Origin of the sequence: Sulfurospirillum diekertiae, assembly GCF_002162315.1 — a bacterium.
Lineage (GTDB): Bacteria > Campylobacterota > Campylobacteria > Campylobacterales > Sulfurospirillaceae > Sulfurospirillum.
Genome location: NZ_CP021416.1, coordinates 56,890 through 979,635 on the forward strand (window position 1 = coordinate 56,890; position 922,746 = coordinate 979,635).

At 38.3% G+C, this 922,746-nt stretch carries 904 protein-coding genes, 21 tRNA genes, 1 other RNA gene, 25 pseudogenes and 1 riboswitch (2 of these 952 cut by a window edge); of the genes and pseudogenes, 644 read left to right on the top strand and 307 right to left on the bottom strand.

Annotation, left to right across the window (positions count from 1 at the left end):
• From Sdiek1_RS00315 to Sdiek1_RS00345, 7 genes are all read left to right on the top strand, one after another.
• Window positions 1–1,481: the 3' portion of a hypothetical protein gene (locus Sdiek1_RS00315; protein WP_087437374.1), read on the top strand. The gene continues 754 nt to the left of window position 1, outside the view; 1,481 of the gene's 2,235 nt are visible here — the last part of the coding sequence; the start codon falls outside the window, past its left edge; the stop codon is at window positions 1,479–1,481.
• Between the two features lie 17 nt (window positions 1,482–1,498).
• On the top strand, window positions 1,499–1,843 hold the full coding sequence (locus tag Sdiek1_RS00320; RefSeq protein WP_087437375.1) for a hypothetical protein: 345 nt from the start codon (window positions 1,499–1,501) through the stop codon (window positions 1,841–1,843).
• Window positions 1,844–1,853: 10 nt separating this feature from the next.
• Window positions 1,854–2,255 (top strand): hypothetical protein, encoded by a 402-nt coding sequence (locus tag Sdiek1_RS00325; protein WP_087437376.1) that lies wholly within the window; start codon window positions 1,854–1,856, stop codon window positions 2,253–2,255.
• A 10-nt stretch (window positions 2,256–2,265) separates the two neighbouring features.
• The gene (locus tag Sdiek1_RS00330) at window positions 2,266–3,045 is read left to right on the top strand and encodes a nucleotide-binding protein (protein ID WP_087437377.1); all 780 of its coding nucleotides are present in this window, start codon (window positions 2,266–2,268) and stop codon (window positions 3,043–3,045) included.
• Entirely contained in the window at window positions 3,042–3,296 is a 255-nt protein-coding gene (locus Sdiek1_RS00335) for a hypothetical protein (protein WP_087437378.1), read from the top strand. The genes Sdiek1_RS00330 and Sdiek1_RS00335 overlap by 4 nt, the downstream gene beginning before the upstream one ends.
• A gap of 117 nt (window positions 3,297–3,413) precedes the next feature.
• Window positions 3,414–6,368 carry a MobF family relaxase gene (gene mobF, locus Sdiek1_RS00340; protein ID WP_087437379.1) on the top strand — a complete coding sequence of 985 codons (2,955 nt, stop codon included), beginning with the start codon at window positions 3,414–3,416 and terminating at the stop codon, window positions 6,366–6,368.
• Between the two features lie 2 nt (window positions 6,369–6,370).
• The gene (locus tag Sdiek1_RS00345) at window positions 6,371–7,942 is read left to right on the top strand and encodes a type IV secretory system conjugative DNA transfer family protein (RefSeq protein WP_087437380.1); all 1,572 of its coding nucleotides are present in this window, start codon (window positions 6,371–6,373) and stop codon (window positions 7,940–7,942) included.
• 45 nt (window positions 7,943–7,987) lie between these two features.
• Here the strand turns inward: Sdiek1_RS00345 and Sdiek1_RS00350 are convergent, their stop codons facing one another.
• The 6 genes from Sdiek1_RS00350 to Sdiek1_RS00375 all read right to left on the bottom strand — a co-directional run bounded on the left by Sdiek1_RS00350 (window position 7,988) and on the right by Sdiek1_RS00375 (window position 9,788).
• Window positions 7,988–8,686 (bottom strand): nucleotidyl transferase AbiEii/AbiGii toxin family protein, encoded by a 699-nt coding sequence (locus Sdiek1_RS00350; protein WP_087437381.1) that lies wholly within the window; start codon window positions 8,684–8,686, stop codon window positions 7,988–7,990.
• Entirely contained in the window at window positions 8,676–9,059 is a 384-nt protein-coding gene (locus Sdiek1_RS00355; protein ID WP_087437382.1) for a hypothetical protein, read from the bottom strand. Before Sdiek1_RS00355 ends, Sdiek1_RS00350 begins: the two co-directional genes overlap by 11 nt.
• A 321-nt stretch (window positions 9,060–9,380) precedes the next feature.
• A tRNA-Ser gene (locus Sdiek1_RS00360) sits at window positions 9,381–9,468 on the bottom strand.
• 34 nt (window positions 9,469–9,502) lie between these two features.
• Window positions 9,503–9,576: transfer RNA gene (locus tag Sdiek1_RS00365), tRNA-Cys, on the bottom strand.
• A 22-nt stretch (window positions 9,577–9,598) separates the two neighbouring features.
• Window positions 9,599–9,685, bottom strand: a tRNA-Leu gene (locus Sdiek1_RS00370).
• A 28-nt stretch (window positions 9,686–9,713) separates the two neighbouring features.
• Window positions 9,714–9,788, bottom strand: a tRNA-Gly gene (locus Sdiek1_RS00375).
• Between the two features lie 129 nt (window positions 9,789–9,917).
• On the opposite strand from Sdiek1_RS00375, the pseudogene ilvD reads away from it, so the two are divergent.
• From ilvD to recJ, 6 genes and pseudogenes are all read left to right on the top strand, one after another.
• A pseudogene (gene ilvD / locus Sdiek1_RS00380) lies at window positions 9,918–11,601 on the top strand (dihydroxy-acid dehydratase).
• Window positions 11,601–12,239 (top strand): MarC family protein, encoded by a 639-nt coding sequence (locus Sdiek1_RS00385; protein ID WP_087437383.1) that lies wholly within the window; start codon window positions 11,601–11,603, stop codon window positions 12,237–12,239. Before ilvD ends, Sdiek1_RS00385 begins: the two are co-directional and overlap by 1 nt.
• A gap of 9 nt (window positions 12,240–12,248) precedes the next feature.
• Window positions 12,249–12,449, top strand: a complete 201-nt coding sequence (locus Sdiek1_RS00390) for a hypothetical protein (RefSeq protein ID WP_087437384.1) — start codon at window positions 12,249–12,251, stop codon at window positions 12,447–12,449.
• A 570-nt stretch (window positions 12,450–13,019) separates the two neighbouring features.
• Window positions 13,020–13,889 (top strand): UTP--glucose-1-phosphate uridylyltransferase GalU, encoded by an 870-nt coding sequence (gene galU, locus Sdiek1_RS00395; RefSeq protein ID WP_191342061.1) that lies wholly within the window; start codon window positions 13,020–13,022, stop codon window positions 13,887–13,889.
• Window positions 13,890–14,038: 149 nt separating this feature from the next.
• Window positions 14,039–15,679, top strand: a complete 1,641-nt coding sequence (pyrG, locus tag Sdiek1_RS00400) for a CTP synthase (protein WP_087437385.1) — start codon at window positions 14,039–14,041, stop codon at window positions 15,677–15,679.
• Window positions 15,672–17,255 carry a single-stranded-DNA-specific exonuclease RecJ gene (recJ, locus tag Sdiek1_RS00405; protein ID WP_087437386.1) on the top strand — a complete coding sequence of 528 codons (1,584 nt, stop codon included), beginning with the start codon at window positions 15,672–15,674 and terminating at the stop codon, window positions 17,253–17,255. The genes pyrG and recJ overlap by 8 nt, the downstream gene beginning before the upstream one ends.
• Here recJ and Sdiek1_RS00410 read toward each other — a convergent pair.
• From Sdiek1_RS00410 to purB, 9 genes are all read right to left on the bottom strand, one after another.
• Window positions 17,252–17,911 (bottom strand): protein-L-isoaspartate(D-aspartate) O-methyltransferase, encoded by a 660-nt coding sequence (locus tag Sdiek1_RS00410; RefSeq protein ID WP_087437387.1) that lies wholly within the window; start codon window positions 17,909–17,911, stop codon window positions 17,252–17,254. The two genes, recJ and Sdiek1_RS00410, sit on opposite strands and share 4 nt — an antisense overlap.
• A gap of 17 nt (window positions 17,912–17,928) precedes the next feature.
• A complete protein-coding gene (locus Sdiek1_RS00415; RefSeq protein ID WP_238099065.1) occupies window positions 17,929–18,645 on the bottom strand; it encodes a carbon-nitrogen hydrolase family protein in 717 nt (238 codons plus the stop codon).
• Entirely contained in the window at window positions 18,635–19,657 is a 1,023-nt protein-coding gene (locus tag Sdiek1_RS00420; protein ID WP_087437388.1) for a ribonucleotide-diphosphate reductase subunit beta, read from the bottom strand. The genes Sdiek1_RS00415 and Sdiek1_RS00420 overlap by 11 nt, the downstream gene beginning before the upstream one ends.
• A gap of 37 nt (window positions 19,658–19,694) precedes the next feature.
• A complete protein-coding gene (locus Sdiek1_RS00425) occupies window positions 19,695–20,390 on the bottom strand; it encodes an anaerobic ribonucleoside-triphosphate reductase activating protein (RefSeq protein WP_087437389.1) in 696 nt (231 codons plus the stop codon).
• Complete coding sequence (gene nrdD, locus Sdiek1_RS14720; protein ID WP_121494809.1) at window positions 20,365–20,529, bottom strand: anaerobic ribonucleoside-triphosphate reductase; 165 nt, start codon at window positions 20,527–20,529, stop codon at window positions 20,365–20,367. The genes Sdiek1_RS00425 and nrdD overlap by 26 nt, the downstream gene beginning before the upstream one ends.
• Window positions 20,526–22,631: a ribonucleoside triphosphate reductase gene (locus tag Sdiek1_RS00430; RefSeq protein ID WP_087437390.1), complete on the bottom strand. Its 2,106-nt coding sequence runs from the start codon at window positions 22,629–22,631 to the stop codon at window positions 20,526–20,528. The genes nrdD and Sdiek1_RS00430 overlap by 4 nt, the downstream gene beginning before the upstream one ends.
• Window positions 22,632–22,837: 206 nt before the next feature.
• Window positions 22,838–23,539: an aspartate/glutamate racemase family protein gene (locus Sdiek1_RS00435; RefSeq protein ID WP_087437391.1), complete on the bottom strand. Its 702-nt coding sequence runs from the start codon at window positions 23,537–23,539 to the stop codon at window positions 22,838–22,840.
• A 28-nt stretch (window positions 23,540–23,567) separates the two neighbouring features.
• Complete coding sequence (locus Sdiek1_RS00440) at window positions 23,568–25,934, bottom strand: ribonucleoside-diphosphate reductase subunit alpha (RefSeq protein WP_087437392.1); 2,367 nt, start codon at window positions 25,932–25,934, stop codon at window positions 23,568–23,570.
• A complete protein-coding gene (purB, locus tag Sdiek1_RS00445) occupies window positions 25,934–27,262 on the bottom strand; it encodes an adenylosuccinate lyase (protein ID WP_087437393.1) in 1,329 nt (442 codons plus the stop codon). The genes Sdiek1_RS00440 and purB overlap by 1 nt, the downstream gene beginning before the upstream one ends.
• Before the next feature lie 117 nt (window positions 27,263–27,379).
• On the opposite strand from purB, the gene Sdiek1_RS00450 reads away from it, so the two are divergent.
• Together Sdiek1_RS00450 and Sdiek1_RS00455 are read left to right on the top strand one after the other, a co-directional pair.
• On the top strand, window positions 27,380–28,288 hold the full coding sequence (locus Sdiek1_RS00450) for an RluA family pseudouridine synthase (RefSeq protein WP_087437394.1): 909 nt from the start codon (window positions 27,380–27,382) through the stop codon (window positions 28,286–28,288).
• A gap of 2 nt (window positions 28,289–28,290) precedes the next feature.
• Entirely contained in the window at window positions 28,291–28,905 is a 615-nt protein-coding gene (locus tag Sdiek1_RS00455; RefSeq protein ID WP_087437395.1) for a fumarylacetoacetate hydrolase family protein, read from the top strand.
• A 112-nt stretch (window positions 28,906–29,017) separates the two neighbouring features.
• Here Sdiek1_RS00455 and rlmN read toward each other — a convergent pair whose 3' ends face one another.
• The 3 genes from rlmN to hisF are packed head-to-tail and all read right to left on the bottom strand — an operon-like array spanning window position 29,018 to window position 31,404.
• Window positions 29,018–30,094: a dual-specificity RNA methyltransferase RlmN gene (gene rlmN / locus Sdiek1_RS00460; protein ID WP_087437396.1), complete on the bottom strand. Its 1,077-nt coding sequence runs from the start codon at window positions 30,092–30,094 to the stop codon at window positions 29,018–29,020.
• Between the two features lie 6 nt (window positions 30,095–30,100).
• Window positions 30,101–30,649, bottom strand: a complete 549-nt coding sequence (locus tag Sdiek1_RS00465) for a nucleoside phosphorylase-I family protein (protein ID WP_087437397.1) — start codon at window positions 30,647–30,649, stop codon at window positions 30,101–30,103.
• Window positions 30,646–31,404, bottom strand: a complete 759-nt coding sequence (hisF, locus tag Sdiek1_RS00470; protein WP_087437398.1) for an imidazole glycerol phosphate synthase subunit HisF — start codon at window positions 31,402–31,404, stop codon at window positions 30,646–30,648. The genes Sdiek1_RS00465 and hisF overlap by 4 nt, the downstream gene beginning before the upstream one ends.
• Window positions 31,405–31,553: 149 nt before the next feature.
• Between hisF and rsmA the strand changes: the two genes are divergently transcribed.
• The 8 genes from rsmA to Sdiek1_RS00510 are packed head-to-tail and all read left to right on the top strand — an operon-like array spanning window position 31,554 to window position 39,853.
• Window positions 31,554–32,402: a 16S rRNA (adenine(1518)-N(6)/adenine(1519)-N(6))-dimethyltransferase RsmA gene (rsmA, locus tag Sdiek1_RS00475; protein WP_087437399.1), complete on the top strand. Its 849-nt coding sequence runs from the start codon at window positions 31,554–31,556 to the stop codon at window positions 32,400–32,402.
• Entirely contained in the window at window positions 32,365–34,359 is a 1,995-nt protein-coding gene (locus tag Sdiek1_RS00480) for a ribonuclease J (RefSeq protein ID WP_087437400.1), read from the top strand. Before rsmA ends, Sdiek1_RS00480 begins: the two co-directional genes overlap by 38 nt.
• 8 nt (window positions 34,360–34,367) lie before the next feature.
• The gene (locus Sdiek1_RS00485; RefSeq protein ID WP_087437401.1) at window positions 34,368–35,333 is read left to right on the top strand and encodes a KpsF/GutQ family sugar-phosphate isomerase; all 966 of its coding nucleotides are present in this window, start codon (window positions 34,368–34,370) and stop codon (window positions 35,331–35,333) included.
• A gap of 9 nt (window positions 35,334–35,342) precedes the next feature.
• A complete protein-coding gene (locus Sdiek1_RS00490; protein ID WP_238099239.1) occupies window positions 35,343–36,152 on the top strand; it encodes a pseudouridine synthase in 810 nt (269 codons plus the stop codon).
• Window positions 36,142–37,344 carry a replication-associated recombination protein A gene (locus Sdiek1_RS00495; protein ID WP_087437403.1) on the top strand — a complete coding sequence of 401 codons (1,203 nt, stop codon included), beginning with the start codon at window positions 36,142–36,144 and terminating at the stop codon, window positions 37,342–37,344. The genes Sdiek1_RS00490 and Sdiek1_RS00495 overlap by 11 nt, the downstream gene beginning before the upstream one ends.
• Before the next feature lie 30 nt (window positions 37,345–37,374).
• Window positions 37,375–39,261 carry a flagellar hook-length control protein FliK gene (fliK, locus tag Sdiek1_RS00500; RefSeq protein WP_087437404.1) on the top strand — a complete coding sequence of 629 codons (1,887 nt, stop codon included), beginning with the start codon at window positions 37,375–37,377 and terminating at the stop codon, window positions 39,259–39,261.
• Entirely contained in the window at window positions 39,258–39,536 is a 279-nt protein-coding gene (locus Sdiek1_RS00505) for an EscU/YscU/HrcU family type III secretion system export apparatus switch protein (protein ID WP_087437405.1), read from the top strand. Before fliK ends, Sdiek1_RS00505 begins: the two co-directional genes overlap by 4 nt.
• 29 nt (window positions 39,537–39,565) lie before the next feature.
• Window positions 39,566–39,853: an antibiotic biosynthesis monooxygenase family protein gene (locus tag Sdiek1_RS00510; protein ID WP_087437406.1), complete on the top strand. Its 288-nt coding sequence runs from the start codon at window positions 39,566–39,568 to the stop codon at window positions 39,851–39,853.
• On the opposite strand, the gene Sdiek1_RS00515 is transcribed toward Sdiek1_RS00510, so the two are convergent.
• Together Sdiek1_RS00515 and purM are read right to left on the bottom strand one after the other, a co-directional pair.
• Window positions 39,850–40,638: a YdcF family protein gene (locus Sdiek1_RS00515; RefSeq protein WP_087437407.1), complete on the bottom strand. Its 789-nt coding sequence runs from the start codon at window positions 40,636–40,638 to the stop codon at window positions 39,850–39,852. The genes Sdiek1_RS00510 and Sdiek1_RS00515 overlap by 4 nt on opposite strands.
• Window positions 40,638–41,633 carry a phosphoribosylformylglycinamidine cyclo-ligase gene (gene purM / locus Sdiek1_RS00520; protein WP_087437408.1) on the bottom strand — a complete coding sequence of 332 codons (996 nt, stop codon included), beginning with the start codon at window positions 41,631–41,633 and terminating at the stop codon, window positions 40,638–40,640. Before purM ends, Sdiek1_RS00515 begins: the two co-directional genes overlap by 1 nt.
• A gap of 90 nt (window positions 41,634–41,723) precedes the next feature.
• Here purM and coaE point away from each other — a divergent pair, with 90 nt between their 5' ends.
• Genes coaE through Sdiek1_RS00535 form a run of 3 tightly spaced genes read left to right on the top strand, consistent with a single transcriptional unit; the run spans window position 41,724 to window position 43,777 of the window.
• Entirely contained in the window at window positions 41,724–42,329 is a 606-nt protein-coding gene (gene coaE / locus Sdiek1_RS00525; RefSeq protein ID WP_087437409.1) for a dephospho-CoA kinase, read from the top strand.
• A complete protein-coding gene (dapF, locus tag Sdiek1_RS00530; RefSeq protein WP_087437410.1) occupies window positions 42,310–43,053 on the top strand; it encodes a diaminopimelate epimerase in 744 nt (247 codons plus the stop codon). The genes coaE and dapF overlap by 20 nt, the downstream gene beginning before the upstream one ends.
• 4 nt (window positions 43,054–43,057) lie before the next feature.
• A complete protein-coding gene (locus tag Sdiek1_RS00535; RefSeq protein WP_087437411.1) occupies window positions 43,058–43,777 on the top strand; it encodes a glucosaminidase domain-containing protein in 720 nt (239 codons plus the stop codon).
• Between the two features lie 7 nt (window positions 43,778–43,784).
• Here Sdiek1_RS00535 and prfA read toward each other — a convergent pair whose 3' ends face one another.
• Both prfA and rpsT read right to left on the bottom strand, forming a co-directional pair.
• Entirely contained in the window at window positions 43,785–44,852 is a 1,068-nt protein-coding gene (prfA, locus tag Sdiek1_RS00540) for a peptide chain release factor 1 (protein WP_087437412.1), read from the bottom strand.
• A gap of 36 nt (window positions 44,853–44,888) precedes the next feature.
• Window positions 44,889–45,164 (bottom strand): 30S ribosomal protein S20, encoded by a 276-nt coding sequence (gene rpsT, locus Sdiek1_RS00545; protein WP_025343336.1) that lies wholly within the window; start codon window positions 45,162–45,164, stop codon window positions 44,889–44,891.
• Between the two features lie 329 nt (window positions 45,165–45,493).
• On the opposite strand from rpsT, the gene glmM reads away from it, so the two are divergent.
• From glmM to rplT, 7 genes and pseudogenes are all read left to right on the top strand, one after another.
• Window positions 45,494–46,816 (top strand): phosphoglucosamine mutase, encoded by a 1,323-nt coding sequence (gene glmM / locus Sdiek1_RS00550; protein WP_087437413.1) that lies wholly within the window; start codon window positions 45,494–45,496, stop codon window positions 46,814–46,816.
• A gap of 36 nt (window positions 46,817–46,852) precedes the next feature.
• A pseudogene (gene lspA / locus Sdiek1_RS15645) lies at window positions 46,853–47,277 on the top strand (signal peptidase II).
• Window positions 47,278–47,359: 82 nt separating this feature from the next.
• A tRNA-Val gene (locus Sdiek1_RS00560) sits at window positions 47,360–47,435 on the top strand.
• A 53-nt stretch (window positions 47,436–47,488) separates the two neighbouring features.
• Window positions 47,489–49,306 carry a threonine--tRNA ligase gene (gene thrS, locus Sdiek1_RS00565; RefSeq protein WP_192866755.1) on the top strand — a complete coding sequence of 606 codons (1,818 nt, stop codon included), beginning with the start codon at window positions 47,489–47,491 and terminating at the stop codon, window positions 49,304–49,306.
• Window positions 49,303–49,819, top strand: a pseudogene (infC, locus tag Sdiek1_RS00570) (translation initiation factor IF-3). Before thrS ends, infC begins: the two are co-directional and overlap by 4 nt.
• A 128-nt stretch (window positions 49,820–49,947) precedes the next feature.
• Window positions 49,948–50,142 (top strand): 50S ribosomal protein L35, encoded by a 195-nt coding sequence (gene rpmI / locus Sdiek1_RS00575; protein WP_087437414.1) that lies wholly within the window; start codon window positions 49,948–49,950, stop codon window positions 50,140–50,142.
• A gap of 115 nt (window positions 50,143–50,257) precedes the next feature.
• Window positions 50,258–50,611 (top strand): 50S ribosomal protein L20, encoded by a 354-nt coding sequence (gene rplT, locus Sdiek1_RS00580; protein ID WP_087437415.1) that lies wholly within the window; start codon window positions 50,258–50,260, stop codon window positions 50,609–50,611.
• A gap of 167 nt (window positions 50,612–50,778) precedes the next feature.
• Here the strand turns inward: rplT and ccoG are convergent, their stop codons facing one another.
• Both ccoG and Sdiek1_RS00590 read right to left on the bottom strand, forming a co-directional pair.
• Entirely contained in the window at window positions 50,779–52,146 is a 1,368-nt protein-coding gene (gene ccoG / locus Sdiek1_RS00585) for a cytochrome c oxidase accessory protein CcoG (protein WP_087437416.1), read from the bottom strand.
• Window positions 52,136–52,831, bottom strand: coding sequence for a helix-turn-helix domain-containing protein (locus Sdiek1_RS00590; protein ID WP_087437417.1), 696 nt, complete (start codon window positions 52,829–52,831; stop codon window positions 52,136–52,138). Before Sdiek1_RS00590 ends, ccoG begins: the two co-directional genes overlap by 11 nt.
• A 200-nt stretch (window positions 52,832–53,031) precedes the next feature.
• On the opposite strand from Sdiek1_RS00590, the gene rpsU reads away from it, so the two are divergent.
• From rpsU to Sdiek1_RS00635, 8 genes and pseudogenes are all read left to right on the top strand, one after another.
• Complete coding sequence (rpsU, locus tag Sdiek1_RS00595) at window positions 53,032–53,244, top strand: 30S ribosomal protein S21 (protein ID WP_025343347.1); 213 nt, start codon at window positions 53,032–53,034, stop codon at window positions 53,242–53,244.
• A 133-nt stretch (window positions 53,245–53,377) separates the two neighbouring features.
• The gene (locus tag Sdiek1_RS00600) at window positions 53,378–54,091 is read left to right on the top strand and encodes a helix-turn-helix domain-containing protein (protein WP_087437418.1); all 714 of its coding nucleotides are present in this window, start codon (window positions 53,378–53,380) and stop codon (window positions 54,089–54,091) included.
• Window positions 54,092–54,126: 35 nt separating this feature from the next.
• A pseudogene (locus Sdiek1_RS00605) lies at window positions 54,127–54,727 on the top strand (UPF0323 family lipoprotein).
• Window positions 54,728–54,729: 2 nt separating this feature from the next.
• Window positions 54,730–55,911, top strand: a complete 1,182-nt coding sequence (locus Sdiek1_RS00610) for a glutathionylspermidine synthase family protein (RefSeq protein WP_087439797.1) — start codon at window positions 54,730–54,732, stop codon at window positions 55,909–55,911.
• Between the two features lie 3 nt (window positions 55,912–55,914).
• A complete protein-coding gene (locus tag Sdiek1_RS00615) occupies window positions 55,915–56,847 on the top strand; it encodes a D-2-hydroxyacid dehydrogenase (RefSeq protein ID WP_087437419.1) in 933 nt (310 codons plus the stop codon).
• Between the two features lie 9 nt (window positions 56,848–56,856).
• Complete coding sequence (locus Sdiek1_RS00620; RefSeq protein ID WP_087437420.1) at window positions 56,857–57,357, top strand: YajQ family cyclic di-GMP-binding protein; 501 nt, start codon at window positions 56,857–56,859, stop codon at window positions 57,355–57,357.
• Window positions 57,358–57,707: 350 nt separating this feature from the next.
• Entirely contained in the window at window positions 57,708–59,297 is a 1,590-nt protein-coding gene (locus Sdiek1_RS00630) for a phosphoethanolamine transferase (RefSeq protein WP_087437422.1), read from the top strand.
• Window positions 59,298–59,306: 9 nt separating this feature from the next.
• The gene (locus tag Sdiek1_RS00635) at window positions 59,307–59,669 is read left to right on the top strand and encodes a diacylglycerol kinase (RefSeq protein ID WP_087437423.1); all 363 of its coding nucleotides are present in this window, start codon (window positions 59,307–59,309) and stop codon (window positions 59,667–59,669) included.
• 47 nt (window positions 59,670–59,716) lie between these two features.
• Here Sdiek1_RS00635 and Sdiek1_RS00640 read toward each other — a convergent pair whose 3' ends face one another.
• The 11 genes from Sdiek1_RS00640 to Sdiek1_RS00690 all read right to left on the bottom strand — a co-directional run bounded on the left by Sdiek1_RS00640 (window position 59,717) and on the right by Sdiek1_RS00690 (window position 68,870).
• Complete coding sequence (locus Sdiek1_RS00640) at window positions 59,717–60,907, bottom strand: hypothetical protein (RefSeq protein ID WP_087437424.1); 1,191 nt, start codon at window positions 60,905–60,907, stop codon at window positions 59,717–59,719.
• 10 nt (window positions 60,908–60,917) lie between these two features.
• Window positions 60,918–62,255, bottom strand: a complete 1,338-nt coding sequence (locus Sdiek1_RS00645; RefSeq protein ID WP_087437425.1) for a c-type cytochrome — start codon at window positions 62,253–62,255, stop codon at window positions 60,918–60,920.
• 451 nt (window positions 62,256–62,706) lie between these two features.
• Complete coding sequence (locus Sdiek1_RS00650; RefSeq protein ID WP_087437426.1) at window positions 62,707–63,003, bottom strand: c-type cytochrome; 297 nt, start codon at window positions 63,001–63,003, stop codon at window positions 62,707–62,709.
• A gap of 72 nt (window positions 63,004–63,075) precedes the next feature.
• Window positions 63,076–63,411 (bottom strand): hypothetical protein, encoded by a 336-nt coding sequence (locus Sdiek1_RS00655; protein WP_087437427.1) that lies wholly within the window; start codon window positions 63,409–63,411, stop codon window positions 63,076–63,078.
• Window positions 63,405–64,592 carry a sensor histidine kinase gene (locus Sdiek1_RS00660; RefSeq protein ID WP_087437428.1) on the bottom strand — a complete coding sequence of 396 codons (1,188 nt, stop codon included), beginning with the start codon at window positions 64,590–64,592 and terminating at the stop codon, window positions 63,405–63,407. The genes Sdiek1_RS00655 and Sdiek1_RS00660 overlap by 7 nt, the downstream gene beginning before the upstream one ends.
• Window positions 64,549–65,223 (bottom strand): response regulator transcription factor, encoded by a 675-nt coding sequence (locus tag Sdiek1_RS00665; protein ID WP_238099068.1) that lies wholly within the window; start codon window positions 65,221–65,223, stop codon window positions 64,549–64,551. The genes Sdiek1_RS00660 and Sdiek1_RS00665 overlap by 44 nt, the downstream gene beginning before the upstream one ends.
• Window positions 65,210–65,437: a DUF1104 domain-containing protein gene (locus tag Sdiek1_RS00670; protein ID WP_087437430.1), complete on the bottom strand. Its 228-nt coding sequence runs from the start codon at window positions 65,435–65,437 to the stop codon at window positions 65,210–65,212. Before Sdiek1_RS00670 ends, Sdiek1_RS00665 begins: the two co-directional genes overlap by 14 nt.
• 3 nt (window positions 65,438–65,440) lie before the next feature.
• Window positions 65,441–66,037 carry an ABC-type transport auxiliary lipoprotein family protein gene (locus Sdiek1_RS00675; RefSeq protein ID WP_087437431.1) on the bottom strand — a complete coding sequence of 199 codons (597 nt, stop codon included), beginning with the start codon at window positions 66,035–66,037 and terminating at the stop codon, window positions 65,441–65,443.
• 10 nt (window positions 66,038–66,047) lie between these two features.
• Window positions 66,048–67,001: an MlaD family protein gene (locus tag Sdiek1_RS00680; RefSeq protein WP_087437432.1), complete on the bottom strand. Its 954-nt coding sequence runs from the start codon at window positions 66,999–67,001 to the stop codon at window positions 66,048–66,050.
• Between the two features lie 7 nt (window positions 67,002–67,008).
• A complete protein-coding gene (locus tag Sdiek1_RS00685; protein WP_238099241.1) occupies window positions 67,009–67,731 on the bottom strand; it encodes an ABC transporter ATP-binding protein in 723 nt (240 codons plus the stop codon).
• An 8-nt stretch (window positions 67,732–67,739) separates the two neighbouring features.
• On the bottom strand, window positions 67,740–68,870 hold the full coding sequence (locus tag Sdiek1_RS00690) for an MlaE family ABC transporter permease (protein WP_087437434.1): 1,131 nt from the start codon (window positions 68,868–68,870) through the stop codon (window positions 67,740–67,742).
• 181 nt (window positions 68,871–69,051) lie between these two features.
• On the opposite strand from Sdiek1_RS00690, the gene msrA reads away from it, so the two are divergent.
• Complete coding sequence (gene msrA, locus Sdiek1_RS00695; protein ID WP_087437435.1) at window positions 69,052–69,579, top strand: peptide-methionine (S)-S-oxide reductase MsrA; 528 nt, start codon at window positions 69,052–69,054, stop codon at window positions 69,577–69,579.
• 87 nt (window positions 69,580–69,666) lie between these two features.
• Window positions 69,667–70,065, top strand: coding sequence for a PaaI family thioesterase (locus tag Sdiek1_RS00700; RefSeq protein WP_087437436.1), 399 nt, complete (start codon window positions 69,667–69,669; stop codon window positions 70,063–70,065).
• 15 nt (window positions 70,066–70,080) lie between these two features.
• On the opposite strand, the gene Sdiek1_RS00705 is transcribed toward Sdiek1_RS00700, so the two are convergent.
• The 3 genes from Sdiek1_RS00705 to Sdiek1_RS00710 are packed head-to-tail and all read right to left on the bottom strand — an operon-like array spanning window position 70,081 to window position 72,392.
• Window positions 70,081–70,512 (bottom strand): MarC family protein, encoded by a 432-nt coding sequence (locus Sdiek1_RS00705; protein WP_202819572.1) that lies wholly within the window; start codon window positions 70,510–70,512, stop codon window positions 70,081–70,083.
• Window positions 70,421–70,687, bottom strand: a complete 267-nt coding sequence (locus Sdiek1_RS15530) for a MarC family protein (RefSeq protein WP_202819573.1) — start codon at window positions 70,685–70,687, stop codon at window positions 70,421–70,423. The genes Sdiek1_RS00705 and Sdiek1_RS15530 overlap by 92 nt, the downstream gene beginning before the upstream one ends.
• 13 nt (window positions 70,688–70,700) lie before the next feature.
• Window positions 70,701–72,392, bottom strand: a complete 1,692-nt coding sequence (locus tag Sdiek1_RS00710; RefSeq protein ID WP_087437437.1) for a methyl-accepting chemotaxis protein — start codon at window positions 72,390–72,392, stop codon at window positions 70,701–70,703.
• A 110-nt stretch (window positions 72,393–72,502) separates the two neighbouring features.
• Between Sdiek1_RS00710 and Sdiek1_RS00715 the strand changes: the two genes are divergently transcribed.
• The 3 genes from Sdiek1_RS00715 to Sdiek1_RS00725 all read left to right on the top strand — a co-directional run bounded on the left by Sdiek1_RS00715 (window position 72,503) and on the right by Sdiek1_RS00725 (window position 75,673).
• Window positions 72,503–73,687: an MFS transporter gene (locus Sdiek1_RS00715; protein ID WP_087437438.1), complete on the top strand. Its 1,185-nt coding sequence runs from the start codon at window positions 72,503–72,505 to the stop codon at window positions 73,685–73,687.
• A 32-nt stretch (window positions 73,688–73,719) separates the two neighbouring features.
• A complete protein-coding gene (locus tag Sdiek1_RS00720) occupies window positions 73,720–75,309 on the top strand; it encodes an HD-GYP domain-containing protein (protein ID WP_087437439.1) in 1,590 nt (529 codons plus the stop codon).
• 61 nt (window positions 75,310–75,370) lie between these two features.
• Entirely contained in the window at window positions 75,371–75,673 is a 303-nt protein-coding gene (locus tag Sdiek1_RS00725; RefSeq protein WP_087437440.1) for a hypothetical protein, read from the top strand.
• A gap of 39 nt (window positions 75,674–75,712) precedes the next feature.
• Here the strand turns inward: Sdiek1_RS00725 and Sdiek1_RS00730 are convergent, their stop codons facing one another.
• Window positions 75,713–76,165: a class I SAM-dependent methyltransferase gene (locus tag Sdiek1_RS00730; RefSeq protein ID WP_238099070.1), complete on the bottom strand. Its 453-nt coding sequence runs from the start codon at window positions 76,163–76,165 to the stop codon at window positions 75,713–75,715.
• Between the two features lie 316 nt (window positions 76,166–76,481).
• On the opposite strand from Sdiek1_RS00730, the gene Sdiek1_RS00735 reads away from it, so the two are divergent.
• The 6 genes from Sdiek1_RS00735 to Sdiek1_RS00760 all read left to right on the top strand — a co-directional run bounded on the left by Sdiek1_RS00735 (window position 76,482) and on the right by Sdiek1_RS00760 (window position 82,094).
• Window positions 76,482–77,645, top strand: a complete 1,164-nt coding sequence (locus tag Sdiek1_RS00735) for an ABC transporter substrate-binding protein (RefSeq protein ID WP_087437442.1) — start codon at window positions 76,482–76,484, stop codon at window positions 77,643–77,645.
• Window positions 77,635–79,251 (top strand): sensor histidine kinase, encoded by a 1,617-nt coding sequence (locus tag Sdiek1_RS00740; protein WP_087437443.1) that lies wholly within the window; start codon window positions 77,635–77,637, stop codon window positions 79,249–79,251. The genes Sdiek1_RS00735 and Sdiek1_RS00740 overlap by 11 nt, the downstream gene beginning before the upstream one ends.
• 1 nt (window position 79,252) lies before the next feature.
• On the top strand, window positions 79,253–79,912 hold the full coding sequence (locus Sdiek1_RS00745; RefSeq protein ID WP_087437444.1) for a response regulator: 660 nt from the start codon (window positions 79,253–79,255) through the stop codon (window positions 79,910–79,912).
• The gene (locus Sdiek1_RS00750) at window positions 79,913–80,431 is read left to right on the top strand and encodes a peptidylprolyl isomerase (RefSeq protein ID WP_087437445.1); all 519 of its coding nucleotides are present in this window, start codon (window positions 79,913–79,915) and stop codon (window positions 80,429–80,431) included.
• A gap of 47 nt (window positions 80,432–80,478) precedes the next feature.
• Window positions 80,479–80,817 (top strand): P-II family nitrogen regulator, encoded by a 339-nt coding sequence (locus Sdiek1_RS00755; RefSeq protein WP_087437446.1) that lies wholly within the window; start codon window positions 80,479–80,481, stop codon window positions 80,815–80,817.
• A 95-nt stretch (window positions 80,818–80,912) separates the two neighbouring features.
• Complete coding sequence (locus Sdiek1_RS00760) at window positions 80,913–82,094, top strand: ammonium transporter family protein (protein WP_087437447.1); 1,182 nt, start codon at window positions 80,913–80,915, stop codon at window positions 82,092–82,094.
• Window positions 82,095–82,144: 50 nt separating this feature from the next.
• Here Sdiek1_RS00760 and Sdiek1_RS00765 read toward each other — a convergent pair whose 3' ends face one another.
• Window positions 82,145–83,164 carry an aldo/keto reductase gene (locus Sdiek1_RS00765; RefSeq protein WP_087437448.1) on the bottom strand — a complete coding sequence of 340 codons (1,020 nt, stop codon included), beginning with the start codon at window positions 83,162–83,164 and terminating at the stop codon, window positions 82,145–82,147.
• 92 nt (window positions 83,165–83,256) lie between these two features.
• On the opposite strand from Sdiek1_RS00765, the pseudogene pyrC reads away from it, so the two are divergent.
• The 4 genes and pseudogenes from pyrC (at window position 83,257) to Sdiek1_RS00785 (ending at window position 86,944) form a co-directional block, all read left to right on the top strand.
• A pseudogene (pyrC, locus tag Sdiek1_RS00770) lies at window positions 83,257–84,265 on the top strand (dihydroorotase).
• On the top strand, window positions 84,255–84,920 hold the full coding sequence (locus tag Sdiek1_RS00775; RefSeq protein WP_087437449.1) for a response regulator transcription factor: 666 nt from the start codon (window positions 84,255–84,257) through the stop codon (window positions 84,918–84,920). Before pyrC ends, Sdiek1_RS00775 begins: the two are co-directional and overlap by 11 nt.
• On the top strand, window positions 84,898–85,752 hold the full coding sequence (locus Sdiek1_RS00780; RefSeq protein ID WP_238099072.1) for a sensor histidine kinase: 855 nt from the start codon (window positions 84,898–84,900) through the stop codon (window positions 85,750–85,752). Before Sdiek1_RS00775 ends, Sdiek1_RS00780 begins: the two co-directional genes overlap by 23 nt.
• Before the next feature lie 40 nt (window positions 85,753–85,792).
• Complete coding sequence (locus Sdiek1_RS00785; protein WP_087437450.1) at window positions 85,793–86,944, top strand: PilZ domain-containing protein; 1,152 nt, start codon at window positions 85,793–85,795, stop codon at window positions 86,942–86,944.
• 29 nt (window positions 86,945–86,973) lie between these two features.
• On the opposite strand, the gene Sdiek1_RS00790 is transcribed toward Sdiek1_RS00785, so the two are convergent.
• From Sdiek1_RS00790 to Sdiek1_RS00810, 5 genes are all read right to left on the bottom strand, one after another.
• Entirely contained in the window at window positions 86,974–87,939 is a 966-nt protein-coding gene (locus Sdiek1_RS00790; RefSeq protein WP_087437451.1) for an amino acid ABC transporter permease, read from the bottom strand.
• Window positions 87,940–87,942: 3 nt separating this feature from the next.
• Window positions 87,943–88,746: a transporter substrate-binding domain-containing protein gene (locus Sdiek1_RS00795; RefSeq protein ID WP_087437452.1), complete on the bottom strand. Its 804-nt coding sequence runs from the start codon at window positions 88,744–88,746 to the stop codon at window positions 87,943–87,945.
• A gap of 26 nt (window positions 88,747–88,772) precedes the next feature.
• The gene (locus Sdiek1_RS00800; protein WP_087437453.1) at window positions 88,773–89,513 is read right to left on the bottom strand and encodes an amino acid ABC transporter ATP-binding protein; all 741 of its coding nucleotides are present in this window, start codon (window positions 89,511–89,513) and stop codon (window positions 88,773–88,775) included.
• Between the two features lie 98 nt (window positions 89,514–89,611).
• Window positions 89,612–89,926, bottom strand: a complete 315-nt coding sequence (locus Sdiek1_RS00805; RefSeq protein WP_087437454.1) for a hypothetical protein — start codon at window positions 89,924–89,926, stop codon at window positions 89,612–89,614.
• 16 nt (window positions 89,927–89,942) lie between these two features.
• Window positions 89,943–90,257: a c-type cytochrome gene (locus Sdiek1_RS00810; protein ID WP_087437455.1), complete on the bottom strand. Its 315-nt coding sequence runs from the start codon at window positions 90,255–90,257 to the stop codon at window positions 89,943–89,945.
• 176 nt (window positions 90,258–90,433) lie between these two features.
• Between Sdiek1_RS00810 and Sdiek1_RS00815 the strand changes: the two genes are divergently transcribed.
• The 22 genes and pseudogenes from Sdiek1_RS00815 (at window position 90,434) to Sdiek1_RS00920 (ending at window position 114,296) form a co-directional block, all read left to right on the top strand.
• Complete coding sequence (locus Sdiek1_RS00815; RefSeq protein WP_087437456.1) at window positions 90,434–91,339, top strand: DMT family transporter; 906 nt, start codon at window positions 90,434–90,436, stop codon at window positions 91,337–91,339.
• Between the two features lie 138 nt (window positions 91,340–91,477).
• Window positions 91,478–91,849 (top strand): Fur family transcriptional regulator, encoded by a 372-nt coding sequence (locus tag Sdiek1_RS00820; protein WP_087437457.1) that lies wholly within the window; start codon window positions 91,478–91,480, stop codon window positions 91,847–91,849.
• Between the two features lie 49 nt (window positions 91,850–91,898).
• Window positions 91,899–92,330, top strand: a complete 432-nt coding sequence (locus Sdiek1_RS00825) for a hypothetical protein (protein WP_238099074.1) — start codon at window positions 91,899–91,901, stop codon at window positions 92,328–92,330.
• A 9-nt stretch (window positions 92,331–92,339) separates the two neighbouring features.
• A complete protein-coding gene (gene nfo / locus Sdiek1_RS00830) occupies window positions 92,340–93,182 on the top strand; it encodes a deoxyribonuclease IV (protein ID WP_087437458.1) in 843 nt (280 codons plus the stop codon).
• 19 nt (window positions 93,183–93,201) lie between these two features.
• The gene (locus tag Sdiek1_RS00835) at window positions 93,202–94,425 is read left to right on the top strand and encodes an OmpP1/FadL family transporter (RefSeq protein WP_087437459.1); all 1,224 of its coding nucleotides are present in this window, start codon (window positions 93,202–93,204) and stop codon (window positions 94,423–94,425) included.
• Window positions 94,426–94,427: 2 nt separating this feature from the next.
• A pseudogene (locus tag Sdiek1_RS00840) lies at window positions 94,428–95,995 on the top strand (fatty acid--CoA ligase).
• A gap of 91 nt (window positions 95,996–96,086) precedes the next feature.
• Window positions 96,087–97,820, top strand: coding sequence for an ATP-binding protein (locus Sdiek1_RS00845; RefSeq protein ID WP_087437460.1), 1,734 nt, complete (start codon window positions 96,087–96,089; stop codon window positions 97,818–97,820).
• A 195-nt stretch (window positions 97,821–98,015) separates the two neighbouring features.
• On the top strand, window positions 98,016–98,414 hold the full coding sequence (locus Sdiek1_RS00850) for an NAD(P)H-quinone oxidoreductase subunit 3 (protein WP_439951323.1): 399 nt from the start codon (window positions 98,016–98,018) through the stop codon (window positions 98,412–98,414).
• The gene (locus Sdiek1_RS00855) at window positions 98,396–98,905 is read left to right on the top strand and encodes a NuoB/complex I 20 kDa subunit family protein (RefSeq protein WP_087437461.1); all 510 of its coding nucleotides are present in this window, start codon (window positions 98,396–98,398) and stop codon (window positions 98,903–98,905) included. Before Sdiek1_RS00850 ends, Sdiek1_RS00855 begins: the two co-directional genes overlap by 19 nt.
• On the top strand, window positions 98,902–99,702 hold the full coding sequence (locus Sdiek1_RS00860; protein ID WP_087437462.1) for an NADH-quinone oxidoreductase subunit C: 801 nt from the start codon (window positions 98,902–98,904) through the stop codon (window positions 99,700–99,702). The genes Sdiek1_RS00855 and Sdiek1_RS00860 overlap by 4 nt, the downstream gene beginning before the upstream one ends.
• 2 nt (window positions 99,703–99,704) lie before the next feature.
• Entirely contained in the window at window positions 99,705–100,931 is a 1,227-nt protein-coding gene (gene nuoD / locus Sdiek1_RS00865; RefSeq protein WP_087437463.1) for an NADH dehydrogenase (quinone) subunit D, read from the top strand.
• Between the two features lie 8 nt (window positions 100,932–100,939).
• Window positions 100,940–101,179 (top strand): NADH-ubiquinone oxidoreductase subunit E family protein, encoded by a 240-nt coding sequence (locus tag Sdiek1_RS00870; RefSeq protein WP_087437464.1) that lies wholly within the window; start codon window positions 100,940–100,942, stop codon window positions 101,177–101,179.
• Window positions 101,179–102,024: a hypothetical protein gene (locus tag Sdiek1_RS00875; protein ID WP_087437465.1), complete on the top strand. Its 846-nt coding sequence runs from the start codon at window positions 101,179–101,181 to the stop codon at window positions 102,022–102,024. The genes Sdiek1_RS00870 and Sdiek1_RS00875 overlap by 1 nt, the downstream gene beginning before the upstream one ends.
• Complete coding sequence (locus Sdiek1_RS00880; protein WP_087437466.1) at window positions 102,021–104,498, top strand: NADH-quinone oxidoreductase subunit G; 2,478 nt, start codon at window positions 102,021–102,023, stop codon at window positions 104,496–104,498. Before Sdiek1_RS00875 ends, Sdiek1_RS00880 begins: the two co-directional genes overlap by 4 nt.
• The gene (gene nuoH / locus Sdiek1_RS00885) at window positions 104,491–105,483 is read left to right on the top strand and encodes an NADH-quinone oxidoreductase subunit NuoH (protein WP_087437467.1); all 993 of its coding nucleotides are present in this window, start codon (window positions 104,491–104,493) and stop codon (window positions 105,481–105,483) included. Before Sdiek1_RS00880 ends, nuoH begins: the two co-directional genes overlap by 8 nt.
• A gap of 9 nt (window positions 105,484–105,492) precedes the next feature.
• Window positions 105,493–106,107 carry an NADH-quinone oxidoreductase subunit NuoI gene (gene nuoI, locus Sdiek1_RS00890; protein ID WP_087437468.1) on the top strand — a complete coding sequence of 205 codons (615 nt, stop codon included), beginning with the start codon at window positions 105,493–105,495 and terminating at the stop codon, window positions 106,105–106,107.
• A gap of 7 nt (window positions 106,108–106,114) precedes the next feature.
• Window positions 106,115–106,669, top strand: coding sequence for an NADH-quinone oxidoreductase subunit J (locus Sdiek1_RS00895; protein WP_087437469.1), 555 nt, complete (start codon window positions 106,115–106,117; stop codon window positions 106,667–106,669).
• Window positions 106,666–106,968: an NADH-quinone oxidoreductase subunit NuoK gene (gene nuoK, locus Sdiek1_RS00900; RefSeq protein ID WP_087437470.1), complete on the top strand. Its 303-nt coding sequence runs from the start codon at window positions 106,666–106,668 to the stop codon at window positions 106,966–106,968. The genes Sdiek1_RS00895 and nuoK (Sdiek1_RS00900) overlap by 4 nt, the downstream gene beginning before the upstream one ends.
• Window positions 106,969–107,025: 57 nt before the next feature.
• Window positions 107,026–108,816 (top strand): NADH-quinone oxidoreductase subunit L, encoded by a 1,791-nt coding sequence (gene nuoL / locus Sdiek1_RS00905; RefSeq protein WP_238099244.1) that lies wholly within the window; start codon window positions 107,026–107,028, stop codon window positions 108,814–108,816.
• Between the two features lie 23 nt (window positions 108,817–108,839).
• A complete protein-coding gene (locus Sdiek1_RS00910; RefSeq protein WP_087437472.1) occupies window positions 108,840–110,366 on the top strand; it encodes an NADH-quinone oxidoreductase subunit M in 1,527 nt (508 codons plus the stop codon).
• Window positions 110,366–111,859: an NADH-quinone oxidoreductase subunit NuoN gene (gene nuoN, locus Sdiek1_RS00915; protein ID WP_087437473.1), complete on the top strand. Its 1,494-nt coding sequence runs from the start codon at window positions 110,366–110,368 to the stop codon at window positions 111,857–111,859. The genes Sdiek1_RS00910 and nuoN overlap by 1 nt, the downstream gene beginning before the upstream one ends.
• A gap of 40 nt (window positions 111,860–111,899) precedes the next feature.
• Window positions 111,900–114,296, top strand: a complete 2,397-nt coding sequence (locus tag Sdiek1_RS00920) for a DUF7494 domain-containing protein (protein WP_087437474.1) — start codon at window positions 111,900–111,902, stop codon at window positions 114,294–114,296.
• A 9-nt stretch (window positions 114,297–114,305) separates the two neighbouring features.
• Here the strand turns inward: Sdiek1_RS00920 and Sdiek1_RS00925 are convergent, their stop codons facing one another.
• Window positions 114,306–115,724 (bottom strand): aldehyde dehydrogenase family protein, encoded by a 1,419-nt coding sequence (locus Sdiek1_RS00925; protein WP_087437475.1) that lies wholly within the window; start codon window positions 115,722–115,724, stop codon window positions 114,306–114,308.
• Between the two features lie 17 nt (window positions 115,725–115,741).
• Complete coding sequence (gene miaA, locus Sdiek1_RS00930; RefSeq protein WP_087437476.1) at window positions 115,742–116,638, bottom strand: tRNA (adenosine(37)-N6)-dimethylallyltransferase MiaA; 897 nt, start codon at window positions 116,636–116,638, stop codon at window positions 115,742–115,744.
• Window positions 116,639–116,769: 131 nt separating this feature from the next.
• Here miaA and mqnP point away from each other — a divergent pair.
• The 3 genes and pseudogenes from mqnP to Sdiek1_RS00945 all read left to right on the top strand — a co-directional run bounded on the left by mqnP (window position 116,770) and on the right by Sdiek1_RS00945 (window position 118,677).
• Window positions 116,770–117,628 (top strand): annotated as a pseudogene (gene mqnP / locus Sdiek1_RS00935) (menaquinone biosynthesis prenyltransferase MqnP).
• A gap of 12 nt (window positions 117,629–117,640) precedes the next feature.
• Window positions 117,641–118,171, top strand: coding sequence for a hypothetical protein (locus Sdiek1_RS00940; RefSeq protein ID WP_087437478.1), 531 nt, complete (start codon window positions 117,641–117,643; stop codon window positions 118,169–118,171).
• Between the two features lie 116 nt (window positions 118,172–118,287).
• Window positions 118,288–118,677: a DUF6115 domain-containing protein gene (locus Sdiek1_RS00945; protein WP_238099076.1), complete on the top strand. Its 390-nt coding sequence runs from the start codon at window positions 118,288–118,290 to the stop codon at window positions 118,675–118,677.
• A 48-nt stretch (window positions 118,678–118,725) separates the two neighbouring features.
• Here Sdiek1_RS00945 and Sdiek1_RS00950 read toward each other — a convergent pair whose 3' ends face one another.
• Together Sdiek1_RS00950 and Sdiek1_RS00955 are read right to left on the bottom strand one after the other, a co-directional pair.
• Window positions 118,726–120,174, bottom strand: coding sequence for a methyl-accepting chemotaxis protein (locus Sdiek1_RS00950; RefSeq protein ID WP_087437479.1), 1,449 nt, complete (start codon window positions 120,172–120,174; stop codon window positions 118,726–118,728).
• Complete coding sequence (locus Sdiek1_RS00955; protein ID WP_192866756.1) at window positions 120,140–120,652, bottom strand: PAS domain-containing protein; 513 nt, start codon at window positions 120,650–120,652, stop codon at window positions 120,140–120,142. Before Sdiek1_RS00955 ends, Sdiek1_RS00950 begins: the two co-directional genes overlap by 35 nt.
• A gap of 128 nt (window positions 120,653–120,780) precedes the next feature.
• Between Sdiek1_RS00955 and moaA the strand changes: the two genes are divergently transcribed.
• Window positions 120,781–121,749 carry a GTP 3',8-cyclase MoaA gene (gene moaA, locus Sdiek1_RS00960; RefSeq protein ID WP_087437480.1) on the top strand — a complete coding sequence of 323 codons (969 nt, stop codon included), beginning with the start codon at window positions 120,781–120,783 and terminating at the stop codon, window positions 121,747–121,749.
• Here the strand turns inward: moaA and Sdiek1_RS00965 are convergent.
• Window positions 121,731–122,885 carry a molybdopterin molybdotransferase MoeA gene (locus Sdiek1_RS00965; RefSeq protein ID WP_087437481.1) on the bottom strand — a complete coding sequence of 385 codons (1,155 nt, stop codon included), beginning with the start codon at window positions 122,883–122,885 and terminating at the stop codon, window positions 121,731–121,733. The two genes, moaA and Sdiek1_RS00965, sit on opposite strands and share 19 nt — an antisense overlap.
• 80 nt (window positions 122,886–122,965) lie before the next feature.
• On the opposite strand from Sdiek1_RS00965, the gene Sdiek1_RS00970 reads away from it, so the two are divergent.
• From Sdiek1_RS00970 to mnmL (Sdiek1_RS01040), 15 genes are all read left to right on the top strand, one after another.
• Window positions 122,966–123,376, top strand: a complete 411-nt coding sequence (locus Sdiek1_RS00970; RefSeq protein ID WP_087437482.1) for a hypothetical protein — start codon at window positions 122,966–122,968, stop codon at window positions 123,374–123,376.
• A gap of 1 nt (window position 123,377) precedes the next feature.
• Window positions 123,378–124,046: a 16S rRNA (uracil(1498)-N(3))-methyltransferase gene (locus Sdiek1_RS00975; RefSeq protein WP_087437483.1), complete on the top strand. Its 669-nt coding sequence runs from the start codon at window positions 123,378–123,380 to the stop codon at window positions 124,044–124,046.
• A gap of 97 nt (window positions 124,047–124,143) precedes the next feature.
• Window positions 124,144–124,344 (top strand): 50S ribosomal protein L31, encoded by a 201-nt coding sequence (gene rpmE, locus Sdiek1_RS00980; protein ID WP_025343427.1) that lies wholly within the window; start codon window positions 124,144–124,146, stop codon window positions 124,342–124,344.
• Window positions 124,345–124,356: 12 nt separating this feature from the next.
• Window positions 124,357–125,169, top strand: a complete 813-nt coding sequence (gene rsmI / locus Sdiek1_RS00985; RefSeq protein ID WP_087437484.1) for a 16S rRNA (cytidine(1402)-2'-O)-methyltransferase — start codon at window positions 124,357–124,359, stop codon at window positions 125,167–125,169.
• Between the two features lie 91 nt (window positions 125,170–125,260).
• The gene (rlmB, locus tag Sdiek1_RS00990; protein WP_087437485.1) at window positions 125,261–125,944 is read left to right on the top strand and encodes a 23S rRNA (guanosine(2251)-2'-O)-methyltransferase RlmB; all 684 of its coding nucleotides are present in this window, start codon (window positions 125,261–125,263) and stop codon (window positions 125,942–125,944) included.
• Window positions 125,937–126,863 (top strand): hypothetical protein, encoded by a 927-nt coding sequence (locus Sdiek1_RS00995; protein ID WP_087437486.1) that lies wholly within the window; start codon window positions 125,937–125,939, stop codon window positions 126,861–126,863. The genes rlmB and Sdiek1_RS00995 overlap by 8 nt, the downstream gene beginning before the upstream one ends.
• Window positions 126,860–127,675: a hypothetical protein gene (locus Sdiek1_RS01000; RefSeq protein WP_087437487.1), complete on the top strand. Its 816-nt coding sequence runs from the start codon at window positions 126,860–126,862 to the stop codon at window positions 127,673–127,675. Before Sdiek1_RS00995 ends, Sdiek1_RS01000 begins: the two co-directional genes overlap by 4 nt.
• A gap of 13 nt (window positions 127,676–127,688) precedes the next feature.
• Window positions 127,689–128,900, top strand: a complete 1,212-nt coding sequence (locus Sdiek1_RS01005) for an LL-diaminopimelate aminotransferase (RefSeq protein ID WP_087437488.1) — start codon at window positions 127,689–127,691, stop codon at window positions 128,898–128,900.
• 3 nt (window positions 128,901–128,903) lie between these two features.
• On the top strand, window positions 128,904–130,175 hold the full coding sequence (locus Sdiek1_RS01010) for a homoserine dehydrogenase (protein WP_087437489.1): 1,272 nt from the start codon (window positions 128,904–128,906) through the stop codon (window positions 130,173–130,175).
• Entirely contained in the window at window positions 130,175–130,501 is a 327-nt protein-coding gene (locus Sdiek1_RS01015; protein WP_087437490.1) for a YraN family protein, read from the top strand. The genes Sdiek1_RS01010 and Sdiek1_RS01015 overlap by 1 nt, the downstream gene beginning before the upstream one ends.
• Before the next feature lie 85 nt (window positions 130,502–130,586).
• Entirely contained in the window at window positions 130,587–130,907 is a 321-nt protein-coding gene (gene trxA, locus Sdiek1_RS01020; RefSeq protein ID WP_087437491.1) for a thioredoxin, read from the top strand.
• Window positions 130,908–131,030: 123 nt separating this feature from the next.
• Window positions 131,031–131,963: a thioredoxin-disulfide reductase gene (gene trxB / locus Sdiek1_RS01025; RefSeq protein ID WP_087437492.1), complete on the top strand. Its 933-nt coding sequence runs from the start codon at window positions 131,031–131,033 to the stop codon at window positions 131,961–131,963.
• An 18-nt stretch (window positions 131,964–131,981) separates the two neighbouring features.
• The gene (dapB, locus tag Sdiek1_RS01030; RefSeq protein WP_087437493.1) at window positions 131,982–132,749 is read left to right on the top strand and encodes a 4-hydroxy-tetrahydrodipicolinate reductase; all 768 of its coding nucleotides are present in this window, start codon (window positions 131,982–131,984) and stop codon (window positions 132,747–132,749) included.
• A gap of 19 nt (window positions 132,750–132,768) precedes the next feature.
• The gene (gene purF / locus Sdiek1_RS01035; RefSeq protein ID WP_087437494.1) at window positions 132,769–134,106 is read left to right on the top strand and encodes an amidophosphoribosyltransferase; all 1,338 of its coding nucleotides are present in this window, start codon (window positions 132,769–132,771) and stop codon (window positions 134,104–134,106) included.
• Window positions 134,106–135,059, top strand: coding sequence for a tRNA modification radical SAM protein MnmL/YtqA (mnmL, locus tag Sdiek1_RS01040; RefSeq protein ID WP_087437495.1), 954 nt, complete (start codon window positions 134,106–134,108; stop codon window positions 135,057–135,059). Before purF ends, mnmL (Sdiek1_RS01040) begins: the two co-directional genes overlap by 1 nt.
• A gap of 17 nt (window positions 135,060–135,076) precedes the next feature.
• Here mnmL (Sdiek1_RS01040) and Sdiek1_RS01045 read toward each other — a convergent pair whose 3' ends face one another.
• The 5 genes from Sdiek1_RS01045 to Sdiek1_RS01065 are packed head-to-tail and all read right to left on the bottom strand — an operon-like array spanning window position 135,077 to window position 138,858.
• Entirely contained in the window at window positions 135,077–135,616 is a 540-nt protein-coding gene (locus Sdiek1_RS01045; RefSeq protein ID WP_087437496.1) for a DUF2393 family protein, read from the bottom strand.
• A gap of 10 nt (window positions 135,617–135,626) precedes the next feature.
• Complete coding sequence (locus Sdiek1_RS01050; RefSeq protein ID WP_087437497.1) at window positions 135,627–136,163, bottom strand: DUF2393 family protein; 537 nt, start codon at window positions 136,161–136,163, stop codon at window positions 135,627–135,629.
• Entirely contained in the window at window positions 136,153–136,836 is a 684-nt protein-coding gene (gene hisIE, locus Sdiek1_RS01055) for a bifunctional phosphoribosyl-AMP cyclohydrolase/phosphoribosyl-ATP diphosphatase HisIE (RefSeq protein ID WP_087437498.1), read from the bottom strand. The genes Sdiek1_RS01050 and hisIE overlap by 11 nt, the downstream gene beginning before the upstream one ends.
• Complete coding sequence (locus tag Sdiek1_RS01060; protein WP_087437499.1) at window positions 136,833–137,930, bottom strand: SPFH domain-containing protein; 1,098 nt, start codon at window positions 137,928–137,930, stop codon at window positions 136,833–136,835. Before Sdiek1_RS01060 ends, hisIE begins: the two co-directional genes overlap by 4 nt.
• Before the next feature lie 13 nt (window positions 137,931–137,943).
• Window positions 137,944–138,858 carry a branched-chain amino acid transaminase gene (locus Sdiek1_RS01065; protein ID WP_087437500.1) on the bottom strand — a complete coding sequence of 305 codons (915 nt, stop codon included), beginning with the start codon at window positions 138,856–138,858 and terminating at the stop codon, window positions 137,944–137,946.
• Between the two features lie 211 nt (window positions 138,859–139,069).
• Between Sdiek1_RS01065 and Sdiek1_RS01070 the strand changes: the two genes are divergently transcribed.
• Window positions 139,070–140,488: an aldehyde dehydrogenase family protein gene (locus tag Sdiek1_RS01070; protein WP_087437501.1), complete on the top strand. Its 1,419-nt coding sequence runs from the start codon at window positions 139,070–139,072 to the stop codon at window positions 140,486–140,488.
• A gap of 23 nt (window positions 140,489–140,511) precedes the next feature.
• Window positions 140,512–140,976, top strand: a complete 465-nt coding sequence (bcp, locus tag Sdiek1_RS01075; protein WP_087437502.1) for a thioredoxin-dependent thiol peroxidase — start codon at window positions 140,512–140,514, stop codon at window positions 140,974–140,976.
• Window positions 140,977–141,011: 35 nt separating this feature from the next.
• Here bcp and Sdiek1_RS01080 read toward each other — a convergent pair whose 3' ends face one another.
• Window positions 141,012–143,891: a DUF748 domain-containing protein gene (locus Sdiek1_RS01080; RefSeq protein ID WP_087437503.1), complete on the bottom strand. Its 2,880-nt coding sequence runs from the start codon at window positions 143,889–143,891 to the stop codon at window positions 141,012–141,014.
• A 186-nt stretch (window positions 143,892–144,077) separates the two neighbouring features.
• Between Sdiek1_RS01080 and Sdiek1_RS01085 the strand changes: the two genes are divergently transcribed.
• The 9 genes from Sdiek1_RS01085 to Sdiek1_RS01125 all read left to right on the top strand — a co-directional run bounded on the left by Sdiek1_RS01085 (window position 144,078) and on the right by Sdiek1_RS01125 (window position 153,803).
• On the top strand, window positions 144,078–145,124 hold the full coding sequence (locus tag Sdiek1_RS01085; protein WP_369688476.1) for an epoxyqueuosine reductase QueH: 1,047 nt from the start codon (window positions 144,078–144,080) through the stop codon (window positions 145,122–145,124).
• A gap of 31 nt (window positions 145,125–145,155) precedes the next feature.
• Window positions 145,156–145,605, top strand: coding sequence for a 3-hydroxyacyl-ACP dehydratase FabZ (gene fabZ / locus Sdiek1_RS01090; RefSeq protein WP_087437504.1), 450 nt, complete (start codon window positions 145,156–145,158; stop codon window positions 145,603–145,605).
• 1 nt (window position 145,606) lies between these two features.
• On the top strand, window positions 145,607–146,401 hold the full coding sequence (lpxA, locus tag Sdiek1_RS01095; RefSeq protein WP_087437505.1) for an acyl-ACP--UDP-N-acetylglucosamine O-acyltransferase: 795 nt from the start codon (window positions 145,607–145,609) through the stop codon (window positions 146,399–146,401).
• The gene (gene clpX / locus Sdiek1_RS01100; protein WP_087437506.1) at window positions 146,391–147,611 is read left to right on the top strand and encodes an ATP-dependent protease ATP-binding subunit ClpX; all 1,221 of its coding nucleotides are present in this window, start codon (window positions 146,391–146,393) and stop codon (window positions 147,609–147,611) included. The genes lpxA and clpX overlap by 11 nt, the downstream gene beginning before the upstream one ends.
• A 29-nt stretch (window positions 147,612–147,640) precedes the next feature.
• Entirely contained in the window at window positions 147,641–148,675 is a 1,035-nt protein-coding gene (locus tag Sdiek1_RS01105; RefSeq protein WP_087437507.1) for a rod shape-determining protein, read from the top strand.
• A complete protein-coding gene (gene mreC / locus Sdiek1_RS01110) occupies window positions 148,668–149,414 on the top strand; it encodes a rod shape-determining protein MreC (protein WP_087437508.1) in 747 nt (248 codons plus the stop codon). The genes Sdiek1_RS01105 and mreC overlap by 8 nt, the downstream gene beginning before the upstream one ends.
• 61 nt (window positions 149,415–149,475) lie before the next feature.
• On the top strand, window positions 149,476–152,733 hold the full coding sequence (gene carB, locus Sdiek1_RS01115) for a carbamoyl-phosphate synthase large subunit (RefSeq protein ID WP_087437509.1): 3,258 nt from the start codon (window positions 149,476–149,478) through the stop codon (window positions 152,731–152,733).
• 6 nt (window positions 152,734–152,739) lie between these two features.
• On the top strand, window positions 152,740–153,180 hold the full coding sequence (locus Sdiek1_RS01120; RefSeq protein WP_087437510.1) for a Sua5/YciO/YrdC/YwlC family protein: 441 nt from the start codon (window positions 152,740–152,742) through the stop codon (window positions 153,178–153,180).
• Complete coding sequence (locus tag Sdiek1_RS01125; RefSeq protein ID WP_087437511.1) at window positions 153,180–153,803, top strand: hypothetical protein; 624 nt, start codon at window positions 153,180–153,182, stop codon at window positions 153,801–153,803. The genes Sdiek1_RS01120 and Sdiek1_RS01125 overlap by 1 nt, the downstream gene beginning before the upstream one ends.
• Before the next feature lie 306 nt (window positions 153,804–154,109).
• Here Sdiek1_RS01125 and Sdiek1_RS01130 read toward each other — a convergent pair whose 3' ends face one another.
• The 3 genes from Sdiek1_RS01130 to surE all read right to left on the bottom strand — a co-directional run bounded on the left by Sdiek1_RS01130 (window position 154,110) and on the right by surE (window position 156,091).
• Entirely contained in the window at window positions 154,110–154,475 is a 366-nt protein-coding gene (locus tag Sdiek1_RS01130; RefSeq protein WP_087437512.1) for a hypothetical protein, read from the bottom strand.
• A 186-nt stretch (window positions 154,476–154,661) separates the two neighbouring features.
• Window positions 154,662–155,306, bottom strand: coding sequence for a tRNA threonylcarbamoyladenosine dehydratase (locus Sdiek1_RS01135; RefSeq protein ID WP_087437513.1), 645 nt, complete (start codon window positions 155,304–155,306; stop codon window positions 154,662–154,664).
• On the bottom strand, window positions 155,306–156,091 hold the full coding sequence (gene surE, locus Sdiek1_RS01140) for a 5'/3'-nucleotidase SurE (RefSeq protein WP_087437514.1): 786 nt from the start codon (window positions 156,089–156,091) through the stop codon (window positions 155,306–155,308). The genes Sdiek1_RS01135 and surE overlap by 1 nt, the downstream gene beginning before the upstream one ends.
• 120 nt (window positions 156,092–156,211) lie before the next feature.
• Between surE and lpxB the strand changes: the two genes are divergently transcribed.
• The 7 genes and pseudogenes from lpxB to Sdiek1_RS01175 all read left to right on the top strand — a co-directional run bounded on the left by lpxB (window position 156,212) and on the right by Sdiek1_RS01175 (window position 163,297).
• Window positions 156,212–157,210, top strand: a complete 999-nt coding sequence (gene lpxB, locus Sdiek1_RS01145; protein WP_121495797.1) for a lipid-A-disaccharide synthase — start codon at window positions 156,212–156,214, stop codon at window positions 157,208–157,210.
• Between the two features lie 57 nt (window positions 157,211–157,267).
• Window positions 157,268–157,763 (top strand): annotated as a pseudogene (gene greA, locus Sdiek1_RS01150) (transcription elongation factor GreA).
• A 3-nt stretch (window positions 157,764–157,766) separates the two neighbouring features.
• Window positions 157,767–158,780, top strand: coding sequence for an N-acetyl-gamma-glutamyl-phosphate reductase (argC, locus tag Sdiek1_RS01155; protein ID WP_192866757.1), 1,014 nt, complete (start codon window positions 157,767–157,769; stop codon window positions 158,778–158,780).
• Window positions 158,737–159,504 carry a UDP-2,3-diacylglucosamine diphosphatase gene (locus Sdiek1_RS01160; RefSeq protein ID WP_238099078.1) on the top strand — a complete coding sequence of 256 codons (768 nt, stop codon included), beginning with the start codon at window positions 158,737–158,739 and terminating at the stop codon, window positions 159,502–159,504. Before argC ends, Sdiek1_RS01160 begins: the two co-directional genes overlap by 44 nt.
• Complete coding sequence (locus Sdiek1_RS01165) at window positions 159,497–160,447, top strand: chemotaxis protein (protein WP_087437516.1); 951 nt, start codon at window positions 159,497–159,499, stop codon at window positions 160,445–160,447. Before Sdiek1_RS01160 ends, Sdiek1_RS01165 begins: the two co-directional genes overlap by 8 nt.
• Window positions 160,448–160,457: 10 nt before the next feature.
• Window positions 160,458–162,788: a hybrid sensor histidine kinase/response regulator gene (locus Sdiek1_RS01170; protein ID WP_087437517.1), complete on the top strand. Its 2,331-nt coding sequence runs from the start codon at window positions 160,458–160,460 to the stop codon at window positions 162,786–162,788.
• Window positions 162,789–162,802: 14 nt separating this feature from the next.
• The gene (locus tag Sdiek1_RS01175) at window positions 162,803–163,297 is read left to right on the top strand and encodes a chemotaxis protein CheW (RefSeq protein WP_087437518.1); all 495 of its coding nucleotides are present in this window, start codon (window positions 162,803–162,805) and stop codon (window positions 163,295–163,297) included.
• 49 nt (window positions 163,298–163,346) lie between these two features.
• On the opposite strand, the gene Sdiek1_RS01180 is transcribed toward Sdiek1_RS01175, so the two are convergent.
• Window positions 163,347–164,261 (bottom strand): methylenetetrahydrofolate reductase, encoded by a 915-nt coding sequence (locus tag Sdiek1_RS01180; RefSeq protein ID WP_087437519.1) that lies wholly within the window; start codon window positions 164,259–164,261, stop codon window positions 163,347–163,349.
• 166 nt (window positions 164,262–164,427) lie between these two features.
• Here Sdiek1_RS01180 and Sdiek1_RS01185 point away from each other — a divergent pair, with 166 nt between their 5' ends.
• From Sdiek1_RS01185 to Sdiek1_RS01255, 15 genes are all read left to right on the top strand, one after another.
• Window positions 164,428–164,730: a hypothetical protein gene (locus Sdiek1_RS01185; RefSeq protein WP_087437520.1), complete on the top strand. Its 303-nt coding sequence runs from the start codon at window positions 164,428–164,430 to the stop codon at window positions 164,728–164,730.
• 120 nt (window positions 164,731–164,850) lie between these two features.
• On the top strand, window positions 164,851–165,471 hold the full coding sequence (gene serB, locus Sdiek1_RS01190; protein ID WP_087437521.1) for a phosphoserine phosphatase SerB: 621 nt from the start codon (window positions 164,851–164,853) through the stop codon (window positions 165,469–165,471).
• 12 nt (window positions 165,472–165,483) lie between these two features.
• Window positions 165,484–166,482, top strand: a complete 999-nt coding sequence (locus tag Sdiek1_RS01195; protein WP_087437522.1) for a transaldolase — start codon at window positions 165,484–165,486, stop codon at window positions 166,480–166,482.
• A gap of 12 nt (window positions 166,483–166,494) precedes the next feature.
• Window positions 166,495–167,694, top strand: coding sequence for a type IV pilus twitching motility protein PilT (locus Sdiek1_RS01200; protein ID WP_087437523.1), 1,200 nt, complete (start codon window positions 166,495–166,497; stop codon window positions 167,692–167,694).
• Window positions 167,695–167,760: 66 nt separating this feature from the next.
• Window positions 167,761–168,297 (top strand): 50S ribosomal protein L25/general stress protein Ctc, encoded by a 537-nt coding sequence (locus tag Sdiek1_RS01205; protein ID WP_087437524.1) that lies wholly within the window; start codon window positions 167,761–167,763, stop codon window positions 168,295–168,297.
• A 9-nt stretch (window positions 168,298–168,306) separates the two neighbouring features.
• A complete protein-coding gene (gene pth, locus Sdiek1_RS01210) occupies window positions 168,307–168,882 on the top strand; it encodes an aminoacyl-tRNA hydrolase (RefSeq protein WP_087437525.1) in 576 nt (191 codons plus the stop codon).
• Window positions 168,879–169,940 (top strand): LptF/LptG family permease, encoded by a 1,062-nt coding sequence (locus Sdiek1_RS01215; protein ID WP_087437526.1) that lies wholly within the window; start codon window positions 168,879–168,881, stop codon window positions 169,938–169,940. The genes pth and Sdiek1_RS01215 overlap by 4 nt, the downstream gene beginning before the upstream one ends.
• 97 nt (window positions 169,941–170,037) lie before the next feature.
• Entirely contained in the window at window positions 170,038–171,243 is a 1,206-nt protein-coding gene (gene lysA, locus Sdiek1_RS01220; RefSeq protein WP_087437527.1) for a diaminopimelate decarboxylase, read from the top strand.
• 127 nt (window positions 171,244–171,370) lie between these two features.
• Entirely contained in the window at window positions 171,371–172,438 is a 1,068-nt protein-coding gene (gene pheA / locus Sdiek1_RS01225) for a prephenate dehydratase (RefSeq protein ID WP_087437528.1), read from the top strand.
• Between the two features lie 3 nt (window positions 172,439–172,441).
• The gene (gene hisC / locus Sdiek1_RS01230; protein ID WP_087437529.1) at window positions 172,442–173,542 is read left to right on the top strand and encodes a histidinol-phosphate transaminase; all 1,101 of its coding nucleotides are present in this window, start codon (window positions 172,442–172,444) and stop codon (window positions 173,540–173,542) included.
• A 10-nt stretch (window positions 173,543–173,552) separates the two neighbouring features.
• A complete protein-coding gene (gene fliF / locus Sdiek1_RS01235) occupies window positions 173,553–175,283 on the top strand; it encodes a flagellar basal-body MS-ring/collar protein FliF (RefSeq protein ID WP_087437530.1) in 1,731 nt (576 codons plus the stop codon).
• A complete protein-coding gene (gene fliG / locus Sdiek1_RS01240; protein ID WP_226372275.1) occupies window positions 175,280–176,308 on the top strand; it encodes a flagellar motor switch protein FliG in 1,029 nt (342 codons plus the stop codon). Before fliF ends, fliG begins: the two co-directional genes overlap by 4 nt.
• Before the next feature lies 1 nt (window position 176,309).
• Window positions 176,310–177,116, top strand: a complete 807-nt coding sequence (gene fliH / locus Sdiek1_RS01245) for a flagellar assembly protein FliH (protein WP_087437532.1) — start codon at window positions 176,310–176,312, stop codon at window positions 177,114–177,116.
• Between the two features lie 15 nt (window positions 177,117–177,131).
• A complete protein-coding gene (gene dxs, locus Sdiek1_RS01250; RefSeq protein ID WP_087437533.1) occupies window positions 177,132–178,964 on the top strand; it encodes a 1-deoxy-D-xylulose-5-phosphate synthase in 1,833 nt (610 codons plus the stop codon).
• Window positions 178,965–179,059: 95 nt separating this feature from the next.
• Window positions 179,060–179,476 (top strand): Fur family transcriptional regulator, encoded by a 417-nt coding sequence (locus tag Sdiek1_RS01255; RefSeq protein ID WP_087437534.1) that lies wholly within the window; start codon window positions 179,060–179,062, stop codon window positions 179,474–179,476.
• 50 nt (window positions 179,477–179,526) lie between these two features.
• On the opposite strand, the gene Sdiek1_RS01260 is transcribed toward Sdiek1_RS01255, so the two are convergent.
• The 3 genes from Sdiek1_RS01260 to Sdiek1_RS14895 form a co-directional block, all read right to left on the bottom strand.
• The gene (locus tag Sdiek1_RS01260) at window positions 179,527–180,123 is read right to left on the bottom strand and encodes a peroxiredoxin (RefSeq protein ID WP_087437535.1); all 597 of its coding nucleotides are present in this window, start codon (window positions 180,121–180,123) and stop codon (window positions 179,527–179,529) included.
• 108 nt (window positions 180,124–180,231) lie between these two features.
• The gene (locus tag Sdiek1_RS01265) at window positions 180,232–181,578 is read right to left on the bottom strand and encodes a methyl-accepting chemotaxis protein (RefSeq protein ID WP_238099080.1); all 1,347 of its coding nucleotides are present in this window, start codon (window positions 181,576–181,578) and stop codon (window positions 180,232–180,234) included.
• Window positions 181,575–182,201 (bottom strand): Cache 3/Cache 2 fusion domain-containing protein, encoded by a 627-nt coding sequence (locus Sdiek1_RS14895; protein WP_192866758.1) that lies wholly within the window; start codon window positions 182,199–182,201, stop codon window positions 181,575–181,577. The genes Sdiek1_RS01265 and Sdiek1_RS14895 overlap by 4 nt, the downstream gene beginning before the upstream one ends.
• A gap of 394 nt (window positions 182,202–182,595) precedes the next feature.
• Between Sdiek1_RS14895 and Sdiek1_RS01270 the strand changes: the two genes are divergently transcribed.
• The 12 genes from Sdiek1_RS01270 to Sdiek1_RS01325 all read left to right on the top strand — a co-directional run bounded on the left by Sdiek1_RS01270 (window position 182,596) and on the right by Sdiek1_RS01325 (window position 192,037).
• A complete protein-coding gene (locus Sdiek1_RS01270; RefSeq protein WP_041956163.1) occupies window positions 182,596–182,880 on the top strand; it encodes a DUF362 domain-containing protein in 285 nt (94 codons plus the stop codon).
• 142 nt (window positions 182,881–183,022) lie between these two features.
• The gene (ndk, locus tag Sdiek1_RS01275; protein WP_087437536.1) at window positions 183,023–183,436 is read left to right on the top strand and encodes a nucleoside-diphosphate kinase; all 414 of its coding nucleotides are present in this window, start codon (window positions 183,023–183,025) and stop codon (window positions 183,434–183,436) included.
• Between the two features lie 5 nt (window positions 183,437–183,441).
• Complete coding sequence (locus Sdiek1_RS01280) at window positions 183,442–183,810, top strand: DUF177 domain-containing protein (RefSeq protein ID WP_087437537.1); 369 nt, start codon at window positions 183,442–183,444, stop codon at window positions 183,808–183,810.
• A gap of 1 nt (window position 183,811) precedes the next feature.
• Window positions 183,812–183,964 carry a 50S ribosomal protein L32 gene (gene rpmF / locus Sdiek1_RS01285; RefSeq protein ID WP_041956166.1) on the top strand — a complete coding sequence of 51 codons (153 nt, stop codon included), beginning with the start codon at window positions 183,812–183,814 and terminating at the stop codon, window positions 183,962–183,964.
• Window positions 183,965–184,957 (top strand): phosphate acyltransferase PlsX, encoded by a 993-nt coding sequence (plsX, locus tag Sdiek1_RS01290; protein ID WP_087437538.1) that lies wholly within the window; start codon window positions 183,965–183,967, stop codon window positions 184,955–184,957.
• Between the two features lie 9 nt (window positions 184,958–184,966).
• Window positions 184,967–185,959, top strand: a complete 993-nt coding sequence (locus Sdiek1_RS01295; protein WP_087437539.1) for a beta-ketoacyl-ACP synthase III — start codon at window positions 184,967–184,969, stop codon at window positions 185,957–185,959.
• 30 nt (window positions 185,960–185,989) lie between these two features.
• Complete coding sequence (locus tag Sdiek1_RS01300) at window positions 185,990–186,937, top strand: AAA family ATPase (protein WP_087437540.1); 948 nt, start codon at window positions 185,990–185,992, stop codon at window positions 186,935–186,937.
• 3 nt (window positions 186,938–186,940) lie between these two features.
• Window positions 186,941–187,777 carry a DUF58 domain-containing protein gene (locus tag Sdiek1_RS01305; RefSeq protein ID WP_087437541.1) on the top strand — a complete coding sequence of 279 codons (837 nt, stop codon included), beginning with the start codon at window positions 186,941–186,943 and terminating at the stop codon, window positions 187,775–187,777.
• Window positions 187,777–188,154: a hypothetical protein gene (locus Sdiek1_RS01310; protein ID WP_087437542.1), complete on the top strand. Its 378-nt coding sequence runs from the start codon at window positions 187,777–187,779 to the stop codon at window positions 188,152–188,154. The genes Sdiek1_RS01305 and Sdiek1_RS01310 overlap by 1 nt, the downstream gene beginning before the upstream one ends.
• Window positions 188,141–189,049 carry a VWA domain-containing protein gene (locus Sdiek1_RS01315; protein WP_161491964.1) on the top strand — a complete coding sequence of 303 codons (909 nt, stop codon included), beginning with the start codon at window positions 188,141–188,143 and terminating at the stop codon, window positions 189,047–189,049. Before Sdiek1_RS01310 ends, Sdiek1_RS01315 begins: the two co-directional genes overlap by 14 nt.
• Window positions 189,040–190,632, top strand: coding sequence for a VWA domain-containing protein (locus Sdiek1_RS01320; RefSeq protein ID WP_087437544.1), 1,593 nt, complete (start codon window positions 189,040–189,042; stop codon window positions 190,630–190,632). Before Sdiek1_RS01315 ends, Sdiek1_RS01320 begins: the two co-directional genes overlap by 10 nt.
• Complete coding sequence (locus Sdiek1_RS01325; protein ID WP_087437545.1) at window positions 190,616–192,037, top strand: BatD family protein; 1,422 nt, start codon at window positions 190,616–190,618, stop codon at window positions 192,035–192,037. Before Sdiek1_RS01320 ends, Sdiek1_RS01325 begins: the two co-directional genes overlap by 17 nt.
• Here the strand turns inward: Sdiek1_RS01325 and Sdiek1_RS01330 are convergent.
• The gene (locus Sdiek1_RS01330; RefSeq protein WP_087437546.1) at window positions 192,020–192,847 is read right to left on the bottom strand and encodes a prephenate dehydrogenase; all 828 of its coding nucleotides are present in this window, start codon (window positions 192,845–192,847) and stop codon (window positions 192,020–192,022) included. The genes Sdiek1_RS01325 and Sdiek1_RS01330 overlap by 18 nt on opposite strands.
• A gap of 148 nt (window positions 192,848–192,995) precedes the next feature.
• Here Sdiek1_RS01330 and bamA point away from each other — a divergent pair, with 148 nt between their 5' ends.
• Window positions 192,996–195,215 (top strand): outer membrane protein assembly factor BamA, encoded by a 2,220-nt coding sequence (bamA, locus tag Sdiek1_RS01335; RefSeq protein WP_192866759.1) that lies wholly within the window; start codon window positions 192,996–192,998, stop codon window positions 195,213–195,215.
• 114 nt (window positions 195,216–195,329) lie between these two features.
• Here the strand turns inward: bamA and Sdiek1_RS01340 are convergent, their stop codons facing one another.
• The 6 genes from Sdiek1_RS01340 to plsY all read right to left on the bottom strand — a co-directional run bounded on the left by Sdiek1_RS01340 (window position 195,330) and on the right by plsY (window position 200,066).
• Entirely contained in the window at window positions 195,330–196,697 is a 1,368-nt protein-coding gene (locus Sdiek1_RS01340; RefSeq protein ID WP_238099082.1) for a Ppx/GppA phosphatase family protein, read from the bottom strand.
• A 47-nt stretch (window positions 196,698–196,744) separates the two neighbouring features.
• Window positions 196,745–196,996: a YfhL family 4Fe-4S dicluster ferredoxin gene (locus Sdiek1_RS01345; RefSeq protein WP_087437548.1), complete on the bottom strand. Its 252-nt coding sequence runs from the start codon at window positions 196,994–196,996 to the stop codon at window positions 196,745–196,747.
• Window positions 196,997–197,064: 68 nt separating this feature from the next.
• Window positions 197,065–198,375: a sensor histidine kinase gene (locus Sdiek1_RS01350; RefSeq protein WP_087437549.1), complete on the bottom strand. Its 1,311-nt coding sequence runs from the start codon at window positions 198,373–198,375 to the stop codon at window positions 197,065–197,067.
• A complete protein-coding gene (gene hsrA, locus Sdiek1_RS01355; RefSeq protein ID WP_012856039.1) occupies window positions 198,354–199,025 on the bottom strand; it encodes a homeostatic response regulator transcription factor HsrA in 672 nt (223 codons plus the stop codon). Before hsrA ends, Sdiek1_RS01350 begins: the two co-directional genes overlap by 22 nt.
• Before the next feature lie 79 nt (window positions 199,026–199,104).
• Window positions 199,105–199,440 (bottom strand): dihydroneopterin aldolase, encoded by a 336-nt coding sequence (locus tag Sdiek1_RS01360; protein WP_087437550.1) that lies wholly within the window; start codon window positions 199,438–199,440, stop codon window positions 199,105–199,107.
• On the bottom strand, window positions 199,440–200,066 hold the full coding sequence (gene plsY / locus Sdiek1_RS01365) for a glycerol-3-phosphate 1-O-acyltransferase PlsY (RefSeq protein ID WP_087437551.1): 627 nt from the start codon (window positions 200,064–200,066) through the stop codon (window positions 199,440–199,442). The genes Sdiek1_RS01360 and plsY overlap by 1 nt, the downstream gene beginning before the upstream one ends.
• 94 nt (window positions 200,067–200,160) lie before the next feature.
• Between plsY and nadA the strand changes: the two genes are divergently transcribed.
• The 14 genes and pseudogenes from nadA to Sdiek1_RS01440 all read left to right on the top strand — a co-directional run bounded on the left by nadA (window position 200,161) and on the right by Sdiek1_RS01440 (window position 213,750).
• Complete coding sequence (gene nadA / locus Sdiek1_RS01370) at window positions 200,161–201,159, top strand: quinolinate synthase NadA (protein ID WP_439951327.1); 999 nt, start codon at window positions 200,161–200,163, stop codon at window positions 201,157–201,159.
• Complete coding sequence (gene nadC / locus Sdiek1_RS01375; RefSeq protein ID WP_087437553.1) at window positions 201,156–201,986, top strand: carboxylating nicotinate-nucleotide diphosphorylase; 831 nt, start codon at window positions 201,156–201,158, stop codon at window positions 201,984–201,986. The genes nadA and nadC overlap by 4 nt, the downstream gene beginning before the upstream one ends.
• 16 nt (window positions 201,987–202,002) lie before the next feature.
• Window positions 202,003–203,061: a flagellar biosynthesis protein FlhB gene (flhB, locus tag Sdiek1_RS01380; RefSeq protein WP_087437554.1), complete on the top strand. Its 1,059-nt coding sequence runs from the start codon at window positions 202,003–202,005 to the stop codon at window positions 203,059–203,061.
• Window positions 203,062–203,127: 66 nt separating this feature from the next.
• The gene (locus tag Sdiek1_RS01385) at window positions 203,128–204,072 is read left to right on the top strand and encodes a DHH family phosphoesterase (RefSeq protein ID WP_087437555.1); all 945 of its coding nucleotides are present in this window, start codon (window positions 203,128–203,130) and stop codon (window positions 204,070–204,072) included.
• Entirely contained in the window at window positions 204,069–205,439 is a 1,371-nt protein-coding gene (gene pgp6 / locus Sdiek1_RS01390; RefSeq protein WP_087437556.1) for a peptidoglycan metallopeptidase Pgp6, read from the top strand. Before Sdiek1_RS01385 ends, pgp6 begins: the two co-directional genes overlap by 4 nt.
• Window positions 205,436–206,032: a septum site-determining protein MinC gene (gene minC / locus Sdiek1_RS01395; RefSeq protein WP_087437557.1), complete on the top strand. Its 597-nt coding sequence runs from the start codon at window positions 205,436–205,438 to the stop codon at window positions 206,030–206,032. Before pgp6 ends, minC begins: the two co-directional genes overlap by 4 nt.
• The gene (lpxC, locus tag Sdiek1_RS01400) at window positions 206,029–206,913 is read left to right on the top strand and encodes a UDP-3-O-acyl-N-acetylglucosamine deacetylase (RefSeq protein ID WP_087437558.1); all 885 of its coding nucleotides are present in this window, start codon (window positions 206,029–206,031) and stop codon (window positions 206,911–206,913) included. The genes minC and lpxC overlap by 4 nt, the downstream gene beginning before the upstream one ends.
• A gap of 71 nt (window positions 206,914–206,984) precedes the next feature.
• Window positions 206,985–207,371 (top strand): hypothetical protein, encoded by a 387-nt coding sequence (locus Sdiek1_RS01405; RefSeq protein ID WP_238099086.1) that lies wholly within the window; start codon window positions 206,985–206,987, stop codon window positions 207,369–207,371.
• A 9-nt stretch (window positions 207,372–207,380) separates the two neighbouring features.
• On the top strand, window positions 207,381–208,265 hold the full coding sequence (gene thrB / locus Sdiek1_RS01410) for a homoserine kinase (protein ID WP_087437559.1): 885 nt from the start codon (window positions 207,381–207,383) through the stop codon (window positions 208,263–208,265).
• A 279-nt stretch (window positions 208,266–208,544) separates the two neighbouring features.
• Window positions 208,545–211,209: pseudogene (gene infB / locus Sdiek1_RS01420) on the top strand (translation initiation factor IF-2).
• Window positions 211,206–211,583, top strand: a complete 378-nt coding sequence (gene rbfA, locus Sdiek1_RS01425; RefSeq protein ID WP_087437561.1) for a 30S ribosome-binding factor RbfA — start codon at window positions 211,206–211,208, stop codon at window positions 211,581–211,583. Before infB ends, rbfA begins: the two are co-directional and overlap by 4 nt.
• On the top strand, window positions 211,576–212,004 hold the full coding sequence (locus tag Sdiek1_RS01430) for an LSm family protein (protein WP_087437562.1): 429 nt from the start codon (window positions 211,576–211,578) through the stop codon (window positions 212,002–212,004). Before rbfA ends, Sdiek1_RS01430 begins: the two co-directional genes overlap by 8 nt.
• Window positions 211,998–213,014 (top strand): bifunctional diaminohydroxyphosphoribosylaminopyrimidine deaminase/5-amino-6-(5-phosphoribosylamino)uracil reductase RibD, encoded by a 1,017-nt coding sequence (gene ribD / locus Sdiek1_RS01435; protein ID WP_087437563.1) that lies wholly within the window; start codon window positions 211,998–212,000, stop codon window positions 213,012–213,014. The genes Sdiek1_RS01430 and ribD overlap by 7 nt, the downstream gene beginning before the upstream one ends.
• The gene (locus tag Sdiek1_RS01440; protein WP_087437564.1) at window positions 213,004–213,750 is read left to right on the top strand and encodes a sulfite exporter TauE/SafE family protein; all 747 of its coding nucleotides are present in this window, start codon (window positions 213,004–213,006) and stop codon (window positions 213,748–213,750) included. The genes ribD and Sdiek1_RS01440 overlap by 11 nt, the downstream gene beginning before the upstream one ends.
• On the opposite strand, the gene Sdiek1_RS01445 is transcribed toward Sdiek1_RS01440, so the two are convergent.
• Window positions 213,741–214,055 carry a DUF309 domain-containing protein gene (locus Sdiek1_RS01445; RefSeq protein ID WP_087437565.1) on the bottom strand — a complete coding sequence of 105 codons (315 nt, stop codon included), beginning with the start codon at window positions 214,053–214,055 and terminating at the stop codon, window positions 213,741–213,743. The genes Sdiek1_RS01440 and Sdiek1_RS01445 overlap by 10 nt on opposite strands.
• A gap of 1 nt (window position 214,056) precedes the next feature.
• Window positions 214,057–216,564 (bottom strand): EAL domain-containing protein, encoded by a 2,508-nt coding sequence (locus Sdiek1_RS01450; protein ID WP_087437566.1) that lies wholly within the window; start codon window positions 216,562–216,564, stop codon window positions 214,057–214,059.
• 184 nt (window positions 216,565–216,748) lie between these two features.
• Between Sdiek1_RS01450 and Sdiek1_RS01455 the strand changes: the two genes are divergently transcribed.
• Window positions 216,749–216,967, top strand: a complete 219-nt coding sequence (locus Sdiek1_RS01455) for a cold-shock protein (RefSeq protein ID WP_192866760.1) — start codon at window positions 216,749–216,751, stop codon at window positions 216,965–216,967.
• Here Sdiek1_RS01455 and Sdiek1_RS01460 read toward each other — a convergent pair.
• Genes Sdiek1_RS01460 through Sdiek1_RS01470 form a run of 3 tightly spaced genes read right to left on the bottom strand, consistent with a single transcriptional unit; the run spans window position 216,962 to window position 219,757 of the window.
• On the bottom strand, window positions 216,962–218,137 hold the full coding sequence (locus Sdiek1_RS01460) for a sensor histidine kinase (protein WP_087437567.1): 1,176 nt from the start codon (window positions 218,135–218,137) through the stop codon (window positions 216,962–216,964). The two genes, Sdiek1_RS01455 and Sdiek1_RS01460, sit on opposite strands and share 6 nt — an antisense overlap.
• A complete protein-coding gene (locus Sdiek1_RS01465; protein WP_087437568.1) occupies window positions 218,127–218,786 on the bottom strand; it encodes a response regulator transcription factor in 660 nt (219 codons plus the stop codon). Before Sdiek1_RS01465 ends, Sdiek1_RS01460 begins: the two co-directional genes overlap by 11 nt.
• A complete protein-coding gene (locus Sdiek1_RS01470; RefSeq protein ID WP_238099245.1) occupies window positions 218,783–219,757 on the bottom strand; it encodes a cache domain-containing protein in 975 nt (324 codons plus the stop codon). Before Sdiek1_RS01470 ends, Sdiek1_RS01465 begins: the two co-directional genes overlap by 4 nt.
• Before the next feature lie 97 nt (window positions 219,758–219,854).
• On the opposite strand from Sdiek1_RS01470, the gene Sdiek1_RS01475 reads away from it, so the two are divergent.
• The 13 genes from Sdiek1_RS01475 to Sdiek1_RS01535 all read left to right on the top strand — a co-directional run bounded on the left by Sdiek1_RS01475 (window position 219,855) and on the right by Sdiek1_RS01535 (window position 236,567).
• Window positions 219,855–220,859, top strand: a complete 1,005-nt coding sequence (locus Sdiek1_RS01475) for a c-type cytochrome (protein WP_087437570.1) — start codon at window positions 219,855–219,857, stop codon at window positions 220,857–220,859.
• Between the two features lie 171 nt (window positions 220,860–221,030).
• The gene (locus tag Sdiek1_RS01480) at window positions 221,031–221,342 is read left to right on the top strand and encodes a nitrous oxide-stimulated promoter family protein (protein ID WP_238099088.1); all 312 of its coding nucleotides are present in this window, start codon (window positions 221,031–221,033) and stop codon (window positions 221,340–221,342) included.
• A gap of 29 nt (window positions 221,343–221,371) precedes the next feature.
• Window positions 221,372–223,012 (top strand): tRNA modification radical SAM protein MnmL/YtqA, encoded by a 1,641-nt coding sequence (gene mnmL / locus Sdiek1_RS01485; protein ID WP_238099090.1) that lies wholly within the window; start codon window positions 221,372–221,374, stop codon window positions 223,010–223,012.
• 85 nt (window positions 223,013–223,097) lie between these two features.
• Window positions 223,098–225,389: a thiosulfate reductase PhsA gene (gene phsA / locus Sdiek1_RS01490; RefSeq protein WP_087437573.1), complete on the top strand. Its 2,292-nt coding sequence runs from the start codon at window positions 223,098–223,100 to the stop codon at window positions 225,387–225,389.
• 15 nt (window positions 225,390–225,404) lie between these two features.
• The gene (locus Sdiek1_RS01495) at window positions 225,405–225,977 is read left to right on the top strand and encodes a 4Fe-4S dicluster domain-containing protein (protein ID WP_087437574.1); all 573 of its coding nucleotides are present in this window, start codon (window positions 225,405–225,407) and stop codon (window positions 225,975–225,977) included.
• On the top strand, window positions 225,974–226,927 hold the full coding sequence (gene nrfD / locus Sdiek1_RS01500) for an NrfD/PsrC family molybdoenzyme membrane anchor subunit (RefSeq protein WP_087437575.1): 954 nt from the start codon (window positions 225,974–225,976) through the stop codon (window positions 226,925–226,927). Before Sdiek1_RS01495 ends, nrfD (Sdiek1_RS01500) begins: the two co-directional genes overlap by 4 nt.
• 178 nt (window positions 226,928–227,105) lie before the next feature.
• Entirely contained in the window at window positions 227,106–229,871 is a 2,766-nt protein-coding gene (locus tag Sdiek1_RS01505) for a bifunctional diguanylate cyclase/phosphodiesterase (RefSeq protein ID WP_238099246.1), read from the top strand.
• A gap of 178 nt (window positions 229,872–230,049) precedes the next feature.
• On the top strand, window positions 230,050–232,335 hold the full coding sequence (gene phsA, locus Sdiek1_RS01510; RefSeq protein ID WP_087437576.1) for a thiosulfate reductase PhsA: 2,286 nt from the start codon (window positions 230,050–230,052) through the stop codon (window positions 232,333–232,335).
• 9 nt (window positions 232,336–232,344) lie between these two features.
• Complete coding sequence (locus Sdiek1_RS01515) at window positions 232,345–232,911, top strand: 4Fe-4S dicluster domain-containing protein (RefSeq protein ID WP_087437577.1); 567 nt, start codon at window positions 232,345–232,347, stop codon at window positions 232,909–232,911.
• Window positions 232,908–233,876, top strand: coding sequence for an NrfD/PsrC family molybdoenzyme membrane anchor subunit (gene nrfD / locus Sdiek1_RS01520; protein ID WP_087437578.1), 969 nt, complete (start codon window positions 232,908–232,910; stop codon window positions 233,874–233,876). Before Sdiek1_RS01515 ends, nrfD (Sdiek1_RS01520) begins: the two co-directional genes overlap by 4 nt.
• A gap of 9 nt (window positions 233,877–233,885) precedes the next feature.
• Complete coding sequence (locus Sdiek1_RS01525) at window positions 233,886–234,554, top strand: response regulator transcription factor (protein ID WP_087437579.1); 669 nt, start codon at window positions 233,886–233,888, stop codon at window positions 234,552–234,554.
• On the top strand, window positions 234,541–235,722 hold the full coding sequence (locus tag Sdiek1_RS01530) for a sensor histidine kinase (RefSeq protein ID WP_087437580.1): 1,182 nt from the start codon (window positions 234,541–234,543) through the stop codon (window positions 235,720–235,722). The genes Sdiek1_RS01525 and Sdiek1_RS01530 overlap by 14 nt, the downstream gene beginning before the upstream one ends.
• Window positions 235,719–236,567, top strand: coding sequence for a cache domain-containing protein (locus tag Sdiek1_RS01535; protein ID WP_087437581.1), 849 nt, complete (start codon window positions 235,719–235,721; stop codon window positions 236,565–236,567). The genes Sdiek1_RS01530 and Sdiek1_RS01535 overlap by 4 nt, the downstream gene beginning before the upstream one ends.
• Here the strand turns inward: Sdiek1_RS01535 and Sdiek1_RS01540 are convergent.
• Both Sdiek1_RS01540 and Sdiek1_RS14800 read right to left on the bottom strand, forming a co-directional pair.
• Complete coding sequence (locus tag Sdiek1_RS01540) at window positions 236,557–237,822, bottom strand: coproporphyrinogen III oxidase family protein (protein WP_087437582.1); 1,266 nt, start codon at window positions 237,820–237,822, stop codon at window positions 236,557–236,559. The genes Sdiek1_RS01535 and Sdiek1_RS01540 overlap by 11 nt on opposite strands.
• An 8-nt stretch (window positions 237,823–237,830) precedes the next feature.
• On the bottom strand, window positions 237,831–237,968 hold the full coding sequence (locus tag Sdiek1_RS14800; protein ID WP_161491965.1) for a hypothetical protein: 138 nt from the start codon (window positions 237,966–237,968) through the stop codon (window positions 237,831–237,833).
• 202 nt (window positions 237,969–238,170) lie between these two features.
• Between Sdiek1_RS14800 and Sdiek1_RS01545 the strand changes: the two genes are divergently transcribed.
• Both Sdiek1_RS01545 and Sdiek1_RS01550 read left to right on the top strand, forming a co-directional pair.
• Entirely contained in the window at window positions 238,171–238,734 is a 564-nt protein-coding gene (locus Sdiek1_RS01545; RefSeq protein ID WP_087437583.1) for a hypothetical protein, read from the top strand.
• A gap of 20 nt (window positions 238,735–238,754) precedes the next feature.
• Complete coding sequence (locus Sdiek1_RS01550) at window positions 238,755–239,219, top strand: hypothetical protein (protein WP_087437584.1); 465 nt, start codon at window positions 238,755–238,757, stop codon at window positions 239,217–239,219.
• Between the two features lie 11 nt (window positions 239,220–239,230).
• On the opposite strand, the gene Sdiek1_RS01555 is transcribed toward Sdiek1_RS01550, so the two are convergent.
• The 6 genes and pseudogenes from Sdiek1_RS01555 to Sdiek1_RS15050 form a co-directional block, all read right to left on the bottom strand.
• On the bottom strand, window positions 239,231–239,905 hold the full coding sequence (locus Sdiek1_RS01555) for an energy transducer TonB (RefSeq protein WP_087437585.1): 675 nt from the start codon (window positions 239,903–239,905) through the stop codon (window positions 239,231–239,233).
• Window positions 239,902–240,279 (bottom strand): ExbD/TolR family protein, encoded by a 378-nt coding sequence (locus tag Sdiek1_RS01560; protein WP_087437586.1) that lies wholly within the window; start codon window positions 240,277–240,279, stop codon window positions 239,902–239,904. The genes Sdiek1_RS01555 and Sdiek1_RS01560 overlap by 4 nt, the downstream gene beginning before the upstream one ends.
• The gene (gene exbB / locus Sdiek1_RS01565; protein ID WP_087437587.1) at window positions 240,260–240,718 is read right to left on the bottom strand and encodes a TonB-system energizer ExbB; all 459 of its coding nucleotides are present in this window, start codon (window positions 240,716–240,718) and stop codon (window positions 240,260–240,262) included. Before exbB ends, Sdiek1_RS01560 begins: the two co-directional genes overlap by 20 nt.
• A complete protein-coding gene (locus tag Sdiek1_RS01570; protein WP_087437588.1) occupies window positions 240,715–242,163 on the bottom strand; it encodes a 4Fe-4S binding protein in 1,449 nt (482 codons plus the stop codon). Before Sdiek1_RS01570 ends, exbB begins: the two co-directional genes overlap by 4 nt.
• A 10-nt stretch (window positions 242,164–242,173) precedes the next feature.
• Window positions 242,174–242,929, bottom strand: coding sequence for a TonB-dependent receptor (locus Sdiek1_RS15045; protein ID WP_369688497.1), 756 nt, complete (start codon window positions 242,927–242,929; stop codon window positions 242,174–242,176).
• Window positions 242,930–243,870: 941 nt separating this feature from the next.
• A pseudogene (locus tag Sdiek1_RS15050) lies at window positions 243,871–244,254 on the bottom strand (TonB-dependent receptor plug domain-containing protein); the annotation flags it as partial.
• A gap of 153 nt (window positions 244,255–244,407) precedes the next feature.
• Here Sdiek1_RS15050 and Sdiek1_RS01580 point away from each other — a divergent pair.
• From Sdiek1_RS01580 to Sdiek1_RS14805, 7 genes are all read left to right on the top strand, one after another.
• Window positions 244,408–245,325, top strand: coding sequence for a manganese-dependent inorganic pyrophosphatase (locus Sdiek1_RS01580; protein WP_087437589.1), 918 nt, complete (start codon window positions 244,408–244,410; stop codon window positions 245,323–245,325).
• A 10-nt stretch (window positions 245,326–245,335) separates the two neighbouring features.
• Window positions 245,336–246,112 carry a hypothetical protein gene (locus Sdiek1_RS01585; protein WP_087437590.1) on the top strand — a complete coding sequence of 259 codons (777 nt, stop codon included), beginning with the start codon at window positions 245,336–245,338 and terminating at the stop codon, window positions 246,110–246,112.
• 146 nt (window positions 246,113–246,258) lie between these two features.
• Window positions 246,259–246,978 carry a complement resistance protein TraT gene (gene traT, locus Sdiek1_RS01590; RefSeq protein WP_087437591.1) on the top strand — a complete coding sequence of 240 codons (720 nt, stop codon included), beginning with the start codon at window positions 246,259–246,261 and terminating at the stop codon, window positions 246,976–246,978.
• 198 nt (window positions 246,979–247,176) lie between these two features.
• Window positions 247,177–247,857: a bifunctional demethylmenaquinone methyltransferase/2-methoxy-6-polyprenyl-1,4-benzoquinol methylase UbiE gene (gene ubiE, locus Sdiek1_RS01595; protein WP_238099249.1), complete on the top strand. Its 681-nt coding sequence runs from the start codon at window positions 247,177–247,179 to the stop codon at window positions 247,855–247,857.
• The gene (gene xseA, locus Sdiek1_RS01600) at window positions 247,857–249,122 is read left to right on the top strand and encodes an exodeoxyribonuclease VII large subunit (RefSeq protein ID WP_087437592.1); all 1,266 of its coding nucleotides are present in this window, start codon (window positions 247,857–247,859) and stop codon (window positions 249,120–249,122) included. The genes ubiE and xseA overlap by 1 nt, the downstream gene beginning before the upstream one ends.
• Window positions 249,123–249,710 carry an alpha/beta hydrolase gene (locus tag Sdiek1_RS01605; protein WP_087437593.1) on the top strand — a complete coding sequence of 196 codons (588 nt, stop codon included), beginning with the start codon at window positions 249,123–249,125 and terminating at the stop codon, window positions 249,708–249,710. It abuts the gene before it with no gap.
• 11 nt (window positions 249,711–249,721) lie between these two features.
• The gene (locus Sdiek1_RS14805; RefSeq protein ID WP_161491966.1) at window positions 249,722–249,877 is read left to right on the top strand and encodes a hypothetical protein; all 156 of its coding nucleotides are present in this window, start codon (window positions 249,722–249,724) and stop codon (window positions 249,875–249,877) included.
• Here Sdiek1_RS14805 and Sdiek1_RS01610 read toward each other — a convergent pair.
• Complete coding sequence (locus Sdiek1_RS01610) at window positions 249,874–250,062, bottom strand: CCE_0567 family metalloprotein (RefSeq protein WP_087437594.1); 189 nt, start codon at window positions 250,060–250,062, stop codon at window positions 249,874–249,876. The two genes, Sdiek1_RS14805 and Sdiek1_RS01610, sit on opposite strands and share 4 nt — an antisense overlap.
• Window positions 250,063–250,379: 317 nt before the next feature.
• On the opposite strand from Sdiek1_RS01610, the gene Sdiek1_RS01615 reads away from it, so the two are divergent.
• Window positions 250,380–252,668: a diguanylate cyclase domain-containing protein gene (locus Sdiek1_RS01615; protein WP_161491967.1), complete on the top strand. Its 2,289-nt coding sequence runs from the start codon at window positions 250,380–250,382 to the stop codon at window positions 252,666–252,668.
• Window positions 252,669–252,672: 4 nt separating this feature from the next.
• Here the strand turns inward: Sdiek1_RS01615 and Sdiek1_RS01620 are convergent, their stop codons facing one another.
• Window positions 252,673–253,665, bottom strand: coding sequence for an adenosine deaminase (locus Sdiek1_RS01620; protein ID WP_087437596.1), 993 nt, complete (start codon window positions 253,663–253,665; stop codon window positions 252,673–252,675).
• 134 nt (window positions 253,666–253,799) lie between these two features.
• On the opposite strand from Sdiek1_RS01620, the gene Sdiek1_RS01625 reads away from it, so the two are divergent.
• From Sdiek1_RS01625 to ribB, 3 genes are all read left to right on the top strand, one after another.
• On the top strand, window positions 253,800–254,552 hold the full coding sequence (locus Sdiek1_RS01625) for an SDR family NAD(P)-dependent oxidoreductase (RefSeq protein ID WP_087437597.1): 753 nt from the start codon (window positions 253,800–253,802) through the stop codon (window positions 254,550–254,552).
• A gap of 35 nt (window positions 254,553–254,587) precedes the next feature.
• Entirely contained in the window at window positions 254,588–255,484 is an 897-nt protein-coding gene (locus Sdiek1_RS01630; protein WP_087437598.1) for an AraC family transcriptional regulator, read from the top strand.
• Between the two features lie 38 nt (window positions 255,485–255,522).
• Window positions 255,523–255,675, top strand: a riboswitch (FMN riboswitch).
• Window positions 255,676–255,767: 92 nt separating this feature from the next.
• Window positions 255,768–256,403, top strand: coding sequence for a 3,4-dihydroxy-2-butanone-4-phosphate synthase (gene ribB / locus Sdiek1_RS01635; protein ID WP_087437599.1), 636 nt, complete (start codon window positions 255,768–255,770; stop codon window positions 256,401–256,403).
• Between the two features lie 10 nt (window positions 256,404–256,413).
• On the opposite strand, the gene Sdiek1_RS01640 is transcribed toward ribB, so the two are convergent.
• Window positions 256,414–257,313, bottom strand: coding sequence for a LysR substrate-binding domain-containing protein (locus tag Sdiek1_RS01640; protein WP_087437600.1), 900 nt, complete (start codon window positions 257,311–257,313; stop codon window positions 256,414–256,416).
• Between the two features lie 102 nt (window positions 257,314–257,415).
• On the opposite strand from Sdiek1_RS01640, the gene Sdiek1_RS01645 reads away from it, so the two are divergent.
• Window positions 257,416–258,444, top strand: a complete 1,029-nt coding sequence (locus tag Sdiek1_RS01645; protein ID WP_087437601.1) for a YeiH family protein — start codon at window positions 257,416–257,418, stop codon at window positions 258,442–258,444.
• Here Sdiek1_RS01645 and Sdiek1_RS01650 read toward each other — a convergent pair.
• Genes Sdiek1_RS01650 through mqnF form a run of 4 tightly spaced genes read right to left on the bottom strand, consistent with a single transcriptional unit; the run spans window position 258,439 to window position 261,907 of the window.
• Window positions 258,439–258,915 (bottom strand): glutathione peroxidase, encoded by a 477-nt coding sequence (locus Sdiek1_RS01650; protein ID WP_087437602.1) that lies wholly within the window; start codon window positions 258,913–258,915, stop codon window positions 258,439–258,441. The two genes, Sdiek1_RS01645 and Sdiek1_RS01650, sit on opposite strands and share 6 nt — an antisense overlap.
• A gap of 57 nt (window positions 258,916–258,972) precedes the next feature.
• Window positions 258,973–259,824, bottom strand: coding sequence for a YitT family protein (locus Sdiek1_RS01655; protein WP_087437603.1), 852 nt, complete (start codon window positions 259,822–259,824; stop codon window positions 258,973–258,975).
• Complete coding sequence (gene sppA / locus Sdiek1_RS01660) at window positions 259,824–260,684, bottom strand: signal peptide peptidase SppA (protein WP_087437604.1); 861 nt, start codon at window positions 260,682–260,684, stop codon at window positions 259,824–259,826. Before sppA ends, Sdiek1_RS01655 begins: the two co-directional genes overlap by 1 nt.
• Complete coding sequence (gene mqnF, locus Sdiek1_RS01665) at window positions 260,678–261,907, bottom strand: aminofutalosine deaminase family hydrolase (RefSeq protein WP_087437605.1); 1,230 nt, start codon at window positions 261,905–261,907, stop codon at window positions 260,678–260,680. The genes sppA and mqnF overlap by 7 nt, the downstream gene beginning before the upstream one ends.
• 250 nt (window positions 261,908–262,157) lie before the next feature.
• Between mqnF and aroQ the strand changes: the two genes are divergently transcribed.
• The 15 genes and pseudogenes from aroQ (at window position 262,158) to Sdiek1_RS01740 (ending at window position 274,872) form a co-directional block, all read left to right on the top strand.
• Window positions 262,158–262,643 (top strand): type II 3-dehydroquinate dehydratase, encoded by a 486-nt coding sequence (gene aroQ, locus Sdiek1_RS01670; RefSeq protein WP_087437606.1) that lies wholly within the window; start codon window positions 262,158–262,160, stop codon window positions 262,641–262,643.
• A 2-nt stretch (window positions 262,644–262,645) separates the two neighbouring features.
• Entirely contained in the window at window positions 262,646–263,674 is a 1,029-nt protein-coding gene (locus tag Sdiek1_RS01675) for a M24 family metallopeptidase (protein ID WP_087437607.1), read from the top strand.
• Window positions 263,671–264,138 (top strand): 2-amino-4-hydroxy-6-hydroxymethyldihydropteridine diphosphokinase, encoded by a 468-nt coding sequence (gene folK / locus Sdiek1_RS01680; protein ID WP_087437608.1) that lies wholly within the window; start codon window positions 263,671–263,673, stop codon window positions 264,136–264,138. The genes Sdiek1_RS01675 and folK overlap by 4 nt, the downstream gene beginning before the upstream one ends.
• Window positions 264,135–265,421, top strand: coding sequence for a flagellar biosynthesis GTPase FlhF (flhF, locus tag Sdiek1_RS01685; RefSeq protein ID WP_087437609.1), 1,287 nt, complete (start codon window positions 264,135–264,137; stop codon window positions 265,419–265,421). The genes folK and flhF overlap by 4 nt, the downstream gene beginning before the upstream one ends.
• Window positions 265,402–266,274 carry a MinD/ParA family protein gene (locus Sdiek1_RS01690; RefSeq protein ID WP_087437610.1) on the top strand — a complete coding sequence of 291 codons (873 nt, stop codon included), beginning with the start codon at window positions 265,402–265,404 and terminating at the stop codon, window positions 266,272–266,274. The genes flhF and Sdiek1_RS01690 overlap by 20 nt, the downstream gene beginning before the upstream one ends.
• Window positions 266,275–266,296: 22 nt before the next feature.
• Entirely contained in the window at window positions 266,297–266,665 is a 369-nt protein-coding gene (locus tag Sdiek1_RS01695; protein ID WP_087437611.1) for a hypothetical protein, read from the top strand.
• Window positions 266,637–267,350, top strand: a complete 714-nt coding sequence (locus tag Sdiek1_RS01700) for an RNA polymerase sigma factor FliA (RefSeq protein ID WP_087437612.1) — start codon at window positions 266,637–266,639, stop codon at window positions 267,348–267,350. The genes Sdiek1_RS01695 and Sdiek1_RS01700 overlap by 29 nt, the downstream gene beginning before the upstream one ends.
• The gene (gene fliM, locus Sdiek1_RS01705) at window positions 267,343–268,404 is read left to right on the top strand and encodes a flagellar motor switch protein FliM (RefSeq protein WP_087437613.1); all 1,062 of its coding nucleotides are present in this window, start codon (window positions 267,343–267,345) and stop codon (window positions 268,402–268,404) included. Before Sdiek1_RS01700 ends, fliM begins: the two co-directional genes overlap by 8 nt.
• A gap of 3 nt (window positions 268,405–268,407) precedes the next feature.
• Window positions 268,408–269,267 (top strand): annotated as a pseudogene (gene fliY / locus Sdiek1_RS14900) (flagellar motor switch protein FliY); the annotation flags it as partial.
• Between the two features lie 78 nt (window positions 269,268–269,345).
• The gene (locus tag Sdiek1_RS14905) at window positions 269,346–270,017 is read left to right on the top strand and encodes an LOG family protein (protein ID WP_439951339.1); all 672 of its coding nucleotides are present in this window, start codon (window positions 269,346–269,348) and stop codon (window positions 270,015–270,017) included.
• 2 nt (window positions 270,018–270,019) lie between these two features.
• A complete protein-coding gene (locus Sdiek1_RS01720; protein WP_087437616.1) occupies window positions 270,020–271,705 on the top strand; it encodes a hypothetical protein in 1,686 nt (561 codons plus the stop codon).
• A 20-nt stretch (window positions 271,706–271,725) separates the two neighbouring features.
• Window positions 271,726–272,655, top strand: a complete 930-nt coding sequence (locus Sdiek1_RS01725) for a glycosyltransferase family 2 protein (RefSeq protein ID WP_087437617.1) — start codon at window positions 271,726–271,728, stop codon at window positions 272,653–272,655.
• A complete protein-coding gene (locus Sdiek1_RS01730) occupies window positions 272,652–273,344 on the top strand; it encodes a WbqC family protein (RefSeq protein WP_087437618.1) in 693 nt (230 codons plus the stop codon). Before Sdiek1_RS01725 ends, Sdiek1_RS01730 begins: the two co-directional genes overlap by 4 nt.
• Window positions 273,341–274,474: a dTDP-4-amino-4,6-dideoxygalactose transaminase gene (rffA, locus tag Sdiek1_RS01735; RefSeq protein WP_087437619.1), complete on the top strand. Its 1,134-nt coding sequence runs from the start codon at window positions 273,341–273,343 to the stop codon at window positions 274,472–274,474. Before Sdiek1_RS01730 ends, rffA begins: the two co-directional genes overlap by 4 nt.
• Window positions 274,474–274,872: a hypothetical protein gene (locus Sdiek1_RS01740; protein ID WP_238099094.1), complete on the top strand. Its 399-nt coding sequence runs from the start codon at window positions 274,474–274,476 to the stop codon at window positions 274,870–274,872. The genes rffA and Sdiek1_RS01740 overlap by 1 nt, the downstream gene beginning before the upstream one ends.
• Before the next feature lie 39 nt (window positions 274,873–274,911).
• On the opposite strand, the gene Sdiek1_RS01745 is transcribed toward Sdiek1_RS01740, so the two are convergent.
• Together Sdiek1_RS01745 and Sdiek1_RS01750 are read right to left on the bottom strand one after the other, a co-directional pair.
• On the bottom strand, window positions 274,912–275,214 hold the full coding sequence (locus Sdiek1_RS01745) for an EF-hand domain-containing protein (RefSeq protein ID WP_087437620.1): 303 nt from the start codon (window positions 275,212–275,214) through the stop codon (window positions 274,912–274,914).
• Complete coding sequence (locus Sdiek1_RS01750; protein WP_087437621.1) at window positions 275,211–276,035, bottom strand: DUF4405 domain-containing protein; 825 nt, start codon at window positions 276,033–276,035, stop codon at window positions 275,211–275,213. Before Sdiek1_RS01750 ends, Sdiek1_RS01745 begins: the two co-directional genes overlap by 4 nt.
• Window positions 276,036–276,170: 135 nt before the next feature.
• On the opposite strand from Sdiek1_RS01750, the gene Sdiek1_RS01755 reads away from it, so the two are divergent.
• Genes Sdiek1_RS01755 through Sdiek1_RS01765 form a run of 3 tightly spaced genes read left to right on the top strand, consistent with a single transcriptional unit; the run spans window position 276,171 to window position 279,478 of the window.
• On the top strand, window positions 276,171–277,100 hold the full coding sequence (locus Sdiek1_RS01755) for a ribose-phosphate pyrophosphokinase (RefSeq protein WP_087437622.1): 930 nt from the start codon (window positions 276,171–276,173) through the stop codon (window positions 277,098–277,100).
• Complete coding sequence (lepA, locus tag Sdiek1_RS01760; RefSeq protein WP_087437623.1) at window positions 277,100–278,893, top strand: translation elongation factor 4; 1,794 nt, start codon at window positions 277,100–277,102, stop codon at window positions 278,891–278,893. The genes Sdiek1_RS01755 and lepA overlap by 1 nt, the downstream gene beginning before the upstream one ends.
• Window positions 278,894–278,905: 12 nt before the next feature.
• The gene (locus Sdiek1_RS01765) at window positions 278,906–279,478 is read left to right on the top strand and encodes a ComF family protein (RefSeq protein ID WP_087437624.1); all 573 of its coding nucleotides are present in this window, start codon (window positions 278,906–278,908) and stop codon (window positions 279,476–279,478) included.
• Between the two features lie 34 nt (window positions 279,479–279,512).
• On the opposite strand, the gene Sdiek1_RS01770 is transcribed toward Sdiek1_RS01765, so the two are convergent.
• Entirely contained in the window at window positions 279,513–280,826 is a 1,314-nt protein-coding gene (locus Sdiek1_RS01770) for an MFS transporter (RefSeq protein ID WP_238099096.1), read from the bottom strand.
• Between the two features lie 141 nt (window positions 280,827–280,967).
• A complete protein-coding gene (locus Sdiek1_RS01775) occupies window positions 280,968–281,486 on the bottom strand; it encodes a hypothetical protein (RefSeq protein WP_087437625.1) in 519 nt (172 codons plus the stop codon).
• Window positions 281,487–281,570: 84 nt separating this feature from the next.
• Here Sdiek1_RS01775 and Sdiek1_RS01780 point away from each other — a divergent pair, with 84 nt between their 5' ends.
• The 9 genes from Sdiek1_RS01780 (at window position 281,571) to Sdiek1_RS01820 (ending at window position 290,597) form a co-directional block, all read left to right on the top strand.
• Complete coding sequence (locus Sdiek1_RS01780; protein WP_238099098.1) at window positions 281,571–282,251, top strand: transposase; 681 nt, start codon at window positions 281,571–281,573, stop codon at window positions 282,249–282,251.
• Window positions 282,252–282,409: 158 nt separating this feature from the next.
• On the top strand, window positions 282,410–284,938 hold the full coding sequence (gyrA, locus tag Sdiek1_RS01785; protein ID WP_087437626.1) for a DNA gyrase subunit A: 2,529 nt from the start codon (window positions 282,410–282,412) through the stop codon (window positions 284,936–284,938).
• A 48-nt stretch (window positions 284,939–284,986) separates the two neighbouring features.
• Window positions 284,987–285,427 (top strand): LPP20 family lipoprotein, encoded by a 441-nt coding sequence (locus Sdiek1_RS01790; protein ID WP_087437627.1) that lies wholly within the window; start codon window positions 284,987–284,989, stop codon window positions 285,425–285,427.
• Entirely contained in the window at window positions 285,403–285,792 is a 390-nt protein-coding gene (locus Sdiek1_RS01795; RefSeq protein ID WP_087437628.1) for a hypothetical protein, read from the top strand. The genes Sdiek1_RS01790 and Sdiek1_RS01795 overlap by 25 nt, the downstream gene beginning before the upstream one ends.
• A gap of 27 nt (window positions 285,793–285,819) precedes the next feature.
• A complete protein-coding gene (locus Sdiek1_RS01800) occupies window positions 285,820–286,983 on the top strand; it encodes a sigma-54-dependent transcriptional regulator (protein ID WP_087437629.1) in 1,164 nt (387 codons plus the stop codon).
• Window positions 286,984–287,071: 88 nt separating this feature from the next.
• Window positions 287,072–288,100 carry an aspartate-semialdehyde dehydrogenase gene (locus tag Sdiek1_RS01805; protein WP_087437630.1) on the top strand — a complete coding sequence of 343 codons (1,029 nt, stop codon included), beginning with the start codon at window positions 287,072–287,074 and terminating at the stop codon, window positions 288,098–288,100.
• Window positions 288,100–288,615, top strand: a complete 516-nt coding sequence (locus tag Sdiek1_RS01810; protein WP_087437631.1) for a YqhA family protein — start codon at window positions 288,100–288,102, stop codon at window positions 288,613–288,615. Before Sdiek1_RS01805 ends, Sdiek1_RS01810 begins: the two co-directional genes overlap by 1 nt.
• Window positions 288,612–289,634, top strand: a complete 1,023-nt coding sequence (gene hemE / locus Sdiek1_RS01815) for a uroporphyrinogen decarboxylase (RefSeq protein ID WP_087437632.1) — start codon at window positions 288,612–288,614, stop codon at window positions 289,632–289,634. The genes Sdiek1_RS01810 and hemE overlap by 4 nt, the downstream gene beginning before the upstream one ends.
• A gap of 126 nt (window positions 289,635–289,760) precedes the next feature.
• A complete protein-coding gene (locus tag Sdiek1_RS01820) occupies window positions 289,761–290,597 on the top strand; it encodes a radical SAM protein (RefSeq protein WP_439951340.1) in 837 nt (278 codons plus the stop codon).
• A gap of 23 nt (window positions 290,598–290,620) precedes the next feature.
• Here Sdiek1_RS01820 and Sdiek1_RS01825 read toward each other — a convergent pair whose 3' ends face one another.
• Window positions 290,621–292,696 (bottom strand): TRAP transporter permease, encoded by a 2,076-nt coding sequence (locus Sdiek1_RS01825; protein WP_087437634.1) that lies wholly within the window; start codon window positions 292,694–292,696, stop codon window positions 290,621–290,623.
• A 66-nt stretch (window positions 292,697–292,762) separates the two neighbouring features.
• Entirely contained in the window at window positions 292,763–293,716 is a 954-nt protein-coding gene (locus Sdiek1_RS01830; protein ID WP_087437635.1) for a TAXI family TRAP transporter solute-binding subunit, read from the bottom strand.
• 201 nt (window positions 293,717–293,917) lie between these two features.
• On the opposite strand from Sdiek1_RS01830, the gene Sdiek1_RS01835 reads away from it, so the two are divergent.
• The 9 genes from Sdiek1_RS01835 (at window position 293,918) to Sdiek1_RS01870 (ending at window position 306,876) form a co-directional block, all read left to right on the top strand.
• Window positions 293,918–293,992: transfer RNA gene (locus tag Sdiek1_RS01835), tRNA-Asn, on the top strand.
• A gap of 172 nt (window positions 293,993–294,164) precedes the next feature.
• A complete protein-coding gene (locus Sdiek1_RS01840) occupies window positions 294,165–295,376 on the top strand; it encodes a tyrosine-type recombinase/integrase (RefSeq protein ID WP_161491968.1) in 1,212 nt (403 codons plus the stop codon).
• 204 nt (window positions 295,377–295,580) lie between these two features.
• Window positions 295,581–298,181, top strand: a complete 2,601-nt coding sequence (locus Sdiek1_RS01845) for a DNA methyltransferase (protein ID WP_202819575.1) — start codon at window positions 295,581–295,583, stop codon at window positions 298,179–298,181.
• Window positions 298,141–298,239, top strand: a complete 99-nt coding sequence (locus Sdiek1_RS15535) for a type IIL restriction-modification enzyme MmeI (protein WP_369688499.1) — start codon at window positions 298,141–298,143, stop codon at window positions 298,237–298,239. Before Sdiek1_RS01845 ends, Sdiek1_RS15535 begins: the two co-directional genes overlap by 41 nt.
• A complete protein-coding gene (locus Sdiek1_RS01850; RefSeq protein WP_087437637.1) occupies window positions 298,236–302,015 on the top strand; it encodes an NACHT domain-containing protein in 3,780 nt (1,259 codons plus the stop codon). Before Sdiek1_RS15535 ends, Sdiek1_RS01850 begins: the two co-directional genes overlap by 4 nt.
• A 39-nt stretch (window positions 302,016–302,054) precedes the next feature.
• A complete protein-coding gene (locus Sdiek1_RS01855; protein WP_087437638.1) occupies window positions 302,055–302,555 on the top strand; it encodes a protein-tyrosine phosphatase family protein in 501 nt (166 codons plus the stop codon).
• Window positions 302,556–302,561: 6 nt separating this feature from the next.
• Window positions 302,562–303,698: a Fic family protein gene (locus Sdiek1_RS01860; protein WP_087437639.1), complete on the top strand. Its 1,137-nt coding sequence runs from the start codon at window positions 302,562–302,564 to the stop codon at window positions 303,696–303,698.
• A 186-nt stretch (window positions 303,699–303,884) separates the two neighbouring features.
• Window positions 303,885–305,732: a DEAD/DEAH box helicase gene (locus Sdiek1_RS01865; protein ID WP_238099100.1), complete on the top strand. Its 1,848-nt coding sequence runs from the start codon at window positions 303,885–303,887 to the stop codon at window positions 305,730–305,732.
• Window positions 305,725–306,876, top strand: a complete 1,152-nt coding sequence (locus tag Sdiek1_RS01870; RefSeq protein WP_087437641.1) for a GIY-YIG nuclease family protein — start codon at window positions 305,725–305,727, stop codon at window positions 306,874–306,876. The genes Sdiek1_RS01865 and Sdiek1_RS01870 overlap by 8 nt, the downstream gene beginning before the upstream one ends.
• A 41-nt stretch (window positions 306,877–306,917) precedes the next feature.
• Here the strand turns inward: Sdiek1_RS01870 and Sdiek1_RS01875 are convergent, their stop codons facing one another.
• The gene (locus Sdiek1_RS01875; RefSeq protein WP_369688500.1) at window positions 306,918–307,157 is read right to left on the bottom strand and encodes a helix-turn-helix domain-containing protein; all 240 of its coding nucleotides are present in this window, start codon (window positions 307,155–307,157) and stop codon (window positions 306,918–306,920) included.
• A gap of 145 nt (window positions 307,158–307,302) precedes the next feature.
• On the opposite strand from Sdiek1_RS01875, the gene Sdiek1_RS01880 reads away from it, so the two are divergent.
• The 6 genes from Sdiek1_RS01880 (at window position 307,303) to Sdiek1_RS01900 (ending at window position 310,692) form a co-directional block, all read left to right on the top strand.
• A complete protein-coding gene (locus tag Sdiek1_RS01880; protein WP_087437643.1) occupies window positions 307,303–307,557 on the top strand; it encodes a hypothetical protein in 255 nt (84 codons plus the stop codon).
• Window positions 307,558–307,569: 12 nt separating this feature from the next.
• The gene (locus tag Sdiek1_RS01885) at window positions 307,570–307,881 is read left to right on the top strand and encodes a hypothetical protein (RefSeq protein WP_087437644.1); all 312 of its coding nucleotides are present in this window, start codon (window positions 307,570–307,572) and stop codon (window positions 307,879–307,881) included.
• A complete protein-coding gene (locus tag Sdiek1_RS01890; protein WP_087437645.1) occupies window positions 307,881–308,816 on the top strand; it encodes a YajG family lipoprotein in 936 nt (311 codons plus the stop codon). Before Sdiek1_RS01885 ends, Sdiek1_RS01890 begins: the two co-directional genes overlap by 1 nt.
• A 74-nt stretch (window positions 308,817–308,890) precedes the next feature.
• Window positions 308,891–309,013, top strand: coding sequence for a hypothetical protein (locus Sdiek1_RS15380; protein ID WP_256363563.1), 123 nt, complete (start codon window positions 308,891–308,893; stop codon window positions 309,011–309,013).
• 823 nt (window positions 309,014–309,836) lie between these two features.
• Entirely contained in the window at window positions 309,837–310,469 is a 633-nt protein-coding gene (locus tag Sdiek1_RS01895; RefSeq protein WP_087437646.1) for a recombinase family protein, read from the top strand.
• Entirely contained in the window at window positions 310,462–310,692 is a 231-nt protein-coding gene (locus Sdiek1_RS01900; protein WP_087437647.1) for a hypothetical protein, read from the top strand. Before Sdiek1_RS01895 ends, Sdiek1_RS01900 begins: the two co-directional genes overlap by 8 nt.
• A 54-nt stretch (window positions 310,693–310,746) precedes the next feature.
• Here the strand turns inward: Sdiek1_RS01900 and Sdiek1_RS01905 are convergent, their stop codons facing one another.
• Entirely contained in the window at window positions 310,747–311,244 is a 498-nt protein-coding gene (locus tag Sdiek1_RS01905) for a hypothetical protein (RefSeq protein WP_087437648.1), read from the bottom strand.
• A gap of 114 nt (window positions 311,245–311,358) precedes the next feature.
• On the opposite strand from Sdiek1_RS01905, the gene Sdiek1_RS14975 reads away from it, so the two are divergent.
• From Sdiek1_RS14975 to Sdiek1_RS01940, 7 genes are all read left to right on the top strand, one after another.
• On the top strand, window positions 311,359–311,916 hold the full coding sequence (locus Sdiek1_RS14975; protein ID WP_202819576.1) for a hypothetical protein: 558 nt from the start codon (window positions 311,359–311,361) through the stop codon (window positions 311,914–311,916).
• On the top strand, window positions 311,909–312,097 hold the full coding sequence (locus Sdiek1_RS01915) for a hypothetical protein (RefSeq protein ID WP_087437649.1): 189 nt from the start codon (window positions 311,909–311,911) through the stop codon (window positions 312,095–312,097). Before Sdiek1_RS14975 ends, Sdiek1_RS01915 begins: the two co-directional genes overlap by 8 nt.
• Before the next feature lie 354 nt (window positions 312,098–312,451).
• Complete coding sequence (locus Sdiek1_RS01920; RefSeq protein ID WP_087437650.1) at window positions 312,452–313,282, top strand: MetQ/NlpA family ABC transporter substrate-binding protein; 831 nt, start codon at window positions 312,452–312,454, stop codon at window positions 313,280–313,282.
• A 62-nt stretch (window positions 313,283–313,344) separates the two neighbouring features.
• Entirely contained in the window at window positions 313,345–314,352 is a 1,008-nt protein-coding gene (locus tag Sdiek1_RS01925; protein WP_087437651.1) for a methionine ABC transporter ATP-binding protein, read from the top strand.
• On the top strand, window positions 314,345–315,004 hold the full coding sequence (locus Sdiek1_RS01930; protein WP_087437652.1) for a methionine ABC transporter permease: 660 nt from the start codon (window positions 314,345–314,347) through the stop codon (window positions 315,002–315,004). The genes Sdiek1_RS01925 and Sdiek1_RS01930 overlap by 8 nt, the downstream gene beginning before the upstream one ends.
• 152 nt (window positions 315,005–315,156) lie before the next feature.
• On the top strand, window positions 315,157–316,641 hold the full coding sequence (locus Sdiek1_RS01935) for an inorganic phosphate transporter (RefSeq protein ID WP_087437653.1): 1,485 nt from the start codon (window positions 315,157–315,159) through the stop codon (window positions 316,639–316,641).
• A gap of 103 nt (window positions 316,642–316,744) precedes the next feature.
• On the top strand, window positions 316,745–317,674 hold the full coding sequence (locus tag Sdiek1_RS01940; protein WP_087437654.1) for a lactate/malate family dehydrogenase: 930 nt from the start codon (window positions 316,745–316,747) through the stop codon (window positions 317,672–317,674).
• Here the strand turns inward: Sdiek1_RS01940 and Sdiek1_RS01945 are convergent.
• Window positions 317,671–320,037, bottom strand: a complete 2,367-nt coding sequence (locus tag Sdiek1_RS01945; protein WP_087437655.1) for a phosphoketolase family protein — start codon at window positions 320,035–320,037, stop codon at window positions 317,671–317,673. The two genes, Sdiek1_RS01940 and Sdiek1_RS01945, sit on opposite strands and share 4 nt — an antisense overlap.
• Window positions 320,038–320,188: 151 nt before the next feature.
• On the opposite strand from Sdiek1_RS01945, the gene Sdiek1_RS01950 reads away from it, so the two are divergent.
• The 7 genes from Sdiek1_RS01950 (at window position 320,189) to Sdiek1_RS01980 (ending at window position 326,874) form a co-directional block, all read left to right on the top strand.
• The gene (locus Sdiek1_RS01950; RefSeq protein ID WP_087437656.1) at window positions 320,189–321,103 is read left to right on the top strand and encodes a hypothetical protein; all 915 of its coding nucleotides are present in this window, start codon (window positions 320,189–320,191) and stop codon (window positions 321,101–321,103) included.
• 31 nt (window positions 321,104–321,134) lie between these two features.
• On the top strand, window positions 321,135–321,440 hold the full coding sequence (locus tag Sdiek1_RS01955; RefSeq protein ID WP_087437657.1) for an arginine deiminase-related protein: 306 nt from the start codon (window positions 321,135–321,137) through the stop codon (window positions 321,438–321,440).
• Window positions 321,407–321,904 carry an arginine deiminase family protein gene (locus tag Sdiek1_RS01960; RefSeq protein WP_087437658.1) on the top strand — a complete coding sequence of 166 codons (498 nt, stop codon included), beginning with the start codon at window positions 321,407–321,409 and terminating at the stop codon, window positions 321,902–321,904. Before Sdiek1_RS01955 ends, Sdiek1_RS01960 begins: the two co-directional genes overlap by 34 nt.
• Window positions 321,905–322,039: 135 nt before the next feature.
• A complete protein-coding gene (locus Sdiek1_RS01965) occupies window positions 322,040–324,142 on the top strand; it encodes a helix-turn-helix domain-containing protein (RefSeq protein WP_087437659.1) in 2,103 nt (700 codons plus the stop codon).
• Between the two features lie 122 nt (window positions 324,143–324,264).
• On the top strand, window positions 324,265–325,827 hold the full coding sequence (locus Sdiek1_RS01970) for a flavocytochrome c (protein WP_087437660.1): 1,563 nt from the start codon (window positions 324,265–324,267) through the stop codon (window positions 325,825–325,827).
• Window positions 325,828–325,829: 2 nt separating this feature from the next.
• On the top strand, window positions 325,830–326,258 hold the full coding sequence (locus Sdiek1_RS01975; protein ID WP_161491969.1) for a cytochrome c3 family protein: 429 nt from the start codon (window positions 325,830–325,832) through the stop codon (window positions 326,256–326,258).
• Window positions 326,259–326,268: 10 nt separating this feature from the next.
• Entirely contained in the window at window positions 326,269–326,874 is a 606-nt protein-coding gene (locus Sdiek1_RS01980; RefSeq protein WP_087437662.1) for a cytochrome c3 family protein, read from the top strand.
• Window positions 326,875–326,938: 64 nt separating this feature from the next.
• Here the strand turns inward: Sdiek1_RS01980 and Sdiek1_RS15715 are convergent.
• Both Sdiek1_RS15715 and Sdiek1_RS01995 read right to left on the bottom strand, forming a co-directional pair.
• Window positions 326,939–328,826: pseudogene (locus Sdiek1_RS15715) on the bottom strand (Aq_1262 family (lipo)protein).
• Window positions 328,807–330,648 carry a PhoX family protein gene (locus Sdiek1_RS01995; RefSeq protein WP_161491970.1) on the bottom strand — a complete coding sequence of 614 codons (1,842 nt, stop codon included), beginning with the start codon at window positions 330,646–330,648 and terminating at the stop codon, window positions 328,807–328,809. The pseudogene Sdiek1_RS15715 and the gene Sdiek1_RS01995 overlap by 20 nt, the downstream one beginning before the upstream one ends.
• Window positions 330,649–330,828: 180 nt before the next feature.
• On the opposite strand from Sdiek1_RS01995, the gene Sdiek1_RS02000 reads away from it, so the two are divergent.
• Both Sdiek1_RS02000 and Sdiek1_RS02005 read left to right on the top strand, forming a co-directional pair.
• A complete protein-coding gene (locus Sdiek1_RS02000) occupies window positions 330,829–331,545 on the top strand; it encodes a dienelactone hydrolase family protein (RefSeq protein WP_087437666.1) in 717 nt (238 codons plus the stop codon).
• A 45-nt stretch (window positions 331,546–331,590) separates the two neighbouring features.
• Window positions 331,591–331,962 (top strand): hypothetical protein, encoded by a 372-nt coding sequence (locus Sdiek1_RS02005; protein WP_087437667.1) that lies wholly within the window; start codon window positions 331,591–331,593, stop codon window positions 331,960–331,962.
• On the opposite strand, the gene Sdiek1_RS02010 is transcribed toward Sdiek1_RS02005, so the two are convergent.
• The gene (locus Sdiek1_RS02010) at window positions 331,959–332,300 is read right to left on the bottom strand and encodes a hypothetical protein (protein ID WP_087437668.1); all 342 of its coding nucleotides are present in this window, start codon (window positions 332,298–332,300) and stop codon (window positions 331,959–331,961) included. The genes Sdiek1_RS02005 and Sdiek1_RS02010 overlap by 4 nt on opposite strands.
• A gap of 183 nt (window positions 332,301–332,483) precedes the next feature.
• Here Sdiek1_RS02010 and Sdiek1_RS02015 point away from each other — a divergent pair, with 183 nt between their 5' ends.
• Entirely contained in the window at window positions 332,484–333,788 is a 1,305-nt protein-coding gene (locus Sdiek1_RS02015) for an EAL domain-containing protein (protein ID WP_087437669.1), read from the top strand.
• 17 nt (window positions 333,789–333,805) lie between these two features.
• On the opposite strand, the gene Sdiek1_RS02020 is transcribed toward Sdiek1_RS02015, so the two are convergent.
• A complete protein-coding gene (locus Sdiek1_RS02020) occupies window positions 333,806–334,156 on the bottom strand; it encodes a hypothetical protein (RefSeq protein ID WP_087437670.1) in 351 nt (116 codons plus the stop codon).
• Between the two features lie 145 nt (window positions 334,157–334,301).
• On the opposite strand from Sdiek1_RS02020, the gene Sdiek1_RS02025 reads away from it, so the two are divergent.
• Window positions 334,302–334,637, top strand: a complete 336-nt coding sequence (locus Sdiek1_RS02025; RefSeq protein ID WP_087437671.1) for a hypothetical protein — start codon at window positions 334,302–334,304, stop codon at window positions 334,635–334,637.
• 187 nt (window positions 334,638–334,824) lie between these two features.
• Window positions 334,825–335,193, top strand: a complete 369-nt coding sequence (locus tag Sdiek1_RS02030; RefSeq protein WP_238099251.1) for a P63C domain-containing protein — start codon at window positions 334,825–334,827, stop codon at window positions 335,191–335,193.
• A 43-nt stretch (window positions 335,194–335,236) separates the two neighbouring features.
• Here the strand turns inward: Sdiek1_RS02030 and trxC are convergent, their stop codons facing one another.
• Complete coding sequence (gene trxC / locus Sdiek1_RS02035) at window positions 335,237–335,659, bottom strand: thioredoxin TrxC (RefSeq protein WP_087437673.1); 423 nt, start codon at window positions 335,657–335,659, stop codon at window positions 335,237–335,239.
• A gap of 3 nt (window positions 335,660–335,662) precedes the next feature.
• Complete coding sequence (locus Sdiek1_RS02040) at window positions 335,663–336,499, bottom strand: DUF4392 domain-containing protein (protein ID WP_087437674.1); 837 nt, start codon at window positions 336,497–336,499, stop codon at window positions 335,663–335,665.
• 80 nt (window positions 336,500–336,579) lie between these two features.
• Here Sdiek1_RS02040 and Sdiek1_RS02045 point away from each other — a divergent pair, with 80 nt between their 5' ends.
• Window positions 336,580–337,347, top strand: coding sequence for a putative hydro-lyase (locus Sdiek1_RS02045; RefSeq protein ID WP_087437675.1), 768 nt, complete (start codon window positions 336,580–336,582; stop codon window positions 337,345–337,347).
• Between the two features lie 2 nt (window positions 337,348–337,349).
• Here Sdiek1_RS02045 and Sdiek1_RS02050 read toward each other — a convergent pair whose 3' ends face one another.
• Window positions 337,350–338,249 (bottom strand): polysaccharide deacetylase family protein, encoded by a 900-nt coding sequence (locus tag Sdiek1_RS02050; protein ID WP_161491971.1) that lies wholly within the window; start codon window positions 338,247–338,249, stop codon window positions 337,350–337,352.
• Between the two features lie 80 nt (window positions 338,250–338,329).
• Between Sdiek1_RS02050 and Sdiek1_RS14910 the strand changes: the two genes are divergently transcribed.
• Together Sdiek1_RS14910 and Sdiek1_RS02060 are read left to right on the top strand one after the other, a co-directional pair.
• Window positions 338,330–338,647 carry a hypothetical protein gene (locus tag Sdiek1_RS14910; RefSeq protein WP_192866761.1) on the top strand — a complete coding sequence of 106 codons (318 nt, stop codon included), beginning with the start codon at window positions 338,330–338,332 and terminating at the stop codon, window positions 338,645–338,647.
• Window positions 338,648–339,064: an ester cyclase gene (locus tag Sdiek1_RS02060; protein ID WP_087437677.1), complete on the top strand. Its 417-nt coding sequence runs from the start codon at window positions 338,648–338,650 to the stop codon at window positions 339,062–339,064.
• On the opposite strand, the gene Sdiek1_RS02065 is transcribed toward Sdiek1_RS02060, so the two are convergent.
• The 3 genes from Sdiek1_RS02065 to Sdiek1_RS02075 all read right to left on the bottom strand — a co-directional run bounded on the left by Sdiek1_RS02065 (window position 339,042) and on the right by Sdiek1_RS02075 (window position 341,070).
• Complete coding sequence (locus Sdiek1_RS02065) at window positions 339,042–339,914, bottom strand: DMT family transporter (RefSeq protein WP_087437678.1); 873 nt, start codon at window positions 339,912–339,914, stop codon at window positions 339,042–339,044. The two genes, Sdiek1_RS02060 and Sdiek1_RS02065, sit on opposite strands and share 23 nt — an antisense overlap.
• 4 nt (window positions 339,915–339,918) lie before the next feature.
• A complete protein-coding gene (locus Sdiek1_RS02070) occupies window positions 339,919–340,155 on the bottom strand; it encodes a VF530 family protein (RefSeq protein WP_087437679.1) in 237 nt (78 codons plus the stop codon).
• Between the two features lie 162 nt (window positions 340,156–340,317).
• Entirely contained in the window at window positions 340,318–341,070 is a 753-nt protein-coding gene (locus Sdiek1_RS02075) for an SDR family oxidoreductase (protein WP_087437680.1), read from the bottom strand.
• 336 nt (window positions 341,071–341,406) lie between these two features.
• Here Sdiek1_RS02075 and Sdiek1_RS02080 point away from each other — a divergent pair, with 336 nt between their 5' ends.
• The 5 genes from Sdiek1_RS02080 (at window position 341,407) to Sdiek1_RS02100 (ending at window position 345,959) form a co-directional block, all read left to right on the top strand.
• Window positions 341,407–342,528: a branched-chain amino acid ABC transporter substrate-binding protein gene (locus Sdiek1_RS02080; RefSeq protein WP_087439803.1), complete on the top strand. Its 1,122-nt coding sequence runs from the start codon at window positions 341,407–341,409 to the stop codon at window positions 342,526–342,528.
• A gap of 84 nt (window positions 342,529–342,612) precedes the next feature.
• Entirely contained in the window at window positions 342,613–343,515 is a 903-nt protein-coding gene (locus Sdiek1_RS02085) for a branched-chain amino acid ABC transporter permease (RefSeq protein ID WP_087437681.1), read from the top strand.
• Window positions 343,515–344,462, top strand: coding sequence for a branched-chain amino acid ABC transporter permease (locus Sdiek1_RS02090; protein WP_087437682.1), 948 nt, complete (start codon window positions 343,515–343,517; stop codon window positions 344,460–344,462). The genes Sdiek1_RS02085 and Sdiek1_RS02090 overlap by 1 nt, the downstream gene beginning before the upstream one ends.
• Entirely contained in the window at window positions 344,459–345,241 is a 783-nt protein-coding gene (locus Sdiek1_RS02095) for an ABC transporter ATP-binding protein (RefSeq protein WP_087437683.1), read from the top strand. The genes Sdiek1_RS02090 and Sdiek1_RS02095 overlap by 4 nt, the downstream gene beginning before the upstream one ends.
• Entirely contained in the window at window positions 345,234–345,959 is a 726-nt protein-coding gene (locus Sdiek1_RS02100) for an ABC transporter ATP-binding protein (protein WP_087437684.1), read from the top strand. The genes Sdiek1_RS02095 and Sdiek1_RS02100 overlap by 8 nt, the downstream gene beginning before the upstream one ends.
• Window positions 345,960–345,990: 31 nt before the next feature.
• On the opposite strand, the gene Sdiek1_RS02105 is transcribed toward Sdiek1_RS02100, so the two are convergent.
• Window positions 345,991–346,233: a hypothetical protein gene (locus Sdiek1_RS02105; RefSeq protein WP_087437685.1), complete on the bottom strand. Its 243-nt coding sequence runs from the start codon at window positions 346,231–346,233 to the stop codon at window positions 345,991–345,993.
• Window positions 346,234–346,284: 51 nt separating this feature from the next.
• On the bottom strand, window positions 346,285–347,028 hold the full coding sequence (locus Sdiek1_RS02110; protein ID WP_087437686.1) for a YaaA family protein: 744 nt from the start codon (window positions 347,026–347,028) through the stop codon (window positions 346,285–346,287).
• 117 nt (window positions 347,029–347,145) lie between these two features.
• Here Sdiek1_RS02110 and Sdiek1_RS02115 point away from each other — a divergent pair.
• The 20 genes from Sdiek1_RS02115 (at window position 347,146) to yedA (ending at window position 365,449) form a co-directional block, all read left to right on the top strand.
• A tRNA-Thr gene (locus tag Sdiek1_RS02115) sits at window positions 347,146–347,221 on the top strand.
• A 52-nt stretch (window positions 347,222–347,273) separates the two neighbouring features.
• Window positions 347,274–347,358, top strand: a tRNA-Tyr gene (locus Sdiek1_RS02120).
• 2 nt (window positions 347,359–347,360) lie between these two features.
• Window positions 347,361–347,437, top strand: a tRNA-Gly gene (locus tag Sdiek1_RS02125).
• Between the two features lie 146 nt (window positions 347,438–347,583).
• A tRNA-Thr gene (locus tag Sdiek1_RS02130) sits at window positions 347,584–347,658 on the top strand.
• 71 nt (window positions 347,659–347,729) lie between these two features.
• Window positions 347,730–348,929 (top strand): elongation factor Tu, encoded by a 1,200-nt coding sequence (gene tuf, locus Sdiek1_RS02135; RefSeq protein ID WP_087437687.1) that lies wholly within the window; start codon window positions 347,730–347,732, stop codon window positions 348,927–348,929.
• A 51-nt stretch (window positions 348,930–348,980) separates the two neighbouring features.
• On the top strand, window positions 348,981–349,139 hold the full coding sequence (gene rpmG / locus Sdiek1_RS02140; RefSeq protein WP_012856149.1) for a 50S ribosomal protein L33: 159 nt from the start codon (window positions 348,981–348,983) through the stop codon (window positions 349,137–349,139).
• 27 nt (window positions 349,140–349,166) lie between these two features.
• Window positions 349,167–349,242 (top strand) — tRNA-Trp (locus Sdiek1_RS02145).
• A 17-nt stretch (window positions 349,243–349,259) separates the two neighbouring features.
• Window positions 349,260–349,439, top strand: coding sequence for a preprotein translocase subunit SecE (secE, locus tag Sdiek1_RS02150; RefSeq protein ID WP_087437688.1), 180 nt, complete (start codon window positions 349,260–349,262; stop codon window positions 349,437–349,439).
• A gap of 9 nt (window positions 349,440–349,448) precedes the next feature.
• A complete protein-coding gene (gene nusG, locus Sdiek1_RS02155) occupies window positions 349,449–349,979 on the top strand; it encodes a transcription termination/antitermination protein NusG (RefSeq protein WP_087437689.1) in 531 nt (176 codons plus the stop codon).
• A 16-nt stretch (window positions 349,980–349,995) separates the two neighbouring features.
• Window positions 349,996–350,421, top strand: coding sequence for a 50S ribosomal protein L11 (gene rplK, locus Sdiek1_RS02160; RefSeq protein WP_087437690.1), 426 nt, complete (start codon window positions 349,996–349,998; stop codon window positions 350,419–350,421).
• A 60-nt stretch (window positions 350,422–350,481) separates the two neighbouring features.
• Window positions 350,482–351,186 carry a 50S ribosomal protein L1 gene (rplA, locus tag Sdiek1_RS02165; RefSeq protein WP_087437691.1) on the top strand — a complete coding sequence of 235 codons (705 nt, stop codon included), beginning with the start codon at window positions 350,482–350,484 and terminating at the stop codon, window positions 351,184–351,186.
• 194 nt (window positions 351,187–351,380) lie between these two features.
• Window positions 351,381–351,863 carry a 50S ribosomal protein L10 gene (gene rplJ, locus Sdiek1_RS02170; protein WP_087437692.1) on the top strand — a complete coding sequence of 161 codons (483 nt, stop codon included), beginning with the start codon at window positions 351,381–351,383 and terminating at the stop codon, window positions 351,861–351,863.
• A gap of 93 nt (window positions 351,864–351,956) precedes the next feature.
• Window positions 351,957–352,331, top strand: coding sequence for a 50S ribosomal protein L7/L12 (rplL, locus tag Sdiek1_RS02175; RefSeq protein WP_087437693.1), 375 nt, complete (start codon window positions 351,957–351,959; stop codon window positions 352,329–352,331).
• 133 nt (window positions 352,332–352,464) lie between these two features.
• A complete protein-coding gene (gene rpoB / locus Sdiek1_RS02180) occupies window positions 352,465–356,622 on the top strand; it encodes a DNA-directed RNA polymerase subunit beta (protein WP_087437694.1) in 4,158 nt (1,385 codons plus the stop codon).
• Window positions 356,600–361,126, top strand: a complete 4,527-nt coding sequence (gene rpoC / locus Sdiek1_RS02185; protein ID WP_087437695.1) for a DNA-directed RNA polymerase subunit beta' — start codon at window positions 356,600–356,602, stop codon at window positions 361,124–361,126. Before rpoB ends, rpoC begins: the two co-directional genes overlap by 23 nt.
• An 83-nt stretch (window positions 361,127–361,209) precedes the next feature.
• Complete coding sequence (gene rpsL / locus Sdiek1_RS02190; protein WP_012856158.1) at window positions 361,210–361,587, top strand: 30S ribosomal protein S12; 378 nt, start codon at window positions 361,210–361,212, stop codon at window positions 361,585–361,587.
• A gap of 74 nt (window positions 361,588–361,661) precedes the next feature.
• Window positions 361,662–362,132, top strand: coding sequence for a 30S ribosomal protein S7 (gene rpsG / locus Sdiek1_RS02195; RefSeq protein ID WP_087437696.1), 471 nt, complete (start codon window positions 361,662–361,664; stop codon window positions 362,130–362,132).
• Between the two features lie 75 nt (window positions 362,133–362,207).
• Complete coding sequence (gene fusA, locus Sdiek1_RS02200) at window positions 362,208–364,286, top strand: elongation factor G (RefSeq protein WP_087437697.1); 2,079 nt, start codon at window positions 362,208–362,210, stop codon at window positions 364,284–364,286.
• Between the two features lie 72 nt (window positions 364,287–364,358).
• Window positions 364,359–364,435 (top strand) — tRNA-Arg (locus tag Sdiek1_RS02205).
• A 72-nt stretch (window positions 364,436–364,507) separates the two neighbouring features.
• On the top strand, window positions 364,508–365,449 hold the full coding sequence (gene yedA, locus Sdiek1_RS02210; RefSeq protein ID WP_161491972.1) for a drug/metabolite exporter YedA: 942 nt from the start codon (window positions 364,508–364,510) through the stop codon (window positions 365,447–365,449).
• A 224-nt stretch (window positions 365,450–365,673) separates the two neighbouring features.
• Here the strand turns inward: yedA and Sdiek1_RS02215 are convergent, their stop codons facing one another.
• A complete protein-coding gene (locus Sdiek1_RS02215) occupies window positions 365,674–366,510 on the bottom strand; it encodes an aldo/keto reductase family protein (protein ID WP_087437699.1) in 837 nt (278 codons plus the stop codon).
• A 122-nt stretch (window positions 366,511–366,632) separates the two neighbouring features.
• Here Sdiek1_RS02215 and Sdiek1_RS02220 point away from each other — a divergent pair, with 122 nt between their 5' ends.
• Window positions 366,633–367,901, top strand: coding sequence for a SagB family peptide dehydrogenase (locus tag Sdiek1_RS02220; protein ID WP_087437700.1), 1,269 nt, complete (start codon window positions 366,633–366,635; stop codon window positions 367,899–367,901).
• Window positions 367,902–367,945: 44 nt separating this feature from the next.
• Here Sdiek1_RS02220 and Sdiek1_RS02225 read toward each other — a convergent pair whose 3' ends face one another.
• A complete protein-coding gene (locus tag Sdiek1_RS02225; protein ID WP_087437701.1) occupies window positions 367,946–369,283 on the bottom strand; it encodes an MATE family efflux transporter in 1,338 nt (445 codons plus the stop codon).
• Between the two features lie 298 nt (window positions 369,284–369,581).
• Here Sdiek1_RS02225 and Sdiek1_RS02230 point away from each other — a divergent pair, with 298 nt between their 5' ends.
• The 5 genes from Sdiek1_RS02230 (at window position 369,582) to Sdiek1_RS02250 (ending at window position 376,728) form a co-directional block, all read left to right on the top strand.
• Complete coding sequence (locus Sdiek1_RS02230) at window positions 369,582–372,101, top strand: molybdopterin-dependent oxidoreductase (protein WP_087437702.1); 2,520 nt, start codon at window positions 369,582–369,584, stop codon at window positions 372,099–372,101.
• A complete protein-coding gene (locus Sdiek1_RS02235; protein WP_087437703.1) occupies window positions 372,101–372,664 on the top strand; it encodes a hypothetical protein in 564 nt (187 codons plus the stop codon). Before Sdiek1_RS02230 ends, Sdiek1_RS02235 begins: the two co-directional genes overlap by 1 nt.
• Window positions 372,665–372,776: 112 nt before the next feature.
• Entirely contained in the window at window positions 372,777–373,418 is a 642-nt protein-coding gene (locus tag Sdiek1_RS02240) for a response regulator transcription factor (protein WP_192866762.1), read from the top strand.
• A gap of 35 nt (window positions 373,419–373,453) precedes the next feature.
• Window positions 373,454–375,052 carry an ABC transporter substrate-binding protein gene (locus Sdiek1_RS02245; RefSeq protein ID WP_238099102.1) on the top strand — a complete coding sequence of 533 codons (1,599 nt, stop codon included), beginning with the start codon at window positions 373,454–373,456 and terminating at the stop codon, window positions 375,050–375,052.
• Complete coding sequence (locus Sdiek1_RS02250) at window positions 375,049–376,728, top strand: sensor histidine kinase (protein ID WP_087437704.1); 1,680 nt, start codon at window positions 375,049–375,051, stop codon at window positions 376,726–376,728. Before Sdiek1_RS02245 ends, Sdiek1_RS02250 begins: the two co-directional genes overlap by 4 nt.
• A gap of 119 nt (window positions 376,729–376,847) precedes the next feature.
• Here the strand turns inward: Sdiek1_RS02250 and Sdiek1_RS15650 are convergent, their stop codons facing one another.
• From Sdiek1_RS15650 to Sdiek1_RS02265, 4 genes and pseudogenes are all read right to left on the bottom strand, one after another.
• Window positions 376,848–377,114, bottom strand: a complete 267-nt coding sequence (locus Sdiek1_RS15650) for a CZB domain-containing protein (RefSeq protein WP_238099253.1) — start codon at window positions 377,112–377,114, stop codon at window positions 376,848–376,850.
• An 81-nt stretch (window positions 377,115–377,195) separates the two neighbouring features.
• Window positions 377,196–377,486: pseudogene (locus tag Sdiek1_RS15655) on the bottom strand (methyl-accepting chemotaxis protein); the annotation flags it as partial.
• A gap of 709 nt (window positions 377,487–378,195) precedes the next feature.
• A pseudogene (locus Sdiek1_RS02260) lies at window positions 378,196–378,703 on the bottom strand (PAS domain-containing protein).
• A 139-nt stretch (window positions 378,704–378,842) separates the two neighbouring features.
• On the bottom strand, window positions 378,843–379,214 hold the full coding sequence (locus Sdiek1_RS02265; protein WP_238099104.1) for a hypothetical protein: 372 nt from the start codon (window positions 379,212–379,214) through the stop codon (window positions 378,843–378,845).
• Window positions 379,215–379,562: 348 nt separating this feature from the next.
• Here Sdiek1_RS02265 and Sdiek1_RS02270 point away from each other — a divergent pair, with 348 nt between their 5' ends.
• The 8 genes from Sdiek1_RS02270 to Sdiek1_RS02305 are packed head-to-tail and all read left to right on the top strand — an operon-like array spanning window position 379,563 to window position 388,538.
• A complete protein-coding gene (locus tag Sdiek1_RS02270) occupies window positions 379,563–381,077 on the top strand; it encodes an NADH-quinone oxidoreductase subunit G (RefSeq protein ID WP_087437706.1) in 1,515 nt (504 codons plus the stop codon).
• Complete coding sequence (locus tag Sdiek1_RS02275; RefSeq protein WP_087437707.1) at window positions 381,074–382,357, top strand: complex I subunit 1/NuoH family protein; 1,284 nt, start codon at window positions 381,074–381,076, stop codon at window positions 382,355–382,357. The genes Sdiek1_RS02270 and Sdiek1_RS02275 overlap by 4 nt, the downstream gene beginning before the upstream one ends.
• A 1-nt stretch (window position 382,358) precedes the next feature.
• The gene (locus tag Sdiek1_RS02280; protein ID WP_087437708.1) at window positions 382,359–382,853 is read left to right on the top strand and encodes a NuoI/complex I 23 kDa subunit family protein; all 495 of its coding nucleotides are present in this window, start codon (window positions 382,359–382,361) and stop codon (window positions 382,851–382,853) included.
• Window positions 382,850–383,347 carry an NADH-quinone oxidoreductase subunit J gene (locus Sdiek1_RS02285; RefSeq protein WP_087437709.1) on the top strand — a complete coding sequence of 166 codons (498 nt, stop codon included), beginning with the start codon at window positions 382,850–382,852 and terminating at the stop codon, window positions 383,345–383,347. Before Sdiek1_RS02280 ends, Sdiek1_RS02285 begins: the two co-directional genes overlap by 4 nt.
• On the top strand, window positions 383,344–383,664 hold the full coding sequence (gene nuoK, locus Sdiek1_RS02290) for an NADH-quinone oxidoreductase subunit NuoK (protein ID WP_087437710.1): 321 nt from the start codon (window positions 383,344–383,346) through the stop codon (window positions 383,662–383,664). The genes Sdiek1_RS02285 and nuoK (Sdiek1_RS02290) overlap by 4 nt, the downstream gene beginning before the upstream one ends.
• Window positions 383,661–385,547 carry an NADH-quinone oxidoreductase subunit L gene (nuoL, locus tag Sdiek1_RS02295; RefSeq protein WP_087437711.1) on the top strand — a complete coding sequence of 629 codons (1,887 nt, stop codon included), beginning with the start codon at window positions 383,661–383,663 and terminating at the stop codon, window positions 385,545–385,547. Before nuoK (Sdiek1_RS02290) ends, nuoL (Sdiek1_RS02295) begins: the two co-directional genes overlap by 4 nt.
• A gap of 3 nt (window positions 385,548–385,550) precedes the next feature.
• Entirely contained in the window at window positions 385,551–386,975 is a 1,425-nt protein-coding gene (locus Sdiek1_RS02300) for a complex I subunit 4 family protein (RefSeq protein WP_238099106.1), read from the top strand.
• A gap of 57 nt (window positions 386,976–387,032) precedes the next feature.
• On the top strand, window positions 387,033–388,538 hold the full coding sequence (locus tag Sdiek1_RS02305; RefSeq protein ID WP_087437712.1) for an NADH-quinone oxidoreductase subunit N: 1,506 nt from the start codon (window positions 387,033–387,035) through the stop codon (window positions 388,536–388,538).
• 4 nt (window positions 388,539–388,542) lie between these two features.
• Here Sdiek1_RS02305 and Sdiek1_RS02310 read toward each other — a convergent pair whose 3' ends face one another.
• From Sdiek1_RS02310 to Sdiek1_RS02340, 7 genes are all read right to left on the bottom strand, one after another.
• Window positions 388,543–390,450: a diguanylate cyclase domain-containing protein gene (locus tag Sdiek1_RS02310; protein ID WP_087437713.1), complete on the bottom strand. Its 1,908-nt coding sequence runs from the start codon at window positions 390,448–390,450 to the stop codon at window positions 388,543–388,545.
• 102 nt (window positions 390,451–390,552) lie between these two features.
• The gene (locus Sdiek1_RS02315) at window positions 390,553–391,395 is read right to left on the bottom strand and encodes a phosphate/phosphite/phosphonate ABC transporter substrate-binding protein (RefSeq protein ID WP_087437714.1); all 843 of its coding nucleotides are present in this window, start codon (window positions 391,393–391,395) and stop codon (window positions 390,553–390,555) included.
• 115 nt (window positions 391,396–391,510) lie between these two features.
• Window positions 391,511–392,755 carry an NADH-quinone oxidoreductase subunit NuoF gene (nuoF, locus tag Sdiek1_RS02320; protein ID WP_087437715.1) on the bottom strand — a complete coding sequence of 415 codons (1,245 nt, stop codon included), beginning with the start codon at window positions 392,753–392,755 and terminating at the stop codon, window positions 391,511–391,513.
• On the bottom strand, window positions 392,752–393,231 hold the full coding sequence (locus tag Sdiek1_RS02325) for an NADH-quinone oxidoreductase subunit NuoE family protein (RefSeq protein WP_087437716.1): 480 nt from the start codon (window positions 393,229–393,231) through the stop codon (window positions 392,752–392,754). Before Sdiek1_RS02325 ends, nuoF begins: the two co-directional genes overlap by 4 nt.
• Window positions 393,228–394,895, bottom strand: a complete 1,668-nt coding sequence (nuoD, locus tag Sdiek1_RS02330; protein ID WP_087437717.1) for an NADH dehydrogenase (quinone) subunit D — start codon at window positions 394,893–394,895, stop codon at window positions 393,228–393,230. Before nuoD (Sdiek1_RS02330) ends, Sdiek1_RS02325 begins: the two co-directional genes overlap by 4 nt.
• Window positions 394,888–395,406: an NADH-quinone oxidoreductase subunit B gene (locus Sdiek1_RS02335; protein WP_087437718.1), complete on the bottom strand. Its 519-nt coding sequence runs from the start codon at window positions 395,404–395,406 to the stop codon at window positions 394,888–394,890. Before Sdiek1_RS02335 ends, nuoD (Sdiek1_RS02330) begins: the two co-directional genes overlap by 8 nt.
• On the bottom strand, window positions 395,397–395,759 hold the full coding sequence (locus Sdiek1_RS02340) for an NADH-quinone oxidoreductase subunit A (protein ID WP_087437719.1): 363 nt from the start codon (window positions 395,757–395,759) through the stop codon (window positions 395,397–395,399). The genes Sdiek1_RS02335 and Sdiek1_RS02340 overlap by 10 nt, the downstream gene beginning before the upstream one ends.
• A gap of 189 nt (window positions 395,760–395,948) precedes the next feature.
• On the opposite strand from Sdiek1_RS02340, the gene Sdiek1_RS02345 reads away from it, so the two are divergent.
• The 3 genes from Sdiek1_RS02345 to Sdiek1_RS02355 are packed head-to-tail and all read left to right on the top strand — an operon-like array spanning window position 395,949 to window position 398,347.
• Entirely contained in the window at window positions 395,949–397,067 is a 1,119-nt protein-coding gene (locus Sdiek1_RS02345) for a L,D-transpeptidase family protein (protein ID WP_087437720.1), read from the top strand.
• Between the two features lie 9 nt (window positions 397,068–397,076).
• Window positions 397,077–397,313: a hypothetical protein gene (locus Sdiek1_RS02350; RefSeq protein ID WP_087437721.1), complete on the top strand. Its 237-nt coding sequence runs from the start codon at window positions 397,077–397,079 to the stop codon at window positions 397,311–397,313.
• Between the two features lie 5 nt (window positions 397,314–397,318).
• The gene (locus Sdiek1_RS02355) at window positions 397,319–398,347 is read left to right on the top strand and encodes an alanine racemase (RefSeq protein ID WP_087437722.1); all 1,029 of its coding nucleotides are present in this window, start codon (window positions 397,319–397,321) and stop codon (window positions 398,345–398,347) included.
• Here Sdiek1_RS02355 and Sdiek1_RS02360 read toward each other — a convergent pair.
• From Sdiek1_RS02360 to rsmG, 4 genes are read right to left on the bottom strand one after another with little or no spacing between them, the layout of a single operon-like run.
• Entirely contained in the window at window positions 398,344–399,597 is a 1,254-nt protein-coding gene (locus Sdiek1_RS02360) for a GGDEF domain-containing protein (protein ID WP_087437723.1), read from the bottom strand. The genes Sdiek1_RS02355 and Sdiek1_RS02360 overlap by 4 nt on opposite strands.
• Window positions 399,598–399,602: 5 nt before the next feature.
• Window positions 399,603–399,986 carry a hypothetical protein gene (locus Sdiek1_RS02365; RefSeq protein ID WP_087437724.1) on the bottom strand — a complete coding sequence of 128 codons (384 nt, stop codon included), beginning with the start codon at window positions 399,984–399,986 and terminating at the stop codon, window positions 399,603–399,605.
• Window positions 399,986–400,210 carry a PP0621 family protein gene (locus Sdiek1_RS02370; protein WP_087437725.1) on the bottom strand — a complete coding sequence of 75 codons (225 nt, stop codon included), beginning with the start codon at window positions 400,208–400,210 and terminating at the stop codon, window positions 399,986–399,988. Before Sdiek1_RS02370 ends, Sdiek1_RS02365 begins: the two co-directional genes overlap by 1 nt.
• On the bottom strand, window positions 400,200–400,775 hold the full coding sequence (gene rsmG / locus Sdiek1_RS02375) for a 16S rRNA (guanine(527)-N(7))-methyltransferase RsmG (protein ID WP_238099108.1): 576 nt from the start codon (window positions 400,773–400,775) through the stop codon (window positions 400,200–400,202). The genes Sdiek1_RS02370 and rsmG overlap by 11 nt, the downstream gene beginning before the upstream one ends.
• 146 nt (window positions 400,776–400,921) lie before the next feature.
• Between rsmG and Sdiek1_RS15385 the strand changes: the two genes are divergently transcribed.
• Window positions 400,922–402,901, top strand: a complete 1,980-nt coding sequence (locus Sdiek1_RS15385) for a methyl-accepting chemotaxis protein (protein WP_087437726.1) — start codon at window positions 400,922–400,924, stop codon at window positions 402,899–402,901.
• 31 nt (window positions 402,902–402,932) lie between these two features.
• Here Sdiek1_RS15385 and Sdiek1_RS02385 read toward each other — a convergent pair whose 3' ends face one another.
• The 5 genes from Sdiek1_RS02385 to ribA all read right to left on the bottom strand — a co-directional run bounded on the left by Sdiek1_RS02385 (window position 402,933) and on the right by ribA (window position 405,564).
• Window positions 402,933–403,358 carry a desulfoferrodoxin family protein gene (locus Sdiek1_RS02385; RefSeq protein WP_087437727.1) on the bottom strand — a complete coding sequence of 142 codons (426 nt, stop codon included), beginning with the start codon at window positions 403,356–403,358 and terminating at the stop codon, window positions 402,933–402,935.
• 36 nt (window positions 403,359–403,394) lie between these two features.
• Entirely contained in the window at window positions 403,395–403,988 is a 594-nt protein-coding gene (locus tag Sdiek1_RS02390) for a superoxide dismutase (protein ID WP_087437728.1), read from the bottom strand.
• Between the two features lie 139 nt (window positions 403,989–404,127).
• Entirely contained in the window at window positions 404,128–404,556 is a 429-nt protein-coding gene (mscL, locus tag Sdiek1_RS02395) for a large conductance mechanosensitive channel protein MscL (RefSeq protein ID WP_087437729.1), read from the bottom strand.
• A gap of 10 nt (window positions 404,557–404,566) precedes the next feature.
• A complete protein-coding gene (locus Sdiek1_RS02400; protein ID WP_087437730.1) occupies window positions 404,567–404,992 on the bottom strand; it encodes a GNAT family N-acetyltransferase in 426 nt (141 codons plus the stop codon).
• An 8-nt stretch (window positions 404,993–405,000) separates the two neighbouring features.
• On the bottom strand, window positions 405,001–405,564 hold the full coding sequence (gene ribA / locus Sdiek1_RS02405) for a GTP cyclohydrolase II (protein WP_087437731.1): 564 nt from the start codon (window positions 405,562–405,564) through the stop codon (window positions 405,001–405,003).
• An 80-nt stretch (window positions 405,565–405,644) separates the two neighbouring features.
• On the opposite strand from ribA, the gene hemB reads away from it, so the two are divergent.
• The 11 genes and pseudogenes from hemB (at window position 405,645) to Sdiek1_RS02460 (ending at window position 416,761) form a co-directional block, all read left to right on the top strand.
• A complete protein-coding gene (gene hemB, locus Sdiek1_RS02410; RefSeq protein WP_087437732.1) occupies window positions 405,645–406,619 on the top strand; it encodes a porphobilinogen synthase in 975 nt (324 codons plus the stop codon).
• 81 nt (window positions 406,620–406,700) lie between these two features.
• Window positions 406,701–407,622, top strand: a pseudogene (gene argF, locus Sdiek1_RS02415) (ornithine carbamoyltransferase).
• Window positions 407,623–407,651: 29 nt separating this feature from the next.
• Entirely contained in the window at window positions 407,652–408,110 is a 459-nt protein-coding gene (locus tag Sdiek1_RS02420) for a DUF2603 domain-containing protein (protein ID WP_228448084.1), read from the top strand.
• Between the two features lie 8 nt (window positions 408,111–408,118).
• Window positions 408,119–409,492: an oxygen-independent coproporphyrinogen III oxidase gene (hemN, locus tag Sdiek1_RS02425; RefSeq protein WP_087437734.1), complete on the top strand. Its 1,374-nt coding sequence runs from the start codon at window positions 408,119–408,121 to the stop codon at window positions 409,490–409,492.
• 3 nt (window positions 409,493–409,495) lie between these two features.
• On the top strand, window positions 409,496–410,758 hold the full coding sequence (locus Sdiek1_RS02430; RefSeq protein WP_087437735.1) for a (Fe-S)-binding protein: 1,263 nt from the start codon (window positions 409,496–409,498) through the stop codon (window positions 410,756–410,758).
• A gap of 82 nt (window positions 410,759–410,840) precedes the next feature.
• Entirely contained in the window at window positions 410,841–412,091 is a 1,251-nt protein-coding gene (locus Sdiek1_RS02435) for a P-loop NTPase fold protein (RefSeq protein WP_087437736.1), read from the top strand.
• A gap of 7 nt (window positions 412,092–412,098) precedes the next feature.
• On the top strand, window positions 412,099–412,611 hold the full coding sequence (locus tag Sdiek1_RS02440; RefSeq protein ID WP_087437737.1) for a hypothetical protein: 513 nt from the start codon (window positions 412,099–412,101) through the stop codon (window positions 412,609–412,611).
• A gap of 251 nt (window positions 412,612–412,862) precedes the next feature.
• Window positions 412,863–413,138 carry a DUF2798 domain-containing protein gene (locus Sdiek1_RS02445; RefSeq protein WP_087437738.1) on the top strand — a complete coding sequence of 92 codons (276 nt, stop codon included), beginning with the start codon at window positions 412,863–412,865 and terminating at the stop codon, window positions 413,136–413,138.
• 106 nt (window positions 413,139–413,244) lie between these two features.
• Complete coding sequence (locus tag Sdiek1_RS02450; RefSeq protein ID WP_087437739.1) at window positions 413,245–413,547, top strand: hypothetical protein; 303 nt, start codon at window positions 413,245–413,247, stop codon at window positions 413,545–413,547.
• Window positions 413,537–413,821: a type II toxin-antitoxin system RelE/ParE family toxin gene (locus Sdiek1_RS02455; protein WP_087437740.1), complete on the top strand. Its 285-nt coding sequence runs from the start codon at window positions 413,537–413,539 to the stop codon at window positions 413,819–413,821. The genes Sdiek1_RS02450 and Sdiek1_RS02455 overlap by 11 nt, the downstream gene beginning before the upstream one ends.
• 102 nt (window positions 413,822–413,923) lie before the next feature.
• Complete coding sequence (locus tag Sdiek1_RS02460; protein WP_161491973.1) at window positions 413,924–416,761, top strand: transporter substrate-binding domain-containing diguanylate cyclase; 2,838 nt, start codon at window positions 413,924–413,926, stop codon at window positions 416,759–416,761.
• 3 nt (window positions 416,762–416,764) lie between these two features.
• Here the strand turns inward: Sdiek1_RS02460 and Sdiek1_RS02465 are convergent, their stop codons facing one another.
• Window positions 416,765–417,958, bottom strand: coding sequence for a sugar transporter (locus Sdiek1_RS02465; RefSeq protein WP_087437742.1), 1,194 nt, complete (start codon window positions 417,956–417,958; stop codon window positions 416,765–416,767).
• Between the two features lie 138 nt (window positions 417,959–418,096).
• On the opposite strand from Sdiek1_RS02465, the gene Sdiek1_RS02470 reads away from it, so the two are divergent.
• The 11 genes from Sdiek1_RS02470 to Sdiek1_RS14810 all read left to right on the top strand — a co-directional run bounded on the left by Sdiek1_RS02470 (window position 418,097) and on the right by Sdiek1_RS14810 (window position 431,601).
• A complete protein-coding gene (locus Sdiek1_RS02470; RefSeq protein WP_087437743.1) occupies window positions 418,097–418,501 on the top strand; it encodes a YchJ family protein in 405 nt (134 codons plus the stop codon).
• Window positions 418,501–419,157 carry a Crp/Fnr family transcriptional regulator gene (locus tag Sdiek1_RS02475; protein WP_087437744.1) on the top strand — a complete coding sequence of 219 codons (657 nt, stop codon included), beginning with the start codon at window positions 418,501–418,503 and terminating at the stop codon, window positions 419,155–419,157. The genes Sdiek1_RS02470 and Sdiek1_RS02475 overlap by 1 nt, the downstream gene beginning before the upstream one ends.
• A gap of 80 nt (window positions 419,158–419,237) precedes the next feature.
• Window positions 419,238–419,666 (top strand): Hsp20/alpha crystallin family protein, encoded by a 429-nt coding sequence (locus Sdiek1_RS02480; RefSeq protein ID WP_087437745.1) that lies wholly within the window; start codon window positions 419,238–419,240, stop codon window positions 419,664–419,666.
• Window positions 419,667–419,768: 102 nt separating this feature from the next.
• Window positions 419,769–422,072, top strand: a complete 2,304-nt coding sequence (locus tag Sdiek1_RS02485) for a sensor domain-containing diguanylate cyclase (RefSeq protein WP_087437746.1) — start codon at window positions 419,769–419,771, stop codon at window positions 422,070–422,072.
• A 53-nt stretch (window positions 422,073–422,125) separates the two neighbouring features.
• Window positions 422,126–422,944, top strand: coding sequence for a prolipoprotein diacylglyceryl transferase (gene lgt / locus Sdiek1_RS02490; protein ID WP_087437747.1), 819 nt, complete (start codon window positions 422,126–422,128; stop codon window positions 422,942–422,944).
• Window positions 422,945–423,133: 189 nt separating this feature from the next.
• Complete coding sequence (locus tag Sdiek1_RS02495; protein ID WP_087437748.1) at window positions 423,134–423,916, top strand: fumarate reductase cytochrome b subunit; 783 nt, start codon at window positions 423,134–423,136, stop codon at window positions 423,914–423,916.
• Between the two features lie 2 nt (window positions 423,917–423,918).
• Window positions 423,919–425,904, top strand: a complete 1,986-nt coding sequence (locus Sdiek1_RS02500) for a fumarate reductase flavoprotein subunit (RefSeq protein WP_087437749.1) — start codon at window positions 423,919–423,921, stop codon at window positions 425,902–425,904.
• A complete protein-coding gene (locus Sdiek1_RS02505; RefSeq protein WP_087437750.1) occupies window positions 425,901–426,620 on the top strand; it encodes a fumarate reductase iron-sulfur subunit in 720 nt (239 codons plus the stop codon). Before Sdiek1_RS02500 ends, Sdiek1_RS02505 begins: the two co-directional genes overlap by 4 nt.
• A 132-nt stretch (window positions 426,621–426,752) precedes the next feature.
• Window positions 426,753–429,125, top strand: a complete 2,373-nt coding sequence (locus tag Sdiek1_RS02510; protein WP_087437751.1) for a dynamin family protein — start codon at window positions 426,753–426,755, stop codon at window positions 429,123–429,125.
• Complete coding sequence (locus Sdiek1_RS02515; protein WP_087437752.1) at window positions 429,122–431,146, top strand: dynamin family protein; 2,025 nt, start codon at window positions 429,122–429,124, stop codon at window positions 431,144–431,146. The genes Sdiek1_RS02510 and Sdiek1_RS02515 overlap by 4 nt, the downstream gene beginning before the upstream one ends.
• A 293-nt stretch (window positions 431,147–431,439) precedes the next feature.
• Window positions 431,440–431,601, top strand: a complete 162-nt coding sequence (locus Sdiek1_RS14810; protein WP_161491974.1) for a hypothetical protein — start codon at window positions 431,440–431,442, stop codon at window positions 431,599–431,601.
• A 74-nt stretch (window positions 431,602–431,675) separates the two neighbouring features.
• Here the strand turns inward: Sdiek1_RS14810 and Sdiek1_RS02520 are convergent, their stop codons facing one another.
• The 3 genes from Sdiek1_RS02520 to panB are packed head-to-tail and all read right to left on the bottom strand — an operon-like array spanning window position 431,676 to window position 434,529.
• Window positions 431,676–432,716, bottom strand: coding sequence for an AI-2E family transporter (locus Sdiek1_RS02520; protein WP_087437753.1), 1,041 nt, complete (start codon window positions 432,714–432,716; stop codon window positions 431,676–431,678).
• On the bottom strand, window positions 432,713–433,735 hold the full coding sequence (gene ruvB, locus Sdiek1_RS02525; RefSeq protein WP_087437754.1) for a Holliday junction branch migration DNA helicase RuvB: 1,023 nt from the start codon (window positions 433,733–433,735) through the stop codon (window positions 432,713–432,715). Before ruvB ends, Sdiek1_RS02520 begins: the two co-directional genes overlap by 4 nt.
• 5 nt (window positions 433,736–433,740) lie before the next feature.
• Window positions 433,741–434,529, bottom strand: a complete 789-nt coding sequence (panB, locus tag Sdiek1_RS02530; protein WP_087437755.1) for a 3-methyl-2-oxobutanoate hydroxymethyltransferase — start codon at window positions 434,527–434,529, stop codon at window positions 433,741–433,743.
• Between the two features lie 79 nt (window positions 434,530–434,608).
• On the opposite strand from panB, the gene Sdiek1_RS02535 reads away from it, so the two are divergent.
• A complete protein-coding gene (locus Sdiek1_RS02535; RefSeq protein ID WP_087437756.1) occupies window positions 434,609–435,019 on the top strand; it encodes an Hpt domain-containing protein in 411 nt (136 codons plus the stop codon).
• The gene (gene trpA, locus Sdiek1_RS02540; RefSeq protein ID WP_087437757.1) at window positions 435,016–435,756 is read left to right on the top strand and encodes a tryptophan synthase subunit alpha; all 741 of its coding nucleotides are present in this window, start codon (window positions 435,016–435,018) and stop codon (window positions 435,754–435,756) included. Before Sdiek1_RS02535 ends, trpA begins: the two co-directional genes overlap by 4 nt.
• 29 nt (window positions 435,757–435,785) lie before the next feature.
• Here trpA and Sdiek1_RS02545 read toward each other — a convergent pair whose 3' ends face one another.
• Window positions 435,786–436,388 carry a Tgt2/MlaC family protein gene (locus Sdiek1_RS02545; RefSeq protein ID WP_087437758.1) on the bottom strand — a complete coding sequence of 201 codons (603 nt, stop codon included), beginning with the start codon at window positions 436,386–436,388 and terminating at the stop codon, window positions 435,786–435,788.
• Between the two features lie 4 nt (window positions 436,389–436,392).
• Window positions 436,393–436,982: pseudogene (locus tag Sdiek1_RS02550) on the bottom strand (MlaA family lipoprotein).
• A 382-nt stretch (window positions 436,983–437,364) separates the two neighbouring features.
• On the opposite strand from Sdiek1_RS02550, the gene rpsB reads away from it, so the two are divergent.
• The 9 genes from rpsB (at window position 437,365) to Sdiek1_RS02595 (ending at window position 445,587) form a co-directional block, all read left to right on the top strand.
• Complete coding sequence (gene rpsB / locus Sdiek1_RS02555) at window positions 437,365–438,156, top strand: 30S ribosomal protein S2 (protein WP_087437759.1); 792 nt, start codon at window positions 437,365–437,367, stop codon at window positions 438,154–438,156.
• Window positions 438,156–439,223 carry a translation elongation factor Ts gene (gene tsf / locus Sdiek1_RS02560; RefSeq protein ID WP_087437760.1) on the top strand — a complete coding sequence of 356 codons (1,068 nt, stop codon included), beginning with the start codon at window positions 438,156–438,158 and terminating at the stop codon, window positions 439,221–439,223. The genes rpsB and tsf overlap by 1 nt, the downstream gene beginning before the upstream one ends.
• Before the next feature lie 58 nt (window positions 439,224–439,281).
• Window positions 439,282–439,926 carry an ABC transporter ATP-binding protein gene (locus tag Sdiek1_RS02565; protein WP_087437761.1) on the top strand — a complete coding sequence of 215 codons (645 nt, stop codon included), beginning with the start codon at window positions 439,282–439,284 and terminating at the stop codon, window positions 439,924–439,926.
• Between the two features lie 3 nt (window positions 439,927–439,929).
• A complete protein-coding gene (gene fliR / locus Sdiek1_RS02570) occupies window positions 439,930–440,703 on the top strand; it encodes a flagellar biosynthetic protein FliR (RefSeq protein WP_087437762.1) in 774 nt (257 codons plus the stop codon).
• Between the two features lie 61 nt (window positions 440,704–440,764).
• Window positions 440,765–442,207, top strand: a complete 1,443-nt coding sequence (locus tag Sdiek1_RS02575) for a hypothetical protein (protein WP_087437763.1) — start codon at window positions 440,765–440,767, stop codon at window positions 442,205–442,207.
• Complete coding sequence (gmk, locus tag Sdiek1_RS02580) at window positions 442,207–442,824, top strand: guanylate kinase (protein WP_087437764.1); 618 nt, start codon at window positions 442,207–442,209, stop codon at window positions 442,822–442,824. The genes Sdiek1_RS02575 and gmk overlap by 1 nt, the downstream gene beginning before the upstream one ends.
• Window positions 442,825–442,898: 74 nt before the next feature.
• Complete coding sequence (gene tatA / locus Sdiek1_RS02585; protein ID WP_087437765.1) at window positions 442,899–443,183, top strand: twin-arginine translocase TatA/TatE family subunit; 285 nt, start codon at window positions 442,899–442,901, stop codon at window positions 443,181–443,183.
• Window positions 443,155–444,741, top strand: a complete 1,587-nt coding sequence (gene argS / locus Sdiek1_RS02590) for an arginine--tRNA ligase (RefSeq protein WP_087437766.1) — start codon at window positions 443,155–443,157, stop codon at window positions 444,739–444,741. The genes tatA and argS overlap by 29 nt, the downstream gene beginning before the upstream one ends.
• Before the next feature lie 9 nt (window positions 444,742–444,750).
• Window positions 444,751–445,587 (top strand): DNA/RNA non-specific endonuclease, encoded by an 837-nt coding sequence (locus Sdiek1_RS02595; protein WP_087437767.1) that lies wholly within the window; start codon window positions 444,751–444,753, stop codon window positions 445,585–445,587.
• Window positions 445,588–445,605: 18 nt separating this feature from the next.
• Here the strand turns inward: Sdiek1_RS02595 and Sdiek1_RS02600 are convergent, their stop codons facing one another.
• The 5 genes from Sdiek1_RS02600 to nadD form a co-directional block, all read right to left on the bottom strand.
• Window positions 445,606–447,513 (bottom strand): EAL domain-containing protein, encoded by a 1,908-nt coding sequence (locus Sdiek1_RS02600; RefSeq protein ID WP_087437768.1) that lies wholly within the window; start codon window positions 447,511–447,513, stop codon window positions 445,606–445,608.
• 1 nt (window position 447,514) lies between these two features.
• A complete protein-coding gene (locus tag Sdiek1_RS02605) occupies window positions 447,515–447,970 on the bottom strand; it encodes a hypothetical protein (protein ID WP_087437769.1) in 456 nt (151 codons plus the stop codon).
• Window positions 447,970–448,866 carry a TonB-dependent receptor domain-containing protein gene (locus Sdiek1_RS15075; RefSeq protein WP_238099255.1) on the bottom strand — a complete coding sequence of 299 codons (897 nt, stop codon included), beginning with the start codon at window positions 448,864–448,866 and terminating at the stop codon, window positions 447,970–447,972. The genes Sdiek1_RS02605 and Sdiek1_RS15075 overlap by 1 nt, the downstream gene beginning before the upstream one ends.
• A gap of 57 nt (window positions 448,867–448,923) precedes the next feature.
• The gene (locus Sdiek1_RS15080) at window positions 448,924–449,877 is read right to left on the bottom strand and encodes a TonB-dependent receptor (protein WP_238099111.1); all 954 of its coding nucleotides are present in this window, start codon (window positions 449,875–449,877) and stop codon (window positions 448,924–448,926) included.
• Between the two features lie 189 nt (window positions 449,878–450,066).
• Entirely contained in the window at window positions 450,067–450,948 is an 882-nt protein-coding gene (nadD, locus tag Sdiek1_RS02615; RefSeq protein ID WP_087437770.1) for a nicotinate (nicotinamide) nucleotide adenylyltransferase, read from the bottom strand.
• Window positions 450,949–451,060: 112 nt separating this feature from the next.
• Between nadD and gap the strand changes: the two genes are divergently transcribed.
• Genes gap through Sdiek1_RS02640 form a run of 5 tightly spaced genes read left to right on the top strand, consistent with a single transcriptional unit; the run spans window position 451,061 to window position 455,799 of the window.
• Window positions 451,061–452,062, top strand: a complete 1,002-nt coding sequence (gene gap, locus Sdiek1_RS02620) for a type I glyceraldehyde-3-phosphate dehydrogenase (protein ID WP_087437771.1) — start codon at window positions 451,061–451,063, stop codon at window positions 452,060–452,062.
• 11 nt (window positions 452,063–452,073) lie between these two features.
• Window positions 452,074–453,273 (top strand): phosphoglycerate kinase, encoded by a 1,200-nt coding sequence (locus tag Sdiek1_RS02625; RefSeq protein ID WP_087437772.1) that lies wholly within the window; start codon window positions 452,074–452,076, stop codon window positions 453,271–453,273.
• 2 nt (window positions 453,274–453,275) lie between these two features.
• Complete coding sequence (locus Sdiek1_RS02630; RefSeq protein ID WP_087437773.1) at window positions 453,276–453,989, top strand: triose-phosphate isomerase; 714 nt, start codon at window positions 453,276–453,278, stop codon at window positions 453,987–453,989.
• 13 nt (window positions 453,990–454,002) lie between these two features.
• Complete coding sequence (gene fabI / locus Sdiek1_RS02635; protein WP_087437774.1) at window positions 454,003–454,824, top strand: enoyl-ACP reductase FabI; 822 nt, start codon at window positions 454,003–454,005, stop codon at window positions 454,822–454,824.
• 9 nt (window positions 454,825–454,833) lie between these two features.
• Window positions 454,834–455,799, top strand: coding sequence for an ABC transporter permease (locus Sdiek1_RS02640; protein ID WP_087437775.1), 966 nt, complete (start codon window positions 454,834–454,836; stop codon window positions 455,797–455,799).
• A 231-nt stretch (window positions 455,800–456,030) separates the two neighbouring features.
• Here the strand turns inward: Sdiek1_RS02640 and nusA are convergent, their stop codons facing one another.
• Entirely contained in the window at window positions 456,031–457,155 is a 1,125-nt protein-coding gene (gene nusA / locus Sdiek1_RS02645) for a transcription termination factor NusA (protein WP_087437776.1), read from the bottom strand.
• 251 nt (window positions 457,156–457,406) lie between these two features.
• Here nusA and Sdiek1_RS02650 point away from each other — a divergent pair, with 251 nt between their 5' ends.
• The 6 genes from Sdiek1_RS02650 to Sdiek1_RS02675 all read left to right on the top strand — a co-directional run bounded on the left by Sdiek1_RS02650 (window position 457,407) and on the right by Sdiek1_RS02675 (window position 461,846).
• The gene (locus Sdiek1_RS02650) at window positions 457,407–457,649 is read left to right on the top strand and encodes an HP0268 family nuclease (RefSeq protein WP_087437777.1); all 243 of its coding nucleotides are present in this window, start codon (window positions 457,407–457,409) and stop codon (window positions 457,647–457,649) included.
• A gap of 60 nt (window positions 457,650–457,709) precedes the next feature.
• Window positions 457,710–458,975: a tRNA (N6-isopentenyl adenosine(37)-C2)-methylthiotransferase MiaB gene (gene miaB / locus Sdiek1_RS02655; RefSeq protein WP_238099257.1), complete on the top strand. Its 1,266-nt coding sequence runs from the start codon at window positions 457,710–457,712 to the stop codon at window positions 458,973–458,975.
• Window positions 458,956–459,591 (top strand): lysophospholipid acyltransferase family protein, encoded by a 636-nt coding sequence (locus Sdiek1_RS02660; RefSeq protein ID WP_087437779.1) that lies wholly within the window; start codon window positions 458,956–458,958, stop codon window positions 459,589–459,591. Before miaB ends, Sdiek1_RS02660 begins: the two co-directional genes overlap by 20 nt.
• Window positions 459,592–459,770: 179 nt before the next feature.
• Window positions 459,771–460,796 (top strand): DUF8341 domain-containing protein, encoded by a 1,026-nt coding sequence (locus Sdiek1_RS02665; protein WP_501207409.1) that lies wholly within the window; start codon window positions 459,771–459,773, stop codon window positions 460,794–460,796.
• Window positions 460,793–461,314 carry a PilN family protein gene (locus Sdiek1_RS02670; RefSeq protein ID WP_087437781.1) on the top strand — a complete coding sequence of 174 codons (522 nt, stop codon included), beginning with the start codon at window positions 460,793–460,795 and terminating at the stop codon, window positions 461,312–461,314. The genes Sdiek1_RS02665 and Sdiek1_RS02670 overlap by 4 nt, the downstream gene beginning before the upstream one ends.
• Window positions 461,307–461,846 (top strand): hypothetical protein, encoded by a 540-nt coding sequence (locus Sdiek1_RS02675; RefSeq protein ID WP_087437782.1) that lies wholly within the window; start codon window positions 461,307–461,309, stop codon window positions 461,844–461,846. The genes Sdiek1_RS02670 and Sdiek1_RS02675 overlap by 8 nt, the downstream gene beginning before the upstream one ends.
• Here Sdiek1_RS02675 and tilS read toward each other — a convergent pair.
• The 3 genes from tilS to panC form a co-directional block, all read right to left on the bottom strand.
• Window positions 461,815–462,855, bottom strand: coding sequence for a tRNA lysidine(34) synthetase TilS (gene tilS / locus Sdiek1_RS02680; protein WP_238099115.1), 1,041 nt, complete (start codon window positions 462,853–462,855; stop codon window positions 461,815–461,817). The genes Sdiek1_RS02675 and tilS overlap by 32 nt on opposite strands.
• Window positions 462,794–464,104: a 30S ribosomal protein S12 methylthiotransferase RimO gene (gene rimO, locus Sdiek1_RS02685; RefSeq protein WP_087437784.1), complete on the bottom strand. Its 1,311-nt coding sequence runs from the start codon at window positions 464,102–464,104 to the stop codon at window positions 462,794–462,796. Before rimO ends, tilS begins: the two co-directional genes overlap by 62 nt.
• Window positions 464,105–464,223: 119 nt before the next feature.
• Entirely contained in the window at window positions 464,224–465,045 is an 822-nt protein-coding gene (panC, locus tag Sdiek1_RS02690) for a pantoate--beta-alanine ligase (RefSeq protein ID WP_087437785.1), read from the bottom strand.
• A 101-nt stretch (window positions 465,046–465,146) separates the two neighbouring features.
• On the opposite strand from panC, the gene prfB reads away from it, so the two are divergent.
• The 4 genes from prfB (at window position 465,147) to Sdiek1_RS02710 (ending at window position 468,779) form a co-directional block, all read left to right on the top strand.
• Window positions 465,147–466,245 (top strand): peptide chain release factor 2 gene (gene prfB / locus Sdiek1_RS02695; protein ID WP_121495798.1). Its coding sequence is split into 2 segments (ribosomal slippage): window positions 465,147–465,176 and window positions 465,178–466,245, totalling 1,098 coding nucleotides; the frame shifts between segments, so codons are not numbered across the junction.
• A 47-nt stretch (window positions 466,246–466,292) separates the two neighbouring features.
• The gene (locus Sdiek1_RS02700; RefSeq protein WP_087437786.1) at window positions 466,293–466,616 is read left to right on the top strand and encodes a hypothetical protein; all 324 of its coding nucleotides are present in this window, start codon (window positions 466,293–466,295) and stop codon (window positions 466,614–466,616) included.
• Between the two features lie 12 nt (window positions 466,617–466,628).
• The gene (locus tag Sdiek1_RS02705; RefSeq protein ID WP_087437787.1) at window positions 466,629–468,023 is read left to right on the top strand and encodes a YdgA family protein; all 1,395 of its coding nucleotides are present in this window, start codon (window positions 466,629–466,631) and stop codon (window positions 468,021–468,023) included.
• A 6-nt stretch (window positions 468,024–468,029) separates the two neighbouring features.
• The gene (locus Sdiek1_RS02710) at window positions 468,030–468,779 is read left to right on the top strand and encodes an EI24 domain-containing protein (RefSeq protein WP_087437788.1); all 750 of its coding nucleotides are present in this window, start codon (window positions 468,030–468,032) and stop codon (window positions 468,777–468,779) included.
• Here Sdiek1_RS02710 and Sdiek1_RS02715 read toward each other — a convergent pair.
• The 3 genes from Sdiek1_RS02715 to rho form a co-directional block, all read right to left on the bottom strand.
• The gene (locus Sdiek1_RS02715; RefSeq protein WP_087437789.1) at window positions 468,776–469,270 is read right to left on the bottom strand and encodes an asparaginase domain-containing protein; all 495 of its coding nucleotides are present in this window, start codon (window positions 469,268–469,270) and stop codon (window positions 468,776–468,778) included. The genes Sdiek1_RS02710 and Sdiek1_RS02715 overlap by 4 nt on opposite strands.
• 2 nt (window positions 469,271–469,272) lie before the next feature.
• The gene (locus Sdiek1_RS02720) at window positions 469,273–470,949 is read right to left on the bottom strand and encodes a DNA polymerase III subunit gamma/tau (RefSeq protein ID WP_087437790.1); all 1,677 of its coding nucleotides are present in this window, start codon (window positions 470,947–470,949) and stop codon (window positions 469,273–469,275) included.
• A gap of 163 nt (window positions 470,950–471,112) precedes the next feature.
• The gene (gene rho / locus Sdiek1_RS02725) at window positions 471,113–472,528 is read right to left on the bottom strand and encodes a transcription termination factor Rho (protein WP_192866764.1); all 1,416 of its coding nucleotides are present in this window, start codon (window positions 472,526–472,528) and stop codon (window positions 471,113–471,115) included.
• Between the two features lie 200 nt (window positions 472,529–472,728).
• Here rho and Sdiek1_RS02730 point away from each other — a divergent pair, with 200 nt between their 5' ends.
• From Sdiek1_RS02730 to Sdiek1_RS02745, 4 genes are all read left to right on the top strand, one after another.
• On the top strand, window positions 472,729–473,406 hold the full coding sequence (locus Sdiek1_RS02730; RefSeq protein WP_087437791.1) for a di-trans,poly-cis-decaprenylcistransferase: 678 nt from the start codon (window positions 472,729–472,731) through the stop codon (window positions 473,404–473,406).
• A gap of 126 nt (window positions 473,407–473,532) precedes the next feature.
• Window positions 473,533–476,586 carry an EAL domain-containing protein gene (locus Sdiek1_RS02735; protein WP_087437792.1) on the top strand — a complete coding sequence of 1,018 codons (3,054 nt, stop codon included), beginning with the start codon at window positions 473,533–473,535 and terminating at the stop codon, window positions 476,584–476,586.
• A gap of 79 nt (window positions 476,587–476,665) precedes the next feature.
• On the top strand, window positions 476,666–477,997 hold the full coding sequence (gene hcp, locus Sdiek1_RS02740; RefSeq protein WP_087437793.1) for a hydroxylamine reductase: 1,332 nt from the start codon (window positions 476,666–476,668) through the stop codon (window positions 477,995–477,997).
• A 135-nt stretch (window positions 477,998–478,132) separates the two neighbouring features.
• Complete coding sequence (locus tag Sdiek1_RS02745) at window positions 478,133–478,642, top strand: lipocalin family protein (RefSeq protein ID WP_087437794.1); 510 nt, start codon at window positions 478,133–478,135, stop codon at window positions 478,640–478,642.
• 88 nt (window positions 478,643–478,730) lie between these two features.
• Here the strand turns inward: Sdiek1_RS02745 and Sdiek1_RS02750 are convergent, their stop codons facing one another.
• The 7 genes and pseudogenes from Sdiek1_RS02750 to Sdiek1_RS02770 form a co-directional block, all read right to left on the bottom strand.
• The gene (locus Sdiek1_RS02750; protein WP_087437795.1) at window positions 478,731–480,128 is read right to left on the bottom strand and encodes an McrB family protein; all 1,398 of its coding nucleotides are present in this window, start codon (window positions 480,126–480,128) and stop codon (window positions 478,731–478,733) included.
• A 214-nt stretch (window positions 480,129–480,342) separates the two neighbouring features.
• The gene (locus tag Sdiek1_RS15475; RefSeq protein WP_369688501.1) at window positions 480,343–480,621 is read right to left on the bottom strand and encodes a 5-methylcytosine restriction system specificity protein McrC; all 279 of its coding nucleotides are present in this window, start codon (window positions 480,619–480,621) and stop codon (window positions 480,343–480,345) included.
• Window positions 480,608–481,492 (bottom strand): McrC family protein, encoded by an 885-nt coding sequence (locus Sdiek1_RS02755; RefSeq protein ID WP_238099117.1) that lies wholly within the window; start codon window positions 481,490–481,492, stop codon window positions 480,608–480,610. The genes Sdiek1_RS15475 and Sdiek1_RS02755 overlap by 14 nt, the downstream gene beginning before the upstream one ends.
• A gap of 91 nt (window positions 481,493–481,583) precedes the next feature.
• Window positions 481,584–482,459 carry an ADP-polyphosphate phosphotransferase gene (locus tag Sdiek1_RS02760; protein WP_087437796.1) on the bottom strand — a complete coding sequence of 292 codons (876 nt, stop codon included), beginning with the start codon at window positions 482,457–482,459 and terminating at the stop codon, window positions 481,584–481,586.
• 78 nt (window positions 482,460–482,537) lie between these two features.
• Window positions 482,538–483,212: a cytidylate kinase-like family protein gene (locus tag Sdiek1_RS15720; RefSeq protein WP_501207406.1), complete on the bottom strand. Its 675-nt coding sequence runs from the start codon at window positions 483,210–483,212 to the stop codon at window positions 482,538–482,540.
• 69 nt (window positions 483,213–483,281) lie between these two features.
• Window positions 483,282–483,829 (bottom strand): annotated as a pseudogene (locus Sdiek1_RS15725) (YczE/YyaS/YitT family protein); the annotation flags it as partial.
• 153 nt (window positions 483,830–483,982) lie between these two features.
• Entirely contained in the window at window positions 483,983–484,198 is a 216-nt protein-coding gene (locus Sdiek1_RS02770; protein WP_087437797.1) for an RNA-binding S4 domain-containing protein, read from the bottom strand.
• Between the two features lie 128 nt (window positions 484,199–484,326).
• Between Sdiek1_RS02770 and Sdiek1_RS02775 the strand changes: the two genes are divergently transcribed.
• From Sdiek1_RS02775 to Sdiek1_RS02785, 3 genes are read left to right on the top strand one after another with little or no spacing between them, the layout of a single operon-like run.
• Complete coding sequence (locus Sdiek1_RS02775) at window positions 484,327–484,827, top strand: QcrA and Rieske domain-containing protein (RefSeq protein WP_087437798.1); 501 nt, start codon at window positions 484,327–484,329, stop codon at window positions 484,825–484,827.
• Window positions 484,824–486,005: a cytochrome b gene (locus Sdiek1_RS02780; protein ID WP_238099119.1), complete on the top strand. Its 1,182-nt coding sequence runs from the start codon at window positions 484,824–484,826 to the stop codon at window positions 486,003–486,005. Before Sdiek1_RS02775 ends, Sdiek1_RS02780 begins: the two co-directional genes overlap by 4 nt.
• Window positions 485,972–486,244 (top strand): hypothetical protein, encoded by a 273-nt coding sequence (locus Sdiek1_RS02785; protein WP_087437799.1) that lies wholly within the window; start codon window positions 485,972–485,974, stop codon window positions 486,242–486,244. Before Sdiek1_RS02780 ends, Sdiek1_RS02785 begins: the two co-directional genes overlap by 34 nt.
• 22 nt (window positions 486,245–486,266) lie before the next feature.
• On the opposite strand, the gene hemJ (Sdiek1_RS02790) is transcribed toward Sdiek1_RS02785, so the two are convergent.
• Window positions 486,267–486,779, bottom strand: a complete 513-nt coding sequence (gene hemJ / locus Sdiek1_RS02790; RefSeq protein ID WP_087437800.1) for a protoporphyrinogen oxidase HemJ — start codon at window positions 486,777–486,779, stop codon at window positions 486,267–486,269.
• A 136-nt stretch (window positions 486,780–486,915) separates the two neighbouring features.
• Here hemJ (Sdiek1_RS02790) and Sdiek1_RS02795 point away from each other — a divergent pair, with 136 nt between their 5' ends.
• Window positions 486,916–488,157, top strand: coding sequence for a DEAD/DEAH box helicase (locus Sdiek1_RS02795; RefSeq protein ID WP_087437801.1), 1,242 nt, complete (start codon window positions 486,916–486,918; stop codon window positions 488,155–488,157).
• 21 nt (window positions 488,158–488,178) lie between these two features.
• Here Sdiek1_RS02795 and Sdiek1_RS02800 read toward each other — a convergent pair whose 3' ends face one another.
• From Sdiek1_RS02800 to ssrA, 3 genes are all read right to left on the bottom strand, one after another.
• Window positions 488,179–489,519: a GntP family permease gene (locus tag Sdiek1_RS02800; RefSeq protein WP_087437802.1), complete on the bottom strand. Its 1,341-nt coding sequence runs from the start codon at window positions 489,517–489,519 to the stop codon at window positions 488,179–488,181.
• Window positions 489,520–489,655: 136 nt separating this feature from the next.
• A complete protein-coding gene (locus tag Sdiek1_RS02805) occupies window positions 489,656–491,278 on the bottom strand; it encodes a YcaO-like family protein (RefSeq protein ID WP_087437803.1) in 1,623 nt (540 codons plus the stop codon).
• A 131-nt stretch (window positions 491,279–491,409) separates the two neighbouring features.
• Window positions 491,410–491,785, bottom strand: a transfer-messenger RNA (tmRNA) gene (gene ssrA / locus Sdiek1_RS02810).
• A 72-nt stretch (window positions 491,786–491,857) separates the two neighbouring features.
• On the opposite strand from ssrA, the gene Sdiek1_RS02815 reads away from it, so the two are divergent.
• The gene (locus Sdiek1_RS02815) at window positions 491,858–492,361 is read left to right on the top strand and encodes a hypothetical protein (RefSeq protein ID WP_238099121.1); all 504 of its coding nucleotides are present in this window, start codon (window positions 491,858–491,860) and stop codon (window positions 492,359–492,361) included.
• An 84-nt stretch (window positions 492,362–492,445) separates the two neighbouring features.
• On the opposite strand, the gene Sdiek1_RS02820 is transcribed toward Sdiek1_RS02815, so the two are convergent.
• Window positions 492,446–493,963: a cache domain-containing protein gene (locus Sdiek1_RS02820; RefSeq protein ID WP_087437804.1), complete on the bottom strand. Its 1,518-nt coding sequence runs from the start codon at window positions 493,961–493,963 to the stop codon at window positions 492,446–492,448.
• A gap of 164 nt (window positions 493,964–494,127) precedes the next feature.
• Between Sdiek1_RS02820 and Sdiek1_RS02825 the strand changes: the two genes are divergently transcribed.
• The 11 genes from Sdiek1_RS02825 (at window position 494,128) to Sdiek1_RS02875 (ending at window position 507,578) form a co-directional block, all read left to right on the top strand.
• On the top strand, window positions 494,128–494,802 hold the full coding sequence (locus tag Sdiek1_RS02825; RefSeq protein WP_087437805.1) for a response regulator transcription factor: 675 nt from the start codon (window positions 494,128–494,130) through the stop codon (window positions 494,800–494,802).
• 135 nt (window positions 494,803–494,937) lie between these two features.
• Entirely contained in the window at window positions 494,938–495,927 is a 990-nt protein-coding gene (locus Sdiek1_RS02830; protein ID WP_087437806.1) for a DctP family TRAP transporter solute-binding subunit, read from the top strand.
• A gap of 157 nt (window positions 495,928–496,084) precedes the next feature.
• A complete protein-coding gene (locus Sdiek1_RS02835) occupies window positions 496,085–497,407 on the top strand; it encodes an OprD family outer membrane porin (RefSeq protein ID WP_087437807.1) in 1,323 nt (440 codons plus the stop codon).
• A gap of 187 nt (window positions 497,408–497,594) precedes the next feature.
• Window positions 497,595–498,875 (top strand): OprD family outer membrane porin, encoded by a 1,281-nt coding sequence (locus Sdiek1_RS02840; protein WP_087437808.1) that lies wholly within the window; start codon window positions 497,595–497,597, stop codon window positions 498,873–498,875.
• A gap of 162 nt (window positions 498,876–499,037) precedes the next feature.
• Window positions 499,038–500,156 carry an ABC transporter substrate-binding protein gene (locus Sdiek1_RS02845; protein ID WP_087437809.1) on the top strand — a complete coding sequence of 373 codons (1,119 nt, stop codon included), beginning with the start codon at window positions 499,038–499,040 and terminating at the stop codon, window positions 500,154–500,156.
• A gap of 101 nt (window positions 500,157–500,257) precedes the next feature.
• The gene (locus tag Sdiek1_RS02850; RefSeq protein ID WP_202819580.1) at window positions 500,258–501,154 is read left to right on the top strand and encodes a branched-chain amino acid ABC transporter permease; all 897 of its coding nucleotides are present in this window, start codon (window positions 500,258–500,260) and stop codon (window positions 501,152–501,154) included.
• A 32-nt stretch (window positions 501,155–501,186) separates the two neighbouring features.
• Entirely contained in the window at window positions 501,187–502,197 is a 1,011-nt protein-coding gene (locus Sdiek1_RS02855; RefSeq protein WP_087437810.1) for a branched-chain amino acid ABC transporter permease, read from the top strand.
• Entirely contained in the window at window positions 502,194–502,967 is a 774-nt protein-coding gene (locus Sdiek1_RS02860; RefSeq protein ID WP_087437811.1) for an ABC transporter ATP-binding protein, read from the top strand. The genes Sdiek1_RS02855 and Sdiek1_RS02860 overlap by 4 nt, the downstream gene beginning before the upstream one ends.
• Complete coding sequence (locus Sdiek1_RS02865) at window positions 502,954–503,649, top strand: ABC transporter ATP-binding protein (RefSeq protein WP_087437812.1); 696 nt, start codon at window positions 502,954–502,956, stop codon at window positions 503,647–503,649. The genes Sdiek1_RS02860 and Sdiek1_RS02865 overlap by 14 nt, the downstream gene beginning before the upstream one ends.
• 332 nt (window positions 503,650–503,981) lie before the next feature.
• Complete coding sequence (locus Sdiek1_RS02870; RefSeq protein ID WP_369688483.1) at window positions 503,982–507,059, top strand: cytochrome c biogenesis protein CcsA; 3,078 nt, start codon at window positions 503,982–503,984, stop codon at window positions 507,057–507,059.
• Between the two features lie 72 nt (window positions 507,060–507,131).
• Complete coding sequence (locus tag Sdiek1_RS02875; RefSeq protein ID WP_087437813.1) at window positions 507,132–507,578, top strand: hypothetical protein; 447 nt, start codon at window positions 507,132–507,134, stop codon at window positions 507,576–507,578.
• A gap of 10 nt (window positions 507,579–507,588) precedes the next feature.
• Here Sdiek1_RS02875 and Sdiek1_RS02880 read toward each other — a convergent pair.
• The 7 genes from Sdiek1_RS02880 to Sdiek1_RS02910 all read right to left on the bottom strand — a co-directional run bounded on the left by Sdiek1_RS02880 (window position 507,589) and on the right by Sdiek1_RS02910 (window position 509,333).
• Window positions 507,589–507,663 (bottom strand) — tRNA-Glu (locus Sdiek1_RS02880).
• 25 nt (window positions 507,664–507,688) lie between these two features.
• Window positions 507,689–507,764 (bottom strand) — tRNA-Lys (locus tag Sdiek1_RS02885).
• Window positions 507,765–507,817: 53 nt separating this feature from the next.
• Window positions 507,818–507,894: transfer RNA gene (locus Sdiek1_RS02890), tRNA-Asp, on the bottom strand.
• 7 nt (window positions 507,895–507,901) lie between these two features.
• Window positions 507,902–507,977 (bottom strand) — tRNA-Val (locus tag Sdiek1_RS02895).
• 28 nt (window positions 507,978–508,005) lie between these two features.
• A tRNA-Glu gene (locus Sdiek1_RS02900) sits at window positions 508,006–508,081 on the bottom strand.
• A 12-nt stretch (window positions 508,082–508,093) separates the two neighbouring features.
• Window positions 508,094–508,169, bottom strand: a tRNA-Lys gene (locus Sdiek1_RS02905).
• Between the two features lie 54 nt (window positions 508,170–508,223).
• The gene (locus Sdiek1_RS02910; RefSeq protein ID WP_087437814.1) at window positions 508,224–509,333 is read right to left on the bottom strand and encodes a CinA family protein; all 1,110 of its coding nucleotides are present in this window, start codon (window positions 509,331–509,333) and stop codon (window positions 508,224–508,226) included.
• A 304-nt stretch (window positions 509,334–509,637) separates the two neighbouring features.
• On the opposite strand from Sdiek1_RS02910, the gene ileS reads away from it, so the two are divergent.
• From ileS to Sdiek1_RS02985, 16 genes and pseudogenes are all read left to right on the top strand, one after another.
• The gene (gene ileS, locus Sdiek1_RS02915; protein ID WP_087437815.1) at window positions 509,638–512,400 is read left to right on the top strand and encodes an isoleucine--tRNA ligase; all 2,763 of its coding nucleotides are present in this window, start codon (window positions 509,638–509,640) and stop codon (window positions 512,398–512,400) included.
• The gene (locus Sdiek1_RS14915; protein ID WP_192866765.1) at window positions 512,393–512,536 is read left to right on the top strand and encodes a hypothetical protein; all 144 of its coding nucleotides are present in this window, start codon (window positions 512,393–512,395) and stop codon (window positions 512,534–512,536) included. The genes ileS and Sdiek1_RS14915 overlap by 8 nt, the downstream gene beginning before the upstream one ends.
• 73 nt (window positions 512,537–512,609) lie before the next feature.
• Window positions 512,610–513,968 carry an Asp-tRNA(Asn)/Glu-tRNA(Gln) amidotransferase subunit GatA gene (gatA, locus tag Sdiek1_RS02920; protein ID WP_087437816.1) on the top strand — a complete coding sequence of 453 codons (1,359 nt, stop codon included), beginning with the start codon at window positions 512,610–512,612 and terminating at the stop codon, window positions 513,966–513,968.
• Window positions 513,969–513,981: 13 nt separating this feature from the next.
• Window positions 513,982–515,430 (top strand): IMP dehydrogenase, encoded by a 1,449-nt coding sequence (guaB, locus tag Sdiek1_RS02925; protein WP_087437817.1) that lies wholly within the window; start codon window positions 513,982–513,984, stop codon window positions 515,428–515,430.
• 64 nt (window positions 515,431–515,494) lie between these two features.
• Window positions 515,495–516,659: pseudogene (metX, locus tag Sdiek1_RS02930) on the top strand (homoserine O-acetyltransferase MetX).
• Window positions 516,608–516,811, top strand: a complete 204-nt coding sequence (xseB, locus tag Sdiek1_RS02935) for an exodeoxyribonuclease VII small subunit (RefSeq protein WP_087437818.1) — start codon at window positions 516,608–516,610, stop codon at window positions 516,809–516,811. The pseudogene metX and the gene xseB overlap by 52 nt, the downstream one beginning before the upstream one ends.
• Window positions 516,808–517,599, top strand: coding sequence for a carbon-nitrogen hydrolase family protein (locus Sdiek1_RS02940; RefSeq protein ID WP_087437819.1), 792 nt, complete (start codon window positions 516,808–516,810; stop codon window positions 517,597–517,599). The genes xseB and Sdiek1_RS02940 overlap by 4 nt, the downstream gene beginning before the upstream one ends.
• Window positions 517,596–518,261: a HesA/MoeB/ThiF family protein gene (locus Sdiek1_RS02945; RefSeq protein WP_087437820.1), complete on the top strand. Its 666-nt coding sequence runs from the start codon at window positions 517,596–517,598 to the stop codon at window positions 518,259–518,261. The genes Sdiek1_RS02940 and Sdiek1_RS02945 overlap by 4 nt, the downstream gene beginning before the upstream one ends.
• A 30-nt stretch (window positions 518,262–518,291) precedes the next feature.
• Window positions 518,292–519,422, top strand: a complete 1,131-nt coding sequence (locus Sdiek1_RS02950) for a succinyldiaminopimelate transaminase (RefSeq protein WP_087437821.1) — start codon at window positions 518,292–518,294, stop codon at window positions 519,420–519,422.
• A 66-nt stretch (window positions 519,423–519,488) separates the two neighbouring features.
• Window positions 519,489–520,799, top strand: coding sequence for a UDP-N-acetylmuramate--L-alanine ligase (gene murC / locus Sdiek1_RS02955; protein WP_087437822.1), 1,311 nt, complete (start codon window positions 519,489–519,491; stop codon window positions 520,797–520,799).
• On the top strand, window positions 520,799–521,158 hold the full coding sequence (locus Sdiek1_RS02960) for a hypothetical protein (protein WP_087437823.1): 360 nt from the start codon (window positions 520,799–520,801) through the stop codon (window positions 521,156–521,158). Before murC ends, Sdiek1_RS02960 begins: the two co-directional genes overlap by 1 nt.
• Window positions 521,158–523,359: an endonuclease MutS2 gene (locus tag Sdiek1_RS02965; RefSeq protein ID WP_087437824.1), complete on the top strand. Its 2,202-nt coding sequence runs from the start codon at window positions 521,158–521,160 to the stop codon at window positions 523,357–523,359. Before Sdiek1_RS02960 ends, Sdiek1_RS02965 begins: the two co-directional genes overlap by 1 nt.
• 74 nt (window positions 523,360–523,433) lie before the next feature.
• Entirely contained in the window at window positions 523,434–524,546 is a 1,113-nt protein-coding gene (dapE, locus tag Sdiek1_RS02970) for a succinyl-diaminopimelate desuccinylase (protein ID WP_087437825.1), read from the top strand.
• Complete coding sequence (locus tag Sdiek1_RS02975; protein ID WP_087437826.1) at window positions 524,543–524,914, top strand: RidA family protein; 372 nt, start codon at window positions 524,543–524,545, stop codon at window positions 524,912–524,914. The genes dapE and Sdiek1_RS02975 overlap by 4 nt, the downstream gene beginning before the upstream one ends.
• A 105-nt stretch (window positions 524,915–525,019) precedes the next feature.
• Window positions 525,020–526,360 (top strand): FAD-dependent oxidoreductase, encoded by a 1,341-nt coding sequence (locus Sdiek1_RS02980; protein WP_087437827.1) that lies wholly within the window; start codon window positions 525,020–525,022, stop codon window positions 526,358–526,360.
• Between the two features lie 43 nt (window positions 526,361–526,403).
• Window positions 526,404–527,093 (top strand): class I SAM-dependent DNA methyltransferase, encoded by a 690-nt coding sequence (locus tag Sdiek1_RS02985; protein WP_087437828.1) that lies wholly within the window; start codon window positions 526,404–526,406, stop codon window positions 527,091–527,093.
• On the opposite strand, the gene Sdiek1_RS02990 is transcribed toward Sdiek1_RS02985, so the two are convergent.
• Window positions 527,090–527,566, bottom strand: a complete 477-nt coding sequence (locus tag Sdiek1_RS02990; protein WP_087437829.1) for a hypothetical protein — start codon at window positions 527,564–527,566, stop codon at window positions 527,090–527,092. The genes Sdiek1_RS02985 and Sdiek1_RS02990 overlap by 4 nt on opposite strands.
• 80 nt (window positions 527,567–527,646) lie before the next feature.
• Here Sdiek1_RS02990 and Sdiek1_RS02995 point away from each other — a divergent pair, with 80 nt between their 5' ends.
• Together Sdiek1_RS02995 and Sdiek1_RS03000 are read left to right on the top strand one after the other, a co-directional pair.
• Window positions 527,647–528,102, top strand: coding sequence for a GNAT family N-acetyltransferase (locus Sdiek1_RS02995; RefSeq protein ID WP_087437830.1), 456 nt, complete (start codon window positions 527,647–527,649; stop codon window positions 528,100–528,102).
• A gap of 88 nt (window positions 528,103–528,190) precedes the next feature.
• Entirely contained in the window at window positions 528,191–529,351 is a 1,161-nt protein-coding gene (locus Sdiek1_RS03000; RefSeq protein ID WP_087437831.1) for a S41 family peptidase, read from the top strand.
• Here Sdiek1_RS03000 and Sdiek1_RS03005 read toward each other — a convergent pair whose 3' ends face one another.
• Window positions 529,352–530,296: a chemotaxis protein CheX gene (locus tag Sdiek1_RS03005; protein ID WP_238099123.1), complete on the bottom strand. Its 945-nt coding sequence runs from the start codon at window positions 530,294–530,296 to the stop codon at window positions 529,352–529,354.
• A 237-nt stretch (window positions 530,297–530,533) separates the two neighbouring features.
• Here Sdiek1_RS03005 and Sdiek1_RS03010 point away from each other — a divergent pair, with 237 nt between their 5' ends.
• The 28 genes and pseudogenes from Sdiek1_RS03010 (at window position 530,534) to Sdiek1_RS03145 (ending at window position 552,963) form a co-directional block, all read left to right on the top strand.
• Window positions 530,534–530,986, top strand: coding sequence for a hypothetical protein (locus Sdiek1_RS03010; protein ID WP_087437832.1), 453 nt, complete (start codon window positions 530,534–530,536; stop codon window positions 530,984–530,986).
• Between the two features lie 81 nt (window positions 530,987–531,067).
• Window positions 531,068–532,513: a pyruvate kinase gene (gene pyk, locus Sdiek1_RS03015; RefSeq protein WP_087437833.1), complete on the top strand. Its 1,446-nt coding sequence runs from the start codon at window positions 531,068–531,070 to the stop codon at window positions 532,511–532,513.
• A 200-nt stretch (window positions 532,514–532,713) separates the two neighbouring features.
• A pseudogene (rplU, locus tag Sdiek1_RS03020) lies at window positions 532,714–533,023 on the top strand (50S ribosomal protein L21).
• A gap of 39 nt (window positions 533,024–533,062) precedes the next feature.
• Entirely contained in the window at window positions 533,063–533,323 is a 261-nt protein-coding gene (gene rpmA, locus Sdiek1_RS03025; protein WP_025343852.1) for a 50S ribosomal protein L27, read from the top strand.
• A gap of 118 nt (window positions 533,324–533,441) precedes the next feature.
• Window positions 533,442–534,548 carry a GTPase ObgE gene (gene obgE, locus Sdiek1_RS03030; RefSeq protein ID WP_087437834.1) on the top strand — a complete coding sequence of 369 codons (1,107 nt, stop codon included), beginning with the start codon at window positions 533,442–533,444 and terminating at the stop codon, window positions 534,546–534,548.
• On the top strand, window positions 534,529–535,296 hold the full coding sequence (gene proB / locus Sdiek1_RS03035) for a glutamate 5-kinase (protein WP_087437835.1): 768 nt from the start codon (window positions 534,529–534,531) through the stop codon (window positions 535,294–535,296). Before obgE ends, proB begins: the two co-directional genes overlap by 20 nt.
• Window positions 535,297–535,371: 75 nt before the next feature.
• Window positions 535,372–536,289 carry a methionyl-tRNA formyltransferase gene (gene fmt, locus Sdiek1_RS03040; protein ID WP_087437836.1) on the top strand — a complete coding sequence of 306 codons (918 nt, stop codon included), beginning with the start codon at window positions 535,372–535,374 and terminating at the stop codon, window positions 536,287–536,289.
• The gene (locus Sdiek1_RS03045; protein WP_087437837.1) at window positions 536,270–536,905 is read left to right on the top strand and encodes a biotin--[acetyl-CoA-carboxylase] ligase; all 636 of its coding nucleotides are present in this window, start codon (window positions 536,270–536,272) and stop codon (window positions 536,903–536,905) included. The genes fmt and Sdiek1_RS03045 overlap by 20 nt, the downstream gene beginning before the upstream one ends.
• Window positions 536,902–537,687: a ParA family protein gene (locus Sdiek1_RS03050; protein ID WP_025343857.1), complete on the top strand. Its 786-nt coding sequence runs from the start codon at window positions 536,902–536,904 to the stop codon at window positions 537,685–537,687. Before Sdiek1_RS03045 ends, Sdiek1_RS03050 begins: the two co-directional genes overlap by 4 nt.
• 8 nt (window positions 537,688–537,695) lie before the next feature.
• Window positions 537,696–538,547 (top strand): ParB/RepB/Spo0J family partition protein, encoded by an 852-nt coding sequence (locus tag Sdiek1_RS03055; protein WP_087437838.1) that lies wholly within the window; start codon window positions 537,696–537,698, stop codon window positions 538,545–538,547.
• A gap of 284 nt (window positions 538,548–538,831) precedes the next feature.
• Window positions 538,832–539,113 (top strand): ATP synthase subunit B family protein, encoded by a 282-nt coding sequence (locus Sdiek1_RS03060; RefSeq protein ID WP_192866767.1) that lies wholly within the window; start codon window positions 538,832–538,834, stop codon window positions 539,111–539,113.
• A 12-nt stretch (window positions 539,114–539,125) separates the two neighbouring features.
• Window positions 539,126–539,641: a F0F1 ATP synthase subunit B gene (locus Sdiek1_RS03065; protein WP_087437839.1), complete on the top strand. Its 516-nt coding sequence runs from the start codon at window positions 539,126–539,128 to the stop codon at window positions 539,639–539,641.
• Window positions 539,641–540,171, top strand: coding sequence for a F0F1 ATP synthase subunit delta (locus Sdiek1_RS03070; protein ID WP_087437840.1), 531 nt, complete (start codon window positions 539,641–539,643; stop codon window positions 540,169–540,171). The genes Sdiek1_RS03065 and Sdiek1_RS03070 overlap by 1 nt, the downstream gene beginning before the upstream one ends.
• A 47-nt stretch (window positions 540,172–540,218) precedes the next feature.
• Entirely contained in the window at window positions 540,219–541,724 is a 1,506-nt protein-coding gene (gene atpA, locus Sdiek1_RS03075) for a F0F1 ATP synthase subunit alpha (RefSeq protein ID WP_087439809.1), read from the top strand.
• A gap of 9 nt (window positions 541,725–541,733) precedes the next feature.
• Entirely contained in the window at window positions 541,734–542,618 is an 885-nt protein-coding gene (gene atpG, locus Sdiek1_RS03080; RefSeq protein ID WP_087437841.1) for an ATP synthase F1 subunit gamma, read from the top strand.
• A gap of 33 nt (window positions 542,619–542,651) precedes the next feature.
• Window positions 542,652–544,049: a F0F1 ATP synthase subunit beta gene (gene atpD, locus Sdiek1_RS03085; RefSeq protein WP_087437842.1), complete on the top strand. Its 1,398-nt coding sequence runs from the start codon at window positions 542,652–542,654 to the stop codon at window positions 544,047–544,049.
• A gap of 19 nt (window positions 544,050–544,068) precedes the next feature.
• Entirely contained in the window at window positions 544,069–544,464 is a 396-nt protein-coding gene (gene atpC, locus Sdiek1_RS03090; RefSeq protein ID WP_087437843.1) for an ATP synthase F1 subunit epsilon, read from the top strand.
• A 5-nt stretch (window positions 544,465–544,469) separates the two neighbouring features.
• Window positions 544,470–545,057 (top strand): MotA/TolQ/ExbB proton channel family protein, encoded by a 588-nt coding sequence (locus Sdiek1_RS03095; RefSeq protein ID WP_087437844.1) that lies wholly within the window; start codon window positions 544,470–544,472, stop codon window positions 545,055–545,057.
• Window position 545,058: 1 nt separating this feature from the next.
• Window positions 545,059–545,451: an ExbD/TolR family protein gene (locus Sdiek1_RS03100; RefSeq protein ID WP_087437845.1), complete on the top strand. Its 393-nt coding sequence runs from the start codon at window positions 545,059–545,061 to the stop codon at window positions 545,449–545,451.
• Between the two features lie 5 nt (window positions 545,452–545,456).
• A complete protein-coding gene (locus Sdiek1_RS03105) occupies window positions 545,457–546,233 on the top strand; it encodes a TonB C-terminal domain-containing protein (protein WP_087437846.1) in 777 nt (258 codons plus the stop codon).
• A gap of 6 nt (window positions 546,234–546,239) precedes the next feature.
• The gene (tolB, locus tag Sdiek1_RS03110; protein WP_439951341.1) at window positions 546,240–547,529 is read left to right on the top strand and encodes a Tol-Pal system protein TolB; all 1,290 of its coding nucleotides are present in this window, start codon (window positions 546,240–546,242) and stop codon (window positions 547,527–547,529) included.
• A gap of 42 nt (window positions 547,530–547,571) precedes the next feature.
• The gene (locus Sdiek1_RS03115) at window positions 547,572–548,075 is read left to right on the top strand and encodes an OmpA family protein (RefSeq protein WP_087437848.1); all 504 of its coding nucleotides are present in this window, start codon (window positions 547,572–547,574) and stop codon (window positions 548,073–548,075) included.
• 10 nt (window positions 548,076–548,085) lie between these two features.
• Complete coding sequence (locus tag Sdiek1_RS03120; protein WP_087437849.1) at window positions 548,086–549,087, top strand: tetratricopeptide repeat protein; 1,002 nt, start codon at window positions 548,086–548,088, stop codon at window positions 549,085–549,087.
• Window positions 549,088–549,144: 57 nt separating this feature from the next.
• On the top strand, window positions 549,145–549,777 hold the full coding sequence (locus Sdiek1_RS03125; RefSeq protein WP_087437850.1) for an FKBP-type peptidyl-prolyl cis-trans isomerase: 633 nt from the start codon (window positions 549,145–549,147) through the stop codon (window positions 549,775–549,777).
• Complete coding sequence (locus tag Sdiek1_RS03130) at window positions 549,686–550,528, top strand: Fis family transcriptional regulator (protein ID WP_238099259.1); 843 nt, start codon at window positions 549,686–549,688, stop codon at window positions 550,526–550,528. The genes Sdiek1_RS03125 and Sdiek1_RS03130 overlap by 92 nt, the downstream gene beginning before the upstream one ends.
• A gap of 57 nt (window positions 550,529–550,585) precedes the next feature.
• The gene (gene fabD, locus Sdiek1_RS03135) at window positions 550,586–551,509 is read left to right on the top strand and encodes an ACP S-malonyltransferase (RefSeq protein WP_087437852.1); all 924 of its coding nucleotides are present in this window, start codon (window positions 550,586–550,588) and stop codon (window positions 551,507–551,509) included.
• A gap of 10 nt (window positions 551,510–551,519) precedes the next feature.
• Window positions 551,520–552,221, top strand: coding sequence for a 5'-methylthioadenosine/adenosylhomocysteine nucleosidase (locus tag Sdiek1_RS03140; protein WP_087437853.1), 702 nt, complete (start codon window positions 551,520–551,522; stop codon window positions 552,219–552,221).
• Window positions 552,208–552,963, top strand: a complete 756-nt coding sequence (locus Sdiek1_RS03145; protein ID WP_087437854.1) for a tRNA 2-thiocytidine biosynthesis TtcA family protein — start codon at window positions 552,208–552,210, stop codon at window positions 552,961–552,963. Before Sdiek1_RS03140 ends, Sdiek1_RS03145 begins: the two co-directional genes overlap by 14 nt.
• Window positions 552,964–553,044: 81 nt before the next feature.
• On the opposite strand, the gene recO is transcribed toward Sdiek1_RS03145, so the two are convergent.
• Window positions 553,045–553,662, bottom strand: a complete 618-nt coding sequence (gene recO / locus Sdiek1_RS03150) for a recombination protein RecO (RefSeq protein ID WP_087439810.1) — start codon at window positions 553,660–553,662, stop codon at window positions 553,045–553,047.
• Between the two features lie 240 nt (window positions 553,663–553,902).
• Between recO and gltB the strand changes: the two are divergent.
• The 8 genes and pseudogenes from gltB (at window position 553,903) to Sdiek1_RS03190 (ending at window position 564,163) form a co-directional block, all read left to right on the top strand.
• Window positions 553,903–558,328: pseudogene (gene gltB / locus Sdiek1_RS03155) on the top strand (glutamate synthase large subunit).
• Window position 558,329: 1 nt separating this feature from the next.
• Window positions 558,330–559,712 (top strand): glutamate synthase subunit beta, encoded by a 1,383-nt coding sequence (locus tag Sdiek1_RS03160; RefSeq protein WP_087437855.1) that lies wholly within the window; start codon window positions 558,330–558,332, stop codon window positions 559,710–559,712.
• Window positions 559,713–559,715: 3 nt separating this feature from the next.
• Window positions 559,716–560,441, top strand: coding sequence for an inositol monophosphatase family protein (locus tag Sdiek1_RS03165; protein WP_087437856.1), 726 nt, complete (start codon window positions 559,716–559,718; stop codon window positions 560,439–560,441).
• A 22-nt stretch (window positions 560,442–560,463) separates the two neighbouring features.
• Entirely contained in the window at window positions 560,464–561,342 is an 879-nt protein-coding gene (gene accD / locus Sdiek1_RS03170) for an acetyl-CoA carboxylase, carboxyltransferase subunit beta (RefSeq protein ID WP_087437857.1), read from the top strand.
• Entirely contained in the window at window positions 561,339–561,794 is a 456-nt protein-coding gene (locus Sdiek1_RS03175; protein WP_087437858.1) for a 23S rRNA (pseudouridine(1915)-N(3))-methyltransferase RlmH, read from the top strand. Before accD ends, Sdiek1_RS03175 begins: the two co-directional genes overlap by 4 nt.
• A 53-nt stretch (window positions 561,795–561,847) precedes the next feature.
• Complete coding sequence (dksA, locus tag Sdiek1_RS03180) at window positions 561,848–562,207, top strand: RNA polymerase-binding protein DksA (RefSeq protein WP_087437859.1); 360 nt, start codon at window positions 561,848–561,850, stop codon at window positions 562,205–562,207.
• A gap of 10 nt (window positions 562,208–562,217) precedes the next feature.
• Window positions 562,218–563,228: a fatty-acid--CoA ligase gene (locus Sdiek1_RS03185; RefSeq protein WP_087437860.1), complete on the top strand. Its 1,011-nt coding sequence runs from the start codon at window positions 562,218–562,220 to the stop codon at window positions 563,226–563,228.
• A complete protein-coding gene (locus Sdiek1_RS03190) occupies window positions 563,225–564,163 on the top strand; it encodes a tRNA dihydrouridine synthase (protein ID WP_087437861.1) in 939 nt (312 codons plus the stop codon). Before Sdiek1_RS03185 ends, Sdiek1_RS03190 begins: the two co-directional genes overlap by 4 nt.
• On the opposite strand, the gene Sdiek1_RS03195 is transcribed toward Sdiek1_RS03190, so the two are convergent.
• The 4 genes from Sdiek1_RS03195 to fliN are packed head-to-tail and all read right to left on the bottom strand — an operon-like array spanning window position 564,157 to window position 566,626.
• On the bottom strand, window positions 564,157–564,519 hold the full coding sequence (locus Sdiek1_RS03195) for a hypothetical protein (protein ID WP_087437862.1): 363 nt from the start codon (window positions 564,517–564,519) through the stop codon (window positions 564,157–564,159). The genes Sdiek1_RS03190 and Sdiek1_RS03195 overlap by 7 nt on opposite strands.
• Complete coding sequence (locus Sdiek1_RS03200) at window positions 564,516–565,445, bottom strand: AEC family transporter (protein WP_087437863.1); 930 nt, start codon at window positions 565,443–565,445, stop codon at window positions 564,516–564,518. The genes Sdiek1_RS03195 and Sdiek1_RS03200 overlap by 4 nt, the downstream gene beginning before the upstream one ends.
• A 6-nt stretch (window positions 565,446–565,451) precedes the next feature.
• A complete protein-coding gene (locus tag Sdiek1_RS03205) occupies window positions 565,452–566,318 on the bottom strand; it encodes a hypothetical protein (protein WP_087437864.1) in 867 nt (288 codons plus the stop codon).
• On the bottom strand, window positions 566,315–566,626 hold the full coding sequence (gene fliN / locus Sdiek1_RS03210; RefSeq protein WP_087437865.1) for a flagellar motor switch protein FliN: 312 nt from the start codon (window positions 566,624–566,626) through the stop codon (window positions 566,315–566,317). The genes Sdiek1_RS03205 and fliN overlap by 4 nt, the downstream gene beginning before the upstream one ends.
• 190 nt (window positions 566,627–566,816) lie before the next feature.
• Here fliN and Sdiek1_RS03215 point away from each other — a divergent pair, with 190 nt between their 5' ends.
• Genes Sdiek1_RS03215 through Sdiek1_RS03245 form a run of 7 tightly spaced genes read left to right on the top strand, consistent with a single transcriptional unit; the run spans window position 566,817 to window position 571,222 of the window.
• The gene (locus Sdiek1_RS03215; protein WP_087437866.1) at window positions 566,817–567,005 is read left to right on the top strand and encodes a hypothetical protein; all 189 of its coding nucleotides are present in this window, start codon (window positions 566,817–566,819) and stop codon (window positions 567,003–567,005) included.
• Window positions 567,006–567,014: 9 nt separating this feature from the next.
• Window positions 567,015–568,022: an ATP-binding protein gene (locus Sdiek1_RS03220; protein ID WP_087437867.1), complete on the top strand. Its 1,008-nt coding sequence runs from the start codon at window positions 567,015–567,017 to the stop codon at window positions 568,020–568,022.
• Window positions 568,003–569,199, top strand: a complete 1,197-nt coding sequence (locus tag Sdiek1_RS03225) for a vWA domain-containing protein (protein ID WP_161491975.1) — start codon at window positions 568,003–568,005, stop codon at window positions 569,197–569,199. Before Sdiek1_RS03220 ends, Sdiek1_RS03225 begins: the two co-directional genes overlap by 20 nt.
• Complete coding sequence (locus tag Sdiek1_RS03230; protein ID WP_087437869.1) at window positions 569,171–569,872, top strand: hypothetical protein; 702 nt, start codon at window positions 569,171–569,173, stop codon at window positions 569,870–569,872. The genes Sdiek1_RS03225 and Sdiek1_RS03230 overlap by 29 nt, the downstream gene beginning before the upstream one ends.
• Before the next feature lie 12 nt (window positions 569,873–569,884).
• Window positions 569,885–570,454 carry a hypothetical protein gene (locus Sdiek1_RS03235; RefSeq protein WP_087437870.1) on the top strand — a complete coding sequence of 190 codons (570 nt, stop codon included), beginning with the start codon at window positions 569,885–569,887 and terminating at the stop codon, window positions 570,452–570,454.
• Window positions 570,455–570,512: 58 nt separating this feature from the next.
• Complete coding sequence (locus tag Sdiek1_RS03240; RefSeq protein ID WP_192866768.1) at window positions 570,513–570,938, top strand: ArsC/Spx/MgsR family protein; 426 nt, start codon at window positions 570,513–570,515, stop codon at window positions 570,936–570,938.
• Window positions 570,923–571,222 (top strand): hypothetical protein, encoded by a 300-nt coding sequence (locus tag Sdiek1_RS03245; RefSeq protein ID WP_087437872.1) that lies wholly within the window; start codon window positions 570,923–570,925, stop codon window positions 571,220–571,222. The genes Sdiek1_RS03240 and Sdiek1_RS03245 overlap by 16 nt, the downstream gene beginning before the upstream one ends.
• On the opposite strand, the gene Sdiek1_RS03250 is transcribed toward Sdiek1_RS03245, so the two are convergent.
• Both Sdiek1_RS03250 and Sdiek1_RS03255 read right to left on the bottom strand, forming a co-directional pair.
• Window positions 571,219–571,803 (bottom strand): gamma carbonic anhydrase family protein, encoded by a 585-nt coding sequence (locus tag Sdiek1_RS03250; protein WP_087437873.1) that lies wholly within the window; start codon window positions 571,801–571,803, stop codon window positions 571,219–571,221. The genes Sdiek1_RS03245 and Sdiek1_RS03250 overlap by 4 nt on opposite strands.
• A 101-nt stretch (window positions 571,804–571,904) precedes the next feature.
• A complete protein-coding gene (locus tag Sdiek1_RS03255; RefSeq protein ID WP_087437874.1) occupies window positions 571,905–572,828 on the bottom strand; it encodes an AEC family transporter in 924 nt (307 codons plus the stop codon).
• A 168-nt stretch (window positions 572,829–572,996) separates the two neighbouring features.
• Between Sdiek1_RS03255 and Sdiek1_RS03260 the strand changes: the two genes are divergently transcribed.
• A complete protein-coding gene (locus Sdiek1_RS03260) occupies window positions 572,997–573,479 on the top strand; it encodes a HugZ family pyridoxamine 5'-phosphate oxidase (RefSeq protein WP_087437875.1) in 483 nt (160 codons plus the stop codon).
• A 33-nt stretch (window positions 573,480–573,512) separates the two neighbouring features.
• On the opposite strand, the gene Sdiek1_RS03265 is transcribed toward Sdiek1_RS03260, so the two are convergent.
• Complete coding sequence (locus Sdiek1_RS03265) at window positions 573,513–574,043, bottom strand: hypothetical protein (RefSeq protein ID WP_087437876.1); 531 nt, start codon at window positions 574,041–574,043, stop codon at window positions 573,513–573,515.
• Window positions 574,044–574,249: 206 nt separating this feature from the next.
• A complete protein-coding gene (locus tag Sdiek1_RS03270; RefSeq protein WP_087437877.1) occupies window positions 574,250–574,834 on the bottom strand; it encodes a TetR/AcrR family transcriptional regulator in 585 nt (194 codons plus the stop codon).
• A 103-nt stretch (window positions 574,835–574,937) separates the two neighbouring features.
• Between Sdiek1_RS03270 and fabF the strand changes: the two genes are divergently transcribed.
• Window positions 574,938–576,182, top strand: a complete 1,245-nt coding sequence (fabF, locus tag Sdiek1_RS03275) for a beta-ketoacyl-ACP synthase II (RefSeq protein WP_087437878.1) — start codon at window positions 574,938–574,940, stop codon at window positions 576,180–576,182.
• A 124-nt stretch (window positions 576,183–576,306) separates the two neighbouring features.
• Entirely contained in the window at window positions 576,307–576,861 is a 555-nt protein-coding gene (locus Sdiek1_RS03280; RefSeq protein WP_087437879.1) for a GrpB family protein, read from the top strand.
• 158 nt (window positions 576,862–577,019) lie between these two features.
• Here Sdiek1_RS03280 and Sdiek1_RS03285 read toward each other — a convergent pair whose 3' ends face one another.
• The 4 genes from Sdiek1_RS03285 to Sdiek1_RS03300 all read right to left on the bottom strand — a co-directional run bounded on the left by Sdiek1_RS03285 (window position 577,020) and on the right by Sdiek1_RS03300 (window position 580,685).
• Window positions 577,020–577,547 carry a GNAT family N-acetyltransferase gene (locus tag Sdiek1_RS03285; RefSeq protein ID WP_202819581.1) on the bottom strand — a complete coding sequence of 176 codons (528 nt, stop codon included), beginning with the start codon at window positions 577,545–577,547 and terminating at the stop codon, window positions 577,020–577,022.
• A gap of 172 nt (window positions 577,548–577,719) precedes the next feature.
• On the bottom strand, window positions 577,720–578,076 hold the full coding sequence (locus Sdiek1_RS03290; RefSeq protein WP_087437881.1) for a hypothetical protein: 357 nt from the start codon (window positions 578,074–578,076) through the stop codon (window positions 577,720–577,722).
• Window positions 578,077–578,163: 87 nt separating this feature from the next.
• A complete protein-coding gene (thiC, locus tag Sdiek1_RS03295; RefSeq protein WP_087437882.1) occupies window positions 578,164–580,032 on the bottom strand; it encodes a phosphomethylpyrimidine synthase ThiC in 1,869 nt (622 codons plus the stop codon).
• A 236-nt stretch (window positions 580,033–580,268) separates the two neighbouring features.
• Complete coding sequence (locus Sdiek1_RS03300) at window positions 580,269–580,685, bottom strand: chemotaxis protein CheX (protein ID WP_087437883.1); 417 nt, start codon at window positions 580,683–580,685, stop codon at window positions 580,269–580,271.
• Between the two features lie 199 nt (window positions 580,686–580,884).
• Between Sdiek1_RS03300 and Sdiek1_RS03305 the strand changes: the two genes are divergently transcribed.
• From Sdiek1_RS03305 to Sdiek1_RS03340, 8 genes are all read left to right on the top strand, one after another.
• Window positions 580,885–582,222, top strand: a complete 1,338-nt coding sequence (locus Sdiek1_RS03305; RefSeq protein WP_087437884.1) for an amino acid permease — start codon at window positions 580,885–580,887, stop codon at window positions 582,220–582,222.
• Between the two features lie 127 nt (window positions 582,223–582,349).
• The gene (locus Sdiek1_RS03310) at window positions 582,350–583,099 is read left to right on the top strand and encodes a sulfite exporter TauE/SafE family protein (protein ID WP_087437885.1); all 750 of its coding nucleotides are present in this window, start codon (window positions 582,350–582,352) and stop codon (window positions 583,097–583,099) included.
• On the top strand, window positions 583,096–585,915 hold the full coding sequence (gene uvrA, locus Sdiek1_RS03315; protein WP_087437886.1) for an excinuclease ABC subunit UvrA: 2,820 nt from the start codon (window positions 583,096–583,098) through the stop codon (window positions 585,913–585,915). The genes Sdiek1_RS03310 and uvrA overlap by 4 nt, the downstream gene beginning before the upstream one ends.
• Window positions 585,916–586,079: 164 nt before the next feature.
• A complete protein-coding gene (locus Sdiek1_RS03320) occupies window positions 586,080–587,363 on the top strand; it encodes a cation:dicarboxylate symporter family transporter (RefSeq protein WP_192866787.1) in 1,284 nt (427 codons plus the stop codon).
• A 241-nt stretch (window positions 587,364–587,604) separates the two neighbouring features.
• Entirely contained in the window at window positions 587,605–588,924 is a 1,320-nt protein-coding gene (locus tag Sdiek1_RS03325) for a cation:dicarboxylate symporter family transporter (protein ID WP_087439811.1), read from the top strand.
• 88 nt (window positions 588,925–589,012) lie between these two features.
• Window positions 589,013–589,822 (top strand): HDOD domain-containing protein, encoded by an 810-nt coding sequence (locus Sdiek1_RS03330; protein ID WP_087437888.1) that lies wholly within the window; start codon window positions 589,013–589,015, stop codon window positions 589,820–589,822.
• A 25-nt stretch (window positions 589,823–589,847) separates the two neighbouring features.
• The gene (gene polA / locus Sdiek1_RS03335; RefSeq protein ID WP_087437889.1) at window positions 589,848–592,505 is read left to right on the top strand and encodes a DNA polymerase I; all 2,658 of its coding nucleotides are present in this window, start codon (window positions 589,848–589,850) and stop codon (window positions 592,503–592,505) included.
• The gene (locus Sdiek1_RS03340) at window positions 592,502–593,050 is read left to right on the top strand and encodes a manganese efflux pump MntP (RefSeq protein WP_087437890.1); all 549 of its coding nucleotides are present in this window, start codon (window positions 592,502–592,504) and stop codon (window positions 593,048–593,050) included. The genes polA and Sdiek1_RS03340 overlap by 4 nt, the downstream gene beginning before the upstream one ends.
• Window positions 593,051–593,078: 28 nt before the next feature.
• Here Sdiek1_RS03340 and Sdiek1_RS03345 read toward each other — a convergent pair whose 3' ends face one another.
• The 3 genes from Sdiek1_RS03345 to dnaJ all read right to left on the bottom strand — a co-directional run bounded on the left by Sdiek1_RS03345 (window position 593,079) and on the right by dnaJ (window position 595,558).
• A complete protein-coding gene (locus tag Sdiek1_RS03345; RefSeq protein WP_087437891.1) occupies window positions 593,079–593,699 on the bottom strand; it encodes an outer membrane beta-barrel protein in 621 nt (206 codons plus the stop codon).
• A gap of 104 nt (window positions 593,700–593,803) precedes the next feature.
• A complete protein-coding gene (locus Sdiek1_RS03350; RefSeq protein ID WP_087437892.1) occupies window positions 593,804–594,418 on the bottom strand; it encodes a M48 family metallopeptidase in 615 nt (204 codons plus the stop codon).
• A 3-nt stretch (window positions 594,419–594,421) separates the two neighbouring features.
• A complete protein-coding gene (dnaJ, locus tag Sdiek1_RS03355) occupies window positions 594,422–595,558 on the bottom strand; it encodes a molecular chaperone DnaJ (protein ID WP_087437893.1) in 1,137 nt (378 codons plus the stop codon).
• Window positions 595,559–595,708: 150 nt separating this feature from the next.
• Between dnaJ and Sdiek1_RS03360 the strand changes: the two genes are divergently transcribed.
• The 4 genes from Sdiek1_RS03360 (at window position 595,709) to recR (ending at window position 598,786) form a co-directional block, all read left to right on the top strand.
• Complete coding sequence (locus Sdiek1_RS03360; RefSeq protein WP_087437894.1) at window positions 595,709–596,206, top strand: Spy/CpxP family protein refolding chaperone; 498 nt, start codon at window positions 595,709–595,711, stop codon at window positions 596,204–596,206.
• Window positions 596,207–596,304: 98 nt separating this feature from the next.
• Window positions 596,305–596,976: a response regulator transcription factor gene (locus Sdiek1_RS03365; RefSeq protein WP_087437895.1), complete on the top strand. Its 672-nt coding sequence runs from the start codon at window positions 596,305–596,307 to the stop codon at window positions 596,974–596,976.
• Complete coding sequence (locus Sdiek1_RS03370; protein ID WP_087437896.1) at window positions 596,973–598,220, top strand: ArsS family sensor histidine kinase; 1,248 nt, start codon at window positions 596,973–596,975, stop codon at window positions 598,218–598,220. The genes Sdiek1_RS03365 and Sdiek1_RS03370 overlap by 4 nt, the downstream gene beginning before the upstream one ends.
• On the top strand, window positions 598,217–598,786 hold the full coding sequence (gene recR, locus Sdiek1_RS03375) for a recombination mediator RecR (RefSeq protein WP_087437897.1): 570 nt from the start codon (window positions 598,217–598,219) through the stop codon (window positions 598,784–598,786). Before Sdiek1_RS03370 ends, recR begins: the two co-directional genes overlap by 4 nt.
• Window positions 598,787–598,788: 2 nt before the next feature.
• Here the strand turns inward: recR and Sdiek1_RS03380 are convergent, their stop codons facing one another.
• From Sdiek1_RS03380 to gatC, 14 genes are all read right to left on the bottom strand, one after another.
• The gene (locus Sdiek1_RS03380) at window positions 598,789–600,987 is read right to left on the bottom strand and encodes a sensor domain-containing protein (RefSeq protein WP_161491976.1); all 2,199 of its coding nucleotides are present in this window, start codon (window positions 600,985–600,987) and stop codon (window positions 598,789–598,791) included.
• A gap of 134 nt (window positions 600,988–601,121) precedes the next feature.
• On the bottom strand, window positions 601,122–602,936 hold the full coding sequence (locus Sdiek1_RS03385; RefSeq protein WP_161491977.1) for a methyl-accepting chemotaxis protein: 1,815 nt from the start codon (window positions 602,934–602,936) through the stop codon (window positions 601,122–601,124).
• A 205-nt stretch (window positions 602,937–603,141) separates the two neighbouring features.
• Window positions 603,142–604,782: a fatty acid--CoA ligase gene (locus tag Sdiek1_RS03390; protein WP_087437900.1), complete on the bottom strand. Its 1,641-nt coding sequence runs from the start codon at window positions 604,780–604,782 to the stop codon at window positions 603,142–603,144.
• A gap of 20 nt (window positions 604,783–604,802) precedes the next feature.
• Window positions 604,803–605,594 (bottom strand): shikimate dehydrogenase, encoded by a 792-nt coding sequence (locus Sdiek1_RS03395; RefSeq protein ID WP_087437901.1) that lies wholly within the window; start codon window positions 605,592–605,594, stop codon window positions 604,803–604,805.
• Between the two features lie 8 nt (window positions 605,595–605,602).
• Window positions 605,603–607,015, bottom strand: a complete 1,413-nt coding sequence (locus Sdiek1_RS03400; RefSeq protein ID WP_087437902.1) for an anthranilate synthase component I family protein — start codon at window positions 607,013–607,015, stop codon at window positions 605,603–605,605.
• A 1-nt stretch (window position 607,016) separates the two neighbouring features.
• Window positions 607,017–607,769: an SPOR domain-containing protein gene (locus tag Sdiek1_RS03405; RefSeq protein ID WP_087437903.1), complete on the bottom strand. Its 753-nt coding sequence runs from the start codon at window positions 607,767–607,769 to the stop codon at window positions 607,017–607,019.
• Between the two features lie 24 nt (window positions 607,770–607,793).
• Window positions 607,794–608,336 (bottom strand): DUF1882 domain-containing protein, encoded by a 543-nt coding sequence (locus tag Sdiek1_RS03410; RefSeq protein ID WP_087437904.1) that lies wholly within the window; start codon window positions 608,334–608,336, stop codon window positions 607,794–607,796.
• Window positions 608,337–608,344: 8 nt separating this feature from the next.
• Entirely contained in the window at window positions 608,345–609,592 is a 1,248-nt protein-coding gene (locus Sdiek1_RS03415) for a serine hydroxymethyltransferase (protein WP_087437905.1), read from the bottom strand.
• A gap of 2 nt (window positions 609,593–609,594) precedes the next feature.
• Window positions 609,595–611,115: a lysine--tRNA ligase gene (lysS, locus tag Sdiek1_RS03420; RefSeq protein ID WP_087437906.1), complete on the bottom strand. Its 1,521-nt coding sequence runs from the start codon at window positions 611,113–611,115 to the stop codon at window positions 609,595–609,597.
• A 16-nt stretch (window positions 611,116–611,131) separates the two neighbouring features.
• Window positions 611,132–611,599 (bottom strand): Fur family transcriptional regulator, encoded by a 468-nt coding sequence (locus Sdiek1_RS03425; protein ID WP_087437907.1) that lies wholly within the window; start codon window positions 611,597–611,599, stop codon window positions 611,132–611,134.
• 153 nt (window positions 611,600–611,752) lie between these two features.
• Entirely contained in the window at window positions 611,753–612,145 is a 393-nt protein-coding gene (locus tag Sdiek1_RS03430) for a CvpA family protein (protein ID WP_238099126.1), read from the bottom strand.
• Window positions 612,146–613,093 carry a GGDEF domain-containing protein gene (locus Sdiek1_RS03435; protein WP_087439812.1) on the bottom strand — a complete coding sequence of 316 codons (948 nt, stop codon included), beginning with the start codon at window positions 613,091–613,093 and terminating at the stop codon, window positions 612,146–612,148. It abuts the gene before it with no gap.
• A 90-nt stretch (window positions 613,094–613,183) separates the two neighbouring features.
• Entirely contained in the window at window positions 613,184–614,251 is a 1,068-nt protein-coding gene (locus Sdiek1_RS03440; RefSeq protein ID WP_087437908.1) for a type IV pilus twitching motility protein PilT, read from the bottom strand.
• Between the two features lie 24 nt (window positions 614,252–614,275).
• Entirely contained in the window at window positions 614,276–614,566 is a 291-nt protein-coding gene (gatC, locus tag Sdiek1_RS03445) for an Asp-tRNA(Asn)/Glu-tRNA(Gln) amidotransferase subunit GatC (RefSeq protein WP_087437909.1), read from the bottom strand.
• Between the two features lie 151 nt (window positions 614,567–614,717).
• On the opposite strand from gatC, the gene Sdiek1_RS03450 reads away from it, so the two are divergent.
• The 5 genes and pseudogenes from Sdiek1_RS03450 to hisG all read left to right on the top strand — a co-directional run bounded on the left by Sdiek1_RS03450 (window position 614,718) and on the right by hisG (window position 617,914).
• A complete protein-coding gene (locus tag Sdiek1_RS03450) occupies window positions 614,718–615,299 on the top strand; it encodes a hypothetical protein (protein ID WP_087437910.1) in 582 nt (193 codons plus the stop codon).
• Entirely contained in the window at window positions 615,299–616,309 is a 1,011-nt protein-coding gene (locus Sdiek1_RS03455; RefSeq protein ID WP_087437911.1) for an outer membrane protein assembly factor BamB family protein, read from the top strand. The genes Sdiek1_RS03450 and Sdiek1_RS03455 overlap by 1 nt, the downstream gene beginning before the upstream one ends.
• Before the next feature lie 29 nt (window positions 616,310–616,338).
• Window positions 616,339–616,656, top strand: coding sequence for a hypothetical protein (locus Sdiek1_RS03460; RefSeq protein WP_238099128.1), 318 nt, complete (start codon window positions 616,339–616,341; stop codon window positions 616,654–616,656).
• Window positions 616,653–617,279 (top strand): annotated as a pseudogene (locus Sdiek1_RS03465) (type III pantothenate kinase). Before Sdiek1_RS03460 ends, Sdiek1_RS03465 begins: the two are co-directional and overlap by 4 nt.
• Before the next feature lie 11 nt (window positions 617,280–617,290).
• Window positions 617,291–617,914 carry an ATP phosphoribosyltransferase gene (gene hisG / locus Sdiek1_RS03470; protein ID WP_087437913.1) on the top strand — a complete coding sequence of 208 codons (624 nt, stop codon included), beginning with the start codon at window positions 617,291–617,293 and terminating at the stop codon, window positions 617,912–617,914.
• On the opposite strand, the gene Sdiek1_RS03475 is transcribed toward hisG, so the two are convergent.
• The 6 genes from Sdiek1_RS03475 to Sdiek1_RS03500 all read right to left on the bottom strand — a co-directional run bounded on the left by Sdiek1_RS03475 (window position 617,915) and on the right by Sdiek1_RS03500 (window position 625,308).
• Window positions 617,915–618,295 (bottom strand): response regulator, encoded by a 381-nt coding sequence (locus Sdiek1_RS03475; RefSeq protein WP_192866770.1) that lies wholly within the window; start codon window positions 618,293–618,295, stop codon window positions 617,915–617,917.
• 36 nt (window positions 618,296–618,331) lie between these two features.
• A complete protein-coding gene (locus Sdiek1_RS03480; RefSeq protein WP_087437915.1) occupies window positions 618,332–621,535 on the bottom strand; it encodes an ATP-binding protein in 3,204 nt (1,067 codons plus the stop codon).
• A gap of 15 nt (window positions 621,536–621,550) precedes the next feature.
• Complete coding sequence (locus Sdiek1_RS03485; RefSeq protein ID WP_087437916.1) at window positions 621,551–621,949, bottom strand: SEL1-like repeat protein; 399 nt, start codon at window positions 621,947–621,949, stop codon at window positions 621,551–621,553.
• On the bottom strand, window positions 621,946–623,115 hold the full coding sequence (locus Sdiek1_RS03490) for a hypothetical protein (RefSeq protein WP_087437917.1): 1,170 nt from the start codon (window positions 623,113–623,115) through the stop codon (window positions 621,946–621,948). Before Sdiek1_RS03490 ends, Sdiek1_RS03485 begins: the two co-directional genes overlap by 4 nt.
• Before the next feature lie 61 nt (window positions 623,116–623,176).
• Window positions 623,177–624,976, bottom strand: coding sequence for an excinuclease ABC subunit UvrC (gene uvrC, locus Sdiek1_RS03495; protein ID WP_087437918.1), 1,800 nt, complete (start codon window positions 624,974–624,976; stop codon window positions 623,177–623,179).
• Window positions 624,970–625,308 (bottom strand): hypothetical protein, encoded by a 339-nt coding sequence (locus Sdiek1_RS03500; RefSeq protein WP_238099130.1) that lies wholly within the window; start codon window positions 625,306–625,308, stop codon window positions 624,970–624,972. Before Sdiek1_RS03500 ends, uvrC begins: the two co-directional genes overlap by 7 nt.
• Window positions 625,309–625,566: 258 nt before the next feature.
• Between Sdiek1_RS03500 and nadB the strand changes: the two genes are divergently transcribed.
• From nadB to argH, 15 genes are all read left to right on the top strand, one after another.
• Window positions 625,567–627,012, top strand: a complete 1,446-nt coding sequence (nadB, locus tag Sdiek1_RS03505) for an L-aspartate oxidase (protein WP_087437920.1) — start codon at window positions 625,567–625,569, stop codon at window positions 627,010–627,012.
• A complete protein-coding gene (gene nhaD / locus Sdiek1_RS03510; protein WP_087437921.1) occupies window positions 627,000–628,349 on the top strand; it encodes a sodium:proton antiporter NhaD in 1,350 nt (449 codons plus the stop codon). The genes nadB and nhaD overlap by 13 nt, the downstream gene beginning before the upstream one ends.
• A gap of 13 nt (window positions 628,350–628,362) precedes the next feature.
• On the top strand, window positions 628,363–629,898 hold the full coding sequence (gene guaA / locus Sdiek1_RS03515) for a glutamine-hydrolyzing GMP synthase (RefSeq protein WP_087437922.1): 1,536 nt from the start codon (window positions 628,363–628,365) through the stop codon (window positions 629,896–629,898).
• A gap of 6 nt (window positions 629,899–629,904) precedes the next feature.
• Entirely contained in the window at window positions 629,905–630,531 is a 627-nt protein-coding gene (locus Sdiek1_RS03520) for a uroporphyrinogen-III synthase (protein WP_087437923.1), read from the top strand.
• Between the two features lie 273 nt (window positions 630,532–630,804).
• On the top strand, window positions 630,805–632,079 hold the full coding sequence (purD, locus tag Sdiek1_RS03525) for a phosphoribosylamine--glycine ligase (protein WP_087437924.1): 1,275 nt from the start codon (window positions 630,805–630,807) through the stop codon (window positions 632,077–632,079).
• Complete coding sequence (locus Sdiek1_RS03530; protein ID WP_087437925.1) at window positions 632,069–632,524, top strand: RDD family protein; 456 nt, start codon at window positions 632,069–632,071, stop codon at window positions 632,522–632,524. The genes purD and Sdiek1_RS03530 overlap by 11 nt, the downstream gene beginning before the upstream one ends.
• Before the next feature lie 26 nt (window positions 632,525–632,550).
• Window positions 632,551–634,644, top strand: coding sequence for an LPS-assembly protein LptD (locus Sdiek1_RS03535; RefSeq protein WP_238099132.1), 2,094 nt, complete (start codon window positions 632,551–632,553; stop codon window positions 634,642–634,644).
• A gap of 32 nt (window positions 634,645–634,676) precedes the next feature.
• On the top strand, window positions 634,677–636,923 hold the full coding sequence (locus tag Sdiek1_RS03540; RefSeq protein ID WP_087437926.1) for a polyribonucleotide nucleotidyltransferase: 2,247 nt from the start codon (window positions 634,677–634,679) through the stop codon (window positions 636,921–636,923).
• Window positions 636,924–637,024: 101 nt separating this feature from the next.
• Complete coding sequence (locus Sdiek1_RS03545; protein ID WP_041956852.1) at window positions 637,025–637,327, top strand: F0F1 ATP synthase subunit C; 303 nt, start codon at window positions 637,025–637,027, stop codon at window positions 637,325–637,327.
• A gap of 53 nt (window positions 637,328–637,380) precedes the next feature.
• Window positions 637,381–637,465, top strand: a tRNA-Leu gene (locus Sdiek1_RS03550).
• 95 nt (window positions 637,466–637,560) lie between these two features.
• Entirely contained in the window at window positions 637,561–637,821 is a 261-nt protein-coding gene (locus tag Sdiek1_RS03555; RefSeq protein ID WP_087437927.1) for a hypothetical protein, read from the top strand.
• Between the two features lie 425 nt (window positions 637,822–638,246).
• On the top strand, window positions 638,247–638,477 hold the full coding sequence (locus tag Sdiek1_RS03560) for a sodium pump decarboxylase subunit gamma (RefSeq protein WP_087437928.1): 231 nt from the start codon (window positions 638,247–638,249) through the stop codon (window positions 638,475–638,477).
• 34 nt (window positions 638,478–638,511) lie between these two features.
• Window positions 638,512–640,317 (top strand): biotin/lipoyl-containing protein, encoded by a 1,806-nt coding sequence (locus Sdiek1_RS03565; protein ID WP_087437929.1) that lies wholly within the window; start codon window positions 638,512–638,514, stop codon window positions 640,315–640,317.
• A 109-nt stretch (window positions 640,318–640,426) separates the two neighbouring features.
• Window positions 640,427–642,004 (top strand): phosphoenolpyruvate carboxykinase (ATP), encoded by a 1,578-nt coding sequence (gene pckA / locus Sdiek1_RS03570; protein ID WP_087437930.1) that lies wholly within the window; start codon window positions 640,427–640,429, stop codon window positions 642,002–642,004.
• An 87-nt stretch (window positions 642,005–642,091) separates the two neighbouring features.
• Entirely contained in the window at window positions 642,092–643,477 is a 1,386-nt protein-coding gene (gene argH / locus Sdiek1_RS03575; RefSeq protein WP_087437931.1) for an argininosuccinate lyase, read from the top strand.
• Between the two features lie 40 nt (window positions 643,478–643,517).
• On the opposite strand, the gene Sdiek1_RS03580 is transcribed toward argH, so the two are convergent.
• A complete protein-coding gene (locus Sdiek1_RS03580) occupies window positions 643,518–643,910 on the bottom strand; it encodes a histidine triad nucleotide-binding protein (RefSeq protein ID WP_087437932.1) in 393 nt (130 codons plus the stop codon).
• A gap of 115 nt (window positions 643,911–644,025) precedes the next feature.
• Between Sdiek1_RS03580 and pheS the strand changes: the two genes are divergently transcribed.
• From pheS to Sdiek1_RS15395, 11 genes are all read left to right on the top strand, one after another.
• Window positions 644,026–645,018 carry a phenylalanine--tRNA ligase subunit alpha gene (pheS, locus tag Sdiek1_RS03585; RefSeq protein ID WP_238099134.1) on the top strand — a complete coding sequence of 331 codons (993 nt, stop codon included), beginning with the start codon at window positions 644,026–644,028 and terminating at the stop codon, window positions 645,016–645,018.
• The gene (pheT, locus tag Sdiek1_RS03590) at window positions 645,015–647,354 is read left to right on the top strand and encodes a phenylalanine--tRNA ligase subunit beta (RefSeq protein WP_087437933.1); all 2,340 of its coding nucleotides are present in this window, start codon (window positions 645,015–645,017) and stop codon (window positions 647,352–647,354) included. The genes pheS and pheT overlap by 4 nt, the downstream gene beginning before the upstream one ends.
• Window positions 647,351–648,634 carry a 3-phosphoshikimate 1-carboxyvinyltransferase gene (gene aroA / locus Sdiek1_RS03595; protein WP_087437934.1) on the top strand — a complete coding sequence of 428 codons (1,284 nt, stop codon included), beginning with the start codon at window positions 647,351–647,353 and terminating at the stop codon, window positions 648,632–648,634. The genes pheT and aroA overlap by 4 nt, the downstream gene beginning before the upstream one ends.
• On the top strand, window positions 648,631–649,464 hold the full coding sequence (locus Sdiek1_RS03600) for a 4-hydroxy-3-methylbut-2-enyl diphosphate reductase (RefSeq protein WP_087437935.1): 834 nt from the start codon (window positions 648,631–648,633) through the stop codon (window positions 649,462–649,464). Before aroA ends, Sdiek1_RS03600 begins: the two co-directional genes overlap by 4 nt.
• Before the next feature lie 64 nt (window positions 649,465–649,528).
• Window positions 649,529–651,205: a 30S ribosomal protein S1 gene (locus Sdiek1_RS03605; RefSeq protein WP_087437936.1), complete on the top strand. Its 1,677-nt coding sequence runs from the start codon at window positions 649,529–649,531 to the stop codon at window positions 651,203–651,205.
• 178 nt (window positions 651,206–651,383) lie between these two features.
• The gene (locus tag Sdiek1_RS14925) at window positions 651,384–651,698 is read left to right on the top strand and encodes a hypothetical protein (RefSeq protein ID WP_192866771.1); all 315 of its coding nucleotides are present in this window, start codon (window positions 651,384–651,386) and stop codon (window positions 651,696–651,698) included.
• A complete protein-coding gene (serA, locus tag Sdiek1_RS03615; protein ID WP_087437937.1) occupies window positions 651,695–653,281 on the top strand; it encodes a phosphoglycerate dehydrogenase in 1,587 nt (528 codons plus the stop codon). The genes Sdiek1_RS14925 and serA overlap by 4 nt, the downstream gene beginning before the upstream one ends.
• A 271-nt stretch (window positions 653,282–653,552) precedes the next feature.
• Window positions 653,553–654,875: a TolC family protein gene (locus tag Sdiek1_RS03620; protein ID WP_087437938.1), complete on the top strand. Its 1,323-nt coding sequence runs from the start codon at window positions 653,553–653,555 to the stop codon at window positions 654,873–654,875.
• Window positions 654,872–655,678 (top strand): efflux RND transporter periplasmic adaptor subunit, encoded by an 807-nt coding sequence (locus Sdiek1_RS03625; RefSeq protein WP_238099137.1) that lies wholly within the window; start codon window positions 654,872–654,874, stop codon window positions 655,676–655,678. The genes Sdiek1_RS03620 and Sdiek1_RS03625 overlap by 4 nt, the downstream gene beginning before the upstream one ends.
• Before the next feature lie 5 nt (window positions 655,679–655,683).
• Window positions 655,684–657,276, top strand: a complete 1,593-nt coding sequence (locus Sdiek1_RS15390) for an efflux RND transporter permease subunit (RefSeq protein WP_087439814.1) — start codon at window positions 655,684–655,686, stop codon at window positions 657,274–657,276.
• A complete protein-coding gene (locus Sdiek1_RS15395; protein WP_369688484.1) occupies window positions 657,263–658,918 on the top strand; it encodes an efflux RND transporter permease subunit in 1,656 nt (551 codons plus the stop codon). Before Sdiek1_RS15390 ends, Sdiek1_RS15395 begins: the two co-directional genes overlap by 14 nt.
• Before the next feature lie 29 nt (window positions 658,919–658,947).
• Here the strand turns inward: Sdiek1_RS15395 and Sdiek1_RS14815 are convergent, their stop codons facing one another.
• Both Sdiek1_RS14815 and Sdiek1_RS03640 read right to left on the bottom strand, forming a co-directional pair.
• Complete coding sequence (locus tag Sdiek1_RS14815; protein ID WP_161491978.1) at window positions 658,948–659,115, bottom strand: hypothetical protein; 168 nt, start codon at window positions 659,113–659,115, stop codon at window positions 658,948–658,950.
• Complete coding sequence (locus Sdiek1_RS03640) at window positions 659,112–659,360, bottom strand: DNA-binding protein (RefSeq protein ID WP_037958366.1); 249 nt, start codon at window positions 659,358–659,360, stop codon at window positions 659,112–659,114. Before Sdiek1_RS03640 ends, Sdiek1_RS14815 begins: the two co-directional genes overlap by 4 nt.
• A gap of 220 nt (window positions 659,361–659,580) precedes the next feature.
• Here Sdiek1_RS03640 and efp point away from each other — a divergent pair, with 220 nt between their 5' ends.
• The 5 genes from efp to Sdiek1_RS03665 all read left to right on the top strand — a co-directional run bounded on the left by efp (window position 659,581) and on the right by Sdiek1_RS03665 (window position 666,076).
• A complete protein-coding gene (gene efp / locus Sdiek1_RS03645) occupies window positions 659,581–660,144 on the top strand; it encodes an elongation factor P (protein ID WP_087437940.1) in 564 nt (187 codons plus the stop codon).
• A gap of 110 nt (window positions 660,145–660,254) precedes the next feature.
• The gene (locus Sdiek1_RS03650) at window positions 660,255–662,111 is read left to right on the top strand and encodes a methyl-accepting chemotaxis protein (protein WP_087437941.1); all 1,857 of its coding nucleotides are present in this window, start codon (window positions 660,255–660,257) and stop codon (window positions 662,109–662,111) included.
• A 15-nt stretch (window positions 662,112–662,126) separates the two neighbouring features.
• Window positions 662,127–662,678: a DJ-1 family glyoxalase III gene (locus Sdiek1_RS03655; RefSeq protein ID WP_087437942.1), complete on the top strand. Its 552-nt coding sequence runs from the start codon at window positions 662,127–662,129 to the stop codon at window positions 662,676–662,678.
• 25 nt (window positions 662,679–662,703) lie between these two features.
• Entirely contained in the window at window positions 662,704–664,314 is a 1,611-nt protein-coding gene (locus Sdiek1_RS03660) for a methyl-accepting chemotaxis protein (protein WP_087437943.1), read from the top strand.
• A gap of 148 nt (window positions 664,315–664,462) precedes the next feature.
• Window positions 664,463–666,076 carry a methyl-accepting chemotaxis protein gene (locus Sdiek1_RS03665; protein WP_087437944.1) on the top strand — a complete coding sequence of 538 codons (1,614 nt, stop codon included), beginning with the start codon at window positions 664,463–664,465 and terminating at the stop codon, window positions 666,074–666,076.
• A gap of 29 nt (window positions 666,077–666,105) precedes the next feature.
• On the opposite strand, the gene Sdiek1_RS03670 is transcribed toward Sdiek1_RS03665, so the two are convergent.
• The gene (locus tag Sdiek1_RS03670; protein WP_238099139.1) at window positions 666,106–669,054 is read right to left on the bottom strand and encodes a MutS-related protein; all 2,949 of its coding nucleotides are present in this window, start codon (window positions 669,052–669,054) and stop codon (window positions 666,106–666,108) included.
• A 100-nt stretch (window positions 669,055–669,154) separates the two neighbouring features.
• Here Sdiek1_RS03670 and Sdiek1_RS03675 point away from each other — a divergent pair, with 100 nt between their 5' ends.
• From Sdiek1_RS03675 to Sdiek1_RS03690, 4 genes are all read left to right on the top strand, one after another.
• Complete coding sequence (locus Sdiek1_RS03675; RefSeq protein WP_087437946.1) at window positions 669,155–669,568, top strand: DUF2721 domain-containing protein; 414 nt, start codon at window positions 669,155–669,157, stop codon at window positions 669,566–669,568.
• Window positions 669,565–670,404, top strand: coding sequence for a CvfB family protein (locus Sdiek1_RS03680; protein ID WP_087437947.1), 840 nt, complete (start codon window positions 669,565–669,567; stop codon window positions 670,402–670,404). Before Sdiek1_RS03675 ends, Sdiek1_RS03680 begins: the two co-directional genes overlap by 4 nt.
• The gene (locus Sdiek1_RS03685; RefSeq protein ID WP_087437948.1) at window positions 670,401–671,615 is read left to right on the top strand and encodes a BaiN/RdsA family NAD(P)/FAD-dependent oxidoreductase; all 1,215 of its coding nucleotides are present in this window, start codon (window positions 670,401–670,403) and stop codon (window positions 671,613–671,615) included. Before Sdiek1_RS03680 ends, Sdiek1_RS03685 begins: the two co-directional genes overlap by 4 nt.
• 127 nt (window positions 671,616–671,742) lie before the next feature.
• A complete protein-coding gene (locus Sdiek1_RS03690; RefSeq protein WP_087437949.1) occupies window positions 671,743–673,425 on the top strand; it encodes a diguanylate cyclase domain-containing protein in 1,683 nt (560 codons plus the stop codon).
• Between the two features lie 51 nt (window positions 673,426–673,476).
• On the opposite strand, the gene hemJ (Sdiek1_RS03695) is transcribed toward Sdiek1_RS03690, so the two are convergent.
• The 7 genes from hemJ (Sdiek1_RS03695) to Sdiek1_RS03725 form a co-directional block, all read right to left on the bottom strand.
• A complete protein-coding gene (hemJ, locus tag Sdiek1_RS03695; protein WP_087437950.1) occupies window positions 673,477–673,992 on the bottom strand; it encodes a protoporphyrinogen oxidase HemJ in 516 nt (171 codons plus the stop codon).
• A gap of 63 nt (window positions 673,993–674,055) precedes the next feature.
• Entirely contained in the window at window positions 674,056–674,358 is a 303-nt protein-coding gene (gene cowN / locus Sdiek1_RS03700; protein WP_087437951.1) for a N(2)-fixation sustaining protein CowN, read from the bottom strand.
• Between the two features lie 142 nt (window positions 674,359–674,500).
• Window positions 674,501–675,409, bottom strand: coding sequence for an alpha/beta hydrolase (locus tag Sdiek1_RS03705; RefSeq protein ID WP_087437952.1), 909 nt, complete (start codon window positions 675,407–675,409; stop codon window positions 674,501–674,503).
• Between the two features lie 30 nt (window positions 675,410–675,439).
• On the bottom strand, window positions 675,440–676,471 hold the full coding sequence (locus tag Sdiek1_RS03710; protein ID WP_087437953.1) for an NADH:flavin oxidoreductase/NADH oxidase: 1,032 nt from the start codon (window positions 676,469–676,471) through the stop codon (window positions 675,440–675,442).
• Between the two features lie 7 nt (window positions 676,472–676,478).
• Entirely contained in the window at window positions 676,479–677,879 is a 1,401-nt protein-coding gene (locus Sdiek1_RS03715) for an efflux transporter outer membrane subunit (RefSeq protein WP_087437954.1), read from the bottom strand.
• Window positions 677,876–680,998, bottom strand: a complete 3,123-nt coding sequence (locus tag Sdiek1_RS03720; protein WP_087437955.1) for an efflux RND transporter permease subunit — start codon at window positions 680,996–680,998, stop codon at window positions 677,876–677,878. The genes Sdiek1_RS03715 and Sdiek1_RS03720 overlap by 4 nt, the downstream gene beginning before the upstream one ends.
• The gene (locus tag Sdiek1_RS03725) at window positions 680,998–682,149 is read right to left on the bottom strand and encodes an efflux RND transporter periplasmic adaptor subunit (RefSeq protein ID WP_161491979.1); all 1,152 of its coding nucleotides are present in this window, start codon (window positions 682,147–682,149) and stop codon (window positions 680,998–681,000) included. The genes Sdiek1_RS03720 and Sdiek1_RS03725 overlap by 1 nt, the downstream gene beginning before the upstream one ends.
• A 147-nt stretch (window positions 682,150–682,296) precedes the next feature.
• Here Sdiek1_RS03725 and Sdiek1_RS03730 point away from each other — a divergent pair, with 147 nt between their 5' ends.
• The 5 genes and pseudogenes from Sdiek1_RS03730 to dnaE all read left to right on the top strand — a co-directional run bounded on the left by Sdiek1_RS03730 (window position 682,297) and on the right by dnaE (window position 688,728).
• Window positions 682,297–682,692 (top strand): PAS domain-containing protein, encoded by a 396-nt coding sequence (locus Sdiek1_RS03730; RefSeq protein ID WP_087437957.1) that lies wholly within the window; start codon window positions 682,297–682,299, stop codon window positions 682,690–682,692.
• A 140-nt stretch (window positions 682,693–682,832) separates the two neighbouring features.
• Window positions 682,833–683,237: pseudogene (locus Sdiek1_RS15660) on the top strand (cache domain-containing protein); the annotation flags it as partial.
• A gap of 771 nt (window positions 683,238–684,008) precedes the next feature.
• Window positions 684,009–684,395, top strand: coding sequence for a methyl-accepting chemotaxis protein (locus Sdiek1_RS15665; RefSeq protein ID WP_228448201.1), 387 nt, complete (start codon window positions 684,009–684,011; stop codon window positions 684,393–684,395).
• Between the two features lie 119 nt (window positions 684,396–684,514).
• Window positions 684,515–685,045 (top strand): hypothetical protein, encoded by a 531-nt coding sequence (locus Sdiek1_RS03740; protein ID WP_087437959.1) that lies wholly within the window; start codon window positions 684,515–684,517, stop codon window positions 685,043–685,045.
• A gap of 137 nt (window positions 685,046–685,182) precedes the next feature.
• On the top strand, window positions 685,183–688,728 hold the full coding sequence (gene dnaE / locus Sdiek1_RS03745; protein WP_087437960.1) for a DNA polymerase III subunit alpha: 3,546 nt from the start codon (window positions 685,183–685,185) through the stop codon (window positions 688,726–688,728).
• 31 nt (window positions 688,729–688,759) lie between these two features.
• On the opposite strand, the gene Sdiek1_RS03750 is transcribed toward dnaE, so the two are convergent.
• Entirely contained in the window at window positions 688,760–689,776 is a 1,017-nt protein-coding gene (locus Sdiek1_RS03750; protein ID WP_087437961.1) for a sensor histidine kinase, read from the bottom strand.
• A 68-nt stretch (window positions 689,777–689,844) separates the two neighbouring features.
• On the opposite strand from Sdiek1_RS03750, the gene Sdiek1_RS03755 reads away from it, so the two are divergent.
• The gene (locus Sdiek1_RS03755; protein ID WP_087439815.1) at window positions 689,845–691,125 is read left to right on the top strand and encodes an aminotransferase class V-fold PLP-dependent enzyme; all 1,281 of its coding nucleotides are present in this window, start codon (window positions 689,845–689,847) and stop codon (window positions 691,123–691,125) included.
• On the opposite strand, the gene Sdiek1_RS03760 is transcribed toward Sdiek1_RS03755, so the two are convergent.
• Window positions 691,122–691,847: an LrgB family protein gene (locus Sdiek1_RS03760; RefSeq protein WP_087437962.1), complete on the bottom strand. Its 726-nt coding sequence runs from the start codon at window positions 691,845–691,847 to the stop codon at window positions 691,122–691,124. The genes Sdiek1_RS03755 and Sdiek1_RS03760 overlap by 4 nt on opposite strands.
• A complete protein-coding gene (locus Sdiek1_RS03765) occupies window positions 691,844–692,272 on the bottom strand; it encodes a CidA/LrgA family protein (protein WP_087437963.1) in 429 nt (142 codons plus the stop codon). The genes Sdiek1_RS03760 and Sdiek1_RS03765 overlap by 4 nt, the downstream gene beginning before the upstream one ends.
• A 364-nt stretch (window positions 692,273–692,636) precedes the next feature.
• On the opposite strand from Sdiek1_RS03765, the gene Sdiek1_RS03770 reads away from it, so the two are divergent.
• On the top strand, window positions 692,637–694,457 hold the full coding sequence (locus Sdiek1_RS03770) for a KUP/HAK/KT family potassium transporter (RefSeq protein WP_087437964.1): 1,821 nt from the start codon (window positions 692,637–692,639) through the stop codon (window positions 694,455–694,457).
• A gap of 189 nt (window positions 694,458–694,646) precedes the next feature.
• Here the strand turns inward: Sdiek1_RS03770 and Sdiek1_RS03775 are convergent, their stop codons facing one another.
• From Sdiek1_RS03775 to Sdiek1_RS03785, 3 genes are all read right to left on the bottom strand, one after another.
• Window positions 694,647–695,126 carry a hypothetical protein gene (locus tag Sdiek1_RS03775; RefSeq protein WP_087437965.1) on the bottom strand — a complete coding sequence of 160 codons (480 nt, stop codon included), beginning with the start codon at window positions 695,124–695,126 and terminating at the stop codon, window positions 694,647–694,649.
• A gap of 51 nt (window positions 695,127–695,177) precedes the next feature.
• Window positions 695,178–695,254 (bottom strand) — tRNA-Ile (locus Sdiek1_RS03780).
• Window positions 695,255–695,321: 67 nt separating this feature from the next.
• Entirely contained in the window at window positions 695,322–696,428 is a 1,107-nt protein-coding gene (locus tag Sdiek1_RS03785; protein WP_087437966.1) for an FtsW/RodA/SpoVE family cell cycle protein, read from the bottom strand.
• A 100-nt stretch (window positions 696,429–696,528) separates the two neighbouring features.
• On the opposite strand from Sdiek1_RS03785, the gene Sdiek1_RS03790 reads away from it, so the two are divergent.
• The 13 genes from Sdiek1_RS03790 (at window position 696,529) to Sdiek1_RS03845 (ending at window position 709,730) form a co-directional block, all read left to right on the top strand.
• On the top strand, window positions 696,529–697,470 hold the full coding sequence (locus Sdiek1_RS03790) for an RluA family pseudouridine synthase (protein WP_087437967.1): 942 nt from the start codon (window positions 696,529–696,531) through the stop codon (window positions 697,468–697,470).
• Window positions 697,397–698,659: a fibronectin type III domain-containing protein gene (locus Sdiek1_RS03795; RefSeq protein WP_238099141.1), complete on the top strand. Its 1,263-nt coding sequence runs from the start codon at window positions 697,397–697,399 to the stop codon at window positions 698,657–698,659. Before Sdiek1_RS03790 ends, Sdiek1_RS03795 begins: the two co-directional genes overlap by 74 nt.
• 3 nt (window positions 698,660–698,662) lie before the next feature.
• Complete coding sequence (trmB, locus tag Sdiek1_RS03800) at window positions 698,663–699,841, top strand: tRNA (guanosine(46)-N7)-methyltransferase TrmB (RefSeq protein WP_087437968.1); 1,179 nt, start codon at window positions 698,663–698,665, stop codon at window positions 699,839–699,841.
• Entirely contained in the window at window positions 699,825–700,496 is a 672-nt protein-coding gene (locus tag Sdiek1_RS03805; RefSeq protein ID WP_087437969.1) for a cell division ATP-binding protein FtsE, read from the top strand. Before trmB ends, Sdiek1_RS03805 begins: the two co-directional genes overlap by 17 nt.
• Complete coding sequence (locus tag Sdiek1_RS03810) at window positions 700,483–701,292, top strand: FtsX-like permease family protein (protein WP_087437970.1); 810 nt, start codon at window positions 700,483–700,485, stop codon at window positions 701,290–701,292. Before Sdiek1_RS03805 ends, Sdiek1_RS03810 begins: the two co-directional genes overlap by 14 nt.
• Complete coding sequence (locus Sdiek1_RS15400; protein ID WP_256363565.1) at window positions 701,289–701,417, top strand: hypothetical protein; 129 nt, start codon at window positions 701,289–701,291, stop codon at window positions 701,415–701,417. The genes Sdiek1_RS03810 and Sdiek1_RS15400 overlap by 4 nt, the downstream gene beginning before the upstream one ends.
• Window positions 701,377–702,525 (top strand): murein hydrolase activator EnvC family protein, encoded by a 1,149-nt coding sequence (locus Sdiek1_RS03815; protein ID WP_121494812.1) that lies wholly within the window; start codon window positions 701,377–701,379, stop codon window positions 702,523–702,525. The genes Sdiek1_RS15400 and Sdiek1_RS03815 overlap by 41 nt, the downstream gene beginning before the upstream one ends.
• Window positions 702,526–702,590: 65 nt before the next feature.
• On the top strand, window positions 702,591–703,310 hold the full coding sequence (gene pyrH, locus Sdiek1_RS03820; protein WP_087437971.1) for a UMP kinase: 720 nt from the start codon (window positions 702,591–702,593) through the stop codon (window positions 703,308–703,310).
• 10 nt (window positions 703,311–703,320) lie between these two features.
• Window positions 703,321–703,536, top strand: coding sequence for a DNA-directed RNA polymerase subunit omega (locus Sdiek1_RS03825; protein ID WP_087437972.1), 216 nt, complete (start codon window positions 703,321–703,323; stop codon window positions 703,534–703,536).
• A 12-nt stretch (window positions 703,537–703,548) separates the two neighbouring features.
• Complete coding sequence (locus Sdiek1_RS03830) at window positions 703,549–705,705, top strand: RelA/SpoT family protein (RefSeq protein ID WP_087437973.1); 2,157 nt, start codon at window positions 703,549–703,551, stop codon at window positions 705,703–705,705.
• A gap of 26 nt (window positions 705,706–705,731) precedes the next feature.
• Window positions 705,732–706,937, top strand: coding sequence for a tyrosine--tRNA ligase (gene tyrS, locus Sdiek1_RS03835; protein WP_238099264.1), 1,206 nt, complete (start codon window positions 705,732–705,734; stop codon window positions 706,935–706,937).
• Complete coding sequence (locus tag Sdiek1_RS03840) at window positions 706,937–708,037, top strand: nitronate monooxygenase (protein ID WP_087437975.1); 1,101 nt, start codon at window positions 706,937–706,939, stop codon at window positions 708,035–708,037. The genes tyrS and Sdiek1_RS03840 overlap by 1 nt, the downstream gene beginning before the upstream one ends.
• A complete protein-coding gene (locus Sdiek1_RS03845; RefSeq protein ID WP_087439817.1) occupies window positions 708,021–709,730 on the top strand; it encodes an N-acetylmuramoyl-L-alanine amidase family protein in 1,710 nt (569 codons plus the stop codon). Before Sdiek1_RS03840 ends, Sdiek1_RS03845 begins: the two co-directional genes overlap by 17 nt.
• On the opposite strand, the gene Sdiek1_RS03850 is transcribed toward Sdiek1_RS03845, so the two are convergent.
• The 3 genes from Sdiek1_RS03850 to aspS all read right to left on the bottom strand — a co-directional run bounded on the left by Sdiek1_RS03850 (window position 709,717) and on the right by aspS (window position 712,836).
• A complete protein-coding gene (locus Sdiek1_RS03850; protein WP_087437976.1) occupies window positions 709,717–710,451 on the bottom strand; it encodes a competence/damage-inducible protein A in 735 nt (244 codons plus the stop codon). The two genes, Sdiek1_RS03845 and Sdiek1_RS03850, sit on opposite strands and share 14 nt — an antisense overlap.
• Window positions 710,451–711,023, bottom strand: a complete 573-nt coding sequence (locus Sdiek1_RS03855; protein ID WP_087437977.1) for an adenylate kinase — start codon at window positions 711,021–711,023, stop codon at window positions 710,451–710,453. The genes Sdiek1_RS03850 and Sdiek1_RS03855 overlap by 1 nt, the downstream gene beginning before the upstream one ends.
• Before the next feature lie 64 nt (window positions 711,024–711,087).
• Window positions 711,088–712,836: an aspartate--tRNA ligase gene (gene aspS / locus Sdiek1_RS03860; RefSeq protein WP_087437978.1), complete on the bottom strand. Its 1,749-nt coding sequence runs from the start codon at window positions 712,834–712,836 to the stop codon at window positions 711,088–711,090.
• A 171-nt stretch (window positions 712,837–713,007) separates the two neighbouring features.
• Between aspS and Sdiek1_RS03865 the strand changes: the two genes are divergently transcribed.
• A complete protein-coding gene (locus Sdiek1_RS03865; RefSeq protein WP_087437979.1) occupies window positions 713,008–713,847 on the top strand; it encodes a GGDEF domain-containing protein in 840 nt (279 codons plus the stop codon).
• Between the two features lie 60 nt (window positions 713,848–713,907).
• Here the strand turns inward: Sdiek1_RS03865 and Sdiek1_RS03870 are convergent, their stop codons facing one another.
• A complete protein-coding gene (locus Sdiek1_RS03870) occupies window positions 713,908–714,474 on the bottom strand; it encodes a YajG family lipoprotein (protein ID WP_087437980.1) in 567 nt (188 codons plus the stop codon).
• 99 nt (window positions 714,475–714,573) lie between these two features.
• Here Sdiek1_RS03870 and Sdiek1_RS03875 point away from each other — a divergent pair, with 99 nt between their 5' ends.
• From Sdiek1_RS03875 to Sdiek1_RS03945, 15 genes are all read left to right on the top strand, one after another.
• On the top strand, window positions 714,574–715,452 hold the full coding sequence (locus Sdiek1_RS03875; protein WP_087437981.1) for an NAD(+) kinase: 879 nt from the start codon (window positions 714,574–714,576) through the stop codon (window positions 715,450–715,452).
• Window positions 715,449–716,993, top strand: coding sequence for an AAA family ATPase (locus Sdiek1_RS03880; RefSeq protein WP_087439818.1), 1,545 nt, complete (start codon window positions 715,449–715,451; stop codon window positions 716,991–716,993). Before Sdiek1_RS03875 ends, Sdiek1_RS03880 begins: the two co-directional genes overlap by 4 nt.
• Window positions 716,994–717,098: 105 nt before the next feature.
• A complete protein-coding gene (locus Sdiek1_RS03885) occupies window positions 717,099–718,352 on the top strand; it encodes a GGDEF domain-containing response regulator (protein WP_087437982.1) in 1,254 nt (417 codons plus the stop codon).
• Window positions 718,353–719,153 (top strand): TatD family hydrolase, encoded by an 801-nt coding sequence (locus Sdiek1_RS03890; RefSeq protein ID WP_087437983.1) that lies wholly within the window; start codon window positions 718,353–718,355, stop codon window positions 719,151–719,153.
• A 65-nt stretch (window positions 719,154–719,218) separates the two neighbouring features.
• The gene (locus Sdiek1_RS03895; RefSeq protein ID WP_238099145.1) at window positions 719,219–720,439 is read left to right on the top strand and encodes a lytic transglycosylase domain-containing protein; all 1,221 of its coding nucleotides are present in this window, start codon (window positions 719,219–719,221) and stop codon (window positions 720,437–720,439) included.
• Complete coding sequence (locus tag Sdiek1_RS03900; RefSeq protein WP_202819582.1) at window positions 720,420–721,217, top strand: septal ring lytic transglycosylase RlpA family protein; 798 nt, start codon at window positions 720,420–720,422, stop codon at window positions 721,215–721,217. Before Sdiek1_RS03895 ends, Sdiek1_RS03900 begins: the two co-directional genes overlap by 20 nt.
• A 1-nt stretch (window position 721,218) precedes the next feature.
• Window positions 721,219–721,791 carry an imidazoleglycerol-phosphate dehydratase HisB gene (gene hisB / locus Sdiek1_RS03905; protein WP_087437984.1) on the top strand — a complete coding sequence of 191 codons (573 nt, stop codon included), beginning with the start codon at window positions 721,219–721,221 and terminating at the stop codon, window positions 721,789–721,791.
• The gene (locus Sdiek1_RS03910; RefSeq protein ID WP_087437985.1) at window positions 721,791–722,288 is read left to right on the top strand and encodes a KdsC family phosphatase; all 498 of its coding nucleotides are present in this window, start codon (window positions 721,791–721,793) and stop codon (window positions 722,286–722,288) included. The genes hisB and Sdiek1_RS03910 overlap by 1 nt, the downstream gene beginning before the upstream one ends.
• Window positions 722,279–722,812: an LPS export ABC transporter periplasmic protein LptC gene (gene lptC / locus Sdiek1_RS03915; RefSeq protein WP_087437986.1), complete on the top strand. Its 534-nt coding sequence runs from the start codon at window positions 722,279–722,281 to the stop codon at window positions 722,810–722,812. The genes Sdiek1_RS03910 and lptC overlap by 10 nt, the downstream gene beginning before the upstream one ends.
• On the top strand, window positions 722,813–723,277 hold the full coding sequence (lptA, locus tag Sdiek1_RS03920; RefSeq protein WP_087437987.1) for a lipopolysaccharide transport periplasmic protein LptA: 465 nt from the start codon (window positions 722,813–722,815) through the stop codon (window positions 723,275–723,277).
• On the top strand, window positions 723,274–723,876 hold the full coding sequence (gene yihA / locus Sdiek1_RS03925) for a ribosome biogenesis GTP-binding protein YihA/YsxC (RefSeq protein ID WP_087437988.1): 603 nt from the start codon (window positions 723,274–723,276) through the stop codon (window positions 723,874–723,876). Before lptA ends, yihA begins: the two co-directional genes overlap by 4 nt.
• Window positions 723,873–724,331, top strand: coding sequence for an N-acetyltransferase (locus tag Sdiek1_RS03930; RefSeq protein ID WP_087437989.1), 459 nt, complete (start codon window positions 723,873–723,875; stop codon window positions 724,329–724,331). The genes yihA and Sdiek1_RS03930 overlap by 4 nt, the downstream gene beginning before the upstream one ends.
• Window positions 724,298–724,771, top strand: a complete 474-nt coding sequence (locus Sdiek1_RS03935) for a hypothetical protein (protein WP_087439820.1) — start codon at window positions 724,298–724,300, stop codon at window positions 724,769–724,771. The genes Sdiek1_RS03930 and Sdiek1_RS03935 overlap by 34 nt, the downstream gene beginning before the upstream one ends.
• On the top strand, window positions 724,768–726,588 hold the full coding sequence (mrdA, locus tag Sdiek1_RS03940; RefSeq protein WP_087437990.1) for a penicillin-binding protein 2: 1,821 nt from the start codon (window positions 724,768–724,770) through the stop codon (window positions 726,586–726,588). Before Sdiek1_RS03935 ends, mrdA begins: the two co-directional genes overlap by 4 nt.
• Window positions 726,588–726,926 carry a cupin domain-containing protein gene (locus Sdiek1_RS03945; protein WP_161491980.1) on the top strand — a complete coding sequence of 113 codons (339 nt, stop codon included), beginning with the start codon at window positions 726,588–726,590 and terminating at the stop codon, window positions 726,924–726,926. Before mrdA ends, Sdiek1_RS03945 begins: the two co-directional genes overlap by 1 nt.
• Before the next feature lie 20 nt (window positions 726,927–726,946).
• Here the strand turns inward: Sdiek1_RS03945 and Sdiek1_RS03950 are convergent, their stop codons facing one another.
• Genes Sdiek1_RS03950 through mobB form a run of 7 tightly spaced genes read right to left on the bottom strand, consistent with a single transcriptional unit; the run spans window position 726,947 to window position 732,459 of the window.
• Window positions 726,947–727,525 (bottom strand): DJ-1/PfpI family protein, encoded by a 579-nt coding sequence (locus tag Sdiek1_RS03950; RefSeq protein WP_087437992.1) that lies wholly within the window; start codon window positions 727,523–727,525, stop codon window positions 726,947–726,949.
• 3 nt (window positions 727,526–727,528) lie between these two features.
• A complete protein-coding gene (ybeY, locus tag Sdiek1_RS03955) occupies window positions 727,529–727,948 on the bottom strand; it encodes an rRNA maturation RNase YbeY (RefSeq protein ID WP_087437993.1) in 420 nt (139 codons plus the stop codon).
• A 12-nt stretch (window positions 727,949–727,960) separates the two neighbouring features.
• Entirely contained in the window at window positions 727,961–728,965 is a 1,005-nt protein-coding gene (locus Sdiek1_RS03960; RefSeq protein ID WP_087437994.1) for a hypothetical protein, read from the bottom strand.
• Window positions 728,962–730,899 carry a methionine--tRNA ligase gene (gene metG / locus Sdiek1_RS03965; protein WP_087437995.1) on the bottom strand — a complete coding sequence of 646 codons (1,938 nt, stop codon included), beginning with the start codon at window positions 730,897–730,899 and terminating at the stop codon, window positions 728,962–728,964. The genes Sdiek1_RS03960 and metG overlap by 4 nt, the downstream gene beginning before the upstream one ends.
• Window positions 730,900–730,932: 33 nt before the next feature.
• On the bottom strand, window positions 730,933–731,130 hold the full coding sequence (locus Sdiek1_RS03970; RefSeq protein ID WP_087437996.1) for a hypothetical protein: 198 nt from the start codon (window positions 731,128–731,130) through the stop codon (window positions 730,933–730,935).
• Complete coding sequence (locus Sdiek1_RS03975) at window positions 731,123–731,959, bottom strand: class 1 fructose-bisphosphatase (RefSeq protein WP_087437997.1); 837 nt, start codon at window positions 731,957–731,959, stop codon at window positions 731,123–731,125. The genes Sdiek1_RS03970 and Sdiek1_RS03975 overlap by 8 nt, the downstream gene beginning before the upstream one ends.
• A gap of 5 nt (window positions 731,960–731,964) precedes the next feature.
• Window positions 731,965–732,459: a molybdopterin-guanine dinucleotide biosynthesis protein B gene (gene mobB, locus Sdiek1_RS03980; RefSeq protein ID WP_087437998.1), complete on the bottom strand. Its 495-nt coding sequence runs from the start codon at window positions 732,457–732,459 to the stop codon at window positions 731,965–731,967.
• 100 nt (window positions 732,460–732,559) lie between these two features.
• Between mobB and Sdiek1_RS03985 the strand changes: the two genes are divergently transcribed.
• Window positions 732,560–733,036 carry a hypothetical protein gene (locus tag Sdiek1_RS03985; RefSeq protein ID WP_087437999.1) on the top strand — a complete coding sequence of 159 codons (477 nt, stop codon included), beginning with the start codon at window positions 732,560–732,562 and terminating at the stop codon, window positions 733,034–733,036.
• On the opposite strand, the gene Sdiek1_RS03990 is transcribed toward Sdiek1_RS03985, so the two are convergent.
• The 8 genes from Sdiek1_RS03990 to Sdiek1_RS04025 all read right to left on the bottom strand — a co-directional run bounded on the left by Sdiek1_RS03990 (window position 732,978) and on the right by Sdiek1_RS04025 (window position 743,863).
• Window positions 732,978–734,621: a lytic transglycosylase domain-containing protein gene (locus Sdiek1_RS03990; RefSeq protein WP_087438000.1), complete on the bottom strand. Its 1,644-nt coding sequence runs from the start codon at window positions 734,619–734,621 to the stop codon at window positions 732,978–732,980. The two genes, Sdiek1_RS03985 and Sdiek1_RS03990, sit on opposite strands and share 59 nt — an antisense overlap.
• Complete coding sequence (locus tag Sdiek1_RS03995; RefSeq protein WP_087438001.1) at window positions 734,611–734,907, bottom strand: YggT family protein; 297 nt, start codon at window positions 734,905–734,907, stop codon at window positions 734,611–734,613. Before Sdiek1_RS03995 ends, Sdiek1_RS03990 begins: the two co-directional genes overlap by 11 nt.
• Window positions 734,904–736,202, bottom strand: a complete 1,299-nt coding sequence (gltX, locus tag Sdiek1_RS04000; protein ID WP_087438002.1) for a glutamate--tRNA ligase — start codon at window positions 736,200–736,202, stop codon at window positions 734,904–734,906. Before gltX ends, Sdiek1_RS03995 begins: the two co-directional genes overlap by 4 nt.
• Window positions 736,195–738,447, bottom strand: coding sequence for a glutamine--tRNA ligase/YqeY domain fusion protein (locus tag Sdiek1_RS04005; RefSeq protein ID WP_087438003.1), 2,253 nt, complete (start codon window positions 738,445–738,447; stop codon window positions 736,195–736,197). Before Sdiek1_RS04005 ends, gltX begins: the two co-directional genes overlap by 8 nt.
• A 407-nt stretch (window positions 738,448–738,854) precedes the next feature.
• The gene (locus Sdiek1_RS04010; protein ID WP_087438004.1) at window positions 738,855–740,204 is read right to left on the bottom strand and encodes a hypothetical protein; all 1,350 of its coding nucleotides are present in this window, start codon (window positions 740,202–740,204) and stop codon (window positions 738,855–738,857) included.
• 70 nt (window positions 740,205–740,274) lie between these two features.
• Entirely contained in the window at window positions 740,275–741,531 is a 1,257-nt protein-coding gene (locus Sdiek1_RS04015; protein ID WP_087438005.1) for an OprD family outer membrane porin, read from the bottom strand.
• Window positions 741,532–741,696: 165 nt separating this feature from the next.
• Window positions 741,697–742,410 (bottom strand): response regulator transcription factor, encoded by a 714-nt coding sequence (locus Sdiek1_RS04020; protein WP_087438006.1) that lies wholly within the window; start codon window positions 742,408–742,410, stop codon window positions 741,697–741,699.
• Between the two features lie 16 nt (window positions 742,411–742,426).
• Window positions 742,427–743,863 carry a DASS family sodium-coupled anion symporter gene (locus Sdiek1_RS04025; RefSeq protein WP_087438007.1) on the bottom strand — a complete coding sequence of 479 codons (1,437 nt, stop codon included), beginning with the start codon at window positions 743,861–743,863 and terminating at the stop codon, window positions 742,427–742,429.
• Between the two features lie 213 nt (window positions 743,864–744,076).
• Here Sdiek1_RS04025 and Sdiek1_RS04030 point away from each other — a divergent pair, with 213 nt between their 5' ends.
• The 3 genes from Sdiek1_RS04030 (at window position 744,077) to Sdiek1_RS04040 (ending at window position 748,070) form a co-directional block, all read left to right on the top strand.
• Window positions 744,077–746,416, top strand: coding sequence for an ATP-binding protein (locus Sdiek1_RS04030; protein WP_087438008.1), 2,340 nt, complete (start codon window positions 744,077–744,079; stop codon window positions 746,414–746,416).
• Window positions 746,417–746,505: 89 nt separating this feature from the next.
• Window positions 746,506–747,414 carry a cache domain-containing protein gene (locus tag Sdiek1_RS04035; RefSeq protein WP_161491981.1) on the top strand — a complete coding sequence of 303 codons (909 nt, stop codon included), beginning with the start codon at window positions 746,506–746,508 and terminating at the stop codon, window positions 747,412–747,414.
• A complete protein-coding gene (locus Sdiek1_RS04040; protein ID WP_087438010.1) occupies window positions 747,411–748,070 on the top strand; it encodes a hypothetical protein in 660 nt (219 codons plus the stop codon). The genes Sdiek1_RS04035 and Sdiek1_RS04040 overlap by 4 nt, the downstream gene beginning before the upstream one ends.
• A gap of 42 nt (window positions 748,071–748,112) precedes the next feature.
• Here Sdiek1_RS04040 and Sdiek1_RS04045 read toward each other — a convergent pair whose 3' ends face one another.
• On the bottom strand, window positions 748,113–749,045 hold the full coding sequence (locus Sdiek1_RS04045; protein WP_238099147.1) for a LysR family transcriptional regulator: 933 nt from the start codon (window positions 749,043–749,045) through the stop codon (window positions 748,113–748,115).
• 149 nt (window positions 749,046–749,194) lie between these two features.
• On the opposite strand from Sdiek1_RS04045, the gene sdhA reads away from it, so the two are divergent.
• The 14 genes from sdhA to Sdiek1_RS04115 all read left to right on the top strand — a co-directional run bounded on the left by sdhA (window position 749,195) and on the right by Sdiek1_RS04115 (window position 765,782).
• The gene (sdhA, locus tag Sdiek1_RS04050; RefSeq protein WP_087438012.1) at window positions 749,195–751,045 is read left to right on the top strand and encodes an 8-methylmenaquinol:fumarate reductase flavoprotein subunit; all 1,851 of its coding nucleotides are present in this window, start codon (window positions 749,195–749,197) and stop codon (window positions 751,043–751,045) included.
• A complete protein-coding gene (gene sdhB / locus Sdiek1_RS04055; protein ID WP_087438013.1) occupies window positions 751,045–752,004 on the top strand; it encodes an 8-methylmenaquinol:fumarate reductase iron-sulfur subunit in 960 nt (319 codons plus the stop codon). Before sdhA ends, sdhB begins: the two co-directional genes overlap by 1 nt.
• Before the next feature lie 3 nt (window positions 752,005–752,007).
• A complete protein-coding gene (gene sdhE / locus Sdiek1_RS04060) occupies window positions 752,008–752,862 on the top strand; it encodes an 8-methylmenaquinol:fumarate reductase membrane anchor subunit (protein WP_087438014.1) in 855 nt (284 codons plus the stop codon).
• A gap of 97 nt (window positions 752,863–752,959) precedes the next feature.
• Window positions 752,960–754,345: an OprD family outer membrane porin gene (locus Sdiek1_RS04065; RefSeq protein WP_087438015.1), complete on the top strand. Its 1,386-nt coding sequence runs from the start codon at window positions 752,960–752,962 to the stop codon at window positions 754,343–754,345.
• A 158-nt stretch (window positions 754,346–754,503) separates the two neighbouring features.
• Window positions 754,504–756,117 (top strand): methyl-accepting chemotaxis protein, encoded by a 1,614-nt coding sequence (locus tag Sdiek1_RS04070; RefSeq protein ID WP_087438016.1) that lies wholly within the window; start codon window positions 754,504–754,506, stop codon window positions 756,115–756,117.
• A gap of 117 nt (window positions 756,118–756,234) precedes the next feature.
• Entirely contained in the window at window positions 756,235–756,945 is a 711-nt protein-coding gene (locus tag Sdiek1_RS04075) for a sulfite exporter TauE/SafE family protein (protein ID WP_087438017.1), read from the top strand.
• A gap of 131 nt (window positions 756,946–757,076) precedes the next feature.
• Complete coding sequence (locus Sdiek1_RS04080) at window positions 757,077–757,715, top strand: Crp/Fnr family transcriptional regulator (RefSeq protein WP_087438018.1); 639 nt, start codon at window positions 757,077–757,079, stop codon at window positions 757,713–757,715.
• A 224-nt stretch (window positions 757,716–757,939) separates the two neighbouring features.
• Window positions 757,940–758,473 carry a cytochrome c nitrite reductase small subunit gene (gene nrfH, locus Sdiek1_RS04085; protein WP_087438019.1) on the top strand — a complete coding sequence of 178 codons (534 nt, stop codon included), beginning with the start codon at window positions 757,940–757,942 and terminating at the stop codon, window positions 758,471–758,473.
• An 11-nt stretch (window positions 758,474–758,484) separates the two neighbouring features.
• A complete protein-coding gene (nrfA, locus tag Sdiek1_RS04090) occupies window positions 758,485–760,017 on the top strand; it encodes an ammonia-forming cytochrome c nitrite reductase (protein ID WP_087438020.1) in 1,533 nt (510 codons plus the stop codon).
• A gap of 100 nt (window positions 760,018–760,117) precedes the next feature.
• Window positions 760,118–762,493, top strand: a complete 2,376-nt coding sequence (gene ccsA, locus Sdiek1_RS04095; RefSeq protein ID WP_087438021.1) for a cytochrome c biogenesis protein CcsA — start codon at window positions 760,118–760,120, stop codon at window positions 762,491–762,493.
• The gene (locus Sdiek1_RS04100; protein ID WP_087438022.1) at window positions 762,490–763,140 is read left to right on the top strand and encodes a hypothetical protein; all 651 of its coding nucleotides are present in this window, start codon (window positions 762,490–762,492) and stop codon (window positions 763,138–763,140) included. The genes ccsA and Sdiek1_RS04100 overlap by 4 nt, the downstream gene beginning before the upstream one ends.
• A gap of 20 nt (window positions 763,141–763,160) precedes the next feature.
• Entirely contained in the window at window positions 763,161–763,823 is a 663-nt protein-coding gene (locus Sdiek1_RS04105; protein WP_087438023.1) for a Crp/Fnr family transcriptional regulator, read from the top strand.
• A 6-nt stretch (window positions 763,824–763,829) separates the two neighbouring features.
• Window positions 763,830–765,176 (top strand): type IV pili methyl-accepting chemotaxis transducer N-terminal domain-containing protein, encoded by a 1,347-nt coding sequence (locus Sdiek1_RS04110; protein ID WP_238099149.1) that lies wholly within the window; start codon window positions 763,830–763,832, stop codon window positions 765,174–765,176.
• Window positions 765,177–765,266: 90 nt separating this feature from the next.
• Entirely contained in the window at window positions 765,267–765,782 is a 516-nt protein-coding gene (locus tag Sdiek1_RS04115; protein WP_087438024.1) for an RBBP9/YdeN family alpha/beta hydrolase, read from the top strand.
• 156 nt (window positions 765,783–765,938) lie between these two features.
• Here Sdiek1_RS04115 and Sdiek1_RS04120 read toward each other — a convergent pair.
• From Sdiek1_RS04120 to Sdiek1_RS04130, 3 genes and pseudogenes are all read right to left on the bottom strand, one after another.
• Window positions 765,939–766,472 (bottom strand): annotated as a pseudogene (locus Sdiek1_RS04120) (LysE family translocator); the annotation flags it as partial.
• A 44-nt stretch (window positions 766,473–766,516) separates the two neighbouring features.
• Entirely contained in the window at window positions 766,517–767,842 is a 1,326-nt protein-coding gene (locus tag Sdiek1_RS04125; protein ID WP_087438025.1) for a TIGR04283 family arsenosugar biosynthesis glycosyltransferase, read from the bottom strand.
• Window positions 767,824–768,915, bottom strand: a complete 1,092-nt coding sequence (locus Sdiek1_RS04130) for a phosphotransferase (protein WP_087438026.1) — start codon at window positions 768,913–768,915, stop codon at window positions 767,824–767,826. The genes Sdiek1_RS04125 and Sdiek1_RS04130 overlap by 19 nt, the downstream gene beginning before the upstream one ends.
• Window positions 768,916–769,126: 211 nt before the next feature.
• On the opposite strand from Sdiek1_RS04130, the gene Sdiek1_RS04135 reads away from it, so the two are divergent.
• The 8 genes from Sdiek1_RS04135 to Sdiek1_RS04170 are packed head-to-tail and all read left to right on the top strand — an operon-like array spanning window position 769,127 to window position 776,880.
• The gene (locus Sdiek1_RS04135) at window positions 769,127–769,573 is read left to right on the top strand and encodes a rhodanese-like domain-containing protein (RefSeq protein ID WP_087438027.1); all 447 of its coding nucleotides are present in this window, start codon (window positions 769,127–769,129) and stop codon (window positions 769,571–769,573) included.
• Window positions 769,573–770,244 carry a TVP38/TMEM64 family protein gene (locus tag Sdiek1_RS04140; protein ID WP_087438028.1) on the top strand — a complete coding sequence of 224 codons (672 nt, stop codon included), beginning with the start codon at window positions 769,573–769,575 and terminating at the stop codon, window positions 770,242–770,244. Before Sdiek1_RS04135 ends, Sdiek1_RS04140 begins: the two co-directional genes overlap by 1 nt.
• A 58-nt stretch (window positions 770,245–770,302) precedes the next feature.
• Entirely contained in the window at window positions 770,303–770,617 is a 315-nt protein-coding gene (locus tag Sdiek1_RS04145; protein ID WP_161491982.1) for a 4Fe-4S dicluster domain-containing protein, read from the top strand.
• On the top strand, window positions 770,596–771,336 hold the full coding sequence (locus Sdiek1_RS04150) for a heterodisulfide reductase-related iron-sulfur binding cluster (RefSeq protein ID WP_238099268.1): 741 nt from the start codon (window positions 770,596–770,598) through the stop codon (window positions 771,334–771,336). Before Sdiek1_RS04145 ends, Sdiek1_RS04150 begins: the two co-directional genes overlap by 22 nt.
• Window positions 771,337–771,371: 35 nt before the next feature.
• Complete coding sequence (locus Sdiek1_RS04155) at window positions 771,372–771,977, top strand: TVP38/TMEM64 family protein (RefSeq protein ID WP_087438030.1); 606 nt, start codon at window positions 771,372–771,374, stop codon at window positions 771,975–771,977.
• A complete protein-coding gene (locus Sdiek1_RS04160) occupies window positions 771,967–774,948 on the top strand; it encodes a DUF5714 domain-containing protein (protein ID WP_087438031.1) in 2,982 nt (993 codons plus the stop codon). Before Sdiek1_RS04155 ends, Sdiek1_RS04160 begins: the two co-directional genes overlap by 11 nt.
• A gap of 16 nt (window positions 774,949–774,964) precedes the next feature.
• A complete protein-coding gene (locus Sdiek1_RS04165; RefSeq protein WP_202819583.1) occupies window positions 774,965–775,780 on the top strand; it encodes an MIP/aquaporin family protein in 816 nt (271 codons plus the stop codon).
• 11 nt (window positions 775,781–775,791) lie between these two features.
• Window positions 775,792–776,880: a GTP-binding protein gene (locus tag Sdiek1_RS04170; RefSeq protein ID WP_087438032.1), complete on the top strand. Its 1,089-nt coding sequence runs from the start codon at window positions 775,792–775,794 to the stop codon at window positions 776,878–776,880.
• Here the strand turns inward: Sdiek1_RS04170 and Sdiek1_RS04175 are convergent.
• A complete protein-coding gene (locus Sdiek1_RS04175; protein WP_087438033.1) occupies window positions 776,868–777,728 on the bottom strand; it encodes a DMT family transporter in 861 nt (286 codons plus the stop codon). The genes Sdiek1_RS04170 and Sdiek1_RS04175 overlap by 13 nt on opposite strands.
• Before the next feature lie 302 nt (window positions 777,729–778,030).
• Here Sdiek1_RS04175 and Sdiek1_RS04180 point away from each other — a divergent pair, with 302 nt between their 5' ends.
• The gene (locus Sdiek1_RS04180; RefSeq protein ID WP_087438034.1) at window positions 778,031–779,728 is read left to right on the top strand and encodes an AIPR family protein; all 1,698 of its coding nucleotides are present in this window, start codon (window positions 778,031–778,033) and stop codon (window positions 779,726–779,728) included.
• A 191-nt stretch (window positions 779,729–779,919) separates the two neighbouring features.
• On the opposite strand, the gene Sdiek1_RS04185 is transcribed toward Sdiek1_RS04180, so the two are convergent.
• Window positions 779,920–780,831, bottom strand: coding sequence for a 1,4-dihydroxy-2-naphthoate polyprenyltransferase (locus Sdiek1_RS04185; RefSeq protein ID WP_087438035.1), 912 nt, complete (start codon window positions 780,829–780,831; stop codon window positions 779,920–779,922).
• 118 nt (window positions 780,832–780,949) lie between these two features.
• Here Sdiek1_RS04185 and Sdiek1_RS04190 point away from each other — a divergent pair, with 118 nt between their 5' ends.
• Window positions 780,950–782,086, top strand: coding sequence for a nicotinate phosphoribosyltransferase (locus tag Sdiek1_RS04190; RefSeq protein ID WP_087438036.1), 1,137 nt, complete (start codon window positions 780,950–780,952; stop codon window positions 782,084–782,086).
• A gap of 186 nt (window positions 782,087–782,272) precedes the next feature.
• Here Sdiek1_RS04190 and Sdiek1_RS04195 read toward each other — a convergent pair whose 3' ends face one another.
• The gene (locus Sdiek1_RS04195; protein ID WP_087438037.1) at window positions 782,273–783,118 is read right to left on the bottom strand and encodes an oxidoreductase; all 846 of its coding nucleotides are present in this window, start codon (window positions 783,116–783,118) and stop codon (window positions 782,273–782,275) included.
• A gap of 144 nt (window positions 783,119–783,262) precedes the next feature.
• Here Sdiek1_RS04195 and Sdiek1_RS04200 point away from each other — a divergent pair, with 144 nt between their 5' ends.
• Window positions 783,263–783,730, top strand: coding sequence for a TetR/AcrR family transcriptional regulator (locus Sdiek1_RS04200; protein ID WP_087438038.1), 468 nt, complete (start codon window positions 783,263–783,265; stop codon window positions 783,728–783,730).
• Between the two features lie 202 nt (window positions 783,731–783,932).
• Window positions 783,933–784,025: a hypothetical protein gene (locus tag Sdiek1_RS15540; protein WP_369688502.1), complete on the top strand. Its 93-nt coding sequence runs from the start codon at window positions 783,933–783,935 to the stop codon at window positions 784,023–784,025.
• Between the two features lie 191 nt (window positions 784,026–784,216).
• Here the strand turns inward: Sdiek1_RS15540 and Sdiek1_RS04210 are convergent, their stop codons facing one another.
• Window positions 784,217–785,161 (bottom strand): Dyp-type peroxidase, encoded by a 945-nt coding sequence (locus Sdiek1_RS04210; RefSeq protein ID WP_087438039.1) that lies wholly within the window; start codon window positions 785,159–785,161, stop codon window positions 784,217–784,219.
• 210 nt (window positions 785,162–785,371) lie between these two features.
• Here Sdiek1_RS04210 and Sdiek1_RS04215 point away from each other — a divergent pair, with 210 nt between their 5' ends.
• Window positions 785,372–787,270, top strand: a complete 1,899-nt coding sequence (locus Sdiek1_RS04215; RefSeq protein ID WP_202819584.1) for an oleate hydratase — start codon at window positions 785,372–785,374, stop codon at window positions 787,268–787,270.
• 79 nt (window positions 787,271–787,349) lie between these two features.
• Here Sdiek1_RS04215 and Sdiek1_RS04220 read toward each other — a convergent pair whose 3' ends face one another.
• Complete coding sequence (locus Sdiek1_RS04220) at window positions 787,350–788,078, bottom strand: SDR family NAD(P)-dependent oxidoreductase (protein ID WP_087438040.1); 729 nt, start codon at window positions 788,076–788,078, stop codon at window positions 787,350–787,352.
• Between the two features lie 271 nt (window positions 788,079–788,349).
• Between Sdiek1_RS04220 and Sdiek1_RS04225 the strand changes: the two genes are divergently transcribed.
• Window positions 788,350–789,426 carry a methyltransferase gene (locus tag Sdiek1_RS04225; RefSeq protein WP_087438041.1) on the top strand — a complete coding sequence of 359 codons (1,077 nt, stop codon included), beginning with the start codon at window positions 788,350–788,352 and terminating at the stop codon, window positions 789,424–789,426.
• A gap of 55 nt (window positions 789,427–789,481) precedes the next feature.
• Here the strand turns inward: Sdiek1_RS04225 and Sdiek1_RS04230 are convergent, their stop codons facing one another.
• Window positions 789,482–790,282, bottom strand: a complete 801-nt coding sequence (locus Sdiek1_RS04230; RefSeq protein ID WP_087438042.1) for a substrate-binding domain-containing protein — start codon at window positions 790,280–790,282, stop codon at window positions 789,482–789,484.
• Window positions 790,283–790,600: 318 nt separating this feature from the next.
• On the opposite strand from Sdiek1_RS04230, the gene Sdiek1_RS04235 reads away from it, so the two are divergent.
• Both Sdiek1_RS04235 and Sdiek1_RS04240 read left to right on the top strand, forming a co-directional pair.
• Entirely contained in the window at window positions 790,601–791,983 is a 1,383-nt protein-coding gene (locus Sdiek1_RS04235; protein ID WP_087438043.1) for an OprD family outer membrane porin, read from the top strand.
• Window positions 791,984–792,304: 321 nt separating this feature from the next.
• Entirely contained in the window at window positions 792,305–794,557 is a 2,253-nt protein-coding gene (locus tag Sdiek1_RS04240) for a TonB-dependent receptor (RefSeq protein WP_087438044.1), read from the top strand.
• 91 nt (window positions 794,558–794,648) lie between these two features.
• Here the strand turns inward: Sdiek1_RS04240 and Sdiek1_RS04245 are convergent, their stop codons facing one another.
• The 3 genes from Sdiek1_RS04245 to Sdiek1_RS04255 all read right to left on the bottom strand — a co-directional run bounded on the left by Sdiek1_RS04245 (window position 794,649) and on the right by Sdiek1_RS04255 (window position 796,643).
• On the bottom strand, window positions 794,649–795,290 hold the full coding sequence (locus tag Sdiek1_RS04245) for an alanine--tRNA ligase-related protein (protein WP_087438045.1): 642 nt from the start codon (window positions 795,288–795,290) through the stop codon (window positions 794,649–794,651).
• Window positions 795,291–795,679: 389 nt separating this feature from the next.
• Window positions 795,680–796,219: a hypothetical protein gene (locus tag Sdiek1_RS04250; protein ID WP_087438046.1), complete on the bottom strand. Its 540-nt coding sequence runs from the start codon at window positions 796,217–796,219 to the stop codon at window positions 795,680–795,682.
• A gap of 52 nt (window positions 796,220–796,271) precedes the next feature.
• A complete protein-coding gene (locus Sdiek1_RS04255; RefSeq protein WP_087438047.1) occupies window positions 796,272–796,643 on the bottom strand; it encodes a hypothetical protein in 372 nt (123 codons plus the stop codon).
• An 81-nt stretch (window positions 796,644–796,724) separates the two neighbouring features.
• Between Sdiek1_RS04255 and Sdiek1_RS04260 the strand changes: the two genes are divergently transcribed.
• The 12 genes from Sdiek1_RS04260 to Sdiek1_RS04315 all read left to right on the top strand — a co-directional run bounded on the left by Sdiek1_RS04260 (window position 796,725) and on the right by Sdiek1_RS04315 (window position 806,655).
• Entirely contained in the window at window positions 796,725–797,171 is a 447-nt protein-coding gene (locus Sdiek1_RS04260; protein ID WP_087439825.1) for a transposase family protein, read from the top strand.
• A complete protein-coding gene (locus tag Sdiek1_RS04265) occupies window positions 797,108–797,572 on the top strand; it encodes a transposase family protein (protein ID WP_087438048.1) in 465 nt (154 codons plus the stop codon). Before Sdiek1_RS04260 ends, Sdiek1_RS04265 begins: the two co-directional genes overlap by 64 nt.
• Window positions 797,573–797,802: 230 nt before the next feature.
• Window positions 797,803–800,592 (top strand): nitrate reductase catalytic subunit NapA, encoded by a 2,790-nt coding sequence (gene napA, locus Sdiek1_RS04270; RefSeq protein WP_087438049.1) that lies wholly within the window; start codon window positions 797,803–797,805, stop codon window positions 800,590–800,592.
• An 8-nt stretch (window positions 800,593–800,600) separates the two neighbouring features.
• The gene (napG, locus tag Sdiek1_RS04275) at window positions 800,601–801,416 is read left to right on the top strand and encodes a ferredoxin-type protein NapG (RefSeq protein ID WP_087438050.1); all 816 of its coding nucleotides are present in this window, start codon (window positions 800,601–800,603) and stop codon (window positions 801,414–801,416) included.
• On the top strand, window positions 801,413–802,246 hold the full coding sequence (gene napH / locus Sdiek1_RS04280; protein WP_087438051.1) for a quinol dehydrogenase ferredoxin subunit NapH: 834 nt from the start codon (window positions 801,413–801,415) through the stop codon (window positions 802,244–802,246). The genes napG and napH overlap by 4 nt, the downstream gene beginning before the upstream one ends.
• Window positions 802,243–802,767: a nitrate reductase cytochrome c-type subunit gene (locus Sdiek1_RS04285; protein ID WP_087438052.1), complete on the top strand. Its 525-nt coding sequence runs from the start codon at window positions 802,243–802,245 to the stop codon at window positions 802,765–802,767. The genes napH and Sdiek1_RS04285 overlap by 4 nt, the downstream gene beginning before the upstream one ends.
• Before the next feature lie 2 nt (window positions 802,768–802,769).
• Window positions 802,770–803,288 carry a ferredoxin-type protein NapF gene (locus Sdiek1_RS04290; protein WP_087438053.1) on the top strand — a complete coding sequence of 173 codons (519 nt, stop codon included), beginning with the start codon at window positions 802,770–802,772 and terminating at the stop codon, window positions 803,286–803,288.
• On the top strand, window positions 803,285–804,232 hold the full coding sequence (locus Sdiek1_RS04295; RefSeq protein WP_087438054.1) for a WD40 repeat domain-containing protein: 948 nt from the start codon (window positions 803,285–803,287) through the stop codon (window positions 804,230–804,232). The genes Sdiek1_RS04290 and Sdiek1_RS04295 overlap by 4 nt, the downstream gene beginning before the upstream one ends.
• Window positions 804,229–804,582, top strand: coding sequence for a chaperone NapD (locus tag Sdiek1_RS04300; protein ID WP_087438055.1), 354 nt, complete (start codon window positions 804,229–804,231; stop codon window positions 804,580–804,582). The genes Sdiek1_RS04295 and Sdiek1_RS04300 overlap by 4 nt, the downstream gene beginning before the upstream one ends.
• Window positions 804,583–804,591: 9 nt before the next feature.
• Entirely contained in the window at window positions 804,592–805,128 is a 537-nt protein-coding gene (locus tag Sdiek1_RS04305; protein WP_087438056.1) for a PAS domain-containing protein, read from the top strand.
• Between the two features lie 147 nt (window positions 805,129–805,275).
• Complete coding sequence (locus Sdiek1_RS04310) at window positions 805,276–806,244, top strand: SLAC1 anion channel family protein (RefSeq protein WP_087438057.1); 969 nt, start codon at window positions 805,276–805,278, stop codon at window positions 806,242–806,244.
• A 24-nt stretch (window positions 806,245–806,268) separates the two neighbouring features.
• The gene (locus Sdiek1_RS04315; RefSeq protein ID WP_087438058.1) at window positions 806,269–806,655 is read left to right on the top strand and encodes a DUF6858 family protein; all 387 of its coding nucleotides are present in this window, start codon (window positions 806,269–806,271) and stop codon (window positions 806,653–806,655) included.
• A 1-nt stretch (window position 806,656) separates the two neighbouring features.
• Here Sdiek1_RS04315 and Sdiek1_RS04320 read toward each other — a convergent pair whose 3' ends face one another.
• Window positions 806,657–807,178: a DUF134 domain-containing protein gene (locus tag Sdiek1_RS04320; protein WP_238099272.1), complete on the bottom strand. Its 522-nt coding sequence runs from the start codon at window positions 807,176–807,178 to the stop codon at window positions 806,657–806,659.
• Window positions 807,179–807,520: 342 nt separating this feature from the next.
• On the opposite strand from Sdiek1_RS04320, the gene Sdiek1_RS04325 reads away from it, so the two are divergent.
• From Sdiek1_RS04325 to Sdiek1_RS04355, 8 genes and pseudogenes are all read left to right on the top strand, one after another.
• Window positions 807,521–807,907 (top strand): NifB/NifX family molybdenum-iron cluster-binding protein, encoded by a 387-nt coding sequence (locus Sdiek1_RS04325; protein WP_087438059.1) that lies wholly within the window; start codon window positions 807,521–807,523, stop codon window positions 807,905–807,907.
• Between the two features lie 43 nt (window positions 807,908–807,950).
• The gene (locus Sdiek1_RS04330) at window positions 807,951–808,316 is read left to right on the top strand and encodes a NifB/NifX family molybdenum-iron cluster-binding protein (RefSeq protein ID WP_087438060.1); all 366 of its coding nucleotides are present in this window, start codon (window positions 807,951–807,953) and stop codon (window positions 808,314–808,316) included.
• A 133-nt stretch (window positions 808,317–808,449) separates the two neighbouring features.
• Window positions 808,450–808,659, top strand: a complete 210-nt coding sequence (locus tag Sdiek1_RS04335) for a DUF4492 domain-containing protein (protein ID WP_087438061.1) — start codon at window positions 808,450–808,452, stop codon at window positions 808,657–808,659.
• A 12-nt stretch (window positions 808,660–808,671) separates the two neighbouring features.
• Entirely contained in the window at window positions 808,672–810,198 is a 1,527-nt protein-coding gene (locus tag Sdiek1_RS04340) for a cytochrome ubiquinol oxidase subunit I (RefSeq protein ID WP_087438062.1), read from the top strand.
• 1 nt (window position 810,199) lies between these two features.
• A pseudogene (locus tag Sdiek1_RS04345) lies at window positions 810,200–811,325 on the top strand (cytochrome d ubiquinol oxidase subunit II).
• 8 nt (window positions 811,326–811,333) lie between these two features.
• A complete protein-coding gene (locus tag Sdiek1_RS15405) occupies window positions 811,334–811,459 on the top strand; it encodes a hypothetical protein (RefSeq protein WP_256363566.1) in 126 nt (41 codons plus the stop codon).
• A gap of 110 nt (window positions 811,460–811,569) precedes the next feature.
• Window positions 811,570–812,670 (top strand): redox-regulated ATPase YchF, encoded by a 1,101-nt coding sequence (gene ychF / locus Sdiek1_RS04350; protein ID WP_087438063.1) that lies wholly within the window; start codon window positions 811,570–811,572, stop codon window positions 812,668–812,670.
• A gap of 81 nt (window positions 812,671–812,751) precedes the next feature.
• Window positions 812,752–813,348 carry a toxin-antitoxin system YwqK family antitoxin gene (locus Sdiek1_RS04355; RefSeq protein ID WP_087438064.1) on the top strand — a complete coding sequence of 199 codons (597 nt, stop codon included), beginning with the start codon at window positions 812,752–812,754 and terminating at the stop codon, window positions 813,346–813,348.
• A 14-nt stretch (window positions 813,349–813,362) separates the two neighbouring features.
• On the opposite strand, the gene Sdiek1_RS04360 is transcribed toward Sdiek1_RS04355, so the two are convergent.
• Window positions 813,363–814,106, bottom strand: coding sequence for a ferredoxin-thioredoxin reductase catalytic domain-containing protein (locus Sdiek1_RS04360; protein WP_087438065.1), 744 nt, complete (start codon window positions 814,104–814,106; stop codon window positions 813,363–813,365).
• A gap of 272 nt (window positions 814,107–814,378) precedes the next feature.
• On the opposite strand from Sdiek1_RS04360, the gene Sdiek1_RS04365 reads away from it, so the two are divergent.
• The 16 genes from Sdiek1_RS04365 (at window position 814,379) to Sdiek1_RS04440 (ending at window position 833,252) form a co-directional block, all read left to right on the top strand.
• Window positions 814,379–814,936: a TorD/DmsD family molecular chaperone gene (locus Sdiek1_RS04365; protein ID WP_087438066.1), complete on the top strand. Its 558-nt coding sequence runs from the start codon at window positions 814,379–814,381 to the stop codon at window positions 814,934–814,936.
• On the top strand, window positions 814,937–817,213 hold the full coding sequence (locus tag Sdiek1_RS04370) for a molybdopterin-dependent oxidoreductase (protein ID WP_192866772.1): 2,277 nt from the start codon (window positions 814,937–814,939) through the stop codon (window positions 817,211–817,213).
• A gap of 12 nt (window positions 817,214–817,225) precedes the next feature.
• Entirely contained in the window at window positions 817,226–817,864 is a 639-nt protein-coding gene (locus Sdiek1_RS04375) for a 4Fe-4S dicluster domain-containing protein (protein ID WP_087438067.1), read from the top strand.
• Window positions 817,865–817,868: 4 nt separating this feature from the next.
• The gene (locus tag Sdiek1_RS04380) at window positions 817,869–818,231 is read left to right on the top strand and encodes a hypothetical protein (protein WP_087438068.1); all 363 of its coding nucleotides are present in this window, start codon (window positions 817,869–817,871) and stop codon (window positions 818,229–818,231) included.
• Window positions 818,232–818,321: 90 nt separating this feature from the next.
• The gene (locus tag Sdiek1_RS04385; protein WP_087438069.1) at window positions 818,322–819,014 is read left to right on the top strand and encodes a response regulator transcription factor; all 693 of its coding nucleotides are present in this window, start codon (window positions 818,322–818,324) and stop codon (window positions 819,012–819,014) included.
• Window positions 819,001–820,671 carry an ABC transporter substrate-binding protein gene (locus tag Sdiek1_RS04390; RefSeq protein WP_087438070.1) on the top strand — a complete coding sequence of 557 codons (1,671 nt, stop codon included), beginning with the start codon at window positions 819,001–819,003 and terminating at the stop codon, window positions 820,669–820,671. The genes Sdiek1_RS04385 and Sdiek1_RS04390 overlap by 14 nt, the downstream gene beginning before the upstream one ends.
• Entirely contained in the window at window positions 820,664–822,328 is a 1,665-nt protein-coding gene (locus Sdiek1_RS04395) for a sensor histidine kinase (protein ID WP_192866773.1), read from the top strand. Before Sdiek1_RS04390 ends, Sdiek1_RS04395 begins: the two co-directional genes overlap by 8 nt.
• A gap of 306 nt (window positions 822,329–822,634) precedes the next feature.
• Entirely contained in the window at window positions 822,635–824,677 is a 2,043-nt protein-coding gene (locus Sdiek1_RS04400; RefSeq protein ID WP_087438071.1) for a cache domain-containing protein, read from the top strand.
• Window positions 824,670–825,380, top strand: coding sequence for a response regulator transcription factor (locus Sdiek1_RS04405; RefSeq protein WP_087438072.1), 711 nt, complete (start codon window positions 824,670–824,672; stop codon window positions 825,378–825,380). The genes Sdiek1_RS04400 and Sdiek1_RS04405 overlap by 8 nt, the downstream gene beginning before the upstream one ends.
• A gap of 112 nt (window positions 825,381–825,492) precedes the next feature.
• Window positions 825,493–826,083: a hypothetical protein gene (locus tag Sdiek1_RS04410; protein ID WP_087438073.1), complete on the top strand. Its 591-nt coding sequence runs from the start codon at window positions 825,493–825,495 to the stop codon at window positions 826,081–826,083.
• Window positions 826,084–826,093: 10 nt separating this feature from the next.
• On the top strand, window positions 826,094–828,562 hold the full coding sequence (gene torA / locus Sdiek1_RS04415; RefSeq protein WP_087438074.1) for a trimethylamine-N-oxide reductase TorA: 2,469 nt from the start codon (window positions 826,094–826,096) through the stop codon (window positions 828,560–828,562).
• Window positions 828,563–828,713: 151 nt separating this feature from the next.
• On the top strand, window positions 828,714–829,007 hold the full coding sequence (locus Sdiek1_RS04420; RefSeq protein ID WP_087438075.1) for a c-type cytochrome: 294 nt from the start codon (window positions 828,714–828,716) through the stop codon (window positions 829,005–829,007).
• Window positions 829,008–829,022: 15 nt separating this feature from the next.
• Window positions 829,023–829,529 (top strand): Rieske 2Fe-2S domain-containing protein, encoded by a 507-nt coding sequence (locus tag Sdiek1_RS04425; RefSeq protein WP_087438076.1) that lies wholly within the window; start codon window positions 829,023–829,025, stop codon window positions 829,527–829,529.
• 9 nt (window positions 829,530–829,538) lie between these two features.
• Window positions 829,539–830,789 (top strand): cytochrome b, encoded by a 1,251-nt coding sequence (locus Sdiek1_RS04430; protein WP_087438077.1) that lies wholly within the window; start codon window positions 829,539–829,541, stop codon window positions 830,787–830,789.
• On the top strand, window positions 830,786–831,640 hold the full coding sequence (locus tag Sdiek1_RS04435) for a c-type cytochrome (RefSeq protein ID WP_087438078.1): 855 nt from the start codon (window positions 830,786–830,788) through the stop codon (window positions 831,638–831,640). The genes Sdiek1_RS04430 and Sdiek1_RS04435 overlap by 4 nt, the downstream gene beginning before the upstream one ends.
• Before the next feature lie 412 nt (window positions 831,641–832,052).
• A complete protein-coding gene (locus tag Sdiek1_RS04440; protein WP_087438079.1) occupies window positions 832,053–833,252 on the top strand; it encodes an OprD family outer membrane porin in 1,200 nt (399 codons plus the stop codon).
• A 48-nt stretch (window positions 833,253–833,300) separates the two neighbouring features.
• On the opposite strand, the gene Sdiek1_RS04445 is transcribed toward Sdiek1_RS04440, so the two are convergent.
• Window positions 833,301–835,289, bottom strand: a complete 1,989-nt coding sequence (locus tag Sdiek1_RS04445; RefSeq protein ID WP_238099152.1) for an EAL domain-containing protein — start codon at window positions 835,287–835,289, stop codon at window positions 833,301–833,303.
• Window positions 835,225–836,115 carry a phosphatidylserine decarboxylase gene (locus tag Sdiek1_RS04450; protein WP_087438080.1) on the bottom strand — a complete coding sequence of 297 codons (891 nt, stop codon included), beginning with the start codon at window positions 836,113–836,115 and terminating at the stop codon, window positions 835,225–835,227. Before Sdiek1_RS04450 ends, Sdiek1_RS04445 begins: the two co-directional genes overlap by 65 nt.
• Window positions 836,116–836,302: 187 nt before the next feature.
• Between Sdiek1_RS04450 and dbpA the strand changes: the two genes are divergently transcribed.
• Both dbpA and Sdiek1_RS04460 read left to right on the top strand, forming a co-directional pair.
• Window positions 836,303–837,673, top strand: coding sequence for an ATP-dependent RNA helicase DbpA (dbpA, locus tag Sdiek1_RS04455; protein ID WP_087438081.1), 1,371 nt, complete (start codon window positions 836,303–836,305; stop codon window positions 837,671–837,673).
• A gap of 3 nt (window positions 837,674–837,676) precedes the next feature.
• Window positions 837,677–838,249, top strand: coding sequence for a hypothetical protein (locus Sdiek1_RS04460; protein WP_087438082.1), 573 nt, complete (start codon window positions 837,677–837,679; stop codon window positions 838,247–838,249).
• Here the strand turns inward: Sdiek1_RS04460 and Sdiek1_RS04465 are convergent.
• Window positions 838,246–838,857: a helix-turn-helix transcriptional regulator gene (locus Sdiek1_RS04465; protein ID WP_087438083.1), complete on the bottom strand. Its 612-nt coding sequence runs from the start codon at window positions 838,855–838,857 to the stop codon at window positions 838,246–838,248. The two genes, Sdiek1_RS04460 and Sdiek1_RS04465, sit on opposite strands and share 4 nt — an antisense overlap.
• Before the next feature lie 89 nt (window positions 838,858–838,946).
• On the opposite strand from Sdiek1_RS04465, the gene Sdiek1_RS04470 reads away from it, so the two are divergent.
• Complete coding sequence (locus tag Sdiek1_RS04470) at window positions 838,947–839,798, top strand: NAD(P)-dependent oxidoreductase (RefSeq protein ID WP_087438084.1); 852 nt, start codon at window positions 838,947–838,949, stop codon at window positions 839,796–839,798.
• Between the two features lie 59 nt (window positions 839,799–839,857).
• Here the strand turns inward: Sdiek1_RS04470 and Sdiek1_RS04475 are convergent, their stop codons facing one another.
• Window positions 839,858–841,459, bottom strand: a complete 1,602-nt coding sequence (locus tag Sdiek1_RS04475; RefSeq protein ID WP_087438085.1) for a methyl-accepting chemotaxis protein — start codon at window positions 841,457–841,459, stop codon at window positions 839,858–839,860.
• Window positions 841,460–842,069: 610 nt separating this feature from the next.
• Between Sdiek1_RS04475 and Sdiek1_RS04480 the strand changes: the two genes are divergently transcribed.
• Genes Sdiek1_RS04480 through Sdiek1_RS04495 form a run of 4 tightly spaced genes read left to right on the top strand, consistent with a single transcriptional unit; the run spans window position 842,070 to window position 845,270 of the window.
• On the top strand, window positions 842,070–843,386 hold the full coding sequence (locus Sdiek1_RS04480) for a 2-isopropylmalate synthase (protein WP_087438086.1): 1,317 nt from the start codon (window positions 842,070–842,072) through the stop codon (window positions 843,384–843,386).
• Between the two features lie 27 nt (window positions 843,387–843,413).
• On the top strand, window positions 843,414–844,178 hold the full coding sequence (locus Sdiek1_RS04485) for a class I SAM-dependent methyltransferase (RefSeq protein WP_087438087.1): 765 nt from the start codon (window positions 843,414–843,416) through the stop codon (window positions 844,176–844,178).
• 41 nt (window positions 844,179–844,219) lie between these two features.
• Window positions 844,220–844,615 (top strand): OsmC family protein, encoded by a 396-nt coding sequence (locus Sdiek1_RS04490; RefSeq protein ID WP_087438088.1) that lies wholly within the window; start codon window positions 844,220–844,222, stop codon window positions 844,613–844,615.
• Window positions 844,596–845,270, top strand: a complete 675-nt coding sequence (locus Sdiek1_RS04495) for a LysE family translocator (protein ID WP_238099154.1) — start codon at window positions 844,596–844,598, stop codon at window positions 845,268–845,270. Before Sdiek1_RS04490 ends, Sdiek1_RS04495 begins: the two co-directional genes overlap by 20 nt.
• Before the next feature lie 83 nt (window positions 845,271–845,353).
• Here Sdiek1_RS04495 and Sdiek1_RS04500 read toward each other — a convergent pair whose 3' ends face one another.
• Together Sdiek1_RS04500 and Sdiek1_RS15670 are read right to left on the bottom strand one after the other, a co-directional pair.
• Window positions 845,354–847,558: a PAS domain S-box protein gene (locus Sdiek1_RS04500; RefSeq protein ID WP_087438089.1), complete on the bottom strand. Its 2,205-nt coding sequence runs from the start codon at window positions 847,556–847,558 to the stop codon at window positions 845,354–845,356.
• Between the two features lie 122 nt (window positions 847,559–847,680).
• Window positions 847,681–849,287 (bottom strand): annotated as a pseudogene (locus tag Sdiek1_RS15670) (methyl-accepting chemotaxis protein).
• Window positions 849,288–849,717: 430 nt separating this feature from the next.
• On the opposite strand from Sdiek1_RS15670, the gene Sdiek1_RS04510 reads away from it, so the two are divergent.
• On the top strand, window positions 849,718–849,960 hold the full coding sequence (locus tag Sdiek1_RS04510; protein ID WP_087438090.1) for a helix-turn-helix domain-containing protein: 243 nt from the start codon (window positions 849,718–849,720) through the stop codon (window positions 849,958–849,960).
• Between the two features lie 27 nt (window positions 849,961–849,987).
• On the opposite strand, the gene Sdiek1_RS04515 is transcribed toward Sdiek1_RS04510, so the two are convergent.
• Window positions 849,988–850,698: a YebC/PmpR family DNA-binding transcriptional regulator gene (locus tag Sdiek1_RS04515; protein WP_087438091.1), complete on the bottom strand. Its 711-nt coding sequence runs from the start codon at window positions 850,696–850,698 to the stop codon at window positions 849,988–849,990.
• Between the two features lie 168 nt (window positions 850,699–850,866).
• Between Sdiek1_RS04515 and Sdiek1_RS04520 the strand changes: the two genes are divergently transcribed.
• The 5 genes from Sdiek1_RS04520 (at window position 850,867) to Sdiek1_RS04540 (ending at window position 855,862) form a co-directional block, all read left to right on the top strand.
• Window positions 850,867–851,418, top strand: a complete 552-nt coding sequence (locus Sdiek1_RS04520) for a lactate utilization protein (protein WP_238099274.1) — start codon at window positions 850,867–850,869, stop codon at window positions 851,416–851,418.
• Between the two features lie 174 nt (window positions 851,419–851,592).
• A complete protein-coding gene (locus Sdiek1_RS04525; protein ID WP_087438093.1) occupies window positions 851,593–852,534 on the top strand; it encodes a TAXI family TRAP transporter solute-binding subunit in 942 nt (313 codons plus the stop codon).
• A 19-nt stretch (window positions 852,535–852,553) separates the two neighbouring features.
• Window positions 852,554–854,620 carry a TRAP transporter permease gene (locus Sdiek1_RS04530; protein WP_087438094.1) on the top strand — a complete coding sequence of 689 codons (2,067 nt, stop codon included), beginning with the start codon at window positions 852,554–852,556 and terminating at the stop codon, window positions 854,618–854,620.
• 11 nt (window positions 854,621–854,631) lie between these two features.
• Window positions 854,632–854,994, top strand: a complete 363-nt coding sequence (locus Sdiek1_RS04535; protein WP_087439830.1) for a DUF1850 domain-containing protein — start codon at window positions 854,632–854,634, stop codon at window positions 854,992–854,994.
• Window positions 854,995–855,028: 34 nt separating this feature from the next.
• Window positions 855,029–855,862: a YitT family protein gene (locus Sdiek1_RS04540; RefSeq protein ID WP_238099156.1), complete on the top strand. Its 834-nt coding sequence runs from the start codon at window positions 855,029–855,031 to the stop codon at window positions 855,860–855,862.
• On the opposite strand, the gene Sdiek1_RS04545 is transcribed toward Sdiek1_RS04540, so the two are convergent.
• The 3 genes from Sdiek1_RS04545 to groES form a co-directional block, all read right to left on the bottom strand.
• A complete protein-coding gene (locus Sdiek1_RS04545) occupies window positions 855,859–856,644 on the bottom strand; it encodes a hypothetical protein (RefSeq protein WP_087438095.1) in 786 nt (261 codons plus the stop codon). The two genes, Sdiek1_RS04540 and Sdiek1_RS04545, sit on opposite strands and share 4 nt — an antisense overlap.
• A 62-nt stretch (window positions 856,645–856,706) precedes the next feature.
• Entirely contained in the window at window positions 856,707–858,347 is a 1,641-nt protein-coding gene (groL, locus tag Sdiek1_RS04550) for a chaperonin GroEL (protein ID WP_087438096.1), read from the bottom strand.
• Between the two features lie 26 nt (window positions 858,348–858,373).
• Complete coding sequence (gene groES / locus Sdiek1_RS04555; RefSeq protein ID WP_087438097.1) at window positions 858,374–858,640, bottom strand: co-chaperone GroES; 267 nt, start codon at window positions 858,638–858,640, stop codon at window positions 858,374–858,376.
• A gap of 212 nt (window positions 858,641–858,852) precedes the next feature.
• Here groES and Sdiek1_RS04560 point away from each other — a divergent pair.
• A tRNA-Met gene (locus Sdiek1_RS04560) sits at window positions 858,853–858,929 on the top strand.
• Between the two features lie 352 nt (window positions 858,930–859,281).
• On the opposite strand, the gene Sdiek1_RS04565 is transcribed toward Sdiek1_RS04560, so the two are convergent.
• From Sdiek1_RS04565 to Sdiek1_RS04590, 7 genes are all read right to left on the bottom strand, one after another.
• Complete coding sequence (locus Sdiek1_RS04565; protein WP_151897975.1) at window positions 859,282–859,860, bottom strand: GGDEF domain-containing protein; 579 nt, start codon at window positions 859,858–859,860, stop codon at window positions 859,282–859,284.
• A gap of 19 nt (window positions 859,861–859,879) precedes the next feature.
• On the bottom strand, window positions 859,880–860,932 hold the full coding sequence (locus Sdiek1_RS04570) for a PAS domain S-box protein (protein ID WP_087438099.1): 1,053 nt from the start codon (window positions 860,930–860,932) through the stop codon (window positions 859,880–859,882).
• 47 nt (window positions 860,933–860,979) lie between these two features.
• On the bottom strand, window positions 860,980–861,144 hold the full coding sequence (locus tag Sdiek1_RS14820) for a hypothetical protein (RefSeq protein ID WP_161491985.1): 165 nt from the start codon (window positions 861,142–861,144) through the stop codon (window positions 860,980–860,982).
• A gap of 835 nt (window positions 861,145–861,979) precedes the next feature.
• Window positions 861,980–862,312, bottom strand: coding sequence for a hypothetical protein (locus Sdiek1_RS04575; RefSeq protein ID WP_087438100.1), 333 nt, complete (start codon window positions 862,310–862,312; stop codon window positions 861,980–861,982).
• Between the two features lie 301 nt (window positions 862,313–862,613).
• On the bottom strand, window positions 862,614–863,306 hold the full coding sequence (locus Sdiek1_RS04580) for a hypothetical protein (RefSeq protein WP_151897976.1): 693 nt from the start codon (window positions 863,304–863,306) through the stop codon (window positions 862,614–862,616).
• Between the two features lie 32 nt (window positions 863,307–863,338).
• Entirely contained in the window at window positions 863,339–863,578 is a 240-nt protein-coding gene (locus tag Sdiek1_RS04585; protein ID WP_087438102.1) for a hypothetical protein, read from the bottom strand.
• Window positions 863,579–863,740: 162 nt separating this feature from the next.
• The gene (locus Sdiek1_RS04590) at window positions 863,741–864,901 is read right to left on the bottom strand and encodes a hypothetical protein (protein ID WP_087438103.1); all 1,161 of its coding nucleotides are present in this window, start codon (window positions 864,899–864,901) and stop codon (window positions 863,741–863,743) included.
• A gap of 204 nt (window positions 864,902–865,105) precedes the next feature.
• Here Sdiek1_RS04590 and Sdiek1_RS04595 point away from each other — a divergent pair, with 204 nt between their 5' ends.
• Entirely contained in the window at window positions 865,106–865,396 is a 291-nt protein-coding gene (locus Sdiek1_RS04595; protein ID WP_087438104.1) for a hypothetical protein, read from the top strand.
• Window positions 865,397–865,435: 39 nt separating this feature from the next.
• Entirely contained in the window at window positions 865,436–865,909 is a 474-nt protein-coding gene (locus Sdiek1_RS04600) for a hypothetical protein (protein WP_087438105.1), read from the top strand.
• Between the two features lie 32 nt (window positions 865,910–865,941).
• Here the strand turns inward: Sdiek1_RS04600 and Sdiek1_RS15545 are convergent, their stop codons facing one another.
• The 4 genes from Sdiek1_RS15545 to Sdiek1_RS04620 all read right to left on the bottom strand — a co-directional run bounded on the left by Sdiek1_RS15545 (window position 865,942) and on the right by Sdiek1_RS04620 (window position 868,922).
• Window positions 865,942–866,127 carry a tyrosine-type recombinase/integrase gene (locus Sdiek1_RS15545; protein ID WP_087438106.1) on the bottom strand — a complete coding sequence of 62 codons (186 nt, stop codon included), beginning with the start codon at window positions 866,125–866,127 and terminating at the stop codon, window positions 865,942–865,944.
• Complete coding sequence (locus tag Sdiek1_RS15550) at window positions 866,060–866,497, bottom strand: tyrosine-type recombinase/integrase (RefSeq protein WP_087438107.1); 438 nt, start codon at window positions 866,495–866,497, stop codon at window positions 866,060–866,062. Before Sdiek1_RS15550 ends, Sdiek1_RS15545 begins: the two co-directional genes overlap by 68 nt.
• Window positions 866,498–866,504: 7 nt before the next feature.
• Window positions 866,505–867,050: a phage integrase central domain-containing protein gene (locus tag Sdiek1_RS04615; RefSeq protein ID WP_087438108.1), complete on the bottom strand. Its 546-nt coding sequence runs from the start codon at window positions 867,048–867,050 to the stop codon at window positions 866,505–866,507.
• A gap of 312 nt (window positions 867,051–867,362) precedes the next feature.
• A complete protein-coding gene (locus tag Sdiek1_RS04620) occupies window positions 867,363–868,922 on the bottom strand; it encodes a hypothetical protein (RefSeq protein WP_087438109.1) in 1,560 nt (519 codons plus the stop codon).
• Window positions 868,923–869,157: 235 nt separating this feature from the next.
• On the opposite strand from Sdiek1_RS04620, the gene Sdiek1_RS04625 reads away from it, so the two are divergent.
• The 9 genes from Sdiek1_RS04625 (at window position 869,158) to Sdiek1_RS04665 (ending at window position 875,321) form a co-directional block, all read left to right on the top strand.
• Window positions 869,158–869,364 (top strand): helix-turn-helix transcriptional regulator, encoded by a 207-nt coding sequence (locus Sdiek1_RS04625; RefSeq protein WP_087438110.1) that lies wholly within the window; start codon window positions 869,158–869,160, stop codon window positions 869,362–869,364.
• On the top strand, window positions 869,361–869,810 hold the full coding sequence (locus tag Sdiek1_RS04630) for a hypothetical protein (RefSeq protein WP_087438111.1): 450 nt from the start codon (window positions 869,361–869,363) through the stop codon (window positions 869,808–869,810). The genes Sdiek1_RS04625 and Sdiek1_RS04630 overlap by 4 nt, the downstream gene beginning before the upstream one ends.
• Before the next feature lie 207 nt (window positions 869,811–870,017).
• A complete protein-coding gene (locus tag Sdiek1_RS04635) occupies window positions 870,018–870,485 on the top strand; it encodes a hypothetical protein (protein ID WP_087438112.1) in 468 nt (155 codons plus the stop codon).
• A gap of 1 nt (window position 870,486) precedes the next feature.
• Window positions 870,487–870,960 carry a hypothetical protein gene (locus tag Sdiek1_RS04640; RefSeq protein ID WP_087438113.1) on the top strand — a complete coding sequence of 158 codons (474 nt, stop codon included), beginning with the start codon at window positions 870,487–870,489 and terminating at the stop codon, window positions 870,958–870,960.
• Window positions 870,961–870,966: 6 nt separating this feature from the next.
• Window positions 870,967–871,776 (top strand): hypothetical protein, encoded by an 810-nt coding sequence (locus tag Sdiek1_RS04645; protein WP_087438114.1) that lies wholly within the window; start codon window positions 870,967–870,969, stop codon window positions 871,774–871,776.
• Window positions 871,777–872,220: 444 nt separating this feature from the next.
• Window positions 872,221–872,826 (top strand): DUF6088 family protein, encoded by a 606-nt coding sequence (locus Sdiek1_RS04650; protein WP_087438115.1) that lies wholly within the window; start codon window positions 872,221–872,223, stop codon window positions 872,824–872,826.
• Window positions 872,827–872,837: 11 nt separating this feature from the next.
• The gene (locus Sdiek1_RS04655; protein ID WP_087438116.1) at window positions 872,838–873,818 is read left to right on the top strand and encodes a nucleotidyl transferase AbiEii/AbiGii toxin family protein; all 981 of its coding nucleotides are present in this window, start codon (window positions 872,838–872,840) and stop codon (window positions 873,816–873,818) included.
• Between the two features lie 13 nt (window positions 873,819–873,831).
• The gene (locus Sdiek1_RS04660; protein ID WP_087438117.1) at window positions 873,832–874,752 is read left to right on the top strand and encodes a site-specific integrase; all 921 of its coding nucleotides are present in this window, start codon (window positions 873,832–873,834) and stop codon (window positions 874,750–874,752) included.
• 302 nt (window positions 874,753–875,054) lie between these two features.
• Window positions 875,055–875,321 (top strand): hypothetical protein, encoded by a 267-nt coding sequence (locus tag Sdiek1_RS04665; RefSeq protein WP_087438118.1) that lies wholly within the window; start codon window positions 875,055–875,057, stop codon window positions 875,319–875,321.
• Between the two features lie 164 nt (window positions 875,322–875,485).
• Here the strand turns inward: Sdiek1_RS04665 and Sdiek1_RS04670 are convergent, their stop codons facing one another.
• The 7 genes from Sdiek1_RS04670 to Sdiek1_RS04695 all read right to left on the bottom strand — a co-directional run bounded on the left by Sdiek1_RS04670 (window position 875,486) and on the right by Sdiek1_RS04695 (window position 877,670).
• Complete coding sequence (locus tag Sdiek1_RS04670; RefSeq protein WP_087438119.1) at window positions 875,486–875,926, bottom strand: hypothetical protein; 441 nt, start codon at window positions 875,924–875,926, stop codon at window positions 875,486–875,488.
• Between the two features lie 85 nt (window positions 875,927–876,011).
• Window positions 876,012–876,149, bottom strand: coding sequence for a hypothetical protein (locus Sdiek1_RS14825; RefSeq protein ID WP_161491986.1), 138 nt, complete (start codon window positions 876,147–876,149; stop codon window positions 876,012–876,014).
• 3 nt (window positions 876,150–876,152) lie between these two features.
• On the bottom strand, window positions 876,153–876,362 hold the full coding sequence (locus tag Sdiek1_RS04675; RefSeq protein WP_087438120.1) for a hypothetical protein: 210 nt from the start codon (window positions 876,360–876,362) through the stop codon (window positions 876,153–876,155).
• Between the two features lie 168 nt (window positions 876,363–876,530).
• A complete protein-coding gene (locus Sdiek1_RS04680; RefSeq protein WP_087438121.1) occupies window positions 876,531–876,761 on the bottom strand; it encodes a hypothetical protein in 231 nt (76 codons plus the stop codon).
• An 11-nt stretch (window positions 876,762–876,772) separates the two neighbouring features.
• Complete coding sequence (locus Sdiek1_RS04685) at window positions 876,773–876,955, bottom strand: hypothetical protein (RefSeq protein WP_087438122.1); 183 nt, start codon at window positions 876,953–876,955, stop codon at window positions 876,773–876,775.
• Window positions 876,952–877,230, bottom strand: a complete 279-nt coding sequence (locus tag Sdiek1_RS04690; RefSeq protein ID WP_087438123.1) for a hypothetical protein — start codon at window positions 877,228–877,230, stop codon at window positions 876,952–876,954. The genes Sdiek1_RS04685 and Sdiek1_RS04690 overlap by 4 nt, the downstream gene beginning before the upstream one ends.
• A 17-nt stretch (window positions 877,231–877,247) precedes the next feature.
• On the bottom strand, window positions 877,248–877,670 hold the full coding sequence (locus tag Sdiek1_RS04695) for a hypothetical protein (RefSeq protein ID WP_087438124.1): 423 nt from the start codon (window positions 877,668–877,670) through the stop codon (window positions 877,248–877,250).
• Between the two features lie 139 nt (window positions 877,671–877,809).
• Between Sdiek1_RS04695 and Sdiek1_RS04700 the strand changes: the two genes are divergently transcribed.
• Complete coding sequence (locus Sdiek1_RS04700) at window positions 877,810–878,052, top strand: helix-turn-helix domain-containing protein (protein WP_087438125.1); 243 nt, start codon at window positions 877,810–877,812, stop codon at window positions 878,050–878,052.
• On the top strand, window positions 878,036–878,311 hold the full coding sequence (locus tag Sdiek1_RS04705; protein ID WP_161491987.1) for a HigA family addiction module antitoxin: 276 nt from the start codon (window positions 878,036–878,038) through the stop codon (window positions 878,309–878,311). Before Sdiek1_RS04700 ends, Sdiek1_RS04705 begins: the two co-directional genes overlap by 17 nt.
• A 21-nt stretch (window positions 878,312–878,332) precedes the next feature.
• On the opposite strand, the gene Sdiek1_RS04710 is transcribed toward Sdiek1_RS04705, so the two are convergent.
• Window positions 878,333–878,590, bottom strand: a complete 258-nt coding sequence (locus tag Sdiek1_RS04710; protein ID WP_087438127.1) for a helix-turn-helix transcriptional regulator — start codon at window positions 878,588–878,590, stop codon at window positions 878,333–878,335.
• 176 nt (window positions 878,591–878,766) lie between these two features.
• On the opposite strand from Sdiek1_RS04710, the gene Sdiek1_RS04715 reads away from it, so the two are divergent.
• The 7 genes from Sdiek1_RS04715 (at window position 878,767) to Sdiek1_RS04745 (ending at window position 883,768) form a co-directional block, all read left to right on the top strand.
• Window positions 878,767–879,792, top strand: a complete 1,026-nt coding sequence (locus Sdiek1_RS04715; RefSeq protein ID WP_161491988.1) for an SHOCT domain-containing protein — start codon at window positions 878,767–878,769, stop codon at window positions 879,790–879,792.
• A gap of 10 nt (window positions 879,793–879,802) precedes the next feature.
• A complete protein-coding gene (locus Sdiek1_RS04720; protein ID WP_087438129.1) occupies window positions 879,803–880,402 on the top strand; it encodes a hypothetical protein in 600 nt (199 codons plus the stop codon).
• A gap of 3 nt (window positions 880,403–880,405) precedes the next feature.
• Entirely contained in the window at window positions 880,406–881,041 is a 636-nt protein-coding gene (gene traT, locus Sdiek1_RS04725) for a complement resistance protein TraT (RefSeq protein WP_087438130.1), read from the top strand.
• 33 nt (window positions 881,042–881,074) lie between these two features.
• On the top strand, window positions 881,075–881,665 hold the full coding sequence (locus Sdiek1_RS04730; protein WP_087438131.1) for a hypothetical protein: 591 nt from the start codon (window positions 881,075–881,077) through the stop codon (window positions 881,663–881,665).
• 442 nt (window positions 881,666–882,107) lie between these two features.
• Window positions 882,108–882,875 carry a Rossmann-fold NAD(P)-binding domain-containing protein gene (locus tag Sdiek1_RS04735; protein ID WP_087438132.1) on the top strand — a complete coding sequence of 256 codons (768 nt, stop codon included), beginning with the start codon at window positions 882,108–882,110 and terminating at the stop codon, window positions 882,873–882,875.
• Window positions 882,876–882,944: 69 nt separating this feature from the next.
• Window positions 882,945–883,505, top strand: a complete 561-nt coding sequence (locus Sdiek1_RS04740) for a ParA family protein (protein WP_087438133.1) — start codon at window positions 882,945–882,947, stop codon at window positions 883,503–883,505.
• A 5-nt stretch (window positions 883,506–883,510) separates the two neighbouring features.
• The gene (locus Sdiek1_RS04745) at window positions 883,511–883,768 is read left to right on the top strand and encodes a hypothetical protein (protein WP_087438134.1); all 258 of its coding nucleotides are present in this window, start codon (window positions 883,511–883,513) and stop codon (window positions 883,766–883,768) included.
• A gap of 199 nt (window positions 883,769–883,967) precedes the next feature.
• Here Sdiek1_RS04745 and Sdiek1_RS04750 read toward each other — a convergent pair whose 3' ends face one another.
• The 16 genes from Sdiek1_RS04750 to Sdiek1_RS04830 form a co-directional block, all read right to left on the bottom strand.
• Window positions 883,968–884,438: a nitrous oxide reductase accessory protein NosL gene (locus Sdiek1_RS04750; protein ID WP_087438135.1), complete on the bottom strand. Its 471-nt coding sequence runs from the start codon at window positions 884,436–884,438 to the stop codon at window positions 883,968–883,970.
• Complete coding sequence (locus Sdiek1_RS04755; RefSeq protein ID WP_087438136.1) at window positions 884,431–885,276, bottom strand: ABC transporter permease; 846 nt, start codon at window positions 885,274–885,276, stop codon at window positions 884,431–884,433. The genes Sdiek1_RS04750 and Sdiek1_RS04755 overlap by 8 nt, the downstream gene beginning before the upstream one ends.
• 1 nt (window position 885,277) lies before the next feature.
• Window positions 885,278–886,744, bottom strand: coding sequence for a hypothetical protein (locus tag Sdiek1_RS04765; protein ID WP_238099158.1), 1,467 nt, complete (start codon window positions 886,742–886,744; stop codon window positions 885,278–885,280).
• Window positions 886,741–887,409, bottom strand: a complete 669-nt coding sequence (locus tag Sdiek1_RS04770; RefSeq protein WP_087438137.1) for an ABC transporter ATP-binding protein — start codon at window positions 887,407–887,409, stop codon at window positions 886,741–886,743. The genes Sdiek1_RS04765 and Sdiek1_RS04770 overlap by 4 nt, the downstream gene beginning before the upstream one ends.
• Window positions 887,406–888,593 carry an ABC transporter permease gene (locus Sdiek1_RS04775; protein WP_087438138.1) on the bottom strand — a complete coding sequence of 396 codons (1,188 nt, stop codon included), beginning with the start codon at window positions 888,591–888,593 and terminating at the stop codon, window positions 887,406–887,408. Before Sdiek1_RS04775 ends, Sdiek1_RS04770 begins: the two co-directional genes overlap by 4 nt.
• Window positions 888,583–888,900 (bottom strand): hypothetical protein, encoded by a 318-nt coding sequence (locus Sdiek1_RS04780; protein WP_238099160.1) that lies wholly within the window; start codon window positions 888,898–888,900, stop codon window positions 888,583–888,585. The genes Sdiek1_RS04775 and Sdiek1_RS04780 overlap by 11 nt, the downstream gene beginning before the upstream one ends.
• Window positions 888,900–889,343 (bottom strand): hypothetical protein, encoded by a 444-nt coding sequence (locus Sdiek1_RS04785; RefSeq protein ID WP_087438139.1) that lies wholly within the window; start codon window positions 889,341–889,343, stop codon window positions 888,900–888,902. The genes Sdiek1_RS04780 and Sdiek1_RS04785 overlap by 1 nt, the downstream gene beginning before the upstream one ends.
• Window positions 889,330–889,968 carry an ATP-binding cassette domain-containing protein gene (locus Sdiek1_RS04790; protein WP_087438140.1) on the bottom strand — a complete coding sequence of 213 codons (639 nt, stop codon included), beginning with the start codon at window positions 889,966–889,968 and terminating at the stop codon, window positions 889,330–889,332. The genes Sdiek1_RS04785 and Sdiek1_RS04790 overlap by 14 nt, the downstream gene beginning before the upstream one ends.
• Window positions 889,965–890,873: a NapH/MauN family ferredoxin-type protein gene (locus Sdiek1_RS04795; protein ID WP_087438141.1), complete on the bottom strand. Its 909-nt coding sequence runs from the start codon at window positions 890,871–890,873 to the stop codon at window positions 889,965–889,967. The genes Sdiek1_RS04790 and Sdiek1_RS04795 overlap by 4 nt, the downstream gene beginning before the upstream one ends.
• Window positions 890,874–890,887: 14 nt before the next feature.
• Window positions 890,888–891,373, bottom strand: coding sequence for a c-type cytochrome (locus tag Sdiek1_RS04800; RefSeq protein ID WP_087438142.1), 486 nt, complete (start codon window positions 891,371–891,373; stop codon window positions 890,888–890,890).
• Complete coding sequence (locus tag Sdiek1_RS04805) at window positions 891,370–891,960, bottom strand: c-type cytochrome (protein ID WP_087438143.1); 591 nt, start codon at window positions 891,958–891,960, stop codon at window positions 891,370–891,372. Before Sdiek1_RS04805 ends, Sdiek1_RS04800 begins: the two co-directional genes overlap by 4 nt.
• A complete protein-coding gene (locus Sdiek1_RS04810) occupies window positions 891,957–892,691 on the bottom strand; it encodes a 4Fe-4S dicluster domain-containing protein (RefSeq protein ID WP_087438144.1) in 735 nt (244 codons plus the stop codon). Before Sdiek1_RS04810 ends, Sdiek1_RS04805 begins: the two co-directional genes overlap by 4 nt.
• A gap of 11 nt (window positions 892,692–892,702) precedes the next feature.
• On the bottom strand, window positions 892,703–894,001 hold the full coding sequence (locus Sdiek1_RS04815) for a nitrous oxide reductase family maturation protein NosD (protein ID WP_369688486.1): 1,299 nt from the start codon (window positions 893,999–894,001) through the stop codon (window positions 892,703–892,705).
• A 5-nt stretch (window positions 894,002–894,006) separates the two neighbouring features.
• Complete coding sequence (locus Sdiek1_RS04820; RefSeq protein WP_087438145.1) at window positions 894,007–894,789, bottom strand: cytochrome C; 783 nt, start codon at window positions 894,787–894,789, stop codon at window positions 894,007–894,009.
• A gap of 137 nt (window positions 894,790–894,926) precedes the next feature.
• Complete coding sequence (gene nosZ, locus Sdiek1_RS04825) at window positions 894,927–897,530, bottom strand: Sec-dependent nitrous-oxide reductase (protein ID WP_087438146.1); 2,604 nt, start codon at window positions 897,528–897,530, stop codon at window positions 894,927–894,929.
• A 194-nt stretch (window positions 897,531–897,724) separates the two neighbouring features.
• On the bottom strand, window positions 897,725–899,371 hold the full coding sequence (locus Sdiek1_RS04830; protein ID WP_087438147.1) for a PAS domain S-box protein: 1,647 nt from the start codon (window positions 899,369–899,371) through the stop codon (window positions 897,725–897,727).
• Between the two features lie 113 nt (window positions 899,372–899,484).
• Here Sdiek1_RS04830 and Sdiek1_RS04835 point away from each other — a divergent pair, with 113 nt between their 5' ends.
• The 24 genes from Sdiek1_RS04835 to Sdiek1_RS04945 all read left to right on the top strand — a co-directional run bounded on the left by Sdiek1_RS04835 (window position 899,485) and on the right by Sdiek1_RS04945 (window position 913,868).
• Window positions 899,485–900,174 carry a response regulator transcription factor gene (locus tag Sdiek1_RS04835; protein ID WP_087438148.1) on the top strand — a complete coding sequence of 230 codons (690 nt, stop codon included), beginning with the start codon at window positions 899,485–899,487 and terminating at the stop codon, window positions 900,172–900,174.
• 106 nt (window positions 900,175–900,280) lie between these two features.
• On the top strand, window positions 900,281–900,577 hold the full coding sequence (locus Sdiek1_RS04840; RefSeq protein WP_087438149.1) for a c-type cytochrome: 297 nt from the start codon (window positions 900,281–900,283) through the stop codon (window positions 900,575–900,577).
• 109 nt (window positions 900,578–900,686) lie between these two features.
• The gene (gene petA / locus Sdiek1_RS04845; protein ID WP_087438150.1) at window positions 900,687–901,193 is read left to right on the top strand and encodes a ubiquinol-cytochrome c reductase iron-sulfur subunit; all 507 of its coding nucleotides are present in this window, start codon (window positions 900,687–900,689) and stop codon (window positions 901,191–901,193) included.
• Window positions 901,194–901,204: 11 nt separating this feature from the next.
• A complete protein-coding gene (locus tag Sdiek1_RS04850; RefSeq protein ID WP_087438151.1) occupies window positions 901,205–902,470 on the top strand; it encodes a cytochrome b in 1,266 nt (421 codons plus the stop codon).
• Window positions 902,467–903,336: a c-type cytochrome gene (locus tag Sdiek1_RS04855; protein WP_087438152.1), complete on the top strand. Its 870-nt coding sequence runs from the start codon at window positions 902,467–902,469 to the stop codon at window positions 903,334–903,336. The genes Sdiek1_RS04850 and Sdiek1_RS04855 overlap by 4 nt, the downstream gene beginning before the upstream one ends.
• Window positions 903,337–903,412: 76 nt before the next feature.
• Window positions 903,413–903,865: a cyclic nucleotide-binding domain-containing protein gene (locus tag Sdiek1_RS04860; protein WP_087438153.1), complete on the top strand. Its 453-nt coding sequence runs from the start codon at window positions 903,413–903,415 to the stop codon at window positions 903,863–903,865.
• 159 nt (window positions 903,866–904,024) lie between these two features.
• The gene (locus Sdiek1_RS04865) at window positions 904,025–904,234 is read left to right on the top strand and encodes a hypothetical protein (RefSeq protein ID WP_087438154.1); all 210 of its coding nucleotides are present in this window, start codon (window positions 904,025–904,027) and stop codon (window positions 904,232–904,234) included.
• A 92-nt stretch (window positions 904,235–904,326) separates the two neighbouring features.
• On the top strand, window positions 904,327–905,532 hold the full coding sequence (locus tag Sdiek1_RS04870) for an EAL domain-containing protein (RefSeq protein ID WP_087438155.1): 1,206 nt from the start codon (window positions 904,327–904,329) through the stop codon (window positions 905,530–905,532).
• Between the two features lie 23 nt (window positions 905,533–905,555).
• Window positions 905,556–905,801 carry a hypothetical protein gene (locus tag Sdiek1_RS04875; RefSeq protein WP_087438156.1) on the top strand — a complete coding sequence of 82 codons (246 nt, stop codon included), beginning with the start codon at window positions 905,556–905,558 and terminating at the stop codon, window positions 905,799–905,801.
• A gap of 84 nt (window positions 905,802–905,885) precedes the next feature.
• Window positions 905,886–907,157 carry a methyl-accepting chemotaxis protein gene (locus Sdiek1_RS15415; RefSeq protein ID WP_087438157.1) on the top strand — a complete coding sequence of 424 codons (1,272 nt, stop codon included), beginning with the start codon at window positions 905,886–905,888 and terminating at the stop codon, window positions 907,155–907,157.
• 253 nt (window positions 907,158–907,410) lie between these two features.
• Window positions 907,411–908,373, top strand: coding sequence for a hypothetical protein (locus Sdiek1_RS04885; protein ID WP_087438158.1), 963 nt, complete (start codon window positions 907,411–907,413; stop codon window positions 908,371–908,373).
• Window positions 908,370–909,128, top strand: coding sequence for a hypothetical protein (locus Sdiek1_RS04890; protein ID WP_087438159.1), 759 nt, complete (start codon window positions 908,370–908,372; stop codon window positions 909,126–909,128). Before Sdiek1_RS04885 ends, Sdiek1_RS04890 begins: the two co-directional genes overlap by 4 nt.
• 11 nt (window positions 909,129–909,139) lie before the next feature.
• On the top strand, window positions 909,140–909,325 hold the full coding sequence (locus Sdiek1_RS04895) for a hypothetical protein (protein WP_087438160.1): 186 nt from the start codon (window positions 909,140–909,142) through the stop codon (window positions 909,323–909,325).
• An 801-nt stretch (window positions 909,326–910,126) separates the two neighbouring features.
• Entirely contained in the window at window positions 910,127–910,372 is a 246-nt protein-coding gene (locus Sdiek1_RS04900) for a hypothetical protein (RefSeq protein ID WP_087438161.1), read from the top strand.
• Window positions 910,369–910,551: a hypothetical protein gene (locus Sdiek1_RS04905; RefSeq protein WP_087438162.1), complete on the top strand. Its 183-nt coding sequence runs from the start codon at window positions 910,369–910,371 to the stop codon at window positions 910,549–910,551. Before Sdiek1_RS04900 ends, Sdiek1_RS04905 begins: the two co-directional genes overlap by 4 nt.
• Window positions 910,552–910,560: 9 nt before the next feature.
• Window positions 910,561–910,737, top strand: coding sequence for a hypothetical protein (locus Sdiek1_RS14830; RefSeq protein WP_161491989.1), 177 nt, complete (start codon window positions 910,561–910,563; stop codon window positions 910,735–910,737).
• A gap of 9 nt (window positions 910,738–910,746) precedes the next feature.
• Complete coding sequence (locus Sdiek1_RS04910; protein WP_087438163.1) at window positions 910,747–911,037, top strand: hypothetical protein; 291 nt, start codon at window positions 910,747–910,749, stop codon at window positions 911,035–911,037.
• Window positions 911,034–911,219: a ribbon-helix-helix protein, CopG family gene (locus Sdiek1_RS04915; RefSeq protein ID WP_087438164.1), complete on the top strand. Its 186-nt coding sequence runs from the start codon at window positions 911,034–911,036 to the stop codon at window positions 911,217–911,219. The genes Sdiek1_RS04910 and Sdiek1_RS04915 overlap by 4 nt, the downstream gene beginning before the upstream one ends.
• On the top strand, window positions 911,207–911,644 hold the full coding sequence (locus tag Sdiek1_RS04920; RefSeq protein ID WP_087438165.1) for a hypothetical protein: 438 nt from the start codon (window positions 911,207–911,209) through the stop codon (window positions 911,642–911,644). Before Sdiek1_RS04915 ends, Sdiek1_RS04920 begins: the two co-directional genes overlap by 13 nt.
• Window positions 911,645–911,700: 56 nt before the next feature.
• Window positions 911,701–911,964, top strand: a complete 264-nt coding sequence (locus Sdiek1_RS04925) for a hypothetical protein (RefSeq protein WP_087438166.1) — start codon at window positions 911,701–911,703, stop codon at window positions 911,962–911,964.
• Between the two features lie 285 nt (window positions 911,965–912,249).
• Window positions 912,250–912,810 (top strand): ParA family protein, encoded by a 561-nt coding sequence (locus Sdiek1_RS04930; protein ID WP_087438167.1) that lies wholly within the window; start codon window positions 912,250–912,252, stop codon window positions 912,808–912,810.
• Window positions 912,811–912,814: 4 nt separating this feature from the next.
• Window positions 912,815–913,072: a hypothetical protein gene (locus tag Sdiek1_RS04935; protein ID WP_087438168.1), complete on the top strand. Its 258-nt coding sequence runs from the start codon at window positions 912,815–912,817 to the stop codon at window positions 913,070–913,072.
• 141 nt (window positions 913,073–913,213) lie between these two features.
• Window positions 913,214–913,504, top strand: coding sequence for a nucleotidyltransferase family protein (locus Sdiek1_RS04940; RefSeq protein ID WP_087438169.1), 291 nt, complete (start codon window positions 913,214–913,216; stop codon window positions 913,502–913,504).
• On the top strand, window positions 913,497–913,868 hold the full coding sequence (locus tag Sdiek1_RS04945; RefSeq protein WP_087438170.1) for a HepT-like ribonuclease domain-containing protein: 372 nt from the start codon (window positions 913,497–913,499) through the stop codon (window positions 913,866–913,868). Before Sdiek1_RS04940 ends, Sdiek1_RS04945 begins: the two co-directional genes overlap by 8 nt.
• 372 nt (window positions 913,869–914,240) lie before the next feature.
• Here Sdiek1_RS04945 and Sdiek1_RS04950 read toward each other — a convergent pair whose 3' ends face one another.
• The 3 genes from Sdiek1_RS04950 to nrfD (Sdiek1_RS04960) are packed head-to-tail and all read right to left on the bottom strand — an operon-like array spanning window position 914,241 to window position 918,359.
• On the bottom strand, window positions 914,241–914,939 hold the full coding sequence (locus Sdiek1_RS04950; protein WP_087438171.1) for a 4Fe-4S dicluster domain-containing protein: 699 nt from the start codon (window positions 914,937–914,939) through the stop codon (window positions 914,241–914,243).
• A gap of 14 nt (window positions 914,940–914,953) precedes the next feature.
• Window positions 914,954–917,512 (bottom strand): molybdopterin-dependent oxidoreductase, encoded by a 2,559-nt coding sequence (locus Sdiek1_RS04955; protein ID WP_087438172.1) that lies wholly within the window; start codon window positions 917,510–917,512, stop codon window positions 914,954–914,956.
• A gap of 10 nt (window positions 917,513–917,522) precedes the next feature.
• Window positions 917,523–918,359: an NrfD/PsrC family molybdoenzyme membrane anchor subunit gene (gene nrfD / locus Sdiek1_RS04960; protein ID WP_161491990.1), complete on the bottom strand. Its 837-nt coding sequence runs from the start codon at window positions 918,357–918,359 to the stop codon at window positions 917,523–917,525.
• 122 nt (window positions 918,360–918,481) lie between these two features.
• Here nrfD (Sdiek1_RS04960) and phnD point away from each other — a divergent pair, with 122 nt between their 5' ends.
• The 4 genes in view from phnD to Sdiek1_RS04980 are tightly spaced (at most 57 nt apart) and all read left to right on the top strand, a layout consistent with a single transcriptional unit that may run on beyond the window.
• On the top strand, window positions 918,482–919,354 hold the full coding sequence (gene phnD / locus Sdiek1_RS04965; RefSeq protein WP_087438174.1) for a phosphate/phosphite/phosphonate ABC transporter substrate-binding protein: 873 nt from the start codon (window positions 918,482–918,484) through the stop codon (window positions 919,352–919,354).
• Entirely contained in the window at window positions 919,351–920,718 is a 1,368-nt protein-coding gene (locus Sdiek1_RS04970) for a sensor histidine kinase (protein ID WP_087438175.1), read from the top strand. Before phnD ends, Sdiek1_RS04970 begins: the two co-directional genes overlap by 4 nt.
• A complete protein-coding gene (locus Sdiek1_RS04975) occupies window positions 920,715–922,097 on the top strand; it encodes a sigma-54-dependent transcriptional regulator (protein ID WP_161491991.1) in 1,383 nt (460 codons plus the stop codon). Before Sdiek1_RS04970 ends, Sdiek1_RS04975 begins: the two co-directional genes overlap by 4 nt.
• A gap of 57 nt (window positions 922,098–922,154) precedes the next feature.
• Window positions 922,155–922,746 carry the 5' portion of an ABC transporter ATP-binding protein gene (locus Sdiek1_RS04980; protein WP_087438177.1) on the top strand. The gene runs 95 nt beyond the window's last position, so 592 of the gene's 687 nt are visible here — the first part of the coding sequence; its start codon is at window positions 922,155–922,157; the stop codon falls past the right edge of the window.

Genomic DNA, 922,746 nt, shown 5'->3' on the forward strand with positions numbered 1-922,746 from the left:
AAACAAATGACAATACGAATTATCTCAGCAAACTGTATATCCCTCTTATTGCGGTCACGTTGTTTTATATTCCAATACCTCAAGAGAATAATATGCAAAGCTCATTAATGCAAACTGTGATTCGCAATTTTATGGGGACAAGCACGAAGATTGCTGATAAAGCGGCCGTTATTGGTGCGAATACCTATTTGCAAAAGCTATACGCGTCAGTAGGTGCAAATACAATGCAAGGTGAAGCAACAATCTACGCATTGAGAGATAGCGCAAAAGCGCAAAAAGAGCTTTACGCTAATGTGATGCAACAATGCAAGAGCCGTTTTCCGGATGCGATGACGTTTCAAGTCAAAGATGCGGAGCTAGATCAACAAAGTATTTACAACTTCAACAAAGTACAAGAAGGTATTACTGCTAAAGCATGCAGATCAACCGAAAGAAAATGGCTAATCGCTTCTAAAACCTATGATCAGCAAAGGAAATACGCGGATCAAATAGCGCAAAGCTTTGGCAATAACGCATTGCAAAGCAAACTCAATAGCATCAATACATTCCTCAATAATCGTCAGTCAGAGCTCGGGTGGATAAACAGCGCGTTTATCCCATCTGCGGCGATTCTCATCGAAATGATGCCCCTCGTTACAGTCGCAAAAAGCACTATTACCGAAGATCAAGAGAGTAATCAATTGAAGATCCGCGATGCTTATGCTTCCGGTGATGAAGAGAAAAGTTTACTCGAGAAGATCAAAACGACGGGTGGTAGTATCTTCGGTGCAGTAATGGCAAAAATGGTATACGCCATTTTGCCGGGTGTGAATACTATCTTCCAAGTTTTCAATTCAATCATTGGTAGTGGTGTAGAGATGATTACGTTTATTGCGACATTTTTTTCACCGATTGGTGGTGCAAAAGCATTTAATTTTATTACCCATGGTGGAGGTAGTGCAACAATTCAGTTAGCGAGCCTTGTTCTTGCGGCCATGTTTGTTGGGTTGATCTTGAAATATATTCCATTGATCACGTCAATGATCGCCGGAATTCTTGCGGTGGTTGGATGGTTATTCGAATTAACACAATACTTCTTTATCACTCCGTTTGTTGTTGCGTATGCTGTAACGATGCGCAAGACGGACAAAATTAGCGAGTATCTCGTCACGGGTATCGTGATCTTTTTTAAGCCGGTACTCCTCGTTATTTTCATTTATCTTGGACTCTTTTTATACTACCTCTGCATCGATGTTTTCGTCATGTTCGCGGAAGAGCAATTCTATCTTTTGGATGCTATCAATCAGAGCTTTTTTGTGGCGATGGTGTTGCAACTTTCACTAGGGCTTATCAAAATCGTTTCATCGTTTGCGGCGGTTTATCTTATGTGGAAAGTGATTTTATCTGCACCTGGTCACACAATCAAAATGATCGGATTGCACAATGTCGGCGACTTCCTCGAACCAATTTCCAACAAGCTCGAGAGACAATCTCTCGTATAAAAAATAAGGAGTGAGCAATGAAAAAACAACAAGGCAATAGAGTGATTGAGACCTTTTTAAAATCGGCCACCTGGGCGATACCCGTCTTTGCTTTTCTAGCATGGTATCCCAAAAAGCTCATTGATGTACCTCATTTAATCGTACCGAATGACGTGGGCGCATTACTTTTGATGTACGGCTATTGGATCATACTTGCGTTTACTGTGATGATCCTGGCGCATATCTTTGATGCCGGCATTAAAGATTTTGATGAGATCAAGGGATACATGGTTACTAAACATTGGTTTTGGTTATTGAGTGGTATCGGCCATATTTTAGGATTTTTCGCATGGAAGATCTTTTGGCCTGGTGGCTTGTACTAAGGAGTAGATGATGAAACCAGAAACAGCAGAGCAAACATATCAATTTTTTGAGGAAGCGCAGATCGTGTTATCTACGCTCGAGGATCATATAGCGGCATTTAACCGTGCCTCTAAAGTCTTTGAAAAAACGACGAGCGATTTTTCGAAAGTAGAAAAGAGCATCGATGAAATCGGTGCAAAAATCGCAGAAAAAATTCAAGTGAAAACCATTCAAGCCTATTTGTTAGGTTCGGTGGCAGAGCTTGAGAGTGTCACGAAAGATCTAAAAAGGCGAAAGCATGAAGAACGTTTCACCTTGAAGATCGTATTTGCTTCAACGTGTCTTTCTGTGCTTGCGACAAGCATCGTTTTTATTGCGTTTGAAGCGGCTAATAAACCGCTTCTCAATCTTATCTATCAATTCGTTCATTAAGGAGAACAGCATGAAAAATATCGCGATCATCAACACAAAAGGTGGCGTAGGTAAAAGCACCCTCGCCTTTCACATTTTACCGGCTATTCTAGCGAATAGAAACTTTTCCATTCTAGAAATTGACAACAGCAATAACACGACGACGGCGTTTTCAAATACACAAATCTTGAAAGGAAAAATTACCTCGGTAAATATCGACGAAGGTATGCAAAGATTGGAAGAGCTTGTTATCAATAATATGTTAGATGAGGACAAGATCAGCGTGATTGATGCCGGTGGAGGGGATGATTCACTGAAAGTGATCCATTCGTTTATCGATCAAGATTTGCTCGCAGATACCCTGTTTATCATTCCATTTATGCCTGACTTTGTGCAGCTTAAAAACCTGGTCGATACGTATAACGTTTTACCAAGTGAAGCGAAGATCCTCGTTGTGTTAAATAATGCAGATCTAAGTGATCCAGATCATCTCATGTTTGTTAAAGGTAACGAGGACTTTGAGATACCGGATATCTCATCTACCTTTACGCACTTTGCCGTTTGCCCTAAAAGTCCACTTTTTTCGTATGCCGCTTCACGCAATAAAGAGACGATCAAAGATCTTGCCCTACTCGCAAGCCAATACAACAAAAACGAGATACTTGAGTATGCGAAGACAAAAACCAAAAGCGATAAAGACAAAATGACGAAGATATATCGCAATTGGAAAATTTCACGTAACGCAAAAGATTATCTCGAGAGTGAAGCGATCGCGCAGCTTAAAAGCATCGTTCTAGGAGAGCAAGCATGAAATACGAAGACTGGATCGCAAAGAACACGCCCTTAAAGCGTGTTTCTTCCCTAGAGCCTTATCGAGACGAAATTCAACATCTTGTGAGTTTGAATTACACGTTAACGCAGATCACGGAGTACTTACGAGACGTAAGAGATATTGAGATCTCAAGGCAAAGCGTGAAAAAATTTTTGTTAGGCAAAACAGCTCAAAATAAACCGGTTAAAGCGGAAAAAAGTGAAAACGTCGAAAGTGAGTTTGGAAGATAAGTTCAAGGGCTTTTTATAAGCCAGATGCAACCACATGTAACCGTGAGGCAACCAATAGTAACCGAATGTAATCAAATGCAACTCAGCGTAACCGAGATGTAAGTCAAAGGTAACCTCGTGCTACCAAGAAGTAACCAAGAGGAAACCGAGAAAACATTCACACCCAACGCCACGTTAATGGCGAGAGGTGAAAAAAAAGACGAAAAAGAGGCGAAAATGCTTTCAATTGCGAATATGTCGTCGGCTCAAGCAGCTCATTATCATGCGAAAGATCAAAACTATTATCAGCAAGACAAAGAGACAAGCGTGTGGACTGGCAAAGGTGCTGAACGTTTAGGCTTGAGTGGTGAGATTGATATTAAACAGTTTGAGCGATTGTGTTACGGTATTCATCCAAGCGAAGAACGCACTCTTGTTGATATCAGTCAAAGAGCGGGAACGGATATGACCTTTTCCAGTCCAAAATCCGCATCGATCTTATGTGAATTAGGCGATGAACGTACCAATCAACTCATACGTGCAGCACATGATCAAGCGGTGCAAACGACACTATCATTTGTAGAAGATCATTATGCGCAAACGAGAGAACAAAAGGACGGACATAGAGAAGCAATTTCTACCGGTAATCTCATCATTGCTAAATTTCAGCATGATACCAGTCGTGAAAATGATCCGTCATTGCATACGCATTGCTTTATTGTCAATGCAACGCAAAAGGAGAACGGTGAATGGCGAGCATTGCACAATGATCAACTCTTTACGCACAAGATGTTTTTAGGCCAGACGTATCGCAACGAATTGGCCAAAAATCTTAGAGAGCAAGGATTCTCTATCGAGATTACGAATGCCAAAGAGGGATTCTTTGAAATTCAAGGTGTTTCAAAAGAGTTGATCAGTGAATTTTCACAACGTCGTGAGCAAGTCCTTGAGAAATACGAAGAGCTAAAAAAGCAATATCCTGGTCTCGAGGAAGAAAAGCTCAAAGAGATGGCAACAACCAGTAGCCGAAACGTGAAAGATAAAAACGCTGATCGCAGTGTCATTAAATCCAACAATATCGAAAGAGCCAAAACCATTCTCGCCGGTAAAGATTTAACCTATCTTAATCAGCTTAATAGTTCGCAGCTACATTCAGAACAGCAAAAATTAACGGCTAAAGATGCGGTGGATCTTTCGATTCGTATTCAAAGCGAAAAGACGAGTGTATTTAATCGGGAAGATGTTATGAAAAATTCGATGAAGCTTTCATTAGGTGAGCATTCACTTAGTGCTATGCAGAATGCTTTTGATGATCATGTAAACGAGCGATCGATTGTGCAACTGGATCAAAATGCGTACTCGACACCGGAGCTCTTGCAAAAGGAGTTCGAGATAGTTGAAATGGCAAAAAACCGCACAGATCCTTTAATCTCTGCTCAACACGTGGAGCAATATCTAAGCCATACGCCTTATAACCTCACAAAAGGACAACAAGAAGCGTATGCGCAGATTCTCACAAGCAATGAGTCTATTTCAGTGATCCAGGGCGATGCAGGTACGGGTAAAACGTTTATGCTTAAGGCCGTCAGGGAAACGCTTGAGAGTCAAAAGCAAAGTAGTAATCTAAGAGGACTTGCTTTTACTGGAAAAGCCAGTGAAGAGCTTGAGCGTGAAAGCGGTATCCCATCTACGACATTACACGCTTTTTTTGTGAATCCACCGGCAGAAAAGAACATGGTTTATGTTGTCGATGAGGCTTCAATGGTCAGTTCATTGCAGATGCACCGTTTATGTGAAATTGCTAAAGAAAACCATTCAAAAATTGTATTTATTGGTGATCAAAAGCAGTTTCAATCTTTAGGTGCTGGCAATATGTTTTCGCAGCTTCAAAAGCAAAGTGATATTCATATCGTCGAAATGACAGAAAATAAGCGTGCGCAAACCGAATTGATGCGATCGCTTTATTCGTCTATCAAGAGCAAGGATTTAGAAGAGGCGTTCGGCATTTTAGAAAAGCATCAACGACTTCATGAAACGACAGATCTCGAGAAGATAAAAAACGAATACCTCAAAGATCGTCATGATACGTTGCTTCTTGTTGATACGAACGCAAATCGTAGAGCTTTAAACGAGTTAATCCGATCAGATCTCGTCGCTCAAAATGAAGTAACACAGTCTCAACCGTTATCTATCAAAGAGGCAATCAATCTAAACGAGATTGAAAAACACTACTCGAGCAATTATCAAGTAGGTCAAATTGTTGTCGCACAAAACGCGTTTCAAGGATTTAGTGCCGGGCAAGAAGCAATGATCACCGCGATTGATCATCCATCCAATACGATCACGGTTACCAAAGATGAGCAAAGGATCAAAATTGATCTAAGCAAAGCTCACGCTCAAGCGATTCAAACCTTTGCTATTAAAGAAAAAGCGTTTGGTATCGGCGACAAAATTGTTTTTACAAAAAACAATCGAAACCTCAAGTTTAGAAATGGTGAGACTGCTGTGATCCAAGCAATTCATGGGAATATCATCAAAGTACAAAAGGGGAATAAAGAGTTGGCGTTTGATGCTTCCAAATATCCTTATATCGATCATGGATACGTGATTACAGCGCATAAAAGCCAAGGGCAAACAACCAGTAAGGTTATCGCTTTCACGAATGCCCAAATGGCCAATTTAAACCGCTTCTACGTGCAAATTACCAGGGCAAAACGTGATGCCTTAATCTATACCAACAGCATAGCAACACTCAAGGAGAATACACAAAAAACACAAATTAAAACAAGTACCCTAGATTATTTTAGGTCGGCAATGCAGCATGAGGCACATACAAATCATAACTACGAAAGGACATTCAATGAGCAAAAAGAACGAAGAATATCAAGAGGATCAACTCTTTCAATACTGGGAGACTATTGCACAAAGTGCAAAATTGCACTCGCAGATCTTAGCCGACATCTTGGCTTATTTAAAAGAGATCGATCAGAGGCTTCAAGCACTCGAGGCAAAGATCAAATGAAAAATATCTTACTTAAAAATGAGCGCGAAAAAGCAGCTCAATCCATAACACAATCACGAGAAAGGAGATAGTAATGTCAACGATTTTATTATGTTTATTGTTTAATGCCGGTGCTTTATGGGTGTTCCAAAAAAATCTTCCAATACCAGGCGGCGCAGTCTTTATTCTACTTTGTATTGCGGAGTATCTAGCTTGGGCATTTATCTTTAAAATGCAAGAGTCGATCAATGGACGTATTTTTGATGATAAGGCGTGGGTAATGGGAAGTTATCCCAATTACTATGAGCAAACGGAAGGCAATCGATGGACGGCTTCCCAACGAGTTAAAGAAATTATGTCAAAAGGTGAATTGTTTCTGGATCAGTTTCGATTTGATGATAGCGTTTTATATCGTTTATCAACGGTTTATGGGTTTGAAAAACGATTTAGTAATTTTGAGTGTTATACAGATCCGACAGACTTTACTCAGTCGGGGATTATATTTGGAGGTATGGGATCAGGAAAAACAGAATTTTACCACTCGATTATCGCTCAAGATAAGTTCGATCGTGTCATTGCCTATGATACAAAAGGTGATCTTGTTCAAAAGCATTATAGCTCGTTGAAAGATATCATCCTCAACCCGTATGATCAACGAAGCCATATTTGGAATCCTTTCGAAGAAGCTAAAACGAGTCCCTTTGTAACAGAGATATTCTTAACCAATCTTTTCAATGCGTTAAGTGGCACGCAAAAAGACTTTTTTAGTGCAAGTTCCAAACAACGCTATATGAAGCTTTTTAACGATATTCTTTACAACAATAGTGAACTTTCATCGAATGAGCAGTTTGATCTTTTCATTCAGCAGCTTAAAGAGTATTTCGAAGAAAATAAAAATCATGAAAGACGTAGTGAAGCAGATGTTGCCAGTACGATGCATTTGACGTTTGAATTTTTTGATTATATGAACTTTTGTATTCAAAATGGCAGCCCTACTTTTACGATCAAAGAATATCTCTCTCGTAAGAGCTGCAAGCTCTTCTTACTCTCTAGGGATGATCAGCGCTCAAAACTTACCCCGTTTTTTACTGGCTTTTTGGCCGCTTTGACGGCTGTCATGTTAAGCCAAGAAGATCAAAAAACCTCTCTCACTCTCTTTGCTCTTGATGAGTACCTCTCTTTTGCTCAAAACCTCGATAGTGAAACAATAGAAGGGTTACATACCAGGATTAGAAGTAAAGGCGGTTGTTTGCTCCCGGGTGTACAATATTTCCCAGAGCAAAGCAACAAAGCGGACAGTGCTCAAGGGATTACGCAAAAGATGTTAAACTCGGCTGCATATTGGTTTTTATTTCAAGGTGTGGATGAATATACACTTAAAAAAATCAATAATACAATCGGTAAAGTACGTTATAGAAAAGAGCAGATTAGGGAGCAACTTGTCGCTGATCCATTAAATCGTAAAAATTACCAAATTGAAGAATCGGATCTTCTAAACACCAGTTTGTTTCAGTCGTTAGGCCAGAATTACGAGCATATCACGTTTGTGCCATCGAAACGAATTTTGTATAAAGGGTATACACCAAAAGCGGAATTACCAAGTAAAAAAGCAAACTACATTCAAAGTGAGAATATTGAAAGATATTATCGGGAAGTACGGGTATAAGTAAGGATAAGGGAGACTTCTCCCTTATCTGTTAGAATTTGTAATCTAAATAATTTTCCCAAGCGCTTGTTTAATAGATATAGGTGCATTTTTTGCAACGTTTACGTAAAATTTTATAGGCTCAACGAGGTCGATTTCATCTAAATATTTTTGAGTGTCGAGTCTTGAGAGGGCATCATGTAAGTCATGTAAATCTTGAAGCGTAACGGCCTCAGAGTTTAAAAGCTTCTCAAAAATAGATGCATCATGATAAAGCGCAACACTTAGGTCGATAATATCTCTTGATTTATTTTGATCTTTTCTATAGACGATTTTCTTTGCCAGAATATCTTCCAAACTTTCAACATAAATACTCTCATGAAAAAAAGTGTGACTATCATCGATGATTGCATGACCTATAAAATCTTGTGATACTAAAATGTCAATTTTGATATTTTCTTTCGTGAGCAGCCTAATGTGATTGGCTAGATCAATATACTTTACAGTACTAAACAAGCGTGAGTCTTCCAACCAATGCTTTGGACTTAAGTAACCCAGTATTTGCGGATCAGTCACGAATAGATCAATATCAAAACTTTTTCGATGTTGGAAATGATAAATCGCTAATGCTGTTCCACCGCCGAATCTTATAAAAGAGAGATCGTTATTCGGTAGCAGTTCTTTACACTCACCGATGAGATCATTAAGTGCTTTAATTTGTTTAGCATATGTTTCAAGAATGAAAGAGTGTGTTTTAGTATCCATGATGGAGTACTTTATTGACTTTTTTCATCGGTATTTTAAAGTGGATCGCAAAATCTTCTATCTCTTCTTTGAGAGCTTCTGTTTTAATAATGTCCAAGGCGTATTTTTCAATAGGCTTTTCAGGAGTTTTTCCCATAAGAAGCTTTTTAATATCATTGGCTCCAAGATGCTTATCTTCATTACCGATAGAAGCATTGACTGTTGATACTAGCATATCGTAAGCTGTTGCTGACTTGTATAAGTTTAAGATAGATTCTTTATCGACATGTGTTAAAAAATCAGCGAGTATTTTTTTGGAATGCCCCTCTTTTTTCCATTCATTGAGAGTCGATTGAGGAACACCAAAGATATCAGCGATCTCTTTTGCTTTCATTGGAACTCCTTTTTTATTTAAATTATACGACTATCGTAGTTTTTTGTCAATAATTATATATAAACTTTATGAGTTCTTGATTTTGAGAAAATTAAATAGTATGAAATTGACATAATATACAACGCTACGTAACGCTATTTCGCAGTTTAAAATCTGTTAATTTATGCATTTCTAGTGTCTTATATTGATAAATTATTAAATGATGAATGCAGTTAATTTATCATTAGAAGATATGGATTTTGTTGATTTTGTGGGGAGTATGTGGGATAAAATATTTGAGTTTGTTTTAAAAGCTCGTAGTTTAGGGAGTTTAAGGATTAGTGGCCGGGAGAGAGGGATTTGAACCCCCGGAGGTATTACCCTCAACGGTTTTCAAGACCGCCGCATTAAGCCGCTCTGCCATCTCCCGACAGAAAGTTTGTAGATGATACATAATACAAAGGTGGAGGCGACACCCGGATTTGAACCGGGGATCAAGGCTTTGCAGGCCCATGCCTTACCGCTTGGCTATATCGCCACCGTATTTCTCTATATCGAGGTGGTGCCCGGAGCCGGATTTGAACCGGCACACCCAAACGGGCGAGGGATTTTAAGTCCCTTGCGTCTACCAGTTTCGCCATCCGGGCAACGCGTTTCTTTTTTAAAAAAACTAAATGGAGCGGGAAACGAGGTTCGAACTCGCGACCCCGACCTTGGCAAGGTCGTGCTCTACCACTGAGCTATTCCCGCATCTAAAAAAGAGATGAGAGTATAGCAGTTTTTTTTTAGAATGTAAAGTGTTATGGACTAAATTCTTTACATGTAAGCTTTTTTAGAGCGGTTTTGCTATAATCTAAAAAATTTTTTTAAGGAAGATTGATGCGTAGTGATCAAGTCAAAAAAAGGGTATAACAGAGCGCCACATCGAAGTTTGTTTCGAGCAACAGGTTTAAAAGATGAAGATTTTAATAAACCATTTATTGGAGTAGCAAACTCTTATATTGATATTATTCCAGGGCACTTCTTTTTACATGAGTATGGTGTCATCATTAAAGATGAGATTCGCAAGAATGGTTGTGTGCCGTTTGAGTTCAATACGATTGGCGTGGATGATGGTATTGCAATGGGGCACGATGGTATGCTCTATTCTCTTCCTAGTCGTGAGTTGATTGCAAACTCTATTGAGACTATGATGAATGCGCACATGCTTGATGCGATGATTTGTATCCCAAACTGCGACAAAATCGTTCCTGGAATGATTATGGGAGCACTGCGTGTCAATGTTCCAACGGTCTTTGTCAGTGGTGGCCCAATGAAAAAAGGGTATACCAAAGAAGGATCCCCTCTTGATTTAAATTCTGCCTTTGAAGCGGTTGGCAAGTTTGAAAAAGGGGATATTACCGAATCTGAACTAACGGATATTGAGTGCAATGCCTGTCCAAGTGGTGGTAGCTGTTCAGGAATGTTTACGGCCAATAGTATGAATACCCTTATGGAAGCGATGGGGATAGCACTTCCTGGTAATGGTACAATCCCCGCTTTGACCCCTGAGCGTGAGGTACTTTTACGCGCTGCGGCAAAACGCATCTGTGAAATCGCCATTGACGATCGCTTTAAAATCCGTAATATACTTAATGAAAAAGCCGTACGTAATGCGTTTGCGATTGATATGGCAATGGGTGGAAGTTCCAATACCGTTTTGCACATGTTGGCGATTGCTAAAGAAGCGGGTGTGAAATTTGCGATTAAAGACATCAATGAGATCAGCAAAAATGTTTCGCATATCGCTAAAATCTCCCCTTCTCTCTCAACGGTTCATATGGAAGACATCAACCGCGCTGGGGGTATGAATGCCGTGATGAAAGAGGTCAGCAGACGCGATAATGGCATTTTGCATTTAGATAACCTAACGGTGACGGGTGAAACCATTGGTGAGCGCATCGCCAATGCGGAGATTAAAGACACCACCATCATTCATACCCTTGAGAATCCTTACTCAAAAGTGGGTGGACTTGCCATCTTATTTGGCAATTTGGCTGAAGAAGGGTGTGTCATTAAAACCGCAGGTATTGTGGGTGCTCGTCAATTTATTGGTAAAGCAGTCTGTTTTGACTCTCAGCAAGAAGCGCTTGCGGGCATTGTGGGTGGAAAAGTCACAAAAGGTAATGTGGTCGTCATTCGTTATGAAGGTCCTCGTGGAGGCCCTGGTATGCAAGAGATGCTCTCTCCTACGAGTTTAATTATGGGAATGGGACTGGGTGCGGATGTGGCACTGATTACTGACGGACGTTTTTCAGGTGCTACCAGAGGTCTTAGTATTGGTCATGTGAGCCCAGAGGCAGCGGAAGGTGGACTTATCGGTCTTTTGCACGATGGTGATACTATACAGATCGATGTTGATGCCTATACGATTGAAGCGTTGATTGATGAAGATGAACTAGCGCGTCGTAAAGCGACATTTAAACCTAACGTGAAAACCATTCATGGCAGTTGGTTGAAACAATATCGCCAACTGGTGACCAATGCCAGCAATGGTGCCGTTTTACGTACTGAAGAGGCGTAATGGCAGATTTTTTTAATTTATTATTGCAACATACCATCACAATGATGGCAATTGTAGATCCTTTAGGAGTGAGTGCGATTATGCTCTCACTCCTACCTCAAAGCACAACCAAAGAGCATATTAATAAGATTGCTTGGAAAGCGACAATGACCATCATAGTGGCTTTTTTTGTGGTTTTACTTACGGGTAATTTTTTGCTCAATCTTTTTGGTATCGAAATTGATTCACTTAAAGTGATGGGTGGAATTATTTTGTTGCTTACTGCCATTAAAATGGTTCAAGGCTCGATAGAGTCCAAAAATCAAACCGAAGAAGAGCGCGAAGAGGCAATCAAAAACGATGAGTTTTCGGTGATACCTTTAGGTATTCCTATTACTTTCGGCCCTGGTATTTTTGCGACGATTATTATTCTACGTGGGCATAGTGAGGGTGTTATTTCTCTTGCAGCACTTATTATTGCTTATTTAATTGTAGCTCTAAGTGTTTATCTTGCTTTTAAAAATAGTATCTATATCCGCCATTATTTAGGGATAACTGGGCAAAAAATTGTCAGCCGTTTAATGGGACTCATCGTAGGAGCAATTGCGGTGCAGTTCATTGTGGGTGGTGTGAGTGTGCTTGCAAAACATTACATGTAAGGATTTTTCATGAACCAAGGTGGTTGGACGTGCCCTCATGATGTCGAAGGCGTTTGTGATATTATCAAAAAAGAGTGTGATCCAGGAGACAAAGGATGTGTCCTTTATGGCAAAGCCAAATTTGCCTGTGAAGATTCCCCTTCCAATGAAGCATTTGAAAAGCGGATGGAACGTAAAATGCGTGAAATATTGGAAGGAGATACATTATAGAGTATCTTCTAGTATCGTATAAAAGAAGTCAATTGGTAAAATTTGCCAATCAACTTCTTTTATAAGAATTAACTTTCAGTATATTATAGTGATTGTGTTTGGGCTAAATAGACAAAGCCAGCAGCAAATAAAACAGCATTTAGAAGAGTCATAGCCAATCCAACTTTTACAATACTTAACTTTTTCATCTTGGTAGCTCCTTTTTTGTTTTCGGAATTATACGTTAATAAAACTTAATTAAAAATAAATTAATTAAAAATAAATTTCTTTTTATAAAAAAATGGTAACATTTCTACACTTTATTTTTAATTAAATTAATAATACTAAAAATATATATTAAGTTATAAATAAGTTAAAAGCAGATTTTGTTGATATACTGAATAATTCTTTTTAGTGATATACCGTGAAAATATGTATTAACGCTATGCTATAAAATATACATTGTAATGATGATAACATGAAAAAATAAAGCTCATGGAAGATTGTTTTAAGAGGTCTATAGTGATACCTCATAGGAAAAAGAGCAAAATTAAGATAAAATTGCACATTTAAAACCTCAGGAGCGATACAGTGTCAAGTATCTCAAAATATAGCAAAATTAATAGTTTAAAATCTGTAAAAAAATGTCTTTTCCCTGCAGCGGGTTATGGTACAAGGTTCTTACCGGCAACAAAAGCGATGCCTAAAGAGATGTTACCTGTTCTTACGAAACCATTGATTCAATATGGTGTCGAAGAGGCAGTCAGTGCAGGCATCGATACAATGGCAATTGTTACAGGTCGTGGTAAAAGAGCTATTGAAGATCATTTTGATGTCAGTTATGAATTGGAACACCAAATTAAGGGCACATCAAAAGAGAGTTACCTTACTGAAATTAGAAATTTAATTGATAATTGTACATTCAGTTATACGAGACAAGTAGAGATGAAGGGATTGGGCCATGCAATTCTGACGGGTAAAACATTGATTGGCGATGAACCATTTGCGGTTATTTTGGCAGATGACTTGTGTGACAATAACGATGATGATCCTGTACTAAAACAGATGGTCGAAGTGTATGAAAAATACCGCTGTTGTGTGGTTGCCATTGAAGAAGTTCCTAAAGAAGATACAAATAAATATGGTGTTATTGATGGCAAAATTGTTGATGGCAATGAGTCTGTTCTTCGTGTTTCAAATATGGTTGAAAAACCAGATCCAAAAGATGCACCAACCAATTTAGCCATCATCGGTCGTTATATTTTAACGCCTGAGATTTTTGAAGTGATTGAAAATACAAAACCTGGTAAAGGTGGTGAAATTCAGATCACCGATGCGCTTTTAGAACTTGCACGCCAAGGTAAAGTTATTGCGTATAAATTTACAGGAAGACGTTTTGATTGTGGCTCTATTGAGGGCTTTGTCGAAGCAACCAATTACTTCCACGATAAAGCAAAATAACACTTTATAATTTTTACATGTAAGCCTCTTAACCCCTCTATAAGGGGCTTGCCTCTCTTTTATATTTATATTATCGCCTTAAGGATAAACCCTTTATTAGCTTATGTTAGCTATAATCTCGCCATTAAATAATAATGAGGCGGAAGAGTATGTCTAATCACGAAACGAAGTATATTTTTATTACCGGAGGTGTTTTAAGCTCTCTTGGTAAAGGCATAGCAGCGGCGAGTATCTCCACACTTTTAAAAAACGTTGGCTTTAAAGTCAGCATCCTTAAAGCAGATCCTTATATCAACGTTGATCCAGGCACGATGAGTCCGTTAGAACATGGAGAGGTTTTTGTCACCGATGATGGTGCAGAGACTGATCTGGATCTTGGACATTATGAGCGCTTTTTAGATGAAAATCTTACCCAAGCAAATAACTTTACAACAGGTCGTGTTTATTCTGCGGTGATTGAAAAAGAGCGCCGTGGGGATTATCTTGGTAAAACGATTCAAGTGATTCCTCATATTGTCGATGAAATTGCTAATCGTATTAAAGAAGCGGGTCGTGGTCAAGATATTCTTATCGTTGAGATCGGTGGAACGGTTGGCGATATAGAAGGATTACCCTTTCTAGAAGCAATTCGTTCCTTGAAAAGTGAGCTTGGAAAACGTCGTGCAATGAACATTCATCTCACACTCGTTCCATTTATTAAAGCAGCGGGTGAGCTTAAAACCAAACCAACCCAACACTCTGTTCAAGAACTTCGTCGTATTGGTATCACGCCCGATATGTTGATTTGCCGCTCTGAATACCCTCTTCCGAAAGAGCTTAAAAACAAACTTGCTTTCTCATGTGGTGTTGAACGTAATTCTGTGATTGAGTGTTTAGATGCCACGACTATTTATCAAGTACCGCTTAGTTTTCTCAAAGAAAATATTTTAGTTCCTATCTCCGAGACATTAGATCTTGGAGATTTGACGCCGCATATGGATGAATGGGATATTTTGGTTAAACGTGTAATTGCCCCTCGTGATGAGTTAATGATCGCTTTTGTTGGCAAATATCTTGATCTTAAAGAGTCGTACAAATCACTGACTGAATCGTTGATTCACGCTGGAGCGAACCTGAATGCAAAAGTAAAAATTCGTTGGGTTGATTCTGAAATGATTGAAGAGAAAGGGTGTGAAGAGATTCTCTCCGATGTTGATGGTATCTTGGTTGCCGGTGGTTTTGGCGAGCGTGGCGTTGTGGGTAAAATGGCCGCTATTCGTTATGCTAGAGAACATAAAATCCCTTATCTTGGAATTTGCCTTGGAATGCAACTGGCAATGATTGAATTTGCACGTAATGTGCTTCATCTTGAAGATGCTAATTCGGCTGAATTTAATCCTACATGTAAAAATCCTATCATCTATTTGATTGACTCTTTCATGGATGCAAGTGGTCAAAAACAACTTCGTACATTCCAAAGTCCATTGGGTGGAACAATGCGTTTAGGCGGGTATGAGTGTGATACAAAGCCAGGCTCATTGCTTAGAAACGTATACGATGGTGCTAAAGTGATTCGTGAGCGTCATCGTCACCGATATGAAGCAAATCCAGCGTACCGTGAAGCCTTTGAAAAAGAGGGGCTTATCGTCAGTGGCGAGAGCAATGGTTTAATTGAAGCAGTTGAGCTTCAAGGTCATCCATGGTTTTTAGGAGTTCAATTTCATCCTGAGTTTACCTCACGTTTAACAAACCCAAATAAAACCATTTTAGGTTTTGCAAAAGCGGCTTTGTTACAACGCCAAAATGGCTAGGTTACTGAGTAAAGAGGAGATAAAACGGATTCTTCAAAGCAGGTTTGAGAATGACGAGTGCACCCGTTTAAACGAGATTCCTAAGCCCTCCTCTTTAAAAGATATTGCAAAGGCATCTAAACGTATTGCTGATGCAATGCGTGACCATGAACGTATTGCCATTGTAGGTGATTATGATGTGGATGGTGTCATCTCTTCAGTTATTTTAAGCCAATTTTTTGATGATCTAGGGGTTGATTACTCCTTGATTATTCCCAATCGTTTTACGGATGGATATGGTTTAAATCCGGAGATTGTTGCAAAACTTGATGTTCATGTGATTATCACCGTTGATAATGGTATTTCTGCGATTGAAGCAGCTCAGATTTGTAAAGAACAAGGGATTGATTTGATCATTACCGATCACCATAGTATCCCCTCTGTTTTGCCTGATGCGTATGCTATTGTCAATCCCAAACAAGAAGATTGCGCTTTTCCCCATTGTGAAATTTGTGGTGCGCAGGTAGCATGGTATTTGGTTGCTGCTCTCAAAGAAGAATTGGGTGTTGACTATAATCTTTCTAACTTCTTGGACCTCCTTTGTATCGCTATTATGGCAGATATGATGGAGCTTGTCGGGATGAACCGTGTGATGGTTAAAAAAGGTATTGTTGAGCTTAATCACTCAAAACGTGCTGCATTTGAGGCCATTAAACAGTATTTTGGTAAGAAAACTTTAGAAGGCGATGATATTTCATTTTTGATCGGACCCTTGATTAATAGTTCAGGTCGGATGGAAGATGCAATTTTTTCCTATGAATTTTTAAAGTCTAAAAATGTTGACGATGCTTTACAAAAACTTGATTATATTGTTTCTCTGAATGAAGCCCGTAAAGAAGAAGAGCGTCTCCTCTTTGAATCAACACTGCCTTATGTCAAAGAGAACGAAAATATCATCGTTGCATGGGGTGAGGAGTGGCATGAGGGTATCGTCGGGATTGTCGCTTCTAGGCTTTCTAAACGCTTTAAAAAGCCTGCTATTGTCTTTTCTATCAAAGATGAAAAGGCTAAAGGAAGTGCGAGAGGTATTGGAGATGTAGATATCTTAGAGCTTATTCGTTCGCAAGAGCCTCTTTTACTTGGGTTTGGTGGGCATAAAGGAGCAGCAGGTGTTTCAATTGAAATTAAACATTTGGAACAATTTAGAATCAATTTGGTGGAAGCATCCAGTCAGTTTACGCAAGAGGCACTGGAAGCAGATAATGATCTCTTAGGAGAAATTAGTGCAGATCAAATTGATTTTGAGTTATTGGAAATTTTGGAGAACCAAGAGCCTTATGGTCAAAAAAATCCTAAGCCAAGCTTTTTACTACGTAATATTGCCGTCAAAGTGGATCGTTTGATTGGTAAAGATGGACAGCATTTAAAGCTTATTTTACAAGAGGGAAGCAATGCCCTTGAAGCGCTCTTTTTTAACTATGATATTAAAGCTAAGCAAGGTGATCGCATCGATATTTTATTTACGGTTTCCCGCAATGATTATCGAGGGCTCGTGACACCTCAGCTTTTAATCAAACAGATCGTAAAGAAATATTAAAATTCACGACCATCTTTTACAGGGACAAAGAGGCAGTTATCTAATGCCTCTTTGCGTATGCCCTCTTCCGTTTTTATAAATCGGGTAATAATTTGCTTATCCCCTTTTTCAATAGGAGCTACCAAAATCCCCCCTACTTTTAACTGTTCAAAAAGCTTCTGTGGTACTTCAGGCGTTGAAGCCGAAAAAAGGATGCGATCGTAGGGAGCAAACTCTCTCCATCCATTTTGACCATCATCAAAGCGCGTGTGTATGTTGGTAATACCTAATGTTTTAAAGCGTTCACGTGCCTCTTTAAGCAATCTTTCAATGCGTTCAATGGTAAAGACTCGGCGGATAACTTTACTTAAAATAAGCGCTTGGTAGCCACTACCGCAACCAATTTCTAAAACACTATCAGCACCTTTACATGTAAGGGCTTCTGTCATTTTTGCAACGGTTAAAGGCGAGCTAATCCATTGGTTTGCAACAAGCGGTAGTGCATCGAGTTTGTAGGCGTGCATACTCATGCCTTGTGGGACAAAAAGTTCACGTTCACTTTGGCAAAAAGCATCATAAACGTTAGGACTTATAGGACAAATTTTGGCAATTTCATCTGCCATTTTTTTATGTTTTTGAAAACTAATTTTGGTGTTAAATTGAGCCGTTTGCGGCATTATGGGTTAATCCTATGTCAAGATATCGTCGTATTTTTTTTGATTTCATGAAAATCAAAGGTATGCATTATCAGGTTATGGTTATCATCACTGGTGACATCACCAAATGGAGAGATGATAGCACTGCTTTTAGCCATGCTTTCATCGGCACTGTTCGCACAAAGTACATATGTTTGATTGGCAATTGCCAACGCTGTCGTTAGCACTTCAAAATGCTTTTTACGAAGTTTGCCCCAGTAGGCAGGTACTAAAATAAGGTCTGCCCCTTTGATCTTTTCCCAAAGACTTGGAAAGCGAAGTTCAAAGCAGATAAGTACAGCAATTTTTATTCCGTTAATCTCAATGAAGTTCATTTCTTCTATATTCCCTGCACTAAAATAGTGTTCTTCTTCACCTAGGGCAAAAAGTTTTGCTTTTGATTGTGTATAAATGAGTTTCCCGTGATGAAAAAGCTTGAAGTTATTGACATACTTTGTATCAATTTTTTCAATCAATGTAAGTCCATATGTTTTACCTACAGAGAGTTTAGCGAGTTTTGGAAGTATGGCAGTAGTAAATTCTGCCGCTTCTTCCATTTTATCGTAGCTGTAGGCACTTAAACAGAGCTCTGGTGCTAATGAAATACTATTTTGAGGTATTTGTTCCAAGAGTGCTTGAAGGGTCTCAAAATTCTCCTCAAAGCTTCGACCTTCATAGGCAAATTGTAACGCACAGAGCATTGGGTTAGAAATCATCGAATGAGAGACTTCCTTTGCTGTAATTAGAAACATTGCCTTCAAAGAAATTTGTTTTTTGATCATTAAATTTGGAAAAATCATCTACCCATTTGATAGGATGTTTGGCATTGTAGAGTTTTTCAAAGCCAACTGCCGTTAAACGGTCGTCAATCAGATAGTGAATGTAGGTTTCGATAATATCATCCGTAAAGCCCATAATTTGATTTTTAGTAATGTATTTGCCCCACTCAATTTCAAGATCGCCTGCTTTTTGGAACATCTCATAGACTTTGGCTTTAAGTTCAGTGGTAAAAAGCTCTGGATATTCTTTTTGAGCTGAATTAATCATGTTTTGAAAGATAAGAAGATGGGTAATTTCATCGCGTTGAATAAAGCGAATCATCTGCGCACTTCCTAGCATTCTTCCAGCCCTTGCAAGCGCATAAATAGCCGTAAAGCCAGAATAAAAGTAGATGCCTTCTAGGATTTGATTGGCAAACATTGCAAGAATAAGTTTTTCATCCGTCACATCGCCCGCTAACTCTTCGTAAACACTTGAAATGTAGTCGTTTTTGCGACGTAATACCTCATCGTGTTTTTCCATCTCATAAATAAGGTCCGTGTTGTCACAAATGGCTTCTGCCATAACAGCATAAGATTTAGAGTGATTTGCCTCTTCATACGATTGGCGAGAAAGGCATGCATTAATCTCTGGTGCTGTGATGTAGGGGTTGATGTTGTCGGCTAAGTTGTTCGTTTGAAAGCTATCCATGCTAATGAGTTGTGACCAAACGAGATCATACATACGTTTTTCGGCATCAGTTAAGTTACGATTATAGTCGATAACATCTTTAGTGGTATCGACTTCTCTGGGAAACCATGTATTGGCTTCCATCATATCCCAAAGTTTGAGTGCCCATGAGTATTTTGCTTTGGTGAAATTTAAAATTCCGTGTGGGTTTCCCCCAAAAATTTTACGATCTTGAAGACTTTCATCTGAGTTGGGGTTGTAGATTTTTTTGCGCTCCATTGACGTTCCTAATACAATAATATCTAAAAAGATTGTATCAAAAATTTCTTAATTCTATAGGTATGAGAGGGCTGAGCTGGCTCAAATCAAACTGATTTTGTTGCATTTTTGTTTCACCCAATGTGGGCTCTACATGTAAATAATTTTGAAGGTAATAGGTTCCACGATAACCTTTTACATGTAAATCTTCTATGATGGTGTTAATGTCCATGGGAGTGAGTAAATCACTGTGTAGTGTTGTACGAACTTCAAAGGAAATATCGCTTTGAATCAGTAGTTTTAAACTCTCTTCAAAACGCTCAATATGGCGGTAATGTGTTAATGTTTCATACTGATCTAGCGGAGCTTTATAATCAAGCGCGATGTAATCCACAAGCTTTTTTGCAATTAACCGTGTCAGTAGTTCTGGATGGGAACCATTGGTATCTATTTTAATTTTATACCCTAATACTTTGATTGCTTCACAGAAAGGTTCAAGATGTGGATAAAGGGTACACTCTCCACCGCTTAACACAACACTATCGAGGCGTCCTTGGCGGCTTTGTAAAAATTCTAGGGCAGTTTCGAGGCTAATGGTTCCATTGTCTCGTACAATTTGAGGATTGTAGCAATATGGACATGCCATATTGCATTTGGAGAACCAAAAGATAGACGCTAGATGATGGGGATAATCTAGCGTCGTAAATTTTGTAATACTATGAATTGCCTTATCGGCAAGGACATTTTTCAACAAATTGAACGCGCTCTCTATGCTCGCCAGTTTTCCCAACATTAAAACTCTCTACGGGTCTGTGATAACCCATAACACGGGTATAAACGATACATTTGGTACGTTTTTCTTTTAATTTCTCTAAAATTTCGGTTTGACTCATGATGCTTCTCCTTTTCTGTAGTGTTCAACTAACTCTTCATCGCATTTAGGGCAAAATTCATGCTCACCACTGATGTAGCCATGCTTCTCACACACCGAAAAGACCGGTGTGATGGTAAGGTAAGGCATACGGTAGTTGGTGATCACGTTTCTAACCAACTTCTTGCACGCTTCACTGGAACTAATGCGCTCTTTCATATAAAGATGCAGAACGGTTCCCCCTGTGTAGGAGCATTGAAGGTCATCTTGAAGATCCAATGCTTCAAAAGGATCATCGGTAAAATTCGCAGGAAGTTGAGAGGAGTTGGTGTAATAGACATTTTTTCCTGATCCTGCTTGGATGATCTCAGGGTAGCGTTTTTTATCTTCTTTCGCAAAACGGTACGTTGTGCCCTCTGCTGGGGTTGCTTCAAGGTTATAGAGGTTCCCGGTCTCTTCTTGATAGGCGACCATCTTGTTGCGCACAAATTCTAAGATTTCGTGAGCAAATTCCATTCCATATGCATCGGCAATATTATGTTTATCATCGGTAAAATTGCGAATCATCTCATTGATACCATTGACGCCAATCGTTGAGAAATGGCTGTTAAATCCTGGCAAATAACGTGCCGTATACGGGTAAAGCCCACGATTGTACATCTCTTGCACAAACACACGTTTTTTCTCGAGTGTGGATTTTGCAAGGTCCATCAAGTATTCAAAACGTTCCATCAACTCTTTTTTATTGCCTTTATAAAGGTAGCCAAGACGTGCCATATTTAAAGTTACAACACCAATGCTTCCTGTCATCTCTGCGCTGCCGAAAAGTCCACCACCACGTTTTAAAAGCTCTCTAAGATCGAGTTGCAAACGACAGCACATGGAGCGCACATGACCTGGTTTATAAGCCTTTGGATTTTCAACAAGCTTGCCATCGGCATCTCTGACGTATTGGCTTCCAATGAAGTTTTGGAAGTATGAGGAACCGATTTTGGCCGTATTTTCAAAGAGAAGTTCGGTATTTTCCCCATCCCAGTCAAAATCTTCGGTGATGTTAACGGTCGGAATTGGGAAGGTAAAGGGTTGACCTGTTTTATCCCCTTCGGTCATTACTTCGTAATACGCTTTGTTAATCAGGTTCATCTCTTTTTGAAAATGTTTATAGGTCATCGCTTCAAGAGAATTGACACCACGTTTTTGTGCCTCTTCGATGAGCTCTGCATCGTTAATCTCTTTGAAAAGATGACGTTGACTTGAGGTTGGGATTTGATCGGCCAAATCTTTAGGCACGGTCCAGTCAATCGTAATATTGGTAAACGGGCTTTGTCCCCAACGTGCAGGAACATTGAGGTTGTAAATAAAGCTTCTAATTGCTTTTTTGATCTCTTTGAAGGAAATTTTATCTTTGAAAGCATAGGGTGCTAAGTATGTATCGAAAGAGCTAAACGCTTGAGCACCCGCCCATTCACTTTGGAGAATTCCTAAAAAGTTTGCCATTTGTCCCAGAGCTTCTCTAAAATGCATTGGCGGACGACTTTCAACGCGACCCCTAACACCATTAAATCCTTCATCCAAAAGCACTCTCAAACTCCAGCCAGCACAGTATGCTGTTAAACAATCCAAATCATGGATGTGATAATCGCCATTGCGGTGCGCTAAGCCCTCTTCTTTAGAGTAAATTTTATCGAGCCAGTAGTTGGCGATGACTTTACCCGCGGTATTATTCACAAGTCCTGCATTAGAATAACCGGTATTGGAGTTTGCTTTAATCCTCCAGTCACTTTTCCCAATATACTCTTCAATCGTTTGAGTGGAATTGACATAGGTTGTATCTTCATTGAGTCCATAGATATGTTCACGCTGCATTTTGTGCGTATGTCGATAAAGAATAAAAGAGCGCATAACGTCAAAATAACGAGATTTGTAGAGTTCTTGTTCGATCATATCTTGGAAATCTTCGACCGCTGCTACCCGCTTCTTCTCAATACGTTTGAGTATCTCTTTAAAAATACTTTCATCGTACGTTACACCTTCGCTTTTAAAGGCTTTTTTGATAGCATCTTCTATCTTGAAAGGTTCAAATTCTTCTGTTGTGCCGTCGCGTTTGAGTACTTTGGTTAGCATGGTTATCCTAGATTTAAAAGTAGGAAAGATTATAGTAGGTATAAAATTTAAAGAAACTTAATGATTAAGCTGAAACAATTATGTCACAGTTTAAAAATAAAGCTTTTTTAGCATATTTTATTAAATCAATTTATTCCTTATTTATGGAGCTTATAGCTATCTTAATATTATTAATATTAAAATTTAAAATTAATTTTTATTCCAAGTTATAGTGTGCAAAATGAACGATTTAATGCTTCCTTGACATGTAAAACGGTGGTATCAAATAGCGGTAAATAAGCGCTTTTTTGATCCACTAAAAGACCAATTTCAGTGCATCCTAGAATAACAGAATCGATCTGTTCATCATGGCATTTAAGATCGTCAATAATCTTTAGAAAAATCTCTTTGGAAGTGGTTTTAATTTGACCAATGCAGAGCTCTTGAAAGATGATTTGATTGATGATTTCGATTGCTTTTGCATCAGGAATCACCACATCAATATGATGGGCTTTTAAAACGTCTGCGTAAAACGTCTCTTGCATTGTAAATTTGGTTCCAAGCAGAATGGCTTTATGCGCACCTTGTGCATTGAGTGCCTTAGCCGTCGCTTCGGCAATGTGAATAAAAGGTGTTTTGATCTGAGGTGTGATGAGCGGAAGAATTTTGTGCATCGTATTGGTACATAACAGGATAAAATCCACTCCTGCTCGCTCTAAGGAAAGGGCCGCTTCTTGGATAACAAGTGCAGCTTCTTCCCATTTTCCTTCACGTTGAAAGCGTTCAATCGGTTCAAAATCAACCGAATGCAGAATGATCTTGGCACTGTGAAGTCCGCCCAATTTTGCTTTTACACCCTCGTTTAAAAGGGTGTAATAACTCTGTGTCGACTCCCAACTCATGCCCCCGATCAATCCTATCGTTTTCATTCTCACCCTTTACATGTAAAACATTTTTTTATTGACAACCCTCGCACTCAATGCTACGATCAGCGACTTCGAGTTTATTCTCAGGCGATTGAGAGCGCAGATAATAGGTCGATTTGATACCCAGTTTCCATCCGAGCATGTAGATGTCATTGAGGTACTTTCCACTGGCTTTATCAAGAGTGATAAAGATATTAAGGCTCTGCCCTTGATCGATCCATTTTTGACGAATCGCACCTGCTTTAATGAGCACGCGTTGATCCAGTTCATACGCAGGTGTGTAAAAATTCCACGTATCAGGACTCAAGTTTGGCACAACAACGGGAATCATGCCAGAGAGATTCTCTTCAAACCATTTGCGTTTATAAACAGGCTCGATCGTTTGCGTTGTACCGACCAAAATAGAGATAGAGCTTGTCGGTGCAACGGCCATCAGATAACCATTTCGCATACCATTCTTTTTCACTTTTTCTCTCAAACTCTCCCAGTCGTACATGTAACCAAAAAGTCCACCACGATCGACCAGTTTTTTAGCTTCATCGTTAGCGGTATCGATTGGGAAAATACCTCGACTCCATTTTGAGCCTTGAAATTCAGGATACATTCCTTTTTCAATCGCAAGGTTGGAGGATGCAAGAATAGCGTTGTAGCTCACTGCTTCCATCACTTCATCGATTTTACTAAAGTGCTCGTAACTTCCCCACGCAATGTGTTGTTCTGCGAGCATTTGTGCTTCACCCATGACACCTAATCCAATTGCACGTGATTTGAGGTTGGTATGTTTCACTTTGGCATGTGGATAGAAGTTAAGATCAATCACATTATCGAGCATTCGAATAGCAATAGGAATAGTTCGCTCGATCTCCTCTTTGGTGTGAATTTTGGAGAGATTTACACTGGCAAGGTTACACACAGCTGTTTTACCTTCAACCATCTCTTTTTCAACAATAAAAATGTCTTTACCATTGATGCTATCGAGTGCTGTTATTTTTTTAGCCTCTTTCGTTACTCCACTATCAACTTTCACCAAATCACTCTCTTCATACGTGTCAATTGTTTGATCGTTATAAACAATTTTTACTTTATAATGATTGGGTGCTGTATTTTGAAAAATTTCGGTGCAAAGATTGGAACTTCGAATAATGCCCGTATGATCATTGGGGTTAGCACGATTGGCATTGTCTTTGAAACAGAGAAAGGGGCTTCCACTTTCAAAATAGCTGGTTAAGATTTTTTTCCACAAATCTTTAGCGGGTACATACTCTTTCGAAATGGCATCGTTTTGCTCATAGGCAAGGTAGCGACGCTCAAACTCTTCACCATAGACTTCCGCGAGATCACCCGCTTCTGCAGGATCAAACAGCGTCCACATTGCATTTTCTTCTACGCGTTTCATAAAGAGATCATTGATCCAGAGTGCTGGGAAAAGATCGTGCGCACGACGTCGCTCTTCTCCTGAGTTTTTCTTCAAATCTAAAAAGTCAGAGATATCCATATGCCACGGCTCTAAATACACTGCAATGGCGCCTTTGCGTGTGCCAAGTTGATCAACAGCGATAGCAATGTCATTGGTGATTTTTAAAAAGGGAATAACGCCACCAGCGGCGTTTTTATGCCCATCGATCATGCCACCCATAGAACGTACTAAGTTCCAATCCCAACCAATCCCGCCACCAAATTTACTGAGCAGTGACATCTCTTTGTAAGAGTCAAAAATACCTTCGATATTATCAGGGGTACTGCCAATGTAGCATGAGCTAAGTTGATGACGTGTGGTTCTCGCATTGGAAAGCGTTGGTGTTGCGAGCATGACTTCAAATTTACTGATCACATCGTAAAACTTCTTCGCCCAATCTTGAGAGTTGAGTTCATTTTGTGCTAAGAACATGGCAATGGCCATAAACATGTGCTGAGGCAATTCAATCGGTTTGCCTTGTCTGTTTTTGATAAGGTAACGATCGTGAAGGGTTTTAATTCCCAAATAGGTAAATTGAAGATCACGTTCAGGCTTGAGGTAGTCTTCAATATCTTTGAGGTCATATTTGGCTTTCATGCCAAGTGCGATGCGTCCCTCTTTCTCCCCACGATCCAAGTACTCTGCAAAGCTTCCATAGCCTGTAAAGCCATTGACCTTATGATAAAGGTCATATAGAAAGAGACGTGCAGCAACATACGTCCAGTTGGGGCGATCGATATCGATCTTATCCACGGCTGTCTTGATTAATGTTTTTTGAATCTCTTCCGTGGTGATTTGATCACGAAATTGTATCTTAGCATCGACTTCAAGCTCACTTTGTGAGACGTTGTCCAATCCTTTGATGGCAGAGCTGGTATATTTTTGAATTTTAGAGATATCGAGTGGCTCAATGCGACCATTACGCTTTTGGACGGTTAACATTATTTGAATACCCTTTGAAAGATTTTATCGACATTTTTGGTGTAATAAGCATAGTCAAAACACTCTCTGATTTCTGCTTCACTGAGTTTCGCTCTTAAATCTTCATCGCTAAGAAGATTTTGAAGGTATAAACTCTCCCCTTCACTATTGAGCGCTGGCTTTCCATGTTGAAGGTCTTCCCAGACTTTCATGGCGTTACGTTGAACAATTTTATACGCATCTTCACGGGATACATTTTTAAGTGGAAGTTCGAGTAAAATACGTTGAGAGAAAACAAGACCACCTGTGAGGTTGAGATTGCGCATCATATTATCGGGATAAACGACGAGTTTTGAGATAACGCTATTGAGACGATTTAGCATAAAATCAGCAGTGATAAAACCATCGGGTAAGATAAAACGCTCAACTGAACTGTGGCTGATGTCACGCTCATGCCATAATGCAACGTTTTCCATTGCTGGGATCGCGTAAGAGCGAATCATACGGCATAACCCTGTAATATTCTCACTAAGTACTGGATTGCGCTTATGAGGCATTGCAGAGCTTCCTTTTTGGCCTTTTTCAAAGAACTCTTCACACTCATAGACTTCGGTGCGTTGGTAATGGCGAATAGCAACAGCAATTTTTTCACAACTGGAAGCTAGAAGTGCAAGTGCATTCATCAAAGCAGCATAACGGTCACGTTGAATCACTTGGTTGGAAACGGGAGCAGGGGTGAGCCCAAGTTCTTCACACACATACTCTTCAAGTTCAATGGGTGAGTGCGCCATATTGCCCATTGCACCACTGATTTGTCCTACGGAAATGACTTCCATCACATTTTCAAGATTTTTGAGGCTTCGTTTGATCTCTTCATACCAAATGGCAAGGACTAAACCAAAGGTAATGGGCTCACCATGAATGCCGTGGCTTCGTCCGACCATTAAAGTCATCTTGTGTTCCATGGCTCTGGTTTTTAAGGATTCCATCAATGTTTTAACGTCTTCGATGATTACATGTAAAGAATCACGCATCTGAAGTGCAACGGCAGTGTCGATGCAATCAGAACTGGTCATACCATAATGAACCCACCTGCTCTCTTCACCAAGGCTGTCTGCAACGCTTGTTAAAAACGCAATCACATCGTGACGGGTTACTTTTTCGATTTCATCAATTCGGTCAATATTAAACTTGGCATTCTTAATGATTTTCTCACAATCTGCATCAGGAATGAGCCCTAGTTTATTCCATGCTTTGGTTGCAGCTTTTTCGACTCTGAGCCATGCGTCGTATTTTGCCTCAATGGTCCAATGCTTTTTCATCTCTTCTCGTGCGTAGCGCTCTACCATTCTCATTCCTTGTCTATTTGTGATTTTTATGTGATAAAATACGGTGAATTTATCTGTAAATTCGTGTTTTATATGATTTTTTATTTTAACAATTTCGGACTAAAAAAGGGTTGAATTTTGGCGTATACTTTGAAAAAGTTTGTTCTTGAAAAACCAACACTTGCCTTTCGCTTCTTGATGGATACCTTTTCAATCAGCATGGGTGAGGCGCAAAAAATAGTGGATAAACGAAGAGTCTTTGTGGAAGGTGAACAGCTTCTAAAAAAATCAGCTCTGATTGTTGGCAACATTGGTGTGATTGTTTTTGAGGGAGAGTCTAAAGGTCTGCAACCTATTTTTGAGACAGAAGACTTTGCTGTTTTTGAAAAACCCAGTGGTGTTATGATTCACCCACGAAAACGTAGCGACGGATATACTCTAAACGATGAAATCAAATCGCTGTATGGAAAAGATGCTAATGCAGCACATCGCATTGATAAAAGTACCAGTGGATTAGTGCTGGTGGGGAAACATAAGCAGGCAGAAATTGATCTAAAACGTATTTTCGCAACGAGGCAAGTTCAAAAGAGTTATTTGGCTTTAGTGCATGGTCGAGTGGATGATGTGATGATGATTGATGTAAAATTGAAACGCGATGTTGAAACCAGTCAGATTCGACTGAAAGTCCACGTTGATGAAAGAGGTAAGGCGTCACAAACAAAAATAACGCCTCTCTGCTATTTTGCAGACAAAGATGCAACATTGGTGGAAGCGATTCCCTATACTGGAAGACAGCATCAGATTCGTGTTCATTTGTTCCACGTGAAACATCATATTGTTGGTGATCCAATATATGGAATAGATGAAGAAGATGCAGAACGATATTTAGATGGTTCTATGAGTGTAGAGGATCAACTGGAAATAACACAAAGTTCACGCCTTCTTTTGCATGCCCAAACGTTAGCATTTGAGTATAAGGGAATTCCTTATAAAATAGAATCACAGGTTGATGCTAAAACACTGTTTTATAACTTAATGAAAGGATAACAATGAAAACAATTATATTAGATGGGCTTAGAGTTGCCCCTAGCAAAGTGGTTTGTGTTGGAAGAAATTATGTTGCACACATCAAAGAGTTAAACAATGAAGTTCCTACTTCAATGGTTTTGTTTATGAAGCCTAACACTGCTCTAAGCAGTGAGCTTATAACAGGCAAACAAACACCCCTTCATTATGAGGGTGAAATATCTTTTTTAATCAAAAAAGGAGCAATCGCAGCTGTTGGCTTTGGACTTGATTTAACTAACCGTGAACTTCAAAGTGAGCTTAAAGGAAAAGGTCTGCCTTGGGAGCGTGCCAAAGCTTTTGATGGAGCTGCTGTTATGAGTTCGTTTGTCAGTATTGATACTTCGGATGTTGATCTACTCTCTCTGCAATTGTGGATTAATGATGTGTTAGTTCAAGAGGGAAATATTGATTTAATGATCTATAAACCACTCACGGTTATTGAAGAGATTAACTCTTTTTCGACACTGATTGATAACGATATTGTGATGAGTGGAACGCCTAAAGGCGTTGGCAGTTATATGAAGGGTGATAAATTTGTTGGAAAGATTTTTATTGCAGATAGAGAAATTATCTCACACGAGTGGATAGCCAAATAACCCAAAAGAGCTTTACATGTAAAGCTCTCACTTCTCTTTTAGAAAGAGGACTTTAATCAGTCCTCCTACTCCTACGATCACCACGATTATTAAAAATCCAACTTGAAAAAGGTCAAGCGTTGTCATTGTTTTTTTCCTTGTCTTTAAGCTGTCCGCATGCGGCACTGATATCTAAACCTTTGGATTGCCGAATCGTGCAAAGCACTCCATGATCGACAAGGTACTGCTGAAATGCAATCATATCTTTTTCTAATGGGCGTGCAAACTCACTTCCAACATGTGGATTGAAATAAATCAGATTAACTTTCGATTTTATGCCATGTAGAAGCTTCACCAGCTTGCGAGCGCTCTTTTGGTCATCATTTACCCCTTTCATGACTAAGTATTCAAACATGACCCGTTTACGTGCGTCTATGGGGAATGCTTTAACGGCATTGATAATGGACTCGATATTATAGGCTTTATTGATAGGCATCAATGTTTGTCTTAGTTCATCATCCACCGCATGCAATGAAATCGCTAACAAAACACCTAGCTCCATCAGTCCTAGTTTTTCTATTTGAGAACTCAAACCACTTGTGGAAATAGTCTGCCTACGAGGAGAAATAGAAAGGCCATCAATATCCGTAAAAATACGCACGGCTTTGCTCACGTTAGCTAAATTATCCAGCGGCTCACCCATCCCCATATAAACGATATTAACACGTCTATTTTCAGCGATAGCATTATCCCTTTTGATCATCAAAATTTGGGATGTTATTTCTCCTGCTGTTAGGTTACGTTTAAAACCACTTTTGCCCGTAAGACAGAAGGCACATCCAATTTTACAGCCCACTTGAGAGGAGATACAAATCGTATAGCGTGTATGGTGAATGAGCTTTCCCTCTTCATCGTTTTGTTCTTGCTTCATCGGCAAAAGAACCGATTCGACAGTGTTGCCATCTTTGAGTGCAAAAAGGTATTTTTTACTACCGTCCCTACTCTCTTCTACTTTTGCGATGACAAGAGGGTCTAAATAGTATTGTGCTTCAAGCTGATCTTTGAGCTCTTTGGGAAGATTTTTCATCTCATCAAATGAGTTGACATATTTTTGATATAACCATTGGTAAATTTGTTTCGCTCGAAAAGCGGGTTTGATAATTTCCGATAGCTCTTCTTTCGATAGATCGAATATATTCTGTTTTTCCATAATACCTCAAATTTTCATATTTTTTTCTACATGTAACGTAATGAGTTCTTTTGCTTGCGCATGATTGTGTATAAAATCAAGATGGGCATTTTCATCGCAATAATTGGTCACAACAAAAAGACCAGAACAGGGAATATGGAAGTGATTGGCAACACTTACAACGGAAAAAAACTCCATATTCTCTAATTCAATATTTTTTTCGATCATGTTATTTGCGAATGTTGTATCGGTAGTAATATAATTACTTGAATTGACAATAGGTGATGGATAAATTGTTCCACGTGAAACATGAACTTTTTCAACATCAACAATATTTTGTAAAGGGGTGTAGCACCTATTTTGTAAAAAACAAAGTTCAATATTTGCAGCACTGTGACTATACACCAAATCAAAAGGCTGATGGTTTCCATAGCTTCCAGCTGTTCCTACAAAAAATAAAAAAGCAGGCTTCTCTTCTAGAATCAACTTGGTTAGAGAAATAGCACTTTCAATCAGTCCAACACCAATGGGTTTGGCAAAATCAAATGTTTCATTCCTTCCCGCGCAAAGAATCATAATCGTACTGCGATTCCCTCATGTGCGAGGTAATGCTTAAGATCCATAATATCAATCTCTTTAAAATGAAAAATAGAAGCAGCAAGAGCCGCATCGGCACCATTTAAAAAGGCATCTTTAATATGCTCCATCGTTCCTGCTCCACCACTAGCAATGACAGGAATATCTAGCATTGTGCTCATTTGTGAAGTCAGTGGAATATCATAGCCATTTTTAGCACCATCACAATTCATAGAGGTGAGAAGGATTTCTCCTGCGCCTCTTTCTTGAGCTTCTTTTGCCCAAGCAAGCGCATCGATTCCTGTATCAATTCTTCCCCCATTAACAAAAACATGCCATGAATCACCTGTGCGTTTAGCATCAATGGCGACTACAATACATTGTGAACCAAAACGCTTGGAGGATTCATCGATAAAAAGAGGATTGGCAATGGCTGGAGAGTTGATACTCACTTTATCGCATCCTACATGTAAAAGAGCATAAATATCATCAAGGGTTCGAATGCCCCCACCAACAGTCAGTGGAATAAACACTTCACGTGCAACCTTCTCAACGATATCTACAATCGTCCCTCTTCCTTCATGACTGGCTGTAATATCTAGAAATGTGAGCTCATCTGCGCCTTCTTCATTGTACCGTTTTGCAATTTCAACAGGATCTCCTGCATCTTTAAGTCCAACAAAATTAACACCCTTTACAACACGTCCATTTTTGACATCCAGACAAGGGATAATACGTTTAGCAAAATGCTCCATAAGGCTCTCTTTTTAGATAAATATAGGTTGAAATGATAGCGCAAGAATTAAAAAAAAACTTCTGAAAAGTAAGATTAAATCTGCATATAACTCTTTTATAAGTAAAGATTAGCTACAATCAATGAAAGTTTAAAAAAATAGGGTGCAAATTGATAGAGGCAAAAAAGAAATTTGGCCAAAATTTTTTACAAGATACGACCGTCGTTAGCAAAATCATCCAATCGATGCCCCGAAATGAGCGTAAGCTTGTTGAAATTGGGCCTGGCTTAGGTGATTTGACGCAAGAGCTATTGAAGGTGAAAGCCTTAGTAGCATATGAAGTCGATGAAGACTTGTGCGTTTATTTGAGAAAAAAATATTCGACGAAAATCGATGAGGGTGAGCTTACATTGGTGCAAACTGATGTTTTAAAGCAATTTGAAAAAGGATCTCTTTGTGAAGAGCCTTATGATTTGGTTGCTAACCTACCCTATTACATCGCTACGACTATTATTTTGGAAGCCTTGGAAGATCCGAATTGTAAATCAATGACGGTCATGATCCAAAAAGAGGTGGCAGAAAAATTTGCTGCGCTTCCAAAAACAAAAGAGTTTACCTCTTTAGCGATTCTGGCACAAAGTATTGGGACGGCTGCAATACTTTTTGATGTATCTCCAGAATCGTTTGAACCACAACCTAAAGTGGTGTCGTCTATTCTCAAAATTGACAAACAAAAAGAGTTTGTTGAAGGAAAATTTTCTGGCCTTTTTGAATCTAACGAACAGTTGCAAAAATTTAAAAAATATTTGCGATGTTCCTTTCAAAGTCCACGAAAAACTTGGTTGAAAAATATTTCATCTGAGTTTGATAAAGCGTACGTAGAAAAAATTATGTACGACCAATCCCTTCCCATAACAATTCGTCCTCACGAAATTAGCGTCTTGTCTCATCATCTACTATTTAAAACATTAAGGTTGAATGATGCAAGAAAACGAAGTAACGCAACAACAGAACAGTAACGAAGCCCCTAAGGATAAGACACCAAATTCAACAGGGCATCCAACAAAACAACCGCCTCACGCTAACGCTAAAAAACAGGTGAGCCAAAATCCACAAAATGGTGAGGCTAAAGAGCCTACAACAGAAGCAGGCGAAAAAAAACCACGAAATAATCGAAGACGAAAAGGCAATAAATCTCCAGCCGCCTCAATTGAAGGTAACGAGCTTTGGCAACGCGATATGAAAAAAGCGATTGAAGCCAATCAAAAAATGCACAAAGATAGACTTAATCGTTCTAACTTAATAGATCAATCATCTAAAGGTAAGATTAAAATTACGCCACTTGGTGGATTGGGCGAGATTGGTGGTAATATCTGTGTCTTTGAAACCGATACGTCTGCAATTGTGCTTGATGTTGGTATGAGTTTTCCTAGTGAAGATATGCACGGTGTCGATATTTTGGTTCCAGATTTCAGTTATTTGCGACAAATTAAGAAAAAAATAGCTGGAATTATTATTTCACATGCGCACGAAGATCATATTGGTGCCGTTTCGTATCTCTTTAAAGAGATGCAATTTCCACTTTATGCTACCCCTCTTCCACTTGGGATGTTGGCTAATAAATTCGATGAGCATGGGCTCAAAGCTTATAAAAAGTATTTTAGACCTGTTGAAAAACGTAAAATTTATAAAATTGGTGAATTTGAAATTGAATGGATACATATTACACACTCAATTATAGATGCCTCTTCCCTTGCCATTACAACAGAAGCTGGAACAATCATCCATACGGGAGATTTTAAAATTGATCATACACCTATTGATGGGTTTGTAACGGATCTTAATCGTTTTGCAGCCTATGGTGAAAAAGGAGTTCTGTGCTTAATGAGTGATAGTACAAACTCTTATAAAGAGGGTATTACACGCAGTGAAAGCACGGTTGGAAAAACGTTTGATTCTATTTTTGCAAAAGCAAAAGGTCGGGTCATTATGTCAACCTTCTCTTCTAATATTCACAGAGTCTATCAAGCCATTGATTACGGATTAAAGTATGGCAGGAAAGTTTCTGTTATTGGTCGTTCAATGGAGCGAAATCTTTTTACTGCAATTGAACTCGGTTATATACAACTCGATAAAAGTATTTTTATTGATCCACATGAGGTTAATAAGTATCCAGATAAAGATGTTCTTATTGTTACAACGGGAAGCCAAGGTGAGACTATGAGTGCACTTTATAGGATGGCAACCGATGAGCATCGTCATGTAAAAATCAAACCAACGGATCAGATTATTATTTCAGCTAAAGCAATCCCTGGAAATGAAGGCAGTGTTTCTAAGGTTCTTAATTTTTTACTTAAAAGTGGTGCTAACGTAGCGTACCAAGACTTTAGTGAAATTCACGTGAGTGGGCATGCTGCACAAGAAGAGCAAAAACTCATTTTACGCTTGGTAAAGCCACGCTTTTTCCTTCCAGTGCATGGTGAATACAACCATATTACCAAGCATAAAGAGACAGCAATGCAGTGTGGAATTCCTGAGCGCAATATCGTCTTAATGAGCGATGGCGATCAAATCGAAGTGTGTGCAAAATACATGAAAAAAATCAAAACCGTTAAAACAGGTAAAGTGTTTATTGACAATCAGATCAATGAACAAATTGCGGATGATGTTGTCATCGATCGTCAGAAGCTAGCTGATTCTGGTCTTGTAATGTTAGTAATTCAGTTAGATAAAGGTGAGCACAAACTCATCTGTAAACCAAAAATTATTAGTTATGGATTAGTTCCTGACAAAGATGATAAAGCCTTCTCCATTGAAATGGAAGGTGTTATTGACCAATTTGTTCTTAATGCTAAAGCGGAGCTTTTGGAAAATACAAGAGCTTTGGAAAATGAGATACGTCAAGTTGTGCGAAAGCATATATATAGACAAATGAAAAAATATCCAACGATCGTACCAACGATCTTTATGATGTAGGAAATGGTATGGAAGATTTTAAAGCCATAGCCAAAGAAGTGTTAGAGCTTGAAGCTAAAGAGTTACTTAATGCAGCTGGAATGATTGGCAATGAAATAGGTGTAGCAACAAACTTAATTGCTAACATCAAAGGCAAATTGATCGTAACAGGTGTGGGGAAAAGTGGACTGATTGGAGCAAAAATTGCTGCAACACTTGCAAGTACAGGTACCAGTAGTTTTTTCTTACATCCCACAGAAGCTATGCATGGTGATCTCGGAATGGTGGGAAAAGACGATGCCGTGCTTGCCATTAGCTACAGTGGTGAGAGTGAAGAGCTTATTAAAATATTACCACACATTAAGCGTTTTGATATCCCTCTTATTGGTATGGCGCGTTCTCGTGAGTCCTCTTTAGGACATTATAGCGACGTCTTTTTGCCATTACATATCGAAAAAGAAGCGTGCCCATTGGATGCTGCACCAACATGTTCGACAACACTCACATTGGCACTTGGTGATGCGTTAGCTGTTTGCTTGATGAAGAAGAAAAACTTTCAAAAAGAGGATTTTGCTTCATTTCATCCAGGTGGAAGTTTGGGGAAGCGTTTGTTTGTTAAAGTAAAAGATTTGATGCTCACCAAGGAGCTCCCAATCATTCATAAAACAACCAAACTCAAAGAGGCTATTCTTAAAATGAGCGAGGGAAGACTGGGAAATGTGCTGATTACCGATCAAAACAATCATTTAATAGCCGTTTTAAGCGATGGCGATTTACGCCGTGCGTTGATGCGGGATGATTTTAGTATGGATGCAACCGCATATGAATATGCAACAAAAAGTCCTAAAAAACTAGACGATGAGACGCTATTAGCCAGTGATGCTTTAGCGTTTATCGAAAAGTACAAAATACAACTGGTCGCCATCACGGATAAAGTCGGTGTGCTTAAAGGGGTGTTACATATCCACGATTTAGTGGAAGCAGGAATAAAATAAATGGAATTAATGAGACTAAATAAAATGATTTCGCATAACACGCACTACTCAAGGCGTGAGGCGGATGAACTCATCAAAGCAGGACAGGTTAAAGTGGATGGTATTGTTGTCCAAGACCTTTCAACGCAGGTGAGTTTTAAAAATAAAATCGAACTAGGCGGTAAAGCCCTTTTTGAAAAACACGGTTATTCCGTGATTGTGTATCACAAACAAAAGGGTGAGTTAGTGAGCAAAAAAGATGACCGTGGTCGTAGAACCATCTACGATACATTGCCTGCACAATTTGGTCATTATCTCAGCGTAGGAAGACTTGATTTTGCCAGTGAAGGTTTACTGCTTTTGTGCGATTCTCCCTCTGTCGTTTCTGCTTTAATGCATGGCGATTTAGAGCGTGTGTATTACGTTAAAATCAACGGCATGATTACACCTGCTATGGAAAAGGCGATGCAAGAAGGTCTCTTCCTTGAAAATGCACGCAAAGGTGGGCATTCCCACAGTGAGATTCGTTCTATGGATTTTGCACCCTTTGTTGCATATCGTATTATCAAAAACAACCCAACCTTCTCAACGATAAAAGTGACCATTAATGAAGGTAAGAACCGAGAGCTTAGACGTTTCTTTGGTTACTTTGATGTGGATGTTGTTGATCTCAAACGTGTCAGTTATGGCAAGGTTGATTTAGGCATGCTCCGACCTGGTAAACACCGTTATTTTGATGGCGGTGAATATGCTGCTCTTAGAGATTATCTTGAATATATCAAAAAAGATAATGGCAAAATTCCAGTAGCTGATGAGGACGACGAGGACGATGATCAATAACTTCGCCCTCTTCTTTCGCCCTAAGGTGATTGAGGAGTTAGCTGGGCAAAAACATCTCAGTAGTGCAAGTAGCCCTTTTCGGAAGCTGTTAAAATCAGGTTCAATGAGCCATTCTCTTTTCTTTGGCCCTGCGGGTGTTGGGAAAACAACGTTAGCGCGTATTGTCGCTAACGAGTTACAACTTCCTTTTTACGAGTTAGACGCAACTAGCGTTAAAGTAGAAGAGATTCGCAAGATTCTCTCTCAACACCGAGGTTCATTTCAAAAGCCACTCATTTTCATTGATGAAATTCATCGTCTCTCTAAAACCCAACAAGAAGTTCTGTTATTACCAATGGAAAACCATGAAGCGATTATCATTGGTGCTTCCACCGAAAACCCCTACTTTGTTCTTAGTTCTGGCATACGTTCGCGTATGATGCTCTTTGAATTCTATCCGCTTGATGAAGACGATCTTAAAGCGATTATCAAACGGGTTCGTGAAACGATCACATTTGAGATAGATGAAGAGGCCATAGCGTATTTGATCAGTTCCAGTGCAGGCGATAGCAGAGCACTGTTAAATTTACTTGAATTTGCACTCAAAGTAGATTTACATGTAACGCTTGAAACCCTCAAAAATTTACGTCCGAGTGCTTTAAAAGATGGTGTTAGTTCGGATAACACACATTATAATTTGATTAGTGCAATGATCAAAAGTGTCAGAGGTTCAGACGTGGATGCAGCACTCTATTATCTTGCCCGTCTCATTGATGGTGGAGAGAGCCCTGATTTCATCGCAAGAAGGCTTGTTATCCTTGCCAGTGAAGATATTGGCAATGCTAACCCTAATGCGCTTAATTTGGCTTCTAGTACGCTTCTAAGCGTGAGTAAAATTGGTTATCCCGAAGCACGTATTATTTTATCGCAATGTTTGATTTATCTTGTCTGTAGCCCTAAATCCAATAGTGCTTATTTAGCAATCAATAATGCGTTAGCGTATGTGAAAAACGAAAAAGCTCTGAAAGTACCAGCGCATCTGAAAAGCCCTTCGCCTAAAGGGTATTTGTATCCGCATGATTTTGGTGGGTGGGTAGAACAAAAATATTTAGAGAAGCCTCTTCATTTTTATGATAATTTGTCGATAGGGTATGAGAAAACACTTTCTGAATGGCTGATTAAGATTAAAACAAAAGATAACAAACAATCGTAAAAAGGTTCATACTATGATAGGGATATTGTAATGGATATTTCTACTACTTCTCTTCTTACAAATCAACTGCAGACTCTTGATCCAAAAGCAACTGCCAAAGAGAATGCCACAAAAATTATTCAAGAAAGTGCGAATATCCCTCTTTCGATTACAGCCCAAAAAACTACAACGACACCCAATAATGCACAAGACGTCATTGGTCAATTGCTAGGAAGTGCCGTGAACGAGGCTAAATCCAAGAGTGCTATTTTTGAGATATTACAGAACAATCAGCTTTTTAAAAATATGGGTAATTTTGCTGAAGATATTAAAAATCTAAGTTCTCTTGTTAAAATGGACTCGACTATTGCAAAACCATTAGCTCTTTTACAGCTATTCTCGAAAAATATTGAACAGATAGATGTGAAAATGCTACAAGAACAAATTCAAAACTCTGGAATATTTTTTGAATCAAAATTATCAAATATTGTAACTCAAAAAGGAGTCCAAGATACGCTTCAAACGCTAGCTTCTGCTCTCCAAGAGCATTTCAGTCAAATGAATACAAAGACGGTCATTCCACTTTTAAAAGAGATCAATGTCATTATGGATCATTTAAATTCAACACAAAATATCTCTTCAAAAGAGGGGCAAGCAAGCCTTAAAATGCTCCTTGATCTTTTCCGTCAAAGTGTCAAACAGGAACTTTCCTCTGAGGGAAATTCTGTTTTCAAAGAGGTGTATCAAAATGTACAAAAGCTGGATTATGCTATTAAACAGATGGATTTAATTGCTTCAAAAGTTGAGAATTATCCACTAGATATGAAGGTTGAAGAAAACTTTAGTACACAGGTCAAAGTTATTTTAGAAATGCTCAAAGAAAATCTCAGTGCTCTTCAGCTTGATGATCTTCAACCTCAGATTGACCAATTACTCACAAAAGGAAGTCTTTTAAAAGAGAGTAACAGTGTTTCCCTCCCCTCAAGTGAATTATTAGCAACACCGCTTACTGTTTCAAAGGATGAAGGAGCTTTGAAAATACCTCCTCAACCTAATGTTATAAAAGCAGAAGATATGGGACAACCTGTAGAAAAACGGTTAATGGAAAATACTGTAGAGGAGATAGAGGGATCGACTTTATCAAAGGAAGCGTTGGTTCTTAAGACAGAGAGTACGTTCCTCTCTTCTGCGATGGCAACAGCAGTGATGAATGGTGCTGTCACTAAAGCTCCCGAGACGACAGAAGAAGCCTTAAAAATGGTTGCTAATCGTATTAAGCAACAAATCGAGATTCTTGATCCTAAAAGTGTTCAACAGTCTGATTTTGTTGATAAGAGCACCATTTTAGAGCAAAAAATTCATGGGTTGATCAAACCAGAGCTTTTTGTTGGTAAGGCGATTGCACAAAAACTCTCACTTGACCCAACGGATGTAGAGTTGCTCAGTGATATGAAAGGTGTGTTGACCAAGCTTAGCGACAATCTTCAAACATCACCTCAAAATAAGGAAGCATTGGAAATTACCAATCGCCTCCTAACACAAATTGAGTATCATCAGTTAGTTTCGTACGTGAGTAGTTCCACGCATTTATATGTGCCTTTTAGCTGGGATGGGCTTCAAGGTGGCTCCATGATGATGAAACAATCTAGCGACAATAATTTTCACTGCCAGATTGATCTTAATCTTGAAGCCTATGGCAAGCTTAATATGATGCTGGTACTCTCAGGAGAGAAGTATATTGATATCTCAATTGCGGTACAAAAAAAAGAGTTAAGCGAAAAAATAACTCAGCAATTAAATAATCTTAAGCAAGCATTTAATGAAGTTGGATTGATAACAGGCAATGTCAAAATGCTTGAATACAAAGATGTGAGCACAGTCAAAAATGATTATTTTAGTGGTGAAAAACTTCAATTTGGGATTAATATAACCATATGAATACGCCAACTCCAAAAACACAAAAAGCCGTTGCACTTAAATACGATCGTGAAAAAAGTGCTGCACCAAAAGTGGTTGCTTCTGGTAAAGGTGAAGTTGCCAATAATATTATCAAATTAGCTCAAGAACACGATATATTTATTAAAAAAGATGCTGATTTGGTTGAGCTTCTCTCAAAAATCGAGATTAATAAAGAGATCCCACCAATGTTGTATAAAGCAGTTGCCGAAGTCTTTAGTTTTATCTATAAAATCACGAATGATAAACGAAAATAATCTTTACATGTAAAGAAGAGGAGATACTCATGTTTGCTGTTATTTTTAGAGCAACAGTGAAAGAAACGGATAGTGAATATAGAATAATGGCAAACAAATTAAGAAAATTAGCTTTTGAAACTTATGGTTGTTTAGATTTTGTAGCAGTTTGTGAAGGTGATCAGGAGATTACAATCTCGTATTGGGAAAGTAAAATGGCAATTAAAACGTGGAAAGAAAATGCTGAGCATCTCATCGCTCAAGAACTTGGTCAAAAGCGATGGTATAGCTCTTATAATGTTCAAATCGTCGAAGTAAAACACGAATATCGATTTTAAATACCTCTAAATTTCAAGCTAAACAGTCCCATATATTCATGTAGTGCCACATAGCTTTTATAAAAAGCATGGGCATTAGGAAGATAGTCCCACTCATCTTTTGTTTTTGCATTGATTTTAAAGTTGGTTGCAGCGGGGATGACCTTAAACCCAAAGTGCTCATAAAGTCTAATAGAACGCTTCATATGATACGCAGAGGTGACAAGGTAGATCGTTGGTTCTTTTAATCCTGCTTTTTCAAATGCAACTTTGCTCAGTTCGGCATTTTGATACGTATCAATGCTCTTATCTTCAACATGCAAAGAGAACTCTTTAGCATTAAGGCTCTTAGATGTGGGCGTTGGAATTTCCAAATAGAGTTTGAGCTCTTTGAGGCTATCTAAAAACGCATCGCTTTCTAAATACTCTTTACTGGTACCTCCCCCACTAAATAAAAGTGGTAAATTGTTCGATTTTGCAACCATCAATCCCCACATCATACGCTTATAGGCGTCGGTGCTTAAAGGTAAATTTGCTACTCCTTTGGTATTTCCCCCACCTAAAACAATAACAGCATCTACAGAGGTCTGTTTTTCAAGTGGCTTATTAAAGGGAGTTTCTAAGGGGGCAAGAAGCCAATCGGCAACATACGTTGTACTCAAAAGATAAAAAATAATAGCATTGCCAAGAAAAAGAGACGAAAAACGTTTGGCATAAAATGAGGCGAGTAAAAAGAAGACAATAAAAATACCTGGTGGCAAAACCAGGTATGTAAAGAGTTTTGAGAGAAAGTAAATGCTACTCATTAGAGCATAATGGCACTACGTTCGCCAGCTTTAAGTTCACCGATGATATAACCATCACTGTTTGCAAGGACATCATTGACATTTTCAGGACTCACCACAAGAATCATCCCTACTCCCATGTTGAACGTACGGTGCATTTCACTCTCCTCAACGTATTGACTCATAAAGTTAAAGACAGGAAGTGTTTTAATTTTTGATTTGTAAACATGCGCTTGTAAGCCTTCCGGAAGAACGCGAGGGAGGTTCTCAACAATACCACCGCCAGTGATGTGCGCTAAAGCGTTGATTTTAGACTTAAGTGTTTTAAAAAGCTTCACATAAATGCGTGTCGGGGTTAAAAGTGTTTCGATGAGCGGTTTGCCATCAAACTCGGTATCAAAAGTATAACCGAGCTTGTCAAAGAAGAGTTTACGTACCAGAGAAAAGCCATTAGAATGAACACCTGAGCTTGGAAGAGCAATGAGAATGTCTCCTGCTTTGACGTGTGGTAAGCGGTTCATTTCGTCTTTTTCAGCGATACCGACTGCAAAACCAGCAAGATCAAAATCTTTACTGTGGTACATGCCAGGCATTTCAGCTGTTTCGCCACCGATGAGTGAACATTCCGCTTGAATACAACCCTCTGCAATCCCTTTAACAATGCTTACCGCAGCATCAATTTCAAGTTTGCTCATAGCATAGTAGTCAAGAAAAAAGAGTGGTGTTCCAAAGTTACAGATAAGATCATTCGCACACATCGCAACAAGGTCAATGCCAACTGTGTCGTAAATACCTGAATCAATCGCTAGTTTGAGTTTGGTTCCAACGCCATCTGTTGCACCTAAAATGACAGGTTTTTGATAGCCTGATGGCAACTCGTAGGCTCCAGCGAATGAACCAATACCTCCGATGACATTTTTATCAAAAGTAGATTTGACCAGTGGTTTTATATTTTCGACAAATTGGTTTCCCGCGTCTATATCGACACCAGCGTCTTTGTAGCTGACTGTGCTCATGGATATGCCTTTAGTGAGGTTATTGTTTAATAGATTTTAACAAAACTATGTTAAAATCGTTATAAAAATAGTCAAAGGTATTAGGATTAAATGGCGTATGAACATGCAATTGTTTTAACAGGTGGAATAGCCACAGGCAAAAGTACTGTTTCGTCGATGCTAAAGTCGCATGGATTTGAAGTGATCGATGCAGACGTAATCGCGAAAGAGGTTTTACCTTTACATGTAAAAGAGGTTGAAACTCTTTTTGGAGATCGTGTTATTCGCAATGGATCAATTGATCGCAAAGCACTTGGCGCACTGATTTTTAACGATAAGAAGGAGCGTGAAAAACTCAATACTTTTTTGCATCCGTTGATTCGACAAGAGATTTTTAAGCGATGTGATCAGTTAGAAGAGAAGAAAAAGCCTTATATCATCGATATTCCACTCTATTTTGAAAGCGATGGCTATGCCTGCAAATTAGTTGCTGTTGTGTATGCTCCTGTTGAAGTGCAACGAAAACGGTTAATGATTCGAGAAGATTTTAGCAAAGAAGAGGCACAAAAACGAATCGATGCTCAAATTAGCATTGAAGAAAAGAAAATCTTAGCCGATTTCCTCATCAATAATTCTTTTGATATGAAATTTTTAGAGAGTGAGATCGAAAAATTTATTAAATTTGTACGGGGTACGTATGCAAATCGCAAAATATAATGCCAATGGCAATGATTTTATTATTTTTCATACCTTTGTTGAGGTTGATCGAAGTAGATTGGCACAACAGCTATGTGACAGACAAAAAGGTGTGGGTGCAGATGGCTTAATTATTTTGCTACCCCATTCTGAATATGATTTTAAATGGCAATTTTACAACAATGATGGAAGCGTTGCTTCTATGTGCGGGAACGGCACACGCGCATGCGCTCATTATGCCTTTACTAACCAATTAGCAGGTGCTTCTATGCGTTTTCTAACAGGGGCTGGCGTCATAACTTCTTTGGTAGAAAATGATGTTGTCGAAACAGAACTCACAACACCACAAGTGCTCAGTGAATCATTTGATGAAAATGGTTTAACATGGCATTTTTGTGATACGGGAGTACCTCATCTGGTGACATTTGTTGATGATACTGCGTGCTTTGATAAAGTGATTGCTCGTCAAATGCGCTATAAGTATAACGCCAATGTGAATTATGCAATGCTTAGGGAAAATACTTTACATGTAAGAACTTATGAGCGAGGGGTCGAAGATGAAACGCTTGCCTGCGGTACAGGGATGGCGGCATGTTTTTACAGTGCATATCGTCAAAAACTCATAGGGACAAGCGCAAAAGTCTATCCTATTAGTGGAGAAGAGCTAAATTTACGAATTGAAAATCAAAGACTTTTTTTCAAAGGAAGGGTACAAAAAGTCTTTGAAACGGTGCTGGAACTTTAAATTCGTGAATTTTTTCTACACACTTTTTATCGCCTCATGCTTGCTTCTCCAAGGAGCGCTTAATGCAGGAGGTTTATCTTCAGAATATTATCAGATTGAAGATAACGCAAAACAAAAAGAAGAATTTATTCGTGAAATGAAAATTCTTGTGGATAAAGGTAATGATGAAATTAAGAAAGATCGAGAATTCATTACTAACTTTTTTGCCAAAGCAGTGCCTGATGCCTTTCGAGGGCTGAATTATGCTAATGTGGGGTATCTTATCTCATTGCGCAACAAATATGGCATAGAGTCTCTCTTTGATCGAGATGAATATTTTAAACGTATTGATGTGATTCCGACTTCTTTAGCCCTATCACAAGCTGCATTGGAAAGCGGTTGGGGGAAAAGTCGATTTGCACGAGAAGCCAATAACCTTTTTGGTCACTGGTCTTATTCAGGTGTTGGTTTAATGCCTCAAAATAGGGCAATAGGTAAAACACACATGATCCGTATTTTTGGTTCATTGCAAAAATCAGTGAATTCTTATATGCTGAATCTTAATACGAATGATGCATATATCACATTTAGAGAAAAGAGACTGCAATCAAGAAATAATGGAAAAAACTTTGGAGGTATGGAAGCTTCTAAAACGATGGGTAATTATTCTGAGCTCAAAGAGGAATATATTAAAATGATTAAGGAGATGATTGATCAAAACAATCTTCTTATCTACGATAAATAGATTGTTTTTAAAGGTTTGCTTCTTTCATAAGCTCTGTTTGGTAATGCGTAATAATAGGGTCTATGATTTCATCATAAAAACCACCTTCCATAATAGCATCTAAGCGATACAATGTAAGCCCCACTCTGTGGTCGGTAATACGGTTTTGTGGATAGTTGTAGGTACGAATACGAGCACTTCTATCACCTGATCCTACTTGTGTTTTTCGCGCTTCACTCTCTTTAGCATTGCGTTCTTGCATCTGCATATCATAAAGTTTTGCTTTGAGCACTTTCATTGCAGCATCTTTGTTTTTATGCTGAGATTTGCCATCTTGATTAACCACCACAAGACCAGTCGGTAAGTGGGTAATTCTTACGGCACTATCGGTTGTATTGACCGATTGTCCACCATTTCCAGAAGATCGCATAACATCGACTTTCAAATCTTTTTCGAGTATCTCGATCTCAACATCATCAACTTCAGGCATAACAGCAACGGTAACTGCTGAAGTATGTACCCTACCCTGTGATTCTGTGAGAGGAACACGTTGAACTCTGTGAACGCCACCTTCATATTTAAGACGTGAAAAAGCCCCCTGCCCTTTAATAAGCGCAATAACTTCTTTATATCCATTTAGAACACCTTCACTGAGTGAAACAACTTCAACTTTCCAACCACGGTTTTCTGCGTAGCGAAGGTAAGATTTAAAAAGATCAGATACAAAAATAGCGGCCTCATCACCACCTGTACCAGCGCGAATTTCTAAAAAGATATTGCGCTCATCATTTGGATCTGTAGGAAGTAAGAGAAGTTTAATCTCTTCTTCGATCTCTTCTTTGCGAGGTTCAAGAATTCGAAGTTCGTCTTTTGCAAGCTCACCGAGCTCTTCATCATCAAAGAGAAGTTTATTTTCCTCAATTTGATCAAGTGTTGAAAGATATTCAAGGGTTTTATCTTTGATTTTCTCTAATCCTGACTGTTCTTTGGAGAGTGCTGTCATTTTCTTAATATCTGTAGCAATATTAGGATCACTTAAAAGTGTAGAAAGCTCATTATAACGTTCTAGAAATGGGAGTAATTTATCTTTCAACATGGATAGGAACTAAAATAAAGAGGGAGTTGCCGCAAGTTATGCAGCAACACTACCTAGCGTATTAACGAGTTGTGACAATCTGCTTACACGGCGAGCAGCTGTATTTTTAGTTAAAATACCTTTGCCTGCATAAGAATGAAAGTTTTTATTCACATTTTTCAACGCAACTTCAGCTGCTGCTTGATCACCTGCTTCTACAGCTTCTCTTACAGCACGTGTTAGATTTTTGATTCTAGTTTTATAAAATCTATTTCTTTCAGTGCGTTTTTTTGTTTGTCTAATACGCTTTTCTGCTGACTTGTGGTTTGCCATAGATAAGCCTTTCGTTTTTAAATTTAGGCGTAGATTATATAAAAATAAATATTAAATACAACTTATTTTAAGGCCAATTTAAAATAAAAAAGGCATTGTTTTGAGGAAGTTGATCAATTTTTAATTATATTATAACCATTGTTCTATTTCAAAATAATTTTTTATTGTTATGTATTAGAGTATATTAATAGGGTTATTTGACACTGATAGATATAGATAAACTGTAGAAAACGAGTAGCATACCCTTTTACATGTAAAGATTAGAAAAGTTTTGTTACAATTTCATAATTATAATTGATTGAATGTATAGATGACAATTAGGAAAAACAATGAAACTTTTTGGAACCGATGGTGTTAGAGGTAAAGCAGGCAAAAAACTGAGTGCTTTTATGGCGATGCGTTTGGCAATGGCAGCAGGTATCTATTTTCGTAAAAATTCTATTACGAATAAAATTTTAGTAGGTAAAGATACGAGGCGCAGTGGTTATATGATTGAAAATGCGATTGTATCAGGCTTAACGGCCGTTGGTTACGATGTAAGACAAATTGGTCCTATGCCAACTCCAGCGATTGCTTTTTTAACGGAAGATATGCGTTGTGATGCAGGTATCATGATTAGCGCATCCCATAATCCTTATTTTGATAATGGAATTAAATTTTTCGACTCATTTGGTAATAAACTAGGCGAAACAGAAGAAGCAGCCATTGAAAAAATTTATTACGATGATGCATTAATTGAAGCAAATCAAAAAATGGAATTTGATATTGGCCGTTCTAAAAGAGTTGATGATGTGATTGGTCGTTACATTGTACAAATCAAGAATTCTTTTCCTAAAGCGTTAACGCTTAAAGGATTGCGCATTGTTCTTGACACTGCCAATGGCGCGGCTTACAAAGTTGCACCAACTATTTTTAATGAACTCGGTGCTGATGTTATTATGATCAATGATGAACCTAACGGTAGCAATATTAATCTTAACTGTGGAGCATTACATCCTGAGGAACTTGGGGAAGAAGTACGCCGTCTTCGTGCAGATTTAGGTTTTGCTTTTGATGGTGATGCTGATCGCTTAGTGGTTGTTGATGAAAACGGAAATCCTATTCATGGTGATAAGCTCATAGGAAAAATTGCCACTTTTTTACAAGGGCAAAATAGGCTTGCTAACAAAGGTGTCTGTGTTACTGTTATGAGTAATCAAGCGTTAGAAGATTATCTTAATAAATCAGGTATAAAAACCTATCGTTGTGATGTAGGGGATAAAAATGTTTTAGAAGCCTTATATAGGGAAAAAATAAACTTTGGAGGCGAGCAAAGTGGGCATATTATCTTGTCTGATTTTGCTAAAACAGGTGACGCGTTAGTAGCTGCTCTTGCTGTTATGCACTGTATGCTCACAGAAAAACAAAAAGTGAGTAAATTATTTAGTCCTTTTGAGCTTTATCCTCAACTTCAACAAAATATTAAAGTCGATAATAAAATTCCTCTTGCTGAACTCAAAGGCTATGACAAGTTAGTATCCGAACTAGAAAGCAAAAAAATCCGAGTTCTTATCCGTTATTCAGGAACAGAAAATTTATTACGTATTTTACTTGAAGGTCAAGATGAAAAGCTTCTTGAAGATCGTATGGAGAAAACAGTCAAATTTTTTTAAAAGTGCCTTGAATGAATAGAAGATGGATTGTTCTTATTGCTTCATTATGTTGTGTTTTTTTTTGTAGATCAATTGATTAAAACTTTTTTTCTTAGAAGGATTTCGCTGGCAAGGGAGTTTCTTTTCATTGATTTTGACTTACAATAAAGGTGTAGCATTTTCAATGTTCGCTTTTTTAGAAGAGTATCTAAAGTATATTCAACTGTTTTTAGTTGGTGGTTTAGGTATTTATCTGTTATTTTATAAAGACATACTTCGAAACTATAGTTTTCCTATAGGAATTATTTCAGGTGCAGCACTGAGTAATATTTACGATCGCTTTATCCATGGCGGTGTTGTAGATTATTTTTTTCTGGCATTATGGTTTTGAATTTGCTGTTTTCAATTTTGCCGATGTAATGATTGATTTTGGAGTAATTCTGATTTTATATCACTCTTGGAAAAGCAAAAAAGAAGGTTAGATGCTCGATTTATCCACCTGCTATGATGAAAATAGTTGCAATTTTATTTTTTTTTGGTATAATCTCAGCTCTTAAATTGTGTGGTCGCGTAGCTCAGTTGGTAGAGCACTACCTTGACATGGTAGTGGTCGGAGGTTCGAATCCTCTCGTGGCCACCATATTTTTGTTCTCCCGTCTGTTTGGGAGTTCATACAAGTAAAAGGATCTTATTATGATGAATGATGTTATAGCCTATAAAGAAGGTGCTCTCGTCATTGACACCCAAACTGCTGCTGCCTCCTCAAAGACTTACGAAGACAAAATCTTATTTGATAATTCAAAAGATGCTCTTGAAGTAATCCGCCACTCATGTGCACATTTAATGGCTCAAGCGATTAAAGCATTATATAAAGATGCACAATTTTTTGTCGGACCTGTCATTGAAGACGGTTTTTATTATGATTTTCGTGTTAATGAAAAGATTGGTGATGCTGATCTTAAAGAGATTGAAAAGAAGATGGCAGAGCTTGCTACTGCTAAGTTGCCAATTGAGAAGATTTATACGACTAAAACGGCTGTTATTAAACGTTTTGAACATGACAATCTTAAACAAGAAGTTTTGCTAAGAATTCCTGATGGTGAAGTATCTATTTATAAACAAGGGGATTTTGAAGATTTATGCCGTGGACCTCACGTTCCCAATACTAAATATCTTAGATTTTTTAAACTGATTAAAGTTGCAGGTGCCTATCTTGGTGGTGATGAGAAACGTGAAATGCTAACACGTATTTACGGTATAGCTTTTGCAGATAAAGAGAGCCTCAAAGATTATATTACTATGATTGAAGAAGCAAAAAAGAGAGATCATCGCAAAATCGGTAATGAACTTAAGCTCTTTACCTTTGATGATGAAGTAGGTGCAGGTCTTCCAATTTGGTTACCCAATGGTGGTAAATTAAGAAGTAAGTTGGAACAACTCCTTTTTAAAGCACATCGCAAGCGAGGTTATTTACCTGTAAGAGGGCCAGAACTTCTAAAATCTGATGCATGGAAAATTAGTGGTCATTACCAGAATTATGGTGAGAATATGTATTTCACTGTCATTGATGAGTCTGAATATGGCATTAAACCAATGAACTGTTTAGGGCATATTAAAGTATTTCAAAGTGAAGTGAGAAGTTACCGTGATTTACCACTTAAATTTTTTGAATACGGTGTTGTACATCGTCATGAAAAAAGCGGTGTACTCCATGGGCTATTCCGCGTGCGTGAATTTACTCAAGATGATGCTCACATTTTCTGTACACCGGATCAAATTAAAGAAAATGTTATAGAAATTTTAAGTTTTGTCGATTCTATTATGAAAACATTTGGATTTAAGTATGAGATGGAAATTTCGACTCGCCCTGAGAAATCAATTGGTGATGAAAAATACTGGGAGGCAGCAACGGAAGGCTTAAAGAATGCACTTGATGAAAACGGCATTCATTATGGCATTGATGAAGGTGGTGGAGCTTTTTATGGCCCTAAAATTGACATTAAGATTACCGATGCGCTTAAACGTAAATGGCAATGTGGAACCATTCAAGTTGATTTTAATTTGCCAGAGCGTTTTGATATTTCCTACATTGATGCAAACAATGAACATGCACGTCCAGTCATGCTACATCGTGCAATTTTGGGTTCATTTGAGCGTTTTATTGGTATTTTGATTGAACATACATCGGGAGAATTTCCATTCTTCCTTGCACCAACGCAAGCCGTGATTATTCCAATCTCAGATGCACATTTGGCTTATGCTAAAACATTAGCAAATGAACTTATGGCTGAAGAAATTGATGTAGAAGTCTCTTCCAAAAATGAGAGCCTCAATAAACGCATTCGCAATGCAGAAACGATGCGCGTGCCAATGATTTTGGTCATTGGTGATGCCGAAGTTGAAGGACAAAGTGTTGCCGTAAGAGATAGACGCGAAAGAACACAGTATAATTTGACAAAAGAAGCATTAATATCAAAAATGAAGGAGAAACTTAGTGAGGTACACTTTTGAGTAAAGACAAAGATGTCATACTGAACGACGAGATCAGGGCAGCTGAGGTAAGATGTGTTGGTGATGATGGTACACAATATGGCATTATTACCAGAAAAGAGGCTCTTGCAAAAGCGGATGAGCTAGGACTAGATCTCGTTTTAATCGCACCTGATGCAAAGCCCCCGGTTTGCAAAATTATGAACTATGGTAAGTTCAAATACCAACAAGAAAAAAAACTGAAAGAAGCACGTAAAAATCAGAAAATTATTGAGATCAAAGAGATCAAGCTTTCTGTAAAAATTGCTGCTAATGATGTTAATTATAAAATCAAACATGCTCGAGAGTTTTTGGAAGAGGGCAAACACGTACGTTTTAGGGTATTCTTAAAAGGGCGAGAGATGTCTAATCCAGAGATTGGAGAGCAGGTTTTAGAAAGTCTTTGGCCAATGTTGGAAGATATTGCTGAGCGTGAAAAAAACGCCAAAGCTTGAAGGTCGTTATATTAATATGTTGGTTACTCCTAAAAAATAACCTATAACTCGTCGTAACTTTTCTTTATTTTAATCCTCTCTAAGGAAAATTAAGCTATTATAGCCGTTTTCTAACGCTAGAGGGGATATTTCCTCATTTAGATTTTAGAATAAATATAAGGAGTATGCATGCCGAAAATGAAAACGGTACGCGGTGCCGCTAAGCGTTTTAGAGTAGGTAAGAGCAAGATTAAAAGAGGCGCAGCCTTTAGAAGTCATATTCTTACTAAAAAACCAACGAAAAGAATGCGTGGTTTGAAAGAATCTAAAGTTGTAGATGCACGCGATGAGAAGTCCATTAAATTAATGCTTTGTAAAGCATAGTTTAAAAAGAGTTTTTGACAAGAGTCATTCACCCTACATGTAATGTTCCCCTCATAATGAGGGTAAGTTCCCGAGACGGGACACCGACATTGATTTATTTGGTCAAGGAGACACCATGGCAAGAGTAAAAACAGGTATCGTCAGAAGAAGACGTCACAAGAAAATTTTAAAGATGGCAAGAGGCTTCTTTAGTGGAAGAAGAAAACACTTTAGAAAAGCAAAAGAGCAAATAGAGAGAAGTTTAGTTTATGCATTCCGTGATAGAAGACAAAAGAAAAGAGATTTTAGAAGACTTTGGATCACACGTATTAACGCAGCATGCAGACTTAATGACATTAGCTACTCACGCTTCATCAATGCGCTAAACAAAGCAAATATTGATTTAGACAGAAAGATTCTTGCAGATATGGCGATGAATGACCCTGAAGCCTTTGCAACTGTTGTAAAACAGGCAAAATCAGCGCTTTAATACACTCCACATATAAGACGAATGGTTAGCATGCCATCGTCTTATTTCCTCTTATACTTTCAGAACTTATTCCATTAATATAAAATCTAGGATTTGAGATTGTAAAAAGGAGAAAGTGTATACAAGAGAAGATTTAAACTTCTTATCTTGCATACACAAATAGTATTTTAAGGCTGAACATCACTTCGTTTAGGATAGATAAAAATTGTATGTCGATTAACAATAATCTTTTCCTTTGCATCAACAGCATATGCTTTAATTGTAATTGGCAAATCTTCGCCTTCTTCTCTTAGCTCTTTTGGTGCAGCATTAAGAATAACAACTTTCTTCATTTTTTCACCTGCTTTCAATAAAAAAGGCTCACTTGGTTTATCAATTTTGATATCTTTATTTGAAATTTCAAAATAGTATGTATGATCTTTAGTGTCAGTATTTTGAAATAAGAATGTATAGACATTTTCAACTGTTTTACCATCGTCTGCCATTTTGTAAAGTTGGCTAGTTCTATTAATATTTAAAAGCATATACTCTTTTTGAGTTCCCATAGCAAAGAGCCCGATAAGTGCAATACTAAGGGCAACCATATATGCAATGGTTCTAAAACGAAAATATTGTGTTTTAACACCTTTTTCTGCTGCATTATAACTTGTCCATGTAATGAGAGAAGGTTTACCTAGTTTTTCCATAACAGGGGTACATGCATCTGCACATTCCAAACAGTTAATACACTCTAGTTGCATTCCCTTACGAATGTCAATATGCGTTGGGCAAACTCTAACGCATGCCTCGCATCCTGTACAATCATCGGTTGCTAAAGGTGGTTTGCTACTAAGCTTCATTCCTTTTGCATCATAGATTTGACCACCGCGCTTTACATCATAAATTGTTTGAATGGTGTTTTCATCAAAAAGTGCAGATTGAATACGTGCATAAGGACAAATATAGACACAAAAATTTTCTTTAAGTGCAACGACATCGTAGATCAAAAAAGTAGTAATGCCTATTAAAAAGCCATACATAATTGTGTTATCCAAAGGATGTTGAAGGTAAACAAAAAAATCTTCAGGAGGGATGAAATACCACAAAAAGTTTGATGCTGCGAGAAGCGCTAGACATGCCCAAATAATGATAGCTATAAAGCGCTTTACGATCTGATTTTCAGGTTCTTTTTGTTTGTTATGAATATTTTTACGAATTCCTAACAGTTTGGTTTGTATAAGATCACGAAAAATAACTCTAAAAATCGTTTGTGGACATGACCAACCACACCAAACTCTACCCCCGAGAGTTGTAATAAAAAAGATACCTAAGAAAAAAAGCATAATGACAAAAGGCATTAAGTAAAGTTCTTGCATATCGAAAGCAGTAAAGAAAAGGTTTAACTGCTTTTTATCAAAACTAAGCAAAAAGAAGTGTTTACCTTCTATGGTGATAAATGGCAAAACAAGGGATATAAATGTAATAATGCCAAAACTCATATAGCGTTTCAACCTATAATAAGTAGGCTGAGTTGAACAATCGTTGCTACAATTCATGTACGGTTCCTTCTGTGTAATCTACTGGTGGTTTAATGAGTGAACATTCTTTCGAAATAGAAGATTTTAGTGTGAGTGGTGGTTGTTTGGATGATTTAAGGAGCGAAAATTTAGCTTTTACAAGCTCTTTTAGTCCTCTAGAATTTACATAGTCTTTTAATGAAGTACGACTAACCTTTAAAATTTTTGCAATTTCACTAATAGAAGTGCTTTTTTCAAGGAGTTCAATAACATAAGGGCGATGGACGTCAAATTTTGATTTTGACATTCTACCTTTTGGCCTTCCTTGCGTTTTTTCTTTATCAAGTTGTTTATTGAGCTCTCTTTGTTTAACAAGAAGATCAAGTAAAATTAAAGGTTTTGAGTCGACATGAATACAGGTATTGACATCGGCAATATGTATAGAAATGGAACGTGTGAGTAGACATTCGAAGATTTTGACTAACTCTTCAACATTGTTAGAGAAGGTTAAGAGATCAAAGATGAGAATATGATCATTTTTAGAAAGAGATCGCAAGAAGCCTTTGAACTCTTTACGTTCTTCAAGTTCTAATGTCGGATCCGAATTTTCGATCTCAGTAGTATCGATTTCGATATCATGATGATGAGCATATTTCAAGATTTGTTTCTGTTGAACGACCATTGAAGAGTCATTACTCCTCGCCTTTAAAAGGACAATATTCATAAAAATGTCACCTTTTTATCATTGTTTTATTTGAAAGTATACATTTAATGACGTATAAAGTCAATATAAAATTAGCTTTTATCGTCAATTTTATATTATAAGCATTAATACAGATAATCAGGGAAATGATTTAAGCTTACATGTAATTGTAGTTAGATAAAATGCATTCCTAAATTCATCAGAAAGGTGGTGGATAGAGTATGCCAGGAATTAAAGTACATCCTAACGATTCGTTTGACGAAGCGTATAGAAAGTTTAAAAAACAAGTTGATCGTAACCTAGTTGTAACTGAAGTGCGTGCAAGACGTTTCTATGAAACAGCAACAGAAAAACGCAAAAAAGATAAAATTAGTGCTCGCAAAAAACAGTTGAAAAGACTTTATATGCTTCGCCGTTACGAGTCACGACTCTAACACACACAGCCAAGAAGTTATCTTCTTGGCTTTTCTTCTTGTCCTTCAAAACAATTTCCTCAAACTAAACTAAACTAAGCTGTGATAACATAAGAACAAATATATTTCTCTTCGTTAGCAAAGGGTCATCAAGATGGATAAAAAACTAACTGTTATTGAGGCAGCAAAGCTTTTAGGCGTGAGCAAAGAGGCTATCTACAATCGTTTGCGACGTGGTTCCTTGCAAAGTATTATTGAAAATGGTGTCAAGTACATTTTACTAACAAAAAGTAGTCTAAAGGAAGGTCCATCGATCCGCAAAATAGACAATATGGCAGAGAATGCTTATGTTGAGCTTCTCAAAGTACAACTTGAAGAGATGAAACTTAAAAATGAAAAACTTGAGGCGGATAAAGAGCGTCTCATCGCCGATAAAGAACGTTTGTTGATTGAATCAAAAGAAAAAATCGAAATGATCTATAAAGAGAGAGATGAGCAACTTAAAGCGATTCTGACTTTAGCCAATCGACAAATTACACACACAGGGAATGAAGCATCTACTAACACACCTACGACTATCGTTCCTTCTAGTGCTACCACAGCTTCACAAACACCTTTTTCATTTGAAGAAGCAGACGTTTTAGATGAAGATGAAGAGAATAGGGTCGTGGAAGATATGTTTGAGTCTTATAGTGATTGGAGAGATTTGAGAAGTTATCTCAAAGAAAAAGGATTTTCCAAAAAAGAAAAACAACATATCAGTGATAAAATTGGTAAAAAGATAGGTCAACTGAATGATGTTATGGATAAAAATGGCAAACTTTTTATCAAAAAGGGTAAAAAACTTAAAGAAATTCTAGGAGAGTAAAAATCGTGCAGTATATCCGTAAAATTTCAGATTATATGATCGCAGGAGGCATTGGTGTAATGGTTCTTGTAAGTATGCAAGGCTGTGATCAAAAAGATGAGAATAAAAAATGCTCTTGCAGATGCAGCAAAAACACAAGGAGCACTTGTCATTGTTGATGAAAGCGCTACAGGAGAGTATAAAATAGCCGAAGAGTATCCAAGTTCAACCACACGTGTTATTGTTCGAAAACCTGATGGAAGCGAGCGGATTTTATCACAAGCTGAAATAGATGCTTTAGTCAAAGAAGAGGCAAAAAAAATTGATAACAACACATCTCCTCTGACCAATTCAAATATGAGTTCAGGACAAATGGGATTGGGCGGCATTCTACTCTCAAGTATTGCTGGAGGTATGATTGGTAGTTGGATAGGTGGAAAGCTTTTTAATAACCCAACATATCAAAATCAAAGAGCAACCAATTATTCAAGTCCGCAAGCTTATTCTCGTAGTACAACTAGTTTTAACAAACCAATGTCCACCTCTAGCACAAGCAGTACAACGAAAAGCAGTGGCTTTTTTGGCTCAAGTTCTGGAAGTGGTAGCTCATCTAGTGGTACTTCAAGTTCAAGCGTACCTTCAAGTTCAGGAAGTTAATGATGTTACATGTAGAAAAAATAAAACCGTTAAGTAAGGAATTTTTGGAGTCAATTGGTTTTTATTGGCATACGGATACGGATCAAACATCGTATGTTGCCGATGAGTTAGTGCTTGTCTGTAATGATGAAGTTGAAGCCTATTATGAGGCAGCCAATGAGCTTTATGATATGTTTGCTGATGCTGGGCAATATGTGATTGACAATAATCTATTTCATGAATTAAATATTCCATTCAATTTAGTTGATCTGATCAAAAACTCATGGGCAAATGACGTACATTGGCATCTCTATGGCCGGTTTGATTTTGCAGGTGGCGTTGATGGTAAGCCGATTAAACTGATCGAATTTAATGCAGATACCCCAACATCGTTGTATGAAACGGCCATTATTCAATGGGCAATGCTTAAAGCCAATGGTATGAATGAAGCGAAGCAGTTCAATACTGTTTTTGAAGCACTCAAAGAGAATTTCAAACGTCTTGTGGTACTTGATGGCAATACAGAAGATTTTGCTGCCTCTTATGAGGGATGGAAGATTCTCTTTTCTTCAATTCGTGGTAATATCGAAGATGAAAACACGACACGTTTTCTTCAATCTGCTGCTAATGAGGCAGGCTTTCATACAGATTTTGCCTATGTCGATGAGGTTCAATTTAGTGGAAAAGAAGGTATTTTTAAAGGGGAAGAAAATTTCGAATTTTGGTTCAAACTTATTCCTTGGGAAAATATTGCAATAGAAGAGGGTGACTTGGCACTTCTTTTAGACGAGATGGTCAAAGAGCAACGCGCAATTATCATTAATCCTGCTTATACATTACTGTTTCAAAGTAAAGCTTTTATGAAAATTTTATGGGATCTTTTCCCCAATCATCCATTGCTCCTTGAAACTTCCTATGAACCGCTTACAGGTAAAAAGCAAGTTGAAAAAAGAGCCTTTGGACGAGAAGGTGCTAACACGATTATTTACGATACAGATATGTCTGTTATGGCAAAAGTTGAGGGTGATTATGGTAATTTTAAACCAATCTATCAAGAGTATGTGGAACTTCCAAAAGACGTTGAAGGGAAATCTTATCAAGCGGGTGTTTTCTTCGCGTATGAGGGTTGCGGACTAGGCTTTCGAAGAGGAGGGCTCATTATGGAGAACTTCTCAAAATTTGTTGGGCATAGAATAAAGGACTAAGTAATGAAGATTGTTTTTTTAGATGCTACAACGATGGGAAATGATATTGATTTAGAGCTATTTCAACAATTTGGGATAATTGAGGCATTTGAGACGACAACTGTGTCTGAGCGTGTTGAACATATTAGCGATGCTAAAATTATTCTGACCAACAAAGTTGTTATTGATAAAGAAGTGATGGATGCTTGCCCTAATTTAGGGTTGATTTGTATCACAGCTACAGGGACGAATAACGTTGATTTGGAGTATGCTAAAGAGAAGGGTATTGTTGTTAAAAACGTTGCTGGCTATTCAACTGCATCGGTAGCGCAAACTACGATGATGTTGGTTCTAAACCTCTTGGGTCAATGCGGCTACTATAACCAATTTGTCAAATCAGGGCAATGGACAAAAACCTCTATTTTTACCCATTTAGATCGCTCTTTTTGGGAGATTAAAGGGAAGCGTTGGGGCATTGTTGGGTTAGGAACAATCGGTAAAGAGGTCGCAAAAATTGCTTCTGCATTTGGCGCAAATGTAGTGTATTTTTCAACCAGTGGCACTAACAATGATAGTAATTATGAACGTGTTAGTCTTGAAGTAATGATGCAAACATGTGATGTGATTTCCATCCATGCACCACTAAATGACAAAACAAAAAATTTGATTGCCAAAGAGCAATTCAATCAAATGAAAAAAAGTGCTATTCTTGTCAATGTTGGACGGGGAGGTATCATTAACGAAGATGATTTACGTGAAGTGATTGATACCAAAGAGATTTATGTAGGGCTTGACGTATTGGCAGTTGAGCCGATGATAGAGCATCATCCACTTTTACATGTAAAGCATCCTGAACGCTTAATTATTACACCCCATATTGCGTGGGGGAGCATTGAAGCTAGGCGTGAACTGATGCGACAAGTTGGCGAAAATATCAAAGAATATCTAAGACACTAAGGAGAATATATGGCAGCAAAAGAGCATAGTTTTGATATCACAGCAGAGATTGATAAGCAAAAGTTTAAAGACGCGTATGAGCAAGCGAAAAAGGTTATCACGAATCGATGGGATTTTAAAGGCATTACGTGTGAGTTTGAACACAATGAAAAAGCCAAGACAGTGACACTTATCACAACCACGGATACGAAAGCTGATGCAATGGTTGAAGCACTCATTTCAGAGGCTATCAAACGTGAGATCTCTTCGAAAGCACTCAAAGAGACGAAACGTGAAGTTGCCGGCGGCAATAAAACCAAAGTAACGGTGAGTATTGTCGATGCAATTTCTGGCGATGATGCTAAAAAGATTGTTAAAGAGATTAAAGAGCTCAAACTTAAAGTCCAAGCTTCGATTCGTGGCGATGTTGTCAGAGTTGAAGGCAAAGCAATTGATGATTTGCAAGAAGCTATTAAAGCGATTCGTGGGTGCGATTTTGATTTCCCTGTAAATTTTACTAACCTCAAGTAACCTATGGAACAAGAAGTCCCTCCTATTATTGAGATTATTCCCAAAATAAAAGGGTTTTGGTGTCGCGTAGTGATGTTTAGCCTTTATGGTCTGTTAACATTTACTCCATTTCTTGTGGGTAGTTGGTTAGGCTATTCCTATAATATCGTAATAGGAATAGCCTTTTTCCTTTTTTTAACCTTGGTAAGTGGTGTCATAAGTTCAAAAATGCGTGTTTGTTCAATTCCTTTTGAACAGCGAGAAATGAGTTATTCAACAATGGCAATCGTGAAATGGTATCTCGCAAAAAACATTTGTTTAAAAAACTAAACTATACTTTACATGTAAAACCAACTATCAAGAGAAAATAAATGAAATTTAAAATGACCCGCAATCAGCTTATCGTTGTTGTAGCACTTTTTTTAGTGTTTTTTGACAATATTTCTTTTTTTAAACATGTTACGCAAGTCTATGATGTATCCATTGCCAATAGTGGCTTTTTACTCTCTTTAGGCGTTGTATTAGTTGCTAGTATAACAGTCTTGCTGAGTTTATTCGCTTCACGTTATACTCTAAAACCACTCGCAATAGCATTTTTATTGCTTGCCTCGTTAACAAATTATTTTATGAATACTTACAACGTCATTCTTGATGATACAATGATCCAAAATGCCATGGAAACCAATGCCAATGAGTCATTGGATCTTGTAAACTGGAATCTTTTAGGGTATTTCTTTTTCTTGGGTATTATTCCTTCATTTTTAATTTATCGTGTACCTATCCTTCATGGAAGTTTCAAACAAGAGGCTTGGAATAAGGCAAAAAGTATTGGTATTGCTCTTGTTTTGATTGCAGTGATGCTATTTGCTTTTAATCGTTTTTACACCTCATTTTTTAGAGAAAATAAACCTTTACGTTACTATACTAATCCAACGTATTGCCTTTACTCTGCAGGAAGTTATATATATAATAGCTTTTATAAGAAAGAAGCAACATTAAAACAAATTGGCCTAGATGCAACAAAAGAAGAGGGTGGAACTCGTAAATTGACTATTGTCGTTGTGGGTGAAGCGGCTCGTGCCAATCGCTTTTCACTAAATGGTTATGAAAGACAGACCAATCCTTTACTGCAAAAAGAGGATATTATTAATTTCTCAAATGTCTATTCTTGTGGAACATCGACTGCTATCTCCGTACCATGTATGTTTTCTAATTTAGGACGCCAAAACTATAGTGATAAAGAAGCGAAGTCAACTGAAAATGTTATCGATGTACTTAAACATAGCGGTGTCAATGTATTGTGGAGAGACAATAATTCTGATTCCAAAGGCGTTGCTTTACGGGTAGAGTATCACGATTATAAAATAAGTCAAAACAATACACTGTGTGAAGATGAATGTCGTGATGAGGGAATGTTAGTAGGGTTACAAAAATATGTTGATGCACAAAAAGGTGATATTGTTATCGTCCTTCATCAGATGGGTAATCATGGTCCAGCGTATTATAAACGCTATCCGAAAGCATTTGAAAAATTTACCCCAGTATGCCAAACCAATCAGGTCGAAAAATGCAGTGCTGAAGAGATCGGAAACGCATATGATAATGCTATTTTATATACGGATTATTTTCTCTCTAAAACCATTGCTTTTTTAAAACAGAATGACCAAAATTTCCAAACGTCAATGATTTATATGGCAGACCATGGAGAATCTTTGGGTGAAAAAGGGCTCTATTTGCATGGGATTCCTTATTTTATGGCTCCCGAAGAACAGACACATATAGGGGCATTGATGTGGTTTGGTTCTCAAAGCAAGGAACGCATTGATGTAGTATCTCTCACGCAAAGATCATCACAAGAATACTCACATGACAATCTTTTTCATACAATTTTAGGTGTGATGGGGGTTAAAACAGCACTCTATGATCGTACAAAAGATATACTAACCTACAAACATCAATAAAGGCTTAGCGTGAGAAACCAACCGAAATATCATTTTTTTAAAAATACAACCTATGCGCTCAAGGGTTTAAAAGATATGATCGCTAATGAGACTTCATTTAAAATAGAGCTGGGGCTTGTAGTGATTTTACTTCCTGTTCTATATCTGCTCCCTTTGGATCTTTTGTATAAACTCGTGATGTTTATAGCGCTTATGGGCATTCCTATGGCAGAAGCGATTAACAGTGCAATAGAACGTGTGACAGACCTTGTAACGCTTGAGTATCATGAAATGGCGGGGCGTGCAAAAGATGCAGGCAGTTCTGTTGTCTTTTTAAGTATCGTTATTTTTGTAGTTGTGTGGGGATTTTCACTTATTCACTTTTACATGTAAAGATGCAAGGCTAAACTTTAGCCTTGCAAATAGCGATAAATAGCCACCTAGAGCGTATTTTTAAAGACAACGACAAGTCCCCATGTAATGAAAACTAATGCCCAAATAATCATAATACCAACCGTCGTATTAGCCAGTTTTGTCACAGTACCATCTGCGGTATAAAGACCTTTGGTGCGTCCTGCTCTCCATGCTAAGGTGAGCATAAATCCAACACCTGTAAATCCAACACAGACAAAGGTAGAGAGGAACATAATAACCGTTGGCCAGTCGATGTTCATTGGATAATCGTAGATGCTGTAACCGTATTTGCTCATGATGTTCATACGAATTACTTCACGGAGTGTTGAAATCAAAAGTGCTGTGACCACTAAAACAATGGTTGTAATGTAGCTATTGCTCTCTTTGATGACCATGAAAAGTAAAATAAGCACAAAAAGCACAATGGCAAGTACCAATGGATGGAGAAGCATATTGAGTGTGAGTACCCAAACGGCAAAAAGAACGGCACTAACGAGCAATCCTACGATGGCTATTTTTTTACCAAGGTTTTTCACAAATGCGAGATACTCCGCGGTATACCCATCGCATTTTGAGGTGTAATCTACATAGTTAAGTAAAAAGATACCTGTAACGGGCGCGCTAAGACTGACCATAAAGGCCAATCGTAAAAGATCAATGTGTAAAACCGTTCCTGATGTATCGATCACACCATTGGGTGCGTACCAGTTCATCCATTGTTCAGGTTGAATGGATTCGTTAGCAAACGCGTGCATTAAGACACCTGCTCCGATGAAAGCAACAAAAGAGACGATGCCTATGATTCCTGCCATAGGAGAGTTGCTTCTATTGGCATAATAGAACCAATACCAAAGAGAGTATGCTAACACAAGAATATAGATGAAAGCAACGACCCAAAGCCCAGAAATGGTATTTGTGACATACCAGTTAGCATCGTAAATAACTTGCGTGAATAAAAGAGGTGCAACCCCTAAAACAATCAGTAAAGAGACACTAATTTTTGCCACTTGTGTCATATGACTGCTCAACTTTTTCCAGTTCTCATCAATCGCTTTTTTAGCAGAACCTATCAATGCAAGGGGTATACTTCCTAATGCTAAAAGAACAAAAGCAATATGCAATGCCCATGTTAAAATATACAATGCTTGAAATACAATAGGGTAAAATGGTACGCCAGCAGGATCGCGTAGCGTGTTTAAAACAAGACCGATATCCATAGTTTTCCTCCTATTTATTTTGCGTAGCAAGCCAAGCTGCTAGCGCTTTTGTTTCATCAGCTGGTAGTTTAATCGGTGGGATATAACTACGAACTCCTGCCGCTACAACATCTGTCAATATGGTCTCAATGGTATCCGCATCCATTTCTGGGAACCTATCTGGCAATGGTCTAAACTTAGCTCCTTTTTCCAAAGAGTGGCAGTTTGAGCAGGCAATTTTAGCAATGAGCTTTCCTGCTTCAAGTTGATTTTCAGGCGTAATGGTTCTAAGATGATCTGGAATGAATGGGTCTAGTTGTAATAAACCTTTTTCTGCTACAAGTGCCATTTCAGATTTGACATGTTTGCCAGGAACATCGCGTGCAATCAGCTGATTACTATAGATGTAACGACCTGCAACATAAGGTTTACGCATACTTTCACGCATTTTTTCACCCGGCCAAACACCAATAATACCGATGACAAGCATCATTACGACGGCTAAAACGGTATTGATGGAGCGAGGAAGCACAAAAGCTAACAGCAGATAAAGTGCAATAACACTGACCACAATAATACGAGTCATGCCATCGCTTGCCCATAAAACATCGTGGAAAAGATCCCATGCACTTTGAGGCAATGTTTGGATATACCATAAAAAAGACATCATCACTGTGAGTCCGCCAATCATACCAATAACAGCTAGTTTACGGGTTAGTTCAATTCTAAGTTCTTTCTCTTTAAGACTGCTACTAATGATGAAGCCAATAATGGCTGACATAACAATCATAAAACCGATACGTAAGAACATATGAGGGAAGGTATTGATACCAAAGAATGCATCACTGGCTGAGCCTGTTTGATACCATGCTTCGGTTCCTGGCCACATCATAAAGCTGATGATACCGATAATAAGGAAAAGCGTTGAAACAGAAGCCAACGCGAACATATAGGTAAGTTTAAGATGCGTTTTGCGATCAATTTTCCCAATAGTGTAAATCAGTGTAAAGACACCAATGACCTCCACAATAAAGAAAACCCATTCTGTTGCCCATACCCAAACAAAGTTATGAATCAGCGCACTAATACCTCTTGGGCTTGCCGCTGTGGCAGTGTACCAAATACCAGGTCCTGTAATAGAGCCAATGACATAGGAAAAAATAATCAAGAACATACCATATTTCTTCATATAGTCATACAATTCTGGTCTATCTTCCTTGTACGCCTTGTGTGCTAAAAAAGCAAACAATAAAGCCGCACCCACAGACGTATGTGACGCCATAATGTGAATACTGCCCGTAATTCCCATCAGCCAAGCTGAACCAATTTGCGGAAAATAGAATAGAGGATATAATCCAATGTATTCCACCTAACACCTCCTTAAGATTTTAAAAATGGTTTGCGAAAGCAGAGTCTCTTAATACGTACTATTTTTGTGACATAATGTTGCACCAAGAGGGGAGGTGTCTCTGCCTTTGCAAACCATTTTTGATCATTACATGTAAGAATGTGCTTATGGTTAACGCAGAAAAAAGCTTAGTATTTAAGCCTTGTTTGAGTAGAATTTTTTTGCGTTGCAACAAGCACGTTGTGTTTACCCGATGTAGGTTTGGCGATCAACTCGGGTAAACAGCACTTCAAAACTAAAAATTTCCTTGTGTAAAACAATGACATATCAGTGTTAATTTAATGTTAAATTTAGAGATAGTGAAAAAGAATGGAAAAATGAAGAAGCTTGTAATATATTGTTGGTTTGATGTTTGTTTTGTTTGAAATATAGCAGTGGCTATAAGAGGAGAGAGGTTCTCTCCCCTTATAGATTATTTGATTGAAGAGATATAAGTAGCGAGTGCTTTTACATCATCAGCACTAAGATTTTTGACTTGAGCAGTCATTGTACCTTTTAATACACCACCGTATGTACCTGCTTTGTAACCGTCAAGAGCTGCTGTAATTTTAGCTGCATCCCAACCTGCAATGATTTGTGATTTGTTCAATGCTGATTTTTCTGCTTTTGCCCCATGACAGGTTGCACAGGTTTTAAAAAGGGTTTCACCATCTGCTGCAAAAATAGAAGTAGCACATACAAGACCTGCTAAAAACAATACCTTTTTCATCGTAACTCCTTATGTAAATAATAGGATAATTATATAGATTAAAAGTGAATTTATTGTGAAATAAAAAAGTAATTATTTTAATTTATTAAAAACTTTGTATTGCTCCCAATATGTATCAAGTGCTTCTTGGAGCTCTGTGTCAGTTAGTGTTGTTTTTTTCTTCACTCCAAAGCGGTTAATCAGTCCATCCACTAAGATAGAATTTTCTGCTTTTGGATTTTTAAGATACTGACTCATGGCATGTTTAACTTCCATCTCACTACTGTATTTGAGAAGGTAGCGGTAGAAAAATTTATCAATTTTTATAGCCATGTCTTCATGGCAGGGAATACAATTCTTCTCATATACACCTGTCTTTGCCCAGATAAAAGAGGCTATAATCATTAAAATAAGAACTTTTTTTACCATGCAATCCTCACTGTTGTTCCCTCGTGTAGTTGAGAGTCTATGCTTACATGTAAAGTATATTCTTTGGCGATGGCTGCTACGATACTAAGTCCTATGCCAAAACCTCCAACTGTACGATCAAACCTCACGTAGCGTTCAAAGGCTTGATTGATTTTTTTGGTTTCGATGCCTCTTCCACTATCACTAATCTCAATATATTCAGGTGTCAAAAGTACATGAATCGTTCCACCAATTTTATTATACTTGATAGCATTCGAGAGAATATTATCAATCAGTTTGGCAATTTTCTTACGATCTATCATCAAAAAAACATTTTCTTCAAGCGTAGATGTTAGCGTAAGTTTTTTTGATTCAATCAGAAGTGAAAAATACTCCAGTCGCTCTTCAATAATAACTTTAAGATTGACCTTTTCATCATGAGAAATGATATGATGAGAAAGCACTAAATAGGTAAGATCATCATAGAGATTTGAGATAGTTTTAGATGCAATGGTAATGCGTTTTATTTTTTTTACTAAACTCTCGTCCAAGGTTGCAAGCTCAATCATTTCAATATTAGAGAGAATTGTATTGACAGGCGTGTTGAGTTCATGGGTTGTGTCTTTAATGAAGCGATCTAAGAGCGTAATAGTATCTCTCATCGGGCGTAGAAGAAGACCCAGTAAAAAATAACCAATAACAATCAAAATACCAAAAATGATGGCACCATATGTCAAAAGCTTACGGAAAACTTTTTTCTCCCATGAAAGTGGTGCATCGATTTCAATCACAATATACCGAGCACCCAAATAGTAAGATTCTAACTCTTTAACAAAGTAGATATGATTTTTTTTGAGGTAAATATCTTCGTAAAGGTTGACTTTATTGGTACTCAATGTTGAAAAAATTTGTTTAAGACTACTATCGTAAATGGCAGAATTGAAACGTTCATCTCTTGGATATATTTGCTCTTTTCCAAGGTTTACATGTAAAGATTTGAGACGCACAATTTGCTCATTAGCAAGGGTAGAAAGAGCTTCTCTTTGATTTTGAAGCATCAAATCACGTTCCAAACCATAGTATAAAAAAGCTACAAATCCTAAAATAAGCAGTGCTAAAAAGGCGTAGAGAACTAAAAACGATCGAAGCGTTTTCTTCTCACGCGAGCGTAAATTTATATCCCAGTTTTTTAATGCTAACAATACGATCCTTCCCCATAATTTTACGAAGATTTTTGATGTAAGTACGCAAAGTATCGTCACTACCTTGTTCGTCGTATTCCCACAAATGTGTCATAATCATCTCGTGACTGATAATTTCATTTTTCTTTTGTAAAAAGAGTTTGAGTAGTTTTGCCTCTTTATTTTGGAGTTGTGCTGCTTTTTGATTGACTAACAGTTGGTTACTCAGGGGGTCATACTCAATACCTTCATCAATGCAAATTTTAGGACTTTGAGTATGAAAGAACTCACGTTTTAAAATGGTTTCGATACGAAAGAGAAGCTCTTTAAGTGCAAACGGTTTGCGTAGATAATCATCACAACCACTCTCATAACCATGTTCTAAGTCTTCAATAGCATTCAGGGATGTCAAAAAAATGGCAGGGGTTGTATTGTTCTCGTGGCGAATGCGTTTGAGGAGTTCAAATCCATTTAAAGAAGGAACATTGACATCAAGTAAAAAGAGGTCATATTGATGCTCGTATATAAGCTCTTCTGCGGCTTCACCGTCATATACAGGAGTAACATGATAGCCTTTAGACTCTAAAAACTCACAGACTGTTTCGCTAAGATTGATGTCATCTTCCAAAAGAAGGAGTCTAGTTTTGGGCATTGTCTCTTCTTTTTTTATCCTCTTCATAGAGTGCTTTTTCTTCTTCACTCATGGTTGGTACACGTTTGTCAAGTTCTTGGTAAAAATGCTCTTCTGCCTTTTGATCGACATACCCAATAAGCGCTATCAGCTCTTCGGTACTCATTTCACTAAAATCGGTTTTAGCAAACAACAAGCTCATAAGAATTAAACAGCAGAAGAGCGCTTTTTTCATTGTTTATTTCCGAAGTTCATTGATCCAGATAGAGAGGCTTTTAATCACATCTTCTGTTGCTGCATTAAATGCTTCTACTGCACCTTCTGCGCCATGGGTATTGGTGACATCTTTTTTTGAAGAAAGTTTAGTACTGCCTAACACTTCACCTGTTTTGATTTCAACAAGACGAAAGCGTATGCTTACATGTACATAGGATGTCCCATCTTCACGAAAAACCTCTTCAAAATTTTGAATAACTGGTTCTAAGACCAAGTTATTAGATGCCATAGACGTTCCTGAAATGACAGATCCAAAATGGTGTTGGTCTTGTAATGCCTCCGTGATGAGGTATTGAAGTTTTAAAGGAGGTGTTTCGCTCCATGCGCCGTATTTATAAGGCAACATTGCACCCTCTTTTTTATACACAATGGCTCTAGAATTAAGACCACTGGGCGCGTCAACATAAGCAATTTTGAGTACATCCTGATTGGCAACACTAAATCGCTCTAATTTCATCATAGGCTCAAGGGTGTAGTTGTAGGGTCTTTGCGACGCTTCTTTGATGCTACAACCGCTAAGAAGCATGAGTGTGGTAAGCGCTAGAAGTACGTTTTTCATCTTATTTCCTTTATCGTTCATTAGGTGCTGGTTGGATGGTCTCTTCTTTAAAGAGAAGATCGCTTGGACTGTCTTTGAGATTACTGACAAGATCTTTCGTTTCATTAACCAACACTTGTAAATCTTGAAGCGTTCTTTGAAGTGGCATTAAATTCTCTTTGAGCAAAATATCAACATCAAAGGAGCCTTTTTCGACTTTTTGGTTTAAACTACCCATGACAGTTTTAACACTTTGTGCAGAATCTCGTACATTATTCATCATATCAATCCCTGTATTATCAACTGCAGAAGAGAGGGAGTATGACATGTTCTTAATCCCAGTCGCAGCATTTGTCGCTTCTTTGAGTAACAGATTGATCTCTTTATTTTGGGCTTCAATATTTGCCATGGTTTTGCTAGTTGACTCAGCTATCTTGGCACTATTGGCAATAATGATTTCAAGGTTTTTGACATTTTTTTCGCTCATGATACTTTCTGCTCGCTCAAAAATCATTTCCGCTTTTGCACTTAGCGATGTAATCGTTTTATCAAGTCGTGAAAAAGTAGATGGGCGTGAATAGATGATGCCGTATTCTTCATCTTTATTACTTGTTTTAAGGTTTTTTGCTTCATTGGTTCCTCCTTGTAACTGGATATAACTAAGTCCAGTAATACCTTGTGCCTCAATCACGGCATACGTATCTTCTTTGATAGGAGCATTATCTTGAACACGTACAGTCACTAAAACTTCTTCAGCATTATACGGATTGATGGTAATACCTCGTACTTCACCGATCTGCACACCTTGAAGTTTAACGGGCGCTTTTTCATTTAAGCCAGAAACAGACTCTTTGGTGGTTATTTTGTAAAATTTGAAGTTTCCTTTATCGGAGTAATTACCGAGCCAAAGAATGGAGAAAACACCTCCAATAAGTAATACAAAGATAAATGCGCCTACTAAAATATAACTTAACTTATTTTCCATCTCAGCCTCAACTTAAAAATTTTTTCAACTCTTCATCGGTTGTTTGCTTTAAAAGCTCCATAGTTCCTTCAAATTGTACTTTTTTATTTCCTAAAATAATAAAACGATCCAGTACATTTGCCATTGTATCTTTATCATGGGTTACCATCACAACAGTAACACCAAGTGTATCTCGTAAGGTAACGATGAGTTCATCAAAGGCTCTTGCACTTTGAGGATCCAGTCCCGACGTTGGTTCATCTAAAAAAAGTAGCTTCGGGTCAAGTGCAAGGGAACGGGCTAGACCTGCTCTTTTTTTCATACCGCCACTGAGCTCGGAAGGATACATCGTTGCAACTTTGGGAGGAAGACCTACTATTGAGAGTTTCATTAACGAAGCTTCTTCGATGAGCCAATCGGGAACCTGCGTATACTCTTTCATAGCAATGGCTACATTTTCTAAAATAGTAAGAGAGGTAAAAAGAGCGCCAAATTGAAAAAGAACACCCCATCGTTGCCTCAATTTTTGAGCTGTTTTTTGAGAAGCAGTTAGAACATTTGTTCCTAGGACAATCATCTCTCCAGAATGCGCTTTTTGAAGCATGATCATCTCTCGAAGGAGCGTTGTTTTACCACTACCACTGCCACCCAAAAGTCCAAAAATCTCTCCTTTTTGGATTTTAAAACTAACACCATCATGAATAACATTGTCTCCAAAAGATGTGACAATCTCTTTTGCTTCGATGATCACAGGAGTTTTCATAACCCAAGCTCCGTCAATAAGACTGAAATAATTGCATCCATCGCAATAACCCAAAAGATAGCATTGACCACGCTGATGGTAGTGTATTTACCCACACTTTCAGTACTGCTATCGATCTGAAAGCCACGGAAACAGCCAATTGTTGCAATGATACATCCAAAAATAGGTGCTTTAATAAGTCCAATGATCAGATGTTTTAGCGCAACAGTTGCTTTGATACGGTCAATAAATTCGACAAAACTGACATCCAGTTTTGTGGTTGCAATCACCATACCACCAAAGATGGAGACAATATCTGCAAAGAATACTAAAAGGGGTAAAGAGATAATCAGGGCAAAAAGACGAGGTAAAACTAAAAAATTCCACGGTGAAAATCCCATAGAGCTCATCGCATCCACTTCATCGGTAATTTTCATAACGCCAATTTGTGCAGCATACGCCGAGGCACTCCGTCCTGCTATGACAATCGCTGTTAAGAGAGGAGCAAGCTCACGCACAGCTGAAATAGTCACCATCTCCACAATAAAAATATTTGCACCAAATTTTTCCAGCTGCGTTGCCCCTTGATAGGCAATGACAATACCGATTAAAAAAGAGGTCAGTAAAATAATCGGAAGAGCCCCCGCGCCACTTTGTTCAATATGATAAAGCGTTGCTTTGAGTCGAATTGTTTGTGGTTTCAGAAATGCTGCAAGTACAAAATGAGCAAGCTCACCTGTAAAAGAGAAGAAGGTTGCGAGGGTTTTATACCCTTCAAAGGCAAGTTTTCCAACATTTTCAAGGTACGAGAGTATAAAAATTTCTTTTGGTTCTTGAATTTTCTCTTTGGGGTAGTTCATTTCACAGACACTTAAAAGTTTTTCCAAAGAAGTGCTTGCTCCAATTTTTTCGACCGTACAGTCATGTGCTTCAAGTTGTTTTACATGATGCAAAATCAGCATAATTCCATACGTATCAAAATCTTTGATTCTTGAGAGGTCAATCGTATAGGTTGCTTTTGGCTGGCATGTTAGTGTATTGAATGCAAGTTCTAGCTTTTGAATCGATTCTTTGACCCAAACACCCTGCAATGCAACACTAAAATGATCTCCACTTTGTGTTATTTGCAGTGAGGGTTCTCTTTTCATTACACCACCCTATTTTTTTGTTCCATTATAACATAATTATATTACTCAAAATGACATAGAAAGGTTTTAGATCAGGATGTTATAATCATTGAAAAAAGGAGACTTAACGTGAAAAAAGCATTTTTTTTTAAGTATGGCTCTTTTAATATTTAATACACATTTTTTCGCAAAGGAGAATTTGATGAAAACTGAAGTTGCAACACTTGGAGGTGGATGTTTTTGGTGTTTAGAAGCCGTTTTTGAAGAAACACGAGGTGTTTTAGATGTGGTGAATGGTTATGTTGGAGGAGACGTAAAAGCACCAAGCTATGAGCAAGTCAGTAGTGGCTCAACAGGGCATGCAGAAGTGGTGCAAATTACGTTTGACCCAACTATGATTTCTTATGAAGCATTACTCAAAATATTTTGGCTTATTCACGATCCCACGTCTCTTAATCGCCAAGGGAATGATACAGGAACACAGTACCGTTCTGTGATTTTTTACCATAACGAAAATCAAAAAGAGAAAGCAGAAGCTTCAATCAAAGAATTTTCAAATAAATTTACAAAACCAATTGTGACTGAAGTAAAACCTTTAGAAACGTTTTACAAAGCAGAAGCCTATCATCAAGACTATTTCAAAAACAACCCAAACCAAGGGTACTGTATGTTTGTGGTCGCGCCTAAAGTAGATCATTTTAAACATGAATATAAGGATTTGGTGAAGTAGTTAAATCCTTTACATGTAAAGATTTTAGCTCAAAAATTTTTCACAAAATGCTACAATCTTACGTACGTTACATGTAAAGGTTTTTCAATGCAAGCATTGCAACAATTTTTTGAAGAAAACGATCGATTTGCAAAACTTTTAGGATTTCAAATCGAGGAGTTTAATATCGGTGTGGCAAAAGTCAGTGTCATCATCCAAGAAGAGCACCTTAATGCGGCTAATGTTGTGCATGGAGGGTTTTTATTTTCGCTCGCTGATTATGCATTTGCACTGGCCTCCAATTCCCATAATAAACTCTCTTTAGCCATCAGTGCTAATATTATGTTTCAACAAGCAAAGCCAAATGGCAAACTTTACGCGTATGCCAAAGAGCTTAGTATTGGAAATAAAGTCGCAACGTATGAAGTGCGGATAAGCGATGAAAAAGATAGTGTTATTGCAACATACACGGGAACTGTTTATCGAAAAGATAGCAATGTTATCTAGCTTTTACATGTAAAGCTAAAAGGTATGAATAAGACCTCGTACACCATCAATAAACATCTGTACCGACATCATTAAAAGGAGCATCCCCATCAGACGCTCCAAGGCTGAAAGTCCTTTCTCTCGAAGTAGCTTGTACAGCAATGGAGAAAGGTACATAATCAGTGCAGATATAAACCATGCAAGTAAAAGCGCACCAAAAAGTTTCCCTGTAGCATCTGCGTGAGATTTTCCCAGCACTAAAAGCGTAGCAAGGGTGGAAGGTCCTGCAATGAGAGGCATGGCGATGGGCACCATAAAAGGCTCTTTAGATGAGCCATAAAGCCCACTACTTCCTTCTTCTCCTGGGAAAATCATCTTAATACCAATAACAAAAAAGATAACTGCTCCTGCGATACGTACCGATTCTGTTTCCAGATGAAAGATATTTAAAAAAGAGCTCGCCTCCAAAGAGAAAAAGCGTCAAAATAGCGAGCCCAAAGATCATTTCTCGAATGATGATCCGTCTTCTTCGCGTTATATCAACATCTTTCAAAATCGAAAGAATGATAGGGACTGCACCGAACGGGTCGATTACAAACATTAAAAGTATAGCTGTTGAGACAATTGAAAATTCTGCGTTCATTTATTTCATCCAATCATGTTCTAAATTCAGAGAGTTTGAGGTTCAAGGTTTCCGTCATACGGCTTAAGTGTTCTGCTGCACTAGCGATCTCTTCAACACTTCTAGCATTTTGAGAAGAGATATCATTGATTTGAGAAACATCATTGATCATCGACTCAATGTCTGAGCCTGTTTTGAGATAGTTTTCAGCCGTTTTGTCCGAAACTTTTGTTGCATTACCCATGACGTGGAACATATTGTTTATTTTTGTCTCAACCTCGCTAGCCGTGGTTGCAAGTGATTCTACTTTTTTAGAATTCGATGTCATTTGATCGCTACTATCAGCAATGGCTTGAACGATCACATTAATCGTTGCATTGATTTCTTGGAGGCTTTTTTGGGTGCGTTCAGCGAGTTTTCGTACTTCATCGGCAACAACAGCAAAGCCGCGTCCCTGTTCACCTGCTCGTGCAGCCTCAATAGCCGCATTCAGTGCAAGTAAATTAGTTTGGTCGGCAATATCCCCAATGACCACTAAGATCTCTTTCACTTGGCTTGCATCTGAGCTGAGCTGTTGGATGCGGTGCGCTAGTTCAATTTCGATAGTGGCACTGCTTTGAATATCTTTGGTCAGTTCTAGTATTGCACTGTTGGCTTCTGTAAGATAACTATTGGCTTTGAGTAATTCTTCTTTTCCTGCCTTGGCTTCACCCATACCTATATGCATCTCATCTTTCAAAGTAGTGGCTTTGGTTGTTGTATTCCCCACGATGTTCATTGAAGTCTCAACAGCTCTTCCTCCCTCTAAAGACGTAGAGGAAAGTTCGTGGGAAATAGAGGAATTTTCGTTAGAGAGGTTCTTCGCTTCACTGATTAAGAGGCGCACTTTTTCAATAAAACGATTAATACTATGGCTTGCTTGTGCGATTTCATCGTTTCCGGTAATTTCAAGTTTTTGTGTTAAATCGCCATCACCGCTGGAAAGGTTGTCAGCTTTACTAATCAGATCATTGAGAGGATTTGAAATAGTTTTTTTAATGATAATAGCTGTAACAATAATGCTAAGAATGACTAATACTAAAGATATGAGTAGAAAAGAGCGAATTTGCGAGGCAACATTCTCACCAATTTGAGTTTTAAGTTTACCTACCTCTGCTTCAACATTATCCACATAGATACCAGTTCCTAGCGTCCATTTATAAGGCTCAAAAGGTACGGAATACGCAAACTTTTCAAACGCTTTACCATCTTTGACTTTTGGGAAAAAGTATTTAACGAGACCGCCACCTTTTTGTGCCGTTTCTATGAGCTCCTTAACAAAAAAGACTCCATTGGAATCTTTGAGTGCACTTAGATTTTTACCTTGGAGTGATTTATTGGTTGGAAGCATAACGTTGGTTCCATCGGACTCATAGATAAAAAGATAACCACTTTTGTCATCAAAAAAGCGTAGTCCATCAAGTTGTTCCACAATAGCTTCTTTAATTTTTTCATCGGATGATCCCTTGGCTTTTTCTGCTTTGTAGATTGCATTAGCACTCTGTTGCATCATTTCCATAATGGTTTTGAGTTCATTTTCATAAAAAGAGTAGGCACTCTTTTCGTAATCGTTTATAAACATGCTAGCATTGTTTTTAGTATTGGTGTAAGAGATACCAATTAAACAGGCACCCAAGATAAGGAGTGATAGGATAAGAGAGATTAAAATTCGTGTTGAAATTTTCATAACAATGCCTCCTTAATTCATAAGTGTAACAATTTATTCTATCATAAACAAAGTTTAAATATATCAACGAAAAGCGCTACAATGGCGGCTAAAAGAGTTTAGGAGAAGATATGAACCATTATGGTGAGTTGTTACGTAACAATGCAACGCTCCGAAGACTGAGTGTGATTCAACTCATCTGTTATTTTGGCGCATGGTTTAGCCATATGGCCATTTATACATTGCTCATAAGTCTTGACGCTCCTGTTTGGGCACTAAGCACCGCTGCAGCGTTTACCTTTTTGCCATCAATGCTTTTAGCCCCTTTTAGCGGAGCGATTATTGATAAAGTAGATACCAAAAAATTTATGCTTTTTTTAACAGCAATTGAGATTTTTACCGTTTTTTGGCTGATGTTTATTCACTCATTAGATGCGCTGTGGTTACTCCTAGTATTAATTCTTATAAGAATGGGAACAGGAAGTATCTATTTTCAAACTGAGATGTCATTATTGCCAAAGTTACTTAGTGATGATGATTTAAAAACTGCCAACGAAATTCATTCTATTATTTGGTCAACCTCTTATGCTTTAGGCATGGCAGTAGCAGGTTTTTACATTTACTATTTTGGAACAACCAGCGCTTTTATTGCCGATATGCTCTTGTATTGCATTGGGTTTTATATGCTTTTAGGACTTGATATTCCCTCTCTTGCAAGCAAACACACTTTACATGTAAAGGCAATGATTTGGAGTGGATTTACTTATTTACGAGCGCATCCCAAGATCATGCATATTATTTTTTTACATGCGAGTATTGGTTTTAGTGCGTATGATGCGCTCATTGCTCTCTTGGCAGATCATGTATACAAACATATTTTATCTATTTCGTTAGTCATGGGGGCTATCAATGCGGCACGGGCGCTTTCTCAAATTTTAGGACAGTTAGCGTTCAGCCGTTACATTAACCCTCAAACTCTTTTTTATCTTTTTATGGCACAAGGCATAAGCATTATGGTTTGGGGAATGTTGCAATATGATTTTTATCTTAGTTTTATTGGTATTTTTTTATGTGGACTTTTTACAACAACGTTATGGTCCTATACATATACTCTATTGCAATATGAAACAGATACTGAATTTTATGGCAGAGTCATTGCTTATAATGATATGGTTTTTATGGGCGCCTGTACAGGAGTTTCTTTCGCTATTGGCGCATTGTTTGATTTTGGTATCTCTTTATGGCAAGTAACCTGTGGGTTAGGAGTAGCTTTTCTCCTTTTTGGTTTTTACTGGAAATGGATACAAAAACTGTGATAAAATAATCTTTTTGAGTGAAAGGGTTGCGTATGAATATTCGCACGAGGGTTAAAATTAGTTTTGTTCTGATTATAGCAATGCTACTTTTTCTAGGAATGATTAGTGTTGTTATTACCTATCAAATTAAGGAAAATAGTAATTTTAGAGAGAGTATCTCTTCTATTCTGCTGATGCAAGAGGGAATGAATGATATTATTCTTGAGAGTACAAAAACCACAGAAGCTCAAAAATTAGAACAATTGCATACCGAATTCGCAACCTATGAAAAGCGTTTTGAATACTTACGTACGAAGTTATCTCAACATGCACATAACTATTTTTTTAATACACTACTTCCTAATATACAAAAAGATAAAACAATCAAACACTATCTCAACACTCTTTATACCAACGAACATCGTCTTGAGCTTATGTATGATGAGATTTTCAAACTTGAATGTGAAAAACTAGAATACGTTGCTATATTTAAAGCTCTTTATCCAGAAGAAAATAGTGCACGCGTTGAAATTCAAGAACATATTTTGCACAATAATCGTATAGAACAGATCAAAATACTCAGTGATCTTCGCTACTATAGCAAGGAGATGCTGTATCAACATGGCAATAATGCCACCATGCTAAAGTGGCTTGCCCCTATTGATAAACTGATTGATACAACGACAAAGGGGACTGGGGATCTTCATGAAAATTTGATTCATTATAAAGAGATTGTACGTACAATTGCTGAAAAAACAATCAAAATTGAAGAAACAAAATTGATTGAACATTCAACGATTGATCAGGCTTCTGAAGTTTTGGATGATAACAAAAAAGTAAGTATTTCTTTAGAAGAGATGATCGCAGAGCTTTCCAGTAACTTTCTTGATCAGATGCGTTTGATTCAACTTTTCGTGGGGATAGTGACCATCCTTTTTATCATTTTGCTTGCCATTAAGGTTTCTCGCAATGTATCTCTTACTATGGATGAGGTGGAAGCAAAAATAGAAGAGGGGCTTGAAGAGGTTAATGCACTCAATCGTGAGATCGAAGATACACAAAAAGAGGTTCTTTTTACGATGGGTTCTATTGGTGAGACGAGATCTAAAGAGACAGGAAATCATGTTAAACGTGTGGCAGAATACACGAAAATGCTTGCACTCTATTATGGGCTTGATGAAGAAGAGGCTGAAATGCTTAAACTCGCTTCTCCAATGCATGATATAGGTAAAATTGGTATTCCCGATAGTGTGTTAAATAAACCTGGAAGGTTTGATGAACAAGAGCGTGAAATTATGAATACGCATGCGATGCTTGGGTATGAAATGCTCAAACATTCACAAAGAGAACTTCTCAAAATGGCAGCTATTGTGGCAAAAGAACATCATGAACGCTATGATGGGAAAGGTTATCCTGATCAAAAAAGTGGCGAAGATATTCATATTTATGGGCGTATTACGGCGTTAGCAGATGTCTTTGATGCGTTAGGAAGTGCAAGAATTTATAAACCTGCATGGGAAGATGAAAAAATCTTTGCATTATTTAAAGAAGAGAGAGGAAAACAGTTTGATCCAAGGCTCGTTGATATTTTCTTTGAACATTTAGATGTTTTTTTAGAGGCTCGTGAAAATTTAAAAGATTAAATTCACAAATACTTCACGATTTTGCGTTAAGATTTCATCATATAAAGAAAAGGAGTCCCAGATGAAAATCTTAAATACACTATTAATCTCAGCTGTGTTAGTCCTCAGTGGTATCACAAGCGCTCAGGCCATGGGCGATAGAGAAAAGGGTGCTCTGATTGGCGCAGGTGCAGTTGTATTACTAGGTGGCTTAATTAATGCATCACAACAACCAACACGTTATGTTGAAAGTCCTGTATATTATGAAACGAGACCAACGGTCGTGTACAGAGAACCTGTTTATGTACACGAGAGGGTTATTTACGTTGACCCACCACGTCATCATCGCTACTATGACGACGGTTATTACCGTTCTTATAGATAATCATTAAAAGTTCAAACTTTGAGGTAGCGACACCCATCGCTACCTTTTTTGTAATACTGCTATTCGTTTACCATCTGTTTTTACAACTTCTAACCCACACTGTCGCGCCAAAATCTCAAGTGTTTTTGGAGTATAGAATATAATATGTGTTGGGTCTCTTCGATACCACCATGTGAAAAAATGAGCTTGATCATCACCATGAAATAGGGTCATTAATGCAATAATGCCATTAGGTTTAAGATGTTGGGTTAAAAGTTTTAATGTTTCATTGGGGTTATCTAAATGTTCAAAAACTTCGGTTGAGGTGATGACATCATACGTTTGATGCTCAAAGCATTTTATAGGCTGGTAAAACTTATCATAATAATCAACATGAATACCTCTATTGGTTAAAAGTTGGCTCAGAACAGGTGTTGGCCCAGAACCAAAATCAAGGGCTTTTTCTTTACATGTAAGATCATTCCAAAAGAAATCTAAAAAATCCTCAAACATCTTTACGTAACCTGCATTTTCTAACGAATTTCGATGATTGTTGTAGAGGCTATGCTCTTTTTCCAATGTAAGATAATAGGCTGAATCAAGGCAAATGCAGTGACAGTGTGAACAGTAAAAATAGCGCTTTTGAAGTTGTGTATCTTCCCATAATTTTGTAGGATAATTGCAAATTTTTACATTTCATTTTTTTAACTCTCTTTCCAATTTTTTTCAAAAAAAGATACTTAAGTAAATAATTTTTTACTAATTAAGCATTATTATAAAGAATAGTTGATATTATATCTGCAAAATATTATGAAAGCTAAAAACAAAGATGCGTAAACTCATCGGAATTCTCCTGTTTATATCTCTTTTTATGTTGCCATACTTCTTTGCCAATACAAAATTTGAAGGTAATGTGATTCGTTTAGGGATGAGTGGTCCTTTTAGTGGTGGGCTGACAAGTGTTGGTAATCAGTTTTTACTAGGCGCGGAAATCTATCTTCAAAATTTAAATGACCACGGTGGTGTTTATGGAAGAAAGATAGAGATTATCGCTAAAGATGATCGTTATGAGCCAAAAATTGCCATTGAAAATGTTGATGAGTTGATTAAAAAAGATAAAATTTTTGCTCTTTTTGGCGTTATTGGTACACCCGTAGCTGAGGCTATTTTCCCCATCGCCATTGAAAAGCGGATACCTTTTGTAGGTGCGTATTCAGGAGCAGAATTTCTGCGTAATCCTCCTAACCCCATTGTCCTTAATGCCAGAGCCAGTGATCTCGATGAGATTGAAAAGCTTGTACAATATTATGCGGATGATCTTAAATATAAACGTTTTGCACTGTTTTATCAAAATGATAGTTATGGAAGAACAGGTCTTAGTGGTGTTAAAAATGCTCTTGCAAAGCGCAATCTTGTACTCGTAGGAGAGGGGAGTTATAAACGTAATACACTCTCTGTTGGAAATGCTTTGTATGAAATAGAGTTATGTAATCCAGAAGTTATTTTAATGATAGGCTCTACGACACCAACAGCTGAGTTTATTAAGCGGGCACGCAAAAGTCAAAAAATCCGTCAGAATATTCAATTTGGTCTTTTTTCTTTTATCGAACCTAAACCGCTGATTGATTTTTTACATGGCAATGGTAAAGGGATCACTTTCGCACAAGTTGTACCTTCGCCGTGGACCTCAGAAGTGGATGAGGTAGAAAATTATCGTATGTTGATGCATAAATATTACCCTAAAGAAGAACTAGGGCATGTTTCATTGGAAGGATATTTTGCAGCGCGTATGATTGCGGAGGTTTTTAAAAGTTTGGGGAAAGAGTTTACAAAAGAAGAGTTTATTAAGGCGTTGGGAACATTTTCAAAAACATTAGATGAAACTGCCATTTCTAAAAATAGAGATGAGCGTTGCAAGTGTTTACATCGTGTCCATTTAAGTGAATATGTCGATGATGATTTTTACTCGGTAGGGCAAAACGATGAACACTAATCCTTTGAGTGATTTTATGGGTAGCATCGATGAGATGACGATTGCGAAAAAGACAACACTTCTTTTTCTCATTATGGTCGTCGGTATGTTTTTTATTGGAAGTTTTGCTCATATGAGTATTAACCGCATTAAAAATAATTTTGATATTTTATATACTAAACGAATGTTACCAACCATTCGTCTTGAAAATCTCAAAGATATTTATACCGTCAATGTGTTAGATACGATTCGAGATATTGAAAAAGGCCTTATTAGTGCGCAAGAAGGTAAAACAGTTATTGCCCTTGCGCAAGAGCTCATTAAAATTGAACTTCAAGAGTATAAAAATAGTTTGAGTATTGATGAAAGTGATTGGCTTATTAAGCTAGCACGCTCATGGGGATTTATGGATGATCCTATGCATAAACCATTTTTTAAAACTAGAGAGGATGATATTTTAATCTCTAAAATTGAGCAAAAAATCCATACGATTGATGGAATTTTACTCAAAATGTTTAATTATTTTGAAACCAAACAATCGCAAAAAGCCATTGACGTATTACAAAATGAACTCTACCCCAGCGTTTATTCAATCAATATTGATTTAACAGGTTTGATCAATCTCAATTTAGACAGTGCGAAAGAGGGGTACGCTCGTACAGAAAAAGTTTATGATAATACGTTTGAGTGGATTGTGGTAGCGACGATTGGTACGATTGCTTTTGCAGCACTTTTAGCCATCGTTTTGTTACAAAATATTCGTCTACTTCATGCGAGACTCGCCAAGATGGTTGATGCTAAAACCTATGAGTTACAACAACTTAATCGAAACCTTGAGCTTAAGGTGCAACATGAGGTAGATCAAAGTCGCCAAAAAGATCAGATCATGTTTCGTCAATCAAGGCTTGCCTCAATGGGTGAGATGATTGGTAATATTGCGCATCAGTGGCGCCAACCGCTTAATGCGATTGTACTTATTATTCAAAGCTTTCAGATGAAACGTTTGGCAGGAGTAGAATTAAGTGATGAATTTATCGATAGACAGGTCAAAGAAGGTATTGCATTAGCGTCACTGATGTCACATACTATTGATGATTTTCGTAATTTTTTTAAGCCAAATAAAAATGAAGAGCATTTTAGTGTTAAAGATACCGTGGAGTATAGCCTGAAGTTGGTAAAAGCATATTATGCAAAAGCTGGTATTGATATTTTTTTAAATTGTACTCAAGATGTACAGATTAGTGGTTATCCCAATGAGTTTTCACAGGTGCTAATGAATCTCTTTTCTAATGCTAAAGATGTTTTAGAAGAGCGAAATATTGAAAAAAAATATATTGAAATTATCATTACAAAGCAAGCAAATAATGCAGTCATTAGTGTGATAGATAATGGCGGTGGGATTAGTGAAGAGGTCCAAGATAGAATGTTCGAACCCTATTTTACAACCAAGCATAAATCCTCAGGAACAGGTATAGGATTGTATATGTCCAAACAAATTATTGAGAAACAGATGAGGGGTAGTATTATTGGAACGAATATATCGTACGTTTTTAGTAATGGTAAGCGTTACGAAAAATGTGCAATTATAACCATTTTAGTACCACTTGATAAAAAGGAGGAAAAATAATATGGATTTTAATGGATTAAAAGATTGTGTGGTGTTATATGTCGAAGATGAAAAATCAGTGCAAATACAAACGCAGATGATTTTAAAAGATTTTGTCAAAGAAGTATATATTGCATCAAATGGAGAAGAGGGGCTTAAAATTGCGCTTGAAAAAGATATTGATATTATTGTAACAGATATTTTAATGCCTGTTATGAATGGTATTGAGATGCTCAAAAAGCTTAAGAATGAGTATCATCGTGATATTCCAGCGATCATTACAACGGCATTTACAGAAACAGAATATCTTATTGAGGCGATTACTCTGAAGGTTGATGGGTTTATTATGAAACCGATTAATGTCAAAGATTTAATCAGTACCATTTATAGTGCGATGCTCCCTAAATTGCATAGCAAAGAGATTCAAGGGTGTTCTTTTATTATTGAAGGACTTGCTGCTCTTATAGGGGGGAAAAAAATTGAGATTTTGAAATACATCATCAGCCATTTAGATGATGATAAAATCTTTAATGGCTCATATCAAGATATTATTGATAATATTGGCGTGAGTAAGCCTACGGTTGTACATATGTTTCAGCAACTTATCAAAGTGGGTATTTTGGAAAAAGTTAAAAATAAGATGTATCGTTTTAGAAACACCAAGCTTGTTGGAGATCAATAGATGAGGAAAATAGTTTTAGTTTTATTGTTAGGGATATGGAGTGCTCTTATGGCAAGTGAGGTTGTTTTTGAAACAACCCAAGGAACGATTGTGTTTGCATTGAAGCCTGAGGTAGCACCGAAAGCATGTGAAAATTTTGAAGCTTTGGTGAAAAAAGGATACTACAATGGCATCACTTTTCATCGCATTATTAAAGGCTTCATGATTCAAGGTGGCGACCCTACGGGAACAGGACGTGGTGGTGAATCCATTTATGGGAAACCATTTGAAGACGAATTTAAACCCAATATTGTATTTAACAAACCGGGAATTTTAGCTATGGCGAATGCTGGTCGCAATACGAATGGAAGTCAATTTTTTATCACAACTGTTCCAACACCGCACCTCAACGGTAGGCACACTATTTTTGGTGAAGTGGTTGAAGGTATGGATGTTGTTCGTAAGCTTGAAAATATTACAACTGATGGTAGAGACATGCCGATGCAACCACAAAAAATTCTCAAAGCGTATTTAAAATAATTTAAGGTAAAATAGTCTCAATTTTGAAACAATAGAGGAGATACCCTATGAAAAAGATCGAAGCAATTATAAAACCGTTTAAGCTTGAAGAAGTTAAAGATGCACTAGCAAGTATTGAAGTCACAGGTATGACTGTGAATGAAGTAAAAGGTTACGGAAGACAGCAAGGCCACTCTGAACTCTACCGTGGAGCAGAGTATGTTGTAGATTTTTTGCCAAAGATTAAACTAGATATTGTTGTTGCTGATGAAAATGTAGACAAAGTAATTTCAACGATTTTAGAAGCAGCAAAGACCGGTAAAATAGGTGATGGTAAGATTTTTGTGAGTGATATTCAAAGAATTATTCGCATTAGAACAGCTGAAGAAAACGAAGATGCTATCTAAATTTTAAGCTTTGTGATTAAATTTTAATCACAAAGCTTTTCCTCTTTCTTGTACAATTATCCGTTACATTTTATTTCACACAAAGGTTATGTGTAATGGATCAATCTCATATGCACTATATTATTGACACTTTCTTCTTACTTTTCTCTTCTGTTCTAATTATCTTTATGGTTCCGGGCTTTGCAATGCTTGAAGCGGGTCTTGTTCGTAGCAAAAATGTTTCGGCTGTACTTACAGGCAATGTCATGCTTTATGCCATCACTTCTTTTATTTTTTTACTCTGGGGTTACAATAACATGTTTGGCGGAAATGGCTTCTTCCTTGAAGGTGTGACTACAGATGGATATAGTCCTTATGCCTATTTTTTATTCCAAATGGCGTTTGTGAGTAAAACCGTTTCCATTATGAGTGGTGGTGTGAGTGAGCGTATTCGCATTATTCCTTTTATGATTTTTGCGGTATTGATGAGTGGCTTTATTTATCCTATCGTTGGAAATGCTATTTGGGGTGGAGGATTTTTAAAAGAGGTACATGATCTTGCAGGGTGTACTGTGATTCACTCTGTGGGAGGTTGGGCACTGCTGGCGGGTATCTTGGTTTTGGGTGCTAGGCGAGGTCGTTATAGCAAAGAAGGACAGATACGAGCAATTCCCGCTTCAAACATCCCACTGGTAACACTGGGAGGCATGCTCCTTTGGATTGGTTGGTTCGGTTTTAATGGAGGAAGCGCATTTCATATCTCTAGTGTTGAAAATGCAGACCTTGTTGGGCTCATTATTGTCAACACAAATACAGCTGGCCTTGCGGGCGCAATTATAGCAGCCATGATTGTGTATATACAGTATCGAAAACTTGATATTACGATGATACTAAACGGTGCATTGGGGGGCCTTGTTGCCATTACTGCTGGTGCCGATGTGGTTGGCCTTTGGGAACCAATTATCATTGGTGCTGTAGGTGGAACATTGGTCGTTTTTGCGATTCCTCTTTTTGATAAATTCAAAATTGATGATCCTGTGGGTGCACTTTCTGTTCATTTGGTCAATGGTATTTGGGGCACGATTGCTGTAGCGCTTTTTGCTGATTTTTCACTGGTTACACAACTTAAGGGAATTGCTATAACAGGGCTTTTTACCTTTCCTGTCTCATACGTTGCCTTTGTAATTATCAAAAAAGTCATTGGGCTTAGAAGTGATGAAGAACATGAGTATGTAGGGCTTGATCTTGAAGAGTGTGGCTTGGAAGCGTATCCAGAATTTATTAAATCAAAAGTCTAAAACAGTGCTATATAGGGAGCTTTGGGCTCCCTAACTTCTTTACATGTAAACTATCCCATCGGGTATAAAATCTCTTTTTGAACTTTTTCACATTCATTTAATACCTCAGGACGGAGCTTAATCTCCAGGGCTTTGAAGCTCTCTTCAAGCTGTGTCGCATAACGCGCTCCAATGATAGTAGAAGCGACAAAATCAAAGTGCATACTCCACGCAATGGCAAGGGTAACAGGGCTCATGTCGTATTTCCTTGCAATCTCAATATATTTGGCTGTTGCAGTTAAGGATTTATCATTAACAAAGCGTTTGTACATTGCTTTTTGTCTGGGCTCTCCTGTTTGCAAATATTCTCCAAAACGGCTTTTAGGATCAATAAACGCTTGGTTGTATTTTCCGCTAAGCACACCACCAGCCATCGGTGAGTAAGGAAGCAGTGAAATGCTCTCTTTACGACATACATTCGCAAGTTCGTCTAAGAAGCGGGGATTGAGCAGTGAGAAGTTATTTTGAATGGATTCAAAACGTGCCAACTTTTCATATTGAGAAATTGTATTTGATTTCGTCAGCCCATAGGCTGAGTCATTGGATGTACCAATGTAGCGTACTTTGCCAGATTTAATGAGTTCATCAAAGGCTAGCATCGACTCCTCTTTGGGTACAATTTCATCAGGCCAGTGGACTTGATAAAGGTCGATGTAATCTGTTTTGAGACGCTTCAAACTTCCCTCAACTGCTTTTTTAATATGAAAACGATCGATTGCCGTATAGCCATGACGAATGGGTGGTACAAACCATCCGTTCGCTGCACCTGCAATTTTAGTTGCCAAAATGATGCTTTCACGGGGCTTTGTTGCAAGCCATTCACTGATAATTTCTTCAGTGACTCCAGCATAACTCTCTTTGGGAGGAACGGGGTAAAGTTCAGCCGTATCGAAAAAATTAATGCCGCGATCATATGCAGTATCAAGTATTCTGAACGATTCTGCCTTATTGCTCCAACTGCCAAAACTCATGGTGCCCATACAAATGGGTGTCACTCTCAGTCCGCTTTTCCCGATGTAACGATATTCCATCTCTCTAGCCTTTTCTCTTTTTTCAAAGTATAACATTTTGGCGATGCTTTGATATAATTAAATCTCTTCGAATAAGATCAAAAAGGTTTTAGATGACACACACACTTTTTTCTCCTTTAGATATGCATTTGCATTTACGCGATGAAGCGATGCTTAAAGTAGTCGCACCCCTGAGCGCGCACAGCCTTGCGGGTGGTATCATCATGCCCAATGTTGTTCCTCCGATTACGACTATTGAAGCGGTACTTGCCTATAAAGAGCGTATTATAAATGCTATTGGTAGCAACGTATTTGAGCCTTTGATGACACTTTTTTTTCGCTCGGATTATAGTCGTGAAATTTTTAGAAAAAGCAGCTTTACATGTAAAGGCATTGAAGCTATACCCATCAGGCATTACAACCAATTCTGAGGGTGGCGTAGCAAGCATGGATATTGAGATATTGCGTCCTGTTTTAGATGTAATGAGTGATCTAGGGCTTATTTTATGTGTGCATGGCGAAACCAATGGATTTGTGATGGATCGAGAAAAAGAGTTTGGCTCGATTTATGAAAGTTTGGCTTCTGCCTTTCCTCGCCTCAAAATCGTTATGGAACATATCACCACCAAAGAGAGTGTGGCTCTTTTAGACAAATATGAAAACCTTTACGCAACGATCACACTTCATCACTTACTTATCACGCTTGATGATGTTGCCGGTGGCATGCTTCAACCGCACCTTTTTTGCAAACCGATTGCCAAGCGGTATGAAGACCGTGATGCACTTTTACATGTAAGCCTTAAAGCCCATCCTAAAGTGATGTTTGGAAGTGATTCTGCGCCACATCCGATTCATAAAAAAGAGTGTTGCGGTTGTGCGGCGGGTGTTTTTACAGCACCCATTGCCTTGCAAGCTCTCGTAGAGTTGTTTGACAAACATAACGCATTAGCTTCTTTACAAGCATTTGTCAGTAACAATGCACAAACAATTTATAACTATAAACCCCTATATAAAGAGGTTATCTTAGAAAAAGTACCCTTTCAAGTAACACACAGTTATGCTGACGTTGTCCCTATGTTTGCTAACGAAACATTAGCGTGGAGCATTAAGCATGTCGTATAAAATTCTTATTTTGGAAGATAATACATTACTTCTTCAAACTCTGGAAGATTTTTTAGGTGGACATGATTATATTTGTACGTTAGTTTCGAGTGGCAAAGAGGCACTTAAACAATGTTATGAAAACAAATATGATCTTTACCTTTTGGATGTTAAAGTCCCCGATCTGAGTGGATTTGATTTTTTAAAAGAATTGCGTGCATCTGGCGATCGTACCCCTGCTATATTTGTAACGTCCCTAAGCGATCAAGAGAGCCTGACCAAGGGCTTTATGCTAGGAGGCGATGACTACATTAAAAAACCTTTTGATCTTAGCGAGCTTTTATTGCGCATCAAAGCACTTTTAGCACGTGCGAAAGGCATTGTGGACGATTGGCTAGAAATTGATGATGCGTACAAGCTCAACCTTGCACGTAAACGTCTTTTTCACAATCAAGAAGAGCTTGACATCAATCTCAAAGATTTTGAACTGCTTTATTTGTTGGTAAAAGAGCGAGGCAAAGTAGTGACCAAAGAGATGATCCATGAAAGGCTTTGGAGCAGTAGTGAAGAGATCAACGAAGGATCAATCAGAGTTTACATCAATAATCTCAAAAAAATTTTTGGTAAAGACAGCATTTTAAATATCCGAGGAATTGGGTATCGTTTTGAGAAGTAGTGATAGAGCTTTTTTTATTCGCTCCGTTTTAGCTTTTAGTATTTCTCTCTGTTTTGTAGCACTCTTTGGCATTGTTTTATGGGAATATTTAGGTGAAAACAAAGTTTGGGTTGTTGTACCTTTGCTGGCTACTTCTTTAATCATCGGCTATCTCATCGTCTCGTATACCCTCTCATCTTTGTTTAAAACAAACCGTTTCCTCGATATTTTACTCAAAGACACACTTCATGAGCTCAACATTCCTCTTTCTGTCATCAATGCCAATCTTCAAATGCTTCAAGCCGATGAGCAAGACGTTAAAAAGCTCAAACGCTTAGAGCGCATTGAATTAGCCAGTAAAGATTTGTATGCACTGTATAAAGAGGTAGATTATTACATCAAGAAAGAGATTCAAGAAGATGTTCGTGAAAAGTTTTATTTGGATGAATTGGTTGACACCGTAGTTCAAAAACAAAAAGAGATGGCTAATGGTGTAGATATTTTTTATAATATTTTACATGTAGAACTTTTTGCTGATAAACATGGTTTAGCCAAAGTCATTTCTAATTTGGTTCATAATGCTTTGAAATACAACCAAAACCATAAACCCCTTCATATTTTTCAAGAAGAAGAGACGCTTGTCATTAAAGACCAAGGTATTGGCATGAGTGAGGCAGAGCTTTTTTTAGCATTTAATCGTTATTATCAGGCAGATACGACAAAAGAAGGATATGGTATAGGACTCAGCCTTGTAAAGGCATATTGTGATGAGTTTAAAATTGCTATGCGTATTAATTCGCAAAAAAAATGTGGGTACAGAGGTCATATTGGATATAGCGTATCTCTTGAATAAAAAAATGATATAATCAATAAAAATCATCATGGACATTACAATGGAAAATGAAGTCGTTTCTCAAAGTGACAAAGAGAAGTTTTTAGCCACATCGGAACTCTTTCTAAAAGAATTCGAAGAGAAGTTTATAGACTATTTTACTTGTCTGTGTGTCAGTTATGATAAGGTAATTACAAAAGAAGAGGCAAAAGAGATTGCCTTGGCAATCTATCAGGGACTCTTCAAGTGTGATTATGACATTGGAGAGCTTAGAGAAGATGTTTTTGTGCGTATGCGCCAAGATGGTGTAATGATAGGTTTTCTTATCAATCGGAGCATGTTTTATTTGATTGAACACTATATCGCCTTTGCAAAAATACATGATATTTCTCCACAAATTGAGCTTCTAATTGGATGTGTGAGTAGATTTATTAATCTAATAGAAAATGAAGTAACCCCTAAAGTATGCAATTTTACTGGAGCATTTGATATGAGCTTTAGTAATGATGTTATGTTTTCTCCAACCAATAATATTATCGAAACATTTAATCAAATGAGACTCGAAAAGCAAAGTGTTGTTTTTCTCAACCTTTATAAAGGTGTGCCTGTTAGTTCAGAAGCGACAGTAGTTGATATTGAAGGTGAAAATGTCACTTTTAAAATTGATCATTTGCAGGAAATTGCAATGAAGCTTGATGGTCAAGCCTTTATCGTCAAAAATGATTATTTTAATAAGCATTTAAAAGCAGATATCGTTTATAGTAATTTTCAAACAAATACAGTGGTGTTAACCAACTTCATTTATTTACTCAATATGCCTGCCCTTCAAAGAGAGTTTATCAGGGTACATCCTGATATCATTGCTAAAGTTTTTCTACATCAATTTGGTAATCTTCAAACCAGTGGTCGGTTATATGACCTTTCTATGAGTGGCTTAGGTGTTGTAAGTAATGAAAATAATGGCATGTTTATTGGTGCAAAAGTTTTAATAGCCTTTGAATTAAACAGTGCTTCTGTTTCAACAGATGGGGACAGAAAAATTGAAGTACAAGGCGAAGTTATCAATATTATTGAATATAAAGACTCCTATAGATATTGTATGCGTATTTTTCCGGATCGTATTATGAGTGAAAAAATTTTACGTTATATAACGTTGAGAGAGCGTGAAATCCTTGAAGATCTTAATAGTGAGTTAAAAGATTATTTGGTGTAGTAAGGGTGATGGTATACAAGCTTTAAAGCTTACATACCACCTTGTTTTTTCATTTTCATTTCGATTTTATGTCCGAACACTGAGAGTGAAAATGTAATTGCGAAATAAACTGCAGCAATAATCAGCCATGTCTCAAATGGTGAAAAGGTATTGGCAACGATTTCTCGTCCTACTTTGGTGAGATCGGTAATAGAAATAACAGAAACCAATGAAGAGTCTTTCACAAGTGCTATCATTTCTCCCACTAATGTTGGAAGTGCACGTTTGAGAGCTTGAGGCATAATAATATAAAGCATGGTTTGTGTATAGTTCATTCCAAGCGATTTAGCCGCTTCATACTGCCCTTTATCAATGGACTGAATAGCACCACGCAATACTTCTGCTATATAAGCTCCAAAGAAAAGCCCCAATGAAATAGCGCCAGCCAAAAAGCGTTCAAGCTCAAATATAGTAGCGATAATAAAATAGAAGATAAAGATTTGAACAAGAAGAGGAGTTCCTCGGATAATGGCAATATAAACAGTTGCTATATCTTTGAAAAATTGATAATTTGAGATACGCATAAAGGCAAGGAGCGCACCTATAGAAAATGCTAAAATCGCAGCAAGTCCTGAGACTTCAAGCGTAACAATTAGGCCTTCAAGTAAAGGTCCTATGTGCATCGATGTTTTTTTAGCAAGTGTATCGCGTTCATAAACGCTATCACCGTCTTTAACGTTAATGGAATATCCATTTTCTATTGCTATCTCTTTACTGTCATCTCGTCCTTGAATGATCAAAGATGTCCCATTGATTTTTATCGTTCCATCAAGTGGGGCGACTATAGTATCAGTTTTTTCATATGCGAAGTATTTAGGGACACTGGTCCACTTCCAAATATAGTTCATATTGGACGCAGCGACAAAGAGTAAATATCCAATGGCAACATAAAAAGCAACGGCCACTAAGTGACCGAATGCTTTATTGTGCAAAAGATTTTGTTTTCCTTTTGCCACTGGTTACATTACCTTTTTTTGCCAAGCGGTATCTGCGAACCATCTGTCATAGATTTTTTTGTAGGTACCGTCGTGTTGTGTTTGATTCAAGAAGTTATTAAGCCAGTTAAGGAAATCAGGATCACCTTTTCTGATTGCAAAACCAAGAGGTTCATATGTAAGCTCTTCATCTAAGTGAACAAGTTTGCCAGTAGCACCTTTTTCTGCAAAGAAGATCGCATTGTAAGGTTTATCATAAACCATTCCATCTGCATTGCCATTAAGAACTTCTTGTGCCGCATCAGCCTCTGTCTCAAAGGTTCTAATTTTAGCTTTTTTGAACATTTTACGAGTTGCAATTTCGCCAGTTACACCAATTTTTGTAACGATTGTATATTCTGGTTTATCTAAATCACTCCATTTTTTACCTGCATGTTTTTTAGATGCAAGAATAGTTTGACCAACACTGATGTAAGGATTCGCAAAGTTGATTTTGAGGTTTCTTTCTTGTGTAATCGTCATACCAGACATGATAATGTCGTATTTACCTGTTAAAAGACCTGCAATGATACCATCCCATGCGGTTGGAACGAGTTGAAGCTTAACACCCATGGCTTTTGCCATTTCATTGGCCATATCAACATCAAATCCGATGATGTTACCTTGTTTGTCTTTCATCTCAAAAGGCATATAACCTGGCTCTAGTCCAACGGTTAAGACTCCTTTTTGAATGATACTGTTGAGGGTTGATTTTTGCCATAGGTTGATATCATCAGCCATAGCATTAATACCAAGCATTACAAGTAATGCTACTAAAATTTTTTTCATTGCTACTCTCCTTAAGGGTTTATTTTTTAATGTGTTAATATTTCTTGTAAAAATTTCTGTGCGCGTTCTGTTTTTGGATTGGCAAAGAAAGCTTCAGGTGTGGCTTCTTCAATAATAACGCCTTCGTCCATAAAGACGATACGATCGCAAACTTCTTTAGCAAAACCCATTTCATGGGTAACACAAACAATGGTAAAATTTTCATGGGCAAGTTCACGCATAACATCCAAAACACCACCAATCATCTCAGGATCAAGTGCCGAGGTTGGTTCATCAAATAAAATAATTTTGGGTTTCATAGCTAACGTTCTTGCAATAGCGACACGTTGTTTTTGACCACCACTAAGCTCATTTGGATAGCCCTCAGCTTTATGTACTAAGCCTACACGTTCTAGAAGTTTAAGAGCTGCTTCATTGGCATCATGTTTGCTAATACCTTTGACTTTGCGTTGCGCAATGGTAATGTTTTCTAAAATCGTTAAATGGGGAAAAAGATTGAAGTGTTGGAAAACCATGCCAGTTTCGGCACGAACTTGGTTAATGTTAACTTTTTTTGCATAGAGATCAAATCCGTCAATAACGATCTCACCGTTATCAATCTCTTCAAGTTTGTTTATACAGCGAATAAGTGTTGATTTACCGCTACCACTAGGTCCGCAAATAACAACAATTTCACCTTCTGTAACGGAAAAATTTATATTTTTAAGAACATGAAAATCGCCATAATATTTATTAACATTTTCCATGCGAACAATAGCTTGACTCATTCAAACCTTTCTTGCGTTATGTGGCGTAAATCATAATTGTAGCAGTAGAATATAAAAGTAAGATAAAGGGCTTTGACAGTTGAAAAAGACAAAAATTATTAATTACAGGAAGGTACATTTCCACTATCACTGGCAAAAGAACTCAAAAAATGATATAAATTGGTAAGATCTTTTTCCGTAGTAATTAAAGGTGAATTGGGACACAAAGCTTTAATTGCAAGAGAGAGTTGGTTATTGTCATAAAAGGTTTTCCATTCATTAGCGGTATATTTTTTCCCCATAACGTCACCATTAAAACCACAAACAGGTTTTAAATATTGTGCATAAAATACTTTCCCTTTTACGGTGCTTGCATAAAGAGATGTTGAAAGCAAGCAAGTACCAAAAAATATGGCACAGATAATCTTTTTCATCGCAATCCTTTAAAGGCTATTTTTGTAATTTTGAGACGTAGTTTGCTACTTCATTTAAATCTTCCATATTCATATTCTTGACTTGTTTAGACATGACTAATGTGGTACTGTGGGTTTTGAACTCACTCTCTTTGTAAAATTTTAGGCTTTCCATCAGCTCTGCTACACTCTGTCCCGCAATGATGCCACTTTTACCAAAGGCTTTATTGCGACCATCGGCACCATGACAACCTGCACACTGCTTAAAAAGGGTTTCGCCATTATTTTGCGCAGATAAAAAAGAAGAGAGAAGAAGAAGAGAAAGAAGGGAATTTTTAATGTTTTGCGCCATGACCAAAAGCCTCCAATATTAAATAAGTATAAAAATATTTTACTAAATTTGATTATATCATGTTATTGATAGGGAGATAAATAAATTTTTTTTTTCGTAAGAAAATAATTTGTATGTGCTGTATTTTCACATATCATTTGATACAATGCCCCTTTTATCAAAGTGAGAGGTTAAGAGTGATAAGCAATAAATTTAAAGAGTTGGGCGCAGATTTTTTACTATTAATGGTTGCGGTGGCATGGGGAAGTACATTTTTTGTAGTACAAGCAGCGGTGAATGAAACACCTGTTTATACATTTTTGTTTTGGCGATTCTCTTTAGCAGGTCTTTTAATGGCATTTATTTCATTTAAACAAATTCGTTATCTAAATTTTAAAGTTTTAAAAGCAGGTGCTCTTTTAGGGCTTTTTATGTTTTTAGGTTATGCTTTTCAAACTTTTGCGCTTACGTATACTTACTCTTCAACAGTAGGTTTTATCACAGGGCTCAGCGTTATTGTCGTTCCTTTTGTGACATATCTTATTTTTAAACAAAAGGCTTCAATGTTCTCAACATTAGGAGCCATTATAGCTTCAGCGGGACTTTACTTTTTGACACTCAATAATGAATTAGGTTTATCTTTGGGTGAATTTTATGCTTTTGTTTGTGCAATGATGTTTGCATTGCATATTGTTTTTACGGGTCACCTCTCACGTCGACATAATATATACCTTTTAGTGACGATTCAGTTTTTAACAGTTGGTATTTGCTCTTTTATTGGAGGTTTTATAATGGAAGGTTCAATCATACCTCCTAATACTAATAGGTTATTTGTAGATGCCATAGCCATTACAGTTATTTTTGCAACAATTTTTGCCTTTTGGGTGCAAACAGCGATGCAACGTTTTACAACGGCAGCAAAAACTGCGATTATTTTTACGATGGAACCTGTAAGTGCAGGTATTTTTGGTTATTTATTTGCAAATGAACTTTTAACATTTCCACAAATATGTGGTGCTGTGATGATTCTAGGTGGTATGCTTACGGCAGAACTTGGCTCATACTATATGGAGCAGTATCGTAGAAGGAATAATGCTATTTAGCGTATGGAATATTAACGTCTTTCATTTTTTTAAGTTTTAAATATCTCCTTTAGAACTCGTTAGGATATATCTAATGCAACTTAGTTGTGACTTAATAACTTTTTAGATAACATTCATTATTAACTAATGAGGAAAATCATGAGTGAACAAATTAAAACATTGTTTCAAGAACACGACATCAAATTTACAGCCGCACGCTCCTCAATTTTAGAGGTGCTCAAAGAGACACATCATCCTATGAATTATGAGCAAATTAAAGAGAAGATGAATATTACAATGGATAAAGCGACGTTTTATCGCAATATCGCCAAGTTCGAAGAATTGGGAATGGTGCATAAATTTGAGGCCGATGATCGTAAGTGGTATTTTGAACTTTCCAGCACTACTCACGCCCATTTTATTTGTGAGCATTGTCATCAAATAACTTGTATGAATGTTGATCTTGGTAACGTGGAAGGTGATGTAAAAAGTATTGTACTTAAAGGTACATGTAAGGAGTGTCGCACATGAAAAAAACTTTTACATGTAAGCTTTTTAGTGCTGTTTTTCTTGAGTGGCTGTGCAGTTAAAAAAAAATATTACCACGTCAGAAACGTATGTCATTACAATTAAAAACAAACAGATAGCACTTTCCGATACGGGTTTTATCAATCAAGGTCAAGATTATACCAATGTGCAAATTTTCTCTGCAGGAAGTGTTCTTTTCAATCTTGAAATGATGGGAAATAACATCTGCTTGGATGGAAGATGTATGGATAAACTCTCTTTCAATCAGCAGTTCTTTCAAGAAGAACATTATGCAGGGTTGATGCAAGAGATTATTACTAAACAACCTATTTTTGAAGGTAAAAATTTACATCAAACGAATCATGGTTTTGAACAAGAGTTAGACTTTCCTCATAGTCATATTATCTATAAAATTGAAGACTCAAATCTCTCTTTTAGAGACATCAAGCAAGGTGTTCTGATCCGTTTAAAACCATTACAATAAAGGAACTTTATGAAATTTGTTGGAGCGCATGTCAGTGCCAGTGGCGGAGTTTTTAATGCTCCTATTAATGCTACAAAAATTGGAGCAAAAGCCTTTGCTCTCTTTACTAAAAATCAACGTCAATGGGAAGGTAAACCTTTAACCCAAGATGAGATTGATCGTTTTAAAGTCGAATTAGAAAAAGCGCAGATTCTACCCAAACATGTTCTACCTCATGATAGCTATTTGATTAATCTTGGCCATCCTGAGTATGAAGCACGTGAAAAATCGCTGAGTGCTTTTTTAGATGAGGTGAAACGCTGCGAAGCTTTAGGACTTGATAAACTCAATTTTCATCCAGGGAGTCATCTTAAACAGATAGATGAAGAGGCATGTTTGGAGCTCATTTGTGCATCCATGAACGAAGTGTTACGTCAAACTGAGGGCGTGACATTAGTCGTGGAGAACACAGCAGGTCAAGGAAGCAATATGGGTTACAAAATGGAACACTTAGGCTATCTTATGGATAACTCTATCGATAAAGAGCGTGTCGGGGTTTGCATCGATACCTGCCATCTGTTTACCTCAGGTTACGATATTAGAAGTGAAGAAGCGTATAGGCAAACGATGGAAAAATTTGCTACAATCGTCGGATTTAAGTATCTTAAAGGGATGCATTTAAACGATTCTAAGCCCGATTTGGGCGCTCGAGTTGATAGACATGATTCTATTGGCAAGGGAAAACTTGGGATCGAGCCGTTCAGGTTTATTATGAATGATGAACGCCTTAATGACATTCCTTTGGTCCTTGAAACAATCGATGATTCCATATGGGCAGAAGAAATCGCACTGCTTTATAGTCTTGTCAACTAAAAAACCTTAAGGAACCTATATGAAACAAACGGTAAAAGTAGTCACTCTGCTCAGTCTTAGTGCGGCGACATTACTAGCTTCAGGATACCGTATACCTGAGCAATCTTTAAATTCTGTAGCACTGAGTGCAGCGTATGTTGCAGGAGCCAATGGGGCAGATGCCAGTTACTACAATCCCGCTAATATGTCTTTTATGGAAAACGGTGCTTTTACAGAGGTTGCAATAACCTATATTAATTTGCCTAAAGTGAATTATACTGACACTCTTAACAGTCATTATAATGGAGACTCTAAAGAAGAGCAATTTTTAATGCCAAACTTACATTATGTCTCTCCTATGGTAGGTAACTGGCGTTATGGTCTTTCCATTACTGCTCCTGCGGGTCTTTCAAAGCGCTGGGATGAAGCCTTTGCGAAAGCAAGTTCAGAAGAGTTTACGCTGAAAGTTATTGAAGTGAATCCAACAGCAAGTTATCTTGTTAATGATCAACTTTCACTTGGTTTTGGCGTGCGAGGTGTTTATACGGATGGTGTTGTTAAGAGTAATGCTTCTGGACTTGGGTCACCAGCAAATAGAGACCTTACAGGAGATTCAATTGATTTTGGATATAACTTAGCTCTTAGTTACAAGCCAATTAAAGATTTAACTTTGGCAGCAACATATCGCTCAAAAGTTGATTTAACAGTTGAAGGGGATGCAACACTTGTGAGTGGTATGTATAAGGGAGGTGCTTCAGTGACAATTCCTTTACCCGCTTCTTTAGCCCTAGCCGCTGCCTATACAATGGACAAAACAACTGTTGAGTTTGTCTATGAGCGAACCTATTGGTCTTCGTACAAAAATTTAGACTTTAATTATGATGTTGATTTAACAGCCACTGCTATGGCAGCATTTGATAAACCAATTTCAAAAAACTGGAAAGATTCAAATGCGTATCGTATTGGTTTGAGCCACCAATGTACAGATAATCTTAAAATGATGCTTGGTTTTGCAATTGATCAATCTCCTACTCCAGATAATACTCTTGGTTTCGAGTTGCCAGATTCAGATGCTAAACTTTATTCTATTGGTTTTGAGTATAAAGTGACTCAAAATTTAAAAATGGGTCTAGCCTATTTGTATGATGATAAAGAAGATAGAACAGTTACTAATAGAAGTTTTACGAATCAAACAGCACCGTATGGAACATTTTCAGATTCTGCAGCCCATTTAGTGACGGCATCATTTAAATATAAGTTTTAAAAATGCTAACTTATCCGTATCAGAATTTTTATGAGGTCATGGAAGCCAACGCTAAAAAATGCTCCTAAAAAAAATAGCCATATTTATGGATGATCGCAAAGTTACCTATTTAAAACTCAAGCAAAATATTGATACTTTTGCACGTTTTTTGGAATTTAGCGGGATTAAAAGCGGAGAGAGAGTTGCCATGATTGTTGGTAACTCTGAAGAGTTTGTTATCTCTTTATTTGCAATTACAAAAATTGGGGCCATAGCAGTGCCCCTAAATACTTTTTTGAAAAAAGAGGAATTTGAGTATATTTTGAATGATTGCGGCGCACGGATGCTTATCTCATCTGCATCATTTGCAAATGAGACTAAAAATTTGCTCAATACAACAAAAATCGAAAAAATTGTTTGGACAGATAAATATCCCTATTTAGATGAGCAAAATTATAGCTTCACTGAAATTGATGCAAATCTAGGAACCCATGAGCGCTTACTAAAACGACCTCTGTTAGACGATCTTGCTTGTATCGTTTATACATCAGGAACAACAGGTAAACCTAAAGGAGCTATGCTCTCTTATCGCAATTTTTTTTCCAATGCTATTGCTGGATCTATTTCATTTCAAATTACAGAGAAAGATCGCTTCATCGTGTTTCTACCAATGTTTCACTCTTTCACTCTCTCTATTATGGTGCTTCTTCCAATGTTTACCTGCTCAAGCATTGTCATTGTTCGATCTGTTTTCCCTTTTGCCAATGTGCTTAAGCAGACGTTGCTCAAACACGTGACGATTTTCTTGGGTGTCCCGACTCTTTATAACGCACTTTTAAAAGCAAAAATTCCATGGTACTTTATGTGGTTTAATAAAGTACGTATTTTTATATCTGGTAGTGCACCTCTTAGTGAACAATCACTCCATGATTTTAATGCAAAATTTAAAAAAGCCAAGCTTTTAGAAGGGTATGGGTTAAGTGAATGTTCGCCGGCTGTTTGTGTCAATCGACTTGATCATCAAAAACCACTTTCTGTGGGGCTACCCCTTCCTAGCTATGAAGTAAAAATAGTTAATGAAGAGATGATGGAAGTTAGAACTGGTGAAGTGGGTGAAATTATGGTTAAGGGAGATTGCGTTATGCACGGTTATCTTAACCATGCAAATTCAACAGATGAAACAATCATGAATGGCTGGTTGCTTACAGGAGATTTGGGTAAAAAGGATGAAGATGGCTTTATCTATATTGTTGATCGTAAAAAAGACCTTATTATTTCCAAAGGAATTAATATCTATCCTCGTGAGATAGAAGAAGTTATTTATAAATATGAAGGTGTTGATTCAGTTGCGGTGATTGGTGTGAAAGATGAAACCAAAGATGAAGATGTCTTAGCGTTTATTCAACCTAAAGAGGGTATTGAGCTCCAAGAAATGGAATTGCGCCAATATCTTAAAAAACATTTAGCAAATTTTAAGTTGCCTAAGCATATTTATTTTGTTGAGGAGCTTCCCAAAAATGCAACAGGTAAGGTTCTTAAGCGCATTTTAAAAGAGAAAGTACAAAGTGGTGGAATATTACGTAAAAAATAGAGATTAACTTTTTCATCAAAGGGTTATTTTATCATCATCTTGTCATTATAAGCTATACTATAATTTTTTTATTTGGATTTAAAGGTTTGTATTGCAGTATTTGGTAGATTTCTTAGAGAGTAAAACGGTTCAAACATCAAAAATTTATGAGCATCTTAAATGTTCTATTGACGAAGCAAAATTTTTACAAATGATGACCAAAGAGTATGTCTTAGGTTCTGTAGAAATGGGCGTTGCTGATGGTCTTATTAAACTTTTTGGTGATAAAAATTATGCTCATTTACAACAACTTTCTCTTGTTAAAGACATCATTGAACAAGGTTGGATTATTCAAAATAGCTTTCTAACTTCAAAGATTATGGATGTCTCCAATTTAGAACTTTTAAACAGTACCGTCACTTTAAGCTCTGCTTTTTTGAAGCTATTAGAAGAAGGAACACTTGAAGTAGTGTTACCAGATGTTACGCCTTATGAAGATCATCTCGAATATTTGAAAGATCAATTTTTTCGTATTGAACTCTATCAAAAATTAAGTCAAACTAAGCACAATGCTACGGAAAATTCACCGAGTATTGGACGACTAAAAAATAAACTTGAACTTTTAGAGAGTCGTATTATTGAGCGTATAAAAGTAACACAAAATGAGATCATTGTTGAGACGATTTTTAAAGAAAATGAGTTGAATGCAAAAGAGCAGCTTATTTTTCTTGCACTTCTAAAAGAGGAGTATGCAGGGGAGTTTGAAAGTTTACGTGATATGAATACATTGATTAGCCTTATTAGCGTGGATGATTATGAAAAAATTAAAAATCGGTCTCTTTTAGAAGAAGGGTCAAAACTTATTGAAAATCTTATTATTGATTACGACGAGATGCTTAGCACTTTTGGCGGCGTGACACGAAGCTTTTTTATTAGTGAAGAGTTTTTGCAAAAGATTATGCATCCTAACAAAGAGAAAAAAAGCAAGAAAATTAAACTTGATATGCTCATTGGTGAGCAGGAACTTTTTGAATTAATCGATCCTAAGACCAATTTGGATGATGTGATTTTGCATCCAAAAACCAAAGAGGTGCTTGATAATTTACTAAAACAAATTGATAAAAATGTGGTGAAATTACTGCGTGAATGGGGTATAAAAGAGCGTCGTAGTGGCATTGATGCCAAGATTATTCTTTACGGCCCTCCGGGTACGGGTAAAACGATGACGGCACTCTCTTTAGCCAAGTCGATGAAAAAACGTGTCCTTAGCTTTGATTGTTCTAAGATTCTTTCCAAATATGTTGGTGAGAGTGAAAAAAATGTACGCAGTATTTTTGATACCTACAAAGAGTTGTGCAAAAAGACCAAAAGTGAGCCATTATTGCTTCTCAATGAAGCCGATCAGTTTTTAAGTGCACGTTCAACCGATAGCGGAGCAAGTGCCGATAAAATGCACAATCAGATGCAAAATATCTTTTTAGAGCAGATTGAACGTTTCGATGGACTACTTATTGCAACGACAAATCTTTTGGAAACGATTGATCCTGCATTCTCAAGGCGTTTTGACTATAAAATTGCTTTTGAAAAGCCTGATTTGAAACAACGAATTGAACTTTGGAAAAAACTTTTACCTGAAAATGCGACCTATGAAGAGGGATTAGATATTGAAAAACTCGCTTTGTATCCACTGACGGGTGGGCAGATTAAAGTGGTACTTAAGAATACAGCTTTGAAAGTTGCCACTAAAGCAAAGCCTTTATTTACCTTTGAGGATTTCAAACTTGCTATTGATCGTGAAACCAAAGGTGCCTTTGGTGATGCTAAGTCGGTTGGATTTATGAATTAAAGGCGTAAGCAAGCCTTTTTGAGTGTTTACATGTAAACACTCAGATGGATTTGTTGTGAAGCTATCGTTTTTGCCTCATTAGAGGTGAGCTTTTCGAAAGAAATATCGGGTACATAGCCCTTGTTTTGTATTCTTGTGGTTAACGTAGCTTTTGGGTTTTGCTCAAATAGCATTATAAAAAATGAAGGAATGATGATGACCCCCTTGTCGCATATGGATTTTGCCCATCCTTATTTTGGAGCTTTTTTTCTCCTTATCTTTGGTGCTGTTGTTTTTTATGGTATTACTGTATTGGCACGCTCGATCAGTCGCAAGATGGCACGATTGGATACCGAAAAACTCAAGCTCAGTATTTATGAGTGTGGCCCTGAAGTTACAAAGCAACCCAATAAAATTTCTGCACATTTTTATCTCTTTGCCGTTTTGTTTATTCTGTTTGATGTTGAAATTATTTTTATGTTTCCTTGGGCAGTAGATTTTAAAGTCCTAGGAATGTTTGGGTTTACTGAAATGATTTTATTTGTCATCGTTTTAACCATTGGTTTTGTATATGCATGGAAAAAAGGAGCGCTCGAATGGCACAGCATAAGATAAATTACCTTCAAGAAGCAGGGCTTCCTGTGGCGTTAACTACAGTGGATAAGCTTGTTCAATGGGGTAGAAGTAACTCGTTGTGGCCACTGACGTATGGACTTGCTTGTTGCGCGATTGAAATGATGGCAACGGGTGCGAGTCGTTATGACTTTGACCGTTTCGGAACGATTTTTCGAGCGAGTCCTAGACAAGCAGATGTACTTGTGATTGCAGGGACGCTGACCAAAAAACATGCTCCGTTTATGAGACGTTTGTACGATCAAATGCCTGATCCAAAGTGGGTGATTAGCATGGGAAGTTGTGCCAATACGGGTGGTATGTTTAACACCTATGCAACTGTTCAAGGAGCAGATCGTATCGTTCCTGTAGATATTTATCTCCCAGGTTGTGCTCCACGACCTGAAACCCTTCAATATGCCCTAATGCTTCTACAAAAGAAAATTCGAACAGAAAAAGCATCACGCAGATTAGAACCTAAAAGGTTGGTATGATGAGAAGTTATAGTGATAAACAAAATGTTCAAAAAAAGCCTTATTTCAGTGATCGTTATTTCGTTGCACCACAAATTCCTAAAGACGTTGTTGAAAGTGATGAAGTTTTTACCAATGATTTAGCCGTTTTAAAAGCAAAATTTGAAATTAAAGAGGCATATATTCAAAGAGGTCAACTCGTTGTTTATATTGATCCTAAAGATAATGTAGAGGTGCTCAAAACACTTCGAGATGAACTTTTCTATAACTTTTTATCTGAACACAGCGCCATTGACTGGTTAGCAAAAAGTGGAGAATTTGAAATTTTTTACCAATTACTTTCGACTTCTAAACGCAAACGTCTACGTGTTAAATGTTTTATCAAAGAGAAAGAGGTGCTCAAAAGCGTCATTAGCCTCTATTCGAGTGCAAATTGGGCAGAGCGTGAGATGTATGATATGTTTGGTGTTATCATCAGTGGGCATCCTTATATGAAACGACTCTTAATGCCCGATGATTGGTTTGATCATCCTCTTCGTAAAACCTATCCGTTGCATGGTGATGAAGTGGCACAGTGGTATGAGATCGATAAAATTTTTGGTAAAGAGTATCGTGACATCATAGGACCCGAAGAGCGTGATAGTGCGCGTATTGATGTGAAGGATACCCATCGTTTTGCACACCTTAATCATGAAGTTCCTTTTGGAGCTGAGCCAAGTCAAGAAAAAACGTTTACTGATTACCAAGAAGAGGGTGGCGTATTTATCGTGAAAAAACTCAAAAAAGAAGATGCCAAAATCGTGAAAGAGAGATACTAATCATGCAAAAGGTCAACAGACTTAAACCCTTTTTTGAAAATGTGGTCTTTGAGCGTGAAGACAACCACATGATCGTAAACTTTGGACCACAGCATCCAAGTTCGCATGGACAATTACGCCTGATATTAGAACTTGATGGCGAGAAGGTTTCAAAAGCAACACCTGATATTGGCTATTTGCATCGTGGTATGGAAAAAATGGCTGAAAATATGATTTACAATGAGTTCTTGCCAACCACCGATAGAATGGATTATATCGCTGCGAGTGCAAACAACTATGGTTTTGCTTTAGCGGTAGAGACACTCATCGGTCTTGAAGTTCCAAGACGTGCTAAAGTGATTCGTATGATGCTTTTAGAACTCAACCGTATCTCTTCTCACCTTTTCTGGCTTGCAACGCACGCGCTTGATGTGGGCGCAATGACCATTTTCCTTTATGCTTTTAGGGAGAGAGAATATACACTTGATTTGATCGAAGATTATTGTGGTGCACGTTTGACACACTCTTCAGTAAGAATTGGTGGCGTGCCTCTTGATCTTCCACAAGGGTGGATTGCAGGATTGAATAAATTTATTAACCATTTACCGATTGATATTGGTGATTATGAAGGGTTATTAGACCAAAACCGTATCTGGAAAATGCGTTTGGAAGATGTGGGTGTCGTGACACCTGAACAAGCGCAAAGCTGGGGCTGTTCTGGTCCAATGCTTCGAGGCTCTGGTATCGCATGGGATATTCGTAAAGAAGAGCCTTATGAACTCTATAATGAAGTGGAATTTGATGTGCCCGTGAGTACAACCTGTGATAGTTATGGAAGGTATAAATTGCATATGGAAGAGATGCGCCAAAGTATTCGCATTCTCAAACAGCTCATTCCGATGTATGAACAAACTTCCCCTGAGATTATCGCACATGCTCCAAATTATGTTTCCGCTCCCAAAGAGCAGATTATGACGCAAAATTATTCGTTAATGCAACATTTTGTGTTAGTAACGCAAGGTATGCGCCCACCTGTGGGTGAAGTGTATGTGGCTACTGAATCACCAAAAGGAGAGCTTGGTTTTTACATTAATTCCCAAGGTGATCCATATCCGTACAGATTGAAACTGAGAACACCAAGTTTCTTCCACACCGCTTTCTTACAAGAGTTGTTAGTAGGTGAATATCTTGCCGACGTTGTTGCGATCATTGGTAACGCAAACATCGTCTTTGGCGAAATTGACAGATAGGAGAGAGAATGCAACGTTATGATTTACGCCATTTAGGCGATAATTTTTACGGACGTATGCTTGAGATCATTGATGAAACTTCCATGGGCGAAGTTTCTATTTTTATGTTTGAGATCGGTGATTTCTCCCCTATTCAAAAAAGTGCAGACGTTATCAAAGAAGCGGGTTGGACATTGATGAACTCTTTGAAGTTCAATGAAACAGACTGGACGATTGTCGTTAAAAAAGTGAAAAGTGAAGTAGCATAATGGCAACGAAGCAATTTATAGAGAGCTTAAATCAATCCAATAACGAGCAATTTACATTTACATGTAAAGGATTTGATCTTATTATCTGTATAGGAACACTCCCTTCTCGCCATAATACAACGCTTTTTGAAAACTTACGTGCTAGTGATGCTAACGTGGTCTATCTCTTTACGATGGAAGACCCAGTGTTAGTTGAAAAAAGTGCTTTTTTTAGCCGTTATGAAATAGGCTCAGAAGAGGGTGTCTTTGCGCTTTTAGCCAAAAGTTTTCTTTTACATGTAAAGATTCCAGAGCATATCAAAAACTATTTTGAAGAGCTTGATGAAGGGTATATCAGCGCAGAGAGTAATCTTGGAGAAGAAGAAATCGAAGAGATTGAAGCGTTGTATCAAGAGGCGAGTAATGTATTGTTAGTGTTAGGAGAGGATCTTGTATGTCATCCAAGAGCGTCTGCTATAGCGCACCTTGCAGGACTAATCGCAAAGTATGGCAAAGTAAAATTGTTGGTTGTAGGGAGCATTCCTGAAATGATCATCACATCTAAGAATGAAACGGTATTAGATGAGGTTGAAGAGCTAAAAAGTTTTGATGGTGTTGTAGTGTATCAATGCCCTGCAATGAGCGAAGAAGAAGAGCATTCACTTATAGGTTCTGCTCAATTTCAAATGGCAGCCAAAGTGCAAAACAACGACAAAATCAATGTAACTATCAATCAAGAGGTCTATCCTCGCACCTTTGTACGCGATGATAGTTTAAAAGGCGTGATCGCTTTAATGCCCTGTGCGAAAGCGGATTCGAGCTATCCCTACCATGTAGTAAAAATAGTGAAGGCAGAAGTGCAATGAGCGATGTTTTAATAACCATAGATGGAAAACAGTGTACCGCCCAAGAGGGTGAATACGTTTTAGGCGTTGCGCGCAGAAATGATATTTTTATTCCCGCGCTCTGTTATGTGACCAACTGTTCGCCAACGCTTGCATGTCGTTTGTGTTTGGTAGACATTGACGGCAAGCGGGCGTATAGCTGTAACGCACGTGCCAAAGAGGGTATGAACGTTATCACCAAAACAGAGGAAATAGAAAAAGAGCGTCGTGCGATTATGGAAATATACGACATTAACCACCCATTAGAGTGTGGTGTGTGTGACCAAAGCGGTGAATGTGAACTTCAGAACTACACCTTGCATATGGGTGTAGATAGCCAACACCACTGCATCGCGGATACGCATCGCCCGACGAAACAGTGGGGTAAAATCCATTACGACGCATCGTTATGTATTGTGTGTGAGCGTTGTGTCACCGTCTGTAAAGACATGATCGGTGAATCAGCCCTTAAAACTGTTCCTCGCGGTGGTGCTGAGCTTGATAAGGCATGGAAAGATAAAACCGAAAAAGACGCCTATGCGATGTGGAATAAACTTCAAAAGTCCATCATCGGGATCGCCAGTGGCGCTGAAACATTAGACTGTACGCAGTGTGGCGAATGTACCGCCGTATGCCCTGTGGGTGCACTCGTAGGTTCAGACTTCCAATACACTTCCAACGCGTGGGAACTGAAAAAAATTCCAGCGTCCAATCCTCACAGTTCAGATTGTTCACTTCTTTATTACGATGTCAAACACACGAGTATTAGTAACTCTTCGCCAAAAATTTACCGCGTCAATAGTGACCATAATTACGCACCGCTTCATGCGGCAGCACGTTATGGCTTTGACTTCCAAAATGAGGTTACATGTAAAGATGAAAACACCTTTACTAAAGCAGTTGAACTGCTTCAAACCAAAGTCGACACCATTGTTTTTGATAGTTACATGACCAATGAAGAAGCACTGATTTTACAAAAACTCAAAGAAAAATTTGGCTTTAAATTAATCAATGAAGATGCCAAAGCGTATCAAAACTTCCTCAAACATTTTGCAAGCACTGCGGGCACAAGCTTGTACGGTGGTGATTTAAAAAGTATTGCTGAAAGCAATTTTGTGGTGAGTTTTGGGACAGCGATTAAAACCGATAGCCCCAATGCGGGTTATGCGATGAACAATGCGATTGGTATGAACAAAGGTGCTGGAATTTATTTCCACCCTGTGGCTGATCCTATCGTTGCGGGTTATTCTAAAAACCTACTCAGCATCACCCATAAAATTGGTGCTGAAGAAGCCATTGCTTACCTCTTACTTGATCTTTTTGGAGACAAAGAAGCGATGCCAAAAAGTGTTGTGGAATATTTGGCAACTTTTCACACTATAGAGACAAAAACCATTCAAGAGAGCGTCAAAGAAGAGATCAAAGAGATGGTCAAAGACGAAGAGAGTGGTGAGGAAAAAGAGGTTGTTAAGACCATCACGAAAATGGTGGATAAAGAGATCGAAGTTGACACCAATGCGCTGGTTGGAATGATTGGCGCGGAAGCGGATTTGGTTGAAAAAATTACCAAGCTTTTGGATAAAAAAGATAGCTTTAGTTTGATCGCGGGTGAAGATTTGTACAACCATCCACGAGCGGAAAATATCGCCAAACTGTTAGGCTTGATCGAGCGATTTACCGCATTTAAATTGGTCATTATCCCATCACGTACCAATACATTCGGTGTTTCACTGATTTGTGATTTAGATGAACAAAAAGGTAACTTCACACTAGGTTACAATGTTAAAGGCGACTTTACTCTAAGCGCTCTTGGTAAGGGTGATTTGGATATGCCAGCCCTTAATCAACAAGAGGGAACGTTTACATCGATGAATAAACGCGTGGTCCCAACCAATGCGGCATTGCCATTTAAAGGCTATTGTCTCAATGATATTGCCAACGCTTTGGGTTTAGAAACAGAGTGGACGATTGATTACACGCCGTATTTGCCTCTTGACAAAGGTTTTAAAGCAGAGAAATTTGATGCTTTACCCAATCGTTTTGAAAACGATGGCACTGAAAATCGTGGCTATGCATTGACTGCGCAAACCTTTACATGTAAAGATGATGTAGCACCAATAGAAAGCTTTACATGTAAAGAGGGCGATGTGGTGTACAGAGCTAACCCCGTGCATCAGTTTAGTGCCTTTACGAATAAAGCGCATCAACTTAATGAGGCAGGAGCACTTTATGTATCTACAGCTTTCTTAGAAGCTAAAAATCTTCACGATGGTGCGATAGTGACATTGGAAAATGATGAAGGTGTAAAATTGCCAATTGCCATTAAAGAAGAAAAAATGATTGATGGACTCATTGCCTACCTTCCGACATTTGATACAAAAATTGATACCGCGCCGTTTTTTAAAGAGGGTTACCGCTTTGCTCACGTCGCGATTAAAGGAGTTGAACATGCTTGAAACAGCCGTTGTGGTTGAAACCATTGTCAAAGCCGTAATCGTTGTGTCCATTGTGGCAGCTATGGCAGGATTTGCAACGTTTATTGAGCGAAAAGTCTTAGCCTTTATGCAACGACGTCTTGGACCTATGAATGTGGGACCATATGGTTTGTTACAACTTGCCGCCGATGGTATTAAGCTCTTCACCAAAGAAGACATTATTCCTCAAAATGCAGTTAAGCCCATCTTTATGATTGCGCCTGTCATTGCAGCAGTCACAGCATTCGTAGCAATGGCTGCAGTGCCTTATTTCCCAGAATTTACGCTTTTTGGCTATGTGATTCATCCGATTATCTCAGACATTAACGTAGCGCTTCTTTATGTTATGGGTGTGGCATCGGTGGGAATTTATGGACCGCTACTTGCTGGTATGAGCAGTGCCAACAAATGGTCACTTTTAGGTGCTGCACGTGCCGTAGTACAGATGCTTTCGTTTGAAGTCGTGAGTGGTTTGTCGGTACTTGCTCCAATTATGCTGATAGGTTCTCTTTCTTTAATCGATATCAATGACTATCAAGTCGGGGGCATGAGCCATTGGCTGATTTGGAAACAACCTCTAGCCTTTATTCTTTTTGCAATGTCAGGATTTATGGAAACGAATCGTGCACCCTTTGATACAATAGAATTTGAAGCTGAAGTCGTAGCGGGCTATGCAACGGAGTATTCAGGAATGCGTTGGGGTCTCTTTTTTATTGGAGAATATGCCAATATGATTACGATTTCGGTACTCGTAAGTATCGTCTTTATGGGTGGTTACAATCCGATTTGGTTTATCCCTGGTTCTCTTGCAATGCTCGTGAAAGTTTCTCTATGGATTTTTCTTTTCTTGTGGGTAAGAGCAGCATGGCCACACATTAGACCCGATCAATTGATGTGGGTCTGTTGGAAAGTGTTGATGCCTTTAGCCGTAGTCAATATCTTGATTACGGGCTTTGTGCTGATTTAGGAGGCGAGGATGGAACTAAAAGATTTTACACAACGAAATTGTGCCCCTGGATATATCTTTTTTGAGGGTGAAAATGTACCTGAAAATGGTTGGCAAGCTTTTAAGAAAGTGGTAAAAAGAAGCCTAAAAGGTGAGCTTTTTGTGGGGCTTTGGATTGTATTTCGAGAGATGATTCGTTTTGATATTCATACGATTCAGTATCCTGCCCAAAAATATGAGATGAGCCCACGTTATCGTGCTATTCATCGTTTACTTCGCTTATTTGAAAGTGGCAGTGAACGCTGCATCGGGTGTGGGTTGTGTGAGAAAATTTGTATTTCAAATTGTATTCGCATGGACACACATATTGATGAAAAAAGCCGTAAAATGGTGAGTGAGTACAGCATTAACTTCGGGCGGTGCATCTTTTGCGGGTATTGCGCTGAAGTGTGTCCTGAACTTGCGATTGTACACGGGGTAGAGTATGAAAATGCCAGCGAGCAACGAGCTCATTTTGGCCTTAAAGAGGATATGTTAACACCACTTGATACTTTTAAAGCCAAACAACAAAAAGAGTTTCCAGGATTTGGTGCATTAAGTGATAATGCCGATGACAATGTAAAACAAACACCATTAGCGTATTGAGGTAGCCATGTATGAAATTATAGCGTTTTATGTTTTTGCCACACTCACCATCGGTATGTTTGGAATTGTGGTGATGAGCTCTAACGCACTCTATGCCATGAGTGCCTTAGCCGGTGGAATGATTTTTATCTCAGGTTTCTTTTTTATTTTAGATGCCGAGTTCTTAGGAGTGGTTCAAATCGTCGTTTATTCGGGTGCGATTATGGCTCTGTACGCATTTGGTATGATGTTTTTTGATACAACTCGTGATGTCAGTGAAAAAATGCGTTCCAAAAAAATTGCCTATACGCTTTCTGTAATCAGTGCAATTCTAGTCGTGACGATTTTATGTGCACCGTTAGCATCTGAAGAGATTGAAGCCATGTATCCATCTATTGACACTGTTGGTAATGTACAAATGATCGGTGTGGTTCTCTTTACCAAATATTTAGTTCCATTTGAGTTAGCGGCTATTATGCTTTTAGTAGCAATGATTGCGGGTATTGTGCTTGCGAGTAAGCGCATGGATGAATACTTAGCTATGGAAGAGAATGAAATCGAATATCCAAAGGAGACTAAATGATCACCTTAACACATTACCTTGTATTAGCAGGTATTTTATTTTCCATTGGGCTTGTCGGTGTGATGCGACGAACCAACCTTTTAATGCTTTTCTTCTCAACAGAGATTTTATTGAATGCCATTAATGTTGGCTTTGTAGCAGTTTCAAAATACTATGGAGATCTTACCGGACAAATGTTCGCTTTTTTTATTATTGCGGTTGCCGCAAGTGAAGTAGCTGTTGGTCTTGGACTTCTGATTTTGTGGTATAAACGCAACGGTTCAGTAGATCTTAATAACCTTCAGACGATGAAAGGCTAGGTATGGAAAACTATCTTTATACAGCACTTTTTTGCCCCTTTAGTAAGCTCTTTGTTTGTGGCTCTTTTTGCGGCACGTCCAAAGATGCTCATTACGGGAATTATTGCTTCTTTACTTATTGCTACATCAATGGTTGCATCTTTTGTTTTATTGATCAATGTGAACACCTATGGCCCTTTACATGTAACGATGATGGACTGGATTGCAGCTGGTAATCTAGAGGTTCCTTTCGGCTTTGTTGTAGACGAAGTTTCCGTGATTATGATGGTGACTGTAACCTTGGTTTCAACCATTGTTCATGTTTATTCAATTGGCTATATGGATCATGACAAAAGTTTTAACCGTTTTTTCTCTTACCTGTCAGCCTTTGTTTTTTCAATGATGATTTTGGTTATGAGTGATAACTTTGTAGGTCTTTTTATCGGATGGGAAGGTGTGGGTCTTTGTTCATGGTTACTCATTGGTTTTTGGTACGAAAGGCACTCCGCTTCTTGGGCAGCTAATGAAGCATTTATTATGAACCGCATCGCCGATCTGGGAATGCTTATGGGGCTTTTCCTTATTTATTGGACTGTTGGCTCATTTCAATACGATGATGTTTTTGCGAGTGTCAAAACGATGGATCCGGTACTTCTTGCAACAATTGGATTGTTTTTATTCATTGGTGCAATGGGTAAATCAGCACAGTTTCCACTCCACACATGGCTTGCCGATGCTATGGAAGGTCCAACACCTGTTTCGGCATTGATTCATGCGGCAACAATGGTAACAGCAGGTGTTTATTTGGTTATTCGCTGTGGTGAAATGTATACATTGATTCCAGACGTTGGCTTTGCCATCGCATCTTTAGGCGCTTTCGTAGCGGTTTTTGCCGCTTCAATGGCATTGGTCAATAATGACCTTAAACGCATTATCGCTTACTCAACGCTTTCACAACTGGGGTATATGTTTGTAGCTGCAGGACTTGGCGCTTACTGGATTGCACTTTTCCATTTGATGACACACGCTTTCTTTAAATCGTTGCTCTTTTTAGGGGCAGGTAACGTTATGCACGCGATGCATGATGAGCTTAACATCAAAAAGATGGGTGGACTTTATGGCTCGATGAAAGCAACGGCTATCTTAATGAGTGTGGCTTCTGTAGCATTGGCAGGTATCTATCCGTTTGCAGGATTTTTTTCCAAAGATAAAATTTTGGAAGTTGCCTTCAATGAAGGTGCATACTTTTTATGGTTTGCGCTCTTTATAGGAGCGGGATTGACCGCCTTTTACAGTTTTCGTTTAGTCATGCTCGTTTTCTTTGGTGAGAAAGAGTACGTGAAATACGGATTACATCCGCATGATGCACAACCTTTTGTCATTTATGCGATGCTTCCATTAGGGCTTTTAGCCGTTGTTGCAGGATTTTTAGAGCATACCTTTGAAGGTTTTGTAACTCGCCTTTTAGCGCAGTATGAAATTCACATTGCACATGGAACGGAAGCTTTACTGATTGCTGGAACATTAGGCATTGCGATGAGTGGTATTGCCTTTGCGGTTTTTATGTACAAGCGGGGTGGTTTTCCAAAGTCATGGGAAGAGAGTGTAGGTTATAAGTTACTCAGTAATCAATACTACATTCCTAAACTATATGAACTTTACATTATGCGTCCTTTTACTTCTATTGCACGGTTTGCATGGTTGAAAATAGATACAAAGATTGTAGATTTCACAGTGGATTTAATTGCTAAAATAGTGTATTCAACAGGGCAAAATGCCCGGAAAATGCAAAGCGGAAATCTTTCTGATATGCTCAGATGGATGGTTGTAGGTATGGTTGTTTTACTTGCTCTTGCACTTTTTTTATAGACCAATGGCGTAGGGAGTAGGGCATGGAACATATTTTATCGCTTCTTGTATTTTTTCCAGCGATGGCAGGACTCTTAGGCTTTTTGGTCACAAAAGAGAGTATTAGGGCGTATGGCATTAGTGTGAGTGCCATTGAATTTTTTCTTTCCATCGTTTTATGGATTGGCTTTGATGGTTCAAACGCAGGCTATCAGTTTGTGGAGTATTACCCTTTTGTACCAAGTTTTGGTATGAGTTATTATCTTGGTGTGGATGGCATTTCGCTTTTCTTGATTATTTTATCAACGTTTATTACGATGATTGCATTCATAGCGCTAAGTATTAAAAATGAGATTAAGAATTTAATTATCTCCGTTCTTTTCTTAGAAATGACGATGGTTGGTGTTTTCGTAATCTTAGATGTTATTTGGTTTTATGCCTTTTGGGAGCTCTCATTAGTACCAATGCTCTATATTATTGGTGCATGGGGAAGTGTAAATCGTGTGTATGCTGCTATTAAGTTTTTCCTCTATACCTTTGCAGGTTCTGTTTTGATGCTGGTTGGCATCTTATATATGGGCTTTTTATACCACGAAGCAACAGGTATTTGGAGTTTTGCTCTTCCTGATTGGTATTTATTGCAAGTTCCATTTGAAACACAATTATGGCTCTTTGGAGCATTTTTCCTAGCCTTTGCAATTAAAGTACCTATGTTTCCATTTCATACGTGGTTACCCTACGCGCACGGTCAAGCTCCAACGATAGGCTCTATTATTCTAGCGGCGGTTCTTTTGAAAATGGGAAGTTACGGTTTTGTTCGCTTTTCACTTCCCCTTTTCCCAGATGCGTCGGCCTATTTTTTAATACCTGTGGCAACGATCTGTATCATTATGGTAATTTATGCTGCGATGATTGCCTATGCCCAAGAAGATATGAAACAAGTCATTGCATACAGTTCCATCTCACATATGGGCATCGTGATACTAGGAACATTTGCAATGAATGCAGAAGGTATTACTGGCTCCATTTTTCTGATGCTCAGCCACGGTATTGTGAGTGGTGCACTGTTTATGCTAGTAGGCGTTATTTATGATCGCCGCCATACAAAAATGATGCGTGATTTTGGTGGACTTGCGTCGGTAATGCCAAATTTTGCAACAATTTACGGCATTATGCTTATGGCTTCAGTAGGGCTTCCTTTGACAATTGGCTTTGTTGGCGAATTTTTATCCTTAGCAGGATTCTACCGTATCAATTGGATGATGACACTTTTTGCAGGAACGGGTATTATCTTAGGGGCTATTTATATGTTGGTTCTTTATAGAAAATCCTTTTTTGGTCCAGTGGTTCATGAAGAGAATAAAACGCTTAACGATCTAAATGGTAAAGAGCTTACGGCATTGATTCCTCTAGTAGCGCTTGTAGCAATTTTAGGTGTTTATCCAAAACCGGTTTTAAATGTCATTGATATGAGTGTACAAAAAATGCTTGTTTTAATGGAACAAAAAGCGGTGGAACAAACAACAAAAGATCTTATCATTAAAGCCAATACTATAGGAGGAACACACTAATGTTAGAGCCTATTTCGATTGATATGGCAAGCCTCAATCTCCCAGCACTTCTTCCTATGGCAATTTTAACGATAGGAGCCCTTGCCGTTATTTGTATTGATTTGGCGGTCAAAGGGTTAAACCGTAGTTTTTTAACAATGTTTACAATTCTTTTCATCATATTAGATTGTGGTGCCGTTCTTGGTTATAATGGACCAGCGCGTGGCTTTTTTGATGTAATGCTTGTCGATGGTATCTCCATTATTGCACAAGTGATTATTCTTGTTGCATCAGCTTTTTTCTTACCTCTTTCGCTTAGTCATCGACATTTTAAAGAATTTAGAATGGCAGAGTTTTATGCTCTCTTCATGTTTATGATTGTAGGTTTCCAATTTATGGTGGTAAGTGATAACCTTATATTGATTTTTATCGGTCTTGAAACTTCAAGCCTTGCTCTTTACACTTTGATAGCAATGCACAATCGTGCAAAAGTATTTGAGGCAGCTATTAAATATTTCACCATGGGAGCATTAGCCGCAAGTTTTTACGGTGTTTCAGCGCTTATCTTTTATGCCTTAACTGGCAGTGTTGAGATTAATCAAATTGAAAAAATTTTAATGCAAAGAGAGTTTGAACCACTTATTGGTGTCCTTGCAGCAACCGTGTTTATGTTAGGGGCGCTTGGATTTAAACTTTCCCTTGTGCCGTCCCATACATGGACACCCGATGTTTATGAAGGGAGCTCAGCTCCACTCGCAGGATATATGTCTGTTGTACCAAAAATTGCAGGTTTTGTTGTTGCTATACGTTTGTTTGAAATGCTGGTAAGCTCAGGCGTTGTTTGGTTAGAGAACATTTTATATATCACTGTTGTTTTAACAATGACACTTGCAAACTTGACAGCACTGGTGCAAGATGATGTCAAAAGAATGCTAGCATTTAGCTCTATTTCACATGCTGGATTTATGATGGCAGCGATTTTAATTGGTACGACTCAAGCCAATACAGCGCTCTTCTTATACTGGATTTTGTTTATGTTTACCAACTTGGGTGCATTTACAATGCTTTGGATTGTCAGACACCCTAAAAACCTTTGGGATGAGCGTTATCAACATCCGTATGCGAAGTTCTCAGGTTTGGTTAAAATCATGCCTACAACAGCAACGATAATGGGTATTTTTATGTTTGCTCTTGCGGGCATGCCTCCATTTTCTGTCTTTTGGGGTAAGCTTTATCTTATTAGTGCAGCCATTAACAGTGAGTATATTTCATTGGCCATTATTATTGTCCTTAATAGTGCTATTGCCATTTATTATTATATGAAGTTAGTCATCTATATGTTTTTAAAAGATCCAGATCCTGTTAGAGCTGATGCCGCACTTTATGCAACGAATGCCTCAACACCTCTTAAAGTTATTGTAGGTGTTGCCGCTATTATCACAATGTTTGCTATTGTATTTGTAGAACCTTTATTAATAATTATTACCAAATACGTTACTGCCAGCGGTTTTTAAATAAGGGGTGAAAATCCCCTTATTTTGCTATAATATAGGCATGAAATACATATTAATCTTCCTTTTAGCATCAGTACAACTTCTCGCCCTGGATATTGTTTTAAACAGTGGTAAAGAGAACAAATCAAATTATGCTATTTTACATGTAATCGATGCAAAGCCCTTTCTCTGCCAAACTATACCGGATGCTCTTGATAAAAAACACTATATTTGTAAAATAAGCCGACCTATTAATAAACCCATAGAATCAAAAAAAATGAAGCTTGCGGAACTTGATTTTTACGAGAAAGATGGTGACTTTTATATTACGATAGATCCTAAAGTTGATTCAAAATTAGTGCCTGTTGAAGAGAGCTTATACGATACCAGTGAAATTTTAAGTAAACCTACAGAAACATTATATTCCCACTGGACAATTTTATTGCAAGAAAAACCTTTATATCAAGAAAAAGAGGTTTTAGATGGACTGGATTTCCCTGTAGAATTTCCTAAATATCAAAAACCTTATATAGGGGCACTTGATCTTAATGGTGCACCTATTTCTTATGCGCAAAGTAAAGATATTCAACTTTATTTAGATATTAAGCAATCGTATGAGAGCGGTGATTATGACAGTGTTGTTAAAGATGTGAAACGTGTTTTAACACTATTTCCTAACTCCATTTTTCGCAGTGAATTAGAACTTTATCAGATGCGCTCTATGGACAAGGTCTTAAGTGCAAAGGGCGAAGATAAAACTGATACTTTATCCTTTAATGAAAATGACATTATTAATGTCGCGAAAAGGTGGAGTAAAGAGTTTGCTAGCGATGAAAATATTCCTGAAGTTTTAATGTTGATGACAAAAGCCTATTTGAAAACGAATTCGAAATCAGATGCAAATTATGCGCTTGATATTTTAGTAGGAGAACATTCCGATAGTCCTTTCACCAAACGTGCAATTTTACTGTATGCTGATAATCTTTTCCTTAAAAAAGAGAAAGATAAAGCGATGAAACTTTACTTAGATGTTCTCTTCAGCGCACAAGATTTAGACATTGCTTCAGAAGCAGCGATTCGTTTGAGTGACCACCAAATGGATGCGGGCAAAATGAAAGAAGCCAAAGAGTATTTGCTTAAAGTGCTCAATGTGAATGCCCAATATTTACTCAAAGATAAAGAGGCAAGTTATAAATTAGCACGAAGGCTTTTTGAACATCACCTTTATGATTTAGCGGCTAAGATTACAGATTTGTTGTTAGAAAATACCCCTAAAAAAGCAGATAATCGAGAGTTGCTTCTTAAAGAGAGTGGGGATTGGCATGCCAAAGCCAATGAAGTAGAAGTGGCTCATGCACGCTATCAAGAGTATTTGGCAGATTATAAGAATAGTGGTGAGTATGTTCAAGAGGTAACAGAGAGTTTGGATGAACTCTTTTTTAAACTGAATGAAAATAATGAAACAAAACTGGCTAATTATTATGATAAATTAATTGAGACGTATAACAATGAAATTGGGCAAAAAGCATTGTTAGAAAAAGCAAAATTACTGCTCAAACAAAAACGTTATGAAGAGGTATTAAAGTTACAAAAAGATCTTGAGAAGCTATCCGATCGTTATGAAATTAAACCTGAAGAGTTGATTTATGAAGCGGCAAAATCTCTTGCGTTGCAAGAGCTCCTCAAAGATGAGTGTCAAAATACAGTTGGACTTATAGAAGAGTATAAACTTCAACTCAATGAACCGCAATATGAAGAGAAATTGTTTCAATGTTTTATGCGTGTTTCACGTTATGATCGAGCCAAAGAGATTTCAGATACACATCTTAAAGATGCACAACTAATCAGTCGTTACGCATGGTCACAAAAACAGGTTCAAGTGCTTTTTAAAATGGGAAAATATCAAGATGCTCTTGCCTTCAAAGAAGATCTGAAAACACTTTCCTTTACATTGCGAGAAAAAATTGGGTTGGAGACAATTCGTGACCTCTTCTTCTCGTTGACAAAACTTAAAAATCTAGAAGGTGCAGCCTCACTTGCTGAGAGTATTAAAATTCTCTATCCTGATGAATCAAGCAATTTGGATATTTATTACGAAATTGTCAAAATGGCCAATGATGCTAAAAATGATCTTCTTCTTGTGACATATGCACAAACGAGTATTGAAATGCAAAAGAAGTTTAAATCCAATGCTCTTAGCCCAGAATTGGAGTTTATGTACATAGATGCACTCAAACGATTGGGACGCGACCAAGAAGCACTCACGCTTGCGGAAGGACTCTTGCCACAGTCTTTAGTCCCCAAGGATAAAATACGACTCTTCTATCAAGCAGGAGAGTTAAGTTTAAAATTACAAGATTCGAACAAAGCCAAATCTTACTTTACACAATGTGTCTCTATTAACGATAACAGCTCATGGAAGAATATCTGCCAACAAAATCTTGATCTCATACCATAAGAGAAGGTATTAAAAAAGGATTGATTTTATCTCGCAGAATGCATCCATGGAGTATTTCCCCCCCATTCTTCCAAGTCCTGATTGTTTCATACCACCGAAGGGAGGGGTTTTTGCTTTGGATGTAGCGGTATTGATCAAAACTCTTCCCGTTCGTATATGATTAGCAAATGCAAGTGCTTTGGTCTCATCGTTAGAGAAAACATACGCGGAAAGTCCAAAAATAGTATTATTGGCTATCTGGAGAGCTTCTTGCTCATTTTCATAAGGCAGAACACATAAGACAGGACCAAATATCTCTTCTTGAACGATTTTCAATGTCTCGTCGGTGCAGATAAAAACAGTTGGTTTGACAAAATACCCTTTCTGAAATCCTTCCGCTCTTCCAAGACCACCACACAGAAGTTTTGCACCATCTTCAATACCACTCTTGATGTAAGATTGCACGGTATTAAACTGTGTTTGATTGATCATAGGACCAATTTGTGTTTCTTCCTGTTTTGGGTTTCCAATTTTGAGCTTATGGATATTTTGAAGGAGTAAATTTTCCACTTCTTGAAGTTTTGATTTTGGAACTAACAGCCTACTTCCTGCATGGCAAGCTTGACCGCTATTGCTATAGGCACTGCTTAAAACCTGGGGGATAACTTCTTGTAAATTAGCATCTTCTAGGAGAATGGTTGGAGATTTTCCGCCTAGTTCAAGGGTCATTCGTTTAATAGTTTTAGAGCAGTTTTCAAAGATTTTTTTTCCTGTTTTCGTACTGCCAATAAATGAGATGGCATTTACAAGCGGATGTTTCGTTAAAACTTCACCTACAATCTCACCGGTTCCTTGGATAACATTGACAACGCCTTTGGGAATCTTAGCTTTATGTAAACACTCTAAAAACGCTTGTGTCTCTAGGGCATTAAATTCACTGGGTTTAATTACAAGTGTACAGCCAAGCGCAATTGCAGGAGCGATATTGCTACACAAGTGAGCGAGATTTGCATTCCAAGGAATAATAACACCAATAACCCCCACTCCTTCTTTGCGTGTCAAAGAGTAGGCATCTTTTTTGATAAAGTCATAATTTTTAAGTTCTTCTTTGATAACTAAAAAGAGATTGATCGCGTTTTTAGTTCGTCTACGTGTGGTTGTTATGGTTGCACCAAATTCTAAAACAGCTAAGTCAATCAATGTTTCTTCGTGTTTGATGAGTTCATCATGGATACGTTGTAAAATTTCCATTCGCTCATCAATTGATGTTTGTGAAAATGATTCAAATGTTTTGGAGGCACATTCAATGGCTTGATTCATTTCAGAGGGAGTGCTTAAAAATATTTGAGCAATTTCTTGCTCCGTCGTAGGGTTTTTGAGTGTTAAGTTCTCATTCGAATCAATGTTGATAAATTCACCATTGATGTAGTTGTGATTGATTATTTTCATTTATTTTACCTGTATGATTATGATATAAAATACGCTTCAATGGCATTAGAAAGATGCTTGATATCGCCTTGGGTATGGGGTGGAAATTGTGAAGCATTAAAGGTGCGTTGGCGTTTGGCTAGATGCAATGTATTAAAGGTGATGCGCTCTTCAAGCCCAGAAATTTTGAATCTACCATCAAAATAATCCAGTACCTCTTTAATCCCAATAGCTTTCATACATTGTGGTGCTCTTGTGTAACGTTTTTCTAAGCCAAAAACTTCATCAATGAGTCCTGCTTTGATCATCAGTGCTGTTCGTAAGGCAATCTTTTGAGCTAAACTTTCTTTGGGTATCTCTATCTCATATAAAGCAATATCTTTAATAATGGGCTCTTGTTTAGCATTTAAAAGGTAGAGTGAAGGTATTTCCTTTGTGGTTAAAAATATTTCTAGCCATTTTTCAATACGGTAGCGATCACTGGAGGAAATTTTGTTTGCGTAAGCCCGGTCATACTCAAGTATCAAAGCATACGAAGCTTCTAAATCTAATAGATGCTGGTCAATTTTTTCTTTTACATGTAAAGATATTTCAGGTTTTAAACTGAGTCCATCCATCATGGCTTTGAGATAAAACCCTGTACCACCTACGATAATAAGGTTTTTTCCCTCTCGCAAAGAAGCTTCATGTGCCTCTTTGTAAAGATCAAAAAACATGGTTACATCAAAATGCTCACTAGGAGATAGGACATCCATGCCATAATGATGAACTCCTTGGCGTTCATCAAGGCTTGGTTTAGCAGAAGCAATATCAATTTCTTGGTAAATACTCAGAGAATCAAGCGATAAAATATGTGCGTTATATTTCAGAGCAAATTCTATGGAAAGAGCAGTTTTACCTGAAGCTGTTGGTCCTAAAATAGCGATGGTTTTCAATGAGTTTCTCTTACATGTAGTCTTGGCACAACTAGTACTTTTACGCTTTTTAGCGGTGCTGTGTGTGCAATTATAACACTTTTAAAGGGTTTTGTTGTAAAATCAAGCTATCTTAAATGTAAAGGTTAGTATTGCAACAACTCTGGCTCAAACTCAAAGATATTAGTGATTTAATCGTCTTTAAACACTCCGTTTTTGCACTCCCATTTATTTTTGTGGCGATGATCGTCTCTTCCAAGGCACAGAGTGGTACTCTATGGTTTGGATTTAAACTTTTAATTTTAGGGCTTTTAGCCGCTGTCAGTGCACGTAATTTTGCGATGGCTTTTAACCGTTATGCCGATCGTGATATTGATAAATACAACCCAAGAACGGCGAGTCGCCCAAGTGTTGATGGCAGAATCGGTAGCCTTAATATGCAACTTTTTATTGCACTCAATGCTGCAATTTTTATTGCGGTAGCGTACCTGATCAATAATCTGGCTTTCTATCTTAGTGTGCCTATTTTGATTATTTTGGGTGGTTATTCGCTCTTTAAACGTTTTTCGCCTTATGCGCATTTGGTGTTAGGTCTTTCGTTAGGGTTAGCCCCTATTGCAGGTGTGGTAGCAATTCAAGAATCTATCCCTTTATGGTCCATTTTGCTCTCTATTGGCGTGATGTATTGGGTAGCAGGGTTTGACCTTCTCTATTCGCTTCAAGATATGGAGTATGATACAGCCAATGGACTTTTCTCTATTCCTTCACGTTTTGGTAAAGAGGCGACCTTTTTTATCTCACGTCTTTTTCATGGACAAACGATTCTCTTTTGGTTCTTATTTGCACTCAGTGCCAATCTTGGTTTTTTTGCGTATCTCGGTGTTTTGATCGCTGCGATTGTACTCTTTTTTGAGCATCGTATTGTGCTGAAAGATTTTTCAAAAATTGATCGTGCGTTTTTTTACGCTGAATGGTTATTTGGGCATCATCTTTTTGCATTTGTCTTTTTAGATAGGATTTAAGATGGAAGACATTCGCTTTGTACCTGCATTTTTAAAAATAGTGTACGAGCTAGGTAACGTCGAAAATACAGCGTTTATGCAAGAGTATTACACTCTTTTACAGCTGAATGATGACCCTTTGGGTCTTTGGCTTAAATCCTCTAAAGTGCGTAAGGAATCGGAACAAAGTGATCAAGTTTTGCTCACACTTTTGGTTGAGTTACATCGTAAAATTGATAAATTAACCCACTTAATTACCAGTGACGCACCTTTGCATCTACCGCTTGCCTTAGAAGGCAATTTGAAGGCAATTGGACATGGATACATTGAATTTGATAGTAATGTATTAAAACCGGATGAAAGTTATTATGCAAGAATTGATATGCCGACGTTTCCGAAACGGCAAATGCCTCTCTTTTTTGAAGCATTAAATGAGAGTATTGGGAAGATTGTAATGATGCATGAAGATGATGAAAAGGATTGGAGCACTTATATGGTGGCATGCGAGCGTGTGATGATACGCCAGATGAAAGGAAATCAAAATGAGTATTGAAACATTGGCTTTTATTGCACTAGCGGCTCTTGTCGTGATCATTTTTTTTAATGGTGTATATTCGCGATGTTGAGGTCAATAAAAAGTTGCTCATTTATGAAAAAAGCATTGAAGAATTGAACTACCAAAATCATGTCCTCAATAAAACATTAGGTGAATTAACTTCTGCTGCAAAAGAGCCTGCTGTAGATGTGAAAGCACTTGAAAGCAAGATATTGGGACGTGTAAAAGAAGAGATTCAGCAAAGTGTTTTTCCTCTGGTTGGATCGCTTAAGGATGTTGAAAAAATTATGCAAAATTTTCGGGATGAACAGAGTTCTCGTATTGATCGTTTGGAGAGTCGAACGAAAGAGATGAGTTTTGCTTCTTCTTCACCTTCAAGTTCCAATGAAAAAGTGATCGTTTCGCAATATGCAAAAGGTAGAAGTGAAGCTGAAATTGCTAAAGATTTGCGTATTGGTATTGGCGAAGTGGATTTAGTCCTAAAATTGGCTAATTTGAAATAGTGCTCTTGCAAAACTCAAACGCTTTACATGTAAAGCCGTTTGAGTGACTTATTTTCTCGTAGAACGACACTCTGAAGCGGATTCTTGAATCATTTGATCTAGTAATCCAAAGAGCGTTGTACTGGCATTTTCCATCTTTTTAAAATTATTGATAAAGAATGCAATAGTATCGGCATTGTAACCATTTTGAAGGTGTTGTATATTTTCAGCAACGCATTCATGCACAGTTTTATGTGGTTCAGCAAGTAAGGTATACGCTTTGGTACTATGAAAACGCTCTTTTGTTATATCTTCTTGATACCATTTCCCCAGTCTACAATTTTCATGATTCGCAAAATTGGCATCTGTTTTTTCATTCAATACAGCAGAGTACGCATTGGTTTTATAAACGATGTGATCGATTTTGGCAAGAATAGTAAAGATTTTATTTTCAAGTTTATAAGAGATATCCGCAGTATCATTTGCATCTTTGTTGAAGGCACGAAGCGCATCTTCAAAATGAATAACATTTTCACCGCTACTGTTGGCAATCGTGCTAATGCGATCAGAATTAGAGTGAATACCATTCGTCTCTTGTTGTAAGGTTTGAATGGTCATGGCAATTTCTTGTGTTGCTTTTTGGGTACGTTCTGCTAATTTGCGTACTTCATCGGCAACAACGGCAAATCCACGTCCATGTTCACCCGCGCGCGCAGCTTCAATAGCTGCATTAAGTGCTAAAAGATTGGTTTGGTCGGCAATGTCTTTAATAAGGTTGACTACAGAAGATATTTCTGAAGTGCGTTCGCTGAGCGACGTAATAGCTTCATTGGTACTAGTGAGAAGCTCTAAAAGCTCCTGAATCCCTGATGAGAGTGCTGAAACTGTATCTAAGCTATCATTTGATTTTTCAGCTGTCATATTTGAAACTTTGGTAATTTGCGTCATCTCTTTTATGCTATTAGAAAGGTCTTGCTGAATGCTTAAAACACTGTTGTTTCCATTTCCAAGGTCTGAAAATGCTGAAGAGAGAACACCTCTTGCTTTACCTTTTTGCCCTTCTATAATGCCTTTAACACCTTCTGAAATGTAGTGTGCATTGATGGCAAAAAGGCCACGGAAGCCTTCATTAAAGATATTGCGATAAGTTTTACCTTGACTGGCAGATTCGATGGCTGTTTTAGTTTCTCTCATCAAGGCTTCCATCTGATCAAGAAGGTCATTAATTTCTAAAGCAATTTTGCCCATGGGTTTATTGGGATCGACATTAACAACACGAGGTTCTAAATTACCATGAGCTGCCTCACGAATGACTTTCAAAGTTTTTTCATAGAGTTCAGTATCACATTCCATTCTCTTTCGACTTCCAAAAAAAGAACCTGCCGCAACACCAAATAGAAGTGATGATGTGACAATACCTTCTGTAGCATTCGCATAATAAGTTCCTATTCCAATACCAAGAAGTAGAGCAAAAAGAACCAGTTTATAATCGTTGCAACGTGTTAGAAAATTCTTCATAACTGACTCCTTTTTGATTTAATAGATCGGTGAGATAGGCAGAAGAAGCTTCCATGCTACCTGTCTTTTCAAGCTCTAATAATTTGGCATACAGCGGTTCAATAACTTGAAGTGCTTTAGGATTGGCTTTTCGTCTTACCGAGTAATAGCCAATAATACTTCCTGATTGATCGATTGAGGCCGTTATGTTTGCATAGACCCAATAATGCCCCCCGTCAAAGCTTAGATTTTTGACATAGGCAAAAATTTCTTCTTTATTTTTGACTTTATCCCATAAAAGTTTGAAAATAATACGAGGCATATCGGGATGGCGGATGATATTATGCGGTTTACCAAGAATATCTTGTTCGCTCGCACCTACGATTTTGATAAAAGGTTCATTGCAGTAAGTTATTTTTCCGTGAGTATCTGTTTTAGAAACCAAAAACGCATCAGCACCTACATTATGTTCCTTGTTATTGGGGATAGGCTTTTGCATACCTAAACTCCTTTGAGAGGTTTCTTAAGATAATGTAAGATAATTTTATCCCAATACTTTTTATAAATAGCTTCAAAGTGACATTTTATGTATAATGCTTCAACGACTTAATAAATTGAGGAAAAAAAATGCTTGTAGATGGATTTGGAAGGAATGTAACATACCTTAGGGTTTCAGTAACCGAACGATGTAATTTTAGATGTCAATATTGTATGCCTGAAAAACCTTTTTCGTGGGTACCTAAAGAGAATTTATTGAATTTTGAAGAGCTATTTCTATTTGTAAAAGTTGCTATTGATGAGGGAATAACCAAAATTCGTATTACAGGAGGAGAACCTCTTTTAAGAACGGATTTGGATAAATTCATTGCGATGATCAATAATCATAAAAGTGGACTTGATCTTGCCCTTACGACAAATGGCTTTTTACTCAAAGAGGCTGCTTCTAAACTTAAAAAAGCGGGGCTTCAGCGTGTTAACATCTCGCTTGATAGCCTTAAAGCAGATGTCGCTGCAAAAATGGCACAAAAAGATGTCTTAGCTAAAGTGCAAGCAGGAATTGAAGAAGCGCTCAAGGTAGGACTTAAAGTAAAAATTAATATGGTTCCTATCAAAGGAATTAATGCGGATGAAGTTTTAGATGTCTTGGAGTATGCCAAAGCACGGGGAATGTCGATTCGTTTTATAGAATATATGGAGAATACGCATGCCAAAGAGAAACTTCAAGGACTTAGCGGTCAAGAAGTACAAGATATTATTGCTACAAAATATCACTTTAAAGCGATCGGACGCGTAGGGCCTAGCCCTGCGCACCTATTTGAGTTGGATGATGGTTACATCTTTGGTATCATTGATCCCCACAAACATGATTTTTGCGAGGATTGCAATCGTATTCGCCTGACTGCAGAGGGTATGCTTATTCCTTGTCTCTATTTTGATGAAGCTATGAGTATCAAAGATGCTGTCCATAAGGGTGATGTTGCTGGTGCAGCTGAGATTTTAAAAGAGGTATTACGTAATAAGCCTGAAAAAAATAAGTGGAGCGATGATGATCAAAATGAGACATCAACGCGCGCTTTTTACGAAACAGGTGGATGAGTAAAATAGAAGAAGGGAATCTCTCTTCCCTCTTCAATGCTCTCTTGATCTTCCATAAGGGTATAACCATTGCATTGGCTCAGGATATTGAGCCTTCCTGCCTCATAATAAGGGGCACATACAAAGTTTCTCCCATCGCTGTATCCTGGTATGGCACTCATACAATTATCTTTACATGTAACACGTTTTTGATTGATGCAAGTAATAAAATCAGGAATAATGCACAGTTGATGTTGCAATTGTCTCAGGAGTGGAACTCCTAGCATCTCAAAACCGAGCATACATCCAAGGGGCAGACCCGGAAGATGTAAAATAGGTTTGTTCTCAAGTAAAGAGAGTGCACTAGGTTTTGCTGGAGCAATGCGTACATGATGGAAAAGCGGTGTTAGTGTCTTTGTCTCCAATAAATAACGCATTGCATCATGCCGGCTCATCGCTCCAGTCGTAATCACACAGTCTGATTTTTGAACGAGTGCCTTTAATCTTTCTAAAATTTTTGTTTCATTTTCCTCACAAATTTCAATTTCATCCACTTTCCCACCCAGTTCAATAATCCTTGCTGCTAAACTCATCGCATTTGAGTTGTGAATTTCACCCGAGGCGAGTTGATTGCCTATGCTTAAGATGCTAACAGTCGTTTTTTGGAATGTTTTGATTTGAGTGATACCTTGTGAAGAGAGAGCAGTAATTTTTTGGGCACTAACACGTTCACATTTTTTAAGCAATAATTCACCTTTGGCGATGTCTTCACCCTCTTTTTTGATGTGCTGTGTTTGCGTTACATGTAAAGGAATTTTGATGCAATTTTCTTGCTCCAACACGACATCTTCTTCCGCAATAATGGTATCAGCTCCTTCAGGAATTCTCTCTCCGGTGGATAAACTCACTCCATAACCCAAAGGAATAGGGTTTGGATAGGGAGGTGAGAGTAGGGTATAAACTGTTTTATCCACAGAAAAAGCGATACCATAACCCTCTTTAAGACTCATTGGATATTTGGGAAGTGCAAATTTAGCATAAACATCGGCACTTGCAATACGATTAATTGCCTTAAGAAGAGGCAATGTTTTGTTTACATGTAAAGGTTTGATGTGCGTCTGAATAATCTTTAGCGCTTCTTGATAAGAAATAGGCATTTATGAACCTTGTGATTTATGGGGAATATTATACTAAGAATGATAGAATTTTAGATTATTTTTGTGAAGGATTTTTCATCATGGATGAACTAATAAGACTATCAATCCAACTGCATTTGCTTTTCATCATTCTTTTAGTGGTATTAATTGGATTAAATATTTATCTTTTAAAAAGTGACAAAACATTTCTCAAACTTTCAAAAAGGCTTGAATTAATTGCCCCTCAATATTACATTGTACTCTCAGCTATTTTCTTTACGGGTATTATTGTGATGGCAGTCCAACAGTTTAACTTCTCTTTTTCTGTATGGATTATGATTTTAGTGTGGCTTCTTATCGTTGCTTTTGGTATCAGAGGGCATAAACTTTATAAAAAAATTGAGCGAACAGAAGAGTCTCAAAGTGCCTATAAGCACTATGCCATCAAAAAATATAGCATAGATTTACTTGCTGTCATTGCGATAAGTATCCTTTTTTACATGGTACATTAAAATGCAATTTGTTTACCATCCCAATGCAGGTATTCAAACACTGAGTGTTGATGTAAGAGAGTATGAGCACATCTTTAAAGTACGGCGTATGAGTGTAGGCGAGAAGCTTCAGTGGCGCAATTTGGAAGATGTATTTCTTTATGAATATGAAATTTCGAAGATAGGCAAAAAAGAAGCAGAACTTGATCTGATAGGTAAAAAAGAGTTACCACTTTTACCTTCAAAAATTTTACATGTAGGATGGAGTATCATCGATCCCAAGATTATTGAAAAGACGCTTCCAATGCTCAATGAACTGGGAGTTTCTAAGATTAGTTTTGTCTACGCCGAATTTTCGCAAAAAAGTCACAAGCTTGATTTGGAGCGCATGAAACGAATTTTGATTAACTCATCCCAACAATGTGGACGCAGTTTACTGATGCAAATTGAAGTGCTTCCAACGCTACAAGACTATATAAAGGCATACCCTCAGAGCCATATCTTAGATTTTTCAGAAATAAAACTGAATGAGACTGAAAAAATTTCTTCCATCTTGATCGGACCAGAGGGCGGTTTGAGTCAAAAAGAGCGAATGTTACTTCAAAATCAGTCAATTGTGGGTCTTACATGTAACACAATTTTACGAAGTGAAACGGCTGTTGTCGCTGCGGCTTCCAAAATATTGGCATGACTTGAAATAATGAATCTTTTGTGCTATAATTTGCACCCTTTGGCAAGCTGTGCCAAATAATAGATTTTATTTTTATGAATAATTAAGGAAAAACATTATGAAAAAAGATATTCATCCTGAATATGTACCATGCGTTGTAACTTGTGCATGTGGAAATAGTTTTGAAACTATGTCTAACAAAGCCGAGTTAAGAATTGATATTTGTAGTTCATGCCACCCATTCTTCACGGGCAGTGAGAAGATAGTGGATGCTGCAGGTAGAGTTGAGAAATTTAAGAAAAAATATAGCTTAAAATAGTTCTTAAAACCATTGATCTATTTCATTCCTACCCCCATAGGAAACTTAGACGACATCTCCGTTAGAAGCCTTAAACTTTTAGCGGAGTGTAAAACATTGTTCTGCGAAGACACCCGAATCACTAAAAGACTTCTTTCTCTTCTGGCTCAAAAACATAACCTTGAATTTCAAATTAAAAACTTTATTTCCATGCATTCACATAACGAAGATACTGTTTTATCCACTATTGATAAAAAAATATTTGAAGAGACTGTGGGGTATCTTAGCGATGCAGGAATGCCTGGCATTAGTGATCCAGGGGCTGCTCTAGTGCGCTTTTGCCAAAACAATGCACTCTCCTATGAAATTCTTCCAGGAGCGAATGCAGCCTTACTCGCATATGTTACAAGTGGTATTGAAACGCATCAGTTCTTGTTTTATGGCTTTTTGTCCCACAAAGGCATGGACCGCCAAAATGAGCTGTTTGAAGCACTCAATTCTCCTTATGCTGTTATTGTGTATGAATCTCCACATCGTATTGAAAAACTTTTTGAAGAGTTAGCACAGTTTGCACCTAATCGTCAAATATTTGCGATTAAAGAGGCAACGAAATTGTACGAAAAACGTTTTTTAGGAACAGCTCTTGAAGTGCAAGAAACATCCAAAAAAGCCAATCTCAAGGGAGAATGGGTGATTGTCATTGCACCTGAAATTCACCAAGGTGGTGAAGCCATCACTAAAGAAGATTTGATTGATCTCGACTTACCTCCTAAACAAAAGGCAAAACTCCTTTCGAAACTGACAGGCGAGAGTATTAAAGAGTGGTACACGAAACTTCAAAATTAATAGCTCTATTTTGTTACATGGAATCTCCTAAAAATCGTGTTTTATAGTAAAACTAGTATTATTTTAAGCCAGTTTGGATACAATATTTGCCATGATAATCTATGGAAAACAACTCTTTTTACATCTGTTAAATCACTATCCTTCAAGGATCGAGACGGTATTCTTACCCAAGAAGTGTGACCCTAAGCTTTTTTCACAAATTGCGCGTGTCACACAAAATATCTGTACGATTGATGAGCGAAAAGCACAAGCCTTGTGTCATGGTGGAAACCATCAAGGTTTTATTGCGGAGATTAAAGATCTTGAACTTGTTCCGTTTAACGAAATCAAGCAAGGCTCTTTTTTGGTGATTTTAGACGAAGTAACGGATGTAGGCAATATTGGTGCTATTGTCCGTAGTGCCTATGCGTTTGGAGCAGACGGTTTAATTTTAAGCGGTATGAAAACCTGTAACTTGGAGGCAATTTTACGTACGAGTAGTGCCGCAGCATTTGAATTACCGATTGCATTATGCCCTTCCACACGTGATATGCTCAACGAACTGAAACAGATAGGGTTCACACTCTATGGCGCAGACATGGGTGGTGTAGATGTTAAAGAAGTGACTTTCGCACCTAAACGTGTTTTGATTATGGGAAGCGAAGGAAAGGGTTTATCGCCTAAAGTAAAAGAGCGATTAGATACAGTAGTTTCAATCAAAATGGCAAGAGCATTTGACTCTTTAAATGTGAGTGCAGCAGCTGCTGTACTGTGTGATAGGATTGCCAATGGATAATGATATCAGGGTCTTAGAAAAAATTGGTTTGCAAGAGGTTTGTAAAAGAACCCACATTGAAGTCAAGCAACTAGAGTATATGATCAACAATCAATATGACAAACTCAATAAAATTAACACATTAGGTTTTGTGAAAATTCTTTCTCGTGAGTATAAGCTTGATTTAACCGATTGGCTTGAAGGATTTTACGATTACTGGGCTGCACATAAAGCGGAAGATGAGTCTCACAAAGAGAAAATATTTATTCATGTTAAAAGTGATCGACCTTATAAAAAAGGAGCATGGATTTTTTTAGTCTTGGTTTTAATATCAGGAATTTTTGCTCTTTTCTCAATTTTTAAAATAGATATTAATTTTGACATTATGAATCTTCTTGATAAAACAAAAGTAGAAACTAATCAAACCAGTGCTTTCCAAAGTACTCCAGTCGTACAAGCAACGGCCACTTCTTTGGGTGTTAAGGTGGAAGAACGCGTTGTTGATACCAATAGTAGTAACAGCACGACAGAAGCCGTTGTTGTGAGTATTGATGAAAACTTGACTCGTAAAACAGAAGCTAATGATACGAATAGTACGGGTTCTTCGCCCCTACCAACACTGATTGAAAGCAACACAACGTTGGTGAAAGATATCCCTAAAAACAGTGCAATTATGATTCCAACTAAGCGTATTTGGGTTGGTTTTGTGAATCTTGAGACCTTTACACGTAAAGAGAGCACAAGTGATCAAAATATCACTATTGATTTAACAAAACGTCAAATTATCAAAACGGGGAATGGCTTTTTTAAACTCTCTTACGATGGGAGTGTGGAAGACTTTACCGAACAAGGATCAACGCGTTTTTTAGTTGAAGAGGGAACAATGAAAAAGATTTCCGAAGAAAAATTTATAGAGCTTAATCGAGGCAAAAATTGGTGAAAAAGCTACTTCTTATCCTAACCCTTTCGCTCTCTTTATTTGGCGCACAGACACTTCAAGACAAAATCAAAAGTTTTGTAGGCCCCACTAAATATGAAACGCAAAAGAATTTAATTCAAGTTCTTTTTGCACAAAGTGGTAATTTTACAAAGCCTAATGGCGAAGTTGACAGTGTAAAAGTGATCTCTGTTCTGAAAAAAAATGGCTTATTACAGCTTTTATACGATAAACCTATTCAATTACGATTGGCTTTTCGTACACAAAGCGATCCACTTATTTTTCTTAAAATAATCAATGAGTCCCTCGAAGCAATGGGTTATAACTATTTTTTAACCAATAATGCATTGCGCGATAGTGCTGGGTTTGTTTGGGAAATTTATCTTCAAACGGAACATATTGTTGATCCTGAATCTTTCGCAGGGGCCCTTGTGGCTAGAGGATGCAACATAACGAATATCGTAAAAAATGATGATAATTACTGGTTTTATGACATTGATTCAAGTAATGCTTACTTAGGGGCAAAAAAACTAGAAAGTGGTGTAACAACGCCACTAGGAAAACCTTTAAAGCCTTATTGGATTGATGTTAGAAATCTCAAAGAGATTACAGTAACGGTTCATTCAGGGGATAGATGGTTTCCAGATGTAGTCTTTTTTGATGAAAATTTGCATCTTTTAAGTGATGTAAAATCTGAAGAATCGACACGAACGCTTAAGCTAAAAGTTCCTAGTAACGCAGCTTATTTAAAGATGAGTGATGCTTTTATGCTTGAAAATATAAAGCATGGATTATCTTTACATGTAAAAGAGTAAAAGAGGAGAAAAAATGTTTGATGAAATTAGATTTAATACAATTGATAGATTACCAGGATATGTTTTTGCCGAAATTAATGAATTAAAATTAGCAGCTCGTCATGCAGGTGATGATATTATTGACTTTTCAATGGGTAATCCTGATGGAAGGACTCCACAACATATTATTGATAAGCTCGTTGAGTCAGCGCAAAAAGATGGCACACATGGTTATTCTGTGAGTAAAGGTATTTATAAACTTCGTCTTGCTATTTGTAATTGGTACTTACGTAAATATGGTGTTACTTTAGATCCAAATACGGAAGCAGTTGCAACATTAGGCAGTAAAGAGGGTTTTGTGCACTTAGCACAAGCGATTATGAATCCAGGTGACGTTGCGGTTGTACCAGATCCTGCTTATCCAATCCATGCCTATGCATTTATGATTGCAGGTGGTAATGTTCATAAATTTGGAATAGATTATAATGAAAAATATGAACTTGACAAAGTACAATTTTTTACAAAATTGAAAAAAGTATTTAAAGAATCAGCACCTAAACCGAAATTTGTGGTTGTTAACTTTCCCCATAATCCAACCTGTGTAACAACCGATGTCGCTTTTTACGAAGAATTAGTTGCATATGCTAAAGAGGAACGTTTTTACATTATCAGTGATATTGCCTATGCAGATCTCTCTTTTGATGGGTATGAGACGCCTTCTATCTTCCAAGTAGAAGGTGCTAAAGATGTTGCTGTTGAGTGCTACACGCTCTCAAAAAGTTATAATATGGCAGGTTGGCGTGTTGGCTTTGTAGTCGGTAATAAAAAACTTGTGGGAGCCCTTCAAAAAATCAAATCATGGTTCGATTACGGTATGTTTACTCCAATTCAAGTCGCCTCAACCGTTGCACTTGATGGTCCGCAAGAGTGCGTCGATGAAATCAGAGAAACCTATCATAAACGTCGTGATATTTTGGTCGAGAGCTTTAACAATGCAGGGTGGCCAATGGAAAAACCAAAATCAACGATGTTTGTATGGGCAAAAATTCCTAAAGTAGCAGCACATTTGGGAAGTATGGAGTTTGCTAAACAGCTATTGCAAGAAGCAAAAATCGCGGTAAGTCCAGGCATTGGCTTCGGTGAGAGTGGTGAAGGGTATGTCAGAATTGCACTCATTGAGAATGAAAATAGAATACGCCAAGCAGCACGTAATATTAAGAAGTATTTGAAGAGTTTAGAAGGTTAGCGAATGATCAAAGTTGGAATTATTGGTGTAGGAACGGTTGGTAGCCACGTTATTAAAATTTTACAAGAAAATGAAGATATTATCACTGCACGAAGTGGCAAGAAAATTGTTCCTATTATGGGTGTCGTAAAAGATATAACCAAAAAAAGGGATGTTAACATCCCTTTAAGTAGTGATGTTAATGATATTTTAGAAAACCCTGACGTTGATATTGTGGTCGAATTGATGGGTGGTGTGGATGAAGCTTATAAAATTGTAACGCATGCTCTCAAAAATAAAAAAGCGGTTGTGACGGCAAATAAAGCTCTTTTGGCGTACCACCGCTATGAACTACGTGATCTTGCAGGTACTATACCTATTGGCTACGAAGCAAGTGTTGCGGGTGGAATTCCTATCATTAAAGCGCTTCGTGAAGGTTTAAGTGCCAACCATATTGAAGCGATTAAAGGCATCATGAATGGTACATGTAATTTCATTTTGACCAAAATGATGAATGAAAAAGCAGAATTTGCGGATGTTTTAAAAGAGGCTCAAGCGCTGGGATATGCTGAAGCCGATCCAACGTTTGATGTTGGAGGATTTGATGCTGCCCATAAGCTACTCATTTTAGCGAGTATTGCCTATGGAATTGATGTGAAGCCTGAAGAGATTTTGATCGAAGGAATCGAACATATCAATAGTGAAGATATCTATTTTGCAAAAGAGTTTGGCTATAACATTAAATTGCTTGCCATTGCTAAAAAAAGTGGTGATAAAGTTGAACTTCGTGTACATCCAGCATTGGTATCTATCAAGCAGATGATTGCCAAAGTTGATGGTGTCATGAATGGCATTAGCGTCATTGGAGATCGTGTAGGTGAGACAATGTATTATGGACCAGGTGCTGGCGGAAGTGCAACTGCAAGTGCTGTTGTTTCTGACCTCATTGATATTGCGAGGCATACACAAAATTCGCCAATGCTAGGCTTTATTAAACCACTTGAAAAAAGTGGTTTAACATTGATGAATAAAGATGAAATTTATACACAATATTATATTCGAGTAACAGTAGTAGATAGAATTGGCGTTCTTTCTAAGATTTCTGAAATTTTGGGAAAACATTCTATTTCAATTAGTAGTTTTTTACAAAAACAAGATGCTCATAAAAAAGAGAGTGCTGTATTACTCTTTTCGACCCATATCTGTAAAGAAAAAGATATTCAAAAAGCAATTCAGGAACTAAGTGAATTATCATTTGTTGAATTAAAACCCGCAATGATACGCATCGAGTCTTAATGGGTTTGCAAGAAGGATTAGAGGCTGAAAACAAGGCCTCATTCTTTCTAGAAAAAGAGGGGTACACGCTTCTTGCACGAAATTTTCATTCAAAATTTGGTGAGATTGATATCATTGCGTTAAAAGACAACATTCTCCATTTCTGTGAAGTTAAATTTTCGGAAAAATACGATCCTATTTTAAGAATAACTGCCACAAAAATGGCAAAAATCATTAAAACAATTAATTACTATTTATTGCTGCATCCCAATTCATATGATTATCAAATTGATGCTATTCTCGTTACACCAGAAAAAATAGAAATAATAAAAAATATTAGTTACTAAAAAAATAACTTTAACTGCTATGGTAATTTTAAAGTTAGAGTGAGTATAATTGAATATATATAAAATAACGTTTTAGGGGAAAAAAATGGGAAAATACATAGAGTTGAATGCATCAAATTTCGATAGTACTGTAGCTGATGGTGTAGCATTAGTAGATTTCTGGGCACCATGGTGTGGACCTTGTCGTATGATTGCTCCAGTGATTGAAGAATTAGCCAGTGATTTTGATGGTAAAGCAAAGATTTGCAAAGTCAATACTGATGAAGAACAAGATGTCGCAATTAAATATGGTATTAGATCAATTCCAACTATTCTTTTCTTTAAAAATGGTGAATTAGTAGACCAAATGATTGGTGCATCGTCCAAACAAGTTTTAGCTGATAAAGTTAATTCACTTCTTAAATAAAATTTCTCAAGGAAGTCAATGACTTCCTTGGCTACAAAACCTCTTTTAGACTAAAATATGATTTGTATCTGTTAAATAGGCATTATATCATTCAAAAAGTTTAAAAAAAGATAAGGAAAAATCATGTTAGATCTAGCAATTATTGGCGGAGGTCCTGCTGGACTTAGTGCCGGATTGTATGCAACACGCGGTGGTTTAAAAAATGTAGTAATGTTTGAAAAAGGACTTCCTGGTGGACAGATCACTAGTAGTAGCGAAATTGAAAATTATCCAGGAAGTGCAGAAATTTTAAGTGGATTGGATTTTATGGCACCTTGGTCAGAACAGTGCATGCGTTTTGGCTTAAAACATGCAATGGAAGAGGTCACTCGTATTTCTAAAAATGAGGATGGTACATTTCAGATTTATTTAGCAGGGGGCAAAAGTGAGCAGGCTAAAAGTGTCATTGTTTGCACAGGAAGTACTCCCAAAAAAGCCAATTTTGAAGGTGAAGCTGAATTATTTGGTAAAGGTGTTAGTACCTGCGCAACGTGCGATGGATTTTTTTATAAAAACAGAGAAGTGGTCGCTTTAGGTGGCGGTGATACTGCTTTAGAAGAAGCGCTTTATCTCTCTCATATCTGTTCAAAAGTCTATTTGGTTCACAGACGTGATACATTTAGAGCAAGCCCCAGTACCATTGAAAAAGTGAAAAATAACCCTAAAATAGAACTTGTATTAAATGTTACGGTGAAAAAAGCCTATGGCGATAAAATGGGTTTAAATGGTATTATCGTCGTAGATAATGCAGGAAACGAAAGAGATATTGCAGTTCCTGGTGTATTTGTTTTTGTTGGAATGAATGTCAATAATACAATTCTAAAGCAAGAAGATGGCAATTTTCTATGCGACATGGATGATAACGGTAATGTGATTGTAGATCTTAGTATGAAAACATCTGTAAAAGGACTTTTTGCAGCAGGTGATTTAAGGACAAAAGCTTCAAAACAAGTGGTATGTGCAGCAGGAGATGGCGCGACAGCTGGTATCCAAGCTTTAGAATATGTGAACCATTAAAAAGAAGGAAAATTTAGAATGATACATGTTGGAATTCACGGCTCAACTGGTAGGGTAGGCAGGTTGCTTATTGATAATCTGATTAAAGACAAAGAAGCAAAACCGTATGTTTTACATGCCATAGAAGAGTTTAGTTTTACTCCTCCTAAAGATGCAGTTGTTACTGATGACGTACTTACTCTTTTGCAAAAGAGTGATGTTGTCATTGATTTTACGATCTCCATTGGTACAGAAACATTGCTTGAAAATGCTTTAAAACATCCAACGCCTTTAGTGATTGGTACAACAGGATTAAATGAACACCAACAGAATCTTTTAAAAGAAGCGGCTAATAATATGCCTATTCTTTACTCAACCAATATGTCTTTAGGTGTAGCAGTTTTGAATCGCTTAGTCGAACTTGCATCTAAAAGCCTTAGTGATTTTGACATTGAAATTGTAGAACAACACCATCGTTATAAAAAAGATGCACCTAGTGGTACAGCATTAACGCTTGGTGAGCATGCTGCGCGTGGACGAGGTCTTAATTTAGATGATGTTCGCATCAGTGGGCGCAATGGTCTTATTGGGGAACGTAGTAAAGATGAGATTGCCATAATGGCGCTTCGTGGTGGTGATATTGTAGGTCGTCATACGGTAGGATTTTACAATGATGGCGAGTTTATTGAAATGAATCATACTGCAACTAGTCGTGATACCTTTGCCAAAGGCGCAATTAAAGCCGCAAAGTGGATCATCAATCAACCTAATGGTCTTTATACGATTAGTGACTGTTTAGGTCTTTAAAAAAAGGTGATATGAACTTATGTGCGCAATTGTTGGTGTATTTGATGTAAAACATGCTTCTAAGATAGCCTATTATGCCTTGTTCGCGATGCAACATCGTGGACAAGAAGCAACAGGTATCAGTGCCAGTGATGGCAAGAAAATTCGTACCATTAAAGACAATGGATTAGTCACCGAAGTCTTTAATGAAGGAAAACTAGCTTTCTTACACGGGGATATGGCAATAGGTCATAATCGTTACTCTACGGCAGGAAGTGACTCAGTGAAAGATGCTCAACCCGTTGCAGCAAGTTATAAATTGGGTGATATTTCGATTGTTCATAATGGTAACCTCATTAATAAGCATGAAGTAAGAAGTAAACTTGTTGAGCAAGGTGCTATTTTTCAATCTTCTATGGATACAGAAAATATTATTCATTTAATTGCACGCTCTCAACAAGGTAAACTTAAAGACCGTATTGTGGAAGCACTGAATGTCATTAAGGGTGCTTATTGTCTTTTAATTCAAAGTAGATCAAAAATGTTTGCGATACGTGATCGCTATGGTGTCCGTCCTTTATCGATTGGGAAAATGAAAGAAGGCGGGTATATCGTTGCAAGTGAAACATGTGCACTTGACCTTGTAGATGCAGAGTTTGTAAGAGATGTACGACCTGGCGAAATGGTGATTTTTCAACAAGGCAAAGAGGAATTTGAAAGCATTCAACTCTTTGAACCAGATCCCCATATCTGTGCTTTTGAATTTATTTATTTTGCAAGACCAGATAGTGTGATTGAAGGCAAAAACGTTTATGCAGCACGTAAAAAAATGGGGATGAAACTGGCAGAGCTTGCTCCTGTCGAAGCAGATCTTGTTATCCCTGTTCCTGATAGTGGTGTGAGTGCAGCTTTAGGTTATGCACAGGCCAGTGGCATTCCTTTTGAAATGGCAATTGTTCGAAATCATTATGTTGGAAGAACCTTTATTGAACCTACACAAGCGGTACGTGATCTCAAAGTAAAACTTAAACTCTCGCCAATTCATAAAATATTAGAGGGTAAAAAGATCGTTGTGATTGATGATAGTATTGTAAGAGGTACTACTTCAAGACAGATCGTTAAATTATTAAAACGTGCAGGTGCTGCAGAGGTACATATGCGTATTGCTTCTCCAACAATTGAGCATCCTTGTTTGTATGGTATCGATACTCCTAGTTATAAAGAGCTTATTAGTGCCAATAAAACCGTTGAAGAGGTTAGAGAGTACATTGAAGCAGATTCCTTGGCATTTTTAAGTATAGATGCACTTAAAGAGAGTATTGGAAATGATATGAATTACTCATTGGTGAGTTTCGATGGAAATTATTTTATTAAATAATGCGCGATATTTTAACAGCTGGGCGGTATTTTAGAGCAAAATTTGGGGAGACTATTTATAAAATTCCTGTTTCAATCTCTGGATTTACCTGTCCTAATATTGATGGAACCGTAGCGAGAGGGGGCTGTATTTTTTGCGAAAATGAGTCTTTTAGCCCCAATTTAGAGCACAAACAGCCTAAGCGTTTTTACTTACATCCGACTTCTGAAAATCCTTATCTTGAGTTCCAACTCATTCAACTTGAAGCTCAATATAAAAAGACAAAGACGGTATTGTCAAAAAAATTTGGTGCACAAAAATTTATTATTTATTTTCAATCTTTTACTAACACATATGCCCCACTTGAAACACTTAAAGCACTTTATACAAAGGCTTTGAGCTTTGAAGGTGTGGTAGGATTAAGCATTGGGACACGTACCGATAGTGTGACGGAAGAAGTGATCGCTTATTTAGCGGAACTTTCAAAAGAACATGAAATTTGGGTGGAATATGGTGTTCAATCTTCTTCTGATATAACATTAAAACGTATCAATAGAGGGCATGATAGTGCCAATATTGAAAAATACATTACTTTAACGCGTCAGTATGGACTTAAAATATGTGCTCATGTAATCTTTGGGTTACCTGGTGAGACACCAGAGATGGCTTTAGAAAGTGTTAATTTTGCACTTAGACTAGGTGTTAAATCGTTTAAATTCCATCCTCTATATGTTGTTAAACGAACAGCTTTGGCCAATGACCTCACCCGAGGAGACTTTATTCCAATTTCGGAAGAGTCTTACATTCAAACTATCATTAAAGCTATCAAACTTTTGCCAGAAGATGTTATGCTTCAACGTGTGAGTGCAGGTATTGAAGACGCTACTCTTTTATCTCCATCATGGTGTTATACCAAACATCAACAAATGTTTAATATTCGTGAAGCTCTTAAAAAAGAGGGATTTCTTTACTAAACCCATGATATACCTAGTTAGTGGCAAAAAAGCTCATAGCGTATATATGGCTTTGAAAAAGATGGAGGATATCGCATAAAGACAGTAAAATTGCGCATTTCATTTTTATGTAGATTTTCTGCAATAACGAATTCTTTAGTCGTATCTACAGAACTGCTAGAATCCTTACTAAAAAGATTGTCAAAAGCTGATTTTGGTTCAAAAACAATAGATCCAGATCCTGCAGAGTCACCAAGTTCATTAGAAATTTTAACTTCTAAAATGCATTGACCTATCTGAAAATTACCAATATTACGAATTTGTCCCGAAATAGAAAAAGATTCATTAATTAACACTTTTTTCTGTGTTACATTCTCTAATCGAGCAACTTTAGTATATTTATCGAGTCCATAAATGGCAAAAAAAGCAACAATAGCCATAATAAATATATTAGCCATAATCGGCGCAAATAGAGAGGATTTACCATCATGATTGCGAATAGTTAATACGAGAACAAGCGAAAATATAAGAAGAATAAGAATAAGAATAAACCAATGAAGTAGCGTAAAATAGGTCACAGTTACTCCTTTAGTAGCACTCTGCTTTTAATGTCGCAAATACATCGCCATTATATTCAAAACCATCAAAAACAGCTTGATATTCCATGCTCTCCTCTTTTAAAAGGTCCTTTGTGACTAATATCGACTGATTGGAAATTGGTTTTAGAGAATTTAGATATGCTTTGAAACCTTGTGCCCCTGTTTGTTTAAAAATAGAAGTACGAATCAAACAAAGTGAAAAATCTTTAGTTGATTTATTGTAAATAATTCCTTCAACAATAAGTGATGATGAAAAGGTTAATTTCTTGACCATAGTAATGTCTGTCGTTGTTGTTCTGAGTGTTTCTTCTAGTTTTACTTTAATAAAAAAAGGTGAAATGACAAGAAGGAGAAGGGCAAAAATGACTAAAAGAAGAGACGCCGTAGAAGAGCGTCTCGCTATTAAGCTTGCTAAGATTATTAAAATAATAAAAGTAAAAAATAACCAACTAAATGCCAAATAATCATAAAGACCAAAGTGTTTAATATAGGTCAATAGTGATAATTTGAGTGCATCAGTGTTCATTGCGGCTATTTTTCTCCTCTATCCCGCTGAGTCCAAAGCGTCTTTCAAGCTCTTTAGAAATCAGTGATGGATGAATATTTTTAGCTCCTAATGCAACAAGAGCATGGAACATAAGATCAGCTGCTTCATAAATGATCTCTTTGTTATCATTGTCTTTGCAGGCAAAACAAAATTCTCCAGCTTCTTCTACTACTTTTTTGAGGATACTATTGTCTCCTTTTTGAAGTAATGAGGCAACGTAGGAGCTTTTGGGATCAGCTTTTTTACGTTCTTGTATAATATGATAAATTTTATCGCTAATTGAATAAGCTGCAATTTCTTGTGCAGGCTCTTTAGGCGTTTCTTCAACATCTATACGGTTAAAAAAGCATGAAGGACGTCCAGTATGACATGCCACACCTTCTTGCTCAATTTTAAGCAACAGTGTATCGCTATCGCAATCTAAATAAGCTTCTTTAACATGCTGCAAGTGACCGCTCGTTTCACCCTTTTTCCAGAGGCTTTGACGGCTTCTAGAATAGTAGTGAGCCAGTCCCGTTTGAAGTGTTAAAGAGAGTGCTTCTTGGTTCATATACGCAAGCATTAAAACCTCACCACTCTTAATGTCTTGTGCAATGACAGGCAAAAGTGGTGAAGTGTTCCAGTCGATGGAATGTATTAGTGTTGAACTCATTTGGCTATACTGACCGCTTTTTGGCTATCTTTGGTATCGACCCAAATATTAGGAGTTGAACCACCAGGAGTTAGGAAAATTTTTGCATCTTTGTTCTCTTTAAGCGCTTCGTTAAACTTTCCTTGGACTTCAATTTGGCGAAGTTTTAAGAGTGGATCAGAAATACTTTCACTGATTTTTTTATTAGCATAGGCATCTGCATCCGCTTCAATTTTGACAGCATTGGCTTCACCTTGAGCATTGATTTGTCTCGCTTTTGCTTGACCTTCTGCTTCAGCAGCACGTTTAAGGGCTTGTTGATTAGCTATTTCTACTTCATATCTTGTTCGCTCAACCTCTTGCTTCGCTACTTGAACTTTTTCAATTTGCTCTTTAATTTTTGCAGGGAGCAAAATCTCTCTGAGTTGCATCGTAAGAAGTTCTACAGGCTTGCCTGGTTGTGCATCAATCGCTTTACGAATCCCTTCTTCGATATTGACAGCAATCTCGTTACGTCTTTGTGGCAACTCTTCTGCATTAAACTTACCTACAACAGCTCTTGTAACATCTCTGACAACTGGATTGATAATTTTATCTTCCCATGCCATACCCCATGTTGCAATCGTTTGAGGAGCAGTTGAAGGCTCTAATTTATATTGAACTGTGAGTTCTATTGAAACAGGTAACCCTCTTGCATCAAGAACAGAGATAGCTGCATTCTTTTTGATGCCTGATCCTCTTTGCAAGACTTCGCCTAAGTCTTCACTTGAAGAGTAGTTCATAATACGTACTTTAGTATCAACAATAAAAACTTGTTGAATAAAAGGGATAAAAAGATGAAATCCTGGTTCCATAGGAATCGGCTCAAATTTACCGGTAGTTGCTTTAATTCCCATTTCACCTGAGTTAATAATCACAAAAGGTTTTGCCACAACGGCAATCACAACAATGGCGATAAGTACATAGATAATCCCTGCTTTTTTACCAAGGTTTTTCAAAAAATCGGGAGGTTCAATATTGAAAGGTGTACGATTGTCGTTATCGCCGCCTCCACCATTGTTTCCACTTCCTCCACCATTTTTCTTTTTAAAATAATCGTTCAAATCTGCTGGCATAATGTTCCTTTGGTTAGATAAATGTTAAGAGATGTTTGTATTTTGGATTGCGTCCGTAGACAACATCAAAATAAGCCTCTTGAAGTTGTTTGGTGATAGGACCACATTTTCCATCTCCAATAATATAATTATCGATATCTTTGATTGGGGTTACTTCTGCAGCAGTACCTGTAAAGAACGCTTCATCCGAGATATACGCCTCATCACGGGTAATGCGTCTGCGCTCGATGGGGATGCCTGCTTCACGCGCAAGCTCTAGTACCGTTGCTTGTGTGATACTCTCGAGGGATGTATCATTCGGAGGAGAAATCAACTTGCCATCTCTGACGATAAAGAAACATTCGCCACTGCCTTCTGCGATAAATCCATCTTCATCCAAAAGAAGCGCTTCTTCATAACCCGCTTCGAGTGCTTCGTATTTTGCCATTTGAGAGTTGAGGTAGTTTGCAGCTGCTTTTGCTTTTCCCATATTGGCACTGACGGGGTTTCTTGCAAACGAAGAGATTTTAACGCGAATACCGTTTTCAATGCCATCATCGCCAAGGTAACTTCCCCATTGCCATGCCGCAATCGCTGTGTTAACGGGTGCTTGTGCAAGATTAAGTCCCATAACGCCGTATCCTAAATAAATAAGCGGTCTAATGTAGACGTTTGAGGTAAAGTTGTTTGATTTAAGAAGCTCAATATGTGCCGCTTCAAGTTCTTCTAGTGAATAGGTCGCTTTAATGCGGGTAATTTTGGCAGAATTGAGCAAGCGTTTGGTGTGCTCTCTGAGTTTAAAAATGGCTAAGCCATTGTCTGTCATATACGCACGGGTACCTTCAAAAACACCGTTACCATAGTGAAGTGTATGGGTTAAAATATGTATTTTTGCATCATCCCATGCAACGAGTTTGCCATCCATCCAAATGTATTTTGCTTTATCCATTTTTCTACCTTCTTAAAAGTCGTTTTCTAAAGAGTTACTATGTTAGCCAAAAATTGATTAAAGATAGTTTTAGTATGAAAAGTTGCGTTATACTTCAATTTGAATACGTCTTTAAAGCAAAGCTCTAAAGACTACGTTAACACTGGGTTCTCTTCGGCAGAGTGCCCACGCACCCTTGGTGCTTTGAATCACAAAAGAAGAGGTAAAAATCATGAAAGCAAAGCTTTATTACGGTTCTACATGTAAAGAGAAAAAAGAGTACAAAGAGGTGCGTTCACCTTACGATGGACGTGTGGTTTCAAGCTTTGGCGTTTGCGATGCAACAGACGCCAAAGCTATTTTAGAGATAGCTCATCATGCCGCTTTACATGTAAAACAGATTCCTCTGCATCAACGGACGAATTGGCTGTTGGATGTGGCTCAAAAGCTCGAAAGGGAGCGTGAGCGAATAGCACTTTGCATCACCGATGAAGTGGGAAAACCGATTGCCTTTTCACGCGTTGAGGTGGATCGTTGCATCGAGACAATCAAACTCTCCGCCAATGCCATCTTACATGTAAACGGTGAAACATTCGATACCACCGCGATGCCCAGTGGTAAAAAGAGTTTGGCATTTTACAAACGTGAACCAGTCGGCGTGGTGTTAGCAATTACGCCGTTTAATTTTCCACTCAATCTTGTCGCGCATAAAATTGCTCCAGCCTTAGTCGCTGGCAATGCGGTTATCTTAAAACCCACTTCACAAGCGCCTCGTACAGCGTATGAACTCGTCAAACTTTTCATTGAAAGTCCCTATGCTTCCAAAGATGCGCTCAGTCTTATCTACAGTGGTGAAGGCGTGAATGAAACACTCATCACCAGTGAAATTCCACGCGTTATCAGTTTTACAGGCAGTGTAGGCGTTGGGCGTGAGATCATGCAAAAAGCGGGAATTAAAAAAGTGGCTTTGGAATTGGGTGGTAATGCTGCAACGTATATTGATGTTTCTGCTGATGTTGCGCTTGCTGCCAAACGGTGTGCTGTGGGTGCGTTTATCAACTCGGGGCAAGTATGTATCTCCTTGCAGCGTATTTACGTGCATGAAAGTATTTATGAATCGTTTGCACAAGCGCTTGTTGAAGAGACAAAACGTTTACATGTAGGCTCGCCGTATGATGAAAAAACCTTCATTGGACCGATGGTAAATGAAGCCGCAGTGCTCAAAGCAAAACGATGGATTCAAAGCGCCATTGATGAAGGTGCAAAACCTTTGTGTGGTTTTACATATAACGGACTTTTATGTGCGCCGACGATTATGGCAGATGTGAACGAATCGATGGCAATTGTGTGTGAAGAGGTCTTTGCGCCGATTGTTTCATTGATCAAAGTGAGGGATTATGAAGAGGCTAAAAACAAAATGAATGCCTCAGATTATGGGCTTCAATATTCCATCTTTTGCAATGATCTTGCCATGGCACAAAGGGCGATTGACGAGCTTGAGGCGGGTGGCATTGTAATTAATGACATTCCCACGTTGCGGTTTGATCTTCAGCCTTATGGTGGTATCAAACAAAGTGGCGTTGGAAAAGAGGGCCCTTATTTTGCGCTCTTAGATGACTATACCCAGATCAAATCTGTGGTAATATGCTAAAAAATATCAACAAAGGAATTTATATGTTACAAATAGGCGATAAAGCCCCAGATCTTAGTCTTCCCAACCAAGACAATGTCGAAATATCTCTGCGAGATTTAGAGGGAAAATGGATCGTGCTTTACTTTTACCCCAAAGATAGCACCCCTGGATGCACCACCGAAGCGTGTGATTTTACAGCAGCACTTCCCAGTTTTGAAGATTTAAATGCCGTTGTTTTAGGTGTGAGTCCTGATAGTACAGCGTCGCATCAAAAGTTCATTACCAAACAAAAACTAGAGATAACACTGCTTTCCGATGTGAGCACTGAAGTGGCGCAACGCTATGGTGTTTGGCAGTTAAAAAAGTTTTGTGGTAAAGAATATATGGGCATTGTTCGTTCAACTTTTTTGATCGATCCAAGCGGAAAAATTGCGAAGTTTTGGTCAAGTGTGAAAGTTAAGGACCACGCAAGTGATGTTAAAAAAGCATTAGAAACATTACGTTAATACGTTCACGTGGGCTTTCCTCGAAGCCCACGTGTTTAGTTTCTCACTGAAATCGTACAGCCCACCCACTCTTCACGAATGGCATCACTGGCTTGAGGTTCATTTTTAATCAGTCTATTGGGGGCTATTTTGTATTTTGTTGTAAGGTTTTGAACGATCACATCAGCCCGTTTAAGCGCTAAAGACTGAAGTGCTGCTGGCACTATGGTAGTGTTCTCAGCAATTTTTGAAATTAAATTATCATTGATAGCACCAATATCCAAATTTTCATCTTTGTAGGATTTTAGGAGCTTATTGTAATCATCATTAGAGTATTTTTGAAGAAAGAGTTTTTTGATGGCTTTGCCATAACTATCATCTTCTTTACTCTTTTTAGGAGTTATTGCTTCTATTTGTGCGGTCACATTTTGCTCTTGAAGTGCTTTGGTGTCAAGTGCTTCGTTGAAACTTGGTGTAATGATAAGATTGAGCTCACTTCTCTTTTCCAAAATCTGCTGGTATTGCACCATTTTTTCCTCTTCTGAGTCAATAAGCGCATATTCTCCTGCCGCAAAATCAATACTTTTAAGATTTTCAGTTTCGATACCGAGGATAGAACCTAAGAGTTTAAATGGCGAGGTTGCAATGCTTCCGATGAGATTTCCAATAGCTTTCCACACGATGCTTCCATAACGAAATTCAGGGTCATTCAGATCGCCACTGACGGGAAGATCAAGGTCAATTTGCCCTTTCGAATCTTTTAAAATAGCAATGGCAAGTCCTAAGGGGAGGTTTGGAGCATCCTTACTTTCAATTTTATCGCCTAGCGTGAGAGAGTCTAGGTTGATCTTATTGGCACCTTCCATCAATCCTTTTTTAATTTTATAGTTTAGATCCATTGAGAGTTTGCCTTCTTTGATCGCATAGCCTATAAATTTACCTGTATAGGGCGAGAGGGAAGGCATATCAATGTTTTTAAAGAGAATTTTGAGTGTTGCTCGGTTTTTAAAATCAAACGGTAAAATCGATCCATCAATTTTTGCGTAGCCGTATTTGTCAACTTTTCCCTCCAGTTTTAATACGGAAGGCTTGGTGTTTTTGGTATCGAGTGTTGACATAGACCCATTTAAACGGTCAGCGAAAGTGGCAAATGGAAGTAGCAAAGAGGCATCTTTAAAATGGGTGGTTCCTCGTTTAAGGATGATATTTCCGATGTAGAGAGACATAGTCTCATTCTTTGTTGTTGATGTTTTTTTCGTGTTAGAAGGTGTTTTTGATGGAGTTGATGAGGTTTTCAAGAGATTGGAAAAATTAGTTGTGCCATCTTTTTTGATATCAAGATTGATATAGGGTTTATCCAGAGCAACACTTTGAATACTTAATGTTGCAGGAGAAAGCGTGTAAGAAAAATTGGAAAAATTGAGTGTTTCCCAGGCAACAAGAGAATTTTTAAATTTATCAGCGAGTGAAAATTTAGAGACGGTTGCATCACCTTCAATTTTGAAAGTTGTTTGTTGGTCAAAAGAAGCTTTAATCTTAGAATTGAGTGATAATGCGCCATCTTGAATAAGTGTTGTTGTGTACAGGGCAATATAGGGTTGTGCTTTTTCCAAAGAGAGTTTATTAGCATTAACGGCTATATCTAACGAAGCAGTTGAGGGAATAAAAGTTCCTTTGAAGTTTAAAGTAGCAGTCGTATCCAGGGTACTGTTAAAATCATAGGTAATAGGATTGTTCATGTCTTGCGTGATATTTTGTGCGGTTAATTTTAAGGGAGCAAAATGGGCAGGTGTACTTTTCACATTTTGATCACGCACATCAACAGTTGCCTCCTTAACTTCTAATGTTTTAAGGGCAAATTTCCAAGTGCTATTGGTCTCTTGTTTGGCAGATGATTGTATTTTTGCCTGAGTTGATGCGCTTTTAGGCGTAAAAAGACGTACTAAATTAAGCGTGTAATCTTTTTCCAATTGAAGATCTACAAAGGGTTTGGTAATCGTGGCTTTTTCAATGCTAGTATTGGAAGTTTGTAAGTCAAAATCGATGGTTTCAAGATTAAAGGAAGGTACTTCAATAACGGTTTTATTCTCATTATCTACCAAGCGGACACTGTCTAAGGAGGCAGAAGCTTTTTCCAATGAAACAAGTGGTTTTTCTTTGCTAAGATCAATGGAAAAAGGAACTCTAAGTGAAAGTTCTCCTTGTGTAAGTGTTATTGGAATGGTTGGTAATACGTATTTCCAAAAGCTTGAGAGAGGGAGATGTACAATATTGAGTTCGCCGTAAAACTTGAGTGGTTCAAAAGAAGCGCTACTTGCAATTGAGATTTTTTCTTCGCTTTGAAACATCACTTTAAGAGCATGAATACTAAGATCATCTTTATAAAAACTGAGGTTGTTGACCGTGTAATTTATAGGGCCTATGTCAAATTTAAAAGGAATACTTGGACGTTCATCTGTGAATGTGGATTGAGCATTTTGGATTTCAACATGTTCAATGATAAAAGGCATGGCAAGACTATTATCGTGCGTAGTCGTGTTGTCATCTGAGCTGCTCTTTGGAAAAATATTTAAAAGCGCTAGATTACCATTCGTGTCAATTTTTAGATCAACAAAAGGCTTGTCGAGGAGCAATGATTTGATAAAAAACTCTTTTTTGAACAAAGAGGTTGGCTCATAATTAACATATAAATGCTCTAAAGATATAACACTACTTCCCTTGGTATCGTGGAGTGCTAAATTGTTTACATGTAATTCAAACGTGAAAGGGTTAAAGAGTACTTTTTCGATTGAAATTGAAAGACCCAGTTTCTCTTGAAGAAGAATAGGGAGCTTAGTTTGTGCCCACCATGGAAGGATAATGAAACCGCTCAGTGTATAGAATGCGGGAAGAAAAATTAACCAGAATAGAACACTCTTAAGACACTTTTTTAGCATCGTACACTCCTTTTTAAGGGCTTATTTATTATACAATAAATTGAAACATTTCTATTTAAAAACCATATTAGTTTTATAAGGATAGATGGATTATATGTTACCTATGTTATACTTTTCAAAATTTATACTCTTAAAGAAATACCATGCTCGTTCATATTTGTTGCTCCGTAGACAGCCACTTTTTTTTTGCAAAAACTTCAACAAAATTACCCTAATGAGAGGTTAATTGGCTTTTTTTATGACCCTAATATTCATCCTTTCAGTGAGTACAAATTAAGGCTTTTGGATGTCAAACGCAGTTGTAACAAGCTGGGAATTGTTTTACATGTAGGCGATTACAATTATGAAGGGTGGCTTGAAGCGATTCGAGGGTTAGAACATGAGCCTGAAAAAGGCAAACGCTGTTCAGTGTGTTTTGATAACAGGTTAGAAAAAACTGCACAAGAAGCACTTAAAATAGGTGAAAAAACGATAACAACTACCTTACTAACAAGTCCTAAAAAATCACTGGAGCAGTTAGAAAAAGCTTTACGTGCCATTGCCCAAAAATATGAGCTTGAAATCGTTGCACCTGATTTTAGAAAAGGTGGAGGTACTCAAGAACAGTTTACACAAGCAAAAGAGGCAATGCTTTACCATCAAAATTATTGTGGTTGTCTGTTCGCTTTGGGTGTGCAAAGAGAGCAACAACAAAAATGGGCAGATGAACTGAGTTCGCCTCTACGCCCTCAAATACTTCCTGCTTCTATTGAGGAACGCACTGTTTTGTATGAAAAAGTGATAGCGCTTGAAGCAAACGAGACTCCTTTTAAATTGGTTCGTGAAAAGTTTTTAAATTATAGATTGCTTCGTGCATGGGTGAAAAGGAGTGACAAAGAGGTTATCCCTAGTTATATCTTATTTTACTCTACATGTAAAAAAGAGTTTATTAAAACCAATGTAGAGTTTATAGCACAAGGCGTTGGATTTTTAGCAAAAGAAGAAGCGCGTTTTATTTCGCTTAAAACGTTTAATACGCTAGCCAATACAGACTATAAAACACTCAAAGAAATGCTACAAAATCCCCCAACGGTAGAAATAGAAATAGCTTTTAGAAACACCTACCTAAAGTCGATAGTTGCTTCATTAACTCCGCTTGTCATATTGGATGAGGTTAAAATGGACTCTTATGAACTCTTCATTCAGAGCAAAACCTATCAAGACATTAGAGAAAATTTAGTATTAATTGGCTAAAATATTAGAATTTTGTTAGAAGGTTTCAAAGATGTTAATTGATGTTGTAGAGATTCAAAAAATACTTCCCCATCGCTTTCCTTTTTTACTTGTGGATAGAATTACTGCACTTACGCCAGGTGAGTCTATCGAAGGATTTAAAAATATTACAATAGGTGAGCAGATTTTTCAAGGACATTTTCCTGATCATCCAATTTACCCTGGTGTTATGATTATTGAGGGTATGGCACAAGCTGGTGGCGTGCTTGCGTTTAAAAGCATGGATGAAGAGAAGCAAGAAGAGACGCAAGAAAAAGTGGTTTATTTTATGAGTATCGATAATGCCAAATTTAGAAGTCCTGTAAAGCCAGGAGATCAGTTAGTGTACAAACTTAATGTTCTAAAACACAGAGGTAATATCTGGGTTTTAGATGCCAAAGCCTATGTTGACGACAAACTTGTCGCCGAAGCAGAGCTTAAAGCTATGATAGTGGACAAATAACATGCCAAACATTCATCCAACTGCCATTGTTGAAGAGGGAGCGAGTTTAGCGGACGATGTAAAAATCGGAGCTTATGCTTTTGTATCCAAAGATACCATACTTAAAAGTGGTGTTGAGGTGATGCAAGGAGCACAAATCTATGGTGTGACTAAAGTTGGTGAGGATACAAAAATTTGTCCTTACGCCGTTATTGGTATGCCGCCACAGGATATTGGGTATAAACCTGAAGATGATGTTCGTGTTGAGATAGGTCGTAATGTCATGATTCGTGAATTTGTAACGATTAATGCTGGAACCAAAAAAGGTGGTGGCGTGACAAGAATTGGCAATAACTGTTTTATTATGATTTATTGCCATATCGCACATGATTGCCAGGTCGGCAATAATGTTATTATGGCAAATAATGCAACACTTGCAGGACATGTGCATATAGGTTCTTTCACCGTCATTGGGGGTATGACTCCGATTCATCAGTTTGTCCATATTGGAGAAGGTGTTATGATTGGAGGAGCAAGTGCCATTAGCCAAGATATTCCACCATTTTGTTTAGCCGAAGGAAATCGCGCGGTTGTTCGAGGTCTTAACAGTGTTGGTTTAAAACGTCGTTTTGAGCGTGATGACATCACTGCAATTCAAGGTGCTTATAAACAACTGTTTAGAAGCGAAAACGCTATAAAAGAGACAGCGGCTAAATTATTAGCGAGCGAAACAAACGAAAAAGTGTTGCAAATGTGCAATTTTATTATGGAATCCACACGAGGCATTCCATTTGAGAGGAAAAATAATGGTCAATAGAGAGTGTAGTTTTTGCGGCACCAAAGAGAGTAATGACACCCGTTTAATCGCAGGCGATGACGTTTTCATCTGCGAACATTGTGTTATTTCTGCCCATAAAATCTTTTTTGGAGAAATTCCAGAGCCTTCCGTAAGCAATAGCGAAGAAGCTTTTGATCAAGAACTTCTAGCTCCAAAAGAGTTAAAAAAAGTGCTTGATGATTTTGTCATCGGGCAAGACCAAGCTAAAAAGATTTTTTCAGTCGGCGTATATAACCACTATAAGAGAATTTTCAAACAAAGCACCATTCAAGATGATACCGAAATTTCTAAATCGAATATCTTACTCATTGGACCAACAGGTAGCGGTAAAACGTTAATGGCACAAACCTTAGCACGCTTCTTAGATGTTCCAATTGCGATTTCAGATGCAACCAGTTTAACCGAAGCGGGTTATGTGGGTGAGGATGTTGAAAATATTCTCACCAAATTGCTTCAATGTGCCAATGGCGATATTAAAAAAGCAGAGCAAGGTATTGTTTTTATCGATGAGATCGACAAAATTGCGCGTATGAGTGAAAATCGCTCCATCACCAGAGATGTTTCAGGTGAAGGTGTGCAACAAGCACTGCTTAAAATCATCGAAGGTAGTGTGGTTAATATCCCACCTAAAGGCGGACGTAAACACCCTAACCAAGATTTTATTCAAATTGATACGACAAACATTTTATTTGTTTGTGCTGGTGCATTTGATGGCTTGGAAGAGATTATCAAACGTCGTATCGGCAAAAATGTGCTTGGTTTTGAGCAAGAAAAACGTACAAAAAGTCAAGATGCAGGACTCTTTGATCTTGCAGAACCCGATGATTTAGTGCATTATGGTTTGATTCCAGAGTTGATTGGACGTTTACATGTAACGGCAAAACTTTCACCGATTACGCAAGAAGATATGGTACGTATTTTAACAGAACCTAAAAATGCGATTTACAAACAGTATCGAAAACTTTTTGCGATTGATAATGTTGAACTCTCTTTTGAAAAAGAGGCATTGGATTCCGTGGCAGAACTTGCGATCAAACGAAAGACTGGAGCGCGAGGGCTTCGAAGTATTATAGAAGACATTATGGTTGATGTGATGTATGAACTTCCCGAACTAAGTGGCTATGAAGTGGTGATTACAAAAGATGTAGTGACAAAAGGTGAAAAACCACTTTATATTAAAAAAAGATAAAAAAAAGTGCGTAAAAAAGGAATAGAGAGATGATTTTGGACAAGATAATAGGATTCTTCTCAAGTGATATGAGTATCGACCTTGGAACGGCTAATACCTTGGTATTGGTCAAAGGTAAAGGTATTATTATCAATGAGCCTTCCGTCGTCGCTGTACAACGTAATCGCTATGGTAAACAAAATATCTTAGCGGTGGGTAAAGAGGCTAAAAATATGGTGGGAAAAACACCAGGTGACATTGAAGCGATCCGTCCAATGCGTGATGGCGTTATCGCTGATTTTGATATGACAGAGAAAATGATTCGTTATTTCATTGAAAAAGCGCACCGCAGAAAAAGTTTTTTACGTCCTCGTATTATCATCTGTGTTCCTTATGGTTTGACGCAAGTGGAGCGCAAAGCGGTACGTGAATCTGCGATGAGTGCTGGGGCACGTGAAGTTTTCTTGATCGAAGAGCCTATGGCCGCAGCCATTGGTGCAGGACTCCCGGTACGTGAGCCACAAGGAAGTTTGGTCGTTGATATCGGTGGTGGTACGACTGAAATCGGTGTTGTATCCTTAGGTGGTCTAGTTATCAGCAAATCCATCCGTGTTGCGGGTGATAAGATCGATATGGCCATTGTGGATTATGTTAAGAAAAAATACAATCTTTTGATTGGTGAGCGAACCGGTGAAGAGATTAAAATTGCCATTGGTACAGCCGTTCCTATGGATGAACCTATCTCTATGGTGGTTAAAGGAAGGGATCAAGTCAGTGGACTTTTAAGCCGTATTGAGCTTACCAGTGAAGATGTTCGTGACGCGATTAAAGAGCCACTTAAAGAGATTGCTGATGCACTTAAAGATGTCCTTGAAGTGATGCCTCCTGATCTTGCGGGGGATATCGTTGAAAATGGTGTTGTTCTAACCGGTGGTGGTGCATTGATTCGTGGTTTTGATAAATACCTTTCAGACATCGTGAAGTTACCTGTCTTTGTTGCTGATGAGCCACTTTTAGCGGTTGCAAAAGGTACAGGAAAAGCACTCGAAGAGATTGAACTTTTACAACAATTGTCGAATGAGTAAATTTAAAATCATTATTTTGCTTTGTATCTTTGTGTTCGTATCGTTTCGGTACAGCACAGATGCAAGGCACATTATAGGTGGCATCAATACAAAAATTCTTGCTTCCTATGGTGATATAAAAATGCAAATTGAAGCTAAAATCAATGAACATTTTGCTCAACAAGAAGAGATTCAGCGATTACGTACCGAAAATCAGGCATTGCAAAAATCAGCCGTTCTCTCCATTGCTTTTGCAAGTAAACTGAGCGATATGCTTAAAGAACATAATGTTACAGCGTACAATCCTCATGTGCGTATGATTCAATCCATTGGGTATACCAATTTGAATGATTACGGCAAAGTGTGGTTAAAGTTCGATGACTTTAATCAAAGTAAAATTTATGGACTATTACAACAAGGATACGCAGCAGGCATTGTAGTCTCAAACGATGGGCATCCTCAAGGGTTACTTTTAAGTGATCCCAAATCCATATTTGCTGTTTATATTGGAAATCAAAAAATGCAAGGTGTTGCGCAAGGTAATCGCAAAGAAGTGCTTGTTAAGTATATTTCTCAATGGTTACAGCCACAAGTGGGGGATGAAGTCATTACCAGCGGACTGGATGGAATTTTCTTTGAAGGTATAAAAGTGGGAGTCGTAACGGAAGTCATCGATGAGGAGTCTTCAAAAACGGTGGTAGTAAAACCCTATGCAGCGCCACATGTACCAGCGTATATGCATGTTATTATGCAAAACTAGTCTTGAATCCAGAGCCTTTGAGGCATTGGGTTGAATACTACATGTAGATTAAAGGAAAAAGATGCCAAAACGTCAAGATATTAAAACCATATTATTAATCGGATCAGGTCCTATTGTAATCGGACAGGCATGTGAATTTGACTATTCAGGAACTCAAGCAGCAAAAACTTTAAAAGAGCTCGGATACAGAGTTGTACTTGTTAACTCCAATCCAGCCACTATTATGACAGACCCTGAATTTGCAGATCGCACTTATATTGAACCTATTACACCTGAAGTGATTGCCCGTATTATTGAAAAAGAGAGTGTCGATGCTGTTCTTCCAACGATGGGTGGACAAACTGCACTCAATGTCGCAATGACAATGCATGACCAAGGAATGCTCAAAGATATTATATTCTTAGGAGCCAATCCAGAAGCGATTAAAAAAGGTGAAGATAGACAAGCTTTTAAAGAAGCTATGATTAAAATAGGTATGGATTTGCCAATCAGTGCTTATGCTTATAATCTAGAAGATGCGTATGCGGCGGCTGATAAAATCGGATTTCCCCTTATTATTCGTGCCTCTTATACCTTAGCAGGCGGAGGTAGCGGCGTTGCGTATAACATTGATGAATTTAAAGAGCTTGCAATGGCAGGTCTTGATGCGAGTCCAATTAACGAGATTTTGATTGAAGAGTCTCTGCTTGGTTGGAAAGAGTATGAGATGGAAGTTATTCGTGACCATGCCGATAACTGCATTATCGTCTGCTCCATCGAAAACTTTGACCCAATGGGTGTGCATACGGGAGATTCGATTACCATCGCACCAGCACTGACTTTGACCGACAAAGAGTACCAACGTATGCGTAATGCTTCGTTTGCGATTCTTCGTGAAATTGGTGTAGATACGGGAGGAAGTAACGTACAGTTTTCCATCTGCCCTGAAACAGGTCGAATGACGGTTATTGAAATGAACCCTCGTGTCAGTCGTAGTTCAGCCCTTGCTTCAAAAGCAACAGGCTATCCGATTGCCAAAGTGGCAACACTTTTAGCCGTTGGTTTTACCCTTGATGAAATCAAAAATGATATTACTGGAACCGCGGCAAGTTTTGAGCCAGTCATTGACTACATCGTGACTAAAATTCCTCGCTTTACGTTTGAAAAGTTCCCTCTTGCCGATTCAACACTGACCACTTCAATGAAGAGTGTGGGCGAGGTTATGGCGATTGGTCGAACGTTTAAAGAGTCTTTCCAAAAAGCGCTTTGCTCTCTTGAAACCAATTTAAGTGGATTTGAAAGCCTTAAAGTGGACGAAGATAAACTCAAAAATGAGATCAGAAGACCAAACTGCGATAGAGTGCTCTATGTGGGTGAAGCATTCCGCAGAGGCTATAGCGTTGAAGATGTATTTAATTTAAGTAAAATTGATCCATGGTTTTTAGGCCAAATTAAAGAAATTATTGATTTTGAGAGCAAAATTGATATGTTTATTCTCAACGATGAAAAATTGTTACGCCAAGCCAAAACAATGGGCTTCTCCGACAAAATGATCGCAAAACTCATCAACAAAGAGGACAATTTAGAACTCACAACCAATGACATCTATTTTGCACGTAATAAACTGGGCATTGACTTTGAATACAATGAAGTTGATACATGTGCGGCAGAGTTTAAAGCTCTTACCCCGTACCTTTACTCAACCACCAATGTGACCAAATTGCCTTTACATGTAAAAGAGAAAGAGACACAGAAAAAAGTCATGATTATCGGCGGAGGTCCTAACCGTATTGGTCAAGGCATTGAGTTTGACTACTGTTGCGTTCATGCTGCGTATGCGCTAGGTGACATGGGTGTGAAAACCATTATGTACAACTGTAACCCTGAAACCGTTTCGACCGACTATGACACCAGTGATATTCTCTATTTTGAACCGATTGATTTTGAACATGTTAGAAGTGTTGTTGAAAAAGAAAATCCAGATGGTGTGATCGTTCATTTTGGTGGACAAACACCTTTAAAACTTGCTAAAAAACTCACCGTTATGGGTGCAAAGATCATCGGTACAACAGCGCGTGTGATCGATATGGCAGAAGATAGAGAAAAATTTTCGAAATTTATCACCGAAAATAACATCAAACAACCTAACAATGCAACCGCAACGAGTGAAGAAGAGGCAATTGAAAAAGCAAAAGAGATTGGTTACCCTGTTTTAGTACGCCCAAGTTATGTTTTGGGTGGACGTGCGATGCGTATCGTTTACAATGAGAGCGAACTTAGAACCTATATGAATGAAGCGGTGAGCGTGAGCCACAATTCACCTGTGTTGATTGACCAATTCTTAGATCGCGCCATTGAAATCGATGTTGATGCCATTTGTGATGGTAAAGAAGTCTACATCGGTGGCATTATGCAACACATCGAAGAGGCGGGCATTCACAGTGGCGATAGCGCATGTTCCTTACCTTCTATCAGCCTTAGTGATGCACTTTTAAGTAAAATTGAATCCCAAACCAAACAAATCGCGTTGAACCTTGGCGTTGTAGGCTTGATGAACATTCAATACGCGATCTACCAAGACGATGTCTATATGATCGAAGTCAATCCTCGTGCTAGCCGTACCGTACCGTTTGTTAGCAAAGCGACGGGTATTCCAATGGCTAAAGTAGCCACTCGCGTGATGTACCAAGGCAACCTTCGAGAAGCACTTTCATTTTACGATAAATTTGATGTGGTTCGTGAAGGCAATGGCATCTTAAAACCTAAAAAGTTTGATCATGTTGCGGTAAAAGAAGCGGTTTTCCCATTCAATAAACTCCAAGGTGCAGACCTGATTTTAGGCCCTGAAATGAAATCAACGGGTGAAGTTATGGGCATCAGTCGCAACTTCCCAGCATCGTTTGCCAAAAGCCAAATTGCTTCAGCCAACGTGCTTCCAAAAAGTGGTTCTGTCTTTATCTCTTTGGTTGACATCGACAAATCGTTTGCAAAAGAGATCGGCACAAAATTTGAAGCGCTTGGCTTTAAAGTCATCGCAACGGGTGGAACGCACAAAGCCTTACAAGAAGCAGGTGTCAATGCAGAGTTTGTCTATAAAATCTCTGAAGGTCGCCCAAATATCGAAGATAAACTCAAAAATGGTGACATCGCCCTTGTGATTAACACGAGCGATAATAAATCAAGCAAAGACGACGCGAAGAAAATTCGCCAAGCCGTGCTTCGCTTTAAAATTCCTTACTTTACCACCGTTTCTGCGGCATCTGCTGCAACGACAGCGATAGAGTACATTCAAGATAAAAGTGCGCTTGAACCACGCGCATTACAAGACTATTTAAACTAGAAAACCATGAACCCCGACCTTGTTTATCTCACGCAAACAGAGACAACGGTGGGGTTCCTCTCCCAAAACTCTGAAGCACTTGTTCGCACAAAAAATCGCCCGCAAGGCAAACCATTTCTTATTAGTGTTGACTCACTGAACACGCTTCGTTCGTTTACCAGAATCCCAAAGCACCATAAAAACCGCGTCCGAAAAGCTCAAAAAACAACCTTTGTTTACCCGTGTGGATTAGCCATTCGTGTGGTTAAAGATGCAGAACATTTGCAGTTCTTGAAAAAGTTTAAGTGGAGTTATTCTACTTCGTCCAATCCCAGTGGAAAGGGCTTTGATGAAGTTTATGCGCAAGAAAAAGTGGATGTCATACTCTTTACATGTAAAGGTTTTTTTGAGTCTAAACCCTCTTCGATTTTGAAGCTTGGAAAAAGAAAAATGAGGAAATTACGGTAATGAACCTGCACAAACTTAAAGAGGTAGAAGTCTATTTTTTGGAACTCTATCCACAAGGTTTTAAAGATGTCGGACTTTTGCCCATCATCAAACGTCACAATACCGCCAAAATCGGCGAGCAAGTTCGTGAGCTGTTTGCCAAAGAGAACTTCACACAGCCTGAGCTCATCTGCGAAAACTTCACCAAAATCGTCTCAAAATCAACCCTTATATCACTCTTTGAAAAACCAAAAGTACGCGATATGGTCAAATCAATGCGCATGGAGCGAAGAGATATGTTCGCTATTGGTCTGTATGAACTGCTTTACGGCGACAAAAAAGAGGGATTTGAAACCTTGGTAGAGGTGCTCTCATTTTACAGTTTGGCAAAATGGTCACTCGTAACGCTCATTCCTTATTATTTCTACAGAGACAAAGAGTTTTTTATCAAGCCTACAACCACCAAAAATATCATCACCTTTTTTGAGATCGAAGGTTTAGTCTATAAGCCACGACCGAGCTATGAATTTTACGTGAAGTATGCAAAAGTCTTGGAGAGCATGAGAGCAGAAGTCAGCGAGAAGATCAGCCCACATGACAATGCAGGTTTTACGGGATTTTTGATGATGGCGATGGAAGAGTAATTAAGTTTTAAACAAATTTTTTCATCTTTGCATGTAAAATTAAAATGGAGGAGAAAATTAAAAGTTTATCCCTCCCCCCCAATTTTCATTGTGGTATTTCATTATTTTTAATTATTTTCGACAATTCATCATGTCTTTTTTTCTCATTTTGATCGGTTTTTCGTACTATTGCATATAATAAAAAGATAAACCAAAATAATGTTAATAGGATAGTATATATTATATTATTTAATTTTAGTGTTAATATCTCGAAAAGGAAATAAGAGCTAAAAAAAGGCATATAGTAAATCAATGGTAAAATTTAGACTAAATTTTTTTTTCTGCCCAATGATAATAATTCTTTTTTTCCTTCTCCTGTACTAATGATGAATTATTTTGTGGAAAAAAACGTGCATATTTCCGATCCATTTTCAATTCATTAAGCGCTATAATTTCTGCCAAACGACTAAATATTATAAAAGGTGTTCGTAAAGATTTTAAAACAAAAAGACCAAGTGCATAGAATATAGCTAGAAAAATGAAAACAAATGTTGCGTTTTCATTTAATTTTAAAATAGCAAGAAGCCCACCAGTAATGATCATTGTTGTCGCAACAAAATGCCATCGTTGAATTTCTGCATGACGGGCGTGTAACCAATATTGTTCATAAATTTTTTCATAATTACAGTCCATAGTTTTATCCTTAATATTTTAGTTTCAACAATTATACAATTTTTCATGATAAAGCAATGTATCTAGCTACTAAAACTCTCACCATACTTAGACACATAATATTATAATAAGGAAAGCTAAACATTTAGATTTTTTTATTGAAGAACTCCTCCACCCTTTTTGTCTTTACATGTAAAATCTTAAACCTTACATCTTCCCCGTAATCTTCCGAATCGCCAATGAAGCCAGCGTTAAACCAAACGACGCAGTGACGCACATCAAACTCCCCATCTCTTTACAAATAGGTTTTTCATCGGAAAATACCGTTAAAAATGAGCCTTGAAAGCCTGTTTTTTTAAGCCCGTCTCTAAAGCCTTTTGCTAGCATATCGCCATACGTGTCCCAGATGGGGGCGTAGTGAATTTTGGTAGGGTCTATTTTTTTTGCGCCGCCTGCGGAGCTGAGTAGTTTGGTGTGGGCTTTGTGTGCCACTGCGATTTTGGCTTCCATATCGTCTATCGCGTCAATGACGATGTCGTAGGGTTCAAAGTCAAAACTCTCCACCCATTCAGGGGTGACTTTTGCCACAATCGGTGTGATGCCTTTATAAAGGCTTGCCATATGCAAGACTTTGACTTCACCAACCGCTTCAGAGCCCAGTTGCCTGTTTTGATTCGTCACATCGTAGGTATCAAAATCAACGATGGTGATGTCACTCACACCTGTGCGGTAAAGTGCATCCAAACACGGACTTCCGACACCTCCGACACCCAAAAGAAGGACTTTTGCCTTTTGGAGTTTTTCAAAATCTTCGCCAAAAACACGTCTGACACGAGAGTAACGATCTTCCATTATTTTATCCACTCTTTTAAGGCTTCTAGTTCATCGTGCGCGGTCATATCGAGTTTGATCGGGGTGATGGAGACATAGCCATCATCAATGGCGCTGAGGTCACAGTCATCTGTGAGACCTTTTTTCCACTCAAGCGTATGAACGCCAAGCCAATAATATTCTTCACCTCGTGGGTTGCGATGCAGATGCGCGTCATTGCCATACATTCTATAGCCTGCACGGGTAATTTTATAGCCTTTGCATTCTTCGGGTTTAAGCGGAGGAATATTGACATTTAGAAAGCGACGCTCTGCAAGAGGAAAGGTGCCATCTAAAATGCGTTTAGCAAGGTCGTACACGGTTTGCTCTGCAAGATCATAACCATGAGTGAGCTCGATGTTTTGAGGCCCACCCGTGTAAACTTGGGAGATAGCAATGGCGGGAACGCCATGCAATGCCGCTTCCATTGCCGCACTCGCTGTGCCACTGTACGTGATATCTTCACCTAGGTTAGAACCTTTGTTGATGCCACTGACGACTAAATCAGGTTTTGAATCACCTTCAAAAAGGGCATTGAGTGAGAGATAAATACAGTCGGTGGGCGTACCATCATCGAGTTTGAAAAAGTCATCGCCAATCGCAATAAAGCGAAGAGGGCGTGTGAGCGTGAGTGAGTGTCCGCAGGCGGATTTTTCAGAAGTAGGTGCTACAATGGTCACTTGTCCTAAAGGACGAAGTGCACGAGCAAGAGCGTGAAGTCCAGTGCTTTCAAAGCCGTCGTCATTGGTAATTAAAATACGTTTCATTGAAATGCCTATTTTTTATTTACATTATAACGAAATGGGCTTACATTTTTAAGAGATTTTTGTATAGACTTCGTTTTAAAGAATAGACTTTTTTGATAACCTACTATAAAAGGTACGATTTTGAAATTACTTGTTTCCGCTCTAGAGCCATCCGCCAATTTACACTTAGAACCTATTTTAAATGCACTGGAGCAGTGTGAATTGTATGGCATCTTTGATGAGCGTTTTGGGAAACCGTTGCTACCAAGCAAAGCTTTTTCAATTATGGGATTTTTAGATGCTTTGCCGAAAATTCGCAAAGCTAAAAGAGCTATTAAAATGATGGCACGAATGAGTTTTTTTGTGGATAAAGTTTTGTTGATTGATTCGCCTGCATTTAATCTTCCTTTGGCAAAAGCCATTAAAACGATCAACCCCAATGTCGAAATTATCTACTATATATTGCCACAAGTCTGGGCATGGAAGTCTAAACGTGTTGCAAAAGTGGAAAAATATTGTGATGTACTGGCGTCTATTTTGCCCTTTGAACAGCAATTTTATACCAAGGCAACCTATGTTGGGAATCCTCTGTTGGATGAGATTCCGTTTTTTAAACTTAGAGCGGAAGAAACTGGGGTGATCGCCTTTTTGCCGGGTAGTCGCAAAAGTGAGATCCGAAGTCTCTTCCCTATCTACAAAGAGGTTGCTTCTCGCATAGAAGGCAAAGAGAAGTTGCTGGTGATTCCTCCACATTTTGACTATCGTGAAATTGTGGATATTTATGGTGATATTCATGACTTTAAAATTTGTCGCAATACCTATGAAGCGTTTGAAAAAAGTGAGTTTGCGTTTGTTTGTTCTGGAACGGCAACGCTGGAAGCAGCACTTGTCGGTGTACCTTTTGTATTGGCGTATAAAGCAAAAGCGTTTGATTATTGGGTTGCTCAACAGTTTGTAAAACTCAAACATGTAGGACTTGCCAATATTATTTTCGATTTTGAAAAGATGGAACCGTTACATGTAGAGTTATTGCAAGAAGATGTTTTTGCCGATAATCTACTAAAAGCCTATGAAAATATGGACAAAGAGGCATTTTTTAACCATGCCAAAAAAACTTCGAGCAATGCTAAGCCACGGTAGTCAAGAGGCAATGATAAGCATAATGAAGGTATAATGTAAAGATATAAGGAGTTAAAAATGAGTACTAAAGAGCCGATGACCGAATACGGTTACCAAAAATTAACGAATGAATTATCTGACTTAAAAAAAACGCCAACGACCTGAAACAGTCATCGAACTTGATATTGCACGAAGTCATGGTGATCTTAAAGAGAACTCAGAATACCATGCCGCGAAAGACCATTTGGCATTTTTAGATGGGCGCATTGGTGAGTTGAGCGATCTTGTTTCCCGTGCACAAGTTATTAATCCGAATTCCTATGAACATGATAAAATCCGTTTTGGCTCAACTATCAAATTAGAAAATACGGAGACGGGCGATGAACTGACCTATACCATCGTTGGGAGCACAGAGAGCAATCCTGATAGAGGGCTTATCTCCTATCATACGCCTTTATCTCAACAGCTTTTAGGGCATGGCGAAGGTGAAGAGGTAACCATTAAGTTGCCATCTGGTCAACAGATTTTTGAGATTTTAGAAGTTATTTACATAGAGATTCAATTCGAGGAATAAAATATGGCAAAAATAGATGTAGCAATCATTGGTGCAAGCGGTTATACGGGCTTGGAACTGATGAAAATTTTGATCAATCATCCTCATTTTAACATTACTTACATAGCAACGACTGAAGGTGGGATGAAGGCGTCAGAACTACATCCTAGTTTATTGGGTGTTTTTGAGCAAGAGGTGTTAAAAGCCGATGCTTCAGAAGTTGCCAAACACGCTAAACTCGCTTTTTTAGCGCTTCCGCACAAAGCGGCGATGGGGTTTGCGAAAGAGCTTTTGGATTTACATGTAAAAGTGGTGGATCTCTCTGCGGACTATCGTTTGGAGCTTGAAGCGTATGAGAAACATTACTGCGAACATGAAGACAAAGAGCATTTAAAAGAGGCAGTGTATGGTCTTCCTGAGATCAACCGTGCCAAAATCAAAGAGGCGAATCTGATTGCCAATCCAGGGTGTTATCCTACGGCTTCGATTTTGGGAATTTTGCCGTTTTTGAGTTATCTTAAAAAAGATGCACCGATTTTTATTGATGCAAAAAGTGGTGTCTCTGGAGCGGGTAAAAAACCAACACCCACAGCGCATTTTGTGAGTATCAATGAAAATATCTTTGCATACAACCCTCTGAAACACCGCCATGAGCCAGAGATCGCTGAGAAATTGCGCTTGGTAAGCGGTCATCCGTTTGAAGTGAACTTTGTCCCTCATTTGCTTCCTGTCAGTCGTGGAATGTTGGTCAGTGCTTATTTACAAACCAATGAGGTCATTGATGCCAAAGCAACACTCCAAGCCTTTTATAAAAACGAGCGTTTTGTGCGTATCCGCGAAGTGCCTGTCGACATTAAATCAACCGCTGGAACCAATTTTTGCGATATTTTTGTGAGCCAAAAGGGCAAGTCCATTTTTGTTTCATCCAGTATCGATAATCTTTTACGTGGTGCTTCAGCACAGGCGGTGGTAAATGCCAATTTGATGTGTGGCTTTGAAGAGTCCGCAGGAATCCCCATTATCGCCTATGTCCCCTAATTTTATCATCCAAGAAGGAGCGCTTTTTATTGCTGACGCTCATGACTCAGACGAGCGCTCTTTCTTTTTTGATTTCCTTTTACATGTAAAACAAAATCCTCCACCCCAACTCTTTTTAATGGGCGACATGTTCGACCTTCTAGTGGGCAGTGTTGCCTATAGTGTTAAACAGTATCAGCGCTATATTGACCTGATTGACGAGATCGGGAAATGCTGTGAAGTCTACTATTTTGAGGGCAATCACGACTTTGACCTCTCTCAACTCTTTTTACATGTAAAAGTAATACCGATTGAGGAACAACCTTTTACATGTAAACTTCCTAGTAACCAAAGCTGTCTTTTACTGCACGGCGATAAATATGGAAGCTTTATTCACCGGTGTTATACAAAGATGATTCGTAACAAAGGTGTCTTAATCGTCCTGAATGTGTTGGACACATTGCTTCACGGTGCCATCTCTCACAAGATCCAAAAAGACCAGTGTAAAAAAATGTTGTGCAAGCCAATTGAGAATTTTGCAACGCTAATGCAACGCAAGCTGCATTTTTACCCAAAAGTGGACGTCATTGCCGAGGGTCATTACCATCAGAATACTGATTTTATGGTAGCTGGGACACATTATATCAATTTTTCATCTTTTGCGTGCAATCAAAGCTATTTTAGTGTACAATCTTCACCAGAGACAGAATTTGCGCAAAAGCAACTAAGGGGCTGCAATGGCTAAAGAAAGTATTTTAAAAGTAGGCTCCAATGAGATGGAGCTGGTGGACTTCCGCATTTTTAAAAAGGAAGCGAACGGTGTTTATGAGGGAATCTATGGTGTTAACGTTGCTAAGGTGCGTGAAATCATCAAAATTCCTAATTTGACAGAACTCCCAGGAGTTCCTGAATACATCGAAGGCATTTTTGATCTTCGTGGTATCGTTATTCCTGTTATTAACCTTGCCAAATGGATGAACATCAAAGAGCCTGATGATGGATCGATTAAACCTCGTATTATCATTACTGAGTTTAGCGATATCTTAATTGGTTTTGTGGTGCATGAAGCCAAACGTATTCGCCGTATCAGCTGGAAAGATATTGAGCCAGCATCATTTGTTGCAGGTATGGGGTCTCTTGATAAGAGTCAAATTACAGGTGTAACACGTATTGAAAATGATGAGGTACTTTTGATTTTAGATCTTGAAAGCGTGGTGCAAGCACTCGGTATTTATCAGCCAAAAATTGATGTGGAAGATAATGCTATTATCAAAGTAGAGGGTACAGCCTTGATTTTGGACGATAGTATGACTGCACGAAAGCTCGTCAGCGATGCGCTTAAAAAGATGGGGATGCGTGTTATCGAAGCAAAAGATGGTTCTGAGGGTTTAGAGCGCTTAAATGATCTTTATACAACGTATGGTGAGCATCTAACCGATGAAGTCAAAATTATTATTAGCGATGTTGAAATGCCTCAGATGGATGGATTTCACTTTGCAGCTAGTGTGAAAGAGGATGCGAGGTTTAAAAATATTCCAATCGTCTTTAACTCTTCCATTAGTGACCATTTTAGTGAGCTTAGGGGCAAAGAGGCGGGCGGTGAAGCCTATTTAACGAAATTTGATGCAGGTATCTTTTACAAAGAAGTTTCTAAAGTCATCAAATCACACGTGAAAACAGCACAATAGGGGTAGAACGATGGAAGATATTCAAGAAATTTTAGAAGATTTTTTGGTTGAAGCGTTCGAACTTATTGAACAACTTGATCAAAACTTAGTGGAGCTAGAGGGTAATCCAGATGATTTGGAACTCCTCAATAGTATTTTTAGGGTCGCACATACGATAAAAGGGTCGTCATCCTTTTTAAATTTCGATATTTTGACCGGCTTAACCCATCACATGGAAGATGTTCTTAACAAAGCACGACATGGTGATTTAAAACTCACACCAGAAGTCATGGATGTTGTTTTGGAATCTATTGACTTGATGAAAAGTTTGCTTCATGCCATTCGCGATAGTGGCAATGATACTTCTGCAGGTATTGACATTACAGACATTTGTCGCCGGTTAGACATTATTTCTAATGGTGATGTGGCTTCAACAACCGTTCAAGAGCTTGTGGACGAATCACCTGTTCCAGAGTCAGAAGAGAATGATAATACAGACTACTCAAAACTCAGCGACAAAGAGGTTGAAGACGAAATCGAACGTCTTTTGAAAATGCGTAAAGAAGAAGATCGTAAACGAAGAGAAAACAATGGTGTACCAAAAGCAGCTGCTGCTGTTTCGACTCCGTCCTTTGAAAGCTTAAAAGATCATGACGAAGACGATGAAACACCAAAAGTTGCAGAACCCGTCGTTACAAAACGAGCCGCTGCAGAAAATGCACCTGCTAAAAAAGAGTCTGCAAGTTCAATGGAGCAAACCATCAGAGTTGAGGTTAAACGACTCGATCACTTAATGAACCTTATCGGTGAACTTGTTTTGGGTAAAAATAGATTGCTCAAAATTTACGATGATGTTGAAGAGCGTTATGAAGGTGAAAAATTCCTTGAAGAGCTTAATCAAGTGGTTTCATCGATTTCACTCGTTACCACAGATCTTCAAATCGCGGTTATGAAAACCAGAATGTTACCGATTGCTAAAGTCTTTAATAAATTTCCAAGAATGGTACGTGATCTTTCACGTGAACTTGGAAAACAGATCGAGCTTGAGATTTCAGGTGAAGAGACAGAACTTGATAAGTCTATCGTTGAAGAGATTGGTGATCCTCTTGTTCACATTATCCGTAACTCATGTGACCATGGTATTGAAGATGGAGCGACGAGACGTGCTCAAGGTAAGTCCGAAATGGGACTTATTCAGCTCAAAGCATACAATGAGGGAAATCACATTGTTATTGAGATTACCGATGATGGTAAAGGGCTTGATCCTGATTTACTTCGCACTAAAGCGATTGAAAAGGGAATGATTACTGAGCGTGAAGCCGATGCGATGAGTGATAAAGAAGCGTATGCGTTAGTCTTTAGACCATCATTCTCAACCGCTAAAGTTGTCACCAACGTTTCAGGTCGTGGTGTGGGTATGGATGTTGTTAAGACTAACATTGAAAAACTCAATGGTATTATTGATGTCGATAGTGAAATCGGTCATGGTACGGTTATAAAGCTCAAAATTCCTCTAACGTTAGCGATTATTCAAGCCTTGTTAGTTGGTGCACAAGAAGAGTATTATGCCATTCCATTGGCATCGGTTTTAGAGACGGTTCGTATTCCTCTGGATGAGATTTATACGATTGAAGGCAAAAACGTTCTTAGACTTCGTGATGAAGTGCTTTCCTTAGTTCGCCTTTCAGACATCTTTGGTGTCAAGCAGGTGTATGAAGGTGGTGAGCATACCTATGTCGTTGTCATAGGCCTTGCTGAGTCTAAATTGGGTGTTGTCGTTGATACTTTGGTAGGTCAAGAAGAGATTGTTATTAAATCTTTGGGTGATTATCTCCAAGGTATTGAAGGCATCGCAGGGGCTACGATAAGGGGGGATGGGCGCGTAACACTCATTGTGGATGTTGCCGCTCTGATGAACCTTGCAAAAGGGATCACCGTTGATATTCGTGCAAGTGCAGAAGCGGTGGTTAAAACCAAAACCGTACCGAGCGATTACATTGTCTTAGCGGTTGATGATAGTGCTATGGATCGTAATATCATGAAAAAATCAATGGAGCCTATTGGCGTCAAAGTGCTTGAAGCCAGCAATGGCCAAGAGGCACTTAATATGCTCAAATCGGCTGAATACAGCATTGATGCGGTCCTAATTGATATTGAGATGCCACGCATGGATGGGTACACACTTGCGGGTGAAATTCGTAAATATTCGAAGTATAAAAACCTTCCATTGATTGCAGTAACATCACGTACATCTAAAGCCGATAGGCTAAGAGGTGTTGAATCAGGCATGAGTGAATATATCACCAAACCATACTCTCCCGAATACCTCGAGAGTGTTGTGCGAAAAAATATAAAACTATAAGTGGGGAAGTCACGATGAACGATAAACTAAATCAAATTCTTCAAAAACAGCAACAACAAGTTGATGAGCCACACAAAAAAGAGGATGATATTATTCAGCTGGTTGGATTCATTATAGGTCAAGAAGAGTATGCCGTGCCAATTTTGAGTATTCAAGAGATTATCAAACCGATCGAATACACCAGAGTGCCTAGCGTAACGACATATATTTTGGGTGTTTTTAACCTAAGAGGAAGCGTTATTCCTTTGATTGATCTAAGAAGCAAGTTTAAGATGGACCCTTCAAAAGTGACGGAGGATACACGTTACATTGTCATGAAAGGTTCAGATAATACCGCAGGCTTTGTGATTGATCGTTTGACCGAAGCGATTCGTATTAAAAGTAGCCGTATTGGACCACCACCAGAAACGATTCACGCGGAAAAAGGGATGGTTTATGGAATTGGTATGAGAGATGAGAATATCTTAACCATTCTGAAAGTGGAGCAACTTCTAAAAAGAGATTTTTAAATCAAAAAGGAGGTAGCCAAAAGAGATTTGGCTACCTTTACATGTAATGCTAAGATTGCAATAAATCTGCGACTAACTCAAAATTATTAGCACTCATCATATGAATTTTTGGATGCACTTTTTTTAATGCTAAAAAGGCATTACGTGAAAGTTCAAACCCTACTTTTTTCTCTTCTTCTTCACTTATTTTTTTAGCCTTTGCTAGCTTTTCCATCCAAAGGGGAGGGACATGAATACCTGGCACATGGGCTGCTAAAAATTGAGCTGTACGCAGTTTTACAATCGGAAAAAATCCTAAAATAAGTTGTGTTTGACTCTGCTCTTTATTGGCAGCTGATTTGGCATCTTTTAAAAGTTCCAAAAGCATGGTTGCATTTTCAACACTGTAAACCGGTTGGGTGATAATTCCTACCGCACCGTGTTCAATCTTTGTTGCCATTTTTTTCATCAAATTTTTAGGTGTATTAGCGTGCGCATTGCAGACGGCAAAAGGGTAGATAGATTTTGGTTGCGTTTTAAACGGTTTTCCAGAGTAATCAATTCCAGCATTAAAGCATTGAATAATCTCCAAAAGAAGGGTGCTATTGCCTTCAAAAACACCTTTGACTGAGGGTTGATCACTGGCACTTGCTGGATCACCTGTGAGACATAGGATCGTTCGTAAATCAAATGCATTTGCGCCTAAAAGATCAGATTGCAAGGCAACTTTGTTGCGATCTCTCATACTCATTGTGGAAATAACGGGTTTAGCAAAATGGGTTTGAAGCTTAAGTGCACCAAAAAGAGCATTAAATTTTAGCCGTGCAAGTGGGTTATCTGTAGTGCTAAAACCATCTACTTTTTTATCAAGTCCAAAAGCCGCAATCTTTTCAATAATAGGTTCGAATGTCGGTTCGTGCATAGGTGTTGTTTCAAGCGTTAAGAACGTGTCGTATTTTAGTTTTTCAATAAAAGAATCAATCATTTTTTTTCCATAGGTATGAGCTTTTGTGTATTATAACTTAAACAGGGTGCAAAATACTACACTAGTTTACAATCCATTAATCTCTCTGGGATACAATTTTTCTTTGAAACAGCCATTTTTTACAAAGAAAAAGGTTCGTTTTAAAATTTAAAAGAGGAGTATTCCTGTGAAAAAAATAGTGCTTATGCTAGGTGGTTTATCGATTTTAGGAGCAACGATGTTTGCTGATACTACTACTGACTTGAAAGCTGATAAACAGAAATTAGCAGCCGATAATCAACAAATCAAAGTGGATGAAAAACAACTCAAAACTGATAAAGTAAATAAAAACAAAGAAGCTATTGAAACAGATAAACAAAAATTAGCGACGGATAAACAACAAAAACAGACAGATAAAGCAAAATTAGAAGCGGACAAAGCTCAAAAAAAAGCAGAGAAAGCTTCTGCTAAACCACCTGTAAGTAATTAAAATACACTCAAGGCTAGTTTATCACTAGCCTCCTCCTCTTTTCTTCTCCTCCCCTATAAACTTCACTAAGCAAGATATTGCTATAATTGGCTTAAGAGAATACATTACAAAAGGATAATCGTGAAGTTATGCGTTTTTGATTTTGACTCAACACTGATGAATGGTGAAACCATTGATTTTTTAGCAAAAGAACATGGTGTTGAGAAAGAAGTCTCTATGATAACGGAAGCTGCCATGCGAGGAGAACTTGATTTTTTTGAGAGCTTAACCACGCGCGTAGGGCTTTTAAAAGGTATGAATGCAAGAAAAGCTGAAGAAATTTGTGCGTCATTACCGTTGATGAATGGTGCTAAAGAGGCGATTGCGGGACTGAAAGAAAAAGGTTATACCGTAGTTGTTTTTAGTGGGGGTTTTCGTATTGCAACCACTCCTGCAAAGGCAATTTTAGGATTTGATGTTGATTTTGCCAATATTCTACACGCTCGCGATGGTCATTTAAGTGGTCTTGTTGGTGGTGATATGATGTTTGGTTTTTCTAAAGGCGATATGCTAAAACGCGTGCAAAATCTTTTACATGTAAACTATGAAAATACTATTGCAGTAGGAGACGGGGCGAATGACATCTCCATGTTTGAGTGTGCCGCCAAAAAAGTGGCATTTTGTGCCAAACCCATTTTAAAAAATGCGGCCAATATTGTGATCGATGAGAAAGATATGCGTCATCTTCTCCAATTTATTTAAGAGAGCAAATTAATGTATAAGAATGATATTAAATTTTCGTTATGGTGTGATTTTGTTGAGCGAAGTTTTTTAGAGGGTGAATTTGGCGATTTGATCGAAAAAAAGATTGTTAATGCTGCCACCAGCAATCCTTCAATTTTTAAGTCTGCTTTTCTAGGCTCACCTGCATATACTGAGGATAAGGCAAAGCTTCATGGAAAATCTGCCAAAGAGATGTATGAAGCACTAGCGATTGGAGATATTCAACGCGCGGCTAAAAAGCTCTTACCACTTTATGAAAAAGGTGACGATGGTTTTATCAGCATTGAGGTTGATCCTTTCTTATGTGATGATGCAGAAGCAACCATTGAAGAGGGAAAACGTCTTTTTAAAGCCATTGGATATCCGAATGTCATGATCAAAGTTCCCGCAACAGAAGAGGGTTTTATCGCAATGGAAGCACTTTTAGGCGAAGGTATTAACGTCAATGCAACATTGATTTTCTCTGACCTCCAGACCAAATATTGTTTAGAGGCATTTGCACGTGCGAATGAAACTTTAGTGAAAAAAGGGACTAAAAAACTTCCTCAAGCGGTTATTAGTATCTTTGTGAGTCGATTTGATCGCAAACTGGATGAACACCTCAAAAAAATTGATTTTGTTCTTTCGCGTGTGGGTATTATGAATGCAATGAGAGCGTATGAGCTTATTCAAAATGCACAGCTACCAAATGTGAGAGCGTTGTTTGCTAGTACCGGTGTTAAAGGTGATGAATTAAGCCCTGATTATTATATTCGCGAACTATTGCTTCCAAATTCAATTAATACAGCACCATTGGGAACGATTAAAGCTTTTATCGGTTCGTCTAAAGAGTGTGAAGCTATTGAATTACGTTCTGATTGGATTGAAAACTTTTTTCACTCTCTTGCTGCAAATGGCGTTGATATGAATGTTGTGTGCGATGAGTTAATGGATGAAGGTCTAAGTGCCTTTAAAGATGCTTTTGTGGAGATTTTAGACGAACTAAAATAGCAAGGAAATCCGATGCAAAACGAGGTAAATGTTAGCGAACTTACGTTTGAGATGACCAAAAAGCTCAAATTTTATCTGAGTAAATTGGTAGAGCATCGCGGAAGTGATTTACATGTAAAAACGGGCACAACGATTAGAGGTCGAATTAACGGTGAAATTGTCTCTTTCTCCAGAGAGGTTCTTGCGTATCAAGAGGGGCTTACTTTAGCAAAAGAACTTCTTCGAAGTCGTTTCCCTGAATTGGTTGAGAAAAAAAATATTGACTTTACTTTTAAGCTCAACGATGAGTACCGCTTTCGTGTCAATATGTTTTTTCAAGTGGATGGTGTCTCTGCGGTTTTTAGGACAATTCCGATGGTACTTCCAACCATAGAATCACTTCATTTACCTACTATTATTAATACACTTTGTGATCTTCCTCGTGGACTTATCTTAGTGACAGGTCCTACGGGATCAGGTAAAACAACCACACTAGCTTCCATGATTAATCGCATCAATAAAACGCAGAAAAAGCATATTATTACGATTGAAGATCCTGTGGAGTTTATTTATAAAGACGATTTATGCGTCGTAAACCAGCGTGCGATCGGTCAAGATGCTATTTCGTTTTCAGACGCTTTACGTGCAGCGCTTCGTGAGGATCCAGATGTTATTTTAGTAGGCGAAATGAGAGACCTTGAAACGATTGAAACAGCGATGCATGCGGCAGAAACAGGTCATTTAGTGCTCTCCACGTTGCATACCGTGGATGCAAAAGAGACTATAGGACGTATTATTGGTATGTTTCCAGGAAGTGAACAAAACCGCATTAAGATGTCATTAGCCTCCGTTTTACAAGGGGTTATTGCACAACGATTGGTCAAAACAGTGGATCATGGGCGAACAGCAGCTGTTGAAATTTTGGTAAAAAATGCAAGAATTGAAGCATTGATTTTGGAGGATCGAGAAGGTGAAATTCCAGATGCCATTAAAGAGGGAAAAGATGTTTATAAAACACAAACATTTGATCAAGCCCTTTTAGGATTATATGCAGAAGGTAAAATTGCGCGTGAAGAAGCTATCCAGAGTTCTACTAGCCGTAATGATATTACAATGGCTTTGGATTTTTACGATGCCGATAAAAGTCAAAAAGAGACACGTAAAGAAACTGTACGGGTCAGCCTTAAAGAGCTTAAAGAAAACGATAAAGACATCATTGGTTTAAAACAATAAAAGATTTATACATCTTTTAGGTTCAATTTTGTACAATTAGCCCCTTATTTTTTATAAAGGAAAACTATGTTAGAAGGCATCATTAGAGATAGTATCGAAAAAAAGGCTACTAAAGCGCTTCGTAGAGATGGATATCTAATTGCTAATATTTACGGTAAGGGTGAACAAAACATCAATGCTGCATTTAAAGCAAACGAATTCATCAAAGCAGCAAAGAACAAAGAGACTCTTATTTTCCCAGTAAAAGTTGCTGGTAAAGAGTACAATGTTGTGATCCAAGATTACCAAAGAGACCCTGTAAATAGCAACCTTTTACATGTCGATTTACGTATTGCACTCCCAGGTGTTTTAAGTAAATATTTAGTCCCTGTTCTTCTTGAAGGTATTCCTGTAGGCACAAAAAACAAAGGTGTTCTAATCCAATCTAAAAAACGTTTAGCCGTTAAATGTACAGCTGAAAACTTACCAAATAGTTTTATTATTGATGTAAGTAATCTTGATGTGGGTGCGACTGTTTTGGTACGTGATATTCCTGTTCCAGCGAATGTTACCATTATGGATGAGACACGTGTTTCTATTGCCGGAGTTATTAAAGCGAAGTAACGCGAACTCATGACACTGATCGTAGGGCTTGGAAATCCAGACTTACAATATAAAAATAATCGACATAACGTCGGTTTTATGGTCATCGATGCTCTTATCGGTGACCAAACTTCGTGTGAAAAAATCACCAAAGCTAATTTTAAAGGCGATCTTTTTAAAGCTCCCTCCATGCTTCTTCTTAAACCAACGACCTATATGAATCTCTCTGGGGAGAGTGTGCGTTCCGTTGATGACTACTTTAAGCCAGAACAAATTATTGTCATTCATGATGATTTAGACCTACCTTTTGGAACACTTCGCTTCAAGATAGGTGGTGGGCATGGTGGGCACAATGGACTTCGTTCCATCGATGCTCATATAGGGCCCGAATACATTAGGGTTCGGATTGGTATTGGGAAGCCTTCTTTGAAGAGTGATGTAGCTAAGTATGTACTCTCTGATTTTTCAGTCTGTCAAAGAGAATTTTTACCCGAAATTCTTTTACATGTAAAAAAAAGCATTAAAGCATTACTCACCGGGGATTTAAAAGAAGTTTCGCTACAATACTCCCTTAAACAAACTCTATGTGACGGGGATAAGGTATGAAACTTTTTGAGAAATATATTATTCAAAATTATCTCAAAAATTTCTTCGTCATATTCATTGCACTCGATCTCTTTTATGTGGGTGTTGATCTTCTAACCAACTACAATAACATTCCAGATTCTGCGAATTTGCAGATTCTTTATGCACTTTTTCAAGGCATGAATGCTGTGAATTATGTACTTCCTCTTTCTATCGTTTTTGGTATGATTGTAACTTATTTTGGCATGATTAAGTCAAATGAACTTATCTGTATGTATGCTTCAAGTATTAGTAAACGTTCTCTTGTTAAACCATTTTTTTATTACTTCTTTAGTCTTGACACTTTTTTTATATTGGACTCAATTGTACAGAATTTGCGTACGCTTATGAGTATAGCTCTAATCTTAAAAAAATACAACAGTATTTCCAATAGTGCTGAAGATCTATTCTTAAAAAACAACAACCAATATATTTATTTCAAAAAGCTTGATCCTCTAAAGCAAGTAGCATATGATGTGACTATTTTTGAAGTTGATAACGTTGATTTAACGAAAGTAATTCGCGCTTCCATAGCTACTTTTGTTGATAATCATTGGATTTTGGAACATGTGAGCATTACCCATAAGCCCAAAATTTCTTCATTAGATGACGAAGGCTTTCGGATTGAAAATGTTGAAAAACTCAAAATGATGGAAAATTTCAAACCTAAAATTATGGACAATGTATACCAAAGTGAATATGCCCTTTCTATCAGTGATGGTATAGATGCCTTACGTTTTTTTGATAATCAAAATGTCAATACAAGTAAAATTAAAGCAACGCTTTTTTATCAGCTTTTCTTCCCTTTCTTTGCTCCTTTCTTGATCGTTGTTTTGTATTATAAAGCACCAATGATGGGGCGTTATTTTAATATGGCTCTCGTTGCTTCTTCCTTCGCTTTTGTAACGCTCATTGTCTGGAGTGGACTCTTCTTATTGAGTCGTTTAGCGGCGAATGGCGTTATACTCTCAGAAATTGCTATTTTATTTCCTATAATACTTCTTGTTGGTATTGCCGCTTATTTTTATTCTAAACGCTAAAAAGGTTTAATTATTTTTTGTTAAACTTTTTGATAGAATAGATAAATAGTGTTATCTAATGGGTCTTCTTTTGCAATACCCTCATTTAAGGTTTAAAATGACTAAATTCTCTGCATTATCACAAAAATATGGTACTCCTTTATACGTTTATGATTTCGACACAATTACTCAAAAGTTTTCATCTCTAAAAGAGTCCTTTAAAGCACGCAAATCCCTCATCTGTTTTGCCGTAAAATCAAACTCAAATCTTTCTGTCTTGAAACATATGGCAAGTCTAGGAGCAGGATGTGATTGTGTTTCCATAGGTGAAGTTAAACGCGCGTTAGTTGCGGGTATTCCAAAATACAAAATTATTTTTAGTGGCGTAGGTAAAAGAGACGATGAAATTGAAGAAGCGCTTCAAAATGATATTTTGATGCTCAATCTTGAGAGTGAAGAAGAGATGAATCGAGTTGAGCTGATTGCCTCCAAATTAGGTGTGGTTGCACGCATTAGTATTCGTGTTAACCCTAACATTGACCCTAAAACACATCCGTATATTTCAACGGGTCTTCATGAAAATAAATTTGGTGTGGATTTGGAAAGTGCAAAACGGATGTATATTTATGCCAAAAATAGCATATCACTTGACCCTGTCGGTATTCATTTTCACATTGGAAGTCAAATAACAGAAGTAGAGCCATTTAAAGAAGCAGCTCTTGTGTTGGCTAATTTACTGCGTAACCTTAAAGCACTTAAGATCGACATTAAGTTTTTTGACGTTGGTGGCGGCATTGGTATTCAGTACAAAGATGAAACGACAGTTCCACTTTACGAGTATGCGCAGTCAATTTTTAGTGCTCTTAGTGGTTTAGATGTGACCCTTGTATGTGAACCAGGACGTTATTTGGTTGGAGAAAGTGGTTATTTCTTAACACGCGTACTGTATGAAAAAAACAATGGTTTTAAACGTTTTGTCATTGTAGATGGCGCGATGAATGATCTGATTCGTCCTAGTCTTTACCATGCCTATCATGCAATTGATGTGGAAGGGAAAGAAAATCAACCCACAACGACATGCGATGTGGTTGGGCCTATTTGTGAAAGTGGCGACTTCTTTGCAAAAGATATTGAATTACCGGCTCTTGAACATGATGATCTTTTAATTGTGAAAAGTGCTGGAGCGTATGGCTTTACGATGAGCAGTAATTATAATACACGCTCACGTGTTGCAGAAATTGCGCTTCAAAATGGTGAGGATCGCTTGATTCGCCAACGTGAAAGCTTTGAAGATGTCATTGCGCTAGAGAGAGCCTATTTATGAATGATTTAAGATTTGCCACTTTTCAAGACAACTCGTTTGAGTTGTTGAAGGCATCAGAAAAATCTTTACATGTAAAAGTATTTTTGAATCTTATAGTACCAATCATTGGGCATAGAAAAGGCAAATTATGCAAACAATAGAACACTATAGAAAAAAGATTGATCATATTGATGATCAGATTTTAAAACTGCTCAATGAACGTATGGAACTGGTTAAAGAGATTGGTCGTGCAAAACAAACCAGTGGTACGGCTATTTATCGACCTGAGCGCGAAAAAGAGATATTAGATCGCCTCAAAGGGCTCAATCAAGGAGCTCTTAATCCCAAAGCAATTGATGCCATCTTTTTAGAAGTTTTTGCGGTCAGTCGCAACCTTGAGTTTCCTGAAAAAATTGCTTTCATGGGACCGGAGGGAAGTTATACTCATCAAGCGGCAGAAAGTCGTTTTGGTGCAATGGGCAGTTATATTGAGTTAAGCTCCATTGAAGCAGTCTTTCATGTTTTGGAAAATGGTGAAGCCAAATACGGCGTAGTTCCCGTAGAAAACAATACGGCGGGTGCGGTAGGAACAACATTGGATTGTTTAGGAAAATTTAACTCAAAAATTGTGGCAGAACTTTACATGGATATTCATCACTCTTTTGCCACAGTATGTGAAGATATTAAAAAAGTGAAACGTATCTATTCCCATCCGCAAGGGTATAATCAGTGCCGAAAATTTTTAGAAGAACATATGCTTTTAGGGGTGGAATTTATTCCAACCAAGTCAACGGCAGAAGCAGCCAAAAAAGCAAGTGAAGATTACGATGCTGCGGCAATTTGTTCTCATATTGCTGCTAAATTATCGAATCTGCCCGTTTTATTTGAAAAAATTGAAGACAATATGGCGAATCAAACACGCTTTTTGATTTTGAGTGATTTTAAAAATAAAAAAGGGATTCATAATAAAACCTCTATTTTGGCAAAAACGGATGATAAACCGGGTGGATTGGTTGAATTCTTACAAACGTTTCAAGATCAGAAGGTCAATCTTACCAAGATTGAATCACGCCCAACGAAAGAGAAAGGGTTTCAGTCCATTTTTTATATGGATTTTGAAGGACATATTGATGATGACAATGTCCAAAAAGTGATCGAAGAAAACAGAGATAGATATGATATTAAATGGCTTGGAAGCTATATTTGTGGAGGATGAGAGATGCAATTTAACGGTGTTTTAGACAATTTGAAAACGTATGAAGCGGGCAAACCTATTGAACTTGTGGTACGAGAGTATGGTATTGAGCCCCAAGATGTTATTAAGCTTGCGAGCAACGAAAATCCAAGAGGGTGCAGCCCTAAAGTGGTTGAAGCTGTACGTGCGGAAGCAATCCACATGAACCGCTATCCTGATGATAGTATGTATGAACTCAAAGAGGCTTTAGCGCACAAGTATCATGTCGAAGATAAAAATATTATTATAGGCTCAGGAAGTGATCAAGTCATCGAGATGGCAATTCATGCAAAAGCGAATGCTAACACGAAAGTTTTAATGGCAGGGATCACGTTTGCAATGTATGAAATTTATGCACTTCAAACAGGTGCCAAAGTGCTGAGAACACCATCAGCTCAACATAACCTCAAAGAGATGCTTGAAATTTATAAAGCGAATAAAGATATCTCCATTATTGTTCTTTGTATCCCCAATAATCCACTAGGTGAATGCTTGAATGCCAAAGAGGTATATGCATTTTTAGATCAGATCGACACAGAGACATTAGTGATCGTTGATGCCGCTTATTTGGAATATGCGCGCGTTAAAGATCCTGCAAAAAATATTGATGCACATGATTTGATCACCAAATATCCAAATGCCATTTACACGGGAACTTTTTCTAAAGCGTATGGACTAGGCGGCATGCGTTGTGGATACGGTATTGCACAGCCTGCGATCATTCAAACCTTTTTGAAACTTCGTGCTCCTTTTAATATCACAAACTTGACTTTGAAAGCTGCGATTGTAGCCCTCAGTGATCAAGCCTTTGTGGATGCTTCTGTGAAAGAAAATTTTAAAGAAATGAAAGTGTACGAAACATTTGCAAAAGAGCTTGGATTTAGCATTATTGAGAGCTATACTAACTTTATTGTCTTAGAATTTGATGCCAGTAAAAACTCAGGGATCATTGCACAAAAGTTAATGGAAAAGGGTATAATCGTTAGAAATTTAGGATCGTATGGTATGAATGCTATTCGTGTTACGATAGGAACACCTGAGCAAAACGTGCGCTTTTTTGAACTCTTTAAAACAATTTATAAGTAAGAGAAAATAAATGGAGCTTAGAACACTTTTAAATCAAATAGCGACACTGATACAAAACTTGACACTACGTCAAAGAATTGTGGCAGCAGTTTCGATTGTTGTCCTCATCGGTTTTTTAGTGTTTCTGACGCTCTACAAAAATTCAACTTCAACTAAAGGCAGTGGTTATAGTGTTCTTTTTGAAAACACAACGGCTGGTGATTCTGCGCTCATTATTCAGCAACTTGAAAAAGAAAAAATTCCTTATAAAGTTGTTAATGAAGGTACGATTGCAGTTCCTAGTGATGTTGTTCATAAAGAGCGCATCGCCATTGCTGCCATGGGAATTCCTAAGAATAGTAAAGTTGGTTTTGAAATTTTTGATAAAGCTGAATTTGGTGCTACTGATTTTGAGCAAAAGATAAAATACGTTCGAGCTCTTGAGGGTGAATTGGCGCGTACAATTGAAAGTCTTGGACCCATTGCCAATGCAAGTGTGCATATTGCAATTCCTAAAGAGACGGTATTTGCCCAAAAACAAGCCGCTCCTACAGCTTCGATTGTTTTAAATATTCGTCCAAGTATGAATCTTTCCGCTAAACAAATTATTGGTATTAAAAATCTTGTTGCGGCTTCTATTTCTAATTTGACTGCAGAGAATGTTTCTATCGTGAATCAAGATGGTGAACCATTGGGGGATGATCAGAGTAACATGTTCCAAGGTGAACTGGTTAAAAGTCAAATGCGCTATAAAAAAGAGTTTGAACATAATGTAGAGCAAAAGATCATCAATGTTTTAGCACCTGTTATTGGTGGAATTGATAAAGTGAATGCAAAAGTGACCATCGATTTCGATTTTTCACAACAAGATTATGTTAGCGAAACGTATGATCCCAATTCTGTACCTCGAAGCGAGCAGAGTGTTGAAGAAAAGCGTGAAGGGAAAGAGCCGCAAGACGTTGGAGGAGTACCAGGTGCTATCAGTAACATTGGTCCAGTGCAAGGATTAGAGAGTACTAAAAAAGGCCGAAACGTATCAAAAAGCTCTACTACAACGAATTATGAGATTTCTAAAAAGGTCGTTAATTCCAAAGATGAGTTTGCTAAAATTAAACGTTTAACAGCGGCTGTTGTTGTAGATGGTGCCTATAAATATGGTGTAGACAGTAATGGAAAAAAGAAAAGCGAATTAGAATACGCCGCGCTTAGCAAAGAACAGATGGATGCTATTCGTGATGTTGTGAAACAAACAGTAGGGTATAATCAAACACGAGGTGATGAAGTTACAGTGAGTAACTTTGAGTTTAAGCCACTTTCAAGTGATGGCACTCGCGCTCCTACGAAAGATTTGATGGATAAGGTTTCTAATTATATGGGACCATTGGTTCCGTTGCTAAAATATATCATTGTTGGCATCTTGCTCTTTGTATTTTACAAGAAAGTTATTATTCCTTTCAGTCACAAAATGGTTGAAACAAAATTGGATGATTTTGAGGATGAAATTGAACCAATTGCAGCAGCAGAGGAAGAGGGCGCTGAGGATACTTTAGAGAAATTTAGACAAGCACGTAAAAAAGTTGAAGATCAATTAGGCATTGGTCAAGACTTTAATGAAGAAGCTTTGAAGTATGATGTTTTATTAGAAAAACTAAAACATTTAGCAGAGCAAAAAAGTGAAGAATTTGCATCGCTTTTACAGTCTATGATTCGCAATGAAGGCGATTATGATGGCGGCAAAAATAGCTCTAAGGATCTATCATAATGAAACTTACTGAAGAACAAAAAACCCTTTACAATGAACTTACAATGGCTGAGAAGGCAGCAATTCTGCTCATTCAATTGGGTGAGGATTCTACTGCCAATCTTTTTTCTCATATGGAGATAGACGTTGTAACCGATATTTCCAAGTTTATAGCAACCGCAAAAAATATTGATAAAGCGGTAGCGAATGCTGTACTTGAAGAGTTCTATGTTATTTTACAATCCAACCAATATATTAGAAGTGGCGGTATGGAGTATGCGAAAGAAATTTTGTATCGTACCTTTGGGGCAGAGGGTGCTCAAAAAATTCTTGACAAACTCTCTAAATCCATGGAAAATTCTCAAAGTTTTGGTTATCTCTCTCAAATTAAGCCTCAACAGTTAGGTGATTTTATTATCAATGAACACCCTCAAACAGTTGCTCTTATTTTAGCACACATGGATGCAACCAGTGCGGCTGAAACACTCTCTTTCTTTCCGGATCAATTGAGAAGTGAAGTGACAATCAGAATGGCAAATTTAGGTGAAATATCGCCTTCTGTTGTCAAAAGAGTATCGGCTGTTTTAGAAAATAAACTAGAATCTCTAACTTCTTACAAGGTTGAAGTGGGTGGTCCAAGGGCCGTGGCTGAAATCCTTAACCGATTGGGTCAAAAAGCTTCTAAAACCACTATTGCGTATATTGAGCAAGCAGATGAGAAACTAGCTTCTGTCATTAAAGATATGATGTTTACGTTTGAAGATATTATGAAACTGGATGGTAATGCCGTTCGTGAAATTCTCAAAGTTGCTGATAAGCGTGATTTGATGGTTGCGCTCAAAGGTTCAGCAGAGGAGTTAAGGAAAAAATTCTTTGAAAATATGTCACAACGTGCACAAGAAGCTTTTGTGGAAGAGATGAATTTCTTGGGAGCTGTACGCGTTAAGGATGTGGAAGAGTCTCAACGAAAGATTGTTGAGGAAGTTCAAAAACTAGCAGAACAAGGCATTCTCCAAATCGGTGAAGCTGAAGAGATGATAGGTTAACATGGTAACAGAAAATATTATCGATAAAGATAGGGTGGATGATCACTCAGTCAAGCCGTATCGGTTTAAGGTATTAGGCTCAACTCCAGAAGCTTCTGCTGTTCCTTTACATGTAAACGAAGAATACACACAAGAAAGTATGTATGATCCAGAGTCAATGCCTGTGAGTGATGAAATAATCAATATTGCACGCATTGAAGAAGGAACACAAAATCAGTTTATTGAAGAGTTACTCAAAAAAACAGATGAGTTAACCACAAATGTAGTTAAACTTCAAATTCAGATTGAAAAACAAGAACAAGATTTTAATAACAGACTCAATGAAGAGTTGACTCGTGAGCGAGAAAATGCTTATGCACAGGGATATCAAAAAGCTAAAGATGAGGCTGAAGTTGCTGTTGCAGAAATGAAGACACGTTATTTGAAATCAATTGGTCATTTGGATACACTCTATAAAAGTTTAGAAGAGCGATTAGCTAAGGTTGAGACAGATATGAGTGTTACCGCTTTTGAAATTGCCAAAGAGGTTATCAAAAAAGAGGTGAGTATATCAAGTTCTAAAATTGCAGCTTCGCTTTCAAAAGCACTACTTCAAGAGGTAAAAGATGCAATCAAAATTGAACTTAGGGTAAATCCAAAAGACTTAGAGGCTCTCAAAGAGCTTTATGCAGAAGACGAAAAGATTAAAGTAACCTCAGATGATGCCATAACATTGGGCGGCGTAGTCATTTTAAGCGATGTAGGCAATTTAGATGGTAATTTAGCAATGCGCCTAGAAAAAGTAAAATATCTATTACAAGAAAATTAAGAAGTACTGGAAGCCATGAAACAATTAAGAGAATGTTCTATTGAAGAATTAAACGAATATTGTGAACAAATTAGGCAAAAAATTATTCAAACAGTCAGTAAAAATGGAGGGCATCTCAGCAGTAATGTAGGTGCTGTTGAGCTCATTGTTGCGATGCACTATGTTTTTGACATCAAAAATGATCCTTTCATTTTTGATGTCAGTCATCAAGCCTACACCCATAAATTGATTACAGACCGTTGGGATCGTTTTGATACACTTCGTGAACTTGATGGTATCAGCGGCTACACACGACCTGATGAATCTCCTTATGACTATTTTGTTGCAGGGCATAGCTCAACTTCAATTTCACTAGCTGTAGGTGCGGCAAAAGCAATAGCATTAAAAGGTGAACAATACAAACGTGTACCCGTAGCATTGATTGGGGATGGATCATTGAGTGCGGGTATGGTTTATGAAGCACTCAATGAGTTAGGCGATCGTAGATACCCGGTGATCATTATTTTGAATGATAATAAAATGAGTATCTCAAAACCCATTGGTGCCATTAGTAAATTTTTGTCCAGTGCCATGGCAGGTGATTTTTATCAAAAGATTAAAAAAACAACTGAACAAATTTTACAATATTTACCAGAGAGCGCAACCTATATGGCAAAGAAGTTTGAAGAGAGTTTTAAACTTATTACGCCAGGTATTTTGTTTGAAGAGCTTGGAATTGACTATATTGGGCCCATTGATGGTCATAATTTAGAGAGTCTTATTCGTGCGATGCAATCGGCAAAAGGCTTAAAAAAACCCGTCATTATTCATGCGCAGACCCTTAAAGGGAAAGGCTACGAAATGGCTGAGGGGTACTATGAGAAGTGGCATGGCGTCGGTCCTTTTGACGTAGCTAGTGGAGAAGCTCTCAAAAAAGGTGTGAGTAAAAATGCGACCACGATGTACTCAGAGGCACTTATGGATTTAGCAAAACAACATGAGAATGTTGTAGGAGTTACTGCTGCCATGCCAAGTGGAACAGGACTAAGCCCACTAATTCAAGCCTATCCTAATCGTTTTTGGGATGTAGCCATTGCGGAACAGCATGCCGTAACATCTATGTGTGCAATGGCAAAAGAGGGATTTAAACCTTACATTACTATTTACTCCACTTTTTTGCAAAGAGCTTACGATCAAGTTATTCACGATGCTTCTATTTTAAATTTAAACGTTGTTTTTGCCATTGATAGAGCAGGTATTGTAGGAGAAGATGGTGAGACGCATCAAGGTGCTTTTGATATCTCTTATTTGAGTGTTATTCCACATATGACCTTGATGGCTCCAAGAGATGAAAAAGCAATGCATGCAGCAATTCGATATTCTTATAAACATCAAGGACCTTTAGCTATTCGTTACCCCAGAGGAAGCTTCTTATCGTGTGATGCGTTTGAATCCAAACCTTTTGAATATGGCAAAGCACAGCTTCTCAAAGAGGGAGATAGTAAAATATTACTTCTAGGTTATGGTAGTGGTGTTGGTAAAGCTGTTGCTACATCAAAAATTTTATCTGAAAAAGGGATTGATGCAGCCATCGTCGATTTACGCTTTGCAAAACCTTTGGACGAATCCTTGTTAATTTCATTAGCACTGAAGTATGAAACATGGTATGTCTTTAGTGATAGTGCAAAAATAGGTGGTGTTGGTTCCCTTTTAATGGCATTAAAAGAGAAAAATACTTTACATGTAAAGATCAAAACATTTGAGTACGATGATGCTTTTATTACACATGGGGCAACACATTTAGTAGAAGATAGATTGGGTATTACCATTGAACAATTAGCAGGAAAGATTTTGGAAGATATAGAGTAATTAATAAAAAATATTAGTTAATTTATTTTCGGAAAAATTGATCTATAATATGGAATCATTCAAAAAAGATTATAAAGGGAAGGGGGGAATAGAGTATGAATGATTTTATCAATCTTCTTAAAACCAAAGAGCTTAAAGCAACACCCCAAAGAATATCTGTTCTTAAAGAGTTAGATAAAAAGGGACATCCAACCATTGATGATCTCTATAATGCACTTAAAAAAGAGAATCCATCTATGTCTTTAGCGACAGTGTACAAAAATCTTGCAACACTTAAAGAAAAAGGTGTGGTTATTGAAGTCAATACGGCTGAGGGGAAAATGCGTTATGATATCTATTCTAAACCACATATTCATCTTGTTTGTCAACAGTGTGGTTCCATTGAAGATGTTGATTATGACCAAAGTTTATTTGAGTATCAAACGATACTAGAAACTAATAAAGACGTTAAAATTGATCGAATGGATGTGATTGCAACAGTAAGAGAATGTTCTGTTTGTAAAAAGAAGTAGTTATCAAAGAAAATAAAGAGAGGAGAGATAATCTCTCTTCTCTTTATAGATTAAAGTTTATCAGAGTTATGCGCTAGATAATCAGCAACACCTGCTGTGCTTGCTGTCATTCCTTTATCACCTTTTTGCCAACCTGCTGGGCATACTTCACCATATTCGTTGGTAAAGAGCATTGTATCAATCATTCTTAGCATTTCGTCGATGTTTCTTCCAAGAGGTAAATCATTGATAACCGCATGTCTTACAGTACCATCTTTGTCGATCAAGAATGAACCACGCAATGCAACACTACCATTTAATAAAACATCATAATCACGAGAAATTTGTTTGGTAATATCAGCCACTAAAGGGAACCTTACTTGACCAATTCCACCTTGGTTAATAGGGGTATTTTTCCATGCAAAATGGGAAAATTGTGAATCGATAGATGCGCCAATAACATTAATACCACGGTTTTTAAACTCTTCCAATCTTTTATCAAATGCAATGATTTCAGAAGGACATACAAATGTAAAATCAAGCGGATAGAAGAAGAGAACAGTTCCTTTTGATCCAAAGTTTTCATAGAGATTAAAATTATCGACAATTTGATTGTCACCTAAAACAGCAGTTGCGGTAAAGTCAGGAGCTTTATTAGTTACTAACATAATTATCCTTTTATTGAGAATTTTTATTGATACAGAAATTATACAATTAAATAGAAAAAAATATTTTAATTAATAAGACTAATTTTACCCAGTAAGCTTTTATCCAAATTAAGTTCGGAATTCTCCTAGTTTATGATTAAGGTTCTCAGTCATTTTACTTAGATGCTCAGCAGCACCTGCAATTTCTTCAACGCTACGGCTATTTTCCATTGAAATTTTGTTAATTTCTCCTATCTTATGAATCATAATTTCAATTTCATCTCCTGTTTGAAGATAGCTGTTAACTGTATTTTCTGTAATTTTGGTCACTTCATTAATAATGACAAAACTTTCTTGGAGACTATTTTCAACTTTTTGAGCTGTATTGGCTAATTCTTCTATTTTCTGTGAATTATGACTCATTTGTTCACTGGAATTAACAATAGATTGTACAATGACATTAATGGTTGCATTGATCTCTACAAGGCTTTTTTGAGTGCGTTCCGCCAGCTTACGTACTTCATCTGCAACAACCGCAAAACCACGTCCATGTTCACCAGCACGTGCGGCTTCAATAGCGGCATTCAGCGCTAAAAGATTCGTTTGATCCGCAATGTCACTAATGACTGTTAAAACGCTTCTAACTTGTTCTGCATCGGTGCTAAGTTGATTAAGTTTTTGTGCAAGCTCAATCTCTGTTACTGAACTTTTTTGTATCTCTTCAGTGAGCGTAATAACAGCATTACTAGCTATTTTAAGTGCGCTATTCGCTTTTGTCATATCATCTTTACTATTTTTTGCTTGGTCAATAGAAATAGTCATATCTTCACGTACTTGATTGGCTTGGTTTGTTGTATCTAAAACAATAGTTGTTGATTTTTCAACAAGTTTTTCAACTTGTAATGAAGTTGTGGATAATTCATGCGAAATGGAAGAATTTTCGCTAGAAAGTGATTTTGCATTACAAATAAGAATGCGTACTTTTTCAATAAAATAATTAATTTGTTCACTTGCCTGTGCTATTTCATCATTTCCTTTAATTTCCAAATGGCGCGTAAGATCGCCATTTCCACTAGAAAGATCTCTTGCTTTTTCTATAAGATTATTAAGAGGTTTTGTAATAATTTGATTAATAAGCGTCCAGATAATAACCACAATAATAAGTGTCATAATGAAAGAAGTGATAATAAGATTGTTTCTTAGTTTATCATTAGCAGCTTGAAAATCTTTTTCGTTTGCTTTAGCAACTAATATCCAATTCCATTTATTGAAGGGATGGAAGCTGACAATTTTGGCTTCACCCTCTTCTTGAATATGGAGCATTCCTTGTTTTTGTACTAAAATTTGTTTATCAAGATCAGAAGCAATCTTAGCGTTATCAACTTTTGGATGAATATCATAGGATTCACTTTTAGTATTGATCGCATAAAAATAACCATTTTCTCCAATTTTCATACCATTGATTTGTTGCTTCAATGCTTTAAGCCTTCGGTAAAATTGTAGCCGATAAATAAAATTCCTACAGTTTTGTCATTTTCGATAATGGGTGCGTAAACGGTGATATAATTTTGACCAAAAAGCCTTGCACTTCCAATATATTTTTGTTTTTTCATAATAGGTTCATATGCTGGGCTTGTTTTTCCTAACATCGTTCCCATAGCACGTGATCCATCTTCTTTTTTCAGCGATGTTGAAACACGAACAAAGTCATCACCATGAAAGGCGAAGATAGTAGCAACAGCACCCGTGAGATTTGTAAATGCGTCTACTTTGGCAAAGTTATTATTTAATGTATAGCCATCAGCCGCAATTAAAGGTGTTTCAACACCATGAACCATAATTTTTTCACTCACATTTATATGAAAATGACTAAATTCTGATTCAAAAACAGTAAAAAGCTTGATGGCAGTATCCTCAAGCGCACTATTATAAACGTTTACTGTTTGCTCTAATCCCGTAAGATTTGCAGTAATCTTTTGTTCTGTTTCTTGTTTAATGTAGCTACTCAGATAAAAATTGATGTAAAAGATAAAAGCAAAAATTGCAAAAGAAACGATCAATACCTGTAAAATGGTTACTTTTTTAGCTAATGAATTCATTTATATCTCCATATATAATGTATATTTAAATATATAGTATGAAAAAAACCCTTTGGAAAAGTTAAACAAGAAACATAAAAGTTAAATATTTGTTTACCTTTTAAAAATTTAAACATTAATAAGCGATTCAATAAATTAAAATAGCTCTATCTAGAAATTTTTATTTATCCTTATTTTTTTATTCTAAGCTATTTTCATGCTACGAATTTAATGTAAGATTTCTTTGATAAAAGATTTTGATACAAAGCGTCTTGGTCAGAAAGAAGGTTCCAGGTTGAACTGGCTAAATTAAACCGTTTGTTAGTTTTTAACTAGTAATTTGGGTTTAATATCAATTTTAATTTAGTTTGGATATAGTTTTTCGTTAGTATAAAATACCAATTGAGGAGAAATTATGGCAGTAAAAATTACTGATATTTGTATTGCATGTGGTGCCTGTATTGATGAGTGCCCGGTAGAAGCAATTGTAGACGATAGTGATAACCCAACAGGTGCAGATATCTATTATGTCTATGCTGACAAATGTGTTGAGTGTGTAGGACATCATGATGCTCCAGCATGTGCTGAAGCTTGCCCAACTGAAGGCTGTATCGTATGGGACGCTCCATATGCAGGACAACCAAGTCGTGACGAGATCAGTGCAGATATGCGAAAAGGCACAACGCCTTGCGCTGAATAATAACCACAAAGAGGGGAAACCCTCTTTGCCTTTCTATGATTTAAAATAATATTTAATTGATATTAAAAAAAAAATTCTGCTATACTCCCACGTTCTAATTCCCTACAAAGTTATGAAATTCAATTATATATAGGAGAGGATTGTGGAGAACACATTATCCATTATTAAACCAGATGCAGTAGCAAAAAATGTTATTGGTAAAATTGTTGACAGATTTGAATCAAATGGGTTAAAAATTGCAGCGATGAAAAAAGTCCAACTTAGTCAAGCAGATGCTGAGGCTTTTTATGCAGTGCATGCAAGTAGACCATTTTTTGGTGATCTTGTTAAATTTATGATCAGTGGACCTGTTGTGGTTATGGTTCTAGAAGGCGAAAATGCCGTTCTTAAAAATCGTGATCTTATGGGTGCAACGAATCCTAAAGAAGCAGCAAAAGGTACTATTAGAGCTGATTTTGCTGACAGTATTGATGCAAATGCAGTGCATGGTAGCGATAGTTTAGAAAATGCAAAAAACGAAATTAATTTCTTTTTTGCTAGAAGAGAAATTCTCTAATTCCAATGAAGATTGAATTCAAAAAAGTTCCCACAACTGGGATTCATTTTGAAACATCTCTGGATGAAATTAAATTTTTTGGTGAAGCGTTAAAAATAGACAAAACAATGGTGAAATGCACAGGTCAATTGGAAGGAACACTTCCTCATTTGTGCGACCGATGTGGCGAAAATTTTGAATTAACGGTAAATGAGCGTGTTGAAGTCTTTGCACAAGAAGGTCTTTACGAAGATCAAGAGGGCGAAGAACTTTTAAATATAATAGAATTTTTTGATGGTTCGATTGATCTTGATTCAATACTTCAAGGTGAAATTGAAGCTTTCAAAAGCGATTACCACTATTGTGGACAATGTGAACAACTAAAAGGAGAATAAAATGGCTGTACCTAAGAGAAGAGTGAGTAAAACCAGAGGCGCAAAAAGAAGAACACACTACAAAGTAACCCTTCCTATGCCAGTTAAAGATAGTGATGGAACATGGAAAATGCCTCATAGAGTGAACAAAACAACAGGCGAATATAAAAACTAAATGCTAACCATAGCAATTGACGCGATGGGCGGTGACTTCGGTCCCGCTCCTATTGTTGAAGGTACGCTTCAGGCGCTTAAAGAGCGTCAATTTAAAGCACTGCTTGTCGGGGACATTAATGTTCTCAAACCTCTTATACCTCAAGAATACTTAGCTAAAATCTCTTTTGTTGAAGCATCAGATATTTTAGATATGCATGAAGCAGCTACGAATGCTCTCAAACGCAAAGAAACATCTATTTATAAAGCTGTTGATCTTGTCAAAGATAAAGTAGCCGATGCTGTTGTTTCGATGGGACACAGTGGTGCAACAATGAGTTTAGCCACGCTTCGCATTGGAAGACTTAAAGGTGTTCTACGCCCTGCCATCGCTACCATTATGCCGACAGCCGTGCCTGGAAAGCTTAGCCTTGTATTAGATGTTGGCGCCAATGTTGACTGCAAAGCAGAGCATTTAGCACAATTTGCAATTATGGGTGAGACATATGCTAAAGATGTCCTGAAAATTGCTCAACCAAAAGTAGGACTCCTCTCTAATGGTGAAGAAGAGAGCAAGGGTAATGAGACAACGAAAGAGGCATTTGCAATACTTAAAAAGCTTGAGAGTTTTGTAGGAAATGTTGAAGGCAATAATGTTTTTGATGGTTCTGTTGATGTTATCGTTTGTGATGGTTTTGTAGGAAATATTTTGCTTAAAGCGAGTGAAGGTGTAGCCGATTCTATTACAAAAATTATCAAACAAAATGTACGCCGATCACCATTAGCAATTGCAGGAGCAGTGCTTATGCGTAAAGTTTTCAAAGTGCTTAAAAAGCAAGTTGACTATGCAGAATATGGTGGTGCACCACTGATTGGAATTAATGGGTGTGCCATTATTGGCCATGGTAAGAGCAATGCGAAAGCAGTCAAAAATGCTATTTATCAAGCGATTAATTTCTCAAGCTCTGGTATCAACACGGATATTGAGCAAAAACTAGTGCTATTAGAGCAATAAAGGATTAATGTGTATGCATCTTTAAAATCCATTGGAGGCTATGCCCCTTCCCATGTTTTGAGTAATTTAGACCTTGAGAAGATGGTTGAAACAAGTGATGAATGGATTGAGAAGCGTACAGGTATTAAAGAAAGACGTATTGCATCCGCAGAAGAAGCAACGAGCGATCTAGGGGTCAAAGCAGCTCAAAAAGCCATTGATCGTGCAGGCATTGCTAAAGAAGAGATTGATCTGATCATCTGTGCAACCCTTTCCCCTGACTATTTTTGTATGCCTTCTACGGCATGTGTCATTGCTGGGAAACTTGGTATCAATGATGTGATGGCCTTTGACATCAGTGCTGCATGCAGCGGATTTGTCTATATGCTCTCAATGGCCAAAGCTTTTATTGAGTCAGGTGCAAAGAAAAACATTTTATTGATTGGTGCTGAAAAAATTAGTAGCGTGGTTGATTATACTGATCGTGGAACGTGTATTCTTTTTGGTGATGGTGCGGGTGCTGCCATTATTGGTGTAACTGAGGATAAAAATGAAGCTATCTTAGATATTCATGCTTCTGCTGATGGTCGTTATGGAGACCTTTTAATTACTCCAGGTTGCGGTTCGAAATACCCTTGTTCTCAGGAAACACTGGATAATAAACTGAATTACATCAAAATGCAGGGTAATGATGTTTATAAAGTAGCAGTCAAAACACTTACAAATGATGTGATTGATATTTTAGAAAAAAACAACATCACTGCTTCACAGATCGATCATTTCATACCTCACCAAGCGAATATGAGAATCATAGAAGCTGTTCGCGCAAAGCTTGATTTCCCTATTGAAAAGACTATTTTAACCGTTGCAAAATATGGTAATACTTCAGCAGCCTCAATACCGATGGCAATTAATGACGCCTATGAAGAGGGACGTATCAAGAAAGGCGATTTAATGCTTTTAGATACTTTTGGTGGCGGTTTTACATGGGCTAGTGGTCTTGTAAGGTTTGGTGGCAACTAATATTTTTTGATACCTTCGTAAAGGTTAACGATTATGGAAGTCTTACATGCATTAAAGTCTGAAATTTCAAAGGTAATCGTTGGTCATTCGAAGCTGATTGACTCACTGATTATTGCACTGCTCTGTGACGGGCATGTCCTTATTGAAGGCGTCCCAGGGCTTGCTAAAACAACAACGATCAATACTTTAGCAAAAGCATTAGGGCTTTCCTTTGGAAGAGTCCAATTTACTCCCGATCTTCTTCCCAGTGATATTATAGGTGCCGAAATTTATAACCCAAAAAGTGGTGAATTTGTTGTCAAAAAAGGGCCTATTTTTACCAATCTTCTCTTAGCCGATGAGATTAACCGTGCTCCTGCTAAAGTACAATCAGCACTCTTAGAGGCGATGCAAGAGTATCAAGTTACTATTGGAGATCAAAGCCTTAAACTTCCGCGTCCTTTTTTCGTCCTAGCCACCCAAAATCCTATTGAATCAACTGGAACGTATAGTTTACCAGAAGCACAACTGGATCGTTTTATGATGAAACTGTTGGTGGGTTACAATACCAAAGAAGAAGAGATACTCATGGCACGCAATGTGGCACTTGGAATACACGAGTCTATTGTGACTGTTTTAAAGAGCACAGCACTTCTAACACTTCAAAAACAACTTAAATCAATTCATATCGACCCACAAATTGAAAACTATATTGCCGATCTTATTTTTGCTTCACGCGAGCCAAAAACATATGGATTGGACAAATTGGAAAATTTTATTCGTTTTGGAGCAAGTCCACGTGCGACGATTGATTTGCATAAAGCTTCAAGAGCCCATGCACTGCTGCTAGGCAGAGATTTTGTAACGCCTGTTGATGTGGCAAGTGTGAGTAAAGAAGTTATGCGTCATCGCATTATTCTCAGTTATGAAGCTGAAGCGCAAGGCATCAGTACCGATACGCTGATTGATACACTTATAGAGACCATTCCTCTTCCTTGATCCGTGCAAACACTTAGTTACAATACCATTATTGCGCGTAGTAAAAAGCATCTTTTTGGTGAGATGGTTGGTTCTAATTCTTCTTCTAAGGAAGGGGATGGATATGATTTTTCTCAGATTCGTCCTTATATGTACGGTGATAATGTCAAACGTATTGATTGGAAACAAAGTGTCAAAACGGGACAAATTCAACTTCGTAGTTTTTTTGAAGAAAAAGAGATTACTGTTTATGTACTAGGCTTAATGAGTGGAAGTATACATTTTGGCATTGATCGTATGAAGCAAGAGCTGATGGCTGAAGTGGTAGCACTTTTGGGGTTTAGTGCGATTAAAAATAGTGATTTCTTTTCATTAGCGCTTCTATCAGACAAACTCCTGTATGAGAGTTTACTCTCAAAAAAAGAGGCGATACTCAGAGAAGCGACACATAAAACACTTCAGAGCCCCATAATTGCTCAGCACTTAAACTGGAATTTTATTCAAGATTATGCGCTCCATAGAATTAAAAAACCTTCTTTACTTTTTATCCTTAGTGATTTCTTTGAAATGCCTCTTTTGGATGCCATAGCCAAAAAGCATTCGGTTGTGGTGATTAAAATACGAGATCATTTTGAAGAAAAACCTACTGCATTAGGCTCACTTTACATTAAAGACCCGACAAGTTTACGTGAAGAAAAAGTCATGCTTGATACGGGTTTGGTAAAAGCGTATACCATCCGTCAAAAACGATTTGATCAGCAACTAGACAGCTATTTGAAACAACAAGGCATTGCACAGATGAGTCTTTATACAAACGAAGATCCTTACATTAAGCTTTCCTCTATTTTAAAAGAAATGTAATGGAATCACTCAAAGATATTAAAGGCTTAGTCATCATTCCTGATTATTCATGGATGGTATTCTTGAGCATCATACTGTGTATTGTAGGAATTTTGGGTTGGTTTCTTTGGAAAATGAAGTCTCCACAAAAAGTATTGACACCCAAAGAAGAAGCTTTAGTATTTTTGAAAACAGTCAGTATGGAAGATGCCAAGGAGTGTGCCTATGCATTGAGTCAATGGGGTGCTTTGCTGGTTGATGATACCAATAAAGCGCAGTTTGAAGCTTTGCAAGAAAAGCTTTCCTACTATAAATATCGTTCGTATGAAGCGCCTTTGAAGGTCAAAGAAAAAGTGTTGTGGCAACAATTTTTAGGAATGAATGATGCTGACATTTGAATATCCTTATCTCTTCTTGGGGATTATTATTTTTGTCATTTGTGCGTTTACATGTAAAGAAAAACGTAGTGCCATTTATATGCCTCATTGGCTTTCATTGCCTTTACATGTAAAGACCAATCGTTTGCAAATTATCCTCAAATGGTTAGGGATAAGTATGCTTTTTACGGCACTTGCTTCACCGATCATTCAAAATAAAGAGGAACAGCTACGCCTTTCACATTCAATTTTGCTTCTGTTGGATGTGAGTGAATCCATGCATAAAGAGATGTTTGATCGAACAACGATGAAGAGTAAATTTGTTCTCTCAAAAGAGTTGGCGTCGGCATTTATTGAGAAGCGAAAGATGGATAACATCGGGGTGATTGTCTTTGGTGATTTTGCGTATGTCGCAACGCCTTTAACGTATGATTATGAGAGTGCCTCAATGATTGTTCAAAATCTAGAAGAAGGGATTGCGGGAAAAAAAACAGCCATGTATGATGCGCTTTTTTTAGCGACACGATTGCTTCAAAACAATAGTGCCAAAGAGAAAGTTGTCGTATTGCTAACCGATGGTTTTAACACGACAGGAAATATTCCTCTCGATGCAGCATTAAGAGCGCTTGAGAGTGAAAAAATCAAAGTCTATGCCATTGGAATCGGGCGAGAAGGTGAGTTTGATGAAAGTGTATTGGGCTTACTCGCACAAAAAAGTGGTGGTGCTTTTTTTAAAGCCAATAATGCCAAAACGCTTGAAGAAATTTACACGAAAATTGATGCGATGGAGCAGAGTTTACAGAGTTCATCGGTGAAATATCACTATCAGTATCTTTACATATATCCGCTTTTAGTAGCATTTTTAACGCTTTTAGGTTATGGCAAGCTTGCGTTTAGGCAAAATGTATGCAACTAGAATCACCTTATTTTTTACTACTTCTGCCACTGTTAGCGCTTTGGTGGAAAATACTTTGTAACCAAACGAAACATACACTCTTATCGGAAGAAATTCTTGAGAAACTGTTAGTTGAAAAGAAAAGCGCATCATTACAACCTAAGTTGTTTTTGGTAGCGCTTGTTTTGATGGTTATTGCCCTTGCGCGTCCGACTTTACATGTAAACAAAGATACAACACTACAAATACACGCAATAAGTACTTTAGCCATTGCGATTGATATTTCAAATTCGATGTTAGCGCGTGATGTTTATCCTTCTCGCTTGGATTTTTCCAAGGTTGCTGTTCAGAAAATTTTTGAGAAACTCAATGGTTTTAAATTTGCGTTGCTTGCCTTCTCAAATGATGGCTTTTTAGTTGCTCCAACGAGTGAAGATAGAGCAAGTTTAAATTTCTTGCTCAAGCATTTAAGTACCGAAACACTCAGCAGTGAAGGCAGTTCCATTCCTTCTGCCATCGCTTCGGCAAAAAAAGTATTGGCACCGTTAAAAGAGACAAGTAAAAATCTTTTGATCATTACTGATGGTGCTGATGGTGATAAAATTGAAGAGGCGATTGCGCTTGCTAAAAAAGAGCAGATACGCGTTCATCTCTTGCTTGTTGGAACAACCCAAGGCGCTATGATTTACACCGCAAAAGGTGAAGCACTTAAGGATCAAAAAGGCAATATTGTCATCACTAAGCGAGCAGATACAATGAAAGAATTGGCACTGAAAACAGGAGGCGCTTACATTGCAACCAGTGGAGATTTGAGTGAAATAGCATGGTTGATTGAGCAAATTGCACTGAAAGCTTCAAAGCAAAACGTGCAAAAAGAGCAGCCTTATGAGGTAGTTGAGCTTTTTTATTACCTTTTAGGAATGGCTTTAGTAGCGCTTTTTTTTGCATTTCATTCTTTACATGTAAAACGTTTAATGCCTCTTATTGTGCTAGTTTTAGGTATTTCTCCTGCGCATAGTGGTATTTTGGATTGGTGGGAAATTGAACAAGCCAAGAATGCCTATGAAAAAGCTGCTTATGCTGAATCTGTGCGCTTGTATGAAAATGTGAAAGCTTCCAAACAGAGTGATGCTTCTGCTTACAATCTTGCCAATGCGCTGTATAAAGCAAAACAATATAAGAAGGCGCTATATTTGTATGAAGGGATTCAGAACGAGACACTGCAACGCCAAGTATTACACAACAAAGGAAATACTTTGGCTCAATTGGGGCGAATTGATGATGCGATCAAGGTCTATGAAAAAGCGTTAAGTATAGAAGAAGACAAAGATACACGTTATAATTTAGAGTACCTAAAGCAACAAAAAGATCAAAAGACAAAAGAACAAAATCAGCCAGAAGAGTCACCGCAACACGAAAACCAAGAGCCTCAAAAAGAGAATCACAATAGCGAAAAAAATAAAGATAAAATTTCACCTAAACCTATGGATGAGCAAGAAGCCAAAAAATGGGAACGAGCGCTGATACAAAAGGAGCCTGTAACAAAACCAGTCATACTTTATAAAAGCGATAAAATGGAGAACAATAATGCGATTACATGGTAGTTTCGGGCTATTTTTTATCATAACGCTTAAGCTTTTTGGAGCACATGCTTTTTTATTGCAACCTTCTATTGAACAAGGGGAAAGTGTTACATTGGTGATAAGCGCTAAAGGTGAGAGTATTAAATTTCCAGCGATCGATCAGATTGATGGTTTTACAGTCGTTTCGCATCAAAATCGCCAAAGTATCGAGCTGAATAATGGAGTTGTTACGAAACAGCTTGATCATTATGTGACATTTTATCCAGATCGCAATGTTACGATTCCAGTATATGAGGTCATCGTAGATGGCAAAAAAGAGTTGACAGAGCCACTCCAATTACCGTTCGTACAAAAAGTTGCCACAAGCGCACGCAAAGAGCCTTTTTCTTTCGAAATGAAAGTATCCAATATAACACCTATGCGCCATGAAGGGGTAAAACTCTCTTTTATTTTCAAACGCAATCAAAATGAAAACTTGGTAGATATGCGCTTTTTGAAACCGACATTGGAAGGATTTTGGGTCAAAGAGGTGGGCAAAGATAATCCACACGTTGACGGTGATAATGTTGTGCATACGGTTCAATATATGATTTATCCGCAAAAAAGTGGAGAACAACACATTGTTCCAGCAAAAATTGAGGTTGCAAGGCAAGTTACTTCACGTGAGATGTTTGCCAATCAAATTCAGTGGAAGAGCATTAGTTCCAACGATCTTACGTTACATGTAAAACCTTTAGAAGGTGCTGATCTTCTGGGCGAATTTGCGATAAATTTACAAAATGATAAAGAAGAAATTGCTCCCAATGAAGCGGTAAATGTGGTTGTGAAAATTACAGGAGAGGGTAATTTTGATGATATTGAACCTTTTACACTCAATCTGCCCAATGCAACTGTTTTTACAGATACGCCCAAGGTAACGACATGGATGGAAGGCGAAAAACTCAAAGGTGAATTTGTTCAAAAATTTGCCATTAATGCACAGGAATCTTTTGAAATTGCACCATTAGAATTACGTTTTTATCACCCTTTAAAACAGCATATTGAAAGTGTTGTTACTGATGCTAAAACAATTAAAGTGCTTGGAGAAACGCTTCTGTCCAAATCAGAAAAAGGTGTTGCTGAAGAAGAAAAAATTCATAGGGAGATGCCTATAAAATGGCAATTTGATCTACGTAGCTTTGCTTTTGGTCTAGGAGGTGCCACTTTAGTGATCCTAATGGCAGGGGTACTGTATCGTTTTAAAAAAATTAAAATTATTCCTCGCAGAATGCAGCAAAGGGATGTATTGCAAAAATTATTGAAATATCAAGGTCAAAATGAAACAGTGGATTGTTGGATAGAAAAACTTGAAGCCAATCTTTACAGGGGTGGCAAGCACCCCATTAATCGTAAAGCTATTGATACGTTGTTAGAGGATCTTGTGTAGGGTTGTGGCTTTACTCATCCACGCTTCAAGCCCTTTCCAGTCCTCTTCTTCAATCATTTTTTTTGATTTTTCAAGCTCTTGCTCAAAAACCTCAATAGAACTTAAAAGGTTATTTTTATTTTGTCTAAAAATATCAGACCACATTTGAGGTGAACTTTTAGCAACACGACTCATATCACGAAAACCACCCGCTGCAAGGGCTAAAATACTCTTAGGATCTTCTTGTCCCATAACACTGTTAGCCAGCGCATAGCTGATAACATGGGGAAGATGCGAGATAAACGAAGCATGTGCGTCATGTGAAATGGGATCCATAAAGACAATTTTCATTCCAATGTGTGAAAACATCTGAATGGCACGATTTTTATGTAAATCATTGCTATTGTCTGTGTCGCACAGAACAACTACTTTATCATGATAGAGATTTTGAATAGCAGCACTTGGGCCGAATTTTTCTGTACCCGTCATTGGGTGTGCGGCAATAAAATTGGAGCGAATAGACTCAGGCACAGAAGCTACAATTTCCGCTTTCGTACTTCCTAGATCAATAATCGTTGTTGTATCCTGCACATCTTTTAGGTCTTGAAGTGCTTTAATAATGCCTCCAACGGGAATAGCAAGGAAAATAACATCACACGTTTTAATTTCAGCGAAAGAGACAATATCGTGAATGAGTCCTAGTTTTAATGCCTCTTCACAGTGGCTTAAGTTATGATCAAATCCGACAATTTTAGAGACCAGTTTTGTATTTTGAAGTGCTAATCCTAAAGAGCCTCCCATTAAACCTAATCCAACAATTCCAACAACCATTTTTAATCCTTATTTTAGACATCTTTATGTATCAAAGAATAGCCTTATTATGGGTTTAATAGGCACTTAATTCTAGAGATGGTATTATATTCAAAATATCTAAAAAAATAAATTTTAGGGCTAATCAGTATGAAAAAAAATAACTGCGTTGTCTCTTGTCGTTGCGACTTCTTTGTGCGCGGCTCCGTTAAAAAGCCTCCAATTTGATGGTTTGATCCACCTCTCTCCTGAGATGGCTTCAGAAATGATCGACATGAGAGCAGGTGATTCTGTGGACATGGAAAAGATCGATAAAGCGGTTAAAACGCTTTATAAACAAAATTATTTCGAAGATGTTTGGATTGAAGAGGTAGGCGAAGGCGCTCTTGTTGTTCACGTCAAAGAAAAACCTGTCATTGCAAAAATTGATCTTGTAGGCATTAGTGATAGTGATAAAGATGAAATAAATAAACTTATTGGCATCAAAAAAGGTGAAGTATATGATGTTGAGCGTGCGGAAGCTTCAAAACTAAAAATTATCAAGTTTTATGAAGATAAAGGCTATTTTGATACTGTTGTTGAGTCTAAAACAACACCACTCAGGGAAAAACTTTCGATTTCCCTTGACTTTGTTATTAATCGTGGTGAAAATGTAGTGATTAAAAAAGTAACGTTATGCGGTTCAAAAGCTCTCAACTATAACGATGTTGAACCAAATATTGCCAATAAATCTGAAGAGTGGCTACCTTGGATGTGGGGCTTTAATGATGGTAAGCTTCGAACAAGTGATATAGAGCATGATTCCGCACGTATTAAAGATACTTATATGCAAAAAGGTTATCTTGACTGTGATGTAAGCCAACCGTTCTTAAAAACATATTTGGATAGTTATACGGCTGATTTGGTTTACAATGTCAATGAAGGTGAACAGTATAAAGTGGGCACGATTGGTATTGAAATACCAGAAGGATTTATTGATGTCCAAGCGGTCATTGCTGAGATGAATCTTCAAAATGGGAAAGTCTTTAATGTCTCAAAATTACGTAAAGATATGACGTTGATTGAGACTAAAGTAGCAGATCAAGGTTACGCCTTCGTTAAAGTTTCCCCTGACGTTAAAAATGACAAAGAGAACCATATTGCAAATATTACCTATCGTGTTATGCCTGGTGAAAAAGTTTATATCAATAACGTCAGAATTTCAGGAAATAGTAGAACAATCGATAGAGTTGTTCGACGTGAAATTTACTTAGCCAACGGTGATATGTACAGCCGTACAGATGTTGATGATACAAAAAAAGCACTCAAACGTACAGGCTATTTTGAAGATGTAGAGATTAAAGAAGAGCGTATTAGTAAAGATAGAATGGACATTGTCGTCAATGTTAAAGAAGCTTCTACTGGATCTATTGGCGGCGGTATTGGTTATGGTTCATCTGATGGACTTCTTTTAAGTGCAAGTGTTTCCGATGGCAATATCTTTGGATCAGGTTTAAGAGCAGGTATTGATGTAGAGCGATCTGACAGTGAACTTAACGGTGCAATTTCTTTAGCCAATCCACGTCTGTTTGATTCCGTCTATAGCCTTAGTGGAAAGATTTACGGGGCAGACAATTCTTATTATTATTACGATCAAAAGAAATATGGTATTAATGTTGTTTTAGGTCGTAAAATTGCTCGTAACTGGGGGGTATCACTCGGCTACATCATAGAGCAGGGTAAGCTTTCAAATTTAACTAATGAGCTTCAAGAATATAAAGGTCAATTATGGACAGACGAAACAACGATTAAAAGTTCTGTTGTTCCTGGTATTTCTTTTAACAATACGGATGATTATTATCTTCCACGTAGCGGTATTGCTGCAAGTTCCAGTTTAGAGATTGCAGGATTGGGTGGTGATGAAAAGTTTATGAGCAGTGTTAATAAATTTGCAACCTATTATGGCTTACAAGATCTGATTGATTATGATCTTATTTTACGATACAAAGCACAGTTTAAATACCTTGCTATCAACTCAGCAGATGAAAAATACTCTTATGGTGAAAAATACTATATGGGTGGTATCAGAACAGTTCGTGGATACGAGTCAAATTCACTTTCGCCAAAACTACCTGGTAAAGATATTTTGATTGGTGGTAACACAATGCTTGTTAATACTGTAGAGGCCAGCTTCCCATTGGTTGAAAGACTAAAAATGCGTGGAGCAATTTTCTTTGACTATGGTATGATTGGTGAAGATAATCTCGATATCAAGCGCGGTGGTACAGGTGTAGCATTAGAGTGGATTTCACCACTTGGCCCTATTGGCTTAGTCTTCTCTCAACCCGTTATGGATGAAACAGGCGATAAAAAAGCTTCCTTTGAATTTACAATCGGACAAAAATTTTAATCTCATAGGATAATGGGAGTTGAAAAACTCCCCTAAATCTTCATACCTTCAAATACTTTTTTCTACTTAATAATGATTGCAAAAGAGGCAGGTTTTATAAGCTGTTTGATCTGCTCATGTGCCAAGAAAAGTTTTTTTTTCTGCTTGAATGGTCAGTGTATGGTTTTGATAACTCAAAGCGATTTTACTACGGCTCATATCGCTATTGATTGCTTTTGAAAGAGCCAGTAGAAAACTAAGCCATTGTACTGTTTGAATATCGGGTAAAAGCGCTTTATATGTATTCATATCTTCTTCACTTGGAAGTTTATTGACATGGTATTTGACGAGCATTGCGATGAGTATTTTTTGTTCGTGTGAAAAGCCATAGTTGAGATTGTTGAGAATAAAATAAAAACTATGCATTTGATTTTGATAGAAACCCAATTTTATACCAATATTTAAAAGTTCTGCTGCAACACTAAGTTCCCATTTGTATTTTACAGGTATATTATGGATAGGAGAGAGCGTATCAAAAAGAAGGTTTGCAACTTTTTTGATATAGAGATTCTCGTCTTCTACAATTGAAAAACGATCTTTGAAGCTTCGAAGACTGAGTTTGAAATCAGGGTTAAATTTATGGTTAGAAGAGCGTAAAAGATCACATAAATAAGCACCTTCCCTGATACCTGCACCACTTGTAATCATTTTTTGACATCCCAATTTTTGGAGAACTGATTGAAAAATAATACACCCTTCACGCATCGTATCGTATCGATCTTTACGTACTCCTAGAACTTTTAACCCTAAGACATCAGAACTCACAATGGCATTCACAAAGGGTGCATGTGAAGTTATCTCATACTCAAAGCCATGTACGGTTTTAAGGGGGTAGTTAGTGCGTTCCATAATAATTTTAGAGAGCGATCGAAGAGTGCCGCCAATGCCAATCATATCATTAGATGTAAAGTGCTCAGGAATTTTCTCAAGCTCTTTATGAATAAAAGAGCGAATATCCGCTAATGGAATTTTTTTATCAAAAAAGAGTTCTTTAAGTCTAACTGTACCGATATTAAGAGAAATTGTATCAACAATTATGCCATTTTCAATTCTGGCAAGTTCTGTTGAACCTCCACCAATGTCAATTGTGACAGCATCTTTAATTTCTTTAAGGTAATTTAAAGCACCAACAGCGCCGTAATAGGCCTCTTTTTTCCCTTCAATCACTTTAATATTAATATTAAGTTCATTATGGATTTTATTGATAAAGGTGCTTGCATTGGGAGCGTCTCTAAGTGCTGATGTTGCAATGCAGAGAACTTTATTGCATTTAAACCCTTTGATAATATGACCGAACTCTTCAAGTGTTGTAAAAGCACGCTTCAGAGCAGGTTCTTGCAATACACCACCAAAATTATAGGCGCCTTCGCCAATACGTACACGACTTTTCGTCTCGTCAATGAGGTGGAAGGCAAAACGGCTACTTTTCTCAAAGATTGCCATTCTTGCAGAATTAGATCCTATATCAATGATAGCTGTGCGTTTTGACATTAATTGTCGCTGCTGAGCTGTTCATATTTTAACTTTAACTCTTCAACGCTTTCAATATTGTCAGGATCTGCAACAATGCATTCAACTGGGCATACAGAAATACAAGCTGGTTCATCATAGTGCCCTACACATTCTGTACAAACATCTGGATCGATGATATAAATAGGATCTGACTCCTCAATAGCACCATTTGGACACTCATCGCGACACGCGTCACAAGCGATACATTCATCTGTAATCATTAAAGACATGCTTATTTTCCTTCATTTAAAGTGAAATTTATTGACGAGTTTATACACTAAAAATACTTTAACGAAATTTAAAGCGAGCGTTTACGAAGAGGAAGTAGTAATGTGGCAATGGTTCCTTTGGTATCTTCTCTATTTTTAAGAGTTATTTTTGCCCCTAAGGCATCAGCTGCATTTTTGGCAAGAAACAGTCCAAGCCCTGCACCGGTTTGATTTCCATAACGTTTAAAAGGCGCAAAGAGATCTTTACTTTCATCAATGCCAATTCCTTCATCTATGACACAGACAAAGAAACCTTCTTTCGTCAGATAGGCTTGAATCGTAATATTTCCTTCTTTGGGAGTAAATTTGATGGCATTTTGAACAAAGTTTTGCAAAATATGCATGAGCAGTGTCGGTTGAATCGTAATTTTATAGCTTATGGGAACGATATCTTCAATAATGTTTTTTTCTTCCATCTTGGCTAAGATGGTATAGTTATTGATCTGCTCTTTTAAAAAGGCGATCAGGTCAATTTCAATAGGTTTCTCAAATTGTGCACCTTCTTGCCTTCCAATCTCTAAGATATTGCTAATCATCTTGTTCATATCATTAATCGTTTGGTTATTGCTTTTGAGGGTATCAATATATTTTTCATTCTCTCTTGGCTTTAAAAGGGTTACTTCATTTTTGGTTTTCATAACAGCCAATGGGGTTTTAAGTTCATGCGCAGCGCCAATGAAAAGCTCTTTCTGCGAATTGACAAAGATTTGAATCCGTTCAACCAATTTATTGATACTGATGCCTAAAGGTTGAAACTCACTTGGCAACTTTTGAGTATCGAACATTTGTAAAAAATTTTCATTCATACTTGCTAATTTATTGGTTAAAGAACGTATGGGTAAAACGAGCATACGTGAGAGAAATAGGGCATAAAAGAGGATCAAAAAGATCGCGGTTAGGTTAATAATAAGAATATTTTTAAGAATTTTATTGAGCAAGATATCAGTGTTGGAAATATCTTTGGTGATGGAGATAAAATAATGTTCGCGTTTTTCTAAAGGGTAGTAGATTGTAAGAAATTTTTGGTCATCTTTTTCACTGTGCTCGAAAGAGGGAACATTGCCTTGATTGACACGAATAGCTATGGTGACTTGTACATCATTAGGGTTATTAATTGAACTTAATGATGGGTCAAAAATATTAATGCCCATACGTTCAATAGAGCTAGTGCGTGATGTTGCAATAATTTGGGCTTGTTTGGTAAGTTCTTGTGTAATGTCTTCAAAAATAGAAATTTTGATGTAATTGTAAAGAATGACAGAGAAGATTACAATCAGTGTCGCCGAAGCGGACACCAATTGTAATATAAAACTTTCTCTTATACTTTTTTGGGAAAGCAAAATCTATAACCTCTTCGTCTTACTGTCTCAATCGTTGAGATTTCTAATGGTTTGTCCATTTTTTGACGAATTTGGTTAATTGCAACTTCAATAACATTTGGTGTTACAAGCTCTGGCTCTTCCCAGATTGCATCAAGGAGTTGCTCTTTTGAGACAATTTGGTCACTGTGTCGTGCAAGGTGTGTTAACACTTCAAACGGTTTACCTTTAAGTTCAATCTCTTGGCCTTTATAGGTGATTTTTTCTTCATCTGGATCAATTGTAAGGTCATCAATTTTAATAACGTTAGTGCCACCAAAACGAAGACGCGCTTCGATACGGGCGACTAAAATATCAAAATCAAATGGTTTACGGATGTAATCATCTGCACCCGCTTTAAGGGCTTTAATTTCGCTCTCTTTGTCATCTTTTGCAGAGATAATCACTGCAGCAGTACGAGGAGATTTTTGTTTAATGAGGTTGATAAGATCAACGCCATCGCCATCAGGGAGCATCCAGTCTGTTAAAACGAGGTCATAATTACGAATACCAATGTAGTATTCTGCATCTTTGTAGTTTTCAGAGCTATCGGTTTGATAACCAAACTCTTGTAAGCCTTCAGCAATGGTCTTATTGAGGGTTACTTCATCTTCAACGATTAAAATTCGCATTATAAATTCCTTAGTTGCTAAAATTTAAACGGGATTATAGCATAATTTTAGCTAGATTTAAAGTTTTTTTAATTAAATTTTAATTTTTGGTGTAGTCAACCGTGTGCGAAACCCCAGCCATCGTATTTGGCAAAATATCAGGTTTAAAAATTTTTAATTTAATTTTCGACATTTGAGGATAGAGAATTTTAAGTTTTTGACTTAAGTCGGTGAGTGCATCTTCCAGCAAAAGATAGTGCATTTGATTCATTTCTGTTTCTAAAAAAGTAGAAATATTGGCATAATCAATCACATTATCACCAAGGTAATCGTATGAAATCTTTACATGTAAAATAACTTTTTGAGGCGTGTGGCGCTCTTTTTCAAGAATACCGACAATCGTCTCAAATGTTAGATTTTCTATAATAATCTGCATTAGATCACTTTAGATTCTTTACCTTGAAAGAGTCTAATGATATTAGGAATATGCTTATACACAATCAAAAAAGCGATAATAAAAATAGGTGCATGCGTTTTGATGCCTTCAAGTTCTGGATGGATAATAAACGAAGCAACAATTAAAGCTACAAGTGCAAGCAGGGATGACAACGAAGAGATTTTAAGCACTTTGCCCACAATAAACCATGTCACAAAAGCAATCGCAGTTTCGATAGGCAACATGATAAACAGCACTCCAGCTCCTGTTGCAACGCCCTTTCCACCTTCAAATTTAAGATAAGGGCTATAACAATGTCCAATAACGGCAAAAATAGCAATGGCCCAAAGTGTTTCGACACTCAGACCAACGAATTTACCAATCAAAAGTAAAGCAATGCCTTTTAATGCATCTAAAATAACCGTAGCAATAGCCAATTTTTTCGCCAATTTTGGATTGGATTCTTTTAGAACCCGTAGTACATTGGTTGCCCCAATACTTCCACTTCCTGCTTCTCTGATGTCTTGACCTGTAAAAAGTTTTGCAAGCAATAAACCAAAGGGAATACCGCCAACAAGATAGCTTAAAATATAAAATTGAACGTTGATATTAAAGAGAAAGTCCACACCGTATCCTTCATTAAAGTTGGCACAGTATAGCAATAATTTTGTTATTATTTCTTTAACGCTATAATGACTTTTTTCGATAGAACGGAAGGAATTGAGATTGGATAATCACACATTAAAAAAAGAAATTTTAAAACTCAAACACGAGTTACATGTAAGCATTGTGGCACATTTTTATCAAAAAGATGAAGTTTTTGAATTAGCAGATTTTTCTGGAGATTCTCTTCAACTTGCGCAATGGGCAGCAAAAGATAGTAATCCTTATTTGGTTTTTTGCGGCGTAGGATTTATGGGGCAGAGTGTTAAAATTTTAGCACCTGAAAAGCGTGTATTTATGCCTAAAATCGCTTGTTGTGCAATGGCGCGTATGATAGATGTGGACTATTTCGATCAAAATGTGGCTATTTTAGAAAAAGCAGGCATTAAAAAAGAAGATATTTTACCCGTGACATACATTAATTCCTCTGCAGATGTTAAAGCAGCTGTAGGTAAAATGAACGGTTATGTGTGTACCAGTTCAAACGCTAAAAAAATCATTACAAAGGCGCTTGAGAGTAATAAAAAGATCCTCTTTGTCCCTGATCGTTGTTTGGGACAAAACATTGCCAAAGAGATGGGGCTTAAATCCTGTGTCGTGGGCGATGGAAGTGATCCTAAAGAGGCTGATATTTTATGTTATAACGGTTTTTGCTCTGTCCATCAGCTCTTTGATGTGGATGATATTGCTTTTTACCGTGCGAAATACCCTGATATTTTAATCGTCACACATCCAGAATGCAAGCCTGAAGTATGTGATCTCTCTGATTTTGTGGGATCTACCAGTCAGATTATTGAGTATGTCAAAAAACTCCCAAGTGAACAAAAAGTGGCAATTGGAACGGAATATAATATGATTAAGCGTCTACGTCAAGAGAATACATACGTTCTCTCTTCTTCAAAACCAGAATGTCCAACGATGAATGAAACGACGTTACAAGATGTCTATAACGTACTTTTAAGTATCAAAGAAGGTCGCTTTGAGAATGAAATTAGTGTTTTGGAAGAGACACGAAAATGGGCACATACTGCTTTGAACAGGATGTTTGAATTATGATTAAAAAGTTTGTTAAAAAGGCACTTGAAGAGGATGTGGGTCGAGGTGATCTTTTTTCATTAGTGGGAAAAGATAGCTTTGCAAGTGCTAATATTATCTGTAAAGATATGGGTGTTTTTGCAGGACGTCCTTATGTTAAGGCACTGTGCAAGATGAATAAGCTCGATGTCACCTTTTATTTTGAAGATGGCGATGCCCTTCAAAAAGGAGATCTAGTTGCTTTAATTGAAGGAAAATCTAAAAATATTTTACGTTGTGAACGTACGATTTTGAATTTAATGCAACATGCCAGTGGCATTGCAAGCAATGTAGCAAGTTATAAAAAAGTGCTTCAAGGCTATACTCTCAAACTTTTAGATACCAGAAAGACAAGACCGCATTTACGTGTTTTTGAGAAATATGCCATTCGTTGTGGTGGAGGTAGCAATCACCGAATGGGTTTGGATGATTGTTTGATGATCAAAGATACCCATCTTAAAACGATTGATGATTTAAAGATTTTTATTGCCGAAGCCAGAGAAAAACTTCCCTTTACATGTAAAATAGAAATTGAGTCGGAAGATGTTGAATTTGCTGAATTTTCGATGCAATGTGGGGCAGATATTGTCATGTGTGACAATATGTCGCATGAGGATATCAAAGCGGTTGTTGCATATAAAAACAGCCATTTCCCTCACGTTCTTTTAGAAGCGAGCGGAAACATCACAAAAGACAATATTATAGAATATGCTAAAACAGGTGTGGATGCAATCAGCAGTGGAAGTTTGATCCATCAAGCGGTTTGGCTTGATTTTTCAATGAAAATTACCCATAAAACAGTGATCTAAGTAGGGATGTTACACTGTGGCGGATGATCAAGAGAAGACGGAAGAACCCAGTTCCAAGAAGATTGAAGATGCCAGAAATGATGGTAATGTCCCTAAAAGTCAAGATACCAGTGCTTTTATAACGCTTGTCGTGGCGTTAGCGGTTTTTTTGGCCATGTTTCCGTGGATAGAATCGCGTACCGTGTATCTTTATCACTATTATCACTCTTTGATTGGCGTTGAAATTACCAAAGAAGTGACACTGCAACTGTCAATCATCTCATTTCGAGAAGTTATCTTTATGGTTATCCCTCTAGCCTTAGCGGTTTCAGTGGCTGGAATTTTAGCCAATGTGTTGCAGACTGGCTTGATTTTCACAACAAAACCTTTAATGCCTGATTTTAGCAAAATTGATCCTATGAAGGGGCTAAAAAACCTTTTTTCAATCAAAAAATTGGTTGAAATGCTTAAGATTATTATTAAAGTAGGCGCTATATTATGGGTTTGTTACTTTTTTCTCCTTGCGTTTACCAAAGAGCTTCCAACGGTTATATCTTTTCCTTTACCTGATCAGTTAGGATGGCTAAAACATAAAATGATTATTCTCATTTCTGTCATTTTAATCCTTTTTCTTGTGTTGGCACTTGCAGATCTTCTGTTTGTACGTTTTTCTTATTTTAAGAGTTTACGCATGAGTAAGCAGGAAATGAAGGATGAATATAAGCAGATGGAAGGTGATCCTAAGATTAAAGCTAAGATCAGGCAAATTCAGATGCAAATGACGAAAAAGCGCATGATGCAGGAAATTCCACAAGCGGATGTCATTATTACAAATCCGACACACTATGCTATTGCAATTCGATACAATCAAGACAAAGAAGCTGCCCCAAAAGTTATTGCCAAAGGAACAGATTTTATGGCACTACGTATTAAAGAGATTGCAATGAACTATAATATCCAGATTGTTGAAAATCCTCCATTAGCAAGGGAGCTTTATAAAAAATGCAATTTAGGTGACATTATCCCTGAAAATCTTTATAAAGCAGTAGCAGAAGTGTTAGCATTTGTTTATAAAAGTTCGAATAAATCACGCTAAAGAGCATCAATAACTTTTCAGTCAAAATTAAGTATAATCTGCACTTTATTACTAAGTGGAGTTGTAATGTATCAACAAGCGTGGAAACGAATGCTTGAGGCCGATCACATTGTTATTGTCTCTCATGTTCATCCAGATGGTGATACATTAGGGAGTGCTTTAGCTTTATTTGACGTGCTAACACGAGCCGGTAAAAAAGTGACGCATTACAATAAAAATAGTGAACTTCCACAGTCGTATGACTTTTTGCCAGGCTATTCTAAAATAAAGTATACCTTGCCAAAGAGTTTTGATTTGGTTGTCAGTTGTGATTGCTCGACACGTGATAGACTTAAAATTCCTGAAGGGGATTATGAGATTATCAACATTGATCATCACTTAACCAATCGCTATTTTGGAAATATAAATCTTGTGGTTGATCGTTTTACAAGTGCTGGTATGGTGGTGTATGAACTTCTTAAAGCGAATGCGATTGAGATGAGTAAAGAGTGCGCCATTTGTCTTTATACAGCTATTGCCGATGACACAGGTTTTTTCCTTTATGGTGATATGGACGAGGCAACATTTCAAATTGTAGCCCAATTGGTGAAATGTGGGGCAAATCCCCAAGAAATTGCTTCAAAGGTAAAACGAAGAGAGCCTCTTTCAAAAATAAGACTCTACGGTTATATGTTGAATCATTTTGATCTCTATGAAAATGGGCGTATTGCCACGATTATTTTTGATAAAGCGACTTTGGAAGCAACAGGAGCTAAACGACACGATACCAAAAATATCGTCAATATGCTCAGGAGCATTGTTAATGTAACGATTGCCATTATGATTTTGGAAGAAAAAGAGGGAGGCTATAAAGTCTCATTGCGGAGTAAAGATATTAATGTCTCAAAAATTGCTTTAATGTATCAAGGAGGCGGTCATAAGACGGCTGCAGGATTTGAAGTTCCTGTGTGTGATCCTAAAGCACTTCGAGATGAAATTGTGGAAAAAATAAAAAGGATAGATAAAGAATGAAACAGCAAAGAAAATCTTCAATAGCAGCGTATGCGCTAGGGTTTATTTTTCTAGTTTTAGTAGGTGGACTTACTTATGTGTATAACTCAAATTTATTTGAAAGAGAAGCTCCTAAAATTGCCCTTGCCAAAGAGATAGATTGGAATTTAAAAGATCCCATCAAAGTACAGATAGAGGACAATAGTGGAATTCGTTTTGTACGTGCTTCCCTATTTGATGGCGAAAAAAGCGTAGTGCTTGAAACCAAAGAGTTTAAAACCGCAGAAAAAGTAGTTGATTTAAACCTCACTTTCCCAAAAACAGGATTTGGCGCCAATAAAAAAGCATTTGAACTAACCGTTGAAGCGACGGACGTAAGCAAATGGAACTTTTTTGCAGGTAATAGTGTGAGTGAAAAGTCTATTGTTAAAGTTGATACCAAAAGACCTGAGGTTAATGTCATTGGAAGTTCGTATAAAATTATGCGTGGTGGCGTTGCTACCGTAATTTTCAAAGCACAAGATGAGGCAATGAAATCGCTTTATATTGAGACAAACTTTGGAAAGAAATTTTATCCAACACCTTTTTACAAAGATGGGTATTACATCTCTTTGGTTGCATGGCCAACGCATATTGAAAGTTTTAGTGCTTCTGTGGTTGCCATTGATCGTGCTGGAAACTTAACGAAAGCGCATATTCCTTATTTCTTGCAGGATAAAAAATATAAAACTTCAACCATTGCCCTTGAAGATCGATTTTTAGATGGAAAGATTGCTGATCTTATTTCTGAAGTGGCACCAGAGAGGTCCTCGCTTAACAAAATAGAGAAATTTAAGTTTGTTAATGAAGATATGCGTAAAGGAAATGAAGCCAACATTCTAAAAGTAACATCAGATGTTCCTAAAGAGCTTGTCAGTGGATTTTATCTTAAAGCTTTTTACCCTTTACGTAATGGCAAAGTGGTTGCAAGTTTTGGGGATCACCGTTTTTATGAGTATGATAAACAGCCTACAAGTGAGTCTTACCATTTAGGTTTGGATCTTGCAAGCAATGCACAAGCGACAATGTTAACTTCTAATGACGGTGTGGTTGTCTTTGCCCGTGAAAATGGAATTTATGGTAATAATATTATTATCTCACATGGCTTAGGTGTTTATTCTCTTTATGGGCACTGTTCTAGTTTTATGGTGAAAGAGGGTGATGTTGTTAAGGCAGGAGAGCCTATTGCTAAAACAGGAATGACAGGCTTGGCACTTGGCGATCATCTCCATTTCGGTATGTTTGTACAAGGCGTAGATGTTAGACCTGAAGAGTGGATGGATGAGGTATGGCTTAAAGAGAGCGTATTTAATGTAATAGAATCAGCAAAGAAGATTATGGATAGATGAAAGTAACACAAAAAAATGTCAGAGTATTTCATATTGAAATTGATGATGAAGCCTCTTTCTTAGAGTATTTTAGAAAAAATACACTTCTTTTGAAGGAATTCTTTTTGCTTGTTGAAGGGAATATAACGAAGAATATTGCTTTTGTTTTAGAGCAAAGTGGAGTTTGTTATAAAGAAATTAACAACTGCAATATTCGTTTTGGTGGAATTAAAAAAGAAACGCCTTTGCTTGAAGAAGAACCTAAGAAAGAGGTAATTTCAGAAGTCTTATCAGAGCCTAAGCAACTACCAAAACTTAAGCTTTATGATCGTCCTATTCGTTCTGGTGAAGAAATTATTGAGAGTATTCCAATTGTTATTTTTGGCCGTGTTAACAGTGGTGCAAAAGTTTTTTGTGAAGAGAGTATGAGTATTTATGGTATTATTGACGGATTAGTGCAGTGCGACGGTGAATATATCGTACTCAGTGGTATCAGCCCAAGAGGTCATCTGATCTTTAATGGAGAGATTGTGGATAGGGAGACATTAAAACAAAATGTGCTTCAAAAAATTATTGTGCGTGATAATGTTATTGAGATAAAGGACGTTGTGTGAAACAAACCACATTAGCCAAGGCGGTTAGCGGTGTTGGAATAGGACTTCATAAAGGCACACCTATTCAAATACATTTGGAACCCCTTGAGGCAAATAGCGGTATTATTTTTTATCGAAGCGATGTAGGATTATTGGTTCAAGCATTGCCTCAAAATGTTGTCAATACACAAATGGCAACCGTCATTGGAAATTCGAATGCTTATATCTCAACGATTGAACATCTTCTCTCAGCCGTCTATGCGTATGGTATTGATAATATTCGTGTTGTCTTAGATGGAGCAGAAGTACCTGTTATGGATGGGAGTAGTGCTAGTTTTTGTATGATGCTTGATGAAGCAGGTATACGAAAACTTGAAGCAACGAAACAAGTGTTGATTATAAAGAAAGAAGTTGAAGTTCAAGACGGGAAAAAATTTGCGCGCGTCACACCTAGTTTAAAACCAACATATAACTTTATGATTGAGTTTACTCACCCTTCCATTGGTAGACAAGAGTATAGTTTTGAGTTTAGTAAAAAGAATTTTATTGAAGAAATATCACGTGCCCGCACCTTTGGTTTCCTCAAAGATGTGCAAATGCTACGCTCTCGTGGGCTAGCCCTTGGAGGATCACTTGATAATGCAGTGGTTATGGATGACAATAAAATTCTTAATCCTGAAGGATTACGTTTCTCGAATGAGTTTGTCAGACATAAAATTTTGGATGCCATTGGTGATCTTTCTTTATTAGGAGCGCCTTTTGTTGGAGATTATACCTCATATGCTGGTAGCCATAATTTAAATCATGAACTCACTAAAGCAATTTTAAGAGATCCAAGTAATTATGAAATTAGAACATTGAGTGTTGAAAAAGCACAAGAGTTTGAAAAGGTTTACGCATAAAAACAGTTGTTGATATTGTTGTTATTACACTTACTTCACCGTTACATGTAGGCATTTATGAAAATAACCAATTGATTAAAACTTTTGAAACAACAGATCAAACCAGTGAGGCATTGCCCTTATTGTTTGAAGAAGTTTTGAAAGTGTATCAACCCGTGCGACTTTTTTTTTTGCTAGAGGGCCTGGAAGCTTTATGGCAATTAAAATTACTTACATTTTTTTTAAAAACATTGAGTATTGCATTAAAAATTCCTCTTCTGGCATGTGATGGGTTTGTCTTTAATCAGAGTAGACCTATTCGCGCGATGCGTAATCTTTATTTTATCAAAGAGGCGCATGAGATTGTAACGAAGCGTTTGGATGATCCCATTGAACAGCCCTTTACGCTCCCTGAAGTTTTAGATGAGACCCTTTTTAACGATAATGTTGAACCACTTTATATGTTACCAGCAGTTTAGGAGCGATGTGTGAAGATAAAAATACCAGCGACCAGTGCCAATTTAGGACCCGGATTTGATTGTTTAGGTCTTGCCATTGCGCTGTATAACGAAGTTTGTATTAAACCTTCAAGTTACCAAAGTATCTCTGTTAAAGGAGAAGGTGAAGAGAATGTAAAGCTTAAGAAAAACAATATTTTCGTCTCTATTTTTTATGACATCTACCAAGAACTTACGGGCAGAAAAGATTCTTTCCGTTTTGAGTTTTATAATAATATTCCCTTTTCAAGAGGTCTAGGAAGTAGTTCAGCCGTAATCGTAGGTGCCATAGCAAGTGCTTATGAAATGGCAGGTGTAAAAGCAAGTAGAGAAAGTATTTTAAATAAAGCTATTTTATATGAAACCCACCCAGATAATATTGCACCTGCTGTTTATGGTGGATTTACAAGTTCCATAGTGGAACATGGAAAAGTAAAGACACTCAGGAAAGAGTTAAGTGAAAAATTAAAAGTAGTGATGGTGATCCCAGATCGCCCAATGTCAACAGCGCAGTCACGAACGTTACTTCCGAAGTCATATTTAATGAAAAATACGGTTTACAACCTTTCCCGTGCATCTTTACTTACAGCAGCTTTTTTTAGTGAAAACTGGGAGTTTTTAAAGGTAGCATCGAGAGATTGTATGCATGAACATCGCCGTATGAAGCAACTAAAAGAACTTTTTGAAGTGCGTGAAATTGCTTTAAAAAATGGTGCATTGATGAGTACACTCTCAGGAAGTGGTTCATCTTTTTTTAGCCTTGTTAGGGCTGAAGATGCTCAAAAGGTTGCAATTGCTCTTAAAAATGCATTTGGAATGTTTAGAGTAGAAATCTTTGAATTAGATAACAATGGTTTTGAAATCGTAAAAAGCTGAAAAACAGCTAAAATTTGATATAATCAGGCGCAAAAATGAGTCAACCCATACGAATGTGCATTGTTTGTAGAGAGAGATCTTTACAAGGAAGTTTACAAAGATTGCAGATTGTAGACGGAAAGCTCGTGCTCTTTTCCAAGGTAGGAAGAAGCTTTTATATCTGCAAGGCATGTATGACAAACAATGAAAAGAAAGTTGTAAAAATACTCAACAATAAATGCAAAACAAATCACAAAGCAATGATGGAATTTGGTAAAATTTTTAAGGAGATAGGGTCGAATGGATAAAGTTCGTATAGCAGAAATAGCAAAAGAATTGGGCATGAAAAATAAAGATATCATCGAAAAAGCGATGGGTATTGGTTTGGATGTCAAAGGACATGCAAGTGCAATTACTACAGAAGATGCCGAAAAACTCATAAACTATATTTTAAGTGGAGAAAATGCACAAGCAAGTAAACCATCTGCTCAACCTAAAACTCCAGAAATCAAAAAAGTTGAAGTTGTAGAGACGCCACCACTACCTGTCGTTGAAAAACCTATAGTACATGAAGTAATAACGCCTAAAACGAAAACTTTAAAAGAAAAAGAGCTTGAAACAGGGATTGTTGCTAAAGCAGTCCTTCACGATGATCAAATTGCCAAAGTCGCAACAGAAGCATCAAGTGACACAGAAGAGGATATGGAAGAAAAATTAGATCCAACAAATGTACGCAAGCGTAGAGGTTTGGTGATCGTCAAAAAGAAACGACCTGATGTGAAAGAAGTCGAAGTTGAAGAGAAAGAAAGTCCATCATCTTTTTATGGTGCTAGAGAAAATACACCTTCACGAAGCATCGAGTCTATGTTCTCCTCTTCAAATGCCGCTAGTGAATTGCAAAAGAAGAAAAAGAAAGTAAAAAAAAGTACCTGCGGAGAAAAAAGCAAATGCAGAGAAATTAGATCTTACATTGAATATTGAAATGGCAGATACGAATATTGATACGGAAGAAGAGGACATGATTGTTCTCCCCGATCTTAATGTCGGTATTACCATTAATGAAGAAGCTAAAAAGAAAAAACAGATTGATCCAAGTCAAATTAGAACGACGAAGAAAACCAACTTTGTGATGCAGGGAATTCAGAGAGTGGGACGTAAACGTAGACGTCGCCCTTCTCAAGTTCAAGAAGTTGAAGCCATCAGTGCAATTGAAATTCCTGAAGAGATTAGAGTATATGAGTTTGCAGAGAAAATCAATAAATCGGTTAGTGAAGTCATTAAAGAGCTTTTTTCTCTCGGTGTTATGTTCACTAAAAATGACTTTTTAGATAAAGATTCAATTGAAATTTTAGCGGATACTTTTGGTGTTAATGTTACAACAGTCAATGATCAAGAAGCCTTTGACTATGTTAAAGCATACGATGAAGAGGGTGAGGCTGGTGAGCAACATCTTGTTGAGCGTGCTCCTGTTATTACGATTATGGGTCACGTTGATCACGGTAAAACTTCATTGCTTGATTACATTAGAAGTGCCAAAGTAGCAGCAGGCGAGGCGGGTGGTATTACCCAACACGTGGGTGCTTATATGGTTGAAAAAAATGGTAGAAACATTACCTTTATCGACACACCAGGTCACGAAGCCTTTACGGAGATGCGTTCACGTGGTGCAAAAGTGACCGACATCGTTATTGTCGTAGTTGCTGCCGATGATGGTGTTAAACCTCAAACGAAAGAGGCTATTGAGCATGCCAAAGCAGCAGGCGTTCCTATTATTATTGCTGTCAATAAAATGGATAAAGAAGCCGCTAATCCAGATCTTGTTAAAGCACAACTGGCTGAGCTTGGTATTACGCCTATTGATTGGGGTGGAGAGCATGAGTTTGTCCCAGTATCTGCAAAAACAGGTATGGGTATTGAAGACTTACTTGAAACTATTTTATTACAAGCGGATCTTTTAGAACTGAAAGCCGATCCAAGTAGAGAAGTTAAAGCAACGGTAATTGAGAGCTCTTTGGAAAAAGGAAGAGGTCCTGTAGCTACCGTTGTTATCGAAGATGGTACGATACGCGTGGGTGATATTGTCGTGGCGGGTATTGCTTTTGGAAAAGTAAAAGCATTGTTGAATGACTTAGGTCAGTCTGTTAAAGAAGCACTACCAGGTGAGCCTGTTGTTGTTCTAGGTTTGAGTGAAGTTCCTGGTGCTGGCGAAACATTGATTAGCGTTAAAACTGATAAAATCGCACGTGAATATGCGAAGAAAAAAGCAGAATACCTCCGTCAAAAAGAGCTCTCTAAAACAACAAAAGTAAGCTTAGATGATTTGAGTGCCATGATTGCTGAGGGTGCATTAAAAACATTACCAGTTATTATTAAAGCAGACGTTCAAGGTAGTCTTGAAGCGATCAAAGGTAGTTTAGAAAAGATCAGAAATTCTGAAACAAAAGTTCATATTGTCAGTGCAGGTATTGGTGGAATTACAGAGAGCGATGTAGCGCTTGCAAGTGCCAGTTCGGACTGTATCATCTTAGGTTTCCATGTACGCCCTACAGGTATTGTGAAAGAAAAGGCTCGCAGTGCGGGTGTTGAGATCAAAACCTATAACATTATTTATGATTTGATTGATGATGTCACAAACTTAGTGACGGGTCTTATGGCTCCTGTGATTCGTGAAGAAAATATCGGTCAGGCAATTGTTAGAGAAGTCTTTGCCGTTCCTAAATTGGGTCATATCGCTGGTTGTATCGTTACAGATGGAACGATCAATAGAGGTGTTAAAATTAGGGTTATTCGTGATGGTGTTATCATCTATGAGGGTAGTGTTTCTTCTCTTAAACGTTTCAAAGATGACGTTAAAGAGGTCGGTAAAGGCTATGAATGTGGTGTAGGCATTGAAGGCTACACAGATATTAAAGTAGGCGATTATATCGAAAGCTTTAAAGAGGTTGAAGAAAAAGCGAAACTATGATAGACAAAAGTATTAAAATTCAGAGAACCCAGAGCGTTTTAAGAGAACTCATTCCTGAAGCGCTTTCCACCTTAGAAGATGAGATGCTTCGCGGTGTTTGTGTGGTTGATGTCGAGTGTAGTCGTGGAAAGTACGATGCGATTGTCTATTTAGATGGTTCTATTTATGATGAGGCAGAAAAGCGTTATATTCTCTCCCATCTTGATCGTGTTCAGCGTCATATCCAAACACATTGTATGCAAGCGGAAGGGTGGTTTCGTTGTCCTCGGTTTACATTTCATTTCGACGATAGTTTAGAGCGCCAAAACAAGATGGATGCTCTGTTTGCAAAGGTTGAAGAAGAGCTCAAAAAAGGTAAAAATAACGATGCTTGATAAAGAACAGATGGTCAAAATTGTTGAAAGCTGCGGCGTATCTTTGTATGATACCGAAGTTGTCAGTGAATTTGATAAAAGAATTTTTCGCCTTTATATCACTTCAAAAGAGGGCATTAGTCTTGATAAATGCGCAGAAGTGAGTCGTATTTTATCGCCTATTTTCGATTTAGAGCCACCACTTGAGGGTGAATACCTTTTTGAAGTCAGTTCTCCTGGTATTGAGCGAAAACTCACCAAGCCTGAACATTTTATAGCCTCAGTTGGTGAAAAAGTCAAAGTAAAATTGAACAATAAAGAGAAATTTATTGGTCTTCTTGAAGGTTTTGACGCTAATATTGCCTCTGTACGCGTTGAAAATGAACTCAAACAGATTTCTCTGGATGAGATTGAAAGTATTCGAACTTATTTTGAATGGTAAGTGCATTTGACACTGTTTTAATGCAAAAAGCACTTGATGTCGCTTGGGCATATCAAGTGCTAACTTTCCCAAATCCTGCAGTGGGTGCAGTTGTAAGCAATGAGCAAGGCGATATTTTAGGGATTGGCGCACATCAAAAAGCTGGAATGCCTCACGCTGAAGTCCTTGCACTTAAAGCGGCTTATGAAACACTCACCGAAGATAGACGCATCCGTACAATAGAGGATGCATCTGAACTTCATGCATTTTTAAAAGAACACCATAACTCTCTTTTTCACAATCTGACATTACATGTAACGCTAGAGCCATGTCATCATTTTGGCAGAACACCTCCTTGTTCAGGATTGATTGACGCTTTGGGTATTAAGCGAGTAGTCATTGGTTCTTTTGATGAGAGTAACACTGCCAAGGGCGGTGGTGCTTTTTTACAAAAGAAAGGGGTTAATGTTTCATTTGGGGCACTTAAAGAAAAATGTGATCTTCTACTCATGCCTTTTACATGTAAAGAAAAAAAACGCCCTTTTGTTTTTTTTAAACTTGCAGTGAGTAGCAATGGTGTAGCAACTGGAGGAATCATTACCTCTCTTGATTCGCGAAAAATGGTACACAATTTACGAAATTGCTGTGATCTTTTAGTGATCGGTGGCAATACGGTACGAACCGATCGTCCCATTCTTGATGCACGATTGTGTAATGGAAAAGCACCCAATATTCTTATTTATTCCAAACAAAAATCATTTGATGTAACGATTCCCCTTTTTGATGTTCCCCATCGTTCTGTAATGATTGAAGAGACACTGGATAAAATCAATGATTATTCAATGGTGATGATCGAAGGGGGACAAAGCATGCTTAATGCCCTTTCCCACAAAGTTGAATGGTATTTAATTTTTGAATCACCCCATGCAAAAGAAGGTGAATCAATTATCTTACCACGGGGACTCCAGAAGATTTTTTCTCAAAAAGTAGGCGAAGATACTATGAGTTGGTATTATAAGCATGGAGAGTGATTTTTTTATCTTTGAAATCCTGATAGTCTTGCTAGCAGGATTTTTTCATGGTATTGTTGGTTTTGGCTTCCCAATGATTGCCACGCCACTTTTTGTTCTTTTCCTAGACCTCAAACAAGCTGTTTTATACACTCTTTTTCCCACGCTCATAACCAATGTTGTCAGTCTTAAAAAAGCGAATTCTTTTAGTGATATCTGGCGAGGATTTTGGCTATTGATCCTCTCGGTAATGGTAGGAAGTATTCTAGGGACACAGTTGCTTGTAGCGCATTACAGCCATTATTACAAACTTATATTAGCAGGCGTTATGCTTTTATACCTCAATAAAGAGCGCTTACATCTTTCTTTAACACGTGCTGTTGCAGAGCAAAAAAATATGACGACCATTATAATGGGCGTTTTAAGCGGTTTAGTAGGTGGCATGGCAAATATTATGTCACCAATGTTGATTATGTTGATATTAGAGTTTAAGTTGGATAAAAAACGGGCTATTGGCGTTATGAGTTTCTGTTTTATTGCCAATAAAATTTTACAAATACTCATCTTTGGTTACCATGGCAGCTTTAGTTTCGATAATGGTGCGCTGATCATACTTTTTGTATTTATTTCATTGATAGGTTTTTGGATAGGAAATAAAATTCACGAGCGTATTGATGAAAAGCTTTATACGGCTATTTTAAACAAGATGCTTTGGGTAATTTCGTTTTATTTGATCTACTCTACTTTTTACATGTAAAGATTTTTTTTCGCTATCAATAGTTTTTGAGCTTCTTCGTAGTGTGTTTTAGACAAGGATAGAGTCTTTGGAATTAAGGGTGCATATTTTTCATAGGTTTGCCATACTTGAAGTGCTCCTTCCTTCTTCCCTTTGCATGCGAGCGCTAAGGCGGTAGAAGCGTTGATAAGACCTTTAAGAATTTTTGCTTCATCTGCATACTCTGGAAGTTTTTTAAGACGATGCCACTCTAGTTCCAATACTTCATGACCCTCAACAAATTGGTTTTGTGAAACGACCTTTATAAATTCTTCTATGGCGATCATGTTACCTCTTTAGTTTCGGTTTAGGTGAAGGCTCATGCAAATAAAACCCTTGTCCAAATTCAATGCCAAGTTCTTGTACTTTTTCTAAAACTTCTTTGTTATGTATAAATTCAGCGACGACCAAAATACCAAGGTTTCTTGCAAAATGAGTGATCGTTTTAACCGTCTCATAGGCGTTAGCATCCGTATCAAGATGTTTAATCAGCGAGCCATCGATTTTGATAAAATCAACATTTAAACGCAAAAGGTATTCAAAGTTAGAATATCCTGATCCAAAATCATCAATCGCGAGTAAGCAGCCATGCTCTTTTGCTTGCTGTAGAAATGTTTGTACCTCTGTTGAGTCTTCTAAGCCTTCTGATTCAACTAGCTCAAGGGTGATATGTCCTTTGAGTGTAGGATACTGTTTAAGTAGATCGAATAATAATTGGATTGTATCTGGCGTTAGAATATCTTCTTGTGTAATATTGATTGAAATATCACAATATAGTTCAGCAGCAGCTCTAAATCCTTCTTGCATAACAAAACGCGTCAGTTGGTCATACAGGTGTATACGCTTAGAAAGATCAATAAAATGATAGGGAGAAATAATGTTGCCTTTCGCATCAATGAGACGGATGAGCACTTCGTATTTTTTACGTGATGGTTCCTTTACATGTAAAGGAACAATTTCCTGAAAAAAAATCGTAAAGCGGTTCTCTTTCAGGGCACTCATCAGTGTTTCATTCCATTGGATATCTTTTTGAAGACGCTCTTCAAAGCCCTTGTTATCATCGTAAATAACGAAAGCTTTATGCGATGTTCGTGCTTCTTTCATCGCAATTTCAGCACGATTATAGAGATAGCTCGCTCCATTTGCAATACCACAACGAAGGGAGAGAGGATAAAATGTATTTTGGATCAGAAGTCCCTCATGATTCAGGATCGTCAGGATGTGGTGACACTCATCGTTAAATGTATTATCGGGAACAGACGTATCACAATAAAGGGCAAATTCATCACTATGGAGGTAAAAAAATTGCCATGACTTGGACATAAGTTGTTTGATAGTGATGGCTAAATGACGCAAGTAAAGATCACCAAAGGCTTGCCCATGCAGGGTATTGATGTCGCGAAAACCAGAAATATTTAGAATGGCTAAGTGAGGGTTACTAGCGTGTTCAATGGCTTCTAGGAGCACTTTACGACTTGGTAATTCAATAAGTTTATCTTTGCGCAGATGATCTACCTGCTCAAAAAGTTCACTCACGTCGTAACGAATGGCAATATACTCTTGAATATTTCCTTGATCGTCAAACAGAGGCATAATAACGGATTTAACATAGTAGGCTGTTCCATCTTTACGTCTATTTTTTACAACACCTTTCCATGTTTTTCCTTCTTTGAGCGTTGTCCACATCTCTTTAAAAAAACTATGAGGGTTATCGGGATGTCGCACAATATTGTGTGGTTTGCCTAAAAGTTCTGATTCGTTATAGCCAGAAATAGCAATAAATTGTTTGTTGGCATAGGTAATAATACCTTTGGGATTGTTTTTTGAGACGATGGTGTTTTCATCTACGGCCTCTTTGTAGTGTTCAAGGAGGTTCGTCTGCTTCTCATGATCATAAATAAGATGTGCAATTTCACCCAATTCATCTTTTTGGCGTGAGAGAGCTGCAATATAATTAAGATTATGGCTTTTAAGTGCCATAGAGATACGCTTAATCGGTATAAAAATAATGTTTTGGGTGAGAAAATAAAACAGTACCATGGTACAGAGAATAGTAAGGAATCCTAGAAATGCCATAGTGTTTTGAAATTCATTCATAAAAAGTAAAAGTGAAGTGGAATAGTTAAAATCGAGATAGCCAATCACTTCATTTTGCAAGGAAAGAAGTGGAAGTTCAAAATGCTGATCACCAAAAGGGTGATTCTCTTTTTGAAACAAGGTGGTGTATCCAAGAGTCGTATGTTCCATATTTGTGAGGAATGATTGATCAAAAAGACGTCCTAAAAGTAAAAATCCTATGGGATCGCCTGTTTGTACTAAATGTGATGAAGTATAAATTGGTGTTAAAAAAAATTGGATAAATGTTCCATTTTCAAAGTGATAAAACTCTCTTAATGAAGAAGATGAGGCATTAAATGATGATAAATCAAGATTTATGTTTTGTACCCCATCACTTTTATGGGTATAAACCTGCTTTTTTGAAGCATCAAAAATAAAAAGATAATGAAGTCCAAATGCAGAGAGTAAAGGTTCTAAATTATCTTTGTTCTTTGCCAAATCGGGGGTATTAACAAATGCCTTTATTTCATCCAAACGTGAGTAGTTAAGACTTATTTGCCTTAACACACTATTTTCAAGATTTAAGACTGCTTTGTAGCGCTCAAACACACTACTTTGCTCTTGTACAATCTGGCTTTCTTCTTGTGCTTTTTTGACAAACCAGACACTCGTAATGAAGATGAGTGTGAGTGTAAGGATGATTGTGCTGTAAAGTGCGTATGTTTTTGCTATTTTCATGCTCTAGTATAGTGAAATGCGATTTAAATTTGCTTTATTTTAAAAAATAAGATACACTATTTTCCTAGAAAGATGAGGTTCGAGTTCATCTTTGGTAGTTTTTTGATACGTGACCTTTAGTTAGCATCCTAAAATACTCCAAAAATACTCAATTTTCTACTTTTCGATCTTATAACAGGAGCATATGATGGCTTTATTAGAGGGAACCGTTAAATGGTTTAACAATGAAAAAGGTTTTGGATTTATCCAACCAAACGATGGCGGAAAAGATGTATTCGTACACTTTCGTCAAGTAAATAGATCGGGTTATGGTCGTGTATCTTTGGCAGAAGGCCAAAAAGTTACTTATGAACTAGGCGAAGGTCCAAAAGGCCCACAAGCTGAGAACGTAACAGCACTATAATTCTTCGGGGGAGATTTTCTCCTCCACCTCTTTTTCAAACCAATAGTTAAATTCACTTCCTTTTTGCTCTTCTGATTTCACTTCGACCACAATACCATACTTATCACAAATACTTTTCACAATACTAAGACCTATTCCAAAACCACCTTTATAGATATCACCTCTGTAATGGCGCTCGAAAATCTTTCCAATTTCTTTAATGCCTACTCCTTGATCTTGGACATGAAAACAGAGGTGTTGATGCTCTTCTTTTAACGAGACATGAATGATGGTTTGAGGGGGCGAATATTTAATCGCATTGGTTAAATTATTATCAATGATACGTTGTAACTCAATACGATTGATACAGACATACTGATCAGGTTCAATGTCTGCGGCAATGCTAATCTCTTTTGAAAAGCTCAATGCCTCAAAATAAGCAATACGATCTTCCAAAAACGTTGAAAAATCAAGTAATTCTGTTGTATAGGTGATCGTTTTATTTTTAATGAGGTATTCAAGGTCATCATACAATGTTGAAAGTGTAGAAAGAGCCGCAAGAGTGCGACTAAGGCGTTTATCTTTGTATTTTTGTACCAAGCCCTCAATATTGAGTTGCATAATACCTAGAGGCGTTTTAAGCTCGTGCATGACGTCGGTAAAGAAGAGGTTCATCCGTGTGGACGTTTCAATGTAAGGTTTGAGAAGTAGTTTTAAAAGAAGGTACGAAAAGAGTAACATTCCCACTAAAACAACACCGATAATCACTAATATATCAAAAATAACTTGCGAATGAGATATCTCTTTTTGCACGATTAAAAACTTTACATGTAAAGCATTGGGCGCAAGAGGATGTTTGTAAAAAAGAGAAGTGTTATTTTTAAAAAATTCATCATTAAAACTCGGAATAGGCTCTTCGATCAGTGAAAATACGATGTGGTTGTTGGCATCTAAAAGAGCGCTTTTAAAGATGATGGAGCGTGGAAACAAAAAAGTTTTTTGCAAAGGCAGAATGCTCTGAATGGTTGACTCAATCTCTTTGGCGTAGGAGCGTAACTGTACTTCTTGGTTCACTTGACTCAGGCGCAACGAAACGGAGAGATAGTTTAAAATCGGAAAAGAGACTAGCAAAAGTGTAAGCAGTGTGAGAATAATAGCAAAGATAAATGCATTTTTGGTTTCACTTTGCAATTTTATATCCTATGCCTTTCGCGGTGATGATAAAATCTTTATCGGTCTTGTCTCGTAGCTTTTTAATGAGCATACGTATATCATTTTCGCCCACCTCTTTGCCTTCCCAGACGTATTCATGAATGAGCTCAATGGAAATAAAATTTCCTCTGTTCTTAACTAAAACAAAAAGAAGTTTTCGTTCATAATTACTTAGATTGACCTGCATCTCTTCAAACCAAAGACTCTGATCATCACTGTGGTAGGAAAACCCATGGGTGAGAGGGATAACATCGAGTGTACTATGAAGATGGTAACTTTTAAGCGTTTGAGAGACACGGTATTGAAGCTCTTTCAGTGAAAAAGGTTTGCGTAAATAGTCATTACACCCCAGTTCATAACCTAGCGAAAGATTATTGATGTCGGTGAGTGAGGTAATAAAAATGATGGGTAGATCAAGCTTGGCTTTACGAATCTCTTTTAAAATTTCATACCCATCCATATGGGGTACACGAATGTCTAAGAGAGCAAGGTGGTACTGTTTTTCAAAGAGTGCATCAAGGGCGACAAGTCCATCTTCAAAGGCATCCACATCGTAGCCCATCTCTTCTAGTGAGTCTTTAATACTCTCATTATAAGTGTGGTCATCTTCAAGGAGTAAAATTTTCATCGAATGAGTACCTCACGTTGCGTAGAGTTTGAAATGGCAGGCTCTAGCGTTTTTACATGTAAAGGTGTTGTATAGGGAGTGAGAGAAGCACGAAGGAGCAAAGACTCCTTCAATAAAGATTCACCAAACCAGATACCAATATAGCCAACCTGTTTAGCTTCAATGTCAAACAGTGGCGTAAAGCCAAAGAGTACACCATTTTGTCTTGCAAAGCCTTTCTCTAAAGTTGAGGTAGAGATGATGGCACTTAAGGCATTAATGCACCCACTAGGGCAGCTATTACTGACAATTACATAGTTATCAATTTGATCAAGTTCTTTCATCCATTCACCAACTTCTAAAAGTTCTTTATCCATCAATACAACAAAATTAATTTTTTTTGCATTGAGTTTTTGAGCAACTTCATCAAAACTAATGATAATCTCTAATGAACCTATAAATGTCTCTTTAGCATAAATAGGGCAGAGTGCTTTAATATTCAATCGTTTACCCAGTTCAATGGCAACGAGAGGCATTTTGGTTTGTTGAAGCAGTGCTATCCCTTTGCGAAATGTTGAAAGGTCATCTCCATAATCTTCAAAATCCCAACTTCTCACATAGGCTTTTGAATCTTTCGTATGGAGTTGTACTTCAAGGTTTTCAATTTGGAGATACTGTTTTATTTTAGAAATTTCACTCTGTAAAGTTTCAAAAAGTAACGCTCTGTCATTGGTGAGGTAACCCTCTTTGAGTGTTTCACTTTGTGAGAGCATCAGTGCTATACTTAAAGCAAGTTGTTTTTCATTGGAAATGAGCTCTTGAGTAAGTCCAAGAACACTCTCCACACTGTTTTTAGCATCTTCGATATAGAGGTTATGGTTAGCGCGATAGATCAAAAAGCCAAGGCTGAGTACCAACGCACAAAAGAGTCCAAAAAAGAGTGCAAAGATGCGGAAATTTTTTGATGACAGATCCTTTTTAATAGAAACCATTGCCAAATTATACCTTAAAAGTACAGTGGAGAAATTGACGATAAATTGACATGAGAAGCGTATGATAATCCCATGAATTATTCTAAAGGAGGCTTTTATGAAGGTAGATTTGATGCTCAAACTAGCATTGGTCGCATCCTGTGCAAGCGGGCTTTTTGCATTTGATGTTGGGGAACTTGCGAAACGAAGTGACCAAGGCTTTAAACCAGCTGTGGTGAAAGATTGGCAAGCACCCGATGAAAAAACGATTCCTAATAACCTATTTGGCGATTATGTGCGCTATGGTAAAGCGTTAGTCCAAGAGACGTATAAATACATTGGTCCTGAAGTTGCTGATAAAAAAATGCGCTATGCGGGTAATAATCTTGCATGTAACAGCTGCCACTTAGATGCAGGAACTAAAAAATACTCTGCGGGTTTTATGGGTGTTTTTGCAAACTTCCCACAATACCGTCCACGTGAAAATGCTATTGGTACGATTGAAGAGCGTATTAACGGCTGTATGGCACGTAGTATGAATGGTAAACCATTGCCAGAGAATGGTAAAGAGATGAAAGCAATGGTGGCCTATATGTACTGGCTAGCGCAAGGTGTGCCAATTGGCGCCAAAGTAGAAGGAAGCTCTTTAACCAAAGTCGATCGTAAAATGATCATGAGTCGCGCGGCTGATCCAATTGCGGGCGAGAAGGTCTATAAAGAGATGTGTGCTTCGTGTCATGGTGACAATGGACAAGGTGTCAAACGTGAAGGCAAAGCGATGGGCTATGAGTTTCCACCATTGTGGGGAAAAGATACCTATAACACGGGTGCTGGTATGTTTAGACTGATTAAAGCAGCTGACTGGATTGTGGCGAATATGCCACTGGGTGCAACCAGCGATGCTAAAATTTTGAGTGACGCTCAAGCGTATGATGTCGCAGCATATATCAACAATTACGACAAAGAACGCCCCATCAAAGCCAATAAAGACAAAGATTTTCCTGATCTTAAAGTGAAAGCGGCCGATAGCGATATTGGACCTTATGATGATAACAAAACACGTCTTCAACATAAAGTTGGTCCTTATCAAGGCATTATTATCCCTGCTAAAAAAGCAGAGTAAATACCCTGTGGCAAACTTCGGTTTGCCACTACTTCATTAAAGATCCTCTCTAAAATACCACACCCTTTTACATGTAATGATTTTTTGTTTATACTATTACTTTATAATAAACTATTCCATACAAAAGAGCGCACATGACCAAAGAAAAAACTCATCTCAGAGACGCAAACCTTGCACCGTTTTATTCAGTTGCATTGTGATAAAAAGCATCAAGATGTTCCTAAAAAAAAAGGAGTCTTAGAGGTCAGTTTTAAAGAAGAGTCTTTATGTGAATTGCCATACCATATCTGTGAAGAGTGTGAAACATTGTTTATTTATGGCTATGGAAAGCTTAAAAATTGTCCGCATGAGCATAAGCCAAGCTGTCGCAAATGTCCCGATCCATGTTATGACAAGCCAATGTGGAAAAAGATGGCGCAAGTGATGAGTTTCAGCGGGATGCAATTAGGGCTTACCAAAATTCGCAAAATCTTTTCCAAATAATGCTGCCGTATCTCAGCCATAAAGCGCATATGCAAAGCGTGTATGGCGAAGCACTTTTTAGTGTCCCTGTTAATGTGGAGTTTGGTTGCCCCAATCGCGAGCGTGATGGCAGTGGCGGCTGTTCCTTTTGCCCCGAACACGGTGCTCGCGCAGCTCAAATTGCAGATGCAAAGAGCGTGGAAGAGCAGATGCAAAAAGCGCTTTCCTTTGCCAAAAGGCGTTACAACGCCTCCTCCTTTGCGCTTTACATTCAAGCCTATACGGGAACATTTGCTTCCCTTATCAAACAAAAAGAGACCTATGAAAAACTGCTCTCACTGTATCCTTTTCGCGCATTACATGTAGGCACGAGACCTGATTGTCTGGGCGAATCGACACTGGAGTATTTGGCTGAACTGAATCAAAGCATTGATGTGGTAGTGGAACTGGGCGTGCAAAGCTTGCACGATGCGAGTTTAAAACGCATCAACCGAGGGCATGATGCCGCCTGTTCGCTAGAAGCCATCAAACGTTTACATGGTAAAGGTTTGAAAGTCTATGCGCATCTCATTATCGGCTTGCCTCATGAAACACCTGCACTGTGGAAAGAGAGCGTGCAAGGCTTAGTAGATGCGAGCATTGATGGCATTAAATTTCACAATTTACATGTCATTCAAAACACCGACTTGGCACGCGAGTTTTCCCAAAATCCTTTTGCCCTTTTAAGCGAGTATGCCTATGCCGAGGCGCTGATGGAACTGCTTCGGTTTGTTCCTTCACACATTCCTATTTTACGTCTTGCCACCGATACACCTGAACACGAACTAATTGCTCCAAAGTGGCATATGGCTAAAGGACAATTTGGTGAATATGTGGCGCAAACGATGCGCTATCGGGGAATCCGACAGGGTGACTTAGTTGAAAAACAGCCCGAAGAAAGTTATGAAATACCACAAAAAATAAGCCTAGAAGATGGAAGTACGACTTTTTGGAATGAAATCTACCGTGATTACTACCATCCCAAAGCAGGCGCAACCCGTCAGGCCAAAGAGCTTTTCCTCGCACACTCCAACCTCAAAACGCGTCTTGAAAAAGGTGATGTGAAGCTTTTGGAGATTGGTTTGGGTATGGGTTATAACAGTTTTTGTGCGGTTGAACTTGCGCAAAAGATGAGTAAAAACCGTTTACATGTAAAGACGATTGACCACGATCGAATGCTCTTACAAAAGGCTTCTGCTGTTATTTCGGATACTTTACATGTAAAGATGTTGAATGCTCTTTTTACATGTAAACGATACGATGATGATTTTGCGAGCGTTGAGTTTCTAAATGCCGAAGCGCGCTATGCTGCCACCCTTTTGCGCGAACCATTTGATGTCATTTTTTTAGACCCGTTTATCGAGAGCAATAACGCTTCACTCGTCACGTTAGAATTTTTCCAAAACCTGCGAAAACTGCTCAAACCTGATGGCATTTTAGTCGCTTCAACCACTTTACATGTAAGCCAAGTGGGGTTGAATCTTGCTGGCTTTGATGCGGTAGTCATCAAAGATGCCACGAGCGACATTCAAGGCATTATGGCGACACTTTCTTCGTCAAGCTATTTACATGAAAAAGAACCCTACCGTGATATATACGGCGTATATAACGATAAGCAAATCGAAACACTACATCAAAAATCGTCTAACTAAATCTAAAATAAACTTCATAATTTACATAAAATTTACATAGGAGGACTAAGATAGTCATACTTAAATCTTAGATAAAGGATAAAAGATGACTCAAATGCTTAGCCGAAGGGGATTTATAAAACTCTCTTCTACCGCTGCTGCAGTTGCCAGTCTCTCTAGCATTCCAGGAACACTGGGTGCAATGGAAGAGAGTCAAAAGCACTACAAAGGCAATGCCAAATTTACACCAAGTATTTGCGAGATGTGTACAAGTTCGTGTACCATTGAAGCACGTGTGGAAGATGGTAAAGGTGTGTTTATTCGTGGTAATCCAGCTGATAAAGGAAGAGGCGGTAAAGTCTGTGCTCGTGGTGGTTCAGGGTTCAATCAACTTTACGATCCACAACGATTAGTCCATCCTATTATGCGTGTGGGTGAGCGTGGTGAAGGAAAGTGGAAAGTGGTCAGTTGGGACGAAGCTTACACTTTTATAGCCAAAAAACTAGATGAAATCAAACAAAAACATGGCGCGCACACCGTAGCGTTTACAGCACGTAGTGGTTGGAACAAAACATGGTTCCATAATTTGGCACAAGCGTATGGTTCTCCAAATATTTTTGGACATGAAGCGACCTGCCCATTGGCGTACGATTTGGCGATGGATGATATTTTTGAAAATGGTGTCAGTCGTGATTTTGCCAAAGCAAAATACATCATTAACCCAAGCCATAACGTCTTTGAAGGTATTGTTATCTCGTATGCACGTCAATACATGGAAGCATTAGAACACGGTGCTAAAGTCATTTCTCTTGATCCAAGACTTTCAACGATGGCAGCCAAAGCGAGTGAATGGCATCCGATTAAACCAGGACATGACCTTCCTTTTGTCCTTGCATTTATTCACACTCTCATTAACGAAAACCTTTACAATAAAAAATTCGTTGAGAAATACTGCGAAGGCTTTGATGAGCTTAAAGCATCAGTGGCTGAGTATACTCCTGAGAAAATGGCGTTGGAGTGTGATATTCCAGCTGATACCATCAAACGTATGGCGCGCGAATTTGCCAAAGCAGCACCGAAAGCCATTTTTGACTTCTGCCACAGAGTTACCTTGACACCTCAAGAGTTAGAACTTCGTCGTGCGATTATGATGTGTAACGTCTTAGTGGGTGCCGTGGAGCAAGAGGGTGGTTATTACCTCAACAAAGGTGCAGGATTCTACAATAAATTCCTTGGCGAAACTGATGCCAAAGCACCTGTACTTAAAAAACCAAAAATTCCTGCCTATCCCAAAGTAGAATTCCCAAGAATTGATCGTATTGGTGAAAAAGACAGTGAATTTTTCTTAGCCAAAAAAGGCAATGGTATCGTTACATTGATTCCTAAAGCGACGTTAGAAGATCTTCCAGGAGTTCCTTATCGACTTCATGGCTGGTTTATCGCACGTAACAATCCTGTCATGACACAAAGCAATACCGAAACGGTCATTAAAGCGATTAAAGCGATGGATTTGGTGGTTGTTATGGATATTCAAGTCTCCGATACTGCTTGGTATGCTGACATCGTCCTTCCAGACACAACATACTTAGAGAGAGATGAAGAGTTTAATGCAGGTGGCGGCAAAAATCCAACTTATGATGTCGGTCGACAAAAAGTGGTTGAGCCTATTGGTGAATCTCGTCCAGGTTGGAGAGTGGCTAAAGAGTTAGCGGAAAAAATGGGTTTAAGTGCCTATTTCCCATACAAAGACATCGAAGATTACCGTTTACAACAAGTGGGAGATAATATCGATCTTTTGGCAAGACTTAAAGCAACAGGAATGGCGAGTTTTGGTGTGCCTCTTTTGCTTCAAGATAAAAAAAGTGTGGCAGCATTTGTTGCAAAATATCCTAGTGCAGCCAGTAAAGTGAATGAAGAAGGCACGATTGATTTCCCTCATAAAATCAAACTTTTCAGCCCAGAACTTGAAACGGTTTCTAAAAAAGGCGCTTTAAGTTACGAGCCTTATAAATACAAAGAGGCTGATGAGCTCTACTTTATCAATGGAAAATCAGCCGTTCGTACCAATGGACACAATGGTAACAACCTCTGGCTCAATAATCTCTGTGATGATGCAAGCGTCTGGATTCATCCTAAAACGGCTGCACGCCTTGGCATTAGCAATGGGGATAAGATTGAAGTCTCTAACAAATATGCAACGCAAAAAGGCAAAGCGCTTGTTACCAAAGGTGTGAGAGAAGACACTGTGTTTGCATATTTTGGATTTGGACATATCAGTAAAGAGCTCAAACGAGCTTATGGCAAAGGTGTTAACAGCAATTCACTTTATTCTCCGCATGTATCGGCTAACTGCGGTATGAATCTGCATGTGGTTGGCGTCAAAGTCAAAAAAGCGTAAGGGGAGGAAAGAACAATGGCAAAAAAATATGGAATGATCCACGATAATAATCTTTGTATCGGTTGTCAAGCATGCAGCATCGCGTGCAGGTCTGAAAATGAAATACCCGAATCCGTGTACCGTTTACAGGTTTGGGTGAAAGAAGAAGAGTATCCTAATGGCACGCTTGGCTATGAGTATCACCGCCAATCGTGTGTCCAATGTGAAAATACACCGTGTGTGAGTGTTTGCCCAACAAAAGCTTCACATATCACAGAAGAAGGCATCGTCTTAGTCGATGTTGATTTGTGTGTAGGCTGTTTGTACTGTGTTGCAGCATGTCCTTACCAAGCACGTTATGTCCATCCTGTGACCAAAGCGCCTGATAAATGTACTTTCTGTCATGATACACGCTTAGCCCGTGGTGAAGAACCTGCGTGTGTGACGGTATGTCCAACAGATGCACTTATTTTTGGTGACCTAAATGATCCAAAAAGTAAGATCAATCAAGCCCTTTCAACGCGTGTCACATATCGTGAAAAAGAAAAACTGGGAACTAACCCAAAAATGTTTATCGTACCTAACCATAAAGGAGGGATCAACTCATGAATCAAATATGGGGCTCAATGGAGCAATATAACACAGTCGTATGGCATTGGCCGATTGCGGTCTATCTTTTCCTTGCAGGTCTCTCTGCAGGAGCGATTATTTCAGCCATCGTGATTAAATGGATGAAAGGCAATGATGTCTCTCCTTGGGATGGCATTATCAAAGCGGGTTCTATTTTGGCGCCGGTTACCATTGGTGCAGGTTTGCTCCTTTTGATTACCGATCTTACGCGTCCGCTTCATTTTTGGAAATTGTTGATTCATTATAACTTTGGCTCTGTGATGACACTGGGTGTTTTGGCTTTGTTTGCGTATTTCCCTGTCGTCATTCTCTTTTTCATGGGCGTCTTTAAAAAAGAACTTTTTGAAACAGGACCACTTCAATTTTTAGCGCCTCTTGCCAATCTTGCATTGGCATATGCTAAAGTCATCGAAAGTGTGACACTGATTTTAGCCGTAGGTGTGGGTGCATATACCGGTTTCTTGCTTTCAGCAATGAACAGTTACCCCTTATTTAATACCCCTGTTTTACCAGCACTTTTTTTGGTTTCAGGTATTTCAGCAGGTATTTCAGCCAACTTGGTGGCAGGACTTCTTTTCTTTAACAGCAGTACCAAAGATGGCAATGTCAGTTACCTTCATGGGTTAGATGTCAAAGTGAGTTTTGTAGAGCTTTTCTTCTTATTCATTCTTTTTGTAGGAATGTTTTATCAAGGAGGATCGGCTGCGCATGTCGCCAAAGCAGCACTTAGCACGGGTGGACTTTCAACATTACTTTGGTTGGGTGTTATTGGCTTAGGGTTAGTGTTGCCTATTGGACTTAATTTTGCATTACCTCATGGTGTTAAACACTCTCACGGTTTTGTAATCTTCAATTCACTGATCGTGTTGGTCGGCGTTATGTCACTTCGTTATTATATTCTCTACGCAGGACAAATCTTCGTAGGATAAGTCAAGCCTTCGTTACCCACTAACTCCCTCCTAAGTGAGGGAGTTTTTCTTTTTAGATTTAATATGTAAAATTTGCATATTATGATAAAATAATCTTCTTATAAAAATTAGTAGTATCAGGTAAATATTAGATTACTTTGCAGATAAAATATCAAAATAAGGTGTTGTCGTGAAGTCGATGAGTTATTGTTACGAAACAATTGATGCACTTGAAAAGTTTTCAAGTGCTAATTTTAGCCCTAATAATCAACTCTTTATTCAACTTTTTTGTGGTGATTTTGACAAAATAAAAATTGCCTCTATCCTTCATCTTTTAAAATTAAAATTTCCCAAAAGCGTGATTATCGGCACCAGCACTGCAGGAGAGATTCAAGAGGGACATATTCAAGATAATACTATTTTACTTGTATTTTGTCAGCTGAAAAAGAGTGTAGCCAAAGCCTATTATTTTGCTGATGTAAACTTTGAAAGTGGACAAAAAGCGGCTACTTCGATTCTGGAAAAAGAGACTAAAGTATGTATTGCCTTAGCACATCCTTTTGGTGCGGATGACAGTGAAGATTTTATGAAAGGATTTAATAGCCTAAGAGCCGATATGCCTCTCTCTGGTGGAAATGCTGCTGATAATTTTTTATTTCAAAGTGCTTTTATTATTTGCGAGGATCAAATTTTAGATCATGGCATAGTGCTGGCTACATTAGGCGGTAAATCTTTACATGTAAACAGTGCTTATTCCCTTGGTTGGACACAAATTGGTCAAGAACTGACGATTACCAAAGTCCATAAAGAAGCTATTTATGAGGTTGATCATCAACCTATTCAAGAAGTCTATCAACACTATTTAGGGAATGATATTTTGCAAAACATTCCTAGCAGTGCCATGGAATTTCCTTTTATAAAAACATGTGATGAAATAGAAGTATGTCGCTCATTGATTGGTTCCAATGAAGATGGTTCTTTGATTTTTTCAGGACATTTGGATGAGGGGGAAAAGGTACATTTTTCGATTGGAAATATTGAAGAAATTATGGATAAAGCAGCTCTCATACAAGAGCAAATCAATGAAAAACCTGTTGAGACCATTTTTATCTATTCCTGTGCAGTTCGCAAACGATTTTTGCAAAAACAACTCAATTACGAATTTGGACTTTTACAGCAAATTGCTCCCACATCTGGATTTTTTACATATGGTGAGTTCTTTCATTCCAAACATGAAAACCAACTCCTTAATGTCACGACTACGGTGTTGACACTGAGTGAATCAGACTATATCATTTCTCATCCTTTGGGTGACAAACCAGAAACAAATGGCTCGACGCTTAAATCCTTAACCCACCTTGTCAATACAACCCAACATGAACTTGATGTTAATATGAATTTTCTTAATCAGTATAAAATGATTTTAGATGAGTGTTGTATTGTCTCTAAGTCCGATATCACTGGGCGTATTACGTATGCAAGTGAGCCTTTTTGTAAGGTTGTAGGTTACACAGAAGAAGAATTGTTAGGTAAAACACATCGTATGTTCAGACCAAGTGACGCTGACCCAGCTCTTTATGCAAATCTTTGGGAAACGCTCAAACGTAAAGAGATATGGAAAGGGATCGTCAGAGTTGTTATTAAATCGGGTAATGTCCATTATCTTCAAAATACCATTATGCCTATTTTTGATGAAGCAGGCAATACTCTGGAGTATCTTTGTGCTCATTTTGACATCACAGATTTAATTGTTAAAGATCAGTTGATTGAACAGCATTTCAAAGATGAACTCACTGGTTTTGGAAACCGTGAAGCACTTTTTCATCGCCTTCGTTTAGATCACAACACAAAATTATTAATTTTACTCAATCTGATTGGTTTTTCAGAGATTAATGATTATTTAGGGTACGACGTAGGCGATGAGCTTTTTAAAACAAATAGCTCATTTTTAATGAAGAGTTTTAACAGTCATGCAGATGTGGTTTTTCGTATTAATGGAGATGAGTTTGCGGTTTTACTGACAAGTCAAGATATTAAAATTATCTCAACTGCTCGTGACAACATTAAGCAAATGATTCATAGTCTTGAAAAAAAAGTTTTTATAATCAAAGGCTATGAAGTGGTTGTTCGGATTAATGTTGGTGTAGCCAAAGGAAGTTCTGATGAAATTTATATGCAGTCCCACGTGGCACTGAAAGAAGCTAAAACGCACAATCAAGCGGTCGTTTTTTATGAAGCTAACGAAATATTAAAAAACAAAACAAAGCATAATATTCAAATTATTCAAAAAATAAAAACAGCGATTGATCATGATTGCATTGTGCCTTTTTTTCAAGGTATTTATGACAATAAGTTGCATAAAATTACCAAGTATGAAGTGCTGATGCGACTTCAAGAAGAGGATGGTCATTATCTTAGTCCATACTCCTTTTTAGATCAAGCTAAAAAGACACGATTATATGGAAAACTTACGAAGATTATGATCAATAAGTCTTTTGAATATCTCAAAGATTTTGAAGTAGATTTTTCAATTAACCTTACGAAAGGTGATATTCTCTCGACTTCGGTGAAAGAGTGTTTGTATGACAATATCAAAAAATATCAGTGTGCAGATCGGGTAATTTTGGAGATTGTCGAGTCAGAAGGCATTGAAAATTTTGGTGAGATCACGGCGTTTATTCATGAAGTCAAACAGCTTGGATGTCGCATTGCGATTGATGATTTTGGAACGGGTTACTCCAATTTTGCTTACTTGGTTAAATTGGAAGTTGATATGATTAAAATTGATGGTTCTTTGATCAAAGACATTGATACGAATGAAATAAGTGCCATGACGGTAGAAACCATTATCTCTTTTGCAAAAAAAATGGGCTATGAAATAGTGGCAGAATTTGTGGATCGAGAAGCGATTCAAGAAAAAACTTTTGAGTTTACATGTAGATTTTTCTCAAGGTTATCTCTTTAGTAAACCAAGTCCTATTATTTCATCTTTTTAACTTGTTTTTAGCAAACGGAAAAAGAGGTATGAGCTACTAGCATACCGATGATTACCTTCTGTAAAAAGAGCATCTTACTTCTTTAAAAAAGTCTCATTTTAAAGTCAAATTATCTTACAATAAAGTAAAACAATAAGTGAGTAAAGCGTGGATTATATTCAAGCCAGAAGAGACTTTTTAAAGGTTGCAACAACCAGCGCAACGGCGAGTGTTTTCTTACCTGGAAGCTTAGGTGCGCTTGGCGAAGTAGCCCTCAAAAGTGAAGATAAGTTTATTCGTTCCATTTGTGAAATGTGCAGTAGTCGTTGTCCTATGGAAGCACGTGTTATCAATGGTAAAACTGTCTTGCTTCAAGGCAACGCTTTTGTGAAAGAGATGGGAACGAGTTTGTGTGCCAAAGGGGTTGCAGGAGCTTCTCAGCTTTATGATCCCCAAAGACTTGTTACACCATTGATTCGCGTGGGTAAACGGGGTGAAAACAAATGGAAGGAAGCCAGTTGGGATGAGGCGCTCAGTCTTATTGCTGGAAAACTAAGTGCGTTGAAAGAGCGTTATGGTGCCAGAAGTGTCATCTTCTCTGCCAAAACAGGAGAGCAGTACGATCTTCTCTGCTCTTTTGCTTCCGCATTTGGTTCACCCAATGTTTTTTCACATTGGAGTTCTTGTCCGATTGCGATTGAAAGTGCCTTTAAACAAACGTTCGGTGAAAAACTGCATCGCGATTTTGAACATGCTACCTATATTCTTAATTTTGGACATAACCTTTTTGAAGGACTCGATATTCCCCTAACCAAAGCGATGGCACAATTTTCTGCCAATCCTTCTAAAAAATTGGTTGTTTTAGACCCTCGTTTTTCCATCATAGCTTCTAAAGCTAACGAATGGTATCCGATTAAACCAGGGAGTGATTTAGCGTTTGTCCTTTCTCTTTTACATGTATGGATTAGGGATGGCAAATACAATAAAAATTTTGTCGAGCAGTATACGATTGGTTTTGATAAATTAGCACGCTCAGTGAAAGAAACAACGCCTCAGTGGCAACAGCCTCTTACGGGTATTGATGCCAAAGTGGTTGAACGTCTTGCGGCAGAAATTTATGAAGCTTCTCCTAAATGTATTATTGATTGGGGGCATAAAGCCACCACCACTAAGGCAGAATATCAGCGATCTCGTGCTATCTTGATGGCAAATATTTTGATGGGGAATGTTGAAAAAGAGGGTGGTATTTACTTTGCAAAAACAGCTGAACGGGTTAATGCCCTTGCTAAAGAAGAAATTGTACCAGAACTGAATAATCCTTATCCAAGACCCTTGGTGAATGAACAACGCATCGATCAAGCAGGTGAAATGGGAGCTTTACGCTTTGTCTCAAGAAGGCATGGTTCCTTGACGGCTATTCCTGAAGCGATTATGACTCAAACGCCTTATGAGATAAAAGGATGGTTTCTAACCAGACACAATCCTTTAGTCACGGTAGCAAATCCTCAAAAGATGAAAGAGGCAATGGAGCAGTTAGAGTTTATTGTTGTCAATGACATTTATCTCTCCGATACAGCGATGATGGCAGATGTGATTTTACCTGAGGTAACTTATTTAGAACGTGATGAAGGTATTAGCACAATTGCGTTTAAAAGCCCCTATTATGCAATGCGTAACCGTATTGTAGAACCACTTCATCGCAATAAAAGTGCCATAGAAATTATCCGTGATCTTGCAGAACGCATGGGGCTTGGGAGTCATTATTCATGGAAAAGTGTTCTTGAACTACGAGCCTATCAAGCCAAAGGGAACGACGTTTTACTCGAAACATTGCTTAAAAGAGGCGCAGCAACATTTGATGTACCTCCTCTTTTAGCGCTAGAGCCCACTTTTGTGGAGCATTTTTGTGAGAGGTATCCTCAAAGTCGTGTGTGGCTAGATAAGCAAGGTACGTTTAGTCATCTTTTGCAAAAGCTTAAAACACCCTCAGGTAAGATAGAAATTTATTGCGAAGAGGTTGAAAAATTGTTTAAAGGATATGGAGTTCCAAGTAGTGTGGATATGGATGTCAAACAAGGATTTCCTTATGTTTTAACCAGTGGGAAAAGCGCTGTTCATACCAATGGGCACACACAGAATGTACCGTATTTGAATATGTTACTCTCAACAAATCCAATTTGGATGCACCCTTCCACAGCAAAAATTCATGGACTCAAAATGGGTGATACCTTTTATCTTGAAAATGGTATTTCCAAAGAAAAGGCAACGGTATTTATTACCGAGGGTATTCGCCCCGATACACTGTTTGCGTATATGGGTTTTGGGCACGATGCTCCTGCTCTTAAGCGTACACATGGAAAAGGGATCAATTCTTCAAAGCTCTTATCGTTAGAGAGCGCCACGCTTTGTGGCGCAATGATCACCAATGTTGGTGTCAATATTATCAAAATATAGGAGCGCGTAATGGAAAAACAATACCGACTTCTCTATGATGAAAACCTTTGTATTGGGTGTCAAGCGTGTAGTGTGGCTTGTCGCATGGAACATAGTGTTCCCGATGATTTTTACAGAGTGCAGGTACATATGCAGACGCTTGGAATATTCCCAAATCTGGGAATGCGTTACGAGAGGTTATCGTGTGTAATGTGCGAAAATCCTCCATGTGTTAGCGTTTGTCCGACACATGCTTCCTTTCAGAGTAAAGATGGTTTAGTGCATATTGATGAACGTGTCTGCATTACATGTAAATATTGCATTCTAGCATGCCCCTACCATGCGCGGTTTGTGAATCCTTTAAAAAATGTAGTAGAAAAGTGCAATTTTTGTTATGATACACGCGTTTCTAAGGAGTTAAAGCCTGCGTGTGTCACTACATGTCCTACCGAAGCTCTCAGTTTTGGGGATATGCGGCAAAAAAGTTCTCTTGTGCATCAAAAATCGCAAAAAGAGGTACTGATGTTTCCCAAAGAACATCTGGGTACAAAGCCTAAAGTAGCGTTTATTCCGAGTCGTAAAGGGGTTAAGTCATGAGTCCAATGTGGGGAAGTGTAGAACAGTACAGCGCTATTCATTGGTCATGGGCGATTGCAATTTACCTTTTTTTAGCAGGACTCAGTTCAGGTTCTATTATCGTCGCTTTATTAGTGAAATGGAATCGTCATGAACGCAGTAACTCTTCTATCTGGGATGCGATGATTAAAGCGGGAGCTGTTGTGGCGCCTACGGCAATTTTTTTAGGTTTATTGCTTTTAGTGATCGATTTAGGTCGACCCCTTTCATTCTATTGGCTACTTCTTCGTTATAATGTGACATCGGTTATGAGTTTAGGGGTGCTTTTTTTGCTTATTTATACACCGATTGTCATTGTTTTTATGTTGCTTGTGTTTGAGCGAGGCGTGATAAAACACCCCCTTTTAGCTCCTTTAGAGGGACTTATTAATCTTGTTAAGAGTTTTCACTCTTATGCTAAAGTCATTGAGTATTTTCTCTTTATAGCGGCTCTTTGTGTGGGTTCATACACGGGATTTTTGCTTTCGGCACTCTATGCCATTCCCTTATGGAATAGTCCACTTTTACCTGTTTTATTTCTCACTTCTAGCCTCTCTTCGGGTGTTGCCGTCAATATTTTGGTTGGATTACTCTTCTTTAAGAGTGCTCTTAATACGGAGAGTATCAAGTATCTTCTTGTACTTGATACCAGAGTGATTTTAACCGAATTACCTCTTTTAGCACTGTTTTTTATCGGGTTATTTTATGCAGGTGGCGATGCTCCAACTGCTGCCAAAGCGGCACTAACAGAGGGTTTTTGGGCAGGCATCTTTTGGTTAGGTGTTATTGGTGTGGGATTAGGACTTCCTTTAGTAACGGTCATTATCGCTCTTAAGAGTCATGTTTATCGTGTTGGTTACATTGTGACAAATTCTATGGTGGTTGTTTTAGGTGTTTTAATGCTGCGATATTACATCATTTATGCAGGACAAATTTATTTTGGTTAAGGAAAAGGTATGAAGATTTTACTCTTAGAAGATGACTATAATTACAATGAGAGCATTAAGGAGTATTTAGAGCTCTTAGGGTATGAAGTCGATGCCTTTTTTGATGGAGAGAGCGCTCTGGATGCGATTATGCAGAAGTGCTATTATCTCTTTTTATTGGATGTAAAAGTACCGAAGCTCAATGGGCATGAGTTGATTAAATATATCAAAGAGGCAAATATTACGACGCCTATTATCATCATGACATCATTGGTAGATATTGATAACATGGAAATTGGGTATCAGCTAGGCTGTAATGACTACCTTAAAAAACCGTTTGAACTTAAAGAGCTTGAGCTGCGGGTGAAAGAGCTGATTAAAAAGCATTATCAAACAAGTACCGCAGGGGAATTTAGGCTGAGTTGTGGATGTGTTTTTAATTTTGAATCAGGTGAGCTTAAAAAGAAAGATATGACAGTCTCACTTACCTCAAAAGAGCTTGATTTGGTGCGCTTTTTAATTCGCCGTAAAAATACATTTTGCGACATTGAACTCATTCGTGAAAATGTGTGGGAAGGTAAAGAGATTAGTTATGCGTATATTCGTATGTATATTAGAAAAATAAGGCTCAAAGTCGATGAAGAAGAGTTTATCAAATCGTCGCGTGGGTTAGGATATCGCATTGATGTTCTCTCTTAATCCCTTTCGTTCAGTTTTAGTCTATACACTGATTGTTATGGCACTGTTTTGTGTACCTAGCTACTTTGCCATTCAAAGTACCATCATGGAAGAGAAGTATAAAGCAACGCAAGAGATTTTGGAGTGGGTTGATGCTCATGAAAAGAGTATTTTTGAAAAAGAGCGCTTTGAAATTCCAAGAAGTGTGCGCTTTCATATTAACATTTATGATGAAACACAGCAATTACTCTACAAAGGTATTCAAGCACATCTTACCCATAGCAATTTTAAAGTACATGTTGTTTATCCTTTTCTATATTATCAAAAAGAGATTCAAAGAGGGAGTGATATTTTTTACCTTGTCGTAGAGCTTCAACTTAACTATGCCAAAATTATTTTTATCGCAACAATGCTTTTTTTTATTGTACTTTTTCTCGTCTATCTTATGAGCAATATTTTTGTTCATTCCAGTATTTATCCTTATAAAAAGATGCAGCGTTATATGAATGACTTTTTTAATGACTCAATGCATGAGCTTAAGACGCCTTTGGGGGTTATTAATATCAATGTTGAGCTCCTCTCAAGTTATGTGACTTCTTCTAAGCATCTGCAACGTATTAAAGCAGCCACAAAGCAGATGCAGATGACGTATGAAGATGTGGAGTATTATATTAAGCATAAAAAAGTAACGTACAATAAAGAACCTGTCAATCTTTCTGAGTATTTAAACGCACGTATTGCTTTTTTTGAAGATATTTCTGTTGCTAAGTCGATAAGTTTGGAGCATGATGTCATGCCAAATTTGATGATCTATATCAGCAAAGTAGAGCTTCAGCGCATCATTGACAATACACTCTCTAATGCTATTAAATACTCTTTTTTTCAAGGTAAAGTAGAGATAAAACTTTACCCAAAAGATGAAGAGCACTGTGTCCTCAGTTTTCAAGATTATGGACAGGGTATTAAAGATCTTTACAAAGTCTTTCAGCGCTTTGAGCGAGAAGACTCTGTGCAGGGTGGCTTTGGCTTAGGGCTAAATATTGTACAAAATATTTGTAACAAAAATGATATTGACATTAACATCGAATCGTATGAAAATAAGGGCTCTTGTTTTACGTATATTTTGAAACTTGATAAAAAGAAGCTCTTAGATGGTGTGGATGATGCAGAAATAAAGGGTGAACGATGAAAGAAAAACGATTTTTTCTCAGTGCCGCACTGATGCTTTTTTTTGGGCTTATTATTCTCTTCTTATACAATAAGTCAATTTCGTATGAAGAGGAAGAGACGCTTAAAAAACAGATGGATGCACTTTTGTTGACGTTGCATAATAAAATTGCGGAGACAACCAAAGTTTCACTGGCAAGTTCGGTGATTTTAGCGAAAAGTCCCAATGTCGTTGCTTGCTTAAGTGAGCAAAATCGAGAGGACTGTTTGCAGTACCTGCTTGAAATTAGAGATAGTATGGCACTGGCAGAGATTTTTGATAATGCAAGAATACATCTCCATACCAAAGATTTTAAAAGTTTTATTCGCCTTTGGGATTATAACAATCACAACAATGATGATTTAAGCACATTTCGCCATGCACTCGAAAAGATAAAGCTGAGTAAACATCCGATGCAAGGTGTTGAAATTGGGCGACATGGTATGTTTATGCGCGCCATCGCTCCTGTCTTTAAAAAAGATGAGTATGTAGGAACGATTGAAACGGTTGTTGATTTTAAAGATTTAAATGCATATTTTAAAAAAGATGGTGTTGAGTTTTATGTATTGATGAAAAATGAGTATTTATCGATTGCAAATGCGGCATCTTACGGTGAAAAGCTTATACTCGATAACTATACGATTGTCAATCAAGAAGCCAATGGACTAAATTTTATCAAAGAGATTAATTTTCAAGGTACAGGTTATCTCAAAAAAGGTGATAATTATGTTCTTTATACACCTATTGTCGATATTAATGGTGAACATATAGGCTTTTTTGTACTGACATGGAGTGAGAGCTTATCTTTGGCATCCTTTAAAGGATAAGGTTCTTACGCGCTTCATTGCGAATACGATCCATGCCCATGTAAAACTCTTTCATCATGACTAAAAAGAGGTAGTCACCATAGTCTGTAGTGGTGATGTTCTCTTTATTTTCTTTGATTGCTTTGGCAAATTTAAGGAGCATAAGCTCTTTACCCAGTGTATCATTGATCGATTGACCAAACATAGCTGTAAATTTTTTCTTAGAGAGAGTACCATTGAAAAGATCAACCATTAAACGATAATACATCTGTGAGTTGGCTGGGAAAGTTCTCTCTTTTGTAATAGCCGAAGATTTTTCTTGAATAAGCGTCGCATATTTATCTAAAGCAAATTCATTGAGGTAAAGGGTGTCTTTTAAAAAACTAAAAGAGCCTGAGCCGACACCGACATACTCTTCATTGTCAATAATATATTCATCAATAATCAAATCGCTCTCTTTGGAAAACGACCAACCATGTCGTGCAGGATAGAGCTCTTTAAGTGATTTTTTAATAGTGCTAAAAAAGGTAAATTCATTCTCAAGACTGAATTCTCCCAGTGTTTTTTTCACGCTATTTTTCACCAATGAGGAGGTCATGAGTGGATAGACGCTGGTTTGCTCTGGAGAGAGTTTTTTAAGTGTCTCTAGGTCGTGAATGAGCCCTTCTTCTGTTTGTGTAGGGAAATTAAAAATGAGATCCACGCTGGTGATGGGCAAAATCCCCAGCATGGATGCAATTTTCGCGTACACCTCTTCTCCTGAACCAAACTTCTCATAACGCCCTAATTTCTTTAAAAGGGTATCATCAAAGGTTTGAACACCTATAGAGAGACGATCGACTAAGCCATCCAATTGGAGTACGGTTTTTGGGTTGATATGGTTAGGATCGCTCTCACACGAGACATGTTCAATGGAGAAGAGTTTTCGAACCAACTCAATCGTTGTAATCAACTCTTCTTCATCAATCAATGGTGTACCTCCACCTATGACTAAATAGTTAAAATCATATCCCAACTCTTTTACATGTAAAATCTCTTCACGTAAATGGCGGTAGTATATGAGAGCAGCTTCTTTGGTATAGGTGAATTTATTAAAAGAGCAGTACGGGCAAAACATTGTACAAAAGGGGACATGAATGTAAAGTAGATACTTTTTGTTTTCAGGAGGAGGTGGCAATCCTAAAGAGGGTTTTTCGACATGTAAATAGTGTTTAGTATATTGGCTCATAAAATAGCTTGTTGCATTGGTGATAATTTTCGATTGACGGGATTGCATCATAATCCTTATTTATTTTTTCTTACTAAAGCATATAAAAAATTATAGTGGTTCTTCGTGACATTGAGCATGTGATTTGTGTACAGTGTTGCACAACAGATGGCTTTTTCATCTACAGCAATTTTTTGATGATAGATTTTCATCATGCTACTCCTTATTAAATTAATGAAGACATTATAGGCTTATGAGCGTAATTTTTATGTAAACAAATGGTTACACAAAATAACAATACTCAAGACTAAGTCAAAATATTACTGATAAAAGAGGAGAAAATCAGGGGGATCGTTTCACGATAAATTCACTATTTAGACTATAATACGCTTTATTTTCTATGGATGGAGGTTGACAATGAAATTACAAAAGCTTTTTTTGATGGGATTAGGTGTTTTGATAAGCACATCTTCCCTTTTTGCAGCAGATTTTGATTGGATGGTAAGTCTTAATATGCGTTCTCATGAAGATCCTTATGGCTATCGATATAGTTTGGTAGATCGCTTTGGCGTTCGAGAGCCTGATGTTATGGTGATTTTAACAAGTGTTTATGATCCTGCGGATGCCTATATGATCTTTCGCCTTGCCGAGTTAACGGGACGACCACCAGAGTATATTTTAAGAGTATATCGTGAGCGAAGACATTATGGCTGGGATGATATAGGGCGTCATGTAGGTATTAGACCAGATTTTGGTGAATTTATAGAGCTTCGTGAGCGATATGACACGCGTTATATTTACCACCCTAGAGGGCACTATGAAGATCGTCGTGACATGCCTGTTCGCAAAGTCTATGTAGAGCCAAGGCATTATGAACACCAGCCAGAACGTAGAGATTCAGATAGAGATGAGAGACGAGATCACAATCCGCATCATGACAGAGATGATGATCGAAGAGATGACGGACGCGATAGACGTTAAAATAATTCAAAGGAGTATTTATGAAATTTAAAAGTATTGTATTAGCAACGGTTAGTTTTGTACTCGTAAGTAGCTCAACATTGTTCTCCGCTGATTTTGATTGGATGGCAAGTTTAAATATGCGTTCTCATGCAGATCCTTATGGCTATCAAGCAGGGCTTGCTTCACGTTTTGGTATGCCAGAATCACAATTAAGCCTCATTATAAAAAGTGTTGGTGCTCCTGCCGATGCGTATATGGTGCTTCGTCTCTCCGAATTATCGGGACGATCCCATGAAGAGGTGCTTCGATATTATCAAGCTAACAAACACAAAGGCTGGGGCGTTATGGCAAAAGATCTTGGTATAAAACCCGGTTCAAGCGAGTTTAAGGCACTCAAAGCAGGTCACGATATGCGTGATTTTGATGATAGACATGATGATCGTGACCGTGGTGACCAAGATCATGGAAATGGTAATAAAGAGCACGGGAAAAAAGGGCATTAACGTTTAATGCGTTAAAGCAATGAATAGCTTAGTTCGATTTGAAATGTCATAACAGAGGTAAAGAGATCATCGTTTAAAGGAAACGGAAAGCTTTTTTGAACCGCATCTTCCGTCGCTTTATGGAAGATCTTTTTACCCTCTAAAATGACCAATGAAAGTAGCTCTCCTCTGGGAGAGATCGTAAATTCTATCATGACTTTTCCCTCTATATGGCTATTTTGAGCGATCTTTGGATAGGTCTTATGCTCATTGATACGCCTTTTTAGGTTTTCTAAATACTCTTTTTGTTTTACATGTAAAGCTTCTTTGCTACTGGCTTCTGAACTCATCGCTTCAGCTTTTACCTCTTTCGTGACCGTTTGCTCTTCCAAATCAGAATGTTTACTCTCTTGTGAAACCACCATAGCCTCTTTTTTGACAAGTGCGTTTGGCAAGGTTTTAGACTCTTTCTTAGCAACATTTTTTTGAGGCGTGTGCGTCAAGGTTGGCGGTGAGGGAGGAGGTGGTGTTGTTGGATGAAGTTCAGGTTCCTCTTTTTTGGGTTCATACAAAGTAATTGCCATCACGTCTTTAGATAAATCAGCCAAAGCGGGTTTGTGTATAAACGAAGTGTGATACATCAATGCAAATCCACCGATAAGGTACACAATTAAGCTCACTGTAAAAGCGTGAATGTAGCGTTTCATTGTTTCGTTAAAATCCCAATTTGTGTGTAATGATGTTGCTTTAAAAGATCCATGAGTTTGACAAAAGGCTCAAAAGAAGCGTGCTTGTCACAATTAATCATAATGGGAGTTTGCTCATTAAACTGTAAAAGCTCACTCTCAAGAGAGCCTTCCTCAACGGCTTTGTCATTGAAAAAGAATTTCTCTTCTTGTGTGATGGTAACGATAAGCTCTTTTTGCTCGCTCAAAGGCTTGGCAGAAGTTGCTTGTGTTAAATCCACAGGTATAATACCTTTTGCCACAAACGTTGCCGTGGTTAGGACTATAACAAGAAGTACAAGCATAATGTCGATAAAGGGTACGACATTAATCGTTTCAAAGCGACGTATTTTCATCAGTTCCACTCTGCTTTGCAATATCCCAGCACATTAAAATTTTCTCAATTTTACGTACCAGATGGTTGTAAAAAAAGATGGCTGGAATGGCAACCACAAGACCCATAGCGGTTGCTTTAAGCGCCAATGCTAAGGATGACATAATGGTCTTAACATCAATTTGTCCGCTTTGTCCCATGGTGTAAAAGGTGATAATAATGCCACACACCGTACCCAAGAGACCGATGTAGGGGGCATTTGAGCCAAAGGTTGAGAGAATATGGACGTGATTGGTCACATCCATCTCTAATTTTTCTTTACAGGTATAGTGTGAGATTTTTAAAGCTCGGTAAAACAAAAGTCGCTCGACCCAAAAAAAGAGTGTGATAAAACTCATAAAACCTAGTAATCCAATGACACCATAGTCCACAATGTCTTGCAATAGCGTAATGGAGATCATTTCATCTCCTTGGGAGTCTCTTGCAAAGTTTTAGCGCTTCCATGGTGCGCGTGCCCCTCTTGTTTCATGCCATACGTTGCAAAAGCGTAGCTTCGATAAAGGTTGAGTCCCAAATAAAGAAAAATTAAAAGGGAAGCAAAGAAAAAGGCTATGACTCTTTTTGTTGTAGATGCTTGAAAGAATGTTATGCGTTTTGCCATAATCAAAAGTGCCCAAAATACCGCAATATAATTCATAACCCCAAAGATTTTAAGCCACGCATCTTTTTTAGATGCCAAAGGTTCAACGGGTGAAAAAGGAAGATGAAATCCATCAATAAAACCATTGACGATGGTGCTGTAATGGTGGACAAAGAAAAACTCGTATGTATGCGACAAGCCACCGATGATAAAAATGGGGATGAAGGCATAAGAGAGTGTATAAAATGCCGACTTGAAGTTTATATGTAAAAGTTTTGAAGCAATGAACGTGCCTCCCATTGCAAAGCCTATTGTTATGAGAGTCGCGAAAAAAAGCGCACTTATACCCACATAATCAATCCCTTTAATGGCAATGTTTGTTTGGATCCATTGACCTAATTGAACCCAAAAGTAGCTATCACTAATGGCGACACGACTGAGGGCATGGTGAAAACTCATCGTGATAGTAATAGCAGCCGTAATAAGCAAAATCGCCCAGACTTCAGCCGTTGAAGTTTGAAACTTCTGAAAAAGTGAAGAAGAGGGCTTAGTCAGTTTAAAGCTCACGGACTCACAACTTTGCGCACAACTCATACACAAAGTACAATCTCCCATAGAGGCTTTGGTGTCAAAACTAAAAGGTTTGAGGTTGTATGAACAAGCTTTTGTGCATTCAAACGTTTTACAGGCTTGGCAGCTTTGCGCATACGTTCCAAGCCATGTAAATGAAACTTTTGAAAAAGTGCGTGTGAGTGTGCCAATGGGGCAGATATATTTGCAGTAGCTCATCTCTTTAAATATAAAGAAAAAACCAAAGGCAACACTGCTCATAACACTAAAAAAGATTGCACTGCTCAGAGGCGTTTTATAGGCACTTGAATAGATATAATAGACCGTCCACCAGCCAAAAAAGAGTAATAAAACACCGATAAGCGGCTGTTTGAGCCATGTTGGCACTGTTTTTTGAAGCCCAAATCGTGTCAGGTATTTACCCACAAAAGCATGGGGGCAAATGCCGCAAAACAGACGTCCAAAAGTAGAAAGGGTTACCACCATAAAAAGTGGCCAAAAGAGTGACCAAAAAAGAACGGTTGTAAAGCTGTTTTGCTCTTTGGTAGGAGCCATAAAACCCAATATAATGGCATAGACAAATAGGGCTAAAACACTCACTCTTAAAAGCAGTAAAAACGTTCTGTTTTTAAAGAAAAATGCACTCAATGGATTGGCAAAGAGGTCGTTTGCGTCTCGTTTTTGGTGATCAACCATTTTTCATCCTTTAAAATTTGTAGCGGTAGCTAACCATACCACTTCGTGGCGCTGCTGCTTTGTAACTCTCGACACCGTAAACGCTTTTATCCGCTTGCATTGCATAGTGTTTGTCGAAAATATTGTAGATGTTGAGCTGAATAAGATGCTCTTTATGCTCATACCCTAGCATCAAGTCTGTGACAAAATCGTATCCGGTGTATTTATCGGAGTTGGCATTATCAAGATAGTAGTTTCCCCACGTCTTGGTTTGAATGCGTGTTTTAAAGCCATTTGCCATTTTGTAGTTGGCTTCAAGACCGTATTGTGTTTTTGGAATATACGGTAGATAGTTTCCATCGCGGCTCACAAAGGCTGAGCCCACTTTCTCTTGAAAACTTTTGTATTTAAAGTCACTGTATGCATACGAGAGTCCAAAATTTAAAGCTGGGGTGACATGGTATGTTCCTAAAAATTCAAATCCGCGTTTTTGAGTTTCTCCAGCATTATCATAGATCGTATTGCCGCCAGCGTCTTTAATTTGAATGATCTCGTCTGTGACATCGTTTTGATAAATTGCCATATCATAAGAGAAATCGCCTGTTCGTGTTTTCAGACCAATCTCATAGTTGATACTTTTGGTTTTATCGAGTGCTTCATTGTCTGTGAGTTCACTGGTTGTGGGTGCTTGATTGGCAAAAGCGACGGAGCTGTAAATATTGGTTGCATCTGTGAGTGCATAGGTGATACCAAGTTTTGTTGAGAGGAGTGTAAAGCTTTTATCAATCGCATAAGCACCAGCACCTGTGCGTACTTGCTGGTGCTATAGTTAAAATAGCTGTATTCTGTACCCGTTACATCAAAAGCGAGTTTATCAGCACGTGCACTGATGTCAATGGTCGTTTTATCAAATGGTGAAAATGTTTCCATCGCATACACGCCATATAAGGAAGCAAGAGAGTCTTCAACATTCGCTAAAGCACCTTCTCTGTTAGAGAGCGTTTTTGTAATTCTACCTCCACCCCCTACAACAACATCTGCGTATTGGTATTTTTTAGCATCATCACTACGGTCTTGTTTAGCAGTGACGCCAAAGACTAACATGGCATTGCGATCAAAGAGTTTGTGCGCATAGTCAGCCTCTAAATCGGTTCCATAGACATAGTTTTCATCCGCATCGTTGATAATGCCTGTAACTGGGTGAAAGTGTTCCCACTTATTGACGTAAAAGCGTGGTTTATAGGTCCAATCTCCTATTTCTTTTGAATATTTGGTGTTTAAAGAGAGAATTTTAGAATCCCTTGCGGTGTATTGCCAAGGGCTAGAGGTGTTGTGTTGCTCTCCTATTTTTTTAAATTCTTCAAACTCTGCTCTTGTCATAGATGCAGGTAACTCTAAATTGGACTCGGTGTAAGCGAACTCACTTTCAAGCGTTGCATCATCATCAAAAATATGACCGTATTTGAAGCTTATCTGTTTAGAATCAAAGGCATTGTTGTCTCGCCAGCCATTATCGATTTTGCGTTGAGAATAGTTCATGGAAACAAAGTCGTTATCGTCAAGTTTTTCTCTTAATTTCAAGTTGAGGTTGCGTTGCCCATCATTTCCAACACCTAATTTGATGCTGTTGCTATCTTCTTCAAAAACAGATTTTGTGATGAGCTGAATAACACCACCTGTGGTATTGACCGCGTTGATGGAGCCAGGCCCTTTTTGCACCTCAATGCTTTGTACATCTTGCATATCAATATAATCAAAACGCGTAAACGAATCAGGATCAGTCATTGGAACGCCATCTTTAATAACCATAATTTCTCTCACGCCATAACTAGCTTTTAACCCAGCACCGCGAATAATAAGCCTTGGGCTTGGTGAATTGCTAGAACTTTCGACATTAACGCCAGGAATATTCTCAAGCGCACTGCTCACATCAAGAACATTTTTGTCTTCAATCGTTTGCGCATTGACAACAGCGATTGATTGTGAAACTTCTTTGGTTCCCGTTTCAACTTTGGTTGCAGTAACACTGATATTGTCCAGCTGAATGGTTTCGGCGCTGGCGAATAGAGGCAAAAGTGCAAGGGTCTGGTAGAGGCGTTTCTTGTCTATCATAAATGATCCTTATAAAATTTTGAAATAAAATTATTATAAGGAAGTGTGAAATTAGTGTTAAATGAAAATTGAAACAAAGTTTTAAGAGGGATTATTTCAAAATATGGGGACAATCGGCTATAATTACATGTAAAAATACTAAAGGAAATTTTGATGCAAACTTATGCATGCGGACACATTAATCCGGATTCTGATTCTGTCGTATCAGCTATCTCTCTTTCATATCTCAAAACACAGCTCGGCGAGCCTTGTACACCTGCGCGTCAAGGTGAAATTAGTCCTGAAACAGAGTTTATTTTAAAAACTTTTGGACTTGAAAAACCTCTTTTAAAAAATGATTTTTCAGGCGATAATCTTTATATTACGGATTATTCTGATCTTGCACAAGCGCCGCACAATCTCAAAGAGACGAATATTTTAGGTATTGTCGATCACCATAAACTAGGAGATATCACCACAACGACACCCCTTGAGTGTTGGATTCGCCCTGTGGGTTGTACCAATACGATTGTCAAAGAGATGTATGATCACTATAAAATTGAAATTCCTAAAAACATTGCAGGCGCAATGATGATGGCCATTTTAAGTGACACCGTTTTATTTAAATCTCCAACGTGTACCAAAGTCGATACCAAAGCTGTCAAAGAGCTAGCCAAAATAGCAGGAATAGAAGACTTTAAAGCGCTTGGTATGGAGATGTTTTTGGTCAAATCAGCAGTCATTGGAGCAAGCCCACGTGCCCTTTTATTGCGCGATTACAAAGACTTTGAAATGGGTGGCAACAAAATCGGTATTGGTCAACTAGAAGTGGTTGATCTCAAAGTGTTTGATGGCATGAAAGAAGCACTGTTTGCTGATATGAAAGCCTACAAAGAAGAGGGTGGTCGCCATACGGTGATGCTTCTTTTAACAGACATTATGGTCGAAGGTTCTCAATTTTTAGTGGTAAGTGATGATGAAAGCATCGTTGAAAAAGCGATGAAGACAAAACTTATCAATCACGAAATGTGGGTTGATGGTGTATTGAGTCGTAAAAAACAGGTTATTCCTGTCATGGAAAAGCAGTTCTAAAAGCTGTTGTGTGAAAAAAGGCACCCTTAAAAGACGTTATCTCATTCAAAATCCTAAAGAAGTGATTGCATATCTTGCAACCACTTCTTTTTATAAAAAAGCAATACATCAACTCTACCTTGAAAATCACTCTCGCCACACTGATCGTTTTGGTGTTTTAACTTTTCAGTTTAATACTTTAGATCAGATAAATGCTTTTGAAGCAGATGTAAAGTTGCATATTATCAAGAATGTGAGTGACGATAAACGCTATAAAAATCGTTACCTTTCACTGTTTGGATTACCTCTGAACTACGATTTCTCTCTTCATGAAGTGTTTAAAAAGTGTGAGATGATCGGTTTAAGGGAGCTTGATTTTTCTTTTTCTCATGGCATGAGCAGCCAAAAAGTGCTGAAAGTTCTTTTGTATAGGGAAGTACAGTTTTTAGAATATGAAGTAACGTTGCTATTAGAAGATGATGCAAAAGCACTTAAAAATCTTTCTAAAATTGCAGAAAACATACGCTATATTCTAGGGATTGGTAGTGTTACTTTTGATAGTGCTCTGATTCAGTGTTTACAAAAAGCTTTTGAAGTATTTTTAAATCATGATAGAGAAAAGTTACTTCAATTTGTGCAAAGTTCACACTATAGGACGTTGCTATTAGATATACGCTTTTTCTTACACGAGCAAAGCGGTTTTTATTTGCTTCCTAAAAGTGAAATGCCTCTTCTTTTCTTTGTGAAAAAGTATCTCAAAAAAGAAGAATTTCGTATTGCAAAAAGGCTTAAAAGGGCACTTTATTAACATTTCGTTTGAATTGAAGAGGTACTATTTTAATAATAATTTGGGATATTGCGGTACAATAGCACACCCATTTTTCTACAAAGGATAAACAATGAAAAAAAACGACATTACATGTAGGTCTCGCTCTTAGCGCAGCATTAATTTTAATGAGTGGGTGTGCAACATCCGAGCTTCAGACAAGTGCACGAATGACACAGAGTGTTTTCATTAACCCTGTGGCTAAAGATAAACGAACCATTTTTATTTCAACTAAAAATACCAGTGGTGCTCCGATTAACTTAGAGAACCGTATTATTCAGGCATTGTATGCTAAAGGATACACCATCGTAGATGATCCTGAAATGGCAACATATGTGTTGATGACGAATATCTTGTTTTGTAATAAAAAGAGTGAAAATAATGTTGTAGGTGGCGCAGTAATGGGTGGCGCAGCAGGTGCGATTGCCAACTCTGGTAGTAATGGTCGAAGTATGGCAGCTGCTGGACTTGGTGGAGCGCTTGTTGGTGGACTCATTGGCAAAGCAACGGAAGATACGATCTTCCAAATGCAAGTGGACATCGTCATTCGTGAAAAAGCCAAAGGTAAGGTTATGGCAAATACGGGTACTGTAGGTGGACAAGCTGGCATTCGTGATGGTCAAAAATCAGGTACAATGAACAGCTTTGGTGGACCAATCCGTGATGCCGATGCAAGTGGTAAAATGTACAGCAACACCTACTCTTCAAGTTCACAATCGTATGAGAGTGACTATATAGAGCATAAAACAATGATGTTTGCAGAAGCCACTAAAATGAATTTGACACTGTATGAAGCAACCCCAATCTTGGAAGATAAAATTGCACAACAAGTCGCAGGACTATTTTAATACTTTGACACGCTTCTCAAGCAAAGCTTGAGAAGCTACGTTATACTAGGTACTGAAGCTTGCCTCTTTCGAGGCAGAAATAGACTCTTTTGGTGCTGATACTATGGATATTCAAGCTCGCCAGTGATTTGGCAATATATTTTACATGTAGGAATTGTTTTGGAGAATAACGACAACAAACAACAGAAAATTGTTCAGATGTTTAATGAGATTGCAGGGACTTATGATACTGCCAACCGCGTTTTAAGTATGGGCATTGATATTCAGTGGCGTAAAACAGCGTGCGATGAAACTTTTGCACGCTACACTAAGCCAATCGAGCTTATCGTGGATGTCGCGTGTGGTACAGGCGATATGATGGGCTATTGGGCAAAACAAGCCAAAAAAGCAGGACGAAGCATCGGCAAGATTTTAGGCGTTGATCCTTCCACTGGTATGACGGATGTGGGCAAGCAAAAATTCCCCGAGTTTGAATTTGTCATCTCCGAAGCGACTGAAATTCCACTTCCAAATGAAAGTGCCGACATCTTAAGTATCAGCTATGGTATTCGCAATGTCGTACGTCGCCAAGAAGCTTTTAGTGAGTTTGCACGTGTTGTCAAAAAAGATGGCTATGTGGTCATCTTAGAATTTACCAAAGATGAGAAAAAAGGCATTTTCTTTGCTCTTAAAGATTTCTATCTCAACAAAGTGCTCCCCATTTTAGGTGGACTGATCTCTAAAAATAAAGCAGCCTATGAGTATCTTCCAAACTCCATTGAAGGCTTTTTAACCCCGACTATGCTTCAAAAAGAGCTCGATATCGCAGGGTTTGAAACGGAATTTATCAAAAGTTTTTCGATGGATATTTCGACGTTGGTCATTGCTAAAAAACGCTAATGAGCCAAACCCTTAGCGTCTCGAGTTTAAACAACCAAATTAAGTCTCTCCTTGAGACAACCTTTTTACATGTAAGCGTGGAAGGTGAGGTTTCTAGACCCACCTATCACAGCTCAGGGCATCTCTATTTTACTCTCAAAGATGCTGACTCTTCCATCTCCTGTGTGATGTTTAAAGGCAATACAAGAACGTTGAAATTTCAAGTGGAAGAGGGCATGGCAGTGGTCGTTCATGGCTCCATTTCGGTTTTTTCACCGCGTGGAACCTATCAGATCAACTGTACGATGATGGAACCTTCCGGCAGTGGAGCACTCGCAAAAGCCTATGAACAGCTTAAAGTTAAACTTGGTGCTAAAGGCTATTTTGAAGCAGAGCATAAAAAGTCCTTGCCTCGTTTCGTTAACCATATTGCTTTGGTGACTTCAGGCACTGGTGCAGCGCTTCAAGATATGCTCCGCGTGGCAACGAAGCGTTGGCCATTAGTAAAAATCACTCTGCTCGATACTCTGGTTCAAGGTGAGGGTGCGAAATTTGCCATTGCTTCCAATATTGCACGGGCAGATGCGCTTGGTGCAGATGTGATTATTGTTGGGCGCGGTGGCGGAAGCGTGGAGGATTTGTGGGCATTTAACGAAGAAATTGTAGCCGACGCTATCTTTACATGTAAAACACCGATTGTTTCCGCAGTAGGGCACGAGATCGACTATGTGATCAGTGATTTTGTAGCCGACTTAAGAGCGCCAACCCCTTCTGCGGCGATGGAGATGATTCTTCCTGATAGTGTCGAGATGTTGCAACGCATTGATGGTTTAATGGAGCGCTACAACCTTGTTTTTGGTCGCATTTTACGCTCTAAAGAAGAGAGTTTGACACATCTGACGCGTCTTTTTGCCAAACGCTCCATCGATGAAAAACTCTCTTTGTGGAAAAATGAGATTGGCATTTTACAGAGTCAATACAACGATAAAATAGCACTTCTATACCGAGAAAAATCACGCCAAGTGAATCTTCTTAAAGAGCAGATTATCTTTCAAACCAGACAAAATCTGGCTAAAAAAGAGCAATTGCTCTCTTCTTACACGATTGCGCTAAACTCTAAAGAGCCAACACGCGAACAAAAAGAGTGTTATGCTCAGATTGTCAAAGGGGGTAAAAAAATTGCCCTTGAAAAGATAGCTGAGGGTGAAATTTTTGAGCTCCAAACACTGCATACCATTTTAAAAGCCAAAGCCTTAGAGAAAAAAGTCCTTATCAAGGAGTCATAGATGCGTTTTTTTGCCATCTTATTTTCGTTGTTTGCGGATGTTTCATCACGTGTTATGGATGTTCCAACCCGCACAAATGTGAGTGAGCGTCTTTTAGTCTTAACGCCGAAGACTCCTAAAGCGGTTGTTGTTCTCTTTGCAGGCGGACATGGTGGACTTCAACTCTCCACTGAGGGAAAGTTTGGTTGGGGTGAGGGTAACTTTTTAATGCGTACGCGTGAGCTTTTTACTCAAGCGGGATTGATGGTAGTGATTGTCGATGCGCCAAGCGATCGACAAAGAGAACCTTATCTGAATGGCTTTCGCCAAACCAAAGAGCATGTGCAAGATATAAGCTCTGTTGTTGCATGGATTCAAACGCAGACGACTGCACCCATTTGGCTTGTGGGGACGAGTCGAGGTACACAATCGGTTGCATACATCGTAACGGAAAATTCAAATGGCATTCATGGTATTGTGTTGACTTCTTCCATTCTTTATGATGCAAAAAGTGATGCTGTGACAGAAATGAAGTTAGAAAAACTCACGATGCCTGTTTTGGTGATACATCATCAAAAGACGGCTGTTCACACTGTTCGTTTGACCTGATCCCTTCTTTAATGAATAAACTCAGTGCTTCTTCCGCAAAAGAGCTGATTGCCATCGAAGGCGGACAAACCAAAGGTGATCCTTGTAATGCCTTTGGACATCATGGTTTTAATGGTGTTGAGCAAGAGGTGGTGACTCAAATTGTCAATTGGGTTATAGCCCATTAAAGATGATGTTGCTCTTTGAATGCTTCTGCTTCATGAATCGCCTTGACGATTTTATCTGAAAGAACAGGAAGCTCGTTGTATTTAACCCAGAGAGTATCTTCAACAATATCGTGAATTTCACCTGCAATTTCAACTGCTAAACGTTTCAATCTTGCTAACTCTTTTTTGAGCTCTTTTTCATCCATAAGTTCTCTCTCCTTGTGTGATATTTTTGTTACAGTTGCAAGGAGTATTCCTTGTGGAGCAAGTATCTATTGAAGTAAAATTTAACAAGAGTTAAGATTATCAAAGATAACGTATTAAAATTCAGGTTTATTGAATTATTTGCTAAGTACAATTAAGGCAAAATGAACGAAAAATAGGTATATTTATTTTTAATAAGGAGCCTTTTATTAAGACTCAAAAAGCTATCAAGTTTTATCTTCTTTACCTTTTTATTTTTTTAATTACCCCTGTATTGCTTTTTTCAGAAACTACTTCTCTTTCTCCAACAATGGCTTCATTGCTTACCAATGATGAAAAAGCATGGCTTTTAGCACATCCAACGCTTAATGTTGGAATGGACTCTGAATATGCTCCCTATGAGTGGGTCAATAAAAATGGAGATTATGTTGGTATGGCAGTGGATTACTTGCATCTTTTGGAGAAAAAACTAGGGATTCATTTTAAAATTGCTAAAGGAAAATCGTGGAGCGAGGTTGTGGAACTGGCTAAAAAAGGGGAAATAGATGTTTTAACTAGCATTGTTCAAACACCTGAGCGTTTACAATATTTTCTTTTTTCTGAACCTTATCGTGACACACAGACAATGATTGTTGACAATGGTGAAGGTAAATTTATAGGCAATTTGGAGCATTTATCGGGTAGAAGTGTTGCTGTTGAAAAAGGTTACTTTACGCAAGAGTTACTCAAAACAAAATATCCCAACATAAAAATAGTATTAGCCAATACTATTTTAGAAGCTTTAACCTCTGTGATGGAGAGGAAAGCAGATGCTTATGTCGGTGACATGAGTGCTATTAACTATGCGATTAAAAATAATGGGCTTGCGAAGCTACGTATATCAGGACAAACAGAATTTTCAAGCCAACACCGTTTTGCCTTTTCAAAAAATAATCCTATGCTTGCTACCATTATGACAAAGGCCATGGCTTCTATTTCAGCTGAAGAATCCGACGCAATCTTTAATCGTTGGATTGGTATGCGGATAGAACAAGGTATTCAAGCTAAAACACTTCTAAAGTACAGTGTAGGACTTGCTTGTTTGTTCATATTGTTCGGTTATTGGTATTATAGATTGCATTGCGAAATAAAACACCGCCAAGCAGCGGAAATGCGGGAACATCACCGCAATACTGTTTTAGAAATGATTGCAAAAATGCTCCCACTATCTAAAATTCTTGAGTCCATTGTTCAAAATGTGGAAGAGCAAAATCCAAAAATGCTTTGCAGTATCCTTTTACTTGATTCTGAGGGTAAGTTTTTTTCACAGGTGATTGCGCCACGCTTGCCTACATTTTATAATGAAGCCATTCAGGGTGTTTCTATAGGTTTAGGTGTTGGTTCATGTGGGAGTGCCGCGTATTTGAAAAAGCGCGTTATAGCTGAAAACATCGATACACATGTTTATTGGCAACCGTATAAAGAGATAGCTCTTCGTGCGGGGCTTCAATCGTGCTGGTCAGAACCAATTCTTTCATCAAGTGGGGATATTTTAGGAACATTTGCTATTTATCACACATGCCCACAAACTCCTATCACAACAGATATTGCCATCATAGAGCAATCGGCTAATCTTGCGAGTATTGCAATTGAAAAGAGTATATCAGCCATCAAACTAAAAGAGAGCGAAGAACTTTATAGACGCTTGACTGAGGAAGTAACCGATGTGATTTGGAAAGTAGATCGTGACTTAAAAATTACCTATATAAGTCCAGCGGATGAGAAATTTAGAGGCTATAGAGCTGATGAAGTGATCGGTCATCACGTTTTTGAAATGTTTGCACCTGAGAGTATTAAAATTATTTCTGAAAAAATAAAGCAGAGGTTCGAAGCGCAACAAAAAGGAATGCGTACGGAAGAGTTTGTCACCTATGAAATACAACACAGATGCAAAGATGGTAAATTGATTTGGGGTGAAATTATTTCAAAGCCAGAATATAATGCAAGTGGTGAGATTATTGGCTTTCACGGTATTACGAGGGAAATTACAGAGCGAAAAGCAATGCAAGATCGTGTGCAACAATTAGCATTTTATGATTCTCTTACAAAGTTACCCAATCGCATACTGTTAAGTGAGCGACTAAGTTATATGTTAGCTGAAATGAAACGGATTCAAAAGTACAGTGCACTGTTCTTTCTTGATTTAGATAATTTTAAATCGCTCAATGATACCTATGGTCATAGCATTGGGGATTTATTACTGTGCCAAGTTGCACAGAGGCTTCAAAAGTGTGTCCGAGAAATGGATACAGTAGCACGCTTTGGAGGAGATGAATTTGTGGTGATTTTAAATACACTTCATGAAGACAATCAGGTGTCCGTTGAACAAGCTCATCGCATTGCCGAAAAAATTCTTCAGAGCTTGTCTGCTCTTTACGTGCTGAATGTATCCCATGACAAGAGTCAAGAGAAATTGGTCGAACATAAATGTACGGCAAGTATCGGGGTATTGGTATTTAAGAGTGCTGAGAAAACACCTGACGACCTTTTAAAACAAGCGGATGCTGCGATGTACAAAGCTAAAGAGGCTGGGAAAAATAAAATTTCTTTTTATGAAGCTCCCTTTTAAATAGTTAATAAGTGGAGATAGTCTCTATAAAAAATTGCTTCTTAACTTCACTTAAAAAGGAGGCTTTGAAACTGTTTTTGGCTAAGGTTTTAATCTCCTCCTTGTTTACATGTAAACTTTTCACTACTGCTTCATAGTTTTCATTGATATATCCACCAAAATAAGCAGGATCATCAGAATTGATGGTTACTAAAACACCTTGGCGCAAAAGCTTCACAATATTATGCTCTTGCATCCGTTTCACGGCTTTTAGTTTGACATTGGAGAGCGGACAAATCGTCAAAGGAATTTGTTTCTCAATGAGAAAATCCACCAATTTTACATCCTCCTCGCAGCGAATGCCATGGTCGATTCGGTTTACATGTAAAAGGTTAATCGCTTCCCAAATATAGGAGCTATCTGCTTCTTCACCCGCATGTGCCACGATTTTATAGCCTTTTTTGGCACTTGCCTCAAAAACACGTTCAAATTTGGATGGCGGATGCCCCACTTCACTGGAATCTAGTCCAACACCAATAATTTTATCTTTAAAGGGCAGAGATTGTTCCAACGTTTCAAATGCATCTGCTTCGCTAAGATGGCGCAAAAAACTCATAATCAGAAAAGAGCTAATACCCAGTTCCTCTTCAGCTTTTGTAAGTGCTTTTGTAATGCCATCCACAACGGTTTTAAATGCAATTCCCCGCTTAGTATGTGTTTGAGGATCGAAAAAGATCTCTACATGGACAACGTTTTGAGCTTTACATGTAAGAAGGTATGCCCATGTTAGATCAAAAAAATCAGACTCGTTGATCAGCACATTAGCGCCCGCATAGTAGATATCTAAAAAAGATTGCAACGAGGTGAAGTTGTAGGCACTTTTGATCTCTTCAATGTTTTGATAAGGCAGTGCAATATTGTTTTTTTGAGCGAGTGTAAACATAAGTTCAGGCTCGAGTGTGCCTTCAATGTGAAGATGCAATTCAGCTTTGGGAAGTTTTTGGATAAGCTCTTTCATGAATTCTCTTTTTGAAAATTATAGCAAAATTAGCATATTGAATAGAAATAGGCAAATTTCAAAGCGTTCTATGCTAACGTTATTGTAGAGCTTTTGCTAGAATTAAGCTATAAAATATCTTCTTAGGAGTTACCATGAAAATAGCACTTATCACAGGCGGCAGTAGAGGTTTAGGCAAAAGTATGGCATTACATTTGGCGCAAAAAGGACATGATGTCATTATTACCTATCAAAATTCAAAAACAGAAGCGCAAAATGTAGTAGATGCGATACAAAAGCTAGGTCAAAAAGCAGCTTTGTTACAGCTAGATATTGCTCAAACAAAAACATTTCCTCTGTTTTTAGAAACGTTTAAAGCGCTCCTTGCTTCACAGTGGAACACCAATCGTTTTGATATTCTCATTAACAACGCAGGTATTGGGATTAACACTCCTTTTATAGAGACAACGGAAGAGCAATTTGATACTTTGATGAACATTCATCTCAAAGGAACTTTCTTTTTTATTCAAACCTTGTTACCAATCCTCAACGATGGGGGTAAAATCCTCAATATCTCATCAGGATTGGCTCGCTTTAGTTTACCAGGGTTTGCAGCGTATGCCATGATGAAAGGTGGCATTGAAGTTTTGACACGGTATTTAGCCCTTGAATTAGGAAAACGCAACATCTCCGTGAATGTTTTAGCTCCCGGTGCAATCGCAACAGATTTTGGTGGGGGTGTGGTGAGAGACAACGAAAATGCTAATGCGTTTATTGCGTCCCAAACAGCGCTCGGACGAGTAGGGCTTGCCGATGATATCGGTGCAGCCGTTTCATTACTTGTTTCTGATGATGCTCATTGGATCAATGGCGAACGTATCGAAGTTTCTGGCGGAATGCGTTTGTAGTACAATAACACTCAAAAAGAGTCAAAGGGTATGGTGTGGAAGAAAAGCTATATGAGCTCGCCGTCTTACTTCAAGAAGAAGCTCGCAAAGATGGGCTTAATGAGACAGGTATCGCTAACATCAAGGTTTTTAAAGCCTCAAGTGTTACTGAAGCGTTGCATACCGTGTATGAGCCTTCTCTTTTCATCATTGCTCAAGGTGCAAAGAGGGTGATGTTAGGATCCAATACTTATTGTTATGATGCCTCTTCGTATTTAGTCTCTTCGATGAATTTGCCAATATCAGGGCAAATCATCGAGGCATCGTTGGAAAAGCCATTTTTGTCGATGCAACTTTGTTTTACACCTGAATATATTTTTGATCTTGCGTCGCAAATGGATTCTGTGAAAAAAGGAACAATCCAAACGCCTTTGGCGATGAGCGTGCATCGCGTGAGCGAAGAGTTGATTGACGCAATACTCAGATTGGCAAAACTCTTTCAAAAAGCAGAGGATAGTTCTATTCTAGCACCACTTATTATCAAAGAGATTCTTTACCGACTATTGCAAGGAGAGTATGGTGTTGTTTTGCGACAGTTTGCGTTGCATGGCTCAAATGCAAACCGTATTGCTCAATCGATTGAGCTGATAACTTCGGATATTTCAGAGCCTCTGCACGTTGGACTTTTGTCGCAAAAAGTCGGGATGAGCGTCTCGGCTTTTCACAAACATTTTAAATACGTGACAGCGATGAGCCCTCTTCAATACCAAAAACAGTTACGTTTGCAAAAAGCCCGTGAACTATTAGTGACCAAGATGAATGAAGTAGGGGAAGTTGCATATAATGTGGGTTACGAAAGTCCTTCTCAGTTTAGCAGAGAGTATACGCGATTTTTTGGTCTTTCGCCTCAAAAAGACTTGATGCAGTTTAAACGAGAGATAAAAAGTGTGTGACATTTTTTAAGAAGAGTGGAGTTATACTTTTGACGAAACTTATTTCTCAGGGCAGGGTGTAACTCCCTACTGGCGGTAATCTTACATGATAAGAGAGTCCGCGAGCGCTTTTACATGTAAAAGTAAAAGGTCAAGCAGATTTGGTGTGATTCCAAAACCAACGGTTAAAGTCCGGATGAGAGAGAATGTAGTGCATTATTGCCATTGTTGATGACAAAATCGTGTGTCTATATTTAAAGATGCCCTGATTCTGGTAAGTTTACTCACCTTCTAGGAGTAGACCATGAATCAAATTTGTAGGGACTCGTCCCTTCACTCTTCTGTTAAGCAAGCCATTGCTTCGCTTCAAAACCAAAACGGCGTGATCGTTATGGACAATCCGGGTCGTGAAAACGAGGCGGATATTATCTTCCATGCAGGCTCCCTCACCACAGAACAAACGGCACTGTTGATTCGTGAATGCAGTGGCATTGTTTGCCTTTGTTTACCACCGCAAAAAGTCGATGAACTTGAACTTCCCATGATGGTCTCGCACAATAAGTCAAAATTTCAAACGGGTTTTACCATTTCGATTGAAGCCAAAGAGGGTGTGACCACGGGTGTTAGCGCACGCGATCGCCTCACAACCATACAAGCGGCGATTCATTCAGAGGGTAAAACGAAGATCGTCTCACCAGGGCATGTTTTTCCCCTTCGTGCTAAAGAGGGCGGTGTGTTAGAGCGTGATGGTCACACCGAAGCTTCTGTGGATTTGATGCGTCTTTCAGGACTTTCACCGTATGCAGTTTTGTGTGAGCTGACCAATCCTGATGGTACGATGAGTGTAGGCGATGCGATTTATGACTTTGCTTCTAAACAGGGGTTTCCGATTGTTAGCATTGATGAGATTATTGATTATCGAAAAAAGCATACGCTTTAAGATGTGCCCGTTATAGGCTTTTGAGCTTATAACGGGCACTCATTTGGGCATGAACAAACTGTTTAAACTCACTAAAAAGTCTGCTTTGGTATTTGCTTTTATGGTAAATGAGGTAAAACGATCGATCAATTTTTAAGTTAACCAAGCTCACTTCAAAGAGTTCTCCACGTTTTAGTTCATTGGTAACGGCAACTTTGGAAAGACAGGTGATGGTTTGTGGATTATTGAGCAAAATGGTTTTTGCCTCTTCAAATTCGGAGAACTCCATTACGATTGTCAAATCTTTGGCAATTTCACCCAAAGCATCTAAAAAAACTTCCCTCGTCCCAGAGCCTTTTTCTCTTAAAATCCACTTTTTATGAAATAACTCATCAATAAAAAATACTCCATCCCCAAGACAAGAATCCCCAGAGACAACAATAAGTTGGTCATCGCCAATAGCTTCTTTGAGAATGTCTGCATCCTCGCACGAGGATTCGATAAATCCTATGTCAATGGTCGAATCTTTTACCATTTGGATAATCTGAGAAGAGTTTTGAATGTCTTTTTGAATCGTTACCTCTTCATGCTGTGCCAAAAAATCAAAAACAATTTGTGGAGTGATAAAATCCCCAATCGTTTTACTCGAAGCGATCTTTAAAATTCCCGATATTTTACTGTTCTTAAAAAAATCTTCAGCATCATTCAACGCTCTAAAATGCGAATAGGTTTTCTCTTTAAAAAGCCTGCCGATTTCATTCAGCACCAATTTTTTTCCGATGCGATCAAAGAGTTGTTCTCCTATTTGCGCTTCTAACGACTTGATGGCAAGAGAAATAGCAGACTGGCTGATACCCAGTTTTTGTGCCAAGTTTGAGATATGTGAATCTTCACAGAGAGAATAAAAAAATCTCAACTCTTGAAATGTCATAGCCCCTCTTTAATATAATATATTTATGATTATATCAAATATAATTTATTTTACTTATCAAAAAAATGATTTTATAATGACACAAAACTTTCAAGGATACCTATGTTTCAAAAAGAAAATCGAAATAACACCTTAAGTGGTATTTTATTTGTAGCGCTCTTTTCGATGAGTGCAACGTATATGGCTGATTTTGCTGTTTTGAAACATCTTGGTATTAGTCCTTTGATTGTGGGTATTGTACTGGGTATGATCTACGCCAATACCTTGCGCAACAGACTCCCCAAAGAGTGGGTTCCAGGCATTCTCTTTTCAACCAAAACCATTTTGCGAACGGGAATTGTCCTTTATGGCTTTCGCATTACGTTTCAAAACATTGAAGCGGTGGGAACGGCAGGCATATTTACCAGTGTTGTGATCGTTGCTTCGACCTTTATCATCGGCTATTTTATTGGAACAAAAGTGTTAAAGCTCGACAAAGAGACAACGATTCTTACCAGCGCGGGCAGTTCCATTTGTGGTGCGGCGGCTGTTTTAGCGACCGAACCGGTCATTAACGCGGAGCCTTATAAAAGTGCTATTGCGGTCTCTACGGTTGTGGTATTTGGAAGTATTGCCATGTTTTTGTATCCATTTTTATACAAATTGGGTGTCATTCCGCTCTCTCCTGAGGCGATGGGCATTTACATTGGTGGCACGAGTCATGAAGTAGCGCACGCGGTGGCTGCTGGTAATGCTGTGGGTGTTGAAGCTGCAAAAACTGCAGTCATCGTGAAAATGATACGTGTCATGCTTCTTGCCCCTTTTTTAGTCATTTTAGGGTTTTGGTTGGTACGCACAACACAACACGTTGCTCAAAAACAAAAAAGCAAGATTACCATTCCTTGGTTTGCCGTCTTTTTTATCGTTGTTGCAGGATTTAACTCTTTTAACTTTTTACCACAAAGTCTGGTTGTTGACATTAATGCGGCGGATACGTTTCTGTTGACTATGGCGATGACAGCGCTAGGAATGGAAACGAGTGTGGATAAATTTAAAAATGTGGGGATGAAGCCTATCTATTTAGCGACTATTTTATTTGCATGGCTGATGGTGGGCGGCTTCTTTATTGTCAAATTCTCTTTGAGTTTATAGGTAAAGAAGAATATCAAGCTCTAGCGATTCTGGTTTGGTGGCGGGCGCAAAACGGTTGACAACAATCCCACTTTTATCGACTAAAAATTTGGTGAAATTCCATTTGATCGCTTCAATACCCAAAAGCCCCTTTTGCGCCTCTTTTAGGTAGGCGTAGAGCGGATGGGTATGTTCACCATTGACATCGATTTTGGCAAACAGAGGGAAGGTTACGCCATAGGTCAACGAACAAAAACTCTTGATCTCATCTTCATTCAAAGGTTCTTGGTTCATAAATTGATTGCACGGAAAACCTAAGATGACAAATCCCTTATCTTTGTACTTTTCGTATAAAATTTCTAGCCCTTCATATTGACTTGTAAAACCGCATTTACTCGCAACATTGACAATGAGTAAAACTTTATTTTTAAACGTACTCATTGAGATCGTTTCGCCGCTAATCGTTTTGACTTCAAAATCATAAATACTCATGAAAACTCCTTGTTTTTACAAAACATGAAAGGTAGAAAATTATAGCAAAGTTATGCGCTAGTCTCGTCCCAAAAATTCAGAAGCTTCGGAGATGATCAAAAATGCTTCGGGGTCGTACTCGCGGATAATGTCTTTTAAAAGTTGAATTTTTGACATTTCAACGGTCACTAAAATCATCGTCTTTGTTTGCTTTTGATGATGCAATCCAATGCCTGTAAAAATTGTACCATGCTCTTCTATGCGCTCTCTGATCTGTTCGGTTAAGGCTTCTACGTTGTTGGAGACAATCTTCACCACTTTTTTCGATGGACGACCAGTCAGAATAACGTCAATGACTTTGGCTGTCACATACACGCCAATCATACTATAGAGTGCTTTTTTGAGGTCACCATAAACGAAGATATATGCAAACATGATAGTAACATCGATGCTTAAAAGCACTTCGGAAGCTTTAAATTTACTTTTCATTGCCACGATTTCACCCACCACAGAGGTACTTCCTGTCGAAGAGCGTCCTTTGATGACTAAACCAACACCTAGACCTATGAAAATACCACCAAAAATAGCGGCTAAGAGAATATCATCGGTGAGTGGTTTGAGGTGCAGGAATTCTCGAAAAAGATCGGTGAAAAAAGAGGTTGCAAACATCGCAAGCAAGGTTTTAAAGGTGTATTGTTTCCCAAAATAGATAAACCCTAAAATGATGAAGGGAACACTCACAAGCATGATGAGTGTTCCTAGTGTGAGCGAGGTAATGATATAGTGGAGTATCAGTGCGATACCAATGCCTCCACCGGTGACCATATTGTTCGGTGATAAAAAACAGACAACGGCAAAAGCCATCGACATTGTGCCCAAAAGGACATAGGTGTATTGAAACAGCGCTAAGGAGCGCGAAGGCAATTTCATTATTTCAAATACCCCATCAAATTAAAAATGGGCAACTTGCTACTACTTTCCAGTTTTTTCATCCATTTATCCACAGCATCTGGTTTTTCCCAAACAGCATGGCTTACATTGGAAAGCTCTTCAACTTTGGTTTTAGCGGTTTGAATGGAGCCTACTTCATCAATAAGGTGAATCCCAAGGGCTTTACTGGCGATAAAAACTTGTGCATTGGCAAATTCATTGGGTTTAGCCAGATTGAGTCCGCGTGCGGTGGCGACATCGGTGATAAAAAGTGTGTACGCATCATCAATCAGCTCTTTAAGCGCACCGCGCTCTTTGGGGGTCCATTCACGGGTGAACGTTCCCATCTGCTTGTAATCGCCTGCGGTAATGATTTGCTCCGAAATCCCCAGTTTTTTAGCCAACTCCGCCACATTGGGCGCTTGGAAAAGTACCCCAATAGAGCCAATAAATGCGCCAGGATTAGCGATGATGTAATTGGACCAAATCGAAGCATAATAACTTCCACTGGTCATACTGCCAGCAGCATAGGCAACCACAGGTTTGTGTTCGCTCAAACGTTTTACCGCCATTGAAAGCTCGATGGAAGGGGCTAATGCACCACCAGGAGAGTCTACTTGTAAAAGCACCCCTTTGATTTTGTCATCTTTGTCTGCTTTGTCAATCTCTTCTAAAATATCTTGGACATTTAAGATTTCACCTTCGATTTTAACAATTGCAAGGTTTGGGTTTTTAAGCTCTTCTTGAGAACCATAAATGAACACTAAAAGCAGTATAAAAAGCATTGCTTTAAAGTGGTTTTGGATGTAGCTCAAAATAGCGCCGATCCAGATAAAAGGTTTTTTAATCAGTTCTAGCATGGTTGTGTTTCTCCGTCAATAAAAGTTAAATGGGTTTGGTGTGTGTGTAAGATGAGTTGTAAAGCCACATCTTCTTTCTCGCACGCTTGGGGTAAGGTTACCACGATAAAGTCGCTATAGCGCTCTTTTTCAAGGACGCCACATGGTAGTTGCAACGCTTTGGCAGCGTTACATGTAACGCTTTGTAAAAGCGTTTGTGCAAGGCTTGAAAGCTCTAATTTGGGGTGTAACATCAGAGCACTTCGCATCTCATCCCAGAGGCTGAGTGAAATGTTGGAGCTAAGACCATCGGTTCCTAGGGTGAGGTTAATGTTCTCTTTTTGCACTGCTTCAAGATCAAGTTTTCCTACACCTAAAAGTCGGTTGGAAACAGGGCAATGGGTTAGAGTTGCTTGTTGTTCGGCAATCGTATCTAACTCGTGTTTTGTTGCTTGTACGGCGTGGGTGAAAAGCGTTGGATTTTGCGAAAAGAGCTCTAGGTATTCGACCGCTTCACACATCGGTTTGGCGTGTGGATTAAACGCACTAAAGAAGCTTTGAAAATCGCCACTCCCTGTATCAATCCATGCACGCTCCGCAGGGCTTTCCATAAAATGCGTCGAGACCACACATCCCTCTTCACGAGCAATTTGAAGCGCTTTTTTAGCCAAAATCGGGTGTGTTGAATAGGGCGAATGCACTGAAACGGCAGGTATAAAACGTTTACATGTAAACTCTTGTGAGGCTTCAAGTCGTCCTCTGAAATCTCCATACATAGCATCCACCGCACTGGGGACTGAACCTAAAACCTCATTGAAATAAACGACACGTTGAGGTGCCTCAACACACGCTTCCAAGTCGGCTCCAAAACTGCTGATGGCACCTAAAGTTGTAGTGCCACTTTTGAGCATCTCTTGGAGTTTACATGTAATGAGTTCTGTTGTTGCAAGTGCACTGAGCTCTTCACGGTGTTTGATGACAGAGCGAAGCCATGCAATAAAATCGCCATAGCGAAGCATACTTTGGTTAGCACTAAATTCTAAATGCACATGGCTGTTGATGAGACCAGGTAAAATCACACTATTTTGAGGTGTTTCGATCACGGTTACTGTGGGGTGTTTGGCTTTAAGTTCCACACTTGTTCCCACTTCGAGGATGTGTGTGTCAAACAAAACAGCACCCTCTTCAATGATCTCAAACGACTCGTTGCATGTTAGTACAAAATCGGCAGTTATGAGAGTCACTTTTTTTCCTTTAATTTACTTATGGCGTTCTTGCAGAACTTTGTATATATTTTTAAAGCGAAGCTTCAAAAACAACAGTAGCACTAGGTTTTTCTTGGCAGAATGCCACGTACCTATAGCGCTTTTTGTTCAAAGTATCTCTTAAAAAAAACTTCTTTTATTGAGTCTAAAAAAAGATAAATTGTGGCGTAATTGTATCCTAAACTAACCACTGATATAATAAGAGTAAATTTTAAACAAAAGGTAACTCATGAAAATTGTCGTGGTTCAAGGTCCAAATCTCAATATGCTCAGTCACAGAGAGCAAACTATTTACGGTGGTATGAAACTCGAAGAGATTCACTCTCAAATGGAGACAGTCGCCAAACAAAATGGTTTTGAAATCGAATTTTTTCAATCAAACTTAGAGGGTGAAATCGTTGACCGTATCCAAGAGTGCCTTGGCGATGCCGATGGTATTATCATCAACCCAGCAGCGTATACCCATACCTCTATTGCGATTCGTGATGCCATTAGCGCGGTCTCTTTGCCAGCGATTGAAGTGCATATTAGCAACATTTACCGACGTGAAGAGTTCCGTCAAAAAAGTATGACCGCAGCTGTTTGTACAGGACAAATCAGTGGTTTTGGTCCTTTTGGTTACCACCTTGCGATGATCTCAATGATGCAAATGCTTGGTGAACTTGACGCTCTTCGTAAAGCACAAGCAGCACAACAACAAGTCGCAAAAGCATAAGAATGAACTACATTCTCCAAGATGAAAACGCGCTCTACTTCGAGTGCGGTTTTTCATGCGATCATGCGGTTTTTTTGAAACTTGGAAGCGAAGCATTTTTTATTACCGATGCGCGCTACACAACCGAAGCTTCTGAAATCATTTACACTGCAACCGTTTTGGAAGGCGACAGACGCGATCTTTTAAAAACAGCGCGTTTGTTGATTCGTAAAAGTGGCATTAAAACACTCTGCTACAATCCTGCTGAATGGAATGTGGAAGTGTTTGCACGTTTGAATGAAAAACTGAATATTACGTTTCAAAAAAAGCCCAATTTTTCGCAACAAAAACGCATTATTAAAAGCGAGCGCGAGCTTGATATTTTAAAAAGTGCAGCACGTTTTGGGCAAGAGGCGTTTACACGTTTTGGAGAATTTTTAAACCATCACGGTGAAGGTATGGATGAAAAACGTGCCTTCTTTGAAGCCGAAGCGATTTTAAAACGCCACGGTGAATTGGGGCTTAGTTTTGAGCCGATTATTGCGCTTGGAGCGAATGCTGCTAAACCGCACGCACTGCCTACATGTAAAACGCTTCAACGTGGCGAACTCGTTCTTTTGGATGCGGGGGTGAAGTATCAGCGTTACTGTTCGGATCGTACGCGAACGAGCTTTTTTGATGAAGGATTTAACTTTGAAAAAGAGCAGCATTTTAACGAGACCTTGAAACAGAAAGTTTATGATACAGTGTTGTGTGCTCAAGAAGCTGCCCTTAAAGCCGTGAAAATTGGCGTCAAAGCTAAAGAGATCGACAAAGCGGCACGCGATGTCATTGACAAAGCAGGATTTGGAGCGTATTTCATTCATTCCACTGGGCATGGCGTCGGTCTGGATATTCACGAATTGCCTGTGATTAGTGCGCGTTCTGAAACGATTATTGAAGAAAATATGGTTTTTACCATAGAGCCAGGTATTTACTTACCAGAGCAATTTGGCGTGAGAATTGAAGATACGATTATCGCGCGAGATAACGGTGCTGAGGTTATGGGGTGAAGTTAGAACGCATTCGATTTTTCCCTACATGTAAAAAAGCCAGACCCTCTTTTTTACACCGCGCAGTGATTGGACTAGGTGGCAATCAAGGCGATGTCAAAAAACGTTTTGTGAAACTGTATCGCCTGTTTTTAAATGACCCACGTTTTTTTATTCAAGAGAGTTCCATGGTGCTTCAAAATCCACCGTTTGGCTACCTTGATCAGCCTGATTTTTACAATGCGGTTATTGTATTGCAAACATCTCTAAGTGCAAAAGCATTGCTTAAAGTGCTTTTACATGTAGAGCATATTTATGGACGCATCAGACTCTTTAAAAATGGACCAAGAACGCTGGATTTGGATATAATATTTTTCGATAATCAAACGATCCATCAACCTAACTTAATCGTTCCCCACCCTAAATGGTCGGAGCGTGCATCGGTTATCGTTCCACTCTTTACGCTAAAAAGTTTTAAAGGATAGAGGTGAAATTTCATACGTTTAGTGGTGAAACACCAGCAGAAGCACTTAAACAGGCTCAACAAGACTGCGGTGAAAATGCGCTTGTGATAAGCACCAAACAGATTCGCAAAAAGACGATTAGCACTTCCGCACTCTATGAAGTGGTTGTTGCCATTGAAGACGATCAACCAACTCCTGCCCCCAGAAAACCAGAACCAAAAGTTGAGAACAAATATAAAAGTGGCGAAGATGTCCTCTTTAGCCTCTCTGAAGCGGCAAAACAAATTTCTCAAATTGCACAAGCTACAGGAGATATGACTGGCTCGAACGCTTCAAGAGAAGCAGAGCGAGCTCAAAACAGTGAAGGTATTGGCGAAATTAAATGTGAAATCAATAAACTTGCCGATAAAATTAAACTGATCCAAGAGATGTTTTGGGAAGAACGCGCACCGCATCGCAATCATTTAGCGATTCCTTCAGAATTTTCAGAGATCTATAAACTCGCAAAAACCAGTGGTATGGGCGAAGATCACTTAGAAAATATTATGAACCTCACACTTGAACATATGCCAGTGCGAATGAAAAATAGTTCAGAGACGATTAAACGCTATTTTCAAGTGTTGCTTCGTAAACTTATTCCAGTACGGATGGAAGCTGAACTTCCTAAAGGGAATAAGCGCGTGATGATGTTTGTGGGGCCCACTGGTGTGGGCAAAACAACGACGATTGCCAAACTTGCGGCACGTTACTCATATATTCAGGAAAAGCGTTCCAAAGTGGGCATTATCACCCTTGATACGTATAGAATTGGAGCAGTTGAGCAACTCTTTCAATATGCTAAGATGATGCGTTTGCCCATCGAAGATGTAGTTGATCCGAGTGACTTTAACAACGCACTTTCATCGCTCAGCCATTGTGATGTGATTTTGATTGATACCGTAGGAAGTTCACAGTACGATAAAGATAAACTGGTGAAGCTTAATAAGTTTCTGCAAAGCTCCCAATTACAGATTGATGTTAACTTAGTGCTCTCCGCAGGTAGTAAGCTTGAGGATCTTAAAGAGATCTACAAAAACTTCTCTTTTTTAGATATTGATACCCTTATTTTTACAAAATTTGATGAAACAAAGGTTTTTGGAACGATATTTTCTTTGATTTACGATATTGATAAACCTGTAAGTTACTTTTCCATTGGTCAAGAGGTACCTGATGACATTGTCCCAGCGTCCAGTGACTTTTTGGTTGAGTGTATTTTAGATGGCTTTGAGAAAAAAAGAGGTGAACATGGAAACGCAGGCGAATAAACTCCAAGAACTAGTCGGCGCAGCTTCTGCTAACGAACATAGCCATACAAAATTTATTGCCATTACCAGTGGTAAAGGTGGTGTAGGTAAAAGTACTGTTAGTGCCAATATGGCAAATATCTTAGCAAATAATGGTTATAAAGTAGGGCTTTTTGATGCCGACATTGGGCTTGCTAATTTGGATGTTATTCTTAATGTTCGTATTGATAAAAATATTTTACATGTACTTAAAGGTGAGTGTACATTGGCGGATGTCATTGTCCCTATTAAAAAAAATCTTTTACTGATTCCTGGTGAAAGTGGCGACGAGATCTTAAAATATTCCGAGCAATTTTTATTTGAACGCTTTTTGGAAGAGACCAAAGTGTTGGATGATCTTGACTTTATGATTATTGACACGGGAGCTGGAATTGGTGGACATATACAACTTTTCTTAGAAGCAGCCGATGAGGTTATTGTGGTCACTGTTCCTGATCCTGCTGCTATTACCGATGCGTATGCAACCATTAAGATTACCAGCAAAACGCAGTCCAATATTCATGTGATTTTGAACATGACCAAAAGCGAGAAAGAGGCGCAACTCATTTTCGACAAGATCAATAAAGTAGCCATGGCCAATATTGGTAATGGTTTAAAACTTAATCTTATAGGTAAACTGCCTGAGGATAAACTCATCTCCAAGAGCATTAAACAGCGCACACTTTTTACCAATGATGCACCCAATTCATTGGCTGCCCTTGATATGAAACGTATCGTTAACAATTTAGTTTATAAATTGGAACGAAAAGTGCTTAAAACGGATACAAATAAGAGCTTCGGAAGCTTTTTTAAGCGTATTATTGAGCAATTTTAGATACATTTTGTAAAGGTATTGTATGGTCAAATCAGAAAATTTCATCTACTTCTTCACTATATGTGGATTTTTTATTGGGTTGATATTTTCGGTGCTAAATTTTTCAGAACCAGAAGAGATACTCTTTTATACATTAGAAATAACGTTAGTTTTCTATCTTATTATCCATGTGGCTGTTATGAATTTCTTTGATTTTGATCGTTTAAGTACCTTTATTTTTAATAAAAAAGATCATGAAAGTATTGGCGATTACTTTATTCAAGAGCTGGAAAATAGAGAGAAGGTTATGGATAGTCTTTTAGCGAGCATTGATAATATGAATCAGCATTACGATAAGATCATGAAAGGCTCAATGGAGAGTAATGAATCCTACAGTAAAAAAGCAGCCTAATCCTTACAGTCAAAATCTTAAAAAAGAGCAAGACGAACTCGTTTTGCAATATCTCCCAGCAGTGCGTGCTATGGCCTATCGCCTTCGTGAGAGACTTCCTGCTTCTGTAGATGTCAACGATCTTATCTCTATTGGAACGGAAGAGATGATAAAACTCTCTAGGCGTTACGATAAAGATCAAAATGACTCTTTTTGGGGATATGGTAAAAAACGTGTTTATGGCTCAATGCTTGATTTTTTGCGCTCCTTGGATACAATGAGCAGAGCCAATAGGCGTTTGATAAAAATGGTTGATAACGAGATTACTGCTTACTTGAGTGAGCACGGGAATGAACCTGATGATGCTTACTTAGCAAAAGTTTTGAATGAAGACATCGAAAAAATTTCTGAAGCACGCAATAGCTCAATGATCGTCTCAGTGATGTCTTTAAATGAGCAAATTACGATTTTATCAGGTGAAGATACTGCACAAAGGGTCGAAAAAGATGAACTCATGGAGATGATTCAGAGTATTCTTTTAACATTTGGCGAACGTGAGCAGATGATTATTCAGCTCTATTATTTCGAAGAGCTTAACCTCAAAGAGATCAGTGAGGTTTTGGATATTAGTGAGTCGAGAATTTCTCAAATTCATAAAAAGCTTTTAGCTAAGATCAAAGAACAATTGGGAATTAACCATGGCTGATATACTAAGTCAAGAAGAGATTGACGCACTTTTAGAAGTTGTTGAAGAGGATGGCGACACTCTCTCGACAGAAAACGAAAGTAGCGATACCCGACAAGTTATCCTTTACGATTTTAAACGTCCTAATCGTGTTTCAAAAGAGCAGTTACGTGCCGTTAAAGGCATTCACGATAAAATGGCGCGAAATCTTGCTTCACAAATCTCTTCTATTATGCGAAGTATTGTTGAAATTCAGCTACATTCTGTCGATCAAATGACCTATGGTGAATTTTTGATGTCCTTACCCAGTCCAACAAGCTTCAACGTTTTTTCAATTAAGCCACTTGATGGTAATTGCATTATAGAAATCAACCCGTCCATTGCTTTCCCGATGATCGATAGACTCTTAGGGGGTCTTGGTGAGTCGTATGAATCGACGCGTGAACTTACAGACATTGAATTAAATCTACTGGATGCCATTTTACGTATTATTATGCAACGCCTTAAAGAAGGGTGGGCTCCAATTACAGATATGTATCCAACGGTTGAGACAAAAGAATCCAGTCCAAACGTTGTGCAGATCGTTTCACAAAATGAAATCGTCATTATGGTGGTCATGGAGATTATCATAGGAAACTCTAGTGGAATGATTAACCTGTGTTATCCTGTTATTTATTTGGAACCAATTCTCTCTCGTTTAGCAAATCGTGATATTATGTTGGGTGAAACCAGCGCTAAAAAAAGCCGTAATAAAGAGCTTAATACGCTTATTTCTCGTGCCGAAGTTTTTAATGAAGCGATTATTGGGCAAGCAGAACTGAGTGTGGGTGAACTTTTGGAGCTTAAAAAAGGTGACATTGTCAGACTGGACCGCCCTGCTGATGATAAAGCTATTGTCATGATTGATAAAAAAGAGCTCTTTTTAGCGGAAATTGGCTTGCATCGTTTTCGTAAATCGATTAAAATAGAGAGTTTGGTTAAAACAGATAAAGATGAGGTTAAGAGTGCTTTGGAAGAATTAGAGCATATTCGAAAATCAAAAATTTCATCCTTTGATACAACGCAACAGGGGTAAGGTGTGAATACATTTGTACAATTATTACAACAAGAGGTAGTCTCGACAATAGAGGGGTTAACGGGTATTGCACCTACCGTTGAACTTAACGCAGAAGAGAGTGGTGAGAGCAAACTCACACTCAGCCCTCCACTCGCCAAACTCGATATTACTGTGGGTGGTGAACTGCATGGTAAGATGCGTGTTACGATGGCGACATCTATTGCAACTGCCATTGGTGACATGATGCTAGGCGGTGAAGGTAATGAAAAAGAGGATATGGATGCTGAAGATCTTGATGCAACCAAAGAGATTATTTCTAACATTCTTAGCTCTTTTTCACGCTCACTTGGTAGCCAAAAAAATATGCCTAAGCTTGAGTTTGAAATTGAAAATGTTGAGTATATAGATCCGAACAGTACAATTGATTTTAAGGGCTTTGAGAAGTTATTTATCTATAATTTAGCCGTTCACAATTCACATGATACCATTGCATTTGCTATTACGCATGAACTGACTCCTCTTATTGGTGAAGAGGTTTCCGCTCCATCTGCTTCATCTGCGGCGCCACAAGAGTTTATATTTGAAGAACCTAAAAAAAGTTGTCACAAACATGAGCCCTGAGGAGCTTAGCAATATTGAACTTATTAAAGATGTCAGGCTTCCGATTCGTGTACGTATCGGCTCTAAAAAAAATGCTTTTGAAAGATGTCTTGAGTATGGATATAGGCTCTGTGATTGAACTTGATCAATTAGCCAATGATCCTTTGGAAATTTTAGTCGGCGATAAAGTGATTGCCATGGGTGAAGTAGTGATTGTAGATGGTAACTTTGGCGTGCAAATAGGTGAAATTGGTACCAAACGCGAACGACTTGAAAAAATTGCGATAGTAGAGATCATGCAGCAACAAAAACATATTAAAGATACGGAACGTAGTAATGAGTGGAGTGTTCTTCGGATTATGTCAGATTTTGTCAAAGGATTTGATGAACTTCAAGATTTAGGACCTTCTGTTACTTTTTTTGGTAGTGCTAGATTTCATGCCAATAATCGTTATTATCAAGACGCACATACGCTTGCGTATAAGTTAGGAAAGAAAGGCTATTCCATTATTACAGGTGGTTCAAAAGGAATTATGGAAGCAGCCAATAAAGGGGGCTTTGATTCTGAAAAATGCCAATCTATAGGATTGAATATTAATCTTCCCCATGAACAATCGGGCAATCAATACACAACGAAGCATCTTAATTTTGATTATTTTTTTGTACGTAAAGTAATGTTGGTTAAATACTCTCTTGCCTATATTATCTTTCCAGGTGGCTTTGGAACACTTGACGAATTTTTGGAAGCGTTAACCTTAACCCAAACAGGGAAAATTACTAAAATTAGTATTTTTTTGTACGGCAAAGATTACTGGGAAAAGCTACTTGATTTTATTAAAACAACTATGGTGGAACATCATACCATTCGCCCTGAAGATGTTGAACTCATTATTCTTACCGATGATTTGGATGAGATTGTTACAAAAATAGATGAGCGTTTGGTGCTTTATATTAATGAGCTTAAAAATGAAGGTTTAGAGCATAGTCATTACTATCAAAAAGCTGTAGAATTTTTATCAAATCAAGAGTAAAAATGACAAAAAAATTATATTTCCAACATCTTCTAAAAAAACATTTACCTCTTTTAGGGGCTCTTTTATTATTGAGTTTTGTACTGTATGAAATTAGTTTTTATATCTTTAAAACGTATCGTGCTTTTTTTAATTCTGATGCTGCCATTGCCAATATTTTAGCCGAAGAAATGGTCCTTGCAGGGAGTTTCTTTCCAAGCCATTGGTGGTATGTCAACAATGATCTTTGGGTTTTTTATAAACAATTGCTCGTCATTCCATGGGTACTCGCGGGTAAAAATGGTTATTTTGCGCACGCCTTTACAGTTTTTGAAGTCAGTGTGTTTATGATTGTCTTTATTTATCTCTTCTTGCGTTCTTTAATGCTTTCACGCGCTTCTGCTATTATGGGTGGCGTGGTTGTTTGTATTGCTTATTCACCAATGTATTTACGAGAACTTTTTGGTGAAGCTGCCTATACATGGTACTTTCTTTTTATGATCGGATTTATGTTTATTTTTCGCAAGCTTAGCCCACATGTCATTAGCAAGAGCACGCAAGTTAAGGCTTTTATCTTTTTTATGATGTTGCTTTATTTACTGGTACTTGCGAATCCTATACGTTTTTTTGTTTATTATGTTGTGCCTTTTTTTGGAGCACTTGCTTTAAGTATTTACTTTGCTAGAGATAGTATTAAAACATTCCAACATGCAGTGTATCGCCTCTTATCGGTCAAAAAAATGGTTATTTTTGCTTTTGCATGTTTGGTAATGGGACTTGCGGGAATGGCACATTACAATCTTTTGGAGAGTTTGCATTTAGCGGGTGGTGCTAATAATGCAGGGCTTGTTTCACTTGAAATTCTCCCCGTGCACGCAGCACATGCTTTTTTAGGGTTGCTCAACTTCATAGGAGCTGAATGGAATGAAGGTGTTCGAGCATCGTCTATTGGAGGTGCCATTTCACTTTTAAAATTTGCACTTTACCCATGTGTATTAATTATTCCAGCGTTACATGTAAAAAAATCTTTTTATCAGATGAGCGCAACAGAGCGCTTTTTTGTTCTTTTTTCCTATGTAGGGTTTGCAATTATTTATATCCTTTATTCGACAACAGCATTGCATGAAAATGCATGGGCAGCACGTAACAATATTCGCTATATCTCCCCTTTTATTATGATGATTTTGGTTTGTAACGTTATTATGTGGCGCTTTTTCTCTCTGTTTGCCAAAGTTATTTTATCCGTCTGTTTAGCAATGGCATTGGGATTATCGTGGAACTATGTTTCTCCTAAAGAGTGGCGTGGAATTGTTGATGAACGGATTGCCTTGGTGGAAGAGCTCAAGAGCAGAGGGTTGCATTTTGGCTATGCGGAGTATTGGGATTCACATCTTTATACGGCCTTTAGTGATGGCGACGTGGATATTCGTCCGATTGAGGTTGACGAGAAAGGTATTTCCCTTGTCAAATGGTTATCCAGTGATCGATGGTATCAGAAAGATTCAACCGATGGTAAGGTCTTCTTTATGCTTAAGCATGAAGATATTGCTGATTTCAATGTAAGCCTTAAAAACCTGAATATGCCTGATCCCATTGATCAATTTACAATGAATCAATACACTATATATGTTTTTGAAAAAAATCCGCTTTATGTGAAAAAAAGTAAAGCAGAAGCTAGGAAGAAAAAGCGTATAATGACAGCTCCGTAATTTACATGTAAAGGTGTCGCGTGGAGTCTGTCAAAATTAGTGTCGTTTCTCCCATTTATGGCTGTAAAGAGTGCTTGTTTGAACTGTATGATCGTTTGGTTAAAACACTCAGTCAAATCACAGATAATTTTGAAATTATTTTGGTGAATGATGCCTGTCCTCAAGCTTCTTGGGAACGGATTATGATGTTATGTGCAAAAGATACTCGTGTGAAAGGCATCAATCTCTCACGCAATTTTGGGCAACATTATGCCATTACTGCAGGGCTTGATCATGCTAAAGGCGATTGGGTTGTTGTTATGGATTGTGATTTGCAAGACAGACCTGAAGAGATCATTAAGCTTTATAACAAAGCACTGGATGGCTATGATATTGTGTTTGGTAAACGCGTTGAGCGTCAAGATACTTTCTTGAAACGCCTTGGTTCCCAAGTGTTTAATAGAGTTTTAGAGTATTTTACTGAGACCAAACATGATAATAGTATTGCCAATTTTGGTATTTATGCTCAAAAAGTTGTGGAAACGATTAATCGTTACCGTGAACAGAGTAGGGACTTTTTGTTGTTTGCTCAAATGGTAGGATTTAAAAAGACTGAGATTGAAATTGAGCATGCTGCACGTGCGTATGGATCATCTTCCTATAATCTTTCCAAACTAATCCGTTTAGCCATTGATTCTATTGTATCACACTCTAACAAGCCGTTGAGGCTCTCGATACAGTTAGGATTTTTTATTGCATTAATCAGTCTTATCTATGCCTGTTGGCTCGTTATTCGTTACTTTTTCTATCATACCCCAGCGGAAGGTTGGACCAGTTTGATGGTATCTATGTTCTTTATGTTTGGGCTTCTGTTTGCGATTATTGGCATTGCAGGGCTTTACATTGGGAAGATCTTTGATGAGGTTAAAAGACGACCTCTTTATATTATTCAAGAGACAATTAATTTATGAAAAGAATAGCAATTTTACAATCAAACTATATCCCATGGAAGGGATATTTTGACATTATTGGCAGTGTGGACGAATTTGTCCTCTATGATGATATGCAGTACACCAAAAATGATTGGCGTAACCGCAATAAAATTAAAACGCAAAATGGACTTCAGTGGCTGAGTATTCCTGTGCGTCAAGAGAGCTTGCACCAAAAGATTAATGAGACCAAAATTATTGATCCCAAATGGAATGTCAATCATTGGCGAAGTATTTCTCAAAGCTATGCCAAGGCACCACATTTTAAAGCGTACAAAGAGCAAATGGAAGCTTTGTATATGAGCGCGACCATGGAGACGATTAGTGAGATCAATCGTCATTTTATTGATGCGATATGTGCGATGTTAGAGATTAAAACGGTGATTCGAGACTCGCGTGAGTTTGTTTTAGCTGATGGTAAGAGTGAGCGACTGTTGGCACTCTGTCAAGATTTAGGTGCGACAACGTATCTAAGTGGTCCTGCGGCGCGTGATTATCTGGATGAGTCTATTTTCAAAGAAGCGGGAATAGCGGTTGAGTGGATGGATTACAGTGGTTACCACGAATATCACCAACTTTTTCCTCCGTTTGAACATGGCGTTAGTGTGATCGATCTGATCTTAAATGAAGGCAAAAATGCCAAAAACTTTTTAAAGAGTACACCAAAATGATACATTTTAATAAACCTCCTTTAACTGGAAACGAAGAGAAATATCTTTTAGAGACACTGCACAGCCTTAAAATGTCAGGTGATGGTGTTTTTGGAAAGCGTTGTCAAAAATGGTTTGAAGAACGCTATCACTGTTCTAAAACCTTGCTCACACCTTCGTGTACGCATGCGCTTGAAATGGCTGCTCTTCTCTTGGATATCAAAGAGGGCGATGAAGTTATTATGCCGAGCTATACGTTTGTCAGTACCGCTGATGCATTTGCATTGCGTGGAGCGAAGATTGTTTTTGTCGATGTACGACCTGAGACAATGAATATCGATGAGCGTTTGATCGAAGCGGCGATTACGCCTAAAACTAAAGTGATTGTTCCTGTACATTATGCAGGTGTTGGATGCAATATGGATGTCATCATGGATATTGCAAACCGTCATAATCTTTTTGTCGTTGAAGATGCCGCACAAGGGTTTGAGTCAACCTACAAAGGCAAACCTCTTGGAACGATTGGTCATTTGGGCGCCTTTAGTTTTCATGAAACCAAAAATGTGACCAGTGGTGGCGAAGGTGGATTATTACTGATTAATGATGAGCGATTTTTTCAAAGAGCAGAGATTATCCGTGAAAAAGGAACCAATCGTAGCCAATTCTTTAGAGGAATGGTGGACAAATATAGTTGGGTAGATATTGGTAGTAGTTATCTTCCTTGTGAGTTTCAATCTGCATACCTTTGGGGTCAACTTGAGATGGTGGATACCATTCAAACACACCGCTTAAACAGTTGGAAAGCGTACTATGAAAGACTTGAACCCCTTGCAACAAAAGGGTTGATTGAGCTTCCATTTATTCCAGAAGGATGCATACACAATGCCCATATGTTTTATTTAAAAGTGAAAGATTTAGACGAGAGAACTGTGCTTTTAGAAAAATTTAAAGAGCTCAATATTGGCGCCGTTTTCCATTATATCCCATTGCACAGTGCTCCTGCTGGGTTAAAATTTGGACACTTCTTTGGAAAAGATATTTATACGACAAGGGAGAGTGAGCGTTTGATTCGCCTTCCAATGTATTATGGTTTGACACTAGAAGAGATCGATGCCGTGTGTGAAGTATTGATAAAATGGAGTGCACGTTAATGGCACATTTATACATCTTTGGAACGATTTTTTTTACCGTATATGGTCAACTTGTTATTAAGTGGCGGATTCCTTTTCATGGGCATTTACCCGATGCATCAGCTGAAAAACTCTTCTTTTTACTCAAGCTTTTTTTTAGATCCATTTATTTTGAGTGGTTTTGTTTCCGCATTCATCGCCTCTTTGTGTTGGATGGCGGCCATGACAAAGTTCGAACTCAGCTACGCTTATCCATTTATGGGACTCACGTTTGTAGTCGTTTTTTATCTCTTCAGTCTTTTTTATTTAGTGAAAGTGTTACAGTTTATAAAATTCTCGGTCTTGCCTTGATTGTATTAGGTATTTTTTATCTCCAGTCGTGCCTAATTACTGCGATAACATCAGATAAAAATCATTGAAAGAGTGAAGAGAGAATTTTCTCTCTTCACATGAGTATTTTATCGTGAGCGCATACGTCGGAGCTGCCCATCTTGTAGCTCTTCTTTAGTAATTTTACCATCTTTGTTGGTATCGAAGTAGGCAAAATCGGGTGAATTTACAGCATTTCTCATGGGCATCCCCGCTTCCGCTCTTGTGTTCATACGCTCCGCTTTCACAGCATCAAACTCCTCTTTGGTAATGACCCCATCTTTGTTTTTATCATACGCTTCAAAGGCAAGAGGTCCACGCGTTGTATCTGCGGCAGAAAGATTTAAACCTACAAAACTTGCCATGGTTAAAAGCATGAGTGTTTTTTTCATTTTGACTCCTTCGTTTGGATTGTTTTAAGTAATTCTAATAGCTCAATAGGCTTTACATGTAAAGCTTCTGCACACTCTTTCATCGTTGAATTTTCGGTGGCATTAAAGCCTTTTTCGTGGATAATATGTAATGCTTTTTCAAGTTCAAACGTCTGCTGTGTGCTGGCTTCTTTGAGGGTTAATTTACCGTATCCTCCACCAGAGGTAGAATTTTTAGATTGAGATTTAGTGTTAATGATATCAAAAATCTGAGCGGGAGATTTGCCATTTTCTTTAGCAATTTCTGCAATTGTTTTTGAACGATCGACACCTTGAATTTTATGTGTATTCAGCTGAGAAATTATGGCTGAAATGCTGCTATTAGTACGCATGGAAAACTCTTCTAACGTGGAGAGCTCAGCATGTCCATAAGGTGCTTGATCGACTTTTCTTTCCCAAGAGGCTTTTATCTCGTCTTGAAAATCCAAAAATTGCTCGAATGGTACCCAATAATAAAGGGTTCCAAGAAGAAAAAGAAGATTCACTCCAAGGGCTAAAAGAAACTCTTTGGTAAAAAGTGAAAACTCTCGTGATTTGTTCATTAAATAGTTGATAAGAGCATTCCAATTAAGATAAATATGAAAAAGCATACCCACCAAAAAGAGCACCATAAAGGTTACATGTAAATGAGTATAGTGTGTTTTATCAAGCCCTAAAAGCTGCCAATTTGTCCAGTTGGCTACTCTGCCCTTGGGTGAGAGAAAAAGGATAATGCCTGTGTAACTCATTATGAGAAAAGAAAACCCAATACATAAGGAAGTAAAGCGTCTAAGTGAATACATACATGTCCTTTATTTTCTTATAATATAAATAAACTTTACTGATAGTATGACACTTTAATGTTAAAAGAGTGTTAACGCTATCTTAAGTCCCTATTGGATAAAATAAAGCACTTTTTGATGTAAAGGATATTTCATATGAGAGGCTACAAAGTCTTTGCAGGAACAGCAAATCCAGAGTTTGCTAAAAGGGTTGCCAAACATCTTTCGTTACCACTTTCAGCGGCTGAAATTAAACGCTTTAGCGATGGTGAGATCAGTGTTCAAGTCAGTGAGAGTGTGCGTGGAAAAGATGTTTTTATTATTCAATCAACGTGTGCACCTGCGAATATTAATTTAATGGAATTACTTATTCTAACCGATGCGCTTCGCAGAAGTTCAGCGAACAGCATTACAGCGGTTATGCCTTATTTTGGCTATGCACGACAAGATAGAAAAGCGGCTCCAAGAGTTCCTATTACGGCAAAACTTGTTGCCAATATGATCCAAACAGCTGGCATTGATCGTGTCGTGACCATAGATCTTCATGCCGGGCAAATTCAAGGTTTCTTTGATATTCCTGTCGATAATCTTTACGGTTCTATCATTTTCAACGACTATGTGAAAGCCAAAAATCTCAAAAACCCAATCATCGCAAGCCCCGATATTGGCGGTGTTGCACGTGCAAGAAGTTTTGCAAAACTTTTAGGCGTAGACATGGTCATCGTAGATAAACGTCGTGAAAAAGCCAATGTATCAGAAGTTATGAATATCATTGGTGATGTTGCGGGTAAAGATGTTATTCTGGTTGATGATATGATTGACACAGCAGGTACGATTGTCAAAGCCGCTGAAGTGTTGAAGAAAAAAGGTGCAACAAGCGTTATGGCGTGCTGTACACATGCAGTTTTAAGTGGTCCAGCGTATGAGCGTATTTCTAAAGGTGATTTAGATGAGCTTATCGTTACCGATACTATTCCTCTCAAAGAAGCCAATGATAAAATCAAAGTGCTTAGTGTTGCTCCTGTCTTTGCAGAAGTCATTCGTCGTGTTTATCACAATGAGAGTGTCAATGGATTGTTTGTTTAATGCAGAAATATATTCGTAATTTTTGTATTATTGCTCATATCGACCATGGTAAAAGTACCTTAGCCGATCGTCTTATTCAAGAGTGCGGTGCAGTCAGTGCACGTGAAATGACTGCACAAATGATGGATACCATGGACATCGAAAAAGAGCGTGGCATTACTATTAAAGCACAAAGTGTTCGTCTAACGTATGTGAAAGATGGACAACCTTATATTCTTAACCTTATCGACACTCCCGGTCACGTAGACTTTTCCTATGAAGTGAGCCGTTCTTTAGCTTCCAGTAATGGAGCACTTCTCGTTGTTGATGCCTCTCAAGGTGTGGAAGCGCAAACGATTGCCAATGTGTACATCGCTTTGGAAAATAACTTAGAAATTATCCCCGTTCTCAATAAAATTGATCTTCCTGCGGCAGATCCTGAGCGTGTAAAAGATGAGATCGAACATACTATTGGACTTGATTGTTCCGAGGCGTTAAGTGTCAGTGCCAAAAGTGGTATTGGTATCAGGGAACTTCTCGACACATTGGTTGATAAAATCCCTGCCCCAACAGGCAATGAAGATGCCCCAACCAAAGCGCTGATTTACGATAGCTGGTTTGACAACTATCTAGGAGCACTTGCTTTGGTTCGCGTCTACGATGGCGCGATCAAAAAAGGGCAAGAAGTCTATGTCATGGGTACAGGTAAAAAACACGAAGTATTAAACCTCATGTATCCGCATCCGCTCGTGTTAGAAAAAACACCGATGATTAAAACGGGCGAAGTGGGCATTGTTGTTCTGGGGCTTAAAAACGTAGGTGATGTTAAAGTAGGCGATACCATTACGGATTTTCGTAACAAAACGAAAGAGCCGATTCCTGGCTTTAAAGAGGTCAAACAGTTCGTTTTTGCGGGACTCTACCCGATTGAAACCGATAAATTTGAAGAACTCAGAGACGCGCTTGATAAGCTCAAACTCAATGACTCAAGCATCTCGTATGAGCCTGAAACTTCTGCTGCCTTAGGCTTTGGCTTTAGGGTTGGCTTCTTGGGGCTACTTCACATGGAAGTCATTAAAGAGCGTTTGGAGCGAGAGTTTGATCTTGATCTCATTGCTACCGCACCAACGGTTACGTATAAAGTGAAAACGACGAAAGGGACAGTCCTTGATATTCAAAACCCAAGTCAACTTCCTCCGGTGAATGAATTTGAAGAGATTCAAGAACCGTATGTCAAAGCAACCGTGTTAACACCGACAGAATTTTTGGGCAACATCATCATTTTGATGAATAATAAACGTGGCATGCAAAAGAAAATGGACTATCTCAGTCCAGAGCGTGTACTTTTAGAGTATGAAATTCCACTCAATGAAATTGTGATGGACTTTTATGATAAACTCAAATCGGTCAGCAAAGGGTATGCCAGCTTTGATTACGAGCCTATCGGGTATCAAGTGGGTGATTTGGTCAAGCTGGATCTTTTGGTCGCAGGTGAGCCTGTGGATGCACTTTCCATCATCGTTCCACGTGTGAGTGCGCAAACCAGAGGACGTGACTTTGTTAAAGCGATGAAAGAGATCGTCCCTCGTCAACTTTTTGAAGTAGCGATCCAAGCGAGTATTGGCACCAAAGTCATTGCACGTGAAACCGTGAAATCCATGGGTAAAAATGTGACCGCGAAGTGTTACGGTGGCGATATTACGAGGAAGCGAAAACTGCTTGATAAACAAAAAGAGGGTAAAAAACGTATGAAATCCATCGGTAAAGTCCAATTACCGCAAGAGGCGTTTTTGACCATTCTTAAGATCGACTAGCTTTACATGTAAATGCGTTGCCATCTTTGTTTAAACCTCAGTTGGCAACCACTTTGCAAAACCTGCCTGCAAACCATTCTAGCCCCAACACCTGCTTTTAGAGTGTTGGAAAGTGGGCTTAGAGTCTACTCTTTTTACAACTACACTGACATAGCCCCTCTGCTTCATACCAAGCACACCTACATCGGCGCTAAAATCTTCGCTCAACTTGGAACGCATACCTTTTTTGAATTTTTAAAAACCTTTGAGTTACCCAAAGGCATTTACGCCATTCCCATCGACGATCATGTCAGACACGGTTATTCTCACAGTGCCATCTTAGCTAAAGCAACCAAGCCTTTTTTAACGCCAATATATGGGAGTTTAAGAGCGCAAAATCATGAGAGTTATTCGGGGAAAAGCAGAGCCTATAGACAAGCCAATAAACGTAATTTTATCTTTACATGTAAAGATGAAGTGGATGCTATTTTGATCGATGACATTGTCACCACGGGCAGTACATTAGAAGAAGCCTATGAGACGCTTAAACAGCATGGAGTGAATGTACTGTTTGCGCTTGTTTTAGCGGATGCGAAAGAGAACTAATCTATTCTCTTTCAACGTTTACATGTAAGATGTTTTAGATATCTTTCGCTAACTCTTTTTCTTTGCGAATGATATACCAACCAAGAATGGCTCCCAATAAAAATACAGCTATAACATAAAATCCTGCAGCGTATTTGCTGAAAAAGTTTGCCAGAATTGGAATCAGGAAAGCAGTTAAAGCGCCGGTGATGGCATAAGAAATATTAAACGAAAAAGCGACGCCACTGTATCTGACTTTGGCAGGAAACGCTCGTACCATATAGTATGGAAATGCCCCAACAATACCAACGCTAAAGCCAACAATGGGGTAAGTGATGTAGAGCATTTCTCTGCCTGCAGAAAGGGATGAGAGAAATATGATTGTTGCGATAACAACGAAAAGGCATCCAATCATAATTACTTGACCAATAGAAAATTTATCAGTAAGGTAGCCATAAAGGACGCATCCAAGCGCTAAACCAGCAGTTGCAAGCAGTCTTGAAATGGATACATCCATTTCGGAAAAACCAAATTGTCCTTGTAAATAGACATGGGACGTGACGATAATCACCATGATACCAGCAGAGAGAACCCATGTGAGTAAAATAGAAAGAGTTACTTGGGGTAAATAGTTTGATAAAACCTCCCAAATAGGTAATTTTTTAGAAATTTCCTTCTCACCCCGTTGTTGCATTTCAAGAAAAATAGGCGTCTCTTTAAGCCATTGCCTTAAGTACATGGCGATAAAACCAAAAATACCGCCCACGATAAATGGAATTCTCCACGCCCAAGCGTGCATTTCAGTCGTATTAAAATTACTTTGCATCAAGATAGAAACGACAGAACCAAGAAGAATGCCAAGTGTCAGACCCGAAGTCAGTGTCCCACAAGCAAGCCCAACTTTATCTTTAGGAACATGCTCTGCTACAAAAGTCCAAGCCCCAGGAATTTCACCACCTACAGCAAGTCCTTGGCAAACGCGAAGGAGTAAAAGAAAAACAGGCGCAAAATAACCTACAAGAGCATAGGTTGGTAAACAACCAATCAGAAGTGTGGGGATTGCCATAAGAAGAATGCTGAGGGTAAACATACGTTTTCTACCCAATAAATCGCCAAAATGTGCCATGACAATACCACCAAAAGGACGCGCTAAATAACCCGCTGCGAAAATTCCAAATGTTTGTAATTGACTCAACCACATAGGCATGTCTGCAGGAAAAAATAGGCTACCAATCACTTTGGAAAAAAATACAAAAATGATAAAGTCATAAAACTCCAACGCTCCACCAAAAGCAGAAAGAGAAAGTGTTTTGTAATCTTGAGCGCAAAGCATCCTTTTATGCTTCATTGCCGTATGTTGCTGAGCCATTTTGCTATCCTATAGTTTTTAAAAGCTCAAATTATAACGAAAAATTATCGGATACAATAGGCTTTACATGTAAAAAACTGTTTATAAAATAAGCATATAAACATGGAAAGGTGGTGGATTGAATTTTGTTACTGAGCCAGTTTACACTCTCTCACATGAATTTATGACGATAGGGGATGGGCTATTTTTTTCTACATGTATTTTAAGCATGAGTAAAAGTATTTGGTACATGTCTTTGTCATTGCGTTTAGCAACCGTCTTTAATGTATCTTCATCATTTTCAACTGTGATATGGTTTTCCAAAAGTTTTTCTTTCATGAACGTAGCATCAAAATGAAACAGTACACACAGCGTTTGAAAAGATTGATGTTTGGTATTTTGAATCAAAAAGTCTATGTTGTCTTCATTGCGGATATGTTTGTTCAAAATAATGGCAATACTTTCTTGCAAAAGTTTTCGAATCGTGCATCTTCTCAACCAAGCATGTACACCTAAAAGCCCAATAATAATAAGTGCTGATAGCTTATGTAACAAAAGATTTGAAAATGTATAAGAACCTAATACAAAAGAGATACCTGTGGTATAAAGAGTAATAAACATCACAATAATGGCTATAATTATTATGACTTTAAGAACAGTTTCATTGAGGCGTGCAAACATAAAATTCCTTCAAAAGGGGTCAGGGCTAAACTTTTAACTTTTAATATTCCATGTTATAATTCTAGCAAAAAAAAGATGGTAAGTATGTCACGAAGATTACGCATTGAAAGCTTAGGCTATCATCATGTCTATAACAGAGGGGTTGCTAAAAGCGCTGTATTCATAGATGAGATAGATAAAGCAAAGTTTATAGAGCTGATGGCGAGTATGGCTAGAGAGTATAAATTCAATATTCATGCATTTTGCTTAATGGACAATCACTATCACATTTTAGTTCAAAATACGCGCGAAAATCTCTCTTCAGGTATGCGCCAACTTAACGCACAGTACGCAAGTTACTTCAATAAACGCCATTGCAGAGTAGGGCATTTATGGCAAGATCGCTTTAAATCGTGGTATGTGTTAGATAACAAACACCTTTTTGCACTTTTTAAATATATCGAAAATAATCCTGTAAAAGCACAGATAACGCACAAAATAGGTGATTATATCTATTGTTCAACATATAGTATTTTAAAAGATGCAGTACCTTCCTTTTTGCAAAATTCATTTGTATTGCGAGATTACAATACTCAAGAATTGATTGATCTCTTAAATATCCCTCTGAGTGATTCAGAACGTTTAACGATAGACGCATTTCACAAAACAAAGTATAAGCATGAAGATGGCCATATAGCGCTTTTGCACAAAGAAGAACTATCAAATTACTTTTTACATGTAAAGAATAAGCAACAACGAAATGAAGCGGTAAAAAAATGCGTATGAAGATGGGTATAGCAAAACAGATATTGCAAAAAAAACTGTCTCTAAGCGTTGCAGGAGTGAGTAAAATTCTAAAAAGTTAAAAGTTTAGCCCTGACCCCTATTGAAACCAAAGGAAAAGTAAAGTACAATCAAACAATTTTACATTGCAAGGCTAATGAATGGATAATATTTTTGATTCGAACCAAGACATCAAAACAGTAAGTATTGAAGAGTCGATAAAGACCAGTTATCTTGATTATTCGATGAGCGTTATCATTGGGCGTGCACTTCCCGATGCACGAGATGGATTAAAACCCGTACACAGAAGAATTTTATATGCAATGAACGATCTTGCGATCTCATCACGCAGTCCTTATAAAAAATCGGCACGTATCGTCGGTGATGTTATCGGTAAATACCATCCACATGGTGATACTGCTGTTTATGATGCGCTTGTTCGTATGGCACAGCCGTTTTCAATGCGAATTCCGATTGTTGATGGACAAGGAAACTTCGGTTCAATAGACGGAGATAGTGCAGCTGCTATGCGTTATACCGAGGCACGTATGACTCCACTAGCAGAAGAGCTTCTTCGCGATCTTGATAAAGATACGGTTGATTTTGTCCCTAACTATGATGACAGTATGATTGAACCAGATGTATTGCCAAGCCGTGTTCCTAACCTACTTCTTAACGGATCAAGCGGTATTGCGGTTGGTATGGCAACGAATATTCCACCACACTGCTTGGATGAACTTTTAGATGCACTTTTACTTTTGATTGAAAATCCAGAAGCCACCTTGGATGAAGTAATGGAGTTTATCAAAGGACCTGATTTTCCAACCAGCGGTATCATCTTTGGTAAAAAAGGGATTCTTGAGGCATATAAAACAGGACGTGGTCGTGTAAGAATACGTTCTAAAGTGCATATTGAGAAAAAAGGCAATAAAGATATTATTGTTATTGATGAACTTCCGTACCAAGTCAATAAAGTTCGTTTAATTGAGCAAATTGTAGCGCTTGTTAAAGATAAAATGATTGAAGGTATCAGTGAAATCAGAGATGAGAGTGATAGAGATGGTATTCGTTTGGTCATTGAGCTTAAACGTGAAGCGATGAGCGATATTGTTCTCAATAACCTTTATAAATCCACCAATCTTGAAGTAACGTTTGGTGTTATTTTACTTGCAATTCATAACAAAGAGCCAAAAGTCTTTACGCTAATAGAGCTTTTACTCCTCTTTTTACGCCATCGCAAAACGGTTATTATTCGCCGTACTATTTTTGAACTTGAAAAAGCAAAGGCAAAAGCCCATATTTTAGAGGGTTTAACGATTGCACTTGATAATATTGATGAAATCATCGCTCTTATTAAAGGCAGTGCCGACACTAAAAGCGCTAAAGATGGCTTAATTGAGCGATTTAATCTCAGCGAAGTTCAAGCGGGCGCTATTTTGGATATGAGACTCCAACGCCTTACAGGACTAGAGAGAGAAAAAATTGAAAATGAGCTTGCAGAATTGCTTAAAGAGATTCAATACCTTACAGACATTCTTAAAAGTGAAGTCGTGTTAAATGATCTTATCAAAAAAGAACTGATTGAAATTAAAGATAAATTCAAATCAAAACGTATTACAGAAATCGTTGATGATTATGATGATATTGACGTAGAAGATTTGATTGCCAATGAATCCATGGTTGTGACCATTACGCATCGTGGTTACATCAAACGTGTACCATTGAAACAGTATGAGAAGCAAAAACGTGGTGGTAAAGGCAAAATTGCGGTAACCACATATGATGATGACTTTATCGAAAGCTTCTTTGTTTCCGATACCCATGATACGTTGATGTTTGTGACGGATCGCGGACAACTCTACTGGCTCAAAGTCTACCGAATTCCAGAAGGAAGTAGAACAGCTAAAGGTAAAGCAGTTGTTAATCTTATTCAGTTACAAGCAGATGAAAAGATTATGGCTATTATTCCAACAACCGATTTTGATGAGACCAAATCATTGGCGTTCTTTACCAAAAATGGTGTTATCAAACGTACGAATTTAAGTGAATTTAAAAATATCCGATCTGTGGGTGTTAGAGCAATTACGCTAGATGATGATGATGAGTTAGTCACCGCGAAAGTCGTAACACAAGACACTAAAAACCTTTTCATTGTCACTAAAAAGGGTATGTGTATAAGATTTGAAGTCAGTGATGCGAGAGAAATCGGCAGAACAGCGCGAGGGGTCACTGGTATTCGCTTTAAGGAAGAGAATGACAGAGTTGTTGGTGCTGCTGTAATTTATAACGATCAAGAAGAACTTTTAACGGTAACCGAAAAAGGTATTGGTAAACGTACAACGGCGGAAGAGTATCGCTTGCAAGGTCGTGGTGGTAAAGGTGTTATTGCCATGAAACTTACACCGAAAACTGCCGATTTAGTAGGTGTTGTCATTGTTGATGAAGACAAAGACCTTATGGCTCTTACTAGCAATGGTAAAATGATTCGTGTTGATATGGAAACCATCCGAAAAGCAGGACGTAATACCAGCGGTGTTAAAGTCGTTTCCGTGGAAGGTACTGATATTGTTGCAAGTATTGCACGATGTCCAAAAGAAGAGAGTGATGAGCTTGAGGGTGAATTTGAAGAAGGAGACGAGGGTTCCAATGAAGGAAGCTTGATCTCAGATATAACTCCAAGCGAAGAGTAATTGGAATAGTAGTTGCTTAAAGATAAAAAAATATTTAAAGGTGTCCCTATGAATAGATGGTTTGTAACACTTTTGGCAAGTTTGGGTTTAATTTTATTGGTTGCAGGGTGCTCAGCAAAAAAGGATGAACCACCTAAAAATCCAAAAGACGCTATGTATGATTTCAGTAATGAAAAATCAATTGTCGTTTATGGTGAAGGTATTGCACCTCAAAATACAGTTTCTCCTGCACAAGCAATTGCATTAGCAAAACGTGCTGCAATTACCGATGGGTATCGCCAACTGGGTGAGAAACTCTATGGTGTAAAAATTAACTCTACAGAAACCGTTAGAGATGCAATGTTGAAAGATTCTCGTATTACTGCACAAGTCAATGCTTTGATTAAAGATGCTGCGATTACGGATGCAACATTTAAAGATGGTTTATACAGTATTCGTATGGAAGTTACTATGAGTGCACGTAGGTGGCAAGAACTTTTTGCTTATTAATAGGTCTAACACAAGCGCTTTTTTGCAGTGATCTTTTTTGGTTTTCATACAAAATTGTCACTGTAAATGGCCTTGTCGTTTATGAACAAAAAAATATTGCCCCCGTCATGATTCCCTACGAGGGTAAAGCACAGAAGTTATGCTCTATTGAGTTATCTAATACGCAAAATCTTCCCAAAGAACAATTTTTGCGAAAACACTTTGATGATATTCTGCCTTGCTTCTATCAACTCTCCTCACATCTTCTTGCTTGGGATGATCAATATCTGAAACATGGAAATGACAGGATAGAGTTGGTCATCGAGCCCGTGCGCTTTACAGTAGATTTTAAAGATGAATTCGCTACCATAAATGCCATTAGGTAAAACTTTTTCTGGTAGGATTGATTCAAAATGCATGTTGCAATTGTAGAAGATGATATAAATATGAGAAAATCCCTTGAGATAGCACTTGGGGAGTATGAAGAATTTAAAATCTCTACGTATAAAAGCGCACTTGATGCCCTTAAAAAGATTGATTCCAGTGTCGATTTGATTGTGACTGATATTAATATGCCGGGAATGGATGGCATTGAGTTTATTAAAAAACTTGATGGTGCTTATGACATTATCGTTATTACAGGCAACGCGACGCTCAGTCGTGCCATTGAGTCTGTTCGCTTAGGTGTCAAAGATTTTTTAACCAAGCCTTTTGAAATTGAAACACTCGTTGAAGCCATTAAGCGACATGATAAAATTCGTACTAAAGTAAAAGAAAGTTTTGAAAAGATTGATAGCACCAAAGAAGAAAATGGCGATTTTATAGCAAACTCTCCAGAACTTGAAAAAGCACTTACCATTGCTAGAAAAGCGGCAAAAACGGATGTGAGTGTGCTTCTTTTGGGTGAAAGTGGCGTGGGAAAAGAGCTTTTTGCCAACTACGTGCATAAAAATTCTCCTCGCTCTAAAAATCCATTTGTTGCCATTAATATGGCTGCTATTCCTGAAAACCTTTTGGAGAGCGAGCTTTTTGGCTATGAAAAAGGGGCATTTACGGATGCTATTGCAGAAAAAAAAGGTTATTTTGAAGTTGCCAATGGCGGAACGCTGTTTTTAGATGAGATTGGTGAAATGCCAATGACTCTTCAGGCGAAGCTTCTAAGGGTGATTCAAGAGCGTGTTATGGTGCGCGTAGGTGGAACAAAAGAGCTTATTATTGATGTTCGTATTGTTTCTGCGACGAATGCCGATATTAAACGAAGCATTAAAGAAGGACATTTTAGAGAAGACCTTTACTATAGGCTCAATACGATTCCTATTGAAATAGCACCGCTTCGACAACGTAAAGAGGAAATTTTACCCATTTGCGAGGTGATTTTAGAGCGTGTTACGAAGAAATATGGGTTGCAAAAGCGTTATTTTTCAGAAGAGGCAATCGAATCTTTAATGACGTATCGATGGCCTGGGAATATTCGAGAGTTGATCTCTGTGGTAGAACGTGCAGTGATCTTAAGTGATACCGAAGCGATCAGTAAAGAAGATCTCTTCTTAGAGAGTCGTAACTGGTTTAGTTCGTAGCAAACCTACAATAGACTTTTTTTGATAACTTAATACCAGCACCATTGGGTTATTAAAAAAGTCTCATATAAAAATTAAGGTAAGAGAAATGAAAAAGTACAATGTAGCAATCGTTGGCGCTACGGGTGCAGTTGGTGAAGAGCTGTGTAGAGTTTTAGAAGAGGTTGATTTTCCTGTCAATAATCTCGTTCCTCTTGCAAGCAGCAAGAGTGCAGGACTTGAAGTTGAGTTCAAAGGTAAAACCTATAAAGTCCTTGAGCTCACTGAAAAAGCATTTGAAGAGAACGATGTTGAAATTGCATTTTTCAGTGCAGGTGGTGATATTTCCGCACATTATGCTCCTTTTGCAGCAGAAGCAGGTGCAGTCGTTATTGACAATACCAGCCATTTTAGAATGGATCCAGATGTTCCTTTGGTCGTTCCTGAATGCAATCCTGATGATATTGGGCAATGGCAAAATCGAGGCATTATCGCCAATCCAAACTGCTCAACCATTCAAATGGTGCAAGTGTTAAAACCACTCGATGATATCTTTAATATTACTCGTGTGGATGTTGCCACTTATCAAGCGGTCAGCGGTGCGGGTAAAAGTGGTATGGAAGAACTGGTCAATCAGATGCAAGACTTTTTTGCCTTTAAACTCGATCAGTGTGAGCCAAAAACATTTTCACATCAAATTGCTCTCAATGTTATTCCTCATATTGATGTTTTCATGGATAATGACTACACTAAAGAAGAGATGAAAATGGTCAATGAGACTCAAAAAATCTTAGGTAAAACGATGGAAATTAGCGCAACATGTGTTCGTGTTCCAGTTATGCGAAGTCACTCTGAAGCGATCACCATTCATTTTGAAAAAGATGTCAATTTAGAAAAAGCGATTGAAGCACTTAAAAATGCAGAAAATGTAATTGTTTTGGATAACCCAGCGAAAAAAGAGTACCCAATGCCAATTATTTCAACCGATACCAACGAGACCTATGTAGGAAGAATTCGTAAAGATATCAACCGCGATAACATACTTCATCTTTGGTGTGTTGCTGATCAAATTCGTGTAGGCGCTGCGACCAATGCGGTGAGAATTGCACAAAAATGGATCAAAAGAGAAGAGGCTTAATGCTAGAAAAATTATTTGAGCGAGGGTTGTGGTCGACGCGACTCATGACCCTCTTAGCGGTTGTCTTTAGTATTTTAGCCGCTTTTGCACTTTTCTTTTTAGCCAGTGCAGATCTTTACCATGTTTTGGTATTGACCTATCAGTATTTTTTCACAAATTTTCATCCTGAAAATTTTCATGCAGATATTGTCGCGGATATTATTGGCGCGATTGATCTTTATCTAATTGCCGTTGTTCTGCTCATCTTTGGTTTTGGTATTTATGAGCTTTTTATCTCTGAAATTGATGTAGCTAAAGGTACGGGTGGCGATAAGATTTTATATGTGAGCTCTTTAGATGAGCTAAAAGATAAAATCGCAAAAGTCATTGTGATGGTCTTAATCGTAAGCTTTTTTCAACGTGTGCTTCATGCTGAATACAAGGGCGCTTTAGAGATGCTCTATCTTTCATTTTCTATTTTGGCTCTTTCCTTAGGGCTCTATTTTTTACATAAAAATGGAGGAAAACACGAATGATTTTTGTAGATGCATGTTTCGGTAAAAAAACGCCTTATACACCGGTATGGATGATGCGTCAAGCAGGGCGTTATTTGCCTGAGTATATGGAAGTGAGAGCTCAAGCAGGAGATTTTTTATCTCTTTGCAAAAACCCTGAAAAAGCCTGTGAAGTCACGCTTCAACCGGTTGATATTTTGGGTGTGGATGCTGCGATTTTATTTAGCGATATTTTAGTGGTTCCCTTAGAAATGGGCATGGAGCTTCAGTTTTTAAAAGGCGAGGGGCCTGTCTTTTCACATCCCATTAAAAATCAAGCGGATTTGGACAAGCTCAGTGTTGAAAAAGCGATTGATGGCTTAGCCTACGTTTATGAGACGATTAAATTGATTCGTGGCAAACTCGCTGCGGATAAAGCGCTCATAGGTTTTTGCGGTGCGCCTTGGACACTTGCAACCTATATGATTGAAGGTCAAGGCACCAAGACCTACGCTTTGGTTAAAAAGATGATCTACTCTAACCCTCAGTTTATGCATGCGTTGCTTAAAAAAGTGACGGAAGTACTTAAGGGTTATATGGAGCGTCAGATTCAAAGTGGTGCGAATGTTGTGATGATTTTTGATTCATGGGCGGCGGCACTTGAAGAGAGTGCGTATTTTGAGTTCAGTTGGTCGTATATGAAAGAGATCAGCGCGTATCTCAAAGCAAAATATCCGCATGTGCCTGTCATTTTATTTCCTAAAGGCATTAGTGGTTATTTGGATAAAATCGATGGTGAATTTGATGTCTTTGGTGTGGATTGGTCAACGCCGATTGAGCTTGCGAAAGCAAAATTAGGAGGCAAATATGTCCTTCAAGGCAATATGGAACCGACACGTCTTTACAACAAAGAGGCGATTGATGAGGGGATTGAGCATATTGTGAATGTGATGAAAAATGAGAGACATATCTTTAACTTAGGACACGGCATTTTGCCAGATATTCCCGTTGAACACGCTCAATACTTCATTAAACAGGTACAAACTCGTACAAAGATCTAACCGTTTGCCCTTATTTTTAGGGCAAACTTCTTTACATGTAAAGGATTTCCCATCAGCCAGATTATCTTTGGACCCATCACGTCAAGACGTTTTGGACAGTCACTTGGCATCGATCTTAGCCCCTCCATCAAACAATGTAATTTTGACTGCCTCTATTGTGAGCTCAAAGGGGCTAAAACAGTCGATAAGGCGAAAGATGCACCTTCATTCCATGAAGTGTTAGATGCGCTTAAAATGGCACTCTCTAAGCATCAAAACCTTGATGTCATTACACTCACCGCCAATGGCGAGCCCACCCTTTACCCTGAGCTTGACGCACTGGTGGATGCTATTCTTATTTTACCCAATCGCCCAAAACTGCTGATTCTCTCCAATGGCTCTACGATTCATGATGAGGCGATTCAAAAAACGCTTTCTAAAATTGATATTGTCAAACTCTCTTTGGATTGTGTCAGTCCAAAATGCTTTAAGAAGCTTGATCGCGCGCACAAAGGGATTGAAATTGGGCAGATTATCGAAGGTATGAAACAATTTAGAACGCGCTATCAAGGGACATTGGTCATTGAAATTTTAGTGGTAGAAAGGCTCAATGATACCGAAGAGGAATTTCATGCTCTCAATGCGGCATTGCATGAGATCAATCCTGATCGCATTGATGTCAGTACCATTGATCGCCCACCTGCGTATGCGGTCAAAGGTGTCAGCATTGAGCGTTTAGTCGAGCTTTCAAATCTCTTGGAAGATTTACATGTAAACATTGCGTATAAGAAAAACTACATCTCTGAAAAGCGTTATTTTAGCGAAGAGGAGATTTATGAACTTCTTAAACGAAGGCCTCAAAGCTTTGAAGATATAGCGCTTTGTTTTGATGCGCAAAGTTTGAAAAATCTCAACCATTTGGTCGAAAAAAATGCTTTACATGTAAAAAATATTGCAGGCGTGAATTTTTATAAAGTAACCTAGTGGGCAAAGCGCCCACTACGCTATTACGCAAGTGCTAATTGCTGTTTTTTGTATTTGACTCTTTGTCCAAAATAGATTAAACCATAGAGGGTAAAACCGATTACATAGGCAAAATAATGACTCGGAAGCCCCAGTTTTGCTGCCATAAGTTTTGGAAGCATTAAAAATGGAATGACGACAATCAATAAAATTCTCTCAATATTGTTAATCTTAGTTAAGATAAAACTTTGTGTTGCTGATGTAAAGGCAAACATACCAAAGATAGCTCCACCAAAAATAAGCGCAATTTCAAAAGGATTGGTAATCCAAATCCATTTTGAAGGATCATTGGGATCGTTTGCATCTACACCACTTATTAACAGTAGCTCATTGTTGAAGAAGAACATAAACGGCAAAATACCCGTCCTGATGTCATAAATAAACGCTTGAATACCTGTAATAATCGGATCGCTCTTTGCAACTGCCGCCGCGGCATATGCCGCCATGCCCACAGGAGGTGTGTCATCGGCCAAAATACCAAAGTAGAAAACAAACATATGCGCTGCAAGTGCTGGGATAAGATACCCATTGCTTCCTGCTAGATCCATGATGATAGGTGCTGTTAATGCCGCCATAACGATATAGTTCGCCGTTGTTGGAAGTCCCATACCCAAGACCAAAGAGACAAAAGCGGTTAAGAAAAGAACGCCTAAAATGTAGCCATTGGCTAAATTGTCAATGACCTCTGCGAGGACAAGACCAATACCTGTTAGCGTTACAGAGCCTACGATGATACCCGCAACGGCAGTTGCAATCGCAACCGAAACCATATTTTTGCCACCATTGACCATGCCATGTCCAATATCTGCCAACCCTTCTACAAAGAGCGATAAAGTCACTTTTTCTTGATTGATTAAGGCTTTAAGTGGCTTTTGCACGAGCATGATAATCATCAAAAACATAATCGCACTAAAAGCGGCACTTTGTGCGGATTGTCGTAGTACCACAAGCGTATAGATTAAAAAGAAAATAGGAATAAGGTAGTGAATACCATGAATAAAGATAGGCCAGACACGACCAAGAATATTAGGATCTTCACCTTTGAGACCATGTTTTTTAGCTTCCAAGTGAACAATGTAAAAAAGAGCAATATAGCACGTAAATGCAGGAATAAAAGCTGCAAAAACAATATCCGTATAATCGAGTCCTAAAAACTCCGCCATGATAAATGCCGCGGCACCCATAATCGGAGGCATCAATTGACCATTAACGGAAGCGGCAGTCTCAACAGCCGCAGCTTTATGTGCGCTAAAACCAAGACGTTTCATCAAAGGAATAGTAAAGGTTCCCACCGTGACTGTGTTGGCGATGGAAGAGCCTGAGATCATACCAAACATACCCGAAGCTGCAACAGCCGCTTTGGCGGGACCGCCATCGTAACGTCCCAAAATAGTGTAGGCAAGTTTAATGAAGTATTCACCCGCACCTGCTCGGTCTAAAAGAGCGCCAAAAAGAACAAATAAAAAGACAAAACTTGCACTAACACCTAGTGGTACACCAAAAATACCTTCGGTTGTGAGAACCATTTGTCCGACAATTTTATTAAGACTCGCCCCTTTATGGGCGATCATATCCGGTAAATAAGGACCAAAGTAGTCATAGGCTAAAAAGACCATTGCCACAACCATCAATGGGAGTCCCATGACTCTTCGTGAGGCTTCGAGAACAACTAAAATGGTTGTAACACCAACGATGATATCGGTTTGTGTCCATGCACCTGAGCGCATAGCTAAGTCTTTATAGGCATACCATTGGTATAAAACAGCAGCAATACCTACAATCATAATACCAAAGTCATACCATGTAATGGTTGATTGAAGTTTAGGACTTTTATACATAGCATGCATTGAAAATGCGAGAGCAAGGCCAAAGGCTAAGTGAATCGCTCTTGCATGAGCGCTATTACCTGGTTCAATGACCATATAAAGTTGGAATAAAGACCATGAAAAAGCAATAGCAGCTATAAGCCAGTAATGCCAACTTCCTTTTTCAAAATCTCTATGTCCTTCAAATTCGCTGATGAGTTTTTCATCATCCAGTCTTTCTTCGAGTGTTTTCACGCATAAACCTTTATGTCAATCTGTAAGGCTTCTCTTTCAAAAAGCCTTACATGTAAGAAATTTATTTTATTTAAGTAGTCCTGCTTCTTTAAATGCTCTCATAGCACCTGGATGTTGTGGTACGCTTAAGCCTTCGAGCAAGCTCTCTTTGGTAATTGTTTTGTAAGAAGGGTGAAGTTCTTTAAATTTATCGAAGTTATCAAGAATCGTTTTTACTACTTGGTAAACCACTTCATCTTTGACTTTGCTACTGGTTACAAGAACAGCTTTAACACCAATACTTGGAACATCATTTGGAACACCTTTATAGTATGTACCTGAGATAGTACCTTTGGCATAATAAGGATATTTTTTAACCAATGCATCAATGGCTGGACCTTCAATAGGAACAATGTTGATGTCCACAGAACTCGCGGCATCTTTAATGTTTGCCGTTGGATGACCTGCTACAAAGAAGTAACCATCAATATGGTTATCTTGGAGCATCGTTGGACCTTCTGTCGATTTGAGTTCATTGACAAGCGCTAAGTCTGAGCGTTTAATGCCAAGTGCTTCAAAAACAACATCAACAGTCATATTGGTTCCTGAACCTGGAGAGTCTAAATTGAGTCTTTTACCTTTAAGGTCTGCCATCGTCTTAATCCCTGATTTTTGGCTGACAACAAGAGCAAGAAGTTCTGGATAAATCGCAATGGCACTGCGAAGTTCTGGTACAGCAGCAGCACCTTCAAATTTACCTTCACCTTTATACGCTTGGTATGCTGTATCACTTTGGGCAATACCAAAATCAAGTTCACCTGCTTTGATGGTATTAACATTATAAACAGAGCCACCTGTAGATTCCACTGAGCAGCGAATATTCGTCTCTTTTTTGTTTTTATTGACCATTTGGCAAATAGCACCACCTGTTGGATAGTACGTTCCAGTAACGCCACCTGTACCAATTGTAATAAACTCCGCTGCAAACAGAGAGATACTTAGCGTTCCCGTAAGCGCTAATGTAGTGAGTATTCTATTCATCTTGACTCCTTGAATTGTAGTGTTTCATTTAATGCTACTACGTTTTTTCTTACTATTACTTGAATAAATCTATAAAAGGGTAGTTTGATTATGTTTTTTTTAAGATTAGTACAACAAATTTTTTCTTGAATAATTATTTTTAAATAAGTCTTGACAATAAAAAATTTTTTTTGACTATAATTTCGACCTCATTCAAAGTGTTCCGAATTAGCTCAGCGGTAGAGTAGGTGACTGTTAATCACTTGGTCGCTGGTTCGAATCCAGCATTCGGAGCCACTCTTTTATCTAGCATACTCCAAAATAGTCTAAAAATCCCTATAAAATCGGCATTCTTTCGCAAATATTCATCTAATACAATACAACGCAATTTAACCCAAACTAAGAGTCAAAGTAGTAATATTGGTAGTAATTTTTGATAATTTCTACTTTTCTAAGGAGAATGACTACTATGGCATCAAAACTCCTGAAAGACTTACAAGTACGTAATGCCAAGCCTTTAGAGCAAGATTACAGACTTACAGATGGCGAAGGCTTATATCTTCTCGTGAAACCCAATGGTAGTAAACTTTGGCGCTACAACTATTCTTTTGAGAACAACAAGTATGTCTATTCGATTGGGAAATACCCTGAGATCAGCCTTGAAAGAGCAAGGATTTTACACCAAAATGCGATTAGACTTAAAGCAGATGGCATTAACCCTGTTGATCAAAAGCGAAAAGCGAAACTAGAGAAGAAACTAGCTACGGTTAATACCTTTAAAGCTATTGCAAAAGAATGGCTTGAAAAGAAAAAGAGGGAATTAGCAGAAAAGACTTTTGAGGGCGTTGAGCGGAGGGTTGAAAAGAATCTTTATCCGATTTTGGGTGATATAAATATTCGTGAAATCAAGAAGCAAGACGTTGCAAGTGCTTTAAAAATTGCAGATTTACGTAGCCCTGAAGTAGCTAGCCGCTGTTTAGGCTATGCTAAAAATATTTTCGAGTACGCAGAAGATTTAGGGGTTATTGAGTTTAGCGTTATATCTTCTATGACAGCTGGTAAATTTTTAACCAAATATGAGAATGAAAGATTCGCACACATTAAAGACCCGAAAAGATTAAAAGAGCTTTTAATTGCAATTGATTCATATTCTGGTGAATATGTTGTTAGACAGCTTTTGAGATTATTGCCATTAGTTGCTTTACGTCCAACCGAAGCCAGGGCTGCAACATGGAATGAAATCGACTTTGAAAAAAAGATTTGGTCTATCGGTAAAGAGCGTATGAAAATGAGAAAGGATCATATCGTACCCCTTTCATCCCAAGCATTAAAAATTTTAGAAGAACTGCATCCTTACACAAAAAACAGTAAATATATTTTTCAAAGCCCTCGAAAATCGGATACTCCGTTATCGGATAATTCTATCAACAAGGCCTTGTCAATTTTAGGCTTTAAGGACGAACAAACCGGACACGGTTTTCGCCATATTTTCAGCACAACGTGCCATAGCAATTTAAGGGAGCATCAATTTGATTCTCTTGTTATTGAAGCATGTTTATCGCATAAAGATAAAAATAAAGAACGTGACGTATATAATGGTGCTAAATATATACCCGAGAGAATGCAATTGATGCAATGGTACGCAAATTATTTGGATGATTTGAAAAATAGCAAGAATTAATTGATTGATCCAGTTCATCTGATGAATTTGTAATTTTCCGAAAAGTCCTAAAATAGGAATTATCTGATATATTTTGATTATCTCGTTAATCCGAAAAATCTGTATAAAGAGATAATTTATGATATATCTTATAACTCTTATTTTGATTTGGATAAAATAAACATATAATTTTCTCACAAAGTATTAACACAAGGCATATGTTCAATGACTGTCTTAGAAATAGAAAATAATCTTCATAATCTAGTAGCAAATCTTGACAAAGAAAACTTCATCTTCGAGCTACTCTTAGCATACGGTATCCCAAAATCAACCATCAAACGACTGCAAGGAAGCGATCACGACAAACTTACATCATACGGTGAACTTGTCATGAGAAAAAAACTTTTTTTCAAAGTGACGGATAATGAACTTCATGCCACGATAGATGAACTTAAATCTTCAAAAGAAGTTCTTAAACACTTACCAAGATTTGTTCTTGTAACAGACTACGAAACACTCCTTGCCTATGACGTTAAAACGGAAGATAGCCTCGATATCGAACTCTTAAACATTATCAATCATTACGATTTTTTCTTGCCTCTCGCAGGGATGGAAAAAACTACCTTTACCGATGAAAACCCAGCCGATGTCAAAGCCTCACTCAAGATGGCAAAACTCTATGATGAGCTTCAAAAAAACAACCGCTTTGAAATCAAAGAGGAAGTTCACTCTTTGAATGTCTTTCTCACAAGGCTTTTGTTTTGCTACTTTGCTGAAGATACCAACATCTTCCCTGACAACCTCTTTACCTCTTCACTCTCATCGCACACGCAAGTGAACGGGAGCGATTTGGATGCTTACTTGCAAAGACTTTTTACCATTTTCAACACACCAAACACAAAAAGAGAGCCAAACACACCCGCATACCTAAACGCATTTCCTTATGTCAATGGCGGACTTTTTGCTTTACATGTAAAGCTTCCGACTTTTACCACTCGTTCACGCTCCCTCATGCTAGAAATCGGAAAGTTAAAATGGTCACAGATAAATCCAGACATCTTTGGAAGTATGATACAAGCAGTTGTTACCCCTGAACACCGTGGTGGAATGGGCATGCACTACACCTCTGTACCCAACATCATGAAAGTCATCGAACCGCTATTTTTAGATGAACTCTATGTCGAATTTGAAAAAAGTTATGAAAGCAAAACCAAACTTAAAGCTTTACATGTAAGGCTCTCAAAACTCAAAATCTTTGACCCAGCGTGTGGAAGCGGAAACTTTCTCATCATCGCCTATAAGAAACTAAGAGAACTTGAAATGAGCATCTTGCAACGCATAGACACATTAAGCAAAGAGCGGAGTTTTGTCTTTAGCGAGATAAAACTAACACAATTTTACGGCATAGAGCTAGACGATTTTGCACACGAAGTAGCAATGCTTTCTCTTTGGCTCGTCGAACATCAGATGAACTTAGAATTTTACAAAGCATTTGGGAGAACAAGTCCTAGTTTACCTCTTCATGACGGAGGAAATATTGTTCATGGAAATGCTACAAGGTTGGATTGGGAAGAAGTTTGTCCTAAAAATGTTGGGGATGAGATATATGTTTTGGGAAATCCACCGTATTTAGGCTCAAGTATGCAGAACAAAAAGCAAAAAGAAGACATGGCATCTGTTTTTCAAGGTATCAAGAATTACAAAAACTTAGATTACATAGCATGTTGGTTTTATAAAGGTGCAAAATATATACAAAACTCAAATACAAAATTAGCTTTCGTAACGACAAATTCTATCGTACAAGGTGAACAGGTTGCAATGTTGTGGCTTCATATTTTTAAGTTAGAGATTGAAGTGTTTTTTGCTCATCAATCTTTCAAATGGACAAACAATGCTAAAGGAAATGCCGGTGTTACTGTTGCAATTATCGGATTAAGAAACTGTTCTGATGCCGATAATAAATATATCTTCAATGGTTCGATTAAGCAAAAAGTTAAACATATCAATCCATATCTAACTTCTGTCAATGTCTCTGTTGTGACAAAGCGAACAAAATCTTTATCGAAATTACCACTTATGGAATACGGAAATAAAGCAGTTTATGGAGAACCTTTGATTCTTGAAAAGCAAGAAAAAGAGCGTATTCTTAGTGCATTTCCAGAAGCTAAAAATTTTATAAGACCGCTTAAAGGAGCAAAAGAGTTTTTAAACGGCTTAGAGCGTTGGGTAATTTGGATTGAAGATAAAGACCTGTCGTTGGCACAATCTATTTCCCTTATAAATGAACGAATTGAAAAAGTAAAAACTCTTCGGCTTTCAAGTAACGACAGCGGAGCGCAAGAATTGGCTCAATACTCTCATCGTTTTAGAGATACAAAAACTTCTAAAACGACATCCTTGATTGTGCCGCTTACAACATCTGAACGAAGAAAATATATACCAACTGGATTTTTATCACAAGAAACGATTTTAACCAATGCAGCCAATGCAATTTACGATGCTGAACCTTGGATATTTGGAGTTATATCATCATTAATGCACATGGTTTGGATGCGAACTGTTGCAGGAAGATTAAAAACAGATTATCGTTATTCATCAGCACTTGTTTACAACACCTTCCCATTCCCAAATATCTCACAAAAACAAAAAGACGAAATCACCGAGCTTGTATTTGGCGTACTCGATGAGCGAGAAAAACACAGCCAAAAAACCCTAGCCCAGCTCTACGACCCAAACAAAATGCCAGAAGGCTTAAAAAAAAGCCCACCACGCCCTAGACAAAGCCATAGAACAATGCTACCGCCCCAAACCATTCGAAACCGATGAAGAAAGACTAGAGTACCTTTTTAGGATGTATGAAGAGATGACAAAGGGCAAGAAATGAGTAAAATAAATCAAATTGAAAAAGCACTTCAAGAAATTGATGCTACAAAATTTCATAAGCTTTTAGATGCATATTTGACAAAAAAAATATCTGCACCTCATTCTAATGGTACAAAACTTGGGGAAGACAAACCAATAAAAGGTACACCTGACAGTTATATTGTTTTAGAAGATGGAAAATATATATTTATTGAATATACTGCACAGAAAACCAATATTGTAGAAAAATTTTTAAAAGATTTAGAAAAATGCTTTGATGAAGAGAAAACAGGTATAAAAGTAGTACAAATAAATAAAATTGTACTTGCATGTAATTCTGATTTAAATCCACAAGAGATAAAACAATTTATAGATTATTGCAGCTCAAAAAATATTACATGTGAATTTATTGGAAATTCATATTTAGCGAATGATTTATTTAGTAATTATCCAAATATAGCTAAGGAATTTTTAGATATCTCGATAGATACTGGTCAAATTCTTGATTGTGTAGAGTTTATAGATGCTTATGAAAAGAACAAATTTTCAACATCACTTAATACAACATTACAATTTAGAGATGTAGAAATTCAAAATTTAAGAGAATCATTAGCAAATAATCAAATCACTTTTATTACTGGTGCCGCAGGAGTTGGTAAAACGAAATTGGCGATAGATATTAGTTCTTTATATGCTAAAGAAAATGGATTTATTTTTAAAGCTATTTTAAATAGAGGTGCCAATATTTTTGATGATTTAAAGGTATATTTTAATTCTCAATCTGAACAGTATCTAATTTTTATTGATGATGTTAATAGAATTCATCTATCGTTAGAATACCTCTTTGAATATTATGGTGAAAAAATCAATCAGGGGACTATAAAAATAATTGCAACAATTAGAGATTATGCAAAAGAAAAGTTATTTGATAAATTACCTAAAAGTATAAGTTATTATGAACTTGAATTAAAACCTTTAAGCGATGACTCAATTAAAAAAATTGTTGAGAAAGAATATAGTATTACAAATCATCTCTATCTTGAGAGAATTGCAGATATTGCTCAAGGTAATCCAAGATTAGCTTTAATGGCAGCATCTATAGTTAAAAAGCAAAACAGATTAGATGCAATTTATGATGTGACAACATTATATGATGAGTATTTTTCTAGTATTAAAAAAGATATTGAAATATTTGAAAAAAATGATTTACTTTTGTTAAGTGTAGCAATCATTTCATTTTTTAGAATTATTGATAGAGAAAATACTCAACAAATTGATATGATAGAAAAAGCCTTTGATATTTCAATTGATGCGATATGGAAAAATATAGAAGAGTTACATCGCCTTGAAGTTGTTGATATGTATGAAAATAATGTCGTTAAAGTTTCAGATCAAATACTTTCTACTTATTTATTTTATAAAACTGTTTTTGTTGATAAAAAAATTAACATTGGCATTTTCTTAAAGCATTTTTTTCCTAGTTTCAAAGGAAAATTTGTTGATGCTTTAAATCCATTGTTGAGTTCCTTTGATACAAATCTCATATTAGAAGTATTGCGTGAACCAGTTAATAATTTATGGGGTGAATCCCTTTCAAATAAACAGCACATTTATGAAGTGATAAATACATTTTGGTTTTTAAAACAAACAGATATTTTGATTTATTTTTCAGAGGCAATTGAACAATTAGATAATGTAGAAATAGATGCTGAACCACTTGATATTTGGAAACAAATTAATACAAATCAAACTGATGAGATTTTAAATAAACTTTCTTTATTTAGGCATGATAGTTTAGAAAATATGAAAATTTCTATCGAATTAATTATTACGTACTTAACTAAAGTACCATCAAAAATATATGAAGTTATTATCGTACTAACTAAAAATTTTGGAATCAAGTATGATAGCTATCGATACAATTATTCTAAAGAAAAAATTTTAATCGACACTTTATGGAACTTTACTGAACATGGAAAGAATCAATTATTAACGAGATTGTTTATTAGGGTTTGTAGTGAATTTTTAAAAACCGAGTTTGAAGAAAATAAAATGAAAGGTCATAATTTTATCATATCTCGTTATAAACCTTTTGAAACAGAAAATTTGCAAGAACTAAGAAATGATATTTTTGAAAAATTAGATATATTGTTTTCTAGTGGAAACTTTTTAGGAGACTTGGAAAACTTAATTCAAAAATATCCATCAGGGATTAGTTATAGTGCTGATGTGAGCAATGTAGAAAAATGGGATGTTCAAAATATTTTAAATTTAATAGAAAAATATTTTGATTCAAGTATATATAGACATTGTCAAATTGTACAAAATCTATTAAAAAGTTTTGATGGGCATAAACTTGTTTATGATACTAGTATCAAAGAAACTTTTAAACATCAAGCATATGAATTAAAAAAACTACTTTTTTTAAATGATGTAGATATTTCATTAGAGCAACCAAGGGACAAAGAAGAAAAAACAGATTGGGATAAAATACGACAAATAAAACATGACAGATTAGCTGATTTTGTAAAAGATTATACTTTAAGTGATTGGCTACAACTTTTTGATTCGTGTAAGTTGTTTTTTGCAGAGCAAGGAAGAGATGCTTATAATCTAAAAAGTAGTTTGAATGAGTTATTTCACATAATTGCTCATAAAAATGAAACTCTTTATATTGATATACTAGAAAAATATCTTGAGTTAGGTGATCCATTTTTATTAAATTTGAATATGTCAGATTTAATAAAAATTGTTGGAAAAGAGAAAGCCTTTGAATTCATAAAGAAATATTCTTTTCAAGCTCAAGAAACATGGTTATTTAATCTTTTTATAGCAATTGATGAAAGCAAAATTACTTCGAAAGAGGCTGAATCATTATTAGAACTTTATAAAACTTCTAGTTATAGGAGCATGCCTTCTCATTTAGATTATTTAATCAAATATTGTACAGTAGATGAAAATATTTTTTTAGAAATAATGACCATTTTGGTTAACAGGGCAGAAAATGAAGACAATAGATTTGTAGATACTTTTTCTATAATTTTTAATCCATTTACCGATATTTTTAAACTTCTTGACCAATATATATATTCAGACATAGTATTATTTAAAAAAGCATATTTATTTTGTTTGAATTGTGAAAATCATTTTGACTATGACATGATGGCTTTTAACAAATTGATTAACTTTGATATTAATTTTGTTGATAATTATATTGTTTATATTCTAAATAGCCATGACAAGTCAATAAGTTCTCATGATATTCACAATGATTTTTCATTAATTTGGAAGAGAGATGACTATCAAAAAATCTTTCTTAGAATCATCGAAGTGATTTATAGCTTAAAAACTAAGCAACTTGTTTGGAGAAAAGGTGAATTGCTCAAGGTCTTTTTTATAAATCGTGAAAATCAAGGTGAAATTGAAAATAGAGCAGATAGCTTAATTAAAAAATATATTGACTTGTATTTTAGTGATAATAAAAAAATTATTTTTATATTTGAATTAATAAGTGAGTTTAGCGAAGAAAGAAAAATAGCTCTTATATCTTATTTCATCGCTAGAAATGATTCTTTTGAATTATTTAAGCAATTATCATTAGAGCCAATGATGCAAAGTTGGAATGGTAGCAGAATACCATCTCTACAAAAAGAGATTGATTTTTTTACTTCATTACTTTCTTTGATGACAACAGCCCCTTTGCTTAGACATAAACAAAAAATACAGCAGAGTATAGATTTTTTAAAACAAGATATACAAAGAGAAAGAAAAAGTGACTTTATGAGAGATGATTATTAGAAAAAAAGCAAAAAAAAGAGATGAAAAAAGAAAAAACACATGCAAAAAATAGCCAACCTGAACATCTATATAGGTACAAAAGAGGAGTACCGCATGGCGGTAAGCCAAGGTATGAAAATCGTCTGTGCACTCAACCGTGCCAATGGCTTTGTGACACATCAGTCACAGGTGGGTTGGAGCGGTAGAGGGTGTAACAAGGACAATCCTTACTATCTCTACAAAGAGGAAGATGATGCTATTTATCTAAACATGATTGATGGAGATGACCCAAAATATGTAAACGATGAAATGATAGATGCGGCTTTAGACTTTATTAAACGGCATTTGGATAATGATATGCCCGTCTTTGTGTATTGTAGTTTAGCAGAGTCGCGAAGCCCTTCTATCGTACTTATGTATATGCTAGAGCACGGTCATATCGAAGCAACAAACAATGCTTTGAGAGAGTTCAAAGATAAATTTTATGCCAACTATCAGCCCAAAAGAGGCAATGTGGAGTATATTGTAAAAAGATGGCTAGGCAAATTGATCAAGGAGTGAAATAATATGAATATAAAAGATTTTAAATCAGGTACGCTGAGACAAGAGTATCAATATAAAAGTTTTTTGCCAGAATTTATCAATCATACTTTTACATGGGATGACCCTCAAATCAATACTATGCTTGAAAATGCAACTAGAGCACTTGGTGAACTTAACGCTTTTACGAGGATTGTACCAAATGTAGATATGTTTATACAGATGCATATCACAAAAGAAGCGAATACATCAAGTAAGATAGAGGGCACAAAAACAGAGATGGATGAAGTGCTTATCGCAAAAGAGCAGATAAATCCTGAAAAAAGAGATGACTGGCAAGAGGTACGAAACTATATTGATGCTATGAATACTGCTATCAAAGAGCTTGAAAGTTTACCTATCTCGAATCGTCTTATCAAAAATATTCATGCAATTTTGCTCAATAGCGTAAGAGGTGAAGCAAAACAGCCGGGTGAATTTAGAAGATCTCAAAACTGGATAGGTGGTGCTAGTTTAGCAACAGCTTATTATATTCCACCCCATCACAATGAAGTTGGGGATCTCATGAGTGATTTGGAAAAATTTTTGCACAACGAAGAGATATTTGTGCCGCATCTTATAAAAATAGCAATTGCTCACTATCAGTTTGAGACGATCCACCCATTTTTGGACGGGAATGGGCGTATCGGTAGACTGCTCATAACACTGTATTTAGTGAGTAAAGGATTACTTAGAAAACCATCTTTGTATCTCTCTGATTTTATCGAAAAAAATAAATCAGCTTACTATGAAGCACTGACAAAAGTAAGAGCAGATAATGATTTGATTCATTGGATAAAGTTTTTTCTTGAAGCAGTGATTGTTACTGCCAATAATGGCGTACAAACGTTTCAAAATATTTTGAGTCTCAAACAAGAGATGGATACACTGATAGTAGGATTTGGTAAAAAGGCACACAATGCGAGCAAATTGATAGAGTTCTTATATCAAAGGCCTATTATCTCAATTAGTGAAATCATAGAGCCTTTGGAGATTAGTAAGCCTACGGCAAATACTTTAGTCAAAGAGTTTGAGTCAAAAGGTATTTTAAAAGAAATTACAGGATATGAGAGAAATAAACTGTTTGTATTTGATAGGTATTTGACAATATATAGTAAAAATTAAAGTCATAAATTTTACTAAGAGAATTTTATAGTTAAAGTTAGGATCCTAAATTTTACTAAGAGAATTTTATAGTTAAAGTTCGAGCCAATTTTTTGAATTAGAGAGGGATGAATGACAAATATCATAGATGTAACTTATGGGCAAACAGGTGAGAGCAAAAAAACCAATAACTTTGGCATGAGGGATATGCAAGCAAAAGCTTACGAAGCTAGAAACGAGCAGTACCTTCTTCTTAAAGCTCCCCCAGCATCTGGAAAATCAAGAGCTTTGATGTTCATCGCTTTAGACAAACTTTACTATCAGAATATTGCCAAAGTCATCGTAGCTGTACCTGAGCGATCTATCGGCGGTTCTTTTGAAAAGACCGATTTAAAATCAAACGGTTTTTTTGCTTCATGGGAACCAAACCCTCTGTATAATCTTTGTACTCCCGGAGGAGAAAAGAGTAAAGTAGAAGCATTTAAAAAGTTTATGAACAGTGATGAAAAAATTCTGATTTGCACCCATGCAACACTCAGGTTTGCCTTTAAAGAGCTAGATGATGCAAAATTTGATAATTGTGTACTAGCGATTGATGAGTTTCACCATGTCTCAGCTGATGGAGAAAACCAGCTAGGAGAGCTTATTCGCTCTGTTATGCAAAATTCTACTGCTCATATAGTAGCTATGACAGGTTCGTATTTCAGAGGCGATAGCGTACCGGTACTTATGGCTGAAGATGAGGCAAAATTTTCAAAAATAACCTATAACTACTACGAACAACTAAATGGTTATGAGTATTTGAAATCATTGGGCATTGGATATCACTTTTATCAAGGGCGTTATACAAGTGCAATACACGAAATTTTAGACACTAATAAAAAAACAATTTTACACATTCCTAATGTCAATTCTGGTGAATCTACAAAAGATAAACACCGAGAGGTAGATACTATTTTAGATACTATCGGGACAGTGGAGCAGATTACTGAGGAAGGGATCATCATCGTTAAACGAAAAGGCGATGGTAAACTTCTTAAGGTAGCTGATTTAGTCAATGATGAACCAAAAGCAAGAGAGAAAGTCGTAACATACCTACGCAACATCAAAAATGTTGATGATATGGATTTGATTATAGCCCTTGGTATGGCAAAAGAGGGTTTTGATTGGCCTTACTGCGAGCATGCTTTGACTGTTGGTTATAGAAGTTCCTTAACAGAGATCATTCAAATCATTGGAAGAGCAACAAGAGATAGCAACAATAAAACTCATGCTCAGTTTACAAACCTTATAGCTCAACCTGATGCACAGGACTCTGAAGTCAAACTTAGCGTCAATAATATGCTCAAAGCCATTACAGCATCACTATTGATGGAACAAGTCTTAGCACCAAATTTTAAATTTAAACCGCGATTTGATGGCGATGATGAACCTAATCAAAAAGGTGAACTCAAAATCAGAGGTTTCAAAAAACCAACAAGCAAAAGAGTGGAAGATATTATCGAATCAGATTTGAATGATTTAAAAGCAGCTATCTTGCAAGATGAAGTGATGATAAAAGCCATTCCGGGAAACCTTGATGCAGAAGTGATCAATCGAGTTTTGATCCCTAAAATTATCAAGGTTAAATATCCTGATTTGAATGATAATGAAGTGGAAGAGCTAAGGCAGCATGTCGTTGTTGATAGTGTCGTTAAAAATGGGCATATCATAGAAAGCGGTGATAAAAAATTTATAAAAATGGCAGATAAATTTGTTAATATAGATGAACTTCATATTGATTTGATAGATCAAATCAACCCATTTCAAAGGGCTTTTGAAATCCTATCAAAATCAGTGACGACGCATGTGCTTAAATTGATTCAAGAGAGTATTGAAGCAACAAGAATAGAAATGACACCGGAAGAAGCTATTATACTTTATAAAAAAATTCCTGTATTTAAAAGCGAGCATGGAAGAATGCCAGATTTAAACAGCAGTGATTTTACAGAAAAAAGAATGGCGGAAGCTCTTATTTATCTCAATAAGCTTCGACGTGAGAAAGTCAATGGTTGAGTTTTCATTAGATGAGATTTTAGCCGATGACCCACTAGGGCTTTTGAATGAGCAGAAAGCCACAACAAAAGCTTTAAATGAAGATGATAGGCTTATTTCGAGTTTTGAAGAGATTAACACTTTTGTTGAACAAAATGGACATGAGCCTCAAAAATCGCCTAATATGCAGGAGCGTACTTTGTATTCAAGATTGCAAGGAATACGTGAAAACCCTGAAAAGATGAAGGCTCTTAAACCGTATGATCGATTGAATCTCCTGCAAGAAATTGAGATTAATTCCATTGATGATATTTTAAATAACGATGCATTTGGATTGCTTGGCGATGAGAAAGAGAATGACATATTTACATTGAAGCATATTCCAAAAGAACGTGAGCAGACAGATTTCGTTGCACAAAGAAGACCATGTAAAAAATTTGATAAATATGAGCTTCTTTTTAAAGAAGTACACCAAGATCTAAAAAACGGTACAAGAAAATTATCTAAATTTAACGAAAAGTTCTTTGAAGAAGGTAGCTTTTTTATTTTAAAAGGGGTGTTGGCTTATTTAGAAAAAATTGATGATCCAAAAAAAGATAAATTTAATAAACTGGATTCCAGAACAAGGATTATCTTTGAAAATGGAACTGAATCAAATATGCTTTTGCGATCCTTTGGAAAGGGCTTGTATGAGGATGGATATTTCGCAAGTCTACAAGATGATAGGGTACTAGATAAATTATCTCAAATTTCAGAAGAAGATAATAAAACGGGTTATATTTATATCTTGGAGTCTTTAAGTTCAGATACCAAAATTGCATCTATCAAAAACTTATACAAAGTTGGTTATTCAACAACTGAAGTCAAAGAAAGAATTAAAAATGCTGTTAATGAGCCGACGTATTTGATGGCTCCCGTTAAAATTGTTAGTGTTTATGAAACCTATAATATGAACACACAAAAATTTGAACAACTTATTCATAAATTTTTTGGCAAAGTATGCCTAAATATTGATATTTCTGGAGATGCTAGTAAACGATATACTCCAAGAGAGTGGTTTGTTGTGTCGCTCGATATTATTGAGAAAGCATTAGAACTTATTATTAATGGTGAAATCATACACTATAGGTATGATGAAAAATCAGACAAACTAATTATGATTTAAAGACCATAATGTTACAGAAAATTTAATATGCTCAATAAATATTATTTCGTAGCTTTTTTCACTTGAGGGATTAAATCTGTCACTTCCAAACCAAATTCAGAAGCAATTCTATAAAGGTGCTCAAGGTTATAACTGACATCATGTTTACGGGTTTCTATTTTAGCCACATAGTTGGGTGATTTATGACCAAGGATTTGTGCTAATGCTAATTGGCTGATACCTCTTTTAGTTCTTTCAGCCTTAACATTTTCAACAATTTGATCCATAAAACGCTCAATCATTTTTTCCACAATAAATCACCTTTAATAAACACCTATAAGTTGATGAAATAGTAGTGATTAACGAGGTTTGTAACAAACACTTATAAGTGTTTAATAAGCTCTTTTACGGTATCCTTTATCTATAAATTAGTCATAAGGAATGTTAATGAAAAAGGTTCTTGTATCGTTGATTATGGTAGTTGGTTGTCTATTAGCAAGCGAAGGGCAAAAATCAGTCACAACCTGTCGTTTTGAGGCAAGACAGATTGGTGCATTTGCTGATAGCCCAATGACCTGTTCGGGAGATTTTAAAAAATCATCAACCACACAAGAGCTTTACGGGGATGGATGGCGATTGATAAACTCCTATACCCAGAATAGTAATGTGTACCTTGTGTTTGAAAAGAACAAAAATCTGTAAAGGAGAATAAAGATGCTTTCCATGATTCGTGATTACCTCATTATGGTCTTGGCTAAAATCATTGTTGGGGCTTTCTTTGGTGGTTTAGTTTTGTTTGGATTTTTCATACTCTATTGGATCTTTCGTGATTATGCAATAGCCGTTACTACCATGAAAGCTACATTGACATGTGATGCTGCAAAATTTTTCTCATTATTGCTTCTTGTTGGATGCTTCTTTCATACAGCAGAGTATAAAAGCACTCCTAAAAAGTCAGAATTTAATACATGTAAATACCTTGATAAAGTCTTTTTTGAACACGACACAGGTATAAGGCAATGGTAATGAAACGAACACATATTCTTTTATCAAGCATCATGACGGTAGTTTTCCTTTCTGGTTGTGCCACAACACCCTCACAACCTAATCCTTCCTCTTTGCAGCAAGCAACTTCTTTAAAAGAATACATTGCCCTCAAACGAGGTGGTGAGACAATAAACTACAATGTTATTGCCGAAAGAGAGCATCAATCAATTATTGAGTATCGAACCTACGATGAAGCAGTGAATGTGGCAGATGCTCGAGACATCATGGAAGTCCTTGATGATGCTAAAGGCTATTGTGAGAGCATCAAAGGGAAAAGTGTGTACGGTGATAAAGCAATTCAAGCTTTAAATGCACGACCAACTTTGCTTAGTCTTGATTATGTGAGTTATAAAAGTGCCATAAGAGAACAAGGATTAGGAAAATACGAAGGATTTTACCAATGCCTCTCACCCAATGATGGTTTTTCCATCGTTTCCATGAAAGATAACGTTGAGTTACAACAACGTGCCATTCTTGGCAATAAACGAGATCTAAAAGAGACCTATTCACGTTTTTATCTGATTCAACACGATAAAGCACAAAGCCTTGGCTTAAAAACATGGCTAAAAGGCTCAAAATATGCCCAAATTTCAACGAAGTATACTTCGTTCGAGGATTTACTCGACTTGGAGAAAAATAGCTCTGTTTTTCCTTGGAGATACGAACGTATTACTGGAGCTCAGAAGTACTGCACCTATCATGGTGGTGAATTCTTTGTTTCGAATGCCTTAACACAATTTAAACCTATTACGATGGATGAATATCTTTTTATGCGTTTAGAGACTATGAATCCAACAACCATCAATATTTTTATGAATCAAGAGACCTTTACATGTAAAAACAGTGCTAACCCTGCACAGAGCTTTACGTTGATACATACCGATAAACAACTGGAATACAAAAAAGGGGAATAAGACATTTCCCCTTGGTGTTTTAGAACAATTTGTTCTATAATCTCAACATAGATCGAATCTAAAAGGATTGACGGATGACATGGTTTAATATCATATTTGGCACATTATCTTTCGTTGTAGCTGTTCTAGCGATTGCTAAACTTCGTTATGAACTTGGTTATTCTAAGTACAGCCCTCAATACAAAGAGCATCAATAATCTCAAAATCAATACTCTTCTAGAAGAAGTATGGTAAATCTCTTCTAAAGCTTCCTTTGAAAAAACATTCCTCCTAAAATAAAAATATTTCAACGATTTGCTAGTCATCTTTAGTTTGTACCTTTGTTATCACTCCAAAGTATTTGGTACATCACTATTCACTATCGTTCATATATAAGCCATTTTGGAAACAGAAAAAAAGAATTTTTGACAATTTTTATACACCTCTTTAGAGGTATATGCCCTTTTGGAAACATTTTATTTTATATGGAAACAGAGTAATATATATACCCTTTTGGAAACAAAATATTGATAGAAGATTTTAAGTAGCCTTGTGGTTAGTTTTTAAAGGTTATTTTTGACATAAATAAAGAAGCCTCCGTACATCACTATTCACTATCGTTCATATATAAGCTATTTTTGTAACAAAATATTCATAGAAGATTTCAAGCATTGCAGTTAATTTTTTCAGAGAGGATTTTGAAGCCTTTATACAGCACTATTCACTGTCGTTCATAATATAGGGGTTTTATTCCCAAAAACGATTTTAGATACTACCTCTTTAGAGGATATATGCATTTTATTCCCAAATAGTAAAACACCTCTACGTAACTATATATAATATAGGCATTTTATTCCCAAAAATAAAATTCTTTAACAAATAAAATATTTTACACCTATAATCATTTACTCAATACTTGAAATTTTTACTATATATTGTTCGTTTATTTAGTCTATATATTTACGTTAAATAGTATATATAAAAGGTAAATATTTGAGATATTTTTTAGTATAATTACAAAAAGAGGTAAAAGGTTGGAAAATGGCTCAAACGATAGGGTATATTCGTGTTAGTACCAATAATCAAGACTTCCAAAATCAACACCATGCTATTCTTTCCTATGTAAATCACAAGGGTTTAGGAAAAGTTTCGTTTGTGGAAGTTAAAATCAGCAGCAAAAAGAGTGAAGAAGATCGAAAGATCGATGAGCTTTTAATAACCCTTCAACCCCATGATCATTTGATCGTCTCAGAATTAAGCCGTATCGGACGAAGCGTGGTGAATGTAGTCACTATTGTGAATCAACTTATTTCCAAGAAAGTCAATATTCATATCCTAAAAGAGCATCTTTTGATTGAGCCAGATATGCAAAATCCTTTCACTGACTTTCAAATCAATATTTTCTCCTCCTTTGCCCAATTAGAAAGAGATTTGATTAGCCAACGAACCAAAGAGGCCTTACATGCACGCAAAGCTAATGGTATTAAACTTGGAAAGCCCAAAGGCACAATTCAAGAGAGTATGTACGATAAAAATAAAGCTAAGATCAAAGAACTTTATGATTTAGGAGTCAGTCTCACAAATATTTCTCAAAAACATTTAGGATATGGCACGATTAAAAGTTTGAGTGAATATATTAAAAACAAGCTAAATAGGAAGGAAAACCATGAGTAATGATCAAGTCTTAACTGTTATGTCAGATGAGTTTAAAGCGTCTTACGATTTTTATCAAGATTACGAGGATATGGTGATTCATAAAATTACCAGAAAAATTTTCAAAATTAACTTTGTTCACGGCATGGCACAGCTTGTTCCTGTATCCAATGAAAAAGCTATCAATAAAATAGAGTTTGGTATGCAATCGTTTGTTGAGATGCTAAGGAAGCAAGGGTTTTAAAGATAAACAAATATTTAATTTGTAGGTAACAAAATTATTTACAAATTTAATGTTTTAAGAAATAAACTTTTCAGGATATTTCATAATTAAATATATTTCAATATCAGAAAAATGACTATCAACTGCTTGAATTACAGTTTTTCTTTTTGCCTCAGTATCCCAAATTTTAGATAACTTGACAGAAAGGAGAAAAGCTTTAAATCTTTCCTTAGCATTTTTTACGGTTAAATTGTTTAAATCTTGTTCTTCGAGTTGCTTGAGATGTCTTGTAATAAATTCTGGTGTCGGAAAGATAATATTAAAGATCGATCTATCAAGCCTATTGATCCTTTTCAAATTTTGAATAACATAATCCTCAAATACTGGGTCTAAATGATAATCTTCAAATTTTTCAAATTTTGAGATAAATCCTTTTTGCAAGAATTCTTCTAAATCTTCTTTTAGAAAATATTTTGAGATAAGTTGCATAACAGGAACTTTTTCTCTTTTCCATTTAAAGAAAGTCGGTCTTGAAAATTGAAAAAGTTGAGTATAAATTTCATCATCTTTCATTAACGCATCCTCATATTTTTGTAAAAATATAATACAAAGTATTGACACGAAAGTCAATATAATATATAATTCTAAATATAATATATAATACTAAACATTGTGTGAAGGTTAAAAATGGCTGAACGACGAATGTTTGCGAGAACAATAATAGATAGTGATATATTTTTAGATATGCCAATATCTGCTCAATGCTTATATTTCCATCTTGGAATGCGTGCAGATGATGATGGTTTTGTTAATAATCCAAAAAAAATAATGCGCATGATAAATGCAAGGGATGATGATATGCGCATACTCTTCGTTAAAAGCTTTATAGTTGGATTTGAAAGTGGTGTAATCGTGGTAGCTCACTGGCGAATTCACAATTATATTCAAAAAGATCGCTATAAACCAACAAATTTTTGCCAAGAAAAGGCTCTTTTATATGTTGCCGAAAATAATGTGTACTCTTTGGATACTAAATGTATACACGTTGGATACACAGGTAAGGATAGTCTAGAGTTAAATAGGCCTCTGCCTAGCAAAGTTGAAGAATTTGAAAATGAAATAGTAATAACATATCCTCGTTATTCGACAACTGTTGGATCAACATCTATATTAAAAAGGAAGCCTAACAAAAAAGGAAATACTTCTTCTTTTGAAGGGGAAAATCAAGGAATACCTCATGAATAATAATCATCAAATTGAAAAAGAATTTTTTCGCCCTAGAGAGGCAGCACAGTTTCTTAGTATTGGGCTATCAACCTTATGGCTTCACATTAAAAATGACAAAATAAAAACCTTGAAACCAACGCCAAGAACTACTATAATTACGCGTAAAGAGCTATTGTCTTTTCTTTACAGCAATGCTTGATAGTAGTCATTTTAGTAGTAATTATTTAATTTATTATTCATAATAATCCCTATGTATAGGAGTTTTATTGAATAAGTATTAATCCAGCATTCGGAGCCACTCTTTTTTAAACCCCTTCAATAAAATCACCAAAAATTAATTTTAGAACCACGAATCACATTCAACAAGCCAACAGCCTTTTAGAATCTTTTGTACGTTTAGGTTCAATTGGCATATTACTATCTTAACATACAGTATACTATTGCCATCATTTAAGCAGGAATTTTAATCAATAGTAACAAGATAAGATTACTTGACATTAAATACCATTTGCGTTACACTTCTACTATTATTATAAGGCACAAGGAGAGAATAATGAATTTGAAACAATGGAAATCAAAAGTATCTATTTGGATTGCGGCACTGTTCATCTTTACCGCAGGAAATGCATTTGCAGAGAATAAACATCTTATTATTGGTATATCACCAGGCCCTTACGGCGATCTTTTCAAACAAGCGATTGCGCCTAGTCTTGCACAAAAGGGGTATACCGTAGAGATTAAAGAGTTTAGTGACTATGTGCAACCCAATCTTGCACTTGCCAATAAATCAATCGATGCGAATCTCTTTCAACACCCCATGTATTTGAAAAAGTTTGCAGCGGACAAAGGTCTTAAACTCTCAGCGCTGATCAGCGTTCCAACGGCAGGTGTTGGTATTTACTCTAAAAAATATAAATCGATTGCAGACATTAAAGAGGGCTCTTCCCTTACTCTTGCCAATGACCCTACAAATCTAGCAAGAGCACTTCGTTATTTGCAAGCGGTGGGACTTATTAAAATTAAACCAGAGATTGATGCAACGAAAGCTTCAGAGAAAGACATTGTTGAAAATCCAAAAAAACTTAAAATCCATCCGCTTGAAGCAGCTCAAATTCCTCGCACATTGGACAGTGTAGACATTGCCGTTGCTTCTGGAAATTATGCGATTTCTTCAGGCATTTACCCAACTGCCATTGATCGAGAAATTATTCCTGAAGATTATATCAACGTCATTGCGGTTCGAACCGATGATTTAGATGCACAATATGTGAAAGATATTAAAGAAGTGGTTGAATCAGAAGCCTTTGCAAATATTATGAGTGATCCTGCTAAAATCTTCAAAGATTTTCAAAAACCTGCGTGGTTAAAAGCTAAAACAAAGTAGAGTATGAAGTACGGTATGTTTGTTGCATACCGTACGGATAGATTATTGGAGATTAGGTCATTATGGTAAATATTGAAAATGTAACGGTTACGTTTCAAACGAAAGACACCTCTTTTAAAGCAGTTGATACTATTAATTTGCACATTCAAGAAGGCGAAATATTTGGTATTGTCGGTACGAGCGGTGCTGGTAAAAGTACCCTTATTCGTACTATTAACCTTCTTCAAAAACCGACATCTGGAAAGATATGGATTGCTGGAGAGGATATTACAGAATACACAGGATTAAAACTTAGAACGATCCGCCATAGCATAGGTATGATTTTTCAACATTTCAATCTCATTCACACAAAAACTGTTTTTGACAATGTTGCTTTTCCTATGGTCATTGCAGGAGCTTCTAAAGAGGCAATTGCCCAAAGGGTTCCTGCACTTTTAGAGCTTGTAGGTCTCTCGGACAAAATGCATGTTTATCCATCTACCCTTTCAGGCGGACAAAAACAACGTGTTGGTATCGCTCGAGCGCTTGCCAATAGCCCTAGAATTCTTTTATGCGATGAACCTACCTCTGCACTTGATCTTGAAACGACTAATGCTATTTTAGACCTTCTAAAAGAGATCAATAAAAAATTAGGTATTACAACCATTCTGATTACTCATGAGATGGATGTGATTAAAAAAATATGTAACAAAGTTGCCGTGATGGATAAAGGCATTGTGGTTGAAACAGGCAGTGTTTATGATATCTTCTCACTTCCAAAGCACCTTTTTACACAAAAATTAGTAGCCCATACGCTTAATCTTGAGTTACCTTCTCGCATTTTACAAGATGTTCAAGGCCGTCTCATTAAAGTTGTTTACAACGGAGATAGAGCTGAAGAACCGATATTGAGTGACGCGATTCGTACTTTTGGAGTAGACATTAATGTTTTGCATGGAAAAATTGAGTATATTGATGAAAAACCTTTAGGGGTACTTCTTTTAAATATTAATGCAAGTAGTGCTCAGATTGAACAAATTATAAGTTATCTTAAAGAGCGAACAGCGTCAGTGGAGGTATTTCATGGATAGTTTTATCGAACTTTTACCCGATCTTTTAAAAGCATTTTGGGAAACCTTACAAATGGTAGGTATCTCTTTTTTCTTCTCCCTTCTTTTGGGTATTCCTTTAGGGTTATTTTTATTTATTACCGATAAAGGTCTTTTTTGGGAAAACAAATTTCTGAATGCGATGAGCGGTTTGCTTATCAATGTTGTGCGTTCAACACCTTATGTTATATTGCTGGTTCTGTTGCTTCCCTTGACACAAATACTCATTGGGACAACCATAGGACCTATTGCTGCCTCTTTTTCACTTTCGGTTGCAGCAATTGCTTTTTATGCGAGGTTGGTGCAAGTATCACTGTGCGAAGTCGATAAGGGCGTAATTGAGGCGGCTACTGCTTATGGTGCGACACCGTTCCAAATTATAAAAGACGTTTTACTTTCCGAAGCACTTCCTGGACTTATTAGGGGGCTGACTGTTACAGGGATCAGTCTTGTAGGCTACTCTGCAATGGCGGGCATTGTTGGTGGTGGAGGTGTGGGCGATCTTGCAATTCGCTTTGGATATTATCGCTACGAAACAAACGTGATGGTTATGACCGTTGTCATTCTTATCCTTTTAGTGCAAATTCTACAAGTATTTGGAGATAACATTGCTACGAAAGTCGATAAAAAATAATCACAGGCTCTTATAGTAGAGCCTTGGAGTTATTTTAGAGTATTAAATTAGCTCCGAAATAGTACAGCACCTAAAGAATCATCTTTCAATTAAAGCAAAAAAACCATATTGATTTGGTAAAGTAACATTACTAAAAATTAGGATGATAATCTATGTCTGTACTTTGGGACGCTTTAACAAATGTTGATAATCTTACAATTGCTTTACTTCTTTTATCGCTAGGAATTGCTCTCTTTTATGAAATGATTAATGGTTTTCACGATACTGCCAATGCCGTCGCGATGATTATCTACACGCACTCTATGAAAGCACGCGACTCGGTCATTATGTCAGGTGTCATGAATTTTTTAGGTGTTTTGATGGGTGGAATTGGCGTTGCTTATGCCATTGTTCATCTGCTCCCTGTCGATATTATGGTCGCAACTAATAAAAATGCTTCCTTAGCAATGGTCTACGCACTTCTTATTTCTGCTGTTATATGGAATTTAGGAACATGGTATTTTGCCCTCCCTGTTTCAAGCTCGCACTCACTCATTGGTTCTATCATTGGCGTCAGCGCAACGTTTGGTGTTTTAAACGGATTTGATATTTCCCAAAGTGTTAACTGGAAAGTCGTTTACGGGGTGCTTGCTGGCTTAGCCATTTCTCCTGTTATTGGCTTTGGTATTGCATTTTTTATGATGCGGTTGGCTCGAAAATATATTGATAGCCCCAAATTATTTAAATCACCGACACAAGAAGAAAAGCGTAAACATCCTAATTTTTGGGCACGTATGGGTATTATTGCCACAGGTGCGGGGGTTAGTTTTGCGCATGGATCAAATGATGGTCAAAAGGGTATTGGTCTTATTATGATTATTCTCATTGGTATTTTGCCTAATTATTATGCCCTCAATATGAACTCACATCAGTATAAAATAACTCAAACAAAAGATTCCGCTAACAATTTAGCAAGATTTTATGCCGATAATAACGAAACGTTAGTTCAAATGGTGAGTGAAAAAAGGCTTACAAGTGCCCTTAAAACAAAAAATACCATTGCAGAGTGTAACGTTGATCAAGTCGGCATATCGGCATCTTTGGTTGCTCAAAAGCTCAATAATTTGAAATCCTATGAAGATCTTGCAGCAGAGGATATTTGGAGTGTTCGCACCACGATTTTATGCTCCGATAATTTCTTTGCTCAAGCCGAAAAAATATACCTTATTGGGGACAAAGACAAGTCAGACTACATTGCTACTCAGAGAAAAGCGCTTGTTTCACCTATAGAGTATGCGCCTACGTGGGTTATTATGGCTGTTGCTCTTGCGATTGGTATTGGTACGATGATAGGGTATAAAAGAATTGTTGAAACTATTGGTGAAAAAATTGGTGCTAAGCCGATTAACTATATGCAAGGAACGATTTCTCAATTGACAACAATGGTCACCATTTTATTGGCTAACTTTGTACATGCTCCTGTAAGCACCACGCATATTCTCTCCAGTGCCGTAACGGGTTCAATGGTCGCAGAACCCGATGGTGGTATCCAAAGAAGTACGGTGAAGATGATTGTTCTTTCATGGATTTTTACGTTACCCGTTACCGCAGTGCTTGGCTCAGCAATTTACATGCTTTTGAACTTTTTAATGAAGTAAAAGGATTGTGAGTTAGAAAAGCTTTAATGGTTAAATGCTTATTTTTTAACACAGCCACTTTCACAAAGGATGTTATAATTTCGCATTATTTCAAAGGAAATGTATGCGCGTAGGAATTATCGGAGCAGGTGGTGTTGGTGTTGAATTGATTAGCTATCTTTTGACATTGGGCAATATGAGTGAAATTGTTTTAGTCAATCGTAATAAAGACAAAGCTTGGGCAGAAGTAGAAGACTTCTCTTATGTTGAATCCTTTACCTATGCGCGCAATACCCACTTACATCATGGTGATTACGCTGATTGTGCGGGATGTGATGTTGTCGTGATTACCGCAGGCGCAACTCTCAAAGGCAATCAAACCAGAGACGAACTTCTAGGTGAAAATGCTAGCCTGATCAAAACCATCGTTCATGAATTACACACCTATGCTCCTAATGCTATTTTAATTATGGTGACCAATCCAGTAGATATTCTCACCCATATTGCTTTTAAAGAGGGACTTTATCCACGTGAACGTCTTATCAGTGCAGGTACGCTAGTTGATACTGCACGTTTTATGAAAATTGTAAGTCAGAAAGTAGGCATTGATCCTAAAAATATTAATGGTTATGTTTTGGGTGAACATGGCAAAGGGAGTACCCTTCCATGGAGCATTTGCAATATTTGCGGTTTGGATGTCGATACATTTTGTGAACTCAATGGCTTACCATTGCTGGATAAAACACAGATTTACCAAGATGTCATTCATGCAGGATTTGAGATTTTTTATAAAAAAGGCAATACCAACCATAGCATTGCCGCCAGTGTTTTTCGCATCATCCGCGCCATTTCCAACGATGAACATTCCGTGCTTCCACTAGGTGTTTACCTTGAGGGGGAGTATGGGCTGAGTGATGTTGTCCTCAATGTCCCCGTTGTCGTGACACGTGAAGGCGCGATTAAAATCCTTCATTACAAGCTGCTTCCGGAAGAGCTTGAAGCGTTACATGTAAGCGCACGCGTGATGCAAAAAATGGCGCGTGAGGTGCTCTAGCGCTCCCTCATCCACTTCCAGTTTAAAATCTCAGGCATATCTTGCCCGTACGTTTCGATGTATGTTTGATGCTCTTTGAGTTTGGCACGCATTTTTGCTTTAATTGTCTCGGCAAAAGGCTTCATTTTAGGTACACGATCCATTACATCCATGACCAGATGGAACCTATCCATATCGTTTAAAACGACCATATCAAAAGGTGTGGTGGTCGTTCCCTCTTCTTTATACCCTCTTACATGTAAATGCTCATGATTGGCTCTTCTATATGCCAAACGGTGAATTAACCACGGATAGCCATGATAAGCAAAAATGACAGGCGTATCTTTTGGGAAGAGACAATTAAATGCTTCATGACTTAACCCATGTTGATGTTCTTCATGAGGTTCAAGTGTCATTAAATCGACGACATTGATAAAACGAATTTTGAGTTCAGGTACGAAATCGTTTAAAATACTTACCGCCGCTAAGGACTCTAGTGTTGGTACATCACCGCAACATGTCATCACCACATCCGGCACATTGTCTGCATCATTACTTGCCCATTTCCAAATGCCAATCCCTTGTTCACAATGGCTCATTGCCTCTTCCATCCCAAGCCACTGAAGCTCAGGTTGTTTGCCTGCGACGATGACGTTAATGGCGTTGAGGCTTTTGAGGCATTGTGAGCCCACCCACAACAGTGTGTTCGCATCGGGTGGAAAATAGACATTGACAATGTGTGCTTTTTTATTGACAACGACATCGATGAATCCTGGGTCTTGGTGTGAAAAACCGTTATGATCTTGCCTCCAAACATGCGAGGTCAGAAGATAGTTGAGCGATGCAATAGGTTTGCGCCAAGGGATTTCACGGCTGGTCACCTTCAACCATTTAGCATGTTGGTTAAACATGGAGTCGATGATGTGGATAAATGCCTCATAACATGAGAAAAAGCCATGACGTCCCGTCAGCAAATAACCCTCAAGCCAGCCTTGGCAGGTGTGTTCGGAGAGAATTTCCATAACCCGTCCATCTTGGCTTAGATGATCATCTGTGTCATACTGCTCTGCCATCCAGACACGATTGGTTACTTCAAAGAGCGCTCCAAGACGATTAGACGCAGTTTCATCAGGTCCAAAGACACGAAAGTTGTGCATATTGTAGCGCATCACGTCGCGTAAGAAACCGCCTAAAACACGCGTCGATTCGGCAATGCTCTGCCCATGATGGGACACATCCACTGCATAGGTTTTAAAATCAGGCAAATGCAAAGGTTGTAGAAGTGCTCCGCCATTGGTATGAGGGTTAGCCCCCATACGTTTCGTGCCCTTGGGTGCAAGTGAAGCGAGTATAGGGATGAGTTTTCCTTTGGCATCAAAAAGTTCTTCAGGCTTATAACTTTTCATCCAATTTTCAAGAATACTGATGTGCTCAGGTTTTTTATCAAGTTCTGAGAGTGGCACTTGGTGTGAACGCCATGATCCTTCAGTTTTGAGCCCATCGACCTCTTTAGGGCCGCTCCAGCCTTTAGGACTTCGTAGAATAATCATCGGCCAACGAGGGCGTTCTGTATTTCCTTCACTTCTTGCTTTATGCCAAATGGTTTTAATTTTGGAGATGATGTCATCCATCGTTTCTGCCATTTTTTGATGCATTGCCATCGGCTCATCGCCTTCAACAAAATAAGGTTCATAGCCGTAGCCGAGGAAGAGTTTTTCAAGCTCATCGTGCGAAATGCGTGCAAGCACGGTTGGATTGGCGATTTTATAGCCGTTGAGGTGGAGAATGGGAAGCACGACACCATCACGTTTGGGGTCTAAAAATTTATTGGAGTGCCATGCCGTAGCCAGAGGCCCTGTTTCAGCTTCACCATCGCCTACCACGCAACAGGCGATTAGGTCTGGATTGTCGAACACCGCTCCATAAGCATGGGAAAGGGCGTAACCGAGTTCACCTCCTTCATGAATGGAACCGGGTGTTTCAGGTGCAGTGTGACTCGGGATGCCTCCGGGAAAAGAGAACTGTTTAAAGAGCTTTTGAAGTCCTTTCTCATCTTGTGAAATATCAGGATAAATTTCGCTGTACGTTCCTTCTAAATAAGTGTTAGCAACGACAGCTGGACCTCCATGTCCAGGACCTGCGATAAAAAGCATGTTGAGATCATTTTTAGTGATCATACGGTTCATGTGAACATAGATAAAATTAAGCCCCGGTGTTGTTCCCCAGTGTCCCAGTAAGCGCGGTTTTATATGTTTTAATGTCAGAGGTTCTTTCAAAAGTGGGTTATCAAGCAAATAAATCTGTCCAACGGAAAGATAATTAGCTGCACGCCAATAGGCATGAATCTGCGTAAGTTCTTCTGATAAAAGTGGTTGATCTTTCATAACAACTCCTTTAGGATGAGTCATCATTATGCTACTTCAATTTTACTTAAAAACATACGCATTATAGTTTACATGTAAAGATTAAAAAAGCATTTCATGTTTTCTAAACTATGCTACAATTTGCGCTTAATTTACATGTAAAAGGCTGAATATGGGAATTAGCATTAAAAAGCTTGAAGCATTGGTCGATGATGTTGTTTTACCATTTGAGAAATTTATTATTGAAGATACAAGGTTAGCTCGCTATTTATCTGATCCAGATGTTGCAAAAGTTCATAATTTGGCTGTTGCAAAACTCACGGTTTACATTTATTCGAATCTTAAACGTGCGCATGGTTTGATCCAAGAAGGGGCACAAAAACATAAGCTCAAAGAGATTCCTCTTGAAAACCTCAGAGAGTTTTATTCGCTTTATTTTGTACTTTGTCGTGAGTGGAATCAAAAGCATTTTGAAGAAGAAGACCGTTTTGGAAAGAACTTGGAGATTATAGAGCAGTTTGTGTATGACTCTTTTGCGAAGGAAAATGAGAGCAAAGAAGAGTTCTTTATCTATGATTCACCCGCAATCTCACAAGATATAGCCAAAATGCACTATAAAGATGATGCTAAAATTAGTGCCGTGAATTTTTGTGCGGAAGGTAGCATTGACGAGCTCGATATTCAAGATATTTTAGAAAGCTGTGATGAACTTGCCGAAGTAGTACAAGACTATAACATCGCGTATGATGAAGCCTATTTTTTAGGTGTTAAAGAGCGCTTAGATTCGTACGCAACCGTTTTGGAGAAGAATTTGGAATTTCGAGATTTAGGTTATAGCATAGCAAAGCTCTCTTTATCGCTGGAAGAACATCTGGAAACTTTAGCCAATCATGCCAATAAAAAGAAAATTTTAGTCATTTTAAATGCCATTGCTGAAGATTTAATTGGTTGGACAAATGCTATTTTAAAAGAAAAAACAGCAATCGATATTCACTATTTAGATGCGTCACTTTTCTCAAGCATTATTCAGTTTGAAATGATGCTTGCACCTGTTGTTGAAGAGGAAGATTCATTAGAATTTTTCTAATCTCGTGTATGTTGTATCATAAGGATTTAATATGCTTTTAGCCATTACGCATCTGCCTTCGCCCAAGTTACAAGAGTGTGAGCTTACTTTTTTGGAAAGTGAAACGATTGACATTGAAAAAGCCAAGGAACAACATAAAAATTATTGTTCTATGTTAGAGCGATGTGGTGCTAAAGTGATTGTTTTAGATGAAAATTTAGCATGTCCCGATAGTGTTTTTGTGGAAGATCCTATCATCGTCTTTGATGAGGTGGCGGTACTGACTTCTATGGGTGTGGAGTCACGTAGAGCGAGAGTACCTCGATGGGAAAAATCTTCTCTGCTTATCGTGACATAGAGCGAATCTCCTTACCTGCCAAAATAGAAGGCGGAGATGTCCTTAAAGTCGGCAAAAAAATATTTGTAGGTGAGTCTTCTCGTACCAATGTGGAGGGTATTCAAGCTCTTGCAGCCATCATAAAACCTTTTGGGTGTATGGTCATTCCTGTCAAAGTGACGGGGTGTTTACACCTTAAAACGGGAGTGACCGCATTGGATGATCAGACAATTTTGATTAACGCAAATTGGGTCGATGCCGACGCATTTGAGGGCTTTAGTAAAGTCGAGGTTCCCGATGATGAACCCTTCGGCGCGAACATTCTTAAAATCGGTGATATTGTGTGCATGAACGAAGCGTTCCCCAAGACCATGATGCTTGTAAAATCCTTAGGCTATAAAGTGGATTCAGTGAATATCAGTGAGTTTGTTAAAGCCGAAGCAGGGCTTACCTGCATGAGCGTTCCGTTTACATGTAAAGCATAGAAAAGCATTTTTTTCCTAAATCAATAAACAATAAATGCTCTTTTATATGAAAAAGAGCGCTTCTTATCTTGAAAAAAGTGAATAAGACTATAATAAAGCTCATCAGAGAGATTAGAAATGAGTAGGTGAAGGTCAATGCAAAATCAACACCATTTCGATAAACGCGAACTAAAAATAATCGGCTTTTTATCGCTTCTATTTGTTATTTTTTTACTAGTTAATCATACACTTAACTATCGATTGCTTAAAGAAACTATCCATTCATATGAAAACAGTATTTTAATGCGCGTGAGTGGAAAACTGACCGATTGGTTGGATGAGCGTTTTACACATATTGAAAAGGTAAAATACTTTTTAGAAAAATCTCCCATCTCCACTAAAGATGAATTACGATTTGCTTTAGAGCAAATCAAAGAAACGAGCCTTTTCCCCTACCTTGTAATTGGCATTGAGGATGGCTCTTTTATAACGTCAGAAGATAGATACACCATGGTTCCAACAGGGTATGATCCTCGTATTCGCGAATGGTATCGTGATACACTTAAAATGCAAAAAACCAATGTGACACGGCCGTATGTAAGCTTGCGCGTTAACCAGCCAACGGTTTCGGTTTGCACACCTGTTCATATCTTTAATGGCGAAGGCGTTGTGTGCGGTGGACACCTTTTTGAGGTTATTCAGCAGTACATCTCCAGTTATGATCTTTTATACGATAAAGCACTCTATTTGGTCGATGAAAACGGCATCGTACTTGCCAGTTCTAACCACCATAAAGATATTCCAAAATTTTTAAATGTAGAGACGATCAGCGATAATTTTTTGGTTTTAAAAATCCCACGGACCAATTGGAACCTCATTTTCGAAAAAAATCAAGCGATTTACAGTGAACGTCTTAACATACAACTGTTTATGAATCTTCTCATTTATGGAGGAAGCATCGCTTTGTATATTTTCCTTAACCTCTTTTGGCTCTCTAAAAACCGTAAAGTTGAAAATGAGCTTAGCAAACAGAAAAACTATTTTCATGATTTTATGCAAAATCATACGAGTAGAGGACTTTTGATTTGTGATTCACATGCTAAAATTGTCTTTTGCAACCACACGTTTATGAAACTTTTGAATCTTCAAGAGCCTATAGAAGAGCATAATTTTCATGATATTTTAGAAAATTTAGTCATATTTGAGAGCTCTGTCAAAACAGAAATACGTCTTCTTATCGCACAAACACAAGAGAGTATGCAAGCAAAATACCTTAATATTGGCAATACTGAAAATGGGGCTGAGCAGCTTTTACTCACCTCTGCGCCCTTTGGTTCACATGAAAAAGAAAACAGTGGATTTTTACTTTATTTACAAGATACTACAGAAATGCAGTCGGTAGGTGATGAGCAAAAAACTTGCGGGGATGTCGCGTTTAATGCTCATATTGAAAAATTACTTTTATTCATTGAAAAGAATGTGGATGATGAACGTTTGGATATTAACAAACTTGCTCACGTCTGTGGCTACTCAAAGTACCATTTGCAACGAATTTTTAAAACCTACTGTGGTGAAAATATCGCTTCCTATTTAAGACGCTTGCGCATGGAAAAAAGTGCTTTTTTACTCAAATATTCCGAAGATAAAATCTCCGCTATTGCGACACGGTGTGGCTTTAGCTACAACCAGTCTTATATTAGAGCGTTTGAGAAAGCATATGCGCTCTCTCCTAGCGATTTTAGAGATCATCACATTACCGATATACACACTTCATTGGTGTTTGAACGTCATGAATATGAGCTTGTTGAGCTCTCTTCCATGAAAATGCTTCACATATATAACACGATGAGTGATAAAGCGCTTTCTAATGTGGAAGATTTGTTTGAAAATTGTCGCGATTTGGCCAAAAATGAGTTCCCTTTAGTGGGGATTTATATGAATGATCCCAAACTAAGCCTTGCAGAAGTTGACAGTGTTATGCCTTATGCTTTTGGAGTTATTTTAGATGAGGCGCAACCTCAAAATAAGAAAAATTTTCCCATCAAAGAGTTTGAAGCGGGAAAATATGCCAAGATACATTTTGATCCTTCTAAAAATGACTTGGATGAATTTATTCAAAAAATTTACACTACCTTTTATAAAGCCAATACTTATGAGGCAACCATCATGCCGATCTTACAATTTCACCATACTTCACGCCAAAGTTATCTTGAAGACTTCGCGCAGAGCAGTGATTTTTTCATTTTTATTACCTCGTAAAATCCTTCTCTTTCTCTGCTTTTTTCTCTCAATAAGCACTTTTTGTTCATTTTTTTTGGTTTGAATTGTCCTAATCTTTGGTTTGGAACGCATTACGTTCTTATACAAAGAGGAGGTCTAACATGTTAGACATACAACGAAGAAAAGCGATGCAAAAACTTGCATTACTTGGTGGGGGTATGGCACTTTTTTCTACATTGGATGTGCAAGCAAAAATGTTGGAAAAAGATGTGCCTAAATGGGATGAAGAGTACGATGCCATTGTTGTTGGTAGCGGGTATGCGGGTACAGCTGCGATGCTTTCGATGATGGATAAAGGGCTTAAAAATGTATTGATGATAGACAAGATGCAGTACATGGGCGGGAACTCTTCCATCAGTGGTGGCTCTTACGCGATGTCTCGAACATCGATTCAAAAAGAGAATGGTGTGGTAGATGATCCTGAAATGCACATCAAAGACACGCTCAAAAGCGGGCATAACCTAAACAATCCAGAGATGGTGCGCATTATGGCGTATGAAGGTTTAGATGCGTTTAACTGGCTCGTGGATAATGGGGTAAAATGGAAGCTTTTTAGTCGAAGCGGAGGACATAGCGCTCCTCGTAACCATTCTGTGGGTGTTGGCTCGTACATCACGATGCCTCTGCAAGAGCAGATCATCAAACGTGGTGGGCAACAACGCACACGGATTATTATGGATGAGTTGGTGTACAACGACAAAGGTATCGTCATTGGTATGAAAGTACGTGAAAAGTATGAGTTTAAATTTGATCGTTCTTTTGATGAAAATGACAATAAAACGGGGAAAGTCAAGTATTACCGTGCCAATGCTGGCGTTGTTTTGGCAACAGGTGGTTGGGCGGCTGATCCAAAAGTGCGACAGATTTTCGATCCTTCACTCACACCCAATATGCCAACCACCAACCATTACGGTGCAACAGGCTATACCATTCAAAAACTCATCAAAGATGATGTGGATTTGATTGATATGCAATACATTCAAATCATGCACGTCACTTCTGCGGATGAAGATAGCTTTGGCTTTGCCTTTCGTACGATTACGAGTGGGTACAGCTTTGGCATGATGATTAACCCCAAAACAGGACGTCGGTTTGTCAATGAAATCGCCGATCGTAAAATCAGTTCGGACGCTATTTTTGCGATGAATGAGGGCGGTAAAAACCATCCAATTTTGTTTATGGATGTTAATGGTGCAAAAACAGTTGAAATTGATGAATTGCAACGTGGCATTGAAGCAGGTGCCGTATATCAGTTTGAGACGTTAGATGAGATGATCGCTAAATTTAACATTAATAAAGAGCCTTTTTTAGAGGAGCTTAAAAAATACAATTCTTATGTAAAAGCAGGGAAAGACCCTGACTTTAATCGTACATTTTCCAAATACAAAGGAACCACGATTACGATTGAGCAGCCACCTTTTTTTGCAGCACGACCAGGTCCTAAGATTCATCACTGTATGGGTGGTGTTCATACGACCGTTAATTGCGAAGTTTTCAATAAATCTGGAAAGCTCATTGAGGGATTATTCGCCTGTGGTGAAGTGACGGGTGGAAGGCATGGCTATAACAGATTGGGGTCAAACTCTGTTGTAGATTGTATTGTCTTTGGACGCCGTGCAGGTTTTGCTATTGCTGAGCGTTATCAAAAAATGGTAAGGAGTTAATGATGAAACAGCTATGGAAACAACTCCTCTTCAGCATGGTTCTTTTAGGCGGTTTTTGCACAGTAGCAATGGCCGCCAATGAGAGTGGGTCTTTAAGTGTGACGCCTAACTTGAATGAAAAATATTCGGAAAAAAACTATCCGATACAAGGAGTACATCAAAAATTAGGGCTTACATGTAAAGAGTGCCACAGTGAAGAAAAAGCGGAAGATTATTCCAGTGCGATGAAGGCGACTTGTTTTAAATGCCATGAAAATTATGAGAAACTGCAAGAGCGCACAGGGCATTTAGGGCATAACAACAACATTCACGCTTCACCGCACTTTACCAATATTGATTGTGATCTTTGCCACAAATCGCATCAGCCGTCACAAAATCTTTGTGTCCAGTGTCATGGTCAAAAAACCATGAAACAGCTGATCGTTAAGTAAGGAGGGGCAGATGAAAAAGATCATTATCATCACCGCATTGGTGAGTTTTTGTGTCGCATTGGTTTTCGTATGGGGTGGAACAAAAGTGGTGAAGGCAACAGGCGATGCACCGTTTTGTGGCGCGTGCCATTCATGGGATGGCTTGATAGCTCAAACGCATTTACAAGACCCCATTCATGGCAATGCCAATCCAAAAGGGGTACAAGCCACATGTACGGAGTGTCACTTGCCACATAGTTCTCTCATTACTTATTTAGGGGTGAAAGCTAAAAATGGTATTGCAGAGGGGTGGACAACGCTTACAGGCGATGCGAGTAAAAAAGATTGGTTAGCCAATCGTGAGCATGCTCGTAAAAATTATACCTATGATAGCTCTTGTTTAGCATGTCACAGCACTCTTTTGGAAAAAGCCAATCAAGAAGCATTCAAAGATGAATCTTCAAGCAAGATGCATCTTAAATACATAGCATTTCAAGGGACGAAAGAGGCAATGCAGTGTACCAGTTGCCATAAGTTTATTGGACATAAAGACTTAGGCGAGACGCTCTTTAAGCATAATGACACCAGACCAGAATCGTGGGATGAGTGGGAAAAACAGCGTAAAGAGAAAAAATAGTTTTGTAAAAAAAAGAGGGGAAAATATGTACTCTTCCCCTCTTTACATGTAAAGATATTATATGTTAATTATTCACCTTCTCATAAACCAAAGGATAGTTTAACAGTGGCAGATATTCGCCATCATACAGCACATCCTTTTCATCGATCAAGGTTTCTGTAATACCTGCTCCTTGGGTTAAAATGGCTTCTTTTTCAATAGGACGATCGGTAATGATTTCACCTATTTTATAAGGCGTACCATTAAGGTGTGTGTAGGCTTCTTTGCCAACTCGTGCGTAACGAAAGGTAAACGGGGTTTGCGCAAAGATATCTTTTCCCAAAGTAAAACGCTCAGTCACCACCACTTTTCGGTACCCAATTGCACCACTTAGCGCCTCTTTTTCGCTAGGATAGAGCAAGCTTGGTTGAATAAATCCCTCTGGCGTGAGGTACGCTTTATGGTCCACAAATTCACCCATCAGCGTTACATGTAAACGTTGTTGGGCCACTAAGGTTTCAAGATGACTCACATCCAAAGCACGCCAATCATCGCTGTAACCGTGCTTTTGGGTGATGGTCTGCACCAAAAAGGCTTCCATGCTAGAAGGCATCACGCCGTACAGATTGGCTCCTACTACATGTTTTAAGAAGTAGCCAAATTCGCCTTGATGTGTTTTGCGATTGAGCGGATCGCCTCTGCCTGAAACTGCTTTGCCTTCCTTCATATGGTAGGCAAGATAATCCATTTCAGCCCAACCCAGTTTATCGGAAAATTTACGGGGAAATGCCCATGTAGAGTCAATGGTATTGCCTGCCTGAGGTAAAAGCAGAGGGTTCAAAGCCATAATTATCGCTGTGACAGCCAATGCATTGCATCAACTCTTCGGCTTTTTGCGGTCGCAAGTTTCCTTTGGCATCTTCGATAAACCCTGCTAAAATCCAGCCTGCGCCGTTGTTGATCCAGCCTTGTTTTTCATTGAGAAAGATCGGTGCATCTTCATCTTTTTCGACCATTTCACCAGGATAAAACATCTTAGTCTTGACCATATAGCGTATCTCTTTCACGCGAGTTGCGCGTGTTCCTTTGGCACGCAAATCGACATAATGCAACGGATGCGCAAATTCGGTGTAAAGCGGATAAAGCCCACGATGCACTTCCACATCGCTTGCCTTGCCATAGTAGGTTTTAGGATCATTCGCTTCAAGTCTATCGGTGATCGCACGCTCTAAAAGCGCAAGATTTTGAGCATAAATGGCTTCACTCCACGCTCCTTTTGCATCTTGCATAAAGGCTTTGGGAAGACGAATGTAAATGCCAGAGACGCTTCCGCTCATCGGTGTGAAAATGCCATACGGCATAAAATTGATTGCACGCCAGCCTGTGATGTCTCCAAAAAGAGCGCGTTCTTTACTTTTGGTACGCACAAAGCCATCCGCTTTTGCAGGAAGATCGGAGGGAGAAAGATCGGGGAAAAGCCTCCATGTCGAGGTGTCTTGTCCGTTTTCCCAGCCCATTTCCCCACCACGCTTGGAATAAGCAATGCTCCAATTGTTTTGTTTAAGATACTCAACCATTGTTCTTTCATCAAAACGGTTGGCGCTTTTTTGATACGCCACTTCAAGTCGTTCAGGAAAGAGGGTGTTTTCCCACGGGTTGATCGTCGCAGCAATCGTTTGTTGCGTTACGGGGGCAAAGCTATACGTCGTTTGAAGATTGCCTGTGACCGTTGAAAGTCCCGCTTGGGGATTATTGTTGCCTAAATGTGCACGCGCAGGGGCATTGGTGTGGCAAAACATGCAGGCATTTTGAGTCCCACCACTGGTTTCGATGTAACATTGTGCGGGAATATTGGCATACGGATTATGAAGCGTCGTACGGCTGATATATTCACCCATCAACGTTCCGCCAAAGCCCACAATGGAGCTAAGGCAGAGCAGGATGATGGGGCGATTAAAGCCCTGGGATGCCATAGATGTATCCAATAGGCGCTTGAAATTTGTCAATCAATGGCGTTAGTTTTTGTTGAAGCTCTTTACTGGTGGTTTTGGTGAAATCACCAAGGTGTTGCGCATTGCTCATGATGTACGCGTAGCCATTGAGGTTTTCGACGACTTGAAGCCCTGTAGATTCTGCACCTGCAGGGATGGAAAGAATGCGAGAGAGTTTTTTCGTGTCGATGTTATACGCCCAAAGGTAGTTGTTCACGTGCGCGCCACTGTCTTCGCCGATGAAAAGGGTACGCGCGCGTGAGGAGTAAAAGAGGTTATCGGTGTTGGCAATTTTATCAACCACACAGGTGTTACCATCTTTGTCAGTTGCCATCTCTTCGCCTAAAAGCATGCTTGGTACGTGCATGGAGACGGGAACAAAATCGCTGAGGATGGGTTCATTATTCTCATCTTTAACATTGCTTGCAAGTGCGATTTCATATGTACCACCGCAACGATTTTTAGCGACGCGAATGTCATCTTTTGCAAAGGTACTGTCTTTTGCCATCCCTTTTTCGATGTACGACATAGCGATGTAGATTTTTTTATCTTCAGGGTTAAAGGCAACGCCTTCCATTTTGTTAAACTCGGTTGTCGCACCAAGGTACGCGGCGTAACGTCGGGTCTCTAAGAAGGCAGCCACTTTTTCCATGCCCGGTTTGAGTTTGAGGTATTCGATGTCCGAATGACCTGCTTTGATGGCTTTAAATTCTTCGTGTTTACTCGCATCAAAACTGGCAGGAGCATACGCTTCAAAAATATCGTTAAAGGTGTATTTGTCTTTCCACTCCATCACTTCTTTAGTGGAGGCATGCCCAAGTTTAATCCATGAAAGCGTTGCTTGACCGCCATCTTTAGCGCCATCTTCATTGGTTTGATGCCATTTTGCCGCGTATATCGTTCCATTGTCTAAATCACCTTTGGCATCGCCTATGTACATAAACAGACCGACATTCGTGCCATCATCGCCAAAAAAGGCAGTTTTGCCATCGCTCATAATCTTTGCCATCTCCCATGTGCCGCGACCCATCGCAAAGTGTTTGGTAACATTTGTCTTGCCACTTTTATCGACGGCAACTTCGGTGATGTGACCGTAATCATAAGGATTCGCCTCTTTTTTGCCTTCAAAATAGAGCTCGCTCATCGCTTTTAAGCCTTTTTGCGCTTTTGTGTACTCTTTGCCACTGGCAGCGGTGAAGAAAAGATCATAATCTTCTTCGGTTCCTAGGTGCGTATTCCAAGGAGTTTGTGACCCCGCACAGGGAATCCAGATGCCGCCTACTTTGGAGAAATCGATGGGGTATTGATCAACAGCTTTGAGCTTGCCATTTTTGGCATCTTGCTTGATGGATGTCAGTGTCATACTCATGGGTGCGCGCTCATGCCAAACATCGGTTTTCTCAGCCGAAGAGCCATCGCTTAAAATCCAGTCGTACTCATAGTGGGTGACAAGATAGAGAGAGCCATCTACCTTTAAAAGAGAGTTGCTATCAGGTGTTTCGGCAATGAGCGGTTTGCCAAAAGGATCAAGCAAAGGTTTCATTGAAGCGGTGTAGAGCTGTCCTGCAGGATTTTTATTGGTTCCAACTTTGTCTTTGACCCCAAAAAGTGTTTGGTACGAGAGATTACGCTCAATCGTTCCACCGCTGGTGGTGTGAATAATGACTTTGGCTTCTGAGTAAGCTTTTGCCATCTGTTCAGGGGTTTTGGGTGCGTCCATACCTATAAATTCAACCGAGCCTGCTGCACATAAGCTTGAAGCAACGAAAGAGAGTGATACACAGAGTGTTGTAAGCGATTTCACGAAAGCCTCCAGATAAATTTTTGATAGCATAATCGTAATCAAGAAGAGTTACAAAGATGTTACAATCTTAAAAATAAGCGCTAATTTATACAGCTATGTAGGAGTTGAAGTAAGCTGATTTAGAATAGAATGCAATAAATTTATAAGGAGGAAAAATGAAAACATTTGTAGCACTTTTTTATGCTTTTTATGTGTGCGACCCTCTCGTTTGCCAAAGAGGGTTTCGTCACGTATGTTGTTGATGGAAAAACGTATGAGGGATACTATACTACACCTTCGGATGAAGCGCCGTTGGTCTTTATTATACACGATTGGGATGGACTCAATGAGTACGAAATGACACGCGCAAAGATGCTTAATGCTCTTGGGTATGGTGCTTTTGCCATAGACCTTTTTGGACAGGGTGTTAAACCTGTTACCCTTGAAGAAAAAAAAGCTTTAACCAATGCACTGTATAACGATCGAGCAAAAATGCGTAAACTCCTTGATGCAGGGTATCAAGCGGCTAAAAAAGAAGGTGCAAACGTTTCAAATGCCATAGGCATTGGTTACTGTTTTGGGGGTGCAGCACTTTTAGAAATGGCACGTATGGGAACACCTCTGAAAGGTTTTGCTGTTTTTCATGGTGGATTAGCAACACCAACAGGTGAAGATTATACGAAAACAAAAGGGTTTATTTTGGTTCTACACGGCTCAGCCGATGAGAGTGTCAGCCTCGATGAATTTACAGGACTGGCGAAAGAGCTTGAAAAAACAAAACTCAAACATGAGATGATCACGTACAGTGGTGCGCCGCATGCCTTTACTGTGTTTGGAACGGATAGATACAGAGAAGATGCTGATAAAAAATCATGGCGAAGATTGGTTGAGTTTTTAGGAGAGATGCTTTCAAAATAGAGGTATATTTTTTGCTTGTATCTTTACATGTAAAAGGAGTTAGCCATGGACAGCAGACTATTTCAAATTGACCCGTATGCAGGTATTAGTTATGGGCTTTACAATTCAGTTAAAGGTGATAAAGGAAGCTTTGAGGATTTTTTGTTGCACTACGATTCTACAGGCGCTAACAATGAAGATAGTTCGTGGTTAACCAAACTTGTCAAAGAAGATAATAATAAAGCACTTAGCTCTCCCGCAGTATGGGAAGCCATGAATACCCTTGGTGTAAATGGACTTGATCTTATGGGTTCCGTAAGTTCATCTGATTTTTTTGATACACAAGCAAGTGGTCTTAAACTTCAACTTATGCAAGCATTTAGCAAACGAGAAGACTATGCGCAAATGAAGCCTTTACTTGAACAGCTGATGAGTTAACGGCACACATAGGTAACAATATCTGACTCAATGGTACCAATCGCAGGTTGATACCATTCTGTGAGATTATTGGCTGGGATATTCCGAGCAGACTTTGCGTTATAACCAATTTGTCTGAAGTATCGTGAAGGGCAATTGATTTCTGCTTTAATATATAAAATCGTGTCAAAGCTTTGACGTCTTAAGACAACATAATTCACCGTTGCTTGTTTGCCTATTTCCAGTAGATAGTATTTGTAGATGTCTTTATAGGCCGTCCGTGGAATTTCGATATCTTGAGATTTTTGCGCACCATAGGTACTAAGAGCCATAATAAGGCTCAAAAATATTCGTATCATCGTCTGTTCCTTCGTTGTAAATCTTTCAATTCATTGTATCAAAAGCAGCCTCAATCTGACATGAGTAACAACTTTTTAGATAGGAAAAATACAAAGCAATTTCATCATTTTGTCATCTTTTTGTCATCTTTTGGGTACAATAACTCTATAGCACTAACACGAGTTTTTAAAAAAGGGCTTTGTATGGGAAATAGTGTGAACAACGACCAAGAACAACAAGATAAGATCAAATTTCTTACACAAGAACTCCTCCGAGTGCAAAAAAATCTTGTTGAGCAGTTTTACACAGACTCACTAACACGCCTTCCCAACCTCTATCAGCTACGACATGACCTTGAAGAAGGGAGTGACTTTACGCTTATTATTGCAAACATTGACAACTTTAAATTACTGAATGATTTTTATGGCTTTGTTGTGGGCGATTTTATTTTAGAGTCCTTCGCAAAGAGCTTGAAAACAGAACTGAATGAAGTGCCTGTATACCGCATCGCTGGTGATGAGTTTGCCATATTAGTGGGTAAAAGGATGAGCTTTTATCTGCTTAAAAACTACCTGACCCATCTTTCTAAACAACTTACCCATCTGAAATATGCTTATGCACAAACCGAAATTTATGTAGACTGCACACTCTCTTCCAGTGCAAGTTTTACAAGCGATGACATTTTTTCTAAAGTCAATATGGCACTTAAATATGCCAAAAAAGAGCAGCTAAAATTTTGGATATACGAAGACACAATGAATTTTTCACAAGAGTATGAGAGCAATCTCAAATATGCGACTAAAGTGCGTAAAGCTATTGTAGATTTTTCAGGAATTGTGCCTTATTTTCAACCTATTATTGACAACAAGACCAATGAAATTATTAAGTTTGAAGCACTTTCACGTCTGGTGGATGAAGACGGTGCAATTCATTCACCGCACAACTTTATTCCTGTTGCAAAGATGATTAAAGTGTATGACAAAATTACGATGGCTATCATCGACAAAAGCTTTCAGGTTTTTGAATCCCATGCATATGATTTTAGCATTAACCTTTCGTTCGAAGACATCATTAACCAAGATATTTACGATTTTATTATCTGCAAATTACGTGATTCGAACATGGGACATAGAGTCACATTTGAGCTTTTAGAGTCTGAGAAGGTGAACGACTTTAACAAAGTGATCCATTTTTTCAATGAGATTAAACGCTATGGTGCCAAAGTGGCGATTGACGATTTTGGAAGCGGCTTTTCCAACTTTTCTTACATCACAAAACTCAGTCCCGATTTTATTAAAATAGATGGCAGTCTCATTAAAGACATCGACCAAGATAAAAACGCTCAAATAATTGTAGAGACAATCGTGGACTTTTCCAAAAAACTGGGCATTAAAACCGTTGCGGAGTTTGTTCATTCTAGCACGGTTCTCTCTACCGTCAAACAGTTGGGCATCGACTATTCTCAGGGCTATTTTATCGATATGCCTTCCCCTCATATTCTCAAATAAATCTTTACATGTAAAGTTTACGCGACCTCAGTATCCCATAAAATACTCACACCGTATTCAGGATCGGGAATGACGTATTTAAAATACTCGCTCGTTCCTTTTCGCCCATGCAACCGCACCGCAATCTGCCCCTCTTTTAAAAGCTGCTTCATCTCATATTCACTCAAACTTCGCTTGTTCCAGCGCAAAAACGTGTTCGAGTAAACCCGAAACCGACACGAAGCATCTGCACTAAACACATAATCATCGTTAATATCCCGCTCTTTTTTCGCATGCTCACACGTATAAAGATTGACCTTTTGACCTTGAATCGTCAGCTTTTGCGAGATCACCGCACCACCGCAATACGGACACTTGCCAAGAATCATTATGCACCTCAGTTTTGATTTATGAGGGTATAGTAGCAAAGTAGTGAGTGAGAGGCTGAAAATATTTCAGAATGAAAGATTATTTTAGATTATTTTATTAATATGATATGATTTAATAAATTTGAATTGCTAAGGAAATCAGAGTATGGAAAATCAATACCCAAAAGCTATTGTTAGTGCTCCTTTAAAGATTGGAGATACAGAACTACTTTGTGCTGTTTTAGATGATGAAAAAAATACTAGGATTATTAGTGCAAGTGCTGTTTTTGGAGCTTTTGAGAGACCGAGAAAAGGACAAAATAAAAGACTTGAAATTGATAGTTTTCTCGTACCTCCTTTTTTGGCAGCAAAAAAATTTAGAACCTTATATGAATCAGGATTTGCTCAAAATACTTCAACAAGTAGAATACTTAGATGGTACAAAAAAAAGTTAAAGGGTATGATGCGAGGATATTACCTAAGATTTGTTCGTTATATTTAGAAGCTAGAAGAGATAAAAAACGTCTTAACATCTTCACAAGAAAAAATTTGCAATTAGAGCTGAAATTTTACAGTCTGCATTCTCTGAAGTAGGTATTGTTGCTTTAGTTGATGAAGCGACAGGATTTCAACATTCAAGAAAATATGATGCGTTACGTTTATTATTAGAACAATATATCAATGATGGTATTCAAAAGTGGGTTAAACGTTTTCCAGATGAGTTTTTTCTCTTGTTAGATAAAATTTATGTAAATCCAGCTACATCATCAAGAAATAGACCAAAATATTATGGGAAGTTTATTAATAAATATATTTATGAACCAATTGAAAGAGGATATCTTAAATCAAAACTTGATGAACTTAATATCAACGATGATAAAACTCGCAAAGCAAGATTTCATCAATGGTTGACAGATTTTGGTGCAAGTCAACTAACTTTGCAACTCGGTAAAGTTATGTCAATGCTAGAATTTTCTCCTAATTTAGATAAATTTAAGGAAAATATTAGAAGACAACAAGGTCTAACTATACAACCTAAATTATTTGAAGATTTATAAAATTAAAAAAATATCAAAAGTAGGATAATAAAAATTTATTATCCTACAAAAACCTCTCCACAAAACGATCCAAATTTTCATCGCTCAATGCTCCTGAAACACGCTCGACTTCTTTACCATCTTTAAAGACAATGAGTGTCGGGATAGAACGAATTTTAAAACGTGAAGCTAAAAATTGCTCGGCTTCGGTGTCGACTTTGGCGAACAAAACGCGAAGCGGGTATGCTCGTGCGGCTTGTTGGAAAGTGGGAGCGAACATTTTGCAAGGCGCACACCATGGTGCCCAAAAGTCTACAATGACAGGAACATCGGTACTTTCAATGACTGCTTCAAGGTTGTCGCTGGTGAGTGCGATAGGGTGTGGGTCGAGCAAGGAAGCTTTGCACTTACCACAGTTGACTTTTTTGTAAACTTCTTGTTTAGGGACATTGTTGGTTGCAAGGCAAGAGGGACAAATAACTTTCATGGGTTATCCTTTCGTTGCGTAATCTTTAAGTGCTTGGAGAATCTCGGGCTCTATTGCCCACTCTTTACCATCAACGGACATGACAGACTCTCGTTTGATGCCATCCACTGAGCCTTTGGATACGATAAAGGCAAGGTACTGCTCCACCTCTTCAAAACTCGGTAAAACGTTTACATGTAAAACTCTTTCAAGTTCTGCAATGAAGCCATACCCACCCCAGTTTGAGACCGAAGCGATCATCGGGTAGTCACATGGGATGACACAGTAGTCATAAAAAAGTTCTTTATTTTTCAGCACAGCAGCGAAGCTTCCCATGCCGACTTCGTTACCACCATCTCCTATACCAAAGCTAGGAGCCGTTTTACTGCCGAGTTTGAAAAGCTCATCCACAGGCGCGGTAAACTCTTTGATATCAACACCGCGAGAGTTGAGGTAAAGTCCTTCGTGGTTTTGACCGCAACGCTCGATGGAAAGATGTGCTACGGGTTTGTAGGTGTCTAAAAGTATCTCATACTCTTGAGTCTCCAGTCCCTCAATCGGGATGTAGAGAGTTTTGATATCGAAAAAATAATCCTCACAAAAACTATCGGTGATGATAACGGGCGTGTAGCCAAGTTTTTCGAAAGCTTTTGCAAGAAAGTAAGCACCTAGAGGACCATCGGTTTCAGCGTAACCAGCGACGTAAAAACCTGTATAAATGAAAACAACACCTTTGTCTAGTTTTAAAAAAGCATTAACGGCATTTTTTGTGTGTTCATTGGGAAAGTGGGCTTGAATTTTGTCCATATTGCGGGTGGAGTGTTGAAGAACGATCTCTTCAATTGTATGAAAATTGCGCATGAAAGCCTTTACATGTAAAAAATTTACTGGAAAAATTGTATCTAAAATTTGATACAATTTAACCAAAAAAAGGGATTAAAATGTATCCAAAAGAGTTACGATCTAAAATTGCTAAAGGTGAATTTACACGACCAACAGCAGGTGAATGTCCTGGGTATATCCAAATGAATATGGTAGCCCTTCCAAGAGAGTACGCCAAACGTTTTGAAGCGTTTGCAAAAGAAAATTCTAAAGCAATTCCTGTATTGGAAATTATTCATGAAGGACATCTCTCCAAGGTTTTGGCTCCGGGAGCTGACATTTTAAATGAAATTCCCAAATACAACATTTTAAAAGATGGCGTTGTGGTTGAAACCGTGACGGATATAACACCGTATTACAATCCTGATTTGGTCTTTTTCTTGATTGGGTGTAGCTTTTCGTTTGAGACGGCGCTTATTGAAAATGGTATGCCTCTACGTCATGTCGATCAGCAAAAAAATGTCGCCATGTACCGCACGAACATTGCCCTTAAACCCGTTGAAGGTTTTGCCGGTGAAATGGTGGTCAGTATGCGCCCTATCAAAAAAGAAAAAGTGGCAGATGCCTGTGTTGTCACCAGCCATTTTCCTCGTATGCACGGCTCACCGATACAAGTTGGGTATCCTGAAATGATCGGCATTAACGATGTTTCAAAGCCTGATTATGGTGATGCGATTGAAATTAAAGCCGATGAAATTCCACTCTTTTGGCCATGTGGTGTCACGCCTCAAAATGTCATAACCGCCATGAAACTTCCGTTTGCGATCACGCATGCCCCCGGACATATGTTTGTAACGGATAAAAAAGACAGCGAATATTACGAATAGAATTACTGCACAAATGCTTCTTGAAGCGTGTGAAACTGGTAGGTTTTAACCACTTCAGGAAGTTTTTTCTCTAACATCGTTATCCCTTGAGGTTCATTCTTGTTGCCATGAATGAGAATGAAACTTCCTGCTTTAATGGGCTCATTTTTTGCAATCCACGCATTGGCCGACAAAGGAATTAAAAAATAGGTCTCACGAAGCGCTCGCATCAATTTTTCATCAGCCACAAGGCCTGGAAAGCGAAAAAAGACCGAGGGTGTGATACCTTCTTCTAAGAGTTTTTTCTCAACTCCAAGGATTTCTGCTTTGACATCGGTGTTTACATGTAACATAAAATTTTCACGCTCAGGAAGATGTGGGTCATAAAAATGTGTGTGTGTATGGTTTACCCATGTTATCTGTAAAAGGGGGTTGTTCACAAGGGCAGTAAACTCTTTTTCATGGTGATCTTTCCATGCGGAGCTTATGGCAATAGCAATCGGTGTTGTGCCATTTTGTTTGGTTAGCTGTTCTATAAAATCACTTTCATACCCCTTTTTAGTGGAAGGGCAAAGATCCATTGTCAGATAGATGGCTTTATCTTTTTCAGTGGTTGCATGGGTTGCGCCCCCTTTTGTCGCTAACGCAGTTGCGTTAGTGAGTTGTTGTGCAAAGGGTGTTTTTGAAAAATTTTCATCTAAAGGCATCAATCTTGAAGCATCGAGTGAGAGGACTTTGGTTTGCAGGGTTTGTGTGTTTGTCGTCAGATAAAAGGTTACGCCACTCAGTTCAAAACGGCGTGAGATAAGGAAGAGAGTGTCATTCTCTTGGTATTGTTTGACAAATATTTCATAGTGTTTAATATACTCAACGGCAGACAATGGAAGCCAACACAGCATTAAAAATAAAATGAGTCGCATCATATACATTCCTTTTACTAGAATTTTAGCTCTTTTTTGAAAAAATATGATTATAATTTTGCTAATTATTGTCTAGGCGGTGTTTGAGTTTTCAAACGGATTTGAGGGCTGTAAGGCCTAAGCGAAATAATGAGAATGAGAGAATGACGGTCAACGAAGCAGTTTTAGAGATGCGGTACAGTGGAATCCCTGAAGAAGATATTGAGGCGATTCTCGAGATTTGCAAGAAGAAGGGTTTAACCCCTCAAAATATCGATAAAGAGCTTGAAGCTAAAGGTTTAGATAAAGTTTTTGAGCTTGAATACGATGCAAGCGAGAGTTGGTTTGAGCGTGGAGCAACCAGTAGTGCTCCTTCCCATAAAGCACCAGCAAAGCAGGGATTAGAAAAGGAAAAAAAGTAGATGTCAAAACAGATAAAACAGATCATTGAAGAATATTACGATGTCCTGTGGAATGAGAAAAAGCTCGACCAAGCGAACCGTTTTTTAGACCCTTCCCTCAATTTTAGAGGTTCTTTGGGTATGAGAGTTGATAGCATCAATGGTTTTTGTGATTATGCAAAGATGCTTTTTAGTGCGTTTCCCAATCTTTACCATGTGATTGAAGATATTGTCATTGAAGGCGATAAAGCTGCCGTAAGACTTGTTTATACGGCAACACACTCTGGAAAACTCTTTGGATTTGAACCTACAGGAAATCGTATCCGTTACTCTGGAGCGTGTTTTTTTAAATTTGAAAATGAAAAAATTGTCGATGCATGGGTTTTAGGAGACTTAAACGCATTGTATGGGCAGCTTAATGCCATTGAACATCGTTAATTTTTGCCTCTTTATGTGCCATCATTGAATGAACGATTAATGTCGTCACGATGATGGCTCCTCCCATCAATGTATTGATATGCGGTTTTTCATCCATGAGTATCCACACCCAAAAAGGTGCAAGGACGGGTTCAATAATCGTCAAAAGTGCCACTTCAACAGAGGGCAAAAACTTTGTCCCTATCCCAATAAATGCACGTGAAAGTGGTGTAAGCAACGCTCCCATAAAGACAATAATCCAAAGTGAATAACTATCGGGAACAATAATCGGTGCTGTAACAGCGGCTAAAAGTGAAGCAATGAGTGCTCCTGTCCCAAAACAGGCAAGGCGGTTAGCCTCTTTATCTCGCTCTAAAACGGACAACATCGATACAAAGGCAAATACACAGCCAAAAGCGTAAAGATTTCCTTCCATATTTCCAAGTTCTAAGTCATTGAACAAAATAATAGAAAGCCCTATAAAAACAAAGAAGATTGCTCCAAAGGTACGGCGTGGTGTTTTTTGTTTAAAGAAGATAAACGCAATCATCGCACTTACCAATGGTCCGGTACTTAAAATAAACACGGCACTGGCAACGCTAGTATGTTTGATGGCGAGAATAAATAAAAGATTGCTCAGTCCTATACAAAATCCACTCCATAAAATGGTAGAGAGATGATTCTTATAGATGGAAACGATGTTGTTTTTATGCCTCGACAACAAGGTGATATTCATCGTTAAAAACATACACAGCCCAAAGTAAAAGGTAAAATTTTGAGCAGGCACATGCGTCATCTTAATCAGGGGTGACTCAAAACTCATAAGAAGCATGCCTAGAGTTGTAATCCCAAAGGCTTTTGTGTAGGTCATAGGATTACTTCGTTTGATTTTTACGGAAATTGATGTAGAGTTTTTCGATTTTCTCTCGTGCCCAAGGAGTTTTACGGAAAAATTTGAGGCATGAGTTGATGCTAGGATTGACATGAAAACAGTTCATGCGTAGCATTTCATCGAGTTTTTCCCAGCCATAATGTGCTTGCAATTCAGTGACAAGCTTTTCGAGCGTGACACCATGAAGGGGATTGTTGTTATTGTGTTCGTTGTTATTCATGTATTCCTCAAAATTTAAAGCACCAAAGGTGCGCGGGCTTTGTGCCGAGCAAAACCCAGTGTTAACGTAGTCTTTAGAGCTTTGCTTTAAAGACGTATTAAGAGTTTTGAAAAAACTCTATCCCTTTTTACATGTAAAGATTTTCTCTACATGTAAAAAGGTTTAATTACGTTCTACGCTAAGTCCTGCATAGCTTTGAACGGTTGGCATAATCTCAATGCGATTGACGTTGATATGTGCTGGAAGTTCAGCCAGTGAAAAAATTGCATTGGCAATATCTTCTTTTGAAAGGGGTGTGGTATTTTTATACACAGAGTCTGCTTTGGCTTTGTCCCCTTTAAACCGAACATCGGAAAATTCGGTAAGTGAAAAACCAGGTTCAATGTTGGTGACACGTACATGTGTTCCTTTTAGGTCTGTTCTTAAGTTGAGGGAAAATTGTTTGACAAAAGCTTTGGTTGCGCCATACACATTGCCACCCTCATATGGCCAACTACCTGCGGTTGAACCAATGTTAAAGATATAGCCTGTTTTACGCTCGACCATCACAGGCAAAACAGCTTTCGTCATGTAAAGTAGACCTTTGATGTTCGTGTCGATCATCTTTTCCCAATCATCTAGGCTTGCTTCATTGGCATGTTCAAGCCCAAGAGCAAGACCAGCATTGTTGACCAAAATATCAATAGATTTATATGCTTCAGGAAGAGAAGCAATCGCGCCAAATACCTCGTCTTTTTTAGTAATATCAAAACAAAGCGTTACAATATCACAGTGTGGCAGACGAGCTTTGAGTGCATCTAAACGCTCTTTTCGGCGACCTGTTGCAATCACTTTATAGCCAGCATTTGCAAATTTTTCAGCGGTTGCTTCTCCAAAACCTGAAGTTGCACCTGTAATCAAGACAATTTTTGACATGACACATCCTTTGCATTTTTTGATTTAGAGTTCTAGCCGAACTCTGAACACGCTTTGAAAGCAAAGCTTTAAAAACTACGTTAACTTCGGCAGTAAGCCCACGCACCTTTAGTGCTTTGCCTTCTTTCAACTTTAATGATGAAAGAAGTCTATTATACAAGATGGAGGTATAATCATACCTTTTGTTGAAAATTGCATCATAGTTTCTTAAGCAATGTTGCCAAAATATATTAAGATACCTTATGTACAAAAAGTGCTTTTTTTAGTAATTTTAAATTTTAATAAGGCACAATGTGACACATAAAAAAATTAAACAAAGGAGTGAGAGTGAAGAAAATGTTTTCAAAGTTAACGGTTTCTTTGGCAGCCTGCTCAATGCTAGTCAGTGCGAGTGTCGCGGCAACGAATGTGATTAAGATTGGTGTGCAAGCGCCTATTACAGGGCAATATGCCAATGAAGGTCAAAGCATCGATAACGGAGTGAAGCTGATTGTGGATCAGTACAATGCCAAAGGCGGCGTTTTAGGCAAAAAAATCGAAGTTGTCACCTGCGATGACCAAGGTACAGCGCAACAAGCAGCGATTTGTGCGAAAAAACTGGTGAATGAAGGTGTGAAAGCCGTCATTGGTTCGTACACGTCAGGTGCAACTGAAGCAGCACAAACAACTTATAACAGAGCAGGGGTACTTCAAACCAGTGATGGTACAAGTGACTCGTTGATCGCACACAAATACTGGACATTTTTCAGAAATTCATTCCCCAACAGTGCTGAAGCAGACTACACAGCCAAATATTTTGTCGATGGAAAACAGTACAAAAAAATCGTTATTCTCTCAGATTACTCCAGCTACTCAACAGACTTAGCCGATGCGACGATCAAAGCACTCAAAGCTAAAAACGCTAACATTATTTATGAAGGCAAAATCAAATCAGGTTCTCAAAACTTCACAGCAACTTTGACAAAAATTAAAGCCATGGAACCTGATGTTATCTACTTTAGTGGCTACTACACCGATGGAGGACTTCTAAGGGCTCAACAAATGCAGTTAGGCATTAAAGCGGACTTTGTTGGAGGCGACTCCAATGACAATCCTGATTATATGAAACTAGCAGGGGAGAGTGCTCAAGGCACACTTCTTATCAACGTACCAACCCCAGATATTTTGCCATATGATATCGCTAAAACGTTTTTAACGGATTATAAAACAAAATTCAACGCGATGCCAGCATCTATTTGGTCATTGATGAACGTAGATGGTCTTCGTGTTATTTTACATGTAATGGAACAAACCAAATCTGAAGATACCAAAGTGATCGCTGAAGAGATGCATAAACTCAAAGATTTTCCTGGTATTACAGGACCTGTGACCTTTAGAGAAGATGGTGAACGAACCGGTGGTGGCTATATGACGTATGAAGTTCAAGCCGATAAAAGCTACAAAATCGTTTATCAATAAGCATTTTACTGGTACACTTTCAGCGCACATTGCCAAAGAGGGATCTCTCTTTGGCAATCTCACTCTATTAGAATAAGGTTCTCTATGGATATTTTTTTACAACAAATGGTCAATGGCCTTACTATTGGAAGCCTTTATGCACTGGTTGCTTTAGGGTATACAATGGTGTATGGCGTTATGCGGCTTATCAATTTTGCGCATGGTGACCTCGTTGCTTTTTCTGCTTTTATAGGACTCAGCGTTTACACACAAATTTTTGGGGAGAGTGCAACCTCTTTGGGTGTGATTATTACAGTGTTCGCATTGACAGCTCTTAGTGTTGCTTTTGTGGGTGTACTTCTTGAGCGCCTAGCGTATAGACCTTTACGAACTGCACCACGTTTAAGTGCCGTGGTATCTGCTCTTGGAGCTGGTTTAGTGATTCAAAATTCAGTGATGATGGTTTGGGGACCCAATATGAAAATATTTCCCTCCAATCTCTTTCCTTCTACTATTTGGTCTGTGGGCGGTATTGTGATTACGTTTACACAGGTGATGATTTTAGGTGTTTCATCGGTCTTGATGGTAGGTCTCTATTTTTTCATCCACCAGACTAAAATTGGCACAGCCATTCGAGCGGTGGCGATTGACCAAGATGCTGCAAAACTGATGGGCATTAATGTCAATCGTATTATTATGATTATCTTCATTATTGGCTCCGCACTGGGTGCCGTTGCAGGGCTTTTTATAGGCTCTTATTACCGTGGAATCACCTTTGATATGGGGTGGATGTACGGGCTTAATGCCTTTGTCGCCGCCATTATGGGAGGCATCGGCAATATTCCAGGTGCAATGCTTGGAGGGCTTCTTTTGGGACTTTTTAATGCAATGATCACAGGTTATATTTCAACGCAATGGGCTGAAACCTTTACCTTTGTGCTTTTAATTGCGATTTTAGTTTTAAGACCAACAGGAATCCTTGGTGAAACAGTGGCGGAGAAAGTATAATGAATAAAAGTACACTTATAACCCTTTGTTTACTCGTTTTTATGGGATTTTTTCCTTTTTTTGTGGATTCAGCGTGGTTGGCGATTGGAACAACCTTTTTAGTTTTCTCTGTGGTGGCACTTTCTCAGGACATCATTTTAGGACGCGCAGGTGTTTTTCATATGGGACATGCAATGTTTTTTGGATTGGGTGCATACACGACTGCTATTCTTAATGTGAATTTTGGACTTCCCATTCTTGCAACACTTTTGCCGGCGGTGTTGATTCCGATGTTTTTTGCCTTTTTGTTGGTTGCGCCTATTATTCATTTACGAGGGGATTATCTATTAGTTGCAACGATTGGCTTTAATATCATTTTTATTCAAGTCCTAGAAAACGATATCTTTGGTTTAACGGGTGGACCAAATGGGCTGTTTGGCATTGACGTGGTTAAATTCTTTGGCTATGAACTCTCTTCGCAAACCCATATGTATTATATGGCGTTTCTATTGTTAGGCATAACACTTTTGATTATTCGCAATCTTGATCGCAGTAAATTTGGACGTGCAATGTTTTATATTCATAAAGATGAAATTGCAGCGCAAAGTATGGGCATTAACATACGTTACTTTAAACTGTATGCCTTTATTTTAGGCGCAGGTATTGCAGGGGCTGCTGGAAGTATGTTTTCCATTCAGTATTCTGCCGTCAGTCCAGAGGCATTTAACGTGACACAGTCCATTATGTTCTTTACGATTGTTTTAGTGGGTGGTTCTGCTTCTTTGCCGGGTGTTTTAATTGGAACATTTATTATGTTTGTGCTTCCTGAAATGTTTAGAGAGTTTGAAACAGCGCGTTATTTGGTTTTTGGCATTGCAATGATATTGACGATGATTTTGAGACCGCGTGGTATTTGGCCTGTCAAATTTGGCAACATTCCAAGCTTCCTGAAAAAGGAGGTCAAATGAGCGAGTATATCTTAGAAATCAGCCACGTCAGCAAGTATTTTCAAGGGCTCATTGCCATTAATGATCTCTCTATGAAAGTAAAAAAAGGACAAATCTACGGCATCATAGGACCCAATGGTGCAGGTAAAACAACATTGTTTAACTGTATTACAGGGATTTATCGACCTGAAATCGGAAAAATTCTTTGGAAAGGTCGCGACATTAAAGGTGCAAGTCCTGATAAAATTGCAGCATTTGGTATTCTTCGAACTTTTCAGACTATTCGCCTTTTTTCAGAGATGAGTGTGGCAGAAAATATTATGTCAGGTCGCCATATTAAGTCTCAACAACGTTGGTACAATGGTGTTATCCCAACACCTGCTTATTATAAGGACGAGCGAGCCAATTGGGAAAAAGTGGGGGAGCTGATGTCGTTTTTCAATCTTTCAGAGTATGCGACAACACCAGCAGGAGATCTCTCTTATGGAATTCAAAGGCGTATCGAGATGGCACGTGCACTTGCCGCTGAGCCAGAGCTTCTCATTTTGGATGAACCTGCAGCGGGTCTCAATGAAAATGAGACATTGGAGCTGACACAAACCATTCGTAAGATTCAAGCGATGGGTGTTACGGTAATGATGATTGAGCACGATATGGATATGGTGATGAGTCTTTGCGAATATATTACGGTGATTAATTTTGGAGCGAAGATAAGCGAGGGTATTCCATCTTTCGTTCAAGATGATCCAGTAGTTGTTGAGGCGTATATTGGAAGTGACGAGGATGATGACGATGAGTGAGAAATTACTGGATATCAAAAATTTACATGTAAACTATGGAGCCGTTGAAGCGATCAAAGGAATTGATTTACATGTAAATAGAGGCGAAGTCGTTACCATCTTAGGTGCCAACGGTGCTGGCAAAACGACAACCCTCCAAACCATTAGTGGTCTTTTAAAATCTAATTCCGGAAGTATTGTATTTGATAATAAAGATATTACGCAAATACCTGCCCATGAAATTGTGAGCCTAGGCATGAGTCATGCTCCTGAAGGGCGCCGTGTTTTTGGAACACTTAGTGTTGAAGAAAATCTGATGATGGGTGCTTACAGCTTGAAAAAATACGATGCGCTGACACTCGATTGGATTTACGAAATATTACCTCGTTTGTATGAGCGTAAACAACAGCTAGCTGGTACACTTAGTGGTGGTGAACAGCAAATGTTAGCTATTGGGCGAGCCATCATGAGCAAACCAAAATTACTTATTTTGGATGAGCCAAGCCTTGGGCTTGCACCTGTTTTAGTCAAAGTGATTTTTAAGGCCATCAAAGAGATTAGCAAAAGTGGCGTTACGGTTCTTTTGGTTGAGCAAAACGCAAAAGCAGCCCTTAAACTAGCCAATCGAGGGTATGTTTTGGAACTTGGTAAAATTACGCACAGCGGCAGTAGTGAGGAGTTATTAACTTCTGAAGTCATACAAGAGGCATATTTAGGTAAGAAAAAAGAGGCTTTATAAGAGCAGCTAGGGGCCTTTAATGCCCCTAGAATTATTTTAGTTTTTCGATAATCGTTTGATTAAGCTCAAGTTTTTCTTTATTCTTTGCTACACCTTCACTCGCTTTAGCGATTTTTTCACTATTTTTTGCGATATCTTGTTTGTTCTTATCGATTTCATCACGATTAAGCTCAATAAGCCTTGTGAGTTCATCAACTTTTCGTTCATATTTATTGATAATATAATAGATCGCGTAAACAAGTACGCCAATGACGATCCATTGTAAAATACCCATAAGCTTTTCCTTGATATAAATTTTGATAACATTGTACCTTTTTACAACAAATCAATCAATAATATCAAAGATGTATTCGCGTTTCAATTTTTGTTCTTTGATTTCACGAATACGAAGTCCTTCAAAACTGATTTTTCCAAGATCTTTTTCATTAGAAGGGCGATGAATAGCCATTTCACGTAAAACTTGCCCACGATAAGCTTTTGCAAAATGACTTACTACTTTATCATTTTTCAAAAATTTCATGGTGATAAAAGGTTGTTTCAGCGTATAGAATTTTTCATAATATCCTGCACGTAGGTCTAAAATAGTTTCATCACCAATCCACGCATCAATGGCATCACTAAAATACTCTTTATAGAAAATTTCGGTTTTAAAACCATTCAGGCTTTCACCTTGTTTGAGTTTATATTCTGGAATCAGATCGCCGGCTAAAAGAGGGCCAAAAAGATTCGAAAAAATCATGACATGGTTTTCAATATAAGTTTGTGCATTTTTATCTAATGTTGCAAATGAAAGATGATCGTAAGCAATACCACTGTATCGAAGAATAGCTTTACATGTAAATGAGTCAAAAATATTTTTACTTGCTTGTACTAAATTTTTTTGAGTATCTTTAATACCAAAGAGATTTTGCAAGAGTGTGGTATCATATGTTTCTAAAAGTGCTTGATACTGCTTCAAAACCTGATAACGTTTTTCATATAAATAAGGAAAGACTAAACTCTCTTTTTTGAGCAAGCCGTGAGTGGTTAATGCGCTTTTTGTCTCGCTGGGTGAGAATAAAATTTTCATCGTATACCTTTAATAGCAAACATAAGAGACTATTTTAGCCAATATATAAGTAAAATATCTAAAAAGTATTGACTTTGAAAATCTTTTGAGATATAATTTCACCTCACAATCAAGGGTGCTGGTGTAGCTCAGTTGGTAGAGCAACTGCCTTGTAAGCAGTAGGTCGGCGGTTCGATTCCGTTCACCAGCTCCATTTTTGTTTGTGAAAGACAGTGTTTGACCAGCAATAAATATGGTAAAAATACGGTGAGATACTCAAGTGGCCAACGAGGGCAGACTGTAAATCTGCTGACTATGTCTTCGAAGGTTCGAATCCTTCTCTCACCACCATTGCGGGAGTAGCTCAGTTGGCTAGAGCATTAGCCTTCCAAGCTGGGGGTCGCGGGTTCGAGTCCCGTCTCCCGCTCCAAGATTTTATAAGCAAACTGGGAGCTGTTGAATTTCTTCTGCTTTAGGGCACTACAGAACAAGTTCAGTAGTCTTTCCTTTCTTTCCTTAATAAAATCTAATCATTATTATTGTTGCGATACAATTCGGTCCACCCTTTTGTAGTCGGCTCATATGGCTCAGGGGTAGAGCACTTCCTTGGTAAGGAAGAGGTCGAGGGTTCAAGTCCCTCTATGAGCTCCATCACTCAAAAAGTTTTTAAAACTTTGAAAAATTGAAATGTACTAAAAATAAAACTCATTACGGAGGAAAAAATGGCAAAAGAAAAGTTCTCTAGAACAAAGCCACACGTTAACATTGGAACCATCGGTCACGTTGATCATGGTAAAACTACGCTTACAGCTGCTATCTCTGCAGTTCTAGCGACAAAAGGTCTTTGTGAATTTAAAGATTACGATGGTATTGATAACGCTCCTGAAGAGAGAGAGCGCGGTATTACTATTGCAACTTCTCACATTGAATATGAAACAGAAAATCGTCACTACGCACACGTAGACTGCCCAGGTCACGCGGATTACGTTAAAAACATGATCACAGGTGCTGCTCAAATGGATGGTGCTATTCTTGTTGTTTCTGCAGCAGATGGTCCTATGCCTCAAACTCGTGAACACATCCTTCTTTCTCGCCAAGTCGGTGTTCCATACATCGTTGTTTTCATGAACAAAGCAGATATGGTTGATGATGAAGAACTTCTTGAACTTGTTGAAATGGAAATTAGAGAGCTTCTTAGTTCATATGACTTCCCAGGTGATGATACTCCAATCGTTGCAGGTTCTGCACTTAAAGCACTTGAAGAAGCAAAAGCTGGTACTGTTGGCGCATGGGGTGAAAAAATTCTTGCTCTTATGGCTGCTGTTGATGCTTATATCCCAAATCCAATCCGTGAAACTGAAAAAGACTTCTTGATGCCAATCGAAGATGTATTTTCAATCTCAGGTCGTGGTACCGTTGTTACTGGTAAAATCGACAGAGGTGCTGTAAAAATTGGTGAAACAATTGAAATCGTTGGTATCAAAGATACAAAAACTACAACTGTAACTGGTGTTGAAATGTTCCGTAAAGAGATGGAACGTGGTGAAGCTGGCGATAACTGTGGTATCTTGCTACGTGGTATCAAAAAAGAAGAAGTTGAGCGTGGTATGGTTCTTTGTAAACCAAAATCAATCACTCCACACACTGATTTTGAAGCTGAAATCTATGTTCTTTCAAAAGAAGAGGGTGGTCGTCATACTCCATTCTTTAACAACTATAGACCACAGTTTTACGTTCGTACAACAGACGTAACAGGTTCTATCACATTACCAGAAGGTACTGAGATGGTTATGCCTGGTGATAACGTAAAAATCAAAGTTGCACTTATCGCACCTATCGCCCTTGAAGAGGGTACTCGTTTTGCAATCCGTGAGGGTGGTAGAACTGTTGGTGCGGGTGTTGTTGCTACAATCATCAAGTAATTTTAGCATGTAAGGGGAAACCCTTACATGTAATTAAGTCAAGGAAATCTAATGACCGTTAAAATCGGACTAAAGTGTTCTGAATGTGGTGACATTAATTACACAACAACCAAAAACAGCAAGACAGTTACTGAAAAAGTTGAACTTAGCAAGTATTGTCCAAGACTGAAAAAACACACTGTTCACAAAGAAGTGAAATTAAAAAGTTAAGTCCCTTAAAAGACTTAACTTACATGCAGGGTAGTAGCTCCAACGGTAGAGCGTCGGTCTCCAAAACCGCAGGTTGTGGGTTCGAGTCCCTCCTACCCTGCCACTAGTCGAGGTAATACAATGGAAAAATTAAGAGCTTATTATCATCATTCTAAAGCTGAATTGTCAAAAGTTATATTTCCAACAAAAGAACAGATACGAAATGCTTTCATTTCTGTTTTCGTTGTTGTAACTGTAATTTCACTCTTCTTAGCGTTGATTGATGCTATTATGTCTTTTTCTTTATCTTCTTTAATTTAAGGAGAAAGAATGGCACATAGATGGTATGCAATTCAAACCTATGCAGGTAGCGAGCAAGCAGTTAAGAAAGGGATTATTACACTTGTTAACGATCATGGGATCGCTGATAAAGTAGAACAAATTCTTGTCCCAACTGAAGATGTAATAGAAGTTAAGAATGGTAAAAAAAAGATTAGTGAGCGAAGTCTTTATCCTGGTTATGCATTTGCAAAACTGGATTTAGATACAGCACTCTGGCATCTTATCCAATCATTGCCAAAAGTCGGAAGGTTCATCGGTGAGGCAAAAAAACCTACACCTTTGAGTGAAAAAGATATTGCATTGATTTTGGAAAAAGCAGAGAAAAAAGGTGCGCCAAAACCAAAAATCTTCTTTGAAAATGGCGAGAGTGTTAGGATTACAGAAGGTCCTTTCGCAAACTTTACAGGTTCTGTAGAAGAGTATGATATGGTTCATGGCAAACTCACACTCAATGTTTCAATCTTTGGTAGAAGCACTCCAGTTGAGATTCTCTATTCTCAAGTTGAAAAAATAGTCTAAGCTTAAAGGAAAAGAAATGGCAAAAAAGGTCATTGGCGAAATTAAATTGCAAATTGAAGCTGCTAAAGCAAACCCTTCACCTCCAGTAGGACCAGCTCTTGGTCAACGTGGTGTGAATATTATGGAATTTTGTAAAGCATTTAATGAAAGAACAAAAGAGTTGGCAGGTTTTAGAATTCCTGTTGTTATCACTGTTTATGCTGATAAAAGTTTTACATTTATCACCAAACAACCACCTGCAACTGATCTTATCAAAAAAGCAGTTGGTCTTAAAAGTGGTTCAAGCAACCCTTTGAAAAATAAAGTTGGTACCCTTAGCAAAGCTCAAATTCTTGAGATTGTTGAGAAAAAAATTGCTGATCTTAATACAACGGATCGTGAAGCAGCTGTGAAAATTATTTCAGGTTCTGCTAGAAGTATCGGTATTAACGTCGTCGATTAATCCTTACCCCTTTACCGTCAGGGTCATAAAGGCGGAAGCAAAATTATGCGGAGATAAAGAATGGCAAAGAAAGTAAATAAACGTTTTCAAGAACTTTTGAAAAAAGTTGATAAAGAAAAAAAGTATTCAGTAGCTGATGCACTTGGCAATATTAAAAACCTAGCGTCTGCAAAATTTGACGAAACAATCGAAATTGCACTTAAACTTAACGTTGACCCAAGACATGCTGACCAAATGGTTAGAGGTTCTGTTGTTCTTCCAGCGGGTACTGGTAAAACAGTTCGTGTTGCGGTTATTGCGAAAGACGAAAAAGCAGATGAAGCAAGAGCTGCTGGTGCTGATATTGTTGGTAGCGATGATTTAATTGAAGAGATTCAAGCAGGTCGCATTAACTTTGACGTTTTGATTGCAACACCAAATATGATGGGTTTAGTAGGTAAAGTTGGACGTATTCTTGGACCAAAAGGTATTATGCCAAACCCAAAAACGGGTACTGTAACAATGGATGTTGCAAAAGCTGTTGAGAATAACAAAGGTGGACAAGTAAACTTCCGTGTTGATAAACAAGGAAATATCCATGCGGGTATTGGTAAAATTAGCTTCTCATCTGAGCAAATTAGAGAGAATTTTGAAGCATTTATCAAAGCAATCAACAAGCATAAACCTGCTTCTTCTAAAGGTAAATATATTAAATGTGCTGCATTGTCACTTACTATGAGCCCATCTATGAATCTTGAAAATCAAGAATTAATCGACCTTAGATAAAATACTCATCTAAAGCTTTTGTCCATTAAATTTGGCTAGAAAGCTTTAGTGCCTTAGAAATTTTTGCCATAGAGAGTTACTTTATGGTGTACTGTATATTTATACTTAATCTTATGATTGGAGAGAGTAGAGGCGAAAGCTTAATTTGAGGTAACTCATCTCTACTTGAAATCACCAGTTGGAAAGGAGAAAAATTGACAAGAACAGAGAAAGCTGAATTTATTAGTTCTCTAACTGAAGAGTTTAAATCTTCCGACGGTTTAATTGTTTGTGACTACAAAGGTCTTAATGTTAAAGCGATCGAAGCATTAAGAAATGCTTCAAGACCAGAAGCTGTTAGTGTTAAAGTTATTAAAAATACTTTAGCATCAATTGCTATGACAAACGCTGGTATCGAAGGACTTGAACTAAAAGACACCAACATTTTTGTTTGGGGTGCTGATCAGTTAGCTGTTACTAAAGTTGTCGCTACATTCGCCAAAACAAACCCAAATTTTGTAATTAAATCTGGTTTTGCTGGTGGTATTGTTGTTGATGCTGCTAAAGTTGAAGCACTTTCTAAAATGCCATCACGTAATGAGCTTATTGGAATGCTTCTATCAACTTGGATGGCACCCATTACAAACTTTACCATTGGTCTTGATGCACTTCGTGCTAAAAAACAAGAGTCTGAATAGAGCGTATTTGTAAAGTTTTGCCTTTACATGTAAAGTCCAAGAGCAAGACTCTTGTAAAATCATTATAACTATAAAATAATCAGGAGATTTGAAATGGCAATTTCAAAACAAGACGTATTAGAGTATATTTCAGGTCTTAGTGTACTTGAATTGAGTGAACTTGTAAAAGATTTCGAAGAGAAATTTGGTGTATCTGCAGCTCCAGTTATGGTAGCAGGTGCTGGCGCAGCTGTTGCAACAGAGGCGGCTGAAGAGAAAACTGAGTTTGATGTTATTCTTAAAGATGGCGGCGAGAAAAAAATCAACGCAATTAAAGTTGTTAGAGAAATCACAGGTCTTGGTCTTAAAGAGGCAAAAGATGCTGTTGAAGGTGCTCCTACAACTGTTAAAGAGGGTGTCTCTAAACAAGTTGCTGAAGAAATCAAAAAGAAACTTGAAGAAGCTGGCGCTGTCGCTGAAATCAAGTAATTTTATTACTTTAAGAGAAGCTTTGCGCTTCTCTTTTAAAACTATATTCTTGGATATTAATTAGTCGTTACAACTTCTATCAAGCGATAGATGAACCTACTGCCCTTTTCAAACAACTACACGAGGTAGACTCATGTTAAATAGCCTAAAATCTGGAAATCGCTTACGAGTCGATTTTTCCAAAGTCCCAAAAAAAATTGATGTACCAAATCTACTCCAACTTCAACAAAAGAGTTACGAACAGTTTTTAGATGTTGAAAATTTCAAAGAAGAGAGTGGCGTAGAGAAGGTTTTTAAATCTATTTTTCCTATTCATGATCCCCAAAATAGACTTACTTTAGAATATGCTGGATCTGAGGTTGGAAAACCTAGATATACTGTCCGCGAATGTATGGAGCGTGGCCTTACTTATTCTGTTAGCTTAAAAATGAATATTCGTCTTATCCTCTGGGATAAAGATGAAAAATCCGGTGAAAAGACTGGTGTAAAAGATATTAAAGAACAAGCAATTTTTATTCGTGAAATTCCATTAATGACCGATAGAACTTCATTTGTTATCAATGGTGTTGAAAGAGTTGTTGTTAATCAGCTTCACAGAAGCCCTGGTGTTATCTTTAAAGAAGAAGAGAGCCCAACGGTTGCTAATAAGCTTATTTATAATGCTCAAATTATTCCAGATCGCGGTTCTTGGCTCTATTTTGAATACGATGCTAAAGATACCCTATTTGTTAGAATTAATAAACGCAGAAAAGTTCCTATTACGATTCTATTTCGTGCACTTGGATACAGCAAACAAGATATTTTAAAACTTTTTTACCCTGTGCTCAATATTATGATTCGTGAAAATAAATTCTTAATTGAGTTCTCAGCAGATAACTTCTTAGGTCGTGTTGATTTCGATCTTAAAGATGAACATGGAAACCTTCTTTTGGCTGCAGGAAAGCGTCTTGCACGTAAAAAAGCTGAAAAATTTATTGAAGATGGTATTAAGTTTATTGAATATCCTGTTGAAATTTTGGTTAATCGTTTTCTCTCTTCTCCAATTATTGATAAAGAGAGTGGCGAAGTCCTTTATGATACATTGGCACAACTTGACGAAGGTAAATTGGCTAAGATTATTGAACAAAAATGTGAAACGATTGAAATTGCCAATGATCTTGCAAGTGGTGTCGATGATGCTATTATTAACTCGTTTATTGCTGATAACGAAACACTGAAATTACTTCGTCAAACAGAGAGCATTGAAGATGAAAATGACTTAGCAGCGATTCGTATTTATAAAGTAATGAGACCAGGCGAGCCTGTTACCAAAGAAGCTGCAAAGACATTTGTCAAAGATCTTTTCTTTAACTCTGAAAGATACGATTTAACCAAAGTTGGTCGTATGAAAATGAATCATAAACTTGGACTTACAGTACCAGAGTATGTGACGATTATGACGAGCGAAGATATTATCAAAACAGCAAAATATCTTATTAAGGTCAAAAATGGTCAAGGTCATATCGATGATCGTGATCACTTGGGCAATAGAAGAATTAGAGCTATCGGTGAGTTACTTGCGAACGAGCTTCATGCAGGTTTGATCAAAATGCAAAAAGCGATTCGTGATAAATTCACAGCACTTAGCGGTAGTGTTGAAGAGTTAATGCCTCATGATTTGATTAACTCTAAAATGATTACTTCTGCGATTGCAGAATTTTTCTCAAGTGGACAATTGTCACAATTTATGGATCAAACCAATCCGCTCAGTGAAATTACACATAAAAGAAGATTATCGGCTCTTGGTGAGGGTGGTTTAGTAAAAGAGCGTGCAGGCTTTGAAGTCCGTGACGTTCACCCAACACACTATGGTCGTATTTGTCCAGTAGAAACACCAGAGGGTCAAAATATTGGTTTGATCAATACCCTTTCAATGTATGCAAAAGTTAATGACCTTGGTTTTGTGGAAGCACCTTACCGTAAAGTTGAGAATGCAACCATTACAGATGAGATTATTTACATCACAGCAACACAAGAAGAGGGTTTAGTTATTGCCCCTGCCAGTACCAAGATTAATGAAAACAACGAGATTGTTGAAGATTTAATTGAGGTTAGAGTTGATGGTGAGACTGTACTAATTGAGAAAGAGAAAGTTGATTTGATCGATCTTTCGTCCATGATGATAGCCGGTGTTGCAGCTTCACTTATTCCATTCTTGGAACATGATGATGCGAACCGTGCATTGATGGGTTCAAACATGCAACGTCAAGCCGTGCCTTTGGTCAAATCAGACGCACCTATTGTGGGAACGGGCGTTGAAAAAATTGCAGCTCGAGACTCTTGGGAAGCGATTAAAGTCAAACGTGCGGGTATGGTTGAAAAAGTTGATAATAAAAATGTTTATATTTTAGGTGAAGATGAAGGTGGCGCATTTATTGACCATTATGCGCTTCAAAAAAATCTTAGAACCAACCAAAATACAACTTTCACTCAAAAAGTCATTGTAAGAAAAGGTGATATGGTTGAAGCGGGTGGTGTTATCGCTGATGGTCCAAGTATGGATCAAGGTGAACTTGCTATCGGTAAAAACGCAATGGTTGCTTTTATGCCATGGAATGGTTATAACTACGAAGATGCGATTGTTATCTCTGAGCGTATGATTCGTGAAGATGCTTTTACCAGCGTTCATATCTATGAAAAAGAGGTTGAAGCACGTGAGCTTAAAGACGGCGTAGAAGAGATTACTAAAGACATTCCAAATGTCAAAGAAGAAGAATTAGCCCATCTTGATGATAGTGGTATTGTAAAAGTTGGTACCTATGTCACTCCTGGCATGATTCTTGTTGGTAAAGTATCACCAAAAGGTGAAGTAAAACCAACGCCTGAAGAGCGACTTTTACGTGCTATTTTTGGTGAGAAAGCAGGACATGTTGTCAACAAATCACTTTATGCAACGCCATCATTAGAGGGTATTGTTGTTGATGTTAAAATCTTTACAAAAAAAGGTTATGACAAAGATCCACGTGCTGTCCAAGCATATGAGCAAGAAAAAGAGATTTTAGACCGTGAGCATCATGATAAACTCTTGATGTTAGATCGTGAAGAGATGTTGCGTATTAATGCATTGCTTTTGAAAAACCCACTACAAGAAGATCAAGAGATTAGCAAAACAAGCTATAAAAAAGGTGGCTTTATTAAAGCAGAAGATCTTCATAATGTTAACCGTTTTTCAATTAATTCGATTGTAAAAGCATTCTCAAATGAAGTTCAAGATGACTATAAAGATCTTAAAATGTACTTCCAAAATGAGAAGAAAAAGCTCAAAGAAGAACATGATGAGAAACTAAATATCATTGAAAAAGATGATATTTTACCAAGCGGGGTTGTTAAGCTTGTTAAAGTTTATGTGGCAACCAAACGTAAGCTTAAAGTCGGTGACAAAATGGCGGGACGTCACGGAAATAAAGGTATCGTTTCTAATATCGTTCGTGAAGTCGATATGCCTTACCTTAAAAATGGTGAAATTGTCGACATCGTTTTAAATCCACTGGGCGTTCCAAGTCGTATGAATATTGGACAAATTCTTGAGGTTCATTTAGGTCTTGTTGGTAAACGTTTAGGCGATCAAATTGAAGAGATATTTAAAGAGAAACAAGGTGATTGGATTAAAGCACTTCGTGAAAAAATGATTAGTATTGCTGATGTTGCCAAACTGATGGATGCTAGGAATTTTATTGATAAAGTAAATGATGAACAATTGTTGATTTTTGCTAGAGATTGGAGCAAGGGTGTTAAATTTGCAACTCCAATTTTTGAAGGTGTTAACGTTGAAGAGTTTGAAAAACTCTTTGAAATGGCAAAAATTGATACCGATGGTAAGACTGACTTATACGATGGTATGACAGGTCAAAAGATGCACGAAAGAGTCAATGTGGGTTACATGTACATGTTAAAACTTCACCACTTGGTTGACGAAAAAGTGCATGCAAGAAGTACAGGACCATACTCACTGGTTACGCAACAACCTGTTGGTGGTAAAGCCCTCTTTGGTGGTCAAAGATTCGGTGAAATGGAGGTATGGGCGCTTGAAGCATACGGTGCTGCTCATACACTAAGAGAGATGTTAACAGTCAAATCAGACGACGTTGAAGGACGTATTTTAGCTTATAAAGCACTTACTAGAGGTGAAAATGTCCCTCAAACAGGAATTCCTGAAACATTCTATGTTTTAACGAATGAGTTGAAGTCTTTGGCTTTAGATGTTGAGATTTATGACGAGGTGGAAGAAGATGAAACGACTAGAACCAATTGAGATTCACGAAGAGAGCCGTCCTAGGGACTTTAAAGCATTTCAATTAAGACTTGCAAGTCCTGAAAAGATTCGCTCATGGAGTTATGGAGAGGTTAAAAAACCAGAAACCATTAACTATCGTACGCTCAAACCAGAGCGTGATGGACTTTTCTGCGCGAAAATCTTTGGACCCGTCAGAGATTATGAATGTCTGTGCGGAAAATATAAAAAGATGCGTTACAAAGGCATCAAATGCGAGAAGTGTGGCGTTGAAGTAACGAGCACAAAAGTGAGACGTTCACGTATGGGGCACATTGAGTTAGTAACTCCTGTGGCGCATATTTGGTATGTTAACTCACTTCCAAGTCGTGTGGGAACGCTACTTGGTGTTAAGATGAAAGATCTTGAGCGCGTACTTTACTATGAAGCTTACATTGTTGAGCAAGCAGGTGAAGCGTTTTACGATGCTGAAAATAAAAATAAAGTTGCAGTTTATGATGTTCTTAATGAAGAACAATATCAATCATTGCAACAACGTTTTGAAGATACTGGTTTTGTAGCAAAAATGGGTGGCGAGGTTATTCGTGATTTATTAGCGAATATTGATCTTGTCGAAGTTCTTGGTCAACTTAAAGAAGATATTAACCAAACCAGTTCTGAAGCAAAGAAAAAAACCATTGTTAAACGTCTCAAAGTTGTTGAAGCATTCCTCAACAGTGGCAATCGCCCTGAATGGATGATGATTACTATGTTGCCAGTTCTTCCGCCAGATCTTAGACCACTTGTAGCACTTGATGGTGGAAAGTTTGCGGTCAGTGACGTCAATGACTTGTATCGTCGTGTTATCAACAGAAATGCTCGTTTGAAGCGTTTGATGGAACTTGATGCACCAGAAATTATTATTCGTAACGAAAAACGAATGTTACAAGAAGCGGTTGATGCACTTTTTGATAATGGTCGTCGTGCCAATGCCGTAAAAGGCGCTAATAAGCGTCCTTTAAAATCGCTTTCAGAGATCATTAAAGGTAAACAAGGACGTTTCCGCCAAAACCTACTTGGTAAAAGGGTTGACTTTTCAGGTCGTTCTGTTATCGTTGTTGGACCAAACTTGAAAATGGATCAGTGCGGTCTTCCAAAACAGATGGCGTTGGAGCTTTTTAAACCACATTTGTTAGCACGCCTTGAAGAAAAAGGGTATGCAACAACGGTTAAGCAAGCGAAAAAAATGATCGATATGAAAACCAATGAAGTATGGGAATGTTTAGCGGAAGTGGTTAAAGGTCATCCGGTTATGCTTAACCGTGCACCAACACTTCACAAACTCTCAATTCAGGCATTTCATCCTGTTTTGATTGATGGAAAAGCGATTCGTTTGCACCCTCTTGTATGTTCTGCCTTCAACGCGGACTTCGATGGCGATCAAATGGCCGTTCACGTTCCATTATCACAAGAGGCCATTGCTGAATGTAAGATCTTGATGCTGAGTTCAATGAACATCTTGCTTCCAGCTTCAGGTAAAGCGGTAACCGTCCCAACACAAGATATGGTTTTGGGTCTTTACTATTTAACACTCGAAAAACCGCATGCAAAAGGTTCTAATAAGATTTTTGCAAATGTGGATGAAGTCCATATTGCCATTGATGCAGGATTTTTAGATATTCATGCAAAAATTAAAACACGTATCAATGATAGAGTTCTCTTTACAACAGCAGGTCGTTTGATTTTAAAATCAATCTTACCAGATTTTGTGCCTGAAGCACACTGGAACAGAGTATTGAAAAAGAAAAATATCGGTGCTTTAGTTGATTTTGTCTTTAAAGAAGGTGGTATTGGTATTACTGCAGGATTTTTGGATAATATTAAAAGACTCGGCTTTAAATACGCAACTGAATCAGGTATTTCGGTTTCAATTGATGATATCCGTGTTCCTGAAGCAAAAGTGAAAAAAATCAAAGAAGCGAAGAAAAAAGTACGTGAGATCCAAAAACAATTTAGTTCTGGTTTATTAACTGAGCAAGAACGTTACAACAAAATTATTGATATTTGGACGGATACGAACAATGAAGTGGCTTCTGAAATGATGAAGCTTACGGAGAGTCATAAAGGTGGCTTTAACTCTATTTATATGATGGCAGATTCTGGTGCGCGTGGTTCTGCTGCGCAAATTAGACAGTTAGCAGGTATGAGGGGTCTTATGGCGAAACCGGATGGAAGTATTATTGAAACGCCAATTATTTCAAACTTCCGTGAAGGCCTAAACGTTCTTGAATACTTTATTTCAACGCATGGTGCTCGTAAAGGTCTTGCGGATACCGCTCTTAAAACAGCGAACGCGGGTTACCTAACAAGAAAACTCATCGACGTTGCTCAAAATGTGAAAGTGACCATGGATGATTGTGGTACGCATGAAGGCGTTGAGATTACTGAAATCAGTGAAAGCGGTGAGCTTGTAGAGTCATTGTATGAGAGAGCAACAGGTCGTGTTCTTGCCGAAGATGTTATTGACACAATTACCAATGAAGTTCTTTTCACAGAGGGAACATTGATTGATGAGAAGAGTGCCCAAGCCCTTAAAGAGGCAAGCATTAAGTCGGTTGTTATTCGTACACCGATTACATGTAAAGCTAAAAAAGGTGTCTGCGCTAAATGTTATGGTACGAACTTGGCTGAGGGCACATTGGTTCGCCCTGGTGAAGCTGTTGGTATTATTTCAGCACAATCGATTGGTGAGCCAGGTACGCAGCTAACACTTCGTACATTCCACATCGGTGGTACGGCATCAACGGAATCTCAAGATCGCCAAGTTATTGCACAGAAAGAGGGTTTTATTCGTTATTACAATGTAAAAACGTATGTGACTAAAGAAGGCAAGAATATTGTTGCTAACCGCAGAAATGCAGCTGTTCTTCTTGTCGAGCCAAAAATAAAAGCACCATTTAAAGGTACGATTGAGATTGATACAGCACATGAAGAGACAGCGATTACAATTACCAGTGCTAGTGGTGAAAATATTCGTTATACCCTTCGTAAAAGTGACTTTGCTAAGCCAAATGAGCTAGCGGGTGTTAGTGGTAAAATTGAGGGTAAATTCTATATCCCATATCTTAGTGGCGATATGGTTGAAATCAACGAGAGTATCGTAGAGGTCATTAAAGAGGGTTGGAATGTTCCAAGTCGTATTCCTTATGCGAGTGAGCTTAAAGTAAAAAATGGTGATCCAATTATCCAAAAGATTCATGCTGATGCCAAAGGTGTTGTAAAATACTATAAGCTTCATGGAGACTATTTGGATCGTATCCACGATATTGAAAAAGGTCATGTGGTTAAAGAAAAAGGTATTTTTGCAGTGGTTGCAGACAATGATGATAGAGAAGCAATTCGTCACTATATTCCACGTGATTCCATCATTGATATTAATGATAATAGCATTGTAGAGGGGAAAACGCTCCTTGCATATCCTTCAACCAGTGAGCAAATTACCATTGCTGAGTGGGATCCATACTCTACGCCAATTATCGCAGAAGATGCAGGTATTGTTACATTTGAAGATATTGAACCAGGTATTAGTGCAACAGAGCAATTTGATGATATGACTGGTCAAAGCAAACTGGTCATCAATGAGTATCTACCAAGCGGCATGAAACCAACCATTATTATTGCAAATAAAAATGGTGAGATTGTTAAGTATCAATTAGAGCCAAAAACAGCAATCTTTGTTCAAAATGGTGTAACGGTTGGTCTAGCGGATTTGATTGGTAGAACGCCAAAAGCGATTGCAAAATCGAAAGATATCACTGGTGGTCTTCCACGTATTAGTGAGCTTTTTGAAGCACGTCGTCCTAAAAATGCCACTGTTATTGCGGAGATTGATGGAACGATTCGTTTTGGTAAACCACTACGTTCAAAAGAACGTATTATCATTGAAGCAGCTGATGGTACAAGTGTCGAGTATTTAGTGGATCGTAATACACAAATTCACGTTCAACCAGGTGAATTTGTCCACGCAGGTGAGCGACTCACCGATGGTGTAATTTCAAGCCATGATATTTTACGTATTATGGGTGAAAAAGCACTTCACTATTATTTGATCAGTGAAATTCAACAAGTCTATCGTGGACAAGGTGTTGCGATTAACGATAAACACATTGAGGTTATCGTTTCTCAAATGCTTCGCCAAGTACGTATTGTTGACAGTGGCGATACCAAATTCATTATGGGTGATTTGATTAGTCGTAGACGTTTCCGTGAGGAAAATGAAGCGGTTATGAAAATGGGTGGAGAGCCAGCGATTGCTGAACCAACACTTTTAGGTGTTACGCGTGCAGCGATTGGTAGTGATAGTGTTATATCAGCGGCTTCATTCCAAGAAACAACGAAAGTTCTAACGGAAGCGAGCATCGCAGGTAAGATGGATATGCTTGAAGATCTTAAAGAAAATGTTATTTTAGGACGTATGATTCCAGTAGGAACCGGTCTTTATCAAAACAAACAATTTAATATTGAGTTGAATCCAAGTAGAGGTTAAGTTAAGGTTCCCTTAACTTAACCTTTTTTAAGCTATTTTTAAATAAAATTAGCACCTATTTTTTACAAAATAAAGGAAATAATGTGCCAACCATTAACCAACTCGTCAGAAATGAGAGAAAAAAGGTGATTAAAAAATCAAAATCACCTGCACTTGATAAGTGCCCTCAAAGAAGAGGCGTTTGTACAAGAGTTTATACGACAACTCCTAAGAAACCAAACTCTGCTTTGAGAAAAGTTGCCAAAGTCAAATTGACCAGCGGTTTTGAAGTCATTAGCTACATCGGTGGCGAGGGACACAACCTACAAGAACACTCCATTGTATTGGTACGTGGCGGTAGGGTAAAAGATTTACCAGGTGTTAAGTACCATATCGTACGTGGTGCGCTTGATACTTCAGGTGTTGCAAAAAGAACGGTGTCTAGAAGTAAATACGGTACAAAAAGACCAAAAGCTAAATAAATTTAACAGCAGGTGATGTCCTTTGTTTTGACATCATTTGAGTAAAATTTTTAAAAAAATTTGAAGGAAATAGTATGAGAAGAAGAAAAGCTCCTGTAAGAGAAGTATTACCAGATCCAATCTACAATAGCAAAATTATCACAAAGTTTATCAATGCGTTGATGCTCGATGGAAAAAAGAGTGTTGCTACTAAAGTATTTTATGGTTCATTAGAACTCGCTGAAAAAAGAAGCGGAACACTCAAAGGGATTGAAATTTTCAATACAGCTATCGATAACGTTAAGCCTGTTATGGAAGTAAAAAGCAGACGTGTCGGTGGAGCAACATATCAAGTTCCAGTCGAAGTTAGAACAACTCGTCAACAAGCATTGGCTCTTAGATGGTTGGTTTCTTACGCTCGTAAAAGAAGTGAGAGAACCATGATCGAGAGGTTGGCCAATGAACTTTTAGATGCGGCTAATAGTAGAGGCGCTACCTTTAAGAAAAAAGAAGATACTTATAAAATGGCAGAAGCAAACAAAGCGTTTGCTCACTATCGCTGGTAAGATGACGCTGGGGATGTTTACATGTAAACATCCCTTTCTTCAGAACTACACTCCTAATATAACAAGGAAATTATAATGGCAAGAAATACCCCTATTGAAATGGTTAGAAACATCGGTATTGCTGCGCACATTGATGCAGGTAAAACCACAACAACTGAAAGAATCCTTTTTTACACCGGTATCTCTCATAAAATTGGTGAGGTACATGATGGTGCTGCAACAATGGACTGGATGGAGCAAGAGAAAGAAAGAGGTATTACCATTACTTCTGCTGCAACAACATGTACATGGAAAGATCATCAAATTAATATCATCGACACTCCAGGCCACGTTGACTTCACGATTGAAGTTGAGCGTTCTATGCGTGTTCTTGATGGCGCTGTCGCTGTATTTTGTGCCGTTGGTGGCGTTCAACCACAGTCTGAGACCGTTTGGAGACAAGCGAATCGTTACCAAGTACCAAGAATGGTATTTGTTAACAAAATGGACCGTGTTGGTGCAGATTTTTATAACGTTGAAGCACAAATTAAAAATCGTTTAAAAGCAAATCCAGTACCTATTCAAATTCCTATTGGTGCAGAAGAAAACTTCAAAGGTGTTGTTGATCTTGTTGAGATGAAAGCACTTATTTGGGATGATGATGCTGCGATGGGTTCAAACTACCAAGTGGTTGAAATTCCAGCGGAACTTGCGGATAAAGCTAAAGAGTATCATGAGAGAATGGTTGAAGCTGTTTCTGAGACCAGTGATGAGTTGATGGAAAAATACCTTGGTGGTGAAGTGCTTACGAAAGCTGAAATTAAAGCAGGTATTAAAGCAGGATGTCTTGCAATGACATTTATTCCTATGATTTGTGGAACAGCCTTTAAAAACAAAGGTATTCAACCAATGTTAGATGCTGTTATCGATTATATGCCTGCACCTACTGAAGTGCATGCGATTAAAGGTGTATACGAAGATGGGCATGAGTGTGTGGTTGATTCTACAGACGAAGGCGAATTTGCAGCACTTGCGTTTAAAATTATGACCGATCCATTCGTTGGTCAATTAACGTTCGTTCGTGTTTATCGTGGTTCATTGGAAAGCGGAAGTTATGCTTACAATACAACGAAAGATAAAAAAGAGCGTATTGGCCGTTTATTAAAAATGCATGCCAATAAAAGAGAAGAGATCAAAGCACTTCACTCTGGTGAAATTGGTGCGGTTGTAGGTCTTAAAGAGACATTGACGGGTGACACGCTCGCAAGTGAAAAAGATCCTGTAATCTTGGAGAGAATGGTATTCCCAGATCCTGTTATCTCTGTTGCCGTTGAGCCTAAAACCAAAGCGGATCAAGAGAAAATGGGTATTGCGCTTCAAAAATTGGCACAAGAAGATCCAAGCTTTAGAGTTGAGACTGACGAAGAGAGTGGTCAAACGATCATCTCCGGTATGGGTGAGCTTCACTTAGAGATTCTTGTTGATCGTATGCTTAGAGAGTTTAAAGTAAGTGCGGAAGTTGGTCAACCACAAGTTGCTTACCGTGAAACGATTCGTGCTAGCGTTAACCAAGAGTACAAATACGCAAAACAATCAGGTGGTCGTGGTCAATACGGTCACGTTTACCTCAAAATCGAGCCTCAAGATGCAGGTGCTGGTTATGAGTTTGTTAACGATATCAAAGGTGGTGCGATTCCAAAAGAATTTATTCCTGCCGTTGATAAAGGTATTAAAGAGGCACTTGGTGCGGGTGTTCTTGCTGGTTATAAAGTGGAAGACGTTAAAGTTACCCTTTATGATGGAAGTTACCATGATGTTGACTCCTCTGAGATGGCGTTTAAACTCGCTGCTTCAATGGGCTTCAAAGAGGGTTGTCGTAAGGCAAAACCAGTTATTCTTGAGCCAATTATGAAAGTGGAAGTTGAGACACCTGAGGACTTTATGGGTGATGTTATTGGCGATCTTAACAGACGTCGTGGACAAATCAACTCTATGGATGATAGAAGTGGTAACAAAATTGTTAACGCATTCTGCCCATTGGCTGAAATGTTTGGTTACTCTACAGATCTAAGGTCTCAAACACAAGGTCGTGCTTCTTACTCTATGGAATTCGATCATTATGACGAAGTTCCTAGAAACGTTGCTGAAGAGATTATCAAAAAACGTAACGGTTAATATACCATTTTTGCTAAAGCCGAATGTGTGAAAACGCATTCGGCTTTTTTTTTACTTCAATTTTCCCCTTACGTCCCCATAGCTCAGCAGGATAGAGCATCAAATTCCTAATTTGAAGGCCGTGCGTTCGAATCGCGCTGGGGACACCATTCATCTTTTTATTTTCAAAAAACTAAAAATTATTTTAGTGAATCACCTTTACCAAAGCTAAGGAAATGAGAATGAATTTTTTACATGTAAAAGCAAATTTATCTGAAAAATCCAAAAGAACAATTGCTATTGTTATAGCACTTTTGTCTGTTTATATTATATGGGGCAGTACGTATTTAGGAATCAAAATTGCCATTGAAACGTTTCCTCCCTTTCTAATGGCAGGGATTCGTTTTCTCATTGCAGGCATACTCTTGTATGGTTTTGTATTCTATAAAGAAGGAGTGCATCCTAAGCTCATTGAATGGCGGGATACGACCATCATTGGTACATTACTACTTTTGGGTGGTAACGGGCTTGTTGTGATTGCAGAAAGGAGTATTCCTAGCTCGATTGCTGCCATTATTATTGCAACGGTTCCTTTATGGATGATTGTGATGGGATGGCTGATGAAAATTCAATCTAAGCCCAATATTAGTACACTCTTTGGAACGCTGATTGGCTTTTTAGGCGTGGCAATTTTGATGTACCCTTCGCATCAAGAGAATCTTCATTTTGATACGGGGGGACTACTCTTTACGCTTTTAGCCGCCATATTATGGTCACTAGGTTCTATTTATTCTCAAAAAGCAATCTTGCCCTCTTCTACGATGCTCTCAACAGCAATGCAAATGGTAACAGGGGGCGCTGTTTTAGTGATTGTGGGGACACTTACAGGTGAGTGGCAACACCTTGATCCTGAAGCGTTCTCTTCTCGCTCACTTATGGCAGTGTTGTATTTAATTTTCATTGGTTCTTTATTGGGATTTAGTGCTTATGTGTGGCTTTTAAAAAATGTATCGCCTTATTTGGCCTCAACGTATGCTTTTGTTAATCCAATTGTGGCACTCTTTTTAGGTTACTTCTTTGCAGACGAAGTGATGAGTATTAAATCATTGATCGCAACGGTACTGATTATTAGTGCAGTGGTTATGATCACTCTATTTAAAGCCAAAGGAAGATCAAAAAGATAGTTATTTGAGGAACTTTTAAGTTATTTTTAGCGATTACGGTGTTGATATGGGAGTATAATTTCACTTATAAAATCTTTATAAGGAGAAAACGATGGCATGTAAAAAACCAGCAGCGAAAACTGTCAGTGAAGATACGAAAGCTGAAAAACCTGCAGCGACTAAAACCTGCGGTACAAAAAAACCATGCGCTAAAAAATAGCGTTTAAACCCTTCTTGATAGACGCTTAGAGTAAAGCGTCTATTCTCTCAACATCCTTTTCATCTAACAAAAATTCAAAAATAGTTAAATCTTCTTTCATATGCAAAGCTGATGTTGTTCCATTGAGTGGTACGATCCCTTTTTGAATCACGTAACGGTAAAAAATTTGTTCAGCACTTTTTCCGTAAATATTCATTATTTCTTTCATTGGGGGTGAATGTAAAATGTGAGGATTAGCGCTCAGAGTCCAAAAACTTTGATAGATAATGCCTCTTTCATTTGCCCAAGAACGAAGTGTTTTGTCGTAATGAACATCTGCATAAAAACGATTTTGTACAACAGAGGGTTTAATACGAACATGCTCATAAAACGTTTGTAAAAGCGAGAGATCATAACAGTTACTAATGCCTATTTGACGTACTTCACCTTCTTCAAACAGTGATTCAAACACATTCCATGCTTTAAGCAAGTTATTATAAGGGAAGAGTGGCGAATGGAGTAAGAGTGAGTCCAGATAGCGTGTTTTCAGGTTTTGTTTGGACATTTCGCATGACGTGATGATTTGCTCTTCTAAAGAAGCATGTGGATCGTAAGGCATTCTGAGCGGGTCTTGTCCGTCATATGGGGTAAATTTGGTTTGGAGATAAAGCTCTTCTCGTTTCCCACCTTTGGCGTAAAAACGTTCACACCCTTCACCGACCAATGCCTCTTCATAGTGTTTAGGCTGACATGCGGTGTCAATCCCTCTGAAACCACTTTGAAGGGCTAACGCAACTAAATCTGCTGTGCGTTCTTTTTTCCATGCAGTGCCATACAGCATGCAGGGTATGGAGACGTTTTGATTGCTTGTAACATAGTTCATCATGACTCCTTTCAAACATTATAGAAAAACAAATTTTTAAAGGTGCTGTTTTTGCATAATTAAATTTTACATGTAAAGCATTCCATATGAATGAGAGTGTAGCATACAATAAAGGAGAAGTCATGTTAGCCTATCATGCTCAAACGGTGCACTCTTACCGTTCTGTACGTACCAAATCTCACAGCATCGACTGGGATCATCCACCCAAACAGTTTAAAATCTATCCTGAAACATTTGCTCGTATTCCTCTTGATAAAAAAAATCCAGATCATCGCTTTTTTTATCTCATTGGAGGTATTACAGCACAGAAAAGTTACCCAGGGGTCACTTATGCTTTGCGTACAAACCCGAGTGCTGGAGCATTGTATCCTACGGAAGTCTATGTTCAGATACGTTGTATTGAAGGCTTTCAGGATGGCATTTACCATCTTTCGCCTTATGAGACGTCACTGGTGTTATTGTATCCTTTATCAGAGGATGAAGGGGTGGAAAGCCTTTTACATGTAAAGAAAATAAAGGGTTTTGTCTTTCTCTTCTCAGCACTGTATTATCGTTCTTCATGGAAATATAAAGATCGCGCATTTCGCTACTGTTTACACGATACAGGGCATATGATAGGCACGTTAGAAGCTTCGTGTAGGCTTAGTGATAAGGCGTATCATCTTTTATACGGTATTGAAAAAAAGGCATTAAATAAACTTTTTGAATTTGGCAAAGAAGAATTTTTTCTCAGTGCCGCCATTGTAGGAGAAGAAGATAAACGCTTTACATGTAAAGAGATATCAATGCACCTTCCTTATGTGAACGGTACAGGAAATTTTGAAGTTAACGAATGTGTGGAAAAAGCCTATGATGAAACCTGCGAACTTACTTTGCATGCACAAACGACACAACCGCTGCTTGAAGTGGATAAAGAGCGCTTCACTCAAGCCGTTTGGAAACGTCGTTCTATTCGTGATTTTATACAAAAGTCAATCTCTAAAGAAGACTTTTTAGAGGTCATGGACTTCATCACACAACCGATTCCAAGTGACTGTGATGTTGGAATAGAACTCTATGCAATTATCAACCGTGTCGAAGGGATGTGGCAAGGCGTTTGGAAGGAGGGGAGTTATCTGCAAAGTGGTGATTTTGCACGCAAAGCTGGCTATCTTTGTTTGGAGCAAGCTTTAGGTGAGGAGAGTGGAGTGACATTTTTTTTAGTTGGGCATGATGAACAAAATTACCAAGCGATGGTACAAAAAGCTGGTATTATTGGGCATCGTCTTTATTTGATTAGCACCTATCTTGGTTTTGGATGCAGTGGTATTGGGGCGTATTATGATGAAGAGGTCATGGCATTTTTGCAAAGCGATGGTATGGTGCTCTATGCCCTTGCCATTGGTTACTAAGACGATACGTATCGAAGCAGGTATGCGCGCTTACATGTAAATGGTTAGAGTGCTTTGACTTTGCGATAGGTGTAGTATAAAAGAGCGAGTGCAGAGCTGTAAACAATGATGCCTAGCCCTATCCACATCCATATAAATGAGAGTTCAAAGTAGCTGACAATGAGCGTGTAGACAATGCTTGGCGCTAAGATTTGACGAAAGAAGCCAATGTAGAAAATCATTGTCGGTTTTTTGATGCCTTGCAAGGTTGCGACACATGCAAAATGCGTTACATAACCACAAAAAAGAAAAAGCATCACGTAGATATAGGTGGTACCATATGCGATAACATCGACATTCGGATCAAATTGTGCTACAAGCCATTTTCCACTAATCCATAAAATTCCCATACCCATAAGACTAAGCGTATAGCCATACGTAAGAGCGTAAAAAAGTGTTTGACGTACACGCTCAAATTTACCCGCACCCATATTGTTAGAAACAAGGCTTAGCACGGCACTGCTAATACCAAGTGTGGGCAATAACATCAACTGTTCCACACGGTATCCAATGCCATATCCTGCGACAGCTTGGTACCCATAAAGTGTCACAAAATGAAGGGCAATGAGCGAACCAAAAGACATCATAAGCATATTTAGCCCAGGCGGTGTCGCTTGGCTTATTAAGTCTTTGTAAATACGCATATCGGGGTAAAAATGCTCTTTACATGTAAAACTAATTAATCCTGTTTGTAGGCTTTTGTACAGCAAGTAGCTTGCGCCAAATGCTTGTACTAAAACAGTTGAAAAAGCGATACCTCCAATTCCCATAGCAGGTATAAAGCCCCAACCATAGATAAAAAGAGGATTGAGCACAATATTGGCAAAAAAGCCAAAGATAAGCGTATTGCGGTAACTTTTTGTATCGCCTGTTGCCACAAGAACACTGTTGAGTGCAAAGTTAGCAAAGAAGAGGGATGAGCCGAGCAATATAACCTTAATAAAACTCAATGCTAACGCATGGTAACGCTCTTCCGTTCCTATCCATGTGAGTAATTCTGAAGCGAAATAAAATCCTAAAAGCCCGAAGAACATTCCTACGCCAATAATCAGCGCGACTCCTTTTTTGGCAATGATGCCTGCGAGGAAAAAATGCTGCTTTCCATAAGCGTGACCGATGAGCGCTGTTAATGCACTGGTTCCACCGTATGCCATGCCAATGACAAAAAAGAAAAGAAAGGAAGAGGCAGAGAGTGCGGCGAGCGCTTCGGTAGAAATAAGCCCAGCATAGTAGGTATCGACGATGTTGTAGAGCGTGTTAAAAAGCATGCCAAGGCTTGCGGGAATAGAGAGTTGGCGCAAAAGTAATGGAATAGGGTTGTGGGTAAGTGATGTCGAATCCATGCAAGCTCTTTTTGATTTTATGATAACTTCTTCACGCTTTAAAAGAGCTCTTTTTTTAAACTCATTTTTGATAACAGCTTTGAGACAAAGCTTATCCGTTTATGGTGGCATGATGGTACTAAAGCCCTCTTTTTTTAAGGAAGAATCTTTCTCGGTTTTGTAGAAAAGATACTCATTAATTACTCATTTTTTTTCGTTAAGCTTCATTCATAAAAATAAAAATTACACAATAAATGTAACTTTTATTTAAGATTTGTACGTTTTTCATCTCAAAATTGTTCAATCTAAGGAGAACACAATGACAAAGAAAATGGATAGAAGATCGTTTTTAAGAGCAAGTGGTGGTATTGCTGCGGTAGCGACAGTTAACGCAAATGCAATTCCTTTAGTAGGGGATTCACTGTTCAATGATAAGGCTGAAGGGATCAGTGCTTCGCATTACGGTGCTTTCAAAACAGGGGTACGCAATTCTCGTTTTGAACAAGCGATTCCTCTTGAGGGAGACCATTATCCTTCAACCATGATCGATGCATTACCTGCTCGAACTTATGCGCAGGATCGTATTTTATACCCATGTGTTCGTGAAGGGTATCTCAAAAATGGTTACAAAAGCGACAAAAGTAAACGAGGGTCTGACAAATACGTTCGTGTATCATGGGAGACCGCATATGATTTAGTCGCCAATGAGATGAAACGTATTTATAAAGATTTTGGACATGATGCCATTTACGGTGGAAGTTACGGATGGTTTTGTGTTGGAAGCCTCAATAACCCACAAGCACTTCTTGGAAGAATGCTTGGTGTTGCAGGAGGATATACCTCACGCACATGTACTTATTCAACCCATGCAATTCGCCAAATTACCCCTTATATTACAGGTACCGATGAGTCAAGTGCGCAACCAACGGTTTATCCTGTATTGATTGAAAATACAGAATGCATCGTTTTTTGGGGCGCTGATCTTGTCAACTCCAACCAAATTGCGTGGGGTGTTCCTGATCATGAAGTGTATGGTTACTTGAAACAACTCAAAGAAGAAGCTAAAAAACGTGGTTTGAAATTTTATATTATTGATCCAGTGTATAACAATACCGGTATGTATTTTGATGCAGAACATATTCAAGTGCGTCCAACCACTGATGTTGCCTTGATGCTTGGTATGGCGCATTACCTTTACAGTGAAAACCTTTACAGCAAAGATTTTATGCACAAATATACGATTGGATTTGATGAATTCAAAAAATACCTTTTGGGTGAATCTGAAGATATGGTCGCTAAAACGCCTGAGTGGGCAGCCAAAATTTGTGGTGTTGATGCCAATATAATCAAAATGCTTGCGAAAGAGTTTGTGAGTAAACGTACGATGCTGATGGGTGGATGGGCAACACAAAGAGCACATCATGGCGAGCAACCTAACTGGATGTTGATTACGCTTGCAAGTATGATCGGACAAATCGGTCTTCCTGGTGGAGGTTATGCATGTAATTATCACTACTCTGGAAATGGTGTCCCTATGCCAGCCGCTGCTACGGGTAATACACTGAGTAATGCAGATGCCAATGCCAAAGAGTACGCAAGTGCCTCTCCGGGACTTTCAGGCATTAGTGTTAAATCCAAAATGGATGGTCCATGGAAACAACGTAAAATGGAAGTCATACCCGTATCACGTATCGTTGAGTGCTTAGAAAATCCAGGGGCAGACTATAATTTTGACGGTAAATCTTACAAATATCCTGATCTCAAAATGGCATATTGGGCTGGTGGAAATCCATTCCATCATCATCAAGATCGTAACCGTATGATTGAAGCGTGGCAAAAATTAGACACCTTTGTTGTACAAGATGCTTTCTGGACAGCAACGGCCCGAATGGCAGATATTGTGCTTCCAACGACGTTAACAACGGAGCGTAACGATATTACAAAATCACAATCCAATGCCTATATTTTTGCGATGAAGCAAGCTTCAAAACCGTATGGTGAAGCGATGGATGATTTTGATATTTTTGTCAATATCTTAAGACGATTTACCGCTGAACAAGTGTTGGCGTTTACAGAGGGAAAAACGAAAATGGAATGGGTAAAGTCCTTCTACAATGCCTCGTATGCAAAAGCCAAAAAATCGGGTGTGGTTATGCCGACATTTGATGAGTTTTGGGAGAAAGGGTTTGTCTATTTTGAAACTCCAGAAAGTGCGAAAAAATTTATCAAGATGGAAGGCTTTAGAAAAAATCCTGTGATTAATCGTTTGGGAACACCTTCGGGCAAAATTGAGATTTTCTCTAAAAAAATTGCGGGCTACAACTATAAAGGGTGCAAAGGTCATCCAATGTGGTTTGAGCCAATGGAGTGGTTAGGAAGTAAAGTAGCCAAAGAGTTCCCACTCAACCTTATCTCTCCACATCCTAAATACCGCCTTCACTCACAGCTTAACAACACATGGCTCAGAGATTTAGAAGAAGTCCAAGGGCGTGAACCCATCTGGATTAATACGAAAGATGCGCAAAAACGCGGTATTCAAAATGGTGATGTGGTTCGTATCTTTAACAAACGTGGACAAGTTCTAGGGGGTGCAGTGGTCACCGAAGCGATTATGGAAGGTGCAGTGAGAATGCAAGAGGGTGCGTGGTATGACCCACAAGTGCCTGGTAAAATTGGTTCGTTGTGTGTGCATGGCGATGTCAATGTGCTTACTCCCGATGTTGGCACTTCCGAATTGGCACAAGGAAATCAAGCAACTGCTTTGGTAGAGATCGAAAAATTCAAAGGGGAGCTTCCAGAGATTGGAATCTTTAAAGCCCCAAAAATCAAAGGTATTTAATGCGTATAGTGAAATTTATAGCGCCATTGTGTGCTGCAACAATGATGTTTGCGGCTGGAGATGCATTTTTAAACAAAAATGCATCACTGTATACAGACGCAAGTGAAGGATCAGCTCTAGGTGAGCTGATCGTCTCTTCTCCTGTTAAAGAACTATCCAAAAGCGGTGATTTTACAGAAGTTGAGTTTGTTGGCTTTATGCCAGAAGGTAGTACCATTGCCTATGAAAAGACAGGTATTTTAATGGTGGGATTTGAGGCAAAAAATGCCTCTGCGTATAAAATTCTTGGACAGAAAAAAGATGAATACGATACCGTGTGGCTTAATGTCTCCGTCAAAGGTTTTGTCAAAAGCGATGCCCTTGGAAGTGATAAGGCTAAAATCTTGGCAAATGGCAAAGCCCTTTTTCAAGGCAAATGTGGCGCATGTCATCCTATTCATGCGGAAGATGAGTTTGAACCCAATGTTTGGCCAAGTATCATAGACGCCATGGGTGTTCAAGCCGGTCTTTCAAAAGCTGAGAAATTCAGCATTGAAAAGTACCTTCAAAATTTTCAAAAATAACACTTCGTATGCTTCGTCAGTCCCCTCTGGCGAAGCGTTTTTTTCACTCATAGTGTCAAAAGATAAAATTGGCTAAAATCTTTACATGTAAAGTCATTTAAAAGGAGCGTGAATGGAACTTTGGTTGGAAAAACTCAAATCTTTACGATTACTTTATGCGGAAGATGAAGAGGGAATTCGCAAACCTATGGCCAATACACTCTCATATTATCTTAAAGAGGTCCTTGAAGCACGTAATGGTGAAGAGGGGCTGGATATGTACTATGAACAGCGCCCCGATATCATTTTAACCGATCTTAGAATGCCCAAAAAAGATGGGCTTTATATGGTCAAAGAGATCAGAAAAAACGACAAAACAACGCCTATTTTGATGATTACGGCACATACGGATAAAGAATATTTACTCAGTGCGATTGAGCTTAAGATCGAAAAATACCTGATTAAACCGATTGCTCTTGATGAACTTTTGGGAGGGCTAAAACTCTGTGTTAACGAGATAGAACTCGGTCGTTCCATTTTCCTTGAGTGTAAAAATTGTCAGTTTGACTTAAAAAATAAACGCATTATCCACACGGATGGTAGTGAAGTTGAACTCACGCATAAAGAGTCTGATTTTTTAGAGCTATTGTTACGTAAAAAAGGGATGGTCGTTAGCTACGAAGAGATAGAGATGAATGTCTGGAAAGAGGAGTATATGAGCATTGCGGCTCTTCGGACACTGGTTAAGTCGCTGCGTAAAAAAACTTCCGAATAGTTTTATTAAAAATTACTCTCAATCAGGATACAGTTTTGAGGTTTAGCCTCCTTTTATGTCTCCTTATTCACCTGCTATGGGGTGCTGAACTTGGCATAGAAAAAGAACAGTACTCTGAAGACACACGTGTAAAGCATGTTTTGCAGGGACGTGACCCAAGATCACATATCAAAGTTTTTTTGCCTTCAATGTCTTATAACTATGTCTCACGTTTGGTCAATGAAGGGTTGGTAAGGCTTGCAGAAAATGATGCAGGATGGGAATATGCGCTAGCCGTGAAGAGTACAAAACTCTCACCACTTCTGTATGAATTTGAGTTACGTCAAGGTGTACGCTTTCAAGATGGAACACCTTTTGATGCCGATTCGGTTATCCACAATTTTAGTTATTTCTTAAAAGAACCCTTCAACTATACCAATATTCACCACGCGTTAAAAAGCATTGAAAAAGTCTCACGGTATAAAATTCGTCTGCATCTCTCTGAGCCGTATGGGATGCTTTATCGTGATCTTGCACGTATTTATATCTACTCAGAGGCGTACCTCAAAACATTTGGGTGGGCAGGAGCGGAAACGGGAGCCAATATTAAAGCCTCAGGACCGTATGGATTAGGACCATATATCTTAGTGGAAGGGATGATTACGGGGCGCAAACAGACGCCCAAAGCGGTGCTTAAAGCCAATCCTTATTATTGGCAGAGGGAGTACCCTTCGATTGAAACAATCACATTTTATACGGAGCTTGCAACATCTGAAGCCCTTAATTTAGCACTGTTTAAAGATGGTGGGCTTGATTTTATGCAAATTCCCTTTAATAAAAAAATTGAAACCATGCTCTCGCCGTATGCTAAACTTGTCTCCATGCCTTCAACGCATAATTTTACAATCTATTTTAATCTTCTCAAACATACGTCACCCATTGCCCGTAAAGAGGTGCGCCAAGCTCTAAACTGTGCTTTGAATCAACAAAGCTTGCTTGATTTTACCTATAAAAAAGAGGGTAGGCTTAATCCTGCAGCATTAAGTAAAACACAGTGCCCTTTAGATACAGCAACACTCAAGCGCCTTTTAAAAGGGCTTGAGTTGCATGTTGCCACACAAGATTCGCTTCTTTTTTTATGGAAAGGAATTGAGTATCAACTCTCTATGTATGGCGTAAAGCTTCACTATACGATTACGACCAGTGAAAAAGAGATTTATGATTTGATGCAAAAAAATCATAAACATGTGCAGTCATGGGATATTTTGATTCAAAATACACAGGATTGGTATGGTAGGCATCCTTGGCCTGTGTTTATTCGTTATCAAGAAGGTAATCCATGGAGTTTTGTCCATCATGATGCCTTGATGAAGAGTTATATTGAAGAATTTTTTACTTTAGAACAAGACGACCCCCGCTTTAAAATAGTGTGCAAAAAGATTCAAGATCGCGCGAAAGAGGAGGCCTATATGTTGTTTGTTCCTATTCCAAATGCCGTATTTGCTATGAATAAAGAGCTGGTATTTGAGCCCCTTGGCATTGGTATGCAGCCCTTTTGGAAAGCTAAAATTACGGATCAACACTGGTCGATTCGTGGTGATAACCCGTATCCTAAAGAGCTTCGAACCCCCATCTTTCCAAAGCGATTACCATGAAAAAGATCCAGATAAAATATAAACTGTTTCTATTGTTTAGCGTTTCATTTATTGGAATGCTAATCCTCGCGGAGCGCTCGTTTAAACTTTCACAAGAAAACATCAGTAATGCCACGACCATTTTTGAAAACTCACAAAGTACCCAGCATTTGCAAGAGAACTACATTGAGCCGATTAACGCTTTACGTGAAATGAGCCTTTCCTTAGTCATGTCGCCGAATGAGGATTATCGTAAGACGATTGAGGCCGATATTATGAAACAGCGTGAGAATCTTGAAGCAAACTTTCTTAAGCTTGATTCCAAGACGTATGATTTTTGGGAAGCCTACGCAAGCAGTGTTGAAAAAACCTGTACTTATATTGCCGCACGCTTTGAAGAGGGTGCATTTGTGCACGTTAATTCCATTGAGCGCGATCACTACTACGCCCTTTTAAATCGTCTTAAAGCCCTTCAGCATGATGCCGTAAATCAAGCAGAACACAATTTTGCGGACATTCAAACCAGTGCGCAGGCTTTGAAATATGAATTAGCCATACTGATTCTTGCTCTTTCAAGTTTAGTCTTTACTGTAGGATATTTGCTCTCCAACCATATTGTCTCTTCTATTTTGAAGTTGCAAGAGGGGCTTAAAGATTTTTTTGGTTATTTGGAGACTAAAAATATCCTACCTAAACCGATTGAATTGAACAGTAGAGATGAACTTGATGATATGTCAAAACTGCTCAATCGTAACATTGCTCAAGCATCTGCAAATATTGAGCAAGACATTATTTTTGTCGAAGATGCGATTAATGTGGTCAATGACCTTAAAATGGGAAAACTCTCCTCACGTCTGCATGCGACAGCACAGGCTCAAGAATTGCGACTGCTCAAAGATGTCGTCAATGCCATGATCGATAATTTGGAATCTAAGATTAATGAAGAGATTTTCAAACGCAGTGAACAAGAAAAACTGCTCATTCAACAAAGTAAGCTTGCCAGTATGGGTGAGATGATTGGTAATATCGCCCATCAATGGAGGCAACCCCTTGGGGAGCTGAGTGCCCTTTTGATTAACCTTCAAGTGAAGCATGAATTCAATGATCTGGATGATGCCTATATGCTCGCATCTATTCAGCAGTGTGTTAAAATAAACTCGTTTATGTCTGGCACCATCAGTGATTTTCAAAACTTTTTCAAACCTTCCAAAGAGAAAGAAGTCTTTGAAATCAGTGAAGCATGTGAGCGTGCCATTTCTATTTTACAAGCTTCATTGAAGTACCATGGCATCGAATTTTCATTTGATATTTCAGAAAAAATGGAGGTGCTTGGCTACCCCAATGAGTTTGCCCAAGCGCTTCTTAATATTCTCTCCAACGCTAAAGATGTTCTCAGTGAGCGTGAGATTAACAATCCTTTTATTCGGCTCTATCTCAAGAAGGGATACAAATACATTTTGATTGTGATTGAAGATAATGGTGGAGGAATTGCAAACGAGCATATGGATCGTATTTTTGAGCCTTACTTTACCACCAAATATGCAAAACAAGGTACAGGTATTGGGCTTTATATGACCAAGATGATTATTGAAAATAATATGGGTGGAGTTATCAATGTCAAAAATACAGAATCAGGAGCTCTTTTTACCATTAAATTACCCAGTGTTATGGATGTAGACACTGTTGCCTTAGCCTAAAACAAAGTTTACATGTAAGGAAAATCCTTACATGTAAAAAGGGTTACGCCTTAATATTTTTTTCTGCAATCATTGCATCAAGGGTGACAAAAAGTGTTTTACTCTCATTTTCAATCTCTTTAAAGTAGTTGATAATTTGCGTTTTTTTCATCTAAGAGATTAGAAGAGGTAGTATGAATCAATTTAGCGACTTCGAGAACATGGTTGTGGAAGTTCTGATGTGGCTTATAAAGCTCTTTAAAGCTTTTAGTTTCTCCAAAAATCTTCTCGCCATCATGATGATACCACTCGCCAAGACTGCATGTCTCATGGTTTTGAAATACGACATCTTTATCATTGACATAAACGGCACTGTAGGCATTAGATTTAAAGATAGCATGGTTCATCTTTGCCAAGGTAATGAAGATCGTTTGTTGAATGGTATTGATATTGATCGAAGTGGTATTGGAGTGAGAAATAAGGCTATTGAAAGTCGCACTTAATTTATCAAGTGTTTTAGTGGAAGCATCGGCATCGCTTTTCATGGCTTCAGCATTGGTCTCAAGACCCGATGTCTCTTGTTGGAGCATCTTAATGGATACTGCAATTTCAGCCGTTGCCTTTTGTGTTGTTTCAGCCAGTTTACGAACTTCATCCGCAACGACGGCAAAACCACGACCATGTTCTCCTGCACGAGCTGCTTCAATGGCGGCATTGAGCGCTAATAAATTGGTTTTATCAGCAATATCATTGATCATGTCAACCACATTACTAATGTCTCTAGTTCGTTGCGCTAAGACACCAATACTCTGTTCATTTTGATTTACAAATTCGACCAACGAGGTGATTTTAGCAATCGTATCACGTAGATTTTGGTAACTGCCCTTGGTCTCATCTGCGTAGATTTCACCATCGTGTGCAATTGCTTTAAGACGCTCTACAATGGTGGATAAATTGGATTGTACGGTAGAAAAGTCATGCGATCCACTGCTGATTTGCGCAAGTTCAGCGTTGAGAGTATTTCGTGCAATAAATTCATGAGTTTGCTGCATAGCACGAACGGATTGATTGACCATATTGGTCTGTTCCCTAAATTCGCCATGCATTCCTTTTTGTAAAATTTTACGGCTAAAATCTTCTTTAGATGCTGCTAAAATGGTAGATTTTATCTCTTTTGTAACCAGTTCGAAGTTATCTAAAAGGGAGTTCATATTGGAGCAGAGAAGTTTGAGTTCTCCCCCATCATTGACATTAACAATACGTCCATGCAAATTACCGTGTTCGCTTTCTTTGACAATATCGGCAAGGGCATGAATGGTCTTTTGCACTTTACGAATATTGATAAACATAAACCAACCCAATGCAAAATTACAGAAATTGATAATTTGAATCCAATGGAAGCCATTAATGGTAACTTCTAAACAGAATGCAATAAAAAAAATAACCAGCGAAATAAGGTTGGCATCTTGAATTTTGGCTAGAGAAGATCTATTCATAAGAGAGGATGAAGGCATCATAACTGACCTTTAACTGAGATAGGGTAGTGTCTAAAAGTGCGCTAGAAGCTTGCACACCACCTGTTTGTTCTGCATCAAGCATTTTTTTTATACAGAGGAATAATCACTTCAAGCCCTTTTGGACTTGGTGCACGGCGCACGGAATGATAACCAATGATTTGATTTGTTTTAGTATCGGTAACGGGAGTAATGTACGCATGAACCCAATAGTAATAATTATTCTTCGTACGATTTTTGACGTACGCAAAAACTTCATTTCCAGCTTGCACACGATCCCATAAAAGTTTGAAAATAGCTTTAGGCATATCAGGATGGCGCAAGATATTGTGTGGCATGCCAATAAGTTCTTGTTCTTTATAACCAGAAATCTCAATAAAAAGATCGTTGGCATAGGTAATTCTGCCTTTTAGGTCAGTTTTAGAGACAATAAAAAGGTTTTCGTCAAAGTGAAGTTCTTCACCTTTTTGGGTAATAGACACGGCAGTAACTCCTCTAAATCCAATTAAAATTAAAAAAACTAGTATAACCAAAAAAGAGATAACTCATCACCACCTAAATGATGAATATCTATTCACTTTTCAAAAGATTACCTTTAGTAACAAATGTAATTTTGATATTTTATTTGTCGGTTTTAAATGAAAAAACGGCTCCCAGACTGTGTTTATTTTGATTGAGAATCACATTGGTTTGCCAGATCATATTTCCCATAATACATGTAGGAAGCATTCCCTCTCCCTCAAAGATGCCTGTAGCAGTTTTCGTGAGATTAATGGTATGCAATCCCATATTCATATTGGTTGCAAAAAGTTTTATTTCAATCGTCGGAAGATCACTTGGTGTGGTTACTTTAAAGTGCAATGGCTTCATTAAAGGGATGCTTTTAGGTTCTATATCCAAACGAAGGAGTGATCCATCGCTCAGCGTTACGTCACAAGCACTTTTATGCAGATCGCATGCTGGATCGGCACTGACAAAATTCGTTTCTCCCACCCACCATTGGTAGACATCTTTGGCATCAATCAGAACATATGCTGCAATGAGTACAACCGCTAAAATTTCTACGGCGAGAAATTTAAAAACGAGAGGATGGCATGTATCTATCCTTCAAAAAAAAGTGAGAAGAGTTTAACATCTCTTGAGTAAATTTTGAGTAAATCTTTTTTAGGTGTGCGAGAAGTTTTGTGCCAGTATGAGAGAAAATTAAGGGCTCATTTTCTTTTCACGCGGTTGTTCTGAAATAAGTTCCGCAAGAACGCTAGTAAACTCGCTTCGACAGCTATTTTAAAGTATATGCTCGCTAGAATTGAGGCATAACGTCCAAATGAGGATAGCAATTTTATGGCGCATATTACGGTAGATGGAACGGTATTAGAGGTTAAAGAGGGTACTTTGTTGATTGAAGAACTGCTCGCAAACAAGATTAATATTCCCCATTTTTGTTACCATCCAGCTCTTGGAAAAGATGGTAATTGCCGTATGTGTATGGTCGAAATTGAAGGACAAAAACGTCCGCAAATCGCATGTGATACTCCTATTAAAGATGGCATGATTATTCGCACAAAAGGTGCTTCTATTGATCGCGTTAAACGCTCTATTTTAGAGCTTGAGCTTATCAATCATCCCATTGACTGCCCTATCTGCGACCAAGCAGGTGAATGCTCTTTACAAAATTACTATATGGACGTGGGGCTTTATGAGAGTCGTTTAAGCACCCCTAAAACGAGGGGAGAAAAGCATGTTGATTTAGGCGCTAATGTTGTGCTTGATCAAGAGCGCTGTGTGCTCTGTACACGGTGTGTTCGTTTCACTAAAAATATTACAAAAACCAATGAATTAGGTGTCCTTTCGCGTGCCGACCACTCCGTTATCACCACGTTTCCAGGCTCTAAACTTTCCAATCCGTATGCAATGAATGTGGTCGATCTCTGCCCTGTGGGTGCACTTACGAGCAAAGACTTTCGTTTCCATAAACGAGTTTGGTTTTTACACAGTGAAGAGGCGATTTGCAACCACTGTGCCAGAGGGTGTTCCATTTTTGTGGATCATCACAAAGAGAAGTACAAAGACGAGATGGTTTACCGCTATCGCCCCCGCTTAAATGAGAAGATCAATGGCTATTTTATCTGTGATGAGGGGAGACTGAGCTATACCAAAGAAAATGAAAACGCTGACTTTAATCCTTTGATTCGTGGTATGGTAAGTGAATATGAATATGCAGAAGGGAAACTGTTACGTCTGCTCAAACGTTATCTTGGTAAGATGGTTTTTGTGATCTCTTCCAATCTTTCTTTAGAAGAGATGGTCAGGGTACAAAAGCTTTCCAAGCTTTATGATGGTACGCTTTGTGCCTATGAAGAGACCCGTTTTGATACTCATTTTGGCGATGATTTCTTAAAATGCAATGACCGCTCTGCAAATGCCAGAGCATTGCCTCTTCTTGGAATTAATGATTCCAAAGTGGCACTGCAAAATGCGTTGGTTGCAGCAGAGCTTGTTGTAATGGTAGGACGTAGCGATGCACAACTCCTCAAATCCATGGAATATACCAAGAGTGTTGTTGTTTTGTGCTCTGCATGTGAGTTTACATGTAAAGAGGTTGAGCTTGTTTTACCGATTGCTTCACATACCAAAAGAGAGGGTAGTTTCATCAATGTGGATGGCTATGTTCAGTACAGTGCTTCAGCTATTAAAAATGAGCACGGGCATAAGTCCCTGCTTGCTATTTTAGCACCTATTCTGGGGGATACACTCTTTACATGTAAAGAGGTTTGGGAAGCAGAATTGTTCTTTTATGAGGTGCTTCGTGAACTCTCTTTTGACTCCTTAAAACATACACCAAAGATAACGTTATGAGTACCTTGAGCATCTCTATTGTCATCATCAATATTATCTTAGCGCTGCTTTTCTCTTTGGGGGCTGCTCCTATTTTGGTCTGGATTGAGCGTCGTGTTGCGGGGTTGATCCAAGATAGGTTGGGACCTAACCGCTGTCATATCAATGGTATTCGCTTGGGCGGACTTATACAGTCGTTTGCCGACATGCTCAAACTTGTTTTTAAAGAAGATTTTCAAGCTAAAGCCATCAAGGAGCGTTTTTTCTTTTCACTTGCTCCTGTGATCGTTTTTTCTTCTGCCTTTTTAAGTTTTATGGTCATGCCATTTGCAGATGACCTCGTCATTAACGGTGAGCGTTTCATTATGCAGGGTTTACCGATAGACTTGGGCATACTGTGGTTTTTAGCGTTTGCGGGGCTGAGTGTTTATGGCATTATGTTAGGCGGCTGGTCTAGTCGCAATAAATATTCCCTGTTGGGCGCGATGCGCGCAGGTGCACAGGTCATCAGCTATGAAGCAGCGATGGGACTTTCGGTAGTTTCACTGCTCATTACTTATGGTTCAGTTCATTTAGGGGACATCGTTGCATACCAAGGTGAGCTTCTTTTTGGATTTATCCCTGCATGGGGCATCTTTGTTCAGCCTCTTGCAGCGCTTATTTTTATTGTCACCGCGTTTGCGGAAGCCAATCGTACACCCTTTGATCTTGCAGAAGGTGAGAGTGAGATTGTCGGAGGGTATCACACCGAATACAGCGCGATGCGATTTGGACTCTTTTTTGTGGGTGAATATGTCGCAATGAGCGCCTCTTCTGCGTTGATCGTGACACTCTTTTTAGGCGGTTATCATCTGCCGTATCTCAATACGCAAACACTTCAATCGTTTATGCCTTGGATTTTAATGTTCGTCATCCTTGCGCTTCCTGTAGCAAGTTTTTATACGATGCGTTGGATTCAAAAACACAACCGTTGGCATAAAGCGGGGGATGTGCGAAACCGCGAGAGTGCTTTTTTACAAAAAGGGCTTATAGGAATTAATGTGCTCTTCATCGCAGGGCTTGGAGCATTACTTTTGTTAGGACTCACTCAAACCTCGACCAATGTTGCAACAGCGGTTATCCAAATTGCCACATTTGCTCTGAAACTTCTTTTGATGAACTTTGTTTTTGTCTGGGTACGTTGGACGCTTCCTCGTTTTCGTTACGATCAGTTGCAAACACTCGGATGGAAAGTGCTGATGCCTTTGGCGATTTTTAATATCATTGTAACAGCAACTATTGTTGTGATAAAGGGGCTGTAAGATGGGCATCAAAATCGTTACACGCCACGGCAATACGTTTAAAGAGAAGCTGTATATCCCTGCCATTTTTGGTGGTATGAAAACAACCCTTTCACATTTTATTACCAACTTAAGTGATCATCCAAAGATTCAAACCATCAACTACCCTGAAGAGCTACCGCATGACATTAGCGAGCGCTATCGTGGGGTGCATCGCCTAACCAAACGAGACGATGGCAGTGTGCGCTGTGTTGCCTGTTTTATGTGTGCAACAGCGTGCCCTGCAGAGTGTATTTTTATTGAAGCGGAAGAGCGAACAGATGGCGTCGATGAGAAGATGCCCAAACGCTTTGATATTGACCTTTTAGAATGCGTCTTTTGCGGCGCATGTGTGGAAGCGTGCCCGTGTGATGCGATTCGTATGGACAGTGGTATCTTTAGTTTTATTGGCAAAAAACGCGAAGAGTTTGTACTGACCAAAGAGCAACTTTTAGCCAATGTGGAGAAAAAGCAATGATGGATATTCTCTTTTTACTCCTAAGTTCCTTTGCTATTTTAGGTGCTGTGGGCATGGTGAGTTTTCATCAACCGGTGCACAGTGCGCTCAGTCTTATCTTAACTATTATGGCGTTAGCAGGACTCTTTGCGCTTCTGAGTGCTTCATTCCTTTTTATGGTACAAATTATCATCTATGCAGGAGCGATTCTCACACTTTTTATTTTCATCATTATGTTTTTAAATGTCAAAGAAGCCAATTTACCGAAAGAACCCAATAAAGCTATGACACTTTTTCTAGGTTCGCTTGCACTTTTACCGCTGAATTTTTTGATTTTGCGTGCTTTTTATAAAATGCCTTTACATGTAAACCCAGTTGCAAGTGATTTTGGCAAGATAATACCCCTTGGCATGGAGCTTTTTACCCACTGGCTCTTGCCGTTTGAATTGATCTCTATTTTGCTCCTCGTAGCACTGATTGGTGCGGTTGTTTTGGGTCGAAAGGACGAAGCATGATCGCTCATACGCTTTTTGCATATATCTTTGTTGCCATGATCCTTTTTTCCATCGGTCTTTTAGGTGTCATTAGCCGCAAAAATATCTTTGTGATATACATGTCAATCGAACTGATGCTTAATGCAATTAACCTGATGTTTGTCGCTCTGAGCCATTATCATCACGATATGGGTGGGCAAGTGATGGCAATGATGGTGATCGCCATTGCCGCCGCCGAAGCGGGAGTTTTTTTATCGCTGATTGTAGTGTTGTATCGTCGTAAAAAATCTCTGGATTCCGATCTGTTTAGAACCTTGTCGCAAAAGGAGGTCGCATGAGTCTTTTGCTTGCACTAATCGTTCTTATTCCTTTGCTCTCTTCGGTGCTGATTGGTTTTTTATACCTCTATTCCATTACACAAAAGAGACTTGCTAACCTTTGGTTTACCCTTCCTGCGCTGTTAGCGCCGTGTGCAAGTTTTGTTTTGGGTGTAGTTTCCTTTCTGTCTGTTGCTAAGGACGATGTTGCACTCCATTTTCAACCCTATTTGTGGTTAGGTGTGGGTGGACATAATATCTATATGGGATTTTTAGGCGATAAACTTTCACTCTTTATGGTACTTTTTATTACGTTTGTGGGTTGGTTGATTCATCTTTACGCGACATCGTATATGCGTGAAGATGAGGGCTATGGTAAATTTTTCTTTTACTTCAATCTTTTTCTAAGCTCGATGCTTCTGCTTGTCCTTGCCGATGGTCCTCTCATTATGTTTATTGGGTGGGAAGGGGTAGGCCTTTGTTCGTATTTGTTGATTAGTTTTTACTTTCTGGATAACTCCAATGTCGTTGCGGGTAATAAAGCCTTTATCGTCAACCGAGTAGGGGATCTTGGCTTTTTAATCGGTTTGGCGATTCTCTTTTTTTACTGTGGCGAGGCTGGATTTGATTACGCGAGCATTGCGGACAAAGTAGCCACCATGCCGGTGTGGTTGCTTCAAGTCGTAGGTATTGCCCTTTTTATCGGTGCCATGGGCAAGTCTGCTCAAATTCCACTCTACGTCTGGTTGCCTGATGCGATGGCAGGTCCAACCCCTGTTTCGGCACTGATTCATGCGGCAACAATGGTTACAGCGGGTGTTTACATGGTAGCGCGCTTCTCCTTTTTGTATGAATTAATCCCTCATGTCGGACTTTTTATCGCGTATATTGGTGCCTTTAGTGCCCTGTTTGCCGCAGTCATTGCAACGAAGCAGAGCGATATTAAAAAAATACTGGCATATTCAACGATGTCGCAACTCGGCTATATGTTTATTGCCGTTGGGCTGGGTGCGTATAGCAGTGCACTTTTCCATGTCTTTACCCATGCTTTTTTCAAAGCACTTCTCTTTATGGGGGCGGGCGCTGTCATTATTGCACTACATCATGAGCAAAATATTTTCAAGATGGGTGGGATGAAGCGAGTCACACCAGTGGTTTATATCACGATGTTGATGGCAACATTAGCAATCAGTGGTATTCCGCCTTTTGCTGGATTTTTTAGTAAAGATGAGATTTTATTGACAGCTTTTGCGAGTGGGGAGTATCTTATTTGGGGCATTGCAGTGTGTAGCGCTGTTTTGACTGCTTACTACATGTTCCGACTCTTTTTTGTTGTTTTTGAGGGTAAAAATGCTTTACATGTAAACCATCCCCATGATGTCTCTTGGGTGATGAAAGCCCCTTTAGTTGTGTTAGCGTTTGGCTCACTTTTCGCTGGTTTTATGGGTTTACCTTCCCTTTTAGGTGGAAGCCATCTTATCGGGATGTGGTTGGGTGAATGGGGAAGTAGAGCTTTACATGTAAGCCATGAAACGGAGTGGATGCTGCTAGGCCTCAACATCGCTGTTTCCCTTTTGGGTATAGGTATCGCCTATAAAAAATTCCGTTTTTATGATCTTTCAAAACACAAAGAGGCGACGCAAGGGATTGTGTACAATAAATTTTATGTGGATGAACTTTACAATCTGCTCTTTGTTCGCTCCATCCAAAAATTGAGTGAATTTATTGCTGTTAACTTGGATGTCAATCTGGTTGATCGTTTCATTATGGGACTCAGTCATGGATTTATTAAATTGGGAAATGTAGTTGGTGTTGTTCAAAATGCGAATGTGCGTTTTTACGCACTGATCATGATGCTTGGCATTAGTGCGGCATCGTGCTATTTGATCTTTACATTAGGGTAGATGATGAGCATAGGAATTCTTTCAATTATTATTTTTTTACCAATGCTAACTGCTTTGATATTGATGGTAGTGCCTTTGCATTCTCGCGCTACACGCAATGTTGCTTTTGGCGTATCGCTCTGCATTTTTGCATTGGCACTCTATGTGTATACTCATTTTGACCTGACCGGAGCACTTCAGTTTAAAGAGAGTTATGTCTGGATTAAAAGTTATGGTATTACGTACAGTGTAGGTATAGATGGTTTTTCACTGATTATTTTGATGCTGATTGCAACACTGATTCCCAGTGCGTATCTTCTTTTGTGGAATAATTCTCGCTCCAAAAGTTACTGGATTAACATGCTTTTCATCCAAGCGGGTGTGAGTGGAACACTCTTCTCGCTCGATCTATTTTTATTCTACTTTTTTTGGGAAGCGATGTTATTGCCAGTGTTTATGATTATCGGACTGTTTGGCTCGGGCAATCGCGTCTTTTCAACGCTGAAAATCACGATTTACACCATTATGGGTTCACTTTTTATGTTTGTGAGCATTCTCTATTTGGGTGTGGCGCATTACTATGAATTTGGAGTATGGAGTTTCGCTCTCTCTGATTTAGTCAATATCAGCACCCTCGCACGTGAGCAAAAAATACTTCTCTTTTTTGGCTTTATGCTTGCTTTTGCGATTAAAATTCCGCTTTTTCCTTTTCATTCATGGTTATTGCAAACCTATTCAAATTCGCCAACCGGTGGTGTCTTTTTGCTCTCTTCCATCATGGCAAAATTAGGCGTGTATGCGCTGGTACGCTTTATGATGCCACTTTTCCCTGATTTATTTGTTGAATTTTCCATCTATTTTGTAGCCCTTGGCATTTTTGGATTGGTCTATTTTGGTATCGCCGCAATCAGTCAGCTCAATATCAAAAAGATGTTTGCTTACTCGTCAGCTTCGCACTTAGGGTTGATTACCGCGGGAGTGTTTGCGCTCAATATTCAAGGTATGATGGGAAGTGCCTTTTTGATCGTAGCCCACGCCATTGCAACCGGTGGACTTTTCTTGCTTGTCGGTGTGATGGAGCGACATTTGGGCATTCGCTCCTTAAATGGGTTGGGTGGCATTGCGACCAAAGCCCCTTGGTTTACACTCTTTTTTGCGATTATGCTCTTTTGTACAGTGGGAATTCCAGGAACAAATGGCTTTGTCGCCGAGCTTTTGATCGTGCTGGGTATTTTTCATTACAATCCTTATTTAGGTATGCTCTCGGCTCTTACCGTTTTAGTTGCAGCAAGTTATATGTTTTGGGTGTTTCAAAAGGCCGTTTTGGTTAAAAGTGATAACGATGTCTCCAATATGAAAGATTTAAGACTTCATGAAATTCTAGGACTGGCGCCTTTAGCGGTACTGATTCTTGCGATGGGCGTTTACCCCGATCTCTTTTTTATATAAAATTGAGCCGACGTTGCAGCACTATCTCATCGATATTTTACATGTAGGAGTCAAGTGATGCATTGGATAGAACTGAGTTATCTTTTGCCCTTGATTATCATTGCAAGTGGAGCCGTTGTGTTGATGCTTCTCTCTCCGCTTGAACGATTTTCGATGGAGCGTTTTTCACTCTTTACTTTTCTCATTTTACTTGTGGCATTGAGCACTGATCTATACTATTTTGGAGATCTCTTTACCGCTTTTCCACTGCAAGATATTTTTTCTAAAATGCTGATTGTCGATAGCTATTCGGTCTATTTTGATGCACTTATCCTCAGTGGTGCATTGGTAACTTCTTTGATTGGAACGCACTATTTCCAAGCGAAGCGTCATTTTAAAAAAGAGTTCTTTTCCCTTTTTCTTTTTTCTGTCTTTGGCATGATGCTCCTTGTGCATGCGAATGAGCTTATAACAGCGTTTATTGCACTTGAAATTGCCTCACTTTCTCTTTATGTCATGATAGGCTTTCAAAAGATACATGACAAACGAGTGGAAGCCAGTTACCAATACTTGGTGCTTGGCTCTATCTCTGGCGCATTTTTTCTCTTAGGCTCTGTGCTGATTTACGCAGGGCTTGGTACAACCATTTTAGGCGATCTTGGAAAAGCGCTCGATGGGTTGATGGGTAAAGATGTTTCACTTATTGTCATTGGTGGTACCTTTATTTTAGTGACATTTTTGTTTAAAATTTCCGCATTTCCGTTTCAAAATTGGACGATTGATGTGTATGATGGCTCGCCTCTGCCTGTCACAGCGTTTATGGCGGCAACGTTTAAAGTCGCTATTTTTGGCTTTGTACTTCGTTTGATGCTCATTGACCTTGATCCTATTCGTGAAATGTGGGATACGCTCTTTGTGGTGGTTATTTTAGCGACGTTGCTTTACGGAACATTTTTAGCCATCATTCAAGAAAGCTTGAAGCGAATGCTTGCCGCTTCGAGTATTGTTCATACAGGATATCTGCTTATTGCCTTTGTCTCCATTGGCTACGCAGGGGAGAGTGCATCTTCGTCCATTATTTTCTATCTTGTTGCGTATTTCCTTTCCGCGATGGGTGCATTTGGGCTGATCTCGTATATTGCCGCCGATGAGCATGTGCGTGTAACGTATGAAGATTTTAGAGGCTTTGCGCATGTGCATCCTTATATGGCGGCAATGCTTAGCATTTTTATGCTTTCCCTTGCAGGCATTCCAAGCACCATCGGATTTGTCGGTAAGTTTTACATCTTTACGGGGGCGATTGAAGCAGGTTATACTTTCTTAGCAGTTTGCGGCATCATCGCCACATTCATTTCTATCTACTACTATTTCAAACTCATTGCACTCATGTACTTTTACCCAGCATGCGAGAAAGATGGTGCTCAAATTCCAACGCTCAGTGGCATTACACCCATTACCATTGGTGTGATTGCGATAGCGGTTATTTGGGGAGGAATTGGCAATACCTTCATTGCCTATTTCCCAGGTGTTGACTTCTTAATCGATACGGCAAGACTATCGTATATGTCGTTGTTTATCAAGTAATTCATTATTTGGTCTCATTGTAAAAGCAGCTTTTATGACGCCCTGTTTGTTTGGCTTCATACAAGGCACTATCAGCATTTTTGAGAATAATCTTAGCATCTTGTGTTCCTGTAAAGAGTATTCCGCCTAAAGAGATGCTCAGAGAATAACTTTTTTCATTATAGATAAAAGGATCAATAAAGGCATCTTGAACTTTTTGTGCCAAAGCTTTCATGTATTGAGTTGCAAATATTTTCGTATCACCGAGGTCTTCGAGTAGGATAACAAACTCATCACCACCGAGCCTTGCGATACTATCGCCTTGTCGTAAAGAGTCTTTAAGCCTTCTTGCCATATCTTGAAGCAGTAAATCTCCTACATCATGTCCTAACTCATCATTGATACGTTTGAAATAATCTAAATCTAAAAAGAAAATAGCGCCAAAGGTTTGATAACGTTTCGCACTAACAATAGCTCGCTCAATTCTATCCATAAGCAATCTTCTGTTAGGAAGGTCGGTTAATGGGTCATAAAAAGCAAGATGTTCCATCTCTTCTTCAGTACGTTTACGGTCACTGATGTCCTCCTTAATCGCAATAAAATGTGTAATATTTCCATGATCATCACTAACAGGGGTAATCTGTAATGATTCATAGTACAGTTGCCCATTTTTTCGTTTATTGATCACTTCTCCGTGCCATGGTTGATTGGAAAGAATAGTTTCCCACATATGGGTATAAAATATTTTTTCTTGCTTTCCTGAGCCAACAAGCTCATGAGGTGTGCGACCAAGGGCTTCCCCTAAATGATAGCCTGTAATTTCTTCAAAACCTTTACTGACCCATTCAATAATGGCATCTTTATTGGTGATGATCACAGCATTGGTTGTCGCTTCTAAAGCAGTTGATAAAAGTTTCATCTTTTCTTCCAGTGCTTTTCTCTCTTCGATATTTCTAAAGGCAAAAACCATGCCGAGTGCTTGATCTTCATGAACAATACTATTGCCAAAAATTTCCACTGGGATCATTCGAGAATCTTTACATGTAAAATATTCTGTATCATCTTTCCAAGCACTTTTGGTTACAAGAGCTTTATAAATAGGGCATTCCTCTAGAGGGATAATATCTCCATTAAGAGTGTGCGAGTGGAAAAGTCTATGTGCTTGTTGTCCAATCAACTCTTCTTCGGTATAACCAAGAATAGAGCACGCCTTAGCGTTGGCCAGTAAAATAGTTCCATTTGAATCAATAGCATAAACACCTTCATCTAAAGAGTTCAGAATTGTCTCGATCCAATGCTTTCTCTGTTTCATTTCATTAGAAGTCTCTTGCAGTTCAACTTGAGTTGTCTTGACTTTTTGAATCATAAGATTAAAAGCATTCACAACTTTTGCTGTTTCCCTGAGTCCTCCTTGCAGTTGAATGGGTGCAAAATAGCCATTACCAAGGTCTATCGTTGATTGTTCTAGGGCACTTAGTTGTTCTAAACTACGGTAAAGTGTTAGCCAAAGCCCTAGAAAATCTAAAAGAATAATGGCAAACATAACGCCAAAATGGACTCTAAAATCATTCCATATACGATTGCTAAAACTTTGGATACTAAGTCTTACTGCAATGGAGCCATAGTCAATTCCCCCTACTGAAATGTGGGTTTGACCATAACTATCGTAAAGTCCAAACAGGGTTTCAAACCATTGAGGAGCATCTTTGGGCTCTTCTGTATCACTACTTTGAAGCGATTTTCCTGTTGCATCGTAAAATACAATGTTTTGTACATAAGGAGAAGTGATGTAGCCATTAAGTTGTTGTTGGATAGTTTCATAATCGCCAATGACGATTGCTTCTGATAAGAAGATAGGAAGCATTTTTAACGTTTGTTCTTTTTGCATCTCTAAATCATGAAGAGCATCTTGTGCATCTTGCTTAGTTAACATAATTAAGATAAGTCCCCCTGCAAAAAAGAAGCGAGAAACTGATTGCTATAAAGATACGATGGGCAAAAGATAAATGAGCCCATATAGAGATGAAAATTCTTTTCATGGCTTCTTCTTTATGAATGAATGAGCATAGAAATCACGGTAACTTTGGTATTCTTTAGCAGAAGAGTTTATAAAACCAAGGGGTGAATCTTGTGCAATGAGTTTAGCAGAAGCTTCAAGAATTTTTAAGCCTTCTGGGTCACTGTTCATTTGCACGAAAGCATTTTGAATCGCTTGAACGGCATCTTTGGGTATGCGAGGATGAACGGATATGGGAATATTGAGAAATTTTTCAGATTCCCATAAAACACGGTACGATATATTTTCACGACGGGCATAAGCACTCATCACTTGATTGTTAACAGCAGCAACCATTACTTTTCCTACTTTGAGTTGTGCCATAATGCCCTCTTGGTTGCCGCCAAAAACAGGATTAACGTTAATACTCTGATGTTGCAAATAGTCCATAGGAACGGCATATCCGATAAAAGCTGTTAGAGAAGGGAATCCTACTTCTTTACCAGCAATATCCTGAAGCGTATACAATGAGGAATCAGCTAAAGTGACAATCTGTCCCGTGATCGCTCGGTCTCTTGGTCGTAAAATGACTTGATAATTTGCCTCAGCCATTTTGGGGCTAAAGATGGTGTTGGAGTAAACAAAGTCGTAGGAACCTTTTTGGATTGCTAAATTTGACTCAGGTGCCGTACGCGCAACTTTTAAAATCAGAGGAACACCACTTTTAGATGAGACGTAGGTTAAAATAGGGTTCCAATATTGTGCTGTTAAGAGCGCATTTCGCTGAGCCAGAACCCCAAACGTGTAAGGAGCGTTTTCTGCAGCGACTAAGAAGAAGGAACTGAAACAAAATAAAATTATTGTTATGCGTTTAAAAAGCATCCGTATGTCCCCTATCCAAGAGGCTCAGATTCATCTTTTACAAATGAATGAACCATGTTACATGAATACAAGCGTAACAATAATTAGCTTAATATTATCAAAAGCAAGGGGTATTTTAATGGAGTAGCGCCTCAAACTCTTCACGAAATTTTTTAAGATAACTCTGCGCAATAAAGGCTACCGATGGTGCAAAAACACAGATGGTTTTACCATTGAGCATATCGCACGCATCAAGAATAGTGTTGAAGTCTTCTTTGCTTCCTTTTCCAGCCAAAATTTTGGCTAAAATACGATCGACCCAGCCAGTACCTTCACGACAAGGTGTGCATTGTCCGCAGGATTCGTGGTGGTAAAACTCAAAAAGATTTTTCATCACTTCTGGGATGCTGACATCTTCATCCATCACGATTATTCCGCCCGTGCCTAAAGCTGAGCCATGGGCTTTGAGGCTTTCGTAATCGAGCGTTATATCTTCAATCTCATCGGCTTTTAAAATTTGTACTGAGGATCCACCGGGAATAACAGCTTTGAGTTTCTTGCCATTTTTAAGACCGCCACACAGATCGTAAATGACCTCTTTCATTGAAGTCCCATACGGCAATTCATAGACCCCTGGGCGCTCTACGTGACCACTGATGCCAAAGAGCATTGTGCCAGGAGATTCTTTGGTGCCATACATCTGGTACGCGCCATAGCCTTCGTTGATGATGTAGGGAACGCTTGCGATGGTTTCAACATTGTTCACCACCGTAGGATTACCAAAAAACCACTCAGGCTCTTTACCTTTGGGCTTAAGTCTAGGGTGACCGCGCTTGCCTTCCAAAGACTCTAAAAGAGCGGTTTTCTCACCACAGATGTACGCCCCAGCCCCTTTATGAATCGTTACATGTAAAGCATAATTATGCCCTAGAATGTTCTCTCCCAAAATGCCTGCCTCATATGCTTCATCAATGGCTTCTTGCAAACGGTTCATCCAAAAGACGTACTCACCACGAATATAAACATACGCATGATGCGCACCAATGGCATAACTTGAGCAAATGATGCCTTCAATAAGTAGATGCGGGTCAAACTCTAAAATCTGGCGGTCTTTAAAGGTTCCGGGTTCTCCCTCATCGGCATTTATGACCAAGTAAATAGGTTTGTCACTGTTTTTTGGGATCAGTCTCCATTTCTCACCGGTATGCGCTCCCCCACCACCTTTGCCACGAAGTCCACTTTTTTCGACTTCTGTCATGACTTCATCGGGGCTCATTTTAAAGAGTCTCTCTAAAGAGGCGTATCTGCCATTTTCTCTAGCGACATTCAGGGTGTATGCTTCGGGAATATCAAAATTTTTACTGACTAATTTAATCATCATTTTGAGAGTTCCTCCAAGAGTGCATCGAGTTTCTCAACGGTAAGATTTTCGATGTAGTCATCGTTAAGACGCATACATGGGCTTGTACCACATGAGCCTAAACACTCGACTAAAGAGAGGGTAAATTTGCCATCCTTACTTGTTTCACCAGCTCGTATGCCAAGGCGTTCTTGCAAATGTTCTTGCAACGTTTTAGAACCTGCAAGCATACAGGAGAGGGTTTTGCACAGTTGTAAATGGTATGTTCCAATAGGTTGGAGGTTGAACATGGTATAAAAAGAGGCAACAGAGTAGACCTCCATTGCGGAACATTCAAGTTTTTTAGCAACGTATTGCATCGCATCTAAACTGATCCACCCTTCTTGGTACTGAACCATCCATAAAGAGGGGAGCATCAAGGAGCTTTTATCGGGATAACGCTCTAAGAGGGCACTAAATTTTTCCTCATTTGCGTGATTGAATGCAAACGTATTCATCGATCTAGCTCCCCTGCAATGATATTAAGACTTCCTAAGGTTAAAACGGCATCTGCAATCATGCTCCCTTCAATGATGCGTGGATACGCTGCCATTGCATAAAAGCAGGGAGGTCGGACTTTGATTTTATAGGGTGTGCCACTGCCATCGCTGACAATGAAAAAACCGAGTTCTCCATTGGCTCCTTCGATCGCTCGGTAATACTCAGAAGCAGGTACTTTAACGCCTTCATAAATGAGCTTAAACTGGTTCATTAAGCCTTCAATATTGTTATAGACTTCTTTTTTCGGAGGCAAAGAGATAGCATGATCTGGCACACAAATAGCACCTTTAGGAAGTCGTTGCATGGCTTGGTTGATAATGCGCGTACTTTGCTTGATCTCTTCAAAACGTACCATCATGCGGTCATACACGTCTCCAACACTGCCAAGAGCGATGTCAAAATCAAAGGTCTCATAGTGATAATAAGGAGCTGTGACACGAAGGTCGTAGGCAACACCACTGGCTCTGAGATTGGGACCAGTGAGTCCTCGATTGATTGCATCTTCTTTAGTGATAATACCAACATTTTGAGTGCGATCATGAAAAATACGGTTGTGTTCAATGAGTTTCAGTGCTTCTGTAACCCCTTGTTCGATCTCTTTAAGACAAACATTCAGGTCATTTTCAAAACCGTCATACAAGTCGTGGCTCATTCCACCAATGCGCATGTAAGAGTTCGTAAGACGTGCTCCTGTCAGCTTGGAGAGAAGGTCATACACTTTTTCACGTGGATTGTAGAGATACCAGTAGTTGGTAAGGGCTCCCATATCAACTAAAATTGCGGCTAAGCAGACTAAGTGGTCGATGATGCGTGAAAGTTCACCGACGATAACACGAATAAACTTAGCACGTTCTGGCAGATCAACACCTAAAATACCTTCAACCGCATGAGCGTAAGCGATGTTATTTAAAATAGCGGAGCAGTAATTAAGTCTGTCGGTATAGGGAATGATTTGGTTATACGTATGATTTTCACATGATTTTTCAAAACCACGGTGTAAGTAACCAATCTCACTCACAGCACAGGTGATATTTTCACCATCGAGTGCTACAAAGGTGCGAATCGTTCCATGACTTGCGGGGTGTGCAGGACCTAAGTTTAAAAACATCAGTTCATCTTGTGGCGTGAAGCCTTTAGTTTTCAAACAGGGCGTCATTTCATCCATCAAATCATCACTTTGATGACACAATTGTCCTTGTGTAATAGGGTAGTCTTTCCGTAAAGGATGCCCTTTGAATTCTTTGTGATTTAAAATGCGCTTGAGGTTAGGGTGGTTTTTAAAATGAATGCCATATTGATCCCAGATTTCACGTTCTGCCCAGTTTGCACTTTTAAACAAAGAGGTAATACTTTGTGTTGCAAGTGAACTATCGATGTAGGTTTTAAGGGTGATGAGGTTTTTAAAATTTTGATCACGTAAAAGATAGACAATGGCGAAACGCTCTGGTTGATTCTTTACATGTAAATAATCTATGGCGGTCATATCGACTAAAAAAGTATAATGATCTTTCTCTTTAAGAATGTGTAATGCTTGTACAATAAGCGCTTTATCAAGGATAAACGCTCCATAAGCATCAATCGTATAAGAATCTGCCAATGTTTCTTTAAAAAATTTAGGCATCCAGTGCTCCTTTAAAGACGCGTTTGGCACGATCTTCTAGCAAGCTTTGAGAGGCCTGTATTTTTTGAATTTCCAAAAGGGCATCTAAAAAAGCCTCTGGACGAGGAGGGCAACCTGCGACATAGACATCTACAGGAATGATGCTGTCGATACCTTGAAGGGTCGTGTAATTGTCGTAAAAACCGCCACTGCAGGCACAAGCTCCCGCACTGATGACCCATTTTGGCTCGCTCATTTGATCGTAAATCTTTTTTAAAATCGGTGCTTGTTTGTAACTGACGGTTCCTGCAATAATGAGTAGATCCGCTTGACGAGGGGAAAATCGAACAACTTCTGCCCCAAAACGAGAGATGTCGTATTTACTACTGGCAACACTCATAAATTCAATAGCACAACACGCTGTTCCAAAAATATAAGGCCACATAGAGGATTCTCTCGCCCAAGAAATGGCACTATCCAGTTTAGTGGTAATGAGGCTTTCGCCAAAGATTGCTTCTGCGCCTACTGCCATGAAAGTGCCTTGATACGATAAATGTAAATAAGTCCAAAAAGAAGAAGCCCTATAAAGGTAAACATCTCAAAAAGTCCAAAAAGGCTGAGTTCTCGTACATTGACTGCCCATGGAAACATAAAGATAATTTCGACATCAAAAAGAACAAACAAAATAGCGACCAAATAAAACTTAGCGCTAAAGCGGCTTTCACTTGTTCCAATAGGTGAACTGATGCCACTTTCATACAGACTGTTTTTGGCTTTATTGCCTGTATTGATGGGTCCCAGCTTTTGGCTGAGTAAAAAAAGTGTGGGAAGAAGAATGACCAGTAGAGCGACGAGTGAAGAAGCTAAAATAAGTTCTAATGACATGGGCGCATCTTTCGTTGAAGTTAGATAAATTCATGATAGCCAAAGATTTTTAAAACTTACGTAAAAAAAGAAAATCAATTTATATTCGTCAAAAGAGGAGCTCTTAAGTCATTTTTTTATAGAATAGCCTCCAAAAATTGTATTAGGCTAATACTCGTTTGGGGTTAAAGTCTATTTAAGAGGGGATGTATGCGCTATCTGGTCTTTTTATCTCTTTTTGCACTTGCTTTGTATGCGGCAACGGCTGAAGATATTTATAAAATTTACAAAACTAAAGGCATTAACGCTGTTGAGGATTTTCTTAAAAAAGAGTTTGAATCCAAAGAGGTTAAAGAAGTACCGGTAAAAGAGGCTAAAAAAGAGAAAGAGCTTGTTAAAGATAGAGAGGTTATTAAAGAACCAACGGTTAAATTGGGACAAAGACTTCTTGCCAAACCTAAAACACCGACTGAAAAAGAGTCAGTTTCTCGTGATTATTGGTTAAGACATCTCAAAAATATGGATGTAAGTTACGGTTACTATGAAGATGTTGAATCGCTTATTGTCTGTGAAAAAGAGAAAAAACGTTGTGAGATTTTCCATATCGAAGAGGATGGTTTAAAACTTGTTCGTGGTCATGATGATGTTATTATGGGTAAAAGTGGCGATAAAGTTAAACGAGGCGATCTTAAAACACCTGTGGGTGTGTATGAAATCACGAAACGCTTTAAACCAACCAATCAATTTTACGGACCACTTGCGTTTGCACTTTCATACCCAAACCTTTTTGATGTCTTAAGAAATAAAAGTGGCGATGGTATCTGGATACATGGTATGCCAATCGATGGTAAAGACAGAGATGATTTAAGTAAAGGGTGTGTGGTAATGGAAAATAACGCCATTTTAAACCTTGACACTGAAATTAATGCACAAAGTGCCGTTGTCATTATCGGGGAATCTAAAGTTCCTAAAATGACACGTGAACAAATTGCAACGATTTTAAGTGAAGTCTACAAATGGCAACGTGCTTGGAAAGTCAATGATATTAATGCGTATTTAAATTTTTACTCCAATGATTTCAAAAAATCAGATGGATCAGGAAAAGTACAATTTTCAAATATGAAAAAACAGATTTTCTCACGCAAAGAGAACAAAATGATTCTCTTTGAAAATATGAGTGTTGTACCTTATCCAACCATTGATGATCGGAAGCTTTATAAAATTTCATTTTTGCAAACCTACAAAAGCCCTTCATTTGCCTCTAAGGGTGATAAAGAGCTTTACATAGAACTTGTTGGCGATAAAATGCAGGTTCTGGCTGAAAAATAAGGATAGAACGTGAATGAAAATGAAATAGACATTACGAAAGAACTTGCTAAACTTATCGAAGCAAGGGATGCCTTTATGGCATATATCGATGCAAATGTCCCCAAAGACAGCAAAGGAATTGCCTTTGATTTTTCCAACCATCCAACCTTGGATGCAAAAGCAGTATATGAGCATTTTTATAAACTGGATTATCAAGCCCGCAAAATTCGTGGGTTTGTCATCCGTAATTTTGAGGTGAAAGCGTAACTAAAATGGCATTTATTACAATTAACAAAGCGCACTTTTTTCATAATCTTGATCTTTTAAGTGCAAGGGCTGGGGGCAAAACAAAGCTCATGGCGGTTTTGAAAGATAACGCCTATGGGCATGATTTAAGGCTTATGGCAGAACTGGCTTCTGAGTATGGTCTTCTTCGCGCTGCCGTAAAAAATATTGAAGAGGCGGAGTCTATTGCTGATCTTTTTGAAGAAGTTTTGGTATTAGTCGATCATCCTACCTCTCGTAAACTCTCTCCTTCTATTTCGCTTGCAGCACACTCTTTGGAAGCGCTTCAAGCGCTTCCTACGGGAACTTCGATTCATTTAAGCCTTGATACAGGCATGCACCGTAATGGTATTAAAGAAGAACAAATTGAAGAGGCATTGGCGCTTATTCATGCCAAAAAATTGCAACTAAAAGGTGTTTTTACACATTTTAGAGGCGCAGATGAATTCAGTAGTGAATTTTTCTGGCAACGAGCTAATTTTGAGCGAGGTAAAAAACGTATTAAAGCTTTAGAGGCTCATTATAGTTTGCCACATATTGCTTTTCATTGCTGTAACTCTGCAGGGCTACTTCGTACATACTCTTTAGGCGATGATGACTATGCACGTCCAGGTATTGCGATGTATGGTTATACAACGCTCAATCCTTTAATAGCAACCTACGATCTGAAACCGGTTCTTTCTCTTTGGGCTGAAAAACTCAGTACCCGTGTGCTTAAAAAAGGCGAGCGTGTTGGATATGGTAGTGTTTATGAAGCACACGAAGATGAAATTATTTCAACGTATGATATTGGCTATGGGGATGGTTTTTTCCGTTTTGATGGCTTTAAGCCAGTAAAAATGGCCGATGGAAGTTTTACAAAAGGTCGCATGTCTATGGACAGTTTTTGTTTAGGCGGTGACGCACAAAAGGTCTGTATGTTTGATGATGCAAATCCTTTGGCGGAACAGTTTAATACGATTAGTTATGAGATTATAACAAAGCTCTATCCTGCATTAAAGCATGTGATTATTTAAATATCTGGTGTCATTTGAAGTTTGACTTCAATGGCATTTCCCTCTTTGAGCGAGGCTGCTACAAGTGCCCCTTCTACTCTTGCCTTAAAGCTACCCATGGTATCTTTAGGTGCAAGGGATGTAATACCATAACTGCAACTTATTTTCCCAACACGAGCAAACTTTGTCTCTTCAAAAATGGCTTGAAGTTTTTGGGCTACTTTTTGACCTGCTCGAAAGTCAACATCGGGTAGCAGTAGTGCAAATTGATCGTTTGTCCATTTTCCCAAAATATCAACTTCACGGGTATTTTTTTTGACTAATTGAATAAAATCTTTTTTGAATGCTGTAATAACCTCGGCTGGGAAAATTTTAGTGAGATTTTTAAGCATTGTGATGTCGATTAAAACCAGTGTAAATTCGGTATGGTAACGTTTGTGACGTTTAAACTCATGTTCAATATATTCTTGTACTTTTGTAAAATTAATAATATTCAATACTTTGTCAAAATGGCTTATCGTATCACTCGAATATTGAGTATTGATACTTTGTAAAAGCTCTTTTTTTGCTGCTAAAGAGAGTGCAAAAGTGAGCATTTGTACATATTTTTGAATCATTGGAATCGCATGTTCAATAAAATGAGCGTCATCAGAGGCAAGCATCAAATTGCCCAAAGGAAATTCACTGCGATCTTCTTTGAGCATAAAACTAAAGAGCGTAAATGATTTCGTATCAACTTTAACAGAGTCCTGTGAAAAGCCCCGTTTTTCTATAAAGCAACTAATAGCAACCTCTTCAACAGCACTTCTTGAAGCATTCGTACGAAAAGGGAGAATCTCTTTTGAGCGGAAAGTTGCTTTAATAAACTCATTTTCGTTGTAAAGAGTAAGAGACTCTTTGTTGTAAATAAAAAGTAGGCTTGATTCAAGGTGTAAAATCTCTTGTAGAATTTCAAGTGATTTGATCACATTTATTTTGGTAGAAAGCGAAGAAAAAAGAATATCAGCGACACGTTGGAGTTCACCAAATTCATTGATAGCTTCTTTTTGGGTTTTTTGAAAAGCATTTGATTTAAAAAAGAGAGGTGTGAGGCTTAAAATAAACAAAAGTCCTGCGGTAAGAAGCTTAACAAAAATAAGGCCATGGGACGTCATAAGGAACAGCTCATCACTCAATGCTGAGTTGTACAATGAGGCATTGGTATAAGAATCAAGAACCCAGTAAAGTATCGTAATGGTAAAGGCTAAGAAAATAAAATGTTTTTTTTGCATCGTGATTAACTCAATGAAGACGTAATAGCCGATTCGAAAAGAATTCCATCAATCGTATGAGATGCCGCAAATTCAATATCATTGTCATCGTTACTAAGCAGGAGCACTTTGCCTTCAAAGAGGTAGTCATCTGCAACTTTTTGTGCATGAAGTGCCAATGTTTTATCGACAACAAAGTAAGAAGCGCCTAATGCATTGGCTAAAACAAGCTCTTTAATCTGCTTTACATGTAAAGCGAACGAGAGCTTTTGTGTGGAGCAATATGCAATTAATGTAGGATCAAAATTGAACAGTATGGTTGCATTGGAAGGTGTTTTAGCAATCTGATCCACCGAGTCAACACGATAAAAAGGCGTACTCGGGATAAGTTCATGTCCAATGAGTAACATTAGGGTAACCTCGCACACTCTTTTGAGCAGTAGAAAAGGCCATCTTTAATGATTGCCTCTTTGTGGCTAATAAAAGTTGAACACGCTTGGCATTCGACCATCGTTTCTCCTTCTAAAACTTTTTTAGAAGATTTTTTTTGAATATCTTCTTTACGGCTATTTTTAAAGAAAAAGAGATAGATTAAAAAAATAACAGCAATAAACAAAGCAATTTTAAGCAACATCAACATCCTTCATCACTAAGTAGTAGCGTTTGTCACGTTGATAAACCTGACAATTTTGCAACCCTTTGATCTCCTCTTCAACCAATTCGCCTTTATAAAAAAGCAATGTGGTATCAGGAGTAATAAAATCTTTGCACAGTTTGATTAACATTTTAGTGTTAGTTACGGCGCGAGAACTAATAAGCTCAACTTTGAAAGGGGAAACCTTTTCAACTCTGTGTGTAACTATATCGACATTTTTGAGTTCAAGCGTTGTTTTGGCTAAATGCAAAAAAGCACTTTTTTTCGCGATTGGCTCAAAAAGTGTAAAATGCACCTGTGGTAGCGCAAGGGCAAGTAATAATCCTGGAAAACCAGCTCCTGTCCCAATATCAATCGCATGCTTTAACTCGTTTAGATGTAAAAATTGTAATGGATAGATACTATCGTCAATATTTTTAAGAACAGCTTCTTTTGTTTTAGCACCCGATATATTATGCGTTAGGTTGTATTTTAAAAGAAGTTCGATGAGTATCTCAACGTTGCTCCAAAAAGATTGAGGAAGATCATAATGGGTATTCATCATAATAAAGTAACCTTTTTGTCATGACTTTAGTCAAGGTGTAACGTTATAGTTTCTTAATATAATACAGTATATGTCATTAAGAGCCTATTAATAAAGAAATATAGATACACTTTTGTAGAGTAAATACAATCAAAAGAGGGGGAATTATGAGTATTAAGAAAAAACTTCTTTTTGTTTTAGCGATAGTGATGGCTTATCTTTTCTTGAATGTTTTTCAAGTTATGAATGAATCATTTCATCAAAAAAAGAAATTGTCTGAGGCGGCGACGCTCAATACGCTTTCCACAAAACTGAGTCTTTTTATTCATGAAACCCAGAAAGAAAGGGGCATGAGTGCAGGTTTTCTAGGATCTGGGGGTAAAAAATTTGGTGATGTTTTACCAAAACAGAGAGTCCTAACAGATGAGAGTCTGGTAAAACTCAAAGAATACGTAGTGCAAATAGATCTTTCGAAATTTCCAGAAGAGTTGCAAAAAGAGCTCTCCTCGCTTCAAGAAGATGCTAGTAAAATCTCTTCCATACGAGCGCAAGTGGATGGTCTTAAAATCAGTATGCAAGATAGCGTTGCCTTTTATACCAAGATGAACACAAAAATTTTACATGTAACCGACAGTGTGGCAAAAGTTTCTGAGGTGGCAGAGCTTGTAAAAGTGCTTTCTTCGTATTCTCATTTTTTGAAACTCAAAGAGCTTGTGGGTATTGAGCGTGCGGTTATGAGTGGAACGTTTGCGAGCAATGCGTTTGCGCCTGGCACTTTTGCTAAATGGAATGGGCTGATGTCATCACAAATAGCCTACACAGAAGCTTTTTTAGCCTTTGCTACGGATGATATTAAACAACTTTTTGCCCAAAAAATGAACGATAATTCCATCCATGAAGTCGAAAAATTTCGCTCTATTGCCTTAGCAAAAGTGAATGAAGGCAACTTTGGTGTAGATCCACAAGTGTGGTTTAATACCATAACACAGAAGATAGAAATCTTGAAAACAATTGATGATGGTATTTCTAAAAGTAGTAGTGAATTGATTCAAAAACTTGATCATGACGCTACGAATGAGATGATCATATCGGTTCTTATTAGTGGAGTATTTGGAATCGTATTGCTTGCTATTCTTTTCTTTACACAAAAGGGTATTATTGAAAGTGTGTATAGTAGCCATGTTCAAATAAGCACTATGGCGAAAGAGAAAGATTTGACAAAGCATATCGTTCTTAAAAACACAACGGATGAGCTGGCTCAAATATCGGATGATATTAATAACATGGTGACGTCTTTTGCTACAACTTTAACCCATACGCTTCAAACGTTAGATGTAACCAATACACAAAGTCAAAAGCTTGACCATGTCATTGTCTCTTTAGGTGAAAGCATTGAACAGCAGGAAAAAAATATTGTCGATATGAATCTTTTGGTCTCAGATGTTGGGATAGAATTAGATGGAATTGAAAAAGCTTCTATTGCAACGACGGATGATTTGCACATTACGGCCAATACATTGGACGAGTTTATTCAAAGTTTGAATCAGTCTGTGCAAAGTATCGAAAATGGTTCAGAACGCCAAAATGACTTAGCACAAAAAGTCCATACACTAAGCGAGCAGGCACGCAGTATTCGCGAAATTTTGAGCATTATTGGTGATATTGCAGATCAAACCAATCTTCTTGCCCTCAACGCTGCCATAGAAGCAGCACGTGCGGGTGAACATGGACGTGGTTTTGCCGTCGTCGCCGATGAAGTGAGAAAACTAGCCGAACGTACACAAAAGAGTCTTTTGGAAATCAGTGCGAATGTGAATGTCATTACTCAAAGTGTGAACGATATAGCAGAAGACACAAAACAAACGACCGAAGAGATGCTTGGGTCATCACAATTAGCCAAAGAGCTTATTTTACATGTAGAAGGAACGAAAGAAAAACTTTCCAGTACGTATATCAAGTCAACAGATGTTCGCAATAAAACAACATACGTTGCCACTCGTACTAAAAATCTGGTCGGTTTGATGGCCAGTATTGTAAACGGTACAACACTCAATAAAACATTAAGTCATGAGGTAGGAGAAGTTTCTGTATCTCTCTCTAATGGAGCGAATGAATTAGAAAAGACACTCAAGCAGTTTAAAGTATAGAAAAGGAGTGAGCCTTTGGGGCTCGCTCTTCTTAAAGTTTGATTGAAGCGCTATATTCGCCATGAAGATTACAGCGAGATATGGCAGAGAGTATTTTGACATCTTTGGTATTGACACGTGCTGCAAGAAAACCTCTTGATGTTGTTGGCTCAAGTGAGACATCTGCCACTTTTTTACCATCGGCTAAAAGTTCGATTTCATAAATCCAATGGTTATCAACGCTTGGGTGAATGACCCCTTTTTGTCCGATGTTGACTTCAACCAACGAAAATCCTTGTGCGTCTGCCGCACCTACTTTAATTTCAGGAGAATGTTTGAGTTCAAGCTCTGTCATGTTCGCAGGGTCTTTGATTTCCATTTTCTTTTTGTTGACAATCAATTTTTCATCATAAGCCGAAGCATACGTGGTTGCAAGTGCTGCTATGGCGGCTAGTTTAAGGGCATCTCTTCGTAACATATAGAACTCCTTTTAAATTAAGTTTGGTGTTGGAAATTACTTCAAATTTGCGTTTGCAAAATCCCAATTAATCAGATGATTAAAGAAAATATCTAAATAATCGGCACGTTTGTTTTGATAATCCAGATAGTAGGCATGTTCCCACACATCAACGGTCAGAATTGGCTTAATGCCATGCGCAATGGGCGTATCTGCATTGGCAGTTTTCATGATCTCTAAAGTACCATTTTTAACCACGAGCCATGCCCAGCCACTACCAAATTGTGTAAGTCCTGCATTTTTAAACGCCTGAATAAAAGCGTCGTAACTTCCAAAGGCAGCATTAATTTTAGCAGCAATTTCACCACTGGGTACTCCGCCTCCTTTGGGTTTCATAGAGTTCCAGTAAAAGGTATGATTCCACACTTGCGCGGCATTGTTAAAGATACCGACACGATCAGGATTGTTAACTGATTTTAAAATGAGACCCTCAAGAGGTTCATTGGCTAAGTCGGTTCCTTCAATCAATTTCAGGAGGTTGGTTACATAGGTTTGATGATGTTTGCCATGATGGATTTCTAATGTTTTTGCACCAATATAAGGTTCAAGTGCCTCATTAGCATAAGGAAGATTGGGTAATACAATTGCCATACTAAATCCTTTCAAATAAGCTTTAGCCTTAAGAGATATCTAAGCTATTCTTAAGGCTTGTACTCATTCTATATTAAATCTACTTTAGAGTCAAGAGTATTTTTTTTTAAGTTAAAAATCTTTACATGTAAACATATTTTTACGCTTGTATCGTTCCGCAATAAGGACATTTTTTAGCCGCAACAGGAATAGCCATCGCGCACTCTGGGCACGCTTTTGTGATTGCATCAGGTACTTTTTTAGGCGCGATTTTTCCATACCCCTTGATCATCATAAACATGACAAATCCTAAAATAACAAAGGAGGTTAAGTCATTGAAAAAGACACCTAGTTTCATGGCAGGTGCCCCTGCTTTTTCCAAATCTGCTAATGAGGCATAGGTTTTACCATCCAGCGCAATGAAAAGGGAAGAGAAATCAACATTGCCTAAGAGTAGACCAATGGGAGGCATAATCACATTGGCAACCAGTGATTTGACAATGGTCGCAAAAGCGGCACCAAAGATAAAACCAACCGCCATATCGACGACATTGCCTTTGAGCAAAAAATCACGAAACTCTTTTAACATGAAAGCTCCTTTAAAGGGTGATCTGTTTGATAAAATATTTGGGGGATTCAACGTAGCCTTGACGTGTGTAAAAACGGTGCGCCTCTGTGCGTCTTTCATTGCAATGCACTTCGATACGATCGCATCCTCTCTCTTTGGCAATGTGTGAGGCATAGGCTTCAAGTTCAGCTCCAATGTGATGAGAGCGCATGGTTTCATCCACGATAAAATAACTGATACGTAAAAAAGAGCCTAAAAGGGCGATTTGAGGAATGACATGTAAAGACAGAAGGGCACTGACTTTGCCTTCAACTTCGTAGCAAAGTAACATGGCATCAGGGTTTTCTAAGAGCTCCTCGATGCGCACTTTAATAAAAGGGTGGGTATTGGCATAGCCAAGTTGGGTAAGCAGTTCGACAATACTGTCACTATCTTTAACCGTAGCATTACGTATCATAGTCTCTCCTAAAGAAGATGCCCCATCTGCTCTTTTTTGGTTTTTAAATAACCTGCATTAAATTTATTGGAAGGAATAATCACAGGAATGCGCTCAACAATGTCGATATGTTTTAAGCTCTCTATCTTTTTAGGATTGTTGGTTAAAAGCTTAATTTTTGTGATCTTAAAATAGTCCAAAATAAATTCCACCATCTCATAAGTGCGCTCATCATCTAAAAAACCAAGTTGATGATTGGCTTCGATGGTATTAAAGCCTTTATCTTGAAGCGCATAGGCATTGACTTTGTTGAGTAGCCCAATGTTTCTGCCTTCTTGACGTAAATAAATGACCATTCCACCGTTTTGTTCGACGGTTTTAAGGGCGAATTCAAGCTGATCACGACAGTCGCATTTAAGACTTCCTATGCTGTCCCCGGTTAAACATTCACTGTGAACGCGCACCAACGGAATCTCACCCAAAGGCTCTTTAAAAATGACTAAATGCTCTTTAATGCCCTCTTTAAATGATTGGATTTTGAATGTCCCAAAACGTGAAGGAAGGTTCGCAATCTCGGAAATTTCTATTTTCATTTTCTTTTTATATCCAGTTATGCTAAAATCACTACTTTTTTATAACGAGGTCTAATTTTAACCAAGATAAGGCAAAAAAAATGTTTAAAAGATTTAGAAGACTTAGAATGAATGCAACACTTCGCTCACTCGTGCGCGAAACAACACTTAGTATGGACGATTTTATTTATCCATTGTTCGCCAAAAATGGCGAAGGGTTTAAAAAAGAGATTAGCTCAATGCCCGGCGTGTATCAGATGAGCATTGATGAGATTGTCAAAGAGTGTGGTGTTTTGCAAGAGCTTGGCATTAACTCGATTATTTTATTTGGTATTCCTGAGGTAAAAGACAGCGTAGGAAGTGATGCGTTGTGTGAACATGGCATTATTGCCAGTGCAATTAAAGCGGTTAAAAAAGCGTATCCGAAGATGTTTGTCGTAACCGATCTCTGTTTTTGCGAATTTACCGATCACGGACATTGTGGTATATTAGATATGGAACACGAGAGTGTTGACAACGATGCAACTTTAGAGATTTTAGCCAAACAAGCCCTTGTACATGCGCACGCTGGTGCGGATATGATAGCACCTAGTGGTATGATGGATGGTATGATCGAAGCGTTACGTGAGGCTCTTGATAGTGAAGGGTTTATTAATCTTCCCATTATGAGCTATTCAACCAAATTTGCGAGTGCCTATTATGGACCATTCCGTGATGTGGCTGAGTCTGCTCCCTCTTTTGGCGATCGTAAAACCTACCAAATGGACCCCGCCAACAGAAGAGAAGCGATCGCCGAATCGGTTGAAGATGAGATGCAAGGTGCGGACATCTTGATGGTCAAACCAGCCCTTGCTTACCTTGACATTGTTCGTGATGTACGTAATGCAACCTCTTTGCCATTATGTGTTTATAATGTCAGTGGTGAGTATGCGCTTCTAAAAGCAGCAGGACGTGCAGGTGTGATTGATTATGATCGTGTGATGATGGAGACGATGATTGCATTTAAACGTGCTGGAGCTGATATTATCATCAGTTACCACGCGAAAGAAGTAGCTGAGATTTTAAGAAGAAAGTAAATTCTACGCAAGGCGTAAGCTTTAGTGCGGGGAATTTTATGTGGGCTTTGCCCAAATAAAAGGAGGTATCAAATATGAGACATTTTTTTAACACTAAAAGATTATAGCAAGGCAGAGATTTTAGAGATCATTGACTTGGCGATTAAAATTAAAAAACAAGCGAAAAAAGGGCAAATATAAGCCTTACCTTGAAAATCAAACCTTAGGGATGATTTTTGAAAAAAGCAGTACCAGAACGCGTGTCAGTTTTGAAGTGGGTATTCATCAATTGGGTGGTGTGGGTCTGTTCCTCTCTTCCAATGACTTGCAACTAGGACGTGGTGAGCCGATGAAAGACACAGCGCGTGTTATTAGCCGTATGGTCGATATGGTGATGATAAGAACCTTTGCGCAAAGTACCTTAGAAGAGTTTGCGGCGTATTCACGTGTGCCTGTCATTAGTGGGTTGAGTGATTCGTACCATCCGGTTCAACTGATGGCAGATTACCTCACGATGGTAGAGTATAAAAAAGATCAAAACCCTATCGTCGCGTACGTTGGCGATGGCAACAATATGACCCATTCATGGTTGATGCTTGCTTCCAAACTGGGCTTTGAGCTTCGCATCGCTACCCCTAAGGGATATGAAGTCGATGCTAAAATTTTAGAAGATGCGCTTGCTTTTGCTAAAGAGAGTGGGGCCGTGATTACTATAAGCAATGATCCTAAAGAGGCGATCAAAGGTGCTACCGTTGTGACAACGGACACATGGGTTTCGATGGGCCAAGAGAGCGAAAAAGCAGCACGTGTCGCGGCATTTCAAGGCTACATGGTGGACGATGCGATGATGAGCTTGGCAGAAGAAGATGCGATGTTTTTACACTGCTTGCCAGCGTACCGTGATTATGAAGTGAGTGAGAGTGTCTTTGAAGCGCATGCTGATGAGATTTTTGATGAGGCGGAAAACAGACTTCATGCCCAAAAAGCCGTTATGGTATGGCTTGATAGGCACAGAAACAGCTAATGGAATTTAAACGAAAAAAAGAGTTCAAGATGATAGAAAAAATTTCTAAAGGTTTGAGCGTCAGCAAACAAAAAGAACAGACAGTTTTAGAGATAGTGCCAAGTGAGGCAGAAGAGACAAAGCTTTTACGCCTTAAAAATGGTTCGTGGGACAATGCGAAAGAACCATGGTTGGTGTATGATGAAAATCAAAAACTTCATGCACTGCTTTCGATTGATACACTCAGTAAAATGATAGAGCATTTTAAAAAAGCGGAGCAAGAAGCTCTTTTTCTCAAATTGGAAAAAAGTATTTTGCAACAATTGCCACTGGATTTTCAAGACGTTTGGGCGGTAGCAACCGAAGAGATCAAAAAGAGTAAAAAAAGTGAAATTGATTTTGATAAATTGGTCAAAAAGATCAAGAAAGATCACCCCAATCTCTTTTTAGACCTAAAAGATCTCTATTTGCCTGAAGGGGCGAGTATTATCAACGCGACAACGCGTTAGGATGAAGTATGATTGATTTTGATAAATTTGCCAAATATTCCAAACCAGGGCCAAGGTATACTAGTTACCCAACAGCACCTGAGTTTCATGAAGGATTTACGCACCAAAGTTATGAGAGCATTTTAGCTACGCAAGATAAAAGTCGTAAACTCTCGCTCTATTTTCATCTTCCATTTTGCCGAAGTGCGTGTTACTTCTGTGGATGTAACGTTGTCTACACGAGCAAGGAAGATAAGAAAGAGCGTTATATCAGTTACCTTGAGCGAGAGCTTGAACTGCTCTCTCAACACCTTGATACCTCGCGTGAAGTGATTCAGATGCACTTTGGCGGGGGGACACCAACGTTTTTCAGCGCACATCAATTGAAGCGCATTATTGGTGCTATCAGAAGCCACTTCAAAAACTTTGCCAAAGATGCTGAGATCAGCTGTGAAATTGATCCACGTTACTTAACCAAAGAGCAGTTAGATGTGCTTATCTGCAATGGATTTAACCGTGTGAGTTACGGTGTACAAGACTTTAACGATGAGGTTCAAAAAGCAATCCACCGCATTCAGCCTTACGAGGTGACAAACAATGTTGTGAAAATGGCAAAAAGTTCAGGCATTAAGTCGATCAACATGGACTTAATTTATGGGCTTCCGTATCAAACCTTTGAGACATTTCAAGAGACCTTGCGTTTGGCGGTTTCACTTGATCCGAGCCGTTTGGCGGTGTTTAACTACGCGCACGTGCCGTGGATGAAAAAATCGATGCGTAAAATTGATGAGACCACACTGCCTCATCCAAGCGTCAAGCTTGCTATTATGCGCTATACGATTGATTATTTAGAGTCCAATGGTTATAAAATGATCGGGATGGATCACTTTGCTAAGCCTGATGACGAGCTTTTCTTGGCGATTGAAAAAGGCGAATTGCATCGCAATTTTCAAGGATACACGACCAAAGGTGGCGCGGACTTAATCGGTATTGGTTTGACGAGCATCGGCGAAGGCTTGAAGCACTATGTGCAAAACTTTAAAGAGATGGATGCGTACGAAAAGGCGATTGATGCGGGTGTTCTGCCTGTGCATCGCGGTCTGACACTCAATGAGGATGATGTGCTTAGAAAAGCAGTCATTATGGAGATGATGAGCAACTTCAAACTTAATATCGCTGGCATTGAAGCCCAGTTTGGCATCGACTTTTTTGATTATTTTGCCGATGCTGTAGCTGCCCTTGCACCGTTTGAGCAAGAAGAGTTAGTGATCGTTGATAGAGTTGCTAAAAAGATTTTAGTCAACACGACAGGCACATTGCTTATTCGCAATATTGTGATGCCTTTTGATGCGTACCTCCAAAAAATCCCTGAAGATAAACGACGCTTCAGTAAAACGGTGTAACAGATGTTTAAATTTGATGTAACAAGCGATGCCTGTGTCAAGTGTGGTAAGTGTATACCTGTTTGTACAATTCACGAAGTCAATCGTGATGAAGTTACCAGTCCAAGAGGCTTTCTTGACCTTCTTGGGGCATACCAACGAGGTGAACTCGAACTGGACAAAAACGCTAAAAGTATTTTTGAGAGCTGTTTCTTATGTACCAATTGTGTCGATGTCTGTCCCAATGATTTGCCAGTCGATATGCTCATAGAGCAAGCACGTAATGACATTCGCAAAAAATTTGGTCTCGCTTGGTACAAAAAACTTGCGTTTTTCTTACTTCGTAATCGTAACATTATGGATGTTCTTGCGCGCTTTGGTTTTATGTTTCAAACCTGTGGTTTCAAAATAGTGGAGAAAAAAAGCTCGATGTACTTGCGAAACTTTCCCATTATCAAGATGGACAGACTTTTCCCAAGTCTCGCCAAAAAGACTTTCTTGAACTCCCATCCCGATGTCATTCATAACGGTGGCAAAGGCAAAGTGGGCATTTTTATCGGCTGTTTAGCCAATTACATGTACACCGACATTGGCAAATCACTTTTAGAAATTTTAAAAGAGTTGCAGATCGATGCGTACCTCATTAAACAACAAAAATGTTGTGGCGCACCGCAATACTTTACAGGTGATTTTGATAGCGTGGATTATCTCGCAAAATTTAATGTCGAGTATATCGAAGGTTTTGTAAACGAACTTGATGCCATCATCATTCCTGAAGCGACGTGCAGTGCGATGATTAAAGCAGACTACGTACATTTTTTCCATGACCAACCTGAGTGGCAAGTAAGGGCTAAAGCTATTGCTCCACACATCTTCATGGCAACGGAATACTTAGAGAAAAAGACGAACTTGGCTGAAATTTTGGCCAGCAAATCTCGAAGATCTGAAACGATCACCTACCACGACCCCTGCCATGCACGCAAAATGCAAGGCGTTTGGAAAGAGCCACGAAACTTGCTTTCTCAAAATTATGTGATGAAAGAGATGAGCGATCCGAACCGTTGTTGTGGTTTTGGCGGGGTGACCATGCAAACAGGAAACTACCGCTTTGCCAAAGCTGCAGGACTTCCAAAAGCCGCGATGATCAAGGAGACGGGCGCTGATTATGTGAGTGCTGAGTGTAGTGCCTGTCGTATGCAATTAGGCGATGCCATGCATGGACAAAAAGTAGATGTTGTGTTTAAAAACCCGATAGAATTGATTGCTAAGGCGCTCCGAGAAGAATAAATTAAACGTTTACATGTAAGGCTGAGAAGCTTTACATGTAAAAATACTAGCTGCTTTCAAAATACTCTTTGAAGGAGTCCTCATGAATGAACATATAGAAAGTTTTTTAAATCATTACATCGATTTAGCTATTGCTCCAGAATATGCCGTTTTACTGACAGGGGAATGGGGAAGTGGTAAGACTTTTTTCATTAAAAATTTTTTAGAATCAAAAAAAGATGATAAAAAAATTATCAATATTAGTCTTTTTGGATTGACGAAACTAGAAGAAATTAATGAGCAAATTTTTCAACAACTTCATCCCGTTTTATCTCATAAATATATGAGTATAGCAGGTAAATTACTCAAAGGTGCCGTTAAATTAGGTACTTCGATTGATTTGAACGGTGACAAAAAAGACGATGTTTCAATTAATATAAATCAATTTGATTTATATTCTCCCGATGATAACGCAAGAAAACATGAATATATCTTTGTTTTTGATGATTTAGAGCGTACAAAAATTCATATTTCAGAGGTTTTAGGCTCTATCAATACATTGGTAGAAAAAGATGGTATCAAAGTAATTATCTTAGCAGATGAAACAAGAATTAATGAGAAAGAATACAAAAATTTCAAAGAAAAAGTTATCGGTAAAACATTTCAAATAACGCAGGATTTTGATAGTGCATTTTACTCTTTTGTTAATTTAGTTTCTGATACAAAAGAAGTTTTAGAAACCAACAAAGAAACAATTAAAGATGTTTATATTGCAGGGAATTATTATAATTTACGTCATATCAGGCAATCAATTTTGGATTTTGATTGGTTTTATAAAAATATTGATACAAAATTTCGAGAGCATCTCGAATTAATGCAAAATCTTATAAAAGTATTTTTTGCATTTTCGATTGAGATAAAACAAGGGAATATGGATGCAAACAGATTAGAAAAAAAAGGCTATTATCACTATAAAGACGATATCCAAGAAAAAACACCTATTATGAAATATTATTTGAATTCGTCCAATATTCTATTAGAGTATGAGCAATGGGGTAAGCTTTTTTCTTATGGAACATTGCCTCAAGATGAAACAGACAATGCACTCCAAAACAGTCGATACTTTATGAAAGAAATTCAAGCAGAATGGATTCGATTGTGGCATTATCGAGAACTTGAAAACACTGAATTCAAACAACTTTTAGAGACAATGGTAGGAAAATTCAATCGTTTTGAATATCAAGAACATGAAGTTTTACAGCATGTTACTGGATTACTCTTGCGCTTTAGCGAAGCAGGTTTGTATACTTACTCAAAAGATAAAGTAGTAGAACAAGCTAAAAAAAGCGATTGATGCGTGCATGGATATATGGGAAGTAAAACAACAATATGATATTGATGCAGAACACTATGGATTAGGTTATTGTGAAGAAGATAGTGAAGAATTCCAACAGATTAAAACCTACATGGAAGAAGTCAATCAAAAAGCATGTTTAGAAGGGCTTATTCATGTTGCAGATGAATTATTAAAGAGGGTCAAAGAAAAAAACATAAATGGCATTATCGGTATCTTTGAAGAAATGGCATCTCAACCTCTTTTCTCCAAAATGGATGTAAATCAATTCTTTGATGCGTTTATCGAATTAAAATTTGATGCAATGTCTCATTTGCTTTCTCGCATAGAAAATCGCTATAAATTTGCTGGCAATAGGAGAGGCTTACAAGAAGAGTTGTCTTTTTGGCAAAGATTTAATGTCCTTTTATCTGAAGAAATTGAGAAGCAAAAAGGTCAGTTAAGTGGCTTTTTATTAGGAGGTTTACAAAAATATATTGTTCAAGAAAAAATTATTAAAGGTTTAGAACAAAAAGATTAAAAGTAAAGTTTGATTTTTTACGTGTAACGCTATTATTTGCAAAACTCCTTTGCAAACATTCATCGCTTGCTCTATCCTCACCTACAGATTTTTTGTTATAATACCCGTGCAAATTTTATATAAAGTATGCCGTAAGCATTTAACGTTAACCAATGCGCTAACTTCTACCGGTTCGTCCGGGGATGAACTTTATGTTATGTGTCATAACATGAAGAGCGCCTTGATAGCCGGTTATTTGAAAAGGATGCTTTATGAGTCAATCTTCTCATACACCTCCCACCATCGTTTTCGGTATACCAAAGCTTCCCGCTAAATACAGCGGAATCGTTATGCCGTTTTTCCTCTCTGTCTTAATGTCGATGCTCGTTTCGTTCATTAGCACGATAAGAGTTTCGGGTTTGACATACCAGTTTATCAATCTTTGGATGAGCTCTTGGGCGATTTCATGGTTGATTGCTTTTCCAACGCTGTTACTTATTTTACCTATTGTTAAAAAAATAACGACTGTTTTCGTTAGACACACATAAAATGTTATCTAGCCATTTTGGCTAGATAACTTCCTTCTACTTGACACCAATTCTTCATTAAACTATAATTATCCACAAGATTATCCGTATAATAGCGAGGAATAAAATGCTAACCTATAAACCTAATGAGCTGATGAGCAGTACCGATGTTGCGAAGAATTTTGGTAGTGTGCTTGCGAAATTGGCGAGTCATGAAGTGGCGAAAATTGGTGTGTTAAAAAACAACAAGCTTGATTTTGTAATTATGCGTAATGACGAGATAGATGAGCTTGTGCAACAAGAAATCGCACGACTGAAATTTGAAGAAGATAAAAAGTTTGTAGCCTCTCAGGTTCAAAAACTCAAAAATAACGAAGCGATCTTTTATTCACGTGAAGAAGTAGAGAAGCTTTTAAGCAATGAAGCTTAGGTTTGAAAAAGAGTTTGTTCTTTCTCTTCAAAGAAAGATCCAGTTTATAGCGTTAGATAGCCTAGCATCGGCAAAAGCCTTTCAAAAAGGCATTCTTGAAAGTTGTGAAGCATTGCTTGAAATGCCCTATAAATATAGACAATCCCTCTATCATGATGATAAAAATATACGTGATCTTATTTACAAAGGGTATACAATCATTTATGCCATTGAAGAGGAGTTTATCTCTGTGTTGGCCCTTATCAATCAAGAATCATATACCTTCAAAGCGTGAATCATCTTTACATGTAAAAACTAAACAAAGATGCATTTTCCTAATTACAGAATAATTTGAGTATACTAAGTTGCAGAACACTTTCTTTAGATGAGGTACATCATGAAAGCGGTAATTTCTCTTCTTTTTACATTGGTATCCTTCATAAGTTGTTTACAGGCATCTAGTATAGATATTACGCCAAGTGAGCAAGCGTGGTTGGATAAAACCAAAACACTTAGAGTGCGCATCACCAAAGATCTTCCTCCGTACCAATTTATCCAAGATGGCGAATATGCCGGTATCAGTGTTGAATATATCAAATTTTTTGCAGCTATGTTTAATCTCAAAATTGAATATGTTACCGATGGTAGCTGGGCTGAAGCGCTAAGGCGTGTTAAAATACATGATGGTATCGATGTTATTTTAAGAGTTACTCCTAATTCAGAGCTAAAACAAACGATGCTTTTTAGTAAAGCTTATTGTACTTTTCCGTTTGCACTCCTCACACCAAATACACTTCAATCAGAAAACTTTTTTGATGCGAAACCTAAAAAAATAGCCATAGTACCAAGTTATGTGATTAACGAGAACTTGAAAGAGGATTATCCACATTTTCTTTACATTACGTATCCGAATTCACTCGAAGCAATGAGGGCAGTCAATGAACATATAGCAGATGGATTTATCGGTGATATTGCTATTATGAGTATGTTTGTTAAGGCGTATCATCTAGAGAATGTTCAAATTTCTAATATTACACGTTATGCGACAGAGGAGCAATCGGTTGCGACTGCAAAGGATTGGCCAGAATTCATCTCTTTATTTAATAAAATGCTCGATTCTATGCCTACGGATTTACATGTAAAGATCAAACGAAAATATTTACCTTTTGCAACATCTGAACGACCTTCTCCCATTCTTCCCGAAATTGAATTAACTGAGAGTGAAAAAGCGTATCTTCAAAAGCACCCTGTTATTAGCGTGACTAATGAGCTTAGTTGGTATCCGTATGATTTTAATGAAGATGGGGAAGCCAAAGGGTATTCTGTTGATTATATGAGACTTTTAGCCGATAAAATTGGTGTACGTTTAAATTTTATCAGTGGAACATGGTCTAATGTGTATGAAAAATTTAAAAACAGAGAGATTAGCGTAGCGCAACCACTCATTCCCTCAGCAGAGCGACATCAGAAATTTCTGTATAGCACCAAATTTATTACCATGGATTTAGCACTCATTAGCCAAATAAAGCGTCACGATATTAACACTATTGATGATTTAAAAGGTAAAACTGTTGGTGCAGGGAGAGCGTGGCCCACAACAAAGTATCTCAAAGAGGAGTATCCTGAGCTTACAGTAGTAGAGTATGAGACAACTAAAGAGATGTTAGAAGCGGTTGCTTTTGGATTGATTGACGCAGGGGTGGAGGATGCTTTCTCGGCACAATACGTCATCAGTAAAGAGATGCTTTCTAACCTTCATATTGCTTCCAAACTTGACTTACAAAATTTAAGAGATAAAAATCTTTATATTATGATGCACCCAGAAGATGAACCCTTACAAAGTATCATCAATAAAGCTCTCAATAACGTTACGCAAGAGGAGCTTACCACTCTTAAATCTAAATGGTCTAAAAGTATTCTTCCTAAAGAGACGAGACTTGCTTTTTCACTGGATGAGCAAATTTATTTGGCACAAAAAAAGCGTATTACGATGTGTATTGACCCTGATTGGATGCCTTTAGAGATGAACCAAAAGGGTAAGCATGTAGGAATGGCTGCAGATTATATGCATGAGATGGAGCAATTTATTGGTTTGCCTATTGAGCTTGTCAATACTCAAACATGGTTAGAATCTTTAGAATATGCGAAAGAACGCAAATGCGATATTTTCTCTCTTGCAATGCCAACACCCGAACGCAGAATGTATATGAATTTTACCCATCCCTATTTGAAAATACCCATCGTACTTATTTCCAATATTGATAAAGTTTTTTACACGGACATTGGTATGCTGACTGGAAAATCCATTGGCATTGCAAAAGGCTATGCGTATGGTGAAATTTTAAAAGTACGATACCCCAATATGCACTTTGTGGAAGTTGCGAGTGATGCAGATGGTCTAAAACAAGTGGAGCAGAAAAAGCTTTTTGGCTATATCGGAACGCTGGCTACAGTGGCATATCAAATTCAAAAAGATTACTATGGATCACTAAAAATTGTGGGTAAATTTGATGATAAATGGGAGCTTGGTGTTGCAACGCGCAATGACGAACCTCTTTTGCTCTCTATTTTCGAAAAAGCGATTGATTCAATTGATCCGACCAAAAATCAAGCGATCTTAAACAAATGGATATCGGTTAATTATGAAGAGCGTATGAATTACACCTACATCTATTTGTTAGCCGTGATCACGGGTGTGATTATTTTAATTGTTTTGATACGACAGTATCAACTCAAAAAGTATAATGCCCAGCTTGAAATTCTCTCCAATACGGATAAATTAACAGGCATTCATAACCGTTTAAAACTGGATGATATTTTAGAGTATGAAAAAAAGATATTTGATCGAGATCAGTTGCCTCTTTCGATTATTATGTTTGATTTGGATTATTTTAAAAATGTGAATGATAACTATGGACACAAACGAGGCGATGAGGTTCTCAAAAGTGTTGCCAAAATTGTGACAAACGTTAAACGCGAAACGGATATATTTGGGCGATGGGGTGGCGAAGAGTTTTTGCTTATCTGCCGTGATACCAACATTAAAGGTGCGAGACATTTAGCTGAAAAAATAAGAGCAGCTATTGGGGCATATGAATTTCCTGAAATTATCTCGGTAACCGCTAGTTTTGGAACAGCACAATTTGAAAAGTACGACAGTATTATCAAAATTTTTGACAAAGCAGATAAAGCACTTTACGAAGCCAAAGAACATGGGCGTAACCGAGTCGTCTAATCTTTACATGTAAAGTGCTAGGAACGTTTTAAAAGATAGGTTTTCCAAATCCAAATAGCTAATAAAAAGTGCCGTACACCCGAACAATGCACCTACGATTCCGACATAGGCCATTGAACTATGCAAGATAACAAGACTACCGACAAAAGCACCTCCACCGATACCAATATTATAAATACCGGAGTAAAGTGACATCGCAACATCAGTTGCATCAGGAGTGAGCTCTAAAACTGTCACCTGAAGAATGAGGCTAATGAGACAAATTGCAATGCCCCAACCCAGACATACAAGACTTAATACAATTTGATAAGGCGCAAGAGGGCGCATTAAAAGCAGCGATACAATGAGCAATCCTAGTGCACACACAATGATTGTAAAAGGATATTTGTGTTTAAAATAGGCAAAAATAGCACTTCCCAAAAATCCGGCAATACCAAAGATGAAGAGAATGACTGTCGCAAAATTAGCACTTAAATGTGCGATTTGTTGCACAAAAGGTTCAATGTAAGAGTAGGCTGTAAAATGTGCCGTAATCGCTAAAGCGGTTAAAAGATAAACCCCCATAAGGGCAGGGCGTTTCACTAAAAGGGGTAAGCTTTTGAGTGAGCCTGCATTGACGCTTGGAAGCAGTGGTAAGACTTTCATCAAGACAAAAAGCATTAAAAATGCTAAAATGGCGATGCAGCCAAAGGTGGCTCTCCACCCTAAACTTTGCCCTATGATACGACCCAGTGGCAAGCCCAAAACGATGGCAAGCGATGTGCCTGTCGCTAGGATACCAAGGGCGCGTGTCTTTTTACCTTCAGGGGCTAAACGGTAGGTCAGTGAGGCAGTAATCGACCAAAAGACGGCGTGTGAGAAAGCAATGCCAATGCGTGAGATCATTAAAATCCAAAAGCTCCATGCGATAGCGGAGAGAAGATGGCTCGCAATAAACAGAGCAAATAACAGCAAAAGCAAGCGACGTCGCTCCATATCTTTGGTGAGGAGCATCAATGGCAAGGAGAGGCTTGCAACCACCCATGCATAAACGGTCATCATGAGTCCTGCATGTGCTTCACTAATGTTAAAATCGTTTGCAATATCAGTCAGTAGGCTAATAGGCGCAAATTCGGTGGTGTTAAAAATAAACGCAGAAATGGTTAATCCAACTACAGGAAACCAGGGTTTCCACGACAAGAAAATCGAAGAATACATTACAAAAAGCCTTATGATAATTAGGCGATTATTGTAACTAAAGAAGTAATAGAAGCAGTTGAATTCACCTGTTGTGGAAGAGGAGATTTAATGAAATACGTGTATAATAATTGACTCAATATGATTCAAAGAGGAAGAATGAAAGAAGCAAATCTCTGTCCATGCGGTAGTGGTAAAATGTATGCACAGTGTTGCGAGCTATACCACAAAAACTATAATGCTCCTACGTGTGAAACACTGATGCGTTCACGCTACAGCGCATTTGTCTTTGGATTGATTGATTACCTCTATGAAACGACGCATCCAAGCCATCGTACAAAGAAATTGAAAGAAGAAATTACCTTTACATGTAAAGGTTTGGCGTGGACAAAACTCGAAGTTTTGGAGACATGGCAAGGCGGTGAAAATGACAAAGTGGGCAAAGTCTCTTTTCGAGCTTCGTATGTGCAAGATGGGCATGAAGGTTTACATGGTGAACATTCACGTTTTAAACGCTATGGTAAGGCGTGGATGTATGTTGATGGAGAAGTAAAGGGCGAATAATGTACACATTGGACGTGATACAGCAAGAACTTAAAGAAGATATTGCACGTTTTGGGCGTGTTGTTTATGTTAACAAAGGTGAAATCCTGATGCGCCCTGAAGAGTGCATGGAGCACTTTTTTGTCATCTTGGAGGGGCGTGTCAAAATTTCGCAAATCAACTTTGAAACAGGAAAAGAGCAAATTCTTTATCTCCTTTCCAACGGCGATATGTATGACATCATTACGCTTTTAGATGCCAAAGTACATGAAAATGTAGCAATGGCGCTGGATAATGTGAAACTCTTGGTCTTTCCCATTGAGCTTTTTCGCGAGTGGATTGAAACAAAACCTTCTTTCAATAAGCTTTTTTTACCTTATGTGGCTAAACAACTTCGAGAGGTTGAAACGTTAGCAAGTGATCTCTCACTCTACGATACTACAACACGTTTGATAAAATTGATTGCTAAAAATATTGAAACCCAAGGGGATAAACAAACGCTGAAACTTATTAATAACCTCTCTCATGAAGAGCTTGCAAGTCTTGTCGGTACGGTGCGAAAAGTGCTCAATCGCAATCTTCAGTCGCTTAAAAAACAAGGGCTTATTGATATCAAACGCAAAGAGATTTTTATCAAAGACTCTCAAAATCTACTCGAACACCTTCCTGAAGAATAAATGCTTTTTGTGCCACTTAAGTGGCAGACAAATCATTGGACATGTATTAAACTTCTTTCAAAAATATAGAGGAGTTTACCATGTTAGTTACTAGATTTAATCCGTATAAAGAGCTTAAAGAGTTGGAGAGTCGGTTGTTTAACTCCTATCCTGCTGAAAGTGATGAGAGTAGTATTATTGCGTTTAAACCTACCGTAAGTACGCGTGAAGGTGAGTTCGCTTACCATGTTGAAGTGGATCTTCCTGGTGTTAAAAAAGAGGACATTAATATTGATATAAAAGACAATCAAATCGTCATCTCAGGTGAACGAAGTTTTAAAGAAGAACGTCAAGAAAAAGACTACTATAAAGTTGAAAGTAGTTATGGTAAGTTTCAGCGAAGCTTTGCCTTACCAGAAAATGTCGATATTGAAAACATTGAGGCAAGCAGTGAAAATGGCGTATTAGAAGTTCTTCTTCCAAAACTAAAAGTCGAGAAAGCAGAAGTTAAAAAAGTATGTGTTAAATAAGGCTTTGAGGCAAGACAAAAACTCTTGCCTCAACACAGCGTATAGATTCCTATTCCCAAATACGCTACAATCTCCTGTGACATTTCATGATGGAGAAATTTTTTGCGACGTATTTGGGAATCTAAGTTCTTACCATGGGTATTCTTACTTTTAGGTCTCTTATTCTCATGCTTGATCGCATGGAAATGTGCTCTTTGGATTGACGAGAAAGAGCAAATTCGTTTTCAAACTGCTTCAAATACTATCACTAATTTAATTTATAAAGAACTGAATGCCCATATACAACTTATTCGCAGTGTGGCGGCCTTTATGTGCGTCTCTCCAGAAAATATATCGCGTGAAAAGTGGAAACAATTTGCGATTAAGAACCATATTAATGAACAATTTTTAGGATTGAGAGCTTTAGGATATGCTCCTTTAGTGCATCCTCAAGAGCGTTTAAAATATGAACAAGCTGTTCGTCATGAAGAAGGATTTGCAGATTATGCAATTTCTCAAAAGAATGTCTCGTCCAACACTGCACTGTTTCCGATAATGTATTTAGAACCAATGTCTGAGATGAATGAAAAAGCCTTCGGTTTTGATTTGGCTTCAGAAATCACACGGAGAGAAGCATTGCATCAATCGTTTATCCGTGCAGATGCAACCGTATCTTCGAAAATCAATTTGACTCAAAAATACATTACCGATAACCAAGTAGGTTTTTCGATCTTTTTCCCTTTATATCAAACCAAAGATATTCCAACTTCTACAGAAGAACGTCTAGCAAGTGCAAAAGGTGTTCTTTTTATAGCCATTGATGCTAAGAAAATGTTTGAACAACTCTTGAAAAGCCACTATAGTTTAGTAGATTTTGAAATCTATGATGGCTCAGCGCCTTTGGAGCAAAATCTTCTCTATAATTCCAACCCCAATTTGATTGATTCAAGGTTAAGTGGCTACACTTCTTTAGAACTATACGGAAAGATATGGACACTTCATTTTAAAGCTAAAGAAGTATTTGAAATGAGTGATAGTCGTTATTATCCGTGGATACAAATGCTCTTTAGTCTGATTTTCTTTAGCGTGTTTGCAGGGTTAATTTATGTGCTTCAACGAACACGAAAAAAAGCTTACGCAATAGCGAATGAAAAAACAAAGCAACTTTCTCAATCCGAAGCGGAAATTCGCTCTATCTTCCAATCGATGCAAGAAGGCGTTATGGTCTTAGACGATAAAGGTGTGATCTTAGAGTGTAATTTAGCAGCTCAAGAGATGTTACAGCTTTCCAAAAGTGACATTGTTGGCAATTTTAGTTATAACTCCAAATGGAGTGCTATTTATGAAGATGGCTCGGTCTTTAATAAAGAAGATTATCCTTCGCTAATGGCTATCAATAGTAGCTTACCTCAGAATAATGTCATATTAGGAATTCGACGCAAAGATGGGTCTCTAATATGGGTTCAAACCAATGCCCAGCCAATTTTTTCAGATAATTTTGACAAGATTCGTTCAGTCTTAATAACCTTTAGTGACATTACTGCGTATCGTAAGTCTAAACGTGAACTTGAAAAATATCTCCAAATTATCGACACTCATGTGATTATATCCAGTACCGATACCGATGGGATTATAACAGAAGTGAGTGAAAAATTTTGTCAAATTTCGGGATATTCTAAAGAAGAACTGATTGGGAAAAGTCATCATCTTGTAAGACATCCCGATATGCCTTCAACACTGTACGAAGAGATGTGGACTTCATTAAAAAAGGGAATTCCATGGTATGGCGAGATCAAAAATAGATCTAAAAAAGGGGTTGATTATTGGATTGAAGCCATTATTGCCCCACGCTATAATGAAGAATATCAATTGATAGGATATACAGCAGTTCATCATGATATTACCGATAAAAAAAGAGTTGAAGAGCTCTCCATTACCGATCGGTTGACAGGACTGTATAATCGTCTTAAGCTTGATGAACTTTTTGCATATCATTTAAGTATTGTCAAACGACACCAAACATCTTTTTCAATTATTCTGCTTGATATTGACAAATTTAAATTGGTTAATGATACCTATGGGCATCAAGTAGGCGATAGCTTATTGCAAGCGATAGCAACACTTCTCAAAAGAAATATTCGTGAGGAAGATGCCGTAGGAAGATGGGGTGGGGAAGAATTTTTAATTCTTCTCCCTGAAACAAAGAGTGATGCGGCGTGTCTCTTGGCAGAAAAGTTGCGTAGGTTAGTTGAAGCTGAAAATTTTGAGTATGCTGGAAATCGTACAGCTAGCTTTGGCGTAGCAACCTATCATGCAAATGATGATGAAACCAGTATGGTTGCGCGTGCGGATGAGGCACTTTATAGAGCAAAAGAAAAAGGTCGTAACCGTGTTGACTTAGAGTTGTATTCTCTCACTACTTCCTAAACTCTCTCTTAATGTAAACACAGTAAAATGTTTTTTTACATGTAAGGATTTAAATGCAATTTTGGAACAACATTTACAGCCAGTTTGACCCTGTCGCTTTCAAGCTAGGACCCATTGCCGTGCATTGGTATGGCATTATGTATATATGTGCTCTTTTGGGTGCCCTTTATGCCGCTAAATGGTTTGTCAAAAAAGATAATTTAGGCTTCAGCAACCAAACGTTAGAGAGCTATTTTATTTGGATTGAGATTGGCATTATTTTAGGTGCGCGTATTGGTTATATTCTCTTTTATGATCCGCATGTGGATTATTATCTTGCGCATCCATGGCAAATGTTCAATCCTTTCATTGATGGTACATTTGTTGGAATTAGAGGCATGAGTTATCATGGAGCTATCGTTGGATTTTTTATTGGCACTTGGTTCTTTTACCTCAAACATAAAATCAATGTATGGAGGCTTTTGGATGTAGTAGCCTTGAGTGTTCCAGTAGGGTATATTTTTGGACGTATTGGTAATTTTCTCAACCAAGAGCTCTTTGGTCGTCCTACGGATGTTCCATGGGGCATTTATGTTGATGGCGTTCTTCGTCACCCTTCTCAACTTTATGAAGCGTTTCTTGAGGGCTTCATGGTTTTTGTGATACTCTACTTGTATCGAAATTTCAAAAAATACGATGGTGAGCTCATTGCTCTTTATGGATTTTTGTACTCACTTGGACGATTTGTCGCAGAGTTTTGGAGAGAGCCAGATTTCCAAATTGGTTTTGTCTATGGCGACTGGATGAGTAAGGGACAAGCCCTTTCAATTTTGATGATAATTGCCTCTTTATTATTATATGGTGTAATAATCAAACGAGGAAAAAGGGGATAAAAAAATCCCTTTTAAATCCCCTTTCGTGTATTATAATTTCAACTAGTATGTACAAAATGACATAATCATTGATTGTTCAAACTTATTGCAATTTCCCTAAATAGGGTATTTTGTAAGAGATTGACATTCATAAGTGTGTTGTCTTGCACATTTATGAGCGTTTATCAAACTTCACAAAAAGGATGAGATGTGAGTGACCTACTTGAAGGGTTTTTAGGTACGAGCGTTGAGGGAAAAAAGAGTAGAGTTCCAGCCAAACTTGATTATATTCAAAGTGCGACTGGTCTATTCTTAGGTTTGTTTATGTGGGGACATATGTTCTTTGTATCAACGATTTTGATCAGCAAAGACTTTATGTACACCATAACCAAAATGTTTGAAGGCAGTATGTTCCTAAGCGAACCACAGCCTATAATCGTTTCTGGGATTGTCTTGTTTGTATTTGCAGTCTTTATTGTACATGCGATGCTCGGTATGAGAAAATTGCCTATCAATTTTAGACAATATCAAGCATATAAAACACATATGGGTATGATGAAACACGATGATACAACGATGTGGTTTACACAAGCATTCACCGGTTTTGCAATGTTCTTCTTAGGTTCTGCGCACCTCTTTACCATGGCAACCCAAGCAGATAAAATTGGACCATTTGGTTCATCAGATAGAATGTACAGCGAATTTATGTGGCCATTTTATCTTCTTCTTCTTCTTGCCGTTGAGTTCCACGGTGGTATTGGTCTTTATCGTCTCTGTGTTAAATGGGGTTGGTTTGAAGGTGCTGATGCAAAAATTTCTCGTAAAAATCTCAAAAAAGCTAAATGGGCTATTACAACATTTTTCTTAGCACTTGGTCTTTTAACACTTGCAGCATACGTGAAAATCGGTTATGAACACAGAAATAACGTAGGTGAGAAATACAAACCAACGGCACAACTCGAAGTAAGATATGATGTGAAGGTTAGGGCGTAAAAATGAACGTAAAATATTGTGATGCACTGGTTATCGGTGGTGGTTTAGCAGGTCTTAGAGCGGCGATTGCAACGCAATCTAAAGGTCTTAGTACAACAGTTTTAAGTCTTTGTCCAGTTAAGAGATCTCACTCTGCTGCGGCACAAGGTGGTATGCAAGCAAGTCTTGGTAACTCAAAAATGAGTCGCGGTGACAATGAAGATGTTCACTTTGCCGATACTGTAAAAGGTAGTGACTGGGGTTGTGACCAAGAAGTTGCACGTATGTTCGTTACCGTTGCTCCTAAAGCAATCCGTGAATTAGCGGGCTGGGGCGTGCCTTGGACGAGAATTGCTAAAGGTGGTAGAGAAGCTATCATCAATGCTGAGAGAACAACGATTGTGGAAGATGAAGAAGTCCATGGTTATATCCATTCTCGTGACTTTGGTGGTACTAAAAAATGGAGAACCTGTTATACAGCGGATGCTACAGGTCATACCATGCTTTTTGGTGTTGCGAATGAAGCTCTTAAACATAATGTCAATATTGAAGATAGAAAAGAAGCGATTGCGCTTATTCATGAAAACAACCGTTGTTACGGTGCGATTGTAAGAGACCTCGTAACGGGTGAGCTTTGGGCTTACGTTGCTAAAGGTACTTTGATCGCAACGGGAGGTTACGGTAGACTTTACAAACAAACAACCAATGCGGTTATTTGTGATGGTATTGGTGCTGCTATTGCTCTTGAAACGGGTGTTGCGACACTTGGTAATATGGAAGCAGTACAATTCCACCCAACCCCAATCGTTCCATCAGGTATTCTTTTAACTGAAGGCTGTAGAGGTGATGGTGGACTACTTCGTGACGTTGATGGTCATAGATTTATGCCAGACTATGAGCCAGAGAAAAAAGAACTTGCAAGTCGTGATGTTGTAAGTCGTCGTATGATGGAACACATCCGTAAAGGTAAAGGTGTTAAATCTCCTTATGGCGAGCACTTATGGCTAGATATTTCTATCCTTGGTCGTGCACACATTGAGAGAAACCTAAGAGATGTACAAGAAATTTGTCAAATCTTTAACGGTATCGATCCTGCGGATGAAGGTCCAAAAGGTTGGGCACCCGTTCTTCCAATGCAACACTACTCAATGGGTGGTATTAGAACAAAACCAACCGGTGAGTCTCCAACCCTTTCAGGTCTTTTCTCTGCGGGTGAAGCTGCTTGTTGGGATATGCACGGATTTAACCGTCTTGGTGGTAACTCAGTCAGTGAAACGGTTGTTGCAGGTATGATTGTTGGTGATTATTTTGCTGACTATTGTTTATCAAATGAAGTTAATGTCAATACAGCAACGATTGAAAAAGCAATTAAAAAACAAAAAGATTTCATTGACCATCTGTTGACAAACAAAGGTAAATTTAATATTTTTGAAATTAAAAACAGAATGAGAGATATTATGTGGGAAAAAGTTGCGATTTTCCGTGATGGCAAAGGTCTTGCTGAAGCGGTTAACGAGCTTGAAGAACTTCTCAAAAAATCTCACGATGTTACGATTAAATCTAAAACAACCTCTGCTAACCCAGAGCTTGAAGAAGCATACCGTGTTCCTATGATGCTTAAATTGGCATTGTGTGTGGCTATGGGTGCTCGTGAGAGAACCGAGAGCCGTGGTGCACATTACCGTGAAGACTTCTTGAAACGTGATGATGCGAATTGGTTGAAACGTACCTTAACTTCATGGAAAGAGGGCGCAACCCTTCCAACCGTTACGTATGAAGATTTAGACATTATGAAAATGGAAATTCCACCAGCGTTTAGAGGGTATGGTGCAAAAGGTATGATTATTGAAAATGAACTCAGCCTTAAACGCCAAGAGGAAGTGGATAAACTTCGTGAAGAGATGGAAGCTGCAGGCAAAGACAGATATGTGATTCAAGATGCGCTTATGCCATTTGAGCTTCAACCATACTATAAAGCTAAAAATGAGAGATTTGGAGATGCAAAATGAGTAGAACTATTACCATAAGGGCTATGAAATATAACCCACAATCAAAACTTTCAAAAGCGCACTTTGCAGAGTACAAACTTGAAGAAACCGATGGTATGACACTGTTTATTGCGCTTACGAAAATTCGCGAAACAATGGATGCAGACCTTTCTTTTGACTTTGTATGCCGTGCAGGTATCTGTGGAAGTTGCGGTATGATGGTTAATGGTAAACCTGCCCTTGCATGTCGTACATTAACAAAAAATTTCCCAGGCGGCGTCATTCAATTGATGCCAATGCCAGCATTTAAGTTATTGAAAGATCTTTCTGTTGATACAGGTAACTGGATGAATGGTATGAGTAAACGTGTTGAGAGTTGGATTCACACGAACCATAAACCAGACATTTCTAAACTTGAAGCACCTATGGAGCCAAAACTCGCAGATGAGACATTTGAGCTTGATCGTTGTATTGAGTGTGGTATTTGTGTTGCAGCATGTGGTACAAAATTGATGAGACCAAACTTTATTGGTGCTGTTGGTTTGAACCGCGTTGCTCGTTTTGCAATGGATCCACACGATGAGAGAACCGATGAAGACTTCTATGAGCTTGTTGGTGATGATGATGGAATCTTTGGATGTATGAGTCTCGTTGCGTGCGAAGACAATTGTCCAAAACACTTACCACTTCAATCAAAAATTGCTTATATGAGACGAAAACTCGTCGCTCTCAAATAAAAAATTGCCTTCTTTGAAGGGATAAGATACTTTGTCTTATCCCTTGCCTTAATCTTGACATTTAGTCTCACAATTTTGTTTCTCTTATAAGAAATACTGATATAATCAAAAAAACTTTAAAGATAGTATCTCATGCATATCATCAATGATTTTTTCTTACTCATCTGGGGTGAGAGGTTAAACCAAGAAGTTGTTTTCGATGAAAAACATACCACAGAGTTCGATCAATACAGATTAACTTCTTTCGATAATTTTTGCGACAGTGTCGCTATCTTATTAATCATAAGTCCTCAGAATTTTGCCAATATGGCAATCTTAGAAGAACCCAAAACAGTTTTAAATACATTTTTTCAACACGTAATATTTAACAAAGAAAATATTCAATATGCACAATCTCAACTGCTGGGTTATTTCATCGTTCTGGGTAATTTGCAAGTCAACCATGCTATCACAAAGCGCTTAGAGCTTTTAAAAAAAGAGGGGATTATCTCTTATGATGCGGTACGTTCTTTAGGTAGTATCATCTCTCTTATCGAAGAGAAAAAAATCGAAGTTACCTCTTTACATGTAAAGAGTGCAACAACCCAAGAAAACTACTATAAAACTGAACTCAATCTTCTTCTCACTGCCATTGAAAATTTGAATCAGGCGGTTGAAACACCTCGTTTACAAGAGCGTTTACATGTAATCCCTGAACGCCTTGAAAATCAACGCTTTTCCATTGGTATCACCGGTGTTATGAACGCGGGCAAATCAACAATGCTCAACGCACTGTTAGGGCAAGAAGTTTTAGGCACTTCGGTTGTTCCTGAAACGGCCAATCTAACGCTAATTAAATACGCCAAAAACCCTTACGCGGTGGTGAATTTTTGGAATGCCAAAGAGTGGAGCAAGATCGAAGAGGGTGCTAAAAGTCTTAAAAGTTTAGAAGCGTTTGTCAAAGAGAGCAAAGCGCATTTTGGCGAAACTTTTCATACGCTTGTCACACCACAAGGGGAAAGTGAAACCATTGCAGTTAACGATTTAGCCCTCTATACCTCAGCAAAACACTCTGAAAAAAAATGCAATTTGGTCAAAAGCGTTGAACTCTACACCGATCTAAAATTTGTCCAAGATGGCGTTCAAATCGTCGATACCCCCGGTCTGGATGACCCTGTGGTGCAACGTGAAGAGATTACGCTGGAATACCTTAGCGAATGTGATTTGATGATCCATCTTATGAACGCGGCACAAGCAGCGACGCAAAAAGATGTTGACTTTATTATTGACGCGCTCTTATACCGCAATGTGGCACAGTTGCTCATTGTCATTACGCGGATTGATACGATTGCTGAAAAAGAGCTGCAAGAGGTGATCGCATATACCAAACGCAGCATCGAAGCAAGGCTGAACGAGCAAAACAAAGGTGCAAAATTAGATGAAGTGATCGCTAAAATCGTCTTTATTCCGATTGCTGGAAAATTGGCTCTGATGCATAAATTAGGGCAAGAAAAAGAAGCTCTCGCCCTTGGATACGATATGAACCGTACGGGTTTGCCATTGGTTGAGTCCTATCTTGAAGAGGTTCTTTTTGGAGCGAATAGTCAAAAAGCCAACCTGATTATCTCCGCCAATCGCAAAGAGATCGAATCAATCATCACAGAATCGATGAGCGCTTTTGAGCAAGAGCTGCATTATTTAAGTATTTCCACAGAAGAGATCGAGCAAGCCTACGCCAAACATCAAGAAGAAAAAGCGGTGATGGCGAACTTTTTGGAGCAGATTAAAACCAGTGTGGCGCAGAGCAAAGAGGAGATGGAACACTACTTTGGCACACTTCAAAAATTTGCAAGTAACCAACTCGATAAACTTCAAAATGTTGTCAAACGCCGTATTACAGACGACGTAAGTTATGAGTTTAGTAAAAATAAAAAAGCGCCCAAAGAGGAACGCATTGGCTCGATGATCGAGACGGCGATCAAAGATGGCATGGTCGATTTGGTGCGAGATTATCGCTATGAATTTCAAAAAAAAATGCAAAGTTCCCTAGAGTATATGGATGCCAAATACGGGGAATTTAAAACAGAGAGCACGGCGCCAATGTTTGATGCCAAAGCGTTTTGTGAAGAGCATTTAGGCTCACTTTTGATTTTCAAAAACAGCACCGTTGTAATAGCAGCAGCCAATGATGCAATCAAAAAGTATGGCAAAAATGATTTGAGTGCGCTTTCAATGAACCTTGAGACGATTTTTGCAACGGAATTTTCTCATATCAAAGAGATGCTTGAAGAAAAACTCCACAAAATCAATCATGAACTTTTAAGCTCATTTGTAAGTCTATGTGAAGCACCCGCACGCAGTATTGAAGAGCGTTTTGGTGCAGAAGGTGCATTGATTGCACGTGCGATGCATCAGATGAAAGACCAAACCCTGAACCGTGAAGCCAGAAGCATGGAAATTAAAGAAAAAGAGCGCGTGATGGGCATCGTGTTAAATGATTTAAACGCGCAAAAGGAGTCAAAATGAGCCTGATAGAAAGTTTTGTCACTTCTTATAAAGAGCACTTTTTAAAAGTTGTTCCAACCTTTGATGCCACTCTTTTGGGAGCCCTCAAAAAAGTGCAATATGTACTTCTCGAAGAGCAACAACTTCCCTCCATCCAATTAAAAAAAGCGTTAGATCGCCTTCAAATGCGCTCTGAAGAGCCGATGAAAGTTGCGATAACAGGGCAGTTTTCCAGTGGAAAATCAACATTTCTCAACGCTCTTTTAGCCAAGAGTATTTTACCAACTGGCATCACCCCCGTGACGTCTAAAGTCAATTACATTCGTTATGGTGAAGAGTTTAAAATCCGTGTACGCTACAAAGATGGTAGAGATGAGTACCATGACATCAACACAATTGCCCATTTTACTGATCAGAGGGAGCATGTTGAAGATATTGCGTATCTTGTGCTTTATGCGCCGCTAAATATTCTCAAAGATGTTGTCTTTGTCGACACTCCTGGTCTTAACTCCCAAGCTGCAACCGACACGCAAACGACCGAAAAAGTGCTGAAAGAGGTCGACGGTATTATTTGGTTAACTCTCATTGACAATGCAGGGAAAATGAGTGAGCTTCAAGTTTTGGAAGAGTACCTTGGCAAATACCAAAACAAATCACTCTGTGTTTTAAATCAAAAAGATAAATTCACACCACAACAGATCGAAGAGACAACGAACTACGTGAAGACAGCCTTTAAAGAGTTTTTTAGCGACGTCATTCCTATCTCGGCACGTCAAGCGTTGGAATCTCGCAGTCACGACAAAAAAGTGATGATGGAAGAGACATTAGAATCATTTATGCACGATTTACATGTAAAGCTCGAAAATGGTGGTGAGAAGCTTGACTTTACGCAAATAGAACATGATTTTAAAGCGTATCAAAGTACACTTGATTCGATCTTACAAAGTGATTTGGGTGCCAATCTTAAACTTTTGGAAGAGTCCAACATTGATAAAGTCTTAGATTTTATTCGCAATGAGATTCAGCCCAAATCAACGCAGTCCAAAGAGTTTGCCATTACCAAAGAGATCAAGGATATTACAGCCAAATTGATCGCACAGCATCAGCTTTTTCTCTCCATTTACGATGAGCTTTTGGGTGAGATTGTCCGTTTTGAAGCTGAAGCAAAAGGTTTGTTTACGGAGCTTAAAGATAAGTTTTCGCACGATCTCAAAAGTGCGTTTATGCGCATTGAACAGATCATCGAAACCATCGCAGACGCCATTTACAATCAAATCACTACGGTAACACAAATACGCTACGAAGCGCAAAAAACAGGACTTTTTAGTAAGCAGGCAACCTACATACCTTTTGAGTATCAAGCTCCTAAAATCAACTCCGATCTTATCTATAAAAGTCTTTTTTACGAAGAGAATTTGATTGGTAAAATGTTCAAACAGTATGTGAAAAATTTAGGCGCCATCCAAAATGAAGTCAACGATAAAAATCGTTTGGTGTATCGCTCCTTGGAGCAGGGCATTTTAAAATGGCAAGCACCCTACGAGGTGATTCGTAAAAGTGAAGAGCTCCACTCTGATATCGAGTTTGCCAATATGCGCCGTTTTGCTTCTAAGGCGTACGAGAGCATCTTAAAGCCGTTTAACGATGAGATAGCAGACTCGTACGCGAAGATCAGTTCTGAGTTCAATCATCTTTCCAGTGCGGTCAGTTTCAATTACCAAAATGCTACCGAAGTATGTGTGGCATTTTTGGAAAACAAGATTGAAAAGTCAGCCAAACTCTATGAAGAAAACCCAACGAAGTTTTCACTTTATATGCCCAAACTGGATGAAATCAAAGAGCGTCTTAGAACGTCGTTTCATCTCTACGAGCTAGAAAATATGATGAATACACGAAACACGTTCCTGAACAAAGATTACGACCGCTTGATCAGTCAATTTACGGCGATTAAAGAAGAGAAAGTAGCCTTTTTGGAAGAGCGAAAAGCCCGCCACCATAAGATTATAGCGCACATAGAAGCATTGGTGAAAGAGATAGTATAAGCCTATCTCTTTCACACTCTTGTTATTTTTATCTTTACATGTAAAGGTAAAATATGAGATGAAAAATAAAAGTAGCCTATCGTTTTGATCTCCTGCAAAAAGTAAAATATTGAATTCTAACTCTTCATTTCATATTCTGTGCATTGAACCGCTAAAGGAAGAAGATTCTAAAAAAGAAATATTGATGTATAGTGTAGCTATCTGTAATGCTACAACATTTCATCTCTTTTAAACAAAAGGGTTGAAGATGCAAAAAATTCTTGAGAGCATCAGTGAAATCGAAAGGATATCCAATGAAAAAGAGTTTAACATTTCTTATGCTTCTGTTCGTAGTTATGATGGCAAGTGGTTGTGAAACATGGCATGGTGTCAAAAAAGATACCGCAAACGGTGCTGAATGGAGCAAGGACAAGGTCAATGATGGCGCTAAATACATAGAGAAAAAAACGGAATAGTTCAATAGAATAATGTTACATTCCGAAAAAAAAGAGGTTAGGGCTAAACTTTTAACTTTTAGCCCTGATTCTTTTTACATGTAATGTTTTTCTTTGAGCAGTTTGTAGAGTTTTAAAAGTGATAAAAAGAGTGTCGTAATCGCAGGTCCAAGTATCATTCCCCAAAAACCAAAGGTTGTGAGTCCTGCAAAAATAGCAAAGAAAATCAAAAGTTCATTAACGGCAGTAGGCGTTTTAACCATTTTATCATTGATGTATTTGATGATAAGTGGTTTAATAAATGTATCGGCGATAATAGAGATGACGACGATAGAATACGTTGCAATGATAATCGCGGTTGTGGTATTGCCATGTGCCACTTCAATGGCACACAGTGGAATCCACATGAGTGCTCCACCCACAATGGGAATAAGGGATGCAAATCCATAAAAAATTCCTAACAATAATCCATCATATCCAAAATACATACCAACGAGTGAAAAAAGTGCCCCTTGGAAGATAGCACTAAACAAAATAGAATAGAAAACAACGCTCATGACATTGGTAACCTCAGAAAAGACAAAATTAACTTCTTTCGCATCAATAGGCATGACACTTTTAAAATAGTCAATGAGGTCTTTACCATTGAGTAGTGCAAAGAAGAAAAAGACAACGATGAGGAGCATGTCTTTTAAAAAACCAGCACTGTTCTTACCAATTGACCCAAGATAGGAAAGGGCAGTAGTAGATATTTGAGCGATATTAAGATTGCTAATAAAATCATCCAAAGTTGATTGCATAAAAGCCAGTGGCGCAGGAAGGTGATAATCAAGTGTCCGTAGGTACGTTTGTACTCTTTCAATCATGGTAAAATCAAAATTATTGACAATCCCACCAATCGAAGTAATGGTATACACAATAGGTCCAAACAGTAAAATAGATAAAAAAGCTGTTGACAAAAGAGCAGACAGATGTTTGCTCTTTGTCAATTTATATAGCTGTAGGTTAATCGTATACGTTGCCATAGCGAGCAGTGAAGCAATGGTAATAATCATCAAAAAAGGTTCATACAGTTTGATAATAGAAAATAAAACGGCTAAGAAAATAGCCGTTAAAAAAAAGCGATGTTCGTTCATACCGTGTCCTCAAATAATCCGTTTTGTAAAATAGGCGGTGTTAGTCTAAAAAGTTCATAGGTTTTGGCCGTTGCAATTCTTCCACGTGCTGTTCGCTCAATATAGCTGTTTGCGAGCAGATAAGGTTCAATTACATCTTCGATAGTTCCCTCATCTTCACTCAAAGCCGCTGCCATCGTGCTGAGTCCTAAAGGGCGACCTTTACTTTGTAGTAAGAGTTCAAGGTATTTAATATCCAGTTCATCAAACCCAAGATCATTGACCCCTAACTCATTGAGTCCATATTGTGCTCGTTCAATGCTAATTGTCTCTTCATCCACCACGTCGGCATAATCACGGATACGTTTTAAAAGGCGTAAGGCAATCCTCGGAGTACCACGTGAGCGTCTTGCCATCTCACTTGCTGCATCGTGTTGACAGATTTTTTCAAGTTTATGTGATGCTTTGGTAATGATGAGTGAAAGCTCATCTTTGGTGTAAAATTGCAAACGAAAGTGCATCCCAAAGCGATCGCGCAAAGGTGAGCTAATCATACCAGCCCTTGTGGTTGCACCAATCAGTGTAAAACGAGGAAGATCAATTTTGATCGTTTGTGCCGCAGGGCCAGAACCGATGATGATATCAAGACGAAAATCTTCCATTGCGGGGTAGAGGATCTCTTCAATAGCAGGAGAAAGCCTGTGAATTTCGTCGATAAAGAGAATATCGCCCTCTTGAAGATTGGTCAAAATAGCGGCTAAATCACCACTTTTTTCGATCATCGGCGCTGCCGTTATTTTCATATTGGCACGCATTTCATTGGAGATAATATGTGCAAGCGTGGTTTTTCCAAGACCAGGAGGGCCAAAAAAGAGAATATGGTCTAAACATTCGGAGCGTTTTTGTGCCGCTTGAATAAAAACTTGCAGATTTTTTTTGATCTTTTCTTGCCCGATGTAATCTTCAAACGAAGAGGGGCGTAAACTTTTTTCGTAGTCATTCTCAAAGGAGATTTTTTCGATTTCGACGATGCGTTCCATCTAACTCACTTTGTATAGGTGTAAGGCGGTTGGGGGAAACTGCGTTCTTGCACCTCTTTAACATATGCATCAACAGCGTTTTGCACCAGTGTAGCGCCTTCTAAATAGCGTTTCACAAATTTGGGTTGAAACGCTTGAAAGAAACCTAACATATCGCTCCAGACTAAGACTTGACCATCGGTATATTTACCCGCTCCTATGCCAATCGTAGGAATAGAGATCGTTTCAGAAATACGACGTGCGGCTTCTTCGACAACCCCTTCGATGACCACGCTAAAGGCACCGGCTTCTTCAACCGCTTTGGCATCTTCGATCAGTGTGAGTATATCTTCTTCACTGCGTCCGCGTACTTTATAGCCGCCTTCACTGCGTACATACTGAGGCATTAAACCAATATGAGCCATAACGGCAATAGAGTTTTGGGTGAGTGCTTTGATAATAGGCGCGCGACTGATACCGCCTTCAATTTTAACGGCATGTGCATTGGTTTGACTATAGACGAGTGAAGCGTTATGCAGTGCCATTTTTTCATCCGTATACGTACCAAAAGGCATATCACAAATAATAAAAGTCTCTTTAGCTCCAGCACATACTGCTTTGGTGTGGTACAACATCACTTCCATGCTAGCAGAGAGTGTATCTTGTTTGGCATTGAAACTCATATTGAGGCTATCGCCAACAAGAATCATGTCGACCTTTTGATCGAACAGTGATGCAAAGAGTGCATCATACGCCGTAATCACAGTAAGGGGAGTTTGCCCTTTATGTTGTTTAATAGATGTAATTGTTTTCATGTGGGAATTATACCCTATTTTAGGACAAGAAAAATTTATAAAAAACATGATACAATGAGCTACTTCGGAGGGTAAAAACATGGGTCTTTTGGCACAATTGGAAGTTGATTTTGACATCGAAATTGTAGGAGATTTTATCTCTCACTATGCCATTATGTGTGAAAATATGGAGCCTCTGATTATTGGGCTTAGCAAAAAAGAGCGTTATGTTGACAATATTGGGGATCTTTTTCGTATTTTCCACAATATGAAATCAGCTGCAGGCTTTTTAAAACTAGATCCCATTGTTAAATTGGCAGTATTGTGCGAAGATATTGCAGAAGAAGCACGTACATTGCAAGGCCCTGCAAGTGAAGAATTTATTGATTGGTTACTTCTTGTAAGTGATCAGTTTGAACGATATCGCAAAGATGTGGAAAATGATGCTGCATTTTTTACGGTTTTAAATCCTTTAATTATAAAAGTACCTCATACGTTGGAGAGAGAGTGAAGCAATTAGTTGCCTATATTACTGCGGGGTTTCCCGATAAAAATTTTTCATTAGATTTAGTTTCTGCCCTAAAAGAAGCAGGTGTAGATAAATTAGAGTTAGGAATTCCTTTTTCTGATCCTGTAGCGGATGGTCCTATCATCGAAGTTGCAAATTTACATGCCTTGCAAAATGGTTTTAAAATGGAGACACTTTTTGAGGTTTCTTCTGTGGTTGCTCCCAACATTGAGACTTATTGGATGGGATACTTTAACCCTTTTTATCATAAAGGTGTTGAAGTGTTTGCTCAAAAAGCGGCTGAGTTTGGTGTGAAAGGATTTATTATTCCTGATCTCCCCCATGAAGAAGCGTTGCCTTATGTCTCTCTAATGGAGCAATATAAGCTTTCATTGATTAGTTTTGTAGCACCAACGGACAGTAAAGAACGGATTGCTAAAGTGGTCAAAAATGCGAAAGGGTTTATTTATCTCGTAGCTTATGCGGGTATCACTGGAGCTCACGCAAGTGAAGATCTTACCAAAACCATTCAAATGATTAAAGAACAGAGTAGTACACCTCTGTTTGTGGGTTTTGGTGTGAATGAAAAGACGGCAAAAGAACGGGCTCGTGGTGTTGATGGAGTTATTGTTGGAAGTGCTTTTGTGGAAGTGCTGCTTAATGACGGTCTAAGTGGTTCAGAAAAAATTGCGATGATTGCTCAAAAAGCAAAAATAATTAAAGAAAAAATTAACGCATAATATCAAAGAAACAGTGGTGTTGCCAAAAATTACTGTTTCTTTGGCGTCAGTTCATCAGGTTTTTTAAGCCTTTCCAGTAAATTCTCAAAAGACTCTTTCGCCAGAATATCTGCAAACTGTGTACGATATGTTTGAATAATACTCACACCTAAAATATCAACATCGTAAATCATCCAACTACCATTTTTATTTTTATAAAATTTATAAATAATTTCATACACTTCACTGTTTTTCATCAAATGCGTTGTTAAATGGATGCGGGTATCTTTGATTTTTTCTAGATTTTTAATAACAATTTTTTCATCTGTATAGAGATCAAGTTTTTCCATATATGAATTTTTAAGCTTCATTTCAAAAAGCTTGGAAAACTCCATTTGCTTTGCGGGTAAAAGTGATGACCATTGTTTCCCCCCAATGGCAAGTTGGGCCATTAAATTATAGTCAAAAATTGAATCAAAAATAACAAACAGTTTTTCTGATTTTTCAGACTTTTGAAGTTTTTTGTCGCGCAAAATAGTAGTTGCTAAGTCAATGTTAGTTTGCATAAAAGAAGAAATATCTTGCTCTTCAAGTGCCATAGCAGGATAGGTGCATAAAAGTGATAGCATTAATAAGGCAAAAATTCGTTTCATGTCATTATTCGCTTATGAGTTTATTTCTTCTTGATTCATAGAAATTACGCAAGAAGGGGTAAAGTTCGATAGCATCCTTTTTAAAGTTGTCATACTCTTTTACATGTAAAGAGGTTCTGTTAACAGTATAGAATGCAGTAGCGGCAATAGACTCTTCTGTACTGTCCAACAAATTCGCATTACGATCTTCGATGTAATTAAGAGGATTAAGCCATGCATCACCCACAAGACCAACAATATCGCGAACATTGGATGGTCCAAATAATGGAAGAACAACGTGAAAACCACTACCAACACCATAATACCCAAGCGTTTGCCCTAAATCTTCATCATGCGCTTTAATGCCGAGTTCTTCACCTGCAACGTCACGAAAGCCTAAAATACCATGGTTGAATTAAGAACAAAGCGCTCTGTCTCTTCTAAGGTATTGTAAAATTTAAATTGTAAAAGATTGTTAACAAAACGGATAGGAAAGAAAAGATTTTCAAAAAAGTTTGAGACACCATGACGAGCCATTTCTGGAACAACATACGCATAGCCTTGTGCTGTTGGACGAAGAATATACTCGTAAAATTTATCATTAAAATTTGTCATGAGTTCATTGTATCCACTCAGCGGATCAAAAAGGTTATTATCATTTTGTGTGTTAAATTCAGCCTCAAAATCTTCGTTGCTTTGCGAATTTGCACCAAGATACTCTGAAGCAGAGAGTAACGAAAAGCTTAATAAACAGGCTAAAATAAAACGCAAAATAGTACCTCTTTCTTTTAAAATTGCGCAAGTATAGGATTTTTTTGATTTAAAGTAAATTAAAGTAAGTGATTTTGCTTATAAAATGATTAAAACAAGCAAAAATTAATCTTATTTTGACTATAATCACCGTCCAAATCTCACACACACCAATCCTTTACGGTTGCAGTTTATTACTGTTGATGGGTGTGGAGGCTAAACCAAAAACAAAACAAAGGAGCACTTCATGGTAACCATGAAAGACTTATTAGAGTGTGGTGTACACTTTGGACACCAAACAAGACGTTGGAATCCAAAGATGAAAAAATTCATCTTCGGTGAACGAAAAAATATCTACATCGTAGATTTGCAAAAAACATTACGTTATTTTAGATACACGTACAATGTTGTTAAAGATGCAGCAGCAGAAGGCAAAACAATGCTTTTTGTTGGTACAAAAAAACAAGCAAGCCAAGCGATCAAAGAGTACGCAGAAAAATGCGGTATGCCATACGTTAACCACAGATGGTTAGGCGGAATGCTGACAAACTACCAAACCATCAGACAATCAATCCGTAAACTTGATATTATCGAGAAAATGGAAGAAGATGGACAAATTGACCTTCTTACTAAAAAAGAAGCGTTAATGCTTAGAAGAAAAAAAGAGAAACTTCTTGATTACCTTGGTGGTATCAGAAACATGAAAAACTTACCAGATATGATCTTTGTTATTGATACAGTCAAAGAGAAAATTGCAGTTCAAGAAGCAAGAAGACTTGGAATTACCGTTGTAGCTCCTCTTGATACTAACTGTGATCCAGATGTTGTTGATCTTCCAATCCCAGGAAATGATGATGCGATTCGTTCAATCCAACTTTTCTGTAAAGAGATGTGTGAAGCGATGACGGAGGGGTATGAAATCCGTTCAAAAGATGCTCCAGCAGCTGAAGAAGTGGCTGACATTAGTGAAGATGAGAAAAAAGAGTTGATCGAAGAAGTGGTCAGCGAAGAAGAATTTGCAGTAGAGGCAGGTGAATAATGGCTGAGATTACTGCTGCTTTAGTCAAAGAGTTACGTGAGTCCACAGGGGCTGGTATGATGGATTGCAAAAAAGCACTTGTCGATACTGACGGTGATTTTGAAGCAGCAAAAGACCTTTTAAGAGAAAAAGGTCTTGGTAAAGCAGCTAAAAAAGCTGACAGACTTGCAAGTGAAGGTTTGGTCAATGTTTTTGTCGATCCAAGTCTTAAAATTGCAACTGTCAGTGAAATTAATGCTGAAACTGACTTCGTTGCCAAAAATGAAGGTTTTATTAACTTAACAAAAGATACTACGGCACATATTCAAGCAACCAATGTTGAAACAACTGAAGAGTTGATGAAAACAACGATTAATGGTACTGTGTTTGAAGAGTATTTTGCAACGAAAGTTGCAACCATCGGTGAAAATCTTGTTGTAAGACGTTTTGCAACGCTTAAAGCAGGTACCAACGGTGTTGTCAATGGATATGTTCACTCTAATGGTCGTGTTGGTGTTTTAATCGCAGCAAATTGTGATAGCGAAAAAACAGCAGCCGCTGCGGGTGAATTCATCCGTAACCTTTGTATGCATGCAGCAGCAATGAAACCATCTTTCCTAAGCTATACAGAACTTGATCCTGAGTTTGTAGAAAAAGAAACGATTGGTATTAAAGCCGACATTGAAAAAGAGAATGAAGAGTTAAGTCGTCTTAAAAAGCCTCTTAAACGTATGCCATTGTTTGTCTCTCGTGTACAGTTAAATGATGCTGTTTTGGAAAATGCTAAAAAAGAGATGGAAGCTGAACTTAAAGCACAGGGTAAACCTGAAAAAATCTGGGATAAAATTATTCCTGGACAACTTGAACGTTTTATTGCTGACAATACTCAGCTTGATCAACAATACACACTTTTAAGCCAATTCTATGTCATGGATGATAAAAAAACCATTGCACAAGTTGTTGAAGAAAAAGCTAAAGAGCTCGGTGGTAAAATTGAGCTTGTTGGCTATGTTCGTTTTGAACTTGGAGAAGGCTTAGAGAAAAAAGCGTGTGACTTCGCTAGCGAAGTTGCAGAGCAACTTAAATAAGTATTAAATTATTTGTGGTGAAGAGGAAGCTCTTCACCCTCTTTCTTGAAGGACATTGATGTCTTTACTACAGGTACAAAATATCTCTCATGCTTTTGATTATCTTTTATTTGAAAATGTTAATTTCACACTAGCACCCAAAGAATCAATGGCGATTTTAGGCGTTAGCGGTAGTGGAAAGTCAACGTTACTTCATATTTGTTCTACACTGCTTCAGCCCAATCACGGTGAAGTGCTTTTATGTGATCATAACATTTACAACGATAATGATGACGCAAGATTAAAACTAAGACGTTATGATGTGGGTATCATATTTCAATCGCATTATTTATTTAAAGGCTTTTTTGCGAATGAAAACATTGAATTAGCATCCTTTATCAGTGACAAAAAAATTGATAATGGCATTTTGGAGCGTTTAGGGATTGCCGATTTTATGCATTATCGTGTCGGGGATCTCTCGGGTGGTCAGCAACAGCGTGTTTCAATCGCACGTGTATTGGCTAAAAAACCAAGAATTATTTTTGCTGATGAGCCAACAGGAAACTTGGATGACAAGACAGCTCAAGAAGTTATGAATGTTTTGTTTGAGTACATTGAAAAAGAAAATGCTGCATTGCTTCTAGTGACGCATAATCAGCAGCTAGCAAAACAATGTACATATATGAAACATCTCCATCTGGATGGATTAAAAGAGGACGCATAAGCTATGGAATCGCTTGTCAAACTGTTTGGTGAAAATCAAGTGATTCTTTGTTTTCTTCTCTTTGCTCGTTTGAGTGGTCTTTTTGCTTTTTTCCCTTTTTTTTCCCATGCCAATATCCCTCTTACGATTAAAACTTCTATGACTTTTTTTATGGTTATTTTTTTATATCCACTCTTAACGCCTTTACATGTAACGCCAACGTTGCTCAATCTTTCACTGGCCATTGTGGGCGAGCTACTCATAGGTTTTGTAGCAGGACTTTTTTTATCCATAACGCTTTCAATTTTGCAAATGGTTGGTATGCAAATCTCTTTTATTATGGGATTTACAATGGCAAGTGTCGTTGATCCTCAAACAAGTACATCGATTCCTCTTTTATCGCAATTACTCTCTTTTATAGGGTTAATGGTCATTTTAGCGTTTAATGGTCACCACCAAATGCTTTTATTTATTGCTGATTCGCTCAATCTTTTACCGCTTGGAAGTTTCTATCCTCAGACGAATATGCTCGCATATCTTGCTAAGGCTGTAACAGGCATGTTTATCTACGGGTTCACACTCTCTTTCCCTGTTGTCGCTTTTTCTATGCTCTTAGATGCTGTCTTTGGAATGTTGATGAAAACAATGCCACAATTCAACCTTCTTGTTATCGGCTTTCCTATTAAAATTGCTGTTTCGTTTGTTGTGTTGATTGCAACACTTACCTCTATGATGTTAATATTTAAAAAAGAGTTTTTGGAAGCTCTCAATCATTTAACCATTCTTTTTGTCCGTTAAAGCAATCATAAATTTTTTTATACTACAATGAGAGTTAATTAATTCTCATTCAGGAGTGAGCATGCGCCTGTTACTACTCAATAATAATCCAGCTGTTTCAAGATTGATCAAACTTAGTGCCGAAAAAGCAGGGTATGAGTTAGATGAGTTTGAAGACTATGGCTTGGTGCCACTAACAACTTATGATGTCATTTTAGTCGATAATGAACTTTATGATGAAGCTTCGATTGTAGGAGCATGTGAAAACACAGGCTGCGACTATATTATTTATATTTGTCAGCGAGGTGCAAAAAAACCCGATATTGCCCATGTTGCTTTAGAAAAACCATTTTTACCTACAGATTTTTTAGTGCTTTTAGAAAAAGTCAAAAATGTTATTATTAGTCATAAGGCTGAAGCTACAGAAGAAGCAACTAAAGTATTGCAATCCTTAGACGAGAGTGAAAAAAAGTCCGCTGCTTTTGATATTGACCAGATAGATACTTTAGAAGATGAGGATGAAGACAATACTTTGCCTATCAATCTTTTAGAAGAGCCTGATGATCTTGAAAAAGAAGAGGATGAAAAAGAACTTACTTTTGATGAGATTGAAGCAGAAGATTTGGGGTTAGAGCAAGAACTTTCCTTAGATGATATAGTAGATAAAAATGATGAAGATAAAGAGTTGAAAATTGATGATGAATTTTCATTTGATGAGTTAGATTCTTTAGAAAAAGAAGAAGTATCATCATTGGAAGATTTTGATTTTGATGAGGGAAATACCACTTCCCTAACTCCAACTGAAGCAGAAGATGAGCGTGAAGAAGAATTTGCAAATCCATCTATTCTTGATAGAGATGATATCAATGAAGTAAAACAACTACTGGATGAAAGCGAAGAAGAGGCTGAGGAAGAAGAAATTTCTGAATTATCTCTTGATGCGTTTGATTTGGATAAAGAGAACGAAGAAGCAGGAAAATTCTTTTTTGATGATATTGAAAAGGAAGATGAATCCTTAGAAAAAGATGATACGGAAAACTCATTAAATCTCGAATTAGACGATGTCTCTTCTTTAGATTTTGAAGAAGCAACTCCTGTTGGAGAAGAAGAGGAAGAAGATCAGAGCGTAAAAATACCTGAAGAGCAAGAAGAAATTATTGACGATTTTGCTGAAGATATTGAAGAAAAAATTGAAGAAGAAAAAGAGCTTGCACTTGAAGAAGATATATTGATTCCACAGGTTGATGTTGCCTTTGATGCTTTAGCACAAAGTGGTGACATTGACTCTCTTGATGATCTCAATGAAAATTTACTTAAAAAAGCGTTTGGTGAAGAGGTAAATGAAGAAGAATCTGCACCAATAAGCGTCCCTGAGGAAAAGGGTGAAAAAATTGAAGTGATTCGAGGCGAAATTGAAAGTAGTATCGCAAGAAGTATCTCAGGATTAGCACAAAGTGATATTCTACGAGAAGCACTTAAAGGGATGCGTATTAATATTTCTATTACATTTGATGAGAAAGAATAATGGTAAAAGGTAATCTTTTAGTCATTTCCGGTCCAAGTGGTTCTGGAAAAAGCTCATTGATGAAAGAAGTCATCAATGAAATATCAGATTCTTATTTCTCAATCTCAAGTACAACACGGGCTATTCGAGAAGGAGAAATTGATGGAATTAATTACCATTTTATTTCAAAAGAAGATTTTGAAAAAGACATTGATGCTGGCTTTTTTTTAGAATGGGCAAAAGTACACGATAATTATTATGGTACGTCACTCAAACCTATTTTAAAAGAGCTTCATGAAGGGAAGTTAGTAATTTGCGATATTGACGTGCAAGGACATAAAATTGCGCGGGAAAAATTTGGTAATTTAATCACTTCTGTTTTTATCACAACGCCAGATCAAAAAAGCCTAAAAGAGCGATTGATTTATCGTGGAACAGATAGCCAAGAGATTATTGAAAAACGTTTAGCGAATGCAGTTTCAGAAATGACGCGTATCCGAGAGTATGATTATGTTTTAATTAATGACGATTTTAAAATAGCGTTACATGACATGTTGGCAATTGCTTATGCTTCACGTAAAAAAATGGAATTGATGGATTTAGGTGAGTTTATTAGCTCATGGGCAAATATCGATTAAAAAGAGTGCTTCATTTTTTGTTTATAAAAAAATGATACAATAAATATAAAGTTTATAAGGACAAAGGAGAGAGTATGGGTTCATTTAGTATTTCACATTGGTTAGTGATTTTGGCAGTCGTTGTTTTATTATTTGGTGCTAAGAAAATACCAGAGCTAGCTAAAGGTGTAGGTCAAGGTATCAAGGATTTTAAGAAAGCCATTAAAGAAGATGAAGAAGCTAAAACGACCGTTGATAAAGTGGAAGTAAAACCAGAAGCTGGTGCTACTCCAACGGCTACAACAACAGCCGCACCAGCAGATGAAAAAAAAGTCTGTATAAGGTTATCTATTGAAAAAATCGGTTATTCGTGCTATTAAAGAGACATTGCAAAGAGAGTTTGTTTTAGAAAAACCTACCAATCTTTCTTTTGGTCATTATGCAACTCCCATCGCTTTTTCTCTTGCTAAAGAGTTAAAAAAATCGCCTATTGCTATTGCTGAAGAGATTTGTAAAAAGTTTACCATTGGAGAAATTTTTCAAGAAGTTACTCCGATTAAAGGTTATATCAATTTTAAACTCAGTGAGAGTTTCTTAGACCAATATGCGACATGGGCCATTCAAAATGAGGCACTTTTTGGATCTGATGAGCAAAATGAATCTATTTTATTAGAATATGTGAGTGCAAATCCTACGGGACCTTTACATATTGGTCATGCAAGAGGTGCTGTTATTGGTGATGCACTGGCTCGTATTGGAAAGCACTTAGGGTATAAAATTACCACAGAATACTATGTCAATGATGCAGGTAATCAGGTTGATCTTTTAGGTCTTTCTCTTTATCTCTCCGGACGCGAGCATATTCTAGGTTTTCCAGTAGAGTGGCCAGAAGAGTTTTATCGAGGTGAATATATTATTGACCTCGCCCACGTTGCTTCTGCGGAATTGGGGAATGCTATTTTTGAAGATGAGTCCAATATTCCATTGCTTTCTATTTGGGGTAAAGATAAGATGCTAGAACTTATCAAGTCCAATCTTGCCGATGTTGGTATTGAATTTGAACAATTCGTCAGTGAAAAGTCGCTTTATAACAAGTGGGACGAAAGCTTTGCAAAACTTCAAAAAAGTGATAAAACCTATACTGAAGGTGGTAAAGTTTGGATTCGCTCTACTGAACTTGGAGATGAAAAAGATCGTGTAGTTGTCAGAGAAGATGGCAGACCAACCTATTTAGCGGGTGACATTATTTACCATGACAATAAGTTTCAACGAGGGTATGATAGCTATATCAATATCTGGGGTGCTGATCACCATGGGTATATTACCCGCGTGAAAGCTGCTATTCATTTTTTAGGCTATGATGAGCAAAAACTTGAAGTAATTTTAGCACAAATGGTTTCGCTTTTAAAAGGCGGTGAACCGTATAAAATGAGCAAACGTGCAGGTAATTTTATCTTGATGAGCGATGTTGTGAGTGAAGTGGGAAGTGATGCTTTACGTTTTGTATTCCTCAGCAAAAAGTCAGATACTCATCTTGAATTTGATGTGGACGTCTTTAAACAAGAGGACAGCAATAACCCAATTTTTTACATCAATTATGCGCATGCGAGGATTAATCAGATTTTTGCAAAAGCTGGTAAAACACTTGCCGACGTGCAAAATGTTAAGCTTGAAAATTTAAGTGAAGAGGCTCAAAACCTTCTCTTTAGTGCACTGTTATTGCCAGAAGTTCTTGAAGATACCTTTAGTTCTCGCCAAGTACAAAAGCTGACAGAATATCTTAAGTCGCTTGCTGCTGCTTTACATAAATTTTACAATGAAAATCGTGTTGTAGGTAGTGAAGATGAAGAAAAATTTCTCAAACTCTTTGCTGTTGTAGGACTATCACTGCGTGTTGGGCTCAAACTTATAGGTATTAATGCGAAAGATAAAATGTAAAGTGTGATCGTGAATAGATCACACTTTATTGCTTCTATTATCTCTTTTTTAATTAAAAATCCCAAAGCTTTTCTTTTAGCACTTCTTTTAGGAGGGCTATCATACTCGTATGAGTTTTTTATTGCACGTGATACAATGGTCTTTCAAGGCGTACCAAAAGCAATAGAAAGCTCTTTAGAAACATACACGCGAATCTTTCGTAATCGAGCTTATATGGTAGGCTATTCTGACCTAAGAGGAAATCCCTTATGGGTCGTTTACAAGCTCACACCTCCTTTTCAAAATGTATCACCTCTCAAACGACCGGATAGTTTTAATGCGGATTGGCGTAATATGGGATTGATTACATCAAGCGATTATGTCAATAGTGGTTATGATAGAGGTCATATGGCTCCGAATCATGCAATTGCTCTTTTATATGGCAAAGAAGCGCAAGAAGAGACCTTTTTGATGACGAATATTACACCTCAAAAACCAATGCTAAATCAAAAACTCTGGCAACATCTTGAAGCGATAGAGTTAGAATCCTTTGCTCCAAAATTTAAAGAGCTTTGGGTTTATACGGGTCCTCTTTTTGATTTTAAAACCACACACTTAAAAAGTTCTCGTTTTATTGAAATCCCCGATGCCTTTTATAAAATCTATGTGGGGATAGAACAAAGTGGAGAGATCAAAACACTTTCGTTTATCATTCCTCAAAATGCAAAGGGAAATGATCGTTTGGAAAAGTATTTGGTGAGTATTGATGAAGTGGAACGCCGTAGTGGATTCGATTTTTTATATGAGTTGGATGATAAAATCGAAAATGTATTGGAAAAAAAGATTGATCAAAGTAGCTGGTTTTAATCTTTACATGTAAAGATATTAGGAGGCTATTGAAGGGGTTGGTTCAGCGAAAAAGAGACCTTGTGAATACTCAATTCCTAAAGATTTTATTTTGTCATAAATCATCTCATTGCTAACATACTCCGCAATAACTTTTATATGCGCTTCTTTGGCAAAAGAGACAATGTTTTTAACCAGTAAAAATGAGATTTTATCATCCAAAATCTTTTGAATGATAGTGCCATCAATTTTAATGAAGTCAGTTTTAATTTCTGTAAGATAGATAAAATTGGAGTAGCCACTGCCAAAATCATCAATCAAAATTCGATATCCCAATTTTTTGAGCATCAAAAGATTGTTTTTTGCATCATCTCGATGGGTTATCTCTTCGCTCTCTATGATTTCTAATCCCATTCTGTGAGCGATATTTTTTTGCTTTGCATAACTCTTTAAAAGAGTAAGGATTGCTTCATCAATAATATCATGAGGATTTAGATTGATATTAATAGCAATAGATGGTTTTTCGACTAACTGTTCATAACAAATTCGTAATACTTCTTTCGTAATGTTTCGTAGAACAAAAGTTCCTCTGATCGTTGGGAGAATTTTTTCAGGTAAGATAATGGAGCCATTTTTATCAATAATGCGAAGTAAAGCTTCATAGTGCGATAACTTTTGTGTTTGTGTGTCAACAATGGCTTGATAGTAGCAAAGGATTCTATTTTCTTCAATGGCTGCTTTTATTTCATTGAGTGATAGGCATAGATTTTGGGTATATTCATTTTCATCGTAAATATCGATCGTATTTCTACCTTTATTTTTAGCATTGTAGAGTGCTATATCGGCTAGCTTAAAGGCTTCAGAGAAGGTTCTTGATTTGTATGGTACTAAATTAACCCCAATAGAGACAGTGACTTTGATCGATTCATTGGAAGAAATATGAAATCTCGTTTCTTGAATTGTATGAGAAATCCTTTCAATAACATTCAGTGCGCCTAAGTGATCATCTCTACGCGTTTTGGCCAAAATTAAAAATTCTTCGCCCCCATAACGTATGACGATATCATCTTTATGGCGAATAGCGAGTAAGATTGTGTCGGCAACTTGTTTTAAAACTTTATCACCGGCATCATGCCCGTAAGTATCATTGACTTTTTTAAAGTAGTCAATATCCAAGGTTGCTAAAATATAGTCATTGAGATTAATGAAATCTTCATATTTTTGAAGATAATTTCGGTTGTATACATTGGTGAGTTTATCAATAAAAGCAGTTTTTTTAACGGCTCGAAATCGTACTGCTTGAATAATGACAAAGAACAAGATAATAAATATAACTGCCATAACTACGAAAATACCATTTTGTATCATATGAATGATTTGGTTAATTTCTTCAACTTTTTGGATGGAAAAATCAATGGCTAAAATAAGTTCGACATTGTTTTGATACATAATGGGAACAAGGTAGCTCATTGAGAGTTGTTGGAGCATTGAATGCCGTATAATCAAAGCTTTTTTCTGGGCATAAATATCAAGCCATTCGGGGCTATCAGCATCAAATTTTTGGTCGATAAATGCCTTATCCTCATGCTTAGAAGCATCTCCTAGAAATCTAAATACACCTCGGCTGTCTCTGTACAAAAGATAGGCATATTTTATATTGGGGGTGATTAAGGTTTTTAAGCTCTCCTCAATTTTATGTTGAAGCGCACTATTAAGTTTGATATCAGAAGTATAATCGGTACTCTCTTTTAAGAGAGATTGGATTGATGAAGCACTGTTATTGGTAATCGAAAATACGTCAGAAATTGAAATTTCAAATAGCTTTTTTTCAATGCTTTGTTCCAGATTGGCTGTTGAAAAAAGCACGAGTCCTAAAATGGTCGCAATAATAAACGTTGGAAAAATGAAATAGAATGGATATTTAAAAAAGAGCTTGTCGCTATCCATATTAGATTCCTTCTATAAATTGATTGAAGGTGGAAGGCAAGACAATAGCCTTCTTGTCAAGTCTATTTTTAATAAAAACAATATTAGGCCTACTCTTGTTCCAAAAAAGTGCTCCATAGTATTTGTCATCTGATAATAATTTACGATAGTTATTTGTAAAAAAGAGTCTTTTAGTATTGTCGCATAACGTCTCACGATCAACCGTTTTATTGACAAAAACAAAGTTTGATGTTTCACATTTTTGAGTGAGCGTAAAATATTGAGAATAGACTTTCTTCTCCATCTCTGACATATTTGGAATAAAAAGTTTGATCTCTTCATGAAGAGAGGATGTTGCAATTTCAGAGATGATTTTCGCCTCAAGTTCTATCTCTTTGCTGTAAGGTTGAACCAAAAAAGTATAGTTTTCTGCCGATAAAAGGCCAAAAAAAGTTAAAAGAAGGATGAGTCTTTTCATTAGAAAACCCACCTAAAGGAGAGAGTGACACTTCGATCATTGTCATCTAATGCAAAATTGGTTTTTCCAAAATTTTCTAAATACAGTGACTTTGTCGATTTATCTAAAATGTTGCTTGCTTTAATACTATAACTCAAATCTTTTGTGACATGATAGGTCGCACCAAGGCTCATATCAAAGCTATTGGGAATATCAAGATTAAGGTATTCATAGCCATTTCGATAGATCACTGAAGTGAAGTAATCAAACTTTTGATACCCACCCATAAATTTGATAAAACCGCCTTTGGTTGAGTTATTGACGGTCTCACTCAAATTGGAAGTATAGTAATTGAGTTTGATTTTGTCCCTATTGGAAAAGCTATACTCGTAGTCAAAGATGAGCCCATTTGTGGTGATAGTACGGTCAATATTGATAAATCCAACAGGAGTAAGATAGAGAAAATTATCCATATCAACATGATTGTAGTTAATGCCAAATTTGGAATCTCCTTCGGTATAAACCGCCTCGAGGGTATAGATATAATACTGCTGAGATTTGAGATTGGGTTTAGTTCTATCGGCATAATCGACATTGTAAAAAGATGGAGGAAGGGCTGTTTGGGTATAAAAACTTTTAAATCCCCAATTTTCGGTTGGGGTATAGATAGCGCCAACTCTTAAAAGCGTCTCTGTACTGTCTTGTAGGTAGGCATTACGATCATAGGAATCAAGTTTTGCATTAGCCACTAAAATAAGTGTATCGTTTAGTTTATAATTGTCTTGAAAGAGTATCGATGAAGTGGTCTCTTCATCAAAAGCGTTATAGTTTCCTACATTGCGTGTTTGATTCATGAAATTGGTGGTTTCACGGTTTTGCACATCATAGGTTTTGTTTTTAACATTGAGTGCTGCGATGAATGAATTGTCTTCAACATCAAATGATTTAGAAAGATAGGCATTGGTTTTGAAAAATCATAGATCTTCGTTAAAATTTTTAGGAATGGTTGCCCCAAGATTGGAGAAATTTAAAACAGGGATCAGTCCTATACCTTGCGCATTTGCTTCATCATAACTTCGATCATTCACATCGACAGAGAGGTTGGCTTTAAGCGACTTGTCGTCTAGAAAATAGTGTGTATAGTTAATGAAAAAATCTTTGGAGAGATTTTGTCCACTATCAGGTGTAGCATCAAGGGCGAGTCCCGCATAATTATTTTTAGAAACATCCGTATAGCCCATGTTGATTTTTGTCGTTTCATTGCTAACGTCGGCATAAAGATATTTCTTATCGCCATTGGTATTAAGTTTATGACCATCGTAAAGTGTTGTATATTTAATCTGTTCATGGTTGAGAAACATTAAATAAGACCAACCATTTTCCAAACTTGAAGAGTTGGTAAAACTTTCTGAATGAGAACCTTTTGTTGTGATCAATCCATTGAGTTCAGAGCCATTCTCTTTCAGCGCTGATTTGGTGTAAATACGTACAAAATAGATACCTGTTTCATTCCCAAAGGAAAAGGAGCTCTCACCATAGTAAATCTCAACGTGATCAACAAAATCTAAAGGTAAATCGCTCCAAGAGAGTGAAGTGGATTGATCGTAACCTGAACTGATCTCATGGTCATTAATGAAAAATCTAAAGAAGCCGCTGGTTGTTGTTTTGGAACCGATAAGAGAGTAATTGGTCAATCCAAATTGGTTGGTATTAACGTTAAGAAGAGGGAGTTCTTTTAAAATATCGTTGAGTTTAGTGTACTGCATCAATCGAATTTCTTTTTGCGAATAAATAACGACATGCCCAATTTTTTCATTGACGGTTTGCAATGAATTATCAGAAGTTGTTTTATATTCTTGAAGTAAAGAGTCGAGTGTGTCAGCTAAGAGTAGACCGACACTTAATGCAATCAATAAAATAATTTTCATCTGTTTATTCAGTGATTCCTTATATTTGATACTATATGCATATGGGAAATATTAGTATAGAGAAGAAGAGCTTAATACTATATTTTTATATCACAAAAAGATTACAAGGCGGAGGATTGTTTATTCTTATCGTTTGAGAGGCTGTGAAAATCGAATAGATTTAAATTACATGTAAAGAGAAGGCGTAGACTATTCTACGCTTCTTACTTTTTTCATCTCTTCTTCTCTTTCTTTGAGAAAGAGTTCTAAGTTATATTTGAGACGATACTGTGGTGTCATAAGATGAATGAGTACATCCCCCATATCAATCACCGTCCAGTTATCATCGGCATCAACATTTAAAAAGCTTTCACCTGCGCCTTTGAGCTCTGTTTTGAGATGATCTAAAAGTGAAAGCCCGTGTCGCTCACCCATTGTGGTTGCAATAACAACGGTGTTAACAAAATAATCTTTGCCACTCATATCAAATACTTGTATATCTTCTGCTTTTTTATCGCTCAGAGCAGTTACGATTCTTTCAATTCTATTATCCATTGGATTCCTTGTATAAAACGCTATCACTTCATTTTTGATGGCTTTTGGAATAAATCTTGGGTCCAAAAATGAGCGGAGCTTTGAAGAACTGATATTAACATTAATTGGTAAAATTTTCAAGTCTTTTGGGGGAGTAAACTCTCCTCTGGGTGCTACTACAAATTCAACAAGCTTACAAAGCTCATCATAGCGGTTCCATTTAGGAAGAGAGGAAAAACTATCACTTCCAACGAGTAAAAAGAGTTTTGCTTCTGGATACAAACTCTTTACATGTAAAACAGTTTCAATGGTAGGAACTTGCCTTTTTTGATCACATTCATAGGAAAAAATTTCGACCTTCTCCATACCTTCAAACATCTTAGCCAGCCATTTCTGGCGCATTGATGCGGGGGCGCAAAAGCTCTCTTTAAAAGGGCTGAGGTAAGTAGTCACGACTAAAAGCTTGTCAATATCAAGAATTTCAAGGGCTTTTTTAACAATGAGTTCGTGCCCAGAGTGAGGAGGATCGAAAGAACCTCCAAAAATAGCTATATTCAACTGTAAGACTCCATGTACTTTAAACTTTTTTATACATCATTTTTGCTAAAATAATTCGCTTTTCTAAAAGCGAGTATGGATTAAAACGACTATTATATCAAAAGGAATACCTATGGCACTCAAAATTGCTATAAATGGATTTGGTCGCATCGGAAGATGTGTTGCTAGAATTATTGATTCACGCGATGACGTTGAGCTTGTATGTGTGAATGACACAGCTGAACGTGCTACCACAAAACAACTACTTAAATACGATAGTGTCCATGGTGTTTTCCAAGGTCACGTTGAATTGCTTGAAAATGATTATATGCAAATAGGAAAATCAAACGTTAAAATGTTTTCAACCCGTGATGCCAAAGAGCTCAATTTCGCAGATTATGGCGTGGATGTCGTGCTTGAATGTACGGGGGCGCTTTTAACGCAAAAAGATATGCAGGTGTTTATTGACAATGGTGTCAAAAAAGTTGTTCTTTCTGCCCCTGCAAAAGATGATACACCAACCTTCGTTTTAGGTGTCAATGAACATACCTATGCAGGGCAAGCCATCGTCTCCAATGCTAGCTGTACAACTAACTGTTTAGGACCTGTAGCAAAAGTACTCGATGATGCGTTTGGTATTGACAAAGGTTTGATGACAACGGTTCACTCTTACACCAATGATCAAAATATTTTAGATGTGAAGCATCGTAAAAATGATTTACGTCGTGCACGCGCAGCGGCTGTGAATATGATCCCAACGAGTACGGGTGCTGCCAAAGCGATCGGCCTGGTTCTTCCGCACCTTAAAGGACGTTTACACGGACAAAGCGTACGTGTTCCAACGCCTAATGTCTCAATGGTTGACCTTAATGTTATCCTTAAGAAAGAGACAACCAAAGAAGAAATCAATGCGCTCTTTACTGAAAATGCTAATGGTAAACTAAAGGGTATTCTCGAAGTCGATGTTGAACAACGGGTTTCTCAAGATTTCGTGACTACTTCATGGAGTTCCATTGTTGCAGTCGATTTGACACAAGTTATTTGCGGCAATATGGTCAAAGTGATGGCATGGTATGACAATGAGTGGGGCTATTCGACACGTTTGATCGATATGGCAGTCCACGTAAGTAAATAAAAGGATAGGGAATGATTCGCTCCATTAGAGATTTGGATATTGAAGGTAAAAAAGTTTTTATTCGTTGTGATTTCAATGTGCCTTTAGATGAGTTCACCAATATTACGGACGATAGACGTGTACGTTCAGCGATTCCTACCATTCGTTACTGTTTAGATCATGGGTGCTCTATCATTTTGGCAAGTCACTTGGGACGTCCAAAAGGTGCTGTGGATGAGAAATATTCACTTGCTCCCGTCCAGATGAGGCTAAAACGTCTTTTAGACAAAGAGGTCGTTTTGGCGACCGATGTGATTGGTAAAGATGCAACGGAAAAAGCAGCGGCTTTACAACCGGGTGAAATTTTACTGTTAGAAAATCTTCGTTTCAGTAAAGGTGAAACTGCTAATGACGAAGAGTTTGCAAAAGCGCTGGCTGATATGGCAGAAGTGTACATCAACGATGCATTTGGTGTATGCCACCGTGCACATGCTTCCGTTGAAGCAATTACACACTATTTTAATGAAAAAAGTTCTGCAGCAGGATTTCTCCTTCAAAAAGAGGTTGAATTTTCTAAAAACCTTCTTCGCCGTCCAACACGCCCATTTGTAGCCGTTGTCGGTGGTAGTAAAGTCAGTGGTAAACTTCAAGCTCTGGTCAACTTACTCCCTCGTGTTGATAAACTTGTTATTGGTGGCGGTATGGCGTTTACCTTCTTAAAAGCGCAAGGGCTGGATATTGGTAATTCAATCGTTGAAGACGAATTACTTGATGAAGCAAACCGCGTTATGGAAGAGGCTAAACGTTTAGGGGTCAAAATTTACCTTCCCGTGGATGTTGTTGCCGCACAAACGTGCTCTCAAGATGCTACGATCAAGTTTGTGACGGTTCAAGAAATTCCAAAAGGTTGGATGGGCTTAGATATTGGGCCTGCAACATCTCGACTTTTTAGAGAGGCACTCGCGGATGCGCAAACGATTCTCTGGAATGGGCCAATGGGTGTTTTTGAGCTTGAAAAATTTTCCAAAGGTAGTTTTAAAATGTCCCATGTGATTGCAGAAGCTCACGCAACAACCGTTGTGGGTGGTGGCGATACTGCCGATGTGGTTGCCCGTGCAGGCGATGCTGATGAGATGACCTTCATCTCTACAGGGGGTGGCGCAAGTTTAGAGCTTATCGAAGGTAAAGAGCTTCCAGGTGTTAAAGTTTTAAGTAAAGATGAGACTGAGTAAGCATGATTATTGCTTCAAATTTCAAAACAAACTACACCAGAGGCGCTGCAAAGGCTTTTATCAAAGAGATTCAATCCTTTATTTCGCAAACAAACAGTGAACAACAGGTACGTATCTTTGCACCCTTTACTGCGCTTGATCATTTTGATGAAGTATCAAATCTCAAAGTTGGTGCACAAAACTTTTATCCGGTACAGAGTGGTTCTTATACGGGTGAAATTGGCTTTGAGCAGCTTGAAGAATTTGGTATTGATACGGTGCTTATTGGGCACAGTGAGAGACGTCATATTCTTAAAGAATCACAAAATTTTATCGCTACAAAATATGATTTTGCGAAGGCAAGAGAAGTAGAAATTATCTACTGCATTGGTGAGCCTGCTGAGATTCGTGTGCAAGGCATTGATGCTGTCATGAGTTATCTTTGGGAACAATTTGAAGGTATTGAAATTAACTATGACAAACTCATCATTGCGTACGAGCCTGTTTGGGCGATTGGTACAGGACTCACTGCTAGTTTAGAAGACATTGAAGAAGTTTTAACACGACTTCGTGAAAAACTCTGCACACCTCTGTTGTATGGGGGTAGTGTAAAAGTTGATAATATAGACGCTATTTTACATGTAAAGGCATGTGATGGTGTTTTAGTAGGAACAGCTAGTTGGAATGAAAAAGCATTTTGCGAGATGATTCGTATCGCAGATAACGTAACAAAATAAGAGGAGTTAGAGAATGATCATGAAAGGCAAAAAAGGTCTTATCGTAGGTATTGCCAATAATAAATCGATTGCATATGGGATTGCAAAAGCATGTAAAGAACAAGGTGCAGAGTTAGCATTTACGTATTTAAACGAGCAATTAGAAAAAAGAGTACGTCCTATCGCTGAGGAGTTTGGTTGTGACAAAGTGTATGAGCTTGACATCAATAACCCAGCTCATTTGGAAGCTTTAACAACTTCGTTGGAAAAAGATTTTGGAAAGATCGATTTTGTGGTTCACTCTGTTGCGTATGCTCCTAAAGAGGCCTTGACGGGTAGATTTGTCGATACTACTAAAGAAGCCTTTGATATTGCTCTTGGTACATCAGCCTATTCATTGGTTTCACTCTCACGTGCGTGTTTACCAGTGATGAACGATAATGGTTCTATTTTGACTTTAACATACTTGGGTGGACCTCGTTATGTCCCTCACTACAATGTAATGGGCGTTGCAAAAGCGGCATTAGAATCGTGCGTACGTTACCTTGCCGTTGATCTTGGACGTCGAGGAATTCGTGTGAATGCGATTAGTGCAGGTCCTATCAAAACATTGGCAGCCAGTGGTATTGGTGATTTTAGAATGATCCTTAATTGGAATGAAATTAATGCACCTCTTCGTAAAAATGTAACGACCGATGAAGTGGGTAACAGTGGTATGTATCTTTTAAGTGATCTCTCAAGCTGTGTGACCGGTGAAGTTCACTATGTCGATGCAGGGTATAGCATCATGGGTATGGGTATGGATGAAACTGATGCAGAAGGTCATACCGTACTAGCATGGGATAATCAAAAATAAGGTAAACGCATGAAATTAGTGCTGCAAAAACTTGGATATGTAGTACTAATGCTCTGCATTATCTCGTTGATCTCTTTTGGAGCAATTCATCTTGCTCCAAACTCTTTCTTTGCCAGTGGTGAGCTCAATCCTAACATCACACCTGAAGCATTAGAGCAACTCAAACATGTTTATGGGCTCGATCAATCTTTACCAGCACAATTTTTTGCATGGTTTAAAGCGATGCTCCAACTCGACTTTGGTATCTCGTTTGCTAGTGGTAAGGCTGTGCGCGATGAGATTCTAGAGAGACTTCCTATTACCCTTTTGATGAATGTTGTGAGTTTGATTTTTGTCTTTATACTGGCTTTGTATTGGGGTATAAAATCTGCTATGAAGCAATCAAGCTTGTATGATAAAAGCATCAAACAGTTTGCGCTCATTAGCTATGCCATGCCTTCTTTTTACCTCTCCCTTCTTTTGGTGATTGTATTTTCCGTTCAATGGAAATTCTTCCCCATTTCAGGACTACATTCGCAAGGTATCAATGGTAATAGCATGATTTATATACTTGATATGGCATGGCATCTTGTTTTACCTATCTTTGTAATGGTCTTTGGTGGGCTTGGTAGCTTGATTTTGTATGTGCGAAGTTTGACACTCAATATTTTGAAGAGTGATTATATCTTTTTTGCAAAAAGTAGAGGCATTGAAGGAAGAGCACTTTTAACACATTTTATTCTCCCCAATCTCTCTCCTCCGATTGTTACGATTCTAGGGCTTTCGCTTCCTGGGTTGATTGGTGGAAGTGTCATTTTAGAGTCTATTTTTGCGATTAACGGTATGGGACTCTTATTTTATCAAAGTGCATTAAGTAGGGATTACCCTGTGATTATGGGAATACTGATTATTTCATCTTTCTTGACTTTATTTGGCAATATGATTGCCGATTTGATTTTAACAAAACTCAATCCTCATTTTAAACGACGAGGATAAATAATTTTAAAAGGAGCCAACAATGAAAAATATTCTTTTAGTGCTAGTAACTGTTTTATTAATGAGTGGCTGTGCGACATGGGGTGGTATTAAAAAAAGATGCTAAAGATGGCGCCCAATGGACCAAAGAGAAGGTCAATCATGGTGCTGAATACGTGAAAGAAAAGACAGAGTAGGTTTACAAAAAAGGTTTACATGTAAAGCAAAAAAGCTTTACATGTAAAGAAGTTCTTAAAGTCCGCCAAAAAGATTTTTAAGGGCGTTTGGATCACGATCAAGTTGGTCATCATTGGAAGATTCACCTGCTGTTTGGGTTGATGAAGCAGACTCGACCAATTCAATTTCAAATCCCGTGAGCATTGATGTAAGACGAATATTGATACCATTCTTACCAATTGCTTTTGATTTTTGATCGCTCGGAAGTGTTACAATGGCTTTACCATTTTGAATTTTGACATTAGAAATAATCGCAGGAGAAAGCGCACGTGCGATAAAGATTTCTGGGATATTGGAGTATTCGATACAGTCAATATTTTCATTATGTAACTCTTTACTGACCGCATTAATTCTCACACCTTTTGTACCGACAGTTGCTCCAACAGCGTCAATATTAGGGTGCAATGAACTGAGAGCTACTTTTGCACGTTCTCCTGGAATTCTAGCACTGCCAATAATTTTAATAAGTTCATCTTTAATCTCAGGTACTTCAAGTTCTAAAAGAGATTCTAAAAATTTTGGGCTGGTACGAGAAAGTTCGACATACATCCCTTGTGATTTATCAATTAAAACTTTTCGAATAACACTTTTAACCACGTTTCCGACTTTGAATTTTTCACCCTTGATACGGTTTTTGCGTGGCAATACCGCTCGGATTTCTTCTATTTCAATATACGTATTTTCGTCGTTATCAACTCTTACAACAGATCCGAAAACAGTTTTGCCTACAAGTTTTTGATATTTTTCAAAAATATTGTTTTCAAGTAAGCGTTGAATGTGGTATTCAAGTTCTTTTTGAAGCGTTGCAGCGGCTGTTCTACCTAGGTTATCAAGAGGTAATTCATACGTGAGTTCATCACCAATTTCGATGTCTGGGTCAACCTCTTTAGCGTCTTTAATAGCAATAAAATTTTCATTACCTTCTAAAAGTCTTGTATCATCAGGTTCAACGACAATGACTTTTTGATAGAGTTTAAGTGTTTTAGTTGCTGGATCAATTTCAGCGCCATATTCGTATTCTGCACCATAAATTCTTTTGGCTGTTTTGACAAGAGCAAGTGTAACGGTATTTTTAACTTCGTTAATATCCAACCCTTTTTCATGGGCAATAGATTCTATAATGTCTATAATTTTTTCCATAGGTTTCCTTAATAAAGATACGTATTTTTATATCATGGTGTAATCGCAATGATGAAAAATCAAAAATGGAAATTTAAACGATTGCGGTGAAGAGTAAGGATTATAACTAAAATCTTCTTTTATTTTTCTTTATGAGAAGGGGGTTGTTTGCTTTTAATGAGGAATTTATTGAAATTAAAGTATACTTCGCGATATATCTTTGTGCGTGTTGTACACATACGATAATTTTTGCGATAGAAAAGAGGTTTACAATGGAAATCAAATTAGCACGAAATGAAATTAATGGAAAACCAAAGACAATTACATTGGAAAAAGTGACTGAGATTATCGAAAAAGAGGGACAAAAGATCTTCTATTTTGATAAAGAAAACTCTCATAAAGACCTCGTAAGCTTAGTGGAGCACTTTGAGGCTCAAGGGTTTAGTGTCTATTTACGAGATATTCGCTACGGTTTGGGTGAGAGCGATTACATGTACGAAGTACATATCCTTTAAGGCTATATTTTGGGTATTTTAGAGGAAAAGAAACTTTATATAGAAACACTTGGTTGCGCGATGAATGTGCGAGATTCTGAGCACATTATCGCCGAACTAGGTGATAAAGAAAATTATGTCTTGACCAATAGTTTACAAGAGGCAGATCTTATTTTGGTCAACACATGTAGTGTACGCGAAAAGCCTGTGAGTAAACTGTTTTCAGAGATTGGTAAGTACAACCTTCAAAAAAAAGAGGGTGCAAAAATTGGTGTATGCGGATGTACCGCAAGCCATTTGGGGAAAGAGATTTTTAGACGGGCGCCCTATGTGAGTTTTGTCATTGGTGCACGCAATGTCTCCAAAATCTCCACTGCCGTTAATACCGAAAAATTTTTAAGTGTCGACACTGACTATGACGAGAGTACATACGCCTTTGGGGAGTACCGTAATAGTCTGTATAAAGCGTATGTTAATATTTCCATTGGGTGTGATAAAAAATGTACCTACTGTATCGTCCCTCAAACCAGAGGCGATGAGATCTCCATCCCTGCAGAATTGATTGTTAACGAAGCGCGTAAAGCTGCTCAAAATGGGGCTAAAGAGATTTTCTTGCTCGGTCAAAATGTGAACAATTATGGCAGACGTTTTAGTGGCAATGTCCAGAACACAATGGACTTTTCAGACCTTTTAAATCTTATCAGTGAAATCCCCGAAGTGGAGCGTATTCGTTTTACCTCTCCCCATCCACTGCATATGGATGATAAATTTTTAGAGACATTTGCGACTAATCCAAAAGTGTGCAAATCAATGCACATGCCATTGCAAAGTGGTTCAACCCATATTTTAGAGCAGATGAAACGTGGATACAGCAAAGAGTGGTTTTTAAATCGAGCGTTAAAACTTCGCGAAATGATTCCTGATGTCTCTATTAGTACCGATATTATTGTAGCTTTTCCAGGCGAAAGTGATGCCGATTTTGAAGATACACTGGATGTCATGCGACACGTGAAATTTGAACAGATTTTCGCCTTTAAATACTCGCCAAGACCTCTAACCAAAGCGGCAGAGTTTACCAATCAAATCGATTCGGAAGTAGGGTCAAAGCGCTTAGAGCGATTACAACTTTTACAAGATGAAATTTTAGATGAGATTGCCGCGAAAAACCTCAATAAAATTTATCCTGTTTATATTGATGAACTGCGTAATAGTGGTTTTTTGGCAGGACGAAGTGACAATAATGCACTGGTTCAGATTAAAGGTGATGAGAGTTTATTGGGACAAACCGTAAATATCAAAATTACCAACCCAAAACGTCTCTCCCTCTATGGCGAAATTGTTCTCTAAAGAGTTTAAACGTAAACTCTTAGTGTGGATTGTTCCACCTCTTATTTATGCATTGATTAAACTTTTATTCTTTACATGTAAAAAGAAATTTTATCGTCCGCAGAATGGTTCTGCTACTCCGAGTATCTATGTTTTGTGGCATGGAGAGATACTTATGGCAGCCGCAGCTTACACATACTATACGAAACGTGTAGAGGCTGATACCATTGTCAGTAGTCATTTTGATGGTGAATTGGCCGCAAGGCTAATGCAGCTTTTTGGTGGAGGAACGATACGTGGAAGCTCATCCAAGGGAGGGGCTTCTGTTTTAAGGCAGGCATTAAAGTCACTTCAAAAAGGACGCGATATCGCTCTCACACCTGATGGACCTAGAGGGCCAAGACACAGTGTAGCCGATGGTGCCGCAGTGCTTGCAATGATGAAAAAAGTACCGATTATTACCATGAATTGCAATCCAACCTCGTATTGGAGCATGAAGAGTTGGGATCGCTTTTGTATTCCTAAACCATTTTGTACGATAGAATTCTATTTTGGTAATCCTTTCTATGTTCATGAACTCTCACTTGAAGAGGCAAAATCATTGATCCAAAAGCGACTTTTAGAGCATGCGGTGTAAGTCCCTTTGGGGATATGGTATTACTTTTGCTTGATATTTTACAAAACTTAAGCAATATTAGTCTAATATATAGTATCAATTCAAATTAACACAAGAGTCGTAATGTGAACAAAGAGTCAGTAATATGGGCATAAGAACTGTTCTTCAGAAAAAAATTTCAGAACCTTTTTGTGGCTATTGTGTTAAGTGAAACAGAATGTACATTAAGTTGTAAGGTACTTAAAAATGGTGCCATTATTAGAACTTTTTCCAAAACATTTGAGTTGACTCCTCCACTTGACGCGCTTGATAAATCACTTGAAAATTATCTGATTTCTTTGCAAGAAGAGTATCAATTTGTGTATATCGCTTTTTTATTAAGCTCTTTAGGACAAGGTGCTATCTCTGGAACAGGCAATACAAGTTTTCATAAGCATAATATTGATTTACAAAATGTTCATCATGTTGCTATGTTTAATCAATGGTCAGCATACGCATCATATATTGAAATTAAATGGGCAAAAAACCTTTTTTCTGAAGTAGGACTTGATCTTGTGTATTCGCCTTTTATTATACTCAGTGATTTTGTTGTTTCTCAAAAGCTTAAAAATAAACCAACCTGTTATATTTTAAATTGCCAAGATTTTTTTGTTTTAGCCATTTTTGAAGCGAAACAGCTTCACTTTGGAGCCTTTTTTAAGACACAAAGCGATATTTCATTTACACGCAGTAACGATGTTAACGATTGGGAAAATGAGCAAGAAGAAGATGATATTGTTAGCTCTGATGAGATGCCAGAAATCAGTGCCGAAGAGCACGAAGATACCGAGCATGAAGGTATAGAAGAACTCAGTGAATTTGGGGAATTAGGCGAATTGGAAGATATTGATGATTTGCGCTCCACTGACTCCTTTTCAGATATTGATGATAAAGCAATAAGTCCTTATAAAGAGATGAAGGATGTTAAAGAAGAAGATATGAGCCTAGAGCTTTATGGGCGCGATCTTTTAGTGTACAAATATCTCAAATCATCGCTTGAAGAGTATTATCATAACCCTTTGTATGTGAGTGAATTTATTGATGAGATTATCATTTTTGATGGCTATGAGATTAGTTCTGATTTAATTCGTCAACTTGAAGATGAATTGATGATGGATGTTGAAATCCATAAAGTAGACGTCAGTGATCGCATGTGCGATATAGCCATAAAAGAGGTTTTTAAATGAGACTAAGTTTCATAGCACCACGCGCAAAACCTTTCTTTTCACTCTTTAGTAAGATGTGGCTTGTTTTTATTAGCTTGATGTCCTGCTTTATGATTATTTTCAATTTTTATATCGTGATCGAGATGAGCTCTTTTAAACATGGTGTCGTTGATTTGACGAAAGAGCGTGAAATGCTAGAGAAAAAAATTGATGAAGATGATGAATCTATCGGTCTTATTTTGCGCCAAAAAGCGATTTCTGAAGAGATCTTTTCCAATAATACCCTGCTTAAAGAGAGTATGAAAAATCTTTTTGATTTAGTTCCGGATCAAATTACGCTGAATAAAGTTCAAATGGAGCGAAACTCACTTATTTTATACGGTGTCTCACCAACACAAGACACTTTTAATTTCTTGTTAGCAGCTCCTTTAAAATCCATTTTTCACACGAGCAATACGACATTTTATTTAACCAAAGAGGGTTGGTATAATTTTGTGAGCATCAATAAAATTCTTGGCGAGGATGGTTTCCGTGAATAGCCTTGATAGAAGCTTAGAAAAAATAGATATTATGAAATTGCTCATTTTTTTGATGGTGTTTATCATCATTACCTTTAGTTTTGTTTTCTTACTCATTATTCCTAATGTAAAAGAGCATCGTGTTCTTCAAGCAGAGTATAAACGGGTCTTGGTGCATAAAACCAGAGTTGAGAACCTTTTCTTAGAGCGAGAAGCAGAGCTTTCCAAACTCAAAGCAGAAAATGTCCATATAATGAGTGCGTTCAAGCATCCTTTTACACAAGAAGAGTTTATTCGTTATGCGGGAACATTCTTTAAGCAAGTTTCTTTAACAGAAGTAACCAAATCAGACTATAAAAAAGAGTTTGTTGAGTACGAGCTCAATGTAACATCAACATTGAAAACACCCACAAATTTTTATAACTTCTTAGAGGGACTTAACCGTTATTCCAGTATTGTTCAAGCAGATTTTCCTATTCATTTAGAATCTGGAAAAGAGAATATTAGCTCTACCTTTAAGATTAAAGTGTATGATCTAAACGCAACGCGCTAAGATCAATATGCGAAGTAAAGAGGTAAGGGCGAATCTTTGAAGGAATGCGTGCTTGACGGCACCTCTCTTTAAATTTTTTCTCCATAGCTTGCTTGAGATACGGTGCTATCAAAATCATTTCTTCTTCAAAACAGACTGCAATTTTTCCACCCACCACACAGCTCTTCGTTTTTAAAATCTCATCCCTTTGCGCTTTTGATAAGAGAATACCGAGGAGTTTGACTATTTTATCAATATGACGAATATTGATCAGGTCATCTTCATCTTTGGGAAGGAGAAATAAGTCTTTAATGCGAGTAGCCTGATGGGGTAAAAGCCGTTTAGCGTCTTCTTCCATATAGCGAAAACTTTTAGCGATACCCTCCGCATAATTTTCGATCAATGGATTGGCATAGTGATGGCGAAATTGATTGCGTACGTGTTTGAAAGAGGTGTTGCTTTCGTCAGTAAAGTAAGTAATTTTATGATTTTCAAGATAGGCTTGAAGTGTTTTTTTGTTGACATGTAAAAGAGGTCGGATCATCGTGTAATGCTCTCGCGCTTCTATCTCTTGCATACCCAATAGTTCAATGAGCCCAGCACCACGACTTAGCTGCATTAAGAACCATTCAAGTTTATCGTTTAAATGGTGTGCGCTTAAAAGTGAATTGTAGCCATGTTCTTGGATGATGTTTTCAAAAAAGGTATAACGCTCTTTCCTCGCAGAGTGTTCAAAATTGGCATTTTCAAGTTTACATGTAAAGGTGAAAAGTTGTTTATTGTAAGTATCGGCAAGTTTTTTTGCATATGCTTCTTCGACGTCACTTTGCTCTCTTGTTTGATAATTCACATGAGCAATATCAAAAGGAATATTCTGCTCAAGCAGTAAAAAGAAGAGGGCGGTAGAGTCTCCACCGCCTGAGAATGCCAAAAGATTTTTGGATGTTTTAAGAAGGTTAATCGTTGCGTTATGCAACAGAGGTAATGGTTGCAATGAGTTGATCTCCCGCACACTCCGTAATCGTTGCACGGTAGCACTTACCTACTTCAATATTTTCAATATCGGAGTCATTAACCAAGACTTCGCCATCAATACTCGGTGCCCAGAGAAGCTCGCGCGCTCCCATGAAAAGCTCATGTTCGCTACTTTCGCCTTCAACCAAGATAATGACCTCTTTGCCAACCTCTTTTTCAAAACTTTTTTTTGTTTTGGCTTGGACGAGTTTGTCAAGTTGTTTAATGCGTTTATTGATCATTTTAGTGTCGATTTTCTCGTCCATTTCGTAAGCGGAAGTGTCTTCTTCATCGGAATACGCAAAGATGTTCACACGGTCGAAATCAAACGTTTTGGTAAAGTCCAAAAGCTCTTGAAATTCAGCATCGCTTTCCCCGGGATGACCCACAATAAAGCTGGTGCGAATAAAGCTATTGGGCGCTTGGCGCATAAGGTTAAGTTGCTCAATGATACGCTCACGTCCAGCCCCTCGTTTCATACGTTTAAGCATAGAATCGCTGATGTGTTGGATCGGCATATCAAAGTAATTATGAAAGAGGGGAGAGCTCATAATGCGTTCAATTAAAGCATTGGATGTTGTCGTTGGGTAAAGATACAAAATGCGCGCACTTTTCACGCCCTCAATCTGCTCTACGGCCTCAATGAGCTTAATCAAACCCTCTTTTTCGCCCACATCACGAAGAAAGGAGCTACTATCTTGCGAGATAAAGCTAAAGTCATAAAAACCTTTAGTTACAAGAGCTTTAACTTCTTTGACCAGTGATTCAAGCGTACGCGAATGGAGTTTGCCTTTAAAGCCAGGAATGGTGCAAAAGCTACACGCTTGATTACAGCCTTCGGAAAGTTTGACATACGCATGCGCGTTTGAGCCTGTAATAACACGTTCTTCTTCGTTTAAAAGGTATGTTGCAGGGCTAAAACGGTTTTGGCGAAGTGCGATGATTTCATCAATTTTATCATAATCCCCCACGCCAGTAAACAGATCAACCTCTTTGAGCTCTTTCGTCAAATCTTCTTTATAGCGTTCGGTAAGGCAGCCTGCCATCACAAGCAACGAGCCTTTTTTACGGGCTTCATGCAGTGAAAAAATGGTGTTAAGACTCTCTTCTTTCGCAGGTCCAATGAAACCACACGTATTGACGATCAGTACATCGGCCTGACTTGGGTCATCGCACATTTCATAGGCTTGAAGTTTGCCAAGCATGACTTCACTGTCAACGAGATTTTTGTTGCATCCTAATGAAACGAGATGTAATTTTTTCAATGTTATCCTTAAAATAGTTCTTTTAGAACGTGTTTTACACTTTTAAGCAAAGTGTTAAAAACTATGTTTGCCACGGGGCACTCAAGTTTGCCTTTAGCAAGGCAGAAAGGTTTTTAGCTTTAAATCCATAAATTATCAATGAGGCGGGTCGTGCCAACTTTGGCGCAGACGAGAATGATGGAGTTGCCTATTTCAATGGTTTCTATTGTATCAAAATCCCGATTTAAAATTTCCACGTATTCTACATGTAAAGGCTCTAGGGTGTGCAACATTTCAGCTTTGATAGCCGCAATATTACGCTCTCCAGCGATAATGTCATGGGTTGCCACTTTCAGGGATTCGCACAGTAAAAGTGCCTCTTTTCGCTCTTTGGCATTCAGATAGACATTGCGGCTGGAAAGGGCTAAGTCATCATCTTCTCTGACGATTTCACACGGTACGATTTCTAAGTCTAAAAAGAGACTTTTGACCATATTTTGAATCAAATAGAGCTGTTGTGCATCTTTTTTACCAAAATACGCACGTGTTGGTTTGGTCAGATTAAACAGCTTTAACACCACGCGTAAAACACCATCAAAATGACCTGGACGTGCTAATCCTTCTAAAATATAGGCTTTAGCACTGGGTGCAAGGATGGTGGGCTCCATGCTTGAGTACATGACCTCAGGCGTTGGCATAAAGAGAATACTCACGCCTGCAAGTTCACAAATTTTAATATCGGCTTGGGTACGCTTAGGATAGGTACTAAGATCTTCTCCTACTAAAAATTGGGTAGGGTTGACAAATACAGAGACAATGGCATGATCGTTTTGAGCTACAGCATTTTGCATTAAAGAGAGGTGCCCATTGTGCAATGCTCCCATGGTTGGAACAAAGCCTATGGTACCTTTTAACTCGCTTCTAGCGAGCTTAAGTTCATCAATCGTTTTTACTATTTTCATTTTAGGCACTTTTGAGTAAAATATAATACTAGACTTCTAAGAAACGGCTTTTGTTGGAGGTCTCTTAAATTGAAGCGAGTATTATAGCAAAAGGAAACCATTTGGATAGTTACGAATACACCGAACTTCTCAAAAAAATTAACCACGAAAGTGGATAACATCGCACAGATTATTAAGCCAGAAGAGCTGATCTCAAGGCTTAAAGAGATCGAAACGATTGAACAAAACCCTGAGTTTTGGAATGATGCAAAAAAAAGCAGCAGAGCTACAAAAAAGAAAAAAACAGCACTCAACTCTTTACTCAATCGTTATACCAAAGCAAATACGGTTGTTGTGGATGCCGTAGATTTATATGAAATGGCAAACAGTGAAAACGATGAAACAACACTGGAAGAGCTTTATAAAGATGCACACCATTTGGAAGATCACATTACCAATTTAGAAATTGCAATGATGCTCAGTGGTGAAAACGACAATAACAATGCTATTATTTCTATTCATCCAGGTGCTGGAGGAACAGAGAGCCAAGATTGGGCGAGTATTTTGTACAGAATGTATCTGAGATGGGCTGAGCGCTTAGGCTTTAAGGTCGAGGTGCTAGACTACCAAGAGGGTGAAGAAGCTGGGCTGAAAGATGTCAGTTTTATTATCAGTGGGGAAAACGCTTATGGCTACCTCAAGGTCGAAAATGGTATTCATCGTTTGGTGCGTATTAGTCCGTTTGATGCCAATGCCAAACGCCATACATCCTTTAGTTCTGTTATGGTTTCTCCTGAAGTAGATGATGATATTGATATCGTCATTGAAGACCGTGATCTTAAAGTCGATACGTACCGTTCAGGTGGAGCAGGTGGTCAGCACGTCAATAAAACAGATAGTGCCATTCGTATCACACACATGCCAACGGGAATTGTCGTACAGTGTCAAAATGACAGATCTCAGCACAAAAATAGAGCAACAGCTATGAAAATGTTGAAGTCTCGTTTGTATGAATATGAGCTTGAAAAACAGCAAGCCGTGAAAGATGGTGTTGAAAAAAGTGATAATGGCTGGGGACATCAAATTCGCAGTTATGTTTTAGCACCGTATCAGCAAGTGAAAGATACTCGAAGCAATATTGCATACTCTCAAGTGAGCAATATTTTGGATGGTGATATTTCAAAAATGATTGAAGATGTACTGATTGCACAAAAACGCTAGAAGACTTTGCTTTTTGAAGAATAAAAAATATTAAAAGGAAAAAACGTATGGAAAAACAGGCGATCTTAACACAACTAGGTTATGGGGTTACTCCAAATGCACAAGCGCAACTTGAGCGCGTTATTAACAATACTGTAGGCTTTGAACATATTGAAAAACATCTTCTTGCTTTACATGATGCACTCAAAGTTTATCACTCATTTGTGGCGCTTTCTAGTAATAAAGATTACTTTAAAATCAAAAATGAAGCTACAGGGGCAGATCTCATTGATGAGGTGAATGAGCTAATTAGTAAATGGGCCACAAAGTTCAAAATTACTTTAGAAAAAGTTCCTAACAAAAATACCTATTATGTTATAGGTTATAAATAATAAAGGCCCTGTATGTCAAAAACAAAATATCTGGTTATCTCATCTGTCGTGGTGGCAGCATTAGCTGTAACACCTCTTGTTGTTTCACATAAAGTTGACAGCAGTATAGAGACCAACAGAGTTCTGCTTGAAAAAAATGGCCAAAAGCTGGAGATTTTGAGCAAAAGCGGTTACCTGACGGGTACAAGAACCTTTAGTCTTGAAGTCGTTGATGCTAAAAAAGCACGCGACTTTTTACTCACTACTTTGGTTGAAAAGAATGCTCAATATAAGCTTTTTGCAGAAAGCTTGAAAACGGAAACTGATGAGGGCATCAATGATGCTTTTGATGGTTTAAAATTTAGTGGTGAGATAACGAATTCAAATTTTTTACCCAGTGATGTTAAAGTCTCTTTGAGTCTTAATCAATTACCACGTTCGATTCAAGAATCCATTGCAAACGATAAAGTGACAAGTGATGCCATTTTACCCCTTTTAACGCGAGGTGTTTTAGCGCTTGATATGACATTTGGCAGTGATCAAAAACTCAAAGATGTGAAATTTAAAGACATCAAAGAAGAGATCAAAGCAGAAGGTACTGTTCTGAGCATTAATACGGAAAAACAGATGCTGACACTAGCAGAACATGGTGGTAGTGTTCAAGGTGTTCTTGGTATTGGCAAACAAAATTTTGGCATTAACAGTGATATGTTTATGTTTAAAAGTGAGCTTCAAGACTTTGTTTACAACTTTAGTTATCAAGACGATCTCAATAACAAAGGTGACCTTAAAATTGGTAAGTACGCTTTTGAAATTAATGATGAATATACCAACGCAAAGTTTGATCTAGGTTCTCTCAAAGCCAACAGTAGTGTAGAAGATGTCAAAAAAGATCTTCAAATCAAAGCAGACTATACGTTTGATGATATCGCCGTCAATAATAGTAGTGCAGATATCACACTTAAAAAACTCTTTGCAAAACTTTTCTTACGAGGCATTAACTCGGATACAATGAAAAAAGTACAAGCTGATTATAATATGTTGCTTCTTGGAACAGTACCGCTTGAAGATAAAGTTCTTATCGATGATTTTATAGCGCTTGTCAATCATGGTGTGAAGCTTGATTTAGGGATTGCGCTTCAAGGGTTTAGTACAGAGATGATCAATCTTAAAGATGTCAGTATTGATACAACATTGGTTGTGGCAGAAAATAACTATAGTGACAAACAAAGTCCTCTAGCACTTCTTGGGCTTTTAGATATTACTTCCAAAGTCAAGGTTCATAAAGAAGATCGTGCAACCCTCGAGAGCTTGGGTCTGACATCTGCTGAAGATTTTGCATTAGGAAAAGAGGAAGGTGACTTTTTCATTTACGAAATAGCAATGAAAAATGGCGCCATTAGTGTTAATGGTCAAACGATTCAGTAAATTGTGATGATACAGCAAACACCCAAAACGAATATTTTTACATTGGCTCTTGGAGATACCTTTTCTCCAAGAGTTTTGCTCGTTTCTCTCCTCTCTTTTATTTTCACACTCTTCGTCTTTATAGGTGCTATTTGGCTTATTTTTGGAGGTGTTGGCGCTTTGTCCGCATGGATTGCACAGAGTTTACAGAGTTTTGAAGGTAGTGTGGAACAGAGTTGGTTTTTGAGTATGATTTCGCTTCTCTTCATTACCAAAACGATTGTAGCCATCCTCTTTTTCTTTACATCTGCTATGGTCGTTTACTATCTTTTTCTGATGGTCTATTCGGTTATCGTTGGACTATTTGCAAGCTATTTTATCAAAGAGATAGGTACACTCTATTATCCCAGTGTGGCATTTCGAGGCATTGGTTTGCTTAGTTACGTGTGGATAGTGCTTAAAACGCTTTTGTGGACAACGTTGATGTTTTTACTGCTCTCACCTTTGATTTTTATTCCACTCTTTAACTTTGTGCTTTTAGTGCCTGTGTTTTATTTGTTTCATAAACTTTTGGTACTTGATGTTGCTTCAATGATTAATTCTAAAGAAGAGTATTTGTCGTTAAAGAAATTATACGCGGGGCAAATGAGAGGGATTTCTTTGATCTGTTTTGCACTAACAGTGATACCTTTTTTAGGTGTTGTGATTTATCCCTACTATGTGATTGTAATGAGTCACTTTTTGTTTCGTAAAACAGAGGATTTCCGAGCCCTTTAGCAGAGCTCAAAAATCCCTTTTTGTCTATTTTTATAGATATTTCCATGGCTTGCAATTGCCCCATGCATGGCAAGATTGACCCCGTTTTTTTCTCGGCACATTAAGTCACCCAAAGCCATCATGAAATTGCTTGTTGCTTCAACGGTATCAATACTGAAAGGTACCATGGCACCTGTTAGGGTAATGATCTTATCTTTTACATGTAACGCTAAAAAAGTAGCGGTAACATCCATGGTATCAGTACCATGAACGATTAAAATTTTAGAACACTTTGAAGATTGAATGGTTTTTACAATCAATTCACGATCATCTTCGCTCATCTCTAGACTGTCTTTATGAATGATGTTTAAAAGCTCATACGAGGTATTGTAACAGTAACGTAAAATGGACTCTACTGCGATGCCATCTTCTGGAACTTCAAGCTCACCTTTGAGAGGATTGTAGCGTTTATTAAATGTGCCACCTGTGTTAATAATAAGGATTTTTTCCATCGTCAAACCTTTTGGTGAATTTGAATCTTTTGAGGGTCAAAAAGCTCCGTTGCTCTTTGAACAAAAGGAGTATTGAGGACTTCTTTAGCATCAATTTCACGTTGACCTGCCATGATCGCACCTGCGGCACAGCTGTCGCTTTGAGGGGCACCTTCAAACTCCACACTTTCAATCATTGAAGAGCTTTGATCGTTTGCGCTTAGTTCTGCTTCGCTCATTTGTAATTCATAATTAGGATCAAATGAAGGCTCAGGTTTTGATTCAGGTGGAAGTACATGCATTTTAGTAATTTTTATTTTTGTTTCCAGTCCAAAAAGCTCTTGGACAAAGTGCTTGATAATGCCATAATTGGTATTCAGCGTTTTACTCGCTTCTCCTTCGGCACTTGAACTGAGCATAAGCTGTTCTTCTGAAAAACTATCAAACTGAATATGCTTTTTAAAACAATCACCCAGCTCTGCATTACGATCGAGCAATTTATCGCACAGACGGGCAAAAAGCATCTCAGAAGTGACGCCTTGATCTTTTACATGTAAAGACGTTTCTTCAGCTTCTGCAGGCGTTGTTGGTGCTTCTGAAACATCAGTTTTAGCATGGGCTGTTGTTGGGAGACGAAATTTTTCATTTTCAAGTGAGTCGATCATCTCTTCAATCGTTTTAATATTGGTTGCTTCAATCATCTTAAAGAAGATCAATGAGAGCACAAAGCCGTTATTGGCATTGATGTATAAAAGACTTTTGGCTTCACTGAGAATCTTAAAGAAACGTTCATATAAAAGCGTTGAAAAACGGCGATCTTGGGCAAAAAAGGCATTTTTAAGATAAGCGATTAATTCATCAATGACGATCTCGCACTCATAACTTTCGAGCTCTTTAATAATGCTTAGCATCTCACTTTTATTGCCACTTAAAATCGTTGTAAAAATTGTTTCAAGTTGGTTTGGATCTAAAAGACCAAGCATTGTTGCCACATTTTCAGGTGTGATATAGCCCTTTGAAAAAATGATTGCTTGATCCATGAGTGTCAGTGTATCACGCAATGAACCGTTGCCTGCACGAGAAAGCATCTCCAATGCCTCTTTTTCATATTCAATATTTTCAAGATGAAGAATATGGCAGAGATGATTGACGACATCACTTTGCTTAATCTGTTTAAAACGGAAGTGTTGAGCCCTTGATAAAATCGTTGCAGGCAGTTTTAAAGGATCGGTCGTTGCCAAAATGAATTTGACATAACTAGGAGGCTCTTCCAGTGTCTTTAAAAGTGCGTTAAAGGCTTGAGTAGTGAGCATATGGACTTCATCAATGATAAAGATTTTAAAGCGTGCGCTAGTAGGTTTGTATTTGGTGCTCTCGATGAGTTCGCGAATATCATCAATACCACGATTGGATGCCGCATCCATCTCAATGATGTCAATATGACGGTTTTCATTCGCACTAATGCAATGTTCACACACTTCACATGGCGTAGAGGTTGGACCTTGGTCACAGACAAGAGCCTTAGCAAAGATGCGTGCAGTGGATGTTTTACCACTCCCCCGTAGCCCAGAAAAGAGGTAGGCATGAGAGAGCCTATCTTGGTTAAGTGCTAAACTAAGCGTTTGAGTGATTGATTCTTGACCGATCAACTTATCAAACGAAGAGGGGCGGTATTTGAGAGCAAGTACTTGATGTGACACGTAAAGACCTTTATCTAATTTATAACCAATTTTACACTATTTCGAGATTTTTTCCAAAACCTCATTCTGCCAACATCATTGGCAATCTTTAGTGTCATAGTGGCTAACTCAATCAAAAAAGTTTTGCTTTTCTGACGTTCTGAACTAGACTTTTAAAAAAAGTCTAGTCATTCATAATAGAGAGTAGTTCTTCATTGTCCTTGGTTTTAAGCATTTTTGCATACAAGAATTTAAGTGCTTCAATGTCATCCATTTGGCTGATAGCGCTTCTAAGAGCCCAGATTTTTTGAAGACGATCAGGAGTAAGAAGAAGCTCTTCTTTACGTGTTCCTGATTTCATGATGTTAATCGCTGGGTAGATTCTTCGATCTGAGATATTTCTATCAAGAACAATTTCGCTGTTACCGGTACCTTTGAACTCTTCAAAGATAACTTCATCCATTCGACTACCTGTCTCAATCAATGCGGTTGAAATAATCGTCAAACTGCCGCCATTTTCAATATTTCTTGCAGCACCAAAGAAACGTTTTGGTTTATGCAATGCGTTGGCATCGACACCACCACTTAAAACTTTACCACTTGAAGGAGTAACGGTATTGTAAGCACGTGCAAGACGGGTGATCGAGTCTAAAAGGATAATGACATCTTTGCCCATCTCAACGCGACGTTTAGCTTTTTCAATGACAAGGTTGGCGACACGAACATGATTGGATGCTGGCATATCAAACGTAGAGCTATAGACCTCACCTTGAACACAGCGTTGCATGTCGGTCACCTCTTCAGGTCTCTCATCGACAAGCAGAACAATGAGTTCAGATTCTGGGTGGTTACGTGCGATGCCATGAGCAAGCTCTTTCATAAGTTCGGTTTTACCACTTCTTGGAGGGGCAACGATCAACCCACGTTGACCTTTACCGATTGGGGTAAAAAGATCCAGTACACGACCGGTGATTTTCATTGGATCGTATTCAAGTTTGATTTTTTCAGTTGGGTAAAGGGGTGTTAGGTTTTCAAAAAGAGGGCGTTTTTTGCTCTCTACAAGAGGAAGATAGTTGATGGCTTCAATTTTAAGAAGGGCGTAGTAACGCTCTTGATCTTTGGGAGGTCTCACTTGTCCTGTAACGATGTCACCGGTACGAAGCGCAAATTTTTTAACTTGGGTACTGCTAACGTAGGCATCGTTGGCGCTGTCGGAGAAGTTGGCATCCGTAGCACGTAGGAAACCATACCCTTCACCCGCAATCTCTAAAATACCCGTAAACAGAATGAATCCACCTTGGTTGACTTGAGATTTTAAGATCTCAAACATTAAATCTTGACGTTTAAGTTCATTGGGGTTTTCAATGCCAAGTTCAGCAGCAATCTCTAAAAGTTTTTCAAGTGGCGTCGTTCTTAGACCCTCAATTTTGTAGCCATCTACGGGAATATGGGTTCGTGATTTGTTATAGTGTGTTGGTTTTGCTTGTACGTTTCCATTTGTATTACCGTTGGGTTGGGTTGTATTCGCGCAGGGTTGATTGTTTGAGGTGGGAGTGTTTCCGCTCATTGTGCCTTCTTTGTTGTTAGTTTGATCGTTCATGAAGCTAGAGTCTCTTAATATGGTGAAAGATTCCCAAAGATAGAGTTGCTTGAGTCGATTGTTATGAGACTACTTTGTGAGAATTTCTAAAAAGTAGTGATGGTGTAATTTTAGTCAAAGTGGCAAGATTTGTCAAGGTGGGCTAAAGAGAAAAAAGATAAAATGGCGCTCATAAATTGTAAGCTCAAAAGAAGTAAAGAATGAATGATTTAGTGCATTTGGCAATTATTATGGATGGCAATGGCAGATGGGCGCAGCGCCAAGGAAAAGAGCGCTCTTTTGGACATAAAGAAGGCGCTAAAAAAGTACGAGAGATTACCAAATATGCTGCAAAGATGGGTATTAAATACCTTACACTCTACGCTTTTAGCACCGAAAACTGGAATCGCCCCAAAGCCGAAGTAAGCGTTTTGATGAAACTGCTTTCCAAGTATTTGCACAGCGAAATTCCTATACTTCTTGAAAACAACATCTGTTTTGACGTGATTGGCGATATGAGCAAACTTTCATCCTCTTTGCAAAAAGAGATCGCTTATGCTAAAGAAGCAACAAAACATTGTTCTGGACTGAGACAAATTTTGGCGATCAACTATGGTGCCCAAGATGAGATTCTTCGTGCCATCAATAAATCTTTACATGTAAAGGGTGAAATTACCAAAGAGATCTTAGAATCTCACCTCGATACAGCAGGTATTCCTTCTGTGGATCTGCTTCTTCGAACAGGGGGAGATTGTCGTCTTTCGAACTTTTTGTTGTGGCAATCTGCGTACGCAGAACTTTTCTTCACAAAAACCTTATGGCCTGAATTTTCAATGGGAGAATTAGAAGCCATTATTTCCGAATATAAAACATCCGAAAGACGATATGGCAAAGTTTAGCCAAGAAACAAAAACATGACATTTTAAAAATGGTATAATTAGAAAGAATTACAAATATCAATAAACAGAATAGTGCTATACTAATGTGAGAAGTTTTGATAATTCGTTAAACTATAGTGAGTTATCATGAAAAAAATAATTTTAATTGTCTTATTTTGCTTATGTCAATATGTAAGTGCTGAAGAGGCTCTTCGTCTTGGAATTTTAGCGTTTCGCCCAAAAGAGCAGGCGCTACTTCAGTGGCAACCTTTTGCAACTTACCTTCAAAATGCTATTGGGAAACCTATATCCCTTCACATCTATAATTATCCAGAATTCACACAAGCGGTTGCCAATCATGAGGTTGACATCATCTTGACCAATCCAGGGCATTACATCGTTTTAAAAAATAAGTTCAAACTCTCTGCACCTCTTGTTACTCAAATCACACAAAAAAATAATTTTACACTCACCCAATTTGCAGGAGTAATGTTTACACGTCACGATTCACCTATTTTAACATTACATGATATGGAATATAAACAGATCGCAGTAACCGATACCAATTCTCTTGGTGGGTATCAGATGCAAGCCTATGAGTTGGCAAACAGCGGTATTGACCCTCATGATACGCGTTTAGTCATAACTGGAATGCCACACGACAAGATTATTGAAGCGGTACTTTCCCATAAAGCCGATGTGGGATTTGTGCGTACGAATGTCCTTGAAGATATGATTCATGAGGGGAAATTAGCATTATCTGATATTAAAATTATCAATGAACAAAAAGATTTGAACTTTCCTTTTATTCACTCAACAAAACTTTATCCCGAATGGCCTTTGGTCGTTGTCCCGGGGTTTGATGAGCATATTGCACGTACCCTAACCGTAGCGCTTTTAGCGTTGCCATCCCAGAGTGAAGCAGCTACCCGTGCTCAGATTTATGGATTTACGGTTCCTGCGGATTACAAGGGGGTAGAAGATGCGCTGCGAATGCTTCGTGTACCACCTTTTGAAGAAGCGCCTAATTTTACCTTAGCAGATTTTTGGTCACGATATTCTAATTACATCACAGGGATATTAACTGTTTTCCTTGTTTTTCTTATGAGTATTGGCGCGCAGTTGTATAGGCAAAACAAACAAATACGTCAAAATGAAAAATACCTACTTTCGGCTCAAGATAGCTTGCAAAGTACCTTAGATGCCATTCCTGATGCTCTTTTTGAAATGAGTTTAGAGGGTGTTTATTTTCGTGTGGGAAGAGCGCATGCTCATTTTTCTTCTATGTTGGAAAATTTTATTGGTAAAAATGTGAATGAGATTTATCCAAGTCACGTTGCCCTTGTTTTTATGGAAGCATTACAGGAAGCCAATAAAAAAGGGCGTGCTTTTGGGTTTCAGTATGCTTTAGAGGGAACTCATAAACTCTTTTGGTTTGAGCTTTCGGTCTCTAAGAAAAAAGAACCCCATAAAATGGCACATTTTATTGTGTTATCGCATGATATTACCGATCGTAAAGAGACAGAAGCAAAACTCAAACTCGCCGCAAGTGTGTTTACGTATGCTAGGGAAGGTATTATGATTACCAATGCTTCAGGCGAGATCGTTGAGGTTAATGATACCTTTACATGTATTACAGGGTATACCCATGAAGAAGTTATTGGGCACAATCCACGCCTGTTAAAATCGGGAAGGCAAGGAGACTCTTTTTACAAGCAAATGTGGCAGTCGCTCCTTGAAAAAGGGCATTGGTATGGTGAAATCTCTAACCGCCGTAAATCGGGTGAAGTTTATATTCAAATGACCAGCATCAGTGCGGTTTATGATGAAAAAAGGGTTATCCAGTCATATGTTGCCCTTTTTACAGATATTACAACGATGAAAGAACATGAAAAGCAACTTGAATACATTGCCCATTACGATGCACTTACTTCCCTCCCGAATCGTGTTTTATTTGCAGATCGACTCAGACAAGCGATGGTACAAACAGAGCGAAGGAAAAAAGAGTTAGCGGTTGTTTATTTGGATCTTGATGGTTTTAAGGCGATCAATGACCAATACGGGCATCATATAGGCGATGAGCTTTTGGTGATTATTGCAGAACGTATGGAGGAGGCTCTTCGTCAGGGCGATACGATATCAAGGCTTGGTGGCGATGAGTTTGTCGCTGTCTTGACAGATCTTGAAAGCTTAGAAGAGTGCAGACCTATTTTAGATCGTCTTTTGCAAGCAACATCAGACCCTATTGTGATCAATGACAACATTATCCAAGTCTCTAGTAGCATCGGTGTGACGCTGTACCCGAAAGATGGTGTGGATGCAGAACAGCTTTTAAGGCATGCTGATCTTGCAATGTATCAGTCTAAACAGTCGGGGAAAAACCGTTACCACTTCTTTGATATAGAGTATGACAAGGCGATCCAACAGCAAAATGCAAGTCTTGGAAATATTTTATCGGCGATTGCAAACGATGAGTTTATTCTCTATTACCAGCCCAAAGTGAACCTTAAAACACATGAATTGATCAGTGTTGAAGCGTTGATACGGTGGCAACACCCTGAAAAAGGCTTTTTGCTTCCACATGCTTTTTTGCCGATTGTAGAAGATCATGTACTGAGCATTAAATTGGGTGAGTGGGTCATTGAGCGAGCATTTAAACAGATGAGTGATTGGATCAAAAAAGGATTGCCTCTTGCTGTGAGCATTAATGTCGGTGCAAGACAACTTCAAGATGCAAACTTTACGGATTATCTACAAACCATGTTGTTTCGTTATCCGGAGGTGCCATCGCATCTTATTATATTAGAAATTTTAGAAACCAGCGCACTGGAAGATATGGTGCATGTTTCGCAAATCATGCATGCGTGTAAAACCTTAGGCGTTCGTTTTGCCCTAGATGATTTTGGTACGGGGTATTCGTCGCTCAGTTATCTTAGAAAATTGCCAATCGATATTTTAAAAATCGACCAAAGCTTTATCTGCAATCTTCTACATGACCGAGATGACCTTGCCATTGTTGAAGCGATTGTGGGCTTAAGTAAAGCGTTTGATCTGAGTGTTGTTGCCGAAGGTGTTGAGACGCAAGAACATGCAGAGCTTCTCTTAAAACACGGCTGTGAGTTAGCACAAGGCTACGGCATCGCACGCCCAATGCACCCAGATGCTATCATTGATTGGAAAAAGACCAGTTCTTACATGTAAAAGTCTTGATTGAGATCAATCAATGACATCATTTTGTCCTCTTGCTAAGATACGGGAAATTTTTCAAAGAGGATAAAAAATGTCTTTAAACATGTTATGTGATCAATGCTCTATGAGTGCCATCGGTGGCTGCGGCTCAAAAGGTCAAGATGTTGGAACGTGTGGCAAAGATGCCAATTTGGCGAAACTTCAAGACATCATGATTTACGGTCTTAAGGGTTTAAGTGCGTACAGAACGCATGCCAATGAATTTGGTGCTAATACCAAAGAAGTCGATGACGTCATCGCACAAACACTTTACTTTACCCTCACCAATGTCAACTTTAACTTTGACGATCACATCGCTCAACTGATGAAAATCGGCTCTGCAGGTGTTAAAATGATGGACATCTTAAGTGATGCACACATCTCTCACCTTGGCGTTCCAACGCCTGTTCAAATCAGTCAAAACAGAGCTGAAGGTAAAGCGATCTTGGTCAGCGGTCACAATCTTGATATGTTCTTAGAGCTTTTGAAACAAACCGAAGGTAAAGGCATCAATATTTATACGCATTCAGAAATGCTTCCAGCACATGCGTACCCAGAGCTTAAAAAATACCCTCACCTTAAAGGTAATATCGGTAAATCATGGTTTGATCAAACGAAACTCTTCGAGCAATGGGGCGGAACTATCATTGTCAACACCAACTGTATCGTTCCTCCAAAATCAAACGCAACCTATGTCGATAGACTCTACACCTATGACATCGTCGGCATCAAAGAGGGCAAAAAAATCCACAATAACGACTTTAGCGAAGTTATCGCTCAAACATTGGCACTTCCTGATGTAACAGGTTTTGACAGTGACGAAACGCTCGTAACAGGTCACCACTATAAAACCATCCTCGGTCTTGCGCCTCAAATTCTTGAAGCGGTACAAGCGGGCAAAATCAGCCAGTTCTTCGTCATCGCGGGTTGTGACGCTCCAGGAAGTGGTGGCGAATATTACAGAAAAATGGCAGAGAGCTTACCAAATGACTGCGTCATCTTGACATCAAGTTGCGGTAAATTTAGATTTAACGACATCGACTTTGGAACCGTTGCAGACACAGGCATCCCTCGTTACCTCGACCTTGGTCAATGCAACGACAGCAATGGCGCTGTACACATCGCACTAGCCCTTGCAGGCGCACTTGGCGTAACCGTTCACGATCTCCCTGTTTCGATTGTCTTGAGTTGGATGGAGCAAAAAGCAGTTCTTATTCTTCTAGGACTCTTTAGCCTTGGCATTAAAAATATCTACCTAGGACCAAAACCACCACAATTTGTCAACGACGACATCTTCGCGTTCTTGCAAGAGAACTTTAACTTGCATTTGACGGATGATGCGGCAAGTGACGTGGAAAAATTGTTGCTTAAAAAACCTGCGTAAGGTTTACATGTAAAGATGGGGAAGCCTTGAGAGAGGCTTCTCTTTGTCTTTACATGCATCAATTAAACCCAAAATGAGAGTTTAGAAATAGTCTTTTGAGTGTATACTTTTAACATTACTCAAAAGGGAGTCATTATGTTCAAAATGTTCATCACTTTCATCTGCTCCTTCGTTTTTCTAGGCTGTGCCAAACACTATGCACCCCTTCCAACGGTTGAAAAAGTTGATCTAAACCGATACCTTGGCACATGGTATGAGATAGCACGGTATGACCACTCATTTGAAAAAGGCTGTACGAACGTATCGGCGACATATGCGTTAAATGACGATGGAAGCATAAATGTCCTCAATCAATGCACAAAAGAAGATGGAACGCATAAAGAAGCCAAAGGCATAGCTTACGCAGTAGATGCAACAAATTCAAAATTAAGAGTGAGCTTCTTTAGACCTTTTTACGGTAATTATTGGGTGCTGATGTTAGATGAAAACTACACCTACGCGCTCATAGGTGAACCCAGCCGCGAATACTTATGGATACTCTCTCGCTCAAAAAACATCGATGAAGTAACAAAACGTCAGATTTTAAATAAAGCAGCGGAATGTAATTATGATACGAGTAAGCTTCTTTGGGTGAAGCAGGAGTAAGGGGAATTACTGTTTAAAAAACCTGCATAAATCTTTATATGTAAAAATGGGAAGATCTTCTATTTTTATGAAGTTAAAATAATTGGCTTTATTCCATCTCTAAAATATTTATCGCTTTTTGATAATTTTCAGTATCTCCGTAAAAATATTCTTCTAGAAGTGGTTTGATTTTATAGCTTTTGACAAAATCTAAATCCATATTTTGCATAAAATAACTATGCCCTAACATATAATCTTCTCCAAGTGTTTCTTTAATAAGTTGGTTGAGTTCATCCATCAAAGCTTTTGATTCCGAATGCGTAACTAATGAAGAATTAGGCTTCATTTTCAAAAAAGTAAACCTTCGTCTTAATGCTATGTCTATGGTTGCAATAGATTTATCCGTTGAGTTCATAGTCGCTATGATATAAAGATTTTCAGGGATTAAAAAAGGCGTTTTTGAATAAGGCAGAGTTACTTCATACTCTTTTTTCCCTCGTTTATCTTCTTCAATAAGTGTAATGAGCTCTCCAAAAATTTTAGAGATATTTCCTCGGTTGATTTCATCGATGACAATGTAGTAATTTTTCCGTGCTTCTTTTCGTTTTTGAATAGTATTCACATTCAATGTTTTTTCAAATTCTGCAATTTTTTTATAAATCATAAAATAATACCTAGCATTTCCATGAGTACTCTTTTGAGATTCGTAAGTTGGTTTTACATCTTCATAAGATTTTATATTTCCATTTTTAAACTCAAGATAATCTCTTTTTATAATATCTGGAGTCAGTCTTTGTGTATTTGATTTGATTGAGCCACCTAAAACAAAAGCTCCTCTATCATTGATACTTTCTATAGTAATTTTTTTATCGATAAAAAATTTTTCTTCTTTATCTAAACTATCTTGAACATGATTTGTAAATTTTTGAATCAATTCATCAAAATTGAGCTGCTTTGCATCTTCATTAATTTGGCTATTTTCCAAATTTTCTTTTGCTTTGTCAGCTATTCTTTTAAAAATACCACCTTTTTTATCAAGTTCAATATCTCCATTTTCATTAGGTCTAAATCCTTCAATGAAATCTTCATATGAATAATTTTGATGAAAGGTTACGAACTCTATTCTTTTTTCATTTTTTATAGTTTCATATAACTCGTCAATACTTCCATCTTCGATTTCATCATTCTTATTATTAATGACAAAATCAAAGATTTTACTTTCAGTAAAATCTCCACCTTCAATTAATGCAACAAGTTTTTTACAGTTAAAAGTTTTACCAACGCCTGGAGCACCATAAAGCATTATATTTTTTATATTCATATTTTTGTTCTCCATATAAGTCTTATTAATAATTTTTTCTAAATATTTGGTATCTTCATCTTCAATATAACCAATGCTTCTAGTTGTTTTTTGATTTAATTTATTTGCATCAATACTAAAACCTTGATCTAGAATTTTTAAGATTTCAATTTTTATGACCTTGAATAAAATCTTTATCCCGAGCAATGTCAGTCTTTATTTCTCCTAAAAATTTAGCTTTTGCAAATAATCTCTTTACCGTACAAAAAATAAATAATTTCATTTAGGTTTAATCTTGTTGAATCTCTTTGTATTAAAAAAATAGGAATTATCTCGATTCGGTAAAATATTTAAGAAGAATTTTTGTGTTTCTTCAAAAGTCTCAAACCCTTTGAGCTTAGTAGATAACCTAAAGATAATGTTACTCATTTATTACCTCTATTCTTTTTTTGATTTCATTGATAAAGTCATTATAGATAGTTTTTTCAGAATTCAACTCAAGACTTCTCAATTTTAAGATTACTTTTTTATCGTTGATTCCTAGCATATCTTTACTGTAGATTTTGTCTAAATGTTTTGGATATAAAAGCATCGTAGTATCAATATCTTTAAAATTATTAGCATACACATACATTTGGTATCTATCATTTCTACTTGCTATACTATTTGCTTTTAATATCTTGTATTTACAATCTATTATTTAAATTTTTACTTTTTACGATAATATCTGGCTTTAAATTTAATCCACCAAAGGATATATAACCATTAGGTATTTCTACATCATCATATTTTTCTTTTAAAATTCTTGCAATAAACTTCTCAAATAGAATATTCATATCAAATAAAAAAGCAAATGACTTTTTATCTTGAGAAAAAAGTGGAATGGATTGTTTTAAAAGTAATAGTGCAATCTCAAAGCTAGTTTTAAATCTTTGAGTTAGTCTATTGAAATGAAAATTCAATGTATTTATATCGATGTGTTTATATTCAACTTCATCGAAAATGAGTTCACATTGTTTTAATAGTTTTTTGTCGTCTACAAATTTTTGAAAAAATTTAACTGCATACAAAAAGAATTGATTCAAACTGTTATTTTCACAAAATTCGTCATATTGGCAATAGATTTTATCTTTTGTGAAGTTATATTTTAGATTTTCATTGATGAGATATTTGCCTTTTAAAACTCTTAGATTGTTCTCTTGAGTAAGATATTCTTTAAAAATTCCTTTTTTAAGTTCTTTTAAAAGATTTTGGGCAAACATTTGAATAAAAATTTCTAAAATAGTATGTTTTTGATTCTGACAAGAAGCAATTTGTTCATTTGAGAGTTTTATATTATAGGCATACATCAGCATGTATATGAAGATATTTAGATTTTGCTCATCGTTTTTATTGGCAATTTTGGGCAAAATATAAAAGTCTTGATGGTTGAAATTCAAAATCCCACAATACTGTGCAGCTTTTAACGTTTTCCAATCAAGAGTAAAATATTTATGTAATGCTTTATTGTCAATAATATGTTTACATAACTCTTTATGTGTTACTTCTTTATATTCATGGATGATTTGCATATGTCAATTATACTTAAAATCTACAATAAAAATTTTAATGCCTTGATTGAAATTAATCAATAAAAGACAAGACTAAATTTTTTATCTATCTCTATTCATCTTCAACCAATCTTTTACGAATCACCTTCAACTCTTCTTGACGTTTTTCATCCGCTTCGGGGTAGTGCATATCAAGCGCTTTGAAGGCATCGAGAAGAATGTTGGAGATGATGAGGCGAGCATTTTTTTTGTCGTCTGCTGGGACGATGTACCAAGGGGCATGTTTGGTGCTGGTGGCGCCAAGACACGACTCGTACGCGTGCATGTACTCTTTCCAGTATTTTCGCTCTTCAAGATCGGCAAGGCTAAATTTCCAATTTTTATTGGGTTTGTCGATGCGTTCCAGAAAGCGTTTTTTCTGCTCGTCTTTGGAGAGGTGGAGGAAAAATTTGATGATTTTCGTGCCGTTTCGGTGGAGATGGCTTTCCAAATCTGTGATGGAAGCGTAACGCTCTTTCCAAATACTCTCTTCATCCAGCAAGCTATCGGGAAGTCTTTGTCCTTTTAAAATCTCAGGATGAACCCGAACGATGAGCACTTCTTCATAATACGAACGGTTAAAAACGCCGATCTTTCCGCGTTCGGGTAGCACGCACGTCGTACGCCAGAGAAAATCATGCGCGAGTTCTGTAGCCGCTGGGTGTTTGAAGCTGAAAACCTGACAGCCTTGTGGGTTGATGCCTGAGAGAACATGGCGAATAACGCCATCTTTGCCCGCCGCGTCCATTGCTTGAAAGATCAGTAAGACAGCGTATTTGTTGGAGGCATAGAGGAGTTGTTGCAGGTCGCTTAAGGCTTCGACACTTTTTTTGAGCGTCTCTTCGTACTCTTCTTTGGATGTGTAAAATTCTTTAACAAGCGTAGGCCATTTTTTAAGCTCAACTTTGGTGCCCTCAGGTACGAGAAAATCTTCGGTTTTGAGTTTCATCATTTACCTTTGTCTTTACATGTAAAGTATACGAATGTATTGTATCGCTTTTTAAAAAAGACTTTACATGTAAAGAGTTTAGTGCGTAAAATCTTTGAGTAATTCAATAATTTTTTGAGCCGCTTTTTCGGAGCCGTATGAAGAAGCATCAAGTGTAACATGGTAGTTGGTCGCATCCTTCCAGTCTTTTTTTGTGTAGTGAAGACAGTAATTAGCACGATTTTTATCAGAAATTTCCAAGTCTTTATCGGTACACGGTGGAAGTGCTCCGTATTTTTCATTGATCTTTGTTTTACGATACTCTTTGTTTGCGTGAATGAAAACATTGAAACAATTGGGGTCGTCTTTTAAGATAAAATTGGCACAACGTCCGACAATCACACACGCACCTTTGGCACAAATATCGCGGATAATCTTACTTTGCACCATAAATAAAACATCAGCAGGCGGGAGTTGGTTATCCACGTAAGCGTAGTTTTGCTCGTAGAGTTCATACAACAATTCATTGGCTAAATGCTGTTCATTGGCTTGAATATACGCAGCCGTATACCCAGTCTTTTCTGCTGTGAGTTCAATGAGTTCTTTATCGTAAAAAGGAATGCCAAGCTCTTTGGCAATAAACTGTCCGATCTCATGTCCGCCACTGCCGTATTCTCGTGAAATCGTAATCACCAACGCGTTGATACTTGCCGTTTCTTGCGGGCTTTGCGTTTGAGCAGCGGTGTATGTCCCCAACCATTGTTCGACAATCACTAACTTGGTACTGTAAAATTTAATCAACGCCCCAACGAGCAATGCCGCGACAATGCTACCTTCACGTATACCTTCTAAACGCTGTAAAAAGGTAAAAGAGCTGATGACACCTATGATGACCATTGAACTATCTAGGCTGATTTTGACTTTACCAAACTCTTTGCGGTAGGTGTGCGAAATAGCAACCGCCAAACCATCGAGTGGCAAATAGGTCAAACGTGTTTTTAAGAGTAAAAAGATGCCAAATGCCAGCACACTGCACGCCACTAAACACCAAAAAACTTGTGCCACATAAGACGTCGGGTTTAACGTGGAGAGCAGATACATCGTAAAATCAATGCAGTACCCAAAAATGATCACGGAAGGGAGTTGAACAAGCTCTGTATCCATTGGTAGTTTTTGCGCAGAACCGCCATTTGCATAGCAATAAAAATGAGGTTGAGCAAAATGGTCAATTCACCCAAACTCAGCGGCAACGTTAAGCTGTACACGTACGGCACACACGAAATCGGTGAAACACCTAAATTGGCTTTAACCGATAATGAAACACCTAACGCCATGATGAATTGCCCTAAAATAAAAACGACAATGCGCTTCGTCATATTTAACGTTAACATAGTTTAGTAATCCTTCATTGATGCAGTAGCGACAAAAACGTTTATGTGAAAACGGTTGGTTTTTGAGGGTGCATAGTAGTGTCTAAAACGAAGTAGGTACTATACTACAAACTCAATGAGAGGGAGAACTTTTTGAGCTAAACGCTTCATATTTTACTTCTGAGGTGCTTCCATTTCGATGATTTCATCATTGATGGAAATAATCTCGCCAGCAACGATTTTAGCGCGTTTTCTTGTCTCCACTTCACCGTTTCGTTTCACGTGTTCTTCTTCGATGAGCATTTTAGCCTGCGCACCACTTTCCGCAACGCCTGTCACTTTGAGCAGTTTAAATAATTCGATGAAGTCATCTTCTAGTTCAAATTTCATTTTCAATCCTTTGTTTACGTGCAATAATATCCGAATCCATCTTTACATGTAAACCTTCTCAAACCTCTATTGATGAAAGTTTTTGGTAAAATAGTCACACACAAAGTGGGGCATAAAGGAACAGTGGAATGGATAGAAACCGAAGGGTGGTGAATTACTCGCTCTTAGCATTGGCGGGAACGGGTATGTATTTTAGTGTCGGTACGATGTTCCAAACCTTAGAACCACCCAAAAAAGCGCGACTGGATGCGGCGACTTTTATAGACACTACAACGTTACCTCTGAATGAGATTTCCTATTTTATGTGGCAGAAAAAACCGCTTTTTATCCTCAAAAAAGATGCGTCGATGATGCTTGATACAAAGCGAGACATTCACATTGGCGAGTATTATTACACCTTAATGGTGGGGATTTGCACCCATTTAGGCTGTGTGCCAAAGTACGATGCGACGCTTAAACGCTTTGTTTGTCCGTGTCATAATGGGCAGTTTGACTACAATGGCAACGCGCTTGCAAGTCCTGTCACAAAGCCCTTGGTGATTCCGCCGTTTAAACTGAACAATGAAATGATTATTGTCGGCGAAGTGGGTGAGGCGTACCTACAATTGATGGAGGCATCAAAAGCATGAATTTAAAGCTTAAAAACTTCAATATTTTACTCTACACAGGCGCCATCATGGTGGTTTTGTGCCTTTTGCTATTGTGTTCAGGCATTTTTCTGGCGATGCACTATATTCCCGATGCGGAGAAAGCCTTTGAAAGTGTCCATACGACGATAATGCAGGAAGTCAATTACGGCTGGCTGTGGCGGAAAATTCATGCGCTTGGCTCAACCTTTTTCTTTTTACTGCTCTACATTCATTTACTCGGCATGCTCTATTTTGGGTTTTACAAACATGGAAAAACGAAGTATTGGTACAGTGGTATGGTGCTCTATTTTTGCTGTATGGTCATCGGTTTTACGGGGTATGTGCTTCCGATGGGGCAGATGAGTTACTGGGCGGCGCAAGTGATTACGAGTTTGCTTGAGTATATCCCCGGAGCGGGAGAAGACATCGTGCTGTGGGTTCGAGGCGATTTTAGCGTGAGTGGCATCACGTTATTGCGCTTTTACACTTTGCACATTGTGGTGATGCCTATGGCAATTTTAGTGATGATACTCGTGCATTCGGACTTTATGAAGTGGTACGCAACGACGAAGTTTTCATGGACACGCAAAGGTTTACATGTAAGCAAAGAGGAGCGCTATAGCAAACACGATAGTATTCCCAAAGCGCCAAAACCGTTTTTCTCCAATGCCGTTTTAAAGCCACTGTTGGCATGTACGCTCTTTTTGGCACTCTTTTTTTATTGCGTCTTTTTTCATGATTATTTAGCGTTTGATGCGCTCAATCTCACCCCTGCCAATCCAAGCGATACACCTGCACACATCTACCCTGAGTGGTATTTTTTATGGATGTTGCAACTGCTTAAGAGTTTTTTCTTTGACATCGGGATGATTAAAGGTTCGTACATCGGCATGTCATCTTTAGTGGTGGTCAATGTGGGGCTTTTACTCATGCCACTGTTAGATAGAAACCCTCGTCGCATTCCCGCACATCAGCGCCCTTACTTTTTAGTGTGGTTTTGGGCGTTGGTTGTGTCGCTCATAGCACTGAGTATTTTAGGAAAATTGCCAAGTTCGACACTTACTTTGTGGATTGGACTGTTTTTTTCCACCGTATTAATGGCACCTTTTTTTCATTTTGCCATTTCTTTCTCGAAAGGAGTCTCATGCCAAATCTTAAAATTTTTGCGGCAATCGTAGTGTGCGTTTTTGTACTTGTTGTGGGGCTTGAGTGGTTGCCAAAACAGTATGCCCCTCAAACGAATGCCGTTGTCATGGAGCAGACGCTTACTGCGCCAACGAATGAAGAAAAAGCGATCTACGAAAAAGAGATGAGCAGGCGTGATGAGATGGGGTATAGTATCGTGGGGTATTTTCTTTTGCTCTCGGCATTGTTGTACCTTAAAATTGTTCTGCAACGCTCCAAGTCAAGTGAGTAAACAAACGCTTTACATGTAAAGATTAAGGCTTCTTTTTTCCATCCAAAATTACGTCGATAATCATGGCAAAAATGCCTAGTGTAATGAGTGTAAATGCCCATGAAAAGCTCTTCGTGACTACATACCCGACAATCAAAATAGCCAAAGCCGTAGGGACTTCGTTGTAAGCTCTAAAAAATTTTCCACTTTTCGTGCAGGTGTCATTGGCAAGCTCTAAACGGTACTTTTCCAATGAAAAAGAGTAGAGGGTGAGGGCAATGAGTACCGTAAACTTTGCATAAATCCATCCACCGCTTGAGAGTAGTTGCGGGTCAATAAGAATCATGCTAAGACCACTTATCAGTGTTGCCCAAAAGGCAGGAAAACCGATGTATTTATAGATTTTATATTCTTGAATTTTCACAACTTCCACAAACGCTTTTTTTTCAGCATGTTCCACATGATAGACAAAAAGCCGTGGCAAGTAAAATAACATCGCCATCCATGACATGAGCGCAATAACATGAAACGCAAGCAACCATTTATAGTGATCCAATATTTATCCTTTGACATTTTACAGACGTATTATAACACCAAAAACTTACCCTAAACTGCTTTACATGTAATCCTTAAAACCTCCTCTAAAGTGAAACTATTCTACAATGACGAAAAGACTCAAAGGATGCCAAACCATGCCATTTTCTACGCTCAAACTCTGCCCACAAATTCTCCAAGCGCTTAGCGAAGTAGGACACGTCACGCCAACGCCGATTCAAGAAAAAGTGATACCTTTAGTGTTAGAGCACAAAGATGTATTGGCGCGAGCGCAGACGGGAAGTGGTAAAAGTGCTTCGTTTGTCCTTCCGATGTTAGAGCTTTGGAATGCGAGCAAAGGTGAGGGAAAAGCAAAGATCAAGGCATTGGTTTTAACGCCGACTAGAGAGCTTACCGTGCAAGTGGCAGAAGCGTTTGTCACCTTTGGAAAATTTTTACATGTAAAACCAAAAGTGGTCAGTGTCATTGGTGGTGAGAAGATCGGCGAGCAACTCTATGACATCCAACAAGGCTGCGACATTGTGGTCGCAACGTCGGGGCGACTGCTGGACATCATGAGCAAAAAGCAGATCGACCTTTCTCGTGTCGAGTTTTTTGTGCTCGATGAAGCGGATAAAATGCTTGATCTTGGGTTTGAGCAAGAGTTAAGTTCCATCCTTGAAGCCTTACCTGAAAAACGACAAAATCTTCTCTTTTCAGCGACGTACCCTGAAAAGATGCAGATGATAGCTTCCAAAATCACTCAAAGTGCGGTAGAAGTCAGCATTGAAGCCGAAGCACCAACGGTGGAGCGAATCCATCAACGTGCCATCGAGGTCAATAAAGAGAACCGAGCACCACTTCTGCGCCAGTTACTACGCGAAAACAAATGGGAGTTGGTGTTGGTGTTTATGGCAAATAAACGTGCCGCCGATAACATCGCCGTGAAATTTCGCAAACATGGCTTTTTAGCCGAATCCTTTCATGGTGATCTCATTCAAGAAGACAGAGCATGGACACTCAAGTCGTTTAAAGAGCGAAAAATTCGTGTTTTATTTGCCACCGACATCGCTTCGCGTGGGCTTGACATCGACGATGTGAGCTGTGTTATCAACTTTGATTTGCCTCGTGCAACGGAAGATTATATCCACCGCATCGGACGAACGGGACGTGCGGGCAAAGAGGGTGTAGCGATCTCGTTTATTGACCATGAAGACAAGGCACATTTTAATTTAATCGAAAAGCGTTGTGGAATCAAGCTTGAAACAGAGCAGATTAAAGGGTTTGAGCTCGAAGGGGAGGCACCTCAAAAAGAGAAGGGGAGTGCGCCCATCAAAGGCAAGCGCAAAAGTAAAAAAGATAAATTAAGAGAAGCGCAAAAAGAGGGTGCAAGCTCTTAGGAACTTGCACCATTAAGATTATTAGAGAAGAACGATAGACATCAGAAAAACAATACCAATAGTTACAAGACCTTGAACCAAGGTTGCCATCGTAAAGGCTTTGTATGCGGTTGGAACGTCCATTTGACTGAAACGTGAAACAACCCAGAAAAAGCTATCGTTGGCATGACTGACCGTAAGTGCGCCCGCACCAATCGCCATAACGGTTAAGACTTTTCCCATTTCGCTGTCAAGTCCTAAATTAGCAAGCAATGGATACATAATAGTCGAAGTGACTACGAGTGCTGTCGTTGAAGAGCCTTGCGCCGTTTTAAGGGCAGCGGAGATGATGAAAGGTACAAAGATACCAAGGCTAAGCGTTTGAAGTGTGAGTCCTAGGTAGTCGCCAATACCACTGGCTTTAAGAACGGCTCCCAGTGCTCCACCTGCACCTGTGATAATGAGAATCTCACCTGCATTTTTAACACCTTCACCAACCCATCCTGAAAGCGTCTCTTCGTTCCATTTTGGAAGTAAAAGACTGGCAAACAGTACACCAACAAAAAGCGCATTGGCAGGGTGACCTAAGAAAACAAAAAATTTATAGATAAACGTATCACTGGAATCTTTAAAGGCAAGCTTAGCGATACTCTCGATGGCCATTAAAAGGACGGGAATAAAAATAGGGGCAAACGATTTGAACGCACTTGGAAGTGTGCCATACTTGGCTTGGACTTCGATGTCTTTTTCCAAATCGATGTCCATGTCTTCACCACTTTGGTACAACGGTCCTCGTTTGATTGCCCAAAAATAACCTGCAAGCATTGTAAAGATAGCGACAAACAGACCCACAAGAATGACAAGACCAAGATTGCCTACCATCAAATTACCCGCTGCTGCGATGGGACCTGGTGTTGGAGGAACAAGCGTATGGGTGGCATAAAGTCCTGTTGCAAGGGCGACACTCATCGCCACACCCGAAACTTTAAGCTGTTTGACCATGGAGCGTTTGAGCGCGTTTAAGATGACAAAACCACTGTCACAAAAAACAGGAATCGAAACGATGTAGCCGATGATAGACATCGCTAGAATGGGGCGGTCTTTACCCACAATTTTCAGAACAACATTGGCCATTTTAATCGCAGCACCACTTTTTTCCAAGATGACACCGATGATGGTTCCAAGCACAATGACGATACCAATGTACGCCAAAATATTTCCAAAACCAGACGTTATAGTTTTAGCGATGTCGGCGTATTTCATCCCGACGCTAAACGCGATACCGTATGCTGCAACCAGCAAAGCGATAAAAGGGTGTAACTTCCACTTACTGGTTGAAAGCACGATAAAACCAATAGCTACTAGCAAAATGACTATGAGCATTCTGACTCCTTTTTTAGTTTTTTAATCTAATGTTTATCTTTAAATTAAAGCATGTCATTATAGTGTAAAAGGAGCCATTTTAAGACGAAAAAATTTAAAAAATTAACGTCTTTTATGATTTTACATGTAAAGATTTTTAAGCAACGATAGACGCCTTCTTAATTTCGAGTCTATCATACATATCGAGGATGTTTACATAGTGTTGGTGGAGGCTTACATCAATGAAGTAGACTTTACCATCTAAGATGTTCACTGCGTGTTCAACGTTTTCTTTACCAAAAATGTCCCATAGGGCACTTTCATATTCACTCCAGATAAGATTTTGTCCTCTTAACGAGAGAATTTCACACAGAAGTTTGCTCATAGGATTTTGACTAAAGCCAAGGAGCATGTGTGCCTCTTCGTAATTTTCCAAAAGGAGATTGACTTGTGCTTTAAGGTCAATCATCTGAAAATTTTGTTCGAAAATGACACCGATGTATTTCTCCATATTGAGTGAATCTTCAAGGGGCTCGATGGTTTCAAGTAAGACTTCGTGATTTTCCTCTTTAAAATTAAGGACAGCATGGCGGATAAACTTGCCGCTGTTTCGGTTTTGATACACCATATCGTCGATAGGATAAACCTCTGAGACACTTGGTACAATCATATGGCATGAGTAGAAGTCTAAATACGTGTATTCACGAAGGTAAATCTCTTTACCCATCGATTTGACGATGTTGCATAAAAAAGCATACTCCGCAGCACTTCCCTCATCTTTGTACTTCCATGGGGCGTACTCAAACATTTTGGAGGCATTTAAAAAGCCAAAGCCTATTTTCCCGTTGGAATCGATGAAGTGCGCTTCAAGGTTGAAGGTGTCACCCACAATGCTCATGTCAAACGTTGGCATCTCAAAAGCGTCAAGATTTTCAACACCTCTGCCTTGCATCAGCTCACTCATCGTTCGCTCTAGGCTCACTTCCAAAATAGGATGTGCGCCAAAAGAGACAAACAGTGTGCCATTGCGCGGGTTAATAAGCGAGATAGCTGTCACAGGAAATTTTCCACCCAAAGAGGCATCAAGCACTTCAACAATGAAGCCTGCTTTTCTAAGTTCAATCAAATCTGCATGAAGTTTAGGAAAAGTAGCGATAATCGCTTCGGGATATTTTGGAAGTGCGTAACCATTTTTGATGATTTCCATTTTGGCATAACGCTCAAAGATCTCGCTCAAAGCTTGTACTTTAGCCTCATCAGGTGTATTGCCACTCGCGAGTCCATTGCTGACATAAAGATTGCTGAGAATGTTTAAAGGAATGTACACGTGTTCATTGGCAAAAAAGCTTTGAAAAGGAAGAGCGACGATCTTATCTGTATAGTCGCTATTAAAATCAACTAAATCTTCATTGCTCAGCTCATTGGATGGGTTGTAGATAGTATATAAAGAAGGACTAAGGTACTCTCCACCAAATTCAAATACCTTTTGGTCTGGGTAGTACGCACGATTGGGAAGGTGAAAATCAATAAAACAGTTGTTGGTTTGAAGTCGTTCGATGTATTCACCAAGAGCACTGGCTTTAGATGCTCCAGAAAGAGTGCCTTTTCCGTTAGAATAAATATGATTGGGAGCTTCGATGGATGTAAGGTTGACAGAGTAGCAGTTTTTAAGGGGATGCTTTTCCGTTGCAAAGGTGATGCCACACCCAAGGTCACTTAAGATGGTTTCCATTTTTAAGATAGAGACTTCGAGGGGTGCGTTTTTTGAGAGTATATTCATAATGTAAAAATTCCTTTTGGGTGTAACGCAATGTGGTAAAAATGAGTAAAAGTTGAGTAGATTAGGAAGGTAACAGGGAGGAAATAGAAGTTATGAAAACTTCCATTTTGCCGAGTTAAAATCAATTCGAATGGTGGAGCTGTGGGGGATTGAACCCCAGTCCAAAAATAGCCACCTATGACGTCTACATGCTTAGATATTGTTGATAGTGTTTAATTTTGCTTCGTACAACAATCAGAAAACTACGCAAAACGAGCCTTTAACTTCGCTGCATGTAAAGGCGTTCATGCAGTATATCTATCATAGCTATGATACTTCTCAATCCTCCTTAGATAGCATTAAAGGGAGAAGCAGTCCTTATGTATTAAACTTATGCAGCTAGTGCGTAAGCAGGACGATAGTTACTGTTGTTAGCAGTTATTGATTGAAGGTTGTGTAACGGAAGACCCTCACTTCCGACATGCAGCCATAAGCTAAAACTACTCCTGTCGAAGCCATGTCAGCCCCATTCGGAAACAGATTTTACCATAATAAACAAGAAACTTTGCTATAATCCGCAAAAATGTAGAAGGATTTGTTTTGAAAAGATTGATATTGCCTCTTTGTGCCGCTCTCTTGTTTATGTTCATGCAAGGTTGCGCACCAAAATCACCGCCTCCAGCATCAACGCTTAAAACCTATAACACTGAAAAAGATACAACCAACCCAAAACTCACTAAGCTGGTTGGTAAAAATTACATCAAGGGTATTGTTCGCACTTTGAAACAAGAGGCGAATTCGTCATTATGGAATTATGAAATTGATGGTATTGATAAAACCAATGGAAAATTATCTTATGTAAACTTCGATCATAAATCCGTGCTTGCTAATGAAGGAGATCTTGTCTATGCTTCTTTTGATGGTATGCGTTTAACAGAGATGTTTGTAATCAAAGCAGTCAAAAATACTACCTATACACCGCCTTTAAAGAAAAAGAGCTCGGCTAAAAAGAGTAGTAGTGATGATGATGGCGGCGCTGGTAAACGTAATAAATCACATCAAGTGATTGGTGTTCCACAAGAAGAGTCTATTAAATTAAATTAATTTTACTTTTGTTAACCGATCGTTTACTTTGAGTTTCTATACTTCTCTTAGCGAATTTCATATTTTCTTCTGAATTATGGAGACTCAAAGGGGCGATCCGCCAAGCGCCTCTTTGAAACCTTTTTCTAACTCTATCGTAAAAATAGCTCCCCCATTTTCATTCTTCACTTCAAGTTTACCTTTCATACTTTTTTCGATGATAAGTTTTGACATATAAAGCCCAATGCCTGTACCTTCATTTTGTTCTTTACTACTAATATAGGGTTCAAAAATCTTTTCAATAGGCTTTATTTTAATGCCACCACCATTATCTTGGATAATCAAACGTACCACATTTTCATCGCTCTCTAAGCTAATAGTAATCTTCCCCCCTTGTTGTCCTGAAGCAAGGATGGCATCTTTCGCATTGGAAAGTAAATTTAAAACAACTTGTTCATACTCATTTTTGTATCCCACAATATACTCATCATGTGGAATGTTAACTTCGACAGTAATCTCTTGATTTGTAATAGACATACCAATAATCCTCAAGACTTCATCAACAGATACTTGTATGCTAAATGTTTTTTTATCTTTATTGGGCATAAAGAAGTTACGAAAGTCGTCAATGGTATGTGACATATATTCGACGATGTTTTCTGCCTCAATACATTTAATTTCCATGGCGGTTTTATCGAGCTTGTCCATGTTGTATTTGAGTTTGAGTGTCATCAAGAGCGCTGAGAGCTGAGAGAGAGGTTGTCTCCATTGGTGAGCGATGTTGCTGATCATCTCTCCTAGTGCTATAAATTTAGATTTTTGGATCAAAAGCTGTTCTTGTTCTCGGTTTTTTTGAATCTCCTCGCTGACGCGGCTTTCCAGTGTACGATTAAGGTTTTCAAGCTCAAGTGTTTTTTGCTGAACCTGTTTGTGGTAGGTTTGCAAAAAGCGTTCAATGCGTTTTCCTAGCATGACAGCGAAAGTATTTGCAATAAGAGCAAAGAGCAAGAAAATAATAATAGCTGAAGTCACTTCGAGTTTCATTTTCTTTTGAAAATCAGCCTTAGCAACGCCTATCTCCTTTTCAATATCATCCGTATAGGCGCCCGCCGCGATAATGAGATTCCATTTTGGGTAGAGTTTGAAATAAGAGACTTTTGGACGTATGATGTTGCTCTCAGGTTTTTTGTACATGTAATTGACAAAAGAGTATCCTTTTTCATGAATATCTTGGAGAAAAATTTTGCGAAAAGCTTTTCCGTTTTCATCCGTATAGGCATCAGAGATATATTCGCCTTCTATATCGGGACGATTAGGATTGATGAGCATTTTGGCAAATTTATTACCACCCTCAATCTGTTCAACTTGATAGACAAAAATATAGTTATGCTCTTCCCCGCCATAACGAATATGACGTATCCAGTCATAGACCTCTAATTTGAGTGCTTCTTCTTCTTTGGTGGAGGTCAATGGTTTTCTTTGTGTTTTGAACTCTATAAATTCAATAATTGCATCGACTTCACGTTTTAAAACATTGCGCTTATTTTCAACAAACGTTTTCTTGCTGTCTTCAATTTGTGCGGAAAGAATTTCGTACTGTTTGGTGATAAAAAAAATAGCCATTAAACAACATTAAAGAGCTGATGATAAAGATGTTACTAAAGATGATGATCGTAGAGATATTGCTCTCTTTGATAATTTTCATAAAAAACTCCCATAGCGACTGCTATAATAATGAAAAGAAAAAGAATCATAGTGATTCTTTGGAGAAATGTAAAGGGTGTTTGATGGATGAAAAGATGCTGAAAAAGCTTGCTCAATATAGAGTTTTGTATGCAGAAGACGAAGTTGGGGTCAGAAAAAATGTCAATGAACTGTTGAGTCTTCTTTTTAAAGAGGTCTATTTGGCAAATGACGGAGAAGAAGCGTATAAACTTTTTTTACAGCACAAACCTGATCTTATTATTACTGATATAAAAATGCCACATTTAAGTGGTATCGAACTGACAAAAAAGATTCGAGAGAGCGATAGCAAAGCGCATGTTATTATTATTACGGCGTACACAGAAGTTGATTTTATGTTGGAAGCCATTGAACTCTCACTCCTTCGTTACATTGTTAAACCCATTACAGAGACGAAACTTTTTGATGCACTGGAAAAGTTTTTGCAGTCTAAAGACAAAGCGCATCTTCAAGAAATAGCCGTTGAGTGGTACTATGATTCAATGCAAAAAATGATTACACATAAAAATGAGATTTACGAATTAACCAAAAAAGAGGCAAAGCTTATTGAGTTGTTGTTGGAAAAAGATTCGATTATTACCTACGAAGAGATTGAACAATATTTGTGGGAGAGTGAATATATGAGTCTTAATGCCCTTCGCTTGATGATTAAAAACTTAAGAAAAAAATTGCCTGAGGGAACATTGAAAAATATTCAAGGGATAGGATACAGACTCTAAAATTAAACCTTTAAAATAGCGTTACAAAAAGAAGCTTTTAAGAGCATAGTGATAGAGCTTTTACGGTTTACATGTAAAGAGAGTTATTTTTCATCTATAATCAAATTTACACCTAAATCTTTATAAGGAATCAGCATGTTCATTTTCTTTAAAGGGTTAATTTTCATAACGTTTTGTATCTCTTCTTCCATCGCAGCAGAATATACAATCAAACTCACGCATGTTGTAAGCCCCAATACACCCAAAGGGAAAGGCGCTGATTTTTTAGCTAAAAGAGTAAGCGAGCTCACACACGGTAGAGTAGAAGTCATTGTCTATCCCAATTCACAGCTTTATGGCGATGGTGAAGAGATAAAAGCTCTGAAACTAGGTAATGTCCACATTGCTATGCCTAGCTTCTCAAAATTTACCAGTATGGTACCCGAAATGCAACTTTTTGATTTACCATTTTTGTTCAGAGATGCAAGCCATGTCCATACGGTGTTGGATGGAGAAGTAGGACAAATCATCAAAGATAAAGTAACGGCTAAAGGTTTTGTTGCAATTGATTATTGGGATGCTGGTTTCAAACATTTCTCCTCCAGTAAAAAGGCGATTTTAATGCCTCATGATGCGCAAGGGCAAAAATTAAGAATTATGAAATCACATGTACTCGAATCTCAATGCAATGTCATGGGTGCTATTCCTGTCATTCTGCCTTTTGCTTCAGTCTATTCTGCCCTCCGTCAAGGAAGTGTCGATGGAGCTGAAAATCCACTTTCTAACTTTTACACAAAGAATTTTTACGAAGTACAAACGGACTTAACACTCTCATCGCATGGTTATCTTGGGTATCTTGTTATTATGAGCGAGAGTTTTTGGAGAAAATTTCCAACTGATCTCAAGCCCATGATACTGCAAGCCGTGAAAGAAGCGACAGCATATGAGCGTAAACTTGTGGCGCAAGATGATGAAGAGACCTTGGAAAAGTTAAAAATGTATGCCAAAACGTCTGATCATTTTAAAATTCATACGTTGAGTGCAGAACAAAAAGAAATATGGCAAAAAACGATGGAGGCACTTTATCCACAGTTTTATGGTGTCATTGGTGAAGATCTTATTAAAAAAGTGCAAGTAATAAGATAAGTAAAATATACTTTACATATCGTTTAAAAGTTATTTTTTTCGATAACAATTTGATAACAAAAAGCGAATGAGTAGGGTGTTTGTTGAAAGATTTATTGTAATTTATTATTTTTTGTGATAGACTTGTCTCGCCTTAAAAAAAATTCAAGGAGATAATATGAAATTAGCTAAACTTAGCTTGGCGGCTATCGTAGTTGCTGGATTAGCATCTAGCTCATTTGCAGAGAGTACAACTCTTGCAGATGCATTTAAAAACGGAAAAGTAAACGGCGAATTAAGAGCTTGGTACTTTGACAGAGACAATGGCACATCAACTGAAAATATTTTCAATACAGGTGTAAGCCTTGGTTATGTAACAGACTCACTTTATGGTTTAAGTCTTGGTCTCACAATGCAATCAAACTATTCTCCATTTGCAAATGATGCTGAGAAAACAATGTATACTTCTGATATGTATGGTTCAGGCGCAGTTCTTTCTGAAGCATATGTAGCCTATACAATTGGTAAAACAACGGCTAAAATTGGTCGTCAATACATCGCTACACCTCTTGTAAATGGTTCTGGCTCACGTATGATTAAAGAATCATTTGAAGGTGCAGTTGTTGTTAACACAGACCTTCCGTCAACAACAGTATTTGGTGGTTATGCTGATAAATTCCAAGGCAGAACAACAAATATTGATAAAAGTTTAACAGATAAGACTACAAGTGATATCGGTGAATTCAAAAAAACAGCAGTATTCTATGGTGCAGGTACTACTGGAGGATCAAATGTTTTTGGATTTGACGGAGCCTACACTATTGGTGCAATCAATAAATCTATTTCAAACTTAACATTAACAGCTCAATATTTATATGTTAATGATGTTAGTAAACTTGATGGCACTGTACTTGGTGATGCAAATGGTTTCTATGGCGAGGGTAACTATGTAGTGCCTTTAAGCAATATGAAAGTAATCTTAGATGCAGGCTATCGTGGTTCAAGAACAACGAGCCTTCTAGATACTGCACATCTTGAAGGTGATTTGTATCAAGCACGTGTTGGCTTTAAAGAGCTAGCAGGATTTGGTGCATCTTTTGCATATAGTACCGTATCAAGTGACCAAAGTGTTCTCTTGGGTGCAGGTAATGGCCCAACAACTTATACTGCTCCACTGATCAAGGCTGCTGAAGTTACTTCAGGTGCAAATACAGATGCATACAAAGTTGAAGCAACTTATGATTTCAGCAAAGTAGGTGTTGTAGGTCTTAAGGTATTAGGACAATATGTATATGTTGATCAAGATGCTGTAACAGGTGTTGTATACAATGGTGTGGCTGCTAAAACAAAAAATAAATTTTGGGAAGGACAAGTTTCATATGACATCCCAAATCTTAAAGGTTTAACACTATCTCTTGAGTATGAAAATGCTACAAAAGAAGTCGCAAATGCTGATGTAGATTCAAATGAAATGAGATTTAGAGCTAACTACAAATTCTAATTTGTACCTCTCTTAAATCTATAAAACAGTGGCGATTTTCGCCACTGTCCCTTTTAAAATCTTCTTTTACCTCTTAAATTTCTAAAAAGCTTATTTTTTCATCACACGTTTTATTTTATTTTACTATTTTTTTGTGTATACTTCGCCTTGTAACCAAATGGTAATCAAACATTTTCAAGGAGAAAATATGAAATTAGCTAAACTTAGCTTGGCGGCTATCGTTGTTGCTGGACTCGCATCTAGCTCATTCGCAGCAGACACACTTGCTGACGCGTTTAAAAATGGAACAGTAAATGGTGAGCTTAAAGCTTATTACTTTCAAAGTGATAATGGTAAATCCACAGAAGATATTTTTACAACAGGTGTTATGCTTGGTTATAAAACAGCATCTCTTTATGGCTTGAGTTTAGGTGTAACATTCCAAGGTAGCTCATCTCCATTTGCTGATGATGGTGGAAAAGATAGATATAAATATACTATGTATGGTCCTGGCGCTTCTTTATCTGAAGCATATATCGCTTACAATATCGGTAAAACAACAGCAATGGTCGGTCGTATGTTCTTAGACACTCCACTTGTTGCTTCTTCTAGTTCAAGAATCATTAAAGATTCTTTTGAAGGTGCTGCTGTTATCAATACAGATTTACCAAATACAACATTAATTGCCGGCTATGTTCAAAAAGGCCAAGATAGAACAGATTATAATGATAGTATTGGTAAATTTCAGAAAAAATTTGCAACAGGTTCTCTTTCATACGGAGAGTTACCTGTAAATGCTGAAGATGGTGCATATACTCTTGCTGCTATCAATAAATCAGTTTCAGGTCTTACTTTAACAGCTGCATATGCTTATGCAAATGACATTGCCCAATTAGCTTACGCAGAAGCACTTTATGAAGGTAAAGCCGGTGAAATTGGATATACTTTGGGTGGTCAATTTTATTATAATAAAATCGATAATGCATTAACAAATCTAGCCAATACATTAGCAGTAACTCCGTTTGCTGATGATAGTATTACAAGTTATGCGCTTAAAGCAGGACTTAGCTTCAAAGGCATCAATGGTACAGTTGCTTATTCTCAAACTAGCGATGATGATGTTGCAACAGGTGTAGTAAATGGCTCATCAACAGATAAAGGACTACATAGAAGTGAGCTTGTTTCAGGCTTAGGAAATGGTGCTGATCTTCTTTATACAGATGCAGTCATCGCCTCTCCTGGTTACACAAGAGATACAAAAGCGTATCTTATTGATTTAAATTATGATGTAACAGCGGCTGCTAACGTTGGTGTGCGTTATGTTCTTGCAGATGACAATTATCTTGATGCAAAATATTCTTACAGCAGTGTTTATGGTAGCTACAAATTTGAATCTCTAAAAGGCTTCAGCCTTGGCGCACAATACGAACACCAAGGTAAAGATGCAGATGGTGACGACCTTTGGGTTAAAGCTAACTACAAATTCTAATTTCTGCCTTTTTATTCCACCCCTTTTTGGGGTGGAACTCTTCTCTTCCTTTTTTTAATATTTCTTATCTGCATATTTTTTATACAACATCTCCCAAACTTTACATTCAATCTTAAGTAACTTTTTTGTACTATATTTCTATTACTACACTAAGGAGTATTCATGAGAAAACTAGCTCTACTAGCTACATCTGTTGCGCTTTTAGCATCGTCTTCTTTTGCTAAAGACGTCAGTGTTGGTGTCGCCATGTCAATGAGTGGACCACTCGCGGCATACGGTCAAACTGCCTATGAAGGTATTGAGTTTGCAAATTCATTGCAACCAAAACTTAAAAATGGGGATACCATTAAATTGGTGCTCATTGATACTAAAGGTGACAAAGTTGAGTCAGCAAATGCTGCAACGAGACTGATCAGTTCTGACAAGGTTGTGGGAATTCTTGGAGAACTCACCAGTACAAATACAGCGCAAGTTATGGCAATTGCTGAGAAAAAACAGATTCCTGTTATCTCTCCTGTTGCAACCAATGACAAACTTACTGAGCAAAAAGAGTTTGCAAATCGTGTTTGTTTTACTGACTCGTTCCAAGGTGCAGTTGTTGCAAACTACGCAACAAAAGATCTTAAACTTAAAACTGCTGTTGTTGTTGTTGATCAAGCGCAAGTTTATTCACTAGGTCTTGCAAAAGCATTTACGGATGCTTTTAAAAAGGCTGGTGGTAAAGTCATTAAAGAGATTAAAGTTAGCTCAGGTGATAAAGACTTTAAAGCTGTTGTTTCTCAAATCAAAGCAGCAAATCCTGATATGTTGTTCTTACCAATGTATCACCCAGAGGTTTCTATGATCGCTCGTCAAGCAAAACAAATTGGACTTGTTAAACCAATGTTCTCAGGTGATGGTGTTGCTAATCAGACCTTTATTGACTTAGGTGGTGATGCGGTTGAGGGTTACATGTTTACAGACTTCTTTGACTATGCTGCGCCTCCAACACAACGTTCAAAAGATTTTATTGCAGCTTATGCTCAAAAAACAGGTAAACAAGAGGTCAACTCTTTCGTTGCACTTGGTGCAGATGCCTATAATGTTATGATTGATGCAATGAATCGTTGTGCCAATCCAGAAGACAGTGTATGCGTTAACAAAGAGATTAAATCTACCTCTAACTTTGAAGGGGTCTCTGGTGTTATCAACATGGATAAAACTGGCAACTCTACACGTTCAGCCGTTATCAAAGTGGTTCAAAATGGTAAAGCTGTTTATAAAGCAACTGTAAATCCATAATCTTTTATCTCTCTTTACATGTAAAAGTGTAAAGAGAGATTTTAGAGCAATTTCCACTCGAAACAGTGGGTATTGCTCTAAAATATTTTAGGAGAATCTATTTGGATTTAACAATGTTTATGCAACAGATGGTCAATGGCTTTAGCCTTGGCAGTATGTACGCGCTCATTGCCATTGGTTATACAATGGTCTATGGAGTCTTAAGGCTTATCAATTTTGCGCATGGCGATATTATGATGGTGGGTGGATTTTTAGGGTATTTTGGCATTGCTGTTCTTGGTCTTCCTTTTGGGGCAGCAGTCCTTTTAGCTATTGTGGGCTCAGCGATCTTAGGTATGGCGAGTGATTTCATTGCCTATCGACCGTTGCGTAGTGCGCCAAAAATCTCACTTTTAATTACAGCAATTGGTGTCAGCTTTTTTCTCGAAAATGCTTTTAACGTCTTTTTTGGTGGCGTTCCTAGAGCTTTCCCCGTGCCTGCTTACCTCGAAGAAATTGTTGACATTATGGGTTTAACGATGCCGGTTTCTGCAATTATTGTGCCTATTATTACTGCTTTCTTATTGGCTGCTATTCTATGGGTACTTTTTAAAACTAAATACGGTATGGCTATTCGTGCGCTAGCTTTTGATGTTGGAACGGTCAATCTTATGGGAATTGATGCAAACCGCATCATTACGCTTGTATTTGGTATGGGCTCAGCACTTGCTGCTGTTGGGGGTATCTTTTGGGCAGTTAATTACCCTTCTGTTGAACCAATGATGGGTGTCCTTGTAGGTTTAAAAGCCTTTGCCGCAGCTGTTGTTGGTGGCATTGGAAGTGTCGGTGGTGCTGTTCTTGGTGGATTGATTATTGGCTTTACAGAAGTCGTTGTTATTGCTTTTTTCCCAGAATTGGGCGGTTATAAAGATGCTTTTGCTTTTATCTTTTTAATTCTCATCCTTCTGTTTAAACCCACAGGAATTTTGGGTATTGATTTTGAAAAAAGTAGGTTTTAATATGAACAGCCTTATCCTAAAAAAAAGAGCTATTGATCAAGCTCACTATAGTTGCATTAACACTATGGTTTATTTGGTTTTCCAACACACACTTTGATGAATACACCGTAAGAATTTTAAATAATATTGCTATTTTTGTTATTTTAGCGGTGAGCTACAATCTTATTAACGGTGTAACCGGTCAGTTTTCTCTTGAGCCTAATGGCTTTGTTGCCATCGGGGCCTATGTAACAGCACTTTTACTGGTAAGCCCTGAGTCGAAACAGTATCAATATGCCATTGTTGATCCTTATCCGTTTATATTAACACTGCATGCTAACTTTGTCGTAGCACTTTTATTGGGTGGTATATTTTCAGCCATACTGGCAGCATGTCTCTCTTTCCCTGTGTTTAGAGTACGTGGAGATTACCTTGCAATCGTAACACTTGGCTTTGGATTTATTATTAAAATCTTAGCGATTAATGTACCAGAAGCGACGAATGGTTCTCTTGGGCTTAATGACATTCCAGAATTTTCTAATCTTTACTGGACAGGTGGCATTGCAATGATTGCTGTTATTGTTGTGCTCAATATCATCAATTCTAAATTTGGTCGTGCAATGAAAGCGGTTCGTGATGATGAAGATGCTGCCATTGCAATGGGTGTGAATACCTTTAAAGCCAAAACATTGGCGTTTTGTACAAGTGCCTTCTTTGAAGGAGTCGGTGGTGGACTTCTAGCAGCACTCTTAACAAGTATTTCCCCTGATCTTTTTGACTTTTTCTTTACTTTCCAGTTACTTATTATTATTGTTTTGGGTGGTCTTGGTAGTACGACAGGCGCAATTATTGGTACTGTTTTAGTGATGGGTGGAAGTGAATGGATGCGTTTCTTGGATGAGCCAATACATCTCTTTGGTTACAATGCCCCTGCAATGCCGGGTATGCGTATGGTTGTTTTTTCTCTTGGCCTTATTTTGATCATGCTCTTTGCACGAGAAGGCATTATGGGCAAACGAGAACTAACAGACTTTTTTAAACCGCGTAAAAAGGGTGACAAATGATCTTGAAAATTGACAATGTCACTAAAAATTTTGGTGGTGTCACAGCCATAAAAGAGACCAGTTTTAGCGTTGCGCCTAAAGAAATTTTTGGACTAATTGGACCCAATGGTGCAGGTAAAACCACGATGTTTAATATCATTACGGGTAATTATACACCGACATCAGGAGAGGTTATTTTCAGAAATGAAGCCATTAGTGGTTTAAAACCTCACCATATTGTACGAAAAGGTATTGCAAGAACGTTCCAAAATATTAGACTTTTTTCAAGCATGAGTGTTTTGGATAATATATTAATCGGCTTTGATTTCCAAGCACGTTATGGATTTTTAGAATCGATTTTGCGTTTCCCTCGTTTTATTGGGGAAGAAAAGCGTATTAAAACACGTTCAATGGAAATTTTAGACTACTTTGGCATGAGCTCTTATGCCCATGATAAAGCGGTTGATTTGAGCTATGGCCAACAACGTAAAGTTGAAATAGCACGCGCTCTTGCAACCAATCCTGATCTTTTACTGCTTGATGAACCAGCTGCTGGTATGAATCCATCAGAGACAGAAGAGTTGGGTGAGATTATTAAAAAGGCTCGAGTTGATTTTGATTTGACGGTTCTTTTGATTGAACATGATATGAAATTTGTCAATCAATTGTGCGATAAAGTTTTAGTTTTAGATTATGGTAAAACTATTTTTGAGGGCAAACCCGCAGATGCGATACAAGACCCTGAAGTGATATCTGCGTATTTAGGAGATTTTCTTAATGATCAGTGTTAAAAATTTACATGTCTATTATGGACTCATTGAAGCTGTTAAGGGAATTGATTTTGAAGTCAAAGAGGGACAAATTGTCTCTTTGATTGGCTCAAATGGTGCAGGAAAAAGTTCAACACTCAAAGCACTTCTTAACAGTGTTAAAAAAACGGGGGATATCAATTTCTTAGGTTACGATACCCATAACCATAAAACACACACGCTGGTACAACATGGTTTATCTCTCGTTCCAGAGGGAAGAAAGATTTTTATTAATTTGACAGTAGAAGAGAACCTTCGTATGGGGGCATTTAATAACGATGAAAATTTTGATCATCTTAGAGATGCTATGTATGAGCTTTTCCCGCGTATCAAAGATAAACGCTATCAACTAGCAGGGACAATGAGCGGGGGTGAGCAACAAATGTTAGCGATTTCACGTGCCTTAATGGGTGAACCGAAGCTCTTAATGCTTGATGAACCAAGCCTTGGACTTGCGCCTAAAATTGTTGGTGAAGTTTTTGAGATCATTACACGATTACGTAATGAGGGAATCACCATTCTTTTAGTTGAGCAAAATGCTTTTGCTGCTCTCAAAATTTCAGATTATGCCTATGTTTTAGAGAATGGTAAAATTGTTATGAATGGCGTTGCATCTGCAATGATTGGTGATGATACTATTCGTAAAAAATATCTCGGTGGATAAAAAATTCACATCTTCTGTTTACATGTAAATCTCTCTTAGCGGAGGTTTACATTTCTATTAAACTCTTCTATAAAAACTCACCCCGTTAGAGCAAACAAGTACAAATGATTTTAGTGCGATATTTTACTTATAGAATGAAAAAAAGGGTATCAAAGTGTATTTTTTTTGTTTTTTCTAAATTAAATAACGCTGTGCAAGGGACATGTATGATTTATAAATTATTTACTCTAAAAAGGTAACATAACTTAATTTTTCCAGATAAGGGAGTTTTATGGATTTTGTATTGAAGCAGATTTTTTCGATGAAATCGGCTATCATCCTGATGGTGCTTTTTGGACTTTTTTTGTGGTGTAGCAACGTTTATTGAAAATGATTTTGGTGTCGAGACGAGTTGGGCACTGATCTATACTGCATGGTGGTTTGAACTGATTCAAGTTGCTTTAGCACTTATTTTAATCTCTAATATTATTCGATATAAACTCTACAAACTCGATAAATTACCTGCATTTTTATTTCATATTAGTTTTATTTTTATTCTTATTGGTTCTGGGATCACGCGCTATTATGGCTTTGAGGGAACTTTACATGTAAGAAATGGTATGCAAGAGGATAAAGTTTTATCAAGTAGTACTTTTATTCAAGTTAGTGCTTTAAAAGACACTAAAACTTATAGCTATAGTCATCCACAGCTTATTTCTCGTGCAGGTGGTAATGGCTTTTCATTCTCATTTGATGTAGGTGGCGACAAAGCAGAAGTAAAATTTAAACAATATCTACCCAATGCTACTGCAAAAGTTGTTGATGATCCACAAGGTGTTCCAATGATTTCAATGATGCTCAGTGGGTATGGCGAAAGTCTCAATGTTGTTTTAAAAGAGGGCGATACTTACGAGTCAAGTGAATATATTTTTAGTTTTAATGCCCAAGTTCCTCAAACCAAGAAGACTATTATCCAATTTACATTGGAAGATGGGAAATTTTATTTTTACTCCAAAGAAAAAATTGCATGGTTTAAAATGGCTGAAAACAAGCGTGGGGAATACGCAGCCGATAATAAGCAAGATTTTGTAACAGGGCAGCTTTATACCATTGGAAATGTGAATTTTGCACCACGTTATATTGGTCTTAAAGGGCAAGAAAAAGTTGTTGAAGATAAAAATCCTATGATAAAAGCAAGTGGCGTATCTGCAATTATCGTCGATGCAAAATATAAAGGCGAAACAAAAGAAATTGCTATGTTTGGACAAGGGAAAGGGAGTGAAGGTGAGCCAACTAAGATCATGATCTCAGGTGTTCCTTTCATCTTTGAGTGGGGTGCACAAATTTTTACACTGCCTTTTGCTATCCAACTTAATGAATTTCAATTGGATCGTTATGCTGGATCAATGTCTCCAATGTCTTATGCAAGTGAGGTTGAAGTGGTTGACAGTGAAAAAGGGGTTCATGTACCCTTTCGTATCTATATGAATCATGTATTGGATTATCGAGGCTTCCGTTTTTTCCAAAGTTCGTACGATAAAGATGAAAAAGGAACAATTTTGTCCGTAAATAATGATCCTGGAAAGTTACCAACTTATTTTGGATACCTTCTTTTAGGGATTGGACTTTTCTTTAACTTGCTCAATCCAAAAAGTCGTTTCCGTAAACTTGCAGGCATGGTACAAAAAGATATGACTAAGATAAAATCTATCTTGGTGGCACTTGTCTCCATCATTGCTTTGAGCCAAGGATCTGCACTACACGCCTATACTACGGAAGAGTATATAGGATTTTTAAAACAGTACGATGTAAAACATGCTGATAAGTTTGGACGCGTCTTAGTCCAAAGTGTCGATGGAAGAATTAAGCCGATAGATACAATTTCGACGGAACTGCTCAATAAAATTTATGGTGGCTCCTCCTATGAAAGGCTAAGTGCAAATCAAGTTGCCCTGAGCATGATGAGTTCTCCGAGTGAATGGCAAGGTCTACCTATTATCAAAGTATTTCATCCTGAACTAAAAAAAATTATTGGTATTCCTGAAAATCAAAAATATGCCTCTTTCAATGATTTTTTTGAAAAAGAGGGTGATCATGCTTATAAGTTAACCAAATATTCTGAAGAAGCTAATCGTAAAAAACCAGCGCTTCGTAACCAATTTGATAAAGATATACTCAAAGTAGATGAGCGTGTTAACATTTGTTATATGGTTTATACTGGCGAAGTCTTTAAAATGATTCCTAAACAAAACGACATCAACAAAAAATGGTTTGCACCTCAAGAAGCGGTTATGAACTTTTCCAAACAAGAAGGTGATGAAGTGAGAGCACTTCTTGGTGGATATTTTGATTCTATTAGCGAAGGGTTGGAAAAAGGAAATTGGGAAAATGCCAACAAAGCTATTGATAAACTTCAATCGTATCAAGAGCAGTATGGTTCTGAAATTATCCCAAGTGATAGTCGTATTAAAGCAGAAATTTTCTTTAACCATGCGAAAATATTTGCACGATTGACCCCTGTGTATCTTCTCAGTGGCTTAGTCTTACTCTGTTTTATTTTTGCAAAAATGGTCAAATCATCTTTAAATATCAAATTGGCAACAAAAATTGTTTTGACCATTAATTTTGTTGCTTTTTTAGCTCATACGGGTGGACTTGGGCTCAGATGGTATATCTCAACGCATGCCCCTTGGAGTGATGGTTATGAATCAATGATCTACATTGCCTGGGCAATAGCACTTGCGGGTATCTTCTTTTCTCGCCAGTCTGTGGTTTCTCTTGCATTGACATCCATTCTTGCTGGAGTAACGCTTTTTGTGGCACACCTTAGTTGGATGGATCCACAAATTACCAATCTAGTACCTGTTCTAAAATCTTACTGGCTTAATATCCATGTTTCGGTGATTACAGCAAGTTATGGATTCTTAGGACTATGTGCGCTTCTAGGCTTTTTTACATTGATCTTATTTATTATAAGAAGCACAAAGCAAACCAAACGTAATGTCGAAATTGAACGCAATATTATTGAAGCAACACGTATTAATGAAATGGCAATGATTCTAGGACTGAGCCTTTTAACCATTGGTAACTTCTTAGGAGGGGTTTGGGCCAATGAATCGTGGGGTAGATATTGGGGATGGGATCCAAAAGAGACGTGGGCTTTAGTTTCAATTCTCTTTTATGCAGCTGTGGTGCATTTAAGATTTATTCCCAAATTTAATACACCTTTTGCGTTTGCAGTTGCTTCAACGATTACTTTTTCTTCCATTATTATGACTTATTTTGGCGTTAATTTTTATCTTTCAGGTATGCATTCTTACGCTGCAGGTGACCCAATTCCTGTGCCATCTTTTGTCTATTATACCGTTGCCATTGTTGCTCTTGTTATTGCTCTGGCGTATCCTAAACGGGGCATCTCTAAAACCTTATAAATACAAAGAGGGATATTAATCCCTCTTTTAAGTTTGTGCTATAATAGGCAAAAATTTAAGAGGCTCTCCGTCATGCAAGAGAATTATCTCATAATAGCAATTGTTGCTGTTATTGCCATTGTTCTAATCACTTTATTTATTATTGTTGCAAATTTACAAAAAACGGTTGTTGTAGAAGTGACGCATCATACACAAGAACAAGAAGATAAAGCTCGAAAAGTAGTGATTGAAGAGTTAGTCGATATTGCTGCCAAACGTACTTCTTCTCGCAATGATCTTACCAACGCAATCCTCAAGGTAGCCAAAGAGTGCCCTTTCCCTACCAAAGAAAAAGGAATAGCGCCAAAACTTTCTAAAGTCTATCTCAATTTTATCTTGCTTATTGCAAGCCATCGTAATGCTGATGCAAAATTGATAGCATTTATGGATGAGGAGCTTAAAAAAGCCAATCCAGAATATAAACGTGAAATTGATTTGTATGAAAATGAGGGAATTAATCAAAGGGGAAATAGAATTTAGCTGAGGAAAATGGCGACCCCAGGGGGACTTGAACCCCCGTTCCCGCCTTGAGAGGGCGGTGTCCTAACCACTAGACGATGGGGTCGCACAAGTGTGTTTGTTTAGGACAATGGTGACCCGTGATGGATTCGAACCATCGACCACCTCCTTAAAAGGGAGATGCTCTACCGACTGAGCTAACGAGTCATGCTCAGACAGTTTCATAATACGATAAGAAAATGCTGAGGGAAAATAAAAAGTGGCGCGGCGGACGGGGCTCGAACCCGCGACCCCCGGCGTGACAGGCCGATATTCTAACCAACTGAACTACCGCCGCGCATAAATGGTGGTCGCTATAAGACTCGAACTTATGACATCCACCTTGTAAGGGTGGCGCTCTACCAACTGAGCTAAGCGACCATTATGAACACTAAAGAAGAAATATCAATGGCGACCCCAAGGGGATTTGAACCCCTGTAACCGCCGTGAAAGGGCGGAATCCTGGACCACTAGACGATGGGGTCGCACAGATAAAATGGTGACCCGTGATGGATTCGAACCATCGACCACCTCCTTAAAAGGGAGATGCTCTACCGACTGAGCTAACGAGTCATTCACGTTCTTCTCGTAATGAGGCTGAAATTATAGAGAAAAAAAGTTCATTTGTCAAGACATTTTTTCACTTTTTAGAAAAATATTTTCGCCTACATGTAAAAGCAACTTTAAGGCATGGTAAGCACTTTGGGTTTGAATATACTCACGATCACCTTCCAAAAGAAGTCTTTCGATAAGAATATTACCCTCTTTATTGCGAGCGCCTACATAAACCGTACCAACAGGTTTTTCAATACTTCCTCCCGTTGGCCCTGCAATACCACTGGTAGCGATGGCAAAATCAGAAAGGCTAGCATTGAGAACACCTTCAAGCATTTCACGCACACAGAGCTCACTGACTGCTCCAAAACGTTCGATAGTGTCGTTACTGACTCCTAGCCATGACTCTTTGATTTCATTGGAGTAGGTTACAAGACCCCCTTTGAAAACGGCCGATACACCTGAACGTTTGGTAAGCATAGAAGCAATAAGCCCTCCTGTACAACTCTCTGCAATACTGAGTGTCTTACCATGCGCTTGGAGTGATTCTGCGATATGTTCAATTACGTCAGGGTGATTGATTACTTTTTGAGGAAGAAGCGATTTTGCCGCTTTAAAGAAGCTCTCTAGATTGCCATATTTATTGGAAATTGCTTCGATGGTCATCCAACCGTCAATAATTTTTGCAGGAGTAATGCGAATCTCAAAATTTTGGGCTAAGGGTTCAAGTAAGATTTTAAGAGAATCTTCATCAATATTGATAATGGAAAATAGGGCTGAGCTATTTTTATTTTCAATTAAAACCGTAGGAAGCTTTTTATTTTCACTGGCTTTGATAATATTGATGAGTTTACCATCACGCTCCAAAAGATAGCTATTTTCTTCAAAATGAACTGTTTTAGAAGGAATGAGCATGCCTCCTTTAAGCTCTAGTGACTCTTCTCCTAGTGTTGCAATGACTTTATTGACAAGGTTAAAACTATCATTGGATGTGACAATGACGATTTCATCTGCATGGGTGATGGATTCTTCCAAGACAAAGAAGAGGTCTTTATCGTTTTTATCGATATAGACGGTTTGATCAGGAAGATCAAGATGTTTTGTAATGGTTGCATGAATGTAATTTAAAAATGGCAGATTGTATCGTAGCGCTTTTCCAACTACGATCAAAGAGCTTTTCATAGGAGTACCTTTTTTTTATTTTTTAATAGAGTTCTGGAAGAACTCTTAAAAACGCTTTTGAAGCAAAGCTTTAAAAGCTACGCTAACACTAGGTAATCTTGTGCAGAAAACCCACGCACTTTTTGGTGCTTTGAACGACTAGGGTGCTAAAGCTTGCCAGCGATGTTGGCAGACTAAAACTTTGCATTATATCGTATCACGCATTATACCGTAAGTGCTTCTTAAATCGTTTTTAGATAAACTTGCCTCATTTTAAGAGACGCTTACATGTAAAGAGTTGTAGCTTCCAAGGAGAAATAAATAGATGGACTATAAAGAGACCTTGCTTCTTCCTCAGACCGATTTTCCAATGCGTGGCAACCTCCCTCAAAACGAGCCTGCACGTTATGCCAAGTGGTTTTCCAAAGAGGAGAGTGCTTATGCAAAAATGATCAAAAATAGAGAAAATGCCCCAACGACATTTATTCTTCATGATGGCCCTCCGTATGCCAATGGGCATATTCATATCGGACATGCGCTCAATAAAATTCTCAAAGATGTGATCGTTAAAACCCACTATTTTTTTGGTGAAAAAGTGCGTTACGTTCCAGGTTGGGATTGTCACGGGTTGCCGATTGAGCAACAAGTGGAAAAAAACCTTGGGAAAGAGAAAAAAGACGCCCTTCCAAAAAGTAAAATTCGTGAATTGTGCCGCGAACATGCCCGTAAATTTATTGATATTCAACGCGAAGAGTTTAAATCACTAGGTGTTATTGGCGATTGGGACAATCCGTATATGACGATGAAATTTAAATTTGAAGCGGACATTTACCGTGCTTTGTGCGGCGTTGCAGACAAAGGCCTTTTGGTTGAACGCAGTAAACCAGTCTACTGGTCATGGGCAGCGCGAAGTGCCTTGGCCGAAGCGGAAGTTGAGTATGAAGACAAAGAAGACTACTCTATCTTTGTCGCGTTTGCACTAACGCCTGAGGCGAAAGCAAAACTGGATATTAGCACAGATGCTTCCGTTATCATTTGGACAACAACACCGTGGACACTGCCTGCCAACGTAGGTATTTCGTTTAGCCCCGAAGAAAATTATGTGCTCACAAGTGATGGTTATATCGTCGCTGAGCCTTTACATGTAAAACTTTTAGAGCAAGGTGTGATCGCAGGTGAGATCGTTAAAACCTTTAAAGCCAGTGTGCTTGAAAACAGTTTTGCACTCAATCCGTTGAATGGTCGTAAATCTCAATTTGTTTTAGGTGAGCATGTTACGATGGACGGTGGTAGTGGTTGTGTTCATACCGCTCCTGGGCATGGTGATGATGACTACAAAGTAGGGCTTCGTTACGGGCTTGAAGTGATTATGCCTGTGGATGAGCGCGGTTGTTACGATGAAACCGTCGTTCGTTTAGGACTCCTTCCGGATGCTGAGAGTTTTGTAGGCGAGCATATCTTTAAATGCAACGAGCGTATTTTAGAACTTTTGGGCACACGCCTTTTGAAATGCTCCAAATTTACGCACTCCTATCCCTTCTGTTGGAGAACGCATCAACCGGTCATTTACCGTGCAACCAAACAGTGGTTTGTCGCAATGGATGAAGCCGTTGGCGGACGCGCGAGTCTTCGTAAAATGGCGATGGATGAGCTTGGAAAAGTTCGTTTTTATCCCAAATCAGGCATTAATCGCTTAGGTTCAATGATTGAAAATCGTCCCGATTGGTGTATCTCACGCCAACGTGATTGGGGTGTACCAATAGCGTTTTTTAGAGATAAAACAACCGGTAAACCTATCTTTGACACCAACGTTGTGAGCCATATTGCAAACATCTTTGAAGAAAAAGGTGCGGATGCGTGGTGGGATTTAGAGATCAAAGACCTTTTGGTTGCCAATAGCGGTTACAACCCTGAAAATCTCGAAAAAGTGATGGATATTTTGGATGTCTGGTTTGATAGCGGTAGCACATGGAAAGCGGTGCTTCAATCCACTGACTACGATGCTGGAAGTTATCCTGCAACCATGTATTTTGAAGGAAGCGATCAACACCGCGGTTGGTTTCAAAGCTCACTGCTCGTTAGCACCGCAAACAATGGCATTGCACCGTATCAAAAAGTTTTGACACACGGTTTTACCATGGATGAAAAGGGTGAAAAAATGAGCAAATCGAAGGGAAATGTTATTTCCCCAATCGATATTGCAAAAAGCCATGGTGTCGAAATTTTACGTCTTTGGGCAGCCACAAGTGAATATATGAGCGACCAAAAAATCAGCGATAATATCTTAAAACAAGTCAGCGAGCAGTACCGTAAAATTCGTAACACATTCCGATTTTTACTAGCAAACATCAATGATTTAGAGACCATCTTGCCTTATGAGCAGATGGGTGTGCTGGATCAATGGATTTTAGCGCATGCTAAAGCGGTTTTTGATGAGGCTGAAGGGTATTTCAGAGAGTATGAATTTTCTAAAGGATTTGCCCTTTTAAACCATTTTATTGCCGTGGAACTCAGTGGCATTTATCTGGATATTTCCAAAGATCGACTCTATTGTAATGCGAAAAATGACACGATTCGTCTCTCTGCACAAAGTGCAATGGCATTGATTGCTGAAAAATTAATGGTCTTAATGGCACCAACCTTGACCTATACGATTGATGAGATGATGGAGTATGCCCCCGCCATCTTAAAAAGCAAAGGTGAAAATGTTTTTGACCTTGTGTATGCATCACTTCCAAATATGACAACAGCTTTCGATGAAGCCTATATGGTAGAAGCACGTGAAAAATTCTTTGAAATTGTGGATGCCCTTAAAAAAGAGAAGATCATCAAATCAACTTTAGAGTTGGTACTTCAAACCAGTTCACCTAAAATTGCTGCATTGGAAAAAGTAGATGCGGAAGATTGGTTTACGGTCAGTAAAGTGATTGAACATATGGAAACGGGTGAAATGGGCGTATTTGAAGTCGCAGGAGATCACTTTAAAATATTTAAAGCTGCCAAATGCAAATGTCCACGTTGTTGGAAATACCGTGCTAAAAGCGAAGAAGAACTTTGCCACCGATGTAATGAGGCTTTAAATGTTTGATTTGAGCGCTCCTGTGCAGTTAAGTTTTATTTTTATGACGATTGGTGCTATTTTCGTGGTGATTGGAGTGTGTATTTATCTGATCAATGTCAAAACAAAAAAATTAAAATCTGCCGACAAAGGCAGTAAACTTTGAAAAACCGCAAGGTGAAAAGAGCTTCAATGCCTTTGTGCCAAAGTGTTTTATAAATAATGATAAAGGAGAGGCGTTGATAACCTTAAAAGAGGCATTAAAACTTCCCAAAGAAGAGATCGAAGCATTTCGAACTGATTTAAAGCAAAAAATAGAAGCAACAAAAAGTTTGGGTGCCTATGTCGAGCAGCTTACATGTAAAACGATTAGTGAGTATGGTTCAGGCATTCCGATTGCCATTAAAGATAATATTCAAGTGAATGGTTGGGAAGTCACGAGTGGCTCTAACATCCTTCAAGGCTATGTCGCGCCTTATAACGCAACGGTTATTGATAATATGGTGCGTCATGGACTCTCTCCGTTTGGTCGTACCAACATGGACGAATTTGCGATGGGAAGCTCCACCGAATCTTCATTTTATGGCAAAACACTCAACCCTCACAATCCCAAATGCGTTCCTGGTGGAAGTAGTGGTGGTAGTGCTGCAGCTGTTGCTGGCGGCATTGCCATCGCAGCACTTGGAAGTGATACGGGTGGCAGTATTCGCCAACCCGCAGCTTTTTGTGGCTGCGTTGGTTTAAAGCCAACCTATGGAAAAGTAAGCCGTTACGGTTTGGGTGCGTATTCAAGTTCCCTTGACCAAATTGGACCAATTACACAAAATGTTGAAGATGCGGCTATTTTATATGACATTATCGCAGGGCATGAGCCAAAAGACTCTACCAGTGCCAACATGGCACATCAAAGTGTCGCAGACAAACTGAATGCGAACCGTAAAATGACGATTGCTGTCATTGAAAACTACTTGAATGAAGCAAGTCCTGAAGTGCGTGAACGTATGATGGATGGTATTCGTGCACTCGAAAAAGCGGGTCATAAAATCATTTATCGCAATTTTATTAACTCGAAATATGACATCGCAACCTATTATGTGATTGCAACGGCAGAAGCGAGCGCAAACCTCAGTCGTTACGATGGTGTTCGTTATGGAAACCGTGGAAGCAATGAAAACCTGAAAGAGATGTTTATTCAAAGTAGAAGTCTTGGCTTTGGTGAAGAGGTTAAACGAAGAATTCTCCTTGGAACCTTTGTTTTAAGCAGTGGTTATTATGATGCGTATTACATCAAAGCTCAAAAGGCGCGTCATTTTATCAAAGCGCAGTATGAATCCATTTTTAAAGAGGCTGATCTGATTTTTATGCCAGTAACGCCAACGAGTGCGTTTGAGTTTGGTTCAAAAGCAGATCCATTGGAAATGTACTTGAGTGATATTTATACCATTTCACTCAATCTTACAGGACTTCCAGGTATTTCGGTTCCTCTTGGAATGGATAGCAAAGGGCTTCCTGTTGGTGGACAACTTATTGGTCAAGCGTATGGTGAGCAAGCACTTTTAGATGGAGCGCTTAGCTTAGAGAGAGAATTAGGGTTATAGGAGAAGGACACACATGAAAATTAGAAAAAGAGCATTAACATTTGAAGACGTATTATTGGTACCAAAGTATTCTGAGATTTTGCCTAAAGAGGTTGATATTAAAACAAAATTAACGAAGAATATTACACTAAATATCCCTCTTGTATCGGCTGCAATGGATACCGTAACAGAGCACCGTGCGGCTATTATGATGGCACGTCTTGGAGGGCTTGGAATTATTCATAAAAATATGGATATTGAATCCCAAGTACGTGAAATCAGACGTGTGAAAAAAAGTGAAAGTGGTATCATCATTGATCCTGTTTCAATTAAAGCCAAAGCGACGCTGAAAGAAGCCCTTGCCATTATGTCAGAGTACCGCATTTCAGGTGTCCCTGTAATTGATGATAACGATATCTTGATTGGTATTTTAACCAACCGCGATCTCCGTTTTGAAAATGACTATAGTAAAAATGTTGAAGAGCTCATGACCAAAATGCCTTTGATTACGGTTAAAAAAGGCACAACGTTGGATGATGCTGAAGCAATTTTTAGAACCAATAAAGTTGAAAAACTTCCTATTGTAGATGAAAATAACAAACTAGCAGGTTTGATTACGATTAAAGATCTAAAAAAGCGCCAAGAGTATCCTCATGCTAACAAAGATGAGTTTGGTAGACTTCGTGTGGGAGCAGCTATTGGTGTAGGTCAACTGGATCGTGCTCGTGCGCTCGTAGAAGCCGGTGCCGATGTTTTAGTTTTAGACTCAGCACACGGTCATTCAAAAGGGATTATTGATACCGTTAAACTGATCAAAAAAGAGCTTAAAGTTGATATTATTGCAGGGAATATTGCAACTTCAGAAGCGGCACTTGCTCTTGTTGAAGCGGGAGCTGATGGCATTAAAGTGGGCATAGGACCTGGAAGTATTTGTACCACACGTATTGTTTCAGGCGTGGGTGTACCTCAGATGACAGCAATTGAAGAGTGTTCAGATGTTGGCCGTAAATACGGCGTTCCCATCATTGCCGATGGCGGTATTAAGTATTCAGGTGACTTCGCAAAAGCTTTAGCCGCTGGAGCTCAAAGTGTTATGGTTGGAAGTTTACTTGCTGGAACCGATGAGAGTCCTGGCGAGCTTATTACGTACCAAGGACGCCAATATAAAACCTATCGTGGCATGGGAAGTATTGGGGCAATGACGAAGGGAAGTAGTGATCGTTATTTCCAAGAAGGAACGGCTGCTGATAAACTTGTACCGGAGGGTATTGAAGGACGTGTTCCTCATGCTGGTTCTATTCGTGATGTCATTTTCCAACTCGTGGGAGGCCTTAGATCTTCTATGGGGTATGTGGGCGCACGTGATATTATTGATTATCAAGAGAAAGCTGAATTTGTTGAAATTACCAGTGCGGGTCTTAAAGAGAGCCATGTACATGATGTTATCATCACACACGAAGCACCTAATTATAGAGTCAACTAATGATTAAGCAACACTATACGCTTTTAAAAAAGTATAGTGTTGCGTTTTACATGTAAGGAAATGTGTGAAAATTCAAACGGCTATTGCCCATTTCGATGAACCGCTCTATTTAGAGAGTGGTCGTATCTTAGAAACCTATGATCTTAAGTATGAGACGTACGGTGACATGAACGAGACCAAAAGCAATGTTATTGTCGTCTTTCATGCCCTCACAGGAAGTTATCATGCGGCAGGTCGCTATGAAGGCGAAACGAAAGCGGGCTGGTGGGATCCTCTCATAGGCGATGGAAAAATCATTGATACAACAAAGTTTTGTGTCATTTGTGTTAACATCTTAGGAAGCTGTTTTGGCTCCACGGGACCTATGAGCATCAATGCTAAAACCAAAGAACCACTACGCCTTAAATTCCCCGTTTTAACGATCAGTGATATGGTTAGAGCCCAAATGAACCTTTTTACCAGACTGGGGATTAAAGAGGCTTATGCAATTATTGGGGGTTCGCTTGGAGGCATGCAGGGGCTTTGTATGTCCATTGAGTATCCCGATTTTGCCAAACGGGTCATACTGCTTGCAACTACCTATGCGACAGGTCCTTGGGCAATTGCGTGGAATAAAATTGCCATAGAAGGCATTGTCAATGACCCTCGATTTAAAAATGGTAATTACGATGCCTCTGATTTTGAAGAAGAGGGACTGCTCAGCTTTGCGATTGGTCGTATGGCGGGGCACATTAGCTTTTTAAGCCCTTATTCGATGAATAAAAAATTTGGACGCAATTACGTTGAGACGGACGGTTTGTACGAACTTTTCGGACGTTTTCAGGTGGAGCGTTACATGGAGTATAATGGCTACAGTTTTGCCAAGCGATTTGATCCGTTAAGCTATCTTTATATTATCAAAGCGATGAATATATTTGATGCAACACGTAATTATGACTCGTTAGAAGACTCGCTCAAGTTTATCAAAGCGAAACTCACCCTTATCTCATTTCAAGGCGATTGTCTGTTTATGCCTGAAGAGATGGCTTTGATCAAGACAACGATGGAAAATATGGGCAGAAGTGATCGTGTGGATTATGTCTGTATTGACAGTCAGTATGGGCACGACGCCTTTTTTAGTTGAGTACGATAAGTTTGATTTTTATATTAAAAAAAGCACTGGAAGCGAAGGTATAAGATGCAAGAAGAGAAACAAAGTTTTGAAACAAAGCTTGAGAACGCCAAAGTGATTTTAGAGACACTTTCAAATCCTGAGCTCTCCTTGGAAGAGGGAATGAAGAAGTACCAAGAAGGCATTGCCATTTTAAAAGAAGCAAACAAAATGCTTGAAGAGGCAAAATTAACCTATACAAAATTGCAAGAGAAGGAAGAATTGGCATGAAAATAGCGGCATTGCAACTCAGTACACTTCCAATGAGCGAAGCAAAACTCGATTATTACTTTCGCATTTGCAAACAAAAAGAGGTTGAGGTGGTGCTGTTAAGCGAATACGCACTTAACAGTTTTTTCAAAGAGTTAGAAAGTATGCCACTTTCAATGATTAAAGAACAATCCAATCATAAAATTGAAGTTTTGAAAAAATTGTGTGCGGATTATGATTTACATGTTATTGCCCCGATTGTCAATATTAAAGGGGAGTTTTGCTACAAATGCAATGCTCATTTTTCGGCTAAATCGGTGCATTTTTTTGATCAACAATTTTTAATTAATTATAAACACTGGAATGAAGAGAAATTTTTTGCCAATGCGGTTTCAAAATATGTGTTACCTATCTTTTTACACAATGGTATTCGCTTTGGTATTGTCAGTGGGTATGAGCTTCATTTTGATACTGTTTGGATGGAAGTAATGAAGAAAAATGTGGATGTGGTGCTTACACCAACTTCATCTACATTTGATTCAGCACACCGTTGGGAAGAGCTTCTCAAAATGAGAGCAATGTTAAACAATGTCTATATTTTAAGAGCCAACCGTGTGGGAAGCTACAAAGAAGACGAGACATGGCAATTTTATGGCAAAAGCAGTCTGATTTCTCCTTTTGGTGAGGTCGAACTCACTTTGGGTGATAAAGAAGAGATGCTCGTTGCCACCATCGAAAAGGAGAGCCTCGCAGAAGCGAGAAAGCTTTGGGGATGGAAAAAACAGGTGAGTAAGCGAGAAAGCGTATGATGCACTATTTCCACAGACAAGTACAGCTCTGGGGAGAAGAGACACAACAAAGTTTACAACGTAAAAAGATTGTCATCATTGGTTGTGGAGGTCTGGGAAGCTCTTTGGCGTATGCGCTAGGAAGTTCAGGGATTGGTGAAATTCACCTCGTGGATTTTGATGAAGTCAGTGTGCATAACATTCATCGTCAAATCGCCTTTAAAATAGGGGATGAAGGAAAACTCAAAGCCGATGTGGTGAAAGAGAGTATTGAAGCGCGTTGCCCTTTTGTTAAGGTTTATGCGCATATAGGACGTTTGGAAGTCTTTACATGTAAAGAGATAGACGTCGATCTCATCATTGATGCAACTGACAATTTACCAACACGCAGCTTAATTGATGCGTATGCTAAAGAGGTGAAAACGCCATGGATTTATGGCTCAGTCGAAGCCTTTAATGGGCAAGTCTGCTTTTTTGAGCAGAGCAGTTTTTCTGCCTTCAAGATTAGTGACAAAAAGCCTTCAGGTATTGCTGCACCCATTGTGATGCACATAGCCTCTTTGCAAGCGAATCTAGCACTGCGTTATTTAGCAGGGCTTAGTGTTAAAAAAGATTTGCTTTATTATCTGTTTATCAATGAAGAGGGTGAACTCATCACCCAAAAATTTGGAATGCCACACTAAAAAATTGTTTTACATGTAAAAGGAAAACCATTGCATTTTGAACCCTATCCCTTTGAAAAATTAACGGAATTACTGAAAGATATTACGCCAAATAGTGCGTATCCAGCGGTTACCTTAACCATTGGTGAACCACAGTTTGAGACACCTGATTTTATTCAAGAAGCACTCAAAGAAAATGCGCATTTACTCAAAAAATACCCCAAATCTTCGGGCGAAGCATATGTCAATGACGCACAACGCAGTTTTGTGAAAAAGCGTTTTGGCGTTGAACTTAAAGCCAGTGAGTTAATCTCTGTTTTTGGAACGAAAGAGGTGCTCTTTAATTTTCCACAGTACCTTCTCCACGACAAACAAAACCCTGTGATGGCGTATCCAAACCCTTTTTATCAAATTTACGAAGGTGCAGCCATTGCAAGTCGCGCTCGAGTTGTGCATCTGAATTTGACGAAAGAGAACGGATTTAAGCCAGATATTCATTTAGCTGCTCTTAAAGAAGCGGATTTGATTATTCTTAATTCTCCCAATAACCCTACCACTTCGGTGTTAAGCCTTGAAGAACTAGGTGAGTGGGTAAAGTTTGCCCTAAAATACGATATTGTTCTTCTCAATGATGAGTGTTACAGTGAACTTTACGTGGGCGAAAAGCCAGCCTCTTTGTTGGAGGCCTCTTTACATGTAGGCAATGATACCTTCAAAAATATTTTGGTTCTGAATTCTCTTTCCAAACGAAGTTCAGCTCCTGGTTTACGATCAGGTTTTATTGCAGGCGATGAGAGAATCCTCAGTGGTTATGCAAAGTATCGCACCTATGTGGGAGCAGCGATTCCCTTGCCGCTCCAGAAAGCATCGGCTGCAGCGTGGAATGATATGGAACATGTGGAGTTGGCACGTGCACAATACGCAAAGAATCTTTACTTAGCACATGAAATTTTAGGCGTACCTGCCATTAATGCAACGTTTTATGTTTGGTTAGAAGTGAAGAATGATTTGGAGTTTACATGTAAGCTGTATGAGCAGAAAAATATCAAAGTTTTGCCAGGTCGTTTCTTAGGGCGTGGCGGAGTTGGTGAAAACTATGTGCGCATTGCTCTTGTTGAAAATAGTGTGAAAACAGAACAAATTTTAAAAGAGATTAGCGATTTTATTTCTGCTTCAAAATAAGCAGTCTAGCTTTTCAAGCTTGGCTTGTAAAGCGTGTAAAAATAGATTATGTATGAAGGATAATGGTTGAAAAAGGTTCATTTTGTAGGAATCGGCGGAATCGGGCTTTCCGCATTAGCAAAATATTTAAAACAAGAGGGTTATGAGATTACAGGTTCAGATGTTAAAGCCAGTAAAATTACAGCAGGCTTAGAAGAGATGGGCATTTCTGTGCATATTCCTCACGATCCAGCGTGTATTACCGATCAAGATTTAGTGGTGTTTTCAGCGGTTATTAAACCTGATAATATAGAGTTAGTAAGAGCACGTGAGAAAAATATGACGATCATGCCACGTCGTGAAGCTCTTTTGTTTATTTTGAAAAATAGACGTGTTTTTTCAGTCTGTGGAGCACATGGCAAAAGTACAACCAGCGCGATGCTCGCTTCGATGGTAGAAGGCTCTTTAGTTATTGGTGCAGAGAGTAAGCAGTATGGCTCTAATATGTACTACAAAGAGGGAAATAATGTTATTTTTGAAGCCGATGAGAGTGACGCGAGCTTTTTAAACTCCAATCCGTACATTGCGATTGTCACCAATGCTGAGCCTGAGCATATGGAGTATTATAATTATGATTATGACCGATTTTATGGTGCATATCGTCACTTTTTAGAGAGTGCTAAGATTCGTGTCATTAATGCAGAAGATCCCTTTTTGAGTACCCTTCATGAGCTTGAAGCAGATCGCCTTTATCCAAGTCGAGATATTAGTGGTATTGAAACTGTGATGCGAAACGGTGAACCTTTTACCTCATTCGTTCTTAAAGATTTAGGACATTTTGAAGTGTGGGGGATTGGTGCCCATATGGCACTTGATGCTTCACTCGCAATTTTGGCAAGTTTGCATGAGATGGATGTCGATACGGCACGCGAAAAATTGAAAAGCTACCAAGGGATTAAAAAGCGTTTTGATCTTTTGACAAAGAGTGAAAATTTTGCACTCATTGATGATTATGGTCATCATCCCACTGAGATTAAAGCAACATTGCAATCAGCCAAAAAATATGCTGAACTCATGGGACTTACAAAGATTACAGCGATTTGGCAACCACACAAATACTCACGTACGATTGATAATTTAGAGAGTTTTGTCAACTGCTTTGAAGGCGTGGATCAGCTTATCATTTTACCGGTTTGGAAAGCAGGTGAAAAAGAGGTTTTCATTGATTTCGAAAAAGAGTTCGCACGCTATGCGCCACTCTTACCACCACGAATTTATCGAAATGGAAATAGTATTGAGATATCTCCTTGCGAAGCGAACCAACACATAGTTAATGAAGGTTTGGTGATTAGTTTTGGTGCGGGAGATATAACCTATCAACTCAGAGGAGTTATGTGATGCAACTTTTACTTCTTTTAGCACTCGTGTTTCTTATTGCTTCTGTTATCGCTGCCAAAAAGAGCACTTTTTCTAAAAAAGCAAAAGGAGGACTGTTTATTGTCCTTGCCCTTCTCCTCGCTCTTGCCTGGTGGTATGAAGCACAAAGTCGTCAGAACAGTGAAGAAAACCGTTTGATGATTAGTGCGTTCAAACAAGGTAAATCGCTCTATTGTGATGGGCGAGAAATTTCTTCGGATACATTTGTTTTTGTGAATGGAACGCTTAGTTTTATTGCAAACAATAACAATCAAAATGACAGAGGTGTTGTCATCGATATAGCGACATGCACGCTTGAAAAAGTGAAAGTAAATCCCTAATGGAAAAACTTTTTTCAAAACTGGATTTGGTCGATTATGCCCAAAGCTTTAAACACTTTTTAGCACGTGAAAAACCCCTCTTTATGGAGGGTGATGCCAACTTGCATTATAAATTGATTCACGAGCTCCTTACCCGTGATCGCCTCAAGCCTCTGCCTGAAGTTCCTTCTTTGGATGTAGCACTCATGCATCTTAGTAAGATGGGGATACTTCGCCTCAATGAAATTTTTGCGTTTGTCCAAATTGTCAAATATATGCAATATCTCAAAAATATGTTGATTGATCAAAGTCTGGGCGAATGGATGGAACGAATTCTGATTCCGCAAGAGATTACACAAATTTGTGACTATTTTGATGAGAAAGGGGAACTAAAACCTAGCGTTGATGAGCAATTCGCCAACATTGCCCAAAGTCTCAAAATGGTGAAAGATGAGATGAACAGCACGCTTCGTCGTCTCATCTCCACTGAAAAAATAGCCCTCTATCTTGCCGATAAGCAGATTCACTATATCAATAATCAAGAAGCACTTTTGGTTCGCGGTGGTTTTAACCATGTGCTCAAAGGTAATGTTATTGGACGTAGTAGTAGTGGATTTTTCTATGTCGTACCTGAATCTTTAGGCAAACTCGTGAGTCGCGAAAGTGAACTGATAGACCGCAAAGAAGAGCTGGTTTACAAGTACGCCAAGCAAATCTCTTCAGTGTTTACGAAACAGCTCAAATTTTTGGGTTTCGTGAACAAAGAGTTTGATCGTTTTGATGCTTACTATGCCAGAGTGGCGTATGCGAGAGAAAAAGATATGGAGTTTGTGCTTCCTTCTAAGAGTAATACTATTAAACTTGAAAATTTTGCGCATCCAGCCCTTGTCAATCCAAAACCCATTACGATTAATTTTAGTAAACAGGTTTTAATGATAACCGGTGTGAATGCGGGTGGTAAGACAATGCTTTTAAAATCCATCCTCTCGGCTGCCATTTTGAGTAAATACCTGCTTCCAATGCGCATTGATGCCAAACATTCGAGTATTGGTTCTTTTAAAGAGGTATTTGCCATTTTGGATGATCCTCAAAATGTCAAAAATGACATTTCAACTTTTGCTGGGCGGATGAATGAGTTTAGTAAACTTTTTGGTAAGAAAGTAGCACTCATTGGTGTGGATGAGATTGAGCTGGGAACAGACGCGGATGAAGCGGCCAATCTTTTTAAAGTGATGATCGAAAAACTGATCGACAAAGAGATGAAAATCGTCATTACTACCCACCATAAACGCTTAGCTTCTTTGCTTGCCACGCATCCTGAAGTTGAACTTTTGGCCGCAATTTACGATGAAAAGAGCGAGCGTCCCACATACGGCTTTCTCAAAGGAACGATTGGTCGAAGTTATGCCTTTGAAACAGCCCTTCGCTATGGTATTCCTCAGTCTCTCGTTGCAGAAGCACGCGTTTTGTACGGCGAAGACAAAGAAAAGCTCAATGAGCTCATTCAAAAAAATATTGACTTAGAGCTTGAAATGCGCAAAACGTCAGAAGAGCTTGATGCGAGACTTCGTGAGGTAGAAAAACTTAAAGAGTCTTTGCGCGATGAAAAAGAGCGCGTGAGAGAAGAGTTTGATTCTGCATATTCTAAAATGTCAAAAGAGTTCAATCAAGCAATTGGTGAAGCAAAAAAAGCGATTAAAAGTTCGGATACCAAAGAGTCACATCGTCTGTTAAACAAAGCCAACCAATTGCACCAAGAGACACGTAAAGTGATTCCCGATCAAAAAGCAGAGCCTTTACATGTAAACGATAAAATCAAATACGGAAGCTCCAAAGGCATCATTAAAAGCATTAAAAAAGAGGAAGCAACCATCGAGTGTGATGGCATTATGCTTCGTGTCCCTCTCTCTAAACTCAAGCGAACGGGCAATCAACCTAAAGTGCATAAAGCAGGTGTTGTCATCTCCAAAGAGACACCGAGTGGTTCGATGATTTTAGATTTGCACGGGCTTAGAGCTGATGAAGCGGTTGAAAGACTTGATAAATTTTTAAGTGATGCTCTGATGAGTGGTTTTGATGAGGTTTTGGTGTATCATGGTATTGGTACGGGAAAGTTAGCGTATGCAGTAAGAACCTTTTTAAGCACCTATCCATCACTCGTTTCCTATGGTGATGCACCGATTAATATGGGTGGTTATGGTGCTACATTGATTAAACTTTAAAAAAGCTTGATGTTAGAGAATAAACGAAGAAAGAGTATCAACTCTAAACGATACTTCTTTAAAATAGAGGAATGATGTTAACAACAGAAGAACTTTTCTTAAAACTTTTACGCTTTGTCTCCGTAACACCTCATGATGATGGTGCTTTTGCGTTTATAAAAGAGTATTTGAATGATTTTGACGTTATCGAAGTGAACGTTGAAGAAACGAAAAATCTCTTTTTATATAAACGCTTTAGCGAAGGCCCCCATCTCTGTTTTGCGGGACATATTGACGTTGTACCCGCTGGGTTTGGATGGCAGAGTGAGCCGTTTGAACCTATCATTAAAGAGGGTGTTGTCTATGCTAGGGGTACGCAAGATATGAAAAGTGGCGTGTGCGCATTTTTACAAGCACTGAAGCAGACAGATTCTTTCAAAGGGACACTTTCAGTACTTCTTACCAGTGATGAAGAAGGAGATGCTAAACATGGCACTATTGAACTCCTCAAAGCGTTAAAAATTCGTTCTTTCTTACCAGACTATGCCATTGTAGCGGAGCCCACATCCGAAACAGTTTTTGGAGATGCCATCAAAATTGGGCGTAGAGGTTCCATCAATGGGGTAATTGAAATTACAGGCAAGCAAGGTCATGCTGCCTATCCTGAAAAAGCGGTCAATCCTGTACATCAAGTAGCTTCCATACTGCACAAACTTGCAGGGCATTTACTTGATGATGGTGATGAGGATTTTACCCCTTCCCAAATGGTCATTACCGACATTCGCGGTGGTATGGAAGTCACCAATGTTACTCCTGGAAATCTCAAAATTATGTTTAATGTTCGCAACTCGACTCAAACCGATATAGAAAAAATTCGTGTTTATGTGGAAGACGTTCTTCAGGGGTTGAATTTTAGCTTGAACCTCAGTCAAAGTGCGCAACCATTTATTACATGTAAAGACTCTTTAATTATCAAAACACTCAGTAATGCCCTTTTACATGTAAAAGGAAAAGTACCTAAACTTTCCACGGCTGGTGGAACCAGTGATGCTCGTTTTTTTGGTAATTTTGGTGTCGCAACGGTAGAATGTGGTGTGGTCAATGATACGATTCATGCTCCTAATGAATGTTGCCCTTTGAGTGAAGTAGATGCTTTAGTATCTGTATTTAAAACTGTAATTGAAAACTTTAAAAAGGAAGTTCTATGAAGATTGTTTCAACAACCAATGCACCTGCTGCGATTGGTCCGTATTCACAAGCCATTGTTGTGAATGATATGGTGTTTACTTCGGGGCAAATTGCACTGAAACCCGATGGTAGCTTTCTAGAAGGTGATGTGGAAGCGCAAACCACTCAAGTATTGGAAAACCTCAAAGCGGTACTTAAAGAGGCAGGAAGTAGTTTGAAAAAAGTGGTTAAAACGACTATTTTCTTAGCAAATATGGATGACTTCGCAAAAGTCAATGAGGTGTATGGCTCTTTCTTTAAGGAGAATAAACCTGCACGCAGTACGGTTGGCGTGAAATCACTGCCTAAAAATGCCCTAGTTGAAATCGAAGCAATCGCTGTAAAGTAAAAATTTTATTTTAAAGGTCTAAAATCAATTTTATTTAAAGTTGTTGTAGGACTTTTTATAATAGAATATCGCACCCTAAAATCTTAGAGTAGGAAGTTGTTTAGCATGACAAAAAATCACTATGACGTCTTGGTCGTCGGTGGCGGAATCTCAGGTGCAGCTCTTTTTTATGAGCTTGCAAAATATACAGACGTTAAGCGTATTGCGCTTGTCGAAAAATATGAGCGTTTAGCAAAATTAAATTCTGCAGGAACGTCAAATTCTCAAACCATTCACTGTGGTGACATAGAGACAAACTATACTCTAGAAAAAGCGAAAAAAGTCAAAGAGACTGCAAGCATGATCGCAAAATATTGCGTTGCACATGGGCATGAAGGCAAATTCTTGTTTTCGCATCAAAAAATGGCGATCGGTGTAGGTGATACCGAAGTCACTTATATGAAAAATCGATACGAAGAGTTCAAAGAACTTTATCCGTATTTAGAAGTCTTTGACAAAGAAAAACTTGCCAAAATTGAGCCAAAACTCATTTATGATCTTGATGGCAAAGAACGCCCCGATAACATCGTTGGCGTTGGCGTTGAAGGTGGACAGTACAGTACCGTTGATTTTGGTGCAATGACAGAGAGTTTGGTACATGAAGCGCAAAAGATAGAAGGCAAAGTCGCTGATGTCTTTTTGAACTCTCAAGTAACCAATATTACCAAACTAGGTGATATGCATGTTGTGATGACCAAAGATCAAACGTTTACGGCGGATTTTGTGGTAGTAAACGCTGGTGCACACTCACTGTATCTTGCACACGATATGGGATTTGGTCTTGACTTTGCATGTTTACCCGTTGCAGGTAGCTTTTATATGACAAAGAAAAAAATGCTTAATGGTAAAGTTTACATGGTTCAACACCCAAAACTTCCGTTTGCAGCATTGCATGGCGATCCTGATATTTTAGCCGATGGTTGTACTCGTTTTGGACCAACTGCCTTAGTTCTTCCAAAATTAGAGCGCTATACAGGCGGTACATATCTTGATTTCTGGCAGACACTCCAGTTTGATGGCAAAGTGGCGAAAGTTTTTTATGATTTGATGAAAGATAGCGACATTCGAAATTATATCTTCAGAAACTTCTTCTTTGAAGTTCCTAAATTTGGTAAAGAGCTTTTCATCAAAGATGCACGCAAAATTGTTCCATCATTGCAACTAGACGAGATTGAATACGCACATCACTTTGGTGGCGTAAGACCTCAAGTCATTAACAAAACAGAGAAAAAATTGATGTTAGGCGAAGCGAGCATTAATCCAGGTACGGGTATCATCTTTAATATGACACCAAGCCCAGGTGCTACAAGCTGTCTTGGTAATGCAAGACGTGACGTAAGAATCGTTTGTGAATACCTAGGTCGCACATTCAACGAAGCACTCTTTAAACAAGAACTCGTCGACTAAATCTTATGGGGCTTTGAAATAAAGCCCCAAACAAAGCTTATTCATGATAAATCCTCTTGATCTTTATGCCAAAATCGAATCTTTAATCGGCTTTGATGCACAATATGAGAAACTCTACCAGATCTATTTACAACTTTTACACACGTTACATGTAAAGACAATTTTAGATGTAGGCTGTGGTAATGGCACGTTTTTAAAACACTTACAAAACGAGCAGTTTAATGCTTGCGGCATTGATCGAAGTGCGGCAATGGTTGAACGTTCCCTTGCTTTAGGTGTGAATGCAAGCACGAAAGAGTTAGAGGAATTTGATGAAGCTTCGTTTGAATGTGTTGTAGCGATCGCCGATGTACTCAACTATATTTCACCCACAGAGATAGAGGCTTTTTTGGAAGCCGTTGCAAGAGTTTTACCCAAAGAGGGTTATTTTATCTGCGACGTGAATACACTCTATGGTTTTGAGGGTGTGGCAGATGGTGTTATGTGCCAAGATAAAGCAAACCAATTTTTATGTGTTGATGCCACATTTTCTAATAAAGAATTGTTAACGAAGATTGTTTTATTTGAAAAAGAGGGTGATCTTTACCGTAAAGTTGAGGGTTCAATAACACAATACTTTCATCCACTTTCATTTTTCAAAAAGCTTAAAATATTTAAACTCTGCTCTACCAAACCCGTCACACTTTTTGGCGACGAGCCTGATAAAACAATTTTAATTTTACAAAAACGTTAACCCATTTTTTGTAAAAATGTGTTGAGCATTGAGTTTTGTTGATCTATTTTAGTATCAGCATTGAGTTTATCCATTAATTGTTTACGGAAATCACTCAACATTTGATCTAAACTTGCGAGTGCTTCGGTTCGCGCATTCCCAGTTAATGGAGGTTGCGTATCGGCACTTAGTCCTAGTTTACCTTCTAATTCTGCTTTTTTCTCTTCAATCATTTTTTCAATTTTTTCATTGTTATAATCTTGGAAAAAAGTCAGAGCACCTTTGCTCCCCAACGCATTCTTGAACTCTTCTACCATAGCATCCGATTCGCTTGGTTCTGTGATAGCAGACTGATTCATGCTTGTTTTTGTGGCGATATGTTTTTGGAATTCTTCCGCAAATGAAGACGTTGTAGAAGAACTATCGTCTTTAATCACAGTATGTGTACTGCTAAACAATTGACTGAGGTTATTTTTTGCATCACTGATAGTCATAAAAACTCCTTATAACATAGTAATTATAACAAGCAAAAAAGGTTCCTATGTTACAATAGTGAAAAATGTAAAGGTGCACGATGTTTACAGTTGAAGTGGCAAAGCTTTCCGATATAGAACGTTTAATTGATTTGCTAACACTACTTTTTTCACAAGAAGCGGAGTTTGTTCCTGCACGAGATATCCAAAGAATAGGACTTCAAGCAATCTTAGAAGATCAAAATATTGGTACGATTTTTGTTCTTAAGAATAAGGAAAAAATCATCGGTATGGTCAGTCTTTTATGGACAATCAGTACGGCATTGGGCGGACGTGTTGCTTTTTTGGAAGATATGGTAGTTGATATTGACTGGCGAGGAAGAGGCGGTGGACACATGCTGGTTGAATATGCCATAGCATATTCAAAAAATCTTACATGTAAACGTATTACGCTGTTAACGGACATTGACAATTTAGCCGCACATCGTTTTTATCAGCAGTTTGGATTTCAAACCTCTGTGATGCAACCTATGCGGTTGATACTGTCTGATCAATGAAAAGAGTATGTCGTGAGCGCATGAGCATTTTGCAAAAATATCTGAAAGTAGTACCATACAACATTATGATAGAGCTTAGGAGATATTTTTGAGACGTTTTTTTTTTGTGCTAGCTTTCACTCTTTTAAGTATGCTTGATGCTGCAAATACACCGGTATATGATCCTGCTACTTTGTATCAAGAGGTTGTTCAGAAAATTAAAGATGAGTCAATTAATCCAGTTGATGAAAAAAGACTGATGAATAGATGCTTGGATGGAATGGTCAATAGTGTTGATCAAAATGGGCGCTATTTGAATGAAGAAGAATATGAAACATTATACCTCAGTTCTAAAGCAGTAGCTGGAGTTGGACTCTTTTTGGCAGAAAAGCATAATCATATCTTTGTAAAATCGGTTGTCGATCACTCTCCTGCACAAAAAGCAAATCTTCAAAAAGACGATGAAATTGTTCAGATTGATGGAATATTGGTTCGTGACTTAAATTTTGAAGAAGTTGTCGCAGCACTAAGGGGTTCACCTAATACGAAAGTAAAATTGGGTATTTTAAAACCTAATAGTTTTAAATCTATTGAAGTGCAAGTTATGCGCAAAGTTGTCGCGATTGATTATATTACTTCCTTGATGTTTGAAGGCGATATTGCCTATGTTAAGGTAAGCTCTTTTGCACAAAATGCCCTTTTAGAAATGTTAGATGACATACAGTATCTTTATAATCTCCAACACAATAAACTAAACGGGATGATTTTGGATCTTCGCGATAATCCAGGTGGGTATTTTATTAGCGGCATAGCCCTTACGTCACTCTTCTTAGAGAAAGATAAGCCTATCATCAATGTGAAAAGTCGGCACAAAGAAGAAAAAAAGCAGTATATCAATACGCCACAAGATTATGATGGAATTGAGTATGCTGAAAAAATTGAAGCACTCTCATTTTTAAAAACTATTCCATTAGTCATTTTAGTCAATAATGATTCTTCTGGCAGCTCTGAAATCGTAGCTTCGGTATTGCAAGAGTACAACCGCGCAACAATCATCGGTACTCCAACGTTTGGCAAAGATACATTTGCCACTCTTTTCCCTCTCTCTACTACTTCATCAGCCGTAAAATTTGCAACTGCAAGGTGGAGTACTCCAAAAGGGAAAAGTGTTTGGCCAAACGGAGTCACACCTAATATTGAGGTGATGCAAGAGAGTGAAGAAGACGATAAACCTTTAAGTGAGGCTTTACGTGTCTTAAAAAAGGAGTAATTACTTCGTAATAAACATGTAAAATGGTTTTTCATCCAACTGCATATCAATCCAAACGCCATTAGAACCCAAGGTATCGCTAAGGGCTACTTGTAAGGAGAGATAGGTTTTAGGAAGTTCAAAGAGCACTTTGAGTTTTTTGTTAGAAAAAATTGCTTTTGCTGAACCTGTAATAATATTACAAAACTCCGCAACTCCATCAACAATGGCAGCAGTATCATCTGCTTCAAGGCTCTCACCTAGCATAGCTTCAAGCGCAATAAGGGCAAGTTCTCTTGGAAATATAAGAAAGAAAGAGCCGGAAATCTCACCTTTAAATTTCATAGCCGCGATAATCACTTGCGGTGGGATTTTTTCATTAAACGGTCTGATCTCGTGTTTGATTTTTTGAGCTTCAAGACCCGTAATTGTGACGAGGGAATTAACTGCTGTATCAATAAAAACAGGGAGATTCATAATGAGTTGTCTTGAAAGGCCTAAACTTTGCGTAGCCGAAACTTTGCTTTTTGATTGGTTGATTGCCGTATGCGTAATGGTCATATCGTATTTTTTAGCAGAGGCTTTGAGTTTAAAATCTTCTGCATCATGTGCGTGAACAATAGAATATCCAAGTTTGACAAGTTCACTGGAAATCTTATCAGCATTCTCTCTATCATCATCATAAATCAGTACAGCAAGCTCTTTTTTGAGTGCACTTGGGTTAAAAAAAAGAAGGGCGGTGTTAATGTTTTGAAAGAGTTTAACCGATGTATTTGCGCTAAGTTTTTTGAGATACGTAAAAGTATCTTTTTTATAATCACCAATGGCTATTGGAAGATCAATTGCTTGGCTAAGTTTTTCAAGTTGCATTACAAGATTTGCAAGGTTGGGATCTTCTTTAGCAAAAGGAGAATAAGGAGCTTCTCTTAGTGAAACAAGAATACCTTTAATGTTTTTTTCTTTCAAAGAAATTTTTTTGTCCCAAGATCGTATTGCACAAAACTGTGTTACGACTCTCAAGAATAGTTTCATTGTAATTAAAAATTAAAATAGAGTGTTGGATGGTGTTTGTCATGGACTTAGCTCAACCGTTTTATTAATTAGGATTATGAGTATATATAATATCACAGAAAGCTTTTAATTTGGTTGAAATGATCTAAGGTATAATACAAGATTACGAAAATTAAGAGGTATAAAAAGTCGATGAAATCTCGTTTTGTGGACATTGATAACGCAGTTAAGCACTATGTTGCCAATGAAATTGACATTGAAAAAAATAAAGAACTCGAAGAGCTGATATTTTTTTCAAGTTATACAATTAAATTTGATGTTTTCAAGAAAGCAACGAATAAATTAAAAAAAGTATTGCATCAAAACCTTCCCCATGAAATGAACATATGGGAGGCCGATGCCCTTTATGTGATTCAAAAATATCAGCTTGAAATTGATTATGGTAGTGCACGTTATACGTATTTACTACGAGCTCTTCTTAAGGGACAAATAAAAATCAATGAAGCCGTTATGAAGCATTTTGTACAATTATGTAAAAGAGCGCACTCGTTAGAATACATTCAAGGTAGGGCAGAGCAGATCTATCGGCTTTTATTTGAGGAGATGGAAAAAATAGATATGCGTAAAAGTTCATCATCACTTTAGGTGTTACATGTAAGGCTTATGATATAATTTGGTAACAATAAAGTGATACAATTGAACTCATTTTGAAAGAAGGAACTAAAGATGGATAAAAAGACAAAAATCCTAGCAACCGTTGGACCAGCAAGTGATAGTGTAGAGATTTTAGAAGGATTAATTAACGCTGGCGTAAACGTATTTCGTCTCAATTTTAGTCATGGTACTCATGAGTATCATGCAAGTACACTAGCAAAAAATCAGAGAAGCAGAAAAAAATGCACAAAAAAAGTAGGTGTTTTACAAGATATTTGTGGTCCTAAAATTCGTGTTGGCAAGCTTGAAGAAGATTTTTACCTTGAAGTGGGTGACAAGCTTTATTTTACCAAAGAGCAGATTGTTGGTAAAAAATTTGATGAAGGAAAGTATGAGCTCTGCATCAATCAGCCTCAAATCTTAGATATGCTTAGAGAAGATGAATATATCTATTTGTATGATGGTAATATTCGTGCGCGCGTGATTGAAGCAGGTGATAAAATTGTCACTGAAATTGAAAATAGCGGTAAACTTTCTTCTAATAAGGGTGTTAATTTTCCCAATACTGTCATTAACATTGAGGTCATTACGCCCAAAGATAAAGAGGACCTTTTATGGGGTGCTCAGCATGGTGTTGACTTTGTTGCAGTATCGTTTGTACAAAGTGCTAAAGATATTTTGAATGTAAGAAAAATTCTCAAAGAGCATAAATCACGTTCACACATTTTTGCAAAGATTGAAAAATTTGATGCTGTTGAAAAAATTGATGAGATTTTAGAGGTCAGTGATGGCATCATGGTTGCGCGTGGGGATCTTGGTATCGAAGTACCTTACTATAAAGTACCCAGTATTCAAAAAAGGTTGATTGCCAAAGCGAATGCTGCTTCAAAGCCTGTTATTACTGCAACACAAATGCTTCTTTCTATGGCAGAAAAAGAGATGGCAACACGTGCTGAAATCAGCGATGTTGCGAATGCTGTTTTGGATGGAACCGATGCAGTAATGCTTTCCGAAGAGAGTGCGATTGGTGTCAATCCTATCCATGTTGTTGAGGTTATGGCTAATACCATTAGGGAAACTGAGACGATTTATCCTTATGGTAAATTTGAGGTTTATCCTTTCTTAGATGAAACCGATATTATTTCCTCTTCAACAGCTCGTTTGGCAGATCGTTTGGGTGTTGAAGCGATGATTTCACTCACCAGTTCAGGTAAATCAGCGAAAAAATTGGCACGATATCGCATTAAAGCAGATATTTACGCAGTAACACACGATGAACGTATTGCTCGCTCTTTAACTATTGCATGGGGAATTAAACCGATTATGAATATTGAGGCGAGTAATCTCAATATGATGCTTGGGAAAACGCTTCAAAAGGGTATTGAGAGAGGCTTAATCGATAAAGAAAAAACCTATATCGTAGCAGCGGGTTATCCAGCAGGTGTTGAAGGCAGTACCAACTTTATTCGCATCTTAAAAAAGGCTCAAATCGAATATTATACTGACATGGTCTTGTAAGTTTTTAATATAGCCAAAAAGCTTTGCTTTTTGGCTACGCTAGGTATCTCTATCATAAGGCAGTTCACTCAAAAAGCCAAGATATCGCATTTTCTGTGGAACAGTGACAAACTAAGTGGGTTTTATTTTAATATTACCTTAAAGAAGGTTTAGGTAAAATCCATACCTCAAAATAAATCTCTCCCAAGAAGGACATACGCATGTATGCAATTATAAAAAAATGGCGGGAAGCAGTATAAAGTTCAAGAAGGCGACTATTTAAATGTCGATAGACTTGACGCTCAGCCAAAAGAGAAAATCGTAGTGACGGAAGTTTTAGCTGTGAACAATGGCGAACTCAAAGTGGGTGCCCCATTCGTCAATGGTGCTACAGTAGAACTTGAAGTTGTTACTGAAGGCAAAGACAAAAAAGTTATTACTTTCAAAAAACGAAGACGTAAAGATTCAAAAGTCAAACGTGGTTTTAGAAGACAATATACTAGAGTAAAAGTTGTAAGCATTAAAGCTTAACCCAAAAACGTTACAAAAGAAAAAGATTAGGAGTAACCAATGGCTCACAAGAAAGGTCAAGGAAGTACCCAGAATAATAGAGACTCAGCTGGACGTAGACTGGGTGTTAAAAAATTTGGTGGTGAGTTCGTACGTGCAGGTAATATTATTATTCGCCAACGTGGAACAAAAGTACATGTAGGAAATAACGTAGGTATTGGCGTTGATCACACGATCTACGCATTAATCGATGGTTTTGTACAATTCCAACGTAAAGATAAAATCAGAAATAAAGTTTCTGTTATCCCCGCAAGCTTGTAATTTAAAGGTGGAGTGCGCTCCACCCTCTTTTTTTTCCTCAAAATAAAAATACCTCTAATGATTATACGTTTACATGTAATGATTAAAGGTATTATTCTACATACAAAAGGTTTTTATGATGTTTATAGACAATGTTGCACTCACACTAAGCTCTGGTAAAGGCGGCCCTGGTTGTGTCTCTTTCCGTAGAGAAAAACATGTTATCCAAGGTGGTCCTGATGGAGGCGATGGTGGACGAGGTGGCAATGTCTATTTTGAAGTAGATAAAAATACGCATACACTTTCACATTTTCGAAACAACCAACACCTCAAAGCTAAAAATGGCGAACCAGGAATGGGAAAAAAAATGTACGGTAAAATGGGTGAACATTTAATTGTTACAGTCCCTCCTGGAACACAAGTATTGGATGCAGAAACAGGCGAAGTGCTTTTAGATCTTTTAGACGATACGGATAAAAAGCTTTTTTTAGAAGGCGGAATGGGAGGATTGGGCAATACACACTTCAAAAGTTCTACTAACCAACGTCCTGAATTTGCACAACCTGGACGTCCTGGGCTCACTAAAGAGATCAAATTGGAACTTAAATTGATCGCAGATGTTGGGTTGGTTGGTTTTCCTAATGTGGGAAAATCAACACTGATTTCAGTTGTTTCAAATGCTCAACCTGAAATTGCAAATTATGAGTTTACAACTATCACACCAAAACTAGGTGTTGTAGTCACAGATGATTATCGCTCATATGTTATGGCTGACATTCCTGGAATTATTGAAGGCGCAAGTGAAGGCAAAGGACTTGGCATTGAGTTCTTACGCCACATTGAGCGTACAAAGTTTTTACTTTTCATGGTTGACCTTGCCAATTACCGTGATCTTAAAGAGCAGTATTACACACTTAAACAAGAGCTACGAAAGTTTTCTGAAAAACTTTCACTCCGTGATTATGCCATTGCACTTACCCGTTGTGATACATTAAGCTCTGAAGAGATTAATCAAAAAGTAGATGCTTTCTTAGGACTTCTTGACCTTGAACCTAATGAACTATCTCAGAAGTATAAAACACGTGAAGATTTACATACGTATTGCCAAGATGTGCATGAAAGAGAGAGAGCTTTACCATTCTTTGTAATGCCAATCTCTTCGGTCTCTAAAATTAATATAGATCCTATCAAATATGCCCTATCTGATGTTATTACAAAGGTTCGTGATGAGAAGAGTAGTCGTTAAGGTTGGCACACATGTGCTTAGCGATCAAAACCGTTTATGTGAAGAACGTATTTTAAATTTAGTTGAATTTTTAGTAGCGCTCATGAAAAGCCATGAGGTTATTTTAGTTTCATCGGGCGCAGTAGCTGCTGGGTACTCTATTTTAAAACTTGATAAAAAAATGCTTCATAACCGCCAAGCCATAGCTGCTGTAGGGCAACCCCAGCTCATGGCAATCTACAATAAAAAATTAGAAAAATTTGGAAAAAGTGGTGCTCAACTTCTTTTAACAGCGGATGATTTTGACTCACGAAAACGCTGTTTTCATGCTAAATGTACCATTGATACCCTTCTTGATAATGGCATTCTCCCTATCATTAATGAGAATGATGCAACAGCAACGGAAGAACTTGTTTTTGGAGATAATGATCAACTTTCTTCTAGAGTAGCCTACTATTTTGGGGCAGACATGTTGATCTTGCTCTCCGATATTGATGGCTACTATGACAAGGATCCTCATAAACATGCAGATGCGAGTATGCGCAAAATTGTAAATACAATTGATCCAACAGAACTTGAAATGGAAAAATCAACCAATTTTGCGTTTGCAACGGGCGGTATTGTCACCAAACTTAAAGCAGCAGACTTTTTGTTAGAGCGTAACAAATCAATGTTTATTGCCAGTGGTTTTGATTTAACGGATGTCAAAAGTTATATGCTAGAGGGCATTCATAAAGGTGGAACACTCTTTACATGTAAAACCCTATAAAAGATAATCTGTTCGCTTTTACAGGGTTAATAATGAAGTGTTTAGGGGATGAATGAACATATACGAAGGATTAAAATGCGCATAGTCTTTATGGGAACCCCTGCTTATGCAACAACGATTTTAGAAGCACTTTTAAAAAACTCTGACATTGAAGTTATACTATTAGTGACACAAGAAGATAAGCCTGTTGGGCGAAGACAGACACTCACTCCTCCTCATATCAAAACATGGCTTTTAGAACACGATTTACATGTAGAAATTTATCAGCCAAAATCTTTACGCACAGAAGAGGCACATGTAAAAATAGCGCGTTTAAAGCCTGATTATATTGTGGTGGCGGCGTATGGGCAGATATTACCTAAAGAAGTCCTTTCCATTGCTCCTTGCATTAACTTGCATGCATCACTACTCCCAAAATATAGAGGTGCAAGTCCAATTCAATCAACACTGTTAGCCAATGAAACTTATGCAGGCGTGACCTCCATGCTTATGGCAGAAGGTTTAGATACAGGTGCTATGTTAGGATTTACATATCTGAAAATTAAACCAGAGCATAATGCTCCTATGCTCTTTGACCTCCTGGCGGATGTAGCGGCCAAGCTAACCATTATGACACTGCAAAATTTTCCTTTGCTAGCTCCACTTGCCCAAGTAAATGCCAATGCAACACATTGTAAAAAGATCAAAAAAGAAGATGGTCTTGTTTCATTCGACCAAAGGGCACAGTCTATTGCGACTCAGTACAAAGCACTCACTCCTTGGCCTGGGGTTTTTTTAGAGTCAGGATTGAAACTTCTTGATCTTGAGTTTTACAGTGACGAAGAAGAGACTCTTGTCGGTGTCATTAAAGAGATAAAAGCTGAAGGTATTGTTGTTACATGTAAAGAAGGTACATTACTTCTTAAAACGCTTCAGCCTATCTCCAAAAATGCAATGAATGCAGTCGATTATATCCGAGGAAAAAGGCTAAATTGTGGTCATACATTGGTTTGATACCCTAGATTCTACCCATCAGTATCTTCTTAGCTCACTACGCGAAGGTACACTTCTTGCACCATGTGCTATTGGAGCTACCAAACAGACAAATGGTATTGGGAGCAGAGGTAATAGTTGGATTGGTGAAGTTGGTAACTTTTTTTTCTCGTTTTGTGTAGAAGAGAAACAGTTACCTCCCGATTTACCATTAGCTTCTAGTTCTATCTATTTTTCTGCTTTAATGAAGCAGGTTTTAGAGGAGAAAGGCTCGCAGGTATGGTTAAAATGGCCCAATGATTTTTATTGTGATACGAAAAAAGTTGGAGGGATGATTACCACGAAAACGGGTGCAAATATTGTGTGTTCGCTAGGACTCAATAGTAGCATTTCACCTAAAGATTTTGGAACTTTAGATATCATCGTTACACCAAATGCTTTAGCCAATGATTTAATTCAAAAGGTTGAGGAAAACATATCGTGGAAGAAAGTTTTTAGTAAATATAAGATAGAATTTGATCTAAATCGAAATTTTTCTTTCCATTTAGATGGCAAATTGGTCTCGTTACGTGATGCGATATTGTGTGATGATGGCTCTATAGAGCTAGAAAATAAAAAGGTGTACAGTTTACGATGAGTGAGATTATAGCGATAGCAAATCAAAAGGGTGGTGTTGGTAAAACAACGACCGCTATCAATTTGGCTGCCTCCTTAGCAGTTGCTGAAAAGCGCGTGTTATTGATCGATATTGACCCTCAAGCCAATGCTACAACAGGTCTTGGTTTTCACAGAAGTGACTATGAGTATAATATCTATCACGTTCTTATCGGCAGAAAGCGTCTCTCGCAAGTCATCCTTGAGACATCACTTTCCACCCTCCATGTAGCGCCATCGAATATTGGACTTGTTGGTGTTGAAAAAGAGTTTTATGACAATAATACGAAAGGGCGCGAGCTCATTTTGAAAACAAAAATTGAAGAGATTAAAGATCAATACGATTACATTATTATTGATTCACCACCAGCACTTGGAAGTATTACCATTAATGCTTTAAGTGCAGCAAACTCTGTCATTATCCCCATTCAGTGCGAATTTTTTGCATTGGAAGGTTTGGCACAGTTACTGAATACCGTGAAATTGATTAAAAAAACAATTAATCCGACACTTGAAATTAAAGGCTTTTTACCGACCATGTACAGCACACAAAACAATCTTTCTAAACAAGTTTTTGCGGATCTTAAAGAACATTTTAAAAGTAAGTTATTTGTTGACAAAGAGAGTGCTTCCTATGTAGTGATTCCACGTAATATTAAGCTTGCTGAATCTCCAAGTTTTGGAAAACCCATTATTTTATATGATGTAGAATCTCCAGGTTCTAAAGCGTACCAAAATCTTGCTAATTCGATTTTAGTGAGTTAATGTGATGAGTGCAAAAAAAAGTCTTAGGACGAGGGTTAAGTGCTATTATAGATGATGTTGAAGAGGCTTATAAGCAAGATATTGAGCAGGCTAAAGATTTAGTGCGCGAAATTGATGTCGAGCGTATTTCTCCCAACCCTTATCAACCACGTACACATTTTAATGAAGTTGCCTTAAAAGAGCTTAGCGAATCGATTAAGCGCCATGGATTATTACAGCCTATTATTGTTGTAGCAAAAGATGACAATTATATGTTACTTGCAGGTGAACGTCGTTTACGTGCAAGTAAACTCGCAGGCTTTACAAAAATTAAAGCTATTGTTGCAGACATTGAATCAAAAAATTTACGTGAATTAGCGCTAATTGAAAATATCCAAAGAGAAGATCTTAATCCTGTAGAGCTTGCCGTTGCCTATAAGGAACTTATTGAAGAGTATAAAATAACCCAAGATGGACTTTCAGAAATTATCCACAAAAGTCGTACTCAAATTACAAATACAATTCGTTTATTAAGCCTAAGCGAGCAAACTAAAAAATATCTCGCTGAAGGTGTTCTCTCTCAAGGGCATGCGAAAGTGCTTGTTGGTCTGGAGCCTAAAGATGAAGAGACTATTGTGAACACCATTTTAGGTCAAAAGCTTAGTGTTCGCGAAACTGAGGCATTGGTTAAAAAACTAAAAAGCACGGATGAAACGATTAGTAAAAAAGAAAAAATTATTTCTGCTATCCCTGAAGAACTTCAAACACTCAAAAGCAGACTCAAAGAGCTTGGTTTTGAGGCTACACCAAAAGCTAATACTATTACAATCCATTTTAAAAATGGTGAAGCAATCTATACTTTTTTGGAGCAATTGAAGTAATAAAATTAGTTGTTTTGGTTAATTTAATAAACGATTTTCCTTTGCTGTGTTACAATTCGCGCAAAATTTTGATACAGCAATCTTGTTTGTGCTAAAAAATCTTAAAAATTGAGTCTGATCTCGAGCTAAAGGAGCAAGAAATATGTTGGATATTATCCCAGCACTGTTACTGGTGACTGGAACTGTATTTTTAGTTTTGCTAATACTTCTTAACAAAACGCTTTATAGACCCCTTCTGGAGTTTATCGACAATAGAAATAACTCTATTAATCGTGACTTAGAAAATGCAGGAAAAAAATGCCAGTGACGTTGTAGCCTACTATAAAGAAGTAGAAACGATTTTGTCTGAGGGCAAAATGGAAGCAGCTAAAATTAGAGAAGCTGCGCTGAGTGAAGCAAAAGAAAAAGCTGCAAAAAGAATTGAACAAAAGAAGAGTGATCTTGAAGTTCAAAGCGTAGTATTCTTCAAAGCTTTAGAGTCAGAAAAAGATGAGTTTAAGAATGGTCTGTTGGCGCAGATGCCTCTTTTCAAAGAGAGCGTTTCTGCTAAACTGAGCCATATTTAAAGGAGTATGTGGATGAAAATGAACTATATTTTATTTTTATTAGCTCCAATAGCACTATTTGCTAATGCGGGTGAAAGTGATGGTGCAAGCGATATCATCCCTAGAACCATTAACTTTTTAATATTTGCCGCAATTATGTACTACTATGTTGCAGATGCTGCTAAGCAATGGTATTGTGGACGTAAAAACGATATTGCAACAAAATTGGATTCTATTCAGGTAAAACTTAAAGAATCTAATAGTAAAAAAGAGAATGCCCTTCTAAAAGTTGAGGAAGCAAAAGCGAATGCAAGAGCACTTGTAGAAACAGCAAAAAAAGAGGCCATTCTTTTAAGTGATAAAGTTGCACAGGAAGCAGATACTGAAATTGCAAATTTGTCAAAAGCATTTGAAGATCGTATTGGTGTTGAACGTCGTAAAATGCAAAGAACGATTGTATGTGAAGTTTTAGATGAGATGTTTAAAGAAGGATCTATCTCTTTAGATAATGATGAGATGGTTAAAATCGTCAATAAGAAGGTTGCATGATGAGTGGAGCGATAGCAAAAAAATATGTTAATGCTCTTATGAGTGGATGTACGGATGGCGAACTTACAGAAGTTTATGGGTTATTGGTTCAATTGGTTGAGGCATTTAAACTAGAGAAATTTAATAATATTATTCTCTCTCCAGATGTCACATCAAAAGCGAAAGAAGAGTTGGTTCTCTCTTTGGTTGATACTAAAAATATAAAATTCCAAAATTTTATTAAATTGATTAATAGTAACGATCGATTAAAATTGATCCCACATATGGCTAAAGAGCTTAAATATCAGCTCTCTCTAAAAAACAATACTTTTGAAGGTAGTGTATCAACTAGCTTTAAAATAAGCCAAGCGCAAGTTGCTATGCTAGAAGAAAATTTCAGTAAAAAATTTAACGCTAAGATCAATTTAAATGCTAATGCAAATGCGTATCCAGGGATTAAAGTAGAGTTAGATGATTTAGGTGTTGAAGTAAGCTTTTCTCTTGAGCGACTCAAAGCTCAAATGACAGAGCATATTTTAAAAGCAATTTAATAATACATAGATAAAAGAAAGTTAAGGAGTAATGTGTGGGAGCAAAAATGAAAGCTGACGAAATCAGTTCAATCATTAAAGAGCGTATTGAAAACTTTGAACTTAATGTTGATATCGAAGAGACAGGAAAAGTTATTTCTGTCGCGGATGGTGTTGCCAATGTTTACGGTTTAAAGAACGTTATGGCTGGTGAAATGGTTGAGTTTGAGAATGGCGAGAGAGGAATGGCATTAAACCTTGAAGAATCAAGTGTTGGTATCGTTGTTCTTGGTAGTTGTACTGATATCAAAGAAGGATCATCTGTTAAAAGATTATCAAAACTTTTACGTGTACCTGTGGGTGAAGCATTGGTTGGTCGTGTTGTTAACTCATTGGGGGATCCTATTGATGCAAAAGGACCAATTAATTCAACTGAAACGCGTTTCGTTGAAGAAAAAGCACATGGTATCATGGCACGTAAATCCGTCCATGAACCACTTCAAACAGGTATCAAAGCGATTGATGCATTGGTTCCAATTGGTCGTGGACAAAGAGAACTTATTATCGGTGATAGACAAACAGGTAAAACAACAATTGCAATTGATGCTATCATTAATCAAAAAGGTCAAAATGTTACATGTATTTATGTAGCGATTGGTCAAAAACAATCAACGGTTGCTCAAGTCGTTAAAAAACTTGAAGAGCATGGTGCAATGGATTATACTATTATTGTCAATGCAGGGGCTAGTGATTCAGCAGCAATGCAATTTTTAGCACCATATACAGGTGTTTCTATGGGTGAGTATTTTAGAGACAGTGGTAAACATGCACTCATCGTTTACGATGATCTTTCAAAACATGCCGTTGCTTATCGTGAAATGTCATTAATTCTAAGACGTCCTCCAGGTCGTGAAGCATACCCTGGTGATGTTTTTTATCTACATTCAAGACTTCTTGAGCGTGCTGCAAAAGTTAACGATGAGTTAGGTGCAGGTTCTTTGACGGCTCTTCCAATTATTGAAACACAAGCGGGCGATGTATCAGCATATATTCCAACCAACGTTATTTCAATTACTGATGGACAGATCTTTTTGGAATCAGATCTCTTTAACTCAGGTATTCGTCCAGCGATTAACGTTGGTCTATCAGTTTCACGTGTGGGTGGTGCAGCACAAATTAAAGCAACCAAACAAGTTGCAGGTACCATGAGACTTGATCTTGCTCAGTACCGTGAGCTTCAAGCATTTGCACAATTTGCAAGTGATCTTGATGAGTCAAGTCGCAAACAATTAGAGCGTGGTCAACGAATGGTTGAACTCTTGAAACAGCCTCCTTATGCGCCAATTCCTGTTGAAAAACAAGTTTTGATTATTTTTGCAGGTGCTAAAGGGTACTTAGATAGTATTGATGTCAAGTCAGTAGGTCGTTTTGAAGCGGAACTTAACTCTTATGTTGAAGCGAAGTATGCAGATATTTTTGAACAACTTAAAGCTAAAAAAGCGATTGATAAAGAGCTTGAAGAGCTATTACATAAGGCATTGAGCGAGTTTAAAGCGACGTTTGCAGTCAAGTAAGGATAAGCTATGGCAAACCTTAAAGAGATAAAGAGAAAAATCAAGAGTGTTCAAAATACTCAAAAAACGACACGGGCTATGAAACTTGTTTCCACTGCAAAGTTGAAACGAGCTGAAATGGCTGCAAAGCAATCACGTGTGTATGCCGTTAAGATTAACGAAGTACTTTCCGAAATTGCGTATAAAATCAATCAGTACAAAAATGGTGCTGCTGAGAGTCGTTTCTTTGATAAAAATGAAACTCCAAGTACGATAGATGTTATTTTTGTTACAGCAGATAAGGGATTGTGTGGTGGCTTTAATATTCAAACAATAAAAGCTGTTCGTAATCTTTTAACTGAAAATGTAGAAAAAAAAGTGACAGTCAGACTTCGTGCTGTTGGAAGAAAAGGTATGGCGTTTTTCAATTTTCAAGGAACTGAACTTTTGACCTCTTATGCAGGTGTTAGTTCATCTCCAAGTTATGAAAAAGCACAAGAAATTATTCAAAGTGCCATTAATGATTTTGTCGAAGGTAAAACAGATAAAGTTATCTTAGTCCATAATGGTTACAAAAATATGATTTCACAAGAGTTAAAAATCGTGGATGTTGTACCTGTGCAATCTCCTCTTGAGACACTTGAAACAAGTTCGTTAATGGAATTAGAGCCTGATGAGAGTGGTGAAGAAATTTTGGACTCATTGTTACAAAAATATTTTGAATTCAATATGTATTATGCATTGGTTGATTCATTAGCGGCTGAACACAGCGCACGTATGCAAGCAATGGAAAATGCAACGAATAATGCCAAAGAGCGCGTTGGTATCTTAACCTTGGCATACAATAAAGCTCGACAAGAGTCTATTACTACTGAACTCATTGAGATTATCAGTGGTGTAGAATCTATGAAATAAACTGTTTTGCAAAAAATAAAAGGAGAATATTCAATGAATGGATTAATTAGCCAGATCATGGGTCCAGTTGTTGACGTCGATTTTAATGGCTACCTTCCTAAAATCAATGAAGCGATTGAAGTGAATTATGAAGTAGAAGGCAAGAAACAACGTTTGATTCTTGAAGTAGCAGCACATTTAGGCGACAACCGTGTAAGAACAATTGCAATGGATATGAGTGAAGGTTTAACAAGAGGAATTGTTGTTAAAGCGTTAGGAAATCCTATCCAAGTCCCTGTAGGTGAAGAAGTTTTAGGAAGAATTTTCAATGTTGTTGGAGATGTAATTGATCAAGGTGCTGATGTTTCAAGAAAAACACTATGGTCTATTCACAGAGAACCACCAAAATTTGAAGAACAAAGTACAAAATCAGAGATTTTTGAAACCGGTATTAAAGTAGTTGATCTTCTTGCCCCTTATGCAAAAGGTGGTAAAGTTGGACTCTTCGGTGGTGCTGGTGTTGGCAAAACCGTTATTATTATGGAATTGATTCATAACGTTGCGTTTAAACACAGTGGATACTCAGTATTTGCTGGTGTTGGTGAGCGAACACGTGAAGGAAATGACCTTTACCATGAGATGAAAGACTCCAACGTTTTGGATAAAGTTGCATTATGCTATGGTCAAATGAGCGAGCCTCCAGGAGCACGTAACCGTATTGCCCTTACAGGCCTTACAATGGCAGAATATTTCCGTGATGAGATGGGTCTCGATGTTTTGATGTTTATTGATAATATCTTTAGATTTTCTCAATCAGGTGCTGAGATGTCAGCGCTTCTTGGTCGTATTCCTTCAGCTGTTGGTTATCAACCTACTCTTGCAAGTGAAATGGGTAGATTCCAAGAGAGAATTACATCGACTAAAAAAGGTTCGATTACTTCTGTTCAAGCAGTTTATGTACCAGCAGACGACTTGACTGATCCTGCTCCTGCAACAGTGTTTGCTCACTTAGATGCAACAACAGTACTTAATAGATCAATTGCAGAAAAGGGTATTTACCCAGCAGTTGATCCACTTGACTCAAGTTCTCGTATGCTTAATCCAGATATTTTAGGTATTGAGCATTACACTGTTTCTCGCGGTGTTCAAGCAGTTCTTCAAAAATATAAAGATTTGCAAGATATTATTGCAATTCTTGGTATGGATGAGCTTAGTGAAGAAGATAAAGTTACAGTAGATCGTGCTAGAAAAATTGAAAGATTCTTATCACAACCATTCTTTGTTGCGGAAGTATTTACAGGAAGCCCTGGAAAGTATGTAACGCTAGAAGAATCAATTGCCGGATTTAAAGGTATTTTAGATGGTAAATATGATGATTTACCAGAAGCTGCTTTTTATATGGTTGGAAGTATCGAAGAAGTGATTGAGAAAGCTGCAAAACTAAAAAGCTAAGAAGCGATAAGGTTAAAAAATGAATACATTAAAATTGGAAATTGTGACTCCAACAGGTCAAATTTTTGCTAACGATGTAAAGAGTGTTACGCTTCCAGGCAAAGAGGGTGAGTTTGGTGTTTTACCAAATCACGCCTCTTTAGTAACGCTATTACAAGCAGGCGTAATTGATATTGAGCTTAAAGATGGCAATCATGATGTTGTCGCAATTAATTGGGGTCATGTCAAAGTCGATGAAAATTCTGTAACTGTTTTAGCTGATGGTGCTGTCTCAATTGGTGGAACTACTGAAAGTGAAGTAGCAAAATCTCTAGAAGCTGCTAAGCAACTTCTAGAGAGCATTAGTGACTCTGATGTTGCAATCGCTATGGCTACAGCAAAAATCGACTCAATTGCAAAAACAAGGAAGTTTTAAATCTTATGTCATCATTTGAATTATTTTTGAACTATTTTGCAAGAAGTGGTTTTTTTACGTGGGTTATTTTGATCTGGCTATCTGCTTATTTTATCATAACATGTGGTATCTTCTTTAGTAGATATCTTTACTTGGGTTATTGGCTTTCAATTGAAAAAAATTCGCTAGAGTCAATGCTCATGGGGGCTAAGAATGTACGTGATGATTCAATCCTCCGAAAATGTTCAAGTGCAGCAGGCGCTTCGGAAAAACTTTTGAATGTATGTAAAAATGTTGCCGAAAAAAATGCAACTAGTGGCTTATGGATGCTTTCTATTATTGCCTCAACAGCACCTTTTATTGGATTATTTGGAACAGTTGTTTCGATTTTGCAAACATTTAGTGGACTTGGTCAATCAGGGAGTGCATCTCTTGGTGTAATAGCACCAGCAATTAGTGAAGCCTTAGTTGCGACAGCTACAGGTATTTTTGTAGCTATACCGGCATACAGTACAAACCTCTTCCTTCGAAGAAAAGCTTATGAAGTGATTGTCTATGTACAAAGAGAAGTAGATATTTTACTCTCTGCAAACGAAGCAAGAAGAGATAGCTAAGATGATGAGTCAATTGGATGAAGTACCAGAACTAAACATTACTCCACTAGTGGATATTATGTTGGTACTCCTTGCCATTTTAATGGTAACAACACCAGCATTAGTTTATGAAGAGGTGATTAAACTTCCTGATGGTAGTAAATCAGCTGTTGTTAGTAAACTTCCTGAACTTGAAATTCGGGTAACAAAAGATAAAAAAGTTTATATAAAAAATGATAGCTTTACTCTTTCTGAATTTCCTGATAGTTTTATGATGCAAAAAAGTAAATACCCACTTAAAAGCATTGTTTATATTAAAGCTGATGAAGGTCTCTCTTACAAAGATGTAATGTTTGTGCTCAAAACAATTAAGCAGGCTGGTTTTACGAACGTATCTTTAGAAACGAATGGATAAATACTGTGTCGAGTGTGAATAGATATGCCTCTTTTGGATGGACTTTGTCCATCCTTCTCTATATATGTCTTTTAGTTGGTCTTGCTTATGTTTTAAGCTCTCAAAAAGATACTATCAAAAATTATACTTCTAATAAAGATCCTATGAATGTTGCTTTGGTTGAGCGCAAAAAGAATGACTCAGAAAAGCCAAAAGAGGAACGAAAAAAGGAAGAGGTTCAAAAGCCAGTTGAAAAACCAGCAGAAAAACCTGTTTCTGAAGAGAAAAAAGTTGCTTCTTCTCCAAAAGAAGCTGTCAAGAGTCAATCACTTAGAGGCCTCTTTGAGGATATTAATACTTCCAAATTACCTCCTGATGCAAAAGAACAGAAAAAAGACCAAACTACACCAACACGTATCAAACCGAATAAAGAAGAAACAAAAGAAAAAAGTGAGAATGCTGCATCTAAAATTGCTAATTCATTGAATTTTTCTGAGCAAAAACATTCAATTGATACTAAAAAAGGTGGAGAGTATGACCCCTTCATTGGTAAAGTACAAGAGATCTTAGAAGAAAATTGGCAAAAGACGATTGATACAGAAAATGGGAATGTCGCTAAAGTTGTAATCAAAGTAAGTGATCGAGGAACCTTTAGTTATAAAATAGTTTCTTTGTCTTATAATAATGAATTTAACACGAAACTCAAAGAATTCTTAAAAGCTATGGAAAGCGTAGAATTTCCAAAGTACGAAAAAGGACCTCTTTTTGAGATGCAGGTTGAATTTAAAGATATAAAGGAGTAAAATATGATCAAAAAAATAGTTGCTTTCTTCTTTTTGACAATTTTTGCATATGCCTCAGATGCAACGGTAGAAATTGTAAAAAAAATAGATGTGCTACCAAAAATTGCGGTACAAGATGCAAGTCCAAAAAATGTTGATTTGGAGTTTAGAAAAAGCTTTTTCAAACTTATTGCAGGAGATTTACGCGTTAGTAGCCATTTTAATGTACTTGACGAATATTTGCAAAGTAGTTATGAGGGTGGACCTTTAGAAAATTTCCTATCAGATAAAAAAGTAGATATGATTTTGCGCTTTAGTTTAGGGCAAGATTTTAATACGGCATCCGCAAATGTGAAATTAATTAATGCAAAAACTGGTGCAACAACCTTTGAAAAGTCGTATAGCATTAGTGATAAAAAAAGAAACCCTTTCTTGGCACATAAAATTGTTGTTGATACAAATGATCAAGTGGGCGCACCTTCAGTCAAATGGATGGAACAATCAGTTCTATTCGCACGCTATACAGAAGCAAAAAAAAGTGAAATAGTTATTTCAGATTATACACTCAGCTATCAAAAATTGATTGTTTCTGGTGGTCTGAATGTCTTTCCTAAATGGGCGAATACAGATCAAAGTGCATTTTTTTACACTTCCTATAATGGCGCAGAACCAACTATCTTTAGATATGATTTAAAAGATGGGAGTAGAAAAAGTATTATTTCAAGCTCTGGAATGCTTGTTTGCTCTGATATTTCAAAAGATGGCAATAAGTTACTTCTAACGATGGCTCCTAAAGATCACCCAGACATTTATTTGTTTGATTTGCAGAGTAGAAAAATCACTAAAATTACTGATTATTCAGGTATTAATGTGAATGGAAACTTTATTGACAATGATAAGCGCATTGCTTTTGTCTCAGATCGATTAGGAAATCCTGATATATTCGCACAAGGGATTTACGATAAAAGCTTTGAAAAGCTCGTCTACCATGGGAAAAACAAGAATTCTATCTCGACATATGATAATTATATTGTTTACTCTAGCAGAGAAGGAGATAGCGAATTTGGAAGAAATACTTTCAATCTCTATTTAATTTCAACAAAAACAGATTATCTTAGACAATTGACAGCATCAGGAGAAAATCTTTATCCACGTTTTTCACAAGATCCTGATACTATTATGTTTATAAAACAATTTGGAAATCAGAGTGCTTTGGGGATAATTCGACTAAATGCAAACAAAACATATCAGTTTCCGTTAAAAATAGGTAAACTTCAGTCAATTGACTGGTGTATTTTTAAAAAAAATGTGGTATAATTCCGAAGTTTTTAAATTTGAACTTTTAAAAAGGATCTAATAATGGGTAAATTAGCTTTAACAAGCTTAGCGGTAGCGGTTTTGGTTTTAACAGGTTGTAGCCAAAAAAGTCCAGAAGTCGATATGACTAAAGGAACTGGTGATACAAAAGGTGCTGGTGTAAATGATGGCATGAGTGCACTTCAAAAATTGATTGCTTCTTTAGAAGCTAATTCTAAAACAATCTATTTTGATTTTGACAAATATAATGTCAGAAAAGACCAACAAGCAAATATTGATGCAAACGCTGCATTATTCAACTCTGCAGAGGCAAAAAGCTTCTCAATCAAAGTTGAAGGTAACTGTGATGAATTCGGTACTGACGAATATAACTACGCACTTGGTCTTAAAAGAGCAAAAAGCGTTAAAGATGGTTTAGTTGCTAAAGGTATGGTTGCAGATAGAATTACAGTTGTAAGTTATGGCGAGAGTAATCCAGCATGTACTGAGCATAATAAAGACTGTTGGTCTAAAAACAGAAGAGCAGAATTTAAAGTACTTCCATAATCTTGATTGAATGAAAAAACAAATTCTTCTATTTTCGATAGCATTGCTGCCTTTGGCAGCGCTATCGAATGAACCCTCAGCTTTTGGTAGTAATACAAATGATGTTGATAGTAGCAGCGCTACTACCTCTTATAGTAACACTGTTAGTGTAAGTGACAAAAAGTATTTCCAAAATAATCAGAAAACAATATCTTCTACTTCAAATGATAACCTTACTTCGACAAAAACTGATCAAAGTAGTGTTTCTTCTGAGCAATATGAAGGTATGCGATCAGTTGTTGATAGTTATGCAAGCAAAATTGCTAAACAAGATGACAAAATGCGACAACTCGAAGAGGAAAATAAAAAACTCAGAGAGTATGTTGAAGAAAATCGTAAAATTCAAGCTGATAACCAAGAAAAAATAAAAACAGTTGTTGGTGAACTTGGAACATTGATTGATTCCATTAATAAAAATTATGTTCCAAAAGATAAATTTGATCAACTTGCTAATGAAGTAAGAGGTGGGAAGAGTGCTTCTAAAACAGTTACTCCTGCAACTGACTCTACCAAAAAAGATACTGTGAAGGAAACTCCTGCAACTAAAGTAATTTCTGCAAAAGAACTTAGTACAAAAGATAGTGCCACACTGATAAAAGAGGCAGATGATTTACTAGAGAAGAAATCATATTCAGAGGCACAAGCCCTTTATACAGAACTTTTACATCGCAATTACAAGCCTGCTAAAACAAATTTTAGTTTAGGTGAAGCAGCTTATAACCAAAAAGCTTATTCTACTGCTATTGAACATTATAAAGCAAGTATCACTGCATCGGATAAAGCAGCTTATACTCCAGCACTTTTATATCATACAGGTGTTTCATTTGAAAAGCTTGGAAAAGCTAAAGAAGCACAAGGTTTTTATAAAGCTCTCAAAGATGGATACCCTGATTCTCCAGAAGCAAAAAAAAGTAAAATAGTTTTTTTTTATACATTTTCTTGCACAAAAAATAGACTTAACAATTTCTCCTAAGGGCATATACAACAAATATATGCTAAAATCTTATGTTTATAAATTAAGGGAGAAAATATGAGTATTAGTGATAATCAAGTAGTTTCAATCCATTATGAGCTTAGAAATGTTGATAATGGTGAAATTTTAGATAGTAATCTTAATGCAGCGCCACTTTCTTTTATTGTTGGAAAAGGTCAAATTATTCCAGGATTAGAAGAAAAAATTAAAGAGCTTAAAGCTGGTGATAACGCTGACATTAAAGTAGTTGCAGCTGATGCCTATGGCATTTATGACGAAAATGCTGTTCAAACATTACCAAAAGAGCAATTTGCTGGACTTGAGCTTCAAGCAGGCATGACACTTTATGGTCAAGGTGAACATGGTGAGACGGTTCAAGTTATTGTCAAAAACTTTAATGATGAAACTGTTGAAATCGATTTCAATCATCCTTTAGCCGGTCAAGATCTATTATTCGCAATTAGTATTCTAGAGGTGCGTGATGCTACAGCAGACGAGCTTCTGAATGGCTATGTTGGTGGTGGACACAGTTGTGGTTGTGGTGCAGGTGGATGCGGTTCACATGACCATGATGACGAAGGAGAGTGTTGTGGTGGACATGATCATGGACATGACCACGAACACGGAGAAGGTGGATGCTGCGGCGGCGAAAGTCACTCACATGGTGGCGGATGTTGTGGATCACACTAATTATATAGCAAAGTCTAGAGCCTCTATGGAGGCTCTTAAGTCTGCGAATCTTCTTAAAAGCGTTACAATCAATGCGCTTATTTTGGGCGAAAGTGGTGTAGGGAAGCAAAGTCTTGCAAGTCACATTGTTTCAGCACCCATTGTTGATGCAAGTGCCTTTAATGAGCTATTAGCGCTCATCGAAACCAACAGTAGTCTTATTGTTAAAAACTTTCATAAAATTACTAATTATAAAAAACTTAAAATTGCTTTAGATGTTCATAAAACAAGAATTATTGCGACATCAAATTTGCCTATAGGCGAAGCACTCATGGATGAATTTTTTAGTCTGAAAGTTGTTATTCCACCTTTACGTGAACGTATGGAGGATGTGATCCCTTTGATGGAAAAATTTGCTCAAGAAGCATGCATGATGTTTGATGGAGAGTTTGGTGAAGCGCCTTCATTAGAAGAAATTGTGCCAGATTTGAGTAAAAACTGTTATTCTCTACGACGCTCAGTGTATAATGCTTATTTGATGAACTCCTTTGGGGAAGAAGAGATTTTGGCGATGATGGAGCGTTTTTTGTCCCAACGCATAGGTGGGAGAAATGATTATCGTGAGCTATTATATCTTTTTGATGTCCCAATGATTAAAAGCGGTTATGCCAAGTTTGGTTCACAACTTGCTATCAGTGAAAAATTTGGACTTAATCGAAACACCCTACGTAAAAAAATCAACGATTACAAAGATAGATTAAAAATAGACTAGATGTTTACTTTGTAGCGAGTCTACAACGTTTACATGTAAAATATAAAAGGTTAATCAATGAATAATAGTATCTTTATATTCCCTGGCCAAGGTAGCCAAAAAATTGGTATGGGGAAAGATTTTTATGATCATTCACCGATTGCGAAAGAGATGATCGAAAAAGCAAGCCAAAGAGTTGAGATTGATTTTACAACACTTCTGTTTGAAGAGAATGATAGGTTAGATCAAACAGAGTTTGCACAACCTGCTATTTTATTAGTCAGCCTTATTGCACACCGTCTTTTTGTGGAACAGTGCAAAGTGATACCTAAAGTAGTTTTAGGACACTCCTTAGGTGAATTTTCTGCTTTGAGTGCAGCTAGCGCTATGGATTATTTAGATGCCGTAGAATTGGTACACCAACGCGGTCTTTTGATGAAAAAAGCGTGTGAAGGCATTAATGCTGGCATGATGGCGCTTCTTGGCTTAGATGATGCAACTGTTGAAAATCTTACATGTAAAGAGCGTGAACTGGGTAAAAAAGTTTGGGCAGCGAACTACAATGGTGATGGACAGATTGTGATTGCGGGAAATCGTGATGATTTAGTATCTTTAGAGTCACTTTTTAAAGAGGCAGGTGCAAAAAAATCGGTGCTACTTCCTATGTCTGTAGCAAGTCATTGTCCGCTTTTAAGCTCTGCTCAACCAAAACTTGAAGCTTATTTAGATCAATGGCTGAAAGAGAGTTTTGCAATGCCTATCATCTCCAATGTAACCGCATCTGAGTACCAAAGCAAAGTTGAGGCTAAAATGCTTCTATCGCAGCAGCTTATTTCACCTGTAAAATATAAACAATCCATTTTATATGTAGAATCTTCAACGGACTCATTTATTGAATTCGGTGGCTCAGTGCTTAAGGGTCTTAATAAACGGATCACACAAAAGCCAACGTATAGTATTACCGATATGAAAAGTTTAGAAGAAGTGCTTGCACTTTTGTAAAAGGAAGAAGATGAAAATAGCTATTATGGGTGCAATGGTTGAAGAGATCACCCCACTTTTAGAATTTTTTGAGAAATATAAAACTATTGAGTTTGCCAAAAATAGTTACTACACCACATCGTATAAAGGTATGGATTTAGTGATCGCTTACAGTAAGATTGGTAAAGTGAATGCTAGTTTGACAGCCTCAACGCTGATTGAAAAATTTGGAGCACAAAAGCTCCTTTTTTCAGGTGTCGCAGGTGCCCTGAATCCTTCATTAAAAGTAGGCGACTTGCTCGTAGCCACAAAGCTTGCTCAACATGATCTTGATATTACTGCATTCGGTCATCCTCACGGTTATGTTCCTGAAGGTTCTGTCTATGTTGAAACAGACAAAGCTTTGACTGTGTTGGCTCAAAAAGTTGCATCGGCTCAAAACATTAAATTGCTTGAGGGCATTATTGCCACGGGCGATCAATTTATTTGCGATGGTGTAAAAAAAGAGTGGATTCATTCGACATTTAATGCGGATGCGACAGAAATGGAAGGTGCTTCAGTCGCTGTGGTTTGTGATGCGCTTAATGTTCCTTTTTGTGTGCTTCGTGCTATTAGTGATGCTGCGGATATGGACGCAGGATTTAGTTTTGATGAGTTCTTAGTGAGCTCCGCTAAAGAGAGTGCTCAGTTTATTATCGCGATGTTGGACGAACTCAGTTATGATCGAAATTAGTAAACGCCTTTTACGCATCGCTGGGCGTACCAATGCACGCTATAACCTCATAAATGAGGGTGATAAAATTTTGCTAGGGCTCAGTGGTGGTAAAGACTCACTCAGCCTTGCACATGTTTTAAAACACATGCAACGTGTTGCTCCCTTTGATTTTGAATTTAAGGCCGTTACAATTGCTTATGGGATGGGCGAAGATCTTCAGGCTTTACACAACCATTGCATAGAGCATGAAATTGATCATGAAATTGTCGATACAAAGATTTTCGATCTTGCACAAGATAAGATACGGGAAAACTCCTCTTTTTGCAGTTTCTTTTCACGCATGAGACGAGGTGCTCTTTACACCTATGCTCTTGAGCATGGCTACCGTAAATTGGCTCTTGCGCATCACTTAGATGATGCTGTGGAGAGCTTTTTTATGAACTTCTCACATAATGGGGCACTTCGCTCAATGCCACCTATTTATAAAGCACAAAATGGTTTATGGGTGATTCGTCCACTCATTCATGTGCGCGAACGTCAACTACGGGATTGTGCCAATGATGCACATATGCCTATTATTGGAGATGAAGCCTGTCCTGCAATGCGTTTTGATGTCAAAATGCCCATTATGCGTGCTCGTACAAAAGAAATGCTTATTGGTATGGAAAAAGAGAATCCAGATCTTTTCATTTCACTGAAAAAAGCATTTGAAAATATCCAAACATCCAGTTTTAGTGATGTACGTTTTTTAGAGCAATAATATAACGGAATACATTTCTGCTTCAAAAAAGGCAAAGCGCAACGCAGGATGCTAGGCTTTGCCTAACATCCTGCGTTAAAATCAAAATCCTTCCAATAAAATCTTCCAGAGTACATTGATTTGCTCATCATCAAGTGCTATGGTACTTTGTTCTTCAAAAAGCTGCTTTACATGTAAAAGATCAAAGGTTTGATTCCAAGCGCAGGTTTTATGTGCAGGTAAAAAACCTCGGATGAGTGTTAAATCTTCTAAGATAGGTTCTTCGCAATTAAAACAGATAAAATCATCGTGCAATCTTCCTTCATACTCTAAAAGCTTGATATACGCTTCGATGGCAATACGTTTAGGATTTTGTATCTGCCAAATAGATGAACTCTGTTCTAAAAGATCAAAATAAAAACTATCAATGGTTCCTATATCTTTGAGATGTGTATAAAAAAGTCTGATGAACGGTTGCCAGATAAGCATACGCTCTCGTTGATTATTCCAAGGCGTCCCTAGGTGCATAATGGAGCGAAGCTGAGGCAGCGTTGATTTGATAGAGGGAATCGCTTCAAAGTCTATTTTATAGCCTAAATGAATTGTGGAATGGCGAGCACCGTAAAATCTATAAACCGTTTTAATGCTATTTTGCGTTAAAATGGTGACAATTAAATCTTCATCTTTTACGCGATTCAAATTGATAATATATCCTTGCATAAGGAATTTTAGCATCTCTACATTTTCTTATTATTAAAATTTAAAATTAATTCTAATAATTTATATTTTAAATTTAATTGACAATTAATTTAAAATATGATAAGAAAATAGATCAAACATCGAAAAATAGTGTTTTATTGAAAAATAAGTATTTTTAATGTATTATCCGCTCGCTTTTAGCTTAAAAATTTGTCAGATTTCGTCAGAATTTTGATGAAAATTCCACAAAAGGCTTGTGAAATGGATCTTATTACAGGATTTAAAGACAATTGCGGTTTTGGATTAATCGCAAACATAAAAAACATTCCAACCCATGAAAATGTTGAAGATGCAATTTGCGCATTAGAAAGAATGATGCACAGGGGCGCTATTGCTGCAGATGGCAAAAGTGGCGATGGTAGCGGACTCCTTTTCTCTATGCCTGCTGAGTTTATGAAAAAAGAGGCACACAAATTAGGAGTAGATCTTCCAAAGCAATTTGCTGTTGCTATGATTTTTTTAACGACAGATGAACAAAAAAGAATTTTTGAAGAGACCTGTGAACAAAACGATCTCAAAGTTCTTTTATATCGAGATGTTCCCGTAAAAACCAAAGCCCTTGGAAAATTAGCACTTGATTCACTTCCTCAAATCATACAAGTATTTGTAACTTCTTCTTCCCTTGTTGCAACAAAACGTTTTGAAGCATTGCTATATCTTACTCGTAAAATAGTTGAAAGAAGACTTGCAAGTGAGCCTGATTTTTACATTGCTTCTTTTTCAAGCAAAGTGATTTCGTATAAAGGTCTAGTGATGCCAACTTACATCAAAACCTTTTTCCCAGACTTAAGCGATAGTGATTTTAAAGCAACGTTCGCACTTTTTCATCAACGCTTTTCGACCAATACACTCCCCAAATGGAAATTGGCTCAACCTTTTCGTACCCTTGCACATAATGGTGAAATAAACTCTATTTCAGCCAATCGTTTTAATACGCAGGTTAAAAGTGAGTGCATGAAGAGTAGTATCTTCTCTGATGAAGAGCTACAAAAACTTTATCCATTGACGACGAATGATGTGAGCGATAGCGCTAGTTTAGACAATATGTTTGAATTTATGCTCATTAATGGATTTGACTTTTTTAAAGCGGTACGTTCGCTCATTCCTGCTCCATGGCAAAATGCACCTCATATGGACTCAGAGCTTCGAGCTTTTTATGAATTTTCAAGTATTAATTTCGAGCCGTGGGATGGACCTGCTGCCATTTCTTTAACTGATGGTCGCCATATTGCCTGTGTACTCGATAGAAATGGTCTCAGACCCGCTAAATATATTATTACAAAAGATGATCGTATCATCATCTCTTCTGAGTATGGTGTTTTAGATATTGAAGAAGACAATATTCTTGAACGAGGTAGATTACAAAGTGGTCAGATGATTGGTGTGGATCTTAAATTTGGTAAGATCATGAAAAATGATGACATTAATGATTACCTTAAAAGTTCTAATACGTATACTGAATGGCTAAACAAAGGGCTTGTTTACTTACAAGAATTTGTAGATATTCCTTTTTCAAAAACAACAGATTATATACGTGAGAATCTTGAAATAGAACAACGTTATTTTAACATTACCCAAGAAGTTAAAAATATGGTTATTGAACCAATGATGAAAGATGGTAAAGAGGGTGTTGGCTCAATGGGTGATGACACGCCAATGGCTGCTTTCAGCCATGTCCAACGCAATTTTAGTGACTACTTCAAACAAAAGTTTGCACAAGTTACCAACCCTCCAATCGATCCTATTCGTGAAAAAGTGGTTATGAGTTTAAATACGAGCTTTGGCGAGATTCGCAATATTTTAGAAGAAAATCAAGAGCATGCTATCCGTATTAAATCAATTTCACCGATATTGATGCAAGAAAAATTTGAACTCTTAGACTCTTTTGGGGATCCAAGCAAAGCACGTTATAAAGATGAATATAAAAACCGCTACTTCTCAACCCTCTTTGAAGACAATCTTAAAGGAAGTTTGGAAGATTTGGCCTATGATATCGCTCAAGCCGTTAAAAATGAGGGTATTCGTATTATCTTCTTGGATGATCGAGGAATAAATACAAAACTCAAACCAATACCGATGCTTTTGGTTATTGGTCGTGTTAACCAAGTGCTTCTTGATGAAGGTATACGTTCATTGACTTCGATTATAGCAATTTCTGGAGAGGCACTTGATACACATTCGTGCTCATGTATGATTGGTTTTGGTGCAAGTGCTATTTATCCTTATTTACTCTACGGTACGATCTTAGATGAATGCAAAAAAAGTGAAATGGGCTCTTATGAGATTAGGACAAAACTCAAAAATGTGAATCATGCTCTTGGGCAAGGACTTTTAAAAGTTATGTCAAAGATGGGTATTGCAACGCTTGCATCGTATCGAAATTCTGCACTATTTGATGTGTTAGGTCTTGGAAAAGATGTCGTCCATGAATGTTTTGACGGTGCGATTTCTCTTATACCGGGTCTTAGTTATGAGGACATTGAAGAGCGTTTAAGTCGTAATCATCATCATGCGTATGAACTTAATATCACTAAAAAACTTTTCCCATTAGAAATTGGTGGATTTTATAAATATATTGATGGACAAGAGCACCATGACTATCATCCTCATGCTATCCATGCGATTCATAAAGCTACGATGAGTGGTGAGAAAAAAGATTTTCAAGAATTTACGAAGCTCATCAATAGTCGTGGACTAAAGATGATTAGAGACTTTTTTGAACTTAAATCCGATCGTGAGCCAATTGCGTTGGATAAAGTTGAGTCCAAAGAAGCTATTTTTAAACGTTTTTCAACCGCAGCCATGAGTTTGGGTTCCATCTCTCCCGAAGCCCATGAGGCTTTGGGTGAAGCGATGAATAAAATTGGTGGTATGAGTAACTCAGGCGAAGGTGGTGAATCACCTGAACGCCTTAAAAGTAATAAAAACTCACGCATTAAGCAGATTGCATCAGGTCGTTTTGGTGTTACTCCTGAGTATTTACGCTCTGCCACAGAAATTCAGATTAAAGTGGCACAAGGGGCAAAACCAGGTGAGGGCGGGCAACTTCCAGGGCATAAAGTAACGCCTCTTATTGCAAGTCTTCGTTACACCATTCCAGGAGTGACACTGATTTCACCGCCACCGCATCATGATATTTACTCGATTGAAGATTTGGCACAGCTTATTTTCGATATGAAACAGATCAATCCAGAAGCGATTATTACCGTGAAACTGGTTTCTACTGCGGGCGTTGGAACGATTGCTGCCGGTGTGGCTAAAGCGTATGCCGATAAAATTATTATTTCAGGCGGTGACGGTGGTACGGGAGCAGCGCCTCTGACATCAATTAAATTTGCGGGCAATCCTTGGGAAATTGGTTTGAGTGAGGCACATAATGCCCTTAAAGCAAACCACTTACGTGATAGTGTTCATCTTCAAACCGATGGTGGTTTAAAAACAGGTTTAGATGTTATTAAAGCTGCTCTTTTAGGTGCAGAGAGTTATGCGTTTGGAACACTTTCCTTAACGATTATTGGGTGTAAAGTGCTCCGTGTTTGTCACCTAAACCGTTGTTCAGTAGGTGTTGCGACACAAGATGAAAAACTCCGAGAGCATTTTGTAGGAACGGTGGATAAACTCATCAATTTCTTCACACTTCTCGCCGAGGATGTGAGAGAAATACTTGCGCATCTTGGTTACACGAGGATGGAAGATATTATTGGGCGTAGTGATCTTTTAAGCGTTGTTGATGATGCCTTTGCTAAAAAATTTGATTTTTCTTCTATTCTCATGAGATTGGAAGGTCCAAATACCCACAATGGTAAATCCAATGATCCATTTGATAAAAATGAATTTGAAAAAGAGATTTTGAAAGATGTCTATAAAGTAATTGAAAATCCAGATGAAAAAATTGTGATGCATAAAAGTATTTGCAATACTAATCGTAGTTTTGGAACACTCATCAGTGGTGAAATTGCGAAGTTTTACGGCAATAAAGGGCTCAAAGATGATAGCATCGTCTTTAGACTCAATGGTGTTGCTGGACAATCATTAGGGGCGTTTTTAGCCAATGGAATTAGCATCAACCTCAAAGGTACTGCAAACGATTATGTGGGCAAAGGTATGAACGGTGGAAAAATCGTTATTGCCCCAAAATACCAAGGGCGAGGTTACTCTTGTGCTGGTAATACCTGTTTGTATGGCGCAACCGGTGGCAAGCTTTATATTGCTGGTAATGTAGGGGAACGTTTCTGTGTTAGAAACTCTGGTGCAACGTCTGTCGTTGAAGGTACGGGAGATCATGCGTGTGAATATATGACGGGTGGTGTGGTTGCCATTCTCGGTGATACGGGTGTGAATTTTGGCGCTGGTATGACAGGTGGTGTGGCATTTGTTTACGATGAAACACGTGATTTTATCGATAAACTCAACCAAGAACTTGTGATTGCAGAGCGTATTGATACGGATGATATGGATGAAGCACGTCACTTCTTAAAAACGCTTACTTAGAACGCATATTAATGAAACAGCAAGCTTTAAAGCAACACAAATTTTAGATAATTTCCGCCACGCGGTAAGAGATTTTTGGATAGTGAGACCTAAAGATATGACGAAGGTACCACTCAATCCGGAGCAAGGAGACTAAGATGCAAAATTTTATTAATGAAGAGAGATGCGAGCCTAGAAAACGCTCAAGCGGAGATAGAGTCAAAGATTTTAAAGAAATTTATGAAGTTTTGAGTAAAGAAGATGCCTCTTTGCAAGCGGATCGCTGTATACAGTGTGGTGATCCTTTTTGTCATAGTAAATGTCCTTTGCATAACTACATTCCTTTTTGGCTCAAAGCGACGAGTGCCATGAAGCGTGATCTTGCGTTTAATCTCTCCAATGAGAGCAATCCGTATCCTGAGATTACAGGGCGTATTTGTCCACAAGATCGTTTATGCGAAGGGGATTGTACCCTCAATGATGGGCATGGTGCCATTACGATTGGTGCGATTGAGACCTTTATTTCCGAAGAGGGCTTTAAAAAAGGTCTTAAACCTACTTTTCCAGGTATTACGACTAAGAAAAAAGTCGCGATTATTGGTGCAGGACCTGCGGGGCTTGCCTGTGCTACCTATCTTCTCAGAGCGGGTATTGCCGTCAGTATGTATGAGAGACAAAATAGGGCTGGCGGACTTTTAACGTACGGAATTCCTGGTTTTAAGCTTGATAAAGAAGTCGTAGCCCGTCGTGTGAGATGGCTTCAAGACGCCGGTATGACGTTACATGTAAACACAAATGTCGGTAAAGACATTAGCTTTGATGAGATTGCCCATAGCCATGATGCACTCTTTTTAAGCATAGGGGCTGAAAATCCTCGTAAAGCCAATGTTGCCAATGAAAATGCACATGGTGTCTTTATGGCGATTGATTTTTTACGCTCAATTCAGAAAAAACTTTTCAATGAGAGTTACGATAAAAAATTTGAAGTCAAAGGTAAAAATGTTGTGGTCATCGGTGGTGGTGATACGGCAATGGATTGTTTACGAACGTCTATTCGTGAAGGTGCCAAAAGTGTGACTTGCCTTTATAGACGCGATAAATACAATATGCCAGGCTCTAAAAAAGAGTTTAAAAATGCGATCGAAGAGGGTGCTGAGTTTGTCTATAACGTTACGCCAAAAGAGATTTTGGTAAACTCTGATGGACAAGTGATCGGTATTGATATGAACAAAACCATCTTGGGTGCAAAAGATGCCAACTGTCGTCAATGTGTTGAAATCGTTAAAGGTGGCGAATTTAGGGTTGATGCAGATGTTATTATTTTTGCTCTTGGATTTAGCCCAGCTGTTCCGACTTTCTTAGCTGAAAATGGCATTGAAGTTTCAAAAACGGGTGTCATTATGGTCAATAGTGAATATCAAACAACGAAATCAGGCGTTTACGCAGGTGGAGATTGTAAGCGAGGTTCTGACTTGGTTGTTACGGCTGCAAAAGAGGGTAAAGAAGCTGCATTGCACATTATTAAGAAATTGCTTGGATAATACGTGAGCTTTATTGAATCCGCATTGCAAGCCAATAGAGAGCTCTTTCAGCTTTTACATGTAAAAGGGTTGGAAGAGTCTCATTATCAATCTTTTGCGATTGGTGCTGGAGGAGATTTGAGTTCAGGCATTGATCTCGTGGCAGAAAAAATTTTTATTCAACATCTTTTGCCATTTGGGACGATTGTCTCCGAGGAGAGTGGGGTGATTGAAAATCCTACCTCCTCGATTCGTATTGTACTCGACCCCATAGATGGCAGTGATAATCTGCTCTCAAATCTTCCTTATTATGGCACTTCTATTGCCTATTTTGAAAATGATAAATGCACTAAAGCGATTATTACTAATCTTGCAAATGGCGATATTTTTATCAAAGATGAAATGGGTTTGCGTCGTGGAAAATTAGAAAAAAATACCTTAAGTCCTGTTACATGTAATGCTTTTTCAAAGGTGGGAATTTTTGAGCGATCGTACTGTTCACTTAGGGTACATGACACGCTTAAAATTGCTAAAATCAAGTACCGCTCTCCAGGTGCTTTTGCCCTCTCACTAGCCTATGCACACGATGTTTCGTTTGTTTTGTATGAAGGTAAAATGCGCACGTATGATATAGAAGCGGGGCTATTTATGTGTGAGGATCTTTACACGTTTTGTGAAGGCGATATTTTCCTTGTAAGCAAAGATAAGGAAATTTTTGCTAGAATAAAAAGTTTATTTATAAGCAATTAGCTTTAAAAGAGGATAAAAACTTATGCGATTTGCAGAAATTTTCTCTAAGATCCGAAAAGCACAATCTACCCCAAGTGAAGCTCCAAGCCACTGGGTCAAGTGCAGTGCGTGCCAATCATTAATGTATTATAAAGAGATTGAACAACGTTTTAATGTTTGCCCTAAATGTGGTTTCCACATGCGTATCTCAGCAAAACAACGTATTGAACAATTATGTGACGAAGGTAGTTTTGTTGAGTTTGATACCAATTTAGTGCCAATTGATCCTCTTAAATTCGTGGATAAAAAATCATATAAAAAACGTATTGAAGAGGCGCAAGAAAAAACAGGTAATAACTCTTCTGTTGCGTGTGGCTCATGTCGTATTGATGGTGTGAATGCACAAATTGTTGTCTTTGATTTTGCCTTTATGGGTGGAAGTTTGGGTTCGGTTGAAGGTGAAAAGATTGTTCGTGCCATTAACCGCGCAATGGCTAATAAAGAAGGTTTGGTGATCGTGAGTGCCAGTGGTGGCGCACGTATGCAAGAGAGTACGTTTTCGTTACTTCAAATGTCTAAAACTTCCGCAGCTCTTGCCAAACTAGCGGATGCTAAATTACCGTATATCTCCATTCTTACCGATCCTACGATGGGAGGGGTAAGTGCATCGTTTGCTTTTTTGGGCGATATTATCATGGCAGAGCCAGGTGCTCTTGTTGGATTTGCAGGGCAGAGAGTAATTAAACAGACTATTGGAGCTGATCTTCCAGAAGGGTTCCAAAAAGCAGAATTTTTACTTGAACATGGTTTAATTGATATGATTGTTACCCGTACTGATATGAAAAAAGTGGTAGCAGATCTGTTAAAGCTTTTGGGCGAGAGTTGTAAAAATGATGCATTTGAGCTAAGACTCAAAGCATGAATGTAAAGGTTTTCACGATCGAAAAGAGTAGTGATAAAAACCTTGAAGCCATTGCCTCTGAATATATTAAAATGATTTCTCGCTTTGCAAAAGTTGAAGAGATTAAGATTTTTAACAAGCAAATTGCAGCAGCTCAGATGATTGGAGAGAAAGAAGCTAAAATTTCCTACACAAAAGCGTATGAATCCCATTTAAAAGGGTACAATGTCGCACTTGATGTAGAAGGTGAACAGCTAAGCAGTGAACAATTTAGTTCTCTCTTTGATCAAGATGTTACGATTAATTTTTTTATCGGAGGTGCTTTTGGGTTTGAGGAAGCCTTTTTAGGCAAAACTCAAAAGATTATAAGTTTAAGTAGATTAACATATGCGCACAAAATCGCGAAGGTGGTTTTATTTGAGCAGATTTATAGGGGATTATGTATAAAAAACAATCATCCCTATCATAAATAGTTGATTATAATGTAGGTTTATTTCAGGTCAATTTTTTGTAAAGGAAACAAAGGATGAGAGAGCACGAGCTAAAGCATTTCGAAGACCTTCTTAAAGAGAGAAGAGTCCAAATTAAAAAGAATATTGAAGACTCAATGCGAGAAATCAATGATCTTAAAGATACCGATGTCGGTGATGAAGCAGATCATGCTTCGGTCAGTACAGACCGTATGATCGAGCAGGCTATCAGTACACAACAAATGAAAGAGCTTAGCGAGATAGAATTTGCACTTAATAAAATCAGAAATGGCAGTTACGGCATTTGTGAAATGTGTGAAGAGGAAATTGGTTTTCAAAGACTCAAAGTTAAGCCACATGCACGTTATTGCATCGTATGCCGTGAGATTATTGAAAAATCAGCAAAAAATAAGTAGGTAGGAAGACATGGGAATCAAACGCTATTTTCTTGTAACACTAATTTATATGTTAGCTATTGGACTTTATGTCTATAGTTTTAATGGTGGCAGCACTACACTTGAGCTGTTTAGTTTCTCAATGACTCTACCGGTAGCGTTTTGGATTGTACTTCCCATTTTATTTTTGGTTATTGGTTCTATCGGGCATTTGGTATTTTATAATTTTAAAGATTTTTTGTACAAAAGAGCATTGAAAAAAGATAGTGAACTTTTTCAAGAAGCGACTAAAAATCGTATTTTGGGAGAAGAAGTTACGACTTCGTATAAAACGGAAGGTTTTAAATTTGCAGGTAAGGTTCTGCAATGTATGCGCTTTGATCCAGCTCTTCCTACAACATTCCTTGAAGAAGATGTTGCTAAGGTATGTGCCGTAGCCGTTAGTGTAGCCAATGGTAATTATGAAGACCTTAAAAAATACAGATTGGCTAAAGCAAATCCTCTTGTTATTCAAAACAGTATTAATCGTCTTAAAGTTGAGCCACGTTTTGCGCTTGAAGTATTGAAAAATTGTAAAGAGCTTGAGAATGAACTCTGCCGTCAAGCGTATGATGCGCTGATTGGTTTTGCAAGTTTTAATGAAATTAAACGATATGATTTTCCACCAGAAAAACGTACTTTCCGTCGTATGATGGAGCGTTATTTGGACGCTGATGATAGTTTTGATATGGATATTAAATCCATTGAAGACATGCTAGAGCATTTCAATGCAGATCGTGCAGATTACCTTGAACTTGCCCATGAAATCAAAATTAAACTCACTCCAGATGCGCTCATTGCGCTCTTTGAAAAACTTTATAATTCTAAAGGTGCAGTTGCAGCCGATGCATACTTGTATGTACTTTATGATCTTCAGATGATTGATAAAATTCGTGAGCTTTTACTCAATTCTGATCCTGAAGATTTTGTGAAATTTAAAACCATTTTATTCTTACGAGATCATGGCCGAAATATTGATATCGAAAAATTCTTGCGTTTATGATTCATGAGATAGACTTTAGCAAGGGTATTTTAGCCCTTGCACCCCTCGCTGGTTTTACCGATCTTCCTTTTCGCTCCGTTGTTAAAAAATTTGGTGCAGATATCACTTTCTCCGAGATGATTAGTGCCAATGCTTTGCGTTATGGTTCCGAGAAGACCTTTAAGATGATTACCAAATCACCGCTAGAGACACCTTACATCGTTCAAATTGCTGGATCTGATTTAGTGTCGATTAAAGAAGCTGTGCTAGCTCTGAATGATATTGAAGGTATTGATGGGATCGATCTCAATTGCGGCTGTCCTGTGCCCAAGATCATCTCCCAAGAGGCAGGTTCATCACTGCTCCTTAACCTTCCTCATATGCAAAAAATTATTGAGACGATCAAAACCTATTCTAACAAACGTTACACCAGCGCTAAAGTGCGTCTAGGCTTTACCACCAAGATTCCTGAAGAGATCGCACAAGCGTGCGAAAGTGCTGGGGTTGATTTTATGAGTATGCATGGCAGAACACGTGCTGGGGCTTATAAAGCAGAAGTTGACTACCAAGCCATAGCGCGAGCACGGGCATCTGTTAAAATCCCTCTGATTGCCAATGGTGACATCGTCAGCTATGAAAAAGCTTTACATGTAAAAGAGGTCACAGGATGTAATAGTTTGATGATTGGGCGAGGTGCTGTTGGAAATCCATGGATTTTTTACCAAATCAAAAATGAGCTGACACACGTGGATAAGACAAAAATTTTGGAGATTGTTCTAGAGCATTATGATGCCATGATAGATTTTTACGGCGAAAAGGGACTTGCTATTTTTCGTAAGCATCTGCATACCTACTCAAAAGGGTTTCGCGAAGCGTCTGAATTTAGAGATAAAATTAACCGCATCGAAGATGAAATACTCATGCGAGAAGCGATTGCAACCTTCTTTGCTCAATAGCCATCATCAAAGCCTTGCGCTTTGTGTTTATCCTTTTTATAACTACCTCGATATTTCTCTTTCTCCAGTAAGTTAGCCTCTTTTAAGAGACGTCTGTGTGTCTCTTCAATGTCTATTCCTTCGAGGTTAGCAATGCTATTTGAAACCAAAGTAACGTAATTTTGCAATAAGTTAGTATACGTAGAGTCTAATCTGACAGGCTCAACTTTTTGCAATGTTTTAAGCCCTTTCTCTGCACGTTTTACAAACAAAAGAAAATCAAAATTTTCATTTTTAAGCGCATTCACACAACTTCCCAAAAAGCGTTCCAACGCTCTAATGTATTTTACGCGTGCGTCTTTATCGTTAATGTTCATGGTAAGTTGATGATATTAAGATAGTGTAAGAGGTTGCTGATAAGAATAAAAAACGGTATAAAAATCAGTGATGTAAAAAAAACAAGTACGGTAACATCTAAAGGTCTGCATTCATACAATGCCGCTAAATTGACATTAGTAACAGCCAAAGGCACTACCAGTTCAATGAAAATAAGTGTGGCAACCATCGGTTCTAAATCCAGTATACCAAAGAGAATAACGCCTGCAATGAGTGGTGTGATAATGAACTTAATAAAGCTTACATGTAAAAGGAGTTTAGCGTTAATATCACGCAATTTAATATTGTAAAGGTACATGCCAAAAATGACCAGTTGAATAACCATGGTACAGTATGCACCCATCTCTAAAGGTTTTTGCATTGCTGGATGGAGTTTAATGTCAAATATATTGAGAAGCAGGGCAAGCGCTGCAAACCAGATAACAGGCAATTTCACAATATTAAATAAAGATTGTTTGATGCTAAAGTTCCCTCTGGAGTAGAAAAAAACACCGAGGGTGTAAACGATAAAGACATTGGTGATGTTGATCATACTCATATACAAAATAGAGGCATCACCAAAGAGTGCAATCCCTAAAGGAATACCTAGATTGCCTGTATTTCCAATAATAACACAGATGGTAATGATGGATTTTTCTTTAATGTCTTCTTTAAAAAAAACAAAGGCGATGATAGAACTGATGAGGACACAGATTAAAGAGATGGCTAAGTACCAAAAAGGCGCTTGCAGCAATGAAAAATCAATCGGACGACTGGAAAGTCCCCAAAATGAAAGCATAGGCTGTAAGAAGTAGATGGAAAGAAGGATCATCCCTTTTTCATTCATCTCTTCTTTGAGCATACGTTTTGCCATGAAGCCTAGCAAAATAAAGGCGTAAATAGACAAAATGGAAATAGCTATGGTCATAAGGTCTTAACGTGTCTCATCATAGGGAGTATAATCAGCAGAAGCCTTATTTTTATACGTGCTGAGCTTATTGTCTTGAATTTTGAGGTAATCATCCAAGCGTCTGCGGTTCTCTTCAAAAACTTTTTCAAAATCGTTGTCATCTTTGACTTCACCGTTTTGAAATTTTTCCAAAAGTACATTGGAATTTCCAGTCATTACAAGGTAGCGGATCGTACCGTATTCAAATAGCACCACACTGTTTTGGTTGTCAATCTGTTTTTTATGGAGAACATTGACTTCCTGTTGCGTTCCCGTTTTTGGGTTAAATAACCACGATTTACCATTGCCACCTTTGGCAGACATTGGTTTGAATGTTTGAATGCCAAGGCGTCTTTTGATCCAAAACATTAGTACAACCAAAGCGAGTAAAACGATGATGACAAGAATGTAGCGTGTATCAATAAAATCCGTTGACGACGTCGACGATGTAGGAAGCGGTGAAGTTATTGCATCTGAGCTTTGTGTGGGTCCTTGCATAATGCTACTTCGTATGCGAAGTCCAAAGCCATCAACCGTTTTAGAGGCAACAACACTGACTTTTTTATCGCTTTTAAGCACAACTTTGAGGGTATTATTTTTTTCTGGAATGATGGTGAGTTCTTGAATAATGTTAGAGTTAATGCTCTTTTCGATCATCTTATCGTAACCAAGATCGTTAATCGTAAGAGTCATAGTTGTGGCATCACTTTTTTGAGAGATACTGCCTTCATGTGGCGCATCAAACGAGAGCATAATATCGACACGGTCACTTCGCTCATAAACGTTATACGTTAACAAATTGGAAGCGCTTACCCATGACCATAATGCTAAAAGGGCAAAGAAAATTCTCATAGATTCTCTTTTTTAAAGTATTGGATGACGGTTTTGGAGTCTAGGATTTCATTGATACGGATGGCGAGGTTCTTCTCATACACCATAACCTCTCCTTTACCAAAGATTTTGTTGTTGATATAAAGTTCGACACTTTCACCGGCAGGTTTTTCAAGGTCGATGACAGAGCCTTTTTCGAGTTTTAAAAGCTTTTGAATCGTAATATTGGTCGTGCCAAGTTCCGCCACAAAATCAACACTAATGTCTAAAAGATTTTCAAATCCTGAGAGAAGTTTGCGTGCGACATACTCTTGATCGACTGCGTCCAATGCTATTCCTTTACAGATGGTTAAGCTAACAAAGCAAAAACTCTTCCAAACCTTGGTGTATACATCTTATTATAGTTTATTTTGTTTAAATTGTTTATTAAGGTATGAAATGCTTTCCAGTAGCGATCTCTATTGGCATAACTCTTGCATAACATCTTACGTTTACATGTAAAGATTTTAAAGGGCGATGATGGGAAAATTTGAAGCAAAAATAAAAGAAGATGTGATGCAAAGTATCTTCAACGATACCACCAAAATTTACGAAATGATCGAAACGCGTTTTCTCCTAGACAATGTTCATCGTGACGCGCTGATTGCGCTGTGTAATCAGTTCAACAACGACCTCTCTTTGATGCTCAAAGAGACGAAACTTGCGTAAGGTGGCGTGATGATCACTCCTTCTATTGGAACAACGGAACTTTACAAACAGTTAAGCGTACTGCTGAAAACCGATACCCCCGTCTTTTTGCACGGAAGCCCGGGCATTGGAAAGTCGTACATCGTCAATGATATTGCACAGCAAGAAGGTCTTGAAATCATGGACGTGCGCCTTAGCCAACTGGACGCGGTGGATTTACGAGGCATCCCCACGATAAAAGAGAACCAAACCGTTTGGATGCCGCCCGTTTTTTTGCCCACCGATGCTCAGAGTGAGGGGATTTTGTTTTTAGATGAGCTTAACTCCGCACCTCTTTCGGTGCAAGCGGCGATTTATCAACTGATACTCGATCGAAAGATTGGAGAGTACAGCCTTCCCAAAGGGTGGCGCATTATCTGTGCGGGCAATAAAATCAACGACAAAGGCATTGTTTTTAAACTCCCTTCGCCTTTGAGTAACCGTATGGTGCATCTGGTATTGGAAGCGAAATTTGATGACTTTAAACTCTGGGCAATGAAACATGGGGTGCATCATTTTATCATCGGTTTTTTAGCCTTTCGACCTGATCTTTTAAGTTCTGAAATCCCCTCTTACACGGAAACAAATCCTGCCTTTTGTTCGCCCAGAGCGTGGAATATGCTCTCACATATTTTAAAAAACGTCACCGATATGCACAGTATTCATCCCATTATCTACGGCACGATTGGTTATGCCGCGGGTGTTGAGTTTATCGCGTTTATCAATGTGTACAAAACCCTGCCCGATGTTGACGCCATTTTAGCGGGTGAAACGCTAGTCATTCCGAGTGAGCCCAGTGCATTGTATGCGTTGTGTGCGGCATTGATTGAGCGGTACAACGACCTTACGCAAGCGGAGCATCTTTTGGCGTACTCTAAACATCTGCCGACTGAGTTTGCGGTGATGCTCATTAAAGATTTGATTATCAAAGATGAAGCAATCGCCACATTGGAGAGTTTTGATATGTGGATGGAGCGGCATGGCGACTACATTATCTAATGCCAAAAAGTCACTTTTTGAGAAAATACGCATTCATTTTCTTTTTAACCATCCCTTTTTGTCGGTCTTAGCGCTTTCCATTCCGACGCGTTATACGAATAACGCCAAAAGCGCCTTTCAAACGGATGGTTTTTCGCTGAGCATTGATGAGGAAAAACTCTCACATTACAGTGAAGAGGAGATCATTTATCTCTACGCTCATACGCTGTTACACATCGTTCTCAAACACCCCTTACGCAGAAAAGCGCGCGAAGAGTTGGTATGGAATCAAAGTTGCGATGTGGTGATCAACCTCATTTTAAGTGAGTTCGACCACGTTGGCGTGATACCAAACGATGAGATTTTAGACACGGATTTAACGGGACTGAGTGTGGAAGAGGTGTATGAGATCCTTCACAAAGAGCAAGAAAAAAAACCAAGTTCAGAAAAAGAGGAAAGCGAAAAACAAAAATCGTTTGTCTATGATGAAACCAAACAAGACCTTGAAAGCTCCAACGAGAGTCTGCAAAGCTCCGAGGAGCAGGAGAAGCTTGATAATATCATCATTCAAGCACTCAGCATTGCCAAACAGGCAACGAAAGCCTACGACAGCTTGCGCATTGAAATCGATACACTGCTTAAGCCAAACATTAACCTCTACGATGTTCTCAAAGAGTTTTTGATTACAGCACTTTTTGAAAAGACCGTGACGTACAACCGTCCCAACCGAAAGTATTTTGAACAAGGCATTTACCTTCCAAGTACGCAAAAAAGTAAGGAGCAGTTGGAGCTTATCATCGCCATTGACAGCTCAGGAAGTGTGAGTTTGGAGGAGTACAAAACCTTTTTAGGCATCGTCAAAGAGGTGTGTGAATCGTTTTACGAATACAGCGTGACGCTGCTGCCATTTGATTTACATGTAAAAGAGGAGCTCATTGTCAGTTTCGATAGTTTTAATCCGATCAATTCTGAAAATCTCTTCATTCCCAAAAGCGACGGAGGGACGAATTTTAATGCCGTTTTGGATTTTATCGACACAAAATATGCCATCAGAAGTGAGCAGTTGTTGATGGTATTAAGCGATGGTGAGTTTGACATTGGGCGTTCATTAGTCTGCGAGACGCTCTTTGTTTTGAGTCAAAAAAAGAATTGTGCAAAGTTTGAGCGGTATGGAAGAGTTATCCAATTTAACCTATAAAGAGGAGGTCGATGCCCTCAAGGATGCGCCCAATTTTGAAGCGTTGGGCGATGCGCGCTACATTCATCATAAAGACGTCGAAGCGAGGCTGTATTGGGCATTTTGCAGACCCAGTGGTTCGCATCCTGATCAGATCAGCGATGCGGAACCGCTGGTTTCCATTATGGCGTTTAACCATTCACGCTTAGGTGCATTGGAGCGATTTGAGCGTTTACATCCTGATGTTATAAAGGATGAGTTACTTCGTGTTAAAATAAAGAATCGAACACGCATGCTCTTTCGCGCTCTCGTCGATCATGACTTTAGCGAACTCAATGCAGTTTTAGAACTCGTGCCTATCTTTTTACATGTAGCGATTGATCAGCTTAAAAACGGACGAAAATGGAATGACATCGAGGCGAATTTAGTTGAAGCATCTCGGTTCATCCGCACCGCCGAAAGCTTATTGGATGAGGTGGCTTGGGAGGCGCTTTTTCTTAAGCTCAAAGTGATTGAAGAGAGTTCGGTGGATGATCTTAAAGCGTATTTACAGTACGCGATTGCTTATAAAGAAAAAATTGATATACGGTTATTAGCGTACATTCATGATGAAACGTTAACGTGGATTGCGCAGAGTTCTTTGCATTTGTTGCAGAAAAAAGCGATGGAAAAATTGGCATTAGCGTTGATATAAAGGAAAGTAGTCATGGAAGAGGAAGAAGAATTTGATCTGAAGCATTTTGAAACGTTTTTAGGTGAATCCAGCAGCGAAGGCGGGCATTGGGATAAGATCAAGAAGCGTACGGCGACGCTTTTTCAAGTGCTTATTGATGGGGATTTGAAAGAGTTGGTGTTTGTGCTGAAGCATTACCCACAGTACACGGAATTGGTGTGTGAGCATTTTCGCTATTTGTACAATTATTCGGAGCAGAGTGCGGACATCTTTGCAGCTTCTAAGCTTTTGTACATGAGTGAAGCGTACCATCAAAAGCAGTTTGTGCGAAACCTTTTGCGCAAGCTTGAAAAGATCGAAACGTATGAGCTTTCGCAGGTCAAAACGTTTCTGCTTTTTTTGGTGGAGCATCAAGAGTGTTTGCATCCGATCATCATCAGTTACTACAAAGCGGAGATTGTGGCGTATTTGAAATGTGGAAATTACCATCTTTTACAGCAAAAAATCATCGAAAAAGAGCTTTTGAAGTTACATGTAAAAAGCGATTTTGACTTTGGTGCGAAAGATAGAGACGCTTCGTTAGACATTCCTTACATGGTTTAGGCTACAATCAGCACGGCATGACATTTGCATAGAGCCTACTAAATGTAAAGGAGTGATGATGTTTAAAACGACACCCTATCAGGTCATTTTCTACGAGAAAACAGGCTGTAGTGGTAATGCACGCCAAAAAGCGCTTCTTACAGAATACGGGGTCACGTTTGATGTGAGAAGCCTTTTAGACACATCATGGGACGTGCCAACATTGAACTCATTTTTTCAAGGGCTCACTCCTAAGGAGATGCTCAACCCTTTTGCTCCACAACTGAAAGATGGCAGTTTTAAACTTGAAGATTACACCAAAGAGAGTCTTATTGAAAAAATGGTGCAAGAGCCCATTTTGATTCGTCGACCACTCTTGCAAATAGGTGATGTCAAGCTCTGCGGTTTCGATATTCCACGGCTTAATTTACTTTTACATGTAAAGATGCCCACACCCCAAAATATCAACGCCTGTTTAAGCAGTGACGCATGCAACAATGCTTAGAATATATCTGCAGAGAGTTTGAAAAAGTTAAAGACTATTTGCATGCACCAACCCCTGCTAAAGAGCTCATCATCAATAACCTTTTTACCAATTTTATGCACTGTTTTTCGGAGTACCCATTTGAGAAAAAACGGTATCCCAAAGAGTTTTTGGAGAGTGCCAATCTTTATAATGCGGGTGATGTGGTGATGCTCAAACGTTTTGAAGATATTGGAATGCGTTATTTGCTTTTGAGTGATTTTTACGATTATGTAAAAATCACTCATTTATATCAAAAAGTCTAATCTTCTTTTAAACTTGCAAGTTTGGCACAGAGTTTTTGCGTGACTCTTTTGGTCGTAGCTTCATCACGGTCAAGTCCATAAACACTCAGAGGAAAATTGAGAGGTTTTTGGATGCGCCAGATGCACTCATGCTCTTCGGTTGGAAGTATCTCCGCAGGATTACCTACAGCGACCCAACCAATAGGAACCATACTGCCAGGTTTGATATGTGATTTGATGTGAACCACTGCGCCAATGCGAATTTCACTGCGCGCGCCGACATGAGACGCATGTAAAACAGAGGCGCTGGTCGCCACAAAAACTTCCTCTTCTAAAACGCAGCCAACAACATGGGCATGGGGGCCGATCAGACAGTTGTTTGCGATGGTTAAAGGATGATTGTCGAGACTTCTAAGCACGGCGTTTTCCATAATAACACACTCTTCACCAATAGTAATTGACCCACCTTCTGCGATGATTTGCGCTCCAAACATAATGCGAACATTCGCACCGATGGTGACATTGCCATAGACCATGGCGTTAGGCGCTATATACGCGGTAGGGTCGATGCGTGGGGATACGCCTTGATGACTTGAAATCATATAATTTCCTTTTGATAGCACAGATACGTGTGGGTGAGATAAAATAAACATGAAATTATACTGCTAAGCGAGGCAAATAAAGCTATAAAAAAAATAAATTTTTAGAGTGAAACGATATGAAAATAGTTCAAAAGATAGCTAATAAACATAAGATACGGGATGAAAATAAACGAGGTAAAAAAGACCAAAGAAGCGACATCAACAGGATTACACCCATAAATGGCTGCGACATTAATGTTGTTGAGTGCTAAAGGCATGATGAGCTGAACCAGTAAAATAGCTGCAACTAAGGGCTCGAGTGGAAGAAGGTAAAAGAGGATCCAAGCACTCAGCAAGGGTGCAAAAATGAACTTCACAAGGTTTACATGTAAAAGCAGTTTATAATTGAGCGTCTTGATCTTGACATTGCACAGATACATACCAAAAACGATGAGTTGAAGCACGATCATACAGTACGCACCCATCTCCAGTGACTTAAAAATTGTCGGTGGAATCTGAACGTGAGCAAAATTGAGCGCTAGGGCAATAAAAGACGCCCAGATGACAGGCAGTTTGACGATGTTGAGCAGGGATGCTTTAAGGTTGGACGTGCCACCAGAGTAAAAGAAAACGCCTAAAGTGTAGGTCATAAAGGTATTGGCAACGCTGATCATACTGGTGTAAATGATAGACTCCTCACCAAAGAGTGCAATGCCCAAAGGAATGCCAAGGTTGCCCGTATTACCAAGCGCTACGGCGATACTCATGATCGCTTTTTCTTTATTATCTGTGAAAAAAAGTCGTGCAAAAATGTACCCAAGTGCGATCGTCACACAGGAAATCAACACATAATAAAAAGGAACTTGCAGTAAAGAAAGCGTAATGGGTCTGGTAGAAAGCCCCCAAAAAGAAAAAATTGGGTGCAGAAAATAGACGGTAATAATGCTCATGCCGCGCTCTTGTATCTGCTCTTTAAAGATTTTTTTCGCGATAAATCCAAAGAGGATAAAAACATAAATCGATAAGATCGCAACAACGATATTCATAGCAAAGACTCTTTACATGTAACGATTTTTAAAAAGGTATTGTAACGAAAATATGAGCCAAAAGATTTACTCTTTCGTGCTACAATGAAATCAGAAGTTTATAACGCATGGGCTTTCTGCCGAAGAAAACGCTGCGTTAGCGAAGTTAAAAAATGAAAAGAAGAGACCATGAAAGAATTTATAGCCAACATTCAAACCGCCATCATCGGAACACTGGACGCCAAAGGAGACCCCTTTAGTTCATACGCCCCTTACGTGTATGACAACAACCGTTTTTACGTCTACATCTCCGACATCGCCACCCACGCCAAGAACATTCAAGCAAACCCCAAAGCATCGCTTTTTTTCGTGGAAGACGAGAGCAAAACCGAAAATTTATTTGCCAGAAAACGTGTGAGTTTGCAATGCGATAGCACCAAAATCGTCCGTTGGACAGAGCGTTTTGAAGCAGTGATGGGTTTGTTTGCACAAAAATTTGATGCCAAAATGGTCAAAACCCTCAAAAAAATGACCGACTTTAATCTGTACGAACTCAAAGTCAATTACGGCGAAGCAACCTTTGGATTTGGCAAAGCCTATTTTGTTGGTGGGGAAAACATGGACGAATTGGTAGCGCGAACCGGCGATAATCCGCATCATGGGGTGAAGTGAAAGGGTTTACATGTAAAGGGGAAAGTTAAAAGTTTAGCCCTCATTTTCTTCCGATTCTTTTTCTTTATTGATTTGGAATTCAGCTAAATAAATTGAATGTATTTCAGGGGTATCTTCTAAGAATCTTATATCTGCTTCAATTTGTCCTCGTTTGCCTTTTATCTTATTATGTCGATTTTGAATAATGCTTATCAAGTCATTATGGAGATTACTGTTAAAAGTATCATAGTTCCTAATAATTTTTGTATCGTCAAGTTTTTTAATCCAGTATGATAAAGATTTAAAATGTTTTATTTGTGCAGAGAAATTTCGGCTATTTTGGAATAATAGATATTCTTGACTTATCATGGTATGTAAATCGTTTTTAGAGACTTTACGGAAAGAGTTTAATGTTCTTCTTGCATTATTTGAAGTTAAATATTCTTTATTTGTAAGTAAAAGTATTTTGTTAAACGATATTTTGTTTTTGTTGTGTAAAGTCATAATTTTTAATAACCTGAAAAATAAACGTATAAAAGCAAGACTTTTTTCTATTTTTTCTTTAATAGAAGTATGATCGTTCATAAAATAACCTTATGATAATGAAACTATATATTTTGTAGTGTAACAAATATATTCTTAATATGTAAAGTAATTTTTTAGCCATATTGTAACGCAAAAATAAGGAGTTTATCCCTTGCAAAACAAGGGCTACTTTAAATGATTTTTTTCTTCTAAAAACCTAAAAAAGTGATCTGTCTTCATTTTGTTAGCGTGAAATAACCGCAGTCTTAAAAAAGATGTTGATTTTGCTTTAATACACTAAAAAGCGATTTGATCGTGTTGTCGTAGATTGCTTTATCTTTCAGTGCTTTTGTCGATAAAATGGCTCCTTCGACCACACTGAGTATAAAGAGTGATAAATTGTATGGTGAGGAGCATTCTAATTCATGGTGCTCAATGGCTTTTACAAGAATTTTTTCGATAGTTTCTCTGAGGCGTTCGTATCGTTCTTTCAATAACAGCTCAAAATCGGGATCAATGTTGGACATCTCTTGTATGAGGTTGGCTAACGGACAGCCTCTTTCGCAAATAATAGGATATGACGTCAGTAACATGGTTTGAAAATGCTCTAAGTAGGAAGAGGGGTATTTTAAAATATCTTCGTATTTTGTACCAAATATCTCCTTTGACTTTTCTCTTATACACGCTAAAACCATCTCTTTTTTATTTTCAAAGAAATGATACATTGAGCCTTTATTCAATCCCGCTTTTTTTAATATTTTTAGGACGGAAGCGCCTTGATAGCCATTGGTATATACTTCTTCAAACGTAATTTCTAATAATAATGTTCTAGTATCTTTTTCTTTCGCCATTGCTTTCCTTTAAAAGAATTATAGCAGAAAAAGTTGACCTTAAGGTCAATACATGTTATAATACTTGACTTTAAGGTCAAGAATAACTCAATAAAGGAACACTATGAAAAGAGTCGTCATTACAGGAATGGATATGATTACACCACTTGGGTATGACATGAAAACGTCATTTCAAAATATTATCGCAGGGAAAAGTGGCATAACAACGATCAGTAATTTTGATGCAAGCCCTTTGCCTGTGCACTTTGCGGGAGAAATAAAAGCGTTTGATGCTTCTGCTATTATGAATCCAAAAGATGTTAAAAAAACAGATAGGTTTATTCACCTTGGCATTAAAACGGCAGTTGAAGCGTTTAAGGATGCGCATTTTCCAGAAGATGGCAGTATAGATTTTGAGCGTTTTGGCATTGTCGGTGCTAGTGCCATAGGAGGATTGCCTCGCATCGAAGAGAGTGCTATCACCTTGCACGAGAAAGGCTCTTCGCGTATCTCTCCTTTTTTTATTCCCGCGTCATTGGTCAATTTATTAGGCGGACATATCGCGATTACATTAGGACTAAAAGGACCCAATCTCTCCTCCTCAACGGCATGTGCCGCAAGTAATCACGCCATCAGTGAAGCGTGTCGCATCATTATGCTAGAACAAGCCGACATCATGCTTGTCACGGGTTCAGAATCCGCTCTTTGTGCTTTAGGCATTTCGGGATTTGCATCCATGAAATCTCTCTCTACTCATAACGAAAACCCACAAACCGCGTCACGACCGTTTGATAAACACCGAGATGGTTTTGTCATGGGCGAGGGTTCAGCAACCTTGGTTTTAGAAGAGTACGAGCATGCCATCAAACGAAACGCCAAAATTTACGCGGAAATTGTAGGCTTTGCAGAGAGTTGCGATGCCAATCATATCACCACACCGACCATCCAAGGCCCGTTACGGTCGATGCAACAAGCGGTTAAAATGGCAGAAAAGAGTGATGCTAATTTTGCTTTGGATTATATCAATGCACATGCAACTTCCACTCCCGTAGGCGATAAAAATGAAACCGAAGCTATTAAACAACTTTTAGTGGGTAAACCCATACCTCCTGTCTCTTCCACCAAAGGTGCTACGGGACATTGCTTGGGAGCCAGTGGTATGATTGAAGCGGTGATTACCATTTTAGCGATGCAAGAGAGCATTTTACCGCCTACGATTAACTACACAGAAGCGGATTTGGAAAATCAGTGCGATTTGGACTATGTCCCCAATCAAGCACGTGCGCAAAAAATTAAGTATGCGATGAGCAACTCTTTTGGTTTTGGGGGTACCAATGGAACGATCATCTTTAAAAATTTAGCGGTTTAGGGGAAATTACATGTAAACAAACCACCTAATTCATTCAAGAAGATAAAGGTGAAGTTAAAAATTTAGCTCTGAGCCTTTATCTTCTTATCCTAGTATATTTTAATTTTCATAAAATGAGGGGAACATGACAAAAGAGGAACTTGGAAAACTGTATCCTATTAAATTATCTGAATATACTACAAATTGGGAACAATTATATGAACAAGAGATCAAAGATTTACAGACAATCTTAGGAGATAACCTTGCTCTTGGATTTGAGCATATCGGAAGCACAGCTATTCCAGGAATGCTTGCAAAACCGACAATAGATATACTCGTTGATATCCCAGAAGACACAAAGCTATGTGAAATCATAGATAAAATGCCAGATAACTATATCCACATGCAAGAAGTAACAAGCTATATAATGTTTGTTAAGGGCTATACTCCAACTGGCTTAGCAAATGAGTCGTTTCATATTCACCTAGGGCCAAAATCTAAGCACTTTCTATGGGACAGAGTGTTTTTCAGAAACTATTTAATAATGAATCCAAATGAACAGAAAGAATACATAAACCTAAAAATTAAGCTTCAGAAAAAATTCAAATATGACAGAGAAGGATATACGCATGGAAAAAGCGAATATATAAAGCGTATAACCACAAAGGCGAAAGAGATTGCCAATTCAATTAAGATATGAATTCAATCCTTTTTGAAGTAAAGGGGGGAAAAGGGTTAAACTTTGTGTTTGTCAGTACAAAAAAATAAAGGCTGTTTCTGGCAGATAAAATGTTTTACATGTAAAGATAGTAACTTAGAAAAAGTAGCTTCTTCCCTTTCGTATCCTTCTTCATATGGTTATTTCATCGTTTTTTCAAATCGAAAGAAATCTTCATCTTCAGGAAGGTTATGCTCAGTGGGTGCATGGGTATCGATGTGATGTTTATTGAAGTATTCAACAATATGAAAGCCACATTTATTGACGTAAAAATGGATGTTACGTTTCTCAAAATAAGGCGTATGTGTTTCCCAGATTTTTGTTTTAGGGTGCTTTTCTTCGATGGCTTTCCATGCTTGCGTACCCATGCCTTTACCGTGTGCATTGACACAGATAAAGAAGAAAGAGAGTGCATTGTGGTGTGTTAGTTCATTGATGGTTACTATCGCACCGCCTACTTTTTCCCCGTTAGAGAGTATATGATAAATAACCGCACCCGATTCATTGAAAGAGGCTTCAATATCTTCATCCGAAGGAATCGGACCCTCCAAGGTGGAACCAAAAGTTTCAATGACTGCCACGGCAAAGGATGCTTGCAAGTCTTTTTTAAATTGTGGCAGGTCTTCTTTTTTTGCAATATCCAATGTAACGCTATTTTCAATAGTCATCTTCATGCCCTTCATAAAACTGTTTTACATGTAAAGTTGTTTTAGTGGTATTATAACGCAAGAAGTGTGAGGGTAGCCCTTGGTTTCAAGAGGAAAAGTGAAGCTGATTAAGTTTTAATACCAAGCTTCTTGCATACATGCAATAACTCATTTGAATTTGTATCAACAAAAATCATTTTTTAGGATACATGGAAATTAACTTTTCAAGCAATAAAGTCATATAACCATTATTTCGTGACTCATCTTCTGTATAGCAAACCCAAAGAAGAATTTTTTTATCTTTTATTTCATACATAAGATATGAATGGTTGGGAATGTAAAGTACAACATACGGGCTTTTCCAAAGGCTATCAGAATCATCGTCCGTAAAGACTTCAGAAAACTCATAAGGAAAATTATTTTGATTATTGAGAGGAACAAGTTTAAGTAAATCAATAGCTCCACAGTTTAAAGTAATTTCTGCAAAATTATTTTTAGTATGAACTTCTAAAAATTGGGGTAATCTTTTTTTGAATATTCTTTTGCTCATATTTTATCTTTACATGTAAAATTGTTTTAGCAGTATTGTAACGCAGAAATAAGGAGTTTAGCCCTTGAAACCAAGGGCTAAAACTCTTTACATGTAAATCTGTCCGCCACTCTCTTTAAAATGCTCTGCTTGCTCTTCCAACCCTTTTTCTAATGCTACATTGACATCTTTAGCACCTATCTTTGCGGCGTAATCACGGACGTCTTGTGAGATTTTCATTGAACAAAATTTTGGTCCACACATAGAACAGAAATGCGCGACTTTGGCACTTTCTACTGGCAAGGTTTTGTCGTGGTATTCTCTGGCTCGGTCTGGGTCGAAGCCGATGTTGAACTGGTCGTACCAGCGAAACTCAAAGCGTGCTTTGCTCATGGCGTTGTCACGGATTTGCGCTCCCGGAAACCCTTTGGCGAGGTCGGCGGCGTGAGCGGCGATTTTGTAGGCGATGATGCCTTCTTTCACGTCTTCACGGTTTGGCAAACCTAAGTGTTCTTTTGGGGTGACATAGCAGAGCATCGCTGTGCCGTACCAGCCGATCTGCGCTGCGCCGATGGCTGAGGTGATGTGGTCGTACCCCGGAGCAACGTCGGTGACTAAGGGTCCAAGAGTGTAGAAGGGCGCTTCAAAACAGTCTTCTAATTCTTTGGTCATATTCTCTTTGATCTTTTGCATCGGAACATGTCCCGGTCCTTCGATCATCACTTGTACGTCGTGTTTCCATGCGATTTTGGTAAGTTCACCTAAGGTTTCAAGCTCGGCAAATTGCGCTTCATCGTTGGCATCATAGAGGGAGCCGGGGCGTAAGCCATCTCCGAGTGAAAAGGCGACATCGTAAGCTTTCATGATGTCACAAATTTCTTCAAAGTGCGTATATAAAAAACTCTCTTTGTGATGGTGCAGACACCATTTTGCCATGATAGAACCACCACGAGAGACGATACCTGTGAGTCGTTTTGCGGTCATCGGTACATACGCTAAGCGAACACCTGCATGAATCGTGAAGTAGTCTACGCCTTGCTCGGCTTGTTCGATGAGCGTGTCACGGTAGATTTCCCATGTAAGGTCTTCTGCAACACCGTTTACTTTCTCTAACGCTTGGTAAATCGGCACGGTACCAATTGGCACAGCGGAGTTACGTAGTATCCACTCTCTGGTTTCATGGATGTTTTTACCTGTGGACAAGTCCATCACAGTGTCGCCACCCCAACGGGTTGACCAAAGCATCTTGCCAACTTCTTCTTCGATGGAAGAGGTAGTAGCAGAGTTTCCGATGTTGGCGTTGATCTTGACCATGAAATTACGTCCGATGATCATCGGCTCGGCTTCAGGGTGATTGACATTGAGTGGAAGGACTGCTCGACCTGCAGCGATCTCTTGGCGGACAAATTCAGGCGTGTAGATGTCTGGTAAGTTTGCGCCAAAATGTTCACCTTTGTGTTGAGAGCCTAAGAGTTTATTTTTGCGTGCCTCTTCAAGGTTACAGTTTTCACGAATGGCGACATACTCCATCTCAGGGGTGATGATACCTTGACGGGCGTAGTGCATTTGGGTGATGTTTTTGCCCTTCATCGCACGGCGTGGTTTTTTAAGATTGGGGAAGCGAAGAGCGTTGAGTTCCGCATCGTCATGGCGTTTGTGAAAATAAACAGAGCTAAAATCGCTTAATTGCTCGGTATCATTGCGCTCTTCTATCCACTTGGCACGAAGCGGTGCTAAGCCCTTGTGGAGGTCGATCTTGACATTAGGGTCGGTATAAACGCCCGAGGTGTCGTACACGTGAAGCGGTGGGTTTTCTTCAAATGTGCCATCTCTTAATGAGGTTGCACTGAGCGTGATTTCTCGCATCGGGACTTGAATGTCAGAGCGTGAACCTTGTATGTAAATTTTTTTGGAACTTGGGAAGTTTTGAATGTAAGATGAATCTATTTTTTCAAGATTATCGAGGACTTTACTCATGGGTTTATCTCCTTATTTCCTACGCTGGCATTATCCAGATCAGGTTCGTGAAGTCACATTAATGACTCCTTGGGGTGTAATCTCAGCTTTTTACGGCACCCCCACAGACAATGGTAAACAATTAAAAAAGTAGTTGATTATACAGTGCTATGCAAAGAGGTGACTTAAGAAAAAAAGTTGGATTGGGAAAAGTAAGAATTTAGTAAAGATACGTTTCGAATGTTTACATGTAAAGCTTATCGACCTATGACAAAGGTACTATTATTGATGGTATAGAGCAAAGATTCTTCCAGTTTAATGGGTAAAGGGGCAGAGACATTGCCTAGAAATTCAGGCATGTTGAGTTGATAGTCGCTGTTAGGGTTTTGTCCTTGGAGAATGACTTTTGCAGAGCCTATAATTTGATTGGCGATCTCTTTGAGGAGGTCATCCAAGTCATCTTCGCAGAGATTGTCTTCAAAGAGGAGATTTTTAGCAATTTCATTCAGTGTCTCTTTTTCAAAGAAAAGATACCAAATGTGCTCACACTCATTTTCGATTAAAGCAATAGCAGAGCCATAAAATTGTCCGCCTAGGTTTTCTACCATACGTGGAATTTCACATAGAATAGTCGAACAAAAATTTTCAGTCGCTTCAATCACAGCTTGCTTCATTGCTAACCCTTTAATGTGCGCTTTTGGCACATTATAGATTAATATAATTAAATTATGTATTAAAGAAAATACTCAGTAGAAATGTATTTTCAAAAAGGGGAAATTCTTTACATGTAATCACTTTTTACCAATTGTGGCGATAATTTTTTTGAAAAACGCTACAATGACACTTCGATTTTTACTAGAGTAAGGGAATTTTATGCACGCAAAAGGGCTTTCACGAGGTCTTAAAAATAGACACGTCCAACTTATTGCATTGGGCGGGGCTATTGGAACAGGCTTGTTTTTGGGGGTTTCTACAACCGTACAACTTACAGGTCCAGCGGTACTTTTAGGGTATGCGTTGGGTGGATTTATTGCATTTATGATTATGCGTCAACTGGGCGAAATGGTCGTCGAAGAGCCCGTAGCTGGTTCATTTAGCCATTTTGCGAACAAATACTGGCATCCGTTTGCGGGCTTTGCATCGGGGTGGAACTATTGGATACTCTATGTTTTAGTGGGTATGGCAGAACTGACCGCCATCGGTACGTTTGTACACTTTTGGTTGCCCAATGTTCCAACATGGGCGTCAGCGGCATTTTTCTTTGTTTTGGTCAATCTCGTAAACCTTGTAAATGTTCGCATTTACGGTGAATTTGAGTTTTGGTTTTCCATCATCAAAGTAGTGGCGATTATCTCAATGATAGCATTTGGTAGTTATCTGCTGATCAGTGGAAACGGTGGTGAGACAGCTCATTTTAGTAATCTTTGGGCATTAGAGGGTGGCTTTTTCCCTCATGGTATCAAAGGCTTTTTAATGGCGATGGTCTTCATCATGTTCTCCTTTGGTGGACTTGAACTCATCGGTATTGCAGCCGCAGAAACGGATGATCCAAGTCATACGATTCCAAGAGCGACCAATCAAGTCATTTATCGTATTCTCATCTTTTACATCGGCGCACTTGCTGTGCTTCTTTCCCTCATGCCGTGGATGAATATGACCAAAGATGTGACGCCTTTTGTGATGGTATTTAGCAGTTTAAATGAGAATTTTGTCGCGCATGTGCTCAATGCCATTGTTCTTACGGCTGCACTTTCTGTTTATAACAGTGGCGTTTACTCCAACTCACGTATGCTGTTTGGCTTAGCGGCACAGGGTAATGCTCCTAAGATGCTCATGAAATTGAACGATAAAGGTGTTCCCGTCAATGCCGTGCTTTTCTCCGCACTTATTACGGGTACGTGTGTTGCGCTAAACTATTTCATGCCCGAAGATGCGTTTAAATTTTTGATGGCGTTGGTGGTTTCAGCGTTGGTCGTCAACTGGTTTATGATCAGCTTCGCGCACCTCAAATTTCGTTATGCGAAGATCAAAGAGGGTGTTGTGCCTAAGTTTAAAGCATTTTGGTTCCCGATTGGCAATATTATCTGCATTCTTTTCTTTGCAATGATCTTGATCATTATGCTCTTCATCGATGGTATTAACATCTCTGTGTATCTCATTCCAGCGTGGATTGCACTCCTTGCTGTTGGCTACAAACTCTCTCGTAAATAACCTCTTAGTCTTTACATGTAAAAACGTTTACATGTAAAGACCACCTTCTTATGGTAACTCTTCGTTTAAATGGTTTATTAAGAGCGGTTGAAGTACAATCCAACATCTCAATTTAAAGTTGGCATATATGTTTGTTGGACTCGCATTTTTTGGTGTTTTGGTGGGATTTTCATCGGGATTTTTTGGCATAGGTGGTGGTACCATTTTAGTACCAGCATTGATCTATCTTGGCTATGATATTAAAATGGCAATTGGTATTTCTGTCATGCAGATGATTTTTAGTTCCATGTTTGGTTCGTATGTCAATTACAAAGGTGGCGTACTTCAACTGAACAGCGGCATTTTTTTAGGATTTGGTGCTCTTTTTGGTGCGGCACTGAGTGGTTTCATTGTCAATGCTCTGCCCCAAATTGCCCTTTTAATAATGTTTGCCGCCACTCTTTTGATGTCAATTTATAAATTTTTTACAGCGCCCCTTATTCCTAAAAGTGAACCTAATGAATCAAAATTCCTCCTTTTTGTAGTGGGTGTAGTCATTGGTGCGATAGCCATTAGTACCGGTACAGGAGGTGCTATTTTTTTAACGCCTGTTCTTGTAGGCTTTATGAACTGGGATATTAAAAAAGCGGTTGGAACGACGCTTTTCTTCATTATTTTTGGCTCAATTTCTGGCTTTGTGAGTCTTGCATCGCATGGTTTAGTCGATTATAGTGCAGGAGTTGCCGTGGGTATTGGCTCTTTAATTGGAGTCTATTTTGGGGTGAAGTTATCCCATCGCGTGGAGAAGAAGGTGCAAAAGCGCGCTCTTCTGATCTTGTATGTCATTATGTTTGTATTAACGATTAATAAAATTTTGAGCGAGATGAATGTCCTATGATAAAAATTTACGGTGCTAGAGAAAATAATCTTAAAAATATCAATTTAGAAATTCCCAAAAATAAACTTGTGGTCTTTACAGGCTTAAGTGGGAGTGGTAAAAGTACCTTGGCGTTTGATACGCTTTATGCGGAAGGTCAACGTCGTTATATCGAATCTCTCTCTTCGTATGCACGACAATTTTTAGATCGTGTGGGAAAACCTGATGTCGATAAAATCGAAGGCTTAACCCCTGCAATTGCAATCGATCAAAAAACAACGAGCAAAAATCCGCGCTCAACCGTGGGAACGATTACGGAGATTTACGATTATCTGCGCCTTTTGTACGCGCGAGTGGGAAAACAGCACTGTCATTTGTGTGGGAAAGAGATTTCCCAGATGTCGGTGGCAGATATTATTGAGCAGGTGTTAAAACTCCCTCCTGAGACAAAACTCTCCATTTTAGCGCCACTGGTGCGTGAGAAAAAAGGAAGTTTTGCAGATATGATCGAATCGCTTCGTCATAAAGGCTATGTGAGAGCTTTGATTGATGGTGTGATGGTTCGTTTGGATGAAGAGGTCGAGCTATTAAAAACCAAAAAGCATACGATTAAAGTCATTATCGACCGTGTGGTGGTGCGAGATGAAAACAGAGACCGCATCGCTACCGACATTGAAAAAGCGCTCTTGGAGAGTTATGGTGAAGTCGAATTAGACATTTCCAATGCCGAAGAAGTAGGCTTAACAACCTCTCACATTCACTACAGTGAGCATTTGGCGTGTTTTGATTGTAAGATCAGTTTTGAACCGCTTGAACCACTCTCGTTTTCGTTTAACTCGCCTAAAGGGGCATGTCCTACGTGCGATGGTTTAGGCATTCGCTATACTCTCGATCTTAAAAAAATCATCAATGAACATGTGAGCATCGAAGAGGGTGCGATTAAAATATTTTACGGATTTAACAAAAGCTTTTACGCTAAATTTTTACAAGCCTTTTGTGAGGCGGCAGGCATTAATACCAAGATACCGTATGAAGAGTTAGAAGAATTCCAACAAAAAGCCATTTTACACGGTGGCGTGGAAGATGCGACTTTCTTCTGGAAAAAACATAAGCTAACCCGTAAATGGGAAGGTGTCATTAAAATTGCCTACGATATGCTCAAAGATGAAAAAGAACTCGGCGATTACATGAGCGAAAAGACGTGCGACACGTGTGGTGGATACCGTCTAAAAAAAGAGAGTTTGGCAGTTCGTTTGGCGAAGAAAAACATCGCCGATATTTTGGAATTTCCTATCGATCAATGCCTTGCTTTTTTCCAAGATGAAAAGAACTTTGCTTCGATGAAACCACAGCAGAAGATGATTTCAGAGCCGATTTTAAAAGAGATCAAAGAGCGTCTGTTCTTCTTGTTTGATGTGGGACTAGGCTACATCAGCCTAGGACGCGATGCGAGAACGATCAGTGGTGGTGAGGCACAGCGTATTCGTATTGCTTCACAAATTGGTAGTGGTTTGACGGGCGTTATGTACGTGCTCGATGAACCTAGTATCGGTTTGCATGAAAGAGATACCCTTAAACTCATCCGAACGCTTCGTAGTTTGCAGAAAAAAGGCAACTCGGTGATTGTCGTTGAACACGATAAAGAGACGATTAAAACTGCTGATTTTATTGTCGACATTGGACCAGGAGCGGGAAAGTTTGGAGGGGAAGTTGTCTTCCAAGGTACAAATGAGGAACTTTTAAAAAGCAATACCTTAACTGCGCAATATCTCAATGGCACGAAGGTCATTCACTATCGCAAGAACCGTAAGCAAGAGCGTTGGATAGAGCTTAATCATGTTACGATCAACAATATTCAAAACCTTGATGTCAAAATTCCTTTAGGCAATCTGGTTGCGATTACGGGTGTGAGCGGAAGTGGTAAGAGCTCACTTATTCTTCAAACCTTACTTCCTGTTGCCAAAGAGTATCTTAACCGCGCGAAAAAAGTGAATAAAGTCGCGGGTGTTGAATGTATAGGACTTGATCAGCTCGATAAAGTCATCTACCTTGACCAAAGCCCCATTGGCAGAACCCCACGAAGTAATCCTGCAACGTATACCGGTGTGATGGATGAGATTCGAGCGCTGTTTGCGAAAACCAAAGAGGCGCAGATTCGAGGTTACAATGTGGGACGATTTTCGTTTAATGTTAAAGGGGGACGTTGTGAGAAGTGTCAAGGCGATGGCGAAATTAAGATAGAGATGCACTTTTTACCTGACATCATGGTGAAGTGTGATGTCTGTAAAGGGCAACGCTATAACGCACAAACATTAGAGATTAAGTATAAAGGGAAGTCTATCTCAGATGTTTTAAATATGAGTGTTGATGAAGCCTATGACTTTTTTAAAGCAATTCCTAAAATTAACCAAAAAATTCAAACACTCTCCGATGTTGGTTTGGGGTACATCACTTTAGGTCAAAATGCTGTGACTCTGAGTGGTGGTGAGGCACAGCGTATTAAACTTGCTAAAGAGCTGAGCAAGAAGGATACAGGCAATACATTGTACGTTTTGGACGAGCCAACGACGGGTTTACACTTCGCAGATGTGGACAGACTGGTAAAAGTGTTACATCATCTCACAGATATGGGTAACAGTGTATTGGTCATTGAACATAATATGGATGTCATCAAAAATGCAGACTATATGATCGATATGGGACCCGACGGAGGAAGCTACGGAGGGCGTATTATCGCAGTTGGAACGCCTTTAGAGGTTGCACGAGATGCCTCAAAAACAGAAAGTTATACGGGAAAATTTTTAGCACAAGAACTAGCATCAGAGAAGAAATCCTAGAAAATGTTCCATTTAGTAACGTTTTTTAGTGGAAAAAATATCACAGTACCTTTTACATGTAAATCTACATAATATAGACATATCTTTTCATTATAATCGGTTCATCAAAAAAACGAAAAGGATGTTTCGTGGAAAAAACCGTGAAAGTGAAGAAAAAAGACTGGATGCACTATACGATAAAAAGTTTGGCCTTTTGGGTTATCTTTGGCATTATCGCAGGTATTGCTCTTGGTATGGTTGATCCTAAACTGGCAACGCAAGCAAAGCCTGGAATTGATTGGTTTATTCAAGCGTTGAAATGGCTTGTTGGACCGATTATCTTCTTAACCATTATTTCAGGTATTGTTGGACTTGAAAGTCTTAAAGAAGTCGGTTCCATTGGATTAAAAGCATTAATCTATTTTGAAATCGTAAGTACCTTTGCGTTGGCAATCGGTGTACTTTTTGGAAATCTGTTTGGACCTGGGCATGGAATGAATCTTTCTGTTGATTCGCTAGATCCTAAAAGTGTTGCTAAATTTACAACCACAGGTGACGTTGGGTCTATATGGTCTATCCTCAAAAATGCAGTTCCAAGTGACCCTATTACACCATTTTTGAATGGTAATACACTTCAAGTATTAACGATGGCATTGGTTTTAGCTCTTTTGATCGCTGCTTTTGGTGGAAAACATAAAGCGACTATTTTAAAACCACTTGAAATTGTTCAAAACTTTTTCTTCAAAATTTTAACGATTTTGATGTGGTTAAGCCCTATCGCATCTTTTAGTGCAATGGCATTTTTGATTGGTAAATTTGGTGTTGCATCACTGATCAATATGGCAAGTTTATTGGGTGTTATGGCTATCTCTGTACTTGTATTTGTTTTTGGTGTGCTCGGTATCATCATGGCAATCTTCAAAATCAACATTTTCAAATTTATGCGTTTTATCGCTAAAGAGGTATTGATTGTATTTGCAACGTCATCCAGTGAATCTGCATTGGCTCCATTGATGCGTCGTCTAGAAGCTGCTGGTGTTAGTCGTGGAACAACAGGTCTTGTTATTCCAACGGGTTATTCGTTTAACCTTGATTGTACAAATATCTATCTTTCACTCTCCATTATCTTTATTTCTCAAGCATTCAATATTCCATTGACACTTGGCGAAGAGTTAAGTATCATCTTTATTTTGATGGTTACCTCAAAAGGTGCTGTAGGTGTAACAGGTTCTGGTTTTATTGTTCTTGCGGGAACTTTGTCTGCAATGGGTGGCGTAATTCCTGTTGTTACCGTTGCGGTACTTTTGGGTGTCGATAAATTTATGAGCGAAATGAGAGCGGTAGGTAACCTTTGTGGTAATGCGGTTGCTGCTGTTGTTGTTGGTGCATGGGATAAACAGATCGATATGGATAAATTCAGATACGCATTAGATCATCCAGAGACTGTTGAAGACACAATTCCTGGTTAATCAATTTTCATACGGTCAATGAGGTGTTACAATTACCTCATTGACCTCTTTTTTTTTTAAGACAAATTTTCCCCCCCTTTTTCTTTTAAAAAATCTCATTAAAATCCCTTTTCGTATGCCATAATAAATCATATATCATAAAACACTTTGCAAATCACATCTTAAGTTTTCGTAGAAATTACGCATCGGTTATAGAGCTTAGACTGGTTTTAAAGTATCAAAAGGGTCTTCGTTGAACAGAGTGAGCAAGAAAAAGGGAAGTAAGAAAGATTGGAAGTACTATACCGTTAAAAGTTTGGCTTTTTGGGTCGTTACAGCAATTATTACAGGTGTCGCATTTGGTATGATTGATCCAGAGAATGCTATTAAGGCAAAACCTGGAATCGATTGGTTTATTCAAGCATTGAAGTGGCTTGTTGGGCCAATTATTTTCTTAACAATTATTTCAGGTATTGTTGGGCTTGAAAGTCTCAAAGAGGTTGGCTCCATTGGACTAAAAGCTTTCATTTACTTTGAAGTGGTGAGTACCTTTGCCCTTGCGATTGGGGTACTTTTCGGAAATATTCTTAAGCCTGGACATGGAATGAATCTTTCTATTGAGTCTTTAGATGCCTCAAGTGTAGAGAGTTTTACTAAAGCGAGTCATGAGAATGCTTCCGCTTGGAGCATTCTTAAAAGTGCTATTCCGACAGATCCTATTACTCCATTTATTCATGGTAATACACTTCAAGTTTTGGTGATGGCTCTTGTTCTTGCCGTATTAATTTCAGCATTTGGGGATAAATACAAACCTATCATTTTAAAGCCACTGGAAAAAGTACAAGAGTTTTTCTTTAAACTTCTAACCATTGTTATGTGGCTCAGCCCCCTTGCCAGCTTTAGTGCTATGGCATTTTTAATTGGTAAATTTGGTATTACTTCACTCATTGGTATGGCAAGCTTATTGGGCGTTATGTTTGTTTCTATCTTAGCTTTTATCTTTGGTGTGTTAGGAATCATTTTATGGTTCTATCAAATCAATGTTTTCAAGTTTATGCGCTTTATCGCTAAAGAAGTCTTGATCGTTTTTGCAACATCATCAAGTGAATCTGCATTAGCTCCATTGATGCGCCGCCTTGAATCAGCGGGAGTGAGTCGAGGAACGACGGGGTTAGTTATCCCTACAGGATATTCATTTAATCTAGATTGTACCAATATTTATTTATCGCTATCTATTATTTTTCTTGCGCAAGCTTTTAATATACCTTTGACACTTTCGCATGAACTGTCTATTATTTTTATTTTGATGGTTGCCTCAAAAGGTGCCGTTGGGGTAACAGGTTCTGGCTTTATTGTTCTTGCAGGAACCTTATCTGCTATGGGTGATGTCATTCCTGTTGTGACCGTTGCCGTACTCCTTGGTGTTGATAAATTTATGAGTGAGATGAGAGCGGTTGGCAATCTCTGTGGCAATGCCGTTGCTGCCGTTGTTGTTGGTGCATGGGATAAACAGATCGATATGGAAAAATTTAAATATTCACTGGATCATCCAGAAAGTGTTACAGACGCAATCCCTGGTTAATCTATGGTACAGACCAATGAGGAGCTCTCCTCATTGGATTTTTACTTAAACCTCGCTATAATCAAACAAATTAATAAAGAGAGCTGACATGCTAGAAGAAATTGCTGAGCGCATCAAAGCACTTCCTCCCCTCCCTAAAAGTTTTCATCAGATGACGCTCATTTGCCAAGACCCTAATGCGAGTTCAGCAGACCTTGCACGGGTGATTGAAGAAGACCCTATGATGGTTGCTAACTTATTGAAAGTCGCTAATTCTCCTTTGTATAACTTTAGACGAGAGATCAAAAGCGTACTACAAGCCGTGAGCCTTTTTGGAATGTCCACCACTCGCTCTTTAGTCACCGATATGTCGATTAAAAAATTGTTACAAGTGGACATGGCACCGTATGGCGTTACGCCTGAAGAGTTTGCCGCTATCTCTGGATTGCAAAGTGCATTGATGGTTCAGTGGTACAGCAAGATTGATGCAACGAAAGCAGATTTTCTTTTTCTGGCGGCACTTTTGCAAGAGACAGGTAAAATTTTGATTGCCGATGAAATCGTCAAAAATGATGAAATGTATCAATTCCGTTCTGAAATCGAAAATAGTAATAATATTGCTGATGTTGAAAAAATGTTTGTCAGAATGACAAGTAGCGAAGTGGCAGGGCTTATTTTTAAACATTGGAAATTTGAAGAAAAAATGGTGAAAGCGATTGAATACGTTGATGCTCTTGGCGTTGCTCCCGTAGATATTCGTCCTTACGCCGTTGCTTTAAAAGTGGTTAAAACTGCTATCCCCATTAATGCACCGCTGAGTGATCGAAGTATTAACCTTGCACTCAATATTCTTGAAAAAGAGAAACTTGATAAACAAGTATTTCTTGAGACTGTGACAAAACTCAAAGAATACTACTAACTTCTTACATGTAAAAGGTACTTCTGTGAAAATTCTAACTATTATTGATACGTTTGGTTTCTTTTTTAGAAACTACTATGCGCTTCCACAACTGCGTAATACGCAGGGGTTCCCCACAGGACTTCTCACTGGATTTGCCAATTTTATTTATGCGATTAAAAACGAGCACGATACCGATTATCTTCTGTTTGCACTCGATAGTAAGGGCAAAAATTTTCGCCATACACTAGACCCTAATTATAAAGCTAATCGACCAGAAGCCCCTGAAGATTTAAGACGCCAACTGCCTGTTGCTATCTCATGGATTGAGAAAATGGGCTTTAAATGTTATGCAGAAGAGGGGTATGAAGCGGATGATGTCATTGCCTCTGCGGTGCGTTTTGCAAAAAGCCATGACATTAAAGTGCGCATTGTCACGCATGATAAAGATCTCTATCAGCTCATTGATGATGGCCGAGTGGTGATCTATGACCCTATGAAAAAGATGGAGATTGATACCGAAAAATGTTTTGAAAAATTTGGTGTTTATCCTCATAAAATCAATGAATATTTAGCCCTTGTGGGTGATGTCGCCGATAATATTCCTGGTGTAAAGGGTATCGGTCCAAAAGGTGCTAAAAAACTTTTGGATGACTATGGAACGATCGAAAATGTGTATGAAAACCTTGAACGTATAGGAAATCCTCGTGTTCAAGCAATGCTTGAGGAGGGAAGAGAAAAAGCCTTTTTAAGTAAACAGCTGGTTCGTTTGGACGATTCGCTCAACATCGCCGATAAGTTCGATGCATTTCATTTCCCTTGCGATAATCCTCTCATCAATATAGCCGATGAACTTGAAAAGTATGAGCTACGCCATATGCTCTCTCGTGTCAGAAATGAGTCTTTACATATAAAGCCAAAAGAGATTCCAAGCAATAGCTTTAATGCGATTTTACTGGACGATACCAAGATGTTGTTTAACATCATAGAAGGCATCGAAGAAGACGCTATTGTTGCGTTCGATACAGAGACGAATGCACTGGATGCGTACAATGCAAAGATCGTAGGCTTCTCGTTTGCAACCAATACGCATGAGGCATACTACGTGCCTATTGGACACCATTATTTGGGAGTAGGCGATCAGATTGCGTTAGCCGATGCGAAGAGAGCACTCGAAATGCTTTTTACGCACAAAATTGTTGGACAAAATCTCAAGTTCGACCTTGCTGTTGTTGAAAATAATTTTGGTATTAAAGATGTTGCTATCTATGCGGATACAATGCTTCTTGCATGGCTCCTTAATCCTGAAACCAATGTGGGACTTGACACACTGGCTCTTCGATTTTTTAATCATGCTATGGTTAAGTTTAAAGATGTTGTCCCTAAAGGAGAAAACTTTAGCGCTGTGCCATTAGAAAAAGCGTGTGAATATGCCAGCGAAGATGCGTGGATGACTCTTAGGCTTTTTGAAAAGCTCCACGAAGTGCTCGACCCAGAACTACTTGATCTTGCCAAAGAGGTGGAGTTCCCATTTATCAAGACACTTATGAAGATGGAAAAAGAGGGCATAAAAATTGATGGTCGTTATTTTGAAGTCCTTTTAAAACGAACAGACCATGCGATAGAAGAACTTAAAACGGAAATTTTTAGTTTGTGCAATGCAACGTTTAATCTCAATTCAACACAACAGCTCGGCAATGTTCTGTTTGAACAGTTAGGACTTCCTACCGTTAAAAAGACCAAAACAGGCTACAGTACCGATGAAAATGTTTTGAATGAACTTTTAGATCAACACCCTAGTATTGCTAAAATTTTGGAGTATCGTGAACTTTATAAACTGCGTTCTACTTACATAGAGCCATTGCTTAAACTTTCCAAAGAATCTCCTTTAGGGCGCGTGCATACCTCGTTTATACAAACAGGTACTGCAACAGGAAGACTCAGCTCGAAAGACCCTAACTTGCAAAATATCCCTGTTAAAACAGAGCTTGGACGCGAAGTACGCGGTGGTTTTGTGGCGAAAGAGGGCTGTAAACTCATCGGCATTGATTATTCTCAAATTGAGTTAAGACTTTTGGCGCATTTTAGCGGAGATGAAGCGATGATTCATGCTTTTCAATCGGGTAAAGATATTCACAAAGAGACGGCTTTAAAACTTTTTGGCGAAGAAGAAGCTGTAGCAAAACGCGGTGTAGCTAAAAGTATTAACTTTGGATTGTTGTATGGCATGGGGCCAAAGCGTCTTTCTGAAACAATTGGTATCTCGACCAAAGAGGCAAAAAGTTATATAGAGAGTTATTTTGCGACTTTTCCTACGATTAAAAATTATCTCACATCGGTGGCTGAAAGTGCTAAAAAAGAGGGATATGTACAGACACTGTTGGGTCGAAAACGTTTTTTTGACTTTGAACACGCCAATGGAATGCAATACGCGGGCTACCTTCGTGAAGCGGTCAATACCGTTTTTCAAGGAAGTGCTGCTGATCTTATCAAACTGTCTATGAATAAAATTATGGCGACGCTTGTCGATGATGAGGCAAAGTTACTGCTTCAAATTCACGATGAACTTATTTTCGAAGTGAAAGAAGAACGTGCGCAGGCGTTTTCTCTGCAAGCTCAAAAGGTAATGGAAGAGATTTATCCTCTTCGCGTTCCACTTAAAGTTTCGATTGCCATAGGCAATAATTGGGGAGAATTAAAATGATCGAAGTCTTGTTATTGGCATTTGCACTAAGTATGGATGCCTTTGCTGTTTCCATAGGCCTTGGCGCCAAACAAAACGGTCATACTACGAAAGAACTTGCTTTCAAAGCAGGACTTTTCTTCGGTATTTTTCAAGCATTAATGCCACTGCTTGGGTATCTTGGTGGTAAAGGTGTATTTGGTTTCGTAAGCCAGTATGCCTCCTATATTGCGTTTGGTCTGCTAGCGCTTATTGGGGCAAAAATGATCTACGAAGGTGTCAATGAAGGTGTGGGTGAGGAAATAGCAAAGATTACCAATAAAATTATGTTAACGTTAGCTATCGCGACGAGTATCGATGCCATGGCTGCAGGCTTTAGTTTAATGCTTTTAGATCTCAATCCTCTGCTTTCATGTGCTATCATTGGTTTAACAACCTTTGTGATTAGTTTTCTTGGTGTTTATGTAGGTAAGCTTAGTGGAACATGGTTGGAGAGCAAAGCGGAGATTTTTGGTGGGGTTGTTTTAGTTGCTATCGGATTTAGGGTTTTGTTTTTTTTAAGATAGAGGCTCATTTTATGAGCCTCTGCATGGATTAAAATTTGTAGTTTAATCCGACATAATATTGAATCATATGTTCATCTTCCATTTTGAAATTGGCTTTTACAGTGCCTAGATCGAAGGAAGATGTGTCGTCAACATCACTAATCATATAGCGAGCACCAATTTCAAGCTCTGTACTTTTCGTTAAAGCGTACAAGAAGCCAGCTTCAGCACCGTAATTAAACCCTTTAGGCTTGTCCAGTGAAAGTGCTTTAGCCGTGTCATTATCAATGTTACCTACACTATAAGAAGCGTTTATACCGATAAAAGGTGTGAAATCTGATTTGTTTTTAAAGAGATAATCATAGCCAAGGCCATATGTATAGGATGTTGTATCCTCTTTTTTATTTTGGTATCCGAAACTTCCATAAACTCTGCCATATTCAAAGTATTTACCCACTTTAATAGCTTCATACGTTGTATTGATCGTATCTGAAGTTGATCCTTCCTGAATAATATGCGTTCCAAATAAATTGAAATCTGCTGTGCTAGAACTTTTACCATGAATGCTCATACCACCAAACTCACCGCCAATAAACCATGGATTGGTATCTGCAAAAATAGCAGATCCATTAAGCAACAAAAATGATGCAACAACTAAACTTTTCTTCATAGAGCCCCCTCATTGAATAATATTTTGAAATAAAAAAACATGAAATAATATCTGATATAAATTAATAATAATATTAAATTATAAAAAAGTATCTATTTTGTTATTTAAGAAAGAGTTGGAGAGTAATTTTTAAGAATTTTCTCACAGTTTTTATATTCAGGCATAAATTCACTGACACAGAGCCAAAAGCTTTTTTGGTGGTTTTTGTGCTCAATGTGTGAGAGTTCATGAATGACGATGTAGGTAATGCACTCCAAAGGCAGTTGGGCAAGGCTAAGGTTAAAGCTTAGTTCATTGGTGTGTGAGCAACTTCCCCAACGTTTTTTAGCTTTACGAAAACTAATTTTAGTAGGTCTGACGCTCATTAAAAAACTCCACTCTTCCACTAGCCGCGTCACTAACGGAATTGTTTTTTCTTTGTAGAACGCATCAGGTGTTTGCTTTACATGTAAAAGAATAGGTTCGCCCAAGTAGAGCACTTTCCCCTCTTCTGCAAAAAGGGATTGTATGGTCGTTCGCTTTTTCGCCGCTTTGACTTTTGTAAAAATCCATGCCGCTTTTTGACTTACTAATTCATGAATATATTCTTTGGATGTGTAAGGTGTTTTGACAATGACCCCTTTGATCGGGTCGATCATAATGTAGAGATGTTTCAGACGACGATTGGTGATAATAGAGTAACAAAGCGTTTCGCCTTGGTACTCTATGAGAGGTTGCATCGTTTAATTAAACCAGCTTTTGATTTTATCGAAGACACTTTCAAATTTATCATCTTTGGATTTTTTTTCAACGCCGAATTCTTCTTGCAATTGAATGAGTAGCTCTTTTTGCTCTTTAGTGAGCTTTTTAGGATAGCGAATAGAGATTTGCGTAATCATGCTTCCTAATTGATGCGTATGAACATTTTTAACACCTTCATGTTTGAAGATAAACTGTTGTTTATCTTTTGCACCAAGAGGCAACTCAAGTTCAGCTTCTCCCCGAATCGTTGGGATTTTTATGGTTTCACCAAGAGCAACTTGCGTAAAAAATACAGGCACTTCAATATAGATGTCATCGTTATGGCGTACAAAGTGTTCATCTTCTTTGACGTGCACTAAGATATAAAGATCGCCTCTTCCTCCGCGCTCGTCAATATTGCCTTTACCGGCTACGCGAATACGGTTGTTATTGTCAATGCCCTCGGGAATGTCAATCGTCACTTTGTCTTCGATTTGTGTAAAGCCTTTAGCATTACAACTTGGGCATGGATTGGTGACAACACTCCCTTTTCCATTACAATTTGGACAGGTTTGTGAAAAGGTCATAAATCCTTGTCGGTAAAAGACCTGACCTTTGCCTTTACACTCTTTACATGTAGCCTTAGATTTATCTTTGCTTCCCGTTCCATCACACGTGTCACATGGCTTTTTATAGGAAAAAGTCACCTCTTTTTTAGTGCCAAAAATGGCTTCATTAAAGGCGAGGGTTACTTCTGCTTCAAGGTCTAGATTGTATTTGCGATTTTGTTTTGATCCGCCACCGCCAAAACCACCACTGCTTCCAAAGCCACCACCAAAGACAGACTCAAAAATAGAACCAAGATCGCCCATAATGTCTTCATAGCGCATATCGGAGAAATGGCTAAAGCCTTGAGAATCAAGTCCGGATTTACCGTAGCGATCGTACGTAGCACGTTTTTGCTCATCGCTTAAAACTTGATAGGCCTCATTAATCGCTTTAAATTTCTCTTCAGCCTCTTTATCGCCTTGATTGCGATCGGGATGGTATTGCAATGCTAATTTGCGATAGGCTTTTTTAATCTCAGTAGCGTCCGCTGTTTTGGTAATTTCCAATATTTCATAATATTCTAGATCCACTATTATCTCTTTACATGTAAGTTTTTGAAGATCAAGATTTTAGCAAAAAGTAGTTTAAAATTTGGTTGTTAAGGTTGATTAACAAATCGTTAAAGGCTCATTAATAGCACTCCTGTAAGATTTCATCATAAAACTTTTAAGGAGTACACAATGAAAAAGACAATCTTAACACTCGCAACATTAGTTGCACTAGGAACCACTAGTGCTTTCGCCTTCGGTGGAGGTAACTGTCAAGGGATGCAATCCGGTATGGGTATGATGCAAGGTGGCGGAATGAGTGGTCCAGGAATGATGATGCAAGGTGGAAGAGGTGGCATGGCGATGATGGAACAGCTCAACCTTACCGATGATCAACGCCATAAATTACATGTTTTGCAAAGTGAAATGAAGTTAGAAATGACCAAGCTACAAGATCCAAAAATGAGAACAAAAATGCAAGACCTTATGAGTGGTGATAGCTTCAATAAAAAAGAGTTTATCAAACTTCATACCGAAATGCACGAAAAAATGTTAGCGCTTCAAGCGGATCATATGGAAAAAGTGTTCAATCTTCTCACAAAAGAACAACGTGCTGAGCTTAAAACGTTGATGGCTCAAAAACCACAAAGACCAGCCCCTGTACAAACAACACCTGCTACCAGTAAATAAAAGTTCAAATTTTACCTCTATAAGACCTCTTCGGAGGTCTTTCTTTTTAAATATCACTCAAATTCAGTATAATTATAAAAAACCTACAAGGCCATAGAATGATTAATGTCTTGATGATAGAAGATGATACAGAATTCGCCGAAATTTTAAGTGAATATCTTGCGAAATACAATATTAAAATTACCAATTTTGAAGATCCTTATTTGGGTTTAAGTGCTGGGGTAAAAAAGTATGATTTGCTTATTTTAGATTTGACATTGCCGGGCATGGATGGACTTGAAGTTTGTAAAGAAATTGTTGCGCAATATGATATTCCTATCATTATCTCCTCAGCACGCAGCGATATTAGCGATAAAGTCATTGGTCTTCAAATCGGTGCGGATGATTATTTACCAAAACCGTATGACCCCAAAGAGATGTACGCACGCATTCAGAGCTTGATTCGCCGTTATAAAAAAAAGCTCAACGTTAGAAGAACAGCAAAGTCACAGTGTTTCTTGGTCGATGAAAAACGCCATGAAATCTCTTTTAAAGGAGAGGTTCTCAATCTCACTCCAGCAGAATATGAGATACTCTCGTATATGATTCGTCAAAATGGTTTTTCGATCTCCCGCGAACAGTTGGTGTATAACTGCAAATCGTTGAAAGATAAAGGCTCTAAAAGTTTAGATGTCATTATTGGTCGCTTGCGTACTAAAATTGGTGATGATTCTAAAAGCCCTGAGTACATTCACTCCGTACGAGGTATTGGGTATAAGCTTGTCGGATGATTAAAAACTCAATTCTTAATAAGATCAGTGCAATCTTTTTTCTCTCACTCTTTTTGCTTGCGATGTTTTTTGCTCTTTTGCTGGAACATCAAAGCGATAAAAATTTGGAGAATATGAAACAGCGCCAAATTCAATCGGTCAACTATCTTTTAGTCATGTATCGTAATAACGTTCAGCCTAAAGATATTGAGGAATATTTCAATAATTTTGGACTCAAAAAAGTTGCCAGTAAACATCTGCGTGATTCTGTCCTTGCCAATGGCGTAGTCATCTTCCAAAAACTTTCTCCCATTAGCCGTTTTTCTTCCATTGTGTACAATGACCGTTATTATCTTTTTATCGATAATTTTGAATCCAGTGTACTGTTAGAGAGTCAAGATTACAAAAATTTTAACGAAAGTTTATGGGTTGTTTTTGTCATTGCTTTACTCATTTTGCTTTATATGTACGTCTCTATTTTTAAAAGTATCGCACCGCTGAAAACTCTGAGTTCGCAAATACGAAAGTTTGCCAGTGGGGATTTGAGCATTGAATGCCAGAGTGAATCCAATGATGAAATCGGTGAAGTTGCCAATGAGTTTGATCGTGCTGTTAAAAAAATACGTGATCTTATCAATTCCAGACAACTTTTTTTACGAACGATTATGCATGAGCTCAAAACTCCGATTGGCAAAGGGCGTATTGTCGCTGAAATGCTTGAGGACGCTATTGCTAAAAAACGCCTCGTTAATGTGTTTGGCAGGCTTGATCTTTTGATTGCCGAATTTTCAAAGATCGAGCAGCTTACATCACAGCGATATGAACTCAATCTTAAAGAGTATTCGCTTTTACATGTAATCGATCAAGCCATTGATCTTTTGATGCTCGATGATCAAAAAAGAGAAGATCAGGTTCATGTCGAAGGCGATTTTGATTTTAAAGTGACTGTTGACTTTGAGCTCATGGCATTAGCGATTAAAAACTTGATGGATAATGCCATGAAGCATAGCCTCAATCATCGCGTTTTTGTAAAAAATAGTGGACAGAGGCTGATTATTGCCAATGAAGGCGAGCCTCTTAAAATGGCGATTGAAGAGTATTTTCAACCGTTTGTCTCTGGTTCTAAAGCCTGTGGTAGTGGATTAGGGCTTGGACTGTATATTGTCAAAAATATTGTGGAACAACATGGATTGGAAATAGCGTACGCATATGAAGAAGGCTATCATCACTTTAGTATTGATTTTTCAAAAGGATTTATCGCATGATGAGAGGGTTAGAGAAGTTTAATAAACTGGTTGATGCCTTTGAAAAACTTCCTACGGTTGGTCGCAAGTCGGCTATTAGATTTGCCTATCATTTGGTTCTAAATGACACTTTTTCTGCAATGAAACTTGCCAATGCCATTGAGAGTGCGATTCAGAGTATTCGAAAATGCGAACAGTGTGGGGCACTGAGTGAGCATGAAATTTGTGATATTTGCCTTGATGAAAGACGCGATAGTCAAAAGATCTGTATTGTAGAAAGCGCCAAAGATATTTTTGTGCTCGAGGAGCATAAACTGTTTGATGGACGTTATTTTGTTCTATGCGATTTGGAAGAAGAGACACTCAGTAAGCTTGAAGCGATGGTTCACGAAGATGTTAAGGAGATGATCTTTGCTTTGACACCTTCATTAGCGAGTGATGCACTTATTTTATTTATTGAAGATAAACTCAAAGCGCATGATCTGCATTTTACAAAAATTGCTCAAGGCGTACCAACAGGCGTGCACTTAGAAAATGTTGATATGCTCTCCTTATCTAAAGCTTTAGAATCACGTACAAAAATCTAAGTTCAATCTGTCTTTGTTTCATTGAAAAATTTATAATTATTTTTTCCTAATTGTTTGGCACTGTACATCGCTTTGTCTGCTTGCAAGATGAGTTCATCTGCATCAAGTGTATCGCAAGGGTAGAAACTGACGCCAAGGCTCGCAGAGATATAAAGATCAATCCCATTAACGACGATTACCTCTTGTATCTTTTCTAAAATCCTGACAAGAATGGTTTCGCACTCTTGTGGCTCTTTAAGATGGGTCAGTAGTGCTACGAATTCGTCGCCGCCTAAACGAGCGATGGTTTCATTTTGGCGAAGCAGTTTGGTAATGCGCTCAGCTACAATAATGAGTAACTCATCTCCAATACTATGGCCATATGTATCGTTCACTTCTTTAAAGCCATCAAGATCGATATATACAACGGCAAAATAAGTATGATAGCGCTGTGCTTCGGCAATAGCTTGATGGAGCCTATCCCAAAATAAAATACGATTGGGAAGAGAAGTTAGAACATCATGTTGGGCAAGGTGTTCTAATGCTTTTTCATGTTCTTTGATGGTGGATATATCAGTAAAAAGTGCTACAAAATGTTGAACTTCTCCTTCGCTGTCTTTAACGGCACTAATGTTTAACATTTCAGCAGTTAAGCTACCATCTTTACGACGGTTCCATATTTCCCCTTGCCAGTTGCCTTTTGTAAAAATACTGTGCCACATTTGTGTATAAAAACTGTTTTCATGTCTTCCTGATTTTAAGATGCGAGGGTTATGTCCAATGATCTCGGATGCTTCAAAACCAGAGTTCCGAATGAAAGCCTCATTCGCTTCAATAATTGTGCCTTGTGGATCGGTAATAATAATTCCCTCTTTTGCGTGGGTAAAAACGTTGGCTGCAAGTTGTACTTTGGAATCGCTGGTGCTTTTATCAATTGCAAGGGCAATAAATTGCACTTCATCTTCCACGAGTTTGATTTCTCTAGGCGTAAGATTTTGCTGTTGCAAAGAACAAATGATTAAAAGACCAAGAGGTTTTTTAAGTGCTGAAAAAATAGGATTTATCCAACATGTTTGGGTAGCATCGGATAAAAAACATTGAAACGCTTCATCTGCACACCAGTGTTGATTTTTTATGTCACTGAGCAAGATAGGTTCAGATTGAAGTTGCATGAGATGATTCAAAAATGGAGTGTTGTTATGTGACGTCTTTATCAGTGCCATACTCAGGTCTTGAAGCTCTTTGGATGTAGCACCAAGTGTTAGTTTTGTGATGGTTTCATCAAAGAGTAAAATACTGCATCCAATACGGTGGTGGTGTATGGATTCAATGCCTCCAATCATTACATGTAAAATGGTTGAGAGGGGTGAAGTGTTTACCATCATCTGTAAAATTTGTTTATGGTGTTGTTCGCATTCTTGGATGTACTTACGTTCGTCAATGTCTGCTAGCACACCAACAAGTCCTAGTTCTCTGCCTTTGTCGTCGTAAAAACGTTTGCCTGCGAGGTTTCCCCAAAAACTTGTACCATCCTTGCGACAATAGATCCGTTCTAAATCTACGGATGATATGCTACTACCAAGAAGTGATAGCATCTTAGTCCGGCCGATCTCTTTTTCGCTGGGATGGATGAGTTCAACATACTCTTTGCCAATGAGTTCCTCAAGAGGGTATAAAAACATTTCAGCCATGCGTCGATTGGCATGAATGATATAGCCTTCAAGGTTGACTAAGAAGATCGCAACACTAGAGGTATCCATGATTTGTTTGAAGAGGATTTCTTGTTTAGCAAGATTTTCATTGACTGCATCTAACTGCTTTTCTGTTTCTTTTCGCATAGTGATATCATGTATAATTGAAAAAAGAACTCTTTTCTTACCTAACGTAATAGGTGTTGAATAAACTTCAACATCTTTTATTTCATTGTTGGCAAGCTTGTGTTGAAAGGTAAAGTAGTTACGCTCTTCCATGAGAGCACGTTGTCGTTCTTGATGTACCTCATTGGGAGGGAGTGTATTAAATGAAGCAACAGACATTCCCACAAGATGATCTAGTGGATACCCATAGAACTGTGCTGCAGCTTTATTGGCGTTAATAATCTCTCCGCTGTGAGGATCAATGAGAAGCATAACGGAACTACTATCATCAAAAAATCGGTAGAGGGCATTATATGTGTTGTCTGATAAAAATAAAGTATCAAAAAATGTGCTAAACAGACTCATTGTACCCTCTGTTGAGAAATATAACATCTAAAATAATATTAGTGTAACATAAAATTTGTAATGTTTGGTTGTAGAATCGACAGCAGCTCAATAGATATATTTTAATAAAAATAGAAAATTAAAAAGAGAGGAGTTTAGCCCCTCTTTGCTTCCTCTACCATATGATCTAAAATCGTGAAGAGCTCTTTACTTTTTGTCTCGACAATTTTAAAATTATTTAGAATTTCCTCAGATTTTTCCACACAATTATTGTTTTTAATACAGGCTAAAGAGGCATATATTTTATCATGAACATTTTGATGCGGTGATGCAAGGAGCGCATAACTTGGGACATTTTCAAAGGCTTTTTTACCATCTCCATGTTCATACCATTTTCCTAACCTACACTGGTGATGATCACTAAATGTTGTTTTTTCTTCATTATGGAAAATTGAGTTGTACGCTTTAAGTTTGAAAATAATATGATCAAGCTTAGCAAGTTCAATGAAAATATCGTAAGAGATAAGAAGATTTTCTTGGCGTATGGCATCAGCATTGTCTGTAAGTTCACTTAAAGCTTGCCTGAAGAGATCAACTTGCGAAACAGTGTCTTTGACGTAAACTTCCGTACTTTCGCTACTTTCTACCATCGTTTCGGCATTTTGCTTCAAAATATTGATCGTGGCTTCTACTTCTGTAGTTGCTTTTTGGGTACGTTCTGCAAGTTTTCGAACTTCATCCGCAACAACCGCAAAGCCACGACCATGTTCCCCTGCACGCGCTGCCTCAATTGCAGCATTCAGTGCAAGAAGATTGGTTTGATCTGAAATATCTTTAATCAGGGCAATGACCTGTGCAATTTCATCGGTACTATGAGTGACGCTATCGGCATTTTTTCGCGTATCGTTAATCTTTTCAACGATGTGTTCCATTGCACTCATAATTTGATTGGTATTTTGATGTACATTTTTGACGACTAAAGAGGTTTTATCATTGAGTTGTAAAATATTTTGTAATGTTTCTATCGTTGTTTGCATCGTTTGTTGAATATCCGTACTTCCATGAATGGCTCCCTCACTCATTAAATCGGTTAATGAAATCATTAATTGTGAATGTGCCATATGTTGGTTAATTTCAGTGTGAGCCTCTTTAATCTTACTCTCTTCTATTTGAGCAAGATGAACAATTTGTTCAAATTTATCAAAAAGGCGATTAAAATTTTGGGACGTTTGAGCAATCTCATCTTGTGACTCTATGGGTAAACGGCTAGAGAGATCACCTTTTTCCGATGCCAATGTTGCGGCAATAGTCTTAAGTCGGTTGATATTTTTAAGAATAATGGTATTGGTAACGCCTAAGGCAGTGAGCAAAATAATAATACCAATTAAAGCAGTCAATGCCATTGTCATAAAACCCTTTTGAAGGGCACTCTTTGAAATATTTTCATCGGCTTCTGCTTGTTGATTTGCCATAATCACTAGCTGATCAATATATTGACGGTGTATGTCATAGTATTTTTGTAGCTCACCTGATAGCAACGTTCGTGCTTCTTCCATATTGCCTTTTTCAATCGCAGGAATAAATTTTTTTTCAGTAAGGTCAAAATAACTAAATGCCGAGCTTTTAATCTCATTTAAAACCAATTTTTTCATACTTGGTTCAAGATTGCTCTGATCCCAATAACTTTGGCGATCGGTAAAATCTTTTTTAAGGGCATCTAGCTTGGCTTTAAGGGAAATAATTTGTTCGGGTGTACTGTTTAGGAGCTCATACGTAACAAGGCGAGTTTCAAGGATATATTCTGGCGGTGGGAGAATATCGGCTAAAAGATCTTTTGAAAGAATAATATTCTCATAGATATTTCCTTTAATTTGTACCGTTTGAATCGTAATAAAAGAGACACCAATAACAAGTATCACCACAAAGGAGCTAATGAATGCAGAAATAATTAATCGTAGTTTGATAGTCATGAAGAGCCTTTTGTAAAAATTCATATAGAATAAACAAAGCCATAAAAATAATATGCATAAATTATTCCTTATAAAGATAAACTAAAATTTTATTTATATTTCTAAATAGCAATTTTTTAGAATGTCAAAAGTAGAGCACTATCTGTTGAAAGTGTTTATTTGCAAATGAGAAAGGAAGTTTACATGTAAACTTCCTAGAGATTTTTTAATGTGCGTATTTCTTGCGGAGTTCTTTTTTATTAACTTTTCCTATGCTTGTTTTGTCGATGCTTTCTACAAATTTTATTTTTAAAAGCATACTTTCACGCGCCATAATGCCTTTTTTAATAAACTCTTTAGCATGAAGAAGCAGCTCTTTTTCACTGATGACTTTACTTGGGTCGATGACCACAAGCGCAAGAGGTCGTTCTCCCCATTTTTCATCGTCAATCCCAATAACAGCAACCTCTTTCACAAAAGCATGTTGGTTAATAATATCTTCAAGCTCCAAAGAAGAGACCCACTCGCCTCCAACTTTGATAATATCTTTGACACGATCAGTGATTTTGATATAGCCCTTTTCATCGACATTGGCCATATCTCCTGTGTGTAAATAACCACCATTCCAAAGGATTTCAGAGTTTTTTTGATCTTTAAAGTAGCCTTGACTCAGCCAAGGAGAACGCACAACGATTTCACCGGTGCTCACACCATCACGAGGAAGCGGTTGCATCTGTTCATTCACGATTTGCATTTCCACAAGACCCATTGGGCGACCCGTTTTGATGCGAATATCACTTTGGGCATCATCGTCTAGCGCTAACATTTCTGGGGTGAGTTGCGCCACACTTAAAATAGGGCAGGTTTCACTCATGCCATAGCCTGTGAACATATCAATGCCTCTTGAAAGTGCCTCTTTGCACATCGCTTTGGGAAGCGATGCTCCTCCGATCATGACTTTCCATCCTTTGAGATTCACTTCATTAATTTTAGGTGAATTAAAAAGCATGTGCATAATTGTGGGAACACAGTGCGAAAAGGTGACGCCTTCTTTGTCAATTAGTTCCAAAAGCATGTCAGGCATGTAACGTCCCGGATAGACTTGCTTAACGCCTAACATGGTTGCGACATAAGGCAGTCCCCACGCATGGACATGAAACATTGGGGTAATCGGCATATACACATCACCTTGATGAAAGCTACCTTGTTTTGGCGCACTCCCCAGTGTAGAAAGGGCACCTAGCGTATGAAGGACAAGCTGGCGATGAGTAAAGTAAACACCTTTGGGAAGCCCCGTTGTTCCAGTTGTATAAAACGTTGTTGCACGGGTGTTTTCATCAAAGTCTGGGAAATCAAATGTATCAGCACTTTGCGCAAGCAGTTGTTCGTATTCACCCTTTACATGTAAAGAGGTTGGGGGGACTTTTCCATCATCCGAGAGAACAATAAAAGCATCAATATCGAGTCTTCCTTTAATCTGCTCTAAGGTGGGGAGAAAATCTGTATGTGCCAAAATAATATCATCTTCAGCGTGATCAATTGTATAAAGAATTTGCTCAGGGGCTAGTCTAATATTGATGGTATGAAGGATAGCTCCTAACATTGGAATTGCAAAATAGCATTCCAAATAACGATGCGAGTCATAGTCCATAACAGCGACGGTATCACCTGCTTTTACCCCTATGGCGGTTAACATATTGGCCAGTCGGTGAACGCGGTTTTTAAAGGTTGCATAGGTAAAGCGTTTATCGCTACGATAGACAATTTCTTGGTTCGGATCAAAATAGATAGGAGCATTTAGAATATTTTTTATCAGTAGTTGATAATCATGTGCGTAAGGGTTATTGAGTGTTTTTTCGAGCTGCACGAGCTCTCCTTTAGTAAGATTTAGATGTCAAAAGCAGGGCGCATCAATGATTCGATCATTTTAACGTCGTAATGTTGAGAGAAGAAAAGGTTAAAGGCAAATACGCCTTGATAAAGAAGCATCTCTTTACCATCTTTACATGTAAGGCCATAATTCTTTGCAAGTTCTAAAAAGGGCGTTGGCTTATTATAAATAACGTCAAATACATATTTTGAATGTGCAAAAATATTTTTTAAGAGTTCTGGTTCACAAGGGTACTCTTCATCTTTAAGACCTGCCGAAGTGGTATTGATAATAAGATCATAGGGCAGGGAAGTGAATGTTTGCCATGTTTTACATGTAAAGCCTTTAGCTTCAAAAAAAGCAAGTCTGGAAGCAGAGCGGTTGAGGATCGTTGTCTCAATCTCATGTGCTTTTAAAATAATAGCAATGGCTTTAGCCGTTCCACCTGCACCTAAAATCAGGGCATTGCGAATATAGCCAAAGGGTTTGATTGCCTCATAAAATCCTTCTGCATCGGTGTTGTATCCAATGACACGGGTACCTTCTCGCACAAGTGTATTGACTGCACCAATCTCTTTTGCAATACCCCGCACTTCATCACATTGTGCAAAAGCTGTCTCTTTATGAGGAACAGTGACATTTGCCCCTTCTAGTTTCATCGCATGAAACGTTGACACAAGTTTTTCGGGGTCAGTAATGGCTTTGCGAATATAACAGCCATCAAGTTTTAAAGCTTGAAGTACAGTGTTATGCAATCTTGGGGAAATAGAGTGTGCAACAGGATAACCAAAAATACTAAAGAGTAACATACTAGGTGTTACTCTTTCAAATCATCAAGAGAGCTTGTCATTGCGCCTAATTTATTGGTCACTTCGAGGTATTCAAGTTCAGGCTTGCTATCAGCTACAATGCCACCACCCGCTTGGAAAATAATCTTTTCATCATCCAAATAGGCTGTGCGAATCATAATACAGCTGTCCATATTGCCATCAAACCCAAAATAACCTGCTGCCCCACTGTAAAAGCTACGTTTTAAACCTTCAAAATCACTAATCAGCTCCATTGCACGAATTTTAGGTGTTCCTGTCATCGTCCCTGCGGTAAAGGTTGCGGCAAAAAGATCGAACATATCATATTTGACATCAAGGATCGCTTCAATATCGGTGACCATATGCATGACATGCGAGTAGCGCTCCACTCGCATCATCTCTTTGACTTTGACGCTGCCGACTTTGGCAACACGGCCAAGATCATTACGACCAAGGTCAATGAGCATCAAATGTTCTGCACGTTCTTTTTCATCGTTGAGCATTTCTTTTTCGTAGGCGATATCTTTTTCATACGTTGAGCCTCGCTTACGAGTGCCTGCAATGGGGCGTAACGTGATGCGTCCATCTTTGAGTCCAACCATGACTTCAGGAGAACTGCCGATGATGGCAAAGTTTGGATACGAGAGATAAAACATATAGGGCGATGGGTTCTTTTGACGTAAAATTCGGTAAAAGCTAAGACGATCAATATGTGCGTATTGCGTAAAGCGATTGGACATCAAAATTTGAAAAACATCGCCACTGCGTATCATCTCTTTGGCTTGTGCGACCATATCAAAAAAGTGCTCTTTTGAGAGCGCAAATGAGCTTTTGTTTTTATCAACAACCGCTGTTTGAATTGGAATGTGAATATGAGGTTCTTTAAGCGTTGCTTCGATGGAATCCAGTTGGTCAGCAATGCTTGGAACAAATGTTGTTAAAATAAGGGTATTAGTTTTATGTGAAAAGGTACAAACGAGTTTTGGACGCATTAAATCGACTTCTGGAATATGAAGCTCATCTTTAAGCCCATCCATGTGAGATCTTAATCGTGGTTCAAAAATCTTGACGGCATCATATCCAATGTAGCCGATAAAGCCATCCACAAAACCAATACCAAGCTCTTTAGCATAGTTTTGATAGAGCGTTTTATCAAGCTCTGCATAGCGTTTTTTCAAAAAAGTAAAAGGATTGGCTCCTAGATTATGCGAAACACCTTCTTCATCAATATGGATGCTCATATCGTCTTGGTGAATCACACGCTCGCGTACACCGATAAAAAGAAAGCTAAAGTCACCATCGTTATTGTTGATAGCACTTTCAAACAAAAAACAGAGCTCACCTTCAAAATATCGCTGCAATTTTGCAAAGATTGTGATGGGGGTGAGCTGATCAAAAAGAATTTTACGAGAGCTTAGCACCTTATTTTACCCTATAAATGAATGCGTTTTTATTGACACTAGAACGAATAAGGCTAAGTGCATTTTCAGCTTCAGCAGACGTTGCATAAGGTCCAATAAGAAGTTTAACCACTTTATTGCCATTGACGACAGTTGCATATGTCTTGCAATCAAACCCTTTTGATTTGATGTCATTGAGTTGTTTTGCATCAGGAGCTGTCGCAACCGCACCGACTTGAACATAAATACCAGGAGAAACCGTACCACTACCGCTTGTTGTAGAAGGTGTACTTGCAGGTGTTACTTCGGTACTACGGAGCATTTGCTGAGGCTTAGCAGCTTCTTTCTTAGGCTCTTCTTTCACTTTGGCAGGAGCTGGCTCTTTGACAGGTGTCGTAGCAGTAGGCGTTGTGGTTGTTGTCTCTTTAGTTTTAACGTCACTACCTTTTGCGTCTTCTTGCTTTTGCGCTTCTTTATCTTTAAGGGTTTTGATCATATCTTCAAAACTCTCTTTTTTAGGGTTTTCCTCAATAATTGGCACTTGTTTAAAGAGCTGGTCATCTTTAGGAATTTGTGTCTCTTGCGTTGGTTCAGGTGGCAAAATTAGCTTAGAAGTGTCTTTCCCTTGATCTTTGTTTGCTACTTTCATACTTGCAAGTGCGACAAGAAATACAAGAATCAAAAAAGCAACCAAAATAAGGATACGTTTCATCTTAACGGTTTTATTGTCTCCTTTTTCTAAGACAATATCACTTAATTCATTTCTATTTTCCATCGGTTCTCCTTAGAATGATGTTGACTACATATGCTTCGACCAAGAAGCGCCTCGCTCTTTTTGGTACAAGTCATAAGGCAGTGCCAAAATATTAAACTCTTTTGGAAGCTCCTGAGTTGGGAACATTCTCCACTCGCGGGGAAGCTTCTGAGAGAGCTTTGCTGAAAGCATTTTAGCGATCTGATACCCCTCTTGCAAGGTAGTATGACCTTTATGAACATACAGATGTAGATGACCCTCTGTTTTACTTTTATAGGCTGTAAAATTGATGAATCCCTCTTCTCTAAGCAAAAGTTGTGCCCTATGCCAAAATCTCTCGGTATTTCTTCCATTATAGTCAAAAACAATGTTTTCAACTTTGTCAAAGTTATTAATCAGCGAATGGGCAACTGTGATTTTTCCATCAAGATGGTCTTTAATGATACTATTGTTCAAAGGCTGATCAATTCGCTCATATTTATCAAAAAAGACTCTCCCTCCAAAATCGATTTTTTGGACAATAGCATCACGCTTAATCCAATAGTGGTCGGTAATCATTTTGATGAGAGAGACGTCAATGTTGTACATAATTTCCCTTAGTAGGTTGGTCTGTCATAAATAATAAAATTACTTGCTAATGCTTTCATCTCAGCTTTGATCTTTACATGTAAAGCTTCATCGTTGATATTATCGAGTACATCGGCAATTTTGTTCGCAATGATTTCAAACTCTTTTTCTTTCATACCGCGTGCGGTAAGAGCAGGGGATCCGATACGAACACCACTGGTGACAAATGGGCTTCTTGTCTCGCCAGGAACCGTGTTTTTATTAACGGTAATACCTGCGCGACCCAGTGCTAAGTCCGCCTCTTTACCGCTAAATTCTTTGTTTAAGAACGAAACGAGCACGAGATGATTATCAGTGCCGCCACTGACGATATCATAACCTCTTTTAATCAGCACATCGGCTAAAACTTTTGCATTAGCACGAACTTGTTTTGCATATGTTTTCCATTCAGGTTTTAGGTTTTCAGCGAAACCAACGGCTTTGGCTGCAATCACATGTACCAATGGACCACCTTGGATACCAGGGAAGATGGCGCTATTAATTTTCTTAGCGATCTCTTCATCATTAGTGAGGATAATTCCACCACGAGGTCCGCGAAGCGTTTTATGCGTTGTGGATGTTACAACATGGCAGTGTGGGAATGGACTTGGATGTTCACCTCCCGCAACTAAACCAGCAACGTGTGCGATATCTGCGAAAAGATACGCACCCACTTCGTCTGCAATTTCTCTAAATTTAGCAAAATCAAGTTCTCTTGGGTAGGCACTTGCACCACACACGATTATTTTAGGTTTAACAATATGAGCAATTTCTCTTACTTTATCATAGTTAATGCGACCATCAAGTTCAACGCCGTAAAAGAAACTGGAGTACGTTTTACCTGAACTGCTTACTTTGGCGCCGTGGGTTAAGTGACCGCCGTGGCTTAGATCCATACCTAAAATTTTATCAAAAGGATTCAACAGTGCTTGGTATACACCTTGATTGGCTTGGCTACCTGAGTTTGGTTGGACATTCGCATACGTACAGCCAAAAAGTTTGCACACACGATCAATTGCAAGTTGTTCAACAGCATCAGCAAATTCACAACCACCGTAGTAGCGCTTACCAGGGTAACCTTCTGCGTATTTGTTTGTGAAAACACTGCCCATTGCTTCCATAACCGCAGGATAGGTAAAATTCTCACTGGCGATCATTTCTAAATGATCACATTGGCGATTTAACTCTTTTACGGTTAGATCGTAAACAACAGGGTCAACAGTTTTTAAAATACTCATTTTTATTCCTCGTCTTTTTGTGTTTGTTCATCAGCGTCACCAAGGGGTTTCATTGCTGGGAACAGAATAACATCTTTAATCGATAACTCATTAGTGAGTAACATCGTTAAACGATCAATTCCTAGCCCTTGCCCTGCAGTTGGTGGTAATCCATAGCCTAGAGCATAGACATAATCTTCATCCATCTCGTGGGCTTCATCGTCGCCTGCATTCTTAGCCTGCAACTGTTTTGCAAAGCGTTCGTATTGATCGATAGGATCATTAAGTTCATTAAATCCATTGGCGATCTCACGCCCGGCAATGAAGAGTTCAAAGCGTTCTGCAATGTTTGGATTGATTTCACTTCTACGTGCAAGTGGGCTGATTTCAATTGGATAATCAATGATAAAGGTTGGATTGATGAGTTTTTCTTCAACAAAAAGATCAAAAAGTTCTTCATAGAGTTTGCCAAGGTTTAAATTAGCATCAACACTCAAACCTTTATCTGTAATATATTTTGTTATTTGAGCACAATCATCAAGAATTTCATCTGGAACGCCACCGATTTCACTCAGCGCTGCTCTAAAAGCAATTTTTTGGAATGGTTTTGAAAAATCAATTTCCAAATCTCCATAAGGAAGTTTGCGTGGAAGTTTAAGTTTCTTTAACAACACATCAAACATCTCTTCGGTGAGGCGCATTAAATCATGGTAATTATGGTATGCCCAGTAAAATTCGATCATGGTAAATTCAGGATTGTGTGTTTGATCCATACCTTCATTTCTGAAGTTACGGTTGATTTCAAAGACTGACTCAAAACCACCGACGACAAGGCGTTTGAGGTAAAGTTCTGGTGCAATTCTTAGGTAGCGATCAACCCCTAAGGCATTGTGGCGCGTGATGAATGGTTTTGCATTCGCTCCGCCTGCGATTGGGTGCATCATGGGAGTTTCAACTTCTAGAAAGTCACGTTCTTCAAAGAAATGACGAATTTCACTGACAATTTTACTTCTGATTTTAAAAGTTTTTCGTACATCAGGGTTCATAATCATGTCAAGGTAGCGTTTGCGATAACGTAACTCTTTATCTTGGAGACCATGAAACTTTTCAGGAAGAGGTACAATTGATTTGGTTGCGACTTCCAATGTCTTTACATGTAAAGAAAGTTCACCTGTTTTTGTCACAAAAGGGAAACCTGTGACACTGATAATATCACCGACTTCAACAAGTTTTTTAGCTTCATCAAACCATGCATCACCAATAGACTCGCGACTGAAATAGATTTGAAGAACACCTTGCTCATCTTCGATTTTTGCAAAGGCAGCTTTTCCCATATGGCGTAGAAATTTGATACGTCCTACAACCGTGTTGTTCTTGTTCTCATCGCGTTTGAGTTCACTCTCTGCAACATATTCGTAGCACTCTAAAAACTCTTTGGTGCTCGTATCTTTGATAATATTATGCCTGTAAGGGTTATGACCAAGGGCATGTAGCGCCTTTCCCTTTTCGATGCGTTGTTGTTGGTATTGGTCTTGAAATATCAAAATATCGTCCTCTTTTCTAATGTTTACTATTTTTGGCGCACTCTTTGCAAAGGCCACGCAGTTGCATTAAATGGCTGGTAATGGTGAAATGGTTTGCTTGCGCAATTTCAAGTTGTAGTTGTTCGATTTTATCATTTTGAAATTCGATAATAAGTCCGCAGTTTTTGCAGATCATATGATCATGATGAGGTTTATTGGCAAGTTCAAACTTTTTACCGGCAACACCAAATGAGATCGATGTGACCATGAGAGATTCTTCAAGCAGGTTCAGTGTACGATAGACCGTAGCAATCCCAATATTAAGCTCTGGATACGTGCTGCGAAGAAAAATATAGAGATCTTCTGGCGTAAAGTGCTCATCTTTTTCATAGAGTGTTTTTAAAACGACTTCGCGTTGCTTGGTAAATTTTAAACTATTATTTTTCAATAACTCTTTAAAGTTTGAGAGTAAGGAGTTATATTCAAGATTTTCAAACGTACTCATCATGACCTCTTTTAAGGGTTAGTTTTCTCTTTAGGTTGCAAATTCTCAAACATGGTGTTGGTATCAAGTTTGACAATGTATTTGCCAGTCTCTAAAAAGAGTGGAAACATCATGCTGTTAGCAACGTAGGGTTCGATTCTTGATTTAATGAACTCAATATTGGTTAATGTGACTGCCAAAACAGAAAAAACTAAAAATAATTTTCATACTGCCTATGGCAAAACCAGCCAATTTATCAAACATACTAAGTCCACTTAGGCTCAAGGCTTGCGCGATAAGATATCCTAAAAAAATACACGTAATCCAAAAAACAATCAAAACGGCAATAAATCCAAAAAGATATAAGGATGCTTGATTGTTAAATACAAAAATATGATCACTGATCATTTTACCTGCTTCATGTGCATAACGCGAAGCAAAGTAGATACCACCAATAATACCTAAGAGACCAAATACCTCTTTTACAAATCCATTAATAATGCCTTTAATTCCCAATATTAGCACTAAGGCAAGAGATATAAGGTCAAACATCGAAAAATTTGCCATTTAATGTGCGCTCCTAAAACAATTTTTACCACTTTTTTTGGCTTCGTAGAGCGCTTTGTCTGCTGTATCCAAAAGATCGTCGGCACTCATCGTGCGTTTATGAGAACAAATGCCTGCACTCAGCGTTAGATGGATATCATGATTTTTATAAAGTAATTTGCTATCGCTTGTCTCTTTAATAATGCGATCAACGATTTTTGTTGCTTCCTCAAAAGAGGTTCGGTTCAAAATAACGACAAATTCCTCACCACCGTATCGATAGATACGTGTTCCGCGTCTAAGTGAATTTTGAATCAGCTTGGATAGAAAAATTAAGGTTTTATCGCCTGCAATATGGCCAAAGGAGTCATTGATTTGTTTAAAATCGTCGGCATCGAACATGACAAGATGCATATCCATATCTCTATCTCTACCAACACTCAGTAGCTCTTCTAAGTCTTTAACAAGAACTCTTCTGTTGTGGGCTTTTGTTAGAGGGTCAATATTGGATTCACGTTCTAAGCGTTCTACTTCTAATTTGAGTTTAGCAATTGTTTCATCGGCAGCTTGAAGTTCATGTAATATCTTACCTTGAAAGTTATCAAAAGCCTGTAGAACTTGATGTGTATCAACACTCTCATAATCTTTTTTGATATTGTCAATATTGATAGATGTTTCATCTGAAATAAATTTAAGGTTATCATTTGTTTTTACAAACTCTTCTAACCCTTTTTTCATTAAACCAAAGCAGGTTTCACTTACCATCTCTTCTTGTTGGGCATTGGAAAAAAGGTAACTATGTTTTTTTGTAAGATCCATCAACTCTGTATCACCGCTTTTTTGCAGTGTCTCAACAAACGTATCGTGATAATATTTTGGATAAGGGGGAATGTTTAAACTCTTAAGCTTTGCAAATGTCTCTTCTGCAAGCTGAAAAACCATTTCTGCGATATGATTATTGTTGTTCATTTCCATAGGTGCCTTTTTACCCATTTTATTTTAGAGTTTTTAATGCTTTAGTATAGCTTGAATAAGCTGTAATATTAGTAAAATTACTTATTACATCCCCATATTATTGAGAAGTTCTTGTGGCTGGGTAGAGTAACGGATGGCATCATCTTTAGTAATAAGATTGGCTCTAAGGCTTTTCATCATTGCTTGTGTTTGAGTAATCATGCCTGTTTTTTGTTGGTTAAGTTGCATTTGCGAATAAATCTGATGAATTTTATTTTCACGAATTAAGTTGGCAATAGCTGAATTATTAATCATAACTTCATGGATAGCAACTCTTCCTCCTCCTACTTTAGGGAGCAAACTTTGTGAAATGACAGCATATAGGGATGTTGCAAGCATATTACGTACTTGTACTTGTTCAGCTCCTTCAAAACTATCAACAATTCTATTGATGGTTTGGACTGCTGAATTGGTATGCAGTGTCCCTAAAACCAAGTGTCCTGTTTCAGCAGCCGTAATGGCCGTACTGATAGTTTCTTGGTCACGCATCTCACCCACGAGGATAATATCAGGATCTTCACGGAGTGAAAATTTGAGCGCTCTACCAAAACTTTTGGTATCTTCACCCACATTTCGGTGTGAAAAAAGACATTTTTTATTGGTATGAATAAATTCGACAGGATCTTCGATAGTAATAACATGGCGATGTTCAAAGAGGTTAACTTCATTTAAAAGAGCGGCCAGTGTCGTTGATTTACCACTTCCTGTAGGTCCAGTGACAAGAATAAGTCCTTTTTCTCGCTGAACAAGCTCTTTAAAAACAATGGGAGCATTTAAATCATCTAAGGATGGAATATCAATAGGAATAATCCTAAATGCTGCGGCAAGTTCACTATTGATCGTGTAATAATAGTTTGCACGAAAACGGCCAATATCAGGGAACATGATTGCAAAATCAAGCTCTTTTTCTTCTTCAAGTTTTTTCTTTTGCTTATCGGTAATAAGAGTATAACAGAGTTCTTCAATGGTTGTACCATTTAGTTTTTCCATATCAAGAGGAACAAGTTTTCCATCAATTCTAATTTGTGGTTCGCTACGCCCAACAAGATGTAAATCTGATGCTTTATAGGCTACCACGTTTTTTAATAATGCTTTGATATTGAGTGAACTCATTTTCAATTCCCCTTCAAATAAACGTTATTCAATGATTTTTGGAACGACAAAAAAGCCACTTTCGCTTTGTGGTGCATGTTGTAAAATAGTTTTAATAATTTCATGATTGACATTAGGGATGTCTTCACGAAATGGTGTACCACCTGCAAGTGTTGTAAAGGTTGCTTCTTCACCATCCAGAGTGAGTTCATTAAGATTTTCAACAAAAGAGACAATTTCACTGAGTTGACTAATGACACCTTCTCTCTTTTCATCACTAATTTTTAAAGAGGAGAGTCTTTCCAATTTTTGAAGTAGTTCATTATCAATTTTCATTGTTTAAAATCCTTAAATCTTTTAAAAGGTAATTATAGCAAATTCTCTTTTGGTGGATACTGAAACGATAGTAGACTTCTATTAGTCCCTTTTTATATTTCTTGTGATAAACTTTGCCATGTTTTTAAAAATCGCTTATTAAGGATAGTGTTTGGGACTTAAAGAGAATATTCAAGCGGTCAAAGAAGAAATTAGCACTGAAGAGCAGTTCCTTGAGGGAATGATCAAAGGAGAGCGTTTTTTTAATCGCAATAAAAAATATATTATCTCGGCATTAGTGCTTGTAGCTTTGGGTGCTGGATGGTATGCTATCAATGACATCATGTCGCAGCAGCGTTTAAAAGTTTCAAATGAAGCGTATCAAGCTCTTTTAAAAGATGCTAACAATACGACAGCGCTTGAAACACTTAAGGCGAAAAATCCAAAGTTGTATACGATGTTTATTTTTGAAACAGCACTGGTGAAAGGTGATACTGAAGCACTTAAAACAGTCTCTCTTTCTAAAGAAAATCCTATTTTAGCTGATTTGGCGACCTATCAGCTTTCTCAACTTGATCTTAATGCTACACCAAAAGGGGAGTTATTGGCAGGTATGGTGCTTCTTCAAGAAGGATATGATTTACTCAAAGATAAGAAAATCGAAGAGGCGAGGTTGAAATTTGCACAGATTGATGCAAATTCACCACTTAAACAGATTGCAAAAAATCTAGAACACTATCAAGGTTTGAAATAATGAGATACGCAAAAATTGCCTTTTCACTTTTGGCTTTATTATTGGTTGTAAGCGGCTGTGGTACAAAACGACAATACTTTGAACCAGAATCACTTTCTGGAAAAGTCAGTTATGATGATTCATTGCCTGGAACAATTATAGATGCAGTAAGAGATGGCGCAACATTGTCTAATGGCCAAGTGATAACCAAAAATGGTCTGACAAATGTCATTTTACCAGAAGGTTTTGTTTACCTCTCTGAAGATAAAGGTCGTTATGTTGCGGCTTCTAAGTGTGGTGCTTTACAAATTGTCGATGCCAATAAAAAAGTTCTTTTTTCTAAAGAATGTAGTGTTGCTGTAGCTTCTGCAGCGCTCAAAGGAAATCTTTTAGCACTTGTTTTGGGTTCTAATGAACTTGTGATTATTGATATTAATGATGGCAAAGAGATGATGCATTTAAGACAAGATAATGTGTATGTTTTAGATTCTCGCATTGCTTCTCCATACTTTTTGGGTGATTTGATTGTTTTCCCAACACTTGATGGTAAATTGCTAATTGTTGATCAACAAACTAAAAAACCAATCCGTGATGTTGTTGTAAGTAATGAAAAGTTTTTTGGTAATATTATTTATCTTCAAGTTTTAGGTGATCGTTTGGTTGCTGCAACAAAAAGTAAAGTTGTTTCCATTAGTCCAAAAGCTATCAGTTTTTTAGAAACTGAGGTAAAAGACGTGATTGTTCTTGAAAATCGTATCTTTGTTTTCACCAAAGATGGACGTGTCATTCTTACCGATGCAGATCTTAAAACACTTAAAGAACGCAAATTCCCATTTGCAACTTTTTCTGGAACCATTTACGGTGATTTTATCTATATGATTGAAAAAGGTGGCTATGTCATTGCGACAGACTTAGATCTTATCTCAACGAATGTTTATAAACTTCCTGACAGTATAGAAAGCCATGTCTTTACAACGGGTGATGCCCTTTATTATAAAAATCACTTTTTCAAACTAAATCGTAAAAAATAAGAGTTGGATTTAACACCATTATGAAGGAGATGTTAGAGCGTATTTGTAATAAACAGATCGTTTTTACATCTCTAGAAATAGTGGATCCCAAAACAGTGCTTCATACTCGTAAAAAACTTGCCATCTTTTGTGGTACTGATCGCAAATCTTTTTATCACTTAATTTTTCATTCCCAGCAAAAGAGTCGTTTTCTTATGAAACATGTACAGGAAGTTATTGAATTTACGCGTGCATTAGAATTACATTTCCAACATGCCTATAAGTATAAACACTTATTGCTACAAGCACCAGTATGTTCAAAGGCAGCACTCCTACTGCATGAAAATGGTTGGAAGGTTTATGAATGATTTTATGTGATATTGGTAACTCAAATGCAGATTTTTATCAAGATGGTAAAGTATGGACAATGTCGCATAAACAATTTAAAGAGTTTGTAGCCACAGAAAAAGTCTATTATATTAGCGTTTGTGAAGCTCTCAAGGCTACACTTCAATCTAAAAATAATTTTATTGATTTGGAACCTTTTTTCGAGTTTGATACGATTTATCAAGGTATGGGAATTGATCGTATTGCTGCATGTTCGACAATCAGGGATGGTATGATTGTTGATGCAGGAAGTGCAATAACGGTTGATATTATGTCAGGAGGAATGCACTTAGGAGGCTTTATCTTGCCAGGGCTTAGTGCTTATGAGAAGTGTTATGCTTCCATTTCACCTCGTCTTATGCTTCCTATTAATCCAAGTGTATCACTTGACGCACTACCACAGAAGACGAATGATGCTATCTCATATGGTGTGATTAAGTCAATTATAATGCTTTTAGAAATTACATGTAAAGATAAAAGAATTTTTTTTTACAGGTGGTGATGGAAAGTTTTTTCTCCAAATTTTTTCGGCAATGCGATTTTTGATCGAACACTGATTTTTAGAGGAATGCTCAAAACTATCAAAGAAGCACAATTAGAATAAAAGGGAAAAGAATGTTAACAGTGGCATTGCCAAAAGGCAGAATTGCAGAAGAGACGTTAGAAATTTTTGAGAAAATTTTTGGAACAGCATTTCGTTTTGATGATCGTAAACTAATTTTGGAAGCAGATGGTTTCCGATTTTTATTGGTTCGAAATCAAGATGTTCCAGCCTATGTTTTGCATCAATCTGCAGATATTGGTGTAGTTGGGTTGGATGTGTTAGAAGAAAAAGATGAGGATCTTTTACGTTTACTTGATCTTGGTATTGGAAAATGTAAAGTATGTGTCGGTATTCAAGAGGGCAAAACGATTGATTATCGTGCTCCAGAACTGAAAGTTGCTACAAAAATGACCAATATTACCCAAAAATATTTTTCCAAAAAAGCGATGGCAGTTGACATTATTAAACTGTATGGTTCTATCGAATTAGCCCCTCTCGTAGGGCTTTCAGATGTTATCGTTGATATTGTTGAAACAGGTAGCACAATGAAGCAAAATGGACTTAAGGTTGTTGAAACAATTTTAGATTCTTCGGCATATTTAATTGCAAATAAAAATAGTTTTATTGAAAAGAAAGAGGAAATTACTTCATTGTATTATAAGATAAATGAAGTGATACAAAAACGTAGTTGCTGATCAAAATAGATCAGCAACTTTCGCTATTTTACTGCTGAGATCATGCTCTCTAATAGGTTTAACTAAAAAATCAAAAGCGCCATGATCAAAGGCTTCATGTTTGCGAGTTTCATCGGTAGTTAAAACAATGACAGGAAGTTTTTTAAATTCTATCATAGATTGAATATTCGTTAAAAATTCAATACCATCCATAACAGGCATTTTGATATCAAGTAATACGAGATCAATATCTCCTTGCATCTTTAGGATATTGATAGCATCTAATCCATTGGTAGCTTCAATAATAACGCCTACATGTGTATTCTTGCGTAGCATTGAACTAATGAGTTTTAGATTAATAAAATCATCATCAACCGCTAAAATCTTCAATTGTTTTCCCATCATATGGCCTTTTAAATAAACTTATGGATAAGCGTCTCAAGGTCTTTTTTTGCTAATTTGATTTGGTAAAATAGCATCAAAGGCAACGGTGGTATCTTGATTTTTGTCTTTTGGATCAATAAACATAATTGTATGGATTTTGCCTACATTATGTTCTTTTTCAGTTGACTGAATCCATGTTGAAAATATTTCTATATCATCAAGAAGCATCTCTTTATCAAAAAGAATAACTTTGTAGTGTTTTGATCCAATTTTTTGTTTAAAATCATTGTATGAAGTTGCTGATTCAACGTATTCACACATTTTACTTAAAACACTTGTAAATATTTTCGTTTCAATAGGGCTTTTCTTCAAAACAAGTACATCTTTGATTTCAATGGTTGGAACGATTGACTCATTACTTTTCTCTTCAGTAATAGGGGTTTGCATATCTTCGATGCTTGTTGACAAATGAGGGACTTCTTCAGATAGAAGAGGCATATTTGTCTCAATAGGCTGATGCTCTACTGCAGCTTGTTTGACGTCTACCGAAGGAACTTCCTCTTGAGCTGCAAAATCAATTTTATCTTGAATAAAGAGGTTAAGAATACTAATAATGCTGTCTTTTTTGATTGGTTTGGTGATGTATTCATCCAACCCTTCTTTCATAAAACGCTCGCGATCACCTTTGAGTGCATTAGCAGTAATTGCAACAATAGGAATATGGGGGAGATGGTTTTTTTCTTCATATTCGAGAATTTTATGCGTTGCTTCAATACCATCCATAACGGGCATCGCAATATCCATAAAGATCATATCAAAATTGTCATTACGTCGGCGTTCTACAGCTTGAAGACCATTAGGTACAATCGTAATATTAAGGCCTAAATCTTCTAATGTTCTTCGAATTAATTTTTGATTAATCTCATTATCTTCGGCAACAAGTACATTTGCTTTAAATTTCTTGCCAAAAGTAACTTTTGGCAATGGTTGTGGCTCAATACGGTCTTCTTTTGCAGGTAAAAATTCGCGTTTGGATTCTAACGCTCTAACAAGTTTTGATACGTTGATTGGCTCATAAATTGGTGTAATGTATTTCGTATTAAACTCATTGTACTTAACCTGTTGAGAAGATTTAAAGATTAGAATAATAGGTAACTTGATTTTTTTATACTCTTCAAGCTCTTCTTTGGTCAGATTGTTATAATCAGCGACGATGATATTGCTTCCTGCTTTAAAGATAAGATTTTTAAGTGCAGGAAAATCTGTATAGTATTTTGCATGTGCTCCAAAATAAGTAAAGTAATCATACATAAACTCAGTGTGTGCTTTATTACTATTTAGAGGTGAATAGATGGCACAGTTAAAGTCATTGAAATGATCTTTATAGTCGGTACCGCTTGAACTTGACTCTAAAAGGTCTAATACAAAGAAGAAGCGGCTACCTTTACCTTCGTCACTTTCAACTTCTAAACGACCACCCATAAGAGCAATATATTTTGATGAGATGGTTAGGCCAAGTCCTGTACCTCCAAACTTTCGTGTAATTGTAGAATCAGCTTGATTAAAGGCATCAAAAATACCTTCGATTTTATCTTTGTTAATACCAATACCTGAATCTTGTACACTAAAGAGTACGCGAGCTTTATCAAGCGGTGCATTATCGACACGTTTGATTTCTACCGTGATTTGACCATTGTTTGGAGTAAATTTAACAGCATTACTCATCAGATTGATGAGCACTTCTTTGATCTTAACAGCATCACTTTTAAGATAATTGTGTAAGCTAGGGTCAATATACAAGGAGAGCTGAATATTTTTCTCAGCAGCTTTAGGTCCATACACTTCAACGGCATTCTCAAACTCATCAATAGGGGAGAAGAGAATTTCGTCGATTTCAATTTTATTGCTTTCCACTTTAGAAAGGTCAAGAATATTATTAATAATGGCTAAAAGGTTTTCAGAACTTTTTTCAATAACATCCACAAATTCGCGTTTTTCTTCATCGAGATCAGAATTTTTCAAAAGTTCTGTAAATCCAATAATACCATTAAGCGGCGTTCTAATCTCATGGGACATATTAGCTAAGAAGATACTTTTTGCAGCACTGGCTTCTTCCGCATTTTTCTTTTCTTTGGCAATGTTTTCAATGGCTCGATCGATAATACCGTAGGCAACGTTCATACCTTCCGCTGTATTAAAGTCAACTTTTTCTTTTGTTTCGGCAAGCTCTTCAACACGTGTAAAGATATTTTCAAGGCCTTGAACATTCTTTCTAAATTGTCCTGAAAGTCCTAGTCCTAAGAACATCAAAATGATGGAAATAATCCATGTAAGCCCTGCACCAATCAATTGACCCATATTTTGAGTATCATAGTTTTTTTCTTCTACATTAAGAGAAGCTTTAATAATTTGAGCAGATTTGTCAAGAATATCAATTTTTTTCGTTAAGAGACCAAACCAGAGCGTAGGGTCGATTAAGTATTCGCCGCTTTGTGCCGCTGTAATAAGTTCAGCCTTTACTTGGGTGATTTCCTCATCAAGTTTAATATTCTCTGGGAGTTTATAAAGCGTTTCAATTTGTGTGCGTGTTCCTTGGTCATTAATAGTAGTATGATCAAAAATATTGGAAACACCAAAAATACTAATCCAAATTTCAAGATCCTTAGGGCTAAAAGGGACATATTGACTGAGGATTTTAGAAACGAAACCTCTTTCTTGTCCTAAGTATTCAATATTTTTGTAGGCAGAAATTAAGGAGTATGTGAGGTTCGAGATATTGGAGTTGGAATTGATGGTTCCAAGTGTCTCAAGCTCTTTTAAGAGAAATGTATTAACCTGACTATAGTAATCAAAGAACATTTTATTAAAGTCAATCGAAAATTTATCGACTGCTTGACGCATATCACCAACCTTGTTAAGGTAGAGGATAGTATTTTTAATATTTGGTGTTACTTCATGTGTTTGATAAAAGTTATGAAATTCTGTAATGGCTTTTGTAACAGCTACGCGTTGTTCTTGGAGAGATTCTTTTGCAATACTTCCTTGACTTGAAATATAAGAAGCGCTCAGTCCTCTCTCTTTTGCAAGCTCAATAGAGAGTGTGCTTAAAACTCTGGTACTTTCTATTTTATTTTTCAGTGTTAACGTTGTATCAAATTGTTTGTATGATAAGAAGAGAAAGTAACTGGAAAAAATAAAAAGAATAATCAGAGGATATTGACTGATAAGTCTTAAAGTATGCTGAGTCGTTAATTTCATGGTCGGAGTCCTTTATTAACTGTTTAGTAGTATATTGTAAGTAGAAGCAATGTCTTTACATGTAACGCTATCTTTTGCCCCTTGGTTGAGGAGGGAAACAGCCTCATCATGTTTGACTTTATTTTTAAGATAGGCTTCGGCAAGGTAACATTTTGCCTTAATATTGCCTTTCATCACCGCTTGTTCTAAGTAGGGAATAGCAAGTGCTGGGTTGGCTTCAACGCCTTCACCGTAAAGATACATTTTGCCAAGGTAAAAATATCCTTGCACTGAATTTTCTTTCTTAATCGAGAGTTCAAATAGCTCTTTAGCATGTGTGAAGTTACCACTTTTATACTCCATCATTGCATCTCGAAAGCTATCTGCAAATAAGAAAGATAGAGGTAAAAGAAGGCCCAATATCAGTTTATTCATAAAACATTCTCCTTAAAACGGGCAACTACATCTTGCAGGTTTTTTAATGTTTGGAGAATTTCCTCTTTAGTATCAAACTCTAAACTGGTTTCAAGATGCTCAAATTGATTAGAAAGTGAGGCTATTTGCAAATGCAGTGCAATGCTTTTGAGTTTTGTAATTTCTTCTTTGGCATTGTTGCGGTTATTGTCATTAATAGCTTGCAATAGAAGGGGCATTGCAATATTTAAGGCATTGATATACTCTTCAAGGATTTGTGCTAATGTACTAATATCAAGTCCTAGCTCTTCAGCACACAGTGCAAGATCAAACTCTTCATCTTCAACGAGCGGTACGGGTGTTTTTCTGAGCTCGTCAACAAAGAGTGTTGTATCTTCACGGAGATTTTCTTCTTTGTCATCGGGATAATTTTCAACAGGAGCTACAAAATCAAGATCATTGATTTTGATTTGGTCGATAGAGTGATATTCAAAAGAAGTGTCTTCGTCTTGTCTCTCTTCACTTTTTGGCTCTTCTAGAATGTTATCGTCAAATTTAAGTTTAAAATCAAATGAATCTTCTGGAAAAGGAAGTGATGCACCAATTTTCAAATCACTCTCTTCCTTAGATTCAGGAAACGGCTCTTCTAAAGGTTTGAAGGTGGGAGCTATAAAATCATCCTCTCGTTCTGCAGTGGATAAGGATAACGGGGTATCAAAGTTAATATCAGATGACAAAGATGGTGGAGCATCTTCAATAAAAGCTTCTTCATGTGGAATTAAGCTAGGGGATAACTCTTTTTCGATCATAGGCTCAGAAGCTAGAGATTTGTTTGTTGAAAGAGGTAGGTCATGTTTAAAGGGTGCGTTGTTTAGTTCCACACTGTAGAAAATAAATGAGCCGTTAATCTCTTTTTGAAGGTATATTTCGTTAATAGTCAGTGATGTCTCAATCTCTTTACCATTTTTGGTTTTGATCAAAACGCGTTTATTGGGTGTACCGCTATGTTGAGCATAATCAATCCATGAGAAGTTTTTGAACTTAAAGATAAAGCCAGGTTTGTTCACAAAGAGGTCGGCAAAATCATTGTGATAATTACGAAACTCTTCCATGTCTTCGTATCCTAATAGATACAACTCTTGGGTTCCCATTCCTAGAAATAGACCACTTTTATCGTAAAGTATCAAATGACGATCCTTGAGTGAACGTTGAAAATTCCATTTTAACTCACTTATACTTAAAACTAACCTACTTTTTTAAGCCCAGAAATAGATTAGCCCCAAGCTTCTTACCTACGGTGACCTCTAGCTCTTCTTGACTCGCATTATAGATGGCTTCAAAGGTTCCAAAGTAGAGGAGTAATTTCTTAATCGTTGCTGCACCTACCCCTTCAATGGTTTGAAGTTCTAAACTCATATCACGCCCTCGTTTTTTCTTTTGATGATACGTAATGGCAAAGCGGTGCGCTTCATCCCGAAGGCGTTGAATAAACTGCAAACGCTTATCGCTAGGAGGGAGTTCAAACGACTGGTTTTGGTTGTAAAGAAGATCATGTGCCGCTCCTTTTGAACGGTTTGCTTTGGCATCACGCTTCTCTTTAGCGATGGCGAGCAGATCGACCTGAACTCCTTTTTGAGAGAGCAGACTTTTCGCCAGTTTTAAAATGGTCTCTCCTCCATCGAGTACCCAAAGATCGGGGGCGGATTCTTTGGAAAAATCATTCATACGACGCTCTAGCATTTCTCTCATTTGGGCATATTCATCGCTGTGGTGAAGCTCATAGCGACGGTAGCTGGATTTATCAAACCCTTCGTCCCACACAACCATGCCTCCGACGGGGGATTTGCCGCCAAGATGAGAGTTGTCAAAAATTTCAATGCGTTTGGGAAGAGCAACGAAATCAAATAGAACTTGCATCTGTTCGGCGAGAGAGGTGTTGTTTTTCGTGCTGTGTTGGATTAAAATCGTCTTAGCGTTTTCTTGTGCCATAGAGGTTAAATGCAGTTTTTCACCGCGCTTGGGAACGCTGATCGTGATCTTTTGGCCAAATTTTTCACTTAAAAAGTGACTCATATCGTCTTGTTCATTAAAGGATTCTGCGATGAGAATTTGCTTGGCGAAGGTTTGGTTCATCGGGTTATAAAACTCAAAGAGTGCGCGCTGATAGAGCTCCTCTTTTTCAAAACCGTACGCATTGTGCATCAGCGTGTGCGATGTCGAGACAATCTTGCCACCACGAATAAACAGACGCATAATGACCGCTGTTTTCTCCATAATTTCAACGGCAAAAACATCGTAATCTTCCAATTTTGAGAGTTCCACATGCGTTACATGTAAAGCATCTTTGATCGAGTTTATGATGTCTCGCAGTTTCGCCGCCTCTTCAAAATTGAGCTTCATCGAAGCCTCTTCCATCTTTACATGTAAAAGATTCACAAGCTTCTTTTGATCGTTGAGTGATTCGAGTGCTTCTTGAACGATTTGAGCGTACGTTTCGGTATCTATCTTTTGTTCACAGGGCGCTAAACAGCGGTTAATCTGATAAAAAAGACACGCTTTTTTACCCTTCAAACACCCCTTTTTTTGCACCAAAGGAAAGGCTAAATACAGTGCATCTAAGAGTGCTTTGGCCGAACCTGAAAGCGGGCCGAAATATTTGATATTTTTATCGTTAATAATCTTCCGTGTGATCTCAAAACGAGGGAAATCTTCGGAGAGATTGATCGCAATATAAGGGTAGGTTTTATCATCGCGCAATAAAATGTTATATTTGGGTTTGAGCTGTTTAATGAGCGAATTTTCCAAAATGAGTGCGTCATGTTCGCTTTGAACGACGATGTACTCGACATTTTCAACTTCACTGATCATCTTCGCAATGCGGGGTGAGAGATTGGGAGCAGCAGAGAGTTCGCCTGAGAAGCGAAAATAACTCTTCACGCGATTTTTAATGCTTTTGGCTTTACCAACGTAAAGTAGCATGCCTTGCGCGTTAAAATATTGATAAATTCCCGCATTGTGCGGAGCGTTTTTAAGTTTTTGAGCTAGCATGTTCTGTTTTTGGCAATGGTCTCTTTAATCGCTTCAAATAGGGAACGTAGTTTTTCATCTTCACACAGCGTTTCAAAACTTCCCGTAGCTTGTTCTGCATAGAAAATTTCTGAATTGGCGGAGACAATCAACGCCTCTTCCTCACTTTTTTGATTCGTTACAAAGGCTTGAACCTCTTTTACATGTAAACAGGCACACTCTGGAAAATGTGTGTGAACCTCTTTTAATAGACTCTTTATTAAATTACGTTTATAATTAAATTCCATTTTGGCGCAAGGATGATTGAGTACAAAAAAGAGCGTATCGTTTTTGGTGTACACAAAGCGTATCATACTTGTGAAGCTTTTGGGTAACAAACTGAGCAATCTGTCATAACAACGCACCTGCTCATATTTCTTCATAGAAGGTTGTTGTACGAGATGAGAAATTATACTTTTAGAATCTTTCATGTTCTCATTATAGCATGTTTGGGCTTTGCTCTTTTTGGTTGTGGTTTTAAAGGTCCTCCTATTTACAAAGACAGTAACACAACGACCTATCCTAAAAATATACGCACAACTGTCAAATGAAAAACGTCTTATGATGTTTTAATTATTGGTACAGGCATTGCAGGTTTAAGTACGGCACTCGCACTGCCAAAGTCATTGAGTGTCTTGATTGTTTCTAAAGATTATGCATGGGAATGTAACACATTCTATGCACAAGGGGGTGTTGCCGTTGCCAAAGATGTGGCTGACATACCTTTACATGTAAAAGACACACTCAGTGCTGGGGCAGGACATTGTGACCCGGAGGCAGTTAATGTGCTCTGCTCTGAAGGGCCTATTGCTATCAAACGGTTGATCGATATGGGCTTTAATTTTGATAAAGATGAAGCAGGAAATCTGCTCTACACCAAAGAAGCTGCTCACAGTACGAACCGTATTTTACACGCAGGTGGAGACGCGACGGGGCGTTATATTCACCTTTTTTTAATGCAAAAGCTTCCGTTCCCCATTCTGTATAACACGCAAGTAACTGACCTATTGATTGATGAGGGTGTCTGTTATGGTGCGCGTGTTTTTCATGCCGATAAAATTTTTAATCTTTACGCTAAAAAAGTCATTATTGCCAGTGGTGGTGTGGGGTCTTTGTATGAGTATCATACCAATGCGCGAACGATTAGTGCCGATATGCAAGGTATCTGTTTAAGCCACGGTATTGCACTTGCGGATATGGAAATGATGCAATTTCACCCCACCGCCTTTGTCCTTGGAAACAGTGTTCGCAAACAGCTTTTAAGTGAATCGCTCAGAGGCGAGGGTGCAATGGTTGTGGATGAAGATGGCAAGCGTTTTGTGTTTGAGTATGATCCAAGAGGTGAACTCGCACCCCGTGATGTCGTGAGTCGTGCCATTTTTCGCTATAAACAGAAAACGGGTAAAGAGGTCTATTTGGACTTAAGTGCCTTTACCAAAGAGCATTTTGCACAGCGCTTCCCGAGTATCTATTTTAACATGACCAATATTGGATACAACGTACCTGAGCAGAGAATTCCTATCTCTCCTGCATTTCACTACTCCATGGGCGGCATTAAAACAGACTTACGTGGGAACGTTTTACATGTAAAAGATCTTTATGCCGTTGGAGAGTGTGCAAATACCGGTGTGCATGGTGCGAACAGACTTGCAAGTAACTCATTGCTCGAAGGATTAGTGTTCTCAGCTCGTGTGGCAGAGGAGATCAAACAGAGTATCTTCGAGCCAAAGGTACAGCGTACGTTTAGCGAAGTTGAAGAAGTGCTGATGCGCGAAAATGACAAGGTGCTTAAAAATGAGTTACGCCATTTGATGTGGTATTATGCAGGCATCCTTCGAGAACCAAAAAATTTGGAAAAAGCAAAAAAGAGAGTGGAAGAGATGTTAGCATTGTCCATTGGAAAACTGCTGAGACTCCGACTTTTAGTGTCACTTGAAATTATTACCAGTGCGCTTAATCGAAAAGAATCACTGGGTGCACACTATTTACAACAAGGGAATGACCTATGCGAATCTTAGTAGCGCTATTAGTTTTAGTTAATACCATTTGGGCGTCAAGTGGTCAAAATCTCACCAATACTTGGGTCGGAATCGTCTCCTTAATCCTCTTCGTTGTGGGTTATTATGTCGTTGCAGCTGAAGAGAAGTTTCATATCAATAAATCAAAACCTGCTTTGTTTATGGGAACATTTATTTTTATTCTCATTGGTATTTACTTTGCCGTAAACGGGATGGATAATACACCCTTAACGCATGAACTTGATGCCCTTATTTTAGAGATCGCAGAGATCTTTTTCTTTTTAATGGTGGCGATGACCTACATTGAAACGATGATTGAACGACGTGTGTTTGACGCGCTTAAATACAATTTGGTTTCAAAAGGCTATTCATATAAAAAACTGTTTTGGCTTACAGGCTCTTTAGCGTTTTTCATCAGTCCAGTTGCGGATAATCTTACTACAGCATTAATCCTCTCCACGGTTCTCATTACGATTGAAAAAGAGGATAAACTCTTTTTAGTCCCAGGTGCCATCAACATTGTTGTAGGCGCGAATGCAGGTGGAGCTTGGAGCCCTTTTGGCGATATTACAACCTTAATGACATGGATGGCAGATAAAGCCAGTTTTGTTGAATTTTTTGGACTTTTCCCTGCTTCTTTTTTAGGATGGTTGCTCACAGGATGGTTACTTTCTTTGTCTGTTCCCAATACAAAACCTCATTTTGATGCCAGTGTTGAACAACGCGTGGTGATCTTAAAAGGTGGAAAAGTGGTGATTGGCTTAGGCGTTATTACCATCATGTGTGCTGTTCTTTGCCAACAACTTTTTCATATACCACCGATGTGGGGTATGGTTTTTGGTCTCTCCTTGCTTAAACTCTACACCTATCAGCTTAAACGTAGAAGCAATGAATTTATCAGTATTTTTAAATCCATCAGCAAAATTGAATACGATACATTGTTCTTTTTCTTCGGTATCTTAGCCGCCGTTGGAGGACTTCACTTTTTAGGTTTCTTAGATTTAGCTGCAAAATTGTATGATAGTGCAGGTGCAACCACGGTCAATATTGGCGTAGGCTTTTTATCGGCTATCGTCGATAATGTCCCTGTGATGAGTGCCGTGTTAAAAGCAAATCCCACGATGAACGACGATCAATGGCTGCTGGTGACAATGACCGCAGGTATTGGTGGAAGCTTAATTAGCTTTGGTTCTGCCGCAGGTGTGGGAGTTATGGGAAAACTTAGAGGTATCTATACCTTTGGAACGCATATGAAATACGCATGGACCGTGTTGGCTGGTTATGTTCTCTCGTTGGTGATTTGGTATATTCAGTTTGAAATTATTGGCATATTTTAATAGAAGGAAGTAAATGAAAGAAGTCCCTATCTTAGTCTTAGATTTTGGTTCACAATACACTCAGTTGATAGCACGTAAGCTTCGTGAAAGCGGTGTTTACTGTGAGATCGTGCCTTACAATGAGAAGATCGAAGATATTAAAAAACGTAACCCAAAAGGTATTATTTTAAGCGGTGGTCCTGCGTCTGTTTATGCGAAAGATTCATACCATCCTGATCCTGCTGTTTATGCGCTAGGATTGCCTCTTCTTGGTATTTGCTACGGTATGCAACTGTTGACACACCATTTTGGTGGGAGTGTTATTCCTGCGACACATCAAGAGTATGGTAAGGCTAAGCTTCAATTTGAGAGTGATCATAAAATTTTTAAAGATACGACCTGCGGACAAATCGTTTGGATGAGTCATGGTGATAAAGTCGAAGCATTACCCGCTGGATTTGAGAAAATTGGCTACAGTGAAAATTCACCGTATGCAGCCATTGCCGATGAAAAACGCAATATGTACGCGTTTCAATTTCATCCCGAAGTCTTTCATTCAGAACAAGGCAGTAAGCTTTTAAAGAACTTTGCAAAATACATTTGTGGTTGTGAAAGTACCTGGAATATGGGCTCATTTGCGAAAGAGCAAATTGCGAAGATTCGTGAAAAAGTGGGCTCTAAAAAAGTATTGTGTGGCGTGAGTGGTGGTGTCGATAGCTCCGTTGTGGCAACCCTTTTAGCCGAAGCCATTGGCGATCAACTCGTTTCCGTGTTCGTGGACAATGGCTTGCTTCGAGCACATGAGCGTGAACAAGTTGAAACGATGTTTAAAAGTCGCAATGTTCCCCTCATCACGATTGATGCAAGTGAGAAATTTTTAAGTAGACTTGCAGGCGTGAGTGATCCTGAGAAAAAACGTAAAATCATCGGCGAGACGTTCATCGAAGTGTTTGATGAAGAGGCGAAAAAACATGATGGCATTCAGTTTTTAGCTCAAGGTACACTTTATACCGATGTGATTGAATCTGTTTCCGTCAAAGGGCCTTCCAAAACGATCAAATCACATCATAACGTTGGTGGTTTGCCTGATTGGATGACTTTCGAACTGATTGAGCCACTGCGTGAAATCTTTAAAGATGAGGTACGTATTTTAGGAGCAGAATTAGGGCTTCCAAAAGATATGCTTTCTCGCCATCCTTTCCCTGGACCTGGTTTAGCTATTCGCATCATGGGTGAAGTAACGAAAGAGGATTTAAAGCTTCTAAGAGCTGCAGATGTCATTATGCTTCAAGAGCTTCGTTCCTCTGGCTATTATGAAAAAACGTGGCAAGCCTTTACCGTCCTTTTAAATGTGAAAAGTGTCGGTGTTATGGGCGATAATCGAACCTATGACAATACGATTTGTGTGAGAATCGTCGATGCAACGGATGGAATGACGGCTACATTTGCGCACATTCCTCATACGATTTTGGAAAATATCAGCAGACGTATTATTAATGAAGTTGCTGGCATTAATCGTGTGGTGTATGACATCTCTTCCAAGCCCCCTGCAACGATTGAATGGGAATAACAAACGATGATCTACCTCTTCAGCGATAAAGCGTATGAGGGGGTAGTACATCTCCCACTATTTGAGATTGTATTTGATCCGACTCCATTTGATTTGGAAGGATTTGATACCATCATTTTTACCTCCAAAAACAGTGTCAAAGCCCTTGAACAAAGTGGCATTGCATGGAAAGACAAAAAAGCCTATGCTATCGGTGAAGGAACAGCTTCGTTCATAGAGAAGTGTGGTGGAAATCTTGTCTTTACATGTAAAGAGTCGTATGGTGACACGTTTGCTCAAATACTCATTCCTCTTTTAGCCAATCAAAAAGTCTTTTTTCCCCGTGCGAAAGAGGTTTCCTCTTCACTGTTTGAAATCTTACATGTAAACCATATTGACATAGAACAACGCATTGTGTATGAGACAAAATGTAAGCATTATCCTTCTTCTTTTTCCCCTTTAAAAGAGGCTAAACTTATTTTTACTTCACCTTCTACCGTACACTGTTTTATGGAAAACTTTGCTTGGGATAAAAGCTATATCGCCATTGCCATTGGTGAAAAAACAGCTTCTGCTCTACCTTTACATGTCAAAAAGATTGTCTCTTCCACGCAAAGTATTGAGGCGTGCGTCGCCTTGGCAAAAGCTCTTTAGAAGCTAAATTCCTTTATAATTAAAGAAGTTTAGTAGTTTGCCTCGCCTGGGTGAAGCGACAACCGTTTTCATGAGGGTCCAACAATTAGTATACGGGAATACGTACATTTTTGGTGTGCCTGTGGTTTCGTTTGAGCTTTGTAAAAAGTGAGAGATTGCAGCCTAAAGAAAAGGTCGACTCCCAGAAGTTGGCTTATTAGGGCCGCTTCAATCACGGAACGCTCACTTGGGTTTTTACATGTAAACGAAATAGATTCTTTTGGAGAAATATTAATGAAGGTAATGGTTGTTGGTAGTGGTGGCAGAGAATATTCTATAGGTTTAGCACTGAAACGTGATTCAAACGTAACCGAACTTTTTTTCGCACCCGGAAATGGAGCAACCCCACAACTTGGAAGCAATGTTACCTATAAAGATTATGAAGCTTTGGCAGATTTTGCCAAAGAAAATGGCATCGATCTGACTGTCGTCGGACCTGAAACTGCTTTGGTAGATGGTATTGTCGATATTTTCAAAGCCAAAGGGTTGGTCATTTTTGGCGCGTCAAAAGCTGCCGCTAGACTTGAAGGCTCTAAAATCTTTATGAAAAACTTTCTTTTACGCTATAACATTCCAACCGCAAAATTTATCGAAACCAGTGATGCAAAAAAAGCCAATGATTTTATCGAAACTCTTGATCTTCCTATCGTTGTAAAAGCCGATGGACTCTGTGCAGGAAAAGGCGTAATCATCGCGCAAAATAAAGATGAAGCCAAAGAGGCAGTCCGTGACATGCTCAGTGGTAAAAGCTTTGGCGATGCAGGACTTGGCGTCGTTGTTGAAGAATTCTTAGATGGTTATGAGCTTTCCTTGTTTGTTGTCTGTGACGGCGTAGATTATAAAATTCTCCCAGCCGCACAAGATCATAAACGCTTAAAAGATAATGATATTGGACCTAATACAGGAGGTATGGGTGCATATGCGCCAACACCACTGATTGATGAAGAATTGTATCAAAAAGTAGAAGAGCGTGTCGTAAAGCCAACGCTTGCAGGCATGCAAAAAGAGAATGCACCTTTTGAGGGCGTTTTATTTATTGGGTTGATGATTGTGAAAAATGAACCGATTGTTTTGGAATACAATGTACGTTTTGGCGATCCAGAGTGCGAAATTTTAATGCCACTGTTAAAAACACCTGCGAGTGAACTTTTTTACAAAGCAGCTACAGGAAATCTTAAACATTTAAACATAGAATTTTTTAATAAATATGCTATTGCGGTTGTGATGGCAAGTGAGAATTATCCGTATAGCAATTCAAAACCTGCCGAAATTATTATTGATATGAATGTTCATAAAGATTTAGAAAATACGCACATCTCTTACGCAGGCGTTAGCCTTGAAGAGGGAAAACTCTATGCAACAGGTGGACGGGTACTTTTATGTGTGGGTGTGGGCGATAGCATCAAAGAGGCACGTGAACGCGCTTATTTATTATGCGGGCAAGTTCATTTTGCTGGAAAACAATTTAGAAGCGATATTGCATATCAGGCACTCAAGCATGACAAATGAAGAGTTGATTGAAAAGTTTGAAAGCGAAAATATTACATTAGCGCCACTACAAAAACGAGGCCTTGCGTATTTGATTGACGAAATCTTAATTTCCGTTCTTTTTTCACTGATCTATCTTGATCAAATGCCTGAAAATGTGACGACTGAAGAGCTTCTAAATACTATTAACAGTCTATTTGTTTATGTTGTTGTATTAAAAGTGATTTATCAAACTTTTTTTGTATGGATGTATGGAGCAACGCTTGGAAAGATTGCGATGAAAATCAGAGTGATTTCAACAGCTGATTTAGAAAATCCATCTTTAGTCCTTTCTTTAAGCCGAGCAGTGTTTAGAATCATTAGTGAGTCCATATTTTATTTAGGCTTTATATGGGCGTATTTAAATCCAAAAAGAGAGACATGGCATGATAGAGTCGCCAATACGTTGGTTATCAATGCGAATTAGATTTTTTTTTCCTATTGTTGCTTTCTTTGGGAAGCTTATGGGCAGCACCAACACAGAAAACACCTCAAGATGTAGAAGTTTTAGCAAATAATGTGAGTAAAGAAGGAACTTTAGTCCATGCCGTTGGCAATGTAGTTCTTTATAGTCCAAAGTATTTGATTACTGCGGATGAAGCTTTTTATGATCAAGCCAATGGTGATTTAGAGCTCTTTGGTAATATTACGTTACTTGAGGGAGTGAATTATGCTTCCAGAAGTGGACATACCAAGATTAATCTTAATACCGATAAAGGCGTTTCTGACCCTCTCTTCTTTTTTGATGAGAGTTCAGATGTATGGATCAAATGCGAAAATGCCATTTTAAATCCTGATACTTACATTACTCAAAAATCCATTGTTTCCAGCTGCAATACCCAAGACCCTGATTGGAAAATAGCATTTACATCAGGGGAATTTGATAAAGAAAATAAATGGTTACACCTTTATAATCCCGTTTTTTATGCTGGCGATGTGCCTGTTCTATACCTTCCATATTTTTCATTTACAACGGATAAAACTAGGCGTACAGGACTTTTGAAGCCAGAATTTGGAATGAGCAGCAAAGAAGGTTTCTATTATATGCAACCTATCTATTTTGCTCCTGATGTAAATTATGATGTAGAGCTTCGCCCGCAGATACGAACAAATAGAGGCGAGGGAATGCACGGAACCTACCGTTTTGTAGACTCAGCTTATTCCAACGGTTCCATTACAACGGGATATTTTAAAGAACACAGTGATTATGCAAAAGATGAAAACTTGAAAAACGATAGTCACTATGGTCTACAAGTAACGTATGATCGTAGTCAGCTTTTAAGTGAGAAATATAATAACATTGAAGATGGCTTATGGTTTGATATCAATTATCTCAACGATATAGATTACTATAATACGATGAGAAATGAAACGCTTGGTTATGATAAATTAGTAACTTCACGTTTCAATTATTATGTTAAGCACGATCAAGATTATATTGGCCTTTATACAAAATATTATATTGATACAAATCCACCTTTGCCAAGAACAGATAATAAAGGGACTCTTCAAGAATTGCCTACATTACATTATCACCATTTTACAAATCCTCTTTTACTCGATAATTTACTTTATTCCGTTGATTATCAAGCACATAACTATACTCGTTCTGAGGGTATAACGGCATTTCAAAATGAGTTTAATGCTCCATTTACCTTATATTTTTCGTTTTTAGAAGATTATTTACATGCAAGCGTTTCAGAAAATATTTACGCAACGCATATTGCTTATGGAAATGATGATACGCAAGAGAATGAGGGAAAGTATTGGAGAAATTATCATAAATTTTCACTCTATACAGAACTTTCAAAACCGTATGATAATTTTTATCATACAATGTATCTTGGTATTGATCAAATTCTTCCAAGCAAAGAGGATGAAAATGGTTATGTCGCTAATTTTATTGCATTAAATACACTGACTAAAAGCACTTCTTTAACACTCAAAGAATTTTTTTATAACGAAGATGGTGAAAAGAAAGTAAGTCACACGTTAAAACAGATTTACTACAGTGACTATGATTATAAGTATGGTAATTTGGAAAATGATCTTAAATACTATATAACCGATAAAATTTATTTAGGGCATACGCTTCATTATTCTCATGAATTCAGTAAAGTATCCCGTAATCAAGTTTCTATTAATTATGCAGATGACATTTATTCAACGTCTTTACGCTATACCTATCAAGATAAAACATATAGGGAAAATACAATTTATAAAGTGAGTCAAGATATATCATCCAATAAAGATTATAGCTTTGTGACTTTGTATGCTGATAGTAAATATTTTACACATTATAATGTTTTCACAAGTGTTGATTATGATGTACAAGATGATCAATTTAGATCATGGAATATTGGGTTTAAAAAGAGTTTAAAATGTTGGGATTATTCTATACAATACAGGGATAAAATAACCCCAAAATTAACAAGTGCGAGTGTTGTAGACTCTGTTAATAGAGAAGGCATTATGTTTATGTTTAATATCTACCCGCTGGGTAGCGTAGGATATGATCTTTCGAAAGAGTCCGAACAAAAATTTTAAAGAGATGTAGTTAATAAACGAAGGAGAAAAGAGTGGAATATAAAATTACCGTTAATAATCAAGAAGAGATTTATGATCTTGGAAAAGTTGCAAAACAAGCAGCAGGTGCTGCATTATTGAAAATTAAAAACACTGTTATTTTAGCAACGGTTGCAAGAGATGACAGCCAAGTTTCAGAAAATTTTGTACCATTGACCGTACAATATGTTGAAAAAACATATGCTGTTGGAAAGATTCCTGGTGGTTATTTTAAACGAGAAACAAAGCCTGGTGATTTTGAAACACTTACCTCACGCATTATTGATCGAAGTCTTCGCCCCCTTTTCCCTAAAGGATATGCTTATCCAACCCAAATTGTTGTTTTTGTCTTAAGCTGTGATCCTGAAGTTGATCTTCAAGTAGCTGCACTTAATGCTGCTAGTGCGGCACTCTATCTTTCTGATATTCCTGTCAATAAAGCAGTTGCAGGTGTACGAATAGGATATATTGATGGAAAATATGTTGTTAACCCTTCTAATTCGGCTTTAAAAACAAGCACTTTGGATCTTTACGTTGCAGGTACAAAAGAAGAACTTTTGATGATTGAAATGCGCTCTATTGCATCAATGGAAAGCATGAATCTTCCAATCATGGCCATTGATCCAATGCTTGATCCTACATTAGCAGAAAGTGTTATTACAAAGCAATCGATTAATGAATTTAATGAAGATGCAATTTTAGAAGCAATTGATAAAGCTCAAAGTGCGATTACTGAGGCTACAAGTGCGTATGAGCAAACATTTGCACCTTTGAAAAAAGAAGACGCAGAGCTTGATTATAAAGAAGATTTAGAAAATGATTCTATCTTTGCCTATATTGATGAATTTTATAAGCAAGACGTGCATAATGCCATCAATCAAATGGCAAAAAGTGAGCGAGCTAATGAGCTTAATAAAATTGTAACTAAAATTTTAAGTGATGAAGTTGCCGTTTTAGAAGGATGGAGTAAAGAGCTTGTTAGCAGTGTGATTAATGCATATAAAAAGAAAATAGTACGTGAAATGATTATTGATAAACATGTTCGTGCGGATGGTAGAAAACTCAATGAAATAAGACCTATTAGTATTGAGACCAATATTTTACCATTGGCGCATGGATCATGTCTTTTTACCCGTGGACAAACACAGGCTTTAGCTGTCGTGACACTGGGTAACGATAAAGATGCACAAATGTATGATCTTTTGACTGAAAAAAATACAATTAATGATACCTTTATGGTGAATTATAATTTTCCTGGATTCTCCGTGGGTGAAGCTTCTCCTCTTCGTTCACCAGGGCGCAGAGAGTTAGGACATGGTAATCTTGCACGCCGTGCCTTAGAGCCGGTTCTTGATATAAACCGTCTCCAAACAATTCGACTTGTGTCTGAAATTTTGGAGTCAAATGGTTCGTCTTCAATGGCAACCATTTGTGGTGGAGTATTAGCACTTAAAGCGGCAGGGATTAATATTGAAAAATTAGTTGCAGGTATTGCCATGGGGCTTGTTTTTGAAGGTGATAAACATGCAGTTTTAAGTGATATTATGGGCTTAGAAGACCATGATGGTGATATGGATTTTAAAGTCGCAGGAACAAGAGACGGTATAACTGCGCTACAAATGGATATTAAACTCGGTGGTATTTCACGTGATGTCCTTAAAGAGGCATTATACCAAGCCAAAGAGGGAAGAGCGCATATTTTAGGATTAATGGAAGCAGCAAGTCAAGAGATTGTTGTTAACAATTCTATTTTGCCAAAACTTGAACTTTTCAGTGTTGATCCATCAAAAATTGTGGATATTATTGGACAAGCAGGTAAAACTATCCGAGAAATTATTGAGAAGTTTGAGGTCTCTATTGATCTTGATCGAGAAAAAGGTGAAGTTAAAATCGCAGGTGAAAACAAAGAAAAAGTTGAAGCTGCAAAAGAGCACATCATTCAAATTACCAACAAGCCTTCCTTTGGTGGACGTGGTGGTGGAAGAGATAGAGGAGGGGATAGACATGGTAGTACCCCTAGAGAAGAGAAGCCAGTGCCAACATTTGTTCAAGATGAAGTGGTCGATGGTGTTGTTAAACGTATTGTTGATTTTGGTGCATTTATTGAACTTCCTGGTGGTATTGATGGGCTATTACATGTTTCAAAAATTGCCGACCATCGTGTGGATAAAGTCAGTGATTATCTTGCCCTTGAGCAAAAAGTACGTGTCAAAATCTTGAAGCAAACGGGGAATAAGATAGAGTTAGGGCTAGAGCGCTAACTTTAAAGGGTTTTTAACAATTGGATAGATATAATCTCGCTCACAAAGTGGCAAGTAGGGGTTTATCCGAACAGACTTTGAAAAACAAATAGGAGCAATCTTTGAAAAAGATTCTTTTTTTAATGGTAGCATTTGCAACGTTAGCGTTTGCAGGTGAGGGTGAAACAGTTAAAGCTTACTCAGCACTTGCTGTAGGTATCGTACTTGGTCTTGCTGCACTTGGTGGCGCAATCGGTATGGGAAATACTGCATCTTCAGCAATTTCTGGAACAGCAAGAAATCCTGGTCTTGGTGGTAAACTTGTCACGACAATGTTTATTGCACTTGCGATGATCGAAGCTCAAGTTATTTATGCACTTGTTATCTCTTTGATCCTTCTCTACAAAAACCCATTTCTTGGTTAATAACAAATAACAAAACATGGGAGTCTTTAATTAAGACTCCTTCCTTCTTTTATGCGGTCGTGGTGGAACGGTAGACACGCTACCTTGAGGTGGTAGTGCCTTACGGGTGTGGGGGTTCAAATCCCCCCGACCGCACCATTTTATCTCTCTTATTTTCCCTACACTGTTTTATTAAATTCGATGTCAAATTATGTTACTATTTACAAGATTATATAAATCTCGAAAGGTATCTGATGCGAGACTTAGAGCTCAAAAATGTTATTAAGCTAAATGGTAGGGAATTTCTTATTTCGACAATAAGTATGCATGTACGTCACTCTTTTTTTGAAGGTGATGCTAAAAAAGTTGTCTACGAAACAATGGTTTTTGAAATTATTAATGATGAAGTACAATTTCATCATCCGATTTTTAATGAGCGTTATAATATGCCAGATGAAGCTATCTCCGAGCATGGTGCTATTATTAAACATCCTGAAAATTTCTTTATTCTTTAAGCTCAAATTTCTTAAAACCAAGTATCTTACAAATAATTTGAATGAACTTACGTTACTGTATGTTGATATGGTAGGTAAGTTCAAAAATAAATCGTGTAAAAAAATTGTATCTGGGTCTATGAAGACTGTAGTATTCCAGATTTAATTTTTTTATGCTGTCTTAATTAATATTCATCTCATGATATCACCAATATCTTCTTAATAAACTCCTAAAATACATGGTATAGAGCAATTTTTTTTGAAGACAAATTCCATGATTTAGCTTTTCAAACAGATCCTTTTGTTGTAAATATCTTTACATGTAAAGCAGTAAATTTATCCCTACTTCAGCACTTTTCTATGGGTTTGATTTAATAAATAAAATGATAAAATACTAAAATTTTGACTATTGTTTTTAGTTAAATTTAAACAAAAGGGTTGCATTTATGGAAGTGAATCTGTATGTGGAGAGCTTAAGATTCTTGGTTCTTACCCAATCTACATACTTTGTGCTTTTAGCTATATTGACCGTTATGTTCAACGTTCAGGTTAAAATCATTATGAAATACTTCCCAATGGAAAATGAGAGTATTCATATGAGTAATTCTACTGAAGAATTATTGCAAAAAGATAACTTCACAGTTGTCGCAGCAATTGCTGCTTCTATCAAGTCTTAAAACAAAAACAAAATACTAAAAGGGCAAAAAGAAGATGGCGAAAAAATACATCGATGTGATGGATACGACGTTTAGAGATGGGTTCCAGTCAGTTTTTGGTGGACGTGTACTTATGGATGACTTTTTACCTGCAGTAGCGGCAGCAAGAGAAGCAGGTATTAGCCATTTTGAATTTGGTGGTGGGGCACGTTTCCAAAGTCTTTACTTCTATTTAAATGAAGATGCCTTTGAAATGATGGATAGATTCCGTGCTATTGCAGGTCCTGATGCGAACCTTCAAACACTTGCTCGTGGTGTGAATACCGTTATGCTTGATACTGGTAATCGTGAGCTCATTGATTTACATGCTAAAATGTTTAAAAAACACAGTACAACAACCATTCGCAACTTTGATGCGCTGAACGATGTTGAAAACCTCAAATACAGTGGTGAGCGTATTGTGCATCATGGTCTTAAACATGAAATCGTTGTGACGATGATGGATCTTCCTCCTAAATGTGTGGGTGCTCATGATGTTGCTTTTTATGAGAAAACACTGAGAGCTATTTTAGATTCAGGCATTCCCTACCATAGTGTTTGCTTCAAAGATGCCAGTGGTACGTCAAGTCCTCAAAAAGTTTATGAGACCATAAAAATGGCAAAAAAACTCTTACCTGAAGAAATGCATGTACGACTTCATACGCATGAAACAGCGGGTGTCAGTGTAGCATGTTATTTAGCAGCTCTTGAAGCAGGGGTGGATGGTATTGATCTTGCCGCTTCTCCAGTAAGCGGTGGAACAAGTCAACCAGATATCCTAACAATGCTTCATGCGGTAAAAGGTAAAAATTATGATCTTGGTGGATTAGAGCTTGAAAAAATTCTTACCTATGAAGATGTTTTACAAGATTGTTTAAAAGATTATTTTATGCCACCAGAAGCAGTGCAAGTCTCTCCTTTGATTCCTTTTTCTCCGATGCCTGGCGGTGCATTGACTGCCAACACTCAAATGCTTCGTGACAATAATATTCTTCATAAATTTCCAGAAGTGATTAAAGCAATGCGTGAAGTGGTTGAAAAAGGTGGATATGGAACCAGTGTTACGCCTGTATCACAGTTTTATTTTCAACAAGCATTTAATAATGTCATGTTTGGACCATGGACAAAAATTGCTGAAGGGTATGGCAAAATGGTACTTGGGTATTTTGGGAAAACTCCAGTTGCCCCCAATGCTAAAGTGGTTGCACTTGCCAGTAAACAATTAAAACTTGAACCAACCAAGAAAAATGCGCTTGATCTTGCTGATGAAGATGAGAGTAAATCGTTAACAACAGTTAAGCAGCTTTTGGAAAAAGAAGGCTTAAAGACGACAGAAGAAAATATCTTTATTGCTGCTTCATGTAAAGATAAAGGTATTGCTTTCCTCAAAGGCGAAGCAAAAGTTAATGTTCGTAAAATTGGTAAAGCTGATAAAGAAAAAGTACTTTGTAATGCTTCTGAAGATTATACTGTTATTGTTAACGGTCAAAAATACAATGTTAAGCCATCTGATAAACAAGATGCCTTTGTTATTAATGGACAAGAATATTTCATTGAAATTGAAGAAGGGTGTAGTGCAGAAGCTGGTAACGCGGCACTCATTCCTTCTAATAGTGCTGAAGTGAGAGCTGGAATACCTGGTTCTATTTTTAAAGTTTTGGTGAATGTTGGAGACAAGGTGACTAAAGGGCAAGCAGTCATCGTTATAGAGGCGATGAAAATGGAAATTGAAGTTCCAGCAACCATCGATGGTGTTGTCAGTAGTGTTCGTGTTAATCAAGGTGATGTCATCGTTAATAATCAACTACTGGTCACGCTATAAGCTATTAAAATAGATAGAGCCAAATGTGGCAGGTGTCACTTGGCTCTTCGCTGTTGCAGAGACTTTCTGCTATGAATGATAATTAAAATGTATTGAGGATATCAATAATATGTCGAAGATTAATGAAATTGAAAAATTAGGGTTAACCAATCTTGGAAAGGTTCACTACAATCTAAGTTACGAAGAGCTTTTGAAACATGAAATTGCAAATAATGAAGGTCGTGTTACAAGTAATGGTACATTTAGTGTAGATACAGGAATTTTTACAGGACGAAGCCCAAAAGATAAATATTTTGTAGATCAGGAGCCTTCTAATCAATATATCTCATGGGGCAAAATGAACCATAAAGTAAGTAAAGAGATATATGAAGAACTTTTTGCAAAAGTGAAAAAAGAACTCTCCGGTAAAGATATTTATATTCAAGATGCTTTTAGTGGTGGAAGTTTAGCCAGTCGCAAGAGTATTCGCGTTGTCACGGAAATTGCATGGCAGGCACATTTTGTAAAAAATATGTTTATTAGGCCTTCAGAAGAAGAATTAGCACATTTTAAACCAGATTTTGTTCTTTATAATGCATGTAAAATAGTCAATGAAGACTATAAAAAACACAATTTACACTCGGATGTTTTTGTTGTTTTTAATGTGGAAGAGAACATTGCCATTATTGGTGGTACGTGGTACGGTGGAGAGATTAAGAAGGGAATCTTTTCTATGATGAATTACTGGTTGCCTTTAGAGGGAAAACTTTCTATGCACTGCTCTGCTAATGTGGGTGAAAAAGGTGATACAGCTCTTTTCTTCGGTCTTTCAGGAACCGGAAAAACAACGCTTTCAACGGATCCAAAGCGCAAGCTCATTGGGGATGATGAACACGGTTGGGATGATAATGGTGTTTTCAATTTTGAGGGTGGCTGTTACGCTAAATGTATCAATCTTGATCCAAGCAGTGAGCCTGAAATCTTTGGTGCGATTCGTCAAGATGCCCTTCTTGAAAATGTTGTCATTAATGATAAGTGTGTGGTTGATTATGCGGATGCCTCTAAAACAGAGAATACCCGTGTTTCGTATCCAATTTATCATATTGATAACCATGAAACGAGCTTACAAGCAGGACATCCTAAAAAAATTATTTTTTTAAGCGCCGATGCATTTGGTGTTTTGCCTCCGGTGTCTAAACTTAACAATGAACAAGCAATGTACTATTTCCTCAGTGGCTATACCGCTAAAGTTGCTGGAACAGAACGTGGTATCACGGAGCCTGTTGCCACTTTTAGTGCTTGTTTTGGTGAGGCATTTTTACCCCTCCATCCAACTGTTTATGCAAAACTATTAGGTGAGAAGATCGCAAAATATAACGTTGATGTTTATTTGGTCAATACAGGTTGGACTGGTGGAAGTTACGGTGTTGGAAAACGAATGAGCATTAAAGCAACACGTGCATGTATTAATGCAATCTTAGATGGCAGTATTAACGATTGCGAATTTGAATCTATCCCTGTTTTTAACATCCAAGTACCAAAAGCACTTGATGGTGTCCCAACAGAAATTTTGAATCCTAAAAATACGTGGGAAAATAAAAGTTTTTACGATGCAACCAGAGATGAGCTTGCTGGTATGTTTATTGAGAACTTTAAAAAATACATTACAGCAGATTCTGATTTCTCAAATGCAGGTCCAAAACTCTAATTTTAACTTTACATGTAAAGGAGTTTTTGAACTCCTTTACCTTTTGTATATCACAAAATCTAACGCAATTTTATAGGAGATATTTGAATGTCAAAGCTATGGTCTGGCAGATTTGCCGCAAGCGGAGCACAATTACTCGACGAATTTAACGCTTCATTACCTTTCGATAAAAAACTATACGAAGAAGATATTAAAGGCTCAATTGCTCATGCAACAATGCTTGCCAAACAAGGTATTCTTACACAAGATGAAGCCGATCAAATCGCAACTGGTTTATTACAAATCAAACAAGAGATTGAAGCAGGAACCTTTGTTTTTGATATTGCTCACGAAGATATTCATATGTCGGTTGAAACAAGGCTTATTGATCTCATTGGCGAAGCTGGAAAACGCCTTCATACGGCACGTAGCCGTAACGATCAAGTTGCGGTTGATTTTAGATTATACGTTCAAAAACAAAATTTGATCATTGTTCATGTGTTAGAAGAGGTCATTGATGTGTTAATGAGCATTGCCAAAGAGCATACGAACACGCTTCTTCCAGGAATGACGCATCTTCAACATGCACAGCCCATCAACCTTGCCTTTCATCTTTTGGCGTATGTCTCGATGTTTAAACGAGACATAGAACGGCTTGAAAGCTCCTACCAACGCAATAATATTTTGCCTCTTGGGTGCGCAGCCCTTGCGGGGACACCTCATAATATCGATAGAGAGTACGTTGCCAAACTTTTAGGATTTGATAGTGTCAGTGTGAATTGTCTTGATACGGTCAGTGATCGTGACTTTGCATTAGAGATTCTTTTTAATATTGCTACGATTATGATGCATATTTCACGATTTGCCGAAGAGCTTATTTTGTGGTCAAGCTATGAGTTTAAATTTATCACGCTGAGCGATGAATACTCCACCGGTAGTTCCATCATGCCACAAAAGAAAAATCCTGATGTCCCTGAACTCTTACGTGGTAAAACAGGTCGTGTGAATGGCAATCTAATTGGGTTGTTAACCGTTCTTAAAGGGCTTCCTCTAGCGTACAATAAAGATATGCAAGAGGATAAAGAGGGAGTATTTGATAGCGTGGAAACCGTTTATATGTCACTTAATATCCTCAAAGAAGCGGTTCGTACGATGACCATCAATGTGGGACGAATGAAACAAGCGTGTGAAGTGGGGCATTTGAGTGCAACGGATCTTGCAGATTATTTGGTTCAAAAGTGCAATATCCCTTTCCGTGAAGCTCATTTTATCACTGGACGTGCCGTAGCACATGCCGAAGGCTTAGGCATTGATCTTAGTGTTATGAGTGTAGGAGAGCTTCAAAAAGTGGATGCGCGCATTGGTGAAGATGTCAGTGAATATCTCTCTTTAGTTCATTCTATGAATGCACGAACCTCTCAAGGAGGAACAGCCGTTTCTTCTACATGTAAACAGATTGAAATTTTTGAAACATGGAGAAAATTGCGTCATTAAGTAAATCATGAAGAGGTTTTTCCTCTTCATCTATGGTATTTTAAAGAAATTTGTGAGTATCACTATCTACTTTGTGTGCATCATTGTTTGATTTTTTATCACTTGAAAGAGTGTCCCATGAAAGTGGCGCTCCTCCTAGAAGGTGAAAATGTAAATGTAAGACTTCTTGCCCACCATCGCTGCCATTATTAGTAATCAAACGGTATCCGCGTTTATCCAATTCTAAAAGTTTAGCCACTTGTTGAATAAATTCTGTCATTTTGACCATGATCTTTGGGTCAACTTCTTGAAAACATTTATACTCTTTTTTGGGAATAATCAAAATGTGTATCGGCGCTTTTGGATTAATATCGTGGAATGCTAAGAAATCCTCATTTTCAAGTACTTTGTTGCAAGGAATCTCACCACTTACAATTTTACTAAAGATCGTCATCGCCTTCTCCTCTTTTTTAGGATGATTTTAACCTTTTATAATTAAAGTTTGACTAAAATGAACGTTCGAATAGACTGAAGAGCGTCATTGATGCTTGTGAATGAAAGGCAACCCTTTGAAAGATATAGAAAATGCGATAGGTTCGTGTACATCGCTTGTTGAATTAGAAAAAATGCGAGTCTCTCTTTTTGGTAAAAAAGGGTATTTTGCTGCACAATTTGAAGAGCTCAAAAAGCTTGATGGTGAAGCAAAAAAAGAATTTGCTCAAAATCTCAATATCAACAAAGAGAATTTTTTAGAATTACTCAATCAAAAAAAGAGTGCGCTTGAAAGCGTTATGATTGAAGAGCAAATGCGTAAAAGCAGTGTTGATGTCACACTTTTTAATCAAGAAAGCGCAGCAGGGGCATTGCATCCTGTGATGGATACTATGGATAAAATTATTGAATACTTTGTAAGTATGAACTTTTCAATTGAAGAAGGACCTCTTGTTGAAGATGACTTCCACAATTTTGAAGCGTTAAACCTTCCAAAGTATCATCCAGCGCGTGATATGCAAGATACCTTTTATTTTAAAGATTCGATGTTGCTTCGCACCCACACATCACCGGTTCAAATTAGAACCATGCTCAAACAAAGTGCACCGATTCGTATGATCTGCCCAGGCGCAGTATTTAGACGTGATTTTGATATTACCCATACACCTATGTTCCATCAAGTCGAAGGTCTTGTGGTCGATAAAACAGGAAAAGTCTCTTTTGCTAATTTAAAATTTATTCTCGAAGACTTTTTTAAAATATATGTTTGGCGATGTGAAAGTACGTTTCCGCCCAAGCTTTTCCCATTTACAGAGCCCAGTGCAGAAGCAGATATTAGTTGTATTTTTTGTCATGGTGAAGGGTGTCGTGTCTGTTCCCATACAGGCTGGTTGGAAGTATTAGGCTGTGGCGTTGTTGACCCCAATGTCTTTAAAGCCGTTGGGTATAAAGATGTCAGTGGTTATGCCTTTGGACTTGGTGTTGAGCGCTTTGCAATGCTCTTACATCAAATTCCAGATTTAAGGTCTTTATTTGAGGGTGATTTGAGATTATTGGAGCAATTTAGATGATAGTAACAAAACAGTGGTTAAATGAATGGATTGATATCAGTGCAATTGATACGGACAAAATTTCTGTAGCACTCAATGCCATTGGTTTAGAAGTCGATGGACTCACCAAAATCCGAATTCCTGAAAATGTCGTAGTCGGTCATGTTGTCTCATGTGAGAAGCACCCCAATGCGGATAAACTCAATGTCTGCCAAGTTGATGTAGGTGCAACTGTTCAGCAGATTGTGTGTGGGGCAAAGAATGTTGCAGCAGGGCAAATGGTCGCTGTTGCACTGATTGGCTCCGTTCTCCCTGGTGGCCTTAAAATTAAAAAAGCAAAACTCAGAGATGTCGAATCATGCGGCATGATCTGCTCTTCAACAGAGCTTGGTCTTCCAAAAATCAATGATGGCATTATGATTTTAGATGAGAGTATTGGAAAACTTGAACTGGGAAAACCTCTTTGCGAGTATCTTTTGATCAACGATGATGTGATTGAAATTGGATTGACTCCCAATCGTGGTGATTGTCAAAGCGTGTATGGTGTAGCTCGAGATTTGAGCGTTTATTTTGATTTAGAAGTAAAAACGCTAGGACAAAAAGAGGAAGAAGAAAATCAACCAGGTGTGGGTCGAGTGTTGCATCTCCATGGTAGCGAAGCACTTTCAGGCTCTTATATGTACAAAGTATTTGACAACAAAGAGATCGGGGTTCCTTTATTGGTCGAGCTTCGTTTAGGTTTTGCCGAGGTTGAATCTTCATGTTTACTGGGTAAATTGATTGATTATTCAACGTATGTTACCGGTGTATTGCTTCGTGCTTATAATCAAACGTGCTTTGGCGCAAAGGATGATAAAGCCAAAATTACCATTGCCAAAGATGAGAATGGATTGGATGCTATTTATGGTCTCAATGGACAAAAAATAGCGATTGCTGGAGTTGCTCAAATGGCTGAGTGTAAGGCATCAGCAAGTGATGAACGCATAATCATTGAAGCAAATTATACTCATCCTGAAATTATTGCGTCACGTAGTGCCAATAAAAAACTAGGGGCGGATAAACATCTGTATCGCTCTTCCAGAGGTAGCGAACCACAACTTGCTTTTGGTTTGAACTATTTCTTTAAAATGCTCAATAAGCGTTCTAAAATCATGGCTTATGCAGATTCTCAACAAATTACGCAAGATTTTGAAGCCAAGATTATCAATATTCACCAAAGCGACTTGACCGAAATGATTGGTGAAGAGATTCCTAAAAATAAAATTATCAAGATTTTGAAGCAGTTAGGCTTTGGTGTGAACTTTGCTTTTGAACAAGATGTGATTAACGTTAAAATTCCACAATTTCGATCAGATGTTATCAATACGCAAGATATCTGTGAAGAAATTGTTCGAATTGTTGGTATTGACAATATTCATTCTAAGCCTTACTCCTTTGCCGAAAAACTTAAAATTAATCAGCCTTATCTTAATTTTAAAAAACGACAGATGTATCGTTACAGGGCAGTAGCGGCAGGATTTTTTGAGACATTGCACTTTGTATTTGATGACAGTGAAAATGCTAAGAAATTTCATTTACCGCTTTTAAAGGAAACACTTGAAGTTGCCAATCCTATAACAAGTGAACTCAATACGCTTCGAAGCTCTTTATTGCCAAATATCTTGAATGCGGTTTCGAATAACCTCAAATTTGGTAAAAAACGAGTAGCCCTTTTTGAAGTAGGTAGCGTTTTTGATAGTGAGAGAACTGAATCTAAAAAAATAGCATTTGTTTTTAGCGGTGAAAATGGCATTCCTGAGATTTCTAATCATGGAAAACCAAGCGAAATTGACTTTTTTGCCTTTGCTGAAAAAATTCAAAGTGTTCTAAGTAACTTTACACTTCTTCCACTTGAAAAAGTTAATGGTCTTTGCAGTCCGTATGAAGCAGCTCGTGTCATCATTGATGGTGTTGAAGCAGGTTATATGGCGCGTGTTAATATCCAAGTGGAAAAAGAGCTTGATTTAGATCGTACGTATATTTGTGAGCTTGATTTTGAGGCACTTTCGTATAAACGTAAAATTGCAAAAGAGTATTCCAAATTACCATCTTCCTCACGTGATCTAAGCCTACTCGTAGATGCAAAAATGCAATACTCAGAACTAGAGAGTTTTATAACTTCGATTGCCCCTAAAGCTTTAACAAAATTTGCCGTGATTGATCGTTACGTTCATGAAAGTTTGGGGGATAAAGTCAGCCTTACACTTAAGTTGCAATTTCAATCTTTAGAAAAAACATTTGAAGAAGAAGAAATCGCTTCAATGGTAGAAGCACTGCTTGCACAAATTCAAGAGAAATTTGGAATTACAATCCGATGAAAACGTTACATGTAAACCCTAAAGTCTCTTTCGAGTTTACAACTGATAAAATTGCCAGCGATAAGTCTATTTCGCATCGCTGTGCGATTTTCTCACTTCTGAGTAATCAACCTTCTATTATCAAAAATTATTTGCCTGCAGAAGATACGATGTGTACACTTAGCATTGTTCAGTCTTTGGGTGCTCAGATTGAAAAAGCAGAAGATGGAACACTGACTATTACGCCTCCCCAAAGTATTGTTGAGCCTCCACTTATTTTAGACTGTGGCAATTCGGGTACCGCAATACGCCTTTTAATGGGCTTTCTCTCTTCGTGTAAAGGCTTTTTTGTCTTGTACGGAGATCAATACCTCTGTTCGCGTCCAATGCGTCGTGTTGCAGACCCACTACGCAGTATTGGTGCGCAAATTGATGGAAGAAGTGAAGGTAACTATGCACCTCTTGGTATTCGAGGAGAAACACTGAAAGCTTTTCATTACGAGAGTAAAATTGCTTCAGCTCAAGTGAAAAGTGCACTCATTTTAGCGGCTCTTCAAGCGGATGGCATTTCGACATTTTGTGAGCCAGAACTCAGCCGTGATCATAGTGAGCGAATGCTTCGTGGCATGGGCGCAAAAGTGATATCAGAAGGTTTACATGTAACCATTCATCCTCAAAATACACCTTTGAAACCTTTACGAATGACCGTCCCGAATGATCCATCCAGTGGATTTTTCTTTGCTGTTGCCGCTGCAATTAATGTGGGAAGTTCTGTGACACTCCACAATATGCTTTTAAACCCCACACGCATTGAAGCCTATAAAGTGCTTGCACGTATGGGAGCTGAGGTTCAGTTCATCGAAAAAGAGAGCATGTATGAAAGTGTCGGTGATATTATCATTACAGGTAAAGAACTACATGGTGTTGACGTCAGTGACAATATTTCATGGTTGATTGATGAACTGCCAGCACTCTCCATTGCATTTGCGTGTGCTAAGGGTAAAAGCCTTGTCAAAAATGCACAAGAATTGCGTGTTAAAGAGAGTGATCGTATTTCCAGCGTGGTCAAAAATCTGCGCTTATGTGGCATGGAAGTGGAAGAGTTCGACGATGGTTATGCGGTACACGGTGGGGAACTAAAAAGCGCTACAATTAATAGTTTTGGAGACCATAGAATTGCAATGAGTTTTGCCATTGCAGGCACACGTGCACCCATGAACATTGAAGATGTTGAGTGTATTAATACCTCTTTTCCAAATTTCATTGAGTTACTTTCTCAAATAGGAAATATACATCCATGAAAATTAAACTTGCTACTAGTTACGGCTTCTGTTTTGGTGTCAAGCGTGCCATTAAAATCGCAGAAAATACTAAAAATGCTTCAACAATTGGACCTTTGATTCACAATAATGAAGAAATTAACCGTTTGAGTGAAAATTTTAATGTCAAAACATTGCATGATATCAAAGAGGCGGATGGTGTTGGCAAAGCGATTATTCGGACGCACGGTATTCCTAAAAAAGACCTTGAAATGCTTCTCAAAAGTGATGTACAGGTCATCAATGCGACCTGCCCTTATGTGACAAAACCTCAGGAAATTTGCGAGAAAATGAGTATGGAAGGGTATGAAATCGTCATTTTTGGCGATGCAGATCATCCTGAAGTCAAGGGCGTTGAGAGCTATGCTATTCATGGTGCTCATGTGGTACAAAGTGTGGAAGAACTCGAAAAAGTGAACTTTAAAGGCAATAAAATTGCAGTGGTTTCACAAACCACACGAAAAATTAGTGAATTTTTAGAAATTACCAATTATTTGGAGACACGTTACAAAGAGGTAAGAGTTTTTAATACGATTTGTAATGCCACTTTTGAGAACCAAGATGCAGCAAGAGAACTTGCAAAAGAAGCTGATGTAGTGGTTGTTATTGGTGGAAAAAACTCTTCTAATACCAAGCAATTGCATAGTATTTGTAAAGAGTATTGTGTGGATAGTTTTTTAGTGGAAAGCGAAAAAGATTTAGACCCAAGCTGGTTTACAGGGAAAACGCTTTGTGGCGTGACTGCGGGCGCTTCGACGCCTGATTGGATTATCGAAAAAATAGTTGGAAAAATCAGCGAAATTAAAGTATAATAGGCAACTTTTACATGTTTACATGTAGCTAAATGTGTCAAAAATCAATCAAAAAGGGTATAAAATGGTAAATGAGGCGAACAAAGCTGTTCATACTGACGCCGTAGACGAGCATGAGGAGATGGATTTTGCGGCTATGTTGGAAGAGTCTTTCAAAGATTCTGAGAGAGATGCACTCATCAATGGTGTTGTTGTAGCGATCAAAGAAGATGTTATCTTAGTTGATGTGGGTAAGAAGTCTGAGGGACGTCTGAACGCATCTGAGGTTACAGATGAAAATGGCAACATAACATGCAAAGTGGGAGATGTAATCCCTGTAGTTATTACAGGATTCAGAAACGAAAGACCAGCGGTTTCGCACAAAAAGGCCCTTCGTAAAGGTCATATTAAATCATTTATCGCTGAATATAAAGAAGAAGATGATATAGCCCTTGATGTTAAAATTACGGGTAAAAATAAAGGTGGGTTTATCGCTGAGAATGCGGAGGGCATTGAATTTTTCCTTCCACGTTCACAAGCTGCTGTCAAAGATATGAACGCACTTATGGGTAAATCACTCAAAGTCAAAATTATTAAAATTGATACCGAAACAGAATCTATCATTATTTCTCGCAAAAAATTCTTGGATGACGAACGCAAAAAACGCAAAGAGATCGTTCAAGAGTTGATTGACCGTGACGAAGTTGTAGAAGGAACCATTAAAAAAATCACAACGTATGGTATGTTTGTTGATGTGGGTGGTATTGATGGACTCGTACACTACAGCGAAATCAGTTATAAAGGTCCAGTAAACCCTGGTACACTTTATAAAGAGGGTGAAGTCATTCCTGTTAAAGCGATCAAATATGATAAAGATAAACGTCATCTTTCACTTTCAGTCAAAGCAGCTATGCCAGATCCTTGGGATGAGATCAAAGATGAATTAGAGACAGGTGATTCGATTCAAGTTACGATTAGCAACATTGAGCCATACGGTGCATTTGTTGATCTTGGTAATGATATTGAAGGCTTCCTTCACATCTCTGAAATTTCATGGGATAAAAATATCAAACACCCACGCGATTACATCGAAGAGGGTCAAGTCGTTGATGTTGAAGTCATTGAAATTGACGCAAAAGAGAGACGCCTACGTGTATCACTCAAAAATGTTCTTCCAAAACCATTTGATGATTTTATGAAAAAATTCAAAGTAGGTGATGTTGTTAAAGGCGAGATCACTACCATTACAAACTTTGGTGCTTTTGTTAAAATCGGTGGTATTGAAGGTCTTTTACACAATGAAGATGCTTCTTGGGACCGCAATAATAAATGTAAAGAGCTTTTCACTGTTGGTGCTGAGGTTGAAGTCAAAATCGTTAAAATTGATGAAGAGACTGAAAAAGTATCGCTTAGTAAAAAAGAGCTTGAAGACAGCCCAATTCAAAAATATGCAAAATCTCATGAAAACGGTGACATTGTTCATGGTAAAATTAGAGATATTAAAGAATTTGGTATTTTTGTTGAACTTGAGGACAATGTTGACGCATTGATTCGTAAAGAAGATTTGGGTCAAGTTAATGAAGCAGATTTAAAAATTGGTGATGAGATTGAAGCAGCGATTACCTTTATTGATGACAAAAAAAATCGTATCCGTCTTTCGGTAAGACGTCTTTCAAAATTGAAAGAGAGAGAAGCGCTTAAAGAGATCAATAAAGAAGAGAAAATGACGCTCGGAGATATTTTAAAAGATCAACTGAAATAATCGATGCAAAAAAAAAGTACTTGGCGCAGTTTTTTTACTCCTCTTTGTAGGAGTAGGACTTTTCCTCTATAAACTTCTTCATCAAAATGTAGATGTTACTGTAGAGGTTGCCAAGTATGAATCTCCAAAAAAGCAAGCAATCAAACAAGAAACATCGGAAACAGTTTGGATCAAAGAGATGGCACATAAAGATGCTAGGGAGTTTGTATTTCCTGTGAATGAGCTCTTTATGCAAATTGATTCGTTTGGGCAAAAAAGTGGTAGTGGAGGCAAGCTAAAGTCGTTTCGCTTGGTGATTGATCGAGTGGATCGCTACTCTCTTTTTTGTATTATCCAGACACTCACCTCTTTGCACCTACCCTATATGGTGATCAAGGAAGATAAAGTTCCTCTCATTTATATAGAAGAAAAAAGTGAGAAACAGCTAAACCAAGTTGTTCTTGAACTTGAAAAATACGATATAAAATCAAAAATTGTCGAGGTTTGGTTATGAAACAGAAGAAAATCATTGTATGCGATGCAATCCACGAAAAAGGTTTTCAAATCTTACGTGCTGAGAAGGATATAGAAGTTATTGATGCTGTGCGTTTACCCAAAGATGAACTTTTAAAAATAATCGGTGACTGTGATGTTGCCATTACACGTAGTTCTACCGATGTTGATGAAAAATTTCTTAATGCAGCAACGAATTTAAAAGCCATTGTCCGAGCGGGTGTGGGTGTTGATAACGTGGATCAAGATGGTTGTAGCAGACGCGGTATCATTGCCATGAACGTACCAACAGCCAATACCATTGCAGCAGTAGAACTTACCATGGCACACCTTTTAGGAACAGCACGAAGTTTTGTAAACGCCAATAATCACCTCAAAATCGAGCGTGTGTGGAACCGTGAGAAATGGTATGGTGTTGAGCTTTGTGAAAAACGTCTTGGTATTATTGGTTTTGGTAATATTGGCAGTCGTGTAGGAATTCGTGCTAAAGCCTTCGGCATGGATGTTGTTGCCTATGATCCGTATATCTCTGCTTCAAAAGTGACTGACCTTGGAATGACTTATACTGAAAATTTTGATGACATCTTGAGTTGTGATTTTATTACGATTCATACTCCAAAAAATAAAGAGACCATTAACATCATCTCCCATGATGAAATTGCAAAGATGAAAGATGGCGTTAGACTTATTAACTGTGCACGGGGTGGTTTGTACAATGAAGAAGCCTTGTTTGAAGGTATAAAAAGTGGAAAAATTGCATTTGCAGGTATTGATGTTTTTTCAAAAGAGCCAGCAACAAGTCATCCGCTGTTAGACCTTGAGCATATCTGTGTTACTCCTCACTTAGGTGCCAATACGTTAGAGTCTCAAGAGAAAATTGCAATTCAAGCGGCTGAAAATGCGATTAGTGCAGCACGTGGTATTAGCTATCCTAATGCGCTTAACTTGCCAATTAAAGCCGAAGACATTCCTGCCTTTATTGAACCGTATTTAGAGCTTGTACAAAAAATGGGTTTCTTGGCAGCACAGCTTAACCGTTCTGCAATTAAGTCCGTTAAACTTGAGTTAGAAGGTGACATTGGCTCTTACGCCAAATCACTGCTTACTTTTGGAATTGTAGGTTCTCTTAAAGAGGCTAATGACAACAAAATTAACTATGTCAATGCTGAATTTGTTGCTAAAGAAAAGAATATTGAAACAAAATTTGAAGTTGTCAACAGTACCAGTGGCTATAAAAATCAAGCGACATTAATTTTAACAACGGAAAAAGATGTTGTGAGTATTAGTGGAACAGTTTTTGGTGAAAATGAGCAACGTATTGTGGGTATTAATGGATTTAAATTTGACTTTAAACCAAAAGGTAAAATGATTATCTTTAAAAACCATGACGTACCGGGTGTTATTGCACATATTGCTTCTACTTTGGCCAAAGAAGGGATTAATATTGCGGACTTTAGATTGGGTCGTGGTGCCAATAAATTTGCGATGGCCGTTATCTTGGTTGATACGGATATTGATAAAAAAATCATTGCAGAACTCAATCAACTCGAAACATGTGTTTGGGTTGCTTACGCTGTTTTATAATCTACTCCAATAATCTTAAGGCAGAACATGTATAGTATGTGTTCTGCCTTTTCTTCTTTGTTTAAATAAAATTAACTTATCTTTACAGAATTCACTTATTACGGCTTCAGAATCTATTTAAAAAAGTAAAATTTTATTATCTTTTTCTAAAACATTGTGCTTAGTTTTTTTTGATAAATAAATAAATATTATAAATTTGATAATATTGTTATAATTAATGAAATAAGGACAGGTTTTTGCATGAAAATCTTTTTTTTTAGCTTTACTAACGTTGAGTAGCTGCTTTGCGCACGAGGGGCTTAGTTTAGAAAATGCCATTGCAAAAGTGAAAGCCAATAACCAAGAAATTGCGATTGCAAAATTTGATGAACACATCAAAACATTAGAACATCAAGCGGCCGTTGGTCAAAACTATGGCAGTGTGGATCTTTCCCAAGTGGCAGTTCGCAGTAATGATGCGCTGAATATTTTTGGCTACAAACTTCAATCCCGCCAAGCGACCTTTGCAGATTTTGGGTTTGCAGATTTTGTAAAAAATCCAAGTGATCCAAATGTTCTGAAGATAATGCCCAATGATCTAAACAACCCAGCAGATCGTAACCATTTTCAAACCAAAATCGAATACACACTCCCTCTTTACACGGGAGGTAAGTTGGAGCAATACGGTAAGATCACCAAAGCACTCCAAGAGATGAGTACGTTAGACCTTGAAGCACTCACCCTTGAAAAAATCTATGAGCTTAAAAAGAGTTTTTTTGCTATTTCTCTTTTGGACAACCATCTTTATAATCTGCATATCATTGCTACCAATACCGAAAAATTAGCAGCAACTACCGAAGCGATGATGCAAGAAGGTTACGTTAAAAAGGTCGATCTTTTAGAAGTCCAAAGCAAACAAGCGGATGTTGAACGTCTCATTCACCAAGCTGAAGCCAATAGAACACTGTTATACTACTTTATTTCATACTTAGTGGGCGAATCTGTAACTGCCATTCAAGGAAAGTATGAAGAGGCTGAAACGCTTTTGAGCTCTGATGAGCGCGTGTTGAATGATAATCTTGCTATTAAAAAAGCAGCACAAGGTGTGGAAATTTCTAAGATGAATATTGCTTTGCAAGAGAGCACTTTTTTACCACAAGTGGGAGCTTTTGCCAATTACGGTAGCAGCGATGAAAAACTGATGAATGATTTTTCAAAAAATGATGCTTATACCGTAGGGTTGCAAGTGAAGTGGAATGTTTTTAATGGTGGAACGGATAAAAACAGTTTAGAAAAAGCACGCGTGGAGCATCTTAAGGCTTCTCAACAGCTTCAACTAGCTAAAAATAGTATCGCCTTATCGTTCAAGCAAATTCAAACGCACATTCAAAGCCATGAATACGAAATACAAAGCTTAAAAAAAGAGGTGGAATTAGCACATCTGATTTATGAAAATTATGCGGGAAGATATGCTGAAAAAATGAGTTCTATCAACGAGGTTTTGATGAAACAATCCGAAGAATTGACCAAAGTGCTCAGGCTGAAAGAGGTGCAAAATGCACGCAATGAAAAGATCTTTGAGCTTCAAAAACTAGCCAGTAAGGAAATACAGTGAAATCTTTACATGTAAAGAGTGTCTTACTCTGTTTTATGATGAGTGCGGCGCTTCATGCCACAAGTCTAACCCTCAGCGGTAGCGTTATATCGGAGAATCAAAAGAGTCTCTCTAGCCGTTATATGGGCTATGTCAAGCGTGTGTATGTCAACGAAGGTGATGTGGTGAAAAAAGGGACACTGTTGTACAGCATTGACTCTAAAGAGGTGGACACAGCACGGGAGCAAAGTGATCTTGCTATTGCGCAAGCGGAGCTTTCGTTATCGACGGTTGAAAATCAGTATGCCAATGCCAAACTCAATTTAGAGCGCTATGAGCGTTTACTGGCAAAAGATATGGTGTCTAAGTATGAAGTGGAAAACTTGGAGCTTGCTACGACAAATCTTAAGGCAACCGTAGAGATTGCTCGAAAACAGGTCTCTTCTGCCAAGCAAAAACGCCAAGAGGTACAAAACCAGTACCAGTACCTTAACATCAAAGCACCCAATGACAGTGTGGTGATTGAAAAGCATATCAAAGAGGGCGAGATGGCACTTTCAGGCGTGACCACCGTAGTGCTTGCTGATTTGAGTGCGCTCAAAGTCACAACGGAGATTGCAGAGAGCTACTTGGGTCGTGTGAAAGTAGGGGATATCGCGCGTGTGGAAGTTCCGTCCATTGGGTGTATTAGTGAAGGAAAAATCGAAGCAATTATTCCTAGTTCCAACCCTATGGCGCACACATTTAAGATGAAACTCTCTTTTACATGTAAAGATGCCAAAGCGTACCCAGGAATGTATGCTGTGGTGAGCGTCGGTGAGTAGTGATCATGAGTAAATACAAAGAAAAATACTTAGCAGGCTATTTAGCACGCCTCTTTTTACGTAATCCTCTGACGATGATTTTAGGGATCGCACTCATCTCTTTAGGAGTCGTGGCGCTCTCTTTAATGCCTCGGGAAGAAGATCCTCAGATTTCAATTAGTGGCGGTGTGGTGATTGTCTCCATGCCAGGGGCCAGTGCTGCTGAAATTGAACAGATGGTTGTGCGTCCACTGGAGAGACGCATTAAAGAGATCAAAGGTGTGGAGCATATTTACGGAGTTGCGAGCGATAATGTGGGCATTGTGAATGTCATGTATTACATTGGCGAAAACCGAGAAGCTTCGAATCTCAAGCTCTACGATAAAGTAATGCAAAACATGGATCAAATGCCTGAAGGTGCGACAACACCGCTTGTCAGACCTTTTGATATTGACATTGATATACCGATTCTCTCTATTGCCTTTTATGCTAAAACAGCGCAAAGTGTCGATAATGTTGCACTCTATAAGCGTGTTGATGCGTTTCGCAATTCACTTGGCAATGTCCCTAATGTCGCTAAAACAGAGATCAAAGGGGAGCATAAAGAGCAGTTTAATATTGAGATTGACCTCTCTCGACTTGCGGGGTATCATCTCTCGTTAGATCAAATAACGGCTTCCTTAAAATCACTGACCGCTTCTTCTCCTGAAGTAAAAAATCGCACACAGGAAGGAAAGCTGGTCGTTTTTGGTGTTAAAAATGCATTGGAAAATATCAAAGATATTCAAAATCTGATCGTTGCCAATTATGGCGGTTCTGTGGTGTATCTAAAAGATATTGCTACCGTTCATTTAGGCGATGACATTCAAAACAAAAAGAGTGCGCAGATCAGTTACAAGCAAGGTGAGAGTTTTACACCACTGCAAGATCAAGTCACGCTGAGTGTCTCCAAGCTGAAAGGCTCTAATGCTGTGGTTATTGCCGATGATGTGGTAAAACGACTTGAAGCAAGTAAAGGGGCATTGGCAAAAGAGGGGATTGGGTATAGTGTGACGCGAAATTATGGCGAGCGTGCCAATGAAGCGGTCAATGAACTGGTCTTTCACCTGCTTATCTCTATTGTTATTATCGCGCTTTTACTGATTTTTATTTTAGGTTGGAGGGAAGGGCTCATTGTGACGCTTACTGTCCCTGCTATTTTGGCAATTACTATTTTTATCGCGTATATGAGTGGTCAAACGATTAACCGTATCACCTTGTTTGCCTTTTTGCTGAGCCTTGGACTTTTGGTCGATGATGCCATTGTTGTCATCGAAAATATTCATCGTCATCTGCACAGTAAGGATGCCCATGATAAAGAGATGGATGAACTGCTCATTGAAGCGACCGATGAGATTGGAGCTCCAACTAACTTGGCGACAATAGCGATCATTTTAACGATGGTTCCAATGGCATTCGTAGGGCAAATGATGGGTGAATTTATGAAACCGATACCGCTGAATGTACCCGTAGCGATGCTGGCTTCGCTTTTGATCGCCTATATCTTCACACCATTTTTAGCCAAGAAATTCTTAAAAAAACCAACGCATACCAAAGGAGAGAATGATGCAGAAATTTGAGCAGTTTATTCACTCTATTTTGGTAGAAGAACGTAAAAAAAAGCTGGTCTTACTTTTCACGCTCCTCGCCTTTTTAGCAGCAGTGATGATGTTTCCCACAAAAATTGTTCTAGCCAAAATGTTGCCGGGCAAAAGTACCAATACGTTTTCGATCTATATTGATCTTCCCAATGGAAGTTCTTATCAAGAGACAAATGCCGTGAATACATGTGTGGTTAGCATCTTACAAAAAGAAAAAGAAGTTGAGAATATTGAAGTCTTTAATGGCATGGGTTCTCCTTTGGATTACGCAGGATTGGTAAAAGGCTCTGGGCTGAAGAGTGGCGAATACGTGAGTGAAATCGTGGTCAATCTCAGCGATTTGCATAAGCGTGATGAACGCTCTTTTGCAATGGTGCATCGCCTGCGCCCTATTATCCAAAAAAGCTGTGAAACTTTAGTCGCTCAGACCTCAATTAAAATGGTGGAACAACCTGCGGGTCCTCCAACAATGGCAGCACTGGTCGTCGAACTGTATGGCGATAATGCGTCAGCGTTGAATGCACTTGGACAAAGAATCAAACAGATATTGTCTCAAACGAAAGACCTTGTGGATGTCGATATGCTGGCCGATAAACTTTTCGATAAGTATAGTCTCGTCCCCGATAAAGAAAAAGTGATTCGTTCTCATTTAAGTCTTGCGCAGATTAACGAGCTATTATATTTGAGCTTTGAAGGAGTACATGTTGCTCACAAAAACAGTGAAAGTTCTCCTTCTCAGATTCCACTTTATGTGGTTTTGAGTGAATCTTCTAAATCACTTCCTTATGCTTCTAAAGAGGAGTTAAGTGCCAAACTAAGTGCATTAAAGCTGATGAATACGCAAGGCATGATGGTACCACTCTCAGAAGTGGTGCGTGTCGAAAAAGTGAAGTCAACGCCAACCATTATGTCCAAAAATTTGCAGACAATGGTGAGCATCGTTGCCGAAGCAGATTTGGTTTCTCAAGTGTATCCACTTTTGGATGCGCGCAGTCGTATTCAAGATACTTTGAAAGACGAGTTTGAAATTAGTCGAAGCCATCTCTTTGATTTAACACTCAAAGACAAAAAGAGTGGTGAAGTATTTAATCTTGTCTGGGATGGTGAAATGAAAGTAACGATGGATACGTTCCGAGATCTTGGCGGAGCTTTCATTGCGGCGCTGATTTTGATTTTCTTGTTAATGGTCGTTTACTATAAAAGCTTTGCACTCTCTGGTATTGTGCTTTTAGGAAGTTTCCTCTCCATCATTGGGGTGATTGTTGGGCATTGGATCATGGATCTGTTCACATCAACAACTTTCTTTCTCACAGCAACGTCGCTGATTGGTTTTATTTCATTGATGGGTATTAGTTCACGAAATGCACTGTTATTGATTGATTTTACCAAGGCGTTAATGACTCAGGGAATGGATAAACAAGAGGCGATTGCAAAAGCGAGTGCTACCAGAGCAAAACCGATTGTTCTTACTGCTGCTGCAATTATTTTAGCGAGTACATTGCTGGCAACCGATCCTATTTTTGGTGGATTGGGTGTTGCATTGATCTTTGGAACAATTGCGGCGGTTATCGTATCGTTAATTGTTGTTCCTGTACTCATGAGTAACACGAAAGCGATCTAAAGAGATTTACATGTAAAGCATAAGGGAACTTATCGCTTTACATGTAAAAATTTTCTGCGGGTTAAAATCAATAAGCGCATCATGCGAAAAGCAAAAAGACGTTTGTTCATAATGCTAATTTTGCGACAATTCTCATTTTTTAAACATTCAAATACTTCTTCTAATGCCAATTTCTCACTTACAGATAAGTTTGTCATACCGTTCCTTTTTGCCCGTCATTGATCTTACGCACTAATCTCACAATATCTTCATCTTTTAACATACCCAACATATTAAAAACTACTGGAATGCCCATAGGAGCGCTACTACCGAGTCTCCACTCTTGATAGGTACGCATGGATATTCCAAAAGTTTCTGCCATCTTTTTTTGAGAAATCTTCTTCCCCATATTTTCGGCTTCAATGGCATTATGCAAAAGATTGATGATATCGCTTGTTTTCATCGTATTATAGTACAAAAAAATGTATTAAACATAAATTAAAACGTATTAAATATACTAATTAATTTATATTTTAAACTTTTTATAGAATATTATACCAATAATATTGTTTATTATAACAATTATATTGATTTAAATATACAATATATTGTATAAAAATAGGCGATTTTGTTGTCACCACTTTTTTCGCTATAATGATGAAAACTAAAATTTAGGAGAATGTATGGCCTCTATTTCAATGGGCGACTTAAAAAAAGGGTTAAAGATCGAAATTAACGGTACACCGTATAAAATCGTAGAGTATCAACATGTTAAACCAGGAAAGGGTGCGGCATTTGTACGCTGTAAAATCAAATCATTTATGGATGGCAAAGTTATCGAAAAAACATTTCATGCAGGCGATAAATGTGAAACACCACATCTTGAAGATAAAATCATGCAGTTTTTGTATGATGATGGTGAGTTCTTACAATTTATGGACAGCGTATCGTATGAGCAAATTGCCTTATCACACGATCAAGTGGGCGAAGCAGCGGACTGGATCATTGATGGTATGAATGTAGATATGCTGTACCATAATGGTAAACCTATCAGCGTTGAAGCACCTCAATTTGTTGAGCTTAAAATCGTTGAGACTCCTCCTAACTTTAAAGGAGATACTCAAGGTGGTAAAAAACCTGCAACGCTTGAGAGTGGTGCTGTTGTTCAAGTACCTTTCCACGTGGTTGAAGGCGATGTCATCAAAGTTGACACCGTTCGCGGCGAGTATTTAGAAAAAGTCAAATAATCTTACATGTAAAAACATAGTACAGGTGATTGTACTATGTTTTTACGCTCTCTCCTCTCTGCTTTCATGTTATAATAACTCCAACTCAATCGTTTGATAGGAGTGTTGCCATGTTGACGAATCTCTCCATTAAAGCGCGTAATATTTTACTAGCATGTGTCGTTTTATTGGGGCTTACCGCCATTCATACAACGGCAAAATTTTTTCATGATAAAGAAAAAGTCCTTTTAAATCTTCGTGAGAATATCTCTTCGCTTAAAGAAGATATTTTGACGCTTCGTAAACATGAAAAAGACTTTTTGATGCGCCATGATGTCACGTATGAAAAAGCACTGTTAGAAGCATCTACAAAACTTTTGGAACGTTTAAAAATTATTACTCAAAAAGCAGATGAAAAAGGCATTAATACAACTGATCTTAGGCAGTTGCAAGAAGTTATCACTACCTACGTACGTATTTTTAATGAAGTAGCCGCTCAAAAAAAGAGAATAGGTCTTAGTCCTGAAGCGGGGCTTGAAGGACACATGCGTCAAGCGATTCATGAAGCGGAGAGTGGATTTAAAGATCTTAAAGATTACAAAATGCAGACGCTGATGCTGACGTTGCGTCGTAATGAAAAAGACTTTATGCTCCGTCTTTCTCCCAAATATGCCGAAGAGCATCGTGTCAATTATGAAAAGGCGCTTGCGTATGCGCAGAGTCATGAAGAGCTTGCTTTTTCTGTGAAACTTCTTGAGACGTATCGCCAGAGCTTTGTTGAATTTGTGAAGGCCTATGAAGTGTTAGGGTTGAATGAAAAAAGTGGGCTCAATGGAAAACTTCGCGACACCGTACACCAAACCGAAGCGCTTGTGGCAAAATCTACGCAGACATTGGACACCGAAATTGATGAGAGTATTCGTAGGACAACCGTGATTTATGTCATCGTAGGTGGAATGATCGTGGGAAGTGTGTTGTGTCTCATTTTCTTGATCATTCGCAGTGTTTTAGTTCCCTTGCGTGGTTTAACTCAAGCGATTGTTGCCAATGAACGCGATTTAACCCTTCGTTACAGTACGCCTTACAACGATGAGCTCAAAGAGATTGTTGATGCCCTGAATGCCTTTATGGAGCGGTTGCGAAAGATTGTGATTGGCGCGATTCATGCGAGTGATGAGAATGCCGCCGTGTCGCATGAACTCTCGACCACATCCAACAACATCGGTAAACGTGCAGAAGAAGAGAGCCACATCGTGGCGCGTACGACTCAAACGGGCAATCAAGCACGTGATAACATCGATGGCTCTGTAGATAACTCCAAAAAGGCACAAGTTGAAATTATCCAAACCAACGAGGCACTCACGGAGGCCAATCAAATTTTTACGGTTTTAATTGCAAAAATTGAGCAAACAGCTGTCGTCGAGAGTGAGTTACAAACCAAAATGGTCACACTGTCGCATGATGCTGATAATGTCAAAGGAATTTTAAGCGTGATTAGTGACATCGCCGATCAGACCAACTTATTGGCACTCAATGCTGCCATCGAAGCCGCACGTGCAGGTGAACATGGCAGAGGATTTGCGGTTGTGGCGGATGAGGTGCGTAAATTGGCGGAACGAACCCAGAAAAGTTTGGTCGAAATCCACGCAACGGTCAGTGTCATAGTGCAAGCGATTGTCAATGCCGCCGCGCAGATAGAACAAAATGCAACACTGTTTGAAGGTCTTGTAACCCAATCAGCGGAAGTTTCCCATAAAATAGACACGTCGGTGCTTCTCATGGGCAATGCCATTAACGTGGTCGCTTTAGCCACCCGTACTTCGGAAGAGACCGGCAGTGAGATCAAAACGATTGTCGACGAGATTAATGAGATCAACCATATCACATCAAGCAATGCAAGAGACATCGAAGAGATTGCTTCAGCGGCAGAACATCTGCACAGCGTGACGCAAAAACTCAACGACCAGTTACACTATTTTAAAGTTTAAAACAAGGAGTTCAAAATGAGCAAAAAAGTGATTGTCCCTTTGGCGGAGGGATTTGAAGAGATCGAAGCCTTGAGTATTGTCGATATTTTAAGACGAGCAGGGATTGAGGTGGTGATGGCAGGCTTAGAATCTTTACATGTAAAAGGGGCACACGGTGTTACCGTCGTAGCAGACGCACTTTTAAAAGAGTTAGATGGAAACCGTTTTGATATGATAGCGCTTCCTGGAGGACTCCCCGGTGCGACCAATTTAGCCGCAGATCAAAACGTGCAAGCACTCCTGAAAGCCTTTGATGCCAAAGGCAAAGCGATAGCCGCTATTTGCGCCGCTCCTTATGCGCTTAAAACGGCGGGCGTGCTTAAAAACACCTACACGTGTTACCCAGGATTTCAGGCTAAAATTGGCGCAGAAGGGTACACCGCAAACGCTAAAGTGATCAAAGAAGGCAATGTAACAACATCGCAAGGGCCTAGCACCGCCATGCTATTTGCACTCTCACTCGTGGAAGAGTTGTGCTCTAAAAATGTAGCGGATGCGTTAGCCAAAGATTTATTGATAGTGTCATAGTAGGTACAAAATAGGAGATTGTGGTATGTTGTCGAAAATTAAAGTTAAACTCATTTTTTTATTTGTCATTTTATGTGTTGGTTTTGGTATTATTGGTTTTGATACCATTAAGATGGGCTCCGATGCAAAAGGTGTTGCCGTGCGTTTTCAGGCGCTTCAACGTCTTGAAGCTGATGTCTTGACCTGCATGATGGATCTTCGAGGTTTTCAGCTTTTGGGCAATCCAAAAATGCTCGAACACTATGAGCAAAGTTATCAAAAATCATCACAAACTATTGACAAGCTGGCAACCATTTTTTTAAGTAAAGTCAATCAAGAAAAAATAGCAGCCATTAAAAAGAATTTTGAAGAGTGGCATACCATGAATGTGCCACGTGTGAAGATTTTAGCACAGTATGGTAAAGGGGTCAACGACCCAACGTTTGAGCAATACCATCCAGCAGAACACGCAACACTTAACACCTTAACGCAAGAGAGTGCCGTACATTTTGATACCTTAGTGGAACAGTTACAGTCCCTAACGAAAAGTGTTGAAAAAACAAATTTCGCACGTTTGGATACGGATGAGTGGGTCAATAAAATTGCGCTAGTCATTATTTTAATGGTTGTATCTGTTGCATTTATGATGATTGCGCGAAGTATTCACCGCTCTGTTGCTGAAGCTCAAAGCAAATGCGAACAGATGCGTCAGAGCAAAGCGCTCAATATGTCACTGCAAATTTCCAGCCATGACGAGATTAGCGAAACCATGCAAACGGTCAATGCTCTTTTGAATGAAATAGCGACGGCGATTGCGCAAGCCAAAGATAATGCGGCTGAAAATGCTTCGGTGGCGGAAGAGCTTTCCAGTACCAGCCTAGAGATTGGTAAACGCGCGGAAGAGGAAGCTAATGTGGTAAAAGAGACTACCAAGGAAGCCGAAACGGTTGCTTTAGAAATTGAACGCACGAGTGCCGATGTAACCCGTGTTAAAGAGACGATTTATACCGCGCAAAAGAGCCTTTTGTTGGCGCAAAATTTGTTGAACGAAACGATTGCACAACTGGATGATACGGTTCATGCAGAATCAGACATTAACGCGCGTCTCAATCAGCTCTCACAGGATACCGATCAAGTGAAGAGTGTGTTGGATGTCATTAGCGATATTGCAGAGCAGACCAATCTTTTAGCACTGAATGCTGCAATAGAAGCGGCAAGGGCAGGGGAGCATGGGCGTGGATTTGCTGTCGTGGCGGATGAAGTGCGCAAGTTGGCGGAGCGAACCCAAAAGAGCTTGGTGGAGACCAATGCAACGATCAATGTGATTGTTCAGTCTATTCAAGATATTTGTGGGCAAATGAATCATAATGCAAAGCGTATTCATGATTTGGGCGCGTTCTCCGTTAAAGTCAGTACACAAACGGGTGATGCGGTCAGTTTGCTCGATGAAAGCGCTCATGCTGCCGATGGTGTTGTTGCAAAAGCAGAAAACAATGTTAAGCGTATCAATACCGCCGTCATTCATAAAATCGAAGCGATCAATAGCCTTTCAAGTTCCAATGCAAGAAGTGTCGAAGAGATCGCTGCTGCCGCTGAACATTTGGCACGTTTATCGGAGAGTTTGAGCCTCACATTAGCACAATTTAAAACCGCGTAACCTTTTACATGTAAAGCTTATACCTCTTTGCAAAATCGAAGAGGTATAAGTGACTACACTGTCTTCCTATAAAACAAAACAAATAATACTAAGAATGAATTAAGTGAATAAAATATATTATTGCATACTATTTTATTAAAAGATAATAATGTCAATTTCAACAATTAAAAGTAAACTGATACTTCTTTTGGTCGTATTGCTTACCAGTTTTGGTATTTTAGGTTACGAACTAAACCATTTGTCTAGTGTTGGAAAAGTGGCAGCGATGCGCTTGGCGGGGACGAGCGAGATAGAAGAACATATTTTACAAATGCGGTTAGAGCAATGGAATTATCAAATTTATTTTCAACAAAAAAATCTTGATAGGTATAAAGAGCATTATGAAGACGCTGTTAAAAAAATGGAGACGCTCTCTGGGCAGTTGCTTTTGAAAACCAATCAAGAAAAAGTGATCACCATTAAAAAAGGTCTTGAGGCGTGGTATGCTCTTGACGAACAGCGCATGGCACTTTGGAAAAAATATGGGAAAAAAGTGCATGAGCCCTCTTTTGAGGTAGACCATAAGGCTGATTATGAGATGCTGGAACGCATAGCCAAAGAGAGTGGCGAAATATTTAATCCATTATTGGTACAGCTTAAAGATATTCATGATCAGATTAAAACAGTCAATTTTGAAAAACTTGATACGGCTAAACTAACGTCGATTACACTGCTGATCGTGGTTATTATCGTAGTGCTGATCATCTTTTTTATCATCAATTCATCGATACAATCTTCTGTAGAGCGTGCGAAAAAAAGCTGTGATGCGATAATTCATACGAAAGATTTAAGTCTGAAAATAGAAACCGGTAGTCACGATGAGATTAGTGGCATTACCCATGCTGTCAATACGCTTTTGGCGGAACTCAAAAATGCAATTTCAAATGCAAAAAGCAATGCTATCGAAAATGCTTCTGTGGCGGAGGAACTTTCTAGTACCAGTTTGCAAATTGGTAAGCGTGCCGAAGAAGAATCCGCTATTGTCTTTCAAACAACAAGCGATGCTGGGATCGTTTCATCACAGATGGATGAAGCCAAAAATCAAGCAAAAAAAGTAAAAGAAGTCACTGGTGATGCCCAAAAAAGCTTTAGTATTGCTCAAAATTTACTCGAAGAGACAATCTCTCAACTCAACCAAACCGCGCACGCCGAAGCTGCCATCAATGAACGCCTTAACCACCTTGCTGAAGAGGCTCAACAGGTACGATCAGTTTTAGATGTTATCGGCGATATTGCAGATCAAACGAACTTATTAGCGCTGAATGCAGCGATTGAAGCAGCGCGTGCGGGAGAACATGGGCGTGGATTTGCCGTCGTTGCCGATGAGGTGCGAAAATTGGCAGAGAGAACCCAAAAAAGTTTGGTTGATACCAACGCAACGGTCAATGTCATCGTTCAATCTATCGGTGATATCAGTGGCGAGATGAATGGCAATGCGAAACGCATCAATGAATTAACCGAGTTTTCTACCAAAGTAACGACTCAAACGAGTGATGCGGTTGCAATGTTGGCACAAAGCGTTGAAGCGACGGATGAAGTGGTTGATAAAGCCGATTCCAATGTGAAATTGATTAAAAGTGCTGTCATTGAAAAAATTAGCACGATTAATGAACTCTCAAGCTCTAATGCAAGAAGTGTCGAAGAGATCGCCTCGGCAGCAGAACATCTCTCTAAATTAGCAGGTTCACTCAGTAGCACGCTCTCCCAGTTTAAAACCGCGTAAACTTTACATGTAAAGAGTAGAAATACTCTTTACTTCTCTTCGTACTTGAGTTTTAAACCGTCACTGCCCATCACAAAACCGCTAATGACAATCTTTCCTTCATGTACCATTTTATGATGTTTGGCACACAATGGGATAAGGTTGTAACGGTGATTTTGGTGAAAGTGGTCGATGTTGCCGTGCTCATCTGCGCACTCTTGCGCTTTAATGTGATGCACCTCTTCAACATACTCATCACACAGCGCACATTTGGCAAGGTAGAGGTTTTTATTGTATTTACTGCGTTTTTTCTGCTTTAAAAGCTCCATATCGCCCAGTTCACCTGCAAGGCTTCTACGAATGTCGTAGGCGGTTTTAATAAACGTTGGGTCCATATGCAATGATTTTGCAAACTCTAAACCGTACAGTGAGCTTCCACTTCCAATTTCCAGTTTTCGGTTGTACAAAAGCTTGTCACTCTCCTCATCGTAACTCACACCCAAATGGAGGTAAATCACCTTTTTAAGCTCCGAAATGAGTGAAAGACGGTTTAGTTGATGTAAGTGCGTGGCAAAGACAAAGAAAGAGCCTAACGTGTGCATTTTAATGACGCTGCTTGCCACAATCGCCAAAGCCGATTCGGTCTCCGTTCCATGGCTAATCTCATCACCTAGTACAAGGGAAAACTCCGTGGCGCGGTTGAAAATATTTTTAAGCTCTAACATCTCCACCGTAAACGTTGAAAGCCCTTTGTAGAGATTATCATGGCTGATAATGCGTGTAAAGATTTTATCGAAAAGATGAAAACGCAGACTCGCACACGGCACAAAAAAGCCCGCTTGCGCCATAATGACGGCGATACCAAGGCTTTTCATTAAAGAGGATTTACCGCTGGAGTTGATGCCATAGAGCAAGATACCTTGCACATCATTCTCATGACACGCTTCAAGCGTAACATGATCGTGCGTGATCTCTGGCGTGCAATGCCCTAAGAAAAGATCGTTAGGAATGTAAATGCCATTCTCTTCGCGCGATTCAATGAGCGGATGACGTAGCCCTATGGCTTCAATAAAACGCCCTTTCTCTTGCATCGGTAAAAGCTCAGGTCGGACGTAGTTGTATAAAACGGCACATTTGGCATTGCTTAGCGCAACATCCAGTGTGCCCACAAACGAGATGAGATGCTCCAGCGTCAACGCATAATGCGTCTCGATTTTCTCTAACATCTCATCGTAACGTTGTTTCACCAATGCGATCATTTGAAGGTTGCTCAGCGTTATCTCTTGGGAAATCTCATCAATGAGTGAGGCAGAAATCTTCACGCTATTTTTGAGGTGCTTGTAGGTAAAATCTTTGAAGAAATAGTGTTGCTCGCCAATGGTGATAAAGCTTTGCATCAGTTTGTCTTCAATGAGCGCAAAACGGTTTCTGCTGATCGCAATGTAATGTCCCTCACTCTCCAACCATTCGATGCTCAGTGTGGAGCGATTGCCTTCTTCAAAGAGCGCTTCAATGTGGTTTGCGATGTGCTCGAGTGCGCTAAAACGCTCTTGTTTGTTTTGTTCTATTTTATCAATTTGCGGAAAGATCCCTTTTTGAAACAGATTTTCACTAATCTGATCTTTTCGAAATTTCGCGCAACTATCCAGTACAAAAGTATTTTTAAGCATCAAAAGCAGTGCTTCACTTTCATCGAAAAGCTCTTTGGGAATGGGTACTTTTTTAAGCTCTGCTGCTTTGAGAATGCCCAAAATCGCTTCAAGCGATGTCCCGAGGTAATCAAGCTCCAACGGGTGCAGCTTTTTAAGTGCAATACGCCTTAAAATGCGTTCCAAATCGTAGACTTGTTTGAGCGCAATTTCAAATTTTTTATAATCGCTGATGAGTTGAGCGCTTAAATCAAAACGCTCATTTAAGGTTTTAAGGTCACAAATGGGATTGAGCAGGCGCTCTTTTAAAAGCCGTTTTCCGATGGCGGTGGAGGTCTGATCGATCAGGTTTAAAAGCGTCATCTCCGAAGGGTTTTTAGAGATGATGTCGAGCTGTTCGAGTGCATTGTTGCCGATGTAGAGGTAACGACTGTTGCCAAGCAAAATAGGGCGGCTCATCTTCTCAATGATATTAGCATCGTGTTCGATGATAAAATCGCATAAAATCGCCAATGATTCACTGGCATATGGGTAGCGTTCGATGTCAAGATATTCGATGGGAGAGAGGAGGGAACGAATGGCGTAAATGCGTCCAAAAAGCTCGTTTTGATAGGTCACTTTCAAGCGCTCTTTGTTGATGCAATGAACTACGCTGGGCGTAATTTCAAGGTAATTTTGCACCCATTCTTTATCGATGCTCTCCGTGTTAAACGTGAGCACGATTTCGCTGGTTTTATAGGTTTGTAAAAGGTTAAAGATTTCATCGAGGGCATAGGTTTTATCTTCTCTTGTGCCATGCACTTCGTTGATCATCGTTTTACCGGTAGTGACATCAATCGCACTGTAGCCAACAGAATAAATTTGGTGATTGCAGTCAATCAACAAAGAGACGAGGTAGTTTTCACTGGATTCGATGAGATAGTCAAAATTCGTTCCGGGGCTTATAATGTTGGAGATGTAACGTTTGACATGCGGTGGCTCACCCTTTTGGCGTACCAAAACGATGGTGTATTTTTTACTTTGAACCAGGCGGTTGAGGTAGCGATCCAGCGAAACAGAAGGGATGCCCGCCAGCAGAGGATTTTGCAGTGAATTTTCTAAAATGGATTTGTTTTTACGGGTAAGCTGGATGTTGAGTAGCTCTGAAACTTCCTTGGCTTTACCGATTTGATGCGTTTCATTATTGACTTCATAGGTTTCAAAAAAAGAGCCGATTTCCATAAAAACAATGGTGTTCTTGCCATATTTTGCTTCAAAAAAGAGCTGAAGGTCGAAGTAAATTTCAGTGAGTAATCTCTCTTTTGAGCAGAGCATTTGCGCAATATTTTCAAGCATTCGTGTCGTTTCCACCTCGTTAAAGTGGTTAGATTATAGCGCACGAAAGCATAAAGTTTGGTTTGGTAAAAGCCGTTTTAAGGTACAATAATAGCACTTAATGTAAAGGATAACCATGGAGATTGAAATTTCAACCCCCGCCCTTTTGTTTCCTGCGGTTTCGCTTCTTTTGTTGGCGTATACCAACCGTTTTCTAGCGGTGGCACAACTGGTTCGCATGCTTCATCGCCAATCACAAGAGCGAGAAAACTGTGAAGAGTTCAAACAGATTCAAAGCCTCAAATACCGTTTGGAACTCACCAAATGGATGCAATTTTTTGGTGTACTTTCGATCTTACTCTGTACACTTTCAATGTTCGAGCTTTTTTTAGGGCTTTTTGGCATTGGTAAACAGATTTTTGGGCTGAGCCTTATTGCGATGTGTGTATCTCTTTTTATCTCTCTTTGGGAAGTGATGATTTCCACCAGAGCGCTTAATATGGAACTGAGCGATATGCACAATCGTTGCAAAATAATCGAGGATAAATGAACCAATACTTGCTTGTAGGCGAAAAAAACCGCCTCAAAATCAACCGTTATACCGACAATGGCGTGTACCTGATCTGTGAAGATCAAGATGAAGTTTTAATGCCGAATCAATACGTGACCTACGCGATGAAAGAGGGCGACGAGATCGATGTGTTTGTCTATTTTGACTCCGAAGATCGCATCGTGGCGAGTACCACCTTTCCTAAAGCAATGCTCGATCAATTTGGCTGTTTTGAAGTGGTCGATGTCACGCCCTTTGGAGCGTTTTTGGACTGGGGTTTGCCTAAAGACCTTTTGGTTCCCAAAGCGTTGCAGAAATTTCCTTTTTACGTCGGTATGAAGGTGATCGTTCAGGTCAGCTTGGACGATGAGACGGGGCGTATTATCGGAACACAAAAGTACAACGACTTTCTCAAAAAAGATTTGAGTGCGCTCAAACTCAAACAAGAGGTGAACCTTTTGGTGCGTGAACGCACCCCGCTTGGCTTTAAAGTGATTGTCAACAACCTGTACGATGGGCTCATCTTTCACAATGAAATTTTTGAAAACGTTGAGATTGGCGATGAAAAAGTGGGTTATATCAAAACCCTTCGCAAAGACGGCAAACTGGACATTGTGTTGCGCCCCATTGGCGATAAAAGCGATGAAGTTGCCGCGGCTAAGATTGTTGAGATTTTAAGCTTTACAGGTGGTTCGTGCGAGATGAATTACAAGAGCACACCTGAGCTGATTTCGGATCGTTTTGGGCTGAGCCGTAAGGCGTATAAACGTGCCCTTACCAAACTGATTGAGGCTAAAAAACTCGAAGTGAATGATGAAGGTATGCGTCTTTTATGAGTCGAATTGCCATCATCGGAGCAGGCGCCTCAGGTCTTGTCTGTGCCATTGAAGCTTCTCGCAAAGGGCATAATGTGACGCTCTTTGAGAAGAACAGTAAAGTCGGGCGTAAGATTTTAGCCACGGGGAATGGCAAATGCAATATCTCCAATGAAAAGATTCAGTTAGAGCGTTATCATGGAAAATCCCCAAGCTTTGCCAAAGAGGCATTGAAACGTTTTGACACCTTTACATGTAAAGCTTTTTTTCGCTCGTTAGGTCTGGAAATGCGCGAGGGCGAAGAGGGTAGACTGTATCCTATGAGCCATCAAGCTTCCAGTGTGGTGGATATGCTTTTGCATGAAGTGCGATCTTTACATGTAAACATTGTGCTTGAGTGCGAAGTCACCAAAATCGAGAAAAAAGATGCCGCATTTGTTTTACATGTAAACGAGAAAACAGATGTTTTTGATGCGTGTGTCATTGCCACAGGAAGCGTTGCAATGCCCACGCTTGGAAGTTCTGGTAGTGGGTATGGTTTTGCAAAAAGCTTGGGTCATAGCGTCATTGAACCGTACCCTTCTTTGGTGCAGTTTGTCTGTGACGAGTCTCACCTTAAAGAGGTGAGTGGCGTGAAGATGGACGCGAACGTAGAGCTTTACATCGACAATCAAAAATGCCAAAGTGTGCAAGGCGATCTGCTTTTTACAGCATACGGACTTTCTGGTTCGGCGATTTTAGACCTGAGCCGTAAAGCCTCTCATGCTTTGGTGCAAGGCGAATCCGTCGATGTCGTGCTCGATCTTTTGCCCAATCTTTCGCGCGAAGCACTGACTTCTCTGTTTCAAAAAAGGCTTGCCGTTGGCAAAGAGAAGTCACTCTCGTTGTGGCTTGAGGGGATGATACCTAAAAAATTAGCGTATTTCATCATTGAAAATACTCACCTATCTCATATCAAAGAAGCCTCATCCTTGGGCGCTAAAGAGATTAAAAAAATGGTGTTTGCACTTAAATCACTCCGTTTACATGTAAAAGCAACCAAAGGGTTTGAGAGTGCCGAAGTGTGTGCCGGTGGTGTCGATGTGAGCGAATTGGAGAGTAAAAACTTGATGTCAAAGAAGATTCAAAATCTCTATTTTTGTGGGGAAGTGTTGGACATAGATGGCGATTGTGGTGGTTTTAATCTTCATTTTGCATGGGCTTCTGGGTATCTTGTAGGACAGAGTCTTTAGCTTTTTAAATACACTATTATGTATACTCAATTGTAAAAAGTAGCTTCTTTTCTTCTTTGTCTCTTAAGCTATAGACAAGTACAATATAACACTTAAAGTTACATTTTCATTATAATTAAAGTGAATCATGGCACTCACTATGGACAAAAGAGGTACTTTGTTTACATTGAAAGACGATCGTTGGAGTAAAATTAAAAATAGTATTCTTACTCGCATCATTTTGTTCGCATTTATGATCATCATTATAGGTGGATTTACACGGTATTATCTCTCCTTTCAGACTATCCATACGAATCTTTTCAAAGTTCTTTCTATTCATCTAGAAGCACTTGCCGACGAGGGTGCCCAAGATGTCATACATAATTTAGACGTTCGAAAAAGATTTCTGACGAAACTGGCTTCTCTACTACCTCCTTCATTGCTTGAAGATCCAAAGGCACTCAAAAAGTGGCTTATAGAGCGAGAAGAATTAAACCCCGTTTTTTCAGGTGCTTTATTTGTTTTAAATAAAGAGGGTACGCTCATTGCTGGGAATGGTACTGAAATGATAGAAGCTGAAAAAGCCTATGCAGAGGATGGTTTTTTCAAGCAGGCTATGACACAAGCGTTTGTCATTGGAACACCGATTGTGAGTACGATTTCAACAGTACCTGTTCTTCCGCTTTCTGTGCCTATTAAGGATGATTTAGGGAATATACGTGCCGTCTTGGTAGGAATGACCAATTTTGACACTCCAGGTTTTTTTGATCGTGTCCTTAATGGTCATATTGGACAGACGGGTGGATTTTTACTGGTTGATGCTAAAAAACAAATTTTTGTTGCTGCTTCGCAAAAAGAACTCATACTCAAGCCCACGCCCAAACGAGGAGCAAATCTTTTACATGACAAGGCAATATCTGGTTTTAGAGGAAGTGGAATCACGATTAATGCTCATGGAATAGAAGAATTGTCCGCTGTGGCATCTGTTCCAGATACAGATTGGTTTGTCGTTTCTCGTATTCAAACCAAAGAAGCTTTTGCTATGGAAGAGAATATTAAAACAACTCTTATTCGAGCACATGCGGCAAGTCTCATTATTGTTCCTAGTATACTCTTCGCATTTTTATTTTTCTTTTTTAGACCTTTGCGAACGTCTGCTTCTTTGGCTGACAAGATGTCGTTAGGGGAAGTACCCCTTAAACCATTGCCAATCAAACGAATGGATGAGCTTGGTTATTTAACAGCAGCATTCAATCGGCTGATGGCAATGCTCTTGGAGAGTCAAAAAGAGCTCAAAGAGATAGCGCACTATGACTATCTCACCAAACTTCCCAATCGCTTTTTGATGGTTGATAGATTGGCGCAAGCATTAGCACGGTGTGCGAGAAATGACACACGACTTGCATTGCTTTTTATGGATTTAGATGGCTTTAAAGCGATCAATGATTCTTTAGGGCATAATGCAGGAGATGAAGCACTGATTGAAGTGGCGAAACGTTTTTCATCGTTGATACGCGCGAGTGATACATTGGCGAGAATTGGAGGCGATGAATTTGTGATTTTACTCAGTGATCTTGATGGTGACCTGTCTTGCGCAACGAGTGCTGCTAGTTTGGTCGTATCAAAGTGCACCGAAGCATTAAAAGAGCCCTTCATACTGAAAGGGAATAGACGGTATTTGGGCGTCTCCATAGGTGTGGCCATAGGCAATAAAGAGAGCTTGCTGGATGATTTAATGGTAGAAGCTGATACCAAAATGTATAAAACAAAAAATAGAACCATACCTCACATCAACGCAATACCTTCCTCGGTTAACATACCTCTACGATAAGAGGCTCTTTGTCGTTTACATGTAAAGGTGTTTGAATCATAAAAAGAAACATTACTCTTTATGTTCTGGTTGTTGAAAAATCATGTAGATGACAAAGGCAAAAAAGCCAATGATAATTGCGGTAAAGAGTAATGAAAACGTTTTAACCACAACGTACGCCACAATCAAAATAGAAAGAAGCGTTGGAACTTCATTATAAGCGCGAAAAAACTTGCCACTGCGTTTGCACTCATCGTTCTCAAGTTGTACTCTAAAATATTCTAATGAAAATGAATAAGCTGTCATTATAGCGACCACAACAAGTTTTGCATAAAGCCATTCGCCTGTTTCAAATAAAATAGGATTCACGATAAGCATAGCCGCACCACTTAAAAGGGTTGCCCAAAAAGCAGGTAGACCGATATATTTGTAGACTTTGTACTCTTGAATTTTGACGACTTCAACAAATTCACTCTTGTGTGAGTGTTCTACATGGTAAACAAAAAGACGCGGTAGATAAAAAAGCATTGCCATCCATGACATAAACGCCATAACATGAAAGGTTAAAATCCAACTATAATATGCCATCTTCCGCTCCTGCAAAAATCTTGGTGCAATTATAGCAAGTCAACATGGTTTTTTGTAGGATTTTTAACAACACTCCATTTCGGCTTTTTCCATCAACTCAATCCCTTTTTCAAAATCATACTCCTCAAAAAGAGCGGAGAGATAAAAGACATGTGAGCAAATATGGTAGAGAATATCTTTTGAATCATGCTTCGCAAAAATAGCTTTGTAATCTTTAGGAATAAGTGTTTCAAAACGAATCCACAAATCATTTTTTGCTTCAGGACGAAGTTCGAAAAGTTCGTACATAGCATCTAACACGTAGGTAGCATTTTCATAGCAGTCAATATTATGAAAACTCACATAGCGATCACGTACTTCTTCCATTATGTAGCCTTTTTAAAAGGTTTATGCATGTTGTATTCCACAAGCTTACATTTTTTGAACATATACTATTTTTAATGTATTGATAAGTTTTCAAAGAAATCACATACAGCCTATATTGAAAGAAGCAAAAGCATTTTGATTTCTAGTGCAATACTTCTTCTAAGCTCTGATTTAAGAAATCATCGACTGTTTTGGTGTACGTTACATCTTCGCCTAAAAGTTTGTTGATTTCTCGGTGGCTCATATTTTCTTTCAATAATAAAGTTTTTGTTCCAAATGTAGCTGCTTTGGTTAAAAACTTTTCTGCTTGGGGGCATGAGTCATCACGTTTGGTGGAGCAGACGGCAAGAAGCGGCATACGCTTTGTCGTAAGCTGATGATACGGTGAAAGGCTTTGCCAATAGACAGGGTTTGTTCCAAAGGCTGGGTCATACAGACGCATGTGTTTGGCACTCATAAGGGCTGGTGTGTCCATCACAGCACTGTCAAGAAAAACAGCAGCAATAGGCGGCGTGATCGAATAGGTAGTATATAAGCTATTTGAAGAGGCAATAAGCGCGATGATATGTGCACCTGCCGAGTGTCCCATAATGATAAACTTAGTTTTATCTCCATCCCAAGAAGCACTTTTTTCTTGAGCAAATCCCAGTGCTTTAGCGACATCATGGAGTTGCTCATTTACTGGAGCTTCAGGGAGGAGTTTGTAATTGGTAGAGATGACAATGTAGCCTTTTTTGACCCAATAATTGACTTTGTTTTCCACCACACTTTGAGACTTTTTATCGCCGATTCGCCATGCGCCTCCATGTACCATAAAGATGACGGGAGCCAGGGAGTTGGTGTTTACATGTAAAGGGGTGTAGACATCAAAACGCTCTTTGGCATCCGTGCCATAACTGACATTGGCAATGAGACGAACATTGTTGGAAAAACTCGCTTCCTTCGTCTCTTCCTCTTCCTCTCCAAATCCTAAACGATCGCGCAAAATACCTGCATGCAAGCTTTGAAACAGCACAAGTGCTAAAAGCGCAAAAACAATTTTTTGAACCATTAAAACTCCTCTGAGAGATTTACATGTAAGCTAAAAGGCTCTTAAATATGAAGGCTCAATGAGCGCTTTTTTTCCTTCTTCTTTGGCTGCGAAAAAGACAAAATTAGGATTGCGCAACAGTTCTCTGCCGTAAGCCACCAAATCGCAAAAGCCTCCTTGCAAAAGCTTTTCTCCCTCTGCTGCGGTGGTAATAAGCCCAACGGCAATCGTTGGAATTCCCACACTTTCACGAATCACTTTGGCATATGCTGCTTGGTAGAGTGGCACAATGTCGGGTGTTTTTTGCGCTTCATTATTGCCACCTGCTGAGACGTGAATCATTGCAACACCAATGCTTTGAAGCTTTTTGGCAAGATAGATGCTCTCTTCAATATTCCAACCTTTTTCCATCCATTCATCAGCACTGATACGTACAAAGAGGGGTACTTCTTGGGTTGCATCCAAAATGGCTTGCGCAACTTCGATGACAAATGAACAACGGTTTTCCAAGCTCCCGCCGTATTGGTCGGTACGTTGATTGGTAAGAGGCGATAAAAATTCGCACAACAAATAACCATGAGCAGCATGCAACTCAAGAAACTCATATCCTGCATAGGTGGCACGAAGGGCAGCTTGAACAAAATGCTTTTTAATCCCTTCAAGTTCAGCAAGACTGAGTTCATGTGGGAGTTTATAACCATTGCTTTCACTAAATGCCAGTGGACTGGGTGCAACTGGTGTTGAAGAGGCACAGAGGCTTTTACGTCCTGCGTGGGCGAGTTGTATCCCCATTTTTGCACCGTATTCATGGCAGAGGTGAACCAGTTGTTGATGACCTGGTACTTGAGCATCATCCCAAAGTCCTAGATCGGTTTCGCTGATTCTGCCACGGGCTTCGACTGCTGTGGCTTCGACGATAATCAATCCCACACCTCCCATGGCACGTGTCGTATAATGGACGAGATGAAAAGGAGTGACTTCTCCATCACTTTCGGCTTTATACATACACATCGGTGGCATGACCACTCTGTTTTTAAGGAAAATTCCATTTTCTTCATACGGACTTAAAAGTAGGCTCATCATCACTCCTTTATTTGGTTGTTAAAAGTTCATTTTCTTTCCATCCACCACCGAGTGCTTTGAAAAGTTCTGCTTGAGAGGTTAGTAAGTATTGTTTGGTTGCAACAACATTTAAAGAAGCAGAAAGAACGCCTTTTTGGGCATCTAAGACTTCAAGTTGGTTAGCAACGCCTTGATTGAAGCGTTTCGTGGAGAGATCTAACACTTTTTGGTAGGCTTTCAACTCTTCTTTTTGGAAAGAAAGTCTACTTTGGGCTAAGTTCTCTTTTGCCAGCGCATCATGTACCTCTTTATAGGCTTTTTTGACGCTTTGTTCATAGTTTACAAGCGAAGATTGCAAGTCGGTTTCTGAAATGGCAACACGTTGTTTGATCCGTCCAAAATCAAAAATAGGCACACTGAGGCTTGGTCCAAAGCTCCACCGGTTCGCACTGGATTTGAGAATATTGCTTAGATCGTCACTTTGTTGACCGTAACTGCCTGTGAGGCTAATCGTTGGAAAGTAGGCGGCTTTTTCAACCCCAATAAGTGCATTTTTACTTTTAAGATTTTCCAGTGCTTCTTGAATATCGGGGCGATTTTCCATCAATGTGGAAGGAACACCTGCTGGTATCGTGAGTGCATTGGGTAAGCTTGCTTCTGAGTTTTTATCTTCAAAAAGTGCTTGTGGATTTTTGCCCAACAAAATCGTTAAAGCACTTTGTTGGAGTTTATAACTCTCCATCAAGCTATTTTGAGAGGCTTTTACGTTGTTATACTGAGCAAGCGCTTGGTTCGCCAAGACATCACTAATGGTTCCCACTTTTTGCTGTTTTGCCCTAAATTCATAACTCTCTTTATACGACTGGGCAGTTTTTTCTAAAATGGCCATACGCGCTTGGAGGGAAGCTAAGTTAAAATACGCACTGATTACATCGTGAATGAGTGCATTGCGAACGGTTTCGCGTGAAGCTTGTGTGGCGAGATAAAGTGACCAGTTGGATTCACTCTGATTAGAAAGACGTCCCCAAAAATCAACTTCATAAGCAAGCCCTAACCCTAGCGTAAAGTCAGAGTAGGTAGCTGACTTGTTCTTCGTGTTATAAGCTTCATTACTGGTTTTTTGGCGTGTATCACCAGCATTGGCACTGAGTGTTGGAAACTCATTGTCTGTGCTGAGCCCGTAAGCTTGACGCGCTTTAATGACTTTTAAAGCGGAGAGTTTAAGATCATCACTGCCTACAAGAGCCTCATCCACAAGGGCGTTAAGTTTCGTGTCATTAAATTGTTTCCACCATTCTTTGTTTACATGTAAAGCTTCTTGCGTCGTTTGTGGTACATCCACTTTAGGAACATTGAGCTCGGGAGAGAGCGAACAACCACCCAAAAAGAGGATTGTAACAAAGGATAAAAGGGTAATGCTACGAGTCATGAACGACTCCTTTTTGAATCAATTTTCTCTTTAGTCTTCATAATAAGGTAGAAAAAGAGCGGTACAAAAAAGGTACCGATCAAGGTCAATGTAATCATACCACCCACAACGGTTGTTCCAATAATATGGCGACTATTGGCTCCAGCACCTGTGCTTAAGGCAAGGGGGAGTGTTCCTGCAATAAAGGCAAAGGAAGTCATAACGATAGGGCGGAAACGAATACGCGCTCCTTCGATGGTCGCATCTAAAAGATTATAGCCTTCATGCATTTTTTGTATCGCAAATTCAACCATCAAAATGGCGTTTTTAGACGATAGTCCTACCAGTGTTACAAGTCCGACTTGGAAGTAAATATCATTTTGCAAATCTCTAAAATAAACTGCAAGAGCAGCACCAAAGAGTGCAAAAGGAACAGCCAGTACAATGGCAAATGGAATCGTCCAGCTTTCATAAAGGGCAGCCAAAATCAAGAAAACAAAGATGATGGCATAAATAAAGGCGGTATTTCCACTTTTTTCAAGCTGTTTCTCTTGGTAGGATGTTCCTGCCCATGCAATGGTATAGCCATTAGGGAGAACCTCTTTAGCCACCTCTTCAATAATGCGTAACGCATCACCTGAACTGTATCCAGGGGCAGGTTGACCTGAAATTTGTGCGGCTTGAAACATATTGAATTTTTGGACAACTGATGGACCTACGATGCGTTTAATGCTTGCCAATGAGCTAATCGGGACGAGTCTGCCTTCACTGGATTTGACAAAAATGTCATTGTAGTTTTCGGTGCCTTCTCGAAAGGTACTCTCGGATTGAACGTTAACATGATAGGTTCTACCAAAGAGGTTAAAGTCGTTGGTATAGGTGTTACCAAACGTTGCTTGAATCGTTGTAAAAATATCAGCGACATCCACCCCTAAAGATTTAGCTTTTTCATTATCAACATTGATAAGAAATTGTGGGACATTGGTATTGAGCGTTGTACGCATGGCCGCAAGTTCTTTACGGGCACTTGCTTTTTCAATGATCGTTTTAACGTAACCATCTAGCACTTGGATATCAGAGCCTGTACGATCTTGAATGTACATCTCAAAGCCACCCGTGGTACTCATACCCATAATAGGTGGAGGTGTCACAGGAATGAGCATTGCCTCTTTATTTTGAAAAAGCCCCATCATCATTTTACCAGCAATGGCTTGGGATGTTTGATCTGCACGAGGACGTTGATCCCAATCTTTGAGACGTACGAAACTAATACCTGCATCAGTTTTATAAGCACCGGTAATGAAGTCAATTCCCGACATTGCACCAACACGTTCCACATTGGGATCTGTGAACGCAAAATTACTGACCTCTTGGCTGACTTTTTGAGTACGACCTAAAGAAGCACCTGGCATAAGGTTGTTGATGACTAAGATAATACCTTTGTCTTCGTTGGGAACTAATCCTGTTGGAATACGTGTTGTAATCAGGTAGATTGCAAAAATCATTACACCAAAAACAGCCACATTCATGATGCCAAAGCGAATGGTTTTACGTACACCTGTGGAAAAAAGTTTTGTGCCTACTTCAAAAAGTGCATTAAATTTTTGGATGAGCCAAAAAGGTTCACTCTCATGTTTACGCAATAAAAGAGCACATAAAGCCGGTGTTAGTGTCAATGCCACGATACCCGAAATGGTAACAGAGATAATAACGGTCATCGCAAATTGCTTGTACATCATGCCACTAAATCCACCCATAAAGGCAGCAGGAATAAAAACGGCACACAGAACCATTACGATGGCGATAACAGGATTGGTGATCTCACGCATTGCTTTAATGGTTGCATCTTTAACGCTTAAATCTTCTTCATCCCTTAAAATTCTCTCGACATTTTCGATAACAACAATCGCATCATCAACAACCAAACCAATCGCTAAGGTTAGACCAAAGAGTGTTAACAGGTTGATTGAAAAGCCTGCGGCATAAAAGCCTGCAAAGGTTCCAACGATGGAAACTGGAATGGCAAGGACAGGGATAAACGTTGCTCGAAGATTTCCTAAAAAGAGGTAGATGATACCTACAACGAGGGCAATGGAAAGAAGTAGGGTAAAAATAACCTCATGGATGGATTCTCTTACAAAGGTGGTAGGATCATACGCCGTATTGATTTGAAGATCCGCTGGAAAATTGGTTGAAATTTCAGCCAGTTTTTTATCGAGCAGATCAGAGACTTCCAATGCATTTGCGCCTGAGGCTAAAAAGATACCTATAGGAATCATTGGATTATTGTTGTAGATACCACCAAAATAGTAAGCTTCAACACCCAATTCAACACGGGCAACATCTTTGAGTTTTAACGATGAGCCATCCGCATTAGACTTAAGGATAATATTTTCAAATTCGGTTGCATTTTTAAGTCTGCCATCGGTTTTGACAGTATAGGTAAACGTAGGCTCTTTCTCCATCGGTTCTTGTCCGATTTGACCTGCGGCATACTGTTCATTTTGACTTTTAATGGCATTGACAACTTCGGCAGTTGTGAGCTCATAGGTAGCCAATTTATCAGGGTTAATCCAAGCGCGAATCGAATAGTTTTTATTACCAAAGATACTCACATCACCAACCCCTGGAATTCGCTTAAGGTCATCGACAATATTGACCAGTGCGTAATTGGAGATAAAGGTTGTGTCATGAACATTCCCTTTAGACGTAAGTGCCAAAACTTTCAAAATATCAGGTGATCGCTCTCTGGTTGAAACACCTTGTCTTCGTACCGCTTCAGGAAGTTTATTGGTCGCAATTTGAACGCGGTTGTTGACATCGACTTTGGCTTGGGCAACATCAGTTCCAATTTGAAAATAGACGCTAATGCTCACACTACCACTTGGCGATGCTGTTGTGGTCATATAGAGCATATTTGGAACGCCGTTGATTTCCTCTTCCAAAGGAGCAGCAACGGTGGTCGCTAAGGTTTGCGCATCAGCTCCTGGGTAGGTTGCAGAGACGATGATCTGTGGCGGAGCGATGCTAGGGTACTCTTGCACCGGCAAAGACTTAATCGCAATAATACCTGCCAATATAATTACAATCGAAACAACGGTTGCAAAAATAGGGCGATTGATAAAGAACTTTGAGAACATTATTTTGCCTCTTCGTTAGTCACTTTATCCACTTTGACAGGGGCTCCAGCTTTAATTCTGAAGAAATTATTAACGATGACAACATCGCCAGCTTTGAGTCCACTTTCGATAACGTAGTCATTTTCACTCGCTTCGCCCATTTTGACAGGTTTAACAACAGCTTTACCATCTTCCACGACAAAAACAATGGTGCCAAGAGGATTTTGAAGCACCGCTTTTTGAGGTACTTTAATAACGTTATTACGCGTCAAACCTATAAGATTGACTTTCACAAATTGGTTAGGCAAAAGCTCTTTATCGACATTTTTAAAGGTAGCACGAGCTTTGAGTGAGCCTGTTTTGGCGTTGAGTGAACTGTCTAAAAAATCTACCACACCGATCTCTTTAAATTTGGCATCGCCAACTTGTAAAGAAGCTTTGAGTTTACCTTCCGTTGGGTTTGACCATTTACCATTTTTGATGTTGTACTTTTGTTTCATGATATCAATATCAGGGATGGAAAATTCTACATGTAAAGGATTGATCTGTGTAATATCCACAAGCGCTGTTCCATCGGTTACAAGGGAACCAACATCGACTTGTTTCAGTCCTGTCATACCACTCATGGTTGCTTTAATAGTCGTGCGGTCTAAATTGATGGTGGCATTTTGTAAAGCAGCTTTGGCACTGGCTAAACTGGCTTTTGCCCCTTCATATGCCCAGTATGCGGTATCTTTTTCTTGTTCACTGGAAGCTCCAGAATCGTAAAGCGCACGAATTCGCTCCCAATCTTTCCCTGCTTTTTGCATTTGAACATCCAAGGCATTGACATTGGCTTTAGCAAGATTGAGCGCTGCTTCATAGGTGTCAGGTTCAATTTTGTAAAGCACATCACCTTCTTTAACAAAATCACCTTCATTAAAGAATTTTTTGAGCAAAATGCCGTTGGCACGTGCCTTAATTGTGACACTTTGAGAACTGAGTGTTTTACCAGGATATTGAAGTGTTAATGCTTCTTCTTTAGCCGAAGCAATTTTAAATACATCAACTGCTGGAGCAGGGGCATTTGTGGCAGCAGCTGCAGGTTGCTTCTTTGCTTCCTCTGCATAGCTTTGCGTTCCAAGAGCTAGACACGTGACGAGAAGAAAAATCTTTTTATTAAGTAAGAACATCCGCATTCCTTGTGTGATTATAATGAGACTATTTTAACATATCGCTGTTAATAATATGTAAATAATAAAATTTGCGATCATGCTTTAATAAACTTTAAATGCAACACCCTTTATAATCAAGCAAAAGATGATGTTAAGGATATGTCAATGCAAACCTTAGGCGATGAAATTTTACTGGATGAAACGTCTTTATTGGTTTCCGAAACGGATGCAAAAGGCGTTATTGTTTATGCGGATGAGACTTTTGCCAAATTTTCTGGGTATACCTTAGAAGAGTTAATTGGGCAGCCTCATAATATGATTCGTCATCCTGATATGCCCAAAGCGGCATTTAAAGAGCTTTGGGAGACCATTAAACATGGCAATACATGGCAAGGGTTTGTCAAAAATAGCACTAAAAATGGAAAGTATTATTGGGTTTATGCAACTATCTTTCCTTTTGGAAAAGATCATTATCTCTCTGTTCGCAAAATGGCAAGTCGAGATGAGGTGGAAAAATATTCAAAACTTTATGCTGCAATGCGCGCAAGTGAGGGAAAATAATGAAACATTTATCCATACAATTTAAAGTGACCTTACTTCTTGTCATCTCTTTGGTAATGACGGCAGTTGTCTCGACAATAGTTGTCGCTTTTTTAATGAAAAGTGATGCTTCAGAGCGACTGGATAGTGTTCGAGCAGTCATGACACGAGAGAAGGTCGAAGCACTCTCCGATAAAGTTAAGATCGCGTATCACGTGGTGAATTCGTTTTATGAGGCATTGCAAAATGATCCCGAGAAAAATGACCCTGTCGTGGTGAGTGCTTATCAAGAAAAAGCAAAAATTGCAATCAAAAAACTGCGCTTTGGCGAAGATGGATACTTTTGGATTAATGATTTTACTCCTAAAATGATCATGCACCCCATCAAATCTTCCTTAGATGGATCTGATTTGAGTGGTTCAAAAGACCCTAAAGGGAAGTTTTTATTTAAAGAAATGGTTGAAGTTGTCACTAAAAATGGTAAGGGTGTCGTGCATTATTTATGGGAAAAACCTGGTTTTACAACACCGCAAGCGAAAATCTCTTTTGTCGAAGGGTTTAAACCGTGGGGATGGATTATAGGAACAGGTGTTTATGCCGATGATATTGACGCTCTAGTGCTTAAAGAGAAGCAAAAACTGGATGAAGCGCTGCTCTCTTTGATCTTGCGTAATAGCATTATTCTCTTCATTGTTGTCATACTTTTCTCTTTTGTCTCACGCTATTTGAGCCAAAAACTCATTGGCCGCAGAATGGCAGCATTGAAACGGTATGTAGAAGATTTTGGACTTTATGTAACCAACAAAAAGAATCTCATTGATGAACGTTTGGATGATCATGCTGATGACGAAATAGGCTCAACCGTGAGTGTTATTGATAAAACGTTTAAAGATTTTGAAAAATTACATCTGGATGATATTCGTGTTGTGGGTGAAGTTCTTATCATCTGTTCTAAAATGTCCAATGGTTATATGAACAATAAAACCTCCTTCATCTCTTCTAACTTCCTAACCAATAGGCTTTCGTATGAAATTGATGCGATGATTGCCAAAGTGAATGAAGTGATGCAAGCAACACTTTCCTCTTTGAATAATTTTCAAAAAGGTGACTTTAGCAAGCCTATCCCTATTGCAACGAATGGGGAACTTAAAGAGTTGGTTGAGGGCGTCAATGCGCTTGGTAGTGCTCTCTCCAAAATGATTCGTGAAAATGCTGAACAGAGTGCACAACTGCATGAAAATGCCAACCAACTAGCAAGCTCTGTGGCAACAATCAAAAATGAACCACTCAGCGATCTTAATCGTATTGTTAAAAAAACGACGGCATCAATGCACGAAATGGGCTTGGTTCAACAACATCTTGCCGAAACGCTCAGTACATTGACTCAAAATGCCAAAGAGGCAAATGACATCTTAAATATGATTGGTGATATAGCCGATCAAACCAATCTTTTAGCACTTAATGCCGCCATTGAAGCAGCACGTGCTGGGGAACATGGCCGTGGTTTTGCTGTTGTTGCCGATAACATTCGCGAGCTTGCTGATAAAACAAGCCATTCACTCACCCAAATCCAAGCGACGATTGGTGTCATCGTTGGTGGTATTGTTGATAGCTCGGCTAAAATGAGTACAAATGCTAAAGAGATGAATAGCTTGACTGGCGACGTTGAAGAGATTCAAGAAAAGACCAGTGATATTTTAAATATTATGAGTAAATTAGGCTAAATTACGTTACATGTAAAGATAACATACTTTACATGTAACCCTTCCATTTTGTTTTTTCCTTTATCTTTTTCCATATTTTCCGATTTAGGTATGGGGCAAATAAAATGAAGGAGATGGACATGAGTACCATCAACGCATCTTACACCAACCAAGTTCTGGTAGATCAAAATCAAAATACCTCCAGTAACAGTTCTACATCTTCAACTAAAACTGAAGGAGCCGTGTCAAGTGTGGCAGAAACCTCCAGTAGTACACCTGTTGATAGCGTTGAAATTTCGGATGAGGCAAAAGCATTGGCTGCTAGCAGCACAACGAGTGCTAGTTCAAGTAGCGGTGATACGTCTTCATCGTCATCATCAACGAGTAGTAAAAGTAGTGGTTCAAGTAGTGCACAAAGCGGGGGCGCAAGTGCAGCTTCAGGAGCCAGTAGTTCGTCATCATCTTCAAGTAGTGCAACGATAGATGCGCAGATAGAAGCGCTTGAAAAGAAAATCGCTGCGCTTGAAAAAGAGATCGCTGCGCAGCAAAAAACAGCTAAAAATGATGAGCAAAGTGCGAAAGATCTTCAAACAAAAGAGGCACTTTTGGCTTCTTATCAAGCACAGCTTGTGGAACTTGAAACACAAGCTGCTAAATCAACTTCTGCCTAAATAACCTATTTGGCTTGGGCAAAAGCTTTACATGTAACGTTTACATGTAAAGCTTTTTAGGCAACCCTTACACCCTCTTAAGTCCTCATTCGCTACAATAGATTCAAAATGAAAAAACTAATTATTGATGAGAAACCATGAGCGACACACCTTACACACATTTACATTTACATACTGAATATTCACTCCTTGATGGCGCCAATAAAATAGGCAAGCTGGTCAAAAAACTCAAATCCCAAGGCGTGACTTCTGTTGCCATAACCGATCATGGAAACATGTTTGGCGCGATTGATTTTTACAAAACCATGCGTAAAGAGGGCATTAAGCCGATCATTGGCATGGAAGCGTACATTCACAACCAAGAGGACATCGGCGATAAAACCACCAAACAACGTTTTCACCTCTGTTTATACGCTAAAAATGAGGTCGGTTATAAAAACTTGATGTATCTGGCTTCCATGAGTTACATCAAAGGCTTTTACTACTATCCACGTATTAACAAACAGATGTTACGCGAACACTCCGAAGGGCTGGTTTGCTCGGGTGCGTGTCTGCAAGGCGAAGTCAACTGGCATCTGAATCTCAACAACAAACGTAATGTCCAATTTGGCGCAAAAGGGTATGAGCGTGCCAAAGAAGTAGCGCTTGAGTACAAAGCAATTTTTGGCGAGGACTTTTACTTAGAGCTGATGCGCCATGGTATTACCGATCAACACTTCATCGACGATGATATTTTGCGCATCTCCAAAGAGACGGGCATTAAAGTGATCGCCACCAATGACACCCACTACTTAGAGCAAGACAATGCCGAAGCGCACGAGGCGTTTATGTGTATTGCGATGAACAAAGAGTTTGATGACCCTAACCGTCTGCGCCACTCCGTACACGAGTTTTACCTCAAATCGCCTGCGCAAATGAGCGACCTTTTTGCCGACATCCCTGAAGCGATTTCCAATACGCAAGAGATTGTGGAAAAGTGTAATTTGGAGATTAAACTGGGCGATCCAACGCCTCCCAAATTTAAATTTACCAAAGAGTATGCCGCCAAAGAAGGACTCAGTTTTGAAAGCGATGATGAGTTTTTTGCGTACCACAGCCGTAAAGGATTGGAAAAACGCCTTTTACATGTCGATGCGAGTAAGCACGAAGAGTATCGCGCTAGACTGGAGCGGGAAATTGACATTATCTGCAAGATGAAATTCCCCGGTTACATGCTGATCGTTTGGGATTTTATCCGTGAAGCCAAAGAGCGCGGTGTGCCCGTAGGTCCTGGACGGGGTTCAGCAGCGGGTAGTTTGGTCGCATTTTCGCTTTTCATTACCGACATCGACCCGATGCCTTATAACCTGCTCTTCGAGCGATTTTTGAACCCTGAACGTATTAGTATGCCCGATATCGATATTGACTTTTGTCAGAGTCGTCGTGGTGAAATCATCGACTACGTCGTGGAAAAATACGGACGTTACAACGTGGCGCAAGTCATCACGTTTGGTAAACTCTTAGCCAAAGGAGTCATTCGTGACGTGGCGCGTGTTTTAGCGATTCCGTATGCTGAAGCCGATGCGATGGCAAAACTGATCCCCGATGAACTGGGCATTACGCTCAATGGTGTGGGAACAGAGGGCGAAGAGGGGTATAAACCAGGTGCCTACCAAAAAGAGCCCAAACTTCGTGAACTCATCGAAAGCAGCCCTAAGATGCAACGCGTGTGGAAATTCGCGCTCGCTTTAGAAGGACTGAATCGTAACTCGGGTATGCATGCCGCGGGTGTCGTTATTAGCGATGAAGAGTTGTGGCATAAAACGCCACTTTATCAGCCCTCCGGCGAAGATCATCTTGTGACCCAGTATTCGCTCAATTACCTTGAAGATGTGGACTTAATCAAGTTCGACTTTTTGGGTCTGAAGACCCTAACGGTGATTGATAATGCGCTGAAACTGATTCGCGCACGTTACCAAAAAGAGATAGATTTTACGACGATTGATATGAACGACCCTAAGGTGTATGAACTGATTCAAAGCGGTGAAACGGTGGGATTGTTTCAGATTGAGTCCAGTGGTATGCAATCTTTGAATGAACGCCTCAAACCGACTAACTTTGAAGACCTGATCGCCGTACTTGCACTTTATCGCCCAGGTCCGATGGAGTCAGGCATGCTCGATGACTTTATTGAGCGAAAGAACGGTTTAAAAGAGATCAGCTACTTCTTTGATGAGTTTACGAAACCGCTTCGCCCGATTTTGGAGCCAACGTACGGGGTTATCGTTTACCAAGAACAGGTTATGCAGATCGTTCAAGCGATTGGCGGTTTTAGCCTTGGCGAAGCGGATTTGATTCGTCGTGCGATGGGTAAGAAAAAGATCGACTACATGAAACAAAAAGCCGAAGAGTTTGCGCAAGGTGCGGTCAATCAAGGGCTCGATCGTGCGCATGCCATTGAGCTGTTTGGCTTAATCGAGAAGTTTGCAGGATACGGTTTTAACAAATCGCACTCCGCGGCGTACGCGATGGTTACCTTTGAGACAGCGTATCTGAAATGCTACTATCCGCAAGAGTTTATGGCGGCACTTCTCACTTCAGAGCAAGACAATACCGATAAAATCGTAAAGTACATCGATGAGGTCAAACGTCTTGGTTTGAAGCTTTTACCTCCTTCCATTCAGCACTCATTGATTGAATTTAGTGCGATTACCGACACCGATGGGCAAGAGGCGATTTTGTTTGGTATGGGCGCAATTAAAGGGGTCGGCAATGCGGCGATCAGCAAAATACTCGAAGCCAGAGAGGGCGCACTTTTTGCCGATATGAGCGATTTTATCTCGCGCATTGACAGCTCAAAGGTCAATAAAAAAGTGTTGGAATCGTTCATTAAATCGGGAAGTTTTGATGATTTTGGCTACTCAAGGCGTGCTTTACTCGAAAATATTGACGCCATCATTGAGGCAAGTGCGGAGTGTAGTCGGGCTAAAAAAATGGCAGAGTATTCCCTTTTTGGTGATGCCGAAGAGATGATGACGGTACAAGTGAGCATTGAGGATATTCCTGAATTTGATAATAAACGCATGCTTGAACTTGAGAAGGAGACGATTGGTTTTTACATCTCTGGGCATCCATTGGACGCATTTAGAGCAGAAATTGATGAGATGAGCTATACACTCTCCAGCGAGCGCGATCAAGTTGAAGATGGGAGTAAAGCCCTTTTTATTGGAAAAGTGGAAGGAATTACCGAGAAAATCAGCAAAAAAGGCAATAAGTTTGGCATCATCTCTTTGATGGATTTTCACGGTTCTATGGAACTCACGGTGTTTGAAAAACAGCTTGAATTGCTCTCTCGAATGGATTTGGAAAAACCACTCTGCTTTAAAGTCGATGTGAGCAATGATGGGCAGAATACCAAAATGCGTGTCATGAAAATCATGGAGCTCAGTGAAGCAAAAAAAGAGAAAATTGAGACCAAAGTCATTGAAGTGCCTCAAGAGCCCAAAGTGCTTCTGCTTGACCTGAGTGACGATACCAGTAAATTAGAGTTTTTATACCAAATTGTACGTCAAAATTCTGGACGCAGGCCACTTCATCTTGTCATCACGTCCAAGCTACAAGATGTGGTGATTGAGACAGGTTTTAGCGTGGATGATAGCATTGATGAACAGATCGCAGCACTTGAGTATGTGAAGGTCGTTTAGCCTTTACATGTAAAGATTAAACCAAACCTTTTTAGCGTGGAATTCGAATCTCAAAGCCTTTTGGATCTTCTAAAAGGTTGATTCTTCCACTGTGCGCTTGAATGATCTGCAACGAAAGTGCCAGTCCTAGTCCATTACCTTTGGTTTTGGTCGTTTTAAACGGTTCAAAAAGGATGTTTTTATTCTCAATCGCTTTGCCATCGTCCTTTACATGTAAAAGAAAAAACTCACAGTCTTGTACATACGAAATGCTGACATTTCCACTCTCATTTTCGCACTCTTCAATCGCATCAATCGCATTAAAAATAAAATTTTGAAGAACTAAGTTTAACAGTTCAAAATCGGCTTTAATCTCAACGTGAGGCAGATCAAAATGAAACGAAACCTCCTTGGTGTAGGAGTAGTGTGATATGGCTTGTTCACACTCTTTGATAAGGCGGTCAAGGTAGAAGTAACTTGGGTTGATTTGAACATTTTTGGTAAAAAGAAGGGTTGCTTTAATGATGCGTTCCACTCGCCAAATGGCCTTTTTAATTTCAGTGACGAGAGGTTTGACACTAGGATCTACTTTTTTGAGTAATGTAGAGGCAAGCAAAGAGACGGAGCCTATGGGGTTGCGAATTTCATGAGAAAGATGTGCCGCAACTTGTCCCATGGAAACAAGGCGTTCTTGGCGTTTTCCTTCCGTAATATCTGTAGCGGTAATGATTTTTTTATCGCTTTTTGTGACACTTTTAACCAGATAAGAGCGTCCTTCAAAATCAACTTCGCTCTCTTCTTCAATACGCAATCCTTCCAAAATAGCTTCCATTTTTTTAGCTTCACTATTTTGCAAAAAAATGGCACCATCTTCATCAAAAACCCACAAAGCATTCGGTTGTACTTCAATGATCTGACGAATAAAATCTTGAAGGGAGGTGTAGGAAACGCCCAGCTTTTTATACTCATCTTCAATGACATACGTTTGGTTAATCAGGTCTGCTAACCCTTGTTTAAAGAGCTCTTTTTCCTTAGCACTGAGGCTGTTGAGTAAATTTTCATCAATCATTTATGATTCCCATCATCGCATAAGAAGTTTATTAAGGGTATAATACCCGAAAATTTTTGGATAAAGTCGTGCAAGCAATACGCAAAAATATTATTAAAGATAAAAATCTTCTCTATTTTGACTACACAGCATCTGGTCAGGCCTATAAGCCGATTGAAAAACAGATACAAGCCATCTTGAAAACCTATGCCAATACCCACTCAGAAGTTGCTTCGAGTGCCATTCAAACAAGCAAATATTATGCCAAGGCACGGAGTGATCTTAAGACCGCTTTGGAAATTGATGAGAGTTTTTATGTGTTTCCCTGTGGAAGTGGAGCTACGGGTGCAATTAAAAAATTTCAAGAGCTCATTGGCATTTATATTCCTCCTTGCACACTTAAACGTTTTACATGTAAACCTGAAAAACTACCCCTTGTCTTTGTGGGACCGTATGAACACCACTCCAATGAACTGAGCTTTCGTGAAGGGTTATGTGACGTGATACGCGTACCTCTCGATCAAGATGAAAAAATTGATATGGACTTTTTGAAACGTAATCTTGAAGCTAATAAAGAGCGTGAAATTATCGCCTCTTTTTCAGTTGCTTCCAATGTCACAGGCATTGTGAGTGATTATAAAAGCATCTATCAACTGATCAAACAGTATAACGGTATTTTGTGCCTTGATGCCGCCGCCGCGTCTCCTTACATCAACGTTGACTGCCATTACTATGATGCTTTATTCCTCTCTCCTCACAAACTTTTGGGAGGCGTGGGTGCTTGCGGTATTTTGGTGATGAAGAAAGAACTTTGTACGGAAACAACACCGACATTTGCTGGCGGTGGTACGGTGGGTTATGTTTCTCGTACATCTCAAACGTATTTAAGTGATCTTGAATTGATTGAGGATGCTGGAACGCCTGCTATTTTGCAGTTTATACGTGCTTCTTTAGCGTATAACCTTCGAAATGAAATCGGCTTGGAAAAGATTCATGAAAAGGAAGAAGAGCTCAAGTTTTATTTTGGTTCTAGGCTTCGAGTGATTGAAGGGGTTAAGCTTTATTGTAAATATTCACAAGATAAGCTTCCCATCTTTTCATTAAACTTTGAAGGCATCAATCCGTACGATATTTCGCAGTATCTCTCCGATGAATTTGGTATTCAAACCAGAGCAGGATGTAGTTGTGCAGGACCTTATGGGCACGATCTTTTGCATCTCGTGGATGGGCAAAGTTTTGATGAAAAACCGGGTTGGTTACGTATCTCTATCCATTATACCCATACTAAAAAAGAGATAGATCAATTGCTTTATGCGATTGAAAAGGCTGTCAAAGCATTACGTAAAAAAGATACTTTTTCAAAGGTTTAGGTTAGGATTGTTTCCAGTAAAGGGGCGATGAGCACATTGAAAATACCTGTTAAGACCATAACCAATGCTGCGATAGTTCCAACTTCATTGTCTAACTCATACGCTTTATTAGAACCCACAACGTGCGCCGCTAAACCAAATGAGGCACCACGCGACATCTTCGATTTTAGGGGCAACCAATAGAGTAATAATTGCCCAAACGATGCACCAAAAATTCCCGTAAGTATGACAAAAATAGCCGTTAATTCTGGCGTACCACCAATCTCGCCTGAAATCACCATAGCAAAAGGTGTGCTAATGGAGCGAGGTAAAAGGCTTAATCGAAGCGTACTATCAATACCCACAGCCGAAGCTAAAAACCACGCAGACGCAATGGAAAGAATCGAACCAAAAACAACGCCAATACTCAGTGTTCGCCAGTATAAAATCATAATGTGTTTACGCCTATAGATAGGAACAGCAAACGCAACGGTGGCAGGTCCCAGCAATGCAATTAGCCAGTGTGTGCCACTGATATAGACATTGTAATTGGTATGTGACACAATCGTTATGATGATTAGGAGTATTGGAGTAATAATAATAGGAGCCGTCCACCAACGTTTATAACGGCGGTGAAAATATTTAGAGAGCCAATAGAGTCCTATAGTGACAATAGACCATAAAAGTGTCACTTCTGCTGCCATGACAAGAGAACGGTAGGTAAAAAATGTATCAAAATTCATTGTAGATTCTCATCTTTGGTATGTTTTTCTAGTTTATAAAAACTAAAATCGACGATAAAAGCGGTGCCAATAATCACGATGATGGTTCCTATAATAATAATGGCTAAGATTTTTAACCCTGTCCAACCAAAAAATTCTTGATGGTTCAGTACCGCCGGCACTGCCGGTATAAAAAAAAGAAGCATTTCAGCTAAAAACCACTCTGCACCAAGAGCTAAAGAGCGAATGCTCAGAATATTAAATTGTAGAAGCAACAGTACGAAGAGTAATCCTATAACGCCACCGGGAATGGGTATGTGGAAAAGAAGAGAGATCTCTTCGGCAAAAAACCAAAGAGCACAGATAAGGACTATTTGGAGGATACGACTTTTGTGAAATTTACGTTTAAAAAGAATTAAAAGTTTTTTAAAAGTATGTGGTAGCATGATAAACTTTTCTAATAGGGATGTTCATATGAATTTAGATAATGAGAAAGTTTTTGGAATTTAGTATCAACTCGCATGAAAGGGTAATACTTAATTCAAAGGAGACTTCATCAATAACCATAAATTTAATTGAGTGGAATTATACACAAAAATAAAAATAAAATACGTTAAACACGTATAAGAGCTTTACATGTAACCCTAAAATGAGATTTCCATCACTCTAAATCTTATAGACATCTTTTTCTTTTTTTCTCCTTTTATAGCTTTTAGTAAAAATTAATATTGTAAGCACTAGAATAAGCTCTTGCACTTTTTTTAGGCAAGAGAAAAAAAGTGTTTCCCCGTTTACAAAGGATGACAATATATGACGTTAAAAGAACGTATTAAAAATGAGATGATGGTTATAAAGGCACTCGGTGTTGTTTACGGCGATATTGGGACAAGTCCTATCTATACCTTGGCAGTTATTTTTCTTATTGTTCCGCCAACAGTCGTTAGTATATATGGTATTTTGTCATTTGTCTTTTGGGCATTAACTATTCTTGTTACCATTCAATATGCATGGTTAGCTACGAGCTTAAGTGCAAAAGGAGAAGGTGGTACTGTTGTTCTCATTCAAATGTTAACACCGCATCTTAAAAGTGCAAAGATGGTCTCTATAGTATCCGTCTTAGGATTTTTAGGGCTTTCCTTGATGATTGGCGATGGTGTTATTACTCCTGCTATTAGTATTCTGAGTGCGGTAGAAGGTATTCTCCTTATTCCACAATACGAAGAGCTTCCTCAAATTGTACTTTTAATCTTAGCGACACTGATTGCATTTGCCCTTTTTGTTGTTCAAAAGAGAGGTGTTGAAAAAGTCGCTTCTACCTTTGGTCCCATAATGGTCATTTGGTTTTTATGTTTAGGTGGCGTTGGATTTTGGTATGTGAGTCAAGATTTTTCTATTTTAAATGCAATTAATCCGATGTATGCGATTAATTTTGCACTGGCAAATCCTGTTATTACCTTTATTATTCTTGCAGATATTATTCTTGCAACCACTGGTGGCGAGGCGTTGTATGCTGATATGGGCCATTTAGGGCGATTGCCTATTCTTAAGGGGTGGGTTTTTGCTTTTATCGCATTAATTTTAAGCTATTATGGACAAGGAGCATTTTTGCTAACGCATCCTGAGTCTGTTGGAAGCCCGTTATTTGAAATGATGCGAGAGTTTGCACCTTTTTTATATGTCCCTTTTCTTATCCTAACAATTATAGCAACCATTATCGCTTCGCAAGCAATGATCAGTGGAATTTTTTCCGTGCTTTATCAAGCTATGACAACACGTATTTTCCCCCATTTTCGTGTTGAATACACATCACATGAGTTACGTTCGCAAATTTATGTAGGATCTATTAACTGGTTTTTATTTGTCTGTGTCATTATTATGCTTTTTGTCTTTAAAGAGTCTGCAAAGCTTGCCGCAGCATACGGTTTAGCTGTAGCTGGAGCGATGAGCATTACCGGTGTTTTAATGACAATGATTTTTGCCTACCGCAGAGAGTGGATCAAAATGAGTTTTGCCACTTTTTCAGGGATGGTTAGTTTTGTTTTCTTCTTATCTTGTCTTCTAAAAATTCCTCATGGTGGTTTCTGGTCTCTCTTAATTGCAGCAGTTCCACTAGGCTTTATTATTCTTTATACGCAAGGACAAGAACGCCTTTACTCTTCATTTCACTCGGTAGATAAGGAAAATTTCTTACAAGCATACAATGCACATTATGCACAAGAGTCTCATATTGAAGGTACTGCTCTTTTCTTTGCACGTAAGGCCGAAAATATCCCTGCTTATATCCCTAAAACAATGTTCCAAAACGGCATTATTTATGAGAGAAATGTGATTGTGAAGGTTAAACCGACGAATGAGCCTTTGGGCATTACGAATGAGTTTAAATCCTTGGCAGAGGGACTTGATCTTCTTGTGATTCATGTTGGGTACATGGAGGTTTTCAATATGGAAGAGAGCCTTAAAAAACAGGATATTCATGAACGAACCATTTTTTACGGCGATGAAGAAATTGTCTCAAAACATTTTTCATGGAAACTTTATGCACTGATTAAAGATATGTCTCCAAGTTTCGTAAGCTTTTACAATTTCCCTCAAGAAAAACTCATCGGTGTTTCACGTCGTATTGAAATCTAGCTGACATGTAGGTAGTGTATATTGATAAGGCGTTGGAAGGGAATTGCTTTCTTCTAACGTTATGCTCTTAGCAGCGTTGGAATTTCCTCTGATCATCTATGCGGTTAGTGATGTGTACGAAAGTCAATTTGAAGAATGCTAGTGAAAGTTGATAGTTGTTATGAAAACACCGAAAAGGTGCCAAAAGAGTTACTTTCGGCTACCTGTTTCGCTGTATTGTTTCATGCTTTCAAAGAAAGTATCACGTAAGGTATTTGTATAAGCCGTAGCTCTTTTGGCATCGGTGATTGTAATCAATGCTTCATTACCAAATTTATCACTTACTTTAGAAAGATCATATGTTAATTTTGATTTATCATTGAGTTTGGTTAGTGCTTTGAAAAATGCCTCATCCAACTCTTTATTTTTAAGTTTATCATTTTGGTAGAGATAAAGTGCAACACGGTAAACTTCGTCTTTATCGGTACTATAAACTTCAACGTATTCAATGGCATTGTCTAGAAGCTTGACATTGAAATAGTTTTGATCCTTCGTTACACAGGAAAACTCTGTACATTTAAAACCATTGGCTTCTAGGAAAGTTTTATCTTTACCAATAAGATCATCTAAAAAACCTGCAAAGAGAGAGATATGTGAAGCGATTGCGAGAAAAAGAAGTGCTTTTTTCATAACATTTACCTTTTTGTATCAAATTAAAAGTAATCAAAACCAAGAAGCAAGTGGTGGGTCCTGAGTGGCTCGAACACTCGACCACCCCGTTATGAGCGGGGTGCTCTAACCAACTGAGCTAAGGACCCATTTTAAAGAGTGAAATTGTATCTTTTTTATTGTTAAAAGAATATAAAAATAACGCTACACACGGGCTTAGAGCGAATATTTGATGGAACGGTAGGTCGGGTCAAATCGGAAAGCTAATAGGTTTTCTAAGATACCAAAAAGAGCAAAGAAAGTGATAAAACTACTTCCTCCGTAGCTGTAAAAAGGTAATGGAACACCTACTACGGGAGCTAGCCCAATCGTCATAGCAATATTAATGCTCATATAGAAAAATATCAGTAAAGAGATACCACTGGTGATGACGCGAGCAAAATAGTCTTCTTTCAAAAGAAAATTAAGACTTAAAAGGTGCGTGACTAAAGAGGCATAGCAGACTATGAGCCCCAATGCTCCCCAAAAGCCAAGACGTTCAACCGTATAGGCAAAGATAAAATCACTCGTAGCGATGGGAAGGAATTTGTAATGTGTTTGGGTTGCTTCACTGCGTTCTTTTCCTGTTAATCCACCTGAACCAATGGCAATGATAGACTGCTTAACATGGTAACTTGGCTTTTCAGAGATAAAATCAGTAATACGTTGCTTTTGGTAATCATGCAAACTATTGTACATGAGAGGGCTGCAAATACCAATGATAATGGCTAATGTAATCCATATTTTTTTATGCACACCAATCACAAAAAGCGTTCCATAGCCCAACAATACTAAAACCATAGCCGTGCCAAGGTCGGGTTCTTTTGCCACAAGTACAAATGGCAATAGAATATAAAAGCTGAGCTTAAAAAAAGACTTCCATCCATAGCCATTCTCTTCTGGAGGATTGTTCTTGATAAGGTAGGCAAGCATTAAAATAAAAGCGGGTTTGAAAATTTCAGAAGGCTGGATGGTAAAATGCACAAAGGGAATTTCTAGCCATCTTCGAGCACCTAGTTTTGCAATGCCAAAAAAATCAACACTCAAAAGTAAAATAATCGTGACCCAATAAAAAAAAGGAATGACCCACTCAATTTTTTTAATAGGGATAATAAAAAAGAGGAGAAACACAACAAATCCAACCGTGTAATAGACAATCTGTTTATTGGCCAGCATCGTGTTGGCTTCTGCGATGAGATAATAGGAAATCACGATGATAGGAAGAACGAGTATAGGAATTAAAAAATCAAAATGTGTTAAGATGCGCCTATCAATTTGAAACACTCTATCCCTTTGGAAAGTTTTCGCAAGTATATCAAAAATTAGAAGAAAGTAGGCTGTATGGAGTTTACATGTAAAGAGTCAAAAAAGGCTTGATGCCGCGATGAGTGAAGCGCTAGAACTACCGCGCAATCAGGTCGAAAAACTCATTAAAAATATCGGTGTTATGGTCGATGGAAAATTGTGCACAAAGTGCAGTACGAAGCTTGTGGAAGGCAATGTCATTTGTTATGAGTTTGCAGAAGCTGAACAGAGTTCAAGTGAGTATGAAGTTAATTTTGATGTGCCTATTTTGTATGAAGATGATGATCTTCTGGTGATTAATAAGCCACCGTTTTTAACGGTTCATGGGGCTCCTAGTGTCAAAGAAGCAACACTCGTGGATTGGCTGAAGTTTAAGCGTATTAATCTTTCTACTATCAGCGGTGAAGAGCGTCATGGTATTGTACACCGCATCGACAAAGAAACCAGTGGTGCGCTAGTGATTGCTAAAAACAATGAAGCGCATTTAAGCCTCTCTTCTCAGTTAGAAGATAAAAGTATGGGGCGATACTATCTCGCCATGATTGATTTGCCTCTCAAAGATAATATTGTTGTTGAGCTGCCTATTGGACGTAGTGTTAATAATCGTTTGAAAATGGATGTCCTTAAAAAAGATGGACGCATGGCAAAAAGTGCTTTTTCAAAACTTTTGGTATCTCGTGATGGTAAAAAAGAGCTGATTGCCGCCAAACTTTTTACAGGGCGAACGCATCAGATCAGAGTGCATCTCCAAGCACTCTCTCGCCACATCTTGGGCGATAGTTTATACGGCTTTAAGAGCCAAAATGGTACAATACCAAGAGTTATGTTACACGCTTATATTTTGTATCTTATGCATCCAAGAACAGGGCAATTATTGCAAATAAATGCTCCATTGTGGGATGATTTTGATGCCTATTTAAGACACCATTTCAGTAAGGAAGAGGTAGATGAAAAAATTACTTTGGATAGTATCGTTAATGGCTTTAAGCTTCATGATCAGTGGTTGCGAAAAGACGCTTGAAACACCTAAAGAGCCCGTTGTTGATGCTTCTATGCCCAGAATAGAAGGCATTCGTACCTTGGCAGGTTCTACAGAAGTTGGTTTTGAATGGACGCCAATCTACAGTTCACAAATCGAAGGGTACTACTTATACCGAATGGAAGGCAATAGTATGAAAAAGATTGCCACCATTAAAGACAAATACGTATCACACTATGTGGATACGAAACTAAGACCCAACTCAAGCTATAGCTATCAGATGAGTACCTATTCTGCGGACAAACATGAATCTGCGTTAAGTGCTATGGCAAGCGTAACAACAACAGGACTTGTCGCTAACACTCCAACCGTAGGTGCCATTGATTCTGTTTCATTTATCAATGCGGTCTCAGGATTGCCTGCGTGTATTAAAATTATTTGGAGACCACATTCACAGCAGAATGTAGAATATTACATCATTGAACGTAACGAATATAAGTCTAATTCATGGGATGAGATTGGCAAAGTTAAAGGTAGATTAAATGCCGAATATATCGACAAAGATATTAAAGATAATTCTGTTTACCGTTACCGTGTTAAAGTAAAGACCTCTGATGATGTTGTCTCAAAACCAAGTGATACCGTTGAAGCACATTCAAAACCTCTACCTCGTGGCATTACAGGTGTTAAAGCAACGTCAGATTTACCTAAAAAAATTATTTTGACATGGAGTCCATCAACGACAAGTGATTTTGCTTATTATAAAATCTATCGTTCTCCAACATCAGGTCTGTTCTATACTTTTTTTGGCAAAACAGTCAATACCGAGTTTGAAGATTTAATCAACGATAACGGTAAAACCTATTACTACAGAGTTGTAGCTGTCGATGTTGATGGTCTTGAATCAAAGCAAGATACCACGGTGGCAGGTATGACACTTTCAGCACTTAATGCTCCTTCTGTCAGTTCAGTGAGACACGATGGCAATTCTATTTCCATTTCATGGGCTGGGGATGATAATGCAATAAAATACAGTGTCACTAAAGAATTTGAAATCTCTGGTAAAACGAAAAAGCAGAATTTTACAGGTATCTTTGAAAGTAATTTTGTTGACCAAGATACCGTTCCTGGGGTAGAGTACAAATATAATATTATTGCGATAGATAAATATGGCATTGCCTCTAAACCTTCGGATAGTGTGCTTATTACTATTCCAAAGGGATCAAATTAATTTATGCCGAATTTTCATACGCAAACACTGAAACCTTTAAGTTATCCTTGTACGTACAAAGAGACCACATTTAGTTACGAAGCGCACTCTAAAAGGGGCAACAAACTGGTGATGGCCTCAATGCAAGGAGAGCACTTACTGATTCGTATTCATCAAAAAGAGGATGGGAATTTACTGGTGAAGGGTGACAAAGTTACTCGCCCAACCCAAGCCTCTTTTTTGCAAAAAGTGTTGATTGATTTTAGAGATGTAAGTGAAGCCAAAGAGATTTATTCCAATATTGAACCTAAAAATTTTTTAGAAGTCAAGCATTCGCCTTACCTCAAAGAGATTGACTTTTTTGCAAATCACTTTGACGTGAAAGGTGAAATTTGGATCGAAATTGGTTTTGGAAGTGGACGACACTTACTTCATCAGGCAAAGAAAAATCCACATATTCAATTCATTGGTCTGGAAATTCATAAGCCTTCGATTGAGCAAGTTTTAAAACAATGTGAACTTCAATCCATTGAAAATATTTTAGTTGTTGACTATGATGCACGCTTGTTTATGGAGTTCTTGCCTTCTAACGTAGTAGGACGTATCTTTGTGCACTTTCCTGTTCCTTGGGATAAAAAGCCACACCGCCGTGTTTTTTCTGCTGCATTCATTGAAGAAGCTTTACGTGTTTTGCATGTAAAGGGAACATTAGAGCTTCGAACCGACAGTCCGCTCTACTTTGAGTTCACTTTTGCACAGATGATGCAACTCTCACGCGCCGATGTGCATGTGAAAAAAAATGCGGAACTTGAGATTACAAGTAAATACGAAGATCGATGGCGTAAAATGGAAAAAGATATTTACGATGTCATTTTAACCAATGAAGTGGCTTCTGAGCCCATATCAAAGCCAGACACATTGCATTTTGATATGGATGTTGATTTTAGAAAAATTCGTGACACTTTTAAAGATGAACTTTTACGAGGAGAGGGCTTTTTTGTCCATTTTGAAGAACTTTTTGAAATTGATGAACAAAGCGGTCTCATTCGCCTCTCTTTTGGTGCCAATGAACGCAATGAAAAATGTTATATAGCGATACAAAAAGGTCAAGTTTCTTATCTGCCAGATGCAATTTTAGCGACAAAAAGCAACAGAGCAGCTCATACATTAATTAAAGAGTGGTTTCATGGAATATGTGATTAAAGCCAATGGCTTAAATATTAGCTATGGCCGAGATGAGCCGATCATTACGGATGCAAGTATGCAAATAAAAGCGCAAGAATTTGTCTTTATTACGGGAAAAAGCGGTAGCGGAAAATCAACGATTATCAAGTCGCTTTACGGTGAGCTTTTCCCTAATCGGGGTGATCTTAACGTCTGTGGCATTGATTTTAAAAATATTAGTAGTTCCAAACTTAATCTTCTGAGGCGCTACTTAGGTGTTGTTTTTCAAGACTATAAATTGATTGATGAGTGGACCGTGGAGCAAAATGTTATGTTGCCCCTCATTATTGGTGGATTTTCAAAAGGTGTTTGTATTAAACAAGCGCATAAGCTTTTAAAACATGTTAAGTTGTTGCATAAAATCAATAAATATCCATATGAACTCAGTGGTGGTGAGCAACAACGTGTTGCAATGGCTAGAGCTTTGGCTCACAACCCTGTCCTTATTTTGGCAGATGAACCTACAGGAAATTTGGATAGCTATTCAAGTGAAGTGATTTGGAATTTACTCAAAGGTGCTAAAGAGCATTTGGGTACCACTGTTTTAGTGGTAACGCATAATATTCCTGCCTCTCTTGGTATTGATTATAAACACTATTTTTTAGAAGGTGGCGTTTTACATGAGGTCAATTAATAGCCATTTTTCGATTATGATTTCTGTCTTTGTCTTACTCTTTTCGTTTCAATTTACGAATGTTATCAAGAGTATTGTCAATGACTATGCGACGAAAATAGTGAATGACTATGCCATTGTGGTGGTTTCTTCATCAGAGCTCAAAGAAGAAGATCTTAAAAAGCAGATTCCAGAAATTGAGTCTTTATCGGAAATCAGTAGCAAAAAAATATTGGATCGCCTTAAAAATGATATGTCATCAAAAAATTTGGCACTTTTACAAGTAGCGCTTCCAAAATTTTACTCATTAAAACTCGAGTCAATTCCCAATAAAAAAAGGGTTGAAGCGATTAAGCAAAAGCTCTTAAGTATTAGTTCTATAACCCGTATTGAAACGTTTGCTAAGACACATGAAAAGATGTTTAAAATGTTTCTATTATTGCAGGCGATGGTCTATATTTTCGCCTTTTTTGTAGCATTTGTAGCCATACTTTTAATCTTTAAGCAGATTCGCATTTGGACGTATGAACATAACCGTAGAATGTCTATTATGACACTGTTTGGTGCTTCATTTTTTATGAAAAGTGCAATGCTGTACCGTATGACTTTGGTTGATTCCCTCATAAGTTCTATTGCGGTATGTGCAATATATTCAATAGCTCCTAAAATAACGATTGTGAAAGATTTTGCAGCTGAACTTGACATCATGCTTCCTGAGTTTGATCTTCTTTTTGAGGGAGGTATCCTTGTTGGCTCTTCTATTTTATTTTCTTTGATTGCCGTAACCATTGTTTCTCGTAAGATAGGGCGTGTATGAAATTAGGATTGTTGAGTGGCATGACGTTTCTTCTGCCTTTAATGCTGCTGGCAGCTCCATCAGGTAATACCGCGCAGAAAATTGATGAAAAAGCAAAAAACGTTGCAAGAAAAGATGCAAACTGAAAAACAAATTCATGGTAAACTCCAAGATATAGCGAACGATATCGTAAATGAAGAAAAAGATATTGAAAAAATTAAAGATAAGATTGAAGAGCTGAGTCGTACAATCAATGACTCGCAAGAAGTTGTTCAACAAAAAAGTGAATATCTGGACAAATTGACGAAAGACACGCAAGCGCTTTCCTCTCAAAAAAAAGGGTTAGAACAAAAAATTATCAAAATTATTGCAGAGGATTTTTCATTTTATTTAGTTTCTGATAGTGACTATTTAGATAATGAAGATGGGATTTTAGTGGATGAAGTGCTTCAGAAAATGGACACCATTATGCGTAAGGAGTTTGGAAAATTAGCAGCCGATTATAAACAAGTCAATGACCAAATTTATTCTCAAAGCCAAGAAATTAAAAATATTCATGGCGAAATTCAAAGTTCAAAAAGTAAGAAGGATGAACTCGTAGCACTGGAAAAAAAACGTGAAAGTTCAATCCTTGCTCTTAATACAAAAAAAGAGGGTTACAAAAAACAGTTAGATGATATTCAAAAAGAACGTGATGAAATTAGAACAACACTTGAGCAACTTAAAATTATTAAAGTTCAGGAAGAAAATAAGCTTTTAGCTGAAAAAAATGCCGCCAAAAGAGATAAAGGACCTAAAACTGTTGGTGGTGAAGACAATAGTATTAGACAAATTGGATCTTCGTATCAAAATAGTAACGTAAAAAAATATGTTGGTGAGCGAACCATTGCTCCATTGGACAGTTACAATGTCAAGCGTAAATTTGGAGATTATGTTGATCCTATTTATAAGATTAAAATCTTTAATGAATCTGTTGTTCTAGCATCTTCAACACCCGATGCTACTGTTAAAAGTGTCTTAAATGGGAAGGTTATTTTTGCTAAAGATACTGCCTCTATGGAAAAAGTGGTTATTATCGAAAACAGTGATGAAATTCATACGATTTATGCCCATCTCTCAAAAATTGCACCTACAATTCAAGTAGGACAGAAAATCAAAAAAGGGTACGTCATTGGGCGTATCGACAATGACCTCACCTTCGAAGTGACTCAGAAAAATTTCCACATTGACCCACTGGAACTGATCGCAAAGTAACTTTTTAGGTCTGTTAGGGTAAAATAAAGAAGTTTTCTACGCCTAGAAAGAAAGGTTTATATAATATGGAGAAGAGAAAAAGAGTTTTAGTTAAGTTCTCTGGTGAAGCACTTGCAGGTGATAATGGATTTGGCATTGACACTACTATTTTAAAGTATATCGCTGATGAGATTAAATCACTGGTGATACATAATATTGAAATCGGTATCGTTATTGGCGGAGGTAACATCATTCGTGGTGTGAGCGCTGCAAAAGATGGTATTATCAAACGTACGAGTGGTGATTATATGGGAATGCTATCAACCGTGATTAATAGCATTGCAATGCAAGAAGCGCTTGAACATGTTGGCATGGAAGTGCGCGTTCAAAGTGCGATCAAAATGGAAGCCATTTGTGAGACATTTATCGTAAGACGAGCACAACGTCACTTTGAAAAAGGACGTATTGTAATTTTTGCTGCAGGCACAGGTAACCCTTTCTTCACAACCGATACAGCGGCAACACTGCGTGCGATTGAAATTGGCGCAGATATGATTATTAAAGCAACAAAGGTTGATGGAGTGTATGATAGGGATCCTAAGAAGTTTCCTGATGCACAAAAACTAGCTGAACTGACTTATGATAGAGCCATGGATGATAATATTAAAGTTATGGATGATACATCAATTGCTCTTGCAAAAGACAACAATCTCCCGATTGTCATTTGCAATATGTTTGCAAAAGGGAATTTACAAAAAATTATAGAAGGCAACTTATCGTGTTGCTCAATCGTCAGAAATAAATAAGGAAAAAAAGATGGAAAGAACAGAAGAAATTACAGCAAGAGCTTTATCGCTTGTCGGTCAAGATCGTTATAAATTAGTCATGATGGTTTCCAAAAGAGCAGAGCAACTTTCAAATGGTGCAGAGCCTCTGATTAAAGCGGATAAAAACAAACAAAAGTTTACAGACATTGCTCTTCTTGAAATTGCAGAAGGCAAAGTTAGATTAGAATCTATTACTGACTGTTAAGTAGTTTGAACATTGGAAGAGTTAATTGAAATTGTCAAAGAGTGTAAAAGCTCTGAAAAAGCGGTAGAACTCTTATATAAGTATATAAAGCCAACACCCAACATTGAGAAAGCTGTTACGTTTACGATTGCTAAACACAAAGGGCAGTATCGTAAAAGTGGTGAAGAGTATGTTGTTCATCCTATCTTAGTGTGCGTTTTTGTCGCATACTTGGGTGGTGATGAGCCGATGATTGTAGCAGGCTTGTTGCACGATGTCGTTGAAGATACTTCATGCTCTTCTGAAGACATTAAAGCAATGTTTGGTGAGGAAGTTGGACATTTAGTAGATGGTTTAACCAAAATTGTTGAAATACGTGATGTTGAATTAATACCTTCGTACTCCAATGACAAGCTGGTTGCTTCTGCTCTAACTTTTCGAAAGATGCTTATTGCCTCTATTCGTGATGTGCGTGTATTGGTAGTAAAACTATGTGATAGACTTCATAATATGCTCACGCTTGCCGCACTTGATCCTGTTAAGCAGCGTCGTATTGCAGAAGAAACATTAGTAGTATATGCGCCCATTGCGCATCGTTTAGGTATCTCTTCGATTAAAAATCTCTTAGAAGATTTTAGTTTTTTCTATGTTATGCCCAATGAATATACTAAAATTGATGGGTATATTACAGAACATGGTCAACAACTCCAACTAAGACTCAACCATTTTATCTCCAAAATTAAAAATCATATGCTCAAAGAGGGATTTATTGAGAGCGATTTTACGATTCAAAAGCGTGTTAAACACTATTATTCCATTTATCTTAAAATGCAACGTAAAGGTGTCAGCATTGAAGAAGTTTTGGATCTTTTAGCGATCCGTATTATTGTCCGAACTCCTATTGATTGTTACCGAGCCCTTGGCATTGTCCATCAGCATTTTAAGCCGTTGATATCGCGTTTTAAAGACTATATAGCAATACCCAAAGAAAATGGTTATCAGACGATTCATACAACGGTATTTGATGACAAGTCCATTGTCGAAGCACAAATTCGAACCTATGATATGAATAAAACAGCAGAATATGGTGTTGCCGCGCATTGGAAATATAAATCAGGTGGTCTTAATCCTAAGCTGGATTGGCTCAATGAGCTTAATAACCAAAATGAAGAGATTGAGAATATTGAAGATTTTTATGCCATTGCCAAAGATAATCTCTATACGGAAGATATAGCTGTCTTCTCTCCCAAAGGTGATATCTTTACCCTTCCACGTGGGGCAACTGTTTTAGACTTTGCGTATGAGGTACATACAGAAGTAGGAACATATGCCGATGAAGCATATGTGAACAAACAAAAAGTACCACTGCTTAGTGAGCTCAAAAATGGCGACATTGTTCGTATTGTAACGTCAAAAGAGCCAAAATATCGTTGCAGTTGGATCAACAGCGTGAAAACAGGAAAAGCAAAAAGTACGATTCAGTCTAATTGTCGTCAAAAAATCAAAGAGATTAATCACAAAGTCGCAATTAAAATACTCGCCTATACTTTTGGAGTGGCTGAAAATAAAGTTGAAGCCTGGGTTGAGCAAGAACATGCTTCAAAAAAGATTTTTAAAATTTCTACGGATTCTATTTATTTACAAGATGTGGCTAATACATTAAAACTCTATGCTATGCAAGATACAATGCTTTTCCCTCTGCTCAAGAAAGATCGCTATCACATCAAAAAGCAGAAGTTTGAAAATATCGTCATCTACTCAAATCATCATATTTCTAACGTCTATTTTGACTACTGTTGTCATCCTAAACGAGGAGATGATATAGTAGGTTTTAAAAAAGGTAATGATGTTTTTGTACATCATAAACTGTGTGAGCGTGCAGCTACTTTGATGGAAGAAAATGAGCCTATGGTCTTTGTGAAATGGACGAGAGAAGCGCCCGATCGTTACAAATTGATTGTAAGTCTTGAAAACAAGAAAGGTTCTTTAGCCTCATTTTTAGCTTATTTGGCTAAAATGCAGATTAATCTGGTGACGATAGAACTCGGTAAGGGCGAAGATGAAGGTCATGCAGATTATTTTGAGATGATTTTGGAATTGCCCGATAAGAATGTTAATGCCGTACGGGATAATCTCAAAGGGAAATACCGAGTGATTGAATTTATTTCAGTTAATGATGCCTATAAATAATCGAATAAGGAAATGATAGAATGGATATGCGGATTCAAAATGCGCTCAAAGAGATCAAAAGAGGGATTAGCGAGATTATTGATGAAGAGCGTGTTGTCACATTATTAAAAAATTACTTTGAAAAAGGTGAAACTTTTTTAGTTAAAGCGGGGTTTGATCCCACGGCACCAGACCTTCACTTAGGGCATACGGTGCTTCTTCAAAAAATGGCACTTCTTCAAAAATTTGGGGCTATTGTTCAGTTTTTGATTGGTGATTTTACGGGCATGATTGGTGATCCCACAGGTAAAAATGAGACACGTAAAAAATTGACACGTGAGGTTGTTTTAGCCAATGCTCAAAGCTATAAAGAACAAGTCTTTAAAATCTTAGACCCTGAAAAAACAGTGGTTCTCTTTAACTCAGAGTGGATTGAAGCTCTAGGTGCATCAGGTTTGGTAGAGCTTACTACCACATTTAATGTGGCACGTATGCTTGAGCGTGAAGATTTTGAAAAACGCTATAAATCTCAAACGCCTATTTCTATTAGTGAATTTATATACCCATTGCTTCAAGGTTACGATAGTGTTGCAATGAAAAGTGATATTGAAATGGGTGGTACCGATCAGAAGTTTAATCTTTTAATGGGTCGTCATTTACAACGTGCCTATAATATCGGCAAAGAGCAAGCCGTTATTATGATGCCTTTACTTGAAGGGCTGGATGGCGTTAATAAAATGAGTAAATCTTTAGGCAATTATATTGGTGTTACCGATGCACCATCTGATATGTTTGGTAAGATGCTCAGTATTTCTGATGATTTGATGTGGCGTTATTATGAGCTTTTAAGCACGAAAAGTCTTGAAGAAATTGAAGCTCTTAAGAACGATGTTGCCGCAGGAATTCTTCATCCAAAACATGCAAAAGAGATGATTGCTACAGAAATGGTTGAACGTTACCATGGTAAAGCAGAGGCGCTTGAAGCCAAAGCTGAGTTTGATCGTGTGCATTCTCAAAATGAGATTCCAACAGAGATTGAAACCTTTACATGTAAAGAGTCTCCTATTTGGATAGCTAAAGCTTTAGTTGATTGTGGACTTGAAATTTCAACCTCACAAGCTAGACGCGATATTAAGCAAGGAGCTGTAAAGCTCAATCAAGACAAAGTTGATGATGAACAGTTACAATTGGAATGCGGAGAGTATATTCTCCAAGTAGGTAAGCGAAAATTTGCTCGATTAAAGGTGCAGTAATGGCATTTGAACCTCTTAAAATTGGCAAGTACACACTTGAATATCCTATTATTCAAGGGGGTATGGGGCTTGGAATCAGTTGGGATAAACTTGCGGGAACCGTAAGTTTAGAAGGCGGATTGGGTGTCATTAGCTCTGTTGGAACAGGTTATTATCAGAACACACACTTTAGTAAAAAAAATATCAATACACGCCCCTTTGAAACGGAGAATTTTTACTCCAAAGATGCTTTATTTGCGATTGTTGAAAACGCACGAAAAATTTGTGGTTCAAAACCACTTGCAATGAATATTCTTTATGCAATTAATGATTATGAACGTGTTATTAAAGACTCATGTGAAGCAGGGGTTAATATTATTATTACTGGAGCAGGGCTTCCAACCAATATGCCTGAATTTACGGCTGCCTATCCTGATGTCGCCCTCGTTCCTATTGTCTCTTCGGCAAAGGCATTAAGGATTATTTGCAAACGTTGGACACAACGTTATAACCGCTTGCCAGATGCTATTGTTGTTGAAGGACCTTTAAGTGGTGGGCATCAAGGTTTTACCTATGAACAATGTGCTATGGAAGAGTATCAGCTTGAAAATTTGATTGGACCTATTCGTGAAGAAATTAAGGCTTGGGGTGGTGAGTTTCCTCTTTTTGCTGCAGGTGGAGTATGGGATCATAATGATATTTTAAAGATGATGAGCTTAGGTGCAGATGGCGTTCAAATGGGAACCCGTTTCATTGGAACACATGAGTGTGATGCCGATCAAAATTTTAAAGAAGTTTTACTTAACGCACACCAAGAAGATATTAAACTCTTTAAATCACCCGTAGGTTATCCAGCGCGTGGTGTTAGAACCAATCTTATTAAGATGGTTGAAAAAAGAGAAGGACCACCTATTCGTTGTATTAGCAACTGTGTCAGTCCCTGTCATCGGGGACAAGAAGCTAAAGCAGTAGGGTATTGTATTGCAGATAGTTTGAGTGATGCCTATATGGGAAAAGTTGAAACAGGGCTTTTCTTTACAGGTGCAAATGGTTATAAACTCAATGAAATTATCAGCGTAAAAGAGCTGATTGCAAAGTTGGTATATGGGGAAACTAATTAGATCATTTTTTGTTTTACTGTTGATGTGTGTAGCCCTTTTGGGTGCTCCTAATTACATGCAACAGTTACAGCAGTATGATACACAAATGAATGGTGCAAGTAATGATGAGATGTTGCGTATCTTTCATGGGCTGAAAGCTATCTATATTCAATCTATTATTGGTAATGATGAGAATCTCAAAAAAGAGACATTGGAGCGATTGATTAAGACTGCCAAAGTTCTTAAATTAGATGCATCAAAGTATGAGTCAGAACTTGCAACATTAGGCAAAGGTAGCAAAAAAGCAGCTCCTTCTAAGCCTCTTGTTCCTCCTCCTGCTTCCGAAGAGAGTTTTGCTGCTTCATCCAGTAATACGCCATCTTCTTCGGCATCATCCCCATCGGCTTTTGCTCCTGCTCCTATGCCGCCTGCACCTGCTTTTAATGAAAATAGACCAGCGATGCAAACAGCCAATAGTAGTGGTTCATCAAACCAGTCAAATTCTACACTTCCAAAATCATACAATGGGAAAAATGTACTTCAGCATGTTGTTACAAATGAAGATGAAATTGTGCTTGATTTTGGGGCTAAAGTTGTAGAAAGTAGTGTGAAAATTTTTGTTCTTAAAAGTGCAGACAGTTATAAAAAAATTATTGATATCCCTGCAATTATTATGAATGCACCTTTGACGATTACGACGCCTAAAAAGCTACAAAGTTTACGAATTAGTCAATACAACAATAATGCTATTCGTATTATTTTAGATGCACCTAGTGCTTTTGAGACATATGTTAGTGTGTTTGAAAACCAAGTAATTCTTTCACTCAATAAACAGCCTGTCTTAACACAAAGGCCTATACCACAGCCTCAACAACCCGTTGTAGAAGCTTCACATAAAAACATACCTCCCCCATCAACAGTCGCTCCTGTTGCTGCCGCTAGTTCTTCTACTGTCGCAGCAACAGCAAAGGTGACTCCTCCTCCCTCTGCATCCAGTGCTACTTCTCTGAGTAGTTCAAAAAAGGGACTTAAACGTGATAAAACCATTGTTATCGATGCTGGGCATGGCGGGAAAGATTCTGGTGCAACAGGATATAAACAACGACTTGAAAAAAACCTTGTACTCGAGATGGCTTTACAATTGGGTAAAGAGCTAAAATCACGTGGTTACAAAGTCTTTTATACACGTCAAAGTGATGAATTTATTGAACTAAGAGATCGTACCAAAGTGGCTAATGATAAAAATGCTGACCTGTTTGTTTCTTTACACGCAAATGCTGCCCCCAATGAAGCTAAAAAACTCTCAATGAAAGGACTAGAGACATTTTTTCTTTCTCCTGATCGATCAGAGCGTTCTAAAAACGTAGCCGCATTGGAAAATCAATCAACAATGGAAGAAATGGACTTTTACTCAAAAGAGACCTTTCTTAACGTTTTCAATCGTGAAAAAATTGTGCTTTCCAATAAAATTGCCATTGACATACAATCAAGTATGTTAAAAGCGGTCAAAAAGAAATACAGTGTCGAAGATGGTGGCGTTAGAGAAGCTCCTTTTTGGGTCTTAGTCGGTGCCACAATGCCTTCTGTATTGATTGAATTAGGGTATATTACCAATCCTGAAGAGTCTGACAATATGGTCAATCCTCAATACCAAAAACAGCTTGTGGATGGTATTAGTGATGGTATTGATCGTTATTACGTTAACAACCCCTAATTATTTTCCCTTTTTTGAGAACACTCTTTTTAAAGAAATCTGACCAGTGCTCTACAAGCGCTCGGTCAGTGTGTGCAAGGTAAATTTCCACAATACGTTTTTGTTCTTCGAAACGAGGGAGTGAGGAGAAATTCAGCTCTTTGGGTAAGGCTTCCATAATCTCAATTAAGTCATTTTCGGCTGCTTCCACTATAAAAGAGCTACTAAAAAATTTAGGCTGTGTTGGAAAGTGCTTATCGAGAGCTTCTTTGACCATAGGCCACGACATGGATGGAAATCCTGGCGTAAAAAAGAAACGATTAAAAAGTGAAAAGCCGGGAACTTGATTGATAACATTATGCAAAAGATCAGCTTCTGGCGGAAGCATTGCCATTGTGATTCTATGTGGATACGCTTCATCTCCAAATTGATTCACAATGAGCTCTTTTGCCTTTACATGTAAAGTTAAAGGCTGACCTGTAAAGACTTCACTGGCAATGGCACGGGTAAGATCATCAGGCGTTGCGCCAATGCCTCCAAAGCAAAACATAACACTTTTGGGGTCTTGTAAAATCATATTGAAACAGTTTTGAATGAGAGCAGGGGAATCTTGAATGACAAAACTTCCTACATGTAAAAGTCCACGATCTTGGAGTTCTTGGTTGATAAAGGCGAAGTGTTTGTCTACCCTGCGACCATTGAGCAGTTCAGTCCCAATGATGACAGAGTAGAAGTGGTGCATTAGATGTTGCTTTTAACGAAGTTTTCCATTTCGCTTACGATCTCTTCGATGGTGCGTTCGCCATTGATTTTATGAAGAAGATTTTTTGCACCGTAGAAGGCTTGAATGCCCGCTAAAGGTTCGGTGTACACTTTCATACGGTTTTTGAAGACTTGAACGTTATCGTCCGCTCCACGCGCACGTCCTAGAACGCGATCACATGCAACTTGCTCACTGACTTCCACTTCGACGACAGAGACAAGTTTTACTGTTGTTTCTTTTGAAAGAATGGCATCCAGTGCTTTCATTTGCTCATCAGAGCGTGGAAAACCATCGATCAAAATGACATCTTTAGGACTGTTTTTGATGGCACTGACGATGGTATTAATCACGATATCAAGAGGAACGAGATTGCCAGCGCTAACGAATGAATCAATCGTTTTACCGAGTTCACTACCACTTGCAACTTCATCACGAAGTAACTCACCCGTTGAGTAGTGCGCGATTACATCGCTATTTTTTTCTGCGATCAAACTCGCATCTGTTGTTTTTCCGCTGCCTGGGGCACCAATAATCAAAAATAGTTTCTTCATCAACATCCTTTTCAAATTTTTTTACATGTAAAACAGTAAAGCTTTAGCTATAAGTGCACTGAGATTATTTGGCTTTTTCTCTCAGGCGGATACCTAAGTCTCTGAGCTGATCACCCTCAACCGCACTTGGTGCACGTGTGAGTAAACATTGTGCTTTTTGGGTTTTAGGGAAGGCAATCACATCACGAATACTTTCACTTTTGGTAATAAGCATCATCATTCTGTCTAAACCGATTGCCAATCCACCATGTGGAGGTGCACCAAATTTGAGGGCATCAAGTAAGAATTCAAACTTCTCATGTGCCTCTTCATCACTAATACCAAGGAGATTAAAGACTTTTTGTTGAATCTCTTTTTTATGAATTCTGATACTGCCACCACCCAATTCGACGCCGTTTAAAACAACGTCATAGGCAATAGATTCCATCTCATCAATCGGTGTGTTATCAATGTCTTTTGGCATCGTAAACGGATGGTGAAGAGCTTTGACTTTACCGTTTTCGACTTCAAACATCTCAAAGTCAACAACCCACACAAACTCAAATTTGTCTTTAGGGATAATGTTCATCGCTTCAGCTAAGAAAATACGGAAACGTCCCATATAATCAAGCACGAGTTTTTTCTCACCCGCACCAAAGAAGATTGCATCGCCTACATGTAAATCAGCAGCATCAATGATTGCTTGCAAATCGGCATCATCAAAGAATTTTGCCAAAGGACCTTTAAGACCTTCTTCTTTCATTTGAAAATAACCGAGTCCTGAGGCTCCAAATTTGCGGACATACTCTTCAAAACCTTGCATTTGGCGTTTGGAGAAGATGTTATCGCCATTTGGAACTTTAAGCGCTTTAATGCGGTTTTTCTTGGGATCTTTAGCGATGTTGCTAAAAATTTCGTTTTTACAGTTTGCAAAGATATTAATGACGTCAATCATAGAAAGGTCATAACGAAGGTCAGGTTTATCTGAACCGTATTTTTCCATTGCCTCTTTAAAACGAATACGATTAAATGGAATGGTGATTTCATGACCGCACGCTTTGAAAACATCTTTTAAAAGATTTTCAGTGACTTTCATGACATCTTCTTGAGTACAAAAGCTCATCTCGATGTCAATTTGTGTAAATTCTGGCTGGCGGTCTGCTCGTAAATCTTCATCACGGAAACATTTGGCGACTTGGAAATAACGATCAAATCCCGCACACATTAAAAGTTGTTTGAAAAGTTGTGGTGATTGGGGAAGGGCGTAAAATTCGCCATTGTGGACACGACTTGGAACGAGATAATCACGTGCCCCTTCAGGTGTCGATTTGGTCAAAATAGGGGTTTCAACTTCCAAAAAGCCTTGTGCATCGAGCGAATTACGAACAGCAACAGTAGCTTTACTTCTCAGTTTAAAAATTTCATAGGCTTTGGGATTACGAAGGTCAAGGTAGCGATATTTGAGACGGACATCTTCACCAACATTGTTGTCGCCGATGACAAAAGGTACTGTTTCACTCGCATTTTCGATGATCAGTTCATCCACAACAATTTCGATTTTACCTGTTTTAAGGCGTGGATTTTCTAGGCCTTCACCTCTCGCTCTGACGCGGCCTTTCGCTTTGAGAACAAACTCATCTCTGACGAGAGCAGCAATTTCATGTGCTGTAATACTATCGGTTGGATCACAAACAAGTTGCACAAGTCCTGATTTATCACGAAGGTCTATAAAGATGACACCACCATGATCTCTGTTGCTATTTGCCCAGCCACACACTTCTACGGTCTCGCCGATATTGGCGACATCTAAATCTGTACAATAATGACTTCTCAATGTTTATCCTAAAATAAGGGCGTTTTGATGAACCCTTGAATATCGTTTTTTAAAAACAATCAGTATATCTAAATGTAGCTTTTCTTTAGTTTATTTTAGAGAAGATTGTTATGTTTTGTGGTACAATCATCTGCATATATTTAAAAAAAATTTGTATTATTTTGGGGTTGCATGTATTCAGTTATCGTGATAGTTGAATTAATTTTACTAGTCATTGGTGCTCTCTTTCTTATTCGCGCTCTTACACCTATTAGTCACTTGATTCTTGAGCTTCCAGAAGGAAGCATCAAAGAGAGATGGAAGGTTTTGAGTATTTTTATTCTCTTTTTTATTGCTGGCTATTTTATTTTTGGTTATAACTTATGGCTCCTTGGCGATGAATTTAATCATCTCTCTATTATTACATCTATCACTATGCTTTTTGGAGGAGTATTCGCTTATTTAGTAGGACAGCTTGCTCTGCATACAATGAATGATGTTAAGAACATGGCCATATTGCAGCACGAAAGTATCACAGATGGCCTTACAAATCTTCACAATAGACGCTATTTTGATGAGCGTATTACTGAGGAAGTTGCACTCTCAAAACGTTATAAACTTCCCTTAACATTTATGCTTCTTGACGTAGATCATTTTAAAAAAATCAATGATACCTATGGCCATAAAGTAGGTGACGAAGTTTTGAGAAATCTTTCAAAAGTAGTTTTAGAAGTTGTTCGTGATAGTGATGTTGTAGCACGGTATGGCGGTGAAGAAATTGCCATTATAACACCTAGTACCAACAAGCAAGAGGCTGAACTTTTGGCTGAACGTTTGCGTGGCATTGTTGAAAAGACAACGGTATCTACAATTTCTACAACACAAGAGGTTATACAGGTTACTGTCAGTATTGGTATTTGTTCTTTGAGTGCTGTTATCACGGATAAAGATGCTCTTATAGAGGAGACAGATCAAGCTCTTTATTTGGCAAAAAAATACGGAAGAAATAGGGTTGTGGTCAGTAATTGGTAAGAGAAGTCTAAAGGCACATGGGTTTCTACCGAAGAAAACCCATGTGAAAAAAAGAATTTTTTAAAAGCGTGTTAAACGAGTAACGATTTGATCAATACTATCTGAAAATAGTGTATACAAGAAAGGCTCTAAGTCTTTAGAATTATTTGACGGTGCTATCCATTTACTTCCTTTTTGGCGAAAGTTTTGGGTGATCACATCATCCCCTTTGCGCACAATGACTTCGAGCTCAATCTCACCATTGAGGTTGGTATCAAAATTTTTATCATTATAAATAATCTCAATATCTTTGATATAAACTTCGACCACCAAGCTTGCTTCTTGTTTGCTTGCATCAATGTTAAAGCCTGCAAGATTCAGTGCATAGCCTAAACCTTCTGCGTATTTTTCCGCAAAATTTTCATTACTGTAGAACTTAATCGCCGTTGCACTTTTTTGATCAATGTAACCTATAATGCTTTTGTTCGCTCTTAGATCTTTAACTGTTCTCAGATAGATCGTCTTTTTATCTTTTGAAACAGGTCCTGCGTACTCTGCTTTATACGAATCTAATGCGATGGCTTCATTTTTATACGCACAGCCACTAAAAAATAGTAGTGACATCGCTATAAAAAATAGATATTTCATGTTTTCTCCCTGTAATTTTTGATCTCTTCAAGAGGTCTGTATATCGCGAAATTATAGCATAAACGCTGATTAATAAAAGACACGATAGAATGAGTTATCATGAAAATAACCAATCATACAAAAAAATTAACCACGATTACGACAGTAGGGCTTGTCAGCAAACCGAATGACGGTACGCTGTGTGGCTATGTGCGCGAGATTGAAGCGGCACTCAGTAAACATGATGTGACCTTACTCATTGAAGAGAAAAGTGCCAAACTTTTAGGATGCGGTGCAGGTGTTAGCTTTGAGACAATGTGTACACAGAGTGATTTTCTTATCTCTCTTGGAGGCGATGGTACACTCATTTCACTGTGTCGCAAAAGCTTACACTATCACAAGCCTGTCCTTGGAATTCATGCTGGGCAACTGGGTTTCTTAACGGACATCCAGACCGATGAAATTAGCCATTTTATAGAAGAACTTTTTGTTGGTAACTATCGAATTGACACACGAATGATGCTTGAAGTCTCTTTACATGTAAACGGAAAAATTGAAAAAGTAGTTGCCTTTAATGACATTGTTTTATCACGTTCTAAGATCTCACATATGAGTAATATTAAAGCGTTTGTTGATGGACAACTCTTTAACTCTTACTATGGTGACGGTTTAATTGTTTCCACGCCAACAGGCTCAACGGCGTATAACCTCTCAGCAGGAGGTCCTGTTGTGTATCCTTTAACGGAAGCGCTGATTTTAACACCGATTTGTCCACACTCTTTGAGTCAACGACCCTTGGTTTTACCCGTTGATTTTGAAGTTTCATTTGAAAGCGATGGCGATACCGTGATCGTTGTGGATGGACAAGATACCTATACGATGAACGAGGTGGATCGTGTCTGTGTTCGAAGCGCAAAGCAGGGTGCAGAGCTTATTCACAGTTTAGATCGAGACTATTTTGAAATTTTGAAAAAGAAATTGCATTGGGGGCACGTGTGATAGAGCGATTGTTCATTAAAAATCATCTCTCCTTTGCTGAGTGTGATATAGAGTTTTCAAAAGGGCTGGTTGTTTTTAGCGGACCTAGTGGTGCGGGTAAATCAGTATTGATGCAAGGATTGCTCTCTTTGTTTGGATACGGTGATGTGCACGCAGATATCATTGAAGCAACGCTTACGTCCAATTTGGGGTTAGATGCATTTGGCTTTGAAGAGGAAGAGCCCAATATTTTTAAATTTCTCAAAGCTAAAAATGCACGCTATTTTATTAACACGCAAGCTATTTCTAAAAAAGGTATGGTGGAGCTTTCTCGTACTTTCGTGAATTACCTTTCAGTTAAAGATAATAGTGAATTTGAAAACAGCCGATTGTTAGGGCTTATTGATGGTGTGTGTGCGAGCAAAGAGCCCAAGCATCTTGAAGCTGTCACTGCTTTTGAGGCACTTTTTGTGGAGTATAAGAAGCTTAAAGATGAGCTTGAGAGTATTGAAGCCGAAGAGAAAAAAGTGGAAGATCTCAAAGAATTTGCACGTTTTGAAATTGCTAAAATCGATGAGGTGGCTCCTAAAATTGGTGAAGATGAAGAGCTGATTACTTTTAAAAAATCACTCTCTAAAAAAGAAAAAATTGAAGCGGCAATGCAAAAAGCAGGTATGATTTTTGAACTTGAAAGCAGTGTCATTGAGGTTTTAAATCTTATTGAAGTGGATAGTAGTTTTTTTGATGCTTCTATGAATGAGCTTCGTTTGGTATTTGAAAAACAGAATGAAACGCTTGAAGCGCTTGAAGAGATTGATGTGGAGTCTCTTTTAGATCGTATTGAAAAGATTGCGCAACTCAAAAAACGTTATGGCTCCATAGAAGAGGCGTTAGCGCATAAACAAAAGCGTCAAGAAGAGCTAGCTCGTTATGAAAATATCGCGTTTGAAAAGAGCCAACTTCAAAAAGCGGTTGCAAAATCAGAGCATGAAGTAAACATTCAGAGCCTCACAATCAGTGAAACACGTAAAAAATACCTGCCGCTTTTGGAGGCACGCCTCAATGACTATCTTTCTCAGCTATATATGCCTTCCTTGCAATTAAGTTTGGACGAGGGCACTTTAAATGAATTGGGATTTGATGCTTTACATGTAAACCTAGGTAAAGTCGATCTTAAAAAGATCAGTTCAGGTGAATATAACCGCGTACGTCTTGCTTTTTTAGCCACACACAATGAATTTTTACTCTCTCGTGGAGGTGTTTTGATCTTGGATGAGATCGATGCCAATCTCAGTGGAAAAGAGTCTATGAGTGTTGCAAATGTCCTCAAAACACTCTCCACGAAATATCAAATCTTCGCGATTTCACATCAGCCGCAACTTTCATCTGTTGCCAATCAACACTTTTTAGTGACCAAAGATGCTTTACATGTAAGCCACGTTATGCCTTTGAAAGACGAAGAGCGTATTGTGGAATTGGCACGTATGGTGAGTGGTGAAAATGTCAGTGATGAAGCGATTGTGTTTGCCAAATCTCTTTTGGAAAGTCGAGATTTGCAATAGTTTTATTGTGGATTGAGTGATTTTTTCACGGGATGTTTTTATAAAAGTACTAAATTTTTTATGTTACAATGAAAAATAACTTACATGTAATTGCTAGGATTATTGATGGCACGAGAGAAAATTTTAATCGTTGAAGACAATAAAGCACTGTCTAAACTGATTGTTAAAAAAATGGAATCAAATCTTGATTTTGATGTCGACATGGCATACACTTTTGAAGAGGCACAAAATCTTGTTGAAAAAGATAGTGACTATTTTGTAGCATTGCTGGATCTTAATCTTCCTGATGCCCCAGATGGCGAAGTGGTTGATATGATTTTGGCACATAAAATTCCTTCTATTATTCTTACGGGCTCAATGGAAAAAGAGATTCGTGAAAAGATTTTGAAAAAAGATGTGATTGATTATGTCTATAAAGGCAACATTGATGATGTCAATTATATTTTTACACTGATTGAACGACTTCATAAAAATCGTGATATTAAAGTGTTGGTTGTGGATGATTCCATGGCAACACGCGCACAGATCAAGTCTTTATTACAGCACCAAATGTTTAAAGTCCTTGTGGCAGCACATGGTGAAGAAGCGCTTGCTTTTTTAGAGGACAATCCCGATATTAAGCTTGTTTTGACGGACTATCTTATGCCTGTCATTGATGGGGTTGAGCTAACCAAAGAGATTCGTAAGCGCTACAGCAAAAATGAAATTTCTATTATTGCGATGACAGGGACAAATGCGGATCTCATCTCTGCTAAATTTCTAAAAATTGGTGCCAATGATTTTATCAATAAACCTTTTACGCGAGAAGAGATTGCGTGTCGTATTAACAATTCGTTGGATGCATTAGAGTATATTGCTAAAATTGAAGATATGGCGCAAAATGATTTTCTCAGTGGACTTGCTAACAGACGATATTTCTTTGATGCGATGCAAGAGTATTTTAAAGAGGCAAAAAGGAAAAATGAGTCATTTGCTATAGGCTTAATTGATGTAGATAACTTTAAACAGATCAATGATACGTTAGGGCATCGTGTTGGCGATACGGTTATCGTTGAATTAGCAAAGACACTTCAAAAACATCTAACCCATGATCATTTTATTGCTCGTTTGGGCGGTGATGAGTTTTGTGTCGTGCTTAAAAATATTGACCAAAAAAAGGCATTGGAGTTTTTCATTAAGCTTAATCATGCGGTTGCAGGATTACACATACATACTAAAGAGAAAAAAGATCTTAGTATCAGTGTTTCTATTGGTGTGACGTTTGGAGATTTAGAAAGTGTGGAAGAGATGATCAATCAAGCAGATAAAGCACTGTACATTGCAAAGAAAAATGGCAGAAATAGAGTTGAGGTTTCTTAAATGATTATAGATACCCATTGCCACTTGGATGATGCGCGTTTTAGAGATGATGTTGATGCTGTTATTACAAAAGCGTATGAGCAAGGAGTTCAGGGCATCATCATTCCTGGCGCAGATATTAACGATCTTAGTTATGCACGAGAACTCTCTTATCGTTATGAACATATCTTTTTCGCTGCGGGTATTCATCCGTACAATCATGAACAATATGACGAAAAAATACTACGGTCTTTTTTGAAAGATGAAAAATGTATTGCCGTGGGTGAATGTGGTTTAGATTATTTTAGATTACCTGAAGATGTAGAAGAAAAGCAGACTGAAAAGCAGAGACAACAGGTTGTCTTTGCTCAGCATATTGCGCTTGCAAGAGAGTTTAAAAAGCCACTCATTGTTCACATTCGAGATGCCAATGAAGATAGTAAGCAGATTTTATTGAAGGAAAAAGCGTGCGAAGTAGGTGGTGTTTTACACTGTTATAATGCGTCTAAACATCTTTTAGATTTGGCTGATAAAGGCTTTTACTTTGGTATAGGCGGCGTTTTAACGTTTAAAAATGCCAAGAATTTAGTTGAAGTATTACCGCTCATTCCTCGTGATAAACTGCTCATCGAAACGGATGCACCGTACCTTACTCCCATGCCTCATCGAGGTGAGCGCAATGAGCCAAGTTATACACTTTTGGTTGCAGCGAAGATGGCGGAGCTTTTAAATATAAGTGTCACCGAACTTCACAATTTGACCTCAAAAAATGCTTTTTCACTCTTTAAAGCTTTAGAAAAGATAAAGTTAGTTACAATCTAATAAATACTAAGCAATAAATACACCAAAAAGGAGAGGCATGTATAAGGTTATTTTAACCCTTTTTCTTGTGTTTCAGAGTCTCCACGCGTTTTTTAAATACCGACAATAATTACGAAAAACAACTTACCGCCCTTAAAAATTTCGATCTTCCAAATACCTTTTTGAAAGATTCTATTTTTATTTCTATGAATGAAGATGTTGAAATGTACAAAACAAAACATTTCCTACGTGAATTAGAAAGTGGTGATAAATTTGTTCCAATTTTGCAAAAAAAGATGAAAGAAGCAGGCGTTCCACCAGAATTTTTATACCTTGCAATGACGGAGTCTAGTTTTGATCCTTTTTCCTCTTCTTCAGCCAAAGCTTCAGGTATTTGGCAATTTATTCCTGAAACGGCTCGCCGTTATGGCTTAGTCGAAAATGCTTTTGTGGATGAGAGACGCGATCCTGTTAAATCGACGGAAGCGGCAATTGTTTATTTGCAACGGCTACACGATCTTTTTGGTAAGTGGTATTTAGCTGCACTCGCTTACAATTGTGGTGAAGGCACGGTCACCAAAGCGATAGCAAAAGCTGGAACGGATGATATTAATGTTCTCTTAGATGAGAGCCAAAAGTACCTTCCCAAGGAAAGCCGACTCTATATTCGCAAAATCTTGATGATGAGTTTTATCTCTGGGAGTACAGACATTATGCTTGAGAACGGTTCGGAATACCTTCTGAATCGTGCCAATAATGCAACGTTTGTAAAGGTTCCCGTCCCAAGTGGTACAAGTCTTAAAGATGTGGCAGAAAGTATTGGCATTTCGCTACGTGAATTAAGATCGTATAATCCACATCTGAAGCATGCTTTTACTTCGCCTCTTGGTGAAAAAAGTTATTTGTATATTCCTCAAGATCGTCAAATTACATTTACTCAAAATTTTGATCAAACCAAACAACCGCAAAAATATGCTGTGTATAACACCCAAAAAGGTGATTCCCTACAAAGTGTTGCAAAAAAATACGGTATGAATTATCAATCGTTAATGGAACTTAATAATTTAAAGAGTGCTGCACTGAAACCAAAAACAGAGATTATTGTGCCTCTTGGTACCACTACACATTCTTCAGCAACGGTGGCATCGTCAAATAATGTCGAAAAATTGTATGTCATAAAAGCAGGGGATACAATTGAAACGGTATCAAAAAAATACGATATTCCTGTCGCACAATTGATAAAAACCAATAAGAAAAAGAATGCACTTGTAAAAGTGGGAGAGAGTATTGTTATACCAAAAAACTAGTGGATTGAGCCTTTGTGTTGTAATGCTTTTGGTATTTTACGGATGCGCTTCTAAACACGACTCTTATTCTTATCGCTCACGAGGAGGTGCTACAATGGCAGCTCCTGATGGCAGTGGCCCTATAAATGATTCGCCTGCAATGCATAAAGCGACGATGCGTCCTTATACGATTGATGGTGTAACTTATACACCAACGATGGTGAGCGTAGGAGATACGTTTAGTGGTATTTCCAGCTGGTATGGTAAAGATTTTCATGGTAAGAAGACTTCCAATGGTGAAGTTTACAATATGTATGACATGACCGCTGCGCATAAAACACTTCCTATGAATACAATGCTTAAAGTAACTAACCTTAAAAACAATAAAAGTATTATTGTTCGTGTTAACGATCGAGGCCCTTTTGTTGGAACACGTATCATTGATCTTTCCTATACGGCTGCAACACGTATTGATCTTGTTGCCAATGGAACAGGCCCTGTGGGTATTGAAGTTCTAGGTTTTGCGGGAGTGGTTGCACCTGCTGGTGCACCAAAAGAGAGTGTTGTTGAAACCGATTATTTCATCCAAATTGGTGCCTTTAGAAGTAAAGATGGAGCAACACGTTTTGCTCAAAGCAATATGAATGTCAATAATCGCTACAATGCGGTCGTAAAAGAGGGTACATTTGAAAATAAACCGATGTACCGTGTATGGCTTAAAGGATTTGGCAGTGAAGCAGAAGCCTCAGACTTTATTGCCAAAGGGCCTTTCAAAGGCTCATTTATTGTAAGGGAATAGAATGCAAACACTACAACGCATAACCAAAGAGACACATATTAGTGTAGAATTAGAGATCAATGGTACAGGTCAAGCAAACATCGCTACAGGTATTGGTTTTTTTGATCATATGCTAGAAGCCTTTACCAAGCATTCCTTGATCGATTTAACCCTTACATGTAAAGGTGATACACACATTGATTTTCATCATAGTGTTGAAGATGTAGGTATTGTTCTTGGTCAGGCTTTACGTGCTTCGATATACCCCATTGAAAGTGTAGAACGTTATGGTAATGCAGTCGTTGTTATGGATGAAGCAGCCGTTGAATGTGCATTGGATCTTAGCAATCGTGCTTATTTAGTCTATGAAGTAGAGATGGAAGGCAAAGTAGGCGAATTTGATGTGGAACTGGCGGAAGAATTTTTTAGGGCGGTCATCATCAATGCTGGTATTAGCGCACACATTATTGCACGTCGTGGTAAAAATAAACATCACCTTTTGGAAGCCGCATTTAAAGCTTTTGCTGTAGCACTACGTCGGAGTTTAGTCAAAAATGAGCGTGCAGGAATCCCAAGCACTAAGGGTGTTTTATAATGATTGAATTATTGGTTTTTGATGTTGATGGCTGCCTCACCGATGGTGGAATTACCTATGGAAACAGTGATGCTGAAGAGTTTAAAACATTTAATGTCAAAGATGGTTTTGGCATTGTCTCATGGATGAAATTGGGACGTAAAACAGCAATCATTACGGGACGAAGTTCTCAGGTAGTTGATAAGCGAGCCAAAGAACTTGGCATTAATTATTTGTATCAAGACGTCAAAAATAAAAAAGCTGTTTTACAAGAAATTTTGGATAAAGAAGGACTCTCATTTAACCAAGTCGCTGCTATTGGTGATGATTTAAATGATGTGTCATTGTTACGTTCTGTTGGCCTTTCGTTCGCTCCAGCCGATGCCTTACCTATGGTTTTGCAATCTGTTGATGTTGTATTACATAAAGAGGGTGGAAAAGCGGCGGTTAGAGAGATGATCGACATTGTGGTCGAGAAAGAAAACTTGAGTGAGGCATTTGTAAACCTTTGGCTGTAAGATTACTGGTATATTCAACACTTCTTTTCTTTGCAATGATGCTCTTTTTAATTATTAAAGAGCCTTATACGATTAATATCGTAGATCAAAATGGGAATTTAGTTCCTGATATAGAACTTTTTAATGCTCAAAATTATCAGATCAAAGAGGGTAGTATTGAAAGTATCGTGCATGCAGATCGTGTAGCACGTTATAAAGATTTTGATAAACTGTATGTCATTAATGCAGGGCACAAGACCAAAGAGGGATTACATGGTACGCTCATATCGGATGAAGGCACTCTTCGAGATAACGTCATGCACTTTCAAACCAATTCTCATTATGCTAGAGAAGATGGTGTTGCCCTAGATGGTGAAGATATTTTTTATGATCTTAAAAAAGAGATTTTAAGCAGCGAAAAGCCCTTTGATTTTAGACAGAAGCAGAGCCGTAGTCATGGGCTTTCATTTGTTTATCAGATGAAAGAAGGCACAATAAGTGCCACTAATATACACTCATTTATACAACAACTAGGGAAAAAGTAGATGAAAAAACTGATAGCACTCTGTTTATGCGCTTCAAGCATCCTTTTGGCAGCAGAAGTAGAAGTCACTGCCGATAAATTTTTCGCTGATGATAAAAAGAAAATCAGCACCTTTGAAGGTCACGTGATCGTGATTAAAGAGAGCGATAAACTGACCGCGAATAAAGTTGTCATAGAGTTTGATGATAAAAAACAACCCATACGCTATATTGCAACAGGTAATGCCAAAGGCAATTTAACGATGAATCAAAAAAAATATTATGGTGAAGCGGAAAAAATGACGTATGAACCATCAAAAAGCCTCTATACTTTGGAGAAAAAAGCCTTTTTGCATGAGATTGAAACGGATAAAAAAGTGTATGGTGATTTCATCCGAGCTGATCAGAACAGTGGCCAGTATCAAGTCGATGGGAAAGGTGCAGCTCCTGTCAAATTTATCTTCAAAGTTGAGGATAAAAAACAGTGATTAAAGTCAAAAATGCCTTCTTTGTGAAGTCTGCTTCCAAAATGGAAGAGACTACACCAGAAGGGATGAGCGAAGTTGCTTTTATTGGACGTAGTAATGTGGGTAAAAGTTCCATTATTAATGCACTTACCAATAAAAAAGGGCTTGCCAAAAGCTCTTCAACACCGGGTAAGACACGTCTTATTAACTTTTTTCAAATCATCTTGGACAAAGACGGTGAAAGTTACCACGCACAACTAGTGGATCTTCCAGGTTTTGGCTATGCCAAAGTATCGCATAGCCTCAAAGCAGAGTGGCAAAAAAATCTAACGGATTATATTAAAAAGCGCGTTTCAATCCGTGTTTTTGTTCATCTTGTTGATTCTCGTCATCCCTTTTTGGAGATAGATCAAGCGGTACATACCTATCTCAGTGAAATTGTAAGACCCGATCAGACTATTTTACGTATTTTTACCAAACTTGATAAATTAAAACAGAGTGAGATTAGCCTGATTAAAAAGAATTATCCGGATGCCATTTTGGTCTCAAGCAGTAGCAAAAAAGGGGTAGATAAAGCACTTGATGCTATTTTTTTAACGCTTTTTGGAGCTGAGTCATGATAAGTTATACTAAAGCAAAACTGAGTGATATTATCCATATGCAAGAGGTTGTGAAACCTGAAGTCGAAAAAGGAATTATTCTCTTCCGCAGTTCCGATGAAATGGCAACCAATATTCGTTCATATATTCTTGCCAAAGAGGATGATCAGATTATTGGATTTGGAGCTTTACATTTCCATGCAGATAATTTAGCAGAGATTAGAAGCCTTGTTGTCAAAGAGGGTTTTCGAGGTCATGGCGTTGGAAAAGGAATTATTCAAAACCTTTTGATTGATGGAGAAAATTTAGGTGTTAAAAAAGTCTTCACCTTGACCTATCAAAAAGCTTTTTTTGAATCTGTTGGTTTTTCTGAAATCCCCAAAGAGGCACTGCCTACTCATAAAATATGGGCAGATTGTATTAAATGCAAACATTTTCCAATATGCGACGAAATAGCGCTCATCAAAACTATTTAGTGACTTTGTGGATCAGTGGATGGCTCTTTTTGAGTCTTGTCATGTCCTCATTGTATCCACTGATTCCCTCTTTTGTAGGCGTGGTTTTTTGTTATCTTATTCTCAATTTTAACCGACATGAAGATAACGCTCTTCCTTTATTTCTTAGTTTGGGCTATGTGTGTTTATACGATCTTACCAAAGGGTTTTATCTCTTTTCGTATGTTATTTTATTTGTGGTAGTCTACCGCTTTGCGATCTATAAAATTCAAAATGTTATTACATGTAATAACTGTATTTTAGCGGCATACGTGACGATTGCATATTTAGGGCACTATTTTTTAAATGCTTTTTTTGCCTATTTGGACAATGCACCTTTCCCTTATTTTTCAAACTACTATTTTTACTATATCCTCATTGATTCATTACTTTCATTTATGCTTTTTAGGATTTCACGGTGAGAATTAAGATTGTTCTTACTATCTTCATTTCGGTGTGGATTGCCCTGCTCGTTAGGGTTTATTATATTAGCATTAAATCTAATGCCTATTATGAAGAGATTGCTAAACAAAATGCGGTCAAAGTAGATGAGTTAGCCCCTTTACGTGGGGTTATTTTAGATCGCAATCTTAATCCACTCTCTGTCAATCGTTTAGGTTTTTCTATTCGGATTAAACCGAGGCTCAGTTACAAAGTCAATCGTGCTGTTTTAGATGAAGAAATTGCTTTTTTAGCAGACCTTTTACCTGATTACAGTATCAAAGAGATGACCAAAGAATATCTCAAAGCAGATTCTCCTTACAATCATGACTTTGTAGATGTTATTTCCTTTGTTCCGTACGATAAACTCATTCCTCATTTTGCAAAAATTTCGCAACATGAAAATCTTAGAATTGAGATTACTTCCAAACGACATTATCCTTATGGTGCATTAGCGTCACATGTCATTGGGTATGTGGGTAAATCGAATACACAAGATATTTCTGAAGATGAAACAGGAACAGCAAAGTTAGTTGGCTTCTCTGGTAAAACGGGTATCGAAAAATATTACAATGATGTTTTACGTGGCACAAAAGGGGAGAAAAAAACAAAAGTTACGGCTTTTAACCAAGAGATTGAGCAAGTCAGTAAAACACTTCCTAAAAGCAATGATTTGGTTTTAAGTCTTGATTTGGAGTTACAACGTTATATTGCAGAACTTTTTGGTACTGATAGTGGTGCCGTCGTTGTTCTGAATGCACAAACAGGTGAAATTTTAGCTGCAGCGAGTTTTCCAGAATACGATCTTAACAAATTCGTCAGCGGCATTACACAAGAGGAATGGATTGTTCTTGCCAATGATCTCAACCATCCTTTTACCAATAAATTGGTGAATGGACTTTATCCTCCAGGGTCTGTTGTAAAAATGGGCGTAGGTCTTGCGATGATGAATTCAGGTATTATCAATCCTACAACGAGCTTTGAATCAACAGGTACGATGGAACTTGGAGGTAGGGTGTTTCGTGATTGGAAAAAAGAGGGGCATGGTATGATCTCGTATGTTCGTGCTATTAAAGAAAGTTGTGATGACTATTTTTACAAAGCAAGCCTCAAAGTCGGTATCGACAACATTGCTCCATTTTTGACAAAAATCGGTTTTGCGACAAAAACAGGGATTGATTTACCTCGTGAATTTACAGGAACGGTTCCAAGTCGTGAGTGGAAAAAAGCACGTTTTGGAAAAGGGTGGTCTCAAGGAGAAACCCTGATCACGTCAATTGGTCAAGGATATTTTCTCGTGACACCCGTACAAATTGCTAAATACACTGCTTTTTTAGCAACGGGCAATGGTGTCACACCTCATTTTATCAGTAAAATAAACGATGAAACGATTACTTTCCCAGCGGATCCAAACATTGTCAGTGAAAGTGAAAAACGCTTTTTGAAAGTTACCCGTGAAGGTATGTTTGAAGTCGCCAATGTTCCTGGTGGAACAGCCGTAAATCATATCAAAGTAACAGCACCTTTTAAAATAGCCGCTAAAACGGGAACCGCACAAGTAGTGGGTATTTCGCAAACCGATAAAAAACGTATGCGAGAAGAGGATATGGATTATTTCCAACGTTCTCATGCTTGGCTTACTACATTTGGACCTTATGACAACCCTCAATATGTTGTAACGGTTCTTGTTGAACATGGTAGCCATGGTGGATCGGAAGGTGGTCCAATCGCCTCAAAAATTTATGATAAACTTTATCAAATGGGATACATCACTGTTGATGTGTCAAAAGGAAAATGATGGCACTTGTCGAGCAAGCTTTTATCACACCTAAAAATCATGTAGATTTTAAAGCACACCCTATTATAAATAATCAAAAAGATGAGTTATTGGATTGCGCTATAGCTTTCATATCACCCAATGGCGGTGGTCCGAATCCTGATCATATTCATGTACATGATCACTTTTTTACAGTTATTAAGGGTGAAATCGAAATACATAGTGATAATAATAGAATTTTGTTAAAAGAGGGTATGTCATACCGTGTGAATGGTCAAAGTATGCATTCCGTGTGGAATAAAGGAGATATAGAAGCACAAGTTCTTGGTATTTCTTTACTTCAAAAGAATTGTATATAACATTGGTAAATTCTTACATGTTATATTGTTGTAATATCAATATTATATTCTATTCTTTCTGACACCTCTTGTGCTAAAGGTGCTCCAAAGAGTTCACGTAAAAGGTAAAAACCTAGCTCCAAACCAGAACTTACACCAGCAGCGGTAATAATCTTTCCATCACGGACTACTTTAGATGAGACAACATTGACACCATAAGCGGCTAGTTCATCAAAAGCAGTGTAATAGGTGGTTGCTTCTTTCCCTTTGAGCACTCCTGCTTCAGCAAGAAAAAATGCTCCTGTGCAGACCGATGTTAAGTAGGTCACCTCTTTGGAGTGTTTTTGAATAAAGTTTTGCATAGAAGTCTCTTTCATCCATGTCATGCGCCCCTTTCCACCTGGAAAAAGTAAAATATCTAACGTAGGACAGTTTTCAAACGTTACATCAGGCAAAATTCTCAAACCATTGAAGGCGTGTACAGGCTCTAAACTGGGAGCAATTAAAAGGACTTTTGTGCTGTTAGGTTGCACTTTGTTAGCGTAACTCAGTACCTCAAAAGGTGCTACAAAATCAAGCTCTTCGACGTTTGGAAAGATAACAATACCGAAGGTTATCATAAGCTACTCCTCTGTTCTCACGATTAGGCTGGCAGGTAGATTGTACTGCTTAATCCATTCCTCTTCTTTAGCACGCATTTCTCCGTGATCAACTTCATGGTCAAAACCCAAAAGATGAAGCATTCCATGAATAAACAAAAGGGTAATCTCTTCTTCCACACTGTGTCCAAGCTCTTTCGCTTTTTGTGCCGCCAATTCATGATTGATAACGATGGAACCTAGTGGAGCATGAGGAAAGTCGTCAATGGGGAAGCTGAGGACATCCGTGGTTTTGTCCATGCCCCGATGTGCCAAATTAAGCTCCTGCATACTATCCCCATCAATGATAAGAAGCTCAACTTCTTTTGGAGTATGTTCTTCACAAATCTGCTCCAGCATTTTTACATGTAAAGCGATATTGAACTCATTTTCAATCAGTAGCATGCAAATCTCCTTTTAAAATAGGCTTGGTTGGATTGTAAATGATTTGATAAACAGAGGCTCATAGCTCTCTTTATCTCCTAAAATAAGGGCATATGCAAACGATTTTTGCGCTAAAATGGAGAGCTCTTCGATGGTTTCAAAAATAAGCGTTTCTCCTTCAAAAGTGATATTTTGTTGGAGTTGCTTAGGTAAAGCAAGAATAATATGAGAGCTTTCAATCATGGTTTGCATATAGCTCAGTAATGAAGGCAGTAAAGAAGAGCTAGGTTCAAAAATGAGCACTTTGTCGCTAGAACCAAACTCTTTTTTACAGAGTGCATGGGTGACGAACTGCGGATAAAAATGTTCACAAAACCCTAAATGCTCTAAATTATACGTGATTGTGTGAGTATCACAAAAATGAAGTAAACAGAGCAGTTCTTCCACAAAAAGAGAAGGAATTTTTTGCTCATAAAGGTAGCGCTCTTGATGCCAAAAGGAAGAGAGAAAAAGTCCTTTGGAAACAATGAGAGGTTTTACATGTAAAGCATTTTCAACACGGTGGGCAACGGGAGCAATCTTTTGCACAAGGATGCTATCGCTGAGAGAAAAATGCTCTTCCTCTTTTGCACTGAGTAAAATTTTAGCAATACTAAAAAGATCTCCACGCAAACGCTTGATCATTTTAGGAACATGAATCATCTCCAAAAGCGCTTCTTGTACGGGCGAAAGTAGCACAATATTGAGTGATTTTTGCGTAATGGTATACCGTAAAAGCTTGATCAACATCTGCTCTATGGACGTGACTTCGATCCATGCGCATTCGTCATCCTCATTCAAAAAAGGAAGGGTTGAGACAATGGCATAAGCCCCTTTATCCAGCGCTTGATGAATAGATTCGCGTGAAGCAGTCGTATCTATGAAAAGATCGCCATGAGAGATACGCGAACTCTCAAGCGATATAGAGGCAAACGCATCAATGGGAGGCAGGGTTGCAAGCTTCCCATCAATGATGCGTACAAAGTTATCTATTTTCATCCAATCGAAGCGCCGCTTTGGCGAGGACGTTCTGGGCGAACAAGGCATAGACCTTCTTTATCTTTCGCCGCTAAAAGCATCCCTTGACTAAGGAGCCCTTTGATGGTGGCAGGTTTGAGGTTGGCAACCACACAGACTTGCGTGCCCACCAGCTCTTCAGGGGTATAATACTCACGAATGCCCGCAACAATTTGTCTAGGCTCACTCTCACCTAAATCAACTTTGAGTTTTAAAAGACGATCACTTCCTTCTAAAATACTCGCTTCTAAAATCGTTCCCACTTTTAAAGCCGTTTCAAAAAATTGATCAATTGTAATGATGGATTCCGCTTTGTGCTCTTTTTTAGTGCTTTTTGAAGGTTGTGCTTCTACTACTGCTACGGGAGCGGTAGGTTGTGCCATCAACTCCTCTTCAATGCGAGGGAAGAGGGGTGGTACTTTTTCGATGGTAAATTCATCCAAAAAGTCTTTGCGAACAACCAGTTTGTCAAAGTTCGCCGTATTAATCTCAAAGCCCATTGCTTTGGCAATCGTCGCTGTTGTTTTTGGCATAACAGGGTGGAGTAGGACGGTGACTCGTGCCAAAATATTGGAGACGAGTGCCACAAGTGCTAAGGCTTGTTCGGTCTTTCCCTCTTTCATTTTCACCCATGGCTCATGCACTGTAATCGCTTGGTTAGCAATACTTAGCGCTTTCCAAAGCTCTTCAAGGTAACGGTTCGTTTGGAGTTCTAAAAGGTTGTTTTCGACATTTTTTAAAATCTCATCAACGGCACCCAGTTCGCTCTCATGAAAGGTGTTGACATCTTTAGAGTTAATGACGCCATTGCTGTACTTCCCACTCATTCCGATGATGCGATTTAGTAGGTTTCCAAGTTCATTACCAAGATCAGAGTTGATGCGATCCATCAAGGCTTTTTGGCTAAAATCGCCGTCTTGTCCAAATGGAACTTCGCGAAGCATGAAGTATCTAAAATTCTCCAGTCCATAGGCGTCAGCAACCTCTTTAGGATTGACGACATTGCCTTTACTTTTACTCATTTTCTCGCCATTACGTGTCCACCAACCGTGTGCGGCAACGTGTTTTGGCAGTTCTAAACCTAGACTCATTAAAAATGCTGGCCAGTAAATAGCATGGAAGCGAAGAATATCTTTACCCACGAGATGAATGGTTGCTGGCCAAAATGCCATATTTTTCTCATCAGTGCCATATCCAAGAGCCGTTGTATAGTTCAAAAGGGCATCCAACCAAACGTACATGACGTGTTTGTCATCGTTCATTGAAGCAGGGAGTTTCACACCCCAATCAAAACTCGTACGGGTGATGGAAAGATCACGAAGCCCTTGTTTAACAAAGCTGATGACTTCGTTTTTCTTGCCTTTAGGAAGCACACATTTTTCATCACTGTTGTACCATTTAATGAGGTCTTCTTGGTATTTGGAGAGCTTAAAGAAGTAGCTCTCTTCTTTCACAAGGCGTGTTAGTTTTCCACAATCAGGGCATTTGTCTTCATCGACCAGTTGGGTGTCGGTAAAGAAGGTTTCACAGCTGACGCAGTAGTGACCTTCATATTCACCTTTGTAGATGTCGCCTTTGTCAAACATGACTTGAAATGCTTTTTGAACCCCTGCTTTGTGGTCGGCATCAGTGGTGCGGATAAATTTGTCATAGCTGATCTCAAACTCATCCCAAAGGGCACGAAATTTTCCACTGATCTCATCGGCATAGGCTTGCGGTGTTTTATTGCGCAGTTTAGCTGCTTCTTCGATTTTTTGACCGTGTTCATCGGTTCCGGTTAAGAAAAATGTCTCATACCCTTTAAGTCGGTAATAGCGTGCCATCGTATCGGCAATAATAGTCGTATACGCATGTCCGATATGTGGAACATCGTTAACATAGTAGATTGGAGTGGTAATGTAAGCTTTTTGGGACATCGGTCTTCCTAATTAAATTGATTCATTGTATTGTTAAAACTCAAATCCGCCACCTTGTCCTTTAGCCATACTCTCGTAAACGGCTTTGACATAGGTTTTTCGGGTCTCACACTCAAACATTTTTTCGCAGTCACTACAGGTTGCAAGGTTTTTGTTCTGCTGACATGTTTGCAAGAGTGCTTTTTTTTCTTGTAAATCTTGTTCGTAACGATCGGTTACTTCACTACTCATAACACTTCCGAACACGTTCTATTTCCGCATGAGAGCCAAAGAAACAAGGTGTGGTGTCATGTGGATGTGATGGTGCAAGCTCTAAAATTCTACGCTTACCATTGATCGCCGCACCGCCCGCTTTTTCATAGACAAACGCAAAAGGGAAGACTTCAAAAATCATGCGTAGCTTTCCTTTGGGTACATCGCTCGTTGCAGGATACGAGAAAAGTCCGCCACCTTTGAGAAGAATCTGATGCAAATCTGGCACCATACCACCAGAGTAACGTAAACGGTAGCCATCTGCAAAAATGGCATCAATCATTGCTTTGTGTTTAGGTTCCCATCCCATTTGAGTTGCACCAGGTGCATTGAGTTTACCTTTTTCTTTTAGCTTGATTTCTTTGATAAAAACAAATTCACCTGCTTTATTTAAACGATACATCTTAACATCGTCTTGTGCAATGACGAGTTCAACACGTGGTCCATAGACAACGTAAACAGCCGCTTTAAGGTGCTTTCCCTCATAGCCACCTTCATAGATACCAAAGATGGAGCCAACACTGAGGTTAACATCGACAAGGCTAGAACCATCCAATGGGTCGTATCCCACACCGTAAATCCCGTTTACATGTAAAGGTGTCTTGCCTTCTTTTTCTTCACTGACAATCTCTTTAATCGAGGCAACTTTTGCAAACTCTTCTTCGATGATAAGATCGCTTTTAATGTCTAATTTAAGCTGTGTATCGCCGGTAGAGTTAATATTTTCAGAATATCCTGTGTCATCAAACTCAATGGCCTCTCTGATACGCTTTGCTGAGCGTTTGATTGCTTCATAAATTTCTTGCATATTATTTAACCTTTTTGGCATTTTTTTTGTATCCAAGCAACAACTTGCTCGGGATTGTTTAAATCTAAAATCGCAATATGAGAAGGGATCGTGTAATCGCTTAATGTCACACTCTCATCAATGGCAATGGCATCGGAACAGTCAAAATAATCAACATTAAGCTTATTGCGAAAAATTGCAATGCGAGGGAGTGGAAGGGTTTTAAGACCTTCGACGAGTAAAAAGTCAAATTCACCTAGCATAGCGATGATTTCATCCAAACTTTTGTGATGTTTGGAAAAAAGTGTGGTACGTGTGGGAGAGGTGACAACGACTTCTGCCCCTGTTTGGGCAAATTTCCAACTATCTTTACCCTCAACATCAAAAATAGCTTTATCACTTGGGTCATTTTTAATGATAGCCAGAGTATATTCAGATTTTAGAATATTGGCGACTTTGAGGATCAGCGTTGTTTTTCCGCTATCCGATGGTCCTGTAAAGGCAACGGCTAAGGATTTCATTTTTTCCTGCTTTTTATGTTATTATCATAGTAATAATAGCAAAAAAAGATTTAGCTTTTGATGAGATGCGAAGAATAAGAGCTGAAGATGGAGAGCAATAATGCGATATGGTTTGATGGTTTTAGTTGTTTTAATACTGCAAGGATGCGCTACGAAGTTAGCCGATGATCAACATGAAAAATTGATGGATTATGGGATGTTCAACTCTAAAAAAATAGAGATCAAAAATTCTGAAACATCGAAGACATACGTGACAATTACCTATTTAAATCCGATTAGTCATGAATTAATTACACAAGAGAGTGAAAAATTTATCGTTGGTACGTATATGGCAACAGGGGATGGCTCTTTTGAAAAAGTTACACTTTCTGGTTTTAAAGTCAATGGCTCAGATAAAAATCTCACCGTGACACCTCTTCCCCAAGAAGCGCCGCTCCTCAAGCTTGTTTCAAGTACAAATGCTTGGACCAACTATGTGTTAGTCCAAGCGCCTAAAACAGAACAGGTTAAAATGGAATTTAGTTTCGAAAACGATCAGTCAAAGAGGGTGACAACAAATTTTCAAAAAGATTACTAATAGAGACGTCGTCACCTAAAAGGTGGCGATAGACCACATAATTTGCAAGCACTTTTTTACCGTACTCGCGACTCTCTTCGTTATTCATAGTCTCCATGCTCCAAAACGGTTCATACTCCCCTTGAGAAAACGCTCCACCTTGCAGATGTTTTTTGGTAAATCCCATACCGCCATTGTATGCATAAGCCACAAAAAGAGGATGATACAAGCTTTTTTCTAAGAAGTTGAGGTGAATATTTCCAAAAAGGTACGCAATGCGTGGATCGAACATATTGGAGATAGAAAACTCTTCAAGTTTCTCTTTTTTAGCAATATCCCGTGCCACAAACGGCATAAACTGCATCATTCCTAGCGCATACGAAGTCGAGACAACAGAGGGAATAAAACGGCTCTCTTGTCGTGCAATGGCAAGCATCAACGCTTGACGATGTATTGAGTAAGTGCTAAGTTCTTCAGGGTAGGGAATAGGGTAATAGCTTTTAGTATAGTGCGTGACACGTTCCATCAAATAGCTGTAATGAGGTAAGGTGTTGGCATATTTAAAGCTTTGCGCGAGTGCTTCAACTTCTTCAGCACTCATTTTATAGACTCTGTTCATAACACGTGGCCATGCAAAAGGATCACTGATATTAAATGTCGGGTGCGTTCCTTCAAGTACGGGCGATACAATGTTTTGTACAGGACGATCCAATTTTTCATAGGCGTAGAGGGCGTACATATTAATGTCACTATCGTGTATGATACGCTCTAAAAAGTGGGTATCTTTGGTCACTAAATATTGCCAAAAGAGGGCTTTGTCTTTCTCTTCGCTTCGAGTTGCACGCTCATTGGAGAGTTCAAAAAAATGGATAGCTTGCTCTTTCTCTTGGTATTTAAGTGCATTAAGTCCCAGATAAAAAAGTGATTTGGCGTTTACATGTAAAGATGGATTTACATGTAAAAGTGATTTTTGGACATTATCAAGTTTATCGTTTTGGACGGTACTATACACAAATTGGTTAAATCTTGGAGAGTTTGAAAGCATGTCTATCTGTGCTTGAGGAATGATCTGTTGATTAAAAATAGCCATCTTATAGGATGAAATACTCCCATTGAATAGGCTTAAAAATGTGTTTCCATCACTGTTAAGTGCCGTTTCATAAACATCATCGCTTTCCATCAATGTAATGAGATTAACAAGCTCTTTATTGCGTTTTAGGCGAGGTTTGATGAGTTTTAGTTGGCTTTTGGGGAGCGAAGTGATTTTGGCGGTATTGATGCCAATGTTAAGGCATTCATCATCTTCTTTCATCAAGGCATTGATGTCAAGATCAATGCACTTCGAGATCTTTTTGTATTCAAGATTATCCATTTTTTTAGCGAAAAGGTGGAAAAAACGGATGTTCATCGTATGTACCATCCCAAAGAGCGCTTTGGCTTCTTTGGGAGTTGTCTCATCACGTTGGAGGTATTCGTAAATATAAAAATCTTTGGCAAGGCTTCGTGGTTTATCAGCAAAAAAACTAAAATTCACAGCTTCTTCAGCAAAAAGATCGACACAGACGCAAAGGCAGAGGAAAAGTCCAATCAGTAATTTATAAAACATTGGCAAGTGCGAACAAAAGTTTAACTGCGAACAGGTCTATAAATTGAAGTGCTAAAATCACAATGAGAGGCGCAAGGTCGATACCACCAATTAACGTTGGAACCAATTTACGAATAAACGCATAGACTGGATTGGTAAGCCGAAAAAGGATCTGCACAATCGGATTGTACGGATCAGGGCGCACAAAGGTAATGAGTGCTGCAATAATCACCACCCAAATATAAATGTTGATTAAAGTATGCAAAATCGTGGCAAAAGCTTCAATAAGTGTTGCTAAAACGATCATCTAACAATCTCCTTCAGATAGGTTTTAATCAGTGGATATAATAAGGCAAGTTCAGGACAATGCTCAGTTCCGCTGAGCCAAAAACGAAGCGGTTTAAAGAAAGGTTCTCCTTCGATGCCGCTTTTTTCGATGAGATATGTTTGAAATTCATCAAATTTCTCAAAATAAGGTGCTTGTAAAATTAACTCTTGTAAAAGTTTACTCTCTTTTTCAAACGCTGCATAAAACGATTTTTTCGCAAAAATAGCATCTATTTTTTGTTTGATTTCGCGCGTGGTACTTACCTCTTCGGTGAAAAGTTTCGCCAGCTTTCCAATGTTGTCACAGGCGTAACCGATACGTTTAGAAAGCTCCATATCGGGGATACGTTTGATGTGCTCACGGTTCATCAAACGAAGTTTTTCAATGTCAAAACACGCAGGAGATTTGGAGATCGCTTTGAGGTCAAACCACGTTAGCGCTTCTTGGACAGTAAAAATCTCATAAGGAGTAGGATTGCCCAAAAGAATCAGATAATTTAAAATTGCCTCTGGCATAAAACCTTGATCTAAAAGCCATTGCACGCTTGATATATCATCAGATGCGCTCATTTTTTGACCCTTATCGTTCAGGATGCTTGGCACGTGTGCGTATTGGATTTCTTGGTTGTAGCCTAAACTTTTACGTACGAACTCTTGTCGTAGTGCATCAAAGAGATGATCTTCGCTTCGGATGATGTATGAGATACCTTGAAGCATATCATCGCACGCACAGGCAAAGTTATAGGTTGGATATTTATCCGCTTGCATAATGACAAAAGCATCAACGGCATCAGGTTCAAGGCTAATTTTTCCTTGAATCGTATCGGTAAACGAAATAGCTGCTTCTGGTTTTTTCATACGAATAACAAACGGCTTTGGATTGTTTAAAACCTCTTCGCTGCTTAAGTGCTCACACGCCCCATCGTAACAGTATGCTTTGCCCTCTGCTTCGGCTTTCTCACGTTTTGCTTCAAGTTCTTTTTCACTACAAAAACAGATAAATGCTTTTTTGGTGTCTAAAAGGGTGGAGGCAAATTGAAGGTGGTATTTAAAATTTTGACTTTGGTAGTACAGTTGCGTGTAAGAAATACCAAAAAGACTCAGCATATCGAGAATATCTTGGTCTTTACCTTCGATATTCTGCTTTTTATCTCTATCTTCAATGCGTACTACCATAGAATCCTTGGTTTGAATAGCATACATGTAATTAAACAGTGCGATTCGTAAGGATTCTAGACTTAAATCTACGCTAGGTGTGGGTGCAAATCTAACCATTTTTTAATTTCTCTGCTACCAGTTCATTCACGACAGTTGGGTTCGCTTTACCGCCACTTTTTTTGAGGACTTGCCCCACAAAAAAGCCAAAAAGATTGGTATTGCCTGCTTTATATTTTGCGACATTATCTGGGTTCTTTGCGATGACTTCCTCAATCATAGGCTTTAATTTCGCAGGATCACTGATTTGTGTGAGTCCTTTGGCTGCAACGATTGCTTTTGGATTGTCACCTGTTTTTGCCATCTCTTCAAACACTTGTTTTGCAATTTTAGTGGAAATCGTTCCCTCATCAACCATTGTGACAAGCTCGGCTATCTCTTTGGCGCTAAATTTTAAAGTGGCTACAAGTTTGAGTTCTCGTGCCACTTCGTTGGCAACGATGTTTGCAAGGCTGACAGGACTGTTTACATGTAAAAGTGTTTCTTCGTAAAAATGGGCTAGATCAACATCACGCGCAAGGATATTAGCGATTTCATTATTGAGCCCAAGCTCTTTTGTGTACTTGGTAAACAGTGCTTGCTCCGTCTCACTCATCGGCGTTACTTCACCCTCAACAATAGGGGTCTTTTTAGCCTTAGATTTTGGCGTAGCTTCTTTTGCTTCTGTCTTTTTAGCCCAAGAATCTTTCAGCCCTACAATTTTGTTAAAGACAGGTTTCGCGTCGGTGTAATCAATCGGGTCAACGAAAAAATAGCCTTGTCTTTCAAACTGAAATCTGACATCAGGTTTTTCGGTGATAACAGCAGGCTCAACAAAGGCATTTGTGATTACGTGTAAAGAATCAGGATTGAGATCTTCTAAGCCATCAGGTGCTTCGTTAGAGTATAACCTCTCATACAGTCTGACTTCAGCTTGTTTGGCATGTTTTGCGCTGACCCAGTGAATCGCACTTTTCGTTTTAATACCACTGGTGTCTTCGCCACTTTTAGAATGAGGATGATACTCTGCTTTTAGCTCTACGATGTTGCCATGAGTATCTTTGATAACCTCTTTACATGTAAGAATATATGCATGTTTAAGACGTACGCTCTGTTTGGGTGTCAAACGGTAATAATCTGCTGGAGGATTTTCCATAAAGTCATCACGCTCGATGTAAATTTCCCGTGCAAAAGGAAGCTTGCGTGACCCCTCTTTAGGAACATCATGTGGGTAGTAAGACGCATCAATTGCTTCTTCGCCATCATAATTTTCGATGGTCACTTTAAGAGGATCTAGGACACACATCACGCGCGGTACTTTTTGATTGAGGTCATCTCGGATGCAAAATTCAAGTTGTGCCACATCGACCATGGAGTTTGCTTTGGCGATGCCGATTTGATCGCAAAAGTTCAAGATGGCCTCAGGCGTGTAGCCTCTTCGTTTATAGCCTGCAATGGTTGGAAGGCGAGGGTCATCCCAGCCGTTGACATAGTTTCCATTGACGAGTTCTAAGAGTTTGCGTTTGCTCATCACCGTGTAGTTCATGCCAAGTCTGGCAAACTCATGTTGGTAGGGACGAGGAGGGGTGAGGTCAAGTGCATCCAATACCCAATCATAAATATCGCGGTTGTTTTCAAACTCAAGGGTACAGATAGAGTGTGTCACCCCTTCAATGTAGTCCGATAAACAGTGCGCAAAGTCGTACATCGGGTAGATACACCACTCATCGCCTGTTCTAAAATGGTGCGCGTGACGGATGCGGTATAAAAGAGGATCGCGCATTTTCATATTCGCCGCACTCATGTCAATTTTAGCTCTTAAAACATGTTCACCATCTTTAAATTCACCCTTTCTCATGCGATCAAGTAGGTCTAAGTTTTCTTCAATGCTACGCTCTGCAAATGGGCTTCGTCGTCCTGCTTCTTTAATCGTACCACGGTATTCGCGTATCTCTTCTTCGTTTAGACTGTCCACATAGGCTTTGCCCATTTTGACAAGCGTCACAGCATAATCGTAAATTTTGGGGAAATAATCCGATGCAAAGCGTACGTGATCCGCCCAGCTAAACCCAAGCCATGTGACAGCATCTTTAAGCGCTTCCACATATTTCATATCTTCGGTTGTGGGGTTGGTGTCATCCATTCTGAGGTTACAATGTCCGTGATAATCACGAGCAATGCCAAAGTTGATACAGATAGACTTAGCATGCCCAATGTGCGGGAATCCATTAGGCTCTGGAGGAAATCTGGTAATAATTTCTTGATACTTTCCAGACTGTAAGTCCTCTTCTACAATGGTGCGTAAAAAATCTTTGCTCTCACTCATGTTCTTAAAACCTTTTGTTTTATTACTCTTATAAACATGTATTTTATCATGCTCTTTATTAATTAATAGGATTTATGGGTATTGACAATTTTATCTTATATGCGATAAGGAGTGTATTAAAGAATCTAATTTCATGTTGACATTGCAAGATTGAACTTGTTGGAGGAGATGCTTTAATACCTCTAAATGATAGCGATCATTACGAAAATTTAGATTTTATGATTAAAAAAGAGAGTAGAGAGATGGTTTTCATTTATTTTGCCTGTGAATAACATTCATCATGATGATGGACCAAGTGATTAAAATGATATTGGCGAGCGTAATAATGCCAATGAAAGTATTCATTCTCGTAAATTCTCCTGCTCATATTTTAGGAAAGGAAGGATGAAACCCTTCCTAAAAAACGGTTAACGTGCTGGAACGCGTGTTGAAAGTGGTGAGGGGTTAAACTCAGGCACAATGCGACATTCATGGCTTGGGTCCCATTTTGGATCGAGTGCTTTACACTGCTTTTCAACATCATTTGGTGTTGGTTTTTTACCAGTATCAACCCATGCAAGAAGGGCATTCATAGCAGCTACATATTGAGCATCACTAAGGTAACTGTGTTCTTTGTCATTGGTGTAGAGTTGAACCATGTTTCCAGAATGTCCTGCTTTTGCAACTGTTTCTTCCCATGTATTTGCAAGTTCCACAAAAGCTATAGGGTCATTAATACCGCGTATCGTTAAGATTGGAAGAGCAATATTCCCCGTAGGGTTAGTATCTTTTCCAAAGTCTGCTACAGCCGTTGGATCGGCTTTATAACGAAGGACTTTTTTATTGAGTTCTTCATCATTACTTGAGCCTACATATTTGACAGTTTCATTACCAAAAGGATTTCGACCTTGCAAACGATTAAAGACAATATCTTGAAAATGATGAGTCGCCCAATCAAGATGCCCTTGAATACTTTTTTCAGGAATTTTAATGACATTAACAATAGTTTTGAGATTTTCTTTTTGTTTTGCGGAGCGATTAGCTTCAGGCATATTAAGTCCTAAACATTCATTCACGCGCTCTTTTAGATCTTCTTTACTCATTTTAGTATCTTTAGACGCCAGCCCTTGCCAAAGAGGATATTGGATTTCATTCGCCCTTGGATGGTTCTCGCACACTGCTTGCCAAACGACTCTTAAGTCCAATCTAAAGTCATAAGATTTTGTACCACCCGCTAATACTCCGCTGGTTAAAAGGACAGCATCAATTTTAGGTTCTACTTTTGAAAGTGGACCATCCACTTCAGCCGCACGTGCAGCAACGCCACCACCCCATGATTGACCATGTAAAATTACTTTTTTAGTTTTTCCGACAAGCTTAGAGGCAATAGGTAAAAGGCGTGCAGTATCTTCTGCGGCTGATATGAGTGCTACTCCTCCTTGTCTGTAAGAAGTGACTGCTAAAGCATTGCCACTTCTGACCCAAATAGACCAGCGCTCAAAATCTTCTATAGCCCGTGCTGCTTTTGGAAGCTTTCCAAGAGCTGGACCTCCGTGGGAATGTAGTACAAGATTGCCATTCCAGTTTTTAGGTTTTGCGACCCAATAGTAAGCTCCTGCTTCATCTTTTCCCGACCAGCATAGTGTTCCTTCAGGAAGGTTTTTAACTTCAGTAGGACAAGGTTGTTGTAGGGGCTCTGCAAATGATAACGTGAGAGAGGTGCTTACTAACAGGCAACTTTTGATTAGAATTGATGATAATTTTAGTGTTGATTTCATGATATATTGCTCCATGGCGTTATAATAAAATCCCTTGAAGTATTGCTTCAAGGGTCACAAAAAGGATGTATTAAAATTTATAGTTGGCTTTAAACCATAACTCTTCACCTTTACCTGATCCTGCTGTGGCACTTACAACGGATTCATCGCCCAAGATAGTATAAATCACTTCAGTTTCAAGTCCTTTAAGCGCGCCAGCGAATTTGTAGCTACCGTAAAAATCTGTAATGGTTTGGTTGTTATTTGCAGGAACAGAACTAATATCAAGCTGTGTATAACGAGCACCTGCTTGAAGCCCCACTGCTTTAAAGTTGTAGTTTGCATCAATGCTAAATCCTGAAGTATCAGAACTAAACGTACCAACTCTGACTTGTTTACCTTTGACATAGTTAGGTTGTGCACCACCACCAAGTCCTGCTTTAATTCCCAGATTATCGGTATCATCATTAATCACAGAGTATGCAAAGTATGTTTTGAAATCACCATAGCCAAGGCTGAGTTTTGCACCATACATATAGGCTGCATCATGTTCCATCCAGTCCGTATAAAGGTAATTTCCTGCAATGCCATATGAAAAGGCTCCTGCTGTATTTGCATATTCTGCTTCAAAATAGTAATCATTAAACCCTTTTTTTCGATTGGCATCTTTAGGGGCTTTTGTTAGCAAAGGAGCACTCGCATCATTGTCTAACGTCAAATATTGAAATGTAAGCTCAACATTAGGGATAGATTTATTGACAACCATTGCGGTATATGCAAAATCATGGTCATTATTCAATGGCTCAAATTGTCCTATTCCTCCTTCATCATCCGTCCTATCTTGGTATTTAGTGATGGCACCAACGATAATGCTAGTATTTGGTAAATCTGTATTCGTGACTAAAGCGCCTTCAAAAGATTGCGTGACCATTCTTGAGGTACTGCTACCAATCATTGGCATTTTAATAAATTGGCGACCAACTTTTGCCGTCGTATGGCCAATGGTATAATTGATATAAGCTTCAGAAAGTTGTGTTCCTGAACCATACATATCCCCGCTAAAAACTGTTTTATCGGTTTCTGATGCTTGTGGAGCAGCACTTGTTTGAGTGGTAATACCCATACTCAACCCATAAAATGTACCCGTGATATAACGTAGTTGTAAGCCTGTACTCAAAAGATCTGCACTGGAATTCGCTTTGTCTTTATCACGGTCAAAATACCAAGCGCGAAGCTCACCACTAATTTTTCCTTCCTTGAAAGCATCAGCAAGCGTATCTGCTCCAAATGAACTGGTAGTTAAACCAGCAACTACGATAGCCGCCAAACTAAGGTTAGCGAATTTCATTTTTTCTCCTTAAATAAATAAATTAATTCTCAAGACGAGAGAAGTGTAGAAGAAAAAAAGTTTCTGGAAAGTCGCTTTTTGATATTACTGAAAAATAATTCCATAGAATGACTTAAAAAAGATTTTACATGTAAAAAAAAGAGCAGTAGAGAACACGAAGAGAGATTACGCTAAAAGAATACGATACCCAACGCCTGAAATATTGTCAATGGCCTCTTTCCCTATTTTAGTACGCAGTTTATTGACAAGGCTTTTAAAGGCACTTTCGCTACCCATGTCATCTTCCCAGAGTGTTGTTTGCAGTTCTTCTTTTGATGTCATTCTATTTTTATTTGTAATGAGCAGATCAAGTAGCTTTACCTCTTTTGCAGTAAGAGGATGAATCTTTCCTTGCACATTGATACATCGTTGTTGATAACAGTAGACAGCGCCTGTTGTAAATGTAACATTCAGTGTCTTATATTGAACCACTTTACGAGCAGCTTCTTTAAGCGTTTTTTCTAGCATATTAAAGTCAATTGGCTTCGTAAGATAATCAACTAAAGAGAGTTTGATGGCTTCGAGCAAATAGGTTTTATCGGTATACGCCGTTAAGAGAAAAATTTGTGATTTATCATCACATTGGCGAACCCATTTTACAAAATCAATCCCACTCATCCCTGGGAGATTAATGTCGCAAATAATAATATCGGGTTTATACTCTTGATAAATATTCATGGCTTCTTCGGCAGACTCTAAAGAAAGCACATGTTCACTAAAATAGCGCAATACTTTCGTAATGGTCGTACGAATGGAAGTTTCATCTTCAATGTACAAAATATGTAACGATTTAAGTGTTGTTTGTAACGAAAAATCACTGTCCACATGATATGATGGCATTCATTGCTCCTCTGTTTTAATAAAATCCAACCATTTTCCACCAGGCTAAACCAACAACAATAAAGATAAATTGATTGAGTAAATTAATGATAAATCCAGCACTGTACCACTCTTTTTTACGGATATATCCTGAATCAAATAGAATAATACTTCTCGCGTGGGTATAAGGAGCAAGCGAACCATAGAGGCTACTGGAAAAGCCTAAAAGTAACGCCAAGGGGTAAATAGGAATACCGAGTTTGACGCCTACCCCTAAAAAAACAACGTACAATGCTGCCACTTGTGCAGTACCGCTAGCAAAAAAGTAATGGATATAGGTGTACAGTGCATTGAGTACCACCAAAATAATCACCCAGTGCATGGATGTCATGAAAAGTAAATTGCCACCAATCATGTCGCCAAACCATGTGGTAAAGCCTAGCTTATGTAAAAATTCTGCCATCATCAACAATGCTGAGAGCCAAATGAGAGTATCCCAGGCTGTTTTCTCTGCTTTCACATCATCCCAACTTAGAACACCTGTGACAATAAGCGTGGAAAGACCAATGAGTGCTGTGGTTGTTGCGTGAATATTGATTTGGGCACCAAATATCCATAACCCTAAAATCCCTATAAATGTCGATCCCATGATGATCTCATCACGCGAAAGAGGCCCTCTTTTAGCAAGTTCATTTTGAGCGAAAGAATGCGCTTCGAGAGTCTCTTCTATTTGGGGTTTTAGAATAAAATAAAGTGCAATTGGGACAAAAAAGAATGAAACAAGTGCGGGAATACTTGCTGCTATAAACCAACTGCTCCAGCTTAATTGCACGCCAAAAGCACTTGCAAATTTGACAATTAAAGGGTTGGCTGCATAAGCGGTAATGAAAAGCGTTCCCGTAATGTCATTGATGTGGCTCATACACATAATAAGATAAGTACCCATCTTTTTGCGACTGGTATCTTGGGGGAATGATTGAAATTTATGGGCTAGAACTTTGGTAATAGGATAAATAATACCGCCTGAGCGTGCTGTACTGCTGGGTGTTGCAGGTGCTAAGATAAGATCGGCAAAAGCAAGAGCGTAGGCAAGTCCAAGGGTTCGTTTCCCAAAATAGCGAATCATTAACAGGGCAATACGCTCTCCAAGCCCTGTTTTAATAAAGCCTTTTGCTATAAAAAAAGCAATGACGATCAACCAAATAAGATCGCTGTTAAATCCACTTAGGGCATCAGTGACAGCTTTTTTAGCAGATACAGCTCCCGCTGCTGCACTGATAGCAAATAATGTAATACTCAAAAGTCCAATGGCTCCCATCGGCATAACCGTAAACATAATACATGTGATGGTTGAGAGAAAAATAATTAGTGTATGCCATGAGTGTAATTCTATGGCATCGGGTCTGATAAACCATGCAATAGATGCAATGAGTGCGATGGTAAAAAGAGGGATAATTTTGACATTATCATTCATCTTTAATCCTTACATGTAAAACAAGGTAATGTTATTATAAGCAAAAAAAAGTCGCTAATAAGCTTTTTTTTGTTTGTATGTTATGATAATCCACATGAAGCAATTCCCTTATCTTATTCTCATATTATGCTTAATGTCGTTGAGTTTGTATGCAGGAAATGAAGCTTTTTTTAAATAAAAAAAGAGAAAGCATACATTGATGAAAAAGATACTTTGAACGTTTATGTAGAACCTGATGTCTATTTTTATACGTACACATACGATAATTATCTCAATGGATATGCCATCCATTATTTGAGACTGCTAGCCCGTAAATTGGATGTCAATCTTAATTTTGTTACAGATATCACTCGCGAAGAGGCAAAGCAAAAACTTTCATCCGGTGAATTGGATGTAGCGCTGTTGCCCATTTTTGAATCCTTGGATGAAAATGCGTTTCAACTGAGCCAATTTCCGATTGGTGTTTTACAACCCGCATTGCTCATTCCTAAAATCTATCAAATATCCCCCAAATTAGAGTCTATTGAAAATTTACGCATTGTTATGCTCAGAGGCGATGCTTTTGGCGCAATCATTAAAGAAAAAAATCCTGATGCTCAGATTGAAGTTGTCGACACACTGGATCAAGCGGTCTCAAAAGTTGCACACCAAGAGGTAGATCTTGCTATCGGTTTACATGAGCTATTTCAAACGCACTTGGAGTCGAAAAGAATTACATCTTTGCAAAGCATTCCTTTACGAAATAACGCAGATTTTCCAACACTGAAACTCTCTTTGGCAATGGCAAAAGAGAACATCCTTCTTCTTTCAATTATCAATAAAACAATGGCAGCTATTGATTATAAGGAGTTAGTATTTGCTCGCCAGCGTTTCTTCCATTCCAATGCTTTTCGACAAACAAATATTACGGCACCCCTTAGCGAAGAAGAAAAATTTTCCTTAATGGGAAAGCAAGTCCTCAATGTGTGTGTGATTCCCCATAGTTTACCGTACGGTGACATTGTTGATAATCGCTATGAAGGTATTGGGGCCGATATTGTCACACAGTTAGAGAAGAGTTTAGACACGCCAATTCAGTTGATTCCAACACATTCACGCGAAGAGTCTTTGCAAAAATTATTGAATAAAAAATGTGATTTTATAAGTCTTGATACTCCAACGAAGGATGTAGATGAAAAAATCAATTTTACATCACCTCTGTTACGCGTGCCTTTGGTCGTGCTCACCACGAATGATAGATTGTATCGATCTGATTTTAAAGAGATTGCAGATCGCTCCTTTGTGATGATGAAAGAGCATCCGATGATCCCATCGTTGTTAGAGGCTTTTCCCTCTTTAGATGTAACGTTTGTTGATTCTGAGTTAGAGGGGTTAAAGCTGATCGAAAAAGGTCAATATTATGGCTTTATTACTTCAAATTTTACAGTTTCACATCTGTTTAAAACACATATTGCAAACCATTTAAAAGTTTCGGCACAGCTACCGCTTGAGATGCCTTTAAGTTTTGCCGTTTTGAGCGAAAATCAACTCTTATACTCAATTTTGGAGCATACTTCCTTGGAGGTACTTCAAAATAGTATGGATACGTTGGTGAAAAAATGGGTACCTGAGCATTATCCTAAAGGGTTTGATTATCTGGTTATTTTGCAGTTAGCACTTCTTTTTATTATCTTCTCAGCGATTGCCTTTGCGCTTTATTTTGAGGTGACACTTAAAAATAGTCGCTTAGAAGAAGCCACGGAATCGCTTGATACATTAAACCATGAACTTGAATCACGCATTAAACAAGAAGTTGAAATAAGCCGTGAAAAAGATATGGTGATGTATCGTCAAAGTAGGTTTGCGAGTATGGGTGAAATGATCGGCAATATCGCACATCAATGGCGTCAACCTCTCATGGAATTATCGGCATTGCTTATGGATTTACAAGCGGCGATTCATTTTAAAGCGAAAGTGACTGAACATGATGTTGTTGATACTATTATTGCTTCAAATCGCGTTATTCAGTTTATGTCGCATACGATTGATGATTTTAGAAACTTTTTTTCTCCTCAAAAAGATCTAAATGCTTTTTGCATTAATGAGGTTGTTGCAGAAGCTGTAAACATTATGAAAGCGACATTGCATCATCACCGAATTACCCTTGAGGTCATCACCCATGTACCTATGGCAATAGCCTATGGACTTAAAAATGAGTATGCTCAGGTGATCATCAATCTTATTTCGAATGCAAAAGATATTTTAATTGCACGTGGTGTGGAAAAGGGATGCATTACGATCGAGATTGATGAAAACACTGAATACTCAAAAGTCTCCGTGATTGACAATGCTGGCGGTATAAAGAATGACGATTTACCAAAAATTTTTGAACCATTTTTTACCAAAGAAAAGAGCAATGGTACGGGTATTGGGCTGTTTATGTCTCGCATGATTATTGAAAACAATATGAAAGGCATTATTACTGCTGGCAATGTTGAAGGAGGTGTGGTCTTTTGTGTCACCGTGCCAAAAGCTCAAAAAATTGAGGAGGGAAGTGATGCAAAGCAACTTTAAAGCAACTTTTTTGAGTTATACTCAACACGATTTTAATGACACAGTCTCTTTCAAAAAAGGCTCTTATCGATTTACATGTAAGGATTTTCATGTCTTTAACATTTAATCAGCGCATCGCATTGACTGCCGGTATTCTACTCACCTTTTTCTTAGTGCTTTTTGGATCGGTCTCTTATTTTAAAACAGAATCTTATCTTCAAAAAGAGATTAGAGCGAAGCAAATGAGTAGGATGCAGTCACTCAAAATTGATATTAATGCATGGATGGAACCGAGTATGAGGATGGTACAAGACCTCTCTAAAGAACTTGTACTGTTTGCGCCATTTAACAAAGAAGAGGTCGTTCCTTTACTTGCACGTTCTAAAAAAGCGATCAATGCGGTGCAAGTTTATTTTGGTTTAGAAGATGGACGAATGATGTACGATACAGGTAAAGAACTGAGAAGAGATTGGTATGATCCAAGAACGAGACCGTGGTACAGTAGTGGAATCAGTGCGGATCAGCCTCTGATTGCTGATCCTTTTGTAGGATTTGCAAGCAACCAATTTACGATTGCCATTGCCTCTCCTGTGATGGTCAATGGAAAAAAACAAGGCGTCGTGGCTGCCTCTTTTTATGTCAATAAACTGTACCGTAAAATCAAAGCTATTCATGCTGAAGAGGGATATGCTTATGTGGTTGATGCTTCGGGTAAAATACTCTTGCATCCAGATAAAGAAATGCTCAATCTCTCTTTAGCCGAACAGACAGCTGAATTTAAAAAAATGTATGATTATATGGTAAAACACAAAGAGGGTGCTTATGAAGATCATCATGAACTAATGACCTTTGGCGAACTCTATAATGGTTGGTATATTGTTGTCTCTGTTTCCAAAGACGATGCTTATGCTTTTAGTAACACAATGCTGAAGCTTTTTATCGTTATGGGGACACTGATGATAGCATTGACTGTCATGATTTTAATGAAAATGACTCAAAAGAGTCTGGAGGAGTCATGAAACGGATTATCGTATTTTACTTATTTTGTTTGAGTGTTGTGCACTGTTTTGCTTCACCCGTATCCCTTTCACAAGAGATATATGAAGAAGCAACAAGAATCTCTGAGACAATGCGTGAAACACATTATGATCACCATATTATTATTGATGAAAAGCAAGGGTATTACAGTTTAGATTGTTCGGGTTTTGTCTGTCATATCCTTCAAAAAAAAGCACCTATGTCTTTGAGGGTACTTCCTGTCGATAAACACCATACCCACGCACGCGCTCAAAACTTTTATGATTATTTTAAAAGTTTACAAAACGTCTCTTCTCAAAAAGAGTGGATGCCGATCTTGCGTGTCAAAGATCTTGAAGAAGGTGATATTATCGCATGGAAGTATGATCCTTCTTTGCAAAAAAAAGATACAGGCCATGTTGTGATTGTGCAACAAAAGCCTCTCTTAGAAGAGGGCAATCTTTACCGAATACGTGTGATAGACTCCTCTAAAGGAAAACATGCCAATGACACTAGAGCCAAAGAAAACGATGGCATTGGCAGCGGTGATATGTGGTTTCGAGTTGATGAAAGTGACTATCCTATAGGGCTATATTGGTCAAGCAAAGAGAAAAAAGAGAGTCAACATCCCATTGCTATGGGACGAGCCTTAAAATAGATACAATACAATTTGATGTCCTTTTAATCACCTTTATTGGGATTATAAACTTTTGGCTATGGATAAAAATTCCTGTGCAATTTTTGATAAACGCTTATCTTTTTTATGTGCAAGTACAACGGTACGAGTGAGGAGTGGCTCATCAAGGTTAAAAAGTGTAAGTTTATCTTTTTTATCTTCTTTAATAAATTGAGGGAGGGTAAAACAGGCGCCAATCCCTGAAGCAACGATTGAATTGGCTATATCAAAGGTTTCTGTTTCACAAAATATATTGGGCTCAAAACCTGCTTTCTGAAATATTTTATCATAGATTGGCCGACTTCGTTGAGTACCTTTAGGTAAAATAAATTTCTCATTTTTGAGCTCACTTAATGAGATACTAGGATAGCCTTTACTTCGTTTTTTGCTTTTTTGCGCTATTGGATGTGTTGAAGGCAATGCAAGACAAGCATTTTCTTCTTTTATAACTTTATAACTTAGTTCATCTGAGTGAAGTGGCAATATAAGTGTCGCAATATCAACATCGCCATCGAGAAGCATTTTTTCTAAGTTTAGAGTAGAAAACACTTGCGTAATTTTTATATCAGCATTGGGAAATTTTTTGAAAAACATTGGTAGGGCGTCTGGGATAAAATGATATCCTGTCTGAGAAAAACCAAGTCTTAACTTACCCGTTTTAAAACCAGATATATCATGCATTTGGGTATTTAAATCATTATAAAGCTCTATGATTGAACTCGCTTTTGCAATATAAATTTCACCTGCATGGGTTAAGCTAATGGGTGTGGTACTTCTATCAAAAAGCGGTACTCCCACTTGCTTTTCCAATATATTAATGCTCTGACTTAAAGATGGCTGGGCAATTTTCAGTTTTTGAGCAGCTTTTGTGAAGCTTTTTAGTTTTGCTGCCATGACTACACATTCTATTTGCTTAAAACTCATTGTATATCCCCTTAAATAGATATTTATAAACACTTATAACCATAATTAAAAACCTATGAAATCATATATAAAATAGTCTTTGACTTATGTTTGTAAGTGTATTAATATTTTGCTGTCATTAAATTTAAAATGTATTTAGAAAATATAATTTTAAATTTATAAAACTATTGAGAGGAAATTTTATGACTGAACAGTTTACCCGCAGAGAATTTCTGCAATCAGCCTGTATTACTATGGGTGCATTGGCAGTAAGTACAACGGGTGTTGAAAAAGCTTTTGCTGCAACTTCTGCTTCAACACCTAATACTTCAGGAATGCCAAGTTGCGATGTTTTGATTATTGGTTCAGGTGCTGCAGGTCTTAGAGCTGCTGTTGCCGCACGTAAAAAGAACCCAAATCTTAGTGTCGTCGTTGTCAGTAAAGTGATGCCGACACGTAGTGCCACAACGATGGCAGAGGGTGGTATTAATGGTGTCATTGATTTTAGCGATGGAGATTCATTTGAATCACATGCTAAAGATACCGTAAAAGGTGGTGACTACCTTGTGGATCAAGATACCGCAATGAAATTTGCAACCTACGCAGGTGCAGCAATTCATGAACTTGATTACATCGGTATGCCTTTTTCACGTGATAGCAAAGGAAATGTTGCGAAACGTTTTGCGGGTGGCGCAGCCAAAAAGCGTTGTAATTATGCCGCCGATAAAACGGGACATATTTTGACACATACCTGTTTAGACGATGCGTTAAAACATGGTGTTAAGTTTTTGATGGATCATCATATGTTAGACCTTAGCATAGAAAATGGTCACTGTGAGGGTGTTGTGCTTCGTAACATTCGTACGGGTGACATCGCTCCTGTGCGCGCAAAATCCGTCGTTTTAGCAACGGGCGGCTATACCCGTGTTTTTTGGAACCGAACATCCACACCTTACATCGCAACAGGCGATGGTGCGGCAGCAGCTTTAAGAGCGGGTTTAACGTTTAAAGACCCTGAGATGCTTCAGTTTCACCCGACAGGCGTATGTCATGGTGGAACACTCATTACCGAAGCGGCACGTGGTGAAGGCGGTATCTTATTAAACAACCAAGGCGAGCGTTTTATGAAACGTTACGTTCCTAATAAAATGGAACTAGCCCCTCGTGATATCGTTTCTCGTTCTATTGAGAATGAAATTCGTGAAGGTCGTGGTTTTGGTCATGATATGGAAGCCTACGTTCTCCTTGATGTAACGCATTTAGGTCGTGAAAAAATCATGAGAGAGTTACCTCAAATTCGCCATATTGGTCTTTTATTTGAAAACATGGACTTGATTGAAAAACCAATTGCGATTCGCCCAACAGCGCACTACTCAATGGGTGGTATTGATGTGACGAGTTTGGATACCATGGCGACAACCGCCCCTGGACTTTTTGCAGCAGGTGAAGCAGCCTGTGTTTCCATTCACGGTGCAAACCGTTTGGGAGGTAACTCCTTATGTGATGCAACTGTTACAGGAAAAATCGCAGGTATTAATGCAGCAGAGTATGCGGCAAAAGCGGATTTTGGTGCTGGCAAACGCCTTACCGACTTGACTCTAAAATGGATAAGCCACTTTAAAGAGATTACAAGCTCAAACAAAGGCAATGTCAATGACATGTATGCCCTTCGTGAAGAACTGGGTGCTGCAAACTGGTATAACATGGGAATTTTCCGTACCGAATCAAAAATGCTTGCCCTTGCTGACAAACATGCAGAATTACAAGCACGTTATGACGCGCTTCGTATTCCAAACGCAAACCCAATATGCAATACAGCATTTACAGAGTATGTAGAGCTTGGCAATTTACTCCTTGCATCACGTGCGGCACTCATGGGTGCTACGGCACGTAAAGAGTCACGTGGTTCGCACTTCAGAGAAGATTATTTGAAGCGCGATGATGCCAACTTCTTAAAACACTCGATGGTCACGATGGATGAGAGCGGTAAAATGCACTTAGCTTGGAAAGATGTCGTGGTAGGTCAGTTTAAAATTGAAGAGAGGAAATACTAATGAAATTTATCATTGATCGCTTTGATGGCAAAAAAAATTATCAACAAACGTATACGGTTGAGAAAAAGGATATTGAAGCATTAACCCTTCTTGGGACACTTCTTTTTATTAAACAACATCTTGATCTTACGCTCAATTTTACAGCATCCTGTCGTATGGCGATTTGTGGTGCGTGTGGTGTACGTGTCAATGGGCACTCATACCTTGGTTGCGACACTAAAATGACAGAGCTTTTTGAAGAGTACAAAGATGCTGACACGTTCCAGATTTCTCCACTCGCAAATTACACAGTGCTTTCTGATCTTGTCGTAGATTGGGAGCCTGCAATCGAGAATTTACGTAAAATAAAACCGGGTCTTGTCGCCAAAGATAAATTCTCAGAAAAAGAGGGTTGTGTTCAAAATCAGGAAGAGTACGATCGTATTGTCAAACAGTGGGATTGTATTTTATGCGGTGTATGTGCTTCTGAGTGTAATAAACTTACTGCAGATCGCAGTGATTATATGGAACCTTTTGTCTTTACACAAGCATGGCGTGTGGCGAACGATTCGCGTACAAAAGATCCAATGATCCATGTCAAACCAGCCGTAACAAACGGTTTATGGAACTGCGTACACTGTCAAGAGTGTGCCAATCGTTGTCCTAAACATATTAGTGCTGCGGATGATATCGCAGGACTCCGTGCATTGGCATTAAGAAAAGGCCTCAACAGTGGTGTTGGTCCAGCGCATGCTAAATCGTTCTATACAGATTTAGTGGAAGATTCAGGTCGATTGAATGAAATTCGTCTAGCACTAAGAACTGAAGGTATGAGCACCGCACTTCGTGCAGGAACCGCTATTACCCTTATGCGTGCAGGCAAAATGAACCCACTCGAAGTCTTTGGTGGTCATGAAATTGAAGGTCACAAAGACTTAGTAAAAATGATTGAAGCAGCACATGCTGCAAACAAGGAGTAACGTATGCAAAAAGAATTTGCTTTTTTCCCTGGATGTGTGCTTACTCAAGCCGCGATCGAAGCTAAAATGTCGCTTGAAGCTATAGCTCCACTATTGGATATCAAGCTCAAAGAGATTAAGGGATGGAGTTGTTGTGGTGCTTCTCAAGCGCAAGATGTTGATCCATTGGCAACGTTAGTTGCAAATGCACGAAATCTAGCTCTTGCTGAACAGATGAATCTACCTATGCTTACAACATGTAGTACCTGTTTATTGATGTTACGCCGTGCAAAAGCACAGCTTGATGGTGGCGAAAAAGAGCGTATCAATACGTTTCTTGCTAAAGGGAATATGAATTATAAAGGTACGAGTGAAGTGACCAGCCTTCTTTGGGTCTTGGCTCAAAATGCAGAGCTGATTAAGTCTAAAGTAAAAAAACCTCTCACAGGTCTTAAAGTAGCGGTTTTTTACGGTTGTCACAGTGTGAGACCTGAAAAAGATTTAGGTTTTGAAAGCTCTGTCAATCCAACCAGCTTTGAAACAGTTGTGAAAGCATTAGGCGCAGAAGTCGTCCCTTTTGCAAAACGATTAGATTGTTGTGGATTCCATGCGGTCTATCCAGCTGAGAAATCGGTTATGAAAATGACCAGTGGCATTGTCAATAGCGCCGCAGAATCAAAAGCCGACTGTGTGGTAACGCCATGCCCATTGTGTCAAATGCAATTAGACATCTACCAAGATGATGCACAAGATACAACGAAGTCAAAAGCACGTGTTCCTGTCCTTCACCTTTCTCAATTGGTAGGCTTAGCGCTGGGTGTTCCTGCTAAACAATTAGGTCTTGATTACAACGTTATTAATACGAGTAAATTAGGATAACGCTTCTAAACCCACTCTACATATACCTTTTAGAGTGGGTTAATCTTCTTTACATGTAATGTTAGTTGCCTTTTATAAAACACAAAAGGATGTAAGTATGAAATTGGTAAAACTTAGTCTCGTAACGATTGTTATAGCAAGTATGGCATCAAGCTCTTTTGCAGCAGATACGCTTGCTGATGCATTCAAAAATGGTAAAGTAAGTGGTGAACTTAGGGCATGGTATTTTGATAAAGATACGGAAAAATTGGATACGCAAAATGTCACTATGAACGGAGTGACGTATAAACTTCCCAAAGGTGTTAGCGATGATACTGCTAAAACGGGCAATATTTTAAATACCGTTGCAATTTTAAATTACGTCACGGACACCTTTTACGGATTTAATCTTGGTGCAACATTCCAAGCCAGTGCGGCACCGTTTGTTGATGCTGAGGGCAAAACGGCTTATGCCAGCGATATGTATGGTTCAGGTGCGGTTCTCTCAGAAGCGTACTTAGGGTACAAGATTGGTAAAACCAATGCTAAAATTGGTCGCCAATACATTGCAACGCCTCTTGTTAATGGTAGTGGTTCTCGCATCGTAAGAGAGTCCTTTGAGGGTGCAACGATTGTCAATACAGACATTCCATCAACAACCCTGATTGCAGGCTTTGTGGATAAATTCCAAACACGAACAAGTTATCAAACAAAAGGTGATTTAGGCGGTGATGCTCCAAGTTTTAACAAACGCGCTATTTTTAACGGTGTTTCAGCATCCGATACCTACCAATTTGATGATGCTTACACCATTGCGGTGATCAATAAATCCATTCCCCACCTTGCGTTAACAGCCCAGTACGCTACGGTCGGTGATGTTGTTGCCGCAAACACAGAAAATGTCAATCTTTACTACACCGATGCTAATTATGTACTGCCTATGAACGGCTTTAAATTAGGCTTTTATCTCAATTACCGCGGTTCTAAAACAGACCTAAGAAGCGGTGCTGTGAACAATGTAGATACCGTCTATTATGATGGTTCCCAAACAGCGGCACGCATCTCTATCAGTGAGCTTGCAGGCTTTGGCTTAGCAGTCACTGCAGCAACCAACAGTAAAGATGATGCGGTCATCGCAGGTATGGGTAATGGTGCGGCAAGTAGTACCGCAACATTGGTTAAAGCCAGTAGTCCATCATTGCGTGCCAATACAGACTCTTATCGTATTGATTTGACGTATGATTTCTCAAAATTAGGCGTAACAGGTCTTAAAAGTATTTTACAATACGCAGAGGCTAATCAAGATCGCGTCAAACAAGCCACAACCAGTGCAGATTACACTTCCTACGCTGGAGGCATCAGCTACGATGTTCCTGTACTTAAAGGCTTGAGTTTAGAGCTTATCTATGAAAAACAAGAAGTTGAAACAACACGTTATTCAAACAATACTAAATACGATTGGGATTTGAATGAGCTTCGATTTAAAGCAAATTACAAATTCTAATTTTGCAATAAATCATCATTCTTTGGTATTTTGAAAAAGCGAAGCGGTAGGGTCTTTACAAAAGGCGCTACCGTGTTAAAACTATTTCGCGTAGGGACATTTATTTCCGTCCAAATGTGTTACAATTCACGCACTATCTCCTCTTTAAAGGATTTTCCATGACCCTTTCAAAACAGCTTCTTGTGATGTTGCTCTCAGCCATTATTGGTGCTTCTATCATCTATGGAATCAGTCTTCTCAAAATGGATCAGATATACACCACAACAACAACGTGCCAAAGAACGACTTTGCCTAGTATTTTAGTGCTGGACGATATGCAAAGAGGTTTTTATCGGATCAGGCTTTTGCTGTGGGAACACATTGGAACGGAAGTGAGTAATCACGAAGAGATAAAAGCCTTAGACGACAAGTATCGTACGTATCGCGGGGCATTTGAAGCCAATTTAAAAAATTATGCGATATTTGTTGCCGATACCAAAGAAAAAGAGATTTATGAAAAAGAACAACAGTTGTATGCGATTTATATTGCTATGGCTGATAAAGTTCTTCAAATGTCGCATGAAAATAAAAAAGCAGAAGCCAAAGAATTTATGCTCAAAAATCGAAAAATGTCGATGAACTTAACCAATACGGTCGATGAACACCTCAATTACAATAAAAAACTCTCCGAAAACAACGCTCAAATAGCACGTGAGACCAAACAAACCGCTAGCGTTGAAATGACCGGTGTCATTCTTTTGGTCATTTTTCTCACGGTAATTTTAAGCTACTTGATCAAAAACAACATCATGCAAGGCGTACACCTCATTCGAGACAGTATCACCAAGTTCGTCAAAGAAAAAGAGCTCAAATTTAGAATCAGTTATACTAAGAACAATGAGATTAAAGAGATTGTGGAAAGTTTTAATGATCTTGTCAGCACTTTGGAAAACACCATTGTCGATGCGAAGCAATCATCGAATGAAAATGCTTCGGTTTCCCATGAACTAAGTACCACCAGTATGCAAATCGGACGCAATGCAGAACAGAGCTCCGTCATTGTGGAGAACACCATTCAAGAGATTTCAACGATTAAATCCTTTGTGCAAGAAACCGCTACTCTTTCAGAGAAAATGAAACAGAACATTGCCACAGCAGGCAGTCGTTTGGATGAGGCTAAAAATGAAGTCATTACCCTTCGCAATGAAGTCGAATCTGCCAGTCAAGCCGAAACTGCTTTAGCCCAACGCTTAGATCAGATGAGTCATGATGCCGAACAAGTCAAACAGATCTTAACGGTTATCTCCGATATTGCCGATCAGACTAATTTACTTGCGCTTAATGCCGCCATTGAAGCAGCGCGTGCAGGTGAACATGGACGCGGATTTGCTGTCGTTGCCGATGAAGTACGAAAACTAGCCGAACGAACACAATCCTCTTTAACGGAGATCAATGCTACGATCAATGTCATTGTTCAATCTATTATTGATTCATCAGAACAGATGGGACGCAATGCCAAAAATATTCAAAGACTATCGACTGTTTCCAGTGGTGTTGAGACCACCATCTTAAGTACAACCCATGTGATGGAAGAGAGTGTAGCTTCAGTGACACAGAGTGCTCAAAACTCACAAAAGATTGCACGTGATACCGATAAGATTGTGGATATGGTCTCAAATATCAATACCCTTATCTCTCAAAATGCCAGAAGTGTTGAAGAGATCGCTTCTGCGGCTGATCATCTCTCACGTTTGGCTGAAAATCTTAACAATAAGCTTCAACAGTTTACATAAACATGAAGTTAAAAAAAGTACAGCAACGAAATTCAATGAGGTATACATCATAAAAATATTTTGTAAAGGGCTTTTACGCTCAGTCATTTATTGCTTACATGCGAGGAAGCTAATGTAATGGATGCATTTATTTTGGGATGTATTAGTTTTTGTACGTCGGTTATAACAGGGGTTATTGGCGTAGGGGGTGGACTATTACTCATCGCGATACTTCCATCATTTTTACCCGCCAATGATCTTATCCCTATCCATGGGTTAAATCAAATTACAAGTAACGTGTCAAGAGCTTATTTTGGATATAAAAATATACAATTTCAAGTTATACCAAAATTTTTAATAGGTTCATTGGTTGGCGTTGGAACATTTGCCTGTTTTTTAACAATGATATCGCTTACGTATATCCCCTTGTTTATAGGCACGTATATCTTGTTATCATTATGGTCACAAAGTTTCAACAACAAAATAACAAAATATGAAAACTATTATGTCATTGGCTTTTTTCAAACAGGATTATCTGTTATTGTGGGTACAACGGGACAACTTGCAATGGTCAAATTACTGAAAGAGTTCAAAGATAAAGATAAAGTTATTGCTACCTCAGCACTTCTTATGAGCCTGACACACATCTTGAAAATTATCGTTTTTATCTATTTTGGGTTTGTTTTTCACGACTATCTTAGTATTATCATTAGCATGATTATCGGCTCAATTTTAGGCTCTTATTGTGGATCCAAATTAAGAGATAAAATAAAGGGTGAAAAATTAATTTTTGCCTTAAAAATATTACTTTCTATGTTAGCAGTGAAAAGCATTCTAAGCATTATCTAATTTATAGCTACGCTCCTCTACATGTAATTAAAATCTTGCACGTGAATCAAGAAAAATATTTCTACTTTAAAGAAAGTTCTAATCATGCTTAAGTTAGGATAGCTTAACTTTTAATCTAAAGGCTTTATATTATGGATCGTATTCGAACTGTTTCATGCTTTTCAAAACTGAACGATGAGCAATTGGAAAAACTCAAGAAGATTTCTGTTATCAAAAAGTTTAAAGCTAAAGAGATTCTATTCTATGAAGGTGACGAGCCTATTTATCTGTATGTTCTGCTTCAAGGCACGCTGAAAGTTTACAAAACCAACCACAAAGGACAGCAGATCTTTTTGCATCAGTTTTATCCTGGCGGCTTAGTGGCAGAGTTGGCTAATTTTGAAAATATTCCGTACCCTGCAACGGCGGAGTTTATGAGTAACAGTGAAGTGCTTCGCATCGACTACAAGGCATTGGAGCATGACTTTTTCAAAAATCCTGAGATCTCCTTTGAAATCATCAAAAGCCTCATTGCTAAACATAAAATCCTCATTGATGTCATTCAAAAAGAGGTCATTTTAACGGCTGATGCCAAAGTGGCAAAGTTTATTTTAGAAAATGGCGAACTCTTTAAAACGCTCAAAAATACCCAAGTGGCTTCCATTTTAAACCTGACTCCCGAAACACTCTCTCGCACCCTTTCCAAATTCAAAACCTCAGGGCTCATCGAGCTTGACGAGCAGCATCACATTCACGTTCTTAAGCCTCAAAAATTGGAAGAAGTCCTCTAGCCTTTTAGACATTTTATTGACATAGGTCAATGTTTTTTTTCGCCTTTCTTTATACAATACCCGAAAGCTTTCAATAGATTATTTTATTAAAGATATATTAATAAAAATAGGAGGTTGTGAGTCTTGGTTCGAAGTTGGCGTTGTTCCTTTACATGTAAAAGAACACAAAACATTAGATTTCTTATGCGAAGTTGGTTTCGTAAGGCATCTATGAAGGAGGAAATGTGAAAAGTAGTAATTTCCTAAAGTACACGGCACTCTTGGTTTTTGTCATAGCCATAGGCTTTTTTGCCTACATGGTGCATGCATCCAAAGCGCTGTCGTATCTCTCCCATGATCCCAAAGCCTGTATCAACTGTCACGTCATGAATACGCAATACGCAACATGGCAACACAGTTCACACGCTGAGCGGGCTGGGTGTATCGATTGTCACTTGCCACGGGATAATATGGTCAATAAGTACATTGCAAAAGCACGCGATGGGTATAACCACAGTGTTGCTTTTACGTTCAATACGTACAAAAATGCCATTAAAATCAGTGATGATGGAGCGAAGAGAGTTCAGGAGAATTGTATTTCGTGTCATGCGAGTTTAACCTCACAAATGGTTAAAAATGCCGATGCAAATCACAATTATGACGATCCAAGTGTAGCAACGGGCAGACGTTGTTGGGAGTGCCATAAAGGTGTACCGCATGGTAAAGTCAGAGGTTTGACGACTACGCCAAATAATCTTGGCGTTAAAGAAGTTCAGTAAAAGGAGAAATAATGATGAAGTTTAAAGTGTTACTTGTTGGCTCATTGGTCGCTATCGGCGCGATGGCATTACTGGCTGGCAACATAACTGAAAAAGAGAAACAAAGAGTCGAATTGGCTAAAGCTCCAAGTGAAGCAGGCATCGGAGGTAAAGCAAAAAGTGAAGAGTGGGCAAAATACTACCCAAGACAGTTTGATTCTTGGAAGCAAACCAAAGAACAAGATAATCTCAAAGATATGCTTGCTCAAAAACCTTACCTTGTTGTTGCATGGGCTGGGTATCCTTTTTCAAAAGATTATAACGCTCCACGTGGTCACTTCTATGCTATTCAAGATAACGTTAACTCCCTTCGAACAGGGGCTCCAACCGATGCAAAGACAGGTCCTTTGCCAACCGCATGTTGGACATGTAAATCACCTGATGTTCCTCGTTTGATTGAAGAAGATGGTGAATTAGAATACTTTACAGGTAAATGGGCAAAATACGGCGCGCAAGTGGTTAATCCAATTGGCTGTGCAACCTGTCATGATGACAAAACAGCGCAGTTAAGCGTTCGTGTTCCTCATCTTAATCGTGGCTTGCAAGCAGCAGGGCTTAAAACATTCGAAGAGTCTACTCACCAAGAGAAACGCTCTTTAGTCTGTGCGCAATGTCACGTAGAATACTACTTTAAAAAGACAGAATGGAAAGATGCCAAAGGCGTTGATAAAACAGCCATGGTGGTGACCCTTCCTTATGGCAAAGGTTTAACCGTAGAAGCGATGGAAAAATACTATGATGAGATTAACTTCTCTGACTGGGTACATGGTATTTCTAAGACACCAATGATTAAAGCGCAACACCCTGATTGGGAGCTTTGGAGAACGGGAATTCACGGACAAAAAGGTGTTTCATGTGCCGATTGTCACATGCCTTATACGCAAGAAGGTGCTGTTAAATATTCTGATCACAACATTGGAAATCCTCTTAAAAATATGGATAAAAGTTGTATGAACTGCCATAGAGAGAGTGAAAATAAACTCAAAGGTATCGTACAACAAAAAGTAGAGCGAAAAGATTTCATGATGGATATCGCGTTTGATAATATTGCAAAAGCGCATCTTGAAACAGGCAAAGCGATGGAAGTAGGCGCAAGTGATGATGAACTTAAAGAGATCCGTACACTCATCCGTCATGCTCAATGGAGAGGTGATATGGCCATTGCAGGTCATGGTGCATTCTTCCATGCTCCTGAAGAGGTCTTAAGGCTTTTGGGATCTGCGAATGAGCAAGCCCAACAAGCACGCCTTAAATTGGTCAGTGTTCTTGCCAAACATGGTGTGATGGATTATATAGCACCTGATTTTGATACGAAAGAAAAAGCACAAAAAATCGCAAAAGTCAATCTCCAAGCTGAGATTGATGCAAAGTTGAAATTTAAAGAAACGCTTGAGAAAGAGTGGAAAAAAGAGGCAGCTGCTAAAGGCAGACTCGCTCCAAATTCCGTTGCTCTTGATCCTTCTGTTGATGTTAAATCTTCTTACTTCGACAAAACTAAGAAGTAAATTCTAAACAAGAGAGAGAGGTATCTCTCTCTTGCCTTGTGATATACTAAAACTTCCAAAGGCACTTTTAGTGTGTCACACTCTTCTTCCAAGGACAAACGTGTTGCTCAAAGTTTTCGGCTCTTACAAAACGACACTGTTTTTACTTTTCATTTTAGCTGTAGGTGCCGCGGTAGCAACCTTTGTTGAAAATGATTTTGGCACAGCGGTAGCGCGTCATTATGTTTACAATGCCATTTGGTACGAAGCATTTTTAACTCTGGGCGCGCTTAATCTTGCCATTGTCCTTTACCGATCTAAAATGTTTTTACATGTAAGCCGTTTTGTCTTTCATGCCACATTTATTCTCATCCTCATTGGCGCAGGTTTAACCCATTTTTTGGGCGTGGATGGCGTGATGAAAATCCGCGAAGGCTCAAGCTCCAATGTCATCTTTTCAAACGATAAAAATGTAGAAATCACCCTTCCTTTTGCCGTGCATCTTAACCATTTTGAGCTAGAGCGTTACTATGGCAGTCGTTCGCCTTCAGCGTATACCAGTGACGTTCGTGTGCTTGATGGCAACATGACGCTGGATGCTCAGATATTTATGAACCATACACTCACCTACAAAGGGTATAAATTTTTTCAAACCTTTTACGATCCCGATGAAAAAGGCACGATTCTCTCCGTCACCAAAGACCCTGGCGTTGAGGTGACGTATGTGGGGTATGCATTGCTTTTTTTAGGGCTGATCTTTAACCTTTTAGACCCCAAATCACGTTTTCGAAAACTTATTGCTGAGGTCAAAAGCAGTTCGCTTCTGGTGCTGCTTGTTTTGGTGGTGCAAACACCGTTGTGGTGTGAGAGCGAGTATGTACAAAACTATTTGAGTGAGCATCAGGTTAAGAGTAAAGTGGTCAGTGACGCGTTTGGCAAACTGGTCGTGCAGTCGCGTATGGGACGCATGAAGCCCTTTGATACACTTTCCCAAGAGGTACTGTATAAACTCAGCGGTCACAATAGTCTGTACGATATGGATGCCATGCAAATCGCACTTGGCATGCTTTCCCATCCAACGCTGTGGAAAAACCTTCCGATGATTCAGACCAAAACGCCGAAACTTCGAGCGTTCATTGGCGTGCGAAACGATCAAAAGCTCGCTTCCTTCAATGATTTTTTTGATGGACATCGCTACAAGTTAGAGGCTGAACTTCAAAAAGCACTGGCGATCAAACCCAGCCAGCGTGGGACGTTTGAAAACGATCTCATCAAAGTCGATGAGCGCCTGAGCATTGCGTTTATGCTCTACCAAGGCGTTCTCTTTAAAATCTTCCCACTGCCTAATGATACACACCACACATGGCTTGCCTTTGAGCAGATGTTTGCGCAATTAGAGGGAGAGGAAGCTGAAACACTTAAAGAGAGTTCCACCGCCTTTATCGAGGCACTGTTTGAGCGAGACTATGACAAAGCACTTTTACATGTAAAGACATTTTCACAGTTTCAAACCCACTATGGCGCCGATATTATGCCTTCACCCACACACATCAACATGGAAATACTTTTTAATAAACTGATGCTTTTTGAGCGTTTAACTATGGCGTATGTGCTCTTAGGTTTGGTGCTTTTAGGCGTTGCATTTGGGCGTGTTTTTGCGCCACAAACCTTTACATGTAAACTCACTCGACCGCTGTTTTTTATTGTTGCAGCGCTGTTTGTCGTGCATACCTGTGGATTGGCTTTGAGGTGGTATGTGAGCGGTCATGCACCACTGAGCGACACGTATGAGTCCATTGTGTACATCGCATGGTCGTGTCTGCTTTTTTGCATGCTTTTTATGCGTCGTTCCCTTTTTGCGCTCTCAGGCTCGGTCATGATGGCGGGCATTTTTATGTTTGTCGCACATTTGGGGCACATTGACCCAGAGATCACCAACCTTGTGCCTGTGCTCAAATCCTTTTGGCTTTCGGTGCATGTTTCCATCATTACCGCCAGTTATGGTTTTTTAGCACTCGGCTGTGCGCTGGGATTTTTCACGCTGATTCTCTTTACATGTAAACGCTCCACGCAAATTATTGCGACCATCAAACACCTCACGTCGATTAATGAAATCACCCTTATTTTGGGCTTGAGTCTTTTGGTCATCGGTAACTTTTTGGGCGGTATTTGGGCGAATGAATCGTGGGGACGCTATTGGGGTTGGGACCCTAAAGAGACGTGGGCGTATATTTCTATTTTAGTGTACACTTTCATTTTACATGTAAGACTTGTGCCACGGTTTTATTCACACTATCTTTTTGCCGTGCTCTCACTTTTAGGCTTTGCGTCCATCTTGATGACCTACTTTGGCGTGAATTTTTACCTAGCAGGCATGCACTCTTATGCTACGGGAGATCCTGTGCCCATTCCTACGTGGGTGTATGTGTGCAGTGGCGTGGTTGCTTGTTTGATTGTACTGTCGTATAAAAATAAAAATTTAAAGGAAGAAAAATGAATAAAATTAAATTACTAGCACTTTCACTAGCGCTCATCGGCAATCTTTACGCAGGCGATGTCTATGAAGGCATTGTGGTCGATACGATTGATGGCGGTGGATACACGTACTTGCAGATTGATGACACGAAGAAAAAATACTGGGTTGCCGTTGAGGGCGTGAAAATCGAAAAAGGGACAGAAGTCCGTTTTACCGAAGAGATGAGAGTTAAAAATTTTCAAAGTAAGGCGTTAAATCGTACCTTTGATGAGGTCGTGTTTGCATCCAACCTTCAACACCGCACCAACGTTCCAGAAGCTGGTAATCTTGCTTTAATTACAGAGCAAGTGAAAGAGTCTCCTTACAAACAAAAGGATACAATAAGTGTCAAAGAGGCATGGGAAAAACGTGCCAGTTTGAAAGACAAAACAATTACAATTCGCGGTAAGGTTGTCAAAGCTTCACAGAACATCATTTCACGTAACTGGATTCATATTCAAGATGGTACGGGTGAGGGAAGTGAAGTAGGGCGCATCGTCTTTACCTCAAAAGAACTCCCAAAAGTGGGAGATATTGTAACGGCAACGGGTGTTGTTACCATTGATAAGGACTTTGGCTCGGGTTATTTTTATAAAATTATTGTTGAAAATGCTACATTTACTAAATAAATTATTTTAAAGAGAGTTCAATGGCAAATGATTCTTTATCTCTGATCGCTTCATTGCCACTGTTCGATGCGCTAGAACATGAAGATATCGAAAAGATCGCCTCCTTTTGCACGGTACGTCATCACAAAGCAGGTGACGTACTTTTTTATGAGAAAGACACCAAAGATTCGATCTATTATATCATCAACGGTTCAGTCAAGTTTTACAAGGTGGATCGTTTCGACAATGAAATCTTTCTCTACAAACTCTATTCAAACTCGCTCATTTTCAACGTCTCCAAGCTGATCGACAGTTTTTTCATCAGCTGTTACGCGAATGCGGAATTTTTGGAAGACAGTATGGTGCTTTCCATCCAGAGTGAGCCGTTTCGTACGATGATCTATGCGAATCATCGTTTGATGACGAAGATTTTGGAAGAGTCGTTTAAAATGATTCAGCAGATGCAGTGTATTATTAGCCGTGATGTTGTGTTCGATGGAACAGCAAAAGTGGCGCATATGCTCGTTAATGAGCTTGAAACCTTTAACCGCCTAAAAAAACATGAAATTGCCTATATGCTACACATTCAACCCGAGACACTTTCACGTATTTTAAACAAACTCACCCGTAATGGAACGATTGAAATCGAAAAAAACAGTGTGGTCATCTTGAATATTCAAGAATTAAAAGAGATTTATGAGTAGGACATTATGATTAAGCCAACAACGATTAGTACCAAAATGAAATTAGCAGGTGGACTGCTCTCTTTCGTGATTATTTTCATTATCTCTTTAACCGTGATGATGAATCAGATGAGCAAAAAAGACTCCTATATCATCAACATTGCGGGTAAACAGCGTATGCTTTCGCAAAAGATCAGTAAAGAGACGTTTTTCATCGTACATCGCCATACCAATGACTTTCGTGAGCTCAATACCGCGGTGGGTCTTTTTGAAAGCAGTCTGAAAGACCTGCTGTATGGCAATGATGCCAAAGGTATTTATGCCCCGCAAAATGAACGCATTAAAGCCAAACTCGAAGAGGTCATGGCACTGTGGCTTCCGTTTCGTTCAGAAGTCGAAGCGCTTAAAAGTGGGATTGAAGAGGTGCGCCCCGATATGGAAGTGCTGACCCCTCGCATCGAAAAACTGCTGATGCTTTCAGATACGGTCGTGCAACGCATGGTCAAAGCCAATCTGAGCAACATTCACATCGATCTCTCAGGTCGTCAACGCATGCTTTCTCAACGTATGGGACTCTATGTAAACCGCTATTTGCGCTTGGCAAATGCTCAAGATTTACTGGTTTTCTCTGATGCGAGAGCACTGTATAACAAAACGATTAAAAGCTTTTTAGATGACCCTGCGGTAAAAAATTCTCCTGAAGTGTATGCTATTGTCAAAGAGAACAACGCGTATTGGGAAGAGTACATTGTTTATTTAGAGCATGTGATTGCTGTGGAAAATGGGATTAACAAGCATATGGCGTATGTGTATGAAAAAAATGTGCAGCTGCTCAACGCGATGGACGAGGCGGTTTGGCTTTACACTGCCCATAGCGAAGCAAAGAACGATATGTTCCTCAAATTTCAGTACATTGCACTTTTGGTTGGACTCATTATTATCGTCTATGCCTTCGTCATGTCAAAAGAGATTATTGAGCATTTAGAGGGATTTGTTCAAAAGGCCAAAGAGCTAGCACATGGCGATGTAAGTAAGTTTTCAACGCTACCTGTCACGCTCTCCTCCAACAGCGAAGATGAGTTGCAAGAAGCTTCTTCGCACATTTCACTTTTTGTCCATAAAGTCAATCTCGCGATGAAAGATTCCGAAGATGCGCTCAAAAAAGCTGAAAATGCGGTCTCTCAACTCCAGCAACTTGCGGAAGATGTGGAAGATGTCATTGAAGATATGGGAATTGATGAGCATGATAAAAAGACATTTGACAAAAATGTCAATGCCACGGAAGACATTGCGATTCAGTCCGCTGAAAATCTCATTCATGTCAATCGTATGTTGCAAAAGCTGAAAAAAAAGCCTCAATGCGATGGTCGATAGCAGCAATCAAGTGGACGAAAAAAAAAGACGTGTAACAATTTATTTAAACTCTTAATGTATTATATTTAAAAGATTGCATAAGAGGCTTGAATGAAAAAAGTTTATATTATTCATGGTTATTTTGCTTCGCCAACGGATCATTGGTTTCCTTGGTTTGTCGAAAAAGTTCATGCCGATTATGACATCGAAGTTGCAGTGTTGCATATGCCAACACCTGAAACCCCTGATATGGATACGTGGCTTGAAAAACTTCACGATAAAATTGGCATGCCGAGCAACGAAACGTTTATTATCGCACACAGTTTAGGCTGCATCACCCTTTTGCGTTACCTTGATAGCCTTCAAGAGAGCTTTGCCCTTGGTGGTATGATCTTGGTTTCACCTTTTGATAAACCTCTCGAAGTTTTCCCCAATCTCAATTCGTTCGTTGATGTTACGCTGGATTTTGCCAAGCTTTCACGTAGTATTGCTCAGAAGTATGTCATCTTCTCGGACAACGATATGTATGTACCGCCATTTGTAAGCAAAAACATAGGTGTCAAACTTGACAGTGCTCTTCTTGAAATCCCACGTGGCGGACATTTTTTTAGGCATCGAAGGGTTTGAAACGTTCCCTGAACTGTATGAAATTTTTAAAATGATGTTGGCAAAAAGATAACTTAAACTCAAAGTTCTTCGTGTAAAAGTTTGATACCAAGCGCTAAAAAAAAGTGCACCGATACTTCTGTTAAACCAAAGTGCAAAGGTATGATGCGCGTGTAATTTTGAGATAAACACCATGGCTAACCATGCGACAATGATATTCCAGATTGTTCCATTGATGTCAAATAAAATACCTAAAAACAGCATACTCATTGCTTTGTTATCGGCGGTAATATCTACAAACTGTGGTAAAAATGCAAGGAAAAAAAGTGCTACTTTTGGGTTGAGAATATTGGTAAGAAAGCCTTGCCAAAAGATGTTTCTTAATGTTTGATGGGCAGTTTTTGTCTTTACATGTAAAGGGGTTTGAGGTGAGCGCAATATCGTGATACCAATGTAAATCAAATAAGCTGCACCGATGCTTTTAATGATGCTAAATGCCACTGCCGAGGTTGCAAGCAAAGCTGAGAGTCCAATCGTTGTTGCCAAGATATGTACCAGACACCCCGTACCAATACCAAGGGCTGCAAAAAATCCTGCACGAAATCCTTGTGTACTTGAACGCCCGACAATATATAGCGTATCAACCCCCGGTGTAATGTTTAAAAGCAAGCCTGAAAGGATGAAAAGCCAAAGGTCATGCGTCCCTAACATAGATCACCTCCTATCAATAAAAATATCAGTCAATTATACTCAATTTATTTTTGGTGTGTTTTATAGTGTTTAACTAAGTGTTTTGGTGAAATACCGATCCAATACAAACAACTCAAAATGCGGTTACGAAGCGTCGTGTAAAGGATGCCTTCTTTCTGCCACCTTCTGGATGATGTTAAGGCTTTGGGCTTTAAAAGGTCGATCTTCTCGCCTTGTTTTTTAATGCGTTTCATGATCTCCACATCTTCCATCAGCGGTATTTTGGCATAACCATCTAGCTCTCTAAAGAACGATGATTGAAAAAACTGGGCTTGGTCGCCATAAGGAATTTGAGTGAAAGAGGTGCGAAGATTTGCCATGGTTTCGATAAAGCGAAAAGCATAGCGCGCATCGTCAATTCCCAGTGAAAAAGCCCCCGCTTTGTTTATATGTAAAGACTCTTTGATGAGAGTATCCCATGCGTTTGGAAGCAATGTGTCGGCATGTAAAAAAAGCAAAATCTCACCACGTGCTTTGCGTGCACCTTCGTTCATCTGTGAGGCTCTTCCTTTTGGGGCGAGGATGATGTGAACATCTTGTAAGGCTAAACATTCCACCGTTGTTTTTTCATGCGTGTCGACCACGATGATCTCATAGTTTTGACTTTGTGCCATCTTCCGTAAATGTGCTAGGGTTTTAAGCAGTGTTTCGTTTTCATGGAAGACGGGAATGATGACACTGATGTGGGATAATGTGCTTAAAACACTCCGTGCAAAGTGTGCTAGCGGTGTCGTGAAATCTTTACATGTAAAAGCGCGTAGGTCATCCAAGGTGTCGATGTCACGGAGCATCGCACCTTTGGCAACGCGAAGATGTTCCATCTTTGAAAGCGTTTTGACATAGACATCCTTTTGGCTGTACGTGATACCCCAAAACGCCTCTTGGCAAAAGGTGTGTGCGTGAAAACCAATGCAATAGTAACCCCCATCCAGCGTAGGAGAGAGTAGGGCATCGTTGTGAGAAAGTAGCGTAAACGTTTCTTGTAAAATATGCTCATCCACTTCGGGAATATCCGAACCCACCAAAATAGCACTCGTATATCCTTGTTCAAACACTATTTCAAAGGCATTTTTCATACGCTCACCCAAGTCCTTGCCTCTTTGATAAAAGAGAGATTTGTTTTCCAAATAAGCAGGTAAAGGCGAATGTGCTTCATCGTCATATGCCACGATAACATCGACATCGTGTGGCGCTGTTAGGCAAAGCAGTTGCTCACACATAAGGCGATAAAGCGCGGTAGCATTTTCGTCACCAAGGTGCTGTGCAAGACGTGTTTTTACTCGACCAACAAGGGGCGCTTTTAAAAAAAGAATCAGTGCGTTTTGACACATAAATGGCGCTCCACAATAGCGATAAACGCTTCCACACTCTTTACATGTAAAAAGTGTTCAACCAGCTCAATGCTCAGATTTTCGCACAGCACATAGGCTTTTGTTTTGGCTTTCTTAGAACGAATCGCCTCAAGGGGTTTAGCTTTGGCAGGTACGACCAAACGGCGTGAAAGTTCTGCTCCACAAAAGCCGACACTCTGCTGTAAAATGTGCTCAGGTACGCCACCCACTTTTTTTTCAAAGGCTTTCCAAAAAGCGGAAATGGTGGGTTTGAATTGGAGAGGTTTTTTCTCAAAAAGGGTGTAGATTTCACCCAAAAGGATGTGTGCTAAAAGTGTTCCTACATCAAATCCTAAAGGACCAAAAAAAGAGAACTCTGCATCAATGATGGCGATGTTTTCATTTTTTATCATGATAGAGCCTGTGTGCAAATCACCGTGAATCAAACACTCTTTCTCCTGTTGAAAGAGGTTTAAAAGCAGATTGATATTTTGTAAAAAAAGCGCACTTTTTGATTTGGAGCAAAAGAAAGATGGCAAGACTAAAGCAGGGTGATTGGAAATGTAGGGAAAAATAAAAATATACTCTTCGCTGATACGTTTTAGCGTAGCATTTTCGTAGTAACGCTCATCTTTTTTCGGTGGTGTTTTAGCATAAAGTGTTGCTAAAAATAAGCCCAGTTTTGTGTAAATGGAAAGCGGAATAAACTGCTCAAACTGAGCACTTTGTAAGAGTTTATACTCCACAAGATCTTCCATCGCAAAGCAAAATGCTTCTTCATCACAATGGTAAATGTTCGGAATGAATGATGGCGCGATAGTTTTAAAGTAAGAGAGCGTGTGCATCTCCACACAAATGCGTTCTTGTGGCAAAGGAAAATCTTTACCAAGAAGCCTAAGATAGGGTGCTGCATATTTGAGGATGAGTGTTTTTTTTCTCTCATCGCTGACACGAAAGATAAAATTTAAGTTACCATCTCCAATTTCACTGACATGCAAAGGCGTAGGGTTAAAAAATGTGTTTAAAGCTGTTGTCTTCTTGATATAGTCAATAATCTCGTTTTCGGTTTGCATGTCTCAAATCCTTACATGTAAAAGCGCCATTATAGCAAAACAGTCAACAAACATTGACCGTGTTAACCTTTTTCTAAGTCGTAACAGTTTATCATGTCGTATAACTCATGTAATGGCTTAAGGTTTAAGCGTACATCAAAAGTGACATGAAACTGCTCTTTTTGATACTTTCCAAAATCCTTACATGTAAAAATTCCCTTTAGGAGAACAGATGAAACTTGCTTCATTTTTTGTGTTGCCAATTGCGGCTTTATTATTGATTGGTTGTGGTGGAAAGGTCAAAGAAAACTCAAAATACAACTACATTACAGCAGATGAGACGGCAAAATTGATACGTGAAGATGCTTCTAAAATCGTTCTTGTTGATATTCAAGAAAAGCCTGATTTTGATGAGGAACATTTAAAAGGTGCATTGGCGACGTATGCGTACCCTGTGAAAACAGAAGATGAAAAAGCAAGACTTGCCGCACTGCTCCCCGAAATCAAAGAGGGTCAAAAAGTGATTATTGTTTGTCCAAGGGGTGGTGGAGGAGCGGATCGCGCTTATGATTTTTATCTCTCCAAAGGTGTTAAAAAAGACAACCTTTTAACCCTCAAAGATGGACAATACGGTTGGCCGCGCGATAAAGTCAAAGATGTTTTAGCCGTCAGTAAATAATGCTCAAACCACGCAAAATCGCGATACTGCTCTTTGTCGGTGTCGCGCTTACCCTTCTTTTTACCTGCCCTCAAAGCAGAAACTATTTTTTTGATGTGGTGGGGTTGTTCGAAGGGCTTGATATTGAAAAGATTAAAGCGTACATTCTCTCCTTTGGCATCTTAGCGCCTTTGATCTCCTTTGCCCTGATGGTTTTCCAAGCTGTTGTTGCTCCTTTGCCCGCATTTCTTATTACGTTTGCGAATGCGGCGCTGTTTGGTTGGGTGTACGGAGCTGCACTTTCATGGGTGAGTGCCATGGTGGGAGCACTTTTGTGCTTTTACATCGCCAAATTTTTAGGGCGTGAAGTGGTTGAAAAGCTGACCAGTAAGATGGCGTTAGAGAGTGTTGATGCTTTTTTTGAGAAGCATGGCACCTATGCTATTTTGATAGCACGCCTTTTACCTTTTATCTCCTTTGATGTGGTGAGTTACGCCGCAGGACTGACGTCAATGAGTCTTCGCTCTTTTTTGATCGCCACAGGTGTGGGGCAACTGCCTGCAACGCTTGTGTACTCGTATGCGGGAGAGATGCTCACAGGTGGTACTCAAACGATTGTGTATGGACTTTTGATTTTATTCTCCCTCTCAATTTTGATTTATCTGATTAAGCGAGTGTATCGTGGAAAGTAAAATAAAAACCTACGAGAGCGAGTGTGTGGACTGTCGAAGTTGTATGAAGGGTTGCCCGATGTTGTACAGCTTCACCATCTCACCCAAAAAATTGCTCACAAAATTTACCACGGAGATTCCCAGCTCTCAAATGGCATTTTCATGCGCCAATTGTGGTTTATGTGCGCATATGTGTCCTCGTGACATCGACTTTGGGGCGATCTTCACAGCGTCTAAAAAGAACTACGCTGAAGATAAAAAAGTGTTGAAAAAGTATGGATACGGTGGAGTCATCTTCCATCAAAAAAGTAGTTTTTCAAAACTTTTTTCTACTACAAAAAAGTTTACACAAGGAGAGTACACCCATATGGCATTTATGCTGGATGTGCGCTAAGCTCGTACTCTCCGAGCCTCGTTCACACCGTTTTTAATTATTTACAATCCAAATGCTCAGGCATAGGTATCATTCAACAGTGCTGTGGCACTCCGACACGTGTTATGGGTGACATGGAGCAGTTTAAAATCTACCACTCACAACTTGAGCGCGATCTTGACACAATGGGCGCAACCACCGTGGTTACAGCATGTGAGAACTGCTTTATGAGCATCAAAACCTATGCACCACACATTAAAATTGTCTCACTTTATTCACTATTAGTGGAAATTGGGCTTCCCGAAAGCGCCAAGGAGCGCCATAAAAATACTTTGAAAATGGCATTGCATGACCCCTGTCCCACACGGTATGAAAAAAAGATTCATCACGATGTCCGTACCCTTTTAGCGCAGATTGGTCTGCCGTATGAAGAGTTTAAACAAAATCGTGAGAAGACGCTGTGTTGCGGAAGTGGCGGTATGTTGGAGTTGACCAATTCTGCTTTAGCGCATGAGCAAATGCGCACGCGTGCCAGCCAAACTGAGTGTGAAAGCATCGTCAGTTACTGTCAAAGTTGCGCGGAGTCGATGAACAAAGGGGGGAAAAATGGGGTGCATCTACTCGATCTCATCTTTAACCCAACATTTGAGATGAAGCAAAAAGAGCAAGGAACTTTAAAAAAATGGTACAACCGTTTTAGCGCACGTCAAATGATCAGCGCTTTAAAGGATAACACATAAAAAAGGTCATACTTTTTTTAGCCTTTGGCATTTTGATGTTTGTCTTTTATAAAAATGGCGTGCTCTCTTACGCGCAAGTCGAATCAATCAAAACGTTTGTGCTGGGCTTTGGCATTTACGCACCGCTTATTTTCATAGCTCTCTTCACACTCGCACCGCTTATCTTCTTTCCCGATGGTATTTTGGCTCTTGCAGGTGGACTTATCTTTGGGTTTGTATGGGGGAGTGTTTACATCGTTTTAGGCGCACTGTGCGGCGGTACGTTGTCGTTTTACCTTGCACGGCTTTATGGCAAAAAAATGCGTGAAAAATTGGCGCATGAAAAACTCATCAACTTTCAAAAAAGCGTTCAAAAGCATGGTTTTGTGATGATTTTACTGCTTCGTTTAGTCCCGCTTGTGCCGTTTAACATCATCAGTTACAGCGCTGGCTTTTCAACGATTCGCTACCGTGATTTTTTCTTTGCAACGCTTTTGGGTATGATGCCAGGTGTACTGGTGTATGCGAACATCGGCGCGCAATCGCTGAGTTTTGGAAGCAGAGAGTTTTACATCTCAGTGAGCTTATTGGTTGTGCTTGTGGTCGTTTCGATGGTTTTAAAACAACGTGTAAAAAAAAGGTTGGAAACGTATGAAAAGTAATTGGCAACGCATTGTTTTTGAGGAGAGACCCCTTTATGTGCATCGTTACAGTGCGGACTGGTTTGTACCCAATGCAAGTGCGGATGCTTTGTTACAAAGTGAAGCAAAAAGCCTTGCGCATGAGGCGTTAAAACGTCGTATTTCTGAGCCAAACCCTTTGGTTTATATACCAAAATCAACTTCTCAAACATCGCTACAAGAGTTTTGGATCCATCTGACCAATCGTTGCAATCTCTCCTGTACGCATTGCCTTTTTAGCTCTTCTCCCACCGAAAAAGATACGCTGAATTTTGAGACCATTGCTTTACATGTAAAAGAGGCGTACGCACTGGGCTGTCGGCTTTTTATCATCAGTGGTGGTGAACCGTTGGTGCATCCTGAGTTGTTGGCGTTGGTGGAGTTGATTTTAGCACTCAGCGACACCGAAGTGGTCATCTTGACCAATGGTATGTTGCTTGAAAAAATCTTTACATGTAAAGAGTTTCCAACCTCTCGTTTGCATTTTCAAATCAGTCTTGATGGTCTGTCCAAAGAGCATGATGCCATTCGTGGGCAGGGAAGTTTTGACAAGCTTGAACATAATATTCTTTGGCTTCAAAAGGCGGGTTATTCGTTCTCTTTATCGGTGTGTTTGCATCCGCTGAATATTCACAGTTTAGAAGCCATTGTGGCATTGGCAAGTGAACTTAAAGCAGGGCATCTGCATTTCTTGTGGTATTTTTCACGTGGACGTGGTGAAAATGAGGGCTTGATAGACCAAGATATACTCTTTAAGGCGCTGATACATGCCTATGAAAAAGCGCAACAATTAGGCTTGGTCATCGACAATTTTGAAGCCCTGAAAACGCAAATCTTCGCCCCTAAAGGCACGGTACACGACGGCTCTAGTTCAGGGCGCAGTTCCATCGCTTTAGGCTACGATGGGCACTTTTACCCGAGTGCGGCGATGGTAGGCGAAAATGAACTTTTAATGGAAGGCAAAAGCATCGCTGAAGCGCTTGAAAGTAGGGTGGCTAAAGCGATTGCATCGCATTCTATTACGTCTCTCACTTCTCCTTTTCGTTTTTTACTCGGTGGCGGTGACTTAGACCACAGCTTTTCTCATGCCAAAACGTTGATGGGCGATGATCCGTATGAGCCACTTTTGGAAAAGCTTGCCTTGTGGCTGATCATGCAAGAGGCGAAGCGGTTTGAGCTTTTACATGTAAAGCCTGCTTTGTGTTTGGAAATGGGTGACATCTTGTACAGTTGTGGTGCGAATGAGGGTGTGGCGCATACCCATGCCAACTGTCTACTTGCCACAGGCGAGAGCGAGTCGTTGCGCCTTGTGAAAGCTTTTTACCATGATGCAGCATTGGAGGACAAAGAAGACATACTCAATCCTGCGTGCTACGAAGAGCAGTACCTCTCGCATATTCCTGCGCATTTGCGCTTTCGTGGGTATGGCTGTGGCAGTCCTATCTTAGATGCAAAGCTCAAGCAGGGTGAATCCATGCTCGATTTGGGTTCTGGCAGAGGCATTGAGTGTTTTATTGCCTCTAAATTGGTGGGTCAAACGGGACGCGTCGTGGGTGTTGATATGCTCGACTCCATGCTGAAAATCGCGCGAAGCGGGGCAGAAGAGGTGGCGCAAAGTCTGGGCTACAACAACCTCACGTTTGCCAAAGGCTATCTTGAAGCATTGCCAGAGGAAGAGGGGAGTTTTGATGTCATCACTTCCAACTGTGTGCTGAATCTCTCTAGTCACAAACGTAAACTGTTTGCAGAAATATTTCGGGTACTTAAAAAGGGTGGAAGGCTCGTAGTTTCGGATGTTGTATGCGATGAAGAGGCAAGCGCCATCATCCGCAATGACGCAAAACTGAGTGGCGAGTGCATCGGTGGAGCACTGACACAAGTGCATCTTTTAGGACTGCTTCGCGAGAGTGGTTTTGAAAACGTGGAGCTTATCAAGCGCTTTGTTTACCGCGAAGTACAAGGGCATATGTTTTACTCACTTACGTTTGTTGCACATAAATCAAACGTGCAAAGACAGGTTGATGTTATCTATAAAGGGATTGCTGAAAGCCTTGTTTTTGAAAATGGAGTTGTGCTTCTTAAAGGCATCAAAACACGTATCAATGAGTCTTTGGCAAAGAAGTTAGAAAGTGAGCTATTTATTTTGGATGACAAAGGCAGTGTGATCAACCAAGAGGGGCAAAGCTGTTGTTGTGCGACACCACCTGAGTCCAAACCAAGCCTTTTACTCAATCCTACAGCAAAAGTTTCTTCTCATGTAACGTCTAAGAAAAACCATAACTGTATGGTCTGCTCATCAGCGCTTGTTTACACTACCTCACCGCACGAAGTGACATGTTACTACTGTGGAAATATGAGCGTTCAAAGCGTTACATGTAAAGAGGGGCATTATGTGTGCGATGCGTGTCATGCAAAAGAAGCGTTAGCCGTCATCGAACACATCTGCGCTACGTCTAAAGAGCGTGATATGCTTAAACTTTTTGCGCAGATACGAGAGCACCCCAGCATCCCAAAACACGGACCTGAACATCATGCCATGGTGCCTGCCATCATCGTGACAGCGTATAAAAATAGCGGTGGGAAACTCCCCGAAAATGCACTTAAAACAGCGATTTTACGCGGTTCTAGTATTATGGGTGGCGCGTGTGGATTTTTAGGGATTTGCGGTGCGGCTTCGGGAGTTGGTATCGGCTTTGCGATTGTATTGGAGGCTTCACCCGTTGCCAAAAAAGCACGTTCTGCTGCTCAAAAAGTAACGTATGCTGTGCTCGGTAAAATCGCTGAGTACGAAGCGGCGCGTTGTTGTCATAGAGAAGTCTGGACAGCCCTAAATATCGCGTCATCGTTGTCCGAAACCTTTTTACATGTAAAGCTTCTGGCACAAACAGAAGTCAAATGCGACCAAAAGAAATTTAACCAATATTGCTACGGAAAAGAGTGCCCGATATTTTAAAAGTAGGTAAGAGCGAATGCTGAAATATAAACGTGAATTTATTGGCGAATTCTTAGGGACGTTTATGATGGTGATGTTTGGATGTGGCTCTGTTGCCGTATCGGTGTTGTTTAATGCCCATCAAGGATTGTTCCAAATAGCGACGATTTGGGGTATGGGTGTTAGTCTTGCCATTTACGCAGCACGTCATTTATCGTGCGCACATCTCAACCCAGCCGTGACGTTGGCAATGGTGACGAGCCAAAGAATGACGATCAAAAAAATGCCTGTTTATCTGATAGGGCAGTTTCTTGGCGCTTTTAGTGCAGGCATGATGGTGTATGCGCTCTTTAATCCTTCTATTGTGGCCTTTGAAAATGCGCATCACATGGTTCGTGGTACGCAAGAATCCATTGCGATCGCAAAAATGTTTGGTGAATATTATCAACTCCCTAACAGTACCGCTATCGTCTCGATGCCCTTGGCGATGATCGCAGAAGGATTTGGGACGTTCTGCCTTGTGCTCATCATCTTCTGTTTGACAGAGAGCTGTAATTTGGGACGACCCGATGATAATATAGCCCCCATTCTCATAGGGCTAGCCGTCACTTCCATCATCTGTCTTATCGCCCCTTTAACGCAAGCAGGTCTGAACCCCGCACGGGATTTTAGTCCCCGCATGGTTGCATGGATATTTGGCTGGAAACAAGCATCTTTTCCCGATCAAGTTGGAGGTTTCTTTTGGGTCTACATTCTTGCTCCTTTACTTGGAGGAATGAGTGCGGGATTTTTATTTACACACCTCATTGAGCCTCTAATGCGTAACAAATGTGAAAAATGTGACTGCCAATAAAAAGGATGATGATGAAAACACGTATTATTTTAGTAGGTGGATTTTTGGGAGCGGGTAAAACAACGCTGCTGTGTGAGTCAGCACGAATGCTAAGCGAACAAGGCAAACACGTTGGTCTAATCACCAATGATCAAGCATCGGGACTGGTCGATACAGCATTTCTTGAGCGCTCTCTCAGTTGCGTTACAGAGGTCAGTGGTAGCTGCTTTTGCTGTAATTTTAATGGTTTTGTAGAGGCTATCTCTCACCTCAAAGCAAAAGGTGCTATGGAGATGATTATTGCTGAACCTGTAGGCAGTTGCACGGATCTTTCTGCCACGATTATGCAGCCCTTAAAACAAAAATTTGAAGAGGATTTGATCGTTTCGCCGCTGAGTGTTTTAGTCGATCCCGAACGATTGAACGCTATACTCAAAGGTGGTGCATCGGGGCTTCATGAAAGTTCGGCGTATATTCTTCAAAAACAGCTTGATGAAGCCGATATGATTGTCATCACAAAAATAGATTTACTGACATCGGATGAGCTTGAAACCTTAAAAAGGTGCGTTGCCAAGAGGTGGCCATTGGCTAAAATCTTCTCTTTAAGCGCTAAAAGTGGTGAAGGCTTGGATCTGTGGCTTGATGAAGTGACCCATTCTACAGTAGCAGGAACGCACTTAGCCGAAGTTGATTATGATATTTACGCACAAGGAGAGGCTGTACTTGGATGGCTTAACACGACAGTAACGCTTAAAGGTCACTCTGTGAATTGGGACACGTTCACGCAAAAAGTGTTAAAAAGCTTGGCAGAGCGGTTTGATGCTTTAAACTTAACCGTTGGGCATGTCAAAGTGTTACTCGAAGCAGACAAAAAGTATAACATAGGCAATGTGACAGGAAAGAGTGAGACTCTTAGCGTAAGAGGTAGTGCAGGAAGCGGAAATCAGGCTCAAATGACGTTGAATGCACGTGTTGAAATGAATCCAGCAGCGTTAGATCGTATCGTAGCTGAGGTCATTTCTAAGGTATGTGGCAATGAGATTGCTCAAAAAATCGAAGCTTCCAAATGCCTGCAACCCGGACGTCCAAATCCAACTTACCGCTACGATTATGTCGTATGATAGTGCTTCATAAAAAGATGATGTAACCACCACGAAAAGGCAATAACACCGCTTCCCAAAGTCAGTAAGGGATAATTAGTCGGCGTTCCCCAGATGAGAAGGTTTATAATCAACCCTGCGGGAACGTGTACATTGTTCATGATGGCAAGCACTCCTGCATCGACTTCGCATGCGCCTTTGTTCCACAGAAAATACCCAAGACCCGAAGCGACAACCCCTAGCCACACTAAAACGCCCCATTGTATCAAAGTAGGTGAGAGTTTATCGGTGTTGGCAAACAGTCCAAACGCAACGATGCTGACAAGCAGTGCTCCAAAGTGAAAGTAACCAAATACATCACGTTGTACAATATTTGTGTTGGATTCCATTACTTTTTTATAGGCACTTTGCCCAAGAGCAAAACAGATATTCGCCCCTTGAACCATCAAAAAGCCTGTAATAAACTCAGAATTGACGTTTTGATAACGAATAATATACGCCCCCAAAACCGCCACACCTGTGCTGATAAGATACAGCGGTTTAAACTGCCCCTTTAGTCCATCATAAATCAGCGTCACATAGATAGGTGTAAAAATGGTGAAAAGAATGACCTCAGGAACGGTAAGAAATAAAAAGGATTGATAGAAAAAGATATACATGAAGCCAATTTGCACACTGCCAATCAGCATGATTTTAAGCTTTAATTTTGTGGGAACACCTCGAAATTTTGTAAAAGGCAAAAAAACCAGTGACGAGAGGCCAATACGCACCAACACTGCAAAATAGCTATCAACCTGACCTGCCAAAACTTCGCCAATAAAACTAAATGAAAATGCCCAAATTAGCGTCATTAAAATCAAATATCGCATGTGAATCCTTGTGAAAATGAAGGTGTTACTATAGCATGGGGAGAATTAGATTTAAAGAAAAGAATTGGGGAGACTAAAGGTGAGAAGATATTTTTTAGGTTTACATGTAAAGAAAGACAGAGAGTAATAAGTTAAAAGTTTAGCTCATTTTTGTTCTTTGTTTTAAAGTATTACATATTATAAAAGAGTTCTTTTGTAGCACTTTTTGAAAAAAAATTGAAAGGTAAGCTTTAATATTTATTGTTTTATTTCATATTCTTTTTGAAGGGAGTAATATAAAAAATTATTTAATAAGGAACAAAATGAGTTTAAAAATATTACTTGATGATCAAATTGATAAACTATTTGATGACAACCCTGAATTAAAGTCAATAAAAAAGAATGTTTTTGAAATTGCTGTTGCTTCATTTGCAAACTTAAAATATTTATATGGATTAGAAATCGATGATTTAATTGATGGAATTATGGGGCAATCTGGTGATGAAGGTATTGATCATTGCTATGTATTTTGTAATGGGATGCTCGTAAAAGATGAAAATCATCCCATTAACAAAGAAAGTAGTATTAAAGTAAAATTTTTTCAAGCTAAAAAAGAAACAGGATTTTCAACTACTGGATTTAAAAATTTGAAAGAAGGGATTGAAGAAATCTTTAATTTAGAACTACCTTTAGATAAACTTCGTGTAATAGGTGCAAATCAAGATATTATAGAGATGGCTGAGTTAATACGCACAATATTTAGAAAATCAAGTAGAGAACGGGCTAGCTTTAGCTGTGAAGTGTATTATGCAACTATATCCACAGAACTAAATATTTCAGCAAAAATATTACATTTACAAGATGAATTAAAAAATAATTCTTTACATATTCCTTTTGAATTTGAATATTGGGGGGCTCAAAGACTTTTAGACTTGACTGAAAAACATGAGGAAGCTATTGAAATAAAGTTTAGTTCTCAGCCACTTGAAATAAAAGAAAGAGGTATTGAATTAAGTGGTTATACAGGGTTAGTTGCTGGAAATGATTTAATAAACTCCTTATTAGATGAAGAAAATAATTTTAAAAGTCATTTAACCGAGGGAAATGTTAGATATTTTTTAGGAGAAGATAAAAAAATAAATAATTCAATTATTGAAACTGCAAAAAGCCAAAGAGGTGCTGAAAATTTTTGGGCTATGAATAATGGTTTAACTATTATTGGAGATTCAATAGAGCCTTTAGGCAATAACGAATATAGCATACTTAATCCACAAATTGTTAATGGATGTCAAACTGTTCATTGTCTTCATTATGCCTTTAACGAAATTAAAAGATTACCAGAGACTTTAAAAGTTTTTGTGAAAATTGTAAAAACTAATAAATTGGACATTCAAACTGATATTATCAGTGCGACAAATTCTCAAAATCAAGTAAAATCAATTAGTTTAAAAGCTAATGATAATATTCAACGAAATATAGAAAAATTTCTTAAAGATGTTGGTATATACTATGAAAGACGAGAAAATTTTTATAAAAGACAAGGGTTTACAGGCAATAAAGTAATTGGTTTGTTAAAAATGGCACAAATAGTACATACAGTTATAAACAAGGAGTCTATAATTGCAATGAATGATACATCTACACTCTTTGAAACTCAAACTAAATATGATTCTATTTTTAATGATTCAGCAGATTTTGACATATATAAATATACAACTATTCTATATCAAAAAATTTGGACAATGAAAAATTCAGATTTAAGAGTTAACACTTATACTGATAGTATTAGAAGCTTGATTTCAAAAGGAGGCTTGATTTTTTTACATATTGTGAGTTCCTTGATGATGTCAAGAGTGGTTGTTAAAGACGAAGAAGTTCAAAAATTAACTTCCAATTTAATAATAAATACTCCTACTAGAAACAATCCATTTTCAAAAAGAAAGGTTCAATTATTTGAAGAATTAGATAATGAAACTTTTTTTAGATGCTATTTATCAAGAAGCAAAAACAATATTCTTTGAAGCGGCTCAATCATATCAAACAATTACAGGAAAAGAACAAATATCTCTATTCAAGAATAGAACTTTTGATAAAGATTACTTAAGACCTATTATTGATAAATATTTGATATAAAAACATTAAGAGAATAAAAAGAAATGCTTGCTTTTGAGGGAATTTTAGGGTACTAATTGAAGCTAGTACGGATTCATTCTTAAACCACATGCTCCAAAATAATCCCTACAAACAAAAGCAGTCCAAAGAGGGTTGAGAGTTGTGCGGTTGCTTGCATGGCGGGCATTAGCTCAAGAGCGGTTCTTTTGATTTTAAAGCCAAGGATGGCTCGCAAGGCTTTGGGGAGGCTCAAGAAAACCAGCAGTGCCCAAAACGAGATGACATGTGCCAAAACCAAACCGACCATCCACAGATACGCGGTGGCGATGACGTAGCTAAAGACTTTAACCGCTCGTTCGTATCCTAAAACGATGGGTAAGGTGTGTCGTCCTTTTTCTTGATCGTTGTCTAAGTCTCGAAGGTTGTTTGCCATATTGATCGCACCCACTAAAAAGCCGATGGGCAGTGAGATGAGCACCGCGCGCATCGTGAGGGTGTCCGCTTGAATAAAAAAGGCGATCCAGAGAATAAACAGCCCCATAAAAAGCCCAGAGGCGATTTCTCCAAAAGGCGTATACGCGATAGGTTTAGACCCACCCGAATACAAATACCCAACCGCCATACAGCCAATGCCAGAGAGTCCAACCCACCAACTGCTATGGATGCAGATGTAAAGCCCGATAAACAGAGAAATCAGACATAAGAGTTTGGCTAAATTGGAAATGGTTTTAGGCTCAAAGCCATCGCGCACGATGCTACCGCCAATGCCGATGGAATCTTTCGTATCGAGCCCGCGTTTATAGTCAAAATATTCATTGAAAAGATTGGTAGCGATTTGAATCAGCATGGAGGCTGTGAGCATTGCCCAAAAGAGGTTCCATCGTACCGTGTAGGTGTATTCCAACGTCAAGGCTGTGCCTAAGATGACGGGGACAAACGAAGCGGTTAAAGTGTGTGGTCGAGTCATTCGCCACCATTTCATTCCTGCGCTTTGGTGTGTCTGCTGTGTCATCGTTTAACCTTTTTAGAGGCTCACTCTTTCAAAGAATTCTCAGAGCCTATTCCTATTTTCTAAGCAATAGTATAGCAAAATGAGACTATAAAGGCAGGATGAAAAGATAAGGAGCTGTATGCAAAACAGTAACTGGCCGGACGTCAATGACGTGACCGCATGGACCGATAAATATTTTTCTAATACCAAAGCAATCATTGAACATTTTGGTGACAAGGAAGTTACGTATGCTTTCTTTTTACGTCGACCAGTGCTTTGCGCAACACGTTTAGCCACGCAATGGGTTCAAACGCAAGCAAAAAATAGCGGCATGAGCGTTACTATCGAAGTGATGCACGAGGAGGGCGAGTGGGTAGGCGCGGGTGAGCCTTTGTTTTATCTCAGCGGTTCTTTTGCTTTTTTAACAGAACTGGAAACGCTCATTTTACAAAAGTTAGGCTCAGCGTGCGTCGCCGCTTACAATGCCTATGAGATGTGTCAAATACTTCCACACGTTGCATTTTTAGCAATGGACGCACGTCACTGCGCAGGAACGGAAATGGCTGAAATGATGGCGTATGGTGCATCGGTTGGCTCAAACGTAGCACAGCGGAAACTGGGAGCTGTAGGATTCATCGGCAACGCAACCGATGCAACAGCTCACTTCTTTGGTCGTGAAAAAGGGTTGGGTACGGTTCCGCACGCCCTCATCGGATACGCTAGCTCAACGCTTAAAGCGGCTCAAATGTTCCACGAATGTTTTCCACAAGAAAATATTCCTATTTTGTCCGATTATTTCGGTCGAGAAGTGACCGATACATTAGAAGTCTGTAACGCTTTTGCTGATTTAGCGCACGATGGAAAGGTTGCCGTTCGGCTCGATACCCACGGCGGACGCTTTTTAGAGGGACTTGATACGCAAAAAAGTTACCACGTACTCGAACGCCACGCACCTGACGCGGTACGTGACTACCGCACGGAAGCGGAACTGCATGACTTGATCGGTACGGGTGTTTCGGCTGCTGCGATCTGGAGTATGCGCGAAACTTTGGACAACGCAGGCTTTTCCAAAGTACGCATTATCGCCTCTTCGGGTTTTACATCGCAAAAGTGCCGTTCGATGGCGTGGGCAAAAGCGCCCATCGACATCATCGGTACGGGCTCCTTTCTTCCCGATCGCTGGAGTGAAACCAATGCGACTGCTGACATCATCGCTTATGGTGGAGTGCCAAGGGTTAAAGTTGGACGGGAATTTTTGCTGAAAAAAGAGTATTAACTGATTCTTATGCCATACAATTAGGATAAAAAGGAAACGTTATAGCACCTTTTTATCCTTTACATATAAAAAATCAAAAAGTTAAAAGTTTGGTTCCTTTAACTGCTTTAACTGTTGTCAATTTACACAATCCATAGAAAACTTCTAATCAAGAAGTTTTTTAATAGGGAAGATATAGTTATTTTGCTAATTTCCCTTTTCTACGAAATTTGTGGATCTAGATAGCTCTTCCCATTTTGATATTTCATTTTTCATTGAATTTAGCTTATCATTTACAAATAATAGAGCATCATCTCCTAAATATAATCGTGTTGGCGGATTTTGTGTTTGTATTATTTTCATTACGGCTTGTGCAGCTTTATCTGGATCACCTGGTTGAAAACCACTTTTTTTTTCTCTAGCCTCTCTTATTGGATTCATAATTTCGTCGTAGTCATTAATCACTCTATTAGAGCGTTTCATAGATCTTCCTGCCCAATCCGTTCTAAATTGTCCTGGAGCTAGAGTGGTAACATGAATGTTAAAGTCTTTAACTTCTTTTCCTAAAGACTCAGAAATACCTTCTAAAGCAAATTTACTTCCACAATAATAACTTATGCCAGGCATAGTTATAAAACCACCCATTGAGGTAACATTAATAATATGACCATTTCTATTTTTTCTCATTGACGGAAGAACGGCTTTTATCATAGCAACTACCCCAAAAACATTTGTATTGAACTGGTCAATTAACTCTTGTAAAGGTGATTCTTCCAATATACCTTCATGACCATATCCTGCATTATTAATCAGTACATCAATACTCCCATGAGTATTTAAAATATTTTCTACAACCTTTGGTATTTCATCAAAATTATTGATATCCAATAATACTGGATAGGCTAACTGAGTATTTAAATTTGAAAAGTCTTGTGCAGATTTTTGATTACGCACTGTACCTATTACCTTATGTCCCTCTTCAATTGCTTTTTTGGCAAAAGCATTTCCTAGTCCAGAACTTACTCCTGTGATTAAGATAGTTTTTTTTTTCAGCCATTTTAATAATCTCCTTTTATTTTATATCGTGACTTAAGTTTATATCATGATATGAAATGATACAATAACGGCAGACAAAATGTCAATAGAATGGTTAAATTATATAAATTGGAGAAAAGATGTTAGAAAAAAGAACTTTCATTGAGAGAAAAAAATAAATTGATTATTAAAGAAAAGATTCTTAATGCAGCAGAAATACTTTTACGTGAAAATGAAAATATAGATTTTTCAATGCGAGAATTAGCGAAAAAAGCTGAAGTGAGTTTTGCTACGCCATTTAATTATTTTGGGGATAAAAATTCTATTTTACAAGAACTATCTTCTAGATTGATAAATGAAATGAAAAATTGTTTTGACAAAAAAGATAAACACAATGATAGTATAAGTAATTTGATGACAATGGGAGAAATTGCGGTAGAAGTTCTTTTGAAAAACCCAATACTTAATAAATTTATTATAGGTTCTTTAAATATTCCAAGAAAAGAATCACTAAATATAAAAGAAGATTCTGAACACTTATGGAAAGCTGCATTAGAAAATACAGATGAGCTTAAAGGAGGGGACAGATTAAAAAAAAGAACTAAGTTCACAAATAGCGTTATGCTTTAGAGGAAATATAACATTTTGGTGTACAGGAGATATAAAAGATGAAGAACTAAAAGATTCTTTTTTAAAAGGGATTTCCTTTTTATATTACGGTATAACCCATTAAAGGTCTTGAAGATATTACAACCATTGTTTTAATCCATTCTTTTGAAAATACTCTATTGCCAATCAAAAACAAATAATATCTTTAGTAGGACTTGACCCCATTGAGCGAACTTCAGGTTCGTCTGTAAGAGGGAAAATACGCATCTCTAAAGCTAGAAATAGACTTTATCGGCACTGGTTCGTTTTTACCTGAAAAAAGGAGCGAAATTAACGCCACCACTGACATCATCGCTTATGGTGGAAGGGGCAAAGTAGGACGGGAGTTTTTATTCAAAAAGAGTCGCTAAAGTATTCTGATTAAGCGGAGAAAAAGGAAAGGGTGACTTTCTCTTTTTCTCTTTACATGTAAACAGTTCGCCCAGAACCATTTTTTAGATGATTAGGTTACGCTTCGCCCAAGGCTTCAAGCATATCAAACGTTGGGATAAAAAACAGCGTTCCTGTCACGGCGGTACTAAAATCGAGCAATCGATCGTAATTGCCTTCTTCTGTACCGATAAACATCGCTTCAAGCATTTTGCGTGTGGTACTAAAAGTACTTGCATAGCCTATAAAATAAGTCCCAAACTCATGTTTACTGACATTGGCAAAGGGCATATTGGCGCGAATGATTTTGAGTTCATTGCCTTCTTCATCCTCAATGTTCGTCACAACGTTGTGCGCATTGCTTGGTTTTTCGTCATCGCTGAGCTCAACATCGTTAAATTTTCGTCTGCCAATCACTTTTTCTTGCTCTTCAGTTGAGAGGCCATTCCATTGGTTCATGTCGTGCAGGTATTTTTGTACAAACGCATAACTTCCCCCATTAAATGCCTCTTCATCATGGATGATCGCTGCTTCATAAGCCTCTTGATCTTCAGGATTTTCCGTTCCATCCACAAAGCCTATCATGGCTCTGCCCTCAAAATAGCGAAACCCATGCACTTCATCGATGGATTCAACGACACCTTGCAATTTTTGACTAATGATAGAGGCAATTTCAAAACATGGAGCCATCTTTTTGGCGCGAAGATGAAAAAAGAGATCGCCTTTCGTGGAAACAGCAGTATGCTTATCGCCTTTGATCTCCTGAAATGTTGATAACTCTTTGGGTTTTTCCTCTTCTCCAAAAAGGGTGTCCCAAGCATCTGAGCCAAAACCCATAACACCGCTGATCTCAAGCTCAGGATATCGGCCTTTCATACTTCGTACAATCGCACTAAAGCTTCCACAGACCTCTTTGACTTTGTCCTCAGTGTTTGGCGTGTCGAGTAATCCATAAACGATAAAAAGCGCATTTTCCCCTGGTTTATCTGTAACGGCTTGATGATGGGTAGTTTGAAAATCCATAGTAGTTCCTTCAATTATTTTAGTTTAGGTATTTTACAAAAATAAGAATTAAGGCTTATCTATCATACTTTGTAAACAGTAACATACCTCTCATGTTACATTTATCTGCTTAATCACCATATCGTGACTTCGCCGTTGCATAATGGAGCATACAGGAGCAAACTATGCATAACCAAAAAAAGTACACTAGACACATCAAAATTTGACAAAGTGCTTGATACCTCAAAGCAGTATACTCACGTCAACCATGAGCCTGATTCGAGCAAAGAGATACAGCAAAACACTCCCCAAAAAACGATGCCCTTTTCGGATCAAATTGGAAATTATCAACGAAACAAAGGCATTCCTGCATACTCTTACGCTGAGTCCAAAGTCTATATCGTTGGCAGTGGCATCGCAGGATTGAGTGCTGCTTTTTATTTGATACGCGATGGGCGCGTTCCTGCTCAAAACATTACATTTTTAGAAAAGCTCTCGGTTGAGGGTGGCTCTATGGATGGGGCGGGTGACGCCAAAGAGGGTTATATCATTCGCGGTGGACGCGAAATGGATATGACCTATGAAAATCTTTGGGATCTGTTCCAAGATGTTCCCGCAGTTGAATTACCAAAGCCTTACAGCGTGCTCGATGAATACAGACTCCTCAATGACAACGACTCGAACTACTCCAAAGCGCGCTTCATTCATAATAAAGGGCACATCACCGATTTTAGTAAGTTTGGATTGTCTAAAAAAGACCAATTAGCGATTATTAAACTGTTATTGAAGAAAAAAGAGGACTTGGATGATGTAACAGTGCAAGATTATTTTTCAGAATCTTTTTTAGCCAGTGATTTTTGGACATTGTGGCGTACGATGTTTGCGTTTGAGAATTGGCATAGCGTATTAGAGTGTAAACTCTACATGCACCGTTTTTTACATGTACTCGATGGCATGAAAGATTTATCGGCACTAGTTTTCCCCAAATACAACCAATACGACACCTTTATAGCTCCTTTGCGAAAATTTTTACAGGAAAAAGGGGTGCAGTTTCAGTTTGATACGTTGGTAGAAGATTTAGAAATCACGATGGCAAACAATGAAAAAATAGTAGAGAATATCGTGACGATTCACAATGAAACAAGCGCTAAAATCGCCGTTGGCAGAGATGATTATGTCATCGTAACGACGGGCTCTATGACCGAAGATACATTTTATGGAGACAATCATACCGCTCCCATCATAAGCATCGACAACACAACGAGTGGGCAAAGTTCGGGTTGGAAATTGTGGAGAAATTTAGCGAAAAAATCGGAAGTTTTTGGCAAACCAGAGAAATTTTGCAGCACCATAGAGCAATCCTCTTGGGAGTCAGCGACGCTTACATGTAAACCCTCAGCCTTTGTGGAAAAATTAAAAAAACTTTCTGTGAATGACCCCTATTCAGGCAAAACGGTGACGGGAGGCATCATTACCATCACCGATTCTAAGTGGTTGATGAGCTTTACGTGCAACAGACAGCCTCATTTTATCGATCAACCGGATGACATTTTGGTGATTTGGCTTTATGCGTTGTTTATGGACAAAGAGGGAAATTGTGTCAAAAAACCGATGCCAGAGTGTAGCGGTGATGAGATACTGACGGAGCTATGTTATCACTTAGGTATCATGGATGAATTGGAGAATGTGTTGAAAAACACCATCGTTCGTATCGCGTTTATGCCCTATATTACCTCCATGTTTATGCCACGAGCCAAAGGAGATCGCCCTCGAATTGTCCCAAAAGGGTGCAAAAATCTAGGCTTAATCGGTCAATTTGTCGAGACAAACAATGACATCGTCTTTACGATGGAATCGTCCGTAAGAACGGCAAGAATTGCGGTTTATACGCTTCTTGATCTCAACAAACAAGTTCCCGACATCAATCCGCTTCAGTACGACATACGCCAACTGCTCAAAGCCATCAAAGCCCTCAATGATGACCAACCTTTTATCGGAGAAGGCATTTTGCGTAAACTACTGAAAGATACCTATTATGAGCATATCCTTCCACCTGATAGCGAAGAGAGTGACCATGAGTCCACTTTTATGGAGCATATTGAGAAGATTAAAGAGTGGATTTTGAGATAAGTTAATGGAGTGTGGGCTACTTTTAGCTTTACATGTAAAGAAAGTTAAACGTCAAGCCCTGATTCCTATTCTTTGGATTTTACGCTTTTAGTAAGTAATTAGCTTCATAATCCATAGCCACGCCATATTCGTTCAATACCTTGCCTTGATGATACTTTCCATCAGTTAAAAGGTCAACAATGACCTTGCCACCTTGAGGAAGAGTTTTCATGAATGATCCGGTCATATTTCCGTTCAAGTCAGTCGTAATCCCACCCGGCATCACGCCAAATATTTCAACTGAGATTTTATTTTTTGTATAGTACGCACCAAAAGCTGCAATCATTGAGTTTAATGGCGCTTTACTGGTCATATAAGCGAAAGGTGAAAAGAAATCATTGGCAACTGTTGGGATACTTAAATTCAAGATACGCCCATTATTCGCCGCTAATATGGGTGTAAAGGCTTTAATCATTTCAAAATTTCCAAAGAAATTCACATCAAAAACTTCCCGCAATTCATCGGTAGTAAAATCTAAAGCATCCTTATGCATGTCGCCAGGAATACCGGCATTGTTAATCAAAACATTTAAGTCAGCATGATTGTCTTTAATATATTTTGCAGCAGTATGAATAGTTGACACATCATTCAAATCTACTTTGATCCATTCCGCATTGACGCCACTAGCTTTAAGTTCCTCCACGGCTGCTAAGCCACGTTTTTCACTACGTGCTCCCAATAAGATTGACCAACCTTGTTGACCTAATTGACGGGCAGTTTCAAAACCTATCCCTTTATTCGCACCGGAAATGAATACTTTATTTATCATAATATCTCTCCTTTGTTTTCACAATTCTGACTACTTTATGTAATCTTTCAAAGACAATTGGACTATTTTCTAGCATCTTTTATATTGGATAATAGCATATTTCAAATTCTATATTATTAATTTATAATTTTAAAATTTTGAATCATATTTACATGTAAAGAAGATATCCAACGTCAAACCTTTTAATCCTCAATTTTCCTCTTTAGTGAAAACCCAATCCATACCAAAGCCTTTATACACTAAACTGCACCACACTATAAAGGCATCATTCATGAAACACGATTTTTCATCTCTCCAACCCGATAGACCGCCAATTATTACCTCAGAAATCGAACTGATACGTTTTTATCATGACACGAATGTAAAGGCGGCAGTAGAGCAGATGATAGCAGGGACGTATGTTTTGGTCGAAGAGTTGTATAGCGATGGCTTGGGGATTTTGGCGGAACTTAAACGAACGCTTTTGGTTTACTATACCGACACAAAATTTCAAGGACAACGCGATTATCGTAGTGCGTTTAGGGAAGTATCGCATCGTTTATTAGTAGAAGTCAAAGGTCATAAACTGCTTGTGAAAAAAGCTCCCAAGATTGGTTGGTTAGAGGTGTTATACCCTGAAATTTCAGAATTTTATATCTCTTTTCCTGAAATTCAGGGCATGAATAGTGCGTGGCAGTGGTATCAAAAAGGCATTGAAGTGAAAACGCTAGGCATCACCCTTCACCCGTTTTATGGCACATACTTTCCCACACGGTTTGAGCATTTAACCCTCTTTGATCGGTGGCTTAAAAAATACGTTGGCTCCAAAGAAAAAGCGATAGAAATTGGGGTAGGAAGTGGCATTTTGTCATTTCAACTTATTCAAAATGGTTTTGAAACTATTTTTGCCACCGACACCAATAAAAATGCGATTATCGGCGTTGCGCAAGAATGTAAAAGACTAGGCTATGACGAAAAGATCACTCTCAATCATGGCGATTTATTTGAAAACTGTGATGTGAAGGCGGATGTAATTGTGTTTAATCCTCCGTGGTTACTAGCCAAACATACCTTGGAAGAGGGGCTTGATAAAGCGATTTATTATGAAAAAGAACTCTTTCCACGCTTTTTTGAACAAGCGCAAAAGCACCTTACATGTAATGGAAAAATAGTGCTCCTTTTCTCCAATCTAGCGCAAGTCATTGACGAGCAAAGCGCTCATCCTATCATCGAAGAGTTGCGTACTAACGAGCGTTTTAGAAAAGAGTTACACCTCAGACATGATGTAAGTGCATCCTCGAAAAAAACAAAACGAACCGATGCCAGAGAGCATGAAAAAGTTGAGCTGTGGGTTTTAGCGCAGCAGTAAGAGGTATAACAAAAGCCCGACGTATTCGCCGCGCTTTTACTTCGAGTGCTAACGGCTATTTAGCTTTTTCTGTTGCAACTGCAGCAGGGATAAGACCTTGCTCAGTTAAACGAGGGTAGTTTTCTTTACTGGTGAGGAACTTGACTAGTTCTTGGGCTGCTACGGGTTCTTTGCTACCTTTGGCAACACCGATGGAGAAGATAGTTACTTTCTGATACGGTGCTGGGATCGGACCAACGAGATCCACACTGCCTTTTTCACCCGTAAAAGGTACGATTTCACTCACTTGTTGGAAACCGATCTCCAAATCACCTCGTCCAATCCACGTAGCGACACGATCCCCTACGATGAGCTTGGCTTTGTTCATGACACTCTCGCCAAAATTTGGAAATACTTTTTCCGCAAGATGTGTACCACTAGCACTAGCAGAATAACCAATTGATTTGGCATCCATTAAAACTTTGTCAAATGCGGCTTTGGTGCTGATATCTGGTTTTGGTTGGCCTTTGCGAACCATCATGCCGATGGAAGAGTGAACGAGATCAACACGGCTGCCTTTGACTGCAAAACCATCGTCGATCATTTTGTCTAATTGATTGCTAGCCAGTATAATCAGATCGAAAGTTTCGCCGCGCCTTAGGCGATTAGGAATGGAAGTTGTAGAAGCGCCCATAGACGAACCAGATTGTAGATTAATCTTGTGACCAGTTTTTTCTTCAAATGCGGGTTTGAGTTCTTCCATCGTGGCATAAAAAGCTCCTGAACTAATAACGTCAATGGTCGCAGCATGTACGCCTAATGTCAGTACAAGGTTTAACAATACAACCGATGTAATTTTAGAAAATAACTTCAACATAGCCTTCTCCTTAAGGTAAATATATTACATTAAATATTTAATTTAAAATTAATAATGCAATCAAAATAGTAATACACTTTTATGCGTAAGTCAAAGTCTATTTTATATATGTTCTCATAGTTATTTTGTTATAGCAGGGCTTTTTCACCTTTTAAACCATTGGAAAAATAGGCACTTATTTAATTTATAATTAATTTTATAAGTTAATGCTATTTCTATGCTATACATTTAATGTAATATTTTGACAGATTTCTTACATAATTTTGCATAATCCCATTGCGATAGGTAATGAAGTCTAATCTGCATTCAGGAGGCAATATGAAATTAGCAAAACTTAGCTTGGTAGCTATAGTAGTTGCGGGTCTTGCATCTAGCTCTTTTGCGGCATCAGATACACTTGCTGACGCATTCAAAAACGGTAAAGTAACGGGTGAATTAAGAGCTTGGTACTTTGATAGGGATACAGGTACTTCTAACCCAACTACGGCTACAACAGGAACAATTGGTAAAGGTAACGCTGACCTTTTTTCAACAGGTGTTATGTTGAGTTATGTAACAGATTCATTGCATGGTTTATCTCTTGGTACAACATTCCAGTCAAGCTATGCTCCATTTGCTGACAACGATGCAAAAAATCTTTATGCATCAGATATGTATGGTTCAGGGGCAGTGCTTTCAGAGGCGTATGTAACGTATACTCTTGGAAAAACAACGGCAAAAGTGGGTCGTCAATTTATTACAAGCCCCCTTGTGAGTAGTTCTGGTTCACGTATGATTAAAGAAGCCTTCCAAGCAGCGGTTCTTATCAACACGGACCTTCCAAATACAACATTAATAGCAGGATATTCTGACAAATTCCAAGGTAGAACATCCGATTATGATAAAAGTGTGGTAGGTGGTGATTCAGGGATGCCTAACTTTAAAAAAGAGGCTGTATTCTACGGAACGGGCACAGCTAATGGTGGATCAAACGTTTTTGGATTTGATGGAGCGTACACAGCTGCTGCGATTAACACATCTATCACAAACTTGACATTAATTGGTCAATACTTATTTGTCAATGATGTTGAATTAACCAATGGTGGTGATGCCAATGTTTTCTATGCAGAGGGTAACTATGTAGTACCTCTAAGCACTATGAAATTACTCTTTGATGCGACATATCGTGGTTCTAGAACATCAAATGAGACATTTGATAGTTTCCATGTTGAAGGTGATATGTACCAAGGACGTGTTGGCTTTAAAGAGCTAGCAGGCTTTAATGGATCTTTGGCCTATAGTACCGTATCAAGTGGGCAAAGTGTTCTCCTAGGTGCAGGAAATGGACCAACAACGTATACCGCTCCATTGATCAAAGGTGCCGAAGTCACTTCAGGTGCTAATACAGATGCTTATAAAGTTGAAGTTGGTTATGATTTTACAAAAGTGGGTGTTACAGGTCTTAAAGTCTTAGGACAATATGTAAAAATCAATCAAGACGCTTCATCTGTCGCTGTAGGCGATATATTGAATAAGGCCTCTAGTGATACAAAAACAAAATACTGGGAAGGACAAATTGCTTATGACATCCCTTCACTTAAAGGGTTAACGTTATCTCTTGAGTATGAAAATGCTACAAAAGATGTTGCAGCATTGGGTGCGACAGCTGCTAGTTCAACAGACTTTAATGAAATGAGATTTAGAGCTAATTACAAATTCTAATTGAAACTCCGTCTCTTTTGAGGCGGAGTTTTCCCCTCAATTGCTCTAAATAGGGAGATATTCCTTTTATATGTGCATGAATGTTCTCTAAATTATTTAAATTTTAAGTTATAATCATTATAATGTATTAATTATATAAATTTTTATACAATGAATACATTATGCAAATTTTTTTCATTCTACATTGTTAAGGTACAAATATTTTTTTAAAGCCTCTGCTTGATGTTATGATTTATTGATACTAAAGAATTCATAAAATATTTTAATCAGATATATCGTTATATATAAAAAAAATACTACAACTTAAAAAGAGGGGCAGGGATGAATGTAACTGGGAAAAGAGCATTAGTGTTTAGTCTTATTGCACTGTGCAATCTGTATGGGCAAGATTCTTATCAATTAGAAGAGGTCGTTGCAACGGGAAAAACAGGGAGTGCCACAGCTTTTGAAACGGGTGGCAAAGAAAATATCAATTCACAAGGATACAATAAAGACGCCATCGATCTTTACAGTGGACCCATTGGTATTTCAGCGCTGAAAGTTGTTGGTATGTCGCCTTCAGTAGATTATCAACCTGCCGAAGTTTTTGGCTCAAATGAAACATCGTTTCACGATCCGCTACGTATTCGCGGTAAAAGTCAGTCAGGGCCTGGCGGCGTTTACATGTTAGAGTCACTCCCCATTAGTGGCAATCCAGGGGGAGGAAAAACCATATTTGATCTGGAAAATATCTCATGGATCGACCTTTACAAAGGGTATATGCCTGCTGAAAAAAGTCTTGGCTTCTCCAACCTCATTGGAAAAGTCGATATGATGGTCGATCGACCCAAAAAAGAGATGGAAACAACGGTGTCTCAAACTGTCGGTTCAGATCATGCATTACGAACCTTTTTGCGTTTTGATACGGGGCAAATGGGTGATGTTTCAGCGTTTGGATCGGTTTCTAAAACCAGTGGCGATAAATGGAAAGGCGAAGGTGATCTGGATCGAACCAACGTTATGTTAGGCATGACCTACAGACCGAATGATAACTTTAAAAGTGAGCTATTTTTTGCGCACAGCGAAGACGATCATAATAACTATTATGGGCTTTCATACGCAGAAGCTAAAGATTTGGACACGAATTATAAAAAAGACTGGAATACAGCGTATCCTACAACAAAAAATGCTAACTATTACGATTGGAATAAGCAATCTTTTACCGATGACGTCGTAACGGCAAATCTAGAGTACCGTTTTGCGAATGACTCTGTTTTAAGTTTTAAACCGTACTATTCAAAGGACAGAGGTGAATATTGGTTCACCAATATGCCCGCAACTCCAGCCACATCGCCTGTGACCCAATGGCTCGTTGATCATGATAGGTATGGCGCGGTATTGGCCTATGAGATACCAATCATCGAAGAGATGGCGATGAAAATTGGCTATTGGTATGGAGAGCAAGATCTTCCAGGACCACCAACAAGTCGAAGAATGTATACGGTCAGTAACACAGGACAATTAAAATACAATGGTTGGAATACGTTAGCAGAAGAGTCAACGCACACGTTTAGCTCACCGTTTGTACAATTCAGCGGTGACATTAAAGATTTTAGCTACGCTTTTGGCATACGATACCTTGACTTTAAACTTGCAGGAATTAACAGCCACACAGCAGGTGCGAATAGTGCTGCTGTAAGTTCAGATTACGATACAGCACTTAGCCAAGTTGCGCTTGATCCATGGTCCAGTGTTGCTTCTAAAACCTTTACTGAATGGTTACCAAGTGCCTATTTAGGCTATAAGATAACCTCCAATACGGAAGTCTATTTTGATTACGGTAGAAGTTACGGTTATGATGTCAATCTTTTCCCAACGTACATTTCCAATCGAGCGACGTATGTGAGCAAAGGGGTCTCTCTTCAGAAATTATGGGATAAGCAAAACCTAGAGATTTCCGATAACTACGATATTGGTCTAAAGTATAGCATTGGAAGCATTGTTTTGTCTCCAAATCTCTTTTATACCAAAGTATCGGGTAAACAAGCCACCATTTATGATACCCAATACGGTATAAATTATCCGACCAATAACCTTGACGCTGAAAGTTACGGTGCTGAGTTTGCCATTAGTGGTGCAGCTACGGAGTCTATAGATTTTCTTGCCAGCGCTTTTTACAATCGCTACTATTACACAGAGGACTTTCAGACCAGTGCACTAGCGACAACATCGACAAAAAACAATCAAGTGCCTGATGCCCCAAGGCAAGGGCTTAAAGGTTCTATGACGTATAAAATGGGTAGCTGGAAATTCACGCCAATCGTTCGCTATACGGCTAGCAGGTACGGTAATGTGGAACATACGCAAGAGATTCCTTCGTTTACAACGGTGGATTTTAATGTCGATTATAAATTGCCTAAAATACAAGGCATAAAAGAGGGTGATGTACAATTAAGCTTTGTTAATCTTTTGGATAAACACTATATTGCTTCGATTGTAACACCGGATAATGCACTTGCCGCCGATACAACGCAACCAACGTATTTGTCAGGCATGCCATTTGGTGTCTATTTGACGCTTGGTATGAAATTTTAAGTCAGCATTTTTTCAGAAGTTTTGCCCATACACACAGCATGGGCAAAGCCTAAATTTATAAATACGAATAAGCTGTTTTTTGGGTATTTAGTTATTTATCTAAATAAATTTCAATGCGCTCTTTACCTTTGCCTATATTTTTTCGTTTTAAGGAAAGTTTACCAATTTCACCTGTGCGTTTTAAATGTGTGCCACCGCAAGGAACTTGTGCGAAACCATCGATTTCCCAGTAACGTCTTTGGTTTACAAGATCGCTGTAATCACTTTTGATGGGTAGGTTTTTCTCGATCAATTCCGTTGCTTTACGAAGCAAGAGGGGAAATAAGGTACTAATATTTTCATGCCAAAAAAAATCAATGCGTGCTTTATCTTGGGCGATGTGCGCGCCGATTTTTTCCACAGAACCTAGTTCTTGATAGAGGAGTTCCAAGATTAATTCTGCGGCAAAATGGTGTTGCATCAAGCTATAACGCCTCTGCCAGTCGATCTTGACTGTGACGTTTTGATCCACATGAAGTGTGTGACCGCTTGCTAGGGTGTAGCGTATATTGGTGCCTTCTTTCGTCGCATCTAAGACTTCAACGCCTCCAATAGTTCCAAAATCACTCTCTTGACCGCCTGAAAAGGCATAAAAAATGGTTTGATCTAAGTAAATACAATCACCCTCAACCGCTTCAATTTTTGCTTGAATTTCGCTCGCATAAGGGTCATTCCAAAAAAGCTTATCTAACATAACGTTCTCCATAGTTTAATACATGAATATTATATAAAAAATCGAAAGGAAGAGGTGATTTTTATTTTTACATGTAAAGAAGATACCGTATTAAAAGCTAAATATTTAATGCCTAAATAAATGGAGACAGATAAATGATGGTAGGCTACTTTAATACAATTAAGCACTAAATCTTTTACATGTAAATAAAAAGTAGCCTGTCCCTATTTTCTACACTCAGTTTTTTGAAAAATGCAGAATTGCTTTTACATGTAAAAACAAAGTGGCTTGTTTCCTAAATTCGTCATATTGAATTCTCAATAAATTTTTTAAATAAAATGCTACCAATAATACTTGTTGTTATGCCCATAATTATTGATATGATAAAATAAAACCAATTCCTTTGTCTTTTAGTTTTTAGTTTTAGTTTTTCTACTTATCGCTAATGATGATAATAATACAAAACTTTTTGGCCTATTGTTAGCATTACTACCTATAAAGCCTCCTAAAATTATTGATATTATAAAAGAAGCAAATAAAACTGCTGAAAATATATATGATAACTGAGTTTCTGTACCACCTATAACAAAATCTAGTAAATTATTTATTTTGTATGTAAGAAATTCTATAGGTTCAATAATTTCCTTTGCCTTGACATTTATATTTTCTAAGTACATATTTCGATATATGGAATATGTATTCCAAGCTCCAAATAGCATACTTGCAAAAAATAATAATCCTGATAAGAATCCAATAAATGAACTATTTTTGTATAAAAATTGCTCAAGTTTACTTGGCATTTTTGTTAATGATTTAACATGCCCTGTTAATAAAGATTCAATATCGATTCCCCATGTCCTCTCTGTATGATTAATTCTACAAAATATTCCCGTTTGTTTGAAGTATCTTAATTGTCTAAATAATATTGAGTCTTCATCTTCTAAAACCAATTCAGTATCTGCATCAAATATTAAATTTATTTCTTGTTTTTCTGAAACAGATTTATTTTTTAAATTTTATTAAATATGTCCATGATAAGGCTACGCCTATTGATTCTAACGGCCTGACTTCAGTATAATGCTCAAAATCTGCAATACTATTTAATAATACGGATGTGTCATCGTTATACAATATTTTTACTGTAAATTGAACTAGTTGAGCATCATTCTGTTGTTGAATTCTTTGTTCAATTAAATAAAAAGTATTAATAATATCATCCTTTGAAACTTCAAAAGTTCCTCTAAAGGCTTTTTCAATTGTTTGCGGTTTTCCAAGTAATCCAGAAATAAATGCTCCGAAATCATTTGGATTACATGGTAGAGTTACTGCAAAATTTTCTTGGCCATCTTTTTTAAATAAATCAATATCTGGCATATATATTCCTTTATATATTAAACTATATTAGACATCTTGCAAAACTCAAATAAAAGGCACTAAAAATGCTTGGCAAAAGAGATGAAAAAATATGAACAAATGCAAAAGCATAAACCCAAAGATTTTAAGCGCCATATTGGCGTTAATGAAGAGACATTTAACGCAATGATAGAGGTGTTTAGGCAATACGATGAGAATCGTAAAAAAGGATTAGGTGTGGGAGGGAGGAGATCTCTTTCGCCAGAAAATAAAGTACTTTTGATGCTTGGCTATTATCGTGAGTATCGCACCCTTGAACATATTGGATTTGATTATGGTGTGAGTGAATCGACAGCTTCGAGGATTGTGTGTGAAGTAGAAGATATTTTGATTAAATCTGGTAGATTTTCATTGCCAAGTAAGAGAGAACTTTATAAAAGTAATGTTGAACTTTCCTTTGTTGTCATTGATGCGACAGAAGTTCCATGCCAAAGACCCAAAAAAAGCAAAGAGAGTACTACTCAGGCAAGAAAAAGAGTCATACTCTAAAAGGACAGATTGTGATTGATAAAGAGGAGAGGATTATTTGTGTGCATACCGCTAAAGGTACTACACATGATTTTAGACTGTTTCAAGAATCTAATCTTCCCTTGATGCCCTGTACCTGTGCTTATGTTGATTTAGGATATCTGGGTATTGCAAAAGAGCATAGCCATTGTCAGATTCCATATAAAGCCTCAAAACTTCATCCTTTGAGTGATGAGCAAAAAAAGAAAAACAGACAAAAAGCACGTGCTAGAATATGCGTTGAACATGTGAATGCTAAAATCAAAACATTTCAGATACTTACTCAAAAATACCGAAATAGAAGAAAACGATTCAATCTACGCTTTAATTTGATATGTGGATTAATCAACTTTGACCGTGGTTTTGCTGTGGAATACAAATGAGTTTTGCAAGATGTCTATTATTTAATAACCATTATATACTGCTGTGCTTGCGTTTAGTTAAATAAAAGGTGAGAATGGTTGCTTTCTTCTGCTTTGCCCCCTTTTTTTACATGTAAACCCCAAATCCCCACAAAATTAAATTTACAAAACTAAAGTATTGACTTAAGTCATAGATTGGATTTTTGCTTAGTGATAGAATGACCTCGTAACTCAAAATAGGAGGTTTCAATATGTCGCTTTCAAGAAGAGACTTTTTAAAAACATCTGCCGCTGTGAGCGCTGCTGCTGCGGTGGGCATTAGCGTGCCTTCCGAGCTCAAGGCTGCAGGGGAACACGCCGAAAAAGATTGGCGCTGGGACAAATCTGTGTGTCGATTCTGTGGTACCGGTTGTGGTATTATGGTGGCGACCAAAGAGGGTAAAATTGTCGCGGTCAAAGGTGATCCAGCGGCTCCCGTCAACCGTGGACTTAACTGTATCAAGGGCTATTTTAATGCCAAAATCATGTATGGCGCCGATCGTCTTAAAGAACCACTTTTACGCATGAACGACAAAGGCGAATTTGACAAACACGGTCAATTCAAACCTGTCTCATGGAAACGTGCGTTTGACGAGATGGAAAAACACATGAAAGCCGCGATGAAAGCGGGCGGTCCAGAAGCCATTGGTGTGTTTGGTTCAGGTCAATACACGATTCATGAAGGTTATGTCGCCGCAAAATTGATGAAAGCGGGCTTTCGCTCCAATGCCATCGATCCTAATGCGCGTCACTGTATGGCTTCAGCCGTTGTTGGCTTTATGCAAACCTTTGGTATCGATGAGCCGGCAGGCTGTTACGATGACATTGAACTGACCGATACCATTGTTACTTGGGGTGCCAACATGGCGGAGATGCATCCGATTTTGTGGTCAAGGGTGAGTGATCGAAAACTGACCTCTCCCGATAAAGTCAAAGTGGTGAACCTCTCTACATATACGCACCGTTGTTCTGACCTTGCGGACACGGAGATTATCTTCTCTCCAAGTACCGATCTTGCGATTTGGAACTACATTGCACGTGAGATTGTTTACAATCATCCAGAAGCGATTGATTGGGATTTTGTGAAGAAAAATACCATTTTTGCAACCGGTTTTTCGAATATCGGTTATGGTATGAGAACGGAAGCTGAGGCTAAAAAATTAGGCTACTCCGATAAAGAACTTGAGATTATTAAAAAAGAAGAAGCGAAAGTTATTTCTGAGAAAGAAGCTCCAGGTCTTGCACACTTAGGTGTTAAAGCGGGCGATACTATGAAAATGGATAAAGCAGATGCTGCGATGCTTCACTGGGAAATTAGCTTTGAAGATTTTAAAAAAGGTTTAGAGCCTTATACCCTTGATTATGTTGCAAAAATTGCTAAAGGCAATCCTGATGAGACCATCGAGAGCTTTAAAGCAAAACTGCAAACACTTGTAAGCCTTTACATTGAAAAAGAGCGTAAAGTTGTCAGCTTCTGGACAATGGGCTTTAACCAACATCAACGAGGTACATGGGTAAATGAACAAGCGTATATGGTTCACTTTCTCCTTGGCAAACAAGCCAAACCCGGTTCTGGAGCATTTTCTTTGACAGGACAACCGAGTGCGTGTGGAACAGCGCGTGAAGTCGGTACCTTTACACACCGTTTACCTGCCGATATGGACGTTTCGATTCCTGCACACAGAGCCGTGAGTGAGAAAATATGGAAATTACCAGAGGGCACACTCAATCCAATGGGTTACCAACATATTATGAATATTCACAGACAAATTGAGAGTGGCAAGATCAAATTTGCATGGGTCAATGTCTGTAATCCATACCAAGACACAGCGAACGCTGAACACTGGATCAAAGCGGCTCGTAAAGCTGACAACTTTATCGTCTGTTCTGACGCGTATCCAGGAATTTCTGCCAAAGTGTCTGATCTGATCTTACCTTCTGCGATGATTTATGAGAAATGGGGCGGATACGGTAACGCTGAGCGAAGAACACAACAATGGAAACAACAAGTTCTCCCCGTTGGCGAAGCGATGAGTGATACATGGCAATGGGTTGAGCTTTCAAAACGCTTTACGATTGCAGATGTTTGGGGTGAACAACCAATCAAGGGTGGCAAATTACCAAATGTTATCGAAGCGGCAAAAGCGATGGGCTATAAAGAGACCGATACTTTGTATGATGTTTTGTTTGCTAATGAATTTTTCAAATCTTTCAAAGCACAAGACCCTATTGGTGAAGGCTTTGATAACACCGAAGTCAACGGCGATAAACGTGGTGTCATGGGCAGTGACGGTAAAGAGTGGAAAGGGTATGGCTTCTTCTTGCAAAAAGCGATTTGGGAAGAGTACCGCAAGTTTGGGGCTGGTCATGGACATGACTTGGCTGACTTTGACACCTACCACAAAGTAAGAGGACTGAAATGGCCTGTTGTCGATGGTAAAGAGACACAATGGAGATTTAACGCTAAGTATGATCCGTATGCTGCAAAAGAAAACAATGGTGAGTTCGCATTTTATGGAACATTTGCAAAAGCGATCAAAAAAGGTAACTTACTCAAACCAACCACCGAAGAGACATACCCGCTTAAAAATAAAGCGAAAATTTTCTTTAGACCGTATATGGATCCATGCGAAATGCCAGATGCGCAGTATGATACATGGTTGTGTACAGGGCGTGTGCTAGAGCACTGGCATAGTGGTACGATGACGATGAGGGTTCCTGAGCTTTACCGTGCTGTTCCTGAGGCACTTTGTTATATGCACCCAGAAGATGCGAAAGTGAAAGGCTTTATCCAAGGCGAATTGATTTGGATAGAGAGTCGCCGTGGATCATGTAAAGCACGTGTGGAAACCAGGGGACGTAATCGAACACCGCGTGGGCTTGTATTTGTTCCTTGGTTTGATGAGAAAGTTTTCATCAACAAAGTATGTCTTGATGCAACATGTCCTCTTTCTAAACAGACGGACTATAAAAAGTGTGCGGTCAAACTTTATAAAGCATAAGTAATAAAATGGAAACAACAGATAAAATCGCAATCTCAGACCGCCGTAAATTCCTCGCTTTGATGGCTCAAAGTGGTGGATTCATGGCGTTGGGTGGCATGGTTTGGACAGGGTATTTGGAAGAGGCAAAAAGCGCTCCGTTGGTTTTACGACCACCTGCTGCAGTCTTGGAAAAGGACTTTATGCGCTTGTGCATCAAGTGTGGGCAGTGTGTTGTCGCATGTCCTTACCATACGCTTAGCCTTGCCAAACCGGGTGACACAAAGCCGTTGGGAACACCGTTTTTTATTCCTCGTGAAGTACCGTGTCACATGTGTACGGATATACCGTGTGTACCTGTCTGTCCCACGGGAGCATTGGATGAGAAGAGTGTTTCTAAAATCACTGAAGGTGTCTTTGAACTGGACATCACCAAAGCGCGCATGGGACTTGCCGTCGTTGATGTCCAGTCCTGCATCGCATTTTGGGGAATTCAGTGCGACGCGTGTTACCGAGCATGTCCTATTATGGACAGTGCGATTAAGTTAGAGTATAGACGCAATGAGCGAACGGGCAAACATGCCTATTTGACACCGATAGTCAACAGTCTTACCTGTACGGGATGTGGTTTGTGCGAGAGAGCCTGTGTCACTGAAAAAGCAGCAATCCATGTGTTGCCTTTGGAAATCGCCACAGGAAATATCGGCTCACACTATATTAAAGGCTGGGAGCAGGGGGATGAGCAACGCTTAGAAAAAGCGAGTGGTGATGTTACAACGCATACCAAACGTAGCGAGAAGTCTGCGACAGACTACTTGAATTCGAATGAGGAGATGTTCAAATGAGAGAATGGATCAGAAGCCACCGTTTTATGATGGCACGACGCTTCACTCAACTGAGCATTCTTGGTTTGTTTGTGGCTGCCAATGGTTATGGGTTTAGGCTACTCAATGGTGATTTAAGCGCCTCTTTGGTGATGAAAAAACTTCCTTTAGCCGATCCTTTTGCCTTATTGCAGATATTAGCGACGGGTGCGATTGTAGGCATAGATGTACTTACGGGTGCAGCTTTGATCCTACTGTTTTACATGGTTGTCGGTGGGCGCGCATTTTGTTCATGGGTTTGTCCTCTCAATATGGTAACCGATGCTGCAAATGGAACACGAAGAGTCCTTCTTTTGGATAAAACCGTTGAAAAGAAGGTGTGGATGAGTCGTAATGTAAGGTATTGGGTTTTGGCTCTTAGCCTTATATTATCGTTTCTGACAGGCGTGGCTGCATTTGAAATGGTCAGTCCTATTGGGATTTTAAATCGGGGTATCATCTTTGGGATGGGCATGAGCGCGGCTCCTATACTTTGCATTTATCTGTTTGATCTTTTTGCCGTAAAAAATGGCTGGTGCGGACACATTTGCCCTTTGGGCGGGTTTTACTCTCTTGTTGGGCGTTTAAGTCTGGTACGTATTAAACACGACCACACGAAGTGTACCTTGTGCATGAAGTGTAAAGAGATTTGTCCTGAGAAGCAGGTTCTTGGCATTATCTCCAAAAGGAGCGGTGCCATAACTTCAGGAGAGTGTACTAATTGTGGACGATGTGTTGAAGTGTGTGAGAGTGATGCACTCTCTTTTGGTGTGCGGAATTACATTAACACAAATGTAGGAGAAAAAGAATGACTAGTATAAAAACGTTGATAATGGGTTCTTTGATAAGTATTATTGTGGCAAGCGGATGTGCGGTGTCGCAATCATACAATGAAGAGGATTTAGGGCTTAGAAAGGTGGATCTCTACAGCGAAAAAACCGTTGTGGGTGAGCCAACATCATACTCAACAGTGTCTGCTGGTGAGTCAAAAACGATTCAAAGGTCGTTTGAAAATGCACCTCCGTTGATTCCACATGATGTGGAAGGAATGCTCGATATGACGAAAGAGAACAATGCGTGTACGGGTTGCCACATGCCTGAAGTTGCTGAGGCAGTGAAAGCGACTCCGATTCCGAAGTCTCACTTTTTCGATATGAGAACGCAAAAAGTGCTTACAGAGATGAGTTCTGCACGCTATAACTGTTCAGCATGTCATGTGCCTCAATCTGCCAACGAGCCTTTGGTTCAAAATAATTTTAAACCAGACTATCGTAAAGAGAGTGAGAAAAGTCGTTCAAACCTCATTGATAACCTTAATGAAGGTGTGAAGTAGCCATGACAAATGGTAGCAGAAGAGGGGTTTTTACCTCTCTTTTTGGTAACAAAAAGGCGCAAAAAAATCAAAATGAGTTGTGTGTGCGCCCTCCTTACCATCATGTGGGGTATGAATTTTTGGATCATTGCGTTACATGTAAAGATACGCCTTGCATGAATGCGTGTGAAGAAAAGATTATCGTCCTCTCTGCTGCCACCCATACCCCTTACTTAGACTTTACCAAAGGTGGATGTACCTTTTGTGAAGCGTGCGCAAGGGCGTGCCCAAGTGGTGTTTTAAGTCTTACATGTAACGATGAAAAAGATTTACATGTAAAAGCGAAGATTGATATAATAGCCTGTATGGCATGGCATCAAAGTCTGTGCAATAGCTGTTTGGATGCGTGTGAACCTAGAGCCATTCAATTTTTAGGGCTTTGGAAACCGCAAATAGAGATGGATGTCTGTAATGGATGTGGCATGTGCGTCGGCATCTGTCCTAGTAATGCGATTATAATCCAAGAGGAGAAAAAGGCATGAAATTATTTCTGTTTCTAAATCTCTTGACAAGTGTGCTGTTAAGTGCAGCGTTAGTACCAGAACGAACAATAGAAACGGCTGGAACGGTACAACATATAGCTTTGGTTGAGGGAAAGATCATCGCAGGAACAAGCGCAGGAACTCTTGAGGTGTATCAACTGAGTGATGCGACCAAACTTTCTCAAACCAAATTTCCGAATATAAAAGATTTTACAGGCGATGAGGTTGCTCCTAAAGTTTTTTCAGTTGATATGCTAGGCAACACGCTTCTTGCTGTCGTTCAAGCCAGTAACGGTGCGCGTGAGTTATACCTTATAGAAGAGGGTAAGCCTAAAGTGCTCATAGACGCTACGGCTAATCTTTTCATCTCCAAAGCACAATTTGTCGATAAAAAGCACATTTTGGTGGCACTTCTCAGTAATGAGATTTTTTTGTGGGACATTCAAACGAAAAAAGAGATTTACCGCATTCAACCTTCCTCTTCACACTTTAGCGATTTTGCATTGAATGAAACAAAAAGTAGGGTCGCAAGTGCATGTGAGTCGGGTGAAATCACTCTCTTTGATGTTTTAAGTGGCAAAATTACTCAAGTGCTCAAAGGCGGTAATGTGGACAATGTTTATACTGTGGATTTTAAAAAAGATAAAGTGCTCTGTGCGGGTCAAGACAGACGTGGCATTGTTTACACTCTTCAAAATAGCACGTATGAACGATTTGATGGCTCGTTTCTCATTTATGCGGGAGCACTGAGTCCTAGCGTAACGTTGGGTGCGTTTGCCTTTAATGAACAGAATGATATTGTTGTGTTTGATCTTGCCACAAAAGCGAAAGTTCATACGCTTAAAGGGCAAAAAAGTACGCTCAATACCATCATCTTTGCGACGGAGAAAGAGCTTGTCAGTAGCAGTGACGATCAATTTATTATGATTTGGAGAATCCCATGAATATTTCAAGTATTGTGATACAAACAAAGCCTTTACATGTAAAAGAGATTATTGCGATTTGTGAGGCGAGTGATTTTTGTGACTACCATTTTCATGACGAGCAAACTGGCAAAATTATTGTCACGATTGAGGGTGCAGACCTTGACGAAGAGATGGCAAAAATGAAAAAAATTGAGCAGATTCCTCATGTCATTTGCGCTGATATGATGATGGCTTACAGTGAAGATGAGCTCGATGTGGAAAGAGAAAAGCTAGCGCAATCCCCTAGTGTACCAGATATTCTCAACGATGAAACGGTTGCCCTCAAAGATATTGTCTATAAGGGTGATTTGAAAAAGAAAATCAACTAAGGAAGGGTTATGCAAACGATGTATCAGATGTTTATTGAAACTATTGTGCCAAGTGATGAGCTTATTGTCTCTCGTACCGATTTGCATGGAAACATAACCTACGCCAATGAAACGTTTGCCCATATTTCGGGCTATGAGATTGATGAACTCATTGGAAAACCCCATAACATCGTTCGTCATCCCGATATGCCTCATTCCGTTTTCAGGACACTCTGGCAGACTTTGAAGCAAGAGCAGATGTGGAAAGGGTATGTCAAAAATCTGCGAAAAGATGGCGGTTACTACTGGGTTTACGCCGAAGTTTCAGGTGTCTATAAAGATGGCGTATTGGTTGAATACAAATCATTGCGAGCACCTATAGAAGAAGAGACGAAAATTAAGATGCAGCGCGAATATGATGAAAAATGTGAACAAGAAGAGGGAAAAAGCCGAGTTGTTGTCTATTTGAAAAGCGATATTGTTCATAAAGTTGAAACACTTGCACGTGAAAAAGCCTGTTTAGGCGATACGATCATGAATGACATTTTAAGCGATTCCCTCTTTTAATTCCTCCCTCTGGGTTGAAGTTGACCCTTCAATCCTCCCCATGATTTCATTAAGACTAAATCCTAGCCATTTTTATTTATGATTTTATAATTAATAAAAGTATATTCTTATAATTATATTTAGTATAAATTATAATTAGGAGTGTCAATGGATGAGGTTCTTACGTGCGAGAACAGTAGAGTAAAATTTTTCCCTATCATGATGTATGCGATGGTTATGGGAATGAGTGGTTTAACGATTATGTACCAAAAAGCTGCCCTTTGGTTAGGCTTTACAGATATGATTGGTCATCTCTTAATGATGGTTTCAACCACATTATTTGTTGTTATTTCTCTCATCTATCTTAGTAAATACATCAAATATACACCCATGGTAAAAAAAGAGTTTTCACACCCCATTAGACTCAATTTTTTTGCAGCGATTTCGATTTCGATGTTAATGCTAGCGATTATTTATAAAGAGGTCAATGTCAATGTCGCTTCTATGTTTTGGTATACAGGAACGGTTTTGCATTTTTACCTTACCATGTACACGATCTCTTTTTGGATCAATAATAATCAAGAACTAGACCACTCTAATCCTGCATGGTTTATTCCTGTGGTGGGCAATGTCCTTGTTCCTGTGGGCGGTGTAGGGTTTGCAAGCCAAGGGGTTCTGATGTACTTTTTTAGCTGTGGTATCTTTTTTTGGGTAATTCTGTTTGCCATTTTACTCAATCGTATTATTTTTCACCATCAATTAGCCGTAAAGTTTATGCCAACGATGTTTATTCTTATCGCTCCACCCGCGGTTGGCTTTCTGGCATACTACAAAATGTACGGTGTGATTGATGTTTTTGCCACGATGTTGTTCAATCTTGCCCTTTTCTTTACGCTTTTAGTCGCTTTCATGTACAAAAATTTCATTAAAATCAAATTTTTCATCTCTTGGTGGGCCTTTGTTTTTCCCCTTGCAGCTATGAGTATCAGCGCGATGTTAATGTATCATGAAACTAAAGATGTTATACTTTTATCACTCTCGTATGTGATGGTTGGTGTGACAACAATGGTCATCTCTGTTGTGATGTATCAAACGGTATCGCATGTGCTCAAAGGTGAAATCTGCGTACAAGAGTAAACAACACTTTACAAGGAAAATTAGATGGAAAAAACACTCTTTTTAGATCAATATCCTATTCATTCACTAACCCTGAAGAAAGAAGGATTTCGTTATCAGCATATGTCCCAAATCGTTGATTATTTTAAAGAGAAGATCAACGCTGATCCTGTGGCGCACTTTATCGCAATTTTTGACCATTATGCCCACACCAAAGCACTGGGTGGAGAGATGATGGAAGGGCTCAAAGATGTTCAAAATGTTATTTTTTGTTTTGGAAAGACTATCCAAAATACCAAAATCGTAGCAGTCCGTCCACGAAGTATCGGAATCTGTGAGTTTGAAGATCGCTTTGTGATTGAATTTATGGAAGCACCCAAAGAGGAGATTCATACGATTATGCAACTGTGGATAAAAGCCTTGGTAGCTTAAACTACCAAAGTGCCGTAATCTCTTCGTCTGTAATTTCTTCTTTTAAAAGCACGGGTATTCCTTTTGTGGAAAGCATGCTTTTAAATCCTTGCCCAATGGTTCCCGTGACAAATACATTGACACGTTGATTGACAAAAAGCTCTGTTAAGACTAAAGGGGGTTTCATCTGGTTGGATGTCAGAGGATTTGGAATCATCTGGTGCTCACTAATGTGATGATTTTCAAGTGTAAAAAAATGAATGTATCTGCTTTTAGGGCTCAAAGAGCTATAAGGGGAGGTTTCATTTTCACTGCAGAGTGCAACCACATAACGCTCTTTCGTATTTTCCAGATGTAACGTATGTCCACCCAGTAGTGCTAAAGCCACCTTATTTCGAGCAGATTTAATAATACGTGCAAACGTAGGGCGAGAAACTTCCATCTTTTGTGCGGCTTCTTCTTGATACAACTCCAATAAATCCATAAGATAAAGCGCTTCCACCTCTTCGGATAAAAGTGTGATCGTCTCTTGATGTGTTTGAATTTCACGAGGGTTAAATTGGCAACACGGCGGTCTGAATGAAGTAAACCGTTTGCATTTTTACCGTGGCATAATTCTCCTTTACATGTATAGACTTTTTGTATAACCCATTGAAAAAAGAGTATCGCTTATAGCACATCACTTTTTAAAACTAAAAACATCGCCATAGCTTTGGCTATGACTCAATTTTGAGTTTTAAAAATTAACGCACTCTCAGCAAACTCTTTATCTTTTCAAGGGGCATACAAAAAGTCTAATATGCACATTATAACATGATTTAAAAATACTTGACATATGTCCATTATGAGAGTATTATTTTGAACATATGCTCATTAAGGAGTTTCAATGATAGCAGTACCTGTTAAAACAGAAAAAGGCGATGTGATAGCACCTCTTTTTGGAAAAGCAAACTATTTTAGTTTGATCGATGCGCAAGGTCATATAGCAACACGCGAATGCAGTGTTCAAGGAGGCATGAATGTTGTCCCTTGGTTACAAAATTTGGGCGTTAAAACGGTTTTACTCAATCACGTAGGCGAAAAACCTTTTCATGCACTTTTGGGTGCAGGCATCGATATTTATTATGTCGGGAAAGAGCGAATTATGCTCAAAGAGGCTTTGGATCAATTGCATAAGGGCACACTTGAAAAAGTGACAGTTATGAATTATATGAAGCTTCTAGGCGATGACGGAGATCATCATGATAGTGGTGGTTGTGGCTGTGGGCACTAAACCATAAAATACAAAACTCTATTAACATAAAAAAGGATCGCAAATGACAATTATATTTCCAACCATGAAAGACGAAGGGATTGGAGCAAAGAGAGGCGCACATTTTGGTAAGGCAACTTTTTATACAGCCGTTACGGTTGAAGATGGTGTGGTGAAAGAGGTCAAGGTGCATAAAAACCCTGGTCATGTAACGGGAGGATGTGCGAATGCTGTGGCAAACATACAAGCTTTAGGTGCTGATACATTGGTAGTTTCAGGCATCGGTGGAGAGCCTTTAAAAAAGTTTTTAGCGGTGAATGTTTCTGTCTATTTTGATGATAAAAATGAAACGGTAGAAGATTCGTTAAGAGATTTTCTAGCCGGAAAAACAGCTAAAATTGACCCAAACCATACGTGTGCTCACCATTAATTATTTTTGAATTTCTGCAAGGAAGTGTTCTTGCAGAAATTTTTTTGATCACACTTTATAACCAGATAACAATGTGTATTTTTAATTAATATTTATTATTATTTAGTTATAATTTTGAAAAGGTTGATTTAAAATGCAGTGGGTTAAACAGATCGTTTTTTTCTACCGTGATGGTTTTAAACAGATGCGCGTTGGCAAACAGCTCTGGCTCATTATTGCCATTAAGTTTTTCCTTTTTTTTGTTGTTCTAAAGCTCTTCTTTTTCCCCAATATCCTCCAAACACACTTTTCAAATGACACACAAAGAGCAGACTCTGTGCTGGAACATTTGATGCAAAAATAAAAGGCATTACCGATGGATCACACCCTTCTTGTTGAGTTATCGCGTGCGCAATTTGCGCTTACGGCGTTGTATCACTGGCTTTTTGTCCCGCTTACACTAGGACTTTCATTTATCATTGCTATGATGGAGAGCATCTATGTCAAAACAAAAAATCCTGAGTGGAAAAAGTTGACCAAATTTTGGATGACGCTCTTTGCAATCAATTTTGCGATCGGTCTTGCTACGGGCATTATCTTAGAGTTTGAATTTGGTACAAACTGGTCGAATTACTCGTGGATCGTGGGTGATCTTTTTGGAGCACCTTTGGCGATTGAAGGCATTATGGCGTTCTTCTTAGAGTCGACTTTTTTTGCCGTGATGTTTTTTGGCTGGGATAAAGTTTCCCCTAAAATGCACCTCTTCTCCACATGGCTCGTCGCCATTGGCTCGAACCTCTCAGCACTTTGGATACTTGTAGCCAATGGTTGGATGCAACATCCTGTGGGAATGGAATTTAACCTTGAGAGAGCGCGTTTTGAGATGAAAAGCTTTGCCGACGTTCTCTTTAACCCCAACGCCGTTTCCAAATTTTTACACACGATTGGCAGTGGTTATGTGATGGGCTCCCTCTTTGTCGTGGGGGTAAGCAGTTGGTTCTTACTCAAAAATCGCCATACGCTTTTCGCCAAACGCAGCATCATTGTGGGCGCTTCTTTTGGATTTTTGGCTTCCATTTTCTTGCTGGTTACAGGCGATGAGTCCGCGCATCAAGTTGCCCTTAGTCAACCGACCAAACTGGCTGCGATGGAAGGGCTTTACGATGGAAAACATCGAGCAGGCATCGTGGCGATCGGTCAGTTGAATACAAACAAAAAAATTGGCGATACGCAAGATGAATTTATCTGGTCGATTGAGATTCCTTACGCACTCTCTTTTCTAGGGTTTCACAACATCAACGCGTTTGTACCGGGCATTGATGATCTCGTACTTGGAAACACAATACTGGGTATTGAGTCTGCTCAAAGCAAACTGGACAAAGGCAAACTGGCGTTAGAGGCGTTGCGTACCTACAAAGAAGCGCAGCAGATGAATAATGTTCCAACTCAAGAAGAAGCTTTAGCACTGTTTCGTACCAATGAGGCTTATTTGGGCTATGGCTACTTAGATAAACCCGAAAAAATTATTCCTCCCATTGCATTGACTTTTTACAGCTTTCACATCATGGTAGGCTTAGGCAGTTGGTTTTTGGCACTCTTCTTTTTCGTACTCTACTTTAGTATGATCGGCAAGATTGGGAGCAAAAAACTCCTCCTTTATGCGGGTCTTTTCTCCATTCCTTTGGGTTACATCGCAGGCGAAGCGGGTTGGATTGTGGCAGAAGTCGGCAGACAGCCGTGGGCGATTCAGGGCATGCTGCCTGTGGGCATGGCGAGTTCGCACATTGATGAAGTCTCAGTCATGATCACACTAGGACTTTTTGCGATTATCTTTACTGCACTTTTAATTGCGGAAGTGAAAATCATGCTGAAACAAATTACAATCGGACCTGAGGAGGCATAAGATGTTTGGAACTTTATCTCTTTTAACGCTTCAACAGTATTGGTGGTTTTTGGTGAGCCTGATTGGGGCATTTTTTTGTGTTTATTACCTTTGTGCAAGGCGGACAAACCCTTTTGTATGCCATCGCCAAAGATGACAAACAACGCAACATGCTCATCGCCTCACTGGGGCGTAAATGGGAACTCTCCTTTACCTCATTGGTTCTTTTTGGAGGTGCGCTTTTTGCGGCATTTCCTCTGTTTTATGCGGTCAGTTTTGGAGGAGCTTATTATGTCTGGATGGCGATTTTGTTCTGTTTTATCCTGCAAGCAGTTTCCTATGAATACCGTGTAAAACCCAACAACTTTTTAGGCAAACGCACGTATGAAGCCTTTTTGTACATCAACGGAAGTGTGGGTATTATCCTCATCGGAATTGCGCTTGGTACACTCTTTACAGGTGGAAATTTTATGCGCAACAGCATGAATTTTTCGGCTTGGACACTGCCAAGTTACGGGCTTGAAGGCGCACTCAATCCCTTTAATGTGGCATTTGGCTTGAGCCTCTTTTTCTTAGCGCGCGTACAAGCAGCGCTTTATTTTATCAATAACATTGAGGATGTTCCCATCATCGCCCATGCCAAACAACAGCTTTTTAAAGACGCTCTTTTGTTTGTGGGCTTTTTTGTACTGCTTGTGGTGATGCTCTTGGTCATGAACGGCTTTACCTACCATATGGGCGTTGTCTTTCTCGAATCGCATAAGTTTTTGAACAACTTTTTAGCCACGCCACTGCTCATCGTTACCTTTCTTAGCGGTACACTTTTGGTATTGTATGCCATCTTTAGTACGCTTTTTAAAGGAAGCAGACGCGGCATTTGGTTCAGTGGTTTTGGCGTGATTTTAGTCGTAACGAGCCTGCTCTGTCTGCTTGGGTTTAACGCCACACCTATTTATCCTTCGCTCTCTGATGTGGCAAGTTCGTTGACCATTGAAAACAGCTCCTCATCCCACTATACGCTCAGTGCCATGAGTTACGTCTCTTTGGGTGTTCCCTTTGTTTTGGGGTATATCTATGTGGTATGGCGCGCTATGGATAAAACCAAAATGACATCAGCCGAAATCGAAGCTGATTCACATCATTATTAGGAGTCATCATGGAAGCAATCAACTATACCTCAGGGTTTTTGTGGCTCTGCACATGGCCTGTTATTATTTACGTCTCGTATCGCTTTATTGCGCTTAATATTGACCATTTTGAAGCGTATTTGAAAGACAAATAACCTTTACATGTAAAGCTCAAATCCTATACTTGTAGATTGAGGACATATGTCAGTTTTTAAGACGATTTAAGGTAAAATCCCCCTTAAAAGTTAATTAAAAAGGTCAATCTATGGGTTTAGGTGTCGGTATCGTAGGACTCCCCAATGTCGGAAAATCAACCACGTTTAATGCGCTGACTAAAGCGCAAAATGCAGAATCTGCAAACTATCCTTTTTGTACCATCGAGCCTAATAAAGCCGTTGTTCCAGTTCCAGATCCAAGACTTGAAGAGCTGGCAAAGATCGTCAACCCTGAACGTATTCAGCACTCAACGGTCGATTTTGTCGACATCGCAGGACTTGTAAAAGGTGCGAGTGCAGGCGAGGGGCTTGGCAATCAATTCTTATCGAACATTCGTGAAGTCGAAGTTATTTTACACATGGTACGTTGTTTTGAAGATGAAAACATCACGCACGTTGAAAACAGTATCAATCCGCTTCGTGACATCGAAATCATCGAAAGCGAACTCATTTTTGCGGACGTTCAACAACTCGATAAAAAACTCGATCGTCTGAAACGCCAAGCGAAAGTGGACAAATCTGCCGCAGGTATTGCTGAGATCGCCGAAGCACTTCGCGCGCACCTTGATGAGATCAAACCGGTCAGTACGTTTGCACGTCGTGAGGATGAAAATTTCCAAATCCTAGATAAAGAGCTACGTTTTCTCTCCAATAAAACCATCATTTACGGCGCAAACGTTGATGAAGCAGGGCTTTTAGAAGAGAATGATTTTGTCAAAGCGGTCAAAGAACATGCCAAAGCAGTGGGTGCAGACGTTGTTGTTCTCTGTGCTAAAGTTGAAGAAGAGATGATCGCCCTTGAGGATGATGAAGCCGAAGAGTTCTTAAAAGAGCTTGGCATTGAAGAATCAGGACTTAAACAGATCATCCGCTTGGCGTTTGACAAACTAGGGCTTGCTTCATACTTCACCGCAGGTGTGAAAGAAGTTCGCGCGTGGACGATTGAAAAAGGGTGGAAAGCACCTAAGGCTGCCTCTGTGATTCACAACGATTTTGAAAAAGGATTCATCCGTGCCGAAGTCATTGGTTACAACGATTTTATCGCGTACAAAGGTGAGACTGGCTCCAAAGAGGCAGGTAAAATGCGCCTCGAAGGTAAAGAGTACGTCGTTCAAGATGGCGATGTAATGCACTTTAGATTTAACGTTTAGTCCGCTTTAAATGTTTACATGTAAGCGTTTACATGTAAACATTCTTCGTTTCTATTTCAAAAATTTTTTAGGGAGTCATTCATGAAATTATGGGCTGTTTTACTTTTTTGTTCAGCAACACTTTTTGCCGCTGAAAACTATTATGCGATTGAAGATTTGGATGTTCGTGAAGATGGCATCCTTGTAGAGGTTAAAACACAAAAACTTGCCAATGGTATTGGTCAATTTTTCTATGAATCTGGAAAAATTAAGAGTGAAACTCCGTTCAAAGAAGGGTTACGAGAGGGGCTTGGTAAGATGTATTACGAATCAGGAAAGCTCCAAAGTGAAACACCATTTAAAAACGATAAAATTGAAGGACTCAAAAAAGAGTATTACGAATCAGGCGTGCTTCGAACCGAAGTTACTTTTGTCAATGATCAAGCCGAAGGTGTCGGTAAGTTTTACTACCCAACCGGTAAACTTCAAGGGGAAACACCCTTTAAAAAGAATCAACCTAATGGCATCACGAAGCTTTTCAACCCAGCAGGTAAGTTGATCCGCACAATTGAGTTTAAAGAGGGCAACATCGTCAAAGGCTATGACTATAACGATCAAGGGACTAAACTTGAATTGAGCCGCGAAGAACTTTTGGAAGCTACAAAGGAAGTATCAAATCAGGAAGAAGCTACAAAGTAACTTCTTCCTATCTGTTATTCTCCGCTTTCACATTCTCCATCATACGACATAATGCCGTGTTCAAGGTTGAGCACGGTTTTATACCCCATGTGCAATAAAATGCGTTGACAGTACGCACTTCGACTTCCGCTGTAACAGTATAAAATGACAGGGATGTTCTCTTTGCCATTGAGTTGTGAGAGTGCATCATGAAAACTGGTGGTTGGAATGAGGAAGTCCGTTCCTGTGATGCGATTGCTGATCCATTCCATCCATTCACGTGTATCCACAAGATTAAAATTCACAATGCCATGCTTTCTAGCTTCGAGCAACGCTTCAAGTTCATTGCCATCAATCTGCTTTTTCTTCATTAACGCTTCACACTCTTCTTTGCTGAGTCCTCTGGTATGTGTATGCGCTACTTCTTCCATGTTTTCTTCTTTTGCGAGCTCTCGTGCATGTTCGGGTGTGCAGAAGATCGTGCAGTGGCATTTGCCTGTTTGGGGAATTTCAACGGTGAGTGCAGGGGTGCAGGGGCACAAACGGTTATCTGCGCTAGCTTGCTCTTCGGGTGTGCTACCTATGACCATAAAACAGGGGCAGTAGCGTTTGCCATAAATCATTTTATTGCGTGTTAAGCCTTGTTGGATGGACTCTTTGACTTCATCAAGGGGTGTGTACGCAAAGCCAAATTGTGCACAGACTTTATCGGTAAACGCTTCTGTTTTTTCAAATTCTGCTAAAAATTCGGGAGAGTTCATATCTATTTTAGTTATCAAAGATATTCCTTTTATTTATTTTTATATGCACCATTATAAAGAGTTTGCATTGGAAAAAAATTAAAGAAAGGTTTTACATGTAAAGCATCAAGAAAGAGTAGGGGTTACGCTTTACATGTAAAACGATTGTGTTCCTTTTTGACTCAGTTATCCCTTTCCTCTAAAAATGTCAAATTCTTACATGTAAAATCTTTTTTGCGATTTTTTTGCTCTTTTTTTGCTTTACTATTTCCTTGGTTTGTTAAAAAAATAAATTAAAAAAAGAGTTTAAGATGCAAACGCTTCAACCCCAAACGACTTCCAGACTCGATGACATCAAACATCTTCGCGATATTTTTAATGCCCAAAACTCCAAAGAGCTTAAAAAGGCGTTTGATGCACTGGATTCTTCGATAAGCATTTCAGAAGAGGATTTGGAAGTGCAGTTTAATCGCTACTTTGTAGGCCCCATGGAAACCGTTGCCGATCCCTTTGCCTCCGTTTACCTTGACAATCCCGATGTTTTTATGTCCAAAACCACGTTACATGTAAGAGAGTTGTACGAAACGATGGGCTTTACCTATTCGCTTAAAAACGTCGTACCTGAGGATCATTTAGGCGTTGAACTGGACGCGTATTACCAACTACTTTTTTTAGAAGAGGCTAAAGAGATAACCTATTTGAGTGACCTTCGTCACTATTTTTTACACGAACATTTAGCCCTTTGGATACCGCGCTTTTTAGAGCGTGGTTTAGCGCAGAGTGAACATGCCTCTCCTGCGATGATTTTTATTTTAATGCAGCTCAAATCGTTACTGATAAGAGAAACCACGACAACAAGGAGTTCTTGAATGAGTTATTCCAAAGAAAAAGTTGAGAGCATTCTCAACAACGGCATCAGCCGAAGAAGTTTTCTAAAAGGCTTAGCAGCCAGTGGTGTATTGACATCGCTTCCAGGCGGTATTCTTCACGCCAATGAAGACCTCAATACTAAAATCCCCTACCTTGGGCAAAAAAATTACCAAACGTTTCGCAATGCGTGTCCTCGAAACTGTTACGACACCTGTAGTATCAAAACCTACGTCAAAGATGGTGTCATGCAGTTTATCGAAGGCGCAACCGAATCTACCTATACGAGAGGTGGTTGTTGTGTCAAAGGAAATTCTTACGTAAAACGTGTTTACTCAGCACGTCGTCTTAAATTTCCGATGATGCAAGTGGGCGGCAAAGGTTCAGGTAACTGGAAACGCATCTCTTGGGATTATGCGATGGAGACGATTGCCAAAAAACTCTTAGAGATGAAAAAAGAAGATGGAACCTTGCTGGGTGCTGCACTTACCAAGTATTCTGGAAACTTCGGCATCACGCATTACGGTGTTGAGGGAATGTTTAGCTCTATTGGTTATACCACCAGACTTGCGGGAACGCCGTGTTGGCCAGCAGGCATTGACGCGCAAAACCTTGACATGGGCGATATGTGGTGTAATGATCCTGAAGAGATGAAAGACAGCAAATTTATTATACTTTGGGGTGTCAATCCTGCGAGTAACTCCGTTCACTCGATGAAATACATTTACGAAGCAAAGAGTAAAGGGGCAAAAGTTGTGGTCATTGATCCCATTTTTACCGAAGCGGCTTCCAAAGCGAGTCAGTACATTCAGATTAAAACAGGAACAGATGGTCTTTTAGCACTGGGAATGGCAAAAATTATCATTGAGGCTAATTTACACGATCAAAAATGGCTTGATGCAAACTCAAAAGGGTACAAAGAGTACAAAGCGTATCTGGATAAAGAGATCAAACTAGAGAACGTTTCCAAAATCACAGGTATTCCTCTTGCAATGATTAAAGAGTTGGCTTTATCGTTTGCAAAAGCAAAACCTGCAACGATTTGGATGGGGTATGGTATGCAACGTCACACCAATGGTGGCTCAATGATCCGTGCGATTGACGCATTGGTAGCAGTTTCTGGAAACATCGGCAAATACGCAGGTGGTGCGCGTTATGGTCACCTGAGCACATGGGGCTTTAACTATGCGGCACTGTCTCAAACTAAGCCAGAAGGCAGTGTGGGTTACACCGGTGTTAGCGCCATCAAAGGTGAATTTGCGAAAGAGAGTGGTGCAAAAGCAGCCTATACCGATCGTTCTTTAAACATCAATAAAACAGCGCGTGAACTTATCAATGCAAAAGAGCCAAAAGTAAGATTGTTGTGGGTGGCATGTAAAAATGTCTTCTCTCAAGATTTTGACCGCAATCAACTCATTCGTATGTTTCAACAACTTGACCTTGTGGTGGTTGCCGATCAGTTCTTTAATGAAACGGCTAAATGGGCAGACATTGTCCTTCCTGTTGCCACACAATTTGAAGAGTACGATGTCAATGTCTCTTACTGGCATTATTGGATGACACTGAATGAGCAAGCCATCAAACCTCTTTTTGAAGTCAAATCCGATGTTGAAATTGCAGCACTGCTTTCTAAACATATGAACAAACTTGAGGCGGGTTCATGTACTTTCCCACAAAGTGTGGATACCAAAGCCATGACGATCAAAGAGTTTAACCCTGGCATCTACGAGCAATTTGGCATCAAATCATGGGAAGAGCTTAAAAACGGACCAGTCAAAGCCAAAGCGGTCATTCCGTATGCCGATGGAAAGTTTAAAACCCCAAGTGGTAAGTTTGAGTTTTATTCTGACAAAGCCTTGGAGCTTTTTGGCAATGCACTGCCTTCCTATGTTGAAGTGCGTAAACCGTACGATAAATTCCGTATGACATCGCCTCACAGCAGATGGAGCTTACACTCACAGTTCCAAAACTTAGAGTGGATGGAAGATATGCACCCTGAACCATACGTTTACATTAACCCTGATGATGCGGAAGCGAAAATGGTCAAAGAGGGCGATACGGTAGCGGTCTTTAACAAACAAGGGCTTTTGAGAGTCAAAGCCAAACTCACTGACAACGTTCAAGCGGGTACTGTTTTGATGTACGAGCAATGGTATAACAACAATATTTACAACGTCAATGAACTTGTTGATGACACCAGTTCAGACATGGGTGCGTTTAAAACGGGAGCGCCTGGTGTTGCGCTTCATGATACCTTTGTCAACTTTAGAAAACTATAACAGGAGATTGTGATGCAAAAAGCTTTTTTAGTCGATGGCAGTATCTGTCTAGGATGTAATACGTGTGCAATGGCCTGTAAAAATCAGTATCATCAAGACGATGGAATTTTATGGCGCAAAGTAAGAGAGATTGGGGCAGAAGATTATTTGATGGACAACAACAATATCTTGCCAACTTTAACGTCGTATCAAAAAGCACCCAAAGCGCAAATGCCGATGGAGCGTTTTTACTTCTCCTTGGCGTGTAACCACTGCGAAAATCCAGCGTGTGTGGCGATTTGTCCTGTGGGCGCACATACGAAAGACCCAGAGACTGGCATTTGTAAACACGACCAAACGATTTGTATTGGCTGTGGTGGTTGTGTCAAAGCGTGTCCATTTGGTGCGTCAAAGTTTAATACCAAAATGGGACAAGCCGAGAAGTGCAGTATGTGTTGGGAGCGCCAAGCCGATGGCAAAACAACGGCGTGCGTGCAAGCTTGTCCTGTGGGGGCTATTGCGATTATTGACTTACATGACCCTAAATACAAAGAGTATGCCAATGCTTCTCCCGTAGGTATTGACTATGCGATCAATGCAGAGACACACCCTAGTACGCGGTTTATTCTTCCACATATGCCAAAAGAGGTTTACAGACAACCTAAAGGATAGTCTCATGAAAACAACACTGCGATTGATGATAGGACTATGTGGTGTTTTTCTTTCACTTGCTTGGGGACAAATTGCCCCAAGCACCTGTAGTTTTGAGGACCCACTTTTTAGTGAATTGTCCCATCAAAAAGCTGTTTTGATCGAACCCAAAAACTACGTGGTTGGCGAAGAAAACTTCGTTATAATACAATTGGAGAAGCCCAATTTGCCTTCGGGATATATGGTGAGTGTCTTTGTCGATACGATCAAATCACCCAAGAGTGAGCCTGAGGTGCAAGGATGGTACCCAAAAACGAATATCAAGCCTTTAAAAGAGGGATTTTACGAGTTGTCAGTTCGCGTGAACCTGATGTATAAAGGAAGTTGAGGCGGTATTTTAGTTGCAAGTCTTGCAAATACGAAGATTAGCTTTACCGCAAAGAAATCTAAATAACACTATGTTCAAGGAGTCTCAAACGTGGATAAACTCTTTTTAGAACGATTGAAGACGCTCACAATTCTTTATGCTGAAGATGAAGAGGGCATACGAAAAAACATTGCCGCATCGCTTCGCTACTATACTAAAGAGGTGATCGAAGCGGAAAATGGCAAAATTGCCTTAGAGCTCTACAAAAGTGAAAAACCCGATATTGTGATTACCGATATTTTAATGCCTGTGATGAATGGCGTTGATCTGGTACGTGAGATTCGTAAAAACGATGAAGTGACTCCGCTTGTCATTATTTCAGCACATACAGATAGGGAGTATCTGCTGAAAGTCGTGGATCTTCATTTAGAGCAGTACATCATCAAACCGGTGACCCTCAATGGTCTTTTAGAAGCGCTTGCGCGCTGTCTCAAACGCATTACTCAAACGCATACGATTGTCTATGAACTTCCCTGTGGATACTTGTATGATGTCGATCATAAACTATTGACATATGAGGGGGAGAGTATTCATCTCAATAAAAAAGAGGCGGGATTTTTAGAATTACTCTTGCATAATAAACAACGCATTGTCACCTATGACGAGTTACAAGCCCATGTGTGGCAGGACGATGTAATGACCGATAGTGCGCTTCGTTCACTGGTGCGTAATTTACGCAAGAAGTTACCGAAAGATTTTATTACCAATTTATCAGGGGTTGGGTACCGATTTGAGATGTGCTAGACTCTTACTTTTACTGCTTGTGTGTATCACCTTTGGTTGGGCACAAGAGTGGAAAAATCCTTTTTATTACCGTAGTGATGATACCACTTCGGTACTCATTAATGAGCGTGTGGCAGGCTCTCACATCAAAGTCTTTTTACCCACGATGCCTTACTTGTACGTCTCAAAACTGGTCAATGGCACACTGGTTCGCTCCAGTGGCAACCATGAAGGGTGGGAGTATATGATGGCAACATCGTATAAAAAGATAGACGATCTCACCTATGAATTTTCCTTGAGAAAAGGAGTACTTTTTCAAGATGGAACGCCGTTTAACGCCGATTCTGTAGTGGAAAATTTTACCTATTTTATGCAAGATCCTGTGGTTTATTCGGATATTCATAAGAGACTTAAAGGTGTGAGTAAAGTGGATGATCATACCATTCGTATTCACCTGTATAAACCTTACGGACTGCTCTTTAGCGATCTGACTTCTATCAATCTGTACACATCCGCCTACCTCAAACGTTATGGGTGGAGCACGAAAGAGGGCTCTACATGTAACAGTATGCAAGCACCTGGACCTTATGGACTGGGACCGTATATTTTAAAACAAGGCTACGCAACAGGGCGGTTTCAAACGCCTATTTTAGAGCTTCAAGCCAATCCAAACTATTATGAAGCGGGGTTGCCTTACATTGAGAATGTAACTATCTATACAGAACTGACATCTGCCCAATCGGTCAGTATGGCGTTGGAGGAAGAGCGTTTAGATATAACACCGATTCCTTTTAATAAAAAAGTAGAGACCGTTCTTTCTAAGTATGCAAGACTTTATACGAAACCTTCAACGCACAGTATCTCGATCTATTTTAACTTGCTTAAGCCCAACAGTAAGCTAAGAGACCAAAAAATACGCATTGCACTCAATAAAGCGGTCAATCAAGCTAATTTGCTCAATTTTGTCTATAAAAAAGAGGGTGAACTCGCACCCACAGAAGCTTCGGTGAATTATCGCTCTGTGAAACTGGCAACGGCAAACCTTCAAACCTGGGGTGAACGTGCACTTCATAATCCAGACGAGGAGAAGGAACTTAAAGCGATTTTGAATGGGTTGGAGCTGGATGTCATTACGATGGATCGTTTTATGTTTTTATGGCGAGGCATTGAGTATCAGCTCAAAAAATACGGCGTAACCCTTCACTACACTACAACACCCAATGAAAAAGAGATCTATGAGCAACTCCTCACCAACAGAGAGTCCCCCAAAAAATGGGATATTTTAACATGGGGTAATGACGACTGGAGCAGTAACAATCCTTGGACGGCTTTCTTTGCGTACCGCATCTCCGATAAATGGTCGGCGATTGATAAAGACGATGTGATGCAAGGCTACATCGAACATTTTTTTGATGTTGAATTTCAAAGCAAGGCTTTTGATGAGGTAGTAGCACAAATTGTCAAGCGTGCGTATGAAAAAGCGTATATGCTTTTTGTTCCATCCCCCAATATTGTTTTAGCGGTCAATAAAGAAGTACGTTATGAGCCTTCATCGGTTTTATTGATGCCTCTGTGGAAGGCAAAGCTGACCAAATATCACTGGTCGATCAGAGGCAATGCGGCGTATCCAAAAGAGCGCGAAGCACCCATGTTACCTTTAAGGTTTGATTATGATTAAGTATCTTTCCATGCGTTATAAATTTTTTCTGATGGCATCTTTAGGCATTTGTGCGATTGTCACGCTCTCTTTTTTAGCGTTTGACATTACCAACAAAGGCGTGGTCAATGTCAACAATGTCTTTGAAGGCTCCAAGCGGGTTCAAACGATTCAGCAAACCTACATTTTGCCGCTGTTTAAGCTTCGCGAACAATCTCTCTCACTCATTATGGCGCCGAATGAAGACTTGCGTAAAGATATTCTCAAAAAAATCAACGAGATGCACACACAAATGGAAGAGCCCTTTAGCAAACTGCCTGCGACGCTCTATTATCAGTGGAAAAACTATGTCACACTCATCTTAGCCAACCAAGCCTACCTCAAAGATGACTTTGAAGAGGGGGCGTTTATCAATGCCAATACCTCTGAGCGTGACCAATTTTATGCCCTCATGGATTCTTTGGAAGTCTTGCAGCAAAACGAGCTGACACACTCTTCAGAGACCTATGCCAAAGCCAATAAAGAAGCGATCAATTCGCGTTATTTTATTGCCACTTGGTTGATTATTATTGTACTTTTAACCTTTATGGTAGGCTTTTTCATTGCCAAAAATATTGTTGATTCTATTTTACATGTAAGGCATGGATTAAGAGAGTTTTTTGACTACCTCAAGTCTCCTTCCACCGAAGAAGCCACGCGTATTCACATTCCACTGATGAACAAAGATGAGTTGGGTGATATGGCACGCCAGATCAATCAAAATATTGAAATTATTCAAGCCAATTTGGAACAAGACAGCAAACTCATTGAAGATGCGACCCATGTCGTAGAAGATTTAAAATTAGGCAATCTGAACCGTAGGCTGGTGGCTTCAGGCAATTCCGATCAGCTTAACTTACTCAAAGCCGTGATGAATGAGATGCTGGATAATTTGGAGCTTCGTATTCAGCAGGAGATCGATGAGCGCACCCGTCAAGAGCAGCTCTTAATTCAGCAAAGTAAACTCGCTGCCATGGGCAATATGATCGGCAATATTGCCCATCAGTGGAGACAACCTCTTGGAGAAATCAACGCACTGTTGATGATCATTCAAGTGAGACAACATTTTGATGACTTTAATGAAGCCTTTTTAACGGAAAAAATCGAAGAATGTAACCGCATTACCGCGTACATGTCCAACACGATCAGTGACTTTCAAAACTTCTTTAAACCTTCCAAAGATAAAGAGATTTTTGAAATCAATAATGCCTGTGAGCGAGCAAGTTCCATCATTCAGGCCTCGCTTCGTTATCACTCGATAGAATTTTCGTTTAATGCTACCAAAGAGATAAAAGTGCTTGGCTATCCTAACGAATTTGCGCAAGCGCTGTTAAACATACTTTCTAATGCAAAAGATGTTTTAACCGACAGGCAGATCGAAAATCCTTTTATTCATATGAGTGTCAAAAATGGGGAACAATACACGCTCATTAAAATCGAAGACAATGGCGGTGGTATTGCTGAAGAGTATTTGGAACGTATTTTTGAGCCATATTTTACAACCAAACACGCGAAGCAAGGTACGGGAATTGGTCTTTATATGACCAAAATGATCATTGAAAACAATATGAATGGCATTGTGACCGTTAGCAACACAGAGCATGGTGCACTCTTTACAATCAAAATAAAGCACCATTAAACATAAATTGTTTTTGTGGAGTGTGTACCAAAATAAAAATCTTTATACTTTTTTTATACTTTTCATTTAGTATTTTCACGGTACTATAAAGTGAAAAATGGATCATTGATGTTCTAAATAAATTCTCATACATTGTAAAAAAAATTTAGAAATATGTATTTGGTATATAGATATTAATCAGGTAAGTCAAGGAGTATAAATTTGGATTTATCGTTAATGATTTGTTTTGATAAAAAACATAGGAGTGAAACAATTGAAATTGTATGATAGACTAAGGGGCTTTTACACTTTTAATCAAGTTGAATCATGAATTATTTTAAACGAAAATACCTATCGACTATTTTATTTATTCTTGTTTTCTTCTTTTTAACCTTTGCCTATATCGTTCTTGTTTTTATCAACTATGATGCTAACAAAACGATGATGCAAGAACTCGTTAAGACAAATCAATTGAATATTGTCAAAGGTTATAAGCGTCAAATTGATGAATGGCTTTCTGTTAAAAAGCGTATTGTCTCTTCTGCCTCGACCTTTTTAGAAAAGTTAGATCCTAAAAAAAACTACCACGACATTAGACAAATTTTACAAAGTGCTATTACAACAGGGGAATTTCGAAGTGTTTATATTGGTTATGCCAATGATTCTTTTATTACGGGTATTAATTGGATAGCGCCGTTAAATTATTTTCCTACCGAGCGACCATGGTATAAGGTAGGAAAAGAGCGCCAAAGTATTGCTATTACACTACCTTATATTGATTCCGACCTTTTAAAAGAAGTGGTTTCCATTGTTTCTCCTATCTATAATCACAATAATGGAGAGTTAATGGCTGTTCTCTCAAGTGATTTGATTTTAGATTCTATTCAAAAAGAGATACTTTCTATAAATTTACCCTTTAACGGGTTTGCATTTCTTGTCAGTAAAAACGGAAAAATTCTTGTGAGTCCTGATGGATTTAGCGAACAAAAGTGTAATGGCTGTGAGCCTGCAATCTCTGCTATCCTTTCAAATAATGAGATGGTTGGAACGACAACGTATGGATACAATGGAAAAAAATATTTGGTCTTTTATGAACCTTTGGAAAATAGTGATTGGATTTTTGCGACTGTATTGAATGAGGAGAGTATCTTTGGGGAACTCAATGAGCAACTCTTTCAAAATGTCATTATGGCGGTCAGCTTTAGTGTATTTGGTATTTTAGGACTACTCTTGTTTCTCTTTTTATCGCGAAAAATATTTGAGCATAAACGGCTTTTAGATTCTTTTGCACATAGCAGTAGTCATGCAATGGCAATTATTGATAAACACAAAAATGTTCTTTTAATCAATGACCCACTGAGAAAATTATTAGCAATCAATGAATCCATAGAACTGGGTGATTCCATTACCCAGTTAAAAGAGATAGCGGGAAATATAGAATTACTTCAAACGCTTATTGAAGCAGTACATGAGGTCATGGATTGTACATTTAATGCAAAAATTATTAAAATACCTAATAATGATACGACTGAGTGCCTTTTAGTTCAAATCATGCCTATTATTGAAAAAGGTTCAAAAATAGAAGGTTGCATTTTAACGATTAATGATATTACCAATGAATACCGCCTAGAAACGCATGCAAAAGAGCATGAACAAATTATGATTCAGCACAGTAAAATGGCTGCTATGGGCGAAATGGTAGGAGCTATTACGCATCAGTGGCGGCAACCACTAGCAGCACTTTTGGTTTTGATGGGAATGTTAAGAATTCAAGTTAAAGACAAAATTATCAGTGAAGATAGATTGATAGAGAGTTTTGATAAAGCCGTTGAAATTGTAAAGTTTATGGAACTAACGCTACAAGCATTTAAATCATTTTATAAAACAGGGCAAGAAAAAGAGTATTTTGACAGCGCCACTGTTGTTGAAGAAGTCGTCAGTATCATGAAACCCATAGCGCGTATTCATAATATTGATCTTTCCTTTATTTATGATTACAAAAAAGATTATCCAATGTTTTCATACTCTAATTATGTGAAACAAATTTTAGTTAATCTCATTTCCAATGCAAAAGATGCCATTTTAGAAAAAAACAGCACATCAGCTGAGGGGCATATCATCATTACTTTAGATGAAACATCTGAATGTTATGTCATTCGAGTTGAAGATGATGGTGTTGGTATTCAAAAAGGATTTGAAGAAAAACTTTTTAAAGAAATGCAAACGACGAAAGGTCATAAAGGTACAGGGCATGGTCTTTATTTGTGTAAATTGTTGATTGAAAATAAGTTAAATGGTACGATTAAGATCATTTCTTATGCCAATCCTACTGTATTTGAATTGACTTTCTTAAAGGAAATTAATGGATAAGAGTGTCTTAAAGCGGTTTAACGATTTGCGTATTTTGTTAGTTGAAGATGACGATCTATTGCGAGGCATTGTTTTTGATGCGTTAAGCCTTTATTGCCAAGATGTAAAATGTGCAAGAGATGGCGAAGAGGGATTATCGTGTTTTCATAGTGGAAATTTTAATGTCATTATTACGGATATTAATTTGCCTAAGATGAGTGGACTTGCTATGGCACGAGAAATTCGCAAAGTCAATTCAGAAATCTCCATCATTATTTTAACGGCGTATGATACTTCTGATAATATATATGCTTCTATCGATATTTGTGCATGTGCTTTTTTACATAAGCCATTTGAGTTAGAACAACTTTACAACACATTACTCATGTGTGTCGGAAAAATTGTATCAACCAATCAATGGCTTGATTTGTCGCGAGGCTTCTCTTATAACATTAAACTCAAAGAGCTTTTTTTTGAGGACAAAGAGATTCATCTTACAAAAAATGAGTCACGATTATTGTCTATTTTGATTGATCATGTGGGTAAAACTGTTAGTTTTGAAAATATTGAGGGGAATGTTTGGTACGATAAAAGTGCTACGCCTGAAACCATCCGAATGCATATCAATAAACTCCGTTCTAAAACGTATTATGAACTTATTGAAAATATACAAGGCTATGGATATAAGCTTCTCCCCAAAGGAAACCTTCCTTTAGAAAAATAATTCTTCTTTTTCCAATCACTCGATTCCTTTCAGATTATTCCCCTAATATTTATACTTTCTTTACACTTTTTTTTTACACTTTTCTTGAAATTCAATTACAAGGAGATAGCGTATGAAAAAAGATGTAGGGTTGAAAGCACTACTTTGTTTGAGTGCTTTACTGATCGTTTCTTCAATGAATGCGGCAGATGTTTTTCCCAAAACAACACTTGAGTTGACAAGTGATTCTGGAGAAGCACTAGGGAGCATAACGCCAGGAACAAAGCTTACCAAACTTGATGAAAAGAACGATAAGAGTTTCGTTATGGTAAGTGGTTGGAGTGCATATGGGGAAGAGAGTGTTATCTTTCAAAATATTGGGCAAAGAGTTGTGTATGCACTTTTAAAACCGAATGCTTTTAAAGATATTGAAAAAGGTCAAAGTAAAACCGATGACTATGATGCCGAATGGATACCCAGCCAAATTAAAGGATGGGTCAAGAATTCAGACTTAGCCTCTAATCAAGAAGATGTTTGGAAAGAAGGTGCCAAACTGTTTGGTGAACGATGTGGCTCTTGCCACCAAGCGCACCCATCCGATGAATTTACCGTCAATCAATGGCCTAATATTATCAAAGCAATGAAAGATCGAGCAGGACTTTTACCAGAGCAACAATGGCAATTAACGAAATATATGCAAGCTCATGCAAAAGATGCAAAGTAAGGAGATGAAAATGAAAAATAATTCTAGAAGAGATTTTCTTAAAACAAGTCTTATGGGTAGTGCCGCTGTTGTTGGTAGCGTCAAGAGTTTAAATGCTATTGATATTGCTAGTGGACCTATTTTAAATGAGTCACAAAAATTTAGTGCAACACACTTTGGTGCTTTTAAAGCCTATATAAAAGGTGATCAGTTTACAGGCGTGAGTGATTTTGTGGATGATGCTTCCCCTACGCCTATGATACAAGCACTCCCTTCACGTACCTATGCTCCAACACGCGTGAAATACCCATATGTGCGAGAAGGTTTCCTCAAAAAAGGACATCAAAGCGATACTTCTAAAAGAGGCAGTGAAAAATTTGTACGTGTTTCTTGGGATGTAGCATTAGATCTTGTGGCTAAAGAAGTGATGCGTGTGCAAAGTACCTACGGTTATAAAAGCATTTATGCGGGTAGTTATGGTTGGTTTTGTGTTGGAAAACTCAATAATCCACAACGCCTTATGAACCGCATGATGAAAATTGCAGGTGGATATGTGGGGAGAGCGGGTGATTATTCTACCGGTGCTGCTCAGGTCATTATGCCTCATGTTTTGGGAACCAATGAAGTCTATGAGCAACAAACATCATGGGACATGGTTCTTAAACATGCTAAAAATGTTATTTTTTGGGGTGCTGATCCTATGACAACAAACCAAATTGCATGGGAAATACCAGCGCATGAATCCTACAGTTATATGAGTGAACTAAAAAAACTCAGTGATGCTAATAAAATTAATGTTATGTCTGTTGATCCTGTCGCAAATGATACCCAGCGTTATTTTGAGGGCGAACATATTCGTGTTAGACCCAATACAGATGTTGCTATGATGTTGGGAATGGCGTATCATCTTTATAGTAATAAACTTTACGATCATGAATTTATCAAAAAATACACGGTTGGATTTAAACAATTTGAGCAGTACCTGATCGGCGAAAAAGACAATACTCCAAAAACTCCTGAATGGGCAGAGCGAATTTGTGGTGTTTCAGCCAGTACAATCAAAAAATTTGCTGAAAAACTTATGAAAGAGCGTTCTTTATTGATGGCAGGTTGGGCAACACAAAGAGCCGATCACGGTGAACAATTCCATTGGATGATGGTGACACTTTGTGCCATGTTAGGACAAATAGGGCTTCCTGGTGGAGGCTTTGGCTTTAGTTACCATTATTCAGGCGGTGGAACACCAACAGCGGATGCTCCGGGTCTTACGGGTATTTCTACTAATATTGTCAGTGATAAAGAAGGACCTTGGACCAAGTATAAACCCTTTAATATCCCTGCCGCAAAAGTCGTTGATATGATTGCTAATCCTGGTAAAAAAATTGCATTTAATGGTAAAGAGATTGTATATCCTGATATTAAAATGGTTTATTGGGCGGGCGGAAATCCTTTTCATCATCATCAAGATCGAAATGCAATGCTTAAAGCATGGAAAAAATTAGAAACGGTCATTGTTCATGAGCCTTTTTGGACATCAACAGCACGTATGGCAGATATCATTCTTCCCGCAACGACTGAAATAGAGCGTAACGATATTGAGAGAATTGGGGATTACTCATCAACGCACTTCCTTGCACTTCAACAAGGTATTGAGCCAGTGGGCGAATCAAAAAATGACTTTGAAATTTGTCGTGAAATCTGTAAACGATGGGGTTATGAAAAAGAATTCACGGAAGATAAAACGCCAATGCAATGGTTAGAGCAATTTTATAGTGAAGCTCTTTCTCAAGGTCTTGAAAAAAATATCACCATTCCAAAATTTGAAGAATTTTGGAAGCAAGGTTATATCAAATTTACAACACCTCAATCGGCAAAAGAATTTGTTAGACATGCTGATTTTAGGGAAAATCCTATGTTAAATCCATTAGGAACACCTTCTGGAAAAATAGAGATTTTCTCAAAGGTGGTTGATAGTTTCAAATATGATGATTGTAAAGGTCATCCTATGTGGTTTGAGCCAATTGAATGGTTAGGAAGTCATAAAGCTAAAAAAACATCATTACATGTGCTTTCTCCTCATCCAAAGTATCGATTACACTCTCAACTAAGCAATACATGGCTGAGAGATCTTTACGAAGTGAGTGGAAGAGAACCTATTTGGATTAACCCTGAGGATGCTAAAAAAAGAGGCATCAAAAATGGGGATGTTGTTAAAGTCTTTAATGAAAGGGGCACAACACTTGCAGGAGCTATTGTAACGCAGGCTGTATCGCAAGGTGTCCTTCGAATGTGTGAGGGCGGATGGTATGACCCTATGGAGCCTGGTAAAATTGGAACAATGTGTAAGCATGGTGATGTCAATCAGTTAACACTTGATAAAGGAACCTCTAGCCTTGCACAGGGCAATATTGCCAATACTGCCTTGGCTGAGATCGAAAAATACACAGGTGAAATTCCTGCCATCACGATTTTTGATGAACCAAAAATTGCAAGAAAATAATTTCTATACTAAGTAGCCTTTTATAAGGCTACTTCTTCTTGAGATAAATTTATTCTCAAAAAAATCGCAAAAATTATTGATTTTGTTTCCTTAACATTTTTTGCCATTTTTTTTTAATATCATTCATTTCAAAATTATTAAGGAGTATCAAATGAAAACATTAACTAAATCAATCGTAGTGGCTGCCTTATTCTGTGGAATTAGTGCGCAAGCAACCCCATTGTACACAAAATGTGTTGCGTGTCATGGCGCTGCGGGTGAGAAATCCGCTTTAAACAAAAGTCTTATTATTAAAGATATGAGTAAAGCAGATTTTGTGAGCGCAATGAAGGGCTATAAAGATGGCAGTTACGGAAAAGATCAAAAAGCGTTGATGAAAGCACAAGTTGCACCACTCAGTGATGCTCAGATTGAAGAGATTGCTTCGTTTATTACTAAAAAATAGTTTGGGCAAGTAACAATGGAAACCTGTCAAAAAAGACGTGATTTTATAGGCATGGCACTCACAGGTGTTACCGCTGTGGGTGGTGTCTGTGCATTGGGCGCTATGAAAAAGAGTTGGGATCCCCTCCCGAGTGTCCAATCAGCTGGCTTCGTCACCGTCGATGTTTCAACCCTAGAAGAGGGCGAAGCGCGCAGTTTTCAATGGCGTGGAAAGCCCATCTTTGTGTTACGCAAAAGTGCGGATACTCCTAAAAATGCGAAGCGCGATGTGGTCATTGGTGAAAAAGTCTTTACGCTCGTTATCGGACTGTGTACGCATCTTGGTTGCATTCCTTCGTATGATGCAAAAAAGAAAAGTTTTATCTGTGCCTGTCATGGTGGTGTCTTTGATGCGAGTGGCATCAACACCTTTGGACCGCCACCTCGTCCACTGGACATTCCTCCCTTTAAAATTGCAGGTGAAACCCTTGTTTTAGGTGAAGAGGGTGAAGAGTACAAAAAATTAACCGCGAAAAAAGCGTAGGAGTAGGGCATGGCAGAAATACGAAAAAGCGAAGGCTTTATAGACTGGCTTGATCAACGTTTAGCGGTAAAAGCGTTTATACGCGTGATGATGACCGAATACTGGATACCAAAAAACATCAATTTCCTCTGGGCAATGGGTGTGGTTTTGGTCGTTTTATTTGGCGTGTTGTTGGTGACGGGACTGCTTTTATTGATGTACTACAAACCTGACATCAACCTCGCATTTGATAGTGTGAACTACACGATTATGCAAGAGGTCGAGTACGGTTGGTTGTGGCGTCATATGCACGGTGTTGCGGCATCGGCGACGTTTCTCATCATTTATATTCATCTTTTTACAGGCATTTATTACGGCTCGTATAAAAAAGGGCGTGAGATGATTTGGATCACAGGCATGGTGCTCTTCATCGCTTTTTCCGCTGAAGCGTTTAGCGGTTATATGCTTCCATGGGGGCAGATGAGTTACTGGGCGGCGCAAGTGATTACCAATCTTTTCAGTGGTATTCCTGTTATTGGCGATGATGTCGTCATCTGGATACGCGGTGATTATGTTGTTGCAGATGCAACGTTGACGCGTTTTTTCATGCTTCATGTTGTGTTGCTTCCTTTGGTGATTATCGTGGTGATTGCGGTGCATTTTTACTCATTGCGTTTTCCGCATGTGAATAACCAAGAATCGGAAGTGTTTGATTTTGAGATCGAGTCTAACAAGTTTTTAGAAGGACGTAAAAAAGAGTCCAAAGTCGTGCCATTTTGGCCTGTTTTCCTCTCCAAAGATTTCTTTGTGGTGGGCTTTTTTATGACCCTTTTCTTTGCTCTTGTCTGTTATCAGTTTGACTTTGCAATGGATCCGATCAATTTTGAACCTGCCAATTCGATGAAAACGCCTGCACACATCTACCCTGAGTGGTATTTCTTGTGGAATTATGAGGTGCTTCGAGGCTTTTTCTTTGACATCGAGGGCATGGCGGCGATGGACATTGGGTTGATCGCATTTGTGATTGCGAACATTGTCTTTATGATCTTACCCTTTTTAGATCGCAATCCGATGAACACAGGCCCTGCGCACAAACGACCTGTGTTTAAATACTGGTTTTGGCTTTTGGTGTGCGATATGATCGTGCTCACGGTGTATGGCAAACTGCCTCCCACAGGCGTAAACGCTTGGGTTGGCTTTGTGGCTGCTGTTCTTTTCTTAGGGCTGTTTATCGCTCTTCCATTTATTACCAAGCACGAAGCCAAAGGAGATGCACAATGAGAGAATTTAAAATTTTAGCCATTGTGCTCTTCTTTACAGCAGTGACCTATTGGGGTGTGGAGCCTTATGCGCATTCGCAAATGCACCCACATGTGGCGCCTGCTGATTTTGGGTTTAAAGACATAGAACCTTTACATGTAAACGGCAATGTGGAGAGTGGGAAAGCCCTTGTGGAAGCTAATTGCATTGCGTGTCATAGCATTAAGAGTTTAGGACTTGAAGCACCTATGAGTTTTGAAGCGGCTGCAAGTGCCTATGGTGTCGTGCCTCCCGATCTCAGTCATGCCGGGGTGATTTACGATAAAAATTACCTTGCAGGCTTTTTGAAAGACCCTGTGAGTGCGACCAAACTTTCGCATAAATTTGGAGATACCAAACCCTATGCAATGCCAAGTTTTAATTACTTAAGCGAGCAAGAGATCGCCGATATCGTAGCGTATCTGGGCAACATCGTCTCTACCAAAGCGTCCAATAAAATGGTGTTTGAAGAGGCGTGTGGCAGATGTCATAGTATGAAGTACGATGGATTTAAAGCCCAAACACCTGCCTCTTCGCTCAAAAGTTATCTAGGTGCGGAAGCTCCTGATGTGTCGATGATGATTCGCTCTAAAAAAGCGGAGTATCTAAGCACGTTTATCAACGAACCACTCAAAATGGTTGAAGGCATTGCCATGCCTCGTGTGGGACTGACCGAAGCCTCTCAAGAGCAAGTGGTCGCTTACATGGAAAGTGTGGGAGATCGCAAAAAGGCTGAGCGTGAAAGCCTTGGCTTGAAGCTCATTGGATTTATGGCTATTTTTACCCTAATAGCGTACCTGTGGAAAGTTCAAATTTGGAAGGAGGTGGAGTAATCCACCCCCTTTTTACTTCGTTTTCTCATTAGAGTTCCTACAGAACTCTAAACACGCTTTTAAAGCCAAGCTCTAAAAGCTACGCTAACACTGTGTTTTCTTCGGCAGAATGCCCACGCACCTTGGGTGCTTTTACTTCTTCTAAATTTAATTTTGCAAAAAATCTACTATTTTTTTTTCGTCAATAAAACTCTTTTTTCCTTGCGATTATTTTGCTCTTTTTTTTATTTAAAATTTTCCTTGAAGCTTCAAATTAATTGTTAAAACAACGGGCATATTAAAGGTTATAGGCAGATGAGTTTATGCGTCTGTCTGGATGCGGATCTGATTGAAAATAGCGCATCATTCTTGGCATAAATTAACGTCACATATACTTTACATGTAAAGTGTTTTTACTATGAAGGAGAAACGGATGAAATTGGCAAATCTTAGCTTGGCAGCTCTTTGTGTTGCAGGACTTAGTACCTGTTCTTTTGGTGCAGATACGTTGGCTGATGCCTTTAAAGAAGGTAAAATAAGTGGTGAGTTAAAGGCATTTTACTGGGATCGCGATCGCAATCCTTCCATTCCGAGTGATTCAATTTTTAATATGGGTGTTATGCTCAATTATAAAACAGGCTCTTTGAATGGCTTTAGCCTTGGCTTAACAGGACAATCCAATAATGCTCCCTTTGCGAGTTCCAATGCAAAACAACAATTTGGTTGGGATGAGTACGGCTCTGGCGCACAGCTTTCAGAAGCATATCTCGCTTACCATGCGGGTAAAACCACCGTTCAAGTGGGTCGAATGTTCTTAGATACACCTCTCATCGCCTCATTAGGCAACCGTATCATCAAAGAGTCCTTTGAGGGTGCAAGCATCGTCAATACCGATCTTCCTAATACCACATTAACCGCAGCCTACGTTCAAAAGTTTCAAGCGCAAACCGATGGGGCTGGAAACGTCGGCAAATTTACGACCTATAGCAACCCTTACGGTACTTCCCCTCTTTTAGAAGATGGCGCGTATACCCTCGTAGCGGTAAATAAATCCATTACAGGCTTGACCTTAACCGCAGCGTATGCTGAAGACATTAACACTAAAGGATCCATGGCGTATGCTGAAGCGGCGTACAGTGTTGCCATGAATGCGTTTACCTACGGCTTAGCGGCGCAATACTATTACAACGATAAAGAGATCACGGGTACGAAAAGCTCTGACTTGTACGGACTTAAAGCAAGCCTAGGATACGGCGCTGTGAGTGGTTATGTAGCCTACACCAATGTCAGTAAAGACGCAACCGTCACACCTGGTATTGGTTGGGGTGCTGATCTTGCTTACACGGGTACTATCATACTTTCTAGTAGCTATCCTGCCAATACGGAAGCGTATGCTATAGGCCTCGGTTATGCGTTTAGCCCAACCACGACGCTAAATGTTGCGTATACGGTAACAGACGATGATGACCTCTCGTATGGCAAAGCAACCTACATTTCGTTGACAGGTAATTATGCCTTTGATGGTGCTCTAAAAGGGCTTAATTTCTTAGCGATGTACGATAAAGAAAATCGTGATTATGCAGGTGCTAAAGATAAAGATGAATTTAGATTTAGTGCTGTGTATAAGTTCTAAAACCAATACACTCTTTTACATGTAAAGCTTTACATGTAAAAGAGTCTTTTAAAACATCTCTGGTCTTCCGAAGTAATACCCTTGCGAATAATCAATGCCCATTTCACGCACAATCTCATAAATCGCTTCATTTTCAACAAATTCAGCGACCGTCGTGAGGTGCTGCTTTTTCGCAAAGAGTACCATTGTCTCAACAATGTGTTGATTGAGTTCGTTGTGTTGAATATTTTTAATGATGCTTCCATCAATTTTTAGGATGTCAGGCTCATAAGAGAGCAATCGCTCAAAGTTTGAGTAGCCTGTACCAAAGTCATCAATAGCAATCTTTACCCCTTGTGCTTTAACCGTTTGAATGAACTTCTTAATCATTAAAAAATCTTTGATATCTTCACTCTCTAAGAGCTCAAAGATGATGCGAGGTGCTTCCGTATGGTGTTGACGAAGGAGGGCTAAAATATACTGTGTGATCTCTTCACGTTCGATGTCGTGCATGGAGAGATTGATAGAAATAGAAGCTTCGGGTATTTTATAGAGTGCAGCAAATGAGTTGTCTAAGACGATTTTGGTAATTTTGGTATAGTAACGCCCCTTCTTGGCCGTTTCTAAAAAATAAGCAGGTGTTAAAAGCTGCCCATCTTCGGTAATCAGGCGCACTAAAGATTCGTATTTTTCAATTTTTTGAGTTACATTGTTGATGATAGGTTGAAAATAAGAGATGATTTTACCCGTATCAATCGCTGTTTTGATCATGTGAATGGTCTCTATATTTTTCAGCGCATTGTCATACTCAATCCCAGAGAGTCCATCGGCATAGACGATAGATTGTTTACTTTGAATCGCATGGTCGATACCAATTTTTGCATCTTCAAAAACTTTAAAAATACCATACGTAAAACTGCAAATAACGGAAATATCATATTCGATAGAATCAATTTTAACAATGTGCTCTTTGACATTAAGAAGAAACTGCTCTAATACCTCATGGATTTCTTCTTTTTTAGCGCGGCAACTTCGCCTATCGATCGCAAAAGCATAAAGGCCATTTTCAAGATTGTAGACGCGCTGAAATCCCCAACGATTGGGCATCAGATAAAGCATAACCCGACCAAAGGTATCTTCTATTTTGCCAACACTGGCTCTGTCATAAAACTTTTCCAAAATGGGATAGTCTTCAATTTGCACTAAAATGAGAACGGAAAGACGGTTGGCTTCCAAAAAATCAAAAAGCTGTTTTTTATCGCTCATGATAGCAGTAATATCATGGCGTAAAGAGATGTACTCTTCAACCTCACCCTCTGGGTTTAAAATGGGCTGGACGGTTGTTTTAACATAGTATGTATCACCATTTTTAGCGCGGTTTTTAACAATACCTTGCCATGTTTTTTTCTCATCTTTAATCGTTTTCCAAAGGTCTCGAAAAGCAGCTTTAGGCATATCGGGATGACGAATCACATTATGAGATTTACCAAGTAGCTCTTCTTTGGTATACCCTGAAATTTGGCAAAATTTATCATTGACAAAAGTGATAACGCCTTTAGGATCGGTTTTAGAGATGATAGAACTGACGTTGGTAATGTTTTCGTACTGTTTGAGTAAAAGTGAATTTTTCTTGTTTTCATAGCGTAAATGCAGTTTTTCAAGAACACTGTTGAGTGTTTGTGTCAGTTGCACGGTATGCAGAGGTTTGAGCAAGTATCCATCCACACCTATTTCAATGGTTTGCGTGAGATAATGTGCCTCATCCTGCGAAGAAAGGACAATAATGGCAACTTCAGGATTCAGTTTTCGTATGCTCTGAATCATCTTAATGCCATTCATACGAGGCATCGTAATGTTAGTTATGACAAGATCAATCGTTTCGTGGTAGCGTTCATATAAATGGACACCATTTTCTCCATCGACGCCTACGATTATCTTGCTAAAAAACTCTGAAAAAAGGTTTGTTGCAGTCTCTCTATCCTGGGCATTATCTTCAATGTAAAGAAGCGTCATCTCTTGACTCGACTGTTTGAGAGGCGCTGTTTGCATGAATTCCATTGATTAATCCTCCTATAGGTTGCCCAAATTGGACGTGTGTGACACCACTAAGTTCGAGATTGATAGATTCTTTTTCAAAAAGCATAACAATGGTTGAACCCATTTCAAAATGGCCAAGTTCGTCTCCTTTTGAGAGGAAAAGATTGTCATAAAGATAGCATTGCTGAAGGCTTTCTTTAGCATTGGTTTGGATGGTCTTATCAAAGGTAAATGCCATTTTACCGACATTTAAAGCGCCAACAAAGACCATGTAAAAAAGAGTATTTTCTTTGGTGTAGCATTCTAGTACAACACGTTCATTTTCAAGAAACAATCCCGGTACTTTTTTTAACCAGCAAAAATTGACAGGATACAGTTTACCCGGAATATGTAACGCTTTTGTAACACGCATATCGATCGGGGCATGGTAACGGTGGTAATCACGTGGAGAGAGGTAAAAATTGACATAAACACCACCTTCTAAGCGGTCTTTCTCCTGTTTTGCGATGTAATCACCCAGCAATTTTCTTACACTGTAGCTAAAACCTTTGATTTGAAGGGCTAATGCATTTTCTATGGTTCCAAAAGCACTGACAAGACTATCGCATGGTGAGATGACGGTTTCTTTACTGATATTAAAAAGGCGTCTGGTTTTAAATTTTCGGGTAAAGAGCTTATTTAAACTTTTATAAGCAGAAACTTCTTCAAATTCCATCAGATCAACTTTCATCATGGAAACATAGGTTTGATTGATGATGCGTTGTATTGGACTTGGAAACTCTTTGGATGCAAAAACACCAAAAAGACGAGACGCAATAGAACTTTTAAAGTTAGGATAACGTTGCATATGACCCTTTTATATGACCCTTTTTACCTTTTAAGAATGGTAAAAAAAGTACGAAATTTTTAAAAGAATAGATTATACCAAATGAAATAACTTTTTTGTTGTTCAAAGAGTATACAGGCTAAAATTATGCTACGATTTGACATCTTAGAAAGAATAAATTTTTATTTAAAATTATACAAAGGTTTCCATGTTTAACGCGTTTATCACCGAGCCTAAAATGCTCCAAAACCTCAATGATTTGGGTTATGTATCCATGACTCCGATTCAAAAAGCGTGCATTCCTTTAGCGCTTGCAGGCCGTGACCTTGTTGCCAAAGCCAAAACAGGCAGTGGAAAAACAGCAGCGTTTGGAATACCACTTTTGATGGCGTTACATGTAAACTCCATGCGCATCCAATCTGTCGTGCTATGTCCCACTCGCGAGCTTGCTGAACAAGTCAGCGCAGAGCTCAGACGACTTGCCAGATTTGCCCATAATATCAAGATCGTCACACTCTGTGGCGGTGCTCGTTTTGTACCACAGTGCATCAACCTAGAGCATGGCGCACATATCGTTGTGGGAACGCCAGGGCGCATTTTGCAGCATTTGCAAGAGAAGACCATCAACTTTGAGCACATTAAAACACTCGTCCTCGATGAAGCCGATCGCATGCTCGATATGGGTTTTTACGAAGATATCGAAAAAATCATCGCCAAGATGCCACAAAAACGCCAAACCTTGCTCTTCTCCGCCACCTTCCCCAAAGAGATCGAGCGCATGTGCCATGAAGTGCAAAATGACGCTTTACATGTCAGCATTGAAGAAGAAGCCACTACGTCTCCTAATATCACGCAAGTATGCTACACCGTAGAGCCACGCGAAAAAGAAGCAGCACTTAAAGGTGTTTTACTCGAAAGTGACGCTAAGTCGGTCATCATCTTTTGCAAAACCAAAATCGGGGTCGCCGAGCTTCAAGGCTACCTACTCGATGAAGGTTTTGACGCGCTTTCCTTACATGGTGACTTAGAGCAGATAGACAGAGATGAACACTTGCTTCTCTTTGCCAACGGCAGTGCGCAAATCCTCGTTGCCACCGACCTCGCCTCACGCGGACTGGATGTCAAAGATGTCGAGATGGTCATCAACTACGAACTCCCTCAAACGATGGAAATTTACACGCATCGTATCGGACGAACAGGACGCATGGAAAAAGAAGGCATGGCAGTCAGCTTCGTCACGCCACGAGAAGAGGGCTTCTTTGAAGAACTTAAAGAGTCCAATTTTGCCTTTACATGTAAAAGCATCAGTGATCTAAATCCAACCCTTTCAAAGCCTAAAAAAGCCCTGTACATCACACTGTGTATCGACGCAGGCAAAAAACACAAAATGCGCGCAGGTGACATCTTGGGAACCCTCACCAAAGACTTAGGACTGGAAGCTGGCGTTATCGGTAAAATCGACATCTTAGAGAAATTTTCTTATGTTGCCATAGCGCGCGAATATGCTGATAAAGCGTTTGAGGGACTGTGTGCTACGACGATTAAAAATAGACGGTTTAAGATATGGAAGTTGGGATGATAAATGCCGCATATTCTCATAGCTACCGACATTTTTGGTGATACAAAAGCCACTGAAGCGTTCAAATACCGTTTAGAGTTTATCTGTGAAGCAGTGCATATCATTGATCCTTACGATGCAAAGCAAATGGATTTTCAAAATGAAGATGAAGCGTATGAGGCATTTAACCGATTGTGTGGGCTTGAAAATTATGCCAAAATGTGCATGAAAGCACTCGATGCACATGCTAATGAAACGCTAATTTTAATTGGATTTAGCATGGGAGCTTCAGCATTTTGGAACGTACTTGATGGGCGAAAAAGTGCAAATGTAAAAAGTTTTTTTGGATTTTACTCTTCGCAGATTCGCCATTTTTTAGATGCAAAACCGCGTGTGCCGTGTACACTTATTTTCCCCACATTTGAGAAACACTTTGACGTGGATGAGGTGATAATTAAGCTTGCGAAACAAGAGAATATCACCTGTGTAAAAACAGAGTATTTACACGGCTTTATGAATCCATTGTCGGTGAATTATAATGCCATTGGCTATGCTGAGTATTGCCAATGGGTCGAAGAAAAAATAAAAGTGTTTTAACCTCTCACCACTTTCAACCAATTATAAATTGTAGCCTTGGAAACATTTAAAACCGAGCAGATATACCCCACAACGTTGCGAATAGCGAAGATGCCTTCGCTCTCTAAGAAAATGACCAACTCTTTTTTATCGTCACTTGAAAGCCCTGAAAGGGCGATGTTTTTGCTACTCAAATACTTCTCTATCGTCTCATCGGTATGCTCTCTCCAGCTTTGTGAAAAAAGTACCGGTGGTTTTGGCTCGGAGTCGTTTACATGTAAAAAGCCTTTGAGTGACTCGAACAGCGATGCAATAGGCTCTGTGTTGTAGTTGATGCAGATCATCCCAATGGGTTTTTCATCGACGTCTCGCACGATGATGCTCACCGCTTTGAGGCGTTTGCCCTCGCTGCTGGTTTTATCGTACGGTCCAACCCAGTTCTCTTTGATGCTATTTAAGTCTTTGAGTTCGCTCAGCATGGCATCACCGATGCGACGTTTGGAAAATGCATTGACGATATGCACTAGTTTTTTGGCTTCTAAGTCGTGCATCACAACTTCGACGTTAGGGTAAAACAGTTTTCCGATGGCATCGCAAAGTGCAACATAAGGTTTGAGTTCTTTTTTCATAGAGAAATCATAACACAACTTTTAAAAAATTGTCTTGATAAAGTGTCTAATTTAGACTATAATTCTAAAAATTACCACAAGGAATGAACATGGCAATAGGTTTTATAGGACTTGGAAATTTAGGAACGGCGATCGCAAAACGGTTAATGAGTATGAACGAAGAGGTTTTGGTATGGAACCGCACCAAAGCGAAAGCAGAAGCCAAAGGCTTTGTGTGTGAGAGTTCCCCAAAAGCGCTCATCGAGAAATGCGACACGGTGTTGATGTGTCTGTTTGACTCAGAAGGTGTACGCAATGTTCTCACGATGGAAAATGGACTTTTAAGCGCAAATCTCAAAGGTAAAACCATTATCGATCTTTCGACGAATCATTTCAACGATGTGATTGAGTTTCATGCTATGGTTGAAAAACATGGAGGAAGTTACCTTGAATCGCCTGTATTAGGGAGCGTTGTGCCTGCAACTAAAGGTGAACTCACAGCAGTCTGCGCTGGACGTGAGAGTGTTTATCTTACATGTAAACCATTACTCGAGAAATTTTCCTCTACCATTTTCCATCTCAAAGAGGCTGGGTTTGCAGCAAAGATGAAACTCATCAATAACCTTTGTTTGGGTTCTTTCATGGCGACGATTGCTGAGTGTACGGCGCTTGGAGAAGCGTGTGGCATTGATAAAAAAGAGTTGTTGGACATTTTAGGAGCAGGTGGCGGAAAGTCACTGGTGTTGGCAGCAAAAACGCAAAAGCTCATCGATGAAGACTTTAGTCCGCATTTTAGCACCGCTGCCATCACGAAAGATTTGCATTGTCTGCAAGACTTGGCGTACAGTTTGAATCGTCCACTGTACACCGCAAGTGTTACCAAAGAGCTTTTTTGCAAAGCGAAGATGAGCGGCTATGGTGATGAAGACTTTAGCTCGATCTATCAGCTTTTCAAAGCGTAATTTTACCCTAAGAGAGTTTTACATGTAAAGCTCTCTTTGAGGGGAAAACAGAAACGCTCTTAGATCGTTTTAAATTGAGCGAGAGAAAGGTTTAGCTCTTCGGAGAGTTTTGCAAGGTGCTCTGCCGCTGCGGCAATTTCTTCAACACTTCTAGCATTCGTGTTTGAAATAGAACTGATGTGTCGAATGCGCTCAATGACATGAATGGCTTTTTCACGACCCATATTGGCATCACTTGCTGTTTGAATCGCTCCTGTTTTGGCATTATCCATATTGGTAACAGTTGTTCTCATAAGCGTTTGTGTTGTTTCTGCACGATCTCCTAACTGTTGGATCTCTGTTGCACTTTTACGCATCATCTCTGAAGCGGCGCTGACGGATTGGACAATGACCGCAACGGTTGCATTACTCTCAACGAGGCTTTTTTGGGTACGTTCTGCCAATTTTCTGACTTCATCCGCGACAACCGCAAAACCACGACCATGTTCACCTGCGCGTGCAGCTTCTATGGCGGCATTGAGCGCTAAAAGGTTGGTTTGCTCGGCAATATCGGCTATAACAGAAAGCACTTGTTTTACTTGCGCAACGTCTTGATCCAAATGATCCAGCCTTGAAGAGAGGTCTGTTTGATTGACTACGACGTTTTTGAGTTCATCTGAAACGGCAAGCACCTCTTCTGAAGCATTGGTAAGTTCGTTTGAAACAGTGGCAATGACTTGACCTGATTGTTGAGAGCTATTGGAACTTACTTCTAAAATAGAGACAACCGATTCTGTTTCTTGCGTTGTCTCTTCAATCTCACGTGCTGCATTTTCTGTGCTTCGACCAATTTGAAGTGACGTGCTTGAAAGCTCTTCCGCAACCGCGGCATTTTCTTGAGCACTCTGTTTTGCTTCATCAATCGCTTTGGCAAGTTGGACTAACAGTGCATTGAAAATGTTCATCATTTGTGCAATTTCATCTTTTTCACCCGTTTGTATTTTATAATTGAGATCTTTATTCTGAGCGATGTAGGTACAACCATCGGATGCTTTTTGGATTGAAAGACGAATTTTGCTGATAATAAATAAAAAGAGTGAAGTGACCACTACCATTAAAATAACGGAAGCAGTAATGCCAATTACTTTAGAGGTTTCCAGTGATTTAAATTCAGATTCTTGGAGGGTACTGCTTAATTCTTTGATCATCGTTAGAAGTTTAAAATAGTGACCCGCTCCTTCTTCACTCAGCTTTTGAAGCAGTTGACCGTCTTTGGAATCGACAAACTCTGGTGCATGAATTTTATACGTATGCTCTTTGATAATACGAAAACGTGTTTCATTGCCTGTATGATAGGCAACAGTGCTTTCTTTGATCGTATCCAGATTTTTGACATACACTGGATTTTTGACTTCTTCCTTTAAAATATCAATGGTTTTTATGATTTCTTTATACGTTTGATCATAGCCATCGTAATTTTTTGTGTCATAGTTAAGTTGGTAGCCTCTAGCGTAGGTTCCAAGCGTAGCACTCAAAGAACGCAATGCACCAATGGTTTCTATCGTAGTTGCCGTCTTTCTAGCGCCTGTTGTATTTGAAATGAGAAGATAGGTGAGGCTTCCTGTACTGAGAAGGAAGAGTAATAATAAAAATATCATTTTGGATTTGATGGTTAATAACATGTGCTGCCTTTATAAGAAATCATATAGCCTGAAGTGTTATAAATCAGTAACACTTTAAGTCATTTTTAGCCAGTCAAACTGGAATCTAAGCCCTTTATATTTCATATTAAAAATTTTATAGCAAGTTTATAGCATGAGAGTAGCACATTCAAAAATAGCACGTAAGTAATATTGTGTCAATGAAAATTATTTTTAATGTATTTTGCGATTTTTCAACTTCTGTGCTATACTACGCATTACAAATTTTCTTAAAGGAGAACAGATGGAAACTTTTATCACCCATCAAACCATACACCAACCTCAGAGCATTGCGCAATTTTCTAACGCATCACTCGTCGTCGTCCTCCTCCTGAAGCTCCGTTAATACTTCACTCTTAACCCCATTTATTTTCACTGTTGATTTTTAAATTGGCTTTTTAGCCCTGAGGATACCTCTATCTAATTAGCTCAATTTTTATCATTTTCATTGTTGTTTTTCTTGCAATGATGCAAGATTTTAATTTGAAGCGCAAAGTGCGCGTGGGCTTTCTGCCGAAGAAAACTCAGCGTTAGCGTAGCAACTTTAGCTTTGCCAAAGTTGCGTTATAAAATATAACTTAAGGATATTTCTATGCAAACTGCACAAACTTTTAAAAAATACAAACCGTACCCATTGGTACATTTAGCTCACCGTGAGTGGGCAAGTAACGTTATAACAGGCGCTCCCATTTGGGTTAGTACGGATTTACGCGATGGCAACCAAGCTCTTATTGAGCCGATGAATACGACCAAAAAATTGGCGTATTTTCAAAAATTGGTGGAGATGGGATTTAAAGAGATTGAGATCGCGTATCCGAGCGCTTCTCAAATGGACTTTGACTTTTGTCGCATGTTGATTGAGCAAAACTTGATCCCTGATGATGTGAGGGTTGCCGTCTTAATGCCTTCCATCGAGAAACACATCAGAAAAACTTTCGAAGCGATGAAAGGAGCAAAAAAAGTAACGATGCACCTTTACAATCCCACCGCGGATAATCAACGCAAAATTGTGTTTGACAAAAGCAAAGCGGAGATTATCGCTTTAGCGGTTGAAGGAACGCGCATCATCAAAGAAGAGGCGGCAAAATTCAAAGGCGATGTGTTGTTTCAGTATTCACCTGAGAGCTTTTCCCAAACGGAGTTGGAGTTTGCACGCGATGTGGTGAATGCGGTTATTAGCGAGTGGATGCCAACGAAAAATGCACCGATGGTTATCAATTTGCCAAACACTTTGGAGGCATGCACACCCAACATCTATGCCGATAGAATCGAGTGGATGAGCAAACAAATGTTGGAACGTGACGCGGTTATTTTGAGTGTTCACCCGCACAATGACAGAGGCTGCGCGGTAGCGAGTGCCGAGATGGCGATCTTAGCGGGGGCACAAAGGGTTGAGGGCACACTTTTGGGTAATGGCGAGAGAGCGGGCAATGTTGACTTAGTCACGTTGGCGTTTAATCTTTACTCACAAGGGATTGACCCGATGTTGGATATTTATAACATCGATACGATTTTGCAGGAGATCATCACTTTGACGCACAGCAGTATTCCTCCCCGTCACCCTTATGTAGGATCACAGATCTATACGGCTTTTTCGGGCACGCATCAGGACGCCATAAAGAAAGGTATGGAGTACCAAAAGGTGGTGTTAGATGGCTATTGGCACGTACCGTACCTTGTGATCGACCCCAAGGATATCAAGCGGGATTACCGCGATGTGGTGCGCATTAACTCGCAGTCAGGCAAAGGTGGCGTGGCGTATGTGCTGAAGGAATTTTACGGCATTGAGACGACGAAAAATATGCAAATTGAAATTGCATTGGAAGTTCAAAAGTTGTGCGATGAGAAGGGTATTGAGGTCAATGCGGAGGAAATTTTCAAAGTCTTTCGCCAGATGTGCAAGCTTTAAGCGTTTACATGTAAAAAGGAAAAAAGTATGAGTGAATACTGGAAAGCAGGTGCCTATGCGGCAAATTCAAAAGGGCAGGCGGTTTGGGCGAACGAGTTGATCGAAAAGATGGAGCTTAAAGGCAATGAATCCATTTTGGACATTGGGTGTGGCGATGGAAAGATTACGGATACGTTGAGTCGCCGCACCAGTGGTGAAGTGGTCGGCATCGACTTTAGTAGCGAAATGATTGCGTATGCCAAAGCGGCTTTTTCAAAGCCTGCATTTATGCAGATGGACGCACAAGCTCTAAGCTTTAACGAGCACTTTGATGTGGTGTTTTCCAATGCGGCGTTGCACTGGGTGAAAGACCATCACGCAGTGTTGGAAGGCATTTACAAAGCACTCAAACCCAAAGGCAGAGCGATTTTGCAGATGGGAGGAGCAGGGAACGGCGAAAAAGTGTTTGAAGCCTTCCATCACATTCTTCCAGACTATGCAGCCTATTTCGGGGGATTTGAGTCGCCTTATACCTTTCATTCGGACATTACGTACGAGGCGTTACTGGGCGATATAGGTTTTAGCACGCACCAAGCGCATTTGGTGTTTAAAGATATGGTGCATGAAAATCTCAAAGCATTTCGCGGTTGGCTTGAGACCACGTGGTTTCCATTTATTAACCCTGTGCCACACGCGCTCAAAGAGACATTTATTGAGGCGTGGATCGAGGCTTACTTAGCCCTTTGCCCACCCGATCAGGAAGGAAGAGTGCATATTTCTATGATGCGCCTTGAAGTGCAATTGAGCAAGTAAAAACGTTTACATGTAAAGTGAATTATCGAAAGGATGAAACAATGATGATCAGTGAAAGTCAACACGAAAAGTATCTCACGCATTTTACGAATGGCATGTTCAGTGCCTATGCCGATACGACGAAAAACAAAGGAGGTGCAGAGCAAGGCTTTAGGCCTCATGAGTTGTTGGAAGCGGCGTTGGCGTGTTGTATGAATATGTCACTTAGAATGCATGCTGAAAAACTTTCTATCTCACTTTCAGAGGTGAATGTTCACGTCTCTTTAAATCGAGACGACCCAGAACAGCCAACATTTGAATATGGTGTCTCTTTTGGAAAAGCATTTTCCCCTGAAGAGAAACAAAAACTGTTAACAGCACTTGAGTGTAGTTCTGTTCGTTCAACATTATCGAAGCCATTAGCGTTCAAGCTGGTGAATGCCACAGAGAATCTGTGATAAAATTGTTCTACTTCTTTACTTTAAAGGTCTTGTCATGATAAGCGTTGAATTTTTGATGACTTCTTTGATTGTGGTGCTGATTCCCGGGACGGGTGTTCTTTTTACGATCTCTACGGGATTAGCTCAGGGGAAAAAAGCGAGTATTTACGCGGCTCTTGGGTGTACAGCGGGAATTGTGCCACACCTTTTAGCAACGATTTTTGGACTTGCCGCCATTATGCACACGAGTGCACTTGCGTTTGAAGTGCTGAAGTTTGCAGGTGTTTTATATCTGTTCTATCTTGCGGTCATGACATGGAGGGACAAAGGTGGTTTTGAAACGCAGACGATTTCCATGCGCACCAGTGCAATCTCTTTAGCGACCAAAGCATTTTTACTCAATATCCTCAATCCCAAATTGACCATTTTCTTTTTGGCGTTTTTACCGCAATTTGTCAAACCAGAAACAGTATCTCCGTTGGGTGATATGTTGGTTTTAAGTGCGGTGTTTATGCTGATGACCTTTGTGGTATTTGTTATTTATGGTCTTTTAGCACATAGTTTTCGTCAAAGTGTGATGGAATCACGCCGCGTGCAAGCATGGCTACGACGTGGTTTTGCATTGACCTTTGCGGGGCTTGGCATACAACTAGCTGCATCTACACAGAAGTGACGAAAAACTTTACATGTAAAGCTCTTTAAAATTTTGGATGATTTTTTCCAAAGAGGTCAATGCCTCTTGAGGCATATGCTTAATTAGATAGCATAGGTAAGCGCATCTTTGAGGCTATCGCGGATGGCTAAAAAGTCTTCTTTTGCATTAAGGAAGAGATCAACAATTTGTGGGTCAAAATGTTTTCCACGCTCATTTTCAAAAAATTCAAAAATAGTTGCATCTTCCCATGCTTTTTTATAACAACGGTCATGACTCAGAGCATCAAACACATCCGCAATGCTTACAATACGTGCGTAAAGATGAATCTCTGTGCCTTTAAGATTCATGGGGTAGCCTGAACCATCGTATTTTTCATGGTGCTCTTTAGCAATGGTCGCGGCTGCCTTGAGGAGTGGTCGCGTAGAGTTTTGCAAAATGGTGTAGCCAATCATCGAGTGCGTACGCATAACCGTCCACTCTTCTTCACTTAACGAACCGGGTTTGTGTAAAATCGCATCGGGAATCCCTACTTTTCCTATATCATGCATGGGGGAAGCTGACGCGATGAGGTCCGATTCTTTTTTATCGAGGCCGTATTTTTGAGCCAATAGGTGAGAATAGGCCGCGACACGCCTGACATGATTGCCCGTCTCCTTACTGCGGCTTTCGGCAATCTCTCCCATACAGTAAATAACCTCTTGTTGCGTTGCTTCAAGCTCTACATGTAAAGTAATAATTTCACTGACATCACGCCGGATTGCCATATATTCGAGGGGAGTATTGTTCTTATTGAAAATAGGTAAGATCGTTGAATAAACCCAATACGCTTGACCATTTTTCTTCTGGTTTTTTAAAACACCTTTCCAGACTTTACCTTTTTTGAGCGATCCCCATAAATCAACAAATACTTCATCGGGTGTATCTTTATGACGGGTAATATTGTGATTTTTCCCAATCACTTCTGCTTCGTTGAAGCCAGTTGTTTTATAGAAATTTTCATTGGCAAAGGTGATATTGCCTTCCAAATCCGTACGGGTCAGAATGGTACTTTTATTGATGGCATTTTCATATTGTTTGGACATATGGTATGCATCTTCAAAGTTCTGCTCCGAAATTTTGAGTTGGTTTTCAAGCGAATCATGAATTTTATGCACATTACTAATATCCGTTCGAATGCTGATGAATTCAACAATGTTGCCATTGTGGTCTACGATAGGATTAATCACCGCATTCACCCAATACGCTGTGCCATCTTTTCGTCTATTTTTGATGACACCTTCCCATTTTTTGCCTTTTAAGATAGTCTCCCACATCTGTTTAAATGTCTCTTTGGGGACACTTGGGTGGCGCACAATGCTATGTGGTTGTCCTATCAATTCTTCATAACGATAACCTGAGATTTGACAAAATTTATCATTGGCATAGGTGATGATGCCTTCTTTATTGGTCTTTGAAACGATGGTACTGCGATCAACCGCATTTTTATACTCTTGCAACATCGTTTTTTGATAGAAATTTTCTTTGGTTTTTCGTCCAAAATCAATCCAATAAGCGATTTTTTGCAAGAGTTCTTCCCCAATAAAAGGTTTATGAAAAAACTCATTGGCTCCTTGTTTGATAAGCTTTCTAACGGTATTTGCGTTGTAGTGTTCTGTAAGGACAAAAATAGGAATGTGGATACTCTGTTTCATGGAGCGAAATTGCACTAAAAAGGATTCACCCTTGTTATTGGAAGAGGTAAAGTCAAGGATAATAAGATCAAAAGGTGTGTCATTAAGAAGTCTTTGTGCACTAGGACTATCATACGCGATCTCAACATGATAGTTTAGCGGTTCTAAAAGTTCTCGAATGTGCTGTGCGCTTGTGGGTGAATCATCAATGACTAAAATAGAGTTGGTTGTATTTTTTAAAATGGCTTTCATGGTTCTATCAATCTCTTGTCCCACAAACGAGAGCGGAGAGGTTTTGCATAGATAGCCTAAAACGCCATAGTGTGACCAATCATTGCATCGTTTTGTTTTGGTGTCTGACGTGTAAACAAGGATTTTATGTTTTTCAAAAATATGAAGATTTTGCAAAATAAGCTCCCCTTCGCCATCAGGAAGCGTTAGATCTAAAACAATCAAGTCAAAGGATAAAAAGGTGAGAAGTTCTATGGCCGCGTGTAAAGTGTTTGCATGTCGTATGGGATAACCCAAAGCGTTAAGCTCTTTTTGAAGCATTTTTGAAAACATTCGTGAATGATCAATGATAAGAATTGAGCCTACATTGGCTTCCTTTGGAATTGATTTTAGGTCAATTGTCATAAAAATTCCTCATAAAACATTAAAGATAGAAAGCAATCAAATAGGATCAAACGATCGTTTGCGAACATGTTTACATGTAAAGTAAAGAGGCTTTCCTTCCTTTACATGTAAAAAATATAATTCTACTGAAACTGTCCTAATTTTAGATTGAGATTTTCAGCCAATTTAGAGAGATGATCCGCAGCAGAGGCAATTTCTTCAACACTTCTTGCATTTTCGCTGGTAAGAGAGTTGATGTTGGTGACAAGATCGACAATTTTATCGGTATCATTTGCAATTTGATGCGAATTGTTGGCACTAATCATGACAGATTCCACGCTCTCATTCATAACCGAAGCGGTGCTCATAATCGTCTCTTCAACATTGGTAGAGACTCCTGCGAGGCGCCTGATATTTTGAGCATTCTTGGTCATCTTTTCGGATGAATTGACAATGGATTGAACAATCACATTAATGGTTGCATTGATCTCGGTTAAGGAAGATTGTGTGCGTTCGGCTAGTTTGCGCACTTCATCAGCGACGACAGCAAAACCACGTCCATGTTCACCTGCACGCGCAGCTTCAATCGCCGCATTAAGGGCGAGCAGATTGGTTTGATCGGCAATATCGGATATGACCGTCAAAATCTCTTTCACTTGTTCCGCATCTTTACTCATTTGCTCTAATTGTCCTGCTAAAGTCGTTTCTGCTTCACTGGCAAGTTCCACATCTTCTTTCAGCATTATGACCTCTTTTTTAGCCGATTCAAGTTTATCACCCGCTAGTTCAATACTTTTTTTCATCTCTTCCGAGAGAATAGCCGTTTCTTGGACAAACTTCTTAATGGTGATAATCTCTTCAATCGTGTTATTGACAATTACGGTGCTGTTTTCAGCATTGCGCCCGATTTGCATACTGGTGGTACTCAGCTCATGAGAAACAGAAGCATTTTCAGATGATGAGTGCTTCACATCATCAATGATGGTTTCTAGGGTATCAACGAGACTATTAAAGCTATTGACGATCTCTTGAATCTCATTTTTTGCCATAGTTGATACGAAATTTAAGCTCTTTATTTTGAACAAAGCCTGCGATGCCATCACGAATCAAAAAGACTCCGTTCATAATGTTGTTGCGGATGATAATGACAAGAACAATCACAGCAAGAGCCACCATCAAGGATAAACCTATCATGATGGTCGTTGCACTACTTTTGGCACTCATCGCTTCTTTGGCATCATTTTTGGCTAATGTTTGGTTATATGCCATATGCTCTTCAAGTGTTTTTACCATATCCCCAACGATTGAGCCATGATCGTAAGCAGATGTTTTTGCTTCAGTATTTTTGCCGTCATCTGAAAGTTTAAAAATTTTATCGACCACGGGAATATAAATAGCCATTATTTCTTGTTCTTTTTTGTAAAACGCTTTGTCTGTATCATCAGAAAGCATGACTTCGTATTTCTTAAAATAGGTATCAAAAGAGGTATGATATTCTTTGAATTTGGCTTCAAGTTTTTTTTTGTTCATTTCTATCATCTGTTGCTAGATGCTCCCACATCGTAACGCGCATCGTGCTAAAATCCTGCAACATATTGCCCATTAATAGGACACTTGGTAGCGAATTGACATTGCACGTATTTGTCTTTTCATAGACTTGTTCCATTTTTTGAATACTTATGATAAAAACTGCCCCAATACCTAAAATGGCAATAGCTAATATCGCCATCAACTGTTTTGATATACTCATAGTCGACTCCTTTTTTGGCTTAGTGTATTTTTAGTTGTTAGTGTAAGTATTAAGGGCTTTGTGAGTTTTTTTTAATTTTTCATACTAATGTGTGGTTTTGCAAAAAGAGCGTTTTTAAAAATATAATGAAGGCATATAATAATTTCTTACCAATACTTTTCACGCTAAAAACCCTTTATGTCTTGCTAATAAACCTAATAATTATAAAAGCTGCTAAAATTCCTATTTGTATTTATTTTCCCTTGAAAATTAAAAATAACTAAACAATGATAGAATAAGAATTGATTAAAAATTAATACTATTAGCATTGTAAGTCAATATAAAAAAATACATCAATGTCCCATGGGACATTGATGCAAAAGAGTTATCAAAGTAAACTCATAAAAAAGTCTACCTATGACAGGAACTGTTTAGAAAGAGCAAGAAGGTCATGAATTCATATGATGCTGAAGCAATTCATGCTCAAATACGCCACAATGTAAAGCTATTGAGAGAAAAAAGAGGTAAAAGTCAACTTGAGATGGCTTTGGCGATTGGACATTCTTCAGCAGCATTTTATGCTAAGGCCGAGCTTGGTATTCAGCATAAAAAATTTAATGTTGAGCATTTATGCAAAATTGCCAATGTATTGGAAGTCGATATTCGTGATTTTTTTAAAAATATAGAGGAATAGGGCTTTACATGTAAAGCCCTTGGAATGTTATCCGATGTTGGTATAAACGGCTTGTACGTCGTCGTCATCTTCGATTTTTTCGATGATTTTTTCGACATCAACCATTTGTTCTTCCGTGAAAGTGATAGGTGTGTTTGCAATGCGCTCTAGGTTTGCTTTAGTTAAGCTAATGCCAAGACGGTCAAATGCGGCTGAAAGCGTTCCGAAATTGGTGTAATCAGCATAAACTAGCACCACGCCATCTTCTTCCTCAATCTCTTCAAGACCTGCATCAATCAGTTCAAGTTCTAATTCTTCAATGTCCATATCCGCAGTCTTAGCAAACTCAAAAACAGCCTTACGAGAGAACATAAACTCTAATGAACCATTGTTAAGCATCTCTCCGCCCGCTTTTTTAAAGGCACTCTTGATGTTGGCGACTGAGCGGGTATTATTATCGGTAGCACACTCGACAAAAAAGAGTGAACCATGAGGCCCTTTGCCTTCAAACGTAACTTCATTCAGGGTTTGTGCATCTTTGCCAAGCGCTCTTTTAATCGCGGCATCAATGTTGTCTTTAGGCATATTTTCCGCTTTAGCATTGAGGATAGCCGTGCGGAGTTTTGCATTACTCTCAGGGTCACCACCACCTTCTTTTGCTGCCATCATGATCGTACGGCCAAGTCTTGGAAATACGCGTGACATATTTCCCCATCGTTTCATTTTCGCTGCTTTTCGGTATTCAAACGCTCTTCCCATAGGGGTCAATTCCTTGTATGATATTCTAAATAGTGCATTATTATAGCTTGTTTATACCTTGTTTAAAATAAGAGTTTTTTTCTATAATACTTTAGCACTTCATGCATTCAAAGGATAGTAGAATGGAAAATCTCAAAAAAAATTTACAAAAAACATGGGTTTGAACTCATTTGTGTCCCCACAAAAGAGGAGGCACTCAGTGTTGCGATGAGTTTCATCAAACCACATATGAGTATAGGTTTGGGTGGATCAACGACAGTGAAAGAGATAGGTTTATACGATCATGTTACTTCTCGTAAGGATATTACGCTTTTTAATCAGTACGAATCTGGCATTAGTATGGAAGAGAATAGCGATCGTAGACACAAAGGAATATTGGCTGACTTGTATATTACAAGTACCAATGCACTGACTAAAAACGGTGAGCTGGTCAATGCCGATGGAAGTGGAAACAGGGTTGCCGCACAGATTTTTGGACCTAAAAAGGTGCTCATTATCGCAGGAATCAATAAATTGGTTGAAAATGTGGAAGAGGGCTTTAAGCGCATTCATGATGTCGCTAGTCCTAAAAATATTGAACGAATGAATAAGGCGGCCATTAGCTTAGGAAAAGAACCTCGCTATAACATCAATAATATTGGTAAAAAATTCACATATATCAATGGTGATGATGAAGGTCGTACAACGATTATTTTAGTGGATGAAGTGCTTGGCTATTAAAATGTTTCTATACGAAGCGTTTTACATGTAAACGGGTATTTTTGTTAGATTCTCCAAGAAATTTTGCATTAAAGTAAAATTATAAGAAGTTTATTAAGCTCCTATCGTTACGATAAGACAAATAGGGCTTAATAACTTATTTTTGTAATATTAAAATTTCATAAGGAGCAATCAATGAGAAGATCACTTTTAGTAAGTGCGGCAGCGGTGTGTCTTGGGGCATCTCTCTATGGGGCAGAGTTTATCAACGTTTTAACAGGTGGAACAAGCGGTATTTACTATCCCCTCGGTGTTGCACTTTCTCAAATGTATGCTAAAGCAATTCCCGATTCTAAAACAGCGGTTCAAGCCACCAAAGCCAGCGTTGAAAACCTCAATCTTCTTCAAGCAGGGCGTGGTGAAGTCGCGATCTCTTTAGGTGACTCTTTTTCGGATGCCTATAAAGGTGACGCCGATGCTGGTTTTAAAGCTCCCCTTTCCAAACTTCGTACCATTAGTGCTTTGTATCCCAACTACATTCACTTTGTTGCAGCAGCTGATTCGGGCATTAAATCGTTTGCAGATATCAAAGGCAAACGTATCTCTGTGGGTGCTCCAAAATCAGGCACAGCGTTAAATTCTAAAAAGATTCTGGAAGCTGCAGGCATTAAATACGAAGATTTCTCCAAAGTTGAGTATCTCTCTTACGCTGAGTCAGTGGAACTCATGAAAAACAGACAACTGGATGTCACCTTACTTTCATCCGGTGCGGGTGTTGCAGCCCTTCGTGATCTTGCAACCTCACAAAAAGTCGTCTTTTTGAGTATTCCCGAAGAGATCGTAAAAAAAATTGACGATCCTGCGTATCAAGTTGGCATTATTCCTGCCAATACCTATGAAGGTCAAACAACAGATGTGCAAACCATTTCCGTACAAAATTTCCTTGTAACTCATGCAGGTGTTTCTGAAAAAACCGTCTATTTGATGACAAAAACAATGTTTGAAAACTTAGACCAAATGGTAGCAGCACATGCCGCAGCTAAAGGAATTAGTCTTGCGAATGCAGCAAAAAATCCACCTGCTCCTTTACATCCTGGTGCTGAGAAATACTACAAAGAGATGGGAATTATTAAATAAAATTGTTGAAGGAATCAGTATGTCTGCCTTAGTAACCGAAGAAGTTCACGAAGATACTTCCGATTTTGAAGAGCACGGTCACCAACGTCAGCTTATAGGCTGGGCGTCACGGCTAGTGATGTTTGGTGCGCTCGCATTTTCTGCCTATCAGATCTCTGTTGCGGCATTTCACCCATTTTCCAGTTTGATTATTAGATCTTTACATGTAAGCTTTTTAATCTTCTTGATCTTTATGCTTTATCCTGCAACGAAGAGTGGTCGTACACAGCAAAGCATTCCTTGGTATGACCTTATACTCTCAATTTTTGGGTTTGCACTTGGTTTTTACCACCTTGTCTTTGAAGCAGACCTCATTGAACGTTCGGGTGATCCTACCACGATGGATCTTGTGGTTGCGACCGCTGCTAGTTTGTTGGTTTTTGAAGCGGCACGCCGTGTAGTTGGCTGGGCATTAACGTTAGTCTGTGGACTCTTTTTAGCCTATGGATTTTTTGGACAGTATTTGCCTCTTTCCATCGCACATCGCGGATTTGGTTTTGATCAAATTGTGAGCCAACTCTACCTTGGCAGTGATGGTATTTTGGGTACACCTACACTGGTTTCGGCGACGTATATCTTTTTGTTCATTCTTTTTGGCACATTTTTAGAAAATGCAGGCATGATTCGTCTCTTTAATGCACTTGCTCTTGGACTTGTAGGTCGTGCACAAGGTGGACCTGCAAAGGTTGCCGTTATCTCTTCAGGACTTATGGGAACCATTTCAGGTTCAGGTGTTGCCAACGTTCTAACCGTAGGACAATTTACGATTCCGCTCATGAAGCGCTTTGGGTATAGCTCTGTTTTTGCGGGTGCTGTTGAAGCGACTTCTTCTATGGGTGGGCAGATTATGCCACCTGTTATGGGCGCGGTAGCGTTTATTATGGCGGAGACGTTGAATGTAGCGTATTCGGATATTGTTATGGCTGCGATTATTCCCGCAATGTTGTATTACTTTACCGCCTTTTGGATGGTACATCTTGAAGCAGGACGTTTAAAGCTTTTAGGAATTCCTGCCGATCAATGTCCCAATCCTTGGAAAGAGCTCAAAGCCAGCTGGTACTTAGCGCTTCCACTTGCCGCCTTAGTATACATGCTTTTTCATGGCTTCACTCCGATGTTTGCAGGTATGATGGGTCTGACATTAACGGCTGTCTTGATTCTTGGTGCAGCATTGGCTGCTCGCATTTCTCAAGTCGCGTTACGTTATGTTTTTTGGGTGGCTATTGCCCTTGGTGCATCTTCTTTTTTAGAATGGGGCATTGTACCAGTGTTGGGTCTCATTGCATTTTTAGTTGCTCTTAATTTTGTCGTGAAAGGCGGACGTGATACACTTCGTACGATGAAAATGGCGCTTATTGATGGAGCAAAACAAGCACTTGGCGTGGGAATCGCGTGTGCAATTGTGGGAGTCATCATCGGTGTGTTAACCCTGACGGGTGCGGCATCTAACTTTGCTGGATTTATCCTTGAAGTTGGAAAAACGAGCCTTTTCCTCTCTTTGGTGTTAACGATGGTTGCATGTATTATCTTGGGTATGGGTATTCCGACCATTCCTAACTACATCATCACAAGCTCTATCGCGGCACCAGCCCTTTTAAAACTGGGCGTACCACTTATTGTAAGTCACATGTTCGTCTTTTACTTTGGTATTATGGCCGACCTAACCCCTCCCGTTGCATTGGCAGCATTTGCAGCAGCGTCGATTGCCAAAGCTTCCGCTATGAAAATTGGCTTTAAAGCAACACAGATTGCCATTGCAGGGTTTGTTGTTCCCTTTATGGCTGTATATGATCCTGCGTTAATGCTTCAAGGTGATCCGACATGGATGGCAGTTGTTTACATTGTCCTCAAAGCCTTGTTGGCGATTTATCTCTGGGGCTGTGCTGCGATTGGCTATTTGTGGTCGCCATTGCATATGGGTGAGCGTATCTTTGCCGCAGCCTCCGCTGCACTTTTGGTAGCAGCACTTCCTGCAACCGACGAAGCTGGATTTGCGTTTGGGTTGATGTTTATTGCATGGAATTGGTGGAAAAATCGTAAACGATGATGGCTTTATGTATGAGCTCAGGAGCAGTGACTGTAACACTGTTCCTGAACTCTTTTACCCTTGCTTGGATGCACTCTGTTGAAAAAATTCGTTGGGAAGAGCAGTGGAGAATTGAAGGAAACTCTTTACATGTAATTTCTGCGAGTGTGCGCGGAAGTGGAGCAGGGATGGAACCGCCGCTAGATTCTATCTTCAAAGAGGGTGCTTGGCACTACACACCTCATGTTCCACCACAAAAAGAACTTAGACTTGCTCATTCACCTTTTACCCAGGAGTATGAACTCTGCTTTGATGGGCGATGTACGCCTTTAAATGACTTTTTTTTAACACTGCCCCAAATCGATACTATTGTTCTTGAAGCCTGCGAACGCTAGAATACCGCCACTTTTTACATGTAAGGCAATTTTCGTGAAATCAGAATTTAAAAATTACAGTTATATCTTTTTAGGCTCACTCTTTTTGAGTTTTGGTGTGGTCTCTTTATTTATTCCTAACGCATTAGTAACAGGTGGAACATCAGGTATGGCGCTTTTGGGACATTACATTTTTAAACTCCCTGTAGGTGTGTTGATGGTAGCGATTAACGTACCACTGTTGTTCCTAGGCACTAAATACTTCGGCAAACATTTTACGGTTCGTAGTATCATCGCGATTGGCTTTACGTCAGTATGTATTGATTTTATGGTGGAGTATTTGCATGTAAGTGCACTCAGTCATGATGTTATCTTAGCCGCTATTTTTGGTGGTATTGCTGTAGGTATTGGACTGGGATTTATTTTAAGCGGTCATGCATCTGCTGGTGGTTCGACTATCATTGCTAAAATCGTGGCATCAAAAACGAGTATCAAAGCCTCATCGGTGATGTTTTTTATCGATATGCTTGTCATTCTTGCTATCGCATTTATTTCGAAAAATATTGACCTAGCACTTTGGAGTATGGTAAGCATCTACATCAGTGCAAAGAGTATTGACATGTTCTTAACGCGAGGACCTTCTAAAAAAGTAGTTCATATCGTCTCGACAAAGATCGAAGAGCTCTGCGAGCAGATCGTATTGCATTTAGGTAAAAATGGCACCATTGTGGAAGGTGATGGTATCTATGCACATGAAAATAAACGTATGATCTTTTTAGTGGTGGAAAATCGTAAAATCCCAACGCTTAAAGAGCTGATTCAAAAAGTGGATAATGAGGCATTTATGGTCGTCATGGAAGCGTCAGAGCTATTGGGACGTGGACACTAAAACTTACTTTTGATGTTAATGCTAAACTGGTCACTTTGCTTATCAATACCTGTTTTATCGTATGAAAAGCCAAGGTTGAGTCCTTTGGTGATTTCATTGAGTTGAAAGTTGCTGTAAACACCCGTGTAGGAGAGATTTGTTTGCACCTCATTGGCGATAACATAGCGAGAGCCTAGCGTAATGTCTTTACGAGGGGAGTAGTTCACATCAACGGCATAAGCAGCGGTATTGGGCGTATAATTGTTGGAGCTAAGTACGGAAGAGGTTGGCAAGAGATGGTCTTTCCCTTCCAAATCGCCGTTGGCACCGCGAGCACCACTCAATACTTTAGAATAAGCAATATAGCTTCCAAAATTCTCATAATTCATTTGCGCTTTGGTTCCAAATGCATTGGTTGTTTCAAGACCACCTTGCATTAAACTTTGACGGTAGGTGTCAGCATAATAGTTAGCACTCAGTTTATATCCAACATCTTCTGTATTTCCATGGTAAAGGGCTTCTGTGTAGTAGATCGTATTATCCGTACTGGTTTGATGCGTTTCTGTGGCAAACGATTGCGTAGCCACTTCGAGCCTTAAGCCTCCCAGAGGAGCTGTTTGATAATGAAAGAGAATTTTTTGTGTTTTGGTACTTGAAAAGGGTGTCTCTTCCTCTTCGTCTCCTTCTTTGTAATTAGAGCTAATTTTATGGGTAAGATTGCCATCTAATAGAGCATCCATCAGTGAGTCTGCCGCAAAAAGGGAATGAGATAAAATGATGAGAAGGAAAGTGAATTTTTTCATGGTATGATAAGGCGTAAAGCCATCGAAATGGCTTTACATGTAAAGCAGGGAAGAATGATGAATTACATCATTCCGCCCATGCCTCCCATTCCGCCCATGCCACCCATATCTGGCATTGCAGGAGCTTTTTCCTCTTTTGCATTGGTAATCGTAGCTTCTGTTGTTAAAAGTAAGCTTGCAACTGAAACTGCGTTTTGAAGCGCAATACGTGAAACTTTAACAGGATCAACGATACCTGCTTCAAACATATCAACATACTCACCGGTTGCTGCATTAAAGCCATAGTTTGCTTTGTTGCTGACAAGAACGTTATTTGCTACAACACCTGCATCAAAGCCTGCATTTTCAGCAATTTGTTTCAAAGGTGCTTTAAGGGCACGTGTAACAATGTCAGCGCCAATCGCTTCATCACCGCTAAGGTTTAGTTTGATTTTAGCATTTGCAAGTAAGAAGGCTGAACCACCACCCACAACGATACCTTCTTCAACAGCCGCTTTGGTTGCTGAAAGGGCATCATCCACACGGTCTTTCTTCTCTTTCATCTCTGTTTCGGTTGAAGCGCCAACTTTAATGACCGCAACACCACCACTGAGTTTTGCTAAACGCTCTTGAAGTTTTTCTTTATCGTAGTCACTGCTTGTTTCAGCAATTTGTGCTTTGATTTGTCCAACACGTGCATCAATTCTCGCTTTGTCGCCATTGCCATTAACGATGGTTGTATTGTCTTTATCGATGACAATGCGTGCTGCTTGACCAAGGTCTGCCAATGTAGCCGCCTCAAGGGTGCGTCCGAGCTCTTCACTGATGACTTCACCACCACTGATGATCGCAATGTCTTCAAGCATCGCTTTTCTTCGATCGCCAAAGCCTGGAGCTTTTACCGCAGCGATGTTTAGAACACCTCTGAGTTTGTTAACAACTAACGTTGCTAATGCTTCACCATCGATATCTTCTGCAATGATAAGTAAAGGTTTACCTGTTTTTTGAACTTGCTCAAGTACGGGAAGTAGGTCTTTAAGATTAGAGACTTTTTTATCATACAATAAAACATAAGGATGCTCTAAAACGGTTTGCATTTTCTCAGGGTTGGTAACAAAGTATGGAGAGAGGTAGCCACGGTCAAACTGCATACCTTCAACAACATCTAACTCATCTTGGATACCTTTAGCTTCTTCAACGGTAATAACACCGTCTTTGCCCACTTTCTCCATCGCTTCAGCGATCAATTCACCGATCACTGTGTCAGAGTTTGCAGAAATCGTTGCAACTTGTGCGATCTCTTTTTTATCTTTAACGGCTTTTGCCATTTTTTTAAGTTCCGCAATGATCGCTTCTGCCGCTTTGTCCATACCACGTTTGACTTCAACAGGGTTTGCACCTGCGGTGATGTTTCTAAGACCCTCTTTGAAAATCGCATGTGCTAAAACCGTTGCAGTCGTTGTACCATCACCTGCTTGATCAGCCGTCTTTGATGCAACTTCTTTAACAAGTTGAGCGCCCATATTTTCAATCGTATCTTTAAGTTCAATCTCTTTTGCAACAGAAACACCATCTTTAGTGATGCTTGGAGCGCCAAAACTTTTTTGAATCAAAACATTGCGACCACGTGGTCCCATCGTAACTTTCACTGCATCATTGAGTTTTTTAACACCTTCATAAAGCGCATTACGTGCACTATCTGAAAATAGAATATCTTTTGCCATGTTAATTTCCTTTGTCTATTGATTGATTATAAAACGCCTAAAAGGTCGTCGATGTTCATTACAAGGTATACTTTGCCATCTAATGTAAGTTCTGTACCAGCATATTTAGCAAATACTACTTTGTCACCAACTGAAACAAGACCTTTCTCTGCAACTTTTGGACTTATTGCTCTAACAATACCGCTAAGAGGTTTTTCCTTAGCATTGTCAGGGATGATAATACCAGAAGCTGTGGTCGTTGCTTCTTCGATTCTCTCAAGAAGCACTCTTTTTCCTAATGGTTTGAAAGTCATTTGTATGTCCTTTTAACTAAAATTTTTAGCACTCGTTTGTTTTGAGTGACAAAATTTTACACAAATATAGTAAAAAAGTCAAGAAAAAAGAGCTTAAAGTTTAGTCTTATGTACTCAATGTTTTTTAATTTTTTTGTGTGTTTTGAGAAAGAGGCAACAATTAACCAAAGTATAAGTTTTATGACTATATAATGCCAACCTCTTTTAACCATGTCAAGGTAGCTCAGCTGGTTAGAGCGCTGGTCTCATAAGCCGGAGGTCGGGGGTTCGAGTCCCCCTCTTGACACCATTAAACTAATATACTCGGCTTAGTCCCTAAAAATAGTAACTTTAAAATCTTAAGAAAATATATAATCGTATATTTATACCCTATATATACCCATAGAATGTAAAAGATTGGTTTTTACATACACTCATCTAATAATTTCTCTAAATTGCTTTCCCAATTTTTAACTTTTATATTATGCTCTTTTATTTGAGTCTTATATTGTTGATAATGTTTAATAACAGTTATATTATTAAGATATGTCCTTTTGACATATCTTTTCAACTGTAATTGTGTTCAAACTTGTCAAAAGTTTTTAGATGGTTTGAATAGTCTCTTTTGACCATTGATAGTAGCACTATAATTGTTAAAAAAATTATCCTACGACTACACAATTTCGACCATTATGTTTTGCTTGATAAAGTGCTCTATCAGCACGTGAAAGTAACTCTTTAACTGTATTTTCACCTTCAAATTCTGCGACACCAATACTAATAGTCATATTATTAATATCATCAAAGAGAGTATTTTCTACACAAGCTCTTAACTTTTCAGCAAGTAGAGCTGTTTGATTATTATCTGTCTCAGGACAAATAATTAAAAACTCTTCACCACCATAACGTCCAAGAATATCACTTTTCCGTAAATTATCAGTTAATATTTTTGCTAAAGTCTGTAATGTAGAATCACCAACAGGATGACCGTATGTATCATTTATATTTTTAAAATGATCAATATCAAGGATCATAAATGATAAAGGTTGATGATAACGTTTTGCTCTATTGAGTTCACTTTCCATGTATTCATCAAGTTTTCTTCGATTATAAATTCCCGTAAGTTTATCTATTTCAGATAAGCGCTCAACTTCTTTCTTAGCTGTTATATCATTACCAATAGCCATATAAGAAATAATTCTATTATTCTCATCTTTCATAGGAAGAATGTTTTGTTCCAAATAATACGTATTTCCATCTTTACCAAGATTTTTTTAATTCACCTTGCCAGTTTTTTCCAGCTTCAATTGTTTCCCAAAGCTCTGAATATAAATTATTTGAAGTCTCAGGATGACGGATAATATTCATTTTTTGACCTATTAATTCTTTTTTTGAATAACCATATCTTTTTGCAAACGCTGTACTGACAGATGTAATAACACTATTTGTTTTTGTTGTAGATGTAATGACATAGTTGTCAATAATATCCGCAAACTTTCTTAATTCCTGATTTGCTAAAAGCAAAGATTTTTGAAGTTTCGATGGAGCAATTGAAGCAAAAAATGCTAAAGGGATATTAACTAAAATACTAAGTAAAATTATTAAAATACTCGTTTTGATATTAGATGAAAATAATGTACTCTGATAGGCAATTTTTGGTTTTAAAATCAAGATAACTTTATCTTCATTATCTAATATATCATTTAACTGAAAACTATAAAAAGTCTCACCTTTATTTTCCCCTGCAAGTATCTTTTCTGCTTCTAATGGGAATTCATCATACAATCTAATACTAGAATTTGTATACCGTGACCATGAATATTCATCATTTGGATGTGTAATAAAATAACCATCTTTATCAATAATAAAATGATCAAAACTTGTTGATTTTTTTAAGCCACTAATCATTTCAGATGCAAGTAAATTAACAATAACCATGCCAACAAATTTATTATCTTTTATAATAGGTTGAGCTACTCTAAATGTTGGTTTATAAGGAACTTCTATTTTTCCATTTTCAATATTAAGATCAATACGGGAGTGCCATATTTTTGCTTCTTTCATATGACTTACAATTTGAAAATAATCTCTTTGACTTTTATCTTGTAAACTTGATTCTTCAACTATAAAAGGCTTGTCATATTTATTTTTTCTATCAACTCGAATTATTTCTTTTCCTTCTTCACTAATAAATCGAGCTTGCATAATAAAATTATTTGACATAGAAATTGCATAAAAAACATTAGTTAAATTATTTCTTTTTTGCTTATCAGGCGATGTAATATACTCTTCCAATGAGGTATTAGTAGACAATGCTTTAACTATTTCATCAAATTTTTTCTATATCTGGTTTTAAATAATCAAATTTTTTTTATTAATCCAACTTCTTGTGAAGCTTTATCAATATTTTTTTTGATATCAATAAGATTCATGTTATAACCAACAAAAGAACCAAAGAATGCGACCAGAATACCAAGGATTACAAAATATGTAAAAAACATGAGCTTGAAATTTTTATTTGTCATATGCGAACCTAATTTTTTATATTATTGTACCTTTTAAAATATTTAGTGTCACTATAGTGCCATAACCATAGGCTAAACTTGTGCAAAAGAGTTACTGAAAACTTCGCTTTTACGGATTTCTATTGAAATAGAATATAAAAATGAGAAGAAAAATGGAAAAATATTAGTATATGATGCAACCACTGGAAAAGTTCAATAAATTCTTACATATAAAGATAATGTTCAAATAAATTAAAACTTAGTCACTAGCAATATATTAAAATATATTATTATTTTATATATTATCTAGACTTTAACATATGAGTATACTCAAAAGGTATCTAATTACTTAGTAATTAAGTTATTTATATATTCACTTCGTTCATATATAAATAACCTGATTATACTTATTAGTATACGGATTTTTTTGAATTAAAACTTTTGACTTCAAAATCATGTGATTAGTCTTTTTTGTTGTATGTGAATTAACGTTTAAAAGTTTTGTTTTGCTTGCTTTCTGCGTTTTGAAATCTTTTTCCGCATAAAAATCTTTGCATAAAATTTCTCACAAAGCCGTAAAAATTTGATTAGATACGCGTGTAATTGTTCAATTGTAGTAAATAGACTCATACCAAAGAAAAAGAAAAATTACGCGTTAAAAGAAAAAGAATTAAAAGAGAGCGATTTCTATATCAATTTTTTCAGTTCTGATGTTTTGTATTGTCAAACATTCCTTTTGGTCTTTTTTTGATGTTTTTGAGCGTTCTATGAGGTTTTCTATTCTATAAAGGGAATTCAAAAAGAGTAATTTTCTAAAAAGCCCCCTTTAGGGGGTTTGGGGGCGTATTGTAAAATTTTAAATTATTTTGTCTTTTACTTCTTCACGCTCTTCTGCTTTTTTCTTATTGGTTAAACGTGCATTGTCTAGTCTTTCTTTTTCAAGATCTTTCATTTTTTGAACTTTTTGAATATGTTCAAGAAGATTGAACTCTAAATTTTTATCTACTTCATTGATTTCAACATTTGTAATTTTTTGAAGAATATTTTTTAAAATTGTGTTTGTTTCATGGGACTTAATTAAGTCTATTTCGATTTTGTTTTTATCTTCATTTTTGTCATTTTTTAATATATCTATTTTCTCTAAAAGAGCATTTTCTTTCTTGTTAAAAAAGAAATAATCATCATTCAATTTTTGATTTAATGCGAATATTTTTATATCTTTTTCTCTATTTTTTTGTTCTAAATCTTGAATGAAATTTGATAAATTTGAATAATTTTTTTATCGCTTTTTATGACCTTTTTTTATATCTTCTTTGCTCTCAGTTTCAATTTCGATTTTTTGCGTGGTGTCACGTGAAAATATAGAAGATTTTTCGCTAGTTTCAAATTTTAATATCTTGATAGGGTCTTTCACTTCTTCAATACGTTCTAAGAGTTTTTGATTAATTAATTTCGTATGTCTTTGGTCTATTGTTAATATGTCATCTCGCTTAATTGAAAGACGTTTTTTTTATATCTTCATTTGTAAGATATTCGTTTTGTTTAATACGTTCTTCTTTCTTAAATAATCGTAGTTGTTCATTTAGAAAAATATAAAAATCATTTTGAAAATGTTGCATGAAAATTTTGTGGTCTTTATTTTTATTAATATCTAGCATTAAATCATGCTTTTTTGAAATAGATTCAAAAAGATTTTTTTGTATGTCAAAATCATTTAGATCTTTATTGTAGCTACTCAAAAACAGATGAACATGACTTTTATTTTCTGTTCCTTCGTCACAATGTATTGCATAACAATAAAGGTCATAATTTTTAAAATATAGACTTTTGAAATTATGAATAATTACGTTCCACTCTTCCGTTGTTAAAGTCAATTCCTGATTTTCTGGAATTTTGAATAAGATTTCTTTCATAAGGGTTTGATTGTTATATTTTCGAGTTTTTTGTTTGGTGAAAAAATAGTTTTTTGACATAGAAATATAGTGTTCTAGTGTTTTTAATGTTCGTTTATCTTTGGATTTTAGGTTCTTGATTTTGTGTTTATAAACAACGTTGTGAAGAATAGTTCCAGCATTATCGCTTTCTTTTAATTCCAGTTCCAATATGTCCAATGGTATTTTTTTAGAAATAGCATATTTAGCGTTTTGAAAGTCTTTAAACAGTTTTTTTTCTTTCATTTTCATCAGTGATATTTTCAAATTTTTGTATTTTGTTTTCAATGTTCTTTTTCTATTTTTCTCATTAAGTCATCATGTGTTGAAAATTCAAAACAAGAATAGTAATAGTTGTTTTTTGTCTTTTCTTTATCAATGTGAATTTTTTCTTCTTTGTCTAATCGTAAAGAGTGTTTTAGACTTTTAATCAGTTGTTTGTAGCTGTTCCATGTTTTTCTAGCAATGCGTTTTCCAAGTTTTGTGTAATTGATTTCCTTATATAAAAATGAACTGTATTTCATATGTGTATACTCCTTTTGAAATGTATACACTTAATTATAGATAACAAATTTAGTCCATAGAAATAACACCTTATAACGACAAACTAACTTTTTTTGACCCTACGTTTCACTTTGGTAAAAAGTTTAGATTATCGAGGTGTTTTTTTGTTTCACAAAAAAAAATTATTTTTTAAAATCAGTTTCATCCAAATATTCAAAAATTGAGTATGCAATATATGCTATATCCTTGATTAGTTTTGTCTCTTTATTATAAATGTATGTTTTATCAAATAGTTCATTATCTAGTGTATATGTTGATAAATATTTGTATTCATTTTTAAATTGTTCCCTAAATATAACGATATCCTTATCTTGATCATAAATATTAGTGTCTGTATAATCAACTTTTTGCAATATCGAATAAGCAATAATTAAAAAAAGTTGATAACTTCGTCCTACGGATAAATGTTTTTTGACATAAACTTGACAAAATTCTTGTGAATATCTAGAAGAAAAGTTTGCGCAGTTATTTATGTACCTTTTAAAGATATTTTCATGATAAGATATGCGTCCTTCAAAGAAATCTTTTTGTCCCTGATCTGTTAAAAACTTATCAAAGAAATAGCCCCCATTATCAATATTTGAGTATAAGCCATATGAGTTTCTTAGATAGGTTAAGATCAAATTCATATTATCAAAATGATAACCTTCGTCCTGAAACCTATTTTTTAAATCTTCTTTATGGCTAAAATCTCGTTCACTATCCTGCTTGTCAAGTTTATTTAGAATGAGGATAATGGGAGTAATATAGGCATTAAGTTGTCCTTCTTCCAAAGCTTCTACAAATCTATTCATAAATCTTTGTTCAATATTTTCACATTCTCTAGAAAAATATTTTTTAATTTCTATTTCATTCTCAGGAGAGCTTTTTAGAGCATTATTTTTTCTCTGCGATATTTCATTTAGCAAGGTATCTTTTTCTTGTTTTATATATCTTAATTCTTCTATGGCATCCACTTGTTGAAGAAGATTTAAAAATTGCTGATCTTTTAAATACTTAAGTGTAGCAAGAGTGTCTATAATTGTTTCATAGCCAAAGTCTAAAGGTATCACAATAACTTTTGCTTTACTAATAAATTTTTTTACATAGGGTTTATTGTAATCTGCTCCAATATCTAAAATACCATTTTCTTTTGATGCCGTGATCTTTCTGACAGTTGGAAATAAATCTTTATGATCCTTATCTAGCATAAAATGATTTTTATCCACATAAATAGGTATATTAAATAACCTTCCGAGATTATAAGTTAAAGTAGTGCATCCGACACCATGTTTTTTATTCATCACTAATATCATAAAATTAATTATAGCTTAAAATGATTTATTTTTTTTTGAAAACTATCCGAATAAGTTAAAAATGAGCCTATTTTTGATTTTTTTTATCGTTTGAAAACATGGTTTCTATCTAAGTATGCCCATTTCATGGACTTTAAAGCCCTTTTTTTTTATTTAGACATACTTTCAATATCACAAAGTTAAGGAGCAAAAATGAACAACGTAAATTACCGACATAAATCTACCAAAAATGATGATATCAATAAAAAATATTTTGATGAAAGAAGATATCAACGTCTTGTTGAAAGTTATGGTTCAGTACTTACCAAAGAACAATTATGTGAGGTTCTTCAAATTTCATTATCGAGTCTTAATTCTTATATTGTAAAGGGGGTTTCTATCCCTGAATATAAGAAGCTCGGTCCTGGAGGATCTTCTGGAAGAATAGTATTCCCAGTAGAAAACGTAGTATCTTTTCTGTCTAATACCATCAGAATTGCGTAAAAGTGTATCTAAAACAAACAAAAAAAACAAGGAGGAAGAATGAGAAATTTAAAATTAAACAAAACTACACAAAGGGGTAATATGTTAAGTATATTATTAAACAGTTGTAATGAAAATGTAAATGTAAATCAATCAAAAAGATATTTCAGATTTTATCTTAAAAGTTTAGGTTATACTCAATTATCTATCAATGTTTTTATCAAAAATTTAGAAGTAATTGTCTTGAAAAGTATAGTTTTAGATACCAATAAATATGATCTTAACTATCTAAGTATAACTAAAGACTTACATGAAAAAATAAAAAATAAATCTATCAAAATTGTTATTTTTGAACGAAAAACAATTTTGAGTGAAGTCCATGAAAGAGGATACATAAAGAAAGTTTTTTCTTTAACACCTACTAAAATAACAAGAAACATAGAAAATGGTTGTAAAAGGTTTATTATAAATAAATCCATATCGCCTGAAAATGTTATGGTAAATATCTATCATGAGTACCAATTTGCGTCATGATAGATTTTTAAATTTTCATCCTACAATTCGATTTAAAATATATTATCTACAAAATTTTGCCCAAAGTTGTTATCTACACTTACATATCTCATTGTTGTTTTAATATCCGCATGATGCATTAATTTCTTAACTGTAAAAATAGGTGCATTGTTAGAAATAAGCTGACTGGCAAACGTATGCCGTAGTGTATGAATGACAACTCGATTTTTTTCGGTCATCTTTTTCCAGTTTATTATTAAACAAATTATTGAGGATAGGTCGCATCTTCCTTTGCACTTGTTTTACAATATCTCCATTACCTAGTACAAAATCATTTGGATCTAAATTTTGAATTGATTGCTCAATATAAGGAATAAATTCTTGTTTAATAAATCCAGTATATGTTTTTTTATTCTTAATGTCTTTTAGAAGAATACTGTTTGACTCGAGTTTAATATGCTTTTGTTGTATCGCACATGTGGTTTGAATTCTTGCCCCTGTGCTAAGAGAAAGGATGGTAAATAAATAGGCTTGATGGTTGTCTTTGACTTTATCAAGAAGTATTTTTATCTCACTTTTCGATAAAAACCTCTCTCGATTGTTATCAATTGCTAGCTTATGAGCTTTTTTTTACAGGATTGTCACCTTTGAACTTTTTTTGTTCAATAGCAAAGTTATAGATAGTTCCAATTAGCTCTACAAGCATGTTTATAGTTTTAGGTGCGAGTATATCTTCTTTGTCTTCTGTGATCTGATCAATATCTTCAACGGTAATTTCTTCAGCAAGTTTATCGCCTAAATAGGGCTTAATATGGTTATTGTACTTTGATTTTGTGTCTTTGTACGAACCTTTCGTAATTTTTTTCTCTTTATAAGATAAATAATTTTGAGCAATCATATCAAATGTTATACATTCTTTTTTTATACGCTTATTTCTTATTATATTTGGAACTTCACCATGCTTTATTTTATGCACAATTTCAGTGCGTGTTATTGAACAAGTATTTTCTCTAACACCTGCTGAGTGTTTTCCCATGGTAAGCCATACTTTTTTGCCTCTTTCATCTTTATACGTAATTAAATACGTTTTATCTTTATCTTCTAATGGATAATAATAGACACCAACATACCTATTAGATTTAACCTTTGTACTAGAAGCCATCTTTAACCTTTGTTATTCTAAGATTTTTATACTGCTATATATGCAGTTTATACCTTAATTTATACCCATGCACTACAAATGATGACAAAAGTATATAAAAGATTTGTTTGCAATAAGATTATAAAATGACTATTTTATGGTGTTTATATAAAGGAGGCTCCTATTTAAGGTTTTGTTGAAAATTAAATAAATAAAGTCCCTCTCTTGACACCATCCTAATTCTCCTAGTATACAGGCTTTCATTGTGAAATTCTTTGATCTAAAAAAGCTTAAGCTTTTGTTGGGTCCCACACTAGGTCCCACTTTTTTTGATCAAAAATACATCAAGTATTTATTACCAATTTTACATGGTTTATAAGTTTCGAATTTTTCTTTATTTTGTCCTATAAACTCATCCACAAAATTAAAATTCACTTCGTTATACAAATCTAACTTTTGTCTTTGCGTATATACATCATATAAAGTAGAATTAAGTCTTCTAGAAAATTTTTCTTTTTGCTTATCATTATAAAATGTGCATAAATCGGTGATGGTATTAAAAATAATAGTTTGACATTTTTTATTTAGATGATATTTTTGAATAAGGTTAGCTGCCGAGTTTTGATATATTGTAATGATGTGTTCCAAGGATGACTCTTTCCCTAAAATCGTTTGTAGTTTGATCAACATTATTTGTGCAAAGCTTTTTATGGGCTCTACATTGATTTCAAGACCTAAATCATCTATTGTTGAAAACATAGTTAATTCTTTATTTTTACATTTTTGATGAAAAAAGTTTAATACTTCTATCTCTAAATCACTTTCTGGGACGGTACTCAATTGTTTGATTTGTTTTTCTATTAGTTCTTCTAATGTACAAATTCTATCAAGAGAGCGATTAGTTATTATCATATCAATTAAATTTTCATGTTGAAATCTAATAACCGAATATTGAATCATGTTCAATAGATCAAATAATGTGAAAATAAATTCTTCTAAATTATGGTCTGATCGTTTAACAAATTCAAAAAGATACATATTATCTGGCTGCATATATTTTTCTTTATATTTAAAAGGGTCAAAATAGGCAAAAATTTGGGGTACTAGCATACCCCCAGGGTGTGCAAAATAAGCTTCTAAAGAGAATAGAGGTTTTGATTTATCACAATTTACACCATACTTATCATGAAATTTATTAATTTTATGCATTAATGTGGCATCTTTTTTTAAAAATTTCAAATGGTTAATTTCTAATAAATAATGTTTTTTTGCAAAGATGTCATGATTCATTTTAAAGGGATAAAAAATACCTAATTCTTCAATATGACTTACAGCACTTTGCATTCTGTCTAAATAGCGTAATTTAAAATCTTCATAGAATGATTTATAATCGAAATCTGATCGCATAAATTGTTCATAAATACTTTCGAGTAATTCATCTGTGATACTTGCTTTAAAATCATCAAAAAAATTTTTATATGAAAATTTGTCATGTTTTTCAATAAATTTATTCAAAACATCATGTCTATGTTTTATTTCTTTTAAAAAGCTAAAAATTATAGATTTATTTTGAGGTATATTTTTTTCATCAATAGTATGTACAAATTGATGCATCATTGCTTTATCGTAAATATATTCATTTCTATCAATATTATAACTTTTATATGTCTGTTTATGATGTGTTGGAACGTCATAATCAATAGTTAAGAGATTATTTCTTTTTTGAATAATGTATGATTCACTTGCTTCTAATTCCTCAAAATGCATTCGTGAAGAGAATAATAACTCTGATATTCTTCCAGAAAATTGCTCTAGTACTTTAGATGATTCTTGTGTATTGAAATAAATATAATTTCGTTTTGTTTTTAGCCATTTTAATACTATCTCTTCCATCACATATCCTTATTATATTTTTTAATAAAGTAATACTAGCCTTTTGAAATATTAAAATCAAGGTTTTTGATGATTTTATAAAAAATTGTTGAAATACCTATTTTATAGTGCTTTATAATGATTTTTTGGCAAAAAATATGCATTTTTTAACATTCAATTTTTCTGTTAAATTTTCATCAACTGATCAGAATTAAAAAGAATGAAAAAGGCGCCTTTTTCATTAAAGGAAAATGCAATGGAAACATTTAGTAAAAGGTGGCTTTCGCCAAATGAGCTTGAAGCAGAATATGGCTTTAGCAAAAGTGCACAGGCAAAAATGAGAATGAGTGTAAGTAAGTGCAAAATTCCTTTTTGCAAAATAAACAGTAAATATATCCGCTACGATCGAGCTGAGATTGATCAATGGATAGAAAAGCATAAAATTGTGGGATCTGAATTATGAAAGTAGAGTTCAAACAAAAAAAGAAAAACTTTTCTATGGTAAGCAATGTTATTGCAAAAGATAATACTATAAGTCTTAAAGCGAAAGGGATTTGCCTCATTTTGGTGCACTTCCCTGAAAACTGGCATTTTTATGAAGAAAAGCTCCAAGATTACACAAATGACGGTAAAACTGCTATTTCAAATGCTCTTAAAGAACTTGAATTTAGCGGCTATCTTTATAGAAAGCAATTAAGAGAAAAAGGTAGATTTGCAAGTAAAGTATGGATATTTAGTGATGAAGGGTTAAGCCAAGATGATTTACGAGATTTTCTCGAGATTAGAAAAACTGATATCGGTAAAAACGATAGCGGAAAATCGTCTACTACAAATACTCACTCTAATCAAACTAAAGAGTGTAATAAAAAAAATCCTCAAAAAAAGGGAAGAAAAAAAATCTTATTATGAGTTTGTCAACATTCTAAAATCAAATGTAAGTGAGTATCCACATCTAAAGGTTGAATTTGAAAATATTACTTACTCATTTGAAAAGATCAATGGGCAACTTCTTTTAAAGGATGAAGTAAACGGTATTGTACTGTCAAAAATACACGCAAGCAAGCTCTATCAAAAAATGGCAAATTCTGCAAAAGTGCAAATAGTTCGAGGTGAGAAATGAGTGTAGATGCAAAGGTGATTGAGTCAATCACAAAGCAAACATATGAATCTCAAAATCAACATCTTCGATTCTTTGCAAGAGCTGAGTTACCAATGAAGCTGCAAATATTGCAGCTTCAAAAGCCTCTTTTTCACAAGCTAAAAAGTATTTATGGTGATCTTGATAATGCAATTTTGACACTAGCATCGCTTATTTTAGCTATTAATTCTGTTGCAAAAGAGACCGATAAAGTCAATCTCAATGCAGTAAAGATGCGTGGTAAAAACCAAAAAACCAAAGTCAAACGCCAAAAGTTGCTAGGGTATTGGGCAATAGTAAGGACCTTGAAATTAGAGCAAAATATGAGCTTTCGTAATATTGCAGGCTACTTCAAAAAATACCATAAGCTTGAAGTATCCTATTCAACCATCCATGGATTATGGATAGAAATAGAAACAACAACTACAAAAAATGAGGAGAATTAAAATGGCACAAGATCAAATATATTATCTAGATGATGAGAATGGCATAAAACTATTGCCTATAGCAATTGCACTAGACAGGGACCAAGAAATTTATTTGATTCAAATTTTTGAAGAAAACTATGAATCCAAAAAGAAGTACCTTCGTGGAGAGTTGATTTTAGTGAGAAATCATATTTTGACATCTACATTTTGCGATACGATCCACTTCATGGAAGAGATCAATCTGTTTGATGCTGGAAATGATCAAAATAGGTATCTTGCAGTGACGGAATACAAGTCGACAAAAAATTTAAAGCTCAAATATGATGGCAATGTTGATGTCTTCATCTCAAAAGCACTCGCTCGTGGTATGTACAGAATTTTTACGCTCTCATTCGCTGGATATTCTACGGCAGCATTGCTGGAAAAGGAGTTTAAACTAACACCGCAACTTCTGACACAATTGTTGCATCAATTCAAATTTCTACTCAAGTAGTACAAAATGATTGATGCATATATCCTTTTAAGTGGAATTGTATTTTTTGGTACGTATGGTGTGTATAGGGTTTATAAATCTTCTAAGGAGAAAACTCGCATCATTGAATCTCAAAAACGTGAGCCTATATATCATGAAAAAACTCAAGATATCAAGATTGAAGAGAGCGAACCAGAACAAGTATATCCATTACAAACGCATAACATCAAGTATTGGCTTTACACTCCTTCCTATAGTTTGAGAACTTACGGTCTTGCAGGATTGTATAATGATCTTGTGGTTAAAAATCTGTGGCTCAATGAACCATTTCATAGTAAATTTTATGAAATATTGATGATTCTAGATAAAAATGAATTTATGATTGTCGATTCAAATTCAAAAGTGATCACAATGAATGTACGAGGTAGAGACAATAAAATAACCACTTCGAAATCATTTCAAGTTTTTGCAACACGAGATATTGTAGTAGCTACGTTTAGCAATGCTATGAGCGATATTGTACGATTTAATCAGCTTGATGCCCAACACATTGTCGTGGCTATATGTATTCTTCTTTTGGAACAATCGCTTCATTATCAATCACAAGAGGTTTCTGAAGATATGATCAAAACGATATTGAAAGATTATGAATTCACTGAAGATATTTATCATATCACCACTCTAGTGAAAGGGAAAGATGAACAGCTTCAATTTGTCGATATCGCTGTTAAAATAGCATTTCAAACAAGCAGCACTTACGCTTATAATGACAGTGAAGTTCCAAAACCTCTACAGTTACCAACAAAATTGCCTCAAAAAGTGTTAAAAGAGGTATAAAAAAGTGTTGAGTGTACTGTTGATTCTATGTTTATTGTGATGTTTTTTTGAAATAAATGTGGATGGCTTAAAAATTCGATTGTAAGCCATTCGCGATCAAGTATTCTTGCCAAATGGAAACTGAAAAAAACAAACAACTCTTTGTAAAAATTCCTCCAGAAATAGTCAACAAACTTTTGTGTTAAACTTCATGCATCTTTTTTATACAAATACTAAAAATGATAGTTGGAGCTCAAGAATCGCTTACGAGTGTTCTGTACCATCTTAACCAAAAGAGCCATGAGCAGCTTAGCATGTTATCGTTCATTGTGAATGAAAAAGTAGATTGACTTAACACAAATTGCCTAAGATAGAGGCTGAAACTATCATGATTTCAAACGTTAAAGCATAAAAATATTCAGAAAAAGATATACTTTTTCCTGAAAAAATACATGAGGTAAATCTATGAAATCTATCGAAGATAAAATGCTTTCTAAGATATATGGCTATGGTAAAGGGTATGCCTTTTCATCCGGTGATTTTATCAAAGATTTTTCAATCAATAATATCGATAAAGCACTCTCTACCCTGACTCAGCAAAATAAGATTCGCAGAATTGCAAGAGGCTTATATGATTACCCAAAATACAGTGAATTTTTAAAACAAGAACTCAGCGCAGATATTGATCAAGCTGCTCGCGCTATTGCACGCAAGTTTAATTGGCAAATTGAAATCAGTGGTGAAAGTGCTTTAAACCTTCTAGGCCTAAGTACTCAAGTTCCTGCCAAATATATCTATTTAAGCAATGGTTCTAATAGAAGCTATTTGATTCAAGATACAATGAGACTAGAATTCAAAAAATCAGCACTTAAAAATATAGGGTTTAAATACAAAGAGAGCTCCATCATCGTGCAAGCACTCAAAGCATTAGGCAAAGAGAATATCACCGATGATACTATTACACATATCAAAGCGTATCTTGATCCAAAACTCTATGAAAAAATTCTAAACGATACGAAAACAGCAACAACATGGATTTATGAAACCATTAAAATTATTTGCCAACACTAAAGAAGTAACCTGTGGATAAAATAGCACACGCATCACCTACCATACGAGAAGAACTTTTTAGTCAAAGTGCCTATGCACTTAATACGACCAACGCTATCATTGAAAAAGATTTTTGGGTGGTCTGGATATTGGATAAGATTTTTACAGATGCCCATCTTAATAAAATCTTGATGTTTAAAGGTGGGACCTCTTTGTCCAAAGTGTTTCACCTCATTGGACGTTTTTCAGAAGATATAGATTTAATTCTAGATTGGCGTGAAATTACCCAAGAAGATTTATCAGAACCCTTACCAACTAAAAATAAACAGGTCAAACGTAATGAAGCTATTAATCAAGAAGCCTTGAGTTATATACAAGAAAAACTCTTGCCTATAATTTCAGAGATTCTTTCTCCTTTATGTATATGCCGTATCGATGAAACAAATCCTTATAATATTCAAGTGAACTATCCAGCGGCATTTAAAGATAATTATCTACGGCCGCAGGTTTTACTTGAAATTGGACCTTTGGCTTCGTGGTTACCCTATGGAGAGTTTGAAATCTCGCCCTATGCTGCTGAGCAATTTCCTCAAGTGTTTGAAAAAAGAACAACACGGGTAAAGGCGATTGTTGCTAAGCGAACCTTTTGGGAAAAGGCAACGATTTTACATCAAGAAGCCAATCGTGATATAAGTAAACCTCTGCCACTTCGTTACTCAAGGCACTATTATGATTTAGCTATGATGGCACAATCTGTCATTAAGGATGAAGCCTTGCAAGATAGGAGACTTTTAGAGAATGTTGTAGCGTTTAAAATGCAGTTTTATCCTTCACCTTGGGCAAAATTTGATGAAGCAAAACCAGGAACACTCAAACTAATTCCTCCTCAATATCGCTTAGAAGCTCTCAAAAAAGATTATGAAGCTATGCAACATATGATTTTTGAGAAGCAGTGTTCATTTGATGAGCTTATGATGATTCTTCAAATACTTGAAGATAAAATTAATCACTAAATTATGTTGCATCATGCGAGGCTCCGTCTATTATCAAAGTGCAGAACTCACTAAAGCTATCTTCTGCGAAGGCGCAACTAAATTAGAGCGCATTGATCCAACACATCCTCATTTCCAAATGGTTTCTTCATATCAAACAATGGAGAGTTACCGAAATATTTGGAATAACTTCTTTAATTACCTCAAAGAACACTGGCACATGAAAGACATGGAAGAGATCAGCTCTGAACATATAGTGGCTTACATGGATTATAAACTTGAGTACTATCCTTCAAAACAGTACCTTGAGAAAATCAGCGCAGCACTAGGCAAACTTGAAATTGCTCTTATATACTACACCAAAGCTAAATATGGACAAGGAAAAAACTATAATTTTTCTATTCGCCAATCCCGACTTAATAGCGCTAGAAACTTTGATTTGGTAGCTGATAATTATCACAATCGTGCCTATGCTGATCCTCTCTTACTCATCAATGCCCTCCAAGAAAACCCTTGGCATTATATTGCAGCACGCATCGAATACGAAGGTGGTGCAAGAGTAGAGGGATGTGCACTGATTAAAAAAGAGCAGTTACTTGGCTACAAAGAAGATCCTATCACGAAAGAGCAAAAAGGAGTCATCTTAACCAAAGAGAAGGGTGGCAAAGTAGGTGAGATACTCATCACTGAAAATACCTATCAACGCTTAGAATCGTGTATTGCACTTTATGATGTGTTTAAACTCAAACGAAGTGAATACTATCAATCGATCAAAAAAGCGTGCCAAACACTGAATATCCAAAGTGAAGGAACCCATGGACTACGTTGGAATTTTGCTAAAAGGAGAATGTTTGAATACGCGCAGGCTGGATATTCGTACGAACAATCGCTCCAAGGTGTTAGCAGGGAGATGAAGCACAATAGAGCGTATATTACAAAACATTATCTAAGCTGATTATTTTGTTTGATAAGTACACAAAATGAAGATATCTTTATAAATAAAAACCATTTGAAATAAATTGTATTTATTCATACGTACTTGATCCACATCACCTACAAATGTCTCCTTAGTATGGTAATATCGCGCTTTGAAAAGCATCTTGTCTTTGTTAGGACTTTCTTATGAAACAAGTATTACTTCTTACCTCTTTATTCTCCATCAGGTATTAACTTATTTCCAAAGATGAGTGAAGATAAAAAAGCACCAGTTTTGAGCTTACCAGAACCAAAAGAAATGAAATATTAAAAGGACAACCCATGACAAAAGATAAATTACTGTGTATTACACCCTTTGAGAATGAAGAAGAAATTATTACCATACAAGAACTCTCTATTGAAAATAGACTTGATAGAGTCTCTATAAATGGCTCTGTAGATATCACAAAAGACAAACAAGGCTTAGAGTATGCCTTTGCCCTTAAACGTCAAATAGACACCATTGTAGAGAAGTTAAAGCGCGAGGATTTACCTGAGAAGATTACGATTGAAAATGTAGCTAAAGTGGTGAAAAATCCATTTGAGTAAAATACGTAGTCATCATAAACAATAAAAGGGCCTAACGAGAGAGGAATATCTTTAGGCCCTGATTCTTCACATTTAACTATTAGATCTAGAGAAAGGGTAATAAGCAGTATAATTGCCTTAAGTAAACGATCAATAAACGTCGCCCTTTCTAGATTATATGTAATCTAGTGCTCTTCTTCCTTTCTCATATCATCCTTACGAGTATAAAGACTTTCTAAAAACTCATCATGATGAATTAAAGCTTTCCCTTTTTGATTTTCTAAACGCTCTACAATCAGTGCAACAAGTGCTTCATCTTCTAAATGGTTTTCAATGGTTTTAAGGCGTAAAAACTCAGTAATAGAAAGTATGGCAATGGTTGGCGTCTGCTCTTTGGTCATAAGTGCAAATTTACCCTTAGAGACTTCTTCCATTAGCTTTTCTACTCTTTTTAAATCAGAGTTCTCTTCAATGGATAAATACTTGTTTCCTTGAAACTCATATTCATCAAACGATGCCTTATTGGCTTCTTTTTTTTCTTGATACGTTTTACACACATAATATGTCCAAAATACCAGCCCAATGGCAATTACTATCTTAATCCATTCACTGATTTCTATTCCCATAAAATGACTCCTTTTCGTTTACGATGATTGTTGATGCTAAACTCTGTGCACTCTCTTACGTTTCGTTAACGGTGGATTCTTCCATCTATTTAGTATGATAACTACGACTAAAATGGGTGAATGCCTTATGTATTAATGCAGATACACCGCACTTGAGTATTCTGGCAGTACGTTGCATCTCTTGTCTCTCTTTGAGACTCATAATGATATGTATACGTTTCATAGATCAATCCTTCTTCTTTCCAAAGAGTGTATACGCCTCAAATGCAATCTTGGCAATCACCTCTTTAGGAAGATGTAACTCTTGGCTTAGCTCCTCTAAGAGTGTTTGTGCTTTTAACGAAAGCTTCGATTCATCCAAACAAAACTCATTGCTTGCTTTAATCTTCTTCGTAAGCTTCTCTAACTTCTGATCCATAGGTTGCTTTTTAGCCATGTGTGAGCCTTTTAACATAAAGACGAACAGCTTGAAACAAAGAAGCTCTTTGTATATAAGCTTCCGAAAAAGGTATGAACGTTAAATGCTTACTTCTTAGACTTCGTATCTTTATAATGTGTTGTCCATTAGGACTATAGGTATATGATTGTTGTTTCATCTCATCTCCTAAAACCAACGATTCAGCCACTGCTGAAACCAAGGTGACTGACGAAAGTAGTCAAGGAGTCCAGCGAGGAGGGCAAAGAGAACCAATAACCCTAACAAAGCAAGTTCCGTGTTACTGATCCCTTTATGATAAAGAAGATAAGCCCCTAAGAGTAAAAAGAGTGAATAGCCATATTTCACTGTTTCACTTTTTCTTGGAGAAGGAAGTGTCATTCTAGTACTATGTGTCATGCCATACTCCTTTAACTTAACAATGCAAGATAGAGCATAATAAGAACACCAAGAACAATCAATCCTAATCCATACGTCTTTAATGCAACACTCACTCTAAAACTCTTGGCATCAAACATCACAGGAAGCTTTAGCATCAGAATCATCATTAAACAGGCAATCAGTACATAAGAGTAGTTTGTATGCTGATTCATAGCTCATCCTTCATCTTTTTACAGACTTCCTCTGCAACATCTCGTGCAAAGAGTTTCTGCTCAACGCTCTTGATCTCTAAACACAGAGGTCTAATCCAAAGATACAGTGCTAGTGCAATGCATGCAATGACACAGCCCATAATGAGAAGGTCACTGGTAAAAAGATTCGAATCCCCCAGCGGGATTCGAACACCTTCCTCAGTTGGAGATACTGTTTGAGCAGTAGTGGTTGTATTATTTTCATGGTTGTGTTTGAGAAGAATATAAGATGACATAGTGTTCTTCTCCTTACTTAATCATGACTATTGATACAATAGGTTGGTTTACTTTCTGAAAACAGAGCCAACAGTCCTAATACAATAAGAGCACCAACAACCGCAAGTACTGAGAGAATGCCTATTTGAAACAAAGAACCCAGAAGTCCTATTGTCCAAGAGCTCTTTTTACAATTGTGATAGATGATCCAACCTAGTCCTATCATTCCAAAGGTTATGAGTAAAATACCATTGAGAATATCTCCACCACTTTCTTGCGCACTTAGAAACCATCTAATCCCAAAGTAGAGTAATCCATCACATAAACCAATCAGAAGATAGTTACTCCAATCAAAGAACTTATAACGATAGGTTCTATAGACATACCCATCAAACTTTTCCACTAAGAACCAAATTAACCCTAATCCTAATACCCCACCGATAAATGCTAAAACGCTCATGTTCGTATCCTCTTATTCTTTTTAGATACGAAAATTATAGAAAAAGAGAGAAGAAAAAGCAAATCAAAGAATATTTTAAAACATATCTATATATAATTAAATATATTTCAATAAATACATAAAAGAAGGAAAAAGTCAAGTGGAGAAAATCTATCAACGAGAGCGACTGAACACCCTTTTTAAACACGCAGGGATTAGTAAAAAAGAGTTTGCAACCCTATTAAATATAAATTATCAAAGTGTCAATGCGTGGGAATCAACTCAACCCGCTCCTTATTGGGCATGGTCATGGTTAGAGAATTATGCAAAGGCTAGGTTCTTTGATAAGATGATGGAATTAGGTCAAGCATTACATGGGAGTTATGATGAAAATGATGCATAGAGAACCTACTCATCCTGGTGTCTTTTTAGAAGAGGATTATTTTAAACCTCTTGGATTGACGCATGAAGAGGCTGCAAAGCTTTTAGGGATAGATATCTCTATGTTAGAAGCTTTACTCCAAAAAGAGCTCAGAGTATCTCAAGAGTTGGCTATGCGTTTGGAAAGAGTCTTTAAGACAGAGTGGGAGTTCTGGGTGAATGCGCAAAGGGCCTATGATGTTTGGAGGCAGAATCAAATCAATACAAACACTAAAGTGTAACAATTAACAACTTTGAGTGATCTATACTTCTTTAAACAGCTCTTCAATACTGACATCAAATAATTTAGAGAGTCTAAACAGATGTGAGATATTAAAATGCTTTCCATGCGCATAGTTTTCCATATTGGCATAAAAACCAGGCGCTTTTTGCCCAATAGAGAGTGCAACTTCGAGTTGACTCATCTTTTTTTCTTTACGAAGACGCTTCACATTATTCGAAATGATTCTAAAAAACGCATCTTCCTCTTCTTCGGTAACAATATTCGGAATATTTAACATTTTTATCCCTATAGATAATTTTTCTATAAGGTTAGTTTGATTATAGTTTTCCTTCAATCCTCTATAGAGATGCTTTCTATAGGAATATATTTAAAACCATACAGTTTGGTGAAAATATGACGCCTAAAGTAGACAGTAAAAAGAGATTGATCATTTTAAGACACAAAAGGATGGCTATGAAGTATTGGGGGCATGTTATTTCATTAAGTATGGCAGTTATATTAAGTGGTTGTGCATCATCGTATTCTGATAGTGGCACCTTTATTCCAAGTCCTAAGGACGTTGGAAATATGTTATCTAAAAAAGAGACTCCGCAAGAGTTGATTGCTAAAAGTCAAGATAAGGAATTAACAAAAACCTTCGTAGAGGGTAAATTCACAAAAGTGACTAGTATTAATGCACTGCCTTATGGATTATCCTTAGAGTGTAAACGCTTGTATGAAACCGATAGTTTTATTTATCTGAGTAAATCACGTCAATTTTATAGAGATCTAGCCGCTAATTTTTTACAAGATGATGTTGCAAAAGCCTATATTGATACCATTCAAAAAAGAGGCAATGGATATAGTATTTATAACGGGGAGGGTAATCAAGCACTTCTAAAAGCTTATGTGGGTGGAGCCCTTAAAGAAAACACTAAAACTGAAATCTATATGTACGATTCTGACTTTGCCATTGTTGAGTATAACAAAGCTGGTGAGAAAGTCAGTGCCTTAATCAGGCAAGCACGCATTGAACCAAGTCAATTAGGTTCAGCAATGGGACATAATGATCCAGCCGTGACCATTCATCAAAATATTTTCGTACTCTTTGAGGGAGAAATGAAAAAAGTTGCACTAAATTTAAACAATGCCACCTTGCAAAACAACCTCTATAAGAGTGTTGGATTAGATACACCTGTTAGCGCTTCATCCCAAGCATCAACACCATCTTCCACTTCCAAAGCCGATAAGATTAAAGAGTTACATGAACTCTATAAATCAGGAGCGCTCAGCGAAGAGGAGTATAACAAAGAGAAAACCAAAATACTCAACAATGATGCAAAACCAACTGCTTCAACATCAACCACTCCTTCAAACCCTTATGTTGGAACACCTATGGAAGCAATGCTCGTTCAAAAGTTCAATCAACAAAACGGTACCAATTTTAGCAGTATGAAAGAGATTCAAGAGTACGCCATTGCTAAAAAGCAACAACAGTAGAAGGGATGATATGCCTATTTTAAAGAAAATTTCTATGGTTCTTTTGAGTATAAATTGTCTTTTTGTCTTCTCTGGTTGCGCCAGTAAGCCACAAATGAGTATTGATTACGGGAAGGATCGGATAGTAAGAAATGATACCATTGGTCGTGTTATCATTGTTCAAGGCAAAGAGACATGGCGTTCTCCAAGCGATGGTTATAATAAAGCTACAAGAAATATACATCTATTACAAAATTCAGCCAATGCGACTCTGGATTCTGGGTATAACTATTTTTCATTCACTTATCCTCAAGAGTTGAGTCCAGATGGTTCTTTTAGTATGGTAAATACAGCGGAAGAATACATTCAAAATTGTGCTCCCAATGGTGCTTTTATTCTTACAATAGGCCATCGTAACTGTGGCTTAACAACGGATAACCAAATTGTAACGGCGGTTATTTTTGCATATAAAGAAGCCCCAAAAACATTTTTGGTTTATGATGCAAAAGAGGTTAAGGAATATTTAGTTAAAAACAATCATTATAGAGAAGACGGATATCAAAAAGTAGAAGCATTGCCAGACTATTATATTCAGCAGATTCCACAACTATATAGCTTGCTTAGGTGGTAACAAATGTTGAGATTACGATTATTTTTTAGTATCTTATATGGTGTATTACTTTTACAAGGTTGTGCCACAAGTACACTGCAAACTCAAGCAAAGATGACACGCATCATCTCTCTAAACCCTGATCAGCTTAAAGATAAAAGTGTTTATCTACGAGTCACAGGAACACAAGCGAGTAAGATTGAATTAGAAGCACCTTTGAAAAAAGCCTTACAAGATCGAGGTGTTAGGATTGTGGATAATGCCGATGAAGCGCGGTTCTATTTACATGTCAACACGCTCTTTGCAGATAACCTCAAAGAAGCAGCAAGATTAGATGTGGCACTCTTTGGTGGTGTTGCAGCGGGTGCTATTGCTACTGTGAATAACAGTGGAGGTGATAGTCTTCTTATAGGAGTTGGTGTTGCCCTTGCTATGGGTGTTGCAGATCGTGCATTAGCGGATGAAACTTATAGGGCAGTGATTAGTGTGAATCTTAAAGAGAGAATCACGCAAGAGGAGAGTAAGGAACCATGGAGTCATACTAAAGAAGATGAGACACGTCTTTTTATAGAGGCAGTACGAATGGGTCTGAATCTTGAAGATGCTAAACCTATCATGGAAGATAAAGCAGTCTATCAGATTGCAGAAATATTTAAATAATCACAACAGATAAAATCAAATAAAGGATCTCAAATGTTTTCTAAATCACTTTTCGTTTCAGGAAGTCTAAGTCTACTAGCAGTATTAACCCTCAGTGGATGCGGTGGTGCTCCCTATGCAGCAGGACTCAGTCAAGAATTACCCATGCCCAATGATGTTCCTGGTAAAATCTTCTATGTAGAGGGAAAAGAAGCATGGCGTTCCCCATCTGGTGGATACAATGCAAAAACCAGAAATATCCATATTTTGCAAAATACAGCTGATCTAACTTTGAGTGAAGGGTATCGTTACTTCTCGTTTGAAAGACCCGTGGAACTTAGTAACTTTGATGGGAGTATGATCAATACTGCCAAAGAGTTTATTGATAAATGTACACCTTCAGAAGGACAGATATTAGATATTGGTAATGCCAGGTGTGGTCTTAATGGAACCACTGTAAAAGCAAGTGTACTGTTTGTTGCATTTAAAGAAGCTCCTAAAACCATTCTCTCTTATGATGCTAAGGAAGTAAAAGCCTACTTACAAGAGAATAAGCTTTACCGTGAAGATAGTTATGAAGTCAATGAGGCTGAAGTCACAAAATTCTTATCAAAACAGACAAAAATACCACAAAAGAAACAGTGATTTAAAAAGTATTAACTTCTCATTGAGGTATGGTTTAGGCTAAGAGCCTATACTTTCACTTGTAACACACATACCTCCTTTCTGTAAATAACCTACCAATTTTTTTAAGATCAACGCTCGGATTGCCCGGTTCGAGCGTTTTTTTTGTATAGCACAATCTCAAGCATTCATCTTTTGTCAGGTGAAGGGTTAAAATGGTAGATATCTTTTAAGCTATGTCCATTATTTAGGTTTCTAACAAAACTATACATGCCAAAAGTGCACCTCGTTTGACATATACTCAACAAAACATAATAACAAGAAGATATTTATGAATAAATATCTCTTTTCAATCATTTATCAATGGTTAACCAATTTGGCTTATACTCTTAGTACTCATTTGATTAGATGTAATATATTGTAAAGGCTCTTTTTAGTAGAAAGAGCCTTAAGGCTATGGATTATGAAAATTCTTTCTATTTTAGGTGCTGGTTGGTTAGGACTAGAACTTGCTCACACACTTAAAGACGACTATGCTATCAAACTCGCTGCTCGTAATGAAGAAGTACAACAAATGCATATGGACTTAGGCTTTGAATCTTATGTCTTAACGGAAAATATGTATGATAACCTTGATGCATTACTTTCATGTGAGTATCTTTTTATCAACTATCCTCCATCAAAATTTAATGATTATCTTCATTTTATAAAGAGACTCTCTCAACACCCATTTTTTTCAACCATTGAGAAAATATTTTTTGTGAGTTCAACGTCTATTTATCCCAAAGCTCCTAGCGTTTATAATGAAAATAGTGAGATATCATCTTCATCAAATCCATTATATTATGAAGCAGAAAAGAGTCTTCATGGAAAAGCACATGTTGTTTTTCGATGTGCAGGATTAATGGGAGTAGGTCGTCTTGCTGCTAAATACTATTCCAACAAACCTGTTACGGATGGAAAGAGCCGCGTGAATCATGTTCATCGAATTGATGTCATTCGAGCTGTTATATTTGCGATAGATCATAACCTTGGAGGAATTTTCAATCTATGCGCACCCTTGCATCCTACAAAAGAAGAACTTTATCGCTATCAGTGTGAGCAGTGTCAGTTGGTCCCTCCATTTTTTATAGACAGTGCAGAGTCTAAGCAACGCATTATTGAAGGTTGTAAGCTTGAAGACCTTGGATTTGAATACCTTCATAAAAATCCGATGGGGTTTATGGGTTAATACCTTGTAAAAAATATACTATTTAACTATAATATAACCTTTAAATAGCGTTATTTAAAGGTTATATATATGATTATTTCAGTTATTAATAAAAAAGGTGGCGTTGGTAAAACACCCATTGCATTTTCTTTGGCTAAAGACTTAGGTTATTATCTCCAATCCAATGACAACTCAGTCATTGAGTCCATTTATCCTGATATGGCGAAGATATCATCAAGTCCTGAGATCATTGATAACTGTGTATATGATTTTGGAGGATTTGTTTCTGCTGGAGTACTTCCTATTTTAAAAGCAAGTTCGGTTGTTCTAATACCAACCTCTAATGATTATAATTCCATTCTAAGAACCGTAGAAACTATTGAAGAGATACAGCTTTACAATAGCAATCTTTTAATCATTGTCACTAAAACAGAAAAAGAGAGTGATTTTCAAGCAGTGAAAGATGCTATCTCTACTCATTTTGAGAATTTAGAGTTTTTCGAATTGAGACTTTCAAAAGCATTCAAAAATACTATTGAAACAGGACTTAGTATCACAGAGCTTTATAACGAGACACCACTTTCAAAATGTGCTTATAAAACTGTCTTTCAACAATACAAATCTATTCTTGATCTCTTCAAAGGAGAATAAGCATCATGGCAGAGAAAAAATCAATTGATTCTATTTTAGGAAAAGCAAAATCATCTGTCACATCAACCTTTGCAGAGAGTGAACGTAAAAAAGGTGGACGTCCTAGAAAACCAGAAAGTGAACATGCTAAAGAGAATCGCTATGCTGTTTACTTTAGCCCTAGTGAGCTTGCTATTGTTGAGTCGGCTGCAAATAGCTATGGTATGACCGTTGGAAAGTTTATCAAAATGGCGATAGTTAGAATGGCAAAGCTAGATAAATAAAATATAACAGTTTTGTAACGCTATAAAACTGTTATAAAATTAGTATTAATTATTTAATTCTTCAAATGGATTTACACATGGTTTTGTAAAAGCCTAAACAAAGGGAATTGTTTCAAAAATATATCTCTTTTTAGGCTTTGTTTGAATTTTACTTATAAGAAATTATAAAACGAGAGATGGATTGGCTCTCGTTTTATAACTAGCGCAATTTATCATTTAGAAGATTAATCAGTCCATTAGAGACTTGTGAAAAATCAAGAACCCTTCTTCCTTCGTATTTTTTAGCAAATTTTTCTGCTTTCTCTTTGCTTGCAAAAGCAGGTAAGTCATCTCCTGCAGGACTTGTCTTTTGACTTCCATAGACATAGAATGCTTCGCGTGCAGAAATTTTTTCTAATGTGTCATAATCGGTGACATTCATGCGCATATCGTCATTTTGTTTTACTTGGTATTCTGGCCAACGTGAAGGTTCAAAATAAAATTCAAACATAGATTTTGGGCTTGAAAAATAGATAATATCACCACTTCTCACTTGAATCGTTGCTGCCCATTCGGGTGCTTGATAGACTTTTACTTTTCTAATAAGACAGGTTGCATCTTTCGAAATTTCCATTTTAGCTCCAAAAAGAGCGCCTACTGCTAAAGCAATAATCAATAGTTTTTTAATCATTTTTTTCTCCTAGACTAAATCTGTTTTTTTTAAATATATTAAATCCAAAGAATGCAAAACCTACGCCTAAAAGAATAGGGTATAGAATAGAAAATAGAATAAAAATAGAAAGGTGAATGTTATCCAAAATATAAAAGGCAACAGGTCCCATCACCGTTAGTTCTGGGTCAAAAAGGCTGATCGCCGCAACTCTAAAAATCTCCATTGGATTGATGAGTGAAATTGCAATGATAATTTCTTCACTCAAACGGTGTTGCATCATAAGGCTAATTAGAGCAATGTCGATAAATGCGAGTAGAACAATCCAGACAAAAAATGAAAGACCCAATGCGACTTCTGAAGATTTTACAACAGAAGATATCAAGAATGATATACCTAAGAAAGCGGCACTAAGGGCAAAAAGAAGACCCGAATAGAGTAGAAAAATACTCCAAGGTATCGCGGCCCCTTTGATTGTTCCAATCACTAATGCAAGAATCATCGCAAAGAAAACAGGTAAAAAGACGGTTGTAAATCTTCCAATAATCTTTCCCCAATAGTATTGCGATAAAGATATAGGAAATGAAAGCATATACTCTAATATATGATTGTCTCTATCTCCTGAAATGGAACGCACGGTGGTAATAAGAATAAAAATAGGGAGTATAACAATCGTGACTTGGATATACATCAATAGCAGTCGACTAAGCCCACTAAATCCCATCACTTGCGATTCCGTAACACCTGCAATGAAAAAGAGGGCAATAAGACCTCCAAAAACCAATGTATAAACAATAAACCAACGTGCTCTTACTGATTCTTTGACATCCAGAAAAGCAATTAACAACAAATTTTTCATATCAATTTCCTAATAGTTTTTTTCGTATTTTAGGGTCGCTCATATTTTCGCCTCTGAGCATGCGAAGGCGCATTTCATTAAAGTCGATCATGCCTTCTTTTGGACTCTCATATGCCCCAAAGCCATAATGCATGGGTGTCTCATCATTGATCGCATAAGAGGCTTTAAACGCATCAATGTAATGGTTTGTGTCATTACTGTACACCCACATCGTAACACTTTGTGGTTCAATCTTTTGCTCTTTGAGCCATAAAATAGCACACCCAATATCATCAAAGAAGTGTGTCTTAGCATCCTGTGTGATCACTTGAGCCGTGTGTTTCTTCCCCACAAGGTACATATGACACTCAGGGCATTGAATCGTGTTGTCCTTAAATTCTAAGGCGACTTTGGCACTATTGGCTCTATCGGTTGGCAATTGATGCTTTACATGTAAAAACCAAAAGAGCCCTGCTAATGCTAGCAAAGGTAGTAAAATAAGCACAACCATCATCACTTTATTTTTCACAACCATACTCCATTTTTGACGTAATAGATTAAAGGATAAGACGAAATTATTAAAAGGTAGATCATATTTAAATTCACCGAAGCTTTCATCAAAGAGAGTTGAGTCTTCTTGGTCAGTAGCGCTAAAAATACCTCCACCCATGCCATAAAACGTTCCTGCAAATAAAAGCGTGTAAAGCACATACCCCACATAATAATAATCCCTCTGCAAAAGGCAAAACGGACAACGATGAGTGGGAAGTTCATACACATACGGACTAAAAAAGACAATCAATGCAATGATCGAAAAAATTAAAAACATACCATTGGCAAAAATCATCAAAGGCATATGTTTTAACCAAAAAGCAAACACAATCAGTCCAAAGAAGCCATAGAAAAGCCAAACCCATAAGGAAGCATCGACCGCAAATAACAAAGAGATGTATGAACTGCTTGAGGCAGAAAACAGGGTGCCACAACAGCTAACGATCTTACTGATATTCAGCCCTGCAAAAAACGCTATCTCCAACCCAATCTCTGCAAAGAGAGGAGCCGAGAAAAGAACAAACAGGATAAATTTGAGCTTGGTAAAAGGTAGTTTCTCATCATGAATATCAGCAGAGTGAAGCAATAGCCAAAAGCCAAAGAGATACAGATTTAAAAGTTTAAACAACGTCAAATACAACCCAAAGTCCACTGAATTGACCACACCACTTGCACACATAGCACCAGTAATGATGGTGGAGAGCTTATCGCAGGTATAGATGAAAAAAGCAAACAGAGGCAGTTTGAGCATAAAAATGTATTTGATAATGGTCGAAACCAAAGCGCTCTGTTTGGAAAGCGTGTATTGAAGGGGTGTGGTCGCTTGATTATCCCATTTGAAGGCAATACGAAAGCCAATCACCAAGGCAATCACCCCAAAGAAGAGAAAAATGGCATCCAAAATAAGCAGTGCGATAATCTCAGGCGTTAAACTCATACGATAATCTCGCCATTATGTATTTCAATGATCTTATCCACAAATCCCAGATCAAAGAAGAGTGGATCATGGGTTGCAATAAGTAGGGTCACACCTTTTTCTTTAAGGATTGCAAGCTCATCAATGAGAGCACGTGAAAGTTTTTCATCCAGATTAGCGGTTGGCTCATCGGCTAAGACGATTAACGGATCGTTGATCAAAGCACGGGCAATGGCGACACGTTGTTGCTCACCTCCTGAGAGGCGATTGACCCGCATCTTTGCTTTATGCGCTATGCCACACTGCTCCATCACGGCTTTAGCTTTCATCTCCAATACATGTAAAGGAAGATTCTCAGGAATCAAAGGCGTCATAACATTCTCAAGAACACTGAGATGGACTATGAGGTGATACTTTTGGAAGATAAATCCGATTTTCTGGCGACGAATGGCGGCACTAAAATGCTCAGGGAGTTTGGAAATCTCTTTACCATCCACACGTACTTCGCCTTGACTGGGTTGCATCAGTCCTGCGATTAAAGAGAGCAGTGTGCTCTTACCACTACCACTGGGTCCCTTGAGTACCACACACTCCCCACGCTTTACATGTAAAGATATATTGGCAAGGGCAGGAATGCTCTCATCGCCTTGAATAAAGCTTTTACTCACCGCTTCAAGCACGATCATCGCATCACCTCCTCAGCATCTAAACTGGAAGCTCGCCATGCTGGAATCAGGGTTGCTGCAATGTAAATAGGCACAGAGAGTAAAAAGAGTAAAACGAACATCGAGCTATCTACACTAAAGGGAAGTACGAACGAAGGTTTGAGTTCGGAGTAACCCATAAAAACATTGCGTAACAGGGGTGCTTGCATGCCATAGACGTAAAAAAGAGAGAATGCAATGCCGACTAAAAAAGCACCCATAGCGAGTGTAAAGCTCTCGTAAAACTTCTCTTTCAAGATGTCGTCACTGCTCCAGCCAATCGCTTTTAAAATGCCGATTTCCTTTTTCTCTTCTGAACTCAAGCCACTGGTTTTATCGTAGATAATGATAAAAAAGGCAAAGGCACAGACACTAAAGAGGGAGAGGAAGAAACCACTTTTATAATCAAAAAGATTCTGGTAACTGACTCTAATGTCATCTTGGGTAATGGCACGCAGATCAGGGAAGCGTTCAGTGATTTTTTGCACAATGGTGGGGATCTCTTTGACATTGGCTACTTTAACCACAATGTCCGTGGCTTTGCTCTCATCCATACCGAAAATGGCGTACGCAAGCTTTTTAGGTACAAGGATAAGATCATTGGATTCTAAGGTGAGATCTGAGTTAAAAATACCTGCAATGGAAACCTTTTGCCATTTTCCCTCACTGGTGACAAAGTTAAAAAAGTCGGTGTAGTAATTCTCACTCAAGACTTTCTTTACCCCAGCTCCGATGATCATTGCATGTTCGCTCTCAAGCAGTTTGGGATCAAACTGCTGTGTGAGTTTCGAAAGTGTTTGGGAGTATTGCTCTTCATACGCATCAATGCCAACCACCGAGAAATTCACACCTGCGGGTTTAAAGTAGTAATATCCCCAAATGCGAGGCGTCATAGAGCTGATACCTTCGATATCCAAAAGGGCATCCACACGACTGATGGGTACATCACTCTGTTTCCCTGCAATAAAGCGTTGCAAGGTAATCTGCGGTAAGGTTTTAAGGGTTGTGTTTAGTTCCAGTTTAATGGCATCGGCGATCATCAACACCGAAGAGAGTAAGAAGATGAGCAGACTTAAGATCAAAAAGATGAAAAAGCTCTTACCTGCACGACGAAGGAGCGAGCGAATGGCGTAATCTAGCAATAAAAAATTGAGTTTAAAAGACACGTTCAATCCTCGAAGGCTGAGCGTTAGGGGCATAGTGGTAGACAAACGTGGAGGGGAAATACTCTAACAGTTCAGGGGACTCATTAAAATAAGAGAAAACATCACTCAGACTTCGGTGACGCACATAGTGCGCTTCACTGACTAAGGCAAGGTCTGGAAGTCCTACCAAAGCAACCAATTCTTTTTTACATGTAATCATGGAGGGGGTAAGTCCTTGTGCGGTGGAGAAGTATAATAGCTGTGCCATTATCGTGACGCAAAGCGTGATAAATAGTGTTAACATAAGATGACTATTGAGGTGCATCATCATTTTCCTATTTTAATCACTCTTTTGGAAACTTCTTCAAAGTCAATAATCTCTTGAGCTTCTTTAATGTCTTCTTTAACGACATGAGCACCAAAACCGTACGCCATTGGTGTTACATTTAAAACATCGTAAAATGCTTTTCGTGCATCTATCCATGCGCCTGTTTTGGCATCATTCACCCAGATAATAGCGTGTTCTTTCCACTCAATCTTATTTCCTTGAAACCATAAAATAGCACAGCCGATATCATCAAAGAGATAGTATTTGCCATTGCTGGGATTAATAACTTGGGCAGAGAACTTACGATCACTTAAAACCATTTTGCATCGTTCACACATATCGCGATCCCAATGAATTTTCTTGGGGCTCAAGTCTATTTTTGTGTCGCATCCAAGCATGAGAATCATCACGAGAAAAAGAATAAGTGCATTAAACTTTTTCATCGGTCAGTACCTTTCCTAAATCCATATAAATTTGTCGATTGACAAGTTCTTTCATCTCATCAAGGCGGTGCGTGACGAACAAGGAAATTTTAGAGCGTTTTTCATTTTTAAGAAGGCGATAGAAGTTATCTCGCGCTTTTGGATCAAGATTGGCGGTTGGTTCATCGTAAATGATAATATCACTTTGGCGTGCTAAGCTGATGGCTATCAGCATTTTTTGTTTCATTCCCCCACTGAGTTTGAAAAATGATTTGTTTAAATTGGGCTCGATATCGAGCTCCATCTCTTTTGCAAAATGGATGATAGCTTCCTTCTCAACATGGGTGCTTTTGCACGCATAACTCATCAGCTCATCAAGGTTTAATTTGATTGGCGGAGGAAGTTGGGGCACAAAACTAATATTTTGCAATACATGAATTCTCTCTTTGATCGGATCCAGTCCATTAATCAGAACAGTGCCATTGTTGGGGTGGTAATAGCCTAATATGAGTCTAATTAACGTTGTCTTTCCTGCTCCATTAGGACCCATTAACGCAACACAATCATCATTGTGTAACGTTAATGTCAAATCATCTAATGAGAGAACGTTTCCAAATTTCTTGCTAACATTGCGAATTTCTATCATAAAAGACTCTTTAATCTAAAAGTATAATGCAATGCATCGGCATGGCACACATCAATACAACGTCCACATAACGTACAGTCTCCACTGGCAACAATTTCTTTTTTAATGCCCAGTTCTTCGCGTTGTTGATCGTATTTTGCTTTTGTAATCTCTAAAACTTGATTTTCAAAGCAAACATCATGGCAAACCATGCAGTGGTCACAACTATCATTCCATTCTACTCTTGAGGCACTCACAACGCCAACAAAGCCATAGGTTGTTCCAATAGGACAGACATATTTACACCATGCGCGTCTCGCGAAAAAAACTTCAATTAAAAAGACCGTAATAACCCAAACAAGAGCCACACTCCAGCCATAGGCTATAAAGCGACTCAAAATTCCCACAACATTAAAGAGTTCAAAGACTAAATACCCACTGGTAAAGGCAAGAGCTAAAAAAATTCCCCAAAAAATATACTTGATACGATAATCAAAAATTCTCTCTTTAATGATTTTTTTTTGAACTAAGATACTATGTAACTTCTCACCAATTTCACTGAGCAAACCATAAGGGCATACCCACGAACAATACGTCCTTCCTCCGATGAGTAAATAGACAGTCAAAATACTCACCGTTCCAATAATCATATTGATTGGCATATGATAGGTTGCCGCAAACATTTCTAATGTCGTAAAAACGTCAATCAGATGAAAGCCTAAAAAACGTGACCCATTCAGCGTTCCTTCAAGAATTTGAATGTCAATTTTAAAGGATAAAAAGAACAGAAGATGAATACTAATAATAACAATCCATCGTATAGCTCGGATACTGAGTGTTTTTTTACCATCTTTTGATTCATTAATAAATGTCGAGAAAAACGATGTCTTTTCAATCGTTTTTCGCTCTTCGTATTTACTACTCACGTGATGTCCTTTGGTTATTTCAGCGCTTCTGCTCTATTTTTAAAGTCGCCAATTTCTTGTGAAAGTTCTTTAAAATCTTCTTCATTTAGATTCATAATGGCGCTCATCATAATAGGATTATTCCGTTTGCCACTTTTGAATTCAAGTAATTTAGTATAAAGTTGCTCCGCGCTTTGCCCAAAAAGAGGAAGACCAACAATACCCTCCCCACCAGCGCCATGGCAAGAAGCACATTTCTTTTTATAATTATCGCTGACTTTAAATGAAACAGCATTACCAGCTTTATCTTTAAGCGCTTTGATTTTTTCTGCTTCTATATCTCTATCACTTTTTTCGCTAATCGCTTGAGTCTTTTGTTGAGATACTGTATTTTGAGTCTTTGATACATTCTCAATAATTTTAGCTGCCTGTCCGCCTTGGAATGCAGTACCTTGGCTTATTGTATAACCCATAGCTCCAAAAATCACAAGAGTGATTACTCCTACAATAATATTTTTCATTTTTGTCTCTCTTTTAATTTTTTAACTTCTTGATTAAAGGTATAAATTTCATCCGCTAATGCTTTGATCTCTTTATCATCCATTTGCTCAACTAATTCTTTCATTAAAACGTTCTTTTTTTCTCCCGTTTTATACTGAGAAATCGTTTTAAAAATATAGGCACTATCTTTACTGAGAAGCGATGGGCCAATGATGCCATTGGCATAATGGTTATGGCATGCAGAGCATTTAACAATAAAATTTTTACTGAGTTGATTAATAAGAAGGTTTATTTCGACATGTTCATAAGGACTTCGTACTTTAAGTGCTGCACCAAGGGGTGTGTAATTTTTTTCTTCTTCATCAGGTTGCTTATGTGCCTTTACCTCTTGATGATAATCGTAATAGAAGTTTTTGCTCTCATTGCTATCATCTTTTTTGACTTGAACTTTTTCTTCTTTGAAGTTATCGTTATCAAGAACTTCAATTTTTCCTGTTTGTTGTGATACATTTTTTTCAACTGCTTGAGTGCTTTTGTCTTCTTTTTTATCAGAGCAGGCAGTGAATACAAGTAAAATAAATAAACAAAGAATGGAATATTTTTTCATCTTTGATCCTTCTTGTAGAATGTTTCATAAGTCTCTCGTGGTTTAATGACAATTGAAGGAGATGAGGCTGGGCAAAGCTCCTCACATACACCACATCCAACACAATTATGGTTGATTTGTGGTTTTTTAATGCCTTCTTCTGTGACAATCATCTCAATAGCGCTCAAAGGGTTAGGAAATGGACACATATCTGCACAAATAGTGCAGTTTTTGCCTTCATAGGTTGAGAGTTTTTTGAGAACATCCTCTTCTAAATTACGAGTATGAGGATGGCTATAAATTCGTTCTATTTGATTTTTAGGTACGATTGTTCTTGTTATGGCTAAACATGTTTCTGGAAATGCAAAAACGGCTATTCCCATTTGAACATCTTCTGGTTTTTCCGCATGATGATCGAGTGCCCCTGTTGGACACGCTAAAACACATGGAAGCGCTCCACAGAGATAACAACCTCTCTCTCGTGCTTCAATATAAGGCGTACCCATACCATATCCTCTTGTAAAATCTGATAATTTGATAGAATGATAGGGACAGACTTGTAAACATTGTCCGCACTTAATACAAAGCGATAAAAACCTGTCTTCTTCCACTGCTCCAGGAGGTCTTAAATGCGTTTCTCTCGCCTTAAGATACGGTGCTCCTGCAACTCCTGCACCAAGCACTAACCCTAAAATACCCAGTGTAGAATATTGGATAAATTCTCTTCTTTCTTGTTTTACATGTAATGCCATCTTGTCTCCAATTAATGTGTAAACTTAGGTGTTTTGTCTTCCAATAAGAAAATTGGTTCTGAAAAGGGAGCCAATTTTGACAAAAAATTTAATAATGTCATAACGGGTGAACCGTAAAAGAATTTGACAGAGGGATTGTATGCCCATAGCTTATCAGCATACTGATAAACACGATAAGGGTTATCCCCATAACCATCCATATTTGTATCAAAACCTTCATAATTGTCCCAATAGTTTTTTGTAAATTCATTTTTAAAATTATCGCTACTGCGTGAGTCATTAACAACATCTTCAATGTTGCCTTTGACGACATTATTCTCAAAGATTCCATTTTCACATAGAGAATGAAAATGCAACGCTTCGGAGTTAAATAAAAATTGATTATTTCGAATCCAAAGGTGTGAATCTGGTTCAAAGGGAGAACGATCAATATACATGCCTTGTGCATTGTAGACAATCGTGTTGTTTTCAATTGTGAAGTTAGAAGAGTCCTTGAGCCCAATACCAATACCCGTAGCACCAAGTGCATTGGTAATGACGTTTCCTGTTGCAATCGTATCATTAGAATACATGAAAAAAATACCGACAGAATTGTACTGGAAGACATTATTGTGAACAAAATTTTTGCCTGCATACATAAAATGGAGTGAATATCTTCCATGCTCCGCTAAATTTTCCTCAATCGTATTGCCATGAGAATACCAAACGACCATATCACGGGATCGATAGAGATGGTTTTTCTGAATCATATTGTCGTTGCTATACCATAATCGTATTCCGTCGCCTCGAAGCCCAAGCTCATAATTTTTAGAAGTAATATAATTGTTCTTAATGAGTGAATTATTGACAATTTCCATATTAATACCCAAAAGGGAGTCTAAGATTTTGCACTGACTTACTTCATTTTGAACCAGTGCCCCCGTTGTTGTATCCCCTGTCATATTAATGGCAGCATCCAGTACGTCAGAGCGTTCACCACTATTTTGAATGGTTAAATTTTTGAGAGTCACATAAGAGCTTTTGACTGTTATAACACTCCCTACACCCATTCCATCGATAATAACGCCTTCTTCGGCTCCAATAATGCTAATAGGCTTGGTGATAACAATATTCCCTTCATAGATACCCGCTTTAAGCTTGATGATAGAGCCTTCTTTGGCATTATCAATGGCATCTTGAATAGAGCTTCTATGTGTTTCTTTCATAGGTCCTGTATAGGCTACAACTTCTTCCCTCGTTTCGTATATAAAATCACTCTTCGCGTAGAGTAATGAGAATGTTAAAATACTGAGAAAAAGAAGTTGTTTCATAATAATTATTTACCACTCTCTTTGTTTGCCTTGTTTCTTGACAAAAGGGCCAGTAACGAAAATATACCAATGAGGGCTAGACAATAGAACCCAATAGCTGGATAAGAATGCGTTGTAAATTGTGCAACTTTACCGTCGCCAAAAACAGTGGGCATAAAAGGTTTAATTTTAAAGGCACCCCAATCATGAAGATTATGTCCAAACCAATAGAGCCAATAGGAATAATCTGCTATAAATAACAGTGGTAAAGAAGTTGGAATAAGCATAAGATAATTACACAGTTTATGATTATAGGCAATAAAATAAACCACAATTAGACTCAAAAATAATAATGCGTAGATACCAATTTCACGCTCAAGTATGCCACCCCTCCACATAGGGTCCATACCAATGTAGTGGTTGATCGTATTCATTTCATGCACTTCACCACTAAATCCATCAAAGTGAAAAAAGACAGGTATACCTTCAGGAAACGCTTCTTTTGGATAGTTTGGGGCTTCAAGAGAACATGACCAAATAGGAAATGAAGCTACGCCGATTTCTGAAGAACTCCCAATCATTTTTTCCAAATTATTATGGGCTTCTTTGGGGGTAGAAGTACTTTTATACCTACCTTGATTGTAGATTCCCCAAACCATCTTTTGGAAAGATGAAATGTCTTCTTTTTTCCCACTATCAATTTTGTTCAGTACCCCATGAAAACTGATCATGGGGAATGTAAATGATAGCGTCATAATCACCAATGCGATACCCGCAAATATTTTTGATTTTAGTAAACTTTGATTCATCTTTTCTCCTTAATATCCTTAGCTAAAAACTAAAGCTAAATCTTTAGATAAAAATAGTGTATCTTGAATTCATGTTTTTAACATTGACACATGTCAACCCACAAAGATGTAATCTTTGTGGGTTGTAGATACAAAACCTAGAATAAATTAGCGTTACTGTCAATCCATTTTAGATATTCAATAATACTTTTTATTTCAGGATCTTTCATATTTTGGTTTGGCATCCTTAAGTTAAAGTAGTCAATCATCGCTTTGACATAAGGGTCTTCAAACTTGTCTTTTGGGCTCTTGATAAAATCAGCCACCCATTTCTCGCCATTTTCATGGCGGCCTAATACACCGGTAAGATCAGGACCTGAACTTACTTTTCCAATAACGTGACAACCAGAACAGCCACCTTCATTGAATGCAACTTCGCCTTTTGCAGCTTCAGGGGATTGTTTTGTTGCAACAAACTTAACCAGTAAGTCTTTCGCACGAATTCCAACGTCCGCTGTTTTTACCATGTATTGCCAGATCATATTTTCAAATAAGACTGCTTTTTCAAAATCGCCTTCTTTGATAGCAGCATCTGAGAGTTTTTTCTGCTCAGGAATTTTGCCGTATTGATCAAGCGCATCAGTTACAAGGTTTTTGACAACATCATGTTTTTCATAATGGTTATCTTTGAGAAATTTCACAACACTCTGGATAACATCATCCGTTGCTTTATTGACTGCAACTGTTTTGTCGTATTCAGCTTTGAGTTGTTCTTTACTCATGGTTGCCATTTTGAGTTTTTGTGCACTTTCATACTTTTTATTAGGGTCTTTAACCATTAAATAACCCATCATTTCTAGGTGAAGTGCAGAACAGAATTCTGTACAGTAATAAGGGAATACGCCTTCTAAATCAGCTTTGAACTTCACAGTTGCGACTTTACCTGGCTCTACTGATGCGTGAACATTATAGTTATCCACTGTAAAACCATGCGTTTCATCTTCTGCTCGTTCAAGGTTTGTCATATAGATTGTGACGTTATCACCTTTATTGACCGTAATATGTTCTGGGTTGATATGAGAACGTACAAGTGTCGCATAGACCTTAACATCATTACCTTTGCGTTCTATCCTCTCTTGTCCAGCGAGTGTTTTTCCCTCACTGATTTGCTCTGTTCTAGAGTTCGTACCCATTTCGTAACGTACTTTTGGATTGAGCTTATCCGCACGAATACCTACGGCATCATGTGGCTCTCCAAGAGGAATAGGCATATCGACAAGAAGGTCCATTTTATTGCCATGAATATCAATTAACTGATGATTCTGAGGATGGAGTGGTCCTACATTATTAAAGCGATCAATGGATAATTTATTGAGTGCAATAATATACTCACCTTGAGGGTCAGCTGTATTACTTTCCATACCCGCTAAGTGTCCAATATTGTAGTGAACATTGACACGATCTAGCACTTTTAATGTTTTAAAATTCCATTTTACAACTTGGCTATCGACATACAATGAGGTATAAATCTCCCCATCAACAGGTGAATATTGGTTGTGCAATGGTCCTAGGCCCAACTCTACTTGCCCATGTAAAGCTTTTTTCATATCAAGAATAGGAATACCATAAGGGTCGGTACCCGCATAATCTTTATTTTTGATCAATGCTTGAATCTTTGAGAAGCTATAGACTGAGGCATGTGTATCGAGCTTGCCACATACAACAATATATTCACCTGTTGGATCCACATCAACACCATGTGGAGATTTAGGTTCAGGAATCAAGAAAAGAGCGTCATTTTTGACAGCAATATCCATTGGGACGACTCTATGTCCATTGATAACTTTAACGTTTTTTGGATCTTTTGCAACTTCTGCAAGTTTTTTCCAATTGTATACATGAAGGTAATCTGTATCATTTCGGCTCATACCTGCTTCATTAGGTGGCATGCCTACTTCAATTCCGCCTGTATACATTTCTGAGTTAAATGAATTGGTAAAGCCCCAACCATGGCTTACTTTTTTACCAGCATCACTTAAATCTTGCATATATGGAGGAAGCTCGATAGTATAGGAATCTTTCTCTTGAATTCTTCCTATTTTAGGATCAAATTTCCACATGGTTACACCACCACGATAACTCTCTTTATAGTCTTCTATCGGGTGATAATTATTGTCAAATGGCGCTGCATATTGCGCTGCTTCTATGATCCATTCTGAGTCTTGAGTAAAGAATGACCCGCCATGTTCAGATTTAAAGACCGGGTTAACAACAATTTGTTTTGTCTCAAAGTCACTCAAATCAATAACCGCAATTCTTGGATTTGCTTTATCATTGATGATAAGCCATTTTCCATCGACTTTGGCGTCTGTTTCAGAAAGAGAAGGGTGGTGTGTATCACCCCAAGTCATATCTTTACCTCTGATTTTACCTTGATCAAGAACTTTCTTGCTTTCTTCATCAAAACCATATCCTTGCCAAGGTTCTGGTGTAAATACAGCAATATATTTTAGTATCCTCATGGAAGGAACACCATAAACTAATACCTGTCCAGATTGCCCACCTGAACTAAAAATGAGGTATTTATCATGTACACCCGTTGGATTATAAGTCTTTGCGGCACGAACAACATCCGCTTCGCTCAGACCTCTATCTTTCATAACTTTATCTAAAGTACCATCTCCACCAGCAGCAATGGAGACTGTTGTTAGTAGGGTACTCGAGAGTACAAGCGATGAAAGAAGTTTGAAACCTCTTTCCATATTTCCTCCTTTAAAAATATAAGATGATGTTAAATAGATGTTCTAAAGAGCGATGTGGCCAGTATCTTCTTTATTCTTTTTATTTAACATTAATTTAACACTTTAAGTTGACTATGGAATTCTATAATAGAGTTAGTTTCTTTTCAGTCGCTAGAATTTTATGTGTTAAAAATATGGCATAACAGGCATATTTTTTATAGGTTATTGGAGTAAAAAGGCAGTAAAATACTAAATTGTGCACCATCATTGGTGTTTTTAGCGTTTATTATTCCATGAAATTGATTTTCTATAATTAATTTTGACATATAAAGACCAATTCCAGTAGATAACTTATTTTTATTACTATGAAAAGGTTTGAAAATATCATCAATTAAAGGAGTTTGAATGCCTCCCGCATTATCTGTAATGGTTAGGATAACAAATTTGTCTGAATTCTCGAGTGAAATTTGAATAAAAGGATGTTTGATTTCGGAAATTTTAATAACATCAATGGTGTTTTGTATAATCGATAAGATAACTTGAGAAAGGCTATTGGAATTGCCAAAAATATTCATTGTTGAGTCAATTTGCTGAATAAGTTTAATTTGATAAAGTTTTAATGAAGATTCAAGAAGTACAAGAGTCTGTTTAATGGAGATGATAGGATTAAAAATAGTGTTATCAACGTGTTTATAAAAATTTTCAAAATTTGTAATGGTTTCTGACATAAATTGAATAATTTCTTCATTTTTAGCAGTTTCTTCCATCAACTCAGGGTCAGTGATTTTTTTTCTGATGTACATACAATTAAAACTGAGTTGAGCAAGTGGTTGTCTCCACTGATGCGCTATAATAGCAATCATCTCACCGAGTGCTGCAAATTTAGCCTGTTGCATCATAATTTTATCTTTGAGAATTTCTTTAGAAATATCTTGCATACTGATGATGAGCATACTCTTTTCTTCACCACTAATACCAAATGAAATTCTAATAGGGAAGACATGCCCTGTTTTATTGACGGCTTTAATTTCTCGTACTTCTTCTTTATTTTCAATCTCGAGGATTTTTTTAAAATTTAAAACACCTTCTTGGTCGACAGGAAGAGATTCTTTTGAAATTATTTTTTGAAAAAATTGTTCACCAATGATTTCTTGTTTGGTATAACCAAAGATTTTTTCTGCCATATGATTATAGGTTTGCACATTGAGCCTTGAATCCAGTGTGACAATAGCATTTGTATTAGACTCAATAATAGTATTAGCATAATCATGCTGTCTAATAAGCTCTTTCGTCACTTCAATGATTTTTTTCGAGGCAGGTCTAAAAATAAAGATTGCTTCAAAAAAAAGTGTTACAAGCGTAAAAATAAAAATAAAAAATTCGACATTTTTTAATTTTATGGTATTTGACTCCGTTGTAGCAACATAGATTGCGGTTGCTAAGTCTAAATTTTCCAACAGCTTTTGAGAGTTTTGTAAGATATATGTTAAGCTTCTTCCATCACGATTTTCTTCAAAACGCTTTGCATGATATAAATAAGTTCTGATATTTTTATCTAATAAAAACGGTTCTTCAAAATAGATTTTTTTTAATTCATTTGACATAGGAAAAGAAAGGAGTAAATTATGAGAGTCTTCCATAAGTGCAATATTTGTTCGTAAATTTTCTGTTTTATAATAAATGGCGTATAAAGCAATTTGTTGAGAAAGCATACCTTGTTTACTACTAAGATTAATCGTTTTTCCATCGTTTGATTGACTACTAATAAGATGATTCAGATTATAATAAGCCAAAATGGAGAGTAACGCTATAAGTGAGAGTGCAGTAATATATCGTTTCGTAAAGCTGATAGTTTCGACCATTGAAAATTTCCTTATGAGACCAATATGACGAGGTACGCTTGGGAATTATAGCTTTCTTTTAGATAAAAAAGTGTTACAATTGCCAGAAGCAAGATTAAAAATGGAGGGGATTTTTGTTAGATAAATATGAATTTGTTTTAAAAAATAGTTCGTTATTACTTGCTGAAGATGAAAAAAATCTTAGGGATAGTTTTGCAAAAGTTTTATTATTGTATGTTGACAAAGTCTATATAGCGTCTGATGGAGAAGAAGCCTTAGCACTTTACAATCAGCATCATCCTGATATTGTTATTACGGATGTTAAAATGCCTAAATTAAATGGACTTGAGTTAATCAAGCTCATTAGGAAAGACAATCATACTATACCTATTATTGTTACAAGTGCCTATACCGATAAAGATTTTTTATTAGAATCTATCAAACTTTTATTGGTCGATTATGTTGTTAAGCCGATTAAAGAAGGAGATTTAACAAGACTCTTAGAAAGCAGTGCAAGTATTTTACTTGAAAAATCAAAAACTATTGTCAAAATTAACGATACAAATTTTTATGACTATACGAATAAAACTTTTTTACAAGACAACATCTCCATTACATTAACACAAAAGGAAGTAGAATTTATTGAAATCTTATTGGCACATAAAGGCAATTTAGTGACACGGCAAATCCTCGAAGATAAGCTTTATATTTATGAAGAAGCCCCTCCTTCTGCGCTTAAAAACCTTGTTTTTAAATTACGCAAAAAAATAACCAATGATGTCATTAAAACAATCGGTAATCTAGGGTATGCGATTAAAGATTAAAAGATTGTTTTTTCATTAAGCGACTAAAAAGAAACTCGCACTGTTATAAAATGTCACTCTATTATTAGATATACATTAAAATATTAAGCAATGGAGGGACTTAAGAATGAAAAAGGTAGCGTGTATGCTCATATCCGTAGCTGCAGTATCTCTGATGGCTGCAGATGGAGAAGCTATATACAAAAGTAAATGCTTTTCATGTCATGGTGACAAGGCTTCAAAAGCTGCATTAAACAAATCGCAAATTATTGCGGGGTGGGATGTCTCAAAAATTGTAGGTTCAGTCAATGGCTATAAAAATGGCGAAGGCGGTCCTATGAAAAATGTTATGAAACCTATCGCGACAGCATTAAGTGATGATGATTTGAAAGCAGTTGCAACAGCAATAGCTTCTTATAAATAGTGATATTAATAAGGATTATAGCGATAGAAATATCGCAACAATCCTTCTGCGTGTTACATGAACTTGTATATAACTCTCAATTTTGAATACTACACGAAAGGAACAAAGAATGGCTGTTGAGCAAAGCAGAAGAGACTTTATAGGCATGGCATTCGGCGGTTTTGCAGCAGCAGGTGGCATCATAGCCCTTGGTGCTATGAAAAAGACTTGGGATCCACTTCCAAGCGTACAATCTGCTGGATTCATCACCGTTGATCTCTCTCCGATGAAAGAGGGCGAAGTCCAAACGATCCAATGGAGGGGCAAACCGATTTTCATTTTGAAAAAAAGTGCGGATATGCCCAAAAATGAGAAACGTGACATCACGACAGGTGGCAGTACCTATGCCGTGATGATAGGACTTTGTACCCACTTAGGATGTATCCCAACATGGATGCCGGCAACGAAACAATTTAAGTGCGCCTGTCATGGTGGAGAGTTTGATGCAAGTGGTATCAATACGTTTGGACCACCGCCAAGACCAATGGACATTCCTCCTTTTAAAATAGACGGAGCAAAACTTGTTCTTGGTGAAGAAGGACCAGAGTATAAAAAACTTGTTCCTAAGAAAGCGTAAAGGAGACAAACGTGGCAGAAATTAGAAAAGCGACAGGCTTTATCGATTGGCTCGATCAGCGATTAGCAGTGAATAAGTTCATCAAAGTCATGATGACAGAGTATTGGATTCCTAAAAACATCAACTTCCTTTGGGCAATGGGTGTTGTGTTGATGGTTCTTTTTATGGTTCTGATTGTTTCGGGAATCTTCCTTTTAATGTACTACAAACCCGACATTAAACTCGCATTTGATAGTGTTAACTATACGATTATGCAAGAGGTAGAGTACGGCTGGTTATGGCGTCATATGCACGGTGTTGCAGCGTCTGCTATTTTCCTTGTCATTTACATTCACATGTTTACGGGTATCTATTACGGTTCGTATAAAAAAGGCCGTGAGGTTATTTGGCTTACGGGTATGGCACTTTTTGGTATGTTCTCAGCTGAAGCGTTCAGTGGATACATGCTTCCATGGGGACAAATGAGCTACTGGGCAGCCCAAGTTATTACCAACCTTTTTGGCGGTATTCCTGTCATTGGTGATGCTTTGGTTATTTGGATCAGAGGGGACTTCTTAGTTGCAGATGCAACCTTAACACGTTTTTTCATGTTACATGTACTCCTCCTTCCATTGGTTATTCTTTTACTTATTGCCGTTCACTTCTACTCTTTAAGAATGCCTCACGTCAATAACCAAGATTCTGAAGAGTTCGATTTTGATGTTGAATCTAAAAAATACCTTGATGGTAAAAAAGTTGAATCTAAAGTGGTACCTTTCTGGCCAGTGTTCCTCTCCAAAGATTTCTTTGTTGTAGGGGTTGCCCTTACCATTTTCTTCTATCTTGTCTGTTTCCATTTTGACTTTGCCATGGATCCTATTAACTTTGAGCCAGCTAACAATATGAAAACACCTCCGCACATCTACCCTGAGTGGTACTTCTTGTGGAGTTATGAAGTGCTTCGTGGTTTCTTCTTTGATATTGCAGGTGTTCCTGCGATGAAAATTGGTTTAGCAGCGTTTGGTTTTGCGAACGTAATCTTTATGCTTCTTCCATTCCTTGATAGAAATCCTATGCATACTGCACCAGCGCATAAACGTCCTGCGTTTTTCATCTGGTTCTGGTTACTCTTGATTGACATGATCGTTCTTACCGTTTATGGCAAACTACCACCAACAGGAAACAATGCATGGGTTGGCTTTGGTGCAACTATTGTCTTTCTTGCCTTGTTTATTCTGCTTCCAATTATCACGAAAATGGAAGCGAACTGTAAATGTAATAATGGAGGTTGCAAATGAGAGAGTTAAAAATATTAGCCGTTGTAATCTTCTTTACAGCCGTTGTGTATTGGGGCGTAGAACCTTTTGCTCATTCCCAAATGCACCCTCATGTTGCTCCTGCAGATTTTGCGTTTAAAGATCTCGGTGCCTCTGATAAAAAAGGTGATGCCACCAAAGGTGCTGAAACCTTTTTAAGTGCTGGATGTACGGGGTGTCATGGTATTGCTTCTCAAGGAATGCCAGCTCCCATGGATAATGCAAGTGCTTCTGCAACGTTTGGTGTTGTTCCTCCAGATCTTAGCACAGCAGGTGCTTTATACGATAAAAACTTCCTTGTGGCACTGATTAAAAACCCAACGAAGGCACTTAACGTTGAACATAAGTTTAATGAGACACGTCCTCATCCAATGATCCAATTCTTTGGTTTGGGTGGAGACTTAGATCAAGAAGTCGCAGATATTGTTGCGTATCTTCAAAGTATTGCGCCTGTCGCTCCAATGGATGATAAAAAAGTCTTTGCTGATGCATGCCAACGATGCCATGATATGAAGTATGACAAAATCATGAGTACTACGGATAAAGATGCTTTAAAAGCGTATATGGGAACCATTCCTCCTGATCTTTCAATGATGATTCGCTCTAAAGGTGCTGAGTATCTTACAACATTCATTAACAACCCACAAAAACAACTAGCAGGTACGTCTATGCCTCGCGTTGGGTTGAGTGAAAAAGCTCAAAACCAAGTGATCACGTATATGGAAAAAGTGGGCGACAGCAAAAAAGCTGAAAGAGACGATCTTGGGTATAAACTCATTGGTTATATGGCGCTCTTTACACTACTCGCTTATCTTTGGAAAGTCAAAATCTGGAGAGAAGTTCACTAGAACTTTTAGTACATCTAACGCCACCTTTCCGGGTATCTATTAAGGTGGCGTTTTTACTTGTTTAAGGAATGCTTTCATGTCTACTAAAGCTAGTCCATACTTTTTAAATCTTAAAAGCGTATTCTGCGATAATATGAATCAATATGCCTTTATAAAACACTATACCACGAATGAAGTGCTTTATCAACAAGGTGATGTGCCCTTTAACCTTTATATCTTTATTTCTGGACAGTTGAAAATATTGAACAAAACACAACAAATGATGCACTGTTCTGTTGGTGAATTTATAGGGGCACATGCTAATTTTGCCAATATTTGTTATCCTGAAACTGTCAAATTTCTTTCAGCTGGGCAAATTTTAGTCATTCAATTTGATTATTTTAAAGAAAGAATAGTGCACTATCCAATACTTTTTGGAAAGATTATTGAAGGATTACTTCAAAAACAAAAAATTATAACCAATATCTCTGATCAACAATTTTCACATGTCTTAATTAATTCATACCCTGCTAAGAGTGGTCATCTTTGATGCTCTTATCCCTTCGTGAAAATTCTTCGTATAAGTGATTTTATGATCAAAAGTAGCGCAGAAAGAGATATGTATTTTTGAAGATTATAAGGTGATTTGTAAACTTGATATTACAAAATATATGAAGGTAATATGAAACCTTACTAAAGGGAGTGAATAATGGCTAGTTGCATACAACCCTCCAAGCCAAGGAAGAAAAGAGCAAGTGTTTTTGATGTCTATAAAGACCAAATCATTGAAATGTTAAGTTATAAAAGTAGTGTGCCTTTTATTGCAAAAGAAATTAATAGAGAAGGTAAAGTGAATGTGAGTTCTGCTGGACTCATGGCTTATATTAAGCGAGAAAATTTGATGCCAACTGGAATATAAAAAAAGATATATGGTTAAGTGATAGTCTTGTTTTATGATCCATTTATGCCTATATAGTCTAACTTAAAAACATTATTACAAAGAGGAAAGCTATGTATAATTTTCAATTGTTATTGCATAATTATGCTTTTAATGAGAATGACGTACGTATTCTAAAAGAGCTTTCTCCTTTAGCTCGTACTAACGTTGATGATTTTTTGATCCTCTTTTATAAACGTATTTTTACATTTGAGCATGCTTCTCATTTCTTATCGAATGACACCATTATCCAACGTCATCGTAGAAAAATTAGAGCATGGTTTTTGAGGTTGTTTAATGGCATTTACGATGAAGCTTACTTTGAGATGCTCCATCGAATCAGTCAAACACATGTACGTATTGCCTTACCAAACCATTATGTCAATGCAGCGTTGCATGTTGTACGCTCTTTTTTACGAGAAATGCTCATTTCGCATCAGCGTATTGATGCCTTAAAAAGTGTGGACAAATTGATTGATATGCATATTGATGCACTGAGTGGAATTTATAATGCTACCGAACAAACAGATATTCTCAAAACGATTAAAACTATCCATCAATCCCTTCATAAAGAGGGCAAAGGGGTTATTCCCTATGTTCAGCCAATTTTTAATACCCGTACTTTACAGTTAGATAAGTATGAATGTTTGATGCGAATTAAAGATGTGAACGAAATCATCTTGCCGTTTAAATTTATTGAAATAGCTCAGAAAACAGGTCTTTATTGCGACCTTAGTCGATTGATGATGAGTAAAGTATTGGACTTTTTTTCAGAGCGGGAAGAAGCATTTAATATTAACCTCAGTTTTGAAGATGTTAATGAATATATGACGAAAGATTTTTTAGAAAAGCGATTAAGTACATTTACTAGACCAAGCCGCATTACCTTTGAAATTTTAGAATCTCAATCCTTTGATAATACAAAAGCACTTGAAGAATTTATTGTGATGGTGAGATCGTATGGGTGTCAGATCGCAATTGATGATTTTGGAACAGGATTTTCCAATTTCGATCATATTTTATCTTTATCTCCCAATAGTTTAAAAATAGATGGTTCATTGATTAAAGATATTGACCATAATACGATGCACTATGATATTGTTGAAAACATTCACCACTTAGCGCATAAATTGGGCATTGCGACAGTCGCTGAATATGTCCATTCCAAAGCTGTTTTACAGAAAGTTCAAGCCATTGGTATAGATTACGCGCAAGGGTTTTATTTGGGGATACCACAAGAAATAGGAACCATTACATGTAAAACTTCTAATAGTAATTGAAAATTGATATGAAAGGTTATTGAATGTTAAAAACACTAAAATCAAAAACACTTTTTACATTGTTTATCTCCATTGGAGGAACATTTATTCTTTTGTTTTTTTTTATATCAAATGATTATGAAAAGCTTGCAAAAAGCCAGTTTAAGGCATCTTCAACGATGCTATCATCTTCTATCTTCCAAACAATTAAAGGAAGTATGAGCTCTGGAGATCCACAATTGATCGCTAGCACAATTCAAGAGGCTTCCACTATAGCTGGTGTGACGTAGCTTAAAGTCTATAAGAGTCCATCGGTTAAAGAGCTTTTTGCAAGCCCAAAGGATGAGCCGATTCCTCCAAAATTAGAGCCTCTTTTGGAACAACAAACAGAGATTTTTGAAGAATTTAACGAGAAAAATCAAGAGTATATTCGTATTGCACTGCCTTTAAAAGCGGAAATATCTTGTTTACGTTGCCATGTAAATGTCAAAGAAGGTGATGTATTGGGTGTGAGTGAGTTGATTATCTCAACACAAACATCCAAGGAAAATATTACCTATGCCAAAATGCGTATAGTTTTTTTTATGGCTTTAGCCGTAGCGCTTATTTTAGTAATCTTTTTACTATTTTTTAAAAAAGAGATTTTTGGTGTTATTGAAAAGCTTCGCATAATGGTTTATAACGTAGCCAAAGGTGATCGTGATTTGACAAGGCGCCTTGAAATAAAGCAGTATGATGAACTTGGCACGGTCTCCTCTCTTATTAATGAGTTCTTATCCAAAATCCAAGAGACACTACATGCTGTTAAAAAAAGCTCTTCTTTGAATTTAGAATCTGCAGAAGAACTCACCCAAATTGCTACATCACTTGTTGGAAAGATTGCCTCACAAATAGAAGCAATTGCGCATGTACATAGCTCTATTATGGCAATACGTACGGAAACCAGTGAGTCTTATGCTCTCTCGAAAACCAGCTCTTTGACCCTCCAAGAGGCGAGGGTGTCTTTAAATAAGTTATTTTTAGAGCTTGAGACCTCTGTTGGAAACATTCAAAAGGATAGTCAACATGAAAGAGAACTAGCCCTCAAAACCTCAAACCTTACCGCACATGCGAAACAGATCAAAATTGTTTTAGAAGCGATTGAAGATATTGCATCGCAAACAAATCTCTTATCTTTAAATGCCGCCATCGAAGCGGCTCGTGCAGGAGAGCATGGACATGGCTTTGCTGTGGTTGCGGATGAAGTGCGAAAGTTGGCTGAAAAAACTCAGACAAGCCTTGAAGAGATTAGCTCTGTGGTGCATGCAATAACTTCAGGAATTTTAGAGATTAGTAGTGAAATTCAAAAAAGTTCTGAAAATGCAATTACGATTTCATCCAATTCCCAAGCGTTGATTACTGAAGCTCGCAAGTCCGATGAAAAGCTCTCTTTTGCAGTTCAGAATGCAGAAAAAACTATGCATAAGAGTAGCCAAGCGATGCATCATATAGAAAGTTTGGTAGAAATAGCCCATACAATGGTAGATGTTGCTGAAGAGACCAAAGAAACTTCACTGATGTTTCAGTCTATTTCTCGTGAACAAGCTCAAAAAAGTGACCATCTAAAAATGACGCTCCAATCTTTTCGTACACAAAATGGTCACTAATATTATTGATTATATAATTTGCCCAATAGGTTTCAAGTATCAGATGAAGTGCAGAATCATGGAAAGATTTTTAAGTTGGAGATCGTATTTTAGTCTTGAATTGAATTGAATAGTGTCTAAAACTGCACTTCATTTGACAGTCAAAGTGTGATGATAAGATAAAAATTACTATGGATTAACCTTTTATATACATTAAATCAACACAATTTACATTTTATTGTAAATTAAATATTTTTTATGTTAATATAAGATTATGAAAACAAAAGAACAACTATTCAACTATATTAGAAACCATACACAATGGCATATTGAAGACAAAGAATTGCATATAGCAATACCTCTGTATATTAAGTCAGCCTATGAACTTTACAATACAAGTATTGATGGTTTTGGTGTTCTCTTCGCAAAAGTCAAAGAGAACAGTTTTGATGTACGAATGCATTATAATGCGGTAAAAAAACTAGAAACACTGTGTCCGTGCCGTGTGGTTTTAGTATTTGAAAAACTCAAGCCAACGGTACAAAAAAGCCTTATGTCAAAACAAGTACCTTTTATTGTTGTAGATAGTCAAATTTTTATGCCATTTGCATTTACGCAAGTTCAGACACCTTCTGTTTCACCCGCAAAGCAGTATCAAAAACTATCCCCCAATGCAGATCTTATTTTGATTGGCTATTTAGATGAACAGATTCAAAATGGCATGATGATCAAAGAGGTCGCTTGTTTGATTCAAACAGAGCTTAGAGCCACATCCATTGGATTAGATATCCTAGCGTCTTTGGGTTATCTTCATATTGAAAAAGAAGGTGTGAGTAAGAAGGTGTATTTTATATCACGCGCTGAAGTGTATGAAAAACTTGAAAAAGAAGCGGTATCTCCATTGAAGTATGTGGTATACAGCAAAGTGCTACCACATTTAGAAATTTTCTTTAGTGGATACTCTGCACTAGCACATTATTCATCTTTGATGGACGACTCTTTGAAGACGATTGCAGTTGCTCCTTTACCTAATAAGTCTACTCAATTAGACGAGATAGCGTGTGATAGGGATGATGCACAGTATATGATAGAAGTTTGGGATAGAAATCCAGCAATTTTTTCCAAAAATCAAGCGATACACCCGTTATATTTACTAAGATATTTTAGACACAATGAAGATGAACGCACCCAAGAAGCACTCAAAAATATCAAAGCCATATACAAAGGAAATTTATGAAGCAAACCGATTATGCAGGCTTAAGTCATTTAAGAGATTATCTCCAAGACTTTGAAGATGATTATGTTGTCATTGGAGGATTCGCTACTTTAATGCTTTTAGATCGTGAGCTCGAAGGGCATGGTAAAGCAACATTTGACATTGATTTAGTACTCCTGACCTCTAAAAATATTCATATCACGCAAAAGATCAAAGAATACATCAAAGAAGGTTTATACGAAATTCAAAAAGGTGCGCGAGACCAGTACATCTATTATCGTTTTATCAAGCCAAAAATTGAAGGATTTGCAAAGGAGATAGAGCTTTTTGCCTCTAATGAAAATGATTTAGAATTGGATGCAGATCAAAGAATAATTCCAATAGACCCAGAAGAAGGGCTGTATTCGCTTTCTGCCATCATGCTTGATCCTGAATATTTTGAGATGATAAAACAAAATGTTGAGAAAAGTACAATTGCTCCATGCACCAATACACAAGCAACGATTATGCTTAAGATGTCTGCATTTAGAGATTTAAAAGAGAGAGAAGATGATAAGTATAAAAAACATCGTCGTGATATCTTTAAACTTTCTCTATTGCTAACAGGTGAAGAAAAGATTTCACTGACAGGGAAGATGAAAGAAGATTTTAATGCGTTTATCGAACATGTAGAAACAAAAATCGATGCAAAAGCATTCAAATCTATCACAGATCCATTAATGATCGATAAAGTAGAGCTCTTAACAACACTGAAAAAAGTATATACAAACGACTAAAAAGGCATTAAATGAAACTCACCGATCATGTAAATCTTATATGCACACTTATCGAAGAAGCATTTGATAAACAATTGTTAAGTCTTGGCATTGGAGTGAATAAAGAACTAAAGCTAGATGAAATTTCTAAAGACTTACATGTTGTCAGACGAAGTAAAAAAATAGGCATATATTTTTTAAACTTCGTCCATCATTGAGAGAATGAACAAAATTAAATATCGCACAAGTTATTAATAATGGAAGCAAGATGGTCACCTAAAGTGTCACCAAAAATAAGCAAATTAGTGGGTATTGGCGTTATTTGTCAGTGCTAAAATCCCCATAAATACGATATTGTCAATTTTCGAGCTTTCCTCATAAGCCGGAGGTCGAGGGTTCGAGTCCCTCTCTTGACACCACTCCTAAAACTTCGAAAAATCCCTTAAAATAGAGCTTTATAGTATTTTATTTAACATCATTAATAGCGGTTTTCTTTTGCTCTATACTGTCATAATGACAAGTTTTTGACAAGATTTAGGCACAAAGTTAGACACATTGTGCCTAAATCTTTAAACTCTTATTACACTTCATTTATTTGTGTATATCTTTTTTCTTTCCACTTGTCTCATCCATAATTGCAATATAAAATGCAATAGTCTTTACAAGGGCAATTTTAGCGATAAGAAACAAGCCAAAAATCAAAAAACTCACCTTGAGTAATACCCAAATAGCGATAAGAGGTTTTTCTATGAAAAATCAATGTACTATATATAAACATAATAGTATAGGTTACTACGCAATTAGGGCAGAAAATGACATCGGGCTTTTTAAGTGGTATGTTTTTAAAATACATTCCTATTTCTACACTTAGTTTAATGAAGCTTTGACTGACAAAAAAGCCTTGCTCTTAGGTGAAGTGCAGAATTATGTAGAGGTATTTAAATTGAAGCTTGCATTCTAACTTTCAATTCAATTGTAAGGTGACTAAAACTGCACTTCGTTTGACAAATGGTGCTTCTTTGCAGCAAAGCACCCTAAAAGATGAATCGAATCATGCTCATTCATCCTTCTTTAATCCCTCCACCTGGATGAGCAGTGATTTTATGAGCTTACTTTTACTGCTTTTTCTTTTTGATATTGCATTCCGGTTGTTAGAAAAGGCTTTAGATGCTATTCGTCTAAGATTAAAAGCGAAGCGTCATCTTATAAACGATGAAGCAGTATTAAAAGAGCAAGCAGAAGAGGTAAGAAAGGATCACCAATGAATCAAACAAGTCACTATTCGCAGGCACTCATTGCGCTACTTGCCATGATACTGCTGTTAATGATTCCTCTGTACTTCTCCAACAAGAGCTTTACGCTTTCCATGCTCGTTAGAGTCTTTGGGTATGGCTTGGTCATGTTGATCTTTTTTGTGATGCTCTATGAAGCATTGATGCACTAAGGAGAAAAGATGAAGTATTCATATCCTTTATCATTACTCCTAGGAGCTTATCTGCTGTATCAGCCAGATAGTCAGAAAGAGCGTCTGCTCTTTCTTGTATTCCTGCTCCTCCTCAGTGCTGTTGGCTTTATGGTGGCGTATTGCGATGCGCCTGCTTTTAAGGCATGGCTTGATCGTGTTTTTTAAGGATAGCAGATGGATATTGTAGTCATACACACTAAGAGTCTTCGCATTATGCGACAGGAGTATCGTTTACCACTGCGAATGCTTTTTTTAAAGCATTACGTCTGTATGTTCAAAGGAATCGAGATGAAAGAGACAGATAAACACACGTTTTTTAAAAAGAATTCAAAATTAGATGAAAGCACCTTAAGTCCTAAAGCCAAAGCGCTTTTAGAGGAGCTCTCCGTTGAGCTTAAACTCCCCAAAGAGGTGGTTGCAGAACTTGCTCGTACTATGTACCGTCTTTACAAGGATAAAGTATGAAAAGACTCATAGTGACACTCAGCCTTGATGAAAAACGAGCAGTTACCCATCAAGCAAAAACCTTGGGTCTTAGCAGAAGCACCTTGATGCTAAAAGCCCTAACGCATTATCTCAAAAATCATGCTAGAACAAGAGCATTGCGTAAACAATCTATAAAAAGGAGAAAATCATGGAAATCGTAACATGGGAATCACTGTTCAAACTCACCTTAGCCACAGCTCTGGCTATTTGGGTCTATAGACTCAGTCAAGATACCAAAAGTGCCACAGAAAAAAGCTTTGAGGTGATGGAAGTGTGTGGGCAGAACTATCTTTGTGTGCATAAGGAAGAGAAGCAGTTAAGCACACGACTTCTTAGCTTACTGAATAAGGTCGAAGCAGGATCCTTGGGTGTGATGTTAAAAGAAAAGGAACCCATAATTGTTCTCTTTCCGGTAGAGGAGTTTTTAAGACTTAAGGCGATTGAAGAGCATTTAGAGGATAGGGAGATTGCAAGAATTATTGAGGAGCGTATTAAGAACAGAGATAAAGGAGATCCTCATCCTATGGTGGACTTTGAGAAGTTTAGGGAGAGGATCTATGGTGATGCAACAATCAAAGATATCTGAGGAAATATTTCTTTCCTTAGGTGTTATTTTAAAGATTCAATGAAAAAGGAGATGGTATGTTTGAAATACTCCCTTGCTTACCTATGGTTATTTCCATTATGGTGGCTTTTACACTCTATCTGTTTTTACTTAACCCTATCAATAGACGCTATGAAGCAGCGCTGAATCATCTGCTGGCAAAAGAGATTGCCAGGAAGCTTTATCAAGAGATGCATCCAGGTTTTAGTTATACAACGTATCATGAAGATGATGATAAACGCAAAGCTATTTTAAACAGTGCGGTTGAAGAGTTTAGGAAGTTGATGACAAAAGATGTTTGAAATTTACTGTTGATTAACAAAGAGTTTGATAACCATTTAATCTATTTGTCTATACTTTCATTACCAAGACAAAAACTTCCTTTTTGTGAATAATCTAACACTTTTTTATAACCAACGCTCGAATTGCCCGGTTCGAGCGTTTTTTTACTTTGAAAATCTCAATGAATACTTTATTTTACTCAGACTCTCACTCAATAGATATGGTATATAACCCAAAAATAGTTGATAAATAAATCATATTTAACTATAATATAACAGTTAAATAACGCTATTAAAAGGTTATATATGATTATTTCTGTTATCAATAAAAAAGGTGGTGTCGGTAAAACACCTATCTCATTTTCCCTAGCGAAAGATCTTGGTTATTACTTACAGTCTAATGATAATTCAGTGATTGAATCCATTTATCCTGATATGGCAAAAATATCATCAAGTCCAGAGATCATTGATAACTGCGTATATGATTTTGGAGGATTTGTTTCATCAGGTGTCCTTCCTATTCTAAAAGCAAGCTCCGCTATTTTAATTCCAACATCCAATGATTATAACTCAATCCTTCGTACTGTAGAAACCATTGAAGAGATTCAACCTTTAAATGAGAATCTTTTTATTCTTGTTACAAAGACAGAAAAAGAGAGTGATTTTGAGACAGTAAAAAATGCGATTAGTCAGCATTTTGATAATTTGGAGTTTTTTGAACTTCGACTTTCTAAAGCCTTTAAAAATACTATTGAAACAGGTCTTAGCTTAACAGAGCTTTATAACGAGACACCTCTTTCCAAATGTGCTTATAAAACAGTTTACCAACAATACAAATCTATTCTTGATCTCTTTAAAGGAGAATAGCATTATGGCAGAGAAAAAATCGATTGATTCAATTTTAGGAAAAGCAAAATCATCTGTCACATCAACTTTTGCAGAAAGTGAGCGTAAAAAAGGTGGACGACCTAAAAAGCCTGAGAGTGAACATGCCAAAGAAAATCGCTTCGCTACTTACTTTAGCCCAAGTGAACTAGCACTTGTAGAATCGGCTGCTAATAGCTATGGTATGACCGTTGGCAAGTTTATTAAAATGGCAGCACTTAGAATGGCAAAGATAGAAAAATAGTATTTTAGTAACGCTATTATACTGTTATAAAATTTTTATATATACTATAAATATTTTATAACTTTGAAGCAGTTTTCTAACAATTAAGTGACTAGCCCTGAATGTGTTATAATATAGCTAATCAATTTAAAGGAGGCAGGTATGAGTCGTGAAGATATTCTATCTTTTCTACAAACACATAAAGATGAACTTTATCAGAAATATTCTGTCACTAGAATTGGTTTGTTTGGTAGTTATGCAAAAGGCACAGCAACCAATGAGAGCGATGTGGATGTCATTGTTCAGCTTGATAAACCAAATCTTTTAACCCTCTCAGCGATTCGCCAAGAATTGCAAGAGAGCTTTAAAACACCTGTAGATGTCATTCGCCTTAGAGAGACAATGAACCCTTTTCTGAAACAGCAAATTACACAAGAAGCAATTTATGTCTAATATCTTAGTGTTAGAGACATTAAAACAAATTGCAAATGCAGCAGAGAGAATCTTACTACGCTTCTCGAAAGTTCCAAGTTTGGATTATTTTCTAAAAAATGATGAAGGACTTGAAAAACTAGATGCGTTTTGTATGCAGCTTATTGCCATTGGTGAGAGTTTAAAACATATTGATAAACTCACCAACAATTCACTTCTTAAAAATTATCCTGAGATTGATTGGAAGGCCGTCAAAGGGATGAGAGATATTATTACGCATCACTATTTTGATTTAGATGCAGAAGCAGTTTATGATGTTTGCCAAAATGATATCAAACCTCTTTTGGATGCCATTAATCGTATCCTCGAAGATGTAGAAAAATAGATTTATTTCAAGGCCAGCAGAAAATTATCTACTGACCACTTTTATCTGAACTGTGCTGAAGATGACATCAAATACCTCTCCGTTGTAGAGTTGAAAACTTTGTTCTCCCTCACAAGTTCTATTTTATCTTTTAAAAGTGCATCAATACCTTGCCCAGAACCTGGATTTTCAATACGCGAAAATGTATATCCATAAATTTTTTGAGAACTCTTTTGCAAATTTTAGCACAATAGTCTTCCCAAGCGTCGATGATGCTACATAAGAAAGTTATATACTATTTAATAAGAAAATTAGACGCATAAGTGTCTCGCCTATATTAAATAAAAAGGTTTACTAAAGAGTGGAGAAGACCCTCCAATGAGGGTCTTTGATTTAATTGTAGCTTCTGATGTAAAAGACTTTAGGTTTTGTGCCTTTTTCAGGGAGCAATACCGTTGGTTTATTTGCTTTCAATGTTGTTGCAATTTGACTTTTCTCATCATTGAGATCGCCAAATATACGTGCATCTGCTGGACAGGCTACGACACATGCAGGCGCAAGTCCTTGCGCGACTCTGTGGTTACAGAAGGTACACTTTTCAACCGCACCTTTACGCCTTACTGCTTCATAGCCACCAGCACCTCGTGCCGCATTAAAGTTAGGGAAGGGTGCTTTTGATTTATCGCTAAGCTCTTTTTTCGAGAACGTTCCACCTTTGACGATACTACTATCATCGGTTACATAATCCAAGAAAGCGTGCTCTTTATTGAAGAAGATAACACCATAAGGATCAGCCAACATACAGCTTTTACATCCGATGCAAAGGCTTGGATCATGCACCACAAATCCCTCTTCTGTTTTATGCATCGCCTGCGTTGGACAGACTCGCACACAGGGAGCATCTTCACAGTGGTTACAAAGAGTTGGCGTATGGGTATAAGTAACTTTTGGGAATACACCATACGTTTCGATTTTATGACTTGCCCAGTCAATACCATCTGGCGTATTGTTTTCACTTTTACATGCAAGATCACATGCACCGCATCCCACGCAACGATGTAGGTCAATAATCATTCCATATTTTTTTGCCATTGTTTATCCTTCACCTATATCTTTTCGATTTTTACACGAGTATGTCCACCATGTCGTGGGTTTGAGCCACTAAGGCGCTCCCAGTCATAACAATATAAATCGTTGTTATTACCACCACGAGGTTTTGATCCAAAGATTTCTGACCCTACGCGACCATATGCCCAGTGACCTTGTCCGTAACATTTAGCGACAGTTCCAGGACGGATACCTTCCCAGAGTTTGATCTCACTTTCAATGGTTCCAAACATGGAGATAACACGAACTTTATCGCCGTTTTTAAGTCCTAATTTTTTACCATCAAGCGGATTGAGTTTTGTGACATCTTTTTCATTTTCATCACCTGGATCAACACTTTTTGTACTGTAATACCAAGGAGTATTTTGACTTCTTCCTTCACGATTAAGGCGTGAACGGTGGTCGATAAAAATGAATGGATACGTTGTTTCATCCCCATAGCGTACCGCTGGTTCATAGTGTGGTACAAAGAATTGCTCACCTTTAACCGTATAATTTGCAGCTTCAATGGCTTCATCAAGCGTCATTTTATGCTTATCAGCATGGTTTTGCATTCCCGCTTTAAGCGTTTCACTGAAAAACTCAAATTTATGGGTTGCTGTATGGAAATGACCGATTTTTTCGCCAATTTTGTAGCGTTTTGTTTTCCAAATGCCTTTTTCAAGTAACTCAGCCCAGCTATTTATCGTATCACCTTTGCTATTACTGCTACCATCCCAACAAGGTTTAGTGAAGAATTTTGTTGCAAAAAAATCAAATTCCTCAGCGGTTTCAGGTGTTTTGCCAGTTTCTGGGTCTTTGAAATTCTCTTGATAATATTTCAGAGGTAAATCAAAACCTTTTTTTGCGAGTGCTTGAGCGAGCATAAATGGCACTTCTGTTTCATCTGTTTTGGCCTCCCCGTAAGGCTTGATAAGCGGTTGATGAACAGAGAGGTAGGCTGTCAAGTTTTGTTTATTTTTAGCAAATCCATAACGCTCAAGCATGTGCATCTTTGCTGGTAATACGATGTCTGCAAACATTGTCATCTCTGCAATATTGGTTGTAATATGGGCAAAGAATGGTAATTTTGACATTGCTTCTTCCCATTGTTTTGTTCCCATAGAAGAGAAGACCCAGTTGTTCCAATAACCAATTGCCATTTTGATGTCATACGGATCTTGATCAAGCATGGCTTGTGCAACCCTTGAGGTACACACAAATCCACCCGATTTCATGTGCTCAAGTGCAGGAAACCCTTTGGTTCCTCGCTGATCGATTTTTGGTTTTTTCAAACTGTCAGCAAAACGAGGATCAATGTAAGGCTTCACATCAGGTGTTTTAGCAGTTGGTGCTGAACCTTGTTGCAAGATACCGCCAACGGAATCAACGGAGCCTACAAGTCCATTAAGAGCATGGCATGCAAAGGAAGAGATGCCTCCTCTTATTTGCATAGAAGCGCCTGGACTTGTCCATGAAATGGCTCTATTGCCAGCTTCCGCAAATTCACGAGCTACTTCACGAATCTCTTTGGCGCTAATACCCGTAATTGGCTCCGCCCACTCAGGAGTACGATCTTTCAGCTCTAAATTCCACCATGCAACAACACCATTGGTATGAATTTCATTAAAGACTACAGGAATCTTTTTATCTTCGACAATAATTTCTGTTGGAACTTCTTGTCCTACAACAAAATAGTTGACTTTATCGGCAAAATCACCTACAAAATCTCTGTTCCATTTGCCCTCAGAAAGAATAACATGTGCAATGGCAATAGCGAGTGCTCCATCGGTTCCTGGAATAATAGGTAACCAACGATGTGATTTAGCTCCCGTAGCGGATAGACGAGGATCAATCGTCGTGATTTTAGCTCTATCTTTAACATTTCCAAATTGGTTGATAAACCACGGTGTTTGACGATTTGATGCAACCATATCTGAACTCCAACCCAAAATATAACGAGTGTTTTGAAGATCAAAGTCAGCATACGCCGGATAGCCCTCAGATTGTTCGCGTCCAAACTCTTCGGCATCAGCACATAAAGCACTGTGTGAAATGTTATTTGGGCTACCAATGAGTTTTGGAAATGTTCCATACATGATTTCATTCATACCAGTGTAACGACCACGGGTTAAAAGGAATTTGTGTGTTTCGCCTGCATTAATAAGTTCCATAATTTTATCGGCGATGGTATTGATCGCTTCATCCCATGAAATAGGTACAAATTTAGGATCAATACCTCTTCCTTTTTTAGGATTGGTTCGTTTTAGTGGTGTTTTAACACGATCAGGATCGTACACTTGTTGCAATGCTAAATGTGGACGTGGACAAATGCGTCCACCACTTGGTGAGTTGGGATTGCCTCTGACTTTAATGACTTTGCCATCAACCACAAGTCCTTGAATGCTACACCAACTTGTACATCCTTGACAGGTTGAAGCTACCCATTTGCCTGCTTCACCCTCGTAACCCAGTTCACCTGTTTTTGCTTCGACTTCTTCTGGAAAAATAGATATGGTTGAAGCTACCGCTGCTGTTCCAGCTGTTGTTTTGAGAAAATCTCTTCTGTTAATACTCATCATTGACTCCTTATACTGCTTGACCGAGATAGACAACTAAGTTTTTGAGGAAAAAGCTTCCCGCAACTATGATTGCGAATGTTGGAATCGCTACTGCTTTGAGGGATAGTTTGTTTAGAATAACCAATGTAAAAATGGCTAAAGGTGCGATTAACCCCATTAAGATGCTTAGTGCCCAAAACTCCATGCTAAAGTTACTGATGAGAACATCATAGGCATGTTTTGAAGATGCGGTTGTTAACGCTAAGTTGTAAACCCATGCAAAAACAGCGGCTAACTCAAGGGTTAAAACCATGTTGATGATGAGGGGGAGTTTAAAGCGTGCCACAAGGTTTTCTAAGCTTCTCAGATTGAAAAGTACCATGAGCGATGCACCTGAAAGAATAGACGAAACAAAGAAAATCACAGGAATAGCGTTGTTCCAAGGTTCTTTTGCGATGCCAGAGAGCAAAAATCCATGATACAAACCAACGAGACCTGCAAGAACTGCACCAGCGTAAACGATTTTTGAGCTAAGTGATGAAACACCACTTGTCAATACTTTAAAGGCGATAAATAGCGCAACTGCTACAAACGCACTTTGTAAAAAGATACCGATTGACATAAATGAGGTTGGATTAACCGCATAGATCGTTTTAATAACGTTCAATGGACGTCCAAGTTCTGTAAGTAGTAGCAGTAATCCTGCTATCACCAAAAGCGGTGCAACAACAAATGATTTTTTGACGAAACCATCGTAAACTTTTGCATCCACATAGTAAAGTATAACCCCCACGAGGAAGGCACCTACACCTAAACCACCTAAAAACAGATCGAGCGAGACCCGTATATCCCACAACAAATGCATCATGGACTCCTTTAAAGTTTTTTGAACTTTTCTTCAAGTACAATGTGCTAACTGCAATTAATGTGCCAACTTTTAAAATCCCTAGAATAGGGACTTCAAGAGAAAAAAGGAGCTTTAAAGAGATGAAAAACGATCAAGTTTTGACCAGTGCCTTTCAAAAATTTACCATGCTTTTTTTACTACTATTGTTGCCTTTTTCACTCTATGCCAAAGAAAAAATTGTTTTAGGGTTAACAGGAACTGTCTTAAAAGATGATCTTAAAAATTTTATGGATTGGGAAAAATATTTGGAGAGTAAAAATAGTGATTTTGATATACAAATACGTTTTACCAAAACGTATGCGGAGATGAATACACTCATCAAAGAGAATAAAGTCGACGTTGCTTATATTTGTAACTCCAGTTATACAAAACTCGACAAAGATGGCACAGGTAAAATTTTAGCAATCCCCATTTTTGATGGAAGTGATCAGTATTACTCTTATATAATCGCCAAAAAAAGTAGCCGATTTACGTCCTTATCAGACTTCAAAGATGCTATTTTTGCCTTTACCGATCCTGAGAGTAATTCAGGAGCAACAGCTCCAAGCTACTATATGATAAACCATAACATGGATCCTAAAACATTTTTCAAATCTTACATCTATACGTATGAGCATGGCGAGTCGATTAAAGCTGTGATTGATGGTTTTGTGGATGGTGCAAGTGTAGATAGTATAGTTTATACCCGTTTTACACAAAAGTGTCCAGAGCAGATTGAGCAACTTAAAATTATTCAGGTCTTAGGACCTTATACCAATTCTCCTATTGTAGCGAGAAGTTCATTGCCTAAAAAGCAGTTTGATATGTTACAACATGCCTTTGCAACAATGCATTTAGACCCTTATGGAAAAAGCATTTTGGAAAAACTTTCCTTAGATCGCTTTGATCTCCCCTCTGGTCAAGATTTTTCCAACGTGGCCAAAATGCTTGAAGTCATTGAACAGAGACAATGAAAAAACTCATTGACTATCTTTTAGCACTCTCTGTTCAAGTTAAACTTGCCACACTCATTTTTTGGGTTGTTTTTGCCATCTCTTCGGTTTCTATTGTTATTAATATCGACATTCATAAAAACCATACCAATCAGATCATTGATGAGCTTATTAAGACCAACATTAACTCTAACAAAGCCTTTGTCAGCGAGTTTATCCTTACCCATAATCAATGGGAGCTTTACAAATTTCTCAAAACATTGAGTTCCAGCAGTATGATTGAAAGCTCAGGATTTATTGACACTCATAATGTCATTGTGGCGCATACCGATACGGAACATTATCGTCTTGGTGATACGTTTAAAGAGTTTGACACTTACAATGTTGTTCCTTTTGAACAAGATGGGGTGACTTTTGGCTCTTTTGTGCTTAAGGTCAAAAATCAAACGCTTTTTAGCATGTTACAAGATACCTTTTTAGCACAGTTTGTACTTCTTCTTATGGTGGCACTTCTTTCATTAGTGATTGCCAATATTTTTATGGGAAGGCTTTTAGGACGACTTCATCTACTCTCCAATAATGCACAAGCAATTATCGAAAAGCGTTGGGATGACATTACGATTTATCAAGGCAAAGAGAACGATGAAATCACACGTATTATTGAAAAAACAACGCAATTAATGCATGAGCTGCGAGACTCTATCGAAAAAGAGGAGAAGAACGCTCGCATTTCGCACTCACTTATTATCTTGGGAGAAATTGGTTCCTCTTTTGCGCATGAAGTTAAAAATCTACTACAGCCTTTAAAGTTGTTGCTTTCTCCTGCCCAACTGCCCGACAAAGAAGATATGCCCATCATTCATGGAGCATTAGCGCGCATCGATCATCAGGTTGTGGATTTTTTAGCCCTTGCCAAACCCGCTGACTTCAAGTACGAAAAACCTTTACATGTAAAGCCATTGGTTGAAGAGTCTATCGCATTATTGCGTTCTTCTTTGAATAAAAAACATTTAACGATTCAGAACATCGTTGAAGAGGATTTATACGTTAAAATGGGAGCGAATGCGATTGAAATTATTTTGATAAATTTACTCAATAACGCCATCGATGCAGCGTTTCAACTGAGTAGTATTGAGATTACATGGAAGAGGGCAGAGCAAGCAGGATTTTCCATCTTGTGTGTGAAAAACAGTGGTGAAACCATGGATGAAAAAACCAAAGCCAATCTGTTTAAACCCTTTTTTACCACAAAAAAAGAGGGTTCTGGCTTGGGGCTTTTTAGCATCTATAAAATTGTCTATCTCTCCAATGGTTATATCGAGTTTGAAAGTCAGAACAATCAGACAACATTTTGTTTATATTTCCCATGCGAAGAGGTTTTATGAAAATTGCCATTATTGATGACCAACAAGAGATTCGCTACTCAGTTGCTAAAATTTTACAGCGCAATCAGCATATACCGTTACAGTTTAATGGTGAAGAGTTTGAACTCTCTTTAATCATCGAAGAGCAAGGGGTTGAGCTTTTAATCGTCGATGTCATGCTTGGCGAAAATCTTACAGGCATTGATTTGATCAAGCAGTTTAAAAAAGTAGGACTTAACCTTCCCATTATCTTGATGACGGCGTATACGACACCTACGAATATGATCGAAGCGTCCAAAATTGGCATTAAAGACATTTTGCAAAAGCCCTTTGATGAAGCGCAACTTTTAGAGTTGGTGGGAAAATACATGCACACTTCAAGCAAAGAGAAGAGTGCTAAAAAACCGATCAAGCAAGGTGAAGAGGCGTTTGTAGGTTCTTATGAGACGATGAAAGAGATCTATAAAAAAATTGGCATCGCCGCCAATAATGATCTTGCTGTGCTCATTTACGGCGAAACAGGAACGGGAAAAGAGCTGATCGCCAATCTCATTCATACCAACTCTACGCATGGGGAGCACCCTTTTGTTGCGGTTAACTGTGCGTCTATTCCTAAAGAGCTTTTTGAAAGTCAGCTTTTCGGGCATGAAAAGGGCTCGTTTACCAGTGCCGATAAACAGCACATCGGGTATGCTGAGCAAACAGGTGAAGGAACGCTCTTTTTAGACGAGATTGGAGAGCTTGATATTGAGCTTCAAAGCAAACTATTGCGTTTTTTAGAGACAAAAAAGTTCAGGCGTGTAGGAGGCTCTAAAGAGCTTAATTTTGAAGGACGCATTATCAGTGCGACCAATGCCAATCTTAAAGCACAAAGTCAGCAAAAAAGTTTTCGTGAAGACCTTTACTTTCGCCTCTCTATGCTTACGATTACGATGCCAACACTGAAAGAGCGGATTCAAGATATTCCTATCTTGTGCGAACATTTTATCGCTAAAGCCAATCGTGATCTTAAAATGACCATAACGTCAATTTCCGAAGAGGCGTTGGTTAAACTTGCACGCCATCATTGGCGAGGCAATATTAGGGAGCTGCGCAATACGATTTACAGCGCGTGCTTAAACGCTAGCGATGCGATGATCAAAGCGGATGACATTAAAGAGTTTGAAGACGCATCGCCGTGTGAAAAGCAGACACTAGAGCAATTTTGTCGCGATTTTTTAGAAAAAGAAGGTGTTGAAAAAGCGCATGAACTGGAGCAAATGATGCAAAGATCTCTTTTACATGTAAGCTTTTCGCTTTGCCCCAACATCACACAGCTTTCTACCATACTCGATATTTCTCGCAATACACTCAAGAAACAGCTGAAGGAATTTAATCTTTACCAAGATGATAGTGATTAACATCGCATTAACATAGTCGCCTTATACTTTCACAAATGACATAAAAGGGGAAAGGATATGATCACAGCACATCATCTCAAAAAAGTCTATCAGACAGGCGAGATACGTCAAGAAGTTATCAAAGATTTGTCTTTAGAGATTAGCGAGGGAGAATTTATCTCTTTAGTTGGGCCTAGTGGAAGTGGAAAAAGCACTGTACTAAACATGCTTGGCTGTCTTGATACCCCAACCAATGGCGAGATTGTTATCAACAATACTTCCACCACGACCATGAATCGAACGCAAAGGGCTAACTTTAGAGGTGAAAACATTGGTTTTATTTTCCAAAGTTTCAATCTTATTCCAGTTTTGAGTGTGTATGAAAATGTTGAGTATCCTCTGATTATGATCCAAAACCTTCCCGAAGAGGAGCGAAAATCACGGGTACTTACGTTACTTGAGGAGGTTGGGATGTTGGATCATAAAGATAAAACCCCTGATAAAATCTCAGGCGGTCAGATGCAACGTGTTGCCATAGCAAGAGCACTCGTGACCAATCCTAAAATTGTCTTTGCAGATGAACCTACAGCGAATCTTGATACCAAAACAGCGCATATGATTATTGAGCTGATGAAAAAAATTCAAAGAGAGCATCAAACGACGTTTGTGT

Bases quoted from the DNA above. Each gene is read 5' to 3' on its own strand.
- Sdiek1_RS00320 (WP_087437375.1), top strand. From the start codon at position 1,499: ATGAAAAAACAACAAGGCAATAGAGTGATTGAGACCTTTTTAAAATCG.
- Sdiek1_RS00325 (WP_087437376.1), top strand. From the start codon at position 1,854: ATGAAACCAGAAACAGCAGAGCAAACATATCAATTTTTTGAGGAAGCG.
- Sdiek1_RS00330 (WP_087437377.1), top strand. From the start codon at position 2,266: ATGAAAAATATCGCGATCATCAACACAAAAGGTGGCGTAGGTAAAAGC.
- Sdiek1_RS00335 (WP_087437378.1), top strand. From the start codon at position 3,042: ATGAAATACGAAGACTGGATCGCAAAGAACACGCCCTTAAAGCGTGTT.
- Sdiek1_RS00345 (WP_087437380.1), top strand. From the start codon at position 6,371: ATGTCAACGATTTTATTATGTTTATTGTTTAATGCCGGTGCTTTATGG.
- Sdiek1_RS00350 (WP_087437381.1), bottom strand. From the start codon at position 8,686: ATGGATACTAAAACACACTCTTTCATTCTTGAAACATATGCTAAACAA.
- Sdiek1_RS00355 (WP_087437382.1), bottom strand. From the start codon at position 9,059: ATGAAAGCAAAAGAGATCGCTGATATCTTTGGTGTTCCTCAATCGACT.
- Sdiek1_RS00385 (WP_087437383.1), top strand. From the start codon at position 11,601: ATGGCAGATTTTTTTAATTTATTATTGCAACATACCATCACAATGATG.
- Sdiek1_RS00390 (WP_087437384.1), top strand. From the start codon at position 12,249: ATGAACCAAGGTGGTTGGACGTGCCCTCATGATGTCGAAGGCGTTTGT.
- pyrG (WP_087437385.1), top strand. From the start codon at position 14,039: ATGTCTAATCACGAAACGAAGTATATTTTTATTACCGGAGGTGTTTTA.
- recJ (WP_087437386.1), top strand. From the start codon at position 15,672: ATGGCTAGGTTACTGAGTAAAGAGGAGATAAAACGGATTCTTCAAAGC.
- Sdiek1_RS00410 (WP_087437387.1), bottom strand. From the start codon at position 17,911: ATGCCGCAAACGGCTCAATTTAACACCAAAATTAGTTTTCAAAAACAT.
- Sdiek1_RS00415 (WP_238099065.1), bottom strand. From the start codon at position 18,645: ATGATTTCTAACCCAATGCTCTGTGCGTTACAATTTGCCTATGAAGGT.
- Sdiek1_RS00420 (WP_087437388.1), bottom strand. From the start codon at position 19,657: ATGGAGCGCAAAAAAATCTACAACCCCAACTCAGATGAAAGTCTTCAA.
- nrdD (WP_121494809.1), bottom strand. From the start codon at position 20,529: ATGAGTCAAACCGAAATTTTAGAGAAATTAAAAGAAAAACGTACCAAA.
- Sdiek1_RS00430 (WP_087437390.1), bottom strand. From the start codon at position 22,631: ATGCTAACCAAAGTACTCAAACGCGACGGCACAACAGAAGAATTTGAA.
- Sdiek1_RS00435 (WP_087437391.1), bottom strand. From the start codon at position 23,539: ATGAAAACGATAGGATTGATCGGGGGCATGAGTTGGGAGTCGACACAG.
- Sdiek1_RS00440 (WP_087437392.1), bottom strand. From the start codon at position 25,934: ATGTTAACCGTCCAAAAGCGTAATGGTCGCATTGAGCCACTCGATATC.
- purB (WP_087437393.1), bottom strand. From the start codon at position 27,262: ATGGTAGAGCGCTACGCACGAGAAGAGATGAAAAAGCATTGGACCATT.
- Sdiek1_RS00455 (WP_087437395.1), top strand. From the start codon at position 28,291: ATGAAAACAATTATATTAGATGGGCTTAGAGTTGCCCCTAGCAAAGTG.
- rlmN (WP_087437396.1), bottom strand. From the start codon at position 30,094: ATGGAAAAACAGAATATATTCGATCTATCGAAAGAAGAGCTATCGGAA.
- Sdiek1_RS00465 (WP_087437397.1), bottom strand. From the start codon at position 30,649: ATGATTCTTTGCGCGGGAAGGAATGAAACATTTGATTTTGCCAAACCC.
- hisF (WP_087437398.1), bottom strand. From the start codon at position 31,404: ATGGAGCATTTTGCTAAACGTATTATCCCTTGTCTGGATGTCAAAAAT.
- Sdiek1_RS00480 (WP_087437400.1), top strand. From the start codon at position 32,365: ATGCAAGAAAACGAAGTAACGCAACAACAGAACAGTAACGAAGCCCCT.
- Sdiek1_RS00485 (WP_087437401.1), top strand. From the start codon at position 34,368: ATGGAAGATTTTAAAGCCATAGCCAAAGAAGTGTTAGAGCTTGAAGCT.
- Sdiek1_RS00490 (WP_238099239.1), top strand. From the start codon at position 35,343: ATGAGACTAAATAAAATGATTTCGCATAACACGCACTACTCAAGGCGT.
- Sdiek1_RS00495 (WP_087437403.1), top strand. From the start codon at position 36,142: ATGATCAATAACTTCGCCCTCTTCTTTCGCCCTAAGGTGATTGAGGAG.
- fliK (WP_087437404.1), top strand. From the start codon at position 37,375: ATGGATATTTCTACTACTTCTCTTCTTACAAATCAACTGCAGACTCTT.
- Sdiek1_RS00505 (WP_087437405.1), top strand. From the start codon at position 39,258: ATGAATACGCCAACTCCAAAAACACAAAAAGCCGTTGCACTTAAATAC.
- Sdiek1_RS00510 (WP_087437406.1), top strand. From the start codon at position 39,566: ATGTTTGCTGTTATTTTTAGAGCAACAGTGAAAGAAACGGATAGTGAA.
- Sdiek1_RS00515 (WP_087437407.1), bottom strand. From the start codon at position 40,638: ATGAGTAGCATTTACTTTCTCTCAAAACTCTTTACATACCTGGTTTTG.
- purM (WP_087437408.1), bottom strand. From the start codon at position 41,633: ATGAGCACAGTCAGCTACAAAGACGCTGGTGTCGATATAGACGCGGGA.
- coaE (WP_087437409.1), top strand. From the start codon at position 41,724: ATGGCGTATGAACATGCAATTGTTTTAACAGGTGGAATAGCCACAGGC.
- dapF (WP_087437410.1), top strand. From the start codon at position 42,310: ATGCAAATCGCAAAATATAATGCCAATGGCAATGATTTTATTATTTTT.
- prfA (WP_087437412.1), bottom strand. From the start codon at position 44,852: ATGTTGAAAGATAAATTACTCCCATTTCTAGAACGTTATAATGAGCTT.
- rpsT (WP_025343336.1), bottom strand. From the start codon at position 45,164: ATGGCAAACCACAAGTCAGCAGAAAAGCGTATTAGACAAACAAAAAAA.
- glmM (WP_087437413.1), top strand. From the start codon at position 45,494: ATGAAACTTTTTGGAACCGATGGTGTTAGAGGTAAAGCAGGCAAAAAA.
- thrS (WP_192866755.1), top strand. From the start codon at position 47,489: ATGATGAATGATGTTATAGCCTATAAAGAAGGTGCTCTCGTCATTGAC.
- rpmI (WP_087437414.1), top strand. From the start codon at position 49,948: ATGCCGAAAATGAAAACGGTACGCGGTGCCGCTAAGCGTTTTAGAGTA.
- rplT (WP_087437415.1), top strand. From the start codon at position 50,258: ATGGCAAGAGTAAAAACAGGTATCGTCAGAAGAAGACGTCACAAGAAA.
- ccoG (WP_087437416.1), bottom strand. From the start codon at position 52,146: ATGAATTGTAGCAACGATTGTTCAACTCAGCCTACTTATTATAGGTTG.
- Sdiek1_RS00590 (WP_087437417.1), bottom strand. From the start codon at position 52,831: ATGAATATTGTCCTTTTAAAGGCGAGGAGTAATGACTCTTCAATGGTC.
- rpsU (WP_025343347.1), top strand. From the start codon at position 53,032: ATGCCAGGAATTAAAGTACATCCTAACGATTCGTTTGACGAAGCGTAT.
- Sdiek1_RS00600 (WP_087437418.1), top strand. From the start codon at position 53,378: ATGGATAAAAAACTAACTGTTATTGAGGCAGCAAAGCTTTTAGGCGTG.
- Sdiek1_RS00610 (WP_087439797.1), top strand. From the start codon at position 54,730: ATGTTACATGTAGAAAAAATAAAACCGTTAAGTAAGGAATTTTTGGAG.
- Sdiek1_RS00615 (WP_087437419.1), top strand. From the start codon at position 55,915: ATGAAGATTGTTTTTTTAGATGCTACAACGATGGGAAATGATATTGAT.
- Sdiek1_RS00620 (WP_087437420.1), top strand. From the start codon at position 56,857: ATGGCAGCAAAAGAGCATAGTTTTGATATCACAGCAGAGATTGATAAG.
- Sdiek1_RS00630 (WP_087437422.1), top strand. From the start codon at position 57,708: ATGAAATTTAAAATGACCCGCAATCAGCTTATCGTTGTTGTAGCACTT.
- Sdiek1_RS00640 (WP_087437424.1), bottom strand. From the start codon at position 60,907: ATGGATATCGGTCTTGTTTTAAACACGCTACGCGATCCTGCTGGCGTA.
- Sdiek1_RS00650 (WP_087437426.1), bottom strand. From the start codon at position 63,003: ATGAAAAAGGTATTGTTTTTAGCAGGTCTTGTATGTGCTACTTCTATT.
- Sdiek1_RS00655 (WP_087437427.1), bottom strand. From the start codon at position 63,411: ATGGTAAAAAAAGTTCTTATTTTAATGATTATAGCCTCTTTTATCTGG.
- Sdiek1_RS00665 (WP_238099068.1), bottom strand. From the start codon at position 65,223: ATGCCCAAAACTAGACTCCTTCTTTTGGAAGATGACATCAATCTTAGC.
- Sdiek1_RS00670 (WP_087437430.1), bottom strand. From the start codon at position 65,437: ATGAAAAAAGCGCTCTTCTGCTGTTTAATTCTTATGAGCTTGTTGTTT.
- Sdiek1_RS00675 (WP_087437431.1), bottom strand. From the start codon at position 66,037: ATGAAAAACGTACTTCTAGCGCTTACCACACTCATGCTTCTTAGCGGT.
- Sdiek1_RS00680 (WP_087437432.1), bottom strand. From the start codon at position 67,001: ATGGAAAATAAGTTAAGTTATATTTTAGTAGGCGCATTTATCTTTGTA.
- Sdiek1_RS00690 (WP_087437434.1), bottom strand. From the start codon at position 68,870: ATGAAAAGAGAACCCTCACTGCAAATAACACAAAGTGGAGATCATTTT.
- msrA (WP_087437435.1), top strand. From the start codon at position 69,052: ATGAAAACTGAAGTTGCAACACTTGGAGGTGGATGTTTTTGGTGTTTA.
- Sdiek1_RS00700 (WP_087437436.1), top strand. From the start codon at position 69,667: ATGCAAGCATTGCAACAATTTTTTGAAGAAAACGATCGATTTGCAAAA.
- Sdiek1_RS15530 (WP_202819573.1), bottom strand. From the start codon at position 70,687: ATGAACGCAGAATTTTCAATTGTCTCAACAGCTATACTTTTAATGTTT.
- Sdiek1_RS00710 (WP_087437437.1), bottom strand. From the start codon at position 72,392: ATGAAAATTTCAACACGAATTTTAATCTCTCTTATCCTATCACTCCTT.
- Sdiek1_RS00715 (WP_087437438.1), top strand. From the start codon at position 72,503: ATGAACCATTATGGTGAGTTGTTACGTAACAATGCAACGCTCCGAAGA.
- Sdiek1_RS00720 (WP_087437439.1), top strand. From the start codon at position 73,720: ATGAATATTCGCACGAGGGTTAAAATTAGTTTTGTTCTGATTATAGCA.
- Sdiek1_RS00725 (WP_087437440.1), top strand. From the start codon at position 75,371: ATGAAAATCTTAAATACACTATTAATCTCAGCTGTGTTAGTCCTCAGT.
- Sdiek1_RS00730 (WP_238099070.1), bottom strand. From the start codon at position 76,165: ATGTTTGAGGATTTTTTAGATTTCTTTTGGAATGATCTTACATGTAAA.
- Sdiek1_RS00735 (WP_087437442.1), top strand. From the start codon at position 76,482: ATGCGTAAACTCATCGGAATTCTCCTGTTTATATCTCTTTTTATGTTG.
- Sdiek1_RS00740 (WP_087437443.1), top strand. From the start codon at position 77,635: ATGAACACTAATCCTTTGAGTGATTTTATGGGTAGCATCGATGAGATG.
- Sdiek1_RS00745 (WP_087437444.1), top strand. From the start codon at position 79,253: ATGGATTTTAATGGATTAAAAGATTGTGTGGTGTTATATGTCGAAGAT.
- Sdiek1_RS00750 (WP_087437445.1), top strand. From the start codon at position 79,913: ATGAGGAAAATAGTTTTAGTTTTATTGTTAGGGATATGGAGTGCTCTT.
- Sdiek1_RS00755 (WP_087437446.1), top strand. From the start codon at position 80,479: ATGAAAAAGATCGAAGCAATTATAAAACCGTTTAAGCTTGAAGAAGTT.
- Sdiek1_RS00760 (WP_087437447.1), top strand. From the start codon at position 80,913: ATGGATCAATCTCATATGCACTATATTATTGACACTTTCTTCTTACTT.
- Sdiek1_RS00765 (WP_087437448.1), bottom strand. From the start codon at position 83,164: ATGGAATATCGTTACATCGGGAAAAGCGGACTGAGAGTGACACCCATT.
- Sdiek1_RS00775 (WP_087437449.1), top strand. From the start codon at position 84,255: ATGTCGTATAAAATTCTTATTTTGGAAGATAATACATTACTTCTTCAA.
- Sdiek1_RS00785 (WP_087437450.1), top strand. From the start codon at position 85,793: ATGGAAAATGAAGTCGTTTCTCAAAGTGACAAAGAGAAGTTTTTAGCC.
- Sdiek1_RS00795 (WP_087437452.1), bottom strand. From the start codon at position 88,746: ATGAAAAAAATTTTAGTAGCATTACTTGTAATGCTTGGTATTAATGCT.
- Sdiek1_RS00800 (WP_087437453.1), bottom strand. From the start codon at position 89,513: ATGAGTCAAGCTATTGTTCGCATGGAAAATGTTAATAAATATTATGGC.
- Sdiek1_RS00805 (WP_087437454.1), bottom strand. From the start codon at position 89,926: ATGAAAAAGATTATCTGTGCCATATTTTTTGGTACTTGCTTGCTTTCA.
- Sdiek1_RS00810 (WP_087437455.1), bottom strand. From the start codon at position 90,257: ATGGCGCAAAACATTAAAAATTCCCTTCTTTCTCTTCTTCTTCTCTCT.
- Sdiek1_RS00820 (WP_087437457.1), top strand. From the start codon at position 91,478: ATGAGTGAACAAATTAAAACATTGTTTCAAGAACACGACATCAAATTT.
- nfo (WP_087437458.1), top strand. From the start codon at position 92,340: ATGAAATTTGTTGGAGCGCATGTCAGTGCCAGTGGCGGAGTTTTTAAT.
- Sdiek1_RS00835 (WP_087437459.1), top strand. From the start codon at position 93,202: ATGAAACAAACGGTAAAAGTAGTCACTCTGCTCAGTCTTAGTGCGGCG.
- Sdiek1_RS00850 (WP_439951323.1), top strand. From the start codon at position 98,016: ATGACCCCCTTGTCGCATATGGATTTTGCCCATCCTTATTTTGGAGCT.
- Sdiek1_RS00855 (WP_087437461.1), top strand. From the start codon at position 98,396: ATGGCACAGCATAAGATAAATTACCTTCAAGAAGCAGGGCTTCCTGTG.
- Sdiek1_RS00860 (WP_087437462.1), top strand. From the start codon at position 98,902: ATGATGAGAAGTTATAGTGATAAACAAAATGTTCAAAAAAAGCCTTAT.
- nuoD (WP_087437463.1), top strand. From the start codon at position 99,705: ATGCAAAAGGTCAACAGACTTAAACCCTTTTTTGAAAATGTGGTCTTT.
- Sdiek1_RS00870 (WP_087437464.1), top strand. From the start codon at position 100,940: ATGCAACGTTATGATTTACGCCATTTAGGCGATAATTTTTACGGACGT.
- Sdiek1_RS00875 (WP_087437465.1), top strand. From the start codon at position 101,179: ATGGCAACGAAGCAATTTATAGAGAGCTTAAATCAATCCAATAACGAG.
- Sdiek1_RS00880 (WP_087437466.1), top strand. From the start codon at position 102,021: ATGAGCGATGTTTTAATAACCATAGATGGAAAACAGTGTACCGCCCAA.
- nuoH (WP_087437467.1), top strand. From the start codon at position 104,491: ATGCTTGAAACAGCCGTTGTGGTTGAAACCATTGTCAAAGCCGTAATC.
- nuoI (WP_087437468.1), top strand. From the start codon at position 105,493: ATGGAACTAAAAGATTTTACACAACGAAATTGTGCCCCTGGATATATC.
- Sdiek1_RS00895 (WP_087437469.1), top strand. From the start codon at position 106,115: ATGTATGAAATTATAGCGTTTTATGTTTTTGCCACACTCACCATCGGT.
- nuoK (WP_087437470.1), top strand. From the start codon at position 106,666: ATGATCACCTTAACACATTACCTTGTATTAGCAGGTATTTTATTTTCC.
- Sdiek1_RS00910 (WP_087437472.1), top strand. From the start codon at position 108,840: ATGGAACATATTTTATCGCTTCTTGTATTTTTTCCAGCGATGGCAGGA.
- nuoN (WP_087437473.1), top strand. From the start codon at position 110,366: ATGTTAGAGCCTATTTCGATTGATATGGCAAGCCTCAATCTCCCAGCA.
- Sdiek1_RS00920 (WP_087437474.1), top strand. From the start codon at position 111,900: ATGAAATACATATTAATCTTCCTTTTAGCATCAGTACAACTTCTCGCC.
- Sdiek1_RS00925 (WP_087437475.1), bottom strand. From the start codon at position 115,724: ATGAAAATAATCAATCACAACTACATCAATGGTGAATTTATCAACATT.
- Sdiek1_RS00940 (WP_087437478.1), top strand. From the start codon at position 117,641: ATGGAAGACATTCGCTTTGTACCTGCATTTTTAAAAATAGTGTACGAG.
- Sdiek1_RS00950 (WP_087437479.1), bottom strand. From the start codon at position 120,174: ATGAAGAATTTTCTAACACGTTGCAACGATTATAAACTGGTTCTTTTT.
- Sdiek1_RS00955 (WP_192866756.1), bottom strand. From the start codon at position 120,652: ATGCAAAAGCCTATCCCCAATAACAAGGAACATAATGTAGGTGCTGAT.
- moaA (WP_087437480.1), top strand. From the start codon at position 120,781: ATGCTTGTAGATGGATTTGGAAGGAATGTAACATACCTTAGGGTTTCA.
- Sdiek1_RS00965 (WP_087437481.1), bottom strand. From the start codon at position 122,885: ATGCCTATTTCTTATCAAGAAGCGCTAAAGATTATTCAGACGCACATC.
- Sdiek1_RS00970 (WP_087437482.1), top strand. From the start codon at position 122,966: ATGGATGAACTAATAAGACTATCAATCCAACTGCATTTGCTTTTCATC.
- Sdiek1_RS00975 (WP_087437483.1), top strand. From the start codon at position 123,378: ATGCAATTTGTTTACCATCCCAATGCAGGTATTCAAACACTGAGTGTT.
- rpmE (WP_025343427.1), top strand. From the start codon at position 124,144: ATGAAAAAAGATATTCATCCTGAATATGTACCATGCGTTGTAACTTGT.
- rlmB (WP_087437485.1), top strand. From the start codon at position 125,261: ATGATAATCTATGGAAAACAACTCTTTTTACATCTGTTAAATCACTAT.
- Sdiek1_RS00995 (WP_087437486.1), top strand. From the start codon at position 125,937: ATGGATAATGATATCAGGGTCTTAGAAAAAATTGGTTTGCAAGAGGTT.
- Sdiek1_RS01005 (WP_087437488.1), top strand. From the start codon at position 127,689: ATGTTTGATGAAATTAGATTTAATACAATTGATAGATTACCAGGATAT.
- Sdiek1_RS01010 (WP_087437489.1), top strand. From the start codon at position 128,904: ATGATCAAAGTTGGAATTATTGGTGTAGGAACGGTTGGTAGCCACGTT.
- Sdiek1_RS01015 (WP_087437490.1), top strand. From the start codon at position 130,175: ATGGGTTTGCAAGAAGGATTAGAGGCTGAAAACAAGGCCTCATTCTTT.
- trxA (WP_087437491.1), top strand. From the start codon at position 130,587: ATGGGAAAATACATAGAGTTGAATGCATCAAATTTCGATAGTACTGTA.
- trxB (WP_087437492.1), top strand. From the start codon at position 131,031: ATGTTAGATCTAGCAATTATTGGCGGAGGTCCTGCTGGACTTAGTGCC.
- dapB (WP_087437493.1), top strand. From the start codon at position 131,982: ATGATACATGTTGGAATTCACGGCTCAACTGGTAGGGTAGGCAGGTTG.
- purF (WP_087437494.1), top strand. From the start codon at position 132,769: ATGTGCGCAATTGTTGGTGTATTTGATGTAAAACATGCTTCTAAGATA.
- mnmL (WP_087437495.1), top strand. From the start codon at position 134,106: ATGCGCGATATTTTAACAGCTGGGCGGTATTTTAGAGCAAAATTTGGG.
- Sdiek1_RS01050 (WP_087437497.1), bottom strand. From the start codon at position 136,163: ATGAACACTGATGCACTCAAATTATCACTATTGACCTATATTAAACAC.
- hisIE (WP_087437498.1), bottom strand. From the start codon at position 136,836: ATGAGTTCAACACTAATACATTCCATCGACTGGAACACTTCACCACTT.
- Sdiek1_RS01060 (WP_087437499.1), bottom strand. From the start codon at position 137,930: ATGCCAGCAGATTTGAACGATTATTTTAAAAAGAAAAATGGTGGAGGA.
- Sdiek1_RS01065 (WP_087437500.1), bottom strand. From the start codon at position 138,858: ATGGATAAAGCAAAATACATTTGGATGGATGGCAAACTCGTTGCATGG.
- Sdiek1_RS01070 (WP_087437501.1), top strand. From the start codon at position 139,070: ATGAAAGCAAAGCTTTATTACGGTTCTACATGTAAAGAGAAAAAAGAG.
- bcp (WP_087437502.1), top strand. From the start codon at position 140,512: ATGTTACAAATAGGCGATAAAGCCCCAGATCTTAGTCTTCCCAACCAA.
- Sdiek1_RS01080 (WP_087437503.1), bottom strand. From the start codon at position 143,891: ATGCTAAAAAAGTGTCTTAAGAGTGTTCTATTCTGGTTAATTTTTCTT.
- fabZ (WP_087437504.1), top strand. From the start codon at position 145,156: ATGTTAATTGATGTTGTAGAGATTCAAAAAATACTTCCCCATCGCTTT.
- lpxA (WP_087437505.1), top strand. From the start codon at position 145,607: ATGCCAAACATTCATCCAACTGCCATTGTTGAAGAGGGAGCGAGTTTA.
- clpX (WP_087437506.1), top strand. From the start codon at position 146,391: ATGGTCAATAGAGAGTGTAGTTTTTGCGGCACCAAAGAGAGTAATGAC.
- Sdiek1_RS01105 (WP_087437507.1), top strand. From the start codon at position 147,641: ATGATTTTGGACAAGATAATAGGATTCTTCTCAAGTGATATGAGTATC.
- mreC (WP_087437508.1), top strand. From the start codon at position 148,668: ATGAGTAAATTTAAAATCATTATTTTGCTTTGTATCTTTGTGTTCGTA.
- carB (WP_087437509.1), top strand. From the start codon at position 149,476: ATGCCAAAACGTCAAGATATTAAAACCATATTATTAATCGGATCAGGT.
- Sdiek1_RS01120 (WP_087437510.1), top strand. From the start codon at position 152,740: ATGAACCCCGACCTTGTTTATCTCACGCAAACAGAGACAACGGTGGGG.
- Sdiek1_RS01125 (WP_087437511.1), top strand. From the start codon at position 153,180: ATGAACCTGCACAAACTTAAAGAGGTAGAAGTCTATTTTTTGGAACTC.
- Sdiek1_RS01130 (WP_087437512.1), bottom strand. From the start codon at position 154,475: ATGGACTGTAATTATGAAAAAATTTATGAACAATATTGGTTACACGCC.
- Sdiek1_RS01135 (WP_087437513.1), bottom strand. From the start codon at position 155,306: ATGGAAGATCGTTACTCTCGTGTCAGACGTGTTTTTGGCGAAGATTTT.
- surE (WP_087437514.1), bottom strand. From the start codon at position 156,091: ATGAAACGTATTTTAATTACCAATGACGACGGCTTTGAAAGCACTGGA.
- argC (WP_192866757.1), top strand. From the start codon at position 157,767: ATGGCAAAAATAGATGTAGCAATCATTGGTGCAAGCGGTTATACGGGC.
- Sdiek1_RS01165 (WP_087437516.1), top strand. From the start codon at position 159,497: ATGGCTAAAGAAAGTATTTTAAAAGTAGGCTCCAATGAGATGGAGCTG.
- Sdiek1_RS01170 (WP_087437517.1), top strand. From the start codon at position 160,458: ATGGAAGATATTCAAGAAATTTTAGAAGATTTTTTGGTTGAAGCGTTC.
- Sdiek1_RS01175 (WP_087437518.1), top strand. From the start codon at position 162,803: ATGAACGATAAACTAAATCAAATTCTTCAAAAACAGCAACAACAAGTT.
- Sdiek1_RS01180 (WP_087437519.1), bottom strand. From the start codon at position 164,261: ATGATTGATTCTTTTATTGAAAAACTAAAATACGACACGTTCTTAACG.
- Sdiek1_RS01195 (WP_087437522.1), top strand. From the start codon at position 165,484: ATGTATAAGAATGATATTAAATTTTCGTTATGGTGTGATTTTGTTGAG.
- Sdiek1_RS01200 (WP_087437523.1), top strand. From the start codon at position 166,495: ATGCAAAACGAGGTAAATGTTAGCGAACTTACGTTTGAGATGACCAAA.
- Sdiek1_RS01205 (WP_087437524.1), top strand. From the start codon at position 167,761: ATGTTAGAAGGCATCATTAGAGATAGTATCGAAAAAAAGGCTACTAAA.
- pth (WP_087437525.1), top strand. From the start codon at position 168,307: ATGACACTGATCGTAGGGCTTGGAAATCCAGACTTACAATATAAAAAT.
- Sdiek1_RS01215 (WP_087437526.1), top strand. From the start codon at position 168,879: ATGAAACTTTTTGAGAAATATATTATTCAAAATTATCTCAAAAATTTC.
- lysA (WP_087437527.1), top strand. From the start codon at position 170,038: ATGACTAAATTCTCTGCATTATCACAAAAATATGGTACTCCTTTATAC.
- pheA (WP_087437528.1), top strand. From the start codon at position 171,371: ATGCAAACAATAGAACACTATAGAAAAAAGATTGATCATATTGATGAT.
- hisC (WP_087437529.1), top strand. From the start codon at position 172,442: ATGCAATTTAACGGTGTTTTAGACAATTTGAAAACGTATGAAGCGGGC.
- fliF (WP_087437530.1), top strand. From the start codon at position 173,553: ATGGAGCTTAGAACACTTTTAAATCAAATAGCGACACTGATACAAAAC.
- fliH (WP_087437532.1), top strand. From the start codon at position 176,310: ATGGTAACAGAAAATATTATCGATAAAGATAGGGTGGATGATCACTCA.
- dxs (WP_087437533.1), top strand. From the start codon at position 177,132: ATGAAACAATTAAGAGAATGTTCTATTGAAGAATTAAACGAATATTGT.
- Sdiek1_RS01255 (WP_087437534.1), top strand. From the start codon at position 179,060: ATGAATGATTTTATCAATCTTCTTAAAACCAAAGAGCTTAAAGCAACA.
- Sdiek1_RS01260 (WP_087437535.1), bottom strand. From the start codon at position 180,123: ATGTTAGTAACTAATAAAGCTCCTGACTTTACCGCAACTGCTGTTTTA.
- Sdiek1_RS14895 (WP_192866758.1), bottom strand. From the start codon at position 182,201: ATGAATTCATTAGCTAAAAAAGTAACCATTTTACAGGTATTGATCGTT.
- Sdiek1_RS01270 (WP_041956163.1), top strand. From the start codon at position 182,596: ATGGCAGTAAAAATTACTGATATTTGTATTGCATGTGGTGCCTGTATT.
- Sdiek1_RS01280 (WP_087437537.1), top strand. From the start codon at position 183,442: ATGAAGATTGAATTCAAAAAAGTTCCCACAACTGGGATTCATTTTGAA.
- rpmF (WP_041956166.1), top strand. From the start codon at position 183,812: ATGGCTGTACCTAAGAGAAGAGTGAGTAAAACCAGAGGCGCAAAAAGA.
- plsX (WP_087437538.1), top strand. From the start codon at position 183,965: ATGCTAACCATAGCAATTGACGCGATGGGCGGTGACTTCGGTCCCGCT.
- Sdiek1_RS01310 (WP_087437542.1), top strand. From the start codon at position 187,777: ATGGAATCACTCAAAGATATTAAAGGCTTAGTCATCATTCCTGATTAT.
- Sdiek1_RS01315 (WP_161491964.1), top strand. From the start codon at position 188,141: ATGCTGACATTTGAATATCCTTATCTCTTCTTGGGGATTATTATTTTT.
- Sdiek1_RS01320 (WP_087437544.1), top strand. From the start codon at position 189,040: ATGCAACTAGAATCACCTTATTTTTTACTACTTCTGCCACTGTTAGCG.
- Sdiek1_RS01325 (WP_087437545.1), top strand. From the start codon at position 190,616: ATGCGATTACATGGTAGTTTCGGGCTATTTTTTATCATAACGCTTAAG.
- Sdiek1_RS01330 (WP_087437546.1), bottom strand. From the start codon at position 192,847: ATGGTTGTTGGAATTGTTGGATTAGGTTTAATGGGAGGCTCTTTAGGA.
- Sdiek1_RS01340 (WP_238099082.1), bottom strand. From the start codon at position 196,697: ATGGCAATCTTTGAGAAAAGTAGCCGTTTTGCCTTCCACCTCATTGAC.
- Sdiek1_RS01345 (WP_087437548.1), bottom strand. From the start codon at position 196,996: ATGTCTTTAATGATTACAGATGAATGTATCGCTTGTGACGCGTGTCGC.
- hsrA (WP_012856039.1), bottom strand. From the start codon at position 199,025: ATGCGAATTTTAATCGTTGAAGATGAAGTAACCCTCAATAAGACCATT.
- Sdiek1_RS01360 (WP_087437550.1), bottom strand. From the start codon at position 199,440: ATGCAGATTATTATAGAAAATCTAACATTTGAGACGATTGTCGGTATT.
- nadC (WP_087437553.1), top strand. From the start codon at position 201,156: ATGATTAAAAAGTTTGTTAAAAAGGCACTTGAAGAGGATGTGGGTCGA.
- Sdiek1_RS01385 (WP_087437555.1), top strand. From the start codon at position 203,128: ATGTATCAACAAGCGTGGAAACGAATGCTTGAGGCCGATCACATTGTT.
- pgp6 (WP_087437556.1), top strand. From the start codon at position 204,069: ATGAAACAGCAAAGAAAATCTTCAATAGCAGCGTATGCGCTAGGGTTT.
- minC (WP_087437557.1), top strand. From the start codon at position 205,436: ATGAAAGTAACACAAAAAAATGTCAGAGTATTTCATATTGAAATTGAT.
- rbfA (WP_087437561.1), top strand. From the start codon at position 211,206: ATGATAGACAAAAGTATTAAAATTCAGAGAACCCAGAGCGTTTTAAGA.
- Sdiek1_RS01430 (WP_087437562.1), top strand. From the start codon at position 211,576: ATGCTTGATAAAGAACAGATGGTCAAAATTGTTGAAAGCTGCGGCGTA.
- ribD (WP_087437563.1), top strand. From the start codon at position 211,998: ATGGTAAGTGCATTTGACACTGTTTTAATGCAAAAAGCACTTGATGTC.
- Sdiek1_RS01440 (WP_087437564.1), top strand. From the start codon at position 213,004: ATGGAGAGTGATTTTTTTATCTTTGAAATCCTGATAGTCTTGCTAGCA.
- Sdiek1_RS01445 (WP_087437565.1), bottom strand. From the start codon at position 214,055: ATGATCGCCATAGAAGAATTTATAAAGGTCGTTTCACAAAACCAATTT.
- Sdiek1_RS01450 (WP_087437566.1), bottom strand. From the start codon at position 216,564: ATGAAAATAGCAAAAACATACGCACTTTACAGCACAATCATCCTTACA.
- Sdiek1_RS01455 (WP_192866760.1), top strand. From the start codon at position 216,749: ATGATGGCTTTATTAGAGGGAACCGTTAAATGGTTTAACAATGAAAAA.
- Sdiek1_RS01465 (WP_087437568.1), bottom strand. From the start codon at position 218,786: ATGAAAATTTTACTCCTTGAAGATGACCACACTTATAATGAGAGTATT.
- Sdiek1_RS01470 (WP_238099245.1), bottom strand. From the start codon at position 219,757: ATGGTTTCTATTAAAAAGGATCTGTCATCAAAAAATTTCCGCATCTTT.
- Sdiek1_RS01475 (WP_087437570.1), top strand. From the start codon at position 219,855: ATGAAGGTAGATTTGATGCTCAAACTAGCATTGGTCGCATCCTGTGCA.
- mnmL (WP_238099090.1), top strand. From the start codon at position 221,372: ATGCAAAGCGTGTATGGCGAAGCACTTTTTAGTGTCCCTGTTAATGTG.
- phsA (WP_087437573.1), top strand. From the start codon at position 223,098: ATGACTCAAATGCTTAGCCGAAGGGGATTTATAAAACTCTCTTCTACC.
- Sdiek1_RS01495 (WP_087437574.1), top strand. From the start codon at position 225,405: ATGGCAAAAAAATATGGAATGATCCACGATAATAATCTTTGTATCGGT.
- nrfD (WP_087437575.1), top strand. From the start codon at position 225,974: ATGAATCAAATATGGGGCTCAATGGAGCAATATAACACAGTCGTATGG.
- Sdiek1_RS01505 (WP_238099246.1), top strand. From the start codon at position 227,106: ATGAGTTATTGTTACGAAACAATTGATGCACTTGAAAAGTTTTCAAGT.
- Sdiek1_RS01515 (WP_087437577.1), top strand. From the start codon at position 232,345: ATGGAAAAACAATACCGACTTCTCTATGATGAAAACCTTTGTATTGGG.
- nrfD (WP_087437578.1), top strand. From the start codon at position 232,908: ATGAGTCCAATGTGGGGAAGTGTAGAACAGTACAGCGCTATTCATTGG.
- Sdiek1_RS01525 (WP_087437579.1), top strand. From the start codon at position 233,886: ATGAAGATTTTACTCTTAGAAGATGACTATAATTACAATGAGAGCATT.
- Sdiek1_RS01530 (WP_087437580.1), top strand. From the start codon at position 234,541: ATGTTCTCTCTTAATCCCTTTCGTTCAGTTTTAGTCTATACACTGATT.
- Sdiek1_RS01535 (WP_087437581.1), top strand. From the start codon at position 235,719: ATGAAAGAAAAACGATTTTTTCTCAGTGCCGCACTGATGCTTTTTTTT.
- Sdiek1_RS01540 (WP_087437582.1), bottom strand. From the start codon at position 237,822: ATGCAATCCCGTCAATCGAAAATTATCACCAATGCAACAAGCTATTTT.
- Sdiek1_RS14800 (WP_161491965.1), bottom strand. From the start codon at position 237,968: ATGATGAAAATCTATCATCAAAAAATTGCTGTAGATGAAAAAGCCATC.
- Sdiek1_RS01545 (WP_087437583.1), top strand. From the start codon at position 238,171: ATGAAATTACAAAAGCTTTTTTTGATGGGATTAGGTGTTTTGATAAGC.
- Sdiek1_RS01550 (WP_087437584.1), top strand. From the start codon at position 238,755: ATGAAATTTAAAAGTATTGTATTAGCAACGGTTAGTTTTGTACTCGTA.
- Sdiek1_RS01555 (WP_087437585.1), bottom strand. From the start codon at position 239,905: ATGAAACGCTACATTCACGCTTTTACAGTGAGCTTAATTGTGTACCTT.
- Sdiek1_RS01560 (WP_087437586.1), bottom strand. From the start codon at position 240,279: ATGAAAATACGTCGCTTTGAAACGATTAATGTCGTACCCTTTATCGAC.
- exbB (WP_087437587.1), bottom strand. From the start codon at position 240,718: ATGATCTCCATTACGCTATTGCAAGACATTGTGGACTATGGTGTCATT.
- Sdiek1_RS01570 (WP_087437588.1), bottom strand. From the start codon at position 242,163: ATGGTTGATCACCAAAAACGAGACGCAAACGACCTCTTTGCCAATCCA.
- Sdiek1_RS01580 (WP_087437589.1), top strand. From the start codon at position 244,408: ATGCAAACTTATGCATGCGGACACATTAATCCGGATTCTGATTCTGTC.
- traT (WP_087437591.1), top strand. From the start codon at position 246,259: ATGAGTGGGTGTGCAACATCCGAGCTTCAGACAAGTGCACGAATGACA.
- ubiE (WP_238099249.1), top strand. From the start codon at position 247,177: ATGTTTAATGAGATTGCAGGGACTTATGATACTGCCAACCGCGTTTTA.
- xseA (WP_087437592.1), top strand. From the start codon at position 247,857: ATGAGCCAAACCCTTAGCGTCTCGAGTTTAAACAACCAAATTAAGTCT.
- Sdiek1_RS01605 (WP_087437593.1), top strand. From the start codon at position 249,123: ATGCGTTTTTTTGCCATCTTATTTTCGTTGTTTGCGGATGTTTCATCA.
- Sdiek1_RS14805 (WP_161491966.1), top strand. From the start codon at position 249,722: ATGAATAAACTCAGTGCTTCTTCCGCAAAAGAGCTGATTGCCATCGAA.
- Sdiek1_RS01610 (WP_087437594.1), bottom strand. From the start codon at position 250,062: ATGGATGAAAAAGAGCTCAAAAAAGAGTTAGCAAGATTGAAACGTTTA.
- Sdiek1_RS01620 (WP_087437596.1), bottom strand. From the start codon at position 253,665: ATGAAAGAGCTTATCCAAAAACTTCCCAAAGCTGAATTGCATCTTCAC.
- Sdiek1_RS01625 (WP_087437597.1), top strand. From the start codon at position 253,800: ATGAAAATAGCACTTATCACAGGCGGCAGTAGAGGTTTAGGCAAAAGT.
- ribB (WP_087437599.1), top strand. From the start codon at position 255,768: ATGAATCAAATTTGTAGGGACTCGTCCCTTCACTCTTCTGTTAAGCAA.
- Sdiek1_RS01640 (WP_087437600.1), bottom strand. From the start codon at position 257,313: ATGACATTTCAAGAGTTGAGATTTTTTTATTCTCTCTGTGAAGATTCA.
- Sdiek1_RS01645 (WP_087437601.1), top strand. From the start codon at position 257,416: ATGTTTCAAAAAGAAAATCGAAATAACACCTTAAGTGGTATTTTATTT.
- Sdiek1_RS01650 (WP_087437602.1), bottom strand. From the start codon at position 258,915: ATGAGTATTTATGATTTTGAAGTCAAAACGATTAGCGGCGAAACGATC.
- Sdiek1_RS01655 (WP_087437603.1), bottom strand. From the start codon at position 259,824: ATGAAATTGCCTTCGCGCTCCTTAGCGCTGTTTCAATACACCTATGTC.
- sppA (WP_087437604.1), bottom strand. From the start codon at position 260,684: ATGCTAGAACTGATTAAAAAACCTTTTATCTGGATCGGCGCTATTTTG.
- aroQ (WP_087437606.1), top strand. From the start codon at position 262,158: ATGAAAATTGTCGTGGTTCAAGGTCCAAATCTCAATATGCTCAGTCAC.
- Sdiek1_RS01675 (WP_087437607.1), top strand. From the start codon at position 262,646: ATGAACTACATTCTCCAAGATGAAAACGCGCTCTACTTCGAGTGCGGT.
- Sdiek1_RS01690 (WP_087437610.1), top strand. From the start codon at position 265,402: ATGGAAACGCAGGCGAATAAACTCCAAGAACTAGTCGGCGCAGCTTCT.
- Sdiek1_RS01695 (WP_087437611.1), top strand. From the start codon at position 266,297: ATGGTCAAATCAGAAAATTTCATCTACTTCTTCACTATATGTGGATTT.
- Sdiek1_RS01700 (WP_087437612.1), top strand. From the start codon at position 266,637: ATGAATCCTACAGTAAAAAAGCAGCCTAATCCTTACAGTCAAAATCTT.
- fliM (WP_087437613.1), top strand. From the start codon at position 267,343: ATGGCTGATATACTAAGTCAAGAAGAGATTGACGCACTTTTAGAAGTT.
- Sdiek1_RS14905 (WP_439951339.1), top strand. From the start codon at position 269,346: ATGTCAGATTTTGTCAAAGGATTTGATGAACTTCAAGATTTAGGACCT.
- Sdiek1_RS01720 (WP_087437616.1), top strand. From the start codon at position 270,020: ATGACAAAAAAATTATATTTCCAACATCTTCTAAAAAAACATTTACCT.
- Sdiek1_RS01730 (WP_087437618.1), top strand. From the start codon at position 272,652: ATGAAAAGAATAGCAATTTTACAATCAAACTATATCCCATGGAAGGGA.
- rffA (WP_087437619.1), top strand. From the start codon at position 273,341: ATGATACATTTTAATAAACCTCCTTTAACTGGAAACGAAGAGAAATAT.
- Sdiek1_RS01740 (WP_238099094.1), top strand. From the start codon at position 274,474: ATGGCACATTTATACATCTTTGGAACGATTTTTTTTACCGTATATGGT.
- Sdiek1_RS01745 (WP_087437620.1), bottom strand. From the start codon at position 275,214: ATGAAAAAAACACTCATGCTTTTAACCATGGCAAGTTTTGTAGGTTTA.
- Sdiek1_RS01750 (WP_087437621.1), bottom strand. From the start codon at position 276,035: ATGTATTCACTTAGACGCTTTACTTCCTTATGTATTGGGTTTTCTTTT.
- Sdiek1_RS01755 (WP_087437622.1), top strand. From the start codon at position 276,171: ATGAGAGGCTACAAAGTCTTTGCAGGAACAGCAAATCCAGAGTTTGCT.
- lepA (WP_087437623.1), top strand. From the start codon at position 277,100: ATGCAGAAATATATTCGTAATTTTTGTATTATTGCTCATATCGACCAT.
- Sdiek1_RS01765 (WP_087437624.1), top strand. From the start codon at position 278,906: ATGCGTTGCCATCTTTGTTTAAACCTCAGTTGGCAACCACTTTGCAAA.
- Sdiek1_RS01770 (WP_238099096.1), bottom strand. From the start codon at position 280,826: ATGGCTCAGCAACATACGGCAATGAAGCATAAAAGGATGCTTTGCGCT.
- Sdiek1_RS01775 (WP_087437625.1), bottom strand. From the start codon at position 281,486: ATGTTTGCACGCCTCAATGAAACTGTTCTTAAAGTCATAATAATTATA.
- Sdiek1_RS01780 (WP_238099098.1), top strand. From the start codon at position 281,571: ATGTCACGAAGATTACGCATTGAAAGCTTAGGCTATCATCATGTCTAT.
- gyrA (WP_087437626.1), top strand. From the start codon at position 282,410: ATGGATAATATTTTTGATTCGAACCAAGACATCAAAACAGTAAGTATT.
- Sdiek1_RS01790 (WP_087437627.1), top strand. From the start codon at position 284,987: ATGAATAGATGGTTTGTAACACTTTTGGCAAGTTTGGGTTTAATTTTA.
- Sdiek1_RS01800 (WP_087437629.1), top strand. From the start codon at position 285,820: ATGCATGTTGCAATTGTAGAAGATGATATAAATATGAGAAAATCCCTT.
- Sdiek1_RS01805 (WP_087437630.1), top strand. From the start codon at position 287,072: ATGAAAAAGTACAATGTAGCAATCGTTGGCGCTACGGGTGCAGTTGGT.
- Sdiek1_RS01810 (WP_087437631.1), top strand. From the start codon at position 288,100: ATGCTAGAAAAATTATTTGAGCGAGGGTTGTGGTCGACGCGACTCATG.
- hemE (WP_087437632.1), top strand. From the start codon at position 288,612: ATGATTTTTGTAGATGCATGTTTCGGTAAAAAAACGCCTTATACACCG.
- Sdiek1_RS01830 (WP_087437635.1), bottom strand. From the start codon at position 293,716: ATGAATAGAATACTCACTACATTAGCGCTTACGGGAACGCTAAGTATC.
- Sdiek1_RS01840 (WP_161491968.1), top strand. From the start codon at position 294,165: ATGGCATCAAAACTCCTGAAAGACTTACAAGTACGTAATGCCAAGCCT.
- Sdiek1_RS01845 (WP_202819575.1), top strand. From the start codon at position 295,581: ATGACTGTCTTAGAAATAGAAAATAATCTTCATAATCTAGTAGCAAAT.
- Sdiek1_RS01850 (WP_087437637.1), top strand. From the start codon at position 298,236: ATGAGTAAAATAAATCAAATTGAAAAAGCACTTCAAGAAATTGATGCT.
- Sdiek1_RS01855 (WP_087437638.1), top strand. From the start codon at position 302,055: ATGCAAAAAATAGCCAACCTGAACATCTATATAGGTACAAAAGAGGAG.
- Sdiek1_RS01860 (WP_087437639.1), top strand. From the start codon at position 302,562: ATGAATATAAAAGATTTTAAATCAGGTACGCTGAGACAAGAGTATCAA.
- Sdiek1_RS01865 (WP_238099100.1), top strand. From the start codon at position 303,885: ATGCAAGCAAAAGCTTACGAAGCTAGAAACGAGCAGTACCTTCTTCTT.
- Sdiek1_RS01870 (WP_087437641.1), top strand. From the start codon at position 305,725: ATGGTTGAGTTTTCATTAGATGAGATTTTAGCCGATGACCCACTAGGG.
- Sdiek1_RS01875 (WP_369688500.1), bottom strand. From the start codon at position 307,157: ATGATTGAGCGTTTTATGGATCAAATTGTTGAAAATGTTAAGGCTGAA.
- Sdiek1_RS01880 (WP_087437643.1), top strand. From the start codon at position 307,303: ATGAAAAAGGTTCTTGTATCGTTGATTATGGTAGTTGGTTGTCTATTA.
- Sdiek1_RS01885 (WP_087437644.1), top strand. From the start codon at position 307,570: ATGCTTTCCATGATTCGTGATTACCTCATTATGGTCTTGGCTAAAATC.
- Sdiek1_RS01890 (WP_087437645.1), top strand. From the start codon at position 307,881: ATGAAACGAACACATATTCTTTTATCAAGCATCATGACGGTAGTTTTC.
- Sdiek1_RS15380 (WP_256363563.1), top strand. From the start codon at position 308,891: ATGACATGGTTTAATATCATATTTGGCACATTATCTTTCGTTGTAGCT.
- Sdiek1_RS01895 (WP_087437646.1), top strand. From the start codon at position 309,837: ATGGCTCAAACGATAGGGTATATTCGTGTTAGTACCAATAATCAAGAC.
- Sdiek1_RS01900 (WP_087437647.1), top strand. From the start codon at position 310,462: ATGAGTAATGATCAAGTCTTAACTGTTATGTCAGATGAGTTTAAAGCG.
- Sdiek1_RS01905 (WP_087437648.1), bottom strand. From the start codon at position 311,244: ATGAAAGATGATGAAATTTATACTCAACTTTTTCAATTTTCAAGACCG.
- Sdiek1_RS14975 (WP_202819576.1), top strand. From the start codon at position 311,359: ATGGCTGAACGACGAATGTTTGCGAGAACAATAATAGATAGTGATATA.
- Sdiek1_RS01915 (WP_087437649.1), top strand. From the start codon at position 311,909: ATGAATAATAATCATCAAATTGAAAAAGAATTTTTTCGCCCTAGAGAG.
- Sdiek1_RS01920 (WP_087437650.1), top strand. From the start codon at position 312,452: ATGAATTTGAAACAATGGAAATCAAAAGTATCTATTTGGATTGCGGCA.
- Sdiek1_RS01925 (WP_087437651.1), top strand. From the start codon at position 313,345: ATGGTAAATATTGAAAATGTAACGGTTACGTTTCAAACGAAAGACACC.
- Sdiek1_RS01930 (WP_087437652.1), top strand. From the start codon at position 314,345: ATGGATAGTTTTATCGAACTTTTACCCGATCTTTTAAAAGCATTTTGG.
- Sdiek1_RS01935 (WP_087437653.1), top strand. From the start codon at position 315,157: ATGTCTGTACTTTGGGACGCTTTAACAAATGTTGATAATCTTACAATT.
- Sdiek1_RS01940 (WP_087437654.1), top strand. From the start codon at position 316,745: ATGCGCGTAGGAATTATCGGAGCAGGTGGTGTTGGTGTTGAATTGATT.
- Sdiek1_RS01945 (WP_087437655.1), bottom strand. From the start codon at position 320,037: ATGAAAGATCAACCACTTTTATCAGAAGAACTTACGCAGATTCATGCC.
- Sdiek1_RS01950 (WP_087437656.1), top strand. From the start codon at position 320,189: ATGGGAATTAGCATTAAAAAGCTTGAAGCATTGGTCGATGATGTTGTT.
- Sdiek1_RS01955 (WP_087437657.1), top strand. From the start codon at position 321,135: ATGCTTTTAGCCATTACGCATCTGCCTTCGCCCAAGTTACAAGAGTGT.
- Sdiek1_RS01960 (WP_087437658.1), top strand. From the start codon at position 321,407: ATGGGAAAAATCTTCTCTGCTTATCGTGACATAGAGCGAATCTCCTTA.
- Sdiek1_RS01965 (WP_087437659.1), top strand. From the start codon at position 322,040: ATGCAAAATCAACACCATTTCGATAAACGCGAACTAAAAATAATCGGC.
- Sdiek1_RS01970 (WP_087437660.1), top strand. From the start codon at position 324,265: ATGTTAGACATACAACGAAGAAAAGCGATGCAAAAACTTGCATTACTT.
- Sdiek1_RS01975 (WP_161491969.1), top strand. From the start codon at position 325,830: ATGAAACAGCTATGGAAACAACTCCTCTTCAGCATGGTTCTTTTAGGC.
- Sdiek1_RS01980 (WP_087437662.1), top strand. From the start codon at position 326,269: ATGAAAAAGATCATTATCATCACCGCATTGGTGAGTTTTTGTGTCGCA.
- Sdiek1_RS02000 (WP_087437666.1), top strand. From the start codon at position 330,829: ATGCTTTTTATGTGTGCGACCCTCTCGTTTGCCAAAGAGGGTTTCGTC.
- Sdiek1_RS02005 (WP_087437667.1), top strand. From the start codon at position 331,591: ATGGACAGCAGACTATTTCAAATTGACCCGTATGCAGGTATTAGTTAT.
- Sdiek1_RS02010 (WP_087437668.1), bottom strand. From the start codon at position 332,300: ATGATACGAATATTTTTGAGCCTTATTATGGCTCTTAGTACCTATGGT.
- Sdiek1_RS02015 (WP_087437669.1), top strand. From the start codon at position 332,484: ATGGGAAATAGTGTGAACAACGACCAAGAACAACAAGATAAGATCAAA.
- Sdiek1_RS02020 (WP_087437670.1), bottom strand. From the start codon at position 334,156: ATGATTCTTGGCAAGTGTCCGTATTGCGGTGGTGCGGTGATCTCGCAA.
- Sdiek1_RS02025 (WP_087437671.1), top strand. From the start codon at position 334,302: ATGGAAAATCAATACCCAAAAGCTATTGTTAGTGCTCCTTTAAAGATT.
- trxC (WP_087437673.1), bottom strand. From the start codon at position 335,659: ATGAAAGTTATTTGTCCCTCTTGCCTTGCAACCAACAATGTCCCTAAA.
- Sdiek1_RS02040 (WP_087437674.1), bottom strand. From the start codon at position 336,499: ATGCGCAATTTTCATACAATTGAAGAGATCGTTCTTCAACACTCCACC.
- Sdiek1_RS02045 (WP_087437675.1), top strand. From the start codon at position 336,580: ATGTATCCAAAAGAGTTACGATCTAAAATTGCTAAAGGTGAATTTACA.
- Sdiek1_RS02050 (WP_161491971.1), bottom strand. From the start codon at position 338,249: ATGATGCGACTCATTTTATTTTTAATGCTGTGTTGGCTTCCATTGTCT.
- Sdiek1_RS02060 (WP_087437677.1), top strand. From the start codon at position 338,648: ATGTCAAAACAGATAAAACAGATCATTGAAGAATATTACGATGTCCTG.
- Sdiek1_RS02065 (WP_087437678.1), bottom strand. From the start codon at position 339,914: ATGACCTACACAAAAGCCTTTGGGATTACAACTCTAGGCATGCTTCTT.
- Sdiek1_RS02070 (WP_087437679.1), bottom strand. From the start codon at position 340,155: ATGAATAACAACGAACACAATAACAACAATCCCCTTCATGGTGTCACG.
- Sdiek1_RS02075 (WP_087437680.1), bottom strand. From the start codon at position 341,070: ATGTCAAAAATTGTCTTGATTACAGGTGCAACTTCAGGTTTTGGAGAA.
- Sdiek1_RS02080 (WP_087439803.1), top strand. From the start codon at position 341,407: ATGTTTTCAAAGTTAACGGTTTCTTTGGCAGCCTGCTCAATGCTAGTC.
- Sdiek1_RS02085 (WP_087437681.1), top strand. From the start codon at position 342,613: ATGGATATTTTTTTACAACAAATGGTCAATGGCCTTACTATTGGAAGC.
- Sdiek1_RS02090 (WP_087437682.1), top strand. From the start codon at position 343,515: ATGAATAAAAGTACACTTATAACCCTTTGTTTACTCGTTTTTATGGGA.
- Sdiek1_RS02095 (WP_087437683.1), top strand. From the start codon at position 344,459: ATGAGCGAGTATATCTTAGAAATCAGCCACGTCAGCAAGTATTTTCAA.
- Sdiek1_RS02100 (WP_087437684.1), top strand. From the start codon at position 345,234: ATGAGTGAGAAATTACTGGATATCAAAAATTTACATGTAAACTATGGA.
- Sdiek1_RS02105 (WP_087437685.1), bottom strand. From the start codon at position 346,233: ATGGGTATTTTACAATGGATCGTCATTGGCGTACTTGTTTACGCGATC.
- Sdiek1_RS02110 (WP_087437686.1), bottom strand. From the start codon at position 347,028: ATGAAAATTTTATTCTCACCCAGCGAGACAAAAAGCGCATTAACCACT.
- tuf (WP_087437687.1), top strand. From the start codon at position 347,730: ATGGCAAAAGAAAAGTTCTCTAGAACAAAGCCACACGTTAACATTGGA.
- rpmG (WP_012856149.1), top strand. From the start codon at position 348,981: ATGACCGTTAAAATCGGACTAAAGTGTTCTGAATGTGGTGACATTAAT.
- secE (WP_087437688.1), top strand. From the start codon at position 349,260: ATGGAAAAATTAAGAGCTTATTATCATCATTCTAAAGCTGAATTGTCA.
- nusG (WP_087437689.1), top strand. From the start codon at position 349,449: ATGGCACATAGATGGTATGCAATTCAAACCTATGCAGGTAGCGAGCAA.
- rplK (WP_087437690.1), top strand. From the start codon at position 349,996: ATGGCAAAAAAGGTCATTGGCGAAATTAAATTGCAAATTGAAGCTGCT.
- rplA (WP_087437691.1), top strand. From the start codon at position 350,482: ATGGCAAAGAAAGTAAATAAACGTTTTCAAGAACTTTTGAAAAAAGTT.
- rplL (WP_087437693.1), top strand. From the start codon at position 351,957: ATGGCAATTTCAAAACAAGACGTATTAGAGTATATTTCAGGTCTTAGT.
- rpoB (WP_087437694.1), top strand. From the start codon at position 352,465: ATGTTAAATAGCCTAAAATCTGGAAATCGCTTACGAGTCGATTTTTCC.
- rpoC (WP_087437695.1), top strand. From the start codon at position 356,600: ATGAAACGACTAGAACCAATTGAGATTCACGAAGAGAGCCGTCCTAGG.
- rpsG (WP_087437696.1), top strand. From the start codon at position 361,662: ATGAGAAGAAGAAAAGCTCCTGTAAGAGAAGTATTACCAGATCCAATC.
- fusA (WP_087437697.1), top strand. From the start codon at position 362,208: ATGGCAAGAAATACCCCTATTGAAATGGTTAGAAACATCGGTATTGCT.
- yedA (WP_161491972.1), top strand. From the start codon at position 364,508: ATGAATTTTTTACATGTAAAAGCAAATTTATCTGAAAAATCCAAAAGA.
- Sdiek1_RS02215 (WP_087437699.1), bottom strand. From the start codon at position 366,510: ATGAACTATGTTACAAGCAATCAAAACGTCTCCATACCCTGCATGCTG.
- Sdiek1_RS02220 (WP_087437700.1), top strand. From the start codon at position 366,633: ATGTTAGCCTATCATGCTCAAACGGTGCACTCTTACCGTTCTGTACGT.
- Sdiek1_RS02225 (WP_087437701.1), bottom strand. From the start codon at position 369,283: ATGGATTCGACATCACTTACCCACAACCCTATTCCATTACTTTTGCGC.
- Sdiek1_RS02230 (WP_087437702.1), top strand. From the start codon at position 369,582: ATGACAAAGAAAATGGATAGAAGATCGTTTTTAAGAGCAAGTGGTGGT.
- Sdiek1_RS02235 (WP_087437703.1), top strand. From the start codon at position 372,101: ATGCGTATAGTGAAATTTATAGCGCCATTGTGTGCTGCAACAATGATG.
- Sdiek1_RS02240 (WP_192866762.1), top strand. From the start codon at position 372,777: ATGGAACTTTGGTTGGAAAAACTCAAATCTTTACGATTACTTTATGCG.
- Sdiek1_RS02250 (WP_087437704.1), top strand. From the start codon at position 375,049: ATGAAAAAGATCCAGATAAAATATAAACTGTTTCTATTGTTTAGCGTT.
- Sdiek1_RS15650 (WP_238099253.1), bottom strand. From the start codon at position 377,114: ATGAACCATGCTATCTTTAAATCTAATGCCTACAGTGCCGTTTATGTC.
- Sdiek1_RS02270 (WP_087437706.1), top strand. From the start codon at position 379,563: ATGGCGCATATTACGGTAGATGGAACGGTATTAGAGGTTAAAGAGGGT.
- Sdiek1_RS02275 (WP_087437707.1), top strand. From the start codon at position 381,074: ATGAGTACCTTGAGCATCTCTATTGTCATCATCAATATTATCTTAGCG.
- Sdiek1_RS02280 (WP_087437708.1), top strand. From the start codon at position 382,359: ATGGGCATCAAAATCGTTACACGCCACGGCAATACGTTTAAAGAGAAG.
- Sdiek1_RS02285 (WP_087437709.1), top strand. From the start codon at position 382,850: ATGATGGATATTCTCTTTTTACTCCTAAGTTCCTTTGCTATTTTAGGT.
- nuoK (WP_087437710.1), top strand. From the start codon at position 383,344: ATGATCGCTCATACGCTTTTTGCATATATCTTTGTTGCCATGATCCTT.
- nuoL (WP_087437711.1), top strand. From the start codon at position 383,661: ATGAGTCTTTTGCTTGCACTAATCGTTCTTATTCCTTTGCTCTCTTCG.
- Sdiek1_RS02300 (WP_238099106.1), top strand. From the start codon at position 385,551: ATGAGCATAGGAATTCTTTCAATTATTATTTTTTTACCAATGCTAACT.
- Sdiek1_RS02305 (WP_087437712.1), top strand. From the start codon at position 387,033: ATGCATTGGATAGAACTGAGTTATCTTTTGCCCTTGATTATCATTGCA.
- Sdiek1_RS02310 (WP_087437713.1), bottom strand. From the start codon at position 390,450: ATGTTAACTAAGCAAGATGCACAAGATGCTCTTCATGATTTAGAGATG.
- Sdiek1_RS02315 (WP_087437714.1), bottom strand. From the start codon at position 391,395: ATGCTTTTTAAACGCATAACAATAATTTTATTTTGTTTCAGTTCCTTC.
- nuoF (WP_087437715.1), bottom strand. From the start codon at position 392,755: ATGATGATTAAATTAGTCAGTAAAAATTTTGATATTCCCGAAGCATAC.
- Sdiek1_RS02325 (WP_087437716.1), bottom strand. From the start codon at position 393,231: ATGAATACGTTTGCATTCAATCACGCAAATGAGGAAAAATTTAGTGCC.
- nuoD (WP_087437717.1), bottom strand. From the start codon at position 394,895: ATGCCTAAATTTTTTAAAGAAACATTGGCAGATTCTTATACGATTGAT.
- Sdiek1_RS02335 (WP_087437718.1), bottom strand. From the start codon at position 395,406: ATGGCAGTAGGCGCAGAAGCAATCTTTGGCGAAAGCCTCATTACCACT.
- Sdiek1_RS02340 (WP_087437719.1), bottom strand. From the start codon at position 395,759: ATGTCATTAGAACTTATTTTAGCTTCTTCACTCGTCGCTCTACTGGTC.
- Sdiek1_RS02345 (WP_087437720.1), top strand. From the start codon at position 395,949: ATGCGCTATCTGGTCTTTTTATCTCTTTTTGCACTTGCTTTGTATGCG.
- Sdiek1_RS02355 (WP_087437722.1), top strand. From the start codon at position 397,319: ATGGCATTTATTACAATTAACAAAGCGCACTTTTTTCATAATCTTGAT.
- Sdiek1_RS02360 (WP_087437723.1), bottom strand. From the start codon at position 399,597: ATGCAAAAAAAACATTTTATTTTCTTAGCCTTTACCATTACGATACTT.
- Sdiek1_RS02365 (WP_087437724.1), bottom strand. From the start codon at position 399,986: ATGTTACTCATTGGACATGAACTTATCCCGAGTACGCCTTTTTATCGT.
- Sdiek1_RS02370 (WP_087437725.1), bottom strand. From the start codon at position 400,210: ATGTTGCTTAAAATTGCTTTGTTTATTGCTGTTATTTTTTTAATCTAT.
- rsmG (WP_238099108.1), bottom strand. From the start codon at position 400,775: ATGATGAATACCCATTATGATCTTCCTCAATCTTTTTGGAGCAACGTT.
- Sdiek1_RS15385 (WP_087437726.1), top strand. From the start codon at position 400,922: ATGAGTATTAAGAAAAAACTTCTTTTTGTTTTAGCGATAGTGATGGCT.
- Sdiek1_RS02385 (WP_087437727.1), bottom strand. From the start codon at position 403,358: ATGTTACGAAGAGATGCCCTTAAACTAGCCGCCATAGCAGCACTTGCA.
- Sdiek1_RS02390 (WP_087437728.1), bottom strand. From the start codon at position 403,988: ATGGCAATTGTATTACCCAATCTTCCTTATGCTAATGAGGCACTTGAA.
- mscL (WP_087437729.1), bottom strand. From the start codon at position 404,556: ATGTTAAAAGAGTTTCGTGATTTTTTGCTCAAAGGCAATGTCGTCGAT.
- Sdiek1_RS02400 (WP_087437730.1), bottom strand. From the start codon at position 404,992: ATGATACGTAATGCTACGGTTAAAGATAGTGACAGTATTGTCGAACTG.
- ribA (WP_087437731.1), bottom strand. From the start codon at position 405,564: ATGAAAATAGAAATTTCCGAGATTGCGAACCTTCCTTCACGTTTTGGG.
- hemB (WP_087437732.1), top strand. From the start codon at position 405,645: ATGTTTAAAAGATTTAGAAGACTTAGAATGAATGCAACACTTCGCTCA.
- Sdiek1_RS02420 (WP_228448084.1), top strand. From the start codon at position 407,652: ATGATAGAAAAAATTTCTAAAGGTTTGAGCGTCAGCAAACAAAAAGAA.
- hemN (WP_087437734.1), top strand. From the start codon at position 408,119: ATGATTGATTTTGATAAATTTGCCAAATATTCCAAACCAGGGCCAAGG.
- Sdiek1_RS02430 (WP_087437735.1), top strand. From the start codon at position 409,496: ATGTTTAAATTTGATGTAACAAGCGATGCCTGTGTCAAGTGTGGTAAG.
- Sdiek1_RS02435 (WP_087437736.1), top strand. From the start codon at position 410,841: ATGAATGAACATATAGAAAGTTTTTTAAATCATTACATCGATTTAGCT.
- Sdiek1_RS02440 (WP_087437737.1), top strand. From the start codon at position 412,099: ATGGATATATGGGAAGTAAAACAACAATATGATATTGATGCAGAACAC.
- Sdiek1_RS02445 (WP_087437738.1), top strand. From the start codon at position 412,863: ATGAGTCAATCTTCTCATACACCTCCCACCATCGTTTTCGGTATACCA.
- Sdiek1_RS02450 (WP_087437739.1), top strand. From the start codon at position 413,245: ATGCTAACCTATAAACCTAATGAGCTGATGAGCAGTACCGATGTTGCG.
- Sdiek1_RS02455 (WP_087437740.1), top strand. From the start codon at position 413,537: ATGAAGCTTAGGTTTGAAAAAGAGTTTGTTCTTTCTCTTCAAAGAAAG.
- Sdiek1_RS02460 (WP_161491973.1), top strand. From the start codon at position 413,924: ATGAAAGCGGTAATTTCTCTTCTTTTTACATTGGTATCCTTCATAAGT.
- Sdiek1_RS02465 (WP_087437742.1), bottom strand. From the start codon at position 417,958: ATGTATTCTTCGATTTTCTTGTCGTGGAAACCCTGGTTTCCTGTAGTT.
- Sdiek1_RS02470 (WP_087437743.1), top strand. From the start codon at position 418,097: ATGAAAGAAGCAAATCTCTGTCCATGCGGTAGTGGTAAAATGTATGCA.
- Sdiek1_RS02475 (WP_087437744.1), top strand. From the start codon at position 418,501: ATGTACACATTGGACGTGATACAGCAAGAACTTAAAGAAGATATTGCA.
- Sdiek1_RS02480 (WP_087437745.1), top strand. From the start codon at position 419,238: ATGTTAGTTACTAGATTTAATCCGTATAAAGAGCTTAAAGAGTTGGAG.
- lgt (WP_087437747.1), top strand. From the start codon at position 422,126: ATGCAATTTTGGAACAACATTTACAGCCAGTTTGACCCTGTCGCTTTC.
- Sdiek1_RS02500 (WP_087437749.1), top strand. From the start codon at position 423,919: ATGAACGTAAAATATTGTGATGCACTGGTTATCGGTGGTGGTTTAGCA.
- Sdiek1_RS02505 (WP_087437750.1), top strand. From the start codon at position 425,901: ATGAGTAGAACTATTACCATAAGGGCTATGAAATATAACCCACAATCA.
- Sdiek1_RS02510 (WP_087437751.1), top strand. From the start codon at position 426,753: ATGCATATCATCAATGATTTTTTCTTACTCATCTGGGGTGAGAGGTTA.
- Sdiek1_RS02515 (WP_087437752.1), top strand. From the start codon at position 429,122: ATGAGCCTGATAGAAAGTTTTGTCACTTCTTATAAAGAGCACTTTTTA.
- Sdiek1_RS14810 (WP_161491974.1), top strand. From the start codon at position 431,440: ATGAAAAAGAGTTTAACATTTCTTATGCTTCTGTTCGTAGTTATGATG.
- Sdiek1_RS02520 (WP_087437753.1), bottom strand. From the start codon at position 432,716: ATGAACGAACATCGCTTTTTTTTAACGGCTATTTTCTTAGCCGTTTTA.
- ruvB (WP_087437754.1), bottom strand. From the start codon at position 433,735: ATGGAACGCATCGTCGAAATCGAAAAAATCTCCTTTGAGAATGACTAC.
- panB (WP_087437755.1), bottom strand. From the start codon at position 434,529: ATGAAAACAATTACATCTATTAAACAACATAAAGGGCAAACTCCCCTT.
- Sdiek1_RS02535 (WP_087437756.1), top strand. From the start codon at position 434,609: ATGGGTCTTTTGGCACAATTGGAAGTTGATTTTGACATCGAAATTGTA.
- Sdiek1_RS02545 (WP_087437758.1), bottom strand. From the start codon at position 436,388: ATGAAACGAATTTTTGCCTTATTAATGCTATCACTTTTATGCACCTAT.
- rpsB (WP_087437759.1), top strand. From the start codon at position 437,365: ATGGTAACCATGAAAGACTTATTAGAGTGTGGTGTACACTTTGGACAC.
- tsf (WP_087437760.1), top strand. From the start codon at position 438,156: ATGGCTGAGATTACTGCTGCTTTAGTCAAAGAGTTACGTGAGTCCACA.
- Sdiek1_RS02565 (WP_087437761.1), top strand. From the start codon at position 439,282: ATGTCTTTACTACAGGTACAAAATATCTCTCATGCTTTTGATTATCTT.
- fliR (WP_087437762.1), top strand. From the start codon at position 439,930: ATGGAATCGCTTGTCAAACTGTTTGGTGAAAATCAAGTGATTCTTTGT.
- Sdiek1_RS02575 (WP_087437763.1), top strand. From the start codon at position 440,765: ATGCGCCTGTTACTACTCAATAATAATCCAGCTGTTTCAAGATTGATC.
- gmk (WP_087437764.1), top strand. From the start codon at position 442,207: ATGGTAAAAGGTAATCTTTTAGTCATTTCCGGTCCAAGTGGTTCTGGA.
- tatA (WP_087437765.1), top strand. From the start codon at position 442,899: ATGGGTTCATTTAGTATTTCACATTGGTTAGTGATTTTGGCAGTCGTT.
- Sdiek1_RS02600 (WP_087437768.1), bottom strand. From the start codon at position 447,513: ATGGATAGCGACAAGCTCTTTTTTAAATATCCATTCTATTTCATTTTT.
- Sdiek1_RS02605 (WP_087437769.1), bottom strand. From the start codon at position 447,970: ATGAAAAGACTCATCCTTCTTTTAACTTTTTTTGGCCTTTTATCGGCA.
- Sdiek1_RS15080 (WP_238099111.1), bottom strand. From the start codon at position 449,877: ATGAAAATTATTTTATTGATTGCATTAAGTGTCGGTCTACTCTTAGCT.
- gap (WP_087437771.1), top strand. From the start codon at position 451,061: ATGGCACTCAAAATTGCTATAAATGGATTTGGTCGCATCGGAAGATGT.
- Sdiek1_RS02625 (WP_087437772.1), top strand. From the start codon at position 452,074: ATGATTCGCTCCATTAGAGATTTGGATATTGAAGGTAAAAAAGTTTTT.
- Sdiek1_RS02630 (WP_087437773.1), top strand. From the start codon at position 453,276: ATGATTATTGCTTCAAATTTCAAAACAAACTACACCAGAGGCGCTGCA.
- fabI (WP_087437774.1), top strand. From the start codon at position 454,003: ATGATCATGAAAGGCAAAAAAGGTCTTATCGTAGGTATTGCCAATAAT.
- Sdiek1_RS02640 (WP_087437775.1), top strand. From the start codon at position 454,834: ATGAAATTAGTGCTGCAAAAACTTGGATATGTAGTACTAATGCTCTGC.
- nusA (WP_087437776.1), bottom strand. From the start codon at position 457,155: ATGGAAAAAATTATAGACATTATAGAATCTATTGCCCATGAAAAAGGG.
- Sdiek1_RS02650 (WP_087437777.1), top strand. From the start codon at position 457,407: ATGGAAATCAAATTAGCACGAAATGAAATTAATGGAAAACCAAAGACA.
- miaB (WP_238099257.1), top strand. From the start codon at position 457,710: ATGAATGTGCGAGATTCTGAGCACATTATCGCCGAACTAGGTGATAAA.
- Sdiek1_RS02660 (WP_087437779.1), top strand. From the start codon at position 458,956: ATGGCGAAATTGTTCTCTAAAGAGTTTAAACGTAAACTCTTAGTGTGG.
- Sdiek1_RS02670 (WP_087437781.1), top strand. From the start codon at position 460,793: ATGAGACTAAGTTTCATAGCACCACGCGCAAAACCTTTCTTTTCACTC.
- panC (WP_087437785.1), bottom strand. From the start codon at position 465,045: ATGAAAATAGTAAAAACGATTGATGAACTTAAGCTCGCTAGAAGCGAG.
- Sdiek1_RS02700 (WP_087437786.1), top strand. From the start codon at position 466,293: ATGGAAAAACAGGCGATCTTAACACAACTAGGTTATGGGGTTACTCCA.
- Sdiek1_RS02705 (WP_087437787.1), top strand. From the start codon at position 466,629: ATGTCAAAAACAAAATATCTGGTTATCTCATCTGTCGTGGTGGCAGCA.
- Sdiek1_RS02710 (WP_087437788.1), top strand. From the start codon at position 468,030: ATGATACAGCAAACACCCAAAACGAATATTTTTACATTGGCTCTTGGA.
- Sdiek1_RS02715 (WP_087437789.1), bottom strand. From the start codon at position 469,270: ATGGAAAAAATCCTTATTATTAACACAGGTGGCACATTTAATAAACGC.
- rho (WP_192866764.1), bottom strand. From the start codon at position 472,528: ATGAACGATCAAACTAACAACAAAGAAGGCACAATGAGCGGAAACACT.
- Sdiek1_RS02730 (WP_087437791.1), top strand. From the start codon at position 472,729: ATGAATGATTTAGTGCATTTGGCAATTATTATGGATGGCAATGGCAGA.
- Sdiek1_RS02735 (WP_087437792.1), top strand. From the start codon at position 473,533: ATGAAAAAAATAATTTTAATTGTCTTATTTTGCTTATGTCAATATGTA.
- hcp (WP_087437793.1), top strand. From the start codon at position 476,666: ATGTCTTTAAACATGTTATGTGATCAATGCTCTATGAGTGCCATCGGT.
- Sdiek1_RS02745 (WP_087437794.1), top strand. From the start codon at position 478,133: ATGTTCAAAATGTTCATCACTTTCATCTGCTCCTTCGTTTTTCTAGGC.
- Sdiek1_RS02755 (WP_238099117.1), bottom strand. From the start codon at position 481,492: ATGCAAATCATCCATGAATATAAAGAAGTAACACATAAAGAGTTATGT.
- Sdiek1_RS02760 (WP_087437796.1), bottom strand. From the start codon at position 482,459: ATGAAACTCAAAACCGAAGATTTTCTCGTACCTGAGGGCACCAAAGTT.
- Sdiek1_RS02770 (WP_087437797.1), bottom strand. From the start codon at position 484,198: ATGAAATTTGAACTAGAAGATGACTTCATCGAATTATTTAAACTGCTC.
- Sdiek1_RS02775 (WP_087437798.1), top strand. From the start codon at position 484,327: ATGGATAGAAACCGAAGGGTGGTGAATTACTCGCTCTTAGCATTGGCG.
- Sdiek1_RS02780 (WP_238099119.1), top strand. From the start codon at position 484,824: ATGAATTTAAAGCTTAAAAACTTCAATATTTTACTCTACACAGGCGCC.
- Sdiek1_RS02785 (WP_087437799.1), top strand. From the start codon at position 485,972: ATGCCAAATCTTAAAATTTTTGCGGCAATCGTAGTGTGCGTTTTTGTA.
- Sdiek1_RS02795 (WP_087437801.1), top strand. From the start codon at position 486,916: ATGCCATTTTCTACGCTCAAACTCTGCCCACAAATTCTCCAAGCGCTT.
- Sdiek1_RS02800 (WP_087437802.1), bottom strand. From the start codon at position 489,519: ATGCTCATAGTCATTTTGCTAGTAGCTATTGGTTTTATCGTGCTTTCA.
- Sdiek1_RS02805 (WP_087437803.1), bottom strand. From the start codon at position 491,278: ATGAATATACTCTCAAAAAACGCACCCCTCGAAGTCTCTATCTTAAAA.
- Sdiek1_RS02820 (WP_087437804.1), bottom strand. From the start codon at position 493,963: ATGGCTATTTTTTTTATCACCAAACAGTACGAAATTCTTTCCGCACAA.
- Sdiek1_RS02825 (WP_087437805.1), top strand. From the start codon at position 494,128: ATGGATGAAAAGATGCTGAAAAAGCTTGCTCAATATAGAGTTTTGTAT.
- Sdiek1_RS02830 (WP_087437806.1), top strand. From the start codon at position 494,938: ATGTTCATTTTCTTTAAAGGGTTAATTTTCATAACGTTTTGTATCTCT.
- Sdiek1_RS02835 (WP_087437807.1), top strand. From the start codon at position 496,085: ATGAAATTAGCTAAACTTAGCTTGGCGGCTATCGTAGTTGCTGGATTA.
- Sdiek1_RS02840 (WP_087437808.1), top strand. From the start codon at position 497,595: ATGAAATTAGCTAAACTTAGCTTGGCGGCTATCGTTGTTGCTGGACTC.
- Sdiek1_RS02845 (WP_087437809.1), top strand. From the start codon at position 499,038: ATGAGAAAACTAGCTCTACTAGCTACATCTGTTGCGCTTTTAGCATCG.
- Sdiek1_RS02860 (WP_087437811.1), top strand. From the start codon at position 502,194: ATGATCTTGAAAATTGACAATGTCACTAAAAATTTTGGTGGTGTCACA.
- Sdiek1_RS02865 (WP_087437812.1), top strand. From the start codon at position 502,954: ATGATCAGTGTTAAAAATTTACATGTCTATTATGGACTCATTGAAGCT.
- Sdiek1_RS02875 (WP_087437813.1), top strand. From the start codon at position 507,132: ATGCAAGAGAATTATCTCATAATAGCAATTGTTGCTGTTATTGCCATT.
- Sdiek1_RS02910 (WP_087437814.1), bottom strand. From the start codon at position 509,333: ATGAAAAGCTCTTTGATCGTAGTTGGAAAAGCGCTACGATACAATCTG.
- ileS (WP_087437815.1), top strand. From the start codon at position 509,638: ATGGACTATAAAGAGACCTTGCTTCTTCCTCAGACCGATTTTCCAATG.
- Sdiek1_RS14915 (WP_192866765.1), top strand. From the start codon at position 512,393: ATGTTTGATTTGAGCGCTCCTGTGCAGTTAAGTTTTATTTTTATGACG.
- guaB (WP_087437817.1), top strand. From the start codon at position 513,982: ATGAAAATTAGAAAAAGAGCATTAACATTTGAAGACGTATTATTGGTA.
- xseB (WP_087437818.1), top strand. From the start codon at position 516,608: ATGCAAGAAGAGAAACAAAGTTTTGAAACAAAGCTTGAGAACGCCAAA.
- Sdiek1_RS02940 (WP_087437819.1), top strand. From the start codon at position 516,808: ATGAAAATAGCGGCATTGCAACTCAGTACACTTCCAATGAGCGAAGCA.
- Sdiek1_RS02945 (WP_087437820.1), top strand. From the start codon at position 517,596: ATGATGCACTATTTCCACAGACAAGTACAGCTCTGGGGAGAAGAGACA.
- Sdiek1_RS02960 (WP_087437823.1), top strand. From the start codon at position 520,799: ATGCAACTTTTACTTCTTTTAGCACTCGTGTTTCTTATTGCTTCTGTT.
- Sdiek1_RS02965 (WP_087437824.1), top strand. From the start codon at position 521,158: ATGGAAAAACTTTTTTCAAAACTGGATTTGGTCGATTATGCCCAAAGC.
- dapE (WP_087437825.1), top strand. From the start codon at position 523,434: ATGTTAACAACAGAAGAACTTTTCTTAAAACTTTTACGCTTTGTCTCC.
- Sdiek1_RS02975 (WP_087437826.1), top strand. From the start codon at position 524,543: ATGAAGATTGTTTCAACAACCAATGCACCTGCTGCGATTGGTCCGTAT.
- Sdiek1_RS02980 (WP_087437827.1), top strand. From the start codon at position 525,020: ATGACAAAAAATCACTATGACGTCTTGGTCGTCGGTGGCGGAATCTCA.
- Sdiek1_RS02985 (WP_087437828.1), top strand. From the start codon at position 526,404: ATGATAAATCCTCTTGATCTTTATGCCAAAATCGAATCTTTAATCGGC.
- Sdiek1_RS02990 (WP_087437829.1), bottom strand. From the start codon at position 527,566: ATGACTATCAGTGATGCAAAAAATAACCTCAGTCAATTGTTTAGCAGT.
- Sdiek1_RS02995 (WP_087437830.1), top strand. From the start codon at position 527,647: ATGTTTACAGTTGAAGTGGCAAAGCTTTCCGATATAGAACGTTTAATT.
- Sdiek1_RS03010 (WP_087437832.1), top strand. From the start codon at position 530,534: ATGAAATCTCGTTTTGTGGACATTGATAACGCAGTTAAGCACTATGTT.
- pyk (WP_087437833.1), top strand. From the start codon at position 531,068: ATGGATAAAAAGACAAAAATCCTAGCAACCGTTGGACCAGCAAGTGAT.
- rpmA (WP_025343852.1), top strand. From the start codon at position 533,063: ATGGCTCACAAGAAAGGTCAAGGAAGTACCCAGAATAATAGAGACTCA.
- obgE (WP_087437834.1), top strand. From the start codon at position 533,442: ATGTTTATAGACAATGTTGCACTCACACTAAGCTCTGGTAAAGGCGGC.
- proB (WP_087437835.1), top strand. From the start codon at position 534,529: ATGAGAAGAGTAGTCGTTAAGGTTGGCACACATGTGCTTAGCGATCAA.
- fmt (WP_087437836.1), top strand. From the start codon at position 535,372: ATGCGCATAGTCTTTATGGGAACCCCTGCTTATGCAACAACGATTTTA.
- Sdiek1_RS03050 (WP_025343857.1), top strand. From the start codon at position 536,902: ATGAGTGAGATTATAGCGATAGCAAATCAAAAGGGTGGTGTTGGTAAA.
- Sdiek1_RS03060 (WP_192866767.1), top strand. From the start codon at position 538,832: ATGCAGGAAAAAAATGCCAGTGACGTTGTAGCCTACTATAAAGAAGTA.
- Sdiek1_RS03065 (WP_087437839.1), top strand. From the start codon at position 539,126: ATGAAAATGAACTATATTTTATTTTTATTAGCTCCAATAGCACTATTT.
- Sdiek1_RS03070 (WP_087437840.1), top strand. From the start codon at position 539,641: ATGAGTGGAGCGATAGCAAAAAAATATGTTAATGCTCTTATGAGTGGA.
- atpA (WP_087439809.1), top strand. From the start codon at position 540,219: ATGAAAGCTGACGAAATCAGTTCAATCATTAAAGAGCGTATTGAAAAC.
- atpG (WP_087437841.1), top strand. From the start codon at position 541,734: ATGGCAAACCTTAAAGAGATAAAGAGAAAAATCAAGAGTGTTCAAAAT.
- atpD (WP_087437842.1), top strand. From the start codon at position 542,652: ATGAATGGATTAATTAGCCAGATCATGGGTCCAGTTGTTGACGTCGAT.
- atpC (WP_087437843.1), top strand. From the start codon at position 544,069: ATGAATACATTAAAATTGGAAATTGTGACTCCAACAGGTCAAATTTTT.
- Sdiek1_RS03095 (WP_087437844.1), top strand. From the start codon at position 544,470: ATGTCATCATTTGAATTATTTTTGAACTATTTTGCAAGAAGTGGTTTT.
- Sdiek1_RS03100 (WP_087437845.1), top strand. From the start codon at position 545,059: ATGATGAGTCAATTGGATGAAGTACCAGAACTAAACATTACTCCACTA.
- Sdiek1_RS03115 (WP_087437848.1), top strand. From the start codon at position 547,572: ATGGGTAAATTAGCTTTAACAAGCTTAGCGGTAGCGGTTTTGGTTTTA.
- Sdiek1_RS03120 (WP_087437849.1), top strand. From the start codon at position 548,086: ATGAAAAAACAAATTCTTCTATTTTCGATAGCATTGCTGCCTTTGGCA.
- Sdiek1_RS03125 (WP_087437850.1), top strand. From the start codon at position 549,145: ATGAGTATTAGTGATAATCAAGTAGTTTCAATCCATTATGAGCTTAGA.
- Sdiek1_RS03130 (WP_238099259.1), top strand. From the start codon at position 549,686: ATGATCATGGACATGACCACGAACACGGAGAAGGTGGATGCTGCGGCG.
- fabD (WP_087437852.1), top strand. From the start codon at position 550,586: ATGAATAATAGTATCTTTATATTCCCTGGCCAAGGTAGCCAAAAAATT.
- Sdiek1_RS03140 (WP_087437853.1), top strand. From the start codon at position 551,520: ATGAAAATAGCTATTATGGGTGCAATGGTTGAAGAGATCACCCCACTT.
- Sdiek1_RS03145 (WP_087437854.1), top strand. From the start codon at position 552,208: ATGATCGAAATTAGTAAACGCCTTTTACGCATCGCTGGGCGTACCAAT.
- recO (WP_087439810.1), bottom strand. From the start codon at position 553,662: ATGCAAGGATATATTATCAATTTGAATCGCGTAAAAGATGAAGATTTA.
- Sdiek1_RS03160 (WP_087437855.1), top strand. From the start codon at position 558,330: ATGCAAAATTTTATTAATGAAGAGAGATGCGAGCCTAGAAAACGCTCA.
- accD (WP_087437857.1), top strand. From the start codon at position 560,464: ATGCGATTTGCAGAAATTTTCTCTAAGATCCGAAAAGCACAATCTACC.
- Sdiek1_RS03175 (WP_087437858.1), top strand. From the start codon at position 561,339: ATGAATGTAAAGGTTTTCACGATCGAAAAGAGTAGTGATAAAAACCTT.
- dksA (WP_087437859.1), top strand. From the start codon at position 561,848: ATGAGAGAGCACGAGCTAAAGCATTTCGAAGACCTTCTTAAAGAGAGA.
- Sdiek1_RS03185 (WP_087437860.1), top strand. From the start codon at position 562,218: ATGGGAATCAAACGCTATTTTCTTGTAACACTAATTTATATGTTAGCT.
- Sdiek1_RS03190 (WP_087437861.1), top strand. From the start codon at position 563,225: ATGATTCATGAGATAGACTTTAGCAAGGGTATTTTAGCCCTTGCACCC.
- Sdiek1_RS03195 (WP_087437862.1), bottom strand. From the start codon at position 564,519: ATGAACATTAACGATAAAGACGCACGCGTAAAATACATTAGAGCGTTG.
- Sdiek1_RS03200 (WP_087437863.1), bottom strand. From the start codon at position 565,445: ATGACCATAGCTATTTCCATTTTGTCTATTTACGCCTTTATTTTGCTA.
- Sdiek1_RS03205 (WP_087437864.1), bottom strand. From the start codon at position 566,318: ATGAGAATTTTCTTTGCCCTTTTAGCATTATGGTCATGGGTAAGCGCT.
- Sdiek1_RS03215 (WP_087437866.1), top strand. From the start codon at position 566,817: ATGGGAAAATTTGAAGCAAAAATAAAAGAAGATGTGATGCAAAGTATC.
- Sdiek1_RS03220 (WP_087437867.1), top strand. From the start codon at position 567,015: ATGATCACTCCTTCTATTGGAACAACGGAACTTTACAAACAGTTAAGC.
- Sdiek1_RS03225 (WP_161491975.1), top strand. From the start codon at position 568,003: ATGGCGACTACATTATCTAATGCCAAAAAGTCACTTTTTGAGAAAATA.
- Sdiek1_RS03230 (WP_087437869.1), top strand. From the start codon at position 569,171: ATGGAAGAGTTATCCAATTTAACCTATAAAGAGGAGGTCGATGCCCTC.
- Sdiek1_RS03235 (WP_087437870.1), top strand. From the start codon at position 569,885: ATGGAAGAGGAAGAAGAATTTGATCTGAAGCATTTTGAAACGTTTTTA.
- Sdiek1_RS03240 (WP_192866768.1), top strand. From the start codon at position 570,513: ATGTTTAAAACGACACCCTATCAGGTCATTTTCTACGAGAAAACAGGC.
- Sdiek1_RS03245 (WP_087437872.1), top strand. From the start codon at position 570,923: ATGCAACAATGCTTAGAATATATCTGCAGAGAGTTTGAAAAAGTTAAA.
- Sdiek1_RS03250 (WP_087437873.1), bottom strand. From the start codon at position 571,803: ATGATTTCAAGTCATCAAGGCGTATCCCCACGCATCGACCCTACCGCG.
- Sdiek1_RS03255 (WP_087437874.1), bottom strand. From the start codon at position 572,828: ATGAATATCGTTGTTGCGATCTTATCGATTTATGTTTTTATCCTCTTT.
- Sdiek1_RS03260 (WP_087437875.1), top strand. From the start codon at position 572,997: ATGAAAGAATTTATAGCCAACATTCAAACCGCCATCATCGGAACACTG.
- Sdiek1_RS03265 (WP_087437876.1), bottom strand. From the start codon at position 574,043: ATGAACGATCATACTTCTATTAAAGAAAAAATAGAAAAAAGTCTTGCT.
- Sdiek1_RS03270 (WP_087437877.1), bottom strand. From the start codon at position 574,834: ATGGCGAAAGAAAAAGATACTAGAACATTATTATTAGAAATTACGTTT.
- fabF (WP_087437878.1), top strand. From the start codon at position 574,938: ATGAAAAGAGTCGTCATTACAGGAATGGATATGATTACACCACTTGGG.
- Sdiek1_RS03280 (WP_087437879.1), top strand. From the start codon at position 576,307: ATGACAAAAGAGGAACTTGGAAAACTGTATCCTATTAAATTATCTGAA.
- Sdiek1_RS03285 (WP_202819581.1), bottom strand. From the start codon at position 577,547: ATGACTATTGAAAATAGCGTTACATTGGATATTGCAAAAAAAGAAGAC.
- Sdiek1_RS03290 (WP_087437881.1), bottom strand. From the start codon at position 578,076: ATGAGCAAAAGAATATTCAAAAAAAGATTACCCCAATTTTTAGAAGTT.
- thiC (WP_087437882.1), bottom strand. From the start codon at position 580,032: ATGAGTAAAGTCCTCGATAATCTTGAAAAAATAGATTCATCTTACATT.
- Sdiek1_RS03300 (WP_087437883.1), bottom strand. From the start codon at position 580,685: ATGAAGCAAGCTGTGATTGAAGCGACTGAAAATTTTTGTTCGACTATT.
- Sdiek1_RS03305 (WP_087437884.1), top strand. From the start codon at position 580,885: ATGCACGCAAAAGGGCTTTCACGAGGTCTTAAAAATAGACACGTCCAA.
- Sdiek1_RS03310 (WP_087437885.1), top strand. From the start codon at position 582,350: ATGTTTGTTGGACTCGCATTTTTTGGTGTTTTGGTGGGATTTTCATCG.
- uvrA (WP_087437886.1), top strand. From the start codon at position 583,096: ATGATAAAAATTTACGGTGCTAGAGAAAATAATCTTAAAAATATCAAT.
- Sdiek1_RS03320 (WP_192866787.1), top strand. From the start codon at position 586,080: ATGCACTATACGATAAAAAGTTTGGCCTTTTGGGTTATCTTTGGCATT.
- Sdiek1_RS03330 (WP_087437888.1), top strand. From the start codon at position 589,013: ATGCTAGAAGAAATTGCTGAGCGCATCAAAGCACTTCCTCCCCTCCCT.
- Sdiek1_RS03340 (WP_087437890.1), top strand. From the start codon at position 592,502: ATGATCGAAGTCTTGTTATTGGCATTTGCACTAAGTATGGATGCCTTT.
- Sdiek1_RS03345 (WP_087437891.1), bottom strand. From the start codon at position 593,699: ATGAAGAAAAGTTTAGTTGTTGCATCATTTTTGTTGCTTAATGGATCT.
- Sdiek1_RS03350 (WP_087437892.1), bottom strand. From the start codon at position 594,418: ATGCAACCTCTCATAGAGTACCAAGGCGAAACGCTTTGTTACTCTATT.
- Sdiek1_RS03360 (WP_087437894.1), top strand. From the start codon at position 595,709: ATGAAAAAGACAATCTTAACACTCGCAACATTAGTTGCACTAGGAACC.
- Sdiek1_RS03365 (WP_087437895.1), top strand. From the start codon at position 596,305: ATGATTAATGTCTTGATGATAGAAGATGATACAGAATTCGCCGAAATT.
- Sdiek1_RS03370 (WP_087437896.1), top strand. From the start codon at position 596,973: ATGATTAAAAACTCAATTCTTAATAAGATCAGTGCAATCTTTTTTCTC.
- recR (WP_087437897.1), top strand. From the start codon at position 598,217: ATGATGAGAGGGTTAGAGAAGTTTAATAAACTGGTTGATGCCTTTGAA.
- Sdiek1_RS03380 (WP_161491976.1), bottom strand. From the start codon at position 600,987: ATGAGTCTGTTTAGCACATTTTTTGATACTTTATTTTTATCAGACAAC.
- Sdiek1_RS03385 (WP_161491977.1), bottom strand. From the start codon at position 602,936: ATGACTATCAAACTACGATTAATTATTTCTGCATTCATTAGCTCCTTT.
- Sdiek1_RS03395 (WP_087437901.1), bottom strand. From the start codon at position 605,594: ATGTTACTCTTTAGTATTTTTGGTTATCCTGTTGCACACTCTATTTCC.
- Sdiek1_RS03405 (WP_087437903.1), bottom strand. From the start codon at position 607,769: ATGGAAAATAGAAATGAATTAAGTGATATTGTCTTAGAAAAAGGAGAC.
- Sdiek1_RS03410 (WP_087437904.1), bottom strand. From the start codon at position 608,336: ATGTACAACATTGACGTCTCTCTCATCAAAATGATTACCGACCACTAT.
- Sdiek1_RS03415 (WP_087437905.1), bottom strand. From the start codon at position 609,592: ATGAGTATTTTAAAAACTGTTGACCCTGTTGTTTACGATCTAACCGTA.
- Sdiek1_RS03425 (WP_087437907.1), bottom strand. From the start codon at position 611,599: ATGAGTACGTTTGAAAATCTTGAATATAACTCCTTACTCTCAAACTTT.
- Sdiek1_RS03430 (WP_238099126.1), bottom strand. From the start codon at position 612,145: ATGGCAAATTTTTCGATGTTTGACCTTATATCTCTTGCCTTAGTGCTA.
- Sdiek1_RS03435 (WP_087439812.1), bottom strand. From the start codon at position 613,093: ATGAACAACAATAATCATATCGCAGAAATGGTTTTTCAGCTTGCAGAA.
- Sdiek1_RS03440 (WP_087437908.1), bottom strand. From the start codon at position 614,251: ATGAGTTCACTCAATATCAAAGCATTATTAAAAAACGTGGTAGCCTAT.
- gatC (WP_087437909.1), bottom strand. From the start codon at position 614,566: ATGAAAATTGATAATGAACTACTTCAAAAATTGGAAAGACTCTCCTCT.
- Sdiek1_RS03455 (WP_087437911.1), top strand. From the start codon at position 615,299: ATGAGATACGCAAAAATTGCCTTTTCACTTTTGGCTTTATTATTGGTT.
- Sdiek1_RS03460 (WP_238099128.1), top strand. From the start codon at position 616,339: ATGTTAGAGCGTATTTGTAATAAACAGATCGTTTTTACATCTCTAGAA.
- hisG (WP_087437913.1), top strand. From the start codon at position 617,291: ATGTTAACAGTGGCATTGCCAAAAGGCAGAATTGCAGAAGAGACGTTA.
- Sdiek1_RS03475 (WP_192866770.1), bottom strand. From the start codon at position 618,295: ATGGGAAAACAATTGAAGATTTTAGCGGTTGATGATGATTTTATTAAT.
- Sdiek1_RS03480 (WP_087437915.1), bottom strand. From the start codon at position 621,535: ATGAAATTAACGACTCAGCATACTTTAAGACTTATCAGTCAATATCCT.
- Sdiek1_RS03485 (WP_087437916.1), bottom strand. From the start codon at position 621,949: ATGAATAAACTGATATTGGGCCTTCTTTTACCTCTATCTTTCTTATTT.
- uvrC (WP_087437918.1), bottom strand. From the start codon at position 624,976: ATGCTAGCTCAAAAACTTAAAAACGCTCCGCACAATGCGGGAATTTAT.
- Sdiek1_RS03500 (WP_238099130.1), bottom strand. From the start codon at position 625,308: ATGATACGCTTTGTGTACACCAAAAACGATACGCTCTTTTTTGTACTC.
- nhaD (WP_087437921.1), top strand. From the start codon at position 627,000: ATGCGAATCTTAGTAGCGCTATTAGTTTTAGTTAATACCATTTGGGCG.
- guaA (WP_087437922.1), top strand. From the start codon at position 628,363: ATGAAAGAAGTCCCTATCTTAGTCTTAGATTTTGGTTCACAATACACT.
- Sdiek1_RS03520 (WP_087437923.1), top strand. From the start codon at position 629,905: ATGATCTACCTCTTCAGCGATAAAGCGTATGAGGGGGTAGTACATCTC.
- purD (WP_087437924.1), top strand. From the start codon at position 630,805: ATGAAGGTAATGGTTGTTGGTAGTGGTGGCAGAGAATATTCTATAGGT.
- Sdiek1_RS03530 (WP_087437925.1), top strand. From the start codon at position 632,069: ATGACAAATGAAGAGTTGATTGAAAAGTTTGAAAGCGAAAATATTACA.
- Sdiek1_RS03555 (WP_087437927.1), top strand. From the start codon at position 637,561: ATGCGAGACTTAGAGCTCAAAAATGTTATTAAGCTAAATGGTAGGGAA.
- Sdiek1_RS03560 (WP_087437928.1), top strand. From the start codon at position 638,247: ATGGAAGTGAATCTGTATGTGGAGAGCTTAAGATTCTTGGTTCTTACC.
- Sdiek1_RS03565 (WP_087437929.1), top strand. From the start codon at position 638,512: ATGGCGAAAAAATACATCGATGTGATGGATACGACGTTTAGAGATGGG.
- pckA (WP_087437930.1), top strand. From the start codon at position 640,427: ATGTCGAAGATTAATGAAATTGAAAAATTAGGGTTAACCAATCTTGGA.
- argH (WP_087437931.1), top strand. From the start codon at position 642,092: ATGTCAAAGCTATGGTCTGGCAGATTTGCCGCAAGCGGAGCACAATTA.
- Sdiek1_RS03580 (WP_087437932.1), bottom strand. From the start codon at position 643,910: ATGACGATCTTTAGTAAAATTGTAAGTGGTGAGATTCCTTGCAACAAA.
- pheT (WP_087437933.1), top strand. From the start codon at position 645,015: ATGATAGTAACAAAACAGTGGTTAAATGAATGGATTGATATCAGTGCA.
- aroA (WP_087437934.1), top strand. From the start codon at position 647,351: ATGAAAACGTTACATGTAAACCCTAAAGTCTCTTTCGAGTTTACAACT.
- Sdiek1_RS03600 (WP_087437935.1), top strand. From the start codon at position 648,631: ATGAAAATTAAACTTGCTACTAGTTACGGCTTCTGTTTTGGTGTCAAG.
- Sdiek1_RS03605 (WP_087437936.1), top strand. From the start codon at position 649,529: ATGGTAAATGAGGCGAACAAAGCTGTTCATACTGACGCCGTAGACGAG.
- Sdiek1_RS14925 (WP_192866771.1), top strand. From the start codon at position 651,384: ATGGCACATAAAGATGCTAGGGAGTTTGTATTTCCTGTGAATGAGCTC.
- serA (WP_087437937.1), top strand. From the start codon at position 651,695: ATGAAACAGAAGAAAATCATTGTATGCGATGCAATCCACGAAAAAGGT.
- Sdiek1_RS15390 (WP_087439814.1), top strand. From the start codon at position 655,684: ATGAGTAAATACAAAGAAAAATACTTAGCAGGCTATTTAGCACGCCTC.
- Sdiek1_RS15395 (WP_369688484.1), top strand. From the start codon at position 657,263: ATGCAGAAATTTGAGCAGTTTATTCACTCTATTTTGGTAGAAGAACGT.
- Sdiek1_RS14815 (WP_161491978.1), bottom strand. From the start codon at position 659,115: ATGACAAACTTATCTGTAAGTGAGAAATTGGCATTAGAAGAAGTATTT.
- Sdiek1_RS03640 (WP_037958366.1), bottom strand. From the start codon at position 659,360: ATGAAAACAAGCGATATCATCAATCTTTTGCATAATGCCATTGAAGCC.
- efp (WP_087437940.1), top strand. From the start codon at position 659,581: ATGGCCTCTATTTCAATGGGCGACTTAAAAAAAGGGTTAAAGATCGAA.
- Sdiek1_RS03650 (WP_087437941.1), top strand. From the start codon at position 660,255: ATGTTGACGAATCTCTCCATTAAAGCGCGTAATATTTTACTAGCATGT.
- Sdiek1_RS03655 (WP_087437942.1), top strand. From the start codon at position 662,127: ATGAGCAAAAAAGTGATTGTCCCTTTGGCGGAGGGATTTGAAGAGATC.
- Sdiek1_RS03660 (WP_087437943.1), top strand. From the start codon at position 662,704: ATGTTGTCGAAAATTAAAGTTAAACTCATTTTTTTATTTGTCATTTTA.
- Sdiek1_RS03665 (WP_087437944.1), top strand. From the start codon at position 664,463: ATGTCAATTTCAACAATTAAAAGTAAACTGATACTTCTTTTGGTCGTA.
- Sdiek1_RS03675 (WP_087437946.1), top strand. From the start codon at position 669,155: ATGGAGATTGAAATTTCAACCCCCGCCCTTTTGTTTCCTGCGGTTTCG.
- Sdiek1_RS03680 (WP_087437947.1), top strand. From the start codon at position 669,565: ATGAACCAATACTTGCTTGTAGGCGAAAAAAACCGCCTCAAAATCAAC.
- Sdiek1_RS03685 (WP_087437948.1), top strand. From the start codon at position 670,401: ATGAGTCGAATTGCCATCATCGGAGCAGGCGCCTCAGGTCTTGTCTGT.
- Sdiek1_RS03690 (WP_087437949.1), top strand. From the start codon at position 671,743: ATGGCACTCACTATGGACAAAAGAGGTACTTTGTTTACATTGAAAGAC.
- hemJ (WP_087437950.1), bottom strand. From the start codon at position 673,992: ATGGCATATTATAGTTGGATTTTAACCTTTCATGTTATGGCGTTTATG.
- cowN (WP_087437951.1), bottom strand. From the start codon at position 674,358: ATGGAAGAAGTACGTGATCGCTATGTGAGTTTTCATAATATTGACTGC.
- Sdiek1_RS03705 (WP_087437952.1), bottom strand. From the start codon at position 675,409: ATGGTTCAAAAAATTGTTTTTGCGCTTTTAGCACTTGTGCTGTTTCAA.
- Sdiek1_RS03710 (WP_087437953.1), bottom strand. From the start codon at position 676,471: ATGATGAGCCTACTTTTAAGTCCGTATGAAGAAAATGGAATTTTCCTT.
- Sdiek1_RS03715 (WP_087437954.1), bottom strand. From the start codon at position 677,879: ATGACTCGTAGCATTACCCTTTTATCCTTTGTTACAATCCTCTTTTTG.
- Sdiek1_RS03720 (WP_087437955.1), bottom strand. From the start codon at position 680,998: ATGTTCTCAAAGTTCTTTATCAATCGCCCTATTTTTGCAACCGTTGTT.
- Sdiek1_RS03725 (WP_161491979.1), bottom strand. From the start codon at position 682,149: ATGTTCTTACTTAATAAAAAGATTTTTCTTCTCGTCACGTGTCTAGCT.
- Sdiek1_RS03730 (WP_087437957.1), top strand. From the start codon at position 682,297: ATGCAAACCTTAGGCGATGAAATTTTACTGGATGAAACGTCTTTATTG.
- Sdiek1_RS15665 (WP_228448201.1), top strand. From the start codon at position 684,009: ATGGGCTTGGTTCAACAACATCTTGCCGAAACGCTCAGTACATTGACT.
- Sdiek1_RS03740 (WP_087437959.1), top strand. From the start codon at position 684,515: ATGAGTACCATCAACGCATCTTACACCAACCAAGTTCTGGTAGATCAA.
- dnaE (WP_087437960.1), top strand. From the start codon at position 685,183: ATGAGCGACACACCTTACACACATTTACATTTACATACTGAATATTCA.
- Sdiek1_RS03750 (WP_087437961.1), bottom strand. From the start codon at position 689,776: ATGATTGATGAAAATTTACTCAACAGCCTCAGTGCTAAGGAAAAAGAG.
- Sdiek1_RS03760 (WP_087437962.1), bottom strand. From the start codon at position 691,847: ATGAATTTTGATACATTTTTTACCTACCGTTCTCTTGTCATGGCAGCA.
- Sdiek1_RS03765 (WP_087437963.1), bottom strand. From the start codon at position 692,272: ATGCTACCACATACTTTTAAAAAACTTTTAATTCTTTTTAAACGTAAA.
- Sdiek1_RS03770 (WP_087437964.1), top strand. From the start codon at position 692,637: ATGACGTTAAAAGAACGTATTAAAAATGAGATGATGGTTATAAAGGCA.
- Sdiek1_RS03775 (WP_087437965.1), bottom strand. From the start codon at position 695,126: ATGAAAAAAGCACTTCTTTTTCTCGCAATCGCTTCACATATCTCTCTC.
- Sdiek1_RS03790 (WP_087437967.1), top strand. From the start codon at position 696,529: ATGAGTGAAGCGCTAGAACTACCGCGCAATCAGGTCGAAAAACTCATT.
- Sdiek1_RS03795 (WP_238099141.1), top strand. From the start codon at position 697,397: ATGAAAAAATTACTTTGGATAGTATCGTTAATGGCTTTAAGCTTCATG.
- trmB (WP_087437968.1), top strand. From the start codon at position 698,663: ATGCCGAATTTTCATACGCAAACACTGAAACCTTTAAGTTATCCTTGT.
- Sdiek1_RS03805 (WP_087437969.1), top strand. From the start codon at position 699,825: ATGGAATATGTGATTAAAGCCAATGGCTTAAATATTAGCTATGGCCGA.
- Sdiek1_RS03810 (WP_087437970.1), top strand. From the start codon at position 700,483: ATGAGGTCAATTAATAGCCATTTTTCGATTATGATTTCTGTCTTTGTC.
- Sdiek1_RS15400 (WP_256363565.1), top strand. From the start codon at position 701,289: ATGAAATTAGGATTGTTGAGTGGCATGACGTTTCTTCTGCCTTTAATG.
- Sdiek1_RS03815 (WP_121494812.1), top strand. From the start codon at position 701,377: ATGAAAAAGCAAAAAACGTTGCAAGAAAAGATGCAAACTGAAAAACAA.
- pyrH (WP_087437971.1), top strand. From the start codon at position 702,591: ATGGAGAAGAGAAAAAGAGTTTTAGTTAAGTTCTCTGGTGAAGCACTT.
- Sdiek1_RS03825 (WP_087437972.1), top strand. From the start codon at position 703,321: ATGGAAAGAACAGAAGAAATTACAGCAAGAGCTTTATCGCTTGTCGGT.
- tyrS (WP_238099264.1), top strand. From the start codon at position 705,732: ATGCGGATTCAAAATGCGCTCAAAGAGATCAAAAGAGGGATTAGCGAG.
- Sdiek1_RS03840 (WP_087437975.1), top strand. From the start codon at position 706,937: ATGGCATTTGAACCTCTTAAAATTGGCAAGTACACACTTGAATATCCT.
- Sdiek1_RS03845 (WP_087439817.1), top strand. From the start codon at position 708,021: ATGGGGAAACTAATTAGATCATTTTTTGTTTTACTGTTGATGTGTGTA.
- Sdiek1_RS03850 (WP_087437976.1), bottom strand. From the start codon at position 710,451: ATGCACCACTTCTACTCTGTCATCATTGGGACTGAACTGCTCAATGGT.
- Sdiek1_RS03855 (WP_087437977.1), bottom strand. From the start codon at position 711,023: ATGAAGAAACTATTTTTGATTATTGGTGCCCCAGGCAGCGGAAAAACA.
- Sdiek1_RS03865 (WP_087437979.1), top strand. From the start codon at position 713,008: ATGTATTCAGTTATCGTGATAGTTGAATTAATTTTACTAGTCATTGGT.
- Sdiek1_RS03870 (WP_087437980.1), bottom strand. From the start codon at position 714,474: ATGAAATATCTATTTTTTATAGCGATGTCACTACTATTTTTTAGTGGC.
- Sdiek1_RS03875 (WP_087437981.1), top strand. From the start codon at position 714,574: ATGAAAATAACCAATCATACAAAAAAATTAACCACGATTACGACAGTA.
- Sdiek1_RS03885 (WP_087437982.1), top strand. From the start codon at position 717,099: ATGGCACGAGAGAAAATTTTAATCGTTGAAGACAATAAAGCACTGTCT.
- Sdiek1_RS03890 (WP_087437983.1), top strand. From the start codon at position 718,353: ATGATTATAGATACCCATTGCCACTTGGATGATGCGCGTTTTAGAGAT.
- hisB (WP_087437984.1), top strand. From the start codon at position 721,219: ATGCAAACACTACAACGCATAACCAAAGAGACACATATTAGTGTAGAA.
- Sdiek1_RS03910 (WP_087437985.1), top strand. From the start codon at position 721,791: ATGATTGAATTATTGGTTTTTGATGTTGATGGCTGCCTCACCGATGGT.
- lptA (WP_087437987.1), top strand. From the start codon at position 722,813: ATGAAAAAACTGATAGCACTCTGTTTATGCGCTTCAAGCATCCTTTTG.
- Sdiek1_RS03930 (WP_087437989.1), top strand. From the start codon at position 723,873: ATGATAAGTTATACTAAAGCAAAACTGAGTGATATTATCCATATGCAA.
- Sdiek1_RS03935 (WP_087439820.1), top strand. From the start codon at position 724,298: ATGCGACGAAATAGCGCTCATCAAAACTATTTAGTGACTTTGTGGATC.
- Sdiek1_RS03945 (WP_161491980.1), top strand. From the start codon at position 726,588: ATGGCACTTGTCGAGCAAGCTTTTATCACACCTAAAAATCATGTAGAT.
- Sdiek1_RS03950 (WP_087437992.1), bottom strand. From the start codon at position 727,525: ATGATAACCTTCGGTATTGTTATCTTTCCAAACGTCGAAGAGCTTGAT.
- ybeY (WP_087437993.1), bottom strand. From the start codon at position 727,948: ATGCTACTGATTGAAAATGAGTTCAATATCGCTTTACATGTAAAAATG.
- Sdiek1_RS03960 (WP_087437994.1), bottom strand. From the start codon at position 728,965: ATGAAAATAGATAACTTTGTACGCATCATTGATGGGAAGCTTGCAACC.
- metG (WP_087437995.1), bottom strand. From the start codon at position 730,899: ATGTCCCAAAAAGCTTACATTACCACTCCAATCTACTATGTTAACGAT.
- Sdiek1_RS03970 (WP_087437996.1), bottom strand. From the start codon at position 731,130: ATGAGTAGTGAAGTAACCGATCGTTACGAACAAGATTTACAAGAAAAA.
- Sdiek1_RS03975 (WP_087437997.1), bottom strand. From the start codon at position 731,959: ATGCAAGAAATTTATGAAGCAATCAAACGCTCAGCAAAGCGTATCAGA.
- mobB (WP_087437998.1), bottom strand. From the start codon at position 732,459: ATGAAATCCTTAGCCGTTGCCTTTACAGGACCATCGGATAGCGGAAAA.
- Sdiek1_RS03985 (WP_087437999.1), top strand. From the start codon at position 732,560: ATGCGATATGGTTTGATGGTTTTAGTTGTTTTAATACTGCAAGGATGC.
- Sdiek1_RS03990 (WP_087438000.1), bottom strand. From the start codon at position 734,621: ATGTTTTATAAATTACTGATTGGACTTTTCCTCTGCCTTTGCGTCTGT.
- Sdiek1_RS03995 (WP_087438001.1), bottom strand. From the start codon at position 734,907: ATGATCGTTTTAGCAACACTTATTGAAGCTTTTGCCACGATTTTGCAT.
- gltX (WP_087438002.1), bottom strand. From the start codon at position 736,202: ATGGTTAGATTTGCACCCACACCTAGCGTAGATTTAAGTCTAGAATCC.
- Sdiek1_RS04005 (WP_087438003.1), bottom strand. From the start codon at position 738,447: ATGAGTGAGAGCAAAGATTTTTTACGCACCATTGTAGAAGAGGACTTA.
- Sdiek1_RS04010 (WP_087438004.1), bottom strand. From the start codon at position 740,204: ATGAAATCAACACTAAAATTATCATCAATTCTAATCAAAAGTTGCCTG.
- Sdiek1_RS04015 (WP_087438005.1), bottom strand. From the start codon at position 741,531: ATGAAATTCGCTAACCTTAGTTTGGCGGCTATCGTAGTTGCTGGTTTA.
- Sdiek1_RS04020 (WP_087438006.1), bottom strand. From the start codon at position 742,410: ATGCCATCATATCATGTGGACAGTGATTTTTCGTTACAAACAACACTT.
- Sdiek1_RS04025 (WP_087438007.1), bottom strand. From the start codon at position 743,863: ATGAATGATAATGTCAAAATTATCCCTCTTTTTACCATCGCACTCATT.
- Sdiek1_RS04035 (WP_161491981.1), top strand. From the start codon at position 746,506: ATGTCTTTAACATTTAATCAGCGCATCGCATTGACTGCCGGTATTCTA.
- Sdiek1_RS04040 (WP_087438010.1), top strand. From the start codon at position 747,411: ATGAAACGGATTATCGTATTTTACTTATTTTGTTTGAGTGTTGTGCAC.
- sdhA (WP_087438012.1), top strand. From the start codon at position 749,195: ATGACTGAACAGTTTACCCGCAGAGAATTTCTGCAATCAGCCTGTATT.
- sdhB (WP_087438013.1), top strand. From the start codon at position 751,045: ATGAAATTTATCATTGATCGCTTTGATGGCAAAAAAAATTATCAACAA.
- sdhE (WP_087438014.1), top strand. From the start codon at position 752,008: ATGCAAAAAGAATTTGCTTTTTTCCCTGGATGTGTGCTTACTCAAGCC.
- Sdiek1_RS04065 (WP_087438015.1), top strand. From the start codon at position 752,960: ATGAAATTGGTAAAACTTAGTCTCGTAACGATTGTTATAGCAAGTATG.
- Sdiek1_RS04070 (WP_087438016.1), top strand. From the start codon at position 754,504: ATGACCCTTTCAAAACAGCTTCTTGTGATGTTGCTCTCAGCCATTATT.
- Sdiek1_RS04075 (WP_087438017.1), top strand. From the start codon at position 756,235: ATGGATGCATTTATTTTGGGATGTATTAGTTTTTGTACGTCGGTTATA.
- Sdiek1_RS04080 (WP_087438018.1), top strand. From the start codon at position 757,077: ATGGATCGTATTCGAACTGTTTCATGCTTTTCAAAACTGAACGATGAG.
- nrfA (WP_087438020.1), top strand. From the start codon at position 758,485: ATGATGAAGTTTAAAGTGTTACTTGTTGGCTCATTGGTCGCTATCGGC.
- Sdiek1_RS04100 (WP_087438022.1), top strand. From the start codon at position 762,490: ATGAATAAAATTAAATTACTAGCACTTTCACTAGCGCTCATCGGCAAT.
- Sdiek1_RS04105 (WP_087438023.1), top strand. From the start codon at position 763,161: ATGGCAAATGATTCTTTATCTCTGATCGCTTCATTGCCACTGTTCGAT.
- Sdiek1_RS04110 (WP_238099149.1), top strand. From the start codon at position 763,830: ATGATTAAGCCAACAACGATTAGTACCAAAATGAAATTAGCAGGTGGA.
- Sdiek1_RS04115 (WP_087438024.1), top strand. From the start codon at position 765,267: ATGAAAAAAGTTTATATTATTCATGGTTATTTTGCTTCGCCAACGGAT.
- Sdiek1_RS04125 (WP_087438025.1), bottom strand. From the start codon at position 767,842: ATGTGTCAAAACGCACTGATTCTTTTTTTAAAAGCGCCCCTTGTTGGT.
- Sdiek1_RS04130 (WP_087438026.1), bottom strand. From the start codon at position 768,915: ATGCAAACCGAAAACGAGATTATTGACTATATCAAGAAGACAACAGCT.
- Sdiek1_RS04135 (WP_087438027.1), top strand. From the start codon at position 769,127: ATGAAACTTGCTTCATTTTTTGTGTTGCCAATTGCGGCTTTATTATTG.
- Sdiek1_RS04140 (WP_087438028.1), top strand. From the start codon at position 769,573: ATGCTCAAACCACGCAAAATCGCGATACTGCTCTTTGTCGGTGTCGCG.
- Sdiek1_RS04145 (WP_161491982.1), top strand. From the start codon at position 770,303: ATGTTGTACAGCTTCACCATCTCACCCAAAAAATTGCTCACAAAATTT.
- Sdiek1_RS04155 (WP_087438030.1), top strand. From the start codon at position 771,372: ATGTTTGTCTTTTATAAAAATGGCGTGCTCTCTTACGCGCAAGTCGAA.
- Sdiek1_RS04160 (WP_087438031.1), top strand. From the start codon at position 771,967: ATGAAAAGTAATTGGCAACGCATTGTTTTTGAGGAGAGACCCCTTTAT.
- Sdiek1_RS04165 (WP_202819583.1), top strand. From the start codon at position 774,965: ATGCTGAAATATAAACGTGAATTTATTGGCGAATTCTTAGGGACGTTT.
- Sdiek1_RS04170 (WP_087438032.1), top strand. From the start codon at position 775,792: ATGAAAACACGTATTATTTTAGTAGGTGGATTTTTGGGAGCGGGTAAA.
- Sdiek1_RS04175 (WP_087438033.1), bottom strand. From the start codon at position 777,728: ATGCGATATTTGATTTTAATGACGCTAATTTGGGCATTTTCATTTAGT.
- Sdiek1_RS04180 (WP_087438034.1), top strand. From the start codon at position 778,031: ATGAGTTTAAAAATATTACTTGATGATCAAATTGATAAACTATTTGAT.
- Sdiek1_RS04185 (WP_087438035.1), bottom strand. From the start codon at position 780,831: ATGACACAGCAGACACACCAAAGCGCAGGAATGAAATGGTGGCGAATG.
- Sdiek1_RS04190 (WP_087438036.1), top strand. From the start codon at position 780,950: ATGCAAAACAGTAACTGGCCGGACGTCAATGACGTGACCGCATGGACC.
- Sdiek1_RS04210 (WP_087438039.1), bottom strand. From the start codon at position 785,161: ATGGATTTTCAAACTACCCATCATCAAGCCGTTACAGATAAACCAGGG.
- Sdiek1_RS04220 (WP_087438040.1), bottom strand. From the start codon at position 788,078: ATGATAAATAAAGTATTCATTTCCGGTGCGAATAAAGGGATAGGTTTT.
- Sdiek1_RS04225 (WP_087438041.1), top strand. From the start codon at position 788,350: ATGAAACACGATTTTTCATCTCTCCAACCCGATAGACCGCCAATTATT.
- Sdiek1_RS04230 (WP_087438042.1), bottom strand. From the start codon at position 790,282: ATGTTGAAGTTATTTTCTAAAATTACATCGGTTGTATTGTTAAACCTT.
- Sdiek1_RS04235 (WP_087438043.1), top strand. From the start codon at position 790,601: ATGAAATTAGCAAAACTTAGCTTGGTAGCTATAGTAGTTGCGGGTCTT.
- Sdiek1_RS04240 (WP_087438044.1), top strand. From the start codon at position 792,305: ATGAATGTAACTGGGAAAAGAGCATTAGTGTTTAGTCTTATTGCACTG.
- Sdiek1_RS04245 (WP_087438045.1), bottom strand. From the start codon at position 795,290: ATGTTAGATAAGCTTTTTTGGAATGACCCTTATGCGAGCGAAATTCAA.
- Sdiek1_RS04255 (WP_087438047.1), bottom strand. From the start codon at position 796,643: ATGCCAGATATTGATTTATTTAAAAAAGATGGCCAAGAAAATTTTGCA.
- Sdiek1_RS04260 (WP_087439825.1), top strand. From the start codon at position 796,725: ATGAAAAAATATGAACAAATGCAAAAGCATAAACCCAAAGATTTTAAG.
- Sdiek1_RS04265 (WP_087438048.1), top strand. From the start codon at position 797,108: ATGCCAAAGACCCAAAAAAAGCAAAGAGAGTACTACTCAGGCAAGAAA.
- napA (WP_087438049.1), top strand. From the start codon at position 797,803: ATGTCGCTTTCAAGAAGAGACTTTTTAAAAACATCTGCCGCTGTGAGC.
- napG (WP_087438050.1), top strand. From the start codon at position 800,601: ATGGAAACAACAGATAAAATCGCAATCTCAGACCGCCGTAAATTCCTC.
- napH (WP_087438051.1), top strand. From the start codon at position 801,413: ATGAGAGAATGGATCAGAAGCCACCGTTTTATGATGGCACGACGCTTC.
- Sdiek1_RS04285 (WP_087438052.1), top strand. From the start codon at position 802,243: ATGACTAGTATAAAAACGTTGATAATGGGTTCTTTGATAAGTATTATT.
- Sdiek1_RS04290 (WP_087438053.1), top strand. From the start codon at position 802,770: ATGACAAATGGTAGCAGAAGAGGGGTTTTTACCTCTCTTTTTGGTAAC.
- Sdiek1_RS04295 (WP_087438054.1), top strand. From the start codon at position 803,285: ATGAAATTATTTCTGTTTCTAAATCTCTTGACAAGTGTGCTGTTAAGT.
- Sdiek1_RS04300 (WP_087438055.1), top strand. From the start codon at position 804,229: ATGAATATTTCAAGTATTGTGATACAAACAAAGCCTTTACATGTAAAA.
- Sdiek1_RS04305 (WP_087438056.1), top strand. From the start codon at position 804,592: ATGCAAACGATGTATCAGATGTTTATTGAAACTATTGTGCCAAGTGAT.
- Sdiek1_RS04310 (WP_087438057.1), top strand. From the start codon at position 805,276: ATGGATGAGGTTCTTACGTGCGAGAACAGTAGAGTAAAATTTTTCCCT.
- Sdiek1_RS04315 (WP_087438058.1), top strand. From the start codon at position 806,269: ATGGAAAAAACACTCTTTTTAGATCAATATCCTATTCATTCACTAACC.
- Sdiek1_RS04325 (WP_087438059.1), top strand. From the start codon at position 807,521: ATGATAGCAGTACCTGTTAAAACAGAAAAAGGCGATGTGATAGCACCT.
- Sdiek1_RS04330 (WP_087438060.1), top strand. From the start codon at position 807,951: ATGACAATTATATTTCCAACCATGAAAGACGAAGGGATTGGAGCAAAG.
- Sdiek1_RS04335 (WP_087438061.1), top strand. From the start codon at position 808,450: ATGCAGTGGGTTAAACAGATCGTTTTTTTCTACCGTGATGGTTTTAAA.
- Sdiek1_RS04340 (WP_087438062.1), top strand. From the start codon at position 808,672: ATGGATCACACCCTTCTTGTTGAGTTATCGCGTGCGCAATTTGCGCTT.
- Sdiek1_RS15405 (WP_256363566.1), top strand. From the start codon at position 811,334: ATGGAAGCAATCAACTATACCTCAGGGTTTTTGTGGCTCTGCACATGG.
- ychF (WP_087438063.1), top strand. From the start codon at position 811,570: ATGGGTTTAGGTGTCGGTATCGTAGGACTCCCCAATGTCGGAAAATCA.
- Sdiek1_RS04355 (WP_087438064.1), top strand. From the start codon at position 812,752: ATGAAATTATGGGCTGTTTTACTTTTTTGTTCAGCAACACTTTTTGCC.
- Sdiek1_RS04365 (WP_087438066.1), top strand. From the start codon at position 814,379: ATGCAAACGCTTCAACCCCAAACGACTTCCAGACTCGATGACATCAAA.
- Sdiek1_RS04370 (WP_192866772.1), top strand. From the start codon at position 814,937: ATGAGTTATTCCAAAGAAAAAGTTGAGAGCATTCTCAACAACGGCATC.
- Sdiek1_RS04375 (WP_087438067.1), top strand. From the start codon at position 817,226: ATGCAAAAAGCTTTTTTAGTCGATGGCAGTATCTGTCTAGGATGTAAT.
- Sdiek1_RS04380 (WP_087438068.1), top strand. From the start codon at position 817,869: ATGAAAACAACACTGCGATTGATGATAGGACTATGTGGTGTTTTTCTT.
- Sdiek1_RS04395 (WP_192866773.1), top strand. From the start codon at position 820,664: ATGATTAAGTATCTTTCCATGCGTTATAAATTTTTTCTGATGGCATCT.
- Sdiek1_RS04400 (WP_087438071.1), top strand. From the start codon at position 822,635: ATGAATTATTTTAAACGAAAATACCTATCGACTATTTTATTTATTCTT.
- Sdiek1_RS04405 (WP_087438072.1), top strand. From the start codon at position 824,670: ATGGATAAGAGTGTCTTAAAGCGGTTTAACGATTTGCGTATTTTGTTA.
- Sdiek1_RS04410 (WP_087438073.1), top strand. From the start codon at position 825,493: ATGAAAAAAGATGTAGGGTTGAAAGCACTACTTTGTTTGAGTGCTTTA.
- torA (WP_087438074.1), top strand. From the start codon at position 826,094: ATGAAAAATAATTCTAGAAGAGATTTTCTTAAAACAAGTCTTATGGGT.
- Sdiek1_RS04420 (WP_087438075.1), top strand. From the start codon at position 828,714: ATGAAAACATTAACTAAATCAATCGTAGTGGCTGCCTTATTCTGTGGA.
- Sdiek1_RS04425 (WP_087438076.1), top strand. From the start codon at position 829,023: ATGGAAACCTGTCAAAAAAGACGTGATTTTATAGGCATGGCACTCACA.
- Sdiek1_RS04430 (WP_087438077.1), top strand. From the start codon at position 829,539: ATGGCAGAAATACGAAAAAGCGAAGGCTTTATAGACTGGCTTGATCAA.
- Sdiek1_RS04435 (WP_087438078.1), top strand. From the start codon at position 830,786: ATGAGAGAATTTAAAATTTTAGCCATTGTGCTCTTCTTTACAGCAGTG.
- Sdiek1_RS04440 (WP_087438079.1), top strand. From the start codon at position 832,053: ATGAAATTGGCAAATCTTAGCTTGGCAGCTCTTTGTGTTGCAGGACTT.
- Sdiek1_RS04445 (WP_238099152.1), bottom strand. From the start codon at position 835,289: ATGGAATTCATGCAAACAGCGCCTCTCAAACAGTCGAGTCAAGAGATG.
- Sdiek1_RS04450 (WP_087438080.1), bottom strand. From the start codon at position 836,115: ATGCAACGTTATCCTAACTTTAAAAGTTCTATTGCGTCTCGTCTTTTT.
- dbpA (WP_087438081.1), top strand. From the start codon at position 836,303: ATGTTTAACGCGTTTATCACCGAGCCTAAAATGCTCCAAAACCTCAAT.
- Sdiek1_RS04460 (WP_087438082.1), top strand. From the start codon at position 837,677: ATGCCGCATATTCTCATAGCTACCGACATTTTTGGTGATACAAAAGCC.
- Sdiek1_RS04465 (WP_087438083.1), bottom strand. From the start codon at position 838,857: ATGAAAAAAGAACTCAAACCTTATGTTGCACTTTGCGATGCCATCGGA.
- Sdiek1_RS04470 (WP_087438084.1), top strand. From the start codon at position 838,947: ATGGCAATAGGTTTTATAGGACTTGGAAATTTAGGAACGGCGATCGCA.
- Sdiek1_RS04475 (WP_087438085.1), bottom strand. From the start codon at position 841,459: ATGTTATTAACCATCAAATCCAAAATGATATTTTTATTATTACTCTTC.
- Sdiek1_RS04480 (WP_087438086.1), top strand. From the start codon at position 842,070: ATGCAAACTGCACAAACTTTTAAAAAATACAAACCGTACCCATTGGTA.
- Sdiek1_RS04485 (WP_087438087.1), top strand. From the start codon at position 843,414: ATGAGTGAATACTGGAAAGCAGGTGCCTATGCGGCAAATTCAAAAGGG.
- Sdiek1_RS04490 (WP_087438088.1), top strand. From the start codon at position 844,220: ATGATGATCAGTGAAAGTCAACACGAAAAGTATCTCACGCATTTTACG.
- Sdiek1_RS04495 (WP_238099154.1), top strand. From the start codon at position 844,596: ATGCCACAGAGAATCTGTGATAAAATTGTTCTACTTCTTTACTTTAAA.
- Sdiek1_RS04500 (WP_087438089.1), bottom strand. From the start codon at position 847,558: ATGACAATTGACCTAAAATCAATTCCAAAGGAAGCCAATGTAGGCTCA.
- Sdiek1_RS04510 (WP_087438090.1), top strand. From the start codon at position 849,718: ATGAATTCATATGATGCTGAAGCAATTCATGCTCAAATACGCCACAAT.
- Sdiek1_RS04515 (WP_087438091.1), bottom strand. From the start codon at position 850,698: ATGGGAAGAGCGTTTGAATACCGAAAAGCAGCGAAAATGAAACGATGG.
- Sdiek1_RS04525 (WP_087438093.1), top strand. From the start codon at position 851,593: ATGAGAAGATCACTTTTAGTAAGTGCGGCAGCGGTGTGTCTTGGGGCA.
- Sdiek1_RS04530 (WP_087438094.1), top strand. From the start codon at position 852,554: ATGTCTGCCTTAGTAACCGAAGAAGTTCACGAAGATACTTCCGATTTT.
- Sdiek1_RS04535 (WP_087439830.1), top strand. From the start codon at position 854,632: ATGAGCTCAGGAGCAGTGACTGTAACACTGTTCCTGAACTCTTTTACC.
- Sdiek1_RS04545 (WP_087438095.1), bottom strand. From the start codon at position 856,644: ATGAAAAAATTCACTTTCCTTCTCATCATTTTATCTCATTCCCTTTTT.
- groL (WP_087438096.1), bottom strand. From the start codon at position 858,347: ATGGCAAAAGATATTCTATTTTCAGATAGTGCACGTAATGCGCTTTAT.
- groES (WP_087438097.1), bottom strand. From the start codon at position 858,640: ATGACTTTCAAACCATTAGGAAAAAGAGTGCTTCTTGAGAGAATCGAA.
- Sdiek1_RS14820 (WP_161491985.1), bottom strand. From the start codon at position 861,144: ATGACAAATAAAAATTTCAAGCTCATGTTTTTTACATATTTTGTAATC.
- Sdiek1_RS04580 (WP_151897976.1), bottom strand. From the start codon at position 863,306: ATGAAAATGAAAGAAAAAAAACTGTTTAAAGACTTTCAAAACGCTAAA.
- Sdiek1_RS04585 (WP_087438102.1), bottom strand. From the start codon at position 863,578: ATGAAATACAGTTCATTTTTATATAAGGAAATCAATTACACAAAACTT.
- Sdiek1_RS04590 (WP_087438103.1), bottom strand. From the start codon at position 864,901: ATGAATAAAAAACATGGTGTCGGATGCACTACTTTAACTTATAATCTC.
- Sdiek1_RS04595 (WP_087438104.1), top strand. From the start codon at position 865,106: ATGAACAACGTAAATTACCGACATAAATCTACCAAAAATGATGATATC.
- Sdiek1_RS04600 (WP_087438105.1), top strand. From the start codon at position 865,436: ATGAGAAATTTAAAATTAAACAAAACTACACAAAGGGGTAATATGTTA.
- Sdiek1_RS15545 (WP_087438106.1), bottom strand. From the start codon at position 866,127: ATGACCGAAAAAAATCGAGTTGTCATTCATACACTACGGCATACGTTT.
- Sdiek1_RS04615 (WP_087438108.1), bottom strand. From the start codon at position 867,050: ATGGCTTCTAGTACAAAGGTTAAATCTAATAGGTATGTTGGTGTCTAT.
- Sdiek1_RS04620 (WP_087438109.1), bottom strand. From the start codon at position 868,922: ATGGAAGAGATAGTATTAAAATGGCTAAAAACAAAACGAAATTATATT.
- Sdiek1_RS04625 (WP_087438110.1), top strand. From the start codon at position 869,158: ATGGAAACATTTAGTAAAAGGTGGCTTTCGCCAAATGAGCTTGAAGCA.
- Sdiek1_RS04630 (WP_087438111.1), top strand. From the start codon at position 869,361: ATGAAAGTAGAGTTCAAACAAAAAAAGAAAAACTTTTCTATGGTAAGC.
- Sdiek1_RS04635 (WP_087438112.1), top strand. From the start codon at position 870,018: ATGAGTGTAGATGCAAAGGTGATTGAGTCAATCACAAAGCAAACATAT.
- Sdiek1_RS04640 (WP_087438113.1), top strand. From the start codon at position 870,487: ATGGCACAAGATCAAATATATTATCTAGATGATGAGAATGGCATAAAA.
- Sdiek1_RS04645 (WP_087438114.1), top strand. From the start codon at position 870,967: ATGATTGATGCATATATCCTTTTAAGTGGAATTGTATTTTTTGGTACG.
- Sdiek1_RS04650 (WP_087438115.1), top strand. From the start codon at position 872,221: ATGAAATCTATCGAAGATAAAATGCTTTCTAAGATATATGGCTATGGT.
- Sdiek1_RS04660 (WP_087438117.1), top strand. From the start codon at position 873,832: ATGCGAGGCTCCGTCTATTATCAAAGTGCAGAACTCACTAAAGCTATC.
- Sdiek1_RS04665 (WP_087438118.1), top strand. From the start codon at position 875,055: ATGACAAAAGATAAATTACTGTGTATTACACCCTTTGAGAATGAAGAA.
- Sdiek1_RS04670 (WP_087438119.1), bottom strand. From the start codon at position 875,926: ATGGGAATAGAAATCAGTGAATGGATTAAGATAGTAATTGCCATTGGG.
- Sdiek1_RS14825 (WP_161491986.1), bottom strand. From the start codon at position 876,149: ATGAAACGTATACATATCATTATGAGTCTCAAAGAGAGACAAGAGATG.
- Sdiek1_RS04675 (WP_087438120.1), bottom strand. From the start codon at position 876,362: ATGGCTAAAAAGCAACCTATGGATCAGAAGTTAGAGAAGCTTACGAAG.
- Sdiek1_RS04680 (WP_087438121.1), bottom strand. From the start codon at position 876,761: ATGACACATAGTACTAGAATGACACTTCCTTCTCCAAGAAAAAGTGAA.
- Sdiek1_RS04685 (WP_087438122.1), bottom strand. From the start codon at position 876,955: ATGAATCAGCATACAAACTACTCTTATGTACTGATTGCCTGTTTAATG.
- Sdiek1_RS04690 (WP_087438123.1), bottom strand. From the start codon at position 877,230: ATGTCATCTTATATTCTTCTCAAACACAACCATGAAAATAATACAACC.
- Sdiek1_RS04695 (WP_087438124.1), bottom strand. From the start codon at position 877,670: ATGAGCGTTTTAGCATTTATCGGTGGGGTATTAGGATTAGGGTTAATT.
- Sdiek1_RS04705 (WP_161491987.1), top strand. From the start codon at position 878,036: ATGAAAATGATGCATAGAGAACCTACTCATCCTGGTGTCTTTTTAGAA.
- Sdiek1_RS04710 (WP_087438127.1), bottom strand. From the start codon at position 878,590: ATGTTAAATATTCCGAATATTGTTACCGAAGAAGAGGAAGATGCGTTT.
- Sdiek1_RS04715 (WP_161491988.1), top strand. From the start codon at position 878,767: ATGAAGTATTGGGGGCATGTTATTTCATTAAGTATGGCAGTTATATTA.
- Sdiek1_RS04720 (WP_087438129.1), top strand. From the start codon at position 879,803: ATGCCTATTTTAAAGAAAATTTCTATGGTTCTTTTGAGTATAAATTGT.
- traT (WP_087438130.1), top strand. From the start codon at position 880,406: ATGTTGAGATTACGATTATTTTTTAGTATCTTATATGGTGTATTACTT.
- Sdiek1_RS04730 (WP_087438131.1), top strand. From the start codon at position 881,075: ATGTTTTCTAAATCACTTTTCGTTTCAGGAAGTCTAAGTCTACTAGCA.
- Sdiek1_RS04735 (WP_087438132.1), top strand. From the start codon at position 882,108: ATGAAAATTCTTTCTATTTTAGGTGCTGGTTGGTTAGGACTAGAACTT.
- Sdiek1_RS04740 (WP_087438133.1), top strand. From the start codon at position 882,945: ATGATTATTTCAGTTATTAATAAAAAAGGTGGCGTTGGTAAAACACCC.
- Sdiek1_RS04745 (WP_087438134.1), top strand. From the start codon at position 883,511: ATGGCAGAGAAAAAATCAATTGATTCTATTTTAGGAAAAGCAAAATCA.
- Sdiek1_RS04750 (WP_087438135.1), bottom strand. From the start codon at position 884,438: ATGATTAAAAAACTATTGATTATTGCTTTAGCAGTAGGCGCTCTTTTT.
- Sdiek1_RS04755 (WP_087438136.1), bottom strand. From the start codon at position 885,276: ATGAAAAATTTGTTGTTAATTGCTTTTCTGGATGTCAAAGAATCAGTA.
- Sdiek1_RS04765 (WP_238099158.1), bottom strand. From the start codon at position 886,744: ATGAGTTTAACGCCTGAGATTATCGCACTGCTTATTTTGGATGCCATT.
- Sdiek1_RS04770 (WP_087438137.1), bottom strand. From the start codon at position 887,409: ATGATCGTGCTTGAAGCGGTGAGTAAAAGCTTTATTCAAGGCGATGAG.
- Sdiek1_RS04780 (WP_238099160.1), bottom strand. From the start codon at position 888,900: ATGATGCACCTCAATAGTCATCTTATGTTAACACTATTTATCACGCTT.
- Sdiek1_RS04785 (WP_087438139.1), bottom strand. From the start codon at position 889,343: ATGAAAAAGTTTAATGCACTTATTCTTTTTCTCGTGATGATTCTCATG.
- Sdiek1_RS04790 (WP_087438140.1), bottom strand. From the start codon at position 889,968: ATGATAGAAATTCGCAATGTTAGCAAGAAATTTGGAAACGTTCTCTCA.
- Sdiek1_RS04800 (WP_087438142.1), bottom strand. From the start codon at position 891,373: ATGAAAAATATTATTGTAGGAGTAATCACTCTTGTGATTTTTGGAGCT.
- Sdiek1_RS04805 (WP_087438143.1), bottom strand. From the start codon at position 891,960: ATGAAAAAATATTCCATTCTTTGTTTATTTATTTTACTTGTATTCACT.
- Sdiek1_RS04810 (WP_087438144.1), bottom strand. From the start codon at position 892,691: ATGGCATTACATGTAAAACAAGAAAGAAGAGAATTTATCCAATATTCT.
- Sdiek1_RS04815 (WP_369688486.1), bottom strand. From the start codon at position 894,001: ATGAAACAACTTCTTTTTCTCAGTATTTTAACATTCTCATTACTCTAC.
- Sdiek1_RS04820 (WP_087438145.1), bottom strand. From the start codon at position 894,789: ATGAATCAAAGTTTACTAAAATCAAAAATATTTGCGGGTATCGCATTG.
- nosZ (WP_087438146.1), bottom strand. From the start codon at position 897,530: ATGGAAAGAGGTTTCAAACTTCTTTCATCGCTTGTACTCTCGAGTACC.
- Sdiek1_RS04830 (WP_087438147.1), bottom strand. From the start codon at position 899,371: ATGGTCGAAACTATCAGCTTTACGAAACGATATATTACTGCACTCTCA.
- Sdiek1_RS04840 (WP_087438149.1), top strand. From the start codon at position 900,281: ATGAAAAAGGTAGCGTGTATGCTCATATCCGTAGCTGCAGTATCTCTG.
- petA (WP_087438150.1), top strand. From the start codon at position 900,687: ATGGCTGTTGAGCAAAGCAGAAGAGACTTTATAGGCATGGCATTCGGC.
- Sdiek1_RS04855 (WP_087438152.1), top strand. From the start codon at position 902,467: ATGAGAGAGTTAAAAATATTAGCCGTTGTAATCTTCTTTACAGCCGTT.
- Sdiek1_RS04860 (WP_087438153.1), top strand. From the start codon at position 903,413: ATGTCTACTAAAGCTAGTCCATACTTTTTAAATCTTAAAAGCGTATTC.
- Sdiek1_RS04865 (WP_087438154.1), top strand. From the start codon at position 904,025: ATGGCTAGTTGCATACAACCCTCCAAGCCAAGGAAGAAAAGAGCAAGT.
- Sdiek1_RS04870 (WP_087438155.1), top strand. From the start codon at position 904,327: ATGTATAATTTTCAATTGTTATTGCATAATTATGCTTTTAATGAGAAT.
- Sdiek1_RS04875 (WP_087438156.1), top strand. From the start codon at position 905,556: ATGTTAAAAACACTAAAATCAAAAACACTTTTTACATTGTTTATCTCC.
- Sdiek1_RS04885 (WP_087438158.1), top strand. From the start codon at position 907,411: ATGAAAACAAAAGAACAACTATTCAACTATATTAGAAACCATACACAA.
- Sdiek1_RS04890 (WP_087438159.1), top strand. From the start codon at position 908,370: ATGAAGCAAACCGATTATGCAGGCTTAAGTCATTTAAGAGATTATCTC.
- Sdiek1_RS04895 (WP_087438160.1), top strand. From the start codon at position 909,140: ATGAAACTCACCGATCATGTAAATCTTATATGCACACTTATCGAAGAA.
- Sdiek1_RS04905 (WP_087438162.1), top strand. From the start codon at position 910,369: ATGAATCAAACAAGTCACTATTCGCAGGCACTCATTGCGCTACTTGCC.
- Sdiek1_RS14830 (WP_161491989.1), top strand. From the start codon at position 910,561: ATGAAGTATTCATATCCTTTATCATTACTCCTAGGAGCTTATCTGCTG.
- Sdiek1_RS04910 (WP_087438163.1), top strand. From the start codon at position 910,747: ATGGATATTGTAGTCATACACACTAAGAGTCTTCGCATTATGCGACAG.
- Sdiek1_RS04915 (WP_087438164.1), top strand. From the start codon at position 911,034: ATGAAAAGACTCATAGTGACACTCAGCCTTGATGAAAAACGAGCAGTT.
- Sdiek1_RS04920 (WP_087438165.1), top strand. From the start codon at position 911,207: ATGGAAATCGTAACATGGGAATCACTGTTCAAACTCACCTTAGCCACA.
- Sdiek1_RS04925 (WP_087438166.1), top strand. From the start codon at position 911,701: ATGTTTGAAATACTCCCTTGCTTACCTATGGTTATTTCCATTATGGTG.
- Sdiek1_RS04930 (WP_087438167.1), top strand. From the start codon at position 912,250: ATGATTATTTCTGTTATCAATAAAAAAGGTGGTGTCGGTAAAACACCT.
- Sdiek1_RS04935 (WP_087438168.1), top strand. From the start codon at position 912,815: ATGGCAGAGAAAAAATCGATTGATTCAATTTTAGGAAAAGCAAAATCA.
- Sdiek1_RS04940 (WP_087438169.1), top strand. From the start codon at position 913,214: ATGAGTCGTGAAGATATTCTATCTTTTCTACAAACACATAAAGATGAA.
- Sdiek1_RS04945 (WP_087438170.1), top strand. From the start codon at position 913,497: ATGTCTAATATCTTAGTGTTAGAGACATTAAAACAAATTGCAAATGCA.
- Sdiek1_RS04950 (WP_087438171.1), bottom strand. From the start codon at position 914,939: ATGGCAAAAAAATATGGAATGATTATTGACCTACATCGTTGCGTGGGA.
- Sdiek1_RS04955 (WP_087438172.1), bottom strand. From the start codon at position 917,512: ATGAGTATTAACAGAAGAGATTTTCTCAAAACAACAGCTGGAACAGCA.
- nrfD (WP_161491990.1), bottom strand. From the start codon at position 918,359: ATGCATTTGTTGTGGGATATACGGGTCTCGCTCGATCTGTTTTTAGGT.
- phnD (WP_087438174.1), top strand. From the start codon at position 918,482: ATGAAAAACGATCAAGTTTTGACCAGTGCCTTTCAAAAATTTACCATG.
- Sdiek1_RS04970 (WP_087438175.1), top strand. From the start codon at position 919,351: ATGAAAAAACTCATTGACTATCTTTTAGCACTCTCTGTTCAAGTTAAA.
- Sdiek1_RS04975 (WP_161491991.1), top strand. From the start codon at position 920,715: ATGAAAATTGCCATTATTGATGACCAACAAGAGATTCGCTACTCAGTT.